This window comes from Glutamicibacter ardleyensis (genome assembly GCF_014644555.1).
Classification (GTDB): Bacteria; Actinomycetota; Actinomycetes; order Actinomycetales; family Micrococcaceae; genus Glutamicibacter; species Glutamicibacter bergerei.
Map to the genome: position 1 here is coordinate 57,672 of NZ_BMKX01000001.1, position 836,968 is coordinate 894,639.

Annotated in this window: 748 protein-coding genes, 1 tRNA gene, 3 pseudogenes and 5 riboswitches (1 of these 757 running past the window's edge); of the genes and pseudogenes, 343 read left to right on the forward strand and 409 right to left on the reverse strand. The window is 57.2% G+C overall.

Features of this window, described 5'->3' with window-relative positions; translation table 11 throughout:
- A protein-coding gene (locus tag IEX04_RS00285) for an acyl-CoA dehydrogenase family protein (protein WP_188682848.1) crosses the window boundary here: on the forward strand, positions 1 to 621 show its end. Its footprint begins 1,338 nt before the window's first position; 621 of the gene's 1,959 nt are visible here — the last part of the coding sequence; its start codon lies off the left edge, out of view; the stop codon is at positions 619 to 621.
- A 227-nt stretch (positions 622 to 848) separates the two neighbouring features.
- On the opposite strand, the gene IEX04_RS00290 is transcribed toward IEX04_RS00285, so the two are convergent.
- A complete protein-coding gene (locus IEX04_RS00290; RefSeq protein WP_188682850.1) occupies positions 849 to 2,471 on the reverse strand; it encodes a PucR family transcriptional regulator in 1,623 nt (540 codons plus the stop codon).
- A 123-nt stretch (positions 2,472 to 2,594) separates the two neighbouring features.
- Here IEX04_RS00290 and IEX04_RS00295 point away from each other — a divergent pair, with 123 nt between their 5' ends.
- The 5 genes from IEX04_RS00295 (at position 2,595) to IEX04_RS00315 (ending at position 8,139) form a co-directional block, all read left to right on the forward strand.
- On the forward strand, positions 2,595 to 4,103 hold the full coding sequence (locus IEX04_RS00295; RefSeq protein ID WP_188682852.1) for a CoA-acylating methylmalonate-semialdehyde dehydrogenase: 1,509 nt from the start codon (positions 2,595 to 2,597) through the stop codon (positions 4,101 to 4,103).
- A gap of 43 nt (positions 4,104 to 4,146) precedes the next feature.
- Positions 4,147 to 5,517 carry an aspartate aminotransferase family protein gene (locus IEX04_RS00300; protein WP_188682854.1) on the forward strand — a complete coding sequence of 457 codons (1,371 nt, stop codon included), beginning with the start codon at positions 4,147 to 4,149 and terminating at the stop codon, positions 5,515 to 5,517.
- A gap of 91 nt (positions 5,518 to 5,608) precedes the next feature.
- A complete protein-coding gene (locus IEX04_RS00305; protein WP_229676918.1) occupies positions 5,609 to 6,979 on the forward strand; it encodes an FAD-binding oxidoreductase in 1,371 nt (456 codons plus the stop codon).
- Between the two features lie 127 nt (positions 6,980 to 7,106).
- On the forward strand, positions 7,107 to 7,568 hold the full coding sequence (locus tag IEX04_RS00310; protein ID WP_188682856.1) for a hypothetical protein: 462 nt from the start codon (positions 7,107 to 7,109) through the stop codon (positions 7,566 to 7,568).
- Positions 7,569 to 7,656: 88 nt separating this feature from the next.
- The gene (locus IEX04_RS00315; RefSeq protein ID WP_096255584.1) at positions 7,657 to 8,139 is read left to right on the forward strand and encodes an HtaA domain-containing protein; all 483 of its coding nucleotides are present in this window, start codon (positions 7,657 to 7,659) and stop codon (positions 8,137 to 8,139) included.
- A gap of 65 nt (positions 8,140 to 8,204) precedes the next feature.
- Here the strand turns inward: IEX04_RS00315 and IEX04_RS19100 are convergent.
- Positions 8,205 to 8,294 (reverse strand): annotated as a pseudogene (locus IEX04_RS19100) (aldehyde dehydrogenase family protein); the annotation flags it as partial.
- 30 nt (positions 8,295 to 8,324) lie between these two features.
- Entirely contained in the window at positions 8,325 to 9,329 is a 1,005-nt protein-coding gene (locus IEX04_RS00320; protein ID WP_188682858.1) for a hypothetical protein, read from the reverse strand.
- On the opposite strand from IEX04_RS00320, the gene IEX04_RS00325 reads away from it, so the two are divergent.
- Both IEX04_RS00325 and IEX04_RS00330 read left to right on the forward strand, forming a co-directional pair.
- Entirely contained in the window at positions 9,321 to 9,548 is a 228-nt protein-coding gene (locus IEX04_RS00325) for a hypothetical protein (protein ID WP_188682860.1), read from the forward strand. The two genes, IEX04_RS00320 and IEX04_RS00325, sit on opposite strands and share 9 nt — an antisense overlap.
- 116 nt (positions 9,549 to 9,664) lie before the next feature.
- Positions 9,665 to 10,120: a hypothetical protein gene (locus tag IEX04_RS00330; protein ID WP_096255589.1), complete on the forward strand. Its 456-nt coding sequence runs from the start codon at positions 9,665 to 9,667 to the stop codon at positions 10,118 to 10,120.
- Between the two features lie 22 nt (positions 10,121 to 10,142).
- Here the strand turns inward: IEX04_RS00330 and IEX04_RS00335 are convergent, their stop codons facing one another.
- On the reverse strand, positions 10,143 to 10,958 hold the full coding sequence (locus IEX04_RS00335) for a shikimate 5-dehydrogenase (protein WP_188682868.1): 816 nt from the start codon (positions 10,956 to 10,958) through the stop codon (positions 10,143 to 10,145).
- Between the two features lie 102 nt (positions 10,959 to 11,060).
- On the opposite strand from IEX04_RS00335, the gene IEX04_RS19065 reads away from it, so the two are divergent.
- Positions 11,061 to 11,186 (forward strand): NAD(+)--rifampin ADP-ribosyltransferase, encoded by a 126-nt coding sequence (locus IEX04_RS19065; RefSeq protein WP_308422383.1) that lies wholly within the window; start codon positions 11,061 to 11,063, stop codon positions 11,184 to 11,186.
- Positions 11,187 to 11,233: 47 nt separating this feature from the next.
- Positions 11,234 to 11,407: an NAD(+)--rifampin ADP-ribosyltransferase gene (locus IEX04_RS19070; protein ID WP_308422384.1), complete on the forward strand. Its 174-nt coding sequence runs from the start codon at positions 11,234 to 11,236 to the stop codon at positions 11,405 to 11,407.
- A 147-nt stretch (positions 11,408 to 11,554) separates the two neighbouring features.
- On the opposite strand, the gene IEX04_RS00345 is transcribed toward IEX04_RS19070, so the two are convergent.
- The 4 genes from IEX04_RS00345 to IEX04_RS00360 all read right to left on the reverse strand — a co-directional run bounded on the left by IEX04_RS00345 (position 11,555) and on the right by IEX04_RS00360 (position 16,162).
- Positions 11,555 to 12,967: an aldehyde dehydrogenase family protein gene (locus tag IEX04_RS00345; RefSeq protein ID WP_188682870.1), complete on the reverse strand. Its 1,413-nt coding sequence runs from the start codon at positions 12,965 to 12,967 to the stop codon at positions 11,555 to 11,557.
- A gap of 12 nt (positions 12,968 to 12,979) precedes the next feature.
- Positions 12,980 to 14,428 (reverse strand): APC family permease, encoded by a 1,449-nt coding sequence (locus tag IEX04_RS00350; protein WP_188682872.1) that lies wholly within the window; start codon positions 14,426 to 14,428, stop codon positions 12,980 to 12,982.
- 113 nt (positions 14,429 to 14,541) lie between these two features.
- Entirely contained in the window at positions 14,542 to 15,465 is a 924-nt protein-coding gene (locus IEX04_RS00355; RefSeq protein ID WP_188682874.1) for an AraC-like ligand-binding domain-containing protein, read from the reverse strand.
- Between the two features lie 103 nt (positions 15,466 to 15,568).
- Complete coding sequence (locus IEX04_RS00360) at positions 15,569 to 16,162, reverse strand: TetR/AcrR family transcriptional regulator (RefSeq protein WP_096255598.1); 594 nt, start codon at positions 16,160 to 16,162, stop codon at positions 15,569 to 15,571.
- Between the two features lie 128 nt (positions 16,163 to 16,290).
- Here IEX04_RS00360 and IEX04_RS00365 point away from each other — a divergent pair, with 128 nt between their 5' ends.
- The 5 genes from IEX04_RS00365 to IEX04_RS00385 all read left to right on the forward strand — a co-directional run bounded on the left by IEX04_RS00365 (position 16,291) and on the right by IEX04_RS00385 (position 22,317).
- A complete protein-coding gene (locus IEX04_RS00365) occupies positions 16,291 to 18,219 on the forward strand; it encodes a primary-amine oxidase (protein WP_188682876.1) in 1,929 nt (642 codons plus the stop codon).
- Positions 18,194 to 18,619 (forward strand): hypothetical protein, encoded by a 426-nt coding sequence (locus tag IEX04_RS00370; RefSeq protein ID WP_188682878.1) that lies wholly within the window; start codon positions 18,194 to 18,196, stop codon positions 18,617 to 18,619. Before IEX04_RS00365 ends, IEX04_RS00370 begins: the two co-directional genes overlap by 26 nt.
- 360 nt (positions 18,620 to 18,979) lie before the next feature.
- On the forward strand, positions 18,980 to 20,425 hold the full coding sequence (locus tag IEX04_RS00375) for an NAD(P)/FAD-dependent oxidoreductase (protein ID WP_188682880.1): 1,446 nt from the start codon (positions 18,980 to 18,982) through the stop codon (positions 20,423 to 20,425).
- Positions 20,425 to 20,793 carry a cupin domain-containing protein gene (locus IEX04_RS00380; RefSeq protein ID WP_188682881.1) on the forward strand — a complete coding sequence of 123 codons (369 nt, stop codon included), beginning with the start codon at positions 20,425 to 20,427 and terminating at the stop codon, positions 20,791 to 20,793. Before IEX04_RS00375 ends, IEX04_RS00380 begins: the two co-directional genes overlap by 1 nt.
- Before the next feature lie 33 nt (positions 20,794 to 20,826).
- A complete protein-coding gene (locus IEX04_RS00385; protein ID WP_188682883.1) occupies positions 20,827 to 22,317 on the forward strand; it encodes a gamma-aminobutyraldehyde dehydrogenase in 1,491 nt (496 codons plus the stop codon).
- Here IEX04_RS00385 and IEX04_RS00390 read toward each other — a convergent pair.
- The 3 genes from IEX04_RS00390 to IEX04_RS00400 are packed head-to-tail and all read right to left on the reverse strand — an operon-like array spanning position 22,314 to position 25,799.
- Positions 22,314 to 23,432: a CDP-glycerol glycerophosphotransferase family protein gene (locus IEX04_RS00390; protein WP_188682885.1), complete on the reverse strand. Its 1,119-nt coding sequence runs from the start codon at positions 23,430 to 23,432 to the stop codon at positions 22,314 to 22,316. The genes IEX04_RS00385 and IEX04_RS00390 overlap by 4 nt on opposite strands.
- A 20-nt stretch (positions 23,433 to 23,452) precedes the next feature.
- Complete coding sequence (locus IEX04_RS00395) at positions 23,453 to 24,472, reverse strand: metal ABC transporter solute-binding protein, Zn/Mn family (protein WP_188682893.1); 1,020 nt, start codon at positions 24,470 to 24,472, stop codon at positions 23,453 to 23,455.
- A 46-nt stretch (positions 24,473 to 24,518) separates the two neighbouring features.
- Positions 24,519 to 25,799 carry a YibE/F family protein gene (locus IEX04_RS00400; RefSeq protein ID WP_096255613.1) on the reverse strand — a complete coding sequence of 427 codons (1,281 nt, stop codon included), beginning with the start codon at positions 25,797 to 25,799 and terminating at the stop codon, positions 24,519 to 24,521.
- 157 nt (positions 25,800 to 25,956) lie between these two features.
- Between IEX04_RS00400 and IEX04_RS00405 the strand changes: the two genes are divergently transcribed.
- A complete protein-coding gene (locus IEX04_RS00405; RefSeq protein ID WP_194446421.1) occupies positions 25,957 to 27,114 on the forward strand; it encodes a CPBP family intramembrane glutamic endopeptidase in 1,158 nt (385 codons plus the stop codon).
- A gap of 72 nt (positions 27,115 to 27,186) precedes the next feature.
- Here IEX04_RS00405 and IEX04_RS00410 read toward each other — a convergent pair whose 3' ends face one another.
- From IEX04_RS00410 to IEX04_RS00470, 13 genes are all read right to left on the reverse strand, one after another.
- Positions 27,187 to 28,317: a baeRF2 domain-containing protein gene (locus IEX04_RS00410; RefSeq protein ID WP_229676919.1), complete on the reverse strand. Its 1,131-nt coding sequence runs from the start codon at positions 28,315 to 28,317 to the stop codon at positions 27,187 to 27,189.
- 142 nt (positions 28,318 to 28,459) lie between these two features.
- Positions 28,460 to 29,569 carry an NADH:flavin oxidoreductase/NADH oxidase gene (locus tag IEX04_RS00415; RefSeq protein ID WP_188682897.1) on the reverse strand — a complete coding sequence of 370 codons (1,110 nt, stop codon included), beginning with the start codon at positions 29,567 to 29,569 and terminating at the stop codon, positions 28,460 to 28,462.
- A gap of 62 nt (positions 29,570 to 29,631) precedes the next feature.
- Positions 29,632 to 30,990 carry a magnesium transporter gene (gene mgtE, locus IEX04_RS00420; RefSeq protein ID WP_096255619.1) on the reverse strand — a complete coding sequence of 453 codons (1,359 nt, stop codon included), beginning with the start codon at positions 30,988 to 30,990 and terminating at the stop codon, positions 29,632 to 29,634.
- A 406-nt stretch (positions 30,991 to 31,396) separates the two neighbouring features.
- A complete protein-coding gene (locus IEX04_RS00425) occupies positions 31,397 to 32,806 on the reverse strand; it encodes an L-serine ammonia-lyase (protein ID WP_096255621.1) in 1,410 nt (469 codons plus the stop codon).
- A gap of 185 nt (positions 32,807 to 32,991) precedes the next feature.
- A complete protein-coding gene (gene glyA / locus IEX04_RS00430) occupies positions 32,992 to 34,314 on the reverse strand; it encodes a serine hydroxymethyltransferase (RefSeq protein WP_096255622.1) in 1,323 nt (440 codons plus the stop codon).
- Positions 34,314 to 34,694 carry a glycine cleavage system protein GcvH gene (gene gcvH, locus IEX04_RS00435; protein ID WP_188682898.1) on the reverse strand — a complete coding sequence of 127 codons (381 nt, stop codon included), beginning with the start codon at positions 34,692 to 34,694 and terminating at the stop codon, positions 34,314 to 34,316. The genes glyA (IEX04_RS00430) and gcvH overlap by 1 nt, the downstream gene beginning before the upstream one ends.
- A gap of 60 nt (positions 34,695 to 34,754) precedes the next feature.
- Positions 34,755 to 35,870: a glycine cleavage system aminomethyltransferase GcvT gene (gene gcvT, locus IEX04_RS00440; protein WP_188682900.1), complete on the reverse strand. Its 1,116-nt coding sequence runs from the start codon at positions 35,868 to 35,870 to the stop codon at positions 34,755 to 34,757.
- A 9-nt stretch (positions 35,871 to 35,879) separates the two neighbouring features.
- Positions 35,880 to 38,726 (reverse strand): aminomethyl-transferring glycine dehydrogenase, encoded by a 2,847-nt coding sequence (gene gcvP, locus IEX04_RS00445; protein WP_188682902.1) that lies wholly within the window; start codon positions 38,724 to 38,726, stop codon positions 35,880 to 35,882.
- A gap of 165 nt (positions 38,727 to 38,891) precedes the next feature.
- A riboswitch (glycine riboswitch) is annotated at positions 38,892 to 38,989 on the reverse strand.
- 115 nt (positions 38,990 to 39,104) lie between these two features.
- Positions 39,105 to 39,878, reverse strand: a complete 774-nt coding sequence (locus IEX04_RS00450) for an SGNH/GDSL hydrolase family protein (RefSeq protein WP_188682904.1) — start codon at positions 39,876 to 39,878, stop codon at positions 39,105 to 39,107.
- On the reverse strand, positions 39,875 to 41,023 hold the full coding sequence (locus tag IEX04_RS00455) for a serine hydrolase domain-containing protein (protein WP_188682906.1): 1,149 nt from the start codon (positions 41,021 to 41,023) through the stop codon (positions 39,875 to 39,877). Before IEX04_RS00455 ends, IEX04_RS00450 begins: the two co-directional genes overlap by 4 nt.
- A 58-nt stretch (positions 41,024 to 41,081) precedes the next feature.
- Complete coding sequence (locus tag IEX04_RS00460; protein WP_096255630.1) at positions 41,082 to 41,978, reverse strand: RNase H family protein; 897 nt, start codon at positions 41,976 to 41,978, stop codon at positions 41,082 to 41,084.
- 162 nt (positions 41,979 to 42,140) lie between these two features.
- The gene (locus IEX04_RS00465; RefSeq protein WP_096255631.1) at positions 42,141 to 43,250 is read right to left on the reverse strand and encodes a glutathione S-transferase family protein; all 1,110 of its coding nucleotides are present in this window, start codon (positions 43,248 to 43,250) and stop codon (positions 42,141 to 42,143) included.
- 142 nt (positions 43,251 to 43,392) lie between these two features.
- Positions 43,393 to 43,968, reverse strand: coding sequence for an NADPH-dependent FMN reductase (locus IEX04_RS00470; protein ID WP_096255633.1), 576 nt, complete (start codon positions 43,966 to 43,968; stop codon positions 43,393 to 43,395).
- 152 nt (positions 43,969 to 44,120) lie between these two features.
- On the opposite strand from IEX04_RS00470, the gene IEX04_RS00475 reads away from it, so the two are divergent.
- Positions 44,121 to 44,609: a MarR family winged helix-turn-helix transcriptional regulator gene (locus tag IEX04_RS00475; RefSeq protein WP_188682908.1), complete on the forward strand. Its 489-nt coding sequence runs from the start codon at positions 44,121 to 44,123 to the stop codon at positions 44,607 to 44,609.
- On the opposite strand, the gene IEX04_RS00480 is transcribed toward IEX04_RS00475, so the two are convergent.
- Positions 44,606 to 46,447: an ABC transporter ATP-binding protein gene (locus tag IEX04_RS00480; protein WP_308422385.1), complete on the reverse strand. Its 1,842-nt coding sequence runs from the start codon at positions 46,445 to 46,447 to the stop codon at positions 44,606 to 44,608. The two genes, IEX04_RS00475 and IEX04_RS00480, sit on opposite strands and share 4 nt — an antisense overlap.
- Before the next feature lie 95 nt (positions 46,448 to 46,542).
- Here IEX04_RS00480 and IEX04_RS00485 point away from each other — a divergent pair, with 95 nt between their 5' ends.
- On the forward strand, positions 46,543 to 47,004 hold the full coding sequence (locus IEX04_RS00485; RefSeq protein ID WP_096255637.1) for a MarR family winged helix-turn-helix transcriptional regulator: 462 nt from the start codon (positions 46,543 to 46,545) through the stop codon (positions 47,002 to 47,004).
- Between the two features lie 76 nt (positions 47,005 to 47,080).
- On the opposite strand, the gene IEX04_RS00490 is transcribed toward IEX04_RS00485, so the two are convergent.
- From IEX04_RS00490 to IEX04_RS00500, 3 genes are read right to left on the reverse strand one after another with little or no spacing between them, the layout of a single operon-like run.
- A complete protein-coding gene (locus IEX04_RS00490; RefSeq protein ID WP_096255638.1) occupies positions 47,081 to 49,006 on the reverse strand; it encodes an SIP domain-containing protein in 1,926 nt (641 codons plus the stop codon).
- A gap of 3 nt (positions 49,007 to 49,009) precedes the next feature.
- Positions 49,010 to 50,071 carry a FecCD family ABC transporter permease gene (locus IEX04_RS00495; protein WP_229676920.1) on the reverse strand — a complete coding sequence of 354 codons (1,062 nt, stop codon included), beginning with the start codon at positions 50,069 to 50,071 and terminating at the stop codon, positions 49,010 to 49,012.
- Positions 50,068 to 51,117, reverse strand: coding sequence for a FecCD family ABC transporter permease (locus IEX04_RS00500; RefSeq protein WP_188682912.1), 1,050 nt, complete (start codon positions 51,115 to 51,117; stop codon positions 50,068 to 50,070). Before IEX04_RS00500 ends, IEX04_RS00495 begins: the two co-directional genes overlap by 4 nt.
- A gap of 35 nt (positions 51,118 to 51,152) precedes the next feature.
- On the opposite strand from IEX04_RS00500, the gene IEX04_RS00505 reads away from it, so the two are divergent.
- Complete coding sequence (locus IEX04_RS00505; protein ID WP_229676921.1) at positions 51,153 to 51,938, forward strand: MBL fold metallo-hydrolase; 786 nt, start codon at positions 51,153 to 51,155, stop codon at positions 51,936 to 51,938.
- 3 nt (positions 51,939 to 51,941) lie between these two features.
- Here the strand turns inward: IEX04_RS00505 and IEX04_RS00510 are convergent, their stop codons facing one another.
- From IEX04_RS00510 to IEX04_RS00520, 3 genes are all read right to left on the reverse strand, one after another.
- Positions 51,942 to 52,991, reverse strand: coding sequence for an ABC transporter substrate-binding protein (locus tag IEX04_RS00510; protein ID WP_096255643.1), 1,050 nt, complete (start codon positions 52,989 to 52,991; stop codon positions 51,942 to 51,944).
- Positions 52,992 to 53,174: 183 nt separating this feature from the next.
- On the reverse strand, positions 53,175 to 54,503 hold the full coding sequence (locus tag IEX04_RS00515; RefSeq protein ID WP_096255645.1) for an FtsX-like permease family protein: 1,329 nt from the start codon (positions 54,501 to 54,503) through the stop codon (positions 53,175 to 53,177).
- Entirely contained in the window at positions 54,500 to 55,228 is a 729-nt protein-coding gene (locus IEX04_RS00520) for an ABC transporter ATP-binding protein (protein WP_188682916.1), read from the reverse strand. The genes IEX04_RS00515 and IEX04_RS00520 overlap by 4 nt, the downstream gene beginning before the upstream one ends.
- A gap of 87 nt (positions 55,229 to 55,315) precedes the next feature.
- On the opposite strand from IEX04_RS00520, the gene IEX04_RS00525 reads away from it, so the two are divergent.
- A complete protein-coding gene (locus tag IEX04_RS00525; protein WP_188682918.1) occupies positions 55,316 to 55,618 on the forward strand; it encodes a glutaredoxin family protein in 303 nt (100 codons plus the stop codon).
- A gap of 64 nt (positions 55,619 to 55,682) precedes the next feature.
- Entirely contained in the window at positions 55,683 to 56,327 is a 645-nt protein-coding gene (locus IEX04_RS00530; RefSeq protein WP_229676922.1) for a YqaJ viral recombinase family protein, read from the forward strand.
- Between the two features lie 29 nt (positions 56,328 to 56,356).
- Here IEX04_RS00530 and IEX04_RS00535 read toward each other — a convergent pair whose 3' ends face one another.
- Positions 56,357 to 57,451 carry a mechanosensitive ion channel family protein gene (locus tag IEX04_RS00535; protein WP_188682920.1) on the reverse strand — a complete coding sequence of 365 codons (1,095 nt, stop codon included), beginning with the start codon at positions 57,449 to 57,451 and terminating at the stop codon, positions 56,357 to 56,359.
- 204 nt (positions 57,452 to 57,655) lie between these two features.
- On the opposite strand from IEX04_RS00535, the gene IEX04_RS00540 reads away from it, so the two are divergent.
- From IEX04_RS00540 to IEX04_RS00550, 3 genes are all read left to right on the forward strand, one after another.
- Entirely contained in the window at positions 57,656 to 58,195 is a 540-nt protein-coding gene (locus tag IEX04_RS00540; protein WP_188682922.1) for an AMIN-like domain-containing (lipo)protein, read from the forward strand.
- Positions 58,196 to 58,287: 92 nt separating this feature from the next.
- On the forward strand, positions 58,288 to 59,286 hold the full coding sequence (locus IEX04_RS00545) for a PhzF family protein (RefSeq protein ID WP_188682924.1): 999 nt from the start codon (positions 58,288 to 58,290) through the stop codon (positions 59,284 to 59,286).
- Between the two features lie 60 nt (positions 59,287 to 59,346).
- Complete coding sequence (locus tag IEX04_RS00550) at positions 59,347 to 60,801, forward strand: DHA2 family efflux MFS transporter permease subunit (protein ID WP_188682926.1); 1,455 nt, start codon at positions 59,347 to 59,349, stop codon at positions 60,799 to 60,801.
- 67 nt (positions 60,802 to 60,868) lie between these two features.
- Here the strand turns inward: IEX04_RS00550 and IEX04_RS00555 are convergent, their stop codons facing one another.
- Together IEX04_RS00555 and IEX04_RS00560 are read right to left on the reverse strand one after the other, a co-directional pair.
- Positions 60,869 to 61,108: a hypothetical protein gene (locus IEX04_RS00555; protein WP_188682928.1), complete on the reverse strand. Its 240-nt coding sequence runs from the start codon at positions 61,106 to 61,108 to the stop codon at positions 60,869 to 60,871.
- 101 nt (positions 61,109 to 61,209) lie between these two features.
- The gene (locus tag IEX04_RS00560; RefSeq protein WP_096255658.1) at positions 61,210 to 61,641 is read right to left on the reverse strand and encodes a DoxX family membrane protein; all 432 of its coding nucleotides are present in this window, start codon (positions 61,639 to 61,641) and stop codon (positions 61,210 to 61,212) included.
- Between the two features lie 151 nt (positions 61,642 to 61,792).
- Between IEX04_RS00560 and IEX04_RS00565 the strand changes: the two genes are divergently transcribed.
- Both IEX04_RS00565 and IEX04_RS00570 read left to right on the forward strand, forming a co-directional pair.
- The gene (locus IEX04_RS00565; protein WP_188682930.1) at positions 61,793 to 62,482 is read left to right on the forward strand and encodes a TetR/AcrR family transcriptional regulator; all 690 of its coding nucleotides are present in this window, start codon (positions 61,793 to 61,795) and stop codon (positions 62,480 to 62,482) included.
- A gap of 81 nt (positions 62,483 to 62,563) precedes the next feature.
- The gene (locus IEX04_RS00570) at positions 62,564 to 63,796 is read left to right on the forward strand and encodes an acyl-CoA dehydrogenase family protein (protein WP_188682932.1); all 1,233 of its coding nucleotides are present in this window, start codon (positions 62,564 to 62,566) and stop codon (positions 63,794 to 63,796) included.
- A gap of 74 nt (positions 63,797 to 63,870) precedes the next feature.
- Here IEX04_RS00570 and hrpB read toward each other — a convergent pair whose 3' ends face one another.
- Both hrpB and IEX04_RS00580 read right to left on the reverse strand, forming a co-directional pair.
- Positions 63,871 to 66,426, reverse strand: a complete 2,556-nt coding sequence (gene hrpB, locus IEX04_RS00575) for an ATP-dependent helicase HrpB (protein WP_188682934.1) — start codon at positions 66,424 to 66,426, stop codon at positions 63,871 to 63,873.
- Positions 66,427 to 66,431: 5 nt separating this feature from the next.
- Positions 66,432 to 67,208, reverse strand: a complete 777-nt coding sequence (locus IEX04_RS00580; protein ID WP_188684020.1) for an alpha/beta fold hydrolase — start codon at positions 67,206 to 67,208, stop codon at positions 66,432 to 66,434.
- Between the two features lie 171 nt (positions 67,209 to 67,379).
- Here IEX04_RS00580 and IEX04_RS00585 point away from each other — a divergent pair, with 171 nt between their 5' ends.
- Entirely contained in the window at positions 67,380 to 67,523 is a 144-nt protein-coding gene (locus IEX04_RS00585) for a hypothetical protein (RefSeq protein ID WP_188684109.1), read from the forward strand.
- 165 nt (positions 67,524 to 67,688) lie between these two features.
- Here the strand turns inward: IEX04_RS00585 and IEX04_RS00590 are convergent, their stop codons facing one another.
- Positions 67,689 to 69,254: a hypothetical protein gene (locus IEX04_RS00590; protein ID WP_229676923.1), complete on the reverse strand. Its 1,566-nt coding sequence runs from the start codon at positions 69,252 to 69,254 to the stop codon at positions 67,689 to 67,691.
- Between the two features lie 200 nt (positions 69,255 to 69,454).
- Here IEX04_RS00590 and IEX04_RS00595 point away from each other — a divergent pair, with 200 nt between their 5' ends.
- The 3 genes from IEX04_RS00595 (at position 69,455) to IEX04_RS00605 (ending at position 72,569) form a co-directional block, all read left to right on the forward strand.
- Positions 69,455 to 70,516 carry an aldo/keto reductase gene (locus tag IEX04_RS00595; protein WP_188682938.1) on the forward strand — a complete coding sequence of 354 codons (1,062 nt, stop codon included), beginning with the start codon at positions 69,455 to 69,457 and terminating at the stop codon, positions 70,514 to 70,516.
- 268 nt (positions 70,517 to 70,784) lie between these two features.
- Positions 70,785 to 72,167 (forward strand): NAD-dependent succinate-semialdehyde dehydrogenase, encoded by a 1,383-nt coding sequence (locus IEX04_RS00600; protein WP_188682940.1) that lies wholly within the window; start codon positions 70,785 to 70,787, stop codon positions 72,165 to 72,167.
- Positions 72,168 to 72,347: 180 nt separating this feature from the next.
- Positions 72,348 to 72,569, forward strand: coding sequence for a response regulator transcription factor (locus IEX04_RS00605; RefSeq protein ID WP_229676924.1), 222 nt, complete (start codon positions 72,348 to 72,350; stop codon positions 72,567 to 72,569).
- A gap of 13 nt (positions 72,570 to 72,582) precedes the next feature.
- On the opposite strand, the gene IEX04_RS00610 is transcribed toward IEX04_RS00605, so the two are convergent.
- From IEX04_RS00610 to IEX04_RS00620, 3 genes are all read right to left on the reverse strand, one after another.
- Positions 72,583 to 73,305 carry an SH3 domain-containing protein gene (locus IEX04_RS00610; RefSeq protein WP_188682944.1) on the reverse strand — a complete coding sequence of 241 codons (723 nt, stop codon included), beginning with the start codon at positions 73,303 to 73,305 and terminating at the stop codon, positions 72,583 to 72,585.
- A 93-nt stretch (positions 73,306 to 73,398) separates the two neighbouring features.
- Positions 73,399 to 73,902 (reverse strand): ferritin, encoded by a 504-nt coding sequence (locus IEX04_RS00615; protein WP_096255672.1) that lies wholly within the window; start codon positions 73,900 to 73,902, stop codon positions 73,399 to 73,401.
- A gap of 148 nt (positions 73,903 to 74,050) precedes the next feature.
- Positions 74,051 to 76,417 carry a Tex family protein gene (locus IEX04_RS00620; RefSeq protein ID WP_188682946.1) on the reverse strand — a complete coding sequence of 789 codons (2,367 nt, stop codon included), beginning with the start codon at positions 76,415 to 76,417 and terminating at the stop codon, positions 74,051 to 74,053.
- Positions 76,418 to 76,510: 93 nt separating this feature from the next.
- On the opposite strand from IEX04_RS00620, the gene IEX04_RS00625 reads away from it, so the two are divergent.
- Entirely contained in the window at positions 76,511 to 76,867 is a 357-nt protein-coding gene (locus IEX04_RS00625) for a hypothetical protein (protein WP_096255673.1), read from the forward strand.
- A 27-nt stretch (positions 76,868 to 76,894) separates the two neighbouring features.
- A complete protein-coding gene (gene hslR, locus IEX04_RS00630; RefSeq protein ID WP_188682948.1) occupies positions 76,895 to 77,290 on the forward strand; it encodes an Hsp15 family ribosome-associated heat shock protein in 396 nt (131 codons plus the stop codon).
- Here the strand turns inward: hslR and IEX04_RS00635 are convergent.
- On the reverse strand, positions 77,287 to 79,239 hold the full coding sequence (locus IEX04_RS00635) for a S9 family peptidase (protein WP_188682950.1): 1,953 nt from the start codon (positions 79,237 to 79,239) through the stop codon (positions 77,287 to 77,289). The two genes, hslR and IEX04_RS00635, sit on opposite strands and share 4 nt — an antisense overlap.
- A gap of 75 nt (positions 79,240 to 79,314) precedes the next feature.
- Here IEX04_RS00635 and IEX04_RS00640 point away from each other — a divergent pair, with 75 nt between their 5' ends.
- Together IEX04_RS00640 and IEX04_RS00645 are read left to right on the forward strand one after the other, a co-directional pair.
- The gene (locus IEX04_RS00640) at positions 79,315 to 79,860 is read left to right on the forward strand and encodes a DUF1697 domain-containing protein (protein ID WP_188682951.1); all 546 of its coding nucleotides are present in this window, start codon (positions 79,315 to 79,317) and stop codon (positions 79,858 to 79,860) included.
- Positions 79,861 to 79,915: 55 nt separating this feature from the next.
- Positions 79,916 to 80,572, forward strand: a complete 657-nt coding sequence (locus tag IEX04_RS00645; protein WP_188682953.1) for a trimeric intracellular cation channel family protein — start codon at positions 79,916 to 79,918, stop codon at positions 80,570 to 80,572.
- A gap of 9 nt (positions 80,573 to 80,581) precedes the next feature.
- On the opposite strand, the gene IEX04_RS00650 is transcribed toward IEX04_RS00645, so the two are convergent.
- Positions 80,582 to 81,832, reverse strand: a complete 1,251-nt coding sequence (locus IEX04_RS00650) for an MFS transporter (protein ID WP_188682955.1) — start codon at positions 81,830 to 81,832, stop codon at positions 80,582 to 80,584.
- Positions 81,833 to 81,851: 19 nt separating this feature from the next.
- Positions 81,852 to 82,406: a TetR/AcrR family transcriptional regulator gene (locus IEX04_RS00655; protein WP_096255684.1), complete on the reverse strand. Its 555-nt coding sequence runs from the start codon at positions 82,404 to 82,406 to the stop codon at positions 81,852 to 81,854.
- A 129-nt stretch (positions 82,407 to 82,535) separates the two neighbouring features.
- Here IEX04_RS00655 and IEX04_RS00660 point away from each other — a divergent pair, with 129 nt between their 5' ends.
- The 3 genes from IEX04_RS00660 (at position 82,536) to IEX04_RS00670 (ending at position 85,669) form a co-directional block, all read left to right on the forward strand.
- On the forward strand, positions 82,536 to 84,053 hold the full coding sequence (locus IEX04_RS00660) for an MFS transporter (protein ID WP_188682957.1): 1,518 nt from the start codon (positions 82,536 to 82,538) through the stop codon (positions 84,051 to 84,053).
- Between the two features lie 290 nt (positions 84,054 to 84,343).
- Positions 84,344 to 84,547, forward strand: a complete 204-nt coding sequence (locus tag IEX04_RS00665) for a cold-shock protein (RefSeq protein ID WP_096255687.1) — start codon at positions 84,344 to 84,346, stop codon at positions 84,545 to 84,547.
- 129 nt (positions 84,548 to 84,676) lie between these two features.
- Positions 84,677 to 85,669, forward strand: coding sequence for an LLM class flavin-dependent oxidoreductase (locus IEX04_RS00670; protein WP_096255689.1), 993 nt, complete (start codon positions 84,677 to 84,679; stop codon positions 85,667 to 85,669).
- Here the strand turns inward: IEX04_RS00670 and IEX04_RS00675 are convergent.
- Both IEX04_RS00675 and IEX04_RS00680 read right to left on the reverse strand, forming a co-directional pair.
- Positions 85,656 to 86,138, reverse strand: coding sequence for a hypothetical protein (locus tag IEX04_RS00675; RefSeq protein ID WP_188682959.1), 483 nt, complete (start codon positions 86,136 to 86,138; stop codon positions 85,656 to 85,658). The genes IEX04_RS00670 and IEX04_RS00675 overlap by 14 nt on opposite strands.
- A gap of 10 nt (positions 86,139 to 86,148) precedes the next feature.
- A complete protein-coding gene (locus tag IEX04_RS00680; RefSeq protein WP_188684022.1) occupies positions 86,149 to 87,399 on the reverse strand; it encodes an MFS transporter in 1,251 nt (416 codons plus the stop codon).
- Between the two features lie 241 nt (positions 87,400 to 87,640).
- On the opposite strand from IEX04_RS00680, the gene IEX04_RS00685 reads away from it, so the two are divergent.
- The 4 genes from IEX04_RS00685 to IEX04_RS00700 all read left to right on the forward strand — a co-directional run bounded on the left by IEX04_RS00685 (position 87,641) and on the right by IEX04_RS00700 (position 90,498).
- Complete coding sequence (locus tag IEX04_RS00685) at positions 87,641 to 88,117, forward strand: Lrp/AsnC family transcriptional regulator (protein WP_096255695.1); 477 nt, start codon at positions 87,641 to 87,643, stop codon at positions 88,115 to 88,117.
- 121 nt (positions 88,118 to 88,238) lie between these two features.
- Complete coding sequence (locus IEX04_RS00690) at positions 88,239 to 88,475, forward strand: hypothetical protein (RefSeq protein WP_096255697.1); 237 nt, start codon at positions 88,239 to 88,241, stop codon at positions 88,473 to 88,475.
- Between the two features lie 46 nt (positions 88,476 to 88,521).
- Positions 88,522 to 89,427: a LysR family transcriptional regulator gene (locus IEX04_RS00695; protein ID WP_096255699.1), complete on the forward strand. Its 906-nt coding sequence runs from the start codon at positions 88,522 to 88,524 to the stop codon at positions 89,425 to 89,427.
- A gap of 42 nt (positions 89,428 to 89,469) precedes the next feature.
- On the forward strand, positions 89,470 to 90,498 hold the full coding sequence (locus IEX04_RS00700; protein ID WP_229676925.1) for an enoyl-CoA hydratase/isomerase family protein: 1,029 nt from the start codon (positions 89,470 to 89,472) through the stop codon (positions 90,496 to 90,498).
- Between the two features lie 6 nt (positions 90,499 to 90,504).
- Here the strand turns inward: IEX04_RS00700 and IEX04_RS00705 are convergent, their stop codons facing one another.
- Genes IEX04_RS00705 through IEX04_RS00715 form a run of 3 tightly spaced genes read right to left on the reverse strand, consistent with a single transcriptional unit; the run spans position 90,505 to position 95,797 of the window.
- Positions 90,505 to 92,268 carry an FMN-binding glutamate synthase family protein gene (locus IEX04_RS00705; RefSeq protein ID WP_188682961.1) on the reverse strand — a complete coding sequence of 588 codons (1,764 nt, stop codon included), beginning with the start codon at positions 92,266 to 92,268 and terminating at the stop codon, positions 90,505 to 90,507.
- 32 nt (positions 92,269 to 92,300) lie between these two features.
- Entirely contained in the window at positions 92,301 to 94,067 is a 1,767-nt protein-coding gene (locus IEX04_RS00710) for an amino acid ABC transporter ATP-binding/permease protein (RefSeq protein WP_188682962.1), read from the reverse strand.
- On the reverse strand, positions 94,064 to 95,797 hold the full coding sequence (locus IEX04_RS00715; protein ID WP_188682964.1) for an ABC transporter ATP-binding protein/permease: 1,734 nt from the start codon (positions 95,795 to 95,797) through the stop codon (positions 94,064 to 94,066). Before IEX04_RS00715 ends, IEX04_RS00710 begins: the two co-directional genes overlap by 4 nt.
- A gap of 71 nt (positions 95,798 to 95,868) precedes the next feature.
- Here IEX04_RS00715 and IEX04_RS00720 point away from each other — a divergent pair, with 71 nt between their 5' ends.
- Together IEX04_RS00720 and IEX04_RS00725 are read left to right on the forward strand one after the other, a co-directional pair.
- Positions 95,869 to 96,870 carry an acyl-CoA thioesterase gene (locus IEX04_RS00720; protein ID WP_188682966.1) on the forward strand — a complete coding sequence of 334 codons (1,002 nt, stop codon included), beginning with the start codon at positions 95,869 to 95,871 and terminating at the stop codon, positions 96,868 to 96,870.
- Complete coding sequence (locus tag IEX04_RS00725) at positions 96,867 to 97,478, forward strand: phosphoribosylanthranilate isomerase (RefSeq protein WP_188682968.1); 612 nt, start codon at positions 96,867 to 96,869, stop codon at positions 97,476 to 97,478. Before IEX04_RS00720 ends, IEX04_RS00725 begins: the two co-directional genes overlap by 4 nt.
- Before the next feature lie 3 nt (positions 97,479 to 97,481).
- Here IEX04_RS00725 and IEX04_RS00730 read toward each other — a convergent pair whose 3' ends face one another.
- Complete coding sequence (locus IEX04_RS00730; protein WP_188682970.1) at positions 97,482 to 98,033, reverse strand: acyl-CoA thioesterase; 552 nt, start codon at positions 98,031 to 98,033, stop codon at positions 97,482 to 97,484.
- Positions 98,034 to 98,194: 161 nt separating this feature from the next.
- On the opposite strand from IEX04_RS00730, the gene IEX04_RS00735 reads away from it, so the two are divergent.
- From IEX04_RS00735 to IEX04_RS00755, 5 genes are all read left to right on the forward strand, one after another.
- Positions 98,195 to 99,559, forward strand: coding sequence for a sensor histidine kinase (locus tag IEX04_RS00735; protein ID WP_188682972.1), 1,365 nt, complete (start codon positions 98,195 to 98,197; stop codon positions 99,557 to 99,559).
- The gene (locus IEX04_RS00740; protein ID WP_188682974.1) at positions 99,556 to 100,215 is read left to right on the forward strand and encodes a response regulator; all 660 of its coding nucleotides are present in this window, start codon (positions 99,556 to 99,558) and stop codon (positions 100,213 to 100,215) included. Before IEX04_RS00735 ends, IEX04_RS00740 begins: the two co-directional genes overlap by 4 nt.
- 86 nt (positions 100,216 to 100,301) lie before the next feature.
- Positions 100,302 to 101,183: an ABC transporter ATP-binding protein gene (locus tag IEX04_RS00745; protein ID WP_188682975.1), complete on the forward strand. Its 882-nt coding sequence runs from the start codon at positions 100,302 to 100,304 to the stop codon at positions 101,181 to 101,183.
- Complete coding sequence (locus tag IEX04_RS00750; RefSeq protein WP_188682977.1) at positions 101,180 to 102,352, forward strand: ABC transporter permease; 1,173 nt, start codon at positions 101,180 to 101,182, stop codon at positions 102,350 to 102,352. Before IEX04_RS00745 ends, IEX04_RS00750 begins: the two co-directional genes overlap by 4 nt.
- Before the next feature lie 47 nt (positions 102,353 to 102,399).
- Positions 102,400 to 102,999 (forward strand): hypothetical protein, encoded by a 600-nt coding sequence (locus tag IEX04_RS00755; RefSeq protein ID WP_188682979.1) that lies wholly within the window; start codon positions 102,400 to 102,402, stop codon positions 102,997 to 102,999.
- A 295-nt stretch (positions 103,000 to 103,294) separates the two neighbouring features.
- On the opposite strand, the gene IEX04_RS00760 is transcribed toward IEX04_RS00755, so the two are convergent.
- The 4 genes from IEX04_RS00760 to IEX04_RS00775 all read right to left on the reverse strand — a co-directional run bounded on the left by IEX04_RS00760 (position 103,295) and on the right by IEX04_RS00775 (position 106,771).
- The gene (locus IEX04_RS00760; protein ID WP_188682981.1) at positions 103,295 to 104,185 is read right to left on the reverse strand and encodes a sulfite exporter TauE/SafE family protein; all 891 of its coding nucleotides are present in this window, start codon (positions 104,183 to 104,185) and stop codon (positions 103,295 to 103,297) included.
- A gap of 74 nt (positions 104,186 to 104,259) precedes the next feature.
- A complete protein-coding gene (locus IEX04_RS00765) occupies positions 104,260 to 104,556 on the reverse strand; it encodes a rhodanese-like domain-containing protein (protein WP_188682983.1) in 297 nt (98 codons plus the stop codon).
- 112 nt (positions 104,557 to 104,668) lie between these two features.
- A complete protein-coding gene (locus IEX04_RS00770; RefSeq protein WP_188682985.1) occupies positions 104,669 to 105,253 on the reverse strand; it encodes a rhodanese-like domain-containing protein in 585 nt (194 codons plus the stop codon).
- A gap of 120 nt (positions 105,254 to 105,373) precedes the next feature.
- The gene (locus IEX04_RS00775; protein WP_188682987.1) at positions 105,374 to 106,771 is read right to left on the reverse strand and encodes an MBL fold metallo-hydrolase; all 1,398 of its coding nucleotides are present in this window, start codon (positions 106,769 to 106,771) and stop codon (positions 105,374 to 105,376) included.
- Positions 106,772 to 107,105: 334 nt separating this feature from the next.
- Here IEX04_RS00775 and IEX04_RS00780 point away from each other — a divergent pair, with 334 nt between their 5' ends.
- From IEX04_RS00780 to IEX04_RS00795, 4 genes are all read left to right on the forward strand, one after another.
- The gene (locus tag IEX04_RS00780) at positions 107,106 to 107,363 is read left to right on the forward strand and encodes a metal-sensitive transcriptional regulator (RefSeq protein ID WP_188682989.1); all 258 of its coding nucleotides are present in this window, start codon (positions 107,106 to 107,108) and stop codon (positions 107,361 to 107,363) included.
- A gap of 195 nt (positions 107,364 to 107,558) precedes the next feature.
- On the forward strand, positions 107,559 to 107,906 hold the full coding sequence (locus IEX04_RS00785; protein WP_188684027.1) for a DsrE family protein: 348 nt from the start codon (positions 107,559 to 107,561) through the stop codon (positions 107,904 to 107,906).
- A gap of 369 nt (positions 107,907 to 108,275) precedes the next feature.
- Positions 108,276 to 108,512: a hypothetical protein gene (locus IEX04_RS00790; protein WP_188682991.1), complete on the forward strand. Its 237-nt coding sequence runs from the start codon at positions 108,276 to 108,278 to the stop codon at positions 108,510 to 108,512.
- 98 nt (positions 108,513 to 108,610) lie between these two features.
- The gene (locus IEX04_RS00795; protein WP_188682993.1) at positions 108,611 to 109,072 is read left to right on the forward strand and encodes a hypothetical protein; all 462 of its coding nucleotides are present in this window, start codon (positions 108,611 to 108,613) and stop codon (positions 109,070 to 109,072) included.
- 225 nt (positions 109,073 to 109,297) lie between these two features.
- Here the strand turns inward: IEX04_RS00795 and IEX04_RS00800 are convergent, their stop codons facing one another.
- The gene (locus tag IEX04_RS00800) at positions 109,298 to 112,819 is read right to left on the reverse strand and encodes a bifunctional proline dehydrogenase/L-glutamate gamma-semialdehyde dehydrogenase (RefSeq protein ID WP_188682995.1); all 3,522 of its coding nucleotides are present in this window, start codon (positions 112,817 to 112,819) and stop codon (positions 109,298 to 109,300) included.
- 260 nt (positions 112,820 to 113,079) lie between these two features.
- Between IEX04_RS00800 and IEX04_RS00805 the strand changes: the two genes are divergently transcribed.
- From IEX04_RS00805 to IEX04_RS00815, 3 genes are all read left to right on the forward strand, one after another.
- Positions 113,080 to 113,994: a LysR substrate-binding domain-containing protein gene (locus IEX04_RS00805; protein ID WP_188682997.1), complete on the forward strand. Its 915-nt coding sequence runs from the start codon at positions 113,080 to 113,082 to the stop codon at positions 113,992 to 113,994.
- 187 nt (positions 113,995 to 114,181) lie between these two features.
- A complete protein-coding gene (putP, locus tag IEX04_RS00810) occupies positions 114,182 to 115,687 on the forward strand; it encodes a sodium/proline symporter PutP (RefSeq protein WP_188682999.1) in 1,506 nt (501 codons plus the stop codon).
- A gap of 210 nt (positions 115,688 to 115,897) precedes the next feature.
- The gene (locus IEX04_RS00815; RefSeq protein ID WP_229676926.1) at positions 115,898 to 117,313 is read left to right on the forward strand and encodes an NAD-dependent epimerase/dehydratase family protein; all 1,416 of its coding nucleotides are present in this window, start codon (positions 115,898 to 115,900) and stop codon (positions 117,311 to 117,313) included.
- Here IEX04_RS00815 and IEX04_RS00820 read toward each other — a convergent pair.
- Entirely contained in the window at positions 117,299 to 118,252 is a 954-nt protein-coding gene (locus tag IEX04_RS00820) for an Lrp/AsnC family transcriptional regulator (protein ID WP_096255739.1), read from the reverse strand. The two genes, IEX04_RS00815 and IEX04_RS00820, sit on opposite strands and share 15 nt — an antisense overlap.
- A gap of 214 nt (positions 118,253 to 118,466) precedes the next feature.
- Here IEX04_RS00820 and IEX04_RS00825 point away from each other — a divergent pair, with 214 nt between their 5' ends.
- The 5 genes from IEX04_RS00825 to IEX04_RS00845 all read left to right on the forward strand — a co-directional run bounded on the left by IEX04_RS00825 (position 118,467) and on the right by IEX04_RS00845 (position 124,436).
- The gene (locus IEX04_RS00825) at positions 118,467 to 119,264 is read left to right on the forward strand and encodes a DUF5058 family protein (RefSeq protein WP_096255741.1); all 798 of its coding nucleotides are present in this window, start codon (positions 118,467 to 118,469) and stop codon (positions 119,262 to 119,264) included.
- An 18-nt stretch (positions 119,265 to 119,282) separates the two neighbouring features.
- On the forward strand, positions 119,283 to 120,008 hold the full coding sequence (locus tag IEX04_RS00830; protein ID WP_188683001.1) for a hypothetical protein: 726 nt from the start codon (positions 119,283 to 119,285) through the stop codon (positions 120,006 to 120,008).
- 49 nt (positions 120,009 to 120,057) lie between these two features.
- Positions 120,058 to 121,269 (forward strand): amidohydrolase, encoded by a 1,212-nt coding sequence (locus IEX04_RS00835; protein ID WP_096255745.1) that lies wholly within the window; start codon positions 120,058 to 120,060, stop codon positions 121,267 to 121,269.
- A 243-nt stretch (positions 121,270 to 121,512) separates the two neighbouring features.
- Positions 121,513 to 123,150: a biotin carboxylase gene (locus tag IEX04_RS00840; RefSeq protein WP_229676927.1), complete on the forward strand. Its 1,638-nt coding sequence runs from the start codon at positions 121,513 to 121,515 to the stop codon at positions 123,148 to 123,150.
- 89 nt (positions 123,151 to 123,239) lie between these two features.
- Positions 123,240 to 124,436: a serine hydrolase domain-containing protein gene (locus IEX04_RS00845; RefSeq protein ID WP_096255749.1), complete on the forward strand. Its 1,197-nt coding sequence runs from the start codon at positions 123,240 to 123,242 to the stop codon at positions 124,434 to 124,436.
- A 3-nt stretch (positions 124,437 to 124,439) separates the two neighbouring features.
- Here the strand turns inward: IEX04_RS00845 and IEX04_RS00850 are convergent, their stop codons facing one another.
- From IEX04_RS00850 to mmsB (IEX04_RS00875), 6 genes are all read right to left on the reverse strand, one after another.
- Positions 124,440 to 125,255, reverse strand: coding sequence for a Cof-type HAD-IIB family hydrolase (locus IEX04_RS00850; protein ID WP_188683003.1), 816 nt, complete (start codon positions 125,253 to 125,255; stop codon positions 124,440 to 124,442).
- Positions 125,256 to 125,262: 7 nt separating this feature from the next.
- Positions 125,263 to 126,078, reverse strand: a complete 816-nt coding sequence (gene ppgK / locus IEX04_RS00855) for a polyphosphate--glucose phosphotransferase (RefSeq protein ID WP_188683005.1) — start codon at positions 126,076 to 126,078, stop codon at positions 125,263 to 125,265.
- A gap of 110 nt (positions 126,079 to 126,188) precedes the next feature.
- Entirely contained in the window at positions 126,189 to 127,340 is a 1,152-nt protein-coding gene (locus IEX04_RS00860) for an ROK family transcriptional regulator (RefSeq protein ID WP_096255756.1), read from the reverse strand.
- Entirely contained in the window at positions 127,337 to 128,059 is a 723-nt protein-coding gene (locus tag IEX04_RS00865; RefSeq protein ID WP_229676928.1) for a tyrosine-protein phosphatase, read from the reverse strand. Before IEX04_RS00865 ends, IEX04_RS00860 begins: the two co-directional genes overlap by 4 nt.
- 46 nt (positions 128,060 to 128,105) lie before the next feature.
- The gene (locus tag IEX04_RS00870) at positions 128,106 to 129,230 is read right to left on the reverse strand and encodes an alcohol dehydrogenase catalytic domain-containing protein (RefSeq protein ID WP_188683007.1); all 1,125 of its coding nucleotides are present in this window, start codon (positions 129,228 to 129,230) and stop codon (positions 128,106 to 128,108) included.
- A 4-nt stretch (positions 129,231 to 129,234) separates the two neighbouring features.
- On the reverse strand, positions 129,235 to 130,170 hold the full coding sequence (mmsB, locus tag IEX04_RS00875; RefSeq protein ID WP_188683009.1) for a 3-hydroxyisobutyrate dehydrogenase: 936 nt from the start codon (positions 130,168 to 130,170) through the stop codon (positions 129,235 to 129,237).
- A gap of 152 nt (positions 130,171 to 130,322) precedes the next feature.
- Between mmsB (IEX04_RS00875) and IEX04_RS00880 the strand changes: the two genes are divergently transcribed.
- Positions 130,323 to 131,237, forward strand: a complete 915-nt coding sequence (locus IEX04_RS00880; RefSeq protein ID WP_188683011.1) for a LysR family transcriptional regulator — start codon at positions 130,323 to 130,325, stop codon at positions 131,235 to 131,237.
- Positions 131,238 to 131,591: 354 nt separating this feature from the next.
- Here the strand turns inward: IEX04_RS00880 and IEX04_RS00885 are convergent, their stop codons facing one another.
- Together IEX04_RS00885 and IEX04_RS00890 are read right to left on the reverse strand one after the other, a co-directional pair.
- Complete coding sequence (locus IEX04_RS00885; RefSeq protein ID WP_188683013.1) at positions 131,592 to 133,160, reverse strand: HNH endonuclease signature motif containing protein; 1,569 nt, start codon at positions 133,158 to 133,160, stop codon at positions 131,592 to 131,594.
- Positions 133,161 to 133,400: 240 nt separating this feature from the next.
- On the reverse strand, positions 133,401 to 133,772 hold the full coding sequence (locus tag IEX04_RS00890) for an ArsR/SmtB family transcription factor (protein WP_096255768.1): 372 nt from the start codon (positions 133,770 to 133,772) through the stop codon (positions 133,401 to 133,403).
- A 142-nt stretch (positions 133,773 to 133,914) separates the two neighbouring features.
- Here IEX04_RS00890 and arsB point away from each other — a divergent pair, with 142 nt between their 5' ends.
- From arsB to pstS, 4 genes are all read left to right on the forward strand, one after another.
- Positions 133,915 to 134,967 (forward strand): ACR3 family arsenite efflux transporter, encoded by a 1,053-nt coding sequence (gene arsB / locus IEX04_RS00895; protein ID WP_256382724.1) that lies wholly within the window; start codon positions 133,915 to 133,917, stop codon positions 134,965 to 134,967.
- A gap of 10 nt (positions 134,968 to 134,977) precedes the next feature.
- Entirely contained in the window at positions 134,978 to 135,391 is a 414-nt protein-coding gene (locus IEX04_RS00900; protein ID WP_188683014.1) for an arsenate reductase ArsC, read from the forward strand.
- 21 nt (positions 135,392 to 135,412) lie between these two features.
- Entirely contained in the window at positions 135,413 to 136,915 is a 1,503-nt protein-coding gene (locus tag IEX04_RS00905) for an FAD-dependent oxidoreductase (protein ID WP_188683016.1), read from the forward strand.
- A gap of 93 nt (positions 136,916 to 137,008) precedes the next feature.
- A complete protein-coding gene (gene pstS, locus IEX04_RS00910) occupies positions 137,009 to 138,157 on the forward strand; it encodes a phosphate ABC transporter substrate-binding protein PstS (protein WP_188683018.1) in 1,149 nt (382 codons plus the stop codon).
- 65 nt (positions 138,158 to 138,222) lie between these two features.
- On the opposite strand, the gene IEX04_RS00915 is transcribed toward pstS, so the two are convergent.
- On the reverse strand, positions 138,223 to 139,761 hold the full coding sequence (locus IEX04_RS00915) for a SulP family inorganic anion transporter (RefSeq protein ID WP_188683020.1): 1,539 nt from the start codon (positions 139,759 to 139,761) through the stop codon (positions 138,223 to 138,225).
- Positions 139,762 to 139,927: 166 nt separating this feature from the next.
- Here IEX04_RS00915 and IEX04_RS00920 point away from each other — a divergent pair, with 166 nt between their 5' ends.
- The 3 genes from IEX04_RS00920 to nhaA all read left to right on the forward strand — a co-directional run bounded on the left by IEX04_RS00920 (position 139,928) and on the right by nhaA (position 141,959).
- Positions 139,928 to 140,320 carry a MerR family transcriptional regulator gene (locus tag IEX04_RS00920; protein ID WP_188683022.1) on the forward strand — a complete coding sequence of 131 codons (393 nt, stop codon included), beginning with the start codon at positions 139,928 to 139,930 and terminating at the stop codon, positions 140,318 to 140,320.
- A gap of 117 nt (positions 140,321 to 140,437) precedes the next feature.
- Complete coding sequence (locus tag IEX04_RS00925; protein WP_170947804.1) at positions 140,438 to 140,599, forward strand: hypothetical protein; 162 nt, start codon at positions 140,438 to 140,440, stop codon at positions 140,597 to 140,599.
- Between the two features lie 82 nt (positions 140,600 to 140,681).
- Positions 140,682 to 141,959: a Na+/H+ antiporter NhaA gene (gene nhaA, locus IEX04_RS00930; RefSeq protein WP_096255781.1), complete on the forward strand. Its 1,278-nt coding sequence runs from the start codon at positions 140,682 to 140,684 to the stop codon at positions 141,957 to 141,959.
- Positions 141,960 to 142,247: 288 nt separating this feature from the next.
- Here the strand turns inward: nhaA and IEX04_RS00935 are convergent, their stop codons facing one another.
- Positions 142,248 to 143,615 carry an MFS transporter gene (locus IEX04_RS00935; RefSeq protein ID WP_275542572.1) on the reverse strand — a complete coding sequence of 456 codons (1,368 nt, stop codon included), beginning with the start codon at positions 143,613 to 143,615 and terminating at the stop codon, positions 142,248 to 142,250.
- A 551-nt stretch (positions 143,616 to 144,166) separates the two neighbouring features.
- Between IEX04_RS00935 and IEX04_RS00940 the strand changes: the two genes are divergently transcribed.
- A complete protein-coding gene (locus IEX04_RS00940; protein ID WP_096255783.1) occupies positions 144,167 to 144,490 on the forward strand; it encodes a CHY zinc finger protein in 324 nt (107 codons plus the stop codon).
- On the opposite strand, the gene IEX04_RS00945 is transcribed toward IEX04_RS00940, so the two are convergent.
- The 3 genes from IEX04_RS00945 to IEX04_RS00955 form a co-directional block, all read right to left on the reverse strand.
- The gene (locus IEX04_RS00945; protein WP_188683024.1) at positions 144,487 to 145,887 is read right to left on the reverse strand and encodes a mycothione reductase; all 1,401 of its coding nucleotides are present in this window, start codon (positions 145,885 to 145,887) and stop codon (positions 144,487 to 144,489) included. The two genes, IEX04_RS00940 and IEX04_RS00945, sit on opposite strands and share 4 nt — an antisense overlap.
- Positions 145,888 to 145,948: 61 nt before the next feature.
- Positions 145,949 to 146,440, reverse strand: coding sequence for a universal stress protein (locus IEX04_RS00950; protein ID WP_188683026.1), 492 nt, complete (start codon positions 146,438 to 146,440; stop codon positions 145,949 to 145,951).
- 211 nt (positions 146,441 to 146,651) lie between these two features.
- The gene (locus IEX04_RS00955) at positions 146,652 to 147,569 is read right to left on the reverse strand and encodes a GDSL-type esterase/lipase family protein (protein ID WP_188683027.1); all 918 of its coding nucleotides are present in this window, start codon (positions 147,567 to 147,569) and stop codon (positions 146,652 to 146,654) included.
- A 313-nt stretch (positions 147,570 to 147,882) separates the two neighbouring features.
- Positions 147,883 to 147,998: riboswitch (SAM riboswitch) on the forward strand.
- A 10-nt stretch (positions 147,999 to 148,008) separates the two neighbouring features.
- On the opposite strand from IEX04_RS00955, the gene IEX04_RS00960 reads away from it, so the two are divergent.
- Positions 148,009 to 148,521: a hypothetical protein gene (locus IEX04_RS00960; protein ID WP_188683029.1), complete on the forward strand. Its 513-nt coding sequence runs from the start codon at positions 148,009 to 148,011 to the stop codon at positions 148,519 to 148,521.
- Between the two features lie 88 nt (positions 148,522 to 148,609).
- Here IEX04_RS00960 and purU (IEX04_RS00965) read toward each other — a convergent pair whose 3' ends face one another.
- The 6 genes from purU (IEX04_RS00965) to glyA (IEX04_RS00990) all read right to left on the reverse strand — a co-directional run bounded on the left by purU (IEX04_RS00965) (position 148,610) and on the right by glyA (IEX04_RS00990) (position 155,965).
- Positions 148,610 to 149,470, reverse strand: a complete 861-nt coding sequence (gene purU, locus IEX04_RS00965) for a formyltetrahydrofolate deformylase (RefSeq protein ID WP_096255792.1) — start codon at positions 149,468 to 149,470, stop codon at positions 148,610 to 148,612.
- Between the two features lie 127 nt (positions 149,471 to 149,597).
- Positions 149,598 to 150,218: a sarcosine oxidase subunit gamma family protein gene (gene soxG / locus IEX04_RS00970; RefSeq protein WP_096255793.1), complete on the reverse strand. Its 621-nt coding sequence runs from the start codon at positions 150,216 to 150,218 to the stop codon at positions 149,598 to 149,600.
- Positions 150,211 to 153,114, reverse strand: a complete 2,904-nt coding sequence (locus IEX04_RS00975; protein WP_188683031.1) for a sarcosine oxidase subunit alpha family protein — start codon at positions 153,112 to 153,114, stop codon at positions 150,211 to 150,213. Before IEX04_RS00975 ends, soxG begins: the two co-directional genes overlap by 8 nt.
- Positions 153,111 to 153,410, reverse strand: a complete 300-nt coding sequence (locus IEX04_RS00980; RefSeq protein WP_105678320.1) for a sarcosine oxidase subunit delta — start codon at positions 153,408 to 153,410, stop codon at positions 153,111 to 153,113. The genes IEX04_RS00975 and IEX04_RS00980 overlap by 4 nt, the downstream gene beginning before the upstream one ends.
- Positions 153,411 to 153,428: 18 nt before the next feature.
- The gene (locus IEX04_RS00985) at positions 153,429 to 154,646 is read right to left on the reverse strand and encodes a sarcosine oxidase subunit beta family protein (RefSeq protein WP_096255798.1); all 1,218 of its coding nucleotides are present in this window, start codon (positions 154,644 to 154,646) and stop codon (positions 153,429 to 153,431) included.
- A 2-nt stretch (positions 154,647 to 154,648) separates the two neighbouring features.
- Positions 154,649 to 155,965 (reverse strand): serine hydroxymethyltransferase, encoded by a 1,317-nt coding sequence (gene glyA / locus IEX04_RS00990; RefSeq protein ID WP_188683033.1) that lies wholly within the window; start codon positions 155,963 to 155,965, stop codon positions 154,649 to 154,651.
- 151 nt (positions 155,966 to 156,116) lie between these two features.
- Between glyA (IEX04_RS00990) and IEX04_RS00995 the strand changes: the two genes are divergently transcribed.
- From IEX04_RS00995 to IEX04_RS01025, 7 genes are all read left to right on the forward strand, one after another.
- Positions 156,117 to 156,776 carry a GntR family transcriptional regulator gene (locus IEX04_RS00995; RefSeq protein WP_188683035.1) on the forward strand — a complete coding sequence of 220 codons (660 nt, stop codon included), beginning with the start codon at positions 156,117 to 156,119 and terminating at the stop codon, positions 156,774 to 156,776.
- Between the two features lie 284 nt (positions 156,777 to 157,060).
- On the forward strand, positions 157,061 to 157,855 hold the full coding sequence (locus tag IEX04_RS01000) for a creatininase (RefSeq protein WP_188683037.1): 795 nt from the start codon (positions 157,061 to 157,063) through the stop codon (positions 157,853 to 157,855).
- A gap of 1 nt (position 157,856) precedes the next feature.
- Complete coding sequence (locus tag IEX04_RS01005) at positions 157,857 to 159,581, forward strand: BCCT family transporter (protein WP_188683039.1); 1,725 nt, start codon at positions 157,857 to 157,859, stop codon at positions 159,579 to 159,581.
- Positions 159,582 to 159,853: 272 nt separating this feature from the next.
- On the forward strand, positions 159,854 to 161,107 hold the full coding sequence (locus tag IEX04_RS01010; protein WP_096255803.1) for an aminopeptidase P family protein: 1,254 nt from the start codon (positions 159,854 to 159,856) through the stop codon (positions 161,105 to 161,107).
- A gap of 188 nt (positions 161,108 to 161,295) precedes the next feature.
- Positions 161,296 to 162,639, forward strand: a complete 1,344-nt coding sequence (locus IEX04_RS01015; protein WP_188683041.1) for an MFS transporter — start codon at positions 161,296 to 161,298, stop codon at positions 162,637 to 162,639.
- A 55-nt stretch (positions 162,640 to 162,694) separates the two neighbouring features.
- Complete coding sequence (locus tag IEX04_RS01020; RefSeq protein WP_229676930.1) at positions 162,695 to 163,516, forward strand: IclR family transcriptional regulator; 822 nt, start codon at positions 162,695 to 162,697, stop codon at positions 163,514 to 163,516.
- Between the two features lie 25 nt (positions 163,517 to 163,541).
- Complete coding sequence (locus tag IEX04_RS01025) at positions 163,542 to 163,952, forward strand: cupin domain-containing protein (RefSeq protein WP_096255806.1); 411 nt, start codon at positions 163,542 to 163,544, stop codon at positions 163,950 to 163,952.
- Here IEX04_RS01025 and IEX04_RS01030 read toward each other — a convergent pair whose 3' ends face one another.
- The 3 genes from IEX04_RS01030 to IEX04_RS01040 form a co-directional block, all read right to left on the reverse strand.
- Positions 163,953 to 165,416 (reverse strand): hypothetical protein, encoded by a 1,464-nt coding sequence (locus tag IEX04_RS01030; protein ID WP_229676931.1) that lies wholly within the window; start codon positions 165,414 to 165,416, stop codon positions 163,953 to 163,955.
- A 133-nt stretch (positions 165,417 to 165,549) separates the two neighbouring features.
- Positions 165,550 to 166,764 carry an NAD(P)/FAD-dependent oxidoreductase gene (locus IEX04_RS01035; RefSeq protein WP_188683043.1) on the reverse strand — a complete coding sequence of 405 codons (1,215 nt, stop codon included), beginning with the start codon at positions 166,762 to 166,764 and terminating at the stop codon, positions 165,550 to 165,552.
- Positions 166,765 to 166,960: 196 nt separating this feature from the next.
- Entirely contained in the window at positions 166,961 to 168,844 is a 1,884-nt protein-coding gene (locus IEX04_RS01040; protein ID WP_188683045.1) for a BCCT family transporter, read from the reverse strand.
- A 552-nt stretch (positions 168,845 to 169,396) separates the two neighbouring features.
- Here IEX04_RS01040 and IEX04_RS01045 point away from each other — a divergent pair.
- The 3 genes from IEX04_RS01045 to IEX04_RS01055 all read left to right on the forward strand — a co-directional run bounded on the left by IEX04_RS01045 (position 169,397) and on the right by IEX04_RS01055 (position 171,603).
- Positions 169,397 to 170,602, forward strand: a complete 1,206-nt coding sequence (locus tag IEX04_RS01045; RefSeq protein ID WP_188684035.1) for a S8 family serine peptidase — start codon at positions 169,397 to 169,399, stop codon at positions 170,600 to 170,602.
- A gap of 2 nt (positions 170,603 to 170,604) precedes the next feature.
- A complete protein-coding gene (locus tag IEX04_RS01050) occupies positions 170,605 to 170,865 on the forward strand; it encodes a hypothetical protein (RefSeq protein ID WP_096255811.1) in 261 nt (86 codons plus the stop codon).
- 138 nt (positions 170,866 to 171,003) lie between these two features.
- Positions 171,004 to 171,603, forward strand: coding sequence for an NADPH-dependent FMN reductase (locus IEX04_RS01055; protein WP_188683047.1), 600 nt, complete (start codon positions 171,004 to 171,006; stop codon positions 171,601 to 171,603).
- A 221-nt stretch (positions 171,604 to 171,824) separates the two neighbouring features.
- Here IEX04_RS01055 and IEX04_RS01060 read toward each other — a convergent pair.
- Positions 171,825 to 171,897, reverse strand: a tRNA-Ala gene (locus tag IEX04_RS01060).
- A 194-nt stretch (positions 171,898 to 172,091) separates the two neighbouring features.
- Here IEX04_RS01060 and IEX04_RS01065 point away from each other — a divergent pair.
- Complete coding sequence (locus IEX04_RS01065; protein ID WP_096255843.1) at positions 172,092 to 172,526, forward strand: VOC family protein; 435 nt, start codon at positions 172,092 to 172,094, stop codon at positions 172,524 to 172,526.
- Positions 172,527 to 172,596: 70 nt separating this feature from the next.
- Here the strand turns inward: IEX04_RS01065 and IEX04_RS01070 are convergent, their stop codons facing one another.
- Positions 172,597 to 173,841, reverse strand: coding sequence for an MFS transporter (locus tag IEX04_RS01070; protein WP_188683049.1), 1,245 nt, complete (start codon positions 173,839 to 173,841; stop codon positions 172,597 to 172,599).
- Between the two features lie 168 nt (positions 173,842 to 174,009).
- On the opposite strand from IEX04_RS01070, the gene IEX04_RS01075 reads away from it, so the two are divergent.
- Positions 174,010 to 174,954 carry an endonuclease/exonuclease/phosphatase family protein gene (locus IEX04_RS01075; protein ID WP_096254924.1) on the forward strand — a complete coding sequence of 315 codons (945 nt, stop codon included), beginning with the start codon at positions 174,010 to 174,012 and terminating at the stop codon, positions 174,952 to 174,954.
- A 4-nt stretch (positions 174,955 to 174,958) separates the two neighbouring features.
- On the opposite strand, the gene IEX04_RS01080 is transcribed toward IEX04_RS01075, so the two are convergent.
- Together IEX04_RS01080 and IEX04_RS01085 are read right to left on the reverse strand one after the other, a co-directional pair.
- A complete protein-coding gene (locus IEX04_RS01080) occupies positions 174,959 to 175,627 on the reverse strand; it encodes an alpha-ketoglutarate-dependent dioxygenase AlkB family protein (RefSeq protein ID WP_188683051.1) in 669 nt (222 codons plus the stop codon).
- Between the two features lie 55 nt (positions 175,628 to 175,682).
- A complete protein-coding gene (locus IEX04_RS01085; protein WP_096254922.1) occupies positions 175,683 to 176,405 on the reverse strand; it encodes a sirohydrochlorin chelatase in 723 nt (240 codons plus the stop codon).
- A gap of 566 nt (positions 176,406 to 176,971) precedes the next feature.
- Here IEX04_RS01085 and cobA point away from each other — a divergent pair.
- Positions 176,972 to 177,985: a uroporphyrinogen-III C-methyltransferase gene (gene cobA / locus IEX04_RS01090; protein ID WP_096254921.1), complete on the forward strand. Its 1,014-nt coding sequence runs from the start codon at positions 176,972 to 176,974 to the stop codon at positions 177,983 to 177,985.
- Positions 177,982 to 179,091 carry a uroporphyrinogen-III synthase gene (locus IEX04_RS01095; protein WP_096254920.1) on the forward strand — a complete coding sequence of 370 codons (1,110 nt, stop codon included), beginning with the start codon at positions 177,982 to 177,984 and terminating at the stop codon, positions 179,089 to 179,091. Before cobA ends, IEX04_RS01095 begins: the two co-directional genes overlap by 4 nt.
- 104 nt (positions 179,092 to 179,195) lie before the next feature.
- Here the strand turns inward: IEX04_RS01095 and IEX04_RS01100 are convergent, their stop codons facing one another.
- Positions 179,196 to 179,402, reverse strand: a complete 207-nt coding sequence (locus IEX04_RS01100) for a hypothetical protein (RefSeq protein ID WP_096254919.1) — start codon at positions 179,400 to 179,402, stop codon at positions 179,196 to 179,198.
- A gap of 173 nt (positions 179,403 to 179,575) precedes the next feature.
- Between IEX04_RS01100 and IEX04_RS01105 the strand changes: the two genes are divergently transcribed.
- The 3 genes from IEX04_RS01105 (at position 179,576) to hutU (ending at position 183,122) form a co-directional block, all read left to right on the forward strand.
- Positions 179,576 to 180,490, forward strand: a complete 915-nt coding sequence (locus IEX04_RS01105) for a carbohydrate kinase family protein (protein ID WP_188683053.1) — start codon at positions 179,576 to 179,578, stop codon at positions 180,488 to 180,490.
- Between the two features lie 72 nt (positions 180,491 to 180,562).
- Positions 180,563 to 181,351, forward strand: a complete 789-nt coding sequence (locus IEX04_RS01110; protein ID WP_096254917.1) for an IclR family transcriptional regulator — start codon at positions 180,563 to 180,565, stop codon at positions 181,349 to 181,351.
- A 100-nt stretch (positions 181,352 to 181,451) separates the two neighbouring features.
- Entirely contained in the window at positions 181,452 to 183,122 is a 1,671-nt protein-coding gene (gene hutU / locus IEX04_RS01115) for a urocanate hydratase (protein ID WP_188683055.1), read from the forward strand.
- Between the two features lie 1,052 nt (positions 183,123 to 184,174).
- On the opposite strand, the gene IEX04_RS01125 is transcribed toward hutU, so the two are convergent.
- Positions 184,175 to 186,910 carry an aminotransferase class I/II-fold pyridoxal phosphate-dependent enzyme gene (locus IEX04_RS01125; protein ID WP_229676932.1) on the reverse strand — a complete coding sequence of 912 codons (2,736 nt, stop codon included), beginning with the start codon at positions 186,908 to 186,910 and terminating at the stop codon, positions 184,175 to 184,177.
- A gap of 388 nt (positions 186,911 to 187,298) precedes the next feature.
- Here IEX04_RS01125 and hutH point away from each other — a divergent pair, with 388 nt between their 5' ends.
- Together hutH and panD are read left to right on the forward strand one after the other, a co-directional pair.
- On the forward strand, positions 187,299 to 188,843 hold the full coding sequence (hutH, locus tag IEX04_RS01130; protein WP_188683061.1) for a histidine ammonia-lyase: 1,545 nt from the start codon (positions 187,299 to 187,301) through the stop codon (positions 188,841 to 188,843).
- 72 nt (positions 188,844 to 188,915) lie between these two features.
- Positions 188,916 to 189,338, forward strand: coding sequence for an aspartate 1-decarboxylase (gene panD, locus IEX04_RS01135; RefSeq protein ID WP_188683063.1), 423 nt, complete (start codon positions 188,916 to 188,918; stop codon positions 189,336 to 189,338).
- Here the strand turns inward: panD and uvrA are convergent.
- Both uvrA and IEX04_RS01145 read right to left on the reverse strand, forming a co-directional pair.
- Positions 189,335 to 191,803, reverse strand: a complete 2,469-nt coding sequence (gene uvrA, locus IEX04_RS01140) for an excinuclease ABC subunit UvrA (protein ID WP_188683065.1) — start codon at positions 191,801 to 191,803, stop codon at positions 189,335 to 189,337. The genes panD and uvrA overlap by 4 nt on opposite strands.
- Positions 191,804 to 191,917: 114 nt before the next feature.
- On the reverse strand, positions 191,918 to 192,271 hold the full coding sequence (locus IEX04_RS01145) for a hypothetical protein (protein ID WP_188683067.1): 354 nt from the start codon (positions 192,269 to 192,271) through the stop codon (positions 191,918 to 191,920).
- Positions 192,272 to 192,432: 161 nt separating this feature from the next.
- Between IEX04_RS01145 and IEX04_RS01150 the strand changes: the two genes are divergently transcribed.
- Positions 192,433 to 192,933, forward strand: coding sequence for a DUF6328 family protein (locus IEX04_RS01150; protein ID WP_096254908.1), 501 nt, complete (start codon positions 192,433 to 192,435; stop codon positions 192,931 to 192,933).
- Here the strand turns inward: IEX04_RS01150 and IEX04_RS01155 are convergent.
- From IEX04_RS01155 to IEX04_RS01185, 7 genes are all read right to left on the reverse strand, one after another.
- On the reverse strand, positions 192,930 to 193,739 hold the full coding sequence (locus IEX04_RS01155; RefSeq protein WP_170947768.1) for an oxygenase MpaB family protein: 810 nt from the start codon (positions 193,737 to 193,739) through the stop codon (positions 192,930 to 192,932). The genes IEX04_RS01150 and IEX04_RS01155 overlap by 4 nt on opposite strands.
- Before the next feature lie 197 nt (positions 193,740 to 193,936).
- The gene (gene rbsD / locus IEX04_RS01160; protein WP_096254906.1) at positions 193,937 to 194,320 is read right to left on the reverse strand and encodes a D-ribose pyranase; all 384 of its coding nucleotides are present in this window, start codon (positions 194,318 to 194,320) and stop codon (positions 193,937 to 193,939) included.
- Positions 194,321 to 194,356: 36 nt separating this feature from the next.
- Positions 194,357 to 195,259: a ribokinase gene (locus IEX04_RS01165; protein WP_096254905.1), complete on the reverse strand. Its 903-nt coding sequence runs from the start codon at positions 195,257 to 195,259 to the stop codon at positions 194,357 to 194,359.
- Positions 195,260 to 195,325: 66 nt separating this feature from the next.
- Positions 195,326 to 196,264: a substrate-binding domain-containing protein gene (locus tag IEX04_RS01170; RefSeq protein WP_188683069.1), complete on the reverse strand. Its 939-nt coding sequence runs from the start codon at positions 196,262 to 196,264 to the stop codon at positions 195,326 to 195,328.
- Positions 196,265 to 196,314: 50 nt separating this feature from the next.
- On the reverse strand, positions 196,315 to 197,283 hold the full coding sequence (locus IEX04_RS01175) for an ABC transporter permease (RefSeq protein WP_096283093.1): 969 nt from the start codon (positions 197,281 to 197,283) through the stop codon (positions 196,315 to 196,317).
- Positions 197,283 to 198,797, reverse strand: a complete 1,515-nt coding sequence (locus IEX04_RS01180; RefSeq protein ID WP_188683071.1) for a sugar ABC transporter ATP-binding protein — start codon at positions 198,795 to 198,797, stop codon at positions 197,283 to 197,285. The genes IEX04_RS01175 and IEX04_RS01180 overlap by 1 nt, the downstream gene beginning before the upstream one ends.
- On the reverse strand, positions 198,794 to 199,873 hold the full coding sequence (locus IEX04_RS01185; RefSeq protein WP_096254901.1) for a LacI family DNA-binding transcriptional regulator: 1,080 nt from the start codon (positions 199,871 to 199,873) through the stop codon (positions 198,794 to 198,796). Before IEX04_RS01185 ends, IEX04_RS01180 begins: the two co-directional genes overlap by 4 nt.
- Positions 199,874 to 200,099: 226 nt before the next feature.
- On the opposite strand from IEX04_RS01185, the gene IEX04_RS01190 reads away from it, so the two are divergent.
- Positions 200,100 to 200,786, forward strand: a complete 687-nt coding sequence (locus IEX04_RS01190) for a metal-dependent transcriptional regulator (protein ID WP_188683073.1) — start codon at positions 200,100 to 200,102, stop codon at positions 200,784 to 200,786.
- 236 nt (positions 200,787 to 201,022) lie between these two features.
- Here the strand turns inward: IEX04_RS01190 and IEX04_RS01195 are convergent, their stop codons facing one another.
- The 6 genes from IEX04_RS01195 to IEX04_RS01220 form a co-directional block, all read right to left on the reverse strand.
- Entirely contained in the window at positions 201,023 to 201,898 is an 876-nt protein-coding gene (locus IEX04_RS01195) for a metal ABC transporter permease (RefSeq protein WP_096254899.1), read from the reverse strand.
- On the reverse strand, positions 201,895 to 202,635 hold the full coding sequence (locus tag IEX04_RS01200; protein ID WP_188683075.1) for a metal ABC transporter ATP-binding protein: 741 nt from the start codon (positions 202,633 to 202,635) through the stop codon (positions 201,895 to 201,897). The genes IEX04_RS01195 and IEX04_RS01200 overlap by 4 nt, the downstream gene beginning before the upstream one ends.
- Positions 202,632 to 203,585: a metal ABC transporter substrate-binding protein gene (locus IEX04_RS01205; protein ID WP_170947767.1), complete on the reverse strand. Its 954-nt coding sequence runs from the start codon at positions 203,583 to 203,585 to the stop codon at positions 202,632 to 202,634. Before IEX04_RS01205 ends, IEX04_RS01200 begins: the two co-directional genes overlap by 4 nt.
- 119 nt (positions 203,586 to 203,704) lie before the next feature.
- On the reverse strand, positions 203,705 to 204,685 hold the full coding sequence (hutG, locus tag IEX04_RS01210; RefSeq protein WP_188683077.1) for a formimidoylglutamase: 981 nt from the start codon (positions 204,683 to 204,685) through the stop codon (positions 203,705 to 203,707).
- A 344-nt stretch (positions 204,686 to 205,029) separates the two neighbouring features.
- Complete coding sequence (locus IEX04_RS01215; protein WP_188683078.1) at positions 205,030 to 207,168, reverse strand: SH3 domain-containing protein; 2,139 nt, start codon at positions 207,166 to 207,168, stop codon at positions 205,030 to 205,032.
- 153 nt (positions 207,169 to 207,321) lie between these two features.
- The gene (locus IEX04_RS01220; RefSeq protein ID WP_188683080.1) at positions 207,322 to 207,975 is read right to left on the reverse strand and encodes a peptidyl-tRNA hydrolase; all 654 of its coding nucleotides are present in this window, start codon (positions 207,973 to 207,975) and stop codon (positions 207,322 to 207,324) included.
- 96 nt (positions 207,976 to 208,071) lie between these two features.
- Here IEX04_RS01220 and IEX04_RS01225 point away from each other — a divergent pair, with 96 nt between their 5' ends.
- From IEX04_RS01225 to IEX04_RS01235, 3 genes and pseudogenes are all read left to right on the forward strand, one after another.
- Positions 208,072 to 208,287, forward strand: a complete 216-nt coding sequence (locus IEX04_RS01225) for a hypothetical protein (RefSeq protein ID WP_188683082.1) — start codon at positions 208,072 to 208,074, stop codon at positions 208,285 to 208,287.
- 155 nt (positions 208,288 to 208,442) lie between these two features.
- Positions 208,443 to 208,664: pseudogene (locus IEX04_RS01230) on the forward strand (helix-turn-helix domain-containing protein); the annotation flags it as partial.
- 32 nt (positions 208,665 to 208,696) lie between these two features.
- Positions 208,697 to 209,449, forward strand: a complete 753-nt coding sequence (locus IEX04_RS01235) for a 4'-phosphopantetheinyl transferase family protein (protein ID WP_188683084.1) — start codon at positions 208,697 to 208,699, stop codon at positions 209,447 to 209,449.
- Positions 209,450 to 209,459: 10 nt separating this feature from the next.
- On the opposite strand, the gene IEX04_RS01240 is transcribed toward IEX04_RS01235, so the two are convergent.
- The 4 genes from IEX04_RS01240 to IEX04_RS01255 all read right to left on the reverse strand — a co-directional run bounded on the left by IEX04_RS01240 (position 209,460) and on the right by IEX04_RS01255 (position 212,713).
- Positions 209,460 to 209,807, reverse strand: coding sequence for a cupin domain-containing protein (locus IEX04_RS01240; RefSeq protein WP_170947766.1), 348 nt, complete (start codon positions 209,805 to 209,807; stop codon positions 209,460 to 209,462).
- A gap of 111 nt (positions 209,808 to 209,918) precedes the next feature.
- Positions 209,919 to 210,752, reverse strand: a complete 834-nt coding sequence (locus IEX04_RS01245) for a hypothetical protein (protein ID WP_188683086.1) — start codon at positions 210,750 to 210,752, stop codon at positions 209,919 to 209,921.
- A 436-nt stretch (positions 210,753 to 211,188) separates the two neighbouring features.
- Positions 211,189 to 212,412 carry an MFS transporter gene (locus tag IEX04_RS01250; RefSeq protein WP_188683088.1) on the reverse strand — a complete coding sequence of 408 codons (1,224 nt, stop codon included), beginning with the start codon at positions 212,410 to 212,412 and terminating at the stop codon, positions 211,189 to 211,191.
- A 97-nt stretch (positions 212,413 to 212,509) separates the two neighbouring features.
- Positions 212,510 to 212,713 (reverse strand): helix-turn-helix transcriptional regulator, encoded by a 204-nt coding sequence (locus IEX04_RS01255; protein ID WP_229676933.1) that lies wholly within the window; start codon positions 212,711 to 212,713, stop codon positions 212,510 to 212,512.
- Between the two features lie 232 nt (positions 212,714 to 212,945).
- On the opposite strand from IEX04_RS01255, the gene IEX04_RS01260 reads away from it, so the two are divergent.
- Positions 212,946 to 213,434: an Lrp/AsnC family transcriptional regulator gene (locus IEX04_RS01260; protein WP_096254888.1), complete on the forward strand. Its 489-nt coding sequence runs from the start codon at positions 212,946 to 212,948 to the stop codon at positions 213,432 to 213,434.
- A 3-nt stretch (positions 213,435 to 213,437) separates the two neighbouring features.
- Here the strand turns inward: IEX04_RS01260 and IEX04_RS01265 are convergent, their stop codons facing one another.
- The 5 genes from IEX04_RS01265 to IEX04_RS01285 all read right to left on the reverse strand — a co-directional run bounded on the left by IEX04_RS01265 (position 213,438) and on the right by IEX04_RS01285 (position 218,965).
- Positions 213,438 to 214,679 (reverse strand): MFS transporter, encoded by a 1,242-nt coding sequence (locus IEX04_RS01265; protein WP_229676994.1) that lies wholly within the window; start codon positions 214,677 to 214,679, stop codon positions 213,438 to 213,440.
- Positions 214,630 to 215,061, reverse strand: coding sequence for an arsenate-mycothiol transferase ArsC (locus tag IEX04_RS01270; protein ID WP_308422397.1), 432 nt, complete (start codon positions 215,059 to 215,061; stop codon positions 214,630 to 214,632). The genes IEX04_RS01265 and IEX04_RS01270 overlap by 50 nt, the downstream gene beginning before the upstream one ends.
- 47 nt (positions 215,062 to 215,108) lie before the next feature.
- Complete coding sequence (locus tag IEX04_RS01275; RefSeq protein ID WP_188683094.1) at positions 215,109 to 216,617, reverse strand: APC family permease; 1,509 nt, start codon at positions 216,615 to 216,617, stop codon at positions 215,109 to 215,111.
- A 75-nt stretch (positions 216,618 to 216,692) separates the two neighbouring features.
- Positions 216,693 to 217,550, reverse strand: coding sequence for a universal stress protein (locus IEX04_RS01280; protein WP_188683096.1), 858 nt, complete (start codon positions 217,548 to 217,550; stop codon positions 216,693 to 216,695).
- 2 nt (positions 217,551 to 217,552) lie between these two features.
- Positions 217,553 to 218,965, reverse strand: a complete 1,413-nt coding sequence (locus IEX04_RS01285; protein ID WP_188683098.1) for a flavin monoamine oxidase family protein — start codon at positions 218,963 to 218,965, stop codon at positions 217,553 to 217,555.
- A gap of 105 nt (positions 218,966 to 219,070) precedes the next feature.
- On the opposite strand from IEX04_RS01285, the gene IEX04_RS01290 reads away from it, so the two are divergent.
- On the forward strand, positions 219,071 to 219,724 hold the full coding sequence (locus IEX04_RS01290; protein WP_188683100.1) for a TetR/AcrR family transcriptional regulator: 654 nt from the start codon (positions 219,071 to 219,073) through the stop codon (positions 219,722 to 219,724).
- Positions 219,725 to 219,938: 214 nt separating this feature from the next.
- Here IEX04_RS01290 and IEX04_RS01295 read toward each other — a convergent pair whose 3' ends face one another.
- From IEX04_RS01295 to IEX04_RS01330, 8 genes are all read right to left on the reverse strand, one after another.
- A complete protein-coding gene (locus IEX04_RS01295) occupies positions 219,939 to 220,127 on the reverse strand; it encodes a hypothetical protein (RefSeq protein ID WP_105678397.1) in 189 nt (62 codons plus the stop codon).
- A gap of 167 nt (positions 220,128 to 220,294) precedes the next feature.
- Positions 220,295 to 220,675, reverse strand: coding sequence for a hypothetical protein (locus tag IEX04_RS01300; protein WP_188683102.1), 381 nt, complete (start codon positions 220,673 to 220,675; stop codon positions 220,295 to 220,297).
- A gap of 348 nt (positions 220,676 to 221,023) precedes the next feature.
- Entirely contained in the window at positions 221,024 to 221,263 is a 240-nt protein-coding gene (locus IEX04_RS01305) for a hypothetical protein (RefSeq protein ID WP_188683104.1), read from the reverse strand.
- A 236-nt stretch (positions 221,264 to 221,499) separates the two neighbouring features.
- Positions 221,500 to 221,988: an Lrp/AsnC family transcriptional regulator gene (locus IEX04_RS01310; protein ID WP_188683105.1), complete on the reverse strand. Its 489-nt coding sequence runs from the start codon at positions 221,986 to 221,988 to the stop codon at positions 221,500 to 221,502.
- An 86-nt stretch (positions 221,989 to 222,074) separates the two neighbouring features.
- Entirely contained in the window at positions 222,075 to 222,521 is a 447-nt protein-coding gene (locus IEX04_RS01315; protein WP_229676935.1) for a DedA family protein, read from the reverse strand.
- 45 nt (positions 222,522 to 222,566) lie between these two features.
- Entirely contained in the window at positions 222,567 to 223,823 is a 1,257-nt protein-coding gene (locus tag IEX04_RS01320) for an MFS transporter (RefSeq protein ID WP_188683109.1), read from the reverse strand.
- Complete coding sequence (locus tag IEX04_RS01325; protein ID WP_188683111.1) at positions 223,820 to 224,965, reverse strand: NAD(P)/FAD-dependent oxidoreductase; 1,146 nt, start codon at positions 224,963 to 224,965, stop codon at positions 223,820 to 223,822. The genes IEX04_RS01320 and IEX04_RS01325 overlap by 4 nt, the downstream gene beginning before the upstream one ends.
- The gene (locus IEX04_RS01330; RefSeq protein ID WP_096254875.1) at positions 224,966 to 225,283 is read right to left on the reverse strand and encodes a bifunctional 3-phenylpropionate/cinnamic acid dioxygenase ferredoxin subunit; all 318 of its coding nucleotides are present in this window, start codon (positions 225,281 to 225,283) and stop codon (positions 224,966 to 224,968) included.
- 176 nt (positions 225,284 to 225,459) lie between these two features.
- Here IEX04_RS01330 and IEX04_RS01335 point away from each other — a divergent pair, with 176 nt between their 5' ends.
- The 3 genes from IEX04_RS01335 to IEX04_RS01345 all read left to right on the forward strand — a co-directional run bounded on the left by IEX04_RS01335 (position 225,460) and on the right by IEX04_RS01345 (position 228,248).
- Complete coding sequence (locus tag IEX04_RS01335) at positions 225,460 to 226,146, forward strand: NAD(P)H-binding protein (RefSeq protein ID WP_188683113.1); 687 nt, start codon at positions 225,460 to 225,462, stop codon at positions 226,144 to 226,146.
- Between the two features lie 203 nt (positions 226,147 to 226,349).
- Complete coding sequence (locus IEX04_RS01340; protein ID WP_188683114.1) at positions 226,350 to 227,483, forward strand: L-talarate/galactarate dehydratase; 1,134 nt, start codon at positions 226,350 to 226,352, stop codon at positions 227,481 to 227,483.
- Between the two features lie 69 nt (positions 227,484 to 227,552).
- Complete coding sequence (locus IEX04_RS01345) at positions 227,553 to 228,248, forward strand: FadR/GntR family transcriptional regulator (RefSeq protein ID WP_188683116.1); 696 nt, start codon at positions 227,553 to 227,555, stop codon at positions 228,246 to 228,248.
- A gap of 129 nt (positions 228,249 to 228,377) precedes the next feature.
- On the opposite strand, the gene IEX04_RS01350 is transcribed toward IEX04_RS01345, so the two are convergent.
- Genes IEX04_RS01350 through IEX04_RS01370 form a run of 5 tightly spaced genes read right to left on the reverse strand, consistent with a single transcriptional unit; the run spans position 228,378 to position 233,245 of the window.
- On the reverse strand, positions 228,378 to 229,673 hold the full coding sequence (locus IEX04_RS01350; RefSeq protein ID WP_188683118.1) for an enolase C-terminal domain-like protein: 1,296 nt from the start codon (positions 229,671 to 229,673) through the stop codon (positions 228,378 to 228,380).
- A gap of 15 nt (positions 229,674 to 229,688) precedes the next feature.
- Entirely contained in the window at positions 229,689 to 230,087 is a 399-nt protein-coding gene (locus IEX04_RS01355) for a universal stress protein (RefSeq protein ID WP_188683120.1), read from the reverse strand.
- Positions 230,084 to 231,613 carry a tripartite tricarboxylate transporter permease gene (locus IEX04_RS01360; protein WP_188683123.1) on the reverse strand — a complete coding sequence of 510 codons (1,530 nt, stop codon included), beginning with the start codon at positions 231,611 to 231,613 and terminating at the stop codon, positions 230,084 to 230,086. The genes IEX04_RS01355 and IEX04_RS01360 overlap by 4 nt, the downstream gene beginning before the upstream one ends.
- Positions 231,614 to 231,638: 25 nt before the next feature.
- Complete coding sequence (locus IEX04_RS01365; RefSeq protein WP_188683125.1) at positions 231,639 to 232,190, reverse strand: tripartite tricarboxylate transporter TctB family protein; 552 nt, start codon at positions 232,188 to 232,190, stop codon at positions 231,639 to 231,641.
- Between the two features lie 50 nt (positions 232,191 to 232,240).
- Complete coding sequence (locus IEX04_RS01370; protein WP_188683127.1) at positions 232,241 to 233,245, reverse strand: tripartite tricarboxylate transporter substrate binding protein; 1,005 nt, start codon at positions 233,243 to 233,245, stop codon at positions 232,241 to 232,243.
- A 151-nt stretch (positions 233,246 to 233,396) separates the two neighbouring features.
- Between IEX04_RS01370 and IEX04_RS01375 the strand changes: the two genes are divergently transcribed.
- From IEX04_RS01375 to IEX04_RS01395, 5 genes are all read left to right on the forward strand, one after another.
- Positions 233,397 to 234,284, forward strand: a complete 888-nt coding sequence (locus IEX04_RS01375) for a LysR family transcriptional regulator (protein WP_188683129.1) — start codon at positions 233,397 to 233,399, stop codon at positions 234,282 to 234,284.
- A gap of 164 nt (positions 234,285 to 234,448) precedes the next feature.
- Positions 234,449 to 235,387, forward strand: a complete 939-nt coding sequence (gene kdgD, locus IEX04_RS01380) for a 5-dehydro-4-deoxyglucarate dehydratase (protein WP_188683131.1) — start codon at positions 234,449 to 234,451, stop codon at positions 235,385 to 235,387.
- A 50-nt stretch (positions 235,388 to 235,437) separates the two neighbouring features.
- Complete coding sequence (locus IEX04_RS01385; RefSeq protein WP_188683133.1) at positions 235,438 to 237,039, forward strand: aldehyde dehydrogenase (NADP(+)); 1,602 nt, start codon at positions 235,438 to 235,440, stop codon at positions 237,037 to 237,039.
- Between the two features lie 3 nt (positions 237,040 to 237,042).
- Entirely contained in the window at positions 237,043 to 238,371 is a 1,329-nt protein-coding gene (locus IEX04_RS01390) for an enolase C-terminal domain-like protein (RefSeq protein ID WP_188683135.1), read from the forward strand.
- Positions 238,372 to 238,499: 128 nt separating this feature from the next.
- Positions 238,500 to 239,441, forward strand: a complete 942-nt coding sequence (locus tag IEX04_RS01395) for an AEC family transporter (RefSeq protein WP_188683136.1) — start codon at positions 238,500 to 238,502, stop codon at positions 239,439 to 239,441.
- 88 nt (positions 239,442 to 239,529) lie between these two features.
- Here the strand turns inward: IEX04_RS01395 and IEX04_RS01400 are convergent, their stop codons facing one another.
- From IEX04_RS01400 to IEX04_RS01415, 4 genes are all read right to left on the reverse strand, one after another.
- A complete protein-coding gene (locus IEX04_RS01400) occupies positions 239,530 to 240,735 on the reverse strand; it encodes a globin domain-containing protein (protein ID WP_188683138.1) in 1,206 nt (401 codons plus the stop codon).
- A gap of 388 nt (positions 240,736 to 241,123) precedes the next feature.
- A complete protein-coding gene (locus IEX04_RS01405) occupies positions 241,124 to 241,903 on the reverse strand; it encodes a TM2 domain-containing protein (protein ID WP_188683140.1) in 780 nt (259 codons plus the stop codon).
- Positions 241,904 to 241,957: 54 nt separating this feature from the next.
- Positions 241,958 to 242,593: an Rv1352/Rv1906c domain-containing protein gene (locus IEX04_RS01410; protein ID WP_188683142.1), complete on the reverse strand. Its 636-nt coding sequence runs from the start codon at positions 242,591 to 242,593 to the stop codon at positions 241,958 to 241,960.
- Entirely contained in the window at positions 242,590 to 243,069 is a 480-nt protein-coding gene (locus tag IEX04_RS01415) for a hypothetical protein (protein ID WP_188683144.1), read from the reverse strand. The genes IEX04_RS01410 and IEX04_RS01415 overlap by 4 nt, the downstream gene beginning before the upstream one ends.
- Positions 243,070 to 243,310: 241 nt before the next feature.
- Here IEX04_RS01415 and IEX04_RS01420 point away from each other — a divergent pair, with 241 nt between their 5' ends.
- The 7 genes from IEX04_RS01420 to IEX04_RS01450 all read left to right on the forward strand — a co-directional run bounded on the left by IEX04_RS01420 (position 243,311) and on the right by IEX04_RS01450 (position 258,053).
- A complete protein-coding gene (locus tag IEX04_RS01420; protein WP_188683146.1) occupies positions 243,311 to 245,344 on the forward strand; it encodes a hypothetical protein in 2,034 nt (677 codons plus the stop codon).
- Between the two features lie 50 nt (positions 245,345 to 245,394).
- Entirely contained in the window at positions 245,395 to 246,966 is a 1,572-nt protein-coding gene (locus IEX04_RS01425; RefSeq protein WP_188684037.1) for a class I SAM-dependent DNA methyltransferase, read from the forward strand.
- Positions 246,963 to 248,153, forward strand: a complete 1,191-nt coding sequence (locus tag IEX04_RS01430; protein WP_188683148.1) for a restriction endonuclease subunit S — start codon at positions 246,963 to 246,965, stop codon at positions 248,151 to 248,153. The genes IEX04_RS01425 and IEX04_RS01430 overlap by 4 nt, the downstream gene beginning before the upstream one ends.
- Before the next feature lie 98 nt (positions 248,154 to 248,251).
- Positions 248,252 to 251,446: a type I restriction endonuclease subunit R gene (locus IEX04_RS01435; RefSeq protein WP_188683150.1), complete on the forward strand. Its 3,195-nt coding sequence runs from the start codon at positions 248,252 to 248,254 to the stop codon at positions 251,444 to 251,446.
- Between the two features lie 54 nt (positions 251,447 to 251,500).
- Entirely contained in the window at positions 251,501 to 253,816 is a 2,316-nt protein-coding gene (locus IEX04_RS01440; RefSeq protein ID WP_188683152.1) for an AAA family ATPase, read from the forward strand.
- Between the two features lie 435 nt (positions 253,817 to 254,251).
- Positions 254,252 to 255,556: an MFS transporter gene (locus IEX04_RS01445; protein ID WP_188683154.1), complete on the forward strand. Its 1,305-nt coding sequence runs from the start codon at positions 254,252 to 254,254 to the stop codon at positions 255,554 to 255,556.
- Between the two features lie 544 nt (positions 255,557 to 256,100).
- Positions 256,101 to 258,053 carry a S8 family serine peptidase gene (locus IEX04_RS01450; protein ID WP_188683156.1) on the forward strand — a complete coding sequence of 651 codons (1,953 nt, stop codon included), beginning with the start codon at positions 256,101 to 256,103 and terminating at the stop codon, positions 258,051 to 258,053.
- A gap of 88 nt (positions 258,054 to 258,141) precedes the next feature.
- Here the strand turns inward: IEX04_RS01450 and IEX04_RS01455 are convergent, their stop codons facing one another.
- A complete protein-coding gene (locus tag IEX04_RS01455) occupies positions 258,142 to 258,939 on the reverse strand; it encodes a dioxygenase family protein (RefSeq protein WP_188683158.1) in 798 nt (265 codons plus the stop codon).
- 141 nt (positions 258,940 to 259,080) lie between these two features.
- On the opposite strand from IEX04_RS01455, the gene IEX04_RS01460 reads away from it, so the two are divergent.
- The gene (locus tag IEX04_RS01460) at positions 259,081 to 259,524 is read left to right on the forward strand and encodes a MarR family winged helix-turn-helix transcriptional regulator (RefSeq protein WP_188683159.1); all 444 of its coding nucleotides are present in this window, start codon (positions 259,081 to 259,083) and stop codon (positions 259,522 to 259,524) included.
- Between the two features lie 6 nt (positions 259,525 to 259,530).
- Here IEX04_RS01460 and IEX04_RS01465 read toward each other — a convergent pair whose 3' ends face one another.
- Complete coding sequence (locus IEX04_RS01465) at positions 259,531 to 262,731, reverse strand: DEAD/DEAH box helicase (RefSeq protein ID WP_229676936.1); 3,201 nt, start codon at positions 262,729 to 262,731, stop codon at positions 259,531 to 259,533.
- 167 nt (positions 262,732 to 262,898) lie between these two features.
- A complete protein-coding gene (locus IEX04_RS01470) occupies positions 262,899 to 263,756 on the reverse strand; it encodes a helix-turn-helix transcriptional regulator (protein WP_188683163.1) in 858 nt (285 codons plus the stop codon).
- A gap of 301 nt (positions 263,757 to 264,057) precedes the next feature.
- Here IEX04_RS01470 and IEX04_RS01475 point away from each other — a divergent pair, with 301 nt between their 5' ends.
- Positions 264,058 to 265,353 carry a benzoate/H(+) symporter BenE family transporter gene (locus tag IEX04_RS01475; RefSeq protein ID WP_188683165.1) on the forward strand — a complete coding sequence of 432 codons (1,296 nt, stop codon included), beginning with the start codon at positions 264,058 to 264,060 and terminating at the stop codon, positions 265,351 to 265,353.
- A 100-nt stretch (positions 265,354 to 265,453) separates the two neighbouring features.
- Here IEX04_RS01475 and IEX04_RS01480 read toward each other — a convergent pair whose 3' ends face one another.
- Positions 265,454 to 266,161, reverse strand: a complete 708-nt coding sequence (locus tag IEX04_RS01480) for a FadR/GntR family transcriptional regulator (RefSeq protein ID WP_096254866.1) — start codon at positions 266,159 to 266,161, stop codon at positions 265,454 to 265,456.
- A gap of 28 nt (positions 266,162 to 266,189) precedes the next feature.
- Positions 266,190 to 267,902: an L-lactate permease gene (locus tag IEX04_RS01485; RefSeq protein WP_229676937.1), complete on the reverse strand. Its 1,713-nt coding sequence runs from the start codon at positions 267,900 to 267,902 to the stop codon at positions 266,190 to 266,192.
- A 110-nt stretch (positions 267,903 to 268,012) separates the two neighbouring features.
- Here IEX04_RS01485 and IEX04_RS01490 point away from each other — a divergent pair, with 110 nt between their 5' ends.
- Genes IEX04_RS01490 through IEX04_RS01500 form a run of 3 tightly spaced genes read left to right on the forward strand, consistent with a single transcriptional unit; the run spans position 268,013 to position 270,875 of the window.
- On the forward strand, positions 268,013 to 268,777 hold the full coding sequence (locus IEX04_RS01490) for a (Fe-S)-binding protein (RefSeq protein ID WP_096254864.1): 765 nt from the start codon (positions 268,013 to 268,015) through the stop codon (positions 268,775 to 268,777).
- Between the two features lie 17 nt (positions 268,778 to 268,794).
- On the forward strand, positions 268,795 to 270,246 hold the full coding sequence (locus tag IEX04_RS01495; RefSeq protein ID WP_188684039.1) for a LutB/LldF family L-lactate oxidation iron-sulfur protein: 1,452 nt from the start codon (positions 268,795 to 268,797) through the stop codon (positions 270,244 to 270,246).
- On the forward strand, positions 270,243 to 270,875 hold the full coding sequence (locus tag IEX04_RS01500; RefSeq protein WP_188683169.1) for a LutC/YkgG family protein: 633 nt from the start codon (positions 270,243 to 270,245) through the stop codon (positions 270,873 to 270,875). The genes IEX04_RS01495 and IEX04_RS01500 overlap by 4 nt, the downstream gene beginning before the upstream one ends.
- Before the next feature lie 90 nt (positions 270,876 to 270,965).
- Here IEX04_RS01500 and aztD read toward each other — a convergent pair whose 3' ends face one another.
- The 4 genes from aztD to aztB are packed head-to-tail and all read right to left on the reverse strand — an operon-like array spanning position 270,966 to position 275,181.
- Complete coding sequence (aztD, locus tag IEX04_RS01505; RefSeq protein WP_188683171.1) at positions 270,966 to 272,132, reverse strand: zinc metallochaperone AztD; 1,167 nt, start codon at positions 272,130 to 272,132, stop codon at positions 270,966 to 270,968.
- Between the two features lie 21 nt (positions 272,133 to 272,153).
- Complete coding sequence (locus IEX04_RS01510) at positions 272,154 to 273,065, reverse strand: metal ABC transporter substrate-binding protein (protein WP_188683173.1); 912 nt, start codon at positions 273,063 to 273,065, stop codon at positions 272,154 to 272,156.
- A gap of 11 nt (positions 273,066 to 273,076) precedes the next feature.
- Positions 273,077 to 274,330 (reverse strand): YncE family protein, encoded by a 1,254-nt coding sequence (locus tag IEX04_RS01515; RefSeq protein WP_096254860.1) that lies wholly within the window; start codon positions 274,328 to 274,330, stop codon positions 273,077 to 273,079.
- Positions 274,327 to 275,181, reverse strand: a complete 855-nt coding sequence (gene aztB / locus IEX04_RS01520) for a zinc ABC transporter permease AztB (protein WP_229676939.1) — start codon at positions 275,179 to 275,181, stop codon at positions 274,327 to 274,329. Before aztB ends, IEX04_RS01515 begins: the two co-directional genes overlap by 4 nt.
- Before the next feature lie 53 nt (positions 275,182 to 275,234).
- On the opposite strand from aztB, the gene IEX04_RS01525 reads away from it, so the two are divergent.
- Positions 275,235 to 275,885, forward strand: coding sequence for a metal ABC transporter ATP-binding protein (locus IEX04_RS01525; protein WP_188683176.1), 651 nt, complete (start codon positions 275,235 to 275,237; stop codon positions 275,883 to 275,885).
- A 188-nt stretch (positions 275,886 to 276,073) separates the two neighbouring features.
- On the opposite strand, the gene IEX04_RS01530 is transcribed toward IEX04_RS01525, so the two are convergent.
- Positions 276,074 to 276,868 (reverse strand): IclR family transcriptional regulator, encoded by a 795-nt coding sequence (locus IEX04_RS01530; RefSeq protein WP_188683178.1) that lies wholly within the window; start codon positions 276,866 to 276,868, stop codon positions 276,074 to 276,076.
- 154 nt (positions 276,869 to 277,022) lie between these two features.
- On the opposite strand from IEX04_RS01530, the gene IEX04_RS01535 reads away from it, so the two are divergent.
- Together IEX04_RS01535 and IEX04_RS01540 are read left to right on the forward strand one after the other, a co-directional pair.
- On the forward strand, positions 277,023 to 278,945 hold the full coding sequence (locus IEX04_RS01535) for an FAD-dependent monooxygenase (protein WP_188683180.1): 1,923 nt from the start codon (positions 277,023 to 277,025) through the stop codon (positions 278,943 to 278,945).
- A gap of 130 nt (positions 278,946 to 279,075) precedes the next feature.
- Entirely contained in the window at positions 279,076 to 280,239 is a 1,164-nt protein-coding gene (locus IEX04_RS01540; RefSeq protein ID WP_229676940.1) for an MFS transporter, read from the forward strand.
- Here IEX04_RS01540 and IEX04_RS01545 read toward each other — a convergent pair.
- The gene (locus IEX04_RS01545) at positions 280,236 to 280,895 is read right to left on the reverse strand and encodes a LysE family translocator (protein WP_188683182.1); all 660 of its coding nucleotides are present in this window, start codon (positions 280,893 to 280,895) and stop codon (positions 280,236 to 280,238) included. The genes IEX04_RS01540 and IEX04_RS01545 overlap by 4 nt on opposite strands.
- Before the next feature lie 97 nt (positions 280,896 to 280,992).
- Here IEX04_RS01545 and IEX04_RS01550 point away from each other — a divergent pair, with 97 nt between their 5' ends.
- Together IEX04_RS01550 and IEX04_RS01555 are read left to right on the forward strand one after the other, a co-directional pair.
- On the forward strand, positions 280,993 to 281,328 hold the full coding sequence (locus tag IEX04_RS01550) for a hypothetical protein (RefSeq protein WP_096254855.1): 336 nt from the start codon (positions 280,993 to 280,995) through the stop codon (positions 281,326 to 281,328).
- 56 nt (positions 281,329 to 281,384) lie between these two features.
- The gene (locus tag IEX04_RS01555) at positions 281,385 to 281,816 is read left to right on the forward strand and encodes a DUF4190 domain-containing protein (RefSeq protein WP_096254854.1); all 432 of its coding nucleotides are present in this window, start codon (positions 281,385 to 281,387) and stop codon (positions 281,814 to 281,816) included.
- 114 nt (positions 281,817 to 281,930) lie between these two features.
- Here IEX04_RS01555 and IEX04_RS01560 read toward each other — a convergent pair whose 3' ends face one another.
- Positions 281,931 to 282,488: a YceI family protein gene (locus IEX04_RS01560; RefSeq protein ID WP_096254933.1), complete on the reverse strand. Its 558-nt coding sequence runs from the start codon at positions 282,486 to 282,488 to the stop codon at positions 281,931 to 281,933.
- 224 nt (positions 282,489 to 282,712) lie between these two features.
- On the opposite strand from IEX04_RS01560, the gene IEX04_RS01565 reads away from it, so the two are divergent.
- Positions 282,713 to 282,871 carry a hypothetical protein gene (locus IEX04_RS01565; protein ID WP_170947760.1) on the forward strand — a complete coding sequence of 53 codons (159 nt, stop codon included), beginning with the start codon at positions 282,713 to 282,715 and terminating at the stop codon, positions 282,869 to 282,871.
- Between the two features lie 156 nt (positions 282,872 to 283,027).
- Here IEX04_RS01565 and IEX04_RS01570 read toward each other — a convergent pair whose 3' ends face one another.
- From IEX04_RS01570 to IEX04_RS01585, 4 genes are read right to left on the reverse strand one after another with little or no spacing between them, the layout of a single operon-like run.
- Positions 283,028 to 284,005: a glycine betaine ABC transporter substrate-binding protein gene (locus IEX04_RS01570; RefSeq protein WP_096254853.1), complete on the reverse strand. Its 978-nt coding sequence runs from the start codon at positions 284,003 to 284,005 to the stop codon at positions 283,028 to 283,030.
- Positions 284,002 to 284,730, reverse strand: coding sequence for an ABC transporter permease (locus IEX04_RS01575; protein WP_096254852.1), 729 nt, complete (start codon positions 284,728 to 284,730; stop codon positions 284,002 to 284,004). Before IEX04_RS01575 ends, IEX04_RS01570 begins: the two co-directional genes overlap by 4 nt.
- A complete protein-coding gene (locus IEX04_RS01580) occupies positions 284,727 to 285,929 on the reverse strand; it encodes an ABC transporter ATP-binding protein (RefSeq protein ID WP_096254932.1) in 1,203 nt (400 codons plus the stop codon). Before IEX04_RS01580 ends, IEX04_RS01575 begins: the two co-directional genes overlap by 4 nt.
- Before the next feature lie 49 nt (positions 285,930 to 285,978).
- Positions 285,979 to 286,620, reverse strand: coding sequence for an ABC transporter permease (locus IEX04_RS01585; protein ID WP_096254851.1), 642 nt, complete (start codon positions 286,618 to 286,620; stop codon positions 285,979 to 285,981).
- 216 nt (positions 286,621 to 286,836) lie between these two features.
- Here IEX04_RS01585 and IEX04_RS01590 point away from each other — a divergent pair, with 216 nt between their 5' ends.
- Together IEX04_RS01590 and IEX04_RS01595 are read left to right on the forward strand one after the other, a co-directional pair.
- Positions 286,837 to 287,688 (forward strand): fumarylacetoacetate hydrolase family protein, encoded by an 852-nt coding sequence (locus tag IEX04_RS01590; protein ID WP_096254850.1) that lies wholly within the window; start codon positions 286,837 to 286,839, stop codon positions 287,686 to 287,688.
- A 191-nt stretch (positions 287,689 to 287,879) separates the two neighbouring features.
- Positions 287,880 to 289,394 carry an alanine/glycine:cation symporter family protein gene (locus IEX04_RS01595; protein WP_096254849.1) on the forward strand — a complete coding sequence of 505 codons (1,515 nt, stop codon included), beginning with the start codon at positions 287,880 to 287,882 and terminating at the stop codon, positions 289,392 to 289,394.
- Positions 289,395 to 290,494: 1,100 nt separating this feature from the next.
- Here the strand turns inward: IEX04_RS01595 and IEX04_RS01600 are convergent.
- The 3 genes from IEX04_RS01600 to IEX04_RS01610 all read right to left on the reverse strand — a co-directional run bounded on the left by IEX04_RS01600 (position 290,495) and on the right by IEX04_RS01610 (position 292,514).
- On the reverse strand, positions 290,495 to 291,340 hold the full coding sequence (locus tag IEX04_RS01600) for an HpcH/HpaI aldolase/citrate lyase family protein (RefSeq protein ID WP_105678446.1): 846 nt from the start codon (positions 291,338 to 291,340) through the stop codon (positions 290,495 to 290,497).
- Between the two features lie 229 nt (positions 291,341 to 291,569).
- On the reverse strand, positions 291,570 to 291,977 hold the full coding sequence (locus IEX04_RS01605; protein ID WP_188683184.1) for a DUF4262 domain-containing protein: 408 nt from the start codon (positions 291,975 to 291,977) through the stop codon (positions 291,570 to 291,572).
- 87 nt (positions 291,978 to 292,064) lie between these two features.
- Positions 292,065 to 292,514 carry a hypothetical protein gene (locus IEX04_RS01610; protein WP_188683185.1) on the reverse strand — a complete coding sequence of 150 codons (450 nt, stop codon included), beginning with the start codon at positions 292,512 to 292,514 and terminating at the stop codon, positions 292,065 to 292,067.
- 393 nt (positions 292,515 to 292,907) lie between these two features.
- Between IEX04_RS01610 and IEX04_RS01615 the strand changes: the two genes are divergently transcribed.
- The gene (locus IEX04_RS01615; protein ID WP_188683187.1) at positions 292,908 to 294,323 is read left to right on the forward strand and encodes an NtaA/DmoA family FMN-dependent monooxygenase; all 1,416 of its coding nucleotides are present in this window, start codon (positions 292,908 to 292,910) and stop codon (positions 294,321 to 294,323) included.
- A gap of 118 nt (positions 294,324 to 294,441) precedes the next feature.
- On the opposite strand, the gene IEX04_RS01620 is transcribed toward IEX04_RS01615, so the two are convergent.
- A complete protein-coding gene (locus IEX04_RS01620) occupies positions 294,442 to 295,617 on the reverse strand; it encodes an NAD(P)-dependent malic enzyme (RefSeq protein WP_188683189.1) in 1,176 nt (391 codons plus the stop codon).
- A 380-nt stretch (positions 295,618 to 295,997) separates the two neighbouring features.
- On the opposite strand from IEX04_RS01620, the gene IEX04_RS01625 reads away from it, so the two are divergent.
- Both IEX04_RS01625 and IEX04_RS01630 read left to right on the forward strand, forming a co-directional pair.
- The gene (locus IEX04_RS01625; RefSeq protein WP_096254842.1) at positions 295,998 to 296,411 is read left to right on the forward strand and encodes a helix-turn-helix domain-containing protein; all 414 of its coding nucleotides are present in this window, start codon (positions 295,998 to 296,000) and stop codon (positions 296,409 to 296,411) included.
- A 134-nt stretch (positions 296,412 to 296,545) separates the two neighbouring features.
- On the forward strand, positions 296,546 to 297,793 hold the full coding sequence (locus tag IEX04_RS01630; RefSeq protein WP_229676941.1) for an aminotransferase-like domain-containing protein: 1,248 nt from the start codon (positions 296,546 to 296,548) through the stop codon (positions 297,791 to 297,793).
- Positions 297,794 to 297,809: 16 nt separating this feature from the next.
- Here IEX04_RS01630 and IEX04_RS01635 read toward each other — a convergent pair whose 3' ends face one another.
- A complete protein-coding gene (locus IEX04_RS01635) occupies positions 297,810 to 298,742 on the reverse strand; it encodes a LysR substrate-binding domain-containing protein (protein WP_188683193.1) in 933 nt (310 codons plus the stop codon).
- 71 nt (positions 298,743 to 298,813) lie between these two features.
- Between IEX04_RS01635 and IEX04_RS01640 the strand changes: the two genes are divergently transcribed.
- The gene (locus tag IEX04_RS01640; protein WP_188683195.1) at positions 298,814 to 299,872 is read left to right on the forward strand and encodes a YeiH family protein; all 1,059 of its coding nucleotides are present in this window, start codon (positions 298,814 to 298,816) and stop codon (positions 299,870 to 299,872) included.
- 24 nt (positions 299,873 to 299,896) lie between these two features.
- Here the strand turns inward: IEX04_RS01640 and IEX04_RS01645 are convergent, their stop codons facing one another.
- The 3 genes from IEX04_RS01645 to IEX04_RS01655 are packed head-to-tail and all read right to left on the reverse strand — an operon-like array spanning position 299,897 to position 303,435.
- Complete coding sequence (locus tag IEX04_RS01645; protein WP_229676942.1) at positions 299,897 to 300,682, reverse strand: IclR family transcriptional regulator domain-containing protein; 786 nt, start codon at positions 300,680 to 300,682, stop codon at positions 299,897 to 299,899.
- 30 nt (positions 300,683 to 300,712) lie between these two features.
- Entirely contained in the window at positions 300,713 to 302,563 is a 1,851-nt protein-coding gene (locus IEX04_RS01650; RefSeq protein ID WP_188683197.1) for a bifunctional sugar phosphate isomerase/epimerase/4-hydroxyphenylpyruvate dioxygenase family protein, read from the reverse strand.
- The gene (locus IEX04_RS01655; protein ID WP_188683199.1) at positions 302,563 to 303,435 is read right to left on the reverse strand and encodes a shikimate dehydrogenase; all 873 of its coding nucleotides are present in this window, start codon (positions 303,433 to 303,435) and stop codon (positions 302,563 to 302,565) included. The genes IEX04_RS01650 and IEX04_RS01655 overlap by 1 nt, the downstream gene beginning before the upstream one ends.
- A gap of 157 nt (positions 303,436 to 303,592) precedes the next feature.
- On the opposite strand from IEX04_RS01655, the gene IEX04_RS01660 reads away from it, so the two are divergent.
- On the forward strand, positions 303,593 to 304,933 hold the full coding sequence (locus tag IEX04_RS01660; protein ID WP_188683201.1) for an MFS transporter: 1,341 nt from the start codon (positions 303,593 to 303,595) through the stop codon (positions 304,931 to 304,933).
- Between the two features lie 86 nt (positions 304,934 to 305,019).
- Here the strand turns inward: IEX04_RS01660 and IEX04_RS01665 are convergent, their stop codons facing one another.
- From IEX04_RS01665 to IEX04_RS01705, 9 genes are all read right to left on the reverse strand, one after another.
- A complete protein-coding gene (locus IEX04_RS01665) occupies positions 305,020 to 305,922 on the reverse strand; it encodes an alpha/beta hydrolase (protein WP_188683203.1) in 903 nt (300 codons plus the stop codon).
- Entirely contained in the window at positions 305,919 to 306,698 is a 780-nt protein-coding gene (locus IEX04_RS01670; RefSeq protein ID WP_096254834.1) for a 3-hydroxybutyrate dehydrogenase, read from the reverse strand. Before IEX04_RS01670 ends, IEX04_RS01665 begins: the two co-directional genes overlap by 4 nt.
- A 5-nt stretch (positions 306,699 to 306,703) precedes the next feature.
- Positions 306,704 to 307,342 carry a TetR/AcrR family transcriptional regulator gene (locus tag IEX04_RS01675; RefSeq protein WP_188683205.1) on the reverse strand — a complete coding sequence of 213 codons (639 nt, stop codon included), beginning with the start codon at positions 307,340 to 307,342 and terminating at the stop codon, positions 306,704 to 306,706.
- Positions 307,339 to 308,901 (reverse strand): class I adenylate-forming enzyme family protein, encoded by a 1,563-nt coding sequence (locus tag IEX04_RS01680; RefSeq protein ID WP_188683207.1) that lies wholly within the window; start codon positions 308,899 to 308,901, stop codon positions 307,339 to 307,341. The genes IEX04_RS01675 and IEX04_RS01680 overlap by 4 nt, the downstream gene beginning before the upstream one ends.
- A 9-nt stretch (positions 308,902 to 308,910) precedes the next feature.
- Positions 308,911 to 309,912, reverse strand: coding sequence for a branched-chain amino acid ABC transporter permease (locus tag IEX04_RS01685; protein WP_229676995.1), 1,002 nt, complete (start codon positions 309,910 to 309,912; stop codon positions 308,911 to 308,913).
- Between the two features lie 179 nt (positions 309,913 to 310,091).
- Positions 310,092 to 310,964 carry a branched-chain amino acid ABC transporter permease gene (locus IEX04_RS01690; RefSeq protein WP_096254830.1) on the reverse strand — a complete coding sequence of 291 codons (873 nt, stop codon included), beginning with the start codon at positions 310,962 to 310,964 and terminating at the stop codon, positions 310,092 to 310,094.
- Positions 310,961 to 311,725: an ABC transporter ATP-binding protein gene (locus IEX04_RS01695; protein ID WP_188683211.1), complete on the reverse strand. Its 765-nt coding sequence runs from the start codon at positions 311,723 to 311,725 to the stop codon at positions 310,961 to 310,963. The genes IEX04_RS01690 and IEX04_RS01695 overlap by 4 nt, the downstream gene beginning before the upstream one ends.
- Positions 311,726 to 312,490: an ABC transporter ATP-binding protein gene (locus tag IEX04_RS01700; protein ID WP_188683213.1), complete on the reverse strand. Its 765-nt coding sequence runs from the start codon at positions 312,488 to 312,490 to the stop codon at positions 311,726 to 311,728.
- 41 nt (positions 312,491 to 312,531) lie between these two features.
- Positions 312,532 to 313,731, reverse strand: coding sequence for a substrate-binding domain-containing protein (locus tag IEX04_RS01705; RefSeq protein ID WP_188683215.1), 1,200 nt, complete (start codon positions 313,729 to 313,731; stop codon positions 312,532 to 312,534).
- 356 nt (positions 313,732 to 314,087) lie between these two features.
- Between IEX04_RS01705 and IEX04_RS01710 the strand changes: the two genes are divergently transcribed.
- On the forward strand, positions 314,088 to 314,978 hold the full coding sequence (locus tag IEX04_RS01710; RefSeq protein ID WP_188683217.1) for a dihydrodipicolinate synthase family protein: 891 nt from the start codon (positions 314,088 to 314,090) through the stop codon (positions 314,976 to 314,978).
- 12 nt (positions 314,979 to 314,990) lie between these two features.
- On the opposite strand, the gene IEX04_RS01715 is transcribed toward IEX04_RS01710, so the two are convergent.
- Positions 314,991 to 316,127: an acyl-CoA dehydrogenase family protein gene (locus IEX04_RS01715; RefSeq protein WP_188683219.1), complete on the reverse strand. Its 1,137-nt coding sequence runs from the start codon at positions 316,125 to 316,127 to the stop codon at positions 314,991 to 314,993.
- 199 nt (positions 316,128 to 316,326) lie between these two features.
- On the opposite strand from IEX04_RS01715, the gene IEX04_RS01720 reads away from it, so the two are divergent.
- A complete protein-coding gene (locus tag IEX04_RS01720) occupies positions 316,327 to 317,016 on the forward strand; it encodes an NUDIX hydrolase (protein WP_188683221.1) in 690 nt (229 codons plus the stop codon).
- Here the strand turns inward: IEX04_RS01720 and IEX04_RS01725 are convergent.
- The 3 genes from IEX04_RS01725 to IEX04_RS01735 all read right to left on the reverse strand — a co-directional run bounded on the left by IEX04_RS01725 (position 317,013) and on the right by IEX04_RS01735 (position 319,370).
- Positions 317,013 to 317,195 (reverse strand): hypothetical protein, encoded by a 183-nt coding sequence (locus tag IEX04_RS01725; RefSeq protein WP_188683223.1) that lies wholly within the window; start codon positions 317,193 to 317,195, stop codon positions 317,013 to 317,015. The two genes, IEX04_RS01720 and IEX04_RS01725, sit on opposite strands and share 4 nt — an antisense overlap.
- A 189-nt stretch (positions 317,196 to 317,384) precedes the next feature.
- Entirely contained in the window at positions 317,385 to 318,878 is a 1,494-nt protein-coding gene (locus tag IEX04_RS01730) for an aldehyde dehydrogenase family protein (protein WP_096254823.1), read from the reverse strand.
- 126 nt (positions 318,879 to 319,004) lie between these two features.
- The gene (locus IEX04_RS01735) at positions 319,005 to 319,370 is read right to left on the reverse strand and encodes a winged helix-turn-helix transcriptional regulator (protein ID WP_096254822.1); all 366 of its coding nucleotides are present in this window, start codon (positions 319,368 to 319,370) and stop codon (positions 319,005 to 319,007) included.
- 80 nt (positions 319,371 to 319,450) lie between these two features.
- Between IEX04_RS01735 and IEX04_RS01740 the strand changes: the two genes are divergently transcribed.
- The 5 genes from IEX04_RS01740 (at position 319,451) to IEX04_RS01760 (ending at position 325,190) form a co-directional block, all read left to right on the forward strand.
- A complete protein-coding gene (locus IEX04_RS01740; protein ID WP_096254821.1) occupies positions 319,451 to 320,059 on the forward strand; it encodes an NAD(P)-dependent oxidoreductase in 609 nt (202 codons plus the stop codon).
- A 139-nt stretch (positions 320,060 to 320,198) separates the two neighbouring features.
- On the forward strand, positions 320,199 to 321,857 hold the full coding sequence (locus tag IEX04_RS01745; protein WP_188683225.1) for an ABC transporter substrate-binding protein: 1,659 nt from the start codon (positions 320,199 to 320,201) through the stop codon (positions 321,855 to 321,857).
- Positions 321,858 to 321,874: 17 nt separating this feature from the next.
- On the forward strand, positions 321,875 to 322,807 hold the full coding sequence (locus tag IEX04_RS01750; protein WP_096254819.1) for an ABC transporter permease: 933 nt from the start codon (positions 321,875 to 321,877) through the stop codon (positions 322,805 to 322,807).
- Positions 322,804 to 323,601, forward strand: coding sequence for an ABC transporter permease (locus IEX04_RS01755; RefSeq protein WP_188683226.1), 798 nt, complete (start codon positions 322,804 to 322,806; stop codon positions 323,599 to 323,601). Before IEX04_RS01750 ends, IEX04_RS01755 begins: the two co-directional genes overlap by 4 nt.
- Positions 323,598 to 325,190 carry a dipeptide ABC transporter ATP-binding protein gene (locus tag IEX04_RS01760; RefSeq protein WP_188683228.1) on the forward strand — a complete coding sequence of 531 codons (1,593 nt, stop codon included), beginning with the start codon at positions 323,598 to 323,600 and terminating at the stop codon, positions 325,188 to 325,190. Before IEX04_RS01755 ends, IEX04_RS01760 begins: the two co-directional genes overlap by 4 nt.
- Before the next feature lie 31 nt (positions 325,191 to 325,221).
- Here the strand turns inward: IEX04_RS01760 and IEX04_RS01765 are convergent, their stop codons facing one another.
- Both IEX04_RS01765 and IEX04_RS01770 read right to left on the reverse strand, forming a co-directional pair.
- Positions 325,222 to 326,910 (reverse strand): long-chain-fatty-acid--CoA ligase, encoded by a 1,689-nt coding sequence (locus tag IEX04_RS01765; RefSeq protein WP_188683230.1) that lies wholly within the window; start codon positions 326,908 to 326,910, stop codon positions 325,222 to 325,224.
- A 106-nt stretch (positions 326,911 to 327,016) separates the two neighbouring features.
- Positions 327,017 to 327,943, reverse strand: a complete 927-nt coding sequence (locus IEX04_RS01770) for an EamA family transporter (RefSeq protein ID WP_229676943.1) — start codon at positions 327,941 to 327,943, stop codon at positions 327,017 to 327,019.
- A 69-nt stretch (positions 327,944 to 328,012) separates the two neighbouring features.
- Between IEX04_RS01770 and IEX04_RS01775 the strand changes: the two genes are divergently transcribed.
- Both IEX04_RS01775 and IEX04_RS01780 read left to right on the forward strand, forming a co-directional pair.
- The gene (locus IEX04_RS01775) at positions 328,013 to 328,927 is read left to right on the forward strand and encodes a LysR family transcriptional regulator (RefSeq protein WP_229676944.1); all 915 of its coding nucleotides are present in this window, start codon (positions 328,013 to 328,015) and stop codon (positions 328,925 to 328,927) included.
- Between the two features lie 91 nt (positions 328,928 to 329,018).
- Entirely contained in the window at positions 329,019 to 330,695 is a 1,677-nt protein-coding gene (locus IEX04_RS01780) for a nuclease-related domain-containing DEAD/DEAH box helicase (protein ID WP_188683232.1), read from the forward strand.
- Here IEX04_RS01780 and IEX04_RS01785 read toward each other — a convergent pair.
- A complete protein-coding gene (locus tag IEX04_RS01785; protein ID WP_188683234.1) occupies positions 330,692 to 331,792 on the reverse strand; it encodes a D-TA family PLP-dependent enzyme in 1,101 nt (366 codons plus the stop codon). The two genes, IEX04_RS01780 and IEX04_RS01785, sit on opposite strands and share 4 nt — an antisense overlap.
- A 69-nt stretch (positions 331,793 to 331,861) precedes the next feature.
- Entirely contained in the window at positions 331,862 to 332,650 is a 789-nt protein-coding gene (locus tag IEX04_RS01790) for an IclR family transcriptional regulator (protein ID WP_096254812.1), read from the reverse strand.
- Between the two features lie 150 nt (positions 332,651 to 332,800).
- Between IEX04_RS01790 and IEX04_RS01795 the strand changes: the two genes are divergently transcribed.
- Genes IEX04_RS01795 through IEX04_RS01805 form a run of 3 tightly spaced genes read left to right on the forward strand, consistent with a single transcriptional unit; the run spans position 332,801 to position 335,324 of the window.
- Positions 332,801 to 333,505 (forward strand): CoA transferase subunit A, encoded by a 705-nt coding sequence (locus IEX04_RS01795; protein WP_096254811.1) that lies wholly within the window; start codon positions 332,801 to 332,803, stop codon positions 333,503 to 333,505.
- Positions 333,506 to 333,507: 2 nt separating this feature from the next.
- The gene (locus IEX04_RS01800; protein ID WP_188683236.1) at positions 333,508 to 334,158 is read left to right on the forward strand and encodes a 3-oxoacid CoA-transferase subunit B; all 651 of its coding nucleotides are present in this window, start codon (positions 333,508 to 333,510) and stop codon (positions 334,156 to 334,158) included.
- Positions 334,155 to 335,324 carry an acetyl-CoA C-acyltransferase gene (locus tag IEX04_RS01805; RefSeq protein ID WP_188683238.1) on the forward strand — a complete coding sequence of 390 codons (1,170 nt, stop codon included), beginning with the start codon at positions 334,155 to 334,157 and terminating at the stop codon, positions 335,322 to 335,324. The genes IEX04_RS01800 and IEX04_RS01805 overlap by 4 nt, the downstream gene beginning before the upstream one ends.
- Positions 335,325 to 335,399: 75 nt before the next feature.
- Here the strand turns inward: IEX04_RS01805 and IEX04_RS01810 are convergent, their stop codons facing one another.
- The 3 genes from IEX04_RS01810 to IEX04_RS01820 are packed head-to-tail and all read right to left on the reverse strand — an operon-like array spanning position 335,400 to position 337,476.
- A complete protein-coding gene (locus tag IEX04_RS01810) occupies positions 335,400 to 335,960 on the reverse strand; it encodes a histidine phosphatase family protein (RefSeq protein WP_188683240.1) in 561 nt (186 codons plus the stop codon).
- Positions 335,957 to 336,817 carry a metallophosphoesterase gene (locus IEX04_RS01815; protein ID WP_188683242.1) on the reverse strand — a complete coding sequence of 287 codons (861 nt, stop codon included), beginning with the start codon at positions 336,815 to 336,817 and terminating at the stop codon, positions 335,957 to 335,959. The genes IEX04_RS01810 and IEX04_RS01815 overlap by 4 nt, the downstream gene beginning before the upstream one ends.
- On the reverse strand, positions 336,814 to 337,476 hold the full coding sequence (locus IEX04_RS01820) for a tyrosine-protein phosphatase (protein ID WP_188683243.1): 663 nt from the start codon (positions 337,474 to 337,476) through the stop codon (positions 336,814 to 336,816). The genes IEX04_RS01815 and IEX04_RS01820 overlap by 4 nt, the downstream gene beginning before the upstream one ends.
- A gap of 253 nt (positions 337,477 to 337,729) precedes the next feature.
- Here IEX04_RS01820 and IEX04_RS01825 point away from each other — a divergent pair, with 253 nt between their 5' ends.
- From IEX04_RS01825 to IEX04_RS01875, 12 genes are all read left to right on the forward strand, one after another.
- Positions 337,730 to 338,680: a beta-ketoacyl-ACP synthase III gene (locus IEX04_RS01825; RefSeq protein WP_096254805.1), complete on the forward strand. Its 951-nt coding sequence runs from the start codon at positions 337,730 to 337,732 to the stop codon at positions 338,678 to 338,680.
- Positions 338,681 to 339,913: 1,233 nt separating this feature from the next.
- Complete coding sequence (locus IEX04_RS18985) at positions 339,914 to 340,036, forward strand: hypothetical protein (RefSeq protein WP_256382653.1); 123 nt, start codon at positions 339,914 to 339,916, stop codon at positions 340,034 to 340,036.
- Between the two features lie 66 nt (positions 340,037 to 340,102).
- The gene (locus IEX04_RS01830; protein WP_141392884.1) at positions 340,103 to 341,263 is read left to right on the forward strand and encodes a cupin domain-containing protein; all 1,161 of its coding nucleotides are present in this window, start codon (positions 340,103 to 340,105) and stop codon (positions 341,261 to 341,263) included.
- On the forward strand, positions 341,260 to 342,297 hold the full coding sequence (locus IEX04_RS01835; RefSeq protein WP_096254803.1) for a JmjC domain-containing protein: 1,038 nt from the start codon (positions 341,260 to 341,262) through the stop codon (positions 342,295 to 342,297). The genes IEX04_RS01830 and IEX04_RS01835 overlap by 4 nt, the downstream gene beginning before the upstream one ends.
- Positions 342,281 to 343,438 (forward strand): arginase family protein, encoded by a 1,158-nt coding sequence (locus IEX04_RS01840; protein WP_096254802.1) that lies wholly within the window; start codon positions 342,281 to 342,283, stop codon positions 343,436 to 343,438. The genes IEX04_RS01835 and IEX04_RS01840 overlap by 17 nt, the downstream gene beginning before the upstream one ends.
- Complete coding sequence (locus IEX04_RS01845; protein ID WP_194446425.1) at positions 343,435 to 344,754, forward strand: MFS transporter; 1,320 nt, start codon at positions 343,435 to 343,437, stop codon at positions 344,752 to 344,754. Before IEX04_RS01840 ends, IEX04_RS01845 begins: the two co-directional genes overlap by 4 nt.
- A 122-nt stretch (positions 344,755 to 344,876) precedes the next feature.
- Positions 344,877 to 345,779 (forward strand): ribosome small subunit-dependent GTPase A, encoded by a 903-nt coding sequence (gene rsgA / locus IEX04_RS01850; RefSeq protein WP_229676996.1) that lies wholly within the window; start codon positions 344,877 to 344,879, stop codon positions 345,777 to 345,779.
- A gap of 68 nt (positions 345,780 to 345,847) precedes the next feature.
- Complete coding sequence (locus IEX04_RS01855; protein WP_188683247.1) at positions 345,848 to 346,537, forward strand: cupin domain-containing protein; 690 nt, start codon at positions 345,848 to 345,850, stop codon at positions 346,535 to 346,537.
- Between the two features lie 33 nt (positions 346,538 to 346,570).
- Complete coding sequence (locus IEX04_RS01860) at positions 346,571 to 347,275, forward strand: FadR/GntR family transcriptional regulator (RefSeq protein WP_188683249.1); 705 nt, start codon at positions 346,571 to 346,573, stop codon at positions 347,273 to 347,275.
- Positions 347,272 to 348,273: an asparaginase gene (locus tag IEX04_RS01865; RefSeq protein ID WP_188683251.1), complete on the forward strand. Its 1,002-nt coding sequence runs from the start codon at positions 347,272 to 347,274 to the stop codon at positions 348,271 to 348,273. The genes IEX04_RS01860 and IEX04_RS01865 overlap by 4 nt, the downstream gene beginning before the upstream one ends.
- Positions 348,274 to 348,339: 66 nt before the next feature.
- The gene (locus tag IEX04_RS01870) at positions 348,340 to 349,755 is read left to right on the forward strand and encodes an aspartate ammonia-lyase (protein WP_188683253.1); all 1,416 of its coding nucleotides are present in this window, start codon (positions 348,340 to 348,342) and stop codon (positions 349,753 to 349,755) included.
- Between the two features lie 15 nt (positions 349,756 to 349,770).
- Positions 349,771 to 351,273 carry an amino acid permease gene (locus IEX04_RS01875; protein ID WP_188683255.1) on the forward strand — a complete coding sequence of 501 codons (1,503 nt, stop codon included), beginning with the start codon at positions 349,771 to 349,773 and terminating at the stop codon, positions 351,271 to 351,273.
- Between the two features lie 78 nt (positions 351,274 to 351,351).
- Here IEX04_RS01875 and IEX04_RS01880 read toward each other — a convergent pair whose 3' ends face one another.
- Positions 351,352 to 352,122, reverse strand: a complete 771-nt coding sequence (locus IEX04_RS01880) for a hypothetical protein (protein WP_188683257.1) — start codon at positions 352,120 to 352,122, stop codon at positions 351,352 to 351,354.
- 188 nt (positions 352,123 to 352,310) lie between these two features.
- On the opposite strand from IEX04_RS01880, the gene IEX04_RS01885 reads away from it, so the two are divergent.
- Positions 352,311 to 354,368, forward strand: a complete 2,058-nt coding sequence (locus tag IEX04_RS01885) for a S9 family peptidase (RefSeq protein ID WP_188683259.1) — start codon at positions 352,311 to 352,313, stop codon at positions 354,366 to 354,368.
- Between the two features lie 79 nt (positions 354,369 to 354,447).
- Here IEX04_RS01885 and IEX04_RS01890 read toward each other — a convergent pair whose 3' ends face one another.
- The 6 genes from IEX04_RS01890 to IEX04_RS01915 all read right to left on the reverse strand — a co-directional run bounded on the left by IEX04_RS01890 (position 354,448) and on the right by IEX04_RS01915 (position 363,380).
- A complete protein-coding gene (locus tag IEX04_RS01890) occupies positions 354,448 to 357,006 on the reverse strand; it encodes a DUF5129 domain-containing protein (protein ID WP_188683261.1) in 2,559 nt (852 codons plus the stop codon).
- A complete protein-coding gene (locus IEX04_RS01895; RefSeq protein ID WP_194446427.1) occupies positions 357,003 to 358,397 on the reverse strand; it encodes a hypothetical protein in 1,395 nt (464 codons plus the stop codon). The genes IEX04_RS01890 and IEX04_RS01895 overlap by 4 nt, the downstream gene beginning before the upstream one ends.
- Before the next feature lie 173 nt (positions 358,398 to 358,570).
- Complete coding sequence (locus IEX04_RS01900; protein ID WP_188683265.1) at positions 358,571 to 359,995, reverse strand: dihydrolipoamide acetyltransferase family protein; 1,425 nt, start codon at positions 359,993 to 359,995, stop codon at positions 358,571 to 358,573.
- Positions 359,996 to 360,018: 23 nt separating this feature from the next.
- Positions 360,019 to 360,984: an alpha-ketoacid dehydrogenase subunit beta gene (locus IEX04_RS01905; protein ID WP_188683266.1), complete on the reverse strand. Its 966-nt coding sequence runs from the start codon at positions 360,982 to 360,984 to the stop codon at positions 360,019 to 360,021.
- A gap of 13 nt (positions 360,985 to 360,997) precedes the next feature.
- Entirely contained in the window at positions 360,998 to 362,143 is a 1,146-nt protein-coding gene (gene pdhA / locus IEX04_RS01910; RefSeq protein ID WP_188683268.1) for a pyruvate dehydrogenase (acetyl-transferring) E1 component subunit alpha, read from the reverse strand.
- Positions 362,144 to 362,264: 121 nt separating this feature from the next.
- Positions 362,265 to 363,380 carry a histidinol-phosphate transaminase gene (locus IEX04_RS01915; RefSeq protein ID WP_105678502.1) on the reverse strand — a complete coding sequence of 372 codons (1,116 nt, stop codon included), beginning with the start codon at positions 363,378 to 363,380 and terminating at the stop codon, positions 362,265 to 362,267.
- 81 nt (positions 363,381 to 363,461) lie between these two features.
- On the opposite strand from IEX04_RS01915, the gene IEX04_RS01920 reads away from it, so the two are divergent.
- Both IEX04_RS01920 and IEX04_RS01925 read left to right on the forward strand, forming a co-directional pair.
- Positions 363,462 to 363,848 (forward strand): phage holin family protein, encoded by a 387-nt coding sequence (locus IEX04_RS01920; RefSeq protein WP_096254787.1) that lies wholly within the window; start codon positions 363,462 to 363,464, stop codon positions 363,846 to 363,848.
- 137 nt (positions 363,849 to 363,985) lie between these two features.
- Positions 363,986 to 365,692 (forward strand): HNH endonuclease signature motif containing protein, encoded by a 1,707-nt coding sequence (locus IEX04_RS01925; RefSeq protein WP_188683270.1) that lies wholly within the window; start codon positions 363,986 to 363,988, stop codon positions 365,690 to 365,692.
- Between the two features lie 519 nt (positions 365,693 to 366,211).
- Here the strand turns inward: IEX04_RS01925 and IEX04_RS01930 are convergent.
- Positions 366,212 to 367,558: a hypothetical protein gene (locus tag IEX04_RS01930; RefSeq protein WP_188683272.1), complete on the reverse strand. Its 1,347-nt coding sequence runs from the start codon at positions 367,556 to 367,558 to the stop codon at positions 366,212 to 366,214.
- Positions 367,559 to 367,560: 2 nt separating this feature from the next.
- Positions 367,561 to 367,833 (reverse strand): hypothetical protein, encoded by a 273-nt coding sequence (locus tag IEX04_RS01935; RefSeq protein ID WP_188683274.1) that lies wholly within the window; start codon positions 367,831 to 367,833, stop codon positions 367,561 to 367,563.
- A gap of 159 nt (positions 367,834 to 367,992) precedes the next feature.
- On the opposite strand from IEX04_RS01935, the gene purB reads away from it, so the two are divergent.
- Positions 367,993 to 369,402, forward strand: coding sequence for an adenylosuccinate lyase (gene purB / locus IEX04_RS01940; RefSeq protein WP_188683276.1), 1,410 nt, complete (start codon positions 367,993 to 367,995; stop codon positions 369,400 to 369,402).
- A gap of 54 nt (positions 369,403 to 369,456) precedes the next feature.
- Here the strand turns inward: purB and IEX04_RS01945 are convergent, their stop codons facing one another.
- A complete protein-coding gene (locus tag IEX04_RS01945) occupies positions 369,457 to 370,230 on the reverse strand; it encodes a hypothetical protein (RefSeq protein ID WP_096254783.1) in 774 nt (257 codons plus the stop codon).
- Positions 370,231 to 370,291: 61 nt separating this feature from the next.
- The gene (locus tag IEX04_RS01950) at positions 370,292 to 371,782 is read right to left on the reverse strand and encodes an amino acid permease (RefSeq protein ID WP_188683278.1); all 1,491 of its coding nucleotides are present in this window, start codon (positions 371,780 to 371,782) and stop codon (positions 370,292 to 370,294) included.
- A gap of 138 nt (positions 371,783 to 371,920) precedes the next feature.
- Between IEX04_RS01950 and mmuM the strand changes: the two genes are divergently transcribed.
- Positions 371,921 to 372,910: a homocysteine S-methyltransferase gene (gene mmuM / locus IEX04_RS01955; RefSeq protein ID WP_229676945.1), complete on the forward strand. Its 990-nt coding sequence runs from the start codon at positions 371,921 to 371,923 to the stop codon at positions 372,908 to 372,910.
- Here the strand turns inward: mmuM and xdhC are convergent.
- The 5 genes from xdhC to IEX04_RS01980 form a co-directional block, all read right to left on the reverse strand.
- Positions 372,879 to 373,703 (reverse strand): xanthine dehydrogenase accessory protein XdhC, encoded by an 825-nt coding sequence (xdhC, locus tag IEX04_RS01960; protein WP_096254781.1) that lies wholly within the window; start codon positions 373,701 to 373,703, stop codon positions 372,879 to 372,881. The two genes, mmuM and xdhC, sit on opposite strands and share 32 nt — an antisense overlap.
- Positions 373,700 to 376,036, reverse strand: coding sequence for a xanthine dehydrogenase molybdopterin binding subunit (gene xdhB / locus IEX04_RS01965; RefSeq protein ID WP_188683280.1), 2,337 nt, complete (start codon positions 376,034 to 376,036; stop codon positions 373,700 to 373,702). Before xdhB ends, xdhC begins: the two co-directional genes overlap by 4 nt.
- On the reverse strand, positions 376,033 to 377,538 hold the full coding sequence (locus tag IEX04_RS01970; protein ID WP_096254779.1) for a xanthine dehydrogenase small subunit: 1,506 nt from the start codon (positions 377,536 to 377,538) through the stop codon (positions 376,033 to 376,035). The genes xdhB and IEX04_RS01970 overlap by 4 nt, the downstream gene beginning before the upstream one ends.
- Before the next feature lie 272 nt (positions 377,539 to 377,810).
- On the reverse strand, positions 377,811 to 379,313 hold the full coding sequence (locus tag IEX04_RS01975; protein ID WP_188683281.1) for an NCS2 family permease: 1,503 nt from the start codon (positions 379,311 to 379,313) through the stop codon (positions 377,811 to 377,813).
- Between the two features lie 13 nt (positions 379,314 to 379,326).
- On the reverse strand, positions 379,327 to 379,812 hold the full coding sequence (locus IEX04_RS01980; RefSeq protein ID WP_188683283.1) for a nucleoside deaminase: 486 nt from the start codon (positions 379,810 to 379,812) through the stop codon (positions 379,327 to 379,329).
- Between the two features lie 469 nt (positions 379,813 to 380,281).
- On the opposite strand from IEX04_RS01980, the gene IEX04_RS01985 reads away from it, so the two are divergent.
- From IEX04_RS01985 to IEX04_RS01995, 3 genes are read left to right on the forward strand one after another with little or no spacing between them, the layout of a single operon-like run.
- Positions 380,282 to 381,658 (forward strand): MFS transporter, encoded by a 1,377-nt coding sequence (locus IEX04_RS01985; RefSeq protein ID WP_188683285.1) that lies wholly within the window; start codon positions 380,282 to 380,284, stop codon positions 381,656 to 381,658.
- A 1-nt stretch (position 381,659) separates the two neighbouring features.
- On the forward strand, positions 381,660 to 383,795 hold the full coding sequence (locus IEX04_RS01990) for a molybdopterin oxidoreductase family protein (protein ID WP_188683287.1): 2,136 nt from the start codon (positions 381,660 to 381,662) through the stop codon (positions 383,793 to 383,795).
- Positions 383,792 to 385,282, forward strand: a complete 1,491-nt coding sequence (locus IEX04_RS01995; protein ID WP_096254774.1) for an FAD-dependent oxidoreductase — start codon at positions 383,792 to 383,794, stop codon at positions 385,280 to 385,282. The genes IEX04_RS01990 and IEX04_RS01995 overlap by 4 nt, the downstream gene beginning before the upstream one ends.
- 264 nt (positions 385,283 to 385,546) lie before the next feature.
- Here IEX04_RS01995 and nirD read toward each other — a convergent pair whose 3' ends face one another.
- Positions 385,547 to 385,924, reverse strand: coding sequence for a nitrite reductase small subunit NirD (gene nirD, locus IEX04_RS02000; protein ID WP_096254773.1), 378 nt, complete (start codon positions 385,922 to 385,924; stop codon positions 385,547 to 385,549).
- A gap of 358 nt (positions 385,925 to 386,282) precedes the next feature.
- Between nirD and nirB the strand changes: the two genes are divergently transcribed.
- A complete protein-coding gene (gene nirB / locus IEX04_RS02005; protein ID WP_096253909.1) occupies positions 386,283 to 388,898 on the forward strand; it encodes a nitrite reductase large subunit NirB in 2,616 nt (871 codons plus the stop codon).
- A 63-nt stretch (positions 388,899 to 388,961) separates the two neighbouring features.
- On the opposite strand, the gene IEX04_RS02010 is transcribed toward nirB, so the two are convergent.
- Complete coding sequence (locus IEX04_RS02010; protein WP_188684047.1) at positions 388,962 to 389,951, reverse strand: aldo/keto reductase; 990 nt, start codon at positions 389,949 to 389,951, stop codon at positions 388,962 to 388,964.
- A gap of 102 nt (positions 389,952 to 390,053) precedes the next feature.
- Positions 390,054 to 390,824: a VOC family protein gene (locus IEX04_RS02015; RefSeq protein WP_188683289.1), complete on the reverse strand. Its 771-nt coding sequence runs from the start codon at positions 390,822 to 390,824 to the stop codon at positions 390,054 to 390,056.
- A 210-nt stretch (positions 390,825 to 391,034) separates the two neighbouring features.
- Here IEX04_RS02015 and IEX04_RS02020 point away from each other — a divergent pair, with 210 nt between their 5' ends.
- Positions 391,035 to 392,558 (forward strand): long-chain-fatty-acid--CoA ligase, encoded by a 1,524-nt coding sequence (locus IEX04_RS02020; RefSeq protein WP_096253911.1) that lies wholly within the window; start codon positions 391,035 to 391,037, stop codon positions 392,556 to 392,558.
- A gap of 10 nt (positions 392,559 to 392,568) precedes the next feature.
- Here IEX04_RS02020 and IEX04_RS02025 read toward each other — a convergent pair whose 3' ends face one another.
- A complete protein-coding gene (locus tag IEX04_RS02025) occupies positions 392,569 to 393,378 on the reverse strand; it encodes an enoyl-CoA hydratase/isomerase family protein (protein ID WP_096253907.1) in 810 nt (269 codons plus the stop codon).
- A gap of 66 nt (positions 393,379 to 393,444) precedes the next feature.
- Between IEX04_RS02025 and IEX04_RS02030 the strand changes: the two genes are divergently transcribed.
- Positions 393,445 to 393,945 carry a DUF456 domain-containing protein gene (locus IEX04_RS02030; protein ID WP_188683291.1) on the forward strand — a complete coding sequence of 167 codons (501 nt, stop codon included), beginning with the start codon at positions 393,445 to 393,447 and terminating at the stop codon, positions 393,943 to 393,945.
- Here the strand turns inward: IEX04_RS02030 and IEX04_RS02035 are convergent.
- Genes IEX04_RS02035 through IEX04_RS02050 form a run of 4 tightly spaced genes read right to left on the reverse strand, consistent with a single transcriptional unit; the run spans position 393,942 to position 397,361 of the window.
- Complete coding sequence (locus IEX04_RS02035; RefSeq protein ID WP_188683293.1) at positions 393,942 to 394,547, reverse strand: response regulator transcription factor; 606 nt, start codon at positions 394,545 to 394,547, stop codon at positions 393,942 to 393,944. The two genes, IEX04_RS02030 and IEX04_RS02035, sit on opposite strands and share 4 nt — an antisense overlap.
- Positions 394,544 to 395,695: a sensor histidine kinase gene (locus IEX04_RS02040; protein WP_188683295.1), complete on the reverse strand. Its 1,152-nt coding sequence runs from the start codon at positions 395,693 to 395,695 to the stop codon at positions 394,544 to 394,546. Before IEX04_RS02040 ends, IEX04_RS02035 begins: the two co-directional genes overlap by 4 nt.
- Complete coding sequence (locus tag IEX04_RS02045; protein WP_096253903.1) at positions 395,692 to 396,447, reverse strand: ABC transporter permease; 756 nt, start codon at positions 396,445 to 396,447, stop codon at positions 395,692 to 395,694. The genes IEX04_RS02040 and IEX04_RS02045 overlap by 4 nt, the downstream gene beginning before the upstream one ends.
- A complete protein-coding gene (locus IEX04_RS02050; protein ID WP_096253902.1) occupies positions 396,444 to 397,361 on the reverse strand; it encodes an ABC transporter ATP-binding protein in 918 nt (305 codons plus the stop codon). The genes IEX04_RS02045 and IEX04_RS02050 overlap by 4 nt, the downstream gene beginning before the upstream one ends.
- Before the next feature lie 362 nt (positions 397,362 to 397,723).
- Between IEX04_RS02050 and IEX04_RS02055 the strand changes: the two genes are divergently transcribed.
- Positions 397,724 to 398,419 (forward strand): DedA family protein, encoded by a 696-nt coding sequence (locus IEX04_RS02055; protein ID WP_188684049.1) that lies wholly within the window; start codon positions 397,724 to 397,726, stop codon positions 398,417 to 398,419.
- A 5-nt stretch (positions 398,420 to 398,424) separates the two neighbouring features.
- On the opposite strand, the gene IEX04_RS02060 is transcribed toward IEX04_RS02055, so the two are convergent.
- The 7 genes from IEX04_RS02060 to IEX04_RS02090 all read right to left on the reverse strand — a co-directional run bounded on the left by IEX04_RS02060 (position 398,425) and on the right by IEX04_RS02090 (position 404,953).
- Positions 398,425 to 398,781: a DUF2695 domain-containing protein gene (locus IEX04_RS02060; RefSeq protein ID WP_188683297.1), complete on the reverse strand. Its 357-nt coding sequence runs from the start codon at positions 398,779 to 398,781 to the stop codon at positions 398,425 to 398,427.
- A 104-nt stretch (positions 398,782 to 398,885) separates the two neighbouring features.
- Complete coding sequence (locus IEX04_RS02065; protein ID WP_188683298.1) at positions 398,886 to 400,073, reverse strand: pyridoxal phosphate-dependent aminotransferase; 1,188 nt, start codon at positions 400,071 to 400,073, stop codon at positions 398,886 to 398,888.
- Positions 400,070 to 400,558, reverse strand: coding sequence for a carboxymuconolactone decarboxylase family protein (locus tag IEX04_RS02070; RefSeq protein WP_188683301.1), 489 nt, complete (start codon positions 400,556 to 400,558; stop codon positions 400,070 to 400,072). The genes IEX04_RS02065 and IEX04_RS02070 overlap by 4 nt, the downstream gene beginning before the upstream one ends.
- A 97-nt stretch (positions 400,559 to 400,655) precedes the next feature.
- Entirely contained in the window at positions 400,656 to 401,951 is a 1,296-nt protein-coding gene (gene rlmN, locus IEX04_RS02075; protein ID WP_229676946.1) for a dual-specificity RNA methyltransferase RlmN, read from the reverse strand.
- Between the two features lie 14 nt (positions 401,952 to 401,965).
- Positions 401,966 to 403,132 carry an FAD-dependent oxidoreductase gene (locus IEX04_RS02080; RefSeq protein ID WP_188683303.1) on the reverse strand — a complete coding sequence of 389 codons (1,167 nt, stop codon included), beginning with the start codon at positions 403,130 to 403,132 and terminating at the stop codon, positions 401,966 to 401,968.
- Positions 403,122 to 403,835, reverse strand: a complete 714-nt coding sequence (locus IEX04_RS02085) for a methyltransferase domain-containing protein (RefSeq protein WP_188683304.1) — start codon at positions 403,833 to 403,835, stop codon at positions 403,122 to 403,124. Before IEX04_RS02085 ends, IEX04_RS02080 begins: the two co-directional genes overlap by 11 nt.
- Positions 403,835 to 404,953, reverse strand: coding sequence for a type III polyketide synthase (locus IEX04_RS02090; protein WP_188683306.1), 1,119 nt, complete (start codon positions 404,951 to 404,953; stop codon positions 403,835 to 403,837). The genes IEX04_RS02085 and IEX04_RS02090 overlap by 1 nt, the downstream gene beginning before the upstream one ends.
- Positions 404,954 to 405,114: 161 nt before the next feature.
- Here IEX04_RS02090 and IEX04_RS02095 point away from each other — a divergent pair, with 161 nt between their 5' ends.
- Positions 405,115 to 405,783, forward strand: coding sequence for a GntR family transcriptional regulator (locus tag IEX04_RS02095; RefSeq protein ID WP_188683308.1), 669 nt, complete (start codon positions 405,115 to 405,117; stop codon positions 405,781 to 405,783).
- 9 nt (positions 405,784 to 405,792) lie between these two features.
- Here the strand turns inward: IEX04_RS02095 and IEX04_RS02100 are convergent, their stop codons facing one another.
- From IEX04_RS02100 to IEX04_RS02110, 3 genes are read right to left on the reverse strand one after another with little or no spacing between them, the layout of a single operon-like run.
- On the reverse strand, positions 405,793 to 406,488 hold the full coding sequence (locus IEX04_RS02100; protein ID WP_229676947.1) for a GOLPH3/VPS74 family protein: 696 nt from the start codon (positions 406,486 to 406,488) through the stop codon (positions 405,793 to 405,795).
- Complete coding sequence (locus IEX04_RS02105) at positions 406,457 to 407,713, reverse strand: hypothetical protein (RefSeq protein WP_188683312.1); 1,257 nt, start codon at positions 407,711 to 407,713, stop codon at positions 406,457 to 406,459. Before IEX04_RS02105 ends, IEX04_RS02100 begins: the two co-directional genes overlap by 32 nt.
- A gap of 42 nt (positions 407,714 to 407,755) precedes the next feature.
- The gene (locus tag IEX04_RS02110; protein ID WP_194446428.1) at positions 407,756 to 408,529 is read right to left on the reverse strand and encodes a sulfite exporter TauE/SafE family protein; all 774 of its coding nucleotides are present in this window, start codon (positions 408,527 to 408,529) and stop codon (positions 407,756 to 407,758) included.
- Positions 408,530 to 409,190: 661 nt separating this feature from the next.
- Between IEX04_RS02110 and IEX04_RS02115 the strand changes: the two genes are divergently transcribed.
- On the forward strand, positions 409,191 to 409,622 hold the full coding sequence (locus IEX04_RS02115) for a TetR/AcrR family transcriptional regulator C-terminal domain-containing protein (RefSeq protein WP_188683316.1): 432 nt from the start codon (positions 409,191 to 409,193) through the stop codon (positions 409,620 to 409,622).
- A 61-nt stretch (positions 409,623 to 409,683) separates the two neighbouring features.
- On the opposite strand, the gene IEX04_RS02120 is transcribed toward IEX04_RS02115, so the two are convergent.
- The 6 genes from IEX04_RS02120 to IEX04_RS02140 form a co-directional block, all read right to left on the reverse strand.
- Complete coding sequence (locus tag IEX04_RS02120; RefSeq protein WP_188683319.1) at positions 409,684 to 410,496, reverse strand: AAA family ATPase; 813 nt, start codon at positions 410,494 to 410,496, stop codon at positions 409,684 to 409,686.
- On the reverse strand, positions 410,496 to 411,116 hold the full coding sequence (locus tag IEX04_RS18650) for a Mu transposase C-terminal domain-containing protein (protein WP_229676948.1): 621 nt from the start codon (positions 411,114 to 411,116) through the stop codon (positions 410,496 to 410,498). The genes IEX04_RS02120 and IEX04_RS18650 overlap by 1 nt, the downstream gene beginning before the upstream one ends.
- Positions 411,117 to 411,149: 33 nt before the next feature.
- Complete coding sequence (locus IEX04_RS18655; protein ID WP_229676949.1) at positions 411,150 to 412,004, reverse strand: TnsB C-terminal domain-containing protein; 855 nt, start codon at positions 412,002 to 412,004, stop codon at positions 411,150 to 411,152.
- A gap of 6 nt (positions 412,005 to 412,010) precedes the next feature.
- Complete coding sequence (locus tag IEX04_RS02130) at positions 412,011 to 412,604, reverse strand: recombinase family protein (RefSeq protein WP_035762867.1); 594 nt, start codon at positions 412,602 to 412,604, stop codon at positions 412,011 to 412,013.
- Positions 412,605 to 412,970: 366 nt separating this feature from the next.
- Positions 412,971 to 413,369, reverse strand: a complete 399-nt coding sequence (locus IEX04_RS02135) for a BlaI/MecI/CopY family transcriptional regulator (RefSeq protein ID WP_007273052.1) — start codon at positions 413,367 to 413,369, stop codon at positions 412,971 to 412,973.
- Complete coding sequence (locus tag IEX04_RS02140) at positions 413,366 to 413,854, reverse strand: hypothetical protein (protein ID WP_308422389.1); 489 nt, start codon at positions 413,852 to 413,854, stop codon at positions 413,366 to 413,368. Before IEX04_RS02140 ends, IEX04_RS02135 begins: the two co-directional genes overlap by 4 nt.
- 199 nt (positions 413,855 to 414,053) lie before the next feature.
- Here IEX04_RS02140 and IEX04_RS02145 point away from each other — a divergent pair, with 199 nt between their 5' ends.
- From IEX04_RS02145 to IEX04_RS02155, 3 genes are read left to right on the forward strand one after another with little or no spacing between them, the layout of a single operon-like run.
- Positions 414,054 to 414,878: a DsbA family protein gene (locus IEX04_RS02145; RefSeq protein WP_188683321.1), complete on the forward strand. Its 825-nt coding sequence runs from the start codon at positions 414,054 to 414,056 to the stop codon at positions 414,876 to 414,878.
- Positions 414,878 to 415,786 carry a cytochrome c biogenesis CcdA family protein gene (locus IEX04_RS02150; protein WP_188683323.1) on the forward strand — a complete coding sequence of 303 codons (909 nt, stop codon included), beginning with the start codon at positions 414,878 to 414,880 and terminating at the stop codon, positions 415,784 to 415,786. The genes IEX04_RS02145 and IEX04_RS02150 overlap by 1 nt, the downstream gene beginning before the upstream one ends.
- On the forward strand, positions 415,783 to 416,133 hold the full coding sequence (locus tag IEX04_RS02155) for a DsrE family protein (protein WP_188683325.1): 351 nt from the start codon (positions 415,783 to 415,785) through the stop codon (positions 416,131 to 416,133). The genes IEX04_RS02150 and IEX04_RS02155 overlap by 4 nt, the downstream gene beginning before the upstream one ends.
- A 68-nt stretch (positions 416,134 to 416,201) precedes the next feature.
- Here the strand turns inward: IEX04_RS02155 and IEX04_RS02160 are convergent, their stop codons facing one another.
- The 7 genes from IEX04_RS02160 to IEX04_RS19230 all read right to left on the reverse strand — a co-directional run bounded on the left by IEX04_RS02160 (position 416,202) and on the right by IEX04_RS19230 (position 421,984).
- Entirely contained in the window at positions 416,202 to 416,621 is a 420-nt protein-coding gene (locus IEX04_RS02160; RefSeq protein WP_188683327.1) for a DUF302 domain-containing protein, read from the reverse strand.
- Between the two features lie 86 nt (positions 416,622 to 416,707).
- Positions 416,708 to 418,036 carry an MFS transporter gene (locus tag IEX04_RS02165; protein ID WP_188683329.1) on the reverse strand — a complete coding sequence of 443 codons (1,329 nt, stop codon included), beginning with the start codon at positions 418,034 to 418,036 and terminating at the stop codon, positions 416,708 to 416,710.
- Between the two features lie 54 nt (positions 418,037 to 418,090).
- Positions 418,091 to 418,987, reverse strand: a complete 897-nt coding sequence (locus tag IEX04_RS02170; RefSeq protein WP_188683331.1) for a sulfite exporter TauE/SafE family protein — start codon at positions 418,985 to 418,987, stop codon at positions 418,091 to 418,093.
- 63 nt (positions 418,988 to 419,050) lie between these two features.
- Positions 419,051 to 419,347, reverse strand: coding sequence for a rhodanese-like domain-containing protein (locus IEX04_RS02175; protein ID WP_071214388.1), 297 nt, complete (start codon positions 419,345 to 419,347; stop codon positions 419,051 to 419,053).
- Between the two features lie 120 nt (positions 419,348 to 419,467).
- Entirely contained in the window at positions 419,468 to 420,052 is a 585-nt protein-coding gene (locus tag IEX04_RS02180; RefSeq protein ID WP_229676950.1) for a rhodanese-like domain-containing protein, read from the reverse strand.
- A gap of 114 nt (positions 420,053 to 420,166) precedes the next feature.
- Positions 420,167 to 421,564 (reverse strand): MBL fold metallo-hydrolase, encoded by a 1,398-nt coding sequence (locus IEX04_RS02185; protein WP_188683335.1) that lies wholly within the window; start codon positions 421,562 to 421,564, stop codon positions 420,167 to 420,169.
- A gap of 174 nt (positions 421,565 to 421,738) precedes the next feature.
- Entirely contained in the window at positions 421,739 to 421,984 is a 246-nt protein-coding gene (locus IEX04_RS19230; protein ID WP_490166353.1) for a DUF8730 family Cys-rich protein, read from the reverse strand.
- Between the two features lie 97 nt (positions 421,985 to 422,081).
- Here IEX04_RS19230 and IEX04_RS02190 point away from each other — a divergent pair, with 97 nt between their 5' ends.
- Positions 422,082 to 422,339, forward strand: a complete 258-nt coding sequence (locus IEX04_RS02190; RefSeq protein WP_022876876.1) for a metal-sensitive transcriptional regulator — start codon at positions 422,082 to 422,084, stop codon at positions 422,337 to 422,339.
- 1,006 nt (positions 422,340 to 423,345) lie between these two features.
- On the opposite strand, the gene IEX04_RS02195 is transcribed toward IEX04_RS02190, so the two are convergent.
- From IEX04_RS02195 to glsA, 7 genes are all read right to left on the reverse strand, one after another.
- Entirely contained in the window at positions 423,346 to 423,765 is a 420-nt protein-coding gene (locus IEX04_RS02195; RefSeq protein ID WP_188683338.1) for a S24/S26 family peptidase, read from the reverse strand.
- A 1-nt stretch (position 423,766) separates the two neighbouring features.
- Positions 423,767 to 424,342: a hypothetical protein gene (locus IEX04_RS02200; RefSeq protein ID WP_188683340.1), complete on the reverse strand. Its 576-nt coding sequence runs from the start codon at positions 424,340 to 424,342 to the stop codon at positions 423,767 to 423,769.
- The gene (locus IEX04_RS02205) at positions 424,339 to 424,998 is read right to left on the reverse strand and encodes a hypothetical protein (protein WP_188683342.1); all 660 of its coding nucleotides are present in this window, start codon (positions 424,996 to 424,998) and stop codon (positions 424,339 to 424,341) included. Before IEX04_RS02205 ends, IEX04_RS02200 begins: the two co-directional genes overlap by 4 nt.
- Complete coding sequence (locus IEX04_RS02210) at positions 424,995 to 425,564, reverse strand: signal peptidase I (protein ID WP_188683344.1); 570 nt, start codon at positions 425,562 to 425,564, stop codon at positions 424,995 to 424,997. Before IEX04_RS02210 ends, IEX04_RS02205 begins: the two co-directional genes overlap by 4 nt.
- Positions 425,561 to 426,151 carry a hypothetical protein gene (locus tag IEX04_RS02215; protein WP_188683346.1) on the reverse strand — a complete coding sequence of 197 codons (591 nt, stop codon included), beginning with the start codon at positions 426,149 to 426,151 and terminating at the stop codon, positions 425,561 to 425,563. Before IEX04_RS02215 ends, IEX04_RS02210 begins: the two co-directional genes overlap by 4 nt.
- 23 nt (positions 426,152 to 426,174) lie before the next feature.
- Positions 426,175 to 426,726: an alternate-type signal peptide domain-containing protein gene (locus tag IEX04_RS02220; protein WP_188683348.1), complete on the reverse strand. Its 552-nt coding sequence runs from the start codon at positions 426,724 to 426,726 to the stop codon at positions 426,175 to 426,177.
- A gap of 367 nt (positions 426,727 to 427,093) precedes the next feature.
- Entirely contained in the window at positions 427,094 to 428,140 is a 1,047-nt protein-coding gene (gene glsA / locus IEX04_RS02225) for a glutaminase A (protein WP_188683350.1), read from the reverse strand.
- 209 nt (positions 428,141 to 428,349) lie between these two features.
- Here glsA and IEX04_RS02230 point away from each other — a divergent pair, with 209 nt between their 5' ends.
- Complete coding sequence (locus IEX04_RS02230) at positions 428,350 to 428,772, forward strand: acyl-CoA thioesterase (protein ID WP_188683352.1); 423 nt, start codon at positions 428,350 to 428,352, stop codon at positions 428,770 to 428,772.
- Between the two features lie 206 nt (positions 428,773 to 428,978).
- Positions 428,979 to 429,401: a VOC family protein gene (locus IEX04_RS02235; protein ID WP_188683354.1), complete on the forward strand. Its 423-nt coding sequence runs from the start codon at positions 428,979 to 428,981 to the stop codon at positions 429,399 to 429,401.
- Positions 429,402 to 429,430: 29 nt separating this feature from the next.
- Here IEX04_RS02235 and IEX04_RS02240 read toward each other — a convergent pair whose 3' ends face one another.
- Complete coding sequence (locus IEX04_RS02240) at positions 429,431 to 430,267, reverse strand: SGNH/GDSL hydrolase family protein (RefSeq protein ID WP_188683356.1); 837 nt, start codon at positions 430,265 to 430,267, stop codon at positions 429,431 to 429,433.
- An 85-nt stretch (positions 430,268 to 430,352) separates the two neighbouring features.
- Entirely contained in the window at positions 430,353 to 431,477 is a 1,125-nt protein-coding gene (locus IEX04_RS02245) for a 3-isopropylmalate dehydrogenase (protein WP_188683358.1), read from the reverse strand.
- Between the two features lie 295 nt (positions 431,478 to 431,772).
- Between IEX04_RS02245 and IEX04_RS02250 the strand changes: the two genes are divergently transcribed.
- Genes IEX04_RS02250 through IEX04_RS02260 form a run of 3 tightly spaced genes read left to right on the forward strand, consistent with a single transcriptional unit; the run spans position 431,773 to position 434,805 of the window.
- Positions 431,773 to 433,224: an aldehyde dehydrogenase family protein gene (locus IEX04_RS02250; protein WP_188683359.1), complete on the forward strand. Its 1,452-nt coding sequence runs from the start codon at positions 431,773 to 431,775 to the stop codon at positions 433,222 to 433,224.
- A 30-nt stretch (positions 433,225 to 433,254) separates the two neighbouring features.
- Positions 433,255 to 434,025, forward strand: a complete 771-nt coding sequence (locus tag IEX04_RS02255; RefSeq protein ID WP_188683361.1) for an SDR family NAD(P)-dependent oxidoreductase — start codon at positions 433,255 to 433,257, stop codon at positions 434,023 to 434,025.
- A 9-nt stretch (positions 434,026 to 434,034) separates the two neighbouring features.
- Positions 434,035 to 434,805, forward strand: coding sequence for a FadR/GntR family transcriptional regulator (locus IEX04_RS02260; protein WP_188683363.1), 771 nt, complete (start codon positions 434,035 to 434,037; stop codon positions 434,803 to 434,805).
- Here the strand turns inward: IEX04_RS02260 and IEX04_RS02265 are convergent.
- From IEX04_RS02265 to IEX04_RS02285, 5 genes are read right to left on the reverse strand one after another with little or no spacing between them, the layout of a single operon-like run.
- Positions 434,802 to 436,217, reverse strand: a complete 1,416-nt coding sequence (locus IEX04_RS02265) for an amidase (protein ID WP_188683365.1) — start codon at positions 436,215 to 436,217, stop codon at positions 434,802 to 434,804. The two genes, IEX04_RS02260 and IEX04_RS02265, sit on opposite strands and share 4 nt — an antisense overlap.
- A gap of 29 nt (positions 436,218 to 436,246) precedes the next feature.
- Positions 436,247 to 438,007, reverse strand: coding sequence for a dipeptide ABC transporter ATP-binding protein (locus IEX04_RS02270; RefSeq protein WP_188683367.1), 1,761 nt, complete (start codon positions 438,005 to 438,007; stop codon positions 436,247 to 436,249).
- A gap of 2 nt (positions 438,008 to 438,009) precedes the next feature.
- Positions 438,010 to 438,861, reverse strand: coding sequence for an ABC transporter permease (locus IEX04_RS02275; protein WP_188683369.1), 852 nt, complete (start codon positions 438,859 to 438,861; stop codon positions 438,010 to 438,012).
- Positions 438,861 to 439,808 (reverse strand): ABC transporter permease, encoded by a 948-nt coding sequence (locus tag IEX04_RS02280; protein ID WP_188683371.1) that lies wholly within the window; start codon positions 439,806 to 439,808, stop codon positions 438,861 to 438,863. The genes IEX04_RS02275 and IEX04_RS02280 overlap by 1 nt, the downstream gene beginning before the upstream one ends.
- A 31-nt stretch (positions 439,809 to 439,839) precedes the next feature.
- Positions 439,840 to 441,360, reverse strand: coding sequence for an ABC transporter substrate-binding protein (locus tag IEX04_RS02285; protein WP_188683373.1), 1,521 nt, complete (start codon positions 441,358 to 441,360; stop codon positions 439,840 to 439,842).
- 178 nt (positions 441,361 to 441,538) lie between these two features.
- On the opposite strand from IEX04_RS02285, the gene IEX04_RS02290 reads away from it, so the two are divergent.
- Positions 441,539 to 442,318, forward strand: a complete 780-nt coding sequence (locus IEX04_RS02290; RefSeq protein ID WP_188683375.1) for a FadR/GntR family transcriptional regulator — start codon at positions 441,539 to 441,541, stop codon at positions 442,316 to 442,318.
- Here the strand turns inward: IEX04_RS02290 and IEX04_RS02295 are convergent.
- The gene (locus IEX04_RS02295; RefSeq protein ID WP_188683376.1) at positions 442,315 to 442,923 is read right to left on the reverse strand and encodes a GNAT family N-acetyltransferase; all 609 of its coding nucleotides are present in this window, start codon (positions 442,921 to 442,923) and stop codon (positions 442,315 to 442,317) included. The genes IEX04_RS02290 and IEX04_RS02295 overlap by 4 nt on opposite strands.
- A 122-nt stretch (positions 442,924 to 443,045) precedes the next feature.
- On the opposite strand from IEX04_RS02295, the gene IEX04_RS02300 reads away from it, so the two are divergent.
- From IEX04_RS02300 to IEX04_RS02310, 3 genes are read left to right on the forward strand one after another with little or no spacing between them, the layout of a single operon-like run.
- Entirely contained in the window at positions 443,046 to 444,320 is a 1,275-nt protein-coding gene (locus IEX04_RS02300; RefSeq protein WP_188683378.1) for a sensor histidine kinase, read from the forward strand.
- Entirely contained in the window at positions 444,308 to 444,997 is a 690-nt protein-coding gene (locus tag IEX04_RS02305; protein WP_188683380.1) for a response regulator transcription factor, read from the forward strand. The genes IEX04_RS02300 and IEX04_RS02305 overlap by 13 nt, the downstream gene beginning before the upstream one ends.
- Complete coding sequence (locus IEX04_RS02310) at positions 444,994 to 445,848, forward strand: DUF4097 family beta strand repeat-containing protein (RefSeq protein WP_188683382.1); 855 nt, start codon at positions 444,994 to 444,996, stop codon at positions 445,846 to 445,848. The genes IEX04_RS02305 and IEX04_RS02310 overlap by 4 nt, the downstream gene beginning before the upstream one ends.
- 80 nt (positions 445,849 to 445,928) lie before the next feature.
- Here the strand turns inward: IEX04_RS02310 and IEX04_RS02315 are convergent, their stop codons facing one another.
- The 3 genes from IEX04_RS02315 to IEX04_RS02325 form a co-directional block, all read right to left on the reverse strand.
- Positions 445,929 to 446,747, reverse strand: a complete 819-nt coding sequence (locus IEX04_RS02315; protein WP_188683384.1) for a PspA/IM30 family protein — start codon at positions 446,745 to 446,747, stop codon at positions 445,929 to 445,931.
- 128 nt (positions 446,748 to 446,875) lie between these two features.
- On the reverse strand, positions 446,876 to 447,523 hold the full coding sequence (locus IEX04_RS02320) for a hypothetical protein (protein WP_188683386.1): 648 nt from the start codon (positions 447,521 to 447,523) through the stop codon (positions 446,876 to 446,878).
- Between the two features lie 159 nt (positions 447,524 to 447,682).
- Complete coding sequence (locus IEX04_RS02325) at positions 447,683 to 448,330, reverse strand: alpha/beta hydrolase (RefSeq protein WP_308422391.1); 648 nt, start codon at positions 448,328 to 448,330, stop codon at positions 447,683 to 447,685.
- Between IEX04_RS02325 and IEX04_RS02330 the strand changes: the two genes are divergently transcribed.
- A complete protein-coding gene (locus tag IEX04_RS02330; RefSeq protein ID WP_188683388.1) occupies positions 448,300 to 448,512 on the forward strand; it encodes a hypothetical protein in 213 nt (70 codons plus the stop codon). The two genes, IEX04_RS02325 and IEX04_RS02330, sit on opposite strands and share 31 nt — an antisense overlap.
- Positions 448,513 to 448,537: 25 nt before the next feature.
- Here IEX04_RS02330 and IEX04_RS02335 read toward each other — a convergent pair whose 3' ends face one another.
- Both IEX04_RS02335 and IEX04_RS02340 read right to left on the reverse strand, forming a co-directional pair.
- Complete coding sequence (locus IEX04_RS02335; protein WP_188683390.1) at positions 448,538 to 449,272, reverse strand: AAA family ATPase; 735 nt, start codon at positions 449,270 to 449,272, stop codon at positions 448,538 to 448,540.
- 88 nt (positions 449,273 to 449,360) lie between these two features.
- Positions 449,361 to 451,265 (reverse strand): FAD-dependent monooxygenase, encoded by a 1,905-nt coding sequence (locus IEX04_RS02340; RefSeq protein WP_096255486.1) that lies wholly within the window; start codon positions 451,263 to 451,265, stop codon positions 449,361 to 449,363.
- A 159-nt stretch (positions 451,266 to 451,424) separates the two neighbouring features.
- On the opposite strand from IEX04_RS02340, the gene IEX04_RS02345 reads away from it, so the two are divergent.
- Positions 451,425 to 452,090, forward strand: a complete 666-nt coding sequence (locus IEX04_RS02345) for an IclR family transcriptional regulator (RefSeq protein ID WP_096255484.1) — start codon at positions 451,425 to 451,427, stop codon at positions 452,088 to 452,090.
- A 332-nt stretch (positions 452,091 to 452,422) separates the two neighbouring features.
- Here the strand turns inward: IEX04_RS02345 and IEX04_RS02350 are convergent, their stop codons facing one another.
- The 4 genes from IEX04_RS02350 to IEX04_RS02365 form a co-directional block, all read right to left on the reverse strand.
- Positions 452,423 to 453,607, reverse strand: coding sequence for a sensor histidine kinase (locus tag IEX04_RS02350; protein WP_096255483.1), 1,185 nt, complete (start codon positions 453,605 to 453,607; stop codon positions 452,423 to 452,425).
- An 86-nt stretch (positions 453,608 to 453,693) separates the two neighbouring features.
- Positions 453,694 to 454,938, reverse strand: a complete 1,245-nt coding sequence (locus tag IEX04_RS02355; protein ID WP_188683392.1) for a CynX/NimT family MFS transporter — start codon at positions 454,936 to 454,938, stop codon at positions 453,694 to 453,696.
- 60 nt (positions 454,939 to 454,998) lie between these two features.
- Positions 454,999 to 455,634, reverse strand: coding sequence for an isochorismatase family protein (locus tag IEX04_RS02360; protein WP_188683395.1), 636 nt, complete (start codon positions 455,632 to 455,634; stop codon positions 454,999 to 455,001).
- Positions 455,635 to 455,673: 39 nt separating this feature from the next.
- Positions 455,674 to 456,747 carry an LLM class flavin-dependent oxidoreductase gene (locus IEX04_RS02365; RefSeq protein WP_229676952.1) on the reverse strand — a complete coding sequence of 358 codons (1,074 nt, stop codon included), beginning with the start codon at positions 456,745 to 456,747 and terminating at the stop codon, positions 455,674 to 455,676.
- Between the two features lie 75 nt (positions 456,748 to 456,822).
- Between IEX04_RS02365 and IEX04_RS02370 the strand changes: the two genes are divergently transcribed.
- Positions 456,823 to 457,419 (forward strand): CGNR zinc finger domain-containing protein, encoded by a 597-nt coding sequence (locus tag IEX04_RS02370; RefSeq protein ID WP_188683399.1) that lies wholly within the window; start codon positions 456,823 to 456,825, stop codon positions 457,417 to 457,419.
- Positions 457,420 to 457,458: 39 nt separating this feature from the next.
- Here the strand turns inward: IEX04_RS02370 and IEX04_RS02375 are convergent, their stop codons facing one another.
- Entirely contained in the window at positions 457,459 to 458,733 is a 1,275-nt protein-coding gene (locus IEX04_RS02375; RefSeq protein ID WP_188683401.1) for a carboxylate--amine ligase, read from the reverse strand.
- 12 nt (positions 458,734 to 458,745) lie between these two features.
- On the reverse strand, positions 458,746 to 459,888 hold the full coding sequence (locus tag IEX04_RS02380) for a lipid II:glycine glycyltransferase FemX (RefSeq protein WP_188683410.1): 1,143 nt from the start codon (positions 459,886 to 459,888) through the stop codon (positions 458,746 to 458,748).
- A 239-nt stretch (positions 459,889 to 460,127) separates the two neighbouring features.
- Between IEX04_RS02380 and IEX04_RS02385 the strand changes: the two genes are divergently transcribed.
- The 5 genes from IEX04_RS02385 to cycA all read left to right on the forward strand — a co-directional run bounded on the left by IEX04_RS02385 (position 460,128) and on the right by cycA (position 463,767).
- A complete protein-coding gene (locus tag IEX04_RS02385; RefSeq protein WP_096255475.1) occupies positions 460,128 to 460,457 on the forward strand; it encodes a metal-sensitive transcriptional regulator in 330 nt (109 codons plus the stop codon).
- A 43-nt stretch (positions 460,458 to 460,500) separates the two neighbouring features.
- Positions 460,501 to 460,818: a heavy-metal-associated domain-containing protein gene (locus IEX04_RS18660; RefSeq protein ID WP_096255474.1), complete on the forward strand. Its 318-nt coding sequence runs from the start codon at positions 460,501 to 460,503 to the stop codon at positions 460,816 to 460,818.
- Positions 460,819 to 460,962: 144 nt separating this feature from the next.
- Positions 460,963 to 461,220, forward strand: coding sequence for a hypothetical protein (locus tag IEX04_RS02395; RefSeq protein ID WP_096255472.1), 258 nt, complete (start codon positions 460,963 to 460,965; stop codon positions 461,218 to 461,220).
- Positions 461,221 to 461,828: 608 nt separating this feature from the next.
- Positions 461,829 to 461,926, forward strand: a riboswitch (glycine riboswitch).
- Positions 461,927 to 462,085: 159 nt separating this feature from the next.
- Entirely contained in the window at positions 462,086 to 462,283 is a 198-nt protein-coding gene (locus tag IEX04_RS02400; RefSeq protein WP_188683412.1) for a hypothetical protein, read from the forward strand.
- Complete coding sequence (cycA, locus tag IEX04_RS02405; RefSeq protein WP_188683414.1) at positions 462,280 to 463,767, forward strand: D-serine/D-alanine/glycine transporter; 1,488 nt, start codon at positions 462,280 to 462,282, stop codon at positions 463,765 to 463,767. The genes IEX04_RS02400 and cycA overlap by 4 nt, the downstream gene beginning before the upstream one ends.
- Positions 463,768 to 463,851: 84 nt before the next feature.
- Here the strand turns inward: cycA and IEX04_RS02410 are convergent, their stop codons facing one another.
- The 4 genes from IEX04_RS02410 to IEX04_RS02425 all read right to left on the reverse strand — a co-directional run bounded on the left by IEX04_RS02410 (position 463,852) and on the right by IEX04_RS02425 (position 466,859).
- Positions 463,852 to 464,883, reverse strand: coding sequence for an FUSC family protein (locus IEX04_RS02410; protein WP_188683416.1), 1,032 nt, complete (start codon positions 464,881 to 464,883; stop codon positions 463,852 to 463,854).
- Positions 464,880 to 465,332 carry a MarR family winged helix-turn-helix transcriptional regulator gene (locus IEX04_RS02415; RefSeq protein ID WP_096255467.1) on the reverse strand — a complete coding sequence of 151 codons (453 nt, stop codon included), beginning with the start codon at positions 465,330 to 465,332 and terminating at the stop codon, positions 464,880 to 464,882. Before IEX04_RS02415 ends, IEX04_RS02410 begins: the two co-directional genes overlap by 4 nt.
- Positions 465,333 to 465,511: 179 nt before the next feature.
- Positions 465,512 to 465,712 (reverse strand): hypothetical protein, encoded by a 201-nt coding sequence (locus IEX04_RS02420; protein ID WP_096255465.1) that lies wholly within the window; start codon positions 465,710 to 465,712, stop codon positions 465,512 to 465,514.
- A 211-nt stretch (positions 465,713 to 465,923) separates the two neighbouring features.
- Entirely contained in the window at positions 465,924 to 466,859 is a 936-nt protein-coding gene (locus IEX04_RS02425) for an EamA family transporter (RefSeq protein WP_188684055.1), read from the reverse strand.
- A gap of 189 nt (positions 466,860 to 467,048) precedes the next feature.
- Between IEX04_RS02425 and IEX04_RS02430 the strand changes: the two genes are divergently transcribed.
- Together IEX04_RS02430 and IEX04_RS02435 are read left to right on the forward strand one after the other, a co-directional pair.
- Positions 467,049 to 467,597 carry a CGNR zinc finger domain-containing protein gene (locus IEX04_RS02430; protein WP_188683418.1) on the forward strand — a complete coding sequence of 183 codons (549 nt, stop codon included), beginning with the start codon at positions 467,049 to 467,051 and terminating at the stop codon, positions 467,595 to 467,597.
- Positions 467,598 to 467,653: 56 nt separating this feature from the next.
- Positions 467,654 to 468,007, forward strand: a complete 354-nt coding sequence (locus IEX04_RS02435; protein WP_096255462.1) for a hypothetical protein — start codon at positions 467,654 to 467,656, stop codon at positions 468,005 to 468,007.
- An 8-nt stretch (positions 468,008 to 468,015) separates the two neighbouring features.
- On the opposite strand, the gene rraA is transcribed toward IEX04_RS02435, so the two are convergent.
- From rraA to IEX04_RS02465, 6 genes are all read right to left on the reverse strand, one after another.
- On the reverse strand, positions 468,016 to 468,492 hold the full coding sequence (gene rraA, locus IEX04_RS02440) for a ribonuclease E activity regulator RraA (RefSeq protein WP_188683420.1): 477 nt from the start codon (positions 468,490 to 468,492) through the stop codon (positions 468,016 to 468,018).
- Between the two features lie 62 nt (positions 468,493 to 468,554).
- Positions 468,555 to 469,952: an amino acid permease gene (locus IEX04_RS02445; RefSeq protein WP_188684057.1), complete on the reverse strand. Its 1,398-nt coding sequence runs from the start codon at positions 469,950 to 469,952 to the stop codon at positions 468,555 to 468,557.
- A gap of 192 nt (positions 469,953 to 470,144) precedes the next feature.
- The gene (locus tag IEX04_RS02450) at positions 470,145 to 470,441 is read right to left on the reverse strand and encodes a hypothetical protein (protein ID WP_229676954.1); all 297 of its coding nucleotides are present in this window, start codon (positions 470,439 to 470,441) and stop codon (positions 470,145 to 470,147) included.
- Positions 470,442 to 470,482: 41 nt separating this feature from the next.
- The gene (locus tag IEX04_RS02455; protein WP_096255459.1) at positions 470,483 to 471,061 is read right to left on the reverse strand and encodes a DUF308 domain-containing protein; all 579 of its coding nucleotides are present in this window, start codon (positions 471,059 to 471,061) and stop codon (positions 470,483 to 470,485) included.
- A 76-nt stretch (positions 471,062 to 471,137) separates the two neighbouring features.
- Positions 471,138 to 472,358 carry an alpha-hydroxy acid oxidase gene (locus tag IEX04_RS02460; RefSeq protein ID WP_229676955.1) on the reverse strand — a complete coding sequence of 407 codons (1,221 nt, stop codon included), beginning with the start codon at positions 472,356 to 472,358 and terminating at the stop codon, positions 471,138 to 471,140.
- 39 nt (positions 472,359 to 472,397) lie between these two features.
- On the reverse strand, positions 472,398 to 473,711 hold the full coding sequence (locus tag IEX04_RS02465; RefSeq protein ID WP_188683422.1) for an MFS transporter: 1,314 nt from the start codon (positions 473,709 to 473,711) through the stop codon (positions 472,398 to 472,400).
- 172 nt (positions 473,712 to 473,883) lie between these two features.
- Between IEX04_RS02465 and IEX04_RS02470 the strand changes: the two genes are divergently transcribed.
- Positions 473,884 to 474,543: a GntR family transcriptional regulator gene (locus IEX04_RS02470; RefSeq protein WP_188683424.1), complete on the forward strand. Its 660-nt coding sequence runs from the start codon at positions 473,884 to 473,886 to the stop codon at positions 474,541 to 474,543.
- A 14-nt stretch (positions 474,544 to 474,557) separates the two neighbouring features.
- Here the strand turns inward: IEX04_RS02470 and IEX04_RS02475 are convergent, their stop codons facing one another.
- Complete coding sequence (locus tag IEX04_RS02475) at positions 474,558 to 475,898, reverse strand: MATE family efflux transporter (RefSeq protein ID WP_229676956.1); 1,341 nt, start codon at positions 475,896 to 475,898, stop codon at positions 474,558 to 474,560.
- 194 nt (positions 475,899 to 476,092) lie between these two features.
- Here IEX04_RS02475 and chrA point away from each other — a divergent pair, with 194 nt between their 5' ends.
- Both chrA and IEX04_RS02485 read left to right on the forward strand, forming a co-directional pair.
- Positions 476,093 to 477,250: a chromate efflux transporter gene (gene chrA, locus IEX04_RS02480; protein ID WP_229676957.1), complete on the forward strand. Its 1,158-nt coding sequence runs from the start codon at positions 476,093 to 476,095 to the stop codon at positions 477,248 to 477,250.
- A gap of 69 nt (positions 477,251 to 477,319) precedes the next feature.
- Complete coding sequence (locus tag IEX04_RS02485; RefSeq protein ID WP_188683428.1) at positions 477,320 to 478,144, forward strand: MBL fold metallo-hydrolase; 825 nt, start codon at positions 477,320 to 477,322, stop codon at positions 478,142 to 478,144.
- Between the two features lies 1 nt (position 478,145).
- Here the strand turns inward: IEX04_RS02485 and IEX04_RS02490 are convergent, their stop codons facing one another.
- From IEX04_RS02490 to IEX04_RS02515, 6 genes are all read right to left on the reverse strand, one after another.
- Entirely contained in the window at positions 478,146 to 479,468 is a 1,323-nt protein-coding gene (locus IEX04_RS02490; RefSeq protein ID WP_188683429.1) for a YjiH family protein, read from the reverse strand.
- Positions 479,469 to 479,675: 207 nt separating this feature from the next.
- Positions 479,676 to 481,121 carry an APC family permease gene (locus tag IEX04_RS02495; protein WP_188683431.1) on the reverse strand — a complete coding sequence of 482 codons (1,446 nt, stop codon included), beginning with the start codon at positions 481,119 to 481,121 and terminating at the stop codon, positions 479,676 to 479,678.
- A gap of 151 nt (positions 481,122 to 481,272) precedes the next feature.
- Positions 481,273 to 482,457, reverse strand: coding sequence for an MFS transporter (locus IEX04_RS02500; RefSeq protein WP_188683433.1), 1,185 nt, complete (start codon positions 482,455 to 482,457; stop codon positions 481,273 to 481,275).
- Between the two features lie 2 nt (positions 482,458 to 482,459).
- Positions 482,460 to 483,233: a CPBP family intramembrane glutamic endopeptidase gene (locus IEX04_RS02505; protein ID WP_188683435.1), complete on the reverse strand. Its 774-nt coding sequence runs from the start codon at positions 483,231 to 483,233 to the stop codon at positions 482,460 to 482,462.
- 153 nt (positions 483,234 to 483,386) lie between these two features.
- Complete coding sequence (aqpZ, locus tag IEX04_RS02510; protein ID WP_188683437.1) at positions 483,387 to 484,136, reverse strand: aquaporin Z; 750 nt, start codon at positions 484,134 to 484,136, stop codon at positions 483,387 to 483,389.
- Between the two features lie 162 nt (positions 484,137 to 484,298).
- Positions 484,299 to 485,552, reverse strand: a complete 1,254-nt coding sequence (locus IEX04_RS02515; protein WP_229676958.1) for an MFS transporter — start codon at positions 485,550 to 485,552, stop codon at positions 484,299 to 484,301.
- Positions 485,553 to 485,704: 152 nt separating this feature from the next.
- Here IEX04_RS02515 and IEX04_RS02520 point away from each other — a divergent pair, with 152 nt between their 5' ends.
- The 4 genes from IEX04_RS02520 (at position 485,705) to IEX04_RS02535 (ending at position 490,340) form a co-directional block, all read left to right on the forward strand.
- The gene (locus tag IEX04_RS02520) at positions 485,705 to 486,508 is read left to right on the forward strand and encodes an IclR family transcriptional regulator (RefSeq protein WP_188683439.1); all 804 of its coding nucleotides are present in this window, start codon (positions 485,705 to 485,707) and stop codon (positions 486,506 to 486,508) included.
- Between the two features lie 142 nt (positions 486,509 to 486,650).
- On the forward strand, positions 486,651 to 487,631 hold the full coding sequence (locus tag IEX04_RS02525; RefSeq protein ID WP_188683441.1) for a PDR/VanB family oxidoreductase: 981 nt from the start codon (positions 486,651 to 486,653) through the stop codon (positions 487,629 to 487,631).
- Between the two features lie 17 nt (positions 487,632 to 487,648).
- Positions 487,649 to 488,851, forward strand: coding sequence for a cytochrome P450 (locus IEX04_RS02530; protein WP_188683443.1), 1,203 nt, complete (start codon positions 487,649 to 487,651; stop codon positions 488,849 to 488,851).
- 127 nt (positions 488,852 to 488,978) lie between these two features.
- Positions 488,979 to 490,340, forward strand: coding sequence for an MFS transporter (locus tag IEX04_RS02535; RefSeq protein ID WP_188683445.1), 1,362 nt, complete (start codon positions 488,979 to 488,981; stop codon positions 490,338 to 490,340).
- A gap of 711 nt (positions 490,341 to 491,051) precedes the next feature.
- Here IEX04_RS02535 and IEX04_RS02540 read toward each other — a convergent pair.
- Positions 491,052 to 491,984, reverse strand: coding sequence for an MBL fold metallo-hydrolase (locus IEX04_RS02540; RefSeq protein ID WP_229676959.1), 933 nt, complete (start codon positions 491,982 to 491,984; stop codon positions 491,052 to 491,054).
- Between the two features lie 31 nt (positions 491,985 to 492,015).
- The gene (locus IEX04_RS02545) at positions 492,016 to 493,395 is read right to left on the reverse strand and encodes an aldehyde dehydrogenase family protein (protein WP_188683449.1); all 1,380 of its coding nucleotides are present in this window, start codon (positions 493,393 to 493,395) and stop codon (positions 492,016 to 492,018) included.
- Positions 493,396 to 493,575: 180 nt separating this feature from the next.
- On the opposite strand from IEX04_RS02545, the gene IEX04_RS02550 reads away from it, so the two are divergent.
- Complete coding sequence (locus IEX04_RS02550; protein WP_188683451.1) at positions 493,576 to 494,376, forward strand: SDR family oxidoreductase; 801 nt, start codon at positions 493,576 to 493,578, stop codon at positions 494,374 to 494,376.
- A gap of 107 nt (positions 494,377 to 494,483) precedes the next feature.
- Here the strand turns inward: IEX04_RS02550 and IEX04_RS02555 are convergent, their stop codons facing one another.
- Together IEX04_RS02555 and IEX04_RS02560 are read right to left on the reverse strand one after the other, a co-directional pair.
- Entirely contained in the window at positions 494,484 to 496,673 is a 2,190-nt protein-coding gene (locus IEX04_RS02555) for an acyltransferase family protein (RefSeq protein ID WP_188683453.1), read from the reverse strand.
- Positions 496,674 to 496,753: 80 nt separating this feature from the next.
- A complete protein-coding gene (locus tag IEX04_RS02560; protein WP_229676960.1) occupies positions 496,754 to 498,649 on the reverse strand; it encodes a glycoside hydrolase family 15 protein in 1,896 nt (631 codons plus the stop codon).
- Between the two features lie 73 nt (positions 498,650 to 498,722).
- Here IEX04_RS02560 and IEX04_RS02565 point away from each other — a divergent pair, with 73 nt between their 5' ends.
- Positions 498,723 to 500,093, forward strand: a complete 1,371-nt coding sequence (locus IEX04_RS02565; RefSeq protein WP_096255874.1) for a glucose-6-phosphate dehydrogenase — start codon at positions 498,723 to 498,725, stop codon at positions 500,091 to 500,093.
- 15 nt (positions 500,094 to 500,108) lie between these two features.
- Here IEX04_RS02565 and IEX04_RS02570 read toward each other — a convergent pair whose 3' ends face one another.
- Together IEX04_RS02570 and IEX04_RS02575 are read right to left on the reverse strand one after the other, a co-directional pair.
- The gene (locus tag IEX04_RS02570; protein ID WP_188683457.1) at positions 500,109 to 501,419 is read right to left on the reverse strand and encodes an SH3 domain-containing protein; all 1,311 of its coding nucleotides are present in this window, start codon (positions 501,417 to 501,419) and stop codon (positions 500,109 to 500,111) included.
- Between the two features lie 137 nt (positions 501,420 to 501,556).
- The gene (locus IEX04_RS02575) at positions 501,557 to 502,180 is read right to left on the reverse strand and encodes a TetR/AcrR family transcriptional regulator (protein ID WP_188683459.1); all 624 of its coding nucleotides are present in this window, start codon (positions 502,178 to 502,180) and stop codon (positions 501,557 to 501,559) included.
- A 150-nt stretch (positions 502,181 to 502,330) separates the two neighbouring features.
- Here IEX04_RS02575 and IEX04_RS02580 point away from each other — a divergent pair, with 150 nt between their 5' ends.
- The 6 genes from IEX04_RS02580 to IEX04_RS18670 all read left to right on the forward strand — a co-directional run bounded on the left by IEX04_RS02580 (position 502,331) and on the right by IEX04_RS18670 (position 508,884).
- On the forward strand, positions 502,331 to 503,254 hold the full coding sequence (locus tag IEX04_RS02580; protein ID WP_188683461.1) for an SDR family NAD(P)-dependent oxidoreductase: 924 nt from the start codon (positions 502,331 to 502,333) through the stop codon (positions 503,252 to 503,254).
- Positions 503,251 to 504,405 carry an acetyl-CoA C-acyltransferase gene (locus IEX04_RS02585; protein WP_188683463.1) on the forward strand — a complete coding sequence of 385 codons (1,155 nt, stop codon included), beginning with the start codon at positions 503,251 to 503,253 and terminating at the stop codon, positions 504,403 to 504,405. The genes IEX04_RS02580 and IEX04_RS02585 overlap by 4 nt, the downstream gene beginning before the upstream one ends.
- Before the next feature lie 70 nt (positions 504,406 to 504,475).
- Positions 504,476 to 505,855 carry an MFS transporter gene (locus tag IEX04_RS02590; protein WP_229676961.1) on the forward strand — a complete coding sequence of 460 codons (1,380 nt, stop codon included), beginning with the start codon at positions 504,476 to 504,478 and terminating at the stop codon, positions 505,853 to 505,855.
- Positions 505,855 to 507,489 (forward strand): long-chain fatty acid--CoA ligase, encoded by a 1,635-nt coding sequence (locus IEX04_RS02595; RefSeq protein ID WP_188683465.1) that lies wholly within the window; start codon positions 505,855 to 505,857, stop codon positions 507,487 to 507,489. The genes IEX04_RS02590 and IEX04_RS02595 overlap by 1 nt, the downstream gene beginning before the upstream one ends.
- Before the next feature lie 202 nt (positions 507,490 to 507,691).
- On the forward strand, positions 507,692 to 508,018 hold the full coding sequence (locus tag IEX04_RS18665; protein ID WP_229676962.1) for a hypothetical protein: 327 nt from the start codon (positions 507,692 to 507,694) through the stop codon (positions 508,016 to 508,018).
- A gap of 164 nt (positions 508,019 to 508,182) precedes the next feature.
- Positions 508,183 to 508,884: a Fic family protein gene (locus IEX04_RS18670; RefSeq protein ID WP_229676963.1), complete on the forward strand. Its 702-nt coding sequence runs from the start codon at positions 508,183 to 508,185 to the stop codon at positions 508,882 to 508,884.
- Between the two features lie 99 nt (positions 508,885 to 508,983).
- On the opposite strand, the gene IEX04_RS02605 is transcribed toward IEX04_RS18670, so the two are convergent.
- From IEX04_RS02605 to IEX04_RS02615, 3 genes are all read right to left on the reverse strand, one after another.
- The gene (locus IEX04_RS02605) at positions 508,984 to 510,135 is read right to left on the reverse strand and encodes an ATP-binding protein (RefSeq protein ID WP_229676964.1); all 1,152 of its coding nucleotides are present in this window, start codon (positions 510,133 to 510,135) and stop codon (positions 508,984 to 508,986) included.
- A gap of 265 nt (positions 510,136 to 510,400) precedes the next feature.
- Complete coding sequence (locus IEX04_RS02610) at positions 510,401 to 512,488, reverse strand: ABC transporter ATP-binding protein (RefSeq protein WP_188683467.1); 2,088 nt, start codon at positions 512,486 to 512,488, stop codon at positions 510,401 to 510,403.
- Positions 512,489 to 514,222 (reverse strand): ABC transporter ATP-binding protein, encoded by a 1,734-nt coding sequence (locus tag IEX04_RS02615; protein ID WP_188683469.1) that lies wholly within the window; start codon positions 514,220 to 514,222, stop codon positions 512,489 to 512,491.
- Positions 514,223 to 514,470: 248 nt separating this feature from the next.
- Here IEX04_RS02615 and bcp (IEX04_RS02620) point away from each other — a divergent pair, with 248 nt between their 5' ends.
- Positions 514,471 to 514,983, forward strand: coding sequence for a thioredoxin-dependent thiol peroxidase (gene bcp, locus IEX04_RS02620; protein ID WP_229676965.1), 513 nt, complete (start codon positions 514,471 to 514,473; stop codon positions 514,981 to 514,983).
- 74 nt (positions 514,984 to 515,057) lie between these two features.
- On the opposite strand, the gene IEX04_RS02625 is transcribed toward bcp (IEX04_RS02620), so the two are convergent.
- The gene (locus IEX04_RS02625; protein WP_188683471.1) at positions 515,058 to 516,434 is read right to left on the reverse strand and encodes an NAD-dependent succinate-semialdehyde dehydrogenase; all 1,377 of its coding nucleotides are present in this window, start codon (positions 516,432 to 516,434) and stop codon (positions 515,058 to 515,060) included.
- Positions 516,435 to 517,195: 761 nt separating this feature from the next.
- Between IEX04_RS02625 and IEX04_RS02630 the strand changes: the two genes are divergently transcribed.
- Positions 517,196 to 519,268, forward strand: coding sequence for a heavy metal translocating P-type ATPase (locus tag IEX04_RS02630; protein ID WP_188683472.1), 2,073 nt, complete (start codon positions 517,196 to 517,198; stop codon positions 519,266 to 519,268).
- Positions 519,269 to 519,288: 20 nt separating this feature from the next.
- Here the strand turns inward: IEX04_RS02630 and IEX04_RS02635 are convergent, their stop codons facing one another.
- Positions 519,289 to 520,911: an MFS transporter gene (locus IEX04_RS02635; protein WP_229676966.1), complete on the reverse strand. Its 1,623-nt coding sequence runs from the start codon at positions 520,909 to 520,911 to the stop codon at positions 519,289 to 519,291.
- A 237-nt stretch (positions 520,912 to 521,148) separates the two neighbouring features.
- Here IEX04_RS02635 and bcp (IEX04_RS02640) point away from each other — a divergent pair, with 237 nt between their 5' ends.
- The gene (gene bcp / locus IEX04_RS02640) at positions 521,149 to 521,625 is read left to right on the forward strand and encodes a thioredoxin-dependent thiol peroxidase (protein WP_188683474.1); all 477 of its coding nucleotides are present in this window, start codon (positions 521,149 to 521,151) and stop codon (positions 521,623 to 521,625) included.
- Positions 521,626 to 521,709: 84 nt separating this feature from the next.
- Here the strand turns inward: bcp (IEX04_RS02640) and IEX04_RS02645 are convergent, their stop codons facing one another.
- On the reverse strand, positions 521,710 to 522,363 hold the full coding sequence (locus tag IEX04_RS02645) for a 4a-hydroxytetrahydrobiopterin dehydratase (protein ID WP_188683476.1): 654 nt from the start codon (positions 522,361 to 522,363) through the stop codon (positions 521,710 to 521,712).
- Positions 522,364 to 522,685: 322 nt separating this feature from the next.
- Between IEX04_RS02645 and IEX04_RS02650 the strand changes: the two genes are divergently transcribed.
- Positions 522,686 to 524,194 carry an AAA family ATPase gene (locus IEX04_RS02650; RefSeq protein ID WP_188683478.1) on the forward strand — a complete coding sequence of 503 codons (1,509 nt, stop codon included), beginning with the start codon at positions 522,686 to 522,688 and terminating at the stop codon, positions 524,192 to 524,194.
- A 123-nt stretch (positions 524,195 to 524,317) separates the two neighbouring features.
- Here IEX04_RS02650 and IEX04_RS02655 read toward each other — a convergent pair whose 3' ends face one another.
- Positions 524,318 to 524,587 carry a hypothetical protein gene (locus tag IEX04_RS02655; RefSeq protein WP_188683480.1) on the reverse strand — a complete coding sequence of 90 codons (270 nt, stop codon included), beginning with the start codon at positions 524,585 to 524,587 and terminating at the stop codon, positions 524,318 to 524,320.
- Between the two features lie 166 nt (positions 524,588 to 524,753).
- On the opposite strand from IEX04_RS02655, the gene IEX04_RS02660 reads away from it, so the two are divergent.
- The 6 genes from IEX04_RS02660 (at position 524,754) to IEX04_RS02685 (ending at position 532,042) form a co-directional block, all read left to right on the forward strand.
- A complete protein-coding gene (locus tag IEX04_RS02660; protein ID WP_188683482.1) occupies positions 524,754 to 526,037 on the forward strand; it encodes an MFS transporter in 1,284 nt (427 codons plus the stop codon).
- A 216-nt stretch (positions 526,038 to 526,253) separates the two neighbouring features.
- Complete coding sequence (locus IEX04_RS02665; RefSeq protein WP_188683484.1) at positions 526,254 to 527,798, forward strand: ABC transporter substrate-binding protein; 1,545 nt, start codon at positions 526,254 to 526,256, stop codon at positions 527,796 to 527,798.
- Position 527,799: 1 nt separating this feature from the next.
- Positions 527,800 to 528,753 (forward strand): ABC transporter permease, encoded by a 954-nt coding sequence (locus tag IEX04_RS02670; RefSeq protein ID WP_188683486.1) that lies wholly within the window; start codon positions 527,800 to 527,802, stop codon positions 528,751 to 528,753.
- Positions 528,746 to 529,597 (forward strand): ABC transporter permease, encoded by an 852-nt coding sequence (locus IEX04_RS02675; protein WP_229676967.1) that lies wholly within the window; start codon positions 528,746 to 528,748, stop codon positions 529,595 to 529,597. Before IEX04_RS02670 ends, IEX04_RS02675 begins: the two co-directional genes overlap by 8 nt.
- A complete protein-coding gene (locus IEX04_RS02680) occupies positions 529,590 to 531,128 on the forward strand; it encodes an ABC transporter ATP-binding protein (protein WP_170947731.1) in 1,539 nt (512 codons plus the stop codon). The genes IEX04_RS02675 and IEX04_RS02680 overlap by 8 nt, the downstream gene beginning before the upstream one ends.
- Before the next feature lie 68 nt (positions 531,129 to 531,196).
- The gene (locus IEX04_RS02685) at positions 531,197 to 532,042 is read left to right on the forward strand and encodes a transporter substrate-binding domain-containing protein (protein ID WP_096254429.1); all 846 of its coding nucleotides are present in this window, start codon (positions 531,197 to 531,199) and stop codon (positions 532,040 to 532,042) included.
- A gap of 96 nt (positions 532,043 to 532,138) precedes the next feature.
- Here the strand turns inward: IEX04_RS02685 and IEX04_RS02690 are convergent, their stop codons facing one another.
- The 5 genes from IEX04_RS02690 to IEX04_RS02710 all read right to left on the reverse strand — a co-directional run bounded on the left by IEX04_RS02690 (position 532,139) and on the right by IEX04_RS02710 (position 537,560).
- Entirely contained in the window at positions 532,139 to 533,212 is a 1,074-nt protein-coding gene (locus IEX04_RS02690) for an alkene reductase (RefSeq protein WP_096254428.1), read from the reverse strand.
- Positions 533,213 to 533,390: 178 nt separating this feature from the next.
- The gene (locus IEX04_RS02695; RefSeq protein WP_188683490.1) at positions 533,391 to 534,812 is read right to left on the reverse strand and encodes an ABC transporter ATP-binding protein; all 1,422 of its coding nucleotides are present in this window, start codon (positions 534,810 to 534,812) and stop codon (positions 533,391 to 533,393) included.
- Positions 534,809 to 535,564 (reverse strand): energy-coupling factor transporter transmembrane component T family protein, encoded by a 756-nt coding sequence (locus IEX04_RS02700; protein ID WP_188683492.1) that lies wholly within the window; start codon positions 535,562 to 535,564, stop codon positions 534,809 to 534,811. Before IEX04_RS02700 ends, IEX04_RS02695 begins: the two co-directional genes overlap by 4 nt.
- Positions 535,565 to 535,575: 11 nt before the next feature.
- Positions 535,576 to 536,382 carry an ECF transporter S component gene (locus IEX04_RS02705; RefSeq protein ID WP_188683494.1) on the reverse strand — a complete coding sequence of 269 codons (807 nt, stop codon included), beginning with the start codon at positions 536,380 to 536,382 and terminating at the stop codon, positions 535,576 to 535,578.
- A 119-nt stretch (positions 536,383 to 536,501) separates the two neighbouring features.
- Complete coding sequence (locus tag IEX04_RS02710) at positions 536,502 to 537,560, reverse strand: nucleoside hydrolase (protein ID WP_188683496.1); 1,059 nt, start codon at positions 537,558 to 537,560, stop codon at positions 536,502 to 536,504.
- A gap of 673 nt (positions 537,561 to 538,233) precedes the next feature.
- Between IEX04_RS02710 and IEX04_RS02715 the strand changes: the two genes are divergently transcribed.
- The gene (locus tag IEX04_RS02715) at positions 538,234 to 539,370 is read left to right on the forward strand and encodes a DNA cytosine methyltransferase (protein ID WP_188683498.1); all 1,137 of its coding nucleotides are present in this window, start codon (positions 538,234 to 538,236) and stop codon (positions 539,368 to 539,370) included.
- On the opposite strand, the gene IEX04_RS02720 is transcribed toward IEX04_RS02715, so the two are convergent.
- The 6 genes from IEX04_RS02720 to IEX04_RS02745 all read right to left on the reverse strand — a co-directional run bounded on the left by IEX04_RS02720 (position 539,363) and on the right by IEX04_RS02745 (position 551,099).
- On the reverse strand, positions 539,363 to 540,307 hold the full coding sequence (locus IEX04_RS02720) for a NaeI family type II restriction endonuclease (RefSeq protein WP_188683500.1): 945 nt from the start codon (positions 540,305 to 540,307) through the stop codon (positions 539,363 to 539,365). The two genes, IEX04_RS02715 and IEX04_RS02720, sit on opposite strands and share 8 nt — an antisense overlap.
- A 407-nt stretch (positions 540,308 to 540,714) precedes the next feature.
- Positions 540,715 to 543,804 carry a Z1 domain-containing protein gene (locus IEX04_RS02725; protein WP_188683502.1) on the reverse strand — a complete coding sequence of 1,030 codons (3,090 nt, stop codon included), beginning with the start codon at positions 543,802 to 543,804 and terminating at the stop codon, positions 540,715 to 540,717.
- Positions 543,791 to 544,795 (reverse strand): PD-(D/E)XK motif protein, encoded by a 1,005-nt coding sequence (locus IEX04_RS02730; RefSeq protein WP_188683504.1) that lies wholly within the window; start codon positions 544,793 to 544,795, stop codon positions 543,791 to 543,793. Before IEX04_RS02730 ends, IEX04_RS02725 begins: the two co-directional genes overlap by 14 nt.
- Positions 544,792 to 546,336, reverse strand: a complete 1,545-nt coding sequence (locus IEX04_RS02735) for an ATP-binding protein (RefSeq protein ID WP_188683506.1) — start codon at positions 546,334 to 546,336, stop codon at positions 544,792 to 544,794. The genes IEX04_RS02730 and IEX04_RS02735 overlap by 4 nt, the downstream gene beginning before the upstream one ends.
- Positions 546,337 to 546,340: 4 nt before the next feature.
- On the reverse strand, positions 546,341 to 549,682 hold the full coding sequence (locus IEX04_RS02740; protein WP_188683508.1) for a sacsin N-terminal ATP-binding-like domain-containing protein: 3,342 nt from the start codon (positions 549,680 to 549,682) through the stop codon (positions 546,341 to 546,343).
- A 970-nt stretch (positions 549,683 to 550,652) separates the two neighbouring features.
- The gene (locus tag IEX04_RS02745) at positions 550,653 to 551,099 is read right to left on the reverse strand and encodes an SRPBCC family protein (protein WP_188683509.1); all 447 of its coding nucleotides are present in this window, start codon (positions 551,097 to 551,099) and stop codon (positions 550,653 to 550,655) included.
- Positions 551,100 to 551,206: 107 nt separating this feature from the next.
- Between IEX04_RS02745 and IEX04_RS02750 the strand changes: the two genes are divergently transcribed.
- Complete coding sequence (locus IEX04_RS02750) at positions 551,207 to 552,874, forward strand: alkaline phosphatase D family protein (protein ID WP_229676968.1); 1,668 nt, start codon at positions 551,207 to 551,209, stop codon at positions 552,872 to 552,874.
- A gap of 119 nt (positions 552,875 to 552,993) precedes the next feature.
- Here the strand turns inward: IEX04_RS02750 and IEX04_RS02755 are convergent, their stop codons facing one another.
- Complete coding sequence (locus IEX04_RS02755; RefSeq protein WP_188683511.1) at positions 552,994 to 554,076, reverse strand: carboxylate-amine ligase; 1,083 nt, start codon at positions 554,074 to 554,076, stop codon at positions 552,994 to 552,996.
- Positions 554,077 to 554,368: 292 nt separating this feature from the next.
- Between IEX04_RS02755 and IEX04_RS02760 the strand changes: the two genes are divergently transcribed.
- Positions 554,369 to 555,553 (forward strand): TerC family protein, encoded by a 1,185-nt coding sequence (locus IEX04_RS02760; RefSeq protein ID WP_188683512.1) that lies wholly within the window; start codon positions 554,369 to 554,371, stop codon positions 555,551 to 555,553.
- A gap of 659 nt (positions 555,554 to 556,212) precedes the next feature.
- On the opposite strand, the gene IEX04_RS02765 is transcribed toward IEX04_RS02760, so the two are convergent.
- Together IEX04_RS02765 and IEX04_RS02770 are read right to left on the reverse strand one after the other, a co-directional pair.
- Positions 556,213 to 556,797, reverse strand: coding sequence for a type IV toxin-antitoxin system AbiEi family antitoxin domain-containing protein (locus IEX04_RS02765; protein WP_229676969.1), 585 nt, complete (start codon positions 556,795 to 556,797; stop codon positions 556,213 to 556,215).
- A gap of 14 nt (positions 556,798 to 556,811) precedes the next feature.
- Positions 556,812 to 557,069: a hypothetical protein gene (locus IEX04_RS02770; protein WP_188683513.1), complete on the reverse strand. Its 258-nt coding sequence runs from the start codon at positions 557,067 to 557,069 to the stop codon at positions 556,812 to 556,814.
- Between the two features lie 158 nt (positions 557,070 to 557,227).
- Here IEX04_RS02770 and IEX04_RS02775 point away from each other — a divergent pair, with 158 nt between their 5' ends.
- Positions 557,228 to 557,944 carry an NADPH-dependent F420 reductase gene (locus IEX04_RS02775; RefSeq protein WP_188683514.1) on the forward strand — a complete coding sequence of 239 codons (717 nt, stop codon included), beginning with the start codon at positions 557,228 to 557,230 and terminating at the stop codon, positions 557,942 to 557,944.
- A gap of 233 nt (positions 557,945 to 558,177) precedes the next feature.
- Positions 558,178 to 558,462, forward strand: a complete 285-nt coding sequence (locus IEX04_RS19105; RefSeq protein ID WP_382344446.1) for an MBL fold metallo-hydrolase — start codon at positions 558,178 to 558,180, stop codon at positions 558,460 to 558,462.
- Between the two features lie 183 nt (positions 558,463 to 558,645).
- Here the strand turns inward: IEX04_RS19105 and IEX04_RS02785 are convergent, their stop codons facing one another.
- Positions 558,646 to 559,200: a type 1 glutamine amidotransferase domain-containing protein gene (locus IEX04_RS02785; protein WP_188683515.1), complete on the reverse strand. Its 555-nt coding sequence runs from the start codon at positions 559,198 to 559,200 to the stop codon at positions 558,646 to 558,648.
- Positions 559,201 to 559,456: 256 nt separating this feature from the next.
- On the opposite strand from IEX04_RS02785, the gene IEX04_RS02790 reads away from it, so the two are divergent.
- Complete coding sequence (locus IEX04_RS02790; RefSeq protein ID WP_188683516.1) at positions 559,457 to 559,675, forward strand: hypothetical protein; 219 nt, start codon at positions 559,457 to 559,459, stop codon at positions 559,673 to 559,675.
- Positions 559,676 to 559,999: 324 nt separating this feature from the next.
- Here the strand turns inward: IEX04_RS02790 and IEX04_RS02795 are convergent, their stop codons facing one another.
- The 8 genes from IEX04_RS02795 to IEX04_RS02830 form a co-directional block, all read right to left on the reverse strand.
- Positions 560,000 to 561,970: an acetoacetate--CoA ligase gene (locus IEX04_RS02795; RefSeq protein ID WP_229676970.1), complete on the reverse strand. Its 1,971-nt coding sequence runs from the start codon at positions 561,968 to 561,970 to the stop codon at positions 560,000 to 560,002.
- On the reverse strand, positions 561,967 to 562,575 hold the full coding sequence (locus IEX04_RS02800) for a cupin domain-containing protein (RefSeq protein ID WP_188683517.1): 609 nt from the start codon (positions 562,573 to 562,575) through the stop codon (positions 561,967 to 561,969). The genes IEX04_RS02795 and IEX04_RS02800 overlap by 4 nt, the downstream gene beginning before the upstream one ends.
- Entirely contained in the window at positions 562,575 to 563,591 is a 1,017-nt protein-coding gene (locus IEX04_RS02805; protein ID WP_188683518.1) for a fumarylacetoacetate hydrolase family protein, read from the reverse strand. The genes IEX04_RS02800 and IEX04_RS02805 overlap by 1 nt, the downstream gene beginning before the upstream one ends.
- A gap of 83 nt (positions 563,592 to 563,674) precedes the next feature.
- Positions 563,675 to 564,505 (reverse strand): ABC transporter substrate-binding protein, encoded by an 831-nt coding sequence (locus tag IEX04_RS02810; protein WP_188683519.1) that lies wholly within the window; start codon positions 564,503 to 564,505, stop codon positions 563,675 to 563,677.
- Positions 564,502 to 565,533: a fumarylacetoacetate hydrolase family protein gene (locus IEX04_RS02815; protein ID WP_188683520.1), complete on the reverse strand. Its 1,032-nt coding sequence runs from the start codon at positions 565,531 to 565,533 to the stop codon at positions 564,502 to 564,504. Before IEX04_RS02815 ends, IEX04_RS02810 begins: the two co-directional genes overlap by 4 nt.
- 29 nt (positions 565,534 to 565,562) lie before the next feature.
- Complete coding sequence (locus IEX04_RS02820) at positions 565,563 to 566,501, reverse strand: VOC family protein (protein WP_105658735.1); 939 nt, start codon at positions 566,499 to 566,501, stop codon at positions 565,563 to 565,565.
- A 59-nt stretch (positions 566,502 to 566,560) separates the two neighbouring features.
- Positions 566,561 to 568,066 carry a bifunctional 3-(3-hydroxy-phenyl)propionate/3-hydroxycinnamic acid hydroxylase gene (locus IEX04_RS02825; protein ID WP_188683521.1) on the reverse strand — a complete coding sequence of 502 codons (1,506 nt, stop codon included), beginning with the start codon at positions 568,064 to 568,066 and terminating at the stop codon, positions 566,561 to 566,563.
- Between the two features lie 102 nt (positions 568,067 to 568,168).
- Complete coding sequence (locus IEX04_RS02830; RefSeq protein WP_188683522.1) at positions 568,169 to 569,545, reverse strand: aldehyde dehydrogenase family protein; 1,377 nt, start codon at positions 569,543 to 569,545, stop codon at positions 568,169 to 568,171.
- A gap of 171 nt (positions 569,546 to 569,716) precedes the next feature.
- On the opposite strand from IEX04_RS02830, the gene IEX04_RS02835 reads away from it, so the two are divergent.
- Together IEX04_RS02835 and IEX04_RS02840 are read left to right on the forward strand one after the other, a co-directional pair.
- On the forward strand, positions 569,717 to 570,730 hold the full coding sequence (locus IEX04_RS02835; RefSeq protein WP_188683523.1) for an ornithine cyclodeaminase family protein: 1,014 nt from the start codon (positions 569,717 to 569,719) through the stop codon (positions 570,728 to 570,730).
- A 40-nt stretch (positions 570,731 to 570,770) separates the two neighbouring features.
- Positions 570,771 to 571,790 (forward strand): dihydrodipicolinate synthase family protein, encoded by a 1,020-nt coding sequence (locus IEX04_RS02840; protein WP_188683524.1) that lies wholly within the window; start codon positions 570,771 to 570,773, stop codon positions 571,788 to 571,790.
- Between the two features lie 258 nt (positions 571,791 to 572,048).
- On the opposite strand, the gene IEX04_RS02845 is transcribed toward IEX04_RS02840, so the two are convergent.
- Positions 572,049 to 573,410 carry an MFS transporter gene (locus IEX04_RS02845; RefSeq protein WP_188683525.1) on the reverse strand — a complete coding sequence of 454 codons (1,362 nt, stop codon included), beginning with the start codon at positions 573,408 to 573,410 and terminating at the stop codon, positions 572,049 to 572,051.
- Positions 573,411 to 573,422: 12 nt separating this feature from the next.
- Positions 573,423 to 574,682 carry a substrate-binding domain-containing protein gene (locus IEX04_RS02850; RefSeq protein WP_188683526.1) on the reverse strand — a complete coding sequence of 420 codons (1,260 nt, stop codon included), beginning with the start codon at positions 574,680 to 574,682 and terminating at the stop codon, positions 573,423 to 573,425.
- Between the two features lie 123 nt (positions 574,683 to 574,805).
- Between IEX04_RS02850 and IEX04_RS02855 the strand changes: the two genes are divergently transcribed.
- The 4 genes from IEX04_RS02855 (at position 574,806) to IEX04_RS02870 (ending at position 580,415) form a co-directional block, all read left to right on the forward strand.
- Positions 574,806 to 576,317, forward strand: coding sequence for a sugar ABC transporter ATP-binding protein (locus IEX04_RS02855; RefSeq protein WP_188683527.1), 1,512 nt, complete (start codon positions 574,806 to 574,808; stop codon positions 576,315 to 576,317).
- Positions 576,314 to 577,273, forward strand: coding sequence for an ABC transporter permease (locus tag IEX04_RS02860; protein ID WP_188683528.1), 960 nt, complete (start codon positions 576,314 to 576,316; stop codon positions 577,271 to 577,273). Before IEX04_RS02855 ends, IEX04_RS02860 begins: the two co-directional genes overlap by 4 nt.
- A complete protein-coding gene (locus tag IEX04_RS02865; RefSeq protein WP_188683529.1) occupies positions 577,270 to 578,289 on the forward strand; it encodes an ABC transporter permease in 1,020 nt (339 codons plus the stop codon). Before IEX04_RS02860 ends, IEX04_RS02865 begins: the two co-directional genes overlap by 4 nt.
- Positions 578,290 to 579,086: 797 nt before the next feature.
- Positions 579,087 to 580,415, forward strand: a complete 1,329-nt coding sequence (locus tag IEX04_RS02870) for an NADH:flavin oxidoreductase (protein ID WP_188683530.1) — start codon at positions 579,087 to 579,089, stop codon at positions 580,413 to 580,415.
- A gap of 128 nt (positions 580,416 to 580,543) precedes the next feature.
- On the opposite strand, the gene IEX04_RS02875 is transcribed toward IEX04_RS02870, so the two are convergent.
- From IEX04_RS02875 to IEX04_RS02900, 6 genes are all read right to left on the reverse strand, one after another.
- Complete coding sequence (locus IEX04_RS02875) at positions 580,544 to 580,969, reverse strand: hotdog fold thioesterase (protein WP_053799262.1); 426 nt, start codon at positions 580,967 to 580,969, stop codon at positions 580,544 to 580,546.
- On the reverse strand, positions 580,966 to 582,186 hold the full coding sequence (locus IEX04_RS02880) for an acetyl-CoA C-acyltransferase (protein ID WP_229676971.1): 1,221 nt from the start codon (positions 582,184 to 582,186) through the stop codon (positions 580,966 to 580,968). Before IEX04_RS02880 ends, IEX04_RS02875 begins: the two co-directional genes overlap by 4 nt.
- Positions 582,187 to 582,451: 265 nt before the next feature.
- Entirely contained in the window at positions 582,452 to 583,033 is a 582-nt protein-coding gene (locus tag IEX04_RS02885) for a TetR/AcrR family transcriptional regulator (RefSeq protein WP_113607295.1), read from the reverse strand.
- Positions 583,034 to 583,159: 126 nt separating this feature from the next.
- Complete coding sequence (locus IEX04_RS02890) at positions 583,160 to 584,395, reverse strand: NAD(P)/FAD-dependent oxidoreductase (RefSeq protein WP_188683533.1); 1,236 nt, start codon at positions 584,393 to 584,395, stop codon at positions 583,160 to 583,162.
- 2 nt (positions 584,396 to 584,397) lie between these two features.
- Positions 584,398 to 584,721 carry a 2Fe-2S iron-sulfur cluster-binding protein gene (locus IEX04_RS02895; RefSeq protein WP_188683535.1) on the reverse strand — a complete coding sequence of 108 codons (324 nt, stop codon included), beginning with the start codon at positions 584,719 to 584,721 and terminating at the stop codon, positions 584,398 to 584,400.
- Between the two features lie 29 nt (positions 584,722 to 584,750).
- Positions 584,751 to 586,037 carry a cytochrome P450 gene (locus tag IEX04_RS02900; RefSeq protein WP_229676972.1) on the reverse strand — a complete coding sequence of 429 codons (1,287 nt, stop codon included), beginning with the start codon at positions 586,035 to 586,037 and terminating at the stop codon, positions 584,751 to 584,753.
- A 114-nt stretch (positions 586,038 to 586,151) separates the two neighbouring features.
- On the opposite strand from IEX04_RS02900, the gene IEX04_RS02905 reads away from it, so the two are divergent.
- Positions 586,152 to 587,066: a LysR family transcriptional regulator gene (locus tag IEX04_RS02905; protein WP_188683537.1), complete on the forward strand. Its 915-nt coding sequence runs from the start codon at positions 586,152 to 586,154 to the stop codon at positions 587,064 to 587,066.
- 165 nt (positions 587,067 to 587,231) lie between these two features.
- Entirely contained in the window at positions 587,232 to 588,176 is a 945-nt protein-coding gene (locus tag IEX04_RS02910) for a helix-turn-helix domain-containing protein (protein WP_188683539.1), read from the forward strand.
- Between the two features lie 106 nt (positions 588,177 to 588,282).
- On the opposite strand, the gene IEX04_RS02915 is transcribed toward IEX04_RS02910, so the two are convergent.
- The gene (locus IEX04_RS02915) at positions 588,283 to 589,896 is read right to left on the reverse strand and encodes an FAD-binding oxidoreductase (RefSeq protein WP_188683541.1); all 1,614 of its coding nucleotides are present in this window, start codon (positions 589,894 to 589,896) and stop codon (positions 588,283 to 588,285) included.
- 218 nt (positions 589,897 to 590,114) lie between these two features.
- On the opposite strand from IEX04_RS02915, the gene IEX04_RS02920 reads away from it, so the two are divergent.
- Positions 590,115 to 590,891 carry an SDR family NAD(P)-dependent oxidoreductase gene (locus IEX04_RS02920; RefSeq protein WP_188683543.1) on the forward strand — a complete coding sequence of 259 codons (777 nt, stop codon included), beginning with the start codon at positions 590,115 to 590,117 and terminating at the stop codon, positions 590,889 to 590,891.
- Between the two features lie 5 nt (positions 590,892 to 590,896).
- Here the strand turns inward: IEX04_RS02920 and IEX04_RS02925 are convergent, their stop codons facing one another.
- The 3 genes from IEX04_RS02925 to IEX04_RS02935 are packed head-to-tail and all read right to left on the reverse strand — an operon-like array spanning position 590,897 to position 594,896.
- Positions 590,897 to 592,306 carry an alanine racemase gene (locus IEX04_RS02925; RefSeq protein ID WP_229676973.1) on the reverse strand — a complete coding sequence of 470 codons (1,410 nt, stop codon included), beginning with the start codon at positions 592,304 to 592,306 and terminating at the stop codon, positions 590,897 to 590,899.
- Entirely contained in the window at positions 592,306 to 593,907 is a 1,602-nt protein-coding gene (locus tag IEX04_RS02930) for an FAD/NAD(P)-binding protein (RefSeq protein WP_188683545.1), read from the reverse strand. The genes IEX04_RS02925 and IEX04_RS02930 overlap by 1 nt, the downstream gene beginning before the upstream one ends.
- Positions 593,904 to 594,896: a pyridoxal-phosphate dependent enzyme gene (locus tag IEX04_RS02935; RefSeq protein WP_188683547.1), complete on the reverse strand. Its 993-nt coding sequence runs from the start codon at positions 594,894 to 594,896 to the stop codon at positions 593,904 to 593,906. The genes IEX04_RS02930 and IEX04_RS02935 overlap by 4 nt, the downstream gene beginning before the upstream one ends.
- 278 nt (positions 594,897 to 595,174) lie before the next feature.
- Here IEX04_RS02935 and IEX04_RS02940 point away from each other — a divergent pair, with 278 nt between their 5' ends.
- The 4 genes from IEX04_RS02940 to IEX04_RS02955 are packed head-to-tail and all read left to right on the forward strand — an operon-like array spanning position 595,175 to position 599,966.
- Positions 595,175 to 596,407: an MFS transporter gene (locus IEX04_RS02940; protein WP_188683549.1), complete on the forward strand. Its 1,233-nt coding sequence runs from the start codon at positions 595,175 to 595,177 to the stop codon at positions 596,405 to 596,407.
- Positions 596,408 to 596,453: 46 nt separating this feature from the next.
- Entirely contained in the window at positions 596,454 to 596,690 is a 237-nt protein-coding gene (locus tag IEX04_RS19110) for a helix-turn-helix domain-containing protein (protein WP_382344609.1), read from the forward strand.
- 36 nt (positions 596,691 to 596,726) lie between these two features.
- Complete coding sequence (locus IEX04_RS02950) at positions 596,727 to 597,365, forward strand: TetR/AcrR family transcriptional regulator (RefSeq protein WP_188683551.1); 639 nt, start codon at positions 596,727 to 596,729, stop codon at positions 597,363 to 597,365.
- A gap of 42 nt (positions 597,366 to 597,407) precedes the next feature.
- Positions 597,408 to 599,966: an MMPL family transporter gene (locus IEX04_RS02955; protein WP_188683553.1), complete on the forward strand. Its 2,559-nt coding sequence runs from the start codon at positions 597,408 to 597,410 to the stop codon at positions 599,964 to 599,966.
- Positions 599,967 to 600,399: 433 nt separating this feature from the next.
- Here the strand turns inward: IEX04_RS02955 and IEX04_RS02960 are convergent, their stop codons facing one another.
- The 4 genes from IEX04_RS02960 to IEX04_RS02975 all read right to left on the reverse strand — a co-directional run bounded on the left by IEX04_RS02960 (position 600,400) and on the right by IEX04_RS02975 (position 604,045).
- Positions 600,400 to 601,728, reverse strand: a complete 1,329-nt coding sequence (locus tag IEX04_RS02960; protein ID WP_188683555.1) for a HipA domain-containing protein — start codon at positions 601,726 to 601,728, stop codon at positions 600,400 to 600,402.
- A 3-nt stretch (positions 601,729 to 601,731) separates the two neighbouring features.
- On the reverse strand, positions 601,732 to 601,950 hold the full coding sequence (relB, locus tag IEX04_RS02965) for a type II toxin-antitoxin system RelB family anti-toxin (RefSeq protein WP_188683557.1): 219 nt from the start codon (positions 601,948 to 601,950) through the stop codon (positions 601,732 to 601,734).
- 505 nt (positions 601,951 to 602,455) lie between these two features.
- On the reverse strand, positions 602,456 to 603,481 hold the full coding sequence (locus IEX04_RS02970; protein ID WP_096254392.1) for an Ldh family oxidoreductase: 1,026 nt from the start codon (positions 603,479 to 603,481) through the stop codon (positions 602,456 to 602,458).
- Positions 603,482 to 603,571: 90 nt separating this feature from the next.
- Positions 603,572 to 604,045: a hypothetical protein gene (locus IEX04_RS02975; RefSeq protein WP_096254391.1), complete on the reverse strand. Its 474-nt coding sequence runs from the start codon at positions 604,043 to 604,045 to the stop codon at positions 603,572 to 603,574.
- Positions 604,046 to 604,264: 219 nt separating this feature from the next.
- Between IEX04_RS02975 and IEX04_RS02980 the strand changes: the two genes are divergently transcribed.
- The 11 genes from IEX04_RS02980 to IEX04_RS03030 all read left to right on the forward strand — a co-directional run bounded on the left by IEX04_RS02980 (position 604,265) and on the right by IEX04_RS03030 (position 617,107).
- Complete coding sequence (locus tag IEX04_RS02980) at positions 604,265 to 604,951, forward strand: HD domain-containing protein (RefSeq protein WP_096254390.1); 687 nt, start codon at positions 604,265 to 604,267, stop codon at positions 604,949 to 604,951.
- Between the two features lie 22 nt (positions 604,952 to 604,973).
- On the forward strand, positions 604,974 to 605,804 hold the full coding sequence (locus IEX04_RS02985) for an IclR family transcriptional regulator (protein WP_188683559.1): 831 nt from the start codon (positions 604,974 to 604,976) through the stop codon (positions 605,802 to 605,804).
- Positions 605,805 to 605,936: 132 nt separating this feature from the next.
- Positions 605,937 to 607,217: a cytochrome P450 gene (locus tag IEX04_RS02990; protein ID WP_188683561.1), complete on the forward strand. Its 1,281-nt coding sequence runs from the start codon at positions 605,937 to 605,939 to the stop codon at positions 607,215 to 607,217.
- A gap of 23 nt (positions 607,218 to 607,240) precedes the next feature.
- Positions 607,241 to 608,329, forward strand: coding sequence for a PEP/pyruvate-binding domain-containing protein (locus IEX04_RS02995; RefSeq protein WP_096254387.1), 1,089 nt, complete (start codon positions 607,241 to 607,243; stop codon positions 608,327 to 608,329).
- A 69-nt stretch (positions 608,330 to 608,398) separates the two neighbouring features.
- Positions 608,399 to 610,267 (forward strand): PEP-utilizing enzyme, encoded by a 1,869-nt coding sequence (locus IEX04_RS03000; RefSeq protein ID WP_188683563.1) that lies wholly within the window; start codon positions 608,399 to 608,401, stop codon positions 610,265 to 610,267.
- A gap of 143 nt (positions 610,268 to 610,410) precedes the next feature.
- Positions 610,411 to 611,157: an SDR family NAD(P)-dependent oxidoreductase gene (locus tag IEX04_RS03005; RefSeq protein WP_188683565.1), complete on the forward strand. Its 747-nt coding sequence runs from the start codon at positions 610,411 to 610,413 to the stop codon at positions 611,155 to 611,157.
- A gap of 37 nt (positions 611,158 to 611,194) precedes the next feature.
- Positions 611,195 to 611,515: a 2Fe-2S iron-sulfur cluster-binding protein gene (locus tag IEX04_RS03010; protein ID WP_096254384.1), complete on the forward strand. Its 321-nt coding sequence runs from the start codon at positions 611,195 to 611,197 to the stop codon at positions 611,513 to 611,515.
- A gap of 2 nt (positions 611,516 to 611,517) precedes the next feature.
- Positions 611,518 to 612,819, forward strand: a complete 1,302-nt coding sequence (locus IEX04_RS03015; RefSeq protein ID WP_188683567.1) for an NAD(P)/FAD-dependent oxidoreductase — start codon at positions 611,518 to 611,520, stop codon at positions 612,817 to 612,819.
- Between the two features lie 8 nt (positions 612,820 to 612,827).
- A complete protein-coding gene (locus IEX04_RS03020; RefSeq protein ID WP_096254382.1) occupies positions 612,828 to 613,496 on the forward strand; it encodes an HD domain-containing protein in 669 nt (222 codons plus the stop codon).
- A complete protein-coding gene (locus IEX04_RS03025; protein WP_188683569.1) occupies positions 613,493 to 614,986 on the forward strand; it encodes an aldehyde dehydrogenase family protein in 1,494 nt (497 codons plus the stop codon). The genes IEX04_RS03020 and IEX04_RS03025 overlap by 4 nt, the downstream gene beginning before the upstream one ends.
- A 237-nt stretch (positions 614,987 to 615,223) precedes the next feature.
- Complete coding sequence (locus tag IEX04_RS03030) at positions 615,224 to 617,107, forward strand: FAD-dependent monooxygenase (protein WP_188683571.1); 1,884 nt, start codon at positions 615,224 to 615,226, stop codon at positions 617,105 to 617,107.
- A gap of 165 nt (positions 617,108 to 617,272) precedes the next feature.
- Here IEX04_RS03030 and IEX04_RS03035 read toward each other — a convergent pair whose 3' ends face one another.
- On the reverse strand, positions 617,273 to 617,992 hold the full coding sequence (locus IEX04_RS03035; RefSeq protein WP_188683573.1) for an SDR family NAD(P)-dependent oxidoreductase: 720 nt from the start codon (positions 617,990 to 617,992) through the stop codon (positions 617,273 to 617,275).
- Between the two features lie 277 nt (positions 617,993 to 618,269).
- On the opposite strand from IEX04_RS03035, the gene IEX04_RS03040 reads away from it, so the two are divergent.
- The 10 genes from IEX04_RS03040 (at position 618,270) to IEX04_RS03085 (ending at position 628,732) form a co-directional block, all read left to right on the forward strand.
- Entirely contained in the window at positions 618,270 to 619,187 is a 918-nt protein-coding gene (locus IEX04_RS03040) for an LLM class flavin-dependent oxidoreductase (protein ID WP_188683575.1), read from the forward strand.
- A gap of 906 nt (positions 619,188 to 620,093) precedes the next feature.
- On the forward strand, positions 620,094 to 620,747 hold the full coding sequence (locus IEX04_RS03045; RefSeq protein ID WP_188683577.1) for a sporulation delaying protein family toxin: 654 nt from the start codon (positions 620,094 to 620,096) through the stop codon (positions 620,745 to 620,747).
- Positions 620,748 to 620,754: 7 nt separating this feature from the next.
- Positions 620,755 to 621,336 (forward strand): SdpA family antimicrobial peptide system protein, encoded by a 582-nt coding sequence (locus tag IEX04_RS03050; RefSeq protein WP_188683579.1) that lies wholly within the window; start codon positions 620,755 to 620,757, stop codon positions 621,334 to 621,336.
- On the forward strand, positions 621,330 to 622,331 hold the full coding sequence (locus tag IEX04_RS03055) for a sporulation-delaying protein SdpB family protein (protein ID WP_188683581.1): 1,002 nt from the start codon (positions 621,330 to 621,332) through the stop codon (positions 622,329 to 622,331). The genes IEX04_RS03050 and IEX04_RS03055 overlap by 7 nt, the downstream gene beginning before the upstream one ends.
- A gap of 1 nt (position 622,332) precedes the next feature.
- Positions 622,333 to 622,686 (forward strand): SdpI family protein, encoded by a 354-nt coding sequence (locus tag IEX04_RS03060; RefSeq protein WP_188683583.1) that lies wholly within the window; start codon positions 622,333 to 622,335, stop codon positions 622,684 to 622,686.
- A 685-nt stretch (positions 622,687 to 623,371) separates the two neighbouring features.
- The gene (locus tag IEX04_RS03065; protein ID WP_188683585.1) at positions 623,372 to 624,055 is read left to right on the forward strand and encodes a fasciclin domain-containing protein; all 684 of its coding nucleotides are present in this window, start codon (positions 623,372 to 623,374) and stop codon (positions 624,053 to 624,055) included.
- A gap of 142 nt (positions 624,056 to 624,197) precedes the next feature.
- Entirely contained in the window at positions 624,198 to 624,845 is a 648-nt protein-coding gene (locus IEX04_RS03070) for a sigma-70 family RNA polymerase sigma factor (RefSeq protein WP_188683587.1), read from the forward strand.
- Entirely contained in the window at positions 624,846 to 625,589 is a 744-nt protein-coding gene (locus IEX04_RS03075; RefSeq protein WP_188683589.1) for an anti-sigma factor, read from the forward strand.
- Between the two features lie 58 nt (positions 625,590 to 625,647).
- Positions 625,648 to 627,051 (forward strand): cryptochrome/photolyase family protein, encoded by a 1,404-nt coding sequence (locus IEX04_RS03080; protein WP_188683591.1) that lies wholly within the window; start codon positions 625,648 to 625,650, stop codon positions 627,049 to 627,051.
- A gap of 115 nt (positions 627,052 to 627,166) precedes the next feature.
- Positions 627,167 to 628,732, forward strand: a complete 1,566-nt coding sequence (locus IEX04_RS03085) for a molybdopterin-dependent oxidoreductase (RefSeq protein WP_188683593.1) — start codon at positions 627,167 to 627,169, stop codon at positions 628,730 to 628,732.
- A 103-nt stretch (positions 628,733 to 628,835) separates the two neighbouring features.
- Here the strand turns inward: IEX04_RS03085 and IEX04_RS03090 are convergent, their stop codons facing one another.
- Both IEX04_RS03090 and IEX04_RS03095 read right to left on the reverse strand, forming a co-directional pair.
- Complete coding sequence (locus IEX04_RS03090; RefSeq protein ID WP_188683595.1) at positions 628,836 to 629,129, reverse strand: antibiotic biosynthesis monooxygenase family protein; 294 nt, start codon at positions 629,127 to 629,129, stop codon at positions 628,836 to 628,838.
- Between the two features lie 69 nt (positions 629,130 to 629,198).
- Positions 629,199 to 629,654, reverse strand: a complete 456-nt coding sequence (locus IEX04_RS03095) for a DUF6069 family protein (RefSeq protein WP_188683597.1) — start codon at positions 629,652 to 629,654, stop codon at positions 629,199 to 629,201.
- Between the two features lie 124 nt (positions 629,655 to 629,778).
- On the opposite strand from IEX04_RS03095, the gene arfB reads away from it, so the two are divergent.
- Positions 629,779 to 630,201 (forward strand): alternative ribosome rescue aminoacyl-tRNA hydrolase ArfB, encoded by a 423-nt coding sequence (gene arfB, locus IEX04_RS03100; protein ID WP_188683599.1) that lies wholly within the window; start codon positions 629,779 to 629,781, stop codon positions 630,199 to 630,201.
- A 411-nt stretch (positions 630,202 to 630,612) separates the two neighbouring features.
- On the opposite strand, the gene IEX04_RS18990 is transcribed toward arfB, so the two are convergent.
- From IEX04_RS18990 to IEX04_RS03110, 3 genes are all read right to left on the reverse strand, one after another.
- Positions 630,613 to 630,741, reverse strand: coding sequence for a hypothetical protein (locus IEX04_RS18990; protein WP_268236905.1), 129 nt, complete (start codon positions 630,739 to 630,741; stop codon positions 630,613 to 630,615).
- 66 nt (positions 630,742 to 630,807) lie between these two features.
- Positions 630,808 to 631,302 (reverse strand): hypothetical protein, encoded by a 495-nt coding sequence (locus IEX04_RS03105; protein WP_188683600.1) that lies wholly within the window; start codon positions 631,300 to 631,302, stop codon positions 630,808 to 630,810.
- Positions 631,295 to 632,842 carry a sodium/proline symporter gene (locus IEX04_RS03110; protein WP_188683602.1) on the reverse strand — a complete coding sequence of 516 codons (1,548 nt, stop codon included), beginning with the start codon at positions 632,840 to 632,842 and terminating at the stop codon, positions 631,295 to 631,297. The genes IEX04_RS03105 and IEX04_RS03110 overlap by 8 nt, the downstream gene beginning before the upstream one ends.
- Positions 632,843 to 633,069: 227 nt before the next feature.
- Here IEX04_RS03110 and IEX04_RS03115 point away from each other — a divergent pair, with 227 nt between their 5' ends.
- Positions 633,070 to 634,668, forward strand: coding sequence for a PucR family transcriptional regulator (locus tag IEX04_RS03115; protein ID WP_268236906.1), 1,599 nt, complete (start codon positions 633,070 to 633,072; stop codon positions 634,666 to 634,668).
- 68 nt (positions 634,669 to 634,736) lie between these two features.
- Here IEX04_RS03115 and IEX04_RS03120 read toward each other — a convergent pair whose 3' ends face one another.
- Entirely contained in the window at positions 634,737 to 637,001 is a 2,265-nt protein-coding gene (locus IEX04_RS03120; RefSeq protein WP_188683606.1) for a sigma-70 family RNA polymerase sigma factor, read from the reverse strand.
- Between the two features lie 590 nt (positions 637,002 to 637,591).
- Positions 637,592 to 638,464, reverse strand: coding sequence for a formyltetrahydrofolate deformylase (gene purU, locus IEX04_RS03125; protein WP_188683608.1), 873 nt, complete (start codon positions 638,462 to 638,464; stop codon positions 637,592 to 637,594).
- 486 nt (positions 638,465 to 638,950) lie between these two features.
- Between purU (IEX04_RS03125) and IEX04_RS03130 the strand changes: the two genes are divergently transcribed.
- Complete coding sequence (locus IEX04_RS03130) at positions 638,951 to 639,607, forward strand: GntR family transcriptional regulator (protein WP_188684082.1); 657 nt, start codon at positions 638,951 to 638,953, stop codon at positions 639,605 to 639,607.
- An 81-nt stretch (positions 639,608 to 639,688) separates the two neighbouring features.
- Here the strand turns inward: IEX04_RS03130 and IEX04_RS03135 are convergent, their stop codons facing one another.
- From IEX04_RS03135 to IEX04_RS03145, 3 genes are all read right to left on the reverse strand, one after another.
- Entirely contained in the window at positions 639,689 to 641,557 is a 1,869-nt protein-coding gene (locus tag IEX04_RS03135) for a BCCT family transporter (RefSeq protein ID WP_188683610.1), read from the reverse strand.
- A 300-nt stretch (positions 641,558 to 641,857) separates the two neighbouring features.
- Complete coding sequence (gene fdhA / locus IEX04_RS03140) at positions 641,858 to 643,072, reverse strand: formaldehyde dehydrogenase, glutathione-independent (RefSeq protein ID WP_188683612.1); 1,215 nt, start codon at positions 643,070 to 643,072, stop codon at positions 641,858 to 641,860.
- Positions 643,073 to 643,201: 129 nt separating this feature from the next.
- Positions 643,202 to 644,140 carry a LysR family transcriptional regulator gene (locus IEX04_RS03145; protein WP_188684084.1) on the reverse strand — a complete coding sequence of 313 codons (939 nt, stop codon included), beginning with the start codon at positions 644,138 to 644,140 and terminating at the stop codon, positions 643,202 to 643,204.
- A gap of 152 nt (positions 644,141 to 644,292) precedes the next feature.
- Between IEX04_RS03145 and IEX04_RS03150 the strand changes: the two genes are divergently transcribed.
- The 3 genes from IEX04_RS03150 to IEX04_RS03160 all read left to right on the forward strand — a co-directional run bounded on the left by IEX04_RS03150 (position 644,293) and on the right by IEX04_RS03160 (position 649,576).
- Positions 644,293 to 645,597, forward strand: coding sequence for an aromatic ring-hydroxylating oxygenase subunit alpha (locus IEX04_RS03150; RefSeq protein ID WP_188683614.1), 1,305 nt, complete (start codon positions 644,293 to 644,295; stop codon positions 645,595 to 645,597).
- Entirely contained in the window at positions 645,594 to 646,985 is a 1,392-nt protein-coding gene (locus IEX04_RS03155) for a flavin reductase family protein (protein ID WP_188683616.1), read from the forward strand. Before IEX04_RS03150 ends, IEX04_RS03155 begins: the two co-directional genes overlap by 4 nt.
- A gap of 71 nt (positions 646,986 to 647,056) precedes the next feature.
- Positions 647,057 to 649,576: a GcvT family protein gene (locus IEX04_RS03160; RefSeq protein WP_188683618.1), complete on the forward strand. Its 2,520-nt coding sequence runs from the start codon at positions 647,057 to 647,059 to the stop codon at positions 649,574 to 649,576.
- A 115-nt stretch (positions 649,577 to 649,691) separates the two neighbouring features.
- Here the strand turns inward: IEX04_RS03160 and IEX04_RS03165 are convergent, their stop codons facing one another.
- A complete protein-coding gene (locus IEX04_RS03165; protein WP_188683620.1) occupies positions 649,692 to 650,039 on the reverse strand; it encodes a winged helix-turn-helix transcriptional regulator in 348 nt (115 codons plus the stop codon).
- Positions 650,040 to 650,110: 71 nt separating this feature from the next.
- On the opposite strand from IEX04_RS03165, the gene IEX04_RS03170 reads away from it, so the two are divergent.
- Complete coding sequence (locus IEX04_RS03170) at positions 650,111 to 651,118, forward strand: zinc-binding alcohol dehydrogenase family protein (RefSeq protein ID WP_188683622.1); 1,008 nt, start codon at positions 650,111 to 650,113, stop codon at positions 651,116 to 651,118.
- A gap of 403 nt (positions 651,119 to 651,521) precedes the next feature.
- Here IEX04_RS03170 and IEX04_RS03175 read toward each other — a convergent pair whose 3' ends face one another.
- Both IEX04_RS03175 and IEX04_RS03180 read right to left on the reverse strand, forming a co-directional pair.
- Positions 651,522 to 652,409 carry a bifunctional 5,10-methylenetetrahydrofolate dehydrogenase/5,10-methenyltetrahydrofolate cyclohydrolase gene (locus tag IEX04_RS03175; RefSeq protein ID WP_188683624.1) on the reverse strand — a complete coding sequence of 296 codons (888 nt, stop codon included), beginning with the start codon at positions 652,407 to 652,409 and terminating at the stop codon, positions 651,522 to 651,524.
- Positions 652,406 to 653,020 (reverse strand): cyclodeaminase/cyclohydrolase family protein, encoded by a 615-nt coding sequence (locus IEX04_RS03180; protein WP_188683626.1) that lies wholly within the window; start codon positions 653,018 to 653,020, stop codon positions 652,406 to 652,408. Before IEX04_RS03180 ends, IEX04_RS03175 begins: the two co-directional genes overlap by 4 nt.
- Before the next feature lie 295 nt (positions 653,021 to 653,315).
- Here IEX04_RS03180 and IEX04_RS03185 point away from each other — a divergent pair, with 295 nt between their 5' ends.
- Both IEX04_RS03185 and IEX04_RS03190 read left to right on the forward strand, forming a co-directional pair.
- Positions 653,316 to 653,534, forward strand: coding sequence for a hypervirulence associated TUDOR domain-containing protein (locus tag IEX04_RS03185; protein WP_188683628.1), 219 nt, complete (start codon positions 653,316 to 653,318; stop codon positions 653,532 to 653,534).
- On the forward strand, positions 653,531 to 654,079 hold the full coding sequence (locus tag IEX04_RS03190; RefSeq protein WP_188683630.1) for a DUF488 domain-containing protein: 549 nt from the start codon (positions 653,531 to 653,533) through the stop codon (positions 654,077 to 654,079). Before IEX04_RS03185 ends, IEX04_RS03190 begins: the two co-directional genes overlap by 4 nt.
- Positions 654,080 to 654,092: 13 nt before the next feature.
- Here the strand turns inward: IEX04_RS03190 and IEX04_RS03195 are convergent, their stop codons facing one another.
- Positions 654,093 to 655,049 carry a LysR family transcriptional regulator gene (locus IEX04_RS03195; RefSeq protein ID WP_308422393.1) on the reverse strand — a complete coding sequence of 319 codons (957 nt, stop codon included), beginning with the start codon at positions 655,047 to 655,049 and terminating at the stop codon, positions 654,093 to 654,095.
- Between the two features lie 221 nt (positions 655,050 to 655,270).
- On the opposite strand from IEX04_RS03195, the gene IEX04_RS18680 reads away from it, so the two are divergent.
- From IEX04_RS18680 to IEX04_RS03210, 3 genes are read left to right on the forward strand one after another with little or no spacing between them, the layout of a single operon-like run.
- The gene (locus IEX04_RS18680) at positions 655,271 to 657,592 is read left to right on the forward strand and encodes a PrpF domain-containing protein (RefSeq protein ID WP_268236907.1); all 2,322 of its coding nucleotides are present in this window, start codon (positions 655,271 to 655,273) and stop codon (positions 657,590 to 657,592) included.
- A gap of 10 nt (positions 657,593 to 657,602) precedes the next feature.
- The gene (locus IEX04_RS03205) at positions 657,603 to 659,771 is read left to right on the forward strand and encodes a tripartite tricarboxylate transporter permease (RefSeq protein ID WP_188683634.1); all 2,169 of its coding nucleotides are present in this window, start codon (positions 657,603 to 657,605) and stop codon (positions 659,769 to 659,771) included.
- A 27-nt stretch (positions 659,772 to 659,798) separates the two neighbouring features.
- Positions 659,799 to 660,173 carry a universal stress protein gene (locus IEX04_RS03210; protein WP_188683636.1) on the forward strand — a complete coding sequence of 125 codons (375 nt, stop codon included), beginning with the start codon at positions 659,799 to 659,801 and terminating at the stop codon, positions 660,171 to 660,173.
- A 108-nt stretch (positions 660,174 to 660,281) separates the two neighbouring features.
- Here IEX04_RS03210 and IEX04_RS03215 read toward each other — a convergent pair whose 3' ends face one another.
- The 7 genes from IEX04_RS03215 to IEX04_RS03245 form a co-directional block, all read right to left on the reverse strand.
- Entirely contained in the window at positions 660,282 to 661,076 is a 795-nt protein-coding gene (locus tag IEX04_RS03215) for an SdrD B-like domain-containing protein (protein ID WP_188683638.1), read from the reverse strand.
- An 88-nt stretch (positions 661,077 to 661,164) separates the two neighbouring features.
- Complete coding sequence (locus IEX04_RS03220; protein ID WP_188683640.1) at positions 661,165 to 662,862, reverse strand: hypothetical protein; 1,698 nt, start codon at positions 662,860 to 662,862, stop codon at positions 661,165 to 661,167.
- Between the two features lie 119 nt (positions 662,863 to 662,981).
- On the reverse strand, positions 662,982 to 663,284 hold the full coding sequence (locus tag IEX04_RS03225) for a hypothetical protein (RefSeq protein ID WP_188683642.1): 303 nt from the start codon (positions 663,282 to 663,284) through the stop codon (positions 662,982 to 662,984).
- Between the two features lie 316 nt (positions 663,285 to 663,600).
- A complete protein-coding gene (allB, locus tag IEX04_RS03230) occupies positions 663,601 to 664,983 on the reverse strand; it encodes an allantoinase AllB (protein WP_188683644.1) in 1,383 nt (460 codons plus the stop codon).
- A gap of 148 nt (positions 664,984 to 665,131) precedes the next feature.
- Complete coding sequence (gene gcl / locus IEX04_RS03235) at positions 665,132 to 666,925, reverse strand: glyoxylate carboligase (protein WP_188683646.1); 1,794 nt, start codon at positions 666,923 to 666,925, stop codon at positions 665,132 to 665,134.
- A gap of 256 nt (positions 666,926 to 667,181) precedes the next feature.
- A complete protein-coding gene (locus IEX04_RS03240; RefSeq protein ID WP_382344611.1) occupies positions 667,182 to 668,078 on the reverse strand; it encodes a 2-hydroxy-3-oxopropionate reductase in 897 nt (298 codons plus the stop codon).
- 38 nt (positions 668,079 to 668,116) lie between these two features.
- Positions 668,117 to 668,917, reverse strand: a complete 801-nt coding sequence (locus IEX04_RS03245; RefSeq protein ID WP_188683650.1) for a hydroxypyruvate isomerase family protein — start codon at positions 668,915 to 668,917, stop codon at positions 668,117 to 668,119.
- A 437-nt stretch (positions 668,918 to 669,354) separates the two neighbouring features.
- Between IEX04_RS03245 and IEX04_RS18995 the strand changes: the two genes are divergently transcribed.
- The 3 genes from IEX04_RS18995 to IEX04_RS03255 all read left to right on the forward strand — a co-directional run bounded on the left by IEX04_RS18995 (position 669,355) and on the right by IEX04_RS03255 (position 671,936).
- Positions 669,355 to 669,480, forward strand: a complete 126-nt coding sequence (locus IEX04_RS18995; protein ID WP_268236908.1) for a hypothetical protein — start codon at positions 669,355 to 669,357, stop codon at positions 669,478 to 669,480.
- A 167-nt stretch (positions 669,481 to 669,647) separates the two neighbouring features.
- Positions 669,648 to 671,177 (forward strand): NCS1 family nucleobase:cation symporter-1, encoded by a 1,530-nt coding sequence (locus tag IEX04_RS03250; protein WP_188683652.1) that lies wholly within the window; start codon positions 669,648 to 669,650, stop codon positions 671,175 to 671,177.
- 15 nt (positions 671,178 to 671,192) lie between these two features.
- Positions 671,193 to 671,936: an aspartate/glutamate racemase family protein gene (locus IEX04_RS03255; protein WP_188683654.1), complete on the forward strand. Its 744-nt coding sequence runs from the start codon at positions 671,193 to 671,195 to the stop codon at positions 671,934 to 671,936.
- A gap of 145 nt (positions 671,937 to 672,081) precedes the next feature.
- On the opposite strand, the gene IEX04_RS03260 is transcribed toward IEX04_RS03255, so the two are convergent.
- Positions 672,082 to 672,693 (reverse strand): GNAT family N-acetyltransferase, encoded by a 612-nt coding sequence (locus IEX04_RS03260; protein WP_188683656.1) that lies wholly within the window; start codon positions 672,691 to 672,693, stop codon positions 672,082 to 672,084.
- A gap of 329 nt (positions 672,694 to 673,022) precedes the next feature.
- Here IEX04_RS03260 and IEX04_RS03265 point away from each other — a divergent pair, with 329 nt between their 5' ends.
- From IEX04_RS03265 to IEX04_RS03290, 6 genes are all read left to right on the forward strand, one after another.
- Entirely contained in the window at positions 673,023 to 674,006 is a 984-nt protein-coding gene (locus tag IEX04_RS03265) for a siderophore ABC transporter substrate-binding protein (RefSeq protein ID WP_188683658.1), read from the forward strand.
- Between the two features lie 91 nt (positions 674,007 to 674,097).
- Complete coding sequence (locus tag IEX04_RS03270) at positions 674,098 to 675,078, forward strand: ABC transporter permease (protein WP_188683659.1); 981 nt, start codon at positions 674,098 to 674,100, stop codon at positions 675,076 to 675,078.
- Positions 675,079 to 675,082: 4 nt separating this feature from the next.
- Positions 675,083 to 676,132, forward strand: coding sequence for an iron chelate uptake ABC transporter family permease subunit (locus IEX04_RS03275; RefSeq protein WP_188683661.1), 1,050 nt, complete (start codon positions 675,083 to 675,085; stop codon positions 676,130 to 676,132).
- A complete protein-coding gene (locus IEX04_RS03280; protein ID WP_188683663.1) occupies positions 676,129 to 676,884 on the forward strand; it encodes an iron ABC transporter ATP-binding protein in 756 nt (251 codons plus the stop codon). Before IEX04_RS03275 ends, IEX04_RS03280 begins: the two co-directional genes overlap by 4 nt.
- 1,154 nt (positions 676,885 to 678,038) lie before the next feature.
- Positions 678,039 to 679,154: a PrpF domain-containing protein gene (locus tag IEX04_RS03285; protein ID WP_188683665.1), complete on the forward strand. Its 1,116-nt coding sequence runs from the start codon at positions 678,039 to 678,041 to the stop codon at positions 679,152 to 679,154.
- An 11-nt stretch (positions 679,155 to 679,165) separates the two neighbouring features.
- Positions 679,166 to 680,614 (forward strand): SLC13 family permease, encoded by a 1,449-nt coding sequence (locus IEX04_RS03290; RefSeq protein WP_188683667.1) that lies wholly within the window; start codon positions 679,166 to 679,168, stop codon positions 680,612 to 680,614.
- Positions 680,615 to 680,788: 174 nt separating this feature from the next.
- Here the strand turns inward: IEX04_RS03290 and IEX04_RS03295 are convergent, their stop codons facing one another.
- Complete coding sequence (locus IEX04_RS03295) at positions 680,789 to 682,006, reverse strand: MFS transporter (RefSeq protein WP_229676975.1); 1,218 nt, start codon at positions 682,004 to 682,006, stop codon at positions 680,789 to 680,791.
- 188 nt (positions 682,007 to 682,194) lie between these two features.
- On the opposite strand from IEX04_RS03295, the gene IEX04_RS03300 reads away from it, so the two are divergent.
- From IEX04_RS03300 to IEX04_RS03320, 5 genes are read left to right on the forward strand one after another with little or no spacing between them, the layout of a single operon-like run.
- The gene (locus tag IEX04_RS03300) at positions 682,195 to 682,848 is read left to right on the forward strand and encodes a TetR/AcrR family transcriptional regulator (protein ID WP_188683671.1); all 654 of its coding nucleotides are present in this window, start codon (positions 682,195 to 682,197) and stop codon (positions 682,846 to 682,848) included.
- Positions 682,849 to 682,857: 9 nt separating this feature from the next.
- Positions 682,858 to 684,468 (forward strand): carboxyl transferase domain-containing protein, encoded by a 1,611-nt coding sequence (locus IEX04_RS03305; RefSeq protein ID WP_188683672.1) that lies wholly within the window; start codon positions 682,858 to 682,860, stop codon positions 684,466 to 684,468.
- 15 nt (positions 684,469 to 684,483) lie between these two features.
- Positions 684,484 to 686,544, forward strand: a complete 2,061-nt coding sequence (locus IEX04_RS03310) for an acetyl/propionyl/methylcrotonyl-CoA carboxylase subunit alpha (RefSeq protein WP_188683674.1) — start codon at positions 684,484 to 684,486, stop codon at positions 686,542 to 686,544.
- Positions 686,541 to 687,065, forward strand: coding sequence for a MaoC family dehydratase (locus IEX04_RS03315; RefSeq protein ID WP_188683676.1), 525 nt, complete (start codon positions 686,541 to 686,543; stop codon positions 687,063 to 687,065). The genes IEX04_RS03310 and IEX04_RS03315 overlap by 4 nt, the downstream gene beginning before the upstream one ends.
- Complete coding sequence (locus IEX04_RS03320) at positions 687,058 to 687,864, forward strand: HpcH/HpaI aldolase/citrate lyase family protein (RefSeq protein ID WP_188683678.1); 807 nt, start codon at positions 687,058 to 687,060, stop codon at positions 687,862 to 687,864. The genes IEX04_RS03315 and IEX04_RS03320 overlap by 8 nt, the downstream gene beginning before the upstream one ends.
- Positions 687,865 to 687,893: 29 nt before the next feature.
- Here the strand turns inward: IEX04_RS03320 and IEX04_RS03325 are convergent, their stop codons facing one another.
- Positions 687,894 to 689,084 (reverse strand): MFS transporter, encoded by a 1,191-nt coding sequence (locus tag IEX04_RS03325; RefSeq protein ID WP_188683680.1) that lies wholly within the window; start codon positions 689,082 to 689,084, stop codon positions 687,894 to 687,896.
- Positions 689,085 to 689,333: 249 nt separating this feature from the next.
- On the opposite strand from IEX04_RS03325, the gene IEX04_RS03330 reads away from it, so the two are divergent.
- Positions 689,334 to 691,310, forward strand: coding sequence for an ABC1 kinase family protein (locus IEX04_RS03330; RefSeq protein ID WP_188683682.1), 1,977 nt, complete (start codon positions 689,334 to 689,336; stop codon positions 691,308 to 691,310).
- A gap of 93 nt (positions 691,311 to 691,403) precedes the next feature.
- Here the strand turns inward: IEX04_RS03330 and IEX04_RS03335 are convergent, their stop codons facing one another.
- From IEX04_RS03335 to IEX04_RS03345, 3 genes are all read right to left on the reverse strand, one after another.
- Positions 691,404 to 691,820 (reverse strand): DUF6069 family protein, encoded by a 417-nt coding sequence (locus IEX04_RS03335; RefSeq protein ID WP_188683684.1) that lies wholly within the window; start codon positions 691,818 to 691,820, stop codon positions 691,404 to 691,406.
- Positions 691,821 to 691,957: 137 nt separating this feature from the next.
- The gene (locus tag IEX04_RS03340) at positions 691,958 to 692,287 is read right to left on the reverse strand and encodes a DUF202 domain-containing protein (protein WP_188683686.1); all 330 of its coding nucleotides are present in this window, start codon (positions 692,285 to 692,287) and stop codon (positions 691,958 to 691,960) included.
- Positions 692,284 to 692,667, reverse strand: coding sequence for a YidH family protein (locus tag IEX04_RS03345; RefSeq protein ID WP_188683688.1), 384 nt, complete (start codon positions 692,665 to 692,667; stop codon positions 692,284 to 692,286). Before IEX04_RS03345 ends, IEX04_RS03340 begins: the two co-directional genes overlap by 4 nt.
- Positions 692,668 to 692,872: 205 nt before the next feature.
- On the opposite strand from IEX04_RS03345, the gene IEX04_RS03350 reads away from it, so the two are divergent.
- Together IEX04_RS03350 and IEX04_RS03355 are read left to right on the forward strand one after the other, a co-directional pair.
- The gene (locus IEX04_RS03350; RefSeq protein ID WP_188683690.1) at positions 692,873 to 693,919 is read left to right on the forward strand and encodes an MBL fold metallo-hydrolase; all 1,047 of its coding nucleotides are present in this window, start codon (positions 692,873 to 692,875) and stop codon (positions 693,917 to 693,919) included.
- On the forward strand, positions 693,916 to 695,265 hold the full coding sequence (locus tag IEX04_RS03355) for an MFS transporter (protein WP_188683692.1): 1,350 nt from the start codon (positions 693,916 to 693,918) through the stop codon (positions 695,263 to 695,265). Before IEX04_RS03350 ends, IEX04_RS03355 begins: the two co-directional genes overlap by 4 nt.
- Positions 695,266 to 695,304: 39 nt before the next feature.
- Here IEX04_RS03355 and IEX04_RS03360 read toward each other — a convergent pair whose 3' ends face one another.
- From IEX04_RS03360 to IEX04_RS03385, 6 genes are all read right to left on the reverse strand, one after another.
- The gene (locus IEX04_RS03360) at positions 695,305 to 696,222 is read right to left on the reverse strand and encodes a LysR substrate-binding domain-containing protein (RefSeq protein ID WP_188683694.1); all 918 of its coding nucleotides are present in this window, start codon (positions 696,220 to 696,222) and stop codon (positions 695,305 to 695,307) included.
- A 167-nt stretch (positions 696,223 to 696,389) separates the two neighbouring features.
- Positions 696,390 to 697,622, reverse strand: a complete 1,233-nt coding sequence (locus tag IEX04_RS03365; RefSeq protein WP_188683696.1) for an acyl-CoA dehydrogenase family protein — start codon at positions 697,620 to 697,622, stop codon at positions 696,390 to 696,392.
- Between the two features lie 51 nt (positions 697,623 to 697,673).
- Positions 697,674 to 698,900 carry an acyl-CoA dehydrogenase family protein gene (locus IEX04_RS03370; protein ID WP_188683698.1) on the reverse strand — a complete coding sequence of 409 codons (1,227 nt, stop codon included), beginning with the start codon at positions 698,898 to 698,900 and terminating at the stop codon, positions 697,674 to 697,676.
- Positions 698,901 to 699,190: 290 nt separating this feature from the next.
- On the reverse strand, positions 699,191 to 700,552 hold the full coding sequence (locus IEX04_RS03375) for a GntP family permease (protein WP_188683700.1): 1,362 nt from the start codon (positions 700,550 to 700,552) through the stop codon (positions 699,191 to 699,193).
- Between the two features lie 183 nt (positions 700,553 to 700,735).
- Positions 700,736 to 701,797, reverse strand: coding sequence for a CdaR family transcriptional regulator (locus IEX04_RS03380; protein ID WP_188683702.1), 1,062 nt, complete (start codon positions 701,795 to 701,797; stop codon positions 700,736 to 700,738).
- A gap of 108 nt (positions 701,798 to 701,905) precedes the next feature.
- Positions 701,906 to 703,414 carry an aldehyde dehydrogenase family protein gene (locus tag IEX04_RS03385; protein ID WP_188683704.1) on the reverse strand — a complete coding sequence of 503 codons (1,509 nt, stop codon included), beginning with the start codon at positions 703,412 to 703,414 and terminating at the stop codon, positions 701,906 to 701,908.
- A 208-nt stretch (positions 703,415 to 703,622) separates the two neighbouring features.
- On the opposite strand from IEX04_RS03385, the gene IEX04_RS03390 reads away from it, so the two are divergent.
- The 6 genes from IEX04_RS03390 to IEX04_RS03415 all read left to right on the forward strand — a co-directional run bounded on the left by IEX04_RS03390 (position 703,623) and on the right by IEX04_RS03415 (position 709,368).
- On the forward strand, positions 703,623 to 704,627 hold the full coding sequence (locus IEX04_RS03390) for an ABC transporter substrate-binding protein (protein ID WP_188683706.1): 1,005 nt from the start codon (positions 703,623 to 703,625) through the stop codon (positions 704,625 to 704,627).
- 70 nt (positions 704,628 to 704,697) lie between these two features.
- Positions 704,698 to 705,474, forward strand: a complete 777-nt coding sequence (locus IEX04_RS03395; protein WP_188683708.1) for an ABC transporter permease — start codon at positions 704,698 to 704,700, stop codon at positions 705,472 to 705,474.
- The gene (locus IEX04_RS03400) at positions 705,467 to 706,294 is read left to right on the forward strand and encodes an ABC transporter permease (RefSeq protein ID WP_188683710.1); all 828 of its coding nucleotides are present in this window, start codon (positions 705,467 to 705,469) and stop codon (positions 706,292 to 706,294) included. The genes IEX04_RS03395 and IEX04_RS03400 overlap by 8 nt, the downstream gene beginning before the upstream one ends.
- Before the next feature lie 45 nt (positions 706,295 to 706,339).
- A complete protein-coding gene (locus IEX04_RS03405) occupies positions 706,340 to 707,146 on the forward strand; it encodes an ABC transporter ATP-binding protein (RefSeq protein ID WP_188683712.1) in 807 nt (268 codons plus the stop codon).
- Between the two features lie 2 nt (positions 707,147 to 707,148).
- Positions 707,149 to 708,258, forward strand: coding sequence for a zinc-binding dehydrogenase (locus IEX04_RS03410; RefSeq protein WP_188683714.1), 1,110 nt, complete (start codon positions 707,149 to 707,151; stop codon positions 708,256 to 708,258).
- Between the two features lie 96 nt (positions 708,259 to 708,354).
- Positions 708,355 to 709,368 carry an ABC transporter substrate-binding protein gene (locus tag IEX04_RS03415; protein ID WP_188683716.1) on the forward strand — a complete coding sequence of 338 codons (1,014 nt, stop codon included), beginning with the start codon at positions 708,355 to 708,357 and terminating at the stop codon, positions 709,366 to 709,368.
- A gap of 61 nt (positions 709,369 to 709,429) precedes the next feature.
- Here the strand turns inward: IEX04_RS03415 and IEX04_RS03420 are convergent, their stop codons facing one another.
- Positions 709,430 to 710,518, reverse strand: a complete 1,089-nt coding sequence (locus IEX04_RS03420; protein ID WP_188683718.1) for a Zn-dependent alcohol dehydrogenase — start codon at positions 710,516 to 710,518, stop codon at positions 709,430 to 709,432.
- A 111-nt stretch (positions 710,519 to 710,629) separates the two neighbouring features.
- Between IEX04_RS03420 and IEX04_RS03425 the strand changes: the two genes are divergently transcribed.
- The gene (locus tag IEX04_RS03425) at positions 710,630 to 711,712 is read left to right on the forward strand and encodes a zinc-binding dehydrogenase (protein ID WP_188683720.1); all 1,083 of its coding nucleotides are present in this window, start codon (positions 710,630 to 710,632) and stop codon (positions 711,710 to 711,712) included.
- Here IEX04_RS03425 and IEX04_RS03430 read toward each other — a convergent pair.
- A complete protein-coding gene (locus IEX04_RS03430) occupies positions 711,709 to 712,011 on the reverse strand; it encodes a helix-turn-helix domain-containing protein (RefSeq protein WP_188683722.1) in 303 nt (100 codons plus the stop codon). The two genes, IEX04_RS03425 and IEX04_RS03430, sit on opposite strands and share 4 nt — an antisense overlap.
- 64 nt (positions 712,012 to 712,075) lie before the next feature.
- Here IEX04_RS03430 and map point away from each other — a divergent pair, with 64 nt between their 5' ends.
- Positions 712,076 to 712,852, forward strand: a complete 777-nt coding sequence (gene map / locus IEX04_RS03435; RefSeq protein WP_188683724.1) for a type I methionyl aminopeptidase — start codon at positions 712,076 to 712,078, stop codon at positions 712,850 to 712,852.
- A 4-nt stretch (positions 712,853 to 712,856) separates the two neighbouring features.
- On the opposite strand, the gene IEX04_RS03440 is transcribed toward map, so the two are convergent.
- The 4 genes from IEX04_RS03440 to IEX04_RS03455 all read right to left on the reverse strand — a co-directional run bounded on the left by IEX04_RS03440 (position 712,857) and on the right by IEX04_RS03455 (position 717,663).
- Positions 712,857 to 713,411, reverse strand: a complete 555-nt coding sequence (locus IEX04_RS03440) for a hypothetical protein (RefSeq protein ID WP_188683726.1) — start codon at positions 713,409 to 713,411, stop codon at positions 712,857 to 712,859.
- A 170-nt stretch (positions 713,412 to 713,581) separates the two neighbouring features.
- The gene (locus tag IEX04_RS03445; RefSeq protein WP_188683728.1) at positions 713,582 to 714,730 is read right to left on the reverse strand and encodes a flavin reductase; all 1,149 of its coding nucleotides are present in this window, start codon (positions 714,728 to 714,730) and stop codon (positions 713,582 to 713,584) included.
- On the reverse strand, positions 714,727 to 716,157 hold the full coding sequence (locus IEX04_RS03450) for an MmgE/PrpD family protein (protein ID WP_188683730.1): 1,431 nt from the start codon (positions 716,155 to 716,157) through the stop codon (positions 714,727 to 714,729). Before IEX04_RS03450 ends, IEX04_RS03445 begins: the two co-directional genes overlap by 4 nt.
- A 9-nt stretch (positions 716,158 to 716,166) precedes the next feature.
- A complete protein-coding gene (locus tag IEX04_RS03455) occupies positions 716,167 to 717,663 on the reverse strand; it encodes a 4-hydroxyphenylacetate 3-hydroxylase N-terminal domain-containing protein (protein WP_188683732.1) in 1,497 nt (498 codons plus the stop codon).
- 258 nt (positions 717,664 to 717,921) lie between these two features.
- Here IEX04_RS03455 and IEX04_RS03460 point away from each other — a divergent pair, with 258 nt between their 5' ends.
- The gene (locus IEX04_RS03460) at positions 717,922 to 719,301 is read left to right on the forward strand and encodes an MFS transporter (RefSeq protein ID WP_188683734.1); all 1,380 of its coding nucleotides are present in this window, start codon (positions 717,922 to 717,924) and stop codon (positions 719,299 to 719,301) included.
- Positions 719,302 to 719,503: 202 nt separating this feature from the next.
- Positions 719,504 to 720,832 (forward strand): NtaA/DmoA family FMN-dependent monooxygenase, encoded by a 1,329-nt coding sequence (locus IEX04_RS03465; protein ID WP_188683736.1) that lies wholly within the window; start codon positions 719,504 to 719,506, stop codon positions 720,830 to 720,832.
- On the opposite strand, the gene IEX04_RS03470 is transcribed toward IEX04_RS03465, so the two are convergent.
- On the reverse strand, positions 720,829 to 721,764 hold the full coding sequence (locus IEX04_RS03470) for a LysR family transcriptional regulator (RefSeq protein WP_188683738.1): 936 nt from the start codon (positions 721,762 to 721,764) through the stop codon (positions 720,829 to 720,831). The genes IEX04_RS03465 and IEX04_RS03470 overlap by 4 nt on opposite strands.
- A 97-nt stretch (positions 721,765 to 721,861) precedes the next feature.
- Between IEX04_RS03470 and IEX04_RS03475 the strand changes: the two genes are divergently transcribed.
- On the forward strand, positions 721,862 to 723,439 hold the full coding sequence (locus IEX04_RS03475) for an FAD-binding oxidoreductase (protein ID WP_188683740.1): 1,578 nt from the start codon (positions 721,862 to 721,864) through the stop codon (positions 723,437 to 723,439).
- Positions 723,440 to 723,703: 264 nt separating this feature from the next.
- Here IEX04_RS03475 and IEX04_RS03480 read toward each other — a convergent pair whose 3' ends face one another.
- Positions 723,704 to 724,414: a GntR family transcriptional regulator gene (locus IEX04_RS03480; RefSeq protein ID WP_194446430.1), complete on the reverse strand. Its 711-nt coding sequence runs from the start codon at positions 724,412 to 724,414 to the stop codon at positions 723,704 to 723,706.
- A gap of 135 nt (positions 724,415 to 724,549) precedes the next feature.
- Here IEX04_RS03480 and IEX04_RS03485 point away from each other — a divergent pair, with 135 nt between their 5' ends.
- The 6 genes from IEX04_RS03485 to IEX04_RS03510 all read left to right on the forward strand — a co-directional run bounded on the left by IEX04_RS03485 (position 724,550) and on the right by IEX04_RS03510 (position 732,359).
- A complete protein-coding gene (locus IEX04_RS03485) occupies positions 724,550 to 726,532 on the forward strand; it encodes a flavin-containing monooxygenase (protein ID WP_188683744.1) in 1,983 nt (660 codons plus the stop codon).
- A 2-nt stretch (positions 726,533 to 726,534) separates the two neighbouring features.
- Positions 726,535 to 727,908, forward strand: a complete 1,374-nt coding sequence (locus tag IEX04_RS03490; protein WP_188683752.1) for a carboxylesterase family protein — start codon at positions 726,535 to 726,537, stop codon at positions 727,906 to 727,908.
- Positions 727,909 to 728,275: 367 nt separating this feature from the next.
- Positions 728,276 to 729,127, forward strand: a complete 852-nt coding sequence (locus tag IEX04_RS03495; protein ID WP_188683759.1) for a VOC family protein — start codon at positions 728,276 to 728,278, stop codon at positions 729,125 to 729,127.
- A 41-nt stretch (positions 729,128 to 729,168) separates the two neighbouring features.
- Entirely contained in the window at positions 729,169 to 730,017 is an 849-nt protein-coding gene (locus IEX04_RS03500) for a fumarylacetoacetate hydrolase family protein (RefSeq protein ID WP_188683761.1), read from the forward strand.
- A 42-nt stretch (positions 730,018 to 730,059) separates the two neighbouring features.
- On the forward strand, positions 730,060 to 731,679 hold the full coding sequence (locus tag IEX04_RS03505) for an FAD-dependent oxidoreductase (RefSeq protein WP_188683763.1): 1,620 nt from the start codon (positions 730,060 to 730,062) through the stop codon (positions 731,677 to 731,679).
- A gap of 2 nt (positions 731,680 to 731,681) precedes the next feature.
- Positions 731,682 to 732,359: a GntR family transcriptional regulator gene (locus IEX04_RS03510; RefSeq protein ID WP_188683765.1), complete on the forward strand. Its 678-nt coding sequence runs from the start codon at positions 731,682 to 731,684 to the stop codon at positions 732,357 to 732,359.
- A gap of 13 nt (positions 732,360 to 732,372) precedes the next feature.
- Here the strand turns inward: IEX04_RS03510 and IEX04_RS03515 are convergent, their stop codons facing one another.
- Complete coding sequence (locus IEX04_RS03515) at positions 732,373 to 733,536, reverse strand: glycerate kinase (RefSeq protein ID WP_188683767.1); 1,164 nt, start codon at positions 733,534 to 733,536, stop codon at positions 732,373 to 732,375.
- A 438-nt stretch (positions 733,537 to 733,974) separates the two neighbouring features.
- Between IEX04_RS03515 and IEX04_RS03525 the strand changes: the two genes are divergently transcribed.
- The gene (locus IEX04_RS03525) at positions 733,975 to 735,423 is read left to right on the forward strand and encodes an MFS transporter (protein WP_188683771.1); all 1,449 of its coding nucleotides are present in this window, start codon (positions 733,975 to 733,977) and stop codon (positions 735,421 to 735,423) included.
- Positions 735,424 to 735,567: 144 nt separating this feature from the next.
- Here the strand turns inward: IEX04_RS03525 and IEX04_RS03530 are convergent, their stop codons facing one another.
- Positions 735,568 to 736,005, reverse strand: a complete 438-nt coding sequence (locus IEX04_RS03530; RefSeq protein ID WP_188683773.1) for a MarR family winged helix-turn-helix transcriptional regulator — start codon at positions 736,003 to 736,005, stop codon at positions 735,568 to 735,570.
- Between the two features lie 235 nt (positions 736,006 to 736,240).
- A riboswitch (TPP riboswitch) is annotated at positions 736,241 to 736,348 on the forward strand.
- Between IEX04_RS03530 and thiC the strand changes: the two genes are divergently transcribed.
- Positions 736,346 to 738,088 carry a phosphomethylpyrimidine synthase ThiC gene (gene thiC, locus IEX04_RS03535; RefSeq protein WP_188683775.1) on the forward strand — a complete coding sequence of 581 codons (1,743 nt, stop codon included), beginning with the start codon at positions 736,346 to 736,348 and terminating at the stop codon, positions 738,086 to 738,088. (Overlaps the previous riboswitch by 3 nt.)
- 471 nt (positions 738,089 to 738,559) lie before the next feature.
- On the forward strand, positions 738,560 to 740,086 hold the full coding sequence (locus tag IEX04_RS03540) for a SulP family inorganic anion transporter (RefSeq protein WP_188683777.1): 1,527 nt from the start codon (positions 738,560 to 738,562) through the stop codon (positions 740,084 to 740,086).
- Here the strand turns inward: IEX04_RS03540 and IEX04_RS03545 are convergent.
- Positions 740,083 to 741,009 (reverse strand): GGDEF domain-containing protein, encoded by a 927-nt coding sequence (locus IEX04_RS03545; protein WP_188683779.1) that lies wholly within the window; start codon positions 741,007 to 741,009, stop codon positions 740,083 to 740,085. The two genes, IEX04_RS03540 and IEX04_RS03545, sit on opposite strands and share 4 nt — an antisense overlap.
- Before the next feature lie 231 nt (positions 741,010 to 741,240).
- Here IEX04_RS03545 and IEX04_RS03550 point away from each other — a divergent pair, with 231 nt between their 5' ends.
- Positions 741,241 to 741,936, forward strand: coding sequence for an EAL domain-containing protein (locus tag IEX04_RS03550; protein ID WP_188683781.1), 696 nt, complete (start codon positions 741,241 to 741,243; stop codon positions 741,934 to 741,936).
- A gap of 182 nt (positions 741,937 to 742,118) precedes the next feature.
- On the opposite strand, the gene IEX04_RS03555 is transcribed toward IEX04_RS03550, so the two are convergent.
- On the reverse strand, positions 742,119 to 743,552 hold the full coding sequence (locus IEX04_RS03555) for a glycosyltransferase family 2 protein (protein ID WP_188683783.1): 1,434 nt from the start codon (positions 743,550 to 743,552) through the stop codon (positions 742,119 to 742,121).
- A gap of 358 nt (positions 743,553 to 743,910) precedes the next feature.
- Between IEX04_RS03555 and IEX04_RS03560 the strand changes: the two genes are divergently transcribed.
- Together IEX04_RS03560 and IEX04_RS03565 are read left to right on the forward strand one after the other, a co-directional pair.
- Positions 743,911 to 745,281, forward strand: a complete 1,371-nt coding sequence (locus tag IEX04_RS03560) for an MFS transporter (protein WP_188683785.1) — start codon at positions 743,911 to 743,913, stop codon at positions 745,279 to 745,281.
- The gene (locus tag IEX04_RS03565) at positions 745,278 to 745,700 is read left to right on the forward strand and encodes a DUF1801 domain-containing protein (protein ID WP_188683787.1); all 423 of its coding nucleotides are present in this window, start codon (positions 745,278 to 745,280) and stop codon (positions 745,698 to 745,700) included. The genes IEX04_RS03560 and IEX04_RS03565 overlap by 4 nt, the downstream gene beginning before the upstream one ends.
- A 4-nt stretch (positions 745,701 to 745,704) precedes the next feature.
- Here the strand turns inward: IEX04_RS03565 and IEX04_RS03570 are convergent, their stop codons facing one another.
- Positions 745,705 to 746,814 carry a hypothetical protein gene (locus tag IEX04_RS03570; protein ID WP_188683789.1) on the reverse strand — a complete coding sequence of 370 codons (1,110 nt, stop codon included), beginning with the start codon at positions 746,812 to 746,814 and terminating at the stop codon, positions 745,705 to 745,707.
- A gap of 204 nt (positions 746,815 to 747,018) precedes the next feature.
- Here IEX04_RS03570 and IEX04_RS03575 point away from each other — a divergent pair, with 204 nt between their 5' ends.
- The 3 genes from IEX04_RS03575 (at position 747,019) to IEX04_RS03585 (ending at position 748,445) form a co-directional block, all read left to right on the forward strand.
- Positions 747,019 to 747,669, forward strand: coding sequence for a class I SAM-dependent methyltransferase (locus IEX04_RS03575; RefSeq protein ID WP_188683791.1), 651 nt, complete (start codon positions 747,019 to 747,021; stop codon positions 747,667 to 747,669).
- 159 nt (positions 747,670 to 747,828) lie between these two features.
- Positions 747,829 to 748,218: a DUF2975 domain-containing protein gene (locus IEX04_RS03580; RefSeq protein ID WP_188683793.1), complete on the forward strand. Its 390-nt coding sequence runs from the start codon at positions 747,829 to 747,831 to the stop codon at positions 748,216 to 748,218.
- Positions 748,218 to 748,445, forward strand: a complete 228-nt coding sequence (locus tag IEX04_RS03585) for a helix-turn-helix domain-containing protein (RefSeq protein ID WP_188683795.1) — start codon at positions 748,218 to 748,220, stop codon at positions 748,443 to 748,445. Before IEX04_RS03580 ends, IEX04_RS03585 begins: the two co-directional genes overlap by 1 nt.
- Here IEX04_RS03585 and IEX04_RS03590 read toward each other — a convergent pair.
- On the reverse strand, positions 748,442 to 750,127 hold the full coding sequence (locus IEX04_RS03590) for a formate--tetrahydrofolate ligase (RefSeq protein ID WP_188683797.1): 1,686 nt from the start codon (positions 750,125 to 750,127) through the stop codon (positions 748,442 to 748,444). The two genes, IEX04_RS03585 and IEX04_RS03590, sit on opposite strands and share 4 nt — an antisense overlap.
- Before the next feature lie 296 nt (positions 750,128 to 750,423).
- Here IEX04_RS03590 and IEX04_RS03595 point away from each other — a divergent pair, with 296 nt between their 5' ends.
- On the forward strand, positions 750,424 to 750,594 hold the full coding sequence (locus IEX04_RS03595) for a hypothetical protein (RefSeq protein ID WP_188683800.1): 171 nt from the start codon (positions 750,424 to 750,426) through the stop codon (positions 750,592 to 750,594).
- Positions 750,595 to 750,685: 91 nt separating this feature from the next.
- Here IEX04_RS03595 and IEX04_RS03600 read toward each other — a convergent pair whose 3' ends face one another.
- Together IEX04_RS03600 and IEX04_RS03605 are read right to left on the reverse strand one after the other, a co-directional pair.
- Positions 750,686 to 752,446, reverse strand: a complete 1,761-nt coding sequence (locus IEX04_RS03600) for a plasmid pRiA4b ORF-3 family protein (protein ID WP_188683802.1) — start codon at positions 752,444 to 752,446, stop codon at positions 750,686 to 750,688.
- Positions 752,447 to 752,530: 84 nt separating this feature from the next.
- Positions 752,531 to 753,100: a plasmid pRiA4b ORF-3 family protein gene (locus tag IEX04_RS03605; protein WP_188683804.1), complete on the reverse strand. Its 570-nt coding sequence runs from the start codon at positions 753,098 to 753,100 to the stop codon at positions 752,531 to 752,533.
- 155 nt (positions 753,101 to 753,255) lie between these two features.
- On the opposite strand from IEX04_RS03605, the gene IEX04_RS03610 reads away from it, so the two are divergent.
- Complete coding sequence (locus IEX04_RS03610; RefSeq protein WP_188683806.1) at positions 753,256 to 753,954, forward strand: maleylpyruvate isomerase family mycothiol-dependent enzyme; 699 nt, start codon at positions 753,256 to 753,258, stop codon at positions 753,952 to 753,954.
- Positions 753,955 to 754,020: 66 nt separating this feature from the next.
- Here the strand turns inward: IEX04_RS03610 and IEX04_RS03615 are convergent, their stop codons facing one another.
- From IEX04_RS03615 to IEX04_RS03630, 4 genes are all read right to left on the reverse strand, one after another.
- Complete coding sequence (locus IEX04_RS03615; protein ID WP_188683808.1) at positions 754,021 to 754,854, reverse strand: bifunctional allantoicase/(S)-ureidoglycine aminohydrolase; 834 nt, start codon at positions 754,852 to 754,854, stop codon at positions 754,021 to 754,023.
- 10 nt (positions 754,855 to 754,864) lie between these two features.
- Complete coding sequence (locus IEX04_RS03620; RefSeq protein WP_188683810.1) at positions 754,865 to 756,118, reverse strand: DUF6986 family protein; 1,254 nt, start codon at positions 756,116 to 756,118, stop codon at positions 754,865 to 754,867.
- A complete protein-coding gene (gene aceB, locus IEX04_RS03625) occupies positions 756,115 to 757,746 on the reverse strand; it encodes a malate synthase A (RefSeq protein WP_188683812.1) in 1,632 nt (543 codons plus the stop codon). Before aceB ends, IEX04_RS03620 begins: the two co-directional genes overlap by 4 nt.
- 64 nt (positions 757,747 to 757,810) lie before the next feature.
- The gene (locus tag IEX04_RS03630) at positions 757,811 to 757,996 is read right to left on the reverse strand and encodes a hypothetical protein (protein ID WP_188683814.1); all 186 of its coding nucleotides are present in this window, start codon (positions 757,994 to 757,996) and stop codon (positions 757,811 to 757,813) included.
- Between the two features lie 212 nt (positions 757,997 to 758,208).
- Here IEX04_RS03630 and IEX04_RS03635 point away from each other — a divergent pair, with 212 nt between their 5' ends.
- Together IEX04_RS03635 and IEX04_RS03640 are read left to right on the forward strand one after the other, a co-directional pair.
- Positions 758,209 to 758,979 carry an IclR family transcriptional regulator gene (locus IEX04_RS03635; protein WP_188683816.1) on the forward strand — a complete coding sequence of 257 codons (771 nt, stop codon included), beginning with the start codon at positions 758,209 to 758,211 and terminating at the stop codon, positions 758,977 to 758,979.
- 245 nt (positions 758,980 to 759,224) lie between these two features.
- Positions 759,225 to 760,259: an aldo/keto reductase gene (locus IEX04_RS03640; RefSeq protein ID WP_188683818.1), complete on the forward strand. Its 1,035-nt coding sequence runs from the start codon at positions 759,225 to 759,227 to the stop codon at positions 760,257 to 760,259.
- A 24-nt stretch (positions 760,260 to 760,283) separates the two neighbouring features.
- Here IEX04_RS03640 and IEX04_RS03645 read toward each other — a convergent pair whose 3' ends face one another.
- On the reverse strand, positions 760,284 to 760,868 hold the full coding sequence (locus IEX04_RS03645) for a TetR family transcriptional regulator (protein WP_188683820.1): 585 nt from the start codon (positions 760,866 to 760,868) through the stop codon (positions 760,284 to 760,286).
- A gap of 231 nt (positions 760,869 to 761,099) precedes the next feature.
- Here IEX04_RS03645 and IEX04_RS03650 point away from each other — a divergent pair, with 231 nt between their 5' ends.
- Complete coding sequence (locus IEX04_RS03650) at positions 761,100 to 761,894, forward strand: carbon-nitrogen hydrolase family protein (protein WP_188683822.1); 795 nt, start codon at positions 761,100 to 761,102, stop codon at positions 761,892 to 761,894.
- Here IEX04_RS03650 and galE read toward each other — a convergent pair.
- The 16 genes from galE to uraD all read right to left on the reverse strand — a co-directional run bounded on the left by galE (position 761,891) and on the right by uraD (position 779,773).
- On the reverse strand, positions 761,891 to 762,868 hold the full coding sequence (galE, locus tag IEX04_RS03655) for a UDP-glucose 4-epimerase GalE (protein WP_188683824.1): 978 nt from the start codon (positions 762,866 to 762,868) through the stop codon (positions 761,891 to 761,893). The genes IEX04_RS03650 and galE overlap by 4 nt on opposite strands.
- Complete coding sequence (gene galK / locus IEX04_RS03660; protein WP_268236909.1) at positions 762,865 to 764,043, reverse strand: galactokinase; 1,179 nt, start codon at positions 764,041 to 764,043, stop codon at positions 762,865 to 762,867. Before galK ends, galE begins: the two co-directional genes overlap by 4 nt.
- On the reverse strand, positions 764,040 to 765,167 hold the full coding sequence (gene galT / locus IEX04_RS03665) for a galactose-1-phosphate uridylyltransferase (protein WP_188683826.1): 1,128 nt from the start codon (positions 765,165 to 765,167) through the stop codon (positions 764,040 to 764,042). The genes galK and galT overlap by 4 nt, the downstream gene beginning before the upstream one ends.
- A 55-nt stretch (positions 765,168 to 765,222) precedes the next feature.
- Entirely contained in the window at positions 765,223 to 766,161 is a 939-nt protein-coding gene (locus IEX04_RS03670; protein ID WP_188683828.1) for an aldose 1-epimerase family protein, read from the reverse strand.
- 106 nt (positions 766,162 to 766,267) lie between these two features.
- On the reverse strand, positions 766,268 to 767,449 hold the full coding sequence (gene mmsB, locus IEX04_RS03675) for a multiple monosaccharide ABC transporter permease (protein ID WP_096255211.1): 1,182 nt from the start codon (positions 767,447 to 767,449) through the stop codon (positions 766,268 to 766,270).
- A complete protein-coding gene (gene mmsA / locus IEX04_RS03680) occupies positions 767,446 to 768,984 on the reverse strand; it encodes a multiple monosaccharide ABC transporter ATP-binding protein (RefSeq protein ID WP_188684095.1) in 1,539 nt (512 codons plus the stop codon). Before mmsA ends, mmsB (IEX04_RS03675) begins: the two co-directional genes overlap by 4 nt.
- Positions 768,985 to 769,085: 101 nt before the next feature.
- Positions 769,086 to 770,252: a multiple monosaccharide ABC transporter substrate-binding protein gene (gene chvE, locus IEX04_RS03685; protein ID WP_096255208.1), complete on the reverse strand. Its 1,167-nt coding sequence runs from the start codon at positions 770,250 to 770,252 to the stop codon at positions 769,086 to 769,088.
- Positions 770,253 to 770,565: 313 nt separating this feature from the next.
- Positions 770,566 to 770,832, reverse strand: coding sequence for a hypothetical protein (locus IEX04_RS03690; RefSeq protein ID WP_188683830.1), 267 nt, complete (start codon positions 770,830 to 770,832; stop codon positions 770,566 to 770,568).
- Positions 770,833 to 771,030: 198 nt separating this feature from the next.
- Positions 771,031 to 772,542, reverse strand: coding sequence for an L-arabinose isomerase (gene araA, locus IEX04_RS03695; RefSeq protein ID WP_096255207.1), 1,512 nt, complete (start codon positions 772,540 to 772,542; stop codon positions 771,031 to 771,033).
- A 42-nt stretch (positions 772,543 to 772,584) separates the two neighbouring features.
- Complete coding sequence (locus IEX04_RS03700) at positions 772,585 to 773,301, reverse strand: L-ribulose-5-phosphate 4-epimerase (protein ID WP_096255206.1); 717 nt, start codon at positions 773,299 to 773,301, stop codon at positions 772,585 to 772,587.
- Between the two features lie 33 nt (positions 773,302 to 773,334).
- On the reverse strand, positions 773,335 to 774,948 hold the full coding sequence (locus IEX04_RS03705) for a xylulokinase (RefSeq protein WP_188683832.1): 1,614 nt from the start codon (positions 774,946 to 774,948) through the stop codon (positions 773,335 to 773,337).
- 171 nt (positions 774,949 to 775,119) lie between these two features.
- Entirely contained in the window at positions 775,120 to 776,181 is a 1,062-nt protein-coding gene (locus IEX04_RS03710) for a LacI family DNA-binding transcriptional regulator (RefSeq protein ID WP_382344567.1), read from the reverse strand.
- Between the two features lie 171 nt (positions 776,182 to 776,352).
- Positions 776,353 to 777,888, reverse strand: coding sequence for a nucleobase:cation symporter-2 family protein (locus tag IEX04_RS03715; RefSeq protein WP_188683834.1), 1,536 nt, complete (start codon positions 777,886 to 777,888; stop codon positions 776,353 to 776,355).
- Positions 777,889 to 777,964: 76 nt separating this feature from the next.
- Positions 777,965 to 778,888 (reverse strand): factor-independent urate hydroxylase, encoded by a 924-nt coding sequence (gene pucL, locus IEX04_RS03720; RefSeq protein WP_096255202.1) that lies wholly within the window; start codon positions 778,886 to 778,888, stop codon positions 777,965 to 777,967.
- Between the two features lie 4 nt (positions 778,889 to 778,892).
- Positions 778,893 to 779,249: a hydroxyisourate hydrolase gene (gene uraH, locus IEX04_RS03725; RefSeq protein ID WP_096255200.1), complete on the reverse strand. Its 357-nt coding sequence runs from the start codon at positions 779,247 to 779,249 to the stop codon at positions 778,893 to 778,895.
- Between the two features lie 29 nt (positions 779,250 to 779,278).
- Positions 779,279 to 779,773 carry a 2-oxo-4-hydroxy-4-carboxy-5-ureidoimidazoline decarboxylase gene (gene uraD / locus IEX04_RS03730; RefSeq protein WP_188683836.1) on the reverse strand — a complete coding sequence of 165 codons (495 nt, stop codon included), beginning with the start codon at positions 779,771 to 779,773 and terminating at the stop codon, positions 779,279 to 779,281.
- A 316-nt stretch (positions 779,774 to 780,089) separates the two neighbouring features.
- On the opposite strand from uraD, the gene IEX04_RS03735 reads away from it, so the two are divergent.
- Positions 780,090 to 780,272, forward strand: coding sequence for a dimerization domain-containing protein (locus IEX04_RS03735; protein ID WP_188683838.1), 183 nt, complete (start codon positions 780,090 to 780,092; stop codon positions 780,270 to 780,272).
- An 83-nt stretch (positions 780,273 to 780,355) separates the two neighbouring features.
- Here the strand turns inward: IEX04_RS03735 and IEX04_RS03740 are convergent, their stop codons facing one another.
- Positions 780,356 to 781,018 (reverse strand): TetR/AcrR family transcriptional regulator, encoded by a 663-nt coding sequence (locus IEX04_RS03740; RefSeq protein ID WP_188683840.1) that lies wholly within the window; start codon positions 781,016 to 781,018, stop codon positions 780,356 to 780,358.
- A 146-nt stretch (positions 781,019 to 781,164) separates the two neighbouring features.
- On the opposite strand from IEX04_RS03740, the gene IEX04_RS03745 reads away from it, so the two are divergent.
- Positions 781,165 to 783,393 (forward strand): ABC transporter permease, encoded by a 2,229-nt coding sequence (locus tag IEX04_RS03745; RefSeq protein WP_188683842.1) that lies wholly within the window; start codon positions 781,165 to 781,167, stop codon positions 783,391 to 783,393.
- Positions 783,394 to 783,499: 106 nt separating this feature from the next.
- Here the strand turns inward: IEX04_RS03745 and IEX04_RS03750 are convergent, their stop codons facing one another.
- Entirely contained in the window at positions 783,500 to 784,501 is a 1,002-nt protein-coding gene (locus tag IEX04_RS03750; protein WP_188683844.1) for an AEC family transporter, read from the reverse strand.
- 168 nt (positions 784,502 to 784,669) lie between these two features.
- Here IEX04_RS03750 and IEX04_RS03755 point away from each other — a divergent pair, with 168 nt between their 5' ends.
- Together IEX04_RS03755 and IEX04_RS03760 are read left to right on the forward strand one after the other, a co-directional pair.
- Positions 784,670 to 785,425, forward strand: coding sequence for an SDR family oxidoreductase (locus IEX04_RS03755; protein ID WP_188683846.1), 756 nt, complete (start codon positions 784,670 to 784,672; stop codon positions 785,423 to 785,425).
- A 76-nt stretch (positions 785,426 to 785,501) separates the two neighbouring features.
- Positions 785,502 to 785,918, forward strand: coding sequence for a nuclear transport factor 2-like protein (locus tag IEX04_RS03760; RefSeq protein ID WP_188683848.1), 417 nt, complete (start codon positions 785,502 to 785,504; stop codon positions 785,916 to 785,918).
- Here the strand turns inward: IEX04_RS03760 and IEX04_RS03765 are convergent.
- From IEX04_RS03765 to IEX04_RS03775, 3 genes are all read right to left on the reverse strand, one after another.
- Positions 785,898 to 786,338, reverse strand: coding sequence for an SRPBCC family protein (locus IEX04_RS03765; protein ID WP_229676978.1), 441 nt, complete (start codon positions 786,336 to 786,338; stop codon positions 785,898 to 785,900). The genes IEX04_RS03760 and IEX04_RS03765 overlap by 21 nt on opposite strands.
- A gap of 48 nt (positions 786,339 to 786,386) precedes the next feature.
- Complete coding sequence (locus tag IEX04_RS03770) at positions 786,387 to 786,644, reverse strand: hypothetical protein (RefSeq protein WP_188683850.1); 258 nt, start codon at positions 786,642 to 786,644, stop codon at positions 786,387 to 786,389.
- A gap of 92 nt (positions 786,645 to 786,736) precedes the next feature.
- Positions 786,737 to 787,198: a MarR family winged helix-turn-helix transcriptional regulator gene (locus tag IEX04_RS03775; protein WP_188683851.1), complete on the reverse strand. Its 462-nt coding sequence runs from the start codon at positions 787,196 to 787,198 to the stop codon at positions 786,737 to 786,739.
- 135 nt (positions 787,199 to 787,333) lie between these two features.
- On the opposite strand from IEX04_RS03775, the gene IEX04_RS03780 reads away from it, so the two are divergent.
- From IEX04_RS03780 to IEX04_RS03790, 3 genes are read left to right on the forward strand one after another with little or no spacing between them, the layout of a single operon-like run.
- Complete coding sequence (locus tag IEX04_RS03780) at positions 787,334 to 788,365, forward strand: tellurite resistance/C4-dicarboxylate transporter family protein (protein WP_188683852.1); 1,032 nt, start codon at positions 787,334 to 787,336, stop codon at positions 788,363 to 788,365.
- A gap of 9 nt (positions 788,366 to 788,374) precedes the next feature.
- Positions 788,375 to 789,376 (forward strand): pirin family protein, encoded by a 1,002-nt coding sequence (locus tag IEX04_RS03785; protein ID WP_188683853.1) that lies wholly within the window; start codon positions 788,375 to 788,377, stop codon positions 789,374 to 789,376.
- 14 nt (positions 789,377 to 789,390) lie between these two features.
- Entirely contained in the window at positions 789,391 to 789,723 is a 333-nt protein-coding gene (locus IEX04_RS03790; RefSeq protein WP_096255171.1) for a GNAT family N-acetyltransferase, read from the forward strand.
- Here IEX04_RS03790 and IEX04_RS03795 read toward each other — a convergent pair.
- From IEX04_RS03795 to IEX04_RS03810, 4 genes are all read right to left on the reverse strand, one after another.
- The gene (locus tag IEX04_RS03795) at positions 789,720 to 789,908 is read right to left on the reverse strand and encodes a helix-hairpin-helix domain-containing protein (RefSeq protein WP_096255169.1); all 189 of its coding nucleotides are present in this window, start codon (positions 789,906 to 789,908) and stop codon (positions 789,720 to 789,722) included. The two genes, IEX04_RS03790 and IEX04_RS03795, sit on opposite strands and share 4 nt — an antisense overlap.
- Positions 789,909 to 789,921: 13 nt before the next feature.
- A complete protein-coding gene (locus IEX04_RS03800) occupies positions 789,922 to 791,304 on the reverse strand; it encodes an MFS transporter (protein ID WP_188683854.1) in 1,383 nt (460 codons plus the stop codon).
- A 303-nt stretch (positions 791,305 to 791,607) separates the two neighbouring features.
- On the reverse strand, positions 791,608 to 792,963 hold the full coding sequence (dnaB, locus tag IEX04_RS03805; RefSeq protein ID WP_096255165.1) for a replicative DNA helicase: 1,356 nt from the start codon (positions 792,961 to 792,963) through the stop codon (positions 791,608 to 791,610).
- Positions 792,964 to 793,611: 648 nt separating this feature from the next.
- A complete protein-coding gene (locus IEX04_RS03810) occupies positions 793,612 to 794,112 on the reverse strand; it encodes a flavin reductase family protein (RefSeq protein ID WP_096255163.1) in 501 nt (166 codons plus the stop codon).
- Positions 794,113 to 794,218: 106 nt separating this feature from the next.
- A riboswitch (SAM riboswitch) is annotated at positions 794,219 to 794,334 on the reverse strand.
- A gap of 189 nt (positions 794,335 to 794,523) precedes the next feature.
- Here IEX04_RS03810 and IEX04_RS03815 point away from each other — a divergent pair.
- The 4 genes from IEX04_RS03815 to IEX04_RS03830 all read left to right on the forward strand — a co-directional run bounded on the left by IEX04_RS03815 (position 794,524) and on the right by IEX04_RS03830 (position 799,141).
- On the forward strand, positions 794,524 to 795,627 hold the full coding sequence (locus tag IEX04_RS03815; protein WP_188683855.1) for a PQQ-dependent sugar dehydrogenase: 1,104 nt from the start codon (positions 794,524 to 794,526) through the stop codon (positions 795,625 to 795,627).
- 158 nt (positions 795,628 to 795,785) lie between these two features.
- Positions 795,786 to 797,390: an acyl--CoA ligase family protein gene (locus tag IEX04_RS03820; protein WP_188683857.1), complete on the forward strand. Its 1,605-nt coding sequence runs from the start codon at positions 795,786 to 795,788 to the stop codon at positions 797,388 to 797,390.
- Between the two features lie 88 nt (positions 797,391 to 797,478).
- Positions 797,479 to 798,057 carry a dihydrofolate reductase family protein gene (locus IEX04_RS03825; protein ID WP_188683858.1) on the forward strand — a complete coding sequence of 193 codons (579 nt, stop codon included), beginning with the start codon at positions 797,479 to 797,481 and terminating at the stop codon, positions 798,055 to 798,057.
- A gap of 130 nt (positions 798,058 to 798,187) precedes the next feature.
- Positions 798,188 to 799,141 (forward strand): hypothetical protein, encoded by a 954-nt coding sequence (locus IEX04_RS03830; RefSeq protein WP_188683860.1) that lies wholly within the window; start codon positions 798,188 to 798,190, stop codon positions 799,139 to 799,141.
- 68 nt (positions 799,142 to 799,209) lie between these two features.
- On the opposite strand, the gene scpC is transcribed toward IEX04_RS03830, so the two are convergent.
- Complete coding sequence (gene scpC, locus IEX04_RS03835; RefSeq protein WP_382344572.1) at positions 799,210 to 800,727, reverse strand: succinyl-CoA:acetate CoA-transferase ScpC; 1,518 nt, start codon at positions 800,725 to 800,727, stop codon at positions 799,210 to 799,212.
- 205 nt (positions 800,728 to 800,932) lie between these two features.
- A complete protein-coding gene (gene relB, locus IEX04_RS03840) occupies positions 800,933 to 801,265 on the reverse strand; it encodes a type II toxin-antitoxin system RelB family anti-toxin (RefSeq protein ID WP_141392897.1) in 333 nt (110 codons plus the stop codon).
- Positions 801,266 to 801,478: 213 nt separating this feature from the next.
- On the opposite strand from relB (IEX04_RS03840), the gene IEX04_RS03845 reads away from it, so the two are divergent.
- Positions 801,479 to 801,781, forward strand: coding sequence for a PadR family transcriptional regulator (locus tag IEX04_RS03845; RefSeq protein WP_096255155.1), 303 nt, complete (start codon positions 801,479 to 801,481; stop codon positions 801,779 to 801,781).
- A 9-nt stretch (positions 801,782 to 801,790) separates the two neighbouring features.
- On the forward strand, positions 801,791 to 802,174 hold the full coding sequence (locus IEX04_RS03850; protein WP_096255153.1) for a hypothetical protein: 384 nt from the start codon (positions 801,791 to 801,793) through the stop codon (positions 802,172 to 802,174).
- 71 nt (positions 802,175 to 802,245) lie between these two features.
- Here IEX04_RS03850 and rplI read toward each other — a convergent pair whose 3' ends face one another.
- The 8 genes from rplI to IEX04_RS03890 form a co-directional block, all read right to left on the reverse strand.
- A complete protein-coding gene (gene rplI / locus IEX04_RS03855) occupies positions 802,246 to 802,704 on the reverse strand; it encodes a 50S ribosomal protein L9 (RefSeq protein ID WP_096255151.1) in 459 nt (152 codons plus the stop codon).
- A 17-nt stretch (positions 802,705 to 802,721) separates the two neighbouring features.
- Positions 802,722 to 802,961 (reverse strand): 30S ribosomal protein S18, encoded by a 240-nt coding sequence (gene rpsR / locus IEX04_RS03860; protein ID WP_026820365.1) that lies wholly within the window; start codon positions 802,959 to 802,961, stop codon positions 802,722 to 802,724.
- Between the two features lie 62 nt (positions 802,962 to 803,023).
- The gene (locus tag IEX04_RS03865; RefSeq protein WP_105676539.1) at positions 803,024 to 803,614 is read right to left on the reverse strand and encodes a single-stranded DNA-binding protein; all 591 of its coding nucleotides are present in this window, start codon (positions 803,612 to 803,614) and stop codon (positions 803,024 to 803,026) included.
- 54 nt (positions 803,615 to 803,668) lie between these two features.
- Positions 803,669 to 803,965: a 30S ribosomal protein S6 gene (rpsF, locus tag IEX04_RS03870; protein ID WP_096255147.1), complete on the reverse strand. Its 297-nt coding sequence runs from the start codon at positions 803,963 to 803,965 to the stop codon at positions 803,669 to 803,671.
- Between the two features lie 175 nt (positions 803,966 to 804,140).
- The gene (locus IEX04_RS03875) at positions 804,141 to 806,231 is read right to left on the reverse strand and encodes an acyltransferase family protein (RefSeq protein WP_188683866.1); all 2,091 of its coding nucleotides are present in this window, start codon (positions 806,229 to 806,231) and stop codon (positions 804,141 to 804,143) included.
- A 120-nt stretch (positions 806,232 to 806,351) separates the two neighbouring features.
- The gene (gene relB, locus IEX04_RS03880) at positions 806,352 to 806,843 is read right to left on the reverse strand and encodes a type II toxin-antitoxin system RelB family anti-toxin (RefSeq protein WP_188683868.1); all 492 of its coding nucleotides are present in this window, start codon (positions 806,841 to 806,843) and stop codon (positions 806,352 to 806,354) included.
- A 165-nt stretch (positions 806,844 to 807,008) separates the two neighbouring features.
- Positions 807,009 to 807,560: an LURP-one-related/scramblase family protein gene (locus IEX04_RS03885; RefSeq protein ID WP_096255141.1), complete on the reverse strand. Its 552-nt coding sequence runs from the start codon at positions 807,558 to 807,560 to the stop codon at positions 807,009 to 807,011.
- A 139-nt stretch (positions 807,561 to 807,699) separates the two neighbouring features.
- On the reverse strand, positions 807,700 to 808,980 hold the full coding sequence (locus tag IEX04_RS03890) for a M18 family aminopeptidase (RefSeq protein WP_188683870.1): 1,281 nt from the start codon (positions 808,978 to 808,980) through the stop codon (positions 807,700 to 807,702).
- 214 nt (positions 808,981 to 809,194) lie between these two features.
- Here IEX04_RS03890 and IEX04_RS03895 point away from each other — a divergent pair, with 214 nt between their 5' ends.
- Positions 809,195 to 809,608 (forward strand): LapA family protein, encoded by a 414-nt coding sequence (locus IEX04_RS03895; RefSeq protein ID WP_096255137.1) that lies wholly within the window; start codon positions 809,195 to 809,197, stop codon positions 809,606 to 809,608.
- Between the two features lie 61 nt (positions 809,609 to 809,669).
- On the opposite strand, the gene IEX04_RS03900 is transcribed toward IEX04_RS03895, so the two are convergent.
- The 7 genes from IEX04_RS03900 to IEX04_RS03930 form a co-directional block, all read right to left on the reverse strand.
- Entirely contained in the window at positions 809,670 to 810,371 is a 702-nt protein-coding gene (locus IEX04_RS03900) for a response regulator (RefSeq protein ID WP_096255135.1), read from the reverse strand.
- Positions 810,372 to 810,374: 3 nt separating this feature from the next.
- Positions 810,375 to 811,664 carry a sensor histidine kinase gene (locus IEX04_RS03905; RefSeq protein ID WP_096255133.1) on the reverse strand — a complete coding sequence of 430 codons (1,290 nt, stop codon included), beginning with the start codon at positions 811,662 to 811,664 and terminating at the stop codon, positions 810,375 to 810,377.
- Positions 811,665 to 811,700: 36 nt separating this feature from the next.
- Positions 811,701 to 812,531, reverse strand: a complete 831-nt coding sequence (locus IEX04_RS03910) for an ABC transporter (protein ID WP_096255131.1) — start codon at positions 812,529 to 812,531, stop codon at positions 811,701 to 811,703.
- Entirely contained in the window at positions 812,531 to 813,463 is a 933-nt protein-coding gene (locus IEX04_RS03915) for an ABC transporter ATP-binding protein (RefSeq protein ID WP_188683872.1), read from the reverse strand. The genes IEX04_RS03910 and IEX04_RS03915 overlap by 1 nt, the downstream gene beginning before the upstream one ends.
- Positions 813,464 to 813,593: 130 nt before the next feature.
- Complete coding sequence (locus IEX04_RS03920; protein ID WP_188683874.1) at positions 813,594 to 814,628, reverse strand: YdcF family protein; 1,035 nt, start codon at positions 814,626 to 814,628, stop codon at positions 813,594 to 813,596.
- A gap of 17 nt (positions 814,629 to 814,645) precedes the next feature.
- On the reverse strand, positions 814,646 to 816,064 hold the full coding sequence (locus IEX04_RS03925) for a phytoene desaturase family protein (protein WP_188683876.1): 1,419 nt from the start codon (positions 816,062 to 816,064) through the stop codon (positions 814,646 to 814,648).
- Positions 816,061 to 817,515, reverse strand: coding sequence for a glycosyltransferase family 87 protein (locus IEX04_RS03930; RefSeq protein WP_188683878.1), 1,455 nt, complete (start codon positions 817,513 to 817,515; stop codon positions 816,061 to 816,063). The genes IEX04_RS03925 and IEX04_RS03930 overlap by 4 nt, the downstream gene beginning before the upstream one ends.
- Before the next feature lie 104 nt (positions 817,516 to 817,619).
- Here IEX04_RS03930 and IEX04_RS03935 point away from each other — a divergent pair, with 104 nt between their 5' ends.
- From IEX04_RS03935 to IEX04_RS03970, 8 genes are all read left to right on the forward strand, one after another.
- Positions 817,620 to 817,895 (forward strand): hypothetical protein, encoded by a 276-nt coding sequence (locus IEX04_RS03935; RefSeq protein WP_188683880.1) that lies wholly within the window; start codon positions 817,620 to 817,622, stop codon positions 817,893 to 817,895.
- 120 nt (positions 817,896 to 818,015) lie between these two features.
- Complete coding sequence (locus IEX04_RS03940) at positions 818,016 to 819,188, forward strand: acylneuraminate cytidylyltransferase (RefSeq protein ID WP_096255119.1); 1,173 nt, start codon at positions 818,016 to 818,018, stop codon at positions 819,186 to 819,188.
- A gap of 32 nt (positions 819,189 to 819,220) precedes the next feature.
- Entirely contained in the window at positions 819,221 to 820,114 is an 894-nt protein-coding gene (locus IEX04_RS03945; protein ID WP_096255117.1) for an N-acetylneuraminate synthase family protein, read from the forward strand.
- 82 nt (positions 820,115 to 820,196) lie between these two features.
- Complete coding sequence (locus tag IEX04_RS03950; protein WP_096255115.1) at positions 820,197 to 821,183, forward strand: glycosyltransferase family 2 protein; 987 nt, start codon at positions 820,197 to 820,199, stop codon at positions 821,181 to 821,183.
- A complete protein-coding gene (locus IEX04_RS03955; RefSeq protein WP_188683882.1) occupies positions 821,180 to 822,523 on the forward strand; it encodes a polysialyltransferase family glycosyltransferase in 1,344 nt (447 codons plus the stop codon). The genes IEX04_RS03950 and IEX04_RS03955 overlap by 4 nt, the downstream gene beginning before the upstream one ends.
- Positions 822,524 to 822,531: 8 nt before the next feature.
- A complete protein-coding gene (locus IEX04_RS03960; protein ID WP_229676981.1) occupies positions 822,532 to 823,545 on the forward strand; it encodes a hypothetical protein in 1,014 nt (337 codons plus the stop codon).
- 8 nt (positions 823,546 to 823,553) lie between these two features.
- Positions 823,554 to 824,786: a DUF6716 putative glycosyltransferase gene (locus IEX04_RS03965; RefSeq protein ID WP_229676982.1), complete on the forward strand. Its 1,233-nt coding sequence runs from the start codon at positions 823,554 to 823,556 to the stop codon at positions 824,784 to 824,786.
- A gap of 294 nt (positions 824,787 to 825,080) precedes the next feature.
- Positions 825,081 to 826,166 carry an inositol-3-phosphate synthase gene (locus IEX04_RS03970; protein WP_096255107.1) on the forward strand — a complete coding sequence of 362 codons (1,086 nt, stop codon included), beginning with the start codon at positions 825,081 to 825,083 and terminating at the stop codon, positions 826,164 to 826,166.
- A 547-nt stretch (positions 826,167 to 826,713) separates the two neighbouring features.
- Here IEX04_RS03970 and IEX04_RS19000 read toward each other — a convergent pair.
- Together IEX04_RS19000 and IEX04_RS03975 are read right to left on the reverse strand one after the other, a co-directional pair.
- Entirely contained in the window at positions 826,714 to 826,842 is a 129-nt protein-coding gene (locus IEX04_RS19000) for a hypothetical protein (protein ID WP_256382690.1), read from the reverse strand.
- 233 nt (positions 826,843 to 827,075) lie between these two features.
- Positions 827,076 to 828,527, reverse strand: coding sequence for a CCA tRNA nucleotidyltransferase (locus IEX04_RS03975; protein ID WP_096255104.1), 1,452 nt, complete (start codon positions 828,525 to 828,527; stop codon positions 827,076 to 827,078).
- A gap of 124 nt (positions 828,528 to 828,651) precedes the next feature.
- Between IEX04_RS03975 and IEX04_RS03980 the strand changes: the two genes are divergently transcribed.
- The 6 genes and pseudogenes from IEX04_RS03980 to IEX04_RS19075 form a co-directional block, all read left to right on the forward strand.
- A complete protein-coding gene (locus IEX04_RS03980) occupies positions 828,652 to 829,191 on the forward strand; it encodes an NUDIX domain-containing protein (RefSeq protein WP_096255102.1) in 540 nt (179 codons plus the stop codon).
- A 109-nt stretch (positions 829,192 to 829,300) separates the two neighbouring features.
- Positions 829,301 to 830,932, forward strand: a complete 1,632-nt coding sequence (murJ, locus tag IEX04_RS03985; protein WP_096255255.1) for a murein biosynthesis integral membrane protein MurJ — start codon at positions 829,301 to 829,303, stop codon at positions 830,930 to 830,932.
- A gap of 98 nt (positions 830,933 to 831,030) precedes the next feature.
- Positions 831,031 to 832,653, forward strand: a complete 1,623-nt coding sequence (locus tag IEX04_RS03990) for a hypothetical protein (protein ID WP_188683886.1) — start codon at positions 831,031 to 831,033, stop codon at positions 832,651 to 832,653.
- A gap of 100 nt (positions 832,654 to 832,753) precedes the next feature.
- On the forward strand, positions 832,754 to 833,722 hold the full coding sequence (gene trxB, locus IEX04_RS03995; RefSeq protein WP_096255098.1) for a thioredoxin-disulfide reductase: 969 nt from the start codon (positions 832,754 to 832,756) through the stop codon (positions 833,720 to 833,722).
- A 26-nt stretch (positions 833,723 to 833,748) separates the two neighbouring features.
- Complete coding sequence (gene trxA, locus IEX04_RS04000) at positions 833,749 to 834,072, forward strand: thioredoxin (protein WP_096255096.1); 324 nt, start codon at positions 833,749 to 833,751, stop codon at positions 834,070 to 834,072.
- 2,809 nt (positions 834,073 to 836,881) lie between these two features.
- Positions 836,882 to 836,968 (forward strand): annotated as a pseudogene (locus IEX04_RS19075) (ATP-binding protein); the annotation flags it as partial.

The window sequence follows — 836,968 nt, forward strand, 5'->3', positions numbered from 1 at the left end:
GCGGTGGACGCACACTTGCAAGCAGCCGGGGCTCTCGCTCAGGCTGGTTCCAGCCTGGAGGACAAAGCCCGAGCGGCCGTTGACGCGTCCGGCTTCTACGCGCGCTGGTTACCCAAGCTTATGGTTGGAGCCGGGACCGTGCCGGGGTCCTTTTCGGAACAAGGACCGCTGGCCAAGCACCTGCGCTTTATTGAACGCAGCTCCAGGCGCCTGGCACGTCAAACTTTTGCCGGGATGGCGCGCTGGCAGGCTGGCATGGATAAACAGCAAGTCTTCCTTGGCCACATCGTTGATATCGGCGCCGAACTTTTTGCGATGGCAGCAACTATCACCAAGACCCTCTCCTTGCATGAGACTGGAGCGCCGGAAAGGTTCTCAGCCGAGACGCTCGCACAAGCATTTTGCGAACAAGCCACCAAACGATGCGAAGAACATTTTAGGCAGTTGTGGAACAACACCACCCACCGTGATGAACAAATTGCGGCGAAACTCCTGAATGGAGATTTTGAATGGCTCGAAGACGGCGTGCGCGATGTTTCCGAAAATACCGGTCCATGGATCGCCGAGTGGTCAACCCAGAGCATGCCGGATGCACGCCAACCGTATGGCACCGAAGGTTGAATCCGTGGCTGGGATGAGATTTGGAAAGAATCTGATGCACGCTGGAGGTGATGCTAAACGGAACCTCGCGGTCTAACCCAGCATTGCTCGAAATGGGCGTGCGGTGCCGGCGAGCACCGAATAGATCCCCACCCCGGGCCTTGGAAGCCGCTGGGCACCGCTTCGTCCATGCTTCGGCACCGAAGATCCAGAGCTCAATTGGTGGCCGCACCAGCCTAGTTTCGCTGTTATCCATGCATTCGATACCAGAGCAACGCCACCTGCAGGCTTGCCCTGGACTCGGCGGTTCCCAGCGAAACACCGAGCTTGTCTTCCAATTTCGCCAGCCGCGCGTACAGCGTGGGACGAGAGAGGTAGCTTTCCTTAGCCAGGGTGCTCTTGTTGCCCCCGTGGTTGAGAAACTGTTCCAGCAGTTCAAGTCCATCTGGGTCCACTGGGGAAAGCAATCCAGATAGTTCGGTAAGCGCGAAGCTTCTCATTCGTGCATCCTGCCCCATGGCAGAAAGCACCCCGCGCAGGCGCAGATCCGCAAAACGATAATAGGGACGGGCCCGGGTGGGAAGGTTGGGGACAATTTCGGCCACGTGTGCGGCCTCTTCCAACCGGCGAGCGCTGGCACCGATGCTGGTCTCCTCCGCTGCTACCCCGATGGCGATATGCGTTGTGAGCATTTCGGTGAGTTGGCGGGTAAACCGCTGCAAGGCGTTGGCCACCAGCTGTTTGGCGGATACCGGCACGATAACGGCAAGGCACCCCGAGCGCAGTGAGCCTGCAAGTACTCCCACACGCATGTTTTCTGCCACTTGGTCAATCACTTCCAGCACTTCCCGTTCGCGAAGTTGCAGGTCTGTGGGGCTGTAATTCTCCGCTTCGGCAAGGGCGATGACTAGCGGTACATAGTGCGATCCGCTGTCCAGGCCCAGGGATTGGGCGCGGACTGCGACTTCCTTGTCCGTATATGAATGATGTTGCTGCAGCTCATGCATCATGGAGGTACGTGCCTGATAGAGCAATTCACGTTGGTCACGCCCGGAGAGCCTGGCGATCGTCAGGGTCTGTCCGGCACGTTCAAGAACCAGTGCCGCGTTATGTTCATCGTCCAGTTCGTCCGGAACGACTAACCGGCCCCACCGGTTGCGTACCGCGCCTACCGGGGTTTGCAGCCAGTTTTCGGTGCCGTGTCCACGCCCGGTCTGTTCCGCGTAGCCAACAAATTTTGAGCGGTTCATCCAGTGTTCCAACACCGATTCGGCACCGTATCCGGCTCCGGCGTGAGCCAGCACGTGGTGGCGTACGTCTTCGAGGACTACCGGAGCACCAAGCAGCTCGGAGGTGCGTTCCACGATGCGCTGCTCATCAGCCTCATTGAGCGATAGTTCGGTGTAGATTTCGTGCACGTTGCGGGAGAACTGCACGGCCGCCAGTTGTTCGGAAACCAGCCGTTCGTGGATGACCTCGGTGATCTGCACAAAACGTACCTTTTTCCGCAGGTGGATCACCGGCAGTTCGAGACCCTGCGCGGCGTCGGCTAGGTGCTTTGCCGCCGGTGAGTTCGGGTGCACCGGGTCGGCTAGCAGTTCAACAATCACTCCGGCGGCACCAGCGTGGGCCAGCTGGTTCATGAATGAGCGCAATCGTTCCACTGTTGGTTCCACATTGCGTAAGGTCGTCAGCACCACCTCGCGTCCAAAGAGCAGATCGACGTTGTCCGCTGATTCGGTGACGTGGACCCAACGCAGGTTCGCATCCAGATTTTTCGCACCGGAGAGAACCAGCGGATCCGCGTCTTGGACTACCGGCAAAGCCAAGACATCACCCATGGTCAAAGAACCGGCGGTTCGTGTACCCATTATTCGCACCTTTACAAAGCGTAAGTATTGCCTACTAAATCATGACACATTGCATGTGTTGTCAGTCATATTGGTGACGCAAGATGGAGTCAGGTAACCAACCACGCTTTGAAGGGAATTTTCATGACGACTACTATCACCGAAACTCTGCAGCACTGGGTTAACAACGCTCCATTCACCGGTGAGGGCGACACACGTACCGCCAAGGTCTACAACCCCGCCACCGGTGAGGTAGCCCGCGAGGTGGCTCTCGCCTCGAAGAACACCACCGAAGCGGCAATTGCAGCTGCCCGCGAGGCCTTCCCGAAGTGGCGCGACACCTCGCTGGCCCGCCGCACCGCCATCATGTTCACCTTCCGCCAGTTGCTTGCCGAGCGCAAGGGTGAACTAGCGGCCATTATCACCGCCGAACACGGCAAGGTGCTGGACGACGCCTTGGGCGAAATTGCCCGCGGCATGGAAATTGTTGAGCTGTGCTGCAACGCCCCCTACCTGCTCAAGGGCGAATACTCCGAGAACGCTTCCACCGGCGTGGATGTCCAGTCCCTGCGCCAGCCGGTCGGCGTCTCCGCCATCATCTCGCCGTTCAACTTCCCGGCAATGGTTCCGCTCTGGTTCTTCCCGGTAGCCATCGCCTCCGGCAACACCGTGGTTCTCAAGCCTTCGGAAAAGGATCCTACGGCGGCACAGTGGATGGCAGAGCTCTTCGCCGAAGCTGGCCTGCCCGAGGGCGTACTCAACGTTGTGCATGGCGACAAGGAATCGGTGGATACCTTGTTGACCGACCCACGCGTGGATACCGTATCTTTTGTTGGCTCCACCCCCATCGCCCAGTACGTCTACTCCACAGGTGCCGCCCACGGCAAGCGTGTCCAGGCCTTCGGCGGAGCGAAGAACCACATGCTCGTGCTGCCGGATGCAGATCTGGAGCTGGCAGCAGATATGGCGGTGAACGCCGGATTCGGCGCCGCCGGCGAGCGCTGCATGGCGATCTCCGTAGTGGTTGCGCTGGACACCATTGCCGATGAACTGGTCGCTAAGATTGCCGAACGCGCCAAGAAGCTGCGCGTAGGCGATGGCACTCGCGGTTGCGATATGGGCCCGCTGATCACCGGCGAACACCGAGACAAGGTCGCCGGATACATCGAGCAAGGCATAAGCTCCGGCGCGGAGCTGGTAGTTGATGGTCGCACCGGAGCGCTCGATGCCGAGGGCAACGGATTCTTCTTGCACCCGACCTTGTTCGACAAGGTCGGTACCGACATGTCCATCTACACCGATGAAATCTTCGGCCCGGTCCTGTCGGTAGTTCGTGTAGAAACATTCAACGAGGGTATCGACCTGATCAACGCCTCGAAGTACGGCAACGGCACCGCGATCTTCACCAATGATGGTGGAGCCGCCAGGCGTTTTGAGAACGAAATCCAGGTGGGCATGGTCGGCGTCAACGTGCCGATCCCGGTACCGGTGGGTTACCACTCCTTCGGCGGCTGGAAAGCTTCGTTGTTCGGTGACCAGCATGCCTACGGCCCTGAGGGCTTTAAGTTCTTCACCCGCAACAAGGTCGTCACCAAGCGTTGGCTTGATCCGAGCCACGGCGGCATCAACCTCGGCTTCCCGCAGAACGACTAGCCGGCATCCCTTCTCAGTGGTTCCAGTAGAAAGAACTAGATACATGACCGAGCAGCTCACCACCGAAATTTCGGCGGAAGAGATCCAGGCAGGCAAGCATGCCTACCAGCTGGACCGCGACCACGTATTTCATTCGTGGCAGGCCCAAGGGCCATTCGCTCCGATGACCATCCTGAAAACCCAGGACTCTTACGTCTGGGATGGCGAAGGACGCCAGCTGATCGATATTTCCAGCCAGCTGGTGAACACTAATATCGGCCACCAGCACCCCAAGGTCATCGCAGCAATTCACGAGCAAGCGGACAAGATTGCCACCATTGCCCCGCAGCATGTTAATGACGCACGGTCCGAGGCGGCCCGGCTGATCGCCGAACGAACCCCGGGTGATTTAAACCGGATCTTCTTTACCAATGGCGGCGCCGATGCGGTAGAACACGCGATCCGCATGGCACGGCTGCATACCGGGAAACACAAGGTGCTTTCAGCCTACCGTTCCTATCATGGCGGTACTCACCTCGCGGTGAACGTGACCGGAGATCCACGCCGTTATGCCTCGGATCACGCAACCGACGGGGTGGTGCACTTCTTCCCTGCTTACCCCTACCGTTCCTACTTTGGTTCAACCACCGAAGCCGAGGAAACCGAGCGGGCCCTGAAGCACTTGGAAGACACCATCATCTTGGAAGGTGCCTCGACTATCGGCGCGCTAATCCTCGAATCGATTCCCGGCACCGCCGGAATATACCTGCCACCGGCAGGTTACTTGGCGGGGGTATGGGAGTTGACCCGTAAATACGGGATCGTTTACATCGCCGATGAGGTCATGGCAGGCTTTGGACGTTCCGGTGAATGGTTCGCGGTCAATCACTGGGATGTCACCCCAGATCTGTTGACCTTCGCCAAGGGAGTGAACTCCGGCTATGTTCCACTAGGTGGTGTGGCGATCAGTGAGGCGATCTATGAGACCTTCCGCGAGCGTCAGTACCCTGGAGGCCTGACATATTCCGGGCACCCACTGGCCTGCGCTGCGGCGGTGGCGACCATCACCGCAATGGAAGACGAAAATATGATCGCTAACGCGAAGCGTCTAGGCGAGGAAATTATCGGTCCGCGCCTGGAACGTTTCTATGCCGACCATCCGTCGGTCGGCGAGGTTCGTGGCACCGGAGTGTTCTGGGCCATTGAGCTGGTGAAGAATCGTGAAACTCGTGAGCCATTAGCGGCCTACGGTGGCTCGTCAGCTGAAATGAATGAAGTCGTCGCGGCGGCCAAGGCAGCCGGTTTGTTGCCGTTCGCAAACTTCAACCGGCTGCACGTGGTTCCGGCCATGAACATTCCCGACGAGGTTCTTATCGAGGCACTCGATCGTCTGGAGCAGGCGCTCTTTGTCGCGGACAAGTTTGTAACCGCCTAACGATGAGCAATATCAGGCCCGGAGGAAGCACATATTGTGTTTCCTCCGGGCCTTTTAGCATTTTCTTCCCTACTAAGACCAGGACCTCAAAGTGATCCCCTCCGAGCTCAACGAGTCCACCGCGTTGCTGCTGAACGCGCACCCGCAAGCTTCCACAGATCAGCAAGCTTGCCAGCAGGCAAGCATTGACCGTTCCGGTTATATCCCGGAAAGCTTTGCCGATGGGGTGATCTTTGCCCAAAGCATCGATGATGTGGTGTTGGCGATGAGTTTGGCTCATGAGCATGGGGTGAAGATTGTTCCGCGTGGGGCTGGCACCGGTCTGGCTGCAGGATCCTGTGCACAAGCCGGCGAGGTGGTGCTCGATTTATCGCGGATGAACCAGATCTTGGACATTGACCCAGTAGAGCAGCTTGCCGCAGTCCAGCCTGGAGTGCTCAATGCTGAAGTAAACCGGGCGGCCGGAGAACATGAATTGTTCTACGCTCCAGACCCAGCAAGTACCGCAATCTGCTCCATTGGCGGAAATATTGCCACAAACGCGGGCGGCATGTGGTGCGCCAAGTATGGGGTGACCCGCGAGTCCGTACTCAGCCTGTTGGTGGTGTTGCCCGATGGCCAGCTATTGCGCACCGGACGTCGCACCATCAAGGGTGTAGCCGGGTATGACATGAACGCCTTGCTCATTGGTTCGGAAGGTACCTTAGGCATCGTGGTGGAAGCGGTACTCCGCTTACGTCCCAAACCCCGGTTCACCTCCACCATGGTTGCCTACTTCGCCGATGAAAACACCGCCGCGCAGGCTGCCTCGGCGGTCATCGCTGCCCGACTACAACCCTCGGTACTCGAACTGATGGACGGCAAATCTCTGCGGGCGATAGATGCAGCGTTGGGGACCGAACATCAACAGCGTGGTGGAGCGTTGTTATTGGCGCAGACCGATGGTTTTGGCGCACAACTGGAGATGCAAGCACTCACCCAAACAATTGCCCCGTTGGCCAGCCATGTTGAACTTGCCGAAAATGAAGAAGAGGCCCACGCCCTGATCGAAGCGAGACGCCAAGCGATCCCAAGCATGGAGTTACTGGGCACGGTATCGATCTGCGATATCGGTGTGCCACGCAATCGTCTTGCCGAAGCATTCGCCGGGTTACAACGTATCGAAGCCGAGCGTGGCGTAGAAATTTTCACGATTGCTCACGCAGCGGACGGAAATCTACACCCAATCATTGTGGTTCCTGAAGGGCAATCCATTACTACGGGGGCCGCGAAACTTGCGTTGGCTGACATGTTCTATCTGGCTAAGGAATTAGGCGGGACGCTCACCGGAGAACACGGAATCGGGTTACTCAAGCAGGACTGGCTCGCCGAGGAAATTGGTGAGACTTCGTTGCAGTTACAGCGACGGCTACGTGCGGTCTTTGACCCTCAAGGAATTCTCAATCCAGGCAAAGCAATCTAACCCCGAGAAATCTAAATTGGTCGTGCGGGCGGCGAATACAAAACGGCCCGCACAATCAGGCATTTGAGACATCAGATAGTGTTTATTTGCTCTAGCTAACTAGCTTTATTCTCGTTAGAATAATGCGATGGATGCCAGTAAATTCGCCGATGTCAACTTCGTGATCCCACTGTTTTATCTGGGCGTTGCAGTGGTTTGCTTGTTGATCTTCATTCCCCTGTTCATCCATGGGATGCTACGTCGGCGAAAGTTCTCCACCCTGGTAGACGGCTACCAAACTTACGCATTACGTTCCTCCATTCGCATTGAGCTGATCGTCGCTGCGCTCGTTGCAGTCCTGACCATCGTGTTCCTCGCCATGGGTATTACCGGTTATTTCGATTCAAGGAATGACTTGGAAGCTAATATTCAGCTTAAATACAATCCCACCCATCTTGAGCTGGGGCCGTGGAATGGTTCATGGGCTACCGCTGACCTCACGCTGCCAGACGGCACGGTCTTTGATGACGTTGAGGTTATGCTCCAAGGCTCTGGAGAACCATTTATCGAAAAGGTTTGGTACCACGAGCGCGACAAACGTAACCAGTAGTATCCCATAACTAGCGAGTATGTAATACTGATCCCCGGATCTAATTTGCGCACCATATGAAGCGCCTACACAAAAGGGGAAAAACACGATGATGGGTATGAATGGTGCACCGGTAGGTGATCCGTTTCAGCCTCACCTGCAATGGGGCCTGAAAGCGTCCTTCGTAGGATATATTTCATCGCTACCCGACGGGCGAATCGAAGCTTCCAATGGTGTCTGGCAAGTTGGAAACAACCTGGCTTTTCCGGTTTCCAACCAAACAGAAGCCCCCGAGGGAGAACTTCATTTTAAGGGCAACGTCTCGTTTGAAGGACACGGCGGGATGATGAAACTGGATCTGATTGAACCGCACATCGAAGAGCATGGTGACAAGATTCTACTCAGCGTCGCAGATCAGTCCGGTACCCGCGCACCGTTGGCCGAACTAACCGAAACCACGGTGTCAAACGCCTTCGGCTTAGTCAAAACCCGCTTTGAAGCACGACTCACCGAGCAAGGCTCGGTTCTGTTTAACGGTCAGTATAAGGCTGGCCAAGAGATGGAACCAGTAGAGATTGTCCTACGTAGCTAATCGCTAGACGTTAAGGACGGGACCGCAACTGTACCTAGTTGCGATCCCGCAATTTTTAACCCATATTAGCCTTTGATTAGCTGTGGCTGTGCCAGCGATTTGAGCTCATCCGGGCCAAATTCCAGCCCATAACCTGATTGTTTAGCCCCACCAAAAAGTGCCGGGACTTCTTGCTTCTACCCTAGTCAGGCGTTTTGGTCCTGTTCCAATGAACGCAGGTAGGCAAGCCCGGGGTGTCCTTCAAGTCCTTGCTGCCCGCGTAACGCCCAGACGGCGGCTACGGCAGCATACAAACCACCGGTACCACCGAGCATCAGTGGCTGTGTATCCGGGAATTGCACGATCATCGTGCCAGTTGTGCTGTCGATATCCATACTGATGGCTCCGCTGAAGTAGAAACTTAACCATGTTCCGTCGTGTCGTCGGCAGAGCACTCGATGGTTCGTTACGACAGCTAACACTTCCTGCTGCTCACGCCACTGTTCTTTCGCCAATGCGTCAGCCTGAGTTCGACGGGCTTTGTTCCCCATCGCCATGGCCAGAACGCCAACGGCAACTAAGGTTGGATGCCCCATCAAGAAGCCAGAACTCTGTGAGTAGGTGACATCTGAACCATAGAATCGGGCGTAGTTGGCATTAGCGGCGCAGAGCGTCTGTTCGCTTTGCCCCATGACGACGTCCCACGGCGGGTTTTGCGGTTTCCAAGTTCCGTCGAAAAGATCACCAGCCAGCTGAGCTGCTGCGACCTGCGCACGCGCGAGCTCTGCCCTTTCGCTGAAGATCACCTTTTCCGATTTTGTATAGCGTCCTTTGGATCGGCAGAATGCCCGCCAGGCAAGACGCATCTTTCCGAACGATGTTATAAAGAAGAAGAGCCCAAAGCCGAAAATGATGAATGACCCGAAAGCCATTCCTGCTAGCTCGGTGTTCTCAATTTTGTTGGTCAGCGAAAAAGCAATGAGCAAGAGAATCCCACTGGCAATGAAGAGAACCAAGGCAACGGCCACTCGGATAATCCACGGTGCATGGCGTTTCCAAGTTGAGAAGTTGTCGTATTCCATTTCCTTGAGCGTTGATAATTTGCCGCGCAAACTGGCCAGCCCTTCTGTAATAAATTGATCTGCCCAACTGGTTTGAATAAGTTTATTCGGGTTACTCTGCGATTTCTTGTTATTGTGCCAATGTTGCACGAAGGTTCTGCGAACCGCCAAGTTGCCTCTCTTCCCGAAAGAACTCGAAGCTCGGCGGACCTGTTCCTCGGTGAACACTTGGCCGATGTACCCCTCGAACAGGACCGTGGCTTGCAGGGCAATGACTTCAGCGTGGTCAAAACCGGCTTCTCGGCGGCGCTCACCGAGGCTGGTTCGAAGCTGTTCAACGGCCAGTACCGCGGGCCAGCAGATGGATGAAGTTGAGGTTGTGCTGCGCGGCTCGATTCCGCCGAGTGCCGGGCCTTCGCTTTCTCTGCCTTCTGATATCAGCTGACTTGACTGTTTTTCTTCCGAAAACGACGTAGGCTCGGTTTATGTCGAGTGCCCACGTATCAAAGATCAGAATTCTGGCTGGGTTGAGCATCGTGTTGATGATTTTGTCATTCATCACGGCGCATTCGTGGTTTTTGCAGATCATCACGTTGGGCTTAGGCGCATCGGCGCTGATATCGGTTTTTGCGCGGTTACGCCATACAAGGCGCACGGATGCCGGCAACCAGTCGCTTCTGCTCCCCGTGATCGCCATCTCCGCGACAGCGGCATTCGTCTTCCGATTCTTCGTCTTATGGGCTTCCTCAAGGCCTACACGGTACGCCGATTACATGCCCGAGGGTGGAGCTCCGGTCACGAATGGAATTGCGCTGAACACCCAGTTCTTCCAGCTGACATCCCTAGGATTGCTTGCACTCTTGCCTGTGATCTACTTCGTCCTGCTGCTGACGACTTTTCGTGGAAACACTGTCACGGACAGGGCGGTTACCGCCAGCTAGTACGACTACCTCTTTTAAAAATTCAGGATTTCCGCGAGAACTCGGAAGCGCGGCGGACCTGTTCCTCGGAGAGCGCTTGGCCGGTGTACTTCTCGAACTGTGCCGCGGCTTGCAGGGCAATGACTTCGGCGCCAGTGATCACTTGCTTGCCGGCGCTACGCGCTACGCGGATCAACGGTGTTTCGCTCGGAAAAGCCACGACATCGAATACGCTTCGGGCTAAGCCTATCTGCTCGGCACTGAATGAGAATTCTTCTGACTGCGCACCGACCATGCCCAGCGGTGTAACATTCACAAGGATCTTGTGTCCCGGGGCAGGGTCGACGCCGGCAAAACCGTAGCCGTATTTATCAGCCAGGGCTTGACCGGAACCTTCATTGCGAGCCAGCACGGTCAGGTCGCGGAAACCCGCTTCGTGGAAGGCCGCAACCACAGCCTTGGCCATTCCGCCGGAGCCACGGACAAGCACACTGCTTCCTGGATCCAGCTGATGGCGTTCGATGAGCGTCGCGATCGCTTCGAAGTCCGTGTTGGAAGCAACCAGTAGCCCACTGGCATTCACGATGGTGTTCACCGAGTCGATTGCTTTGGCCGAAAACTCGATCTCGTCGACCATTGCCATAACATCTTCTTTGAACGGCATGGATACCGAGCAACCGCGGATGCCCAAGGCTCGGACACCAGTAATGGCACCGGCGAGGTCGTCGGTGGAGAAGGCCTTGTAGACGAAGTTCAGCCCGAGTTCTTCATACAAATAATTGTGGAACCGGGTGCCGATGTTAGACGGTCGACCCGATAACGAAATGCATAAGGTCATGTCTTTATTCAAAATAGGCACGCGTTGCCCTCCAAATATTGCTGCCGGTTCACATCCCAATATACGTGGGGATCCGTGGCGCACACTTTCACGAATCGGCATTGGCGGTTATCCTCTTGGGCTATGACCAAGGAACTTGATGACGGCCCGTTCTTCCACGGCACCAAAGCCGAGCTGCAGCTTGGAGGTGCATTGACTGCCGGATTCCCGTCGAATTACCGTCCGGAAATAATCACGAACCGTATCTAATTCACGGCGCTTGTCGATGAAGCAGGGCTGGCGGCTAAAATCGCGGCGTGGACGGTATCGCCCATGTCTACGAGGTAGAAGTAGAACCGACGGGCGCGTATGAAGACGACCCCAACGCGACCGATAAGGATTTCCCGGGCAACACAACTCGCTCCGATCGCAGGATCGCACTGGTACGCGTGATCCGCGAAGTCTATAACTGGACGCGGTTGCGTTCCTAGGCCTTGCAGGCTTGGCGCGAGAGGATTCCAAGAATCAGCGACGGTCCAGGCGCTGAAGTCATTAATTAGGGATTGGGCGTTTGCGGGCGGTGCCGATGCCTTGGACAGCATCGGGCACCGCCCGAAAATCTTCGCGCTCGGCTACGCTCAGCCCTTGATTAGCTGCGGCTGTGCCAGTGATTTGAGCCCATCCAGGCCAAACTCCAGCCCATAACCTGATTGTTTAGCCCCACCAAAAGGAATCCGTGGATCGATAGTTCCGTGCGAATTAATCCACACGGTTCCTGCTTGGATCCGGGCAGCCACCGCGAGAGCCTGCTGTCGGTCCGAGCTCCACACCGACGCACCCAACCCGGTCTCCAACGCATTGGCATGCCCAATAGCCTCTTCGACATCCTTCACCTTGATGATTGGCAAGGCCGGGCCAAACTGTTCCTCGGTCACCAACCGGTTCTGAGGATCTATGTCCGCGATCAACGTAGTTGGGTAGAAATACCCCGGAGCTTGCAGATCTGGGTTCCCGCCGAGCAGCACCTTGGCGCCGGAATCAACCGCGTCTTGGACTAGGTCCGCCACAATGTCGAACTGCGCCTTATTCTGCAGTGGGCCGAGCACGTTATTTTCATCCAGCCCCACGCCCATAGGCATTTTAGCAGCCACGTTGGTGAGCGCTTCGCATACCTGGTCATAGATTGCTTCGGGAACATAGAGCCGTTTGAGTGCCGCGCAGGTCTGGCCGGTATTGATGAAGGCGCCCCAAAACAGGTCTTCTGCGATTGCCTGTGGATCTGCATCTTCCAACACGATTCCTGCGTCGTTTCCGCCTAGTTCCAGGGTCAGTCGCTTGACCGTATCAGCCGAGGAACGAATGATGGCTTTACCCGTTGGGGTGGAACCGGTGAACATGATCTTGCTAATGAGCGGGTGTGAGGAAAGCTTCTCGCCCACGTCGCGTCCTCCGGCGACAATATGCAGCACGCCGGCTGGCAATACTTCATTGAGGATATGACCCAAGGCAAGCACCGACAGTGGGGTGTACTCACTGGGCTTCATCACCACGGTATTTCCCATACGCAACGATGGGGCCAGCTGCCAGATGGAGATCATCATGGGCCAGTTCCACGGACCAATGGCGCCTACTACGCCTAGGGCTCGGTAGTGTTTGGTTGCGTACGTTTCCCCGTCATCGACCACTACTTCTGGTTCGATATCGTAAGCGGTGGCCGCGCGAAGCCAGGCAGCTGCTCCCCCGACCTCAAATCGTGCGTTTGGCCCATTGAGAGGTTTGCCCTGCTCGCGCGACAACAGCTGCGCTAACGCTTCAGCGTTAGCCTCAATATTATCGGCTGCCGAGTTAAGCAAGCGTTTACGTTCTTCATGACCAAGCGCATCCCAAGCAGGTTGGGCCGCGTGGGCGGCGTCAACCGCTGCCTCAAGATCTGAGACACTGCCTTGGGCTACGCGTCCCACCAATTCACCGGTGGCCGGGTCAAGAATTTCTGTGCCACCTGTTGCTGGCTGAATAGCCGTCAATAATTCTTCTGCGTTTGAGTACGACATATGAGAGCTCCTTTAGTGCTGAGAAGTTGAGACGACGGGAAGAATATCTTGATCCGGTTCTGCATTGGGTGTGCGCGAACGCATAAACAACGCCAGCGCCCAACCAATGAGTCCGGGCAGAATCACGATGGCTTGCAGGATGTAACCGAGCATGCCCGGTTCTTCCATTCCAAGCAAGAGATCAAAGTTAACGACAATCTGAGCAAAGACATAGATCAGGGCTATGCCAGATAAGAGTGGGGCAATTACCCGAGTGAATACCGAGTCCTTGGTCCGGTGGCGGATGAAGTAGCCGATCACCGCGAAGGAAGTCAGCGCCATCAGTAGCACCAGTCCGTAGGCGGCAGAGTTCGTCATCCATGTGAACATGGTAAATACGATGTACATCGGATCTTTACCCGTAGAAATCACCGCGAAGACCAGGATCACCACGACGGCCAATAACGACTGCGCCAAGGAACCAGCTACCGGTGCATGTGTGGTCCGTGAGGTACGGGCAAGGAATTTTGGAAGTGCTCCACCGCGTCCCATGGAGTAAAAGTACCGAGCTATGACGTTATGGAATGCCAGCAGCGCGGCAAACAAGCTGGTGATAAACAGGACGTTAGCCAGATCCACAAACCAGGCCGGCGTGTGTGCGCTGAAGAAAACGAACAACAAGTCCGGCCCAAATTCGGCGGTGGATCCCATGACGTTGGATGCCCCTTCTCCTACCGCTACAGCAAAGGCCGAGAACGCATAAAAGCAGGCGATGATGATGATCGCGATCATGGTCGCCCTGCGGGCGGTCCGTTTGGGATCTTTGACCTCTTCGTTGTAGATAGTTCCTGATTCAAACCCCATAAAAGCGGCAATAGTAAAGGCCATAACCGCACCCATTCCGGGAGCCACTGCATCGCCAAGGTTAAACGCGGCTTCGGGCTGGGGAGCCTCCGGCGCCAGGCTGAAAGCCATGATGTTGTAGATGATTACGACCAGAAATTCTGCTGCCACCACGAAGCCCAGAATCTTGACGGAAAAGTCGACTCGGTTCATGCCTAGAAAGCCGACCACGACCCAGGCCACCAACGCCATAACCCACCAAGGGATCGAGGTGCCCATCAACCCATTACTGAAGGAGGACGCGGCAAACCCGAACATGCCATAAATGCCAATCTGCATCAGGTTGTAGCTGACCAGCGCGACCATGGCGGCGCCGACGCCCAGAGCCTTGCCCAAGCCTTCGGCGACATACGCGTAAAAGGCTCCGGCATTTGGGATATGCCGGCTCATCGCAGTGTATCCAACGCTGAACACCAGCAATACAGCTCCAATGAGCAAGAAAGACAAAGGTACTGAGTCCATCCCGGTAACCGCATAGTTCGTTGTCACCCCGCCTGCTACCGCGGTAAGCGGTGCGCTGGCGGCAATGATCATGACGACTAATGCGGGCACCGTCAGTGTGCGTTGTTCCAATCCCATTTGATCCCCCCAATAAGTAAGTATTGTGTTTTCAGGATCTCGTAGCCGCCACGTATTTCCTAGGCCTTGCGTGCACGCCGATTGCCTTCGAGTGCAGATCTTAACTACGGAGCTTAAATGGTCTGACGATATCTTCCGGGGGTCATCCCAAATTCTCGGGAAAACATCCGACTAAAACCTGCAGCGTCACCAATTCCCACACGGGCGCCGATACTTTGCACGGAAAGTTCCTTGAGCATTGGGTCGTTTAGCAGTCCAGAAGCTTCAGTTAGCCGGCGGTGACGGATCAGCGCCGCAACGCTCAGTGGTTCATCGGCGAATAAGGCATGCAAGCTGCGCACCGAAATGAAATGTGCGGCTGCGATGCGCGCTGGGCTTAGTTCCATTTCAGACAGGTGCGCATCTATGTATCTGGTGATGCGTTCGCGCTGATTATTCTTGGTATCCGCATGATTTTCGGTTCCCAAGGCACCGCCTAATGCCGTGGCCAGTAAATCCACGGTGTTGCGAGCCAGTGCAGATCCGCCAAAATCGTCCCACTGCGAGAGGTTCTTCCCTAAATGACTGAGCAATGGGGTGACGGTCCCAGAAAGTGGGTGAGCGCTTTTGAGTGCGACTGCCGTCAGCTGTCCGACCTGTTGCTGGGAGAGCCGAAATTGTTCATGCGGTATCAGGGTGACCATAATCGAGGCTGGTTTTTCAAAGGCCAAGGTATATGGACGCTGAGTGTCGTAAATAGCCAGATCCCCAGGCGATAACAGGGTTTCCCGGCCATCTTGGATCAGCAATCCATGGCCTTGGATCTGATATGAAACTTTGTAGAAAGCGCCGTCTCCACTCGTGGTGAGCTCTTCGGTGCGTCGTACCGCGTGTGGTTTGGCTTGGATGCGCATCAGCCCGATGTCACCAAGCGTGTTGGTGCCAAGAGTGGCAGCAAAATGTCCGGCGGTGACCTGTTCACTGCGCAGTTTAACAAATGCGTCAGAGATGAGCTGCGACCATGCGGTGAACGAGTCCACGTGCTGAAGTTGATACATGCGTTCCCTCTCCGCCCAGGACGATTATGTGCCGAGCATCACGATCGAGGGTACGCCTAGCGGAGGGAAATGTCACTATTTTCTGCACGCGGAGAATTTCCGCTTAGCGCGCCGTCGCGATGTACTGCAGCGTCTCAAGCCGATATTCCAACTGACCCTCAAGGGAGGAGGGAGTGTTGATCGCATTATCGAGCACGCTTCCGGCCTGCGCTCCCATCAAAAAGTTAATCAACGAGTCACGCGCAGCATTCGCTTTCGGGTGTCCGGTGCCGAGTAGCTGTTCTAGCCAGAAATCAAGTAGGGAGCGCCAGCGGTCCATAGTGCCGGCGTTTACCGCCGCCAAGTGCGGGTCCCCCAGCGCTAGATGCCAGAAGTGGACGGCTACGCGGGCCTCATCGCATCGCAGTTCATCTAGTGGGAGCACTTCACGAGCGAAAGCGGCAATCGCTTCTAAAGCGCTCAACCCTGAGGTGGTGCGGGCAATCCGCTTCTCCGTTGACTCGGCGACATAGTTGAAGGTCGCGGCCAGCAAGGAGTCCCGTGTCGGGAAGTAAGGCTTCAGGGCGCCATTGGAATACCCAGCAGCAGCCGCTAGGTCCCGAAGATTAAGTTTCTCAATTCCTTCGCGCGCGATAAATCGCCAGGTGACCTCTACGATCTCACGGCGGCGTTGGTCATGGTCAACAATTTTTGGCATGCCTCAAGCCTAGCCAACATTATTTTTGTTGCATTGATGGGTTGCGTCACATTCCAGTCACGCGTATTCTCTACAAACAGAGAATAATAAATGTTGCAGATCACATTCAAATGCCGAAGGAGTTCGTCATGCCCACCACGACAGCGACCGATTACACCCTGCTTAGCGAAACCGAAATTGGTGCCGCAAAACAGCTTTTGATCGACAATCAACTATTCACCGAGCACACCCGCATTGCGTATTTGGGTCTAGAAGATCCAAGTCATCAGCGTGCAGGTCGGCATATTCGAGTCATGCTTCTAGACAAGATCACCAATTCCCCGAAGGATATCGAGCTGAACCTCAGTGAAAATTCGGTGACTTCGGTTGTTGATTTGGACTCAGCGTTGGCAGGTCAGATGCCGGTGTTGCTCGAAGAGTTCGAAATGGTGGAATCAATTCTTGCTGTCGATCCACAGTGGATAGCCGCCCTCAAAAAGCGTGGCCTCACACCGGATCAAGTACGTGTGGCCCCCTTGTCGGCAGGCGTTTATGCCGAGGAATACCCGGAAGAATCTGGTCGCCGCATCCTACGTGGTCTCGCATTCCGTCAAGACTTCGCCGAAGATTCAGCTTGGGCCCACCCGGTGGACGGGCTGGTCGTTTACATTGACACCATCGCCGGCACCGTCGATCAACTCTTAGATCTGGAGATCGTACCGGTTCCCGAGACCCACGGAAACTATACCGACCCCGAACTGACCGGGCCGCTTCGCACCACGCAGAAACCTATCGAGATCACTCAGCCCGAAGGAGCCAGCTTCACGGTCAGCTCGGGTAACCATGTTGAATGGGAAAAATGGTCACTGGATATCGGCTTCGACATGCGCGAAGGACTAGTACTCTACAACATCGCCTTTAACGACAAGGGCAACGATCGCCGTATCTTGGACCGGGCCTCCATCGCCGAGATGGTAGTTCCTTACGGAGACCCGTCACCTGTGCGCAGCTGGCAGAACTACTTCGATACCGGCGAATACTTGATTGGCCGGTTGGCCAACTCACTAGAGCTCGGTTGTGATTGCCTCGGAGAAATTCACTACATCTCACCGGTAGTCACTGATGCAGACGGAAACGCCCGGACAATCACTAACGGGATCTGCATGCACGAGGAAGACGCCTCGATTCTGTCCAAGCACGCCGATGATTGGTCTGGGGTGAAGTACACCCGTCGCAATCGCCGACTGGTCATCAGCTTCTTCACCACCGTGGGCAACTATGACTACGGTTTTTACTGGTACCTCTACCTCGATGGCACCATCGAATTCGAGGCAAAAGCCACTGGTATCGTCTTCACCTCCGCAATGCGTGACGAGCGTTTTGCTTCGGAAATGGCCCCTGGATTGGGAGCACCCTTCCATCAGCACATCTTCGGCGCTCGTTTGGACTTCGCACTTGATGATGGGCCAAGTCAGGTCATCGAAGAGGAAGCCGTGCGACTCCCAATCAGCAAAGAGAACCCGCGCGGTAACGCATTTAGCCGTTCCCACACGGTGCTTGGCACAGAGAAGCAAGCAGTTCGCGACGCGAATATGCCCGCTGGACGTACTTGGGTGGTCACCAATCCTGAATCAAAGAACTATTTAGGTAAGTCCGTAGGTTACAAGCTTTTGCCACAGGGACTGCCAACCTTGCTCGCCGCTGAAGGATCTTCGATACATCAACGCGCAGAATTCGCGTCCAAAGCATTATGGGTGACCAAACGCAATCCGGCGCAGCGCTACCCAACCGGGGACTTCGTCAATCAAAACCCCGGTGTGGAAGGTATCGGTTCGTGGATTGAAGACGATAAGAATATTGATCGTGAAGAGATTAGCTTGTGGCACACCTTCGCGTTGACACATTTCCCCCGCACCGAAGACTGGCCCATCATGCCGGTAGACACTGTCGGCTTCAAGATCCGCCCGGAGGGATTCTTTGACCGCTCACCCGCACTGGATGTTCCGGAACCCTCCAAGCACGGTTGCTGCTCCACCGAGGCGGAGTCTTCCGGTGGATGCTGCTCCGCTCAGGGATAAATCTCAGAGCTTCAGCACGAAGGTCCTGCTAATCGCAACGTGCTTGCTGGCCGCCGCGCACCTGGGGTTACTGGTCATGGCACCACATGGGTTGGGCTGGAGTTTGCTCATCCTGGTGATGACATTCTGGTGCCTAAAATGCGCTCGCGGCGTCCTCCAAGGCGAGTCTGTACAGGCATTAATGCTGATGAGTGCGCTGATGGCATTGATGCACATCATCATGGTCCTAGGGCTTCCCGGAGCAGTGGCTCATCATTCGACATCCTCAGCCTCTCACCACTCAGCGCAAGCGATCCCCATGCTTGCGGTTGGTGTTAGCGAGCTCGTACTCACGTTCTTTGCAGCGACCATCCTCAACCGTTCGCGAATACGAAGCTCGGACCTACTGGATGCGAGGTAGAAATTTTGTGTGGCCCAGATTACTTCTGGGCCACACGCGTTTGACCGTTCCAACAGACACATAGGCATCTCAAAATATCTCTTGACCTACCTCACAATCCGGGCTTAGATAAGTAATGAATGACGTTCACTACGAGGCAAGTACTTCCGAGAAGAGGGATATCCGTGGCCAGCCACTGGCTATCGAATCATGCCCCGGTACGCTTCACTTCCCGGCACGGTGCTATTCATGGACAACGAGCTACGCAAGTTCCTGCGTTTCTCAAGACCCAAATCCCCGTCGTCGCCTTGTGCCCATTAGTCGTTCCACTGACGTTACCGGCCTAACTATTTTCCGCTCGTAACAAGCTGAGGAACACTAATGAGAAACCCCAAAACTTTGACATTCGACCGGCATGAAGCCAATGCATCGCCCGAGCACATCAAGAAATCGCTAGAAAGCGCGAAGCACGGTTCCTACTGGCTGGATCATGCACAACGCCCCGAAGCGACCTCCGCTTTGGAATCAAACACCGAGGCAGATCTGCTCGTCATCGGCGGGGGTTACACCGGCCTGTGGACCGCGCTACAAGCCAAAGAGAGAGATCCACATCGTGATGTAGTACTCATCGAGTCCCACCGCATCGGATGGGCCGCTTCAGGACGAAACGGTGGATTTTGTGAAGCCTCGTTGGTTCATGGGGAGGCTAATGGCGCAAACCACCTACCGAAAGAAAACGAACTACTTGGCCAGCTTGGGACCCAAAACCTCGATGAATTCCAAGCCACCGTAGAACGTTACAACATGGACGTGGACTTCACCCGTGCCGGTGTACTTGAGGTAGCCACCGAGCCGCATCAGGTTTCTTGGGTCGCTGAAGCCGCAGAATCGGACGGGATCGAATTCCTCGATGCCGTTGCAGTGAAGAAGCTGATCAACTCCCCCGATTTTCTGGCCGGCTCGCTAGACCGAAAATCCACCGCGTTGGTTCACCCGGCAAAGCTTGCTTGGGAGTTAGCTAGAGTTTGCCGCGAACTGGGAGTGCGGATCTACGAGCACACCCGAGCGACCGAGCTAAGAGATACAGGTACCCACGTCCGGGTTCTGACTGAGGCCGGGCAAATCACTGCGGAACGCATCGCCTTAGCCACCAATGTTTTCCCCTCACTGCTCAAACGTCACCATGCGAGGGTGATCCCCGTATATGACTATGCGCTGATGACCGAACCACTGACCGAAGAACAACAGCAAGCTTTAGGCTGGGCCGAGCCCGTAGGTCTGGCAGATCTAAACAATCGATTCCACTACGCCCGCCCCACCATTGATTCGCAAGGAAAAACCCGGATCCTCTACGGAGGCTACGATGCTGTGTATCATTTTGGCGGCCGGATCCGTTCGAGCTATGACAGTAGCCCTGCCACCTTCGAGAAGTTAGCGGCCCACTTTTTCGGTAGTTTTCCGCAACTCAAAGATGTGAAGTTTTCTCATGCCTGGGGCGGCGCTATAGATACCTGCTCACGCTTCTTCTCCTTCTTTGATCTGACTCACGGAGGAAAAGTTGCGTATTGTGCTGGGTTTACCGGCCTTGGCGTTGGAGCCACTAGGTTCGGCGCCAAAGTCATGTTGGACCTGCTCTCAGGAGCTAAGACTGAACTGACCGAGTTGGAAATGGTCCGTACGAAACCATTGCCATTCCCACCGGAACCAGCGGCCTACGTGGGGGTTCAATTAATGACCAACCAGCTGATCAGGGCAGATCATAACGAAGGTAAACGTCCGGTCTTTTTAAAGGTCATGGACAAGATTGGCATGGGATTTGATTCCTAATGACTGATTCGCACAAACCGCAGGCATTACTTGTTGATGCCAATACTTTCGAGTTGGATTCCACTGCCGTCGCATCATCACAACAGCTTGGTTCAGTGCAGACCAGCTCCGGGTTCTATGCGGTCGGTGAGCTAGACGAAACAGAAGTAGGCATCTGGGAGATGTCTATCGGTGCCATAAAAGATCTCGAATCCGATGAGTTCTTTGTGGTGCTCAGCGGGGCCGGAATTGTAGAGATCCTTCCGGTTGACGGCTTTCGCTCCCAACATCTCGAACTATTTCCCGGCGCACTAATCCGGTTGTATTCGGGGATGCACACCGAATGGCGAGTCACCCAGAAAATTCGCAAAGTTTATCTCAGTCGGTAATGGCGCTCACTACATTTTAAGGAACGGTAGAACATGTCAGGCTTCAAATTTTCGCACGGACACCAGTTCATTAACGGCTCCTGGCTACGCGGTACCGGTGAGGTGCTCAGCAGAATCAATCCTGCCACCGGCGAACTACTCGAAGAGATCGATACCGCTAGCCCCGAAGAAGTTGACCAAGCGGTCCACGCGGCAACGCAAGCATTTATTACCTGGTCCGCTATCACCCCTGCCGAACGCTCGAATCATCTCTTAGCGTTAGCTCGTGAGCTGCAAAACCAAGCACAGGTCTTAGCGGAGGTGGAAACCTCGCAGACCGGTAAGAGCATGCGAATGTCTACCGAATTTGATGTCCCCGGTTCGATAGACAACGTGAACTTTTTTGCCGGGGCTGCCCGCCACCTCCAAGGACTGGCTTCCGGTGATTACGCAGGTAATAGCACCTCCATGATTCGTCGGGAGCCACTAGGTGTGGTGGGCTCCGTTGCTCCATGGAATTACCCGCTGCAAATGGCCGCCTGGAAAATCCTGCCGGCCATCGCCGCAGGAAACACCATTGTGCTCAAACCCAGCGAGCTGACCCCGGGGACAAGTCTGCTCTTCGCGCTCGCTGCTAAGACCGCTGGATTGCCAGATGGAGTAGTCAACGTCGTGGTGGGAAGTGGAAGCACCGTAGGCCAGGCATTGGTAAGGCACCAGCTGGTGAAGATGACCTCATTTACCGGCTCCACACAGGTCGGTTTGAAGATCATGTCTATGGCCGCGGAGACTGGCAAACGAGTGCACCTAGAGCTTGGTGGCAAAGCTCCCTTTGTGGTGTTTGATGACGCAGATATTGAAGCAGCTGCCCATGGTGCGGTGGCCGGCTCAACAATCAACGCGGGGCAGGACTGCACGGCAGCTACCCGCGCCTATGTTCACTCCTCGGTTTTTGAGAAGTTCACCGGACGCGTGGCTCAGTTGATGAGCCAGATGGTGGTTGGTGATCCGACAGACCCAAATACCGACATGGGAGCGCTTATTAGCGAGGCCCATGTGGAGAAGGTTTCTTCGATGGTGGCACGCGCGGTGGATGCCGGAGCCACGGTATTGTCCGGCGGCACAAAACTAGATGGTCCAGGTAATTTTTACCGACCAACTTTGCTGGTCAATGCCACGCAAGATTCAGAAATCGTACAGCAGGAGGTCTTCGGTCCGGTGCTGGTCGCCTTACCGTTTGAAACCGATGATGAAGCTATCAAGCTGGCTAACGATACACCGTACGGTTTAGCCGCGAGTGCGTGGACCAAAGACATCAACCGGGCCATGCGTGCGAGCGCGCAAATTCAGGCCGGCTGCGTGTGGATCAACGAGCACATCATCATTGTTTCGGAAATGCCCCATGGTGGTTACAAAGCTTCCGGAATGGGCAAAGACATGAGCCAGTACTCATTTGATGAGTACACGAACGTGAAACATGTATTGATCTCGCACGATACCGCTGCTCACCGAGACTGGCAGAACACCGTATTTCTCCAGCGTTAAACGGATTCCAACAGCTGGCCCAGTTTTTTGGTTGCCTGACCGGGTGAGGTCGTGGCGAAGAAATATTGGGCCAGCTGTTTCTGCCGGCCCGGTACCCCTCCCTCAGCTAGTTCTGCCACACGCTGAGCCAGCCCATTAGGGGACTCCAAAAGTTGTTCATGTGGCAGGCGTTCGCGAAGTTGCGAGGGACGATGGCCAGTGAGGAAAAGCGGAACGTTGAGCGCGACCGCGTCGTAGGCCATCGCGGAGGTATCGCAGATTGCAACGTCGGCCCAGACCAAGGATTGGCCCGCATCAGCTATTGGATCTAGTTGAGCTGCGAAACGGGCGCGTAGCGCGGTAATTTCTTTTTTCATCTCTGCTGAATGATCACCGGTTTTCGGGTGCGGGCGGAAGTGCACCTCAAACCTGTTGTCCCCCTCGAACTGGGCCAAAATACTCTCACCCATCTTCATCACCGATGAATAATCCATGGTGGCAGAGTCACCCTCCCATGTTGGAGCATAGAGCACCCTGGTTTGGGTTGCGGGCAGTTCGGGGGTGAGCGCGTCCAACTGCGGGCGCCCAATCTGCACTAGGTGTTTGGTATCGAAGCGAGCTATGGATTCAGAAATTCGTTCCACCGCCGCCGGCCCTGCCACGCAGGCATAATCATAGGCTTTGAGCTGGTTCGAGACCATTGAGGCCTTTTCGCTCTCGCCATGATTTAAGTGAATATGCGCTGGTCCGTTGAAGCGCAGCATGGTGAAGTTACGTTGTGAATTATTCACATAGCTGATGCTTCGTGTGCCGAGCTTGGTTAGCAGCGTCTCGATTTGTTCGATGGAACGAGTGAAAAATACCGGAAGCTTGCTGGCCTTTAATAGTTCACGGGCCGACAAGGCATCCATTACCACCACGCCTACCGAATGACCTTGCGCGGCTAGTCTTTCGAAGGTCTCAAGCCAGACCCCTAGTTGGTAAAACTGTGCGGGCGCTTCGGCGAAAAATAAGACATGCTCCGCCGCAGTCAGTTCTTGGCCCGCCTCGGTGATCTGCGAACGCACCGCGCGCTCCGCGAATATTGATCTGGCGCGACCAGCAACTTGATTGACTTGAGTGGTAATCGAAGACATACCTTCAGTCTACGTAGTGATTACCCGTTGATCGCGGAGGACAAAGCATCAATATTTTTCTTCATCCACACAAGGTAATTTGAGTCATCGGTGATTGTTTCGCGGAAGTCCACCACGGGGACTTGACCGGTCTCAGCGTTTGAACGTAAGGAGGCGGTCTCCGCCCCTTCGGTCTGCACGTTGTAGGCAAGAACGCCAATCTTGCCCGCCTTCAACGAATCGCTGAGCTCCTTGAGCGACAGCGGAGCAATTCCTGCGCCGCCTTCAACTGCTTCACTGAGTCCGGCAGGGGTCTTATTTTTCATTCCAGCATCTTCAAGCAGGTGGAATGGGACCGGTTCGGTCATCGCGTAGGTGCGTCCGGCAAGCTTCGCAGCCGTGAGCTGCTCACGTAGATCCTTGATTCCTTGAACAAAAGTATTGGCATTCGCTTCATAGTCGCTCGCGCCGTCTGGGTCGACATGTCCCAGCTCTGTGGCAAGTTCGGTAGCTAGTGCCTGCATTGAGTCCAAGTCGTACCAGATATGTTCGTTGTATTCCGCGTGGTCATGGCCCGCATGTTCATCCGCCGCGTGCTCATCTGCAGAGTGCTCGTCCGTCGCGTGTTCATCATGCGCCGACTCATCGCCGTACTCCTTGGCCACCGGGGAAGAATCCACCGCATGGATCAGATGGACTTGGTCCGCTTTATCTGCAGGAAGCGAGCTGACCAGGGAGTCCATGAACTGGTCATACCCTCCGCCGTTGGCCAGCACCACTGACGCTTTGGAGACGGTGAGTTTGTCTCTGGCGGTTGGTTCATACGAGTGCGGATCCTGAGCTGGAGAGGTGATGATTTCGGTAACCGCAACGTGTTCGCCTCCAATCTCGCGAGCAATCTGCCCGTAGACGTTTGTCGTGGCCACTAACTCTATTTTCCCGTTAGCCGAGGCTTCGCCCGAACTTGATGTTCCCGAAGCATCATCAGTGGCGCATCCGGCCAGAAGCAGCCCGGCAAGCGGGATCGCTACGATTGAGGTAAATAATCCACGTTTTTTCATCTATTAGTCTCCATTCACACAGCACGCTATTGAGAACTATTCTACATTAGTTTTGAGAATCATTCGCACTTAGCTTTGCTCGGCGCCCTGACGACACACTGGCTTTCCCGTGAGCGCCACCCGTGCCAGTCGCCTTGACGACTACTACGGCGATGGCTGTAGTCACCGGAATCGCAAGTACCAAGCCAATGGAACCAATAAGAATTCGAATCACTTCTTCTGCCATTGAACCAGAGCTCAAAGTAGTGCCAAAGCTCTGGTCGCTGAGTGCCGCAATCGCGAGAATTGGAAGGGCCGCGCCGGCATAGGCGAAGGCAATTGTGTAAACGGTCGAGGCAATATGATCGCGCCCGATGCGCATCCCCTTGAAGAATAGTTCCCTGGCGGTGGCATGTGGCGCGGTCTCAGCCAGCTCCCATACGGTGGCCGACTGGGTGATGGTCACATCATTGAGCACGCCCATACCACCGACCAGCAAGCCGCAAATGAGTAAGCCAGGTAGGGAAATCTGGGGTACCACCGTGGACAGCGTCATCGCGTGTTCATCGTTCGCGCCCGTTAGCGCTGCGGCATCTGTCAGCCACACCGCAAGTCCAGCTGTCACCGCCAAACCAAAGAGTGTGCCCAATAGCGCTGTCGAAGTTTTTGCGTTAAGTCCATGAGCAAAATACAACGCCACAAACATAATCGCTGTAGACCCGGTCAGTGCGATCAGTACAGGATTTCCGCCCTCCAACAGGGCAGGCACCATGAAGATGATCATGAACGCGATTCCGCCCACAAGCCCAATAACCGCACGCGCCCCGCGCCACCCGGCCACCAGCACCACGACCAGTCCATAAGCCACGGCTAACAGTGACATCGGTAAGGTGCGGACAAAATCCACGAAAACATAGGGGCTGCCGCTATCAGATCCCACCGCAGAAAGATCTAGATATCGAATTTGATCTCCCGGCCGGGCCTCGCGAGAGTGCAACTGTTCGGGCGGAATCTCTAGCGCAATTTCGGCTCCGCCACTATCGGGCATCAGGTAGGTGACATTGCATTCCAGTGTTTTACCGCCAACTTCTTCAAGTCCCATACTTGAAGGGCAATCCTGAATTAATGACCTTGTCACCGTGCCCACCTGCATACTTGCGCCACCGGTAGTATCCATCGCCCCGTCCAAGGCAAAACGGTCATAGTTGCCTTGCGGCCACAGCGCAATCACCATAATTAGGGCCAACGCACCCACCGGGGCTAACAATGCCCACAAAATAATTGATGCTCGGCGTCTCCTCGCAGGATCTTGCAGAATCGGCTGATCGTGATTGTGACTGTGGCCCACGGTCGGTGCACTCCTCAAAGGATTAATCAAAACTCGTCGCGCCCAAGTCTAGTCAGCGAAACTGAACTCGTTATCAGGAACACCCCCCAAAGGATGACTCAACAAATCCTCCGCAAGGCTCATGCCTATTTGCCCTCTTCGGGGCGAAGATTGTTCTATGAGCTTGTCTGAGAACCACGGGACTTCACCGAGCAATATTAACACCGAAGAACCTAAGTATGAATATCATCGGCTGATGCGCCGCAATTCCGAGTATGCCTGGTGGCGCCCCCTGGCCCTACTCGGAACGGCCGTAGGCTTTTATGTGGTGTTGACCGTCATCTTGCTCGTTGGGCTCCTGATCGTGCTCTTTAGCAGCTTGGGCAGCCAGCTTGATGATCCGAACAATCAGATCATGCTTGCTTTTGAAGCAATGAACATGGCAGACCCCTTTGTCTTCTTGTTCACCATGCTCTCGCTGATAGCTCTCATACCGGTTGCTTACCTCGCATACTTATTCCTCGGCCCCAGACCGGTGGGATTACTTTTCTCGGTAACCGGAAAGATGCGCTGGCGCTGGTTGGGACTGTGCACGGGCATCTGTCTGGTGCTCTATGCCCTCTATTTCGGGATCAGCCTTGGACTAGAAGCCACCGGAGCAGTAGCCTCAGCACAAATTCCGCCAGAGAACATTCCGGCTAATCCCTTGTTCTTCGCCCTACTGGTCCTATTGTTGGTGCCATTCCAAGCGGCTGCCGAAGAGCTAGTCTTCCGTGGCCTGCTCATGCAAACTCTTGGTAGCTGGCTCAAGCATCCATTGTTCGCGATTTTGCTCCCGGTTCCACTGTTTACCGCAGGACACCTCTACGATATTTATGGCCTACTAGACGTTGCTTTCTTTGCCATAGTCGCCGGTTACCTCACCTGGCGCACCGGCGGTCTCGAAGCGGCGATTGCCGTGCACGTCATCAACAACGTGGGACTATTTTTGCTCGGCGCCGCGGGTTCAATTGATATTAATTCCTCGGAGTCTTCCCTTTCGAGTCTGCTGACCTCGGTCGCATTTACCACGCTAGTGGCCTACGTTCTGCTCCAGGTGGCTAAGCGTTATGCGTTGCAGCGCACCGCCGGTCCCGAACCTAGGCGCCAAGCCCCACAGCTCTTGCAACCATGGCCGATTCACTATCCTGCTGGCACGCCAACGCAGGCGTACTGGGCTCCTCCGGCCACCGAGCAAGAGGCAGCTTACCCGGATCAGTACCCGCAACAGCTTCCCTCTTCTGCAGAGGGCACCACCGAGGACGAGATCAACGGTCCTCCTCCCCCAGCCCGTTAGCTTTAGCGCAGACAGAGAAAAGCGTCGCCGGTGAGATTTTTAGATTCTCACCGGCGACGCTTTTTTGATCTTTTAGGTTTTAGCCCAACGCAATAACGCCACGATTCCTGCGTCCGCTGGCAAGATGGAGTCCGGAACGTAGCGGATCGTCGCATCGGTCAAGGCTGTAGCCCGAAGCAGAACCTCCGGTGCTGGCCATTGGCCAATCACCAAGTCCGCATGATCATCTCCTTCTTCATGCGCCACCCATGGTTCTCCCGACAGGGCTCGTAAGGTGTGTTCGTCTTGATACTGACCTACCAAAACAACTTCAGCCTGCGCAGATTGCAAGGCCGAAACCACTTCGGCAAGACCCACAGCCAGCTGAGCCCGGCCATTGCCAGTTTGTGCCGATACGCGCTGCTCCAGCTCTGCGACTGCCGCGTCATGGGTTTCGGAAATCAACCGTGAAATTGATTCATCAACCTGCTTGGAATCAGCGCCCCCGGTTCGCGTATGCGAATCGAGAACTACGACATAGGGTTTCAACGCCCCCGGAAGCATCCCAGCAATCGTTTCACGCGATTTCACATCGCCCGAAAGCACGATCAGCCGAACAAAGGTGTCCTTAGCCATTTCGGCGATGAGCTCGGCGACTTCTTCGGCATTTCGCCGAGCCATCTCATCTGCTGCGGACTGATTTTTTGGCTGATCATATTCGCTAGGTACCTTACGTGCCCGGTGAATCTCTTCGGGTAATCCAACAACCCCACGGCTAGCTACACGTTCTGGCGAGGCGGTGTTATATAGATGAACTTCTCCCCCGTCACGTCCGGCCTCGGCCACGAAGTAGGAGAAAGCTCCCCCTCGAGCTCTGGCAAGCGCAGTGAAATTCGGGAATGGCCCCACGTCCACGGCGGCGGAATCGACTTTTAGCCCCGGAATGAGTTCGTTGAGTACCACCGCCCCATCGTGAACTGCCACGAAGCGAGCTACCGGCGCACGAAGCCCTTTAGTGGCTTCTATGGCATTGGTGAGTGCCTCAATGTCGGCGGCACCGGCCTGCTGGCTCTTCAGTAGTTTAGCTACTTCCCCCGGCAGCCGGTCGGCTGCTTCGTGCGCTGCGGTGGTTCCGAGCGATGCATCCACCAAGGCGGTGCACCATGAACCAGTTTTCCGATAGAGCGAAGCGTCGATTCCATTAGAATCCGCGCGTAGTGCCATGCTGACTCCCTTCCGCACGCGACTCCTGGTCGCGGTGCGACTAGATCCGTGTGACTAACGTAACATCGCACGTCGATAGCGGGAAGAGCAAAGCACAAAGATCCCACGTGTTAACCCAAAATCGTTACCCGACCTAGGTTTATTACCAGCGACCGCGCCAGTACTGAGGTGGGTGAGATTTTTGTGCGCCAAGCTGCTCAGCCGCACGATTTGGCCACTGCGGATCGCCCAGTGCGGCGCGTCCCACGCTGACACCGTCAGCCTGGCCGGTCACCAAGATGTGTTCGGCTTGGACCGCATCGGTGATGACTCCCACAGCCGTCACAAAAGCGTCTTCCGGCAACGCTTGCTTCACTGCTTGAGCAAGCGGGACCTGGTAGCCGGGGCCGGTAGGGCCGTGGAAAGCCCCGATTCCGGCACTGGACAGATCAAATGCTCGCACACCGTATTCGTAGAGTTCGGTGGCAATTTTCACGGTGTCCGCGATGCGCCAACCACCGTCAACCCAGTCTTCACCGGAGAAGCGGATGCCTAAAGCTTTGTGCTCTGGCCAAACCTTGACGATGGCCTGCACGACTTCGCGCAAATAGCGAGTGCGATTTTCAAAGCTGCCACCGTACTGGTCGGTGCGCTTATTGGACAGTGGTGAGAGGAACTGGTGAATCAGGTAACCATGTGCGGCGTGAATCTGAATCAGGTCAAATCCTGCAGCGTCTGCACGCTTGGCAGCCTCGGACCAATCTTGAACGGAACTGGCGATCTGTTCGACAGTCATCTCGGTGCCCGGATTTAGCCCGTACAGATCCTCGGCGCTGGACGTGAAGGTTTCCCAGCCGCCATCTTCTGCACTGAGACTGCCGACCTTGCCCTGATCTTCGAGTTCTTTCAACCAGCCATAGGTTGAAGCTTTAACTCCGGCGTGAGCCAACTGGACGCCAGCTGCGGCTCCGTGGGAACGGATGTACTCGGTGATTGGCTTCCACGCTTCAACCTGCTGGTCATTCCACAGTCCGGCGTCTCGATCCGAGATGCGTCCTTCGGCGGCTACCGCGGTAGCTTCGGCGATCACCAGTGAAAAACCGCCGTGAGCCATAGATCCAAGATGCGCCAATTGCCACGTAGTGGGTACACCATCTTGCTTATCGATCACGTATTGGCACATGGGAGGCAGGACCACGCGGTTGCGTAGTGTTAGTCCCTTTCCGGCCTTCGTTGGGATAGTGACTGGGGTAAAAAGTTTGCTTTCAGGCATGCCTAGTGTGACGTTTCAGTTCAAGTAATTATTCCTTGATAACCAGCTTAGTGAGCTAGGTATCAGTGTCCTAGAACAGCCACTGCCACGGAGAAGTACACGATCAGACCGGCAGCATCGACAAAGGTGGAGATAAATGGGTTGGAAAATACCGCGGGATCAACTTTTAGCCATTTGCCAATAATTGGCATCACTCCACCGACTCCGGCCGCGATAGTACACAGGGCCACCAGTGTGATCCCAATGATCATCGCGATGGACCATTCGAAGATGAATCCGGCTACGCCGAAACCAATAGTTCCCAAACTCAATCCGAGCATCAGTCCCACACCAAGTTCACGCAGCAAGACCCTCCCAAGGTCCCCCACCCTCACATCGCCCATCGCCAGCGCCCGAGTGACTGTCGTAGCCGCCTGGTTTCCGGTATTTCCTCCGATACCTACCATCAACGGGATGAACAAGCTCAGGGTAACCATTGATTCGAGAGTTTCTTCGAAATTCGAAAGTACCTGCACGGTGAGCGTCGCACCGACGGCAAGGACCAACAACCAGACGATCCTGCTTCTGACGAGAGAACCAATCGTGGTGCTCAAGTAAGGTCGTCTTAATGGTTCGGCACCCGAACTACGAGCAGCTCGTTGTTCATCGGAATTGGTTAGCACCGAGACCGCATCAGAATGACTGAACACGCCCACCACACGACGCTCAGAATCTACCACCGGGGTCAGTAATTCTTGGCTCAATACCACCTGACGGGCAGCTTCCAGCACTGGTTCTTCGGCACTAACGCCATCGCCAGGGGTCAGCAGCTCCGAGATTAGTTGCTCTTCCTTTGCTGCCAAGAGATCACGCAATGAAACGACGCCACGTAGCCTACGTGTCGAATCGGTGACTACGAGGGTATAAACGCTTTCTGCGGTCTCAAGTTTGGCGCGCACTCGTTGCATGCTTTCGCGCACGGTCAGCTCTGGGTGGGTGATGACAAAGTATGGATTCATCAGATGGCCCACGACTCCGGCACGGTACCCCAGCAACACATTGACCTCGTCTCGCTGTGCTGAGTCCAGCCCTTGCAGCAGCGTTGCCGCTAGATGGGCAGGCAACTCATCGAGGAGCGCCACGCGATCATCGGCAGCCATGACTGCGAAGGTTTCGCTGACCGTATCGTGTTGCAAGCCGCTGATAAGTTCGGCTTGCAGGGCCGGCTCTAAGCGTGCAAAGACCGCCAGCGCCTGTTCTTTAGCTAGCAGTCGATAAGCGATGGCCATTTCTTTGGCCGAGAGCCGATGAAGTTGTTGCAGGGTTTGTGGCAAGTTCAGCTCACGCAGGAGCGCAGCGAGTTCTTTGAAATCTTGTGATTCTAAAAGATCTTGAATCTGCGAGGAAATGGTCGAGAAGTCTACTTGAATTGAAGAGCGCATAAGGATCAGTCCAAACGGTGTTTAGACGCGTCATTCCGGGAAATAATACGAAGCACAATTGAATCGCCACCCGGAAAACAAAGGGGTGACAAGTCATTCGGTCTTCGCGCGACGAATGAAGCGAAACGAAAAGGAATCGAAGCGCGATACCCCACCGTTTAACCCAGCACTTAGGCTCAGCTTAAAGAAGGAAAAAGGGAGGTCGCGTGTACATAGATCGACTAGAACCATCGTCCATGCAGCTCACCTCCTTGAATAGGTCCGGGCTTACGCCCGAGAAACACCTTGCTTCATTTCTATCACCTTCCGCACCCATAAAGGACATCAGCACGACAAGATCACATCCGCCAACGCAAAGAGCGTGCGGTGACCAGCAGTCACCACACGCTCTTTGCAACCTATCGAATTAGCATTCGACAACGTTGACGGCTAAACCGCCCATCGCAGTTTCCTTATACTTATCGCTCATATCCTTGCCAGTTTCACGCATGGTGATGATAACTTCGTCCAGGGTAACGTGGTGCTCGCCGTCTCCCATCAACGCCATTTTTGCGGCGTTCACGGCCTTAGAAGCTGCAATCGCGTTACGCTCGATGCACGGGATCTGCACTAGACCTCCAATGGGGTCACAGGTCAGTCCAAGATTATGCTCCATGGCGATCTCTGCGGCATTCTCTACTTGAGCTGTAGTACCGCCGAGGATTTCGGCGAGGCCACCGGCCGCCATCGATGAGGCAGAACCAACTTCACCCTGACAACCAACCTCGGCACCCGAAATCGAAGCCTGCTCCTTGTACAACACACCTACGGCGCCAGCAGTGAGTAGGAAGCGCACTACAGCGTCATCCTTTTCCTCTTCGTTCCAGTATTTAGCGCCCGGGGCGTAATGGGTTGCATAGAAGAGTACTGCTGGGATGATGCCGGCAGCACCGTTGGTTGGTGCGGTGACAACTCGCCCGCCCGAAGCGTTTTCTTCATTGACTGCCAGTGCCACCAGGTTGATCCATTCCTGCCAGAACACCGGATCACGGTCTTTATCTTCCTTGCGTAAACGCTCATGCCACTCTGGGGCACGGCGACGAACCTTGAGTCCTCCGGGAAGCACGCCGGTACGTTCCAAGGAGGCGTCTTTGCACTCCTCCATGACCTTGTAAATATGAACCAGACCCGAACGAATTTCTTCGCGAGTACGGTAGGTCTCTTCGTTGGCCATCATGATCTCGGCAATTGACTTGCCAGAATTCTTTGAGTGTTCCAGTAATCGTGCAGCGGTAGTGAACGGGTACGGTTGCTGCTTGACCTTTTCTTCGAGGTTTTTTTCAAGGCGTTCTTCGGCGCCTTCGCGCACAATAAATCCGCCACCGACAGAGAAGAACGTTTCGTTCAGTAGTTCTTCGCCCGCTGCATCAAGAGCAATGAACTTTACGCCGTTGGTATGGCGCGGCAAGACCGTCAACGGGTGCTGAATCATGTCGTTGACGGTGTAGTTCAGGTCCTTGCGAGCATCCATTTGGGACGCAAAGCGAAGTACGCCGCTTTGTTCCATCTGTGCCAAGCGCTCATCAACCTGGGCTGGCAGAATATTTTCTGGCTCGTACCCTTCGAGTCCAAGCATGATTGCGGTGAAGGTTCCGTGACCCCGGCCGGTCGCTGCGAGCGAACCGTAAACATCAATGCGCAGGGAGGTGAGGGCTTCAAGCTGGCCTTCACGAATCACCTGGGCCACGAATGCGTGCGCCGCACGCATTGGTCCCACGGTGTGGCTGGAAGATGGTCCAATACCAACCGAGAACAAATCAAATACGCTGACCGCCATGACGGGTCACTTCCTTAGAACAGAGAGAATTCGGTACTGCAAGCACCAAATAATTGTGTGGTGGGGTAGAAATTTGTGGTTCGTCCCCGTGCCTCGCATTTTCTGTGGGTGCCAGATGCGAGAGAGACAAAGGGCCCGGAACGCGATGTATCCGCTTTCCGGGCCCCTCCTTCAATCAGAAGCTGTTACTCGGAAACCTTTTTAAGTTCCGGGTACAGTGGATGAGCCTCGGCGAGCTTTAGCACTCGTTCCTTAAGCTCTGGCAAGACAGCAGTATTGCCATCAACACCAGCAATCAAAGCCTGCGCAATAATCTCCGCAACCTCAACAAAAGCAGCCTCAGAAAAACCACGAGTCGCCAACGCAGGAGTACCAATACGCAGGCCGGAAGTGACCATTGGCGGGCGTGGGTCAAACGGAACCGAGTTACGGTTCACGGTGATTTCCACCTGTGCCAAGAGGTCTTCGCCCTGCTGACCGTCCAGCTCGCTGTTACGCAAGTCAACGAGTACCAAGTGAACATCGGTGCCACCGGTCAACACGCTGATACCCTTGGCAACAACGTCTTCCTGGGTCAGACGTTCAGCCAAGATGCGTGCACCAGCCAAGGTGCGCTCCTGGCGCTCCTTGAACTCTGGCGTCCCAGCAATCTTGAAGGCTACCGCCTTACCAGCAATCACATGCTCCAACGGACCACCCTGCTGACCAGGGAACACCGCCGAATTCAACTTCTTCGCAATATCCGCATCATTCGACAAAATAATGCCACCACGTGGACCCGCAAGGGTCTTGTGGGTCGTCGACGTCACCACATGCGCATGCGGAACCGGAGAAGGATGCAACCCTGCAGCGACCAGGCCAGCAAAGTGCGCCATATCAACGAACAAGTACGCGCCAACCTTGTCAGCGATCTCGCGGAACCGAGCGAAGTTCAACTGACGAGGATACGCAGACCAACCAGCAATAATCATCTTCGGCTGGTGCTCCACGGCAAGGCGCTCCACCTCATCCATGTCCACCTCGTAAGTCGTCTCATCCACACCGTAAGGAACGATGTTGAACAAACGACCCGAGAAGTTGATCTTCATCCCGTGAGTCAGGTGACCGCCGTGAGCCAGGTTCAAACCCATCACGGTATCGCCCGGGCGAACCAACGCGTGGAACACCGACGCGTTAGCCTGCGCACCAGAGTGCGGCTGCACGTTAGCGAACTTCGCACCAAACAGGTCCTTGAGCCGTTCAATAGCCAACGTCTCAATAACGTCAACCTCTTCACAACCACCGTAGTAACGACGACCCGGGTAACCCTCAGCGTACTTATTAGTCAGTACCGAACCCTGCGCCTGCATCACTGCCTGCGCCGTGTGGTTCTCCGAAGCGATCATTTCCAGACCACGCTGCTGACGAGCCAGCTCGGCATCGATACGCTGCGCAATCTCTGGATCTAGCTCCGCTAGCGACTGCGTCAAGGACGCAGGGGCCAGGGATTCAAAAGTTGTATTGCTCATTACTCGACGTTTCCACCATTCGCGCTGGCGTAATCTACTGCGGAAAGCAGTGGGCCTTCTTCGCTGACCTCAACGGTGAACAGCCAGCCGTTGCCGTATGGGTCTTCGTTCAGGATTGCCGGGTTATCGGCGGCTTCCTGGTTGACCTCAACGATGGTGCCGGTCACTGGCGAGTACAGGTCGGAAACCGACTTCGTGGACTCAACTTCGCCACAGGTCTCGCCTGCGGTGACGGAGTCGCCAACTTCTGGAAGGTCAACGTAAACCACGTCGCCTAGTGCGTCGGCAGCTACCTGGGTGATGCCAATCTTGGCTGGTGATGCTGCATCGATCCACTCGTGTTCGGCCGAGTAGCGCAACGATGAAAGAACTTTACTCACGATAATTCCTCTCCCAAGGGAAATGGTGGGCGTCTTTACGACGCCCGCTTAGGTTAAACGTTACTTGGCTCGGGTGTAGAACGGCAGTTCTACGACCACAAATGGCAAAGTCTTGCCACGAAGGTCGACATCTAGCTCAGTTCCAACTTCACTAAATGCAACATCTACGTAACCTAGAGCTACCGGGTAGCCCAGGCTTGGCGATGGCTGACCGGAGGTGATCTCACCAATGGTCTCCCCATCCTTGACGATGGCGTATCCGCCACGGCCTGCACGCTTGCCTAGACCCTTCAGGCCAACAAGTTTGCGTGCCGGGGTTTGTCCTCGCAGTGCTTCAAGAGCTTCGCGACCAACAAAGTTTTCGGTCTTCTTGAAGGAAACTACCGGACCAAATCCAGCGTCAAATGGGGTGCGATCAACGGACAGCTCGTTGCCATATAGCGGCATGCCAGCTTCCAAACGCAGCGAGTCACGTGAGGCCAGGCCACAAGGAACTAATTCGTGATCCTTGCCTGCTTCCACGGTCTTGTCCCAGATCGCGGTGGCATCTTCGTTGGCGATGATCAGCTCGAAGCCGTCTTCACCGGTGTAGCCGGTGCGTGCCAACAGTACCTCGATGCCGCCCAGAACTACTTCGATTGCCGCGTAGTAGTTCAATTCCTTCACGGCGTTCACGGTCTGCTCATCGGCTGCCAGTGCGGACACGATCGCTTCTGCGTTCGGGCCCTGCACCGCGATCAGCGAGGTGCGTGCGGACGCGTCATCAACGACCACGTTGAAGCCAGCTGCGCGTTCTGCCAGCTTGGCGGCGACTACCGGTGCGTTGCCCGCGTTTGGAACCACCAGGAAACGTTCTTCGCCGAGGCGGTAAACGATCAGGTCATCAATGATTTTTCCGTCTTCATTGAGGATCAGCGAGTATTTAGCCTTGCCGACCTTCATCACCGCGAGGTTGCCAGCCAGCGCGGTGTTCAGTGCCACGCCGGCTTCGGGGCCGGTGAGCCAAACTTCACCCATGTGGGAGAGGTCAAAAAGGCCCGCGGTGGAACGTACTGCCTTGTGCTCGGCTAGTTCCGAACCATACTTCAGTGGCATATCCCAGCCACCAAAGTCGGTGAACGAAGCGCCTAATTCGGCGTGCTTCTCGTGTAACTCTGTGTGCTTAATATCAGTCATCACGATGTCCTAGTCTTCGAAGGCTTCAGGAGGTGGGCAGGAGCAGATCAGGTTACGGTCACCAGCTGCACCGTCGATGCGTCCGGTGGCCGGGAAGTACTTATCGCGCTTGAGGCTGGCGACCGGGAAGGCTGCCTGCTCTACGGAGTACTTACGATCCCAGCTGCTGTTGACTACGGCCGAGACACTGTGTGGAGCGTTGCGCAGTGGCGACTCTTCGATGCTGTAGACCCCTGCAAGAACTTCCTGCATTTCCTGGTGGATGGTGATCATCGCTTCGATGAAGCGTTCGATCTCGACCAGGTCTTCGGACTCGGTTGGCTCAACCATCAGCGTGCCAGCAACCGGGAAGGACAGCGTTGGTGCGTGGAAACCGAAGTCGATCAGGCGCTTAGCCACATCTTCTGCGGTAGCTCCGGTCTTCGCGGTCAGTTCGCGAAGATCCAGGATGCACTCGTGAGCTACCAATTCCTTGTTACCGGTGAACAGTACCGGGTAGTACTCGTTCAGGCGCTTGGCAATGTAGTTGGCGTTCAGGATCGCGGTCTTGGTCGCGTCGGTCAACCCGTCGCCACCCATCATGGCAATGTAAGCCCAAGAAATTGGCAGTACGCCGGCGGAGCCGAACGCGGTAGCCACTACCGGCACACCGTCACGCTCGGAATAGGTACCCGATGGGTCACCTGGCAAGAATGGCACGAGGTGTTCGCCCACACCGATGGGGCCAACACCTGGTCCGCCACCACCGTGTGGGATGCAGAAGGTCTTGTGCAGGTTCAGGTGGCTAACGTCGCCACCGAACTGACCTGGCTGAGCCAGACCGACCAGTGCGTTCATATTTGCACCGTCGATGTAGACCTGACCACCGGCGGCGTGGACCTTGTCGCAGACTTCGCGTACGTCCGCGTCATAGACACCGTGGGTGGATGGGTAGGTGATCATAATGGCCGAAAGGACATCTTTGTTCGCCTCGATCTTGGCATCAAGATCGTTCGCATCGATGGTGCCGTCTGCCGCGGTCTTTACGACAACAACCTTCATGCCGGCAAGTACCGCGGAGGCCGCGTTGGTGCCGTGGGCCGACGCCGGGATCAGGCAAACATTACGCTGTCCTTCGCCGCGGGAGGCATGGTAACCGGAGATGGCAAGCAGCCCCGAGTATTCGCCCTGGGAACCGGCGTTTGGCTGGATCGAAACGCCAGCGTATCCGGTAATGGTGGTCAACCGGCCCTCAAGGTCGGTGATCAGCTCGCGCCAGCCTTCGGTCTGCTCGGCCGGAGCGTATGGGTGGATCGAAGCGAACTCTGGCCAGGTGATGGATTCCATCTCGGCGGCCGAGTTCAGCTTCATGGTGCATGAGCCCAGTGGGATCATGGTGCGATCCAACGCCAGGTCGCGGTCGGCCAGGCGGCGCAGGTAACGCATCATCTGGGTTTCCGAGGAAATGGTGTTGAAGATTGGGTGAGTCATGAACTCGCTGGTGCGAACCTGGCCCTCTGGGATGTCGAAGCCCTCTGGTGCGGATAGCTCAACACCGAAGACCTCTGCCAGCGAGCGAACAATCGCCGCGGTGGTGGCCTCATCGGTGGAGATACCCACCTGGGTTTCGGAAACCTTACGCAGGTTCACGCCCGACTCAGCGGCCTTGGAAATGATCGCTGCTGCATCGTCGACGTTCACTACTACGGTGTCGAAGAAGGAGTCGCTGGCCAAGGTGAAGCCACCGGCTACCAGTGAGCTGGCGATGACACGTGCGTGGTTGTGTGCACGGCTAGCAATCATCTTTAGACCTGCTGGGCCGTGGTAGACGGCGTACATCGAGGCGCAAATTGCCAACAGTGCCTGTGCGGTACAGATGTTACTGGTGGCCTTCTCGCGGCGGATGTGCTGCTCGCGAGTCTGCAGTGCCAAACGGTAAGCAGGGGTGCCGGCGTCATCGGAGGAGACACCAACCAGACGACCTGGCATGGAGCGGGTCAGACCGTCAGCCACGGCGAAGTAGGCTGCGTGCGGGCCACCGAAGAACAGTGGCACGCCGAAGCGCTGGGTGTTGCCCACTGCGATATCCGCGCCCTGCTCACCCGGAGGGGTGATCATGGTCAGCGCGAGCAGGTCGGCGATAACAGTGACCATCGCGCCGGCGTCTTTGGCGGCCGCGATGATCTGCTTGTGGTCGGCAATAGAGCCGTCGTTGCCCGGCTGCTGCAGCACGATACCGGAGATTTCACCCTCGGGCAGACCCTGCGCCAAGTCGGCAACTTCGATTTCAAAGCCCAGCGCATCCGCGCGTCCCTGGATGACCTTGATGGTCTGCGGGAAGATATTTGAATCCAGGACGGTCTTGCCGTTGCCCTTTTTCTTGTTGACACGGCGCATCATCAGCACCGCTTCGGCTGCCGATGACGATTCATCAAGCATCGAGGCGTTAGCGATGGGCAGGCCGGTCAGATCCATCACCATGGTCTGGAAGTTTAGTAGCGCTTCGAGGCGACCCTGCGAGATTTCTGGCTGGTACGGGGTGTAAGCGGTGTACCACGCTGGGTTTTCCACGATGTTCCGACGGATCACTGGTGGGGTGATGGTGTCGTAGAAGCCCTGACCAATCATCTGGGTCTTCATCACGTTCTTGGAAGCCAAGCCGCGCAGGTGAGCCAGCGCTTCGGTTTCGCTCAGTGCCGAGGGAAGATCCAAGGCAGAAGCCTGGCGGATATCAGCCGGAACTGCGGTGTCGATGAGCTCATCGAGGCTGGAATAACCCAGCGTCGAGAGCATGTGGTTTACATCGGCCGGACGTGGGCCAATGTGGCGTGACACGAATTCGCTACTCGTGGATGCCGAGGTCTGCGTAATAGTCATGGTGCAGTTATCTCCAGGGGGATCTGTCTTGGCGCATGCCAAAGGAAGGTCTCTGTCCCTCCCCATCCCTGTTTCATAACCTGAGAGTTTTACACATCCGACCAACAAAGCCGGTTGCTTGCACCTTCGGTGAACCGGAACGGGCCGGTTTCTTTCCAGAGTTGCCTCGTGATGGCGGTACGGGGGCCTGAGAGTTTCCTGGGGAGGAATTGCTCCTACGGCGCCCATCCATGGTGTGAACGGGTCTCTCCCGCCATCCGTCGAAGGCTGCGGCCCAGCTCTAATGATCTGAGACACAGTCACATCTTACCTGCTACCGCGAGGCTAGTCCAAGACTTAAAACCCTTCCCGGTTCATAAATGCAAACAATCGCGTCTTTTAGGACAGTTTGACGTAGTCGGGGTACCTCGCTGACAAGGTATCCCCCGAAGAAGTACCGGTAAGCCGGCGTTTAACCCATGGACCTAAATGCTCTCTCGCCCAGCCCATGTCTTGGCGTAATCTTTCACCGCGCGAATTAACCGGGAGCTCAGGTAAGCCAGGAAGATTGATTCGCTCTACCCACTGCGGGTCTGCGATGTTGTGTTTTCCAAGCAGTTCCAGCACCTTGTAGGCCATCAGCGTGTGGCCAAATTCGTTCATATGCAGACGGTCACCGGCCCAGTAACGCAGGTCAGAAAATTCTCTCCAGCGCCAGTAATCTGCCACGATCGCCCCGTGGTTATCGGCGATTTCGCGGATCTTCTCGTTATAGATCGCCGTGCGTGGCCGTGTCTTGTTAAAAAGTGGCGAGTCGACGGTATCAAAACCGGTAAAGAGCACCACGGTACTGCCTGCCTCAATGAAGCGACGCACCATTCCGTCATAACCGCGCATCAGGGCATCCAGGTCGGCGCTGGGGCGCAAAATATCGTTCCCGCCGGCATAGATAGTTACCAGATCCGGTTTCAGTGCCAACCCTGCGTCGAGTTGCTGATTGATGACCTGACCAATCTTTTTGCCACGAATCGCCAGGTTCGCGTACTGCCAATTACCTTGGGTGCACAATACTTCGGCGACTCGGTCCGCCCAGCCCCGCACCCTGTTCGGGCGCACCATGCTGATATCTCCGACGCCTTCGGTGAAGGAATCTCCTAGCGCAAGGAACTTCATTTTGCTCCCTTCGCCAAGATGAGCTGGCGTGCCAGCTGGCTGAGCTTCACTCCAGTTGAAATGTCTTTGGGTCCTTCATTGCGTGAAGGGATGAATCCAAAGCCGAGCTGGTAGGCCGGATCAGCGAAAGCCAACGATGAGTTCGCCCCGTCATGGCCGTAGGCGAAGATTGAGCCGTAGTCATTGCGGGCCGTGGCCTTCATGAAGCCCACGGCGAATGCTTGCAATAGTCCGTTGGTACGGTCTGGCCCGTACACAAGTTCGGTAGAAACCTGAGCCCAGGTATCGGCACTGAGCAAACCTTTGCTCACGCCAAGGGCCGGTACTGCGCCAAAGGAAGCGGCGTAAATCCCGGCGAGCGCCTCGGCGTTGGCCACCCCGCCCATGGATGCTGGACCCAAGTGGCGCACTTGCGCCGAGTTGGCTAGCTCGTGCCAGTTGTAGACCGGACCGGATTCTAGGGCGAAGCCTGAGGTGGAGTTCACCGATAGTCCGGTCGGCGAGAATGGATCCATGAAGGCAGGTGCTTGATCGGCGGCAGGCAACACGTCGCGGTAGCGCGGTTCAATCTCTGGACCGTGCCCGATATAGGCGTCCACGCCTAGTGGTCCGCGAATACGCTTTTCGTAGACGTCTTTGAGTTCTTCTCCGGTCACCCGGCGAACGAGCTCCTCCATGAGTACGCCCATGGTGATTGCGTGATATCCCACGATGTTCTGACCCAGTGGCCAGATGCTTGGCATTGAGGCGAGGACCTTGGCGTATTCGGCCGAGTTCAACAGGACTTCGCTGGGGACCCCTCCGGGAACGCCCAGCACGCCAGCTTGGTGGCTGAGCACTTCTCCGACGCTAAGTTTTTCTTTGCCGCCGATAGCAAATTCTGGCCAATAAGTACCGATAGGAGCGGTCGGATCAAGCAAACCGTCTTGGATCAGTAGCGCGATTACCAGTGCGCTCAAACCCTTAGTGCAGGAGAAGATGCAGGTCAGTCCGTCACCGGAGAGGTGTTCGCCGACGCTGTGGCTTAACACCAATTCTCCGCGGTGGTAAATAGCTAACTGGGCTGAGTAATTTTCTTCTTCTGCGGCCCGAGCTTCGAGCGCTTCGGCAAGTGGTGCGAAATCTTCAGAAATAACCGAATGCATGAAAATCCTTTAAGTGCTTGTTACTTATCAACTAACACTAGTATCAGTTGATAAAAATCTATGCTTGGTTTTCGACTGTTTCTTGGCGGAACCGTAGTTTCCAGCCTGCGTTGGTTTGTTGCCACCACGAAGAGCACACCAGAACCGGTGAGTTGGCGGGGTTCATCCGATAAGCGATGAGCACCAGCGAAGTATCCAGTAGGCGGGCGGTCAGTAGTTGTACCGGGCCGGTTTCCGGCAAGGTGCCTGAACTCTCAAGGATTGTACGCACGGTACTGACGTCTAAGAGTGAACCGTCGCGGCAAATTTCCTGGTAGCTAGGATGCAGGAAATCGTTAACCTCGGTGAAGTTCGTGCGTACTTGTGCGTCGAGCAGTCCCTGTTCCAATTCGAATACGGTTCCGGTGACATCTAGGCTCGCATTTTCTTCGGCAGCGCAGTCCGTCTCGGACTGCGGCGCTGGGGCGCCAGCTGTCGCCGGTGCGCTTGAACCGAGGTAGCCGGGTCCTGGATCTGGCGTTTTACCGCTTTGATGCGCGGTGGCCGCGGCACGAGCACGGTCATCTGCTTCTTCGTTGAGTTGATGACCGGCGTGGCCTTTAACCCACTCGAAGGTGTACTTACGTCCGACAATCGCGGTATCGAGTTCGCGCAGAATCTCCTGATTGAGTACCGGCTTGCCGTCGGACTTCTTCCACCCTTTTTTCTTCCATCCCGGCATCCACTTGCTGATGCAATTAATCGCATATTGGGAGTCGCACAGGATTTTTAGTTCGGTTTCGGGTTCCTTGGCGGTGGCTCGGAAGAGTTCGAGTACCGCTTGGAGTTCACCCATGTTGTTGGTTCCGTGGTCCCAACCGCCGGAGCCCCAGTTATTGTCATCGATATACCAGGCCCACCCCGCAGGTCCAGGGTTACCAAGAGCAGAACCGTCAGCTGCCGCAATGATCGTCATATTAATAATCCTGCCATGTCCACCCCACATCTATAGACGACCTTCGTGCTGATGTTCTATTTTTAACGCGCAAAGTCCCGGTGGATCCTTTTTAGGTGGTCCACCGGGACTTCGTCTCAGTCTTATGCTGTTGCTGAGTTGCTTAGTTTTTGGTGCGGAAATTTAGGCCGGGTATAACGGGTTGTGTCCGGCGGTCACCCGTTCTTCGGGGCGTACCTCATCTGGCGCTGTGCCATCGAGGAAAGGACCCGAGGTAGCGAGTTCTTCACGTCCATGGGATTCGAGCCAGTTACTCAGGTCTGGGCCCTTGGGCACGATCTGGGTGGGGTTGATATCTTCATGGACCACATAGTAGTGGGCCTTGATCTGCTCAAAGTCTGTGGTGTCGCCAAAACCTGGGGTCTGGAATAGGTCCCGGGCATAACCCCACAGGTTTGGCATGTCGGTTAGTTTATTGCGGTTTGCCTTAAAGTGACCGTGATAGACCGGGTCGAAGCGTGCCAGCGTGGTGAACAGCCGGATATCCGCTTCGGTAATGTGGTCTCCCATGAGGAAGCGTCGAGTTTCAAGGCGCTCTTCCAAGTAGTCCAGCGTGGTGAATAGCCGGTCATAGGCGTCGTTATACGCCTGCTGACCGCCGGCGAATCCTGCGCGGTAAACGCCGTTATTCACCTCGGTGAAGATGCGTTTGATCAGTGGCAGCATTTCTTCCAGCGAACCTTCGGGAATCAGGTTGGGTGCTCCCTCACGGTGGAATTCCTTCCACTGAGTAGAGAAGTCCCAGGTGATTTGAGGGTAGTCGTTGGTGACTACGGCACCGGTGGGAATATCCACGATTGCCGGGACGGTGATCCCACGCGGGTAGTCTGCGAATCGTTTGAAGTAATTTTCTTGGACTCGTTCGGTGCCTAGGACCGGGTCTTTGCCGCCCTCATCAAGGTCGAAGGTCCAGCTGCGCGCATCATGAGTGGGACCTGGCAGTGCGACAGAAATGGCATCTTCTAGCCCGAGCAGTCGGCGCACGATCAGTGTGCGGTTGGCCCATGGGCAGGCACGCGCTGCAACGAGTCGGTAGCGTCCTGCTTCAACTGGCCACAGTTGTGCTCCTTCACCCAGGCCTGCTTGCGGGTGACCGATGGAACTCTGAGGTTCTCCTGCGGCAAAAGCTTCGGGACGAGAATCTGCCACGATGCGATCTTGAATGTAGTTGGTGTCCCTGGTGAACTCGCCACCGGTGACGTATGCGCCTTTAGTCGAAAATTCGTTGCTCATGATCTCTCCTGAAGATTTGCCCTTGGTTTCTGCAACCTGCTTATTCACAGGCTAACGCTGAGGCTGGTCGAAAAGTAGTGTGCTGTCCCGCAATGCACACGATGTTATCTTGCAAACTTCCCGTGCTTCATCCGAGGGTTGTTTAGGCGTTGACCAAGGCGGAGGCGCGAACTGTCTTCATTGCGGTAGCCCAGGAAATAAGCTGGTCAAACATAGGGTGTACCGATCCGGATGCCTGCTCGGTTGGCTTAAATTCTGAGAAGTTCTCGAAGTCGCTAAATAGCGAGAACATGCCGGTCTTCTGCACATGAGCGATCTGCAGTTCGGAAAGAATACCGCGTAGGTGCTCTACCGCGCGGGCTCCCATAGCCGAGCCGTAACCCACAATGCCGGCTGCCTTATTGGTGAATTCCGCATTCAGGTAGGACAGCGCGTTAGCCAGTGCCGGTGCGATCGAATGGTTGTATTCAGGGGTAACGAAGATGTACCCGTCAAACTCGGCAATCTTTGCCGACCAGAGTTGAGTGGCTTCGTTCTGGTAGTTCTGGTACGCGGCAGGGAACGCTTCGTCTAGCAGTGGCAAGTTGTAATCGGCGATGTCCACCAACTCGTAGCTGGCGTCATCGCGCTGCTGAGCCTGTTCCAATACCCACTGAGCCACACCGTGGTTGTTACGTCCTGGGCGGGTGGATCCGGTAATAATAGCGATTTTCAACATCTTGTTGCTCCCTGGCATTGTAGTGCGCCACTTCATTATGATTGACGCGTCATCAAGTCTTGCTAAAAACAACATTACACGAGATGATTGATGTGTCAACAACTTTGAGAGTGTGCCACTCACTACTCTTTGCACATAGGAGAAAAGAAAACATGGGATCCGAAGATACTCGCTGGCTCAACGAACGCGAGCAGAACCTCTGGCAAATCATCCGCGAGTTCATCTGGCAGTTCCCCAGTGCCATGGATCGTCAGCTTTCCCAAGATTCGGCCATGCAATCAGGCGAGTACTCGGTCCTCGCGGTGCTCTCCGAGTCGAAAGAGACTTCGTTACGCCCTGCGGAGGTGGCTAACGAGCTGCGTTGGGACCGCTCCAGACTCTCACACCTTTTGCGCCGCATGGAAGCTAAAGGGCTTATCACTCGCTGTTCTGACACCCTAGACCGCCGAGGTCACCAGATCGGATTATCCGAGCAAGGCTGGCAGGCAATCCGCGAGGCAGCGCCATTACATGTGCAGTTCGTTCGCGAGTCGCTCTTTGATTCGCTAACTCCTGCGGAGCACGCGGCTCTAGAAACTGCCTTACCTAAGATTTTAGCCGCAATTACACCGCGAGAACCAGAGAGCGTTCCAGCGGACTAGCTGCGCTGTTGGGCCAACTCGCTATTGTTTACCAGCCGAGCAAATTTACCGTCCAGCTTGACCAACTCTTCAAAGGTTCCAGACTCAATGATCTGCCCCTCGTCGAGCACTACAATTTTGTCAGCGCGCAACACGGTGCTCAATCGGTGGGCAATCAACAAGGTGGTACGTCCCAAAGCCAGTTCATCCAAGGCTTGTTGGACCAGTGCTTCGGTGACCGTGTCTAAGGCACTGGTGGCCTCATCCAGAACCAGCACCTTTGGCTGACGCAACATCGTGCGGGCGATGGCCAGACGCTGCTGTTCTCCACCGGAAAAGCGGTGACCACGCTGCCCAACCTGGGTATCTATTCCCTCGGGAAGGGAGCGAATCAGCTCCGCGATTTGCGCCGCTTCCAAAGCGTTCCACAATTGTTGCTCATCGGCGTTCGGGGCAGCCCAAAGCAGGTTCTCGCGAACACTAGCGTGCAACAGGTAGCTTTCCTGAGCCACCACGGAAACTACGTCCGCGATGTCCTGCGGTTGGACCTGGCGCAGCTCCACACCATCTAAGCTCACAGTGCCCGAGCTTGGATCTAACAGTCGTGGGACCAAGGATCCGAGCGTTGATTTGCCCGAGCCGGTAGCCCCGACCACCGCGGTCATGGTGCCCGGCTCGAGTTTTAAGTTGATCCCCCGCAAGGTATTGGCACGCGCCCCGGGATACCGAAAATCTACATTCTTGAATTCCACGTCACCGCGCACCGCATCATGGGCCAGTCGACGTGGCTGGTTTGGTACCGGCAGCGCCTGATCAGCGTCGAGGAACTCAAACACTCGGCTAAAGAGCGCCAGCGCCGAGACCCACTGAATAGAAATACTCATCAGCCCCATCACCGGCCGGAAAATTCCCGCCTGCAACCCGGTGAAGGCCACGAGAGTACCAATGCTCATGCCATCCCCGGTGACCGGAAGCCCCGCAACGATATAAAGTATCGCCGGGACCCCTGCGAAAATAATCGACATCGCTGCCATGCGCCACCGTCCGGCGAGCGCACTACGCATTTCCAGATCTATGAGTTTTGAGCTGGAGTCGGTGAACTGTTCGGCATCTAAGGTGCCAGTACCCATCACCTTGGCAAGACGAACCCCGGAGATACTGAGCCGCTCTTCAATAATCGAAGTGAGCGTGGACATTTCGCGTTGTCGTGCCCCGGTGATTTTCCGGCGCAGTTTTGCTGTTTGTTTTGCCAAGATAATCGCCGGCGGCAAGACCACGAGCGAGATCAGGCTCAGCTGCCAGGAAATTGCAACCATCGCGCAGGCCGTAGCTACCACCGTGGTGAGGTTTGAAGCGATTGAGGTGGCCGAGTTGGTGATCACCGATTGCATCTGTCCGACATCATTGGTCAGCCGTGACTGCACCTCGCCAGAGCGAGCATTGGTGAAGAACCCTAGAGATTGTTTTTGCAGGTGAGTGAAAAGTCCGGTGCGCAACCTATGCATGACCTTTTGACCCATCAGGGTGGCTCTCCAGGTCTGCACTACTCCGAGTACCGCGTTTACCAAGGCAATGAGTACCAGCCCACCAGCCAACGCCAACAGTAGTTTGACGTTTTGCTCTGGGATGGCCACATCGATCAGTTCCCTGATGATGAAAGGCTGTGCCAAGCCAATCAGCGATGATGCGACGATCAGTAGCATCACAAAAATTACCGTGCGCAGATGTGGACGGAAAAGTTCCGCAATGCGGCGCAGGGAGACGGGATGGTCCTGCAACCATTCTTTATCTTTTTGGGAATTCCCCGGGCGTGTGCCGCCTGCGCCACCACCTAGTCCACCCATTGGCATTCCAACCATGAGCACCTCCGACCTTCTTGTTCTAATTACCTCAAGAATAGCAGAGGTAACCTCACTATGTGGTTCCATCTTGAAATTGTTGGGAAAAACACCCTATGCTTAAGCACATGCTTCCCCAAGAGTCCGGCCCTGACTTGGTCGACCTGTTCAATCGCAGTTCTCGTATGCTTCGTGGTAAATGGCGCCACGCCTTGACCCCCTACGACATCACACCTCATCAAGTTCGTACCATGATGCTGTTAGGACGCGTCGATGCCGAAGGCATGCGCAACTCGCAGTTAGCCGAAAAGCTACATATTGCCCCACGCTCCACCACCGAGGTCATCGACCAGCTAGTCGCCAAGGACTTGGCCACCCGCACCCCCGACCCTGCGGATCGACGCGCCAGCTTGATCACGCTGACCGATTCGGGGCGTGAACTGCTACAAAAATTACATGGCGAGCGGAAGCAAAGCCACGAAGAATTTTTCTCCACCCTCGGCGACGATGACCGGGCAGAACTGAGCAGAATCTTGGGCCTCCTCGTGGCAGACGCACCCGGTGACCCACGCTGTTAGAAAACTAATTTAAACCGCGGAAGGGTGGTTCCACAGGCAATGCTGCTGCCTGTGGAACCACCCTTCTTCGACTGGGCTAGTTCTCGGTTTTACCCCGGCGCCAGTACCCCATGAAAGCCACCTGCTTGCGATTGATCCCTGCCTCACGCACTAGGTAACGACGCAATTCCTTGACCATCCCGGCTTCACCGGCAATCCAGGCGTAGAACGGTGCAGATTCCGCAGCCCCGGTTTCCCAGAGGATCTGCTCATCGATGTCAATATCTTCCGGATCCGCATCGGTGTGCACCGCGCCGGCCGCCGGAATCGCTACGACGTCCTTCACCGCTGCGGCAAGCAACACCCCATGCTCGTTAGTGCCACGGGTCAGCCACTGTACCGAAACACCTGAACGGGTGGAGGCGCCAAGGATATCGTCGGTATCCGGAACCTCAATCAGTGCATGCCCGGTGACATTGGCAGGCAATGCTTCAAGAATTGCGCAAATGGCCGGAGCTGCGGTTTCATCTCCAGCCAGCACCACACGGCGAGCGCCTCCGGGGCGGAATTCAATGCCACCATAGGTCTCGTCACTGAGCGCACGGTTCGGACCGAGCAAGAGCAGTTCGTCCCCGACCTGGGCCCTGTCCGCAAATTCGGTCGCCGGCCCACCTTGCAGCGCACCGTTGACCACCTGCCCATGCATCACAAAGTCAATATCCAGCTCTGCGGTATCACCGAGGTTGTCGCGGTGTCCCACCTCGCGGAAGGCGCGAACGGTGTAAGTGCGCATATAGCCGCGGGAACTCGGATCAATGGAAAGCCAGCGCCGGTACCATCCTTCCTGCCCTGCCGGGCTGGACAATGCCTCGGGACGCAACGCTGCGATCTCCTCGGTGAGCGCCGAGCCGCCTGCAGGTGGCAACAAAAGCTTGATGCGCATATCTAGCGAGTGACTGTTGGTGCCGAAGTGCGAAAGATCAGTACCTCCCACGGTGATCCGGCGGAAGGCAGGGGTTAAGTCCTGTGTGCGCATCACCATGCACTGGTAGGCCAGGGTGGCAAGGTGCTCGGCTCCTGGACGAAGTTGCGCCGGCTCGACCTCTTGCGGAGCTAAGACCGGCGTTTGTAGTTCGTCAGCTACCGTAGGTTCTTGTTTGACCGCCGATTTGGTGAGTTCAACAAATTCTGGAGAGCGCACAATGCCTTGGGCAGCGAGCACGTTTTCGGTGCGCAACACCCGGTGGCGTCCGATAGGCAACACCAGGGGGGTGCCAGCGACCGGGTCTGGGATTACCCGGCTTGGCATTCCAAAGACATCCTTGACGGTGCGTTCGGTGACTACCTCGTTGGGGTGACCGGCGGCGTAAATTTTTCCTTCACGCAAGGCCACTAAATGATCTGCATAGCGTGCGGCGAGGTTCAGATCATGGAGCACAATCACCACGGTGATTCCGCGCGTGCGGTTTAGTTCACTAATTACATCGAGTACTTCAAGCTGATGCGCAACATCTAAGAACGTGGTTGGTTCATCAAGTAACAGCAGCTCGGTTTCTTGGGCCAGCGCCATCGCTATCCATACGCGTTGGCGTTGACCGCCGGAAAGCTCATCCACCGCACGGTCCGCTAGTTCCATGGTCCCGGTCAGTTCCAGCGCGCGGTTAACTGCTGCCTCGTCCTCGGCGGAGAAGCGTTTGAACAGACCCTGATGTGGGTAGCGTCCGCGGCTGATCAGCTCACGGGCGGTGATACCGTCCGGCGCCGTCGGTGACTGCGGCAGCAAGCCCAACGTCTTAGCGACTTCCTTGGCCGGCTTAGTATGAATATCCTGGCCATCCAGTAGCACCTTGCCACCGGCAGGCTTGAGCAGTCGCGATAGCGCGCGCAGCAACGTGGACTTGCCACAGCCGTTAGCCCCCACAACGATGGTCACTTCCCCGGTGGGGATATCCAAGGACAGTTCGTCGACGATGGTGACCTTGTCATAGGCCAGGGTCAGATCGTTTGCCTGAAGTTGGGCCATGGGTTATCCCCCGCTTCCTGTTGAATTTGTACGCACCAGGACCCAAATGAGGAACGGTGCGCCGAATGCGCCGGTGATAACTCCTACCGGCAATGAAAGATCTGCGAACAAGTTCGCCGCAAAGAAGTTGGCAACGATCACCAGCGTTGCTCCGGTCAGGGCCGCCAGCGGAATATTAATGGGACCCCGAGTGAGCGCAGCGCTGATAGGTCCTGCCAAAAATGCCACAAAGGCTAACGGACCGGTCACCGCAATGGGTAAGGCACCCATTGCCACCGCGACGAATACCAATAGCACCCGGGCCCAGCCCACGTTTAGACCCAGAGCTGCAGCGGCGTCCTCCCCCAATTCAAGCATCTTCAGCTGACGCAATACGAAGGGAAGTAAAAAGACGGCGATGGTTCCCAACGGAACCAAGAGCAACAGTGCGCTATCCCAGTTGCTCGAAGAAAGCGAGCCGGTCAGCCAGTGCATCACATCACTGGCGGTATTTAGCTGCGCTTGGGTCAGCAGGTATTGGATGAGTGCCTGCAGCATCGCCCCGATGGCCAGACCAGCAAGGATCAGCCGGGAGCCGGTGCGTTTTCCCGAGGCCGAAAGCCAATAGATCAGTGCGGCAACCAGCAGGCCGCCTGCCAGTGCAAAGGCGTTGAGCTTCCAGTCGTTATAGCCCAAGACAATCATCGCAAAGACCGCGGCCGCCGAGGCGCCATAGCCCACACCGATCACATCGGGGCTGGCCAACGGGTTGCCCAGCCAGCGCTGGAACAGGGCACCAGAGATACCTAGCCCGGCACCTGCCAGGGCGCCGACCGCTAGTCGCGGTAGACGGTCGGACATGATGATGAAACTTGTTCCGGGAACCTTTTCTCCGCCGAGTACCTGGAGTACTTCCACTGCGGGGAGCCGGTCACGGCCCCAGAACAGATAGGCCAGTGCGGTGACCACGATAGCTAGCGCCATCCACAGTACACTGCGATGCACGCGATGTGACCGGGCAGCGGCTCTCGTTGGTTTATTTGCCTCGAGCCCGCTGGTAGTTGAGGTGATCTCTTTCGAGCTCACAGGCTCACCGACTTCATGCCGCTACGCATCATGATGATAAAGATCGGACCACCGAGCATGGCGCACATGACGCCCACCTGAATTTCACTTGGTGGCGCGATGATACGTCCCACGGTATCGGCTACCAGCAACAAGATCGGTCCGGCAATTAAACAGGCAGGCATCAGCCAACGGTAGTCAGAGCCGACCAATAGCCGCACCGCGTGGGGAATCATCAGGCCCACAAAGGCAATCGGGCCAGCGACCGCGGTGGCGGTACCGGCCAGCACCACCACGCCTATCGAACCGATCACCCGGGCGCGGCCCAGGTTGAAGCCCAGCGCGGTCGCCGTGTCATCACCCATGGAAACGGCGTTGGAAACCTTCGCGGTGGACAACACAATCAAGGCCCCAAGGACCACGACGGGGATGGCGCTCAGGAAGGTGTCAATTCCGGTGGTGGACAGCGAGCCGATCTGCCACATGCGGAATCGGTCCAGGGTGGAATCCGAGATCATTAGGATCGCATTGGTGACCGCTCCGACACCCACGGCCAAGGCGGCACCGCCCAAGGCAAGTTTGATCGGGGTGGCCCCCTCGCGTCCCACATTGGCTACGAGATAAACCAAGATCATCACTACCGCTGCACCGATAAAAGCGGCGGCCATAATTCCGGCTAGCGAGCTTACACCGAGGAAGCCGATAGCCAACACCACACTCATCGAGGACCCGGCGTTCAGCCCCAGGATTCCGGTATCTGCCAGTGGGTTGCGGGTCAGCCCCTGTAATCCGGCGCCGGCCATGCCCAACGCTGCACCGACCACGATGGCACCGACGGTCCGGGCAAAGCGCGAAGCAACCACACCCTGATCCCCATTGGTCGGATCAAAATTCCAGATCGCGTCGGTGACGGTATCCAGCGAGACGCTCCGGGCTCCAAGAAGCAACGAGGCGAAGACCGCCAGAGCTAGCAAGAGGAAAAGTATGAGGAAGGCGGTGAGTTTTCTACCTACCCTCGGCGACTTCTCTTGCCCTACATGGGGCGTAATACTTTTAGTCGCGGTCATTGCTTCCTACACTCGTTGCTATGGCTCATCTTCCCTTGCCCACTATTATCGCCCCTGGCGTCGGCCTGCTGCGCGCCGAGAATCCTTCGGAAATGACGTTGGACGGGACCAATTCTTATTTGCTCTTTGACCCAGCCTGCACCGAGCTGACTGCGCGAACCCCAGCAGTTCTCATTGACCCGGGCCCTGATCTTCAAGCCCACCTGCACGCCTTGGCGGCCTTCGACATCCAGCTGGTGCTGATCACCCACCGGCATGCGGATCATACCGGCGGAATTGATACCTTGCACAGGCTGACCGGGGCACCGGTGCGAGCTCGGCTCGAAGAGCACTGCCGAGAGGCGGAGATCTTTGAAGACTTGGAAGTCATCGAGGCCGCAGGAATTGAGGTTCAGGTGGTTTTCACTCCAGGACACACTTCGGACTCGGTGTGCTTTATCCGTCGGGGCGAAACTTCCCACTTGTTCACCGGAGATACCGTACTGGGGCGCGGCACAACTATTTTGGAACATCCAGATGGGACCTTGGCCGATTACTTGGCGTCGTTGCAGCGGCTGCTGGCGATGCCGGATATGGCATTGCATCCGGCTCACGGTGAGCAACATGAGGTGTCCCATCCGTTGCTTCAGACTTATCTGACGCATCGCGAATCGCGGTTGGACCAGGTGCGTGCGGCCCTGGATAAACTCGGCAAGGCCGGGGCCGACGTGCAACCAGCGCATTTGCTGGAACTTGTCTACCCCGGCCTCGATGCGCGCTTGGCGGGCGCAGCTAGCCGGTCCTTGGAAGCGCAGTTGCACTATCTAGGCTTAAATCCTTAGTTGTTACTTGGCGGCCGCTGCGTTTTCGGCAGCCGTGACGATCTTTGGAACTACGTGCTCCAGCGCCCATTCGATGGACAGTGGCGAAGCTGCGGAGATGGCCAACGTGGCCTGGTCATCTCCCGGGAGGGCCAATGCCTTATTCTTCACCGCAGGGATCTGACCGTATAGCGGCTGAGCCTTGACGATGTCCTCGACGCTGTTGCCAGCAAGGGCAGAGGCGAAGACGATATCCGAATCCCACTCGTTGACCTTTTCAGGGGATACGGTGAAGAAGAAGGTGTCCTTCTCGGCGTTCTTCTGGACGTAGTCTGCCTGAGTCATGCCCAGGGCCGACAGGAAGCGCGGACGGGTGTCCCCTTCGGAGTACACATAGGCGGCGTCCGGGGCGGAGAGGTCCGCAGCGATGAAGGTGGTGTCCTTCAAGGCCTTGTTGTCTTCGCCAACCTGTGCCAGCTCGCCTTCGATTTTCTTAACCAGCGCGTCGGCTTCCTCTGCCTTGCCAAGCATCTGGCCGGCGGCTTCGGTGGTCTCTTCCCAGCTGGTGGTGTAGTTCGGCTTAATCGGGCCAACTACTGGTGCAATTTCCTGTAGCTTCTCGTACTGTTCCTTCGTCAAGCCCGAATACGGGGCGAAGATGACGTCGGGCTTGCTCGCGGCGATTCCGGTGTAGTCAAGGTCGTCACCAATCTTGTACTGTACCGGCGCGTTCTCCGAGCCAATAGGAGCACCAAGCTCTTCTAGCTTGGCGTCCTTCCAGTCCGTCGAGTTGTTGGCGTTCTGACCATAAGCATCGATGTCCATGCCGACCGGCACGGTTCCCAGTGCTAGTACCGCATCGGCGTTAGCCCATGAAATCGTCGCTACCTTCTCAGGCTTCTCGGTAATTTCGGTTTCGCCGTAAATATTTTCGATACTCACCGGGGTGAAGCTCGATCCAGCGGAATCCGAACTCTTTGGTTCTGTGGTCGATGTCGAGCCACAGGCGCTAAGGCCAAGTGCCAAGATTGCGGAGGTTGCTGCCAGTAGGCCAGCACGACGCGTAATTTTCATGGGTCATAATCCAGACGTTGCGAGTTGTCATAAAATAACCGGCACTTAGGTTAGGTAAACCTATGTGAACCGCATGCAACTTTACGCCGATCTCACTTCAATACGCAACATCAAGGACATGTAATCCACGTTACTTAGCCTCAGGCCAGCTGAGCTACCCCTAACCTCGGACGTCACCTGGTCTTATCGACCGGAATGATCTGCCAACAACCTGCGTGGGTCAGCGATGTTTAGTGACAACCGGATCACCAGCAGCCCCGCAAGTAAGACGACCAGCACCGTGGCGACGGTCAGTGGCTTCAGCAACAACGCCAACGACGCGAAGGGCAACACCAGCGCCGCAGAAGCCACGGTAAAACCTATGGCCACGGTTAATGCCGGAATCATCACGCTTTTAACTCGCGCCTTGTTGACTACGCCTAAATCAACCCCTAAACGGTGAAGCCCCAAATATAGGTCTTGACGATCCAAGGTGCCGGCACATTGGCTAATCGCCGCGGAGATGGCCACACATATTAAGGAGATACTCAGCGTCACCAGCACACCGGTTAACACATCGGCGCTCAAGTACATCTCCCACGAGCCGGCCACATCATTCTCCGAAAATGCAAACATCGCCGCCCCAGAACCACCGATGACGGCCACGAAGGCAGCCATAGCCACGCCCGATACCTGACGCCAGGCGCCACCGGGCGACTCCAAAATCATGCGAGCAGCCAACAGCTGTTCAGGGCTCTCGGCCTTCTTCAGTTTCGCCGTGCCCACCTTGGCTACAAGCCACGGCCCAATCAGGTTTAGTGCCAACAGACCCACCCCGAAACCGGAAATGACGATGGTGATCAGTACGCCCAGGCCCACCGGCAACAGACCAACCTTAGAGAACAACGTGTAGATCACCACGATGCTACCGATCGCTATTACCGCGCGCATCCAGCTGGGCATCGGCACCGAACGCCGGGTAGCCACCGCCAATGGAGTAATGACCAACTTACGTAAACCAGCCAGTGCACTAACCACCGAGAGCAATAACACCGCAAGTACCGCCGCGGCAGTTGCCAGCGGAGGAAGGAAGATCGCCGTGCCAATAGCTTCACCTTGGAACTTCACCAGCGCTACCGCCGGGGCCAACGCCAAATACAGCACCACCCCGCAGATCGCGCCCACTAGCGCCGTAGCGGCAGCCTGAATCACCGCAACTGCACGAACCTGAAGTCCTGTGGCACCCAAGAGACGCAATGAAGATAAGGCCCGGTCTTGAGCGCGAGCCGAAAGTTTGGCAGCCGAGGATCCTAAGACCAACAACGGGACAACCAACAGCACCAGCGCAAACGCGGCTAAAGGAATATAAAACCCTTGCGCGTCGCCTTCCAGCTTGGTAAATGACCAAGCTCCACCAAGCACTATCAGCACCATGGCGCTGACCATGGTGTAGGCACCAACCGTCAACAATTGCACGATTCGCCCGGAACTACTCGGCCGTGCGAGCATCCACGCCATATGCAAGGTATTCATGAACGAGGCCCCTGAACAACTGAGTCATCCGCGGTGATCTTGCCGTCTTGAAGCGTTAAGATCCGGTGACAGCGTTGGGCTACCTGACGGTCATGGGTGACCATCACCAGGCTCTTACCCATCCCCACGGTGCACTGCATTAAGATATCCAGAACCTCGCTGCCGGTCACCGAATCCAAGGCGCCCGTAGGTTCATCGGCAAAGACTACGCTCGCACCAGTGACCTGCGCTCGTGCGATAGCTACACGCTGTTGTTGCCCACCGGAAAGCTGACCGATGCGCCGTTGTTCCATCCCTGCCAGACCCAACTGCTGCAACGCTTCCACAGCACGCGCGATTGCTGCGGTGCGTGGTACGCCGTTGACCATCAGAGCCATCGCCACGTTTTCTTCGGCCGTCAGTTCCGGAATCAACAGTCCGGACTGAAAAACGAAACCAAAGGCTTCGCGGCGCAACTTGGTTCTTGCGCTGTCACCAAGCCCATCAACTTCAACCGGCGCTTGGCCCGGCAAGTTGAGGGTGACCGTGCCCGAATCGGGCAACTCGATGCCAGCCAACGCGTGCAGCAAGGTGGACTTGCCCGAGCCGGAGGGACCCATAATCGCAACCGCTGTCCCGGCCGCGATATCAACGTCAATGCCGTTGAGCGCATGGGTACTGCCGTAACTTCTGAGCAACCGGCGGGCTGAAATAACTGGATTGGATACATACGAATTCTGAAGCATAACCTAATGTTCCCAACCCTGCCGCTCAGGCACATCGGAGCGCCGATGGAGTTGTACGTGGGCGAACTCATCCCCCGGTAGGAGCCAATGCTCTGCCTGGCTAAGCATCTGGAGGTAGGCTCGTTGATGATGCTGCTCGAACTTTATACCCAACCATTTTGTGCGCCATGCGTGCGCGCACGACAGGTAGTTCACCGTGCCCAAGAACTGCTGCCCTTCCTCAACGTCGAGGAGATCGATGTGGTGGAACAGGTAGCCCGCGGCAAAGAATTAGCGGTAACTTCAACACCGGTGATTCGTCTGCTGGTGCACGGCGAAGAAAAGTTCCGGGCAGCCGACACCCCAACTTTGCAGCAATTATTATCTGCCATAGCCCATGTCAGCGACTAGGCTCACCTACGTTTCAGCGCGATGTTGCACCGGATAAGCCACTTCATGGGGAAGAATGGATCAGGTGACTAGTGTGCCTAATGTTGACCATGAATGCTTCCAACGAGTGTTGGCAGATTCCACTAACCGTATTGAATGGTTACGGGCACGGTCACAAGGTATCACCGCGACAGACGTAGCTAAGCTGTCTACCGAAAAATCCATTCGGAATGCCGCCTGGGACAAGCTCTACGGTTCAGGGTTCTCCGGTAACACTTACACCGAGCACGGCCGACGTCGCGAGCCGGTCATCGCCGCTTGGGTGCAGGAAAACTTCAATATTTTCCCTTCCTCACAACTTTTCCACTCACAAAATTCTCGGCTGCATTTGGCAACCCCAGACGGTTTGGGCTTTGATCAAGATGGCGCACCGGTATTAGCGGAAATTAAGACTACCAATAAGCCGTTCAAACGGATCCCTAAAAATTACCTTCGCCAGGTCCTCTGGCAGCAGCATGTCATCGGCGCTCAACGCACCTTGTTCGTCTGGGAACAGCACTATAACTTCGTGCCAGTTCAGGCGGTCCCCGAGTTCCTTTGGATCGAGCGAGACGACTCGATGATCCAAGACCTCATCGACAAAGCCGAGCAACTCATTGCCGCCTTGCGGGAGTCAACCTCCCGCGAACAGCAGTATCTGGATTACGGTCCGGCGGCCCTGCGCCTCTAAATATCCAAGGCGCAGGAGGTTTACCCCGGCTATAGCGGTGGGTTCTGGATGGTGCGTGGGTCTGGCAAGCATTCTGGATAAGTCTGGACAAGTTCGCCCAGCAGTTTTTCGCGCAACATATTGCGCAGGTTCCACAGGTCTCCAGGATCCCTGGCTGATAAATAAATGGTTACCGTTTGCAGTCCGCCTAAGGTGTCTGTCACGAGCAGGCTATTATCGCGTCCATCCCACCAGTCCGAAGATTCAAGCAATTCGGTAGTACGCGTACGCAGATATTCAATCGGCGCATTGAGTTTTAATTGCAAGGTGATGTTGCCGCTAATCTCGGTGCTGCGCCGCGACCAGTTCTCAAATGGCGTGGTGGTGAAGTAGGTGGAAGGCAGGATCATCCGCCGTCCGTCGAGGAGCAACACGACCACATAAGTCAAAGTTATTTCTTCAACGCTGCCACGTTCGGCTTCGACCACCACGATGTCATCCACGCGCACCGAGTCGGTAAAGGCAATCTGCAAGCCGGCAAACACGTTGGCCAACGAGGACTGGACGGCCAAACCAACAACTACCGAAGCAAGACCAGCAGAGGCCAAAAGACCTGCGCCTAATGCTCTGACCTGTTCAATTGTCAACAACACGGCAGCTACGGCGATAATGCAGAGCACTGCAATAAGTACTCTGCGCAGTAGACCAACCTGCGTCTGAACCTTCGCTAATCTGCGACCTGGACCAAAACGGCTTCTGATGCGCGCCAGCAGAACCTCTTCAACAACCTTGACCAGCACAATAATGAGCCAGGTCAGGAAGAACACCAAACAGATGAGCAGCACAAACTGCCAGAGCTTGTAAGAGCTACTGTCGCGGTGGAAGGCAAACAGCGAACTTTTGAGAACAATTGAAGCGAAAGTACCGAAAATCGGGATTCTTGCGCTTTTTACCTTGATCTCACCGAGTCCGGTGCGCTGAAAAATGCGGTGTGTCAGACCACTGATCAGGAAGGCAAGAATGGCAGAAAAAATTAATCCAACAGCGACAACAACCAGAAATTGCAACGGTTCAGGTAGGAAGCTGGAGGCTTCAACGACTTCGTCGACGGTGGTATCGATAGGTGCAGACGGGCTTGGCAACATCGTTAAAGCATGTCACACGAGACTAGTTGAACGCTGAGCGACACCTTGGATATACCCGGAGACCGGCTCCCGCGTCACGGATACGCACCAGATCAATTCCAGTTAGCTCCGGTGTATTGTTCCGGGGCCAAAACAGGGTTTTAGTAGTCTTATGGGCCCGTGCCGGACCCTAGGGCGCACTCAGATAGAAAGCCGGTGGTTCATATGCGCCGCACCAAACTTGGACTTCTCGCAGCTCTCGCCGCAGCAAGCATGCTCTCGGTAACCCCTGCAGCCTCGGCAGCCCCGGTGGCTACCGCAGCGGCCGGATGCCAGACCGTTTATTGGGGTTCTTTATCCAAGACCTCCAACGTCTCAAGTTCCTCAACGATGGCTAATATTCGTACCGGACGCCATACCTGTTTTGACCGGATGGTGATAGACCTCAACGGTAACCCCGATGGGTATTCGGTGAAATACGTCAGCGCACTGACCGGAATCGGATCAGGGAAAGCGGTACCCACCACGGGTGGCGCCAAACTAGAAATCCTGTTGAAGTCCGGAACCAGCACCAGCTATCGTCCCGGATCCACCATCAAAACACTGAATTACACAACCTTCCGCCAGCAGCTCTGGCTGGGAAGTTTTGAAGGCCAGACCAAGATCGGCATCTCCACGCGGGCACGACTGCCAATGCGTGCCTTTGTCCTCTCTGGCCCAGAGCAAGGATCGCGTTTGGTGATCGATGTTGCTCACAAATGGTAACCAGCTGTGCCTAAGCCATGAGCTTGCCGTCATGACTGGGCGCACCGCGTAACACCGTGTCAACCTGCTGAAGAATGTGCCACGATGCTTATATGTATCGAACATTTGCCTATCAGCAGGTTGACGTTTTTGCCCCCACAGCCTTCAACGGCAATGGGCTCGGCGTTGTCTTTGAGGCAGATCATCTCGATTCCACGCAAATGCAACGCTTCGCCCAGTGGCTGAATTTATCGGAGACCGTCTTCTTCGTGACTCCCACCGAGCCCGAAGCCGACTACGCAATTCGTATTTTTACTCCGACTACCGAGTTGCCCTTTGCCGGGCACCCCACGCTAGGTGCTGCGCATGCGTGGCTTGAATCTGGAGGTCAGGCTGGAACCAACGGCCACCTGCTCCAGCAGTGTGATGCCGGGTTAATTCAGGTACGGATCGAACGCGACGCCAGCGAAAAGCATGAGCGCCGTCTCGCTTTCCTTGCTCCCCCGTTAACCCGCAGTGGGCCCCTAGAGCAAGATGTTTTGCAGTGGGCAATTGCCGGGCTGGGGATTAACTCAGAAGATGTCATTGCCCATCAGTGGTTGGTCAATGGCCCCCACCACGCCGGACTACTGCTGCGCGATGCCGACCTCGTGCTAGGAATTGAGCCTGATTATGCGGCCCTTGACGGGCTGGAGCTCGGAGTCATTGGACCCTACACTGCCTCTAGTGTGGCCCAAGGCGTCTGGCAGCCTCAAGCTACCTTATTGCCCCGAATTTCAGGGACGCGCGAGGAACTGCGTCCGCTAGATTATTCGGACCAGACTCGTTCCGAGGAGCGCTTTGGCTCCGTGGTTCTTCAACCACCTGCAGACTTTGAGGTGCGTGCTTTTGTCTCTGGTGAGGCCATCCAGGAGGATCCTGCAACGGGTTCACTCAACGCCGGCTTTGGCGTGTGGATGACTAAGGCAGGATTGGCACCGCAGCGTTACACAGTCCGCCAGGGCACCCGCGTGGGTCGCGAGGCAATCTTGCATATTGAAGCGAGTGAAAGCGGGCTCTGGGTCAGTGGGGATGTCACCACGCGCATTGAAGGAACTGTGACTTTCGACTGAATCCCTCGCTAAGCCAGATAATGCATTTTAGTTTCACCGTGCAAGCATTACTCTGGGTCAGTGCCTGAAATCGTAAACTCCCCACCAGACTTTGACCGAAAAACCGCTTGGCGTGCCCTCTGGGCACTGGTCATTGGTTTCTTCATGATCCTGCTCGACACCACCATTGTGTCGACGGCGATGCCCGCCATCATGAAGTCGCTGGATGCCGATATTTCTGGGATCCTTTGGATCAACAGTGCTTATCTGCTCACCTTTGCGGTGCCACTGCTCATCACCGGGCGTCTCGGAGACCGTTTTGGTCCACGTAATATTTACCTCATCGGGTTGCTGATCTTTGCTTTGGCTTCGCTGTGGTGCGGGCTGTCAGACTCACTGGCTTCGCTCACCATTGCCCGTGCTGTCCAAGGCCTAGGCGCGGCAATGATCTCGCCACAAGCAATGACGCTGATCACCCGACTCTTTCCTTATCAACACCGCGGAGCCGCGATGGGACTCTGGGGAGCCGTCGCGGGTATTGCTACTCTGTTGGGCCCCCTTGCCGGCGGGCTGTTAGTCGACTCGGTCGGCTGGGAATGGATCTTCTTCATCAACCTGCCAATCGCCGTATTGAGCTTCATCATGTTGTTGAAATTTGTTCCCCGCCTAGCGCCACAAGCTCATTCCTTCGACTGGGTTGGCGTAGCACTTTCCGCCCTGGCAATGTTTGCTTTGGTCTTCGGCATCCAAGAAGGCGACTCAACAAATTGGGAACCATTCATCGGCCCACTGAGCTCTTGGCACATGATCGTTCTCGGTGTGGCGCTCTTCGCTGTGTTCATTTGGTGGCAATCCAAGACTTCCAAGGAACCACTGGTTCCATTGCGGCTGTTTAAGGTTCGCAACTTTTCGCTGGCAAACGTCGCCATCACCTGCATGGGCCTGACCATTTCTACCATGGCTCTACCCATGGTGTTCTTCCTGCAGAATGTGCGAGGCCTGACTCCTACCCAATCGGCATTGATGATCTCCCCGATGGCCATCGTGGCAATTTTCATTGCCCCAGTGCTAGGAAAGACGGTCAACAGGTTTAATCCTCGGACCCTCGCCGTGCCAGGGTTCTTCCTGATCGGCACCGCGACCGTAGCTTACGCATTGATGATGCACTCGGACATTGCGCTGTGGACCTTGCTGATCCCCTCCGCAGTGCAAGGTATTGGTTCAGCAATGATCTGGCCTTCGCTTTCGCTCGCTGCAACCAAAAACCTCACCCCACGTGATGCCGGAGCCGGTTCCGGCATTTACAACACCACCAGGCAGATCGGTTCGGTCCTTGGCTCTGCGCTCATTGCGGTCATGATGGAAGCACGTGTTTCCACCGAGATTCTCAAGGTTCAAACTCAGGGTCCCACAGCTATCCCTGAAGCGACAGCTGTGGGTCTGGGGCAGGCATTGTTGCTACCTGGTTTTGTGGCCATTGCCGCGATACTTGTGGTGGCATTCCTCAACGTCCCGGAAAAGAAGAAAGTTTCCTAGCCTCAAAAGCCCAAAACGGGGTGGGTTCCACATGGAACCCACCCCGTTTTTGCTCAGACAAAGTCGACTATGCAGATTGGTCTGGCTTGTCCTCGCCCTTGACCTTCTCTACGGTTTCACCGATCTTTTCCTGCGCATCGGCGGCAAATTCTTTCACGTTCTCCGAAGCGTCGGCCGCGAATTCCTTCACGTTTTCGGACGCGTCAGCAGCGAACTCTTTAACGTTCTCCGAAGCGTCGTCGGCAAATTCCTTGACGTTCTCGACTGCTTCGCCCAGCTTCTTCTTTGCATTATCCAAGAAACCCATGGGTTCTCCTTTTGGTTCGAAACCTGAAAATGACTACTGAAGGCTTGCAGTACCAACTAAAACTTACGTCAGTTGGAAATTTGCTCACCGTGGAGGCTAAATTATTTCTTTTTCTTCGCCAGCTTCGCCGAGCGACGACCAAAGATCAGTGCTACTGCGATACCTGCAAGCCAAGCATCCTTGGCTAAAGCGGTGCCGTCACTTGTCGGGCGAATACCATCAGATTCGGTCATTCCCGGGGTGCGCAAGTAGGAAGCAAGCAGTACGCCTGAGAATGCTCCGAGGCCAAGACCTGCAAGTCGCGAAGGAATGATAGGTAGGAGCAGAGCGCTACCCAGTGCAATTTCGGAGACCGAAACCGCCTTGCCGAAGGCTGCCGGTTCCAGCTGCCCCAACTGCGGCACGCCATTGGAGGCCAGCTGCTGCAGTCCGGCGGCGCTAGCTTCGTCAATGCGAAGCTTGTTGATTCCGCTGTTGAGAATGAATGCGCCACTGACCAAACGTAGAGCGGCGTTTGCGATAGAGATTCCCATGGGCCCTCACTTCTCTTCTAAGTAGATTTACTGCGGCACTCGCAATTATGAGTTGCCTTGAACCTCAGCGTAGTCATCCCGGGGAATGATCACAATCATTTAGTCCTGTGAGCCGGAGTCAATTAGCCGAAACATGCTAAATTCAAGAATCATGATCTCTTCCTCCGCCGTACCTTCAGCCGCTCTGGACCTTTTGATTACCCAGGGGTTCGACACCACCAGCGTCGATGAGTTGGCTGCCACCGCCGGGATGTCACGGTCCACCTTCTTCCGCCGTTTTGGTTCCAAAGAAAACATGGTGTTTGCCGATCAGGAAATGATCATCACTCATGTGAAAACGACACTTGCTGCTTCTTCTGTCAGTGCCACACAAACGCTTATCGACGCGGCGCACGTGGTCTTTGACCAGTACACGATGAACCCCGAGGCGGCCCAGTTACGTCACCGTCTACTTTCCTCGGTGCCTTCGCTGCGCGAACGTGAGCTGGTTTCCACTCACCGTTATGAACGTGCTTTTTATGATTTCCTCTCCGCCAGAGAACTAACCAATACCGCTCCGCACCGTGCATTGAGTCTGGGAATCAGCGCAGGGTTGGTCGCCATCCACAATGACCATCTGCGCCTATGGTTGCGCGACCCCTCCGCCACGGATCGGGAGCATTTGGCTGCAGACGTGTCGTTATTTTTGGACCGTTTCGCAGATTTACTGGATCCCAACCACGCCCCCAAGGCAAAGTCCTCCAAAGCGCCGCGTGTGGTGGTTTCCGTTCTTGACGCAGGAGATGACGAACAAGCGGTACTTGATGCCGTATCAAAGGCACTGCGCGAACACCGAGACTGACACTTAGTTTCTTGACATGACATTGAGTTCCATTAGGCTGGGTATAGAACAGTTTTCCTTCTCTGCCTAGGAGCACACGAAATGACCCAGCAGCACACCGAATTTGAGTTTCCCACCGGCGTTGTGGAACCCGAATACGATCTATGGGCCGACGGGGTAGATATTGACCCCACCGGAGTGCTTGCCGAAGTCGACCCGGTAGATGCCGCGTGGCGTCACAAGGCCCGCACCTTCATCCTGGATGAAGTCAAAGATGACATCCACGAATACTGGGACAAGGCAGACTACCCACTTCACCTGATTAAAAAACTCGGTGACGCCGGACTACTCCGTGACGGGTTGGACTTTGCCGGCCATGAACCCATGAGTCCGATGGCCGCTGGATTAGTCAACATGGAGTTGGCACGCGGTGACGGCTCGGTAGCTACCATCGTTGGCGTTCAGGGAGGCTTGGCTCTTCGCTCGGTCATGTTCTGCGGTAGTGCGCAACAGAAGACCAAATACGGTGTTCCGATGCTTGCAGGCGAACTCGCCGGCTCCTTCGCACTGACCGAGCCGACTCACGGTTCGGACTCAGTAGGTCTAGAAACCCGCGCCCATAAGGTCGACGGTGGCTATGTCATCAACGGCGAAAAGAAGTGGATTGGCAACGGTTCCATTGGCGGTATCACCGTCACGTGGGCACGTGATGACGACGGTAAGGTGCGTGGTTTCTTGGTTGATCAGGAATCCGCTGGCTACACCGCCACCACCATTAAAAATAAGCTTTCCTTGCGTGCCATCTGGCAGGCTCATATCCGTATGGAGAACGTCTTTGTTCCAGATGAAGATGTGCTCCCGGACTCCCATAGCTTCAAAGACACCGCACGAGTACTTTTTGCCACCCGCTTGGGTGTCGCCTGGTCTGCGGTGGGCCACGCCACCGCATGCTACGAATCAGCGGTGCTCTACGCTAAGGCTCGCACACAGTTTGGCCGCCCACTGGCAGCAAGCCAGATAGTGCAGGAACGTCTGGCCCGGATGCAGTCCGAACTGGCCACCATTCAGCTACTTGCGGTGCAGTCCACCAAGCGTGAGGCACGAGGAGAACTCACCGGCCCGCAGGCTTCTCTGGCTAAATACACTGCAACGCGCACCGCACGCCAGATCGCTGCGAATGCTCGTGATCTCCTTGGCGGAAACGGGATTCTGACCAGTAATCGAGTAGCCCGGCACTTTGCCGATATTGAAGCCATCCACACCTATGAAGGTACCGAAACCGTTCAAGCGCTACTGATGGGCCGCAACATTACCGGCATCTCGGCCTTCGCCTAACCCAACAATTTGAGACAACTAATGCCGTGGCTTAGGCACCATATTATTGGTGCCTCGGCCACGGTTTTACTTTCTTAGCCTTTACTTTCCCGGCGTAGCCTATTATTCGTGTATGCGGTGGCTTGATGCTCCCACGGGTCTTCTGGCCAAGGATGTCTTGGGTACTTTCCGCGCATTTCCGAACGCACCTGTGCGTAGGGACCGTTGAAGAAACTTACTAAGTCCTCAGTGACCGCCAGTGGGCTGCCCTTGGGTGAAAGCAAGTGGAACTGTACCGGCAGTTTCTCCCTCACTAACCGTGGAGAATCTTTCAGTCCAAAGCACTCCTGCAATTTCACCGCCACCACTGCCGGACCGGTTGAATCCACCGGCGGGTACTCGATTCGAATCCGTGACCCCGAGGGCACTTGTAGTCGTTCGGGAACTAAGGAATCAAATTCATGAGCATGCTCCCACGGCAAGAGCGTTCGCAACGCTCCTACCAGATCTATCTTTGATGCAGGTTTCCCGGAGGCCAAATGCTCCAAGCCTGCCGACAGCCAGTTTGACGCGCCGTCTATTAAACTCGCCTCATCCACCGGGACAAATGGTGCCCCCAAAAGCCGGTACGCCACACCCATTCGGCGGCGTAGATTTTCAAAGGCTTGTTGTTCACCAAAAAGCGCTAACGATTGCTCGCGAAGCGCCGTTGCGGCAGCCTTGCGCCCGAGTTCCTTCGTGGCCTTAATCGGGTGCGAGGCGAGCTCAATGGCGCCCAATGACTCAACCTTGCGGGCCGAAATCTTCCCATCCACCATCGTTGCGCTTTCGCTGACTTGATGAAGCTGGCTGAGCAAACTAAGCACCTGCTCTAGTTCAATACCCACCGCTCGGCGAATCATTGCACCGGTACTTGTTGAAGCACGAGTCACCTCGGTAATCGCTAAAAACTCATAATGCGCCAGGTGGCTACCGCGCGGCAAGGAAGCGCGCGTCCCTGATGCCAGCAGGTAGTCATGATCTTGGACCTTGTGCGCCACCCACTGCGGATAGGCCAAGGCGCAGACACCGGCCAGAGCCATGGACGCATCTTGACTCCGCGCATTCCCGGTAAGTTTTTCAAGTCTTTTGGTCTCTTGTTCCCAGGCTCGGTGACCAGGATGTGTGGGGCGCCGAATTGCCTGAAGCAATTCATCCAGATCAGCGTTGGCGATTCGTTCCGAGCTGGCTAGCAGGGCTACCGCTTCCGCGGTGGGACGTGAACCGAAATGTTCGGCGCCTTCTAGCAGCGCACGTGCCGTCCTCGGATCTGCCGGAATTTTCACCATGCGCTCGCCCAATGCGGTGATTTTTCCTTCACTATCTACCGCTTCCAGTGCGCGCAACACCTCTTCGTCGGTGTGCAGCGTCTTAGCCGGAGGCTCTTCCCAGAGCCGGAGCCCCGCTCCTCGCGGTGCGCCCCAAGCAGCCAGCGAAAGCGCGGCCTGAACCAGATCTCCGGTACGTATTTCTGGGGCAGAACTGGCTGGCGCCGCCGCAAAGGCTTTGGCATCCAAGGTGCGCACCACCGTTCCAGGCCCTAGTCGTCCTGCACGGCCGGCTCGCTGAGTGGCTGACGCTCGGCTTGCCACCACCGTGACCAGTCCAGCGATACCGCGCCCGGCGTCCCGGCGCGGTTCGCGCGCATAACCAGCGTCAACTACTAGACGTACCCGAGGCACGGTCAATGAGGACTCAGCAATCGAGGTGGACACGATAATTCGTGGTCCTTCGGTAACATCCGGCTCGGCGAGTATCTGGTCTTGAATCTTTGTGGGTACTTGAGAATGCAAGGCGAAGGCGGTCATCCCAGATGCTGCAATCTGGGCGCAGACACGGTCAACTTCGCGGGCGCCTGGAACAAAGACCAGGGTATCGATCACGGTTGTGGAGCGTTGGTTCAGTAGTTTTGAATGTTTCACCGCCACCTGTGCGACATGGGATAGATACTCTGCGCTGATTCCACGTTCGGTGATCCGTTGCCTAGAGAAACTTTCAAAGAGTTCGGTCACCTCAAATTGTGCGGTGTTAGCCGTCAACACCCGCGCAGGTTCATCACGTGCCAGGAGCTCTGAAAGTTCTTTAGAATGCAGGGTCGCACTCATCACGATCAGGCTCAGATCATCTCGCAGCTCGCTGACCTGGTTCACCATGGCCAGTAAAAGGTCGGTATCGATGGATCGTTCGTGGACCTCATCAATGATCACCGCGCTGATTCCGGCTAAATCTGGATCAGCCAACAACCTGCGCAGCATCAGTCCGGCGGTCACAAATTCAACCTGGGTATTTGCCGAGCTTTGACGTTCACCACGGACCGCAAAACCTACCTTGTCCCCCAGCCTTGAACCATCCAGTTGCGCTAACCGACGTGCCGCGGCACGGGCCGCTACACGGCGTGGCTGAGTGACGATAATCTTGCCGGTGAGCCCTTGCGCAGCCAGTGCCACGGCCACGGTGGGTGGCACGATGGTGGTTTTACCCGAACCCGGTGGCGCCTGAATGACTAAGGGCCGACTCGGTTGAGTTTGCAACGCAACTTGTAGTTCTTGGCGACTTAGTCCGAAAGCCAAACCCGAGGCGATACGTTCAAGGTCAAAGGCTTGGAGATTCATAGGTGCTATACCGCCCAAAAAGCTTGAATCGCGCTAACCACCGGTTCAATGGGGAACAAGGTACTACCGTGAGTTCGGCCCGGAAGCGCAACCAGTCGAGCGTGTGGCAAAGCGCGGGCCATCAACTTATTTTGATCAAAGCGGGGCTGATCACGGGTACCAATCAATAACAGCGTGGGGGTGGTGATCTTCGAAAGCTGGCTCAGCTCTAAGTTCTGCACGGTTTCGGCTGCGTCGTAGTAGGCCGCCAAGGCCAAGGGGTCGTTGTTAAGGAAAGCTAATCGGGTGGCTGGGTCTAGCCTGCCGCGGGTTTCTTGTCCGGTGACAAAACCTTCGATATCTCCTTGACGCAATACTTCTAAGTAACCAGGGAAGAACAGTTTGCCAATCTCCCCGTCTGTAATCTCATAGGTTCCCCCGAGCATCGTGAGGCTCAGGACCCGATCAGGACGGTCCATGGCAACATGCAATCCACTCCGCGCGCCGAAAGAGTAACCAATAATGTGTGCTGCCGGAAGGCCAAGATTATCTAGTACGGCATAAATATCACTGGCAATTTTGTCCATCGTGTAATCGGAGCTTTGATGAGACTTCATCGATTTGCCATGCCCGCGAAGGTCCATGCGAATGGTGCGATGGTTGGTGCCTAAGGCTTTGGTATATCCCAGCCCGCGCCAGATAGAACGTGAGAGCGCCGACCCGTGGAGGAAAAGAATTGGCTCACCGACAGCTTGGCCGTCATCAAAGAAGATTTCGGCACCATCTGCGGGGTTATTAATCATCGGCATACCTCCGATTAAATCCCCTTGTGTCTCAGCGAGCAATTCGCCGGGCACCAGCCCGGTGTGCATTACCCGCTTTCTATCGACTTTGGTCATAAAAAGGATGACACTAAAAGTATGAGGTCGATGGCTTAATGCCGCGACACAGAGACATGCGAGGGAAGGAGCATCATGCGCAACGGTCACGAGGACGAACTTGGAGTCGAGACTCAGGAACAGGCCAAGGCACACGTGAAGCACGATCATGAAGAAGAGTTAGTGGAGGAATGGGAAGACGAATCATTCCCAGCCTCTGATCCACCCTCGAATTACTAATCCAAAAAAACTGAGGATTCGTTTACCTCATGCTCAGCTATTGATAAGAATGCCATCCTAGAGTGGTGATTACCTTCTCAAGGTGCGAGTGATTTATAAGAATCGATCTGCGCGGGCTTTACCTCCTTGACCCCCGCAGATCGATTCTTTCTTTAAGCTTCTTCGTTACTTCTTTTTCGTGAACTCAATCGTCGTGGCGCTGCTCGCGACCACCTCCAACTGGAGTTTGCCGGTCGCATTCTTCGTCACGCCACTGCCTTTGGCGGCAAACGGGGCCTCCGCTCGCAACTGGGTCTTCTCGACAGCTCCGTTTCCAGGTGCATAAATCTGTGCTGCCCCGGTGGCTCGATATCCTTTAGGCAAGTTAACCGTCAGCGGGTTTTTCGACTTTTTGGCTGCATCGTTTTTATTGATCACGGTCACCTGAACATTGCCGTTTTCAGCCTTAACAGCATAGGCCGTAATGTTTTTGTCCCCCGAAATTTTCGTAGACATGAACTGGCTACCAATACTCAAGCTGGCTAAGCGCATAGCTAGGTAATTGGGCTGGGCGAGCACTTGGCCTTCACCCTTGCTACCGGTTCCGTCCGCGGAACAGACCACCGACATCGGCGCTCCACCTCGGCAGGCACCAAGCATGGAATGCATGTTCATCCGCTCCACCCCAAGACGCGCTGATGCAAAAATATGGTCAATGGTCCACAACGCGGTGGCGTGAGTTCGAGAGGTATTATTCGTCCCCGGGCAGCTCGTTGACCCGGTTTCTTCGACCCACAGCGGAACCTTCTTTTTATTGGCCTTGGCTAATCCAATTCCTAGCATTTTCGTGGCACTCTTACTCACCACAGGTTCTAGTAAGTTCTGCCATTCGGGTCCGCGCCCGGGCACCTTATCCGAGGAGCATTCATAGATAGCATAATAGTGCTGGGTTAACGCCGTAGTGTTAGGTAGTTTCGCATTCAAAAACGCGCTCATCCACGAGCCGTCAAAGACGCCGGGACCAACAATTGGAACCTTCTTACCGGTGGCCTCGTCGATGGCTTTGACGTACGCCCGCACCTGAGTGACGTACTTCTTTTCATTCCATTGCGAAGGTTTGCGCACCTGCAGCCCAGGACGCGCATCATTGGTATACCCATTGGGTTCATTGCCGATAGAGATTCCAATCAGGTGATCCCCGAAAGTCTTCACAGCATATTTGGCCATATCGGCCCCGCGCTTCGGATCATAATGGCCCAGCGGAATACCGATGGTGACCTTAGAGTCGAGCTTCTTGACCGTTTTCATCACGCGTTCGAGATCTTGGGGAGTGACCAAGGTTTTACCCTTTGGCGCTTTTTCTCCCGTTGAAGTCCAGAAGATTTCGCGGTCCAAGACGTTTCCGCCAAAACGTAAACCAGGATGCCCCAACCCTGCGAGCATCTCGTCGAGGTTACCGACTTCTGGGTCCCAACGCGGGTCGCTAAGCTCGGTAGCCTCAAAGGACACTCCGATGTTGTCATCGCTCAGGCTAGTACCGAGGTTTGAGGATCCGACATTTAAGGTAGTCGCCTTACCTGCGGGTTTGTTATTAAAGTCTTGGACAAAGTCCGGCAGCGGCTCTGGGGTCGGTGGTGCCGGCGTCGCGGAATTTGAGGTCTGTGGCTCTTGCGTCGTTGGGCCCGAAGAGCAACCGGCTAACAGTCCGCAGATCAAGAGCGCGGCAAGGGATTTTGTCGCTTTGGAAATCACTTCGGTCCTCACAGTTATTTGCATGCTGTCCAAACTTCACTCTATCGCGAGCCTAGAGATTCTCTGCTGACATGAATTATCGCGAGTCTGGTTCCGCGAAGACGATGCTCTAGTTTTATTCAACAGATCAATGCTCTTGCGTGAGTTCTGCCATAGAGTTGTTTTAAGCAACAAAGACTCATTCTATGGAGAGGCACCACATGGAGTACGAACTTGTCAGCCCGCGTCCCGACAGTAACCGTCCGTACGTCGCAGCAGAAAACCGTTACGAGAATTTCGGCTACCGTCGAGTCGGAGATTCGGGCTTAGTTTTGCCTCCTCTCTCGCTGGGCCTGTGGTGGAATTTCGGTGACAACCGCGCATTTGATACCCAACGTGAAGTCTTGCGTCACGCTTTTGACCACGGCATCAACCACTTCGACCTAGCTAATAACTATGGTCCGCCAGCTGGTTCGGCTGAAGAGAACTTCGGTCGAATGATGCGCAAGGACTTCATGCCTTACCGTAATGAGTTGGTCATCTCGTCGAAGGCCGGCTACGACATGTGGGCCGGACCATTCGGTAGTTTCGGGTCACGCAAATACTTGCTGGCCTCCGCAGAAGCATCCTTGCAGGCAATGAACTTGGACTACGTGGATATCTTCTATTCGCATCGTTATGACCCGAAGACTCCCCTAGAAGAAACCATTGGTGCGTTAGATACCTTGGTCCGTCAGGGCAAGGCCATCTATGTCGGTATTTCCTCCTACTCGGCCGAACGCACCGCGCAGGCCAAGGCCATCGCAGACGAGCTAGGAACCCCACTGGTCATCCACCAGCCTTCCTACAACATCTTGAACCCATGGGTAGAGCACGGTCTATTGGCCACCTTGCAGAAGGAAGACATGGGAGCTATCGCCTTTACTCCTTTGGCTCAAGGCTTGCTAACCGACAAGTACCTCAACGGCACCGATGTGCAGCGCCAGGGTGGACGACGTTCCTTGGACGCACAGCTGACCGAAGAGAACTTGGACAAGATCCACAAGCTCAACGACATTGCACTGCGTCGCGGCCAGTCTTTGGCACAGATGTCCTTGGCTTGGTTGCTCCGCGAGGGTGCGGCCACCTCGGTGCTCATCGGCGCTTCCTCAACCAAGCAGCTGGACGAAAACCTCGGCGCACTAAAGAACGTTGAATTCACCGAGACCGAGCTCAACGAAATTGCTTCGATCGCTCAAGGCGATGCCGGAATTGATTGGTGGAAGACCTCGGCAATCAGCTAGTTTCTTCCTAGTTCTCAAACACCCGTGCGACGTATTCTCAAGCGTCGTACGGGTGTTTTGCATTCGGGCGCAAATGAGAGACATTCGCGAGGAATCCGTCTTAAATCCCAGACGATTCAACGGATCTGAGTGTGGCCGATTTGCTGAACTGAGGATATGCTCGAATTAGACGCGCCGTGAAGTGATTCACATTCATTTTATGGACGGGATGGGTATCGTGGAATCCACAAGCCCACACAGACCTCAGCACAGACTAGACAGGAGCATCATGAGCGCCCCGACCTACAAGGTACTAAACCCGGCAACCGGCAAGATCGTTGAAGAATTCCCGACAGCCACCGACGCACAGGTCGAGCAGGCACTCGCCTCCGCACAATCTGGCTACGAGTCGTGGCAAAACGTCGACATCAACGAGCGTGCCAAAATCGTCAGCAAGGTCGCTCAGCTCTTCGCCGACAAGGCCGATGAACTAGGCAAAATCATGACTCTGGAAATGGGCAAGCCACTTTCCGAGGCAGTAGGCGAAGCAGAATACTGCAAAGACATCTTTGAATACTTTGCTACCGAAGGTCCCACCCTAGCGGCAGATCAGGAAATCAAGTCCTTCTCCGGTGGCAAGGCAGTCGTCCAGCGCCGCCCCGTCGGCCCACTGCTGGGCATCATGCCCTGGAACTTCCCGCTGTACCAGGTCGCTCGCTTTGCCGCACCAAACCTGATGCTGGGCAACACCATTGTGCTCAAGCATGCAGAGTCCTGCCCGCGCTCGGCTCTAGCAATCCAAGAAATCATGGATGAGGCAGGGGTTCCTGCTGGCGTGTACAACAACGTTTTCGCCACCCATGATCAAATCTCCACCATCATTGCTGATTCACGGATCCAGGGTGTTTCCCTGACCGGTTCCGAACGCGCTGGCGCGATCATTGGCGAACAGGCCGGACGCAATTTGAAGAAGGCAGTACTTGAACTTGGCGGTTCAGATCCATTTGTTGTCCTGGATTCAAATGACGTGGCTGGCATCGCCGAGACCGCGTGGGGCTTCCGTATCGACAACACCGGTCAGGCGTGCAACTCCAATAAGCGCATGATCATCATGGAAGATATTTTTGATGACTTTGTTACCGAACTGACCAAGCATGCCGACGGGCTGACACCCGGTGATCCAATGGCAGAAGTCGACGGCACGTTCGCACCGATGTCCTCCCGTAAGGCTGCCGAAGATCTGCACGCACAGGTACAGGATGCGGTGTCTAAGGGCGCCACACTTCATACCGGTGGCGTACTGCAAGATGGTCCTGCGGCCTACTACTCCCCTGCCGTGCTCAGCGGTGTCACCAAGGACATGCGCGCTTACTACGAGGAGCTGTTCGGCCCAGTCGCCGTGGTCTACAAGGTCAACAGCGACGAGCAGGCACTGGAACTAGCCAATGACACCATCTACGGCCTGGGCGGTTCGGTGCACTCCACCGATGAAGCTCGTGCAGCCAAGGTTGCCATGGGCCTACAGTCGGGTATGGCGAACGTTAACTCTCCAGCGGCTGAGGGCGCCGAAATGCCATTCGGTGGCGTGAAGCGCTCCGGCTTCGGCCGTGAGCTTGGCCCGTTGGGCATGGAAGAATTCGTGAACAAGCGTCTGTTCTACATCGGCGAGTAGCAACAGATAAGCAGGGGGCCGAACCAGTTTCGTGAACTGATTCGGCCCCTCTTCTTGTGCTTTAAACTCGCGAGCCCTCCAACGTTGCATCTTTTAGCCGGCTACCAGCTATTCGCCCGACCAGTTGACGGCTGGGAAGCGACGTCACGAATTGTGCGGCGTTCAAGCAAGCAGGCCATTGTGCGCAACTTGAGCGAACGCGATCGCAGCTTGGTGCGCCTGGTCGCTGCTGGACTGACCAATGTACAGATCTCGCGAATTTCTCACATCTCGGAAGGTTCTATGAAGCTTCATCTGGCGCGCATCTTGGAACAGCTCAATGTCACCAATCGTGTGCAGCTGGCGGTTATTGCCACCGAATCAGGTTTGGTTTCCCCCGCTGACTTGCAGATTGTCAGCTAGAATTCTGCGCTGGCTAGTAAACGGTTCGTAGCTGCGTGGCTGGAATCCACATCTCTTCACCATCACGTTCAATCTGTCGCCACGCGCCTTGACGCGCCACAATAATCACCGCGGTATCGGACTGCAAAATGCGCGCTAATGCGTGGTGATCCCCAGGACCACGACGTGCGTTGAGTCGGATGGTGGTTAATGCACGCTGATTGGGTACAGCAATCAACCCACCCTTAGCAGGACGTGAGGGCAGAGTCTGCAAATACATGCTCGGCACCCAGCCCAACAGCTGTCCGAATTGTACTTGTGACCACAACCCTTGTTGCAGAACCATGCGGACCTTACTCGCCTGCTCAATAACCTTGAGCACTGGATAGCCGGTGCCGCTACCTTTGCGAAGGTTCAGTGTAGCCGTGGTGACATGGGTGGCTTCGATCAACGAATAACGCGACAGCACTCGAGGGCTATGCTCATCTTCGCTCTGACCTTCAATTTTTTCGTCAAAGGCTGACGGAATCGGCTCTAGGTAAATATTTGGTAGCCAGCCATAGATGCGGTGAACGTATACGTGAGCCCAGGATCCTCGCACTTCGACGAGTGCAATTTCAGTTCCGGTGCTCAGATTGCTCTGAACAAGGTAGTGTCGCCCGGCACCCTTACGTAGTTTCAGCTCTGCCGTCGTGCGGTGCGTATGCGTCGGTGACGACGTCCGAGCCGAAGGATGCGGATAACCCAATTGGTTCACAACCACCTCGATATAGAAAAACTTAAGGAACCAGCAAGTAGCTGATTCCCTAAGTTTATTTCATGTTTGAAGAGTTTTTCTCTTCTTGTGGTTTTATTCGCCTGCCGACTGGCGTGTTCCTAGCTCACGGTCCAGTCGCAGGATGCCGCTTCCGTCATCTCCGACAAGCTTCAGGCGGTCCAGAATCTCGGATACGGTGGCCTCTTCTTCGACCTGTTCCTCGATAAACCAGTTCAGCATCGGGATTGAATCGATGTCACCCTCGGTCTGTGCCAGTCGGTACAGTTCACGGATTGCTTCCGAAACTTTCCGTTCGTGTGCCAAAGACACTGCGAAGGCGTCAGCAACGGTTTTGACGTTCATCTGTGGTGCTGGCTGCTCACCGATGGTTGGGTGTGCGTCACGGTCAGTCATATGAGTCATGAACTTTTCCGCGTGCACGATTTCTTCGGCTGCCTGTGCACGGAACCAGCCGGCAATGCCGGAAAGGCTCATGACATCCATCTCCACTGCCAGCTGACGGTAAACGGTCGCAGCGGTCAATTCGAGAGTTAACTGAGTGTTGAAGGCTTCTGCAAGTTTTCCTGTAAGTTCCATGACTAAAGACTACGACTCATTTTCCTACTTGTCATCGAAGTTCGGACACACTAATTAGCAGAGTAATTAGCGAACACTTTTGAGTTGACCAGTAGTTAATTGAGCCGATGCTAACCAAGGTTAGGGCAACCGAACAGATCTTCTGGGCTTACTTTCCCAACCCCGCACGTCGCAACGCTTCAGCCATCGCGGTGTTTCCGCTCGGCGCCGGCGCTGCCTGGCGTCCGGCCTTTGGGACGCGGTCCCCACGAGTCTTCACTCCAGCATTGGGCCGTTGTCCGGTACGAGCTTTTGGCTGCTCCGAGACAGTTTTCTCTCCGGGCAATTCGTCATCCAAACGCAGGGTCAAAGAAATTCGCTTACGCGCAGCATCAACCTCAAGGACCTTGACCTTAACTATCTGCCCCGAGCTGACCACTTCGCGCGGATCCGAAATGAACTTAGTGCTCATTGCCGAGACATGGATCAGTCCGTCCTGGTGCACACCCAAATCAACAAAGGCACCGAAGGCCGCGACATTGGAGACTGTACCTTCCATGATCATCCCAGGCAGCACATCGGAAAGCTTCTCCACACCTTCACGCAACGCGGCGGTCACAAATTCGCCGCGCGGGTCACGAGCGGGACGGCGTAGTTCTGCAATCACATCGCGGATGGTCGGTTCACCGAATTGTTCGGTGGTAAATTCCGCTGGATCTAATTCTTCTAACCGTCTCCCACGGCTCTCTGCCGCCTGCTGCAAACTCTTGGCCAGCGCATATGCCTCCGGGTGAACCGAGGACGCATCGAGTTTTTCCTTACCCCCGGTGATGCGCAAGAACCCGGCACACTGCTCATAGGCTTTGGCGCCCAAGCGCGGAACCTTCAGCAGCTCGCGGCGTGTAGCAAAAGCACCGTTAGCATTACGGTGGTCCACAATGTTTCTGCTCAATAGTGGGCCTACACCGGCCACACGTGAAAGCAGTGCCGGGGAAGCGGTGTTAACATCAACACCCACCGCGTTCACACAGTCTTCAACCACCGCATCCAGTGCCCGGTCAAGCTTTGTGGCACTCACATCGTGCTGGTACTGACCCACTCCAATGGATTTTGGATCAATTTTCACCAGCTCTGCGAGAGGGTCTTGTAGGCGGCGGGCGATAGATACTGCTCCACGGATTGAGACATCTAGATCTGGCAATTCTTGGCTAGCAAGTTCGGAAGCCGAGTACACCGAGGCACCTGCCTCGGAAACGATGACCTTGGAGAGCTCTTTACCGCCCAGGGCCTTGATCACTTCTGCCGCCAAACGGTCGGTTTCACGACCGGCCGTGCCATTACCCACGGCAATCAGCGAGGTGCCATGTTTCTGCGCCAGCTGGGTGAGCGTGTTAACCGATTCGTCCCATTTGTTCGCAGGTGCATGCGGGTAGATTGTGGCAATGTCCACGACCTTGCCGGTCAGGTCCACCACTGCCACCTTCACCCCGGTACGCAGTCCCGGGTCAAGACCCAGAACTGCCTTGTTTCCGGCCGGCGCAGCCAACAGGACATCGCGAAGATTAGCAGCAAAGATCTTGACCGATTCATCCTCGGCAGCTTCAAAGAGGCGAGCCCGAAGATCTGATTCAAAACGGGTTAGTAAACGGGCTTTCCAAGCTAGACGTACGGTCTGCTGTAGCCAGCTTGCTGCCGGCGCATCACCACCGGTGCTGATGCCCAAGGACGCGGCGATAGCGTTCTCGTACCCGGCACGAGCTTGCGCTAAGGCTTGGTCATCACGTGGGTCAGCCTCGGCAAACTGCAGCTTCAGCACCCCATCACGTTCACCACGTAGTAGCGCGAGCACCCGGTGTGAGGGCAACGAATCAAGCGTCGCCACATAGTCCAAGTAGTCCTTGTACTTTCCTTGAGCCTCCGCGGTCGCAGTAGCTGCGGGGCTGGCACCGACCCGGCCGGTTTTCCACAGTCGCTCACGCAACTCTGATGCCAGCACGATATCTTGCGAGACTCGTTCGGTCACAATTGAGCGCGCACCGGAGAGCGCATCTAGCTCGGTAGCAAAACCAGCCTCGGCGTTCAGGTACTCCCCCGCCGCAACCTGCGGATCGGTGTTGGGGTTGGCTAAGAGCAGATCCGCCAGGGGTTCCAGACCCGCTTCTCGCGCAATCTGAGCCTTGGTGCGACGCTTCGATTTGAATGGAAGATAGATGTCTTCCAATTCGGCCTTGGTCACCGCAGCGGTAATGGCTGAATCGAGTTCGTCGGTGAGTTTTCCGACCTCGGTAATTGCTTCGCGGACGGTCACGCGGCGTTCTTCGAGTTCACGCAGGTAGCGCAGTCGCTCTTCGAGAAGACGCAGTTGGGTATCGGAGAGCATTCCCGTGATTTCTTTACGGTATCTGGCGATGAAGGGAACGGTGGATCCGGAGTCCAAAAGTTCAACGGCGGCTTTGACCTGCCAGATAGCTACTTTGCTGTCGCCAGATAGTTCGATGGCCAGCTGTTCAAGGATTCTCTGCTCTGTGCTACTCACCGAACCATTGTGCCTCACACGGCTTATTCTTCAGATGATCGACTCGGTTGACACCCAGCTGATCCTAAAACTTGGACGTTAGACTTGGTGACTATGGGGAGTGTAACTATTCGAAAAACTGCTGCGATACTTGCCGTATCGTCGCTCGCCGTGTTGACCGCAGGTTGTTCCGTTTTAGAGGACACCGCGTCGTCAGCCGCCACACAGCTAACCGATGCTGCCGCGAAGGAAATGGTGCGCCAAGCGTGCGCTCCAATTCAGGACGGGACCATTGACGCCGGAGAGTTACGTGTACTTGGTTCCATCATTACTTCGGTCGAGGGTGGTGGCTTGCCACAATCCATGATTGATATTCTCAACGAGCTAGCGAACGCCGGGGATCATGCCCCGCGTGCACTGCAGGATCGGCTAGTTAATGCCTGCGAGGATTCCAACGCGGCAGGTAACTAACCCTGCGGTGATCTAGACTTTTGAATCATGGTCGAAATTCCCACTCGCGGTAAGGTCCGTCTCGATGCGTGGCTTTGGGCCGTGCGTATCTATAAAACGCGTTCGGCCGCAACGACTGCCTGCCGTGCTGGACATGTTCGGCTTAACGGGGATCCGGTCAAAGCCTCCCAAATTGTTGTTCCTGGGGATCGCATCCGTGTACGCAAAGACGGTTGGGACCGGGAGTTGGAAGTCACCGGGCTCATTTCCAAACGTGTCGGTGCCCCGGTAGCGGTTAAATGCTATCTAGACCATACTCCGCCGCGTGAAAAGGTAGTCGTCCCGCAAGTTCCCATACGGGACAGAGGAGCCGGACGCCCCACCAAGAAGGACCGCCGCGAAATGGATCGCCTGCGCTCCTCTTGGTTGGGCACCGAGGACTAACTCAGCGTAATGTCGGGAACATCCGTCTCAAATTCGAAGATTTGCGCGTAGAAAGCCAATGAACTTTCCAATGCCTTGATGATGTTTACCGACTGACGGAAGCCGTGCTGCTCGCCAGCAAACAGGATGTAAGCGTGTGGGATTCCACGTTTTGCTAACGCGTCGGCGACCACTTGTGATTGTGCTGGCGGTACCACCTTGTCCTCGTCACCTTGCAAGAGCAACACCGGGCAGGAAATCTTCTCCACATGATTGATCGGAGCCCGCTTCTCGTAGAGGTCAGCCGCCTCCGGATACGGACCGACAAGCGAGAACATGTACTGGGACTCGAAGTCATGGGTATCTTGAACAAGTCCCACTAAATCCGAGACACCATAACGACTGATCCCAGCGGTAAACACGTCGGAGAATGTCAGAGCACACAGCACGGTCCACCCGCCAGCGCTCCCGCCTTCAATACCGATCCGCTGCGGATCTGCCAGTCCCCGGTTGATGAGCGCCTTGATTACCGTGACGGTATCGGCAACATCAACTACACCCCACGCGCCGCGTAGTCGATTACGGTAGTTACGTCCGTATCCGGTGGAGCCACCGTAGTTCACATCCACCACACCGATACCGCGTGACGTGTAGTAGGCAATGGAGGTGCTCAACGTAGCCACGGCCTGACTGGTAGGTCCACCATGAACGAAGGTTACATACGGTGGGAGTTCTCCCTCAAGCCCGGCGTAGCCAACTTGGCGAGGCTTGTAGAGCAGTGCGTGCACCGCTTGGCCTGCCTCATTAACACACTCAAATTCTTCGACCTCCGGAAGCATTTGCGGATCTGGGAGTTGCTCGATAGATCGGGTCACACAGCTGTGCTCTAGAGTTTCGATATTGATCAAGGAGATTTCTTCTCCATTGGTCAACGATGACGTCCGGGCCAACAACCAGTTGCCGTCTAGATCCAGCGGGCGCACCCGGGCAAAAGGCAAATCTAGATCCTCTAATCCGCCGGTGGTGGTGTGAACCCGTGCGAGCTTAGTAGTTCCGGTTCCATAGGAGCAGAGCAATGTCTGTGGATTTTGGCTTAGGTACCATCCGGTACCTACCTGCCATAGCGGGCCGGCAAATTCTGCGGCACGGTCCACCAGCCGTACGGTACGTCCCGAGCTGAGCTGGTAGGTGTAAGGATTCCACCAACCAGAGGAGTCTGAGATAAATGCCAGCCGGTCATCATCAGCCCATTCGGGCTGCAGTACCGAAATTTCTGGGCCTCCGGCAATGACCGTGTCTTGCAAGAACGCCTGCGTGGAATATTCTGCGAGGTGAAGTTCTGTGCTGTCCCATGGCATATTCGGGTGTTCCCAGCTGATCCAGGTTAGCTGCTCACCGTTCGGGCTCAGCCGTGGCCCGGCAACAAAGCGCGCAGGAGAACTGAGCAGTCGAATCGCTGCGAGATCTTCGCTAGCACTGCCATCAAGAGGAATTTCCACGATATGACGAACAGGTTCACCGCGTAAATCTTCCATAATCGCCAAGACATGCCCTGCCGGACCGGGAACAAATTCGGCGAAACGCAGCGTGGGGTCCGCGTCGACCATGCTCTGCGGGGTCAAGGCAATGGGAGTTTGGTCTGCTAACAGCTGCAAATATACTCGCTGATCACTGAAGTTCGCGAAGACTACTGCAGGAACATCCCCAGCTAACAGCAGCCAGCTAGCGCCGCCGTATTCGTGGACTCGCGAACGCACGTTATAGGGAGCATCAATGAGGGTTCGCCCCTCACTTTGGCTGTGACGGTCATACTCCACCAGGGTCATCCGACCACCCTCGGAAGGCAGGCCTTCTTGCACAATGAGTTTGTCGCCGAAGAAACAGGCGGCACCCAAAGGTTTAGTGCCGGCGGCTACTTGCGTGGCTGAGATAGTTGACGGCCAGGATCCATAAGGCATGTGCTGAGGCATGTGTTAGATACTAGTCACATATTCTGCTCAGAACGACCCTCGACAAGCCATAACACGGTGCGCTTGGATGGAGTTATGGCTAAATTTGTGCTGTTTTTACGCGGAGTAAACGTCGGTGGGGTCAAAATTCTGATGAAAGATCTTGCTGCGCTGCTCAGCGATGCCGGATACAGCCAGGTAAAAACGGTGCTCGCCAGTGGCAACGCGATCCTAGAGGCCCCACACGATAATGCGTCGGTGCTTCGTGAGCACTGCGAAGCACTGTTGGCTCAACATTATTCTCGTGCGATTCCCTGTCTGGTCTTCACCGCGGCCGACGTCCATGAGCTCGCTGGGGACTTCCCGGTTCAACTACCGGATGCCAATCATGAGTACCACCGGTACCTTAGCCTGTGCTCCAGTCAGGAAGATGCCCACCAGCTTCATCTTGCGGCGATGGCGCTGGATTCGGTCCAGCAGACTGCCCTCCGCGGACGATCACTATGCTGGGTGAGTCCTAAAGGCCAAAGTCTTGACACTCCGGTAGCAAAATTGGTGGCCGCTCAGTCTCGCAAGTATCTGATCACCACTCGGAACCTGAATACCTTAGTAAAACTTTCGACAATTATTCGAGCACAGTAGTTCCGAGCATAATTAGCTCTGCTGTTTCCATTTCAACTCGCTGAGGGCTACTTCCATGCTCATTGTCTTCGATCTCGTTGGCATCTTCTTTTTTGCGGTCGCCGGGTCACTGATGGCTGCGCGCCGCGGTTTCGACATCCTCGGTTCGCTGTTCCTGGGCGGCGTCACCGGCTTAGGTGGTGGCGTGGTGCGCGATTTGATCCTCAACGAATCCCCCGCAACGTTTGCGCACCCGATATATTTTGCGCCCCCGGTACTCGCCGCATTATTGGTCTACGGTTTTACGCCGGCTATTCAAAAACTTCACCGTCTGGTGCTGGTCTTTGACGCGGCCGGATTAGGCCTGTTCTGTGTCACTGGCACCATGAAGGCGCTCCAGCATAACTTCAACCCGGTGACTGCGGTACTGCTTGGAGTCATCTCCGGGGTCGGCGGTGGCCTCTTACGTGACGTAATTTCAAACGTCACCCCTGATTTGTTCAACCCGCGCGATATCTACGCGATTGCCGCGATGTTCGGCGGCACGCTCACCGCAGTGTTCTGGAGCCTGGAGCTTTTCAATCCAGTGGTTGTGGTGGCTATTGCGGCGCTCACCTTCGCCATCCGTCTGGCCTCGTTGAAGTTTGGCTGGCGGATTCCGCTGGCTGCCGGACATTGGTATCGCGCCAGTCCGAGCGCTCCCCCGCATGACGGGCCACAGCGACACTTCTAGGTATTGCTATTAAACGCGTTCTAGCCTGCCCTCGCCCTCGGCACCGGGAGCCGTGTCTTCGATGGTGCGTGGCGGGTTGATGATGATTGCGCCCACCAACATCACCACGATGCATACGCCTAACATCGAGAAGGCGACGCCCCAGGAGCCGCTGGCCTGCTGCACTATGCCAAAGAGCATCGGTACAACCGCTGCACCGGCGTAGCCTAAACCTTGAGCAAAACCGGAGAGTACCCCCGAACCGTAGGTGGTGCGCGAGCGCAGATTCATCATCAACAAGGCGATCGCAAAGGTTCCCTGCCCAAGCCCTGCCATGGAGACCCAGAACCAGGTTCCAGAGGTTGGTGAAAGGTAAATCCCTAAGTGGCCCACGATCCAGCAGGCGGTAAAAACACCCACTGCGATGATCGGGTTTTTTAAACGCGGGACCCACAGCGGAACCAGCAAGCTAACCGGAAGGCCAAGGATTGCGAACAGCGCCAGCATATTGCCACTGCTGGCTTCGCTGAGCCCCTGGGCGTGAAGATACGGGGGCAGCCAGGTGAAGTAGACGTAGGTCTGAGCGGAGTTACCCGCAAGGAAAATCGCCAGGCCCCAGGCCACCTTGGATTTCCATGGGTTGATCCGCACAATTTCGTGCCCACCCACCACTGGCAGTTGAGTCTCGGGGCGCTGCACACGGCGGTCAGCAAATAGCTGCATGATCCAGGGAATCAGCACGATGGAAGACAGTAGCGCCCAAGAACCGATGGACGTTTTCCAGCTTCCGATATTGGCGAAAGGAACCGCAAATTGCGGGGCCAGCCAGGTGCCGATGGCAATCATCGTGACGTATCCGCTGGTGACCACGCCGATACGATCTGGAAAGTACTTTTTGACCAACGGCGGCAGTACTACGTTGCCCATACCGTAACCGGCCAGAGTGACGATGGAAAGCGCCAAGAACGGGTAAACATTTGGCATAAATGGACGTGCCAACTGTCCAACCACGGCTAAGGCCACGGAGATAATGAGGGTTCGTTCTAAGCCCCACAACCGAATCAGCCGCGGGGTGAGCAGTCCGAAAACTGCAAAGGAAATGGGGGCCAGCATGGCCAGCAGGCCCGTGGTGAATTCGGTGAATTCGATGTCTTCTTGAATACGGGCCAATAATGGTGGCACCGAGACGACCGCCGCGCGCAACGACAACGCCATCAGCAGAATGCCAAGTAGCGCTCCGATACGACCTTTGAGTCGTTTATTTGCGCCATCTGTGGCCATGTGACACGTCCCTGCGAGATTATTCGTTGAGTTGCTTCAACTTTTTGAGTTGCGGAACTAAGTCTAGTAATTCTTGGAGCCGACCATCAAAAGTACTCTGATACCACGAGTCGGGCGTGGCTAAATGAGCATAGAGTCCTTCACCAATCAGGATCACTAAATGGGCTATCGACTGGTCACCAACCTCGTCCAAGATCAGCTGGAACCACCGCGAGTGCACGTCTTTTAACATCTCCGAGGCGCTGGAGACACCTGCTTGGGCAAGGCGTTGTACCGCCACTAAATGCCGGTCCAATTCGGTATCAACTTCTGCGGAGGTTTGCACGTAATAAACCGACGCACCTTCTGGCACTTCACTCATGCGGGCCAGGTCCAATTGAACATGCTCTTCGGTTGATTCGATCACCCCGACGGCCAGCGCCTCCTTTGAGGCGAAGTGATACAGCAGTCCACCCTTGGAGACTCCTGCTCGACTTGCCGTGGCTTCCAAGGTTGCGGCACGTTCACCTTCTTCGCAGAGCAGCGAAATATAGGCATCGAGGCATTTGTTGCGTGCCGCTGGTGGGCGAGCCATTGAACTCCTTCGTAAGACGGTGACGGATTTAACCTTACATTCATTAGTAACTGTACCAACCGGACGGTATAGTTATGAACGAGGAACAACTCATCCTCACTCAACACGCAATTTATGAAGGCCAATCCCATGAGCTCACAGATCACCGAACGCATCTCCACGCTGAGTCGTTCGCGCCGCTGGGCCGCTCTAGCAGTACTACTTTTTCCAGTACTCCTAGTCTCAGTGGACAACACCGTACTGTCATTCGCAGTTCCCGCTATCTCGGCTGCCTTGTCCCCGACCGGGGCGCAGCTGTTATGGATCATTGATATTTATCCATTGATCCTCGCGGGACTGCTAGTACCCATGGGATTTTTAGGTGACCGGATTGGCCGACGAAAAGTCCTTTTGATTGGTGCCACCGGCTTTGCACTCGTCTCCGCGCTAGCCGCCTTTGCTACCGACGCGTTCCAGCTCGTGTTGGCACGCGCACTCTTGGGCGTCTTCGGCGCCATGCTCATGCCTGCCACACTCTCGCTGATCCGCAATATCTTTCCTGATGCGAAAGAGCGCCGCACGGCGATTGCCATCTGGGCGAGCGCCTTTTCCGGCGGTGCCGTGCTCGGTCCTATCGTTGGCGGGATCTTACTGGAACACTTCTGGTGGGGTTCGGTCTTCCTACTAGCCGTCCCGATGCTACTTCCGCTGCTTGTTGGCGGACTCTTGCTCCTGCCCGAATCCAAGGATCCCAACCCCGGGCGTGTTGATCCATGGTCGATTGTCTTAGTGATCTTCACTCTGCTGCCATTTGTTTACGCGGTTAAATCCTTCACTACCGAACCTCTCTACATCGCGGTCGGTGCGTTGTCGTTGGCAATCGTCAGCGGAATTACCTTTGTCCGCAGGCAACTGGTCTTAGCAAACCCGATGATTGACGTGCGACTCTTTTCGAATGGCGTGTTCTCCGGCGCGTTGACGGTGAACCTCATCGGAGTCTTCTCCCTGGTCGGTTTCATTTACTTTGTGTCCCAACACCTGCAACTGATCGCCGGATATAGTCCGCTTGAGGCGGGCCTGCTGATGACTCCCGGGCTCGTGCTGACCATGGCCTTCGGTTTACTCTCGGTGCCGCTGGCCGCACGCTTCGGCGCGCCGGGCATTATGGTCGGCGGTCTGCTTCTCTCTGCGCTTGCCTACGCTTTGGTGGTCTTTGCAGGATCTTCGGGAGATGTCTTCTGGCTCATGGTGGCGTTCTGCATCTTGGGTATCGGTGTTGGCATGTCCGAGACCTTGTCCAACGACATGGTGCTCAGTGCAGTGCCCGCGGCGAAGTCCGGGGCCGCCTCGGCGATCTCCGAGACCGCGTATGAGGTTGGTGCGGTGCTCGGCGTGGCCGTGCTCGGAACGATCCTCAATACCGTGTACGCGGCTCAATTGCGGGTGCCAGAGATCCTCACCGACGCTGAAGTCCACTTAGCTGGCGAAACTTTGAGCGGAGCACATCAAATTGCTCAGGGGTTACCAGCCAGCCAAGCACAAGAACTTTTGGCCTCCGCAGCCCACGCTTTTGACAATGGTGTGCTCATTACCTCGAGCATCGCTGCGGTCTTAGCGTTGGCCGCCGCAATCGTGGTAGCTCGAATCATCAAACCCGCTACTCGGTGAACGAATTAAGACACTTTTTGAAAATCTTGATTAATTAGGTCAAAGTTATTCAAAAGTTGCGAAACTCGACGTAGGCTAGGCAGTGTAGTTCCAAAGTAATTCGCGAAGAACCCTTTAGAAGTTTGTGAATGTCGATCCGCATGGTTGGCGCGAACCCCTTCTAGACGTGAAGTGAATGACTTGGCTGCTTCGTTAGATGGAGAAATTTCGGTTTCAAGGTCTCACGTGGATTACAACCAAGCTCACCGATAAGAAACGGTGAGGAACGTCTGAAAGGACCAAATAATATAATGGCAACCGGTATCGTCAAATGGTTTAACGCTGAAAAAGGCTTCGGATTCATCGCTCCAGACAGCGGAGATCCTGACGTCTTTGCTCACTTCTCCGCCATCCAGACCGAGGGCTTCCGCTCCTTGGAAGAGGGCCAGAAGGTTGAGTTCGAAGTAGTTGAGGGCCCTAAGGGTCTTCAGGCAGCGGACATCCGCGGACTCTAAAGTTCTACGGCGAATAGCCTACAGACTTTAGCGTTAACGTCGCCTCCCCAGAATCATCTGGGAAGGCGACGTTTTCACGTTAACCTTGATTCACGGAATACTCCCGCTATTAGCTGGGTTGTATCAGATGTGAAGCTTTCGATTCTTGATCTTGCCCCGGTTGCTCCTAACAGCACCATCTCCGACTCATTTAAATCATCGGTACGACTTGCGCAGCTTGCCGAACGCACCGGTTATGAACGTGTTTGGTACGCCGAACACCACAACATGCCAACCATCGCCTCCAGCGCGACCTCGCTACTAATCAGTCACGTAGCCCACCACACCGAAAAAATTCGCTTGGGCTCTGGCGGTGTGATGCTCCCGAACCACTCCCCCTTAGTGATCGCCGAACAATTTGGCACCTTGGCAGAGATCTTCGGAGATCGCATTGATCTAGGTCTGGGCCGTGCCCCGGGTACGGATATGACCACCTTGCGTGCGCTACGCCGCGAACCGTCGGCCTCCGATTCATTCCCACACGATGTGCTTGAGCTTCAGGCCTACTTGGCTGGCGAATCGCGGGTTCCAACGGTGCAGGCAATCCCTGGCGCCGGAACTAACGTTCCACTCTATATTTTGGGCTCATCTTTATTTGGCGCACAGCTCGCCGCGCAGTTTGGCTTGCCATATTCCTTCGCCTCGCACTTCGCCCCTGCGGCACTGCATCAGGCGATCAAGACCTACCGCGAGCAGTTCAAGCCGTCGGCTCAGCTGGCCGAACCGTATGTGATCGCCGGAGTGGGTGTGATCGCTGCGGATAGTGCAGCTGAAGCTCACGAACTGAAGGTGCAGGCCGAACGCCAACGTGTGTCATCCTTCTTAGGCCGTAACGCCAAGAAGGAATTCACCGAGGCAGAGCTCGATATGGTGATGACTACCCCGCAGGCCGAGCAGATCTTGGACATGATGCGCTACACAGCCATCGGTACCGGCGAACAGGTCGCCGAATATCTGCAGGAATTTGCGGTCAATGCTCAGGCTGACGAACTCATTACCGTGCATAGCCCGTTGCACGAAGAGGATCGCTTGAAGTCGGTCCAGCTCACCGCGGACTCCTGCCAGCTGGCTAGCGTGGGCTAATACTGACCCAACGCTTGCACGCGAACACTAACGCGATCACCAGCGTTAGTGTGAGCACACCTTCTACGCCGATATAGGCGTAGTGCCACAGTGATCCGCCATCGGAATTACCGGCCAGCACCGCATCGGTGCGTACCGAGAGTCCGGGGCGGATCACTGTCGCTTTAAGCAGCAACAAGAATCCAACAATTCCCACGATCCACCACCAGGCACGGTCCATGTGGCGTTTAAAGCTTCCTGCTAGCCAGCAGACAAAGAGTAATATTTCTACCGCGTTCATGGCGGTGAAGACTAATCGGCCAATTCCTAAGCCCAAGGGGATGGTGATTCCCGGCGCGGTGAACTTCAGCGGTGCTTCGATGAAGGAAATTCCAATAATCATTCCCAGCCATATTGCTGGAACGAGGATTCGGGCGGCAACCGTCCAGGTAGCGGCCCGTGAGGCCACCAAAGTTGTGGATGTACTCATACTTTCTAGGCTACGCCGAAATTTTTCGCTCGCGGACCAGTGAGGTTATTGACCAGCAGGTCAACACGAGGGCCAGTAATGCGCAGAGAATGCTGAAGACCAAAATGCTTAGCTCTTGGCCATAAACTCCCACGGCCCAACCCAACGCGATCACCGGCAGCGCGCTACCAAGGTAGGTCACCAGGTAGATTGTGGAAACGGTCTGGGCGTGGAGTGAAGCTGAGACGGCGTTGACCGCACCGCTAAATGCGGTCCTAAATGCCATGCCCTGGCCTAGCCCAATGAGCGCCAACGCGACGATAGCTGACCACAATGAACCGAGCTCGGCGGCGATCACTAGCCCGATGGTGCTGGCGGCCAGAATCACTAGCCCGATAGGCAATAGGTATTTTCCGCCGCGAATGACCACCTGCGACAGGGCCGAGACACCTAAGGGCAGGCCTGCGATGAGTCCGATCACCGGGAGCAATTCCAGGTCAAAGACCTGCGCGAAGTAGCCCGGTGCCAGCGACAACGCAAAACCGAAGACCGCAAAACTCAAGAATCCGACCAGTGCACCCATCCAGAATTTTGCGCGTGCCTCGGCCGGAATGCCTAGTCGCCGCGGAGCTAAGGCCCGGTGGCGGTCTCCGCGTTCAGCCATCGCGATGGCCGGGCGTGCCTTCAACGCGACCAACGGGATCAGGGTTGCTAAGAGCAGTATTGCTTGGACCGTAAACACGGTGTTGCGCCCGCCAGGCAGAAGCGCAAGCACACCACCAAGGACCGGGCCGAAGGCCACACCACCCGATGACGCAAGCAACGTGAAGCGTGAGGCCCATTCGGGCTTATGCGGCAGCAACTCACGCAATGCCGCGGCGCTGGCTCCGGTGGCTAGTGCCACGCCCGCTCCTTGCAGTCCACGTCCCAAACACAGTTCCCACAGGCTTGAGGCACTACCGAAGCTAATGGTTCCCACCAGCGAGACGATAATGGCCAGTACCAATGCGGCGCGGCGTCCGATGTGATCTGACCAGTGGCCCACGATGTAGAGGAAAAACATCAGTGAGCAGACGTAGCTGGCGAAGGCAATGGTGGTGCCCATGGCACCCAGCGCGAGGTCCTGCTGTAGCTGTGGGTACAGCGGCGTGGCAAGGTTTGCTCCGACCAGCAGGGTGAAACTAACCAGCACCGTAATGCCTAGCCGGGTATTAATCCCTGGATTCCACGAGCGCACGGTGGTTCGGGCCGGTTGCATGCGTAGTTCACTGATTACCGACATGTTTTCTCCGAAGCGGCGCGTGGTCCAAGGGATATCGCCAGGTTGTTGCATTAGAAAGTTTTTGCCGGTGGGGTTACTCGCTACCCCACCGGCTAGTTGAGCGATCTGTAAGAAAATGTCTACTGATCTAGACCGTTCACTCATAAATATCCGGCAAAGCGGGACAGCCAGTCGAAAAAGTTGTTAGAGTTTGAGCAAAATAGTCAAAATATTGGCCCACAGGGGTCTTAGGAGTGAGCAAATGGTGCGTTTGGATGACGTCGATCTGAAAATTCTGCTGGCGTTAATCCGTGACCCCAGAATTCAAATATCCGAACTTGCCGACGAAGTTGCGGTGGCACGAAACACCGCTCAATCGCGTTTACGCCGACTGCAACGCGCAGAGGTCTTGCGTGCCGGCGGCAGAGATGTAGACCTCTCCAAACTCGGCTATGACGTGCTGGCCTTCGTCACCCTGGAAGTTCTTCACCGCGAACTTGATACCGTGGTTACCTCACTGCGACAGATCCCTAACGTGCTAGAAATCCATGAAACCTCGGGCCGCGGTGATGTCTGGGTCAGGCTCATCGCCACCGACACCCATCAGTTGCAATCGGGGTTACGACAGATTCTGCGGATCAAGGGAGTGACCCGTTCCGAGACTACCTTCGCGCTGCACACCCACCTGGCGTACCGCACCTCTCCACTGCTGGAGCACTACGCCGAACACAATCACTGAAAGTGCTGAAAATACAAGTCTTTCCTTGAAACGGTTACCGGCCTAGGCTGTGATTACGAGATGTCACGAGGGATAACCCCGACTCTCGTCGGGTCCCTCGCAATTTGTGGAGGAGTACGCGATGACTAAGGATTTTGAACCAACCGACTTCAATCCGGAATATGGGAACGATATCTACGAACCAGATGACGGACGCGATTCCCAAGCCTATGAAGGCTCCAGCGATGCCCCCGAAACGATGCGCAACATCGATCCGCTCGCCACCCGCAGCTACCTGCTTGATGATGATCTGGAAACCGAAGCGCAACTGGATAATGAATTCACCGAGGAGTCCAACGACGACGAAGATGAGGACTAGCTCACTGACTAAGCATCTCTTAGGCTTCTGCGTTTAGAATTTAGAAGTGATCAATCCAGTCCATCTGCGTACCCTGCTCGAAGTGGTGGCGCATCGTTCCTTCGCCACGGCCGCAACCCGGTTGGGCTATACCGCCAGCGCCGTCTCCCAACAAATGACAGCCCTAGAACGCAGCACCGGAACAACATTGTTCTTACGCGGTGCCCGTTCAATTACGCCCACCCCCGGTGCGATGCGGATGGTGCGTCATGCCAAACGTGTCCTGACGGACCTCGACGCACTCATGGCAGACGTTGCCGCCATCTCCACAGACTCCAGCGAGCGTGAGGAAATCAAGCTAGGGATCTTCCCCTCGCTGGCCACTTACGCACTACCCAAGCTACTGACCTCCGAGGACTGGAACGCACTGGGAATCAACCTGCGCTTGTGGATTGGTGAACCCCAGCAGACCGTCGCCGGGCTTGGCAACGGTGGGGACCTGGATCTCGCGCTGATCTTCCAGGTGGGCCCCGGAGGGCTCAGCTGGCCCGCGTCCCTAGAGCGCGCGTGGCTCGGTGATGATCAGTTCCGTGTGGTCATTCCCGCCTCCTGGCCGATCGCCGACAACGCGCAGCTCACCGTGGACCAGCTGGCCGAATGGCCGTGGATCTTCCACCACCCCGGCACCTCCGATGCCACGTTGATTTCTCGGCTCTTCGCCTCCTACAACATCCACCCGCAAGTTGCCGCGTACTGCGACGACTTTAACGCCTCGCTAAGCTTGGTGTCCTCCGGGTTAGGCGCCGCACTGGTCCCGGATCTGGCGATGGCCCACGCTCCGGAAGGCATCCGTATTGTTGACGCCCCGGAAATTAGGTTGGCTCGCTCAATTTTTGCGCTGAAGCCCGAGAATTCGAAGAAGCCTAAGGTCGGCCTCGTTTTAGACCGGCTCACGCAGATCCTTTCCGACTAGGCTGGAAAGCGATCAGTAGGAGTTGCCAGCGAAAGGGCGATCGTGGAAGAGCTAGTAGTCGCGAAAGTGCACGGAGCCGTAGGGCACCTGCGGCTGAACCGTCCGAACAAAATTAATGCCCTAACCTTAGCCATGCTGCAAGAACTTCACCGGGTCCTGCACTTGTGGGCCGAGGATCCTAAAATTCAGCTGGTGCTGCTCACCGGTGACGGTGAGCGCGGATTCTGTGCCGGCGGCGATATCGCCGACTTCCATACGGCGCTGACAACCGGGAATCACGACGAATTTTTGGCGCTGCTTTCCTTAGAGTTCGACACCGACCACCTGATTTCGGTGTACCCCAAACCGTTGATCACCGTGGCTCATGGAATCACCATGGGCGGCGGCATTGGCTTAGCCAGCCACGCTCCGGTCCGGTTAGTGACCGCGCAGGCCACCATGGGAATGCCCGAAGCCCGCATTGGTTACACCCCCGATGTTGGCGGAAGCCACCTGCTGGCCAACGCGCCAGGTCACTTCGGCGAATACTTCGCCATGACCGCCGCCTCATTTGACGGTGCCGATGCGCTCTTCCTCGGTTTCGCCGACGTGGTCATCGGCGAACAGCTCGCCGATTCCATCTTTGACGAGCTCGATGACCTGGTTGGTCTGGGCGCCGCAGACATCGCCGCAACCTTCGAGGTGCTGCATGCGGCCCCCGAGTCCCGCAAGCTCGAACTGGAACAAGGCTGGATCGATTATGCTTTTGGTGCTCCCACGCTGGAAGAGCTCTTAGAGCGTCTCGGCGCGCTGGTGCACCCCGCGGCACGCAAGGCGGCAGCCGCGATCAATGCAAATTCTCCAACCAGCGTGGCCGCCGCGTTCCATAGCGTGCGTGCGGCCCGCGCGGAGCAAAATCTGCGCGGTGCCTTGGACCGCGAACTACGTCTGGCCGGATACCTGATGCATCTGCCAGATCTGGCCGAAGGAATCCGCGCGCAAGTGATCGACAAGGACCGCAACCCGCAGTGGATGCCAAGCACCCCGGCAGCGGTCAACGAGGCCGGGCTGCTGATGTTGCTGGAGGACTAAGCGAAATCAGGACCCCGGCTTGCCCTCGGGCCGGGTCACATCGTGCGGCAGCGGTTCGATCTTGATCGAATTTTTCGCATCGATGCGCGGAGCCTTAGTATCATCGTGCGGATCGCTGACCCGGTCCACTCGTTTCAGTGCCACGCTATGCGGTTTACCATAACGGATTGCCGCGTGCTCCCCGAAGTGGTCCGCGTCTGCTTCTTCCCAGTCTTCCTTCCACGACGGTGGAGCATCGTTCAGTAGTTCTCCGGGTTCCAGCCAGTGGAACAGCGAGGCGTAGGAACGTGTGGACTGCAGATTCACGCGGCGCCGCAGCATCCGGGTGTTCAGCTGATCTGGGCCTTGAAGCCCCATGGAGGCCATGATCTGCGCCGCTTCGGACACCGTCAACCGGTGGTAGTTGTACACGCGGTGGCCCTTGTCTTCCACGTCAATGGCGCGTTGCAGGCGCTTATTCTGCGTGGCCACACCGACCGGGCAGTGGTTCGTATGGCATTTTTGCGCCTGGATGCAGCCGGTGGCCATCATCATGGAGCGCGCGGCAAAGGTGAAGTCTGCGCCCTGGATCATTCGCTTAACAATGTCCGAGCCGTTGGCCACCTTGCCGGCGGCCGCCAAACGGATCTCGGTGCGCAGCCCGGCCCCGACGAGCACGTTATGCACCAGCATCAGCCCTTCGGTCAGCGGGGTGCCCACATGGTCTTCGTATTCCAGCGGCGCGGCACCGGTGCCGCCTTCGGCGCCGTCCACGGTAATGAAGTCAACCAGCACACCGGTTTCGATCATGCCCTTGCAGATCGCCATGACATCGGTGCGTGAGCCTACGCAGAACTTGATTCCGATGGGTTTGCCCTGGGCCAGTTCACGCAACTGCGCCACAAAGCCCATCAGTTCCCGGGGAGTGGAGAATTCCGGGTGGCTTGCCGGAGAGATGCAGTCCTGGCCCATCGGGACCTGCCTGGCCTCGGAAATTTCTGCGGTGACCTTCGCCGCCGGGAGCACTCCGCCCAGCCCGGGTTTTGCCCCCTGGGACATCTTGATGGTGATGCCCTTAACCTGTGGGAGATTGGCCTTCTGCGCAAAGGTTTCGGCGTCAAAACGTCCCTCGGGGGTACGGCAGCCGAAGTATCCCGAACCAATTTCCCAGAACAGGTCCGCACCGTGTTCCAGATGGTATTTGGTTAATCCACCCTCGCCGGTTTCGTGGACGAAGTCCCCCATGGCCGCGCCCTTGTTCATCGCCAGCACCGCGTTTGCGGATAAGGAGCCAAAACTCATCGAGGAGATATTCAGCAAGGACATCTCATAGGGTTGGGTGCACTGGCTTGATCCGATGCGGACCCTATGCTGATCGGTAACCGGAGCCACCGGCGCGCTGGAATGCAGCAGGTACTCGTGGCCCACCTCATTGACCTGCAGCTCGGTGCCAAACGCCTTGTGGCTGTCGACGCCTTTAGCGCGGGCGTAGATCATCGAGCGGGTATCCCTGTTGTAGGGGGTGCCGTCGGTATTGCGTTCGATGAAGTACTGCTGGATTTCCGGGCGGATGAACTCAAAGAGGTATCGTGCATGGCCCAGAATCGGGAAGTTGCGTAAAATCGCATGCCGTTTCTGGGTGACGTCCCTGATCCCCACCGCCAACAGCACCACGGTCAGCGCCACCAGGATCCACCACACCCAGTTGCCCGATGTCCCTGCAAGCAGCGCGGTAAGCACAAACCCGGCCGCCAGCACGAACAAAAACAGAATCACGACTATTCGCATCATGTACTCGACACTAGTACGAGAAAGGAAAGCTGTCAGGGTGATTCGGCAGTAATCCGATCGTTTTCTCGCACCACCATGGAATAGAACACCCCGCTGGTATCGGCAAGTAACGCCTGCGGTGTCCCGGACTCGACAATCTTCCCCGCATCAAGCACCATCACGGTGTTAGCCTCCCGGACGGTGGCTAACCGGTGACTAATCATGAGCACACCCATGCCATATCCGCGCCGCTCATTAATCGCATTAAGCACCAGCTGTTCACTGTCCGCATCCAGTGCGCTGGTCGATTCGTCCATGATCAATACTGCCGGGTGGCGCACCAGCGCACGTGCCAGAGCTAAACGTTGACGTTGTCCCCCGGACAGACTCGAAGAACGATCGGCTAGCCGGGTGTCTAACCCATCGCGCTGGGCCCTAAGCCAAGGGCCCAGTCCTAGTTCGTTGATGACCGAGCGCAGTTCCTCATCGGTAATCCCCTCGGCACCCAACACAAGATTTTCACGGATACTCCCGCGAACCATCACCGCTTCTTGCGAGACCAAGACAATGCGTGAGCGAAGTTCCGCTAACGGAACCATGTCCAGCTGTACCTCGCCCAAACTCAGCGTTCCGTTGCTTTTCAGTGCGCGGACTAAAGCTGCAGCAATCGAGGACTTCCCCGAGCCCGAGGCGCCAACAACTGTCAGCAGCTCACCAGGTGAAATGCTGAAATCAACGCCCTCCACCACCTGACGTTGGTCGTGGAACACGCTCAGGTTTTGCACGCTCAGTGTTCCGGTGTGTGGCAGTGGCACGGAGCCTCGCTGTTCGGCCACCACCGGTGGGGCACTGGCGGTCGCGAACAGTCGGCGAGCGCTGGCTAGGGAATCTTGAAGCCCGAGGACAAAGCCGTCAACCGTGCGCACAGAATCATAGGAGGGCACCGCGATGACCACTAAAATGATGGTTGCTGACAGCGTGGTTTCGGATGCGAGCACCAGAGCGAGCGCGCTACCCCAGGTGACTATTTGGCTTAGTGCCGCACGTAGTCCGGTGACCCAGCCTGCCTTGTTCCCCTGCGCCGCGTCGGCGCTAGCGGTGGTAGCCAAACGTTTGATCATCTGTTCCCCGGCACCGAAGGCGTGAAGCACCTCAACGCCTGCCAGAGATTCCATCACAAGCTGGTTTTGCTTGCCACGCGAGGTCGCCGCCGAGCTAGCGGCGCGTCGCAGGGTTGGCACTCCGATCATCGGTAGGAGAAGTCCAACGATCACATACCCGCTGAGCAGGATGAGCGCTGGTGTGCTGCCAAAGTTGAGGTAGGTCCACCAACTCACCGTGGCGCTAACCACCACTGCTGCCACCGCCGGTGGCAGCGTATGGGCGAAGAACACTTCTACCTTGTCGATATCTCTGGTGGCTTTGGCCAGCAACGATCCAGAACTCTTAGTAGCCGCGGTAAAGGGCGCCTGCTTCGCGAAAGCCTCATACATCGTTGAACGCAGCCGGGACAGTGCAAGGAAAGCTACCTTATGCCCTACGTATTGTTCTGCGTAGCGTAGCCCGCCTTTTAATAAGCCTGCAAAGATAATGGCCACAATAAGTAGCCCAATAGGTACTCGGGATGAGGGTCCGGGAAGTTCCAGGCCAATCACCTGTACCAGTCCCACCCCGGCGAGCAAGTAAATGCCCAAGGCGACCAAGCGGTTAAGACAGGCAAGTAGGCTGGCGAGCGCCAAGGGCGGCAACAGGTCTAAGGTGTGGGAGATCAGCCAGCGGGAACTGGCTAGGGAGCCCGGAAGTTTTTGTTGCTTGCTCATGATTTCTCCCCCGGTCCTTGCCGTCCGCCAAGTGAGTGCACACGGTCGGTGAAATTCTCCATGGCCCGTTTCAAATATCCCTCGTGGTCCAGCAGTTCGGTGCGCGCCCCGGCCTGCACGATCCGTCCGTGATCTAGGACCAGCACCTGATCATAATCGGCGAGCAAAGCCAACCGGTGGGTGACGGTAATAACCGTCAGATCCGCTGCTACCTCGCGCAAGGTGGTCAGCACCTGCGCCTCGGTCTTAACGTCCAACGAACTGGTCGGTTCATCCAATAAGAGGATCGGACGTTCGGCCGATAAGGCGCGGGCAATCGCCAAACGTTGTGCTTGGCCTCCTGATAACGTGGCCCCACCCTCGCCGAGTACCGTGTCCAGCCCCGCAGGTAGCTGCTTAAACCAATCTGTCAGTCCGACACGTTCGATAAGTTCAGTCAGCTTTTTGTCGTTGGCCTGTTGATCTGCGAAGAGCAGGTTGTCGCGCACGCTGAGCCCAAAGAGAGTCGCTGCCTGTTCAACTACCGCAGTGTTGGACCGCAAGGTGGCGGGGCCGAGAGCTTGGTGACCCTCGTGGATAATTCCTGCGCTTGTCTCCAACTGGCCCTGTAATACTCGCAGTAACGTCGTTTTGCCACTGCCCGAGGCGCCGATGATCGCGGTCTTCGAACCGGGCGGGAAACTAAAGTTCAATTGGTGTAGCGCTTCGGGATATCCCTCATAACCGGCACCCAAATCTTCTAACTGGAGGGTGTCCTCGCGCAGGTTGACAGACAGTGGGTTAGCCGAGGAACGGTGCCACGGAGTTTCCATGACGGACGCGATTTTTTCTTCCGCCGCGCGACCGGTCATGCCGATATAGAAGAAGCTACCCACATAATTGACCGGGGCCAGCATCAAGAAGCTGAGCAGAATCAGCGAGACTCCCTCGCCAATGGTGATTGCCTGGGCGCCAACTCGCCACCAAGCCAGCAGTGCCGCGGTAGCCAATAGGAGCACCGCGAAGCTCGCGTCGATGACCAGTAACACCAGCTGGTTTCGGGCCAGCAACTTCATCACCTGCAAGCGTACTTTTTCACTGGCCAGACCAATGCGCTGCCCCATCCACGCGGCACCGCCGTTGAGTTTGAGCATGTTCAGCGAACGTAAGGCATCGATAAAAGTTGCCGAAAGTAATCCTTGGGCCCGGCGGTATTCTCCCGATGAACCACGGAACAGCTTTTGAAACCCCAACACAATCGGCGGTACCAGCGCGGTGGGGATCAACAGTAGTCCGGCGCTGAGCGGGTCAATAAATAACATAATAGAAATGAGCACCAACACCGGGGTGGCCACCGCGCAAATAGCCGGGCCAATAAACCCGGTACGGAAACGTACCGACCGGTCTACCGCGTCCATTGCGGCATCTACCAGTTCGCCCTCCCCTAAACGGCGTACCGCCAGCGGGCCGATGTCCATGTAGTGGCGAACCAAGCGGTGACGTTCTAAAGCGGTGAGCTTACGCGCCGACCGTGCGATGAGCACCGGGGTTAATAACGTGGCCAGCGCTACCAGTAACAATTCATGGACCGCAGCCAGGTACCAGCCGAGGTCTAATTCCTGCCCTGCGTGAAATAAATCAATGGCGCGACCAATGAGCACCGCAAGTCCCACGGTGCCAACGGCCGAGAGTAACCCTAGGCAGACCACCGCCGCGGTGGATGCCGAAAAAATTCCAAAGACCCTACGCACTCCTCCATCCTAGGACGAAAGCCACGCGTCATAGGTTGGCAACCACCGCCCAGAGAAGGGAAACTAGCTAAATGACTACTCCGCCAACGGCCAACCACCCGCATTCTGTCACCTTGCGTTTCCTCGCAGCCCCAACAGATGCCGGAATCACCGGGACCGTGGCTGCCGGAACCGTACTGGAATGGGTAGATAAAGCGGCCTACGCCGCCGCGGTGGGCTGGTCCGCTAATTACTGTGTGACCGCCTATGTCGGTAACATCCACTTCGCTGACCCAATTCACTCCGGAGATCTGGTGGAGGTGACCGCCTCGGTGGTGTACACCGGGCGCAGCTCCATGCATATTCGTACCGAGGTCTCCTTCTCGGATCCGCGCGAGCTGAAACCTGTCACCTCCTCCACCTGCCTGGTGATCTTCGTAGCGGTAGACGAGCATGGAAAACCCACACCGGTGCCTTCCTTTACCCCGGGCACCGCACGTGAACTTGAATTACGTGAGCACGCCTTAGCGCGCATTGAAATTCGTGAGCGCATCGTCGCCTCGATGAACAACCAGTCCTACACCGATGCGGGAACCGCAGAACGAGTGGTCCTGCGCTTTATGGCAGCCCCCACGGACGTGAACTGGGGCGGCAAGGTGCACGGCGGCATCGTGATGAAATGGATCGATGAGGCAGCAGATTTGTGCGCCAGCCGCTACAGCGGGCTAGATACCGTCGCGGTCTTCTCCGGCGGGGTGCGCTTTTACCGTCCACTGCACATTGGTAATCTGGTCGAGGTTGAAGCCCGGCTGGTCTACACCGGAACCAAGGGCATGCACATCGCGGTGCATGTACGCTCCGGAGACCCAAAAACAAATCAGTTGGAGCTGACCACCTACTGCCTCACGGTGATGGTGGCCCGCGACGAATCGGGCACCGCCGTACCAGTGAAGGCGTGGGAACCGGTCAGCGAGGAAGACTCCCGACTCTGGCACCACGCCCGTGAACTACTTGAGATTCGCGCCAACGCCCCCGGCGGGTACACCCCCACCCACCTGAGCCACGAACACCCCACCGCTAAGGTCGCCCAATGAACACCCACGCTTTTGTCAAGATCTGCGGACTCGCTACCGCTAACGATGTCACCGTGGCTGTAGCCGGTGGCGCCGACGCACTCGGTTTTGTGCTGACCAGCTCGGCCCGTGAAATTTCCCCCGCACACGCTGCCACCCTAACCGCATTAGTCCCGGCGGGCGTCGCCACCGTAGCGGTATTTCGTAGCGAAGACACCACTACCGCAATCACTCGCGCTCGCGAAGCCGGCGTTGGATGGATCCAGCTGCACGGAACGCGCACCCCAGCGGAGGTGGCCGCGGTACTCGAGGCAGGGTTCAAGGTCATCCGCGCGGTCCGCATGGACTCACCAGCAGAGCATTTTGAGCACTGGGGTGAAGACTTTTTGCTGATTGACGCCGCGGTCCCTGGCAGCGGCGAAAGCTGGGACTATTCCAAGGTACGCACCCTTGCCGCCGGCCGCAACTGGTTAGTGGCCGGCGGGCTCAGCGTCGCAAACGTCGCGGCGGCGCTCGCCGAGTCCGGGGCCAGTGGCGCGGATGTTTCCTCCGGAGTGGAGTCCTCGCGCGGAGTGAAAGATCCGGCACTGATCACCGCGTTTTTGAAGGCGGCACACCAGCAGCTTTAAGCCCTAACGGATGAGGGAGAATGGTGCCGGCTTGCGGGCTCCAGGCAACGCGCTTGCTTCACGCCATGCGGTGATCCATTCGGGGACCACCCGGTCTTCGGGCAGGGTGATCCCAAGAGCGGCAAGGATTTCTTCGTTCGACACCGGTCCCTTTTTGCCGGTCATCCGTGTGGCGATGTATCCGCGAGCATAAATCTCGCCGTTGACTACAATGTGCTGCTCAAAGTAGATGCAACGCTCGTCCATGCCCAACACCCGGGTCTCCTGGGTGAACTTCACACCCAGTTTCACCGATTTTCTAAAGGTCATAGTTTCGGCTTGCACCACCGGGGTCCACTTATTTTTTCGCAGTACGTCCCATGCGCCGGAGCGGAACATCAGATCAAAGCGGCCCAGATCAAAGATCGAGAAGTACATTCCGTTATTAATATGACCGGCGAAGTCGATATCCGTGAGGGTGGCGCGCATCGGCACCGACCCGGAATCGAACATGGAGATCTTGGAAGCCTTCTTGCTTCGGACTAGCATCATTAGGATGCGAAAAATCATGTGCATGCCATCACATTACCGTCCAGTAACTTATTTGACCATGTTCTATGACGTCTACCGCGACGAACGATGTAATCCGCAAGACTCATTCATTGGGAACCGTTGGGCAGGTAAAGTCCAGTGCGGACGATAATGCTCGCCATCTAAAACCGAAAGAGGAAGAGACCATGCTCCGCCTCTCGCAGCTCCTGCACCGCCGTGTTCCCTCGTTGCCACCGGCCGATTGGGAACGCCAGACCCCCACCTCGACAGCGCTTCGCCGCGATATCTTCTCGGCGCTGGGCTTCTTCGTTCTTGCCTTGCTGATGCAAGAATTGGTGCTTTCGATGACCGAAGCCGGCAAAAGTGCGGACCGTCCGCTGGCCTTTGCACTTCTCGCGGCGCTGATTTTGCCGCTGATGTTCCGCAGACGCTGGCCGATCACCATGATGCTCATCGGATCCGCCGCATTCTTGATTGGCGGGTCCACTGCCACCGCCACGGTAGCCATGCAATTCTGTGCGCAATTAGGCTATTTCTTAGGCCTCTACACCGCGGTAGCCTGGGCGCGCAACCGCCGCGGGCTGTGGACCGCAATGGGCTTAGTCCTGCTGAGCATGGCGGTGTGGCTGGTCATTTCTTTCTTCGCCAGCGATTTATACGAGGCCACTAACACGCTGATGGTGGAGAACCCCATGGGCTCCATCCCTGCAAATATGGCGATACCGCTCTATACCTTCGTGATCAATACGCTCTACTTTGGCGGGGCCATCTTCTTGGGGCTGACCAGCTGGTCAAATTCCTACTCCAAGTCGGTAGTACTCAGCCAGGCAGCACGCATCGCCGCACAGGCAGAAGAACTCGCCGCCCGTGCGGTCAACGAGGAACGTCTGCGCATCGCGCGCGAATTGCATGACGTCATCGCCCACCACATCGCTTCCGTCGGGGTGCAAGCTTCCGCCGCCCGATTGGTGCAGCCCCGGGACCCAGCACAGGCCATCGAGTTGATGCGCGGCATCGAATCCTCCGCACGTAGCGCGGTGGCAGAAACCCGCTCACTGCTCGGCGTGCTCCGCGAGCAGTCACTGGATCACTCCGATACCGGCACGTCCTCCAGCCGCGACCCGGAACCGTCCATTGCCCAAATTTCACAACTTCTTCAAGACAATGCCGCTCAAGGATTACAGGTGCGCCTCTCGCGCGATGAACACAGCTGCGGTTTCTTTGACTCGCTAGCCCCGGGACTCTCACTGGCCCTGTACCGAATTAGCGGCGAGGCCTTAGCCAATGTGCGCCGACACTCCACCGCACGAACCGCCACCCTCGCGTTACGCTCAGGAATCGACGAGCAAGGTACCTGGGTGGAAATTGAGGTCACCGATCAGGGATCCCCGCGACCAGACACCGCGGGCAGCGGTTTTGGCTTACGCGGCATCCGCGAACGCGCTGCACTACATCACGGTCTGGTAGAAATCGGTCCGCGCATCCCACGCGGTTGGCGCACTCGCGCGCGACTCCGTCTGCCAGACACCGCCGATAGGATGGAATCATGAGCAAAATTTCCGTGGTGATCTGTGATGATCAACCATTGATCCGTTCTTCACTAAAGCTCATCTTAGAAACAGATCCGGGCCTTGAAGTCATCGGCACTGCCAGTAACGGGGCCGAAGCAGTAGCACTGATCACCGAACTCACCCCCGACGTGGCACTGATGGACATACAAATGCCACAGCTGGACGGCATCGGAGCCACCTCCCAACTTTCCGGGACAACACGCACCAAAATCATCGTGCTCACTACCTTTGACCGCGAAGATTACCTTTTTGATGCACTTGATGCCGGCGCCAGCGGGTTCCTGCTGAAAAATGCCGAACCCGAACTACTGATCACCGCAGTCCACCAAATCCACGCCGGCTACGGGCTGCTCTCCCCTGAAGTCACTCTCAAACTCATCAAACGCCAGACCGGTACGGGCCTCACTGCCGGTACCGAACAGTCACAACTTACGCCCTTGCGCGCGCTGACCGCCCGCGAACTGCAAGTGCTCACCGAACTGGCCACGGGTAAAAATAACCAGGAAATCTCCGAGGTGCTTTCACTCTCCGAGGCGACGGTAAAAACCCACCTGTCCAACCTCCTAGCCAAACTGCACCTGCGCGACCGGGTGCAGGCTGCGCTCTACGCCCACCGCGCCGGGCTCATCCAATAGTTTCATCCCTCCGGCTCACGTAGACGGGCAACGACCTGCCTAAGCTGGAAGTACAGCGACCACACGCCAGAAAGACGGCCCCGCCCATGCTCGAACTCCACCAGATCAGCCGCTCTTTTTCCGGCACTAAGGTGTTAGATGAGGTCAGCTTCGCGGTGCCACGCGGCGCACTGACCGGATTTGTCGGCGCCAATGGGGCCGGGAAAACCACCACCATGCGCATCATCATGGGGCTGCTCTCCGCGAATTCCGGTCATGTGTCTCTGGACGGTAAAACACTGTCGACGCCTACCCGGCCAAGCTTCGGCTATATGCCCGAAGAACGCGGGCTTTACCCCAAACAACCGATCATCGACCAGCTGATCTATCTGGGCCAATTGCACTCCTTATCTCGGGCCACCGCCCGGGAGCGAGCCATGGAGCTACTCTCCCGTTTCGGATTGGAACACCGCGCCAAGTCAAAACTCGAGTCGCTTTCGCTGGGCAACCAGCAGCGTGTCCAGGTGGCCGCCGCGCTACTGCACGAACCCGACGTGCTGGTGCTCGATGAACCTTTCAGTGGGTTGGACCCACTGGCTGTGGACGCGATGAGTTCAATTCTGGCCGACTATGCGGCCCGCGGCGTCCCGGTGCTTTTCTCTTCACATCAACTAGATCTGCTGGACACCCTGGTTGATCATTTGGTGATTATCCAGGACGGCAAGATCCGCGCCAATGCCTCGGCCCAGGACCTACGAGCGGCCCACACCTCCCGTTACCAACTTTCCTTAGGTGCAGATGCCGGCTGGCTGCGCACCGAACCCGGAGTAGAGGTCATCGACCTGTCGGGTTCCAACGCACTGGTCAGCTTCGCCACCGTTGCCGACTCCCAACGGGTTCTGGCCCACGCACTGTCCCGCGGCAACGTCACCGAATTTGCCGTGCACCGCCCGGCACTGGCAGATATCTATCGGGAGATCATCGCATGAGCACCCAAACTACTCCCCCCTGGCTGATCGTCACCCTGCGCGAGGTGGAAACTAAACTGCGCGACAAGGCCTTCATCATTTCCACCCTCGTCACGTTGCTGCTGATCATCGGTTCGATCGCCGTGACCGGTTTTCTCGCCACACGCACCACACATTTTACGGTGGCCGCCACGGATCAGGTCAGCCTCACCGTGCTCAACCAAGCAGCTTCCGACGCCGAAGAACAACTGAAAATCAACGTCGAACAGCTACCCGCCGAAGCTGCCGCCGCGCAATTAGATGCGGGTCAGATTGATGCCACGCTGAGCCAGAACTCAGCAAATAAATTCATGCTCACCGGATCTGATGAAGTTCCGGTGAAGCTACAAGGGGAGCTGCGCGAGGCCACCGAAAAGGTGTTGACCGCGCAATTGCTCACTTCGGCTGGGCTGAACGCAGATCAGTTGCCCGGCGATGACGCGCTAGAGGTCGCCCAGATGCACGGGGACGCCGAACGTTCCTCAATGATCCAGGCCATGGCGTTCCTCTTCTCCTTCTTGTTCTACATGTCCGCAATCATCTTCGGCATGCCCATTGCCAACTCGGTGATCGAAGAAAAACAAAACCGGGTGGTGGAGATCCTCGCCTCGGCCATCAACCTGCGTCAACTACTCGCAGGAAAAATCCTGGGCAACGTGATTCTCGCGCTGGCCCAGCTGCTGCTCTTCCTCGCGGTCGGGCTGCTCGCCGCCTATCTGTCCCCGGTCCAGATCCCGTTCCTTGGAGTCGTCTCGCAAGTGGCGGGCTGGTTTGTGGTCTTCTTCCTCGGCGGGTTCCTGGTACTCGCTGGCATCTGGGCGACACTCGGTGCACTAGCCAGCCGCACCGAAGACCTCCAGCAATCTTCCGGGCCGGTAGTTGGAGTGCTGATGGCGGTGCTCTTTATCGGGATATACGCCAAGGGCGGCTTCCTAGTGATCGCCTCCTATGTGCCAATAGTTTCCTCCGTGGCGATGCCAATCCGCCTGCTCGGCGGAGAAGTCTCGCTGGTCGAACCAATCACCTCGCTCGCCATCACGCTGGCTACCTGCTGGTTCACCATCTTGTTCGCCGAACGCATCTACCGCCGAGCGGTGATGCACACCGGTGGGGCGCTAACCCTGCGCAAGGCGCTGAAGCTGGAACTCTAAGCCGCCAATATAGCTAGTACACAGCCGCGCTGACTACACTTGATTCGGTGACCGAGAACAAACCACGCATGCAGCTTTCTGCCCTGTCCATCTTCATCTGGTTCGCGGTGCTCCTAGGATTAGCCGGCAACACGGCACTAGCCATGACCCATCTGGTCTTAGGTTCGAACGCCTCGGTAGTCGTCAGCCTCTGGGTGTTGCGCTGCCTGGTACTGGCCGCTTTTTGGCTATTGCCGATCACCCGTGCGGCAAAAATCTTTGGCATGGGGATCATCATGCTTAGCTTGCTGCTGGATGTGCTGCTCAAACTTCCGGTGCTGGGCACCATTGAATACGGCGACTGGTTCTTCGTCTCTGCGCTGGATCTCACCGGAGCCTATACCGGCTATTTCCACGCTCTTGGCCTAATCCTTCCGTTACTCACACTCACCGGTTGGTTCATTCTGCGTCCACGGCGCTTGGCCGGCTGGATTACCGGCCTGGTGACCGGGCTGGGACTGGGCTTCCTCGCGCTAAACACTGCTCAAGCATCAGACGGTTCGCTGACCACTTTCGTGCTCGCCACTATGGCGCGCTATATCCTGCCCGCATGGTTTGCGGTCGCCGCCGATGCGATAGCAGCCCGCTACTCCGGTCCAAAGAAATAGCCTTCAAAGTCCTGACTCGCTGACCCTCTCATCTCTCCATGAGCACCGCAAACGGGCATATAGCGCCGTCAACGCCCACGGTAAAACCATCCGGGCAGTGCTCCGCGGTTGTAGCGTCATACGTGACGAGGCCCCCGCCCAGTTGTATTTACCCGGGCGCCGCAATTTCCGTCGAAGAAAGCATCGTCTTGCTTGGCCATCACTGCGCAGTATCGGACGAGATGTTGATTGTCTCCGGGTCCCGTCCTTGGTGCCGTTTTCGAACAAGCCGAGGACAATAATGCTGTGCTGAGGATTACCGCATTTCGGCTCGGTCAGTCTCTGCAGAGGGTGCAATCCTTGTACGTAGCGGGCACACTGGGACGACAAACCAGCACAGGACCGCTGCCGCGGCGATTACGGAGGCCGCAACGCCGAGGATGAGATTAGCTGGGGAGGGGAGTTCCTGAACGAGCACAAAGACTCCCATCAGGAGCACGAAGTAGCCAAAGCCCTTTCGCAGTGCGGCTTCCGGGATTCTCCCACTGAGACGGGCGCCCAGGAAAGAACCGAAGATTGCGGCGATAGTTACGGCTCCGACCAGCGCCCAATCCAGAGACACTGTGGTGAGATAGCCACCAAGTCCTGCGAAAGACTTCATGGCAATAACTACCAGCGAAGTGCCAACCGCAACCGGCATCGACAAGCCGCCGAGCAACGCAAGTGCCGGGACCACAAGGAAGCCACCGCCGGCACCTACCAACCCGGTAACCAGACCTACGACCAGTCCCTCGAAGATGACCTTGAGTACCGGGAGTTCCCCTTCGTGGGTGACGGTGTGGTTCTTACGACCACGGATCATCGCCAGGGAGGTAGCGACCATCATGAGAGCGAACGCGATCATGAGGATGGTTCCGGGGATATGTCCGCCCAAAAGACCACCGCCAAAGGCCCCGGCCATGCCCGCTGCTCCGAAAAGAAGTCCGGTACGCCACTTCACCCGTTTCTTGCGGGCGTGCGTCACCGCGCTGACTGCTGAGGTAGCACCCACCACGAAGAGCGAGGCGGCGATTGCCTCTTTGGGGTTCATGCCTGCGACATAAGTGAGGATCGGGACGGTGAGGATGGATCCGCCTCCTCCGAGCAGCCCGAGCGAAAGCCCGATCAGCACTGAAAGTAGCATGGTGAGTGCGAGGGTGAGGGTCATGGGGAGAATTCCTTGCCGGGTAGGGGTCAGCGTCAGCGGATGTGGGTGGAGCGGGTAATCGTCACGGCTGTTGGTTAGATGATGGGCAGTCCGGCATGCTGCCAGGCGCCCATGCCGCCGCCCATAGTGTCGGCGCTGAATCCGGCAGCCGTCAGTGCGTCGGGAGCGCGGGCGCTTCGGTTACCGCTGCGGCAGACCACGATGACTGGGCGCGCCCGGTCGATCTCGTTCAGTCGGTTGTTCAGCTCTCCCATGGGGATGTGGATGGCTTTAGGGATCATGCCGTCGGTGACTTCGAAGCCTTCCCGGACATCGAGGATCTGATCCTTGGCACGTCGTTGGTGGGTATCGGTGATGGTAATTTCGGGCATGGCTGCTCCTGATAGGACGGTGCGGGTGTGGGTGGTTTTCGGGCCCGGAGGGGGTGGGGTCCGGGCCCGGAAGCCGGCCGGGAGAACTGACCGGGCCTGCCTTAGCGGGGTGTTAGGACCTTCCCACCGGTAGCTGCGCGATCACCGATTCACGGGTTGGCTCGTTGCCGGTCTTGTTCCATGGCATCATGGACAACGCCTTACCCATGGCGCAGGTGTTGGTGGCAGCTGAGAAGGTCAAGCCAGCGCCGATCACGCCGGCGACGGTACGCAGCTGCGGGGAAAGAAATTTGCCCCCAGCCAGTCCCGCAACGACCAATGAACCGGCCACCATGCGCACCTGGCGTTCCAGGGCCCAGCGCTTTGATCCTTCGATAGTTTCCCCGCCTGCCTGATGATAGGCGGGGACTCCACCGTCAAGGACGTAGGCTTCGCTGAATCCAGCTGATGCGAGTTTGGTCTTGGCCTCGGTGGCCCGGACTCCGGACTGGCAGACCAGCACCACCTTGGTGTCGAGTTTCTTGGCAAGTTCCTCGGTGTGTTCAGCGAGCAACGGCAAGGGAACGTTGTAGGACCCCTTGATGTGCAGGGTTTCGAATTCGGCGGCTGAGCGCACGTCAAGTACTACGATCTGGGCACCGGACGTAATCCAGTCCTTGAGTTCTTCAGGACTGGTGGTCTGCGGGTTGGCATTCATGGGTGTGAGTCTTTCTGCCGGATTTTTGCGCCCGGCCGGTCCCGCTTCCGAATCTGGGGAGGCGGGACCACGAACAATAGTTGGAATTAGAAAGGTGTCGAGGATTTGGAGGCGCAGAACCTAGACGTTCTGCGTTTGCTTCCAGTCAGCCCAGCCTGCATAGCTGCCCTCGAGTTCAACGACGTCGAACCCTGCCCGGCGCAGAGCCGAAGCTGCCACCGAGTTGCGGACTCCCGACTGGCAATAACTCACGATCACCCCGTCCTTCGGTAGCTTTTCGGTGTGCCACAACACGCGTCCTGCATTGAGTTGCTCGGAGCCCGGAATATGCCCGGCGGTGTGTTCGGATTTATTGCGCACATCCAGGACCATGGCCGCATCGAACCGGGCCAGATCGGCGGGTGCCAAAGTCTTAGGAATATAGACCGGCAGCCCGTCAAAGGACGTGATGTATCCAGCGACATTATCGATGCCCACGCGGATGAGGTGGCCCCACATCTCGGTGGCGATTTCACTGCTCGGTGCCAACAGCACCAGCGGGCGGTGGTCGGTTTCCGGGTCCACGGCCCAACCGCCGTAGCTTGCCGTCTTATTGCCCGCCGGAATGTTCAAGGCGCCGGTCACGGTGCCGGCCTGCACCTGACTGTGGTGCCGGGTATCGATGACGCCGATTTTGTCGGCGGCAAGAGCTATAGCGACGTCTTTTGTTGCCAGCTCAGTCAATGGTGCGCGTTCGCCCAGGATCACTGGTCCCTGGCGGTTTTGGCGCTTCATGCGGCCGAAGTAGGCGTGGGCGTCTGGCTGGCCGTCGAGCAGTGCCTCGACGAATCCGGCTTCGTCGTCGGCGGCCAAGTAGGGGCCCCACCAGGCGAAGTTGCGTTCGTAACCGACGGTTGAAGAGGGGATCGCGCCTAGCGCCTTGCCGCAGGCACTGCCTGCTCCGTGGCCCGGGTAGACCTGGATGTAGTCAGGCAAGGTCACAAACTTTTCCTTGAGGGAAACGAACAGGTCGTGGGCTCCGGCAAAACGGGTGTCGATGCCACCGGCGGCCTCGTCGAGCAGATCCGGCCGGCCCAGGTCCCCGGAGAACACGAAGTCCCCGGAGAGTAGAAAGCCCGGCTTGTCGCTGAAGACGCCATCGGTGACCAGGAAGGACAGGTGCTCGGGGGTGTGGCCCGGGGTATGCAAGGCCTTGAGGCTGATATTTCCCAGCGTGATGGCGTCCTGATCGAAGAGACGTTCGCCTTCGAATTCGTACTGCCAGTCTGCTCCGCCTTCGCCCGAAACATAAATGGTTGCATCGGTGGCGGCGGCTAGCTCCCGGGTGCCTGAGAGGTAGTCGGCGTGGATGTGGGTCTCGGTGACGGCCACGATTTTCATCCCATTTTTCGCCGCAAGTTCTTGGTATACCTGAATGTCGCGGCGGGCGTCGACCACTACGGCTTCTCCCTTGGCCTGACAGCCAATGAAGTAGCTGGCCTGGGCGAGGTCCTCGTCGTAAATGCGTTCGAGAAGCATGCTCTATCCTTTTGTTTGCGTGAACGTCCTCAAATACCCCCAGGGGTATGAGGTTTAGATACGACAATAATACCCCTAGGGGTATGTGTCAAATCTTTTATCAGTCACTCTTTGAGCAACAAGGGCCACAGGCGACCGCGGCCCGGACCGCCATCAGCAGTGCTTATCCACGCCTCGCTCGAAGCGGGCAAGGTTATCGACGGTGCTCAGAAATACCGCTCTCACGCGCGCGCTGGAGATACCCCACAGGGTATTACGATTCATTACCTTCGCAGCGCCTATAAACCCCTAGGGGTATACAATGATTGGACCTAACAGCCAGAAAGGACCCACCATGAAACTTGAAGTGGACAGCATGAAACCCGCCATCAACAGACTCAAACGAGCTCAAGGCCAGTTGAACGCGGTGATTCGCATGCTGGAGGAAGGCAGTGACTGCCGCGCGGTTGTTACTCAACTTTCCGCTGCTTCCAAGGCCATTGACCGCGCAGGGTTTTCAATCATTGCCACCGGGCTAGAAGAATGCCTCAAGGGCGATGACCCCACGGCCGACCGCGCCGATATGGAAAAGCTCTTCCTCTCCCTGGCGTAATCCACGGCTAACCCAGGGCCTCGCCCATGCATGCTCGCACAGTTGATCAAACCCCACTATTTATGGTTTTGCCATTGCCCCTGAGCTGTTTTCTGGTCGAGATTTTCGATGAAGATCCAGCCCCTGCGGTCACCGTCATTTGAGCGCACCCATGCAGCATCCCGTAAGCAAGTCAGCATCTACGAAGGGCATCGTATGAGCCACCATCTTCTTCTACACCTCGCCGGTCCTGACGAATCCTCGTTCCCAGACCTCGAAACAGCCGCTCGGATTGCACGTAATGCCCGTGCCGAGTTACCGGATTACACTATCGAGATCGTCGTTCAGGGAGCGAAGGTGAAAAGCCTATTAAACGATGGGGATTCTGCCCCAATACTGAATTCCTTAGTAGAAGCAGGATTCACCATTAGCGCGTGCGCCAACAGCCTTCGATCAATTGGCATCGAGCGCAAACAACTCGTCGAGGGCGCACTCATAGTCAGCGCCGCGGTAGCCCATCTGGCCAAGAAGCAAATCGAAGGCGCCGCATATATACGCCTATAACCGATTCGGAAACGGCCACACGTACTCGACAACCGACGCGGTGGTGGAGTAAAAATTCCACACACGTCACCAGCTCAAACTTTGTTAGCGTCGCTGTCTACAGGGACGCGTAGATTCCTGAACCCGGAGGATTCAGCCCGTGCACTTCTCATGACTTCTTCATTCTCTGAGGTGAGCTAATCAGTGATCTCTTGGATTTCAAACCACCGCGGCTGCCTTGATGGCATTAACCAGCGCGTTGCCACTCATCTTCACCGCCTACCCATTACGCGGAGCAGAGGGTGCACATTCCTCGCTGTCAATCCCCCACCGACGAAGTCACGTTGATGACGGAAAATTGGAGCGCGATAGAGCCCTCGACGCCTTTTCATGCGCATCATACGGTTCCCAGCACGCAACGCGGTCATCATCGACCGCACGCCGGCCAATCTCGAAACCCACATGGCCACTCGGATCCAAGCCGTCACTTTGGGTCGATACTGGGAGCTTCCAGACATCGAGTGGGGCGGAAATAGTCGGGTTGCCCAAGGTAAGTGGGGGCGTTCCTTAGCGGCGAAGGCACGCCGAGCATCGGCTAGATCGGCGCTAGCCGGCAAGTCTCCCTGACGTGGGACCACTAGGTTTGGCCTTGCACTAGGCACCATTGTTTACAATGGCATGACTTGCTATGCCTATGAATCTGCTCCTGCACAGAAGGGTGTTCCATGCCGTCTCTTAGCAACATCCTGGCAAAACTCAAGATTCACCTTGGGCCGAAGGTCTCAGGTGAACCGATGGTCTACGTTGTTTACGGCAAGCAACCCAGCCCGTTTCCGGATTTAGAATACATAGAGCCAATAATTGCGGTCGTGGCCAGCGAGCAGGAATGCTTTGCGATTCAGGAAAAGCATCCTGAGACTGAAGTTTGCTGGGAAGCCCGAAAGGTTGAGGGTGCTGCGGGCAATGGCAGCGCCGGAGGCAATGCCCTGTATCTCGCCCACACCACGTTGTTACCGTATAACGAGGACGCCAATGGGAATCCAGTCTTCGGAATCATGGAGTCGCCGCGGGCCACGGCCTTATATTTCAGTCGAACTACTGCTGAACTAGAAGCGCCGGATCAATACCTGCACATAGTCAGTCTCGGTGAAGTAAATCTTCGCGGCGTCGGAGAGATTTTGGAATAAACGTTCGTCATCTTACGCCGAAAGTTGAGCTGCCGGACCCGAAAAAGACCACGCCCGGCGGCCATAGTCACGCGCTACGTTGCAGGCGATGAAATCGGTTCCGATGCCACTTTGGCCTCCTCTATGTTGTCTCAATTAACCAACGTTAAAGCACCGCGGGCCGGTCCGAACCTCAGAAGAGGTGCGGACCGGCCCACGGTCTATGCGCGATAAATTAGCGGTGTACTAGATCAGTTCATCGCTGAGGTGGTTCGGCGTACCGAAGCGGTGCGCGGTAATCGACACGGCCTGCTCGTGCAGGAATGGCAGCATTTCCACGCGTCCGGCGCCGGTGACCGGCGAGGCGTAGATCGCCACATCCGGCTTGCCATCGGTAGCCTCGGCCAGCGCCTTCACCGAACCACCGATCAAACGGATGCGTGATGAAGAAGTCGGTCCAGTCTTCGCAGCCAGGCGAGCAGCTCGAGCGGCGAAAGCATCCGCATCCTCATCAACCACGATCACCGAATGTTCGGCGAACAGGTTGCGTACCCCACGTGGCAGTTCCAGCCCGCTGGAAAGCAGCACGCGGGATCCTGCGGTGACTCCGGCCGCGACCACACGCAGCGCCTCGGCCACACCGTGTTCGCTGGTTGCGGCTTCGAAGCGTACGGTGACATCTACCGGCTTGTAGCGGAAGATATTGCGTTCCGCGACCAGACCCGAGCGGTCCTTAGCCTGGTTAAATTCCTGATTCCACCACAGCTTGTCACTACCCAGCGCGTCGCGCAGCCAAGCCTCATCGGCCTCGGAAAGCTCCGCGGCGTTCAGTAGTCGTTCGTCAAAGACGGACAGTGCAGCGGTGTCGCGCACCGGTGCGTCGGCCCAGCTGCCCATACCGATCAGGTAGTTCGGGCCGCCGGCCTTGGTGCCGGCACCGATGGCCGACTTCTTCCAACCGCCAAATGGCTGACGCTGCACGATTGCGCCGGTGATGCCGCGGTTCACGTAGATGTTTCCGGCCTGGATGTTTTCCATCCAGTAGGCCAGCTCATCACGGTCCAGCGAGTGCAAGCCTGAAGTCAACCCGAAGTCGACCTCGTTGACCAGCTCCACTGCTTCTTCCAGGGTCGGCGCGGTCATCACGCCAAGGATCGGGCCGAAGTATTCGGTCAGGTGGTATTCGCTGCCGCGCTTGACCCCGTAACGTACGCCTGGCGAGTAGAGCTTGCCCGACTCATCAAGCTGCTTTGGCTCCACGGCCCAACGCTCCCCGGCACCGAGGGTGGTCAAACCGCGCTTCAGCTTTTCGCCTGGCTCATCGATCAGCGGGCCCATCTGGGATTCTGGATTCCACGGGTAGCCGACCTTCAGTGACTTCACCGCGTCGATCAGCTGGCTGTTGAAGCGCCGTGAATCTGCCACGGAGCCAACGAGTACTACCAGTGAGGCGGCCGAGCATTTCTGTCCTGCGTGTCCGAAGGCCGAGGCGACCACGTCGCGTGCGGCTAGGTCCAGGTCCGCGTGCGGGGTGACGATGATGGCGTTTTTGCCCGAGGTTTCGGCCAGCAGCGGCAGGTCCTTGCGGAAGGAACGGAAGAGTTCTGCTGTTTCGTAACCACCGGTGAGGATCAGACGGTCCACGCGCTCATCGGAGATCAACTGGGTCCCCAGGTCGCGGTTGCCGGCGAAGACCAGCTGCAAGACGTCCTTGGGCACTCCGGCGTCCCATAGGGTCTGCACCATCACCGCACCAATGCGTGAGGCCAAGGTGGCAGGCTTGATGATCACCGCGGAGCCGGCGGCCAGTGCGGACATGGTCGACCCGGCAGGGATCGCCATCGGGAAGTTCCACGGTGGGGTGACCACGGTCAGCTTCGAAGGCACAAAGCTCGCGCCATCAACGGTGTCTAGTTCCAGACCACGCTGTGCGTAGTAGTGCGCGAAGTCGATCGCCTCGGAGATTTCCACGTCACCCTGGTCGATGTTCTTTCCGCATTCCGAACCGAGCACCTCAAGCAGCATCGCGCGGCGCTCTTCGAAGAGCAGTCCTGCGCGGTGCAGAATTTCGGCGCGGGCCGCAGCACCCAAGGCCTGCCAATCAGCCGAGGCGTCAACGCCCATCGCGATGGCCTCATCCATTTCGCTGGCCGAATGCAGGGTGTTGGCCGCAACCAGATCCTTGCCGAGCTTCGAATCCTGCATCTTGGAGAGGATTTCGCGTCCCCAGCTGCGGTTCACGTCCAGGTCCGGGTCGGTATCTGGGGTGTTGAAGAAGCTGGTGGATCCGTCGGCAAAGCCAGCAACTACCTCGGTCAGCGCCGGGTCGGACTCCTGACGATTTTGTACGCGGTGCGAGGCTGGAACGACATCATCCAGGTTTTCCAGTGAGGTCAGGAAGCGGTTCTTCTCGCGCTCAAAAAGTTCCTCGTTCTTCTCTAGCTCGAAGACCGCGGACATGAAGTTTTCCTGGCTGGCGCCCTCTTCGAGGCGACGGATCAGGTAGGCGATGGCCACGTCGAATTCCGCCGGGTGCACTACCGGGGTGTACAACAACAGTTCGCCTACGTCGCGGCGTACCGCTTCGGCCTGACCGGTGGCCATGCCCAGCAGCATTTCAAACTCGATACCGTGCTTGACGTCGCGTGCCTTGGCCAGTAGCCAAGCTAGTGCGATGTCGAACAGGTTGTGTCCTGCAATGCCGATGCGCACGTTGTCCACGTGGCCTGGGCGCAGTGCGTATTCGAGCACCGACTTGTAGCTGGTGTCGGTGTCCGCCTTGGAGTGCCAGGTGGCTAGCGGCCAGCCGTGGATGTCTGCCTCCATGATTTCCATGGGCAGGTTAGCGCCCTTTACTACGCGCACCTTAATAGGAGCTCCGCCGGCAGCCACACGGGCTGCGGAGAATTCTTGAAGTTCAATCATCGCGCCCAGTGCGTCGGGTAGATAGGCCTGCAATACGATGCCGGCGGGCAGTGCCTTGAACTCGGGCAGCGACAGGATCTTGGTGAAGACCGCGATGGTCAGCTCCAGGTCCTTAAACTCTTCCATGTCCAGGTTGATGAACTTCTTCTTTGCTGCCTTATTTGCCAGCTCGTAGAGTGGACGCAGTTTTTCGACAATGTGCTCCACCGCTTCGTCGAAGGCCCAGTGGTTATGTGGGGCGACGGTGGAAGAGACCTTGATCGAGACGTAGTCCACGTCATCGCGGGTCAAAAGCTTGGTAGTGCCATCAAGCCGGCGGTTCGCTTCGCCTTCACCGAGGATCGCCTCGCCGAGCAGGTTGACGTTCAGGTTGACGCCGTCGCGTTTGATCTTGGAGATCGCGCCGCCTAGCGTGTGATCCGACGCGTCAATGATCAGGTGTCCCACCATTTCGCGCAGCACACGGCGCGCGATAGGGACAACGACTGATGGCAGTACCGGTGCCATGGTGCCGCCTAGCGCGACGGCCTTGCGCATGTACCAAGGCAGGAAGCTTGGAACCATTGGAGCCAGCTTTTTCAGGTTGCTCGCGGCGACCTTCAGATCTTCGGGGCGGATGACGCCATCGACAAATCCGACGGTGAAGTCCAGTCCCTTGGGGTCCTTGAGCACTCCGGCCAGACGTGCTGCGGAGGCATCGATAGGGAAGGCGGCGGCTTCGGTGAGCCAGTGACGGACCAGTTTGATAGTCTCGTCGGCAAGTTCTACCGGATGGGTCAGTGGGTTGCCTGCCGAGTCGACCGCCGGTGCGACGGTTCGTGCGGTGGTGATAGAGGATGACATGTTGTGTCGGTCCCTTCGATGCGATGCGTACTTGGATTAGATACACCGAACGCGAATTTCGTGATGGCTGACGAGCTTACGGAATCACCGGATAGTTGGCCGCGAAAATGCTGTGTGCAATTCGAGTATGACTCCAACTTTGCTTAAGCAAAAGTGAACAAAACCGAACGTTTCACTTCGGGTTTGCTAATGTATTGACAGGTGCTTAAACCACCTCCTTTCACCCCTCCCAGTACCGCGTAAAGACCGGAGTTGAACCCATGCTTGAACTGCGACGATTACGTCTACTCAGAGAGCTAAGTATTCGCGGAACGATAGCCGAGGTAGCGGACGTACTGAGCTACTCTCCTTCCTCGGTTTCCCAGCAACTGAGCCAACTCGAAGACGAGGCCGGCGTTCAGCTTCTGCGCCGCAATGGACGCAAGCTGGCACTCACCCCACAGGCTCAGGTACTGGTGGCGCACACCGAGGAATTATTGGGCTCCATGGAACGCGCCGAAGCAGATCTTGCAGCGACTATGTCCAATGTCTCAGGCACCGTGCGACTGGCCGTATTCCAGACCGCAATGCTCGCGGTCATGCCTCCGGTATTGCGCAAACTTCATGATCTGCACCCACATCTGCGCGTGGAAATGACCCAGCATGAGCCGGAGGAAGCACTGCATGAAACCAGTGCGCGGAACTTTGATCTGGTGATCGCCGAACAGTATCAAGGCCATGCCGCCCCGATCTTTGAGACCCTGGATCGCCGTCATCTAGCCCATGATCCGATTCGTTTAGCTCTGCCACTGCTCGGAGGCGAGGGCAACGCCGATTTTGATCGCGTCACCTCGCTGACCGAGGCGGCCACCCTGCCCTGGGTGATGGAACCCCCGGGTGCCGCGAGCCGGCACTGGGCGGAGCAGTCCTGCCGAATGGCCGGTTTTGAACCCGACGTCCGTTACGAAACGGCCGATCTTCAGGCACATGTCACCCTGGTGGAAACCGGCACCGCGGTGGCCTTGCTGCCCGATTTGGTCTGGACACAGTTCGAGCGACAGCTGCGCTTCGTAGATCTAGACAACGCCCCGGTGCGCACTATTTTTACCGCCATGCGCCACTCTTCAGCGCGCTCCCCCTCCATTGCGGCGGTGCGTACCTTGGTGCACGAACAGCTAAAAAATCAGTCTGCCTAAGAAAACTCGATTCTGCTTCTGCCGGGTAGTTCGGTAGTGTTCCTAAGGTCACAAAACGATCACGAGCGAAGTAGGTCACCGAGACAAACGGGAATTTAAGTGCAATAGTGGTGACTCGCACCACAAGATCCGCTGTCTACTCGGGTGACCACTCGCTCCGACGGACAATAAACGGCAATGAGGGAAAATGTCTGACCAGACTTATCAGATCATCGCGATCGTCATCTATATGGGCGCGATGCTCGGCATCGGCTACGTAGCCTTTAGACGAACGAACGACATCGACGACTACATGCTTGCAGGCCGTGGCTTGAAGCCCGGGGTAGCAGCCCTGTCCGCAGGTGCAAGTGACATGTCCGGCTGGCTGCTCATGGGCTTGCCCGGCGCAATCTACCTTGGCGGCATGCACGAGGCCTGGATCGGTATCGGTCTATTGATCGGCGCCTGGCTGAACTGGAAGTACGTGGCTCCTCGTCTACGTTCCTACACCGCAATCTCGCAGAACGCCATCACCATCCCAAGCTTCTTCGAAAAGCGCCTGAAGGACAATAAGCACCTGCTGCGCATCGGCAGTGCGGTCATCATCTTGGTGTTCTTCACCTTCTACGTTTCCTCGGGCATGGTTGCCGCCGGCAAGTTCTTTGATGCCTCCTTCGGCTGGCCATACCTGACCGGCATGATCTTCGTTGCGGTCATCACCTTGCTCTACACCCTGTTTGGTGGATTCCTTGGTGCATCACTAACCGACGTGGCTCAGGGCCTACTGATGTTCGCCGCACTCATTGCCGTGCCAATCGTCGCGGTTATCCAGATCGGCGACTTCGAAACTTTGGGTTCGCGCATCACCACGGCAAACCCAGAGGCATTCAACCTGTTCTCCTCGTTCTCCGATAACGCCTGGTGGGTCGCGGTCATCGCGATCTTCTCCACCGCTGCATGGGGCTTGGGTTACTTCGGTCAGCCGCACATCCTGGTCCGCTTTATGGCGCTACGCACCCCAGCCGAGGCAAAGACTGCACGTCGCATCGGCGTGGGTTGGATGTTCCTGACCTCCATTGGCGCAATCGCGACCTCGCTGATCGGTATCGCGTACTTTGCGGAGGATCCACTGAGCGAGACAAACAGCGAAACCGTCTTCTTGCTGCTCAGCCAAGTCTTCTTCCACCCATTCGTCGCTGGTCTAGTGCTCGCGGCCGTGTTGGCAGCAATTATGTCAACGATGTCCTCGCAGATGATCGTTTGCTCTTCTGCACTGGTTGAAGACCTCTACAACATCACCGGTCGCAAGGCTTCTCCGAAGGCGCTAGTGATGCTCGGACGCACCGGCGTGCTGGTCATCGCGGTCGTCGCAGCACTGCTGGCACTGAACCCGAACTCCTCGATCCTGGATCTGGTGGCCTTCGCCTGGGCCGGCTTCGGCGGCGCCTTCGGTCCAATCGTGATACTGGCTCTGTACTGGCGTAAGCTCACCGCGATTGGTGCCTTCGCTGGCATGATCTCCGGTGCAGCCGTAGTCTTCATCTGGGGCAACGTCGACGTGCTGACCGGCAACATGTACGAGATCGTGCCAGGCTTCCTGGTCTGCCTCGTGGTTGCATGGCTCGTCTCTCGTGCAACGTTCAAGCCAAGCACTGAAATCGAGGCTGAATTCACCTCGATGGAAGAAGAGGTTGGCGCGAAGGTTACCGCCTAAGGCGTACCGCGCGAATAACGCTTATGTGACCGGCGTTGTGCAAAGCTTCACCGCTTTGCACAACGCCGGTTTCTGCGTTTAACCACGCCTCTGCCGGCGGCCTGCGCTCACCCAGAGCGCAATCGGCGCGTAGCGGGTGCCGGTGACACCCGGTGCACAGTAACCTAGAGGTGTCCGAAGTTTCGTTTCACCTCGAAGGATGATCTAGCCATGGCGCAGACGCTCACTAAGTTCACTCGCTGGCAGCGCACCGAATCGCAATACCTTGCCGCAGATCCCGAGGCCGTGTATTCGATCGTCGGCAACCTGTCGCAGACCGGCAGCTGGATGAAGAGCTTCGACGGTTTTGTGGTGCACGATGACCAGCGCGGAGTAGGTACCAAGGTTGATCTCTTGGCTCCTGGCAAACTCTTTGGGCCGCTACATCAAAAGACCGCACCGGCAGGCTCGATCACTAGACGCAACCCGGCTCAGCGCATGGTCGAGTTCACCCAGCCGCAACCCGGTGGCGAAATGGTATTGCGCTGGCAGGTAGATGCCGCCGATACCGGAGCGATCCTGCGTTTCACCGTAATCCTGCGCGGTCCAGGCACCACGGCCTTCAAATTTAGCGTCGCTAACACCCTCTGCGAGGACTTTGCACTAGCCTGCGCCAGGCTCTTCAAGGTCATACCTTCGGGAGCACACCGCACCGTTCCGGTGCGTGTGGTGATCTCCGGCGGACGTGGCTTCCTCGGACGCAATCTGGTGGCCGAGCTGGTCTGCCGCGGGTTGTCCGTGGCCGTACTCACCCGACGCATTGAAGCAGACTTCCCCGCCGACCAATACCCATGGGATGGCCTTCACCAAGGCGCGTGGACCAGTGCGTTAAGCCACGCCAAATTCCCGGTACACCTGATCAATTTGGCCGGCGAGCGCGTGGATAAGCGCAACACCGAAGAAAATATCGCAAAGCTCACCGCCTCCCGGGTGCGCACCACACAAACTTTGGCCGAGGCCGCCGCCGGACTCGACACCCCATTGGCCAGCTGGATTCAGTCCAGCACCACCGCGATCTTTGGTGATGGCGGTGAAGCAGAATTTACCGAAGACAGCCCAGTGCCTACCGGTGAGCGGGCACTTCCGGAAATGACCGGGGTCGCCTCCGCCTGGGAGCAGGCCTTCCATGATGCGAAGGTCAATGCCGAACGCAGTTATGTGCTGCGCAGCTCGCTAGTGATGCATCCCGATGCGCCACTGCTCAAACCACTGACCGCGCTGGTACACACCGGTCTGGGTGGGCCGATGGGTGATGGCAGGCAGTGGTTCAGCTGGATCGGTCTGGAAGATTGGCTGCATTTGGTGCGGATCTTGCTCGGCTTAGAAGAGACTTCGCTACCCGTGGGGTTGATCCATGCCGCGCATCCGGTGCCTTTGCGCAACACCGAGGTGATGGCTGCGCTGCGTTCAAACGCCGGGTTGCCAGGACTTCCTACCGGCACGCTATTGCCCAAGCTTGGTGCGGCGGTGCTCGGCTCTAATGCTCGTGTGGCACTGACCGGACGCAAGGTCAGCTCCCGGGTGTTAGCAGATGCCGGATTCGAGTTTAGCCAAAACGACTTTGCGGCCACGCTAAACGGCGAATAATTTCCCGCCGCGTTTGCGTGCCGAAAGCACCATCGCGGTCTTCAGCTGCACCATCTCACCCCACTGGGTGTCGGAAATGAAACGATATAGGTCCTTTTGGGTGCGCACGGTGACATCAACGATTAGCTGTGCGTCCCCGGCCACCGCGGCCGCGTAACGCACCTCGGGCAGTAGCCGTAGCCGCTGCCCGAGTTGCTCAACGCTCTGCGGGGAGGTCTGTACCCAGAGCAGCGCCTCCACCGGGTAGCCCAGGAGCGCCGGTTCTACCAGTGTGCGGATCGAGATATGTTCCCCGCGCAGGAGCCAGTCCACCCGGCGGGCCACCGATGATTCGCTCATCTTCACCTGCCGAGAGATCGTGTCCACCGAGGCCCGCCCATCTTTGCGCAGCACCTCGATGATTAGCTTGTCATTCTCCGTTAGTCCGGCCGTGGGATTCCATTCGGTCAGTTCCCCGCCACTGGCTGGCCGCAACGCGCGCTCCGCCGCTTCGGGTAGTGGCTCGGCACGCCAGGCACGGATGGTTTTGAAGTATTTCAGGATCGGATAGACCGCTAACGCATTAATTCCTGGGGTTGCCGGTAGCTGCATGGTGAGAATCTCGGCCAGGTCCCCGTCGTAGTGCAGCTCGGTGACCACGTCACTTTGCCCGGTGACCATATAGCTGAAGCTGGTGTCTGTGCGCTGAGCCAACGCCTCGCAGGCTACCCGCACGGTTCCCGGGGCGCAGGTAAACGCGGCGACCAATGAGCCCGTGCGGTGTTGAATTGCCGCCACCGAAATTTTTGAACTAGCCAACAGTGCCTGCCCGTAGCGTGCCACGGTGCGTTCGGGCTCGCCAAAAACCTGAGCGATCTTGCGCCAGGTAGCGCGCCCATCGGCTTGCAGCGCGATCACTATTTTCCGTTCAAGCTCGTTAAACTCGTCGTTTTGCTCCATGCGGTACTCCTGTGAGGTGCTGGCCTGCGGTCATAGGCATTTTCCGGCTCGGTGTTTGCCTAGGCTGGTCACTTAGAACCCAATCTTCTCTGACGATTTTCCGCTTTTTAGCCCACTGAATCGTCATGCTTTGGTGGAAAACGACAGAAAACTGGCAACATGTGCCAATTATTGTCGATATCTCAGCTTAGCGCCATGGTTGTAAGTAGATGCGATGCGCATCACATCAGTTCACTTACTTACCTACTTTCAGGAGCCCACCGTGCAGCCACAGCTCATCCTGGCCGCTGGCGATCCCAGTTCAACCGACATCTGGGCCATCGCTAACACCCCCTTCCTGTGGTTCTGCGCCTTGGGCGTGTTCGCAGTCATCTTCATTCAGACGATTCTCTATGCGCGGGCCGCAAAGGTTGCCGCACCGCACGTGAATATGCCGGCACGTGAGCTGAAGGAATCCTTCCGAGCCGGGGCCGTCGCCTCCATCGGCCCCTCGCTGGCGGTAGTCTTCGTCGCCATCGCATTGCTGGCACTCTTCGGCACCCCAGCGGTGCTGGTACGTATCGGACTGATCGGCTCGGTCTCGGCAGAAACCGGCTCTGCGAATATCGCTGCTGTGTCTATGGGCGCCACCCTCGGCGGAGCCGACTACACCCAGCAGGTCTTCGCCGTCGCTTTGGTGGCGATGAGCCTGTCCGGAGCAATGTGGATGCTCTCCACGCTGATTTTGACCCCCATCATGAAAAAGGGCGGCAAGTCGCTCGCCAAGCGCAACCCCGCGGTGATGGCACTGATCCCTACCGCCGCGCTACTTGGAGCGTTCTCCGCGCTGACCATCGCCGAGCTGCCAAAGTCATCGATTCACATGATTCTCGTGGCGGTCTCCGCGGCGGCCATGGGCCTATGCCTGTTGCTGGCTAAGGTTTTGCACGCGAAATGGTTGAAGGAATGGGCGCTGGGCATCTCCATCGCGATTGCTATCACCGCCGGCTACTTCCTGCACACCGCAGCCTAAGACCAGGAGCAATACCCCATGAGCACTCCAACTATTACTCTGACAAGCGCCGATGCCTCGATGGCGCGTTTTGAAAAGCAGACCACTCGCTACGGTTCACTCACCATGACCGCGGGGCTGATCTTCTCGCTGTTCGGCCCGATCTATCTAGTCTTCTTCTCCGACCTACAGATTGCCCCCTCGATGATCTGGGTGGCGTTCCTCGCCGTCGCGGCAACCTTTGGGGTGTTGTGGATCGTGGAGCCGGTGACCTACTTCCCGATTCTGGGTTCTGCGGCCATGTACCAGGCATTTATGATCGGCAATATTTCTAACAAGCTACTGCCAGCTGCCATCGTGGCGCAGTCCTCCATTGGCGCCAAGCCCGGATCCAAGCGCGGGGATCTCGCCGCAGTGATGGCCATTTGTGGCGCTGCCACGGTGCACCTGACCAGCCTGCTGCTATTTGTCGGTGTACTTGGCACCTGGCTAGTTTCTCAGGTGCCCGCCGAGGTCATCGACGTGGCTCGGCTTTACATCTTGCCCTCGCTGATGGGTGCGGTGCTCGTGCAGTCGATCGTCGCGATGAAGTCACTGCGTCCCACCATCATCGCTATCGTACTGGCGCTGCTGATGAACTTTGTGGTGTTGCCTGCTATGCCGGCGGTGGCAATGTTTGCTACCGCACTGGTAGTCATCGCCTCGATCTTGGTTTCTTGGGTGTTGCGTGACCGCAAGGCCCTAGTGACAAACACCGAAGACTAAACCAGAGTATTTTTCACCTGAACATTTACCCCTCAAGATAAAGGACATCATGCTGAGCACCGCGCTGACCGAGGACGAAACCCGCACGCTGCACGAAAATTATCTGCACTTGCACGCGCACCCCGAATTATCGATGGCCGAACATGGAACCGCTCAATACATTCAGGAACGACTGAACGAGCTGGGTATCGAGAACTTCATTTCTGGTGGCACCGGTGTGGTGGGTATTCAGCGTAACGGGGACGGTCCGGTAATAGCCTTCCGCGCAGATTCCGATGGCCTGCCAATCAAGGAAGACACCGGCGCGGACTACGCCTCGGTGGACACCGGGGTCCTAGCCGACGGCACCGAGGTGCCGCTAATGCACGGTTGCGGCCATGACACCCACGTAGCCTCCGCGCTCAGCGCCGCACAGGTACTGGCCAGGAACACCGAGAACTGGTCCGGAACGGTGCTGTGGATCTTCCAGCCTGGAGAGGAAACTGCCGCCGGGGCGCGCGCTATGCTCGCAGACGGATTGTGGGAGAAAGTCCCACACCCGCAGGTAGTCCTCGGCCAGCATGTCTTCCCGTTCCAAACCGGATCCATCGCGGTCACCGAGGGCAGCGCGATGGCTTTAGCAGATTCGCTGAAGGTGACCTTGTACGGCAAGCAGTCCCACGGCTCCCAGCCTCAGGATTCGGTTGATCCGATCGTGCTTGGCGCGCACATCATCACGCGTTTACAAACCATCGTCTCGCGCGAGCTGCATCCGTTGAGCCCGGCGGTGATCACCTGTGGAACCTTCCATGCGGGACTGAAGGAAAATATCATTCCGGACCGCGCGGAATTCACGCTGAACATTCGCACGCTCACCGAAGAGGTTCGCGCCCAGGTGCTGGCGGCCGTCACCCGCATCATCAATGCCGAAGCGGTGGCAGCTAACGCGCAAGCACCACTCATTGAGGAACTCTACAATTTCCCACGGCTCTACAATGATCCGGAACAGACCCAATCGCTCGCCGCGGCCTTCGGTCAAGAATTCGGGACAGACCAGGTTCACTTCTCTCCTCCGGCTATGGGTTCGGAAGATTTTGGAGCGCTGGCGGACGCGCTGGATGTGCCCAATGTGTTTTGGATGTTTGGCGGTTTTGACCTCAGTAATGGTCCTGCCCCGGTCAATCATTCGCCACACTTTTTGCCTGACTACATTCCGGCGCTAGATACCGGCGTTCGCGCGGCCTTGGCTGCTATCGAATATTACGTCTCAAAGAAAAACTGACTAAGTCTTATGACGTCCAACATCCTAACGTGTCATCTACTTCACGTTAGGACTTTGGCGCGTCTAAGCTAATGCTCAACGCTAACGCGTCTACAAACTAAATATTCATTCCCGATTAACCTCCCAGCTTCACCCGGCTTACTCTCACCGACCACCATGGAGTGAGTTAGCCGGTCCAGATTGTGTCCAACGGCGGGCGCAGAGCATCATCACTTAGATCTACCAGTTTGAAGGAACGACACCATGGCAAATTTTCTTGAGGCGAGCGAAGGTGCTGCACGACCGCAGATGCCTAAACCCAGCGATCTAGCTAAATTACGTAAACAGGCTGGTGCCGCACAAGCGCAGGAAACTGTGCTCGATGAAATGACCGCAAACGTTGCGGTTGATGCTGCTTACAACGATGTCGACTCCGACTTTGAGGTACCACGCGTGGTGAACTTTGGCCGCAAGCTGAAGAATATGAGCGAGGTGCGCCACTTCTTCCGCACCAATTCCACCCCGATTTACTTCGTCGGCGCCACACCGGTCAACCTGTTGGGTCTTGACCGGTGGGTGCGTAAATTCAGCTACATCAGCTACTACGACGGCTGGGATGGCCACCATCCGCGGGTATTCACCCCAAGCGAGAAGCCACAAACTGATTTCCAGAGCGCCGAAGAAATTAACAACTGGTTGCTGGAAAATCCCGAGGTACGCGAGTACATCGACACACATACCGCCCCGGGCGGGCCTCGTCCGAAGATCGCTATGGTGTTCTTCGATGAGGAAACCGAGGCAATCTGTGAAGAGCTGGGCTACGACCTAATCCTGCCTCCGGCGGAACTGCGCAACCACTTGGATTCAAAGATTGTCACCACCGAACTGGGCAATGCCGCCGGCGCCCACTCGGTCCCGAACGTCTTGGGCACCGCCGATACTTACTCCGCCCTACAGGAGCTTGCGCGTGACGCGAAGCTCGGTGATGACCTAGTAGTGCAGACCCCGTATGGAGATTCAGGTAAAACCACCTTCTTCATCACGAACGAATCCGACTGGAATGAACATTCCAAGGACATCATTGGCGAACAGCTCAAGGTGATGAAGCGGATTAATAATCAGCCGGTGGCGGTAGAGGCGGTACTCACCCGTTGCGGCACCGTGGTCGGCCCGATCCTTACCGAACTGGCCGGTTACAAGGAGCTGACCCCTTACAAGGGCGGTTGGTGCGGGAACGAAATGCACCCAGATGTGGTCACCGACGGGCAGCGTGCGCGCGCCATTGAGCTGGTCCGCAAGGTGGGCGAGGGACTGAAGTCCACCGGATACCGTGGCTTCTTCGAGGTCGACGTGCTGGTAGATACCGACACCGATGAGGTGTACTTAGGCGAATTGAACCCCCGCATCTCCGGGGCCAGCGCGATCACCAATGTGACCGCCGGGGCCTACGCGGACGTTCCACTGTTCCTCTTCCACCTGTTGGAGTACCTGGACGTGGAATTTGAACTCGACGTGGATGAGATCAACGCGCGCTGGGAGGAGCTATCCGGGGCCGATGTGTGGAGCCATATGATCATCAAGGAAACCGATGACATCGTGCAGTACATCACCCACGCCCCACGCACCGGCAAGTACTTCCTGGACTCAAAGGGCAAGTTGCAGTTCTCGCGTAGCGCACTGGACTGGCACCAGTTGCAGAACCATAAGGAAGCGTTCTTCCTCCGCATCTACGGTGTAGAAGATTACCGTTGGAAGGGTGCTGACTTGGGCGTACTAGTAACTAAGTCGAAGCTGCAGTACGAGGGTAAGAAGAAGACCAAGCTGACCATTGACGCGAAGCACTTCATCTCTTCGATCCGTGCACAGTACAAAGGTATCGACGTTCCGCCAGCTACCCAGTAGTAGGTTCGTTCGTCAGCCCCGTTCAAGCGCTGGTGGTAGGCTCCAAAAGATAAAGCACACAGCGTTTCTAAGAGAAGAGCGACCACTAGATGTCCAGCGGCCTCACGGTACCCGAGTTAACGATCGCTAACTGGCAGCACCCGGAAAACATCCAGGTATCCTTCCAGAATATCGCCGAGTTCCTACCTACCACCAAGGTCTCACGCGGCGACGAATCGATCGCCAAGCTGCCGTTCACCGAAATGGAGATTGGTGATCTAGAGGTCGCTAAGGGCAGCGCCACCGATCCCTCACTGACCGTACGCGGAGTAATCAACTCGACGAACACCGACGGTTTGCTGATCATGCGCAAGGGCAAGGTGATGGTGGAGAAGTACTACAACACCATGACCTCGCTAACCGACCACCTGCTGATGTCGATGAGTAAAACCGTCGTCGGCACGGTGGCCGCAGCGCTGGTGAGCGCGGAAAAGCTCGACGTGAACAAGCTGGTCACCGACTACGTGCCAGCCCTTGAACGCTCCGGTTACGCCGGGGCAACGGTACGCCACCTGCTAGATATGCGTTCGGGAATTCAGTTCTCCGAGGAGTACCTGGATCCCAAGGCCGAGGTACGCATGCTAGAGGAAGCCATCGGCTGGACCCCGCCTAGCGGCGCCATCGGCCCCATCGGCATGTACGACTACCTGCTGACGCTGAAGGCTAAAACTTCCCACGGTGGGGCCTTTGAATACCGTTCCTGCGAGACCGACGTGCTCGGTTGGGTGTTGGAAGCCGCCGGTGGGGCGCGCATGCAACAGCTAATCTCCGACTATGTGTGGGCCAAGATCGGCGCGCAACAGGACCTGGTGATGGGTACCGACCAGTTCGGAACCGGCATGTTCGACGGCGGTTTTAATGCCACCCTGCGCGACCTGGCCCGTTTCGGTCACCTCTACATCAACGACGGGGTGTCGTTGAGTGGACAGCGAGTCTTTGACCCGAGCTGGATCACCGATACCTTCACCAGCACCGAAGACCAGCTCAAAGCCTTCGCGGACTCACCGGGCGATAATATGATGCCCGGCGGACGCTACCGCAACCAGATCTGGTTCCCTTACCCGAATTCAAATGTCGCGCTGGCCCTTGGCATCCACGGGCAGATGATTTACATGAACCCGGCCACCAAGATGATTGGTGTGAAGCTCTCCAGCTGGCCATATCCGCAGGATGCTTCCAAGCTGTTCCCCACGATTCGCGCCTTCGACGCCATCGCCAACCATTTAGCGCAGCAAGACGGCATCTAGCTCCTAGAGCTCGTCGCGTCCTTCAAGGTAAGCGCGCAAAACCTGCAGCACCCCATGCTCGGTATTTGCTGGCGCGGTGAAGTTCGCTGCGGCCGCAACCACCAGGTGTGCGTTGGCCATGGCGAAGGAATAGGTAGCACCCTTGATCATTTCTAGATCATTGGGGTAGTCCCCGAAGACCGCGGTTTCATCTTGGGTGACACCGAGCTTGTCTTGCAATGCCTTCAGCGCTAGACCCTTGTGCACTCCGTGGTTCATCGCGTCCACCCAATGGCTTCCAGAAACTACCACCTGCAAGGGGACGTCGAGGGCAGCGGCCATCGCCTGCACCTGGCCGGTCGCGACGTTGACCGCCATTTTGATGATTTCATCCTCGACCTGGTCTAGATCCTCGACAACCTGCACCGCGCGGTAGTACGGGGCAATGGCTGCAAGAAAGACCTCATCATCCCGCTCCACGTAGGCGGTTCGCCGGCCGCAGAGCACCAGCCCAACATCCAGCGCCGACTGCGCGCGGGTCGCGGCGATCACCGAGGTCACCGACTGTGCATCGATGATGTTGGAGTAAATTTCTTGCTCGCCGTGCATCACCACGGTGCCGTTCTCGGCGATGATCGCGATTTCACCGAGTGCCGCGAACTGCTCACGCAGGGTGGCGAACTGCCGCCCAGAGGCCGGAACAAAACTGATCCCCTTGGCCTGAAGCTCGTCGATGACCACCCAGGCAGCCTCCGGGATCTGTCCTTCTCCATCTAAGAAGGTGCCGTCCATGTCTACGGCGACAAGTTTGATCGTAGCGTTCGGGTTAATCGTGTGCATTTAAATCCTAGGTGCTTAGGTGCATGGCGCGGTGTGCGGCGCCAAGCACGCCGGCGGCGTTGTGGTATTTGGCGGGCACCAGTTTGGCCCGCAGGTTCAGCTTGGGTAGGAACTTCTCGTGGTCCTCGGAGATAGCCCCGCCGATGATGATCAAGTCTGGGCTACACAAAAATTCGACCTGTGAGAGGTAGCGCTGCAACCGGGTGATGTACTGCTCCCAGCTGAGGTTTTCTTCACGCATGACCCGGGCAGCGGCCTTGCTTTCGGCGTTAAACCCGTCAATTTCCAGATGCCCGAACTCAATATTGGGGAAGAGCACCCCATCACGGAAGAATGCCGAGCCGATGCCGGTACCCAAGGTGAGCAGCATGGTGCTGCCTAGAATCGGTTCGCCATTGCTGGCTCCGGCGCCCGCATAAACCTCGGCCATGCCTGCGGCGTCGGCATCGTTGAGGATCGCTACCTGGCGATCTAGCGTTTTGCTCAGCAGCGCCGCGGCATCCAATCCGATCCAGGCTTCGTCGATATTAGCCGCCGAATGCACCACCCCGTCGATGACGATCCCCGGGACGGTAATTCCGGCAGGTAGCCCGGCAAGGTCTTCGCCGGTAAGTTCTGCAAGGTCGCGCAGGATTTGTGCCATGACCTCGGCCACGGCATCGGGGTGCGCCCCGTCCGGAGTGGTCGCCTGCCCAAAGGTGCTCTGCACCAGCTCGCCGGAGGTATCAACCAGCCCGTATTTGATCGACGAACCACCCAGATCCAGTCCGAGGGCCGCAAACTGCGCCGGTGTTTGCGCTGACGCCGAGTGTTTTGCTGCCATCGGTTACTCCCCTGCGTGTGGTTCATGTAGTTGAGCAACTCAAATGAACAAACCAAAAACTATTATAAGGACTCTTTACAATAGCTACTGTCGGCGTATACCGTCAATGCCTACGCACCGTCGATGCGGTAGTTGGACCACAGCCGCGCCAGATACTGCGCACGTGCCCCAAATAAGGCACCGCGCAAAGCCGCGTCCTCGCCTAACTCACTAACTTCGACAACGCTACTGTTAGCTCCCATCCTACTAGCCAGTGCCTGATTAAGGCTGTGCGTAAAAGCCTCGAAATGCGCCAGTGGTCCGCACAGCACCAAACGCTGTGGGTCAAAAAAGGCCAGTAGATTGCCCAGCACCTCAGCTAAGACCAGCGTAAAGCTCTCTACCAACGGATCGGTAGGCCCACCCGCAGCCAACAGTTTGGCCAATCGCGCGTAATCCACCTTCGAACTACCGTCCTCGGTGAGCCCGGCCGCGGCCAGCCGTTGCAGAAAGGTTTGGTCCCCCAGGCGCAAGCCATTGAGCTCGCCGGCGGTGCCACTGGCCCCACGATGCACCGTGCCATCGATTACCAGCGCGGTACCAATACCCGGACCTACGTAGAGCAGCATCAGCGATGAGTCCGCCAGCGGTTGATCGTGTCGAACCTGTGCCACAGCCATCCAGTTCACATCGTTATCCAGCACAGCTGGTGCGCCGGTCAACTCTTGAACCACCGGCGCCAGCGAGGCGGACGAACCTGGATAGACAGGTGTAGGTAACGCGGTGGCGTCCACCCCGACGCGTAGCACCGGTGAACTTTGCGACAGTGCCGCACCGAGCGTGCGTCCTGAGCTGGCGGCAGTGAGTTCTTCAACCATGCTTCCTGCCAGCTGTTGCACCTGATCGGCGCTCGCCTCGGTAGGTACCACCCGGTGCCCTTGCGCGACGATGTGTCCGGCAAGGTCGGTGGTGCGCCCAAGCAGCGTACCGGCTTCCAAACTCAAGCCGAGCAGATGTCCATAACCCTGATTGATCCCGTAGCTTTCCGGAGCACGGCCACGGCGCACCGCGGCATCTGCACCGGGCATAACCTCAACGGGGCTGACCAGACCATTTTCTTGTAGTCGTGAAATACCCTGCGAGGCGGTGGGTTTAGACAATCCCAACGCGGTCGAGATCTGGGTGCGGGTGGCCGGCTGATTTAAGCATAGATAGTCAAAGATCTGTCGGTCGGTCAACGTCGCTAGGGCCCTCGGCCCGACAGTTGGCGCAGGCAGCTTCATGAGCCGCTCACCAACCGCTGCCCCAAGGCTTCAAATTGCTTAGCGGTTAATCCGTGAGCCAGCAGATAATCGGCGATCGAACCGTGCCCGGTGATGGCTAGATCCAAGGCGCGCTCCAATCCAGCGATGCTGGTGCCGACCATCAGGTTTTGCATTTTCTCGGTCATCGTAATGTCGTGAGCGGCGAGCATCGTACGCATGGATTCAAGCCAAGGACCGGACAGTGCGGCGGTAGATGCAGCGTAATCGGCCAGCACTGCATCACGATCGGCGCCCACGGCCAAGAGCAACAAGGCAATCGCGACCCCGGTGCGATCCTTGCCCGCGGTGCAATGCACTAGCGTGGCTTCGTTCGATTGTGCGACGGCACCGGCGATCTTGGCCCACACACCCCCATGATTAGCCACCAGCGGAAGATAAAGCTCTTCTAATGACGGCATGGTGCTCGGTACGGCGAGCGCGCCCTCGAGCAGGGGCAATCTGGTGCGTGTGATCGTTTGCAAGGTTTCGGGGAAGCCCGGTAACCGACTGGTCTCGACGGTGGAACGTAGATCAAAAATTTGCGTAATATTTTCGGTACCCAACCACCCGGTCAGCGGTTCATCAATGGTGTGCGGCACGGCGCTGCGGTAAAGCAAACCGGCACGGATTCTTCCTCCGGACGCTGGCAACCCGCCAGCTTCACGCAGGTTCGGCAGGCTGGAGGGGTAATTCTTCACGGACATAATCGCTAAACTATCACGGCCTGAGCGCCAGCCTGCTCGGCTAGGGAAAGGTGATCAGCTGACGGATGGTACTGCCGTCGGCTAGTTGGTCAAAAGCCTCATTGATTTCGCTCAACGCTCTGTTTCCGCACAGTAGCTTTTCCACCGGGAGCAAACCGCTACGCCAGAGACTTTCATAGTAGGGAATGTCCCGGGCAGGGATTGCCGAGCCCAGATATGAGCCGATGATGGTACGCGCCGAACTGGTCAGTGCCAGCGGTTCAATTTCAGCCAGCGCCCCTGGCGGAGGAAGCCCCACGGTGACGGTGGTTCCTCCGGACGCCGTGGCACGCACCGCGGCTTCAAAGGCCCGTGGGTGCCCGGCTGCCTCGATGACCACATCTGCGGTAATTTCCGCGGATCTCAGTTGCTCCGGGGTATAAGCCTCACTGGCACCAAACTCCAACGCGCTGCGTAACTTCTCGGGGTTCATATCGACCGCAATCAGCCGAGCCGGCTCCGGCCACTTTGCACTCTGCGCGATAGCCACCAGCAATGCGGCCATCCCGACTCCACCCAGACCAATCACCATCAGTGTTTGACCGGGTTTCGGTTTGCCCGCATTTAATAACGCGCCACCTCCGGTGAGCACCGCGCAGCCTAAGACCGCTGCAACCTCCGCCGGCACGTCCTGACCCACCGGAACCACCGAACGCCGGTCAAGTACCGCATGGCTAGCAAATGCCGACACTCCTAAATGGTGGTTGATCGGTTGCCCTTCACTAGACAGACGCCTGGTTCCGGTGAGCAATTCTCCTGCGGCATTGCTCGCGCTTCCCGCGGTGCACGGCAATTTGCCACCGGTGGCGCAGGCGGCGCATTTTTCGCAGCGTGGCAAAAATACGCTCACCACGCGTTGGCCCAGATGCAGATCTGTGACTCCCTCGCCGAGCATCTCGATGATGCCGGCGGCTTCATGTCCGAGCACCATTGGCAATGGACGCGGCCGGTTGCCTTCGATGACCGAAAGATCCGAATGACAAAGACCAGCGGCCTCGATGCGCACCAGCACTTCTCCGGGCCCCGGGTCAGCTAACTGTATCTCGCTGAGCACCAGCGGCTTACTCTGGGCGTAGGGACGCGATGCCCCGGAGGCGTGCAGGACCGCTGCGGTAATGGTGCGCATGGATTTATTTTCCGGCCGGGACAGTATTCGTCGGGGTGTAACCGCGCACCTTGCCGTCGGGCACCAGGTTCTTCACGATCAACGAGCAGTCCTTATCGCCCAGCCCTTCATCAATGAGCCGGTCAAAGTGTTCGCTCGCAAGAGCCGCCGCCGGCAGATCTAGCCCGGTCATGACACCCGCATCGAGTGCAAGCCCCACGTCTTTGCGCGCTAGATCTACTCGGAAGGTTGCTTCAAAGTTGTTATTTGCCGCGGCCGTAGCGATGACATCTGGTACCGGATACCAGGTCTGTTGAGCCCAGGAACGCCCGGAAGAGACCGAGGCAATCTCCCAGAACACCTTCGGATCCAACCCGAGCTTGTCAGCCAGTTGAGATCCTTCGGCGCTGGCCATCAGGTCGATGAAAAGCATCATGTTATTACAAATCTTTGCCGCGATACCACTGGTGGGACCACCAGCAACAATGATCTTTCCTGACATTGGGGAGATCAGTTCTTGCGCGCGTTCCATGAGTTCCGGTGCCCCGCCAAGCATAAAGGCGAGCGTGGCGTCAGCGGCTCCGGAAATTCCCCCGGAGACCGGGGCATCCACAAAACTCAGCCCGCGCGCGGTCGCCTCGTCATGCAGCGTTCGCGAAGATTCGATGTCCACGGTGGATGAATCCAGGAGCAACATCTGCGCCGTCGCGTTGGCCCATACTCCGTCTTGCGCTTCATAAACCGCACGTACGTGCTCACCCTTGGGCAACATCGTGAAGACCGCATCTGCCCCGGCCATCGCGTGCGCAATCGAGCCGCTGATCTGCACCCCAGTCTCGGCAGCAGCGGTGCAGGCCTGTGGATTCAGGTCGTAACCGCGCACCGTATGCCCGGCGTTTACCAGGTTCGCGGTCATCGGCCCGCCCATGTTCCCTAGCCCAATCCATGCATACGTGCTCATCGCCCTACCCCGCGTCTTTTCTTGTGCTTAGGTTTAAGTCCTTGTCAGGCCAGCGTAAACGGGAGGAGAGCGAAGACTCAATGAGAGACGGCACGCCAATATCGCAAGCCTATTGTGCGCTAGCGCACACTGGCCGTGCCAGACTAAGAGCCATGGACCGCCAGATCGATTACCGCCACCTTGAATCCTTGATTGCTCTATTGACCGTGGCACGGCTTGGCCGGTACACCGCAGCAGCCACTGTACTCGGGGTGAATCACTCAACAATCTCCCGGCGCATCGATGCGTTACAAAAGGCGATGGGCGGGCACCTACTCACGCGCTCCCCCAACGGGTGGGAACTGACCGATCTGGGGAGGCGGGCAATGACCAGCGCCGAAGCCATCGAGCAAGCGGTGGCTTCCATTGGCACCGAAGAAGACCTCGATGCGCTCAGTGGCCATGTGAGAGTTGCTGCACCGGATGCTTTCAGCGCCCACTTGGCTGCTCCTGCCCTGGCTAAACTCCAGCAACGCCACCCGCAGTTGGTCTTTGAGATCGTTTCGGAAACGACCCGTGCGAGGCAAACCCGGACCGGTATGGATTTGGAGATTGTCATCGGTGAGCCGAGCGTGCGCAAAGCCGCCTCGACCAAGCTACTGGACTACGAGTTACGGCTCTACGCCACCGCTGAATATGTTAAAGCTCATGGCACCCCGAAACAGCTGTCGGAACTGTCGAATCACAGCCTGAATTACTACATTGATACTGCACTGACCGTGGACAAACTTGATGAGGCCACCAGTGCCTTACCTCCGATGCGTCGCGCAATCTCCTCAACGAGCATTGCTGTGCAATATGCGGCGACCATGAACCATGCAGGGATCGGTTTGCTGCCAGTATTTTTGTCCAAGCATTACGCCAATATGGTTCCGGTACTTCACGACGAGTTTAGTTACCACTCCGAATATTGGTTGGTTGGCCGTGAAGAAGCGCTACGCAATAAGGCGGTGCAAGAAACCGTGCGTGCGCTGAACGACGCTGCGGCTAATGGTGACTGGTTCATCCCACCATTTTCTCCCTACTAATACCCTTCATCGGTTTGAGACATCACTGCCAAATAGTCAGCCTGAGCTACCGGCTTAGGAACTTTCATGGGACCGATCTTCCAGTGGGAAACCTGTTTCCCGGCAGACGTAGGGTTGACTGAAAATTTGAGTCAGTGACTAGCAACGTCCTAGATTCGTACTGTGCACCTAATCGCCGGACATCTATAGAACCAGCAAATATCATCAAAGGAACCAGACACCACCCCGATTCAGCGGACACAATCCACTGAAACGAAAAAGGGGGTGAGAACGAATCTCTCAATAGGTGATGTGATCGTGCGGTAGTGAATGAAAATTTCAGTCACTCAACGATGCTTCAAGGAAAGCCAGCTTCTAGCTGGCTAACTGATCAGGCCGATCAGGCGGATCTGGCGGATCTGGTGGATCAGCCCACCCCAACACCCTACGCACCTGATCAGTCAGGCCCACTTCCAACACCGGCGTCCGATCATGAATATGCTCAAAACCAGAGACGTTCTCCACCCCACCAGGCACCGACACATAGTTCAGCCCATGCGGGGTCCGCCAACTGACCGACCCATCAGGGCGACTAATCGACTGCCACCCCAACGCATGCTTAAACATCTGATGCCGCTTACACAGTAACTGCGAATTAGCGCCACTAGTATGCCCACCTTGAGCCCACCCCTCAATATGATCCACCTCGCAACTCTGCGCGGTACGCCGGCACCCAGGAAAACGACAACACCGGTCACGGACCAACAACAAATCCTTCAACGCCACCGACGGGCGATACCTTTTACGTCCCACATCAATAGCTGCCCCGGTCCACGGATCAGTGAGCACCCGAAGCATTGACGGGGCCTCCTGAGCCAGAGTCAAGGCGACTCCCATCGGGATGGGGCCGTACCCTTCAAGCTCAGCTAACCCCCGGCGAGGATTAACAAGTGCTTCCACTGCTGGGATGGTCACCACTACCCGTGGCTTCAACGGTGTTCCCCCGGTAGCGGGCCACCCATCTAAGAGAGCGTCACGCAGAATATCGGCGTGACGCTGAGCTTGGGTCCGGGTATCGTCTGGATCTACGTCTTGCTGGGCGAAAGCTTTCACCGTGTTATAAATCGAGTACACGTCCTGTGCTGGCGCATAAAGTTTCAACGCGGCCATCCCGTCAGGTTCATCCCACAGCGTCACACACCGTCCGTCCTTCGCGGATTCGTGACGATCAGCAGCCGAGACGGGATCCAATTTGCGGTGCAACCGGCGGGCACGCTGACTGAAACTGGCATCACTGGCGGTCTTTGCGACCGGCAATAGTGAGTGCTCCATCCGGCGGATATCCTCTGGCGTCAGGTCTTGTGTTTGCTTCACCATCTCTTGGGCGGCTTTAGTGGTGATCAGCCCGCGCGATAACGCGTTCAGCGTTTCAGGGCATAGGTAGCGTAGCCCTTTGGCAGTGAACAGTTTCGCTCGTGTTTTCTCGACTGTTTCTCGTAAAGCGACGGCCGCTTCAGCAACGAAGCTGGAGGTGATGATCTGGTCGCTGGCTGGGTCCACTCCGTAGTAGTGGGCGCTGATGCGTTGGTCGCGTTGCTTCTCAGTTTCGCCTTGTGGGGCGGTGCTGGCGGTGTCGGCAGCGTATTCGGCCGTTGATTGGGCGACGAGTTCGATGCTGTCGGTGAGGATCACGGCTTCTGCTGCGTCGAGGGCACGGCGTAGGTAGGCGATGGCTTTCAGCTCGGTGAGTCCTTGGGCGGGGTCGGTGCGTGGGGGTCCGTGGTAGAGGGTGGAGGCGAGTTCCAGGACTTGAGCGAATTCGTTTTCGTGTTCAATCGCGCAAGCTAATGGCCCGTCGAGGTGGGAGATTTTCCTGGTTCCTGGCGGGTTCAGCGGTAGACGGTGTTCGTCGTCGTCGTTGGTGAATGCATGCTGGATGCTCATAGTCTATTTTCCCGCGTGGTACCGACATTTTGGTGGGGTTTTCACGGGCTGTGGACTACTCAGAAGATAATTTCTGCGCTCTTGGATTGCTCTACTTTTGGGCCAATACTAGAACAATAAACTTAGCTCGACACTAAGGACAACAATCGTCTTTGAAGAGACTCCGGCCTGAGCATTTTCATGCTGCCTCTTCGTAAGTGACTGAAAAATTGCGTCACTCGCCAAGACCTGGGCCGACGCTTAGTTCTTCGGCAATAAGCTTGAGGCCAAGGATTCTAAGGCCCCGGGAACTACAGAAAAGTATGCCCACACACCACGCTTTTCGCGGTGCAGGATGCCCGCATCAACCAGGATCTTCAAATGGTGGGAGACCGTGGGCTGCTTCAACCCAAGCGGCTCAGATAAGTCACAGACGCAGGTTTCCAACTCTTCGCTTGACGACACGATGGAGAGAATACGCAGTCGGTTGGGATCACTCAGGGCTTTAAAACGCGCGGCAAGCAGCTCGGCTTCCGCGAACTGCAAGACCTTGTCACCAGAAGCTGGAACACAGCACGTCTCATCGGTTATCTGTAGACCCAACTCAACAGTATCTGTGGTGATTGCGCTCATTTGGACGGCCCTTTTCTACACTCTTTACAGAGATTGACAAACGTCGATATAGACAACCATACTCGAGACATCGACGCTCGTCGATATCTACTTTTGGAGCGATGCCTGCGTGACACCTACGACCGCGCCTGATACGGCCCCCGTGTCTGTAAAACTTTCTTTCCTGGACCGATATCTCGCGCTGTGGATTCTGCTAGCAATGGGCGTCGGTCTAGGATTAGGACGTATCTTCCCACAACTGGGCGCGCTCTTAGATCGATTCACCATCGCCGGGGTTTCGGTGCCGATCGCTATCGGCCTGCTGGTGATGATGTATCCGGTCCTCGCTAAGGTCCGTTACAACGAAACTGGCCGAGTTTTAGCCGATAAGAAACTTATGATCACTTCATTGGTGATCAATTGGCTTTTGGCTCCGGCGTTCATGTTCGTCTTGGCCTGGGTGTTCCTCGCAGACCTTCCCGAGTACCGCACCGGTCTGATCATCGTAGGCCTTGCTCGTTGTATTGCCATGGTCTTCATCTGGAACGATCTGGCATGCGGCGACCGTGAAGCTGCTGCGGTATTGGTCGCTATCAACTCCGTCTTCCAAGTGGTCGCTTTCGGCGCCCTGGGCTGGTTCTACCTACAGTTGCTTCCTTCCTGGCTCGGTCTGGAAACTACCAGCGCAGAATTCTCCATCGCCGCGATCACGCTCTCGGTGTTAGTCTTCCTTGGCATTCCGCTACTCGCCGGATTCCTCACGCGAACCTTCGGTGAAAAGGTCAAGGGACGCGACTGGTATGAAAATAAATTCTTGCCAAAAATCGGACCGTGGGCTCTGTACGGACTGCTTTTCACCATTGTGTTGCTCTTCGCATTGCAAGGCGACAACATCATCTCCAAGCCACTGGACGTGGTGCGAATGGCGATTCCACTGCTGATCTACTTCGTCGTAGTCTTCGGTGCCGGAATGCTTATCGGACACGCGCTAAAGCTCGGCTACCCACGCACCACCACGCTGGCGTTCACCGCAGCTGGCAATAACTTTGAGCTAGCCATCGCCGTGGCTATCGCCACCTTCGGAGCGACCAGTGGCCAGGCTCTCGCCGGGGTGGTCGGACCGCTGATTGAGGTACCAATCCTCATTGCTCTGGTCTACGTAGCGTTGTGGGCCAGAAAATTCTTCCCCACGGCTTCGACAACTATTTCTTCCTAGGAGATTATTCATGAGCAGCGTTGAAAAGCCTTCAGTACTCTTCGTTTGTGTCCACAATGCCGGCCGTTCACAGATGGCCGCAGCGTTCCTCTCCCACCTCTCTGAAGGTCGTATTGAGGTCCGCTCAGCAGGCTCGCAGCCGGCCAACACGGTCAACCCTGCCGCGGTGGAGGCAATGAATGAGCTGGGCATCGACATGTCCGCCGAAACCCCGAAGATCCTAACCACCGAGGTCGTCAAAGACTCCGACGTCGTCATCACCATGGGTTGCGGCGACACCTGTCCGATCTTCCCCGGCAAGCGTTATGAAGATTGGAAACTTGATGACCCAGCGGGCCAGGGTGTTGATGCTGTTCGCCCGATCCGCGATGACATTCGTGCCCGTATCGAGACGCTCATTGCGGAGCTTCTACCCACCGCGTAAATGCATCTTTTAGGAACCAAAATGACCGAGAATTATCCCGTAGTTGTCATTGGCGCCGGACCAACCGGGCTGGCAGCCGCCGCACACCTCATTGAACAGGACCAAGAAGTTCTAGTTCTCGAAGCAGGGGCGAGCGTTGGCGCCACCATAAAACAGTGGAAGCACATTAAGTTGTTTTCCCCCTGGCGCTTCAACATCGATGCCGCCGCACGACGCTTGCTGGAAAATACCGGCGACTGGGTAGCCCCACGGGAAACCAAGTTGCCTACCGGCGCTGAATTTCTGGAGCAATACCTCGAACCGCTGGCAAGCCACCCCAAACTGATCTCACAGATCATATACGGTCACCGAGTGACCAAGATCAGTCGCTTGCATCAGGATGGTCGAGGCGTTGATAAGGCCCGCACCGCAGACCGCGATGAGTCATTGTTCTTGATCCGCACCGAAACAGCACAGGGCGCTGTAGATCTGCAGGCGCGCGCGGTCATTGATGCCACCGGCACCTGGAACCAGCCAAACCCGGTAGGACGTTCCGGTATCGAGGCAATTGGCGAGTCCGAAGCCCACGCCGCAGGCTTCATCACTTCCCCATTGCCAGATCCATTGGGTGCAGACAGCGAAGATTTTGCTGGCAAAACCATCCTGGTACTTGGCGCAGGTCACTCGGCGGCGAACACCATCATCTCGCTGGGCCGTTTACAGAAAGAACGCCCTGACACCAAGGTGCTGTGGGGGCTGCGCGGCCAGGCAAACCCGATTCGACTTTACGGCGGAGGGGCAGCAGATGAGCTTCCCGCACGCGGGCAGCTGGGCACTTCGCTACGCCGACTGGTAGAAAATGAGCACGTCAGCCTAGTAGAAAACGTGTCAGTTGGTTCCCTGACGGTCGGCGAGAAGTTGAGCGTGAATCTAGCTGACGGCCGGGTGCTGGAAGTGGACCGCATCGTCCCGGCCACCGGATTCCGCCCCGATCTGACCATGCTCTCGGAACTGCGCTTGGATCTTGACCAGACCGTTGAAGCACCCAGCGCATTGGGTCCTTTGATCGATCCAGAATTCCACAGCTGCGGCACGGTCAGCGCGCACGGTGAGAAGGAACTTTCCCACCCGGAAAAGAACTTCTACATCGTTGGCATGAAAAGCTACGGACGCGCACCCACCTTCCTGATGGCCACCGGTTACGAGCAGGTTCGCTCCATCGCCGCTCACCTATCCGGAGATCACGAGGCTGCCCGCAGAGTTGAACTGGACCTTCCAGAAACCGGAGTGTGCTCTACCGATTTAGGTGGCTCCTGCGACGCACCAGCGGCGGCAAGTTCCTGTGGCAGCGAACCGGTACCTGTTGCCGATTCATGCTGCGGGTCAACCGTTGAGGATGCTCCGACCACTGATTGCTGTGGGACAGAAGCTCCAGCTAAACAGGCCAAAGAATCGCAGGATTCTTGCTGTGGATCGGCGGAACCGCTGACCATCGGTTTTGCAACTGGCACATTGCATGGCAATGTCGAACTAGCAGAAAAATAACCCTCCGGTGTCACGGCGGCTGTTCGCAGCTGCCGTGGCACCACTGCTAAATTTCTTCCCCTCCCTGACTCTCCCAGCACCTCAGGAGCCCTGATGCGCCCAGCTAATCCACCTCGACGTTTCGCTCTTCGATCCCCGAGTTCCGTCGCGGCACTCGGACTTGGAATCACCGTGTTACTTACCGGGTGCGGCTCCGACTATCCGCTCGGTGAGGCGCAGAAGGAGGCCGCTAAGGCAAATACCTCCGACTTGCGTGGCACCTTGACCGGTGGTGGCTCCACCGCGCAAAACGCCGCTATGAACGCGTGGACTACCGGTTTCTCTGTCCTGCATCCCAAGGTACAGGTGCAGTATGCCTCGGTTGGCTCCGGTGCCGGACGCGAAGGCCTGCTGGCCTCGGCAACAGAATTCGCTGGCTCAGATGCGTACCTCAAAGACGAAGAGGTCAAGCGCTCGCAACAGACTTGTGGACCGGGCGGTGCAATCAACATCCCCGCCTATATCTCCCCTATCGCCATCACGTTCAACCTGCCAGGTATCAATGAATTGAACCTTGATGCGGACACCATCGCCGGTATCTTCAACCGGGACATCCGCTCTTGGCAAGATCCTGCAATCACCAAGCTCAATCCAGGGGTAGAACTGCCCGATGTCCCGATGACGGTAGTGGCACGCTCCGATGATTCAGGCACCACCGAAAACTTCACCGAATACTTGCATAGCGCCGCGCCGAAGGTCTGGAAGTACGAGCCCGATGGTAGCTGGCCTAACGATATTTCCTTGGAAAAAGCGCAGGGTAACGCCGGCGTGGTGACCACCGTGGCACGCACCGAAGGCACCATCGCTTACGCCGACGATTCACTCGTTGACGCGACCTTGGGCAAGGTGAAGCTCAAGGTAGGCGACGAGTTTGTCGAGGTTAGCGGAGAGGCAGCTGCCCTAGCAGTAGCCGAATCTAAACGCGTCGAAGGCAGAGATACCCACGATATTGCCCTTGATCTAGACCGGAAGACCACCGCACCCGGAGCATATCCGTTGGTTCTGGTCTCCTACTTGCTGTTCTGCAGTTCATACGAGGATCCGCAGACCGTTGAGCTGATCAAAACCTTCGGTCACTACGTAGTGAGCGATGAAGGCCAAAAGATCGCCGCTGATTCCGCAAAGAGTGCACCAATGCCAGAACGTTTAGCTAAGGATGCAAACGCCGCGATCGACTCGATTGACGTGCTCGGGGCAAACTAGAAGATTTCTTATTCAAAAGGTGGCGACGGGTTTGATTCCGTCGCCACCTTTTTATTCCATTTCGCTTAGTGACCGCCGAGCTTTCCACGCATGCGTTCACGCATATTGGTACTGGCCAGGTTCAGACCCGAAACTTCCACATTTTTCCCATACTTCTCGTACTTGTCCGTAATGGAATCTAAAGCCGCTATGGTCGAGGCATCCCACAGATGTGATTGATGCATATCAATGACGACGTTCTCAGGATCCTCAGCGTAGTTGAACTGCGTGTACAAGTCATTGGACGAAGCGAAGAACAGCTCGCCGTTGACCACATACTTCGCAATTTCCTGATCAAAATGTTCTTCCACCGTGCGGGTCACCGTCACGAAGTGTGCCACGCGGTTTGCGAAGAGCACCATCGCGGTCAGTACACCGGCGCCGACGCCGATTGCGAGGTTGTGGGTGGCAACGGTGAAGATCACGGTCACCAGCATGACGGTGGTTTCGCTTTTAGGCATCATACGCAGAGTGGAGGGCTTGATACTGTGCCAGTCGAAGGTTGCAATCGATACAAAGATCATCACAGCAACCAGAGCGGCCATCGGGATCAGCGCGACAATATCGCCTAAGACGACCACCAAGATCAGCAGGAAGACACCGGCCAGGAAGGTGGAAATTCGTGTACGCGCGCCGGAGGCTTTCACATTGATCATGGTTTGCCCGATCATCGCGCAACCACCCATGCCACCAAAGAAGCCGGTAATAATATTTGCGGCACCCTGACCCCAAGATTCGCGGGTCTTGTTCGAGTGCGTGTCGGTGACATCATCTACCAGCTTGGCAGTCATCAGTGATTCAAGAAGTCCCACGAAGGCCATGGCTAGGGCGTAGGGGAAAAGAATCTGCAACGACTCAAGGTTCAACGGAATATCCGGGAAAAACAGCGCCGGCAGAGATTCAGGTAGCTCTCCCTTGTCCCCTACCGTAGGAACAGCCAGGGACGCAAAAACGGTAATGAGGGTCAAGACGACGATGGCAACCAGCGGAGCTGGGATCGCGGTAGTCAGTTTCGGTAGGCCGAAGACGATCAACAGTCCCAACGCGGTCAGTGGGTAGACCAGCCAAGGGACACCGAGTAGTTCTGGGACCTGGGACATGAAAATCAGGATCGCCAGCGCGTTGACGAAGCCAACCATCACCTGACGCGGAATGAACCGCATCAGTTTGGCAACTCCTAAGACCGCAAGAAGAACCTGGAAAATGCCGGCCATGATTACTGCGGCAATGAAGTAGTCAATGCCATGACTTTCCACCAACGGTGCGATCACTAGGGCGATGGCACCGGTAGCAGCGGAAATCATGGCGGGACGTCCGCCAAGGAAGGCGATTGAGACCGCCATGGTAAAGGACGCAAAGAGACCAATGCGTGGGTCAACACCGGCGATGATGGAGAAGGCGATGGCCTCTGGAATGAGGGCCAGCGCGACGACCAGTCCGGCGAGTACTTCGGTTTTAAGTAGACGCGGAGACTTTAAGGTGCGTAGCACCGATTGCCGCTCCACGGGTGTGAGAGCTTGGTGTTCTGCGGGTGCTTGTATGCTCACGAATGAGACTCCATTCATTGATGGATTTAGGGCATAAGCCCTTGGGATTGCATAGAATTCTTGGTAGCGCGTCGTTGCGCTCTGCAGGAGTCAAGGGCTACCTCTTCGGTAGGGCTTGCAAAATCTAGTACAACTCTAACCTAACGTGAGGGTAGGGTTGCAATTGACGATCACGGAGGATCCCATGACTGAACCCGAACCAACAGCCACCAACGCGCGCACTCTACACATTGGTGACATGGTCGAGGCCACGGGACTCTCACACCGCACCATCCGTCACTACGATGAGGTGGGACTCCTGCCGGCCAGTACCCGTAGCGAGGGCGGATTTCGCTTATATACCGAATCAGATTTACAGCGCATGCTGGTCATCCGTTCTATGAAGCCACTGGGTTTCACCTTGGAAGAGATGGGCGAACTGCTAGACACAGTAGACATTTTGGACGCTGAACCGGGCAACAAAACCGCACGTGTTAAGCTCGACGAATACACCGAACGAGCCATCACCAAGCGCAATAAATTGGCACTAAATCTTGAACGAGCCGAATCATTCATCGCTGACCTGCATACCAAATGAGTGAGCATTGCTCGCACATTCGGACCATTTCGGGGACTTTGTCTAGCTACCGCTAGCAGGAAGTAGCGGACAAAAACCGCATTAGGGCCCAGTGGCCCGACACTATAGAGTTGAAGTATGTCCTACTCGGTTATCACGCATGTGCAGCGCTTGACCGCTGCCGTTTTCCCTAAGGGGAAACTGCTGACCAAGCGTGCCAGTGGCACCAACGGGTGGATGAGTTCCTGGGGAACGAACGCGCACGGCGAAATCGCTGGCTGCCCACCACCGCGCTACTAATCGCGCGCCCCACACACTTTTAATAAGTACCTTTCGCGCGCCTTCACGCCATTTTCCCTTTCTCTAAGAAGGACACCTTACTTTGCCGCACCCATCTTCTGACGCAACCCGTCAAGCACCGCATGCCATCTGGCGCGGAATCAATCAGACGCTCAAACAAGATTCCATGGGTGGCCTGTTGTTGCTTTGCGCGACAATTGCTGCACTGATTCTCGCCAATTCTCCGGCCGCACCCTGGTATGAGAATCTGAGAGATTTCACTTTTGGTCCCGAATCACTGCACTTGAATCTTTCCGTCGGAGCTTGGGCCGCCGACGGCCTGCTAGCCATCTTCTTCTTTGTGGTGGGCCTGGAGCTTAAAGAGGAGTTCGTAGTTGGCAAACTACGCAACCCGCGCACCGCGCTTGTCCCCATCGCCGCTGCCGTTGGTGGCGTCGCGCTACCCGCAGTGTTTTACACCCTCGTCATCACCACTTCCGGCAGTAGCGCAATCAATGGATGGGCGATTCCGGCGGCTACCGATATCGCCTTCGCCGTAGCAGTGATTGCGGTGGTCGGAAAATTCCTACCCCCGGCCCTGCGCACCTTCTTACTGACTCTGGCGGTAGTAGATGATCTGCTCGCCATTTCTATCATCGCCATCTTCTACACCGATGATCTGGCGTGGCTCCCACTGCTCATTGCACTACTTCCGCTAGCACTCTTTACTATTGCCGTGCAGCGCGGAGTCCGTGCGTGGTGGATCCTCATACCTCTGGGAGTGAGCGTGTGGGCGTTAGTTCATGCTTCCGGTATCCATGCCACCGTTGCCGGAGTGCTTTTGGGCTTCATGGTGCCCGTTATCGCTTCTAAGCGTGCACGAGTCAACGTTGGAAAGAACAAAGACGGGGAACCAATCTACGAAGGACTAGCAGCTCATTTTGCTGACCGTTGGAGCATTGCCTCCTCGATCATCGCCATCCCAATTTTCGCTTTCTTCGCCGCCGGCGTTGCTATCGGAGGCTTTGCGGGACTGCGCGAATCCTTGCTCAGCCCCGTTGCACTAGGCATCATCGCGGGCCTGATCCTCGGCAAATCTATAGGCATCACCACCGCGACCTTCTTGGTCACCAAGCTTCCCGGTATCGAGTTAGACCGCAGCATTAAGTGGATCGACTTGCTTGGTATGTCATTTATCGCCGGTATCGGTTTCACCGTTTCACTACTGGTCGGAGAACTAGCCTTCGGCGCGCAAGGCGAGGAAGCGCAATATGTGAAGGTCGGTGTGCTGTGCGGCTCGCTGCTGGCAGCAATCATCGGAGCACTTATTCTTGGCGCGCGCAATCGCACATACCGTGCACTACAGGCCGACATGAAATAGCCTATTTCTTTCGCGTACCAGATCGTGAGTCGCCGTTGGCGCCAAGTCATCTTGCATCTTTGCGTGGGTCTTTCACACAAAGGTATTCACGATTACGGAGGAGCCCCTAGCCCGGAAATCACTGCTATTTTCCGGCCAGCGGTATCACTTCTGGAGAGTCCTTGTTGAGACCGCTTAAAGCGCCAACATTTCATAAGGTAGGCGATTGAGAAACCAGCAATGCCAGCGAGATAAACCATAAGGCAAAAGGTCGGTCCCGAGGGACCGACCTTTTGCTCATGCTGCTAGTTACTTGACCTTGGCTGCTTCCTTGAGAAGCCCGGTCTGGATTCGGTCCTGCTCATCGATGTCGGCAAGGCTGACGCCCTTGGTTTCCTTCATGAAGTACACCGCCACCATCGTGACTATCGCGGCAAACACGATGTAGCCGGCGACGGGAACCCAGGATCCGTAAACCTTCAGTAGGAAGGTCGCGATGATCGGAGCCATCGAACCTGCCACGATCGAGGTGACCTGGTAACCCAGTGAGACACCCGAGTAGCGCATCCGAGTGGGGAACATTTCGGCCATAATGGCAGGCTGCCCGGCATACATCAATGCATGCACCGCCAAGCCACCGGTGATAGTCAGCAAGATAATGAAGTCATTGGATGTGTTGAATAGTGGGAAAGCGATAACTCCCCAGACGGCCATCAAGATCACTCCGGTCGCGTAGACCGGGCGGCGTCCGCGGGTATCGGTCATTCGTCCGACCAAAGGAACGATGATTGCGTGGAATATATGTGCCAGCAACATCAACCCAAGAATCTCTGAGGTGTCCATTTTCAGCTGTGTGGCCATATAGGTAATCGAGAAGGTGACGACCATGTAGTACATGATGTTCTCACCAAAACGCAGTCCCATGGCGGTGAATACGCCTCGTGGGTAACGCTTGAAGACTTCCTTGACGCCGTAACCGGCTGCCGCGTTTTCTTCCAGTTCTGCTTTGGCTTCCTGGAAGATCGGGGCATCTGAAACTCGGGTGCGGATGTAGTAGCCGACGATCACGATGACCACCGAAAGCCAGAAACCTACGCGCCAGCCCCAAGCCAAGAACGCTTCTTCACTCAGAGTTGATGAGAGCACAAGCAACACTATGGTGGCCAACAGGTTACCGATAGGCACCGCAGCCTGTGGCCAGGAGGCCCAGAATCCGCGTTCCTTATTTGGTGCGTGTTCGGCGACGAGCAACACCGCTCCACCCCATTCGCCACCGACGGCGAAGCCTTGCAGGAAGCGCAAGACGATCAGCAGGATCGGGGCCGCATAGCCAATGGCGTCGAAAGTTGGGAGGCAACCCATGAGGAAGGTGGTGGCACCGACCAGTATGATGGCGATTTGCAGCAGGTGCTTGCGACCGTATTTATCACCAAAGTGGCCGAAGACGATGCCGCCAATAGGGCGGGCGATGAAGCCGACCGCGTAAGTCAGGAAGGCTTTGATGATGTTGTCTAGCTCGTTGCCCGCGTCGGGAAAGAAGATCTTGTTAAAGACCAATGTGGCGGCGGTGGCGTAGAGGAAAAATTCGTACCATTCCACGACGGTGCCGGCCATGGAGGCGGAGACGACCCGGCGTAAGCCTTTGCGTTCGGCCTTGGTTGAGGTTTCGGATACCAATGGTTTTCCTTCCAGCGTGAGGGTCCGAACCCGGACCCACCAGTGATGACTAAGAATGAGTATGTCCTAGGTCACAGTGTGATGGTAGGTAAAAACGTCGTAAACCAGTAACCTCTTTCGCACATCGAGGGTGCACCAGCGCACAGTGTGCGTCAGGTTGTTACCGAAGAATTCGCTGTACTCCATAAAATGCTCAAACGGTTGTGCAGTGATGCAGAGTTAGAGGGCCACCCGACTATGGTCATGATTGACCAAATCAGCGAAACGGCGAGACTCACCCGCGGTGCGCAATCTTAAGCCGACATCTATTCAAGATCTTCTGAACGCAAAGAGCTGCGCAGATTGAAGGTACACCCACTACACATCGACAGATCACGCACTTTGGGAATCACCTGGTGCGTCTAAAAACGAATATTTGGATTCCGTCGAGACAATCTAAAGTGTGGACTAAGAGGCGAGCTCAGTTGAAGAGCTGTGGGCCAATGCCAACGCACATATTTGACTCAGGGCCTTCACCGGCCAGTAGTCTCGGTGTAGGAATAGGAGAACTCATGAGTGAAAAACCTGAGGTTTATGGGGTTAACGTCGATTTGCAGACTCGGTGCGCGCACTACCACCAGGACATCGACGTCATTGCGATCAAGCATTACTGCTGCGGTAAGTACTACCCATGCCACCTCTGCCATGAAGAAACTGCCGGGCATCCGGTAGTGCTTTGGCCTGTTGAGAGGTTCACAGACCCCGCAGTACTCTGCGGGGTCTGCTCCCTTCAACTAAGCGTCAACGAATACCTCAAGACGAACACTTGCCCAGCCTGTGATGCGCTATTTAATCCCGGGTGCAAGTTGCATCTTCAGCTGTATTTCGAGGTCTAAAGCAAGCCGGAGTCCGGGACGTCCAATCCGAGGAGCGCGTTCTCCACGACTTCCATCAGCGCCGGGTGAATCCAGTACTGACCGGTGGCCGCGGTATGTGCATCAATATCCAGATTCATCGCCATGATGACCGGCTGGATCAGGTTTGAAGATTCCGGGCCCATCGCGTGGGCACCGACCAGCTTGCCGGTGCGCTTGTCAGCCAACACCTTGAACAATCCGGTCTGTTCTTCCATTGCCCAACCGTAGGCAGTATCTCCGAACTTCTGCGTCTTCACCGTGAGGTTTTCCGCGCCAAGCTGTTCACGTGCTTCCTCTTCGGTGAGCCCAATGATTGCGATCTCCGGGTGAGTGAACACCGCAGCCGGTACCGCTCTGTTCGAGTTTTTACGCAAGGATTCTGGGTGTTCTAGGTTGTAGGCAACCAGGCGTGCCTCGTAGTTGGCCACATGCTTCAGCTGCGCCGCGGAGCTAATGTCACCGAGTGCGTAGAGACCGGTGACGGGTTTACCTGCGCGTAGCACCCGCTGGTATTCGTCGACTTTGAGTCGCCCGTCTTGGTGGAGGTCCAGCCCGGCTTTTTCGGCACCAATTTTGTCGGTGTTAGGGATTCGCCCAATAGCGACCAGTACCGCGTCGGCGCTCAATGTTTCATCTCCCAAAACCACATCCAGACCGGAATCTGTCTGACGAAGAGCCTTCGCCTCGGTGTGATAACGAACCGTCCAGTGAGCGGCGGCTTCCTTGTTGTAGGCGTCGGAAATTTCGGTGTCTAGCTGGCGCATCAACGCTCCGGAGCGCACCAGCTGGGTGACCTTGGTGCCGAGTCCGGAGAACATGGCGGCAAACTCGCAAGCAATGTAACCGCCACCGATAATCACCAAAGACTCTGGCAGTTTGTCCAGACGCATGACGCTATCGGAGGTGTGCACCGCGTCAAGTTCGATACCTTCGATATTGGGCATGCTGGGGCGGGAGCCGGCGGCAATGACGAGCTGTTTGGCGGAGATCGTCGTGCCATCCTGAGCGGTCAGCGTATTGTCTTGCCCTAAGGTGACGTACTGGGAGATGAGTTCGACGTTTTCTAACCGTTCGCGGTAGTCCTCACCGCCGGAGGAGATCGCGTCAATTCGGCCAAAGATTCGATCACGCATGGCTGGCCAGTCAACATTTTCTACCGACATTTTCACGCCGAGAAGTGCAGCCTCTTCCACCCCACGGGCCAGGTGCGCCGGGCGAACAAACATCTTCGTGGGGATACATCCAACGTTCAGGCAGGTACCGCCGAAGGTTGAGCCTTCGGCGATAGCCACTTTCTTGTCATCCCAGTAATTGGTAATCAGCGAGTTGCCCGAACCCGAGCCAATAATAGCGAGATCTACGTTGTGCGAAGTCATGGACTCATCGTAATTCAGCGCGAGACGCTGGATCGAGTTTTCGCCGCGAAGCGAAGCTAGGTTACTTCACTTCGGCCGAGATGTCAGATAGTTGCGGGCTTTGCGGCACCACAAGGACCGGACGGTTTTGTTTGTGGCTCAGCGCGACCGCGATAGACCCGTCCATGAGCTCTTCCATGCGGCTACGTATCCCCGGTCGCCGCGTGCCGATGGCGATGAGTTGGGCGTCGAGCTGCTCGGCAACGCGGGCCAATGCCTTGGCTGGATCTCCAGCGACGCTGCGAGCTTCCCAATGCACGTTGTGGCCTTCGAAGGACGCGGTGAGTTGCGCGGCTAGCTCTGGCGGAAAATCCTGTGGGATCTGTTCTTCGCCGTCGAAGGTGGTGTCGGCGATGATTTCTCCGGTGGGTAGCCGCTCGGTGACAAATCGTCCGGAATCTACGTAAATGCACATGATTTTTGTGTCCGTGGGCGCTGCCAGTCCAATGACGGCTTCTAGCACCGAAGGCGACTGTCCAGGCTCAACACCAACGAGTAAAATACGCTCGGTCATCTGTACTCCCACTGATCAGGCCGAGTTGATCTTCGGCTTCACTCACGACTAATTTTCGTCGTTAAACCCATTATGACAGGGAGTTTCTGCGTTGTCTGCAACATTCTAGAAACGTCTTGAGCTCCCTTACTGGCCTAGGCTAAACCGGCTGGAAGGCACGCTGTTGGGGTCCCGCAAGTTATCCGGAACCCAAACATGCTCGCGCTCGAAGTTAGCCGTGATGATGCCGCGAGTGTGAATGCTTGTGCTGATACCGGTCGTGATGCGCCAATTTTTTCAGGTTAATGTGGCGGTTGACCGCTGGGTAGTACCCGTTGAGATAACCGGTGGTGGTTGGGTGCAAGTTGAACGGGTCTTCAAAGTTAGCCAGATTAAAACTGATCCAGGATTGGGTGGCACCCACCCCATGGTTCATAAACGCTCCGGTCACCGAAACGAAGGAGCTATCCGTGCCTTTGGTGGCAGCCTTGATAGTTCGATTAAGCGTGTCCCCTAACTTATTCAGTGCCCGTGCGTTCTTGGCCGTGATCAATGGCTGGTCGCCGTGAGAACTGGTGAACAACCGCGGATAGCCCAGCACGAGGATCTTTGCGCCGGTGGCCGCATCGATCTGTTTGAGTGTGGATCGCACATCCGCACGCAGTGCCGGCATGGACGCGTAGCCGAGTTTCAGCATCCCCTGGCATTTCTCTGCGGTGCTCCCACTGGCACAGGCTGCGACGGTTTCACCCCACTGCAAATTATTTCCACCCAAGGTGAGGGTAACCAGATCTGCTTCCGCCAGTTGTGGAGCTACCCCGGCCGCGACCTGAGCAATCTGTGCAGTGTTAAAGCCTGTGCAGGCCGCATCGGCGGTGAGTTTGACGCCAGGTAACTGATCGATATTGGTTACGTGTGACGGGCCGGTGGTTTGCAGACAACCGTCGAAGGGACCGGGCTTAATAGATCCCGAGCCAAAGCCGGCAGAATACGAACCACCCAAATTTACGTAGTTGATCACCACGGTACTATTGCTTCGCGTGGTTGGTGCAAGTGCCGTGGCCGGTGCCATGCCTGCCAACAGAAGGCCGGCACTGGCGATGCCGGCGGTGATAAGCGTCAATAATCTGGACTTCTTGATGCCGTTCATTGGATTGTCCCCTGTTTACAGCGTGCGCTGTGTCTGGAACACCGCGCAAATTGCCCGTACTGCCGGGCCACCATCATAGGATTACGACTTTGACGGCAAATTCCCGAAGCCCTTGATCCCCACGATCTAGGGCTACCACCGGGCAAAATACGGCACCGGATGACGCACACGCAACCAGGTTGGGCCCTGTGTCTACGTTTGCCATATTCTACGCCGAACATTCATGCCGGTGAAGGTCAATGCCGAGTTCTATGTATGCGACAAATATTGGTCAAGCTAAAGTGTCGGTGCACTGGTTTATGCTGTTTATCAGGTTCAAGAGCCGTAGTCCTAAGTACCTGGCTGACTACGCGGCAACCCTCCTCCATCAGTGGGGTGCCCCAGGGGAAGAACCGGTCCGCGGTGAACATCCGAGGACAAGTTGATGAAAGGAACCACCATGTCTCATTCCGAGCTAATTGACGCGTATGGGTTGCCACAAACCGAGCTGGCAGCCAAAAATTCTAGGCTGGCCTGGGAACGCCGGTGGACCGCGGTGCTACTAGAGCACAACTACACTCCGGCGGGGCTCTACGATAATAAGTTTTCCCAGTTTATGGGCTTGAACAGTGTCAGTCGCGGACTGCTTCACGGGACCTCTGCATTGCGTCCTGAGCTCTGGCGCGACTATGCGCAGCGGTGGGAAAAAGTTGGGGTGAACCCCGAATTATTTGCCTTGATTCTTTCGCTGCTACCGGACGCAGTGGACACCGCCTTGCGAGCTGCGTCGGATCTGACCGCTGAGTTCGCGCTGCATGACCGGTTGCGCACTCTAAATATCGATGGCGGGCTGTGGGGTTCTGACAGCCAACAGCTGATCCCCGAACAGTGGGCCGACTTTCCATATCTGGTTCAGAAGGTCGGTCCAACCCGAGCCTTGAGGTGTTTCCTCAGCGCCGGCCGCGACCAGTAATCACGCGGCCAGTAACAACTAAGTAGGGCGTTAACCCCAACACTTGATGCCCGGCACTTGGCGCCGGGCATCAAATTTTGAACAGTATTTAGCGCAGCACCACGGTGCGGTTGCCCCAGAGGAACACCCGTCCCTCACAGTGCCACTTCACCGCATTGGACAGCGCCTTGGCCTCGGTATCGCGCCCGGCGATCACCAAGTCCTCGGCGGTGTAGGTGTGGTCCACCTCTTGGACCTGCTGGGCGATAATCGGCCCCTCATCGAGCTCTGCGTTCACATAGTGCGCCGTAGCTCCCACGGTCTTCACCCCGCGGTCCCAGGCCTGGTGGTACGGCTTGGCTCCTTTAAAGGAAGGCAGGAAGGAGTGGTGGATATTAATGGTGCGTCCCGAAAGCTTGGTGGATAGCTTATCGGAGAAGATCTGCATATAGCGCGCGAGCACCACCAGTTCGGTGCCGGTCCTCTCGATGATCTCTTCCAGCTTCGCTTCGGCGGCAGGCTTGGTGTCCTTGGTGACCGGGATGTGGTGGAAGGGGACCTTGTGCCATTCCACCAGCGAACGGTGATCAGGGTGGTTAGAGACCACACCAACAATGTCGATAGGCAGCGAGCCGGTGTGCGCACGGTGCAACAGGTCGTTGAGGCAGTGCTCAAATTTAGAGACCATGATGAGCACTTTGGTGCGTTGTCCGCGCTCACGAAGCTGCCAATCCATCTGGCGCTCGGCGGCGATTGGCGCAAATTCTTCGCGCATCTTTTCCAGCAGGCCAGGGACGTCATCCCCGGAGAAGTCCACACGCATGAAGAGGCGTTGGGAGGACATATCGTCATACTGTTTCAGTTCAACGATGGTGCGTTCGTGTTCTACTAAAAAGCCGGTGACATCGTGTGCGATGCCCATGCCCTCGGGGCACTGCAACGTCAGTATGTGTCGGATCTGGTCGCCCATCAAGGTCCTTCCGTGGTTCGTCTTTGAAACCTAGTGCAGGCAACTATTGGGTCGGTCCAGTTTGGACCGACCCAACGGTTGCAGCCATTCTCCCAAGCGAACTTGGTAGGTGGTGATCGTTCTGTGGCTAGATTACCGGTTCCGAAGCAAACTCGTTCATTGCGTCGACCAACCAATGCACCACATGCTCGGTGAATGAGGCGCGTGGCATCAGGTACCAACCATTTTCGGTGGTGCGCCAGAGCAGGATGGGCACGTTAGCCAGCGTGGTGGTGATCGCCTGGTTGACCGCAAAACTGCGTGGATGCAGGTCTGCCGGGCAGCTCTTGCGAAGCACCAAGGATGCTGCCTGACCGGTGAGCTCGAGCACCGTACGGTTTGCCGACAGGTCGGTGACTTGGCCTTCATGCTCAGCCAAGGCAGCTTCCAAGGTGGGGCTCAGATCTTCACCGGCGGCGTTGAAGACCGAAAATTCGTCCGGCCCCAACCAGAGCACCGCGGTGCCTGACACGTCTCCGGACACTTGACCGACCTGTTGCGGCAAGCCCACACCGGTAGCCTGTGCCAGAGCTTGATGGCCGGCGCTCCCCGGAACCGCACGCAGCGAGATCTGGGTGGAGAAAGCAATCTCGCGTAATGCGACGGCGCGTTGCCCGGTGACGGTGGCCGCGGCCATGAGCTGATCGAGGTGCGCTGCCGGTGAGCGGCGTAGCTCGGTGGTTGATTCGATAACACTGTGCTTAGCCATCTCGGCGGCTGCCTTCCGGATCGTAGAGGACGGTTTCTGAAACCACCACGTCGACCAGCTGGCCGCCGTATGGGGTTTTGAGCACTTCGCCGATGCGATTGCGCCCATTCTTGATTAGCGCCAGGCCAAAGGTGCGGCCCAGTGCCGGGGAGTTGTAGGAGCTGGTGACCCAGCCTTCCATTGGGGTGATCCCGTTGTCGCTTAATGCGTCGGCAGTGACCAGTGCAGCACCTTCTGGCAATCGCAGGGACTTGTCTACCGGCAACACGGAGACCAGCTGCTTGCGGTCCTCGCGCTGATTATCTTGGCGGCTAAAGGAACGATTACCAATAAAGTCCTTGAGCTTGGAAACAACCCATTCCATGCCTGCATCCTGTGGGGTCACCGTGCCGTCGGTGTCCTGACCGACGATGATGAACCCCTTCTCGGCACGCAGCACGTGCATGGTTTCGGTGCCGTACGGGGTGATGGAAAATTCCTGGCCGGCGGCGTACACCGCTTCCCAGGTGCGCAATCCGTACCAGCTTGGCACCGCGATTTCGAAGGCCAGCTCACCGGAGAAGGAAATCCGACTGATCCGGGCCGGGGTGCCGTTCTCCAAGGTGGTGTCCACAAAGGCCATGAATTTGAAGGCCTCGTTGGAAACATCCAGGTGCGGTGCAAGCTTGGCGATCACCTTACGGGAGTTCGGACCAACCACCGCGACGGTGGCCAGCTGCTCGGTAACCGAGGTGAAGACGACATCCAGCTCAGGCCATTCGGTCTGCGCCCATTCTTCCATCCAGTCCAGCACATCTGCGGCGCCACCGGTGGTGGTGTGCAGCAAGAAGCGGTCCTCGGCCAGACGCAGGGTCACCCCGTCGTCGAAGATCATGCCGTCGGCCTTGCACATGACACCGTAGCGGCCCATGCCAACCTTCAGCTTAGAGTAGCCGTTGGTGTAGATGCGGTTGAGGAATTCTGCTGCGTCCTTGCCCCGGATCTCAATTTTGCCCAGTGTGCTGGCGTCGAGCATGCCCACCGATTCACGTACCGCGGCGCATTCACGGTACACCGCTTCATCCATGGTTTCACCCGCCTGTGGGTAGTACCAAGGGCGCTTCCACTGACCCACATCTTCAAATGCTGCGCCCTGATCAAGGTGCCAGGAGTGCATCGCGGTGATGCGAGCAGGGTCCAGCAATTGGCCGCGGTTACGCCCGGCAAGTGCCACGAAGGACACCGGGGTGTAGGGGGCGCGGAAGGTGGTGGTGCCGATTTCTGCAGGGTTTTCGATACCTAGTACCGCGGCGATCACGCCGATCGCTGCCACGCCGGAGGTTTTGCCCTGGTCATTAGCGGTAGAGATCGAGGTGTAACGCTTCACGTGTTCTACCGAGCGCATGCCGGCCCCGGTGGAGCGCAGCACCTCGGCGACGGTCTGGTCGCGTTGCAGGTCCACGAAGTGGAACTTGTAGTGCACCGCGTCTTCGCCGTGGCGTGAGGCGATCAGCCACACCGGGCGGGTTTCACCGAGTGGTTCCTCGATGGCCTCGGGGATACGCGCGACGGTGTCAAAACCTGCTTTGCTAGCTGCCGCTGCACCGGCGGCGGCACCGGTAGAAAGTGCGCCTGCGGTATCGAAGCGTCCGGTGAGCGAACCGGCTAGGTGCTGATTAGCCACCGCGGTATCCGGGAGGAAGGCGTGCACGGTGGTATCCCAGACGAGCTTGCCCTGACGCTGGGAGTGCAGGTGCACTACCGGGTTGAATCCGCCGGAAATCGCTAGGGTATCCGCTTCGAAGCGGGTAGCCCCACCGATGTTGTTCTGTGCATCCAGGCTCGCCACCCAGACGGCGCAAAGTTCGCCGTTACTCCCGGCGTCGGTGTCCACGATGACCGATCCGGTGAGCACTCGCACGCCGGCGCCAACCGCTTCCGCGGCGGCAACCGAGACGTTTTCACGGGCATCGATCACCGCAACCACCGAACCGCTGGAAGCCAGCTCGGTCACCAGTGGGTATACCGAGTCATTCGTGGTGGCCACCAAGATCTGCTGGCCAACCCGGACACCGTAACGGTTCAGGTAGGAACGCACCGAACCGGCAAGCATAATGCCTGGGCGGTCGTTGTTCTCAAAGACCATCGGGCGTTCGTGCGCGCCGGTGGCGAGCACGATTTGGCCTGCGCGAATATGCCAGACACGTTCGCGGGAGACGCCGTCGGCCGGCGCCGCGTCGAGGTGTGCGGTACGGCGCTGCACGGCGATCACGTAGTTCGCATCATAGCTACCCAGTACGGTGGTGTGCTGCAGGTGGGTGGTCTCTTCAGCCTCTGCTAATTCTGCGGTGGTCTGCGCAACCCATTCCCGAGCATCCATGCCGTCAATCTGCTCGTGTGCCGCATCAAGTAGCCGGCCGCCGGCTTCGGGACGCTCGTCGAGCAGCATCACTCGGGCTCCGCTACGTGATGCTTCGCGCGCTGCGGCTAGGCCGGCCGGGCCTGAGCCCACAACGAGCACATCGGTGTGCACATGTACGTGGTCGAAGTAGGCCTCGTCCTTGCGTGGATCCATGGTGCCCAAGCCAGACAGTGTGCGGGCGCTGAGCCCATTAACCGCGGAGACCACGGGAGCTGCCAGCATCGATTCGCCGACGTCCTTGGCGTGACGGGCGTTCACGTGGACCAGCGCGTTTGGCTCTTCCACCCCGGCTGCAAAGATGCCACGTGGGCGCTTGAGATAGAGCGAGTCCCCCACCCGGCGGATGCCGGAGGCGAGCATGGCACTAGCTAGGCTGTCACCACGGAGCGCTGCTAGTGGCTGTTCGTTGAGGGTGACGTCGAGTTTTTCCTCGAAGTTCACTCGGGCGCCGGCAGCCTGCGCGGCGTCCAAGCGGTATGAACCAGTGTTGCTCATCGGGTGCCTCCGTCGGTGCTCTGTAGTGCCGGGCGTTCTTCGCCGGCTCGGTAAATGGCTTTGAATTCATAGGTGACGGTGTCACGCAGGGCGTTGAACCACTTGCGGCAACCCATTGCGTGAACCCAACGTTCGGCGTTGATGCCCTTAGGATTCTTGCGGTAGAACAGGAACTGAGCCCATTCCTTGTCGCTCAGCGCATGTGGATCCGCCGGATAAGCGACGTGCGCCTGTCCTCCGAATTTAAATTCTGTTTCATTGCGTGGCCCGCAGTTCGGGCAGTCAATCAGCATCATGAGTTCGTTCCCCTATTCTTAGTGGGCCACGGCTGCTGCGCCGTGTTCGTCGATGAGGTGGCCGGTTTCGAAGCGTTCCAGCGCGAACGGTGCGTTCAGCTTGTGCGGCTCGTCGTTGGCGATGGTGTGGGCGAAGGTCCAGCCTGCGCCCGGGGTGCCCTTGAATCCGCCGGTCCCCCATCCGCAGTTGACGTAGAGGTTCTCTACCGGGGTCTTGGAAATAATCGGCGAAGCATCCATGGTGGTGTCCACGATGCCGCCCCAGGTGCGCAGCACGTGGGCTCGGGCGAAGATCGGGAAGAGCTCCACGGCCGCTGCCATCTGCTCTTCGATGACGTGGAAGGCGCCGCGCTGGCCGTAGCCGTTGTAGGAGTCGATGCCTGCACCCATCACCAGTTCTCCCTTATGTGCTTGGGAAACGTAGACGTGGATGTGGTTGGACATGACCACCGTGGGGTGGACCGGTTCAAAGAGCTCCGAGACCAGTGCCTGCAGCGGGTGGGACTGGATCGGAAGATCCACCCCGGCCATTTCTGCCACGACCGAGGAGTGGCCTGCACTGGCCAGGGCGACCTTGCCGGCCAGGATGGTGCCACGGTTGGTTTTTACCCCGGTGACCTTGTTGCCGTCCTTGATAATTCCAGTGACTTCGCAGTTCTGGATGAGGTCTACGCCCATCTCGTTGCATTTGCGGGCGAAGGCCCAGGCGACGTGGTCGTGTTTGGCGATACCGGCACGTGGTTGCCAGGTGGCGCCCATGACCGGGTAGCGGATGTCATCGCTGGTGTTGATGATCGGGCAGGCTTCCTTGACCTGGTCCGGGGTCAGCCATTCGGCGTCGACACCGTTGAGCTGGTTTGCTTCAACGCGGCGCACCGATTCGCGGACGTCGCCGAGGGTGTGGGCCAGGTTCAATACTCCGCGCTGGGAGAAGAGGAAATCGTACTCCAGCTCTTCGGGCAGCTGCTCCCAGAGCTTCAAGGAGTGCTCGTATATACCAGCAGATTCGTCCCACAGGTAGTTCGAACGAATGATGGTGGTGTTGCGGGCCATGTTGCCGCCGGCCAGCCAGCCTTTTTCCAGCACCGCAATGTTGGTCATGCCGTGGTTCTTGGCCAGGTAGTACGCGGTGGCCAGTCCATGTCCGCCGCCGCCGACAATCACAGCGTCATAGGATTTTTTCGGGTCCGGATTGTTCCAGAGGAATTCTGGGTGCTCGGGAAGCAAGTCAGCCATGATTATTCTCCGATCTTCTTTAGATTTGGGTACAGTGGGTGAGCCTCGGCGAGCTTTAGCACTCGTTCCTTGAGCTCTGGCAAAACAGCAGTGATGCCATCAGCGCCAGCAATCAACGTCTGCGCAATAATCTCCGCAACCTCAACAAACGCAGCCTCAGAAAAACCACGAGTCGCCAACGCCGGAGTACCAATACGCAAACCAGAGGTCACCATCGGCGGACGAGGATCAAACGGCACCGAATTACGGTTCACCGTGATTTCCACCTGCGCCAAGAGATCTTCGCCCTGCTGACCATCCAACTCACTATTACGCAAGTCCACGAGCACCAAATGAACATCGGTGCCACCGGTCAACACGCTAATACCCTTGGCAACCACGTCCTCCTGAGTCAGACGCTCAGCCAAAATGCGTGCACCAGCCAAGGTACGCTCCTGGCGCTCCCTGAACTCCGGCGAAGCAGCAATCTTGAACGCCACCGCCTTGCCAGCAATCACATGCTCCAACGGACCACCCTGCTGACCAGGGAACACCGCCGAATTCAGCTTCTTCGCAATCTCCGCATCATTCGACAGAATAATGCCACCACGAGGACCAGCAAGAGTCTTATGCGTCGTGGACGTCACCACATGCGCGTGCGGAACCGGCGAAGGGTGCAAACCGGCTGCCACAAGGCCAGCAAAATGAGCCATATCAACAAACAAGTACGCGCCAACCTTGTCAGCAATCTCGCGGAACCGCGCAAAATCCAACTGGCGCGGGTACGCCGACCAGCCAGCAACAATCATCTTCGGCTGGTTTTCAATGGCAAGGCGCTCCACCTCATCCATATCCACCTCGTAGGTCTGCTCATCGACACCATAAGGAACGATGTTGAACAAACGACCCGAGAAGTTGATCTTCATCCCGTGGGTCAAGTGGCCACCGTGGTTCAGATTCAAACCCATCACGGTATCGCCCGGACGCACCAACGCGTGGTACACCGACGCATTAGCCTGCGCACCCGAATGCGGCTGCACATTAGCGAACTTCGCACCGAACAGTGACTTCACACGTTCGATAGCCAACGTCTCAACAACGTCAACTTCCTCGCACCCACCGTAGTAGCGCTTCCCCGGGTAGCCCTCAGCGTACTTATTGGTCAGCACCGAACCCTGAGCCTGCATCACTGCCTGCGCCGTATGGTTCTCCGAAGCGATCATTTCCAAACCACGCTGCTGACGAGCCAACTCGGCATCGATACGCTGCGCAATCTCAGGGTCCAAGGTTCCCAGGTCCTCGGTCAGCGATGTCGCTGCAAGGGAGGTAGCTAAAGTCATTACCCATTCCTAAATGTATGAATTGCCGACAACTGATATATCAATCTGCCTCTCACTGTATGATGGAAGTCACAGCCCGGTCAATGACTTAGTCGAAATTACTTCGGCAGGTAACATTCAGACAGAACAAGACAAAGGCAACGGACACGCAATGACCACGACAGCACAGCTCGTCAGCAGTAGTGAATCCCTGGCTGAACGCGCCTACCTCGTCCTTCGGGATCGGCTGATCATGATGGACATCGCCCCTGGCGACCCCATCAACGAGGGGCAGCTAGTTGAAGAACTAGGCATCGGACGCACGCCGCTTCGCGAGGCGCTCAAGCGCCTGGAAGTAGATCACCTGGTGCAGTCCTACCCGCGGCGCGGCACCTTTGCGACCCGGGTGGACATCACCGAATTGGCCGCCATCACCGAAGTCCGCAAGGCGCTGGAGCCACTAGCTGCGCAGAAGGCCGCGAATCTTCGCGGCGGAACCGCTCGCACCCAAATGCAAGCAACAGCCCAAACCGTTGGATCACTGGGTTCGCACACCGCGCGCCGAGAACTTATGGAAAACGATCTGGAAGTGCACCGGCTCATCTACCGCGCGGCCGGCAACCACCATCTGGAAGAGACGCTGATCCGCCTGGATAATCTCGCTACGCGGATTTGGTGCATGGCACTTGATCGTTTGCCGACAGTAGAAGAGCACATTTCAGAACACGCCAGCTTGCTTCAGGTAATTCTGGACGGGGATGCACCTGCCGCGAAAGAGCTAGCGCTGGAGCACATCGTTCATTTTGAAGAGTCGGTGCGCGCGGTCCTCTAGAGAGCGAATTTCCGACTCCCCAAGAGACCCACCTCTTTTCAGGTGGGTCTCTTGCTATTTGCGACCCCCCGCCTCGGCGCACGCTGGGAGAAGCACTTATTCCCGCTGCGCAGCCATGCCATTTCAGCGGGCCTGAGTCTTTCTTGGGCAAAAGCTTGACTGTGATCGGCGCCACTGCCATGATTCATTGCAACAGTGTTGCAGGTAATGCAACCATCACTCCGGAACAAGACCACACACGCCTCGCTGGCACTACCTGTGCTCCACGGGCCAAGGAGATCTCCATGCATTCAGTATTCATCGACGAAATTGATGCCCAAACTTACGCCGAGCACGTGTCCCGAGCCGGATCGACGATTATCATCCCTGCGGGAGCCACCGAGCAGCACGGCCCCCACATGCCGCTGGGCGTCGACGCGATGCTTTCGCGGTCCATTGCGGGCGCCGTTGCCGAAAAGACCGGGGCTCTGGTCGCTCCGGCGCTGTGCTACGGATATAAATCCCAGCCGCGTTCCGGTGGCGGCAACCATCGCATCGGCACCACCAGCCTAGGCGGCAATTCGCTGAGCCAAATGGTTGATGATGTGGTCGCCTCGTTCATCGCCCAGGGCTTCGAGAATGTTGTCATCCTCAACGGCCACTTCGAAAACTACCAATTCATCTACGAGGGCCTGGACAATGCGGTGGCTCGAAGCAGGGCCGCCGGTTCCTCAGCTCGCGCAGTCTTGCTTTCCTATTGGGACTTCGTGGATGAAGACACCCTTTCCAAGGTCTTCCCCGACGGGTTCCTCGGTTGGGATATAGAGCACGGCGGAATTCTGGAAACGTCGCTCATGCTGCTGCTGCACCCAACGCTGGTCAATATGGATCGTGTCATCGACCATCCGCCAGCACAATTGACCACCTACGACGTCTTCCCCGAAGATCCCTCGCGCACCCCGCCCAGTGGCTGCCTCTCCTCTGCTAAAGGTGCCACCGCCGAACGCGGTGAATTGCTTTTCACGACGGTGACAACACAGGTTGCCGATGCGCTCAAGAGCGAACTGCTGCTTGGCAATATCACCTTGGAGGTGAACTAACATGTCATTGGACAAAGCAACTGCCCCAGGCGCCGATAGCCTCAAACCCCAAGAAGAGCCGGTAGAACTTCCACGTTTCATGGGACGGCATATTCCGCCGATAGACCGTTTGCTGATCCGGGTCATTCCACCGGTACTGATCGTTGCCGTCATGATCTGGGTTCTCGGTAATCCGGAGGCGGCTTCCGCCGCAATCTCGGAGATGCGCACTTTTGTGACCGGTAAATTTACCTGGCTCTTTATCCTCTACTCGGTATTTACGGTGGGCGTATGCATCTGGCTATCCATGAGCCGTGTAGGCAAGATCCGCCTTGGCGGGCCCAAAGCAAAACCGCAGCACAGCAAATTCGCCTGGTATTCCATGCTCTTCGCCTGCGGACAGGGCATTGGACTGATCTTCTGGTCAGTTGCCGAGCCAATCATGCTGCGCGATGAAAATCCCGTGATCCCGGCCGGAGCCAACGGTGGCGGAGAAGAAGGTGCCATCGTCTGGACCTACTTCCACTGGGGCCTGACCGCCTGGGCGATGTACTGTGCGGTGGCCGTATGCTTGGCCTACTCACACCACAACCTGGGCAAAACCCTGACTTTCCGCGAGGCCACCGTCGACATCCTTCCGCGCTGGTCCCGCCGCGGCGCCGGTGTCGTGGTCGAGCTGCTGGCGATTATCGCCACGGTACTTGGCTTGGCAACATCCTTCGGCTTTGCGGCCATGCAATTCTCTTCGGGACTCTCTTCCTTTACCGGGCTGAGCGCTAGCCCCATGATGTGGTTCATGGTGATCTTGATCTTCGCCGGCATCACCTCAATCTCCGCCATCGTTGGAATCAATAAAGGCATGGCAAGAATTAGTGGGCTGAACTCAATTTTGAGTATTGTCTTGCTCGCCGCCGTGTTGATCTTCGGACCGTCGCTGTACATTATCTCGAATATGTCGCAGACCTTTGGAAGCTTCTTCACGAACTTTGCAAGTATGAGTTTGTGGACCGATTCAGGCCTGGCAGCGACCACCCTAGATAGCTGGCAAGATAGCTGGAATGGCTGGTGGACGGTATTTATCTGGTGCTGGGTCATCGCGTTCTCACCATTCGTTGCCGGCTTCATCGCCCGAATTTCGCGCGGCCGCACCATCCGCGAATTCGTCTTGGGCGTCACGATCATCCCTTCTTTGATCGTCATGGTTTGGGTAGCCATCATTGGCTCAGCGGCCATCTACTACGATGACCAGTCCAACCGCTCAATTAGTGATTCGGTCGCCGCGGATACTTCCTCAGGATTATTCGCCATGCTCGATTCGGTGCCGGTGATCGGCACCATCTTGTTAGTGATTGCCACAATCCTGGTTGCCACCTATTACGTCACCTCGCTGGACTCTGGAATTTATGCACTGAGCGAGTTCGTCTCCGCACCAGGTAAATCAGGTCCTGTCTTCCGCGTAGTCCTGGTACTTTCCGTAGCGACGGTGACCACCGTGTTGCTGACTATGGGAGGAACTGCCGTAGTCGATACCGTGCAAACCGGAACGATCATCGGTGCGTTCCCATTCTCCTTCGTGATCATTTTGATGATCATCAACTTGATTCGCCGGCTGCTTAAACGCGACAAGGCGATCAGGCAACTAGAGAAGGACATTAACAATCCAGATCCATCCCTGGTCTTTGTCCCGGATCCCGATGGTGAGGGGGCAATCCGCAAGACGGATCAGCATCCCGAGGCACAGTCCTAGCACTTCGACACCCCAGTAGATGAAGGCCGTGGCGCTTGAAAAACCGAGCTCCACGGCCTTTGTCGACTTAGTCCGCTTCCAACTCGCAAATTTATGTCGCTAATTCAACCTCACCGCTTGACAGTGAGCTAAGACACACATAATCTATTTGCAACGGCGTTGCATTCAGCGCAACACGTATATTCTTCTCCGGCGATTCCCATGAATCCTCGCAATCCTTCTGATTGGGCCGGCTTCCCTTGACACTTCATTTACTCCAAGGAGCCAACACCATGACCGCCTCAAACATCGCCACGAATGTTTCCGAACTGGCACGCCTGAAGACCCTGCACAACGGCGTGAAGCAGCAGCTCACTTTCTCGGACGCAGAGTTCGAACGCCGCTTGACCGGCCTGCGTCAGATCATGGCAGCAAAGTCCCTAGACGCTGTCATCCTGACCAGCTACCACGGCATCAAGTACTACTCGGATTTCCTGTACACCACCTTTGGCCGTAACTACGCACTGGTAGTCACCCAGTCCAACTCCACCACCGTCACCGCGAACATCGATGCTGGCATGCCATGGCGCACCAGCTACGGCGAGAACATCGTGTACACCGACTGGAAGCGCGACAACTTCTTCTACGGTCTGCAGGAAGCACTGAAGCGCGACGGAGTGAAGGCCTCGCGCATCGGTGTGGAAGATGACTTCCTGCCAGGGCTTACCCGCCAGCAGATCCAGGCAACCTTTGACGGCGCCACCTTGGTGGATGTCTCGCAGGACGCCATGCGCCAGCGCATGATCAAGTCGGCCGAGGAAATCGAGGTCATCAAGCACGGTGCGCGCATCGGTGACCTCGGCGGCGAGGCCATCAAGGCTGCGATCCGCGAGGGCATCAGCGAATACGAGGTCGCGTTGATCGGCACCGAGGCTATGGTGCACGAGATTGCGAAGACCTTCCCGCACCGCGAAGTGCGCGATACCTGGGTCTGGTTCCAGTCCGGCATCAACACCGACGGCGCCCACAACTGGGCCACCACCCGCAAGCTTGAGCGCGGGGACATCCTCTCGCTGAACTGCTTCCCGATGACTTCGGGCTACTACACCGCGCTGGAGCGCACCTTGTTCCTTGGAGAACCAGATGCCCGCAGCTTGGAACTGTGGAACGTCAACGTCGAGGTCCACAAGCGTGGTTTGGAACTGATCAAGCCAGGTGCAGTCTGCAAGGACATCGCCGCAGAGCTGAACGAAATCTTCATCGGCCACAACCTGCTGCCTAACCGCACCTTCGGCTACGGACACTCCTTCGGCGTGCTCTCGCACTACTACGGACGCGAAGCCGGTCTTGAACTGCGCGAGGACATCGACACCGTGCTGGAGCCGGGCATGGTCGTCTCGATGGAACCAATGATCACCGTCGCCGACGGCGAGCCAGGTGCCGGCGGTTACCGCGAGCACGACATCCTGGTCATCGGCGAAGACGGTGGAGTCGAGAACATCACCAAGTTCGGCTTCGGACCGGAAAACAACATCATCGACGCCTAACCGCGTGAGGTAGCCATGGGGTGGGTCTTATATCACTTGACCCACCCCATGGGCATTCTTTCTATAGTCTTGCAGCAAGCACGGGCGCTGCTCCAAAGTCCTAACGCCAGATGTTTGGACACTCCGTATTTCTTCCGCGGCAACGTAGCCAAGAGCCCGAGCCGCTTCCCTGACCGAGGCGATTTCTGATGACCCAGCACAATGAAGTGACATCATCGACAACACCGGCCGCGCTGAATGACAGTGCGCCAGCAGCAGACACCATAGATCCCCAAATCCGACGCAAGGTCGTTGCGGCCAGCTTCATCGGAAACTTTGTGGAATGGTTCGACTACGCAGCCTACGGTTATCTGGCCGTCACCATCGCTGCAGTGTTCTTCCCCGAGTCGGCCCCTCAAACAGCTTTGCTGCTGACTTTTGGTCTGTTCGCTATTTCCTTCTTGGTCCGCCCACTGGGCGGATTCGTCTGGGGCCACATCGGCGACCGTATTGGACGACGCGAAGCACTTAGCTGGTCAATCCTGCTGATGTCCGGCGCGACCTTCGCCATTGCCCTGCTGCCTGGATATCTGACCATAGGTATTGCCGCTCCCCTGCTGCTGCTTGCGCTGCGGTTGGTCCAAGGATTCTCGGCATCTGGCGAATACGCCGGAGCTTCCGCTTTCCTCGTCGAATATGCTCCAGCCAATCGCCGCGGACTCTACGCCGCGGTTGTACCCGCGAGCACGGCGGCAGGGTTGCTTCTAGGCTCACTCATGGCAGCTTTGCTTACCGGACTTTTGGATCCGGAACAGATGCAAAGTTGGGGTTGGCGTATCCCGTTCTTGCTGGCCGCACCGATGGGTCTGATTGGCCGCTACATACGAACCAAGCTAGAAGATTCGCCGGTATTCCTAGAACTTGCTGAGGATGAGAGCGCGTCAAAGACTCCAGTTTCTTCGCTTTTCCGTAACCACTGGAAACAGCTTCTCCTAGCAGCTGGCGCCGTTCTTCTTAATGCGGTGGGGTTCTACGTCATTCTCAGCTACATGCCCACCTATCTTTCCCAAGAGCTTGGCCTGGCTAGCTCTTTGGCGTATCTCGCCACGACGGTAGCGTTGGCAACATATATTGGATTCATCTTTATCACCGGGATGTTATCTGACCGTTTTGGTAGGCGTCGTGTACTCATGACTGCATCTGTTCTTTTCATCCTGTTTACGGTTCCGGCATTTATGTTGCTCGAAACGGGAAACTTCGCGATGATCCTGCTCGTGCAAGTTCTCCTGGGAGCGATGTTGACGCTCAATGACGGGACTCTGCCAAGCTTCCTTGCAGAGATGTTCCCCACCCGTGTCCGGTACTCGGGATTTGCGGTCTCTTTCAATCTATCCAATGCACTGTTTGGCGGTACCGCTCCGTTTGTCGCAACGTTGCTCATCGCTTCTTCCGGCAGCGTGCTCGCGCCGGGCTGGTACTTGATGGGCGCAGCTATCGTGTCACTCGTTGCCGTTGCGCTCTCCGTCGAAACCAGTAAGAAGCCGCTGACCTAGAAATTCTTGCGACTAGGATAAACAGGAACGCCACCGGTCAGTAAAGAGGGAAATAATGACTGCATCACAAGACACCGAAGACGACATGCCACGCGGGGAACAAGAGCGAACCGCCGATAATCGCGGCGCTTCGGTCATCGTTAATGTCATCGATGTGTTGCGGTGCTTCACCGTCGAGCGACAACTAGTAGGTGTCACCGAAATCGCGGCCGAAGTGGGACTGCACAAATCCAGCGTGTCTCGGATTCTTGCCACCTTGGTGCAAGAACGGGTGGTGGAGCGTGATGAGCCGACACGTAAGTTCCGACTTGGGCTCGGCTTGATCGCTATTGCCGGACCGCTTCTAGCCAATCTGAATGTGCGTCAAGCCGCTTACCCACCGCTGAAACATTTGGCCGAGAAAACCCAGGAGACCGCGGTACTCAACATTTGGGACGGCAATGAATCCGTCTCGGTAGAACAGATCCCTTCTCCTCGACCGGTCAAACACACCTCTGCGATGGGAAGTCGGTACGACACCGGGTTAAGCGCCACAGTCCAATTATTCTTAGCCTACGAATCCCCCGAGCGTACGCGCGAGCTAATCGCGTCGGGAAATATTCAACTGCCCGAGCAACTCGGCGCTGAGCAATTCCTCGAACGCATCAGTGTGGCCCGTACTCAGGGCTACGCGGTGAACTACGGCGAAACTTCTACCGAAGAGGTCGGCGTCGCGGCTCCGGTCTTTGATCATCGCGGAGACTTGGTGGCCTGCGTGCTTATCGCCGCTCCGTTCTATCGAATCACTCCTAAGATTCTTGAGGAACTCATCGACTCGTGTGTAAAAACCGCACAGAAAATTTCCTTGCGTATGGGCTACGCACATCAGCCTGCCTAGCGCCTGCCAAACCGGGAGAACAGCAATGCTTGAGAAACGTGATGCCCACGGCTTCACCTACCGCTTACACGAGGGTAGCCAAATGGTGATGCACCATCATTTTGCTGGCCAGACCGGGATGCCAGTTGCAATTCAAACGTGGGTCATCCCGCCCGGTGGTTTTGAAGGTTCGCACCAACACGGCGAAGACGCACAGTTGGTCGAGTTTTATCAGGTTCTGGAAGGTACCGGACGCATGCACGTTGGCACACAGACCTACGAGGTAGGTCCTGGAGATTCGGTGCTCGCTGGCCCCCAAGACGTACATGAACTGATAAATACCGGCAGCACCGAGCTTCGGGTACTGGTGGTGTGGGGCCCGCCGGGCGAAACAGACTTATCGCCCTACGGGTCCCACCAGATTTCACAGCGACTGCGTGCTGAACTACCCGAATAATTACTGGGCAGGAATTCGCCTGTGCAATTCCTTCACGATGGCCTCATGCAGGCTCTTGAGCTCATCGTTACTTAGCGTTGAGGGGTCTAATAGGTCCCCTGATTGCTTACCTTCTTGTTCGGATCCCGAGTTCTGGCCGGCGTCGGAGGAACACCGAAGCTTCTCACCTGCGGCGCTCAATAAGCATGAAGATCCGTCGGCGTTCAGCTGGACACGATAATTTACGTTCTGCTTCTGACCGATACTCGCATGCCACACCCCTTCGCCACCCGGAACGATCTCCATCACTGTCATCCCGGTGGCCCAGTCGCTGAGCGAGGAATAGTCCGCCTTGATCTTGTCTGCGGTCGCCGCATTTGATTGCCGAGGAGTTTTCAGCGTATGCAGTGTGACGTTCGCGTTGCTTCCGGCACTGACCTGCGAGCTGTCCAAGACTGCCACCTGATCGATGGTGCGAGAGGAGGCACGTGAGGTAAAGGGCGAGAAGAAACCGTAGTGCTGTTCACCGTAGCTCAGACTGAAGTTTGAATGGCTGTCCAAATTTGTGTCATCTTCATCCTTAGGCTCATCGGTAATGCCGGTGGACTTCAAGATTCTGGTGGTCCACCAATTTCCGTTGAGTGTCTCCAATGACTTGTTCACGCGCCGCGATTGAGAAATTGAGATGGCGGGACCAGGCAGCTGTCCGGTAGCAACATCCTTTTTGTATTCCAAGGCATCGGTTTTTCCGTCGTAGATCACCACTCCTGCAGGAACATCATAAGGAGCTAGCCAATTGCTGAGCTTGGTGACCGGAACGACGATTTGAGGACTCCCATTATCGCAATATGCCCAGACATCGTCTTTTTTGGCGATGAGCCCACTGTCGATTGAAGCTATCGCCCGCGTCAGGCTATTGCCGAAGATTCCGTCCATCCGTTTATTGGCTTCGGGACTAAAATCGCAACGCTCGCCCTTAGCCTGCCCGGTGAGCGCGAGTTTCTGCACGATGGCCGTCTCATATCCGGGGCGGAAAATCCCACGACGCTCGACAAGTGTCGAGTAGCTATTATCCCCAGCCAAGTAGGTGGTTGCGCTAATGTCGCCCACGGTGCCGGAGCTATTGGACGAAGCTTGGCGTTCAGCGACTAGATAAGGTGCACGCAGTCCGGTCTGCGGAAGCAGCTCTTCTTCGGGCGAAACTTCTTTCACCGAATCGCGCAAGGCAACTTGCGAAGACCAATGCGAGGCGAACGCCACCGGAATGGCCAGCAAGGCAATGACTACTCCGAGCTTCAAAAGCCATTTTTTCGTTCCAAGGCCAATCAAGATAAGCAGAATGCCGACGACGGCTAACGCTAGTTTCAGTCCACCGCCGAAGATGATCCCGGTGAACAACCTCGCCCTGGTCAGCGGGTCCAATAGTGGAAGGGCCAAGATGGCTAGGACAAAAATGCCGAAGATCAGCGACAGTGCGCGTTTCACTGAAAATATTCCTTACGACTGGACAAAAGAAGTGTCTCAGCAATAATTCCACAAGTCACCCTGCAATCAGTAATGCACCAACTCTTTTATAAAAATAGTTCAGCCCGCAACTAAAGGTTGCGGGCGGCTGCAGTTAGAGCTCGGCTAAGTCCACCGACTGATCGGTGAGCCGCTCTTGATCAATGCTCTTACCAAGCACCCCACGCAGGGTGTCGTTCACATCCCAAATGTTCACGTTCATCGCCGCGGTGACTTTGCCTTCGCTCAACCAGAAAACAATGAACTCCCCCGTCTCGGTATCGCCGCGAACCACGCTGATATCCTCGGGTGCTGAATAGCCCACGTATTCCATACCCAGATCAAATTGATCGGTAAAGAAATACGGCGCCCAATCATAATTTTGGTCTTGGCCGAGTAGGGTTGCGGCGGCAAGTTTGCCCTGCCGGATCGCGTTATCCCAGTGTTCTACCCGAAGCTGGCGACGCAGGGAGGTATTGAAGGCTTCGGCGATATCCCCAATGGCTAAGATCTTTGGATCAGAACTGCGCAATGAAGCATCAACGATTACCCCACGCTCCGTTTTAAGTCCTGCTTCGTGGGCTAGCTCGATATTAGGTACTGCTCCAATGGCTAGCAACACCACATCGGCGCGACTAGTTCCGGCGCTACTGACCACTTCCAGATGACCATCGGTTTCTTGGATCGAATCAACTCGAGTAGAAGTGCGCACATCTACCCCATTACGTTGATGCAATTCGAGCAGGTGATGTCCGAACCGGTCGCCAAAAACCTTGGCTAGCGGAACCTCGTCCGGGGAATATACGGTGACTCGTGCACCACGCGAACGTGCGCTGGCGGCTACTTCCATACCAATCCATCCCGAACCGATTACCGCCAGTTGGGTATCTTCGCTCAAGGTTTCGCGTAGTGCCCGAGCTTGTTCCACGGTACGCAACAGGTGGACACCTGGCAGATCATGGCCTTCGAAAGGCTGCTTTCCACCAAGATTCGGGCGGGCTCCGGTGGCCAAAACCAGTTGGTCATAGTCCACGGTGCTTCCATCGCTCAGGCTTACCTGCTGGTTTTCGCGGTCTATTTTTTCGGCACGTACCCCGAGGTGTAATTGCACGTTGTGCTCTTGGTACCACGACGCCGGATTGACCGTAAAGTCCTCAAGCTTGTCGTTGCCTTGCAAGTACCCCTTAGATAGCGGAGGTCTTTCATAAGGAAGTTCTTGTTCCTGGCCGATCAGCGAAATCGTTCCCGTATGCCCTTGCTCGCGCAGTTCATTCACGGTCGTAGCGGCGGCAAGGCCCCCACCAACGATGACTATTGAATCCTGTCCCATTGAACACCCCTTAGCTTCTGTCAGTGGTCAATAGCTCGCCCCTGACAGTGATTAGTGCTGTCACCTCGATCCTCACACCCCGATACCCCTGTTGGCAAGATCAGTCCATCTCAGGTGCCCCAAATGACAAAACCGGCGAACCGCGCGCTCAATGCGCGCAGCTCGCCGGTTGGGCAGGGCCTACCCCTTCGGGGTGTTACTGCTCGTCACCTCGTTTACGGAACGTCTTGGCGCCGTTTTCATCGCGGCGGCCAAAAACTCCCTTGGTACGCGAAACCCGGTAGTCGATGCGGTCATCAACGTAGCGGCGAAGTTCTGGCTGATCCTCCAAGGTGCCCCAGAGCTCGTCGGAGATGTGTTCGGTAACCCGATCCAACCTGACCTTCTGCTCACTGAGCTCTAGCGCGCGGTTTTCGTAGCGCAGCCCCTTAATCGTGGCCACCGCCATCAAAATCAAGATGATACTGAATGGCAATGCCGTGGCCAGAGAGCCAGCCTGAAGTGTCTGGAGACCACCGGCGATCAACAAGGCCGCGGCCAGAACGCCTTCAAGCGCCGCCCACAAAATTCGTGACCAAGTTGGCGGGTTCGGGTGTCCGCCGGAGGCGAGCATATCCACCACCAGCGACCCGGAGTCTGAAGAAGTAATGAAGAAGATCGCGACCAAGATGATTGCCATGACGGACAAGATTGTTCCGAACGGCAGATCCCCCAAAATCTGGAACAAGGATCCTTCGGCGGAGACTGCGCCGTCCTGAACCATGTCGCCGGCTCCAAAGAACTGGCGGAACAGACCTGATCCGCCCATTACGGAGAACCAAAGGAACCCCACAATGGTCGGTACCAGCAGCACTCCGGTGACGAACTGACGCACGGTGCGTCCGCGTGAAATACGGGCGATGAAGATACCGACGAACGGGGCCCAGGCGATCCACCAACCCCAGTAGAAGACCGTCCAGCTGGAGAACCAGGTTTGCGATTCTTCGCCCTGCTGGAATGCTCCTACGTCGAAGGTCATGCTCATTAAGTTAGCTAGGTACACGCCGAAGGACTGGACGAAGTTCTGGAACAAGAACAAAGTTGGGCCCAGCAACAGCACACTAATCATCAGCAAGCCCGCCATGGATAGATTGATATTCGACAGCCACTTGATGCCTGCGCCAAGACCACTGACCACGCTCATGGTGGCCAGGAATGTGATGACCACGATCAATATGACAAGCAGCGTATTATCTACCGAATCCACCAACCCTATGGCTTTCATACCCGAGCTGATCTGTTGCACGCCCAAACCCAGCGAGGTGGCCACACCGAAGACGGTGCCAAAAATGGCCAGTACGTCGATCACGTCGCCGAGCCAGCCCTTGACCCGATCGCCGAGCAACGGTTCCAGTGCCCAACGGATGGAGACCGGACGGCCACGACGGTGGATTGCATAGGCTAAGGCGAGCCCGATGACCGCGTAGATGGCCCAAGGATGCAGTCCCCAGTGAATAAAGGTCTGAGCCATGGCCAGTCCCGCGAGTTCTGATTCGGTGCCTCCCCAACCTGGTTTGGGGTCCACGGTTGCGTACATCAGCGGTTCCCCTACACCGTAAAACACCAGACCAATGCCCATGCCGGCGGCGAAGAGCATCGCGAACCAGCTGAACAGACCGTATTCGGGCTTCTCACCATCGTTGCCTAAGGTAATCCGTCCTAGTTTGGAGAATCCGATTGCGATCACAAGCGCCACGAAGCCTCCGACGATCAACATGTAGTACCAGCCCAGATTCGTCACAATCCAGTTCTGGACCGCATTGAAGACTGTATCGGCCACGTTAGGAAAGATTATGGCGAAGGCCGCCACGGCGACAATTACGATCAGTGCTGGCCAGAAAACTGCCGGGGCGATCCCACCCTTGCCCAGGCGCACACCTTGTCGGCGGAGCTTAGCCGTAATTTCTGCGTCGGTATCATCCTCCGCAATATGCATGTGCACCGGGATCGGCGCAGTGTGTGGTGAGTCCTCCAGTGGCTCGTCCATGCCCTGCACATCATTCGTTTCGGGAGGTTCAACCTCGTCTATATTCTTTGTCATCCTCATCATTCCCTCGCTACGACTGCTGCACTTATTTCAATACCCTTGCCTGCATCCGATGCAGAAACAAGGGGCTTCTTGGTACTTAGGTCCCATCGACGGCACCGGATTCGCTGAACCGGCAGATACTTTACTTACCGACACACAGGCTCGTATGCATTACATCAGATCTCCATCCTACTGATCCCAAGTGAAAGATGACTTGGCGCTTTGTTAATATTCGGAATCTAGGGCGGCCATCTTCTCGCCTTCCACGGTACGCAATTTCAGCGCCGCCCACACACCTTTCGACGAATTTGGACATCAGAATATTGAGCATAAATTTATTCAACTGCTCGAGGTGATCCGCGATATATGGTCCAGCAAGCGGACGCGATTCTCCGGCCCGTGGCAGCTACACGTTGCTGCGAAGGAAGACCGAAAATTTCCAAACTAAAACATGGTGGCAGAGACCTAATGGCCGGTACAGTGCTAAGTACCCACAGCTTCGGCAATGGTTTTTGCGGTAGTTCCTCGGAGCTGGAAGATGACCCGATCTCGAAGGAGTCGACCATGTTCACCCCAGAGGTTCCTTTTCTCCGTTCTGGTGCCACTGCTATCCCCGGCCGTTACGTGCTGGTCTTTGATTCGCCCGAGCACCTCGATTCACCGCCTATGGGAATCCGTACGTTGACCGAAGATGTGCCACAGATCCTCGAATCCCAAGGTTATGGTGTCACCGAATACTTCCCACGTCTTGGTATCGCCGTGGTGAGCAGCGAAAATGATCAGCTTGACGAATTTCAGGCCCGTTGCGCCAGTGAGCGGATGCCAGCGCGGGTGGTTCCGGAGATGATTTACTACGCGTTGACTGACCAGCCGGTAGCACCGTTGCCAACGACTTATGAAGACACCGACAAGTTCACCTGGGGCTTGCAGGCAGTACGCGCAGCCGATTCCAAATACACCGGCGCCGGTATCAAGGTTGCCGTGTTGGACACCGGCTTCGATTTGGCTCACCCAGATTTTGTCGAACGCACGGTGGTCTCTAAGTCTTTTGTTGATGGCGAGGATGCTCAGGACGGGCATGGCCACGGTACCCACTGCATCGGTACCTCTTGTGGCCCGCGCACCGTGGCAGATGGCCGCGGTTATGGTGTGGCCTCGGGTGCAGAAATCTACGCTGGCAAGGTGCTCGGGTCCAATGGGTCCGGTTCCGACGCGACTATTCTGGCAGGAATCGATTGGGCTCTGGAAAACGAATGCCAAGTCATCTCAATGTCTCTTGGCGCCGATGTGCAGCAAGTTCACCCTCCCTATGTGACCGCCGGGCGCCGAGCTTTGGAACTTGGTTCACTGATTATCGCGGCGGCAGGTAATAACGCCCAGCGTTCCCAAGGCAATCCGGGATTCGTCGGGGCCCCGGCAAACAGCCCATATATTATGGCCGTCGGCGCCTTGGACAACACCTTAAACATCGCCGATTTTTCTGCCCGTACCCTGCCCGGTCGTGGTGGCCAGGTCGATACTTCCGGTCCTGGCGTGAACATTTACTCTTCGTGGCCGGGAGCCGAACGCTACAACACCATCAGTGGCACTTCGATGGCTACTCCACATGTGGCAGGCATTGCCGCGTTGCTCGCAGAAGCTACCGGCTTCCGCGCCCGCGAGCTCTGGGCCGAGCTGGTTCAGGAAGGCCGTCGCTTGGAGTTATTCTCCGTGGACGTGGGCTCCGGGCTCACCCAAGCACCTCCACCAGCCACGGACGCAGGAGCCTAACCATGAATCAGGCCTCACCGGATTCGGTATCGCATACCTATATCGTGACGGTCACCGCGACCTACACCGCCCAGATGGAGCAGGTAGTCAGCTCGCTTGAATCCTCAGGACTGCGGGTAAATAAAGTGCTCAATACTTTGGGCCAGGTGATCGGGCACGGCAATGAACAGTTGCGCGGCCAGCTCGAACAAATTGAAGGAGTGCAGTCGGTAGATGAGGATAAAGTTTATCGTCTGCCTTCCCCCAAAGACCCACTACAGTAGGCATTGACCTCAGCATTTCCAGCATGACGCGCACCGGTGGTGCGCGTCGCTGAGTTGCGCTTCAGGGCAAGTCAAGGCCACCTTGCATCTGCATGAAAGTCCTAGACGTGGACGCGGATCGGTGCTGAACTAAGAGCTATGAGACAGTACAACATTGGCTATTTTGTCGGTTCGCTAGCCACGAAATCCATCAACCGTACGTTGTCCAAGGCCCTGATCAAATTGGCCCCGGAAAACCTGAGCTTCACCGAGATCCCGATTAAGGATCTACCGCTGTACAGCTACGACTACGACGAAGATTTCCCTGCCGTAGGTAAGGAACTCAAAAGCGCCATCGAAGCTTCAGACGGGCTGCTCTTCATTTCCCCAGAATACAATCGCTCCATTCCAGGCGCATTGAAAAATGCTATCGATTGGGCGTCACGTCCATGGGGTACAAATTCGTTCGCCGGTAAACCCAGCGGACTTGTCGGAGCCTCCATGGGAGCCATTGGCACCGCCGTCATGCAGTCCTCAATGCGTAGCGTGCTCAGTTTCTTGGATTCACCTCAGCTGAACTCCCCCGAGGTCTATCTAGCCTTTAATCAAGAGGACTTTGATGTTGAAGGCAATGTACTGAATAAATCCACCTCGGATTTTTTGAAGCACTATATGGGTGAGTATGCCGGGTTCGTAGCCCGCGTGCTTGATGCAAATGCCGAAGGACATATCGGGGATCTCAGTCCACAGCACGGATAAGTAGGTTCACCGCGAACCCATTGGTCAGTCTGCATCGGTAGTACGAGCAACGTGGATCCTTCTCTACCTGCTAGTCAAACCGTGCAGAGTCCAGCTTATCCAACGAACTCTTTTGAAAGATAGCGATCAGTGTTAGATCTGCTGAGCTTCAATCACGAGCTACTGGTGAAACGAGAAAATCCCAACATCACTCGCAAAAGTGATGCCGGGATTTTAATCTGTGGAGGTAAGGGGATTCGAACCCCTGACCTTCTGCATGCCATGCAGACGCGCTACCAACTGCGCCATACCCCCAGATGAAGGTTTGATTCCCGCGATCTTTTGGACCGGTGAACCGAGATATAACTCTACCGGAGCTTGTTGAAGAATTCCAAATCGGATCATAGAGAGGCCAGTCATAGCAACTCTTCCCATAGCTGGTTCCCGGTGGAAGAATGTGCATGGTGGACTTATCGGTCCAACAAACTTCGGCGAAAGGCATTGCCCCAATGACTACTGCTATGACTCCTTACTTGGTATTTGGTGGTGTCGCCCGAGAAGCGATGGAGCATTACCATTCGATTTTTGGTGGCGAATATTCCGCCATGACCTTTCAAGAAGGCATGAATGACGGCAACCCTGCCACCGCCGACCTAATCATGCATTCTTCATTATTCGTCGATCGTGGATTGCACCTGATGGGCTCCGACGCCCCCATTGAAATGAACGTGACCGGCAACGGCACCATCGCACTCAGCAGTGATGCCACCGACCCTGCCGACGAATCAAAACTCACCGGATGGTGGGAGAAGCTCTCGGTTGATTCGCGTATTGATGAACCACTGGCCAAGGCTCCGTGGGGAGATTCCTTTGGGATGCTCACCGACAAGTTTGGAGTGCGCTGGATGTTCAACATCAGTGCGGTGCGAAGCGAAGAAGGCTAACTAGCAGCTCAGGTAATGCGAGGGGCGAGGATCATTTGATCCTCGCCCCTCGCATTACTTGCTGCAAAGACTATTTTTCTGCCGGTCCGTCGATTCGTTCCAGCACCGCGTCAGCACCGATAACTAGGCCGATTTTTTGTGCTCGACGCTGGGTAATCCACGCGATGAGCAATCCAAGTGCTGCCAGAATCGCGCCCACTATGGACGGTGCACGATAGCTGAAGCCTGCGGTAATCACTATGGCACCTAAGGCAGCGCCCAAGGCGTTGGCCACGTTCAATGCTGAGTGGTTCAGCGAAGCCGCCAACGACTGCGCGTGCGGGGCAGAGTCCATCAATAGCGTCTGCAAGCTCGGAATGAGCAATGATCCGACGGCTCCGAGGACAAACACCATGATTAAGGTCGGGATTACCCACGAGGCAACCGCGGCGAAAGTCAGCATACTGAAAACCATCAACACGCTGGCAAGCTTGATCGCGCCGAAGATGGACCAGTCGGCAAGCCGGCCTCCGATGAGTGAACCGACCACCATGCCTACACCGTAGAGTCCCAAGGCCAGCGGCACGAGGGCGATATCCAGCCCGGTTTCGTCGGTAAGTGTGGGCGAGATATATGAATAAACCGCGAAGAAACCGCCGAAGCCAACAATGCCTGTAGCCATGGCCAACCACACCTGCACGCTCTTGAGAGCTGAGAGTTCCCGGCGCATGCTGGCACCTTGGGTAGCTTTACGCATTGGCACAAAGAGGCTAATCAAGACAAAGGTCAGTACGCCCACCGCGGCGACCACGAGGAACATTGAGCGCCAACCGGTTGCCTGACCAAGCAGAGTCACCAAGGGAACACCGGCAACGTTCGCCACAGACAGGCCAAGCATGACCCAGGCAATGGCTCGGCCTCGCATACTTGCCGGGACAATGTTTCCAGCCAGCACACCGGCCAGACCGAAGTAAGCACCGTGAGGTAAGCCGGAGAGGAAACGAGTAAACAACATGGTGTTGTAGTCCGCAGCAAAGAACGAGGTAAGGTTTGCGACGGCGAAGAGCAGGATCAGAATTTGCACCGCTCGTTTTTTGGAGATTTTTGCAGCGAGGGCCGTCAGTAGCGGAGCGCCAACCACCACTCCGATGGCGTAGGTACTAATCACTAGGCCCATCTGTGAGTTGCTCACACCTAGATCGGTGGCACCTTCTTGCAGCAGACCCATCATGGCAAACTCGGTGACACCAATGCCAAAGCCACCCATGCCTAAGGCGATAATCGCGAAGAGCAGGGCTCTGCCTTCTAAATATCGTGGTGGCGTTAATTGATTCATGGTGCCTCTAACTTTGCTGCGAATGGATTTTTCACTTCGTACGACAACGTTGGCGCCAGTAACAATCGTAGTGACTTTCTCTCTAGCTTGCCCAACGCATAACTCGATATCAGTATTCCGCGGTCAATCCATGGCTCTGCCAGCAACGTGTGGCAATCTGGAATCCTCATGTCCAATGCAGCCCAACATCGTCTGACCGCCGGCCGGCTGGCCGGGAGGTTATTGATAGTTCTCTTGTCCCTAGCGCTCACGGTAGTGCTTGTAGCCCATCGAAGCTTTCCAGAGCGCGCTGGGCTTGGCCTGTTCCTCGACAATTTGACCCCGTGGCTCGGCTTTGGGATACCCGTGCTGCTACTTCTAGCCATGCTGGTGCGTGGCCGGATCACCTTCCTGATCTTGTTATTACCCGCCATCGCGTGGGCATGGATCTTTGGTGCAGCTTTCGTTCCCGCAAACCCGCCGGAGCCTGTGGATAAATTCACGGTGGCCACACAAAACGTGCATCAAGATGGAGCGGCTGCCTCCGCTGAAGGATTAGTGGCTGAGGGTGCAGATTTAATCAGCCTGCAAGAACTTGGTGAGGGACAAGCCGAACAGGTGGGACAGCTTCTAGCTGATTCTCACCCGCATCAGTTCTCGGTAGGAACCGTAGGCGTCTACAGCAAGTATCCAATCCTGGATCAGCAGCCTTTGGATCTTGGCTTGGGCTGGTCGCGAGCTGCGAAGTTGCGTATACAAACGGAAACTGAACAGGTGACCGTATATGCGGTTCATGCGGCGTCGGCACGCCCCTTGGACCATGAAGAGCGAGATACGATGCTCAGGAATTTGGGGCAAATCATGGCTCGCGACCGTAGCTCAAAAATCATTGCGCTCGGCGATTTTAATGCGACCAGCACCGACAGGCATTTCACTCCGATCTCTGACCAGCTCGAAGAAGTTCCACACGAGTCCTGGGGATTCGGCATGACCTGGCCAAATCGCCCGGTGCCCGTGCTAAAAATTGATCATGTAATGGTTCGTGGCCTTGATACGGGATCGGCTAGTACACTGTCGCTCGGCGATTCTGATCATCGAGCAGTGTTTGCCACCCTCGATTTGGCGTCGTCCTGACGACCTAGCTCATCCCCGTTTCGCGCAGGGTGATGTTGATTCGTCCGCCACCCAGTTTCCAGTGTGCAGGCCCGGTGCCCGGGTAAATCTTGGTCACCGCGTGAAAGGCCCAGCGGGCGGGACCTTCAAAAACAAAAAGATCTCCTGAAGCCAACCTCACATCCTGATAGGGCTTGGTCCGAGTTTCATTGTTTCCTAGACGGAAATTTGCACTGTCCCCAATAGACAGTGAAACGATAGGCGCATTGACCTTCTCCTGCGCGTCCTGATGCATTCCCATGGTTGAACCGGGCGGATAATAATTGATGATCGCCACATCTGGGTTGTATGCCTGTGCGTTAGGCGGATCTGTGGTGGTCTCGGCCACTGCGCGCCGCCCTAGTTCAACAAGCCAGTCTGGCATTGGCGGGACTGGCGCCCCGTTGAGGTCCTCGGCGGTACGGGTGTATTGATAGTTGCCCCAATGCCATCCAAGGCACACGGTTTTGACCTTCATAGGATGCCCGTTGACTAAGGTGGAATGCGGCGGCACTGGCCCTTGTCCCCAGCTAAGAAACTGCTCGGTGATCCAATCTTGTTGCTCGGCTGTGAGCCATCCGGGCACATGTACTGCGCCGGGCCTCAGGGTCTGCGGCTCGCGGCCGAAAGCACCGTCGTCAAAGAGGGACTGCATAGCTCCACTGTGCCGTGTTTTGGCTTCGGCAGGCAACTACTGGCGCAATCAGGGGTTACTCGCAGGCGGCGGTAAAGCGTTCTAGTACCAGATTCACTAGTTCCCTCGGCACCTGCTCATCTGCTGCCAGTAGCGGCCCGCTGACCAGCTCCGCGCCGCAACGCTCGATCAAGGATTGAAAATATCCGGGCGCCAGCAGGTAGCTGGCCACCACCACGCGGCGCTGCGGCGCAGCGTCCCGTGCCGTGGCAACGGCTTGTCCTAGTGCGGGTTCGGCCGCCGCAACGAAAGCTACACTCACCGGCACTCCTAAACGCTCGGCTAAAAGCGCCGCGGCTTGGTGGCAGTCCTGTGTACCTTGACCCAGGCGAGTCCCGGCCCCGGCGAGAATTACGGGTTCACCAGGTAACCAACCGGCCTGCACAAGTCGGTGCTCGATTACCTGAGCGAGCAACTTGTGCGGACCGAGAGCTGCGGCCACGCGAGTAGCCGGTCTAAGGACGGCCGCCTCGGTAAGGTCTTGGTCGACGTGTACCCCACGCGAGATTAGCAGCGGAACGAGAACCGATGACTGGTTTCCCTCCGGTAATCCGTGAAGCAGTGAGCCTACTCGGGGTTCTTGCACGTCAACAAACGCCTGATGTACTTGGACGTCGGCTACGCGGCGCACCTGCGCAACAAGGGCGCTGACGGCACGCTGGCCTGCCGGATCATTTGTGCCGTGTGAGACCGCGACCAAAGAACATTGCCGAGTTAATGTTGCACTTGCAGCGCTCATGCGGTTCTACCGGTATCGGCCATCTTTGGAGCCATGCTGCGTGTATGGCTTAGCGATAAGCCCCGACAGTCTATTTGTTCGTGGTTTTTGCATGGGTTCACAACTCGTCCCTTCGCTAGCTCCGGCCTGTGCGGTACGAGCCGATGTGCTCAGCCTACGAGGCATGTGTTTCAGTCAAAGGCTTCGATTGTTTCACCGGGGTAAAACGATTTTCACCCCTGCGGCAGTCCATCCAGTCCGCAAGAAAATTTCCAAAGTGGCCCGCCTTCACCCACGTCAACTTTATAAATGAATTATTCCAATGGAAACAATTGGGAAATTTCAGGGTAAACCCCGCCCTATAGTCTTTTTAACATCAAGCCACACCCACCCAAGTGGAGATGAATTCCCATGTCAAGCCATGCACCTGAAAAAATAGCGCATAAAACTAAGGTCCGCTTATCCACGCATCAATGGATAGAAGCAACACAGGGACAGATGATTTTACACGTCGGAACACCGTTATTCGCCCCGCTATCTAGCGCTGTAGGAAGCGCCGGATACGAGTTGGCAATCGAGCTACGACGATGAGCAATGAAAACTTTGACATCCAGGGGTGCACGATTCTGCTCGCCGGGGATCCTGTGGGCCTGGGCAAGGCCAACGCGCACTACTGCGCACGCGGAGCCCGCGTGCTTTGCGCTTCTAGCCCAGAGACCGGAATTTCGCAGCTGAACGCGTGCACCTTGCTCGTCATTTGCGACGCATCCCCCGAAAGATTCACCGCGTTACGGAAGGCTGCCCGGGAACGCGGACTACCGGTGATCACCCGTAGACCTGTCGCTGATACCGGCCAGATCACGCTGATCGGTGGCGGGCCCGGTGCACTAGACCTGCTGACCGTGCGCGCAGTGAATGCACTGGGCGACGCAGACCTAATCTTCGTTGATCGGCTGGGTCCCGCGGCCCGGGTGCAAGAGCTTGCTCCGCAAGCACTGCTCGTAGATGTAGGTAAACGCCCTGGCCACCACAAAGTTACCCAAGCCCAGATTGAACAGCAAATGCTTTCCGCGGCTCTCGCCGGATCAAATGTGGTCAGGCTCAAGGGTGGAGATCCTTTCGTTTTCGGCCGCGGCTTCGAAGAGCTCACAGCGGCGACCAAGGCAGGCGTCGCGGTGAGCGTCGTTCCGGGGCTCAGCTCCTGCATCACCGTTCCCGCTGCTGCCGGTATTCCCGTCACCGCGCGCGGGGTGAACACAGTGTTCTCCGTAATCTCGGCTCACGACCCGCTTCAAGAACAACAGTTTAAACACCTGACAGGGCTGGACGGCACCATTGTCATTCTGATGGGCATGGCCACCTTGGAGCACACTGCTTCCGGGTTCCAGCACCACGGCATGTCCCCAACGATGCCCTGCGCGATCATCGAGTCCGGCACCACCGGCGACCAACGTACCACCCATGCAACGCTTGGAACCTTGGCGCAGGTTTCGCGGGCCGAACGGTGCGCCAACCCGGCGGTGATCGTCATCGGCGAAGTAGCGGCGCTACCGCAACGCCTACTGGCCGAGGAACTTGCCGGATTGCGGGCCAACGCATGAGTCCGCAATTATCCCTGCCTCTGTCAGGATTTCGAATCGCAGTAACCAGCAACCGGCGATCCGAGGAGCTGGTCGAGGCGCTGGAACGCCGTGGAGCCGAAGTCACCCACGCACCCCTGCTGAAGCTTGCCCCGCTAGATGATGAGGCTGTGCTGGTGGAACAGACTAAGAAGTTGATCGAGTTACGCCCCGAAACCGTCATTATTTCCACGGCATACGGGCTGCGACGCTGGTTCGATTCTGCCGAGGCTGCCGGGCTCGGACATGAGCTTTGCCAATGTTTGAACTCGGCCAAGCTCTATGTGCGTGGGGCGAAGGCTCACGGTGCGGTCCGTGCTCTGGGCTTTCACGCCACCGCGGTAGCCAAGGACGGAACCACCGCCGGGTTGCTAGACCAACTGGCGAATGAAATTACCGGTCAGACCGTGGCAGTACAGCTACATGCAGACAGCGATCATGGGCTGCAGTTGGCGCTGCGTGAACTCGGCGCAGCACGAGTGCTCAAGGTGGAACCGTACCGGTGGCTCGATACCAGTTCAGAACAACACCTCTCCAACTTGGTCGAGGGTATTTGTGCCGCCCATTTTGACGCGATCACCTTCACTAGCGCACCGAGCGTGCACGCTTTACTCGCCGCCGCCCGCTCGCGCAATCGTACTGCGGCGCTGATTCGTTCGTTAAGTGAACGAGTCGTCGTTGCTACCGTTGGTCCGGTGACCGCTGCTCCCTTGGAAGCTGCCGGAGTGACCGGCACATTGGTTCCCGAGCGCCACCGTATGGGTGCGATGATCCTGCAGTTGGTCGGTCATCTCAGTGAATTAGGCACGTTGAGCACTTCGACGGTATTTGGCGACTGCGCCCTGCGTGGCCGCACGCTGAGCCTGAATGGTGAACGTTGCGAACTTTCCCCGGCACAGACCGAGATCCTGCGCCGGCTCATGGAAGCCAGCGGCTCGGTGGTAACCCGTGAAGAGCTTGTCTCGGTGTTGCCCTCCACATCTTCGAATCACGCGTTGGATATGACGCTGAGCCGCTTGCGGCGCACGCTACCGCACCCGGACCTGATCACTACCGTCATCAAACGTGGTTACCGGATAAACGTGTAACTAAGCGTTATAACAAGCAGTTGGCCCACTGACCGATAAGGGCATTTTTCGGTCAGCGGGCCGGCTGTCTTGTGTTTCGCTGCTTCCAGCGGATCAGCGCCATATTAGAAATGCATCGTAGCGCCGATGTCATTAGGACACCGCCGGCCACCGAGTACCGGAAGTTGATGCCAACCCAAACGTTGAGCCGCATTCGCGTTACTAGTTTTTGCAGTGCCTACTGCGATTGCCGCGTCGATTACAAGAATTGGCTTGGCGTAGCTCTTCAGGCGCCTGGCTTCGCCATCGATACGGTCTGTATCCCACCGCATTATTCTTATTTTCTGAGCCTCATTTTGTGATGGTTTGGGGCCATTGCGCCCCAATGCCCCTTTGGGTAACCGATTGTTCTCTCACCGGCAGTGCCATTGCGAGGTGCCCAGCCACACACCTTGGTTCGAGAGTCGATTGTGGCTATCTAAGTGATTATCCGTAGTATCGAGTCATGGCACAGATACAGGTGGTTGGCGAAGCTCTAGCCGATATCGTTGATGGCGTAGCACATCCAGGTGGTTCCCCGATGAATGTCGCGGTGGGGCTAGGCCGTTTGGGCCATGAGGTCACCTTGACTACCGACCTTGGCGATGATGAGCACGGAGCATTAATTTCAGCGCATCTAGCCGATTCCTCGGTAAAACTTGCGGCCGACACTTACTCTCAAGAGTCCACCAGTTACGCAACCGTCTCCGTAGACGGAGTGGGCGATGCGACCTACGAATTTAGTTTGTCCTGGGACCTGCCCCAGGGAGTGGCCTCCTCTGAGGCACAACTTTTACATACCGGGTCCATCGCTGGATGGCTGGCGCCAGGTTGCGAAAAAGTCCTCGAAGCTTTTGAAGCGTCACCGGCAGATCAGTTGCGCAGTTACGACCCCAATGTGCGCCCCCAGCTCATCCGCAAGCGTTCCACTGCGGTGAAGCAAATCGAAAAGATGATGAGTCTGTCCCATGTCGTCAAGCTCAGCGATGATGACGCCCTGTGGCTATATCCAGGATGGGATTGCCAGCGGATCCTTGACCATATTTTGGAACGTGGCGCGAAACTCGCGGTCATGACCTTCGGCGCGCGCGGCGCCACGGCCCGCGCGAAAAACACCGAGGTGATGGTTCATTCACGTCCGGTAAAGATTGTCGACACTATCGGTGCCGGTGATGCTTTTATGTCTGGGTTGCTTCACGGGCTGCTTAATAGCTCCTTGGCTCAGGCGCTGACCACCAAGGGTGCCGCTCTAGATCAGAGTGAATTGGAGTTCGCGTTGACTCAGGCGACTCGTTGCTCCGAGCTCACCGTGCTCACTTCTGGTGCTAACCCACCGCGACTTGAAGCACTCAACGATTCCCTGCAGGCACAGATTTCATAGTCCCATCCGTCAGTTGACGCTCAGTGTTGCTAGAGTTCCCTAGCAGGTATGCGTTTCGACTAAGGGGTAATCATGGGCAGCAAGGTACCGGCAGCTGAAAACACGCTGCGCGTCTTGCGTTTACTGGCAAGCAGGAAATCGCCGACCCCCGCAGCAATGATCGCTAAACTGCTGGAGTTACCGCGCTCGAGTGTCTACCAGTTACTCAATGTCATGCTCGAACAGGGCTTTATCGCCCACTACCCCGAGGAGAAAGCCTACGGGCTGGGGGTTTCCTCATTTGAACTTTCCAGCGCCTACACGCGTCAGGAACCCTTAGCGCGCTTCGGCGCTCCTTTGATTGCGCAGCTGGTCGACAAGGTGGGCGAAAGCGCCCATCTTGCGGTCCTACACGGCGCGGATGTGCTTTACATTGTGGAGGAACGAGCCAAGGGACGGCCCTCATTGGTGACCGAAGTCGGGGTGCGTTTACCTTCGCATTTGACCGCCTCGGGGCGGGCCATTCTTGCTGCACTCCCAAAATCTCAGGTGCGTGCGTTGTATCCGGGGTCCGCAAGTTTCAGTAGCCGGGCTCAAGACAGCGGGATAAATTCTTATCAGCAGTTGCGCCGCGAATTAGACCAGACCGCCACACGTGGTTTCGCGGTAGAGCGTGAAGATGTGACCGCAGATTTCCATTCGCTCGCGGTTGAAATTTTAGATGCTAATGGTTGGCCGGTTGCAGCGGTTGCCGTCACCTTCCTTGGGGACCGAGTTCCGGAAGATCAATGGGATCCGCTACTAGAACAAATACGTAATACCGCCGCGCAGCTGACCTCGCGGATTCAAGGTCGGCGCAACAGCCCCGCACCCGCAGTCTGAAATTCCGGACAGCACCGTGAAAACCCCCGTGTGCTAGATGCGCCCTATGGCCAATGATGGAAGCAGTTAGTTACTTCACCTACCGCTAAAGGAGTCCATCGTGAGCCATGAACCACGAGTCGTCCGCGCCCCCCGTGGCACAAAGCTCAACGCCAAATCTTGGGCTACCGAAGCACCGCTACGGATGCTGATGAACAACCTCGACCCAGAGGTTGCCGAACGCCCGGAAGATCTAGTCGTTTACGGTGGCACCGGCAAAGCAGCACGCTCTTGGGAGGCCTTTGACGCCATCGTTGAGACGCTGAAGGATCTGGAAGAAAACGAAACCTTACTCATCCAGTCCGGTAAGCCAGTGGGCGTATTCCGTACCAACAAGTGGGCACCGCGCGTATTGATCGCTAACTCAAACTTGGTTGGAGACTGGGCGAACTGGGAGCACTTCCGCAAACTCGAGGACGAAGGCCTGATGATGTACGGACAGATGACTGCAGGCTCCTGGATTTACATTGGCACCCAAGGAATCTTGCAGGGCACCTATGAAACCTTTGCCGCCATCGGACGCAAACGCTACAACGGCACATTGGCAAACACTCTGACATTGACCGGTGGTTGTGGTGGCATGGGTGGCGCTCAACCGCTGGCGGTCACGCTGAATAACGGCGCCTGCCTGATCGTTGACGTCGATGAAACTCGGCTCCGTCGGCGCGTATCCAAGCGCTACCTCGACGAGGTAGAACTAGACCTAGACAAGGCGCTGGCCAAGGTCGGTGCAGCGAAGGCTGAGGGCCGCGGACATTCGGTTGGGTACGTCGGCAACGCCGCCGAGGTCTTCCCCGAGCTGTTGCGACGCCACAAGGCCGGCGAAGTGGCTTTCGATATCGTCACCGACCAGACCAGCGCACACGATCCGCTGAGCTACCTTCCGGTGGAATACACCTTGGAGCAATGGTCCGAAGCTGCGGCCAACGACGCCGCTGATTTCACCCACAAGGCACAGGCTGCGATGGCCAAACATGTTCAGGCAATGGTTGAATTTCAGGATCTCGGCGTTGAGGTATTTGATTACGGAAACTCGATCCGCGACGAAGCCCGAAAGGGCGGCTACGATCGGGCGTTTGAATTCCCAGGCTTCGTTCCTGCATACATTCGACCACTATTCTGTGAGGGACTTGGCCCATTCCGTTGGGTAGCGTTATCCGGTGATCCAGAAGATATCCGCGTTACCGATCAAGCATTGAAAGAACTGTTCCCAGAAAACGAACACCTGCACCGTTGGTTGGATGCCGCCGCGGAACGCGTGGAGTTTGAAGGACTACCAGCACGTATCTGCTGGTTGGGCTACGGCGAACGTGCCAAGGCAGGCTTGCTCTTCAATCAGTTAGTCGCCGAGGGCAAGGTCTCCGCACCAATCGTCATCGGCCGTGATCACCTGGATTCCGGTTCCGTTGCCTCTCCTTACCGTGAGACCGAGGCCATGGCTGACGGCTCCGATGCGGTAGCCGATTGGCCACTACTGAACGCACTCACGGCAACGAGCTCGGGCGCTTCTTGGGTTTCCATCCACCATGGTGGCGGTGTGGGCATGGGCCGCTCCATCCATGCAGGTCAGGTCTCCTTGGCTGATGGTAGCGAGATGGCTGCCGCCAAACTAGAAGCACTGCTAACCAATGATCCAGGTATGGGCGTCATCCGCCACGTTGATGCCGGGTACGACCGCGCAATCGAGGTCGCTGCGGAACGTGGTGTGCGAATCCCGATGCAGGGCAAGTAGCGAGAACCGGTCAACAGGCGCGGGCCGTGGAAGTTTAGCAGTAGCACTGCAGGCTTTTACGGCCCGCGTTTTGTACGTGTGAGAAAGCACCGGCCAAGTCAGGATCTCGTATCCGAGTAACTGCCTTCGAGTAGTTTGGGAATTTTGGCTGGCTCACCTAGGTCCATCAGGTTGTTGGCAACCTAGGGAAACGCGCGGACTTGGACGTCAGCGCTGAATCCTTGAAGCTACAGAATAGTTCTTTACGCTACCTACGCCGAGCTCGTCATAGCAGTGACCCGCCACTTCGTTAATTGAAGCGACGGGTCATTGGAGTACAACTAGATAATCTGAACCTTGGCATGTGAACTGGCCAGATGGGGTGCGCTAACTCCGCTTAGGAACCAGCATTGGTGCCACCATTAAAATGATCTAGTCGGCTGGGTCCTGCAATCATTCGGAATACACCCCAGCACATGAGCATTGTTCCCCAGGCAACGATGATCCATAAAGGATTCATACTAGGGGCCACTCCCATAGGCACCCAAAATATGGCTACCGAGAACATGATCGCGAACAGGGCCCCACCTGCGGCTAATCCCAAGCCTAAGTGGGTATTGAGTTGAGACGCTCCGTGAATCGTTGGCATGGCGTCACTCCATTTCTGCCCGGGAATCCCGGGATAGAATCGGCTTTCTTCCATTGAACTGACGGCAATGAAACTTGTCCGCCAGTAAAGCGAAGTGGACTGTTGTCTATTCGCCTGTGCTTTTGCGTGATTCCATATTCTGGTCCCTTCCAGAAGACTTTTCGCCCAGTAGCCGGCTAGAGCAACAATGCTCTCGCCTATAGCCACTACTTCTCACCATACGCCGGAATTACACTCATGGCGCAGCTTCATACCAAACATTCAGGGGACGGGAAATAACCTCTGCGACCGGTTGCTCTCAGCCACCGGCGCTATCTAATTTGCCGCGCAGATTCCTACAAGCTCGCGGGCTGATTAGGAACGTGCCAACAGGAAATGATGTGACCAGTGTAGGAGCCTGCAAGCAGACTCCTACACTGAAGACCTATAGTCGCTTTGCGGCTACACTGGCCAACGCTTCGGAAGTGAAGACCTGGTATCCGAAGTCACCGTGGTATCCGTGAATCTCGCGAGTATCCAGAACATCCATGTAGTCAAGAATTTCAGTTGAGACTACCTGACCCGGAACCAGCACGGGGAAGCCTGGCGGGTATGGTGTCACGAAGGCAGCAGAAACTATTTGTTCCCCACTTTGAATTCGTTGACGGATCTCAGGTGAAAACATGAAGTGCGTGGCCGGGTCTTGGTACGTCAGGTAGTAGGCCGAACGCATATCACCACTTCCACCGCCGCCACTAAATTCGTCGGCGAAATAGCTGAAGTCAGGCATCGGCACTTCAGTTGCAGGAACCTTCTTGCCGTCACCCATGGCACGCCCATCGAGGCGGCGCTCGTGCTCCAGCTCCTCGGCGATCTTCACTAACACTTCAATCAAGTGCGCAACTGCCGAACGATTGGTACCAATGTTTGTCATCAGTAGCACCGAGGTACGGCTGGTCTTATTCACCTGAATTGAGTGACCATCCATCAGGTAGGTGTGCTTAAAGGTGTCTCCGTCGACTCCAGTGCGACTGATGTCTAAGGTCAGTCGTGACGGGTCGACAACAAACTCGTCTTCGGCCCATGACCGGTCCCAAACTTCCAGCCCGTCGCGTACCGGACTAGCGGTATCACTGCACCGATATTCACCAGGGATTAGCTCTTGAGTATCAAGCACACGGAAGTATTTGCGCAATAGTTTATTGCGTGTCATCGCTCGGACGATTGACTGCGCCAAATCGACCTGTCGCTGCACCAGCGCGTAACCCTCAAGTTCTGCCTGACGTCTTCCAATATCCAAAGACGCGAGGATCTGATAGTTCGGGGACGTAGAGGTGTGAGTCATATAGGCTTCGCGGAACGTATTTCGGTTACGCTCGGCAAAATCCTGATCATGAATATGAATCATCGACCCCTGGCGCAATGAGGTCAGGGTCTTATGCGTCGACTGCGTCGAATAAACTCGCAACCGAGTTTTTGCAGGGTCAGCCAGCAGGCGCGTTTTTATCCAAGCATCGTCATTGGACGGATCATCCAGGGTTCCGGGTTCGGGCAATGCTGCCTGTTGAGCGGCAAAACGCTCGCGGTAGTCTTTGGTCTCGAATGTGGTTCGGATTCGCTCGGCCGCGGCCATACCTGTGCGCTGACGATAAATCGGATGGAAACCAGCAAAAGCGAACCATGCCTCGTCCCAAAGGAAAACTAAGTCAGGCTTGATTGCCAAGCACTCTTCCATGACACGACGTGGATCATAAATAATTCCGTCAAAGGTGCAGTTAGTCAGCGTCAACATTTTGACCTTGTGCAACAAACCTTCACGACGCAGCTGCAGCAGGCGACCCTTGATCTCCTCCAGAGATACTGCCCCATACATCGAGTATTCGTTCAGCGGGTAGGCCTCTAGATAACTGACATTTGCCCCGGCCAGCACCAGCGAATAGTGGTGCGACTTATGGCAGTTTCGGTCAACAAGCACAATATCGCCTGGAGCCAGAATTGACTGGTGGACGATCTTGTTTGCGGTAGAGGTGCCGTTCGTAACGAAATAGGTCCGGTGGCTGTTGAACGCGCGAGCCGCTAGTTCATGAGCTTCCTTGATGGAGCTCTGCGGATCAAGTAGCGAATCTAGACCACCAGAGGTGGCCGAGGTTTCAGCCAGCAAAAGGTTTTTCCCGTAAAAATCTACGAGGTCGCGTGCCCACGGGGAATTTTGCACTGAGCCCGCACGCGAAATCGGCATCGCGTGGAATACTCCGCCTGGACGTTTGGCATAAGCCTGCAAGGCGTGGAAGAAAGGAGTGTTGTACCGTTCCAAAACTTCGGCGATCAATGACAGGTGTAGATCCATGCCATCGTTGCGGGAGAAGATGCGCTTGAAGCGTCCGGTAATCTCGTGCGCAATAGATTCCAGCGCGACCCCGGCGATGAGGTACACGGGGATCTCAGGACGGAGCAGATCTATGATCGCTTCCAGATCCAAAATCCGGTCGATTTGTCGCATCGTTTTGAAACGTCCGGCGGTATGCCGGGAGACGTACTTGCCTAATGTGGCGCTCAAGCGCCGGCGAGTTTCCAATTCAAAGCGGGCGGTGAGCACGACCGCTTGAATTGTCGGATTAATGACGATCGCAGTCAGCGCATCTTCGACGCTAGGGACTACGACAAAACTGTAGACGAAGGAATCGGTTCGTTGGCGTTGTTCCAGCATCTCTGCTTTGAACCGTTCAATCTCGTCCGCCGGCCCATTGTCTACGAGCAGTATTTCAACCTTGGGGGTAATTTTCCGCTGACTGCCGCGGGTCTCATTACCGCGTAACTCGTCGCTCTGCGCGGCGGCTTCGCTTTCCTCGGCGTCAATATCGTGGCCTTCGCCATCAATGTATTGCGTCTGGGTGCGGAAAGACTGATTTGCCTGGTACACCTTGCTCAAGGCATCACGAAAGTGGCCTTCGTTCATCAGGGTTTCAACTTCGTTAAAGTAATCGATTCCCGGTGAGGCCCAGTATGGTTCGATAGCCGAAAGTAGGCTCAGTAGTTGCCTTGCGTCGTGCTCGTGCTGCTCCCCGGCAACCTTGTCGTCGAGGCCTCGAATGATCTCACCCAGGACATATCCGAGGTGCTCCCAAGCATCTTTGCGCTTTCGCCAAGCGCTTTCTGGTGTCGCTGTTACTTGTTTTTTCATTGTGGTCAACCTTGCGCTCACGGTTGCCGGTCCTTCGCTCGTTCTTCAATGTTTTGATAACCGATGTGTTGTCAAAACCGTGCCACGTCGTTGTGGCTTGGTCTCCAGAGCCTACGTCAGTCTCCACAGAATTCTGGTATTCGTGAAGACAATTTACCAATTTCACGTAACGATGGGAAGCAAGTTCATTGATACAAAGAAATATACGAGATGCGACATTTAATTAGTGACTTTCCGATGAATTCTTCCGAAATATACAAAACTAACTAACCACTTCACGCGCTGTCCGAAATAACAGACAGATTAGGGTGAAGCAAACGAAATACACGCTGATTCTGGCGAAGAATGGACGTTAGAGACAGCTTCACTTACGAACGGAACACCTTTCATGAATACCTCACCTACGTCGGTAACTCTTCATCTGACCAATACGACGGCACAGGACGTCCTACGCGTTGCTCGCCATGATATTCAGGTTGATATCTCAGCTGAAGTGAGCGAGAAATTAGCCGAAGTCCGCACACATATTGATGCGCTGGCAGCTTCTGAAACTCCGGTTTATGGTATTTCCACTGGTTTTGGTGCTTTAGCTACACGTCATATCGCTCCGGCAGACCGCGCCAAGTTACAACGTTCGCTGATCCGCTCGCATGCTGCTGGCATGGGCACCCCCGTAGAACGCGAAGTTGTCCGCGCACTAATGTTCCTCCGCGCGAAGACGCTGGCCAGTGGACGCACCGGGGTCCGCCCGGTCGTGCTCGAAACCATGGTCGCCTTGTTAAACGCGGGGATCACACCCGTCGTGCGCGAATATGGTTCGCTTGGCTGCTCCGGTGACCTCGCACCACTTTCGCATTGCGCGTTAGTTCTGATGGGAGAGGGCGAAGCTACGGACAAGCACGGAGTAAACCGCCCAGTTCCCGAGCTACTTGCAGAGGCTGGAATCACCCCCTTAGAGCTGGCGGAAAAGGAGGGTCTTGCGCTGGTTAACGGAACCGATGGCATGCTGGGCATGCTCTTGATGGCGTTGGCTGACCTTGATGATCTAGCCGATATTGCTGATGTTAGTGCAGCCATGAGCGTCGAAGCCCAATTCGGTACGGATCAAGTATTCCGCCCTGAACTTCATGAACCACTGCGTCCGCATCCAGGCCAGGCGCTCAGCGCGGCCAACATGTTCGGCGCGCTTCAGGGTTCACAGGTTGTGGCTTCGCACCGCGAAGGTGATGGCCGAGTCCAGGATGCGTATTCATTACGTTGTTCCCCGCAGGTCACCGGCGCTGTGCGAGACACCATCACCCATGCGCGGATGGTGGCGACCCGCGAGCTAGCTGCTGCAATCGACAACCCCGTAGTACTTCCTTCCGGGGAGGTCTCTTCCAACGGAAACTTCCACGGGGCACCGGTCGCCTACGTCTTGGATTTCTTGGCAATTGCCGTGGCAGACCTTGGCTCTATTGCCGAACGACGCACCGACCGCATGCTTGACCCAGCACGTTCACGAGATCTTCCTGCCTTCCTTGCCGATGATCCTGGAGTGGACTCCGGAATGATGATCGCGCAGTACACACAGGCCGGCCTAGTGGCAGAAAATAAGCGTCTGGCTGTACCTGCCAGCGTTGATTCCATTCCCTCCTCGGCAATGCAGGAAGATCATGTGTCCCTCGGGTGGCATGCAGCACGCAAGCTACGCACCGCGGTGGATAACCTGCGCCGCGTATTGACTATCGAATTAGTCGTTGCTTCCCGCGCCTTAGACCTGCGAAAGCCACTCACTCCGGCACCGATCACAGGTGCCGTCCACGAGGTAATCCGCAGCAAAGTAGCCGGCCCTGGCGAGGACCGTTTCCTCTCCGCTGAGCTGGAGGCAGCCTACGAACTGCTGGCCGACGGGACCGTAATTTCGGCGTTACATCACGCGCAGGGCAAGTAGTTCACAGAAGGTTTGCCGTGCTAAGTAGTATGCTGGCACGGCAAACCTTCTTGAAGATTGGGAACTCGTTCCATGCAACGCACCATGTTTAAGTCCAAAATCCACCGCGCAACCGTCACCCAGGCCGACTTGCACTACGTTGGCTCCATTACGATCGATTCAGATCTGTTGGCAGCCTCCGACATCTTGCCAGGTGAGCTTGTCAGCATTGTGGACGTTACCAATGGTGCACGGTTGGAAACCTACACCATTGCTGGTGAGCCTGGCAGCGGTGTCATCGGCATCAACGGCGCGGCCGCGCACCTGGTGCACCCCGGAGATTTGGTGATCATCATCAGTTACGCGCAGATGCAAGACGCTGAAGCCCGGGACTACGTGCCAAGCGTGGTCCATGTTGATGAAGAAAATAGAATGATCCATCTCGGTGATGATCCCGCCGAAGCTGTCGCCGCGGGAGTCCATACCCCGCCCTTCGCACAGCTTCGTAATAGCTAATTATTTTGTTCTCCGGCCAGCCGACGCGCAAGAAATTCCGCGGTTCGGCTGGCCGGATTTTTCGCGACCTGCTGCGGGGTTCCCGTAGCGACAATTTGGCCGCCACCATCTCCGCCGGCTGGACCCAAATCGATCACCCAGTCGCTGGCTGCCACCACATCCATATGATGTTCCACCACTATCACCGTATTTCCTTGATCTACGAGTTGGTGTAGCTGAGCGACCAATAGCTGAACATCTGCTGGGTGCAGTCCGGTGGTTGGCTCGTCGAGCAGATACAGCGTGTGGCCACGTCGTTGGCGTTGTAACTCGGTAGCCAGTTTGATGCGCTGCGCCTCGCCACCGGACATCTCTGTAGCTGGCTGTCCAAGTTTCAGATATCCCAACCCAACCTCACGCAGGGTCGCTAGTGCCCGGGCCGCAGCCGGTATTTCAGCTAAGAATTCTTCTGCTTGAGTCACGCTCAATTCAAGAATTTCAGCAATGTTCTTTCCTTGATACTCCACTTCCAAGGTCTGTTCGTTGTAACGAGTACCGTGGCACCGCGGACAAGGGCCGTAGGTTCCGGGCAAGAAAAGTAGTTCAATTTCCAGGAATCCTTCGCCCAAACAATTCTCGCAGCGTCCGCCGGTTACGTTGAAGGAGAAGCGTCCGGCACCGTAGCCACGCTTGTGAGCTAAGGGTTGCTCTGCAAAGGTCTTTCGAACCGCGTCGAAGAGTCCGGTATAGGTGGCCACATTTGAGCGCGGCGTACGTCCGATAGGTTTCTGGTCCATCAGCACCACACGGTTAATCTGGTCGGCACCATGCACTTGGCTAATTACCGCTCGCACCATCGAGTCTTCGGATTCCTCGGCCTCCCCCAGCGATTTCCCACCTGCGGCTTGGGCCAGTGCAACCGAAACAAGACTCGATTTTCCAGACCCAGAAACTCCTGTCACCGAGCTAAAGACTCCCAAGGGGAACTTCGCATCCACATTTTTCAGGTTATGTAGCTTGACTCCATGCAGTTCCACCCAATCACTGGCGGTTCGTAGTTTCCGCGTTGGGGCAGGTTTAGGGGTCAGGAACTGACGCGTCACCGAGCTTTCTACCTGCGCAAGGCCGGAGACTTCTCCACTATAAAGTACCTGTCCTCCCCCACTACCTGCGCCGGGACCCACATCCACAATCCATTCGGCACGGGTCACCACATCCATATTGTGTTCCACAACAAAGACGGTGTTCCCTTCGGCCTTTAGCGCATCAAGCACCTCGATCAGTGGTTGCACGTCTGCCGGATGCAGCCCGGCAGAGGGTTCGTCGAGCACGTAAATTACACCGAACAGGCCGGCGCGTAGTTGCGTGGCGATGCGAAGTCTTTGCATCTCCCCCGGCGATAGCGTTGGGGTGTTGCGGTCAAGGCTCAGATAACCTAGGCCAAGTTCCAGAAGCACCTGAATTCTGGCCAAAAGGTCGGTGCTAATTGTGCTGATGACATCGGCTTGCGCTTGGCCTTCGGAGTCTATGGCAAAGGGGCGCAACAACTGGGCTAAGGATTGCAATGAACGTGAGTTGAACTCGGCAATGTTCAAACCCGCAAAAAGTACCTTTAATGAGTCATTGCGAAATCCCGTTCCGCTGCACTGAACGCAGTCCTGTGAAATCATAAAGGCCAATGCTTTGGTTCGCAGGTTTTCGCTCTTGGAGGTGGCCACGGTATGGCGCACGTAGCGTTCGGCACTCCAAAAACGCCCCTTGTAGGGCTTGGCTACGCGGTCCCGCTCGGGTGTCACCTCAACCACCGGCTGTTCCTCGGTGAACAGTAACCAATCGCGAGTTTTCTTGCTGAGGTTCTCAAATGGCACATCGATGTCGTAGCCAAGATGCGTAGTGATGTCACGTAGATTTTTGCCTTGCCAGGCTCCTGGCCATGCGGCAATCGCGCCCTCGCGGATGCTCAAGGTCGGGTCAGGAACTAGCGAACGTTCGCTGACCGAATGCACTGTGCCAACACCGTGGCATTCGGGGCAAGCACCTACCGCCGTGTTCCGGGAGAATGAGTCCGATTCAAGTCTGCTGGCCCCGTCGGGATAGGTTCCGGCGCGAGAGAACAACATTCGCACCGAGTTAGATAGCGTGGTTAATGTACCCACGCTGGAGCGTGAACTAGCGGAACCTCGGCGTTGCTGTAAGGCCACGGCCGGCGGAAGCCCGGAAATAAACTCAACCTTTGGGCTGTGCCCCTGAGCGATCAGACGTCGTGCATAGGGTGCGACCGATTCGAGAAAACGCCTCTGGGATTCGGCAAAGATGGTGCCGAAAGCGAGCGAAGACTTGCCTGAACCCGAGACCCCGGTGAAAGCAACAATGGCATCGCGCGGGATGCGCACCTCAACATTGTCTAGATTGTTTTCGTTCGCCCCACGTACGTGAATAAATCCGTCGTGCTTTGCCGTGTTCAAGTGCTGTGCAATGCTCTCCATCTTTCCCACAGTACGCGCCGTGGGCGCTGCGGCTCAATTTCAACGACGCCGCTCAGGTATTCCCATGGTTTCGGCAACGCATAATTGATGGCACAAGTCCGCTCAGTCCTCATCCTAGCAATCTTCGTCCGGGCAGCCTTGCCATGTTTTAGAAAAGTATCCAACGATGTCCAGTCCGATGCCCAGCGGGTAGCTGTCAGCTACCGACTCGTGAACGCGCTGTGCGGATTCATTCAGCACCAAATGGAAAAACCGGCACACCGATTCGTAGTTCCACACTTCCATGGTCAGTTCTACAAGTTCGTGATGCGAGATTGAGTCTTGTGCCTTGATCCCGAGTTCTTCGGCAAATCCCGTCACGATGTCTAAGGTCAGCGGATGGTCCTTGCCGCAATCACACCACGACAATCCCTTGTCCGGCATAGTCCAAACATCGGGTTTGATATGTGGTTCCAGATTCATGTTCATAAATTTCGCCTAGCTACTTCCTCTTGGGATGTCTCAAGATATACAGAGCCACCGACATTTTGGATAGAGATTCGTGATGCTCTTGGCAGTCGTCAGGGACATTGGCATAGTTAGTGTTCCAGAACCGTTGACTCCGGCAGCGGAGATAGTCGAGGAGAACCATGATCAACAAGCGTTCCCACCCCGATACCAGTGACGGTGCCCCACACCGGCAATGGAACGAGCTACTGCAAGAAATGCGTGTGATGCAGACCGGTGTGCAGATTCTCGCTGCATTCCTGGTGGTACTGCCTTTTCAAGCGCGATTTGAAATGCTCAGCCACAACGACGAGATTGTCTACATCATCTTGCTGGTGGCTGCGACCCTACTCATCTTGTTACTGATTACTCCGGTAGCCGTGCACCGTTATTTCTTTGGACAACGCCTCAAAGAGCAAACAGTGGCCTTGGGTCATATCGTGTTGAAGATTGTAGGACTAGGTGTGGGACTGCTGGTCTCGGGCTGTGTTTGGTTCGTCCTACAGGTGCTTTTTGGTTGGCAAACGAGTGCTTGGATTGGTGGTCCGTTAATCGTGGTGACACTATTCTTGTTGCTGGCGTTGCCACGAATCCTGATTCCTAACCATGCGAAGGATCGAGAGCAGCAGACTGCTGACGACTAACTCATCCGGTCAACATGGCGCAGCATCAATCTCATCGGCGCCTGTCTGAGAAACTTGGGCAGGACGCGGGTAGCTACGCGAACGAACGAGACGGTTCGCCGGTTACGCTTGCGCACCTTTTCGGTAACTACGTATCCGAATTCTTCGCGCACCTTCGGTGGGAGCTGAGCTATGGTCACTTCACGCATGAGCGGCAATCCCGCACGGATCCACCATGGGGCGTTAGTTCCAGCAAAGAGTTCCTCAGCCAGCGCACGAATCTGCTCGCTCACGACAAGGTTCTCCAGCGTGCGGTCGAAGTAGTTGTCAAAGGCGCGCAGATTCTCCGGCCAGAAATGCTCCGGCATCTGTAACGCATCCCCTAGCCGGGCGTACTGCCGATAGAGATCTTCCTCGTCCTGTGGCCCAGCATTGGGAAGAACTTGCCCGGCAATCATCCGTGCGGAGTCATAAAGCGTCGCCGCAACCCATAACTGCAACTTAGGGTCCAGTGCCGAGTAAGCCGGGGCTCCTTGCTCCACATCTCGACTGCCTCGTACCGATGCGTGGGCGGAGTCGACGTAGTCAACAATGGTTCGTTGTTGTTCTTCGGTGCCATTGCTCAAGGCATAAATGTAGCCGAGCGTATGAACCAGACGACTGAGCGGATTCATGGCAAAGTCCGAATGGTTGGCAATAGCCAAGCCAATCTGCGGGTGCGCAAGCTGTAATAGAATGGCACGCCCGGCACCGAGCAATAGTCCCGCCTCGGGCGCGATACGTGAAAACAGTTCCCTGTCCTGGGCTCCGCGCTCGTCTTGTTCCATATTCACCATTCTAAGAGCCAGCGGCCTTGAACTGGTTGCCCATCCCAGGATCATGGGCAGGACTGAAGTGTGCTGCTCATGTTCTGAGAATGATCATCGTTGCAGCCCTTCGCGCACGGTGTTACCTTCCCAAATGCTCCTTCTGGCAAGCAAAAAGCCGGCACCGACGCACTGTCGATACCGGCTTGGGCTTGGTCTTAGAAAGCTACCCCGCAGTGCAGGATCACGTTGGCGAAGGGAGTTGACTCCCCGGTGCGCACGATAACCTTCGCGTTGGGCAATTCGGCTTTGAGCTGTTCATGGGTGATGAATTGTGGCTCAAGTCCGTAGGACGCACATAGCTGCAGGACCGTCCCCTCTTTGGCTTCGCTAGCCAGCGTGCTGGCCTCGATCACCAAATTGCGGCTGAGTACATCCAGTACCTGCTCAAAACTGAGCAGTCCTTGAACCAGTGCTAAATCGATGACTGTGGGACCTGCAGGAAGTGGTAAACCGCAATCGGCGATAACCACCGTGTCGGTGTGCCCCAGCTTGGCCAATGCGCCAAGTAGTGGGGCGTTGAGAATTTCGGATTTCAGCACGAATGCTTCCTTAGGTCTTGCTTGAAAAGTTCTGTCTTAGAGTGCATCTAGTGAACGCGGGTAGGACGCTTGAGCGCCATGTGCCTGTACGGTCAGCGCCGCGAACTTTCCAGCGAAATCTGCTGCTTGTGCCAGAGTGTCACCGTGAGCCAGCCGGGCTGCGACCGCACCGGTAAATGCGTCGCCTGCACCGGTGGTGTCCAATGCCTTGACCTTCACCGCTGAAAGCTGCTGCATTTCAGTGCCCTGTTCAACCACCAAACAGCCGTTGGCACCCAAGGTGATCACCAACGAGGCTAGACCATGGGCCATGAGCTTCTCGGCAATCACCGGCTCGGCTTCGGTCGACATAGTTTCGCTGCCATCGAGCTGTTGCAAGATGAGCGCCGCTTCGTGTTCGTTGACCACCAGCGGGTTGGCTTTGAGCAGGTAATCGCGGTCCAGTTCGATCACCGGTGCCAGGTTGAGCACCACCTTATCGGTGGCCAGATCCATGGCGGTCTTGATGCCCGAGGCAGGGATTTCACCTTGCAGCACCACAATGCCGTGCAGTGTACCGGCGGCGTTGACTACCTCAGCGGTGACCGTGGAGTTAGCCCCGGACACCACGGCGATGGAGTTTTCCGCGCCGGAATCCACCTGGATGATCGCTACGCCGGTAGGTTGGCGCGAAGTTGAGACGCGATCCAGCTTCACGCCTGCTTCTTCAAGCTGGCCTAGCGCGATCTTCGCGTGCGAATCTTCGCCTACTGCACCGATAAATTCGGTGCGGGCTCCTGCTAATTGCGCGGCCAGGGCCTGATTTGCCCCTTTGCCGCCGGGCGAAAGCTGGTAGGAATCGGCCAACACGGTTTCACCCGGGCCAGGCAGGCGGTTCATCAACGCGGTGATGTCCACATTGCTCGAACCAACGATAGTGACTTGGATGTTGTCCGTCATGATTATTCCTTAGCTTGATATAGCTCAGTTGAGCTCTCGCCCGGCGAAATGAGGTACTACAGGTACTTACTTGGTGACGTAGTCAGCGACATTGTCGGTATTGACGGTGTCAACGGCAACCTGGACTACTTCCTCAACGGCTTCATCCTTCATGGCCTTAGCCAAGATCTGAACCGACTGCTTGCCTAGCTCGGCCGGGTTCTGCGCGATGGTGGCGACCAAGGTGCCGGCCTCTACTGCCTTGAAGCCATCTTCGGTACCGTCGAAGCCTACAACCTTGACGTCCTTGCCAGCCTTGGCGCCCAGTGCCTGGATAGCGCCCAGAGCCATTTCGTCATTCATAGCCAGTACGCCGGTGGCGTCTGGGTTGGACTGCATCAGGTTGGTCACTACGTCCAGTGCCTCGGCACGGTCGAAGTTAGCGGTCTGGCTGGAGACCACCTTGATGTCGCCGAATTCTTTCAGGCCCTTGGTGAAGCCTTCGCCACGCTCGTTGGTTGCCGAAGCACCAGGTACACCCTCAAGGATGATGATCTTGCCCTTGCCGCCCAGCGACTCTGCTAGTGCCTTGGCTGCCTGCTCGCCACCAGCAACGTTGTCCGAAGCAACAAATGAAGCGACCTTGGTGTCGCCTACCGAACGGTCAACTGCGACGATTGGCAGTTCAGCCGAAACGATGGGAGCCAGGCCAGCTTCGGCGGTTTCGGTATCTACTGCGTTGATGATGACGCCTTCGGTGCCATCGGTGGCGGCGGTTGCCAGCTGGTTAGCCTGGCTGGCCGAGTCGTTCTGCGCGTCAACAACGGACAGGTCGATGCCCAGTTCGGCGGCTTCTGCCTGTGCGCCGTCACGCAGGTCAACGAAGAATGGGTTGTTCAGCGTGGACACTGCCAAGGTGGCCTTGGCACCCTCGGCAGCTGCCTCGCCACGGCCACAGGCGCTGGCGCCCAAGACCAGTGCTAGACCGAGGGTCAGTGCGGTGCTCTTACGAACGATGTTTTTCATTGGGTTCTCCCTTGAACTAAATGGTGTCAGAAACGGTGATACAAAAACTTTTAGTGGCGCACGTTCTTGCGACGCAGCACGTCGAAGCCCACGGCGATCGCGATAACCAAGCCGATAACTACCTGCTGCCAGAAGGCGCTGACCGAGAGCAGGTTCAGGCCGTTGCGGATCACCGCAAGGACCAGCGCACCGATGAGCGTTCCGGAAATACGACCCACACCGCCAGAAAGCGAAGCGCCGCCGATAACAACCGCCGCAATGGCGTCCAGCTCGTAACCGCTGGCCAAGGTTGGCTGTGCCGAATCCAGACGGCCCGCAAGGATCATGCCGGACAGTGCGGCGAAGATACCGGAAATAACAAACACGGTCACCAGTACGCGCTTGACCGGAATACCCGAAAGACGTGCGGCTTCGGTGTTGCCGCCCACTGCGAAGGCGTTCTTACCGATGATGGTGCGGTTTAACACGAACGCTGCGATCAGGCCGGAGACAATCAGGATCAGGATGGGCACCGGCATGAAGCCTAGGTCCCCGCCCAGCCAAGAGACCGAATCTCCGGTGGCGATAGGGCGCCCGTCGGAAATGACCAGGGTCAGCCCGCGCACAATGGTGAGCATTGCTAGCGAGGCGATGAAGGTCGGTAGTTTGCCGTAGGCGCTCATGGCACCGGTGACCCAGCCGCACAACCCGCCGATGGCCAGGCCAACCACGATCGATAGTCCGTCGGGCAGCCCGGCGGTGGTCACCCAGTAGGAGGAGGTCATGGCGGAGATCGCTGCGATGGAACCGACGGACAGGTCGATACCGGCGGCGACGATCACAAAGGTCATGCCGAAGGCCATCACCGCGATGGTGGAAACCTGGATGCCGATATTCATCAGGTTCGGCCCGGTCAAAAAGCGCGGGGTCGCGATGAACATGGCAAGGCAAAGAACAACCAGGCCGACTAGGGCACCGTTGTTTGCAAGGAATGCCTTGAAGTCAAAGCCCTTCTTGGGTGTGGTGGCTACGCTGCTCATTACTTCTTTCCCATTTCATCTTCGCGGTGCACATTGCTCACGGCAAGGGCCATGATGCTGTCTTGAGTTGCTTCATTGGTGGCTAATTCTCCGGCGATCCGGCCCTGGCTCATCACCAGGACGCGGTCGGACATACCCAGCACTTCGGGCAGTTCGCTGGAGGCCATGAGTACGCAGCCTCCGGAGGAGGTAATCTCATTGATCAATTCGTAAATTTCTACCTTGGCCCCGACGTCCACACCGCGGGTTGGTTCGTCCAGCAGTAGCACCTTGGCCCCGGCAGAGAACCAGCGGCCAAAGACCGCCTTTTGCTGGTTGCCTCCGGAGAGTGAACGAATCGGCTGGTCAATATTCCCCATCCGGATACGCAGGCGGGCGGCCACCTTCTCGGCGCGTTCACGCTGGCCCTTGCGGTCTACCAGTCCAGCTTTTGCGGTAGATGCCATGGTGGCGTAACCGATGTTCTCGGCGACCGAGGCATCGAGTACCAGGCCCTGAGTTTTGCGGTCTTCAGGCACATGGCCTAGCCCTGCACGGGTGGCCGCAGCAACGTCATTGCGTGGCAGCTTTTTGCCGGCAACCTTCACGGTGCCCGAAGTGTATTTATCTGCTCCGGCAATCGCGCGGATCAGTTCGGTGCGCCCAGCGCCCATCAATCCGGCCAGGGCCACAACTTCACCGGGACGTACTGACAGCGAAATGTTTTGCAGTGCTCCTACGCTGAGATTTTCCACGCTCAGCAGGTGCTGCTCGCCAGGAGTGGCCGTTTGGCGCGGGAATTGTGCATCGATGTCGCGACCTACCATCAGGCGTACCAATTCGTTTTCCGGGGTGTCTGCCGGGACGGTGGCAATGAACTTTCCATCACGCAAGACGTTGACGAAGTCGCCAATGGCCGCAATCTCATCGAGGTGGTGGCTGATGAAGACCATGCCCACGCCTTTGGTCTTGAGCTGGTTGACGACCTCAAAGAGACCTGCAATCTCAGCGTTGGTCAAGGCGGCAGTTGGTTCATCAAGGATGAGTACGCGGGCGTCCAAGGACAGTGCCTTGGCGATCTCCACTAACTGTTGCTGGGCTAGCCCTAGGTCACCTACTGGGGTGTTGACATCAAGATTCAAGCCCAGCTGGTCCAGTGCTTCGCGGGCAATGCGGCGCATCTCTCGGCGGTTGATAATGCCAAAGCGACGCGGTACACGGCCTAAGGTGATGTTTTCAGCGATAGTCATCGAGGGAACGAGGTTTAGTTCCTGGTGGATGGTGGCGATGCCCAGGGCTTCGGAAGCCTTAGTATCTGGGATCTGCACTTCCTTGCCGTCCATCAAAATGCGTCCGGAATCGGCGCTGTGCACTCCGGCGATCATCTTGATCAAGGTGGATTTGCCTGCACCATTTTCGCCGAGCAGCACCGACACCTTACCGGCGTGGACCTCGACGGTAACCTCATCGATTACCTGGACGGGGCCGAACGACTTGCAGACCCGGTCAAGGACCAGTAGAGCGTCGTTGCTCATGGGCGCACCTTTCCTTCCATCACTTGTGTTGCTTTGGCTGACGCCACCGAGGGGCGCAGCGTAAATTTGCTAATTAGTTCTTCGGGTTCCGGTTTCTGACCGGCCATCACTTCACGCAGGGCTTGAACCGCCATTTTTCCCATCTGGCTCAGGTCATGACCGATAGTGGCAATTGGCGGATCATGGATGAGCATCGCATCGACCTCGTCGAAGGTAATCACCGACAGGTCAGAGCCAACTCTTACCCCCAGTTCGCGCCAGACGCGAAGCGCTCCAATGGCCATCGGTGCATCCGCAACGATTATGGCGCTAGGTTTTGCTGGGTTTTCCAGAAGCCATTTAGCTGCCAGCGCGCCGGAGGCAGGCTGGAAGTCACCGACAAAGTGCAATGCTTCATCGGCATGCAGCCCGTTGTTCGCCAGTGCGGTTTCGAAGGCGCTATACCGTTCAAGGGCGGTGGAGGCGTGCTTTGGTCCGCCAACAAAGGCAATGTTTTGGTGGCCCAGGGATTGTAGTGTGGCTACCGCTTCATCCAACGCTTGGGCGCTGTTGGCGGTGATGGCTGGAACCTGAACGCTAGGCAGTGCCCGGTCAACGAAGATAGTGGGAATGCCGCTGGAAAGCACGCGATTCATCATTTCGCTGGGCTGGTTTGATTCTTCATTCAACCCCTGCGGCACAATGACCAGTCCGTCCACACGGCGTGAAAGCATGGTGGCCAAAAAATCATCTTGTTGTGCGGCATCTTCGTTGGCATTACCAATGAAGGTCATCAGTCCGGCGGCGCGCGCATGCTGTTCCACCGCATGGGCCAGGTCTGAGAAGTAGGGGTTACGCACGTCAGAGATCAACAGTGCGATGGAATCTGTTTTGGTGGAGCGCAGTGAGCGGGCCTGCGCGTTGGGCATGAAGCCCAATTCTTTCGCGGCACTTTCAACCTTGGCGCGGGAATCTGGCGAGGTCGCCGGGTGACCTGAAAGGACGCGCGAAGCGGTGGCAACAGATACTCCTGCTGCGCTGGCAACGTCCTTGATGGTGACGGCGTTCATGGCCAATAAGCTCCCTTGCTTACTCATGTAAACGATTCCATGGAATCGTTTACACAGTCTTCCCTAACAAGTTTTTCAAGTCAAGACGGCGCCCGTGACTCGACGCCAGGGCTTCGTGAGACCTGGGAAAAACGAGTCAATGACTTGTGATTTTTTAGCCAAACCAGACTAGGTCACCGAATAACTCAGATTTATTCGCGATGCGCAGTTCAAGCCTTCGGCGTGCACAGCACAGTTGACTATGATTAGTGATGTGTCGGTAACTCAACTTTCAGATAGCGCGCAGAACTACCTCAAGATCATTTTTAGTCTCAACGAATGGTCTGATGAGGCGGTGTCCCCTACCGTGATCGCAGAAAAGGCCGGGGTCAAACTTTCCACCGTCTCCGGGGCCATGTCTAAACTGCGCCAACAAGGATTGCTGAACCACGCTCCCTATGGCGCGGTTTCGCTGACCGCTTTGGGCCGCGAGTATGCGGTCGCCATGGTGCGCCGGCACCGGCTGATCGAGACTTTTCTCGTCCAGATGCTCGGATACCGCTGGGATCAGGTGCACGAAGAGGCCGAACAGCTTGAGCATGCGGTGTCCGACTTCATGGTTCAAAGAATCGACGAGTTACTCGGTTATCCAACCCGGGACCCGCATGGAGATCCTATCCCCACCGCAGAAGGTGCGATTTCATTTCCCGCTGCGACCTTGCTTGCCCAGGCAAAGCCGGGGCAAAAGGTCAGGGTCGAGCGAATCTCCGATGCGGATTCGGAACTACTTCAGTACTTTTCGGAAAACGGCATTATCGTCGGCGCGCAATTAAACATCGCGACAGGTGAACCATTTTCCGACACCTTAGAGGTCACCGCGAATGGCGAGCCGACGGTGATCCGTCTAGGCGCGCGAGCCACCGAAGCGGTCTGGGTTTCGCCCCTAGACTCCACCGACTAATCCGAGGAGAATAAGCGCACATCGGTAGGGAGTGAACAATGTTTGGGGTACGAACTTACGACTCGATCAATAAGGTCGAAATCATCAACACCATGCGTTTGGAAGCTTTCCCTGTGCGTTCTGCAGCAGACTCAAAGCCCCGTCGGCGCTCAGCGCTGTTTGCCTCGCTAGCTCGTAGGAGCATGCGGAAAACAAGTTTCCCTCGGCACGCTCACAAGCTGCGCGAGTAGCGCGACTTATCCTGCGTGCTGCAAGTTCTTGCGCCGTCTGCGCACCGCGAACCGATGCGCAACTAACCCTTGGCGTGGGCTAAACAGGTAGATCAGTACAAAGATCGCCCCTTGCGAAAGCACCACCATACCTCCGGTAGAAGCATCCAGATAGTAGCTGACGTACACGCCGATAATTCCAGCCAGTGCCGCCAAGGCCGGAGAAATCACCAGCATCTTGCCGAAGCTGTTTGTCAGCAGATAAGCGCTCGCACCCGGAATGATCAGCATCGCTACCACCAAGATGACACCCACCGCCTGCAACGCCACCACCGAAGTCATGGCAAGCAACCCTAAAAGGACCGCCCCGATCATTCGCGGGTTCATGCCCAGTGCGTGAGCGTGGGTTGAGTCAAAAGCGTAGAGCGTGAAATCTTTGCGTTTGAGGATCAGAATCAGGAAGGTCACCGCGCCTAGGATGATGACCTGCCACAGGTCCGCAGCGGACACCCCGAGCAGATTTCCAAAGATAATGTGGTTCAAATCTAAGTGACTTGGGGTCACTGAGATCAGCACCAGCCCAAAGGAAAATAAGGTGGTAAACACGATTCCAATAGCCGCATCCTCTTTCAGCCTAGAGGTATCGCGCACTCCCCCAATCAATGCAACCGCCAAGAAACCAAAAACTAGGGCGCCCAAGGCAAATGGTGCGCCGACAATATATGCGAGCACCACCCCGGGCAATACCGCATGGGACACCGCATCACCCATCAGCGACCAGCCGATGAGCACAAGCCAGCAGGAGAGCACCGCACACAGTATCGCTGCGATTACGGTGACGGCGAGCGCGCGCACCATAAAGGTATAACCCAGTGGCTCGGCCAATAATTCGAAGAGGTTCATGCGTCTTCGCCTCGGTTCATAGGATCCAGCCCGAAGGCCATGGCTAGGTTCTCTGGTTGCAGAACCAACTGTGGATCTCCTTGCATCAGTACCTTGCGCATCAAAAGTATTGCTTGATCCGCTAAATTTGGCAGCGCATGAAGATCATGCGTCGAAATCAATACGCTTCCGCCCTGGTCCGCTACTTCCCGCAGGAGCTTGGTAATTGTTGCTTCGCTTCTCTTGTCTACCCCGGCGAATGGCTCATCGAGCAACATGATATTCGCTTCTTGGGCGATACAGCGAGCTACAAAGGCGCGTTTCTTTTGCCCGCCGGAGAGCTGACCGATCTGTCGTGAAGCCTGTTCGGTGAGTTCAACTCGGGCTAGTGCTTGCTCTACCGCCTCATGGTCCGCCTTCCGCGGGCGTCTGGTGAATCCCATATGCCCGTAGCGTCCGGTCATCACTACTTCGCGCACCGAAATCGGGAAGTCCCAGTCCACGGCCTCGTTTTGTGGAACGTAACCGATAGCCCCTGATTTACGCGCCTGCAGTGGATTAGTGCCGTTGACTAATACGCTGCCGGTGTCGGGTTTAACCAGCCCCATAATGGTTTTGAAGAGTGTCGATTTTCCGGATCCGTTCATTCCAACCAGTCCGCAAACAGATCCACGCTCCAGTTGAATCGATGCCTTATCCAGGGCGAGCAACGAGCCATAGTGAACTGTCGCATTGGCGACATCGATGGCGAGCGTCATGGCATTTCTCCTCTTAAGGCGCGGGTAATAGTTTGAGCGTCGTGGGTGATCAGGTCCAGGTAGGTTGGCACCGGCCCGTCCGGTTCGGACAGGGAATCAACGTAGAGTGTTCCGCCGTAGTACGCATCGGTGGATTCGACGACTCGTTGCATGGCTGCATCCGAAACAGTCGATTCGCAGAAGACCGCAGGAACCTGATGTTCTCGCACGTAGTCAATGGCTGCGGCAACCTTACGCGGGGTGGCCATTGACTCTGCGTTCACTGCCCAAAGGTATTTCTCACGCAAGCCAACATCCCTGGCCAGATAACTGAAGGCTCCTTCGCAGGAAACCAGCACCCGCTGGTTTTCGGGTACTTTTGCTAGGTCAGCCACCAGTGAGTCCTGAACCGCCTGCAATTTACGCTTATAAGTGGCGGCATTTCCCCTGAAATCATCGGCATGCTCTGGATCTAGCTCGCTGAACGCCTTGGCCATCGTATCGACATAAGTTTGGACGTTCAGCGGGCTCATCCAAGCGTGCGGGTTGGGTTTTCCGTCACCGGCACCCCCGGTGATGCTGATGGGCTTGACTCGGTCACTGACGGTGACATGCGGCGCCGGGTTATCGTGCACAAATTGTTCAAACCATGCTTCCAGATTCATCCCGTTATCAAGGATGAGATCCGCATGGGAGGCCCTTCGCAAATCTTCCGGGGTTGGTTCATAACCATGAATTTCCGCCCCGCGTTTAGTCACCGACTCCACACGCAGGTGTTCCCCTGCCACGTTTTGTGCAATATCGGCCAGCACCGTGAAGGTTGTCAGCACCACCGGACGTTCGTCCTGAGGTGCCACCGTCTCAGGTTGGCGCGAAGCGCTGCAACCGCTGAGGATCAGTGCTACTGCGCAAGCCAGCGCCAGAACGCGACGATGCGTTGTTCTGGTCCGTGGACCTTTTGCTGCTTGCACCGTTGCTCACACCATTTCACTTTGACTGCCCGCGAGAAATCCGCTTTCACACAGCATAATGTTTGAGGGGTCAAACATTCAAAGTTGATGTCACAATCAGCGCGAAATAAGTGCGCCTCCTAAACGCCGATCAACGTATTGATTAGCCTGGCAGCGGTACGCGCGGTACGCGCATCGATGTCAAAGCTTGGATTCAGTTCCACCACGTCAACAAGTCCAAGCTTCCCGCTGTCCGCAACATAACGGCACACCGCATGAATTACTTCTAAGGGCACGCCGTAAGCCGCCGGCGCGCTGACCCCTGGGGCCGTTGCCGCTGGCAAAACATCAAGGTCAATGGTCAGGTACAGCTGGTCAACAGAACCCAAGAACTCACGAACAAACTCAATGACCGCTTCCAGGTTCCCCGCGCCGCATTGCTCATCGACTAGGTACCGGACCCCGAGAGCATGAGCCTGGTCAAATAACACCCGGGTGTTATTTGGTTCGCTGATCCCAATGACTGCGTATCTAAAATCGCGTCCCGCCGCTTGCATGTCATTGGCGATATCTTTGAACGGCGTGCCACTGCTCCGACGCGGTGCGCTACGCAGGTCAAAATGAGCGTCCAAGTTCAAGATTCCAATGCGCGTATCGGGGTGTTCTCGAAAATGATCAAAGAGTCCGCTAAACGATCCGTAAGCGGTCTCGTGCCCTCCGCCAAGCACTACCGGCATCGTGCCGGCGTTCAGCAACCCCGACACCGCCTGGGCCAGTCGAACCTGGCCCGATTCGAGTTCGTCACCGAGCACCACGATGTCGCCCGCATCATGCACGGCACGTGGCTGATGGATTGCTAATGAGCTTAAGGCTGCTCTCAACGCCTGCGGGCCACTAGCCGCGCCTGTTCGTCCTTGGTTTCTCAAAACTCCCGCGTCCGAAGCAAAACCAAGCAGTGCTACCGGCCGCGAAGTGGAATGCTCCTCGGAAGGAGCGAACCGATCGGAATTTACATGCTGGTGCCAGCGAAGATGCTCGGCCCCTTCTCCGTCTAGGCGGCCACCCCATTCTGCGGCCGGCCGATCTACCTGAATTCCCAGATGTGACGCATTATTCCCCATGTCACCAGCTGACCAGATCCGCGGCTAGCTAACCAGTACATTGAGCCAACTTAGTCCGAGATTTCGGACTGTTGGTCTCTGGTCGCGAAAATACCGTTAGATACTATCGAGCTCGCCGCGAGCAAAATCGCGGAAGGCAAGGTTTTGATACAACTGCTCCCCACGATTGGTCTTGATGATCAACTAGGGCGTTAATCCCAGTGCACGACTGGCACCACGGTTATTCCGGACACCACGGCGGGCGCGCAAAGGGTTAATTTTACCGGAGTGCGTCATCCGAGGTGTTGTGACAACTACTGTTCACGCAGCTACTTGCCCAGTCCGGGCCGGCGCACCAATTCGCTCTAATTTAGCCTCCCATCAGAACCAGAATCACCATAGACCTCAACATGAATATGATCCATATGCTTGGTGGTGTCATTCCATTTATTGGTGAACTGGGTACCGTATTTACCCGAGGCGGAATATTCGTTCCAACCTGAGCCGGGCAACCATATTTGGTCTTGCCAGATGAGGTAATACACCCCGAGCTGTTCCCGGTTATCGAGCAAGAACTGGGCTATCTTGTCGCCCTGAGCAATACGAGTTTTGTTCTTGTAGTCTCGGATCATCAAGTCAACGGCCTTACCTGCGCTGTGCCCCACCGAACCGCTCCTGATGGTGTGGATATTGCTCACGGTGTCACCGAAACGATGATCTATTGCCTTGAGAACGCGTTGCGCATCGGGTTGCAGACTCACTGGCGCTTTAGTCGCGAGATATTTGGCGCTGACCCATCCGGTGCCTTGAGAAGATTTGATCTGGGACCAGCCGTTGCTCATCTTGAGGAAGGTGACCTTCTCGCCCATTGGCACTACACCTAGGCTTCGGTGCTCAACACCACCGCCTGCTCGTAGATTCACGTTCGCCGTAGTCCAACGAAATACCTGCTGCTTATCGGGAACCGGTGCTTGAGGTTGATTGGACGTCACGTAGGTAGAGCTGACCCACCCGACACCTTGCGTAGTGGTGACGCGAGTCCACCCGTTAGCTGTTCCGTGTGCGGTTACTTGCTGGTTCTTAGGAACAACACCGAGGGACCTGAACGACGTCGAACTGCCTTCGCGTAAGTTCACGTTTGTAGTTGCCCAGCGTTTAACGTTATTCAGTGGCAAGTAGGTCTTGTCGATCAGTGTAGTGCTCGGCACCCAGCCGATAACCTGTCCAGTTTTGATCTTTGACCAAGAGCCACTGCTGCGATAGAACCCTACTTTGCTACCGGGACGAATCGTCCCTAAAGATTTCGCTTTCGACGAGGTGGAGGCTCGGACCGCTACCGAGCTTATGGCCCACCGGTTGCCTTTCAACACGTCGTTCACGGGTTTGTTCGCCGAGAGATCCTTCGAAGAAATCCAGCCGAGGCCCTTCGATGTTTTGACGCGGGACCACCCATTTGAGGTGCCGTACAAAGTCACTTTTTCGCGTGCGGACACCGAGGCCTTTTTGCCCGTGGTGCTAGAAGCTCCGGTACGCAGGGTTGTATTCTTCACGACCCACCGTGGGGTGGCGGGGATTGCTTTGAATGCTCTGCTTGTCAGATTTGCTGTCGGGACCCATCCGGTGCCGCGAGTTGTTCGCACCTTGCTCCACGAACCCTTGGTGAGAAACAGACCCAGTTTTTCTCCGGCTCGAACTGTGCCCAAAGATTTAGTCTTGTTCCAGTTGCCCTCGCGAAGCACCGTGTCCGCGATGAGCCAGCGTGATCCGATGATCTTGGCGTTTACAGGCTTCGTATTACTGAGCTGTGCAGCCGAGATCCAACCCTTTGTCCCCGACACCGAGACATGTGCCCAGCTACCAGAAGTGCGGAACCATTCAACCTTGGCGCCAGAAGCGACATTTGCCAATTTCTTCGATTTGCTCGAGTTCTTCTGGAAAAGCGGCTGCTTGGATTTCGAGTATTTGTAGACAGCCGCCGGCATCGCCGAGGATAGCTGATTTGTGGGAACAAATCCGATGCTTCGACCAACCTTGATGCGCGTCCATGATCCGGAAGAGCCAAGACGTTGAACCTTAGTTTTACGGATGACCCCGGTTAGCGAGGTAGACGCTGCCGCGGGCTTCTGCCGTAACGACTGGAACGATTTTAGGTAGCGATAGACCACGGTCTTTGGCGTCGGCTTCGTCTGAGCCTTGACTGGTGTCAATTGTTTAGCCGGGACCCACCCGGTTTTGCTCTTGTAACTGACTTGGTCCCAACCGGAGCTACTTCGCGAAACGCTGAGTGTGGTGTTCTTGGGAATCACCAACACTGAGGCAGCCTTAGTTGACGGCGTCTTGCGCATCGTCAATTTTGAGTTGGTCTTCTTGGTAATCTTAGCTTTCGCCGCGGAACTTACCAGTGCGGTTCCTTGAGCAGGTTGTGGGGCCGCCACCGCCGGTGTGCCAAGTCCGAGAGTCAAAATAACTGCAAGTCCAAGACTCAGGACACGGTTAACGCGCATATCTTTATTCACTCTCGCGACTAGGCCTTTACGCCATTTCTTGATGGCTCACCAAAATGAACAGCCCTAGGCTGTGGTGCTTGTTCTGCTACCGCCAAAAAGAATCATGACACAAAAATGGTCAGCTAGGTGTAAACGTACTTCTTCAACATTTTATGAGTCGGTACAGTGCACGAATGCCGTGGTGGACCCAGGTTCAATTTCGGTGCGTCCAGCGTCTTGAATCACTGGGCCTGAAGCCTTCGCGCGCAGCTTGTCGAACTCGGCGCGCGGTAGTTGTTTGATCCCCACCGGGGCATGCGATTTCAACCAGTTTTCAATGAGTTCTGGCTGTGCTTCGGTCAGCCAGGCAAAAAGGGCATGAGCAGCTTGCGCTGCGGCTTTGCCCGTGGACATCTCCAAGGATTTATTGAGCACAATATTCACGTGCGCTACCAGCACTTCGTCACTTTTCGGGAGCTCAGTTCCGGAAACCTGAAGCTTAGCGATCAGCTTGGGTAGATCAGCCGCGGGCAAGGGTGGCAGCCCCACGGCCTGCGCTTTACCAACTTCGCTAATCATTTGCTCGGGGAAGAGTTCTAGCACTTTGGCGAACATCTTCGGATTAGCCCGGCGCACGGATTTTGCGAACGCTTGGCTGGCCCAGACCTGCCATTCGTCGTTTTGTGGGTCCTGCAGGTAAGCAATCACCGCCGCGCGGGCTACCGCCGAAATTCCCTCGTCCTCGGTGGACGGGTCTTCCTTATCGATCCGCAAGATGATGGGCTGCACTAATTCGTCTGGTTCTCGTTCAGTATGCTCACTCACCAGTCCATTCTAGATGCGGCGCTCTCGACATGCAGCGTTCCAGAGTTCTCTCCAACCTCACCATTTGGCGCACGGACGGCCAGGCACCGGTTTTGAATGCCGATACCACTATTCCAGCATGATCATCCGCGAGTGGTCGATGCAGTGCTTGCGAGCGGCAAGGCTTGCAAGCAGGCCGGCGACTTGATTGGCGTGAATGCTTTCGCGGATCAGATGGCTCAGAAATATTTGGCGGAGGGCCCCAAGTTTGTGAACGTCGGTGCCGAAGTGTCGATTCTGGCTCGAAACACCGAAACACTGGCAGCAAAGTAGTTGCTTCCGGCGCCGCTTCACCTATGGTCAGTGCGACGGTTAGGGGCGCCCTAGGGAGTTCATGGCAATCAGCCGCTTCGGTGTACGAACCTTGTAGGAGAACAATGACTTCTTAAGGTCCAAAATCGCGTGACGCACGCACCGCGGTAGACAAGGCAGTGGTCCTACTGCGCGTTTTCGGCGAGGAAGCCTCCACTGGCGTTGGGGTCAGCGAATTAGCTCACCGCGCCGAGTTTTCGGGATCTACCGCATTCCGGATCCTGATATCCCTGCGATTAAATGGTGTCGTGGACCGCGCTGGCAACGCTTACCGACTCGGCAAGCGGATCCAACTTCCGGGGACAAATTCAAGGAAACTTGGCAGACCTCATTTTTAGTACCTGGAATTCTAGGACGTAGTCTGGACTGCATGAACTTCGCCCACTCTGACTCGCAGATTTTCTACGCGGTGGCCTCGCCTGGACAAGTACAGTTGGCGGCCGAAAAACTTGGCGGACCCGCAAAAATCCTAGGCAGCGAAGCCGGCCGGGCTGAAGGCTTCACTCATCAGGAAGACCGCGAAGCATTTACCGCTTCTCGAACGCTGTTGCGACTGCTGCTCTCCTACGTCACATACGGAGAGCTTGATCAATCATCAGACGTGGACATTTCGCGGCATTGCATCTCCTGCAATTCCAGCGACCATGGCAAGCCAACAACGCCACATCACTCAATCTCGTTGTCCAGAACTAGAGAACTAGTCATTGCTGCCGTGGGCCCTAAAGACTTGCGCCTTGGCACCGATATTGAACGGGGCACCGCGCTGAGCCCGCGGGGGGTCTTTCCCGGCTTTGACCAGATCGCGCTAACGCCTGCCGAACTCAAACTGGTGCACCGGGACAAGGCCCCAGATGACACAAGGCTTTTGGCGTGGACCGCCAAAGAAGCACTGCTCAAGGCGGATGGCGCCGGTTTACGACGTGAACCTTCAACGGTGAGGGTGCTCTCGCCTGCGGTGTTAAAGGCGGCCCGCCGCAACAGATGGGCTGGTTCTAGCCACCTTGCCGGGTACAGCCTTCGCTGGCTCCCGGTGCCAGCCACGCATGTGGCGGTGCTTGCCGCTTCGACGCCTTTGCCTGTTCAAGAACTCGGCGCGGAAATCTTCAAAACGACACTGAGCTGACGATTCGTTTCTAGATGTTGATGAAGGTAATGAGTATTCTGGCGGGTTTCTCGGCATAAACGGCGTGCACGACTCCGGCTTCGAGCCGAATAATCCCGCCGTAGTTGAGGTGATGGGTTTCTTCACCCACGCTGAAATCCACTTCCCCATCAAGTACTTGCACGATAATTGGCGTGCCGGCTTTATGCTCGGCGAGCTCAACATCTGCGTCGAAGGCGATCTGCACCAAGGTGGCTCCCGAGCCGGCGCTGAGGCGCTTAGCCGAATACCCTCCAGGCTTTATCGGATTCGCCTGCTCCAAATCGCCAAGTTCCTGCGCCAGGAGGTTGCTTGCTTCCTTCGTATCGTTATTGTCCACCACGAACATTCCTTTACTTCAGGTGATGCCGGATTTCCAGACCCCGGTCACTTCCGAGTATCTCAGAGATTACCGTTCTTGCACGCTCAATGGCCTTCGGGCTTCAACGAACTAATATGAGCGTCGTTTGCCCTTACGGACAATCAGGAGAATAACACTGACCAACATGGCTACCGCAAGGGTCACCAAGGACGGTATGAGCCAGTCGGTTTGCCCGATGGAGCCTTGGGTCAGCTCACCAAATTGGGCCAACGAACCACCGACGGAACCCACCGGATTTTCCAGAAGTGTGACAACCGCGGAGATTACCGCTGGCATGATCCATTGGATAGCTAGGGCGATACCCCAAACCACCAAATGCCAGATCTGCAAAAATCCGAGGAAACCCAATACTAAACCAAGCACCAATGCCCCGGCATAGGTTAAGGATGAATAGATCTCCGGCTCTAAGGGAGTATAGGTTGCCACCATCTGCAGCCATCGCCCCACACTAAAAACGAGCGCGGCTACCAATAGCGCCACGATACTCAGTCGCAATTTGGCAATCAAGAAATACAGCACCTGGCTGATCACAAACGCCGTGACTAAGGCCCAGAGCTGGGTTTGGAGTCCGTCGCTGATTTTCCCTTGGAAAATTTCCGGTGCGTCGCCCCAGATCCATTGGAAAACAAGCCCGACCAGGGCGAGAAGCACACCAATATCGGTCAGGATTGCGAAGCTTGTACCGTGGCGGCCAATCACTCGCGTGAACCAACCACCAAGCAAGGCGATGCTCGCGAAGATGATGATCAGCCCCGCCGCGTCACTCATTGAAGTTGGAAGCATTGGTTGCTCTCGTTGCCCCAACCATAACCACAACCACGGACCAACCGCGAGCAGGACAATAAATAGCCCGGCAATGATCTGTGCCCACCACGGGCTCCAGAACTGACGACTGCTTCTCATACTTAACGTGTGTGCTCCCACGCGCTCATTCTGTCAGAGCCGAGCTAACGTTCCTAGGACCTCGGGACCCGTTTCACCTTTCATTGAGCGCGCCACCGTATCTACGGCTTTGAGAATTTCTCCTCGGAACAAAATCAAAGGGATCCGTAAGCGCTTCTCCAGAGCTGGAGCGAACGCTTACGGATCCCTTGATCAGATGCTTCGATGCCCAAGAACGGTATCTTTGTCCCGTCTCTCAAAACCAACCGTCAAGACATGATGATCTTTTCGGCGATCGGCGCAAGCCATGCAAGGTGGTAACCCGATGACTTCAACTGAGACCAGTAAACATGGAACCAGTCAGTGTGCGCAACAGGCACATTCATGATTGATCAATATGATCACTACAATCAGGGAGACATCGTCTAAAACCTGCGTTTTGCTACGCGCACTGAATTTAGTGCCGTGCATCACTCTCGAGTTCAGGTCCATCGGAGACCCGTTCAAGTTTGATTTTCCTTTCGGCAACTGCCGATGAAAAGAACATCGCCACAATGACAAATCCAAGGGGAAGGTGCAGCGCCTGCCGTAATCCAAATTCATTCCCTATAAAGCCCAGAAGTGGTGGACCGACTAAGAAAGCGATATATCCGATGGTGGCGGCCACCGCGACGCGCCCCGCCGGATCCGCCCCAGAAGCTCCGGCGGCGGAAATCGCCAAAGGGAATGCCAACGAAGTACCAATTCCCCACAGGATGACCGCGGCACCGGCAAGGACTGGGTTGTTCAGGAAAATGACGCCTGCAAGCCCCAGCGCTCCAAGGAAGGCACTGACCGCAAAGGTTCTGCTTGCTCCAAAGCGCCCAATAAACCAGCCACCGCAGAACCGCCCGATAGTCATCGCCAGCGCGAACCCGGTGAAGATCAATGACCCTGCGGCTGGATCAAACCCGTGCCCGTCAACCATCACCAATGGCAGCCAGTCATTGGCCGACCCTTCGGCGAGCGCCATCGCCAAAACGATAAACCCGATCAACAGCAAGCGTGGGTCCGTCCAGAGTTTGGCTGCGCTCGGCGATACGGACTCTTCCGTGCATGACCTGTCAATTTTCCCTGTGCCTTGCGGAAGGTAACGGATAACGTACAGAAATAGTGCTAGCGAAAGCAGCCCGCTGAACACCAAATGCCAGAGGACTGGAAAAGCGATTGAAGTGAAAATAATTCCTGCGCTGGCGCCAATGACCGTGCCAAGGGAGAAGAATCCGTGAAGACTCGCCAGGAACGGTTTCTTAATGAGTCGTTCAATCTCGGCGCCTTCCACATTCATTCCAACTTCTGCGCTTCCCATACCGGCACCGAAGAGAAACAGCCCAGCGGCCACGCACCATTCAAGTTGGAAGTGGGCGCTAATTCCAATGAGCGGCATCGAGGCGATCACCGCTGCAGAGCCGGTGCGGATAACCGGACGTGCGGCAAACCGTGCAACAAGTTTTCCGGAGAAGATGATGCCGAGCATGGAACCGACCGATAGTCCGAAGAGTACGAGGCCCATCTTCGCCGGGGTGGCTTCCAGCAGGTCTCTAATGGCCGGGGTGCGCGTCACCCATGAGGCCATACTCAAGCCGGGCAGGAAAAATAGTGTGTACAGGGCCCAACGACGTTGGGTAATGGTCGGTGACAATTCCGCTCCTGGTGCGGGTGCTGGCAGTGCCGAAATCGGCATTCAATCTAAAACTACACAAGTTTCGGATTCTCTACTTGCTCACCGGCGCCTTAGATCAGTCAAGATCTCCGGTGACTTCCTCACGGGCTTGGGCGTAACGATGCTGAATGTAGTTCTCTAGTTCTACCCGCTCCACCCGCCACATGCCACGGCCACCAATTTGAATAGCAGGAAGCTCACCGCTTTTCACCAGCGCACGAACTTGGGGAAGCTTTACGTTCAATTCCTCGGCAACATCCTCTAATCTCAAAAACCTCATATCTGAAAGGTTACTGCGATTTAGGATCATTTGGTATGAAACCGGACAAGTTGTTCATAAGTAATGCTTTGTGATTCGACGCAAGCCAAGCCATGGCACATAATGGGTTAGACGCAACAAAACCGGTCAGACCGTGCAACACAGTTGGGCATGGCTGGTCATTTTGACTAAAATCCTATGAAGGCACCTAGGCCGCGGACCACCCAACATGGCAGCACAGGAGAATCTCCACATGAATTCGGAAACGTATCAGCTCGATGAGACCGACCGCCGAATTCTGTTGGCTTTAGATAATGATCCACGTGTACCGATCATGATGCTCGCTCAGCAGCTAGGCCTGGCACGCGGAACAGTGCAGACGCGTCTTGAACGCCTGGCTCATTCCGGTGCTTTGCGCCCGAATACCGCCCGTATTCTGCCAAGTTCTATGGGCCGTGGAGTCAGCGCGTTTGTTAGCGCCGAGTTGAACCAGTCGAGTCTGAATGAGGCCATCGATGCGTTGCGTCGCATCCCAGAAGTCTTAGAATGCGTTGCTCCTGCGGGGGAAACCGATCTGCTGATTCGCGTCTCGGCCACCGATCCAGATGACCTGTACCGAGTCTCTGAAGAGATCCGCTTATGCCCTGGGATCACTCGCACCTCAACCTCAATGATTCTGCGTGATGTTATTCCCTACCGCACCACTGCGTTGCTCTCGAAGCTGAGCGGAACCAAGAACTAGTTTCTAGCCTTGCACCAGATCTAAGGTCCGTGCCGGAAGATGCTTGCGAGCGGCATAGACACAAACCATGCTCAATAGGCAAAGCCCGATAAGTAGCGCAATAAACCAGAGGGGATCAGCAAATGGTCGCCACATGGCAAAGAGCGTCGGGAAGCTAAAGCCGATAAAGCACACGGCATAAAACCGTCCCGTAAGTTTTCCGATTTCGCCAGACCCTGCAAGGTCAAGTACCTGGCTAAGCCCAGCGACCAGTAATACTCCGTTGGCCGAACCCGAAATGAGGAAGGCTATATAGCCCAGTGCTTCAGATCCGCTGAGATACACCAGGATCATCAATGCGAATGCCAGCACTGAGAGGATGAGCCCGGCCATCAGTACGTTGATCTTGCTGGTGTCGTTATAGCGTTTGGCCAGGGGCTGGACCAGTACGCCCATTCCCATAGTGATAACTACCGCGGCAGTAGTGAAAAACAATGATGACTGACCTGCTGCCGAGCTTAACGCGGGAACGATAGCAAAACCACTTGCCGCTAGTCCAAAGACCCATGGGGCTGCGGGAAGCACCACGAGTTTAAATCGTTTGAGATTCTCGGGCGTGGTCACAGTCCCAGGCCTACTGCCCTGAACCGCCTTCTCTTCCTTGACCGTAGTGATAAGAAATAACCACGAGAGCGCAGCGACCGCGTGAATTCCATAGGCGAGTTCTGGGCTTGCGCTCGCGCCCACAATAGTTCCGGAGATCATTGGGCCGATGGCAAACCCTGCCGACGTGCACAGTGCCGCTCGGGTTGCTCCTGCAGGTCCCACACTGAGTACTTTAACCCAGCTGGTCACCGCCACCATGGCTAAGCCCATGCCCATTCCGGTAAAGACTCGTCCGGCATATAATCCGGAGTCGTGAACTACCCCGAACATCATGCTGAGCGAGCCGAGCGTCGAGGCGGTCAAAGCGAGGAGGGTGAAAGGCTTGCGGCCAAATTTGTCGGCTAGCGGGCCACCCAGCAGTAGCGTCGGAATCATGCCGAGCAGATAACTGCCCATCACCAGCATTGCTTCAAATTCGCTTAGCTCACGGTGCTGCTGATACCAACTGATGAGTGAAACATACTGGTTAGCGCACCATCCGGTGAGAATCAGGCAGATTCCCGGAAGCCACCACGAGGTTGTGCCCTGTTTCGTCTTGCTGACGCTAATCTTATTTCTCCAGTTCGCGGTACAGTTCGCGTACACGCTCGGCGATTTCATCACGGATTAGGTTCATCCGTTCGGAGCCCGTCACCCCGTCCTCGCTTGGCTCATAGGTGACCCAGCGTTCGGTGGGAATGTTTTCGTTAATGCTGGGATTCGCTTCGCTGCCCAGAATAACTACGCGGTCCACCTGGTCCAATAGTGCAGGGTCAATGCTCTTTGGAATACCTGCGGACATGTCTGCGCCGGCCTCGGCCAGCGATTCAGCAGCCTCGTGATTGATCACGGCGCCAGGGTTTGTCCCGGCCGAATAGCTGGTCACCTTGCCGTCCGAGACGAGGTCCATCAAGGCTGCAGCCATTTGCGACTTGCCTGCATTGCGAGAACAGATAAAAAGAACCGAAGTAGCCATGAACATATTGAACCACCCACTGAGCATTAGTGGGTGGTTCAATAACAATTGTTGAGCGTAGTAAGGATTACTAGCTACCTGGTCTTAATGGTTTCTCCTTTGAAGAAGGCTGGATGTCGCCACTTGGTGAACAGCATGATTGCGACTCCGAGTAGCAAAACACCGACCCCCAGAATGAAGACCATGCCCACGGAACCAATCGCGGATCCTGAACCATAGTCGGGATTCATTGATTCGATGGCGGTGCTGAAGAACATCACCAGCAGCACTACACCGCCAATGAGGGGTGCAAGGAATTTGAAGAAGAAATTCCGGACGCTGGTAAACAACTCAGAGCGGAAATACCAGACACAGGCTAGTGCGGTAATCCCGTAGTAGAAGCAGATCATGAGTCCCAGCGCAGTGATGGTGTCCCACAGGGCATTTTCAGAGATCAACCGGGTCACCACGTAGAACACCGCAGCGGCCGCCGCCGAGACCACCGTGGCAACAGAAGGCGACATGAAGCGTGGGGAAATCTTTGCGAAGCTCGGTGGCAACGCCTTGTAGTAACCCATGGCCAGCAAGGTACGCGCCGGAGAAACCATGGTTGACTGCAGCGAAGCCGCAGAGGAGGAAAGAATCGCCAACGACATCAGAATGGCTAGTGGACCCATAATAGGTCCGGAGAGCACCGCGAAAATTGATTCTTGGTTTGCCTCGTTACCCGCGCCGAGTCCGGTTTGGCCGACTCCGGCCCAGTACAGCACGCCCAAAGATACCGCTAGGTACAACGCGATGATGACGAGCACCGTCCACGTTGCACCCCGTCCGGGAACCTTGGCTGGGTCGGTGGTTTCTTCGTTCATGGTTAGCGTGACATCCCAGCCCCAGAAAACAAAGATTGACAGGGAAATACCTGCGGCGAAGGCGGCGAATGAATCCACCGAGGCCGGGTTGAACATGTCTAAGTTAATTGGTGTCCGGTCAAAAGGGGTACTACTGGTGAACGCCATGATCGCGAAGATCAGCAAGACCGCCACTTGGAAACCAACCAGCACGTACTGGAACACCTTGGTGGCGTTGAGCCCACGATAGGAAATGTAGGCGGCCGCCGCGATGAAGACCAACGTGGTGGGAATGTTGACCCACAGGTTTTTCGTTAAGTCAGCGATTGCTTGGTTTCCGGTGAGCTGGGCGAGGAGGATATAGAAGAAGTCCACCGCCACTGCTGCAAGGTTGGATAAGACGATCACGGTGGCCGCAATAAGTCCCCAACCGCCCATCCAACCGATCATCGGTCCGAAGGCGCGGGTGGCCCAGGTAAATGAGGTTCCAGAATCTGGCATCGCGTTGTTTAGCTCGCGGTAGCCCAAAGCGACCAGCAACATCGGAATGAAACCGGCGAGCAAAATGGCCGGAAGGCTGGTACCAACCACTGCCACGGTGGCGCCAAGCCCGGCGGTCAAAGTGTAGGCCGGGGCAATGCAGGAGATGCCGATGACTACTAGTCCGACTACTCCTACGGTGCCGGTAGACAAACCTTTAGAGTGCAGTCCACTCTCGGGGTGTTCGGCAGTTTCCTGCTTCAGTTCTTGCGACATAGTGTTAACCTTCTGGGTTTATTCTCGGCAGACTTCTGCGTCCGCCAAGAAAACGGGTATTCCCCGCGCGATGGTCTAGTTCGGTATCACTGCCATGGGCACGTGTAACTTACCGAGGATTCGTTGGGCCTTAGCCCCGACAAAGAGACGACGGCTAGCAGCCAAGCGGGAAGAACCCAGAATTGCTATTTCTCCGGCTTCCCAAGTCAACGAGTCAATGGCTTCATCCAAACTCTGACGTGAGATCACTTCGATACTTGCCTGCAGCCCCATGGACTCGGTCAGTTCCGTGAGGAACGTTTTGGTGCGCACCAAATGTGGATCAAGCTCGGTGGCCGGATCCGACACGTCACTATCGGCTACAAGCGTCGCGACGCGTAGTGCAACCTTACGGATCGTGGCGAACTTGGCCGCGTTGGCAATGACCTCGCGCGCTCCCGGACGGTCTCCAACGAATGCTGTCATTCGGGTGATTTGTCCGTTCGCTGCGCGCAACGAGGCAAGAGCCTGCGGACTGGACATGAATACCGGAACAGGTGAAGCGTGCAGGAGTGCATTTGCCACCGCGCCGGGCATGAAAAATCCCGCACGGTGGCGTTTGCGCCCACCTAAGACGATGCCATGTGCGCCAACCTCTTCGGCTAGCTCAATGAGGCCTTCGGCAACCGAGGATACGGAGCGAGCCATCACTTTGGCGCTGACTCCTTGTGGAACTTGGGCTAGCGCGGTAACTGCCCACTCATCAACTTTGGCCGAGAGAATAGAATCGAACCCATGGTCACCACCGGGGTAGATGGCGCTAAAGGGTGTCGTTGCAGGCACCACGATTCCTATGGTTAGGCTAGGCGTTGCGGTTCCCTGCACTAGAGCCGCCGCCAGCTCTAGTGCTTCGGCACCACGCTGATCTGCGGTGTATCCAACAAGCAAGTTCATGGTTAGGCGTTGACCTTATCTAGTGGAGCCACACCGTCATAGCTTTCGTCATAGCTGCTTCCCTCTAGCTGCGCAATGATTCGAGCAGCGCTACGACGTCCCATGCGTACCGCACCATCGACATGCTGGTAGCCCTCACCGGCAAGATCTGAAGAGGAGAAGTACAGCGGTCCTACATTGTCGTTCTGGACTGAGCCAAAGCGAGCCAGGCCGCCAAGGTCATAGCTGGTGGCGTAGGCGCCTCGGGTCCATTCTTCGGCCCCAAAATCGGAGAGGTAGAAGACCTTAGGTTCCAAAGCCTTATCGCCGAGGAAGTCGGCAATTCCCTGCAGGATCTGCGATTTGCGCTCTTCTTCGCTTAGCTCCCACATGGCGTCAGCATCAACATCGGAGATAAATCCGACCAGGGTGCCGGTGCTTTCTCCGGTGTAGGTGTTGTCGTAGAGTTCCTGGACCACTGAGTTAGGTCCGAAGCAGGTTCCGGAAAGTCCCGCTTCACGCCAGAAAGGTGTCTCGTAAACTGCGTGTACCTTGATGACCAATCCCATGGACTGGTGCTGGTGGGTGACCAGTTGCTTGCGTGGAAGCGCAGGAACGTAGCTGATACGTGAGTACAGGTTCGGCGGAACCGCAATCACGGCTTTTTTAGCCTTGACACTCACCGTCGCGCCGTGGGCAATCACGCCATCTTCGGACCATTCAAGTTTAAGTACCGGATTTTCTAGGTACACGTCATCGCCTAAGCGTTCGGCCACCGTCTTGGAGACTCCCTGCATGGTGCCAACGATACGGCGGTCTAGAATGAAGTCTTCGTCTACAAGATTGTCGAAGGACCCAGCCGAGGAAGCCATGAGCACCGCTTGGAGCGCCGAGAAGGTGTGGGCGGGTTTGGTCAGCATTCCACCGGCGATAAATAGACCCACGTTATCGCAGGCAAGTTCATCGGTGCTGTGCTCGCGCAGGAAATGATGGAAGGAGATCATATCGAGTTCTTTAGCCTGTGGGTGGTCCCACGGCTTGTCCGGATTCATTTGTGCTGCGAGGTCATTCATTACCTGGACCAGCTTGTTCATCTCGGCCACGGTGCCAGGTGCAACTGGGAAATCTTCACCTTCGTAGGCAATGGTTTCGCCCTCGGCAGTGCGGTACAGGCTTTTGCCTTCCTTGTAACGCTCGAAGGTTTCGATGCCTAGTTCGTTGATTAGCGAGTACAGGCCGGTTTGGTCCGGGCTAATCCACTGCCCGCCAATTTCAATGGTCGCCCCGTCCATTTCTTCGCTCCAGGTACGTCCGCCGACACGGTCGCGGGCTTCTAGGACTGCCACCGATTTCCCACACTTTTTCAGTTCATAGGCGGCAGTGAGACCCGATGGGCCGGCCCCGATAATGACGACGTCGCGTTCAATCTGTTTCACAATAATCCCCTTCAACACTAAATGAATTTGGTTCATTTACCTCTGCGTATAGCATAGGGTACGAAGATGCTCTTGTGAAGCATGCCACGTCAGGGGGAAATTGGAATGAGTACCGAGAGTCCTCGACGGGCCGGCAGGCCACGCACCGCCATACTCAATCGTGATCGCATTACCGAGCACGCGCTGAGCTTAGTCTCCCAAGATGGTTACGATGCACTGACCATGCAGCAACTCGCGCGATCTTTAGGGGTATCCCCTTCGGCGCTCTACAACCATGTCGATTCCAAACATGACCTACTGCAATGGATCCAGGAACTGGTCATGGCTCAGGTAGATACCTCTGCGTTTGGGAAACTCGATATTCACGATGCCCTGATCCAATGGGCAACGAGCTACCGAAACGTTTTTGCGTTGCACATCCCGCTAATTCCGATCATCGCGGTGCTACCGGTAGCTAATTCCCCGCGCACCATTGCAATGTATGAGCATGTGGCCGAAACACTGAAAACCCATGGACTGGCCGAATCCGAAGTGATTCCCACAATCGTGGCCCTAGAGTCCTTCATCTTTGGATCGGCAATGGACACCGGCGCACCGCACGACATCTTTGATACCAGTAATCACCGCGAGGCGACCCCGCACTTCACTCAGGCAGTGGCTGCGCAACGAGCCACTGGGGTCAACACCAGTGACGACTCTTTTGGACGCGGACTACGCGCCTTAGTGACCGGACTACTAGCATCGCGAGACCTTACATGAGCCAAGAATCCCGCCCTACAGGAAACCGCCGACTTTCTGCCAAACAATGGACTGCAATTGTTCTGGGAATTATCGCACTAATATTTATTTTGCAGAATCTGAATTATGTTCGAGTGGAGCTACTGATATTTCATACCAGCGCCCCGCTCTGGGCAGTGCTCAGCATAACCTTATTCATTGGTTATTTGATTGGGCGCTTCTCTAAGAAACGGGATTAGTCCTCTACTAACGCCCACTCGCCAACTTCTTCGCCTTCGGCGTCGAGGATGTCTTCCTGGGCACCGGCTTCAAGTGGGTAAAGCGCAATATTTTTAGACCAATCCGAGAGAATCTTCTGCAGCTCTTCCAGCGGCTTGAGTTGCATACTCTCGGAGTCAAAATTTACTTCCATGACGAAACGCATGTTGGGCTCCAATCCCTAGGATTATCGCCATCCTATGCCCAGAAAACTTAAATTACGAGACTTGCCAGCCCGTCTTCAAAGTGCTCACCTACAGGGAATCTGGTTCTCCATAGACAACAAGGGCGAAACCAGCTGGTTTCGCCCTTGTTGTCAGAAAATTTGAGAGCCTACAGTGCTGCACCCATGCTTGAAAGGGAGGAAATCGCTTCGTTGCCACCGACCTTGTACAGGGCTAGAAGAAGTCCTCCAAAGACAATCCCCATCACTGCACTGAAGCCGAGGGACACCTTGACCAGTGAGCGAACTTCCTGACGGCTAACGGAGGACTCGTTGTTCAGGTAGGTCATCGTTCCCTGACTGATTGTCTGGACCGGGGTGCGCACCGAGGTGCTGAGAACGCCCGCGGTGATCACGTTGGACGCCGAATCCATTTCGCCACCACGCAGGTAGGCTACCGTCGAACGATTCTTGCGATCCTGGCGGAATTTGATAATACTCTCGCCATGGCGGGCCAAGAGTATGTCTTCGCCAAGAGGGATCGCACCCATTGTTTTCTCCTAAAGTTTCAATAACACTGTAATTCCAGTAAAGCCCATAAAGTTTTCTCTTTAATACAGAACCCCCTTATTCGTTCACAAGGTCACAGGAGACTGTGATTGAATCGGCATGATTTCCAATAAAATTCGATAAGAATGGTGACCTGTGTCATTTTATGAAAACTATTATGGAATGTCATTCATTCGTTAGTTGCTGGCGAGAATTTGGCTACTTTCATGGGGAATCGCACCACACAACGTCCTTTGCCTACGCGGCGCTACGAAACCAAATGCAAAATGAGGGCCGAAGGAACCTTGCGATTCCATCGGCCCTCATCAAGCTGCGCTAGTCCTAAAGAGCTATGCGGCTTTCATCTGCCTTTGTTTACCGTCACGTTTAGCATCGTGAATTGCCACTGCCAAGTCATGGTTCGTCAGCTCATCCGGAGACGTAACTGCGTACTTTCTTGCCTGTCGCATTAGCGATTCGCGAATCTGCGACGCATGCGTCCGACGATACTTCGCAACCAGATAGATACTGGCACCTGCTAATACCGTAAGGGTGACCAGTGCGGTTAGTAGAGTAACTTCAATACCCATTGCCTTCTCATCCTCCTCAAACCTCAACCGGAAAGGTGACCGTCATAGTTAACCTAGGGCCCTAGTCATTCAGGGCCTCATCACATCTCGTCTCAGAAGAGAACATTGATCTTAGCATTTTTATTCGAATAGGTCAAATACTTGTAGTGAGAGAATACGAATTTGCAGGTAGTCAGCTGACATTCGACAATCGGCATGACGGGACGAGATACAAATAATTTGATCGTTCCCGGGGACTAGTACTCGTCAGTTCCGTGGCTATGTTCGAAGACTAGGGATGTTTGAGTGGTCGCCACCGCAGGGTTGGCGGACAGGTTGTCCAACACAAATTGTCGGACGTCGGCTGAGTTACGGACGGCAATATGTAACACGAAGTCATCGGCTCCGCCCAGGAAGAATAACTGCTGCACCCCGGGCTTAGACCTCATTTCCGAGGCAAAGGTAGCCATCAGATGCCTTGCACCTGGCCGGATTTTTACGAAGATCAATGCTTCGAGCTCACGGCCTAGGACTTGGGGGTTCACCTCAATGGTGAATCGTGAAATAACACCCGAATCGCGCAAACCGTTCAGTCGAGCCAGACATGTAGAAGCCGCAATACCCAGTTCCTCAGCCAACGAATTATTGGTTCGCCGCGAGTTCTCTGAAAGCAAGGACAACAGACGACGGTCTAACTCGTCGAGTTGCGCCGTGCGCTTTTCGCCGGAGGCAGGATTGTTTAGCATTAAGTGGCACCGGCTTTCACTGCTACATCTTTAGACTTTGAAAAACTCGTGAGATTCCCACGCGATAGAACTACAGCATAGTAAATTTATGTCTCGTCTGACTTCGCCGCCGGAGACTTACTCTGCCGTAATCGAAAAACCAGAATAACAATGACGGAAATGAGTAGAACGCCTCCCACAAGGTACGGCCACTCCAGTGAGAGCCAAGCATAAAATATCGCCATGCCAATGGTCGTGTATATCAGTGCCCAAGCTAGCGCTCCCACAGTGACCGCGGGAAGGTACCGTCGCAACGGCATTCGGCTCACCCCGGCGGTCGCGTTCACGGCGGATTGAATGCCGATGGTAAGAAAGCACAATGGGACAGCGAGCATTCCCCACCGAGCAATGAATCGTTGTGCACGCTGATACATCGCCCCGTGCAAGATCTTTTGATACCGGGTATTCTCAACTCCGCGCGCCACAGCGCGGCCCGCCCAGTAGGTCGCGTTGCCACGCAACATTGCTCCAATGAAGAAGAAAGTAAAGGTCACCGTAAAAGGTGCTTCATTTACCAACCAATTTATTGTCATTACCGGCTACGGAACGCTTTTGATTTTCAAGACCAGCGCGGCACCAAGCAGGCTGATCACTGCTGAACACATGAATAACGTTGAATAACCGCCTAGCCACGTCACCGAAAGCCAAGCAATAAGTGGAGCAAACACTTGTGGCAGCGAGTTCGCAATATTAATCATGCCCAGGTCTTTACCGCGAGAATCCTCGAACGGCAGCACCTGTGTAAGCAAGGCAAAGTCGACGGCGAGGTAAGCGCCAAATCCAACCCCGAGAAAAACGGCAGCGAAGATCGCAGTGGTGAAGGTAGTCGCAAAGGCGAGGGTCAACGCAGCCCCAGCCACAATGACCGAGGAGATGATCACGTATTTCTTGCGTTTTCCATCCCGGTCAGAGAGCCGACCGGCAATCACCGAGGAGAAAATCACGCAAAAGGCGTAGGTCGCTGTCAGGATCAGCACGCCGGTGGCGGGTTCTGGGTGGCGCAACTTGTCCTGCAAGAAAAAGAGCAGGTAAACCAAGCACAGCTGGCTGCCCAAATAGAGCAGGAAACGGGAGAGCCAAGCCCATCCGAAATCTGTGTGCTGCATCGGGTTGATCCAGAAGCTCTTGACGAATTCCATGAGCTTTAACGGTTCTAACGCACCCTTTGGAAGCGGAACATCTTGCCGCAGCAAGACAAAGGGAATCGCGCAAATGGCTACGGCCGTTGCAACAATCGCATAGCCGAACACCAGATTTGAGGCCGCAAACATGCCGATGACTGCACCAATAAGTGAGCCGCAGGTCTGCCCCAACGCCACCATCCCACCGACAAGGCCACGTTGTTCCACCGGCACCTTGTCCGGGATGGCGGCAAAAATCGCGGCTAAAGCTGCATTGCCAGCTGCCTGCATCAGTGCCCAGCCCAGTACCAGCATGCTCACCGTTTGGGCGGTTGACATGAGTAGCAGCGCTAACGCTCCGCACACCGTGCCGCACAGAACCCACGGAACACGCCGGCCAAATTTCGAGGTACTCCGGTCGCTCAGAGCCCCGAAGAGTGGATTTGCCACCAAAGAGACAGCGGCACCAACACCGGTCACGAGCGAAAGAATGGCGGCCTTCTGGCTGGCATCTAGCTGTTCAGCATGTAATCCAAGGAGTACTTGAATCGGCGCGAAGAAGCCAACATTAATCCCGATATGAACGGTGACAACAGCTGCAATCCAGCCAACGCCGACTCGTTTGGTAGGGATCTTGAGAGCTTCGGGGACACCCGAATTACGTTCCGTGATCATGCTTTTTCCTGCCGTCCAAGGTCACGCGGACCAACACTGGAGTCTTGCAGTTCTTCAATGCTCGGCGTGTAACCACGTGCGATGAGCCGTTTGACGGCTTTCGACATCTGACCACCGTCAATCATCGAAGCGGCTACCAAATTTCCTGCTTCGTTAAGACCGAAAAGTACCTGTAGCTGCCCACGACGGTTCAACCGCGATACGTGCTGTGTGGCCCGGGTAAAGTCCCCCACCGCTTCGATATGGCTGTCATGCCTGTCAGACCAGAACCACGGCACCGAATGGGGCCGTGCGTCGCCTCCCATGATGGTGGCCGCGGCAATCGCTGCGTCTTCCATGGCTGCTTCCCAGTGCACGGCACGGGAGCGTTGAGTCATCCGTGCGCCATCGCCTATGGCCAAAACCTGACGGTACGTGGTGGTGCGTTGCTGATCATCGACAAGTATTCCGTCGTTGATCTCTAGCCCCATCGCTTGTGCGAGGGTAGTTTCGGGCTCGACTCCAATGGCAGCGACGAGGATTTCCGCCTCGATTCGTTGCCCGCCGACCACCGCGTAGCCCGCACCGGCCTCGGCGAGTTCACCAGATAATACGGTGATCCCGTGCCGGGAATGCTCGGCATGCAAGACTGCAGCCATCTCGACGCCTAGGACGTTGGACAGCGGCGCCTCTGAGTTGGAAACGAGTGTGACCTGAGCGCCGAGCATTTTTGCGGTGGCCGCAAATTCTGCCCCGACTAGGCCCGCACCGATGACCAGTACGCGCTGCCCGAACATTCCATCTTCCAGTGCGGCCGAAAGATCAGCCGCATCGGTGGCGGTATGCAGGCTACGTATGTGCTCTGTGCCCGGCACCTGAAGTTTTTTTGGGGTGGTTCCGGTAGCCAGCACCACCCATTCATCCTCGGCGGTGGGGGCAATTAGCTCGGTAACTTGTTCTTGGATGAGCGAAACACCGTGTTGTTCAAACCAGGCAGGTGGAACAAAGTACTCGCGCTGCAGGGATTTGCTCAGCGGTGGCCGGTCATAGGGCAGTCCCTCGGGGTCGCTGATTTTGATGTTCCCGGCATAACCCTTGCTCACAAGTTCGCGCGCGAGCGTAAAACCGGCAACACCACCGCCGACAATGTGTACTGACGGCATCTAGATATCTAGCTCCAAGTTTCCGTCGACTACGGCAACTTTGTACGTGCGGGCATCTACGGTGGCAGGCATGCACTGCACCTTGCCGGTGCGCATATCGAAGCTGGACGAATGCATCGGGCATTCAACTTCGCAGCCTTCAATCCAGCCGTCGGAGAGCGAGGCTACCTCGTGGGTGCACTCGTCCTGCAACGCGTAGAAATTGCCATCATCGGCGTGGAACACCGCAATGTCCTCGCTGGCGCCGCTTTCGCTGGCGGGAACTAGTAAGGCTTCGCCTTCGGGTAGCTCGTCTGCAGGGCCTACCTTGTAGCTCACGATGACTCCTTTGATGTGGTTAAACGTCTAGAACCATCTTGTCACTCTTGGTGCCCGCTGTCCTATCTGAAAGATCACTACTAAGTAATAACAACACCGCGAAATCCACGGTTGGAATATCAAGCCACCTTTTGGCGTTGTGCCAAAGACGACAACCGAGGAGAAAAGAGCAGCATATGTCCGAAACAAATCGAGTAGTCATCATTGGTGGACACGGGAAGGTTGCACTTCTTGCGGCGCCAAAACTTGCAAGTCACGGGCTGAACGTAGAGTCGGTGATTCGCAACCCAGAACATAGCGATGAAATCAGTGCCCTGGGCGCCACCCCGGTAGTGCTGGATATCGAACAGGCAGACGTTGACGCGTTGGCCCAGCAGTTTAGCGGCGCCAAGGCAGTGGTGTTCTCCGCCGGCGCCGGCGGCGGAAGCCCCGAACGCACCGTCGCGGTGGATTACGAAGCCGCCGTACGCACCATGAAGGCGGCCGAGCAGGCCGGGGTGAAGCGTTTTGCCATGGTCTCCTATGCGCGCGCATCCGTTGACGTGGACAGCCTAGAGAAGGACAACTCCTTTTATACCTATGCCAAGGCCAAGCATGACGCGGACAAATTCCTGCGTGCGACCGACTTGGACTTCACCATTCTTGGTCCGGGCCTGCTGACCCTGGATCCATCCAGCCAGAAGGTCACGCTGACCGATGAAGAAGGCAAGATCCAAGGACGTGCGCCGCAGGAGAATGAGGGGAATACTGCGCGTGAGACCGTTGCAGATGTTCTGACCCATGTTGTCGTCAACAACGCAGCCGTTCGCCAGACAGTGAATTTCTATGACGGACAGACACCGATCGCCGAGGCGATCAGCTAAAGTCGATCTTTAGCCAACCTCAGGACCGCTCGAACGTTCGAGCGGTCCTGAGGCATTTAAGCACGATAAGACACCGTTAGACGAACACGATCAAAGCGACTGAGAAATCTCCCCAAATCACTTGTGTGATAACTTTTGAACTTATACTATAAGTACATAACAAGGCCCACCTCGGGAACTTGACCGTCAGGAGTTTTCAGATCATGAGTTACACGCCAGATGCCATCCGCCACGTCAAACTTTCCACCGCGCGCCTGCCTCTGGCAACCCCGATCTCTGATGCCAAGGTCTTCACCGGCCGGCAGAAGCCAATGACAGAGGTCGTGTTCCTTTTCGCCGAGATCAGCACCGAACAGGGCTATGAAGGCCTTGGCTTCTCCTACTCCAAACGCGCCGGCGGTCCCGCGCAATATGCTCATGCCAAGGAAGTCGCCCAGACAATGATTGGCGAGGACCCCAACGACATCGCCAAGCTGTACACCAAGTTGCTCTGGGCCGGCGCATCGGTGGGCCGCTCCGGAGTGGCCACACAGGCCCTGGCAGCGTTGGACATCGCGCTCTATGACCTGAAGTCCAAGCGCGCGGGACTGCCACTGGCTAAATTCCTCGGCTCATACCGCGATTCCGTGCGCACCTACAACACCTCCGGAGGCTTCTTGAATGCCAGCATCGAAGAGGTTAAGGAACGCGCAAGCCAATCCATCGAAGAAGGCATCGGCGGAATCAAGATCAAGGTCGGACTCCCGGATAGCGCCGAAGACCTGCGCCGTGTCGCCGCCGTACGCGAACATATTGGCCCGGACTTCCCACTGATGGTTGACGCCAATCAGCAGTGGGACCGTGCCACCGCCTTGCGCATGGGACGCAAACTCGAACAGTTCAATTTGGTGTGGATCGAAGAACCTCTGGATGCCTACGATGCCGAAGGCCATGCAGCACTAACCAGAGCGCTGGATACCCCGATTGCCACCGGTGAGATGCTCGCTTCGGTCGCCGAACACGAACGCCTGATCGCGGCCCGTGCCTGCAGCATCATTCAGCCAGATGCTCCGCGCGTCGGTGGCATCACCCAGTTCTTGCGCCTGGCCACACTGGCAGACCAAGCAGGGTTGGACCTTGCACCGCACTTCGCCATGGAAATCCACCTCCACCTTGCGGCCGCCTACCCGCGCGAGCCGTGGGTGGAACACTTCGACTGGTTAGACCCGCTGTTTAATGAACGCCTGGAAACCAAGGATGGCCGCATGATCGTGCCAAACCGTCCGGGCCTGGGGTTCAGCCTCAGCGATCAGGCGAGGACTTGGACCACCGAATCGGTTGAGTTCGGACGGGCCTAAAAGAGTATCAATAAGCGCCGGGACACCTCATCGAGGTGCCCCGGCGCTTATTGTTGAACTATGGAGAGCATGAAACCGAATCTGACCACCACTCTGGTCGAATCCCTGCGTGAGCGGATAAGCAGTGGGCACTTCGCTCCGGGCGACAAGCTTCCCAGCGAAAACACGCTGATTGCCGAACACGGGGTCTCGCGCACCGTGGTGCGTGAAGCTATCACCCGGTTGCAGGCTGAGGGGCTGGTGCACACACGCCGTGGCGCAGGCAGCTTCGCGCTGACTCCTCCGGCGGAACCTCAAATGGCCAGTGCGCTGGTACCTCGCACCTTGGATGAACGCCGTGCACTGATGGAGTTCCGCGTCGGCTTTGAATCCGAAGCCGCCGCGAAAGCTGCCGCAACGTATTCCATAAAGGATCTAGCAGCAATGGACGAGGCTCTTCGTGGCTTTGAAGCCGCTTCAGGCAATGCCTCGGCGAGCATGAGTTGCGACTACGAATTCCATCTCGCGGTGGCCCGCGCCACTGCGAATAACTATTTTTCCCATGCGGTTCAGAATTTCGGACCGTCGATGATCGCCATGCCGCGTCGCCGCCTGGAACCGTCGGAATCGAGGTCGGCCGCGCAATGGGGTCTAGTGGCCGCGGAGCACCAAGCGGTGCGCGATGCAATTGCGTCGGGCGACCCCCAATTGGCCGCCGCGGCCATGCGCATTCATCTAGCCAATTCCATTTACCGGCTGGAGTCAGAATCTGGCAGCAAGAACTAAGCGCACTGTGATTTAGCGAAAATCGACGCCGTGGGCTTACTCCTCCTAGGCGGAGAAAGCGATTACTCCCGACTCCATCAAACCACCAAAAATCTGCAAATGAGTTAGCAAACGCTAGTTACCCTGGCACTACCACCGGGGCGTCTTCAGTTCATACTCCGGAACGATGGACTGCATGTAGGTGGTGTCGTCGCGCTTTTTGAGTCCAGCGTCTAAATACTGCTGGTGCATACGCGCCAGCGCTTCGTTGTCCAGCTCCACACCTAGCCCAGGTTTTGTTGGGACCCGGACTTTGCCATCCTCGAATGAGAAGACTCCCGGAACGATCACGTCATCCTCCGCCAACTTCCATGGCCAATGCGTATCGCAGGCGTAGTCCACATTCTTCGTGACGGATGCTAGCTGGATCATGGCTGCAAAGCTGATTCCCAAGTGCGAGTTCGAGTGCATCGACAGCCGCAGCTTGAAGGTCTCGGCGATTCCGGCCAGCAAACGTGAGCGATTAAGTCCACCCCAGAAATGGTGATCAGAGAGCACCACGTCCACAGCACCGGCGCTCAACGCTGGCGGAAGATCATTAAAGGAGACCACACACATATTGGTGGCCAGCGGGAGATTTATCTGCTTGCGCACTGCCGCGTTGTCCTCGATGGACAGGCATGGATCCTCCAGATATTGAAGAATCGGCTCTAGCCGTCGGCCAATGCGTACTGCGGTGTCTACAGTCCACACGCCGTTTGGATCGATTCGAAGCAGCATGTCTGGAAATTCTGCTCGCAACGCTTCAATAGCTAAGGCTTCCTCCTCAGGAGGGAAAACCCCTCCCTTCAGCTTGAGCGCTTTAAAGCCGTATTCGTCGACCATTTTTCGGGCTTGCTCCACAATGCCAGACGGATCCAAAGCGGCACCCCATTTGTCCTCTGCAAAGCCCGGGTGGCCGGCCCACTTATAGAACAGATAGCCGCTGAACTCGACTTCGTCCCGAACTTGTCCCCCGAGTAAAGTGCTCACCGGTACTCCAAGCACCTTGCCTTGGATATCCATCGCGGCAACATCAAAAGCGGAAAGTACACGATCATCCAATGATGTGGTTGTCACCATTCCGCCAGTACCATGACCGCCGGCCCCGTTATCCTCGGCCAGCGAGGCGGAAACGCGCTCAGAAATTCTATTGATATTAAAAGCGTCGGTACCGACCAGGAATTCTCCTGCACGTTGCAACCGTGCAACGTGCACCTCATCTCCGTAAGTCTCTCCCAAGCCGTAATGGCCGGAATCGGTGTGGACAACCACGATGGCTCGCAGGGCATAAGGTTCGTGTACGCCAACCGAATTCAGCAACGGAGGGTCCGCGAACGCTACCGGGGTCACCACGACGGAGGTGATTGTGGCCGTCGGTGTGGCAGGCGAAGCAGGTAATGACATGTGAATCTCCAAATGTTAGTGCGCGTTGGCTTTGACTGCTAGCACCGGGCGATCAGCTTGCAATAGAATCCGTTGCGCATGCGACCCCATAATGAATTTGCCGACTTGGGTGCGCTGGCGTAAACCTATGACAATCAGCGACACCTTCCGTTCTGTCGCAATGCGCAGGAATTCTTCGGTCAGGTCGTCACGATAAGTGGACTCGATGATCTGGCTATCAATTCCGGCTGCGGACACCACCGCTTCGACTTCTTTCCAGTCGTCCGAGGAAGCAGTGTTCTTGTCCACTAGGGCGCCTTCGCGGGAAGAATTGACGATCAACAGTTCCTCGTTGCGCAGTTTGGACTCGGCAATTGCGGCGTCCAGCGCTGCCTTGCCTACAGGAGTGGGGACATATCCGACGATGATGCTCATACTTTTTCCTTTTCAGTTTCTACCTGGACTGCTAGCGTGTTCGTTTTCCGCTTGTCAATGAAGCTCTTGAGCATCGGCCACAGTGCGACAATGACGAATACAATCAGCAATGAAGCGGAGATTGGACGGGTAAAGAAACCTCCGAGGTCGCCTTCGAGTACGAGCAGAGAGCGACGAAGGTTAGATTCAAGCAAACTGCCGAGCACGAACGCCAGCACCAGCGGTCCGGGCTCGAACCCGAACTTTTTCATCACGTATCCCAATGCTCCGAAAACCACCACCAGAAAAACATCGAAAATCGAGTTGCGGATGGTGTAGGCACCGAGCATGGTGATCAAGACGGTGATGGGTGCCAAGATTGCAGCACGGATACGCAAGATCCGGATGAATACGCCCACCAGTGGTATGGCCATCAGCAAGAGGAGGATGTTGCCTATGTACATCGAGTTAACCACGCCCCAGAACAGTTCCGGATCGTTGCCAATCAGTTGCGGCCCGGGCGTGATGCCCTGGATCAATAGTGCACCGAAAATAATGGCCATGGTGCCGTTAGCAGGTATGCCCAAAGTCAACAGCGGAATGAATGAGCTTGTAGCTGCCGCGTTGTTGGCAGTTTCTGGGCCCGCCACGCCTTCGATGGCTCCCTTGCCGAAGCGTGAGGGATCCTTAGCAACCTTCTTTTCAACCGCATAGGAAACCAGTGAAGAAATGGTGGCTCCGCCGCCGGGAAGAATCCCTAGGAAAAAGCCCAGAAGCGAGCCACGCCCCATGGCTGGGGCGGCCTGCTTGATGTCTTTGCCCGAAGGCCAGACTCGCTTCACTTTGATAGGAGCGCTCACAGCGCGGTGTCGGTCTTCGAGGTTGTAGAGGATCTCGCCGATGCCGAACAGTCCCATAGCAAGCGGAGCAAAGTCGATTCCGTCCGCCATCGACAGGTTTCCGAAGGTGAAGCGTTCGGCACCAGTAAAGATATCGCGTCCTACCGTAGCCAGTAGCAATCCGACAGCGGCGGCGATAATCGCCTTAATCTTCGAGGCCCCTGAGATTGTGGCGACCAACAAGATTCCTAATAAGGCCAGAGCTGCATACTCTGGCGGACCGAAGTCCAGCGCAAAGCTTGCCACAAGCGGTGCCAAGAAGGTCAGGCCAATAATGGATACCGTCGCACCAGCGAATGACCCGATAGCGGCAATGCCCAGCGCAGTTCCTGCACGCCCTTGCTTTGCCATGACGTAGCCATCAAAAACGGTGACTACAGAACTGGCTTCGCCGGGCAGGCGCAGTAGCACCGAGGTGATAGTTCCGCCGTACTGTGCACCGTAGAAGATTCCAGCGAGCATGATGATCGCGGTTACTGGTTCAATACCGTAGGTCAGGGGCAGGAGGATCGCGATAGTCGCTGCCGGGCCCAGGCCCGGCAGTACTCCAACGAGCATGCCGATGACCACGCCTACTAGGCAATAAAGGAGATTGGTGGGGTCCATAACGGTACCGAAACCGTCAAGGACTGGTGCAAAAAAGTCCATGCTGATATTCCTTGTTCTGCTCTAGTCAGATCACGTGCGGGATGCTGGTACCAAGGCCAACAATGAATATGAGGTAGAAAATCACTACGACAAGCGTTGAGTAGAGGGTGGCTGAGCGCCAGGTTTCTGCTCCCAGCCACCGCATCCACACAAAGCACAAAAGAAGCGAAGGAACTTCAAAACCAATGACTGGCATCAAGATGACCAGGAGGATCAAAGTCGCGAAGCCGATGAGAGCGAACCAGCTGTATTTGGTGAATCGCTCTCCATCTCTGCCGCCGCCGCGTCCTACAATCAACTGAACGACAGCCATTACACCGATAATGATGCTCACGATGAACGGCCACATTCCAGCTTTTGGAGTTTGCGGTGTTCCCAGATCCAGATTTACGGACATGATGACTCCGGCAAGGGAGAACGCTACGAGTACTAGGCTGGAGGCCAGATGCGCGACTGGTCCGGCTTTAGCCGGTGCATCTGATTCCCATATTTCGGCGAGTTCTTCCGGCGTTAATGCCTCGGTTGCAATGATTTCATCCGTCTCCGGCGTATCTTGCTTATCTTTATGCTTTTGCATCGATTCCATCCGCTTCAATTAGTTCCCGTGCGTAAAAGTTCTACTGGAGCTTATTTGCCCGAAACTAGCGAGATGCCGTTCTCCTCGGTTAGCGACTTGTACTTCTCTGCCAGTGCAGTCCATTCTTTGATGACTTCCTCACCGCTGATCTCGTGCGGGGTCAGCAAATTGTTTTTATTGAATTCCTTATAAGTCTCAGTTTCGGTGGCGCCTTGGATAGCTTCGGTGAGCTTGCTCTTAGCCTCAGCGCTTAGGCCCTTAGGTACTCCTACAGCACGGAACTGAGACACAGGAACGTCATAGCCGAGCTCTTTTGCGGTCGGTACATCTGGAAGAAATTCGTTGCGTTCAGTGGAGAAAATTACCAGTGGTTCTACCGTGCCTGCGTCAATCTGAGGCTTGGCCTCTCCAAGCTGCACGGTAGAAATTTGCACCTGGTTGCCCATGACAGCGGTCAACGCCGGGGCTCCCGAGTCAAAGGGAACGGTCGTACCCTTGACATCCGCCTGCGCTAGGAGCAATTCCTGGGCCAGCTGCGAGCCGGTGCCGACTCCGGTAGTTCCGTACGACAATTTCTCGTCACTGCTAGCTACTTCGTCGAACGACGCGAAGCCAGACTTCTTGCTGGCGATCATGACGTAGTCGTCCTGCGACAGGCCGGCCAACACATCAACGTCGTCGAAAGTCACTGCTTCTTCTTCGGACACTGCCAGCGGAGTGATAGTGAACAGAGATGCATTCAGCATCACGAGGTTCTGCCCATCTGGATCCATCTCGGCGACCTCTTCGGTGGCCAGCGCACCATTTGCACCCGGCTTGTTGACTGCAGGGACCGCCACACCGAGCTCGTCAGAAAGACCTTCACTCAGAGCACGGGCGATCAGGTCAGTCGATCCCCCGGGGGCAGCGCCCACGGTGAAAGTTACAGGACCATTGGGAAATTTAGCGGGATCGGCGCTGCCTCCACCGACGTTGCCGCCACATGCAGTCAGTGCCAGTGCGGCACCCGCTGCGGAAAGTGAAAGTAGTGTGCGTCGGGTAAATCGATTTTTCACGGGATGTTCTCCTACTGGTTGCGAGTGGAAAAGCTTCAGAGGCCACTTGGGTGAGCCAGCTCACTGACACGGCCTGTGGTACAGCTTAGAAAATAGATATGATGCATGTCCAAGGTCATCTAGGCATGGAATGATTCCCGAAAGGTATCGATTGTTCACTCTTGATCAAGCCCGTAGTTTCGTTGCGGTAGCAGAAGAACTACATTTCGGTCGCGCGGCCGAACGACTAAATATGACTCAACCACCGCTAAGCCGACAAATCCAAAAGCTAGAACGCTCGGTCGGTGTCGCGCTTCTGGAACGAGATAATCGACGGGTCTCGCTGACCGCTGCCGGTCATGCATTTCTCGCGGATGCGAAGCGACTTGTGGTTGCCGCCGAACGCGCCCCCGATAATGCCCGACGAATCGCCGCCGGCCAAATCGGCGAACTCCGGATCGGATTTACCGCAGCCTCTGGCTTTAGCCTTCTCGGACCGCTTTTGGCCGAGATTACTGAGCAAATGCCTGAGGTGCATTTGGACCTCTCTGAAATGGTGACCAGCGCACAGGTGGATGCGCTTTTGGACGGGGATCTGGATATGGGGTTGGCCAGGCCGCCTTTTGACGAAGATCTTTTTGAGTCAGCTTTGCTGCTCTCCGAAGGCCTGTACGTTGCGGTGCCTGTGGGGCACCGGTTGGATTTGTTGAAACGTGACGTCTTATTTCAGGATCTGCGTAACGAACCACTGATCATGCACTCGGCGACCAAGGCACGCTATTTCTATGACTTAGTGGTGCGCCGGATCGATGTGGAGCACAAAAATGTGCGCCACACAGTGAGCCAGATCCTGACTATGGTTGCGCTCGTTTCCGCCGGGCGTGGAATTGCCTTTGTGCCGGAGAGCGCCAAACTGCTCGGTGTTGAGGGCGTCAGTTACCTGCGACTCTCCGAAGTGAAAGATGACCCGGTACAGCTACACGCAATTTGGAGTCGCACATCGCGCAACCCGGCACTGGGTTCCATGGTTGAAATAGTTCGCGGAGGACTGCACCACTAACGCTGCTACTCGGCAAGAACAGTCAATGATGCACGGAGGGTATCAAACCATACAAATATGGGCTTGGACAGGCATCATGAGTCATCCATACGCTGGGAACAACAAATACGTTCCACACCTTCTGTCCGCACGTAATGCGACAGAATTAGCAAAGGACCAGTCCCATGGCTCAGTACACTCCTCATGAACTTGCCGACAAGCTCAAAGACGGCCTGCTCTCCTTCCCAGTCACTGCATTTGATGCGAACCTCGAAGTAGACGAGCCCGCTTACCGCCGCCACTTGGAATGGCAGTCAAGCTTCGACGTGGCAGGCCTATTCGCTGCCGGTGGCACGGGTGAAGGTTTCGCCCTGACCGCCGAAGAAGCGGCCAATGTTGTACGCATGGCGGTGGAAGAGGCAGGTTCGCGCGTTCCGGTTCTAGCTTCCGCTGGCGGTTCCACCAAACAGGCAATCCAAAATGCCCAGGATGCCGAAGCCGTCGGCGCCGAGGGTCTGCTGCTGCTTCCTCCGTACCTGACCGAATGCGATCAGGATGGTCTCTACGAGCACGTCTCGGCAATTTGCGCAGCTACCAAGACCGGTGTGATCGTGTACAACCGTGCCAACGCAATCTACTCGGCAGATACGGTGGCTCGTCTTGCCGAGAACCACGAAAACTTCATTGGCTTCAAGGATGCACTAGGCGATATCGAGCACCTGACCAAGGTCTATGCCAAGAACGGGGACCGCCTGTTCTACCTCGGCGGTCTGCCCACCGCCGAGACCTTCGCCCTGCCATTGTTGCAGCTGGGCATGAGCACGTACTCATCAGCCATGTACAACTTCGTCCCGGAGTTCGCCTTGGACTTCTACAAGGATGTTCGTGCCCAGGATCGTGTGGCAGTGAATGAAAAACTGAACCGCTTCGTCTTGCCATACCTGGACATCCGCGACCGGGTGAAGGGTTACGGTGTTTCCATCGTCAAGGGCGGATTGAAGGTCGTTGGCCGTGACTCCGGTTCTGTGCGTCCCCCTCTTCAGGACCTGACCGAAAAGGATCTTGCAGATCTTTCGGCTCTAATCAAGCAGGCCGGCATCGTTCCTACCGGCGCGAGCCTCTAAGCAAAATTCGTTCCTTACCGACAACCTATCTCGTCGAACCAGGAGTATTTATGAGCACCACAACGCAGAACCTAACCGGGCAGTCCATCCTCGCCGGCACGCAGACCAGCGGTACCGGCCGAGAAGTCCACGGCTACAATCCAGCGACCAACGAACCGCTAGAGCCTGCCTACACGCTCATCGATGAGCAGCAATTAAAGGTCGCCACCGAGGCAGCTGCCGAAGCCTTCGATTCTTTCCGTTCCTTGGAACCTACCAAGCACGCAGATTTCTTGGAAGCCATTGCAGATAACATCGAAGCGGTTGGGGCCGAGCTGGTAACGCGCGCCATGGCCGAGACCGGCCTACCCGAAGCCCGCCTAACCGGCGAGCGCGGACGCACCACGGGTCAGCTGCGCTTGTTCGCGAAGGTTGTACGCCAAGGTGACCAGCACGGGGTCCGTGTGGATCCTGCCTTGCCCCAGCGACAGCCAGCACCTCGGGTTGACATCCGCCAGCGTAAAATCGCCGTTGGCCCGGTAGCCGTCTTCGGTGCCTCAAACTTCCCGCTGGCTTTTTCCACCGCTGGTGGTGACACCGCTTCGGCGCTGGCAGCCGGTTGCCCGGTGATCTTCAAGGCACACAATGCCCATCCCGGAACCAGCGAAATAGTGGGACGAGCAATCACCAAAGCGGTAGCCGACTTTGGCCTGCACCCGGGCGTCTTCTCCCTGGTCTACGGCCCAGGCGCCTCTATTGGTCAGGCGTTAGTTGCCGATCCGGTGATCAAGGCTGTGGGCTTTACCGGATCACGCTCCGGGGGCACCGCGCTGATGGCTACCGCGGCTGCGCGGCCGGAACCAATCCCGGTATACGCCGAGATGAGCTCCATCAATCCGGTGATCTTCTTCGAAGGAGCCTTAGCCGAGGATCCGTCCGCGCAGGCTGCGGCATATTTGGCTTCGGTCATAGGCTCTTCGGGCCAGCTGTGCACGGCCCCCGGCTTGGTCTTTGTCCCGACGGGTGAAGCTGGCGATGCATTTGCTCAGGCCATTAGCGCTCAAGCACCGGCAGCTTCCGGCCAGACCATGCTCACCGAGTCAATCTTCAACTCCTGGACTCAGGGCGTCGAAGCCTTAGGCAGCCAAGAAGGTGTCGAGCTGTTGGGTCGTGGCATCGAAGGAACCGGAAAGAACGCGCCGGCACCAACCATCTACTCCTCGAACGTGGAACAACTGCTGGCCAACTCTGTCTTGCAAGATGAGATCTTCGGTGCAGCGTCATTGGTCATTCATTACGCGGATGCTGGGCAGCTAAAGAACGCACTATCTAAGCTGGAAGGACAACTCACCGCAACCTTGCAGCTGACCGAATCGGACTACGCAGTCGCGGCCGAGGTCATTCCAACGCTGGAAACCAAAGTTGGTCGCATCCTGGTTAACGGATGGCCAACCGGAGTCGAGGTAGGACATGCAATGGTTCACGGCGGGCCGTTCCCTGCAACCTCCGATCCGCAGACCACTTCGGTCGGTACACTGGCAATCGAGCGATTCCTGCGTCCCGTGGCCTACCAGAATTTCCCTGATGGTTTGTTGCCAAAGCCAATTGGCATGGACAATCCTTGGAATCTGACCCGACGTGTTGATGGCACGCTGAAGACTGTTGGAGAGTAATAGATGAGTAACCAGCCAACTATCGTCTCAATTCAGGTCATCCCCGTCGCCGGGCACGATTCAATGCTTTTGAATCTCTCCGGGGCACATGGGCCTTTCTTTACTCGAAACATCACAATCGTCACTGACTCCGAAGGTCGCACGGGCTTGGGCGAAGTGCCCGGCGGTGAAGCAATCCGTTCAACCATTGAAGAAGCAGGCGCACTACTAACCGGTGCGCCGGTGGCCAAATACCGCTCGCTGCTTCGCCAGGTCGCTGCCCGTTTCGCAGATCGCGACGCTGGCGGCCGCGGGGCACAAACCTTTGACCTGCGCACCACGGTGCACGCGGTCACTGCCTTGGAATCAGCCTTGCTGGATTTGCACGGACAGTTCCTTGGTGTTCCGGTCGCCGAACTGCTTGGTGATGGACAGCAACGTGACGCCGTGCCGATGCTCGGATACCTGTTCTACGTGGGTAACCCAGACCAAACCGATCTTCCCTACCTACGCGAACCGCAAGGTGCAGACGATTGGGAACGAGTACGCCGCGAAGAGGCCATGACTCCAGAGGCCGTGGTACGTCTGGCAGAGGCGGCCCAGCAGCGTTATGGTTTCAAGGACTTCAAGCTCAAGGGAGGAGTTCAACCCGGCGACGCCGAAGTCGACGCTGTCATCGCGTTGAAGGAACGCTTCCCGGACGCTCGCATTACGCTGGATCCAAATGGCGGCTGGCTGTTGAAGGACGCCATTCGCCTGGGCAATCGGATGAAGGGAATCGTCGCCTACGCCGAGGATCCCTGCGGTCCGGAAGGCCGTTTTTCGGGCCGCGAAGTCATGAGCGAGTTCCGCCGTGCCACCGGGCTACAAACCGCCACTAATATGATCGCCACCGACTGGCGCGAAATGGCACATGCAGTACGCACCAACGCTGTGGACATTCCCTTGGCAGACCCACATTTCTGGACCATGTCCGGTTCGGTGCGAGTCGCCCAGCTGTGCGACGAGTTCGGGTTAACCTGGGGCTCACACTCCAACAACCACTTCGATATTTCGCTGGCAATGTTCACTCAAGTTGGTGCCGCCGCACCAGGTGAGATCACTGCACTTGATACTCACTGGATCTGGCAAGACGGCCAGGGGCTCACCGAAGAACCGCTATTGATCCGTGACGGTGAAATCAAAGTGCCGCAGCGCGCCGGTTTAGGTGTCTCGCTGGACATGGATCGCGTTCAGAAGGCCCACGAACTCTATCTCGAACATGGGCTCGGCTCGCGTGACGACGCAGTGTCAATGCAGTACCTGATCCCCGGGTGGAGCTTCGATTCGAAGAGCCCTTGCCTGGTGCGCTAGTGAGTCCATATAGCATCGCCATAACGCACTGAAGACGGTGAAGATAACTACCTAAGTTATCTTCACCGTCTTCACCTATGCCAGGCACCATATATTGCAGCCACAGATTTGTTGGAGAGGAAGGCCCTATGCAGGGAGTATTACAAGGATTTGCGATAGTGCTGATCCTCATCGGCATAGGACTAGCGACTTCCGTGGCCTTGCCGGGCAAACGGGAGATGATTGCCAAGGGCCTGACCCCACTGATCTTCTACATCACGAATCCAGCACTGATGTTCGTGCTGCTCTCAGGGACCGACTTGCGAGCCGTGATCGGCGTATTCACTCCCATAGCACTGATCACCGCGGTGCTTACCGGCGGCCTCTTCGCCCTCATTTCCAAGCTGGTTTTCAAGACGCCCACGCACCGACTACCAGCCGCCGCCATGTCCACTAGCTACGTTAACGCCGGAAATATTGGTGTCCCATTAGCTCTTTACGCGGTGGGAAGCACCAACCCAGTCGTCTCGGTGCTCATTGCGCAGCTGCTGATCATTGCTCCGATCTACTTGTGCATGTTTGCTTTGGCTTCCCGGGCACAACGAGGTGGCACGGAGAGCCAGCCACTGGGCACAACGATTGTTAAATCCGTTGCCAACCCGGTCACCATCGCCACCTTCATTGGCGCGGTGTTTTCCTTCTTCAATTGGTCTTTGCCCGAGGTTATTCACGCACCAGTACAGATGCTTGGCGACGCCTCGATCCCATTGATGCTCATGGCATTCGGCATGTCCTTATATGGACAACGCCCGCTCTCCGACAAGAGCCTGCGAGGAGAAATTTATGTAGCGACGGCGTTCAAGGTGCTGTTCATGCCATTGCTCGCCTGGCTCATGGCAAGATTCGTCTTTGGCTTAGACGGAGTAGACCTTCTGGGCGTGGTTATCATGGCCGCGTTGCCGACAGCACAGAACGTCCTGCTGTTCTCACTGCAATTCAAACTAGACGTCGCGATCCCCCGTGAAGTAGTACTTACCAGCACGTTGCTCACCGTTCCTACTGTGCTCCTAGCGACTTTTCTACTCGGATAACTCGTACAGAAGTAACCAGCAGACGTTCGGGTAGCCTGCCAAAAATACGTAGGCAGGCCACCCGGATTCTGGCTGCGCTACCACCTAACTACTGAAAATCTGCAAGCCACAGGTCAGGGCCGAAAACTTCATATTGGATGTCCTTGGCGGGAATCCCCCTGGCTATCAGGGCGCTGCGCACAAGTTTCATAAATGCCAATGGTCCACAGAGGTAGTACTCGGCATCTTCAGGCAATTGAACATCATCGATGTTCATATACCCGGAGTGCTCGTTTTCTGCCATGGTGCCATCCGGACGTTCAAACCAGGCATCAAGTTTGCCCTCATTAAGCTGTGCCAGTGAATCTTCGACTTGGCGTCGCAAGGCAAAGGTACCCGGCTCACCGTCCGCGTGGAGCAACTGAATTTTTCGGTCGGTGTCGGATTTGACCGTATGCGAAAGCATTCCCGCCATAGGGGTGATACCAATACCCGCGCTCGCCAGGACAAGCGGACGGTTGGAGTAGTTCAGCACCACGTCACCAAATGGTGCTGACAACTGCACGCGATCCCCCACCTTCACGGTATCGTGCAACAGGTTACTCATTTCTCCGTCAGGTGCTCCTTGGATGCCTTGTACTCTCTTGACGGCAAATTGGCGATGGTCGCCATCATCCGCGGCGGTCAGCGAATACTGCCGAAGCTGGTGAACACCGTCTTTCATGAGCATCTTCAACGAGACGTATTGCCCTGGTAATGACTGTTTGGTGGGGCGTGGATCGGTCCGTTTGACCACGAAGGTGACCACGTCTGAGGTCTCTTCTCTGCGTTCAACTACTTCCCAAGTGCGCCAGATTTCATCTGGGTTCAAATCCACCGCGGAATAGAGTCCGCGTTCCTTGTTAATGAGCATGTTAGCCATCAGCCAATACACTTCATCCCAAGCTGCCGCGACTTCGGGAGTCACCGCATCGCCGAGGACATCGACGATGGCCCACATCAGGTTCTCATGAACAATGGCGTACTGATTCGGGCGCAGCCCCAGAGAGACGTGCTTGTGGGCTACGCGGTTGAGCAGGTGATCGGGAAGATTATCCGGGTTGTCCACCAAGTTCGTGGCGAATGCGGCAATGGACCCGGCAAGAGCTTGTTGCTGATGCCCATCGGCCTGATTGCCACGGTTGAAGAGCCCGTCGAGCAATTCGGGGCGACCTTTGAACATATGGTCGTAAAATCGGCGGGCAATTTCGTGGATATTTTCACCGACCACTGGAAGCGTGGCCCTGATAATCGGCAGGGACGTATCGGAAAGCATGGCGCTGACTCCTCGCTAGTACCTATTCCACCAGCAAGAAATCCTGGCGGACTTAGCGTGAAGCTATCACCGAAGTTCGGTCGCTGACAGTAAGTTTCGTGAAGGAAGATCCGACTCGATTTACATCCAAATTTTCTTTTCGTTCCAGCTATTTTTTGGGCCCTTGGCTGACTTGTGGTTTGTACACCAACCAGTTCGCCTATCGATGCTATTAATGGAAAATAGAGTTCTGACTCCAAGTAATTGTTACGACTAAATCGAACGAGAAATCTTCATACGGCCCCTAAGACAATGCGCAAAACCCGGGTAGTTTCCCTCCCCATAAGGAAAACTACCCGGGCGCATACCCGTGGCGGCTCGTCCCCAAACGAGCCACCACGAATTCTATTTAGCGCTTCTCTTCGATGGTGACGGTCCAACCGTCGAAGTTCGCGGCGTTGACATCCAGGAAGTATTTTCCTGCGGATTTGTGCAGTGCGGTCTCATCATTTACCGGAGAATCAACTATGAGTTCGGGAATTCCACCGTCCTTCATCAGGTCGGTACCTTCGGTCAGCACGTATATCGATCCCAGCGCCATATTTTCGCCACCTTTGAAGCTGTAGCTCATGCGCACTTCGCCACCGGTGAGCTCAAAAACTGCACTGGACTTATCGGTCTTGCCTTTGAGAGAAACAACTTCCTGCCAAGCAGCTTCCGCCGGCTTGTCTTCAACCACTGTCTCTTCTTCGGCCACGGCTTCTTGTGGCTCAGCTTCGGGAGCAATGGGCTGCGTTACTGGCTGTTCCACGACAGGGACGATTGGTGCCGTACTCGGTGTGGAGCTATTTGCACTATTGGCACCGCCAATCGCGCCGATGACAACTATTGCAATGCTCACGATCCAGGCAAGCATTTTGTGCTTGGAGTATCCGGCCAGAGGCTGCCGGCGTTTGTCGGTCATGCCTCCGCAAAGAATAATGATCAGATCGATGAGCGCCCAGACGCCCAGTCCGCCAAAGGTGAATAGTTTTAGTAGCCCCGTTCCCACCTTGCCCAGATAAAAACGATCCACGCCCAAGGCCCCGAGAAACAGCGAAAGCAACCAAGTGGTGACGAAGGATTTCTGCGGGTAGGCCGGTGCCGGGTAGTACTGCGGTTGAGCGGGTGCTGCGTTGGTGTAACTCATGATGATTCCTCTGGTGTGATTGATGATGTGCGGATTACGGGGTTGATGAAGGGTCTACTGCTTGACCCAAGTACCGCATCGGGTGGATTCAAAGTCCTGGCCCTTTTTCACGGAGACCGTGGGGCGTCCACCGCCGGGAATACCGTTGTTGACGATGTCCGAGCCGTTAGTACCGGTCTTGAGTACTGCCCAATAGCAGTCACTGCCTACTGGTTCTTTGGTTCGGTAGGTGCCGGCTTTGATGTCAGTCCCCACTGTCCAGACACCGTTTTCTACCGAATTCTCGGCTTGTTCGACTTCGATCTTGCCGACGGCTTTCTCGCGCGCTGTGATTTTCTTGTCCTGGGATGCGAGCTCTTCTTCGCGCACATCCAATCCGGTCGAACGTTCGTCGAGCTGCGTAGTACGTTCCTCGACGGCGCTTTCTCTGGCAGAAATGCCACCTTCGAGATCATCCAGTTCGCTTTGCACATCGTCACGCTCGCCTTGCAGAATCTCGTTGGAATCCGAGAGCGATTGATACTCCGCGGATTCACGGGGATCAACGCTGTCGACACCGATGAATACTCCTCCGGCAAATGATCCGGCAACCAAGAGCGTTCCAACAATGAGGGCCGCAGTTTTCTTCTTGCTCCACCGTTTATTCGGAACCGCCGACGACGACTGTTCCATTGTGTTCAGGCCACTCATTTGCTGTTGTCCTTTTCAATCAAGATATTTGAACCGCTATCCGGGTGATAGGACCAGCTGGCGGTGAGCCCGTCCCACGAATCGGTTTGGGTGCCATCCAAAGCACGCGTTCGACCGATTTTTTGCTGAGTCGTTTCGGGAACTCCGATTTCGTTCAACATGCATATATACGCCACGTAGTCAGACGTTCCCGAGTCAAAGCTCTCTTGGCCTTTGGTGTCGAGCTCGATTGCAGCGCCTCCATCCAGGATGTTGAATCCATCGGAGGTAATGCCGCAGCTGGCAATCATTTCGTTGAGCTTCTTTTCACTGATCGGTGAGGAGCTTGCACCGTTTGTGGTGGCGGCTCCAAGCCCCAGCCCAAGTGCCAAGCCAACAGCCAATCCGCCGGCCGCTGGCAACACCCATCGATTCTGCGCTTTTCGTGGGCGTTGCATTTCTGGCGGGACGATTGGTCCCTCAAATGTTGGCTGCATGATGTGCTCCTGGGGAAAATGCTCAGTGATGAAAGAACACCATTGCACTTCGAGAAGTGTGCCGGATCAGCCGGTAGCGTTCTGAGATCAATCTTGCTGGTGAGACATAACCCATGTCAGTTATTTTGCTGATAATGGGGGTTATCAGAGATACACTCAAAACAACGGTATTCGAAGTCATAAGTTCATGGAACACACCCTCACCACGCGACCAAGTATGTAAGGAAGGAAAATGCTCAAGATGCCCAGTACAGAGTTGTTATCCCTTTCTGATATTGCGCGACTGGCCAACGTCCAACGCCCCGTCGTGAGTGTGTGGCGATCCCGCTCCAAGTCGAGCGCAGTCCCTTTCCCGGAATCAGCGACGAGGAATGGAACACAAGAATTCTTTGATGCAACCGAGGTCGTGGCCTGGCTCGAAACTACCGGGCGCGGAAACAACGCACATATTGCCGAGGATATGACCGCCCATACGCTGGGTGCGCGCGCTGATTTCATGTCGGTTTCGGCGCTTCTTGCTTTGTATGCGATCAGTGGAGAGCGTCTCTCCGATTTGGATTACGAAGACTTGTTGGACTTGGCAGATGAAACCGACCCGGAAGATGCGTTCATCTATTCAGAAATTGAGGCGCTTGACCAAGCCTCGCTGTCACTGGTGAAATACACCGAGCGCTTAGTCGATGCCGCATTCGGTGTTGTACCGGCTTTCGAACAACTCATGGCAGACCGGTTCCGTCTCAACAATTCAGAATTGGCCGAATGCGCCTTGTCCGATTCTGCGCTTCAGATCGCAGCGACCGCAGCGCTGGAAATCAGCAGCAAGTCGCTTTGCTTCACCGAAAATACTCCCGGCGGAAGTGACCTGCTGATTACTGTGGCTAAGCTACTCGGCGAATCAGCGTTCGGCACATTTTTGCTTCCGGAGAAGCCAACTGCTGATACTGCTATCTCTCGACTGGCACTGCGTAGACTCCGGACCTTCTCCGCAGCACAAGAAAATGTCGCGCTGATTCGTTCAGATGGTTCACAGCGCGGACTAGTCCACCTAGCCCAATACCCTGGACCTGGCGATCCACAAATGTCTTTCGCAGCTATGTTGGACGCAATTGAAGAACTGGTACTTCAACTGCAACAAGATGAGCGAGCCATAATACTGGCACCAGCTTCACTGCTTATCAATCAGTTGAACTCCCCCGATTTGGAAGGGGCCCGTTCATCGATTCTCCGTTCGGGACGCGTGCGTGCGGCGGTGAGACTCCCCCGCGGCTTGGTCATATCAAAGCCACAACAAGCGTTGGGATTCTGGGTACTGGGGCCGGAGCCCACATCAGTTCCGCTCGGCGAGCGCGGAATTTTGATAGCTGACCTTTTGGATCAGACAATCGACGACTCGGTGATGGGTGATCTCGCCACCGACATTGCGGCTTCCCTTGGCGGCTTGGAGTCAATTCGGCGCCATGCCTTCCGATTTGCCCAATTGATGAAGACGAGCACCATCCTCGCCTCAAAGACTGGACTCGTCCCGGTAGCAAAAACTACTTTCCAGCTCCCAGCTGGGAATTATTCGAATAGTGCTGAAGCTCTGGTTAGAACTGAAGCTGCACTTGATGAAGCGAACCGCACCGCTGGATGCAGACCTGAGCTTGATATTCATTTACAGGCACGAACAACGGAACATAATGCAGGCGCTCAAAAGACCCTCCAAACCGTGGCTGAGCTGCAGCAGTCCGGGGCAATCCAGCACCTGCCCGGGACAAGAATCTCGGAAAGTGATCTTGCTCCGGAAAATTCTTCAGGAGTGAAAGTCTGGCAGGCCGAAGACCTGGCAGAGGGAACAGCGACCAGAACCATTCCGGCACTGGCGTTGGCGGCAAAGTATCCACGGGCTAAATTGACGGAGCCAGGCGATATTGTCTTTCACGGCGGGCCGCATCCCGGAGCGCAAGTAGACGCCAAGGGAGCAGCTGCCGTACGTTTTCCGGCTCAGATATTGCGAGTCGACCAGCAATCAGTGCACGGAATAGTTCCCTTAGTGCTCGCCGCTGATATCAATAGCGGGGCAACCGGGCATTGGAAACGTTGGGGTGTGCGTACTGTGCCATCAGATCAGGTCAGTGGTCTGACAGCTGCGCTCTTGAAGGTAAATTCCGAAAAGCAAGCGGCAGAAGAGCGGCTCAAGAGACTAGAAGAATTTTCAAATCGTCTCGTCGGTGGCATAACCAACGGAGAACTTGAGATGATGAAGACAAATACCAGTACGGAAGGACGGCCATAGTGGCTGCACCACGAAAATCGGCAACCAAGCAGGCTGCGTTGCCGAGCACCATGAAGGAACTCAAAGACACTCTGTGGAAGGCCGCAGATAAACTGCGCGGCTCCATGGACGCATCCCAATATAAGGATGTAATCCTTGGTCTGGTGTTTCTGAAGTACGTCTCTGACGCATTTACCGAACGACGCGAACAGCTCCGCACCGAGCTTGCTGCGGACGGCATGACCGAAGATCAGATCGACCAGCTGATCGATGACACGGATGAATACACCGGACGTGGTGTTTTTTGGGTCCCTTCGAATGCCCGTTGGAACTACCTGGCCGAAAATGCCAAGGGACTTCCGGCCATGGACGGCGAAGTTCCTAAGAACATTGGCGAGCTGATCGATGCGGCAATGGACGCCATCATGGGAGCCAACCAGACCCTTGCGGCCACCCTCCCGCGCATCTTCAACCGCGATTCGGTGGACCAGCGGCGCTTGGGCGAACTGATCGATCTGTTCAACACCGCCCGCTTCACCGGTCAAGGCGCCGGACGAGCCCGAGACCTGCTCGGTGAGGTCTACGAATACTTCTTGGAGAAGTTCGCCCGTGCCGAAGGCAAGCGCGGCGGCGAGTTCTACACCCCGGCTGGCGTGGTTCGTGTGTTGGTCGAGGTCCTCGAACCGACGAGCGGCCGTGTCTACGACCCGGCCTGCGGCTCGGGCGGTATGTTCGTCCAGACTGAAAAGTTCCTGGATGCGCACAACGCGGACCGCACCGCAATCTCCGTCTACGGGCAGGAGCTCAACGAGCGCACCTGGCGCATGGCCAAGATGAACCTTGCCATCCACGGACTGAATGCGAACCTCGCCCCACGTTGGGGCGACACCTTCGCCCGAGACCAGCACCCTGATATGCAGGCCGACTACGTCATGGCCAACCCGCCGTTCAACATCAAGGACTGGGCACGCAACGAATCTGACCCGCGCTGGCGCTACGGCGTTCCGCCGGCAAACAACGCCAACTACGCCTGGATCCAGCACATCATTTCGAAGCTGGCACCCGGTGGTACTGCCGGGGTCGTCATGGCCAACGGTTCCATGTCTTCGAACTCCGGCGGCGAGGGACAGATCCGCGCGCAGTTGGTCGAAGCAGATTTGGTATCCTGCATGGTCGCACTACCAACCCAGCTCTTCCGCTCCACTGGCATCCCGGTATGCACCTGGTTCTTTGCCAAGGACAAGAGCGCTGGCGAACATGGTGCCGTGGATCGCACCGGGCAGGTGCTCTTCATCGACGCACGAAACCTGGGCTACATGGTCGACCGCGCCGAACGTGCCTTGAGCGATGAGGACATCGCGAAGATTGCCGGCACCTTCCACGCGTGGCGCGGAAGCGCGTCTGCTGATGGCAAGGAATATAACGACGAAGCCGGCTTCTGCTATTCGGCGACCTTGGCGGAGATCAAGGAAGCGGACTACGCGCTGACACCAGGTCGCTATGTGGGCGCGGCCGACGTGGAGGACGATGGCGAACCGATCGAGGAAAAGATCGCTCGCCTGAAGAACGAACTGTTTGAACAGCTCGATGAGTCCAAGCGGTTAACTACTGTTGTGCGCGAGCAGTTGCGGAGGGTCTCATGAGAATCGCCCGAGTCCTTGATCTGGTGTCGGAAGGACTGCTTCGGGTCGAAGACGGCAATCATGGGAACGATCGACCGCGACCGGATGAATTTGATTCGTCCGGGGTCTGCTTCATTCGCGCCGCAGACATGTCCGACGGTGTCTTGAATTTTTCCACAGCCGGCCGCATTAATTCTGTGGCCAGGGCGCGTATTCGCAAGGGGGTTGGAGCGCCTGGAGACGCAATTCTGTCTCACAAAGGCACAGTCGGGAAGGTAGCAATAGCTCCCAAAGGTTCACCAGAATTCGTCTGTTCTCCCCAAACTACCTTTTGGCGAAGCCTTGACGAATCGGTAATTAGCCAATCCTATCTGCGTTACATATTAGTTTCAGCAGATTTCACACGTCAACTCGATTTCCTCAAGGGACAAACGGATATGGCACCTTACGTTAGTTTGACTGACCAACGATCCATGACGCTAACCCTTCCTGGCATCCAACAACAGCAAGCCATCGCCGAAGTGCTCGGTGCACTCGACGACAAGATTGCTGCCAACACAAAGCTCGCAGAACTTGCTGAAACTATTATTAGCGTGGAATTTGACACTGCGCTACAGACGTCCGATAGTATCCTGAAACCTCTGCTAGACGTTTTCTCGGTCGAGTTCGGAGAAGCTTTCAAAGGCGACAAGTTCGCGGAGCCCGGCTCCGGCCGACCACTTATTAGAATTCGCGATCTCAAGACGTTTACTTCACAAGTCTGGACCACAGAGTCACGTACAAAGGAAATCGTGGTGAGGGCCGGTGACGTGGTGGTCGGGATGGATGCCGAATTCCGAGCAACTACTTGGCTCGGTGATCCGGGCCTCCTCAATCAACGGGTATGCCGATTCAGCAGCAAACTAGCTGGCCCAGCTTTTGTTCGCGAGGCGCTCAAACAGCCGCTTGCCACTATCGAGAACTACAAAACCGGAACCACGGTGATCCATCTCAATAAGAAGGATCTGGAAGAAGCGACGACTGTAGTCCCAGATGCGGAAGCTATCAACCATTTCGAGTCTGCAACGGAACACTTATACGCGCTCCGCGTTATGTTAGCGGCCGAGAACCGAGCTCTTGCCTCCACTCGCGACGCACTACTGCCGCATCTGATGTCAGGCAAGCTCCGCGTCAAGGAAGCCGAAGAGATCGTGGCTGCAGCGATCTAGCACAGGCGATGTTGCAGTAACCGGCTGCAACATTGCCCAGCTTTTATCAATAACCGATAGATTCAGGTCAGGAACAAGTTCAGGGGGACTTAAGACCGATGACACTGCAGACCAGCTTTAGCGAGGCCGATTGGGAGGCGCTCGCGCTCGAAGAACTCGGTGACGAGAACTGGCGTCCACTTCATGGGGACCAGATCGCACCGGGCACTGACGAGCGCGAGTCCTGGGACGAGCTGCTGATCGGTCCACGGTTGCTCGCCGCTCTGCGCCGGCTGAATCCCGGCGTCCCGGCGCAGTACCTGCAGCAGGCCCTGGCTGAGATCTCCGCTCCTGGTTCCCAGGACGCGATCACCGAAAACCACCGGATGCACAAGATGTTTGTGGATGGGCACCGGATCTCCTATCTGGAACCCGACGGCACCGAGCAGAACCCCACGCTGCGGATCATCGGTACCGAGGAGTCTGACAACGACTGGATGGCGGTCAATCAGGTCACCTTGGTTCAGGGCGACTACAAACGTCGCTTCGACGTTGTCTTGTACTGCAATGGCATGCCTGTGAGCATTATGGAACTCAAACGTGCAGGTTCAAAGGTTGCTGATGTTGCTGCAGCACATGCTCAGTTGCAGACTTACCTGCGCGAGTTCCCTGTTGCTTTCCGTTTTTGTGTATTCACTTTTGCTTCGGATGGTCTTGAAGCGAAGTATGGGACACCGTTCACGCCGCTGAACCATTTCTCTCCTTGGAATGTGGATGATGATGGTGTGCCGGTTCCTGCCGGGCACACCATCAACGGCGAAGCAGTGCTTCCAATAGAGACGGCTATTACCGGGCTATACAACCCGACACGATTCTTGCAACTTCTGCGTTCTTTCACCGCATTTGATGCTGGTGCTGAGGGACTGCTCAAGCGAATCGCCAAACCGCACCAGTACTTTGCCGTCACTAAGGCAGTTGGCTCCACCATTGATGCGGTGCGCACCAACGGCAAGGCCGGCGTTGTCTGGCACACCCAGGGTTCCGGCAAGTCAATGGAAATGGAGCTCTACACGGCAGCCGTGATGCGGCACCCCGCATTGAAGAACCCCACGGTAGTGCTCATCACCGACCGCAATGAGCTAGATGGCCAGCTTTACTCCGGATTTGCCCGGTCACAACTTCTCCCAGATACTCCAAAGCAAATTCGGCGCCGTACCGAATTGCGTTCTGAACTCTCCGGACGGGTCACCGGAGGAATTTACTTCACCACGCTGCAAAAGTTCGGCAGAACCAAAGAAGAGAAAGACTCCGGTACCGAACACCCTCTCCTTTCAGATCGCAAGAACATCATTGTGATTGTGGACGAGGCCCACCGCAGCCACTATGACGACCTTGACGGCTACGCACGTCACTTGCGGGATGCGTTGCCCAATGCCACGCTCATCGCTTTCACCGGTACCCCTATTTCCTTTGAAGATCGAAATACTCGTGATGTGTTTGGCGACTACATCGACGTTTATGATCTTTCCCGCGCGGTGGAAGATGGTGCCACCGTACCGGTGTACTTTGAACCTCGATTGATCAAGGTTCAGCTGGCCGACGGTCTCACGCAAGAAGATTTAGATTCCGCCGCAGACGAGGCAACCACGGGTCTGGATGACACCGAGCGTGCACGAATCGAGCAATCCGTGGCCGTGGTCAATGCCGTCTACGGCGCTCCGGACCGATTGGCAGAGTTGGCCAAGGATCTGGTGGCGCACTGGGAGACCCGCCGCGATGCCGTCGCTCCGTTCATCGCAGACACCAAGGGAACTACAACCCACGGCAAGGCAATGATTGTCGGCGGTACACGCGAAATCTGTGCAAACCTCTACTCGGCCATCGTGACTCTGCGCCCAGACTGGCATTCGGCTGAACTCGACACGGGCAAGATCAAGGTCGTTTACTCGGGCACTGCCTCAGACGCTCCACCTGTCTCGGATCACGTGCGCCGTGACTCCGCGAACAACGCCATCAAGGAACGACTCAAAGATCCGAGCGACGAGCTGGAACTGGTCATCGTCAAAGACATGATGCTCACCGGATTTGATGCCCCGCCGCTTCACACCTTGTATCTTGACCGCCCACTAAAGGGCGCGCTGCTAATGCAGACGCTTGCCCGCGTGAACCGTACCTTCCGCGGCAAAGCGGACGGTCTGCTTGTTGCCTATGCTCCGCTGGCTGAAAACCTTGCCAAGGCGCTGACCGAATATACCGATAAAGATAAGAACAAGAGGCCCGTTGGCAAGAACATTGACGAAGCGGTAGTCATTGCCGTTCAGCTGGTGCACCAGATCAGAGAAGTACTCGTGGGCTACGACTGGCGTGCGGTGCTGAGCAAAAAGGGACCGAAGGCATTTCTAAATGCAGTGACCGGTGCCGTCAATTATCTGCGCGATTCGGCGACACCTGGAAATACTCCCACCGAGGATGGTGCACAGCCGCTGGCCGTACGTTACCGATTGCTATCCAGTCAGCTAGCCAGGGCGTGGGCACTAACTACAGGTTCTGGACAGCTCGAGGAACTACGCCCAGAAATTCAGGTGTACGAGGAAATCCGTGTCTGGATGGGCAAATACGATGCCCAAGCTCGACAAGCCGCCGGACAGCCGGTCCCAGAAGAAGTACAGCGCATGCTCGGTCAACTGATCGCTTCGGCTACGGATGCGACTGGCGATGTGCTCGATATTTATGCTGCAGCAGGTATGCCCGAACCCTCCCTGGATGATCTCACCCCAGAGTTCATTACCAAGACGCAGAAGGCACGAAATCCACAGCTCGCTATCGAGGCACTGCGCAAACTGGTGGCTGAGGAGTCAGCCAAGTCCACACGTAACAACACCATCCGCCAACGCGCTTTCTCGGAACGTATTACAGATTTGATGATCAAATATACGAACCAGCAACTTACCTCGGCACAAGTCATCGCCGAGCTTGTGGCACTGGCCAAGGAAGTTGCCGCCGAAGCCAATCGCGGTCAGCACTTTTCGCCACCACTCGATCAGGATGAACTCGCGTTCTATGATGCTGTGGCGCTCAATGAGTCTGCGGTGAAGGGGCAAGGTGAGGACATGTTGGCAGAGATTGCACGGCAGCTGGTCACAGTTATGCGCCGAGACGTCCGCACCGACTGGACCGTTCGCGAAGATGTGCGAGCAAAGCTACGTTCATCAGTGAAACGACTGCTTATTCTCAATGGCTATCCGCCGGATAAGCAGCCTGAAGCCATCAAGCTTGTCATTGAGCAGATGGAATCCATGGCCCAGAGGATCTAGGTAACTTCCAACCCCGCAGAACTTTGCGATAGCTCAAAACCGAATGAAGGAAATATGTTAACTGGTATCAAATCAAAAGCAGGATTCCGTGGTCTTTGTCCAAATATAATGAACGGAACCACATTCGGGCAAACTACAATAATCTTTGGCCGTAACGGATCAGGAAAAACTTCAATTACAGAGGCCATCCGACAAGCAACCGCTGCCCCACCAAACGATTCAATGCTGAAACCCATGACTATTAATGGCAACGACACGTTAGATTGGGACACAAAAGTATTTGTATTTAATCGTTACTATGTTTCAGAGAATTTAGCACAGTTCATCGATGGATCCGCCGGAGCTGGAAGCATTACACTCGGTTCAAAAACCATTGCGGACAAAAAGGAGAAGATTGCGCTCCAAGCCGAGCAAGAATCCAAGAACGCGGATATCCGCAAATTGGTTACTGATACAAAGTCGGCTCCAACTGATAGATCGGTCGGAGAAAAAGCAAAAGCTGAGCTAGTATCGCTACTTTCCCCACATGATCAACGCTTCCATTCAACGCTGTACAAGAACGATCGAACCTTTCAGGGGAAAATTGCACAATCGTCCGCATTTACCCCTAATAACGAAGATCATGATTCACTAGTACAAACCCTATCCTCCGCTCCACCTGAACCATACCGCATAGCGCAACTTGACGATATTTCTGTCGAAGTTGACGAATCGGTACTCAACGCCACGTTTGCACATACACCAGCAGCGGCTGTCGCCGAAAAGATAACCGGTGATCCGGGTCTACTTGACTGGCTTGGCGATGGCCTCCATAAATTTGTGCACGAATCCGACTGCCCATTTTGTACTCAGGAAATCCCAGCCGATCGATTTGAGGCACTCAGAGGAACATTTACTGACGAGCATTCCAAAATCAAGAACGAGTGTAAGCAGATCGCCGACGATCTGGATCGAACAGAAGCACAAATCAAGACTTACATCACAAACCTTGAAACTAGTACCCTTCCCAATGGTGCTCTTAACACACAGCTTGTCACAGAACGAAACCTCATCATCGACAAGATAAAGCGTCTAGCCAGTTCGCTTCGAGAGATCTCCAAAACAGCGCGACTCAAGTCGAGCAACCCTGAGGCCATGCTCACTGTGCCAACAATCGATTTGACAATGGTCGATCTTACTCCCATTCGTAACCTGCAAGCTCAATACGACGCACTCGTCCAGTCCTTCGGAGTCGTGCGGCAAGACGCAATTGACGAGCTCGAAAATAGGATCATCGCAGTTCATTCAGATGCGATTCTGTCTGCTCGATCAGATGCTACGGCCCGGCAAATTGAGATGAAGACAATCCAAGATCGTCTAGACGAAATCGAGTTGCGATTGACTGAGATTGTAGATGCTGAATCAGATACATCCGAAATGGCCTCGCAAATCTCCAATACCCTCCGATTACATTTAGGTCGGGAAGACCTGGAAGTTCGCTCTTCCGGCAAGGAATACTCGGTTCTCCGTCACGATAAGCCCGCCGAGTTCCTCAGCGACGGCGAAAGAAATGTCATTTCGTTTATTTACTTTTTGAAATCATTAGACGACATTAAGTATGACTCTACTAAGAAGGTAGTCATCATCGATGATCCTGTAAACAGTCTAGATGGCGAAAATTCTGCCTCATGCGTGGCATTGATTTCGAAAGAGCGAAAAAAGTGGTCACAAACAGTCCTTTTGACCCACAACTTTGATTTTTTGAAGTCAAGCATGCGGGCTTTGGGATCAGACGGACAGACGATCGACGAAATTAGATTGTTGCAGACGGGTCCAGTTTGGGATGAGACAGAAGAAAAAACTCAGTGGCGCCTTGAACCAATGACAGAAACGTTGCGGCTTTTCCCGAGCGAATATCACTATCTTTTCTGGAGCGTTGCATCGGCTGCTTCTGGCCTTGTTGATGCACATCACCTTATGGCACTGGGAAACGTAGGGCGTCGATTACTCGAAGCGTTTCTTTCTTACAAGCGACCAGCCACTCCAGATCTCCGACAATCAGTGGAATCAGCTTGGACAGCCACCAAGTACGCAGATGAATTGCGACCCTTGGCAACACGTACCCTCACTGTTTTAAATCATCGTTCCCATGAACAAAGCCCTACGCCAGCCTCATCCAGCTGGGCTCCACTTACAGAAACTGATTTCAAAGCACTCCTCTACACAATTAAGCACATTGATTCTGATCATTTTGAGCAAATGACGAGAGCGACTAACTTTGATAACCCACCTGTATCGGCTGAGTTCATTCGAGCTATGAGACCCTACAACCGGACAATAGGTGCTCTGACCCACGGCCAACTTGTGAAGATTCAGTCGTTGCTCCCCTAGAACCAACGTCGACTAAAGTTCGGGATCTCTTGTAAAGCAGCATTCGTGCAATTGTCTCGGGGCAATCCCACTTGCCGGGCAATTTTACGGGCTTTGGCTAGCGTTTCCATATTCACTGCCCGAAATGGTCCGGCGACGCAAGCGTCGAATAATCCACACTAATCGACGAGGGATCATTCTCCGGTTTTAGAGCACCGCGTAAGGATTCATGAGCATGCGCGCGTTCGGATTTCCGGTACCACTTTCGCGAATGACAAAGCCAGCCAAGTATGCGGGATGAATAGTGGGTCCGTATCGACAAACCCCAACTAGGCATCCCGGAGTGTCATGCTCGGGACCAAGGGCATCAGATGCGGGTTACCAACCGAACGGTCGGAAATTCTGCACAGCAGAAACCTAGAGCTTAGAAGTGTGAGACAGGGAACACTTGAACCTATGACTTCACCCATCTCTGATAGCGTCGCCGGTTTGACCGGTCAGAATCACACGGACTCCGCCCCGTCTGCCGGCCCAAAGAAGCTGTCACAGCGCAAAGCTGTTCTTGCGATTCTGACCTGCTGGCTACTGGTGGTCTTTGATGGGTATGACTTGATTGTCTACGGTACTGTTCAGTCCTCATTGCTTGCTATGGATGATTGGGGTCTCACCCCAACGACCATGGGAACCATCGGCTCCCTGGCATTTGTAGGCATGATGATCGGCGCGCTTGGCGCCGGACGCCTCGCCGACGCGCTGGGTCGACGCCGTACCATTTTGGCCTGTGCCATGATCTTCTCCACCCTGACCATCTTGTGCGCCTTCGCGCCAAACCCTGTGGTTTTTGGACTGCTTCGTCTGTTGTCGGGTATCGGCTTGGGTGGACTGGTTCCGTCCGCGAACGCTATGGTCGCTGAGTTGGTTCCTGACCGCTGGCGCTCCACCATGGCTACTTTGATGATGTCGGGTGTTCCCATTGGCGGATCCATCGCTGCCATCACCGGAATTTGGGTTATCCCCGCCTTCGGCTGGGAGATGATGTTCTTACTGGCAATTATTGCGCTGGTCGTGGTTGTTCCCATGGGCTTCCGCTACCTTCCAGAAACGCTTTCATTTGAGCACCGCAGCGGACCTGGCGCTCGTCGCAATTCCGGTTTCGGACAGATCCTGCGCGCACCGTATCTACGCGCCTCGGTGCTTTTTGCTGTCGCCTCGCTGGCAATTCTTTTTGCCTGGTACGGATTGGGCACCTGGTTGCCGAGTCTCATGGAACAAGCAGGCTATGATTTGGGTTCCGCGCTGACCTTTGCGCTTGCGCTGAACCTCGGCGCCGTCGGCGGCTCCGTAATTACCGCTTGGGCCGGAGACCGCTTTGGCGCGTCACCATCCTCCGCTGTGGCCGCTCTCGTTGCCGGTATTGCCTTGGCTGTCATCATGACCACTCCTCCGGTTGCTGTCGTCTATGCCATGCTGATCCTTGCAGGCGTAGGTACGCACGGCACAGCCGCATTGCTGATCGCAGCCGTTGCCAATCACTACCCGGAACACCTGCGTGGCACGGCTCTTGGCTGGGCTATGGGCATGGGACGCATTGGCGCAGTCGCGGCACCTCAGGTCGGCGGCTTGCTTTTGGCCTCGGGGCTTGGCGTCAATTCGAACTTCCTCGTTTTCGCATTGGGTGCGGCCCTGGCGGCAGTGCTCTTCGGAGTCATCACCTTCCGCGTGAAACCAGTAGTTGGATCCGCGCCGCGAGCCGTGAAGTAACAAAATATTCGCTCCAGACCGCGGGTGGTCGCCTTCTTTCGGAAGGCGGCCACCACTTTCTGTTTAAGTAGTCGAGCACGTTGAGTCGTTTCCAAGCTCTAGTAGCTACGACATCGGAAAATCATGCTCAGCGCAGCCGCCCGAAATCTTAATCAAATGATTCGAATGGGCAGCCAGGCCCCACCCCACACGCTTCGAATTAGATTTTTGATCTCAGAATCCGATTGTTTCCGGGAATGAGACATCTGTTCTACGTACTCGGGCCACCAATATCGTTACACGTTTGCCGTAGTCAGCTTATTTCTGAAAAGTTTCTGGGTGGATTATTCACACTTGGAAGATAATTCACAGCTAAACCCCGACGCGTCCGCGATCCATGGTTTTGAATTTATGAAGTATGAGTTTCGTCCGCAGAATTTTATAAAAGATTTATTTGATAAGCACTTCCTTCAAGATAACGAAACGGTTACGCTCCTTATCGGCACACATCACCTCGATTGATCACCGAGATCAGTGCGCCCAAAACCCAACAAGGAGAACATTCATGGCACGTTTTTCCCCTCTCAGGCGAACCTTGGCCGTATCCGCGGCCGTGGCCATCGGCTTCGCCGGATTTGGAGCCGGCATCCTGCCTGCTTCAGCTCAGCCCATCAAGGTTCCGGCTGAAAAGTCCAACCCCGCACCAAACAGTGAGGCGACCGTCAAGATCGGACCTCCGGTAGCGGACGAGGCTTACGATCAGTTCATCGTTACTTACAAAGCCTCGGCACAGAACGCTGGCAAGTCAGGACGAGCCAAAGCCTGGGGCAAGGCCGCTCAAGAGGCCGGAGTCTCCGTCAAGGAGCTACGCAGCATGGCAACTGGAAGCTTCGTGGTGAAATCCAACAAAGAACTCAAGGGCAAAGACGCCGATGCGTTCATGGAGGATATGGCCAAATCAGGTCTGATCGAGGCAATTGAACCCGATGCCATGATGAAGATTTCGATGACTCCAAATGACACCAGATACGCTGAACAATGGCACTACAGCGGAACTAACGGCATGCGACTACCCTCGGCTTGGGACACCTCCACGGGCTCCGGAAGCGTCGTTGCGGTACTTGATACCGGTATCACCTTGCACTCGGATCTGAACACGAACGTCCTGCCCGGCTACGATTTTGTTTCTAATGCCACCTCTGCGCGTGACGGCAACGGGCGAGATTCAAATGCACAAGATCAGGGCGACTGGTACGCAGCTGGTGAATGTGGCGGTAGCGATTCAGGCAACTCTTCATGGCATGGCACGCACGTGGCCGGCACCGTAGCCGCCGTCACCGACAACGGTAAGGGCGTTGCAGGAGTGGCACCGGATGCGAAGTTGCTTCCCGTGCGCGTCCTCGCCAAATGCGGAGGTAGCCTCTCAGATATCTCGGACGCCATCATTTGGGCCTCCGGCGGATACGTTCCAGGAGTTCCAACCAATACGAACCCCGCAGACACCATCAACATGTCCTTGGGCGGCGGCGGTGCGTGCGGCACCACCTATCAGGCAGCCATCGACACCGCGGTCTCACGAGGAACTTCGGTCATCGTGGCTGCCGGCAACGAAAGCCAGAACGCCTCAAATGTTCGCCCTGCCAACTGCTCCAACGTTGTTGTAGTGGCCGCGAGCAACCCCTCGGGCGGCCCTTCGTTCTATACCAATTACGGTTCAGCCATTGATGTGACGGCACCGGGCGGGGATACCAGATACGCCGGCCAAGGCGTACTTTCAACCATCAATACCGGTTCTACCACCCCATCGGCAGAGGGCTATGCCTTCTACCAGGGCACCTCAATGGCTACTCCACATGTGGCAGGCATGGTGGCCTTGATGAAATCAAAGTCCCCTTCACTGTCGCCTGCTCAGGTTGAAACGGCACTGAAAAATGGGACCCGGGCCATGCCAGCAGGCTGCAGCATCGGCTGCGGTACCGGGCTGGTTGATGCCGCGAAGATCATGAACGCACTTGGTGGGACCACTCCGGATCCCGATCCAGAGCCAGAGCCAGAACCAAGCGGCAACCTGCTGAAGAACCCGGGGTTTGAGGACGGCTCGACCGGCTGGACCGCGAACCGGTCCGACACCTTCGAAACCGGTTCCGCAGCCCGCACCGGCAATGGACTAGCAGGCTTGAACGGTTGGGGAAATTCCAACACCTACACCCTGGATCAGAAGGTAACCATCCCTTCTTCGGCATCCAGCGCGGAGCTGAAGTTCCATCTGCGGGTACTTACGGACGAGACAACGACTTCCTACGCCTACGACAAGATCAGCGTCCAAGTAATTGATGGATACGGAACTTACAACATGGGCAGCTGGTCAAATTTGGATGCCGGTACGTCCTATCAGGAACGCACCGTCAACCTGAATAATTTCCGCGGCAAGACGGTCACCCTGCGCTTCAAGGGGGTTGAAGATTCAGCCAAGGCAACGGTGTTCCGCATCGATGATGCCTCGGTGAGCGCTAACTAAGCCACAACAAGTTTGGGGTTGTTCGCCAGCTGGCGAACAACCCCAAACTTGTGTCGGTGACTACACAACCGCCGCTGGAAACCAGCTTTTAGGTGAGCGTCCAGGATCGTTTGGACAGGCCGTACCAGAAGCCGTCGATGGCAGTCTTCGCATCGATGCCACCGGATGCATAAGCGGCACCGAGCGAAACGTAGAGCGGAGCCCAGTGCTCGGAGCGCGGGTGTGCCTCACGAGCGGCCGGGGCCTTATGCATGAAGTCGAGGATCGAGTCCACATCCCCGCGCGCCATTGCCTCTTCGGCCCAGTGATCAAATTCGCTGGATGCGCTCGGTGGGGTGGTATCGGCGCCCGCGGCAGGATTGAACCAGCGCAGGTTGTGGGTGGTGAAGCCGGAGCCGACAATGAGGGTTCCACGTTCACGCAAGGGAGCCAATGATTTGCCCAGCTCAAAGAGCCCTGCCGGATCCAGTGTCGGCATGGACATCTGCACCACCGGAACATCAGCCTCCGGGAACATTTCTTTGAGCGGAACATAAGCACCGTGATCCAGTCCGCGGCTCTCGTCACGTTCCACGTGGTGACCGTGAGTGGCGGTCAGCCGTTCCACTTCAAGAGCAAGGTCCGGAGCCATGGGCGCGTCATAGCGAACATCATAGTATTTCTGCGGAAAACCCCAGAAGTCGTAAACCAGCTCGTTTTTCTGCGTTGTTGCACTGAGCGTGACCGGAGCATTCTCCCAGTGCGCGGAGATCATGAGAATATCTTTGGGCTTATTAATGGTGTTTGACCAGTCGGCCAGCTCGCTGGTCCACCGGGCATCGTCGGCCAGCGGCGGGGCGCCGTGGCTCAGGAATAAGACTGGGGGAAGTTCTGCTGGCTGTGTCATGAATTCAGCATACATGAATATAGTTGAAGGTTAAAGCTTTTTCTTTGTTGCCTAAGATACGGCTCGTCGCAATTCGGATCCAGAGTCTTAGTAGCGAGTAAATTGTCAACGGTGGGCTCACTGATCACTAGACTAGAAGCCATGCACGATGAAAAGCTGCTTAACCTGGTGGAAAAAGAATTCACTGCCACATTGCTTCGCGCCCGGCAATCGCTCCGCGATCGCGCGAGATCTATCCACCCAGATCTTCAAGCACCCGGCTACCGAATCCTCGCGTTTTTGATCCACAACGACGCCCAGCAACAAGGTGTTCTTGCCGAGCACCTTGAGCTGGATAAGGCCACTATCTCCCGGATGGTTAAACAGCTTGAAACCATGGGTCTAATTACACGTACCCCGGACCCTGCCGATGGACGCGCCCAGCTGGTCTCAATCACCCCTAGCGCGCAGGAGGCGTGGAAGGTCAGCGGCCACACCCTGCGCACCCGGCTTCACAGTCGCCTGTCCGAATGGGACGAAGCAGACGTACGCCGCTTCGCAGACCTATTGCACCGAATGAATGAAGACCGAGAAGTCGGCAGCTAGAAGTCCTTACTCAAGCAACGCAAGGAAGTCATCGGTATCCAAAGTGGTTGCCGAGGCCATCTGATCCGAATCTCCCAGTACATCGTTAAAGAGCTGGGTTTTCTTAGCTTGCAAAGCCAAAACCTTGTCTTCAATCGTGTCCTTGGCAACCAACCGGTAAACATAGACCGGCTTGTCCTGGCCGATACGGTGCGCCCTGTCGATAGCTTGGGCTTCTGCCGCCGGGTTCCACCACGGATCCAGCAAAATGCAGTAGTCAGCGGCGGTCAGATTGATACCAAACCCACCAGACTTCAGCGAGATGAAGAAGACCGGGAATTTACCGGCACCAAAGTCCTCAATCAGCTGACGTCGCCTCGCACCGCTGGTGCTTCCATCCAAGTAACCGGTCTCAAAGCCAAGTCCGAGCGCTACCCCACGGGCCTTGGATAAGAACGAAGTGAATTGGCTGAAGACCAAGATCTTGTGCCCCTCGGCCACAGCGTCTTCCAGCAAAGATTGCAGAAGCTCCAGCTTGGCGCTTGGCCCGTTGCCTTCATCTACCAGCGAAGGATCCAACGCGAGCTGGCGCAGCAAAGTCAGCGACTGCAAGATTTTGAAACGGTTGGAATCAACATCTTGGACTAGTCCCAAAACTTCTTGTCGCACCCGCTGAAAGCGCCGGTCATAGGCTTTGCGGTGTGCCGGTTCCAACTCGACGTGGATGACCTGTTCGGTCTTCGCCGGAAGATCCTTGGCTACCTGGTCCTTGGTGCGGCGCAACACAAATGGGCGCAAGCGTTTCTTCAGCCGCTGCATACGCGAACCATCGCCGGAAGCGATGGGTTTGGAGTAGTTATCCTTGAATGCTTTCAGTCCTCCCAGGAGCCCGGGCGCGGCCAGAGACGTCAACGCCCAAAGTTCCAAGAGGTTATTTTCCACCGGGGTGCCGGTGACCACAAATTTGCAAGGGATCTGAATTTGGCGGACCTGCTTGTATCCCTTAGAGACATGGTTTTTCACCATCTGCGCCTCATCCAGGATCAGTACCGAGAAACCCAGATCCTCAAACTGCTCAAAATCCAATCGGAAAATTGCGTAGCTAGTCACTACCAGCTGCGCTTCCCTCACTACTTCGGCCACGCTGCTGCGCCGCTTGGTGCTCGTTTCGCCCAACGCTACCGTGCTCAATTGCGGGGTGAATTTCTCCGCCTCGCTCGCCCAGTTGCCAACAACCGAGGTCGGTGCGACCACCAGATATTTGGCCTGCGGATCTTCAATGCGCGCCTTGTCCAAGGCGGCTAATAGCTGAACAGTTTTGCCCAGCCCCATGTCGTCGGCCAGCACCCCGCCGAGCTGATGACGACGCAAGAAGTCCAACCAGTTCAGTCCTTGCTGCTGATAATCGCGCAAGGTTGCGGTGAAACTTTCGGGAACCTCAACATGCTCGGGACCTTGCGCACCGGTCAGTTTCGCCATGGCGGCGAGCCACTCATTTTCTTGCGCTTCAATAATTCCCAGGGCAAGAAGTTCCTGCCACCAATCAATGCTCAGACGGTGCATCCGCACCCCGGAGGTGGTGCTCTGCGCTAGCTCGCCGGCCTCTGAGATCAGTTGCCGCAGGGCATGGAATTCTTCGCCATTGATGGGGACAACTTGGGCATCTTCCAACACCAGGTAGTCGTCCCCGGCGCTGAGCGCACTAAACAGTTCGACAAAGGGAATCTGACGTTCGGCAAGCTTGATATCGACGTTCAAGTCGAACCAATCATTGCTCGCTTCGCCCACACCAATGTTGACTACCGCTTGGCCTGGGGCCATCCGATAGTCTGGGACCGCGTTTTGCTCATCAACTTGTACGTCCGGGTGTTCGCGCAACAATGGCAAAGTGTCCAGCACAAAGTCGATGCTCGCACTCAAATTCAGCTGCAAAGACGCGAAACTTCCCGTACTGCTCTGAATCAACGGGTGTTCGGTTCCCACCTTGTCCAAAACGCTGTGCAGGATCTCTTGTTCCACGGCACGCTGCCTTGGACCAGCGTCGGTGTAGTGCCAGGAGAATTCACCGGTCAGTTCGTTGAGCGAGTGACGTAGTTGAAGCTTCAGCACCGGACGGGAAGGCTCTGGTACTTGGTAGCTTCCATCAGAGCTGTCTAGCGGCGCCACTCGGCGCACGCGTGGCATGAAGAGGTGGTTGAACTCGGGGATCTGGTCTCTAGGGATCTGTACTGGACCGTTGCGGACCAGCTCAATGAGTTCGTTGGTAATCGCCGGTTCAAAACAAGCCAGGTGTAAACTTTTGGCCTTCTCCGGGTTTCCCTCGCAGAAGATCGCTGCTGCTGGTGGCGTTCCGACGGCGATCATCGAGGTCGGAAATCCTTCGGGAGCCACAATTTTTGGTTCCAGCCTTAGGCCCTGATCATCTTCTATGAAATTCACCAGCCCCTGTGCGGGTGCCAGCGGGAAGTTGATCGGTTCTTTGGTTTTTGCTGAAACCACGCTCACACCCGAATCACGGATGCTTTTCAGGATACGACCTAGTTCTTCTCCGGGCAGCATATTCAGCGTCACCCAGTCGTTGCCCCAGTGATCGTAATAATGGGATTCGCTCATGCGCAGTGAGATCCCATGAAGATCCATCATGACTCGGCGTTGGGTGGCATCAAATCTTTTGTCGTACGCCAGGTGGCTCCAGGAGACGCCGCTTTGCACCCACGGCGATCGAATGCCCGGTTGCGCGGGACGCACCTTCACATCATAGGCATCGTGCTTACGATATTTTTCGTGGACTATCGAGACCAGCAGGCCAAGCGGGATCGTTTCAATCTCTGTTTCCAGCGCCGGCAATAACGCATGCAATGAACGCTGCCAGTGTGGCACCGGGCGTGGGCTGTCTCCGTCGTGTTCCTCCAGCTTTGGGTCATCGTTGACCGTCAGTTCTTCGTCCGGGTTTCGGGTGAGATACAGTCCCAGCGCGGCTACGTGTTTGCAGGGCCCTTCCAATTCCTTGGCCGTGCAGTTAAACCGGTAGCGGACCTTGCCGTGGATTAGTTCCAGTTGCATGAAAACCTCGGCGTCAGCCACGTCCGCATACACCCGGCTCATCGCGGTACTTTGCACCCAACGGTACGGGCTCACCTCGCCGGAACTCATGATGAGGCTTCCCTCCATCATGGTCCGAGCGGCAAAGTGCCCATTCAGATCGGGAAAAGTCAGGGTGTATTCCATGTCCACCATTCGTTGCAGCGCGGGCCAAAAACTTTGACTGCTACCAGTCTATTTTGTTTCGCCCTAGCATTAGGTACGGCTAGGCATTCAGTCTGAATACTTCTGAAAATGGCCATTTCACAAGGTCTTATGACCTGCCGGGCAGGGGCTAATTTCCTGCATAGTACTCACGGCGTACGGGATGAGCGTTTTGAATCATCGTGGATCCACGAAGCTAAGGTCCGCATTTTTGCTTCAGAAGCAGAACCGGGTTCAGTTGTATAGATAAACATGGTCTGGTCAGCTACTCCGGTGACATCCAGTGCTTCATAGCCGATCTCTAGTTCGCCAACCAGTGGATGGCTGAGCCTTTTCACCCCGTCTCGGCGTTCAACGACGCGGTGATCGGCCCACCAGGTGCGAAATTCTTCGCTGTGTAGGGATAATTCACCGACCAACTGTGCAAGTAATGGGTCGTGTGGATGCCTTCCGGCGTCCAAACGCAAAGTACCCACCATGGAGGAGGCAACCTTTTCCCAGTCGAGGTATCTGGAACGCGCTTCAGGATCCAAAAATGCCCAGCGGATGAGGCTGCGTTCGCGCACGGGCTTGGCCATGACATCGGTCAAGAGGAAGGCGGCCAACGGATTCATTGCCAAGATCTCCGTTCGCCGGCCTCTAATGAATGCTGGGTGTTCGGTGAAGGAGTCCAATAACGCGTGTAGTGATGGGCGTACCCTTTGAGCTCGTTTGTCGAGTTTGTTGCCGTTGGGATCTGCCACGGCTCTAGCGAGATCAAAAAGATGGCGAGAGGCCGTTTCATCTAATTGCAGTGCCCGAGACAGCGCATTGAGCACCGATTGGGAGGGGCGTTTATGCCGTCCTTGCTCAAGACGCGCGTAGTAGTCCGCGCTAACCCCTGCCAGTGTTGCTACTTCTTCACGGCGCAAACCGGCGACACGACGGCGTGGGCCACCGTCGCCACTGGGGGCGACTAGTGCTCGACGTGCCTTGAGAAAATCACCAAGTTCGGTACCGGGAGTCATCTCCAAGCTCCTTTCACCACAGAACCAGAGATTGTTCTCCATGGTAGGCAGATGAGCCAAAACTACGCATCTTGTGACCTGTTATTGCTCTGATTCAATGCGTGCACTCTGCGTACTGACCCTACAAGTAGCAGCGATAAAAACGATGTTTTGGCCAGAAAGTGAACCCGCCTGACTGATCCTAGGTATGCCAGTCCTAGGATCAGCTAGGTGCTCCCCATGGCTTAAATGTCCGCACTTCTCTGATGAACTGAATAGGTACAAAAATCTCGATACTCCGCGACATTACCTAGGAGCTGCAATGAGCACTGTCCCGCCTGGCTCCAAGCTGAGCGAAGAGCCCGTAGTCGAAACCTCCCAACGCCAGCCGCTCATTGAGCGTCCCGGCGTTGCTCCGGCAGGGTTCCGTCAACTGATGAGGGACATCGGCCCGAATTACGTCTCCAACGGGGTCATCGGGTTGATATTCTCTTCTTCGGGACCAATCGCTGTGACCTTGGCTGTCGGAATGGCTGGTGGGCTCACCGAAGGGCAACTAGCTTCGTGGGTATTCGCGATATTCCTCTCCGCAGGACTCGCAACGTTGATCATGTCGTTGATCTACCGCCAGCCGCTGGGTTTCGCTTGGTCTATACCAGGCACTGTCCTGCTTGGCCCATCGTTGCAACATTTACCGTTTACAGAAGTCGTCGGCGTATTTTTCACCTCTGGCCTACTCATTCTTGCGTTGGGGTCCACCGGGGTGGTGCGCCGCATTATGTCGGCTATTCCCATGCCCATCGTCATGGCTATGGTTGCGGCGGTCTTCTTACGGTTCGGCACCGACATTGTTTCCTCCACCCAGAGCAACCTCATCGTGGCCGGGCCGATGGTATTGGCTTTCCTTCTGCTCAGCGCGGTTCCAGCCCTGGGTAAATATTTGCCCCCAGTGCTGGGAACCTTGGTTGTCGGTATTGCGGCAGTGGCGCTCAGCGGACAATTTGCATTGCAGTCAGCCGGTGGCCCGATTCTGGCCGCTCCGGAGTTCACCTCCCCTAGCTTTACGTGGGCCTCCCAGGTGGAGCTTTTATTGCCGTTGGTGTTGACCGCACTGGTGGTACAAAACGGGCAGGGTGTGGCAGTGTTGCGCGCTGCCGGTCACCGGCCACCCATCAATTCCTTCGCTATCGCCACCGGTGGATTCTCGGTGCTCAATGCCTGCTTCGGCGCGGTATCGGCCTGTGTCACCGGACCAACCAATAGCCTGTTGACCTCATCTGGCGAAAAACACCGGCAATACAGTGCTGCGGTAGTTTATGGTTCACTGTCTTTGGTCTTTGCGTTGTTTGCACCATTGTTGACCCGGCTTATGCTGGCAACTCCTGAAGCCTTCGTGCTTGCTTTGGGTGGTATCGCGATGCTTAAAGCTTTGCAGCAAGCCTTCGTCACAGCATTCGCCACTAAGTTCACCATGGGCGCTCTCATTACTTTTGTCGTGACGATTTCCGGGATGAACTTATTTAATATTCATGCTGCATTCTGGGGAATTCTTATCGGTTACTTTGCGTCGCGTCTCTTGGAACGCAACGACCATACGGCAGCCAAACTACAGGCCTAGCCCCAACGTACCTAGTGCCGAAACGTGGATATCGAAAAACAAAAATCTCCGGTAGCCTTCCAATTTTGTTGGAAGGCTACCGGAGATTTTCTTTGAACTCTTAGCGCGTCTGCGAGTAGAACCAGGTGATGTGTTCTTCTATCAGCTGCGCAGCACGTTCGCGCTGGTTAGTGGCGAAAGCGTGATGGATCGCCTTGTGCTGGCGTCGCAGCACACGCACGACCGGCTGCCAAGATTCGTCGTTGGGAATCGATTCAGCAACATAATGGCTGATCGAATGCCTCAAGGATTCCATCATCGACTCCACCACGGTGTTTCCCGCCATGGAGGCTAACAGCACGTGGAATTCTGCATCGATGCGGTGAAATTCTTCGCGAGATAGCTGCGCGTCGTCCATGCGCATAATCAACACCGCAGTGCGATCAATGACCTGCTGCGCATGGAGCGGGTTACGTGGAGGCATCTGTGCGGCCCACGTTTCCAACAAAATACGCGACTCAACGATCTCGCGGACGTTGATCCCTTTGGCAGCCAAGTGCATTCGTAGGGCCTGCGAGATTCCGGCGGCAGGGTTGGAGATGATTACGGCACCCGAATTTGGTCCGGACCCCGTTGAAGTCTTCACCAATCCCAGCACATCAAGAATTCTGATGGCATCACGTACCGAAGCACGAGAAATCTGATGCTGCTCCGCGAGCGCACGCTCGCCGGGGAGCTGGTCCCCTAGGGCGAGTTTTCCCGAACGCAGGTCTGACTCGATTGAGTCGAGGACAACTTGGTACGCACGCGGAGCTGGATTTATAGACATCAGTAGACCATTTTAGCCTTGAACTCGATTATGGAAGCATCCAAGACAACACCGGGGTGGACTGCAGGTAAACCAGGGTGCAAAGCACCAGCAACATACCAACGGACCAGCCAGCGACCTTCTTCAGGATGACCGACTCTTGGCCCTCCATCTTTACCGCGGTGGCAGCGATTGCCAGGTTCTGCGGCGAGATCAGCTTGCCGACCACGCCGCCGGAGGTATTTGCAGCAACCAACAGGGTTGGGTCGATTCCGGCATTGACGCCGGCCGTCTGCTGTAGCTTGGCGAACAGCGCGTTAGCCGAAGTGTCGGAACCGGTCACTGCGGTACCGATCCAGCCCAAGATTGGCGAGAGGAATGCAAAGAATCCACCGGCGCCAGCAAGCCAGGTACCTACGGTGATTGTCTGTCCGGAAAGGTTCATGACGTAAGCCAGGCCCAGAACCGACAGGATGGTCAACGCTGCGTAACGCATGTTGTAGATGGTCTTGCCAACTTCGGCCAGCCCTTCGCCAAAGGTCATCGCATATTCACCATTGCCGGTATTACGCGAGTAAACAAAGGCAACAATCACGCCGGTGATCAGCAACAAGGTGCCGGGCGATGATAGCCATTGGAAGTTGTAGATCGTGGATGATACTGGTTCGCCGGCGGCATTCAAGATGTTGCCGTCCAGTCCTGGCCAGCCGAACTTGATGTCGGTACTTGCCAGCCACTTAGGAATATCAACGCCCAGCTTCCACAGCTTGGCCACACCGAAGATCACGATGACCAGCAGGTAAGGGAACAAAGCCATCCAGGTGTTGGCTCCGTGAAGCTTCTGATTACGCTCAACAGGTTCTGCGGCTGCTTCAGCTGTCAGCACACGCTGGCGGGCCTCATCGGCACCCTTTGGAGTCCAGAAACGAAGCAGTATAACGGCAGCGGCCAAACCAACGAGCGAAGCAACAATGTCGGTCAGTTCGTAGGAGAAGTAGGTCGCGCAAAGCCACTGGGCAATACCGAAGGAAATACCAATGGTCAGGGTGGCTGGAAGTGTCTGACGCATACCGCGCCAGCCATCGATAACCAACACCAAAATCGAAGGAACAAACAATGCCAGCAGTGGTGATTGGTGACCAACAACGGCGCCAATGTCTGCGGCCGGGATTCCGGTCAATGCACCAGCGGTGGTGATCGGGATAGCCACGGCGCCGAAGGCAACCGGAGCGGTGTTAGCGATCAGTACCGCGCAGGCTGCGCGCAGTGGGGCCAGACCAAGAGCCAGCAACATGGTTGCGGTAATTGCCACGGGGGCGCCGAAACCTGCCAGCGCTTCAAGCAGGCCACCGAAGCAGAAGGCTATCAATACCGCTTGGATGCGAACGTCTCCGCCGCCGATTACGTCAAAGACGCGACGCAGATCCTCGAACCGACCGGATTTAACCGTCACCTGGTAGAGGAAGATAGCCATGACAACGATCCAGACGATCGGGAAGGCACCGAAGACCATGCCCATCACGCCGGAGTTTAGTGCCATCCCGACCGGCATTTGCCAGCCGAAAATTGCGATGATGATGGCAACTACTAAGGAGCCAAGACCGGCGACGTGCGCCTTAGTCTTGATTACTGCCAGCAGAACAAAGAAAGTGAGAAGTGGGATCAAAGCAATAAGTGCCGAGATCGCAACACTTCCTGCTACAGGATCCGTTGTTGGTGTAAACACGGTGTGGGCGTCCTTACTCGAAGTTGGTCTGACCATATGTGGTCCGACCACCTAGCGTACAAGGTGAGGGCCATCACAACAAGTCTTGACTTATAGAAAGTTCAACGCATAGTATGGTCAGACCACACTTCGAAAGAGTTATTACTATGCGGATTGCTCTCTTTGCCACATGCATCGTGGATGCCATGTACCCCGAAACCGCCAAGTCGACCGTGAAAATCCTGGAACGCTTGGGTCATGAAGTCGTATTTCCCAAGGCTCAGGCCTGCTGTGGGCAAATGCACATCAATTCCGGATATATGCCTGAAGCCCTGCCTGTGGTGGAAAACCACATCAATGCCTTTGACACCGATGACTACGATGTTGCGGTGGCCCCCTCGGGTTCCTGCGTCGCTTCGGTCAAACACCAGCACCCCATCCTCGCGGAGCGACTAGGCAAACCCGAGCTGAAGGAACGCGCGATAGCGGTGGGCAAACGCACCTATGAACTCTCCCAGCTGCTCGTTGATGTCCTGGGAATAACTAACGCCGCCGAGCAACTCGGCAGCTACTTCCCCGACACCATCACCTACCACCCCTCCTGCCACGGTATGCGTTCTCTGAAACTCGGCGACCGCCAGCTGGATCTGCTTAAGACCGTCGGCGGCATCACCGTCGAGGAACTTCCCGAAGCAGATCAGTGCTGCGGCTTCGGCGGCACCTTCTCCATCAAGAACGCGGATGTTTCTTCGGCCATGCTCGAAGACAAGATGAAAAACATCTGTTCCACCGGAGCCTCGGCCTGCGCCGGCGGCGACGCGTCCTGCCTCATGCACATCGGTGGCGGCCTGTCGCGCACCGGTGCCAAACCAAAAACTCTGCACCTAGCCGATATCTTGGCTAGCACCATGGAAGAGACGGTGACACTGTGACACAGGTATTCCTCGGCATGCCGGCCCCCGGTCATGGAAACCTCTTCGAAGAGGAACCATTCCCGCAGGCAGCACATCGTGAATTGGGCAATACCCAGATGCGCAAGAACCTGCGCCACGCAACCCACACCATTCGCGACAAGCGTTTGAAGGTTGTTGGCGAACTTCCCGACTGGGAGCAGCTGCGCGACGCGGGCGCGGCCATCAAGAACAACGCCATGGCCAACCTCGAAGAGCTGCTATTGCAGTTCGAGAAGAACTTCATCGCCCGTGGCGGCATCGTCCACTGGGCACGTGACGCCTCCGAGGCGAACAAGATCGTCACACAGCTGGTCAAGGACACCGGTTCCACTGAGGTTGTCAAGGTCAAATCCATGGCCACGCAGGAAATCGGCCTTAACGAGCACCTGGAAACCGAAGGCATCTCCGCTTTCGAAACCGACCTCGCCGAGCTGATTGTCCAGCTGGGTCATGACAAGCCAAGCCACATCCTGGTTCCGGCGATTCACAAGAACCGCACCCAGGTACGGGATATCTTCTTGCAGGAAATGCCGGAGGTTGACCCAAACCTCACCGATGATCCCAGCAAGCTAGCCGACGCCGCGCGTACCCACCTGCGCAAGAAATTCCTTGCCGCCAAGGTCGCCATCTCCGGCGCGAACTTTGCGCTGGCAGACACCGGAACCCTAGGCGTAGTGGAATCCGAAGGCAACGGACGGATGTGCCTGACCCTCCCGGAAACCCTGATTACCGTGATGGGTATCGAAAAGGTCCTGCCACAGTGGGAAGACCTGGAAGTCTTCATGCAGCTGCTTCCGCGTTCCTCCACCGGCGAGCGAATGAACCCGTATACCTCGTTGTGGACCGGCGCGAGCGCCGATGATGGACCGCGCAACGTGCACATCGTGCTGCTGGACAACGGACGCACCCGCGCATTGTCGGACCGTTTTGGGCGCACCGCGTTGAACTGCATCCGCTGCTCGGCCTGCATGAACGTCTGCCCGGTCTACGAGCGCACCGGCGGCCACGCCTACGGTTCAACTTATCCGGGCCCCATCGGCGCGATCCTCTCGCCGCTGATGACCGGCATCGAGGCTGAGGACAACGGTTCGCTGCCTTACGCCTCCTCCCTATGCGGGGCCTGTTATGACGCTTGCCCGGTGAAGATCAACATCCCCGAAATCCTGGTCCACCTGCGTGGCGAAGATGTGGATACCAAGCGCGAGACGCACAAGATCCCGACCCAGATGGACCTGCTGATGAAGGGCGGCTCCTGGGCGCTGGGCAAGGGCAAGAATATTGGCCTGCTGGAAAAGGCACTGCCGCTGGGCCGCCTGATGGCCGGCAAGGATAAGAAGATCAAGAAGCTTCCTGGTATCGCAGCGGGCTGGACACAGAGCCGCGATATCCCAGCCCCGCCAAATAAGTCTTTCCGCGACTGGTGGAGTGACCAGAAGGAGTCCAAGTGAGTGCCAAAGAAGAAATCCTTAGCCGCATCCGCTCGGCGCTATCGGACGCACCGGTCGCCGAGGAAACTCCGCGCGAATACCGCACCAGTTCCCAGATGCCCGAGGAAGAACTGATCGAGCTGCTCGTTGACCGCCTAATCGATTACAAGGCCGGTGTTGAGGTCATCAACTCCGCGCAGATTCCAGAGTTTGTGGCGGCGAAGCTCAAGGATGCCAACTCGGTCGTTTACCCCCACGGGCTGGAACAACGCTGGCTCTCCGAGCTGCCAACGGGCATCACCCAGATCCCCGATGCGCCCGGTGCACGTTTGAGCGTGGCACAGCTGGATGCGACCAGCGCGGTAGTGACCTCCTCACAGGTTTCCATTGCCGAATCCGGAACCATCATCCTGGACGGCGAACCTAACCAGGGCCGCCGTGCAATCTCGCTGGTTCCGGATCATCACCTGTGCATCGTTCCGGTCTCCAGCATTGTGCGGCTGCTTCCCGAGGCCATGGTGCGGTTGACCATCACTCGCCCACTGACTTGGATCTCCGGCCCTTCGGCCACCAGTGATATCGAGTTGGAGCGTGTTGAAGGGGTACACGGCCCACGTACCTTGGACGTGCTGCTGGTGCGCGGCCTGTAGTCCACACCGCACCGCGAGAAGCCTTCATGGCCGGATCCCGTTCCTGAACTTCCAAGGGGATCCGGCCATGAATCTTTTAATCCCCGCCGCCTACTTGGTGGTGAGGGCCATTTCATTCGGTGCGTGCTCCAACTGCACCGAGGACTTCTTCTCACCGGTAGCCAGATCTACCGCATGTATGGACTTGGTTGCCGGGTCAGCCACGTAGGCAGTATTTCCATCGATACGCAGCGAAGGGTGCGGATCCTGCCACTGGGCAGGGTCTTCCCACGGCTCGATGACCTTAAAGTCACGGGTAATCTCCCCGCTACGCGGATCGATCACGTGAATCTTACCGTCCATGCCCAGCAAGTAACCCAGATCCTGCGGTCCACGCGCTATCCCCCGCCACGTGTATTCCGCGCCTTGAGGTAAGCCGACCACCTTGGAGGTCTGCTTGGCCGCATCGATCAGGACGATCTGGTCAAGCAGTGTTCCTTCCGCATCGGGGTCATCCTTGTAATCGCCGATGACCAGTTCGCTGGTCGGCGACACATAGGCGTTGCCCATCCGCCCGTAGGCATCTGGTGCTTTCAACTTAGTGAACTTAGCATCCGCGTAAATCAGAGCCCCGTCCTCGCAGCCAAAGACCGCGCGGCCCTGGCCAGTCATTCCTTCACCATGCACGTTCGGGCAATCGGTATTCCGTGCGGTCTCCTCGCCTTGGGCGTCCACGAGCCTCACCCCGCTGCGTGCGGTGGCATCTCCGATGGTGGTCAGCACCGATCCATCGTCAAGGGCCACCGAAACACCATGATGCGCAGGTGAAGTAATGGTTTTGGTTTCGGGCAGCTGGTCTGTGCTTTTCGACAGCTCCGCGGTCTCAAAGAGGGTGGTGGCACCCGTACCATCGTCAAAGAGCGCGGTCTTTCCCGCATGCGGGACCACGTGTCCGGCAGCGCTTGCTCCGAAAACGCTCTCCCGCAGCGCCGGTGCGACTGCGTCCAGAACTTGGAACCCGGCCGAGGTGGTCAGCAGAAAGTTGCGTCCGTCCCCTGCCGAATTCAGCCGGGTGAATTCCTCGGTATCAAAGCTTTTGATGACCTCTAGGGTCTCCCCATCCAGTACCGAAACCCCGTTGGCGTAGCCCACGGCGACACGAGGCGCGGTCAGTTCTTCCGCCGCGGCGTCACCCTGGGCCCCGCAAGCCGTGGCGCCCAGGCCCAGGACCATCAGAATGACGGTACCGGTGATGAGGTGATGATTTTTCTTTTTCATTTTTCCCTTCATGGCTACGCGTTAATCGCGTAGTGCGTGGCTGATTTGTTCGGTATTCGCCTGCATCATCTGCAGGTACGACTCGGCACCTTGGCCCGCCATGGATAGTGATTCGGTGTAAAGATCAACGATTTTCACCTCGATTTTCGTTTCGCTGGCGAGGGCTCGCGCTAATTTGTCGGGCTGTGCCGACTCCACAAAAATTGCGGAGACCTGAGCTTCACGGATCGCGCCGCTGAGCGAGGCCAGGTCGGCAGCGCTCGGCGAAGCGAGGGTGCTCCCCGAAGGGATCACCGCGCCAATCACTTTGAGGTCGAACCGCTCTGCCAGATAGCCGAAAACGTGATGGTTCGTCACGATCTGCCGCTGCGCCGGTGGGATCGCGGAGAACGCGGTGAGCATCTGAGCGTCGAGGTCTTCAAGTTTCTGGCGGTAAGTTCCCGTGGCCGCATCCAGTGGCCCAGTTGAAATTCCAGGGATCTGTTTAAGGTCCTTCTCCAAGGCGTCGACTACCTGCACAACCCGTGCCGGGTCAGTCCAGAAATGCGGGTCCGCTGCCCCGTTCGTCCCGGGCACGTTCAGTAGCTCGATATGATCGGTGGCCACAAAGTGGTTGACTCCCTCCTCGCCAACGGCCGTGAGCTGCCGACTTAGCCCTTCCTCCAGGTTCAGGCCATTGGAAACCACAAGATCCGCGTCCTGCAGCAAAGCTGCCTGCTGGGCGGAGATCTCAAAGGAATGCGGATCAACGTTTGGCGGCATCAGGGTGTGGACTGTTGCCTGCTCCCCTACCAGATTTGTCACCACGTCGGCCAAGATATTTGTGGTGACCACGATGCTCGGTTTTTGTTCTTGCTGTCCTTGGCCCGCACATCCGGTGAGTAGTAAAAGCCCGGAAAGCACAAGTGCTAATACCTTCGTTACGTTTGCCATCTTTTGATCTTTCAATTTCCGACCTGGGTCATCCAATGTGGTGAGGTTTCAGGTGCCAAGGTGCGGGAGATGCGGGCCGAGTCCGCGAAGTCGATTTCATAGATCTTGTTTTCGCTCGGCGCATTAACGTAGGCGCGTTGCGCATCGGTTTCCAGGCTGACTCCGCGTAGCGCCTCTGGGTCCTTCACGGTGCGTGGAAGCAGTTCTTTGGTGATGCCCACGCTCTGACCGGTGGTTGTTGAATAGACCAGTACTCGTCCGCGGTCGTCAAGAGCCACAATGTGCCCCGGTGAATCCCCTACTGCGGAGACTCGCAACAGTTTGTGCTCGGTCAAAACCCGTTGCAGCTGCAGCGAACGCGTATTCAGTACCCACGCTCCGTGATCTCCTGCCACACCCGCAACTGCGGGGCGGGCTTTGCGGTGTTCCAGCGACTCTGCGCGGTCACCGGCTTTGGTCCCGGCCGGGTAGGGAACCAGGTCAAACTTCGCCGAATCATTTGCTGTTTCCGTGGCCACTAAAAACCCCTGGGCGCAGGCGATCACCAGCCCGGCCACCGTGGCGGTGGCTCCGGCGGGCTCAGCGCATTGAGCCGACGCGCCGGCGACTGGTTCGCCGGTTGCATCCAAATACTGCACGCGCATGTCTGCCGGTTTCTGCCCGGGCTGGCTGGAGATGGCTCCGTCGCCTAGGGGCGCCAGCAAACCCCGGTGAGGAGCATGGTGGGTGGTGAAGCGTTGACTGATTTCACCGTTGGCGAGCCGGGCGTTATCCAGCAATATTCCTTCACCGGTGGCCGGAACGTACACTCCCGTGCTGCCCGCCGTGGAGAGCGGTCCGCCGGTGACTACTGCCTTGGGTGCGTTGTCCAGGATTCCGATTTTCCGTGCGGTTCCCCGATAGAAATGGAAATGATCGGTGTGGTTCCAGCTCCACACCCCGCTGTCTAAAATCGTGAGCCCTTCGGCCGTGGAGGCGAAGAGGTACCGCCCATCGGTCTGCAAAGCGCTCACCTCTTCCAGCGAGTCAAGACTTGATTCGGTTTCGTTGAGCAGGTCAAACATCCCGGCTGACCCGCGCTTATCGATCGTTGCTAGGTGCAGTGGTGCTTCGGCGACTTCACGGGCGCCTTCGACAGCTCCATGCCCGGCCGCCGGTTCGTTGGTTGGCTGTTGAGATTCTTCTGTGGCACCAGATGGGAGGCATCCGGTGAGCAAGAGACTGGCGGCCAGCCCAAGAACTACCGCGTATTTAGTGGATTTCATCGAGCACTTTCTAGTTCATTGATTGCGGGTGCAGACCTGGTAAAACCCCTCGTTGCCCGGCGGAGCAGCGCAGAGAGACCGGCAAGGAGTATGGCGGTGCAGGCGATGGAGGGTCCGGCCGCGCTTTGGGCATACCAGGAAATCAAAAGGCCGCCGAACACCGACAGCATTCCGAAGACGGCGCCGAGCACCATCAGTGCCGGGATTAGAACCATCCATTGTTTAGCCGCAACCACCGGTGCCAGCAGCATCCCCACTACCAGCAGGGTTCCCACGGCACGGAATGATGCGGTGATCGCCAGGGCAACCAGCCCAACCAACATGATTTGGGCAAGTTGCGGCCTTAATCCCAGGCTCTGCGCTATTCGAGCATCGAAGGCTGCGGCAACAAAATTCCGGTGGAACAGCTTAGCGATGACCAGGCTCACCGCTAGCGCCGCGGTGAGCGTCCACAGGTCTGACATCCCAATGGCCAAAATATCTCCAAAGAGCATGCTTGTGGCATCGGTGGCGAAACTTTTCGAATGCGAGACCACGATGATGCCTACCGAGAGCATTCCAACAAAGACCAAGCCGATGCTGGTGTCATAAGATAATTTTCCTCGCCGTTGCAGCGCACTCAGCAGAGCCGTCATGAGTAGCGCGCTGACTCCGGCACCGAGCATGACCGGGAAACCTAGAACGGTAGCCATAGCGACTCCCGGAAGCAGCCCGTGACCGATGGCTTCACCCAAAAATGCCATGCCCCTAATGACCACCCATGTCCCGGCGATGGCACAGATGATAGCCACTAGACTGCCGCCGATGAGGGCGCGTTCCATAAAGTCAGGAGAGAAAGGATTTGTCAGCACACAGAGAAGACTAACCTTAAATGAGAATCATTATCAATTGCTATACTCGGAACATGACTAGCTCCGATACCCGCTTACTCACTCATTCCCTCTACTTCTCCTACGGAAACCGTGAAATTCTCTCAGACGTGTCGCTTTCGATTCGAGCTGGAGAAATGGTGGCCATCACCGGTGAAAACGGGTCGGGAAAATCTACCCTGCTAGAACTTATGGCCGGGACAATGACGCCGGATCGCGGACTGGTCGAACGATCCTGCCCGGTGGCCCTGGTCGTCCAACGCCCAGCGGTCCCGGCAGAACTGCCACTGACGGCGGGGGATGTTGTAGCCATGGGAACCTGGCGGTCAAAAATAACTCGAAAACAGCGAAAACAGCACGTGAGCCGCGCCCTCGCACGCGTCGAGCTGACGGGCTTTGAGGCGAGGAATTTTAATGAGCTCTCCGGCGGCCAGCGCCAGCGAGTCCTAGTAACACAAGGGCTGGTACAAAATACGGGCGTCTTACTGCTTGATGAACCGCTGGCTTCCATGGACTCCACCAGCCGCACGCTGATCCACGAGATCCTGCGTTCCGAGGTGCGCCGCGGACTGGCCGTAATGCTAGTAACCCATGATGAGGATTCCACGATGCTGGCCGATCGCAGCGTGAAATTGCAACACCACCGTACGTCTTGCCCAGAGCTGCAGTTGGCTACAGAGAGTTGATTCCAAGACCCCACCAGCGGCGAGCGCATCGAATTGCTGGCCAGAGGGACAAGAACAACGCCAGACGCGCCGCTACGAGCTGCCGATGGCACGAAGGAGAAATAGGGTCTGATCGATGCTTTGCCGATACGCCGTTCTACACGGATCTCCGTGGAACATTTTCCAAGACCCGGCCTATATTTCTTGTCCTAATGCCCTGCTATGAAGTCCGTTAGGTCTGCTTCGATGTTTTTCTTTGATTCAAAGACAGCTTGGACCAACCCCGAGTCATAAGTCTGCCGGAATCGTACTGGTGGTACTGAAACGCTCAAGCCCGCAATCACGTCACCGACCCCGTCACACAGCGCCACACCCAGCGCGTTGGTGCCAGCTTCGGTCTGCTCAAAGTTCACTGCAAACCCGGTGTTCCGCACGGTCAGAAGATCTTGTTCCAGGCCGGCAAACCAGCTTTCATCCAGCGGCTTCTGCGAAATCTTTGATTCCCGGACATACAGCTCACGAACCGCAGCTTCACCCAGCTGGGCGAGAATCACCTTACCGGCCGAGGCCGAATGCGCGTCCATTACCTCACCTTGACGGTCCCCCACCCGCAATGGACGTGAGCCTTGGACCGTAGCCAAGAACCTCACCTGGGTTCCGGCACGAACCATCAAGTTCACCGTTTCGTCGAGTCCCGCAGACAGCACCTTCATCTGCGGCAAGACTCGTTGGCGTAGTTCGGCGGTCCAAGACATGCCTGCCGGTGCAACCCCGAGTGCCGGGCCTGGAATATATCGCTGAGCGGCATCCTGGGACGCAAATCCGCGGTACACCAGCATGGCCAGCAGCCGGTGGGCGGTTGACCGGGAAACTCCGAGTTCTACGGCAGCATCGCTTAACCGCAGCGCACCGAAATCGCGGAGTAACTCGATCAACGCCAAGGCGTTATCCACCGATTCGATGGGATACGCCGGCGGCTTACGTCGAGGCTTTTTTGGCTGCATGACTTTGATTTTACGGCTTGCCGCCGGGGCCTGCATAAGCCCAGCGGAAGTCCGGAACCCGGTGCTGTTCCGCAAGGCAGAACTTCATGGCTTCGAGTGCCTTGGAACACTAATCTCAAGAGGAGTTCAGCACACAAATTTCAGGAGTTGCACCATGCAGTACTACGAAAATGGATACCGCCCCGGGGATCCGGAAGTTCGGCCAGCCCTCACCTTGGAGGCGTCCTCCGAGGTTCTCCCGACGCAAGTTGATGTTCTCGTAGTAGGTACCGGACCGGCCGGTGCGGTACTTTCGGCGCAGCTCTCCGAATTCGAAGAGATCACCACCCTGATCGTGGAACGCAACGCCGAACCGCTCAAGCTCGGCCACGCCGACGGCGTCGCGTGCCGAACCGTTGAAATGTTTAACGCCTTCGGGCTTGCGGACCGGTTGATTCGTGAAGCCTATGCGGTCAACGAGACGGTCTTCTGGCGCCCGGATGAAAACCAGCGTGAAAATATCTCACGCAGCGGCCGGGTGAAAGACGTCGCCGAAGGACTGAGCGAATATCCGCACCTGATTGTTAATCAAGCGCGGCTGCAAGAATTCCTCTTCGAAAAAATGCGTAAAAACCCCAGCCGTCTTGCACCTCATTACGGGGTGGAGCTACTGAGCGTGGAAGACACCGGACACGGTGATTACCCGCTGCGCGCGCAGCTGCGTCGCGGCGGAGAAGCCGGCGGAGAGTTCACCGTGAACGCCAAGTTTGTTGTCGGCGCGGACGGTGCTCGGTCAATTGTCCGCCGGTCCTTGGGCATCAAGCTCGAAGGCGACGCCAAAAACCATGCTTGGGGAGTGATGGACATACTTGCCACCACCACCTTCCCCGATATTCGTTTTAAAGCTGCCATCCAATCAGCGGACGGAGGGAACATCCTGCTGATCCCCCGCGAAGGCGGGCACATGGTTCGGTTGTACGTGGATTTGGGCAAACTTAACCCCGCGGACCGCGAGGCTCGTAACCGCTTCACCTCGGAGCAGCTCATCGACACCGCACGACGTATCATGCATCCCTACACCCTAGAGATCAAAGAAATCGCTTGGTGGTCCGTTTACGAAGTGGGCCAGCGTCTGGCCAGCCGCTTTGATAACGTGAACGCCGAGTCGCCCAAGGATGCGTTGCCGCGCATCTTCATCGCTGGGGACGCGTGCCACACCCACTCGGCTAAGGCCGGACAGGGTATGAACGTTTCCATGCAGGACGCATTTAACCTTGGTTGGAAGCTCGCCGCGGTACTTCGTGGACAAAGCCCCCACTGCCTACTGCGCACGTATTCTCAGGAACGTCAGATCATTGCGCAAGAGCTGATCGATTTTGATACCAAGTGGTCCAAGACCATGTCCACCGCTCCGAAGGACCCCAATCATCCGGAGGCTGGCGGAATGGATCCGGAAGAAGTTCAGGCGCAGTTTGTTCAGGGCGGGCGTTTCACCGCCGGGTTTGGAACAAAATACACAAGGTCGCTGCTCACCGGTGATACTGAAGATCAGGCTCTGGCCGCAGGCTTCCCGGTTGGCGAACGCTTTTATTCATCGCCAGTCACCAGGATCGCGGATGCCCGCCAGATTGGCTTGGGCCACACCGCCAAGGCAGACGGCCGTTGGCGCCTATACGCATTCGCGGATCACGATGCCTCCGGGCAGTCACCGAAGTTCGACGCACTCATGGAATTCTTGGCCCAGGACGCACGCTCACCGCTGAAGATGTTCACCGCACCGGGTTCCGCCATAGACTCGGTTTTTGATCTCAAGGGAATTTTCCAAGGCTCGCACACCGAGACGACGGTGGCGCACTTACCTGCGGTGCTCTTGCCAAGGGTCGGTTCCTTGCAGCTCACCGACTATGAAAAGGCCTACTGCTCGGAGCTTGAAGATGGCCAAGAGATCTTCGAGGCCCGCTTAGTGAATCGTGAGCACGGTGCGTTAGTGGTGGTTCGTCCGGATCAGTATGTGGCTCAGGTTCTTCCCCTGACCGCGACCGGAGAACTCACCGAATTCTTTAGCGCCTTCATGAACCCTGCGCTGGTTCAGGCCTAAAGACTGGAGCTCTACTCATGCTCCGAGTCGTCATCTGGCGGCTCGGAGCATGCCAGCACCGCGAATGGCTCGGCCCGCCCTTGAGAGCATAGGGTGATCATAGGTAATGGGTTCGACGGTAGGAAAAATATTGAGCAAGTCACCAGCTGCGGAACCTCGGCAGCTGCCCGACTCGGCACTGCGCTTTGTTGGTTTTTTAGCTTTCTTCGACCGCTACGCCACGCCACCGATGTTCGTGGCACTGTCATTGAGTACCGCGCTGTCGCTGTCTCAAGCCGTAGAACTTGTGGCCGGTTACTCTTTGCTTTATGCCCTGGGACAGCCGCTTTGGGGACTGCTGAGCGATCGGTTCGGCCGCTTGACGGTGCTTCGTTGGGCATTATTCGGTGCCATCCTCGGCGCGATCGCTAGTACGTTATTCACTTCTTACTTTGCCCTGCTGATCGCCCGCTCGTTGACCGGGTTGATGTTCGGCGCCCTTTATCCCACGTTGCTGACCCTGCTCGGGGATACACGCGTGGGAATGGCCAAGGCCCGCGGGCTCTCGGATCTGCAGATCTTTTCGTCTTTGGGCACCACGTTGGCGACCCTTGTAGCCGGTGCGATAGCCACTTCCCTTGATTGGCGTTTAGTCTTTTTGCTGCCTGCCGCTGGAGCCGCAGCTGCCCTCTTGTCACTGCGCCAAGTTCAAGAACCCCAGCGCGAGCACACCACCATGAACTTCAAAGCCGCATTTGGCCGGGAGAACTTACTGCTCTACGCGGTGGTCTTCCTCGAAGGCGGGCTCCTGATGGGATTTTTGACCTATATTGTTCCCGCATTGCAAAGCGTCGGGATGGGCATCTGGCTCTCCGGCGTGCTGGGATGTGGATTTGCGGTAGGAGTGATTCTTGGTGCACGGTTTATGCGGCTGCTCGTGCCGAGATTTTCACGCACCTGGCTTATCGGAATCGGCGGGGTCATCCTGATCCTGAGTTTTGCACCTTCCGCGGTGTTGCCCTCTGCAGGGTCTTATACGGTCACGGCTTTCCTGATAGGTGCCGCAAATGCCATCATGCACTCCTCCATGCAGGGCTGGGCCACCGAGGTAGCGCCCCAAGCTCGTGCCACCACGGTTTCTTTCTTTGTGTTTGCCCTATTCTTCGGGGCTTCGGTAGCCACCTATCTGACGGCAGACCTTGCAGAGCAAGGAAAGTTCTCGCAGATTTTCACGATAGGTTTTTGGCTGAGCATCCTGCTGGTAGCCGTCGCCACCTGGCTGCATGCGCACTGGTACTCGAAGCGCTCAAACTAGAGCAGGGCACTGAGCAGCACACCAGCACCCATGATGACCAGCGCTGCACAGGCCACCATTTCGAGACGCAGAGTGATCTCTGGTTTTTTGAACCAATGCATTGCTTTTGAAGCGACGGTACTCAGAATCAGTAGGTAGAGGAAGCCGACCACGGCAAAGACCGCCCCCAACCCCATCCCCCACCACAACGTATTTGAATCTTTGGGGATAAAACTTGGCAGCATCGCCAGAAATAACAACCCGAGTTTCGGATTCAGCGCCGCGGAAAGAACTCCAGCTATAAATGCCTGCCGGGATGTTTGCCTCTGCCCGGAGTTAGCTCGAATATTTCGTGTTTCGGTGCGCGCAATCGCATTGTCCGCTTTCGCTACGGCGCGGGATTTGCGGAAGCCAGACACTCCAAGATAGATCAGATACAGTCCACCAAGAATGGCGATAGCGGATTCAACTGCCGGATAGCTCTGCATCACCGAGGCCGCACCGGCTCCAGCTAGAGCGGCCCACGCAAAGATAGCCGTTACCATACCCAGGGCCGCGAGAATACCGTGGAATTGGCGTACCAGCGAGAACCGGAGCACGAGGAAGGTATCTGGCCCTGGCGAAAGAGTAACCATCACGCATACCCCGAGGTATGCCAAGAATGAAGCCCCAGTCATGATCTTTAATTATAGAAATGAGTCCGCAGAGCGTGGAATTCATGACGCTGGCATAGCATTAGAGGAGAATCAGATGGGCTAGAGGAGGCCGAGCACAATGTCGCAGGCGCCACAGGAATCGCAGCCGGGTTTTCAAGAGCCTGCCTCCGTGCAATACGGTTGTTACCCGCCGCAGAATCCGGGAATTGCTCTCTCTCAGACTTCGATGATTCTGGGGATACTCTCGCTTTTTGTTGTCGGCGTCATCCTTGGCCCGATTGCGATCCTCAAAGCCAATGAAGCCGAACGAAATTTTGGCGTTCAGGCTACGGTAGGTAAGGTCACCGGGCTGATCGGCCTGATTTTCGGAGCGCTCCAGGTGCTCGCTATCATTGGTTATTTCTTACTCATGCTGTTCCTGATTCCAGCTTCGATATACGGATCCAATTTGTAAGCGCTCAACAGATCGCTTGAGCAACAGATCATTCTTTCTAAATTTAGGGGTCACCCATGAGCACCGAAAATAACGAACCGACCAACCCTTACAACTCCGGCACTTCTGGACAGCCTCCGCAGTACTCGGGCCAGTATCCGAATCAATATCCGAATCAGTACCCTGGTCAGAACCAACAGTTCGGCGCAGCACCGGGATACCCGCCGTATGGATACAACCCTCAACAGGCTGAGGGAGCGCAGCTCGCACAGACCTCTATGATCTTGGGGATCATCTCGCTCTTTGTTGTGGGCATCATTTTGGGCCCACTAGCGATCATCAAGGCCAAGAAGGCAGAACGAGAGTTTAACACCGATGCCACCGTGGGTAAGGTGACCGGATGGATCGGAACGATCTTGGGAATTATCGGCGTTCTATACATCATTTTTGTGATCGTCATGGCGTTCTCGTTTGCCGGGGCCTCGATGATGGATCCGAGCTACTACTAGCCCATCGCGCGAGGTATTAACCAGCAAAGCCCCGGTAGCAACACGTGATGTGTTGCTACCGGGGCTTTGCCTGTATCGGCCCTTATCCATTCCCCATGGATGGATACGGGAAACTTATTCTGCGGTTGGCAGGACGAACGATGCGTCGATTTCGATCTTTACCTTGTCGCTGACCAAGACGCCGCCTGCTTCGAGTGCAGCGTTCCAGGTGATGCCAAATTCCTTGCGGGAAATGGTGGTCGAGGCAAAGAAGCCTGCGCGGGTTGCCCCGAAAGCGTCAACTACCTGGCCGCCAAGCTCAGCCTTGAATTCAACCTGCTTGGTAACACCGCGCAGAGTCAACTCGCCAACCAGTACGAACTCTTCGTCATCACCCTTGACCTCGGTGGACTTGAAGGTCATCGTTGGGAACTCTTCGGCGTTGAAGAAGTCGCCGCTCTTCAGGTGGCCGTCGCGGTTGGCGTCCTTGGTGTTGATCGAGCCGATCTGCACGGTAGCTTCTACCGAAGACTCTGCCAGGCTCTGACCGATGTTCAAGGTTGCGTCGAATTCCTCGAAGCTGCCGCGGACCTTGGAAACGCCCGCGTGGCGAACCGAGAAACCGATTTCGGAGTGCGAAGCGTCCAGGTTCCAGGTACCGGCGGTCAGTGGTGAAGTTGCAGTTGAAGTCATTTTCAAATCCTTTTCCTCGACGCCAATCATGTAGTTGACGTTTCAATTTGTTTTGCTGATACAAGTATTGCACTGGTTAAGTTGAAGCGTCAACCACCTAGTGCAAGAAATTTTCTTCTCTCCCACTAATGCTTCCAAAAACCAGTATCTGACTAGTAATTTAACTTCCAAAAATTCTTTGTAAAACTCTTATCTCGTCCGAGTTTGCTCGCTAGTATGAGTACATGAGCACCCACCGGAACATCCCAGACAAACAAGAGCAAGAAGCCGAACTAGCAGCAGATCTTGAAGCTACCTGGCAGGAAGAGTCTCCAAGCACCGCCAAGACCACCAAGTTTGCCGACGAAGTAGACGGCGAGCTTGGTACCCGCGAGGGTGTTTAGAAATCCTTGTTTGCAACGTATCCAGCTTTTCAGCGCACAAGGCCGGAAAGAACCAACTGTGCATGAACTCTGTGAGAGCGTTAATTCGATCGGATTAACAGCAAGCGACCGCCACCAGAGAATTTCTCTGGTGGCGGTCGCTTGTCAGCTTGTTGCTTACGGAGCCGTTATTAGACCCTCGTTCAGCATCCATTCATAGGCAACGTCAGCCGGTTCGCGCCCCTCGACGTCCACCTGGTAATTCAGGTCCAACAGAACTTCGTCGGTCAGCAACGGTGCAATCTGCGCCATGACATCTTGAACGCCAGGATTCTTTTCCAAGAATTCCGCGTTGAACGCAGGTGCCGCGTTATAACTTGGGAAGTATTGCTTATCGTCTTCCAAAACCGTCAGGTCCAGCGCCTTGATACGCCCGTCGGTTGTGAAAACCTCACCAAAGTTGCAAGCCCCTTCTGCTGTCGCCTGGTAGATAGCGCCCACATCATAAAGGCCAACGTTGTCCTCCTTGACCTGACTTCCGCGCTTCATCCCATAATGCTCAAGCATTGGAGTTAGACCGTCACGACGCGAGTTGAACTCCGGATCAACGCAGAAGGTCAGCTCTTTTGAATCCAACTTGGACATCTCGGAAAGCTTTGTAATGCCCAAGCGATCGGCCACCTCGCGGTTCATGGCCATGGCATACGTGTTGTTCAACGGAGCTGGTTTACCCCACACAATCCCATTGGCTACGTCCTCATCATGCACCGCTTGCCACTGCTTATCAGCGCCAACGATGGGCTTTTCATGCCCGAGGTAGGTCAGCCAGGCAGTTCCCGTGTACTCCCACAATGCGCTGGCATCTCCCGAAAGCAATAACTGACGCGCTGGCTGTGAGCCTGGCACGTTAGTCAGGTCCGTGACGTTGTAACCGGCAACGTCCAATGCGATCACCGTAATCTTGCCCAAGAGCAATTGTTCGGTAAAGGACTTCGAGGTGACAGTCACCTTGGCGTCTTTGTCCAGCGACTGATCTGCTTTGATGAGCCCGGGATTAGCATCTGGCACCGTACCGGTTGCCGGGCTCAGCCCACACCCGGTCAAGCCAATGAGCGCTGCGAAGGATAGGGCCCCAAATTTCAGTTTGCGATTCATGAGAGTCCTTTCGGCCGCGCGACCTGTTCCACGACTCGCCCCAGCCAGTCGATGGTCAGCGCAAGTAGTGCAACCAGCAGCGAACCGGCAATCAACACCGCGTTCAAGTTCAGGTTCACCCCGGTGGTGATGAGAATTCCTAGTCCACCACCATTAATGAAGGTCGCCAAAGTAGCCGTACCAACGAGCAGTACCAAAGCGGTTCGAATTCCGGAAAGCATGACCGGAACCGCAAGCGGTAGCTCCACCTTGAAGAGGACCGCAGATTGGCTCATTCCGATACCGCGCCCTGCTTCTACGAGCCGCTCATCAACTTGCTGTAAGCCGACAATGGTATTCGAGAGTACCGGAAGGATCGCATAAATCACCAAGGAGACAATTGCCGTGACGGGGCCGAATCCCAGCCAGAAAGCCAGGAGTACGATTACACCAATGGCCGGTGCTGCCTGGCCAAAGTTTGCAATTGCGCGCACCACGGGTGCTGCCTTGCGAAAAGCAGGACGGGTGAGAATGACACCAAGCGGAATCGCAATGATCAGAACGATCACCGCTGAAATCAGCGTGATTTCTAGGTGCTCCTTCGTGTACCCCCAGATTGTTGCCGGGTCCAGCGTTTGCCTTTCCGTCTCGGTGAGGTTGGCGTTAACCAGCCAAATCACCAAGATTCCGAAAGCTGCCGCGATACCTAACAACTGGTAAATCAGTCCGCGTTTTTCTGCGTTCACGAAGTCTCACCACCAGATTGCTGACTATCCAACTGGATATCTCGCAAGTTGATTGCACCAGAGTTCAATCCCACCGGGGCGTCATGGTCCCCATCCATGTTGGAGTTAGTGGCAGCGATCGCTTCCATGACCGTTTGTACGGTGATGATTCCCTTGAGGACATCGCGCCGCCCGGTAACCAAAGCCGACTCCGTGCTGGCAACAAGCATGGTGTCCAACGCATCGTTGAGCGTTGCCTGCTCACCGACTACCGGCAAATCCGGATCGTAAGTACCATCGATGATTTCCGCACGAGAAAGCTGACGGCGATTTAGACGGCGCACCGGACGTCCGCGTGAATCGAGTACCACTACGTACTTGCGGCCGGCACCTTGCAATTGCGACAGTACATCCGAGGCATTCTTTCCTGCGGTGGTAGTGATTGCCTCGGAGAGTTCCACCTCGTTCACGCGAGTCAGCGTCAGCTGCTTCAGTCCGGCACCGGAGCCGATGAAGTTTTCTACGAACTCGCTGGCCGGGTTAGCCAGAATACGTTCCGGGGAATCGTACTGCTCCAGTTGCGCGCCTTCGTTGAAGATCGCGATCCAATCTCCCAGCTTCACAGCCTCATCAAAGTCGTGGGTCACACAAACAATGGTTTTCTGAACCTCAGACTGAATGTTGAGCAGTTCGTCTTGCAAACGCTGACGGGTGATCGGGTCCACCGCGCCGAATGGCTCATCCATCAATAGCACCGGTGGATCAGCCGCCAAGGCACGGGCCACACCTACGCGCTGCTGCTGTCCACCAGAAAGCTCCTTCGGAAAGCGATCGCGGTAGAGCTCAGGGTCAAGCGACACGAGTTCAAGCAGCTCATCTACGCGGGCCGCAATTTTTTCTTTAGACCAACCCAGCATCTTGGGCACCATGGCGATATTAGTAGCCACGGTCATGTGCGGGAAGAGGCCTCCGGCCTGGATGACGTACCCGATACGGCGGCGCAGTTCGTCGCCGTCCATCTCTGTCACGTCTTCTCCGTTGATGATAATTTCGCCAGAGGTCGGCTCGATCAGCCGGTTAATCATTTTCAGCGTTGTGGTTTTGCCACAGCCCGAGGGACCAACAAACATCACGATGGAACCTGCAGGGATCTCAAGAGTCAGGCCGCCAACCGCGGGTTTTTTCTGTCCCGGGTAAGTCTTGGTGACTTCCTGGAGCATGATCGACGCTCCGGTGACGTTCTGTTCGGTACTGGTTTCGACTTTATTTTCAGACACGGATACCTCGCGGGATAGTCAGTCGGCCAACGCCGAGCAAGATCAAATCAAGAATGAGCGCCAAGATGACAACACCGACCACGCCGGTGACGACAGATTCTAAGGCGTTTGCACCACCCAGCCGGGATAGGCCCGAAAAGATATACCCGCCAAGCCCAGGGCCCAGCGCGTAGGAGACAACAGCGGCCACACCCATAACCATCTGCGCTGAGATGCGCACGCCGGTTAAGATCACGGGCCAGGCCATGGGCAGTTCGACGGAGATCAGGGTTTTCATGCGGCTCATGCCGATGCCCTTCGCCGATTCAACGACCGTCGGTTCGATGTTGTTTAGTCCCACGATGGCATTTCTCAGAATTGGCAGGGCCGCGAAGAACGTCACGACGATCACCGCCGGTAAAACACCAAAGCCGAAAGGAACGATAAGAATACCGATCAGTGCAAAGGACGGGATGGTCAGCCCAATTGCACTAATGCCATTGGCCAAACCGGCCAACGATTTGCTGCGATACACCAGCACGGCGATCAGCACCGCAATGATTGTCGCCAAGACGAGGCATTGGGCTACAAGCCACAAATGCTGCCAGGAGGCGAATAAAATTTGGCGATATCTTTCGCCGAAAAAGTCACCCACATTAAGACCTGCTTCACTTTAGTTTCGTATTATCCACTGAGCTGGAATAGATACCTATACTCAGCATTCGCCCCAAGTTTACCGGCCTTAGCACTCATCGTTCGGTATCATTTTGATAAATCTTCTGCTGACTTGGTCAGATATGAGTGTCGTTTTGGCCTATCTGCATGGCGCAACATGCTAGCCAAGACGGTGCGAATGTAGTGAGATAGAAACATGAAACTAGCTACCGTGCGACTGACCACCGAACCCGGATTAACAACGGCCGCCGTCATTGAAGATGGCAGACTGTACTACCTGGAAAACTTGTCGAACATTCAGAAGTTCCTTCGCCTCGATGACCCAACCCAGCAAGAAGTCGTCGCACGAGCCTTAGTCGGTGACTCGATTGCCGAAGCCGAGGCCGATTATGCCCCGCTGATCCCCAACCCGGCCAAGGTGTACTGCATAGGCCTGAACTACCGTAACCACATAGCCGAGGTGGGTGCCGAGGAACCAGAGTTCCCTACGGTTTTCGCAAAGTTCGCTTCCACGCTATGCGGAGCAAATGACACTGTAGAAATCCCTGCCGAGGACCACCGCATGGATTACGAAGGTGAGCTCGCCATCGTCATCGGTACCGCCGGCCGGCGCATCTCCGTCGAAGACGCGGCAGCACATATTGCTGGTTATGCGGTTTCCAACGATGTCTCCATGCGCGGTTTCCAGGGACGAACCACCGAATGGTTGCAGGGTAAGGCGTGGGACAAGTCGACTCCAGTGGGCCCATGGCTGGTCACCTCCGATGAATTTAGCGCGGGCGCGAAGATCACCACGAAGGTCAACGGTGAGGTAGTTCAGGAAGATTCCACCGACGATCTAGTGTTCTCCGCGGCCGAACTAGTCTCCTACCTATCGGTCATCAATGAGTTGCAGCCTGGCGATTTGATCCTCACCGGCACCCCCGCCGGGGTGGCCTTGGGCCGACGTGACGAGCATGGGCGCCGCCCATGGCTGAAGGCCGGAGACTTGCTCGAAACTAGCATCGATGGTCTGGGCACTTCCACGATTAAGTTCGCTTCCCTTTAGCCGCGAACGCTTAGATGTCCCCGCGTCAGTTTTTAGACGCGGGGACATCTTTTAATTCACTTTTAATCCCGTTGGTGCGACACGAAACAACGGTTGTGACTTGACTCTCAGCATCACGTATGATGACTCACAATGTCACTTCGAATGGCAGTCATCATCATCAATCACTCGCATCGAAGGATCTAGAACTCATGGACGCTTTGGGAACACTCTTCGGAGATATCTCCTCGGTTATTTGGGGGCCGTTTGTCCTCATCCCCTTGCTCTTGGGCACCGGGTTGTATCTGACCATCCGCTTGGGCGGTTTGCAGTTCATCAAACTTGCGGCAGCGCTTCGTCTGGGCCTACTCAAGCGCAAAGACGCCGAAGCTGAAGGCGATATCTCGCAGTTTCAGGCACTGACCACGGCATTGGCTGCCACTGTCGGTACCGGTAACATCGTGGGTGTTGCTACCGCCATCGGCATTGGTGGACCGGGCGCACTATTCTGGATGTGGGTTACCGGCCTAGTCGGTATGGCTTCAAAGTACACCGAAGCTTACTTGGGCGTTCGCTTCCGTGGAACTGACGCAGCTGGCGAAAAGTCCGGCGGTCCACAGTACTACCTCGAACGCGGCATCAAGGGTCCCTTCGGAAAGTTCTTGGCACTGTTCTTCGCCATCGCCGCGACCCTAGCCTGCTTCGGCATCGGTAACATGACTCAGGGCAACTCGATCGCGATTAACCTTGAGAGCTCATTCAACGTCACCCCATGGGTTACCGGCGTCATTCTGACCGTACTGTCCATCGCTGTTCTTGTCGGTGGCATCAAGTCCATCGGTCGAGTCACCGCTGGCTTCGTTCCAGTGATGATCGTCTTCTACGTGGCAGCTGCGATCTACATCCTCATCTCCAACGTATCTGGCATTCCTGCTGCATTCGGTGAGATCTTCACCGATGCCTTCACCGGCACCTCGGCAGTCGGCGGCTTCGCCGGTTCGGCAATCATCATCGCCGTTCAGTTCGGTGTAGCTCGCGGTATCTTCTCCAACGAGTCCGGTATGGGTTCGGCTGCTATCGCTGCAGCTTCGGCGCAGACCACCCACCCAGTACGTCAGGGCTTGGTTTCCATGACCCAGACCTTCATTGACACCATCATCGTGGTTACCTGCACCGGTCTGGTGATCATCACCACCGGTTCCTGGAAGCTGGTCGATGAGGCAACCGGTGAACAGATCTCCGCTGCGCTGATGACCGGCGAGGCCTTCACTAACGGCCTGCCAGGTGAATGGGGCCACTGGATCGTCACCATTGGCTTGGTCATGTTCGCCTTCTCCACCATCCTTGGCTGGTGCTACTACGGTGAACGAAATATCGAGCGCCTGTTCGGTCGCAAGCTGGTCATGCCATTCCGCATCGTCTTCTCACTGGTCGTTTACGTAGGTTGCACCACCGAGCTGACCGCTGTCTGGAACTTCTCGGACATGATGAACGGTTTGATGGCACTGCCGAACTTGATCGGTCTGCTAATTCTCTCCGGTATGGTGGCTCGCGAAACCCGCTGGTACCTGAAGAATGATCCGAAGCTGGAAGCCAATAAGGCGGAAATTGAGAACTTCATGTCCGCCCGTCCAGGCTGGGCAGAGTGGAAGGCCGGTGACGTGATTGGCTCTTCGAAGAACCGTGGCGCTCACCAGGCAGCGCAGGATCCGGATCCGATCCGCTAGGAACTAAGATCCGTTTCTCTTAAAAAATCGGAGAGCTGTCGTTCTTACCCCTTTGGGTAAGAGCGGCAGCTCTTTTTATTTGCAGCAGATAGAACGCAGAAGGCCGGTGCCAGCCCTGCCCGAGGGGTCTTTACGTCGCTGTGATGTTTTGGGACTTGATCATTTAGCACTTGCACGCCTCATCTTCACCCGCGAAACCTGGTGGCAACCAAATCGTCCGCCCCTCCTACAAAAGTATGATTTACATCCAGATTCATTCCATATAGTGTATTTACACAAGAGGGTGGGTTAAATGAGCACAAGACAATCTACTCAAATAATTTATTTTAAACCAACTAAATCTCCGTGAAAGGAAATAATGCTGAAGTTTCTCGGACTTTCTGCTGACACTTCAACCGAAAACACGATCCCCATCTGGCAGGGAGTGCGACGGAAGCATAAAGTAATCGCAAATCTCGTTTCGATTGCGCTAGCAATAGCAGTCTTCTTCCTGACTCACTGGCTACTCGCAGATTTTCCTTCCGAAGGCTACCTGCCACACGTTCCATGGAACGCTGCTGCAGCTATCCTCCTACTTTCTACGTTAATTGCAGAACGCGGACTGATTCGGAACACGTCGACGCAGGATTCCGGTCACTAGCCGGAGCCGTACCGCAACCACGTATATTCGCTTAGAAGGACAAGACAAGTTAGAGAGTTCTTGCAAAGCCTGATGCTGCGCTTTCCCCGGCGGCGGCCAGCGCGTCGCGGAACGGTCCCGGGAAACGCAGCAAGTCCAAGACGACCACTCACACGTGGCTTACATCTATATCTTGGAGGTCTGGAGGAAGGAAACCACGGCCCGGTTCCGGAGATCAGGCCCAATGCCTACTTCCGGGGTACCGTGTGCTCACTGACAGTAGAGCTGTTACTTTCAAACGCTTTCGCCAATACTCTACGACCGGAGATCACGCATAAGCGCATGCGACCCTGCCGGCCCCAAGACAACGGTAAGGTCGGACGGCTCAACCTCACCGTGATCGAGGAATGGGCCCATGCCTACGTTACCGTTTGGAGGCCAACTGAGCGACCGACTTCCCGGACTGGTTAGTACGTGGAGACTAGGCGTTCCACAATCCGTAAGAGTCGGCCAGGTCGGCGATCTTCTGCGCGCGAGCGAGTCGAGGCAAGTACGAACCATCGCCCACTGAGGCGCCCGCGGCGTGTGCTTCGAGCAGCTCCATGGCCCAGGAGAGCTCGTCTTCGCTTGGAGCCAGTGCGGCGTTGATACCATCAACATGTTCGCTGGATAGGGAAAGCTTTCCGGTCATACCCATGGAGGCGGTGACCAGTGTTTCTTCGGTAACCTTGGCAGCATTTGCGCCGGGAGCTGGTGGACCGTCGATAGCGCCTGGCAACTTACCCACGCGGGATGCAATCACGAGCTTGCCTCGTGCATACGCCAACGCCATCGGGTCATCAGAAACACCGGTGTCTTTACGGAAGTCATTAACACCGAAGGCTAAACGGAAAGTGCCCGGAGCCGAGGCGATGTTGGTGGCGTTTTCGATACCTACGGCAGTTTCGATCAGCGCGAGCACCGGGGTACCTGCACGCAAACGCATTGCGGTGTAGGTGACCTGCTCTGGCTTTTCGGTCATTGCAAGCATGACGCCGCGCAGGCCAGGGGTCTCAGACAGTGCTGCAAGGTCATCTGCCCAGAAGTCGGTGTCGGTACCGTTCACGCGGACCCAGGCGGTCATGCCGTTGGAAAGTGCGCGCACCACGTTGTCGCGGGCGAAGGCTTTCTTGTCATCGGGAACTGCTGCTTCCATATCAAAAATCACAGAATCAGCTTCACAAGCTAAACCGGGTCCGAAGTCTTCTTCTCTGGCAGCGTTAACCAGGAGCCACGAACGGGATAATTTTGCTGGGAGGGCCGCAGCGCGACGATTTCGGAAAGCCATATTACAAGCCTACTCACTTTCTGCGCCCGTCTTCTACCGACACCCACCAGCATCTATCACTTGCACCGAAGCTCACAGATGAAGCTGATTACATACCCATGTGGTCAGACCAAAGAAGTCAATAAACCAAGGATTTCACCGCAAAATCTACGACCTAACCCAGAGACGAAATCCTGCAAGCTTCAGTTTTTCGGAACCAGCCCGAAACCCACATCGGCAAATTTACGCGCTAATTTTGGTTGGCTTGTAGTGCCCCAAGTGGAAAATCATCACCAGCAAAGAGAATCTCTAATACGCGCACCGATTCGCCGTAACGCCTGTACGCAAAGGGCACCTGCAACCGAATCCCTGTAGATATGCCGGAGAAAACCAGAAGTCGCCCGTCCTTCCAGCAAGAGATATGCGCGTGAGCAAAATGTTCATGATTCTCAAGTACGGATGCTGAAAATCCGTTCAACATCTGCAAACTGTCTTCCACATCTAAACCGCGGACGAGAAACTCCGGGTGCCCAATTTTGCTCAAACCGACGGTGTAGGCATAGGGCTCGTAGCATTCGTCGCCCTCGACATAAATAATCTCCCTGCCGTAATCTCGAATGCGTTGAGCCGTCTGGGCTTCTACCTGTTTACTAGTCATTCCATTGCACATATCGCACATGATGTCTCTCCTTAGGGAACGTGCGGTTTCCAGATCTTATTTATTTCCCCTTCCTGGCCTGATTTATCAACCACGTCCTGCGTAAGGCTCTTCTTCAAGGCTGATAAAACTCCATGGTTCGTCGCACTGTAGCCACGTGGGAATTTCATCACCACAGATCTCGCTGACGATATCCAAATCGTGTAGCCCACACGGTGCCTCTCGAAAAAACAGGTCGCTAAACACCGAGGTGCACTGGGAGCCAACGTCGAAGCTCTGTCCGTGCCTTGTAACTTGTTCGGCGAGGTGCGTGAGTAACGCAAAAACTTCGTCATCGGTTCCGCCGACGGTCATCACTTCACTGTGGCCAAGACTGGACAACCCGAGAGTGAAGCCAAGGACTCGTGGGCTCCTTTCGCCTCTGCACAGCAAGATGGCAAAACCTGTAGCGGCAATTTCGGCATTGGTCAGCAGCGCCAGTCCCTTTACTGGCAAACTGCAACGGACGCATATCTTAGCTTCTGAATAATCTTCCATGTCTCTTCCTCACAAGGTGGGTTCAGGTACCTGCAAGTGTTGCGACAATCAAGGTCGCGTGGATACAAGAATTCTCAATTGTGGATAACTTGGCTGGCCCGGTTCGGTAGCGGGTTAGCGTCAACATCGCGGAACTGAAGGAAATGATGGCGTTCGGGCAAGGACGACAACCGCCCTCAGCATTCATCGCTCCAATGTCTAGCTTCGTTTCAGGACTCGGGAAGTCTTCTCTGGTCATAAACCCATGTCCCTATCTGCTAACAAAAGCGTCATTGCGTCATGTAGCTACATGCCAAGACTTCTTCATTCTTAAGGCTCGACCGTCCGAACGAACGCTGAAAGTATCGCATAAAGGGAGCTAGCCGCTACTGCCAAAAGACCGGGAGAACCACCATGGGAAAACCACTTCATTTCAACGCCTTCGTCATGAACACCACCAGCCATATCCAGCACGGTCAGTGGCGCCGCCCAGATGCCGGGCAAACTGAATTCAACGACGTTAATACCTGGATCAATCTCGCCAAGATTTTGGAGAAGGCAAAGTTCGACGCGATGTTCTTCGCCGATGTCTCCGGACTTTACGGCGACACGGAAGCCGACTATGACGTGTATGTCCATGAAGGTCTGCAGATCCCGTCAAATGACCCCACCGTGTTGCTCGGTGCTTTGGCAGTGCACACCACGCAGATAGGTTTAGCTACGACTTCAAACATCGTGCAGAACCACCCGTTTAACTTTGCCCGACAGGTGTCCACCCTGGACCACATCTCCAATGGACGCATCGCCTGGAATGTGGTCACCGGTATCAACGAAAACGCCTCACGCAACTACGGTCTGCCAGCGTTGACCGACCATACCGAACGTTACGCCTGGGCCGACGAGTACATCGACGTCACCTACAAGCTCTGGGAAGGTTCGTGGGATGAAGGCGCGCTGCTCAAGGACAAGAAAAATGGGCGTTACGCGGATCCGTCAAAGATCAACAAGATCTACCACCAGTCAAAGCGCTACCGAGTCGAAGGACCGCACCTGCCTTCGCCATCCAAGCAGCGCACACCGGTGCTGTTCCAAGCTGGGTCCTCCGCATCGGGGCGAGACTTTGCAGCGCGCAATGCCGAGGCAACGTTTATCATCGCTCCGACACCTGACGTCGCTAAAGAGCTGATCGCCGAAACCCGCCGGTTGGCTGTTTCCCATGGGCGCAGGGCCGAGGACATCAAATTCTTCCAGGGACTGTCTTTCGTCATTGGCGACACCGAGGAAGAAGCACGAGAAAAATCCAAGCACTACGACGAGTTCATTAGCGTCGACGGCTACTTGGCGCACATGGCCATACTCGATAGGACCGGACGGGTGTATCCGAAGGAAACCAAGCTCAAGGACCTTGATACCAACACCTCCAAGGGAATGGCCGAATGGGCTGGCAAGCACATTACCGACCGTGAACCGACCCTCGAGGATGTTGCCACGCTCCAGTCGCACAGCACCCGCTTGGAAGGCACGCCCGAGCAGATCGCGGATCAGCTAGAAACTTGGCAGGCCGCCGGGGTTGATGGCATCAACGTCATCAATTGGGTGATCCCAGGTTCATTCCAAGAGTTTGCGGACAAGGTGTTGCCGGTCTTACGTGCAAGGGGTCTGGCACAGTCCGAATATTCCGAAGGCACCTTGCGTCAGAAGCTTTTCGGGGACGGCGACCTGCTCAATGAGCGCCACCCGGCAGCCCGCTACCGTGGAGCGTTTACCCAGGGCCCAAGTAATTGGGAAGAAGCCGATGCACTACGGGCCAAGGCGCCCGCCACCGTCTAATTCGAGCTGTGCTTAAACAGGTGAGCGTCCGAGAATGATCACTGATTCTCGGACGCTCACCTTGGTCTGGCAACGATTGCTGTTGCGACCTATTCAGCATGTTTCCTCGGTCGAGGAATTATTTAGTTTCTTCGGCCAGCGAGCCCACTGCGGCGGCAACCGCTGGCATTACACGGTCATCGATGGCAGAAGGAATGATGTAATCGGCAGCCAAATCGTCACCGACGAGGTCAGCAATGGCGTGCGCCGCGGCGACCTTCATCGCTTCGGTGATCTTCTTGGCGCCCGAGTCCAAGGCTCCACGGAAGATGCCTGGGAATGCGAGTACGTTGTTGATTTGGTTAGGGAAGTCACTGCGTCCGGTGGCTACGACTGCCGCGTACTTCTTAGCAACGTCCGGCATGATTTCCGGGGTTGGGTTAGACAGCGCGAAGATGATGGCGTTCTTGTTCATCTTGGCTATTGCGGCCTCGTCAAACTGCGAAGAGGACAGGCCAACCACAACGTCGGCGCCTTCCAACGCTTCGGCAAGGCCACCCATGACGTCTTCACGATTGGTACGCCCGGCAAGTTCTGCCTTGACCGCGTTGAGATCATTTCGTTCACGGTGGATAGTTCCGCGTGAATCGAGCACGATGACGTCATCCACTCCAGCTTGTAGCAACAGGTTGGTCACGGCAACGCCGGCCGAACCTGCGCCGGAGATGACAACCTTCAGCGAGCTGATTTCGCGCTTGGTGTGACGGGCCGCGCCAATCAATGCTGCCAGGACCACTACGGCGGTGCCGTGCTGGTCATCATGCATAACCGGGCAGTCCAAGGCTTCGATCAGGCGCTTTTCAATCTCAAAACAGCGCGGTGCCGAGATGTCTTCGAGGTTCACCGCACCGAAGCTTGGACGTAGGCGAATCACGGTTTCAACGATTTCGTCCACGTCGGTGGTGTTCAGTACCAGTGGGATGGAATCCAGGCCGCCGAATTCCTTGAAGAGGGCGCTCTTGCCTTCCATGACCGGGAGCGAAGCGGCGGCACCGATGTCGCCGAGTCCGAGGACCGCGGTTCCGTCCGAGATGACGGCGACCAGACGCGAAGCCCAGGTGTGGGTGGCGTGCATTGCAGGATCATCGGCGATGGCCTGCGATACCTTCGCGACACCCGGAGTGTAGGCAATGGACAGGTCACGCTTGGAGTTCAGGGGCATCTTCGATGCGACGGTGAGCTTGCCGCCAAGATGGGCGTTGAAGATCTCTTCGTCGGTGATGGTGGTCAGGTCTGAGCTGGTTTCAATAGACATTAAAAGTCACTGCTTTCAAGAAAGTTCTGATTCACGAAAACGCAGTACCCACGAAACTTGTGGCATAGCGTAGGAACGCGCATGACCATTCATCCGACCGCAAAGGAACCCGAACCGACGCATTTAAGGTGGACATCAGGCTTCCTTGTACACAATTCCCACTCCGCCGTTGCCAGGTAAGGCGAAACGCTCCGTCGTGGTGTGCCGGAAGATGGCTGGTCAGTACTTTCTTTAGACCTACAATTTCCACCATACGGTAACCGCTGAACGTGGCACAACCCCCGCTCGTCGCATTCGGGTCATAATCGACAAAAAATCCCACGCGTTGACTCCGGTCCAAAATCAATGCATTCTCCTCTTTCCTCAGGCAAGATGAACATATGGCATCACCTACTTCGGCCCTTGGTCGGGTCCGCACCTTCGAAGCACTGGACGAGAAAACTACTACGCGATTGCAACGCGCATTGAGCGAGTCGGAGGACACGACGGTTTTTGTCAACGGCACCGCATTGCAATTGCCAAAGGACGCGCATGACGCACTGCTTGAGGTGTTGAACCGGTTTGCGGCTGGCGAGTCGGTCAGTATCGGCACCACCGAGCTACTGCTGAACACCTCGCAGGCGGCGCAGATGGCGGGGATCTCGAATTCATATCTGCGCAAGCTGGCCGATGCAGGCATTATTCCCGTGGAATATCGTGGAACGCATCGGCGCATACGCCCCAGTGCCATTCAGGCTTGGCTTGATCAGCGCCCGGCGCCTGAGGCAGAAACCAAAGACCTGCCCACGGGATAATCAGGGCTTTTTATCATCTGGTAAATTTACTAGTGGTCTACTAAAGTGTCCTAATAGAAAACTTCGCTCGGGTACCCCCAGAGGCGATGCCCTACTTCCCGCAACTAGTGGGGAGCTGCCGGTCGAGGAGGACCATGTCAACGAACCAGCCAGTCGACACGTTGCTGACGACCCACGAAGCACTGTTCTCCGAACGCGCAGCCGGGATCAAGCAGTCCGCGGTCCGCGATGTCTTCGAATTGTCCTTGGATCCGTCCCTTGTCTCCTTAGCCGGCGGAAATCCTTACCTTCAGGTACTTCCCCTGGATAAAATTGGCGACATTGCTCAGCGAATCATCACCGAGCAAGGCCCTATAGCATTGCAATACGGTTCCGGCCTGGGTACCCCCGAACTGCGCGAGCAGATCCTTGAGGTCATGGCCGCGGAAGGCATCACCAACGTCTCGGTAGACGACGTGGTCGTTACCAACGGCTCCCAGTCAGCTCAGGACATGGCGTGCAAGGTTTTCTGCAACCCGGGTGACACCGTGCTCTGCGAAGACCCTACCTACGTAGGTGCACTGAACACTTTTGAGGCCTACCAGGTGAAGGCCGCGCCGGTGCTCACCGACGAGCATGGACTGGTTCCCGAGGCACTGCGCACAAAAATTGACGAGTTGCGAGCCGCTGGCGAGAGAATCAAGTTCCTGTACACCATTCCAAACTTCAACAACCCGTCGGGCATTACCTTGGCCGCCGAACGCCGCCCGGAAATTGTGGAGATCTGCCGCGAAGCAGGCGTGCTGATTCTTGAGGACAACCCTTACGGCATGCTGCGCTACGAAGGCGAGGCCGCCCCAACGTTGCGTAGCCTCGATGAGCAGAACGTCATCTACATGGGCTCTTTCTCCAAGATTTTCTCCCCCGGGCTGCGCATTGGTTGGGCTGCGGTTCCTACTCATTTGTTCCGCCGCTTCTACCTTGCCGGTGAGGCGGTGGCACTATGCCCACCAACTTTGAACCAGATGATCATCAGCGCCTACCTCACCGAGCATGATTGGCGCGGGCAGATCAAGACCTACAACGACCTCTACAGTTCCCGGCGCGATGCGATGCTTCAAGCCCTGGCTACGCACTTGCCGGAGGGGATTACCCACACGCACCCAGAGGGTGGCTTCTTCATCTGGTTGACCCTGCCAGCAGGAATAGATACCTATGAGCTATTGCAAAAGGGCGTGGACGCCGGAGTCATTTTCATTCCAGGTGCTGCATTCAGCTCTTCGGAATCGGCGCACCATAAACTCCGTTTAGCCTTCTGCGCCGTGGACGAAGCGACTATCACCGAAGGCGTGCGCCGCCTGTCTGCGCTGCTGGAAGCCGAGATTTCCAAGCTGGCGAACTAGGAGTGCGGCCGGGTCGCTAGTCGTCCCGGCTTTCAATTCCGCACGCGATGTCGAACATCGTCTGCTCGGTCGTGCTCAAGGCATGGTTCCGCGGCCAGATGGCACGGAATTCGCGGAGCATGCTTGGTCCTTCGAATTCAATCTCCACAAGCCTGCCTTGCCGCAGCGCTCCTTCCACCGCTAGCTGGCTAAGCACCGCCGGCCCCATCCCCGCGGCGACGCACTGGCAGATGGTCGAGTTGCTGTTAAATTCGGCAATCGGTTCGGGCCGCTCGACATGGGAAATGTAATCTAAGAATGCCCGCGTTCCGGAGCCGTCCTCACGTTCAATCAGTGCGGTGCTCTGCAGCTCGTGCACGCTTAGCGGAGAGCCGCGCTGAGCCCAGGGATGCGAAGGATCAACAACTACCGCCATGGCATCATCCCAGACCTTTTGATATCGCAGCGTTGCTGGGATCTGCGGGGTCTCAACAAATCCGAACGCCAATTCGCCGTTTTGCACCGCGGCAATCACGTCCTGCGAATTCATGATGCGCATGCGCGGTTTCACCTGTGGAAGCTTGCGGTGCAGCGTGCCGATCCATGAGGGTGCAAGGTATTCGGCCACGGTCATGCTGGCGGCGAAGAGCAACTCCGTTTCGCCTTCGCTTGCCAAGGTGCGTGCACCAGCGGCCAAGTTGTCCAGGGAGCCGAGGACTTCGCGTGCCCATTGCACGGTGAGGATTCCTTCGGCGGTCAGCGTGGATCCGGTGGTTTTTCGGATGATCAGCGGGTAGCCCAATCGTCTTTCCAGAGTCTTCAGGGCGCGGGTAGCATTGGGCTGCGCGATGCCGACAGCCCGCGCTCCTGCACTCAGGCTCCCATGGTCCGCGATTCCTACTAGCAGCGTCAGCGACGAGACCTGAATCCATTGGGCAATATCTTGCAAATCATTGGCAGGACGATCCATATCATGATCATATGCCTGTGATAGCAGATCGAGGAATACCCGAACTGGCACCGGCATGAGAAATTGAATGTATGCAGAAAAATGGTCAGTCCCCAGGCACCGGCGCAAAACTACGTGATGCGTCGTTGAGACGACCAGTGTCCCGCACAAACCTCAAATCCGTGGTTCCCGGGCTCGTTGTCTGTCTAGCTACCGGTTTGCTGTGTATCTTTGCCAGCAGTTTCCTCAACGGATTCAGCGCCCTATTAATGGCGATCCTGCTCGGTGCGCTCTGGCGCAACATCGCCCCGGTGCCGCAGATACTGGACTCCGGCGTTGCCATAGCTTCCAAGAAGTTACTGCGCCTAGGCATTGTGCTGCTCGGCCTGCAACTATCTTTGGGGACCATCGTTGGGCTCGGCCCGGGGGTGCTGCTGGTGGTCCTGCTTTCGGTCTCGGTGACTTTTGCGGCCACGTTGTGGATCGGAGCAAAGATGGGCATCGAATTACCCCAGCGGCTGCTGATCGCCACAGGATTTTCGATCTGCGGCGCAGCAGCGGTGGCGGGAACCGAAAACGTCACCCGGGCAAAACAAGATCAGGTCGCCACCGCTATCGGGCTGGTCGTGCTTTTCGGCACGCTCATGATTCCAGCCATGCCGTTGTTAGGATCCCTGTTGGGCATGGATGATCGCAGCATCGGGATGCTGATCGGCGCCTCGACCCATGAGGTCGCCCAGGTGGTGGCGGCCGGCGGATCGGTCAGTGCCGCAGCCTTGGCCGTCGCGGTGACCGTCAAACTGGCCCGCGTGGTGCTGCTAGCACCGATCATTGCTGGTCTTGGCCTTTATATGCGGCGCAAGCATTCGATTGAAGGTGGGAAAAATCCGCCGCTGATCCCATTATTCGTCTTGGGATTCATCGTTGCAATGCTGCTGCGCACCACAGATCTTCTGCCAGAGTCGTTGCTTTCGGTGACACAGAATCTGCAGACGCTCTTGCTGGCGGCGGCAATGTTTGCACTCGGCTTGGGTGTGCATCTGCGCAGCATCGTGAAATCCGGAGGCAAGGCACTGGTTCTGGGCCTCTGCGGCACGCTGGTGATCATCGCTGTCGCCACCGCCGGCACCCTGTTTTTCGCGCCCGCATAAAACTTGTTATTGCAGCCGGCCGAACTAGTCGGCCCGGCCGCCGAAGTCGGCGGCAATCTCCTTGGCTGCGCGGCGCAGGGCCGGCAGCAGGGTCTGAGAAATCGAGAAATCGTCGGCACGGCCCGATTGAACCGATACGTTGAGCGCACCAAGCAGCTGATTGCCCCGGTACACCGGCACGGCCAATCCACGCAGTCCCTCATCGAGCTCTTGGTTCACCAGCGACCAGCCTTGGCCGGCCACCCGGTCCAGCTCCGCATTCAGCTCCGCCAGAGAACCCACCGTATGCTCGGTATATCGGCGCAGTTCAATGCCTTTCAAAAATTCTGCGCGTTCACCGGCACTCAAATTCGCAATGAGCACACGTCCCATGGAGGTCGTCCAGGCCGGCAAGCGGTTACCAATTGACACATTCATCTGGTGCAGTCGCGGTGCAGAAACTCGTTCCACATACAGAATATCCTGGCCTTCGAGCACACACAGCGAGCTGGTTTCATCCAGTTCCCGGGCCAGCTGCTGCAGATGGGAAATAGCAGCCCGCGGCAGGGTGAGACCCGAGAGGTAGGCGGCGCCCACGTCGAGCACCCGTGGGGTCTGACGGTAGGTATTTCCCTCAATTTCCAGATAGCCAAGATCCACCAGGGTCAGCAGAAAACGTCGGGCCGAGGCACGAGTCTGTTCGGTGGCGGCAGCCACCTGAGATACGGTCAGCGCCGTATTTCCTCCCTTAAACGCGAGCAGCACCGCCAAGGTCTTCTCCGCTGATTTCACATAATAGTCGGGCTGCTCTGCCAAGATAAGGGTCCCCATTTTCACCTAGATGTTCATTCCTCGGCACAGTTAAGAGCGATTAAAACGATTATGCTCAAACTGCGCTGCAAGGCGAATCGGGGCGTTGGGTGCCCCGTATCCATCGTAGCCGTCGCGGCGTTCAAGCACCTCAAAGAACATATTGCCCACGGTAGCCGTGTAAAAGTGCAGAAACACTCCATGCTCGTCACTGTCGTAGAGCAGGTTTAATTCCTTCAGGGTCGCCAAGGACTTCTCATCGATGTCAAAACGAGCCACAAGATCTTCATAGTAGTTCGCCGGAACCTGCAAGAATTCCATTCCTGCAGCTTGTGCGCGGCGCGCTAACGCCACCACGTCGTCGGTACGCAATGCGACATGTTCCGGGTATTCATGGTGACGGTCAATGGTTGCGTCCAACCCCTGCGGCACGATGTTCAGCGCCAGCCGCACCCCGCCATCGGCGGTACGCAGCACCTGGGAGCGCACGAGGCCCATAGGGCTTGGCACCTCTGTGCCGGGCCTTGCTTCCAGGTTCAGCACGCTGGTGTAAAACAGGACCGATTCATCAAAGGCCTGCCATGGCTGGGCAAGGTTGATGTGGTCGATTGATTCAATGCTCCCCTTCTCGGTGGGCTGCGCGGTTCCCGGCAGCACACCGAATTCAGCCTCCCACGCCGCAGTCAGCGCGGCGGAGCCGAAGAACACCTCCGTGGCGTCCGGGGCCCTGAACCCGGAAATTTCCTGCTCATCCTTGGTGTGGTGACGCGACACTGGCTTGGCCAACAGCGCGGAGGCCCGCGCACGTCCGGCGGCAGGATCCGGGACTTGAATACTCAGTCCGCTCACGCTCGCGGTGACCGCGCGGCTGCGTTGCGAGTTGACGATAATCCGCGCATCTCCGGCGCGCCAGAGCTGTACGGGTTTGCGCCGATGCTGGCCGAGGAAGGAGAAACCTAGCTGGGCAAGCATTTCGGCGATCAGTTCCGGGTCTTCGGTGCGGATTTCGGCGAAGTCGAAACCGCTGGCTTCCTGGACGCCGGGCAGCGAAACCAGATTGAGGTTATCCCTGACTTCCTCCGTTGCCAGCAGCGCTGCGGTGCGAGCCTGAAGCCAAATCAATGAACGCAGCCCATCGATGGCGGTGAGCTCAACATTTGACTGCCGGAAGACGTCGTTGAAAATCTCCAAGGAGACGATCCCTGAATATCCAGAACGTACGAGGTAGCCAAGGAATACGTCCAGTTCAAAGCCGCCTTCACCCGGAAAAACGCGGTAGTGCCGCGACCAGGAAAGGATGTCCATGGACAGCACCGGTGCGTCGGCAAGCTGCACAAAGAAGATCTTCTCCCCTGGGATCTGGGCGATCTGCGCCGGATCGTCACCGCGCGAAAGAATGTGAAAGCTGTCAATGCACAGCCCTACGTTGTCGCGGTCAACCAGCTTCACGATCTCCCATGAATGCTGGTAGGTATCCACGTACTTGCCCCAGGCCAAGGCCTCGTAGGCGATGCGCACGCCATACTGCGCTGCGAGGTCTGCTAGGCGGCGGATCTGCGCGGCGAAAAGCTGATCGTCATTGATCGTCGCGGTGCCCACATTGGAGCACAACAGGATCAGGTCCATGCCAAGGCGCTGCATCAGCTGGAATTTTGCTTCGGCGCGGCGCAAGTTCGCCAACAGGACCTCTTCTTCAACTCCCTCAAAATCGCGGAAGGGCTGAAAGAGGTCTAGGCTGAGCCCAAGTCGTGCGGCGAAGGCCCTGACTTCTTCGGGAGACATCGGGCTGACGGTGAGATCTTGTTCGAAGATTTCAATGCCGTCAAAGCCGGCCTTGGCGCAGGCAAGCATTTTTTCTTCGAGTGTGCCCGAGAGGCAGACGGTGGCTATCGAGGTGCGCATTAGAGTCCTGCCTCCAACATTTCCAGCAGGTGAGCGCGCATTCGTCCGGCGTCCGGGGTTAACCCGGTGATGATGCCAAAGGCATCAACTGCCTGTCCGACCGCCATATTTCCGCCATCGAGCACCTGGCATCCTAGATCGCGGGCGGCAAGAATCAGCGCGGTGTCCACCGGCCGGTAAACACAGTCGGCTACCCAGTGCCGGGAAGTGAGATTTGAAATGTCCAGCGGCAGTCCCGGGTGGTGATGCATGCCGATGGGGCTTGCGTTGAGCAGTCCGTCCACGTCGGCAAGCCGCGCCGGTGCCTCATCGGGGCGGATCGCCACAATTGCGGCGTGTGGGAAATGAGTTTTCAGTTCGGCTGCACGTTCGGCTACCCGCGCGGTATCCGGGTCTGACAGTAACAGTTCCTTAACTCCCGCATCGAGCAGGGCAAAAGCGACCGCCGCCCCGGCTCCCCCAGCGCCTAGCTGCAGGACCTTATCCAGCTTCGCTTCGGGCAGCCCGCCGGCCAGCGCCCAGCCGAAGCCCGAGGCGTCGGTGTTATGTCCAAAGAATTTTCCGTCTTTGATGATGACGGTGTTCACCGCTCCGATGGCTGTGGCGTTCTCGCTGACTTCATCGAGGTAATCAATGACCACTTGCTTGCACGGATGGGTAATGTTGAAGGCGTTAAATCCCAGTTCGGCACCGGATTTGAGCAGTTCCCCGACGTCTTGTGCCCCGCGTTGCAGGACCGTGAGGTCAATGGGCCGGTAGAGGTAGCGCAGCGATTGCGCATCCGCTTCGCGTTCGTGCATGGGTGGGGTCAACGAAGGCAGCACCCCGTCACCAATGAGTCCGACCAGATAGGACTGAGTAAGAGTACTCACCGTGTTACCCAACTTTCCGTCATGCTTTACGCAGATATTGCGCTGACTGTGATTTACATCTACTCTATATCAATGTACACATTACGTACAACTGTACGTATAGCGCACATATTTTTTGTTCTTTAGCTCGCCCCCAACAAACCAAAGGAGTTTTCCGATGCCCTCCACACACGAACCGTCGGCCTCTCAAGTGCCCGGCACCGGGAAACGCACCCCCGTTAAGGCAGCAGTCGCCAGCTTCATGGGAAGCGCCGTCGAATACTACGACTTCTTCATCTTCGGCTCCGCCGCAGCACTGATCTTCCCGCATATTTTCTTCCCCGACGCCGACGCGAACGCCTCGGTCATGTCCTTGGCAACCTTCGGCTTTGCCTACATCGCACGACCTATCGGCGCGGTAGTCTTAGGACATTTCGGTGACCGTATCGGACGTCAAAAAGTTTTGATGTTCACCTTGGTGCTAATGGGCGCCTCAACCTTCGCTATCGGTTGCTTGCCGACCTTCGAACAGGTCGGCTGGCTCTCTCCGATCCTGCTGGTGCTCGCTCGGCTTTGCCAGGGACTCTCTGCAGCTGGCGAACAGGCCGGCGCATCCTCAATGACCCTGGAGCACGCACCTGATCACCGCCGCAGCTTCTTCACCTCGTGGACACTGACCGGAACCCAGGGCGGCCAGATCCTCGCCGCACTCATTTTCATCCCTGTCATGGCACTGCCCGATGACATCAAATACGGTATCGGCTGGCGCATCCCCTTCTGGCTTTCAGCCGTTGTGGTGCTGGTGACTTTCTTCATCCGCCGTTCACTGCATGAAACCCCAGAGTTCGAGGAAGCGAAAAAGAGCAATAACATCGCTAAGCTGCCACTGGCAGTCCTGCTGAAGTTCCACTGGAAAGATGTCTTGCGTGTGGTGCTGTGCGCATTTATTGCCGCCGTGTCCACCGTGTACGGAACGCTTGCCATCTCTTACGGCAAGAACATCGGAAATATGGACGCCTCGATCACCCTATGGCTTGTTGTTGCAGGCAATATCGGCGCTTTGTTTACCCAACCCTTGTTCGGCAAACTTGCAGATGCCATCGGCCGCAAGCCAGTCTTCATCTACGGAGCAATCTCTTCCGCAATCGTTATGCCGTTCTACCTGCGCAGCATGGAAACAGACAATACGCTCTTGCAGTTCGCTCTTTCTGTGGCGGTCTTCTCCTGCGCTTACGCAGCGGCCAATGCCGTCTGGCCTAGCTTCTACGCCGAGATGTTCTCTTCCAAGGTGCGCTTCTCGGGACTGGCGATCGGCACCCAGCTCGGCTTCCTCATGGCCGGGTTTGCTCCGTCCATCGTGGCGGCCATGGGCGGTCTAGAACCAGGAGGCTGGGTCAAGATCAGCCTGTTCACTGCCGCAATTTCGTTGATTGCAACAATTTCCGCGTTGACCGCTCGCGAGACCTACCGGGTACCCACCGCGCAGCTGGGCAGCAGCCCGGAATTGGTGACTAAGTAACAGCAGCAAAACATGATGCCCGGCATGAGACCCACCCTCAGATGGTGCTCATGCCGGGCATTGTGCTGCCTGGACGTACGTGATTACTACGCGTCGGTGCGGTGCCCGAGCATGCCTTGAATATGTCCGGTGACCACATCGCATCCGGGAGCATCCATCACGATCGTGTAATGGTTGGTCCTCGGCACTTCTTCGGTTTGCAGTCCGTGCAGCTTCTGCGCCCACGAATGCACATACTCTGCCGTATACAGTCCCGGCTCGGCACCCATCAGCCCCTTCGGCGAGCGCAGGAAGGTCACCGGATGACGAAGTTCTTCCAAGGCCTGGAACAGTGAAGCCCCGCGGTGTAGTTCTGCGGTATCCTCGGCCAATGCCTGATATTTTGTGGCCGGGCGCAGCTGCGGAGCGACACCGTCCAGGTCATACTCGATGTACTCATCAACCACGTCGTTCCAGTTGTCGGCGAAGGCGGGGTGCGGTTTCCAGAACTGTTGGTACGCGGCCACCGACTCGAAGGTCATCGACAAGCGCTGCGCCGCAGGGCCAAGGACCGCATCGATGATCTGCTCGTCATCCAGCCCTTCGGGAACCTGCAATGGCAGGCCGCCGTCCACCAGCAGCAGCGAAGAGACCAGATGCGGGTAGAGGTCTGCGAAGACCAGGGATACAAAGGCACCCATCGAGTGCCCGATCACCGGGATCGGTCCGGCGCTGAAGTGTTGTGCAACCCGGGCTAGATCCGCGGCGTGTACCGGCATGCCGTAAGGTCCTGGCAGCTGGTTGCTGCGGCCCCGGCCGCGCAGATCCGGGGCGATCACGCGCACCCCGGGCAGCGCTTGGGCGACCATGCCCCAGGCTTTATGCGATGCGGTAACTCCATGAATCAGCAGTACCGTCGGAGCTTGCGGATCGGTTGGACCCCACAGCCCAACCTGTAAGTTGCCGCCGTTGACCGGCACCCATTCGGTGCGGTAGGTGTTTTCAGTCATCGGGCACTCCACCCACCGTCCATGGTGTAGGACGCGCCAGTGACCATGCCGGCCTCATCCTGCGCCAACCAGGCCACCAGTGAAGCAACCTCCTCGGGTTCCACCAGGCGTTTAACCGCAGCCTCGGTGAGCATAATCTTCTCCACCACTTCGGCCGGCGCAATGCCATGGAGTTTGGCTTGATCCGCGATCTGCTTCTCCACCAGTGCGGTGCGCACATATCCGGGGTTGACGCAGTTGCTGGTCACTCCGTGCTCGGCACCTTCCAGCGCGGTGACCTTGGATAATCCTTCCAACCCGTGTTTCGCCGAGACATACGCGCTTTTGAAGGGGCTGGCCCGCAGACCATGGACGCTGGAGAGGTTGATGATGCGCCCATACCCGCGCTGATACATGCCAGGTAGCACCGCACGGATCAGCAAAAACGGGGATTCGAGCATCAGCCGGTGAATGAGCCGCCATGCTTCGGGATCAAACTCATGAATCGGGGCCACCCGCTGCACCCCGGCATTATTGATCAGAATGTCGGTATCCAGGCTCAGTTCTTCCAACGCCTTGGTATCGGACAGATCTACGGCCCACGCCTTGCCCCCAAGGCTTTGCGCCACCTCGTTAGCTAATTGAGCATTCAAATCTGCCACCGTGACGGTTGCCCCCTGCGCGCTCAGCTTCTTCGCGCAGGCCAAGCCGATACCCGACGCCCCGCCGGTAATGAGTGCGGTGCGTCCGGCCAGGGTTGCTTCGGCTGGGGCTGAGGTTGTCTTAGTTTCGGTCATGGGGCTTAACCTTCCACGGTTGGTTGCGCGCCGGTTGGCGCCAACGCACGATCAATAAAGTTCATCATTTCTTCAAATACTTCCTCGGGCATCTCGGGGCGGTGCCCCGAAGAGTCCTCGGTTCCTTCCCATAACACCCAGCGCATACCCACCAATTCACCGATACCCATCAAGGCCCAGGCGGCTACTTCCGGGTTCATCACCCGGATCTGCCCTGCCTGTTGCGACGCTTCGAGGCCTTGAATGTACCCCTCAACGATTTTGCTGTAGTGCTTACGCAACGCTCCGGGTGAGACAAACTCCGCCTGCTTGATGATCCGATACAGCGCAGGATGCTGTGCGGTGAAGTGGAAGAAGGCCTTGAAGCCCGCCCGCTCGGCGGCAAACCTGTTTTCTTCCGCCGCCGAGGCTTCAGCCATGGCCATGCGCACCCGACGGTTCAGATCCTCGACGACCTCATCAAAGATCTCGTGCTTACCCGCAAAGTACAGGTAGAAGGTCCCCAACCCGACTCCGGCACATTCGGTGATCTTCACAATCGACGCGTCGTGATAGCCCAAGGTGGCAAACACCTTCTCGGCCGCCGCCAGAATCTTGCTGCGGGTACGAGTCCCCCGCTGGGTCCTTGGTGTCACCGTACTCATCGCTGATCCTCCTGCCGCATTAAAAGTTGTTCGGCCCGTCCCAGATCACGCAATTTCTGCCGCGAAACCTTTTCAATTCCGACCCGAGGCAACGCCGAGGCGAACTTGAACGTTGCCGGAATCTTGTATCGGGCCAGCTGTTTGGCGCAATGCGCCGCTAGCTCGGTGGCATCGGCATGAGTGTGCGCCGCCAGGACCACCCAGGCTTGCCCCACCTCACCCCATTTGTCGTCCAGAACCCCGATGACGGCAGCCTCGGCCACCGCAGGATGAGTCAGCAGTACCTGTTCCACCTCGGTAGGCGAAACATTTTCCCCACCGGAAATGTACAGGTCCTTAATCCGGTCAATCACCTTCAGATACCCTTGGTCATCACGTTGCACCAGGTCACCGGTGCGCAGCCACCCGTTAACAAAAGCGTGGGCGCTCGCGGCGGCGTCACGAAAATATCCCGGAGATACGCTCGGACCGCTCACCAGCAGTTCGCCAGCACCGGCCCCGTGGATTTCTTCGCCGGTGACCGCATCAACAAGTTTCACTTTCACGTGCGGGTAGGGCCGCCCGGCGAAACCAATCTTGCTCATCGCCTCTTCGCTGGCTAGGCACAGGACATTCGGTCCAGCTTCGCTCAGCCCATAGCCCTGGACCAGAGCCACACCACGCCCATGCCAGCAACGCAGCAGGCTCGGCGGCATCGGCGCCCCGCCCACTACTGCCAGTCGCAACGCGGTCAGATCCGTCGATTCAAACTCCGGATGGGTGGCCAGCATTCGGTAATGTGCGGGCACCCCCATCATCATGGTGACCTTGCGGTCCGCCAGCAATTGCAGTGCCCGTCCGGCGTCGAAGGTCCGTTCAAGTACTACCGTGGCACCGACCCACCAGGCTAACAACGGCTGGATATTCCAGCCGCCCAGATGGTACTGCGGCAGCACCGCCAGAATAGTGTCCTGACTGGTGAGGTCCACCGTGCGTGAGAGAGCCAAATTGTTCCAGAAACAATTTGCGTGGGTCAGCACCACGGCCTTGGCTTTGCCTTCGGAACCCGAGGTGAATACCATCAGCAATGGATCATCATCGGTAGGGGCGCAACCGCGCAGTTCATTGCGTTCGCGCGCAGGACCTTCGACGCTCGCTTCTACTCCCGCCGGCCCCATGGTGAGCACGGGGACCGGTTGTATCAGCTGAGCGTTGCTCTGTTCGGCCAGCGTCTGGAACTCGTCTTCCACCACCCAAAGCGAGGGGTCGGCAATCGACAATTGCTCGCGCAGCTCCACGGAAGTCAACCGCCAGGAAAGCGGCACCAGCACCAGCCCGGCCTTGGCACAGGCGAAAAACAACACCACGTGGTCGGCACTGTTCCCCGAGAGTGTGGCAATCCGATCCCCCACGCCAAACCCCGCGGCCATGAACTTCGCAGCTAAGGCGATCGCCCGGCGTTCAAGCTCCCGGTACGTGGTCCGCACTCCTCGGTCATCGATGGCAATACGTTCCGGGGTGCTCAGCGACCGATCGGTAGTCCAACATCCCAACGTATGAAGGCCTTGATCCTTGCTCATGACCGTTCCTTAATTCTTCTTGGCTGCCGGATTGGAAGTGAAACGCTCACGCAACCGGCGTACCGCACCGGCCAAACCACCGGGCATGAACAGCACCACCAGCACAAAGAGGGTTCCGAGAATAAATAGCGGCTCGGACAATGGCACATGCAAGAACGCCGGCAGCGACTCCACCGCGCTGGAGTTCGCCAAAGCGCTCAACCGCTGATCTAACAGCGTGTACAACACCCCGCCAATCACCGCGCCCCACTTCGAACCGACCCCGCCGAGTACCACCATCACCAGCAAGGTGATGGTGAAGTCCGCAGAAACCTGCCGGGGCACCGTTCCGGACTGCAGCAGCACAAACACCATGCCGACCGCCGCCGCCAGCACACCGGCCACCACGAAGATCAGCAGCTTCGCCCAGTATGGCTGCAATCCCAACACCCGCACACGCAACTCGTTCTCGCGTACCGCGGCGGCCACATGCCCGGCACGAGATGACTGCACCCAAGTAACCACCACGATCACCACCAGCAAGGTCAGCAACGAAAGCCAGTAAAGGTTCCGGGTATTGGCCACGCCAATCAAAAAATCCGGGATACCCGCGGTATCAGGGCTCACTCCCTCTTCACCGCCGGTGGCACCGCCGGGATTACGCCGCACCAGCACGCTGCCGGCCTGGGCAAAAGCCAAGGTCACCATGGCAAACGGAATGCCAGTCACGCGCAGCGCAACCATGCCCGTCAAGGTGGAAAGCACCAATGCCACCACCAGCGTCAATCCCATGGCCGGAAGTAACGGCAAACCTAGGTTGTTGAGAATAATCGCCAACCCATAGGACCCGGCACCAAAATACAGTGCGTGTCCAAAGGACAGCAGTCCGGCCACACCGATCAGCAGGTGATAGCTCAGCGCCGCGGCAGCCATCAGCAGGCACATCGCCAACAGCTGCAGCGTCCCTGGCTGATACGTAGGGGTAGGCAAGACGCCTGGAATTGAAATGTTCAACAGCGGCAGCGCCGCCATGAGCAACAACGCCAGCAGGCCCAGCACCCAGACTCCGATTCTGGCACCGGGCGTTTTCACCCGGTGCGAGGGCTGGACACGGACCCGACGGGCCACTTTGTCCACGGCCACAGCCGCTGTTGGTTCACGGCGCTCGCCGGTCGATTCTTCAGAAGGCAAGGTATTCGTAGGTTCAGGGCTCATGCTGTCTTCCCCATCAGTCCGGTGGGCTTGGTCAACAGGACAACCGCCAGCAACACGATTACCACGAAGTCACCCACACCCCAATAGAAGTTTGTGATCTGCTGCAGCACTCCAACCACCACGGAGGCTATGGCTGCCCCGGACAGTGAGCCGAGTCCGCCAATCACCGTCACGATAAACGCGAAGATCAACAAGGATCCGCCCAAGGCCGGGGATACATAACCGAAGTAGTGGCTGGCCAGCACCCCACCGATACCGGCGGCGGCACCGCCAATGGTGAAAACCAGGGTGAAGGCTTTGCGTACATCGATGCCCAGCGCGGTAACCATTGATCGGTTCTCCACGCCGGCGCGGATGATCATTCCATAACGGGTCTTCTTCAAGAACAACACCACACCCAGCAGCACTAGCGCCGCGACGATGATAGTGACAAACCGGTCATTGGGAACCTGCGCGCCCAGTACGTCGGTGGTCCGAGTGAACCACTCCGGTCCCTTGGTGTACTGCGGGTCGGTCCCCCAGACGCCTTCGAAGATTGCCACTGCCGCCAGAGACAAACCGACGGTGACCAGCACCTGTTCAATATGCCGGTTGTACAGCGGTCTAATGAGCGCAAATTCGGTCAAGGCCGCAAAGACTCCGCCAACCGCGGCGCCGATAACCAGCGTGATGATAAATGTCAGCCAGGTTCCCTCGCCGATACGCCGCGACATCTCCCAGGAGACGAAGGCCCCCAGGGTCAGAAACGCACCGTGGGCAAAGTTCAGCACACCCATCAATCCGTAAATCAGCGACAGCCCGGAAGCCACCAGGAAGTACAGTGCGCCGAGTCCGACGCCGGTAATCAGGAGAAGTATCAGGGTGCTCATACAATCCCTCCGCTGGTTGTTTCGGCCGCTTGCTCCAACGCTTCTTCGCTTTGCACACCCAAGAACCGTTGGGTCAGCGCCTCGTCATCAAGAAAATTGGTGGCCGAATCGGTGCGGTGCACCACTTTGCCTCCGGATAAAATGATGGCGCCGGCCGCTAGCTGGCGAACCACCGAGAGGTTTTGTTCCACCAGCAGAATCGGCACACTGTGCGCCGCTACCGTCAGTGCCTCGGCAACCTCCTGCACAATCTTTGGTGCAAGCCCCTTGGTTGGCTCATCCACCAGCAGCAATTTGTTGACGTTCAGTAGCGCCCGAGCCAGCGAAGCCATCTGCTGTTGCCCGCCCGAGAGTGAACCGGCCGCTTGGCTAGAGCGCTTGACCAGGTCGGGGAAGAGTTCTTCGACCAGCTGGCGGTTGGGGTGTTCGTCGCGTTCGGCAAGTTTCAGATTTTCGGCCACGCTCAGCGCGGAGAACACCTCGCGGTCTTCGGGTACGTAGCCCACACCGCGTTGGATGATCTTGTGGGTGGGAACCTTGTCTATGCGTTCTCCGGCTAACTCAATGGTTCCGCCGGTACGTTGAATCAGCCCAATAATGGCTTTGATGGTACTGGTTTTGCCCACACCATTACGGCCGAGCAGCGCGGTAATTCCGGTGGCCGGGACCTCGAAGTCGACACCGTCCACCACTTGGGACCCCTCGATGGCGGCATGCAGGCCGCGCACTCGCAGGATAGGTTCAGTGCTTTCCTGGCTCATCTAAGCTGCTCCCTGTCCGAGATAGGCGCTTTGTACGGTTTCATTGGCAATAATTGCGTCCGGTTCATCGATGGCTAGCAGGCTGCCGTTGTGCATAACCGCCACCCGGTCGGCCAGCCCGAGCACCACGTCCATGTGGTGTTCGACCATCATCAAGGTGCGTCCCGATTCGCGGTGCATCCGCCGAATGATTTCTACCAGTCCCAGGACATCTCCGGAACCGACTCCGGCCATGGGTTCATCGAGCAAGATCACCGCCGGGTCTGCCGCGAGCAGCATTGCGATCTCCACCTTGCGCTTGTCTCCATGGGAAAGATCTGCCGCTCGGGCACGTGACTTGGCTTCTAAGCCAACTTGTTTAATGCAATCCTCGGCAATCGCTCCGGCCGCGTCCCCGCGGCGCGGGAAGTTGAGCAGCGATAGTGATTGTCCGAGTTTGGATTGGGCGGCAAGCCGAATATTTTCGGTGACGTCCAACCCGGGGAACAGTGAAGAAGTTTGGAAGGTTCGCCCTAGCCCGGCGGCTGCTCGGGCATGAATCGGCAGCTTGTCCATGGTGCGTCCGGACATTGCGATGGTTCCGCTGGTGGCCTTGAGCACCCCGGAGATGAGGTTGAACAGGGTCGTTTTTCCGGCGCCGTTGGGTCCGATCACACCGATCATTTCGCCGGGCTGCACGGTGAAGCTGACATCTTCTAGGATGCGAGCTCCACCGATCTGCAGTCCCACGCCCTGAAGCTCCAGGGCTGGTGTTGTCTTCTGCATGGGTTTACCTTTGTGAGATTTTGACGCGTGGACTGCGAGGCCTAGTTGACGACCTCTGGAGGTGCCACTTCTTCGCCCGGCACGGTTTCCACGAGTTCCGGAATCCACTTTTCGCCATCCTTGGACAGGGACACCTGGTACATGTTCTGGATCAGCGCATGGTCCGAGGCACGTACCGTGGTTTCTCCCTTAGGTCCTTCGAAGCTCCAGCCTTCCAGCGAGGTGACCATCTTCTCGACGTCGTCTCCGCCCTCGGCTACTGCCTGGGCGATCATCTGTCCGGCGACAAATCCGTCAGGGGAGAACAGGTCCACTTCTTTGCCCGCCTCTTCGATGGAGGAGATCATGGCCTTTTCAACCTCGGTGCCGGCGGCCCCGGGGAAGTAGTGGTTGAGGAAGGAGATCTTTTCTCCTGCGTCGCCGAAGGCGCCGTATGTTGCTACATCGCCGAGCCCGGTGACGATCGGTGCAACGTCGAAGGCTCCTTGCTGATCCAGCGCCTGCCACATGGATCCGGAGGTTGCCCCAGCCCAGGCCGCGAAGACCAAGTCAGGTTTGGCGTCGACCAGCTGGCGGGCGAATGGGGTGAATTCGGTGACATCCTCGGGAACGAGGATGGAACTGACCTTGGCACCCTCCATGCCGAGGATCGCGTCAACTGCGGCCAAGTTGCCCTGTCCGAAGGCGTTGTCCTGAGCGAACACGGTGACCTTTTTGTCCTTCAGGTCATCAACGAACGTGCCTGCGGTAGCAACGTCCTGCATGGATTGGCGTCCGGAGCGGAAGGTGTACTTGTTCGCGCCGGTGATGGCGTCCGAAGCGGCGGGCCCGGAAATGTAGAGAACCTTGTTCTGTGCTGCCTGCTCCACGAGCTTCAGCGCGATCCCCGAGGAGGCGGTTCCCGCCAGGATTTTGTAGTCCTTGCCAATGAGTTCCTTGGCGACGGTGACAGCTTTGTCCGGATCTCCGCCATCATCGTGATAGGTGATATTCAGTTCGGTGTCGCCGACCTTGTTTGTGCCTTCGGTGGCGTAGTCCAGGCCAGCTTGCAGCCCCTCGTAGTAGGCGTCCCCGTAGGCGGCTAGTGGGCCAGTCTTCGAGTAAACAATGCCGACGTTGACAGTCTTTGCGGCGTCGCCGCCTTCTGCGCCAGTTCCGGTTTCGGCGGTGGGTGCGCAGGCGGTTAATGCCAACCCGGCGCTGAGTGTCAGGGCCGTTACGACCTTGCTGCTTCGCTTCACGTGTCTAGCCTTTCCTCGCGGGGCGTCCAGTGCTTTGAACAGGTCCCGAAGTGAAATTGTGCGGAGTGTGATTCCCCAAACCTGAAAGGTGATTCAGGTTACAACTCAAAGCTATGGTGACCAGTCAAACCAGTCAATGGATTTTGCGCACAGAATGCTCAAAAGACCGTGCGTTTTTGCAAAGCCATCGTGCGCCCTTGGCCTCTCCCTTACCGAAGCCCGCTGTTTTGAGCCACCGAAGTAAACCACTCTTCTCACCTCGCTGGCTCCCGTAGACCACCGTGCTAACGTACAAATTGGCGCGCTCGAAATGCCTTCTATTCTCCAATGACTCTGCAACCGCGAAAGACTCGATCATGTTTACCGGCCTCAGTGCTTTCCCACTTACCCCGCTGGTCGATGACCATCTGGATGAAATTGCATTCTCCGCACTTATCGGACGCCTGAACCGCGCAGGAGTAGATTCCATCACCGCTCTTGGATCCACCGGATCCTACGCTTATCTCTCTGAGCAAGAACGTGCCCGGGTTGCTCACCTGGCAGTTGAGAATGCCGGAGACACACCGGTCTTTATCGGAGTTGGTGCGCTGCGCACCTCGCAGGTTCTAGCCCATGCCACAGCCGCACAACGCGCGGGAGCCGCAGGGTTGCTACTGGCGCCGATGAGCTACCAGCCGCTGACCGAGGCAGATGTCTTCGAGCTATTTCGCACGCTAAGCGAACACACCGATCTGCCGGTGATTGTCTACGACAATCCGGGCACCACGCATTTCACTTTCAGCCTCGACCTTTACCGGCGTCTGACCGAGTTACCCGGTATTTCCTCAATCAAAATCCCAGGCGTTCCAGCCCTAGCGGCCGAAGCCCGGGAGCACGTAGCCAAAATTCGCGCAGTCATCCCCGAGCATGTGAGCATCGGGGTATCCGGTGATGCTTCAGCTGCCCAAGGCTTAGCGGCAAGCTGCGATGTCTGGTACTCGGTCATTGGCGGCACCCTGCCCGAACTGGCACTTCGGATCACCCGGGCAGTCCAAGCGGAAAACACTACCGAGGCGCTGGCCGAATCGGCACGACTAGCACCACTATGGGAGCTCTTCGCCGAGTGCGGCGGAAGCCTGCGCGTAGTTGCAGCGATCGCAGAACAGCTCGGTCTAGCTCAGCGCTCTTGCCTTCCACTCCCGATTTTAGGTCTGGATCATAGCGATCGGGCACGCGTTGCCGCGTGCCTGATACGGCTAGGCCTCTAGGCTTGCTAGCGCTTAGGACTCGATCAGTCCGCGGCCCACGATCAACTGCATGATTTCGTTGGTACCTTCCAGAATCTGGTGCACTCGCAGATCACGGACAATTTTTTCTAGCCCATATTCGCTGAGGTATCCGTATCCACCGTGCAGCTGGATCGCGGTGTTGGCAGCGTTAAACCCAGCGTCCGTCGCCACCCGCTTGGCCATGGCGCAAAGCCGCACGGCATCCGGGGCCTTCGCATCCAGCGCCGCAGCAGCCCTGCGCAACAAGCTTCGCGCAGCTTCTAGTTCCATATCCATGTCGGCAAGTTTAAAAACCAAGGCTTCTTGTTTGGTCAGCGGGCCACCAAAGGCTTCGCGTTCCTTGAGGTATGCCACCGACTTTTCGAGAGCGAGTTGCCCGCCGCCGATGGAGCAAGCACCGATATTCAGCCGGCCGCCATTGAGGCCACTCATTGCAATCGAGAAACCCTGGCCCTCATTACCCAAGAGGTTGCTTGCAGGAATACGCACATCTTGCATGAAGACCTGCCTGGTGGGCTGGGCATTCCAGCCCATCTTCTTTTCCTTTGGTCCGAACGAAAGCCCTTGAGCATCGGCTGGAACGAGGAAAGCGCTAATCCCCTTCGCACCGGTATTCGCGGTGCGTGCCATGACTAGATACAGTGCGGAAGAACCAGCCCCAGAAATGAACTGCTTGGCACCGTTGAGGACGTATTCATCTCCGTCCAAAACTGCACTGGTACTTAGCGCCGCCGCATCGGAGCCAACGCCTGGTTCGGTCAGGCAATAGGACCCAAGATCCGTCATGGCTGCCATCGTCGGGAGCCAAGTGGAACGTTGCTCATGGGTTCCATAACTATCGATCATCCACACCACCATGTTATGGATGGAAATATAGGCGGCGATAGTAGGGCAGGCCTTGGACAATTCTTCGAAAATCAGGACAGCGTCGCTACGCGTGAGTCCGGAACCGCCATACTCTTCGCTGACGTAGATGCCACCGACGCCCAGTTCGCCAGCCTCGGCCAACACATCAACGGGAAAATGTTCCTTCGCATCCCACTCCAAAGCATGAGGGGCAATTTTTTCTGCGGCAAAATCTCGAACCGCTTCAACTAGCTCACGTTGTTCCTCGTTGAGCTCAAACATGACAAACCCTTCCTGACCACCACTCGTTGTGATCCACACTACATCGATTGTGTTGTCATTAAATCCGCAAGACAACTAAGGATCAACGAAACTTGGTCTCACCAAAACACGTCGTGCAGTTTGAGTAGTAAATTCGCCTTGTTCCTCCAGAGCGTCATGATGCACCCCTGCCCGGAGCATCTCGGCCATACTAGGATTCATGGACCTCAGCTCAACTGCACAGAAAAACCAGCCAGTGATACCGCGACGTGCCGCCAGCGTCCTGATGATTCGCGAAGGTGCTCAGGGGCTGGAGGTCTTTATTCAGCACCGAGTCTCCACCATGGACTTCGCCGCCGGAATGGTTGTTTATCCAGGCGGACGCGTTGACGCGCAGGACGTGGCCGAGGCGCAGTCGGAGGCAATCCCGCATGCGCTGGCCGTTGAACACGCAAAGTTGTGGAAAGATTCCTCGCTCTGGGAGCAGGGCGAGGAACAAGCGGTGCTTGATGCCGGGACGCTATTGGCCGCGGCTCGGCGGGAAATTTTCGAGGAAACCGGTGCCCAGCTGGACGTGAGCCAGCTGCGTCCGTACGCTAACTGGATCACTCCGCCGGATAATCCCAAGCGCTTTGACACATTCTTCTATGTGGCTCATGTTCAGCCCGGGCAGGAACCGAGTCATCAGACCACCGAGGCCTCAAATTCGGAATGGATCAGGCCGGCAGAGTTATTCGCCAAGTTTGAGCGTGGCGAGGTGGGGCTCATGCGCCCGACCCGAACCACTCTGGAAGATCTTGCCGCACTAGGAACGGTGGCGGCAGCGATGGGCGCAGCAACCCCCATTAGGACGGTCCGCCCGCAGCGCATGCCACCAGCAGCCGATTCAAAGAAAGAACGCGCCAGCTAACCGGGCAAGGCCCGGTATCCCTCGATAGGGCAACGATGCAACTGGACAACTTTGGTGTTGGCCATCGCCCGGGGATCCAGAGATTGAGTACCCAGCGTCCCCGAAGGGATCAGCTCGGCGGCGTGATTGAGGAGCAATTTCACCATCGCAGCAGCAAGATGATCTTCTTGCGCTGACAAGCACACGACCGAGGCGGGAACGTCTAAGGGCTGCCTAGGATCGGAAGCCGGTCAATCTTAACCTCCGCTTAACACCCCGGGCTTCAAACGCCCACCCTCGGCCATTCCACCCCTTCAGGGCGCAGCCAATCGCCCCGGAGGAACTTGTCCCCCGGGGCAATTGGCGTGGATTCTTGTACTAGAGAATTTTTAGAACGGGTACTGCTTATCGGTGCTCTGCACACCAATCCAATGGTCGGTGGTGAACTCCTCGATAGCCCATTCCCCGTTGAAGCGACCTAGTCCGGAGTTCTTCTCGCCACCGAACATCACATGCGGTTCATCATTAACGGTGATGTCATTGATATGGGTCATTCCAGCCTTGATGCCGCGGGCAAAGCGCACGCCCTTTTCAATGTCGGTCGTGAACACCGCACTGGATAATCCAAACTCGGTATCGTTAGCCAGCTCCAGCGCATGTTCTTCACTGTCCGCCCGAACGATGCCCACTACGGGACCGAAGATCTCTTCACGGAACAACTCCATCTCGCTGGTGACATCCGCAAAAACATGCGGAGGAATCACCCGGCCGACAACTTCTCCGGCCAAAACTTCACGGGCGCCCTCACTTCGCGCCTGCTCGATTTTTCCCTGCACGCTGGCGAGCTGTGAATCATTGATGATGGGCCCCACAATGTTTTCCGGGTTAGCCGCATCTCCGTACTTGATCGTAGCTACGTGGGCCGCAAACTGCTCCACAAACTGGTCGTAGACCGGGGCTTCGACGATAATCCGGTTGATCGCCATGCAGATCTGCCCCTGGTGCAGGAACTTGCCCATGGCTGCTGCGCGGACCGCCTGCTCCATATTTGCGTCGGCGAGCACCACAAACGGCGCATTGCCGCCCAACTCCAGTGCAACGCGTTTCATATGCTTACCGGAGACCGCTAGCTTTCCAACATTTTGCCCCACCGGGGTGGATCCGGTGAAGGAAATGAAGGATGGAACCGGGTGTCCTACAAAATGATCGCCAATTTCCGAGCCCGAACCAATTACCACGCTGAACACACCGCCCGGGATTCCAGCAGCTTCGAAGGCCTTAGCCAAAACCAGTGCGCCTACCAAGGGGGTATCACTAGCCGGTTTGAGCACTACCGCGTTGCCAAGCGCTAAGGCTGGCGCCACCGAACGCTGGGAGAGCAACATTGGGAAATTCCACGGGCTGATCACACCGACCACCCCGACAGGTTCGCGGTATACCCGGTTTTCCTTGCCCGCACTGTTTGACGGCAAGATCTTGCCGTGCACGCGGGTTGGGAAGGTGGCTGCTTCGCGGGTAGCTGCGATGGTTCCGGAGACTTCCACGTTGGCCTTGAGAACCGAGGAACCGGACTCTGCCACGAGCAGCGCGACCAAGTCGTCGTAGTTTGCCTGCAGGTAGTCCGCGGCCTTGTTGAGCACGGCTGCCCGCTTTGCCGGAATCAGCGCCGCCCATTCGCGCTGGGCTGCGCGGGCCGTTTCGTAGGCTTCGTCTACGTCTGCCGTAGAGGCCTGGCGGATTTCAGCAAGTACGGAATCATCAAATGGATTACGGGTGACCAGCGTTGAGCCGCTGTTCCCCTCGCGCCATGCCCCGGCAATAAAAAGCTGTGCCGGTAGTTGATCAAGGAAAGCCGGTCGGTTGGATACTGCTTGCTTGGTCATGGATAGTCCTTCCCACAGTGCGGCTTTCACGCCGCAGCGAATCGAGCTCTTAGCCCCATTGTTCGCGGGAAGCCGGCGCTCTTCAAGGCTCTTATCGCAGAGCGCAATTCCTGGTTGAAAATAATCTTAATTTTCGTCAAAGAGTTCTCGGGCGGCCATAACCTTGGCGGCATGTTTTTCGGACCAGATCCGGATAGCGTCCATGGGTTCAAGTAGGCTGAGGCCTAAATTTGTCAGTTCGTAATCTACCCGGATTGGCACCTGAGCGGTCACCTGGCGATCTACCAGACCGTCACGTTCCAAAGTACGCAGCGTGCTAGTGAGTACCTTGGGAGTCACCGAACCGATGTGCTGGCGTAACTCGGAGAAACGAAGTGGTCCGCTAGCTAGGGTAAGCATCACTAAAGGGGTCCATTTATCTCCCAAACGTTGCATAATTTCACGTGAGGGGCAGTCAGGAACGAGAACATTAAACGTCGGCGTACTATCCATTAGGTAACCTAGTTTCGTTGAAGTACTCAGTATCTAAAGGATACTATCAAAGTGAACGATACAGCTACGAGAGGATCATCATGAAGATTGCAGTTTACGGAGCCACCGGAATGGTAGGCAGCCAGATCACCGCCGAGGCGCTCAGCCGTGGCCACGAAGTCACCGCCGTGAGCAGCACCGGCAAGAGCATCGAAGGCACTGCTTCGGCCACCGCCCAGCTGAGCGATACCGCGGCTTACCGCGATCTGGGTAAAAACCACGACGTTGTTGTCATCTCCGTGCCTCCATCGCGCACGGGCGGCGACCACCAGGAATACATTGACGCCTTCGAGGAAATCACCGAAACCCTCATCCCGGCACGTCTGATCGTTGTCGGCGGCGCAGGAGCGACCGAAGTGGACGGAGTCCGCCTCTACGACACCCCGGGATTCCCCGAAGAATACAAGGCTGAGGCGCTGACCAGCGGCGCCGTGTATGACATGTTGACCTCGGTCTCCGGGATCACCTGGACCATGGCCGCGCCGGCCCCAGTCATCGCCCCGGGCACCCGTACCGGCAACTACACCCTCGGCGCAAACTCCCCTGCCGGTGACTTCGTGTCCACCCAGGACTTCGCGGTCGCTATCGTGGACGAAATCGAAACTCCGGTTCACGAGAACCGTCGTTTCACCGTCGCCAGCGAAAAGTAAAGATCTGCCAACCGGTCGACCAAGGACCAGAGAGATTCATTAACCTTTGCCCTGCAAGGGAACAAATCTGACCTTTGGCTCTTGGTTGACTAAGGTTGTCTACGTCATCTCTCACTCACTCAAAGGTAAATCTGCGTTCATGCGACGAAATCAGCGTGCCACCCGCCTACTCACCGGGGCCTTAGCCCTGCCGTTGGCAGCGGCCCTCATTGCCGGCTGCTCCTCCACCGAGGATCCATCCGCTAACAAGGACACAAAACCCGTCGCCGGGGGAACGCTGGTTTACGCCTCGGGAGACGCCGAGCCTAGCTGCCTTGACCCACATGTGGGCGGCAACTATCCGCAGGCACTGGTGGCATCCCAGTTCATGGAATCGCTGTTCACCAAGGACGCCGAGGGGAAGATCATCCCATGGCTGGCAGAAAAATCCGAGGTTTCCGCCGATGGCCTGACCCGCACCATTACACTGCGTGACGGAATCACCTTCCACGACGGAACCAAGCTCACCTCCGAGGCGATCAAAGCCAATATCGAGCACCTTCAGGATCCAAATACTGCTTCGTCCACCGGCTACCTAGCCGTGGGCAAGGTTGACCAGATCAAGCTCGTCGACGATCTCACCGCAGAACTTAAGCTTTCCGCGCCAGACAACGCGTTGCTCGAATCACTATCCATGCCGTGGACCGCAATTCAGTCCCCCCAGGGACTGAAACGCGATCAGGCAGCAAACTGCGCCGCCCCTGCAGGCACCGGCCCATTCAAGGTCGAATCGTGGGATCGTCAGCAAGCGGTCAATCTGGTGCGTTACGAAGATTATGTCTCCCCGGCAGCAAATGCCGAACGCGCCAGCGCCACCTCCTATCTGGACGGCATCACCTGGCGCTTCATCCCCGAGGCCGCCAGCCGCTATGCGGCGCTACAGTCCGGCGAGGTTGACGTCATTGACAACCCACAGCCAGATACCATCTCCACGGCCGCCGATAACGGACTGGGCCACCTAGACGCGCCACGTCCAGGCGCCTCAAATCGGCTCGAGCTGAACAGCTCCAAGGCACCATTTGATGATGTGCGCGTCCGCGAAGCGTTCATGCACTCCGTCGATGTGAACTCCGGAATCAACTCGCTGTACTTCAACACCGCAAAGCGCAGCTACTCATTGCTCTCCAGTGTTGAACCACTGGGTATCTCGGATGACTCAAAGTTCACCACCGATGCCACCAAGGCTAACGAGCTACTCGATGCTGCCGGCTGGAGCGAGCGCGACTCCGAAGGTTACCGAGTCAAGGACGGCAAACGCCTCACTCTGAAGTTCCCGGTTTCCACCAACCAGTCGGTTCCTGCCGAGCAGTCACTGTTTGAACAGATGCAGGCCGCCGCTAAGCCAGTTGGTTTTGAGGTCAAGATCGAGTTGCTGGATCTGTCCAGCTGGTACGGTGCACTGGCCAAGCACGAGTACGATCTCGTTTCCGCTCCGTACACCAAGGTCGGTCCGAGCGTCCTGCGCATCTTGTTCCACTCCGATTCAACGATTCCCGCACCCAGCGGTTACTTCGCCAACAATGCGCAGATCAAGGATCCTAAGCTAGATCAACTGCTCGTCGACGCGGAGCAAACCAACGACGAAGCTGAGCGTGCCGAGCTCTACAAGCAGGCCCAGCAGATCGTGCTGGACGGCTACTACGTGATGCCGCTCTACGATCAGCAGAACCACTTCCTGTATTCGAAGAACGTTCACGGTATGGGCGAGACCACCGCGGTTTCCTCGCCGATCTACTACAACGTATTCCTCGATAAATAAGCGGTAAACACCTCACAATGAAACTGCTCGCTTGGTTGGGTCGCAAGGTTGGCGGCGCGCTGGTGGTGCTGTGGCTGGTTGCCACCGCCATCTTTATCGGCGTACGCCTCATCCCTGGCGACCCAGCCGAAGCGATCATGGGTGGTCCAGGTTCACAGGCTTCGGCCGAGGCTCTGGCCAACGCCCGCTCCGAGTATGGTCTTGATCTGCCGATCATCAGTCAATATTTTTTGTTCCTCGCCAAACTCATCCGCTTGGACTTCGGAACTTCTTATTCCTTCAAAGACCCGGTCCTGCAGATCATGGGCGAGGTACTCCCACCGACCATCAATCTGGCGTTATTGGCGCTAGTGGTGGCTTGGCTACTGGCCTTACTCTTTGCGTTGCTTGCGATGCGCGCCAATAAATTCGGCCGACTGCTGGGTAACGCGGTAGAGATTGTGGCAGCCGCAGTTCCGCACTTTTGGCTCGGCGCGGTGCTCATCATGTTGTTCTCCTCGATGCTCGGCTGGCTTCCCGCCGTCGCCAATGGAACTCCCGCCGGGCTAGTCTTACCGGTACTGACCTTGGCGCTTCCGCTAGCCGGATTCCTCACCCAGCTGATGCGTGACTCGCTGAATACCGCGATGGGTAGCCAGTTTGCCCTGGCAGCTCGCGCTCGCGGCGAAAGCCGGCTGACGGTGTTCCGCCGTCACGGCTTACGCCATGCCGCTTTGCCTGCGCTTGGGCTGACCGGGTGGGCTTTTTCTTCACTACTTTCCGGTGCGGTGGTCGTCGAGGCGATCTTCGCCCGTCCGGGCTTGGGCCGTTCCTTGCTTTCCGCGGTACTTGCCCGAGACATTCCTATGGTTACCGGCATCGCGTTGTTCTCTGCACTTGTTTATATCGTCGTGATGGCGTTGACCGAAGCCATTGAGCGACTCATCGATCCGGCGGGGGCAGAATCATGAGCCGTACCGCAAAAATTCTCAGCTCACTTTTCATTCTCTTCTGGGTACTCACTGCGTTTGCTCCGTCACTTATTGCTCCGGCAGATCCGCTGGCGATCAATCCGTCCCAGGCCTTTCAGGCCCCTAGCAGCGCTCACATTTTTGGCACCGACGAGTCCGGCCGTGACGTATTCACCCGGGTGATCCACGGTGCCGGCGACTCTCTCTATATTGGTTTGGCTGCCACCGCGCTGGGCATGGGTTTGGCTTTGGTCTTAGGAACCGCGGCCGCCTTGGCTCCGCGCTGGCTCGACGAGGTAATCTTGCGGGTGCTCGAAGCGCTCTACTCGGTTCCCTCCTTACTCATGGCGTTGCTGATTATTGCGTTTACCGGACCCGGCGTGGGCCCGGCGATTGTTGCGGTGGGCTTATCCACGGCCCCCGGTTACGCGCGGCTGGTACGCAGCCAGATCCGCACGCTGAAAAACTCGGAAATGTTGGAGGCCGCCACCGTGCTTGGGCGCGGTACCTGGCTGAAGGTCCGTAATCATCTCGTGCCAAACGCGTTGCAACCGTTGCTCGCGCTGGTCACCTTGGGCATTGGCCAAGCGGTGATCTGGGCGGCTGCCCTGTCATTCCTTGGTCTAGGCACTCCCCCGCCAGCGCCCGAATGGGGTGCGATGCTTTCGGCCGGACGCACCTACTTACACCTTGCCTGGTGGTTGAGCTTCTTCCCGGGACTGGCAATTGTCGTTGTTGCGGCCGGTTCCACGCTGATCGGGCGCGCCCTGGGCGGAAAGGTGAAAGCCGTATGAATCCACTATTAGCAGTCGAAAATCTCTCGGTCAGCTTCGCCGGTCAACAAGCCGTAGACGCCGTGTCCTTCCAACTTGCAGCCGGCGAATGCCTGGCGCTCGTGGGCGAATCAGGTTCTGGAAAGTCGGTCACCGCGCGCAGCCTCATGGGGCTCAGCGGCGGAACCGTCAGCGCCACAAAGCTCATGGTCTGCCACGAAGACGCATTAGCGCTCAGTGAGCCCGCATGGCAGAAGATCCGCGGGAATTCGGTAGTCATGATCCTGCAAGATGCGCTCATGGCCTTGGATCCGCTACGCCCGGTAGGCCGGGAAATCGAAGACGTGCTCAAGGAACATTCGAGCTTGAACAAGTCTCAGCGCACCGCCAAGGTCCGTGAGATCCTGGCCGCGGTGGAGCTGCCAGAACCCGAGCGGCGTATGAAACAGCGCAGCACCCAGCTCTCCGGGGGCATGCGGCAGCGCGTGCTCATTGCCCAAGCACTGATTGGCGACCCGCAGATAGTCATCGCGGACGAGGCGACCACCGCGTTGGATTCCCGCCTCGCAGCCCTGGTGCTCGAGCAGCTGGCCGCACTGAAAAATGAGGGCCGTGCGGTGCTGATGATCAGCCACGATCTGGCTCAGGTCGCTCAGCTGGCGGATCGCATCGCGGTGATGCGCGCCGGTCAAATCGTCGAGACCGGCCCCACCGAACAGATCCTGAACCATCCGCAGCATGAATATACCCGCACCTTATTGCGGGCCATCCCCTCCGGGGTGCCCCGCTTTGCCCCATTAAGTGCCGGCACGCCGGTGAACGAACCGCGTCAGCTAGCACCGGCAAGCACGGATTCGGCTCCGGCGCTGGTGGTGGAAAACCTGTCCAAGTCCTTTGCCAAACATCCTGCCGTCGTGGAAGCCGGGTTTGTGCTTCCCCGCGGCGCGACGCTGGGCCTGGTCGGGGAATCAGGGTCGGGAAAAACCACGACCGCGCGTTTGGTCCTTGGTTTAGAACGTCCCGATACAGGCAGCGTGACGCTGCTTGGTGATCGTTTCGCCCCGCACAGCGAAGCGGCGCGGCGCGGCTTACGGGAGAATATCGGCGCGATCTATCAGAATCCGCTGGGTTCCTTTGATCCGCGCTACTCGGTGGGACAGATTCTCACCGATGCGTTGTCCGCAGGCCGCAGCAAGCGCGCGACGGGCTATAAAGACCAAGTCGGCCGGCTGCTGGAACAGGTGGAGCTGGATCCTGTGCTGAGCACACGCAACCCTCGTGAGCTTTCCGGCGGTCAACGTCAACGCCTGGCGATCGCTCGTGCGCTGGCGCCGGAGCCCAAGGTATTGGTACTCGACGAGCCAGTTTCGGCCCTTGACGTTTCGATTCAGGCCACGGTTCTGGATCTGCTCGATCGTCTGCAGCAAGAAACCGGAACCAGCTACCTGTTCATCAGCCATGATCTGTCGGTGATCGAGCATATGAGCGATTTTGTGGCGGTTATGCATCGGGGACGAATCGTCGAACAGGGCCCCACCGCGCAAGTCTTCGGCGACCCGCAGCATGAGTACACCCGCATCTTAATGACAGCAATGCCGCGGCTGCGTTAACAACCGCGGCATTGCCACCCATAAATTCGATTTAGACTTTGTCGCTGAACTCTTCGCGGACCTGCTTGCGCAGAATCTTGCCCAGCATGGACCGCGGCATCTCGTCGATGGCAACGATGCGTTTAGGCACCTTATAGGCAGCCAACTGGCCACGGCAGTGCTCGCGCAGCGCCGCCTCATCCAAGGTTGCCCCCTCGTCGAGCTGAACCGCGGCAACCACCATTTCGCCGCCTCGTTCTAGCGCCTTGCCGAAGACCGCTGCATCGGCGACATCCGCGTGCTGGCGCAGCGCGTTCTCCACCTCGGAGGGCGAAACGTTAAAGCCACCGGTGATAATCAGTTCCTTGGCCCGGTCAACAATCTGGGTGAAACCATCTTCGTCCACGGTGACCACATCCCCGGTGTGCAGCCAGCCGTCCTCGGTCAAGGTTTTGGCGGTCTCTTCCGGGTTGTTCCAGTAGCCGGCAAACACCTGTGGCCCCTTGATCAGCAGTTCGCCAGGCTCACCCTGGGCTACCTCGCGGCTCGGATCATCAACGTCGACTACCTTCATCAGGGTCGAGGGGAAGGGTACGCCGATGGTGCCGTTGCGCCGCGAAGGATGGAACGGATTGCCCAAGGCCACCGGGGACGACTCGGTCATGCCATAGCCTTCCACCAACAGGCCGCCGGACATCGATTCCCATAGTTCCACCACATGATCTGGCAGGTTCATGGCGCCCGAGATACAGTATTTGGCCGAGCGCAGCGAAATTCCCTGCTCCTTGGCGGCCATCGCGGTGCGTTCATAGATCGGAGGGACCGCGCAGTACACGGTGGCCGGAGATTTCTTCCAGGCGTCCAAGATCAGCTGCGGATCAAATTTCGGGAAGAGCACCAGCAGTCCCTGCTTCTTCACCCCGAAAGTCAGATACAAGGTCATGCCAAAGGCGTGGAACATTGGCAGGATCGCGTAGAGGATTTCCTTGCCCTGCTGTGCACCTTCCATCCATGCTTCGCCCTGCAGCGCGTTGGAATACAGGTTGAAATGCGTGAGCATCGCGCCCTTCGGGCGACCTGTGGTGCCCGAGGTGTACTGAATGACCGCAAGGTCTTGCACAGCTGGGAAGGGGTGCTCGGCGTCCAAGCTACCGGAGGCCAGCAACTGCTTCCACGCCATGGTGCCGGTGGTAGCGGCGGTCAATGATTTTTTGGTTTCACGCAGTTTTTTCAACGGAAGATTCAGCGCCATACGCTTGACCGCCGGGAACGCTTCGAGCAGGTTCACCGCGATGATCGTATCGATCTGCACGTCAGCGGGGAACTTCTGCACGCTGGAGACAACTTTGTCCCAGGCGATGACCACACGCGCCTGGTGGTCTTCAAACTGGTGGCGAAGTTCGCGAGAGGTGTAGAGCGGATTGTGCTCCACCACGACCGCGCCCAGACGCAGCACCGCGTAAAAAGCGACCACATGCTGCGGGCAATTTGGCAGGATCAGCGCCACCCGGTCTCCGGCTTTCACACCAAGTTTGCGCAGCCCCTCGGCTGCTTGCAAAACTTGTTCGCCAAGCTGCGCGTAGCTGACCTGGCGGCCGAAGAATTCGGTGGCCGGACTCTGGCCGGCTTCGCGCACGGAACGTTCGAACATATGGCTCAGCGATTGTGTGGGAAGCTCAATCTGTGCGGGAACCCCTGGCTGGTAGTTGGCCACCCAGGCCGGTGCGGCAGTATTATCCATGACTCTAATCATGCCCGATACCGATGGTTTCGAGTTAAACGTCGGGGGTGAATCTCGCAAATTTTCTGCTCAGTGAGCTTCAAGGATAGTCCCGCGCGGCCGGAGTTTAGCGGGGTTGCGAATGATCTTCGGCCAACCCGGCCAGTGGCTTTACGGTAGGTGAAACAATATTTTTCGGCAGGCGCTGGCCGGTGCGGGTGGCTCCGATTCCTGCCAGAATTACCAGCGCGATGCCCACCATCGCGGCGGGACGTGGCACCTGATGCAAAATGAGGAGTCCAACGGTCATCGCGATCGCAGGTTCCAGACACATCAGCGTGCCGAAGGCCGCGGTGGTCAGCCTGCGTAATGCGAAGATTTCCAAGCTGAATGGGATCACCGGCAATAGCAATGCCAGCCCCACACCGATAATCAGGGTCTGCATATCGAGGGCTTCAAGCACCACGGGGCCAACCATGAACGTTGCAGCGATGGCGGCCACCGGCATCGATACCGCCAAGGCGCCGACACCATCCACAGCATCCCCGGCTCGTTGGGTCAGCAGCACATACACCGCCCAGCAGACAGCTCCACCCAAGGCATAGAGTACGCCGGTCAGATCTACCGCGCCATGCCACGGTTCGGTCAGTCCGAGCACGCCGAGCGCGGCGATCACAGCCCACCACCGGGCGGAGCCACGACCTTGAATTATTGCCACGGCCAGCGGACCCATAAATTCAAGTGCACTGGCGGTGCCCAGTGGAATGGTCTCCACCGACTTCATGAAGCTCACCGTCATGCCGGCTGTAGCCAGACCCAAAAGCGCGCAGATCAGCAGCGTATTTCGAGTGAATTTGAGCTTCCAAGGTCGGGCAATAAGAACCAGAATGACCGCGGCCCAGGCCAGGCGCAACCACGCGACGGCCCCGGAACCAATATTGTCGGCCAGGACGATAGAGGCTGCCAATCCCAATTGGACACAGCTCATTGCGCCGAAGGCCATCATTGAGCCCATCGAGGCGGAGCTGGGTGCGGGTACTGACCGGAAGTTCATGATTACCAGTAGAACTCACGCCGGCTATTCGCGTCCACGCGAGAATCTTGAACATACCATTCGATAATCATGGACAATGATTTTATGGAAACTCGTCGTTTACAGTACCTCTACGAACTGTCCCGCATGGGATCGATGCGTGCAGTGGCAGACATCCTGGGTGCCACCACCTCCACGGTCTCCCAGCAGATCGCACAGCTTTCCCGAGAAGTCGGCGTACCCCTCATCGAATCGAAAGGCCGTGGGGTGCGGCTGACTCCGGCAGGCCGCAGGCTTGCCGAACATGCCCGCAGCATTCTGGCCGCCGTCGATTCAGCACGCCTTAGCCTTAACACCGAGGCCGAGCCTGTCGGAACGGTGCGCGTGGCCGGATTTGCGACAGCGATTCGCCGGTCCTTGATGCCGATTATTGAGGATTTAGCCGTGCATCATCCACGGGTAGATATTGTGGTGCTCGAACATGAACCGGCCGAAGCACTGAACCAGTTAGCCGTGGATGGCATAGATCTGGCGCTGACCTATGACTACAACTTGTCCCCGGAGAAGGTGGCTCCGGGGGTGGAGACGCTCTCGCTGTGGAGCACCGAGTGGGGTTTGGGTGTTCCTTCGGCGCTCGCAGCACCGTTCACTTCACGCCCAGTCGCTGCAGATGCCGCAACGGTCTTCGCAGCCTTCGCACAACATGACTGGATTGGTAATTCCCGCAATATTGCCGACGAGAAGGTGTTGCGGCTGATCTCCTCAATGTCCGGCTTTGAGCCAACAATGCGCCATCAGTCCGATAGTCTCGATCTGGTGGAAGACCTCATCCTGGCAAATCTTGGTGTGGGCCTACTTCCACGTGATCGCCCACCACGCCAAGGGCTCACCATCTTGCCGTTGGCCAATCCGAACCTTGAGCTGCACGCCTACGCCCGCACCCGTCAGGGGCGAAGCACCTGGCCGGCCTTGGCACTGGTGCTCCAGCGACTGCGCGGAGAGTAGGAATTATGCCCGGAACCTACCGCGCGAGCCACGAAAATGTACTACCCGCCACATAGACTTCGACCAAGCGCATCTTATTCGAGGGGGATCCATGGTCCACTGCATTCCATTGGAGCCAGAATTTTCAGCTGGCCAATCGGCTGAAAAGGCGGTGTGGGAGCAACTGCGTCTTTCTTTGCCCGATGACGCGGTGCTCGCCCATTCGGTAGCGGTACGCCACGGTGCCGTGGAGCACGAGATTGACCTGCTCGTCTTGTGGCCCGGGGTCGGACTGGCAGCCATCGAGGTTAAGGGCGGGTTAGTCGGCGTGGAAAATGGCGCCTGGTATCAGTCAGATGCCAGGGGCCGGCACCCGATGAAAGACCCGATGGCCCAGGTGCAAAGCGCCTCCCATGCGTTTAAGAAGTGGATAGCTGAGCAAACCGGCACCGCTTTGAACAGCCGTTTTGCCCACATCGTCTGTCTTCCCTACACAGAAGTTCCAGCTAGTTGGGCGAAGGCAGATCTTCCCCGGGATCTGTTGCTGGATCAAAAAGATCTCAAGCACAGCGCGCATTCTGTGCGCCGCGCGATCCAAGAACAAGGTGGCGGGTATTCCGCCCTGGCACCAGCCTTTGCGGACCGTATTAGCCGGCACCTCGCCGCCGACTTTGCACCCGAGCATTTACAGACCTCCGAGGCATTGGAGAATGAGGATCTTCAAGAGCATCTCACCACACGGCAAGCTATTCTGCTCGGCGCCACGCGTTCGCTTCCCCGAGTGAGGTTTATTGGCGGCGCCGGCAGCGGTAAAACCTGGATGGCAGTTGAAAAGGCGAAGCAGTTAGCCAAGGACAACGAGCGGGTGGGGCTCTTTTGCTACAACAAGGGTCTTGGCCACTACCTGAAAAAGCAGGTTGGCGCCTGGCGCCAAAATAAGCCCATACACGTTGGAGAATTCCACGAGTACGCGCGCAGCCTCGGGGTGCCCGACGGCACCGGACAAGACTATTTTGACGTGCAAATGCCCCGGCTATTACGCGAGCTGGCGCTGGAACTTCCCGAAGCGGAGAAACTCGACGCGATCATCGTCGATGAGGCCCAAGATTTTGCCCCCGAATGGTGGGAAGCGTTACTGGCCTGCACCAAAGACCCGTTACAGGGCAAAATTTATGCCTTCATGGATGTGCGGCAAAATGTGTACCGTCGTTGGAACGGTGAGAACCCGGGTGCAAGCTTTGGCCCCGCGGCCCCACTGGTTCCAATTCATGTTGATGACAACCTGCGCAACACCCGGCGCATCGCGCGAACCTTCAAAAATCTTGCCGGTGATCAGGTCAAACCCCGCGGCGGTCAGGGCATGCCTGTGCGCTTTGTTTCCTGCTCCACCGAGGACGCGGTAGAACTAGCCTCGGACTGTGTCGATCCGCTGATCGAGGAGGGCTGGGCGAACAACCAGATTGCGCTGCTCACCACTAATCGACGCCACCCAATCCATCAGGAACACTACGATCTAAACACCATTGATTCGGCATACTGGCCCGCCTTCCATGCGAATGAGGAAGAATTCTACGGGCATGTGCTCGGCTTCAAAGGTCTCGAACGGTCGGTAGTGGTGCTGTGCGTGAACGGTTTTAAGGACATGTCCCGCGCGGTCGAGCAGCTCTACGTGGGCCTCTCGCGCGCCCGGAGTTTGCTGGTGGTCGTCGGCGACAAGGAACTAATCGATGAAGCCTGCGGCACCGAACTTCATGCAGCCCTTGCCTCGGCAACACCTTGGACTCCCTAGAAGTTCAGCCCCCGGGCCGCCACATCCCAGTGTTCGATCACTTCACCATCTCGCACCACTGACACCTGATCGACCAGATTCACTGCCACGCACACATGGTTAGGAATAACCCGCAGTTGCTCACCGTAGGCCGGAAGCGGTTGGCCTTCGGGCCAGAGCACTGTCGCGTGATGTTCGGAGATAGCGCTGATCCGTGCGTCCGGATTTTCAAGGATCCGGCCAAAGCCGGTAGCCCAACCCGGCCGGTCCGAGCCGAGGATCTTGCTACCCGCGTCCAGCACGATTCGCCGCGGGTTCTGGGCATCGCCCTCGTGGCGGCTGATCACCGTGGAGGCCACACTCAGTGCGATGTTCTCCCACTGGCAGCGTCCCAGTTCAAATTGCTGGGCATCGCCGAAGACATACACTCCCGGGCGCACCTCGGTCAGCAGGGAGTTGTCCGCTAATTCCGCCGTGGGGGTTGATCCCCCGCTGATGCGTTTGAGTTCAAAGCCGTCCGCGCGCAGTAGCCTGGCTGCTTCACCAAGCGCATGTTGCTCTTGGTCGGTGACTTCTTGGGGTTTTCCCGGGGCGTAGCTGTGACCCGGGAAAGTGAAGATTCCGATGACATTCAGGTCTGCCTCACGAGCGGCCCGAGCAACGTCCAGCGCCTCATCGGGCAGCACACCGCTGCGATGATGTCCGCTGTCGATCTCGATCATTAGCCCAAGCTTGTCTTTTTTATCTGCGAGCTGACGGGCAAGCTGTTGCACCGCGGCAATTGAGTCGGTACCGAGGGAAAGTTTGACGTAGCTGAGCAGTTCACGGATGCGTTTTGCTTGGGCGTCGGAAATCCACAGCGGGTAGGCCACAAAAAGATCACCCACGCCGTGCAGTGCAAAAGTCAGCGCCTCGCCGATGGTGGCCACGGTCAGCCCTACGGCTCCGGCCTCCAGCTGACGCCCGGCAATCTCGTGCATCTTATGCGTCTTGGCGTGTGGGCGTAGTGCCAACCCCTTGCCGGCGACATTCTTGGCTACCCGATCGATATTCCGGTCTAAAATATCAAGATTTATCAAGATCTGCGGAGTTAACAATCCCTGTGGGAGCCCAGTCATTAACGCCAACTTTCTCAACACCTATCGATGATCCACCTAGTACGTTACCTGCCACGAGTGCATCTCTAGCTATCGTTGGCTCAAAAGCGCGGAGCCACGTAACTTCATCGAAAGTTCGTGGGCATGATGCAGCAGTAATTTCCCTAAGGCTTCTTGGCGGGAGGGTTCGAAGCGCGACTCGATCCCGGTTAAACTCAAAGCCCAGGCTGGTTGCCCGGAAGCGTCAAAAACCGCGGCGCCAATGCCCCAGCTGCCCTCGACGATCAGCCCGGGGTTCAACGAATACCCCAAGGTACGGGTCTCTTCGATCTTGCTTCGCACCTGCCCGGCACCGTGCGCCTGACCATATTCGGCGACCAGATTACTGGATTCTAGATACCGTTCCATCGCCTCTTCGGGCAGGAAAGCCAAGATGGCAATTCCCGCCGAGGCTACCCCGAGAGGGAATCGTCGCCCTTCATAGAGCACAAAGGAACGGATCGGGAAGGCGCCATCTTGACGCAATAGGCAGACCGTTTCGTCGCCACGGCGGGCGGAAAGAAATGCGCTCTCTCCGGTTTCTTCGGCGAGAGCCGCAACGTGTACGCGAGCCAGTTCGCTGATGTCATAACGTTCGGCGGCCACCGCACCCATCAAATATAGTTCCGGCCCCAGCAACCAGCGCCCGGCTTGGTGGTCATGATCGCAGAATCCTTCGGCGGTCAGCGCCGAGAGCAGACGATGCACGGTGGGTCTGGCTAATCCGGTATGCCGGGCTACCTCAGTGGTGGTGATCCCTTGGGGCATCGAGGTACTGACCGTTCGCAGTACCGCCGCCAAGCGTCCGACTACTTGGGCACCGGCAGGAGTTTTACTCATATCCACATTATGAACGATTTACCGATGGCTCATCACCTATCGAGCAATATTGAGCAGTTCGCGCAGAACTATTGAGCTATCCACTTGGAGTTACTACGGTCTAAGTTAAGCAACACTCAAATCCATATTGTGGACGGACAGGGTACAAAGATGTCAACGAAGTATCGTGAGGACGCCGCGCGGGAACTCGCCGCGGTGGTCAAAGATGGAATGATCATTGCCGTGGGCGGCTTTGGACTTAGCGGCATTCCCAACCGGCTGATCACCGCACTGCGCGACACTGGTGCCAAAAACCTGACCATTGTTTCCAACAATATGGGCGTCGATGGCAAGGGCTTAGGCGTACTGCTGGAAAACAAGCAGGTGGCCAAGGTGCTCGCCTCTTATGTAGGGGAAAACAAACTTTTCGCCCAACAATTCCTCAACGGTGATCTTGAGGTCGAATTTGTACCGCAGGGCACGCTCGCCGAACGGCTTCGTGCAGGAGGCGTGGGAGTACCCGCTTTCTATACCCCCACCGGGGTGGGTACCCCCATCGCCCAAGGCAAAGAGGTGATGGAGTTTGACGGGAAACCAGCCATCTTAGAGCGCGGCATCGTCGCGGACATCGCGTTGGTGCGTGCTCATCAGGCCGATAGCGAAGGCAATCTGCGTTACCGGATGACCTCGAAGAACTTCAACCCGCTGGTTGCCATGTCCGGTAAGCACACCTTCGCCGAGGCCGAGGAAATCGTCGACGGTTACCTCGACCCGTCCTTGGTGGAAACCCCCGGAATTTTTGTGAAGACCCTCGTGGACACCGACGACGTCAAAGACATCGAACAGCGCACCGTCCGCCCGAAGCAGGAGGCCTAACCATGTGGACCAGAGATCAAATGGCCGCCCTGGCCGCCAGTGAACTAACCGATGGACAGTATGTGAACCTGGGCATCGGCATCCCCACCCTGGTGGCGAATAATCTGCCCGAAGGTGTCTCGGTGAAGCTGCAAAGCGAAAACGGGTTGCTGGGCATGGGTCCCTTCCCCTTCGAAGGCGAGGAAGACGCCGACCTGATCAACGCGGGCAAGCAGACCGTCACCATCCTGCCCGGTGGCAGCTTCTTCGACTCGGCCACCTCCTTCGGCATGATCCGCGGCGGCCATGTGCAGACCGCGATCCTAGGAGCCCTGCAGGTAGCCGCCAACGGCGACCTGGCCAACTGGACCATCCCGGGCAAACTGGTCAAGGGCATGGGCGGCGCCATGGACCTGGTGGCAGGCACCCCTCGGGTTATTGTGCTCACCGACCACGTTGCCAAGGACGGAAGCTCCAAGATCGTCGAGTCTTGCGATCTGCCGCTGACCGGGGTGGGGGTTGTGGACCGCATCATTACCGACCGCGCAGTTTTTGACATCGTTAATGCCACACTGGTGTTGCGTCAGGTCGCACCGGGGGAAACCCCGGAAAGCATCAAGAACATTACCTCAGCGAAATTCACCGTAGAACTCAAGGAGGACCTCTTAGCATGAGCGTCAAAATTGTAGGTTACGCACGCACCCCCTTCATGAAATTTAACGGTGCCCTCGCGGCCATCCCCGCCACCGAGCTGGGAGCCCACGCCGCCAAGGCCGCGCTGGAACGTGCCGGAGTTGACCCGTCCGAGGTGCAACGCGTTTTTGCCGGCCAGGTGCTCCAGGCCGGCGCCGGGCAGAATCCTGCGCGGCAGACCTCCATCGGTGCGGGCATCGGGTTGGATGTTCCGGCAATCACGCTGAACGCGGTTTGCCTTTCCGGCGCCGAGGCGGTGGTGGCAGCCGAACGTTTAATCGCGTCCGGCGAGGTTGACGTGGTCCTGGCAGTCGGCCAGGAATCGATGTCATTGGCCCCGCATGTGCAGCGTGCCCGCGCCGGCACCAAGTACGGCGCTATCGAAATGATCGACACCCTGGAGTACGACGGGCTCACCGACGCCCACGAGAAGCGCTCCATGGGTGTCTCCACCGAGGAACATAACACCTCCTTAAAGCTGGACCGCGCATCCCAGGACACCGTCGCGGCACACTCGCACCAGCGCGCTGCCGCATCGGAAGAATTTTTCGCCGGCGAAATCGCACCGTTGACCATCACCACCCGCAAGGGCGAGACCGTGCACGGCGCCGATGATGGAATCCGCCCGCAGACCACCGTTGAATCCCTCGGCGGTTTGCGTGCCGCCTTCGCCAAGGAAGGCACCGTCACCGCGGGTAATTCCTCGCAGATCACCGACGGCGCGGCAGCAATAGTGCTCGCCTCCGACGCGGCGATCAAACGCCTGGGCCTGAAGCCGATGGCCGAAATCCTGTCCCACGCATTTGTTGCCGGACCGGACCGCACCTTGCACGATCAGCCATCCAACGCGATCAACACCGCGCTGGCCAAGGCCGAAGCAAAGGCCGCGGACCTGCAGGTGGTCGAGATCAATGAGGCTTTCGCTGCCGTGGCCGTGCAGTCCACCGCCACCTTGGGTATCAGCCCCGAGATCGTCAACCCGCACGGCGGGGCGATCGCGCTGGGCCACCCGATCGGGGCTTCCGGTGCACGCATCATCGGCACCCTGGCCCGTCAGCTCCAGGAGCTCGGCTCCGGATCGCTGGGTGCGGTAGGCATCTGTGGTGGCGGCGGTCAGGGCACCGCGGTAGTACTGCGTTCGCTCTAATCGCCCACTGCTCGCGTCGTTGACGCACAAGAACCCACGTTGAAGCTCAACGTGGGTTCTTTGCGGTTTATTGTCTTAGTGCCACAGCGGCTCGCGAGCCACATGATCTGTCAGTAGCTGGGATTCCACGCGCAGCACCTGACCGTTAGGCACCCACTGATGACGAGTTCCGTGCAAGGCACTGAGCACCGAACGGATCAGCGAGCCGTGGCTGACCACCACCACACGCTGTCCCGGGTGCTGCACACTAATCTTGAACAACACGTTGATGGCGCGTTCCACCAGATGTTCTTCGCTCTCCCCTAAATCCATCAGGCGTCGCACATTGTCCTCGCTCAACCCGGTGACGACGGTGCCCTCCGCGTCGCCGTAATCGCGCTCCATCAGTTCCGGAAACTCTTGCACGCGCGGAGCTCCGAGCAGATCCGCGATGATCTGCGCGGATTGGCGGGCACGGAAAAGCGGCGAAGAAACCACCACATCCCAGGGGCCGGTTCCGGCAAGTTCCATTGCCGCTGCGGCTGCCTGTCGACGTCCGGTCTCATTCATCGGCAGGTCGCTGCGCCCTTGCAAGCGTCCTGCCCGGTTCGATTCGGTTTCTCCGTGCCTCACGAAGATGATTTCTGCTGCATTCATGGTGTTCTGCCTTTCGAATGCGCCGGAATTCTGGCGCGTGTTGCGTTTTTAGTGGTGCTTGCCTGCTGGTTTTTGGGTTTCCGTGATCCGTGGCGCACCGGGATCGGGGTGCTGCTCATCGAGTGCGAATCGATATGGTGCAGCGAGAACCACGAGCCTTCCGGCCCGCTAAGAATCTGTTGCGGTGCGTAGACGTCGGTGTTGTACGAGGTCGCCGGCGCCTGGTAGACGTTGGTGCCCTTGAGCTGTCCCACGCCGGCCTGATGGAAATGCCCGCAGAGGATGCCGCGCACGTCACTGCCGCTGAGCACCAGTGCGAGCTCCTCGGGATTCGCCAGCCCGCGTCCGATCATGTGCGCATTGAGGGAATCCACCGGCGGGTGGTGCAAGGCAATGAGCGAACCGCGCGGTGCCGGGACCCGCAGCAGGCCCGAGAGCCACTGCAGCTGTTCCATGTCCAGCCGCCCCTGGGATTCGCGATATCCGCCGCTGTCCAACCCGATGATGCGCAGCCCGTTGATCTCGTGGACGGTGTTTGCGATGCGTGGTCCGGTCGAGAGCCGGTACACGTTGAATGCCTCGTTGATTGAATCCTGCGGGTCGTGGTTGCCAGGCACGGTGATGATCGGGCAGCCGAGCTTGTCCTGGAACTTGGCGAAGAGCTTGGCCGCCCGGCCGTGGATCGGCGCCCCGCGGTCGGCGATATCCCCGGTCACCACCACCACGTCGGGATTAAAATGCTTGGCCGAATGCAGTGCCGCACGCAACCGTGCCCATGCGTCGATGGTGCCGTGCAGCAGTTTTCCCTCGGCACACAGGTGCGGGTCGCTCAGCTGCACCACGGTGAGCTTTTTCATGAGCTGGCCACCAGCGGCCGCACAGTTCTTGCTCTGGCATGGGTGCCTAGCTCCAGCAGCCTGTGGAGTTCGGCCCCGGTCAGCCCCTTGCTCAGCAGGTAGCCGGTCACCGAGCCATAGCTTTCAACCAGCCAGTCCAGGGTGCCATTCAGGGTATTCGCGACGTGGCCGGGCAGACCATAGCCCGGTTCACGAACCGCCGACGCGAAGTCGGCGATGATCAGCTCACGCGCAACTCCCATCGCTTCGAGCAGCAGCGCGATCACCAGCCCGGTGCGTTTTCCACCGCTCTGGCAGACCACCGCGGTGTTTCCCTCCGCCGGCTGCGCGATCACCCGAAGCGCCGCCACCAGGCGTGCCCCGCGGCCATCGAGCAACAACCGCTGGTTCTGGCTCAGCGTCCGATCGCTAGGGTTCTGCCCGCAATAGAGCGGGATCCCCCGGTAGCGCAGCCCGGCAATGTCCCCCAGCGGTTCGTGCGGAATTTCGCGTGGTTCACGCAGATCGATCAGCGTAGTGATTCCCCGCAGGCGTAGCTGTCCGGCGTACGCAGCGTCCGTGGTTTGCGGGGCCACACCCCGGTAGATGGTCTTTGTTCCGAACCCCGGAACCGGGCGCAGGCTCATGAGTTCGGCAGCTGCGACCTGTACTGGTGACATCGTGCTCCCCTAGCCTCGATTCCTTCCGCAATGCTTTCCCACCATTGCACCGCAGTGGGTTGGACAGCAGATGAACGATGGGCCACCACGTCATGAACCTCCCGGGAAAAACGGATAATCCAGCCAGTTTTGCGCCCGTTGAGCCGGTTTTCAGCATATTCGCCCGGCTCCGGTGTCCGTTGTGAACGGCAAGTAGGCTCCAAAACGACTAACCTTGAGAGCAAGAGTGTTCATTTCCCAAGGAGTTAAACTCATGACCGGCAGCAAAGTCGTAGCCTTTGGCCATTTCCAGCCTGAGCGCATCGTGCCCAACACCGAGTTGGAAACGCTGGTCGAGACCAGCGACGAGTGGATTACCCGCCGCGTAGGGATTCAGGAGCGCCGCTGGGGCACCGGCGTCGAGACCGTTGATTCGATGGCGATCAAGGCCGCAAAGATGGCCTTGGACAACGCCGCGGACATCAACGCCGAAGACATCGACCTGGTCATCGTCGCGACCTGCACCGCGACGGATCGCACCCCTCATATGGCCGCCCGCGTGGCCCTGGGCCTCGGCATGGATCAGGGGCCGGCCACCATGGACCTGAATGCCGCCTGCTCCGGGTTCGCCCATGCGGTAGGCATGGCTCAGGGTGCGATCGCCGCCGGCAGTTCCACCAAGGCACTGGTTATCGGCTCCGAGATGCTCACCGATTTCACCGACTTCACCGACCGCAGCACCTGCGTGCTGACCGCGGACGGCGCCGGGGCGTTCATCATCACCGCCTCCCAGACCGCAGAAATTTCCCCGGTGGTTTGGGGGTCGGTTCCTTCGCTGTCCGATGCGGTACGCATCGAGGCGGACAATGACATGAAGTTCGCGCAGAACGGGCAGAGCGTTTACCGCTGGACCGTCACCCAGCTGCCGAAGATCGCATCGAAGATCATCGACCGTGCGGGAATGAAGCCAGAAGAGCTGGACGCGATCATCTTGCACCAGGCTAATCTGCGCATCATCGAGCCCTTGGCGGAGAAGATCGGCGCACCCAACGCCCGCGTGGCCACCGACGTGGTCTACTCCGGCAATACCTCGGCCGCCTCGATGCCGCTGGCGCTGTCCAAGCTGATGGCCTCCGATGAGCCGCTGGCCTCGGGCGATAAGGCTCTGCTCTTCGCCTTCGGCGGCGGACTGTCCTACGCCGGACAGATCATCACCATTCCCTAAGCGCAGACGGTACAGGGAGGATGCACGGGCTTGAGCCCGCGCATCCTCCCTTAAGCTGAGTATTCGATGCATCTTCGGCCCTATTTCACGCGTCCTACGACCCTTGGTGTTCCGTTCTCCCCAGAGCATCTAAACCGCCGCACGAAGGTATAACAGCCAGCGGCCTGGTTCCTCCGAACGCGCGGTGATGCTAGCCGCTGAGTTCTTCTATATCCAAGATCCGCGATCGCACAGCACGTGATCTTTTCTGCAGTAGTCGATTTTCTCCACGGCAGCAAAGGCAAAAGACCGCTTCCCGCGCAGGACCCGCCTCAAGTCCCAGTAGTCTGTCGAGCCAAGTCTGCGCGGATCCGAATCCAGCCGTTTTCCTCCCCTAGACGATGGCTTCCCCTTGTAGGCATCCACGTTGACCTGAATCATGCAATGAGATTCGAAGGTCGGTCTCCGTTCGGTCTATAAATTGAGCACCAGGAGTCCGGTTCAAGCGAACTCGTCAACACCTTTGAAACCGGTTACGACCTGCAAACCATCAGGTCAACACACTTCAACCAAGCGTCGTGGCGCTAAAGCTTGGACCATGAAACAGTCAATCCACTTTGTTGGCCCCCTCGACACTGCGGCTTTAGCGCACTGGCCCAGGCCTGATGCGGCCTGAACCTAATCCATCTGGGGATTTTCAGTCTGGGGTATCTCCTTGCCTGTTACCAGTCGATATATCCTCCACGGGCAGCAAATCTGCGCTTATGCATTCGGCAGGTGGAACCTCAAGGATGCGCTGGCCCTCGCTTCTTCGGAATTACCCTAAGCCAAGATTCGTCGCGGATAAGCACTTTCCAAAGAGAAGTCCCAGCCTAAAGGGGCCCAGATCCTCAATAAAGGCGTGGAGTAATTTCACACCCGTGGTTACATGTTCCATTTGACCCGATAGTTCATCCATTTTTCGGACGCAAGGGTCACATCACCTTGTCGCTCCGGTCTTTGTAAAAAGAGATAAGAACTGTTCTAAAAGATTCGTTTCTCGCCTTTTGAGACTTTGGAATGCCCTCGGCAAGAGCTTCTTCGACACGAGGAACGGCACACATGGAATATCTATTTTATCGTTCCACCGCAAGATAGAGTCTAAAAGATGTGCTTGACATCACATTCCAGCAATGGAAGTGTGACTCTTGTACAAATGCTGTTCCGAATAAGAGCTAGTCGAACATGCATTCATCCAAAGAAAGCGAGCGCACCATGAGTAATTCTTTTGACACCGCTACGACGATTGAGCAGTCCATAGAGATCGAAGATCTAATAATTACCGATGAAGATCTAATGGACGTACAACTTCGGGCTCGAATGGATGTCGGCCACTAAGCCAGTTTCATCAATCCAGCCTCGGTCGCAGAATACCGAGGCTGGATTGGTTCGAGAAAGTACAGGATGACGACGATTAAAAACGATGCTTGGTCTCGGTTTGCACAAGAGCATGGGCCGGACTTTGCAACAGTGGAGTACATTTCCTCGCTTGTTACTGCACCCGAAGCAATAGCCGGCACGATCGGTCATTCACTAATGAATGCGACTGATCCCCGCGTGCATGAAGCCATAGGACTCCCCCGGATAAGGGTTTTCGGCCCTTCTCAGCTAGATTATGAGGCCTCAGAAGCAGTAGTACATTCCAAATACGATGGCTCCAATCTGGTCGAATGGCTACAAGCAGTTACGGGCCGGAAGGATGTGTGCGCCGCGTTCAATGGAGTGGAGACGTGGTCGTCAAAAATTCGTTCCACCATCTATCGAAGTATTGTTGAGCCGATGGTCACGGCCTGTGGTGTTCCTCCGCGAGGATTAGACTTTTATTCCTTTATTGCAGTGTCCGGGTTCACTCCCTTTGGCATACATTCGGATCCCGAACCGTCATTTATTTTCCATTTGGGTCCAAGCACAAAAACTGTGTGGGTTTGGGAAAATGACACTTTGCCGAAATTACCGGATAATCGTGAGATCAGCCTCCATACAGATAAATATCTGAAGTCTGCCGATCATGAGTTCACCCTCAGTCCTGGAGATTTCTTATGCATACCCGCAGGTCGTTTTCATCTATTCCGAAACAATGGACCGGCCGTCTTTCTAGGAATGTCTTACTATCGGGAGGATAACCACGACGAACTGCTTCAAGCAATTTCAACCTTGGTCCGCCGCTCGGAAAATCAACAAGACCTGGCGAATACGGCGCTGGTTGCCGCTAGCAATGGTGAAATCCATCGTGAACTGGATCGCCGTCAATCTCAACGTTTAAGTAGGGGCCATTTAGGACCCTATCGGATATTGCCAGTTGAACTCTTCAACGTCGATCTGCCCGCTGAATGCCTAGATGTTCCTTTCGCTGTCAATAACAACCAAATTTCGGTCATGGGCCAGAGTATTTCGGTACCAGAGAGTATCTCAGATGAAGATATCTCTCGCTTTTTCCAACCGGGAAAAGTGCTCCGGGCTGTCGATCTTCAAAAACTAACGGATAATCCTTCCGAGGGGAACGCTCTCTTTATTGCATTACTACGTGTGGGCGCGACCTTCCAGACTACTGAGGCAGGTTCATGAGTATCTGGGAAGATGTTCAAGCAGCACTAGGTGTGGAATTATTTCCCTTCGGCGAATTTAGGTCAGGTAAGGTTGATCCCTTGACTCTGGCGGGTTTGGGTTGGCCCTCTGTCAACCGGATAATCAAGTACTCGAATTTCGAACCGGGAACCATCAAAGTAGTTCCGGAGACGGATCTGGACCCCGGTCTCTACATTGAAGCGAAAATGGGTGGCGGGACGATCATTGAACGCCAGCCGAGAAATAAACCTTTCACCGAATTACTCAGGGACGGCGCGACCCTTGTACTCAACAAAGCAGATCGGGCCATACCTGAGCTTTCTGACTTCGTAGAGCGGTTGATGTATGCACAAAATGAAGCAGCTTGGGCCAACGGATATGCATGCTGGTCCAAAAATTCGCCTTTTGGCCGGCATTCCGATTCCCACGACACCATTATCGTGCAAACGGAAGGTCGAAAACATTGGCGCGTATACCGTGGTAGCGGATCGGACGCCGAGCTAGTCTTCGACAAAATTCTTGAAGTCGGTGACTTTATACATGTTCCAGTCGGTTGGGACCACGAAGTAACAGGTGTCGGATGCGAAAGTCTTCACTGGACTTTCGGAGTCGCTCATACCTCGCAGACCGAAGCGATAAACGAACTCATTAGTTACGGATGGAGTCTTGGCCAAATCGATCGGTTGAGTGAGGAATCCCTACGCTGTCGTCTTTTACATCTCCGCGGAGAACTTAGCACGGAACACCGGAAAGGACTCTCACTCCCGTGGCGCGTACATGACTCCTCATTTAGTGGCGCAGTCCTCCGCTGGGCTGGACGCTTCAAGCCCAGCTTAGAAATTAACGAAGGACAGCTCCATGTCAGAGGATTGGGGAAACTGGTAAAACTCCCATTGACCATGCGACCAGTTCTCGAGGTGCTCATTTCTGGTGGAGGCTTGCCCTTTGATAGCTTGTCCAATTCCGCGCGGGAAGTCGTACTGTCTATGTTTAACGCCGAGCTATTGATTGCTGAGCATGCAGACCAAAAATAATACAACTAACGACGTTGAGTGGGTGTGGCATCCCGCATTGTTCGAACAAGACTCAAAACTTTTGAATCCGGCCGAAGGTTCTTCTCTGGAACTAAACGAGGCGGTGTTAAAACTTCGTGCCCGCTCCTCTGTCGCACGTTCAGAACTAAACCCTGAAGTTTTCGACAAACTTAGTCGCCGTCGTTTCCTTATCCCCAAAGAATGTGCGCTCGTTGCAACGCACGGACTCCTTAAATCCGCCCAACCCGTCGTCGAAGTCGAATGCGCTCAACATTCGACACCTTGGGGCCTGATTGGTGCGGGCGTTTGGCAAAACCCCGATCCAGATCTCGCAGTTCACGACGTGCTCGCGGGACTCCGACGCGGACTGCAACGCTCCCTCGCTATCGTCACAAGTGCCAATTCTTGGAACTGGAATGAGATGAGCACTTCAGAAACTTATCCCTGTCGCGTCGTTGACCATGGAAATCTTATCGTTGATTCGCGGATTGACACGGCACAAGACATCGCAAGCAGACTTTTAGCCGCAACCCGCACAGTTGGTGCCCAAGGCCATAACCCAGTTGTTATTGGCGGAGATCATTCTATTGCGTATCCCGTTATCAGTGCGCAACGAGAACGATGGAAGCAGCTAGTAGTGGTGCACCTAGATGCCCACGCGGACGCTCGTCCAATTCCTCACGGACAACAGACTGCAGATTGTGGAAACTTCGTCACCTGGTGCTTAGCGGACGAGCCGGACTTGCCATGGCTAACTCTTGGAGTGCGCGGTTACGACCCCGAGTTTTCGATGCCTTCACCTTTAACTGCAAAGCATGTCTCCTTTATCAAAGCATCAGATCTTGGATCTAAACAATGTTTCGATGAAATTGAACAACATTGCCAAGGACGCCCAGTGCATTTGAGCATCGATATCGATGTCCTTGATCCGGTCTTCGCACCTGAGGTTGCATATCCGGCCATTGGAGGGGCGGACCCAGACATTATTAAGGAAATCATCAACCGGATAAGGTCATCAGGAACAATCGTAGGAGTCGATTTCACGGAGGTTTGCGGCCCAATGACCCGACGAAATTTGGCTGCAATGCATGCCATAGACATGCTTACTCACATTTTAACGCCGAAAAGGACTATTTCTTGACATCGCAATCCGTTCGAAGTGGAAGTCCTTTTCGATTAAGCAGTTTCCGCCTCTACTACTTGGGCCAGTCGATTTCATTCTTGGGCGACGGAATCGTCCCGATGACGTTTGCGTTCGCTGCCCTGGCCGTGTCCGATTCAGGATGGGGTATGCCTATCGTGCTTCTGTCGTTATGGGGAACACGCATGTTGCTCATTGCTCCCGGAGGGAACGTTTCAGACAAGTACAACCGTGTCACCGTCATGATCGCTGCCGATCTGGTCCGCCTATTGGCTCAAATAATTCCGGTCTTCGCTTTTATCACGAATACAGCCACGTTATGGCATCTTGGGATCTCAGCAGCTCTGTACGGTGTCGGAACGGCTTTCTACATCCCCGCTAGCATTGGTCTGTTGCCACGGATTGTGCCAAAGGAATCGCTGCAAAAGGCGAATTCCTGGATCGAATTAACGCTAAACACAGGTCTTTTAGCTGGTCCAGCTTTAGCAACGGTTCTTGTCTCATTAGGTGGAATACAGACTGCATTACTATTTGATATTGCAACGTTCCTCATTTCAATAGCATGCTTGTCCGTCCTATTCCGCTTGCCCAAGGGGCAGCTTTTGACGAATGGCCTCGAGGAAAGCGATGACGGCAGGACCGCAGAATCCGTAAATGACGAAAAAGAAAACGAGATACCCCCAGGTTTTCTCAATGGATTGCGCCTTTTACCTCGCTACCCGGGTGTTTTATGGCTGATGTTGCTTTCGTGTCCCGTGCAGTTCAGTATCGCTTCCATTAGCGTCCTCGGTCCAATAATTGCTAGAGATAGTTTAGGCGGTATCGCGTTCTGGGCCGGCCTCGCGACCGCACTTGCCGCCGGAGGACTTGCAGGTTCCTTCCTTGCCGGATGGGTCAAAGTCAAAAAGCCGGTATTGCTTGTTCTGGTCGTATTAACGATTTGCCAGCCTATACAGCTGGTTCTCTTTGGCCTGGGACTGAACATCATTGTTCTGGCCGTTTCGTTCGCAGCTACAGCCATCCTTGTAACCATTGCGGGAATCCTTTTTGATACTTACGTCCAAATAACGGTGCCCGATTCTGCATTATCCCGAGTGGGATCAATCGAACAAACATTGATGTCTGTCATGATTCCGATTGGATTCGCCGTCAGTTTGCCAATGGCTCAGTGGCTGGGGTCCTCGCAGTATTTATATTCGTTAGCGGCCATAATAGCCATTTGCGGACTGATAGCCGCGATTTTCCTCTTCCCTCGTCAGTCAAGAATCGATGAGTCCCAGACACGAATGACCCAAAGAACAGGGAGCAACAAATGACAGCACTTAGAGATTTGCTAACGCAACTGGGAATGCCCACGGGAGCCGACCTAAATTGGACCACCAGGGACGAAGGGCGTCCGGGCCGAATCGTAGCCATGCATGGACGACAAGTGGAAGTCATGGCTGTGAGAGGTGATGCGCTGGAACATGTTGTACTTGATCTTTCGCGCAACCTTGCTACTACCCCGGTGACGGGAGATTGGGTAGTTGTCAACGCCGATAGAGTTGTATCGCTCGGTGGTCGAACTACCAATCTTTCGAGACCCGACCCAAGCGGTCAAGGAGTTCAAGTACTTGCTGCCAATATCGATCACGTGATGATAGTCCTCTCGCTAGAGCGGGGACTCAACCTTAAGTCCTTGGAACGTCTTTCGGTCATGGCTTGGGACAGTGGCGCATTGCCGATTACGGTGCTCACAAAAGCCGATACGGTCGAGAATCCTGCGGAAGCAGTTGCAGAAGCCGCACTGGCAGCGCCTGGAACTGAAATTTTATTAACAAGTGCACTCACCGGACGCGGATTGGACCGACTGCGCGAAATTATGGCTGTCGGCACTACGACCACAATGCTTGGCGCTAGTGGGGCAGGCAAGACTTCCCTACTTAATGCCCTAGAAGACATTTCAGAAAAAGTCCGTGAAGTTAACACTTCTGGAGAAGGGCGTCATGCGACTTCTGCACGCCGCCTCTACCAATTATCCAGCGGAGGCGTCTTACTTGATCTCCCCGGTATTCGTTCACTGGATCTACTCGCCACCGAAGAAGGAATGGAGGAGACTTTTGTCGAAATTGCAGAATCTGCTCTGCGTTGCCGCTTCCATGACTGCGAGCATGGCACCGAACCGGGTTGCGCCGTCCAAGAAAGTGTCAAAGTAGGGGAAATTTTACAACGACGTCTCGATAATTGGCACAAGATCCGCAGAGAAATGTCTTATCAAGAACGCAAAGGTGATGCAGCGTTAATGGCAAAGCAACGAGCGGAGTGGAAAAACATGACTAAGAGCCACAGGTCAAGAAAATGATGCCTCAGTGTATACCCGTGGTCGGGCAGTGGCCGCTTACTGCATCGGCACTAGATGGGCCGATTTGTGTGAAATCGCAAGCAGATGACTGGCCGATCCATCGGCTTGTACGCTACCAAACACTTCAAATCGACTACGCAGAACAAACTGTCAATGTCGAAACTCAAGATGGAACGATCCCCTCAACGGTGGGTGACTACTTTCAATTACTCGCAAAAGGAGGCGGGCTAGATACCTATTTGAAGGGTTGGACGGTCTCAAACAACCTCACCGACTTCGCAAGACTACCGTTACCAGCTGTATTCCAGAACTGGTTTGACGATCTTCCCCATGGATCACGACCTGACTGGAATTGGATTTTCGTCGGGCCCAAAGGCAGTAAATCGGCATTGCATATCGACGTGATGTGCAGTTCTGCGTGGAATCTTCTGGTTAGCGGAAGAAAGAAGTGGTTATTCCAGTCTCCTGCGCTCGCTGCTGATGCAGGATTGCTACAAGATTCTCTCGTGGAGTCATCTGGAAACGAAGCCCGAATCCAATACGCGCATATTCAAGAACCCGGCGATGTAGTCATCGTTCCGGGCGGGTGGGCCCACGCAGTGGAAAACTTGGATCTGACCGTTTCACTCACTGGCAACTGGGTAAATAGTTCTAATGCACAGTTGGTCGAAGCAGAACTCGTGCTCCAAGGATCGGGGCCATGGCGCCAAGTGATGGCTTCGCTACGCGCGCGACATCAAATCGGATTCAAAATTTGACGTTGGGTGCATCACACCCGCACACTGGTAATCATGAACCTGTCAGACAGCTGGACAGCCGGACAGCAACCGATTACTCGCACCAGCGCCTCCGAAGCCGTTTTCAACACGCTGCGCGCCGCCATCGAAGCGCAAGAGATCCCGCTGGGCGCAAAGCTCGGCTCCGAGGCAAGCCTCGCCTCCACCTATGGCGTCAGCCGCTCGGTAGTCCGCGAAGCGCTGCGCTCCTGCGCTGCGTTAGGGCTGACCCGCACCGAAACCGGGCGCGGCACCTTTGTCATCGCCCATCGCCCCACCCGCGACCTGGTGCTCGGCGGCTTCTCCTCCGCGGACCTTTACGAGGCCCGCCCGCACATCGAAATCCCGGCTGCCCAGCTGGCCGCCGCCCGGCGCACCAGCGAAGACCTGGAACGGCTGACCGGACTCATCGAAGACATGGAATCCGAAGACGGCGCCGAAGCGTGGGTGCAGCTGGATGCGGCATTCCATGCCGCGATCGCCCGCGCCAGCGGCAACTCGGTGTTCGACCGCGTGGTCGGCGACATCCGCGAGGCCATGTCCCGGCAGTCCGAAACCGTCAACCTGGTCACCGGCCGCCGCACGCCCTCAAATGCCGAGCATCGCAAGATCGTCGCGGCCATCGGCGCCGCGGACACCGAGGCCGCCGGACACGCGATGGCCGAACATCTGGCCGCGGTGCAGCATGCAGTGTCAACCATCGTCAGGAGTACCAAGTGACCCCGTCCGCAGCCACCTCCGCCGGATTTGCGCAATTAGCCGCCCAACCCCTTGCCCAGCATGTGCCGCTGGTCGCCGCGAGCCGCGGTGAGGCGCTCGAATCGATTCATTACGGTTCGGCGGTGCTGCTTGATTCCCACGGTGAGATCATCACCGCGCACGGAGATCAGCAGGCCCGCTTCTACCCGCGCTCCGCGCTGAAGCCGCTGTTTGCGGTGGCGATTCTCCGCTCGGGCCTGGAGCTAACCGGCGAGCAGATTGCGCTGGCCGCGGCCAGCCACTCGGGCTCCGCACGCCACCAGCAGGTCGCCGAGTCCACACTGGAAGCGGCCGGGCTTTCCGTCGTGGATCTGCGCAACTCCACCGATCTTCCCTACGGCGGGGCCGAGCGCGCCGCCTGGCTGGCCGAAGGCGGCACCGCCACCCAGCTGGCGCAGAACTGCTCGGGCAAACATGCCGCGCTGCTTGCCATGTGCCAGCACAACGGGTGGCCCACCAAGAATTATTTGGACGCCGATCACCCGCTGGCCGCGACGCTGCGCGGAATCGTCGAGGAACTGACCGACGAGCAGATCCTGCGCGCAAGCACCGACGGCTGCGGCACGGAAGTCTACCCGTTGACCTTGGCCGCGTTGGCCCGCGGTTTTGCCGCGTTGTCCAGCGCCGCACCCGATACCGCCGAGGGCCGGGTGGCCGCGGCCATGCGCGCCTACCCGGAACTGGTGGCCGGCGAGGGACGCGACGTCACCGCGCTGATGCGCGCGGTCCCCGGTGCCGTGGCCAAGGACGGGTTCGAAGGAATCCAGGCCGTCGGCTTGGCCGATGGCTCATCGCTCGCGGTCAAGATTTCCGACGGTTCGGACCGTGCCCGCATGCCGATTACCGTCAGGCTGCTGGCCGAATGCCTCGGAGCGCGCGCGCCGCAAGAGCTGACCGAGCTGGCCTGCTCGCCGCTGCTCGGCGGCGGGGCACCCGTCGGCCAACTCGCGGCCCTCTAAAGAGTTTTAGTTCCATCCAACACCTAGGGTGCATTTTGTGCGCCCAAAAATCAGGAGTGAGCAGACATGTCTGTAACCCAACAGGCTCCCGCAACCCGCAGCGAACACGACCTCATCGGCGACCGGGAGATCCCGGTTGAAGCCTATTGGGGTGTGCACAGCTTGCGCGCCAAGGAAAATTTCGACATCACCGGGACTTCCCTGTCCGGCAACCCGCACCTGATCACCGCGCTGGCCCGCGTCAAGCAGGCGGCGGCCCGCGCCAACCATGAGCTGGGCTTGCTCGACGATGCCCGCGCCCGGGCCATCGACCAGGCCTGTGAGGCCATCGCCAATGGTTCGCTGCATGACCAGTTCATCATCGACCCGATCCAGGGCGGGGCGGGCACCAGCACCAACATGAACGCCAACGAGGTCATCGCCAACCTGGCGCTGGAAATCATGGGGCACGCCAAGGGCGAGTACTCGTTCTTGCACCCCAACGACCATGTGAACCTCTCCCAGTCCACCAACGACGCATACCCCACCGCGGTGAACATCGCCACGCACTTCGCCACCCAGCCGCTACTCGCTGCGATGACGGTGTTGGAAAACTCCTGCCTGGCCAAGGCCAAGGAATTTCGCGGCGTCGTGAAAATGGGCCGCACCCAGCTGCAGGATGCGGTGCCGATGACCGTGGGCCAGGAATTTGGTGGCTGGGCGGTGACCCTGCGCGAAGACCGCGACCGGCTGGCCGAATCACTGTCGCTGGTCACCGAGATCAACCTGGGCGCCACGGCTATCGGCACCGGGCTGAACGCCCCGGCCGGCTACGCCGAATCGGCCCGTGGCCACCTGGCCGCGTTGACCGGGCTGCCGCTGACTACCAGCCCGGATCTGATCGAAGCCACTTCCGATGTGGGAGCGTTTGTGCACCTTTCGGGTGTTCTCAAGCGTGTGGCGCTGAAAATCTCAAAGATCTGCAACGATCTGCGTCTGCTCTCCTCCGGCCCGCGCGCCGGGCTAAATGACCTGCAGCTGCCTGCCGTGCAGTCCGGCTCCTCGATTATGCCCGGCAAGGTCAACCCGGTCATCCCGGAGGTGGTTAACCAGATCGCCTACCAGGTGGTCGGCTACGACATGACGGTGACCATGGCCGCCGAGGGTGGCCAGCTGCAGCTGAACGCCTTTGAACCGGTCATCGCACATTCCATTGGGCTATCGCTCAAGCACCTGACCAACGGCTGCCTCACCCTGGCAAGCCGCTGCATCGACGGCATCACCGTCGACGAAGACGCGTTGCGCCGCGAGGTGGAGAACTCCATCGGACTGGTCACCGCGCTGAACCCACGCCTAGGCTACTCCGCCTCCACCTCGATCGCATTGGAAGCGTTGCATTCGGGACGCGGGGTCGCCGAGCTGGTCCTAGAGCGCGGACTGCTCTCGGCAGAAGATCTGAACGAACTGCTCAAGCCAGAACGCCTGGCAAATCTCTCCGACTAACCCCTAAGGATTCCGATGGAGCATTCCACCACCCGCGCTACCGCTGCGCACGTCCCGGATGCCGGCCTGACCGCCGGCGACGGGGACTACCACAAGGGCCTTTCCTCCCGCCAGATGCAGATGATCGCCATTGGCGGCGCCATCGGCACGGGCCTGTTCATGGGCGCCGGCGGGCGCCTGGCGGCCGCCGGGCCAGGCATCGTCATCAGCTACGCGGTCTGCGGATTTTTCGCATTCCTGATCCTGCGCGCCCTGGGCGAACTGGTCATGCACCGCCCGTCCTCGGGCTCGTTCGTCTCCTACGCCCGTGAGTTCTACGGGGAGAAGGCCGCGTTCGCCACCGGCTGGTTGTACTGGCTGAACTGGGTGATGACCTCGATCGTGGACATCACCGCGGTGGCGCTGTACATGGCGTTCTTCGGCAAATATGTGGCATGGATTGGCAGCGTTCCGCAGTGGCTCTGGGCGCTCGCGGCGCTGGCGTTGGTGCTGGGCATGAACCTGGTCTCGGTTAAGGCCTTCGGCGAGATGGAGTTCTGGTTTGCGCTGATCAAGGTGGTCGCGCTGGTGGGCTTCTTGATCGTCGGCTGTTACTTTGTCATCTTCGGCACCCCGATCGACGGCCATGAGGTGGGCTTCTCGATCCTGTCCGACAATGGTGGGCTGCTACCCAATGGGTTGCTGCCGGTCCTCGTATTAATGCAGGGTGTGGTCTTCTCCTACGCGTCGATCGAGCTGATCGGTACCGCGGCAGGCGAGACGGAAAACCCCGAAAAGGTCATGCCGAAGGCGATTAATACCGTGATCATCCGCATCGCCGTGTTCTACGTCGGCTCGCTGGTCCTGCTGTCGCTACTACTGCCCTACACCGCGTACAAGGCCGGCGAATCCCCGTTCGTGACCTTCTTCGGCTCCATCGGCATCCAGGGCATGGACGTGGTGATGAATCTGGTGGTGCTCACCGCGGCGCTCTCCTCGCTGAACGCGGGACTGTATTCCACCGGACGCATCATGCGTTCGATGTCGCTGAACGGTTCCGCCCCGCGCTTCGCCGGACGGATGAACAAATCGGGCGTGCCCTACGGCGGCATCCTGATTACCGCTGCCGTCGCGGTACTCGGCGTGGTGCTCAATGCCTATGTTCCGGCCTCGGCCTTCGAAATCGTGTTGAACTTCGCCGCCGTGGGCATCATCGCCTCGTGGGGCATGATCGTGCTGTGCCAGATGGCGCTGGTGAAGGCCGCACGCCGCGGAACCCTGTCCCGCCCGAGCTTCCGGATGCCGCTGGCCCCGATCTCCGGATGGGTGACGCTGGCTTTCCTGGCCGCCGTGCTGGTGATGATGGCCTTCGACAATCCGGTAGGCACCTGGACCATCGCCTCGCTGGTCATCATCATCCCGCTGCTGATTCTTGGCTGGTATGCCAGCCGGAAGCGGATCAACGAGCTGGCCGATGCCCGTCTGGCCGTGCAGCAGCAGCGCACCGGTGAATCGGGCAATGACAAGGCCTCGGTGTAGAAACCGGAAAATCCGCAGGGCTATCCGGCGGGAGCTGCGGCTCCCGCCGGATATTTTCAGCTTCTGGCGGCTTCTTGGCTAGCTAGCCGCATGGCGCACGCTGAGCAGGATCGCCTCCACCGTCTGGTACTCGTCGCTGGCAAGGAAAGTGTCCACCCCTTCCCGGGTGGGGTCATCGCCGATCCCCTGATCCTCCATGTACTCGTCGTCTACCCAGAACATGGGGGCCTGGGAGTCGCCGATCTTAAAGTACTCCAGATCCGGCATTTCGGTACGATCGGCAAGCGCCTGGTCATCGATCAGCGCCAACGAGAACCCGGTTTCCTTCTCGCCATCTTCCTGGCTGGTCCCGGTCCAGAATTCTGCTAGCAGGCTGGTCGGTGTTTTCAGCTGCGGGACAGGTTTCTGCACCAGCACCTCGCGTTCATACAGGTTCGTATCCCCATCCGGGGAGGTGGCGGTATTCGGAATCAGCGTCAGCACGTGCTCCCCGCGCCGATCCTTCACCTCCCAGTTGTCATACTCGGTGCATTCGCCCTGGCAGTCATCACCGGCCACGGACCAATGTTCGGGAAGTTTAAAACCGATGCCCATCACTTCTTTGCTCACCGTCAGCTGCGCCGAGATATCCTTCGAAGGTTGTGCACTAGCCGACGGCGACCCGGTAGTTGCGGCAGTTGTCTCGGCCTCGGTACTCGGAGCCGGCGAGCTGGCCGAGCCTTGTGGGCTTTGCGGTTGTTCGCTGCTGCCCGAATCCGGTGCCGGATCGGCGGTCGAACACGCAGAAAACAGCAGCGCAGAGGCGGCCGTTAAGCAGAGCAGTCGAACGCGGTGTGGACGTTGTTTCATTTTTCTCTCCTCAGCGTGAGCCACAGGGTGACCGTTCTTCTAAGCTACGATCCCTCATCGGTCAGCCTATTCCAATATCGTTAGCATTAAATCTTGGTCGCAAATTTGGCATTTTTCTTGACACCCCGTTAAAGCCGAGCTGCTCGGCGCACTAGTGCGTGCCACGCATTAGTGGAAAGATGTGAGCTATGACATATGCCAAGCAACCATTTCACAATCTCGATGAGTACATCGACCTCCCGCGGGTAGCGGGCCTAGCTCTGTCCCCCGATGGCACCAAACTTGTCACCACACTAAGCACCCTCAGCAGTGATCAAACCAAATACACCTCCGCCCTGTGGCAGCTGGACCCGCAGGGAAAAACACCTGCCCGGCGCCTGACCTTCGGAGAAAACGGCGAATCACAGCCGAACTTCAGCGCCGACGGAGACCTCCTTTTCCTAGCCAAACGCGGCACCGGGGAGGATGCTAAACCCGAAGCCTGGCGTTTACCTTCCGTCGGAGGAGAAGCCCGATCGATCCTCACCCACCCGGCGGGAATTGAGTCGGTGACCACCTTTCCCCGCAACCCACAGCGCGTGCTGGTCTGCGCTCCCGGAATGCCGCGTGCCACCGACCTGGAGCACGAAGCGAAAATTCTTCAGGAGCGCAAAACCAAAAAGATCTCAGCCATCCTCCACACCGGCTACCCGGTGCGTTATTGGGACGCGGATTTAGGACCACAAACCCCGCACTTTTATACCGCAGCCCTTCAGCATGATGCGGATGCTGATTGTGCGACGCTCAAGGATCTGACCCCCAGCAGCGGCGTGCAACAGACAGATACCGCCTTCACCGCCGCGGACAACGGCGAATTTTTGATCACCGAATGGCTCGTTCCCGAGGGCCGCGGCTCCCTTGCCACGGGCCTGATGCGCTTAGATCTGCACAGCGGTGCGCAAGAAATGTTGCTAACGCCCGATGAGACCTATGAATACACGGTCGGGAAAATCAGCCCGGATTCCAGCAAACTCATCTACGCCCGATGGACCCGCTCCACCCCACAGCGTGCCGGAGCAATGACCCTGTGGCTCATGGAACTCTCCAGCGGCGATACCCATCAGATCGCCGTCGGCTGGGATCGCTGGACCAACGATATTACGTGGTTCCCCAACGGCCACTCGCTGCTACTGACCGCGGATGAAACCGGCCACGGCCCAATCTTCCACCTCTCCCTCGACAGCGACAAGATCACCCGGCTCACCGCGGCTGGCGCCTACAGCAACGTGCTGATCAGCCCGGATTCTCGCACCGCCTACGCGCTACGCTCCAGCTACGAGTACCCCACACAGCCGGTGTCTATCGAACTCACCCACATCAGCGAGCTGGAATCGGGTCAGTACGCTGCGTTGACCGAGTTGCTCTCCCCGGCCGAGCAACCAGCGCTGCCCGGCACCCTGACCGAGGTGAGCACCACCGTAGAAGACGGCAGCACGATCCGCGCCTGGCTGGCGCTACCGCACGGCGCATCCCCCGCCAACCAGGCACCACTGTTACTCTGGATCCACGGTGGACCACTGGGTTCGTGGAATGCCTGGAGCTGGCGTTGGAGCCCCTGGTTGGCGGTCGCGCAAGGCTACGCGGTGCTCTTGCCCGACCCGGCCCTGTCCACCGGATACGGACAAGAATTTATCCAACGCGGTTGGGGCCGGTGGGGTGCAGAGCCGTACACCGACCTGCTGGCGATCACCGATGCCGCCGAGGCGCGCGCGGACATCGATCAGACCCGCACCGCGGCCATGGGCGGCTCCTTCGGCGGTTATATGGCCAATTGGATCGCCGGACATACCGACCGCTTTAAGGCAATCGTGACTCATGCGAGCCTGTGGGCGCTGGATGGTTTTGACAAGTCCACCGATGCCTCGTTCTACTGGACCCGGGAAATGAGTCCGGAAATGATCCACACTAATTCCCCGCATCACCACGTGGCGCAGATCGTCACCCCGATGCTGGTCATCCACGGGGATAAGGATTACCGCGTGCCGATTAGCGAGGGGCTCAAGCTCTGGTACCAGTTGCTGGCCGATTCCGGTCTGCCGCAGGCGCCCGATGGCACCACCGATCACCGGTTCCTCTACTTCCCCGACGAGAACCATTGGATCCTCAGCCCGCAGCACGCGAAGATCTGGTACCAGGTGGTCTTCGAGTTCCTCTCCCAGCATGTGCTGGGCAACGAGCCAGGTGAACTGCCCGAGGTGCTGGGCTAAAGACCGCATCACACGCCGACGGCGGTCAGCATTACCCTACTCACTAGGGGATGCGGACCGCCGTCGACGTGGGAGCCTACTAGCTAGGCAGTAATACCGACGCCGGTTCGTCGCCGCCGGCCCCACGCGTGGCCGCCACTAGGTCATTGGCACGACGAGTGACATCTTGATCGCGTTCGCCCAGGCGCGCCACCAAACGCTCAAGGTGCGCCACCCTGCGGGCAAAGGACTGCCCCAACCGCTCACCCAAGGGCAGTTGTGAGAGTTCTTGCGCCTCATGCCAGGCCATCACCAACGCACGCTCAAAGAGCCGCTGCCCCGCCTCATCGGCGCGCCCGTGAGTATCTGCACCGAGCACCGCCACCGCGTTAATCTGCGAATCCTCCAACCCGAGCAGCAACGCTTCAAGCTGACGCTTCGCCTGCGCCAGGCTCCGTGCGCCACGCCCGAACCGGCCCAGCCTGGTGGCCGTCGAAAGTAGGTAACGCACCACCAGTACCAGGTTGAGCACGGTCAAGCAGAACAGGAACGTGAGCATCCAGAATAGCGACGTGGCAGAAAAATTGACCGGCTCATAGCCGTTGCGCGCTAGTGCGTTGTTGTAGTCGTCTAAGGCCCCGGCCACTTCCATCTCCAGGTACTTGGACTCGCTAATCGACCCGTGCTCCCAGGCGACCAGCCGCCCCCACCCGTAGTCGCCGCGTTGCAGCTGCGCGGAGATCACCCCGGGCACGACGGTTCGCTCATCGTCGGCCAGTAGCACCGGGACGATCACCTCGCCCTCGCGTAGCTCCCCGGTGAGCGGATTTACCTTGTCCTTAAATTCGCTTTTCAGCCGCCATTTGGCTTCCAAAATACTGCGCGGACGCACCTGATGGAAGCTTCGCCCCGCTTCAAGCGGAAGGAAACCCAGGTAGCTTTCGGCATCACGTACGGCCAGGGTAAAGCTGGTGTCGGTCTGAAAATCGGTGTCCATATAACGTAGGACCTCATCTTCATCGAGCAGCTTGGCCGGATCATCCACCTCGAAGCTGACCCCCTGACCGCTACCGCTGCGTGAAACTTCGGGTTTGGCGGTCAACGTGCTCACGCTCAGCCCGGCGACGATCATCGCGGCAATGAGCGTCACGACGGCCCCGGTTATGCGTAGCCCACGACGTCGCGGGGCAGGTTCATCTATGCCAGGTGAATGAGAGGCGTGGCCGCGAGAAGTTTTGCTGGCGACAGGCAGAGCGTGCGGCTGCGGCGCCACCCGAGTATCGGAGGCGAGCGTATCGCCTAAGGTGGCACGGACCAGCGCGTTGGCTAGCCCCAACTGGTACAGGGCGCTGGACTGCTCAGCGGTTTGTAGGCCCAAACTCTCCCGCAACTGCAGATGCTGTGCGGGAACCTGCGCCACGGCGGGGATTTTCCCGCGCGGGTAGCGGCGCAGGCTGTGCGTCAACGCTTTACCGTGTGTGGCCAGCTGCTTTTCGGCCTTGCGCCAGCGGTCAACTGCCTGCGAACTATCGACCTCTAAGGCCGAGGCCTGCAGCAATTCGCCCAGGTCATCACGCAGCCTGCGCACATCGCTACCGGAAATCATTTTTCCCGGGGCCTGCTCTAGGCGAATCAGCAAGGCGGTTGCCGCATCGTTGATCGGCCGGCTCAATTGGTCAAAGGTGGAACCGGTCCCGGCAAGGTTTGCATGCACCGACCCGGCTCCCAGCAACGCGTCGGCGAGCTGAGTCAGCGTGCGAGTGCTCGCCTCGAAGGTGGCCAGCTGGGCACCTGTGCGTGTACCGAGCGCCTCCTTTTTGGTAAACAGCGAGGTGACCAGCGGGTCTTCGCTGCGCGCCGCCTGCAGGGACAGGCTTTGCAGCTCCTCCCAGTTTTTGCTGAACCCCGCCGGGCGTGAAGCAGCCGGTGCTGCTGCATAGGTCGTCTCCAAGGCTTCGAGGTCCAGTAGCACCCGGGCCAGTTTGCGTTGCGCGGCAATCAGCCGACGATGCCGCGACCCCCACCGCGAACGGTAGCGCAGCGCAACAGAGAGCAGCGCGGCGGTCAGCATCGCGCAGAGGCCAATCGCACCAAACCAGTAGGCCGGGTTTTGTACCCCTTGTGCGGAGAGCACGATCGCGGCGCGCTCGGCGGCCGCCACCACCGCCTGCGGGCCGTGCCCTAAGCCCAGGTTGTCGCGGAAGGCCCCGCTAATTTCAAAACGGGCATCGGTATATTCATCGCGTCCGTCCACCAGCTGCGAGTTCAGCGCGGCCCCGGTAAACCGCTGCTGCACGGTGCTATTTTCGGTCTTGAGATTCTCCAGCTGCGTGGAGAGCAACACCTGGCCAGTGGGCACCTGTCCGCGCAGCAGCTCATCACCACTCAGGTGCCGGTCGGTAACTATCAGTCGCAGCGGCCGATGTGTTTTGATCGGTTCACTTAGCGCCGCGTCGACCGTGGCCTGGCTAATGTTCCACTCCGGGGTACCCTCAACCACGATCGCCACCTCAAAGCGTGGCTCGTCGGGGATCGATTGGTAGCCTTGCACCGCCACCAGGGTGGTCACCAGCGCCATCAGCAGCGCGCCGAGCGCTGCCCAGGACCGTGGCCTGTGCAGCCTGCGGCCCCGTGAATCGTATAACCCCCGCCGGCTCATGAACTGACCTGCCGGTTTTCACTCTTGAGCATCTGCGCCCGCACCAGCGCGACGTCCAGGCTAGTCAAGGGATCTGTAAATACCTGCCGAGCGCCGTGCGCATCCATTCGCTGACGGAGCGAACCAACTACTTCTAGCCGTGCCTCGCGCGCCTGAGTGAGGGCGGCGCTATGGTTTTGCTGCAGTTCGGCACGCATTTGCCAGAGCTGGTCTAAAACCTGCACCGGGCTTTGCTGACGGGACGCATCGGCCTGCACCCAGTGCTGGATCTCGTCTAACCGGTTGGTGTGTTCGATAATCATGGTCCGCAATTGCGGCAGGCAGTGAAGCTGACCCACGGAGTCTAAGTTGAGGAACTGCGCGGTGTCTTCGAGCCGTTCCCGGTGGGTAAGCACGATGGCTTTCCAATCGGCGCTCTGCCCGCGTTTTGCCTCAAGGAGCGTGTTTAGCGCCTTCGTGGCGGCGATCAGCAACTCCTGATCGGCGAGGCTAGCTTCCATCCGCGCTAGCTCTTCGACGCTCAGCGGGCCGCCGTCCTGATAGTTCTGCGCAAGTAATAAGGCACGCGCGTTCAGCGCAGGTATCACCGCGTTGATGGATTCACTGGCCCGTCTGGTAGGCCCATTTGGCTCGCCCGCAGGCAGTGGTGCACGATATTTTTCCAACCGGAAGGCGCGATGTCGAAGTAAATCGACGAGCTGCGCTCCACGCTGGGCACGCTTGTTCGCCGCCTTGGCGCGCACCTTGCGCCGGTGCATGATGAAAACTACCAACACCCCGCCCAGCACTAGCAGTGCAAGTATTCCCACACCTTGCCAGCTGCGGAACATAGCTTTTTTGGGTGCCTGCAACTGCGTTGCGCTCGCCTTGCTCACCTCGATGATCCCCTGGGTGTACTTTTGGGAATCAAAATATTGTTGGCCCGCGCGGTGAATACGCTCGGTCGCGCCCTCGGCCTTGGCCCTGACATTTCGGCCCGGATCCACAAAAACTTCGGTGGGTGCACCGGCGCGTTCGGGAAGCATCACTCCCACCACGATCCACCCTTTGCCGACGTAACCGCGATCTTTGCCGTGTTCCAACCAGTCATCGCTCAACGCGTCGCTGTCACCAAAGAGCAGCAGGCCGCGCACTAACTGCGCGGCGCCCTTGAGATTATTGGATTTTTTATCCACCCCCACCAGGATCTTTGCGTGGGTAGCTCCCATCGATTCGCGCACCTGATCAACGATTCCCTGCTGATCGACCGAAGCTTGGGCCGCGTCGCTGACCGCCAGATAAAAGTTGTCCTCATGCGCGCTAATCAACGGGATCAGCACCGACTCATTGTCTTTAGCCGGGGCGCTGGACTCGGTGGTGGGATACACCGGCGCCGGCGCTGGCTGCGCCACGGGCGCGTTCAATGGCGACATGAAAAACGTCAGCACTAGCGCGAAAGCGGCTGAAACAAGCGGTCGAATCATAGTCCTGCGAGTATATCAACAATACTTTGAGTAACCGGGAATGAAAAAACCCGCCCGATGCATGCCTTGCGGGCACCCACCGGACGGGTTGCTTCGTGGTTCTAGTCAAGCAACAACGCAGGTTCTTCCATGATCGAGGCGACATCGGCCATGAACCGTGCGGACAGATCCCCGTCCACCACCCGGTGATCAAAGGAGCCGCCCAGCGTGGTGATCCAGCGTGGCACTACCTCGCCGTCGACCACCCATGGCTTCTGCTTGATCGTGCCGAAGGCGACGATCGCAACCTCGCCGGGGTTGAGGATCGGCGTTCCGGTGTCGATGCCCAACACCCCGATATTGGTGATGCTCAACGTGCCTTCGCGCATATCCTCCGGGCTGGTCTTACCGGCCCGGGCGGTCATCGCCAAGTCGTTGAGTGCAATCGCCAGCTCGCGCATATTCAGCGTGTGGGCGTTCTTGATATTCGGCACCAGCAACCCGCGCGGGGTGGCTGCCGCAATACCCAGATTCATGAAGTGCTTCTGGTGGATCTCCGCGCCGGATTCGGTCTCCACCCAGGAGGCGTTCACCGACGGGTTACGCGCCGCAGCCCAAATAACCGCGCGCGCCAAAACCAGCAACGGGGAAACCTTAATTCCCTCAAAATCGCGGGACTTCTTCAGCCTGGCCACGTACTCCATGGTGCGGCTAGCATCCACGTCGACGAAGATCGACACGTGCGGAGCGCTAAACGCCGACGCAACCATCGCCTTCGCGGTGGCCTTGCGAACCCCACGAACCTGCGAACGTTCGATCAGTGCGCCACCTTGGGCACCATGGCCCCAGTAGGTCGGTGCCGCATCGCGTTCGGCTTCGCGCTGACCCTGGTAACTGTTGACGTCTTCGCGGGTCACCTCACCTTGCACCCCGGTACCGATGACCTCGTTGATGTCTACGCCGAGGTCCTTGGCCAACCGGCGCACCGGTGGTTTAGCCAGCACGCGATCCATAAAGTTGGCCATCGCAGGCTTGCGGCGATCCACCTCGCGGGCCACCGCCTGCCCCAGTCCCTGGGCGCGACGTGAAATAGTATCTGCCAGACCGGCGGCACTCGCGCCAGCCTTGTTCGCCGCGCTGGGACGTGCGGCGACGGCCGACGGGGTCGGACGACTGGTCCGCGCTCGGCGCACCGCCGAATCCGCGGCCGGGCCGGAACCAACCAACGGGCCAGGCTCCTCACTATGGTTCGGAGTTTCGGTGTTTGCGACCTGCACCGGTTCGGGAACACCGGTGGGAAGCACCGGTTCACCCTCCTCATCGATGGTGATCAGCGGCTGATCAACCAGCACGGTGTCACCCTCGGAGGCATGAAGTTCGGTGACCACCCCGGCGAAAGGGCAAGGCAGCTCAACGAGCGACTTCGCGGTTTCAATTTCGACAAAGATCTGGTTGACCTCAACGGTGTCGCCCACTGAGACCTTCCAAGAAGCGATATCGGCTTCGGTCAGCCCCTCGCCCACATCGGGAAGATTAAAGACAGTCATGTTTTTCTCCTTGAATCCGTCGCCTAGTAGGCGAAGGACCGGTCGAGGGCTTCGAGTAGCTTGTCGATGTCCGGCAGGTACTGGGATTCGACCTTCGAGATCGGGTACGGCATATGGAATCCGCCCACACGCAGCACCGGCGCCTCCAATGAGAGGAACGCGCGTTCGGTGATTCGCGCTGCGATCTCCCCGCCGATCCCGCCAAAGGTCGGAGCCTCGTGGGTCACGATCAGCCGCCCGGTCTTCTGCACCGACTCGGTGATGGTGTCAAAATCAATGGGTGAGAGCGAACGCAGGTCGATCACTTCCACCGAGCGGCCATCTTCGCGCGCGGCCTCGGCAGCTGCCAAGGCGATCGGCACCAGCGGGCCGTAGGCCACGATGGTCGCATCATCGCCGGGACGAACCACCTGCGCCTTGAACGCGTCCAGCGCCGGCGTTTCGGTATCCACCTCACCCTTGAGCCAGTAGCGGCGCTTGGGTTCCAGATAAATCACCGGGTCCTGGCAGGCCGCGGCCTGCTGGATCATCCAGTACGCGTCGTGCGCGTTGGACGGGGTGATCACGCGCAGCCCGGCGGTGTGCACAAACAGCGCCTCAGGAGATTCGGAGTGATGTTCGATCGATCCGATACCGCCACCATAAGGGATCCGGATCACCACCGGAACCGTCAGCCGGCCCTCGGAACGCGCATGCATTTTGGCCAGCTGCGTGGTGATCTGGCTGAAGGCGGGGAACACAAAACCATCAAACTGGATTTCCACCAGTGGGCTGATCCCGCGCAACGCCATACCTACCGCGCCGCCGACGATCCCGGCCTCACCCAGTGGGGAATCAATGACCCGGTGGGCGCCGTATTTGTCGATCAGCCCGTCGGTAATGCGATACACGCCACCGAGGCGGCCAATATCTTCACCCATGAGGATCGCGCGGTCATTGGATTCGAGTATCTTATCCAGGCCCGTGGTGATGGCCTTGGCAAGCGTCATAGTTGTCGTCAATTTACTTCTCCCCCACGCCTGATTCGTCCGCAAACCCGGCCTCGTATTCCAAATGCCAAGCCAGCTCCTCCTGAATCAGCGGGTGCGCCTCGGCGTACACCTGCTCGAAGGATTTGGCCAGCGGTGGCACAGGGAAAGCCATCGCGTCCTTGCGGACCTTTGCTGCCATCTCGTCGCCGTCGGTTGCCAGCTGCGCAAAGAATGCTTCGTCAACAATCTTGTTTTCACGCAGATACGTTTCCAACCGAATCAGCGGATCCTTCGGAGCCCACGCGAGCTCATCTTCGCTCATTCGGTACTTGGTTGGATCATCTGCGGTGGTGTGTGCACCCAATCGATAGGTCATCGCCTCGATGAGTACCGGCCCTTTTCCGCTGCGTGCATGCTCCAGCGCCCAGCGAGTTGCTGCCAACACCGCGAGCACGTCGTTACCGTCTACCTGGATGCCTGGCATCCCATAACCGGCCGCGCGGTGAACCAAATCCACCTTCGACTGCACGTCGAATGGTACCGAGATGGCCCACTGGTTGTTCTGGCAGAAGAACACCACCGGAGCGTTGAAGGAGTTCGCGAAAACCATCGCTTCGTGGGTTTCGCCCTCGGTGGATGAACCGTCTCCGAAGTAGGCCACCACCGCGTCGCCTTCGGCGGCACGTTTAGCTTCATCCCAGCCGTGCTGGTCAAGGTTGATTGCCATTCCATAGCCCGATGCGTGCGGCATCTGCGCCGCGAGCACCATCGTGTACATGTGGAAGTTGTTTTCCCGAGGGTCCCAGCCGCCACCGGAGATTCCACGGAAGAGCCGCAACATCTCGGAGAAGGAGACGTTGCGGGTCAGTGCCACACCGTGTTCACGGTAGGTCGGGAAGATGTAATCGCTAGGACGGGTGGCTCGACCCGAACCGATCTGCGCCGCTTCTTGCCCACGCAACGGGACCCAGAGGCACAGCTGCCCTTGGCGTTGCAGGGCCGTAGCCTCTTGGTCGAATCGGCGAGTCAACGCCATATCGCGGTAAAAACCACGCAACATGTCGTCGTCAACGTCACCCAAATACGCATCGTACATTTGGTTGGGAAGACGCTGGCCTTCCGGAGTCAGAATCTGCACTAGACCCTGGTCCGTCGCCTCATTCGCGGCACGCGACATAAAACATCCTTCAATCATTCATATGCCCCTTCAGGAATACATTCCCTATGGGACATATAGCGGCTTAACTACTAAACAGCCTATATCTTTCGGCCTCTAAAACGCGAGAATTAGAAGCACGTCAGCCGAGCTTTAAATCCTCAGAATTCTTGCACAATTCGATGAAACGATCATTCGCTTCAACCTCCGCGATCGAGATGCGCACACCCTCGGAGCCAAACCCACGAACCGACAACGCCCGCGCCTGGGCACGCTGCACGAACTCTTGGGTGTTTTCACCCAACGGCAACCAGATGAAGTTCGCCTGAGTTTGCGGGAATACCCAACCCAGCGCTCGCAAAGCGGCCACCACGCGCTCACGTTCCTGAACTAAACTCTCCACGCGTTCAAGCACCTTATCGATGTTTGCCAGCGAGGCAACGGCGGCATCTTCGGCGACCGAAGAAACAGCAAACGGGGTCGCCACCACACGAATATTTTCGGTGATCTCCGGGTGTGCAACACTGTAGCCAACGCGAAGGTTAGCCAAGCCGTGCGCCTTGGAGAACGTGCGCAACAACACCACGTTTGGATTCTTGCGGTAGGTGTTCACACCGTTCACGGAATGCTCATCACGAACAAACTCGATGTAGGCCTCATCTAAGACGATCAGCACGTTGCGTGGCACGCGGGCGATGAAGTCATCAACCTCTGCCTGCGTCAGGATGGGGCCGGTGGGGTTATTCGGAGTGCACAACAAAATCACCGAGGTGTTTTCGTTAACTGCTGCGATCATCGATTCCAGGTCGTGACGACCATCGGACAAGACCGGAATTTCCACCGGCAACGCCCCTGCGCTTTGCACCAAGATCGGGTAGGCCTCAAATGAGCGCCACGCGTAGATGACCTCATCCTGAATTCCGTCCTCGTTCTGTCCCGCGAAAGTGGTCAGAATCTGAGTCAGTGCGCCAAGTGAACCGGCACCGGAGACGATGTCTTCGGCCGGCACGTCAAGATACTCGCTCAGGCTCGTGCGCAGCTTCGTCGACAGGCTATCGGGGTAGCGGTTCAGCGCATCCTGCGCCAAGACCGCCTGACGCACCTCATCAATTGGGCCAAAAGGAATCTCATTCGACGAAAGCTTGAATGATTCAAGCCCTTCGACCGCTACCGGTGGTTTGCCGGCGGCGTACTTAGGCAAGCGCGCAACGATGGAACGAGGTTGCACCAGATCTTGGATTACAGGGTTCTCACTCATAGCTCAAGCCTAGTGCCCGGCGGCGCAATCGGCAGATTCCTTTTCCACCGATCATCCAGTCTTCTATGACAAAGTTGGCTTATGAGTTTTTTGATTCGAGTCATTATCAACGCCCTCGCGCTTGCCGCGGCCGTGTGGGTTGTCCCCGGCCTTCATATCTCGGCGATGAGCGATGACCTGATGGGCTCCGTCATTGCCTACCTGATCATTGGCCTGATCTTCGGTCTGATCAACGCCTTAGTGCGTCCGATCGTCGCGTTCTTCACGCTGCCCATCACCTGCCTGACCTTGGGCTTGTTCACCGTGATCGTCAACGCCTTGATGCTCTTACTCACCAGTTGGCTGACACAGTTCACTCCGGTCGGACTAAGTATCGACAAATTTTGGTGGGACGCAATCGCTGGCACCATCATCATCTCGATCATTTCCGCGGTCCTCGGCGTATTTGTGGGTAAGGAAAAACGCTAGCCCCTCCGCTACACCGGTGTCCGTTGGACGATGAAATAGTTCAGCGTCCAACGGACACCGAAAATACTCAGCTGGCGAGTTTTCCACAACTTGCACGTTGGCCACCCACGGCGCAGGATCCAGTTCATACTCAACTCATGAACACCACCGCCGGGGTTAGCCTCACCGAACTGCATACGACGCTCACCGAGCTCACCGCAGCCACCAGTGAGCCAGAAAACCTCACGGGCGAAACCCTGCGCAAACTGGCCACCACCGGCACCGCACTGTTCACCTTCCTACGCCTACATCTGGCAGAGACCACCGATCCCCGCCTCGCCCTAGAATTAGCCACCACCGGCCAACAGCTCGAAGACGAAGCAGCACGTATCCGTGTCACCGGTGCTGAACGACTCGCAGCCACCAACGCCCACACCCTTCACGAAACAGAACTCGACACACTACGCACCACCGCCCCAGACACCACCCGCTTGCCTCACCGCTGCGCTGGTAAAGCAAGCTTCCAAACCCCTGCCGCACTCTTAGCTTCCTGGACTCATATTCCTTTTGGTGAAGCGAGCAAACTCATCGGCGACGCCAGCGATCTGATCAGCCGCCGGGATATGGCAGGTAACCAGCTCCCACCGCGCTTTGAACACTTAGCCACACTATTTACCACCCCAGACACGGAACAATCCCCGGCGTTGCATCCGGCGGTGGTGCGGGAGATCAGTCAGAAACTGGCTAAGCGTGAACCTAAGGACCAGACCTTTGAGGGGATCCGTACCGAGCCGACGTTGTTTCATGCAGATGGCCGCCCGGTGGAAGAACACGCAGCCACCCTGCTTACCGGCGGGCAGAGTGTTGCTGAAACGAACAAACAGGTCAAAGAACTGATCACTACCGCGAGTACTACTGCAGGTACTGCAACATCCTCCTCGCTGCGTCGGGGATTCTTCCCGTTACCGATTAAGAACGAGTTCACCCGCGAGTTTCTCTTGCGGGTCACCACGGTGGAAGGTGAGTACTTTGATTCGTTGGCCGCTCATGCAGCTAACGGGCGCACCCGTGCCGGGGCGCAGGCTCGGGTCAACCGTCCGCCACAGGCTGGCACGGTTAACGAGTCGGATACCGGTACTGAATCCGCTGAAGCTGCACCTGCCGTTGACGAACCAACCACCGACCCAGAATCAGAAACACTAGACGAAGCAGCCGCACAGCCGATCCCAGCAGAACCTAGCATCTTGGACTTCTTACCCGAAGGGGCATTGGAGGAAGCGATCTGGGAACCAGAAACCACCGAGGTCCCGGCGACGGTCCCTGAACGAGCGTTGAATGCGTTGATGGATATCCTCACCATGGTTCCGACCGGTGGAGGTGGCAGCCAACGGATTAGACCTGAGGTTCTGGTGCATTTGAAGCTCGAAGATTTGCAGGATCTCGCTTCTGGTGATGCGCGCACTGCTCACGGGGTGAATCTCCCGCCCGGGGATCTCAGACGGTTGTTGTGCGAAGCCGATATTATCCCGGCAATCTTTAACTCGAAGAGTGAGTTGCTTGACTATGGTCGAGCCCAACGGTTGGTTCCGGAGAGGCTCAAGCGCGCGGTGTTGGCTCGTGATCATGGGTGTGTTGTGCCTGGTTGTACTGAGCCGCCGGAGAAGATTGAGTTTCACCATGTTGATCCGTGGTGGATGGGCGGCGAAACGAAGCTCATCAATTTGGCGGGTCTGTGTCGTGGTGGGCATATGGATGCTGATTCGGGTCGGATCAAGGTCGTGATGATTGATGGGTTGCCGCACGTGATTTTGCCGAAGCATATTGACCCGTTGCAAAAGCCGCGGCGTAATACTTACTGGGACTGACTCCCGATCGGGGCAGCGTTCTACTGTTAACAAGAACGTCCGACCACACCCCACACAGATACCTATCCACTCACCGCCAGTAGCAATCCTCGTCAGGCTTGTTGAGGATTACTACTGGCTCTTTACTGCCCAATTTCTTCGTCAAATCGGCGACATCTTCCACATTGTCGCATGCATTGTCTGTAACGACTTTCGACGTCCAAAGCCATGCAAACAACGGGTTAGATCCAGCTCCCTGAATGCGCAAAGTTACTCTGCACTCTTACTGTTCTGATGAGCGCAGGAGTAAGTCCATCCGGTACCCGCCAGGGCAAGGACAATGGCAGCGGTCTTGCAGACAATTGTGTGTCAGCGCTTCGCGACAAGTAGTCACCATTAGATGATGCAACGGCACGCTATCGTGCCGTGATTCTTCAGCGTCGAGGCAAAACTCTGAATTGCCCGGCCTGATGGACAAGACAAAACCCACGCCCGAATGGCTCGGGGTGGGGCAAACAATGTACGAGTGCGTATTCGGGACTACCGCCCCATCCGATATTTTTCTGCTTCCCATTCTTCGTGCTTCGTATTCTTGGGGCGTTCTTTGCGTTCGATCTTGAACTTCCGATAGGTCAGTGGTCCCGGGGGGATTGCGAATTCCCGCAAATTATCCTGCAAATCTGGAACCGGATTCTCGACCATCTCTTTTAAGTGATCCCCATAATTATCTAAATCGTGGGGCTTGCCGAAAAGCCCGTCATCGAGTTGATCTTCATTCCGTGGACCGTCAAATTTCACCGTGATTTGATCTTTCTTCCGCGTATTCTCCGTACCATCGGTCCCAGGAACCATGTCTTTGGAATCCTCAAGGGATAGGCTGCGGATATCTTCGGGAAGATCGATGTGCCCAATGGGCGAGCCAAAGGTCAGCATCTTTTTCATTTTGAACTTTTTGCGCAGGAACTTGTTCTTCATCAGGTTCGCGATGTGTATCCCACCTTGCGAATATCCACTAAGAATCACCTCGTCGCCGTCCTGCGCTCCACTAATTTCAAGTGCTTCAGCAATCGGCCCCGCAAAGTTTTCCGAATCCAAACCAAATCCGTCGATAATTCCATACGTGTCAAAGGGGTTCTGCCCGTCTGAGTCCGGCTGAGTTCCGGGAAGAATCACCAGGTGGACGTTCTTTCCGTCCTTCTCTGCCTCTGCAATCAGAATCTTCCCGTCCTCTTCGGGGCCTGCATCGTTGAGGACCTGATGCAGCTTGTAGAACGTATTGACCGTTCCATCGGACTCAAATTTCTCTACCGGGTCCGAGTCGCTCAGCTTCAACTCTTTGTTACGAAATGGCCCCCAGATCTTGATGAACTCTGCGAGGTTCTGCGTAGTTTCATGCATCATCTCTGGTTGTGGTCGGGCAAAGCCAAAACGGTCACGAGGAGAGGAAAGCAAGACAAAAAGTTTGAGAATATTTTCCATGTCTTGGGTGGGCGGACGTGAATCGTTATGACGCGTGTTGTTCCATAGGTCCACCAGAATCTGCCATTTGCCGGAAACCAGAATTGAATTTTCGATCCGGGTTTCGGCCCTGACATAATTCTCGATCGCGGCGGAAACTTTCTCTTCCAGCCGACGCGCATCGAGCACCGCCTCGGTGGCGTGGTGATACCCGGTGCGCAATTTATCCGCCAGAACTCCGACCGCATACCCATGGTTCGCTATCCCATTAGCTAGGCATTGGCTTTGTGATTGTCGTTGGCATTCTTGGGCGCGTACCGAAGCCCTGAGCAGTTGTGCCTGAACATCTTGAAGTTGTCCATATACTTGTTGACAAATTTGACGTGATTGGGCGTAATCCAAGGAGTTGTAATTGACGTCATACCCCATGGCTAGGACGCCATTCGCTGGTCAAGGATTTGTGCCTCTAACGCATTCATTTCACGAATAGCCAACGACAGATACGATTCAGCTTCGCCCAATGCTTTGGTCAGCGCTATGAGCCTGTCGCTGAGTTGACTCACTTCCGAAGCGAACGCCTTACCAGCCGTAGACCTCCAAGTCAGGGAGTTGATTGAAGATAGTTGTTCGATCGCGAAGTGGGTCGTCGACTGGGCATCATCCAATTGGAAGGCCACCGAATCTAAGGTCGCCTGAAACATCATGATTTTCTCCCAGCGGTCATTCTTCACCGGGGAGTCGGTGAAAGTATGCCTCCATCTTCGCGCTGTTTCTGCGCTAGCTGAGGTGTTGGACTACGGGCTGTGGAAAGATCGTCGACCGTAAAAGATGTGATGTGCACCGAGTAATGAAAGAATATGAGCATGGCTGAGATTGCGCGCACTTCCCTTGCTAATGAACCCCTGGCACTTGGTGCCCTCGACGGACGCTACCGCAGCGCGGTGGCACCGTTGGTTGACTACCTTTCCGAAGCGGCACTGAACCGCGATCGTGTCCACGTGGAAGTCGAATGGCTGATCCACCTGGCCGAAAACTCCGTACTTCCAGGTACCTCCCCGTTTACCGACCAGCAGCAGGCTGCCCTGCGCAAGATCGTCACCGACTTCGACGCTGACTCGGTGAAGGAACTTGCCGAGATCGAAGCCGTCACCGTGCACGATGTGAAGGCCGTCGAGTACTACATCGCGAACCGTCTGGATGCGATCGGCATCGGCCAGCTTAAGCCGATGGTTCACTTCGGTTGCACCAGTGAAGACATCAACAACCTGTCCTACGCGCTGGGCGTGCAGGGCGGCGTCACCCAGGTGTGGCTGCCGGCAGCACGCGCGTTGGTTACCCAACTGACGGCAATGGCCGAGGAGTCCCGCGAAGTGCCGATGCTCTCGCGCACCCACGGACAGCCAGCCACCCCCACCACCTTGGGCAAGGAGCTGGCGGTTCTCGCTTGGCGCCTGACCCGCCAGCTGGACCGCATCGAAAAGACCGAATACCTGGGCAAAATCAATGGTGCCACCGGTACCTACGCGGCGCACTACGCCTCGGTGCCAGGCGCCGATTGGCAGCAGGTGTCCAAGTCCTTCGTCGAGCACCTTGGTCTGACCTGGAACCCGCTGACCACCCAGATCGAATCCCACGACTGGCAGGCCGAAGTTTACGCGGATATCGTTCGTTTCAACCGAATCTTGCACAACCTGTGCACCGACGTGTGGAGCTACATCTCCATCGGCTACTTCGCGCAGATCCCGGTGGAAGGTGCGACCGGCTCCTCCACCATGCCGCACAAGGTCAACCCGATCCGCTTCGAGAACGCCGAGGCGAACCTGGAGATTTCCAACGGTCTGCTCGACACCCTGGGCGCGACCTTGGTGACCAGCCGTTGGCAGCGCGACCTGACCGACTCCTCCTCGCAGCGCAACATCGGTACGGCCATCGGCCACTCGGTGCTTGCCATTTCCAACGTGGCCAAGGGCCTGGATCGTTTGGATGTTGCCGAGGCAGTGCTCGCGGACGATCTGGACCACAACTGGGAGGTGCTCGCCGAGGCCATTCAGATGGTCATGCGTGCCGAGGCCATCGCCGGCGTCGAAGGCATGGACAACCCGTACGAACGCCTGAAGGATCTGACCCGTGGACACCGCGTGGATGCGGTACGCCTGAAGGAATTTGTGGGCGAGCTGGGGCTGTCGGCGGCCGCCGAGGCTCGACTGCAGCAGCTCACTCCGGGTAGCTACACCGGTATCGCTTCGCAGTTGGTTGACCACCTGAAGAAGTAGGTTTAACCGACTATCGCCCCGGACAATGGCCCGGGGCGATAGTCATTTAAGCGCTTAGAACTCGAAGTCGCTCAAGGGTGAGTCCCCGCCGAAGTTTCCTCCGGCGCCGCCGAGGAAGTCACCAAAGGTCCCGCCTGCTTGGTCGGCGAACCCCTCGCCGGCCGCCGAGAATTGCTCTCCGGCTCCCGCTACGGTCTCCCCGAGGCCCTCTGCCATCGAACCGAATTCTTCGCCAATTCCGGCGAAGCCATCGAGCAGCGGGCCGGCGATCGCGGTGCCGATGAACGCGCCTGCCACGCCACCGAGCAGACCGATTCCCAGTCCCCCGGCAGCCCCGGCGGCCATTGAACCCATCGATTTTCGACCCGCGCTGCCCTGGCCTGAACCACCCTGGCCCAGGATCCGCTCCATGAAGCCGGGCTGGGAAACCTCCGCGCGAGTGGCCGCGCGCGCCAAATCCTGGGGGTCCTGCGTGGCCGGACGTTCGGTGGCCGGCAATTGCGCGGACAATTCGCCATGCAACAGCTCGCGCTGCTGGGGAGTTAGCCGGGCAAAGGCCTCGGTGTGAGCGCGTTCCATATCCTGCGGCGGAGCGGTGCGCAGCATGTAGCGGTACTTCTCCACCGCCGCCTGATCCTCGCGCGAGGCGGAGGTGCGGCGGGCATCGGAAGCGTGAGCCTGCGGCTGCCGGTAGCCCTGGTTGTTTTGGTTGTACTGGTTATTTTGGTTGTTTTGGCCGCCCTGCGAGGTGCGCTGGTTCAGTTGCTCACGCACGTACTCGCCGGCAAGCTGCTTGCCCTTGCGCAGTAATTTGTCGAACAGTGCCACGAAGCGGCCTCCTAGTGATCGGGCGACGGCGCAATAGCTACCGTCTTGCCTTGCTTAACTCCTAGCCTGCCCGCGAAGTTCCCGCCGTATCGTGAGACAACTCTCGCTCGCCGCGTTGTGGGCTGAACACCCCCGGCCCGTGACGCCAACGGTAATACCCCAGGCAGGCCAGCGTGAACGGAATACCAAACCAGAGCGCGGGGCGCTGCACCGGGTCGAACCCGACGCCGATCAGGGAGATCGTGAGCAAGATGAGCGCAATAATGGGGAGGACCGGGAACCACGGCGCCCGGTACGGCAAGCTGGTGGTATTTCCATAAACCCGGACATGGTGGCGCCGGAAGGAAAGATGCGAGGCGCAGATGACGATCCAGACCGCCACCACTGCGAACCCCGAAATGGACACGAGAGCCAGAAACAGCGAGCCGGGCGCGATGACGCTGGAGAGTAACGAGGCCAAGCCACCGAGTATTGACAGGCTCAGCGCCAGCATCGGCACCGCCCGGCGGTTGGTTTTGGACAAGATCTTCGGCGCCTGACCTGCGAGCCCCATGGAATGCAGCATCCGCGAGCACGAATAGAGCCCCGAGTTTCCGGCCGAAAGCAGGGCGGTGATGATCACGAAGTTCATAATGTCCGCTCCGCCAGGCAGCCCGGCGGCATCAAACACGGTGACAAATGGGCTCTCATCGGTCCCCGCCTCGGAGAAGGGTACGATCGCCGCAATCACCACGATCGCCCCAATGAAGAACACCGCCAGGCGCACCACCGCGGTACGGATCGCCCGCGGAATGCTGCGCTGTGGATCTTTAGCCTCCCCGGCGGCCACGCCGATCAATTCCGTGCCGCTAAATGCGTAGAACACCGCCAGTATGGTGACCAGCACGCCGCTGAATCCCATCGGGAATAACCCCTGACCGGTGCGGAAATTCGCGAAGCCGAGGGGTCCTGCGTCGCTTACCGGGTTAAGCCCGATCAGCGTTGCGGCGCCGACCACGATCACCACCAGCACCGCCGCCACCTTGATCAGCGAAAACCAGAATTCGGTTTCGGCAAAAACGCGGGAGGATATCGCGTTGAGCGTGAACAGCAACGTAGCGAAGGCCAGGGACCACACCCACACAGGCACCTCGGGAAACCAGCGCTGCATCGAAATGCCCGATGCGGTGAATTCGCTGGCCAGCGCCACCGCCCAGCACATCCAGTACAGCCAGGCCGTCGCAAAACCCCAGGCTGGGCCCAGATCGCGGGTGGCGTGAGCGTGAAATCCGCCGGCCACCGGATGACGTGCCGAAAGCTCCCCGAGCCCACTCATCACCATGTAGGCGACCAGCGCGCCGACGGTGTAGGCCAGCACCGCGCCCAACGGTCCGGCCTGCGCAATGGTGTATCCGGAGGAGACGAACAGCCCCGAACCGATCACCCCACCCAGCGCGATCATGACCAGGTGGCGCGAGGTCATGGATCGGCGCAGCCCGCTCGCCTCCGGCTGGTGCTGCGGCGGGTGCTGCGGCGGGGTCTTTTCCGCGTGGCCTTGGCTCAGCTGACTCATCGGGCTCCTGGGGCGTAGTGAAAAGGTGAATGCGCTTCAGAATATCGATCCGGGCCCTGCTGCCCGTCGGTGTTTGTCATGTTCGTTCATACGGCGTTATAGTCGGTCATCGAACCGTTAGCGCGGTACCCTCGGAGCGTGAATATTCCACCTCAGCCCAGCAATTTCAGCGACGCGCTCAACTCCACAAGCGGTGCCCCGCTGATCCTCGACGGTGGCCTCGGGACCCATCTGGCGGACCGCGGAAACGACGTGACCGGCGAGCTCTGGTCCGCGCAGATCCTCAAACAGGCCCCTGCCGAGGTACGTGCCGCCCATGAGGACTTCTTCGCCGCCGGCGCGCAACTGGCCACGAGTTGCTCCTACCAGGTCAGTTTTGCGGGTCTATCCCGAGTTAATGGCGACGCCGATGCGGAGGCAACCGCAGCCGAGGTCAAAAACCTGTTGTTAGCCAGCGTGCGACTGGCGCGCGAGGCGGCGCAGTTAGCTGTCGGTTCGACTACCGGCTCAACTGCCCGCTGGGTCGCCGCATCGGTGGGACCCTATGGTGCAGGCCCGGGAGCTGGAACCGAATACGACGGAGCCTATGGGCTGAGCACCGCACAATTGACCGGGTGGCACCGCGACCGGTTTGAAATTCTTGCCGAGTCCGGAGCGGACGCGATCATCTGTGAAACCGTGCCGAGCCTATCCGAGGTGCACGCGCTGAGCGCTTTGGCGGCGCAAGCTCAGATTCCGGTGCTGCTCAGCCTCACCGTGCGCGCCAGCACCGAGGACGCAGCGGTGGTGTTGGGGGACGGCAGTGACTTGCGCCAGGTGGCCCGGATCGTGCAGGATTCCGGTGTTTTTGCGGGCCTCGGGGTCAACTGCTGCCCCGTTCCGCTCGCGGTTTCTGCGCTGAAACTGTTCGCCCAGGAAACAGATCTGCCACTGTTGGCTTACCCCAACAGCGCTGAGATTTGGGATCGCGAGGCGCGCCGCTGGGTTCCGGGAACCGCACACAGCGACCTACCCGGCGCGGTACCCGAACTGATCGACGCCGGCGCCAAACTAATCGGCGGGTGTTGCAGGGTCGGGCCGGAGCAGATATCACGGGTCAAACACGAGGTTCAACGCCGCGGGTACTAACTTGGGGCGATCCCACGCGTTGTAGCAACTGCGCGGCCACGCTGAGCGCGATCATCGCCGGGTCCTTGCCAGGCATCTCGCGCAGTCCGATCGGGCAGCTAATTTGTTGGATCTGTGCCTGATCGTGCCCGCTGGCGGCAAGGTTCTTCTCGAAGCGCACCCACTTGGCGCGCGAGCCGATCAGCCCGATGGAGCCGAGCCCCCGATGCGCCAGCGCCGCATCGCACAGGTGAAAATCCTCGGCATGATCGTGCGTCATGATCACCACGTGCGCGCCGTCGGGTAACTGCGCGATGACCTGTTCGCCGATCACCGCCAGCTGCGCGTGCACCCGGGCCACGGCGGGTTCAAGCACGTGCAGTTCGGCCAGGAATTCGGGGCGCGAATCACTCAGATACAGCTCCAGATCGTGCCGGGACAGGATGCGCGCAAGTTCCAGCCCGACGTGCCCGATCCCGAAGATCGCGATGACCGCCGGCACCGGCATGGGTTCGAGCAACACGCTAATTTCTCCCCCGCAGCACTGGCGCCCATAGTGCCCGTTCGCCTTATCGCTCAGCTGCAGGCTCAGGCTTTGCGGTTCGCGCTGAAGTTGCGCGAGCATTTCTTGCGCGCGGTTGATGACCACCATCTCCAGGTTGCCGCCGCCGATGGTCCCGAAGGATTCGTGCGCGGCGATCACCATCTTCGTTCCGACCTCCCGCGGAGCGTGCCCGCGCACGGTGGTAATGGTGGCAAGTACCGCGGCCCGGCGTTGCTCACGCAGCGCGGTGAGCGCACTGAGCCAGATCATGAGCCGGGGTTCCGCACGGTGTCGATCGCCCAGAACACCGCTTCCGGAGTCGCCGGAGACGCCAGCGGCACCGACCGCCCGGAGGCGCCGAACTCGGCGATGGCCTGGCGCAACGCCTCACGCACCGAGAAGGCGAGCATCAGTGGCGGTTCGCCCACCGCCTTGGATCCGTACACCGCACCCTCTTCATGTGCCTTGTCCAGCAGGTTCACGTTGAACACCTCGGGCATCTCGGAGAAGCTCGGGATCTTGTAGGTGCTGGCCGCTTGGGTGGCAACCCGTCCACGGCCCGGACCATCGGAGGTATCCCAGCGCAGGTCTTCCAAGGTCAACCAGCCGGTGCCCTGCACAAATCCACCCTCGATCTGCCCCAGATCTACCAGCGGCGAAAGCGAATCCCCCACGTCATGGACGATGTCCACACGACGCAGCACGTAGGATCCGTCAAAACTGCTCACCTCCACTTCACTGGCGGCCACCCCGTAGGAGAAGTACTTGAACGGACTGCCGGTCATCCGCGCCAGATCCCAGTGCAGTCCCTCGGTTCGGTAGTACCCGGCGGCCGACAGCTGAATGCGCTGCATGTAGGCCTCACGTACGACCTCGCTCCACTCCAGCTCGTCGCGTTTGCCCAACGCGGTGATCTTGCCCTGGGCAAAACGGATATCTTGCGCCGGGACCCCCAACTTGCCGGCCGCTACCGCAGCCAACCGGGCCTGGATCTGCTCACAGGCGTCCTTCACCGCACCGCCGTTCAGGTCGCTGCCCGAACTGGCGGCGGTGGCCGAGGTATTGGGCACCTTATCGGTACGTGTCGGAGCGATGCGCACCTTGGACAGCGGCACGCCCAAGGCGGTGGCGGCCACCTGCAGCATCTTGGTATGCAGGCCCTGGCCCATTTCGGTGCCGCCGTGATTGACCAGCACCGAACCGTCCTTATACACCAGCACCAGTGCGCCACCCTGGTTAAAGGCGGTGAGGTTAAAGGAGATGCCGAATTTCACCGGCGTCATCGCCAGCGCCCGCTTGCTGTAGTGATTGTTGGTGTTGAACTGGGCAATTTCCGCTTCGCGCCGTGCCACGTCTGCCGAGTCGAGGACCTGCTGCCAGGCGGCATCAATGCGTTCGGGATGCCTCACCGGCTGGTAGTAAGGGGTGTCCTGTCCCTCGGTGTAGAAGTTGCGCCGGCGCAGTTCCCTGGCCTCCAAGCCCAGTTGCGGGGCTACCCGGCCGAGGATATCTTCCATCACCAGCATGCCCTGCGGACCGCCGAAGCCACGAAACGCGGTCTGCGAGGTCTTATGGCATTTGGCCACGCGCCCGTTGACCCGGATATTCGGGATCCAATAGGAATTGTCGATATGGCACATCGCGCGGGTCAGCACCGGTTCTGACAGGTCCAGGCTCCACCCGCCGTCGGCGGTCAGCTGGGCCTGCAGGGCTAGAATCTTGCCGCCCTGGTCGAACCCGATTTTCCAGGTCGCATAGAATCCGTGGCGTTTGCCGGTCATGGTCATGTCCAGGTTGCGATCCAGCCGCACCCGCACCGGACGCCCGGTGAGCACCGCGCCCAGGGCCGCCAGCGCGGCGTAGCCATGGGGCTGCATTTCCTTTCCGCCGAATCCCCCGCCCATGCGCAAAACCTGCACGGTCACCTCGTGGGCGCCGATGCCGAGCACATGCGAGACGATGTCCTGGGTCTCGGTGGGATGCTGGGTGGAGCAGTGGACCATAATCTGCCCGCTCTCATCGACCAGGGCCAGCGAGTTCTGGGTTTCCAGGTAGAAGTGCTCCTGCCCGGCGAACTCGAAGTCGCCCTCGAAAACATGGGTCGCCTGCGCAAAGGCGGCTTGCGGGTCACCCTTGGCGATCTCGGGCTGGATGCCGTGGAAGCTCTTGGCCGCGATCGCATCCTTGATGGTGATCAGCGAGTCCAGCGGCTCGTAGTCCACGCGCACCGCCTTGGCCCCGGCCTTGGCCGCTTCCAGATCTTCGCCCAGTACCCACGCCACCGGCTGGCCGAAGAACATCACCTCGTCCACCGGGAGCAAGGGTTCGTCATGCTTGGCGCCCTGGTCGTTGACCCCGGGAATGTCCTGTGCGGTGATCACCCGGATGACTCCGGGAACCTGCTGCGCCGCGCTGGTATCCAGGCCCAGGATTTTTCCATGCGCGCAGGTGGACTGCACCGGGTAGGCGTGCAGGACCTCGGTGAGCCGCGCGGCGAGGTCATCGGTGTACAGTGCGGTGCCCGTAACGTGAGCGGCCGCGGATTCATGACGGTGACGCTGGCCGACCACCGGTGCGTCGGGGCGTTGGGATAGCTGGCTCATGAGTTCTGCTCCTGTCCCGCGCCCGAGCGGCGCGCAAGCTGCTGGGCATAGAACCGTTCAAGTGAGGAGGCCAGCATGGCCTTGCGGTAGTCCGCACTGGCACGGTGGTCATCCATCGGGGTTCCTTCGTGGCCCATGGTGTGCGCCGCGGCCCGGATGGTTTCCAGGTTCCACGGTTTACCTTCGAGCATGGCTTCGGTTGCCACGGCGCGCAGCGGGGTCGCGGCTACGCCGCCCAGCCCAATCCGCGCCTCGGTGATCATGCCGTCCGCCACCGTGAGCGCATAGCCGATGGCTACCGAGGAGATGTCGTCGAAGCGCCGCTTGGCAATCTTCTGGAAGCTGGTCAGCGGCGCCAACGGCAGCGGGATGCGGATCGCGGTGATCATCTCCCCCGGCTCGCGCACGGTCTGCCGGTAGCCGGTGAAATAGTCCTCCAGCGCCACCACCCGATTGCCGCGGATGCTGGAAAGCACCAGCTCGGCGGCCAGCGCCAGCAGTGCCGGCGGGGTGTCGCCAATGGGTGAGCCGGTGCCCAGGTTCCCGCCGATACTCGCGCTATTGCGGATCAGCCGCGAGGCGAACTGCCCGAAGAGCGCGGAGAGCAGCGGAACCTTCCCGGCCAGCTTGCGTTCCAGCTCGCTCAGGGTGCAGCCGGAGCCGAGTTCCAGGTACCGCTCGTTCCAGTGGATCTGGCGCAGCTCGTGCAGCCGGTCGATGGCCAGCACCGAGCGGGCGCGGGCGCCCTTAATGTTGACCTCCACACCCCAGTCGGTGCCGCCGGCCACCAGCACGCTCTCTGGTTCGGCGGCCAGGATCTGCAAAACCTGGTCCAGGTCCGCAGGACGGCGGAAACGGCCCAACGCCCCGGTGGGGGTATCGGCGCGCTGGATGTCGGTGGCCACCGGCGCCGGGGCCCGGTGCTGGGTCCGGGCTGCCAGCTGGTCGTCCCCGGCAGGGTCGCCCAGCGCGTAGGCGGCGTCGCGGATCGGGCGGTATCCGGTGCAGCGGCAGAGATTGCCCGACAATGCGTGCAGGTCGAATCCATTCGGTCCGCACTCGTGCGCCCCGCCATCGCCCGCGCTGACTGCGGGGGTGCCGGTTCGCTCGGGGCGGTAGTATTCGGCGGCCATGGAGCAGACGAATCCGGGGGTGCAATAACCGCACTGGGATCCGCCGCGGTTGGCCATCTCTTCCTGCACCGGATGCAGGTCCGCGACGCTGCCCAGCCCTTCGGAGGTGATGATTTCCTGGCCGTCGAGCGATGCGGCCGGCAGCAGGCAGGCGTTCAAAGCCGTCCACCTGCTACCTTCCCCATCGCTGCGGGCCACCAGGATCGAGCAGGCGCCGCACTCGCCCTCGGCACAGCCTTCCTTGCATCCGATCAATTGCTGCCCGCGCAGGAAATCCAGCGCGTTGGTATGTGGTGGCCCGTCGAATTCCCGGACCGTTCCATTGACCGTAACCAGGCATTTTGTCTCTTGCGTTGCCTCGGCGCTCATGCCGCTGACACCTCCTGCGCCCGGGTATCGCCCGGCGCACCATGAATGAATTGGATGATGGGTGGGATCTGGCGCCCCGCCGGCGGTTTCAGGCTCGGCCAAGGTGCCGCCGCGTGCTGCGGCGGGGTCAGTCTCCGTGCGCGATCTGGCCCTTGGACCAGGCGAGGCATCCGCCCATGATTACCCTCCAGAATTCGGATCATTCATATCCATGCAATCCATCAAAGTGAGCCAACTCACCGTGGTGGATCCTTACTATAGCCCGTATCGACTCAGGCCAGTAGGGCCGTGATGGGACCTCGCGCGAAGTACACCAGGAAGCCCAATGCCACCACCCACAGCAGCGGGTGGATCTTGGCGTAGCGCCCGGCCGCGGTGTTCACCACCACCCAGGCGATGAACCCTGCGCCAATGCCGTTGGCAATGGAGTAGGTCAGCGGCATAGTGATCAGGGTGAGGAATGCCGGCATGGCGCTGGAGAACCGCTTGAAGTTGATCTCGCGGATCTGCGCGCACATCAAGGTGCCCACCAGAACCAGTGCCGCGGCGGCCACCTCGATGGGCACCACCGAGGTCAGCGGCGTGAAGAACATCGAACCCAGGAACAATACCCCGGTGATCACCGAAGCCAGCCCGGTGCGCGCCCCTTCCCCGATGCCTGCAGCCGAATCCACGTAGACGGTATTGGAGGAGGACGAGCCCATGCCGCCGGCCACCGCGCCCAGCCCCTCGACGACGAACGCGGCCTTCAACCGCGGGAAGGTGCCGTCCTTGCGGGCCAGCCCAGCATTCTTCGCCAGGCCGGTCATCGTGCCCATGGCGTCGAAGAAATTCGTGAACACCAGGGTGAAGACCAGCATCGTGGCCGCCAGCGCGCCGATTCGCCCGAAGGAACCGAACAGGTCGAACTCCCCGGCCAGCGACAAATCCGGTAAGGAGACGATATTGCCCTGGAGTACCGGCATGTTCAGGTGCCAGCCATGCGGGTTATCCGTGCCTCCGGGGCCGATCTTGAACACCAGCTCGGCGAGCATCGCCAGCACCGTGGAGATCACGATGCCGATCAGAATCGCGCCCTGCACCCCGCGGGCCACCAGCGCGCCCATGATCAGCAGTCCCACCACGAAGACCATGGTGGGGATCGAGACGATCGACCCGCTATCGCCCAGCTGCACCGGAGGCCCGGCGTCGGTACGGGTGACAAAGCCCGAGTCCACGAACCCGATGAAGGTGATGAACAGCCCGATGCCCACCGTGATGGCGGCCTTCAGGTCCTTGGGGATGGCCCGGAAGATCGCGGTGCGCACCCCGGTCATCCCGAAGAGCACGATCAGCACGCCGTTGATCACCACCAGCCCCATGGCCTCGGGCCAGGTGACGTCCTGAATCACCGAGACGGCCAGGAAGGAGTTGATGCCCAGCCCGGCGGCCAGGCCGAAGGGCAGGTTGGCGACCAACCCGAATAGGATGGTCATCACCCCGGCGGTCAATCCGGTCATGGCCCCGACCTGCGCGGCCGGAAGCCAGTTGCCGGCCACATCCACGGGTGCGGCGTCGGCGCTGAATCCGCCGAGAATCAGCGGGTTGAGGATCACGATGTAGGCCATCGTGAAGAAGGTGACGATCCCGCCGCGCATTTCCCGCGCCAGCGTGGACCCGCGTTCGGTGATGCTGAAGAACGCATCCAGGATACTGCCCGGTCCCCGGGGACGGCGCGGCTTGGTATCGCGCTGCGCACCCTTGGGGTCAGCTGGCAAGCGACTTGTCGTGGTCATGGTCCTGGACCTTCTAGTAGTCGGTCCGGGATTCTTGCGAATCCCATGCCTTGAACGGCTTCAGATGCTCATTGCTTTCAGATTGGAAGCAGTTCACCGGCATCAGCGAGCGGTTGGATTTAGCCTCGAAGTATTCGTAGAACACCGCGTCGTCAAATCCGGCGGCAGCCGCATCATGCCTATTGGCAGCGAAGAAGACCTTGCCGATGCGGGCCCACAATGAGGTGGCCAGGCACATCGGGCAGGGTTCGCAGCTGCTGTAGAGCACGCAACCGCTCAAATCGAAGGTCCCCAGCGCAGCGGCTGCGGTGCGGATGGCCACCACTTCGGCGTGCGCCGATGGGTCATTGTTGGCCGTGACGCGGTTGACGCCTTCGAAGATCTTGCCGTCGGCCGTGACCACGACGGCGCCAAATGGCCCGCCGGCGTTGTGGACATTTGTGGTGGCAATATCGATGGCCATCGAAAGATAGTCTTGGCCAGTGGTAGTAACGCTCATCGCGTGGCTCCTCATGCTTTGGACAAGACCACCGCAGCGCGCTGTTTGGCGCTAGCTACCGGTTGCACTTGTCACCTGAAATCGATCAGTTGCATGCCCGGTAGATAGCGACCCATTTGGTGGGTGCCCGCCATAGACAGCTACGAGATCATCAGTGGATTATGACGCACGCAACACTTATTTTGAAATCACTTTTTCGCATCATGAACAAATAATTGCCGTTTCGCCACTCATCCGGTCTCCCACTAGCTGCGATCCGGATGGTGTGATCCTTCCTGTCATCACCTCAAATCCCGGAACTAACCGCTTGACTCGACGCTCCGGTTTCCAACACGTTACGACCGCCTATCGGTACATCGATCCCCCGCGTGAATTTAAGTTCCCTTCGGCGCAACAACCCGAGCATCTAGGCGAAATGCCGGTTTGAGAAGCTCAGAGGCATCAAGTGTTAGAGAAGGGATCAGGTAACGTGAGCGCACAGCTAGAAGCATCTGCCACATCGCAGGCACTACAGGTCCAGCCGGGGCGCTGGGTCAGCAATTGGACTCCTGAGGATCCAGAATTCTGGAAGCACACCGGGTCGGCGGTAGCCAGCCAAAACCTCAAGTGGTCTATCTTTGCCGAGTTCCTCGGATTCAGTGTTTGGCAACTTTTCGCCATCGTCGTGGTCTATCTTCCGGTGGCCGGATTCAGCTACAGCACCACCGAGTTGTTCTGGCTGATCTCCATCCCGAGCCTCGTCGGAGCGACCCTGCGCATCCCCTACACGTTCATGGTTGCCCGTTTCGGCGGACGCAACTGGACGGTGATTTCCGCGTTGCTCTTGCTGATTCCGACCGGCGGCATTTCCATGGCATTGGCTGATCCGTCCACTGAATTCTGGATCATGCTCAGCCTTGCGGCGCTGACCGGCTTCGGCGGCGGAAACTTCGCTTCATCGATGGCTAATATCACCTACTTCTACCCTGCTTCCCGCAAGGGTTGGGCGTTAGGCCTGAACGCAGCCGGCGGCAACCTTGGGGCGGCGGTCGCCCAGCTGCTCGTACCGGTCATTGTCACGGTCTTCGCAGCCGGGGCGTTGCAACTTCCGCTAGCAGGACTGCTCTGGATCCCACTGATTCTGGTGGCCGCGTGGGGTGCGTGGAAGTACATGCACAATCTGACTTCGGCACGCTCAGATATTCGCGGCGCAGTTGCCTGCCTGAAGGTCAAGCACCTGTGGATCATCTCCGCACTGTACGTGGGAACATTTGGTTCCTTCATCGGATTCTCCGCAGTATTCCCCAAACTGATCGTTGACACTTTCCCCGAATATGCAGCCTTGCCGCTGGGAACCGCAACCATCACCCTGGCCTTCCTCGGCCCACTGGTCGCTTCCCTGGCCCGTCCATACGGTGGCAAGATCGCTGACAAACTCGGCGGTGCACGCATCACGGTGGCAACCTTCGCGGCCATGGCCTTGATTACCTGTGCGCTAGTGCTCAGCCTGCCGCGGGCGAACTTCTGGATTTTCCTCTTCTTATTCTTGCTGCTCTTCACCGCAAGCGGCATCGGCAATGGCTCGACCTATCGTATGATCCCGGCAGTTTTTGCCCTGAGCGACGAGGGACAACAGGCAGGCCAGGTGGATTCTTCCCGCAAGGCTGCCGCAGCCCTCGGTTTGATCTCGGCCATCGGCGCCTATGGCGGCTTCCTGATTCCCCAGGCTTTGGGCCTGTCTATATCAAGCACCGGCGCCTACACCGCGGCATTTATCATCTTCATCGCTGTCTACCTGCTACTCATGGCCACTGCATGGTTTACCTATGCCCGCTCAGGCAGCCGATTCGCCAAGCACGGAGTCTAAGATGACCGCCACACACTGTCCCTACTGCGCCCTGCAGTGCGGCATCACCCTTGAACCGAACTTGCAGGGAAACAGCCCGGAACCCGTGAGCCTAACGGGCCGCGACTTTGAAACCAATGGCGGGGCGCTGTGCCGAAAAGGATATAGCGCCGCCAAGCTGCTCGATCACCCCGAACGCCTGCAGGCACCCCTGCTTCGCCAGGCCGACGGAAGCTTTGCCCAGATCAGCTGGGAGCATGCGCTGGATCTAGTTGCCCAGAAGGCGCTGAACATCCGAGCTGAATCCGGAGCCGACGCACTAGCGGTCTTCGGCTCCGGTTCGCTGACCAATGAAAAGGCCTACCAGCTAGGCAAGTTCGCACGGCTGGCCTTGGGCACCTCGCGCATCGACTACAACGGCCGGTTCTGCATGTCCTCGGCTGCCGCCGGCACCAACCGCGCCTTCGGCTTGGACCGGGGACTGCCCTTCCCGCTAGCCGATCTGGATGGGGCCGGGATGATCCTGATGCTCGGTTCCAACGTGGCCGATACGATGCCTCCCTTTGTCCGGCATCTGGCTGGGGCCCGGGATAACGGCGGCCTGATCGTGGTTGATCCACGCCGTTCTGCAACTGCCAAACTTTGTGCCGATAATGCTGGCTGGCATCTGCAGCCAACCCCGGCCACCGATCTTCCGCTCCTGCTGGGCTTGGCTCACGTGCTGGTGACCGAGTCCCTGGCCGATACCTGCTATTTAGCCGCCCGCACCAACGGTTTCGACTCACTGAGAAGTTCACTAGCTGGCTGGTGGCCGGAACGAACTGCCCAGGTCACCGGCGTCCCTGCCGAACAGATTCGGCACACCGCCAGAGCTCTGGCCCAAGCCGCTAGCGAAGCGAAAACCGGCGGCAAGCCGGTCTACATACTCACCGGCCGCGGCATTGAACAGCATTCCAACGGCACCGATACGGTCACCGCCGCGATCAACCTCGCGCTTCTGCTCGGCTTGCCCGGAACCCTCGCCGGCGGCTACGGCACCATCACCGGCCAGGGCAATGGGCAGGGTGGACGGGAACACGGGCAAAAGTGCGACCAACTTCCCGGCTACCGCAAAATCACCGACCCCGAACACCGTGCGCATGTAGCCCGCGTCTGGGGCGTTGACCCCGAGACCATCCCCGGCCCCGGGCTTCCCGCCGTTGAACTCCTTGACGCGCTAGGTACCCCGACCGGTCCGCGCATGATGATGATCCACGGGGCTAACCCGGTGATCTCCGCACCCGATGCGTCACGCGTGATCCAGGCCCTGTCCAGGCTGGATTTCTTGGTGGTCTGCGACTTCTTCCTTTCAGAGACTGCAGCCCAAGCGGACCTGGTCTTGCCGGTGCTGCAATGGGCTGAAGAAGAAGGCAGCATGACCAACTTGGAAGGCCGGATCCTGCGCCGCCGAGCTGCCCTGGCGGCACCAGAAAATGCGCGCAATGAACTGTGGATCCTCTCTCAGCTCGCCCAACGTCTGAACGCTCCAGGGCGGTTCTCCCCCGATGCCCAAGAAGTCTTCGAGGAACTCAAATTGGCTTCAGCCGGCGGCTTGGCGGACTACTCGGGGGTGCGTTGGGATGACCTCGATGCCGGGGCAGCCATCTACTGGCCGTGCCCTGCAGGCACCGAGGTCAGGGCCGAGCGCGGCATCCGAAATGGCACCCCGCGGCTGTTCCTTGATGGCTTTGCCCATGAAGACCAGCATGCTGTGCTGGTGCCAGTTGTCTTCCAGCCGGCACCCCGGAAGAACAACTCGTCCGTGTCACTAGTTACCGGCCGCTTGCTTGAGCACTATCAGTCCGGCGCGCAGACTCGCCGCGTTCCCGAGCTAGCCCAGGCCGCACCGGAACCACGACTTGAAATTCATCCGACAACCGCCCTAGCCCACCAGATTGCCCAGGGGCAGAAGGTCGTGATCAGCAATGAACGCGGTGCCGTGACCGCCCGCGCACTGCTGACCGTCGATGCCCGGCTAGACACGGTTTTCCTGCCCTTCCACTACCCGACGTCAGGTACCGCAAATCTGCTGACCGAGGCGAAGGTTGACCCGCACAGCAGGATGCCTGAATTCAAGCACGCCCATGTTTCGCTGAGCGCTGTGAAAGAGGAACAATGAACGAGCAACGCCCGCAACGCATTATTATCATTGGCTTCGGTCCCGTCGCAGCTTCCCTCATTGAGGGCCTGCTGCCCGCTGCGGCGTCCGGTCAATGCGAAATCACGGTGATCAGCGCCGAAGACCAGCTGGCCTACAACCGTGTGCTGCTCGCTGAGCTGGCGGTGGGGGCCGCCGAGTTCGCGCACCTGAGCATGGCGGATCCGCAACGCCTGGCCGATGCCGGAATCGAAGTGCGCTTGGGTGTACGGGCTACCGGCATCGATCGTTCACGCCGCAGAATTCATCTGGACGACAACGACTTCGTGTCCTACGATCGGATTGTTTTCGCCACCGGCGCCCGGGCCGTGGTCCCGACGCTCAATGGCCTGAACTTCGAACCACATACCGACGCTTCCCTGCCTGCCGGCGTATTCGCCCTACGCACGGTCGAAGATGCCCATCAGCTGCGCAAATCGATCGGTCTGGGCCAACGCATTTTGATTCTCGGCGGAGGTGTTCTGGGCATCGAGGCAGCCCTGGCAATTGCACGTACCGGGGCGCAGCCGGTACTGGTGCATCATGGTCCAACACCCCTGGGGCGCGTCGTGGATGCAGACGGAGGGGCGTTACTGACACGTAATCTGCGTGAAGCCGGTGTCGAGGTCATCCCGGGAGCCAAGGCAACCGGCGTTCAAAAGGATGCACGGGGTTTCACCGGCTTAATGACATCCACCCACGGGCTGATCCAGGCAGATGCCCTGCTCATTTCCACGGGTGTGAGAGCCAGAACAGAGCTGGCATCGGGCTGTGGTTTGCCGGTGGGCCGTGGTATCAAAACCGATGAATTCCTATGCGCCGATACCGAGGGGCGAATTTTCGCCTTGGGTGACTGCGCCGAAGTTTCCGGACAGCCGCCGGTCGGATTGCTGGCCCCGGGGTGGGCTCAGGCCGCATTTTTGTCCCAACTATTGTTGCAGCTGACTAGTTCGGCCGCATCCGAGCCGCTTGCTGCTCCTGACTTCTCCGCGTCCGACGTACTGATGCTCAAGGGCCAAGGCATCGAGCTGACCGCCGCCGGTGATATCAGCGCCGGTTATTGGGACGATACGGACTTGCAGGCCACCGTCTACGCAGATCCTGCACGCGGACGCTACCTCAAGATCGTCACCCGCCAGGATGCGATTACCGGATTCCTGGCCATGGGATTGCCGCAAACCAGTGCCGAACTTGTGCTGGCCTATGAACGGGGCACCGCGTTGCCGGAGGACCGCTCCAGCCTGCTGCGCCTAGATGATCCGGCAACGGATCAAATCTCGGCGATCCCCAGCGATGAAGATCAGCTGTGCCGGTGTTCCGGTGCCACGTACGGACAGGTGTCCCATGCGGTGGACGCTGGATGCACAACCGTCGCGCAGGTGGGAGAAAGCTGCCGTGCGGGCACCGGATGCGGAGGGTGCAAATCAAAAATCGAAGAGCTGCTTTCCAAGGCTCCGTCCCTGGCGTAATGACTCTGCTGGTGGTCGGCGCCTAGCGAGCCGGCCGCCATTTCGCCTGTCCTGCCCAGCCACGCAAAAGCGTAGGGACGAAAGCTCTATGCCTTCGTCCCTACGAATAGATGATGATGCGAGTTGCATTATTCTTGCACGCCGCCACCGCCCAACGCGGCAGCCGGCGTTAGCTCGCTGCAAGCAGTTCCGTCTCGTCCTGGATCTCAATCCAGCCTTGCCAGGCCGAATGCTCAACGTCGAGGATACGGTCTGCATTTGAGCTCATTTGCTCTGCTCCATCCATAGTTGTCCCTCGATTTCCACGAGCCGCTGCACCGGCAACGGCAGCGAATCGGTGTTCAGACATTCCCCGTTATCCAAGCGGTACACTTCCTTGTGCAGCGGGCAAGCAACTGTGGACACGTTAGATCCATCGACCACGGTGTCGCCCAAAATGCCGCGGGCTATGACCTTCGCGCCACTGTTGGGGCAGTGATGCGAGGTCGCGTAGAAGGCGTCTTCTTCGGTGCGGAACAGGGCCAGTTGTCTGCCTTCAAGCAACAGCGCTTCTCCCCATCCGCGCTCCAAGTCTGCGCTGCTGCAAAGCGGAACCAAGTTCAAGGTTGCTTCCCGAGTTACTTCTGCAATTTGCGTACTCATGAATGTCAGTCCTTCGTGGTTGGTGTTCGCTGATAAATCGAGCTTAGAAGCCGCATGTTTCGCCCGATACCAATCGTGATTGCTAGTGGGTAAAGCATCGCTAACAACAAATATGAGCACCGTGAATTCATTTTTCTTCCGGCATTCCGCCGGTTTTTCCTAATCTTTTCGCATCACCGAATCGATTTCCCGGCCGAATGATTCGATTATGTTTCGGCAGCTTCACTAGGCCGCTGGTCCACGGTGGAGAGAATTGCTCCGGCCGAAACACGGGTGTAATTGCGGCGCAAAACGTACTTTCTACAGTGGACTCATCAGCCTGAAACTCACCGTTTCCCAGCGAAAGTCGAAATAGATCATGGGTACACCACGCACTGCACGCAATGTCCTGGTTATCGGCGGCGGCCCCGCAGCTCACCGTTTCACCGAAGCGCTGGCCAGCCGCGCACCGCAGGACTTGAGCATCACAGTTTTAACCGAAGAAACCCACCTTCCCTACGACCGCGTGGCACTCTCCCAGGCGCTGACCAACCCCGGGGTCGATCTCACCCTCGGCGACCCGAAGCTCTGGGAAGCAGCACATGTCACCTTGGAAACCAATGCCAAGGCCATCGCTATCGACAGCGTGAAGCGCACGGTGTCGACCGCGGATGGACGCACCTTCGACTATGACGACTTGGTGCTTGCCACCGGATCCAATGCAGCCACGTTGCCAATCACCGGCAACGAGCACACCTTCGTGTACCGCACGCTGGAAGATGTCTGGTCCATCGCCGAAAAGGTCAAGGAACTGAAGACCACGTTGGGCCGCACCCCGGTGGTCGCTACCATCGGTGGCGGCCTGCTCGGGTTGGAAGCCGCCGCAGGCGCCCAAGCGCTGGGGGCAGAAGCGGTAGTCATTGACGGCGGCAAATGGTTGATGGGCACCCAGTTGGATGAAGGTGCTGGCCAGGCCATGGGCCGGTTGATCGAGCAGACCGGATTCACGGTGCACAACGGAGTCTTCCCGAAGGAAATCATCACCCTCCAGGAGCTTGGCGGCACGGCTGTCACCGGCGTGCTGATGGCCGATGAACGCCTGATCGATGCCGACATGGTGGTTGTTTCCATCGGCGTGCGTCCGCGCGATGAGCTGATCCGCAACTACAACGCGGCACTAGATGAGGCCGGCAGTCAGGCGCCGCGCTTCGGCATGGGTCCACGCGGCGGCGTGGTTATCGACTCGCATTGCGCCACCGACATCGAGCACATCTGGGCTATCGGTGAGGTCGCGAACTACGACGGGTTCTGCATCGGCCTGGTCGCTCCGGCCAATGCCATGGCGGAAATCGTCGCCGAGCAGCTGTCCGGCGGAGACGCGCAATTCGCCGGTTTCGACACCGCGACCAAGCTCAAGCTTTCCGGCGTGGATGTAGCCAGCTTCGGCGATGGCTTTGCCCGCGCCGAGGGCGCGCTGGAAGTGGTCTACGCGGATGCCCCGCGCGGTCTGTACCAGAAGCTGGTGGTTTCGGCCGATGCCAAGACGTTGCTGGGAGGCATTTTTGTTGGCGATGCCAGCCCTTACCAGTCGCTGCGTCCGTTGCTCGGCCGGGAACTTCCTGGCGAGCCAGGTGCCTACCTGAGTGCCCCGGGCGGCGAGGCTCCGGAGGGCGAGCTGCCCGATGATGCGGTGCTGTGTTCCTGCAATTCGGTCACCGCCGGCACCATCCGCGATGCCGTCTCCGGTTGCGGTTGCTTCGAGGGCGCGGCTCCCGTGACCACCGTCTCCGGGCTGAAGGGCTGCACGCGGGCCGGAACCCAGTGCGGCTCATGCGTGCCCATGCTCAAAAAGCTCATGGAAGCGCAGATGCTCAAGGACGGCGCGGAAGTTTCCTCCGCGTTGTGCGAGCATATCGCCTTCTCACGCCCGGAGCTCTATGAAGCGATTCGCGTTGGCCGGTTGCAGACCTTCAGCGAGGTGATGGATCGTTTCGGCACCGGCACCGGATGCGATATCTGCAAGCCGGTCATCGCCAATATCCTCTCCTCGCAGACCAGCGTGCACCCGATGGATGCCGGCCTTGCCGGCGCGCAGGACACCAACGACCGGGTGATGGCCAATATGCAGAAGGACGGCACCTATTCGGTGGTGCCGCGCATCCCCGGTGGCGAAATCACCCCGCAGAAACTTGGCGTGATCGCCGCGGTGGCGCAGAAGTACGGCCTGTACACCAAGCTCACCGGCGGCCTGCGCATCGACATGTTCGGTGCCCGCCTGGAGCAGCTGCCCGAGATCTGGCGCGAGCTGGTGGACGCCGGGTTCGAATCCGGCCAGGCGTACGGCAAGTCGCTGCGCAATGTGAAGACCTGCGTGGGTTCGTCCTGGTGCCGCTACGGCATGCTCGATTCCACCGCGTTGGGCATCGAGATGGAGTTGCGCTACCGCGGCCTGCGCGCACCGCACAAGCTGAAGATGGGTGTTTCGGGATGTGCCCGCGAGTGCGCCGAGGCTCGCGCCAAGGATATTGGCGTGATCGCCACAACCGATGGCTGGAACCTGTATGTGGGTGGCAATGGCGGCGCCAACCCGGCTCACGCCCAGCTGCTCGCCAGCGGCCTGGACGAGCAGACACTGTTCAAATACATCGACCGCTACCTGATGTACTACATCCGCACCGCGGACAAGTTGCAGCGCACCGCGCATTGGCTCCAGGATCTGCAAGGCGGCCTGGAACGGGCCAAGCAGGTGGTCATCGACGATTCCCTGGGCCTGGCCGAAGAGCTGGAGGCAGCCATGGAAACGCACGTGGCCAACTACGAGGATGAATGGGCCGCAACCTTGGCCGATCCGGACAAGCTGCGCCGTTTCCGCTCCTTCGTCAATGCGCCGGAGGTGGCGGACACCGAGCTGGAGTATGTGGCCGAGCGTGGCCAGCATCGCCCGGTTGGCCCGGTGCCGTTGGGGACAACCATTCGTGTCGGCGCGCCGCACTAGGAAATGAAAAAGCCCGTGCGGCCGGCCCTCAGGGACCGGCCGCACGGGCCGTTTAAACGTCGATTACCAGCGTGGGTGGATGGCCGCGCGAAGCTTCGTGTCATAGAGCTCGCGTACCGAGGCGTTAAAGCCGCCGGAAATTTGCAGCGATCCGGCGGCGGCATTGGCTCGCGCCTGATCGGCGGTGCGCGCCCCGGGAATGATCGAGCTAATCCCCTCCTGGGCGGCCAACCAGGCCAAGGCCACCTGGGCGCTGGTTGCCTCGGGCGCCTCAGCGGCGGCCAGCTGGGCGAAGTTTTTGGCCGCGTCTAACCCGGTGGCGTAGTCCACGCCGGAGAAGGTCTCGCCCACGTCGAAAGCCGAACCGTCGCGGTTAAAGTTGCGGTGATCGTTATCCGCGAACGTGGTGTTTAGCGTATAACGGTTGGTCAGCAGGCCACTGGCCAGCGGTACGCGGGCGATAATTCCCACTCCGGCCGCGCGGGCTGCGGGCAAAACTTCTTCCAGCGGCTTGTGCCTAAACGCGTTGATGATGATCTGCACGGTGGCGATATTCGGGCGGGCGATCGCGGCCAACGCCTCGTCCACGGTTTCCACCGAGACACCGTAGTTAGCCATCCGGCCCTCGTCGACCATCGTATCTAGCGCGTCATAAACCGCATCGGTGGAGTACACCGGGGTCGGTGGGCAGTGCAGCTGCACCAAATCTAGGGTGTCCACGCCCAGGTTGGTGCGCGAACGATCGTTCCAGGCGCGGAAGGCGTCCAGGTTGTAGGCCTCGGGAAGCTGCTCCACGCGGCGGCCCATTTTGGTGGCCACGGTGAGATGCGCCTGCGGATTGGCCTTCAACCAGCGGCCGATCAGCGCCTCGCTGCGTCCGTCGCCGTAAACATCGGCGGTGTCAAAAAAGCTGACGCCCGCGCCGTAGGCGGCGTCGAGCACCGAGAAAGCGTCGGCTTCATCCACCTCTCCCCAGTCGGCGCCCAGCTGCCAGGTGCCGAGGCCTATGACGGAAACGGTTTTATTGGTTCGTCCAAGTAGTCGTTGTTGCATAATTTCGAGCATACCGCCTAGCGCCGCGCTGACTTGTAGGTACCCCGGCGATTATGCGCCGAATGGTGCTGGAAATCAGCTGGTTGGCTCGGCTCCACCGCCCTAGTTATTAGCCGCGATGACGTAGAACTCGGCGCCGGTGGGATCGGCGATGACGGCCACCCGGCCAAAGTCTGAATCCATCGGCGCACTGATTTCGGTGCCTCCGGAGGCAACCGCCGTGACTACCGCCTGGTCCACGTCGGCTACGTTGAAGTAGACCTTCCAGCCAGCCAAACTTGGATCGTCAAAGTGCGAGATGTCCATAATTCCGGCCCGCGCCTGCTCACCGGAGCCGAGCGTTTGGTAGCGGAACTGATCGTTATCGCTGAGCACCTCTAGCTCCCAGCCAAGTGCCTGGCTATAAAACTTCGTCGAGCTTTCAAACTTTCTGGTGTGCAGTTCATGCCAGGCGGGAGTGCCCGGCTCGCCCTGGCTCTGATAGCCGGTGTGCCCGGCGAACTGCCAGAGCCCCACCCCCAGTCCCGAGGGATCTCCGATCATCGCCATCCGCCCCTGCTCGGGGACTTCGACCGGCGGCAGGTAGACCTGACCACCATGAAATTCGGCCTTGTCGGCGAGCGCTCCGATGTCATCGGCGCGCAGGTAGGTGCTCCAAACGTCCGGGTAGTCGTTGTCTGGATCGTTGCTCATGAGGCCCGCGACGGCCAGCCCATCCTTGGTCGCGGTCAGGTATCCACCGTCATTCTCCTCGTCGCCCACCTCGTAGTTCCAGCCGAAGAGCTGGGAGTAGAAGGATTTGGCGGCATCAAGATCTCTGGTGAGTAAATCGATCCAGCACGGTGCGCCGGGCGGAAAATCGGGTATGGACATTTTGTCCCCTTGGTTTGCGAGTTGATTAGTGATGACAGGCTGAGTCTAAGTCTGTCCCGCGGGGTATTCAATGGGCTCTGAGCAGAATAATGATACTCAGTACCTTGATTTGGAACAAAGTGTCAGTACGCTGTTAAGGTGACCTACCTCACGCACTTGCTTGTTTTGCTTTAGGAGCCCCCAGTGATTCGTTCGAACTCAAACCTGACCATGTCCGTGGCCGCGCTATTGGCCGAGAGCGCGGTGCGCCATCGTGAGCTCAAAGCAATCACCGTCAATGGGCAGAGCACCAGCTACGGGCAGCTTTGGGATGAAACGCGCGCCTACGCCGGTGCCTTGCGCGAGGCGGGCATCGAAGCCGAGGATCGGGTGGCGGTACTCATTCCCAACGTCACCGATTTTGCGCGCGTTTACTATGCGATCCTTTCGCTGGGTGCGATTGTGGTCCCGGTGCATGCGTTGCTGAAGAAGCAAGAAATCGCCTATGTGCTTGATGATGCCTCGGCAAAAATGCTCATCTGCGCGGCGCCGCTGCTCGGTGAAGGCGCCGCCGGGGCGGAGCTTGCCGGGGTCCAGCTGCTCAGCGTCTTGGCACCGGAGGAGTTGAAGACCGACCGGCTCGAAGATCGGGCGGCCAAAGCCAGCCCGATCACCACCTACGTTCCGCAGCACCCAGAAAATATCGCCACCATCCTTTACACCTCCGGCACCACCGGAACACCCAAGGGTGCGTTAGGCACACACCTGGCGCTGGTAGAACAAACCAGCACGATGCTGCTGGACACCATCGATATGCGAGTGGGTGACAAGATTTTTGGTGGGCTGCCGCTGTTCCACACCTTCGGGCAAACCGCGGTGCTCAACACCGGGATACGTGCGGGTGCCGAGATCGTGCTGTTGCCAAAATTCACCGCGAAGGGCGCCCTAGATCTGGTGCTCGACGAAAATATCGACATCTTTTTCGGTGTGCCGACGATGTATGTGGCGCTGCTCGAGGCCGGAAAGACGCGGACCGATAATCCCACCAAGCTTCGTTATGCGGTCTCCGGTGGGGCCGCGCTGCCGGTGGCGATACTCACCGCTTTCCAGGACCGCTTTGGTGCGCCAATCCATGAGGGCTACGGGCTGACCGAAACCTCGCCGGTGGCAGCCTTTAATCAGCTCGGACGCGAACCTCGGCCCGGAACCATCGGCACCGCTGTCTGGGGCGTGGACGTGGAGATCGCAGATCCGGGATACCCGCAGGAAATCCGGTTGTTACCCACCGGGGAGCTGGGCGAACTGGTGGTCCGCGGACATAACCTTTTCTCCGGGTATTTGAACCGTCCGGAAGCTACCGCCGAGGCAGTGGTAGACGGCTGGTTCCGCACCGGGGACCTGGGCACCAAAGACGAAGACGGTTACCTGCGCATTATGGACCGCACCAAGGATATGATCCTGCGCAACGGCTACAACGTGTACCCACGCGAGGTCGAAGAGGTGCTGGTCGGGCATCCGGAAATTTCTAACGCCGCCGTGTACGGGATCCCGCACGAGGTGCACGGCCAGGAGATCGCCGCGTCGATCACCTTGGAACCCGGCTCAACGTTGACGGCGGAAAGTATTCGCGCCTGGATCAGCGAGCAGATCGCCGCATACAAGTATCCGCGGCATATTGAGATCGTCAGCGAATTCCCGCTGGGTCCCAGCGGGAAGATCCTCAAGCGTGAGCTGGTGGCTAAGCACGGCGCCTAGTTGGTGCCTTTTAGTTCTCCGGTGAGACCCAGGTAAATTCTGGACGACGTTTCGCAGCGAAGGCGGCACGGCCCTCGGCCAGGTCTTCGCTGCGAGCGTTGTGTTCCCAAAGCTGCGCCCAATAGGAGTCGGACAACGAGTCCGGGGTGCTCGCGGTACTCATGGTGATGGCCTGTTTGGTGTGCACTATGGAGAACGCGGAATTTGCGTCCATTTGGAAGATTAGCGTCGCCAGTTGGCTTTCGAGTTTCTCCTTGGGGACCACCTGCGTAAACAGGCCCCAGGCTGCGGCTTGCTCCATGGAGATTTCCGCGCCGCTAAAGAGTAGGTATTTGGCGCGGCTTGGCCCCACGGTTTGCACCAAACGCTCCACACCCGGACGCGGGAAAACCAACCCAACCTTGGCCGGGGTGATCGCCAGCCGGGTAGTGTCCGCCGCTAACTGGATATCGCAGGCCGAAGCCAGCTGCCAGGCCCCGCCAAAACAGTTTCCCCGCACCACCGCGATGGTCGGCTTCGGACAGCTAGTGATCGCCCGATCCACCAGATCAAAATGGTTGACCAGTTCCCCGTCCACCGGCTCGTCAAAGAGCACCAGATCCATTTGGTCAATGGCGATGCCCGCGCTGAAGTTTGCCCCGGCCCCGGTGATGAGGATCGCGCGCACCTGCGGGTCAACGGATAATCCGGAAAACGCGCCGACCAGTTCAAGACACATGTCCTTGGTCAGTGCGTTGTACTGGGTGGGGTTATTCAGGGTAAGCGTGGCTACGTGGTTAGTGATCTGCACACCGATGGTGCCGTGTTGCTGCTGACTCATCAAACACCTCAAGATTTTGCTCGTGCCCAAAAGTTATTCTTGACTTCACCGTGCCACACTAAGGGGGTGGATGCACAGATTATTTACACCGTTATTGCCGGATTGCTGCTGATCGTTTCCGCCTTAGGCACGATTATCCCGGTCCTTCCCGGATCGCTGCTGACCATTGTGACCCTGTTGGGTTGGGGGTGGCTGCTTGGTTCGGGGGCTTCCTGGTGGGCGGCGGGGCTCGGCATGCTGATCGCCGCCTTGGGCTGGTCCGCCTCCGCGGTGCTGACCGGGCGCAAGCTCAAACAACATCAGATCCCTAAGGGCTCGATCTTCTGGGGGCTGATCGGTGCAATTGCTGGGGCGTTTATCATCCCAGTAGTGGGGTTGTTTATTGGTTTTGCGCTGGGACTGTTTATCGGTGAAGCGGCCCGGCACCGTAAATTTGCTGGGGCCCTCGCCTCGTCGTGGGCGACACTCAAAGCCATGGGGTTGGGCATCATCGTCGAATTTGGCTGCGTGTTGCTGGCCACCTCGGTGTGGGTCATCGGGCTGATCACCCACTTCGCGACGCGTTAGATCCAGCCCTGGTCAGCGGCGATACGGGCCGCCTCAATGCGGTTGGTTGTATTGGTTTTGCCGATCGCGTTAGACAGGTGATTGCGCACGGTTCCGGCGCTCAGGTGGACCGTGGAGGCGATCTTTGACACCGGGGCACCGGTTGCGGCTAAGCCCAAAATTTCTCTTTCCCGCTCGGTCAGCGGGTTGTTCTGTGTTTCGACGCTGAGCATGGCGCGCTGCGGGTCGACCACCTTGTCCCCGGAGTAGACCCGGCGGATTGCCGCCATCAGCTCGGCAGGCGGCGAATCTTTGACGAGGAATCCGTGGGCTCCCGCTTCAAAGGCTTGGCGGAAATAGCCTGGCCGGTCGAAGGTGGTCAGGATCAGCACTTTAACCTCAGGGTGGCTGGTTTTCAGTTCGGCGGCGGTACGCAATCCGTCCTGGCGCGGCATCTGCACATCGAGTAGCGCAATATCTGCCGGCTGGGTGTCCAAGGCCGGGGCCACTTCATCTCCGTCGGCGCATTCGGCAACCACGTTGATGTCTGCTTCCAGATTTAACAGGGCAGCCAAAGCCCCGCGGACCAGGTGCTGGTCATCGGCGATGAGTACTCGAATCACCGGGCCTCCTTGGCATCAAAGACTACTTGCACGCTGGTTCCGCCCAGCCGTGATGCCCCCACTGTACAGCTGGCATCGAACTGTCGGGCGCGTTCTTGCATTCCCCTGATGCCATGTCCGGGGCTATTTCCTTGGCACCCATCCCCGTCATCGTCGATACTGACTTGGCCCGGTTCGATATGCAGCACCACCGTGCTTGCGTGCGCGTGACGCAGCACGTTGGTCACCGCTTCACGCAGGATCCACGCCACGTGCGAGCGATGCTGCAACGGGATCTGCTCGGCGGTTCCGGCTACCGTAAATTCGAGGTTGTTGTCATTGCACGCATGTTGTAGCTCGGCCAATTCAATGTCCAGATCTTGACGGTTAAGTCCTTGGACGGTGGTGCGCACCGAGTCCAAGGCATCGACCGCCAACTCGCTCAGTTGCACCAACTCGCCACGAGCCTGCAGGTACTGCTTTTCATCCATGAGCCGCAAAGCCAATTGCGCTTTCAAATTCAGCGCCGTCAACGAGTGCCCGATGCCGTCGTGAACATCCCTGGCCACGCGTTCTTGCTCGGCCACCACAAGAAAATCGGCCCGGATCCGCTCGGCGTCAGTCGAGCGGGTGATGGCGGCGACGGTAATTACGTACACCACCATCAAGACAATGTTCAGGCCAATCAGGAAAATTGCGTCCGTGAATTTCCCGAAGTACACCGGCAGCGCAAAGCAGGCCACCAGCACCGTGGCATAGGTGGTGATGGTCCATTTTTTGGTCAGCAGGAACGCGGCATAAGAGGTGATGAACGGGAACAAACCCATGACGGTTAATCCGGTCACCGGGACGCCAATGACGATGATGGCGCAGAGCATCAGGAAATACACGTGCGCTCGGCGTTGATCGGTTCCGCCTTGGCCGACGATCCACGAATATTTCGCATAAGCCCCAAGGTAAATGGCTGCGAACAACACCACCAGGCTTAGCCCAATGATTCTGGTGGGCAGCGGATAGTCTTCGACGAGCAGGTCAAGGATGGGGAAGACCAAGAAGATGATCCATACTCCGGCCACCATCCAACCCCAGCGGTCCCAGAACTTCTGCTCATCGCCGAAGTCGCAAGCCTCTTCTGGGGCTTGGTTGGTACCTTGTGCGTTTAGCTTCACTGGCGCGCCTTGGCTTTCCTGGTTGCTACTACCGCGAAGAGCGCGAAAATGATTGCCCATGCCACAAGGTTAGCCGTTGGCATCCACAATGGATCCGGCGCCATCTCTACTCCTGACGGCATATCCTTGAGCAGCGGGTAGCGTGCCAACGCGACATAGCCGAACATTGGGGTGAAACGGGCGGCGTCTAACATGCCACCTTCCAAGGGCATGAACACATTTCCGAAGAAGGCGAAGAACACCATCAGCCCGGAGGCCAGACCGAGGGCGGATTCCGATTTGAAGACCATCCCCACCCCGATCCCGTAACAGGCGAAGATCATCGCGCCGAGCAGGACGATCAGGTAGCTGGCACCCCAGATCCACGGTTCGTTCACTTGCGCTCCGGTGGCGGCGCCCAAGGCGAAGACTATGGCCGCGGAAATTCCGGCGACGGTTGCCGCGACGATCATCTTGCTGCCAACGAATACCGCCGGTGGCATTTTGGTCAGCGCGATTTGTCGGCCCCAGCCCTGCATCGTCTCGGTCGCGACGGTGCCGGCGATCGCCACGGTGCTGACTGCTGCGCCGTAGGCGGCCATGGAAATCATCAGGTAGAACTTCACGTTGCCGGCGCCCAGGTCGAAGGCGGTGTAGCTGGGAATGTTGCCGAACAGAATGTACATGGCTGCCGGGAGCAACAACGCGAAGATGAGGTTGTACCCGTCGCGGAAGTGCCGGGCGAACTCTACCCGGATATATGTGGTCATCATGAGGCGTCCTTGGTCAGCTGGATGAAGGCGTCTTCCAGGCTCGGGGAGGAAATTTCTAGATCGTAGGCTTGGTATTCGCCCAGCAGCGCAGCGGCAAAGCGGTCCGAGTTTTGGCATTGGAAGGCGAAACGTGAGCCGTTGCGTTCGGTAATCTGCACCGACTGATCAAATGTTGCCGCCTGCTCCCCCTGATCTTCTGAGGTGAACGACGCACTGAGCGTGCGGCCAGATATGAGCTGACGTAATTCGGCGGTGGCACCGTCGGCGACGATTTTTCCTTGGCTCATCAAGATGGTTCGTTCGGCGAAGTTTTGCGCCTCTTCTAAGTAGTGCGTGGCAAAAATGACGGTGCGCCCTTGGGTGGCTTCGGATCGCATCGTGGACCAGAATTCGCGGCGTGCCATCACGTCCATGCCGGCCGTCGGCTCGTCGAGGATCAGCACGTCCGGATCCGGAAGTAAGGCCAGCGCGAATTTGATGCGTTGCTGTTCACCACCGGAGCACTTGCCCACACGCCGTTTAGCGATGCGGGTCAGGCCCGTTCGTTCCATGACCTCGTTGATGCGATCGGACTTGCCGTGCATCGAGGCAATGACCGTCACGGTTTCCTTCACCGTCATATCTCTCAGTAGCCCTCCGGTTTGGAGGACGGCCGAGACGCGTCCGGAGGAAACCGCCTGGGGCGGGTCAAGACCGAGGATTTTCGCGGCACCTGCGGTCGGTTTGGTCAGCCCAAGGATCATGTCAATGGTGGTCGTTTTCCCGGCACCATTGGGCCCCAAAAAAGCCACTATTTGCCCGGTGGGGATTTGCAGGTCGATTCCTTTGACCGCCTGGACCTTGGTGCGCGAGGTGGAGAAGGTCTTGGTCAACCCGGTCAGCGAAACTGCTTCGGTTTTAATCAGCGTTTGCATACTTATAGTCTTCGCGCGATGCCTCACGCTGAGAAGAGCAGAAAGTCATGTCATGACCATGACCGTTGTCATGCCGGTGCTGCCCTGCAGGTGCGTAGCGGTGAGAATTCGAGAACCAGATGACTTGAAACCGCGCATAGGCTGTGACCTTGGCAACTTGTGATGCATCGTCAGCGATTTGCCTCCGATCCGCTCCGTGCACACATTGCTAAGATCTGTGCCGGTCAATGGCCTAAATACCGTTATTCTGCATGGAATTAGTGTCTGCGGGCGCAGGAGCAATATGGCCAGCTCTCTGGGAAACTCACAGCGATTTACCGTAGTCTTTGAGCGTGCTAGATCAAACTTCTTTCCTCTCGCTCATGACGCAGTTCGGGACGCCAACCCTCGGAGCAGCGTTCCTGCCCGACTGGCTGAATCCTGTTGTCTTCCTTAACGACCCGGCCTTAGGCCCATGGGTCGTCCTGTTAGTCTGCGGCATCGTTTTCGCGGAGACCGGACTACTTGTCGGGTTCTTCCTGCCAGGCGATTCCATGCTCTTTACCGTGGGCATGCTCATCGCGGCCGGAACGATTCATGTCCCACTGTGGCTTTTTGCCCTGTCAATCTTTGTCTGTGCCTTTGCCGGTGATCAGACTGGCTACATGATTGGTAAGAAGACGGGTCCGGCGATCTTCAAGAAGCCAGATTCCCGGTTCTTCTCGCAGGCGAACGTGGAGCGAGCACACGGATTCTTTGAGAAGTTCGGTGGCCGCGCGGTCATCCTTGCACGCTTCGTCCCCGTGGTGCGCACCTTCGTGCCGGTGATCGCTGGTGTAGCCAAGATGAACCACAAGACGTTCGTCGCCTATAACCTTATTGGTGCCTTGTTGTGGGGCGTCGGTGTGACCTTGTTAGGCTTCTGGCTGGGTCAGTTCACCTGGATCAAAGACAATATCGACATCATCTTCATCCTGATCGTCTTCATCTCGATCATTCCGATCCTGATCGAACTGCTCAAAGCCCAGATGGCGAGCAAGAAAAAGAAGAACAACCAGTCCCACGTGATCGAGGACTAAGAGTTTTAAGCACCCCGGCTGCGGAATTGCCCGCCGGCCCATTGCACGCCGCGGCGTATCATCCACTGTTCGCAGGGTTGAATACAGCCGCGGCGTACTCCTTTGCAGATCAAGTCATCGCCGCGATCTATCGCTCGGATCGCTTCGGTGCCTGCCGGACGCAAGGCGTTCATGAGAACCTCGCAGTCGCAGTAACCGCCCAGCAACCGAATTTTACGTTCTAAGGCGGTGGCCCGCGGCGCGCTGTGATCGCGGTACTCCTTCAGTACGCGCAAGGATCCGTCGCACGGCGATTGCCCGGCAACGCGGTACATATAGCAGGCGAGACATTCGTGGTCGACGGGAAGCGGGAAGTCGCTCATCGCAGGGCTCCTAGCTGGCAGATGATCAGTGATTCATCTCAGCTTCACCCCCTAGGCGGCTAAGCAACCAGCTACCTCGTCGAACTGTGCATAACTGTCTGGCGCTACATATTCCTTTTCAGGAATTCTTCGACTCGGTCCAGTGCTTCGGCCACCCGGTGATAGCCGGCTGCGAAGGATAACCGGATAAATAGGTTCCCCTCGAACGGGTCAAAGTCACCGCCTGGGGTGAGCGCCACCTGCGCTTCTTCCAGCACCGCGGCACAAAAAACCGAAGCCGAGCCGAACTGAGCAAGCACCTGGGGCGAGAGTTTCCCGTAGAGATAAAACGCACCGTCAGCCGGGGCGGCCGCAATAATTCCGAGCTTGTCGAGACTACCCAATACCAGTTCGCGGGTGCGCGCAAACTCGCGCACGCGGCCTTCTGCTTCTTGAAGACTGTCGGGTTCGAATGCTGCGAGAACCGCGCGTTGTGCTGGCGCTGGGGCACAAAGCGCCAGGTTCGAGGCCAACCCATCGACCACCGCCAGCATGTCATCCGGGACGATCATCCAGCCCAGACGCCAGCCGGTCATCCCCCAGTATTTGGAGAACGAGGACACCACAATGCTGGAGCGCGAGTACTCCCAGGAGGTGTGGCCCTTACGCTCCGGGACAAACTCGATGCCGTGGTAAATTTCGTCACTAATTAGCCGCACCCCGTTGGCCTGACACCAGCTAGCCAAGGTTTCGAGTTCTTCGGCGCTGAGCATGGTGCCGGTGGGATTGTTCGGGGAGGCGATGACCAGCCCGTCGAGACGACCGTGCTGCTTTATCGCCGCTTCCAGCAGCTCGACGGTCGGCTGAAAACGCTGCGCGGGGCCGGTAGGCAAATCCACGACGTTCAGTCCTAGCGCTTGCAAGATGTTGGCGTAAGCCGGGTATCCGGGGCGAGCCAGTGCGACGATGTCCCCCTGGTCGAACGCCGCGAGAAATGCCAGTTGGAATGCGCCGGAGGATCCCGCGGTCATCACGAAGTTCTCCGCCGGGATCTGAACACCGTAGGTCAGCCGATAATGATCGGACAGGGCCTGACGCGTGGGCTCTAAACCGCTAGTGGAGGTGTAGCCAAAGTCTGCCTGCTCGGCATGGAGTTTTGAGGCGAGCTCGTTGACGGCAGCCGGAGCTCCCCCGCCAGGTTCCCCGACGCACAAGGAGATCACGTCGTGGCCGGCGGCACGCATGGTGGCTACCGTATCGACGATTTGCATGACTTCAAAGGGCGGTACCTGGCCACGGTTTGAGACTTTCATTTAGCCGTTCCTTGACCTAGTTCTTTTTCCTTCACCGGGTGGCGCGAAAGGATGGAGATGCGATTAAACGCGTTCATTGCCACCGCGATCCATTGGATCGCTGCAACCTGCTCATCGTTGAGCAGTAGCCGCGCCGAGGCAACCGCGGCGATGCGTTCCTCGGGGCTGGGTAGGTCGGTGGTGGCCTCGGCGATCGCTAGGACCGCGCATTCAAATTCGTCGAAGTGCCCGCCGCATTCATCCCACGTGCTGAGCAAGACGATGCGTTGCATTGTTTCGCCGGTAGCCAGTGCCTTACGGGTGTGCAGGTCTAAGCAGTAGGCGCAGCCGTTGATCTGTGAGACGCGCAGGTTGATCAGTTCGGCGGTGCGATCGCTGATGCCTGCAGCGCGGTAGGATTTGGCAACTTGAGCGGAGAACTTCCCAATGGAGTTCCACAGCTCGGGGTTGGTCTTGTCGAGAAAAAGCGGGTCTGAAACGGCCATATCTGAACCATACCCGTCAGGCACGTTTAGCCGCCACACATGGCAAGAGCCCTGCCTCACGCTTTCACGTGTGGCAGGGCTCTTGGGTAACTGAAGATTAGTCTTCGTCGGCTGCGAGCTGTCCGCAGGCGCCGTCGATTTCCTTACCACGAGTATCGCGCAGCGTGGTTGGCACGCCGAGGCTGTCCAACCGGCGCACGAACTTGCTGGTGATGTCCTTCTCGCTTCGTGTCCAGACCGAGCCCGGTACCGGGTTCAGCGGGATCGGGTTCACATGGACCCAGCCGCGGCCACGGGCGTTGAGCTTCTTCGCGAGCATTTCTGCACGCCACTCGTGGTCATTCATGTCCTTGATCAGCGCGTATTCGATGGAGACGCGGCGTCCGGTCTTCACGTAGTAGTCAAACGCGGCGTCTAGCGCCTCGTCGACCTTCCACTTTGAGTTGACCGGGATCAGTTCATCGCGCAGCTCGTCATCCGGTGCATGCAGCGACAGAGCGAAGGTCACCGGGACGTTTTCTTCGGCCAGTTTGCGGATGGCAGGAACCAGACCCACGGTGGAGATGGTGATGCCACGCGCGCTCATGCCCAAGCCCTCAGGGGCGTCGGCGACCATACGGTGCACGGCGTTCATCACGCGCTTGTAGTTGGCCAGTGGCTCACCCATGCCCATGAAAACGATGTTGCCCACGCGCTCATCTGGGTGCTTCTGTCCGCCCAGACCGCCCTCGGCGATCACGCGGTTGGCCTGGACGATCTGATCCAGAATTTCGGCGGTGGACATGTTGCGGGTCAGCCCGGCCTGGCCGGTGGCGCAGAATGGGCAGTTCATACCGCAACCGCATTGCGAAGAGATGCACAGGGTGATGCGGCCCGGGTAGCGCATCAGCACGGACTCAATGAGCGAACCGTCGAAGAGGCGCCAGAGGAACTTGATGGTCTTGCCATCGTCGGTTTCCAGGCGCTTCACCTCGGTGAGCAGCTTCGGGAACATCGCCTCGGCGAGTTCCGCGCGGCGCTCCTTGGGAAGATCGCTCATCTTCTCCGGGTCGGTGGTGTAGTGGGTGAAGTAGTGCGTCGACAGCTGCTTGGCGCGGAAGGCGGGCAGGCCCAGTTCCTTCAGCTTGGCCTGGCGCTCGGCCAGGGAGAGGTCGGCCAAGTGCGTTGGCGGCTGGGAGACGCGGCGCTTGGTGGCGAACTGCAGCTCGGGGCGGCCATCGGCGCCCATCTCCTGCTTCCAGCCTTCGGCCGTCGGAACGACCTGAGCGCGGCCTTCGGCCTGGGCTCGGGACTTGGAAATGCGGAGTTGCTGGGCACGCTGCGCGGCGGCCTGCTCGGTGCGCAGGACCTTACGCTCAACGGCGGAAAGTGTGGTGGAGTCGCTGGAAGTCATTGCTACCTATTGTTTCACGTATCTACTGGATGTTGGCGGTGAGTTTGGGCACGCATCAACGAGTCGGTCATGGTGAAAATTCTGGCTACTGAATCGTGCAGTTCCCGGTTCGCTAAAATCCGTGAGAGCACCGCGTCGCGCGGGCCACTGAACCATTGCGGAAGCGGCCGGCCGAGCATCATGTTCAGGTGCGCACGGCGGGCAGCAAGCCGTGCGGCGGATAACCGGGTCCGCTCAAAGGCCGCTAATTTTTGCCTGGCGGCCCCGGCACTCAGCACCTCGGCGAGCGCCCCTGCGTCGAGGAGCCCGAGTGCGAGGCCTTGGCCGCCAATCGGGCTGATCTGGTGGGCGGCGTCGCCGATGAGGATAGTTTGGCCGTGGACCATATTCGGCACCGCACATTGTGCTGTCGTGAAGTCGCTGTGCATGGTGCGTGAGTGTTGCGCTAGCCGGTGGCCGGTGCGTTGGTGGACGAGTTCTTCCAACGACATGCTTTGGTTTTTAGGACGGTGCGCCACCCAGCGGCGTTGCTCGCCGGGCAGCGGAAAGGATTCGATAATTCCGTGTGGATGCAGGTAGAGTACCGCGGCGTCGCCCAAACCGCTGGCATCGGGATAATCTCCCATACGGTAGGCATCGGGCAGTGTTTTGCCGCGCCACGGCACCGCTAAGGCACGGCGTACTGCCGAATCCACCCCGTCGGCGCCAATCAGCCACCGGGCACCATGGACCTGGAGTTTTGCATTGCTGTGCTGCACGGTGAAGTGCACGCTATCGCTGCCCTGCCCCAGCACGCGTTGGAAGCGGCAACCTTGCTGAAGAGCCTGTGGTGCCAGCTCTTCCAGCGCCTCTCGCAAGAGCAACTGGGTTTGGCGTTGTGGCAATGTCAGCACATATGGGTAGTTACCGGGGATGCGCGCAAAATCGAGAGCCGCGCTGTGACCTGACGCGAAGACTCCCATTCCCTTGCGGATCTGCAGGCCTTGGCGCGTGAGCTGTTCAGCAATTCCGGCTTCCTGCAATATTTCCAGGGCCGGTGGATGCAACCCGATTGCTCGCGAATGCTCGCCCATCTCCTGACGTTTTTCGAAGACTTGCACGCGATGGCCGCGTTTAGTTAGCAAGATGGCGAGGGTTAATCCCACCGGTCCGGCGCCGATGATGGCGATGTCACAATGCATGGGCCGGTTCCCAGAGCAGCAGGTTCCGAAAGGGGCGGCGTTCTTCTACCCGCCACCGGGCGGGCACACGCCGAGCCAGCTCGACGGGGGTGGAACTGCGCCTGATGGAAAGCAATCCGTCGCGCCGGATGAAGGAACTGCCTGCCAGCGGCAGTGTCGCCGCCCCGAAGAGCACCGCCGCTAGCCGTGAGCGGCGGATATCGGCGTGCATTGCTCGGCCGGTGGCCAGTCGCTGCGAGTCCGCCAGCAGTCCGGAGAATTGCTGCTCATCGAGATGATGGAGCAGGTGGTTGGAGATGACCACATCAAACTGGGCCTCCTGCGCGACCAGCTGGCTGCTGTCGCACTGGCGGAATTCGAGGCGGCTTGCGGGCAACCCGGATTTTTGGCCGGCACCGTGCGCATAGTGGAAGGCTCGTTCATCGGGGTCGATTCCCAGAACTTTGAGGTTGATCCCCTCGGCCCACGCTCGTTTGGCCAGCATGATGGTGATATCCCCGCCACCGCAGCCGATATCCAGCAAGGTGGCTGGCCGGTGCGCGGGCAGCTGATCCACAATGAGCTCGGCGTAAAGCCTGCCCCACCCAGCCACTGCCCGATTAACCAGTGGAAATTGTGCGTAGGTCCGGCGCAGAAGTACCGGGTCGCAGTCGGGCCTGTCCATTTCTTCGACGGCGTCCTTCGCGCGGACGAGCTCGAACATCAGGCGTCCGGGCGCACGGTGAACAGCCCGGTTTCCACCGTCAGTCCCGGACCGAAGGCCATGGCGCAGACTCGTTCCCCGGCCTTAGCCGCCGGATTCTCCATAATTTCCTTGAGCACAAATAGCACCGTGGCACTGGACATGTTGCCGTAGTCGGCGAGGATTCTGCGGGCGGGCTCCAGCTGGACCTCGCTGAGTCCCAGCCGGTTTTGCACCCGATCCAGGATCGCTCGGCCGCCGGGATGGATCCCCCAGTGCTTGATCTGTGAAACCTGCAGTGCTGGCGCTGCGTCTTTGGCAAAGAGCGGTTCCAGTGCGCCGCTGATGTGGTCATCGATAATATGCGGGACGTAGGTGCCAAGCACCATCTCGAAGCCTTCATCGCCAATGTTCCACGCCATGGCTTCCTCGCCGACCGGGGTCAGCACGGTTTCAAAGGCGTCCATATCCAGTCCCGTGTTGCCGCGCTGGGTCACCAGAGCCGCAGCGGCCCCGTCGGCAAAGAGCGCAGAACCCATGATGGTGTCCGGATCGTTGGAACTGCGCACATGCAGCGTGCAGAGTTCGGCGCACACCACCAATACCGTTGCGTGCGGATCTGCCAGGCAGAAATCCCGGGCAGCACGCAGCGCAGGGAACGCCGCGTAGCAGCCCATGAAGCCTAGGTGGTGGCGCACAGTGTTGGGACGTAAGCCCAGCGCGCGCACAATTTGATAGTCCGGGCCGGGGTTGTAAAAGCCCGTGCAGGACACCGTAATCACGTGGGTGATTTCATCTGCCGCTATATCGGGGCAGGCTTCCAGCGCTTTACGTGCCGCTGCGATGAATAGTTCCGGTGCGTGCGCCACATATTCGTTGTTTCTCGTCGCGGTGCTTGGCGAATGAAGCTGTTGGGTGCGCGCGTCGTAGAACAGCGGATTCGCCGGTGGGTTGAGCGTATCAAAATCCGCAACACAGCTATAGCGGGTATTAATCGCTGAGGAATCAAAGGAGGTGGAGATCAGGCGTTGGCCCAGGCGGGTTAGCCCTGGTTGCACTGCGAAGACATCACGGACCTCATCTTGTTTCAGGATCGTAGCGGGCACGGCGGTCTGGATAGTACGCAGCATCACTGACATGCCCTGAGCCTAAGCGCGCTGTGCGCCTGCGTAAAGGGTCGGCTGAAACTGCCAGTTATTTACAAGTTAGCCCAGTCGCTCAATACTCTGAGCACGCAACCATAATATGATTATTTTTGATTGCCATTCACAAGTGTTCGGCAAATACTGAGGAGACCAGCATGGCAAAAGCATCAACGCATTCGCTAGAGGGAATTCGCCGGACCATTTTGGACGGCTTTTGGTCCCCTGGGGATCGCTTGCAGCCAACCACGTTGGCCGAACAGTTCAGCACCAGCACCACGGTGATCCGCGAGTCATTAACCCGCCTTGCCGGTGAAAACTTGGTCACCATCCGGCCGAACCGCGGATTTTTTGTCCCTGATCTGAATCTGAGCGAGCTGGCCGACATCACCGAATTGCGGTGTGTCACCGAAGCCCTGGCCGCGAAGCTTGCCGCGGAACGCGGTACAGTCAGCTGGGAATCCTCACTGATCGCGATACACCATAAATTATCGCGCACCCCTCGGCGCCTGCCTGAAGAACCAGATCGGGTGAACCCGCAGTGGTCGCAGGCGCACCGCGAGTTTCACCACCAGCTCTTAGCGCCTTGCGAATGCCAGCCGATGCTCAAGCTCTCCGGCGATCTGGCGAACTTCACCGAGCTCTACCGGCGCTGGGCCGCGCCGTCACAGGCAGCAGTGGCCCGCGACGTCGAACAGGAGCACGCAGACATTCTTGACGCTGCGCTGGCTCGTGACGCCGAAAAGCTGGGCCAATTATTGCGCAATCATTATCAGGCAACCGTCGACGTAGTGATGCATTCGGGCCTGGTTGAGCAGCCTGCCTAAGACAGTGCTTTAGCTGGCGCCGGGCAGGATGGTGTTCTTTGTGACGGCTTCGTTCATCGTGGCGACCGCTTTGCGGACCGCATCACCTGCCCTGGAATCGGTGGCTACTTCCCTGATTCGTGCTTGAGCGCGTTCCACACCGAGCGGCTCAATTTCTTCGGCCAGCACCTGCTGCAGCACACCCATGCCGTGAATGATGGAAAGCAGCGTGGCCTCATGGGTTGCGGCCTCACGCTGACTCTGGAGCACCAAGCTCAATCCACTGCGGAACTGACGTTCCAGCTGCCCATTGAGCACACGGACCGGTGCCTTGCCTAAGCCCAATAATCCTCGCTCGCCATATTCGACAATTCCCTGCTTGGCCAGCGAGTCGGTGACCAGGCGAATATTGCATAGCCCATTGATGGCTACGGCAGAATCGAGATTTATCCCGTCTTTGCCTTCAAGCTTGTCCAGCGAGTGCTCTAAGACAGGGTCAGCGATGGGTCCAGCGCCAACGAGGGTGATCCGCGGATTCGGGTCATCGGTGAGCCCGATTCGTCCTGCCAAGATCAGGTCGGCAAGGATGGCCGAGTTCATCCCGTATTTATAGGAGCTCATCACCGTTTCCGGTTGTCCGTCGTCCTTGGTTAGCAGCAGATACAGCATCTCGGAGATCAACATATTTTCTAGGCTATCGAGTTTGGAATCCTGCGTCCTCCCCATTTCGACGGATTTCCTGATGTTCAAAAGATGGTTCGGAAGATGCACCGCCTGTTTCCGGGCCTGTTGTAATTTGCTCGCGTTGTTCGCGTCGACGCGCTCGTTTTTCCTTGCGCAGCTGTTGCTTCTTATCGTGGATCAGCGCCGAGGTAGTTCGGATGAACACCGAAATCCACGTGAAGATGATTGCCACGACGGCAAGTTCAAACCCGGTGAGGTTGTAGTAGTTCCATTCCTGCCACAGCAAGAATGCAAGCCACAGGGCACCGAGTGCTGTCAGTGACATCAGATGGAAGATCACGGGGTATCCCGGGAGCAATGCAGCAGTGCTGATCAAAAGCACCACCATGCCGATAGCTGCAAGCTGCACAAAAGCGCCATGCACGTCGGGAGCAACGTTGACCGGGACGACTCCGATCAGGATGACGCCTAGCGCGACCGCGAGCAGACACCAACGAACGATACTCGGGCGTGGTCGGACGAACTTGGAAATTCGGTACTTCTCAAAACCGGGGCGGCATCGGTAGGTTCGGGCGAGCCTGGCTAGGTCACGCGTCATGAATTCAGTAAATGCTGCCAGCACGAGGCCCGAGATCACCAGCGTGGTGTTGAAGGTCCAAAAAGATCCGATGCCCGCGTCGTATGTACCTAGGGCGGAGAACATCGACTGCCACCAGCCGCGGTCTTCTGCCAACAGCATGCTGATGACGACGCCCGAAGCCATGAAGATTCCCAGAATGACCGACAGTGTCTGGGCATTTGTGCGTGCCGTAGCCACCAGGCAAAGGTATGCGCTGAGGCCGGTGGCACCGCTGACAAGCAGCGCACCAGCGACTACGTCAACATGTAGTCCAAAAAATGCCTGCTGCATCAAGTGGAAAGCGACCATCAAAATCATGATCGTGCTCGCCGCATGAACCAGCAGCAGGCCCAGCATCGTCACGATCTGCCGCCACTTGGGGATCCGCCTGAGCCACGGTTCGCGGGAGACTAGCAGCCGTCGAAATGCGATGACACTGACTAATGCTGCGCAGATGCCACCGGTGGTGGCTGCCACCGCACCGACGGAGAGCCCACCAGACAAACCCGGTCGGTTACCCACAAAGAGGATAAAGCCGACAACTAATCCGAGGATGGAACAGAAAAACCCGGCCCACAATGCCTGCCGCTCAATCTCGAGTTCTGTGGCCGGTTTACCTTGGGTTTCAATGTTCGCTTCGGTCCGCACACTTCTAATTGTCTCATTGGCAGATATTCATCCGGCGTCGGCTTAGGCCAAGGCTTGGGTTAGCCCGTTGATCATCAATGTGATGGCACCAGAGAACGCAACGATGATGACAAAGGCCCTACTGAATTTATCTGGAATCTTGGGGGCAAGGTAGTTGCCCAGCAGGATACCTAAAACCATTGCTACAAGACAGCCAATCCATTGAGTCCAATGAAGTTCGGGCATTCCGCCTTTTGCCAGGAGTGAGGCGATAGCCAAGACAAAGAAGTACAGCTGCACGGAAATCGCGAATTTAGCCTGCGGCCAACGGCTAGCTACCGCGTAACCGGCAATGGCAGGCCCCGAGACCCCAGCGGTGACGGACATAAATCCGGAGATCGCCCCGGCACCAACGGCCAGCCCCTTGCTCTGTGCGGCGCGCAGATTGCGCACCATGAAGCTTGAGAGCAACGCAAGAATAACCATCGCCGCGATACCGACAGAAAGCCACGGTCCGCCAAGTTTGGAAGCCACCCACGCACCAGGAATCGTCATGACTACCGCAGGTATCAGCATCAGCAGAATTTTCTTATACTCAACGTCGCGGAAGACCTGAATGAGGATGAGAAAACTGCTGCAGGCACCAAGGAAATTAACCACCATGACCCCGTGGAAAGGCCCCAAGACCATCACGAGGAAAGGCGAGGAGACCAGCGCGAATCCCATGCCAGAGATTCTTTGTGTGGATGCACCGACGAAAACTGCTGCGCTAAGCCCTAGCAGCGCAGCGAGTTGTAGCGTTTCCAACAGTCTTTTGCCTCCCAGTTCCTGCGCCAAGCGCAAGAGCGCCCATGTTTCTTACGTTAGTGCACCTGGACACGACTTCCGAATGCGCATTCTGCGGCATCTCGTTCTAGGCCGTTCAGGTGAGTATCGACGTTTACTATCTGGTCATCGGCGACTAAGCGATGGGCTCGGCGGCCACGAGGTGCTCATGCTCGAGCAATACGAGCCGGGCCATGTGCTCGGTGCCTCCTATGGCGAGACCCGTAACTTCAATCCGGTCTTCGTGGTCATGCCCCGCCTACGATTGCTACAGCACGCGAATATCCTGTGGGACGAGATTACCGAGACCGGTGAATCACTGCGATGCTGCTATCACCACATACCTTTTCTCCGGTGCGCGCCGGAGAGAGCGGTGGGTTCAGTGCGAGAACTTCTTGCATTTGGTTCACCTCAAGATATATAACGAATGTTTTTCGTTTGATCTGTGTATGTTCTAGTCAAAGAATCCCGAAGCAAAGGAAGACTGCATGACTAGGCCACCGAACCCAAAGCTCAGCACAGCGGCGATTACCAACGCCGCGCTCAGGCTTGTCAATGCACACGGCGAGTTCACCCTGGGGTAATGGCAAAAGCGCTCTAGCTGACGTCACCTTCGCTCTATAACCACGTCGGCGGTAAGGCCGAAATCATCGAGCTGATGCGCGGGCGTGCCATGTCCGAAATCCAACTGTCCGAGCTGGACCGGGTTGACTGGCAGGAGGCAGTTCGCCAGATCGCCATGGAGTATGGGGATTCCTACGCCAAGCACCCAAGATTGATTCCGCTCTTCACCAGCCATTCGGTCCGGGATCAAACAACGCTTAGAGTCTATGACGCGCTCACTGAAGCGTTTGCCATGGCTGGTTTTGAGCCGAAGGAACGCCTGCAAGCGAACACCATTATTGATTCGTTCGTATTGGGCTCGGCTCTGGACGCTACAGCGCCGAGCACCGTATGGGAGGCCGATACTCAGTCCTCCCACGCCTTCACCGAGGCGCTATCAGCGGGACTACAGGAACCAAACCGCGCCGAACAGACGTTCTTTCACGGGCTTACGTTCATAATCCAAAGCCTGACCGGCAAACAGAAAAAAGCAGATTCCTAGTGCAGTATGCATGTGATTGTTAACTTCGTTTGGCGGTTTCTGCGCACCTAATATTGGCGGTTCAACTGATTCCGATCACTAGCGTGGATCGCGCAGCTTCAACAACATCATCGGTAATCGTGTCCAGCTCATTGATTTTCATGACTCGCTGCATCTGTGTGAAGAGTCGATCGATCAGCCGGAAATTACCGCGCGTGATACGGGCGATCGCCGCGACAGCTTGCGTATCGGTGAAGTCCTCCAAGTCCAGAGTTTTTCCGAGGGCACGCCACTTTCGTTGCAGAACGAAATGCAGTTCATCCTGAGCAAGCGGACGGTACTCGTGAGCAAAACCAACACGGCTATAGAGCTGAGGGTATCGACTGAACTGCTTTTCGATGCCAGGCATCCCAATCAGCATCAGCGCGATATTGTTCCTGTCATACCTATCTCGTAGCACTTCTAAGGCAGTGGCGTTGAGTCGCTCCGACTCGTCGACGATGATCAGCTCAACATGCTTGTCTTGATTCATCGGGCCCGTCGTGGCACCTAAAGTATCGAGATGTTGATGGATACAGATCGAGGTCCGGGTGGTGACCAGAGAGAGTTCATCCTTGATTTGCTTAGGCGTCGTCAGAACCCCTGGGGTGAAGAAGACGGTCCGCGTTTTGGCCAGATCCTTGTAGATCTGGAGGTCACTGTCCTCCCGTCGGCCCCATTCCTCTATTAACGCCTCGGTTTTCGGGCTCCAGTTGGCATAACGTTTAGCCGATAGGGTTTTGCCAATTCCAGCTTGTCCATAGCAGACCCCGATAGTCCGCTGCCGACGCACCGCATTGGCGAACTCAGTGAAGCGGCGGTGCTCCTTCGTTGCGATAAAAGTTGTTGGTCCCATTACTCGTCCTCCGCGTAAGTGCGCAGCTTCGTTTTCTTGGTTCGGTGGACCGCCGGATCAGGCTGGGGTGCCTCCGTGGTTGGTTGCCCGGCCGGTAGAAATTCCGCGACGGTGGCGATTCGTTCATTGATTTGTCCGCGCAGCTGACGCTTTCGTGCAGAGCGTGCTTTCTGGATGTCCTTAAAGGTCATGATGGATCGTTCGTGCGTGGGATCCACAGCTTTGCAGATGTGCTGGCCACGATGAAAGACCTGAATCTCGGCAACGTCTCGCGGGTCGTAGCGAAGGATGACGGATTCTCCGACATAGGCAGCCAGCAAGGGAGATATGTAGCGTAGCCCTTGGAAGTGCACCCCATCGCGGTGGACGATTCGAGGTTTGGCGACCGTGAGCAGCAGCAGGTTCAGTTCATCGATGGATTCAGGCAGACGCGGCAACCAGCCGTTGCCCTGCCACGCTTTTTGAGGTGTTTCTTTGATCTCTTGGTGTTCACGCTGGTGGTAATTCTGCCCAATGAACTCACCTAGCGCCGTGTCCAGTTCACTAATCGATAGTCCGGGTTTGGGATTGCGTACGTTGTGCAAGTAACCCGGTAGCCGGGCCAAAAGCTCGGTATTCAACGTACCGAAGAAACGCTCAATCTTTCCTCTGCCCTATGGCCGGGCTACTGCAGAGAAAGTGATTTCGAAGTGCAGGTCTCTGGCGGCCTGCGCCATGTGGTGGCTCGTGAAATCGGTTCCGTGGTCCACGTAGAGCACATCAGGGATTCCGCACATCGGCCAATCAGCTGTCTTTTTGGGCCAGATCGCCTCACGCAACGCCAATGCCGTATTCAAGGATGAGGGAGCACCGGTGAAGATCATGTACCCGCACAGGGCTCGCGAGTAATCATCCATGATCGTGGTGAGCCACGGGCGAACCGGCCGATGACCAGTGTCAAAAACCAGAATGTCGAGCTCGGTATGATCAGCCTGCCACACCGCGTTCGGACGTTCGGCGCGGCGGCGCCAGACCAGTTCGTACTTATCGCGGTACACCGCCGCGCCTTGCTGCGCCAGTGTCATCATCCCGGGATCTATCTCGCCGACAATCGAGCGGATGGTTGAGTAGGAAACCGGTGCCCACCCCTGGTGGAGCGCCACCTTGTTAGCTTGCTGGTGGATGGCTGCCGTCGTCCTGGGCAGTTTAGCTAAGGCGAGGCCTTCGACCAGCTTCACGAAGTCGCTGGGCATCCGGCGTCCGCGTTTGCCCTGTGCCACCGGTTCCAGACCAGGCTTCCCCTGGAGCTTGAAGCTCTGGTGCCATCGCTGCAGTGTCCTCAGGCCGATATGGTGTTCCTCAGCCAAGACCGTCAGCGGCACTCCGTCTTCGACGTGTTGCCGCAGTATTTCCCAGCGTGCCGTTGCCTTGATCAGGCCGCTGTAAGAGGTTCCTGCTTTCACGGTACTGCTGCCATTCTGGTTTTGTCCCAGCGGTGCGTCCCTGCGCGGTTCGCTTCGCCGGGACATGGCCGATCACAGGCTCTTGACAGAGGCGGATTCTTGGCCCAAGTGGCGGTAGAACGTCGCGCGGCTCCAGCCAACCAGACGTGCTGCGTCTTCGGCGGTGCGTCCCCTGGCGCGGGCATCTTTGGCGATCGCGAGCTTATCGGCAATCACCGCCGGGTCAGAGACCGGCCGGCCGAAACGGGTTCCGGATTGCCGGGCGGCAGCAATGCCGGCATTGACTCGTTCAACGATCAGCTCGCGCTCGTACTCGGCCAACGAGGCCAGCATGTTCAGCATCATCCGCCCGGTCGACGTGGCCGGGTCGATCCCATCGGAAATGGAGCGGACATTCACCCCGCGCTCGCGCAAGAGGTTCACGGTGTTCAAAACATCGATCAGGGATCGCCCGAGCCGGTCTACTCGCCAGACCACCACGGTGTCCCCGGACTGCGCGTACTCGAGCAGTTTCTTCATCCCAGGCCGCTCAATCGCGCTCCGGCTGCCGGACGTCACATCGGCGAACACGTCGCGTTTCTGCACCCCCGCTGCAGCAAGAGCGTCGAGTTGCAAGGCCGCGTCTTGGCTCGAAGTGCTCACTCGTGTGTATCCCAAATGCCTCACCTGCCCAGTGTGACTCAAAAACCCCTGTGCGGCAAGCAGGTAAGACGTTTTACGTTGGGACGAGTTTATAAGACAAATACAGCCCGCGTTTTCCAAGTATTTGATGAGACAAGTTTCTACTCTAGGTAGAGTCTCAAAAAGCTTTAGCTTTTCAAGACATTCAGACGCGTCTATTTCGTTCAGGAACCCTCACACGGCTTCCGCGAGGCGGATTGTCTCGGAACTGTGGGCGAGCTCAGCATGGCCATGCGCCGGGTTATCCCCGAGGGGTCCCTTCTGAGCGGAAGTGGACCTGGACCTGGACCTGGACGAGCCCCACACTGTCCGGCCTCTAATGACCAACGAAATCCGTGAGGATCCGATCAACTAGAGCAGGGACTTGAGGAAGGCGGCGTCCTGGGGGTCGAGCATGCCGGCGAAGCGGGTGAGGCAGCGCCGGCGGTCGTTGGTCTCTCCCAGCGTGCGCACCATGTGCGCGGCGGAGAACTGGCACCCGGTGAGCGTGGCACGGTAGGACCATACGCCGCCGATGAGTTCGCGTTCCGCCAGCGCCTTGTCCACCAGGTGGCCCAAGACGGTGGCGACGGTCGTGTATGCGGGTTTCTGGCCTCCCGGCGCCGTGAGCTCCTGCACCATGCCCCGCGTGGTGTGTGCCTGGCGGGTCTTCCAAAGCACGTCCAAAACACGCCGTTCCAGTGCCCCTACTGGGGGCGCCTCCCGGGGCTTGAAGGGTAGTTCGCCGGTGTCTTCAATGGAGGTCGTCATGAATCCATCCTTTCCCGCTCAGCGGCCTGGCGACCGGGTATCGCGCATTGCTGCTGCCCAGACAGTCGGAACACCAGTGCAAGAACAGTCAGCACCATGGCCAGTGCCGCCAGCCAAGGCTGCAACGGCGCGAAATAGGTCATGGCTCCGGAATATCCCAGCGCCAACAGGGCGATCTTGTTGCAGACCGGGCAGCCGATCGCGAACCAGGCCAGTAGACCGCCGGCCATCCCCCAGCGGGAGGTGCGGTCGGTTGGTTCCGCGGTCCCTGGGGTTGCCGGGGCCGCTGGCCGGATGTAGCTGGCGGCCAGCATGCCGGTCAGGACGGAGGTGGCCAACCAGACGGGGTAGTTCCACGGCATCGGCGGGATGTCCCGGCTGAAGACGTCGTTGGGGATTAGTACCGTGGCGAAACCCAGCAGCAGCGCCATGGCCAGTGCCGAGGCCACTGCCACCGCCCATTGCCGGGACCCCCACCAGCGCAACGCCGCGCCTGCCAGCGGCAGGCGGCGGCGGAAATCGATCAGCAAGCGTTGCGTGCGTCTCATTGTTCCTCCGTGTGCTTGATGTGTGATTCTTCCCGAGAGCGTCCCCGTGTTTGCCCTTCGGACCGCTTGTCTACTATAAAGAATAGTAGACCTACTATGCAGCATAGTAGCCAATCGAGCCGAAGGCAGCGAAAACGTGCAGCAGATCCCTGGGAACAACAAGGCAGAAACCGAGAACCGGAAGCCCGCACCGGAGCGCGGGGGCACGTCTGGAACACGGCGCAAGGTTCCGTGGCTGTGGATAGCACCCATTCCCGTGGCTCTGGCCATCGGTCTGCTCATCGGCGTGCAACTGCCGGTCGGCGACCGGGCCCCGGGTCCAGCTGCGCCGGCTGCCTCAGCCCAAAATCCCGGCTCACAGGCCCCCGGGCAGGACACCAACCCACCGGCGCCCGCATTTCCCGATGTGGCGCGACGGGAGGCACAGGATCCCACTGCGCTGGGTGATGTGGATGCCCCGGTGGTCATGGTCGCCTTCACCGACTTCCAGTGCCCATACTGCGCGAAGTGGACGGCATCCACCCTGCCCGAACTGATCACCAAGTACGTCGACCAGGGACAGTTGCGCATTGAATGGCGTGACCTTGACCTGTTCGGCGACGCCTCCCTGACCGCCGCTCACGCCGCACAGGCCGCGGCCATGCAGGGAAGCTACGTGCCCTTTCATACGCGCATGGCCGAAGGCGGCACCATCGCCCCCGGATCCGCCTACAGCGAGAAGAGCCTCAAGGCCACCGCCGAGGACCTGGGCCTGGACGGGGAGCAGTTCCTGGCCGACATGGACAGCAAACAGGCCAAGGATGCGGTGAAGCGCAACCTCAACGAAGCCCAAGAGCTGGCCGTCATGAGTACCCCGGTGTTCCTGATCAACCAGATGCCGTTCGTCGGCGCGCAGCCACTGGAGAACTTTGTGTCCGCCATTGACGCCGAATTGCAGCAGACCGAAGCAGGCCAGCAGTAGTGGAAGCAGGCCTGGTTTTCGCTTTTGCCGGTGGCGTGCTCGGACTCTTCAGCCCGTGCAACGCCATGTTGCTGCCCGCGTTCTTCGCCCATGCCGCGACCTCCGGGCACCGGCTGCGGGTGCTAGGGCTCGCGTTCCTGGCTGGCATGCTGGCCACGCTGGTCCCATTGGGCCTGGGCATCGGATGGCTCGGCGGTGTCCTGGTCATTGACCGCCACCTCCTGCTGGTCGCTGCCGCCTGGGTCATCGTCGCCCTGGGACTCATCCAGGTCTTGGGCGGCGGCTTCGACCTGTCCCGGCTGCTACCCTCGCGCACCCGGCGCCGACGCGCCTCGGTAGGCTCGCCGTGGGGCGCGGTGTTGCTTGGGACGGTGGCCGGCGTTGCGGGGTTCTGCACCGGACCGGTGCTGGGGGCAATCCTGACCCTCATCCTGGCCAACGGCAGCGCATTGGGCGGGGGCATGCTGCTGGCCAGCTACGCGCTGGGTATGGTGCTGCCGGTGCTCGGCGTGGCCGCGGCCATGCGACGCGCCGGCAGTTTCCGCACCACGTGGCTGCGCGGACGCACCGTGACTGTGGGCCGGTTCCGCTTCCACACCAGCGCGCTGATCGCAGGAACCGTAACAATCACCGTCGGGATCCTCATGCTCACCACCGGGGGGCTACTCACCATGCCAGACCTGCTCTCCGCTTCCCTGATGGACCGGATCTCCGATGCGGCGTCCCGGATCGATGCCGCGCTCCCGGGCTGGGCCTGGCCTTCCCTGCTGGGAGCGCTGCTATTGGCCTGGTGGATCGGGCTTGTGCGCCGGAGCCTGCGCGCCAAGGACCCGGCCGCGCCCCTTGAATCACTCGAGGAGGCAAGCCTCGGGGATGGTGCCGGGGTTTCCGCGAAGGCCCGACCATGACCTGGCGGTTGCTGCTGCACCTAGCAGGTCCGGGCACCGAACCATTCCCGGATGTGGCCACGGCCCTGCAGGTGGCCAGCAATGCGCACGAACGGATGTCCGACACCATCGTGGAAGTCATCGTGCAGGGCCCGTCGGTGTCCCAGTTGGCCGCGGACGGGAAGAACGCGCCCGACATCGCGGCCCTACACGGCATCCCCGGCATTTGCATTACCGCATGCGCGAACAGTCTGCATGCAGCCGGATTGGCCCCGGATGCGCTGGTCGAGGGTGTCGCGGTCGTCCCCGCGGCCATCGCGCATCTGGCCCAACGCCAGCACGACGGCGCTGCATATGTCCGCCTCTGACCCGAGCTTGGCGCACTGCTCCCGTGCAAAAAGACCGTGCCAGTGACCTTCACCAACCAGGGGAGAACCTAGGAGCCTGCTTTTTCGGAGATTTCCTTCAGCGCCGCCTGAAGGCGGCCATCGGCATCGTTGGCGACCTCGCGTGTCGCGTCACCCGGGCTGAGTTGGACCATGGTTTGCGGGTCGATGGCCTCAATGGTGGTTTCCTTGGCATCGGGGGCGCGACGCACCACGACGTTGCACGGGAGCAGCGCGCCCAACTGTGGTTCGGCGGCGATGCCGCGCTGGGCCAATTGCGGGTTGCAGGCCCCGAGGATGATGTAGTTCCCCACGGCGTCCCCGGCTTCCTGGCCCAGCTTCCGGGCGAAGGTCTCCTTCACGTCAATCTCCGTCAGCACGCCGAATCCCTGTTCCGCCAAGGCGCCGCGGGTCCGGTCGACGGCGTCTTGCCATGACAGCGGGACGGTGATGGCGTGGGTGTACGTCATGGTGTTTCCCCTTGGGTTGTCGTGCGGAGGCCGGCCAGGGCGGCTGCGGGTCCCGCCACGGCGGGACTCTCGGTTCCGTGCCCATGCTACGTGTTGGGCCGATCGCGCGGAAGCATTGCCAAGGTATCGCCGGCATGGAAGGGCGGTGAAAGCCGTTGGTGCGTTTCATACATGCGGACCGCGACAACCAGGGACGCGGCTGCGCTGAGGGCGGCGGCCATCCAAATGGCCGCGTGCAGCCCCATGAGGTCGGCAATGATCCCGCCGGCGATGGCACCGACGGCGTATCCGAGGTCGCGCCAGACCCGGTAGACCCCCACGGCCCGTCCTCGCCATGAGGGATGGGCGACGTCGCCGACCGTTGCCAGCAGCGTGGGGTAGACCATGGCGGTTCCCGCGCCGAGCAATACGGTTCCCGAGGCCCAGGCACCAAAGCCGTCCCCGAGCGCGATGATCGCAAGGGCTCCGGCCTGGACCAACATGCCGGTGGTGATGAGGTGTTTGCGTCCGATCCGGTCCGAGAGAGCACCGGTCGCCATTTGGCCTATGCCCCAGACCCCGGGATACAGGGCGAAAAGCAGGCCGATCTGGCCCATGCTGAGATCCGCGGTGGCGAACAGCAGTGGGAACAGGCCCCAGGAGAGTCCGAAGTTCAGGTTGTTCACCAGGCCGGCCAGGCTGGCCGAGGACAAGGCCGGTTCCCGGAAGCTGGTCAGGGAAAAGATTTGGCCGTTGGCTAGGTTGGCGTCCAGGCCATGCCGGGCGGAGGCGCCCCGGGCAGCCATGTTTCCGGCATCCAGGAGGGCATGTGGGCGGGTCTCCCGGACGAAAAGGCCCGACAGCAGCAGTGCCAAGGCGGTGTAGGCGATTCCCAAGAGGAAGGGCGCCGGACGCAGCCCGTACTGTTCGGAGAGGTATCCGGCCAGCAGGGACGTGGCGGCCACGGCACCGTAGCCCGCGGCCTCGTTCAGTCCCATGGCCAGGCCGCGCTGGGTCGGGCCTACCAGATCGATCTTCATGATGACGGTGGTCGACCAGGTCAGGCCTTGGTTGATGCCCAGCAGAACGTTCGCGGCGACGACCCAGCTCCAGTCCGGGGCGAAAATGAGCATGAGCGGCACCGGGATGGCGAAGAGCCACCCGGCCAGCAGCACGGGCTTGCGTCCGTAGCGGTCCGAGAGGGTCCCGGCGAACCAGTTGGAGGTCGCCTTGGCGATCCCGAAGGCCGCCACGTAGGCGAAGAGGAACGTGTATCCGCTCAGGCCGAACTCCGCGTGGGCCAGCAGCGGAAGGACGGTTTGCTGTTGCCCGACCATCCCGCCGACGAGTGCGTTGACCGCGACAAGCAACGCGAACTGGGCCGCGTTGGCGCGCAAACCCAGGACAGGGAGGATCTTGGTGGTGGACGGTTTCATGCGCGGACTCCTGGAGTGCCGAGGCTGGAGGGGCAACACGGCGGGGAGCCGGGGCTAGCGGGCTTCGGTTGCCGTGGTGGTGGCGGGTGAACCCAGGGACTTGCGTCGCAGGGGGCATGCGGGGATGGCAAACCAGCACAGGGCCGCGGCCGCGGCGATTGCGGTGGCCGCGAGGCCCAGGATGAGGTTGGCGGGGGAGGGTAGTTCCTGGACGAGGACGAAGACGCCCATGGCCAGGACGAAGAAGCCAAAGCCCTTGCGCAGGGCCGCTTCGGGGATGCGTCCGGCCAGGCGTGCGCCGAGGAAGGAGCCGAGGATCGCGGCGGCTGTGACTCCGCCGACAAGTGTCCAGTCCAGGGTGACGGTGGTGAGGTAGCCGCCGAGTCCGGCGAAGGACTTCATGGCGATAACCACCAGCGAGGTGCCGACGGCGACGGGCATGGACAGGCCGCCAAGCAGGGCGAGTGCCGGAACGACGAGGAAGCCGCCGCCGGCACCGACGAGCCCGGTGACAAAGCCGACGACCAGGCCCTCGATGATGACCTTGGGCACCGGCAGATCCCCCTGGTGGGGTGCGCCTGCGGGGTTCTTACGGCCGCGGATCATGGCCAGGGAGGTGGCGACCATCATGAGAGCGAAGGCGATCATGAGGATCGTTCCGGGAATATGGCCCCCCAGGAGGCCGCCGCCGAAGGCCCCTGCCATGCCGGCGGCGCCGAAGACGACTCCGGTGCGCCATTTGACGCGCTTCTTGCGGGCATGAGTCACGGCGCTGACGGCGGAGGTCGCGCCGACGACGAAGAGCGAGGCGGCGATGGCTTCCTTGGGGTTCATGCCGGCGACGTAGGTGAGGATCGGGACGGTGAGGATGGACCCGCCCCCGCCGAGCAGGCCGAGGGAGATCCCGATCAGCACCGAGAGCAGGAGGGTGAGTGCGAGGGTGAGGGTCATGGAGGTGGCCTTGTCTGGGGGAGGAAGGGCGGAGGGCGTGCGGGTTGGCGCCGGTGCGTGGCTTTAGGTGACGGGCAGGCCGGCACGTTGCCAGGCGGTCATGCCGCCGGCCATGGTGTCGGCGGTGAATCCGGCGCCGGTGAGGGCGTCGGCGACGCGGGCGCTGCGGTTGCCGCTGCGGCAGATGACGATGACGGGGCGGGTCCGGTCGATCTCCCCCAGGCGGGTGTTGAGCTCGCCCATGGGGATGTGGAGGGCGCCGGGGATCATGCCCTCGGTGATTTCGAAGTCTTCGCGGACGTCAAGGAGCTGATCCGTGGCACGTCGCTGGTCGGTGTCGGTGATGGTGATTTCGGGCATGGTCTGCTCCTTCGGGGGCGTGTTCAAGGGGTATGTGGGTGCTTTCCGGGCCCGGATCAACGCGACCCGGGCCCGGAAACCGGGAGGAATCCGGTTGGCGGCGGGCCAACCGGGTGTGCGCTAGGACTTCTTGGGCGGAAGCTGGGCGAGGACCGATGCACGGGTCGGCTCGTTGCCGGTCTTGTTCCACGGCATCTTGGCCAGGGCCTTGCCCATGGCGCAGGTGTTGGTGGCCGCGGAGAAGGTCAGGCCCGCGCCGATGGCACCGGCGACGGTGCGCAGCTGCGGGGACAGGAACTTCCCACCCACCAGCCCGGCCACCACGAGGGAACCGGCGGCCATGCGCACCTGGCGTTCCAGGTCCCAGCGCTTGGAACCCTCGACGGTCCCGCCACCGGCCTGCTTGTAAGCCGGGACGCCGCCGGACAAGACATGGGCGTTGCCGAATCCCACTGACGCGAGGTTGGTCTTGGCTTCGGTGGCGCGCACGCCGGATTGGCAGACCAGCACCACCTTGGTGTCAAGCTTGGCCGCGAGTTCCTCGGTGTGTTCTGCCAGCAACGGGAGGGGGACGTTGTAGGAGCCCTTGATATGCAGGGATTCGAATTCGGCGGCGGAACGCACGTCCAGCACCACGACGTCGGTGCCGGTATCGATCCAGTCCTTGAGCTCTTCGGGGCTGGTGGCCTGGGGGATGGTGTTCATGGGGGTGTGGGCCTTTCTGCCGGGCATGGCGCCCGGCCGGTCCCGCATCCGGAAAGGGGGATGCGGGACCGGGAATACGTAGAATTTATTGTTGAGGGATGGGCAGTGGAGAACCTAGGCGTTCTGCATTTGCTTCCAGTCGGCCCATCCGGCGTAGCTGCCCTCGAGCTCGACGACGTCGAACCCGGCCCGGCGCAGGGCGGAGGCGGCCACGGAATTGCGGACCCCGGACTGGCAGTAGCTCACGATCACGCCGTCGGACGGAAGGTTCTCGGTGTTCCAGAGCACCCGTCCGGCGTTGAGCTGTTCGGAGCCGGGCACGTGTCCGGCAGTGTGCTCGGTCTTGTTGCGCACATCCAGCAGCAGGGCGGCATCGAACCCTGCCAGGTCGGCCGGGGAGATCGTGCGGGGCACGTAGACCGGCAGGCCGTCCAGGGAAGTGATGTATCCGGCGACGCGGTCGATGCCCACGCGGATGAGGTGGTCCCACATCTCGGTTGCGCTTTCGCTGTTCGGGGCCAAGAGCACCAGCGGTCGCTGGTCCGTTTCCGGGTCCACGGCCCAGGCGCCGTAGCTTGCGGCCTTGGTGCCGGCCGGGATATTCAGTGCCCCGGCGACGGTGCCCTCGTGGACCTCGGTGTGGTGGCGGGTGTCGACCACGCCGATGTCATCCGCGGCCAAGGCGGCCGCGACGTCCCCGGTGGCCAGTTCGGCCAGCGGTGCGCGTTCGCCCAGGATGGCAGGGCCCTGGCGGTTTTCGCGCTTCATCCGGCCAAAGTAGGCGTGCGCGTCGGGCTGCCCGTCAAGCAGTGCCTCGACGAACCCCGCCTCGTCGTTGGCCTCCAGGTACGGACCCCACCAGGCGAAGCTGCGCTCATATCCGACGGTGGAGGACGGGATCGCGCCCAGGGCCTTGCCGCAGGCGCTGCCGGCACCGTGGCCGGGGTAGACCTGTACGTAGTCGGGCAGGGTCAGGAACTTGTTCTTCAGCGAGACGAACAAATCATGCGCCCCGGCGAAGCGGGTGTCGGTGCCGCCGGCGGCCTCATCGAGCAGGTCCGGACGGCCCAGGTCCCCGGAGAAGACGAAGTCACCCGAGAGCAGGAAGCCCGGCTTGTCGCTGAAGGCGCCGTCGGTGACCAGGAAGGAAAGGTGTTCGGGGGTGTGTCCCGGGGTGTGCAGGGCGGTGACGGTGATGTTTCCCAGCGTGATGGTGGACTGGTCAAAGAGGCGTTCGGCTTCGAATTCGTATTGCCAGTCCGGCCCGCCCTCGCCCGAAACGTAAATCTCCGCGTCGGTGGCGGCGGCCAGCTCCCGGGTGCCGGAGAGGTAGTCGGCGTGGATGTGGGTCTCGGTGACGGCGGTGATCTTCATGCCGTTTTTTGCGGCAAGGTCCCGGTACACCTGGATGTCGCGCCGGGCGTCCACCACGAGGGCCTCGCCCTTGGCCTGGCAGCCGATGAAGTAGCTGGCCTGTGCCAGGTCCTCGTCATAGATTCGTTCGAGAAGCATTGGTTCTCCTTGTGGTTGGTCAGTTTACCCTTCATACCCCTGGGGGTATCCGGTTCACAGACAACAATAATACCCCCTGGGGTATCCGTCAAGTCGATCACGGATGCACAAAAAAGCGGCGATCGACACCATCGGGAATGGTGCCGATCGCCGCAGGCGCATGCGAGGCTGGGCCTAGCGGCCCAAGAGGCGCGCGAAGAAGCCGCCTTTCTTGCCGGACTCCTTCGGGGCATTTGGATCGCAGGAGCAGCGCTCGCTCCGCGGCACGTGGGCCATGACCTGCTTGACATGCTGGCCACATCCGGCCCAGGTGGTTTTCTGGCACTTACGGCATTTGGTCGCACGGCACATATGGTGACTCCTTGCGTCTGGGGTTGTTGATGGAGGCTTGGCCGCCCCCTCTGTATTCGAGTATGGCATATACCCAAGGGGGTATCGAGAATCACTGCCATTGATACGCTAAGGGAACCCCCGGGGGTATACCATTGAAGAAATCAACACCTTGAAGGGACCCACCATGGAACTTGAAGCGGACACCATGAAACCGGCCATCAACAGGCTCAAGCGCGCCCAGGGCCAGCTTAACGCCGTGATCCGCATGCTGGAGGAAGGCGGCGACTGCCGCGCGGTGGTCACCCAGCTTTCCGCCGCCTCCAAGGCCATAGACCGTGCCGGGTTCTCCATTATCGCCACCGGGCTCGAGCAGTGCCTGAAAAGCGAGGACCCCACAGCCGACCGTGCCGACATGGAAAAACTCTTCCTCTCCCTGGCCTAGTCCCAGCCATCCAGCGATAGCTCTCGCCGAGACCACCCATGGAGTCCGGCAGGACCACTGCGCGAACTTCGGCAGTGCGGCGGTTCCGCAACCGCCGAGGAATCACTCCCTGCCGCCAAGCGAGCCGTAGCGATCAGCACCCCTGTTCACTAATCAGACGCCGCGCACCGAGCGACAGCAGTCAATGTGGGTGCTTGATCCATCGGCCCGAAGATGCAACAGCCAAGGCCAGAAAACACCGCCACTAAGCACTGTGAAAAACAGGCCACTTATCGTTGTGGCTCACAAGTATGCACGTCAATTTTTTCGAAGTTCCCAACAACCCAGCCGTCGCATGGACCCTGTTGAAAACGATTGGCGCAGACGTCCACCCTGAGGGATATGTGGCAGATATTTTCACCGTGATCGTGCGATCGTACCCTAGAAGTTCACCGAGGAGCGAGAGCAACGTATTGAGAATCCCGGAGCTGCCCACCGTAGTGAGACTTTGCTGTCTAACAGATGCTCCTAATGGAATATTCGTAATTTGGTTCGTATTCGACGGGGTCCCATCAGCATTGTTAACCTGCACACTCACCAAATAACCGGTAGGTGCTATCGATCCAGACAAAGGCGCAGACCAAGTAAAATCGATCGTCTGATTCCTTGTACTGGTGTTTCCTACCCTTGATTGCGTGCAGGTGGTTCCCGCTGGCGCAGACATTACATCTGTAGCTAGTGCAGCCGACCCTTGCGCAGTAGCACCAAAAGCAGCCATAGTTGATTCAACCCGGCCCGCCCAGCCCACTGACACGGCTAAAGCAAGAACCACCACTAGCCCGGTCCAGGTAAACAATATAGAATTTCGATCCCTAGATTCGTCTGGTTTCCCAGTCGCACTAGGCCGACGACGACTATCGATATCATCTAATTCATCATCATCATTCGCACCTCGGCGAATGAAAGCTAGATAGAATACATACGCGCACAGTAGTCCTCCGCCGAAGAAAGCCCAAGGCTGGCCAAACTAACCAATCACGTACCCCAGGTTTGGAACGCTGAATAATAACCGGTCAGCGCTCTCCACCGCATACGGCTGCAGGTCCGCTACAGTATTGGCATCCCCTTTGAGAATGAGTCCCAGCGGCGTATTCTCCAGTATCCGATGGGTAACCCGCATTTGGTCTGCTGCTACGACGGAAACCACTTGGCCGGGATCAAGTTCACTGACCGGAGTAGTGACTGCTAGACCAAATGAGCCCGTCGGGATCTCCGGCGCCATCGACCCCGAAGCAAAAATCAGTGGCTTGAACCCGAAGATTAGAGTCATCGCTGTCATGAGAATGCAAAGAGAACCAAGTACTGCACCTAGGTTAAGCATCAAGCCTTGCCATCCGCACGCGATCTTGTTCTTGTTCTCAACGGTTGATGATTTTCGCAGACTCATGCTAGGAACCAACCGTTGAGGTGAAAGTCAGACCAATACTTGTTGTTGCTCCCTGCAAGGAGTTAGCAGCTGTTGTCGGCAGCGCATATTGGATACAAAGCGACTCCGAAGCTCCGGAATCTAAAGTGCGTGGAATCGAAGAACCGTTGAACTGTGCACCCGCGCTCTTGGAGACTATGGTCGTTCCACCTGAACACGTGACATTGGCGCCGCTGCCGCTGACGGTTGCGCCAATCTTGAGGGAGATGTTCAGTCCCGCACCCAAGGTGGTAGCCCCCGATTCGGTGACCTTTCCCTGAACCGTATATGGAGCCGATATTGTTCCCGTGTTTTTGACAAGCACCGTAGACACCGAGCTGGTGCCCGGATACAAATTACTGCCAGTGATGGGCATCTGATAGGTAGTTGCACTAGCTGCATCTGCCGTTGCGCCAACTCCCAGAGCGACGGTAGCGGAACTGATATTGGAGGTCGCCGTGGCGGTGCCTGTCCAAGCGGCAAGGGTCGAAACAGCACCAAATCCCACAAGGATTCCCAAGGTAAGCATCGCCTTAATCTGCATTCCACGCCGGCTCATCGGGAATCTCCTTCAGTATTCAGAATGGTTTGTCTATTTCGCCGGCTCAGGGCAAAGAGTATTCCGCCGGTGATTAGTGCCCCGATTGCCAACGGCAGGAATCGGGGGAAAAATCCGGTGTCGCCCAGCTGGTCTTGATCTTGAGGCGGTTGAGAGTCTGGATTTTCTACTGGAGGTGCCGATTCTTCATCGGGTTCCTCGCCTAACGGATCCTTCTCGCTTGCCCGTACGCGGATGCTGATGTTCTCCGAGCTGATGTTCTGGGTGGCATTTCCTGCGGCTTCAGGCAGCCACGCACGGACAACAACGGTGGTCGTCTCGCCAGCAGACAGTGAAATGATTCCCTTAGGCGAAGCTTCCGCCCGTAAATCGTTGGCACCTTCGAGGGTGTTCGTGTGCACTGTGATTTCTATGGACTTTGAAAGATCATTACGCACCCACAAGGAACGGCTTATATTTTCACCGGGGATGATTTTTTCAACATTGGTAAAGACAGGCAAAGGGGTATGGCTGTAATTTTCCCCGTCCGTACTGTAGCTCAGTTGGTTGCCGACTGGCGAGGCCGTTGCTGCCTGCGCCGGCGCGTGGGTGAAGGCGAGAAAAAACATCGACGCAATACCTGCGAACAGCCACGCAAAGATTCGTCGAGTGCTCATTTTTCCACCTTGCGCCGGTTGTCACACCACGCACCGGCAAGCATTACAGCTGAGTAGCAAAGCAGTCCACCCACAGCGAGCCAAATCAGCCACGTACGTTGCTGACCGCTAATTGCAGAGTTTACGAATCCTAACAGCGGCACCGCGTACCAGAGTTTTCCTCTAATTTGTTCGGGAACAACCGGTGCGTCATTCGTATTGTTTGCATCACCCCGAAGGATAAATCGCTGTTCACCGCCAAGCGTATTTCCCACCCCGACAACACGATGCGTCACAACTTCTGGTTCGCCTGAAACAAGTTGATAGGTGACCACATCGCCCACCTGAATTTCATTAAGATCAACCGGACGCACCACAACTAACGAACCGGGCTGATAGTCCGGCCTCATCGAGCCGGTAAGTACGGTATACGCAGTCGCGCCGCCTAACCGTGGAATGAGGACCATGATGGCAAGCAATGCGAGAACGACAAAAAGCGCCAGCCATGAGATGGTTTGCCCTACCCACCACAGCATGCCAGTCTTCTCGCGTTCAATTCGAAGCTCTGCCCGACTGCGTGCACTCATTGTTGCTGCCCCACAAAGTTCAGCACCAATTTGAGCGAACCTCCAGAAGCAGCTTGCGGAGCATTCGACGGGACCGACAGCCTCACGCAGAGGTTCTCCTTGCTGGCGTCCCCATTTTCGCTCAGCAATGGACGGGCCACCGCAAACTTGGCCGTCGAATTGGCCGTGCCTTTATAGAGCATTTGTCCGGAGAGCGACTGCCGACCATCGCAAGCTACCGCTGGCATGCCAGCATAAATGCTCAGAATGCTGGAGTCGGCCAGCGCGGTATCGGCATCCGTTGGCGTTCCCGGTTTCGCCGAAGCACCCACGAGGTTGTAGAGCAGGTCGGTAGTCCCGCCGTTGCTCAGCATCAATGGAGCTTGCACATACTGCCCGGGGACTAAATTGGAGCCGTCAAGTTCAATGAATTCGTAGTTCGCTGCCTCTTTGGGTTCGGCTCCCACCAAAAGCAGCAGATTTCCCGTTCTCACGGTGCCCGCATCAATATTTCTTTCGGCGCGCCAAACGGCGGCCGTGCCTTGGGCTCCCAGAAAAAGCGCCAGGACGACGGCCGCGACTAAAGTAAACTTCAGCTGTTTAGGCATTCAATTACCTGCTGCGGAGCGACTTATGAACGGATCTGATCCAGTGTTAAGGTCAGCTGTGTCAAATCGATAGGCTCGTCCATGGTGGTGTTGGGCGTTGTGCCAACTGCACCTTCGTCGAAGGTGACAGTGATCGAAACGGGAACCTCATAAACACCCGGGGCGGCGAAGGTAAGTACGCCGCCTGCTTCGGTAATGCCTTCTGCCGAGGCATCAACATCCAGCGCAATGGTGACATAGGTTTCAAGATCCGCAGGAACGGCACCGACGGTGCCGACAGTCAGTGCCCCCTGGATGTTCTTACCCTCAGCATCGATGGTCACCGTCTGGTTGAATTCGACAGTATCGCCCGGAACAATGTTGTCGGTCACAAGGTCAAACGTCGTGGTTGACGCATCCGGGCTAGCGTCGGTCCAAACCCCTTCCCCGTCGGTGGTCAGTTCTAGGTGACCGGTGGTAACCGTTCCCGCATCGACATTGTCTTCGGCCTGCCACAGTGCGAGAGTACCGGCACCGCCAATAAGCAATGTACCGGCGGCGACTGCCGCAATGGTCGCCTTCGTTGTTTTCTTCATTTTCAGTCCTCACTTTGCCGAGCCCACTGCAGGTCTCTCTACCAGTAAACCGGAAAGGGTAATATTTTCAACACGAGGATAGATAAATATGAACTATCTCAGAATTGCGAGATTCGTAGGTGCCGAACGGCTATGCGTAAACCAAATAAAATGAGAATATTGTGCAACCTGACCTCATATTTTGGAGATAGTCGAAGAAATGATTTATTGGATTGATAACACTCCGAAGCAAGTGGTTAGATAAATTTATCCGACTGGATCCGTAAAATAGACGGTCAGTCATAGCACAAAAAATGGTCGTGCTCACGTGAGCACGACCAAGTCGCTAGGTAAGAATAACCCCACTGAAGGGTCGCCGAAACTAGCTCTAGCCTCTACCGGCCTTTGCCAACAGACTCTTCTCCGGAGCCGACGCAAATAGGTTCAGGCCCATTGCGCGCGACAAGTGTCCGATCGCCAACTGCGCTTTCACCGAGTTGCCTGCGATATCCAAGGGTGGCGAGAACGCGCCAATAGCGCCCTTACCTGGGGCTATAGCGACGATGCCGCCGGAGACTCCTGACTTAGCCGGAATTCCGATCTCGAACAGCCAATCCCCCGAGTGTTCGTAGAGACCACTGGTAGCCACGGCGGCCAGAGTATCACGGCAAACGTCCGCATCCACTACCCGCTGGCCGGTAACCGGATTGACCCCGCCGTCGGCGAGGGTCGCACCCATGACTGCGAGATCATAAGCCGTGACGTTCAGTGAGCATTGCCGGGTGTAGACATCCACTGCGGCCAGTGGGTCACCTTCGATGCGACGGTAGCTTTTAAGTAGTCGACCTACGGCTTTATTTCGTTCATTAGATTCGGATTCAGAGGCATACACGTCATCGTCCAGCGTCAGTTGGCGTCCGGCGAAGGCAGAGAGGCCGGCGCGGACATTTTCCCATTTTTTGGCCGAGGTGCGGCCCGGGATCATCTCGGTGGTGGCGATCGCACCGGCGTTGACCATCGGGTTCATCGGGTGGCCATTATTCAGCTCAACTGCCATCACCGAGTTAAACGGCATGCCGGTGTTATTCACACCGATGCGTTCACGGACAACTTCTCGGCCATGTTCTTGAACCACGAGCGCGTAAACAAACATTTTGGCGATCGACTGAATGGAGAACTCATGCTGGCAGTCTCCGACCTCGTGCACCGAACCGCCCACATGGGACATGGCGATGGCGAAAAGGTCGGGGTCAGCGTGGCCAAGGATAGGGATGTAGTGGGCTAACAATCCATCGTCCACGTCCGAATAACGCTCATGTGCCTCGCGTAGAAGCTCGTCAATTTTCTGGTGTGCCAGCGAACCGGTAGATACCTGCTGGACAACATCATCGAAATCGGTAGGGATGGTGTCGTTCCCGTCCGAAGGATAGTTCATGTTCACCCACTTTCTACTTATGTTTTTACGTTTTTCTCTGCGCTATCTTGAGACTATCAATAGCGCTCCTACTTGGCATCAAGTAGTGCATCATTACACAGTACGAGCGTCTTGCAGCGATCATTTCTTACCCAGAATAATTGTGTTCTCCCCGACATTGTGTAGAGCCTTACAGCGCAAAGAGGCCTAGTTAACCTAGCATTTTAGATATGGCTAAGGGAATCACTTTTCACACTCGCAAATGGGTTCGCCCCGAAGATCTCAACGCAAACGGCACGCTGTTCGGCGGAAGCCTGCTGCGTTGGATCGACGAAGAGGCGGCCATCTACTCGATCATCCAGCTTGGCAACAAGCATGTGGTCACCAAGTTCATGTCTGAAATCAACTTCATCGCCTCCGCTAAGGAAGGCGACCTGATTGAAATGGGCCTGACCGCCATCGACTTTGGTCGCACCTCGGTCACCCTGCGCGCCGAAGTTCGCAACATCTTCACCCAGGAATCGATCTTGACCATTGAGAAGATCGTATTCGTCAACATTGGTGAAGACGGCAAGCCGCAACCGCACGGTTATGACCACATCACCTACACACGTGATCGTATCCCGCTGGAAATCACCAAGGCACTGATCTAGTTTTCTCACCGATACCCTCAGCCAGCATTGAGTTGACGGTGCTGTGCCCCAGTCTGCGTTGTGCGGGCTGGGGCATTCGCGTTTTCAGGTCCAGCGTAACCGCCAATATTTTGGTGTGAAAACCTCTTGTCGACGGGACCGTGTTGGGGCAGAGTTTGTCGCGGGCGCAGTTCGCGCCCTGCCCCACCAGTTACCGAGGTATGAGCATGAGCAAGATGATCTTTGTAAACCTACCGACCGCTGATCTGGCCAAGTCCGACGCCTTCTACTCCTCTATGGGTTACGAGAAGAACACCACCTTCTCGGACGAGAATGCAACCTCTTGGATCGTTGCCGAAAACATCTTGATCATGGTGCTCCGCGAAGAGTTCTTTGCCAGTTTCCTGGTGGATGGAGATGTTCCCGCGCTGGGTTCAAAGCACAGGGAGGCCCTAAATGCACTGTCCGCGGAGACTCGGGACGGGGTCGATGATTTTGCCGCACGCGCAGTTGCTGGTGGCGGCAGCATCTACCGGCCGGCCGACGAACCATTTCCCGGCATGTATCAGGTGGCCGTCAAAGACCCCGACGGGCACGTCTGGGAAATCGCGTGGATGAGCCCCGAAGCGATGGAAAATCCCACAGCTTAGCCCAGCTTTCCTCTCCTCCGCCGCTGGCCTCAGGGTGCCGGCGGCGCGGTGAGGTTCGCAATTTTATGTCGGCTTCGTTTGCGGTGCAGTTTTTTCATGCCCTGAGCAGGATAAATGGGCTGCGGCCACCTCGGCGCCAACTCATCTCCCAGGGTGACCCCGCGCAGCCGGCGTCCAAACATCGGAAGCACCCATTGGCGTAGCCATTCCACGTCTCGGCGGGTGGCTTGAATGAAACCTATTCGCCGGGCGTCGGCGAAGGGTTCAAAGACCAGCTGATGGTTTGCGCCTAAGAGTTCCAGAATCCGAATGGCCATATAACGATGTCCCGCACGGTTCATGTGCAGCTTGTCGACATCCCACATGCGCCGATCCGCGTAAACATCCCACTGCCAGTAGTCCACCAGCGTCACGGTGTCGCCATATTGCGCGGCTAGTTCGCGCACGCAGTCATTAAACTTCCAGTTGCGCCGCTTGAAGGGTGCAAGCATCGGATGCACGGGAATATCAAAACCGGTGAACAGCAGGATTTGCGCCCCCGAAGTGGCGAGCCTTTCCACTGCGGCGCGATAGTCGGCGAGCACCTTGTCCAGGTCCTTGCGGAATTCGAGAATATCGTTGCCACCGGCGTAGAAGCTGATCACATCCGGGTTCATCGCCAACGCTGGTTCAATCTGTTCTTCGATAATCAGATCCAACCGTCGGCTGCGAATACCCAGATTGGCATAACGCCATTGCGGATCTTCCTTCGAAAGTTGCTTAGCCACTCGGTCCGCCCAGCCGCGCACCCCGTTGGGTAACCGTGGCTCCCAATCCCCCACACCCTCGGTGAAGGAATCTCCGATTGCCACAAAAAGCCGACTCATGACTGGTTACGCTACGCGTTGCTGGTGGCTGGTGAGTTGCGCTCAGGCAAACGCACGGACACCGCTAGGTGACAGCTTCGAGGCCTTAGCGCACGGCAGCTAAACTCTCCATCACCGAGTAGCCTTCAATTTTGCGCAAGTTCGTAGTCACCAGCTCGGCCACCGCGTCGGCAATTTGCCCGGTGCTCATAGTCATGTCCGGTCCGGCGAGTGCGGGGAGCTTTTGTAGCACCCCGACGGCGGCGGCTTCGATAGCCAACGCTGCCTGCTCTTCACCCAAATGTGCCAGCAGCATCGCGGCCGAAAGGATCGCGCCGACCGGGTTGGCCCACCCCTTGCCGGCAATGTCCGGAGCGGAACCATGGATGGCCTCGAACATGCTCGGTGCCGAACCATCCAGATTGAGGTTGGCGCTGGCAGCAACTCCCAGCCCACCTTGAATGACCGCTCCTAGATCGGTGATGATGTCGCCGAAGAGGTTGTCGGTGACCACCACGTCGAATCGTTCCGGCGATACCGGTAGGTGGAAGCACATCGCGTCCACGTGCACGTAGTCCAGCTGCACCTGCGGGTACCGGGCCCCTACTTGGTCAACGACTTCTTGCCAGAGTTTGCCGGCCTCGACGAGGATGTTTTTCTTGTGACAGAGGGTGAGTTTTTTACGTCGGCTGGCGGCGAGTTTAAAAGCGTATTCCACGACTCGGGTGATGCCTTGGCGGGTGTTCACCGATTCTTGGATCGCGACGGTGTTGGGGGTGTTCGCGTGGATGGTGGAGCCTTGCCCAACGTAGGCGCCCTCGGTATTTTCGCGCACAATCACCAGGTCACAGCGTTCTGGGGTGAGTCCGGCGATGGGTGTATCCACCCCCGGATAGAGTTTCACCGGGCGTAAGTTGACCGCCTGCTCGAAGGCTTGGCGCATGGCGAGGATGAATCCGCGTTCTAAGATTCCAGGTTCTACTGCTGGATCCCCCATGGCGCCGAAAAGTATTGCGTCGTGGGAACGCAGCTGCCCGGCAAGTTGTTCGTTCCACAGTTCGCCGGTGCGCAGATAGTGTTGGGCGCCGGCCTCGTAGCCGGTAAGTTCCAAAGAAAAGCCGAAAGTACGCTGGGCTACGGTCAGTACCTTCAGTGCACCGTCGATGACTTCGGGGCCGATACCGTCGCCGGGAATAACGGCGATGCTATAAGTTCTTGTGGCGCTTTCCATTCATCTTCTCCATTGTGAACTAGTCGTGCATCGAAGTAGCCGGAAACCAGCGACTGCCCCACACTTGTTGGTCGCAGCATTTCTTCGGCATCTGAACCGACAGGCTAATTCCCTGCCGACAGGTGAGCAACACTTTTCCCGTTGGACCAGAACTTGTCAATGAAGTCATGAGTTTTGCCTACTTGGAGAGTCTTTTAGGGAAAATACATTGACTGTGCGCCAGATCACTGGTTAGCTGTGGACAGCTACTGGTCAGACCAGTAGAACTTTCGCTTACCTCGACTCGAAAGCAGGAATGGTGCCAATTCACGTCAAGAGTTACCCGGACGGTTTGCCCATTGGTGAGCTTTGGGTGCCCTGCGAGCACAGTGATCCGATCGTTTTCCCCTACGATTCCTCGGTGATCGCCCACGCGCCGGTAGGTACGGTTCAGCACGCGGCTCAGGCGTTGGATGCTGCGCAAGAGGTCCGCCAGTCCACGGCCCGGCTCAGTACCGGAACCCGCCGGTCTATCCTCATGGCGGTCCACGACAAACTCGCCGCGGTGCGCGAAGAGCTCGAAAACCTGCTGGTGTTAGAAACCGGCAAACCGCTGGTCGACTGTCGCGTGGAGGTCGCGCGCACGCTCACCACCTGGGCGGCGTCCGCCGAGGAGGTGGCGCACATCCACGGCGAAACGGTTCCGCTGGATTTGCAGCCCTCAGGTGAGGGCATGATCGGGTATTGGACGCGCAAACCCGCAGGAATTGTCGTCGGCATTGCCGGGTTTAATTATCCGTTGCTTCTGGCTAGCCATAAGTTGGCGCCGGCCCTCGCCGCCGGTTGCCCAATTATCTTGAAACCCGCACCCAATACCCCCTTGACGACATTGTGGGCCGTGCACCTGATTCGTCAGGTGCTTACCGTGCATGAGGTCAGTGCTGCGACGGTGCAGCTGGTAACCGGTGGGATCGAAGTAGGGGAGACCCTCGTCGCCGACCCACGTGCGGCGGTAGTTTCCTTCACCGGTTCCGCGGCGGTAGGGCACCAGATCGCGAAGAACGCCGCACCGCGCAAGGCGGTGCTGGAGCTCGGCTCAAATACCGGTTTCATCGTGGCCGACGATGCGCGAATCGAAGACGCGGTAGACGCGGTCATTCGCGGCGGGTTTTACGCCAACGGGCAGGCCTGCATCTCGGTGCAGCGCGTCATCGTGGAGGCTAAGGTTGCCGACGAATTCCAGCGACAGCTGCTGGCACGAATGGACGAAGTCATCGTTGGCGATCCGCGTTCCCCGGACACCCGGGTGGCGCCGCTGATTAATGCGGCCTCCACCGAACGCATAATGACCTGGATTAAGGAGGCGGTGGACTGCGGTGCACAGATTCTGCAGGGCGGCAGGTTGCAGGGGGCCAGTATCCTGCCCACGGTGATCAGCCAGGTACCTACCGAGGCGAACCTGTGGTGCGAGGAGATCTTTGGACCGGTGATTTGTTTGCACCGCGTCCCAGACCTGGACACCGCGTTTGAGCTGGTTAACGACTCGCGTTACGGATTGCAGGCGGCGATTTACAGTACCAATTTGAAGACCGCCTTCCGTGCCATCGAAGAACTCGACGTGGGCGGGGTGGTGGTCAACGAAATTCCCGGATTCCGCTCCGACATCATGCCTTACGGCGGGGTCAAGGATTCCGGGATCGGACGCGAAGGACCACGTTTTGCCATGGAAGAATTCACCGTCACCCGGATGGCCATCATCCGGCCCTAGCGGCACCGTATTGAAAGTAGGCAAGCACCCATGGATTACACACAACTTTTTAAATTCGACGGCCGCCGCGTCTTAGTTATTGGCGCCGGCAGCGGCATCGGACGCGAGGCCGCCCTGGCGCTGGCCGCGCATGGAGCCCACGTCATCTGCGCGGATCGCAACGTCTTTGCCGCCCAGGCCACCGCGGACTTGTTGGCCGGCGACTCGAGCGTGATCGAATTGGATGTGCTGGACTTTGAGGCGGTGCAAGCTACCGCCGGCGAGTTTAAGGACATCGCCGCGCTGGTATTCACCGCGGCGATGAATGTGCGCAAGCGGATCGTGGATTACACAATGGACGAATTTGATCAGGTGGTGAACCTGAATCTGAAGGCTTCCTTCGCACTGATTCAGGCTTTTGCCCCGCGTCTGGCAGAAAATGGTGGCGGTTCCATCATCGGGATTGCCTCGATTCGGGCGTCGGTGGTGGAGCCGGGACAGAGCGTTTATGCCGCGACCAAGGCTGCGCTGGTCCAGTTGGCGCGCACCGCGGCGGCCGAGTTTGGCCCGCAGGGCGTGCGCGTGAACGTGATTGCCCCAGGCGTGGTGGAAACCCCGCTCACCTCTCAAATCAGCGCAAACAAAGAATGGTACAACGCCTATGCGTCCAAGAGCGCGTTGGGCCGTTGGGCCAAACCGGAGGAAATGGCCGGGGCCATCGTGTACCTCGCCTCGCAGGCTTCGAGCTTTGTCACCGGCTCGGTGTTGACCGTTGATGGTGGTTGGACCGCCATCGACGGCCGCTACAACCCACCGGAATAAGGTGGCACCGTGTCACAATCATCCCCGGCGCCGGTGAAACCGCGCGCCTTCGAAACGATCGTAAGACACGTTGAGGCGCGGGTGCTCACCGGCGAGCTGAAAATCGGTGATCGGCTGCCCGGCGAACGCGAGCTGGTGACGCAATTCGGGGTGGGTCGTTCCTCGGTGCGCGAAGCCATGCGCGTACTTGAAAGCAACGGCATGATCGCCTCACGCCCGGGTGACCCGCGTGGTGCGGTGGTGCTCTCCCCCACCGCGGCGCCACTGCGCAGGCTTATCACCCGGCTGACCCATAGCTCGGCGTCCAGCCTGGTAGATCTGCTGATCTACCGGATGACTTTGGAGTCTTCGGCAAATTCCTTGGCGGCCACACGGCGCAGTGAGGCGGACCTGCTCCGACTGGACGAGGCGTTGGAACGCATGCGTGTGGCAAGGCTGCAAGGCCAAGCGGCCTTCAGCCAGGCTGACCTGGATTTCCATGATGTGGTTGCGCAGGCCAGCGGACATGCGCTGTTGCAGCTCTCCGCCGAGGCGGTGCGCCAGTCCATTGAACAACTGATCTCCGCGCGCATCGAGGAAAGTGGCGACGATGACGAGCTAATGCAGCGCACTATCGAACACCACCAGGAAGTGTTAACCGCGATCCGGGATCGAGACGCTCATTTGGCCGAGCATTTGGCGCGCAGCAGCCTTTTTGAGTACTACGGCCATCTGGTGCCCGTCCAGCAGCGCGAAGCTCTTGCGGCCTTAGCCTCCTTTGGCAGCCCGCCAGCCGGTTAGTCCAGCGTGTTCCACTGCGGACAGGCACCGACCGGACGGTGACTTTCATACCAGCGGGCGGCGCGCAGTACCGCGGCGTCCGATCCTACCGGGCCGGAAAGTTGCACACCGATCGGTTTACCATCACTGGTGAATCCGCAGTTCACCGTGGCCGCCGGCTGGCCGGACATGTTGTAGGGGACGGTGAAGGCAATGTGGCTCATGGTCGCCAGCGGGTCCACCACCGGCATCGGTTGTTCGGCGGGGAAGGCCGCCATCGGTGAGACCGGGGAGATGACCAGATCAAAGTCTGCCGTCGCCGCGATAGTTGCCTGCTGCATCTGGTCGATGGCGCCAAAGTTCCTAATGGTGTCAGCCCCATCAAAGGTGGAGCCTACGGTGCACCAGCGCACAATATAGTCCAAGACCTTGGCTTGGTTTTCTGCAGAAAGTTCCCGATAGTCCGCCCAGGACCGGGTGCGCCAGAACCTATCGAGCCGGTCGAGCATATCTTGGGTGATAAATGGGTCTAAGGTTTGCACGTTTGCCCCGGCATCGGCAAAGAGCGCGGCAACGTTCTGCACCGCGGCCAGTATTTCCGGTTCCACCGCGGATCCGGCGTTGGCATCGGTGTGTAGCGCGACATTCAGCCCGGACACCGAAGATACGGTGCTCTCCCAGTCTTGAGCCGGGTAGGGACGGGCGGTGTAATCGCGCATATCAGGTTGGCCGAGGATGGACATGAATAAGGCGATATCATCCACGCTGCGCCCCATGGGACCGGCGGCCCGGCCTAGGTATGGAGCATCCAAAGGGATGAGCCCTGCGCTCGGTTTGAGCGTGGCGAGCCCCTGCCAGCCACCGGGCAGTCGAATGGAACCGCCAATATCCGTTCCCACATGAAGTGGCCCGTACCCGGCCGCCGCGGCAGAACCGACGCCGGCACTGGAACCACCGGTAGTCCATGCCGGGTTCCAAGCGCTACGTGAAATGCCGTGCAGGCTCGAAACTCCGGAGGACAGCATGCCCCAGTCCGGCATGGTGGTGGAGCCAAGGATCACTGCCCCGGCTTCGAGAATCCGGTTGGTGATCGGCGCATTCTGCGCGGGCACCTTCGGGTTGGGTAGGGCGGTGCCCGAGGGCATCGGAATCCCCGCGCGGGCCACGTTTTCCTTCACCGTGGCGGGCACCCCGTCCAGTACCCCACGCGCACTGCCGGTGGCCCAACGTTTCTCGCTCAGTCGCGCCTGCTCCAGAATGTCTTGCGGGTCAAAGCGATACATCGCGTTGAGTACCGGTTCGCGCTCTTGAATTCGTTCAATGACCGCTTCGGCGACGTCTACCGGGGAAAGGTCCTTGGCCGCATACGCAGCACCGAGCTCGCGAGCGCTCAGTTGGTGCAGGGCCGTGCTGCGTTCGGAAAGCTGAGACATGGTGGACCTTTCACGGTAAACAATGATTTTTAGCGCAAAGACAATTCGTTACGCAACGACATCGAGGAGTTGACCAAGGTGCGGGTGTAGTCATGCTGCGGGTTGTCGTAGATTTGCTCGGTACTCCCGCTTTCCACAATTTGTCCGTTGTTCATGACGACCACGTTGTCGCACAGATGACGCACCACACCCAAATCATGGGAGACAAAAACCAGGGTCAGCTGATAGTCATCAACCAGATCCGAGAGTAGATTCAGCACCTGAGCACGGACCGACACATCCAAGGCACTGACCGGTTCGTCGGCCACCAACACCCGAGGTTCACAGATCAACGCGCGAGCAATGGAGATGCGCTGGCGTTGCCCGCCGGAGAACTGGTGAGGGAAACGTTCGGCCGCATCGCGCGGCAGGCCGACGGCGCCCAACATTTCCGCCACCAGTTTGCGCTGTTTCGCGCTGTCCACCTTTTGTCCCGGGGCGAGCAATGGTTCGGCGATGATGTCACGGACCCGCATGCGCGGATCAAGGGAACCCATCGGGTCTTGGAAGACGATCTGCAGCTGCTGGCGCAGCTGGATCAGATCGCGTTCTTTGGCACCGCTGATCTGGTTGCCGGCGACCTTCACGCTGCCCGAGGTCGGCTGGTCAAGGCCTGCCAGAATGCGCAGCAAGGTGGATTTGCCAGACCCGGACTCGCCCACCACGCCAAAGCGCTGCCCGGCGGCCACCTCAAAAGACACTCCACGCAGCGCGTGGACTTCGGAGGGTTTTCCAAAGAGCGTGGAGCGGGCTACCGGGTAGCGCCGATGCAGGTCTTCCACGCTGATCACCGGCTCGTCCCCGGCAGGCAACGGGAGCACAGGTCTTCCCGCCGTGGCTTCTGCGGACACGGCAGCCAGTTGAGCCAAGTCTTCGGGCTCCGGCTCGTTTTCCGTCGGCGGCACATAGGCGGCGGCCGAGGCGACGGTGAAAAGCCGGCCCTTTTCATCGGTGGCATTCAGATCCGAGGCAGCGAGCAGTCCCCTGGTGTAGGGGTGCTGCGGGTTGGTGAAAACTTCTACGGTGCTACCTTCTTCCACCACTTGGCCGTTGTTCATCACCAGTACCCGGTCGCAGACGTTGGCCACAACCGACAGGTCATGGGTGATGAACAGCAGCCCGGTACCCAGCTCGGTCACCGATTCCAAGATCAAATCCAGCACCTGGCGTTGCACGGTGACATCCAGCGCGGTGGTCGGCTCGTCGCACAATAGCAGGCCCGGTTTATTCGCCAGCGCCATAGCCAGCATCGCTCGTTGGCGTTGGCCCCCGGAGAGCTGATGCGGGTAGGCGCGTGCGGCCCGCTGCGGGTCTGGAAGCTTGACCGATTCGAGCATTTCCACGGCTTTGGACCGGGCGGCGGACTTCGACGGGACGCTTTTGTGGCTGGTCATGATTTCTGCGACCTGCGGACCGACCTTCATCAATGGGTTCAGTGCCGTGAGCGGTTCCTGGAAGACCATGGTCATATCTTTTCCACGGATTTTCTGCCATTGCTTGTCGCTGGCGTCCACCAGGTTGCCCGCATGCCCGGCAAGGTGAATGGATCCCGTGGCGCTTACGCCTTCGGGCAGCAAGCCCATCAGCGCCGAGGCGGTCATCGACTTCCCCGAGCCTGACTCTCCGATCAGCCCCACCCGATCCCCGGGCTGCATGCGCAGATTGAAGTTGCTGACCAGGCTGCGCGTTTTGGTGCTGATGCTCAGGTTTTTGACCTCAATCAGGGCCGGCGCGTTGTGCGGTGCATCCATGCTCAGCGTTCTCCGTTCAGTTTTGGATCAAAGCGGTCGCGCAAACCATCGCCCAGCAGCGTGAAGCCAAGCACCGCAATGGCGATGGCAGAGCCCGGCCACACGGCAAGCATCGGATAGGTGCCAAGGAACTGCTGGGATTCTTGAAGCATGCGTCCCCAGGACGGTACCGGCGGCGGGGTACCCAATCCAAGGAAAGACAGCGCCGCTTCGGCCAGTACCGCGATGGCGAACGAAACCGAACACTGGACCACCACCATGCCGATGATATTCGGCATCACGTGGCGCCGGGCGATACGCCAGGAACTCTGGCTGGATGCCCTGGCCGCCATGATGTACTCGGTGCTCATCACCTGCAAGGTTCCGCTGCGTGCCACGCGGGCGAAACCGGGGATGGAGCCAATGCCGATGGCGAGCATCGCGGTCAGGGTGCTTGCCCCGAAGACCGCACCGAACATGATGGCCACCAGCAGGGCTGGAAAAGCCAGCAGAATATCGGCGCCGCGCATGGTGACTTCTTCGGTGATGCCCCGGCGCATTCCGGCCAGAATTCCCAGCGGTGTGCCAATCAGCAGGGCGATGCCCACCGCTACCAGCCCCACCAGCAAGGTAATCCGTGCGCCATACAGGATTCCGGAGAACACATCGCGCCCGTACCGGTCGGTGCCCATCAGGTGCGCGGCGCTGGAACCCTGCAGCCGGTCGGCGGGGAATGCCTGCACCGGGTTGTACGGAGTCCAGATGAAGGAGAGAAGCGCGGCAAGGACTACGGCGGCCACCAGGATCGCCCCGACGATGAGCGTGGGTGAGGCTTTGCGGCGGTTTTTTGCCGACAGAACCTGTTCTTCAGCCATTACGCACCCTTTCGAATTCGTGGATCCAGCACGGTGTAGAGCACATCCACCATCAGGTTGATGATCAACGTGATGGCCACCAAGACCATCACCACGGACTGCACGGTGAGCAGATCGCGGTTGCCTACCGCGTCCAGCAGCATCGACCCCAGCCCGGGGATCACGAAGACCCGCTCAATGACCACCGCACCGATGATCAGCGCCGCAAGCTGCACGCTGGTGACGGTCAAAACCGGGATCGAAGCGTTACGCAAACCGTGCTTGATCAGCGATTCAAGTTTTCCCAGACCCTTGGACCTGGCGGTTCGCAGGTAGTCTTCGCTCATTACTTCCATCACCGCGGAACGAACATACCGGGTGAGAATTGCTCCCTGCACCGAAGCCAGGGCAAGCACCGGAAGAATGACACGGGAAGCAAAATCAGCGAAGTCTTCTCCCGGCGGGGTCCACCCATTGGCTGGCAGCCAGCCCAGTCCCACGGCGAAAACCACTACCAGCAGGATTCCGGCCAGGAAGTTCGGGATGGCGACACCGATTTGGCTGATCCCGCTGACAACAATCCCACTGGGGTTCCGGTGCTTGACCGCCGCGTAGGTGCCAAAGGGAATGGCGATCGCCAGAGCAACAATCATGGCCAAGATGACCAGAATCAGGCTGACCTGAACCCTGTCGATGATGAGCGGACTGATGTCCTGCCTGGTGATGTAGGAGGTGCCGAAGTCACCGAAGGGCAGTCCCAGCGCCCAGTCGAAGTACTGCACCAGCAGCGGGCGGTCAGTTCCGAATTCGGCGCGGGTTTTTGCCAGCAGTTCCGGGGTGGCGTTCACGCCCAACGCAATCTGTGCCGGGTCGCCCGGAATAGCGCGCATGAACAAGAACACCGCCACCGTAGCAATCACATAGGTGACAACAAATCTTACGAGGTTGATCAGTAAACGGATACCCAAAAGATTTCTCCCGGTCAGCTAGCTAGTTCGACTACTTCCAACCAAGGTTTGTCAGGTCCAGCGCCTCGGTGACCGAGTTCGCCGGGATACCGGTGACATTCGCATCGGCAACAACAATGTTCGGGAAGATGAACAGCGTATCGGCGGCTGCGTCGTCAACGATGGTCCGTACGACCTTCTTCATCCCCTCCACATAGCCTGCTTCATCTGCGGCGTCCGCACTCGCGGCGAGGTCTTTGATCTTTGAATTGTCATAACCCAGGTAGTAGTCCGGGTTGTTGAACATGGAAAGCACATCGCGGCTTTCCACTGCCAGCACCACCGACATCTGGTAATCATGCTTGGTGAAGACCTCATCAAGCCAGACGGCTGGGAATTCGGAGGATTCAATCTTTGCGTTGATTCCAACCTCTGCCAGCTGCGAAACAACAATTTCCGAGACGGCCGTGGCATAAGGGCGGGTCGGCACGGTGAAAGTGATGTTCAGGTTTTCCGCTCCGGCATCCTTGAGCAAGGATTTCGCCTTGGCAGGATCATACGGGTACACGTCGTTGAGGTCTTCATAGTATGGGTCCGTGGTCGGCACCGGACCGCCGACCTTCGTGCCGTAGCCATTCCATGCGGTGTCGATGACCGCCTGCCGGTCAATCGCGTACATCACTGCCTGGCGTACGCGTTTGTCATCAAACGGCGCCTTCTTGTTGTTCATCGACAAGATGATTTCACCGTTGGAGGTGCCGTCCAATACCTGGTATTTGGGATCTGATTCAAAGCTGGAGAGCAGTTCCGGGGATTGCATGTTGTACACGACGTCAACGTCGCCGGACTGCAACGCGTTGGTGGTGGCAACCGCATCGGCAAAGTAGCGCAGTGTCGCGGTCTGAATCGCAGGCTTTTCACCCCAGTAATCATCGCGGGTGGCAAATTCTATGGATTGGCCGCGGTTCCACGCATCGATGGCGTACGGACCGGTGCCGATGGCCTTGTTGGCGAGGTCATCCACACCGCTGGGATCAAAGATCGCACCGACCAAGGTTCCCATGTCGAAGAGCCAGGCGTTGCTCGGCTTCTTCAGCGTGATGGCAACTTCGGTGTCGGAATTGACCTTGACGGAGTCGACGACATCCATCTTCTTTTTCAGGCTTGAGATCCACGCATCGGACTTCACCCGTTCGATGCTGAACTTCACGTCATCGGCGGTGAACGCTTCGCCATTGGAGAAGGTTGCCCCCTCGCGGAGCTTGAACGTGTAGGTCTTGTTTCCGTTGCTCAGTTCCCATGATTCGGCCAGCAGCGGCTGGATTTCACCGTCTTGGTCGATTTCCACGAGGCCCTCATAAACGTTGGACATCAGCGCCTGGGGTATGGCTGCGCCCGCGGTGGTGGTGAAATCCAGGTTGACCGGCTCTCCGGTGAGCGCGAGCGTCACTCCGGTTTTTGATGCAGTACCGTCGGCGCTTCCGCCTCCAGAACCCGCTGAACAGGCGGTGAGGGCCAGTGATCCAGCCATAACTACCGCAGCCAGGCGGACGTGATTCTTTTTCGCGCTCATGAGATCTCCATCGGGTCATCAACCATGCCAGTGATGTGATCCATACAACACCATATATGCTGATATTTCTACTAGGTTCTCTGGTCTTACCAGTGATCGTAATATTAGTGCCCAAGGCAGAGGGGGCGCGAACCGCGCTATCTTTGTCCCAACGCACCCTCGTTCAAAGGATGGCCCCATGAGCAAGCTGACCTTCACCCCGGCCGTACCAACGCTGACCTATGAGCGCGTGGTGCAGCAAATCGAAGAGGCAATTCTCTCCAAGGAAATCGAGCCCGGCCAGCATCTGCCCAGCGAGCGGGAATTGATGGTGCAGTTTTCCGTCAGCCGGTCCACGGTGCGGGAGGCATTGCGTGTTTTGCAAAGCCAAGGGCTCATTGCCTCGCGGCCAGGAAGCCGCAGCGGTCCGGTGGTCCTGCCGATTTCCTCGGATATTCTGGAGCGTTCCTTCGCCAATATGGCGCGGGTCGCTTCCCTGTCCTTAGCCGAGCTGGTGCAGTTTCGGATCGTGTTGGAAAGCTCGGCCTGCCAGCTGGCCGCGGTGATGCACAATCAGGCGCAGCTGGCCACGATGCGTGATGCCATCGAACGGATGGAGCTCAAAACAACTAGCGGCTCGGAGGCCTTCAACCGGGCCGACCTGGATTTCCATGCAGCGGTGTGGGAAGCGAGCCACAACGGGATTCTGCGGATCTGCGGCGAAGCGGTCTCCGGGGCCATCTTGAACGTGATGGACGAGCAAATGAGCCATTCGGAGAACGAATCGCGCGAAATGAAGAAGGTTGTCGCGCTGGACCGGGCAATCTTTGACGCCATTGCCCGCGGAGATTCTGCGGCCGCTGGCAAAGCCGCTAAAACGGCCATCTCTTCCTACTTCAATGCAGCTTTGGATGCCGAGGCGCTGCGCGGCGTTCAGGCCCTGATCGGCGAGGCAAATGGCGCAGAAACGCGGTCCTAGAGATCTTTGCGCATCACCAGGCGCGGCATTCTGCTGGCTACCGCATCAGTGACGCCAATGACCTTGAATCCCACCGACTCGAACATCTTGCGCGTGCCCACAAAAGCCATGGTCAGATCCATGCGTCCTTCGGGGTCCACCGGGTAGGCTTCGACAGCCGGAGCTCCTAGCGCTTTGGCATAGCCCAAAGCTCCTTCGAGCATGTGGGTGTTTACGCCTTGCCGACGGAAACCGCTTCGCACCACCACGCAGATGATGCTCCATACCGCGACGCCATCCACCGGTCGAATCAGCTTTGAACGCTCCAGCAACGGAATCTGAGAGCGCGGGCTGATGCTGCACCAGCCCACCGGCACTCCGTCCTTATAGGCCAGCACACCAGGCGCAATGGGCTCGGCGCTCAAGGCGCGCATTGCGTCCACGCGGTGTCCCGCACCTAGCGTCTGGATCTCCTTGGCGCCTAAACGATGAGATAAACACCAACAGTGCTTTTCGCGTCCCGTGGGATTCACTACCGCTGCGAAATCCTCAAATCGCTGCTCAACCACCGGCAAAACTTCCCATCGTGCATCTTCCGCAACAGGCCCCTGAATGATAGATTCCATGGCACTATCTTGCGCTTCCTCCACCGGCAGCGATAGTCCCGACAGAATCTTCGGGTTTTCCCTACCTTTCTTCTCCGGCTCACTTGGTGTTGCCGGAAGACGGCTCAGAATACTGTTGAACTATGACTTCGACACCAAAGCTTGCCCCGGACGAAAAATCCGTCCGGCCACCGTTGCGGATCGTCCCGACGATTCTTCACTTAGCAGTACTGGGTACCATCGGCACCGCGATCAGCTGGTTCCTGCTCGGATGGCTCGCTGCCGGTGCCGCCCTGATTTTCCTCCTGGGTTTCGGCCTCCTTTTGCTCATCGGTTTGCTCTACGCAATGTTTGGGCTCTCCTGGTTTGAGATCCAGCGTGTTTCAAGCCTCTACGATTTGAACGTTGCTGCCCTTTCGTGGCGTCCACGGCGCCGCGGAGGATTCGGCGAATACATGCGGTCGCTGGCGCGGAATCTGGCCAGCGGACGCATGTGGGCGGCCTTGGGAAGCTTTGTGCTCTCCTGCATCTTCGGTTCGCTGATGCTCGGCGCACTGCAGTGGACCGTACATACCGCGATCGTCGGTTTCGCTCCGCTGAGCGAAACCGAAACGGTGATTGGCCCCTTCAATCTGATCGTGCCATCCACCCAGGCCCCGTGGTTGTTCCTCTTCTCCATCGCTGGAGTTGCTGCAGTTATTGGCTTGGCCTTCCTGCACCGGGCTGTCACCTGCGCCATCATCGGTGCGATTGCCCGCGAATCCGAAATGACCGAACGGGTACGCAGCAGTTCGGTGCAGCGTGAAGGTGCGGTGCGTGCCGCCGAGGTGGAACGTACCCGCATCGAACGCGACCTTCACGACGGGGTCCAGCCTCGCTTGGTTTCGGTGGGCATGACTCTGGGTCTGGCACACCAGCAAATCGATACAGATCCGGCGCAGGCCAAAGAGCTGATCGCTGAGGCCCATGCCTCGACCAAATCGGCCATTACCGAACTGCGCCAGCTCACCCGCGGCATCTACGCCTCGGTGCTCGATGACCGCGGCCTGGATGCGGCGCTGTCCGCGGTGGCAGGCCGCAGCCACATCCCGGTGCAGCTTGATGTGCAATTGACCGGGCGCTACCCCCGGGACACCGAATCTGCGGTGTACTTCACCATCGCGGAAGCGTTGACTAACGCAACCAAGCATTCACGTGCCGCGACCTGCCGGGTGACCGTGCGCGAGCGAGAAGATGCCGGCAAGCGCTGGCTCTGGGCACGTATTGAAGACAATGGCGTGGGCGGGGCACGGGTTCTGCCCGGCGGCGGGCTGGACGGAATCACCAACCGGGTGCTGGCTGCCGGCGGCACGCTGCGCCTGGATAGCCCGCAAGGCGGTCCAACCGCGGTGGAGGTGAATGTGCCATGCGCGTCCTGATCTGTGAAGATTCGGTGCTCCTGCGTGAAGGATTGGTCAGGTTGCTCGCCCACTCGGGACATGAAGTGGTTGCAGACCTGCCGGACACCAGCGGGTTGATGGACTTCTTGGCCCAGGCCGATGAGGATGCCTTCCCGCAGATCGCAATCCTCGATGTGCGGCTCCCGCCGACCTACACCGACGAGGGAATCCGTGCCGCGCTGGAGGTCCGCAGGAACTATCCGCAGCTGCCGCTGCTGGTGCTCTCCCAGTATGTGGAGGAGCGCTACGCCTCGGAACTGATCTCCATGCAATCGGGCAGCTTGGGCTATTTGCTCAAGGACCGCGTTGCAGACGTCACCGAATTCATTGCCTCGCTGGAGCAGATAGCCAGCGGCGGCACGGTACTTGACCAAGAGGTGGTGGCACAGCTGTTGACCAGACGCAACCATGATGACCGCATGCAGCGGCTAACCGACAGAGAACGCAATGTGCTCACGGCACTGGCCGAAGGCAAATCCAACCAGGCCATTGCGGCCCTGCTCTTCCTCTCCGAGGCCAGCGTTGAAAAGTACATTACCTCTATCTTCCAGAAGCTTGGACTAGAGGCAGATGGGACAGGAAACCGGCGTGTGCTCGCCGCCCTGGCCCATATCGAAACTCTGGGCACGCCTCGCACCGACAGGACAAAACAATGAACACCCCGACCATGAATGCGCCGGTAGCGCCACAGACTCCGCAACCTGCCGGTTCAAAGAAATCCATGACCATCGTGATAGCAATCCTCGGAGGGCTGATCATCCTCGGCGTCATCGCAACCTCCGCATGGCGGGCCTCAAACAGCCTGTCCACCAGCAATACCTCGCAAGCCCTGAGCACCGAGGGCATCAACGAGCTAGACGTTGAGGTGGATGCGGGAAAGTTCAATATTCTCTTCGCCGATGTCCCCACCGCTACGTTGGATGTGCAAAGCGCGCGGGGCGGAGAGTGGAAGCTTCGCCGCGACGGGAATGCGCTGGTGGTCCGATCCCCTAATAACTGGGGCGACTGGTGCTTTACCGGTTGCGATTGGGAAGAAAACGAGGTCATCTTGACCCTGCCGAAATCCCTGGGTAACGGTGAGCTGGATGCCAATTTGCAGATGTCCGCCGGAGAGTTTTCCGTCGACGGCAACTTCAATGACCTTGTCATGGAGATGAGCGGCGGCACATTGGAGGCCGCAGGTTCGGCCAAGGCCCTGTTGGTGGAATTGGGAGCCGGCAAGACAGTGATCAACATGGACAACGTACAAAGCGCAGTCTTTGATGTCTCCGCCGGACGAATCGATACTGCGCTGACGGGTACGGCACCGAAGAATATCCAGGCTAATGTCAGCGCCGGAATGCTGCAGCTTACCTTGCCCAAGGCCAGCTACAACGTCACCGAGGATATTTCCGCTGGCACCCTGAATAACGGATTGCTTGTCGACTCGTCCTCGCCGCATAAGATCCAAGTTGAGGTCTCCGCGGGTAACGTGAACCTGCGTCCAAGCGCCGAGTCAAGCAAGTAATATACTCGTTCTGTCGCAAACCCGGCCTCGGTCTGAAGTGGATTTCCGCTTCAGACCGAGGCCGGTTTTTGCTTGATGACTTAAGCTTGGTTCTTCTTCATCGCGGCCAGCCGGGCCTCGATTTCGGAGACCTGCGGAGCTTCGGCTTCAATTGCCGACGCAGCGGGGGCTTCATCCAGAACGTTCTGGCTGCCCTTCATCGCTGCCAGTCGCGCTTCAATCTCGGTTTCTTCACCCAGATCCTCCAGGGCGGCGAACTGCGAGTCGAGCGAGGAAGCGGCAAGCTCGGAAGCGCCACGAACCTTAGCCTCATCCTGGCGGATCTTGTCTTCGAAACGACTGATCTCGCTGGTTGGATCATTCATATCCAAGGCCTTGAGAGTTTCCATCATCTGGCCCTGAGTCTTGGCATTGCGCGCACGGGCAACAAGCTCATCACGCTTGGCCACCAATTCAATGCGCTTCTTACCCATGGTGTTCAGGCCATCTTTAAGCTTTGCGACAACTTCGCGTTGCGAGGTTATGCTCGGAGCCAGGTTCTTAACCTTGGTCTCCGCCGCCATCTGACGCTGGATTGCCACGGTCGCCAGCTGGTTGAACTTCTGCGCGTTGGCAGCATCCCCGGCAGCCGAGAATTCTTCGGCTTTGTTCGAAGCGGCAAGGGCTTTAGCGCCCCACGACTTCACTTCATCCAGAGCTTTCGCCTGGTCGTCTTCTGCCATACGCAGGTTACCGATGGTCTGCGCTACCGCCGACTCAGCCTGGGCAATGTTGTTGGTGTAATCGCGAACCTGCTGGTCCAGCATCTTCTGTGGATCTTCGAGTGCATCCAGCGCCGCGTTGGCGTTGGCTTTGCCGATCCCGAAAATACGGGCCCAAATTGAGCGTTTCTTGGCCATGGTGCGTCCCTTCGTTAACCGCAACTTTAACTCTATGCGACACAGTACTGAGCGTTAAACTGGGTTTCTTCGTTCGCAACGCATTAGCTACGTTGTCTTGTCACATGGCCAGCCATTAATATCGACTGCTACTCGTGGGTTTCCCACTTATATAACCGTCCGTTCTCTGGCAGTCGCGGAACATTTTCTGAAGACTTGTATAAGACTTTCACTGACAGGTCGGTGTCGATGTTTTCAGCTAGCGATAGCAGCCGTTCCTTGTCGAACTTTTTTCTCTTCGGATGATTGTCTAGAACACAAAGATAAGCGAATGGTTGTTTAGATTCGCCATATTCTTCACGGCGCGCGTGAAGCAACATACGCAATTTATCGATGTCGCGTTTAACTTCAGGAAAGTCGAGTCCGTTCGTTTGCGATGCGGCAACTTTAAGTTCAGAAATTACATCCAGATGGTTCAGGAGCCCGAGACCCGTACCATCTACCGCTTTAGCTAATCTATTAGCGTAGTGCGGCATCATAATTCCAGGCTCACGCGTTACTACCGCGTCCAAACGTATCTCTGATTTGCCACCGAATGTCATCGTATGTTCGTTTTCAGGGAGATTTCGAATATGTACTACTGGTTCACGAGCTACTCGGTCAATTCCAAATTGTGAGATCAAATAATGGGCAAACCACGCTTGATAAGAAGCCTCAGGAGCCAAGTAGGAACCGCAGGTCATGGCGAAAACCTCCCACGCCGCCTCAAATTTCTGTTGCACGAGCTCTTTAGACATACGTGCATCATATTGGTCGATGCTGAATGCGTACAGGTTTTCATCCCGTGGTAGGAGCTCACACGTATTCGCAGCAGCCGCAGACAATACTTGGCAGGAAGAAGGAATTACGAGTTGAGCTCCAGAGACTTTTACTACCTCTGGAGCTCATAACCTCTACTACTCGGAAAGGAACTTGCCAGCGGTCTCGAAGACGCGGGCAAATTCGTCAATCCATGCGAAGTTCACCACAAAGCCGTGGTTCGCTCCGTCAAAACGTTCAAGCTGAGCGTCTACGCCGGCCTTCGCCAGGCGCTCCGCATATAGCTCCCCTTCGTCACGCAACGGATCATGTTCTGCGGTGATCACCAGAGTCTTTGGAAGTCCGGAGAAATCCTCACGTTTGATAGGTGAGACCCGAGGATCTGCTGGATCTGCACCGTTCTCAAGGTAGAAGGAGTTATGCGGCTTGAACATCCACGTCTCCAAACCATAACCGGTGGCGTTCTCACGCAGCGAGGCATAGCGCGACTCGTCAAAGTCGAGATCCAAAGAAGGGTAGAAGAGCAGCTGGTGACTGATCTTGTCGAAACCTTCATCCTTGGCCATGGCGCAAATTGCCGCGGTGAAGGTGCCGCCGGAGCTGTCACCGGCCACCGCGAGGTTCTTTCCATCCCACTGCAGTGTTAAAACTGCGTGATGAGGTTGCGCCCGCCCGGCTCTTCCTCTGACACCGCTACCGCAATAGCGAAGGAATTCCCTACGAAGTAGAACTGGATGCCCTTCTGGCACAACAGGTGCTGAACGAAAGCCTTGAAATTGAATCACGCATCTCGCAGGCTTTTGATGATCGTCCAGCTACTACCGCGCAGCTCGAGGACTCCCCTTACGCACCGTTCGACACCGTCGCCCACGCAATGGACTATCAGGGCGACCCGACGCTGGAACCGTCCCCGTTCTTCACATCAATGGAAGCTTATCGACGGCGCGCTCACGCTGCGAAGGCCTGACTCAAAACACTTCTGGCCAAGGTTCCTAGTTCACTAAGTGGCGCAGGAACCTGCCCGGAGCGTCCAGGAACAACCGCCAGTTACGGACCATTTCCAAATCGTCATAGGTCGAAGAACGCAGTCCCCACTCCCCGACCTCATAAATGTCAGCTCCCGGCAGCGAAGCCAGGATCGGCGAGTGCGTGGAGAGCACTACTTGGGACCCCGTAGCCAGCAAGTCTGAGATATGCGAGAGCAGCGTGAGACTGCCTTCAAAAGACAGCGCCGATTCGGCTTCGTCAAAGACCCAGAGTCCGTTAACCGCAGAACGCGAGGTGAAGAATTCAATGAATGATTCACCGTGGCTCTGCAGATTGTGCAGTCCGCGTTTCTTGTGGTCCTCGCGATCCAGATCTTCCAAGTATGCGAAGTGCCCATGCATCGTTTCGGCGCGCAGGAACACACCGGCGCCTGATGCTCCAGCGCCACGCACTAGTTGCAGGTGCTCCCCCAGCGCGGAATCATTGGCATATCTTTGGTGGCGGGAATTTTGTGTGCCACCTTCCACATTGAGCCCGAAGGCTTCGGCAATTGCCTCGACCAGCGTTGATTTTCCTGCACCATTTTGACCGACCAAGATTGTCAGCTGCGAGAGGTCTAGTCCGTCATCGAGGATCTGGCGTACCGCCGGGATCGTAGCGGGCCACAAGTTTCGATCCGCCGGTGATTCAAGATCCTCTTGTACCCTGCGCACCGGAAGCATTTGGAAGGGCTGGTTCATAGCTTCGAGGCTACCAAGGGCTAGGTACAACAAAGCCTCCGAGGCCAGCTGCGAAATTACGCTTGGCCTCGGCGGCTTCGATTCGGTCTTACTTACCGGCTTCCAGCGCAGTCATATTCCCGGCAAAAAAGTCTGCGATTTCTTGATGTGCGGACAACGGGAAGATCCCTGCAACGTACTGATCCGGACGGACCACCACGATAGCGCCGTCCTTGCTGATCTCACGTTCACGGAAGATGTCGCGACCATGCCCGGCAGCAAAGACCTGGTTGATGTCATGCAGGCCGAAAGGCACCTTCACCGGCTGGAAAACCTTGGGAACATCGTGCAGCTCAACCTCGGTGTAGTCCTGCTGGTAGATGGCCTTCAGATCAAAGACCGCATCCTCATCCACTCCGCCGGGCGTATAAAGATTGCGCGGTGAGGCAGCATCTTGGCTCCACCAAGCAGCGAACTGTGCCATCGCAGTGCCTTCCAATGCTGGTGCCGCTTCATCGGCGAAAGCGTAGACGCGCCAGCGGCCATCTGCTTCATGGAAATGACCTAGGTGACGCCAACGGTTATCTGCACGGCGAATCACCTCAGCAGATTTGAAGCGCTTACCCACCGGGAAGCCCGGGGCCAAGTCCTGGTGTTCCAGCCCTGTAGTGATCGCCGATTCGGTGTACTGAGTCATGAATCCGGCAGGGAATTCCATGGTGCTCACGTAGTAGCGTTCCAACTCGTCTGGGTCTTCCCATTCCTCGACAGACTTGGCCATCAGCGAGGACCATTCCTTATCAAAGTTGATCAGGTTCTGCGCGATCACCTTGCGCTCCTCGGCGTAGGTGTTCAGCAGTGCTTCCGGGGCGCGTCCTTCAAGCACGGCAGCAAGTTTCCAGCCGAGGTTAAAACCGTCCTGGATGGACACGTTCATGCCCTGACCGGCCTTCGCGGAGTGGGTATGGCAGGCATCGCCCATGATGAATGCGTGCGGTGTCCGGGTGCCACGCTCTTCATCGGACACGTCGTCGAAGCCGTCGGTGATGCGGTGGGCAACCTCGTAAACGGAGAACCAGGCTACGGACTTCACGTCAAAGCTGTAAGGGTGCACAATCCGGTTCGCGGTGGCAATGATGTCTTCTACCGGAGTATTGCGAATCGCTCCGGCGTCCTCAGCGGTCAGCTCGCCAAGGTCCACGTACACGCGCACCAGGTAACCACCCTCGCGTGGAATCAACAGGATGTTGCCTGCATCGTGGGATTGGATTGAGCACTTCACCTGAATATCAGGGAAGTCGGTGTTCAGCATGATGTCCATGACGCCCCACGCGTGCAGGGAGGCATCGCCGTGTAGCTTGTGACCCAATGAGCGTCGTACCGCGCTGCGGGCGCCATCACCACCGACAAGATACTTTGCTTTGACCTTGCGTTCTTGCCCGGAAAGTTCACCGGCCACATATTTGATGCGCGCGGTGACCGGGAATTCGGCTGTCGGATCGATTTCACAGTCCAAGTACTCCACACCGTAGTCCGGGGTGATCTTGCCCGGTGCACGTTCGGCGTCGCGTAAGAAGTAGTCCAGGATTCGGGCCTGGTTTACGTAGATGTGCGGGAATTCGCTCATGCCGGTGGAGTCATCAGCAGCCCGTGAGTGGCGGATGATGTTTGCGGGGTTCTGCGGATCTGGGGTCCAGAAGCACATCTCGACGTTGCGGTAGGACTCTTCGATAACTTCGTTGGCGAAGCCGAAGGCCTGGAACGTTTCTACCGAGCGGGCTTGGATTCCGTCGGCCTGGCCTACCTGCAACCGGCCCGGGCGCATCTCAATGGCGCGGGCATTAACACTGGGAAAGCGGGAGAGTTGGGCTGCGACTACCGCGGCAGCTGGGCCGGTTCCAACGATCAGCACATCCATCTCATCAGGGATTTCTTCCGAGCGGTCGATGCCGTACCCGGCAGCTGGTTTCACGCGTGGATCGCCGGAAACATAACCTTTGTGATGGATCTGCATTTTTACTCCTTAGGAATGCCACAGACTTCATTGTCTCTATAGTTGCGACATTGATGTAACTATAGATACAATCGTAGCTATCCTTGACTGCAGGAGCAAGACGCAAGTCACATTATGGCGGCCACAACGAGTTTCCGTGCACGGCGAAAAGACTAAAAAATGACTAAGACTACCGAAGGCGGATCCCAGACTCTGGGCCGCGGACTCAAAGCGCTCACGCTTATTGGCGAATCCTCCAGCCCACTGACCGTGGCCGAATTGGCCGAAAAATTAGGCATTCACCGCTCCATGGCTTACCGGCTGGTGAAGACCTTTGAACAATATGGCTTTGTGGAGCGTACGCCCTCCGGAGATCTAGAATTAGGAGCACGGCTCGGTGCCTTGGCGCGCAATGCTTCCAAGTCTTTACAGGCAGCGGCCACCCCGCATCTGGCCACGCTCTCGGACGAACTGCAGATGACCGCGCTCTTAGTAGTCTTTGACGGAGAAGCTGCAGTCACGTTGAGCACCGCCGAACCACGTCATGCAGATGCCACCGTGGCACAACGCCCGGGAACAAGGCACCCCATCGATAATGGCGCCCCGGGACGCGTGATCCGTTCTCAGCTCAACCCGGATCAGTACCCAGCACAGGATTATGAGTTCAGTTATGACGAAGTCATCCCCGGGCTCACCTCAATCGCGGTGCCGGTCAAACTACCGCAAAACAAGCCGGGGGCAATTGCGGTAATCTACCTGTCCCAGGAGTTGGATCAGACTCAGGTGGCACTGAAACTTACCGCCGCTTCCGCGCGAATTTCCGCTAGCCTGGGCGTGCGAGCCTAAGGGCAACTGCCTACAACTAACTGCCTATGCGGTGCACGCTTCGTTTGAACATCCGGAGTCGCGGGGCAGGTATGTTTCGGTTCCATCTACTTTTTCCCACACCACGTGGCGGTGCTGACCGCAACGTGCACAAGACGGTGCCAAATATGTGGCCCGCTCTTCCATGGTGTATGCCCGAAAATCTCCCATTTCGACCTCCCAGTGTGTGCGGGCCTCGACGTGCTCGCCGTGGCTCCGCCAAATCGTGCTTTCACTCTACGCCGGGATTGCCCACCGGGCTAGAGGCAGTCCGAATCAAGCCTCACTAGTGCGATTGAGCGTCCAGCGGGATACTAAGAATCTCGTCTCGGGTTTTCTTCAACGTCTTTTCGGACGGTCGCAGAAAGCAGGAAGTTTGTTGCCAGCCGTCCCCATTCCATGGTTCCGCCTTCGGCCTCGGTCATGGCGCGTAAGCGTGCCAGGCCCTGCCCATTGGGAGTCTGTGAATGCACCGGGCGGACACCGTTATTACGGACCGAAACTACCCAGTACGGCGGTTGGCTTTCGTCGGTTTCTTCCTTGATCCAGATCACCATTTGGGTGGGATCAGCATGCTTCACCGCGTTTGTGGCTGCTTCGCGAATTATTCGCATGGCCAACTGCGGGAAGTTCTCTGTCTGGCCCAGGCCCGAGCTGTGGATATTAACTTCAATGCCAGTATCCCGCAACGAAGTAGCAATCCGTTCAATGTCTTCGATGGTTGCAGTAAGTTCTTCGGGCGCTTCTAGCTGGCCCATCGTATCGAATGTTCTGCGTAATGCGGTCATTGCTCCGGTCACCGCCTGCCGAACGTGGATCAAGCTCAACGCCGTGCGGGTATCGGTGGACGAAGCATCCAACGCGGCGTTGGTATGCAGGGAAGCTACCGCTAGGTTGTGTGCCAACTCGTCATGCAGCTGATAGGACACCTTCGAACGGTGCAATATCCGTCCTTGTTCTTTTTCGGCCTCTGAGGTCCGCTCGGCAAACTCTCGAACACGTCGTTGATGTTCTAGTGTCACCTCTCGGGTGGTGCGCAACTGGGCATAAAGAATAACCAGCGCAGCCAACGAGGCGTAGGCCAACATTTCAAAGTCAAAGAGGTCTTGGAAGGATGCCCCCTGCACTAAGCGCACCGCGCTCATCACGATGAAAACCGCTAACGCTCCAAGATAAGAGCGCATGCGGTGTCCAGCCAAGGTGATCAGGGCGAGGAAGAACAGCAAAGGTGGAAGTATGGCAATACGGGGCATGGCCAACAGCAACCAAACGCAGATACCCAGTCCGGCTACCAGCCAGGTGGCGCGCGCAAATCGATGTCGCAAAACGCTGAGGACGCCGAAACCAACGGCGAATGCCCCAGCGGTCACCAGATACGCAGCGGTCATTTCTTGTTGACCGCTAGCTGGTTTACTCACCAGCGACAGGAGCATCACGGCCAGAAATATGGCCGCTGCCCAGAGAATGCTTTGAATGCGCAGGCTGCCTTTTTCTTCCACGCTTTCAGTCTATGTCTCCTCCGGCTTGTTCTTCGAGACGCTAGTAGTCCAAAGCGTTCAGCGCGACTTATTAGCCCTTAAAGAACTCACGCATCAACCCGAGTTGGTACCCCGTGGTCCTCCACAAAGCGTGGCCTGCCAGCCATAATCCCGGTAAAGGTTTGAAAGAGAATCAACCCTGCAATGAGTAATATCGGCAGAGTCCAGGAATCGGTGGTCTCATGCAATGCACCGACAAGGAATGGTCCGGGGATGGCAATCAGGTATCCAATGGATTGTCCGAAGGTAGAAAGCTTACTCACTCCGGCGGCCGTGTGCGCTTTCAAACCGATCATCGTCAGGGCTAAGGGAAAGCTCGAACCGCAGATACCAAGAAGTACCGCCCAGATAAACGCACCTTGAACCGGAGCGATTAACAATCCGGCAATGGCTACTATCCCGGCAATTCCATTGACGATCACCAGCGGCCCCTGATGGGAAAACTTCGCCGCCAGGGCAGGCATGATGAAAGATAGTGGGACGCCCACCCCAAGAATCACGCCAAGCAGTGCTCCGGCATAGGCTGGGTCCACTCCGAAGTCGGTAAATATCTTCGGCGCCCAACCCATCAAAATGTAGGCGACGGTAGACTGCGCACCGAAGAACAGCGCAATCCACCAGGCCGTTGAGTTTCGGCTCATTGGCCCCATTACGGGGGCTATGAGCTGAGTCTTGGGCGCCGGCATTTGAAGCTGGGTGATCTGATTACGTAAACCGAAATACACCACTACCCAAATAAGCGTCGCAATCAATGCTGGAATGGCCCATAGCGCCAGGCCGCCTCGCCACGCGCCACCAAGGGCGTCATTAACCGGAACCGCAATCGCCGCAACGACGGAGGCGCCAAGTGCTACAGCGGTGGTATACGAGCCGGTGACCAAACCAATTTTTGTGGGGAACCACCGTTTGACGAGCACCGGCATCAGAATATTTCCCACGGCAATCCCGGCAAGTGCAAGTGCGGTGAAGATGAAAAATACCCACATATTTGGGGCGAGCGAGCGCAGGACCAATCCGCAGAGGATTGCGAGCATTGCCCCCACCACCACTAGCTCGGGTCCACGTTTGCCGGCAAGGCGCGGGGCTAGTGGGCCAAGTATGGCAAAGCATAGTGGCGGTACGCCGGTGATGATCCCTGCGATAAACCCATTCATTGACAAGTCTTCAATGACCGGATCCAGCAATGCGCCCAGCGAGGTGACTGCTGGGCGCAAATTTACTGCCGCAAGAATCATGGCAATGAGCAGTAACGCGCTAAAGCCCCTAGGCAGTGCCGGGTGTTTGGGATCCATAAAGTCATCCTAGCCAGCAACCTGAGCGAAGCATCCTTTGATGACCACCACCCGCAAATGCTACTTCTGGTGCTGTTCGTGTCCCTGCGCTGCGGAAACGATGAGGTTGCTACCTTCAAGGGCAGCGCCGGAGTCTAGTGCGCTCATCCACTGGTCCGTGGTCGATACCGCGGCCCAGTTTGAATGCAACAGTGCCATCAGAGTTTCGTGGACCTGTTGCGCACTGGCGGAACCTGCTTCGTTGGCAATATCGATGGCGCCGGTGGCGTCGGAGAGTACCTCGACACTAAAACCTAGCGGTTCGGCAGCTGCTACCGAACCGATCACGCAGTTGTTGGTCATGAAGCCGGTGAGCGTGATCGTGTCGATATTGCTTTCACGCAACCACGCCTCCAAATTCGTTCCGGCGAAGACACTGGCGTATACCTTGGTGAAAACTTGCGTGGCCTGATCTGCGCGCTGCGCAATTTCGGGGTGCAGGTTGAAGGTGTCCGAACCATCGGCAAAGACCGGAGCTTGTGCAGGCATTTGGTGTTGCACGACGTACACCGGGATTCCGGCCTTCTGTGCCGCATCCATCGCTTCGGTGGTGCGTTCCAGCGATCGCGCACGTGGTGGGTACTGAATTTTCAGCAGGCCTTCAAAATATTCCTGCTGTACGTCGATGACGATGAGGGCGCGGCGTGGGTTGGTCATGGTGTTCTCCTGAGTTTTTTGTGGGGCTTAGTTGCTGTTTTACAGGTAGTGCTTGGCCAGAAGCTGCAATGTACGCACTTCTGCTTCGGGATCATGGGTGCCGATCACCAAGGTGATTTCATCTACCCCGGTCTGCTCCTGAAGTTGTTCCAGCTGCGCGGCCACGGTAGCGGCCGTGCCACTGAAGGCTCGGTTGGTGTACATCTCGATAATTGCCTGCTCATTGAGCGTGCCATCAAAAGCGGCAACCTCGGCTGGGGAAAATAGCGTGAAGGACTCGCGCTTGAACATGCGCAGCATTCCCATGGCCATGCTCATTGCCTGACGTTTGGCTTCGAGAGGATCCTCGTTAACAATCGTGGAAACGCTGACCATCGAGTAAGGGGCGTCCAGCACGGCCGAGGGCACAAAGTTTTCACGGTAGATGCGCATGGCGCTGTGGATGTCTGCATCACCGAATTGCAAGGCGAACGCGTAGGGTCGACCAAGTTGCGCTGCGAGTTGCGCCGAATAGGGCGAGGAACCAAGGATCCACAATTCGGGAGCCACGGTGGGTGCTTGCACTCGGTTTTCCTTGGCCTGCCATGGTCCGGGTACCGCATGGACGGTTTCGAAGTGGTGGCCAGTTGGGAAGTCGTCGTGCAGAAATCCCATAAGCTCGGTCACCAGTTGCGGAAAGTTTTCATTCGCACTGTCGCCACGTCGCAGTGCCGCGGCGGTGACGTGGTCGGTGCCTGGGGCACGTCCCAGTCCCAAATCGATACGTCCGGGAGCAAGCGCTTCAAGAGCGCCAAACTGTTCGGCAATCACTAGCGGGGCATGGTTTGGAAGCATTACCCCGCCGGCGCCCAAGCGGATCCGTTGGGTTTCTGCGGTCAGCCGGGCGAGCATCCGCGGAGGTGAGGATACCGCCAGCCCTGGCATCGCGTGGTGCTCTGACATCCAGAAACGGTGATAGCCCAGCTCATCTGCCTGGCGCGCGAGATTGATCAGCGAAGTCAGGCCTTGCTGGACCGTTCTGCCTACACCGACCGTACCGCCGGTATGGGCGTTGAGCGCGAAGGGAGCGGAGCCAAACTGTGGTGCGGGATGCAATGAAACCTCTTTTATCACGGATATTTCTTATTTATAGCGTGATATGAAGATAACACTTTCTCACGTCAAATATCTACTGCTAACATGAGAAGCATGAATCACGCACCACTTCCACCCGCGCCGGGGACTGAAGCCCACTTGAGTCTTGCGCTAGTAAACAGCATGATTCACCTGCCGGGCGGAAAAATTGTTGACCACCTGGATTCGCCTGAAGCAACCACCGCGTGGCTCATTGAACGAGACCTTGTTGATGGCAAGGAACAGCTCCTGTCCTACTGCCAAAGTAAACTCTGTGGTCTGCGTAGCGATCTGCAGAACATCTTCCTAATGCAGGCAACAAACCAAAATATTGACCAGCAGGTCGTGGATCGCATCAATAAGGCGCTGACCGTCGCGCCACATATTTCACTGCTGCATTACTCCGCGGACGCAGGGTTTTACCGGGCAGCCGAACACCCGGTCACTTTGCTCGTTGAACACGCGATGTCGGTCATTGCCGAAGATGCAGTGACGCTCCTAGCCTCCGAGGAAGCCGAGCTTTTGATCCAGTGTGAAGCAGAGCCCTGCCAAAGGTTCATGCTGAGAACCCACGGACGCCGCCAATGGTGTTCCACCCGTTGCGGAGACCGGGTACGTGCCGCACGCGCTTACGCGCGCAAACGTGAGAACGCGTTAAACAGCTCAACCTAGGCACGAAGCCTAGGTTGGGAGTTGAGCGAACGTAAGTTGCTACAAACTACGCGGCGGGAACTTCTTGTACTTGCGGTAATGATTCACGGCATTGAGTATCAGATAGACCCGGCGACGCGGATGCTTCTCTTTCTTGAACTTCAGCGGGTTCGAGACCTTACCCTCCTTGAGCAACGCGGCGGCTTTCCGTCCGGTGTCGCTGTCTAAGAATCGTCGCAGCAGGTGGTGTGGCAGCACGGTGAATAGTCGCTCGGCACGCAACTGAAGAATTCCAATACCGGTATCGATCACCGCATCGGTCTGTGGGTTCGAAGAGTCTAAGTCTTCGCCGAGGAATTCGGTGACATAAAAACGTGCAGGATTAATCCCTGCGGCGGTCAGATAATAATGGTTTCGCCCGAGCCTCGGGTTGATCTCAAAGAACTTCACGACGCCATCACGATGATCATATTTTGCATCGATCATCGCGATTCCTTGCCAGCCCAATTCCTCGAGCAAGCGGGCACCGTCTACGGCCATCTGGTCATTGCGTCCGGTGACTATGGCAGCGGAGTTACCCAACACCAATGGTGCATGCTCCTCGATGACTACCTCACCATACCCGGCGAAGATCACCTTCTTTTCTTGCGTAGCAAAGTAGGTGCATAGACGCATCGCATCATCAGAACCTGGAATGTACTCCTGCAAGATGTAGCCGGAAGTGTAACCACTGGCATCGATGCGTCCCAGCAAGTCTTCTAACTGGGTCAAGTTTTCCAGCGTGTGGATCTTTTGCTTGCCGGCGAACTTTGCGGCGATCCAATCGCCGGAGCTCGACGGCTTACCAATCAGCGGGAAGGTCAGCGACTTAGCCATCGCGGACAGGTCATCGCCCGCGCGATAAACGGCGGTACGTGGGTGCGCGATCCCCATTCGTTCGGCGAGCGCGTAGAAGTTCTCCTTCAAGGCGGCAGCCTCAATGACTTCTAGTTCTGGATACGGGATCACGAAGTATTCGCTGAGCTGCGCACGATGCTTGGCTATCAGCATGATGTGGAAGTCTAAAGATCCGAAGAGCATGAGTGGGCGAACCGTTTCGCCGTTGAGTTGCTCGGCAAGGGCGATAAGTTTGGTCACTACCCGCGCTACATCGGCCATGGAGCCAATGGGGTGCAACTCGATGGCTACCGAGTGTTCAATGACTCCGTTGCCGGCCGCCGGCACTACGACCGAACGCACCTGGTACGCCTCATAAAATTCGCGCGCCAGAGTGTAGGTGCCGATGTCGCCGCCAAGGATGACGGGGACAAAAGGCTGAGAGTTCTCAATAGCCATGGGGTTTAGTTCCTACTTCGCTCGCCAGTTCATGTACTTCTCAAAGGCCCAGGCAAGTGGCTTATTCAGTGCCAGATCCCATTCGCCGTTGGTCTGCACAATGTCGCAACCCGTATTGGTTTTGAACTTGGTCAGCCCCGACAGATGGTGGTCCCCGTCCAGGGTTGCGCTGACGCCACCCTGGTCCAGGTACTTGCAGCCGGCTTCGATGGAGTCGGAGATCATGTGATGCATGATGGCCTTGGGAGCGAAGAGTTTACGTTGCTCCGAGGACGAGGCACCGTAGAGGTACCAGGCAAGGTTGCTGGAGCGTAACACGATCGCCGAGGCTAGATCTACACCCTCATGACTTGCAACGTAGAGCGTGCAGGAGCCGGGTACCGCCGCGTTGAGTACCGTGTGCATTTTTTCAAAGTAGCTCAGCGGGCGTCCGGTGAATTCTTGACGTTCAGCGGTGTGGTTATACAGAGCATGGAAGCGTGCCATGTCCTTGGTTTCACCAATTTCAACCAACAGTTCGCTCTTGAGCGACTTCCGCGTTTCGTTGCGGGTGGTGGAGGAATAGGAAGCCATCACCTGATCAGTATCTAGCTGGTTTCCTGCCGGATCCTGCAATGCCACCCTTGCCACGTATTCTGGCTGGCCGGCGGCAAAGTCCATACCGACGTCTTGTTTGGTGAATCCTAGATCGCTAAGTGCTTCATTAAGCTTGCGCGCGTTCTCGTTGACCGATGCGGTTTCCAGATCGGCGAGCGAGGCGAGCTCGTCTTTACCGAACGCCTTGCGCACGGTGGCCGCACCCCAGGTGCGCACCGACAGCCCTGGCCCAACACGTAGCTGGAAGGCGCCACGGTTTTTCAGGTAGCTGGCCAGCAGTGGAAGGACGGTTCGCGCGTCATAGCTGTCGAAGTCTATGACCGGACCGTCTGGAATGTAGGCGAGGGTCTTTTTAATTACCGGCGCTTGCCGGTGCAGGATCAAGGCGACACCAACGAGGGTTTCACCATCAAACCAACCGAGAGATTCTCCTCGCCAGCCTGCCTTGACCTGTGCCCATTCGGGACGCTGAAGGAAGCTGACACCTTGCGCGGTAGCAAGGAACGCGGAGTGCTCGGTGCTGGATATTGGACGCACGCGAAGTTCATTGTGGCTCACAGGTAAAAGCCTATCGCGGTTTGCTTGCCACCCCGGGGATGATGCATGGCAAGCAAATGAGTCAAGGCGTTGAGCCTTCGCGGGTTCTGTCGCGGTATCTGCTCGAACCAAGATCTCAGGCTGTGAGCAAATGGACATGCTCAGCTGTGTCTTTGTCTTCCAGTCTCATGGCCCAGCGACGAATGAGCGCCGCCTGGCTCAGGCGTGCAATCTATACCCCAAGGGGGTATAATTAGTACATGGACTCTCAGACAAAGATTGCGGAACCCGTGGCGCCTCATGGCTACACTCCAGAAAAAGATGCCTTGCGCAAACGCCTGAACCGGATCGAGGGGCAGGTTCGCGGGGTTGCTCGCATGGTGGATGAAGACAAATACTGCATCGACATCCTCACCCAGATCTCGGCAATCAACGCCGCCCTACACAAGGTCAGCCTGCAACTGGTCGAAGACCATATCAGCCACTGCGTAGTGGGCGCCGCCGAAGAGTCGCTGAACACCGGGGACCCCAGCATTGTTCAAGACAAGATCTCCGAAGCTACGGCTGCGATTTCCCGACTTCTGCGCTAACCGACAGAACTTTTAATCCCCCAATAAGAATAGAGAGCAAAACATGAGCCACGCTTGTAATTGCGGTTGTTCCGATAATTCAAACTCCTCAAGCCAAGGCCTGCAGATTATTCCTCGCCCGGACAGCACTCCAGTCACCACCCAAATTGAACTCAAAATCTCGGGAATGACCTGCGGACACTGCGTCTCATCGGTATCCGAGGAACTGAAGGAAATCGCAAACGTGCAAAACGTTGAGATCATTCTGGACGCGAAGGGTATTTCCACTGCACTGCTGAGCACCTCGGGCGCCATCGGCCAAGAAGTGCTTCAAGCAGCAGTTGAAGAAGCTGGCTACACTCTCGAATCGGTCAGCAACTAGTCCTCAGCCCAAAGGGCTAGGGGCCATCACGAATCAAACTTGTCGCAGTCTGGTCCATGATGGAGTATTAAAAAGACCGCAAGTTGCAGATCAGCGACTTCTGCTGGCCTCGCGGTCGGTACTTCCACGAAAGTAGGACAACAGATGAACGAGCAACGCGTATTCAAGGCAGTCGTAGGTAAGCAGGCCGGATGGTGGAACATTTGGGTTCCCGAACTGGACCATGTCACTTCCACACGCAAGTCCCGCAAAATTGCTGGGTACACCCGAAGCTTGATCGCAGCGGTTCTCGGAATCCCAGAATCGTCTTTCCGCGTGGAACGCGAATCGGTTTCCGCCGAAGAATTTGAACGTCGCTACACGGAGGCTGTACTAGCCACCGATGCGCAGGAAAAGAAGTAACTCACGCACTTGAACACCTGGCGGGCACCCCTAGCCAATGAGCACCTGACGCACAGTCGCTAAACAGTCACGGTAATTAGAGTAGTAACTACCTTCCTCAAAGGTGCGAGTGATGTTCCAAGGCCCAGTTCATAATGAACTGGGCCTTGGGTTTTAATTACCAGATTTTTCGGATTTACCCGGATCTTCCATGAATCCGCTTCACACTTCGCAGTGAGGTTCTTATCCGGTTACTAGACTTAGAGACCGCCGCAACGCGCACGCTCCGCAGTGTTTTTGAAGGCCATAACTTGAATTCTAAATAATACGAAACGTTACGGGCCGCCGAAAAAATCAAGCCATCTCCCAGCTCAGGATTTTTAAACCCTGCTGTCAGCGCTACTTTCAAGCCCCAAAAGCGTTCTCCTTATCTTTAATTGTCCTGCCAACTAGTGCTTTATATAACAACAGCGAATCGTAGATCAGCTTTCTGCAAGATCCTTCGTTCCAGTGCGATGGCAAAATTGCCCGGCATATCAACCGCAAACCCACAGTAAAGAATCCCTTCGGTTTGCTTCATAAACTAAAACATGGGCATACTGTGACAGCTATCACAAGTTAATTGCCGTTGATGCGTGGCGGGAGAGATCCGCCCCAGCCAAGGGCGGGCGCCGTAGGAGCAATTCCTCCCCAGGAAACTCTCAGGCCCCCGTACCGCCACGATGAGGCAAATCTGGAAAGTAGTATGGAGTTGTCCATACTCACCGACGGAGCAAACCGTGAACCCAAAGACGGGTCAAGGTGAAAACTCTCAGGTCTTCAAACAGATTGGGGAGGAACAAAGAACAGTGCCGCATTGTCTGCACCCGATTCGAAAGTTCCCCCAATGGTCAACCTCCTTCGCGCTCAGCTTGGGTCACAGCTCGTCGAGCTGCGCCCCGCGCATGATGACGCGAAGAATCTTGCCCTGGAGAACGAGCATTCGGGTGCAAACGTAGATCTGCCGCAACGTGGGTTATCCCTCGGGAATAACCCATGGCACCTCTTCGAAGCACCTCACCACTCCTGGAAGGCAGCAGAATGAGCACCACCAGCTCTTCGCCCAAGCTCGAACGCGGGCTCTCAAACCGTCATATTCAGCTCATCGCAATTGGCGGTGCCATTGGTACCGGTCTATTCATGGGCTCCGGAAAGACCATTTCGGTCGCTGGCCCATCGGTCATTTTTGTTTACATGATCATCGGCTTCATGCTGTTCTTTGTCATGCGTGCCATGGGAGAACTACTGCTGTCGAACCTGAATTACAAAACCTTCGCCGACTTCGCTGGTGATCTGCTTGGGCCATGGGCCGCGTTCTTTACCGGCTGGACCTACTGGTTCTGCTGGGTGGTTACAGGTATTGCCGACGTGGTGGCGATTGCTCACTACGTCGCCTACTGGTGGGGCAACCTTCCACTATGGATTCCAGCGCTTGCCTGTATCGCACTGTTGCTGGTGCTGAATCTGGCTACCGTGAAGGCCTTTGGCGAAACCGAGTTCTGGTTCTCCATGATCAAGATCGTCGCCATTGGCGCGCTGATTGTGGTGGGCCTGGTTATGATCATCACCAAGTTCCAGTCCAACGGCGCTACCGCTTCCTTTAGCAACCTCTGGGCCGATGGTGGCATGTTCCCCACCGGTTTCATGGGCTTCGTAGCTGGTTTCCAGATTGCAGTATTCGCATTTGTGGGAATTGAGCTCGTAGGTACCACCGCGGCAGAAACCAAGGATCCAGAAAAGACACTTCCTAAAGCGATCAACTCGATTCCGATTCGAATCCTGTTCTTCTACGTAGGTGCTTTGATCATCCTCATGGCCGTTCAGCCATGGCGTCTGTTCTCAGCAGGGGAATCACCATTCGTTGGCATGTTCGTGCTCGCCGGATTGGCTGGCGCGGCAGGCATAATCAACTTTGTGGTCCTGACCTCGGCAACTTCCAGTGCTAACTCGGGGATCTACTCGACCTCTCGAATGCTCCGCGGCCTGTCCATGGAGGGCGACGCACCGAAGGCCTTCGAAAAGCTTTCTGGTCGCAGCGTCCCACGCAATGCGCTGATGTTCTCCTGCATGTTCCTCCTCGCCGGCGTGGTGCTGCTCTACAGTGGCGACTCGGTGATGGCGGCCTTCACGCTGGTGACTACGGTCTCCGCGCTATGCTTCATGTTCGTCTGGTCGATTATCTTGATCAGCTACCTGGTGTACCGCAAGCGTCGTCCACACCTGCACGCAGCGAGCAAATTCAAGATGCCAGGCGGAGCGTTCATGCCATACGTGGTGCTCGCATTCTTCGGCTTCATCTTGTGGGCATTGACTACCCAGTTAGATACCCTGCAAGCGCTACTGATCACTCCACTGTGGTTTGTTGGCCTAGCGATTGGTTACAGCGTCATTCGCCGCAACCCACGGCATGCGCAGCTTCGTGCACTGCACGTGGAAAAGGTCGCTGCCGAGCGTGAAGATGCCGGGGCCTTCCGCATTCACGGTCCCCGCGCGGAAGACACCATAGATTCTGAAACTCACTCGGTGTAAATAGACGAGTTTGGCACCGCATCCCCTCGTGGGGTGCGGTGCTTTTTCATATCCACTCAGCTTCCCGAGGCCCGAACCACTCTGCTAATTAAGTGCTGTGCGGCGTTTGATCAGCAAGCCAATAACAATACTTTGCAAGGCGCCAAGCGCCGCGCCCAGAACTGTCATGGACAACCTGTCAACTAACAAACTGCCCATCGGTTCGGTGCTGCCCAGATGCACCATCAACAAGGCGGTAACAGTCATAAAGATCATGCCCACCGCGTAGTGTCGCAAGATCACCATTTCAATGCAGAACTGGCTGGCGACGGCCACCAGTAATATCAGCCAGATCGGTGGATCAAATACAACGATGACTCCGGTAAGCAACACCCCCACGCAGGTACCCACACAACGTTGAATACCACGGGAAACCCGAGCATACGTGTCCAACCCCATCGCCGCGGCGATAGCACCCAGGCTCGCCCAGTACCAGTGATTACCACCAAAGGTATAGGCCACGGCTCCGGCGATAAATACGGCGAGCGCCATCTGCGTCGATTCCGTATAAGCGCGCGGGTTTGGATTCCAGAAAAAGCCCTTGCCTAAGGTGTGTAGCAACTTGGCGCGACGCAGCGAAAGCCCCAGCATGAACAGCACGCTGAAAATTACCGTGCCCACACCAACCACAAGCACGCCAACAAAATTATCGGCAGTGGCGGGAACGCTAATGCAGGCGCCACCGGCAAAAACCGCAAAGACCGGTCCAGGTGGCATCCAGCGGACGGCGCAGGAGACAAAATTCGCTCCGAAAGCAATAGCCGCCAACACCAGTATGCGCACCACAAACGGTGACTCGATCATGGAGAAGAAGGTACCCAGCGCCATAGCGGCAATTTGCACCAAGCCGCTGCTGAGCTGCTGCCAAAAACGGACCGCATCGGTATCGTAGCGCCCAAAGACCGAGCAGAACGCCCCAAACGCAGCGTACATGGCCCAGTCCAGTCGGCCGCTAACGGCCAACAGGGTCAGTGGCACTGCCACGCAGAAGGCGGCCTTTGTGGCTGGGACCAACGAGGGCATCGCCGGGCCCACGGTAATGCTGTGCTTCCACACTGCTTTCAGGTGTTGCCTCACTGAGCAGACTCATCTTCTTGAGCTACGACTAGCTGCAAGAGTTCACGCAGTTGCTCGCGCTGTGCGACATTGAGGACTCCGAAGAGTTCCATTTCGCTGTCCCGCGCGGCACTCATGGCCTTGGCGGTGAATTTCTGGCCGGACTCGGTCAAGGTGATGAGGTTACGTCGCCGGTCACCGGGATCAACGCTGCGCTCAACAATGCCATGCTGCGCCAGTTCATCAAGATAGGCCACCAAGTGGCCACGGTTCAGGTCAGTGCGTAGCGAGAGATCGTTTTGCGACATCGGTGCGAACTCTTGCAAGGCGCACACGATCATGAAGTGATTGCGGGTCAACGCTTCCGATTCCATCATCTCGGTGAGTTTGAGCGTGCCCAAGCGACCTACACGGGAGGAGAGGTAGCTCAGTGAGCCCCATTGAAATTTTGGAATCTGTTGCTCGTTCATCCCATCAAGATATCATTTCATCGCGAAACGATTTCTAAACGAGCGCATTTTCTGTCCAAGCTCACAAGGAAAAGCGGAAAATGTCGACCTTGCCGTCATCTTCTCTCGCACACACATGGCTTCGAACTACCCGCAGGAGCACTCACCCGAAACAGAGCCGCTGCGACTGACTTATGGTCTTATGTCCTTGAATAACTGCGATAGTTGCCGATCGCGAGCACTAAGGAAGCGATAAGTAGCACTCCGGCGATTACCCAACCGGCTACCGTAAATTCATTAAGTTGTGGCACCCGCGGCAGATTGATCGCCGCTACCGCAAGAAAGAGGCACACCACAACGGCGCTCTTCCCGGTACTGGACACCCGATTCCGTTCGCCCATCAGTCCGCTCCCCTTTCGATAGCTAGCTCGTACCGCTCAAGCATCGCCTACCGGACGAACGAGCAACGTCGGTAAAGCCGGCGACGCAGATGATGCGCCTTGGATCCCCACCGTAACAGCACAGAATGTCGCACAGCTAGAAATAATCATCATCGCCACCACGTGGGCTCCAGCCTCGGGAGTCAGTTCCATACTGAACAGCCGGATGACCTTAGCGTCGGATCCGCGCTGAACGAAGCTCATCGACACGCACCAGCACCACACCGAGCACAATCAATAGCCCACCAAATAATTGAATTGGTCCGGGAAGTTCGGAAAGGAGCAGCCATGCCCAGAGCACCGCAAAGAGCACCTCGGTCAGCGAAATAAATGAAGCCACCTTGGAACCAAGGGCGCGGGCAGCCATGACGCCGGTGGTGTAGGAAAATACCGTAGCGATCAGGATGAGTCCTAGTAACGCTACCCACCAGGGAACCCGCACCCCTGCGAAGGAACCACTACCAAACTCAGCATGCATGGGAAGAATTCCAAACAGCCCAACCAGTCCCAAGGAGACCGCGCCAACCAGCATGCCTCCGGCCGAAAGAATAATTGGCGGCAACGCACCATCCACACGCGCGCTAACGAAGAAGTAGACGGTCAATCCCACCGCGGCACCAAGACCCCACAGGATACCGATGGGATCTAATGACGAGGTTCCGCTCAAGTCCAAGACAGCGACCAATCCGGCCAACGCCAGCAGCGTTCCACCAATGGTCGCCACCGAGGGGCGTTTTTTGTGGCGCATCCAAAGCACCACAACAATCAGTACCGGTGCCAGATATTCCAGCAGTAAGGCAACGCCCACATCCAGGCGTTCAACTGCCAAAAAATAGCACAACTGGCAGGCGCCCACACCGAAGAATCCAAACAGCAAAATTGATGCCCAGTTGGTGCGCAGCAGCACCCAGCGACCGCGCATGGCCAGCAATGCCGGGATCGCGAGGATTAGTGCGGCTCCGGCCATCCGGACCGCAACGGCTGCTGCAGGAGTCCATCCGGCTTCGAACAGTCCTTTAGCGAAGGAACCCGACAGGCCAAAAGCTGCCGAAGATGCCAGGGCAATCCAGACGCCAGCCAGTTGCCCGTGGGGCACCGATGTACTCATACGTTCGGCTACGGGCGCCACTGGCTCTGGGTGGTTCGACATGTGTGGTTAAACCTTCGCTACGAATACTCCGTACACGACATGCAGCAACGAAATATGCAGGTGGTTCAGGAGCAAAGAATTGTATGATCATGACAATACGGATACGTTTGAACTCGCGTCAATCCACGACCTTCACGGGAACTATTTATGACTTTTGCGCCAGATATCGAAGCCTCACTGCGCACTATTGTGAACTTGCTAAACACCGAAGTTTCGTTTGCTGACATGCTCTCGACGGTGCCTGATTTAGATCATTTTCTGCAGACCGAAAACTTCAACGGTCCACACGCACAGGACCAGTCGGAGTTGCGTTCCATCCGACAGCTGCGCTCACAACTCAAGGGCATCTGGACCACGAATGAAGATGACGCGGTGTATAAGGTCAATCAGATTCTGCGCAACGTCAACGCGCAGCCGCAACTGATCAAAAACGAAAAATGGGGTTACCACCTACACGCCACCACAAACCGTGCCCCACTCTATGACCGCATGGCAGTAGACGCGGCAATGGCGTTAGCTGAGGTAATCCGTTCCGGAGGCCGTGAGCGCCTGCGAATCTGTGCGTCCACCGATTGTGGAGCGGCCCTGCTTGACCTGTCACGGAACCGTTCGAAGCTCTACTGCGATACTGGAAACTGCGCTAACCGGGAACACGTACGTGCCTACCGTGCACGAAAAGCTACTCCGAGGTCTTAGCTAGTCGCATTTTGGCTCCTCCCGCCCCTATGATGAGGTGACAACAGCAGTACTAAATGTTGAAGTCGAAAGGCCAGATCATGACCGGTGAAGCACACGCATCCGATGAATATGAAGCACGCCTCGAAGCCAGTGAGGATTCACCGCTAAAGGCCGCCGGCCGGTGGACCGCAGCAATCTTCTCCGCCACTCTGGGGGACGCCGAATTTGAGGCTCGCGGCGCCGAAGTCGTGGTGCATTCGCGCACCGACGATACGGTGCTGCTCCGCATGGAGACCTCAAATCTCGAAGAAGCCGAAAGACTCATCGTGCAGATCCGCAAGGATCTAGACGAGTTGAGCACCGTCGACTTCGTCGATGAATGGGGTCAGGGAAACACCCAGAGCGGGCGTCACACTAAAGAAAGCTGAGCTAGCTTCTAACGCGCTACCAGCACGCCATCCGCGTCGGCGTACACCATGACTCCGGGGCGGATGGTCACGGCATCAATTTCGATGTCAAGGTCACTGAATCCACCACCGCGTTTCACAGTTTTACGTGGGTTACTGCCCAAGGCTTTGATGCCTAGATCCATGGTGGCCATTTCAACGCGGTCGCGTACCGCACCGTTGATGATGACTCCGGCCCACCCGTTATCCACTGCGGCTTGGGCAATCATGTCCCCCATCAGTGCAAAACGCAGCGACCCGCCACCATCAACCACTAAGACCTGTCCCTCACCGGGGGTGTTCAACGTGGATTTGATCAACACGTTATCTTCAAAGCATTTGATGGTTTTGGCGGGGCCAAAGAAGCTTTCCCGGGCACCAAAGTTCTGAAACTGCAGTGAAATCGACTGCAGTTTGTCTTCGAATTCATCGTATAAATCCGCGGTGCTGATCGCTTCTTGCTGCATGGTTGCTCCTAGACGGTGAGTGATCCAAACTTGTTCAACTCACAGCCTAACTTGCAGCCGAATTATTTGGTCTTTAGTGTCTCGCGGTATGTTTCTTTGGCCAGCGCGCCTAACCGTGAATTTTTGCGCCCGTAGCCCAAATACACGATGAACCCAACAGCCATCCAGATGCCGAAGACGATCCAGGTATTTGAGCCGAGGTTGAACATTAAGAACAAGCAGGCGGCGATACCAAGGAGCGGGGTCAGCGGGTAGAACGGTACCTTGAAGGTACGTGGCGCATCAGGCTGGGTACGGCGCAGGAAGATCACAGCGACTCCAACTAGTGCGAAGGCGAATAACGTACCGATGCTCGTCGCTTCAGCCAGTTCACCCAGCGGAATCAGCGAGGCAGTAATCGCTACGGCGGTACCGACAATGAGGGTACCGACTACCGGGGTGTGAGTCTTCGGGGAAACCTTAGCGAACGCTTTGGGCACCAACCCGTCACGGCCCATGGTCATCAAGATCCTTGTCTGGCCGTACAAAGTGGTCAGTACGACCGAGACAATGGCAATCACTGAGGCTAGAGCAAATATCAGCACCACCCAAGGCTGACCGGTGACCTCGGAAACGATCATCACCAGAGCAGCTTGTGCACCTTCGAACCACTGCCAGTTACGTGCGCCTATCGCTGCCACCGCGACCAGTACATATACGGTGGTCACCAAAACCATGGAGATGATAATAGAGCGTGGCATATCGCGTTGTGGATTCTTCGCTTCTTCACCGGCCGTAGAAGCTGCGTCAAAGCCGATGAAGGAGAAGAACACCATCGAGGCTGCCGCGCTGACACCAGCTGCGCCCATGGGTAGCAATGGTGCGAAGTTACCGGCGTCAAAGGCGGTGAATGCAACGACGGAGAAGAACACGAGAATCGCGATTTTCACCATGACCATCACGGTGTTAGCTACTGCCGATTCGCGCGCGCCACGGGCCAATAGCAAGGTAGCTGCGACGACTGTTAGAAGCGCCGGTAAGTTGATCACGCCACCATCTACCGGGCCACTGGCCAATGATGCGGGCAGATCCAATCCAAAGATTTCTAAGGTCTGATTCACATATTGGCCAGCACCTACGGCCACCGCGGCGGCGGAGACCGCGTATTCAAGGATGAGACACCAACCGCAGATCCATGCCACGCCTTCACCCATGGTGGCGTAGGAATAAGAGTAACTAGACCCGGATACCGGGACCATGCCAGCCATCTCCGCGTAGGAAACCGCGGAGAGCAAAGCGGTGACACCTGCTAGTACGAAGGCAATCCAGATGGCTGGTCCGGCCACCGGAACGGCGTCTCCTAAGATCACCAGGATACCGGTGCCAAGGGTGGCACCAACAGAGATCATGGTCAGCTGGAGTACACCAAAACTGCGTTTGAGCTGACCGAAACCAGCATTATTTGCCGATTCAGCGGTCATCGACTGGATTGACTTGCGTCGAATCAATTGCTCACCCAATGAGGTGCGGGTGCTATTGGGCGTTCGGTGCGCGTTGTTCACGTGTCAATCCTTGAATATTGCGTATTATCCGGTGCGGTGTGCTGACATCCGGCTAACGACAACGCGCTGGGTCCACCGTGATGGCGGACCCAGCGCGTGAGCGAAACTAATTTAGTCTTTGAACTTCTTATTTGGATTTGCTGAGGAACGGTTTACACCGGTTCCCTTGCCAAGCTCGGAATCGTTTTCCTTACCGGCCATGGTGAGCACCGAAATGATCAGCAAGCTAACGACAAAGGCTACGCCGAAGCAGACTAGTCCGATGTCTAGGCGGATCGGGTTTTGCGAGCCTCCGGTAGAGGAGATCGTACCGACCACCCCAGCGACAAGACCCAGCAACAGCGAGAAGCTCAGTGGGCCCTTGATCGACTGGCTCCACGGTTGCTTCTTCTGCGAGTTGTTTCCCACCAGGAACTCCATTTCTACTTGTCCTGTTGACCTGTTAAGTTCTAGTTATTTTCGATTTCGGTCGGAGCCGCCGCTTTAGCGTCGTGGCGATGACCGAAGGCGGCGATTAATTCAAAGACCGCAAAGATGATGGTGCCTCCACCAATCAGACCGAACATTCCGTGGGCATCAAGGCCGGTGCCGAAGAGCAACGCGATGGCAAGTACCACCGACACCGCGGCGGTGATCAGCTGGTTACGGAATGGTGGGAATTGTGCGCGCAGCTTAGCGAAGACATAGAACTCCACTAAACCGGTGACGAAGAATGCGAAGGCTGCCAGGTAAGCAACCCACATGGGGGTGGTGGCGAACAAAGCCGCAATACCTGCCAGCAGCATCAGCCCGGCGCCCAGCGCGTAGGCAGCTCGGGATTTCTCCGGTGCGCTTGGTACGGTGACGTACTGCCACATAAATGCGCCGGTCACCACCAACAACGCACCTGTCGCATAGGACAGTACGCTTTGATCCGCGTGGATCCAGAAAATCGAGATGAGCGAGTAGACCAAGGCGCCGAGTCCGCGAAGAAATACGGGACGGAAGACGTCTTGAGCCTGGGCTGGGGTGGTTTTTGGTGCTGGCACACCCTCATTCTACCGGCGATAGAACAAAGAGTCAGCCGAGTCAAAGCTATGTCACATTTACCAACGCACCCGCAGGTTATTTACGCCGGCGAATCAATGACTCGTTGAGCTCACCAATCGACGCGGCACCCATCAGTTGCATCGCCACTTCAACCTCCTTGGCCAGCAGTTCAATAGCCCGACTGACGCCTGCTTGGCCTCCGGACATTAGCCCGTAGAGGTAGGCGCGGCCGATGAGCACAAAGTCCGCCCCGGCGCAGAGCGCTGCGACGATATCCGAACCGGACATGATGCCCGAGTCCATGATAATTTCCATGTCCTCACCGACCTCGGCGCGAACCTCGCTCAGTGCCTCGAAGGCGATTGGTGCACGGTCCAGCTGGCGTCCGCCGTGGTTGGAAACCACTAGTCCGTCTGCTCCGGCGGCTTTAGCTTTCGCGGCGTCTTCGGCGGTGAGGATGCCTTTGACGAAAAGTTTGCCCTTCCATAGTTCACGGATCCACTTCAGATCATCAAAGTCTAGGGACGGATCAAACATGGAGTTGATGATGGTGGGAAGATCTGCCGAGGTATTGGATAGTGAGGCGAACTTTAATGAATCCGTGGTCAGGAAGTTAAACCACCATTCGGGACGGTATGAGGCGTCAAGTACCGTCTTTAATGTCAACTCCGGCGGAATCTTCATGCCGTTGCGGGTATCGCGATGACGTTGTCCGGCAACCGGGGTATCCACTGTCACCAGTAAGGTGTCATAGCCGGCGGCGGCCGCACGGTTGACTAGCCCTGCAGATTTCTCGCGGTCCTTCCAGAGGTAGAGCTGGAACCATTTGCGTGCACCCGGGGCCGCCTGCGCGACCTCTTCAATAGAGCGAGTACCCATGGTGGAGAGGCTAAAGGGAATCCCTGCCTGTTCGGCGGCCTTCGACCCACCAATTTCACCTTCGGAGTGCATGAACCGGGTAAACCCGGTCGGAGCGATACCAAATGGCAAGGCCGATGGTGCTCCAGCGATCTGCGTGGACAGATCCGCTTGCGCGGTGCCATGCAGAATTCGTGGCAGCAGTTCCACGTTGTCGAAAACCTGGCGAGCTCGGGTCGCGGTGATTTCGCGGCCGGCGGCGCCATCGACATAGTCGAAGGCTGCGGTCGGGGTGCGGCGCTTAGCAATGGAGCGCAAGTCCCAGATATCTGCCGTCTTGCTCAGCCGTGCAGCGCGGCGGTCTGCGGCGGGCAGTTTGAACTTCATCAGGTTGACTAGTTCGCTAATGTCAGGAAATTGACGCTTGAGGTTGCTCAAAATACATCCTTTGAATCTCGGAGTGTGAGGCAGAAGTTTTTAGTAGCGGATACTGTTTTTTGCTCGGGTGCCAAGGTAGATGGCGACCGCGGAGCTCAGACAACTTAGGGCTAGGAAACTCGCGGGGAGATTGATAGAACCATTGCCTAGTTCCAATAGTGTTGCCGCAATCAGCGGAGAGAGACCAGCGACAATGGCACCATTTAGTTCTCTGGCGATAGCGATCCCGCTAAAGCGCACGGTGACGGGGAATAGTTCGGTCAAAAACGCACCTTGCGCTCCGGAGGTGCAGGGAATGACTAGGCCATAGCCCAGAGCGATGGCCAAGAATCCGTAAATAAACTGGTCCGTGGCGAGCATCAAGAAGATAGGGAAAGCGAGGAGTAAACCGGCAATGTTTCCGGCTGCCAAGATGCGGGCGGAACCAAACTTGTCCGCTAGCCAACCGCCCACAGGAGTGAGTAGAACCGAGACCAGCGAGCCTAGGGTCACCGCCAGCAACGCCTGGCTCCGGGCCATGCCAGAACCAACCATCAGGCTGATGGAGAAGACGGCAAGAATGTAGTTGGTGGCATTGTGCCCGGTGATTGCAAAGAAGCCGAGTACCACTCGACGCCAGTGGGATTCGAAGACTTCGCGCAGTGGAAGTTTCTGGGCGCCCGCACGTTGTCGCGCCTGGTTCATGGCGTGCGCGTACTCAGGGGTCTCTTCAAGCTTGTTACGGATGTACAGGGCTACCAAGAAGAGTAGTGCGGAGAGAAGGAACGGGATTCGCCATGCCCAACCGAGCAGAGCCTCGTCACCGAGTAGAGATACGCCGAAGAAGCAGATCGTTGCCAGAGCAATGCCAAGTGGCGGAGTGGAAAGAATGAGCGAGGTGTACAGGCCACGCTTTTTCGGTTCCACGTATTCGGCTACCAGTGTCATAGCCCCGGTGAGTTCTGCCCCGGCACCAAAGCCTTGGATAAGTCGCAAGAACACCAGAAGTCCAATGGACCAGGCACCCCACGTTTGCGCGGTGGGTAGTACACCGATGCCTACGGTGGCGATACCCATCAGAATTACCGAGAGCAGCATGGCCGGGCGACGGCCAAACTTGTCTCCCAGATGGCCAATGACCGCGCCACCTACCGGACGGGCAACAAAGCCGACCGCGAAGGTCGCGAAGGCGGCAATGGATGCCGCGGAGCTGCCGGCCGAGGAGAAGAACAGAGGACCAATCACCACGCTTGCCGCGGCTCCGTAGAGCGCGTAGTCGTACCATTCGATGGCGGTTCCCACCAGGGATGCTGAGATTGCCCGACGGCGTTGCAGTCGTAGCGGGTCGCGGTCCGTCGTATTGAGTTGATTCATTGGCGTTAGCTCCTCCGCTCTGCAGCGAAATGTCGGATCTGGTCATTGCAACGCAATGTAAGATACCTGAAATATATTTCACACAAGACTAGAGTGTTCTTTGATTCCAAGTGAACTCTTACGCCAAAAGTTACGCGCAGGATTTGGAATGGACGCGAAGAAACGAGGAGAAATGGCTAGCTCACTTTCCGAGCGCCTCACGATGGAACTACGCGAGCGGATCACCACCGGAATACTGGCCCCGGGCACCTTAGTGATTGAACCGGCGCTGGCCGAGGAATTTCAGGTGTCAAAAACTCCTGTGCGGGAATCGCTACGGCAGCTCACCAGCGAAGGATTACTGCAGCTGTTACCCAAGAAGGGTTATCTGGTGCGAGCCATCAGCGTGGAGGATATCCATGAAGTATTGGAGTTGCGCATTTTGCTAGAGCCACGCGCCGCACATCATGTCGCCCGATTCCATTCGGCGCAGACCTTGGCGGTATTACGCGGGCATCTGGCCGAACAAGAACAACTTGCCGAAGCCGACCCTATTGCCTCAATGCTCGCAGCCCGGCGCTTTCACGAAGATCTCTGCGCCGCTAACCGCAATACGCGGATCACCGGCACACTGACCAGATGTTTCGCCGAGACGGCGAGAGCACATTTTGTGTTGCCTTCAATGCAGACATATATGTCCCAATCCACGGAACTCGCAGAGCATCAAGCCATCTTGGCGGCCATTACCGCAGCAGATGCTCCAGGCGCAGAACAAGCGATGCGCACTCATTTACAGTCCATTCACCGGGCCATGCTCGGCGGTCAGGAAGATCGAGATGAGCTGTGGGGTTAGCCGCCACAACTATCTCATTGGCCTAGACGCATCCACGTATTCCCGCGTGCTCGCACTCCGAGAGTGAACGCCCTAGCCAGCATGTAGCCGATAGCGAAGGACACCCAGATCCACAAAATTGCTGCCTGCGGATCTGTGGCGAAGCGCTGGACAGCCCACAGCATTGGTAGATATAGAACTAGGTTTATCACGCCAGCAATACCAAGGTATTTCGCGTCCCCTGCGCCAATAAGCACCCCGTCAAGGACAAACACCAAACCGCACAACGGTTGCGACAGCGCCAAGATCCACAACCCAATGGTGGTCAACTGGTGAATCTCGGTATTGGGAGTAAATAGCATCGGGAACACCCATGAGGTGGCGAACAGCAACAATCCGGTGAAGACGCCAAAGTAGATTCCCCACCGGCTCATCAAACCGGTTAGTTGGCGGACCTTCGAAGCATCCCCCGATCCCAGTTCCTTGCCTATCAAAGCCTGCGCCGCGATAGCTAACGCGTCTAGGGCGAATGCAAGGAAGGAGAAGATGGTGAAGACAAGCTGGTGCGCCGCCAATGTCATCTCTCCAGCATTGGTCGCTACCACCACCGTGAGTAGTAAGGCAGCGCGCATGGTCAGGTTGCGAAGCATCAGCCATGACCCAACTTGCCCGGTGGAAATGAATCCAACCCAGCTCGGGCGTAGCTGTATCTTGGCTGCACGGATACGTGGAATCAGCATCCATAGATACACCAGCGCCATCATCCACTGCGCAATCGAGGTGCCTAGGGCGGCGCCGGCCACCGACATGTGTAGCCCATAAACCAGCGCGAAGTTCAGCACGATGTTCAGACCGAACCCGGCGGTGGCGACAACCAAGGGAGTCTTGGTGTCCTGCATGCCACGCAATACGCCGGTGGCAGCGAGGACCAGTAGCATCGCGGTGAGCCCTGGCATGGAATACAAAATATAGTCAACGGCGAATTTGAGGGTTTGACCTTCACCACCCAAAAGTCCAACTAGCGGCCTCGCGAAAATGAATCCGGCCAGTGACAAAATCACGCCTAAGACCACCGCAAACCACATGCCGTCGCGGCCGGCAGCCATTGCCTTGGACTGCTGTCCGGCACCAATGGCGCGGGCCACCGCAGGGGTAGTGGCGTAAGCCAAAAAGATCATCAGACCCACGGCGGTGTGAAGCACCGTGGTTCCCAATGCGGCGCCTGCAAGTTCGGCAACACCCAAGTGTCCGACAATGGCGGAGTCGGCCATCAGGAAAAGCGGTTCGGCAATTAACGCGCCCAAGGCTGGAATAGCCAGTACAAGAATCTGCTTGGCCAACCCTGGGGATGACGTTGGGGATTTATCTGAATTCACGAGTCCTACTCTACGAACAGTTCCCTACGAACAGCGATTTCTGTCCCAGACCAAAACTTCACCGTATGTTAACCATGTGCTCAGCATGGCTACAAAACTTTATATACCTGAGCTGAAATACTTCGGTTATGACATCTTTGCGCGCCTCAGCGCTTCGTGAACGCTCTCCAGGTTCTTCGGTACCTGAAGTATTTATGGCCTTTCTTAAACTAGGGTTCACCGCTTTTGGCGGTCCCACGGCGCATTTGGGTTTCTTCCGCGAAGAGTTTGTCGTCAAAAGGAAGTGGTTGAGCGAAAGCGCTTATGCGGATCTGGTGGCTCTCTGTCAGTTTTTACCCGGCCCGGCATCCAGCCAGGTGGGCATGGCCTTGGGGTTACAACGTGCTGGAACATTGGGTTTGGTCGCGGCCTGGGCTGCTTTTACTCTGCCGTCCGCGATACTGTTGGTGCTTTTCGCCATCGCAGCAAACAATCTGGATTCGTTGATTGGTAATGGCTGGATTATTGGCTTGAAGGCAGCCACCGTGGCGGTAGTGGCCCATGCAGTATTGGGCATGGCCAAAACACTGGCTCCCGATGCACCAAGGGCCACACTCGCTGTCGCTGCCATGGCGTTGGTGCTCCTCTTCCCATCCCCCATCATCCAGGTTGCGGTGATCTTAGGAGCTGGACTCCTTGGTCTGCTCTGGTTACGGGGGCAAGCACCGCAGTCAGAGCAAGCTGAGTTTAGCTTCGCCCGGCACTCCCAACGCAGTGCTTTGATATACCTAGCTATTTTTCTCTTACTGCTCTTCGGACTCCCGGTGGCAGCAGCGTTTTTTGATCATGGCGCACTGAGCTTGTTTGAAATCTTTTACAGCACCGGAGCACTGGTCTTTGGCGGTGGGCACGTGGTCTTGCCGATGCTTGAAACACAGACGGTAGGCACAGGGCTCGTTGAGCATGATGCTTTTCTGGCCGGTTACGCGGCAGCGCAAGCGGTTCCCGGACCATTATTCACATTCGCCGCTTACTTAGGGATGGTCTTTCAAGCTGGCCCCTCCGGAATTCTGGGTGCAGCGATTGCGCTGGTGGCCATCTTCCTTCCTTCAGCCCTGCTCATTGCAGCCGCGCTTCCGTTCTGGCAACGATTACGACATTCAAACGTCGCACGGCGGGCACTGATGGGAGTAAACGCAGCGGTGGTGGGGCTTTTGGCAGCCGCGCTTTACTCCCCCGTGTTTGTGCAGGGTGCCTCCACCATTCCCACCTTGGTGCTGGCCGCCCTAGGATTTGTCGCTTTGCATTCGTGGAAAGTAGCGCCATGGCTACTTGTAGTTGCCAGTGCGCTTATCGGTTGGGTGCTCTTCTAACCCTGTGCAGGCAGGGCAGATCAAGTTAGGCTGGGACACCCCTGCGCCCTAACTTTTGGAAGTAGAAGTATGGAACTGATCGATTGGCAGTGCTCCGCCTGTGCTGTGGAATTTGAACCCTCGGCCGAAACACCAGATTTCTGTCCCATCTGTGTTGATGAACGACAGTTTGTTCCAGACGGTCTGCAACGCTGGACTCATCGCACCGAATTGTTGGAAGCCGGTCACCGCGTTGAATTCCGTGAGCTTGAGCCCGGCCTGACCTCATTGACCGCTTCGAACATTGGAATTGGTCAAAGCGCCTTGTTAGTTCAAACCAAGGCGGGAAATCTGCTCTTTGAAGTTCCCGGAATATTGGACCAACGTGCCTTCGAGGTTATTGGTGAAATGGGCGGCATCCAAGCGATTGTGGCGAGTCATCCACATATGTACGGAGTGCAATCTGCCTACAGTAGCGCGTTCGGCGACGCTCCCATCTATGTCGCGGCCGCAGATCAAAACTGGGTCCAACGCAGCAGCCCTAACGTGAAGATTTGGTCAGAACCCTTTGAACCAATTGACGGAATCCGCTTTGAACAGATTGGTGGGCACTTCCCCGGAAGTACCGTTGCGCTGTGGGAAGCTGGAGCAGACTCACAAGGGGTCCTTCTAGCCGGGGATGGGGTGTTTCCGGTAGCAGATGGAAACGTCACTTTCTTGCGTAGCTACCCCAACCGCATTCCCTTATCGGGGCCGGTCGTGCAACGAATTGCCACGCAGTTAGCAAGCCTGCGCTTTGAGCGTCTCTACAATAATTTCGCCACAGTGCTGTCGGAGCGTGCGGGCGAGATCGTAGCGTTCTCGGCCGCACGCTATGCGGCTTGGGCCAGCGGCAGTAACGATTCATTAACCTGAGCTACATCAGCAGGCGAACCAGTGGCGTAGCGATCAGAATCGTCAAAGCGACGCGGATGAACCAAATAATGACCATGTCGCGTAGACGCAACGGGATACTGGTAGCCAGCAGACATGGGACCAGTGCAGAGAAGAAGATAATCGCTGAGACACAGATAATGGCGACCACCATGCGCAGCTCAATTGATTCATGTCCGGCGGCCAACGTGGCTGGTAGGAACATTTCGGCAATCCCAGTGGCCGAAGCCTTACCGACCAACAATGGATCTTCCAGCCCAACTACCCAGGCAAAAGGCGCAAAGAGGTAGCCTAACCAGTCGAAGACCGGGGTGTATTTGGCCAGCAACAATCCCGCTAGACCCACCGAAAGGATGGAGGGAAGAATGGCCATGGCCATCTTCAGCCCGTCCCAGATATTGTCGCGCATATTCTTCGCAAAACTCGGCGCACGGTGCACCGCCAGTAACGCTTCATTCCATGCGGTCGCTGCACGCCGGCCGGTGATCTTCTTTTCGGCATGGTGTTCCACGCCTAGGTAAGTTTCATCCTTGATGCGGCTCAGTGGTGGGATGCGCACGGTGATAGCCGTGACGGCAAAGGTAACTACCAGCGCCAGCCAGAAATACGTGCTCCAGTACGCCATCAAGTCCAGTGCCTTGGCGACGATCACCATGAAACTTGCGGACACCGTGGAGAACCCGGTGGCAATAATTGCTGCTTCACGTCCGGTGTAACGGCCACCGCGATACATTCTGTCGGTGATCAGCAGGCCTAACGAATAACTGCCAACAAAGGAAGCCACCGCGTCCACTGCTGAACGTCCCGGGGTACGCCAAAGTGGGCGCATCACCGGCTGGCAAAAGATGCCCAAAAATTCCATCAGCCCATAACCGACCAAAAGCGCCAGGAATACGGCGCCAATCGGAACGATCAGACCCACGGGAATCACTAGTTTATTGAGCAGGAAGGGACCCATGCTGTCTTCGGTCAGCCATGCCGGTCCCCCACCAAAGATTAAGACCGCACCCACCACAAGTCCCACCACATTGGCGAAGGCGAAAACCATCCGAAGTTTTGACGCTTTCCACCCGCCGGTAGCAAAAGGCATGATGGTTCCGGCGAGCAACAGAATCAGGATGTAGAAAGGTACTGCAGGGCCCAAAGCTTTGCGAATGAAAGTTACAAGATGATCAAGCGGGATCGTGCTGGTACCGTTCAAGGTAATCGGGATGAAGAACATCGCTATACCGATCAGGCTGAAGACGATAAATTTGGCGACATGTGAGGCTCTCGCGGGCCGGGTCGTCAAAGACTCCGATGTCATGGCGTACCTGCTTCTCTTTGGCGGCGGAAGCATTTCACTTCCTCGGTCAAGATCTAATAAGACCCGAAACTCGTACCGTCATGTGATCCAGACCTCTCGAATTGTCCGAAATGTCAGACTTTGAAGAAATATCGGCATTTGAGACACGAAAGAGGCCTAAAATCACCCATTTGGGTATGCCTTAGGCCTCTGGAAACGTGAAGAGAATTAGCGTTTGCGCGCTCTAACCGGCGCAATAACTTCTTCGTCGGCATCCGGCCCTGGTTTGATACCACCGGGAACCTTGACGAAGAACACCGCACCGAGTACCCACCAGGCCGCGAAAATCAGCCATGGCTCCCAGCTCAAGGAAGCAGGCATACCCGGCATGTACAGCAAGAACAGGGCAGCAGTAAGAATGACCGAGGCATACCCGATAACTTCTCCACCGCGACCCTTCCCGGCTACACGTAGCGGACGGTCCATCGCCGGTTCCCGGCGTCGCAGAATCAGGAAAGTCCCCGAAATCATGAAGTAGGCAATGATGATGCTCGGTGCGCCAGAGTCGACCAGCCAACCAAGCATTTCCGCGCCGAAGAACGGGGCAATGACCGAAATGCCACCGATAAAGTACAACGCGTTGGCTGGGGTCTGATACTTCGGGTGCAGCTTGCCAAACCATGCCGGGAGCATTCCGCCGCGAGCCATGGAGAACACCAGACGTGAAGCACCCAGGAGCAGGGAGTTCCACGAGGTCAAGATACCCGCCAAGCCGCCAGCAATGAGGACCTTTGCCATAATGTCAGAACCAAACAGCGCGCCAAAAGCATCAGCCGTAGCAATATCCGCGCTAGCCAGCTGATCCGCAGGCATGGCCGAGGAGGTAGTCAAAACCACCATCACATACCAGAGCGTTGCCAACACCACGGAGATCACGACCAGCTTACCGATCTGCTTGGCCGGGATATTCACTTCTTCGGCAGACTGCGGGATCACGTCAAAGCCGATGAACAAGAATGGGACAGCCACCAACACGGCAAAGAATCCGCTCATGCCGGGAGTAAAGAACGGTTCCATATTCTGTGCGGAGCCACTTGTCACCGAACCGAAGATCATCAGTAAGCCGATAAGCATCAAGAAGAGCACGGTGAAGGTTTGCACGACGCCAGCCTGCTTCACCCCACGGATGTTGATCCAAGTCACCAGCACACCCGCGGCGACACCAACAAGTGCCCAGGTGAGGTTCACTTCGAAACCAGCCACTGTCCAGAGCGGAATCTTGCTCATACCAGGGAAGATGTACTCCACCGTGCGCGGGAATGCCACCGCTTCGAAAGCCACGATGGTGACATAACCGCCGATAATCCCCCACGAGCCGATAAAGGAGGGACGGGCACCGAGTGCGCGAAGAATGAAATTATGTTCGCCACCTGCCTTCGGCATAGCCGCGGTCAGTTCGGCATAGGTCAAGCCCACGATGGCCATAATGGCGCCACCGGCAAGCATGGCGCAGATCGCGCCCATAGTGCCGGCGCTGTCTAGCCAGCCTCCGGTGAGCACGACCCAGCCGAAGCCGATCATGGCACCAAAGCCCAGGGCTAAGGCATCCCAGTTACCTAAAGTCTTGGCCAAGGTTGTTGGCGCTGCCGAGGAATCGGCAAGATCTTTACTCATGTTGTACTTCCGTGTTGATGGATCGAAAATAAGTCCATCAGCTATTGTCCGGCCTGTCACAGAGGTGCATTTCGCAGCTCACATCAACGGCGTAACACTTAACGGTAAGCGGTATCAAAAGTTCGACAAGCGGTAGTTTTAATGTCTTGGATTACTTCTTCTGCTTCAAAAAAACGGCAAAGATAACGGCGATTATTTGAAGTAACACGACACACAAGACCACCGTGGACCACCCAAAATGCATGAACGGTACACCAATGAGCCAGCCAAGTAGCGAAGACCCTACATAGTAGAAGAGATTGTAAAGACTCGCGGCTTGAGCGCGAGTGGTCGGTGCAAGTAACGGAACCCAACCGCTGGCCACCGCATGAGCTGCGAAAAATCCTGCGGTGAAGATGATCATGCCTAAAATGATCATCATCAAGCTTGCCGACACGGTCAGCAATAGCCCGGCCATACTCACCACGATGCTCAGCAGCAACGTTCCTCGCCGGCCCAGTTTCGCGACCAGCCGCCCACTAGCCACCGCGGACCAGGTGCCTGAGAGGTAGGCAATGAATACTAGGGAAGCTAAGGAGGCTGGCACCAAAAATGGTGGGGCTTCGAGACGAAATGCGAGGTAGTTATAGACCGCGACAAATCCTCCCATCAGCAAGAACCCCTGGAGATAAAGCAACGGCATCCGCCCGCGCAGGGCACGTTTGAACTTGCCGAGATTGGGACGAAGTCCGCGTTGCTCTACCGGGGTGAATCCTTGCGCTGCCGGAGCTTTAAGCAGGAAAAATAACGTGGCGCCGGCCGCCATCAGGCTCACCGAGGCAACACCCCAACGCCACCCAGCAGGTTCACCAACCCAGCTAGCGACCAGACGCCCGGCTAACCCGCCGAGGGTAGTTCCCGAGATGTAGGTTCCACTGGCTAAGGCTACTGCGCGTGGGGTTAGCTCATCGGCAAGATAAGCCAGCGCACTACCCGGAACTCCGGCCAGTGCAATCCCTTCCAGAAAACGCACAACGATCAACGGTTCAAAGCCAGTCATCATGGAGCTGGTTAACCCGAGCACCACCGAGGAAATGAGCGCGATAGCGATCACTCTGCGCCGGCCAATACGATCCGAAATAATGGCCCAAGGAGTAACGGCCAGAGCCAGTCCTAAGGTCGCGGCAGAAACCGTCAATGCGGCTTGAGATGAACTGATATTCAGGTCTTCAGCGATACTCGGCAAGAGTCCCTGAACCGAATACAGCTGGGAGAAGGTGGCCACACCACCGGCAAACAACGCCAGCAGCATGCCACGGTAAGGAACTGAGTGTGGTTCGTGTCCGGTAAAACTCAAACCTAGACCCCAGTGGGAAGTAGCGGATACACCAGGTAAAGCATCAATAGCGCCATGGCGTTATTGATGAAGTGCAACAGGTAGGCGTAGGCCAACGACTTACCCGAAAGAATATAAGCCAAGGACATCAAGACGCCCAGCATTAGATAGGGCAGAATCTGGGTGATCGACGCAATTCCACCACCGTTGAGGAAATGGATTGACGCGAACACGATAGTGGAGATCAGTGCACAGACCCAGATATTGAGTTTGCGTGACAGCTTGCCAATGAGCAGATGGCGGAAAAGATATTCCTCGACAAAAGGACCAAAGACCGCAGTCACTACAAACATCATCGGCAACGGAACTGCGGTGGTCATACCCTGCAGGGCTTCTTGGTTTGCACTGACCTGTGGCCCACCAAAAAGCGTGGTGACAATGGCGGAAAAGAAGATCGTTAGCAACCACCCACCAGGCAACATCAACCATTTGGCCCACGGGTAGTACTTCATGGTTTTGAAGGACTCGAAGAAGTGCGCCCCACAGTGCACCATCGCCACGATGAAGAAGGTGGTGTACAGAATCAGGTTGATCCCGAACAAAGCCTGTTCTTGCGTATCAAAGGCACTAAAATACCCGGGAATTAACCCGATCAGTGAAGCCCCGCCCAACACGAAAAAGAGAATGTAGGCAACTACAGTCCACCAGTCACCACGGGTCATCGCTCCAGGGTCAAAGACCCGTTGTTTGCGGCGCGGCAGAAAATACTGCTGAGAGTAAGGCGGGGGTTGCTGCATATTCCTACCCTATCTAGTCAGCTGGCCAATCTTGTATCCACCGGCTGTGAAAGCCATTAGTGGCTCATGACAAATCAGTCATTGGTACTGCACTTAACGTTCTCTGCCCACCGCATCGTCGCGGTGGGCAGAGAACATTTAGTCAAGGATTTACTACACCAGAGGAGCAGACATCGGTTTGGCGAACAGCTTCGAATAGCTCAGACCCGCAATCGCTGCACCGAGCAACGGTGCAAGGATGAACAGCCAGACCTGGCCCAGTGCTTCGGGACCTGCAAACCACGCAACACCCAAGGAACGAGCCGGGTTCACCGACGTATTGGTCACCGGAATAGCGACCAGGTGAATCAGGGTCAGTGACAGACCGATGGACAGTCCTGCAAAGCCTATGGGAGCACGCTCATCGGTAGATCCCAGAATCACAAACAGGAAGATTGCAGTCAGCACTACCTCAACAATCAACGCCGAGAGCAACGAGTAACCGTCAGGGGAACGACCCCCGTAACCGTTGGACGCAAAACCTGATTCAACCGCATTAAATCCAGATTTACCTGAGGCGATGGCGAAGAGCACTAACCCGGCAACCGATGCAGCGACGACCTGAGTGATCATGTAGGCGGGAACAGCTTTCCACTCCACACGCTTGGCAAGTGCGGCACCGAAGGTGACCGCGGGGTTGAAGTGTCCCCCGGAGATATGACCGACCGTGTAGACCATGACCAGCACAGTCAGACCGAAGGCGAGGGCCACACCGAGGAAACCGATACCCATGTTGACGGTATCGCCGTCGAGGACTTGCGCGGCGAAGATGGCTGAACCACAACCACCGAAGACAAGAACGAAGGTACCAAGGAACTCTGCGGCCAAACGTGAGCCCATGGAGGGTGATGGTGATTGTGACATGCTTTCCCTTTCCTAGAAGCAAGGACCACAAGATTAGGCACAGTCTATGCAGTTGCCCGCGAACAAAAAAGGGCAGTATTGGGCCGAGCAGAAGTATTTTTGGTGTCCGCGGAATAGATTGCAGAGGCTGTAGACGCCCACTCAGTGGGTGCCGGCCCGCACTCAGGCGGGGTGCGTGTCCTTCGACCGGGCGAGCTGGCGCGCGAGCATGCCCGTCAGCGCAATGCCCAACACCGAGAAGGCCCCGGTTAGCCACCATGACCCATGCCATCCGCCGACCAGCAACGCCACCCAGGCGATAAGGAACGGCCCGAAGAAATTGCCCACGTTGAAGATCTGCTGCATCAGTCCGATGACCGCCGCCACCGAACCTCCGGGCGGGGCTAGGTCCACCGCGATGCGCGACAGGATCGCCGGAGCCGCACCGCCGACCATGGAAAAGAGGACGGCGAACCCTAGCTGCGCGATAAGCCCAACCCCGGCACCCCAATTGATGGCGAAAACACCGACCGAGGAGACGGCCATGACCACGAAGCAGGCTACGAGCATTGCGTTCGGACTGGAGCCGCGCTGCAAGAACACCCCTGAGCCCAGCGCGCCGATGATGTTCACTCCGCCGACCAGCGCGGTCAGTAGCCCCGCGGTCAGGGAACTGGCGCCGACGGCTTGGTAGATCGACGGAAGAAAGCCCATCACCGCCATCCACTGGATGGTATAGCAGGCGAACACCAGCCCGGCGACCCATGGCCCGATGCTGCGGACGGTGGTCAGCACCATCCGTCCGGCCGATTTCGTGCTCTGGCCACTGGGCCGGGCTTTGTCGGCAGGTACCAGTTTGAGCAAAGGCACCAGCATGGCTACCGCAAAGACCGCCATGACCAACCACAATACGCGCCAGCTCACGGTTTCAAGCAGCAACGCAGACACCGTGAATCCGAACAGCGCCGCAGTACCTTGGAAGGCGCCCCATCCGGCCATGGCGGCATTCAGCCGCGACGGTGGGCAGCATTCGCGGATCAGCGCCGGGGCCAGCACCGTGCACAGCAGGAAGCCAATGCCTTCTACCGCACGTGATGCCATGAGCAGGGCCACCTCGGTGGCGATAGCGCCGGTGCACGACCCGGCAGCAAGCAACACCAGCCCGGCGACCAGCATTCTGCGTAGCCCGAGTCGCTCTCCAAACCAGGCGACGGCCAGACCGCCGAGCATGCTCGCCACCTGGATAATGCCCAGCAGCATGCCGGACCGAAGGAGCCCTAGCCCGAGCTCCTCATCGATACTCGATAGGGCGCTGGGCAGCTTCCAGATGTGCATGGCAGCCACGACCCCCACGCAAACGATAACCACCCAGGAAGGTTCCGGATCGGAACCCGCGCGGCGCGGCGCGGCCGTGTTCACCTCAATCGGCTGCAACAAAGAACTCCTAGGGACCTGAAAATGCTACTGTGGGCTGGATCCCAGCCTGCCCGACCCGGATCACCGGACGGATCCGCTTTCCGTCTAATGGAAAGTTTCGTCGGTGCGCCAGTTATCCGATTCACCGCACCCGCATCGAGAAAGGGTCCGCCGTGGCCAATGCCCATCCCCGCAAGAAGCGCGAATCCGCCTCCCCGTCCCCGACTCCGGGCGCGACGGTGACCTCTCGGGCGCTGGCACTGCTCGGCTCCTTCGACTCTGCGCACCCCAGACTCTCGTTGAGCGAAATGGCACGCCGGGCAGAGATTCCGGTGGCCACCGCCCATCGTCTGTCCTCGGAGCTAGTCTTCTGGGGCGCATTAGAACGTTCCGGGCAGGACTACGTGGTGGGGCACCGCCTGTGGAAGCTGGGCCTACTGGCACCGGTGCGCAAGAACATCGGTGAGCTGGCCGCCCCTTATATGCAGGATGTCTTGTTCGTGACGCAGAACGTGGTGAACCTGTTCATCCTCGAAGATGACCACGTACTCCTTCTCGAACGACTCTCTGGCACCCGCTCGGGGGCTCCCTTCCGGCGCGTAGGAGAGCAGTTGCCACTGCACGCATCCGCGGCTGGCAAGGCGATCTTGGCCTTCGGCGCCCCCGATCTTTGGGAGACGGCACTGGAGAACATGGCCCGGGCGGGCCAAATGACCGAGCATACGATTTCCTCACCCGCCCAGCTGCGCCGCGAGGTCGCGATGGTGCGCGAACGCGGCTATGCGACCACCAGCCAGGAGGCCGGGCTGGACAACTTCGGCATCGCCGTCCCGATCATCTCCTCCGACGGAACCTGCACCGCCTCGCTGGGCGTGGTCACGCAAAACCAGCCGGTCGCCGTAGGCCCAATCGTGCCGGTCTTGCGCATCGCGGCCCGTGGCATAGGACGCCGCATCAGCCTGGGCGGAGAGTACTGACGGCGGACAATTCCGACCGGCATTCCATTGGATGGAAAGGTCGCAAAATGTGTCGCAAGATACATCTAATCTGAATTCACGCCGCGGAAATCAGTTCCTTCCGCCGACTTCCAACTTTCGAGACCCTCAGGAGCGGTAGCTCATGCCTGTCACTGCCCCCAGCTTCGCCCCGGCGACCATCGACACCGTGATCGAGGCCGTCGAGCATCCCGCACAATCGGTTGCCTCGCTGGTATTGCGCCGCTCCGACGGCCAGCAGTTTCCCGCTTGGGAAGCTGGTTCGCACATCGACGTGCACCTAGAGAACGGGCTGATCCGCCAGTACTCGCTGTGCTCCTCGCGTCAGAGCCTCTCCGAGCTGCGCATCGGTGTACTGCGCACCCCCGATTCGCGTGGCGGTTCCGCCCACGTGCACGACGCCCTGCGCGCCGGTGAGACGCTGAGAATTTCTGCTCCGCGCAACAACTTCCCGCTGGTCGACTCGCGCAAGTACCTGTTCTTGGCCGGCGGCATCGGCATCACCCCGATCATTCCGATGCTCGAAGCCGTCGAGGCGGCCGGGCGCCAGTGGGTTCTCTACTACGGTGGGCGCTCACGGGACACCATGGCCTTCGCGCGAGAGCTAGAAGCCACGTACGGCACCGAGAAGGTCAAGATCATCGCAGAAGATGTTGAAGGCCGACTAAATCTCCAAGAAATCCTCGGCATGCCCCGCGCCCACATGCTGGTTTACGCCTGCGGTCCGGGTGGCATGCTCGGCGCCATCGAGGATTTCTGCATGGGCTGGCCGCCGGGCGTCCTACACACCGAGCGCTTCGTGGCCAACGACCTAGGCGCAGGCGGCAATACCGAACCCTTCGAGGTCGAGCTGTCGCTGACCGGAACCACCGTCACCGTCGACACCCACCAGAGCATCCTGGAGGCCGTCGAGCAGGCCGGGGCGCGCGTACTTTCCAGCTGCCGCGCGGGGTTGTGCGGCACCTGCGAAACTCGCATCGTCTCCGGCGAGGCGGAGCACCGCGACGCCGCGTTGACCGAAGCCGACAAGGATGCCGGCGAGGTCATGATGGTCTGCGTCTCCCGCGCCGCCGCAGGTTGCAGCCGCCTGGTCCTCGAACTCTGATCCCCTTAGGAGCAATCATGTCTACCATCTTGCACGAACCGGCGATCTTCACCGAAGATCCATTCGACCCTGCGGTCATCGCCGACCCGTACCCGTTCTTGGCCCGCCTGCGCGAGGCCGGATCCGTCAGCTATCTGGAAGCTACCGGCAGTTACGCCGTGGCTGGCTATGAGGAGGTCTACGAGGTCCTCACCGACTTCGAGACCTACTCCTCGGCCGGCGGCCTGGGCCCACGCGACATCCGCAAGGATGAAGCCTGGCGCCCGCCGAGCATTCTGGAATCTGACCCGCCGATCCACACCGTGATGCGTCGCGCGCTGACCGGCGTGATCAACCCGGGCACGGTCCGCGCGCTGCGCGGCCCCTTCACTCCCCCGGCCGTTGAGCTGACCACTGCCCTGGCCAAGCTCCAGGGATTCGACGCGATCACTGACCTGGCCGAGAAGTACCCGCTGCGCGTCTTCCCGGACGCAGTGGGCATTCCCGAAGAAGGCCGCGAGCATCTGCTTCCTTACGGCAACATGGTCTTCAACGCCTTCGGGCCGGAGAACTACATTTTCAAGCAGGCTTTTGCGCAAGGTGATGCCCATGCTGCGGCCGTGATGAAGAGCTGCCAACGCGAGTCCATGGACGAGGTCGGTTTCGGCGCTCAAATCTGGGCCAAGGTCGCCGAGGGGCTGATCAGCGAGCAACAGGCTACCTTGTTGGTGCGCGCGCTGCTTTCTGCCGGGGTGGACACCACCATCTTTGGCATTGGCAACACCCTCTCCGTGCTCGCCCGCTACCCCGAAGCCTGGGCCCAGCTGCGTAAAAACCCGTCCATGGCGAAGTTCGCCGTCGACGAGGCGCTGCGCCTGGAATCACCCTTCCAGAAGTTCCACCGCACCGTGGCGGTGGATACCGTGTTGGGCGGGGTCAAGCTGGAAGCCGGCACCAAGGTGTTGGTCTTCCTCGGAGCTGCCAACCGCGACCCGCGCAAGTGGGGCGAGGATGCCGACAGCTTCAGCCTGGACCGCTCGTCTTCCGGCCATGTGGCCTTCGGCATGGGACTGCACCAGTGTGTGGGCCAGCCGATCGCCCGCATGGAAATGGAAATCGTCCTCCAGCAGCTGCTGGAACGTGTTCAGACCATCGAACCGGCCGGAGCGCCGGTGCCGATTATCCACAACGTGCTGCGCGGATTCGAGTCGCTTCCAGTCAGTATCACCGCGGCCCGCTAAGCGACCGCACCTCCCGAGCAAGTCCCCCGCTGCACAGCACTCGCTGGCACCGGGCCTTGTTTGCCAACCCTAAAAACGGCCCGTCGCCCGCAAGGCGTCCCACAATTCCACCCACAAGGGGAACCCCATGGCTTACACCACCAAGGCACCGATGGTGCCGCCGGCTGAGACCAAGCAGAACCCGGCCGCCTGGACTTCGCGCAAGCGCACCGCCTACGGGTGGACCGTCACGGTTATGCTGCTCATCTTGATGATGGTCAGCTGGGCTGACAAGGCCATCTTGGGCATCGTCGCCGTGCCGATCATGAAGGATCTGGGCATCAGCCCGGCGCAGTTCGGCCTTCTCGGCTCCGCGGTATTCATGCTCTTTGGCATCGCCCAGTTCGTCGCCGCACCCATCGCCAACAAGGTCAAGGCCAAATGGATCCTGCTGGTGCTGTGCCTGATCTGGTCCGTGGCCCAAGTACCGGTATTCCTCTTCGCGTCATTGCCCGCGCTATGGATCAGCCGCCTGCTGCTGGGCGCGGGCGAAGGCCCGCTGGCCCCAATCACCATGCACGCGGTGTACAAGTGGTTCCCGGCAAAGCGCTCGGCCACCCCGGCCGCTCTGGCCTCCGCCGGCGTGACCCTAGGCATCGTCGCCTTCGCCCCGGTCATCGCCTGGGTGGCCGCGGAATTCGGCTGGAAGTCGACCTTCGTCTTCCTCGCGGTGCTCGGCGTGGTCTGGTCGGTGCTGTGGCTGTTCATCGGCAAGGAAGGCCCCTACACCTCGGTGCAGGCCGAGCACGCCATCGAAGGGACCGCCGATCAGGGAAGTACCGCGGCCGTCGCGGCGGCGGATCGCACCATTCGCTACGTCAAGTCCTTCGCCACCCCGACCTGGATCCTCGCGGTACTGTGCTCCTTCCTGGGGTACTGGACCTTCACCGTGGCTATGACCTGGCTGCCGGCCTACTTCGAAACCGTGGTCGGCACCTCGACCCGCGAAGCGGGGTCGATGATCGCCCTCCCAGCCATCTGGGGCGCGATCGCCACGGTCGGCCTGAGCTGGTTCACCCAGTTCCTGGGCAACCGCGGGCTGACCACCCGTGTCTCACGTGGACTGGTGCTCGGCGGCTCGACCCTGTTCGCAGGCATCATGGTACTACTGGGCACGCTAGCCAGCAGCTCCACCGCGGCTCTAGTGTTCTTCACCTTCGGCTTCGGCACCGCACCGGCGCTGTTCGCGCTGACCTACCTAGTAGTTGCGGAAACCACGAGCATCGGCCAGCGCGGCGCGTTGCTGCAGATCTCCAACGCCTGCCTGACCGCCGGCGGGCTCTTCGCCCCGATGGTCGTGGGACTACTCGTGGAGAATGCCGCCACTCCAGCCATCGGCTACGAGAACGCGTTCCTGCTGACCGGCGGCATGCTGGTGGCCATGGGAGTGTTGGCCTGTCTAGGCATCAACCAGCAGCGTGACCGCAAGCGTCTGGGCCTCGATATCTGAGCCCGGAGAGCCGATAGCGCGCACTTCGCGCAAAAGGGTGGTCTGCCAATTGGCAGGCCACCCTTTTCGCATGCCCCGTTCCGAGACCAAAACCAATGCCTACAAGTAGCAGGGAAGCTGGCACCTAGAATTGGCCGGGCCGTGGCGGGACAGTGCGTTGGAGAACAAACGATGCACCAGCCGATAGTTCGTCACCTGCGTTATTTCCACAAACTGGGAGTGATACGACTGACCACTTCGTAGTACATGGGAGCGATCACCGTCCGGTCCGGACTGTCGATGGTATCGCCGATCGAACTCGGCTCCACCAAGAGCCAGCTGCCGAGTATCTATTTGGCGTCAGGCATTGCACATGGCGACGGCCCCGCTGTTTTCCGAGAGTCGGAATTCGGGTTGGGCGGTGCTTCCGGCATTCTGTGCGAATGCCGGGGCTGAGCGCAGCCGCCACGACGTACCGTGCGGCCAGACCAAAGAAGATACGACGACGCATAGTAGGCACTTCACTGGGCAGTGATCAGATGGCACTACTTACTACCCAAATAGCCAGCCGGCCTGCCTGTCTATCCAGTGAGAAAAACCAAAACAACCATCGTATTCCGAATGAACCATACACGTATGTCTGGGTCCGAATTCCGTAACGTGCGGACATAGCACAAGGGGAGGACACCGGCATCTGCCAGGCGTCCTCCCCTTGTGGTTATTCGTGTGCGGCTAGGCCACGATCTGAGATGCGGCGCGCTCCACCACGAAACGCTGTCCACTGGTGGCCACTTGGACAGGACCATCGAAGGTGGATTCCGCGCGGGTGCGCCATTCATCGGCCGTGGCCACACCGGCCAGATGCGAGAGCACCAGTTGCTTGGCGCCGCAAGCTTGGGCCACCCGGCCCGCGCCTTCGGGCGAGCTATGGGATTTGGCCTGGTGGTTTAGGAAAGATTCGTCGAACCCGCGAGAAGCGAAGAATTCTAGATTGACCGCCTCATGGACCAGAATGTCGGTGCCCCGGGCTAGGCGCACCAATGCCTCACACTCGGCAGTGTCACCGGAGAAGGTGACAGATCCGTCCGCGGTATCAAAGCGGAAGGCGAAGGCCGGGTAGACCGGAGGGTGCTCCACGAGCACAGCGCTGACGGTGACCCGCTCGTCCTGGTAGACCATAAAGGGTTCGTCGCCACCGGCTTGCGGGATAGCGATGTTCTCGACTTCCAGCAAGCCATCCATCACCGGACGGCCCTCGTCATTAACACGGATGTCCAGATCATAGGAGAAAGCCTGCAGGGTGTGCTCGATCATGTCTCGGGTGCCGGAGAGCTGGTTGCCGCGCGGGTGGTGCGGATCGCGTCCCGGGCCCAGGAAGCGCACCGGAGAGGTGAAACCCTCCACCGGCTTGCCCCAATTCCACATCAGGTACGCGGGCAACTCGCCCACGTGGTCCGAATGCAGGTGGGTGATGAAGGCTGCGGCCATGTCCTTACCGCGCAGCCCGGCCTCATGCGCGGCGCGCACGCAGCCCAGGCCGAAGTCGACCAGGTAGTGCCGTCCGCCCACAACCACCGCGCTGGCCATTCCGTTTTCCTTGCCGCGGATGGCCGGGCCGGCCGCGGTGCCCAAGGTGATCAGTTCTGTCTGGAAATTCTGGTTCATGCTCTCGTCCTCTGGGAATCCCATTCTCGGCTCAGGCGTGGTGTCGCAGGTTGATTGTGCGCGGTTCGAGGTACTCTTCAAGCCCCCAGCGCCCGCGTTCGCGTCCGGTGCCCGAGGCCTTCCAGCCACCGAACGGCGCATCCAGTTCCACCACGGTGTGCTGGTTGATCCACACGGTGCCGGCTTCTAACTCAAACGCCACCTCACGGGCGTGGTCCAGATCCGGGGACCAGACCGAGGCGCCCAGGCCGTAGGGGCCCGAGTTGACGTGCGGAAGCAACTCGTCGAGGTGGTCGTAGGCGACGATGGGCAGGGCGCTGCCAAATTGTTCGTCGTCCACCAGGGACATACCCGGGGTCGCGTCGGCAATGACGGTGGGCTCCATGAAATAGCCGGGCAAATCGCAGCCAATGCCGCCACCGGTGGCGATGCGCGCGCCGGCGCCGACCGCGGAGCCGACCAATTCGCGCACGATCTCGCGCTGCTTGGCGTTGTGCATCGGGCCCATGCTAGTTCCGGGCCCAACACCATGCCCGAGCACCAGCGCTTGGGCCTCGGCGGCAATGGCTTCGGTCAGTTCCGCGGCCCGGTGGCGCGGCACGTAAACGCGCTTGACGGCCATGCAGACCTGCCCCGCATTACGGAAGGCGCTACCCACGATGCCGCGTGCGGTAAATTCCAGGTCCGCGTCATCGAGCACCACGGCCGCGTCATTGCCGCCCAGCTCAAGGGTGACCCGCTTGACTGACTGCGCGGCGGTGGCGGCCACGGAGGTTCCGACCTCGGTGGATCCGGTGAAAGAAATCTTGCGCACGTCTGCATGTCCAGCCAAGGCTACGTTCACGGTGCGACGGCTACTGGTGCGGGTTTGCACGACGCCGGCCGGCAGCACCGTGTTCATCACTTCCACCAATGCGATAGTGGACAGAGGGGTGGTGGCCGAAGGCTTGGAAATAACGGTGCAGCCGGCAGCCAGCGCGGGAGCAAGCTTAACGCACAGCAGGGAGATCGGGAAGTTCCACGGGGTGATGGTGCCGACCAGGCCCACCGGGCGGTATTGGACTTCCAGCTGCCGGCCCGCGCGTTCCGGAAGCGTCTCGCTCAAATCCCAGTCAAGGTCCGCATAATAATCGAAAAGGGATGCAGCCACCTGGAATTCACCGATGGCCTCGGTCAGCACCTTGCCCTGCTCAAGAGAGAGAATCCGGCCCAGGCGGGGCGCATCGTTGCGGATGAGCTGCGCGACTTGGCGCATGGCGTGGCGGCGCGCCTCGCGGTCCAAGGCCCAGTTCCGGGCCGCCCCCTGAGCGACCTGGACCGCATGCTGCACGTCCGCTTCGGTGTGTTCCGGGGCATGTCCGACGACATCTAAGGTCGCCGGGTCGAGGACGTCATATGCAGACGAGGTCATTGCGGTTCCTTCCTTCAAAGCAGTTGATATTGTCCAGCTTGGATGGAAAACTGCTAATCAACTCACTACCTTTCCATTGAACGGAAAGTAGTGTCCTGCGCCACCTTCTCGTGGCGCACTATGGGAAGAGAAACCCGGGTTACCAGCCCATCCAAGGATTTTTTGAGGAGCACAACTTTCATGAGCGCATCGGCACTGCCATTGGCTATCACCGGGGTTGCCTCGGGCATTGGAGCCGCTACGGCCCAGCTTTTGTCATCCCAGGGATACGCCTTGATCGGCATCGACCGCACGACGCCGGAGGACTTCCCCGGCGAGTTCGTCCAGGCGGACCTGTCCACGAAGCAAGGGGTTAGCGAAGCCGCAGCTAAGGTCATCGCTTTGGCCCCGCAGGGTCTACGCGGGCTGGCCAATATTGCCGGAGTCCCCGGCACTGCACCGGCCCGAGTGGTGCTCTCGGTTAATGTCTTCGCGGTCCGCGAGCTCACACGTGCGCTGGCCGAGCACTTCACCGCCGGTGCCACCGTGGTGAACCTCGCCTCCTCGGTGGCCTTCAACTGGCGGGTCAACGCCGCCGCCTACGCTTCCTTCGCCATGGCTGCAGACCAAGAGGCCGCGCTGGACCTGGTACTCGCGGACACCGACATCGCTGAGAACTCGTACCTCTTCTCCAAGCATTGCGTGCGCGCCATGACCGAGCAGCTTTGCGCGGAGCTCTTACCGCAGCAGGTGCGGGTCAATTCGGTCAGCCCCGGACCGGTTGAAACTCCGATTCTGGCGGACTTCAAGAAAGACCACGGAACGGACAAGGTGAACTCGGCAGCGGAATTGCTCGGACGCTTCGCCAGCCCACAGGATATTGCGAGCGCAATTGCCTACCTTCTTTCGCCGCAGTCCGAATGGGTCAACGGCACTGATATCCGCGTCGACGGCGGACTGGTCGCTTACCGTGGGAGCACCGCTCTGAGCACCTCGAACTAGACGCGACGGCATCGTCTGCTGGCCCGAGGAAATGCAAGAACCCAAATAACCAGGTGCCGCGCCGACTGGGCGGGCCCAAGGCTGTCGGACTTCGCGCCCGCTATCTATCAGCTGGCCGCGAAGAACGGATCTTTAGCTAGCTGTTTTCCAAGTTCTGGTGCCAAGGAGCGCGCAAAGTCATGGGAGAGATGCGACTGATCATAGTAGGTGATCAGCGAGCCGAGGACCGCGAAGCAACGCTCATCGGAGCAGATGCTGTTCGTGAGGTCTGCGTGAACGATACCTTCCGGGGCAGTTTTACTGTCCAGGGCCTTCTTCAAGTTATGCCGGATGGAGAGGCCCTTGTCGCGAGTTACGGAGCAGGCCTGTGGATCTTCGGGGTTCGTAGCCACGCAGGTGGGCACGTTCTTGTTGCCGAGCCGAGGGACCTCCTGAATGACCGCGACTTTTTTGCCTTTTTCGGTCCACGACTTCCAGAGGCTGGTGAATCCTTCGGTTTTGGGATCTGAAAATTCGTAACCGGGCGAGGAAACCCACTGGCGCTTATTGCCTTGAGCCGCCACGATCACGGCATCCAGAGTTTCATCATTGGCTAGTTGTGGGCCCAGCGCCCGAATTGAATCGGTGCACAAACGCTCGGCTTGGCCACTGAGCTGTTCGGCCTGCTTCAAGGCAGCCAGCGAAGGAGAACAACCCGAACGGATATGAGTTTCAAGCTGCCAATGACGCTTTTTGGCCAGAACCTCTAGGGCCGGAAGCCACGCGGTGGCGTGTGAGTCCCCCACGACAGCAACACGGAGCTTGGGATTCTCGGTGTCTCCCAGCAGGCAGTTCTTATCCCCCACCTCGAGAGTGTCGGTCTCGCATCCTGGGAACAAAGGTGCCCGGACCTGTTGGGATACTGCGACCGCCGAAGGATATGGGGCAAAATCCGATTCCACCGGCTGACAGTTCACCGGATCCAGCAATGTGCGGGCTCCATAACAAGGATCATCTTGGCTCATTCGGGGCAGGTTGGCGCTTTGCGCCGAGGCAGCGGTTCCTGCCCAACTAACACCGGCAATAATGAGCATTCCAGCCAGTGCAAAAATCAATGCGTTCTTTACCGGTTTGAGCAGTGAACCAAAACGTAGCGGGTTTTCAATCAAGAGTTGCGACAGCCATGCCAGCAGGAGGGTCAGCGCGAAGATTCCTGCCTCGTGATACCACTTCGGCTCGGTGTTCAGCACAAAGGGTGCCACGATAATCAGCGGCCAGTGCCACAGGTACGCGCCGTAGCTGATGTCACCAAGCCAGCGTGCCGGAGCAAGAGAGAGCCAGGTACCGTGTGAAAACCAACGCCCAAACCCATGGCTAACGTTGGCAGCAGCGAGGACGGCTGCAGTTCCCAGTGTGGGTACCAACGCCATGGTTCCGGGGAACCTGGTCAGCGTGGGAATCATCAGCGCACCAATGAGCAGTGTTGCCAATCCAGCCCAGCCCAGCAGCATTCCGGCCCAACCACGGACACCTCGGTTGATGCATAGAAGCGCCACCAACCCTCCGACGGCAAACTGCCAGGCTCGCGCCGCGGTATCAAAATAAGCGCCAGCTGGGTTCGCCGCGGTGATCCATAAACCGTAAACAAAACTCAGTACCGCGATGATGCTGATGGTGATCAGCATGATGCGGTGGACCGAGTACCCGCCTCGCTGTTCGGCACCGGAAGTATGTTTCCGCGGGAAAATCTTCGGGATAAGCCAGGCGCCGGCCAACAGCAGTAATGGCCAGCAAAGGTAGAACTGCTCTTCAACCGACAAGGACCAATAGTGCTGGACCGCGGTCGCCATCTGTCCCGCCGCCGCGTAGTCGGTAGCGTCCGAGACCAGTGCCCAGTTCTCCACATAGAGTCCGGCGGCTGCAAGATGCTTGAACATTGTTCCGTGCTCGGTGGTGGGGATCCACAGATAAACCAGCAAGGCCGTCGCGAGGAGCACGGTAAAGGCCAGCGGCAAAAGCCGGCGGATGCGTCTGGCCCAGAAGCTCAGCAAAGAGATTTTCCCGGTACCCAGTAATTCGCGATAGAGATGCGCGGTGATCAGGTAACCGGAGATGACAAAGAAGATGTCGACGCCGATAAAACCGCCGCTGAGCGCACCGGGTCGCAGGTGATGAAATATGACCAGAAGTACCGCAATGGCGCGCAGCCCTTGAAGTTCTGGGCGGAACCCCATGGAAGATCCATTGGACTGCACCGTGGGAGCTGCTGAATTATTGGTTTTATTCGCAGACTTCTGCGCACGGGCAAGTACATTCACTCGGCTAACGTTAGTGGATAACAGGCTGGTTTCCCGTGATTGCTCATGCGGTTATGCCCGACAAAGCACAAAGAAAATGGCTATCTTCCGGTTTCGGGCAGGACCCCTTCCACCGCATCCACCGCGCGCACAAAGCCGAGATGACTGAAGGCCTGGGGAAAGTTCCCGGCCAAGCGTCCTCCGGCAGAATCGTATTCTTCCGCAAAAAGTCCCAGATCTGTCGCGAAGTGGGAGAGGCGGTCCAACAATTTTTTGGCTTCTGCGAGCCGGTCCGAGCGGGCGTATTGTTCTACCAGCCAGAAGGAACACATCAAGAACGAGTATTCGCCGCCGGGCAGCCCGTCTTTGCCGGCTTGGGTCCGATACCGCAACAGCAGTCCGGCATCATCTAATAGCTCCTTTTCAATACGTTTCACGGTGCCCAGCATGCGTGGATCTTGTGGGTCGATGAGACCGGTATTGGGCAGTTGCAGCAAGGAGGCATCAACTTCGGTGTTCGAATAAGCCTGTGTAAAAGAATTCAGTTCCACGTTATAACCCTGCTGGAAAATCTCTTCACGCAATTGCTCGCGCAGCTTTCTCCAGGACTCTATCGGTCCGCTCAGCCCATGCTTTTCTATTGCCTTGATCCCTTGGTCAAAGGCCGCAAACATCATGGCCCGCCCGTGGGTGAAATAATCGGATTCGCCCCGCATTTCCCAGATTCCATGGCCCTTACGTTCCATATTCCGTTCGAGGAATGTGAGCATGTTCTGCTGCAGGGCCCACGAATAGTCATCTTCGTCGTGTCCGGCGTCCCGCAGTTTTGCCAGCGCTAGCATCACCTCTCCGACCACATCGGCTTGGTACTGCCCGTAGGCGCCGTTGCCAATACGCACAGGTTTTGAATCTGCATACCCGGCCAGGTGGTCCAGCTCAAATTCGGTCAGTACCCGTTCCCCGGCAATGCCGTACATGATCTGTAAGTCATCGGGATCTCCGGCGACCGCGCGCAGCAGCCAGTCCCGCCAATGCAAGGCACCTTCGGTGAAGTCGTGAGTCACCAGGGTATTAATGGTCAACGAGGCATCACGCAGCCAGGTGTACCGGTAATCCCAGTTGCGCTGCCCGCCGAACTCCTCGGGCAACGAGGTGGTCGGGGCGGCGACGAGGCCACCGGTCTCATGGTCCGTCAGAGCCCTGAGCACCATTAATGAACGCAGTGACATCTCGTCATACCGGTCACGAACCTGCACCTTGGAGGACCATTGATGCCAGTAGTTAATGGTCCTTTCCAAGGCTTCTTCTGGATCCAGCGGTGTCGGAGCCGGAAGATGGGACCGGAACCAGCTTAATGCCCAGGTCTGGGACTCTCCGGCAGTCAGCGTGAATTCTCCGGTGAGGTTGCCGGAGGCTGCACCGCTGTAGTCGTCGGGCCGGTTGGGGCCAGGATGTTCGGCCGAGGAACTCTGATCTTCATTCTCGGGCACGTCTGGGTGAAGTTGTGGCCCGGTCAGCAGCAGTGAGTCGGGTCCGGCGACGGAGAGTAGCCCGGTGGTTGTCCCGTCGCCGAGGGTAATCTTGCGGGTCCATGGCTTGGACCGGTTGTAATCGAATCGGATACGCAGGTCATGCGCGATGTTCACCTGGCCTTCGAGAACACTGACCTTGCGCAGCACATCTGCCTGTTGTGAGCGCGGCGGAAGGAAGTCCAGTACTTGCGCGGTTCCGGTTTTGGTGCGCCAAATAGTTTCCAGCACAAAGGTCCGCGGCAGGTAGCGGCGGGACACTACCTGTCCGCCCGGCGCCCAGAGCCGCCACCTGCCGTCGTCTTCGGTGCCAATTAGCGCTGCAAAGACCGAAGGCGAATCAAACCGCGGGAAACATAGCCAATCAATGCTTCCGTCACGAGACACCAGCGGGCCGGTGCGTAAATCGGAGAGCAGCGCATAGTCTTCAAGCGGTGTGGAACGTGTACCTGGTTCGGAGCTTTCCATAGGTTCATTCAAACAGCATGCGCGGTTCAATAAAAGGGTACAGATCCGCCACGGCAAGGAGTAGGGTGCGCATATGGACAGCATCAAGAACCTTGTCATTCTCGGCGCGACCGGAGATCTCACCTCAAGACTGCTTTTACCCGGCCTGGCTACTTTGCTGACAGCCCAGCCCGAACGTCAAGTCACCGTCATCGGTGCGGACAGACAAGCCGATGAAGCATGGGAACAAACGGTAGCTGCCGCGTTCGGCACGGTTCAGGCCAGCGGCCCGGCGGTAGATTACGCGCTGAAAACATCATCCTTCACGGTGTGTGATGCGACCAGCGCAACCGACCTGCAGAAGCTACTCGATGAGCTGGCTTCCCCGGTGTGCCTGTACTTTGCGTTGCCACCCCAAGTGACCATGAAGTCCCTGGAAGTACTCAACGAGCTGAACCTGCCCGAAGATCTCGTCCTGGCCCTTGAAAAGCCCATAGGCCATGACCTGGAATCCGCACGGGAACTGAATCGTTTAGTCGGCCAGCTGGTGCCCGAATCCCAGACCTTCAGGGTGGATCATTTCCTGAATATGCCCTCGGTGCATTCCTTTACCGGGCTGCGCTTCGCCAATCGAATGTTAGAGCCCCTGCTGAACCGTGAGCATGTTGAATCCATTGAAATCAACTACGACGAAACTCTGGGGTTAGAGGGGCGTGCCGGATTTTATGATTCCAGCGGTGCGCTGCGCGACATGATTCAATCCCACCTGCTTCAGGTGATGGCCCTGGTGATGATGGAACCGCCCTCCCGCATCGATGCGGTGGAGCTTCCCGCGTTGACCGCGCACGTGCTGCGCTCAACCCGGTTGTGGGATGAGGATCCGGCACGCTGTGTAGTGCGCGGAAGGTACACCGCCGGAGAAATTAATGGCAAGAAGTACCCGGACTACATTTCGGAACCGGGAGTGGACCCGGAAAAAAATACCGAGACCTTCGCGCAGGTGACGCTGGAAGTAGACAGCTGGCGGTGGACCGGCGTTCCGGTAACCCTGCGTTCTGGCAAGGCGATCGGTGAACCGTGCAAGGAACTGGTGATCCATTTCCGCCGGCCAGCCCACGAATACCCGCAGTTCCCTCATGACGGCCGAGTTCCTGGGGACCGACTGCGACTGTTACTGAAGTCCGGGCAACTTGAGTTTGAGCTCAATGTTGGTGGGCCGTTTGATGCGCGAGGAATGAACCGGGTGACGGCTCAAACCGATACGGCGGATCCGATCCTCTCCTCCTACGGAAACGTATTGCGCGGCATTCTCGATGCCGATGCGACGTTCAGCGTGCGCGGAGATGCGTCCGAGGAATGCTGGCGGCTCATCGAAGAAATTCAGCGTGGTTTTGACGACGGCTCGGTGCCTTTGCAGGATTACGCGGCAGGCAGTGAAGGCCCAAGGCTTCCTACGGAATCCTGAGTTTATTGCTACCGGCTATTTGCCGGTGTACTCAAAGTGCCACGCTTCGGCATAGGGGTTGCGGGTGCCATTGGAGCGGAATTCTTCGAGGTTCTTGCGGTGCACCCAGTGGTACTTTTTCGAATGGGCTTTCAGCCATTTGTAGTACTTGCCCTTGAACGAATAGTTGTACGACTCGGGAACGTCGATAGCTAGTCCCCAGCCATGATTCGAGGTACCAGGTTTCGCCGCGATGTACGGGCCTAACTCGTTGAAGTAGTACTTTTGCGTATCCAACGTCCGATAGGCAAGGTCGATGTCGAGGTTCTTTCCGAACTTCTTCTTAAATGCGGAGTTCAGCCGGGTCAGGTCCTTGACCGCGGGTGCCGCAATCAGAGTCTTCTCCCGATCCCAGGGAATCGAGACCAGCATCGATGCGCGGAGCTTGCCGTTAGGTTGGTTGAGCGCCTGCTTGCGTGTGTAGCCCTTGCTGTTTTTGGTTGCCGCGGTGTTCTTGCGGGTGAGCGCCGAGGCCTTCATCCAGCCGTCCATGCCCTGGGTGCGCACGTAGTACCAACCACCGACTTGGCCTCCAGCTTTCTCCCATTTCACGTCGCGGTACACCACGGAGTTTTTCGGAATGTCGCCGATACGAAGTCTCTTGCCCGCCGCGGCATACAGGTCCGCACCGTTGGCCTTGGTGAAGTACCGATCATTAAGTCCGGCACGATTGGTGGTGTAACTTCCAGTATCTACCTGGCATCCTTTGCTGCAGGTGAGTACGTACTTATTTGAAATCCAGCCGGTTTTCTTCTGATACGTCACTTTGTACCAGCCATTGGATGCTTGCGCGGTGGCCTTTGCTGCCGCATGTTTTGGAACGCTGCGCACTACCGCGTGAGAGGTGCTTGCCCCCTTGCGCATATTCACCGTGGATTTTGTAGCCACCCACAGATTGACCTTCTTGGTCTTGTTATTTTTAGGCGACGGAGATTTGGGGGTCGAATGCTTGGCAACGACTTTGACGTACTTGTTGGATATCCAGCCAGCCTTCTTTTGATACGTCACTTTGTACCAGCCGTTGGAGGCAACCGCCGAAACCGGAACGGTTTTCCCTCGGGGGACGGTTTTCAGCACCTTATGCTTGGTGCTTGAACCGGAGCGCATGTTCAGGTTTGCGGTGGTTTTGACCTTGGCAACATTGGTCTTTGCAATCGGCACCGCAACGCTGATATTAGCGTTGGGTGCGACGGCGTTAGCCGGTACCGTATTGCCAGAGATCAGCAATGTCGTCACCGCAACAGCGGTAAGGGTCTTGGACAAGAAGTACCGATATTTCGACGACATTTTGCTCCATCTTGGCGCGGGCTAGCAGTAGCTCGTTATGATGTTAATTCTAGGATCTGACAAGAGCTTTTAGCGTATGGAACCGAATTGTTTCACAACGAAGGAAGATTCAGTTCCAGGCAGTCACCGCGCAAGCCTCAGTGCGCTTGGACCCCACCAATGACAAGATCTACAACGCCCTCTGCCATAGCCTGAATTTTATCCTCGGACTGATCATCCATTTCGCGATACCACATGTCCACTGCGTTCAGGCTACTGAGCAAAACTCTTGTGGCCAACACTGGGTCAACCGCACGCAGTGATCCGTCGGCGACCCCATCTTCAATAATTCCACGGAACATGAGCTCATAGTCCTTACGCAACTGATTGAGCTCCATGAGGGACTCACGTTGGCGCACCGTCATAGATTCCGAGGCCTGATCACGAACACCCTGATGAATGAGGTGGTGATACTTGGGATTAATCATCAAGTTCCGCACATGGGCAATCGACATCTGCCGAAGACATTCCAGACCGCTTCCGCCCTGATCAGCCATTGGCTCAACTGCTTGCTTGACTTTGTTCATTCCAAGTTCATAACCACCGAGGTAGATGTCGAACTTTGAGGGAAAATGATAGTAGATCAGCCCCTTGGTGGCACCAACAGACTTCGCTATGTCGTCCATGGTCGTCTTGGAGAAGCCACGGCGAGTGAAAGCAGCCGCAGCCGCATCGAGAATTTTCTCGCGGATACTCATGTCCAGTTCAGGGCTTTTAGCCATTAATCCTCCGTCGCCACTTTGAACATCTTCACACTCTCATCCTACGTATTCTTCATGGCACCCCTTGACATCCATGTGATCCTCATTACGATAATACCGAGTAGTATGAATAATACTCAGTAGTATGAAGTCCAATCGAGGAGCATCAACATGGCAATACGCCTTGAAAATCAAGTCGCGCTGGTGACCGGTGCAGGCACGGGTCTAGGACGCGCACATGCTCTAGAACTTGCAAAACACGGCGCAACCGTCATCGTGAACGACATAGATTCTCATTCAAACGAATCCACACAGCCCACAGCCGCCGCGTTGGTTGTCGCCGAAATCGAAGCAACCGGTGGACGTGCAGCGGTAGCCTACTGCGATGTTTCCGATGAAACCGCCGTCCAAGAAATGGTTGCACGCATCATCAGCGACTTCGGGCGAGTGGACATCCTCATCAATAATGCGGGGATCCTTCGCGACAAGTCCTTCGGCAAATCAAATCTTGCAGATTTCCGTAGGGTCTTGGAGGTACACGTCATGGGCTCGGTGAACTGCTCGCACGCTGTCTGGTCACAGATGCTCACACAGGGCTACGGCCGCATCCTCATGACCACCTCCGCCTCGGGGATCTACGGGAACTTTGGTCAGGCCAATTACGGCACGGCCAAGTCGGCGGTGGTTGGCCTAATGAACGTGCTGGCCATCGAAGGTGAAAGCAAAAACATCCGAGTCAACGCGTTGGCTCCCACCGCCGCAACACAAATGACCGAAGACCTTCTTAAAACCGAGGACCTGGTCAAACTGGCACCGGAGCATGTCTCCCCCGGTGCGGTATTCATGGTTTCACCGCAGGCACCTACCAAAACGATCTTGGCTGCTGGCGCGGGAGTCTTCGCCACCGCCCGCATGGAAGAATCCACGGGAGTTTTCCTGCCCATGGAGAATCTCTCCGCGGAGGACGTAGCAGAAAATTGGGACCGCATCAGCGACATGTCCAGCACAGTGCGGACCGAAAGTGCCTTTGAACAGACCCACCGCTATATCGCCAAGGTGGACAGTGGCAGCGACTCCCGAGGGGCTCTGCTATGAGAGAAGCACTCATCGTCGCCACCGCACGAACCCCCATTGGCCGCGCATATAAGGGTTCGCTGAGCGAAACCACCGGACCGCATATGGCGTCGCACGCAATTGCTGGTGCACTAGCCAAGGTGGGGGTGGAAGGCGGCGAGGTAGAAGACGTCATTCTCGGTTGCGCCATGCAGGAAGGCACCACGGGTTTTAATACCGCCCGCCAGGCGGTATTGCGTGCGGGCCTCCCGGTCACCGTGCCGGCAATGAGTATTGACAGGCAGTGTGCCTCCGGGCTGATGTCCATTGCCACCGCGGCCAAGCAGATCATCACCGACGAGATGAGCATCGCGGTAGGCGGTGGAGTCGAGTCAATATCCTTAGTTCAAAATGAACAGCAAAATAGCTACCGTGCACACGATCCTTGGCTACAAGAACGGCGTCCCTCCATTTATTTCTCAATGCTTCAGACCGCGGAAATAGTTGCCGAAAAGTATGGCATCAGCAGAGCCGAGCAGGACATGTATGCGCTCACCTCGCAGCAACGCACCGCGGCAGCGCAGCAGTCCGGGCTGTTCGAGGATGAAATCCTGCCTTTCGGGCCAAACAGCGCGTTTGCCATGGATGAAGGAAACCGCCCCGGAAGCACGCTCGAGGCCTTGGCCAATCTGTCCCCAGTACTCAACGATGGGCAAGCCTCAAAAAAGTCCACTATCACCGCGGGCAATGCATCGCAGCTCTCTGACGGGGCCTCGGCCACCGTGCTGATGGAAGCTACCGAAGCCCAACGACGTGGGATCGAGGCTTTGGGCGCCTACCGGGGCATGGCCGTCGCCGGATGCGAACCAGGAGAAATGGGCATTGGTCCGGTCTATGCGGTCCCGAAGTTGCTCGCTCGCCATGGTTTGAAGGTAGAAGACATTGACCTGTGGGAACTGAACGAGGCGTTCGCATCCCAGACGATTTACTGCCGTGATCGATTGGGTATCGATCCGGAGAAGTTCAACGTCAATGGCGGAGCCATTGCCATTGGACACCCCTATGGAATGACAGGCTCTCGGCTCACCGGGCACTTGTTATTAGAAGGTCGCAGACGCGGCGCACGCTACGGCGTGGTGACCATGTGTGTAGGTGGCGGCATGGGAGCCGCCGCACTCTTCGAAATTTTCTGATCTCCGTCTCGCGGTGATCTTTCCACTCAGATTCCACATTTTCCACTTTTCATAGAAGGATCAAGGAACCATGACTACTCCAGCACTTCGTACCGACCCCGTGCATGCACGGGCCACGCGTAAAACGATGCTTAAGCTCATCCCCTTGCTGTGCCTGATTTACTTCATGTCCTATATCGACCGCACCAACGTGTCGATGGCCAAAACGCAGTTCGAGACCGATATTGGGCTCAGCGCGGCAGCCTACGGGCTTGGTGCAGGCATCTTCTTTATCAGTTATGCGTTCCTTGAAATTCCGAGCAACCTGATCATGTACAAGGTTGGTCCACGAGCGTGGATCACTCGCATCGCGCTGACTTGGGGTGCGGTCACCGTGTTGATGATGTTCGTCCAGGGCGAGTATTCGTTTTACATCCTGCGCTTCATCCTCGGTGCTGCCGAAGCCGGACTATTCCCGGCGATGGCCTACATGGTCACCGTCTGGTTTGCCCAGCATCAGCGTGCCAGCGTCATGGGTTACATCTATCTGGCACCAACCATCGCGTTGATCATTGGCGGTCCGCTGGGTGGTGCGTTGATGGAAATGGATGACATTGCCGGGCTGCACGGATGGCAGTGGATGTTCATCGTTGAAGGCCTGATCACCATGGCGATTGGCGTGCTGCTGTGGTTCAAGCTACCTTCAAAACCGTCGGATGCTAAGTGGTTAACCACCGAAGAAGCCTCCAGCATGATCTCGCATGCCGGGGTTCCGGACGAGAGCGACAAACACATCCGCGGGAACTTGGGTAAAGCGTTTGGCCGTCCATTTATTGTTCTTTTGGCCCTTGTTTACTTCCTCAATCAGATCAGCAGCGTCGGTTTGGTGTTCAATATTCCTTCCATTATCGAGAGCATGGATGTCTCCACACCTTTCGTGATCGGGCTGATCTCCGGTTCGGTGGGCATCGGTGCAACCATCGGCGTGCTGATCATGCCGCGACTGTTTCGTGGTTCGCAGCGCGAAGCTGCCTGGCTTGGGGCCATGGCTCTTGGCACGTTGATTACCGCGGCAGCCTATATGCTCATCGATTCGGCACCCATCCGGGTGCTGCTCATCCTGATTGGCGCAATCTTCATCTTTGGTACCTTGCCATTGTTCTGGTCGGTGGCGATGGCACGAATGTCCGGCGTGGTCGCCGCCGCAGGGTTGGCGTTCATCAACACCATTGGGCTCATTGGCGGGTTTGTCGGGCCGTATCTCTTCGGAATCGCGGAGACCAAGACCGGTGATCCAGCCACCGGCTTCGTCATTGTCATTGCGGTCTCGGTCATCTCCATGGCGCTGCTCCCCTTCCTGGCCCGAGCGCTCAAGCGCGAAGACCGGGAGCGTCAGCTTCGAGGTGAGCAGAGTCTTCAGGCACAGCTTCCGGATCAGTCTTTGGACGTTCAGCCAACGGAAGGTCGATAATGCTCGGGCTCATGCAGGGGCACCAGCTGACTACTAGCATGCTGGTGGAGAAGCTGGAAGGTGTATTCGCTTCGAGCGCCGTGGTCACCGGCCCCTACCAAGAACGCCGCGAATCCACGTTTGCGCAGGTGGCCCTCCGGGCTAGGAAGCTGGCCGCCGGTTTGGATACCTTGGGAGTACCTGTTGCGGCCCGGGTGGCCACGCTCGGTTGGAACAGCCAGGAGCATTTGGAACTGTATTTCGGGGTCCCGAGTTCGGCACGTGTACTGCACACGATTAATCACCGGCTGGCTCCGGGCGATATCGAATACATCATCAATGATGCGCAGGATGACGTCATCTTCATTGACCGCTCATTGCTCGACGTCCTGTGGCCGCTAGCCCAACGGCTGCCCACGGTCCGGCACATCGTGGTGATTGATGATCTCCCGACGGTCAAGATTCCACAAGACCCCCGCATCGTGAATTACGAGGAGCTGTTGGATGGGCAAGAGGAAGTAAAGAGCTTTGAACCGCTGAACGAACGGGCGGCCGCCGCACTTTGTTACACCTCGGGCACCACGGGTCGGCCCAAGGGCGTGCTCTATGACCACCGTTCAATTATCTTGCACGCCATGTCCCACCTGTTCGCTGACTCTTTTGCGCTGGGCCACAGCGATGTGGTGATGCCGATTGTTCCGATGTTTCATGCGAACGCGTGGGGGCTGCCCTACGCTGTGGCGTTGAGCGGATCTTCGCTGGTCTTACCGGGCAGAGTTTCTGACCCCGAAAGATTAGCCGAGATGATGGAACAGGAGCAGGTCACCGTCTCGGCCGCGGTCACCACCGTGTGGCGTAGTCTGCTACCCCATCTGCGCGGGCGGGAACTAACAAGTTTGCGTCGTCTCGCCAACGGCGGTGGGGCGTTGCCAGTGGAACTTTCAAGAGAATATTTGACCACCGTCGGGGTTCCGATTGTGGGGACCTGGGGCATGACCGAAGCCAGTCCAACGCTCACCGCAGCGCGCACCGCTTTGGTCAACGGTCAGGATCCGAAGGACATTGACCAGCGCAGTCTCAGTGCCATGTGCGCTCCGGGATATCCGAACCCGTTGATCAAGATTCGTCTCGCCCGTCCAGATGGTACCTTGGCTGTTCATGATGGGAAAGAAACCGGCGAGCTACAGGTGGCGGGACCAACTATCGCCTCAGGCTACTTTGGTTCCTGCGACGGCTCGGAATCTTTCACCGAAGATGGTTGGTTGCGCACCGGAGATGTAGGCGTCATTGATCCCGATGGCTGCATTCATGTGGTGGACCGGCTCAAAGATCTGATCAAATCAGGTGGTGAATGGATCGGCTCGGTCGAGTTGGAAAACGCCATCATGAGCCATCCGGACGTGTTGGAGGCGGCGGTGGTTGGGCGGCCCGACAATAAATGGGGTGAGCGGCCCGTAGCTTTTGTGGTGCTGCGGATGAACACCAGCGTAAGCGATGCTGCGCTGCGCACTCACCTTGGAGCGAAGGTGGCCAAGTGGTGGATTCCCGAGGATATTTATTTCGTGGATGACATTCCTAAGACTCCTACCGGGAAGATCTCGAAAAAGGTTTTGAGGGACACCAAGGCATGGGCGCTTACTGGATCGGCCCGATAGTTTTGCTGTGATCTGTTTTGGGGTTCAGGCGCGTACATACGATGTACGCGCCTGAACTATGTCGCATTCCGTGCCCATGGTTTGTTTCTAGAAGTCGCCGGGTCATGTTCGGTTCGTCTACCGGAACGGTACCTGAGTGCTCTTCGAACAGGGCCGAAAGTGATAGTAACGAAAGTCCTTACTATCACTTTGGAGGAACGTCATGGCTGATTCCGAAAACCCATCAGCTGTGTTCCCTTTCCCTCTGGTGGAGTATAAAAACCATTTCTGGAAACCCACAAATCCGCATATCTTCTCCAATCCCGAAGCTCGGCGGCAAACCGGTTCCTACTTCTCTGCGCTGCCTGCGCATATCGCCAATTGGTATCCCCAGCCAGATTCCTTGGTGATCGCTGGGCTTGAAGAAGCCACACATGCACTTCAAGATTTTGACGTCTACTCACTGCTGCGATTTGGCAATGAAAAACTGAGCTCAGAGCCATGTCCAGCGTTTTGCTCCGAACCGAGAGCTCCTTCAGTAGCCAGATAGAGCAGCTCACCACGACAGCGCGTCAACTCGCTCTGGCGGAAATCGATGAAGGCGATAAAGCCAACGCTCAAACAGTTGTTGGCAATGTCCACGCGATGGAATCTGCGCTCGCACTTGCCCAACAGATCAGTCTGAATAGCATCCTGGCTATGCATCAGAATTTGATGAATCAACAGATTGGCATGGAAGACGAAGCGGGTAAATTCAGGGAAGGACTCGTCTGGATCGGAGGAACAGATAATGCCGGGCCCCGCGGAGCCAGCTTTGTTGCACCGAGCCATGAACTGATTAGTGACGCACTCGAAGACCTAGTTGCATTCATTTCACGCACCGACTTGCCGGCCATCGTCCAAGCAGCAATAGCGCACGCTCAGTTTGAAACGATCCATCCATTCGTGGACGGTAACGGGCGTACAGGCCGGGCCCTAGTCCATTCGATACTGCGTTACCGACGAATTTCTCAGTACACCACGGCACCGATCTCCGCCGGAATCCTGCGGGATACCGCTGGCTATTTTGAAGCGCTGGGAGCATTCCGTTCCGGAGACGCGGCCCCGATCATCCGCACCTTCATCAATGCCTCAATCTTTGCGGCTAGCACCGGTAAGGATCTGATCGATTCACTGGCTACACAGCTCGATGACTCCGCTGTAAAGCTAGTTGGCCTGCGCTCAAGCGCCGCCGCGTGGAAGATCCTGCCACGCTTGATCGCCCAACCTGTAGTTAATGCCCGATATCTTAAAGAGCAGCTCGGATTGGGCGACGCTGCAATCCATCGTGCGCTCAGTGTACTGACCGAACGCGGTGTGCTGGTCGAGAAGTCCGGACGAAGCAGGAACCGGATTTGGCAGCACGACGGGTGCTGAAAGTACTAGATGAATATGCGAAATCTCTTCGGCGGACGGCTTGAACTGTGTAAGTCATAGCGGAGGCGCCGGGAGATTCACGTCAGGCAAGCTAATTTGTCAGTCCGCTGAAGTTACACCACCTAATGGATCGTGAACCACGGCCTTATACCCTGGCTGTTCGCGTAGAAACTCTCGCAACGTTGGAACGGCGAAACTAACCTGCCCATGTCCGGCCACCTCGATAATGCCGGCCGCCAACAATCTCAGTCGGTATTGCCCACCATAAACCTGGGTAACGCCCAAACGTTGCGCAATTTCACTGGTCTTCGACGGTCCTTCGTCCTCCGCCATTGCCAGCAGGTAGGACTGGTCGATGACTGAAAGTGATCGATATGCCGATTCGACCACCGTGGCTCCCATTCGACGTCGCGCTTTGGCAAGCCCTGCAGTCAATGCCTTCTGCGTCACCTCGTGGCCGTCACGTACCGCTTGGCTCCATACATGGTAACCAACGAGTTGGATTAAAAATGGATAACCGCCAGTAGCTTCGGCAAGTTGTTGAATGCGCTCTTCAGTAGCAACGACGCCACTTTCACTAAATGTCTGCCGAAAGGCACTGGCAACTTCTTCGATAGATGCCGAATGCAAGTCGTATTTCTCAGCGCGACGCAGGAAAGTAGAAACGCCTTCATTCAAAAGATCTTCTACGGCTTTGGGCAATCCGGCGAAGGCGAGTCCAATCGGTAGATCCTCACGAATCATGTGTTGAACTACGGCAGCAATCTCAGCAAGGTTGTCGCGATCAATTGCATGAATCTCATCTACAGTAATCAAAAGCCCAGTACCATGGCTGTTAAGTTCCTGAAGCAGCTCCGTAAGCGTTCTGCGCCAATGCATTTCACGTTTTTCTGGCGCGCTTGATTCAAGGGAAAATGGACCTACAGTGAACCCAGTGATCCGTCTTCCAGCTGGTCCTTCAATGAATTCCTCTTTTGCTGCTTGAACCGCGGCTCCGATTCTTTGCACCAACCCTTTTGTAGCGGTCTCCGAGATTACCATCCACCCGTGCTCAATCGCCTCGTCTTCGATTTCACCGAGCATGACGGTTTTGCCGATTCCCCGCGGGCCGCTATATATGGAAAGCAGTCCTGGTGCGCCAGCACCATTGCTTATACTTTCGGCAAAGTCCTCGCGAAGTTCAGCCCGCCCGACGAGCATCGGAGGTCTAGCGCCTGCCGTCGGTTTGAATGGATTTTTGGCGGTAACCACGAGCACTCCTTTGAAGTCTTTAATTTTTTTAAAGTTTTTAAAGTTTTTAAAGTTTCTAATAACCTACCATTTTGAACTTCAAATAAGTAGTGATCTCCGCTTGATTCCTTGGGCTCTGAACACAATCTTGGCCCCTGGGTTCAGCTTTCCCCATCTACTCAGAGCCAACAAGTAAAAATTCCTGATGATCATCCAGAAAACAGTCATGCCGCGACAACTGGGAATAGCTCCCATCCGTCGCGGCATGACTCGTGTCTTGCTGGTACTACTCGGTTTCAGTGACCGTATCAGGGGTCTTTGCGCCAGGAACCGGGGTGCCAGCGGCTACCGGAACTGCCGAGGTGTCGGGATTTGCATCCACATCCTCGGCCGGCCCGGCAAACTGCGACTGGTACAGGTTGTAGTAGGCACCCTGGGTAGTGAGCAGTTCCTCATGATTGCCCTGCTCCACGATTTTGCCTGACTCCATCACCAAAATGGTGTCGGCATCACGAATCGTGGACAGGCGGTGCGCAATGACGAAACTGGTCCGGTCGCTGCGTAGTGCCGCCATGGCGTGCTGCACCAAAACTTCGGTACGCGTATCCACCGAGCTGGTCGCCTCATCCAAGATCAACAGGGAGGGGTTGGCCACGAACGCGCGGGCAATGGTGATCAGCTGCTTTTCACCGGCCGATACGTTGGTGCCTTCCTCATCGATGATGGTGTCGTAACCGTCTGGAAGTGCCCGCACGAAGCGGTCAACGAAGGTCGCCTTCGCGGCCTCGTACACTTCCTCGTCCGTGGCGTCCAGGCGGCCGTAGCGGATGTTTTCCATAATGGTGCCTCCGAAGAGCCACGCATCCTGCAGCACCATACCGACCTTCGAGCGCAGGTCTGCACGTGACAGGTCGGTGATATTCGCGTTGTCCAACATGATGCGCCCCGAGTTCAACTCGTAAAAACGCATCACCAGGTTCACCAGCGTAGTTTTACCCGCGCCGGTAGGACCGACAATGGCCACTGTGTGCCCCGGATCTGCATCAAATGACAGGTTCTCAATCAGTGGCTGCTCCGGGTTATAGGAGAAGCTCACGTTCTCGAAGGAAACGTGCCCGTCGGTGCGTGCCGGAAGTTGCTGTTTCGCCTCTTCAGGTTCTTGTTCCTCGGCGTCTAACAGTTCGAAGGTACGCTCTGCCGAGGCAACACCGGACTGCAGCATATTTGCTACACCGGCAATCTGCCCCAGCGGCTGGGTGAACTCACGTGAGTACTGGATGAATGCGGTGGCATCACCCAGGCTCATCGAGCCGGAGGCCACACGCAGGCCGCCAACGACTGCGATACCCACATAGGACAGGTATGACACGAAGTTCATCACCGGCATGATCATGCCCGATACGAACTGTGCACCGAAGCTTGCCTTGTAGAGTTCCTCGTTGCGTTCGGTGAAACGTTCCACCATGTCGTCTTCGCGGCCGAAGACCTTCATGAGCTCGTGACCTGAGAAGGACTCTTCAATCTGCCCGTTGAGCGCACCGGTATTCTTCCACTGCGCGGTGAATAGCTTCTGCGCCTTAGAACCAATGAAGCCTGCACCCACTGCGGAGAGCGGCAAAGCGACCAAAGCGATCAGCGCCAACTGCCAAGAGACCACAAACATCATGATCACGATGCCGATCACCGTCATAATCGACTGAACCAGCTGGCTCAACGCCTGCTGCAAAGCATTCTGGATGTTGTCCACGTCGTTAGTCACACGGGAGAGGATGTCTCCACGCTGACGGGTGTCGAAGTAGTTCAGCGGAAGGCGGTTAATCTTATCTTCCACATCCTTACGCAGGTTGTAGACGACTCGCATAACGAGTTTGTTCAGTAACCAGCCCGAAACCCAGGAGAAAATCGATGCCACGAAGTACATGGCCAGCACCAACAGGATGTACCGCGAGAGCTGAGCAAAATCGATACCCTGTCCAGGGACAAAATCAACCCGAGAAAGCATGTCAGCCTGGGTAGTTTCACCGGCATCACGCATTCCCTGAACAATCTGGTCCGCGGTCGTGCCAGGTGGCACCTGCATGTTCTTACCGATCATGCCGGCAAAGATGACGTCCATGGCACGGCCAAGAATTCGCGGCGCAATTACCGACAGCACCACATACACGGTGATGAGAGCGAAGACAACGCTCATCCCTACCTTGTAGGGTCCCATCAGACCGATCAGTCGTTTAGCCGAAGGCCAGAAATGCGCAGCTTTACGGACCGGAGTTTCCTCCCAGCCGCCGGAAGCGGCGGCCACTTCAAACTCGTCTACCTCTGCGAGGGTGGTATCAACTTGGGCTTGCTTGTCGCTGCCTTTTTTCTTCGCTGCCATTTAGGCCACCTCCTCGGCACTGAGCTGGGATGAAACAATTTCTTGATAGGTTTCCGAGGTCTCCAGAAGTTCTTCGTGAGTACCCCGGGCAACAATCACCCCGTGCTCCAACACCAAAATCTGGTCTGCACCGGTAATTGTTGAGACGCGCTGGGCCACGATAATGACCGCCGCGTCCTTGGTTGGTTCATCGAGCGCCGCACGCAACTTGGCATCCGTGCTCACATCCAAGGCGGAGAAAGAATCATCAAACAGGTACGTGTTTGGCTTGGCTGCCAAGGCGCGAGCAATACATAGTCGTTGACGCTGTCCGCCTGAAACGTTGGTACCGCCCTGGGCGATCTTTGATTCCAACTCATTCTCACGCTCGGAGACAAAGTCATCAGCCTGCGCGATGCGCAGCGCCTCCCAGAGTTCTTCTTCTGTGGCATCTTTTGCACCGAAGCGCAGGTTACTGGCCACGGTTCCAGAGAACAGGTACGGACGTTGTGGAACCGCAGAAATATTCTGCGCCAGCTGATCTCGACCGAGATCACGTACCGGGACCCCACCAATAAGGACTTCTCCCTCGGTAGCGTCGTAGAGACGTGGGATCAGATTGAGCAATGTGGTCTTGCCGGCACCGGTCGAACCGATGATTGCGGTGGTTTGTCCCGGCTGGGCTACGAAAGAAACATCCGAGAGTACCGGTGCGTCAGCCCCCGGGTAACCGAAGCTGACATTGCGGAATTCCACGGTGCCTGGGGTGGGCAAAGGGATTGCCACGTTTTCGGCATCCTGCATGCTTGGATCGCTACCCAGCACCTCACCAATACGGTCCGCCGAAACCATAGCGCGCGGAACCATCATGGCCATAAAGGTTCCCATCATGACCGCCATGAGGATCTGGAGCATGTACTGCAGGAAAGCAGTCAGCGCGCCGACCTCAACGACTCCGCTATCAACACGGTGTCCACCAAACCACAGCACGGCCGCAGTGGAAAGGTGCAGGATCATGGAAATGGCAGGGAACATCAGCACGAACAGGTTGCCAACTTTAACGCCGAGCGTAGTGAGCTCCTGGTTGGCGTCCGCGTAGCGTTCGGTCTCGTGCTTTTCGCGGACAAAGGCGCGGACCACGCGGATGCCGGTGATCTGCTCACGCAGCACACCGTTGATCCCATCAATACGTCCTTGCATGTCACGGAAGAGAGGCATCAACTTGATCACAAGGATGCCGACCACGATAAGTACTAGGGGTACCGATACCCAGACGAGCCAGGACAGTCCTGGATCTTCACGGATCGCCATGATCACGCCACCGATTGACATGATCGGTGCGGTAATCATGAAGTTCAGTGCCATAAGCGTAAGCATCTGAACTTGTTGCACGTCGTTGGTGCCACGAGTAATCAGTGTGGCAGCACCAAATTTATTCACGTCTTGAGCGGAGAAGGTAGATACCTTCACAAAGACCGACTGACGAATGTCGCGGCCAATACTCATAGAGGTTTTCGCACCGAAATACACCGCACCAATGGCGGTGATGATCTGCACGAAGGCTACGACGAGCATGATTCCGCCGGTGCGCCAGATGTAGCCGATATCCGCCTCGACCACACCTACATCGATGATCTTTGCATTCAGGCTTGGTAGGTACAGCGTGGCGATGGTGGTGGCCAGCTGCAAGATCACTACGGCGGTTATCCAACCGGCGTAGGGTTTGCTGTGTCTGAGGATGATCTTCAGAAGCATGTGATTGTTGTCCTCACTCCATCAGCTCCAGGATCATCCTGCATCTTCGGATTAAGAGCAGGGAGATTCGAGAGCGAATGTCAGTCTAACCCTTACCTCCGACATTGAATATCATCCTTGCGATTGATTTTTACCAATCATTAAATTTTCCCTAACTTACGGTGAATTTACCCCTCCCCAGATCAGTCAGCCGGTCGGCTGGACTGGGCGAAATCAGGCTCTAGCCATGAGCGGGTAGAAATCATAAGATGGAAACTAATTACCGTTATACGAAAGTTGGAGTTATGACCGCGCAAAGCACACCGCTAATTCCGGGCCAAGAAGCACCCGGATTCACCCTGCTCGATACAACCTCCACTCCGATTTCGCTTGCGGACTACGCAGGTGAAAACGTCATCGTGTATTTCTACCCCAAGGCCGCGACCCCGGGATGCACCACCGAAGCTTGCGACTTCCGCGACAACCTCAATTCACTGCAAGGGGCCGGATATACGGTTCTGGGGATCTCGCCGGACGAGCCAGCAGAAATCGCGAAATTCGCCGCCGACCAGTCGCTGAACTTCCCGTTGCTTTCGGATCCGGATAATGCGGTGGCCAAAGCCTACGGCTCTTACGGAGAGAAGAGCTTCGGTGAAAAGACTTTTGTGGGCACCCTGCGCTCCACCGCCGTCGTATCCCCCGAAGGAAAGATCAGCCACGTGGAATACGCGGTAGACGCCAAGGGCCATGTCGCCCGGCTGCGTGAAGAACTCGGCGTTTAGCCGGTAGCACGTACAAAAGCCCTGCTCTCCGGAAAATCATCCAGAGAACAGGGCTCTTGTTATTCATCGATCGGCTAGCGACCGGCGATTTTCACCAGTTTGTGGTTAACGAACTCATCCATGCCGTACTTGCCAAGTTCGCGTCCGATACCAGAACGCTTCACGCCACCAAAAGGCAGTTCCGGGAAGGTGGCCGAAGGCTCATTGATGGCCACCATGCCGCTTTGCAACCGGGCGGAGATCCGTTCGGCGCGTTCCAGATCCTTGGTATGAATTGAAGCGCCCAAACCATACTCGCTGTTGTTTGCCAGCTCCACGGCTTCCTCTTCGCCCTCCACCTTGTAGAGCACGGCTACCGGTCCAAAGAGTTCCTCGGAGAAGGCACGCATTTCCGGGGTTACCCCGGCAAGAATGGTCGGTTCGTAGAACGCGCCGTCACCTTCGATAGTCTTGCCTCCGGTCAGCACCGTGGCGCCCTTATCAATGGCGTCCTGCACCTGAGCCGCTAAACCGTCACGTGCGGCAGCCGAGGATAGCGGGCCGAGGAAGTTCTCCCCCTGAGTCGGATCCCCCACCTTGATGGTGGCAACCTGCTCAGTCAGCGCCTTGGAGAAGTCTTCATACACCGAAGAATCGATGATGAAGCGTTTGGCCGCGTTGCAGGCCTGGCCGGTGTTGCCAAAGCGTGCGCGCATTCCCATTTTGGCCGAACGTGCCACATCGGCGTCTTCGAGCACCAGGAACGGATCCGAGCCGCCCAGCTCGAGCACGACTTTCTTCAGGTTGCGTCCGGCAATCTCCGCCACGGCCGAACCGGCGCGTTCGGAACCGGTCAGTGAGACACCCTGCACTCGGCGGTCGGCAATGATGTCTGCGACCTGGTCATTGGTGGCGAAGATGTTCACATACGCACCCTGTGGGGCACCTGCCTCCCGGAAGATCTCTTCCATCGCCAACGCCGACTCTGGGCACTGCGGGGCGTGCTTAAGCAGCACCGTATTGCCGTTCATCAGGTTCGGGGCCGCGAAGCGGGCCACCTGGTAGTAGGGGAAGTTCCACGGCATGATGCCCAGCAGCACACCAACAGCTTCCTTGCGGACCAGCGCCTTGCCGCCCGAGGCGATTTCCAGCTCTTCGTCTTCCAGGAACTTCGGGCCGTTCTTCGCGTAGTAGCGGTAGATGGCCGCCACGATCCCAATCTCGCCCAACGCCTGCTTGACCGGCTTGCCCATTTCACGGGTGATGATCGCTGCCAGCTCGTCTGCGCGTGCCTCGTAGATATCTGCCACGCGTTCAAGCAGTGCTACGCGGTCGGTCAGCGCTGAGACGGACCATCCTGCATAGGCTTGGTGGGCTGTTGAAATGGCGGTCTGGATCTGTTCGTCCGAAGCTATGGGGTAGGTTGCTTCCACGACTCCGGTGGATGGGTTGGTCACGGCGTACATGCTCATGCTGCTCCTTGGAGATTCATTGCTTGACTGTGCTTAGCCCAGTCTGCCAGCTAGCCCCCACCGGATGGCAAGAATGCCGCGTGAGAAGTCAGGGAATCCGCCCCTTCTTCACAGCTGGCGTAAATTCTGGACTCGCAGCGGCGCATCGCTTCTCAGAACGACTCTTCTCGCCTACCGGCACGTTCGGCAAAATCATCGCTGGCCTTCAACGCTCCACCCCTTCTCCAGAAGGGACCAAGCTTGTGTTCGCGCTTCGACTTTAGAGTTCCGCACTCAATTAGCACTTGCAGGGGTGGATATCTTGCCTATCTGCAATAGGGAAGCAGATTCGGAGCTCAACAATACGGGCGCGAATAAGGAAATCTTGGCTCCCAACTCACTATCAAGTCACGCAAGCTCCATTGAGGCCTGTTCGGCGCAGAGCAATACTTACTGCCCAAGATCACTTGCTGAGTGAAATTTTCCGCGGGTACAACTACTTGGCACTTTTGATCCGACGCCAAATGTGCCAATTATCGAGACCGGCTAATTCCCTTTCCCTGAGCCAAGTCCACAGTGTTCGAGACTGCTTGTAACGTGCTTCAACAGACATTTACTTTATACCCCTATGGGGTATATGGTCTCTTGTGGGAGCGGGGCTTTGATTTCACTACTTACGAAAATGCCCCGCCATGAGAGTGAACAACCAATACCTGAGCGATGGCACCTACTGAGCCAGACTTCAGACCGGCTTGCCATAGGCAGATAGAGGAGACACGACGATGAAGGATCTCAACGATCACCAACATCATCATGGTCCCGAGCACGAAATGGACCATACCGGCCACGGCGGCCACGGCGGCCACGGCGGCCACGGCGATCATGCAGGACAATTCCGCAGACTGTTCTGGATCAACTTAGTGATCGCTGTGCCGGTGGTTTTCTTCTCGCCAATGTTTGCCTCGCTGCTTGGTTATTCAGTACCCGGCGCAGCTACGTGGGTCGCCGCATTGCTTGGCACTGTCATGTACTTCTGGGGCGGATGGCCTTTCCTCACCGGCGGTCTCGAAGAACTGAAAAAGCGTCAACCCGGGATGATGCTGCTCATCTCGCTAGGTATCACCGTCGCATTCCTCGCCTCGTGGGCTGCCACTCTTGGACTGGTTCATCATGAACTGGAGTTCTGGTGGGAGCTGGCACTTCTTGTTGTGATTATGTTGCTGGGCCACTGGATCGAAATGCGTTCCTTGGCGCAGACCAGCTCGGCGCTTGATTCCTTGGCGGCACTGCTGCCGGATGAGGCCGAGCGTGTCGAGGGTGACCAGATCGTGAGCGTTGATCCGGCGGACCTCCAAGTGGGTGACGTGGTGATTATCAGACCTGGCGGTGCTGTCCCGGCAGATGGCATTATCATTGATGGCCGGGCCGATATGGACGAGTCGATGATTACCGGAGAATCCCGGACGGTCAGCCGCAGCCAAGGTGACTTAGTCACCGCCGGCACCGTAGCCACCGACTCCGGAGTGCGCCTGCAAATCACCGCCATCGGTGAGGACACCGCGCTAGCGGGTATCAATCGTTTGGTCACCGAGGCACAAAACTCCACCTCACGTGCTCAGCGTATCGCTGACCGGGCTGCCGCCTGGTTGTTCTGGTTTGCCTTGGGTGCTGCGGTCATCACCGCACTTGTTTGGTCCTTGCTCGGATCCCCAGATGATGCAGTCATCCGCACCATCACGGTACTCGTGATTGCCTGCCCACACGCCTTGGGCCTTGCTATCCCGCTGGTGGTCTCCATCGCTACCGAGCGTTCCGCACGCGGTGGGGTGTTGATCAAGGATCGTCTCGCTTTGGAATCGATGCGCATAGTTGATGCGGTGCTCTTTGATAAGACCGGGACGCTGACCAAGGGTGAGCCTACGGTGACGGGAGTTGAACCAGTTGACCAGCTAAGTGCTGATGTGGTGCTTGCCCTGGCAGCTGCAGCCGAAGCAGACAGCGAACACCCTCTAGCTAAAGCCATTGTGGGTGCGGCAAAGAACCAGAATCTGCAGATCAAGGCATCTAGCGACTTCAGCTCATCACCAGCACTGGGAGTGACGGCCACCGTGGAGGGTACCCAAATCCGTGTCGGCGGGCCACACCTACTATCCGAAGAAGGACAATCCGAGCTAACCATCGCCGATACCTGGCGTTTGGAAGGTGCCATCATTCTTCACGTGCTGCAAGATGGCCACGTCATTGGGGCGCTCAAGCTCGCCGATGAGATCCGCCCCGAATCATTTGACGCGGTAGAAGCACTGCACGCACTGGGCGTAGAGGTAGTGATGATTACCGGTGACGCGGAAGCAGTTGCCGTCAAGGTCGGCAAGGAGTTAGGCATTGACCGGATCTTCTCCGGCGTGCGGCCAGAAGACAAAGCCGCCAAAGTCTCCGCACTGCAACATGAAGGCAAGAAGGTCGCCATGGTGGGTGACGGTGTTAATGATGCACCAGCTCTGGCCCAAGCAGATGTGGGAATCGCTATTGGGGCCGGCACCGACGTGGCTATCGCCTCGGCGGGAGTGATTCTGGCAAGCTCAGACCCGCGCAGCGTGCTCTCAATCATTGAACTCTCGCGAGCGGCCTACCGCAAGATGAAACAGAACCTGTGGTGGGCAGCAGGCTACAACCTACTGTCCGTCCCACTTGCTGCCGGCGTCTTAGCTCCGATTGGGTTCATCCTGCCAATGTCCGTTGGAGCCGTCTTGATGTCCTTGTCTACGGTGGTCGTGGCACTCAATGCGCAACTGCTCAGGCGCATTGAGCTCACCCCGGAAGCCAGCACACGCGCGGTATTGGAACGGCAGAAGTAAGCCCGGCTACGTGCTCGCGCTCAGCGTGTGGAAGTTTCGTGCAGCTGGTGTAAACGGCGTAGCTGCCATGCCCCAAGTACTCCTAGGAGCAAGAAGACCGCGGCAACCAGCATCGCCAGCTGCGTGGCTTGAGCAAATCCTGCGCTGAGCGCATCAATTGTCGACGCGGAGTCACCACGGACACGTAGTTGAGTGATCGTCGTGCCGGCGCTTTGGGTGGTGGCTTCGGCCAGTTGGGTTGCCTTTGACTCTGGGATGCCGTGATCCGCTAGCTGGGCCGGAAGCGTGATCGCTAGTGCAGCCGAAAGCACCGCACCAGAAACCGCGGTACCCAGGGCCGAGCCGATCTGCCGCACGGTGGACTGGGTGGCAGAGCCTTGGCCGGAAATCTCAACCGGTACCGAGGCTAGAACGGCGCCGGTGAGCTGCGCCGAAGCCAGCCCCAAGCCGATTCCGTAGACTACCAGCGCAATAGCGATGAGCCACCCTGGAGTGTTCCCTCGGATCAGCCCGGTCAATGCAAGCACACCTATAACTTCTAGTCCTAGACCAAGAAGGACCGTACCGGCGGAGCCCAGTCGGGCTGCCAAATGACGGGCGGCTGCACCCGAGCCAAAAGCACCGACAGCCATAGCAGCTAAGACAACGCCTGCACCCAGCACGCTCATACCCAAGGCATTGACCAGATACAGCGGCAAGACAAAGAGCAATGCAAATTCGCCAATGGCCACGGTGGTTGCCGTCAGGTTTCCCCAGGAGAAAGAACCAATATGAAAGAGATTCAGATCCAACAAGGCTGAACGTCCCACTTTTTCACGGTGGAGTTCCCACCGAACGAACAATGTCAAAGCTACGGCTGCGACGATCAAGGAAACAAATACTAATGAAATTGGTGCGCTGCTGGGCCAGATCCACCCGGCGAGCGCGAAGTCTGCGGTGGGTGTGAACCATCCAACCTGTGGGCCTTGAATGATTGCAAAGACTAGAGCGCCCATACCGATGGCACTGAGCATGGCTCCGTCCACATCTGCACCGGGTAGCGGACGTCCACCCTTGCTTTCGGGAACATAAATGATGGCTAGAACTAACAGCAGCGCCCCTAGTGGAAGGTTCACTAGGAAGATCCAATGCCACGAGGCATATTGTGTCAGCAGGCCACCTGCTAGTGGGCCGATAGCTGCGGCACCTGAAATCACCGCGCCCCAGATGCCGAATGCGGCAGCACGTTGTTTGCCTTGAAACATTGCGTTGACCGAGGACAGCGTGGAGGGCATGATGCAACTGGCACCCACTGCTTGAATTGCTCGCGCTCCGAGCAGTGCTCCTGCGGTTCCGGCACCCGCTGCGACCAAGCTACCTGTTGCGAAGACCAGCACACCGATGATGAATAGTTTCTTACGTCCAAAGCGGTCAGCGAGCTTGCCGGTGGATAACAGTAGCGCCGCGAGGATTACCGCGTAGAGGCTGTTAACCCATTGAGCGTCGGTCAGGCTGAGCCCAATGTCCTCGATAATCTGTGGCAAAGCGACACTGACAATTGTTCCGTCCAAAACAACTAGACCGAGACCGGCGGCAAGAACTCCTAGGGCCACCCAGGGACGCTGCGGCCTACTTTGTGTACCTCGCGAAATCTGCTGTTCCACGGTTTTGGTCCTCTCGTCATCCACTCATGCTGACCGGCCAAAGAACGTCGAATTCTTCGCGGTCAATATGATTCTAAGAACCGATTCCGCACCCCGGATCCACCATTTGGTTGAGATTGTCTCGCTACTATCTGGGATGGATCCCCCAGGTAGCTAAGCCTGCGTTTCCGACTTGCGAAGCAGCGCAGTATGTTCGTAGTAAGGGCAAGAAAATCACTTGATCAAAAAGGATTAAACATGACCGCACAGCCAATCCCGCTCAATGTCGGCGATAGCGCACCAGATTTTTCACTTCGCAACGCACAGGGCGAAACGATTTCGCTCAGCGATTACCGTGGAAAGAATGTCGTGGTGTACTTCTACCCGAAGGCAGCCACCCCTGGATGCACCATCGAGGCCTGCGATTTCCGTGACAACCTGAATTCGCTCAAGAGCGCAGGTTATGTTGTTCTTGGAATTTCTCCTGACGAGCCAGAGGCCTTAGCTCAGTTCGCAGCCGATGAATCGCTGACCTTTGACCTGCTCTCCGATACCGATTATTCGGTGGCCACCGCGTACGGCTCCTACGGAGAACGCACCAAGAACGGCAATACGTTCACCGGGACCCTGCGTTCCACCGCGATAGTTGATCCAGAAGGCAAGATCAGCCACGTGGAATACGGTGTGGAAGCACGCGGTCACGTAACTCGCCTACGCGAGACTCTGGGAGTCTAAGATCTAGCAGACCTCTAGTCGAAGAATGAATGACCAATGGCAGACCGCGTCCAGGACTGGACGCGGTCTGCCATTGGTTAAGGCTTAGTCGGTACGCCCTGCTTCGGTACAGATGCACAGGCGGTTTCCTTGTGGATCCGTCGCCACGGTAAATGACGGCGCGTCAGCATAGTTCAACCGTGCACCGGCCTCTTTCAAACCATCGAGAATATCCACGTGGTGTGAGTGGGGCACCGAAATGTCCAGATGGAAACGATTAGCATTCGGGGTTTCGGTGTTTTGGAACCAAATGGCGGGACCGCGCCCATAGGGATCGGTGAGGCTACCATCGGCTTGCTCCTTGTACCCTAGGGCTGCACGCCAGGTGTCGGCAATCTGTTCCCGGTCATCGGTATCAATCGCTATTTCCACCGTGCGGGCCAGGTTCAGGTTTGCTTGGGCACCATGTTCTTGTGCCAGATCAGAGATTTTCCCGGCCAGTTGAGTATCGCGAAGCGATACTCCCCCGACGTCGTGAGACACCAGCGTCACAAACAAGGTGTCGTAACGCCAGTCCACATCTGGGTGATGGTTGGCTTCCTGCGCTAGAGCACCTATCTCTACAAAGAGCTCCAAGGCTACCGCTGAGGAAGAACATTTGAAGGCGGTGCGCAGCGATCCGAGCATGTAACGCCAGTGCGGCAAGTGGGTCAGCTGACTTTCACGGTCAGCCTGCTTCAGAACTTCTTTCTCCGACATGGAATTTCGCCCCTTGTGCGTTCGATGTTTCGCTGGCGTAGGCGAGGAACTTTACGCCTCTCCTTATGCACAGTGTCCCACCATGACGGAGCACTTTGAAGAGCTACCAGAGTTCCATCAGTTTTTGACATCTTCGTCCGGTAGATCTGCACAGACCATGTCTGTAGAAGCCGACCTTCCTTAGGGCCTCGCACTACGAGCTTCATTAACAAGGGCCACACCATTCAGAAGCTATAAGCTCAGGCCACATCCCAACATCTTGCGGTGCATCAGCTAAGTCAGACCCTAGTTTTATAGAACTCCTGACTGGTATTCTCTCGTCATGGATGAAGAACTACGCACGTTCATGAGGTCATTCACTCACCTCACCCGGCTAGCCGAAGAATACCAACAGGAGCCCAAGGGAAAGCTCCTAGCCCCGGTCTTAGCCGAACACCTAGGCGTCGATCCGAGCACGGTTGCCCTTGTCATTGAATCCTTCGGCTCCCACCGTCTAGCCGACGCGAACATCATTCTTGACGGGCTGACGTCCCGCGATTCAGAAGCCAAACTCGTTGGACTTTCAGGCCAAGATCGACACCATTTTGACCTCGGTGACCTCATTGGAGTGCAAGGAAACTTCGGCGTGCTAGGCGAGCCCTCATACACCTCGTTGGCTGTGGGACCGGGCAAACAACGACGGTTCCTTTCCTTCGGGATCCACCTGTTCAGCTACGAACAAGTACCCATTGCTGTCTTACTGCGCCAGGCAAATCCGGAATACGGCAAACCGGAAGCGACGCTAGAAGTTCTCTGCGTCAATAGCGAGCTCACCGATGCGTTCCTTGCCGAGTTCCGTGAAGGGCTGCGCACCACCAGCGTTTACCGCGGTCATGTCATCTCCTTCAAAGCCAGCGAGTACGCCGAATCAAATTCAGGAGTCACCTTTCATGAGCGTGAAGCAATCAGCGGCGAACAATTGATCCTGCCCGCTGGTCTGCGCGAACGTATCGAAGAGCAAGTATTGGGAGTGGGGACTCACCGCGAAGCCTTGCTGGCTTACGGTGCCCACCTGAAACGTGGAGTACTTCTTTATGGTCCTCCTGGCACGGGCAAGACCCATACGGTTCGGTACCTTGCTTCGGCGGCCACCGAGCACACCGTCATCTTGCTCAACGGCAATACCCTCTCGTTAGTCTCGCAGGCTTCGGCCATGGCTCGTGCGTTGCAGCCATCCATCGTGGTGTTGGAAGACTGCGATCTGGTTGCCGAAGACCGTAGTTTTGGCAATGGCCCTCAACCATTGCTATTTGAAGTACTGGACTCGATGGATGGCCTAGATTCAGATGCCGACGTTTCCTTTGTGCTCACTACAAACCGGGTAGAGTCCTTGGAAAGCGCACTGGTACAACGTCCCGGGCGAATCGACCTTGCGGTGCAGATTCCACGCCCAGACTATGAGGCGCGCAAGGCGCTCTTGCGGTTGTATGGTTCCAAACTTGAGTTACCAGAAGAAACCATCGACTCGGTAGCTCAAAAGACTGAAGGGACTACTGCGTCCTTTACCCGAGAGTTGATTCGCCGGGCTATCTTGTCCGCTGCCATCGCCGGAGTGTCCGTCAGCGCGCAACATGTGGAAGATGCAGCAACTGCGCTGATGGATGATTCGGAAAGTTTAACTCGGGACTTCTTGGGTGGCACCCAAGATCCTGACCTTGGCACCGATGAGTCGACCAGCGAAGAATATGGTTCCTTTGGCTGGGTATCATTGCCTGAAACGAGGAATTTAGGTTTTGACCCCGGAGCAGGTACAAGTACGGATACCGAGCCTCCGCAGACAGAGGACGACTAGCCCTGACTTGAAGAGTGTTTTAGGCTTTGGACCGCACCTTGCTGGTTATGACTGCTATGGCCGGGAACCGTTGGATGCGGTTCCCGGCCATCACCAGTTACTTATTGAATTGATCCTTTGAACTCAGGCAGGCTGGTTCACTTCGTTTAGCTTCTGCTTAAAGCGCTCCGGCAGAGTCATCGTGGCGATCATCGAGAGCACCACGATGGACAGCGCAATGGCCGTCAACGCTACTGTGCCGTTTTCGGTGTTCTGGAATATCCATGCCGCCAAGAACGGAATTGGAGCACCGAAGGTCATGCCCAAAGCAGAGCCGGTGTAGCGCATGCTTGTTGGCCGTGACTCCACGAAGAATGCGGCCTGGGTGCCGGCACTGAATTGAATTCCAACCATGTGCCAGGTTCATCCAGGTTAGGCACTTCAACGCCTGAGTCACTCAGCACCAGCACTGTGCCGCAAATCCCCCACGTACGCAAAACCGCTCCAAAGGAGCGACTGGTACTAAAGTCGGATAGGTCTGCCCCACGATTCGCCGTAACTAAATGCACTTCCGAGGTCCATGAAAACTAGCTCGTCACGATTTGAAGTTCCGGTACTCCTCGGAACCCAAACATTGTTTAATATCGGCTTCTACGCCGTGGTGCCTTTTCTTGCGATTGTCCTGACTAACGATTTCCTCTTGGCCGGAACAGCAGTAGGTCTCATTCTGGGAATCAGAACCTTCGCTCAGCAGGGACTGTTCCTTGCCGGTGGAATCCTTGCAGACCGCTTCGGCGCTCGGAGCGTCATTCTCATTGGCTGTGCAGTACGCGCGGCAGGGTTCATCACGCTGTCCGCATCCTTGTGGAGCGGTGCCCCGACACTCTGGATGTTCATTCTCGGAACATTGCTCACGGGATTTGGCGGAGCACTCTTTTCCCCAGGTTTGAACATCCTGGTGGCAGCGGCCCAAGTTGCCCGCGAACACAACCAACATTCCCAAGCCAAACAGTCCACTCTCTTCGCTTGGTTGAGCATTACCGGCGAAATCGGTGCGGTTACCGGACCGCTGGTTGGGGCGGCGCTTTGGGGCTGGGGTTTCGCCACCGTTGCAGGTTTTGGGGCTGCATTCTTTGTGCTCATTGGTTTGTTTCTGGCAATTGCTTTGCGTCGGCCCAACCCAGCAGAATCTCCTACCGGACAGAGAAACGATCTCTCCAAGCAAGAAGTTCCGCCTGGTGGTCTACGCAGGTGTCTAACTGACCGTCGCTTTGTAGCCTTTTGCGGGTTGCACGCTTCGGACCTACTGGCCTATAACCAGCTCTACTTAGCTATCCCCTTGGAGCTGGAACGCCTGGGGCTTCCCACCCAGTGGGTGGGGCTGATTTTTGCGTGGATCTCCATCTTGACGCTGACCCTACAACTGCCGCTCGCGCGGCTTGCCGGGCGTATTGGAGCAGCAGCAACTTTGCGGTTTGGATACCTGTGTAGCGCGCTGGGCTTCGGGGTGCTTGCCTTCGTCCCGGCCTTAGTTTTTGGAAACGAAACCGGCCCGGCTCGTATCCTGTGCGCGGTTACTCTGCTGACATTGGGGCATATGAGCGTGCATCCCACCGCGTTATCGCTCGTTCCTAAATTTGCCGGCGGACACCCCACAGGTTCCTACTTCGGCTTACTTGCCAGCTGTGGCGGTCTGGCGGTGCTCCTTGGAAATCTGCTCATCGGCTGGCTCTTGACCCAGTCCGGGGACGGAACCGTTCCTGGGTTCCTGCCTTGGATGGTCCTGATAGTTCCTTTACTCCTCGCATCTTGGCTTGCTGCACCGCTGGTGCGGATGCCGCGGACGTTGACTACGCAGATGTGAGCTGAGACGTGTTCAGTTGACCGTGAGCAAATCTTCCAAAACTCACACCAACTTTGCACTACTCAACTTGTACTCTTACGTGTCTCTTTATTATTGAGTTTCAGCGGATGTCGCACCGCGTTAAGAAGCCTCAAGAGAAACAATGAATTTAGGATAAGCTAACCAAGGCGCTATCGCATTAGAAGCCAATTCATCACGTAATGCCGAAGGATTTCCATGAAGTTTGGACGACTCAGCGCAGCCGCAGGATTTGCTGCTATTGCTCTGGCACTAACCGCCTGCAGCTCCACCCCCTCCAGCCCGGCCCCTGAGGCAGCTGCGAATCCGGACGCGCGAGCAGTGGTGGCAAACTTCCGTGCTCCAGTTTCCAACTGGGCCCTGGAAAGTGATGACGCCTATGTGCTCTCTATTGCCGGTTGCTTGGAAACCCTGACCAAGTATGACCAGACCACAAAGAAGGTTGAGCCGATGCTCGCCACTTCGTGGAAGCAGGCCTCGGACACCGTCTGGGAATTTGAGCTGCGCAAGAACGTGAAATTCCAGGACGGAACCGCTCTTGATGCCAAGGCCGTCGCTGGCTCGCTGAACCGCGTGCTTAAAGCCACCGCGCCGGCACGCGCAGTAAATCCTAAGACCATCAGCAAGGTAGAAGCAGCAGATGCCGATACCGTGCGCGTGACGACCCCCGCTGCTGATCCGCTGTTGCCTTACCGTATGGCCAGCGTGAACGCCGGGGTCCTGTCCCCTGCCGCATACACCGCCAAGGGTATCGATCCGATGAAACATTGCACCGGCCCCTTTGCCCCGGTGTCGGAAAAAGCCGGACAGTCCTTAACCTTGGACCGCAATGAGAATTACTGGGACGGCGAGGTTAAGCTGGCTGGCGGCGAAATCCGCTACATCACCGACGGTGCCACCCGCGCCACCCAGGTGCAGACCGGTGAAGCGGACATCTCCATGTCCATCCCGGCTACCAGCCTGGCCACGTTGGAAGCAGATGACAAGATCAGCGTGCTGAAAGCAGATTCACCACGCACCTCGACCTTGTACCTAAACAACTCGCGCGCCCCCTTTGACGACGTCAATCTGCGCAAGGCCGCCACAATGGCCATGGACCTGCCAGCAATAGCAGCCAGCATCTATGAAGGTGCTGCGCAGCCAGCCACCGGCCCCTTTGCCCCAAGCGAAAGCTGGGCCAACCCAGAGCTTGGCGTGCCACAACTGAACATTGAAGAAGCCAAGAAGCTGGTGGAAGCCTCGGGTTACAAGCAGCAGAAGCCATTGGAGATCATCGCGATCACCGAACGTGCCGAGTTCGCCGGGGTCGCTACCATCATCCAGGAACAGTTCAAGCAGATCGGCTTGACGGCCAAGGTAGTCACCAAATCCTATGGGGCAGCCGAACCTGATGTACTGGCGGGCAACTACGACATGATCCTCAGCCAGCGCAACCGCATGATTGATATCGCTGATCCGATTGGCTTCCTACAGGCCGACTACACCTGCGAGGGTGGCTACAACCTGAGCCATTACTGCAATAAGGACTACGACAAGCTCATCTTTCAGGCAACCACCGAGACCGATGAGACCAAGCGCCATGACCTCTACCGTCAGGCCGGCGATATCCTCGCCGCTGATGCGGCCAACGTGTGGCTAGTCAATGAGCAGGCCATCGACGCGGTGGGCAATTCAGTACAGGGCTACGTTCAGGATCCACTGACCCGCTACGTGCTGACCAAGGATCTGGCAAAGACTCAGTAAGTTGCTATCACTGTCCACCTTGCTGCGCAGAGCCCTAGGACTCTGTGCAGCGGTGTTGCTTTCATCCTTCGCGGTGTTCCTGGTCCCCTTTGTTTCTCCCGGGGAACCGGTGCGCTCCCTGTTGCGCGCCCGGATGGACATCGGCGCCGCAGATGAGGCCACCGTACAGGCCTACGCACAGCAGTTCGGTCTGCATGATCCAATGCTGGTGCAGTTTGGACGCTGGCTCGGTCGATTTGTCACCGGAGACATGGGCATCTCCCATATCAGCGGCACCCCGGTAGCTGACCAGGTTTTGCCAGCCATAGCGGTCACGCTGTCCTTGGCGGGCAGTGCCCTACTGGTGGCCATCGCCGTATCCATTGTTTTGGGAGTCATCTCGGCCACCCGCGCCGGGTCATGGCCAGATAGGCTGATCACCTCGGTGACCCATGCGCTCATCGCTATCCCCGAGTACGCGCTGGCCCCACTCTTAGTGTTGCTCTTCGCGGTGCGCTGGTCGCTACTTCCCTCGGCAGGTTTTGATTCCCCGGCCTCGCTGGTGCTTCCGGTATTCATTTTGGCTTTGCGCCCGATTAGCTTCTTTACCGTCGCGGTGCGCTCAGGGGTACGGCAGGCCTTGGATTCAGAACATGTGCTCGCGGCACGAGCCCGCGGATTAAGCAGCACGCAAGCATTGGTGCGTCATGTGGTTCCTCACGGGTTACTTCCCCTATGGACTATGGTCGGCGTCTGGTTTGCCGGATTGCTGGGTGGCTCGGTGATTGTAGAAGTCATCTTTGCCATTCCTGGAATGGGCCGGCTGATCTTTGACGCGATTGTGGATGCCGATATCCCGGTAGCCCAGGGCGGCGTGGTGGTGGTCGTGGCCTGTGCCGTACTAACTACCGGAATCATTGATCTGGTACATAAACTCAGCGATCCCAACGTGAGGATTGGTGTCCGACATGGCTAAGAATATATTCAAAAAGATCCTGCTCTCTGCACCCGCGTTCTTCTTGTTGGCAGTGGTGATCGTGACCGTCGCTGCCCCGTGGATTTCCCCCTATGATCCTGACTCCCAAGATTTACTGAACCGTCTTCAAGGACCTAGCCTGGCCCATCTGTTGGGAACGGATTCTTTGGGTCGCGACACTTTGAGCAGGGTGCTGCACGGCGGCCAGTTCTCCCTGTCGGTAGCACTGATCACCACGTTGTTCGCGCTATTGGTGGGCACGGTACTGGGTCTGCTCAGTGCTGTGCGTGGCGGGTGGCTGGATGAACTCTTCTTACGCGTCAACGACTTGTTGCTCGCCCTGCCAGAAATTGTCATTGCACTGTTGATCATCGCCGTCATGGGGCCTGGGTTCTTCACCATGGTTCTGTCCGTTGGTGTTGTCGCGTGGACACCTACCGCCCGGCTGGTGCGCTCAATGGCGGCCCAAGCATTGTCCACCCACCACGTGGAAGCTTCGAAACATGTAGGTGCTTCACGGTGGTTTATTTTGCGCCATCATGTGTTGCCATTTGTGGCTGGACCGGTTCTAGCCCAGGCTGCATTGCGCTTCGGATTGTTGCTCGTATTGCTCGGCTCGCTGTCCTACCTTGGCATTGGGGTTCAGCCACCGCAGTCTGACTGGGGTTCCATGCTGGCCGAGGCGCAACCTCATGCAATTCGCTCCCCCTGGGGTCTAATTGCACCGGGTGCCGCGATCTTCCTGGTGAGCTTCTGCGTCACCCTGTTGGGTAATCGAATTACCCATGTACTGGGCGGAGACGACGTTCTTGCTACCGAGACCAAGGCCGAAGCCCATGACTAAAGAACTTGAATTCATTGATCTTTCGGTCAGTGCTGGTGAAAAACCCCTGCTCTCCAAAGTCCGCGGCGCACTGCGAGCTGGCGAATTGGTGGCGGTTGTTGGACGCTCGGGATCCGGAAAGACGCTGCTCACCAAGGCGATTATTGGCCTGCTACCGCAGTCACTGCACGCCGAAGGGCAGATTCTTTTAGACGGCCAACGCCTTGATCAGCTCAGCGACAAGGAGCTGGATGCTGTGCGCGGACGGCGCATCAGCATGCTTTTCCAGCAGCCCAAGCGCGTGATGAACCCGCGCCTGACCGTCCGCGCGCACCTGCTCGAAGCCATGGGTGTCCGAGGACCGAACAAAGCCCGTAAGCACGAAGATCAGGTTCGCACCTTGTTGGAAGAAGTGGGCTTATCCCCTGCAGCGGATATTGCCTCAAAGCGTCCAGATCAGCTCTCCGGAGGTATGGCCCAACGCGCCATGCTTGCCATTGCCTTGGCTGCTGACCCAGAGTTCATCCTGGCTGATGAGCCAACGTCCTCACTGGATTCAATTCTCAAGTCAGAGGTGTTGCAGCTGCTGCGCCGAAAGCAGCAAGAGCGTGGTGTGGGAGTTCTATTCATTACCCATGACATCGCCAGCGTCCAGCACATCGCTGACCGCATCGTGGTGGTCAGCGATGGTCAGATTGTTGACCAGTGCCCTACCGCGCAGATCTTTTCCAAGGACCGCCACGCCAAAACACGGGAGCTTGTCGAAGCTAGCCTGCCCTCGGTACGTGGACCGCGCACAGATAGTTCCGTCTGTCTGCTTGAAGCAGTGGACGCGAGCAAGAACTACACCCGCCGGGCTAAAGGTCCTGCCGCATTGCAGCCCACCACACTAAGTATTCATGGCGGGCAAGTATTAGGAGTTGTGGGCCGTTCTGGTTCCGGCAAAAGTACCTTTGCCAGACTCCTTGCAGGGCTGGAACAGCCAACGACCGGACAGATTATTGACAGGCAACAAAGCGAGAAGGCAACGCGAGTACAGGTCATTGCCCAGGAGCCCTACTCATCCTTTGACCCGCGGCTTTCACTGCGCATTTCCATCAGTGCAGCGGTGCATCGTTTACCAGAATCCCAGGCAAACGAACGCATGGCGCAAGCCATGGTTCAGGTGGGACTGCCCGACGAATTACTGGACCGCAGGCCCGGACAGTGTTCCGGTGGACAACTACAGCGGATAGCTATCGCCAGGGCTTTGCTGACCGAGCCGCAGGTTTTGATCTGTGATGAATCAACCTCAGCACTGGATTCGGTAGCCCAGCGCCATATCCTTGATCTGTTGCTTCGCTTGCGCGACCAGATGGGGCTAAGCCTCGTGGTCATTTCCCATGACATGGATGTAATCCGCTATGTCAGTGATGACGTGGCGGTGTTCTTTGAAGGTGAGCTCGTGGAGCGCCGACCACTAGCTGACTTCTTGGCCACCCCTACCCACCAACACAGCAAGGACCTGGTGGCAGCACTGGATCTCACGGCAGTGGCGGCTGATCACGGATAATTATTCTGCGCGTAAGAAAAGCCAGAATTCTTGTGCCTGCGCCTTCAGCCCTTATAGGTTGATGGTTTATGAGCGACAAGCCACAGAAGAAACCAACCATCGCCCGCCAGTTACCATTGCTAGCACTCGGCGCCACGCTGCTCCTCTCCGGATGCTCGGCTCCCGCCCAGGACCCCGGCGCCGGCGACGACAAAGACCCAGTAGCCCAGGACAGTCGGCTGACTACCATCAGCGACTCGGGAACGCTCAAGGTCTGCACGACTGGCGATTACCGGCCATTCACATATCTGGATCCCAAGTCCGGTGAATGGTCAGGTATCGACATCACGATGGCCAAGAATCTTGCCCAGTCGCTTGGCGCCGAACCCGAGTTCATTCAGACCACATGGAAAGATCTGATGCCAGACTTCAAATCCAAGTGTGATCTCGCAGTGGGTGGCGTTTCGATTTCCTTGGAACGCTCACAACAGGCTTATTTCAGCGAAGCCACCTTGGACGAGGGAAAGACTCCCATCACACTGTGTGAAAACGTGGAGAAGTACGACACCATCAAGGAAATCAATAAACCCGGAGTCCGGTCGATTACTCCGATTGGTGGAACCAACGAGAAGTTTGCTGACGAGCATTACTCGGACGGAGAGATCATTCGATTCGAAGACAACAACAAGATCTTTGATGAGATTATCGCCGGACGTGCTGACGTGATGACCACCGACGCATCAGAAACTCGGTGGGTCGCCAATGAGCATCCAGAGCTGTGTGCGGTACATCCAGATAAGCCATTCAATTTCTCTCAAAAGGCCTATCTCTTGCCGCTGGGTGACGATGAATTCCAAGAGTACGTGGATCAGTGGCTGAACATGTCTAAAAATGATGGGACGCTCAAAGCGGCCGAAAAGCCGTGGTTTGGCTAGCCTCGGAGCAAGGGGCATAACCAACGAATAAACGTTCAGACCCCACTCACCGAGAAGTCTCGGTGAGTGGGGTCTGAGTGGTCTAAAGAGTCACTGCTAGTTCTGCCAGAACGGGTAATCCGTGTAGCCCTGCGGTCCCTCCGTGTAGAACGTGGAGGCATCCGGTTCATTCAGCGGCAGTTCCTCGCGCCAGCGGCGTACCAAGTCTGGATTTGAAATAGCCGGACGGCCAACAACTACTGCGTCTCCCCAGCCTCCGGCAGCCACCGTCGCTGCATCTTCGTAGGTGGTGATCGTCTGGAAACCGGTGTTGATCAATACCGGACCGCCAAAAGCGGTACGCAATGACTGGACCAGCTCACCGGACGGATCCTTATGCAGAATGCTCAGTGCGGCCAGACCCAGCGGAGCGATTCCTTCAAGCAATGTCTGATAGGTGGCAGCGACGTCCGCGGCGTCATTTTCTACTGCACTTTGCACGTTGTGCTCAGGTGAAATGCGCAGACCAGTCTTTCCCGCGCCGATCTCTTTGGCCACGGCGGTGACGACCTCGATGACAAAGCGTGCACGGTTCTCTGGTGATCCGCCATACGCGTCAGTTCGGGTGTTGGAGCTCGGTGCGAGGAACTCATGGAGAAGATACCCGTTGGCACCGTGCAGCTCGACGCCGTCAAACCCGGCAGCGATGGCATTGCGGGATCCCCGCACAAATTCTTCAATGATGCCCGGAAGCTCGTCGCTGGTCAGTGCGTGCGGTACCGGGTAGTCATGTTTGCCGGTGTAGGTGCGTGATTGGCCTTCCACCGCAATGGCGCTGGGGGCAACCACGTGATCAATCCCGGTAGTTTCCGGATGAGTCACCCGCCCTGCATGCATCACCTGTGCCACGATCAATCCGCCTTCAGCATGCACGGCATCGGTGACCTTTTTCCACCCGGCAATCTGTTCCTCAGTGGCCAGACCGGGCTGACGGACAAATCCCTGCCCGGTGACGCTGGGGTAAACACCTTCGCTGACAATCAGACCCATGGAGGCGCGTTGACGGTAGTACTCGACTACTTGCTCGTTGGGCACTCCGTCTTCGCGTGAACGTGATCGTGTCAAAGGTGCCATAACCAGGCGATTTGAAAGCTTGAGGTCCCCGAGGGTAATCGGTGAGAACAGATCCATAGGTGAAACTCCTGAAGATTGTAGGTATCTCATCCAACCAGCTCAGGCGCGGCTCTATTCCGCGATCCGGCAGAAGGTGACGCGTGGGACACTGCACTCGCCTCTGGGCCCACGGAGCAAGTGCTTTCAGCGGTGCAGCCGGTTCAGAAGAGGTAATGGGTAAGAGTCTGGCCCGAACCTAGGCCCCGGAGGTAGTTGACTCGGGAGTCCCTAGCATTTGATGGACCCGGTGCGCGGTCCTGTGCATGAAATCCTGGTCGTGGGTGGAGAGAAGCACCGATCCCCCGCGATTCAGCACCGAGTCGATGACCTCTTGCAAGCATGCCAACCCGGCAGAGTCCAAGGCTTCGGTTGGTTCGTCCAAGAGGAGAACCTGCGGTTCTCGGACTAGGACGGTCGCTAGTGCTACGAGCCTGCGTGCCGAAGCCGGCAACTCATAGGGATGGGTCTCGGCGAAAGCTTCCAATCCGAGTTGCGAGAGGACTTCCGGAACACGCAATCGTTGTTTGCCCTTCTTTGGAAGGCCAAAAGATACCTCGCGCAATACGGTGCGTTCGAATAGCTGGTCGGAGGAATTCTGCAGAAGCATGCCGGTAGAAGCTGATACCGCCAGGGTGCCGGCGGTTGGCCGCAGCAGCCCTGCGGCTGTTTTGAGCACCGTGGTTTTACCCGATCCATTCGCACCCGCCAGCCCGACGCATTCACCGGCCCGTACCTGCAGATCCAGCCCGTCGACTACTGGACGCTCGGCCCCCGGATAACCCAGTTGGACCCCGCTGAAGTCCAAGAGAATCTCCGCTTCGCCAGGAGTGGCACGCCACTGAGTTGGCTCGGATACGGGTTGCTGCACATGTTCTTCTGCTGAGATCTTGCTTAGTTGCCCATCCACTAGTTTCCCTAGTGCATCTGTGTTGTCGGCCCACGGTTTGGCAGTCCGGCTCAAGACCACCATTGCGGTGCCGTCAGCGCGAAGCCGAGAAATCATTTCGGTCACTGCATCCGTCGCCCAGGAGTCCAAACCCGCCAGCGGCTCATCCAAGACCATGACGGAAGGCTCCGAAATAGCCAAGGCTGCCAAGGCGACGAGTCGTTCCTGACCGCCAGAAAGCTTGGCAGGATCGCGTTCAAGCAAATGGTCTAGGCCCAGCTGCTTGGAAAGCCCAGCGATGCGCTGGCGCATCTCTTCTCGTGGCACGCCCTCGTTTTCGAGCGAGAATACGAGTTCCTCGGCAACCCTTTCACGGATCCGTGAAAGATAGTGCCCAGCTTCCTGAGGAAGCAAACCGACGTGCTTGGCCCACCCTGCCACATTAATGCGCTGGCTTTCCAGATCCGTATATTCAATCCGTTGCCCAGCTAGGTTCATTGTTCCCAGGCATTGGTCCGCGCCCTGCCGCGGCAAGATTCCGGCGAGCACCTCGCCCAGCGTGGACTTGCCTGAACCGGATTCCCCGACAACCACAGTCAATGAGCCCGGAGCCAAATTCATCTCAATGCGCTGCAAGGAATCAAGCTCGGCACCGGAATAGCGAAAGCGCTTTATGTTGAGGTCGAGCAGCACAGAATTCTCCGTGCGTGAGTTCTCTTGATTCTCTATCATCGACTCCCCCAGAAGGGTGCCAATATTGCTATCGGGCCCAGTACGGCGAAGAGCAAGGCAACCCAACGGACACGTTGCTGGGTGACAGAATCTGCGACGGTACGCAATCTGGCGTGGGATCCGGCGGCGGGAAAACCGCGGGCTGACAGGTGAGCCGACCTGTCATGGGCATCCTGCAAGGAGGCGAGCACCAGCGGAACCGCTCGCAACCGCACCCGTTGGAACCAACCCGAAAGACCACGTCCAGTTCCCGCTTGGCGTAGTGCCTGCGCTTGGCCGATAGTGCGCTGTTTCTCGGCCATATGAGGCAGGAGGAACAGCGTGGCGGCCAGCAGGTATCCCACCTGAGGCGGTGCCGGAGACAAGTCTATGGCCGCCACCAGCTGATGCTTGTCGATCAGCAAGGTGCAGAGCAGTCCTGCCACCACCAGCACCGCGGTGCGCAGACCCAAAACCATGGCAGTTTCCAATCCACTTACAGTCACCCGGAACGGCCCAGCTGCAGCTATGAGCCCGGACGCATCCTGAGAGACGAGCCCATGGATCAGAAGCAAAGAAGCGAACGTAGGAATCAGGATGGAAGCGCTCAGGACAGCTAACCGTCGCAGATGCCCTGTCCAACCGGCAACCAGCGCACAGGCAGTGAGGACCGCGCAACTCACCCACCAGAGGTTGGCGGCGGTGGCCATCGTGACGACGGCCGCTGCCAGTGCCAGTACGGTAAATGGATGCAGGTTGATGGACTTGGGCATAGCGGATGGACTTACTTGGTTCCGCGCTGGCCCAGCACCCGGTAACGGCGGATGAAGTCAAAGCTTCCGCTCAAACGCTTGGGCAGAGCGTAAATCAGCAAAGCAGCAATGAGGAAGACAATGGCCTTATCTCCCGGGTCTGAGATCAAGGCCTGCTTAGTCACGGCCGAAAGCAGCGAATCGCCCATGGAGCGGAAAGCCGCTACCACTGCCCCAGTTCCAACGCCCGAAGTTCCGCCGAAAACGAAGGCCGCCACCGGAGCTGAAACCACACCGACCAGAACACCTGCCACCACACCGGCCATAGGGGCAAGATACGGGCGGCGCAGCGCACCAAAACGAGCAGCGGTTCCCGCGAGGAAACCGACCAATGCAGCACCAGCCGCGAAGGGCAAGACCGTCGGGGCGAACAGCGACCAGATCAGGGTGCTGAGCACACCTGTGGCTGCACCGGCGCGGCGGCCCGCCAAGAACCCGACTAGCACCGTGCCAATGGAATCAAGGTAGAGCGGAACCATCACGGAACCGACGAATTGCCCCAAAATAATGTTCAGGGCCAGTGCTACTGGGATCAGCGTGAGAGTGGATACCGGCAAGTCCGGAAGCACCGCGACCAGAAGCATGACGGCGGCGGCCAGGTAGGCGGCGAAGGTAACCAGTGCGACGCCCTGTCCCAGTCCTTCAGCTATACCCGTGGGTTGGGTAATGACTAGGACTAGGTAAGTGCCGATCAGGAGCAGGGTGCCAGCGCTGGCCAAGAGCCTGCGGCGCAGAACTTGGGAGCTGGTTTCTTCGGGCAAAAGCAGATTCGGTGACATAGAAAGGCATTCCTCGGTACGAGTATGGCTGTGCGCCCATGTACTACTGGGTGCGTGCGAGTGCGGGGCCTAATGTCACCTCGGCCCGGTAGATAATTCTAGCTCAGCATGAGCTGAGTTCAGAAGTCCGTGTTCAATTTCCGCGCCAAGCTCCCCAATCGTGTAACGAGTTCGGCAAAGCCAGCTTCCGGATTGTTGCCGGTGACTACGTGCGCATTTGCTGGCTTGCCCCACAGTCCTCGGAAGTCGGCCACGGTGGTTCCGAAAAGAAGCTCGGATTCAGTTTCCACATCAATCGTGGCGGGTCGACTTTCATAGTCGAGGGTTCCGGCGGCTACGCCTGCGGCGAAGTAGTCATGGACGTGGGCAATGTAGCCCTGGTCGTAATGCCGGTGGAACTCGAAGTAGAAGCGCAGAGCATCTGATAGATAACGTACCAGCGGATTGGATGCGCTGCTCAGAGTTCCTTCTGGATCGGTGGCCAGAACCAGTTCAGGTTCCGAGCACCCGGCTTCCTCCGCCAAGTGGGTCAAGAATTCCGGCCGCATTTCGAAGCGCTCGGTGGTGTCTAACGAACAGATAATGGGGAGCTTGTCTTCCGCTAGTCCTTGTTCAGCTGCGGCTGTATAGGCAGCGAAGACTTCCTTGGCAGCGTGCGGATCAACGTGGGTGTTCCACTCGGCCGTAGGTGTTGTATTGCCTTGGTAGTAGAACGCACCACCCATGATGACTACTTTCCGCAAAAGCCATGGCAACTTTGGTTCGCGTCGTAAAGCTAGCGCGAAGTTGGTGAGCGGTGCGGTCAGCAAAACCGTTAGCTCTCCAGGGTTAGTTCGTGCGGCTTCGACCCAGTAGTCCACAGCGCCTCCGGGGTGTGCGGGAGAGGTTTCGGGGGTTGGTAGAGTCGCATACCCCATTCCTTGCGGTCCATGAGTTTCGGGCGTCGTGACTAGCGGGATCTGCAAAGGAGCGTGTGCACCGATCATCACGTGGACATCCGACTTCCCGCATAGATCGAGAAGGGCTCGGTTATTCGATGCGACCTGCTCGACTCCGACATTTCCAGGAGTGCTGACAATCGCTTCTATCTGCACATGGTCGCAGGAACATAAGTAAGAGACTGCAAGGGAATCATCAATACCGGTGTCGCAATCCAACAGAAGATGTACGCTGCTCATTAGCCTGCCTCCAAGATATGTCCCAATAAGTTTGGCCTCAACGACTACGCCTCCAATGCAGCCCGATTCTTGGCGTCGTTAGATGCGCATTTCTACCTCGGACAACCACTCGTCAAGGTATTTTTTTCAATTCAAACTCACGAACGAATTCAGGTTGCCCTCCACACGCTACACATTAATTCGACAGTCCTCGTCTCTAACTCTACTTATGTCACTAGCTATCGTATTTTTCATGTAGATAACCCACCTGAAAAAGATGCTCGCCCAAACTCGGGTACGCAGAAACAAAAGTTTAGAGCGACCCTTCGGGATGTGGCCCCACCGCTCCAATCTGTTATCGACAAACTAAACCTTCTGTTCATCGAAACATCTTGTAATGTGCGCCAGAGATTCTACAGCCAATTACCAAATTCAATATTTCTCCACGTGCATCGGCCCGAGGAACACATGAGGGCACGAAGTTCCAGGCTGAGCTTCATTGCCTCCTTCAGCATGACAAAAACGCTAACCTCAGGAGCAGAGCAGCCATGCGATAGGGGCGCAGACGAGATCGATTATCCAATATCATCCGCAGTGCAAATCTAAGACAAATTTGGCTACGTTGAATGTCGAGTCGGCAAGCTCACCATTGGTGATATCAGAACAGTCGGTGCCGGAAGGTAGGATAAATTCTATGACAAATCCTACGGTGATCGACCTGTTCGCAGGCTGCGGCGGGATGACCATTGGGTTCGCGCAAGAGGGTTTCAATCCGATCTTTGCCGTTGAATGGGATAAATACGCGGCCGCTACGTACGCCGCAAATTTCGGTGAAGAGCACGTACGAGCTGGCGACATCGCGGACGTCAAGGATGAAGAAATCCCCGAGGCTGATCTGATAATCGGCGGGCCCCCATGCCAGGGCTTTTCCAACCTTGGGCTTAAACGCCTCGAAGACCCCCGTAATCAACTGTGGCGTGAATATATGAGATTTATTCTGAAAGCAAGGCCTCAGGTATTTGTGATTGAGAACGTCGACCGCTTTAGCAAGTCACCCGAGTTCGAAATGCTACGCGCGGAAGTTGAAAACGGTATCCTGCAGAACTATGAAATCTCCTACAACGTACTTAACGCTGCAGATTACGGAGTTGCGCAACGTCGTCGTCGAACTATCATAATAGGTTCACGCGTCGGAAAAATCGATTTACCTGCACCGACTCATGCCCGCGAACCCGCGCCAGGTTCCGGCCTCCTTCCATGGAGAACCGTAAGAAACCGGATCGAAGGCCTCCCTCTAACTCCAGCATCGAGCGAATTACCTAAATCAACCACAGAGTTCTTTGGCGAATCGATGCCGGGAACCTTCAGAAAACTAGATATTCATTTCCGCCGTGACCCGCGCCCACTATCCTTAGAGCGCTACGCCCATGTACCGCCGGGGGGTGGGCGTTTCAATGTGCCGACCGATCTTCTCCCAAGATGCTGGCGCGAAAAAGCTACCGGCACAACAGATGTAATGGGGAGAATGCGCTGGGATTTTCCGTCGCACACTATCCGTACCGAATTTTTCAAGCCTGAGAAGGGCTCGTACCTTCATCCCCAATGGGTGCAAGGACAATATCTCGGAGAAGACGCACGATGGGTTAGAGGCGACCCGGAACAGACCGTGAATCGAGTGGTGACGCACTACGAAGCTAGCTTGCTACAGGACTTCCCTGAGGACTATCAATGGGTGGGTACGAAGGTCGCAATCGCGAGACAAATTGGTAATGCCGTACCTTCTGGGCTAGCGCGAGCCATCGCTCGCCACGTGAGACCCTTCATCAGCTAAGGCGTTCTTCACCCCTACCTGACTCACGCGACATTTGCCAAGCAACTGCAAAGTCATCCCCAAGTGTCTCTGGAGTAAGCGCTATCCACGCTTCATTCGAGATATCGAAGCCGTGCTTTGCAGCCATTTCGCGTTGCAAAGGCCAGGTCCCCATTAATAACACAAGTCCATGTTCAACGTACACATCAGGTTTAGCTTGGCGAGCGCGACGAGCGACGTCTTTTGCGTTGGCGCCGACCGTCTCAATAGAAATTCGTGGGATAACAACGTCAGGCAAAAATCCGAATAATGCTGTAAGTCGGCGCTTGATTCCATTTCGTAAATTAAAAACGATCGCCAGCTCATCTGGTTTTAAAAGTTTTAAAGGATTGGGTGGAAGCGGCGTCCAAGGAACGACAGGAAGTGCGTAGGTCCGAATCGCTTCTGCCACAATCGTACGCTTTTTGTCTTGATTTCCGCCTTCGTTCAGCCACAAACGGTGCGTACGCATTAAGAATGCCTGATAACGATCGTTCGACGAATCGACTTGGATTAGAAGGCATATTTGGCATTGCCCTTCGCGTGGAATCATCCAGTTTTTCCGCACGGTTCCTTTGAGTTCAACCGGGATACCGAGGATGTTTGTGTCGAGTGGGGGTAATTTCTTGAGATTAAGAGCGTCCAATACTCGATACTGCAGCTTCGTTCCCAGCGACGCTCGTTCGTCGGAATCTACGTCAGGGCTATCCAGATCAAATCGCCAAGTTCGGGCACCATCGAGTACATATTCAATGGCGTCGTTGACCGCACCAGTGAGCCGCTCTTCGATGGGTTGAGAAAGTAACCACTCATAAACGGTTTGGAAATCAGCATCTGCCAGTGGATCCTCAACAATATGAGGAGTGCTGTTACCATCGCTTACGCATTCATTCCCAAATGGGAACAGTATTTTCTTCATTGCCACAGTCAACCATTATGCCGTGTGAATAACTTTGTTACGGCTGATGACGCGCCACCAATGCGGCCCGAGTTCTGCAGAATACAATTCACCGAATCAAGCCTCCTAATACATTTATGATTCCGAAGTTACAAGAAAACAATCAGAATAAAAACGTTCTATCGAACAAAAGCACCGCACCTATCTAGAAATACAGAAAATATGATGCAGATACTACAAAAAAGATAAGTTAACTGCAACATTAACGAAGAATGTTTGACTCCCTTTGACGACCCAGAATAAAAGTGGTTGTTGTCCGTGGGACTCCCCAAAGGTCGCGCTCAAAGGCGAGCACGGCCAACAAACCTCTTGATCCCAACACAAATTGTCAAGGTAATGATGCTCTGATCAATACAACTAATTCACTCCTATATTCCCACTGTCGGAGATAGTGGGTTCTCCTCCGACCGAACACTAAATCCTGCTTTTCCTTTCGGAGCCGCGTCATGCGGGATCGCCCACGAAAATAGTGTTGCTATGTCCTCAGGGGCTACCGCTCCCAGCGCGAGATCCTCTGGGTTAGAAAAAGCCCTTTTTCCGTCCCACTGATCAGCGGATAAAGTGATTATTATGGCTCCAGTAGTGCGCGAAGCACTATCACTGTCAGCTTTCTGACGAGTGAAACTGGATTCGAGAGGCATTCGTGTCCACCGAGAGGAACCTGAAAAATCACCACGGTCACGCCGCTGCCTTTCAACAATCGGAAACTGGCTTGCCCCCGTTTCAGGCAGATCAATCATCCTACTAACATGATCTCTAGTAGGGATTGGGAGAACGACCTTGAAGTTTGTGATGGTTCCTCTGTTAATCGCATCTCTGACAAATTCAATATCAGCATCTGCAAGCCCGGGCTTACCCCAGACAAATGAGGACAATGCATCAACAATTACCTGTGCAGGAATCAATCCAGTGCGCGCCCTGTAACTTGACTGTTTATTTGTTGAAGTTTCATAACAAAAGACTTCCTCCTGCGTAAGAAGTCCAAGAACTGGTGCGATGGCAACTAGATTTTCACGGTTTTTAGATTCCTTCGGATTTCTAGAAGTCATGTAGAAGAAATCCTTGAATCGATCGCCTTTCGCATACTGCACGATCTTAGCGTTATACATTCGGTTACGCGCTGTAGGTCGTAGCCAAGGAAGACTCTGAGAGACCAGGGGTGGAATGTCAATCGGTCGAACTTGTGGTTGGCCATGTTCATCCAGTTCGGCAAACTGTTCAAGTTGATCTCGAAATTCCTCTTCATCCGAAATCATCGATTCAAAAGCCTCATAAAGATCGTAGGTCTTCGAATTACTTGCTGACGCTACTACATTACGACCAATATAGAGACGTACTAGATCACGATAACCTGGTCGATATCCGAACCAACGGCCCATCTGCATAAGCGTGTCGGCTGCCAAAGCCTTCCGCGAATACCAGGTGATTGTTAGACCCTCGATGGTGTAGCCACGCGAAAGCTTTGCTCCACCTACAAGCAGCTTCCAGACAGATCCCTTCTGGAAATCCGCGCCAGCCTGAGTATATTCGCTCTCTTTATCTCCATTGACTACAACGATTGGACCGCTTCCAGATTCAATACGCTTAATAACCTCCGGAAGGTAGACAGCGACATCGTCAAAGGATGCGGGGACTGCGTGAAGTCTTGGATCCGGGTACTCAGAATCGGTCCTGAGCTGCAGCTCCTGCATAACCGGACTGAAATCTCTTGACCACAATTCTTGAAGTCGGTCATACCCATCGAATCCTAAATAGTCAGATTTCCTCCATAAGGCATGAATTTCACGCGCTAACGAGTCGTGCTCCACCTGTTTGACGGACTCATGAAACAACATCGTATGATGCTTAAAATCTCCGAGACTGCCGCGTGCTTCTCTCCATAGCTTAATTCCACCTGTGAGCACGAAGGAATCAACAGCGTGCTGCATCTCATTTCGTCGTAATTCTTCAGAGATCCAATTCGAATTAATGTCTCGAACGTACGCGGCCTGGTTGCTAAGCCTAGGAGTTTTAATTTCATCGGGCTCAAAAATTGTATTTCGATCGTGAAAAGAGCTCCCACCCATATATGCTGCTGGTGGTTTAAGACTAAAGATGAAGTCTTTAGGGTAAATATCATCGGCATCTAGTGGATCGACAAAAACATTAGCAAACGGTGTTGCGGTATAGCCAACGTACTGGGCACGGGGCAGTATCCCTAGAAGATCTGACAGTAGCCTGTTGATTGCTGTTCGTTCACGTGCTTGCTTCTTTTCCTCCTCCTCTTCTTCCTTAGTTAACTTCACTGGTGGCTTCCTTGTATTGATGCCGGCCTGATCCGCTTCGTCATCAATAATTAGGGCGGGGTAATCTTGGGTGTTTCCTCTAATTTGTTTGAGGTCTTTGATGAGCTTTCGTAGTACTGGGCCATTTTTCTTAATAACAACGAGACGTACCGGTGTATCCCACAAATTATCCGGATGGAAAATTTTTTGTTTCGGATTCCGGATATGAGATTTGTAGTCTAGTGTCGAAAGACCTGCTTTAAGGGATTTATAGTCATCAGTACTCTTGGTGAGACGGATAATATGGGGTACCCCAGGTACACTTTCCGGGTCGTAACCAAATTTCACGAATTTACCGTCAGCTAACCAATCCGAATCATCGTTTGCAATATAGTCGATGTTCTCACGAGCCAAAGCTTCATCGGTAAGGTCTATCCCGCCAACAATATTTTCGAAGCCAACGAGTTCTTTATCAAGTCGGCGTTGAGTCTGGCTTCTCAGCAGCTCCAATGTGCCTGTCAAAACTATTATGAGTCTGTAGCCAGCATCGATGGCCTTAGCAATGGTGCCGGTGAAGTTCGCCGTCTTTCCGCTCTGAACGTGACCTACTACCAGCCCCTTGGTCTGATAAGTTTCGTCCCAACTTGGATCTGCAAATCTGCTGACTATTTCAGTTGTAGATTCATCCAGCGCCGCAATCGCATCACCATCAAAACCACGTCGTTTGAGAACTCCCCGATACACATCCCAGTAATGGCTCCGCGAGCGACGGTCTGTCGAATACCACGGCCATCGGCCATCACGCGGAGCAGACACGATAACCCCACCATTTATTATGGGGTAATAGGAGTTTATGGCCCCCGCGTCGCGTTCATCAAAACCGAGTTTCCTGAGAATATAAGCACGACGTTCTCGCCCTTTTGGTTTGGCTACTGCTGTAGAGGCGCCATCCAGCCAAAGAGCATCAGTTGTCTGATCCCATCGAGAGAGAGCCAACCGAAACTCAACTTGAATAGGATCATTCGGGTCACCTTCAATAGTCAGAAGTCTAATGAGCTCTTCACCGGATAGGGCTACTTCCCCGTCTTCTTCTAATGTGAAATTAACACGGTTGAGAAGATACTTTGGAGCTTTCTCAGCAATCATCGCAATCGCGCTCGTCACGGCATCCACAGTTATGTCAGAGCTTGGCATTTAAACCTCCAAAATGGGCGTCTGTATAGTTTAGGAATTCGGTAAGTGGATCAGGGGCCCGCTGCGCCATCAAATGAGAGATATCGGTTCTGTACGAAATATCAGAAAGATACTCGTAATGACAGATTCCCTTACTTAAGGTCGAGTTACGCAGTGCCGGAAACTGCTCATTCACTAAGAAAAATGCTGGTACCGACCGCAATACATATCTCGCTTTGTACGAATCGATGTCCTTGTCCCACCAACCAAGACAGTTCAAATAGTCATTGAATTGAGTTGTATGTGGCCCGAGATATTTTCGGATAACGTTTATTAACGTAGTCAGCCCGAACCCGTTCCGCGCTGATCCCGCCGCTGTGATTTGGATGGAAAGAAACCATAACTCCCGATTAGACGAAGCTTCTAGTTGATTAGCCGAACCGATACGATGAATGCGATTTTCACCTGTAGTTGTTTTGACTTCAAGATCGAACGAACCGAAGGCAAAATCATGCTGTTCGGCTTGCGGACCGATCCACGACGACAACGCAGATATCGGGTCGACGCTGCAAAGGTAGGCTAAAAGCAGAAGTTCTCCAATGAGCCCGGTTTGCATTTCAGCACTCAAGATTTTCCGGTTCTGAAGCAAAAGTCTGTGCTCATCAATACTTTGTGCGATAGCAATAGATAAGTGGTTTCCCTTGTGCAATTCTTCTACGATTTGCGCAATGAATGAGTAGGCGGCATAGTGCATCCCGTCTGCATACAGTGTAATTCGGTAAAAATTTACATCAGCGAGGTAATCAACCTTTATATTTTCAAAATATCCAACATCGGGTTCAGAAAAATCGTTAGGAACTAACAACTGAATACTCTGTGTCGACGGATCAACTCGAAGCTCACATCTCGGGTTATTGCTGAGTAGATGCACCACTGTATTCGTCGAGTTGAAATAGCGCTCTACAGTTTGGGGGTCCAATCTGGCATGTATATCCCGCGAATTACTAGTCATTGCCTACCGTTATCTGTCGATGAGGATGGATCGAAGTCTTCTGCAATAGCTTCCATTAGAACCGCATTCATCAGTCGGTGCCTTTCTTCACGTTGCGGGCTCCAACGTTGCTCAACTTTAAAATCGGTCTCTAGTAGAAAGTACAGAAACACTTTTAGGAGCTGGGCATCTCCATTATTGAGCCTACGTTCTAAGCCGTAAAATCTACGAACCCATTCAACGCTGAGATCTATTCTTCGAGCCACACGATCCGCCCGAAAGAGCTCATTTGATGGCAAGGTTACTAATCGAAGTTCTATTGGATCGCAGTCATCAAAATATTGCAAACTTTCCAACTGAGAAATTACTGAAGGGTTAATTCCACGAGACGGCTCTACGAGCCTTATTTCTTTTCGTTTAGTCCTTCTCGATTCTTTTTGTAGTCGTATTAAATCAACGAAATATGTATCTAAATATCGCGCGGATTGTTCGGGAGTATGCGACTTGGACATTGCACTCATGAAGTCCTCAGAATAGATTGGCGCAATCTTTTCCGAATTAAGAGAAATAAAATGTTCGTTGGAATCGTCTAGCTCAATTTTGATCCGGCCAAGTCCGAAGTCTTTCTTGGGGACGCGGAGTCCTGCCCAATTCTGCCCAACTGATAGCAGCCTTCCCCGGCGGTATAAAAAAACACCTTGACTTGATTCGCCAGGCTCACCATATAAATTAAACGACGAAGATCCAAGACGAGGCAAAAAAATATGCGCTTCAATTTTGCATGATGTGCCATCGGGTAAATCAACTATAAAATCTTGGGGGTAGCCATTGCGCTCAAGCGAATCTTCGAACGGATCAATAGGGTCAACCAGCGTTGGCGGTAAAGTCTTACGACGGTCGACATCGTAAGTGTCAATATCTATGCAGACTTTTCTCTCCTGCAGGCGACGATGAAATATTATCCCCAAATGTTCTCGAATAGCTCGTAGCTTCGAAGTCCGCCACTCGATTAAGTCACCTATTTCAGACGTATGAATGACGTCTAATAGGCCTCTCCATTCGACGAGTGTTCCGTGCACCAACTCTAGCCCTGGCACATCGTCGAGTTTTCGGCTGGCGTGTCCCTCTTCCAATACGTCTACGCTAAAATCACTACTAACCGACTGATCCATTCGACGTCCTACAGATTGCCCCCATTCCTGACGGGAATAAACTGCGAATGAATCGGCCTGCGATAACGAGGCGACTTTCAGACCAAGGCCAAAATACCCTAAATCCGCGGACTTATATTCTCTTTTAGCTCCAAAAGTCATTGCTTTCTTGAGCTCTACGGAGGACATCCCTTTTCCGTTGTCGATAATCTGAAGCGCTAGAATATTACTCCCACGCTGGACGAAACGCACCCGGACGTGAGTCGCATCTGCATCGATTGAGTTATCAACTAAGTCCGCTATGGCACTTTTGAGGTCATGGTGACGACCAATTGCAGCAATGGTAGACGGGTCCGGCAATACCGTCTCTCTTGTCCAAAGCTCTTGGCCGAATTCTTGGTTAGTAGGCATCCAACTAGTCCTCAAACCGAGTTTGCCCACCGAGTTTTTTAACGTTTTCAGCAATACTGACTGCTGCCTCCGTTGGAATACCGATTGACATGTCTACCTCGAAATTAATTCTGAGATCAAAAACTTCGGCTTGCGGATTATCCAAGTAGCTAAGAACTGCTCGTTCGATTAGCTTTAGTTGATCGCTCAAGTTTCGCGATGAGTCAAGCGGGATGAAACCGCTCGCATGAGTCTTTAGCGGTTCCACTTCAGGTTCTGGTTCCGGCTCAGCGTTGGTCGTGCCAGGCTTTGGCGACGAAGATGTCTTTGCCAGTCTTCGCATTTCTACTTCTACGTCTGCGGCCCTACGTGAGCTTCCAATATCAAGAAGCAATGCTGTTAAAAGTCTCCGAGTAGACAGCGCGTTGGAGAAATAAAAATTGGAGCCCTCACGAAATGTCTCATGTTCTTCGACATCCATATCGTCGGAATAACTATTCGAACGTACGGTCTTCAGGGTTGTACATGGCACACATTTAAAGCTTCGCCTGATTTTTGGCTCGATCCTATGGAGCACAGGGAATAGTGCGGCGATAGTCTCAACTTCTCCATCGTCATCTTTCTCATACTCAAAGACACTGAAAAATTCGATTCGAACTTCTTGAACCTTCCAATTTCGAATCAAAGCCTCTTTGAGTTCGTAGTCCTCAACATAAATAACGGAACTCTTTGCCGTCTTTAATAAGTACTCGCATGTGTCCTTGTCTTGCGTCACTTTAATGAGGTTCGCAGGATATTTACGCTGTCCTCCGTTCGGCCCTTCGACTAGCAACTGTTCTGGTCGTTTGGCACCTCGCAACGCCAATAAGCCATAAAGCTCATGGACACGTGAGACAGGAAGTTTCTCTTCGGCTAGCGGAAGCACGAAGCTCCAGTTGATCTTGTCGATAGTTGTCGGCAGCTCTAGTTTTTCCGCGTGTGAAGGGCCAGGGTATGGCAAGTAGCCGATCGGAATGCCATCAACGTCGCCAGAACAGTACCGTACATCTATGAAACCCAACCTGGTTTGCAGCACTCCGTAGTTTCGCACCCACCACATGTCAGGGCCTTCGATTACTTTGGGGTCTTTATAAGCGCTACTGAACTCCACCTTCGACTTGAACATATCGTTAGAAAGAAGTCGCTGGGTCGTTTTTTCTCGAGTACGAATTGATGCTTCGCGAAGTAAATGAAGGCCCTCTGTAGTTAAAGCGGGTTTAAAACGAAGAGAAAATTCGGAAACTGGAACCGGTGTTGACCTTGATTCTTCCGAAATTCTTGCTGCTTCAGATTTCTTCCACACCTTGTAGGTTGGATCGTCAACCGTTGCCAATGGATCAGAGAGGGCGCTTCTAACATTCAAATTTCTTATTAGGGTTAGATCCTGTCGATGGAACTGAACATCAACGAGAAGGGACTCATCGCCAACGCTATCTCCCGCAATAAGGCCATTGGGTAACCACATATCAGCAGTTGGGCGCCAACGACCGTCTTTCGCTCGGACCCGCAATTTATCTACTTCGAGTTTCTCCCCGATCAGCGAAAGCATCTCTGGGACAGGTAACGCTCGCGAAAGTCGCCACAACGAAAGAGTCGCGCCCTCATCGTCATAATTCTTGGCAACTTGTCGTGCTATACGAGCGACTTTCCCTCTGTCGTCGAGGACATGAAAGCCTAACTTACGAAGAAGCGTGCTGACATCGCCATAGTGCAAGAATTCATAGTCGACGAGATTGGCTCCCTCATCGTGCGCGTCCATCGGTAGAAATGTCTGAGTAACGATGGGCTGACGAACGCTACCATCATGCATGCGTACAATCCGACTTCGACGCATGGCTGCCAGAAGATCTGGGTGGCGTTGTTCAATTTCAACGGCCAATCTAAGAGCATGTTCAAAGTCATCGAATTGGCCCCCATAAGTAACCTCTTCTAACCATTGCTCAATTGTGGCCCTACCTTTATTAGCAAGGCCCAAAAGCCGGCGAATAACGAGTCGTCGCTCTTTGGTGGCCACGGCAGACGGATGGAGCCAAGGACGTTCAGATCCTACCCAGCGTGACCACATTTCTTCTAAATAATCCACATCTGAAAGATCCGGTGGGAAAATCAAATCGGAAATATTCCGGAGTTCACCTGACCTAGCAGGCAGACAGGGGACTACGGACAAAGCTATGAAGATAGGTTCATTGATTACGGTATCGGCCCACGAGATTACTTCGCGCCCACGTGCCGGCAGTAAGTCCAAATAGCTGGAAGGATCGGCTTCATCTTGGAAAGAAGCTAAGGCTCCTGCAACCATAGTTGGTAGAGCATTTTGAAGAATTTCTTTGTTATATAGCGTTTGAAGCATGCTATGTCGGTCTTCATTCATCTTGAACGCAGCATTAACTATTCCCCGAAGCGAGGTGGTGTGACTCGTTGGGAAATAATTCCAGAAGCTACCCCGTTGTCTCCGCGAATTCCCGGTAATTGGAACCGCCCAAGTTACTTCGACGGTGTCGCGGGCAGCAATTGCGCCGGCCTCAACACTCGCCATTGCGCTGACCTTATGGTTATAGCGGAATATTCTCCAGTCTTCTGAAGCACCCTCGGATTCTAATGTGACGAAGGATCCTTCCCGTCGTGCAGTCCATACGACTAGGCTTCCTTCGATCATGTTTTCGAACTCGAGGGAACCTATATTTTGCGAAAAAAGTAGGAATTCATGTGGAAAATTATTCATCGCGTCGCTGAGCCATTTTGCTTGTTGCGCTAATGGAAGTTTAACGACAGTACTAGACCATTTCATTAGCTCGCGCAGAATATGATCATCTTTTGCTTCGTCAACAGGATCCACTGGAGTTGCTATCCGTAGCACAGGATAAGATGCCAACCCGGGATACAAAGGTTCAAGAAGCTGATTGCTATATTCGCGATCCCATTTTACAGAACCACTTTTGCTGAAAATCTGCGGAGAGTCAGAAATCTGAATTACCGATTTGAATCCCAATCCAAAACGCCCGATTTGATCATCGCGCTTCTCAGAGGAGTGCGAAAGCATCAAAGTTCGATACCCCGACTCAGTGAAGGCCGCCCCTTCATTGGCACAGTACAGCGCATCGTCAGTCAGAACAATTCTCACACGGCCATTGGGTTGGTCGATCGCGTCAGCGGCATTCTGAATAAGTTCATTTAGCTGTTTGCGGCCGTACCCACTCTGAGTAATCGCCTGTTCGATGTTGCTGTGTTCACGAACCAGATCTGGTCGGGCTTTATAAGCGTTCAACGCTTGCACAGTCTCATCCGCGACGAATTGATTCAGACTACTGTCTACGCCAGCCCATGACATACCTATCAAGTTCTCCTCCCAAAAAGAGAAACATTCCGACAAATCCTAAAACGGATACACCAAGTATTGATTTAATGAAGTGCAGCAACCTACGTGATGTAAACGCACACAACTAAACGCATGCTCTGAATGCAACAGTACACCGGTAAAGGTTATGTACTGTAGATCCTTGAGTCATGAACGTTCGTAATATAAGGCGTTACTTTCGCCGAAAAATTAGGTCTTTTTGCTATAAAAAAATCTCTCTTTTGGAAGATATGACGTCTAGTTCGGTGTCATACACAAGCATCGGTACCTAATTCATGCATTTCTGACGAACGAATGAAGGCATTGAACGCAATCATGTCCAGCGTTTTCACTCAAATTTCCCGAATACTTAGGTAATCGGAAAAGTTCTTCTGGACGGAAACTCCTTCACAGCTTCATTACTGCAATACCTCGGCCGATACAATAGGACTTGCTCGTTTCAACTTAATGAGATCGTGATGACTCTTAAGCTGCCACCAATGCAGTGCGATCAGCTCTATGAAAGTATGGCGTCACCGGCGACTACGTGCCGAACCTATCATCAAACTCATCGAGTCGATATCGTCTCGCCCCTGGCCATCGCACCGAAGGTTGTTGGATAGGGGAAGCTGGTGCGAAGCACTCTCGATAATATGCATCCGATAACCGCCAGTATTTGGGAAACCCACGTGGTCTCCCGCCGCGATGCCGTGCGGAAATTCGAAGCTCCTACGCAAGATCAGCTCTTCCTCCATGCAATAAGTACCCACTAAGAATCCGTTGCCTTGCTTCCGCTCCCGTCGCGGAGTTGTCGCATGAATAAGTATTGGGTCTACCAAAAAGTCAGCGGAGGTTGAACGACATTCCGCCGATGAGCTCGGTGAACTTGCGCAAGAACGCGTCGCTGCGGCTGGGCACGCTGTTTTGCCACGTCATTGACGAGCCACTCAGGGCAAAAGGCACCTTACTCGGAGGCCTCGGGGAACTGCCCGGCCAGCCGTTCCAGGGTGCGTTCCATATTGGGCCCGGTGCTCCGGGTGAAGCCCATCAGCCGCAGCAGCCATTGGTGCCGCACCCGGCTCGCGTCCCAGGTTTCGCTGACCAGCGTCCCGGCCCCGACAGCTTCCAACTCGTAGCGCCACCGATGCCCGCTGAAGTGCCGCCAGGCGATCTGCCGGTCTTGCTCGAACTCCACCACGGTATTGCTGATCCGGTACGGGACACCCAAGCGCATCTGCATGCCGAACTCGCTGCCCAGGCTGAGCTTGCTTCCCTGCGCGTTCGAGGCCCGCAGCGTTCCGGAGCCGTCGATGACCGGGTGCATGGCCGGATCGGTGAGCAGTTCAAAGATCTCTGAAGGCGCGGCGGCCACGAGGCGGCGGCGGGTTTGCAGATACGGGGATTCACTCATCAGCCCATCCTAGGCATCATCTGCTCCCCTGCCCGGCAGCCGGGCCTATCCCCCACGAAGTTGTTGTGCCATTCTTGGTTCACCTGCACCCTCAGGAAGGAAAATCGATGAGCCCGCGAAACGATCAGGACCTTGTCCTTGGCCCGATGCTCCGCCACGTGGATGCCAGCTCAGCCAGTATCTGGGTGGAGACAGCTCGGTCTGGCACCGTCGAGGTCCGCTGCGGTGAAGAAACCTGGCGTGCGCCGACATTTGGTGCCCACGGCCACCACTATGCGTTGGTTGAGGTGACGGGGCTGGAGGTTGGAAGCGTTTATCCCTACAGCGTACATCTAGATGGGGAACCGGTCTGGCCGCGCGATGATGGCTTCCCCGAATCATTCATCGCCACTATCGACCCGGCCAAGAAGCCACGGCTGGCCTTCGGGTCCTGCCGCACCAGCATTCCGCACGACGCGGCGGGCAACCGCAAGCACGGTGTTGACGCGATGCGCGCCTACGCCCTGTCCATGGCGAGCCCAGAACACGGACCGTGGCCGGATCTGATGTTCTTCCTCGGCGATCAGGTTTATGCGGACTCCACCAGTGAGCAGATGCGCGAGTTCATCCGTAGCCGGCGCGATATCAGGGACGAACCCGGGGCGGAGCTGAAGGACTTTGAGGAATACGCCCACCTGTACCGGTTGGCTTGGTCGGACCCGGCCAACCGTTGGCTTCTTTCCACCCTGCCCAGCGCGATGATCTTCGATGACCATGATATCCGCGACGATTGGAACTCCTCGCTGAGTTGGAAGCAGGATATGGAGCAGAGAAGCTGGTGGCACCAACGCATTGTTGCGGGCCTCGGCTCATATTGGATCTATCAGCACTTAGGCAATCTCTCCCCCGAGGGGCGGGCTGCAGATCCACTCTGGCAACGCATCAAGGCGCACACCGGCCCCGAAGAATTGGATATCACCGCCGATTTGGACCGGTTCGCCGAGCGCGTCGATGCCGCACCGGAAGAATACAGCTTCAGCTACTGCCGCGACTGGGATACGGTGCGGCTGATCGTGGTGGACTCCCGTGCCGCACGCAGCCTCGACCCCGAAGAGCGTGCCCTGCTCGACCCACCGGAAAATGCGTGGCTCGACGAACATATGCAAGGAGGATTCCGCCACCTGCTCGTCGCTACCTCACTGCCCTTCCTGCTGCCCATGGGACTGCATCACGTGGAAGCGTGGAACGAGGTCTACTCCTCCGGGCAACGCGGCCCGGCCCGGGCGTGGCTCGGGGAACGGCTGCGCCGGGCCGTGGATCTTGAGCATTGGGCGGCATTCCAGCAAAGCTTCCAGAACGTCGCCCGGTGGGCCACCGAGGTCGCCGACGGCCAGCGCGGACCGGCCCCGCAGACCGTCACCTTCCTCTCCGGGGACGTGCATTTCTCCTACGTCTCCGAGGTCGAACGCGAGACCGGAAGCAGGATCCTGCAAGCCGTGTGTTCGCCCATCCGCAACCCGCTGCCCCGGTTCATGCGCTACTTTGCCGCAGCCCTGGCCTTGGGTCCGGCCGTCCCGTTCGGGGCGTGGATGGCGCGCAGGGCACATGTGCCGGACCCGCCCTTTCGCTGGAACGGCATCAAGGGTCCCTGGTTCGACAACAATTTGGCCATCCTCGAGGACACCGAAGACGGGCTGGTGATCAGCTGGGTCACCGGGGTGGTTGACCACCGAGACCATCTGCACCCGAGGCTGGAAACCGTCGAAGTGGCAGTGCTCGAGCCGCGCGAGGGTTGATGCGACCTGCAGACATGGGGCTGCACATCTGTTTGCTTCATTCCACGGCCTGCTGGAGGTCATCGGCGTGCAGCAAGAGCGCGCCGAGAGGTTATTGAACCCATGTGAAAGATCTCTGTTTAGATGCAGAAATTAGCGGCTCCTTCGAGGGTCAGCTGCTCCAATCCGCCGCGATCCCAGCTGCTGCGTTGGCGGCGGGCTCCATTGCCCTGCGACTGAATCAGATTCAGTTGTTCGAGTACGTAAGTCTCATCCCCATTCTTTTTTAATGCATCAGCAACATAGTCCAGAAGCTGCTGCGTCGCCGCTTGTGAATCAATATTCACTGCGTGCCACGGATCGAAGAAACTGCCGTCCAAACCATGCTTGGCAGCCTGCCACAAACTCAGTTCCAAGAGCCCCGTTGAAAGCTGAGGATCCTGCGGAGGGCTCTCCACGACGGTATCGACGATCGCCCGGATGAGCAGGGCGAACATCACCGATTCCCGGGGAGAAAGCTGAGTATCAGCCACCCGCACTTCAACCGTTGGATATCGTTCAGAAAGCCGGACACTCCAAAAGATATGCCCGTTATCCAGGACAACTTCTGAAGCAGAAATCCTCTTCATATACTGTTCGTAGCCCTCGATGCTCTCAAATGCTGGAGGGATGCCCGTGACAGCCCATCGCTGATAGTGGATGGTCCGCCACGATGCGAAGCCGGTGTCCTCTCCGTTCCAAAATGGCGAATTCGCCCCGATGGCAGAAAGTATGGGAAGCCAGGACCGCAGCGCATTCATGGTTCGAAGGCCCACACTGAGGTCCGGAATTTGCACGTGAACATGTAGCCCACAGATGAAATGTTCTCTGGCAAGGGCCGGAGCAAACCGTGAAATCTGATGGTAACGCTCTCCCGGAGCGAAACTGACCTCCGCTGGAAATACGGGTAAGGTTCCGGAAGCTATGGGCGTGATGCCGTGATTCATGCATCTTTGTTTCAGCGCGGTGCGGTAGGCATCAAGGGACTCAAGGGCTTCTATGCCGCTGGCGCAAATCGCTGTGGCGCTTTCAATTTGGCAAGCCAGCAGTTCATACTGAGTCGTACTTCCGGCAATGCGGGTACCGAGAAATTCTTCGCTCACGTCCGCCGGTATTGATCGAGGCATGAAAGTCTTGGAATCCAGAAGGAAGAACTCTTCCTCAATTCCGAAAGCCCGGCCCATGATTGCCTCATTTCCGATCCCTGATCCAAAGATCCGCGTGGTGGCGGCGAACCGATGAAATGAACAGTAGAGCCGATGCCTGCAGGGAAGGAAAATACTTCTGGAAGTTTCAGCGAATCCCCAGTTTTGGCGCCGCCGCTTTCCCCATTCAGATTCCAGGCCTTCGTCTGGAGGACCGGCTTGAATTCCGGGCGTCCTTTCAGGAACCGCAGACCGGTCGCCGCCGTGAACTAGCATTGACCATGTACCCGCCCTGACCTCCAAGCCCCCATCTCTTGAAAGCAGGAATATCATGGCTGTTTCTCCCCTGATCTGGGGCATCACCATCGTGGTCATCCTGGCTCTGCTGGCCTTCGACTATTTCTTCCACATCCGCAAGGCACACGTCCCCACCCTGAAGGAAGCGGCCATCTGGTCCTCCATCTACGTGGGCATCGCCCTGGTCTTTGGCATCCTCGTCCTGGTTTTTGGCGGCGCCACCATGGGCTCGGAGTACTTCGCCGGATACATCACCGAAAAGGCCCTCTCGGTGGACAACCTCTTCGTCTTCCTGATCATCATCGCCAGCTTCAAAGTTCCGCGCGAGGACCAGCAGAAGGTACTGCTCTTCGGCATCGTGTTCTCCCTGATCGCCCGCACCGGATTCATCTTCCTCGGCGCGGCACTGATCAACTCCTTCGCCTGGGTGTTCTACGCCTTCGGCCTGATTTTGCTGCTCACCGCCGGCAACCTGCTTAAACCCAAATCAAATGGCGACGAAGCTGACAACTTCATGATCCGTCTCGCCCGCAAGTTCTTCCACACCTCGGAGCACTACGACGGCGACAAGCTGTTCACCGTGGAGAACGGCAAAAGAGTGCTTACCCCGATGCTGCTGGTCATGGTCGCCATCGGCGGAACCGACATCCTCTTCGCTCTGGATTCGATCCCTGCCATCTTTGGCCTGACCCAGAACGTCTACATCGTCTTCACCGCCACCGCGTTCTCCCTCATGGGCCTGCGCCAGCTCTACTTCCTGATCGACGGCCTCCTGGACCGGTTGATCTACCTCTCCTACGGTCTGGCGGCGGTCTTGGGATTCATCGGCGTCAAACTGATCCTGCATGCAATGCACGAAAACACTCTGCCGTTCATCAACAACGGCGAACCGGTCCCGGTCATCGAGATCACCACCGGCCTATCGCTGACCGTCATCATCGGCGTCCTGGTCATCACCGTACTGGCCTCGCTGCTGAGCAAGGCCGGCAAAGCACAAACCGCGATCAACAACGCCCGGCGGCACGCGGTCAACTATCTTGATCTGGACTACACAGCAGATCCCGCCGAACGCGAGCGCATCTACACCGCCCTGCGCGAAGAAGAACGCCAGATCGAAACTATGGATCCCAAGTACCGCAACAAGGCCAAGGACGTCGAAGCGATACGTGCCGAGGTGGCCAAGGCCCACCGGAAGCACGAGGAATACCTCTCCCCCTAACCACAAGGCCGCAGGAGAACCATGAATGCGTCCTTCCTCCCACCGCCCCAACACGTGGCAGGAACGCGGACGAATACGAAGAAAATGATCTCCAATAATCACTGGCCGCTTCCACGATCACCGCAGCCACCCGTTGCTCGACCAGAAAAACACGCACTACGCACACTTAGGCGTGACCGTGTTGGTAAACGACTTCTTGCTTTAGACGGGGCGCAGGATCCAGTCTGTGCTGCCCCTCTTGTAAACATCTGTGCCTACGGCACGTTGATAAATGAGCTCCGTCGAAGGTACCTTCTCATCCTCAATTTCTTGGTGACTCTCGAAATGAGGTGTTTGTTGAGAAGAAGATGGGGACCAAAGCATAAGGAATCTAGCAGTCGTGCTTTTCTGGTTCAAGGCTGGAGGCGGTCGTCGGATCTGCTGCTGGAGCCTGTCTCGTGGGAAGTCCCCACCGCGCCTGGCAGCACATCAAGTAGCTTGCTTCTTAGCCGAAATAAGAGACGAAGGTGAGCCGGCAGCCCCACCATAGAAGCCTGAATCCAGTGCTATCAAGCCTGAAGCGTGTCCATCAACAGCTAAGCCCTATTTTTAGCTTTCGTCTGATCCTTTACTGGCGGCGCGGGCTGCTTTCTGGATCTGCCGGTAGATCTCATTAGCGTTCAAGACAGCAGCTCCAAGGCATTGAGGACTAATGATTTAGCCCGAGGTAGTTGGGTGGCGAGTTGCATCAGCTGGGCTGGTTTGCCGCCGCGGCGCATCCATTCTTTGGTCGCGTCCCGGGCAATCTCATAGCCAATGGACGAGCGTAGACGGAAGCAATCAACAATCGTTCGCTCGGGGCTATAGATGCCGATCGGTTGCGAGCTACCCGGGATCGTGATCTCTTCGCGGCCCAGGTCAAAAGTTTCTTTGTCGAAATGGTGCCAGCGAATCGCCCCCTGGGTTTGGGGCGTGCGGGCACCGCGCGGGATCGCCACATCCAACGCGTCAGGGACCTCGTCAGTGAGGTCGTAATGGGCCAGTGCCGAAATGAGGCAGATCGTGGCATCAGGACGGCGCGTGGAAGCCTCCAGTTGATCCCAGTCCATCGGCGGAGCGTCAGAAGGCAGATAAATGCCGCGGGCGATCCGCTCCCAACGCCCCTCATTCACGCCCCGCAACAAGGCGCTGCGCGTCAGTCCTTGCAGGGTATCGGGCTTGACCGCCCGCAACCCTGCAGATCTGCTGGGCCTGTTTGCGCTCATTCAACTTCCACCCCTCATGCAGCAAAACGTTTACAGATAAGTTTATCTGTAGACGTTTTGTTGCGCCACCCCGGCTGCTGCGGCATCATCCTGGCCTTTTCGAAGCCACAGCACCCGGGATCCCACGCAAGTAAAGCCCCGGCCGAGATGCTCCACGAAGAAAAACACAGAAGGTGAAAGCACCACCCTTGGCCGGACTGGGCCAGCACCATCACCGGCACCATCACCACGACCACGGCAATCACGATCTTCGGCATCACGATCACCGGCATCGTTACCGCAACCCCAAGCACGAACACGCTCGGCGAACACGCGGCACAACGTGCCAACTAGGGACTTTTGACGGCCAGAAGGTAGTTCAATCCATTGGGACAGCTGCCATGTGAACCACTGGCACCCAAAGAACTGAACATTATCGGAAGGAAGATCAATGCCAACGCTTGGAATCATCGGAAGCGGAAACATCGGATCGGCAATCGCTCGATTGGCCGTTGCATCGAATATGAACGTGGTCATTGCGAACTCCCGCGGCATCGAGTCTCTTCGAGAACTCATTGCCGAACTTGGACCAATGGCCAGTGCTGGCACAGTTGAACAAGCCGCGGATTCCGCAGATGCAGTTGTGCTTTCCATTCCGCTCACCGCAGTCAAGGATCTGCCAACCGGATTACTGCGCGGCAAGATTGTCCTGGACACCAGCAACTACTACCCCTTCCGCGATGGCCGCATTGCTGAACTCGACGCGGGAACGACGACTACCAGCGAGTTGGTGGCGAGGTGGCTCGATGGGGCGTTCTATGTCAAAGCCTTCGGAAATATCCTGGCACATCATATTCCCCTTCTTGTCCGTCCCAGCGATGCTCCTGATCGATCGGTGCTGCCGATCGCGTCCAATGACGCCGAGGCCAAGATTCAAGCAGCGGCACTCATTGAACGCCTGGGCTTCGATACTCTGGATGCAGGCACGCTCGCGAAGACATGGGCGTTTGAACCTGAATCCGCAGGATACACGCGCATTTATCTCGCTGACCCGAGCACGCCCGATGACCAGCTGCTTTCCTCGATTCCTAGCCCGACGCCGGCTGATCAGGTCAAGGCCGCGTTGGATTCCGCGACTCGTGTGAACGTTGCCGAACGCGCCTTCTAAGTTAGCCAGTCTTCCCGCCTAGCGGGACCTGAGCGCCTTGCCGTGAGCGTTCCCTTCAGTTCGCTCACGGCGGTATGGCCGCAACCGGCCAATGTCATGGTATTTGGCCACGCAATTCAAGGCATTGCCTGACGCGGCACGGCTGGTAGCCAATCGCGCCTGGTGGCCCGAACCTGTAGCCGAAATCCGCCGCATCCGAGAAAAAATACTCCCCCGTACCCGGCAATCCCCAGGTGCTGTTCACACCGGGGCACACCCACGGGCGCTACTCCTACTATTTCCCAGATCATGGTGCCCTCGTCGCCGGAGATGCGATAGTGACCTACAATCCCTACCGGGCAATGTCCTCTCCGCAGATCGTTTCCGACGCTGCCACAGTGGATCTTAAAAGAGCGCTTGAGTCCTTAGCAGTTCTTGCAGCGACGGGCACGCAAACTGTCTTACTGGGCCACGGAGAACCTTGGCATCAGGGGCTGGAACAGTTGGTTCGCATAGCTAGGTCCCACGGCAGCTCATAAGTCCGATCCTAGAAGAGCAGCACAAATCAGCAACGAGCGACAGTCCAAGCATCTTCTGAAGAATAAGAATCTTCCACCTATCTTGCCCGCAGTTTCTGGATGTTTAAAAGGATTGAACATAAAGCCGTGGCACTACTCTGCGACGTGTATGCCGCGAATACCCATCTGGGTTGTTACAGCCAGTTAGTGACTGAGCTCTTCGATAATTGCATCGTTGAAGGTTGCCAGATCGCCCGGGTTGCGTGAAGTGATTAAAGCAAAGTTCTCTGCCGGGCAACGAAAAACCTGTTCGTCTTTCCAGGTGCCGCCAGCATTGATGACGTCTGCCTTAATAGACTTGTATGAAGTGAGGGTCTTATTTTTCACTAATCCTGTTTCAACCAGTAGCCACGGACCGTGGCATATCGATGCCACCGGGCGTCCAGATGCTGCGAATGACATTACGATGCGTTGAGCATCTGTATCCAGTCGGAGATTGTCTGCGTTCAGCGTGCCTCCCGGAACGAGTAATAGATCGAACTCGCTTTCGCGGACTTCAGATAATTTTTCGTCCACCTCGAAGACCTCGCCTAAGTCCCAGTCGCCGACGAGGGTCTGAACCTGGCCTGTTTCAGGAGCGGCGATGGTGACTTTGATTCCAGCACGTTCTAATTTCTCGACAGGCTCCTTCAACTCATCCTGCTCGACTCCGCGGTTGGAAACCACGACGAGGACTTTCTTATCTGTTAACTCGGACATGAGGTGTTCCTTTCATTTGGGTTCCAGAGCTAGCTTGGCACTCCGGGTACAACCTAGCAAGAGGTGATCAGGAAATATTCAGCCGAGCATGCACAGCGTCCTGTGCTTTAGCTTGTGTGAGGGAAGCCAAGGAGGATCTTTGACTCTATGGATCGCAGCGCTGAATGTCATCCCGCTAATGGCCGCAGGCCGAACAGCATACGGATATTTGGTCGGGCTGGTTCTGATTTGGGGACCTAACCGAAGGAGAAAGATCATGGCAGATGAAAACAACTCCGGACAGTTCGGAAACCGGGAAGACACCGAAGAGCAGGCCCGGAAGGGCGGCGAAGCGAGCTTCGGCAGCTTCGGCAGCTTCGGCAGCTTCGGCAGCTTCGGCGAAGAGAACAGCGCCGATCCAAGCGAAGCAGGGCGCAAGGGGGCTGATGCCCAGTCAACGGAAGCGAAAGCTCGTGGCGGAGAAAACAGCCACTAGAGCCCTTTGCTGAATTTTGGCAGCTGGCACGGAAATTTCCGTGCCAGCTGCCGTCAGCAACTATTCATGTCGGCTTTCCACCTGGCCCGCGGGAAAACTGCGGCCTGTTCCGGGAACGCCATGAAAGACAACGCGAGGTTCCAAGGCCATCCGCTCAATATTTCACTAGCTCGCACCACTTCACTTGCTGCGGGGTAGCTTCTACTCTCTGGCCCTCCTGATCCGCTGTAGGCGAAGGAATGGCCTGGATCAATCCATGTTTCGACCCGGAAACAGGTCTATCCCGCAACACCATGTGGGTGCCACGGGATAGAGCGTCGCCTCTTAAGAAATCACTGCTAGCTTCTCCAACGCAAACTTGGAGTATTCTTCCAGCAGCTCTGGATCATCCACTGCACCGAGGTCTGCAACCTGGTCAAGTGGCGCTCCTTGAAGCATTCGTTTAACCGGCACTTCAAGTTTCTTGCCCGTGCGCGTATGCGGAATAGCACGCATGAACACAATCTCATCGGGCAAGTACCGGACTGAAAGATTCTGCCTTATGGATTGGATTATTGCTGTCTTGGCTACTTCCGGATCCGTCCCGCTGGTCACCTGAACGAAGAGCGGCATGTAGTAATCGGTGCCCAGCTCCACCCCAACGATCAAAGCTTCGGCAACCTCAGGCAGAGATTCAACGGCAGCATAAATATCTGCCGAGCCAAGCCGCAACCCGTTACGGTTGAGCGTTGAATCAGAACGCCCATGGATGAGAATGCCGCGTTGCGTGAACTCGATAAAGTCACCGTGGCGCCATACTCCCGGATATGTACTGAAGTAGCTCTCGTGATACCTGGTACCGTCGTCTCCCCAGAATTTCAGAGGCATTGACGGCATCGGCTTGGTAATTACCAGCTCGCCTTTGCCCGTAGTAGGGTCGCCATGCTCATCCCATGCTTCAACCCGCACACCCAGTGCAGGAGCTTGGATATATCCAACATGGACAGGCAAATTCGGAGATCCTCCTACGAAGATCGACGCGATATCCGTTCCACCACTCATGGAGGCCAGCCAGATGTCCCCCACATGTGAGTAGACCCAGCGAAAGCCATCGGTAGACAGCGGAGAACCGGTAACTTGCAAGCTCTTCAATGAACCAAGATCATGTTCGTCCTGCGGCACCAATTCAGTCTTGGCACATGCATGGACAAAACCTGCACCTACACCAAGAACCGCAACCCGCTCCTGAGCTGTAATCTGCCAGACCCTATCCAATGAAGGGAACGTGGGATTCCCGTCAATGAGCACGGCAGTAGCTCCCACACCCAAAGCGCTGACCACTGCATTCCAAAGCACCCAACTGGTCGAAGCCACGTTGAGATACCGATCCCCCGGACGTAAGTCAGAGTGGATCAGAAGCATTTTTAGCTCCTCTAGCAAGGCTCCACCATGCCCGTGCACAATCCCCTTCGGAATACCTGTAGTACCGGAGGAAAACAGCACCCATAGTGGGTGGCTGAACTCGACGTCGGCAAAACGCAGTTCAGCCGGCTCGGCTACTGCCTGTTCCCAAGTGGTAGCGGATGCGGCAGTTTCAATCGTTGGGGTTGAAGTATGCCGGCCAACCCAGATGATGTGTTCCACTGTGGGCAACTGAGCGAAAATCTCGTTCAGTTCCTCCCTGCGATCCCGGTCCTTGCCGCCGAGCATGTAGCCGGGCGCGGCGAGCACTACCTTCGGTTCCAGCTGGGCAAAACGCGAAACGACTGCGCCGGCCCCAAACTCGGGAGCGCAAACTGACCAGATGGCACCGAGCGAAGCGGTGGCGAGCAAACCCACTACTGCTTCGGCGACATTTGGGAGGATCGCTACAACACAATCACCATGGCCCACACCGCGCACGCGCAAATACTGTGCCAGCGCAGCAACTTCTTCCCGCAGGCTCTCCCAGCTGGTTTCCTCGCGTCCGCCATCTTCGGAAATGGCGATCAGCGCGGTGCCCTCATGTCCATGGAGCAAGTGCCGAGCAAAATTCAGCGTTCGTCCGGGAAACCATTTAGTGTTCGGCATTGGGTCTTGGCTCATGACTTCACCAGCCACGCCACCGAACTCAACTCCCGCAAATTTAGCGAAAAGCTCCCAAAACTGCTCTGGTTCATCAACAGACCACTGCCACAGTGACTCGTAGTCAGCGCCGGCTTCATGACCATGCTGCGCCACGAACTCGGTAAATCTGCCGACGCCGGTCTGCGCGAAATCTGCGCTATTGGGCTGCCAAATCAGCTCACCGTCCGCTGCAGCTGCATCGATAATCACGACGCGCCCAAGGATGTGGAACTTGCTTGACGCTGGCTTGCAATTTCTGACGCAGAGATTGGCTCGGTGCCAAACAATACGAACAAGACCCGTGCTGTCCGATCCGTCCGGTTTGACCAGGCGTGGCTGGTAGCGCGCTGGATTGCGACATCTCCGGCCCGCATCGTTGCCTCCCCCTCGTCAACCAGGAGAGTAATTTCGCCTTCCAGAACTACCGCATAATCCAAGGATTCGGTGCGGTGGAACCAGAAGTGCTTTCCACCGCTGCGTTCGGCACCCGCATCGGCTTCTTCATGACCATCCAGTTCGTCAAAAATCGCCGAGTTGGCATCCTTGGGGTACACAGAATCCGGCGGAAAATCTGCGATCCGCATAATCGTCTCTCCCGGAGCCGGGAAACTTGGAATCTCGGTGTCGGCGCCGGCCATGTCAATGTCGCTGACGTGGTCGATGATACCGGCCTTGGTCATCCACGGAACCGTGGCTCCAAAGCCTGGAATCGTGTCCGAGGAGAAATGGTGCGGTGCGTCTGCGTCCGACAGGATGACGGCGAGACCTTGGTCATTGTGGCCGGTAACTACCCGGCGAACTGGTGGGCGGGACATTACGCAACCCAGTTTTCGTGCGGGTACTGGCGTGGTTCTGGCCACCAAGGGGCCTTTTCGCGTTCGGCCGAGATGGGGGTTCGCAACGTGCCAACGCCCTCTAGCTCGAGCTCAATGACGTCGCCCGGCTGCAGGAACGTGCCGATTTCAACGCCCGCGCCGAATCCCATGGTGCCGGAACCGATGAGGTCCCCTGGCTGCAGGCGGTCCGAGATTGAAACATAAGCAAGAAGTTCTGCTGGGGTGTAGACGAAGTCCTCCACCTTGGTCTCGGAAAGTACCTTGCCGTTGACGCGAACTTGGCCTTTGAGGCCTTCAATGGATTTGATTTCGTCCATTGTGGTGACCCATGGACCGATGCCGTAGCCGAAGTCCTTGCACTTCTGCGGGCCCATGCCGATGGGCATTTCCGCGCCCTGGATGTCGCGGGCGCTGAAGTCGTTGAAGACGGTGATGCCGAAGAGATGGTCCATCGCGTTATCCGGCGTCAGGTTGCTGCCGGACTTTCCCACGACATAGCCAATCTCCAGTTCCCAGTCCAACTGTTCGGTGAAATCCGGGTAGGGCAGTTCCTGGTTATGTCCGTAGGACATTGCAGTGGTGCCCTTGAAGAAGCCCGGGCGGTCATAGATCGAGCGTGCCGGCTGCGACTTGGCAACAATCCGGTGGAAGTTCTGGATGTGCTTCTCAAAGGTCAGCCCGTCGCGGATGACCGGGGAGTCAACGGCCGCGCGCCAAGAGACTTCATCAATGGCAAAAGAAGCATCATCGGCTGCAGCCAAGGCGTCGTGTGCTGCGTCAAGGAAGATGGAACCTCCCCCGATTCCCGCGGCCAGGCTTCCGGGAAGCACCGCCAGAGCAAGTGCTCGGGCGCGCTCTGGTTCGGCACCTTTGCGCTGCAAGGTCAGTGCATAGGCCCTTGCCAGGTCGATAACTCGGCCGGAGTCCGGCTCGGCGGCAACCAGGCGAATCTGTTCGCCATCGGGGGTGTCTACTGCAATGCGTCCAAATTTCATGGTTTCTCCTGATTAGTAATAGATTCGATACGTACAGTATCGCATTGTGCTTAGGGAAATGCAATGCTTCAAAAACTCATGGATCAGCTGGCCCGCAGCAGCGGCCCGGTTTCGCACAATTCCGCCAGCGGCTTGCGGCCTGAGAGCATTCCCAGTCCACGGCGAATCTGCGTAAGCAGCTCCCGGCCTATGGGATCCACCGTTAATGTCCTCGCCCGCGCAGCCCATGCAGTTGCCGCGGCGGCCTGATAGCCATGACGCTCAAGCAGCGCTACGCCGGCTTGCACGTCCATCGATTCACCGGCCGCGGCACCGCGTGCCAGCGCACCCAAGTATCCGGTGAGCTCCTCGGATCCCAATAACTCAGTACGCACCACCAGACCTTGGCCCGGCAGCTGCGGCAGAAGTTCGTTCACCTCCGACACACACCTCATACCGGCTTGTTCAGCAAGCTTGTCGAATGGCGGGCCGAGCAGGCTCGCGTCGATTTCTTTAGCCAGCAGTGCTTCAAATCGTTCGCGTACCCCGCCGATCACCACATAATCCACGTCGATTCCTGCGCCGCCCAGCAGATGCCGTGCAAGCAGGGCAAAACCGTTATCCGGGGCGTCCACGGCGAACCTGCATCCAGCCAGATCCGCCATAGTTGCCATCTCGTCACGCGCATAGATGCCCAGCGGGGTGGTCGCCTCGACTTGAGCAATGAGACGCACGTCGGCACCGGCCCGATCCCATTCGAACAAGTTGTCCATGGCGGTGATGGCCACATCGATGGTGCCGTCCAGCAGCCCGGCGAGCTGCTCCGCGCTGGAGGTGGTTCGGGTGGACTGCACCTCAATCTTTTCCAGGAATCCCAGCTCGTCCGCCAGCAGATAGGGTACCGGCGGTACGAAGTGGCTTTGGCGCAGTATCACGAGGCGGCCCCACCGGCTGCGGCAACCGCGACCGGACGGTCTGCGTACCAGGGAGGCAGCTGCCCGGAAGGGCCGCGGACCGTCGAGCGCTGGGTGCCGAGACTGGTGATCTCCGCTTCCATCACATCTCCATCGCGCAGGAATCGGCCCCAGTGCGATCCGTTGCCCGCAGGCGAACCGGTGATCAGCACATCCCCGGGCTGCAGTACTGCAACCGAGGATGCGTAGGCGATCAGGCTCGGGATGTCGAAGAGCAGGTCATCGGCCAGGGCATCTTGCATCAGCGTGCCATTGAGGCTCAACTGGATTCGCAGCTTTGCCGGGTCCGGCACATACCGCTTCGGCACCACATAGGGACCAGTGGGGAAGAATGTCGGCTGGTTCTTCGACCGGAACCAGTCGGTACCCATCATCGCGATGTCGGTGCGCGGCACGAGAGCGCGCGAGGTGACATCGTTGACGATGGTGTACCCGGCGACGTAATCCATGGCATCTGCTGCCGCAACCCGGTGTGCCTTGCGCCCAATGACCACCCCTAGCTCCAGCTCCCAGTCGACGTTACTGCCGACATCGGGCAACTGCACATCGTCATAGGCGCCGCAGACAGCGGAGGGTATCCCGGTCCAGACATATGGATCACCCGTACGGCCGCGTTCATCGATTTCGGCCGCGGCGTCGGCCGCCAATTGATTCTCGTCGGCACCTTCTTTCCCCAGCTTGTGGGCAACGCTCATCTGGATGACGTGCTCACGGTAGTTCGCCCCGGCGGCGATGATGGTGCCCACCGGCTGCACCGGTGGGTGCACCTTCAGGGTCTTGAGCGCACGGCCGCCGGCGGCGGCCGGGTCAAGCTGCTCGAGCGCATCCAGGTGGGAATCCCACTGGGCGAAAAGATCCCCGATCCGGGTGATGCCCGGCAGCACGCTGCGCAGGTCCACGACCCGGTCCCCAAAGACGGCCCCGGGAAATTGCTCCGTGCCATCTTCGAAGGTGCCCAGCTTAAATCCGCTGATGCGAGTTTCCCTCATGAGTCCTCCATGTTCCATGATGTTCTTGCCTATACCGGTGGCGGGACGAAAAGACCCTTGTCCTTGTCGTTGAACATTTCCTTGGCAATGAATTCATCCATGTCCCCGCCGGTGCCCCACTGGTCCGAGGTCATCGGATCAGAAGTGTCGTAAATGCTCGGGTGCCAGGTGTCCTCATCGATCGAATCAAGTTCGGTGGTGAATTCCATGGTGTTGCCGTTGGGATCATGGAAGTAGGTGAAGGTGTTGTCCCCGGCGCTGTGCCGTCCCGGACCCCAGATCTTCTTGAATCCCGAACGCAGCAGCTTGCCGCTGCCGCGCATGTACTCGTCGATCCCGCGCAGTTCGAAGGATGCGTGCTGCAGCGAGGCGTGCGGGCCGCGGGCAATGGCAATGGAGTGGTGCTGCGAGTTGCATCGCAAGAAGTAGAACAGATCCCCCATGTGCGGGTGGTTCAGGGTGTCCGAGAGCCGGAAGCCCAGGTGCTGCTCATACCAAGCGAGCATCTTCTCCGGTTCCGGGGAGTTGAGCACCACATGGGACAGGCGAACCGGGATGGCTTCGCGTTCCTCGATCTTGCGGTGCTTGCGCACCTCGACATCCGAGGAGACCTCGATGGTCCGTCCTTCCAGGTCGAAGAAGCGGAATCCATACCCGCCCCCAAGCGTTTTGAGGTCATCTGGTTCGCCGATGAGCTTGACCCCTTTGGCAATGAGGTCAGAGGCAAGCTGGTCCACCGCGGCATTGTCCGCAGCGCCGAACGCGACCATGTCAAGGCGCTTTTCTTCGGCCTCGCGCACACGGACCGAGTACTGTTCCGGCGAGCCCTCGGCGGCAAAGTACGTGACTCCGCCGTCGTCCTGCATCTCGGTCAATCCCCAGTGGTTCTTGTAGAAGTCAACCTGTTTTTTGTAATCTGGCACCGCGATATCGAAGTGGCGCAGGTGTGTGATTGGGCTGAAGGCCATGATGTGCTCCTGTAATTCTTTCCGCCTGGGCGGAAGGTGTGTCTTGAGAATTTTTTGGGCTAGAGGTTCGCCGGCACGTCGTGGCCGACCTCCGGGATGCTGGCAGCGATGCGTTCGAGTGCTTCGGGGGTATCCCCGAGGCCCAGGATGTAGCGGTCCGGACGGACCACCACGACCTTGGCGCCGGCGGCCTCAAGAATCCGGCCGACCTTGGCAGAATCGAACAAGACGACAACAAAATCGTTGTCCTCGAGCTGGCTGCGCAGCACAGCCGGCACGGCGGAGTAGATCTCCGGGGTTGTTGCCACCAGGAAGCGGGAACCGACCATGTCATCCAGGCGCACCCCGTCGGCGAGGATCGGCTGCGTGGCCAGATGTCCGGCGCGGCTGTCGATTTCCCCCTCGTGCAGGCCCGGTCCCAGCGGGGGTGCGACGGGTGCCGAAGCCGCGGGATTTGCGCGGATGAAGGCATCGCGCTGCTTGGCGACCTCGGCATCGGTGGTCTGCAGGAAGCCCGCGGCATTGGCAGCCTGCTCCACCCAGAACCGTGCGTGCGGCAAGCGTTCTGACTCGTAGGTATCAAGCAGGCTGTCATCGGCAGCGCCGCGCTTGACCGCGTCCAGCTTCCAGACCAGATTGGCGACGTCCCGCATTCCGGCGCACAGGCCCTGCCCGAAGAGCGGCGGAGCCTGGTGGGCGGCATCGCCGGCCAGGAAAATGTTGCCGGCACGCCACCGCTGGGAAATGCGTCCGCGGAATGTGTAGGTCGCCAGCCGGTCTGCGGTGAATTTGCCTGCCGGCAGCACGCCGCGGCTGAGGCGCTCAAGGCCCGCCGGGGTAGTAATTTCCTCGGGGTCGTCCCCCGGCATGAGCATGAACTCCATGCGCACACGTTTGCCGGGGAGCCGTATCCACAGAGCAGGGCGGGTATGGTGGCCCAAGAAGATCATGTCCGAGGATAATCCGGGGCTGTCTTCAAGGATCCCATCGGCGACCAGCCACTGCGCATCCTCGCCGATTTTTTCGGTTTCGATGTTCAGCGCTTTGCGGCTCTGCGAGCGGGCTCCATCAGCTGCGATAGCCCAACGGGCCCGGATCAAGGATTCTTCGCCATCCGCGTTCTGCACCGCAACTTCGACGCCTTCGCCAACATTGCGCACTGAAAGCACCGTCATGCCGCGGCGCAGCTCAACGCCTGGCAGTTCCTCCACGACCTCATGCAACAGGCATTCAATCTCAGGCTGGTGGAAGGTCAGATCGTCGTGCCATCCCTGCGCCCCGAGCTGGCCGGTTGGCACGGAAATCAGGACTTCGCCCGCCTCGTTCTCGATATGCATCGAGGCCATCGGCAATGTGGCCTTGGCGAAGCGTTCTGCCACTCCCAAGGATTGAAGAGTGCGGAAGATTTCTCCATCAAAGTGCACGGCGCGTGCGGTCGGCCACGCCTGGATCTCGCGCTCTACTCCGACGGCACTCAGGCCGGCGCGGCCCAGCAGGGCCAGAGCAGTAACGCCCACCGGTCCACCGCCAACCACCACCACGTCAACTTCAACGATCTTTGCCATCCCGCTCCTTCAAGTTCAGTACGTATCGTTTCGAATAAATGTAACACCGGTCACGACCGCACACAAGTGGCTAGGCCGGCAGGACGCCACGAAAGCTCCTATCTAGGCCTTCCATACCGTTTTGAGGTTGCAGAATTCGCGAATTCCTTCGGCGGCGAGCTCGCGGCCAAAGCCCGAGCGCTTAATGCCACCGAATGGCAGCTCTTGATTTGAGACCGTCATCCCGTTGATGAACACCGCTCCGGCCTCGAGCCGCTCCAGGAACCACTGCTCTTCGGCGGCATCATTGGTCCACAGGGCGCTGGAGAGGCCAAAGGCGGTCTGGTTGGCAACCTGCAGCGCCTCTTCCCGATCCCGGACCCGGTATAGCGAGGCCACCGGACCAAAGGCTTCCTCCTGGACCAGCCGCATTTCGTCATTCAGCCCGGCAATTACCGTAGGCAGGTAGAAATATCCTTCACCCTGCGGGGCGGAGCCCCCGACAAGCACCTGTGCACCCAAGGCCACCGCATCATCCACGAGACCTGCCAATTCATCGCGTCCATCGGCGGTGGCCAGTGGCCCAACCTGCGTCGCCGGATCCATTGGGTCACCCACCACGAGCTCGCCCATCAGCCGGGCAAATTCGGCAGCAAATTCGTCATAAATATCGGTATGCACAATAAAACGCTTCCCTGCGATGCAGGATTGGCCGTTATTGCTAATCCGCGCCCTCACTGCAGTAGCCGCCGCAGCAGGAACGTTGGCTGAATCCATGACAACAAACGGATCCGAGCCACCCAGCTCGAGCAAAGACTTCTTCACATGATCCGCAGCAATCGAAGCCACCGAACGCCCTGCAGGTTCGGAACCGGTCAAGGTCACGGCCTTAACCCGCGGATCCGCGATTACCGGGGCAACCGCGCCGCCACCGATGAGCAGTGTGCGGAATGAGCCCGCAGGGAATCCCCCTCGTTCAAAGAGAGTATCCAGGTAGATTGCCGACTGCGGCACATTCGAGGCGTGCTTGAGCAGACCGGTATTGCCCGCCATCAGCGCAGGAGCCGCGAAGCGGATGACCTGCCAAATGGGGTAGTTCCACGGCATCACCGCAAGCACGGCGCCTAATGGTTGATAAGTGGTCCACGCCTTTGAAGCGCCAACAACCGACGGGTCTTCCAAAGGAGTATCTGCCAAGAACTTTTCGGCATTCTCGGCATAAAAATGCATGGACGCCGCGGACTTGCGCACTTCGGCTACCGATTGCGCGATGGGCTTGCCCATCTCCAGGGTGATCAGCCTTCCCAGCTCTTCGGCTTCAGCTTCCAGGAGCTGGGCGGTTGCTTTCATCCATTCGGCCCGCTGCGCGTAGCTGGTTCCACGCAGGATCTTCACTGCTTCGTCGGCATGGGCGATGCGGCGCTCCACCTCTTCGGTGGAGTGGGCCTCAAAGACTTGTTCGGTGACGCCGGTGGTTGGATTCACTGTGGAGATTGCCATGGTTTTCAGTTCCTTTGCTGGGGTACGTTTTCGTCATTTTCGAAAACCTGTTGCTCCGAGTATATGAGATACGATTCGTATCGGATAGTATCTATCCTAACGCCATGTGATGTGGTGCACACGATTGAGCATGCTTCGTCGTGTTCCAGACTTTCAAAGGAGTGAACGCCCGTGAGTGCAGAAGGAAATCTGCCGCAGGACCTTCCGCTGTTTCTGACCGACGCTGATGTCGCTCACCTCTCGGATTGGCCCATTGCTATTGAGGCAATTCGCGAGGCCTACCGCACCGACAATGACGAGCTGCGAACCCCGGGACGAATTTTTGCGCAGTCCCCGCAAGAGTGGTTGCGCATCATGCCTTCGGCCCCTGCCAGCGGCAAGGTTTTTGGCGCTAAGTCCATCGCCGGATCTTTCACCGGTGGGCTCACCGTCAGCTACCTGATCTCCTTGTTCGATAAGAACACCGCAGATTTGGTGGCACTGATAGACGGCAACCGGGTAACCGGTTTGCGCACCGCCTCAACCACCGCTGTTGGAGTTTCCACTATCGTGCCGCAGCGCGCATTGCGCGTAGGCATTATCGGCTCGGGATTCGAGGCCCGCTCCCACCTCACCGCCTTCTCCCACCTGATGAAGTTCGCAGATATCCGCGTGTTCAGCCCCACTGTGGCTAACCGCGAAGCTTTCGCGAAGGAATTCGACGGTGTTTTTGACGCTCCGGCACACGCTGTCAGTTCGGCTCGCGAGGCTGTCGAGAGCGCGGACCTGATCCTCTGCGCCGCACGCTCGCGCGATGAATCGCCCACAGTGCAGGCCGACTGGGTGGGCGCCAACGCTTCGGTTGTCTCCATCGGTTCTACTACCCCGGCCCAACGTGAACTACCCGTCGAACTAATTGGCCGGGCAAGCACCATCGTGGTGGACACCTATGAAGAAGTAGTCCATGACAGCGGCGACATGATCGCCGCGCGCGCCGCCGGCATCGATGTCGACGCCGTAGTACTGCCATTGCAAGCTGCGCTGAGTGCTGAGAGCCAGATCGACACCGAGGAGGGGATCAGGATTTACAAGTCCACGGGTTCTGGCCTGCAGGACATCGTTGTCGCTGAGATGCTGCTGAACCGAGCACGCACTGAGGGTGTAGGCACGGTCCTGCCCGTCGGCATCGTTACCAGCCGTAAATAACTGACTTTTAACACACCAACCCAAAAATAAGGAGTACCTCATGGTGGATTACACCAAGTCCGAAGCTCGTTCCTGGGCTCGAGAGAATTTCACCGGCACCGTCGCGGTGACCCACCCGTCTTTCACACCAGATTTTTCTGCAATCAATGAAAACGCAATTCGCCATGACATCCTGCTGCTCAAGGAACGCGGTTATGCCGGTTCGCTGATTGTGGCCGAAGCGAATGTGACTCCGGAAGAAAACGCGCGGATCACCGCGATTGCCCGCGAAGCGGCCGGTCCGGACTTCGCGTTGTTCTTCCACGCAATCTTCGGCACCTTGGAAGAGAATATCCACGCCGCAAATCTGGCCGAAGCCGCGGGCGCAGACCGCACGCTGCTTGCGTACCCAGCATCCTTCTGGCCAACAAATTATGATCAGGTGTTCGACTACACCAAGAAGTTCACCGATGAAACGAACATGGCAGCCATGCTCTTCCCGCTGCCAGCGTGGGGATTTGAACGCATCCACCCGGCCGGCATGAGCGTTGAGTTTGTACGCCGCGTACTGGACGCGATGCCAAGCATCGTGGCGATCAAGGCAGAACAAGGTTACCCAGGCATTCCTGGCGTCATGGAGATGTACCACCACTTCCGAGATGAGGTCGTCATCTCCTGCCCCATCGAGTCTGAACTCATCCCTCTGATGTCCGTCCTGGACGTGCAGTTCTCCGGTACTGCGAATACCAACTGGATGGGTGACTACTACCCGCGCGCGTTCGAGCTGGCCCGTACCGGCAAGTGGGAAGACGCCATGGAACTGTACTGGAAGGTCCAGCCAGCTCGCGCGGCAAACGGCGCAGTCTCCGCGACCTCCACCCCGGGTACCAATATGATCAACCGCACCCAGTGGAAGTACCAGGAATGGCTCTCGGGCTTCAATGGCGGTGCACTGCGCCCACCTGCAGCCAAGCTTCCTGACCGCTTCATGAAGCAGCTACGCGCAAGCCTGGAAGCTTCTGGCCTTCCGGTCACCGACTCACCTGATGAAGAGTTCATGCGCGGACGCGTCTCCGCCTAACAGCCAGCGCACTGCAGCACGACGGTTCATAAGCCCCCTGAGGAAACGCAAACCAGCTCTTTGGATTTGCATACTTCCCCAGGGGGCTTTCAGCGTGTGGCAGCAACACATGGCCCAAGCCGGAATACCGTTTTTGTTTATCCTGATGTGCGTAGCCCGGCGCGCAAAAGGCTCCCGTTGCAGCGAAGTATCGTGAAGACATTTCGCCGCAACGGGAGCCTCAAAGCTCGCTCGGACTATGCGCCATCGATCAGGGGGTCAATCCTCCACACTTTGCAATGACGTTTTTCTTTTCGGCTCTGGTTTGGCAGCGTTCGAACCATCAAAGGTTTCTTCCGCTGCTTGGAAGTGCCTGGACTGCTGACGCAATCCGGCCAACGCGCCAAGCAGGACCCCGATAGGCAGTAACAGCACCAAAAAGATTCCGGACAAGCCCATGCCGGTGGCGATCAGTGTTCCTCCAACTACCCCGCCTGTCGCGGAGCCGAGTCGGCCACCGAATTCAGTGACTCCCATGCCCAAGCCACGCGCGCTCTCCGGGAAGCTCATGGCCGCAAGAACTCCACGAGTTGGCCCAAAAGCACTGGGCAAAATAAATCCGGTAATCCCCAAAATGACTAGCAATGAACCAAAACTTGGTTCACGCGCCATAGAAACCACCAGTGCCATGACCGCGGCCAGGCACAAGGCACCACCAATCACCGTGAATCGGGAGCCACGTGCCAGGAGCAACCCCAGCACGATGCTTCCCAGCACGCTGGTGAACCCGTAGAGGCCCACAATGGTGCTGCTTTGCACCGTGTCCAAGCCAGGAACGGGCAACTGCAGTAGCGTAGGCAGATACTGCGCAATGAGCAGCTGAGTGCCCAACGAGAAGAAGCCAAAGATCCACAGCAGCAAAGTGGTGGTCACAAACTTCTTCCCCAGCACCGTGCGAACCGAGACCCGATCTTTTGCCGGAACTTTCACCGGCATAGTCCCAGCCAGCTTCGCCGCACGGCGCGCCGGTGACTCGGGTACTACGAAGGCCAGTACAAGGATAATCACCAGGGGAATCACGCCGCCAACTATCAGCAGCGCCCGCCATCCTACGGTGGGCAGCAGCAAGCCTGCGAGGGTGGCTCCCACGGTGGTTCCCAGTCCAACACCGGCATAGGCCGCTGCGAGCAGGCCGGCCCGACTACGTGCCGGAACCAGGTCCGCCAGCAAGGTGTTGCCGGAGGCCATCGCGGCACCCATTCCTACACAGCCAAGAAGGCGCCAGATGACAAATTGCGTAAAATCTGCGGACGTACCTCCCAGCGCGGTGGCGGAGCCGAAAATAACGACACTGAGGATGAGAATAGTCTTGCGCCCCCACCTCACTGATAAGGCTCCGGAAATAATGGCGCCCAACCCCATCGCGAGGAATCCCACGGCAACGACGAAGGCGATGCCGCCGCCCACCGAAACTCCCCACTCTTTGATGAGCGTAGGGAAAACGTGGCTGACTATCGTCACGTCCATGCCGTCAGTCAACAGCACCAGCGTAATCATCGTGAAGTAGAGCCAGTGGCGTCCGGTCAGACGTTCACGGGGTGCATGCGCAGCAGGCACAACATTTTCAGTGTCGTGATTCATGGCTGGTTCGCTTTACTTGCCGGGGTTCGAGAAGAACTGGTCAAGCTTCTCGGTGGGCAGATAGTCATCCGGGCTTCCGGCCAGGTCGGTCAGGTCGCTAGGTTCCCACGAGGCGTCAGCAACCTGCTCAAGGTTCTCACGCGTCACAAGCACCGAAGGCTCCACAATCTGGTTGATCTTCGGGCCTTCACCCTTCAGTATGCGCAAGGCCACCTCAACGGAAACTTCGCCGGTGCGAACTGAAGGAGTAGTGGTTCCGAAGTACGGGTACTCGGGATTGGCCAAGGCCCAGGAGGCAAAGCCCTGGCTTGAACCGTCATCTGCAATCGGTGGAACGTCCATGCCAGCTTCTTCAAAAGCGTTGCGAATACCAACACCCATGGTTCCGGCCTGCATGACCGCATCAACGCCCGCCGGGTTAGTGGCAAGGAACTTCTGCACCTCAGCCTGCGCGGTGGCCGGCTGGAAGAATCCGGTCACCTTGCCAACGACCTTTACATCCTGGCAAGTCTCCAAAATGGCGTCCATGCCAATATCGGCCAAGGTGGAGCTTGGAATGCCTGGGATACCGGCAACTCGAAGCACGTCGCCCTTGCCCCCAATGGAACGCATAGTTCCGGCGGTGACTTCGGCAATCGCCAATGGCACGTTGCGCGTTACGGTGACGGCATATTCGGAGTCGATAGGCACCTGGGCGGCAACCAATGGGATACCGGCATCAAAGGCCTGTTTTGCCAGTGCCACCGATGGTTCCGGAGCGATAGCCGTATAGATGATGACATCCGGCTTCAGGGCAAGGGCCTCATTGAACTGCTGGAGTTGCAGTGGCACGTTGGAAGGATCATCCGGAGCAAATTCGCCCAGCACCTCAACGTCCGCCTTCTTCAAGCTCGCACGAATCGACTCGGACATGGAGGCAATAAAGGGGCTGGCAGGTGGCATCCCCACCACGGCGGCGGTGAAGCCCTCGGTCTTCTTTGATTTGTAGTCGGCCCACGCCGACTTGCGTACCTCGTCCGGATGCAGGGAGTACCCTTCAGCGATTTCTGGCGAGAAATCTTTCAACAGACCGTTGGGATCATTGGCCGCACCTTTGGGAACCGAACCGCATGCGCCGTCTGCGACAGGCCCGGATTGGTTGCTTGCTGCCGCACCGTCGGCGGCAGGATCCGCACTGGTGCCTCCCGCACAACCCGTCAATGCCAGGGCACTAATTCCCAGAATCGCTGCCCCAAGCTTTGAGATTCGTGGAATTTTGGTGTTTTTCTGCATATCGAACTCCTCATCGAGTGAAACGCTTCGTAGCGTATCGCATAAGACTAGACACATGCGGTACGGTTCGTCTAGTTTCGAATGTAGCGGGCATCACAAATTTTCACAAAAAGGGGACAACCAGTGACACATCAGCCAGCAGGCCTAGAGCTCAAAGGGGTGAGCAAACGTTTCGGCGCGACGCAAGCACTGAGCCACGGCCAACTCCACCTCCGACCCGGTGAGATTCACACCCTCCTAGGCGAAAACGGTTCGGGGAAAAGTACCCTCGTAAAGATCATTGGCGGGGTCCACCGGCCAGATTCGGGAACCCTGACTTTTAACGGCGAACCGGTCTACAGCCGCTCACCCAAACAAGCGGCGGACTTGGGAATCGCTACGGTATTCCAGGAAGTCCTAACCGCCGGGAGCCAAACGGTACTCGACAACGTCTGGCTTGGTTCACACGGTATTTTTCGACACAAATTAAGCCGCACCAAACAGCGCATGCTTGCCCAGGAAGTACTCACCCGCATCGTTCCAAACATTGATTTGGACCAGCCGGCGGGGCAACTTTCACTGTCCGAACGCCAAGCGGTGTGCATCGCCCGGGCACTGGTCCGGGGCCCGAAAGTTCTTGTACTGGACGAATCGACGGCCTCTTTGGATGTACAAACCAGGGATCGTCTCTTTGCTGAGATGCGTCGTCTCACTACACTCGGCACCGCGATTCTCTTCATTTCCCACCGGATGGACGAGGTGGCAGAAATTTCGGATCGGGTCTCGGTGCTGCGCTCAGGGCACAGCGTCTTCACCGTTGAACGCGACAACCTGTCAATCGACGCCCTTATTTCCGAAATGACCGGACGCTCCGATCACGAGGTGACGGTACGCCAACCTCATACGCCCGGAGAATTGCTCCTTCGAAGTCTTGACCTGCGGCTGACGCCCACGTCGACACCCATCAATCTGGAACTGCGCGCCGGTGAAATCGTGGGGCTGGCCGGGCTCGAAGGCCACGGCCAAGATTTGTTCATCAAACGCCTCGCAGGTGTTGCCTCCGGTCCGGGAACGGTAGTGCGCACCGGGGAGAAAGATACGCAGACACCGTTGACCGATCGTAATGGCGACCGCCTCGGTGTGGCTTACCTGCCACGTGAACGCCGCGGCGAATCGCTATTCGAGTCGATGTCCATCCAAGAGAATTTCGCTCTGCCCACGTTGCATCAAGATCGCCACCGCGGGCTGCTGAACACTAAGAGCATCTCCCAAAGATTCAACGCATTCGCCCAATCGCTGGCACTTCGCTTCGGCACCGCCAAAGACGCGATTTCCACCCTCTCCGGAGGCAACCAGCAAAAGGTCTTGCTCGCCCGATGGCTCGCCACCGACCCCAAGGTATTGCTTCTGAACGACCCGACTCGCGGAGTAGATATCGGCACCAAGCGGGAGATCTATGCAATCTTGGACCGACTCAGCGCCGAAGGGCTCAGCGTAGTGGTGCTCTCCAGTGAAGTCGACGAACTCGTTGACCTGGCGGACCGAGTTTTGGTCTTCCGCGATCAGCAAGTATTTGCCGAAATCGCCCATCCCGAGCTATCCACCGAATCAATTGTCGCGGCCTACTTCGGCCAGAAATCAGAGGTGCACTCATGAGCCGCGTCCAACAGCTCCTCCAACGCTGGCCTTTCGCCTTTGCACTGCTGCTTGCACTCGTTTTGCTGGTACTGAATCTCCTTATTTCCCCGTCCTTCTTATCCCCGCAACGGCTTCCCGCCACGCTTTCCACACTGGCCCCGTTTGTGCTCGTAGGGTTTGCCTCAACGCCGGCCATCCTCTCTGGAGGCATCGATATTTCGGTGGGCCCGCTGGCAACTTTCATCAATTGCTTCTTTGTCGCCATCCTGATTCCCGCGGGGCTGGGCAACTGGCAGGTGGCTGTGCCCCTCGTGCTATTGCTGGCCGCAGCCATCGGGGCAATCAATGGGGTACTGATCGCAGTTTTGCGCTTGCACCCCGTGGTCGCCACCACCGGAATGCTCTTCCTGCTCATCGGATTGTCGCTGACCATCGCGCAGAACCCGATTGCAGCCCCGGATAACTGGACCGAGGTCTTCGCAGGCAGCGTTGGAATCATTCCTGGCGCACTGATCTCCATCGGTGCCGCCGCTCTGATTTGGTTTGGACTGCGCCGTACTGCCTTTGTCAGCAACCTGCTGGCCACGGGCGAAAGTGATATTTCGGCGTTCGGCTCTGGAGTGAATACCACCGCGGTGCGCATTCTCGCCTACTCGGTAGGCGGCTTGTTCGCCGGTATCGCCGGTATCGCGCTAACTGCCATTGTGCAGTCCTCACAGTCTTCCTTGGCCACCACCTACGCGCTGCTGGGATTGGCGGCGGCGGTGCTTGGCGGGACCAGCCTGGCCGGAGGCCGAGGCGGGTTGCTCGGCGCACTGTTCGGGGCCATCTGCATCTACCTGCTCCAACAGCTGCTGACCGCCTCCGGCGTCGCACCTAGCCTGATTCAGTTCGCCTACGGCGCTCTGCTCGTCGTAGGTGTCGTCTTGGGAGCCACGTTACTTACTCCACGGTTAAAGAAGGTTCGATCATGAGCGAGAGCACCACCATCAGAAAGCAAACGGCCTCGGCAGAACGACGCCTCGGCCCGAAGATCAAGCGGATACTTGTTGAGCTGCCAGTATTGCAAGCCTTGGTCTTGCTCGTCTTGGCGGCTTGGCTATTGATCAGCATTCCCTCCATCTTCAACCCACGTTCGGTGACCTCGTTGCTGTTGATCGCATCCTTGCTGGCACTAGCGGCGATGGGCCAAACATTGGTCGTCATTCTTGGTGGATTGGATCTTGCAACGCCTGGCTACATACTCTTTGGCGCCTTCATGGCAGCCAATGCCACGGGCAAACTGGGCCTGTCGCCAATGCTGGCAATACTGCTCACCATCCTCGTGTGTGGCGGCATCGGCGCCCTGATTGGCAGGATCTGCCATCGTTTTGCCGTCCAACCACTGGTAGTCACTCTGGGCACCGGCGCAGCTCTAACCGGCGCCACGCTGTTCTTGGCGGATGGCGATTATTCCTCGGTACCCCATGATTCGCTGCGTTCCCTGGCCAGCCTTCGCGCAACGACCTTCGGGCTTCCGTTCCCACCAATCATTCTGATCGTGTTGCTGCTCGGTGTGGCCCTGTGGGTCTTCTTGAACCGCACCACCGCAGGACGCCGGCTTTATGCGACGGGAGTTAACTTCAGAGCCGCGGGACTGACAAGAATACGAACCTCAATCGTCTGGGTTCTGGTCTTTGCCGCTTCCGGTGCCTTCGCTGGCCTTGCCGGGGTATTCATTGCCGCCTATGGTTCGGGCTGGTCACAGACCATCGGCGATCCCTACCTGTTTTCCGGACTAGCGGCGGTGCTGGTTGGTGGAACGATCTTCGGCTCAATCCACGGCAGTTATACCCGCACGCTGCTGGGCGCACTGATTCTCACCTTGCTTTCGACGATCATTGTGAGCAATGGATTATCCGAGGCGCAAAGCCGCATCGTGTTCGGCGTTATCATCCTCGCCGTGGTTTCGCTCTATGGACGCGAACGGCACGTACGCAACAGGTTCTAAGCAAAGTCTCGTTGCCACACAATGCATAGCAGGCGGTTGCCCAGGCCATTTGGCCGGGGCAACCGCCTGCTTTGATTCGTCTGCTATAACTCCCGCGGTTTGCGGGATCCCTTAAGAGAGCCCACACCAAAGCTCATGAAGTTCAGCCCCAACGATGAGCAGCCCGAATTCCCCTGCTGAGTCTTGCCCCATAGCGAGAACGGAGTATCGACCGGAACAAGATGGATTAGGACCAGATGCTTGGCCCCGGCAATTTCCGCCACGTCGCGGCCACGGTTGTAACCGAAGCCATCAGCACATTCTGAAGTTCATCATTGAGCAGAGAAGGACGACAGTCACAGCGGTTTGGATGATCGTTGGCATGGCATCCAGTCCTACTTCCTTGAAGAAGCCTTGCACCTTGGCGACATCCACGTGTGCGGCGTCGACTGTGGTGGTGACTCACACGGCGAAAGGCACTGTTTCTGATTCGGTGGTCGAATGAGCCTGCTCCGGCAAAACATCCTTCCATCAAATGCGCCCCGGCGGTTAACGCAAAAGAGTGGGTGGAGGCTAGCGGCTTAGGGCACATTGTCAACGTCGGCCCCTTGCCCCTCCTGCGAATTGAGGCCATTACCCCAAGTCGGCGATTCGTTGGCCCATTTTCTGCCAGCTGAGCGGAAGTCTTCAGCAGGTCATAGTCTGAAAAATTCTCGAAAATGATATGCACCAGGTCACAAACGCGATACGATACGAAACGAGTCGAATTCAATTACTGATGAGCTTTCCGAACGTTTGCAGTCTTTTCAAGGAGAAAAATGTCTACCGAGACCAGCACCGTGTCCGCCTCCAAGGTTCTTTCCAGCTCCTGGAAAATCGACGGGCTGACGATCAAGAACCGCTTTGTGCTCAGCCCGATGGCAGTGCTTCAGCCAACCAAGGACGGAAGTCCCAGCGAACAGACCATCGCTTTCCTCACCACCCGCGCCAAGGGCGGCGCGGGTCTGCTGATCGTTGGCGGCACCGTGGCCACCGAAAGCGGATATGCGGAGGCACCCTTCCAGCCACTCATGCGTTTTGATAATGACCGGTTCATTCCAGGACTCAAGAAGATGGTAGACGCGGTCCACGCGTACGGCGTTCCTCTCTTCGCGCAGATCTTCCCGGCCTTCGGCGCCATGGGAGTACCGGGAGAGGGACGCACCACCCGCGCCGCCAGTCCGAAGCCGGTGCGCATGGCAGCACCACGCTTACCCCATGGAATGTACATCCCCGGCGGACGGACCAATCCAACGCCTGAAGAAATCACCAGGGAAGAGCTGCGCGAGGTCCAGAACGAGACCGTCGCCGCGGTACTGCGCGCCAAGGCAGCGGGGTTCGACGGGATCGAGATCGGTGCCCATATGCGCTACCTCTACTCATCCTTTTTCTCCCCACGCACCAACTGGCGCAGCGATGAGTACGGTGGCAGCGCGGAGAACCGCGCCCGCTTCCTAGCGGACACCATTAGAGCGATACGTGCCGAAGTCGGCCCCGACTACCCGGTGGGCGTACGCATGAGCGTGAACGACCATCTGCCCGACGGCCAGGGTCCGGAAGGCTTTGCCGAGGTCATGACCTATGTCGTCAAGGAAGGTGTCGGGTACATCGCGCTGACCGATGCGAATTACGAGTCGATGGACGACAATCTCCCGTCCTCTTCCGGACAGATGCTGGCGCACAGCGAGCCGCAGATCTTCCGCAAGTATTTGCCGAATGTTCCGCTCTTGCTCAGCAACACCTACGAACCGCAGCAGGCTGCGCAAGCAATCGAGGACGGCTATGCCGACGGAATTATGCTCGCCCGCCAGCTGCTGGCCGACCCTGAATTCCCCAATAAGGTACTCCAAGGCCAACAGGAAAAGATCAACTGGTGCGACCATGACAATTCATGCTTGCGTCGATTGATTCTCAACGTCCCGGTTCGTTGCCACCTGAACCCTGCCATGGGTCGTGAAGCGGCACTGGCCGGTGCCGAAGAATCCTTGGCTACCAAGCTGAAGCGTCCGGTAGATGCCTTTGTCATTGCCGCAGCAGGGTCGCCGTCGCTGATGGGCCTTGCCGACAAGCTGGCCAACGCCAAGATGGCCAAGGACGCCAAGAAGTAGTCCACTAGGAAACTGCATCCGGATTCCAGACGGAACTCGGGCGCAGTTTTGCTATGTGCTTCTGGTCATTGAAGTACAAAAGGCACCCGAGGAGATTGAGCATTCCTCGGGTGCCTTGTCGTTGGACATTACATGGTCGGTTCGGTCCCCGTGCGCAATGCTCGTCCACTGCCCCGATAAACCGCCACGGTTCGCTTTCCGGCACGCACCAGGACGTCGACAATCATTCGCCGCCCTTCATGGAAAGTCACTTCGGCCTGCGCCACCAGCTCTTCGCCAATATGGGCCGGGCTGAGATAAGAGATATCGGCCTCGGCCGTGGCAATGCCCGCGCCGAAGGTGTTCGCAGCCATGGCAAATGCGGTATCCGCCACGGCAAAAACGTAGCCACCGTGGGCAATGCCGTGTCCGTTGGCCATATCGGCTTCCACCTGCAAAACCGCGGTGGCGCGCCCTTCGCTGGCGCTCAACACGCGGATCCCCAGCCGTTCCAGACTCTTGTCTGCGGCAAGCATCGAGTGTGCCGGTTCGGCAATCTGGGCTTGTTGACTCATGATAAACGCTCCACAACCATCGCCATCCCCTGGCCGCCACCCACGCAAAGCGTCGCCAAACCGAGAGCTCCATCCTTGGCTTGCAATCCATTAACCAGAGTGCCCACAAGCCTGGTACCTGTGGCACCAAATGGGTGACCCAGAGCAATGGCACCGCCAAAGGGGTTGACCTTCTCCGGGTCGGCACCCAATTCCCGCACCGTAGGAACTACCTGTGCGGCGAATGCTTCATTGAGTTCCACAATGTCAATGTCATTGATTCCCAAGCCCAGTCGCTGCAGCAGGAGCCGGGACGACTCCACAGGTCCTAGACCCATAATTTCAGGGGACAGTCCGCTGGCTGCGCTGCCCAGAATACGTGCCAGCGGAGTCAATCCCAGTTCATCCGCGCGTTGTGCGCTCATCACGACTAACGCGGAGGCTCCGTCGTTCAACGGGCTTGCATTGCCGGCGGTCACTGTGCCGGATTCATGGAATACCGGCTTGAGTCCGGATAGCGTTTCCAAGCTGGTGCTCGGCCGCGGCCCGTCATCATCTTTCACCAGCATGCCCGCAGCGGTGGTGAACGGCGTGATTTCCCGTGCGAAGTACCCGTCCTTAACTGCTTGGGAAGCGCGTAGTTGAGAGGTCAGCGCCCATTCATCTTGGTCCGCTCTTGTCGTACCGGTTTTCCGGGCAACAAATTCTGCGGTCTTGCCCATGGAGATGTAAATATCAGGCAGTTGGCCTGCGGTTCGAGGGTCGCTCCACTGCGCACCGGATTCAAAGAGCTCGTCAGCACGGTGGGCGGATTGCGCGAACCCGGGGTATGGAGAGTCGGTGATCGGTGGAGTGCTGCTCGTTGACTCAACGCCTCCGACCACGAACACCTCTCCGTCCCCTGCACGGATCGCTTGGGCTGCCATAGCGGTAGCTTGCAACGAGGATGCGCAAAATCGATTCACCGTCGCCGCGGGTACATTATCCAGTCCGGCGAGCACCATAATTCGGCGGCCCACATTGTCCCCTTGCGCGCCCTGCGGCATGGCGCAGCCGAAGTAGGAGTCGGCGATATGCTCGCCCTGAAGCTGCGGGAGCTTGGCCATAGCACCGCGCACTGCGGCTAACCCAAGATCTTCCGGCCGTTCCCCCGCAAGGGAACCCTTGCGTGCACGACCGATAGGCGTCCTGCTATAGGCGACTATCACCGCATCATTCGCTGCAATGGCTGTACTCACGTTGACGATTCCTTTCATGGCGGCAGCGTGCCTGGTTCAGCTCCGCAGACCGCGTGAAATGTTTTGATTGGCATGAAAATAGCTCAGGCCTGCGCCATAGAGTAGAAAAAGTTCCATCAATGCGCTCTGAAATAAATATATACGAACCGTATCGTATCCTACAAGGACAATGATCGTTTATGGCTAATGTGAACTTCTTTTCTCATGAAGAAATCCCTGCACCTTCACGAGCAGAGCTCGTGAAGGTGCAGGGATTTCTTGAGTCTTATTTTCTCACCGCGAGACCCTCCAGGGCGGTTTCCAAAATCTCGTTAACCGCGGCCGCGTCCAGAGGTCCAGACTCAACAAGCAGTCGGAAATACACTGGAGCATAAAGCATCTCGGTCACCATCATCGGATCAAGGTCCGAGCGCATCGCACCTTCGTCCATAACACGTTCAATGAGCGCACTTACCGCTGCCGCTCGCGGATTCCAGAAACGATCCTTGAACTCAGTCAGTGCCGCGTGATCCTGCTGGCACTCACCGACAAGCTGGGCCACCAGGCGGCCCTCGCCGCCGGCATAGACCTCCGTCAGGGATTTGAGGTGCTCGCGCAGAGCATCGATAGCCGGGATATCTTCACGAACCGGAGTGCGAGCTACGTGATTATCCAAGAACGTATCGATGACCACCGCAACCTTGCTAGGCCACCAACGGTAAATGGTGGTTTTGCTGACTCCGGCCTCGCGGGCGATACGCTCGATTGATAGTTTCTGAACGGAAACACCGGCGGACCCTGAATTGTCGAGCAACTTCATGGTTGCTTCGAGAATCGCTCGACGACTACCTTCACTTCTAATTGCCATGGCACAACCATACGCGTTTTCGCATTCAATACGAAACGTACACAATCACTCTGGCGCTTCCAAGATTTTGAGCTTCCGTCGGCTTCCACAAGGAAGAACCCAAACCAAACATCAGCGATAATCCGATCAGACGGCTCCTGCAATAACTCGCGCCCGATTTTTCAGCGCGAATCCTGCTTCTTCGGCCTCGGCACGGGTAATGCGGGTTCCTGCTCCGATCAGCTTCCGGGCTGCCAGATGATCTGCCGGCAAGTTGACCGATTCGACCGCCGCCAAGGCCTCACCTCGGAAACACAGCACCGAAAATTTCGCGGTCCGGGGATCGCCGAGCACCAGGGTATCGTCACCAGCTTGGCTGAGGCCAGCTATTTGCAAGCGGTAAGGTCCTTGGGTGGACCAGAACCATGGGAGATCCGCATAAGGGCTCTCGTCGCCGAGAATACTGCCGGCTAAATGCCTAGCTTGGTCCGTAGCATTTTGCACCGACTCAAGCCGTGTTCGGCCCGGCGAATGCACATTAGGGAAATTGGCGCAGTCGCCCAAGGCAAAGATGCTGGGATCCGAGGTGCGCAGGCACTGATCCACCACAATTCCGTTCGAGGTCTCCAACCCGGCATTTTCAGCCAGAGCTACGTTGGGCAAAACTCCAACGCCCACTAACACCAGATCCGCCGGGTATCGCTGCCCGGTGCTCGAGACCGCAGCCATTACTTCTCCCCCGCCCGCCGCTTCGAATCTTTCGATTCCCTCGTTCAGCCGCAACTCGACACCAAGGTCCCGGTGAGCTTGCGCGAACCACTGGCTCATCGGCTCACTGAGCGCACGGGCCATTGGGCGTGCGGCGAATTCCAGCACAGTCACATGGCAGTCGTGGGCTCTGGCGGCCGCAGCAAATTCGAGCCCGATAAATCCCGCCCCAACGACCACCACATTTTTGGCCGCGGGTAACGCAGCGTGCAGATCCTGCACATCGTCCAACGTGCGCAGCGAATGCACGCCATCGAGCTTCGAACCCGGACATTCAATGAGCCTGTTACGCGCACCGGTAGCGAGTACCAAATGCGTATACCCCAGGGAGTTTCCGTTGGACAGTGCCACCTGGCGGTTCGGACGGTCGATGTCGATGGCGCTAACGCCGTCCAGCAGGTTGATGTTCTTCTGCGAAAAGAAATTTTCACCACGCAGCGGCAATGGCTTGGGTGTGCCTTGCGGAGAGAGGAAGTCCTTGGACAACGGTGGCCGTTGGTATGGAAGCCCGGCCTCATCGGCAACAATTGTGATCTGCTCGGTATATCCGTTGCCGCGCAGCGAATCTGCAACCTGCAGCGCGCTTTGACCGCCGCCTATGATTACTACGCTCATGACTACACCTGGCCCGCGGGAATATCAACAATAATTTCGGGCAGCGATGCCCCGGTGCTGATCTGGCAGCCCAACCGTGAACGTTCGGTGCGTTCTGCCGCAGTGCAGTCAAGCATTTCGTCCTCGTCTGCTCCGAGTTCGGGAAGCGCGTCCGCATATTCCGGACGGATGTACACGTGGCAGGTTGCGCACATCGCCTGTCCGCCGCATTCCCCCACGATTCCGTCAATTCCATTGCTCACCGCAGCACGCATCAAGGTGGTTTCCTGCTCAACTTCGAGTCGTTGCGCGGTTCCGTCTGGCTGGGTAAAGGTAATGCTAGGCATGTTTGCTCCTGTAAAAGTTTCTTGGTTGCTCAGTTCCAGGTGACCGGTAGGCTGGTCAACCCACGGAAGACCCAACCTGCCCATTGCCCGGGGCGAGATTCTTCAATGCGCAGCCCGGGGAATCGTTCATAGGCTTTCGGCACGGCGATTTGGCCGATGGCACTCTTCGCCGCCCAATGCCCCGCGCACAGGTGCACTCCGGCACCAAAGGCGAGGTGTGATTTTTTAGGCCGGCTGATATCAAAGTCCGCCGCGTTTTCCCCGAACTGGGCAGGGTCATGATTGGCCGCGGCAACCACCACTGCGATACCCGAGCCGGCCGGAATCCTAACCCCTTCCAACACCGTGTCCACGGTGGTTTCTCGTGGGTACATGCCGATAGGAGAGAGCCATCGCACCGCCTCATCAAAGACCGCGGTCCACCGCGTAGGATCAGCCAGGACTTGCTCTCGTTGGTCGGGATGATTGCTCAGTGCCCACACGATATTGGTGACCATATGTTGCGGTTCGTTCATGCCTCCGGAAATGCTTAGCTTCACGTTGGCCGCGATATTTGCATCGGGTAAACCACTGTTGGCCCAGGCCGAAAGCATGGAAGCATTGGGGTGCAGTTGATAGTGCGGAATGAGTTCGTTGATCAGCGCGTCGGCTTGCTCCGTGGATGCCTCGCAACGCCTCCAGATCTCCGGGTCATCTAAGACATTTCCTATCCCGGCAATAAAGTCGTGCGACCAGGTGCGTACCGTTTGAACATCGACGTCCTTCAAACCCACCAAATCTCCGAGGTTTTTGGCGGCCAACGGGGCTGCATAGTCGCGGTTAAGATCGGCGTTATCCGGACCAACGTCCTCCAACTCATCGAGGTAGATATCAGCATTGCGGGCAAACACCTCTGCCCAGGCTTCCTTGATGTTCTTCGGTCGCAGTACCGGATTGACCGCAAGTCGATCAGTGGCGTGTTCCGGATCATCTTTGCGCAGCATCGGGTGCGCTCCGATGGCACGATTCATGGTTGATCCGGAGACATTAGCGCTGAAGATGCTCTGATCCTGCTCAATTTCATGGCATCCGGCATAACTGGTGACGAGGAATTTGTTGAGCATCGGCACCCAGGCGACCGGGGCTTCGGTACGCAGCCGGGCATAACTCCCATACGGATCTGCGAGCAGCTGCGCCGGTTGAAGCCAATTGACTACCGGAACCTCTTTTGCTCCAGAATGTTGTACGCCGCCTACATGCGTCGGGCGACTCTCGGCTTGTTCGGGCAGTTCGGTAGTTCCATGTCCCATTGGGCAACGGGCTGTGTTCGCGCTCATGGTTGGCTCCTAGCTTGGGCCTGGGTTCGTTGTTTCACTAAGTGTCACATCGGACTAACCAACAGTAAACTGCGAATATTAGCGATACTTCTTCGATTAGTTAGGAAATAGCCGTTGGCTAAATTCACCCTGCGCCAATTGGAATTATTTGCCCAGCTGCCTAAGCACCAGACTTTGAGCTCCGCTGCGCAGTCCCTGCACATGTCAGATTCTGCGCTGTCTCACGCGATCACCGAACTGGAAACGGCCGTAGGTGAGCAGCTTTGCGTGCGGCGCAAGGCGCGCGGCATGTACCTCACCCCCGCCGGAACGCATTTCGCCTCGCGGGCCAGCGAAATTTTGCGTGCCACTGATTCCTTGGCTGGAGAGCTCTCCGAAGTCAGCGGTGAATTGCGCGGCCCGGTCTCACTGGGCTGTTATACGGGATTAGCCAGCAACGTCCTGCCAGCGGTACTGGAAGGGATTGCAAGACTGCACCCTGAAGTGGAAATCCGCATCACCGTAGGAGACCACTCCGACCTTCTGCCCGCCTTGGCGGACGGTTCGCTCGATGTTGCGGTCGTTTACGATATCGGGTTGCCGGCAACTTTGCAGCGCAGTGTTGTTTATGAAACTGAAGTGATGGCGGTGCTTGCGCAGTCCGATCCACTGGCTAGTGCGCAGTCTATCGATCTGTCCGATTTGGCAGCCAAGCCGTTGATCATGCTCGATACCGCCCCAAGCTCTGATTACACGCAATTGATGTTCTCCCAGCGCGAGCTGACCCCGATATTCGGCGCCATCGTTCCGCAGATCGACCTCGTGCGTGCATTGGTCGGACGCGGCCTTGGCTACAGCCTGCTGATGTCACGTCCCAACCAGATCCCGGTGTCCAGCGAGGGGCTGGGCCTGGTGACGCGCCACCTAAATCCGCGCAGCGGAGTGACCTCGGTGGTTGCCGTCTGGCCGACGGGATTTACACCCAGCGCTCGTGCCCGAGCCGTCATCGATTATGCCATCGAGGCGTTGGAGGCCAGCGAACCAAGCTGACTATCCCCGTTCAACTCAAAGACAAATTTTCCTCAAAGCGCGCTGAGTCCAGGGCCCACTCATTGCTTTATCTTGTGACCCGAATTACAATCGAAACGATACGAATCGAACTTTTTGGGGAAAGGTCACGGCAACCATGCTCATTTTTTCCTTCGGGGCGCAACGATGACCGCCGTACTCGACACCCGCTCGGTACCCGCCGCCGAGCGCCGGGATTACTGGTCCGCAGGGATTGCCGAACGCTTCTTCCCCATGCGCGTCGAGGAATTTGTGTCCCCGTCTTTCGAAGCACGCTTGGCCAGCGGCCAGCTTGGCTCGGTGGCAGTGCAGTCCATCCAAGGACTCGCACACCGAGTGGCACGCACCCAGCAGATGATCGCTGCAGCCGACCCGGAAAGCATCTTGCTCTATTTGCTCACTAAGGGCGAGATTCTCATAGGGCAAGATGAGCGCCAATGCCTGCTGCGACCCGGCGACTTAGCCTGCCAAGACACCTCAACTCCCTCAATCTTTGAAAGCCGCGGGGACTTCGAGGTGCTTGTATTCAGCGTTCCCAAGTGGTTCATTGGGACTCGGGCTGAAACCATCGTCGGCCAGACCGCCATTCGGGTTGGCGGCGGCAGCAGAGGTGGCCTCACTACCTTGACGGCACCGTTCTTGGCGAACCTGGCACGCACCGCGCTCGGCGGCAACTTGGATGAACGGGACGGACCAAGCGCCGCACAAATGCTACTGCCCATGCTGGCCAACATGTTCCAACGAGAAAACCCTTCGGCATTAGCCACCCGGCCGCAGACCCTCTTGGCGCAGATGCAACGCTTCGCGCTGGACCAACTCCACGATCCGCAGCTCGGGCCCGAACTGATCGCACAGGCCCACTACGTTTCGACCCGCTACGTGCACAAGCTCTTCGCGCAAACCGGGCTAGGCGTCTCGGCATGGATTCGCGAACGCCGTCTGGAAGGCGCCGCCGGGGAACTACGGCGTTTCCCGGAAAGTTCCGTTGCCTCGATTGCGGCCAAATGGGGATATCTGCACCCGGCAAGCTTCAGCCGGGCGTTCCGCGAAGTACATGGTTACTCACCCCGGGATGCCCGGCTAGCAGCCTAGCCTGTCGTGGCCAGAGGCTTCGATTTCTTGGCGCCTGCAAGAAGCATAGTGACTTCAAGGGTGCTACTCCCTGCCCTGAAGGCAGGGACTAGCACCCTGAGTTCGCTTAGGCCTGCGGGAATCCAGCCTCGCGCATGCGAGTGCCCCAGATCCCTGACTTGCCCGGGGCGATGATCCCATTCGGATCAAGAGTGTCCTTGATCTGCTCGTTGAAGCGGCGCAGCGCGTGGTCATTGAAGCCGAATTGCTCGGCCGCCAGGTCCATGAAGGACAGGTGCGCCCGGTACTCGCCGTAGCCGCGCTTACCGGCTTCGGCAACCATCCGCTTGGCCAGCGCATACGCATTGGCGACCTGCTCGGGGTTCTTCGTGTCGAAGGCAATTACGTTGATGAACGTGGTCGACCGCGCGTTGATGGGGAGCATGCCGCCGAGGAAATCAAGTCCCGCCTCGGCGCACATTTCCCGCATCATCTTCTGCGCGGCAATCGCATTCTTCCCGGTGAGCGGAATAACCGGCGAGAAATCGACGTGGCCGCCTTCTTCACCACCGGACCAGCCGGCCATCTTGTACAGGTCCTGGCTCGGCACCCCGATCTGCACCCGTTCGTGCGGGTTGGGCAGCGTCTCCCAGGCTTCCTTGTCATGTTTTTGGCCTACCAGGTCAACGCTCGGGATCTGCAGGAAACGCGCTTCAAGCTTGGCGAAGTTATGGTCGACCACGGCCTCGTCGCCATAGAGCGCAAAGCGCATCATCCAACGCCCAAGTCCCATCTCCTTGGCGATCTTGTCGATGACCTCTTCCGGCATCGGGCCCTCGCCGGCGTACCACTCGGCGCGGGTGGTGAGCATTGAGGCCATGCACAGCGTGTTCGATAGCTGCGGGCGCATGTCGATGGTGCCGTCGAGCATGAGCTCGCGCAGCGCGTCCACCACTGCTGGCATCTGCTCCTCATCCCAGACGCGCAGCCACAGCGGCATGTACGTCTCGGGCTTGGGCATCAGCCAGTAGCCCATCTTGGTGACGATGCCGTAGTTGGACTGCATGAACATCTCGGTCGAGGTGGGACCGAGGCCGCGCTTGTACAGCGGCCAGGTCGGGTTGTTGTCCATCGCGCCGGAGCCGGTGCGCATGAGGTCGCCGTTAGGGAGCACCACCTCGAAGCCGCAGTGCGAGGCCTGGTCGATCGAGTACGGCATGTAGGTCAGCCCATGCTCCAGCGTATTCGAGACGACCCCTCCCCAACCGATGTCCACGATGGAGGCAACCAAGTTATGCCCGCCGGCCTCGATGGCGTCATGCAGGTCGTACCAGCTCACGCCCGGCTCCACGATCGCGTAGCCGAGTTCCTCATTGATCTCCAGGACCTTATTCATCTCCCGGAAGGAGAGCATCACCGAGCCGCGCACCTGCGGTGCCGCACCGCCGTAGCCGTTGTTCTTGCCGCGGCCGATGGGCCACAGCGGGATCTTGTATTGGTTGGCAATCTTCACGATCGCCTGCACGTCCTCGGTGCTCCGGGGACTGACAACGCCGGAGGGCACATTGGTGGCAGTGCCCGGGACCTGGAAAGGATCCTGGAAGTCTTCCAGGGATTCGGCGTCGGTGGCGACATTCTCGGCGCCGATGGCCTCGGCGAAAGCTGCCAAGGCGTTGTCCAGGTCGTCTTCGGTGACGCCCGGAGGAAGCGGACGAGTAGTGGTCTCAGAGGTATTGCTCATCTTTTCAGGTCTCCTAGATAGCGCTGAAGGTGAAGCTACTGTGTGAGTTCCATGGTGCGCCAGCTTGCCCCTGTGTGGGGCATCTCTCACTCGATGGTGCAGTGCGTGCACAGAAGTGTGCACGCACTGCACCATCGGTGCCTCGTAGGTTCCACCGGCAATAAGAAGGTGATTGCATAAGGTCAACTACAGGCATCTAAGTAAATGGAGAAATCATCATGACCGATGGTCGTCTAGCTGGAAAAATTGTCCTGCTTACAGGTATCGGCGGTGGCATGGGTCGGGAAACCGCAAGGCTTTTTGCCCGCGAAGGCGCCACATTGGTCGGTTGTGATCTCAACGAGGAAAGCGCGGCGGAAACGGTTCGGCTCATCGAAGCCGAAGGTGGCTCTATCGATTCCAGCGCTCCGGTGGATCTGGGCCAGCGCGAGGCAATCGATGCCTGGATCAATGGCGCCGTCGAACGCTTCGGCAAGGTTGATGTGCTCTACAACAATGCGAGCATGCCTAAATTTGCGCCCTTCGCCCAGATGAGCAGCGAGGATTACCGCTTCACCATCCAGAACGAGCTGGATCTGGTCTGGCATGCCTGCCAGAGCGCGTGGCCGCATTTGGCCAAATCCGGTGGCGCAATTGTGAATATCGGTTCGGTGGCTGGAGTCCAAGGCGCGCGTGTCTTGCCGCAGGCGGCGCACGCGGCTGCTAAGGGTGCAGTCATTGCGCTGACCAAGCAGCTAGCCGCGGAGGGTATCGCGGTGGGCGTCCGGGTCAATTGCGTCAGCCCCGGCGTCATGGCCACCCCACCGATTCTGGCCATGTATGAAGAGCTGGGCGATAAGGCACCGGTAGCGCCGATCGTTGAACGCACCATCTCCGGCAAGCCGGGCGATCCACTAGCAGTTGCGTACGCCGGACTTTATTTCGCCTCAGATGAGGCCAAATGGGTCACCGGTTCGCATCTGGTGGTGGACGGCGGAGCCCACGCGGTGATGTAGGAATTTCAGTCCAGAATCATCGAGTCGATATCGTCTCGAAGCCACCCCTGGCCACCGCTTCTAAGGTTGTTGGCTAGGGGCAGCTGGTGCGACGCGCTTTCGATAATATGCATCAGATACCCGCCGGTATTGGGAAATGCCACGAGGTCTCCGGCGGCAACGCCCTGCGGAAATTCGAAACGGCGCCGCAGAATCAGTTCCTCCTCGATGCAGTAGGCCCCCACCAAAAACGCGCTGAGCGCGACCCGCTCGCTTCGTGGAGTCCCTGCATGTATAAGTATTGGATCCACTAGGAAGTCCGCCGACGTTGAGCGGCACTGGGTTCTGTTCATATGCAAGCCCACCAGCGGCAGCCCGTCACTGCGGGTCTTGACGAAAGCCACCTTTGCAAGCGTCATCCCGCAGCCGTCCAGCAGGCTCCGGCCGGGTTCGCAGCGCAGCTGAACGCCGCGTCGCTTGAGCATCTGGGCAACAGATTCGTGCCCGCCTTCCGGACGGCTTTCAAGGATTTGATCCAGCCACTCTCCACGGATCAACTTCTGGTGGTACGGGTACACCGAGCCGCTTGGCTCGGCTCCCGTGGCGCCCAGCCGGTCGGATTTCCACGTCAAAGACTCATCCCCGGCCGGCAACGCGGCAAGATCCTCCCAAAAGCCGCTCCATTGCGCGGCATCATCCAGATAGGACATCGGGATCCCGCCTCCCATGTCCACAAATTCCGGCGCATGGCCCAAATCCAGCAACGCATCAATGAGCCGCAGCGATTCGGCCAGGACCAATGCCCGCTGCTGAGCGCTGTACCCATTGAGGTGGAAATGGACGCCGCACACCTGAAAGCCCTGCGTTCGTTCGGCCGAGTCAAGGAACTGAAGCCACTGCTCCGCACGGAGCCCGAACCGTGTGGGAGCAATCCTTGGGTTTGCGGAGGCGAGGCGCAGCGCAACCCGTACCCGGCGGCCGGACTGCGCCGCAATATCGAGCAGGTCCAGCGCCTCGTCAACGTTGTCCAGGCTCAGCACCACGTCATTTTCCACCGCCAAGGCGAGCAGTTCTGCTGACTTGACCGCAGCCGTGACGATCAGCAGTTCTGCCGGCACTCCACGTTTCAGGCACTGGTCGAGTTCGTGGAAGCTGGCGACATCCACGCCGCACCCCTCCGCCGCTGCATGGTCGATGGCGCCGATCGTCTTGTTTGCCTTGCGCGCCAAATAGATCTGGAAATCAACGTCATGCTCCGCTGCGGCTTCTCGCAGCTCGGCAATATTCCTGCTCATGGGAGTGAAGTCGTGCAGGTTCAATGGCGATCCATATTGTTGGATCAATTCCTGGCACAACACGGGGTCGGCAAGGAGCCGCTCCATCCACGGTTCCAGCCGCGCGGTCAGCTGGGCAGTTCCGTACATCAGCGGTGGCATCAATAGGCTACTTTCTGGCTTGCGGTGGTGACTTTTCGTGCAATTCTTTGGGCCCAACCACGGTATTCCGGGTGCAGGCTTCGGTTCAGGGTGTCGTGCCCGAGTGTTGGATCCTCGGTGGGCCTGCCCAAGGCGGCTAGCGACTCGTTGCGTTCTCCGCGCGCATTCAGGCATGTACCGTCGGTATCCGTAAGTAATCCGCGTTCCCCGGAACGGATCAGCACCTCGCCGTCGGCAAGCAATCCGCTGATCAAGGTGTTTGCCGGCTGACCATCCGGCGCCGGAGCGGTGAGCACTCCTGCCGGCGCGGTGACGGCATCGATGAACACGGCACCGGATTTAACCGTCTTTGTAGAAGGTTCTTGGCTGAGCAATCCTGCATCGAACAGAGCCAGCAGCTTAAATGCCGTGGGCTCGGGTGGGCCGAAGGCCATGCGTTCCAGGTTCGCGGCCAAGCGGCTGAACTGCTCATGCTCTCCTGTCCGCCAGGGGGTTCTTGCTAGTGCGCTAACCAGCTGGGCATAGACCCCGGACCAGACGATAGCCCAAACCCATTCGTGCGTGGGAGTTTCCAAACCGTGGTTTGCACGCAAGCTCCTGCGCAGCTGTTCGGCCGGGTCTCCCAGAGTTTGCAGGCGCTCTGAGCGCCCCGCTTGCAAGGTTTCCCACAAGGACTTCTTGCTGGCGGGAACCCCGCAGAGTTCCGCACAGTCTTTGGCACAGGAAAGGAGGATCTGCCACAACGCGTCCATCTCGTGGCTGGTGCCATTTGGAGTGCCCCACAGAAGTACTTGCTCCCCATAGGCTTCAAGGGTGCTTTGCAGGTTCGCCGGCACACTTTGAGGCTTTGGACTCATAGGAATGTTGTTCCGTGAGGTCATGGTGATTCGTTCTGGCTCATCCCCGCTAGGTAGATAGCACAAACCCGGCAGACCGTTCGTTGTTCGGGCCTTCCAAGCTCCACCACGTCCCTCGGTCAGGGACAGAATGACGTCATAGGCGGTGAGCGCCGCTCCCCGGCAAAGCACGTGGCTGCCCGCAGGCACCTCGCCCACATTGTTTGTCCCGCGTTCTACAGTGAGCGCGACTGCCGCGATTGAACCTTCCGGAGAATTCTCTGCCCGGTAACCGGCAAGCCCGTGCCCAGTGACTATCACTACCTCGTCATAGAGTTCGTTACCTCGTTGTGTGGTGACCTCCCAGTAGGAGCCACTACGCACCAACTTGCCGACGGCCAAAGCTCGGTGGGCTACCTGCAGATTGCCCTGCTTCCTCAGACGTTCGAACTGCTCCCCCAGATACTCACCGACCAGCGCTCGTGGTGGATACGTATCTGCCTGCGCGCGAGAACTATCCGAGCTCCTCCACTGGTTGAAAGTTTGAGAGCACAGGTTGGAAGAGGCATCGATAATGCGCGCGTTGACGTTCAGCCGCAGTTCGCTGGGTTGCTCGGTATTCCAGACTCGTCCGGCACCGGGCAGATAAGGGTCATAAACATCAACCTGAACCGTCCGAGCAGTTTGCTCATCAAGGCGGTCGTTGAGCTCTAGCAAAGCGAACAGGCACTTCGGACCGCCGCCAATCATGGCTATGCGGGTCATGGAGCCGAAAGCTCTTCTCGCTGCAGAGCCTCTACGCTGTCTGGTTCTTCACCCAGTTGTTCGCGAACCCAGTCGTCGTTGTACACGCTAAGCAGGTATGGAACCCCCGAGTCATGAACCAAGAAGGCAATGCGTGATCCTTGGGGAATCTCGGGCAGTAGCTGCCCCATGGCGGAGACTATTGCCCCGGTGGATGCGCCGGCAAGAATTCCTTCACGGCGCGCAAGCGTCCGACAGCCACGCACCATGTCGATTTCCGGGATCCGGAACACTCGATCTGGCTTCGCCTGCAATGCCAGCTCCGGAACAATTCCTGCGCCCAGACCGGGTAAACGCCTGTTTCCGGATTCGCCACCGAACAGCACCGAGCCCATGGCATCCACGGCAATGAGCTTCGTTGAAAGCCCGTGCTCACGCACATAGTTTTGGCATCCTAGAATTGTGCCGGTAGTGCTTGTGGCGACAAATAACATGTCCAAGCGGCCATCTACCGCTTCCATGATCTCCGGCATAGTGGAGGAAAAATGTGCTGCAGGATTGTGCAGTGAGCCGTACTGGTTCGTGGTGACGGAACCAGGGTTCTCGGCCAACAGTTGCGCAACCCGTTGCCGGCGAGCTGCGAGCTTGTTGCCGTCCGGCTGGTTCACCACGAGATCAACCGTGGCACCGTAGGCACGCATAATGTCCAACGCAGACTTGTTCGCATTCTCGTCGACTACCGCTACAAATTTGATGCCGCGCACCACGCACTGCCGGGACAAGGCAATGCCCAGATTTCCCGACGTTGATTCAATGACCATTCCGCCCGATTGCAGCTGCCCCGATTTCATGAAGGAATCGATCAGGCTTCCTGCCGTGCGTTCCTTGGTGCTACCGGAAAGCTGAAGTAAATCCAGCTTGGCAAAAATCTCGATACCTGGCGCATCAAACAGCCTGTCCAGCTTCACCGTTGGTGAGTTGAACGGGCTCAGGGTTCCAACACTATCCATGATCATTTCTCGCATTCGTGCGTTGGCGAATTCAGCTGGCTTGCACTTCTTCCGTTGAGTTCGAGGACAAGTCCTCCTCACTCCATTTTTCGCAATTCTAAGTGCGAAAGATCGAGACTGGCTAGGAAATCCATGAAATCCCAAGGATTCTTAAATACTGGGTCGAACAGCATATGACGTTACAAAGCCAAGCTTTGGGATAGGTCGTGAAAGAATCCACGGTGTATGCCTTGGATCACGGTCGCTAGATGGCCTGATCCGACGTGGAAGGAAAAGTCATGAACTCAACGAACAATTCAGTCGATACTCACCAGCGCACCGACTCTGCATGGATTATCACTGTCTTCGCAGGAGTTATGGCGGCGCTGCATATCTGGAAGCTCCCTTCGGCCATTCCGGTATTGCAGGAGCAACTGCACTTGTCCCTGATCTTTTCCGGCGTACTTTTGGGTGTGGTTCAGGTGGCCGGCATGCTCGGCGGACTGTCCATGTCTTTGCTGGCCGAAATCTATTCCCAGCGCAAGATCATGATCCTCGGACTGCTGCTGCTCGTGCTCGGCTCGGCCTTAGGCTCTTTCTCCCCCAATGCGGCAATGCTGCTGGGCACACGAGTCATCGAAGGTGCCGGGGTGATCATGTGCAGCGTGATGGGACCCGGCTTGGTGCGCGCCCATGCCCCGCTGAAACGTATGAACCTCGCCGTAGGGTGGTGGGCGGCTTTCATGGGCATAGCTACTTTCTTCGGCGTCTTGGGCACCGCGATTGCCCTGCGCTTCATCTCCTGGCAGATCTGGTGGCTGGTCCTCGCAGCTCTGACGGTGATTCCAATCATTCTGATTCTCAAGTTTGTCTCCGGTTCCGCATCCGGCGGTGGAGCGAACGCGCGGGTGGCTCTGCGGCGTATTGCGGTGACCGCCGCCTCGGGAAAGATCTGGGTTAGCGGGGTTATCTTCGGCTGCTACACGGTGCAGTGGATGGCGATCGTTGGTTTTTTGCCCACCGTTTTCCGTGAAGACGGGCTGTCGCCGATTCTTGGGGGATTATTCTCGGCTGTAGTCGGCGGGCTGAATGCCCTCGGAGCGATCATCACCGGATTGCTGCTGCAACGTGGCATCGCCGGCAAGCGCCTACTGTTGGGCTCATTTGTGATCATGGCCGTAACGGCCGTGCTGACTTTCGCGATCGACTACCCGAAAACTCTGGTCCTCGTTCAGGTGCTTTGCGTGGGGCTGTTCTCCTTATGCGGTGCGGCCGTTCCTGCCACGATGACTCGCTTGGCGGTGGATCTGGCGCCGGAGGGCGGCTCGGCCCCGGCCGCCATGGGCCTGATGCAGCAGATCTTTAATATCGGAAACTTCACCGGTCCCATGCTTGTCGCCTGGCTGGTAGTCCTCACTGGAGGCTGGTCTTCCACCTGGTGGGTGAGCGTGTTCTTCGGGACCCTTGGCTTAGCCATGGTCTTAGTTCTATTGCCCAGGAACTCTCCGCTGAATTCAATCCAGCACGCCTAGTTCCACCGGATAATACTGTGCAGCGCATTATCGGCTGCACGCGCGCATCTGCGCAGCGTTACATATCCACGCCAATACCCTGTATAACCGACTGGAGCGTATCGACAAGCTCATTGGGCCGGGGTGGAAAGATTCCTCACGGAATCTGGACCTCCAGCTGGCCATGCGCCTGAACCAGGCGCTCATGCGGCATGACCAAACCGTTTGCCGCAGCCGCCGGCTGCACCCGCGGTTCGCCACTAGGCCGGCGCGCGAGAGTCGCATCACACCTGCCGTCAGATAGTTGCACTGAATGCATCGATGCACTTAGTGTAATCAGGTGAATACTCCCCTGACGGCGGTTGACCGCCGTACCGAGATCAAGGCAAAGCATCGCCAGTCGATCATCGACGCCGCCTCGAAAATCATGCGCGAGCGTCAGAGCAGTGAGTTCTCCGTTGACGACTTGGCACTTGCAGCAAATGTCTCCCGCCGCACGATCTTCAACCATTTCGCCTCCCTCGATGACGTGATCATTGAGGCATGCGGCAAAGAACTCACACGGGTCGTTGAACACCTTGCCTCCATTTCGCCGGCGTCCGGCAGTACCAAGGTCCCCATTTTTGATGACCTTGCACAGACCTTTCGCCAAGCAGATCTGATCACCGCCATGGTCTACCTGACAAAGGTCCTTGGCAGCGATGATCCCCGGCTTACGCCACGTCAGGCTCAAATGGCCGGACGCGCGTTTACCGAAATTAATGAACACCTCGGGCGGGAATTGCACGGCCGGCACCCCGATGCGGATCCGCTTGAGGTGGGTTTGTTGGTCAGCACCATGACCAACGGCTTGCTGGTGATTTACCTGCACTGGATCTCGGTCTGCGGCGCCGTCGACTCACCGGAATCCAGGAAGCTGTGGTCACAACTTGTCGAACGGCTGATTAGCTCGCTGCGCACCGGGTTTGGGTCCCACTAACTCCACTAAGAAGCATCTTTTACAACAAACTACGAAGGACTCATGGCTGAATTTCTGTATCGTCTTGGACGCGGCTCCGCCCGCCATGCACGAAAAATCCTGGCCGCGTGGTTCGCGGTACTGCTGGCCGTGGGCGTGGCCTTCGCGCTGGGTGGCGGAACGCTGTCAAACGCCATGTCGATTCCCGGCACCCCCACCGCGCAGGTCACCGACAAGCTTGCCGAGAAGTTCCCCGAGGCTTCGGGCGGCACCGGCAGTGTCGTAGCCCAAACCAGCGACGGCAGGGCCTTCACGCCGGCGCAGGAAAAAGCAATCAGCAAGATCATCACCAAGGCAACCACGATCAATGGCATCGAAACCATCGTTGATCCCTTTGCCAGCGAGGCCGAGCGCAGCAAGCAGGCCAAGGACATCAAGGATGGCAAGGCCCAAATCACCGACGCCCGTGAGCAGCTAACTGCGGGCACCACCCAACTTGATGATGCCGAGGCCCAACTGAATACCGGGCGCGAACAGCTCGAGCAGGCCATCAGCCAGGCCAAGGCGGCCGGCATGTACGAGCCGGCCAAGGCCCAATTCGACGCACAGCTTGCCCAGCTGGACGCCGGCGCCGCCGAGCTGGAGAAGCAACGCGCAGCACTTGAAGAAAACACACCCGAGCTTGAGGCACAGCAAGAGTCCCTTGAGCAGGGCGCCTCACTGCTGGAGATGGCAGCCGAAATCCGCACCGTGTCCCAGGACGGCGCAGCCGCGGTCATCACCACGGTCTTCACCGAGGCACAGATGGATATCGCCCAGGAAACCAAGGATCAACTGGTTGCGGCATTCGACGACACCCCCGTTGCGGGCGTCAGCTTCGACTACTCCTCCGAGGTCTCCCAGGGCATCCCCAGCGTCTTTGGCGTAGGCGAGGCCATTGGCCTGCTGGTCGCCGGAATCGTCCTGGTAGTCATGCTGGGGACACTGATCGGTGCGGGGCTTCCGCTGCTGACGGCCCTGGTGGGCGTTGCCATCGGCGCCCTGGGCGCCATGTCGCTGTCCAGCGTGCTGGACATGTCCTCGGTAACCCCGATGCTCGGCTTAATGCTGGGTCTGGCGGTGGGCATCGACTACTCGTTGTTCATCATCAACCGCCACCGCCACCAGCTCAAGGACGGCTACTCGGTCCGCGAGTCGATCGCCTTGGCCAACGGCACCTCCGGCAATGCCGTGGTCTTTGCCGGCGCCACCGTGTTCATCGCCTTGCTGGCACTAAATGTCACGCGCATTCCGTTCCTGGGACTTATGGGCTCCGTTGGCGCGGTCAGCGTCCTGATTGCCGTGCTGGTGGCCATCACCATGACCCCGGCACTGCTTTCACTGGTGGGGACCAAGATCCTCAGCCGCAAGGAACGCACAGCGCTGGCTGCCGGTGCAGCGGCGCAACCAGTGCTCGCCCCGTCCCCGAAGAAGGCCGTGCGTGCAATGTCCACCAAGGGCGCCATCGGCACCGCGGTGGTCTCTATCGCGCTCTTGCTGGTGCTCGCGATTCCAGCACTAGACCTGCGGCTGAACCTGCCCGACGGGTCTTCCGAAGCCCACGACACCACGCAGTACCGCGCGTATTCGGCCATCTCCGAGCGGTTCGGCGAAGGCCAGAACGGTCCGCTGCTGGTGGTCGCCGACCTTCCCGCCACCAACACCGACGAGGCGGCGCTGGCTTACCAGCGCGAGATCGCCGAGGCGCTCTTCGCCCAGCCAGACGTGGTTGCTATTGCCCCGGCAGGCACCTCCACGGACCGCACGGTAGCCGCATTCCAGGTCATCCCTGCGCAGGGCCCCACCAGCGTTTCCACCGAAAACCTGGTGCACGACCTGCGTGGACTCTCACCGCTGGACGGCAAATTTGAGATTGGCGTGGCCGGTGCGGCCAGTGGCAACGTGGACATCTCAGAGAAGCTGGCCCAAGCCCTGCCGATATACCTGGGCGTGGTGGTGGGGCTGTCCATGATCATCCTGATCTTGGTGTTCCGCTCGATTTTTGTGCCGGTTGTTGCCACGCTCGGTTTCATCCTTTCCTACTTCGCGGCCCTCGGCGGAGTGGTGGCCATCTACCAGTGGGGTTGGTTCTCCGCGGTCTTCGGGGTTGATACCCCGGGGCCCATCCTGAACTTCCTGCCCACGCTGTTGGTCGGAATTCTCTTCGGGCTGGCCATGGATTACCAGCTGTTCATCGGCTCGGGCATGCGCGAGGCCTACGCCCATGGTGCCAGCTCGCGGCTGGCCGTGGTCCAAGGCGTGCGCGCCGGACGCGCGGTGGTATCCGCGGCCGCGATCATCATGATCTCGGTCTTCGGCGGCTTTGTGTTCTCACACAGCGCGATGATCCGACCGATCGGCTTTGCCTTGGCTTTCGGCGTACTGGTTGATGCGTTTGTGGTTCGCATGCTTTTGATCCCGGCACTTATGCACTTGGCCGGCGACAAGGCCTGGTGGCTGCCGAAGTGGCTAAACCGGATTCTGCCGGATATCGATGTGGAAGGCGCTTCTTTGGAACGTCGTCATCCGCATGCAGAGGCCGAGGGTTCACCGGACCCGGCTGTGCCTGCCAAGAGCAGCTAGCTCGGTCCGCAGCTGGATCCCTCGGGGCGGTTGCCACCATCACGATGGTGGCAACAGCCCTGAGGCGTTTAATCGATCCGTGTTTATGCGAATCCATGAGGTAACTGTTCGGGGGTCGGCAAAAAGGGATTCAACGTTATTGCTAAGGACACTACCTACACCTAGTCCGCGTTTGAGGACAACTGATCTTCTGCGACTCTCGGATCCGCTGGTCTCACACATCTAGGGGTGTTTGGCATTCAAACTGCTTCAGCATTTACCCCCGTGAGGTTCCCTGTCGAAGGATTGATGTCATGGTGCCCTTGCACCTGCATCATCCAAGTGCGATATACGAGCGGAACCAGTAGCGCAACAGCGTCAAGCGTGAGAAGTTCGCTGTTGAGCGTTTCACCGGTTTGGGAATGGTAGCTCAGTGACCCCCTGTGTGGGATGGTTACGGTTCTCTCACTGGAGGAAGTTTCGAGATGGGTGCCAAATTGCTCAGGGCAATCGGTCCACTGGCAATTGCCGCTTTCCTACCGTTCAGCAGATTTTTAGCATGGCCGGCAACTAGGAGGGGCAGCTTCTCGCTGCCGCCGCGTAGCTCGATTTCTTGGCTGGCATATCGAAGCTTTTCCAAAGTCTCATTGACAATTTCCAACGCCCGATTCTCTTTGAGCCCCCACGATGCAGCCTCCGAAATCAACCGTTCGCGGGTGACGTGCGGCTGATGCGAGATCCCGTCGATCTTCATCGAGGGTGTGACGGGTCGACCATAGTAAAGAATCTGAGGAGTGACGTCGTATAACGGAGCCAACTCGATACGCCCATCAGGCCTGTGGAGGATGGAGAAATTCTTTCCATGGGCGTCAGTGTTTCCGCAAACAACGTTTGCCACGACGTAGGCCAAAAGCTGCTCGCGGTCATCAAGGCCTTGCCCGAAAGCTGTGCGTCGCCGGCTCAAGATACCTGCCATATTTTTGAGAGTGGCACGGTAAGGGTGATTGTGCTCAAACTTCGAATCGGCATCCCACGGAAGACCGATCGCCTGAGCCAAATCTTCTTGGTGGACTCGCCCAATGACCCCTTGGTCATCGGTGAACCGATCGTATCTTTCGATCACCAAAGCGGAGGTGCCATCAAATATTGACACCTCGCTGGCGAAGTTCACCAGATCACACCTTCTACCGAGTTCCAGGCAGTACGCTTCATCAAAAAGTGCACGCAGTCCGCGCGCGGAGTCCTCGTCTACGCAAGGCTTCACTATGTGCGTACTCGGTGCACCATTCACTGCATCGTGCCAGGCTCCATCGATACGGGCCATCGTCATCTTTGGTTGATAGCCGGCCAGTGATCCTCCACCGCCTACTTGGCCTAACGTGTGGAGGTTGATGCGCCCGATTTTTTGTGCGACTTGGGCGTCGGTCATCGGCTCATAGCTACCTACCGATAGATCTGATATTTCACCAATTTGCAGTGCCCCGGCTACATCGAGTCCTGCGTATGCGAGATGTCCAAACACGTCGGGGCGCTCTGCCCCGGAATCTCGAACAAGGTTCTCCAGACCTTTACCCTCGGGAAGCAGTCCTCCAAAAAATGCTGTTGCCGCTCCTGGCAGAGACTGACGAGGGCCCAGCGGCAGGCTCAAGGAAACAATCGTCGAACCAATGCCAAATTTGGCCATTCCTTCACTGGTGGACTGATAGGTGATTTGATCGCGAGAAATGCGACGGATGTCGCCGACATAAACTCCGTAGATGTGGATTGGAAGGGTTGCATCCACTGGCTACCGGGCCTCCCTGAACGAAAGCTCAATTCCGAGCGCTGACAAGACTTCGAGGAGCCTGGCATTGAGCACTTTTGGCTTGCCCGTTTCCAGTTCAGAAAGGTAGCGTTGGCTGACTCCGAGACGCTCCGCAAGTTCTACCTGTGAGAGTCCGTGACGTTGCCGCACAGCCAACACCATCAACCCGAGGTCGGATGTCTTGCGGATGATCCCATGCATTTTCATTACCTTTACGTAGTAAAGAAGATTTCATTACCTTTTCGTAATCATAGCACCGCTATGAGCTATTCGTAATAGGGGATGTATCCAAAGCAAACACCCACACCCAATACCGCGCCCAAGGACCGCCGGATTCCCCCGTCGCGCATCTGGCGTGCAATATGCAGGGTGTCTAACAAGCAAAGATTCGCAGGAAAGCCGGGAAGCAGATAGCCATCCATGGTCGGATCGGGTTGTCCGGAGACAAAACGCGAAATCGCCGAGGAGTAGTCTCGGCACGTTGCACCAACACATTACCCACCGTCCGCTTTTAGGATCTCAGCAACACCAATGCCAATCGAACGAAAAATCACTTACCTCGTCAGGTTTTCACGCAATCCAACGAAGACTACTTGATCAGCTCCGAGAAGTCTGCAGCTTGCAGGACCCAGGTTCAGGCTCTATCTCTTCCTCCTGCGGATACAAGGCCACCCCTGTCCGGCACTTCAAGATCAACGTTGCAAACCTATCTGACCTGCGGTGCATCCACCTTCAGCTGCTCGGCAATCTGGAACAACGAAGCCGTGGTCACGGGGTTGAGCAAGATTGTATTATCCGCGGCGAGCTGTTCGGCACTTGGAGCATTTTCACCGGGAGCGCGCACCGCAGACTGACCGGCTTCCATTTCGGTGTCCTTCACATAGGCGATGAATTCTTCCACCTGCGCGGTGTACTCATTCAGGTCACGTAGTTGCGCCACATCGATGGCAATGATCAGCGTTCCTTGGGCTTCTTCGCTCTTGCGTCCTGAGACGGTGTCCGAACCGGACAGCGCACCGCCGAGAGCTTCAACAAGTAGCGCTAATCCAAAGCCTTTAAACCCGCCAAAGGGTTTGAGGTGTCCGCCGGCTCCGACCCATTGTTCTGATACCTTAGCGCCGCTGTCTTTCTCATAGTGCAGTCGTCCGGAGGCTACCGCGCTGGTGGCAAAATCAAGCACCATGTGCGGGGCTTGGGCACGCGGCACCCCGGCGGCGATGGGGTTGGTGGAGAGCCGCGGCTGCAGCCCGCCGGGCGGAAGCACCGATTGCAGTGAGCCGTTATTGTTTCCGAAGATCAGAGTGATCACTCCCGCCTCGGCCGCCTGCTCGCAGAAGGGTGCAAAGCGTCCGGCGAAGTCGCTATTGCGCACGGTGACGGCACTAATGCCGTACTCCTTGGCGCGTTCTACGGCGAGCGCGGTGGCATCGCGTAAGGCAAAATGTCCGGGAGCACGGTTGCCGTTCAGCGCAAGCAGTGCCCCAGAATCTTTCTCAACGCTAGTCTTGGCTGACGGGTTTGTCTTGCCTTCCAAGGCCCGGCCCACGTATTCCGGTAGCCGGCGCAAGCCGTGGGAGGGGTGGCCCGCAATTTCGGAGGCCACCAGGTGATAGGCCATGTAGCTGGCATCTTCCACGCTGGCTCCCACAGCCTGCATGCAGCACACCGTGAACTCTTCGAGCTGTTGCGAGCTGAAGGCCGTGGACTCGTTCTGGTTTGCCGATTGACTCACTGCATCTCCTTGGCTGATTTGCGGTGCTGGCTGTAGCCAGCCACCATATCCGGATACTTCCCTACAACGCTGCTGAATTCAATTCGAGGTCTATTCGGCGAAGGCGGGGGTCTTCACCCGGCATTCCACGCGTTCTCCCACGGCACCGGTTTTTGTGCTGATCTCTTTTTCGCCGTCGAGCAGTACCCGGCAGGTCGCGCTGGCTCCCTTGCGCGGGGTGGCTGCAACACCGGCGTCGTCTTCGGCGGTAACTATCGTCGTTTCCCGCCAGGTTGCGGTGTCTGCATTCTTCGCGTCATTAACCGTCGCCGCCGTTTCCACGGTGGTTTCCGCCGAGGCCTCACCGCGCCCCGGGGATTCGAGGTAAACGATCTGGTCCACGGCGTTGATCGTCTCGCCGGTGACCGTGACCTCGTAGGTCACGCTCCACGCGTCGGCGGTCTGCTTGTTGAAGGATTCCACGGCTCCGCACCCGGTGAGCGATATCCCCGCAATGACCGCCATCGCGCAAACCGCCGCACGCTTGCCCGGCCGCGCCGTCTTCACCCATCCACCCAAATTCATTCGTTCCTCCGGATCAATTACGGGTACCGGGCTCCGGCCCCAATCTTCAGCCTACAAGTCCGCGCGTGCCCGACACCTCAACCGGCAGGTGGAAAATCCGTCGGCCCGGCTGCGACCAGCGAGGTAGCACCCGGCCATGGGCCGGGCCTCCTTTATACGGCATCCACTGGATGGAAGCACGCACTAGCCGTGCGGTGATTGCTCTGCAACTATTGCCCCATGACTAAGCTGCAGCCGGAAACAAATTTTTATGGCCACAATGTTTCAGCCTTTCTCGGACCAAGCCCGGCAACGCTCTTCGAGCAGCACCCGCTGCTAGCCAGTCTCTGGGAAGACGCTAAGGGGTATCTGCTGGTGCGCAGCAACGACGCGCACACCCTCTACGCGGTATCGCTGGCCAAGACGCTGCTCAGCCACCACCGGCACGCCGACCCGGATATTGTCTTGCCGGCCATACTGCTGCACGATATCGGCTGGTCATCCGTAGTGCCAGATTTGGTACTCTCGGCCATCGCCCCGGGCGGCGGAAATAAAGAGCTGGTCTTACAGCATGAAAAAGAAGGCGCCCGACTGGCCGGAGAACTCCTGGCAAAACACGGGGTCGGCCCGGACGTCCTAGAGCGCATCAGCTTCATCATCGATGGCCACGATTCCCGCAAGGAATCCACCAGCTTAGAAGACAGCCTGGTCAAGGACGCGGACAAGCTCTGGCGGCTGACTCCCCACGGGATCGACACGGTGATGGACTGGTTCGGGCTGACCCGGCTGCAGGCGGTGGACCTGTGCGAATCACGGGTCATCAACCACCTGTTTACCGACACTGCGCGCATCATCGCCACCGGTTTGCTCGCGGTGGAACGCGCCAATCTCTTCGAGCAACGGCTAGCCTTGGACTCACCAAGCTAGTTCTGCACCCAAGGAGCAACTCATGGCCGGTGGCACCTCGCAGCCCGGACGCAGCGTCACCTCTAAAATCCTGGCCATCCTGGCGGCTTTTGAAACGACCCGGCGCGCCTTGAGCCTGACCGAAATCGCCGCGTCCGCGAACCTGCCGCTGTCCACCACGCACCGGCTGGTCGGCGAGCTCATCGAAGCCGGCATGCTCAGCCGCACCCCGAACGGCGGAATCCAACTGGGTCTGCGGCTGTGGTCCATCGCGCAGAACACCGGCAGGCAGCTGCGCGATACCGCCCGACCCTTTGTCCAGGATCTTTTTTCACTCACCGGCGAAACCAGTCAGCTGGCCATCCGGGACGGCAACTCGGCGTTGTACATCGACCGGGTGTATGGCACCAAACGCATCGCCCGGGCCTCGCGGGTCGGCGGCCGGCTACCCCTGCATGCCACGGCGGTGGGCAAGGTGATCCTGGCTTTTTCTGAAGCCTGGGTGATGGACGCCTATTTGGAGCATCCGCTGGAATCGCTTACCGCGCAATCCCATACCTCCCCCATTCAGCTGCGCAAGGAACTGGAACAGGTCAGGGCGAACAACTTTGCGGTCACCCGGGAAGAAGTGCGGCTGGGCACCTGCTCCATCGCGGTTCCGGTGTATCACACCGGTCGTCTGGGGTGCTCCATAGGTTTAGTTGTCCCCTCTTCGCACGCATCCAATATGGAGCGCCACCTGCCGGTTCTCAACGGCATTGCTAAACGCCTGGAAGCTGCGACAGTGCATATTCCGCTGGAAACGCTGCTTGGTGTGATCACCGGCAAGGACAAAAACATTCCGGACCTAGACGAGGATGAGGACCGACCCTAGGCAGAAAGACAACTTCCACTGGACGGAAGATGCACCTTCCGTTCGAGTATGCCGTGGGTAACACTTGGGATCAGTAAACGTTACGTGGATCACAGATTCGCGTATCCGCAATTTCCCGAGGAGCCACATCTCATGACCAGCACCCCAGCAGTCTCCGGTGGATGCCCAATGGGCTACGGCGCGCAGGCCCCGGCGGACCACCACGGCTACGAACCATTCGCCATGGAAGATCCGTTTCCGGCGTATGCACGTATGCGCAGCGAGCAACCGGTGATGTTTGATGAGCGAACCGGCCTGTACGTGGTCACCCGTTATGACGACGTCAAGGAAGTCTTCGAAAAGTGGGAGACGTTCTCCTCGGAGAATGCCCAGGCACCGGTGCGCAAGCGCGGACCGCAGGCCACCCAAATCATGACCGAGGGCGGGTTCACCACCTACTCCGGACTCTCCGCCCGCAGGCCCCCAGAGCACACCCGCATCCGGGCCATTGCGCAGAAGGCCTTCACCCCACGCCGCTTTAAAGCGTTGGAACCATTGATCCGCGAAAACGTGAAGGCCTCCATCAAAGCGATGCTGGACCGCGGTGATGATCATGGCGACATCGTCGCGGATCTGGCCTACTCGCTGCCCACGGTCACCATCCTGACCCTGATCGGCGAGGATACCTCCTCGGTGGACACCTACAAACGCTGGAGTGACTCACGCGCCGCGATGACCTGGGGAGATTTGAGCGACGAGGAGCAAATCCCGCACGCGCACAACCTGGTCGAATACTGGAATCGCTGCCAGGAAATCGTAGCCCGCGCACATGCCGAAGGCGGCGACGACCTGACCGCAGACCTGGTCAAGGCGCAGTCCGAGGGCGGCGAAATCAGCGACCACGAGATTGCATCGCTGCTCTACTCGCTGCTCTTCGCCGGCCACGAAACCACCACCACGCTCATTTCCAACTGCGTGCGTGTCCTGCTCGATCACCGCGAGGCTTGGGAAGCGCTGTGCGCCGAACCCAAGCAAATCCCCAAGGCCATTGATGAAGTGCTGCGCTACTCCGGGTCGATAGTCGGCTGGCGGCGCAAGGCACTGGAAGACACCGAGGTTGCAGGGGTGGCGATCCCCGAAGGTGGAGAGCTGCTGCTGCTGATGGGCTCGGCCAACCGCGATGAATCCCGCTTTGAAAACGGTGAGGACTTCGACATTTCCCGTTCCAACGCACGGGACCACCTGTCCTTCGGCTTCGGCATCCACTACTGCCTGGGCAATATGCTGGCCAAACTCCAGGCCAAGATCGCATTGGAAGAGCTCACCAGCGCACTGCCAGATCTTCAGCTGCTGGACGGTGAGCACATCAGCTTCCGCAAAAACCTCTCCTTCCGCGTCCCCGAGCAAATCAACGTCTCCCTGAACGCGCACTGAATTTACTTCGAAAGTAGAACATCATGAGCAACAACGACTTCATTGAATTCTTCGACGGCGGCTTAGCTCCCACCTTGGACTCCTTGGGCGGCAAGGGCGCTTCGCTGGTCACCATGACCGCCGCTGGCATGCCGGTGCCTCCCGGATTTGTTGTTAATACCGCGGCCTTCCGCGCCTTCATGGGCGCCGGACTGGACCAGGCCATCAACGAACACCTAGCCCAGCTTGACCCCGAAGACATCCAAGCGGTGGATCAGGCCAGTGCGGCGATCCGGGAACTGATTACCTCCCGCCCGGTCCCCGCCGAGTTGAGCGAGGTCACCCGCCAGGCCTACGCCGATTTGCAGTCCCGCTTTGAATCCGAGGCTCCGCTGGCGGTGCGTTCCTCGGCCACCGCCGAAGACTTGCCAGACGCCTCCTTCGCCGGGCAGCAGGACACCTATTTGTGGCTCAACGGCTATCCTGCGGTGGCCGAGCACATCCGGGCCTGCTGGGCTTCGCTGTACACCTCACGCGCCATCATCTACCGCATCAAGAACAACATCCCGGATGAGGGATTGTGCATGGCGGTCGTGGTGCAGAAGATGGTCAACGCCAGGGTCGCCGGAGTCGCCATGACCTTAGATCCCACCAACGGGGACCGCTCCAAGATCACCGTGGACGCGTCCTGGGGTGTAGGTGAAATGGTCGTCTCGGGCACCGTCACCCCGGATAACATCCAGTTGGACAAGGTCACCTTGGCGGTGATCACCGAGCATATCGGCGACAAGCACGCCGAACTCATCCCGGATCCGGCCACCAACTGTCTGGTGGAACGCGAAGTTGAACCGCAGCGCCGCAACGTCCTGTGCTTGACCAGCTCCGAACTTGAAGCGGTGGCTCAGATGGCCAAACGCGCGGAGAAGCATTACAAGAGCCCGCAGGATATCGAGTGGGCCCTGGACGCCGATCTTCCCGACGGCCAGAACCTGCTGCTGCTTCAGTCCCGCCCGGAAACAGTGCATTCGTCCACTACTGCCGCACCCAAGCTCGGCGCCGGCGGTTACGCCTCCTCGCTCGGTTATGGTTCGGTCTCTTCGATCACCGCCTCGCTGACGAAGATCACCGGTTAATTTTCTCGCTCTATCCACCATCTCGGCCAGTTGATGATCTCCCGGCCGCTGCCTGAAAGGGTGCAAGTCATGACAATGAAGTCCTTCCCTAAACCATCCGATTTGCCGGTCCCCGCCGGCGCCGAAGGATGGGAAGAGATCTACCCGTATTATCTGGTCTTCCAGGACGAGCTGAAGGAAGAGGAAGACGCCAAGTTCTGGTTCTGCGACTCCTCACACTGGCCAACGGTGTTTAAGCCATTTGAAACCATTGGCGGTGAATTTGCGGTGAAGTGCCTGGGCCAATACAACGCCCGCCACTTGCTGATCCCGAACGCCAACGGCATCGAGTTCCGCGTGCACCTGGGCTACCTGTACATGTCGCCCATCCCGGTGCCCGAAGATCAGATCGCCGCCCGCGTTCCAGAGTTTGAGGCCCGCATTGGCCACTACTTCGGGGATTGGGAGAACAAGCTGGCCGCATGGCATGACAAGGTCAAGGGCACCATTGCCGACATGGAGCAGATCAGCTTTGACCCGCTGCCGGAGATCGTTCCCTTTGAGGACATCACCAACGGTGTGGGCAAGGACGGCTCGGAAATCCTGTTGGACAACTATGACCGGCTGATCTCGCTGACCTACCAGAACTGGCAGTACCACTTCGAATTTTTGAACCTGGGCTACATCGCGTATCTGGACTTCTTCAACTTCTGCAAGGAAGTTTTCCCCAACATCCCTGACCTGTCCATCGCCACCATGGTCCAGGGTGTGGACATGGAACTGTTCCGCCCCGATGATGAGCTCAAGTCACTCGCCCTGCTGGCGGTCGAGCTGGACCTTGTTCAGCATTTCTCCCGTACCGATGATCCGGCAGCCACCCTGGCCGCTATCGCGGCGGCTCCCGGCGGCGAGCGCTGGATCAAGCAGTGGGAAGAGGCCCATGAGCCATGGTTCAACTTCACCATCGGCAACGGCTTCTACGCTCATGACAAGTACTGGAATGAGCACCCGGAAATCCCGCTGGGTTTCATCGCCGACTACGTCAGCCGCGTGCAGGATGGTGCGCAGATCCTGCGCCCAACACAGAAGCTGATCGCGGAGAAGCAGCGCATCGTCGAGGAGTACACCGAGCTGCTCGATGACGAGGCAGCAGCCATCTTCGAGGCCAAGCGTTCGCTGGCGGCTACCGCCTACCCGTACGTGGAAAACCACAACTTCTACATTGAGCACTGGACCATGGGCGTCTTCTGGCGCAAGGTGCGCGAGCTGTCCACAATGCTCACCGAGGCAGGGGTCTTCCAAGATCCCGAAGACCTGCTCTACCTGGGCCGCAATGAGGTCCGCGACGTGCTCTTTGACCTGGTGACAAACTTCGGCGTAGGTGCCGGAACCCCGATCGCCGCGGTGGCCCTGCCCAAGAAGATCGCCAAGCGCCGTTTGATTGTTGATGCGTTGAAGACCGCCCGCCCGGCTCCTGCGCTGAACACCCCGCCCGAGGTGATCACCGAACCGTTCACCCGCATGCTGTGGGGCATCACCACCGAACAGGTGCAGTCGTGGTTGGGCAACGACGAGGACGCCGAGGAGAACGTGCTCAAGGGCATGGCAGCCTCCCCGGGACTGGTGGAGGGCCACGCCCGGGTGGTCATGCACGCCGATGACCTCTCTTCCGTCCAGGCGGGTGAAATTCTGGTCGCACCGATCACCGCCCCGTCCTGGGGTCCGATCTTCGGCAAGATCAAGGCCACGGTCACCGATATCGGCGGCATGATGAGCCACGCGGCGATCGTCTGCCGCGAGTACGATCTGCCGGCCGTCACCGGCACCGGAAGCGCCTCGACCACCATCAAGACCGGAGATCTGCTGCGTGTTGACGGAACCAAGGGCACCGTGCAGATCCTGAGCAATATGGAATTGGTTTCCGGGCCGGGAGCACATTCCCACGCCCACCAGCACTAATCCCCCTGCCGGCGAGGTCTTCCCGGAAAATCCCCCAAGCTCTTCCGAATAACCCTCACCATCCCCGGGTGCCGGCCAATCCCCCAAGTGGCCGGCACCCTACCCCCCACACTTTTGAGAAACTTCCGTAGAAAGGCAAAGCCATGAACAGCTCACCGACGGTACTCATCACCGGCGCGGCCGGCGGCCTGGGCCGGGCCTTCGCCTTGGGATTCGCGGCCCGCGGCTACAAGGTCGCCGCCGCAGACATCGATCTGGCCGGCACCGAAGAAACCGCGGACCTGGTCCGCCAGGCCGGAGGCGACGCCGCGGCCTTCCAGGTGGATGTCACCGACACCGCGTCGACCAACGCGCTGGCCGCCGCCGCGGCGCAGTTCGCCGGCGGAACCATCGGCGTGCTGATCAACAACGCCGCCATCTACGCCACCGTGACCCGGTCAAAATTCGAAGACATTGACGTGGACGAATGGGACAAGGTCATGAATGTGAATCTGAAGGGACCTTGGATGGTCTCCCGTGCACTGTCCCCGCATTTAGGCGCAGGCTCCCGGATCATCAATCTGGCCAGCGCCACCGTGTATTCGGGCTCCGAGCAGTGGGCCCACTACGTGGCTTCCAAGGGCGGGGTGATCGCGCTGACCCGCGTGATGGCCAAGGAACTGGGCCGGCGTGAAATCTCGGTCAATACCATTGCCCCGGGATTCACCCTCACCGAGGCGAGCCTGAGCCTGATGGATGACGCAGCCAGCTACGGGGTGGACCGCGGATCACTGAAGCGGGCCAGCGTGCCCGAAGACATTGTGGGCGCCGCGCTCTTCCTGGCCGGCCCCGACTCATCATTCATCACCGGCCAAACGCTCGTCGTCGACGGCGGACGCCAATTCATCTGAGTCCGCTCAGCTGCTGAACCCGAACAGGAGAAACATCATGGCGAAAGTACACTTCACCGATTTTGAAGGTGCCACCCAGGTCATCGAGGCCACCACCGGGGACTCCGTTATGGAAACCGCCGTCCGCAACGGCGTGGAAGGCATCGTCGGCGAATGCGGCGGCTCACTGTCCTGCGCCACCTGCCACGTTTTCGTCGCAGCCCAGGACTTCGAGGCCCTGGAGCCCATGGAAGAGATGGAAGACGAAATGCTCTACGGCACCGCGGTGGACCGCGAAGAGAACTCCCGGCTGTCCTGCCAGATCAAACTGTGTGCAGAGCAGGAAATCCACGTCACTACCCCAGAAACCCAGGTGTAGCCATGAGCACCCAAACCCTCTCCCCCTCACTGGCCGGCGCCGACGCCCCGGCCCCGGGCACAGCCACCGGACTGTTGATTATCGGAGCCTCGCAGTCCGGGGTGCAGCTAGCCATCTCGCTGCGCGCCCTAGGCTACACCGAGCACATCACCTTGCTGGGCGAGGAAGACCACCGCCCCTACCAGCGTCCGGCGTTGTCTAAAGAATTCTTGCAAGACAAGGTCGGTTCCGAATCGCTGATCTTCCGCTCCAACGACTACTGGATCCAACACAACATCACCCTGGTCAAGGGCGAACGTATCGAATCGATCACCCCGCGCCCCGACGGCAGCGGTGAAGCAGTGGGAAGCTCCGGCACCGCCTACCCCTACGCCAGGTTGGCGCTGACGGTGGGCGCCCGGCCGCGGCTCTTCGAAGCCCCGGGAGCGCAGTTGGACGGTGTGGTGTACCTGCGCAGCGCCGATGATGCGCTCAAGCTCAAGGCGCTGGCCCCGGAAGCCACCGACGTGGTGGTCATCGGTGGCGGCTTTATTGGCTTGGAGGCAGCCAGCTCGTTGCAGGCCATGGGCAAAAAGGTCACCGTCCTCGAATACGGGACGCGTCTGGTGGGCCGTGCCGTCGGTGAAGACACCAGCGAATACTTCCGCAAGCAACACACCGACCGTGGCTTAGATATCCGCATCGCCGCACGCATCGAAAAGATCGTTGATGATGGCCACGGCGCTGTGCAAGCAGTCCGGCTGGAGAGCGGCGAAGAAATTGCCGCGCAGATCGTACTGATTGGTATCGGCGTTATTCCCAATACCCAGCTGGGCGAAAAACTCGGGCTGAAAATCGATAATGGCATTGTGGTGGACGAACACGCCGTCGCCTCGGACGGACACACCATCGTGGTGGGCGACGTAGCCAATATGCCCAACCCGGTGCCCGGCTCACCATCCGGCGAGCGCATCCGTCTGGAATCGGTGAACAACGCGGTGGAGCATGCCAAGGTGGCAGCCTATTCGCTGATGGGCCAGCGCGAAGCCTATGCGGGCATCCCCTGGTTCTGGTCCAACCAGGGGAATATGAAACTGCAGATCGCCGGGCTATCCATGGGATTTGACGCTACGGTGCGCCGCGAAGTTCCCGATAAAGGCAAGTTCACCGTGCTCTACTACCGTGCCGGACATATCATCGCCGCGGACTGCGTCAACGCTCCGCTGGATTTCATGGCGGTCAAACAGGCTCTCGCCGCGGGAAAGAACATCAACCCGGACCCCGCCAGCAACCCCGCCACCCAACTCAAGACCTTGATTGCCTAAGGATCAAAATGACAACCCTGAATGAGACCAGGCCACTGCCGGCCACCGGTGAAGTGAATACTGGGCCCATTGCCCTGGATATCCATGAAGATGGAGAACTTGATCGGCTCTGGGCCGCGGTGGTTCCCGAGACCCGTGCACGTGGCAACGACATCCACCTGCCCATCTCCTTGTCCTTCGCCCGCCGATTGTGTGATGCCTACCCGGAGGCCGACCGCACCCTGGTGCTGGTGGCAACCTTGCTGCACGACACCGGCTGGGCCCACGTGGACAAGGACAAGATCATCTCCGACGGCTTCCGCGGCGACTGGCGCAAGGCAGACATCCGTTACGAGCACGAACGCGAAGGCTGCGCTGTAGCCCGCCGGGTACTGCCCTCACTGGGCTTTGCCGAAGAATTCATCGAGGCGGTCTGCTTGATTATCGACGGGCATGACACCCGGCAGGTGGCTTACTCCTTGGAGGACGCGCTGATGCGCGACGCGGACCGGCTGTGGCGTTTTGACCACGCCGGCATTGCCCTGGCCTCGGGCTGGTTTGACCAGGATCCGGCGCGCTACACCGACCGGCTGGAAACCGAGATCATTCCGGAACTGATCACCCAGGCCGCGGTAGATATGGCGACCGCAGACCTGGCCCGCTCCCGCAAGCTGCTGCGCACGGAGGTCCTGAGATGAGCACCACCACCATGACCCGAGATTCTTTAACGATCCCCTACCGCCACGTGGACACCCACTTCATCAATGGTGATTGGGTCGCCTCGACGGGGTCCAACCGCATCGAAGTCACCGACCCTGCCACCGCCAAGGTATGGGGTTCGGTGCCCGAAGGTACCGAAGACGACGTGGACGCGGCGGTCGGCGCGGCACACCGGGCCCTGCGCAGTTCAGCGTGGAAGGCCTTCACCCCCGCGGATCGCGCGGCCCTGCTGCTGCGCATCGCCGATGAGGTCGAGGCCCGGGCCACCGAACTGTCGCTGACCAACACCTTGGAAAATGGTTCCCCCGTCTCCGAGACCTCGGGTGCGGCGGCTAACGCCGCAAGCATCTTCCGCTACTTTGCATCACTGGCACCGTTGCTGGAAAACGAGGATCTACGCCCCTTCCCCAATGGTGCCGGGCAGTCGCTGGTGCGCCGCGATCCGGTAGGTGTGTGCGCGCTCATTGCCCCGTGGAACTTCCCCATCAACCTGATGGTCATCAAACTCGCCCCGGCACTACTAGCCGGGTGCACCGTGGTGATGAAGCCAGCTTCCCCTACCCCGCTGTCTTTCCGCATCATCATGGATGCGCTGGCGGCCGCCGGAGTCCCGGCGGGCGTAGCCAACCTTGTCACCGGCCCGGGCCGGCTAGGAGATGCCCTGGTGCGCCACCGGCTGGTGTCCAAGGTGGCGTTCACCGGCTCCACCCCGGTGGGACGCAAGATCGCCGGAGCCTGCGGCGAACTGCTGCGTCCGGTCACCCTGGAACTGGGCGGCAAATCCAGCGCGTTAGTCCTGCCGGACGCTGATCTTGATGTGCTGGGCTCGCGGCTGATCCGCTCCTGCATGCGCAATACCGGCCAGACCTGTTACATTTCTACCCGCATCTTGGCCCCGGCGCGGCGCTATGAGGAGGTGGTGGACGTGATTGCGTCCACCATTAGCGCCGCATCGCAGGGGGATCCGTTGGACCCCGCCACGGTGTTTGGTCCCTCGGCCAACCGCAGCCAGTACAACAGCGTGCTCGAGCATGTGCAATCCGGACATGCCCAAGGCGCCCGTGCGGTCACCGGAGGCGCGAAGGCGCAGCTGCAAGGTGAGCTGGCGGACGGGTTTTTCATTCAGCCCACGGTCTTCGCCGATGTTGAACCCGAGATGAGAATCTCGCGTGAAGAGATCTTCGGACCGGTAATTACCGTGCTCAAATACGAGTCGGAACCCCAAGGAATCGCGCTGGCGAACAATACCGAGTTCGGCCTGGGCGGGCTGGTCTTCGGCGCGGATGAGGAACACGCGCTGCGGGTTGCCGAGCAGCTGGACACCGGAAGCGTGGGGCTGAACTTCTTCGCCTCAAATCATGCAGCCCCCTTTGGCGGCCGCCACGATTCGGGCCTGGGCACCGAATACGGTCCGGAAGGCTTAGCCGCGTATCTGAGCTACAAGTCAATCCACCGGCAGGTGCGCTAGCCAGAACCCCTAGCGGCAGTAGGCAGCAGACCCCGTAAAACGGGGTCTGCTGCCTACTGCCGTGCCTTTTTAACTGCAAAAATCTGCAAATAATGACTTGTCAGCGCCCTTCCGCTGGATGGAAGTCCGGGCTGGTGAAACACCTGCCAACCGAGCAGGATTACTAGCAGTTCACAACGTGTTCCACGTCACCATCCGGAGACGAAGAAGCACTTCCCCAGCTAAGGAGCCCACAAGATGCAGTACCACCACGACGGTTACATTGGCCGCGATCCACGCATCAGAACCGCACAGGGCACGGGCATTGATCGCACCGCCGAACTGCCTGAGACCATGGATGTGCTCATTGTGGGCGCCGGTCCTGCCGGCATCGTGCAGGCCGCCCAGCTGACCGAATATCCAGATGTTCACACCCGCATCATCGAGCGCCGCCCCGACCGCCTGGTGGCGGGCCGCGCCGATGGGCTCTTTCCACGCAGCTGCGAAACTTTCCAGGCCTTCGAGTTTTATGAAGAGATCGCCCACGAAGCGGCGCATATGCGTGAAATGAGCTTCTGGGGTCCCAAACCGGGTGATCCAACACAAATCGCGCGCGGGGCTCGAGCCGATGATCCACCAGCCTATGTCAGTGAATTCCCCATCCTCACCGTCAATCAGGCCCGGGTTATCGACTACTTCGCGCGACGCGCGGAAAATGGTCCGGCGCGAATCAATATCAACTACGGTTTTGAGTTTCTGGACCTGACCGTGCATGAAGAGGGCGAGTACCCAGTAGAGGTGAAGCTGCTAGACGAGCATGGTCAGCCGCGCACCGTACGTGCGAAATACGTGGTGGGCTGCGACGGAGCGCGCAGCAAGGTGCGAGACTGCATCGACGTGCAGGTTCACACCGATCCGGCGGATCAAGCATGGGCCGTCATGGACATCCTGGCCAATACCGACTTCCCGGACTTCCGCACCCGCAGCGGCATCGCATCCGGCAAGGACGGATCGATCCTGCTCATTCCTCGCGAAGGTGGTTTCCTGACCCGCTTCTACGTCTCCCTAGATGCTCCTACCCCGGAAAACCGGGAACGCGTCCGGGCCACCACCGCCGAACAAGCCATCGAACGAGCCAACCGCATCCTGTCCCCCTACACCGTGGACGTCAAGGAGGTGACCTGGTTCAGCATCTACGAGGTCCGCCACTCGGTGGCACAGAGCTTCGACGATGTGGCCGCTCAAAAGAACCCTGCATTAAACCCACACGTCTTCATTGCCGGAGATGCCTGCCATACGCACAGCGCCAAGGCAGGACAGGGCATGAACGTTTCCATCCAAGACGGATGGAACCTAGCGTGGAAGCTCGGCCAGGTCTTGGAAGGACGCAGTGACGAGTCCCTGCTACAGACCTACAATGACGAGCGGCAAGATGTGGCACAGAAACTCATCGACTACGACAAAGAATGGTCGGCCATGATGTCCCGGAGTCCCGAGGAAATGTCGGGCCCGCACGAGATTGTTGACTTCTTTACGAGTACCGCCAACTTCCCCGGCGGCTTCGACACGAAGTACCCGACCTCTTCCTTGATCGGTAGCAGCGCAAGGCAGGAGCTTGCCCAGAACTTCCCATTGGGCATGCGCTTCAAATCGGCCGAGGTTTCCCGAGTCTGCGATACAACCACGGTGCAGCTTGGCCACCATTTCCGTGCCGACGGCCGCTGGCGGTTGTACGCTTTCGCGGACGAATCAGGTCAGACGGTCACCGAGCTGGCCGACTGGCTGGAAAATTCCGCTGATTCCCCGGTCAAGCAGTTCACTCCCGCGGGAACGGACATCGATAGCGTCTTCGACGCCAAGGTCATCTATCAGCAGGGCTACCACGACGTGGATCTGGGCTCAGTTCCACGCCTGTTCATGCCGAAGGTCGGGCACCGCCAGGTGATCGATTGGGAGAAGGTCTACGCCGCAATTCCGCACAACGACATCTTCGAGGCACGCAAGATCGACCGCGCGGGAGCGCTGGTGATCGTGCGACCGGACATGTATGTGGCCCACGTTTTGCCTTTGACTGCACGGGCAGAAATCACCGAGTTCTTTGCGCAGAACATGGTGCGTGCCAAGGTAGCGAATTTCTCCTGATCTTCGCTTCGCATGAGCGCAGGGTATCGACCCCTTAGGCAATTAGTGCCTGATCACCCGATACTGAACTGCTCCCCAGATATTGGTTTCTGATTTCTCAGTCCAACTTCCGGGGAGCAGTGCAGTGAAACAGGGTCTTTTCCTATGGCAGATCTTGCCAAGGACCTAGACGGCGGTATAGCCACCATCCACCGGAATAACGGCGCCGGTAATGAATTTTGCCTTGTCGCTGGCCAAGAAGGTGATTAAGTCAGCTACTTCCTGCGCCTCGCCCACGCGTCCCGCCGGGTGCAACTTGGCGTACTGCTCCAGAGTTGGCTCATCAATTAATGGGGTGCGGATAACACCAGGGGCCACCGCATTCACGCGGACGCCCTCCTTGGCATACATGGTGCCGGCGGCACGGGTCATATTCACCACGCCTCCCTTGGATGCCGAGTAAGCAATGTTGTTGGAAACTGCGACCATGCCGAACATCGAGGCGAGGTTGATGACAGAGCCACCGTCACCTTGCTTCAACAACTGGGCAATGACGTACTTATTGGTGTAGAAAACACCGGAGTAGTCGATGCCGTTGGTGCGTTCCCAGTTGTCAATGGTCGAGGTGACCACATCACCTTCGCCACCCACACCGGCCGAGGCAACAGCAATGTCCACACGTCCGAATTCCTCGACGGTCTTGGCCACTGCTGCTTCAACGTTCTCGGCATCTGATACGTCGCCCTGGTAGAACTTGGCGCCGATCTCGTCTGCGACTTCCTGAGATTTTGGATTGAAGTCAAAGATCATCACTTTGGCCCCTTCAGCGATGAAAGTCTTGGCTGTTGCCAGACCCAGTCCCGAACCGCCACCGGTGATGAATGCGACCTTGTTGTTGAGTTCCATGATGCGCTCCAATCCTTCAATGAAGTATGACCACTTCCGTGGTCCCATACTTCAATACAACACCACTTTAGTTGAAGCGTCAACCAGTTGTGACATGAGGATCAAATCCAGCAGCAATGCTGATTGATTGCGCCCCACTGCGACCGTCAACTGCAGCCTCGCATCCAGCACCTGACCGCTCGACGGGGTAAACTCGGCCGCGGACCCGTCACCGTCGAAAGGACTTCATCATGCCGCTAGGGCTTAGCGCTAAGCATCAGTTAGCACGCCGGTCGGCATGAGACTCTCAATTCTTGACCAGGTTCCACTCACCGAACATACGCCCACCCGGGCTGCCGCGTTATCCAGCGGCTTAACTCTGGCACAGGATGCTGACGCGCTTGGCTACCACCGCATCTGGTTCGCCGAGCACCACAATTCGCAGTCCTTCGCCAGCGCTGCCCCGGAAATAATGACCGCTCTGGCGCTAGAACGCACAGCCACGATCAGGGTTGGCACCGGGGCCATCCTCCTGCCCTACTACTCGGCCCAAAAAGTCACCGAAACGATGGGTCTGCTCTCGGCGGTTCATCCGGACCGGGTGGATACCGGAGTGGGGCGTGCCTCGCTCAGTGACCCGAATTATGCCGCAAAGGTTGCGTCTTTGGTGCACGAGCTCGACGCTAGCCACCCTGCCTCAGGCAGCGAGCCTGCCGGGCGCGTATGGGTATTGGGGGCCGGCGGTTCGTCCGCGCCATTGCCGGGAACGCTCGGTGCCGGCTACGTCCATGGCCACTTCCTGCGCCCCACCGGTGGCGAGGCCGCGACCAGCGCTTATCGCGAGGCCGCAGTAGCTTCCGGGCACACTCCACACACTGTCTTAGCCGTCCGCTTCGTCACCGCCGAAACCGAGGAGCGGGCCCAGGCTCTGGCCGAAGCCCTGCTGCTCTGGCGGGTGCGCAAGGATTTTGGGCACGACGGCCCTATCCCCTCAACAGCCACCGCCGCACGCTACCAGTGGAGCACTGCGGAACGGGCCAGGGCCCAGGAGCGCAGCCAGGCACTGATCGTTGGAACGCCGGCCAAGGTTCGAACCGAGATCTTGGCTTTGGCCGACACCCACGGTGCTGATGAGCTGATGCTCAATACCCTCGTCAGTGACCCCGAGGACCGATTGAACGCCTACCGACTCCTGGCAGAGACCCTGATCGACTGATCCTGAAGATCCTCGTTGGCTTGGGCAACTCAACATCGACAAAAAGCAGAGCAGAATTGAACAACAGAATCCGGTGAATCGCAGTGCCCGACGGCCCTTTGAGCCGATGCCGAGGACAACGCGCACCGCTTCCGGATCTCATGAACCTATCAAAGCAATGGTCTTGATATGGACCTATCCCTCGCACTTTGCCTGCTTGCGCCTCTCGATAATTGCCAATTACGGGCCGCAAAAGGTTCAGCTGACGTGGGTTTTAGCTGGAAATCATCGATCCACTGGAAGCGCCGTTCCCAGATCTCGATCCTCGTTCCGGACAGCCGGGGCAATACCTTCGCGAATTGATAAACCGCCCGATCACCCGGTCGCCTGCAGACTGCCTACCGCGTTGTCCGCAGAGCACCGCTTCTTCGGCAAACTGAATGACATCCGCGTCCTCCGCGGCGTTGCACGGAAGCACTCTGATGGCGAGCGCGCTGCGCTTGATTCGCTTGCAATAATTTTCCTTGACGCAGGTCTCGGCATTTGCCTACTGCACCGATGAACCTCGTACCCCCAGAGCGGCGCTGCCCTCCTACAAAAGTAGGAGGACAGCGCTCCACCCACAGCATTGTCCCTCCACCAAGAGCCGCTTTCCGAAGCATGCTGACAACAACTTCGCGAGCTCACCAACCGCTGGATCATCAGGTTTTCCGCTAGGACGCACTGCCCCGCTGGCCACATCCAAACGCTTCCGTGCGCCCTCCTACGAAAGTATGATTGCGGGCACAAAAATACATTTATACAATTGTCATGCGATCAATAAGGAAATCAATTAGCTTATCTGAATTATTTTGATCGGCTGCACAGTTCCCGTTGCTCCAACCTTTGCTTTTCCCATACACCTCGACGAGGATCTAGGAATCTGGTTTGAAAAATAAAAAGCTCATCGCCCTGGCCGCCACAGCGGCTCTTCTGGTCGCCCCCACAACCGCTTTCGCCAATGAGACCACGGCTCCAAAACCAGCCGCCGCATCCAGCCACTTGGAAGCCGTCAGCTCATACTCGGTTGAAGACACCCTGAAACTGCTCTTGGCTGGATCCGGACCGGTCGCTGAGAAGAACCCCGAGCTGGTCAGATTCCTCGGATTTGCAGAGGATCGCCCCGCAACGGATGAGTCCGCACTCGAAGAGGTAATCGCCGACTACGTGAAGTTCGACCCGAAAACCGCTGCCTCCGTTCAAAAGCGGCTCGCGTCCGGGCAGCCCCAACAAGTTGAAAAGGCCCTGGCCGACCTGACTTCCTCTTTCCAGAAATACCTCAAGAAGAAGTCCGCCAGCCAGTCGGAGAAGAGCAATCTTCCCGTGGCTGATGCGGCCGGATGCGGCGTGTTCAAGGTGTGCGTCGGCGTAACGCTGCTCGCCGTGGCGAATGGTGTGGTGTACGCGAATGTGGCCGCTGCGACGTTCGCGGTGGCGACCTTGGCAATCGCCTGGGTCTACCTTATGGACGATCCGAGCCAGACTACCGAGTTTGAACGCGATGAGTTCATTGCAAAGATGACACGAGCGCTGAGCAGCTAGCCTCGCGATGCAAGATACACCATCAAAGGCCGCCCCAGGCCGAGCTGCGGCCTGGGGCGGCCTGCTGTCACTGATAGCCTTTGTCCTGATTCTCGCGCTGACGATTGCCATGTCGTTGCCGAGCAATGTGCTGGCCTCCCGCGACGGATCACTGCTGAGGAAAACAAGTGTCGAGCTGATCCCCCAAGGCTGGGCATTCTTCACCAAGCCTCCGAGCGAAAGCGAGATCGTACCTTTTTCGGTGACCAATGATGCTGCACCGGTATCCGCGCTCGCGCCGCCTCAGGCCGAATTCAAAAATCTCCTGGGCCTCTCCCGTGCACAGCGTGCCCAGGGTCCCGAACTGGCAGGCTACGTCAACGAAGTCACCCGTTGGGTCGACTGCACGTCGAGCGAACCCGGGATCTGCGCGCAAGACCTCCTGGATGAGGGCGGTACGCCGCAAAAGTTCAATTCCACGACTTCCGCTGCCTCGCTCTGCGGAACGATCGTTGCGCTTGAAACCGAGCCTGTTCGCTGGTCGTTCAGAGAATTCTCCACCTCAGCGCGTACCGCGAAACGCGCAGCGTTGCTGGAGGTGTCATGCTGAACCGGATTCTTCAACCTACAGAGAACGCGATCGGCAATTTCCACGGGGCAGATCGCTGGATTGGGTCCGGCCGGACGCTGATTGCCTTGGCGCAGCTGAGCATACTTTGCTTTACGCCCACCGCATACCTTTTCGTGTCGGTCTCCGGAGAACCGCAAAAGCCGCACTGCGAAGGATGGAGGAGCCTCACAGCCTATTGCTTGGGCAACGACGGCTTCCAGCCTTGGGTCTCAATACTGCTCATTGCCCTTCTTGTGGTAGTCGCCTCGGGCTTCTTCCCGGCTCTGACAGCGGTGCCGCATTACTGGGCTACGGTATCCATCTCGACGGGAATCTCGCTGTCTGACGGTGGCGAGGCTGCGGCTCAAGTTATCACGCTATTTCTGGTTTTCCTGCTTTTGGGCGACCGCCGGAAGACGCATTGGCATCGAGCTTCACCGAGCACCAGGCCGAGAAATGTACTGCTTGGGCTGACTTGGGCCGCCCATTGGGGGCTTCGGCTTCAGATGGCTTGGATCTATGTGAACGCGGCAATCCCCAAGCTTTCGGTCCAGGAGTGGAAAGACGGAACCGCCGTGTACTACATAACCCGCGGTGAATTCTTCGGTGCGCCAAAGCACCTGCAAGAACTGATCTATTGGGCAACGTCCATGCCCTTGGTCGAACTGATGTTGACGTGGGGAACTATCGCCGCCGAACTGACGATTGCCTACTTCTTGATTTTCGGGAAGAAGCGCACGCGCCTGGTCTCGCTGGCTTTATGCGTCGCCCTGCATACGGGCATCATTGCAGTCATCGGCCTATGGTCCTTCGCCCTGGTGATGATCGGCGGAGTTGCCGCAGCTATGGCGGGTATCCAACTGAGACAGCAGGTTCATGCACCAGGTGCCCCGCGATCCGCTCCCATCACTGCTACACCCGCTGACTTCACCCACGTAAACACGCTTGGCTCAAGTGATAAGCATTCAACTTCTCCCCTAGTTAAAGGAAAATGAAATGGAAGACCTGGCATTTGGAGCTCTCGTAGTTAGCATCCTGTTTGTCCTCATGTGTACGATGCTGGCTTCAATGACCCGTTCAGGGTCTTTATCGGCCAACCGCGTCTTCGGCTTGAAGACCAAGCACACGCTCGCCTCCGATGAAGCGTGGACAGCGGGGCACAGGGCAGCCGGTCCCCTATTATGGGGTTCCGTTGCTGTCGCACTGGCTGGCGCTGTCACTACCGGCCTGCTGCTTGCTGCCGGTGATTCGCAAGTTGCCGGTGTGGTGGGCTGGGTCGGCGTGTTGGTAAATGTGGGGCTTCTAGTTTACGCAACCCGAGTCGCGAACAGGGCAGCCCGCGCCGCATAAATACGGCAGCGGGCCCTGCACTGCGTAGTTGAATGCAGATGGCTGTGGTCTTGGAGAGTCAACGCCCCGCACCGGCCGCCAGGCAGGCAGTGAGCTGGAATCAGGTTCCCGCTCACTGCCTGCCTGGCTTTTAGCCGTATCCCTGAAGCACCATTGGCTACAATGCCTGGACTCGCGGAAGATGCATAACCTGACGCCGCGCAGCGATCAGCTTGTCCGCCCTCTGAAAAATCGTTGGGGCTGGAGTCAGCCACCTGAGCCCTTGGCGGATCGGCCGGATGCCCAGCCCTATGGTTTTCAAGGTTCTGAATACCTTCATCTCGCACTACGGCGTGGTGCGGACCTGGCTATTGACACCCTTGGTGCCTACCGGCAGAGCCTGGCGAGGCGGAACCGGCGAGCGCCCAACGCGATCCCATTCACGCAATCCACGCGTTGCCCATCGGTAGCGGAACCGGCAGATTCGGCTTCATCAAACAGCAATCTGCCGCCATCTCAAGCGGTTTCAGAAGGACCCATTTGGCGCATTGAACTGCGTGACAGCCACCGGATGAGAATCCGCAGAAAGTTTTTTCAACTTATTTCAATCCTTTTCCCATCTCGCTCCGAATGCTTCATGACAGCCCGCACCAACAGGGTCGGGGAAATACGACGAGAGTTCTCGTCGTAAGGCAAGGAGATAGACATGCAGACACTCAACCGCAAATTTGTTGGAGCACTCTCGCTGGTCGCAGTTGCAGCAATGGGATTGACCGCTTGCTCGACCGGCTCCGAAACCGCAGAGCCATCGGCTTCCAGCTCCATGGCCGCCCCAAGCAGCTCGGCAATGGCCAGTGAGTCGCCAATGGCTGACTCGGACATGGACCCAGCAGCTAACCTCGTTGGCTCGGGTTGCGCGGCTTACGCCGAAGCAGTGCCAAGTGGCGACGGCTCGGTAGCCGGTATGGCCAAGGACCCGGTAGCCGTGGCAGCTTCGAACAACCCGCTGCTCAAGACGCTGACCGCGGCGGTGTCCGGAAAACTGAATCCAAAGGTGGATTTGGTGGACACCCTCAACGGTGACGAGTTCACCGTCTTCGCACCCGTTGATGACGCTTTCGCAGCAATTCCTGAAAAGGACCTCAACGCAGTGGTCAAGGATGCAGATGCGCTCAGCGGCATCTTGACCTACCACGTAGTACCTGGCCAGATTGCACCGGCAGACCTTTCGGGTGACTACACCACCGTTGCAGGCCAGGATCTTGAGGTCACCGGCAGCGGAGATGACCTGAAGGTCAACGGCGCTTCGGTCATCTGTGGTGGCGTGCAGACCGCCAACGCCACCGTCTACCTGGTAGACGAAGTGTTGATGCCACCAGCAAAGAAGTAGTCGAAGCGGACTACCAGCAAGACGTCCACCGCCCGATGGCCGGTACTTGGTGCTTGATCATCAAGCACCGGCCATCGGGCGGTTAACAGCCTCTTGACCGGCTAGGTCGTGGATACCTTCGCCGAACAGCGGAAAAGGAGATATGAACAGAGCTGACACGGGACAATCGAATACCGGCTCCGGTGATATTCTCAACACCATGGACAGAGCACCGAGCGGGACTGGAACACGGGCAGAAGTTAACCCCGGCTCCACCGAATATTGGAGCGGTCTATGCCAACGCGTCGCCCAAGGAGACCATCAGGCCTTCGATTCTCTCTACACGGAGTTATCTCCGGTGGTTTATGGAATCTCGGTGCGGCTGATTCGCAATACCGCGCAAGCTTCCGAGGTCACTCAGGAGGTTATGCTCGAAATTTGGAACAACGCGCAGCAGTACTCGCAGAGCGCCGGATCCATCTACGCGTGGGCCTCAACGATAGCCCGTCGCCGGGCCATAGACCGGATCCGTTCGGAGGAAGCGCGGACCGCGCGCGAGGACCGCAACTTCACCGTTGACCGGGAAGTCGCGCAAATCGATGACGAGCTGATGGCTCAAGTCGATTCGGAGCAGGTCCGCGACTGCCTGGCAACCTTGACGGTCAAGGAAAAGCAGACGGTCATTGACACCTACTACGGTGGCAGCACCTACGCACAAGTGGCCGAACGCCGGCAGATGCCTTTGGCCACGGTTAAATCAAGAATCCGTAGCGCCTTGCAGCGCTTGAAAACATGTTTGGAGGTGGCATAAGTGGATCGCCAGAATCATGACGGCTCATTGAGCACCGAAGACCATGAACTGTTGACCGGGCTGGCTTTAGAAGCCTTTGATTCACCCGAGGAGCGCGAACGCGCCGAGAAACTGGTCAGCTCCAACGAACAGGCCGCCCAATGGTTGCGTGGATACCGCGAGACCCTGGCACGCCTCGACCGGGCTACGGCTATGGAGCCCCCAGCTGACTTGCGTGAGAAGATCTTCGCCGAGCTTCCGGAGCAAGCATCCCCAGCGCCAATTTCGCTGAGCGAACGCCGCGAACAGAAGCGCCGCTCCATGCCTCGCTACGGTTGGCTTGCGGCCGCCGCCGCGGCAGTGGTCTTAGCCGCTGTGCCGAGCGCTATCGCAGTCAACCAGCATCAGCGTGCGATCACCGCGGAATCCGAAAACAACGAGTTGCTTTCAGTGCTCGACGGCCAGCAGGTGAAGGTGGTCAACGCACAGATGCCGGACGGCAATGGCGCAATGACCCTGCTTGCCTCCTCCAAGGGCACGGTGGTGCTCGGCCACGATCTGCCGGCCATGGATCAGGAACACGACTACCAGCTGTGGACCATCGCTGCAGGCGGAACGCCGGTTCCCTCCGATGTAGTTCCCCACGGCGACTGGAGCGCACAATTGCCCGCCTTGCCGGAGGGCACAACGATCGCTTTGACCGTGGAACCGGCAGGTGGATCCCAGGCTCCGACCACCGATCCGGTGATGGCACTGGTCGGCTGAGCGGGGTATGACGACAGGTGGATTTAGCTAGCTAGGCTAAATACATTAGTCTGTGGCTATGAGGCAAGACTCCCTGACCCAGCCACCGCAACCCCTCCAGCTGGTGTTGTTCCGCGATGACCTGCGCACGCTGGACCACCCGGCCCTGTTAGCCGCACGGGAAGCCGGACCCACCGTGGCGGTCTTCGTTTTCGATGAGCAGTCCGAGGGCATCAGACCGTTGGGGGCGGCGGCCCGCTGGTGGCTACACCATGCGTTAGCCAGTCTCCGGGATTCCCTGCACGAACTGGGCATCCCCTTAATATTGCGTCGTGGGGCCACCGCGGAGATCGTGGCAGAACTGAGCAGGGAATGCTCGCCGCAGGCTATCAGGTGGAATCGCCGGTATGGCCAAGCCGAACGCGCGGTGGACGCGCAGCTTAAAGCCGCGCTCCACGGCGCGGGAATCGATGCCCACAGCTACGCGGGGTTCTTGCTTCACGAGCCATGGGAACTGCTGACCAAGAACCAGACCGGGTTCAAGGTCTTCACGCCTTTTTACAATGCGCTGCGAAACGCTGAAATACGGCCACCCCTGCCCAGGCCAAGCGCCCAAGACCCGCTCGACGCTTCAGGGGTGCGCAGCGATCGGCTGGAGAGTTGGAACTTACTGCCCACTTCACCGGATTGGTCCGGCGGCCTGCGAGACACCTGGACTCCGGGCGAGCCCGCGGCCCGCCAACGCCTAGCCGACGTCCTTGAATCAATCGCCGGGCACTACGTGGATCACCATGACCGACCGGACCTCGACGGCACCTCGGCACTGTCCCCGTCGCTACGCTGGGGACACCTGAGCGCTCACCAAGTATGGGATGAATTGAGCCGGCACGCGGCGCATTCTCCGGCCGCCGCCGAGGGCGCCACCGCGCTACGCCGCCAAATCGCTTGGCGGGACTTTTGCTGGCACCTTTACTACCACCACCCACAGCTACCCACGCAGAACCTGCGTCCAGAATTTGATGATTTTAATTGGTCCGGGCCAACCGATTCACCCGAAGCCGCGGACCTAGTGGGCGGCTGGCAGCGCGGCCGCACCGGCTTCGCACTGGTCGATGCGGGAATGGCGCAGCTATGGCAGACCGGTTGGATGCACAATCGGGTGCGCATGGTCACCGCGAGCCTGCTAGTGAAGAACCTCGCGATCCACTGGAGGGTGGGCGAGCAATGGTTCTGGGACACGCTGGTTGACGCCGATATTGCCAGCAACACTGCCAACTGGCAATGGGTGGCTGGGTGCGGAGCGGATGCCGCGCCCTACTTCCGCATATTTAATCCCGAATTGCAGGCCAAAAAATTCGATCCGCAGGGCTCCTACGTGGCCCGATACGCACCATTGGCCATTGAGCCACTGGTAGATCTCAGACAATCACGAATACAAGCTCTAGAATCTTACAACCACATGAAATCGCGGCAGCATTCGTGAGTTCAAAAAATTTGCGAATCCTCCAATCCAAGAGCGCCACGGTGACGAATAACCTGTAGGAGCTCCCAGAGCCCAGTCGCAGGCACGTGAATAACAACGTATGAGGTGGTCAAAGATGGATCAGGCAATCAGATCCAAGCGTTTTGAGCTATTTGCCTTCGGGCTCGCCGGATTCATCTCCGCCGCGGTCCTGTTTGCCGTCGCGCAATTGGTCTCGGTATTTTTTGCGACCTCCTCGGCCCCCTTCGTCGCACTGGGCTCAACATTCATTGACTTCACGCCGCCGTGGCTGAAGGATTTTGCCATCGCGACCTTCGGGACCAATGACAAACTCGCACTCTTCGTCTCCTTGGGCATCGTTGCCGCCATCCTCGCGGCCCTGGTAGGGCTGCTGGCGCGCCGCAACTTCGTCGCAGCGGCGATCGCCATCCTCATTCTGTCCGCGGTGATCGGCACTTCGGTCATCACCCGTTCGGCTACCGACTCCATGGACTTGGTGCCGGTCATCATCGGCACCTTATTCGGCCTGGGCACGCTTAAATGGTTGACCGGACTAGCTTCCACCGGCCGTTCGCCGAGGCACGAGGAAGAACCGTCCGCGGGACCGTCCCGCCGTAAATTCCTGGTGGCTTCCTCGCTTTCTCTGCTCGGAGCGGCCATCGCCGCCGGCGTGGGCACCTCGATTGCAGCGACACGAAATGCGGCTGAAGCCGCACGCCTTGCTCTGGGATTACCTGCGCCTAAAGCCAAGGCAGCAAAGATTCCCACGGGCGCGCAAGTTGATGTCAAGGGAATGCCCAAGTTCGTCACGCCCAACGAAGATTTCTACCGTATCGACACGGCGCTTTCCGTACCACGCATAGACCCGGCCGAATGGTCGCTTCGCGTCCATGGCATGGTCGACAACGAATTCACCATGAGTTTTAACGACCTCTTGGGTGAAGAACTCGTCGAAAGCTACCTGACGCTCACCTGTGTCTCCAACCCGGTGGGTGGAGACTTGGTAGGCAACGCCAAATGGCTGGGCTACCCCTTGCGGAAATTACTGGAACGGGCAGGTCCGCAAGCCGGTGCCGACATGGTGCTCTCTACCTCCATCGATGGATTCAGCGCCTCCACACCGCTGGAAATACTCACCGATGACCGCATGGCCCTCTTGGCTCTCGGAATGAATGATGAACCGCTGCCGCTGGAACATGGGTTCCCCGTGCGCATGGTGGTGCCAGGACTCTACGGCTACGTGTCCGCCACCAAGTGGGTCGTTGATCTTGAAGTGACGCGATTTGGCGAAAAAGATGCTTACTGGACCACGCGTGGATGGTCCGAGCGCGGCCCTATCAAGATGTCTTCGAGAGTAGATGTGCCGCGCTCCTTCACGAAGCTCCCGCCGGGAGAAGTGGTTATAGGTGGCACCGCGTGGGCACAGACCATCGGCATTTCCAAGGTCGAGGTCAAGGTCGATGATGAGCCGTGGCAAAAGGCCGAGCTAGCAGAAGAAGCCACACTAGATACGTGGCGCCAGTGGCGTTACGTCTGGAAGGGCGGAAGTTCTGGCAACCACTCGGTCACCGTGCGCGCCTACAATGCCGATGGTGAAATGCAGACCAGTGACCGTGCGGATCCGGTACCCAACGGTGCCAGCGGTTGGCAGCGAGTGCAGTTCTCCATCGCGGACTCATAGAAACTGCCTGCTTCAACCGTGGTGCCTTTGAATGGGCCGCCGTCCAGGGCGTAAAAATTGACCGGCACAGCAGCGCCGGTCAATTTTTACGGGTCGTGAAATGCTAGAGCTCGACGATTTCAAATTCCATCAAGTCTGCACCCTGCGCGACTGGTTTCTTGTCGCTTCCCGCATGGGCTGCCTCTGAGCGCTGATCCCGCCAGTTTTCAAAATCTTCGCGGGTGGCCCACTGGGTGAAAACAAAGTATCGATCTTCGCCTGCTACTGGACGCAAAAGCTTAAATCCTTCAAATCCGGGCGAGCTGTCCACCGAGTTTTTGCGAGCGGCGAAACGCTTCTCCAGTTCGGGACCTGCCTCGGCCGGTACCTTCAACGCGTTGATGACAACAATCGACATGTTTCTCCCTTACTGCCCGGTAAATTCCGGGCCACCGATGATTCCTCATCTCAGCCTACCTCGCGGCTCTTAGGCCAACGCGTCTTGTTTCGTTTGTAGACGCACCAGCTTGGATTGCCGGGAAATATGGTTTGAGTTGTTCACCGCGATGTACCACGAGGCACCAACAATGAGCAGGATCAAAGACATCCCAAGAGCGCTGGCTAGATCAGGGGCAAACATTATTGGGTTGATGATGGAAACAACCACCACAACCACGCCAACCCATTGAGCAATCTTGGTGAACCCCGGCCGAGCACGGCCAATCAAAAAGGTCAGGAAACCTAGAATCAAGAACGGCAACGCGATGAAACGAACGACATGAATGAAATCCACATTCTGGAACATTCCACCGGTGAATTTCATGGACGCGCCAGCAGCTTCACTAACTAAGAGCACAAAAACGCTCATGACCACCGCACCAAAGGTAGCGATAATCACTTGAACGTAGTTGAAAGGCATTTTGTACTTCATTTCAGCACCCATGGCTGAACATCTCCTCGGCAACTCGAAAATGGAGAACCCATCCAATTTCAATGTACTCCCGTTTGGCTGCCTTGAACCTAAGAGATTTTATTCGCTCATGCGGGAGACATGGGAAGCTTGAAATATGGATTTAGAGATCACCCGTGCACTGAGCATTCCGGAATCGGAACTCAAGTGGAGGTTCTCGCGTTCTTCTGGCCCAGGCGGTCAACACGTAAACACCTCCGATTCCCGTGTTGAGCTGTCTTGGTCGGTCCCTGGCTCACGGGTAATCAGCGATCACCAGCGCGAACGTTTACTGGACCGCTTGGAATCAAAGCTCATTGCGGGAGTCATTACGGTCACCGCTTCGGAACAACGCTCACAATTGCGCAACCGCGAAATCGCTTTGCAAAAATTAGCCCAGAAAGTTGCTGCCGCCCTAGTACCGGATGGTCCGAGTCGCCGTGCAACCAAGCCGACGAAGGGTTCCAAACGACGTCGGCTCGCGGCGAAGTCGCGGCGTTCGGAAACCAAGGCACAGCGCAAACGTCCGTCTGCTGACTAAACTGCCGATCCATTCGTAAATATTTTCTGCAGTACTCCAGTTCCTATAAATAGTGCCGCGAAATCGCTGTTTTCGGCATTTCACACACGGTACGTTTTCTAGCGTCGGCACTTGTCAACAAACTCGTTACCGGCATGCGGAGCCTGCAGGCTATGACAGGAACAACTCGCCTCTCGAGAAACCAAAAATCTGTAGAAATTGGATGTTCAGGTTCCCGAAACCGGAAGCATGCTCAAGATCATCGTTGGTGGAAATACCCGGGATGCTCTGACATTTGGAGCGCATGGACTTCAAAGACCTAGACGTACCGACGCGGTTTTGGCAGGTATTTCTCTCACCACGACGTGTTCATGGAGGCGAGGGTTCTCACCGAAGTAACAATCTGAATACGAGTCCGCGAAGTGGAACCAGTCAGTTCGGTCCATTGCCAACGGCAAAGCTCGGGGTGACCCCGAGTCCGAGGACTAACGCCGAGCCAGCCAAAATGCACGTGGTCTTGGTCAGGGTATTTGGTGTGCCAAAACGAGAAATCTTCTTCATCGAAATTCCGTACTCCTACCTACGGGGGTCTATCTTTATCTCGTCGCGTCTAGTGATTTCAGATGATCAACTGCCGATGAAGAAATATCCCCCGTTCAGACCATCCACCATAATGCGGTAAGACTTACCATCTAGCTGAGCTTCCAGCACCCAGTTCGGTTTCCACACCTTGCCTACACTGCGCTGTTCACGCACGCCGCCCTTCCAAGCCAAACGGGCCCTGCGCAGAGCCGCAGTAGCAAGTAGTGCTTTCGCTTTCTGACGTGCAGAGTCAAAATCAATGGTGTTCCACTGCGGATCAAGCACCGGTTTGAAACCTATGCTGTCGCTCGGGTCTGCTGCCTGCCACGGGCCGCTAATAAATGCTTTGCCGGAGAAGTAATCCACCAATGTGTGAGTCCTGCCCACCCGTCCGGCAAGCTGGGGCACGTCGAAAACAAAACCGGCAAATGGGTGATGTCGCTGCGTGGCCGAGATGACCTTCATCCCCGGGGCCTTGGCCTGCAAGATCGACTCGGCATATTGCGCATCAACTATGGTGCGCAGCACTAGCTCATTCATCTCGGCCAGCCATTTCTGCCTGGCTTGCCAACATCGCATCCTGCCCCATGATCATCTTGGCCGGGATCGGACCGATCTTCGCCGTCTCGTCCAGCGCACGGACGATATGCTCTGGCACCGGATGTGTTTTCTGAGACGCTAGGCTGCCAATGATCATGGCTACGGTTGATGCCAAAATACCGGTAACCATCGGATCGATGCCCGTTGCATAGGGAGCCCCGGACACAGTCCAGAGCACCGAGACCAACGTTCCGGCGACCATTGAGGAGATAGCTCCCACGGTATTTGCTTTCTTCCACCACACGGCACAGACATAGGCCGGAACAAAAGCGCTACCAAGCACGGTGGTAGAGAAAATGACGATGGCGGCAACTGCAGGCGGTTCAAAAGCAGCAATGGCAAAACCAATAACTGCCAGGACTAGAACGGTGATGCGTGAAACCCACACCATCTGCCTGTCGCTCATTTTCTTGTTGATGAATCGAGCGTAAATATCTTGGCTGGCAATCGTGCCTGCCTGCAGTAGCAAGGCATCTGCTGTAGACATGATTGCTGCCATGATTGCGGCCATCACAATGCCCACGGCAAACGTTGGAAGCACGGCATCTGCGACCTCAAAAATTGCCGTTTCCGGGTTGGCAAGGTTTGGCAGCAGAATCAGTGCGAACATACCCACCAGGTAGGGGCCGGGGATGAAAAGAAGGTTGAAGATCAACGAGTAGGCCCCGGCTGTACGTGCCACCGATGGTTTTTTCATTGCCATGTGGCTGACCACTACGTGTGGCCAACCCATGTAGCCGATGGAGAAAACTAATAGCGCGCCAATGATGACGCCCCATTGCCCTTGATACCCAAGGTCGGCGCCCCACATGGTCAACATGTTCGGATTGATTGCGCCAATGGCCTCATTGCCCTTGGTAAAACCGCCGATAGCTATCAACGTTGCAATCAGAACCCAGACCATGCCGACTACCATGATGATCGCTTGAACGAAATCGGTATATGCCACTGCGAGGTATCCGCCGAGGAAGGTGTACAGCACGATCACACCGATGGCGATGGCCAGCGCCACAGGGAAGGAAACTCCGGTGACCATCTCCAACCCACGACCCCCAGCGATGAACTGCGCCAGTAGGTAGAAAAACATGCAGAATAGCGCGACCGGGGCTGCGATGAGCCGGATCCACTTTGAGGGGTAGCGGTGCTCTAAGTATTCGATGGAGGTGATGGATCCCAGAATTTGGGACAGTTTACGCATCCTCCGGCCTAGCACCGATAGGTTCAGAATGCCGCCACCGAGGTCACCGAGCGCGTACCACATGCCAAAATAGCCTTGGGTGTAACCCATGGAACCTGCACCCATGAACATGTAACCCGACATCGACGAACTTTGCAGGCGAAGAGCCGTCACTCCTGGACCTATGCTACGACCACCGAGCAGAAAACCCTCGGAGTCGTTCTGTCCTTTCTTCATTGCCCAGACGCCTATGCCTGCCATCGCAATGAAGTAGATGATTAGAAAGAGAATTTCGATGCTCACGGGGTCTCCTCCACGTCTTCACGCTTCCACCCGCGGCTAAGCCACATGAATACGACCGTATAGATAATCCATAGGGTCGGAACACCCAGGATGACAACTGTTGTGAACGTCGGCAGACCAAACATCGACACAATCTCCTTTTCAAACCAAACACTCTGTATCGTGTGAACTGAATCACGAAAGAACCATGTGATTGTCATCTTTACACAGTGGGAGGGCCACTAACAGTGACACTTGTCGGATTTAAGCTTCCTAATCGGACAGAGTGTCCGCCAACCGCAATCCTTACGGTTGAACAGCTGCTTCAGCTGCCTTGCGTGCTCGTCGGAAGTCCCCAAGTAATCGCCGACGCGGCGTCATTGAAGCGTCATATTGGCTGGGCCCACGTATTGGAAAATTTGAATCCTGGCTCTTATCTGCGCGGCCAAGAATTGGTCCTGACTACTGGTATCGGATGGGCATTGGATGCCAACTTTGAGCAGTTCACCGCAGAGTTAGCCGAGCTTCACGCCGCCGGATTGGTGCTGGAGCTGGGCGCTCCTTGTCCGTCAGTACCTCCCGCTCTCGTTCAGGCTTGCAGAAAGCGGGGCTTACCCTTGATCGTGCTGCATGAACCCGTTGCTTTCGTAGAAATCACCGAAACCCTGCATCAAATGTTGTTTTCCAGCCAGACCCGGCAGATCGAGGCCGGTGGCGAAGTGACCGAACATTTCACTCAGCTCATGCAACAAGGTGCCCCGGCGGAAACCATTTTGCTCGATTGTGCTCGTATGCTGGGCGAGCCCGTGGTTCTCGAAGATACCGGATATAACTTGTTGCGTTATGCCAGTGCCGTCAAACTTCCGAGCAACTTTTTCGACCAATGGCAGGACCGCTCACGGGTCATGCACAGGGCAGGAAACATCGAACGGCAGGCAATCCCGGTTCGTATCCACGGGAAGGATTTTGGGTCTCTCATCGCTCCGAAGACGGCGGCTCACCCAGCAGGTCCGCTACATGTGCTGACTATGGCTGCCATTGCACTCGGCGCCGAGTTATTGCGGAAACGAAGAGCCCAATTATGGAAGATTGATACTGCCTGCGAACTATTAGACGATCTGCTTAATCACCGAGAAGCAGATACGAATCTTTTACACGGCAAATTTGATGCGGCAGGTTTCCCGATGAGAAACAAAGCCCTGCGCGGATTCGCCATCAACCTCGCCCCACCAATCGAGCCTAGAGAAGCCGCCCGGGCAATCGAGAAAGCCGCTGGATCAAAAGCGAGCGTAGTGATCGGCGCGCTTCATTCGCCAAAGCCCAAGCTCTTCGGCATCCTTTCAATCAACGACTCAGACACAGATAAAGTTCTTGCTAAAAACCTGCAACGGATTACTCAGTCTGACCTTTTCATCGGGCCGCTGTACCTAGGTGAAATAGTTTCAGGCTTGGCGTCCGCGCAGTTCACGATCAGCCAAGCTATCGATGGGTGCGAACTAGGTCTTGAAGCAGAGAAAACTATTGTGCACGCTGGGACTTACCCGCTGGCTCTACTAACTCATGAGTTGCGTGATGAGCCGGCGATGCAGCGCTTACCACAGCATGCATTTGCCGCAATACTTACACTCGACGATAAACATCGCAGCGAGCACCTCCGCGTCTTGGAGGCCTACCTTTCCTCACCGACTAATCGCTCACAGGCAGCAACCCGCTGCCACCTTTCGCGCACGGTCTTTTACCAACGATTAGCAGCGCTAGAAACAATCCTTGGTATGGATCTTAATGATGCAAAGACGCTTACTCTACTCACCTTGGCGCTGACGGTGTATAGACAAAGCCAAATGTGAGAAGCATGAACGATAGCCAGCAACTACAGATTTTCTTTAATCAAATTTTGAGATGCGCTCTCCACCTATCATCGAATTGAGAACTCAAACCGCGCCGCTGGATCATTTGGATCGGAGAAGCTGACGGTTAGAGCTCCGGAGCCCGGAAACAACGTGAGAGCAACTGTCGCCGGCATTTCAGTCGGACTTGGACAATGAACATTCATGGTTCTCAGTGAAGTCGGCGTCGCATTACAACCTGCTCCAACGTTGACCCAGCCCCACAGATAGTTGTCTATTTCGACATCGAAGACGAACTGTTTGTCATGCAACGATTCTGTGGGTGCCACGGTGAATTCGTAACGAGGAAAAAGTCCGCCGGACAGTTTTTTCATCGAGACGTCGAAGCTCGCGGGAGATTGGCTTTCTTCCAAATCCGTCGGCCCCAGAGTCGGCTCGACGGAAGGTTCCGGTGTCGACTCACCCGTGGGTTCCGGCGTTGGCTCGACCGAAGGTTCCACAGAAGGTTCCGGTGTCGACTCACCCGTGGGTTCCGGCGTTGGCTCGACCGTAGGTTCCACGGAAGGCTCCAGCGTCGACTCACCCGTGGGTTCCGGCGTTGGCTCGACCGTAGGTTCCACGGAAGGCTCCAGCGTCGACTCACCCGTGGGTTCCGGTGTTGGCTGGACCGTAGGTTCCACGGAAGGTTCCGGCGTCGGATCGACGGAAGGCTCCAGCGTCGGCTGACCCGTGGGTTCCGGCGTCGGCTCGACCGAAGGTTCCGGCGTCGGCTCCACCGAAGGTTCCGGCGTAGGCTCGACAGAAGGTTCCGGCGTCGGCTCGACAGAAGGTTCCGACGTTGGCTCCACCGAAGGTTCCACAGAAGGTTCCGGCGTTGGCTGGACCGTAGGTTCCACGGAAGGTTCCGGCGTCGGCTCCACCGAAGGTTCCGATGTCGGCTCGACCGAAGGTTCCGGCGTCGGCTCCACCGAAGGTTCCGATGTCGGCTCCACCGAAGGTTCTGCAGCCGCTTCGTCTGTCGGCTCCGGCGTTGCCCTACCCGATGATTCGGCGGTGGATTGAACGGTAGGTTCAACCGATGGTTCCACCATTGGCTCGGCCATAGGCAGCTGTATCGGCTCAAGATTCGGCTGCAGACTTGGCGTCATCGTTGGCGCTGAGTTCATTTTATTATCAGACGAATCGAGTACGCCGGCGTCGGATAGTATATGAAACGAGATAGAGTCCCTGAAGAAATTTCTGGCCTGGCTCTGAGTTTCAATATTCTCTGTGTCGATGATTTTCTGGTTCAAGACCCGTTCGCGACTATCACCGGCCTCCGGTTCGCCTTGCCTCTCTCCGAGCAACGGCGGCAAAATCCCGGCTGCGGAGGCAACCACAGCAAATGCTGTCAGCCCGGTTCCAACGCTCACCACGACTGCCGTGGCACTCACCGTCCCGGTTGCGACGGCTGCGGCGCTTGAGCCGGCCGCTACTGCGCCTGTGGAAGCTCCGCCAGCAAGAGCCCCCACGCCAGCACCAAGTTGTGCCACACCTCCAGTTGCCGATAAGCCGAGCACCGTGGTTCCGCCAACCACGAGCGGAAGCACCACACTTCTCATCGCTCCGCCGATATGTTGCAGTTCGCCGTAAACCAAGGTGCACGCCGGGCAGCTTTTTAAGTGCGTCTTGAGTGAGCGTTCTGCCCTAGCGGTGAGGTTCTTGCGGATTGACGCGGGCATCTGATTACGCGCGGATTCACAACTTGCAGGTAGGTTCGGCTGTTCGCTCAGGTGTGCGGATAGGTAGGACTCACGCAGTCCTTCACGCGCTCTAACCGCCAACGCAGATACCGCGTTGGGGGCGATGCCCAAGATCGTGGCGATTTCGCGTGGTGGCAACCCATCAACTTCGTTATGCCACAACACCGCACGCCACCGTTCTGGCAACGACTTAAAAGCTCGGATTACGATTCGCGATTCTGTGCGCTGCATGATTTCATCGGCTTGAGGATCACCACACTCAAATTCTGCGATTTCATCGGTGGCGAATTCTCGTTTGGCAGCGTTGTTCCTGCCGAAGGCTTCCCGAGAGACCGTGGTCAACAGATAAGCGCGGAAGAACTCGGACGGACCCGTTCCACGTGCTATGCAAGAGAACACTCGTAAGAATGCATCAGAAACAATATCTTCTGCCTCGGAAGGATTGTCCGTATGCCGATTGGCAACCGCCAGCGCCACCTGCTTATGCCGTTGGTAAAGGCTTTCTTGGCAACCATTCGTGCCGGCTCGTACTCCCCGAATTAAATCCGAATCGCTTGACCGGGCGAAATCGGTTCCTGGATCTATTGCCATAAAGTCCCCAAACTTAAAAAATCAATGCATCTAGCGTTAGACATGCGCAATGAGTTAGTTCCCCAAGACTTCAAAATTGCACAGCCAATATTCGTCGACTTTATCGACTATACCGACTTATTAAAGTGTTTTAGTTCCTTCTTTCCCTGTTCACGGAACCTTTTCGGCTCCTGCTCAGCAATCTTCATTTTTATCGCTATAGCGGCCGAATGAGCTCACCCCCAAAACTAGCAACCCAATCAGCCGCCACGGCGGCAGGTAAGCATTCAAGCCCCCAAGACCCGAATCACCACCTATGAACGTTAAGAGTCCGCGAACCCGGAATCGTGACGCTGTTATGCTAAAAGTTTTAAAAATCTCATCCCGGTTCTACTACCAGCGGGAAATCTGCAGCTCAGGGATTCTAAAACTTCCACAACAAATGATGCCTTCAATTCGATAATTCCCTTGAGGTCACTCATCTGCCGAAAGCAAAAGAAAGCCCGTCATCTTCTCCATAACCGTGAAGAAGATGACGGGCTTTCGACACGAAAGATACCGACGCAATTCGCATTGCGCTTTTTTATTGACCTCGTTTTACAGAGCGCTGACTATCGCAACACCACAGTCCGCGAACCGTTGAGAAATACGCGGTCTTCACAGTGCCAGCGCACCGCGTCGGAGAGCGCCTTGCATTCGGTATCTCGGCCCGCGGCTACGAGATTCTCCGGCCCGTAACTGTGGTCTACTTCTTGGACCTGCTGAGCAATGATCGGCCCCTCGTCTAGTTCGCTATTCACGTAGTGCGCCGTCGCACCCACGGTTTTCACACCGCGTTCGAATGCTTGGTGGTAGGGCTTAGCTCCCTTGAAGGAGGGGAGGAATGAATGGTGAATGTTAATTGCCCTGCCCGTGAGCTTCCGGGTCAAGTCGTCGGAGAGGACCTGCATGTAACGGGCGAGGACCACCAAGTCGATATCGAAGCGGTCTACCAGTTCCATCAGCTTGGTTTCTGCCTCGGGCTTTGTTTCCGCGGTGACCGGAATGTGGAAGAAGGGTATGCCATTCCATTCAACCTGCTGTCGATGGTCTGGATGATTGGAGACCACCGCAGCAATCTCCACTGGCAGTTCACCCATTCTGGCGCGGAACAATAGATCATGCAGGCAGTGGCCGAATTTCGAGACCATGACAACCACGCGCTTCTTCTTTCCCGCGGCACGCATTCCCCACTGGGCCTGGTATTCCTGCGCAAGCTCCTCGAGGCTTGCTTCAAGTTCGGCAATGTCTTGAGAGGTATCGGGCTGATTACAGATTTCGAATTCAATTCTCATAAACAAAGTGCCTGAACGCTGGTCATCATGTTGCTTGAGTTCGCGGATGTCTCCCTGATGCTTCAGTAGCAACCCGGTGACAGCATGGACGATTCCTGAACGCTCGGCGCAGGTGAAAGTCAGGATGTAGATGTTGTTTGGTTCGGTCATTGTGCCGCTCCTTAATAGTTCACCGAGCTGACGGAGACGTCCGCCATAAGTCGTGTTTGAGTGAAGACGAGCCAAGATACTTCATTGAGCCTGCTACGCAGAGCGGCTTCCTTCATCGGTAGAAACACCAGATTGGAGAGGATAACTCCGTGGAAGCAGCTTCTCCCTAGACCTGGCTTGAGCTTGGTGATGACCACCAGCAAACCCAAAATAAACCAATGTAAATTCCTGATATAAAACTACTGATATATCAATGTTTGATCACAAGCATAGGCGTGCGTCTATCCATCGTCAATAGGTATTTCGATCGTTTTTCATTGGGCCCTCGCAGCATGGACCAACGCCGGATTTACGCTCGAAAGAAAACGCGCTGGATCACCACGCGGCAAGAGTGACTAACCGTCGAGATGACCAGAAGCGCTTCTGCGAGATACTCTTTGCTTATAGGCAACTGATATTTCACAAGTGAATGAGAGCAACGTTCTGATGCCAGCTACGCCCACGCAAGCAACCACCAGCTCGATGGCCGATCGCGCTTACGACCTGCTGAGAGATCGTCTTGTGCTATTGGAAATCGCGCCTACGCATCCCATTCATGAGCCTGCTTTGGCCGAGGAACTCAACGTGGGGCGTACTCCCATTCGCGAAGCGCTGAAGCGTCTTGAAACTGACCATTTAGTCGTCTCCTATCCACGTCGCGGGACATTTGCCACCGCCGTAGACTTTCACGAACTGAACCAAATTTCTGAGATCCGCCAGGTACTCGAACCAATGGCCGCGCATAATGCCGCGGCAAATAAGGATCCCGAGATTCGTGCCGAGCTAGCCGAATATCTGAAAAAAATTGACTCCTTAGATGAGTCCATGGATCAGCGCTCTTTACTGCTCCTAGACGTGCACATTCACCGGTTGATTTACCGTGCAAGCGCCAATAAGCACCTTGAAGAAACGCTAGTACGCCTCGATAATCTAGTCACCCGTATTTGGTGTTTAGTTATCGATCAAATGCCACCCATAGCCGAACATATTATTGAGCACTCAGCCCTTCTGAGAGCCATTCTGGATGGCGACGGAACCAAAGCAGCACAGCTTGTCTCCGCTCACGTAGCCCACTTCGAGCAAGCTTTGCGCAAAGCACCCTAAGCTCCAATGACACCTCGCGATGCTCGGCTGCAAACAATTGGTTTTCACCGCGGGTTTGCTGCCGAGCATCCGAGTTTTTTATTATCTACCGGCCGGTTCGGGTTCCGGTTGCGGGTCCAGATCTTCATCGGTTTCAGCAGTATCGCTCGCTGACCGGAGAGGAGTTTCCTCTAATCTGACGACGGGATTTGCCTTGACTGTGACTATTGAGTTTTCTCTAGTCATCAAGCTGAATTGTTCACCGTCATGTCGTTCAAGACCATCATCAACTGCCTGTTCAAGTACCTCTAGTGCTACCTTGCCGCGTAGAACCAGCGGATCACGACTCAGGTCTTTCCAGATAGCCACGCAGAGCAGCAACATCACCAGAACAAATGGCAGTGCGGCGACAATGGTGATGTTCTTTAGACCGTTCAGTGCTGCCGCCGGATGATCTCCACCGGCCAACAGCATCACCGCAGCCACGGCACCCACCGAGACACCCCAGAAGATCACGGATTTCTTGCTCGGATCCTCGGCGCCTCGTTCGCTGAGCGCACCCATCACAATCGAGGCGGAATCCGCTCCGGTGACGAAGAAGATCGCGATGAGCACGACCGTGAGTACCATCAACACCGTCGCGAACCAGGCCGGGAAGGGTAGCTTGTCCAACAGGTCGAAGAGCACCGAATCAAATACGATGTCCGGGGCACCATCAACCATTTGTGCCATGGCTTGGCCCATGTCGCCGCTTCGTTCGGCACGTTCCTGCAGTCCGATGGCTCCGCCGCCAAAGATGGAGAACCAGATCAATGTGACGGTTGAGGGTACGAGTAAGACTCCTGTGACGAACTGACGAATGCTTCGACCCCGCGAAATACGAGCAATGAACAACCCCACAAATGGCGTCCATGAAACCCACCATGCCCAGTAGAAGATGGTCCATGACGATAGCCAGGTCGCCATGGTCTCATCACCCGAGGAAGCGGTGCGCGAAGCCATTTGTGGCAGATCGCTAATAAAGGATCCCACAGCGTTGGGGATGACATTCAGGATAAATAGTGTTGGGCCACCAATGAAGACCACCAAAGCCAGTATGACTGCAAGCACCATATTAATGTTTGAAAGCCACTGAATACCGCGTTCAATTCCAGAGACTGCCGAGGCCACAAACATGGCCGTCAGAATCGCAATAATCAGCACCAACATGCCCGAGCCGACCTTATCCAGCATGCCGGCGGATTGCATACCGCCACCGATCTGCAACGCGCCGAGGCCAAGCGAGCAGGCTGAACCAAAGAGAGTTGCCAGAATCGCCAAAATGTTAATCGTCTTACCGCCGGCGCTGTGAACTACCCGTTCGCCAAAAACCGAGCTGAACATCGAGGAGAACAATTGCGGACGTCCTAGACGGAAGCTTCCATAGGCCATCCCCAAGCCAACAATCGCGTACATGGCCCATGGGAAAAGTGTCCAGTGAAAGAGCGTGGTGCCCATCGCCGTACCCACCGCGGCCGAGGTCTGACCGTCAACGGTTCCCGGCGGTGGTGACATGTAGAAGAACAATGGTTCGCCCACACCGTAAAAGACCAACCCGATGCCCATGCCGGTTGCAAACATCATGGAGATCCATGAGACCGTGCTGAACTGCGGCTTCTCCCCATCCTTACCTAACGGGATCCTGCCAAAACTCTTGGCGGCCACAACAAGCACAAAAACCGTGAACACCGACGCAGCGATGACAAAGACCCAGCCGGTATTCGTAATCACCCAGTCCAGGGCGGTACTTGCCGCGCTACCCAGACCGGTGGGGGAAGAAAATCCCCAGACGATAAAGGCCAACGTCAAGATTCCTGCTATTCCAAAGACCCAATAGTCTGTGCCCGCGGCAAGATATCTCTTCGGCTTTCGTCTGCGCGCGGAATGAAGCTCGCTCACCAGATCTTGGACGGGTTGCTCGTTATTTTTCATGGCTTTCCTTTGTTGGCGGAACTTCTCAACCGACACTCACTGAAGATTTTTTTGCGTCAGTAGTTTTCGTCTCAGTGGTGAATGCATCTGCCCGCCGAGACGACGTTCCGTAGCCTGATGTCTTGATGTCCGCCAGTGTGGTGGATATGTGGTGAACCGGTGACCCATTTTTGGGCGCAACAAGTTCGGGCATGGACATCTTGGGATAATTCCGCCCCGCGAGATGCGAGTCTCTTGGGGTTAGATAACGGGCACGAACAGATCTAAAAACCTGCTCGTGCCCGGCAAAATAATGCGGGTTTAAGCGCGGATCATATTGTGTGGATCAAGTACAAACTTCTGCGCAGCGCCCTCGTCAAAGGCCGCGTAGCCTTGGGGCGCATCCTTCAACGCGATAGCGGTCGCATTAACGTTTTTAGCGATGCTCACCTTGTCGGAGAGGATTGCCTGCATCAGCCCGCGGTGGTACTTCATTACCGGGCATTGGCCGGTAACAAAGGTGTGTGATTTAGCGAATCCCAAGCCAAAGCGCATGGACAGCGAACCCTGCTTGGCCGCTTCATCAGTCGCGCCTGGGTCACCGGTGACGTAGAGTCCCGGAATACCCAATGCACCACCGGCACGGGTGATTTCCATCAGCGAGTTCAAGACGGTGGCAGGTTGCTCGGTCTTGGCATTTTGGCCGTGTCCGCGAGCTTCAAAGCCCACGGCGTCAATTCCGCAATCCACCTCTGGAACGCCGAGGATTTGAGCAATCTGCTCGCCTGGGTCCCCCAGCGAAACGTCGACCGTCTCGCAGCCAAAGCTCCGAGCTTGGGCTAGCCTGTCCGCGTTAAGATCACCGACGATGACCGTGGCAGCACCCAAAAGTTGGGCCGAGGTAGCAGCGGCCAGACCAACCGGCCCGGCACCGGCGACGTACACCGTGGAGCCAACGGTCACCCCGGCGCCGATGGCGCCGTGGTATCCGGTGGGGAAAATATCGGAGAGCATGGTCAGGTCCAAGATTTTTTCCATGGCCTGATCCCGGTCAGGGAATTTCAGCGCGTTCCAATCCGCATACGGAACCAGCACGTACTCGGCCTGTCCACCGACCCAGCCACCCATATCCACGTACCCGTAAGCCGAGCCCGGGCGGTCTGGATTGACGTTCAAGCAGATGCCGGTTTGTCCGACCTTGCAGTTTCGACAACGCCCACAGGAGATATTGAAAGGTACCGAAACAACGTCTCCCACCTTCAAGAACTCCACGTCACGGCCGATTTCAACCACCTCGCCGGTGATTTCATGGCCGAGCACTAGACCCTCTGGGGCGGTGGTGCGTCCGCGCACCATGTGTTGGTCGGATCCGCAGATGTTAGTGGCGATGGTTTTCAAGATGACACCGTGGTGCACCTGGCGCCCAATGTTGGCCGGGTGAACTCCCGGACCGTCCTTCAGTTCAAAATCTGGGTACGGGGTGTCGATGAGTTCGACCTTGCCTGCACCGGCGTAGCTGACTGCCAAGTTGCCCATGGGTGACCTTTCACATGAAATATCAGTTGGATACTAATCGGACTTAGCCAAAGTCTGCTCATGAGTGTGATCTATGTCAATAGCCAATTGAAAAATAGTTCCTTGGCTCCCGGGTCCTTGAGACCTGGCCTAACCGTCCAATTCCTCGGTCAATCGCTGGGAAATAATTGATTCCGCGGTGCGTTGCAAAAAAGTTAAAGATTCTTCGATGAGCGGGGAACCCCGCCCGCCCTTGCGGGTCACGGCAACAATGCGCCGTGAAGGCTTGGCAGTTCCGGAGATGCGTCGGCGCACCACAGTTTCCACGCTTCCCAACGTGGCCAACCGTGGCAGCAACCCCACTCCCAGGCCGGCTCCGATAAAGGCAATCATGGTTTCCCACTCGATCGCCTCGTGCGCAATGTGCGGCGTGACCCCTAGCGAGGTGAAGGCCGAGACGAATAACGAGCGATACACCGACTGTTCGTTTTCCGTAATCCATGGATCTTCCGCCAGCTCTTCCAGCGAAACGGTTTGGTTCAACGCAAGCCGGTGTCCTGCGGGCAGCACCACGTCCAACGGGTCATCGAGCAGTACCGTCTGCTCAAATCTGGCACCCGCATCGATTGACCCGTGAGCCTGCGAAGCCACAATCACCGCCAGGTCGATTCGTTCGGCGAGTAAAAGATCCAAGCAACGCTGCGGATGAGCTTCCATCAGTTGCACCTGCACGTGCGGGCGGACGGTGTGCAGCTCCTCCGCCAGGGGTGCGAGCAATTGCGCCGCGGCAGTGGAGAATCCGCCCAAACCGAAGCTCGCCTGCAGCTGCCCCTCACTGGCCAACGCCGAGGCCCGCAGCTGCTCCCATTGCGTCACAATGTCGTCAAGTCCCGCCACAAAATGCCTGCCGGCAACCGTCAATTGGATGCCGCGTCCATCCTTGATCAGCAGCTTAATCCCTAGAGAGCGCTGTAGTTCACGCAGCTGCGCAGACACCGCGGAGGGCGAGTACCCGGTTAGCTCCGCGGTTCGCGCCACGGTGCCCACCGAGGAGAAAACTCTCAGGGTTATCAGACGAGGATCAATCATGCACCTATTGTGCATGATCTTCTCCACTTTCTTGCGCTTTTCATGCGACTCTTCAGACTTTAGTCTCGACATATACGGTGATTCACTTCACAAATTCCTGCAGTGCATCCACCCCCATGACCACACTTGGTTTCTGGCTTCTAGGAGTAAAAATGACAGCTTCGGTAAGCGCCCCGCAACCCACGCGAGGCAAGTTGGCTTCTTCGGTGAGCGCCGAACAACTCACCGAAATTACCGAGCTCTTCCAAAATCGGCGCCTAGGGTATTCGCTCGATTCCCCGTTCTACACGGACCCGGCGGTTTTTGCGTTGGACATGCAGGCGATCTTCGGAACCCACTGGCTCTTCGCCACGAGTGTCGCCGAGATCCCCGAACCCGGAGACTATGTCACCGTCGACTACGGCCCATATTCGTTGATCATCTTGCGCACCGATGACGGCGGGGTCAACGTCCTGCACAATGTTTGTCGTCACCGCGGCGCCCGAGTGCTGACCGAAGCTTCGGGAAGCACCGGAAACCTGGTCTGCGGATACCACTCGTGGACCTACTCCCCCGAAGGGGAGCTGATCCACGCCTCTACTCCGGGGGAAACAAAGTTCGACAAGAACTGCTTTGCCCTCAAGCGAGCCCATGGACAGATTCGCGCGGGACTCATTTTTGTCTGCCTCGCCCAAGAACCACCCACGGACTTTGATCAGGTCGCCGAAATCTTTGAACCCTACCTGGCGCCGCACGATATTTCTCGCACCAAGGTGGCCTACCAGCAGAACATTATCGAAGAAGCCAATTGGAAACTGGTGATGGAGAACAACCGCGAGTGCTACCACTGCGACGGCCACCCGGAACTTGCCTGCTCGCTGTTCCCCACCTGGGGGCTGAGCGACGAGAGCGTCCCCACTCATCTTGAAGAAGTGTGGAAACGTAATAAGCAGGCTCAGGCAAGCCTCGAAGAACGTTGCAGGCGCTACGGCATCCCATTCAAAGTAGTCGAAGAACTCGATACCCGCATCGCCGGAATTCGTATCTCCCGTGAATCCTTGGACGGCGACGGTGAATCCTTCTCCCCCGACGGCCACCGACTATCCAAAAAACTACTGGGCGACCTACGCGACTTCCGTCTTGGACGTTGCTCCATGCACTTGCAGCCCAATAGCTGGTTCCACTTCCAAAGTGATCACATCATTACCTTCGCAGTCTTCCCTATTAACGAGCACCAAACCCTGGTGCGCACCACCTGGCTGGTAGCCGATGATGCGTTGGAAGGCGAAGATTATGATCTGGAGACACTGACTCACACCTGGAAGCAGACAAACCTGCAGGACAAGGCGTTTGTGGAGCTTTGCCAAAAGGGAGCGGCCAGCCCAGTGTACGAGCCAGGCCCTTACATGTTGAGCGAATACCAGGTTGAGGCCTTCCTTAACTGGTACACCCAGCGCGTTTTGGAGCACCTGGCATGACCGAACCCGTCACCCGTACCGGCATCCCGGAAGCCCAACGTATCCGCGGGCTGGAAATGCCATGGAACCGGGTACTTAGTGGACAAGACGGACCGGCCAGCGCCGCCCGCGCGCTGGGACCGTGGCACCCGCAAGAGTTCATGGCCGAATGTGTGCAAACCATCGCCGAGGCCGGCGGATTGATGACCTTCGTCTTTCGCCGCCTGGATGGTGCACCATTGGCTTTCCGTGCCGGACAATATCTGAACATTGCCTTCCCGGTGCATGGTGAAGACCAAGACTCGGTGGACCGAAGCTATTCAATATCTAGCGCGCCCACCGTGCCGTGGACCTTTAACATCAGCATCAAAAGGGATTCCAACGGGCTCGTCTCCAACTGGGCGCATCAAAACCTTCGCCCCGGAATGGTCTTGGACATGCTCGGTCCGGTCGGTGCATTCCACCTAGGAGACTCCGACCGGCGAGCGCGCTACCTGTTCTTATCTGCCGGTGCGGGAATCACCCCGATCATGTCCATGGTGCGCACCATTCATTCGCTGCCCGGGTTAGCGGATGTGGTGGTGCTCTGCCATGGCACGGTGCCCGGGGACTTCGCGTTCTGGCCCGAACTGGAATACATCACCCAGGTTGATTCGCGGATCAAGGTCTCTTACTCCTTGGGCAACCGCGAAAAGCCCGCAAGTTGGGACGGATTCAGTGGTCGGCTCACCGCACAGATGATTGAAGCGGTGGCACCGGACGCTAATGGGCGCAAGGTGTTCGCGTGCGGTCCCGAAGGCTACCTGAATCTGGCCACCAAACTCTTGCGCGAGGTGGGAGTAGATGACACCTCGGTGTTCATGGAGTTCTTCTCCGGTGACCATAAGACAGTGTTGGAATACCAGCAGGAAATTACCTTAGCCGAAGGTATCGCCGAGGAAGTCGCCGAGTCGGTGGATCAGTTCTACGAAAGCCAGCCCCCTGAGCTGGTCATGTATGAACCGGAGTATGACGCGGAAGGAACCATCGAAGCCACGGGACAGAAATTAGAAGTCGTCGACTCCAATATTTCTTTGCCGCCGGCTAAACCGTTGGTGGAACCGGCTGGGCCGGTTAATTCCTCGGCTTTCCCCACCGTTGGCAGCGGGACGCTGACGATGACCTTTGTGCGCAGCGCCTTGAACGTAAAGATCAATGGCGACGAGCACATTCTGGGAGTCGCGCAACGTGCCGGAGTTCGCATCGGTGCGAACTGCCAAGAAGGTATGTGCGGTTCATGCAAGGTGGTCAAGCTCGATGGTGAGGTCCAAATGAACCATCAAGGTGGGATCCGTGCCAGAGAAATCTCGGCCGGCAAGTTCCTCCCGTGTTGTTCCACCGCGAGCACCGATCTGGTCATCGACGCCTGAGCTTGCCGGACCTTCTCGAAATACTCGCAGCATCTCAATTCTCCACACCACACAAGTTTTAGGAGTCCACCGTGTCTGTTTCATCCCCACGGGTAGTCATTATCGGAGCCGGAATCGTCGGCGCCAACCTGGCGGACGAGCTCGTCCAGCTGGGCCACACCAATACCTTGGTGATTGAGCAGGGGCCGTTGAACCTGCCCGGTGGTTCCACCTCGCACGCCCCCGGACTCGTTTTCTCCTCAAATCCTTCTAAGTCAATGACCGCGTTCGCCCAGTACACCATCGAGAAGCTCACCTCGCTGGTGGGTGCCGACGGCCGCGGCTCCTTCCTTCCGGTCGGTGGATTGGAAATCGCTACCACCGAGGCCCGTTTGCAGGATTTGCACCGCCGTGCCGGGTGGAACCGCTCCTACGGCGTGCAGGCCGAAGTCATCGAGGCCGCTGACTGCCTGAAGAAATTCCCTATGCTCAACCCCGAAAAGGTACTTGGTGGCCTCTTCACCAAAAATGATGGGCTCGCTCTGGCTAGCAAGGGAACCTCGCTGGTCATCGAGCGGGCGCAGGCTGCCGGAGTCGAATTCCGTGACGGCACGGTGGTGACCGATATTGAGCAGTCCGGAGGCAAGGTCACCGCGGTGATCTGTGGTGAGGACCGTTTCGAAGCTGACATTGTGGTCTCCTGCGCAGGGTTCTGGGGACCAAATATTGGCAAGATGGTCGGCACCCCGATCCCGTTGTTGCCGCTGGGTCACCAGTTCGCGTGGACTACCCCGGCTCCGAGCTTGGCCGGAATCAACGAACAACCTGCCGGCGCTACTCGTCCAATCTTGCGTTACCAGGATGGCGACCTTTACTACCGCGAGTGGGGAGATCGTATCGGTATCGGCTCCTACGCCCACCGTCCGATGCCGGTAGATCTTGACACCTTGGCCCGCTACGCGCCGAGTGAGATTACCGAAGAGCGGATGCCTTCCAGCTTGGCATTCACCCCTGAGGACTTTGCCGCCGAGTGGGAAGCGACCCAAGAGTTGCTGCCGGATCTGCGCAACACTCAGATCCAGCGCGGTTTTAATGGAATCTTCTCTTTCACCCCGGATGGCGGTTCGCTGGTCGGTGAATCCCGCGAGGTAGACGGGTTCTTCGTTGCCGAAGCCGTCTGGGTCACCCACGCCCCCGGCATTGCCCGTGCGGTAGCGCAATTGATTACCAGCGGTCAGTCGGAAACGGATCTGAGCGATTGTGATCTGAATCGTTTTGAAGACGTGCAAACCACTAAGGAATATGTCAGCGAAACCTCGCAGCAGAACTTCGTTGAAATCTACGATATTCGCCATCCCCTGGAGCCACGGCTGAAGCCACGCAATGTGCGCACCAGTCCGTTCTTCGCCCGGCAGCAAGAACTCGGTGCCTTCTTCTTAGAGGGCACCGGATGGGAACGCCCACACTGGTACCAGGCCAATGCCGCACTGCTTGATCAGCTACCGCAAGAGTGGGCTGCGCCCGCTCGTGATCAGTGGTCAAATATGTTCCACTCGCCGATCGCCGCGGTGGAGGCATGGAAAACACGTACCGCGGTGGCCATGTTTGATATGACACCGCTGAAACGTGTGGAAATCACCGGCCCCGGTGCCGGACAAATGTTGCAGGGGCTCACCACCGCAAATATGCTCCGTGCCCCCGGCATGGTCAGCTACACCTTGCTGCTGAATTCCGCCGGCAGTATCACCAGTGACATTACCGTCGCGCGCATTTCCGAGCAGCTCTATCAGGCGGGTATTAACTCCAATGTTGATGTCGCCTACCTGGACCGCGAAGCGCGTAAGTTCAACGAGGCGAACCCGGGCCAGTGGGTGAGCGTCCGCGATATCACCGCCGGCACTTCCTGCATCGGGCTCTGGGGTCCGTTGGCCCCAGAGGTGATGGCCAAGGTGAGCGAAGACGACCTGAGCAATGACGGGCTCAAGTACTTCCGCACCAAGCAGATCTCCATCGCCGGCATCCCGGTCACCGCGATGCGCCTGTCCTACGTGGGCGAATTCGGCTGGGAGCTCTACGCCTCGGCGGATGTCAGCGCACGGCTCTGGGATGTCCTCTTCGAAGCCGGTCAGGAACACGGCATCATTGCTGGTGGACGCGAGGCGTTCAACTCCATGCGATTGGAAAAGGGTTTCCGCTCCTTCGGTACGGATGTGACCACCGAGCACGAGCCAGAACAGGCGGGCCTAGGCTTCGCGGTGAAGGCAGCCAAGACCGCGGACTTCGTGGGCAAAGATGCGTTGGCTTCACGTGCCGCGGCGGCCACCACCAGGTTGCGGTGCCTGACCATCGATGATGGAACCTCGGTCGTCTTAGGCAAGGAACCGGTGTACGTCGATGGAGTTCCGGCCGGATACGTGACCAGCGCGGCCTACGGGTACACGGTGCGTAAACCTATTGCTTACGCCTGGTTGCCTAGCTCGGTAGAAACTGGGGATAGCGTGCAGATTGAGTACTTCGGCAGATTGCTGACGGCGAGCGTGGTTGATGATCCACTATATGATCCGCAGATGGACCGGCTGCGTGGTGTCACCTTGGCGGTCACCCCGAGCTAAATACTGCACCTTACCCATAGAAGAAGTGCAGGTTGTGCCCCGGAACCGCATTGTTCCGGGGCGCAACCTTTTTCTCAGCCAGCCACAGCGCGGCTATGCGCGGAGAAATAATGAATTAGTGGGTTCCCACGTTGTGCTCAACCCACGAGCGTAGCTGCTTCAGTGGTTGCGCTGCACCGAGTCCGAGCTGGGTCAGTTCATACTCCACCCGCGCCGGCACTTCGGGGTAAATGGTACGGATGAGAAGGCCGTGGTCTTCCAGCTTTTTAAGCGTCTGCGAGAGGACTTTTGTACTGATTCCTTCTAGCCGGCGTTTGAGTTCCCCGGTGCGTTGCGGTCCATCTTCTAATGCGCCGATAGCCAGGGCGCTCCACTTGTTCGCGAGCAAATCGAGCATGTCGCGGCAAGGACACATGGCTGCGTACACATCATTACGCTGGTAATCCTCACTCAGTTCAGTCATAGACTGATGCTATCAAATAGATACTAAGTGCCCTTGCGGGTAACTAGTGCCCACGGGAGAGGATGGTTTACATGAAAACTACGACAGCCATTGGCTACACACAAAACCTGCCAGCTACTGACCCTAAATCACTGATTTCTCAAGAAATTGAACTACCTGAACTGGGCCCGCATGACCTGCTCGTTGCGGTCGAGGCAGTTTCGGTGAACCCGGTGGATATGAAAGTGCGTTTAGGCACCCCCGCCGACGGCTTTAAGGTGCTCGGCTTTGACGCCGCAGGTACCGTTCAAGAAGTCGGCTCGGCCGTGACGCTATTCGCCCCGGGTGACGAGGTGTACTACGCCGGCAGCATTGACCGGCCAGGCACCAATCAGCGCCTGCACCTTGTTGACGAGCGGATCACCGGACGCAAACCTGCGACACTGAGCTTCGCCGAGGCTGCCGCGCTCCCGCTGACCGCGATCACCGCTTGGGAGACCTTGTTTGACCGGCTGCAGTTGACCGAGCAATCCACCGGAACACTATTGGTAGTCGGCGCAACCGGCGGTGTCGGATCGATCATGCTCGCGCTGGCCGAAGTTCTTTTGCCTAAGGTCACCGTGATCGCCACGGCTTCCGATGATGAGCGAGCCGCCTGGGCTCGGGATCTCGGAGCAGAGAACACCGTGAACCACCACGAGGATCTGGCCGCCCAGGTGCTTACACTCGCGCCCCACGGGGTGGACTGGCTGTTCACCGCACACTCGGAAGGACAGCTGGAAACCTACGCGCAGATTGTCCACCCCTTCGGCCAGGTGGTGGCGATTGACGATGGTTCGCGCGATGTCTCGCCGTTGAAGAGCAAGTCCATCAGCTGGCATTGGGAGCTGATGTTCACTCGCGCGCTGTATCAAACCGCCGACATGATCGAGCAGCACCGGTTGCTCAATAAAGTGGCTGATCTAGTGGATCAGGGCCAGATACGCACCACGGTCACCAGCACGCTCACGCCCATCTCAGCCAAGAACCTGCGCCACGCACACGAGCTGATCGAGAGCGGACGGACGTTGGGCAAGCTGGTTCTCACCGGCTGGGAGTAAGGCATTCTGCTCAGGCGTTGCCCCGCCAGCTGATGATGTTTCGTGATGGCGCCATGGTGAACGGGTACCTGGGAGATCCAGAATCACTGCCAGCGTCCTTGAGGGCCGCATTTGATGCGGTGCTTATGACTGCGGTTGCCTGATGAGTCTTTCCTGAAGCCCCGGCTTGAGATTCTTTAATTTAACACAACACACAACACACAACACCGCCGCACCATCGACCTTCCTCGGGATGATGCGGCGGCGAACATCCGACGCAGTGACGGCCAGCGATTCCACCAAGGATCTTGGCCCGTGCGTGATGTCAGCTATGGGTCCACCAGGTAATTGCAGTTACCGCGTTCCTTTGATGAGCCTGCGGGCTGGATTGCCCAACAAGCACGCCAAGTTGGCGGCCTGACAACTACCGGCCTACGCTCATCTGGCACTCCCCTCGACGACTACGTTCAAGGAAATTGACGGCCGCTTGAACCGTGTGCAAAAGCAGCAAGGCAGTGGTCACGGTGCCCACTCCCCCAGGCACAGGACTTAACGCCGAGACCAGTGGTTGCACCGAGTCAGCCTGCACATCCCCGGTGAGCCCACCGGATTCGGTCACGTGAGTTCCTACGTCTATCACCACCGAGTGTGCTGCCACCTCATTAGCCGTCAGTAGGTGAGGTTGCCCAGCGGCTACTACGCACACCTCGGCCCGACTGGTATGTTCAGCCAAATTGACGGTGCGCGAATGGCAGATGGTGACCGTCGCATCGAGTTGCAACAGTAGTTGCGCTAAGGGCTTGCCAACCACTGTGGAACGACCTATCACCGCCACATGTTTGCCGGCCAGCGGGATCCGATAGTGTTCAAGGATTTCTATCACCGACCGCGCAGTAGCTGGGGCGAAAGCCTCTTGTCCAACGCTGAGCTGGCCAAGACTAACTGGGTTGGCCCCATCAATATCTTTGGCCGGATCTATCAGCTTGACCAGTGACGATGCGTCGATTCCTTGCGGAAGCGGGGTTTGCAAGATGATGCCATGAATTTGTTCATCGGCATTCAGTGTCTTGATTGTTTCGGCGAGAGTCTCTGCGGTAGCTTCTCCGAGGTCAAGTACTTCGCAGGCCACCGCAAGCTTTGTTGCAGCCCGAGCGATCGAGCTGACGTACCAATTGGTGGCTTGATTATCCGTAGCTACGATGACAGCGAGTTTGGGAGTGACGTGCTCAGTGGCTAGTTGTGTAACGAGGTCACCGATACGCTGACGAACTTTTTCGGCTACCGGTTCACCGAGTAATAAGCGCGCGCTCATACGGTGACCGCCGCGCGAACCTGATCGCTGAGTAGTTCTGCTTCGGCGATGGTTGCCATTGCTTGATTGACGGTGTCGCTCAGTCTTTCGCGATGCTTTTGATCGTTGAGCGCAGCGATATTCATTTGGAGGGTTACTACCGCGGTACGTGTTGCGGCGCGGGCGGCTTCTGCCGCGGCTGCTACGTCACTGAGCACCGACGGGTTACCTATAACTAATAAACGTTGGGCGAGTGTTACGACGACAGCCGAGATTTCCACGGTGCTGACCAAAGGTTCACTGGCGACCACGGTAGCTTCTTGAATCGCTGCCGAACGTTGCACGGTTTGATCTTTTGGTATTCGATAAGCGTTGCTCAGTTGCCCGAAACAGCGTTCGTCTTCTTGCGCGGCATACAGTGCAGAGCGCATCAGAATGCGAGCACGCTTGGCGATTTGCTCAGCTTCTGCTTCAACGTCGCGAAAACGTGGGCCGGCGGTAAATTCGGCCACCATAGACACCAAGGCCGCACCTTGAGCAACCTGCATGGCCGCGGCCGCACCACCTCCCGGGGTCGGCGCCTTAGAGGCCAGCCGTTCGAGGTAGCTGGTGACTGTTTCGCTGGAAATCAATGAGGTCCCCTTCGGGCCGGATGAAGCACAGATGCTGATTCGGGTTACTGATATGTCGTGGCAACGCGGGCGCAGATACTCTATAACGAGATCCGAAGTGCCGGCCCAGACCACCTTAAGTTCTATTAATATCCGACTGGTATATCAGAATACTTTGAAGCCTAAAACAGATACCAATGACAGGTCAAGGGTTTTTAACTTCGGACATCCTCTCCGGCTGTCCGGGAAACTAGGACACCACCTAATGACACCACCAGAGACAGATGCTTGAATGGAGAGAACGAAAGGGGACAACATGACGCACGCGCTTTCGAAAGGTGATCACGTCTCGTGGAATTCCGAGGCAGGCAGGGTATCCGGCAAGATCATCACGGTGCATACTTCCGACTTTGACTACAAAGGTCATACTCATCGGGCGTCAAAAGATGACCCGCAATATGAAATCAAAAGTGACAAGACTGATCACGTCGCCGCACATAAGGCCGACGCGCTGAAGCTGCTCAAAGATCAATGAGCGGCGTGACCACACCACGCATCTGGACCATCGGGCACTCGAACCGGGCACTGGAAGAATTCACGGACCTGCTGAAAGAAAATTCAATCAAACAGGTTCTGGATGTTCGGAAGCTGGCAGGCTCAGATAAATTCCCACATTTTAATTCAGATGTCCTGACCGAATCCTTGGACGCAATGGGCATCAAGCTGTGGAAACTCGAACCACTGGATGGCCGGCGCACAGTAAGCAAGGAAATTCCCTTTGAGGTCAACGCATGGTGGGAGAACCGAAGTTTTCATAATTACGCGGATCACGCGTTATCCCAAGAATTCACCGAGGCCCTAACCGAGTTGCGCGACGCAGGATCCTCGCAGCGCACAGCGGTGATGTGTTCCGAAGCAGTATGGTGGCGCTGTCACCGCAGAATCATCTCAGATCATTTGCTAGCTCATCACGTTCACGTGCTACACATTATGGGTCCAGGCAAAACCGTGAACGCCCAGCTCAGCGCCGGCGCTGTCCTTGATGAAAACACCGCAGTTCGGTACCCGAAACACGACTAGCCCGCCGGCGAACCTAGCGAATCCAGGTTTGAGCCATTTCGACCAGCAACGACTGGAACGCGTTCTCCGCTGGCGCCCGAACTCGGTCCCGGCGCTGAGCCAGAACCACACTGCGCGGCGCGGCAGCTTCACCCAGTGACAGAATCTTGACCCCGGGATGGTTATTCATCACCGCGGATTTCGGCGCCAAGGCAATACCCAAACCCACGGAGACCATTGCTTGTGCTTCCTGATAATCATTTGCTTGAAATGAAATCTTCGGAGAGAACCCGGCAGTGTTACATGTACGCTCTAGAAGTTCGGCCACCGGATGCTCGTTCGCGCGCACGATCCACTGTTCATGGGCCGTATCGACCATGTCAATCTCATCGAGCTGCGCAAAAGGATGCTCAACGCCAACCACAAGTACCGTCGGCTCCGTGAACAGAGTCGTCAGCTCAAAGTCTGCACGGTTCAACTTGTGCCACTCATATTCCCAGAGTAATCCCAAGGAGATCTCCCCCTTGGAAAGCAGCGACATAAGCTCCTGCAATCTAGTACTTCGCACATCAAGATTAACCGAAGGGTACAACTTGCGGAATCGGCTAATCACCAACGGCATGAACGAACTCCCGAGAGTAGGGAAAGTCCCTAAGCTCAAGCTTCCGCTTTTGAGTCCCGCCAACTGATCCAGGTCTGCAATCGCGGCATCCATCTGTTGCAAGATACGCCTCGCATGTGATGCAAGAACATGACCTGCGTCGGTGGGCGTCATGCCTCGCGCGTGGCGCTGAAGTAGGGGTTGGCCAACCTCTTCTTCGAGTTTTCGCAGCTGCTGGGAAACTCCCGACGGAGTATAAAAAAGTTCATCCGCAGCCGAGGTGACGGAACCACCCTCGACTACTGCGAGCAATATTTGCAATCTCTTTACGTCGAGCATGTCGCCTCCATGTAGCAATACTTCAATATACTCCAGAATCACAACATTCACTGGATTCACTTCTAAACTTTCAAGCACTTCTACATCTTCATCGCGCTTATGTGGCAATTCTTGCCCTCGGCATCCCCTAAGAAGTCTAGAAATTCAGCAATGCTTCAATCTAATGCATTTTTTGTAACTACTAATACATTCATCTTTAACGGATCATCAATACATAACGAACGTGCGGCACGTCACAAACGGCGCTCGGCGCGATGATCTCGATAGATTAGGTGAGTCCAATTAAGCGATTAGTTAAGGCTACGTGGATGCGTGGGGGGACCAGCAAATGCTGGGTGTTCGAGCGAAGTGCGCTCCAAATCCCAGGCTTTACCGTTGATGAGGTCCTCTTGCGCCTCTTCGGCTCCCCAGACCCGCGCCAGATCGACGGTGTTGGCGGCGGAAGCTCCACTACCAGCAAAGCCGTCATCCTCAGCCCCAGCAGCGAACCCGGAATCGACGTCGATTACACCTTCGCGCAGGTTGGCATCGAGCAGGCAGTGGTTGATTGGGGCAGCAACTGCGGAAACTGCTCAGCGGTCATCGCTCCCTACGCAGTGGAACAGGGCTGGGTCAACGCCGTTGCTGGTGAAGTTTCGGTACGTATCCGTAATACCAACACCGGCCAGGTGCTGCACGAACGCATTGCCGCCCCGGCCGCCGAAGAGCCGGCCGGCACCTACATCCCAGGCGTACCTTTTCCTGGCGAAGCGGTAGAAATCGGCTTTGTGAATCCCGCTGGAGGAACCACCGGAAAGCGGCTTCCCAGCGGTGAAGCTCGCACCGTGCTGGACATACCAACGGTTGACGGTGGCGCATACGAGAATCTCGAAGCTACCCTGATCGACGCTGGAGCCCCGGTGATCATCATCAGTGCTCAGGACGCCGCACTTGGCGAGGTAGATTTTTCTCTCTGGATCACGCAGTCAACCAGTGAACTAGCGCGCTTGGACCGGATCCGGCGCGCTGGAGCTGTGGCCATGGGCCTCGCCGTGGACATCGCGTCCGCGCAACGTGCGATTCCCAAGCTCGCAATCGTGGACGCTCCCGGCACCGAGTCGGGATGCGACTTTAAAGTCATGATGCTTTCAATGGGTGCACCGCATCCGGCGCTGGCCATCACCGGCAGCGTGGGACTCACCCTGGCCGCCAGAACCCCGGGGACAATCATCGCTTCACTGCTGAGTGGTGAAGCGGAGGAAAGGCTGCGCCTGCACACTCCCGCCGGCGTCATCGAAACGTGGTACCGAAACATCGACGGGTCCGAGGTCGTGGGAACCACGCGCACTGCGCGTCTTCTCGCCGAGGCGACCTTGAGCTTCGACCCGGTCATGAGCCCAGCAGACGGCCCGGCGCAGATCCACCTTGCCTCCGAGCTCGTCGAAATCGACGAACCGTTGATTCCCGATTTCGAGGACACGCATCTGGTTGATCCCCCACCGCATAAGCGCCGCACGGTCTTCGCCTCGGTCGCAGTGTTCGCCGCGCTTGGCCTTGGCACGACGCTGATCGCCGGAGGGCTGCTCAACCCGCCGGCAACCACCACCGACGGCGATTATGCCGGAGAAACTCTGGAACTGGTTATCCCCTTGGCAGAAGGCGGCGGCACCGACACCTGGGCTCGCTTCATCGGCCAGGAACTGATCCACCAGATCCCCGGAGTCCCCGGGTTCGCACCGATCAACGAATCCGGCGGTGAAGGCATCACCGGTAGCAACCGTTTTGCGAGTTCCGCGGATGAGAACGGCACCGAGCTTCTGGTCAGCACCGCCACCACGGTAGTGCCCTGGGTCTTGGGTCGTGACGTAGTGCGCTACTCCTTCGACAAACTGGAACCGATCATGGTCAACGGCACCGGCGGGGTGATCTACGGACGCACCGAGGCCGGAATTAGCGACGTCAGCGACTTAGTTGATCGAGACAAGCCACTGGTCTTCGGCGGCATCGCCGCCACCGGGCTGGATCTGACCACTCTGGTGGCCTTTGACCTGCTGGGAGCCGATATCTCCTCAACCTTCGGCTTCGAAGGCCGCGGACCGGTGAATCTTGCCCTGCAGCGCGGCGAAGTGGATATCGACTACACCACCACATCCTCCTACGATTCGGCCGTTCGTCCCATCGCCGAAGATGGTTCGGCGAAAGTTCTGATGTCCTTCGGCCAGCTTGATGAAAACGGAAAGGTGGTCCGGGATCCAAACTTCCCCAAGGTGCCAACCGTGGTGGAAGCCTACGAGGAAATCCATGGCGAAGCGCCCTCCGGCCCTAAGCTCGAGGCCTACCGGACCCTGCTCGGCTTGACCTACACCTACCAGAAGGGTTTATGGGCTCCGCACGATGCACCGCCGGAAGCAGTTGAACTGCTGCGCGAGTCGGCGCATAAGCTCTCGGAAAACGACGAGTTCAACGACCGCGCCGAAGACATCCTCGGCGGCTACCCGATCGTTGCAGATGACCAGCTTGCCGAGCGAGTCAAGGAAGCCTACACCGTCAGCGAGGAGACCAAGAGCTACGTCACCAGTCTGCTCAAGGACTCCTACCAAATAGAAATTCACTAAGGAGCGAACAATGCTTGATTCTGCAATGTCCGCATTGGCTTCGCTGACGGACCCCGCCTTGCTGCTGATGCTGCTGGTCGGCGTGATCGCCGGCTTAGTCATGGGACTCATCCCAGGCCTAGGCGGCACTGCCGCCGTGGCCATCTTGCTGCCGATTACCTTCGGCATGGAGCCAGCCCCCGCGTTGGCAATGCTCATCGGCGCCCTTGCCGTAGTCCACACCTCCGACACCGTCTCGGCGGTGCTGCTCGGAGCCCCCGGCTCCGCCTCGGCATCGGTCACGATGCTCGATGGTTATTCCATGGCTAAAAAGGGGCAGGCTAAACGGGCGCTCAGCCTGGCCTTCCTCTCCTCCATGGCAGGCGGCGTCATAGGCGCCATCGGGCTGACCCTGGCCATCCCGCTGGCTAAACCACTGGTGCTCTCCTTCGCCAGCCCGGAGCTGTTCATGCTCACGGTGCTCGGCGTGGCGCTGGCCGCCGTGCTTTCCCGCGGAAACGTCATCAAGGGCCTCACCGCAGGTGCCCTCGGACTCATGGTCGGCATGATCGGCACCTCGCCGACCACCGCCGAGGAACGCTTCACCTTCGGTTCGCTCTTCCTGGGCGACGGGCTGTCGCTGGTCGCGGTGGCCCTGGGCGTCTTCGGCCTGGCAGAAATCGCTTCGCGTGCAAGCCAGCGCCGTGGAGACAGCACACAGGTCAAGGTTGATGGCGGCTGGGGCTCGGGCATCCGAGAATGGCTGACCCACTGGAGCCAGGTACTGAGAGGCGGCCTCATCGGCATCTGGGCAGGCATTCTTCCCGGCGTCGGCGCAACCGCCGGCACCTGGCTGGCCTACGGCCAAGCGGTAGCAACCGCCAAGGACAAGACCCAGTTCGGCAAGGGCGATCCCCGCGGCATCGTCGGCCCGGAAAGCGCCAACAACTCGGTGGAAGCCGGCGACCTGATCCCGACCTTCCTATTCGGCATCCCAGGCGGGGTTCCCTCGGCAATGCTGCTGGGAATGCTGCTGACCTACGGCATCCAGCCCGGCCCGAGCATCATCAACGAGCACCTCGATCTGATGTACTTGATCATCTGGTCCTTCGCGATTGCCTCGGTTCTGGGAGCCCTGCTCTGCTTCCTGACGGTACGCCCACTGTCCTCGCTGACCAAGGTCCCCTTCGCCATCTTGGCCGCCGGCCTGGTAGTCATCATGCTGCTCGGCTCCTTCCAGGAAAGCGGCCAGATCGGTGACCTGTGGATCATGCTGCTGCTCGGTGTTGCTGGCTGGCTGCTGAAGTCAACCGGTTTCCCACGCGCTCCATTCCTCATCGGTTTTGTGCTGGCTATTCCGCTGGAGCGCTACTACTTCCTGACCGACAGCCTCTACGAAGGTTTTGATTGGATGCTGCGTCCGGGCACCATGGTGTTCATCGCAATCCTTGTCCTTCCAATTCTCTGGAATGCCTTCAAATGGTTCCGCGCCCGCCGCAAGCTCAACGCCGATGATGATTCACTGGCCGAAAGCGCCCCGGATGCCGAAGCTCCGCTGAAGAACTCGATCTGGTCACTGGTGACCTCCGCAGTACTGCTGGTAGTTTTCTCCGGTTCACTGGTGCTCTCCGCGGGCTATTCCCCAGATGCACGGCTCGTTCCACAACTGATCGGCTGGCTCGGGGTCATCATGGCCTTGGTGCTTGTGCTTCAGGAGCTGCGCTCACGTAAACGCGTGCTCGCCTCGATGCGCAAGGTCTCGGTGAGCACCGCGCTTTATGCGACCGCTCCAAACGGGGTCGAACAGCTCGCCACGGGAACCACGGCACTGCGTCCAGGGGGCCATCAGGCGGTGGGCGACACGATCACCACCACCGGCGGCCCTTCAACCGGTTCGTCAGATCCTCAGCACCGGGCAGTTGATAACGTCGGCAAATTTGGCTGGGGTGCCCGCTGGACACAGGATGCCTCCTTCGCCTTCCGCACCTTCGTTTGGATGGGAGGGTTCCTCCTGCTGGCTGGTCTGATTGGCTACCTTGCGGCCATCTCGATCTTCATCCCCGCGTTCTTGCTTCTGGTGGCCAGAGCACGAATCAAGACAACGATTATCTACACCATCGTGTTCTTCGTCCTCATGCTTGCGCTGCCTTCTCTGCTACCAATCGATCTCCCGCAGGGACTTCTGACCTCATGGCTGTAACAGCCCGTTTTCGAAAAGGAGAAACTCATGGCCATTTTGGCTTGCTATAGCGACACCGATGCGGGACGCGCGGCCATACGCCGCGGATTCGCCGAAGCTCACAAGGCTCAAGATTCTTTGCTCGTAGCCAATCTTGAAAAAGATCCGGTCACCGAAGATCAGCTGGGCATTGATCTGAACACCCTGGCAGACTTTGGTGTTCCGGTAAGAATCTTGCCGCCCACCGCGACCGTGCATGATGGTGCAGACTTCGTGCTCCAGGCCGAACAGGAACACGACGTTTCGATGATCGTATTAGGCCTTCGCAAACGCTCACGAGTGGGGAAACTTCTTATGGGGAGCATTGCCCAGCGCATATTGATCGAGGCTGACTGCCCGGTGCTGGCGGTCAAAGCAAAATAACTCGGTGTCCGACAAACACAATTCTAGAAAATAACCGCGTTAACTAAGTGGTGCCCGGGTCCCCCCAAGGGAATCCGGGCACCACTTTTTCATCACCTCAACAGCTGATTAGCTGTGGCGGCCGCGAGTGCGGCGGGCCAAAACTACACCTGCTGCTGCCAGGAGCAGACCGAGAACCAGCAGCGACATGGCCGTAAAACCAGTGTCAGCCAGGTTGTCCTCTTCCTTGGGCTTCTGCGTCTGCTTTGGTTCCTCAGAACCATCAACGGACTGCGAAGCCGAAGGCTGATCAGACGTCTCGGGAGGAGTTGGATCCTGTGAAGGATCTTCGCTCTTCTCCGGCGACTGCGTCGGATCTTCCGAAGGGTTCTCGGTTGATTCCGTTGGAGTCGACTCACTTGGAGTTGGCTCCGTCGGATCTTCCGAAGGCTCCTCAGTTGGATCCGTAGGAGTCGACTCGCTCGGAGTCGGCTCAGGAACTTCGTCTAGGTAGAAGCCGAAGTCGAGGGTTCCGTCGTGATCTCCATCTTCGTTCAGGCCTTCAGACTTGGCCTCCCAAGTTGAAGAGTCCTCATCTCGATCGGAACCATTTTCCTTGGTCGGCAGGTAGCCGTCCAAAGCATCGGCGGATTCGTCCCGGTCAATAACTACCGTGTACGACTGACTATCCTTCAGGACCGGCAGGTCCTTGAAGTTGTAGAAGCCGTTCTCATCGGTGGTTACCGGGCCGACAGGATTGCCGTTGATATCAACGACTTCCTTACCGTCCGGACCGATCAGTTTCAGAACGACGCCTTCAATTGGGTCTTCATCGTCATCCTGAATTCCGTTGCGGTCCTTGTCAACCCAAACGTAGTCACCCAAGGAAACCGAAGGTTTCTCAGTTGGTTCCGTAGGTGCCACAGTCGGCTCAGTCGGCTCAACAGTAGGTTCCGTAGGCTCCACAGTCGGTTCAGTCGGCTGCGTTGGTTCCACAGTCGGCTCAGTCGGCTCAACAGTAGGTTCCGTCCGATACAACACGCTGCCGGCTCATCTGGTGGACCAGTTTGCCCGCCGTTGCAGGCAGGGCCAGGATGAATTTCTCCGCGGCGAGCAAATAGGCGTGCACCGGCCAGAATTCATCCATGTCTGGAGTTCGGGAAAGTTTTGACAGCTCGCTTCGCGCCAGTTCCGCGTCAAGCATCCGCAGAGCAAGGCAGGTACGCGCCAGGATTGCGTCACGTTCCACCATGTCCTGTCCCCAGCCGACCCGGGAGATGTGCTGTTCGTGTTCGCTCAGGTAATCCCTGGCGGTATCTGCGTGGCCTTCCAGCGCATGAAGCAAGGCCAATTTCCCGGCCGGATCCGCAGGCAGGAACGCATTGCCGGTCCTGCGCGCAGAGTCCAACGACAGTTCGTAGGACTGTTGCGCTTCCGCGCCTCGCCCCGCCAGGAATAAGCTGCTTCCTGCTTGGGCATGGACCAGCGCTGCGAGTGAAGGATTCCCAGTGCTTGCATCGGACGCTTTATGGAGCGCACTGCGCATCCGCAGGGCTGATTCCCCGGCTTCCGCGTACATGCCGTTCATTCTCAGATAGAGCATTTCCATCAGGCCGATGGTGACTGCCTGGGGATCAGGATTCAGGTACAACCGATCCGTTTCATGCCTCAGTGCCTGGGCCAGCGGGTTATTTGCGTAATCCATCGCCAGGCGAGGAGCCTGGAGCCCGGAGTCATTGCGCATGAACTCGCCCAAGATCCGCAGACCCAGTCCGAAGTAGGTATTCCTTCCGGTGATGGCCGGCGGAATCCGGGAAGCGAGCTTCATGAACTTCTGCAGATCCAGCAAGAGCAGCTCATCCCACTTCTCAGTCACCAACCGATTCAGCACACTCCACCGCCGCTGCTCAAGCGCGGCTTCTGCCGTTGCCAGCACCCCGTGCACGCTGGTAGCAGCCTCAAGAGCGGCTGCTTCGAGAAGCTCCATCCGTTGAGCCCCCGCCAGCTGGACTCGCTCCAGCAGAAGCTCCCGCACCATCGATGGCATCATCCAGTCTTGCTCCGCGTTCTCCTGCAAAAGCCCGCAGTGGACCAGATCATTCACGGTGTGCGGATCGGCGTGCAAATGGCTGTAGAAGATCTCCACGGTGGCGTCGTCGAAGACCGGCAGGATTGCCGCTTCCGACAATTCCTTGCCCGGATCACTGTGCGCCAACCACATCGACAATGCGCCACGCAGGGTTTGGCGTGCTGGCTCAACGGAATGCAGGTCGCGTACCAGCAGCTTGACCGCTCCAAGCCAGCCCCCGCATTTGCCGTAGATTTCGAGGGCTTCCTCCTCCGATCCAGCGATGCCTCCAAGCATCGCGGAAATTTCGCCGGCGTTCAGGAGCAGGTCACGTTGCTGGGCAAAAAGAATCTTGGCAGTCAGCGCCAAATGCCAGACCGTATGCTCCGGCGAAAGCACGACTGCTGCGTAAAGCTCAGGGTCCTGGGAAAGCTTCCGGGAAATCGCTTCAAGTTCCGCGAGTCCTTCGAATTCCCTCGAAGAAAAGTCGTGAACGGTACCCCGCCGGTCACCGATCCAGGATTTTGCGAACCAGGTCCGCCCAGTGCCTGACGCTGCCCGCACGAGCAAAAGGCGTGATTGGGGATCGGCCCAGCCGGTAAAGCGTCGCAATGCTGGAGGCATCTGGGTTTCTTCAGTCACCCGTATACCTCCAGGCAGTCGTCGCGTGGGTTGAGTCAAATGCAGTCCAGCTTAAAGCTTGAGATTATCAATCCCCTGTTTGACTTACCACTATCTTGCCACTTGTCACCAAGCCGTCCTCACTTCCGCTCCTCGAAGCTGTGCTTCATAGCTCCTGGTCGGCGTAGATCTCCGAGCACCGACAGCACGTCGATGCGTGGCGCAAGTTCTCCAGACTGCACCTTGGGAGGAGTTGCTGCAGCGGATTCAGCACGCTCCTTAACCTCGGGCTGACGGCGCCAATGGAGATAGGTTTTGATCCCGAAAGCCAGCAGCACGGCCAAGACAATGAGACCGAGGATCAAGGATGCTTGAACGGCCTCACCCAGAGCCAGGTCGTCGATATCCTTGGTCAGCATCGAGGCAGCAGTATTCGCGATCATATCCAATTCCTGTATTCAGAGTTACGACTGCTTCATCCCCATGTGGCTGCCAGTCTATGGGCTGCACGACGGAATAATCCGGCGTGCCGGAGAATCGATATGCCTTTGTTATGTATTCTCCGTACGCCCGGCGACCAATCAATAAATGCCCTGCAATCCGCGGGACAGAAAACCCCAACTCAGCGGTGTTCTACGCAGAGTAATGTGGGTTAGGCGCGCAGGCATTAAAAAGCTCCCCAGATGTTGGTTTCTGATTTCTCAGTTCAACTTCAGGGGAGCAGTTCATGACAGGACGGGAGTCTCTGCCGGTGGAGTCCTAGCCTTCGCGGGTGATCAGTTTCCCCTTGGGCGTCTTGAAATCAACGTCTGCACCGGCAACTAGAGTCGATCGCACTACGCCGGCCAAGCTTTTGCCCTGGTACGGAGAGATCGGGTTCTTGTGGTGCAGCTTCGCTACGTCCACTTCGAAGGTTTCTTCCGGAGCAAAGAGCGCAAAGTCTGCGTCGTTGCCCACCGCGATAGCACCCTTGTGGCTCAGCCCGGCTAGCGCCGATGGCTTAGCCGACATCCACGCGATGACCTGCTCCAGTGCGATACCGCGCTTTTTGGCTTCGGTCCAGATCAGCGGCAGGCCAAGCTGCAGCGACGCGACGCCGCCCCAAGCCACGCCGAAGTCCCCGTTTTCCACGTCCTTGAGGTCAACGGTTGAAGGTGAATGGTCCGAAACGATGCAATCGATGACGCCATCTTGCAGTCCCTGCCATAGCAATTCGCGGTTAGCGGACTCGCGGATCGGTGGGCAGCATTTGAAGGCGGTCGCGCCGTCCGGAATATCCTCGGCCAGCAATGTCAGGTAGTGCGGGCAGGTTTCCACGGTGAGTTTCACACCCTCCGCCTTGGCTTCCTTGATCATCTCCAACGCATCCGAGCTGGACAGGTGAAGCACGTGGGCGCGTACTCCGGTCTTGCGAGCGCGCTCGATGACCTGCGCAATGGCAGTATTTTCTGCATCGCGTGGTCGTGATTCCAGGAATCCCGAGTATTTGCCGCCGCTGGCGTCCGGGGCATGGTCAATGATGTCCGAGTCCTCGGCGTGCACAATCATCAATGAATCGAAGGACTTGAGCACCTCCATATCTTCTTCCATCTCATCAACGCTCAACGAGGGGAATTCATCAACACCGGAGTGCAGCAAGAAACATTTGAACCCGAATACCCCAGCCTCATGTAGATCTTTCAGGTCTTCTTTATTGCCCGGTATCGCTCCACCCCAGAAGCCAACATTAACGTAGGCCTTGGTGCTGGCAGCTTGGCGCTTGATGTTCAGTGCTTCGAGGTTCACCGTTGGCGGGATGGAGTTTAGTGGCATGTCCACAATCGTGGTGACGCCACCGGCGGCAGCTGCCTTGGTGGCAGATTCGAAGCCTTCCCATTCGGTACGCCCCGGCTCGTTGACGTGCACATGCGTGTCGACCAGCCCAGGTAACAGCACCTCGTCGGCGGCCACCTCGATCACGCGACTGCCTTCCAGCGCGACTCCCAGCGCTTCGATGGCGACGATCTTTCCGTCGCGAACTCCGATCTCCCGAGGAGCAATACCTTCGGCGGTCAGCACCTGCTGGCCGCACAGCACCAAATCGTAGGTGTTATCGGTGGTGGCTTCGGACGATGCGCGTCCAACAGCTTCGTTGATGCTCATGAGGCGTTCCTACTCGTTGATAGCTCAGGTTTTTGATGCTCGGCAGCTCTATGCCAAGTCTAGATTGCTGTGGCGCGGGGCACATCCATATTGGTGAACCGGTGTCCCGCGCCGAACTTTGCAGGTGGCAGGTCAGCGACGACCGAGATCAGGCACTTACCCTGGTGCCAGAAGTCATGGGCACCAACGCCGAAGGCGCATCCCCGACTTCCAAGGCAAGATCTTCAAACTCGTTGATCCCATCCAATTGCGCGCCCATAGAAATATTCGTGACCTTTTCCAGGATCACCTCCACCACGACCGGGACCTGATGCTCCTCGGCCAGTCGGTTGGCCTCGGCAAAGCCTTCGGCAAGTTTCGCCGGGTCGGTGACTCGTACGGCCTTGCAGCCAAGCCCCTCGGCGACCTTGACGTGGTCCACCCCGTATCCGTTGGTCTCCGGGGAATTGATGTTATCGAAGCCCAAGGAGACGTGATAATCCATTTCAAAGGGACGCTGGGACTGGCGAATCAAACCAAGGTAGGAGTTGTTGACTACTACGTGTACGTACGGCAGTTTGAACTGCGCGCCCACAGCCAACTCCTCGATCATGAATTGGAAGTCGTAGTCACCAGATAACGCGACCACCTTTTCGCCCGGCTTACCCCGCACCACGCCCAAGGCAGCAGGTCCGGTCCACCCCAACGGGCCTGCCTGCCCGGCGTTGATCCACCTGCGTGGACCGTAGACGTGCAGCATTTGCGCGCCGGCAATCTGACTGAGCCCAATAGTGGACACATAGGTGGTGTCCTGGCCGAAAGCCGCGTTCATTTCCTGGTACACGCGCTGCGGTTTGATCGGGATATTATCAAAGTTCGTCTTGCGGTGATTCGTAGCCTTGCGGGCAGTACACTCATTTGCCCAGTGCGAATAGTCCGGGATGGTGCCCGCACTCTTGCGCTCGCGGACAATCTCCAAGATCGCATCCAATGCTGCCGAAGCGTCCGAGGTGATTCCCAAATCTGGGGAGAACACCCGGCCTATCTGGGTCGGCTCGATATCCACGTGAATGAACTTGCGTCCTGCGCGGTAGGTGTCCAAACCACCGGTATGACGATTAGCCCAGCGATTGCCGATGCCCAGAACGACGTCCGAAGCCAGGAAGGTTTCGTTACCGTACTTGGTGTGCGTCTGAATTCCCACCATGCCTGACTGCAACCGGTGATCATCGGGAATGATGCCCCAACCCATCAGGGTTGGAGAGACCGGAATGTTCAGCTCTTCGGCTAGCAGCACCAGCTTGTCGCTGGCATTCGCGTTGATTACACCGCCGCCGGCAATGATGATGGGACGCTTGCCACTGAGCAACAGATCCACGATTTTCTCAGCTTGGCCGCGAGTAGCTCGCGGTTTGGTGGGTTCCAATGGCTCATAGGCGTCGATATCAAAATCGATCTCTGCCAGCTGCACGTTAATTGGCAGGTCAATCAGTGCCGGGCCGGGGCGACCCGAACGCATGATCTGGAAGGCCTTGGCAAGAGTACCTGGAACCAGGCCCGGTTCGAGCACGGTGGTGGTGTACTTGGTGACGGGCTTGGCGATGGATTCGATATCTACCGCTTGGAAATCTTCCTTATGCAAAACATTGGTGGGCGCCTGGCCGGTGATGCACAACATCGGGATCGAATCCGCGATGGCCGCATACAGACCGGTGATCATGTCGGTGCCGGCCGGACCGGAAGTACCCAGGCACAATCCGATCTTGCCGCTGGCCCGCGAGTATCCGTCTGCCGCGTGGCTGGCACCTTCGACGTGGCGGTGCAGGGTGTGGCGAATTCCGCCGTGCTGCCTCATGGCCGAGTACAGCGGATTGATTGCTGCGCCGGGTAAGCCGAACGCTTCGGTGGCGTCTTCCTTTTCCAGGATCAGCACGATGGCATCTACTGCGCGCATCATAGGCATTTAAATCACACATCCATATCGATGGTTCGGCTCCGAACGGAGCGGTAAAAAAGAAGAATGGGGTAGACCTGTGGCGGGCCGACAAATTGATTCGTCGTCACACACCACCCCGAGCACCGGAGGCCGGACCCGAACTGGAACGAAGGACACCACCTGATGGCGAAGAAAAAAATTCACCAGCGGGTGGGCCGGCCACCGAAGGTAGGCGTAGAACCCGCCACAGGAAGTATTTGCGAGCAGAGAATGGGTAAGGGTCTTACTCGCTCTGGCCCGAAAGGCGTTGTACGCCGCGGAAGAGTCCGGAATGGTCTAGCGCCCCGTCACCACTGGCCACGGTGGAGCCGACCAGCTGAGCTACAAGTGCTCCTAGGGGCAGCACCACCCCGGCTTCGCGTGCCGCAGAAGTCACGATGCCCATGTCCTTGTGGTGCAAGGCAAGTCGGAAGCCTGGCGCAAATTCACGATCTAGGATCTTTTGACCCTTCTGGTCGAGGACCTTGGAACCGGCAAGACCTCCGCCGAGGACCTTCAACGCCGAGTCGGTGTCCACTCCATAGGCTTCGAGGAAGACTACCGCTTCGCTCAACGCCTGGATATTCGCCGCCACGATTAGCTGGTTAGCCGCCTTGACCGTCTGACCGGAGCCGGAGGGGCCCACCAAGACGATGGTTTTTCCCACGGCTTCGAGTACCGGTTGAGCTTCGGCGAAGTCTGCGGGTTCGCCACCGACCATGATGGATAGCGCGCCGTCAATCGCACCTTGCTCGCCACCGGATACCGGTGCGTCCAGTGGTCGAAGCCCAGCCTCGCGGGCTCGCTTAGCCAGACTCACGGAGACGTCGGGACGTATCGAGGAATTATCAACCCAGATTGCACCGGGTTTGGCGTGTGCGAACAATCCCTCGGCTCCGGTGGTCACCGATTCGACGTCCGGGGAATCGGGCACCATCGTGATGATGACGTCCGCATCCTTGACGGCCTCGGCGATAGATTCGGCCCCTTGCCCACCTGCGGCAATAAGTTCCTTAGTGGCCTTATCGCTGCGGTTGAATCCGGTGACGTGAAAACCGGCGGTAATCAGGTTCTTAGCCATGGGCAGTCCCATGATTCCCAAGCCAATAAAGGCAACGTTCTGCGACATTTGATGCTCCAAAGTTTGTTGGCGGTGAGCGCTCAAGGCGCAGAGATTGATTAGGAAGCTTCGACTTCTGCGGTGCGCAGCCAGTCGAAGGCTGTCTGCGCACTCTGCTTATATTCCAAGGCAACGAGACCGGCGTAGCCCAGCTCTCGCGAACGTGTAATCCAATCCAACAACGGCAGGTCACCGGTTCCCGGTGCACCGCGTCCTGGCGCATCGGCTATTTGGATGTGGGCGAAGTCCTTGGCATGCTTTTTAATCACTGCCGCTACGTCATCGCCGTTAACTGCTAGGTGGTAGAAGTCGGCGAGCAGGCCAATATTTTCGCCACCCGACTGCTTGACCTTTTGTACCACCGCTAGCGCGTCGTCCGCGGTTTTTAACGGATAGGCTTCGGTGCCGGATACCGGCTCAATCAATACGGTTCCACCGATGCGTGCAACACCGGCGGTGGCGATCAAAAGGTTCTCGACGGCTAGCTCATCCTGAGCCCGGGCAGAAGATTCCTTGTGGCGATTTCCGTAGAGCGCGTTGAAGGATTTGCAACCGGTGGCCTCCCCGATGGCGCTGACAACATCTACGTTCTCGCGGAATTCTGCGCCGCGCCCAACCCACGAGACGAGGCCGCGGTCCCCCGCTGGCATATCACCGGCGAAGAAGTTTAGTCCGTCTAGCTGCACTCCGGCGTTCTTGATTGAGCCGAGGAACTCATCTACCTGCTTGTCCGTTGGCACGGCCACATCAAAAGGCCACCAGAATTCGACACTGTCGAAGCCCGCCTGCTTGGCGGCATCGGCACGCTGGTTGATAGGTAGTTCGGTGAGCAGAATCGAGCAGTTCAGAGTATAAGACACTGGATTTCCCTTCGAAACCTTTTTTAAAGATTCCACTTCATGGAATCTTTGTCTTGCTTTATGAAAACTGTAGATCTGAATTTGAGTTACTGTCAACCCCCATGCAGCATGCATTACACGCACATCAAGGCCTCCCGATGGACGACTCCGCGAACGCCCCCAGGGGGGAGGGGCCTGCTCTAAGTGGCGCCACGGCACACAAAAAGTGCAGACGACGCTAGCGACTTCTTGACGGCCACGCTTCGCGCCCACGGGCGGGTGCGCCGACGCGCTTTCTCGAATTTCGTTTCCAAAACACTAGTCAACATGGTTTCAATATAATTCCACACAGTGAGATTAGGATTCTCTATTGCGGTAATGTGACGTACCGCATACAGTGGATAAACAATTGATGTGGCACACATCTCGGAGTGTATTTCACTTACTCAGGAGCAGCCATGAGCAAACAACTCATTGGGATTCACGCAGAAAAGCCAGCATGGCGTCTGCAGCACGAAGCTCAGCCCGTGGTGGGCACGCCAACCGAGTTCTATCTGAACTTCGGCCAGCCTATTTACCCGTAACGCGTCCGCATCTCCCCTGCTCTGGGGCACGAACACAGTTACCCCGCAAGGCAAATACAGGCACGTTTCATTCCTGCGCGCTGTCGATAGCTAAGTTACTCCCGGTCGGTCCTCGTCCGCCGAAAAAGCCTTGAGCTACAGCACGCTCCTAAGAATAGGACACCACCATGGCGCACCAATTACCGGAGACCACCTCCGCGCCGACGCTCTTCACCCATTCGCATCCCCAAGGAATCGATCCCAGTAACCCGCATGAGCTCAGCGCTTCGCTGTACAACGAAGATCTGGCACCCACCACTCGCAAGGGGCGCACCTGGAATTCCTATAGCATCTTCACCCTCTGGGCCAACGATGTGCACTCACTGGGCAACTACGCATTCGCCATCGGCCTGTTCGCACTAGGCATGAGTGGGTGGCAGATCCTTGCCGCACTTGGCATCGGCGCGATCTTGCTTTTCGCGCTATTAAACCTGTCCGGGTTCATGGGCGAAAAGACCGGTGTCCCGTTCCCCGTCATGAGCCGAATCGCTTTTGGAATCAACGGCGCACAGATTCCGGCGCTACTTCGCGGGGCCGTGGCCATTGCCTGGTTCGGCATTCAAACCTTCCTCGCCTCCCAGGTACTCAGCGTCATGGTGATCGCCTTGGCGCCGGGCGCGGCCAGCTTGCAGCAGACCAGCTTCCTTGGCCTAGACACCCTCGGCTGGATTTGCTTCGTCACCCTGTGGGCCCTCCAACTGGTGATTGTCAGCTACGGCATGGAAATGATTCGCAAGTACGAGGCCTTTGCAGGTCCGGTCATTTTGGTGACCTTCTTAGCACTAGCCATTTGGATGCTTTTTGAATCGGGCTTCAACGTCTCGATGACCACCGGTGAATCGCGCTCCGGCCTAGACATGTGGGTGGGCATCTTTGGTGCCGCCGCCCTATGGGTCTCCATCTATGGAACATTTGTTTTGAACTTCTGCGACTTCACACGCGGGGCTTCTTCAAAGAAGGCCATTGTGCGCGGCAACTTCTTCGGCATTCCGTTGAACATGCTGTTCTTCGGTGCGATTGTTGTCGTGTTGACCGGCACCCAGTTCTCCATCAACGGCGCGGTCATCAGCTCACCGTCAGATGTTGTCGAAGCGATCCCCAATACATTGTTGCTGGTCTTAGCTTCCGGGGCGCTTCTGATTCTCACCATTGCGGTAAACCTGATGGCCAACTTCGTGGCTCCGACCTACGCGCTGACTAACCTGTTCCCGAAGAAGCTGAATTTCCGCACCGCCGCCTTGATTTCAGGCGTCATCGGCTTGGTGATCCTTCCTTGGAACTTGTACAACTCTCCGGAAATTATCAATTACTTCCTCGGCGGACTCGGCGCCCTGCTCGGCCCACTATTCGGCATCATCATGGCCGACTACTGGATCGTTCGCCGGGCACGGATCAACGTTATGGACCTGTACCGCACCAATCCGGAGGGCACTTACTACTTCACCCGCGGAGTAAATTTCCGCGCGGTGGCCGCCTTGGTGATCAGTTCCGTCGTCGCGCTGCTGCTGGCTTTTGTTCCTGCACTGCATGTTGTGGGGCCATTCGCCTGGTTCCTGGGCTCGGGTGCCGGCGCCATCGTCTACCTGCTCATGGCTAAGCGCCGCATCGACCTGGCCGACATCGACGGCGAAGCTATCGCAGTCACCCCGAAGCACTGATCCAAAGGAATCCAAATGCGCATTCTTGTTGTTAATGTGAATACCACCGCGTCGATGACTCACGCGATCGGTGAATCGGCCCGCAAGGTCGCCGCTCCGGGCACCGAAATCATCGAATTGACCCCCGACTTTGGGGCCGACTCCTGCGAGGGAAATTTTGAAAGCTACCTTGCCGCCATCGCCGTGATGGACAAGGTTCTGAATTACCCCGGCGAGTACGACGCGGTCATCCAGGCAGGTTATGGCGAGCATGGCCGCGAGGGCCTGCAGGAACTACTCGACGTTCCAGTCGTTGACATCACCGAGGCGGCGGCATCAACCGCCCAGTTCTTGGGGCACAAGTACTCGGTGGTGACCACCTTGGACCGCACGGTTCCGCTAATTGAGGACCGTCTGAAGCTTGCGGGTCTGACCGATCGGCTCGCCTCGGTGCGAGCCAGCGGGTTGGGAGTCTTAGAACTTGAATCGGATCCCGAACGGGCAGTTGCCGCAATTGTGGAGCAGTCACGCCAGGCCGTAGAAAACGACAAGGCCGAGGTCATCTGCCTCGGCTGCGGAGGCATGGCAGAGCTTGAAGCCCGGGTCAGCGAAGCGACCGGTGTGCCGATCGTGGATGGAGTTCGGGCCGCGGTGACGATCGCCGAGTCGCTGGTGCGGATGGGACTGAGCACCTCCAAGGTGCGCACCTACGCCACACCGCGGCCTAAGACGATTACCGGCTGGCCCATTTCCCAGGCCACCCGGACCGTGCACGCCTAAACCATCCAAGGCAAAGATGTAGCCAAAGCCAAGGTCTGACTCAGAGTTTTCTCAGAGTAAGTCCTTAGAGTCGTAAGTACCTCTTGAAGGTGCGAGTGATGACAAGAAGCCCCTAACGCAATCTGCGTTGGGGGCTTCGCTCATGCTAGAGAAGCGTTTGATCCCGTTCGCTGCGTGCGAGCCATTCATCGGCCAGTATCGCGTAGCTCATCGAGTCAAGCCATTGGCCCTCACGATGCAAACCACTTTGCACCCCGTAGCCTTCACGGCGCATTCCAATGCGCTCCATGAGCCGCCACGATGGTTCATTATCCGCAAAGCATTCTGCCACGACCCGGCGCAACCCTAACGGGCCAAAGCATAGGTCCAACACACAGCTCACGGCCTCGCTGGCGTAGCCTTGGCCGCCATCAACCGGATTAAAGCTCCAGCCTATTTCCGCTTCGACGCCGCGCGCCGTTGCGGCAATTTCGCTTTGCCCCCAGCCGTCTTGCACCTTGACCATCACGGTTCCGATCAGTCGCGGCTGACCGTTTGCGTCGGTTAGTTCAACCGCCACATCATAGGCGTAGCGTTTTGCGGCCATGAATTGGCCTAGATATTCTTCGAAGTTCGCTGCGCCAGAGGTAATCCAGCGTTGGACTTCGGGCAGCTTGCGATACTCCCACGTTGCTTGGGCGTCGCCAGCTTCCAGCCGGCGCAAGACCAATCGTGGGGTGCGTATCGGCCAGCTGACCTTGTCCAGAGAATCGCTCATTCTCGCATTTTATCGTCCAGGCCAGTGGCCCAAAACGTCAGCGTGCGAACTCGTGACCTTAAATGACGCGAGCTGACCACTCTTTCTTCGGAAAAACAAAATAATTTGATTACGCTTCAGTGCACTATATAGCCCGGCTCCCTAGCTTGGCTCACCTAACTAAACGCGGAATTTCGCGGTAAAATCCGAATTTTACGCACCACAACCTTCCGTTAGTGAGCTACATAACAGTACTCTGGCTTATTCGATTTAGGTCAGCTTAGGCTAGGCTAATTACCAGATCACTTACTTGTGCGGCCAACGACGGTCGCCCTTTCCTGAAGGATGACATGGCTTCCATGAAACTTCGCGCCGCAGCTCTGCTTGGCGTCGCAGCAATGACCTTAACCGCCTGCGGTTCGAACACCGCAGCCCCGGCAGAGTCCGCACCGGCAAGCACCTCCACCGTGACGTTCACCGATAACAACGGCGAACACACCATCAATACCCCTGCGAAGTCTGTAGTCGCTACCGACAACCGCACCTTTGAAACCCTGGAATCCTGGGACATCAAGCTGACCGCCGGCGCAGTTGCGCTGATGCCAGACACCATCAGCTACGCCAAGGACAAAAACGTCGTTGACCTTGGAAGCCACCGCGAGCCAAACCTCGAAGCCATCGTTGAGGTCGCTCCGGACCTAATCATCAACGGACAGCGCTTCACCCAGCACGCCGAGAAGATCTCCAAGCTGGCTCCCGAGGCCACCATTGTGAACCTTGATCCACGCGAAGGCGAGCCTTTCGACAAAGAGCTCAAGCGTCAGACCACCGTACTGGGAGAAATTTTCGGCAAGCAGGCCGAAGCCAAGGCACTGACCGATGAGTTCGACAAGTCGGTAGCGCGCGCCAAGGCAGCCTACAACAAGGATGAGAAGGTCATGGGCCTGATCACCTCGGGCGGCGAGATCAACTACTCGGCACCGGGCAGCGGACGTAGCGTTGGCCCAGCCTTCGACATTCTGGGCCTGACCCCGGCACTGGTTGTTGAGGATTCCTCCACCGACCACGAGGGTGATGACATTTCCGTGGAAGCTATCGCAGGCTCGAACCCAGACTGGATGCTAGTCCTTGACCGTGACGGCGCAGTCGCAGCGGATGAGTCCGGCTACACCCCGGCCGCCGACCTGCTCAAGAAGTCCGAAGCGCTGGCAAATGTCACTGCTTCAAAGGAAGGCAACATCGTTGTCATGCCGGCCGATACCTACACCAACGAAGGTATCCAGACTTACACCGAGTTCTTCAATGACTTTGCAGATGCGCTGGAATCCAAGTAATTCCAACGCTAACTAGCGTCTACGTGGCGCAGTCGATTACCGGCTGCGCCACGTAGTCGTATCCACCACACACCACATATATGGCGGCATCATGACGACTACGACCCCCGCGGTCAAACCCAAAGGCAGGCTCCTAGAGCCCAAGCTACTGCTTGGAATTCTCGGTGTCCTAGTGCTCTTGGGTTTTTCCCTGTTCACCGGTGTTTATGACATCTTCGGCACCGATGACGGAACAGCGATGTTCGCCATTACCCGCATTCCGCGCACCATCGCGTTGGTCCTCGCCGGGGCTGCGATGGCAATGAGCGGATTGGTCATGCAACTGCTGACGCAGAACCGCTTCGTAGAACCCACCACTACCGGAACCACAGAGTGGGCCGGGCTGGGCTTGTTGACCGTGCTGATCATCAACCCGGAGGCCTCGCTGCTGGCGAAGATGACCGTGGCGATTATCTTCGCGTTCATCGGCACCATGGTGTTTTTCCTCTTCTTACAGCGCGTCTCACTGAAGGCTTCGCTGACCGTGCCGATTGTGGGAATTATGCTTGGCGCCGTGGTGGGCGCCTTCTCCTCATTTATTGCGCTGCAGACCGACATGCTGCAGTCCTTGGGTATCTGGTTTGCAGGCTCCTTCACCTCGGTGATTCGCGGGCAGTACGAGGTGCTGTGGATCGTGGCTATCGTGGCCATCGCGATCTTCATCGTGGCGGACCGCTTCACCGTGGCGGGCCTAGGTGAAGAGATTGCCACCAACGTGGGGTTGAACTACCGCCAGGTGATGCTATTGGGTACCGGCTTGATCGCAATCGCTACCGGCGTGGTCACCGTGGTCATCGGTAACCTTCCGTTCTTAGGATTAATCGTGCCCAACATCGTCTCAATGTTCCGTGGTGATGATCTGCGTAGCAACCTGCCGTGGGTCTGCCTGTTGGGCATTGCTATCACCACCGTCTGTGACCTGATTGGCCGAACCATCATCATGCCTTTTGAGGTTCCGGTCTCGTTGATCCTAGGCGTACTTGGCGCGGTAGTCTTTATTACCCTGCTACTAAGGCAGCGCAAACTTGGCTAATCTCATGGCACCCCCACGCACCACACCTAAGCTTCCCGGTAAGTCGCTGTTTAATCGCGCGTCGGGAGCATTACCCACCAAGAAGACCCGCACCCGCTACTGGGTAGTCTTCTCCCTCATGTTGGCCCTAGCGCTCAGCTTTTCCTTTGGGTTGCTGGCTTGGGATAACCCGATGCCAGTTGGCTCGGACGGATTCTGGCTGATCGCCCAGATGCGCGGCAGCAGCATTTTGACCATGGCTATCGTCGCGTTCTGCCAGGCGGTCGCGACGGTGTCCTTCCAGACGGTGACAAATAACCGCATCATCACCCCCTCGATTATGGGCTTTGAATCCCTCTATATCGCGGTACAAACCGCCTCGGTATTTTTCATGGGTGCCGCCGGTGTAGTGGCATTGCAGGGGATCTGGCAGTTCACCTTGCAGGTGGCCATCATGGTAGTTCTCGCCTGCCTGCTCTATGGCTGGCTATTGTCCGGAAAACTGGGCAATATCCAGATCATGTTGCTCGTTGGCATCATTCTGGGTGCAGGCCTCGGCTCAATATCTACGTTTATGCAGCGCATGCTGAGCCCCAGCGAGTTCGACATTCTCACCGCGAAGCTGTTTGGTTCCATGAACAACGCCGATATGAGCTACATGCCGGTAGCTATCCCGTTGATCCTCATTGCCGGGTTCTTCCTGATTTCAAATTCTCGGAAGATGAATATCGTGGCCTTGGGACGCGATACCACCATGAACCTTGGTATCAATCACCGCACCGAGGTGATGCGCACCTTGTTCTTTGTGTCCATCTTGATGGCCGTATCGACGGCCTTGGTTGGTCCGATGACTTTCCTCGGCTTCTTGGTAGCGACCCTTGCCTACCAGCTGGCAGATACCTACGACCATCGTTTTGTCTTCCCCATCGCTTTCCTCACCGGTTTTGTGGTGCTCTCCGGTGCGTACTTTGTCATGAAAAACATCTTCTACGCCCAGGGTGCGGTGAGCATCATCATTGAAGCCGTGGGCGGCATAACCTTCTTGATCTTCATCCTACGAAAGGGCCGGCTGTGATTACCCTCACAGAAGTGCACAAAAAATACAGCTCGGAGGTGACCATTGGGCCGGTCACCCTCGAAATCCCTACCGGCGGCATCACCGCACTGGTGGGTCCCAATGGCGCAGGCAAGTCCACCATGCTCACCATGGTTGGCCGCCTACTAGGGATCGATTCGGGCACCATTGAAGTCGCCGGCTACGACGTCACCTCGACCGCGTCGAAGGACCTAGCAAAGATCGTCTCGATCCTGCGCCAGGAAAACCACTTCGTCACCCGGCTCACGGTACGTCAGCTCGTAGCCTTTGGCCGCTTCCCACATTCCAAGGGACGCTTGACGACGACGGATGAAGAGATCATTTCGCGGTCTATCGATTTCTTGGATCTGGCAGAGCTCGAAGGCCGTTACCTCGACCAGCTTTCCGGCGGTCAGCGTCAGCGCGCCTATGTGGCGATGGTGCTGGCGCAGGATACCGAGACGGTATTGCTCGATGAGCCGTTGAACAACCTGGACATGAAGCACTCGGTGCTGATGATGCAGCACCTCAAGCGTGCGGCACAGGAGCTAAACCGGACCATCGTGATCGTGTTGCACGACATTAACTTCGCCGGTCACTACTCCGACTACATTTGCGCGATGAAGCACGGCAAGGTCGTCCAGTTCGGCACCCCGGAACGGATCATGAACGACGAGATCCTCAGCGAAGTTTTCGAGACCCCGGTGCAGGTGATCGACGGACCGAACGGTCCCCTAGCGGTGTACTACTAAGCAGGCGCCGGCTGCCTAGTGATCTAGGGGCCTGCGGTGGCACGCGTTGGAACTGCGGTGCGGTGAATATGCGATGCCTTTGACGATGAGCGAGGACCACACTTCCTACCGCCGCATCGTGATTCACCGCCATGGCGTTCACGTGTTCTACTTCTGACGCAGCCGTCCGCCCTCACCGGCCGGAAATAATCTCGAATCCAGCCGAACCCTGCAGCTGGTTCGAGAGCACACGTTTCATTTATCACGGGCCATGCGCGAGTCGAAGGGGCAATGCCAGCATCGCGGCCAGCCAATACTCCGAGCATAATTCCGGCTCCCGAATGCTACGCGCTCGGATCTGGTTCCTTCTTTCACCTTCATACAGACCCCGCACTTTCGAGGCCTGCTCAATTCGAACGTGAAACAAAGCCAACCAAGGCTTTCTGCGATGCTGGCCAACCGACACCCAGTCTCCGGGTCCAACCGAACCAGCCTCATCGTTCCAACCCAAAACCTGATTGCAGGCGTTCAGGCTCTTAAATATTCCCGTACCGCCTAGGATGCACTGCCAGCAGGAACACTCGATGTGTGCAGAACCGGCGGTGGCCATCTCGGAAAACGGGGCCTGTCAACAGGCACCTAGCCCTCAAGCAGCAAATCTTGTTGGTCTATTCGACCGTCACTCATACACTTAGTCGTCCTAGTGCTCAGAGCCCGCGAGCTCCGTTTCTTGGCCCTGCAGCTGCCCAAAACGAGTCTCCTATCGACCTGATTTGTATGCTCTATCAAAAAATCGCTTTGGCTTCGGCCACGGACTTCGACACGCGCAAGCCGGCGAGACAACCCCAATGTCTCGCACTGTGACAAATTTTTTTGCGTCGAAACCCAGAGGTAGGCATAAGCAGAGCTTCAATGAATTGTGTTTTTGGTTAATTCTCTAAAACCTCTGGTCGTGAGACTCGACATTCGTCTGTAACTCATTCACCCAAGTGCTCAATTGCAACGTCATAGACCTGAATTCTAGGCAAATTAAGCAAATCTACATACCTCCTCTACTACGCGTACATGGTCTTCATTTGTGATCTAGCTTATTGTTTTTTGGAAGCCGGATCATCAAAAATCCGGACCAAGTGACCGGGATTATGCACGCGGCACAACGAGATCTAGGAATGAAGATGAACATACAAGCCGAATGGATGCGCGGAGGCACCAGCAAGTGCTGGGTCTTTGAAACCGATCACTTGGACTTGACTAGAATTAGCCTAGACGAGCTGCTGCCGCGATTATTCGGCAGTCCCGATCAGCGGCAGATTGACGGTGTCGGCGGGGCAACCTCGACGACCAGCAAAGCCGTGATTCTCCACCAATCCGCCGATCCGGATGTTGATGTGGAGTTCACCTTCGCCCAGGTTGGCATCGAAGAGGCCACCGTGGACTGGGGCAGCAACTGCGGAAATTGCTCTGCGGTCGTGGGGCTCTACGCAATCGAAAATGGGTGGGTGGCTCCTCAAGGAGACGTCACCCAGATCATCACCCGCAACACGAACACCAAGCAGATCATCGTTCAGCTGGTAGACACTCCCGAGGGTGCATTGCCCATCGTTCCGCAGGCTCACATGCCTGGTGTCGCATCTGCCGGATACAAGGTCGGACTCGGCTTTAAGGATCCAGCGGGAATGACCACCGGAAGCCTGTTGCCCACCGGCAACGCCGCCGATTCGCTGAGCGTGGACGGTAGAAATTGGACCGTCTCCATGGTGGACGCGGGAGCGCCCGTCGTGGTTTTCCGCGCCGAAGACCTCGGCTTGGATGCCGGGCGGTATGGCACCTGGACCGGGGATGTCGAACGGCAACTGGACACGTTGGAAAAGATCCGCCGCGAGGCTGCCGTGCGGATGGGCCTAGCCCCTACCACCGCTCAAGCCGCCCGCGCCATTCCCAAGGTGGCAATCGCCGCCGCCCCGGCGGATGACCTAGAAAGCGATATCAACGTCATGATGCTCTCCATGGGCAAACCCCACCCCGCCTTGGCGATCACCGGCAGCATCGCGCTGAGCCTTGGCGCCCGGACCCCGGGCACGGTGCTGCACAGCATCACGGGCGAGATTCCGCGTGCCGCACTGCGACTGCGCACCCCCGCAGGCGTGATCGAAACTTGGAGCGAAAAACGCGACGGTTCGATGCTGGTCGGCGTGGACCGCACCGCCCGCAGCATCGCCAGCTCCATCATCCACCTCCCCGAGACCCTCGGCAGCGCCGCCGAGGGCTCACTAGCAAGCGCCAGTTACTGAGGAGACGAACCATGACTAAAACAGCTTTTGAGCCTGCTCCCCCGACCGAAAATGATGAGATTGTCGTTCGTACCGTGAAGCCGCGGCGCAACCGCCGCGCCACGTTGATCACCATAGTCACGATCGCGTTCCTCGGTCTGCTGGCCGCCGTCTTCGGTCCCGGCATCTTCACGCCTTCTACCGGCGCCGACCCCGCAACTTCGATGACCGCGGAGCAGATCATCCCGCTGGTGGTCCTCGTAATAATGTTCATCGTCGCCACCAAGTGGCCGGTGAATATCGGTGTCATGGGGCTGGTGGCCGCCTTCGGCATCGGTTACTTCATGCTCGGCATGAGCGATAAGGAAATCCTCGCGGATTTCCCCGCAAGCATCGTCTTGACCATCATCGGCGTCACCTACTTCTTCAGCATGGCCCAGCACAACGGGACCATCGACATCATCGTGCGCAACTGCGTGCTGCTGGTACGTGGCAAGACAATGCTGCTGCCGTGGGTGTTCTTCCTCGTCGCCGCTGCGCTGACCTCGCTGGGCACCTTCTCGCCAGCAGCGGTCGCGTTGCTGGCCCCGGCCGCTATCGGCTTCGCCTACGAGTCGCGGATCAACCCGCTGCTCATGGGCGCCTTCATCATCAACGGCGCTCATGCCGGCGGCTTTTCGCCACTGTCTGTTTCCGGGGTTTTGGTGCACGATATTGCGCTGGAAAATGGGTTCCCCATCTCTCCTATCGCGCTCTTTGTCGCCAGCTTCGTCATCAACCTGATTCTCTCGGTATTAACCGTTGCGGTGTTCGCCTTGCTCGGCAAGATACGCGAAGGTGACGGCGTGGCGAATTCCGACCTTGACGATACCCGCAGCACTCGCCCACGTGGCCAGCAAATCTACACGTTGTTGTTGATTGGAGCGATGCTCGTATGCGCACTGGGCTTCGGATTGCCGATCGGCTTCGTCGCCCTGAGCGCCGGACTGCTGCTGGCACTGCTGAACATCAAGGATCAGCATAAATTCGTCGCCGGGATCTCTTGGTCAACCGTCCTGCTCGTAGCCGGCATGATCACCTATGTCTCGCTACTCACGCACGTTGGCGTCATCGACACCCTGGCCCACAAGGCTTTGGCCTTGGGCGCACCGATACTGATCGCCCTGGTGCTGTGCTACGTCATTGGCGTTGGTTCGGCTTTCGCCTCCTCCACCGCCCTGTTGGCCGCTTTCATCCCACTCGCCGGACCGTTGCTATCGGTCAGTTCGCTCAGTGCCACCGGCACGGTCGCTGCCATCGCCATCGCAGCAACCGTCGTGGATGTTTCGCCCTTCTCCACCGCCGGCGCTCTGGTCGTTGCAAACGTGAAGGAAATTCATCGCCAGCGTGTCTACCGACAGCTGATGATGTACGCTGGCGCCGTGGTGCTGGTCGCGCCCGCACTGGCTTGGGCCTTGCTGGTGCCAACCGGTTTCATGTAAACATGTAACCACTTTTCATCCAAGTGAAGGCAGGATCCCGTCAGCGGGATCCTGCCTTCACTTGTTCTTCTAAGCCGTAAATTTGCGCGGCAATGTAATTGAGCGCGGTGCGCTCTGCTTGGAGAACGACGGCTAGACCGGGCCTTCGCCGGGGCCAGGAGCACTTCTCTAGAACTACATCGGCTGGCGCGGCTCTTTCGCCCGCAGCACTGGTGAACATACCAAAACGATCACCCCGACAAGCGGGATCAGTAACAGCCCAGCTCGCAGACCCCAATTCTCAGCGATAAAGCCGACCAGCGGAGGAGACGCTAGAAAGCCGAGTCGCATCAGCCACGAAACCACACTCAGTCCAGTTCCAGGCGATAATCCCGGCAGTCTATCGGCATGCTCCATCGCCGCCGGCACCAAGGTGGCCACACCGAATCCAGCGGCAGCAAACCCGAGTAGACTTCCGGGAACCGAGGGGAACGCAAGCGCCAGACCCATGCCAAGCACTACACAAAGCGCACCAATTTGCGCAACGAGTCGCTGACCGAGCCGGTCAACCATTCCATCGCCGAGGATTCGCCCTATAAATTGAGCGCCCACCAAAGAAATGTATCCGAGTGCCGCAAAGGCTGCTGGGGTTCCCAAAGAATCGGCAAGATACAACGTAGCCCATGAGTTCCCAGCATCTTCAACCATCACTCCGGCCGTAGAGATCAGCACCAGAGCGGCCATTACCCAGGCGGTATGGTTTCGACGTTTGGCCACGGATTCAGGAGCGCCAGTCAGCTCTTGCTTAGCTAGTACTTCTTCGGCCCCTGTTTTCTCTGTCCTATCCGTGAGACAGAATTTGAGCGCAATAAGCGCGACCGTAGCGAAGACGAGAAATGATATTCCAAAGTGCACACTCAACGAGATTTTTAGCGCCATGGCTCCTGCTGCCATTAACCCGCCAAGGACCGCACCCACCGACCAGAAGGCGTGAAAAGAGTTGAGAATGGAACGTCTATAACGCCGCTGCACCAAAAGCCCGTGCGAATTCTGCGCCACGTCGGTAATGGCATCCATGGCCCCACCAAGTAAGAAGGCCCCCGCCAGCAGGGCCAAACTCGGCGCATTTCCTGCTCCAAGCAAGGCCAGCCCGGTGAGCATAGTGCCCACAACGGCTACAAGTGCAGATCCAAAACGTCGAATAAGCCTGCCTGCGGCTAGCCCGGCAATCAGCGCACCAATGGGCCATGCGGTGACTAAGAAGCCATAGCTGGCCTCCCCCAACGCAAATTCACTTTTCAGCTCGGGAAGTCGCGGCGCCATATTGGCGAAAAGTGCCCCGTTGGTGAGAAAGAGTGCGGCCACCGCCGCGCGTGCTCGGCGATTAATAGGCGATACCCGCTCAACGCTCACCAAACACCTCAGTTCCGCAGAATTTTATGGAAAGACTCCTAATTGACTCTCCCGTGGGAGTCTATCGAAGATCTAACCCGGACCTACCTAATTCAACTTAAGACATTGACACAGGTCACATTTACGACTGTACTGGAAGTCAATCAATCGATTGATAGACGTAAGTTTTGAGGAAGTGGCACTGCCCGATGGATATTGATCAGGTACAACGCGCGGCAGTCGCGCGCTTTGCCCAACAAGGCTTCGCAGCCACCGGTATCCGTGAACTTGGAACCGCAGCTGGCATCAATTCGGCAACTCTCTACCACTACGTTGGTAGCAAGCACGACCTCTTGGTCCGCATCATCAGCGAGTGCCTCAAAGCCATGATCACCGGCGGACGCGAGGCGCTGAGTGCCGCCCAAACCCCCACCCTCCAACTCGCCCAACTCATCGCCTTCCACGTCGCTTTCACTGCGACCAACCCACAGACCGCGCGGGTAGCCGAATACGAAATGCGTGCTCTAACCCCGGTGGCCCGTGAAGAAATGCAACGACTACGCGATGAGTATGAAGCACTTTTTACCAAGGTTCTGAACGAGGGCGACAAGACCGGCGAATTTAGCACCGCAGATCTCACCATGGCCAGACTCGCGGTCATGGAAATGGGTACCGGCGTAGCCCATTGGTACCGCCCCCACGGCCGGCTTTCCCTGGATCAAGTGCAGCAAAATTTTGTTGCCATGGCCTATAGGATTCTGGCCGTCCCCGAAACGGCCAAACTACCGAACACCCCGCTACCGAGCGCACAACAGCTGCCGAGCGAGCCCACCGCGCAACCTGCCACGCAGACCGTCAACTAAGGAGCACCAGTGAAGACCCTGCCCTCACAGCTCGATACTTCCTCGGAAAAGTACCAGCAAAACGCGAAGCAACACGCCGCACTGACTGAAGAACTCCATCAGCGGCTAGAGACCGCGGCGCGTGGCGGATCCGAAAAATCGCGCCAACGACATCTGGACCGCGGAAAGCTTCTGCCACGCGACCGAGTGAATCAGCTGCTCGATGAGGGCTCGCCTTTCCTGGAAATCGCACCGCTGGCTGCGGAGGGCATGTATGACGGGGCCAGCCCCGGCGCTGGGGTAATCGCCGGAATTGGCATGGTTCACGGACGCCACGTACTGGTCATTGCCAATGATGCGACAGTCAAGGGCGGAACCTACTTCCCAATGACGGTCAAAAAGCATTTACGCGCGCAAGAAATTGCCCTAGAAAATTCTCTGCCCTGCGTTTACCTCGTCGACTCAGGCGGAGCGTTCTTGCCAATGCAAGATGAGGTCTTCCCCGACCGCGACCACTTCGGGCGAATCTTCTTCAACCAAGCGAACCTGTCAGCCAAAAAGATCCCTCAGCTCGCCGCGGTCTTAGGCTCTTGCACCGCCGGCGGCGCCTACGTTCCGGCGATGAGCGATGAAACGGTTATCGTTCGCAACCAGGGAACAATCTTCTTAGGCGGCCCACCGCTAGTGAAAGCAGCCATTGGTGAAATCGTTACGGCAGAGGAGCTCGGCGGCGGAGATCTGCACGCCAAAACCTCTGGCGTGGTGGATCATCTGGCAGAAAATGATGAACACGCGTTGATGATCATCCGCGACATCATCTCAACTCTCCCTGCTAACCCAACCGCGGCCTGGGACATCGCCGAACAAGTGGCAGAACCGCTCTACTCAGCCAGTGAACTTCCAGGCATTGTGCCGGTAGACGTCAATGCGCCCTATGATGTCCGCGAGGTCATCACACGGCTAGTTGACGGCAGTGAATTCCACGAATTCAAGGCAGACTACGGAACTACGTTGGTGACCGGTTTCGCACATGTCCATGGTCATCAGGTAGGAATCATCGCCAATAATGGCGTGCTGTTCTCCGAGTCAGCAATGAAGGGCGCGCACTTCATTGAGCTATGCGACCAGCGTGGCATCCCACTACTCTTCTTGCAGAACCTCGCCGGTTTTATGGTGGGCCGTGACTACGAAGCAGACGGCATCGCCAAGCACGGTGCGAAGATGGTCACCGCAGTAGCCACCGCACGAGTCCCCAAGCTGACAGTGGTCATCGGTGGATCCTTCGGTGCCGGTAACTATTCAATGTGCGGACGCGCTTACAGCCCTCGCTTCTTATGGATGTGGCCAGGTGCTCGCATCTCCGTGATGGGTGGCAACCAGGCTTCTTCGGTGCTTTCTACGGTGAAACGCGATGGTATCGAAGCCTCGGGCGGCACCTGGAGCACGGAGGAAGAGGAATCCTTTAAAGCCCCCATCCGAGAACAATATGAAAACCAAGGAAACCCCTATTACTCCACCGCAAGACTTTGGGACGACGGCGTCATCGACCCAGCCGATACCCGCCGTGTACTGGGGCTTGCCCTTGAAGTATGCGCCCGCCAGCCATTGCCGGAGACTTCCTTCGGTCTATTCCGGATGTAATGCGAGGAGACAACCATGAACACTAAACTTTTTGACACGGTGCTCGTCGCCAACCGCGGCGAAATTGCCGTGCGCATCATCCGTAGCTTACGAACCCTAGGCATCCGCTCAGTCGCCGTGTACTCGGACGCTGATGCCGGGGCACTGCACGTTAGCGAAGCGGACAAAGCGGTACGAATTGGTCCCGGTCCAGCCAACCAGAGCTACCTGAGCATCGACGCGATACTCAAAGCATGCAAGGACACCGGGGCTCAAGCGGTCCACCCGGGCTACGGTTTCCTCTCCGAGAACGTGGATTTTGCACGCGCATTGGAAGATGCCGGGATAAAGTTCATTGGTCCGTCGGTGAAATCGATTAATCTCATGGGCGATAAGATTCGTTCCAAAAACCATGTAGTCGCTCATCAGGTACCTGTGGTGCCCGGTATTGCCGAACCTGGGCTCAGCGATGAGCAGCTGTTGGCCGCGGCCGGACAAGTTGGTTATCCGCTGCTCATCAAACCCTCAGCAGGCGGTGGCGGTAAGGGGATGTTCGCCGTGGAAACACCAGAGCAGCTTCCCGAAGCCTTGGCTAGTGCTCGGCGTACCGCGCGTAGTGCCTTTGGTGATGACACCTTGTTCTTAGAACGCCTGGTGCGCAACCCACGGCATATCGAGGTGCAGGTTCTAGCAGATCAGTTCGGTCATACCGTGCATCTGGGCGAACGCGAATGCTCCTTGCAACGACGCCACCAAAAGGTCATCGAGGAAGCCCCAGCACCGCTGTTGGAAAATCTTGAACATGGGGCGCAAATCCGCGAACGTATCGGAGCAGCCGCGGTTGCCGCGGCCGCCTCGGTAGATTACGTCGGGGCCGGAACCGTTGAATTCTTGGTCAGTGATGAGAACCCTGACGAATTTTTCTTCATGGAAATGAACACCCGTCTTCAGGTGGAGCACCCGGTTACTGAGCAGGTAGTCCGCGTGGATGGTCAGAAGTTAGATCTAGTGGATTGGCAGGTTCGTATCGCTGCCGGCCAACCATTGGACTTCGAGCAGCACCAAGTATCTCTGCAGGGGCATGCTATTGAAGCACGTCTTTACGCCGAAGACCCTTCGGCAGGGTTCCTCCCTTCAATAGGCACGGTACTCAAGGTCATCGAGCCAATCGGTGAGCATTTGCGAGTGGACAGTTCACTGCGCGATGGCTTAGAAGTCAGCGCTCATTACGATCCAATGCTGGCCAAACTCATTGCTTGGGGTGACGACCGCAGTGTAGCGCTTGGTCGCTTGGACCGGGCTCTGTCGCAAACCGTGGTGTTAGGCGTGCTGACTAACGTCGAATATCTTCGCCTACTTCTGGCGGACGTTGATGTGGCTGCGGGACGTTTAGACACAAATCTTATCGAGCGAAAAATGCAGGAGTTCGCCTTCCGCACGCCTAGCGCGCGCGAGCTCGCCCTGGCGGCTCACCTCGAAGTTAATCGCAGGCCAACATCCGGTTCCCCGTGGGGCCAAGGTGATGGATGGCGTCTAGGTTCTCGTTTAGCCACGCAACTGCACTTTGAGGTGAACGGTGAACAGCTACAACCTTCCGTACAGCGCACCGGAGATCAGAGCACCGTAAATATATCCGGAGAAGAATATGTTGTTCAACCATTGGGCGACAACGGGCTTTCAATCAACGGTGAACGATTTTCCTCCCACCATGCATTCGCCACTGACGGCACACTATGGCTCAACGAAGACGGCTGGAGCGGCTGGGTCCGTCGACTTACTCGTCAGGAAATCCTCGAAGCGAAGTTAGCCACCCTGGCTAAAGAGTCCGGAACTTTCTCTCCTCACATTGAATCCCCCATGCCCGGTACCGTGATCTCGGTTCAGGTCAGTGACGGCGAGCAGGTCAGCGCCGGTCAGTTGCTCCTGAGTATCGAAGCAATGAAGATGGAACATCAGTTGCTTTCACCGGCGGATGGCACCGTGCGTCTGACCGGATTGACCGTGGGAGATCTGGTGAAAGCCAAGCAGGTGGTCGCTACCGTGGAACCAGCAGAGGTTGAACACGAAACAACAATAAATCAGGAGCAAAACGCATGAGTGACCAAGGCCCAGAACTCATTGAACAGCGCGGACTTTATCTGGACGAACTGAAGGTAGACGCCATCTATGTTCATAAGCCCGGACGCACTCTCACTGAAGCGGATAACGTTCAGTTCACCACGATGACCATGAACAATCAGGGATTGCATTTGGATGCGGCTTGGAATGCTACCCAACCGTTCGGAAAGCCACTGGTCAATTCTTTACTGACCTTGAGCACCATGATTGGACAGTCAGTGCCGCAGCTTACCGAAGGCACTATCATCGGCCAGTTGGGCATCAATGATGTTAATTTTCCGCACCCAATGTTCCATGGCGATACGCTCTACACGCAAACCGAAATTACACAATTGCGTGAGTCGAAGTCCCGACCTGGACAGGGCATCGTCTCGATGAAACATACCGGACGCAACCAGAATGGAGTGGTCGTGGCTACCGCCACCCGAACCTGTCTCATGTGGAGCAAAGCTGCGCACCTAGCCTCGCTAGAAACTACTGAAGGTGGCACTCATGGCTAATTTCCCCTTTGGCCCTGCGATCCTCTTTTGTCCAGCAGACCGCCCCGAACGCTATGAAAAAGCTGCCGATAGATCCGATGCTGTCATTATCGACTTAGAAGATGCGGTGGCTGCCGAGAACAAGGAAATGGCACGAACCGCGTTGTTATCCAGCACGTTGGATCCGCAGCGCACCATCGTACGGGTTAATCCGGTTGACTCCGAGTTTTTTGTTGCAGACATGGTGGCCTTGCAGCAAACAAGATACCGCACAGTGATGCTCCCTAAATGTGAGTCTGCCGCGGATCCGGCACAGCTTTCCGGTTATCAGGTGGTGGCCCTTTGCGAAACAGCCAAAGGGATCACCAACATTGCCGAGATTGCTGCGGCAGCAAACGTTATCGCGCTGATGTGGGGTGCCGAAGATCTGATCGCATCTCTGGGCGGAACCTCTTCGCGAACTTCCCAAGGAAAATACCGTGAGGTGGCAAGCTTCGCCAGATCCCAGACGCTGTTGCATTCGGTCGCGGCCGGTAAGGCAGCCATCGACTCGGTGTACCTTGATATCCCTGACACCGCAGGATTACTGGAAGAATCCCGTGACGCGAAGGCCTCAGGTTTCAGCGCCAAGGCATCAATTCACCCCACTCAAATGCCAGTCATCCGGGAAGCCTTCCTGCCTACCGAAAAGGAAATCGAGCGGGCCAAACGGATTCTCGCTGCGGCGGAGAAAAACCTTGGTGTTTTCTCATTCGAGGGCCAGATGGTGGACGAGCCATTATTGCGGCAGGCGCAGGCTACGGTGCAAACACCTCGGTAGCGGACAGACCGGATGCCTCTACGAAGCGCTCAGACAGAATTTTTGCGAGGCATCCGGCCCGTGCGGTACAACCACATGATCAGCAATAGCGACAACGCCACGACCGCCGCTGACGTGAGGAACGCTTCACGCAAGGTCCACAGCGCCGCGATAGTTCCCAAGATCCACGCACCGAGCGCGGTACTGACATCGAGTGCGAAAAAGTATGTTGCACTTGCCCGACCCCGCGCCTCGGGACGAGCGCTCAGCACCGAAATTGAATTCATTGACGGGCTCACCACACCGGTACTGAATCCAAACAAGGCACCTGCCACCAGCAGCAACCCAAGGCTGTCCGCAAAATAGATGCAGAGCATCGCGCCGACATTCAGCACTACTCCGCCCACCACTATGCCAGTTAGCGAAAGCACCTTACGCATGGTTCCGATCAGAAGCCGAGAGACCGCCAGCATTAGACCGCTCATCACGAAGAATAGACCAATACTCTCCATCCCTTGGCTCAAGGCATAGGCCGCCAAGAATGTATTCACGCTAGTCGTCCCAAACATAAAGCACAGCATCACGGTGGCCGGACGCCAGGAGTCTTTTTCCACCAGATTTTTCAGATGAAAACCGGACCGGTTTCGGCCAGAAATCGTTGCGGCTTTCGCGCGACGCCGCGCGTCAATCGCCTTTGCTTCCTTCGCCAAAGCCATGCGCACAAGGAAATTGAGAACGCAGCAACCCAACGCCACCGCAAAGGCGACCTCATACCCGGCGTGGATTCGCAGTGTTAGCGCCAGCCACGGCGCGAAGATTGTCACCACCGTCTGTTCAAGGCTGAGAATGCCTAGTCCCTCAGCAAGCTTCTTTTCCGGAATGATGTCGGTGGCCAAGGTTGAGACCGCAGTACCGTTCAGGCTGAACCCCGCGCCCTGCACCGCGCGTAAAGCAAGGAAAAGCCAAACCGGCAACGAAAGCAGGTAGAGCCCAGTGGCTGCGGTAAATAGCGCCACGCCCAGCAACATTATGACCCAGCGGCCGCGCGAGTCGACCAGCCAGCCAGAAAGGGGTCTGGTCAATGCTGCAGTCGCAAAATAGAGTGTGGAGGTCAACCCCACTTGAACCGGAGAAAGCCCTAAATCGAAGGCATAAAGAGGTACAAGGGTCACCAGCATCATCGTTGCGATGCGCAGGCTAGCGTTGGATAACATCAACGCGAAAAATACCCTTGTGTACAAGTTCTCTCCTTGTTTACTGCAGTACCCCCAAAAAACCCTACCTTGACGACCACTATTTTGATTCTCGAACTTTCATATATCGGAATGCCTGATCAGTCCCAGCTAGGCGTCATCTGAGTTGGTGGATATCGGAAGAAAAACAGTCTGTGCCCCGTACAGGTCCACTTTCACTGCGAACTGGCGCTCCGGATCAATTAGAGTTTGGACAAGAAGAGTAGTTAGCAAAGAAGTCTCAGGAGTTTAGTCCGCATGGAATTTGCCGAGATTGCAGGTCGGATACTGCTTGCCTCACTCGTCGCCGTGATCTTCATAGTGGTGCTCGCGATGTTCGTCCGCAGGCTGCTCGGGGTCACGGTGGGGCTGGGCCGCATCATCGTTGCAGGAGTCCTTGGCCTCGGAGCTGAAGTCGTTTTCGAATCCCGCTTCATCTGGCAGGATCCGGACGCTTCGTGGCAGCTGATCCCTGTCCAAATTGGGATCGTCTTGCTCGTTGCTTCGCTTTTCCTGATGCTCGCCGAGCTGGTAATTCCCACCGGAACGATTGTGCGTCCAGATAAATGGGTTACTTCAACGAGAAATCGCCTAGCCCGCACCCGACGCTATAGCGAAGTGACCCGAATAGCGTTGTCACATGGGCTCCTACCCGCACGCCGACCAAACCTTGCAAATACTGCGCAGGCTGCAGAAGATCGAACCACCGCTGGCCGGTCCTTGCGAATGGCTCTCCAAGAATCTGGGGTGACCTTCGTAAAATTCGGCCAGGTACTATCGACGCGCCCAGAGTTATTTCCAACCGAATACATAGACGAGCTCTCCAAGCTACAACAAAACGTGGCTCCCGAACCGTGGGAAAACATCCGCGAGGTCATTACCGCAGAGCTAGGGATGGAACTTGAAGAAGCCTTCGCGCACGTTGATCCCGAGCCTCTGGCCGCCGCGTCAATTGGCCAGGTACACACCGCACGTCTACATGGTGGCGAGGTAGTTGCTGTTAAGGTTCAGCGCCCCGGAGTTCAGCCCCTAGTCGAACGTGATTTAGACATCGCGTTACGGATGGCGCAGACACTGGAGCACTCTACCGAGTGGGGCAGGTCTTTGGGCCTTTACAAGGTCGCCGAGGGGTTTTCCCAGTCACTGCGTGACGAGTTGGATTATGAGCTCGAAGCAATGAATATCCAGGCATTGCGCACCACTTCCCTGCAATACCCGGAGACCGAACGAGTTGGTATTCCAGAGCATTACCCGCGATTGAGCACCAAAAGGGTGCTGGTCATGGAAATGGTTGCCGGACATACACTCAGCGAGCCAGGAACCGTGGAACGCTACTCAGATACCGTACGTAAGGCGCAAGCCAGCGCATTATTCAGGTCCCTCATGCACCAGATCATGGATGATGGGGTGTTCCATGCAGACCTACATCCAGGAAACATCGTGCTGCGACCAGACGGCAGCGCTACGCTCCTAGATTTTGGATCCGTAGGGCGTCTTGATGCCGAACTACGCGAACTGATCTCCGAAGTGCTTTTGGCTTTTTATCGCGGTGATTCTCGCACCATCGCAGATGCCTTACTCAGCATGGTTCCGATCCCGGAAGATTTTGATGAGTTGTTGCTACGGCGCGAGCTGAGCCATTTCATGTCTCGACATATGGGTCCCGGAGCCGAGTTGAAGGCCGAAGTTTTCACATTGTTGGTCGGCTTATTGGCGAAGCATCGGCTGGCAGTACCTGCGGAACTCACCTTGGCTTTCCGCGCAGTCGCGGTGCTAGAGGGCACCCTACGATTGTTGGCTCCTGGCTTCGACTTACTCACCGAGGCGAAAGAATACGGAGAAACTCGGCTACGTTCGAGCCTGCGCCCCTCATCAATCACCGAGGCGTTGAACAATGAGGTACTCACCTTGTTGCCAATGCTGCGCCGACTGCCACGAAGAATCGACACACTCACCGGAGATTTGGAGTCTGGCCGGCTCAGTATCAATATGCGACTTTTGGCGCATCCGCAGGACCGTAAGTTACTCGTCTCCCTGGTCCACGAAGGAATCCTCACGTTCCTTGCCGGGGTGACCGGCATTATGGCCACAATCCTGTTGGTCAACGGCGGCGGCCCGATGGTGACCTCATCGATGAGCTTGTTCCAGCTCTTTGGATACACTCTGGTGGCGGTGGCCTCGGTATTTATCTTGCGCGTGGTCTTCGATTTGTTCCGGCGAAGAAAAGGCGACTAACGCGCAGACTGCCTAAGCGCTAGTTAAACGTCGTGGCCGCCTGTTTAGACGGCCACGACGTTTAACTTAGACTCTTTTTACTGAGCAACATGATTACTTGGTGTGCAGGGCCTTGTTGCCGTAGTGCACAGCAAAGAACCAGCCGGCAGCGGTGATCAAGTGGATGGCGCTTAGCGTGATCACTGCGGCGATGTTCCCGGCGACCAAGACGGGGAGCACGATCGAAAGAACAGCGATAGCTACACCGATCCACTGTGCCACCTTGCAAATTCCTGGCCTGCCACGGCCAAGTAGGAATACGATGAGTCCAAAGAAAATGACGGGAATCATGGTGAAGGCCAGTACCTGCTGAAAGCCCACATGTTCGCCGGTGATCTCGTCAATCATCATGTCGGCCCCGGCGGAGCTGCCGATGAAAAAGGCAATCACGTTCAGGTAAGCGGTGCCCACTGCGGCAATCAAGACCTGGATGAAGTTAAACGGGCTTTTGGGCTGAGAAACTGGATTCATCCGCTAGGAGTCCCCTCGGAATTAGTTGGGTTATTTCAACTAAGTCTAAAACTCGAGATTACTCCCCGTACTCTCTGCGGCCAGTGAAATCGCTAACACTTCCCGCGAGGCAGAACATTCAACTGTTAAGACAGTAGTCAGTGTCGGCTAAGCACTAAAAACAGCCCGCATGCACCCAAAAGAAACAGGGCCAAGGTGGTCATCAGTATCGCCACGACGTCCGCGCTAATACATTCGTTCTTAATTCCTAGAGCCATGCGCCGGTACCGGGCACGCTGCGAGGCAAAGATCCCAAATGCCATGACACCCGAGATGCTGATCATCAGGATAATCCCGTAGCCATAGTGCGGAATCCAGCGTAAAAACACGGCACTCACTACAAGAAATGAGACCAGTGTCCGGGTCCAGGCAAACACCGTTCGCTCCGGCTGCAACCCCGGATCGGTGATCTCGATCGGTTCGTTCATGAGATTCGAGAACTAATAATCATCGCCACCGCGGCTAGCGAAGCGAGAACTGCACCAAATCCCAGCAGTGGCACAATCGCCGGAATCGGCAGCGGCTTACCCGTACGCATGCTGCGTTCCACGCGAACCCAGCGCACCGCCGCGCCGGCAGCAATAAGCATTCCCACACCAATAATGAGAACCGCAAGCCAGGTACGCACCGGCGAGGGAAACGCTTCTGCAGCAAAGGCTTCTAAGGCAGTGCCGCCTGCAAGAAATGCCAGTGAGGTACGAATCCAGGCAAGGAAGGTGCGCTCATTAGCCAGAGTAAACCGCGGGTCTGGTTCCTGGCCCTTAGGCAAGACCCAGCGCGATAGTCGGCTTCGTTCGTGCTCTGACATGCCCCTCCTTCGGGTGTGGCTTCCGCCCTTAGTGCACCATGGGCGCCGCTGATTCTTCGACTGTGCGCAAATTAGCGTCGCTTTGAAGCATACCGCCCCATTCATAAGAAAAACCGAAGTAGTTTGTAGATAAAAACAGTTTTACGAATGTGATGCAGCGCATAACAATAGAGGAAGGTACTGGAACAACGAAAGGTCGCAGACCATGACCTCCACAAATTTGAATCCCCACGTCGTTACGCTCGGCACAGCCGGTGGACCTCGTTGGTGGACCGGAGAGAACGCAGGGAAGCGCGCAGGCATTGCCACGGCAGTCGTTGTCGGCGACAGCGTCTATCTCGTAGATGCTGGAACCGGGGTAGGCAACCAGCTCATGAAGGCAGGCTTCAGCCCGGCCAATCTGCGTGGCATCTTCCTCACCCACCTGCATTCTGATCACACCATCGACCTCGCCTCGCTGGCGATTTTCGGGCTGTTCACCCTGCCGGCCGATAAAGAGCCGATAGTCATCCTTGGCCCCGGCGAGCGCGGCGCACTTCCACCGGTCTCACCGCGAGCTACCGTGCCACCGGCGGCCTTGTACCCGCAGAATCCAACGCCCGGTACCGCGTCAATGTTTGACCATCTTATGCAGGCCTACGCCACAGACATTAACGATCGAGTCATCAATGCGCTGCGCCCTTCGCCGCTGGATCATTTCAGCGCCCAGGACATACAGATTCCTAAAAATACCGGTTATCACCCGAACGATAATCCGACCCCGGAGCAGTTCGCGCCCTTTGTCATCTACACCGATGAGCTGGTGACGGTCACCGCGACGCTGGTGAAGCATCCACCGATCGCGCCGGCCTTTGCGTTCCGCTTCGATACCTCCGAAGGCTCTGTCACGATCTCCGGAGACACCTCTCCTTGCCAGAACCTGGTCGCTCTGGCCAAGGACACCGATTTGTTACTGCATGAAGCTATCGATTTTGACTGGGTGCAACGTGCGTACGGATCCATTGGTACCTTGGAGGCACAGGCCTCTATGGATCATCACCGGCGTGCACATACCTCCGCCGAGCAAGCCATTGATCTCGCCGAACAGGCTGGGGCACGCACACTGGCCTTGCACCACCTGGTACCGGGCACCACCCCGCTATCGGTATGGCTTGGACATGCGTCAAAGTTCTCTGGAAATTATTTGGTTCCCAACGATCTCGACAAGATTTCATTCAGTCGGGCCCTTAGTGAAATGGCGGCAGCCCGATGAGCAACACCATCAACACCCAGCAAAATGCAGCAAGTGCGGATTTGAAGGTTCCATCTTTGAACTCCCCGCAGATGCGTCGCATTCTTGCCTCCAGCTTCATCGGCAGCGCGATCGAGTTCTATGACTTTATCCTCTATGCCACCGCCGCGTCCTTGGTCTTCAACAAGGTGTTCTTCGTCGGGATGACTCCGTCCGTAGCGCTTTTCGCTTCCTTCGCCACGCTTGCGGTGGGTTACCTCGCTCGCCCGCTGGGCGGCATCGTCTTTGGTCACTTCGGCGACAAAATTGGCCGCAAGGGTGTACTGATTACTTCGATGGCAATGATGGGCGGCGCTTCGACATTGATCGGCCTGCTGCCGCCAACTGCTCAAGTGGGCATGATTGCACCAATCGCGCTCATCGCACTGCGCATCATTCAGGGTTTGGCCGTAGGCGGCGAATGGGGTGGCGCCATGCTGATGGCGTTGGAACACGCACCCAAGGAACGCCGCGGATTTGCCGCGAGCTTCGCCAATATGGGCGGCCCGGCTGGCGCGGTGCTGGCAACACTCGCCGTATCAGCTGTCACCCTCATGCCCGAGGACCAGTTCCTCTCCTGGGGTTGGCGCATTCCGTTCCTGATCAGCATTGCGCTGGTTGGCATCGGTCTGATTATTCGTCTCAAGGTCTCCGAATCCCCGCTTTTCCTGGCTTTGGAAGACAAGGCCGAGGAGCGCAAGACTCCGTTCATGGAAGTCATCACCAAATATCCGCGTTCGGTCATACGCGGAACGCTGGTTGGCATGAGCTCGTACACCGTTCAGGGACTTATGACGGTCTGGGCTATTTCATATGTAGTCGAAGAAGCGGGAATGGACCGCACCGCTGTACTGAACATCAAAGCAATCGGCGCAGCACTAACCGTAGTAGGCATCTGGTTTGCAGCCCGCTATTCCGACAAGCTGGGACGCCGACCGGTGATGATGGTCGGTATCGCCGCCGGAGCAATCATGGCTCTGCCGATTATGTGGATGCTGCAAATGGGAGAACTATGGCTCTTCGCTATCGCACTGTTCATCGCTAACGGCATTATACAAGCCACGATCTTTGGGCCATTTGGCGCCTTTACCGCGGAGCTGTTCCCCACCCGTATCCGTTATACCGGTGCATCGCTGGTGTACCAGCTCTCTTCCACCGTGGGTGCCGGGTTCACTCCGATGATCGTCGCAGGGCTGGTACTGCTTGGCGGCGGAACTCTTTGGATCGCCGGCGGGGTATGGGCCGCAACATTTATTGTTGCCGGACTAGCCATGCGGGGAATCAAGGAAGGCCGCGAGGCAGACCTCGAGGCTGAAGAGATCTCGTAATACGACGCAGAACTCAGGGTTGGTTGGAGCCGTCAGGCGCTAGCCAACCCTGTTTTCCTTTTCCGTTCCAATTTCCTCGCAGAAATCGAGGAATGCACGCAACCGCAAACTCGGTCGGGCCGACGCCGTATATGCCACACAGATATCGCTCTCCCCGACCTGCCCTTCAATTTCCAGCATCGCCAGCGGCAGGCCGTCATAGCTGAGGTTTACCGGAGGGCGTTGCACCAGTACCGTGTAGCCAAGTCCGCGCGCTACCAGCCCGCGGACCGCTTCAAAGCTCTGCGAGCTCCAGCGAATCTTCGGATCTAATCCGGACATTCGCAAGTTGACCAGTTGATTGTCACGCACCGTGGGGATGTCCAAGGAAACGAAGTCATCCTCGGCTAGTTCTGACAGATGCACTCTTTTGCGCTGGGCCAACCGGTGATTGCCTCCGACCAGCACGTAGGGACGCCCGGACATCACCCGGCGAAACTCAACGTGGGGAACCAAGTGCCGCGTATGAGTCAACACCGCGTCGAGATGCCCTCGGAGCATTCGCTCTTGGAGCTCTGCGCCATCACCTTCAACCAGGGTCACCTGCAAGTCGGGATTCACCTTGGTAAAACGTTCGCAGATCACCGGAATCCAGAACGCCGCCAGTGAAGAATAGCAACCGATGACCAGCGGTCCGGAGAGTTTGGTTTGGCGCTCCACAATCTGGTCTTGCACTTCTTCGGCATGGCGCACCAGCTGCCTGGCATCATGGAGGAAATCGGTACCAACCGCGGTCAAGACCACCCCGCGGGCCCGGCGCCGCACAAGCAATTGGGAACCAACTACCCGTTCAAGTTCATCCATGGCCTGGGACATCGCAGCCTGCGAAATATGGCTTGCCACGGCCGCTGCAGAGATGGAACCCGTCTCTGCAACAGCGACAAAGTACTGCAGTTGGCGCAGGGTGTAGTTGATCACCACCACAGTCTAGCCAGCGGCGGGCCAGTGCCCTCATTTCCGCTGAGTCGCGCGGAGTACTTCGGTAAATCCACAGCCAAAGCCGATGCCGCAGATTCCCGAATTCAACAGATCCTGGACTGAAAAATTCTCAACTCCTAAACCACGCACGCTCACGGTTTTATTGCCTACTTCGAAGCGCCAATCGCCCACACGCGTGGCAGTTGCGTGCCGTTGACCGCAAGGTCGCCGATCAAGCGGGCCTTGAATACCCAAGGATTGTGGTTACCGGCGGTACGCGCATTGCGCCAATGCCGGTCCAGATTCTTTGAGGTGCTTGTCGCCGAGGCAGCTAGTGCGTCAAAAGCATGAGTGAGTGCGGTGAGCACCAGTGGGGTCAAGGCCACCTGTGCTTGTGCGGAGGCAAGCTCGGCGTAGTCATTTGCTGCTTCATCTGCTTCGGCCGAAATGGCTCCGGCCTGCAGCTGAAGTGCGCTGTCGTAAGCACCCTGCAGAGCGTTGGAAACACGTTCTACCGTGGCCGTGGCGGCAAAAGCTGCTGCAGAAACCTCCCCGATGACTTGCAGGAGTTGCGGATCCTCACTGGCCACATTTGCGGCCCCATGGCTGAAGGTACGCCTGCGGTTCTTCAACTCCACTGCAAACTCACGCTCCGCCGCTTTGGCCGAACCGGCGAGCACAGCAAGCAATACCTGCTGGTAGAAGGCGGTCTGGTACTTGAAGCGAGTGTCGAAGTCGATCAGATTCTCCTCCTCCACGCTCGCATGGGTAAAAGTTGATGTACCGGTGCCGGTGGTGCGTTGGCCAAAGCCGTCCCAATCCTCGGCCAACGCAACACCGGGCTGATGAGCACGTACCGCAGCGATTATGCGTTTGCCGGTATCGGTGCGTTCTGCATAGGTGTCGAGCCAGTCGGCAAAGATGGAACCGGTGGAATAGTATTTGGTTCCATTGATCTTGAAGCCACCGACGCCATCAGGTGTCACCTTGGTGATGACCTCCCCCACCTTGACGGTTCCGATTTCGGTCCATGAGTTTCCGACTAGCTCGCCGGCCACAAATCGCGCCAGCCATTTGTCACGGCCTGGCCCGGAAGCAGAAATCAGCCGATCTTCCACGAAGGCGAAGTGGGAACGTAATGCCTGGGCAATATTTGTATCGGCGGCAGCCAGGTCCACAAAAAGTTCGAACAGTTCGGGCAGCGTAGCTCCCGCTCCCCCATCGCTTTCGGCAATGCGCACTGCACCAAAACCTGCGGCGGCGAGTTCGGCGATTTCGGCTCGTGGCAGTTCACCGGAACGATCACGTTCCGCCGCCCCTGCAGCGATCTTCTCAAAGATCGGATTAAAACGTTGACGTAGTTGCTTCAAACGATTGCCGGTTGCGGTCAGGGTGCTCATGAATTCTCCAAAAAATCTGTTGTGTACTGTGCTTTGTCTGCTGGTGATGGCTTAGGTGTACAGCGAGATTGGCTGTGCTTCACCGTGCAAGAAATACTGGCCCACTTCGATCTTCTTGTAATCCACCGGGTCATGCAGGGAGTGCGTGCGCACGTTGCGCCAGTACAGATCCAGTCCAACGTCATTGCTGGTTGATGAGGTTCCGGTAACCTCGAAGATTCGGTTCGCCACCTCCACCCCGGTTTCGGTGGAAACGATCTTCGCTTCGGCAATCGCCACTGCTAGTTCGGCGCGTTCTTCGGCGGTGACGTCTCCCGCCTTGGCGATCAGCAGGTCATAGGCGCGGCCGAGCTTTTCAACGAGCGCGGCAACCGCAGCCGTCCGCGCTTTGAGCTCGCCCAAGGTCCGCTGGAAGATCACGTCTCGTGAATAGGTCGGTGCCGTGGAAAGAAACCACGCGTTTTTGCGTCCCAGCAAGAGCTGTTTGCCACGTGCCAACGCGCCTTCGGCAATCCCCAAATAGAAGTTTGCAAAAGCAAGCTGCAATCCAGGAATGAGCAAGGTGGAGACCGGCTCCTCGGTCACTTCACCGAGGATCTCAGCGGCGTCAACTCGCACGTTGCTATAACGTACCGAGTTTGAAGCGCTCAGCCGCTGTCCCAAGTAATCCCAGTCATCAACCAGTTCAAGTCCTTCGCGGTCGGTAGGCAAGACGAAGGCCAGGACCTTACCGTCATTTTCGCCTCCCTGCACCAGGGCGTTGACGATAATCACTTCACCCACTCCCGAACCGGTGGAAAACCGCTTGGCACCGTTGAGCCGGTATCCATCGGCCTCGACGGTGAGCAGCAAAGTCGGGTCAACAGGGTTGACCGAATCTCCCCACAGCCACCCGTGAGCCACCGTGCGTTCCCACCAGGCGCCTTGCTGCTTAGCCGGGGCGTAGAATGCGATGCCGGTCTGGTTGAAGTAGTGATAGGCAAGCAGCTGCGCAATCGATCCGTCTGCATTCGCAAGAATGCGAATCGCTTCGAAGGCGGTCTCAAAGTGGCCCCCTGCGCCGCCAAATTCTGCTGGCACCAACAGGTCCAGCAGACCTGAGGATCGCAAAAGCTGCGCTTCTGCATGTGGCTGCTCGTTTTTACGATCCCGCTCCAGGGCATCTACGGCCAAGCTCTGTGCAACCTCTGTTGCGACCGCACGCCAATGCGTGAGCTCTCCAGTTGTGGCGTTGCCGGTAAAGGGGGTACGTGCAAGTGCTGCAGTGGCTACTGACATGAGCGATCTTCCTGTTCTCGGGTGGTTGATGGCTTAGACGCTACTGCGTCATCAGCGGCCCGTCAGCTGCCTTGGTCATCTGCTTGCACCGGCTGTCACCAGAGTTCTCATGGCGTCATATTGCTGGCCAGCTGGCTGCTCCGAAGCCGGAATTCCGACATCAAGCGACTCATATATCCGTTCGTTAACTCCTCTTGGGCTCGGTGCTTGACAACAGGAAATCTTCTCGCTTAAAAGCCAAGAGACGAGCACCGGTGCGGTTCTCGTCTCTTGGCTTTGTACTGGTGCGCTTAGAGCAGGATTGCCCCAAGAATCCACACGGTGATAAAACCTGCGGTGCCCTGAATAGCGGTGGCAACGCTCAACGTCTTGTATGCGGTGATCACCGGAATGCGGCTCAGCTGCGAGACCACCCAGAAGTAGGAGTCATTCGCGTGGGAAACCACCATGGCGCCGGCACCAATCGCCAGCACGGTGAGCACCATCCCCATGTCTGTGCTCAAACCCAGTGAACCAAGCATCGGCGCCACCAGTGCAGAGGTGGTCACCATGGACACCGTTGAGGAGCCTTGCGCGGACTTCAGTGCCGCTGCGATCAGGAAGGGAACGGCCAAGCCGATGCCCAACCCGCTGAGTGAATCGGAGAGGATCGTGGTCAGCTTCGACGCTGCAAGTACCGCGCCAAGGGACGCACCGGCTCCGGTGATCAACAAGATCGGTGCCGCGGTACGAACCGCGTCATGCATCTGCTCGTTGAAGTCCACGAGTTTCTGGTTACCACGCAAGAGCAGGCTCGCGGCAAGCAAGCCGAAGATCAACGCGATGACCGGGGTACCGAGGAAGGACAGCGTTTCCAGTGCAGCGCCTTCACCCAAAGGATGAGATGGAAGCTTGGCTACCGAGGCACCGCAAATCAATAGCAAAGGTACGATAATCGGCAGGAATGCCAACAGTGGGGCCGGCAATTTGCCGTAGCTGGCACGCAGTTCTTCATAGCTCTGCTCGGTGAGATCATCGTGGTCTTCCTCAGGCAAGGGCGTCCAGCTCTTCTTGCTGAAACTGTTGGCATAGAACAGACCGGCCATCGCGGAAATTGCCGCCACCGGAAGTCCCACGGCAATGATCAATCCGAGGTTATCGGCAATGCCAATACTTTCCGCGGCTGCTAATGGGCCCGGGGTTGGCGGAACCATGGTGTGCGTCGCGTAAAGCCCGGTCATCAAGGCTACCGAGGTGGCCAAGCCCGAAACGCCGGTGCGCAGCGTGATCGCTTTGCGCAGTGAGTTCAGTACTACGTATCCGGAATCGCAGAAGACCGGGATGGAAACTATATAGCCGATGATAGACAGCGTGAGGTTGGGAAAACGGGTTCCAAGCACCTTGATCAAAGCATCAGCCATGGATATCGCCGCGCCGGAACGTTCAAGGATGATGCCGATCATCGTCCCGAAAAGGATCACCAAACCAATGTTGCCCATGGTGTTGCCGAAGGCCGTGGTCACCGTGCTGGCAACCTCAGCGACGGGTATCTGATAGGCGAACGCGGCAAGAATGGCCGCACCAATCAAGGCAAGGAAGGGGCTGACTTTCCAACGGGCGGTGACCAGCACAATGCCTGCCACAAGGATCAGCAGAACTAATAGTTCGTACATGCGGTAAATGGCTCCTTTGCCAATATGCGTACGGTTTGCGCCGTGCGTCCGCGCATGATTTCTGCGGCTTCAACACCGTAGGCGCACGAAAACCCGCGCAGGGCGGCGAACATCTTGATTAGTTTAGAGCGCCGAACAAAACTCCCCTATAGGCGCGTGACCAGAAGTTTCTTCGTGTTGACCTTAGAAAATGTGCAGCTGCCCCAAGGCAATCGATGCGTAGAGAGAATGCTGCAAGCGCAAGAACTGCGCCGAATGCCGGATATCAAGTCCGGTCAGCTGACCGGCCCTATCAATGCGCTGCACTAATGTATTTCGATGGATATGCAGATACTCGGCCGCCTCAAGCATGCTGTTCGCCGAGGCGATCACCAACAGTGTTCGACCCTGTTCGGCGTTCACGTTTGCGGCTAGTTCCGCCAAGGTTTCGAGGTTGCGTTCCGGAGTACGTGCGATGGCCACGGCCACTTCCGGACTCCAGATACGGCGGGATTCCCGACGAGGCAGCAACTGTGGTCGTCTGCTGAGCACGCGCAATACTTCTGCTTCATGAAGAAGCTGGGTCGCCTTCGCGCTTTGCGCTGATTCCAGGTATTTATCGCCATGTGCGATATGCGTTTCATCGATATTGGCCTGGCTTGTACGCAGTCGCCAGTATCCCCCGGAAAGGTAGATCCATGCGGTTCGCTGGCCCTCAACGGCTTGCTGCTGACGAAAGTCCGGACGCGGTTCCTGCGGGATCCACAGTTCCAAGATCCAGGGGGCCCGCAATCCATGGGCGGCCAAGCGCCTGTCGATAAGGTCCGCGTCGGCGCTACCTGCGAGTAGCGCCGAAATGAGGTCGCGAGCTTCGGTTTCACGCCGGCTGCTGCGGCCATGCTCGCGTTCTTGCGCAAAGAGCAATTGCACCGTCAGGGCAATTAAATTTGCCAGTGGCCGTACTTCACCCGGAGCACCGGTGACGCCAACTACCCCGCACAATTGCTCGTTGAGTATCAAAGGTGCGTTTACTCCGGGCTGCGTTCCGGCAGCGGCATCAGTCTGTTCAATATCGACGATACGGTTGCTTCGAATCGCTTCAAGGCTACCCTCATGGTGCGAACCGACCCGGGATCGATCGCTGGAAGCAATGATAATGCCGTGGGAATTCATGATGTTCACATGGCGATTGATGGTTGGAGCAATAGTATCGACGACTTTTTGCGCTAAATCTCCGCTTAGCCTGATCGGCTCTTGCTCTTCCATAGATTCATCGTAGCTCTCTCGCCGGTGGCACCCGCGCTGCAAGGTCTCCGGCAGAGCCCGGCTGTTGCTATTGAGCGGTCAGGGTGCCACTGGCGGAAGCTGCTATCGTCAGTCGATTTTGACGGTGACCGACTTCAACGAGGTGTAGGCTTCGATTCCTTCTCGTCCGTTTTCATGTCCCCAACCGGACTGCTTGAATCCGCCGAACGGCATGTTCGCGTCCATACCGGATCCGGTATTCACGCGAACGTTTCCGGCCTGAATCTTCTTGGCGAACATCAATGCCCTGGAAATATCCTGACTGAAGATGATTGAATTCAGACCATAATCATTATCGTTTGCACGACGCAGAACGTCAGCCAGCGAGTCTTCATCACTAAAAGTACTCACCGAGAGCACCGGGCCGAAGATCTCTTCCGTGGACACAGTCATTTCAGGCGTGACATTCTTCAGAACTGTTGGCTGAATGAAGAAGCCCTCACCGGCCGCCTTCTCACCACCGGTCACCAGCTCGGCGCCATCAGCAATTCCCGCCGCAATATAGCCCAAGACCCGTTCGCGCTGCATTTCGGAAACTAGTGGGCCGAGCTGCGTTGCGGAATCCAGTCCGGAACCAATCTTCATACTCTTCGCAAATTCTGCGATGCCCTCGATGACCTTATCTGCCACATCTTCGTGAACATAGAGACGTGAACCGGCGGCGCAGACCTGTCCCGAATTAGCGAAAATACTCATCGCGGCTCCTGGAATGGCCGTGGCGAGGTCCGCATCCGGATAGATGACCACCGGAGATTTTCCGCCCAGCTCCAAGCTCAATCGTTTGAGGTTGCCGGCAGCGGAAGCAAGCAGCCGCTTGCCGACTGCGGTTGAGCCGGTGAATGAAACCTTGTCCACATCGGGGTGATCGGCGAGCGCCTGTCCGGCCACCGGGCCGAGCCCCTGAACTACGTTGAGAACACCGGCAGGGATTCCAGATTCGAAGGCGATCTGAGCCAACCTGACCGCGGTCAGCGGGGTCAGTTCTGCTGGCTTGAGGACCACCGTGCAGCCGGCCGCCAGAGCCGGGGCAATCTTGGACATGGCGATGGTGAAGGGCACGTTCCACGGAACGATGAGCCCGGCGACACCCAGTGGTTGGCGCAATGTGTAGGCATGCCAGGTTCCCGGCAAGGAGACCTCCCGTGTCTCCCCATTGAGCTTGGTCGCCCAACCCGCGTGGTAGCGCAGGATCTCGATGCCCATAGGGAGCTCGCCGAAACGAGCCACGTTATATGGCTTGCCGCAATTCAAAGATTCCAGGGTCGCTAATTCTTCAAGATTCTCTTCCAGCGCATCCGCGAAACGGTGCAATGCGCGCTGACGTTGAGCCGGGGTGAATTCGGCCCAGGGGCCCGAGGTGAATGCCTGTCGAGCTGAGCTTACGGCGTTGTCCACATCCTCCGCCGTGGCGGCGTTGGTCATCGCCAGCAGCTTGCTGGTGGAAGGGTCCGTGACTTCCAACTGGTCACCGCCTCCCTGGGTGGATTCACCGTTGATGAACAGCGGGAGCGGAGCGGAGGCGAGTTTTTCGCGTAATAGGTCTGCCATGGGCGTGATGGCGGTTTCGATTGCTGACATCTGAATTCTCCTAATTCCCGGTGCGAAGCCAAAATTTCTTCGCACACAATTTGCTTGTGAGCCTTGCCACATAATCTACTAGAAGATATATTGTGAAACAAGAAATAGATTTTGGTTCGATGTTTGTTTTCACTGTTCCGGCTGCAGGGCACACCGGGATTCACTCGCAGGCCACCTATTGGCCGGCCATTTCCAAGGAGACTTTCCCATGGTCAAGAATCGACTTATCACTCGCAAGGCCTTTGCTGCGCTGGCAGCCTCGGCACTCGCAGTGGGCGCATTATCCGCCTGCGGTAGTGGCGAAGAAGCCACCGCCGACGGCCCGACCAAGCTCCGCGTTGCCGTGGCACCCATCCAATTCGAAACCGCATATGTCGCAGATTCCCATGGATTCTTCGAAAAACAGGGTCTCGATGTTGAAATCGTCAATGGCGCCGATCCCGCAGCCCTGCTGGCTCAGGTGGTCTCCGGGGACGTAGATGTCGCCATAGGTTCATGGATCAACGTCGCAACGTCCTACTCCCAGGGCGTCCCGATTCAGGTCATCGGCGGCAACGGCATGGTCGACGACAAGTCCGATAACTCCGGCGTCCTGGTTGCCAAGGATTCAGACATCAGCTCACTGGCTGATTTGAAAGGCAAAACCATTGGCGTCGTTGGAGTGAAGTCCGGCGGTGACATCCCGGTTCTCCAGGCTCTGGAGGGTGCCGGGGTGAAACTCGATGAAGCCAAGGAAGTGGCAATTCCCTACGCAGGAATGGAGGCCGCTCTGGAACAGGGCACCGTGGATGCGGTAGTTCCGGCGGATTCCTTCTACCACCAGATGCTCGATTCGGGATACAAGTCGATCTCCAACCCGGTTCGCGAATACCAAGGCAATATGCCGGTGACCGTATGGACCGCAAAGAAGGATTGGCTGGATGCAAACGCTGAGACCGCCAACAAATTCCTTGGTGCCATGAAGGAGGCAGTTGCCTTCTACGAAGATGAGGCGAACCTGAAGACCGTTCAAGAAGCCCATGCAAAGGTGAACCAGATTGATGTGGCCAAGGCGCCTAAGGAATTCGTTCCTGCAGATGTCACCTTCAACAAGGCCGAAGCGCAGTCCGGCATCGACGCGATGGTGCACTTTGGCCTCGTAGCCAACCCCATCAACGTTGATGACGTGCTCTGGGATCAGGCTCCGAGCCGCGAATCCGCAGACAGCAAGTAATTACCGAACTTGGGTGGCGTAAAGGTAACCCCTTTACGCCACCCACTCCCATATCTTTCTAAGGAAAACAATGAAAGAGTCAACGATCTCTCCGGGCCTGCTTACGGTCCAGCGCGTCGTGGCCATCGGCGTCCTGTTTGGAATCTGGCAATTGATCATTGCCTCGGGAACCATGCCTTCAATGCTCCCCGGGGTGACCCAAATTTTCGCTGGAATCGGGGAAACCATCGTCAGTCCGCTGTTCTGGGAAGCCCTGGGCAAAACGCTTCTGGCAGCCCTCACCGGCTGGGTGCTAGCATCCGTCATCGGCGTGATTCTGGGACTGACCATCGGTTCGGTCCGCTTCCTAGATCGCTCCAGCAACATCCTCATTGATTTTGGACGCTCCTTCCCGGTGCTCGCTCTCATGCCAGTGGTGATCATGCTTCTAGGCAGCAACTCGATTATGGAAATCGTGGTCGTGGGACTTTCCTGCTTGTGGCCGGTACTGGTGCAAACAATTTACGGTGCACGCCGCCAGGAATCGGCAGTTGCAGATACCGTCGCGGTCTTCCGAATCCCAGTCATGCTGCGTTTCCGTCGAGTATTGCTGCCCTCGGCGATGCCGTTCATCGCCACCGGTGTCCGGATTTCCGCGTCCATCGCGATCCTTGTTGCGGTAGGCGTTGAGGTCATTAGCCAGGCGCCAGGCATTGGACGCCAAATCACCTTGATGCAGCAGGCCCAGCGCTGGGACATGGCTTTCGCCTATTTGTTCTTCGCTGGCTTGGTGGGTTGGGGCATCGCGGCGCTGCTGCAACTGGGCGAGAACCGCCTACTGAAATGGAAGAGGCAGAACGATGACTAATTCGACGCTCAAGGCTCCGGCTCCGGCAGCTGTCCAGCCCCCTGCACGGAAGCCCTCAAACGGCTCGGGCAAGAAGTTATTAACATCCACGTGGCTCATCGTTGTGGTCGTAGCGATCTGGTGGTTCGCCTCAGCTAACTCAACAAATTTCTTCATCCCTTCGCTGCAGGAAATCCTCGAATCCTTGGTTCGAGATCTAGGCAATGGGGTAATTCTCGGCGGCGCGTTGTACTCCCTGACAAACCTCTTCGTAGGGCTTGCCATCGCGGCGGTCCTGGGCATTGGCGGAGGGCTGTTGTTTGGTGAACTCCACTGGCTGCGGCGCATCTTCGACCCGATCATCCACTTCTTCCGCTCGGTTCCGCAAGCTGCCTTGGTACCAATGATTATCGGTGTTTTCGGCATGGGGCAGGGCCCCAAAATGGGCACCATTGCTTTCGCCTGCATGTGGCCAATTCTGCTGAACACCATCGATGGGGTGCTCGGCGTGGAACCTACCATCCGGAAATTCTCCAAGGTCTACCGCATTCCACGGATGCTGCACTTTCGCCGTGTCGTACTGCCTGCAGCGTTACCGCAAATCATGGCCGGTGTCCGCGTCGCACTGCCTATCGGCATCACGGTCATGGTGGTCTCCGAAATGTTCGCTTCCATTGAAGGCCTGGGCTTCTTCATCCTGAATTCATCGGCAACCTTCAAGGTCCCAGAAACCTGGGCCGGCGCACTGCTTGTTGGCGTTATTGGTTACCTCATTTCCATTCTTTTCGTCTTCGTGGAAAAGCGAGTTCTGCGCTGGTATCACGCCTCCGGCGCACAGTAACCAGCCATGACCCCCGAAGATCATTCTTTCCCGCAAGGAGCTAACATGACCACCCAGACACCGACCACCGAAGCAACACAAACCGCACCCCTACTCATGAAGGTTCGTGGCATGTCCATGAGCTATGGCGAGGGCGCCCAAGAAAACAAGATCATTGAGAATCTTGATCTCGATGTCGAATTTGGACAGTTCATCTCGATTGTCGGACCATCAGGGGTAGGCAAAACAACCTTGTTGCGTTGCCTCTCCGGACTATTGCGGCCGAAGGCCGGCACCATCGAAGTTTCCGGTACGCAGATCTCCGGTCCACACCCAGATCTAGCGGTGGTCTTCCAGGATTACTCCCGTTCGCTGATGCCATGGATGACGACCCGTGAAAATGTTGCCTTCCCGCTGCAGGGCAAGGGTATGGGAAAGACCGAGCGAAACAACCTGGCTGATGAAAATCTTGCAGCAGTCGGGCTGGCCGGACAAGGAGACAAGTTCCCTTGGGAGATGTCAGGCGGCATGCAGCAGCGCGTAGCTATTGCCCGCGCCCTGGCCTACAACGCCAAGGTGCTCCTCATGGACGAGCCCTTTGCCTCTGTTGATGCGCAGACGCGTTTCGACCTGGAAGATCTGGTCCTGGATCTGCAGCACAAACTTGGGGTCACGATCCTGTTGGTCACCCATGACATTGACGAAGCCTTGTACCTTGCCGACAAGGTTGTGGTGATCGCCGAGAAGCCTGCGACTGTCGTCGATGAAATCATCACCGACTTTGGAGACACCCGCGACCAGTTGGCGACCAAGGCAGATCCGCGCTTTGCCGAAGCCCGTGCTCGCATCCTTGTGCGTTTACGCAAGGACTAAAGATGCCAACAATTGCTCGTGCAGCACTGGTTCGAGGGTTCGACGGAACCTTTTGCGTCGAAGAAATTCAGATCGATGATCCGCAAGGATCCGAAGTTCTGATCGAGGTACGTGCGGTGGGCTTGTGCCAGTCAGATGCGCATCTTTCCAGTATCGATCTTGGGATCCCCACACCATTGTTAATGGGACACGAGATCTCCGGAATTATCACGCAGCTCGGTGAGCAGGCATCCGGATTAGAAGTTGGCGACCATGTGGTGGCCACCTTGATCCAGTATTGCGGCAACTGCACGGCATGCCTTTCGGGTGAGGTCTACCGCTGCGAACGACGTGAACACACCCTGCGGCCAGCAGACGGCAATCCTCGGATTACCAGCGCGTCAGCGCCGGTAACCCAAATGTTCGGCACCGGTGGTTTTGCCAATTATGCACTGGTGCATGCGCATCAGGTAGTGAAGATCCCGACGAACTTCCCTTTCCCCCAAGCTGCGGTCATGGCATGTTCCACGTTGACCGGGGCCGGCGCGGTATTTAATACCGCAAAGGTGCGTGCCGGAGATTCGGTGGCGGTAATCGGTGCCGGAGGCATTGGCCTGAACGCGATTAATGCTGCCCGGATCGCCGGCGCCACGATCATCATCGCGGTGGATCTGGCGGATGAAAAGCTGGATCTTGCGCGTAGTTTTGGAGCCACCCACACCATCAACGGCGGCACCGAAGATGCCGTGCGGGCAGTCCTAGAGCTCACCGGAGGCGGGGTGGATCATGCTTTTGAAATGATTGGATTGGCACCAACTAGCCTGCAGGCGATTCGCATGACGCGGGTGGCCGGCGACACCTACCTGGTCGGCCTGCATAAACCAGGCGCGGAACTCGCCTTGGATGCCATGGCCGACATCATCCAACCGCAACGCACACTGCATGGAATCTATATGGGCTCATCGAACCCGCAGCAGGACATCCCCCGCTATGTAGAACACTATCTGGCGGGGCGTCTTCAGCTTGATGAATTGGTGGCTCGGGAGCTGCACATTGAGCAGATTAATGAAGGGTTCGCCACCATGAAAAATGGTGGCGCTGTAGCGCGCAGTGTGATCACCAGCTTCAGTTAATCAATCATGCTGCATCCGAGTTATCTGGCTCGGGCCGCGAAGCAAAGAAATAACGTACAAACTATCTGGCCATGAGTTTCATTTACCAGGAGCAACATGTCATTTAAGAATTACCCGCCTCGATTCCGCCGGGGAACTACGCTTGCACTCGTTTCCGCACTAGCCCTCATGGGGTTGACCGCATGCGGTTCATCGGAACAATCCGCTGCGGCAGATGGGCCAATCAAGTTACGCGTCTCGGTGGCGAATATTCAGTTTGAAACCGCCTATCTTGCCCAGTCCGAAGGATTTTTTGAGGATCAAGGGCTGGACGTAGAAATCGTCACTGGAGCAGACCCTGCATCGCAGATTGCCCAAGCCATCTCCGGAGAAGTCGATATCGCCACGGGCGCTTGGACCAACGTCGCAACTTCGGCTGCCCAGGGTGTCCCGATCAAGGCTGTTGCCGGCAATGGCCTGGTCGATGCAGAGATTGATAATTCAGGGGTCATGGTTGCCAAAGACTCTGAAATTAGCTCCTTGAATGACCTCAAAGGGAAAACCGTCGGTGTCGTAGGGATTAAGACCGGAAGCGATATCCCGCTATTCCAGGCGCTGGAGGCCGAAGGGATCAACGAAGGTGATTTCAGTGAGGTAAGCGTACCTTACGCCGGCATGCAGGCGGCCTTGGAGCAGCACACGGTTGACGCGGTACTTCCGTCCGGAACGTTCTACCAGCAAATGATCGATGCCGGATTCACGTCGCTCGCAAATCCGATTCGTGAGTTCCAAGGCAACCAGCCGGGCACCTTATGGGTTGCCACGGATCAGTGGCTCGGGACCAACGCAGAGACCGCCGAGAAGTTCGTGGATGCGATGCGTGACGCGGTGAGTTTCTATCAGGATCCGCAGAACCTCGAAGCTGTCCGCAAAACGAACGCCGAGGTGAACCAAATCGGCATCGACAAGGCACCCACTGCCTTCGTCCCGGCGAGCGTTGATATCAACATTGCTGAATCGCAGTCAGGTTTGGATGCCATGTCGCATTTTGGGCTCATTGAGAAGCCGGTAACCACCCAAGAGGTGCTGTGGGACAAGGCTCCGCGCAGGGATTCTGCCGCCACCAAATAGTTCTTCTGCTGATGATTGTGGGGGCTTCGCATGCGAAGCCCCCACAATCATCAGCAATGTTTTAGAACATGATGACGTTGCGTGCGACGGCACCGCCACGCAACTGCTCATAGCCTTGCTCAATTTGGTCCAGCGTGATGTGCGCCGAGACCAGCTCATCTAATTTGAAGCGTCCCTGCAGATACAACTCGGCGTACATCGGGATATCTAGCTGGATATTGCTTGAGCCCATGGCGACGCCACGGATCCCCTTTTGCTTGCCCATCAGGTCGCCGAACGGGGTGACATCGATGGTGGAGCCCGGCTTGTGGACCCCGATCAGGTAGGCCGTACCGCCAATTTCCAGCATTGCCACGGCTTGCTCCGTGGTGGGTTTTAATCCGATGACTTCGAAAGCATGGGTTACGCCGCCGCCGGTCAGTTTTTGTACCGCCGCTACCGCATCGGTGTCTGCGCCATTGATAACATCGGTGGCGCCGAAAAGCGAAGCCAATTCCAGCTTCGCTGGCTGCAAGTCGATGGCGATGATGCTCGTCGCTCCCGCAAGCTTGGCACCCTGGATCACGTTGAGGCCCACTCCACCGGCACCAATGACCGCCACGGTGTCTCCCGGACGAATGCGAGCGGTGTTGACCGCCGCTCCGGCGCCGGTGACTACGCCACATCCAAGCAGCGCCGCGCGGTCGAAAGGAATGCTGTTCGGGACTTTCACTACGGTATTTTCATGTACCAATACTTGCTCGGCAAACCCTCCCACACCAATGAACTGGGTCAGCGCCTGGCCTTCGTAGGAAAGTCGTGGGGTGGCACCTGCAGGGCGGGAAGTCTGCGAAGGAACCCGGCATTGGTAAGGGCGTCCACTGCGGCATCCGGTGCACACCCCGCAGCTATGCACCGGTGAGGTCACCACTCGGTCACCGACTTCCAGTGCAGTGACAGCCGACCCGACGCCCACAACCAGGCCTGCCACTTCATGCCCAAGCACCGCAGGCAGTGGAAAGCCAAGGTCGTTGCTGGCTACGTGAAGATCTGAATGGCATAAACCACTGGCTTTGACATCGATAAGCACTTCATGTGCCGCCGGATTGTCCACCATAATGTCCAATACGTCGAAGGCACCTTTGACTTCTGTGATCACTGCAGCCTGCATAGAAGTTCCTCCAAAAAGTTTTTCACGAAAAGACGTGACGAATAGCACGCTTGAAAATATACTAGTAGAAATAATGCATTTTCGGTACGTAAATCCAATAATGAGGTTTTCATGCGCGCAGCAGTCGTCAACACCATCGGTGCAGGTTTCGACATCCAAGAAATTGAAGTAGACCAGCCTCGCGGCAAAGAGGTTTTGGTCAAAGTCGAAGCGGCAGGACTATGCCATTCAGACCACATAGTGGCCAATGTCGACCGCGGACGTCCGCTGCCCATGGTGGTCGGGCATGAAATGGCCGGGATCGTAGTCGGACTCGGCCCAGATGCCACCGACTTCCAAATCGGCGACCATGTCATCGCCACCGAGATCAGCTTCTGCGGGACGTGCGCAGAGTGCGTCAATGGTGCAAGCTACCGGTGCATCTCCCCGCAAACCGCCTTGCGCGGCGCCGAAGACCCGGCTCGGCTTTCCCGTGAGGGGCAACGCGTCGAGGGCTTCGGCGTTGCGGGATTCGCGGAGTACACGGTCTTGCATCAGAACAAGCTTGTCGAAGTCCCCAAAGAGATCCCGTTTGCACAAGCGGCGGTACTCGGGTGCGCCACCACCACTGGAGTAGGCACGGTGCTCAATGCAGCGAAGGTCGCCCCAGGAGAAACCATTGCGGTGGTTGGCCTGGGCGGCATTGGGTTGAACGTCATTCAGGGTGCGCGATTGGCCGGAGCGAAGACCATTATCGGGATTGACCTACAGCCGGACAAGCTGGAATTGGCTAAAAAATTTGGCGCCACCCACGTCATCAACGGCGCCGAGCAGGATGTTGTCGCAGCTGTCAAGGAGATCACCAGCGCAGGCGTGCACCATTCCTTTGAAGCCATCGGGCTCGGAGCCACCCAGCGCCAGGCTATTGAGGTGACGCGTACCGGCGGCCATGTGCATTTCATCGGACTGCCGCAGGGCAAGCCATTGGAACTTAATGTCATGCTGGATCTTTTGGTCCATCAGCGCAGCCTGCATGGAATCTACATGGGCTCCTCAAACGTTCGCAAGGACATTCCCTACTATGCAGATCTTTACTTGCAGGGACGCCTGAACTTGGATGACCTCATTGCCCAGGAAATCCCTCTGGAGCAGATTAATGAAGCATACGAAAAGCAGGAAACCGGTGCCATCGCCCGCAGCGTGATTCGCTTCTAGCCGGCCAGCCGTACCTGCGCAGGCTCCCTGCGACGTTCAGCTTTGAGACCGGCGGTATCGACGGTCAACGTCATCCAAAGCTCGTCCAGGGAGATGTTCAGGACGCCCGCGATAGTCGCAATGGTGGCGAACGCCGGAGTGGCGATGCGTCCGGATTCGATCTTGCGTAGCGTCTCCGGAGAGATTCCCGCATCAAAGGCTACGTCAACCATGGTGCGTTCGGCACGTGCAGTTCGCAACAGGGCACCGAGTCGCTCGCCGCGCTGGAGCTCCATGAGAGTGAGGGGTAATCTGACCATAAAATCAATTATAGTACCGGTATAGTATGAACGGTATTATTATTGGTTTATCGAAGGGTTGCTCATGATTGAAATTCTAAATTCCAAAGACGCCGAACGCGCCCAGGTTACCGGCGCACTGGTGGGAAAGATTCTGCAGACGCTGCGCGAGCGTGCCGCGGTAGGCACCAATTTGCTGGAAATTGATGCCTGGGCCAAGGAAATGATCCTCGGTGCCGGCGCGGTATCCTGCTACGTGGATTACGCACCTTCCTTTGGACGTGGTCCATTTGGCCATTACATCTGCACGGCGGTCAATGATGCCGTATTGCACGGATTGCCCCACGATTATGTGCTGGCAGACGGCGACCTGCTGACCCTTGACCTTGCGATTACCAAGGACGGGATCTCCGCAGACGCCGCGATCAGCTTTGTCGTTGGAGTATCCAAAGATCAGGAAAGTGAAAAACTGATCGACGCCACCAAACGCGCCTTGGCAGCCGGGATCGAAGCGGCTAGGCCAGGAAATAAAGTTGGCGATATCTCCTACGCCATCGGCGCAGTCCTACGCGATGCAGGCTATCCAATTAATACCGAATTTGGCGGACACGGCATCGGCTCCACCATGCATCAAGATCCGCATATCTCCAACACCGGACGCCCAAACCGTGGCTACAAGCTAGTTCCCGGACTGATGCTTGCCTTAGAACCATGGGTGATGACCGATACCGCGAAGCTCGTCACGGATCCAGATGGTTGGACGTTACGCAGCGCCACGGGATGCCGCACTGCACATACCGAACACACCGTCTTGATCACCGAGGGTGATGCCCAAATCATGACCCTTCCGCCTGTCGACTAGGAATTTACTGGCTTTCCTGCCTCGCTGTTTCGGCCCGCTCGGCAACAATTGCATTCGCAACGCTGGAGTTATCCGGCGCAAAGGCGTACAGCTTGCCGGCATCCTGGTGCACCCACCAACGTCCGCACAGCGTGGTGGTGCGCTGCTCAGCATCCTGCGGCCACCAGTCAGCTTCGAGGGTGCGGAAGGTGACAAAATTGTCCGCGGTCAGATTCTTGGTGCGCGGATCTGCGGCATAACCCTTCTTCAATTCCTTGTCGCTAGGCACTCCCACCAGCTTGAGTGTTTTGCAGCTTTCAGAAGATAATTCTCCCGCGTAGTCCATGGTGAAGATGCGCTCGTCTCCGGTACTGCGCTGTTCCAACTTCACATCCGTACCGCCAGCGGGAACCCATTTCGGAAGCAATCCGGAGGCCACACCTTCCTCAGAAGTTTTGGCGCTTTTGGACGCGGACTGCTCATACTTGTCCTGCGCTAAATCGGCAACATTGCAACCGGAAAGCAGTAACGCGCTTGGAACCATCACGGCGAGCATTGAAAGGTACTTTTTCTTCATCATGACTTTAAATCTAGTCAGCAATCTTTCGATTGGCTTCAGCTCAGAGGGCGAACTCTGCGCGCGCTAAGTGCACCCACAGGATGAGTGCCGAATGCTACCAACAGCTCAGGCCGACCAGCTTCCCCACTCGCTGGGAAAACGGATCGGCCTGAGTTGGCTTTAGCTAGGCCTTAGACCTGGCCTCCGTGACGCGAGACCACGTCACGCGCTAGCGACTTGCCAAACTTGGTGTGTTCGGCCAGTGCAGCTAGCGCGGCTGCAACGTCCCGGGCGGCTAAAGCTTCGGTCAGCTGGACCACATAGCTGTGATCCAGCTGGCGGGCCCACTCTTCACCGGTGAACGCCTGACGCCACACGGTGCCGATACCCAGACGGCGGTACGAGTCGATCAGCTGCGAAGATCCTGCAACTCCGACCAACGCATCATGGTAAGCAACATTGAGCGCGAGGAAAGCGTCAAGATCTGCAGCCGAATCCTGGCGCAGGGTACCTAGTTTCTCGGTTATCTCACGCAGCTGCGCAACGGTCTCATCGGTGAGCTTGGAAAGGTGCACGGCAATCACGCCAGATTCAATAGTTGCCCGTGAATCGTAGGCGGAGTCGGTGAGCTCTGCGGTAATAGGCTTGGGCTGGTACTTACCGCCCTCGGTACGGAAGACCAGGTGCTCGCTTTCCAACTTCACCAAGGCAATGGCGACATGGTCTACGTCCGTACGGGAAGCGGCAGCAATGGCATCAAGGTCCAGGTCTTCACCCAGCGGGCTGGTGCGTAGCAATACCCAGGTGCGGGTTGCCTGGTAGGCGGCAAGTTCCTTAGTCGGTTCCAATCGCCCCATGGTTCCACGGTAGTAGGCAAGCGGTTCTCGGTCGTGCGCCTCGGAATGGGTAACTAAACCGAGGAACACGGTGTGAGTTCCGCCGGTAGGAGTTTCGGCGACCTTGCATACGATAGTGGCCAGTGCCCCATCGATCAGCGGCACTCCCTCGGGAGATAAGGTGTGCGCAACGGTGGCAAACTTATCTTCACCTTTACGTCCAAAGTGGAAGGCCAATGCCCCCTGATCTTCAGCGAGGATATTGATCCCGAAGACTCCTGCTTCAACCACGCGGTCGTGAGTGCTGCTGGAGCGGTTCAGGCAGGCAAGCATCATCGGCGGATCCATGGACAGCGACGAAACGGCAGATGCCGTGGTGCCGTAGAGCTGTCCGTCGACCGCCGTGGTGATCACGGTGACGCCGGAGGCGAAATGCCCCACGACGTTGCGGAAGACGTTCTGATCTACGGGCTGTACGTTCTCAATTTTTGATGCGGTATTCATGAGTACTGCTCCTGAGGAATCAAGGTGAAATTTTTGCTGGGATCAAGAGTTTCAAAAAGTTTTTCGAGGTTTGCGGCCGCCCCGAGGTTATTTAACTGTTCACGCAACGCATTGCTGCGTTCAATAAGTTGCGGTGTGCCAAACGCAAGATTCTGCGCGAACTTTTCATCTATGGCTTCTTGGCTCAGTGCGGTGCGCAAGATATTGCCATCCGGATGCTCAACCCGCACGTGCTTGATGCTTCCGTCTTTCAAACGCGCGGTGACTTCAGCCGTCAAACGCTGGTTGTTTGGAAGCGTGCCAGCTAGCTCGATACGTCCCAGCAGGTTAGTCAGCCGCGGATCAGCGAGCGCCTTGGCTGTCAGATGCTCGGGACGCACCGTGCCGTGCAACAAGGCCACCGCAGCGGTGAGGTGGATGGAGAACAACGCGGCTGTGGTGCGCGTTTCCCCGTCCTTGAACCGGGCGCCGACAAATCCATTCAGGGTTCGCTCGGTGACATGCACGCTCAGGCATTCAACGTCCTCGGCACGCACCGAATGCTTGGTAACCAGTTCGGCGCAGGCCTGCAGCGAAGGCTGGGCCGCGCGGCATGAAGCAAATGGTTTGATGGTGCAGTCCCCGTGGAAACTTTCACCTAAACCCTGGAGCGCGAGCAACGGATCAGGATCCGTGGTGAATACCTCGAAGTATCCATGCTTCCCGGTCAACGGATCTTGTGCTCCACGCATGCCGGCGCCAGCAAGCTGAGCTGCGTTGATTCCGGCCCTGGCGGCGAAGGCCATGGGGAGCTTGAAGCTATTTTCCCCGTCAAAGATCGCCGCCACGGATCCGGCCGCCTGGTTCACCGCGATGCCTACCGCATGACGGGTAGTCTCGTGGTCCAACCCCAGCAACCGCGAAGCAATCAGGCTTGCGCCGATCACATTAACCGTTCCGGTGTTGTCCTGGCCGGAATACACGTCGAAACCACCAGCTACCGCGAGGCGTGCGGTGAGGTCATCGCCTACGGCCAGCGCGGTGATGACCTCGGCGCCACTGGCTCCGGTGGACTGCCCTAAAGCGAGAGCCACCGGGACCGTGGTGCCGGAAATGTGCGCCGCGACGGTTCTTCCGCCCGGCCCATCGGCCTCGACCGGCTCAAAGTCGAAGGAGCGGATCAGCGTTGCATTGAGGAAGGCCGCCGAGGATGCAGGGAGCCGTTGCGCGGTTCCAAGCACCTGCGCTTGTGTACCTTCTCCCCAGGCGGCGACTACCTTGCGCAGCTTTGCCGCGCCGTCGGCTTGATGTCCAGCCAATCCTGCGCCGACACTGTCGAGCAGGCGTTGGGACACTCGTTGCACGGTCGGCGCAGGCAGGTCCGTGAATTGAGTTTCCAACGCGTGCTCAATTAGCGTGTCGAGCAGGTCCGGCGTCCGGGTTTGCATGTCAACTCCTTAGGCGCGCGCTGCGGCGGCGTCGAGGTCGAGACTGTCATCGGCTGCTGCGGTGGGAAAGATGCCAACTTCAGCAAACATTGCCTCATAGGCTCCGGTCTCACCCTTCATCTGGGCCTTCTTATGATCCAAGGCGCGGGCACGTCCAATGGAGCCTAGGTAGAAGCGCTCGTAGAGTTCGTTGCGGCTGCCCAAGGCGGAGCCGGCGAAGTCCCATGCGGTGCGGAAGATCTTTGCGCGCTCCTCCGGCATAATGCCGTTGGCACCTGGCAGGTACTTCTTCAGCAGCGGGCCCAGACGGGTTTCTTCGAAAGCCGCGGCCGTTGGTGTAGCCAGCAGGTTGTGCGAGCCCATGGACTTGATAATGTCGTTGACCCGAGCCATCCACAAAGGCATCATGGTGCGCAGGCTGGAGATGTCATCGTGGCAGAAGTACGCACCGCCACCCCATTCCGAGGCGTTGACCTCAGCTGAGTGGATTACCGCACGGGCGATGCGCAGGTAGGAGTAAATTTCTCCGAGCATCGATGCGGTTTCCGGCTTGGTATCTGTGGCAGTTACCTTGGCCATCTGCACGCAGAGGTCATAGGCGAATTCGAGCTTGACCGAGGCGCGAATGGCGGTCTGCTGCTGGGTGTTGCCAGTGGCAGTTCCCGCGTTCAGGGAGTTGTAGACGTCGAGCTGTCCATCGATGAACACGCGGTCCCAAGGAATGAGCACATCATCAAAGATGATCACCGCATCCTGCTCGTCGAAGCGGGAGGAGAATGGCTTGTCCACGATGGGCTGGTCCACACCATAGTGGTCACGGCAGACCGAGACTACACCCTTGGTGGCCACCGGAATAGCGAAGGATAGTGCGTATTCTTCGTAGCCCTTCTGGATGGGCACCGCTGGGTAGACGTAGAGTTCGTCGGCAATGGGGCCCAGCGTCGCGAGCATCTTGGCACCGCGGACAATCAGGCCTTCATCGGTGCGCTCAACGACGCGCAGGGTCAACTCTTCGTTAATTCCCTGAAGTTCACCAACTGACTTGTCGATGGCCGCGTGAACGATGGTGTGCGTCAAGGCCAGGTCCTGCTCTTGCACTAGACGCCAGTAGTTCTGCAGACGCTCGTAGTACACAGGGTCACCGGATTTGGCGAAGATGTCCGGGCGGGAGGCGTGGCCGGCAAGTACTACGTTGACGTAGTCCGGGGTGCGGCCAAGCATGCCGTTGGAGTAGCGGGCCAGGCGATCAAATGCGCGGTGGCGGCGGGCAATGTCTTCCGCGTTATGTGGACGCAGCAATGAGACGTTGTGCTCTTCACCGGTTTCGGCATCGCGCATCAGGCAGTCGGCTGCGTACTTGTGCTGGTAGTCAAAGTAAGCGGCCATGCCGTTGATCGAGCCTTGGAACGCGGGGTGCTCGGTAATATCGATCTGCTCGTTACCTAGCCAAACTTCACGGGAATCCTTCAGACCTGCCCTGTACTGCTCACCAGTGCGTGCACTCATGTGATTACTCCTAACGGATCGTCCCTCAAGCGGGGCTCAAAATATATTCTGTGTCTAAGTTTATATAAAGAGTGTGACGCAAATCAATCCCTTGATCAAACTTTTCACAGAAAACACTCGAAATCCGCGATATTTCAACAATTTAGGATTCGCCGAAAAAATATTCTTTGACACACAATCGGTAAAAACTGGACAAGGTTGCGTGATGTACGCCATTATGGGGTGAATCACAAACCTCCATTAGGAAGGAGTTCAACCGTGCCTGCACCACGAGCGAACACCGGACCCGAAAGTCCTCCAGCAGCCTCCAAGAATGATTCCCTTAATACAAAGGATCTGCGCCGAATCCTCGGCTCCAGCTTCCTAGGCAGCGTTATTGAGTACTACGACTTCATCCTTTACGCCACCGCCGCCTCGATTATTTTTGACAAGGTTTTCTTCGGGAACCTCACCCCCGGCCTAGCGCTATTCGCGTCCTTTGGAACACTCGCGGTGGGCTACGTCGCCCGGCCGCTGGGCGGAATAATCTTCGGTCACTTCGGAGATCGGGTGGGCCGCAAGAAGATGCTGGTGCTGTCCATGATGATGATGGGTTTTGCCACCATCGCAATCGGGTTATTGCCAACCACCGCGAGCATCGGTATCGCTGCGCCGATCATCCTGGTGCTACTGCGCGTAGTTCAGGGCATCTCAGTAGGTGGCGAATGGGGCGGCGCGACACTTATGGCGCTAGAGCATGCGCCTGCGAACAAGCGTGGCTTTGCGGCATCCTTCGCCAACGCTGGCGCGCCAGCCGGTGGCCTACTGGCGACCTTCCTGATTTCATTTGTTTCCTTCAGCACCGGGGACAACTTCCTTACCTGGGGTTGGCGCATTCCGTTCCTGTTCTCAGCAGTTCTGATCGTCATCGGGATGGTGATTCGACTTAAAGTCGCAGAGTCCCCGGTCTTCCAGGAGATGGACGCCAAGGCGGTCTCAGCACAAAAGGAACGCAAGACCCCGATTTCACTGGTGCTCAAACACCACTCCAAAACCGTCGTTATGACCTTGGTCGCCTCGCTAGGCTTTTACACCTGCCAAGGGATCTTGACCTCGTGGGGCGTCGCCCAAGCTGTCGGCCTAGGGGTCGATCGGTCCTTCGTATTAAACTCCAAGGGCTACGCCGCGATGATCACGATTGTCGTCTGCCTACTGGCCGCAAGGCTTTCTGACCGCTACGGTCGCAAAACAATTCTCACCGTCGGCGCAGTAGCCGGTATGGTCTGGGCTTTCCCAGCCGTCGCACTGATGAGCAACGGAACCGGGTGGGGCTTTATGGTCGCAGTCCTGGTTGGCAACGGAGTGATTCAGGGAATTCTCGCCGGTCCAATTGGCGCCTACATCTCCGAGCTATTCCCAGCCGATGTCCGGTACACCGGAGCATCGCTGGCTTACCAAAGCTCTTCAACACTCGGTGCGGGATTCACTCCAATGATTGCCACCGCACTAGCGATGAGCTTCGGTGTCATGTCGGTCGGCGTCTTCTGGGTCGCAATTCTTGTCATTGGATTTATCGCGATCCGCATGAGCCCCGAGGGTGCAGCCTTGGAGCACAAGCAGTCGATAACCCCGACAAACAAAAACAGCATCAACGCCTAACACCACAGGCACTAACGGTTTGCCGCGGCGCCTTGTGGCCCGCGGCAAACTTTTAGACCCAATCATCAAATTTATTGATGGTATACAGCTAAAACTTCTCTATTTACGACTTATCATTCGCTTGGCACGATAGAAGCAAGTGCCCTGGGTTACATCCGCGACATTCGCATCACGGATTCCCATTTGGAAAGGAACAGCCATAATGACTCCCAAAAATCCGAAGCACATGGTGCTCACCACCTTCATGCTTCCTGCTGGTTACCATAAGGATTCCTGGCGTATGGACGGTTCACGTTCCGACGAACTGGCCAACCTCGAGTTCGTCTATGACCTCACCAAGATGGCAGAAGACGCCAAGCTTGACGCAATCTTCTTCGGCGATATCGTGCACGCGAACACGGTCATGCGCGGCGACATCAAGATGAACGGCTTCTATGAGCCAATGACAGTGCTCTCCGCACTGGCCGCACGTACCAAGAACATCGGCTTGATCGGCACGGTCTCCACCTCATTCTCCGAGCCATATAACCTAGCCCGGCAGATGGCAGGCCTGGACCACATGTCCGGTGGACGCGCCGGCTGGAACATCGTGACCAGCTCCGATGGCTTCCAGAACTACGGCATCAAAACCGCTCCAGATCCAGCAACCCGTTACCGCCGCGCTACCGAGTTTGTCGACGTGGTCCAACAGCTTTGGGATTCCTGGGAAGATGACGCGGTCATCAATGACAAGGAGTCCGGCTGGTACGTAGACACTGAGAAGATCCACCCGATCAACCACACCGGCGAGTTCTTCCAGGTCCAAGGGCCCATTAACATGCCACGCAGCCCGCAGGGCCGTCCGGTCCTAGTTCAGGCCGGTTCTTCCGGTCCGGGTATGGAACTTGGCTCTTCGGTGGCCGACGGCATCTATACCGCACAGCCGCTCAAGGAACCTTCGGTCGAGTTCTACGCAAAGTTCAAGGCCATGGCAGCGGCTAAGGGTCGTAACCCACAAGATATCAAGGTCATTCCGGGCATCCTGCCGATTCTGGGCGATACTCAGGCAGAGGCCGATGAGCTGGCCGAGCACTTGGCCAACCACCTGCATTTGGACAATGGCCGAGTGCAGGTCGGCGCGGACCTGAAGATGGACCTGTCCGAACTGGACTTCAACGACAAGATCCCGGCTTCCTGGTTCTCCGATGATCCGGCACTGGGTTCGCGCTACCAGATCTACCGCCGCAAATCCGTAGATCAGGGCATGACCCTGCGCGAACTCATCGTAGATCTTGCCCGCTCCACCGGACACCAGTGGATGGCCGGAACCGCAAGCGCCGTGGCAGACCGGATGATCGACTGGTTCGACTCCAAGGCGTGCGACGGCTTTAACCTCAATGCTCCGTTCAACCCGGGCGGCTTTAAGCTCATCTGCGACAAGCTCGTTCCAGAACTGCAAGAACGCGGCTACTTCCGCACCGAGTACGAGGGCACCACCTTGCGTGACAACTTTGGACTCTCACGCCCGGCCTCGATTCGCGAACGCGTCTAGTTCCCGGCGGCCTGGTCAAAGAGTTCGGCGGCAACTTCCACCCACGCTTGGGCGCGGGAGTTCAGCCGGGAACTGCGTGGCCAGGCCACCGAAACCGGCACAGCCGCCGTTTGGTTATCGGGCAAGGTCAAAGGTTTCAGCACCACCTGAAGTTCACCGTAAGGCGCTTCGAGAGCAGGCTGCTGGAACAGCACCGCTACCCCACGGCCGGTGCCGACCAAGGAACGCACTGTCGCATAGGATCGCGAGCGATGCCGAATCTGCGGCGAAATCCCGGATCCTTGGTAGAGCCCGAGGATCCGCTGGGTAATTGGATCAGATTCGTAGAGCACGAGCGGTTCGGTGGCAATTTGCTCTAGGGAAACCGATGCTTCGGCGGCCAACGCATGATCGGCCGGCAGCAGCACATACGCCGGGGCCATCGCCACGGTGGCCGACCGTAGGGCCGGGGAAATATCTGCACCGTAGAGGAAGGCGACATCGATGGAACCATCAAGCAAGGCAGCTTGCATGTCTTGGTGGAATCCTTCCATGAAATCCACCTCTACCTTCGGACACTGCAAGGCGAAGGCGTTAAGCATCGGCGGAATGATGGTTGGCCCCAAAGGCATGAAACAGCCCACCGTCAGCGGTCCGGTCAGGGTGGCGCGGGTTCCATGCCCCATCGTTTCGACATCATGGGCTAGTTCCAACATTTCCCTGGCCTGGCGCAGCACGGTGCGGCCGGTAGCCGTAAGCGTCAGCCCCTTGGCCCGGCGCTTGATCGCCAGCTCAGCTCCGACAATGCGTTCAAGTTCGGCAATCGACATGGAGATTGCCGAAGGCGCTAGGTGCAGGCGACGTGCGGCTTCGGCCATCGTCCCCGCCTCGGCGGCGACGACAAAGTGCCAGAGCTGACGCAAGGTCAGTTGTGGGTGCGAGGCTAGACTCATGTCATCAATCCTATTGATGACACCAATGATATAAAGCAATATTTTCGATTAAGAAGATCAGGCCACCTTTGATATGGCGGCCAGAAAAGGGTGAATCATGGATCGTCGTGAAGACTTCCTGCGCGAAGCCGCCGCCATCGTAGGCGAGGAAAATGTCGTACCGCTCGGAGACTCCGAAGGATACCTTGACCCCTACCCGCTAAATCCGGGCCGTACCCCCTGGCCAGGTGTACGCCCAGCAAATACCGAAGAAGTTCAGGCAATTGTCGCGCTGGCTACCGAACACGAAGTCCCACTGTGGACCTTCTCCTGTGGCAAAAATCTGGGCTACGGCGGACCTGAACCACGAGATGGCGGCATGGTTGCGTTAGACCTGAGCCGGATGAATCGGATCATTAAGGTAGATGACCGGTTGTGCTACGCCGTGGTGGAACCCGGCGTGACCTTCTTTGATCTTTTCGAATATATCAAGGAGCACAAACTCAACGTTTGGATGTCTGTACCTGCCCTAGGCTGGGGTTCGGTACTGGGAAACATGTTGGACCGCGGTTATGGCATGACCCCCTACGGTGACCATGTGAAGTCGCTATGTGGCATGGAAGTAGTCTTGCCGGACGGTGACTTAGTGCGTACCGGCATGGGTGCAATGGACGGCACTGAACTTGGACCGATCTTCCAAGGAGGATTCGGCCCCACCTTGGACGGTTTATTCACCCAATCGAATCTTGGCGTGGTCACCCAAGTTGGCCTGTGGCTACAGCCAGCCCCAAACACATATGTCAACGGCGACATCGCAGTGCAGAACGAAGAAGATCTGCCGCAACTGATAGACATCCTCACCACCTTGCGCCGCGAAGAGATCATTCAGAATAACGCATTGTGCGGCAACGTGGTCCGTGCGGCCACGATGCGCGGCAATCGAGCTCAATTCTGGGATGGCGAAGGTTCCATTCCAGACTGGCGCTTGGAAGAGATGCGCCAGGAGTTCGGCATCGGGCAGTGGAATGGAAAATTTGCGTTCTACGGTGACCGCGCACTGTGCGAACGCCGCTTGGAAATCGTTGAAGAGCGTATCTCGCAGATTCCTGGCGCTACGGTCAAGGCGCGCTTCTACTCGGGCGCCGAAGGCCTTGCCCTGCAGCATGATGACATCGCCCCCTTGGATAAAACTCAAATGGCCGGCGTGCCAACGCTGAAGCCGCTGTCCACCGTGGGATGGGCAGCTGAAAACGGTGGCCATATCGATGCCGCACCAATCATTCCGGCCCGCGGCGAAGCCGTCTATGAGTTCTATCAAGAAGCAAAGAGGCTCTACTCAAAGTACGGATTTGACCTGTACATCGGTTACCACTTGTATCCCCGGCACATGGTTCACGTGACGATGATTTTCTTTGAACGTGGCAATGAAGAGATGCTTGCCCGAGCTCGCGCACTGTATACGGAACTACTGGACTTTGCTCGGGAACGAGGTTATGCACCATACCGCAGCCATGTGGATTATATGGACCGCATCTCTGACGGTTTCGACTTCAATGATCACGCGGCACGTCGACTGCAAGAGAAGATCAAGGATGCACTGGATCCTGCAGGCATTCTCGCGCCCGGCAAACAAGGCATCTGGCCAGAGCGGTTCCGTGAGCAGCGCACTAGTGCACCACAGGAACAGCTGCGTTAGCACTTGAGAGTCCAGCAGGCGCGAAATGTTCGCTTCCCCTGCTGGACTCCTTTTTAAGATGGATGGGTCGTTAGTACCGCAGCAGGCCACTCGGTCCATGACAGCCGAGACGTTGAACCGCGCCGCAAACGGGCGTGCACTTTATCCCGCCGCTGTGTCGATACGCCAACATCAACTAACGAGTCTTGCGCCAGCAATGTGACGCCGGAGTACGCCAAGGGCGTGACGCGCATTTAGCACGTCACGCCCTTGGTGGATGCCTCTTTAGCTGGCTAGGACCGCATGGCCTGTACAGGCCAGTCCAGCTTCACCACCATTACGCACAGCGTTTAAGGTAATTTCGTAGTGCTTTCGCAGCAGTGCGCCGGTAAGCCTCGCGTCACGGTCCAGCGCGGCGGCCAGGATATCCGCGTGCTCCTGCTCAATATCGCGCTTGACGTCTCGAGTTGCCGGCCCCGCCCAACGCCCGTAGAGCTGGATCAGGTCCGATAGAGTCTGCGTCAATTCTGTCAGCATAGGCACGCCACATGCCTCAACTAATTTGTTGTGGAACTCCTGGTGAGCGTGGTTCCACGCGGGGGTGTGGTTGTCCGGGTCTTCTGGCGAGCGACGCGGTGTCCGGTTCAAAGTATGGTGCGCAGCAATGAGCTCGCTCTCCCATTCCAGAGGCGCTCGCTCAAAACCTAGTGTTACCGCGAGCTGCTCGTTGGCGCAGCGCATTTCAACGATGTCACCTAATTCGGCAAGGGAAAGTTCTGGAACGAAAAAACCGCGATTCGGGCGCAAAGTCACGAGCCTGTCGCCGACCAATCGAGTCAACGCCTCACGAATCACCGTACTTGAGGTGTCGTAGTGTTCAGATAGTTGCGTCAGCTGCAGGCGAGCGCCGGGCTCCCAGCGCCCGTCCAAAATATCGGTGCGCAAGGTGTCTCTAATGTGCTTTGACATCGTTTCCGAGTCTGTCCGCTTAGCCATGACATAAATCATACCAAACGACTCACAGAATACATTTTTAGTTGACTTATGCATAACCAACGAGTGACACTGGTTACAAAGAGAGTTTGTGGGAATCCGAAAATTCCCACGAAATCGATGCCTCTAGGAGTAAAAATGAGTGAATCCTTGATCGAAGCACGTGCCGCACACAAGCTCGATGATCTATATGCCCGCGATAGCTACACCGCAATTACCGATGATGACGCTAAGCTGCGTCAGGTGGTAGATTCCACGGATCTGCCTCCATTGATGATCGCGTTGGCTGCAGCTACCGGTGATTACTCGATGCTGCGAGATGAGCTGCGCCCACCGCAGCCTCCCGTTGATACGGTTGGTCAGCCGCACGGCGGGATGAATGAGGCACAGCGGACTGCCGCACGCGATCTGGCCTTTGATGCGTTACGGCGTGTTCGGGACGAAAAGATCACCGGCGTCCAGGCGCTCTCCGACGAGCAGGCCACGCAGATCCTGGATTGGCTCACTAACGGGGCTACCCGCGAGTACCACCCGATGCTCATGCACGACATGTCGCTCGTTCCACAGCACAGCGGGGCACCGCGCTTTACCAAGGACCAAGTCGACGCGCAGCGTAACTTCACAGTTGCCGTCATCGGCTCAGGGGTCGCAGGAATGGCCGCCGCGTACCGCCTCAAGCAAGCCGGTTTGGACTACACGGTTTTCGAAAAAGGCAACGAGGTCGGCGGTACTTGGTGGAAAAACACCTACCCTGGCGTGCGCCTTGATACTCCTAACTATGCATACTCCTTCTCCTTTGCACAGCGCGATGACTGGCCGCAGCAGTTCTCCGAAGGCGCAGAAATCCACAAGTACACCCGAGATGTTGCCCAGCGCGGCGGTATCACCGAAAACATTCAGATGGGCACTGAAGTCCTCTCGGCGCAATGGGATGAAGCCACCGGCGAGTGGATCTTGTCGATGGTCGTAGACGGCGGCAAGGTTGAGGAACGCCGCTTTAATGCAATTCTTTCGGCTGTTGGCCAGCTCGATCGCCCAAAGTTCCCGGAGACCCCCGGCCGTGAGAAGTTCGCCGGCATCCAGGTGCACTCAGCCGAATGGGATCCAGCGATCGATCTAACCGGCAAAAAGGTCGCGGTCATCGGTTCCGGTGCCAGCGCCTACCAAATCGTTCCGGCAATTGTGGATCAGGTTGCCGAGCTGAAAGTATTCCAGCGCTCCTCGCCGTGGATGCTGCCTACCCCGTTCTACTACGAGGACATGCCCGAGTCCGTCACCTACCTCGTGGAGCATCTTCCACAGTTTGGCCAGTGGCTTCGCCTCTGGCAGCACTGGCTCGGCGTCGAGGGCCGCCAGCACTCCACCGCCGCGGACCCGAACTGGACCAAAGAAGGTTCCGTTTCGGAAATCAATGAACGAGTGCGCCAAGAACTAACCGAGATGCTCAAGGTGCAGTACGCAGACCGCCCGGACCTGCTGCCAAAAGTCACCCCCGATTACATTGTCGGCGGAAAGCGCATGCTGCGCGATAACGGCGTCTGGTCCGCAAGCCTGAAGAAACCACAGACGACTCTGGTTACCGAAGGCATGGTCGAGATGACCGAAGCCGGCATCATTGATGGCGACGGAACTTTGCACGAGCTCGACGTCATCATTTACGCCACCGGCTTCCAGGCCTCCGAATTCCTGGAACCGCTGCGCGTCACCGGCGCTAACGGTGTTGACCTGCACGAGTACTGGGCGGGCAACGCCACCGCTTATGCCGGTGTGACCGTTCCAGGCTTCCCTAACCTATTTATTGTTTCCGGCCCAAACACCGGCCATGTAGTCAATGGTTCATTGTTCTCCATGATTGAGTACGGCTTGACCTACATTCTGGATGCCATACACATTCTCTTGGAAAAGGATCTGAAGGCCTTGGACCTGAAGCAGGAGGTCTTGGACAAGTTCGTCACCGATTTAGATGCGGCGAACCGGCTTAAAGCTTGGGGCCACCCAGATGTTAAAACTTGGTACAAGAACAAGTTTGGCCGTGTCTCACAGATCTGGCCGTACCCAATCGTTGAATATTGGAACGTTACCCGGTCGGTGGATCTTTCCCAGTACAACGAGGTCCACTAGGCATGTCCATCTATTCCTATGCCACCACTACAGGCGCACGCTTTGCACCACTGCAGGCGGTGGAGGGCTTAGTTCAGTCCAGTCCAGCGATCTTCCCGCAGAGCCCCGGCTCTTTGGATTGGCTGCTCGGTCCTGCTTTGCAGGAACTTGAACAGTCTGAGGACGCATTCCAGCTGGCGGTGTTCGCACCAGCTGGTGCTCGTGACCTTCCGGTGATGGTGTTCCTGCCCGGTGGGGGCTTTGTCTCGGGCGCCGGTACCGTGCGTTGGCATGACGCGCAGAACTTCGCCGACGCCCAGCGGGCGGTAGTCGTTGTGGTGAATTACCGAGTCGGGTTGCTCGCACACCGAGGCAGTGTTGGCGGGGGAAATACCGTACCCGAGGAGCTGCTTTTGGCTCTTCGCTGGGTACAGCGCAACGTTGGCGCGCTGGGCGGAAACGCTGAGAACGTCACGCTTGCCGGCCAGTCTGCCGGTGCATTCTGGGCCTTTGCGCTGGCCCAGCTCGAGCAGGCTCGTGGCCTCTTTCAGCGTCTCTACCTCGGCTCGCTATCCTTCCAACCGCCATTGTCAGAGCAAGAAGCAGCACAGCGCCAGGAACTCGTCACCGAGCACCTGGGTGGACGGGGGCTGGAAACCGCCACAACAGTTCAATTGCTGTCCACTGCCAGCACCATCGGCAAGCATTGGGCCGGGCGCGGGCTTGGACTCTATCCGAGCGCAGATCAAGCGGTTCCCGCCGACCTGTTCGACGTCGCAGCCGCAGCTTCGCGTTTGCACGTAGATCAGGTGCTGTTGAGCCATACCGCTGATGAAGCCACCGCATTTATCGGCCAGGCGCCGGATCACGCGTTCCCGGAACCCGCTGTGCAGGGATTCATCGGTGCGCATTTCGCCGATCCGGATATGGTCGCGGAGGTCTTCGCCGAGGATCAGTCGCTGGTGACCTCGAAGGACCGGATGATTCGCGCGATGTCCCTGCACCAGATCGAGTTGTACGCGACCGAACTGGCCGATGCGCTGGCAGCAGCAGGCAAGCAGACCTACGTGGTTCGTTTCTCAGTTGTTTCCGAGTTGCCCAAGGCACGCTCCGCGCACTGCTTTGAGCTTCCCTTTGTATTTGCCAATGCACAGCAGTGGGAAGATGCCCCGATGCTGCGCGAGTTGGATCCCGAGACCTATGCTGTGGCCTCAACACAATTCAGCTCGCTAATTGGTTCATTCTTGAAGGACGGGATGCCTACCGACACGCAAGGAAACACGTTGCCGGCGCATCACGTTGGCACCGGCGAAGCCCGCCAGATTACCGGCTCCGGGGTTCAAGATCATCGGCTCGAACGCCGTCTGGCCACTAAGCGCTTGGTGCCTATACGGTGAAGTCCGCAATCGATGCGCCGCAGTAACGCCTAAAGACGTTGCTTACCTGGGATGTGAGTTACGCGCATTCCAGCGGCGCATCGATTCCAAGACCTCATCAAATATCTTGGCCAAAACCAGCAGCTGGAAGTTCTAGCCTGGATGGCTGCAGTGGCCGTGAATCAGCAGCATGGCTTTGCGTACTTTCACGCTGATTTTGCTGCCCGTTCCGGAGTTGATCGGGACGGGCAGCAACTCATTTAAGAAACTTTCCACCATCTCTGGATAATCTGCTTAAACACGGATAATCTAATTATTGAGACAGATTGCATTCGTGCTAACCGAGAGGACCACCATGGCTTGGGGACTAATTAGGGAAATGGGCCACGTGTCCATCCAAACCAACAACATCGAAGGCTCAATCTTCGATGCCACCGAGCTCTTGGGCTTACGCGTCACCGAACGCACCGACAATGAGGTTTATCTGGCGGCAAACTCGGTGCACCACGAACTGACATATGTGCAGTCAGAGGTCAACGGCATTCACTCGCTGGGTTTGATCGCGCAGAACGGCGACGCACTGCGCGAAATCCGCCGCCGTGTTGCCACTGAGAACTTCAAGATCGTCTCCGAGACCCCGGTCTCCGCCGGCGTGCAGGATGGATTCTCCTTCATAGGCCCCGAAGGGTGGGTTTTTGAGATCTACACCGGCATGCAGCACAGCGACCGCGGCCTGCTCTCCTTTGGCCCGGACCGCTACGGCCACATCAACTTCCACCCGCGCGATGTGCGCGGCATGATGGAATTTTTACGTCGCATCTTCGACTTCCGGCTCTCCGACGTCATCGGCGACGACTTCGCCTACTTCATGCGCTGCAACCCGGACCACCACGGCATCGCGCTGATCAAGGGCCAAGGCACCTTCCACCACCACGCCTGGCAGGTCCAGTCGATCGGCGACCTGGCCAAGCTCGGAGACCGTCTCGGCGCCGCCGGACGCGAACTGATCTGGGGTCCGGTCCGCCACGGCGCGGGACACAACATCGCCGCGTACTACGTAGAAACTTCAGGTGCCGTCGTCGAGCTGTACACCGACCTTGAACAGATCTATGACGATGAACGCGACCCGATCATCTGGGGCGAGGACGAAAACTGGTGGAATATGTGGTCCAACCGGCGCACCGATGATTTCCGGACCTTCGGCATCCCCACGGTCACCGAACTTAAAACTTTCATTTAGCAACTGAGCAATTCACAAAACTTTCGAAAGGCAGCAATCACATGAAGTACGTATCTTTCCTCGCAGCAAACGGCACCGAGACCTGGGGCGTAGCCATCGACGGCACCGTGTATGACCTGGGCCCAACCGGCAAAAACCTCGCAGCCAACGTACGCGAACTAATCGAAAACGGCGCCTTCGGGACCGAACTGGATCTGTCCGGTGCGCCAACTATCGACGAAGCTGAGATCACCCACCTGCCATCACTGACCAATCCAGGCAAGATCATCTGCATCGGCGTGAACTACCTAGCGCACCAGGAAGAGTCCGGCAAGACCGGACAGACCGCACCAACAGTCTTCACCCGTTTCGCCGATACTCAGATGGGCCATCTGGCCCCTGCGGTGAAGCCAGCTTCCACCACCAAGTTTGATTACGAAGGCGAGATGGCCTTAGTCATTGGCAAGGAAGCATGGCGCGTCTCCGAGGAAGACTCCTGGGACCACATCGCCGGATACGCCTGCTACAACGACTTCTCGGTCCGCGACTGGCAGAAAGCTGCCAGCCAGTGGATCCCCGGCAAGAACTTCCCTGCCACCGGCGGTTTCGGCCCATACCTGGTCCCAGCCAAGGATCTTGGCGACGTAAACAAGCTGACCTTGGAAACCCGCGTGAACGGTGAGGTCCGCCAGAATGCTCCGGTTTCCAACCTCGTCTTCAACATCCCACAGCTGATCAACTATGTCACCGCCTTCACCAAGCTGAACCCCGGAGACGTGGTTGTCACCGGAACGCCAGGCGGCGTAGGCCTGTTCTGGGGCGAAGGTGGACTGCTCAACGACGGCGATGTGGTTGAAGTGGAGATCACCGGGTTGGGCGTGCTGCGTAATACCGTCAAGGACGAAGTCTAAATATCCACGCAGTACCATTCAAAGCAAAGTAAGGAGCGGGCTGTGGCCGAACGTGCAGAAGTCGATGTACTGATTATTGGGGCAGGTCCTACCGGGCTAACCACCGCCAACTTGTTGGCGGACGCCGGCTTGACGGTGGCCCTGATCGAGGCGAACCCGGGCAGCGGTGACGAACCGCGCGCCATCAGCGCCACCGACGAGACCCTGCGCGTGATGCAGCATCTAGGCATCATGGATCGGCTCGCTCCCGAAATGCTCATGGATACCGGGGCGCGCTACTTTGGCCTCGGCGGCAAGGTCATTGCCGACGTCCGCCCCGGAAACCCGCGCCTTGGCCAACCCGGAAAATCGCAGTTTGACCAGCCGGTCCTCGAAGGGCTGCTGTACGAGGCCGCAGCTCAGCGCGAGAAGATCAGCCTGCATTTCAACACCTCCGCCACCTCGATTACTCAAGACGAACACGGTGTTCGCGTCGCTGCCACCCGCCTCGGCGCGCGCAGCCTCGGCTACAACGGTGCCTTAGCCGGAGACTCTGGTTCGCATAGCGCACCGCCGGAGAACTCACCGGTCACCGAACTGGAATTTAACGCCAGCTGGGTTATTGCCTGTGACGGGGGCCGTTCCTTCGCTCGCCGTGAACTAGGCATCGGCTTGCAAGGATCCACACAGGTAGAACGCTGGATCGTGGTGGACTTGCTCGATGTTCCGGGAAACCCCGAACCTTTTGCATCCTTCCATTGCAATGGAACCCGACCGGCGGTAGTCGTGCCCGGAGTCAATGGTCGGCGCCGCTACGAATTCATGCTCTTTGATCATGAAGATGGCGAAGCGATGATCAGCACCGAATCGATCACCGAACTGGTCACCCCCTACCAAGACATCACTAAAGTCACCGTTAGGCGAGCCACGGTCTACACCGCCCATCAGCGTATTGCCGACCGCTACCGCAGTGGGCGCGTGCTGCTTGCCGGTGACGCCGCACATCTCATGCCACCGTTTGCTGGCCAGGGCTTGAACGCGGGAATCCGTGACGCCGTTAGTGCCTCATGGCGTGTAGCCGCCGTGGTGAAGGGGGAAGCTAACGAGTCAATCATTGACGATTACGCCACCGAACGCCGACCCCATGCGGCCGACATGGTTAAACTGTCCAAACGCATCGGTTGGGTGGTGATGAATACGAATCCTGTGGTGACCCGCATTCGCGATGCGGTAGTCACCGGAACCCGTGCACTTCCAGCATTGAACCGCTGGCTCACGCAGATGCGCTTCCTCAAACAGCCCCATTACACCACTGGTACCGTAGTCCCCGCCCTGCCCGGAGTGCCGCACTTGGCCGCCGAGTTCGTTGGGCGCAGCCTGCCACAACCAGATATCTGCGTGGACGGCGAAAACACGAAATTAGACGAGCTGCTAGGCGCTGAATGGAACTTGATTGAAGTCTCAGCGGGCCACCGCCTGATCTTCACCGACCAGCTCGGCAACACGCGAACGGCGCTAGATACCGCACGAGTCTTCGACGCAGCTACCGGAACGGTGCTGCTGATCCGCCCGGACTTCTATGTCGCAGGCATTGCACCAGCACGCGAGCGCCAAGCACTGCTGCAGTCCTTGCTCTCCAAGGTTCCAGCCCTTGGAGACTTCGATACTGCCCTGCGGCACTAGCCATGGCCAAGGCCTCGACGCACTCCGTAGCGGGTATTCGCAACGCCATCCTAGAAGGCCGGTGGTCCCCGGGCGACCGGCTCCAGCCTTCGGCTCTTGCTGTTCACTTCGAAACGAGCACCACCGTAATTCGCGAGTCATTGACGAAGCTCGCGGGCGAAGGCTTGGTTACGAGCAAGCCCAATCGAGGGTTTTTCGTACCTGAACTGAATCTTCGGGAATTAGCGGATATCACCGAGTTACGGTGCGTCACGGAAGAACTTGCCGCCAGATTAGCGGTGGCTCGCGGTGATCTTGGGTGGGAATCAGGACTCATTGCGGCTCATCACCAGCTAGCTCGAATCCCAAGGCATCTCAGCCATTCCCCAGTAGTGATAAACCCCGAGTGGGGTTCGGCCCACCGCGACTTCCATCGGGCGCTGCTCTCCCCGTGTGATTGCGCACCAATGCTGGCATTGTCAGCTAACTTAGCGAATTCAACGCTGTTGTACCGGCGCTGGGCGGCCACTTCTGACGCGGCTAGCGCCCGCAACGTGGAGCGTGAACATGAGCAACTGCTTGAAGCCGCGCTGAGCCATGATGCTTCCAAGCTCGCCAGCTTGCTCCGTGAACATTACGAGGGTTCGGTTCAGGTCATCTTAGAAGCGGGACTTCTGGACGCCGTCCCCGTCCGCGCATAAGTAGTCCGCCATATCAGCGCAGGTAGGTCCGAGCCACGCTGTATGCGGTGCGCCGAATAAGCTGCAACGCGTTGGAGGACAGCTCTTCAAGGTCCGCTGGGCCTTGGGCAATCGAATAGGCGGCGAGGATTCCAGAGTCGGCGAGCGCTGCTTCGTCCAAAGCTACCGAACCGGCGATGACGATAACGTCTGCTTGCCGGTTGGCTGCTTGCAGCACTCCGCTGACCACCTTGCCTTGCAAGGACTGAGAGTCCAGGCGCCCTTCGCCGGTGAAGACAAGCTGGGCGGCGGAAAGGATCTCGTGCGCGTTGATTGCCCGTGCCACCAGTTCCCACCCGGGTACTAGTTCAACCTCGCAATAGGATCCAATGCAAAGCGCCAGGCCACCGGCGGCACCCATCCCTGCGCGGTCACGTATTTTCCGTCCGGTCGCAGCTTCTAGAACATCTGCCAACTTCCGCAGACCTGCATCCAGCTTCTCTACGTCCTGTGGTGAGGCGCCTTTCTGCGGGCCGAATACTGCGGCGGCACCGTTAGCGCCCAGTAGTGGGTTGGTGACATCGCAGGCGATCTGCCAGGTGACTTGTTGCGCCCGCGGATCCAGAGTGGAAACGTCAATGCCGGCCAGCTTGCTGAGCAGGCCGCCGCCTGGAGCCAGTTCTTGTTCCTGCTCGTCGAGCAGCTTCGCACCGAGGGCGGACAGAAGCCCGGCTCCTCCGTCTGTGGTTGCCGAACCACCGAGGCAAAGAATGATTTTTTGGACACCAAGATCTAATGCCTGAGTAACAAGTGCGCCGAGCCCAAAGGTCGTCGCCTTCAGTGGCTGGCGGGGCACGTCACTGACTTGAGGCAAGCCGGCGGCTTCAGCAGCTTCGATTACGGCTGTTGTCCCATCGGCAGATAATCCGAAACGGGAACTGACTGCTCGGCCCAGCGCATCGGTTGTTTGGACACTTTGCGGCTCGGTTCCCCATGCGTCGGTCAGTGCGTCAAGGGTTCCCTCGCCACCGTCGGCAAAAGGGACCGCTGTAATTGCTACGTCACGGCCCACTGAGTTTGCAGCAGCCTGCACACCGTCGGCAATCGCGGCAGCTACTTCGCTAGCCCGGGCACTGCCCTTGAACGAGTCTGGAACTATCGCCACATTCACTGGGTGGACCACGTTGCTCTGTGTCATGGAACCAACCTTAGATTCAGAGAGGACTTTGAACCATAGTCATTAACACATAATTCGAGCATTTTCTGGCCTGGATCCTGTGCATCAGGTACCGCGACTGAGCAGATATGGGAATAGTACCCAAGCGCGCTCCCTGCCGCGCAGCAGCAGAGGCACAACCAAGGCCTGCCCGAGAGATCCATCACGAGAGGCAAGAGCCCAACTCCACCACTGGCCAAAGAAGCTCCCGGCCAACGTCGTCAGGTCCAGCGGACGAGACTGGATATTCGGCATACATCCGGCGAATCCGCGAGAAGCAGGGCAGCTGGGTCCCTTCAGGTTTCAGTACCAAGACCTAGCGGGCCTTGCTAGCGCGCGCCGCCCTACCTCTTTAGCCACCATATGAATGTGTAAGATGAATACGGTATGCATCTTACACATTCCATCTGAAAGGTCCTCGTGCCCAGACCCACCTCGGTCGGCATCCCCGGCTCAGGTCTTGCCGTAGGCGTTCTCGCTTCGGCAGGCATCGCTTCATCGCTCACCCAAACCATGGTGACCCCACTGATCCCGCAGCTGCCGAGCATCTTCAATACTTCGGCGGATAATGCCGCTTGGATCATTACTGCGACCCTTCTGGCGGCAGCCGTAGCGGTACCCATTTCCGGGCGGCTCGGCGACCTTTTTGGCAAGCAGAAAATGATCCTCATTTTAGCGATCCCACTGTTTATCGGTGGGATACTGTGTGCGGTCGCGCCAAATGTCGAACTGATGATTGCCGGACGTGCGCTGCAAGGCTTTGGTTCGGGAATGGTGCCGCTGGGCATCGCAATGCTGCGTGATTTGGTGCCTAAAGAACGCCTCTCCGCCGCCATTGCCACGGTCAGTGCCACGCTAGGCGTCGGTGGAGCGGTCGGCATGCCGCTTTCCGCTGCCGTGATTGAATTTGCCGACTGGCGCGCGGTCTTTTATGGGAGTGCCGCACTCACGCTGCTGGTGGCATTAGCCATCTGGAAGCTGATCCCAGCACTGCCCGCAGGAGCTGCCGGACAAAAATTCGACTGGCTCGGCGCAATCGGACTGACTATTGGATTAGTATCCTTGATTCTTGCGGTTTCCAAGGGCTCCGCCTGGGGCTGGACCTCTGCGATGACCTTGGGGCTGCTGGCGGTTGCAGCCGTTTCGCTGACCCTGTGGGGAATGTGGGAAACGCGCACCAAGGATCCTCTGGTGGACCTGCGCACCGCGGTCATTCCACGAGTTCTGCTGACAAATATCGCGTCGATTTTTGTGGGCTTTGGCATGTACGCGAGCATGCTGGCCATGCCGCAGATCCTTCAGCTGCCAACACAAACCGGCTACGGCTTGGGACAGTCAATCCTTGCAGCTGGGCTCTGGATGGCTCCGGCAGGCCTGATGATGCTTGTGCTTTCTCCCATCGGCGGAAAGCTCACCGATGCACGGGGACCGAAGTTCACCCTTACCCTCGGCGTCTCGATTCTCGCAATTGGCTATGGCGTGGGATTGCTGGGCATGGGCAGCACCTGGGGCCTGCTGGCCACCGGTCTTGTCGTCAACAGTGGTGTCGCGCTTGCCTACGGCGCGATGCCGGCAATCATTATGGGCGCTGTTCCGCGTAGCGAGACCGCCGCCGCCAACGGATTCAACACCCTGATGCGTTCGCTAGGCACCACAACCGGCGCGGCTGTTGTCGGTCTCGTCTTGGCTCAGATGACCACCGACTTCAGCGGTGTCATGGTCCCTTCGGAGACTGGCTTCCGCGTGGCATTAATCCTGGGCGCAGGTATCTCGGTTATCGCGGCAGTTCTTGCCGCGCTGATTCCTTCGGCGCGAGAAAAACCCGTCCTGGAACCGGTAGGCAATCATCAAGAAGTTCCAGCTAACTAATCACTGCAGCTAAGTCTGCGCTATTACGGAGCTTGCGCTCAGCACTGGCATAGGAAGCGTCGATAATGTAGTAACTACCTCCTTGAAGGTGCGAGTGATGATCGTAAGAACTCCCGTTGGATATTGCCCAACGGGAGTTCTTCTTTAAGCACGTTTCAAATCGCTATATTCTTCGATCGACAGATTAAAGCGATGCAAAAGATTGGCGAACGAGTCGATATCCGACGCCGACCAATCTTCCATGATGTGTTCCAGCGCGTTCGTGGAGGCTTTTCGGGCTTCGTTCATTTGTTGCTCGCCGTCAGCTGTCAGCGTGATCTTACGAGCCAGGCGTCCATCCGGATCGGCAATCCGCTCCAGATAACCATCCTTGATTGCACTGGTTACTTGGCGTTGCAGGGTCGAGGCATCTAAACGTAATGCGTGGCTCAGTTCCGCGATGGTCATCGGACCTTGCCCATCGATACGACTCATCAACAGATAGACACTTCGATCCAGTCCGCCAGCCTGTCGCTGGTGGGCAATGGTGTAGCGACTGAGCATCAGCTGCTCATATTCGATATCGGCGATACGGCGCTTCATTTCTCCCCTTATACTGCTGACGCTCCACCCATCCTACCCTCAGCATGCATGATGCATATTCGCTATACATAGCACTGCCTGCAGGCCACTCTGCCGAGCCCCGATGCATCGCTCAGCGCGTTTTCCGAGGCGCTATTGACGCGCAGCCAAGCCCAGACATAGCTTCAAGCTCTAGTGCTCGAACCCAGTGCGGCTTTCATTTTTGGAGTTGCTTCCTCAGCACGTGGTACGTTGTTTCAGACCACACGGGTGCCCCGGCAGGGGCTGAGACCGGACTATTGCCGTCCGCGACCGTTGAACCTGTCCGGGTAATGCCGGCGAAGGAAGTGAGTTTCCCACAGTGGAACAATTTGAACAGCACCCCGCCCACACCCTTGCCTACCGCGAGTCCACAGGAATCTCGGTTCCCGTCACGCAGATCAAGTTGGCGGATTCTCCTAATGGCCAACCAAATGAACCGCTGACGGTGTACCGCACCAGCGGTCCGGGAAGCGAACCTAACGCAGGCCTGAAACCATTCCGCGAATCGTGGATTCTGGCGCGCGGAGATGTCGAAAATTATGCGGGACGTGAGCGCAACCTGCATGATGACGGAAAGTCCGCGGTCCGCCGCGGCACGGCGAGCGCCGAGTGGGCCGGCAGATCCGCACCTCCGCTGCGTTCGCACCCCGGTGCCCGGGTCACCCAAATGCATTACGCACGCCGGGGACTGATCACCGAAGAGATGCGCTACGTGGCTTTGCGCGAGGACTGCGATGTCGAATTAGTGCGCAGCGAGCTAGCCGCCGGCCGCGCCATCATTCCCTCAAATATCAACCATCCGGAATCCGAACCGATGATCATCGGCAAGGCGTTCCTGGTGAAAATCAATGCGAACATCGGGAACTCGGCGGTCACCAGTTCAATTGCCGAGGAAGTCTCCAAACTCCAGTGGGCCACCAAATGGGGTGCGGACACGGTGATGGATCTTTCCACCGGGGATGACATTCACACCACCCGCGAATGGATCATCCGCAATTCCCCGGTGCCCATCGGCACCGTGCCGATCTACCAGGCGCTGGAAAAGGTCAACGGCGAAGCCAATGAACTCACCTGGGAGATCTTCCGGGACACCGTCATTGAGCAATGCGAGCAGGGCGTGGACTATATGACCATTCATGCCGGGGTCTTGCTGCGCTATATCCCGCTGACCGCCAACCGTGTCACCGGAATGGTTTCGCGCGGTGGGTCAATTATGGCCGGCTGGTGCCTGGCGCACCATCAGGAGAATTTCCTCTACACCCACTTTGATGAGCTGTGTGAGATCTTTGCCCGTTACGATGTGGCCTTCTCCCTAGGTGATGGGCTGCGTCCGGGATCTATCGCGGATGCCAATGATGCGGCACAATTTGCCGAATTGGACACCTTGGCCGAGCTGACCAAACGAGCCTGGAAACACGATGTGCAGGTCATGGTTGAGGGGCCCGGGCATATCCCCTTCCATTTGGTGCGCGAAAATGTGGAACGCCAACAACAGCTGTGCGACGGGGCACCGTTTTATACGCTTGGCCCTCTGGTCACCGACATTGCCCCTGGTTATGACCACATCACCAGCGCCATCGGTGCCACCGAAATCGCTCGTTACGGCACGGCAATGCTCTGCTATGTGACTCCCAAGGAGCATCTGGGGCTGCCCAACCGCGATGATGTGAAGACCGGAGTGATTACCTACAAGATCGCTGCCCACGCAGCGGATCTTGCCAAGGGCCACCCCGGCGCAATCGACAGAGACAACGCCCTGAGCAAAGCACGCTTCGAGTTTCGTTGGAATGATCAGTTTGCGCTGTCCTTGGACCCGGCCACCGCGCAGGAGTTCCATGATGAAACGCTTCCTGCAGAACCGGCAAAGACCGCTCACTTTTGTTCGATGTGTGGTCCGAAATTCTGTTCTATGCGTATTTCCCAAGACATCCGTGACGAGTACGGATCCGCCGAGGCTCAAGCCGCCTTGGCCGGAATGGCGCAGAAGAGCAAGCAGTTCCTCGAAAGCGGCGGCAAGGTTTACGTCGGGGATAAGATCCCCGTCGGACCCGGCACGAACTAGCACCGGCGAACGCGAAGCCGAACCAAAGTTCCTGCACAGAAAGCACGCTTAGAGTAGTAATTACCTCATTGAAGGTGCGAGTGATGATCGTGAAACTCCCCGCCGGTTTAACCGGCGGGGAGTTTTCGTTAAGCCAAAGCCTTCGCGGAAGTTTCACAAAACTAGTAAAAATTTGAAACGGGCGGCCAATTTCCTGAGTTTCAAGAGCGATCATCCGTGACCCCCATCAAACGCCGGGCTCACCCAAAGTCACTGCACAGCATTCACGCTTAGAGTAGTAATTACCTCATTGAAGGTGCGAGTGATGATCGTGAAATTCCCCGTCGGTTTACCGGCGGGGAATTTTCGTTAACCGCTCACAGGCTTCAGCCGAACTTCTTGCGCCGAGATATCAAGCACCGTACTTAGCTTCCGGGCACCGGGTGCGATATTTTTAGATAGTCCCCGCACGCGGTTTTCTGGGGTCCTCAAATGAATGGAGCACCCGTGTCTACCGCGGTTAACGAACTGACGCCTCTAGAACGACAGTCCGTCTGGCGTACTTTGAAATCGCCACGGTTGCTCAAAACCGAGCTGCTGGCGGGTCTTGTAGTTTCGCTGGCGTTGATCCCCGAGGTGATCGCCTTCTCGATTATCGCCGGAGTAGATCCACGGATCGGGATCTTTGCTTCATTCACCATGTCGATAGTGATCGCATTTACCGGTGGTCGGCCAGCAATGATCTCCGCTGCTGCGGGCGCGGTCGCGTTAGTTGTTGCTCCGCTAGTACGCAGTCACGGGGTGGACTACCTTTTTGCTGCCGTAATTTTGGCCGGTATTTTCCAGGTAATCTTGGCGCTACTCGGTGTCGCGAAACTGATGCGCTTCATCCCCCGGCAAGTGATGATAGGGTTCGTCAACGCGCTCGCCATCCTGATTTTTCTCTCACAAATGCCTGAGCTCGGCGACGTTCCGTGGGCCGTCTACCCACTGGTTCTTTTGGGCCTAGCTATCGTCTATTTCTTCCCGAAGATCACCAAGGCGGTCCCTGCCCCACTAATCGCGATCGTGGTACTGACGCTGATCACCGTGTTTGCCAAGGTGAGCGTTCCTACCGTGGGCGACAAGGGAGAACTGCCTGAATCGCTGCCCTTCTTTCTGATCCCTGACGTTCCTTTCACCTTCGAAACGTTCCAGGTCATCGCACCCTACGCATTAGCTGTCGCATTTGTTGGTTTGTTGGAGTCCTTGTTGACTGCAAAACTCGTAGATGACATCACCGATACCCCCTCGAATAAGACCCGGGAATCTTGGGGTCAGGGCACCGCGAATATTGTGACGGGTTTCTTTGGTGGAATCTGTGGCTGCGCGATGATCGGCCAAACCATGATCGGCGTTAAAGCCTCCGGTGGCAGAACTCGCATCTCCACCATGTTCGCCGGCGTATTCATGCTGCTTCTCGCGGTATTACTCGGTGACATCGTGGCGCAAATCCCCATGGCTGCACTCGTCGCGATCATGATCTTCGTGTCGATTACGACTTTCAACTGGCACAGCATCCGGCCGAGCACGTTAAAGATGATGCCTAAGAGCGAGACCGCGGTCATGGTGGTGACCGTTGTTTTCACCGTTGCCACCAACAACCTGGCCATCGGTGTTGGACTGGGCGTGCTGACCGCAATGGTTCTCTTCGCCAACCGTGTAGCCCACTTTGTGACCGTGAAACGCGATCAACCGACGGCGGCCTTGGCCGAAGCCGACACTGCGATTTACCACGTGGACGGGGAGCTGTTCTTCGCCTCGTCGAATGACCTCTACACCCAGTTCGATTACGCTGGCGATCCGGAAAAAATCGTCATCGACATGTCCGCTTCCCACCTGTGGGATGCCTCAACGGTGGCCGCTTTGGATTCCGTCAAGACCAAGTACGCGAGCTACGGGAAAACGGTAGAGATTCGCGGACTCAACGAGGCCAGCCAGAAGATGCAGGACCGCATGGGCGGCAAGCTGGAAGGCTAAATACGCTCTGAGCGTCCCCGTTTGTTTTCAAACATTGCTCGGTCGGCACGCAGAATCATGGTACTCAGGTTGTCTCCGGTGATAGCTTGAGCCAGCCCATAAGACCACAGATATTGACTGGCAGTCTGGGTCCTGCCCAGCAGTTTTTGGGCATCGTCCAATCCGGTATTGGGAAAGACCAGAACGAACTCGTCTCCGCCTAGCCGGCATACCAGATCCGATTTTCTTGTGGCCTGCTTCCAATTTGCCACGAGGTTCACTAGCACCTGATCGCCGGCTTCATGTCCCTGGGAATCGTTAATCTGCTTGAACCCATCGAGGTCAATCAGGGCAACGGTGATGGGAAGCGAAGAACGAAGTGCGCGGGCAAGAGCCGGCTCGCCCCGTAGCGATAAGCCATTGCGGTTTAATGCTCCGGTAAGCGCATCAATTTCGGTGCCTTGTTCGAATCTTCTCCGGACGAAAGTTCCAACGGTGATACTCAAGAAGGTGAAAAACGTAAGTCCTGCAATGTTGAGCAGCGTTTGGCTGTGTTCGGTACCAACCGCCGGACCAAAGAAGACCGCGTAGACCGTTGTAAAGAGCATCGTGGGGTAAATCGATAGTCGAGTGAGCCAGACGGGGAACAACCATGACAGATACAAAGCGATGAGTGGGAACTCCTGCAGCCTCAATACCACTTGTTCATGGTTCGTTGTAAAGGCAACGTAATAGACAAACGAGATAAGTTCCGTGAGCACTCCGAGATAGGCCACCCAGAGTGGAAAGTTATCGCCTTTGATGAGAACTAAAACAAGAACAGCCAGTGCACCAAGAAAGTGAAAAACCGACGCCCACAGGTAGATGCCAGCCCTTTCTGGTTGCACTATATTGATGAGGTACAGAATCATCATGAACAGCGCCACGAGCCCGGTGATGCTCACACCGATATCTGTGATCCCACCCAGGCGTTGCGCGATACCCGCCGGATCCCACCAGTGTCTATCCGTTGCTCTTCTTTGATCCGTAGCTAGATTCACAAGATGCCCCCATACTGTGTGTTTCAACCGCGCGTAGCTTTAGCTCAATGCGCGCTGTAATGTTTACTTCCGGTTTCCCTTACCGGATGCTTTCTCTCGTCTAGTCTAAATATCCCTCTACTAGGGAGCTGTATCGTGCATTTTGTTTTCCAACCTCTTATTGATCTCGCTCAGTGGACAGTCTTTGGGTTTGAAGCACTGACCCGGTTTGATGATGGGGTTTCTCCTGATGTGCACTTCCGTAACGCACACGCGGAGAACCGGCTTACCGAATTAGAGCTACAAGTTATCGACGGGATACTTCAGGCTAGCGTGCATCTTCCCTCAGGCATGCTCCTAACGCTTAACGCTTCAGGTCCAACCTTCGAAGCGCTGGGAGCGGCGAACGTAGAAATGAACGCTCGGCTGAGCTGGGGTTTGGAACTAAACGAACTAAGCGAACCTTGTCTGTGCAACCAAGCCAGGAATATCGCAACAAGTCTCGGTTGTCTGCTGCTGATCGATGATGCCGGAATCGGATATGCAAACCGTTCCCGGATCCTGCAGTTGAAACCAGATGTGGTGAAGCTCGACCGCAGCATGATCAGCTCCTACGTTGACTCAGCCGAGGTCCGCGCATTAGTAGACTCGCTACTTTCAGCTGCCAAAGAGACCGGAGCCAAGACCCTCGCCGAAGGCTTAGAGACTGCCGAAGACCTCGAACTTATCCGACACCTAGCCATCGATTACGCTCAAGGTTTCTACTTCGCAGCTGGGCACCGAACCGAACAACTTCCGATGATCTTGCATGATTTAAACCGACGCCTCGGGATCAATGTTCCGAGTTTCTGAACGTCGATCGCGTCCTTGCCCGGTGGAAATCCGAATGACGGGGATAATCTTGATAATTCCCAGAACCAAATAAATCACCGTATTGATGGCTACGAATGATGCCAACACGCTAAACCATGAGCTTGCCAACACGCTCTCTGGTAGCAGTATTCCGCGTGGCACCATCAGACCGGAAAACATCATCACTTAGCCCCTTCTCCAATTGGTTCGTTATGTTCCACGTGTTTCCACGAGGCGCTGCGCCCAAAGGCAATATCTCCGACACCTTTGAGGAAGGCTAGATTCAGGAAAACATCGTAGATCAGTTCGGGGATGACCAGCACCGCCAAGATTCGGGCCTTCCACCCTCCATGCCATGTGGTGACAACGCGTTCAATCGCGAAAATTAATCCCAGTAACATCCAGAACGGGAACCATACCCAGGTATCCATAGATACCAACATCAAGACCATCAGCAAGAAATAGCTGAACAGGGCAATCACCCCATAGCCGATTCCGATCTGCTGAGCCCAATACCGCATCGTCTGAGGAGTGACCCCGTAGGCTCCTAGATTCTCCAAGGCACCACGCTGCCAACGTAAACGTTGGGCCCACAGCATCTTCCACGATGGCATCAGTTCGGTGATTACCGTGCATTTTTCCGGCGAGGTCGTCAGGCCGCCAAGTGTTTTGATGGCAATGGTCAGCTCGTTGTCCTCAGTGAGTGCTGCGGTGTCGTAAACATCTCCGGGCTTACCAGGCAACGTATGCCCACGAGAAGCGGCTACTTCGCGCAGTGCTGCGGAGCGAAAAACCGAGGCGGTGCCAGTGAGTACGAAGACTCGGCCATCACGGCGGGAAATTTCTCGCTGGTAACGGGTGTATTCGTTGCGCTGGAACTGGCCGATAAGCCCATGTCCTTGTTCGCCATGAAATAGTCCGCCCACAGACATCAAGGCGCGATCCGCGGTAAAACGGTCCTTCGCGGTACTCAGATAATCGTTTCCGATCTGACTATCTGCATCCATGACCATAACGCAGTCGTTGTCACCCAACTGCGGCAGAAGGTTTTCCAACGCCTGGTTTAAGGCGCCACCCTTTTTGTGGACATTGTCTACGGATTCGAACACATCGACTCCATGCTCCAAGGCAACAGCTACCGTATTGTCACTACAGTTATCGGCAACCACTACTACCCGGTGAGGTTTAAATGTCTGTTCTTGCAGCGCTTGCAGGGTATATGGAAGGGAAGCTTGCTCGTTGTGCGCTGGAATCAATACCGTGACTGTCACCGCTCCGGCATAGATCCCGCGAGTTCGGGCCATCACGGTCCGCGGGGCTAGCGGGCGCGAAGTCTTTTCGACTGGTGTCCGGCGGAAGCGACGAGTTACCAACCGTTCGCTGAGCACCACGAAGGCGACCATGAAGATGGCAATAGCCACGGCAAAATATAGGATCTTGGTATTTGGAAGTTCAGCGCTGTAGAACGTAGACCAGATTCCGGCCAGTCGGACCTCCACCGGCTTCCAAAGGACCGGCGTTTCCGTTGCGCTCAAAGCCCACCACATAAGCAACGCTGCCACGCAGACAATTGTTATTACTGCAATTCCCACAAGCCGTTGAAAATATTTCGGCATGTTCCCTCTTCGAGTGTTCGCGGCGCAGAATAAGCATCTGCGCCGAGCTTGAACCCCTACCAAACGAGTTGGTATGGCACTGCCCCATCGCATATCGTTCAAACCTAGCCAAGTAAGTAATTTGATCAATGAACTGATATTCACTGTTCAGTGTAAGCGTGAAGTAACGGCCAACTTGTCATAGGTGTCGAAGCCCACCTAGATTGTGATCCACCTCGGCTTTGCAGACTGACCCAGGCGCATTTTTCGGGAGAAACAAGCGGCGTTTTTTGGATAGTTTCGGCTGTTTATCTGAACCCATCCGCCGTATTCTGTTTCTTATACATGTGCAAGCTCCCCCAATGTTTAGTGGCAGCAAATGACCGAGCACGAGCGAAGCGACGAACCGCAGGATCATCGTGGCTCCGCGCCCAGCAACGGCCAGCGATCGTTTATGCACATTCTGGCCAACACCGCGATCGCCAATCTGACCACTAGTTATCTGTGGTTTGCCTTGACCTTTTGGGTCTATCTGGAAACCGAAAACGTCATGGCCACCGGCATTATCGGTGGCTCCTTCATGCTGCTCATCGCGGTGTTCTCGATGCTCTTCGGAGCCATCGTTGATAAGCACAAGAAGAAGTCGGTCTTCCTCTTTTCCGCGGTCTTCACCGCAGCGCTTTTCATCCTTGCCGGGCTGATCTACCTCTGGTTGCCCACCGAGTCGATTCTGAACATTGGCGGCTGGCAGTTCTGGCTCTTCTGCGGTGTCATCCTCGTTGGTGCAATAGTCGAGCAGATGCGGGGCATCGCGCTTTCTACCACGGTGACACTGCTAATCCCGGTGGAGCGCCATGCAAACGCCAACGGCTTGGTAGGCACCGTCCAGGGCATCGCATTCATCGCCACCAGCGTGTTCAGTGGACTGTCAATCGGATTGCTCGGCATGGGGTGGACGCTGCTGCTCGCGATCCTGCTGGTCATCGTCTCCTTGGTCCACCTGTTGACCATTTCACTACCCGAAGATGAGCCAGAACCAGAGCCCGAGCACTCTAAGACCGCGGATTTGAAAATGGGTTTCACGACCATCCTCGCGATTCCTGGTCTATTCGCCCTCATCATTTTTTCGATGTTTAATAACTTCATCGGTGGCGCCTACATGGCGCTGATGGATCCCTACGGTTTGACGATCATGTCGGTGGAGGCCTGGGGCATCGTTTTTGGTGTCGCATCCACCGGATTTATCGTCGGCGGCCTGCTGATCGCAAAGTTTGGCTTGGGAAAGAACCCGATTCGAACCCTGCTCATGGCGGTGGTGGTCATGGGGATACTCGGCGCGATCTTCACCATCCGCGAATGGGTCTGGCTCTACGTGCTGGGCATCTGGCTTTATATGGTGCTGATTCCAGCGGTCGAGGCCTCGGAGCAAACCGTCATCCAGAAGGTCGTGCCATTTCGAAGGCAAGGCCGCGTTTTTGGGTTCGCGCAGATGCTCGAGGCTGCTGCCGCCCCGATCACCGCGTTCCTCATCGCTCCGCTAGCGCAATATCTGATCATCCCGTTCATGAAGACCACCGAAGGTGACAAAACTTTCGGTTGGCTCGTTGGCCAAGGCGACGCCCGCGGAATTGCGCTGATTTTTCTTGCCGCTGGGTTGATCATGGCTCTCGTGGCCCTACTCGCAATGACCAGCAAACAGTACCGAAAACTTTCGGAGATTTTCCTACAGCCAGAAACGAGTCTTCCTTGAGCACCGCAAAAACGCAGCCCACCGACGCTAATGTCGCAGATTTCATCAACGCGGCCACTCCGCTCAAACGCCGCGAAGACGCGCAGGTCTTGGCGCAAATCTTCGCCCAGGTTACCGGCGAAAATCCCGTGCTGTGGGGACCATCCATCGTGGGTTACGGGCAATACACCTTCGTTTCCCCGTCAAATCCCAAGCACACTGGAATCTGGCCAAAGACCGGATTTTCCCCACGCAAGGCCCAACAGTCCATTTATGGGCTCAAGGATCTACCCGAAGGTGCACAACTGCTCCCCCAGCTAGGTAAATACACCGAGGGAGCAGGTTGTGTTTATGTGAAAAAACTTGAGGACATCGACCTGGCGGTCTTGCGGCGACTCATCGCCATCGCTTACGCACGGGAAGATGAAACCAGCATGTAGGTGCTTATTCGGTTTCTTCGATCAGGCTTTCGGCTTCGCTGACGCCGGCCGAGATCACCGGAAGCAGGCGCTCGTCCACTTCGTATTCCTCGCCCTTGGACTTCAGCAGCCCGAAGCCCTCCAAGGAAACAAGTGCCTGCCGTGCTTCGGGAAGTACCGCGTCGAAGTTCTTCGGTCCGCAGTTACGGCGAAGCGCCTCGAGATCTGCCGGGCGGCCGGTGACCGCGGTGACCAATAGGTTACGGAGTACCAGGAAGTAGGCTTCGTCGCGCTCGGTGAAGGCCTGGTTTGGCACCAGATGGCTCTGAACGCACCCAACACCCATCTCAAAGAGCAGCTGTGCGCTCTCGGATTCTTCGCCCTCAATCAGATGTGCGAAGGCCTGGTCATCACGCACGATCCGTCCCTCGGATGGGTCAACCACCGAGAGGATCGCAGCGTTCCATACATGGGCGAAAACATCCGGTGCCGGCGCATCCACCGGAACGGTAGCGGCATCTACGCCTACCGACGCCATGACTCGTACACGATCTTCGTTGGCCGCTTCACTAAACGCGGTAATGTCCACACCGTCACCCAATGCCTCGGAGAAGGCCTTGACCTTGGTGTAAAGATCGGTGCCTCGAAGCAACTCGCACAGCTGCGCGTCGTCTTCGGCGAAACCCTTCAGTGCGTCGTCCAATAGTTCACGCAGCTCGGAAAGATTCTCCTCGCCACCTTCCCAGATGCCACGCTCGTGCTGGTAGGAGAAGAACTCAAGCCACGCGCTGAAGATCGGCTCGGCTTCCAAACCTTCGGGCAAATTGACTAAGAACTCAGCGAACACTTCGCCGAAGAGCTCTGGTTCAATGTGGTGCAGATTTGAACTGCGCGCATGCTCGGCATATTCGGCACCAATCGAGCGCACGACACCCAGCTGAATTTCAGCGACCTGCGCGGCTTCTTCCGAGCCAAAAGCCGGTGCCTTTTCGCTGACCCACATCGCGTAGTCTTCACGCAACGAGTCGACGAGAATTTCGGCCTGGATCCGAAATACACTGCGGCCGCGCTGTGCTGCCTTGGCCGGGTTACCTGCACCGGAATTCTTCTTGCCCTGTTTCTTCTTGCTAGCCATGAAACGTCCCCTAAATCTGTGCGGAATTGCTTATCTCAAGCCTACGGTGCACCAGCAATACACGTCTCCTTGGATGGGCAAGGAATCATGTGATTTGCTCGACCACTGGCAATGTTTGCGTCAGAGGCAAAGTGAAGTGAACATGTGGTGATTGCGCCCTAGAGTTGAAGAAAGCAGGTCGTTGAAATTTAGAGCGGGGAACCCATGCATTCACATCACCATCAGACCGAGACCGATCACGTAGCCTTCTGGGAAAACCACTACGGCCAGTCAGAGCGCGTCTGGTCCGGAAACGTTAATAAGGTACTGGCCGATACCGTTGCAGGTCTTCCCGTTGGCAGAAGCCTAGACTTCGGTTGCGGCGAAGGGGCCGATGTTTTGTGGCTCGCCAGCAAGGGCTGGAAAGCTAGTGGTGTGGACATTTCCGCCACCGCGGTCACACGCGCGCAGGCAGATGCAGCCAAGCATGACTTCAGTGAACAGCAGGCCCGCTTCATCACCGCAGACCTCACCACGTGGACTACCGATGAACAATTCGACCTGGTGACCTTGAGCTTCTTCCAGGCTCCTTTCGAATTTCCGCGCGCCAAAACTCTGCAGAGCGCCGCATCCTTGGTAGCACCCGGTGGACACCTACTGGCGGTTTCGCACGCGGCCGCACCATCATGGACCACTAATGAGCAGATGGCGCAGCATTCCTTCCCAAGCCCGGAATCCGAGCTGGTTGCACTGGATTTGGACCCAGAGCAGTGGAATATTCTTCGAGCAGAAATCGCCGAACGCCCCATCACCGACCCGGATGGTAACCCGGCGACGCTTCAGGACACCGTGGTGTTCGTGCAGCGACGAGCCTAAGGCCCTCTTCCCGAAGAAGGATTGACAGTATCTATTGATTTTCGATAGATAATGATCGATAATCGACTTATGAATACAGCGCTGGCAATCCTTCTCCGGGCCTTTCTTATCCTGATATTCCTGGGCTGCTTACTTTGGCAAGTATGGGTGGTACCGACTTTGGCTCAAGAAAATGCAAGCCAGTTCCCTGAAGTCGCCTTCCTCGCCGCCCCCTATGCCGCGGTAGTGATTATTGGAATCGCGTGCATGCAGACGGCACTGGTGGCAATTTGGAAACTGTTGTCTTTGGTAGAGCGTCGCACCATCTTTAATCAGCGCGCCTTCGTGTGGGTCAACACCATCATTGGGGCCATCGCACTTGCCACCGTTTTAGTGCTGGGGCTAGGTATTCACTTGCTGGGAATTATTAACGTGGGAGGCCCAGGCATCGCTTTAGCCGTTATGGCTGCCACGGTCTGCGGAATCGCATTTCTTTTGCTAATGCTGGTCATGAAAGGCTTACTGCGTGGAGCGACTAGCCTCGAAGATGAATTAGCAGAGGTGGTTTGATGCCCATCATCATCGACATCGACGTGCAACTAGCGAAACAGAAAATGTCGGTGGGAGAATTCTCCCGGGCCGTCGGAATCTCGGCAGCGAATATTGCTGTGTTGAAGAACGGCCGTGCCAAGGCCGTTCGTTTCACCACCCTGGATTCCATCTGCCGGGTACTTGGCTGCCAACCCGGAGACATCTTGCGCTGGGAGCCAGAAGAATCTGGGGAGAAACCTTCCTAGGACAGCCCCACCGCGTTCCCGTTGCCATCAACATCCATGTGCATGGCAGCGGGTACCTTGGGAAGACCTGGCATGGTTGTCAGCGTTCCGGTGATGGCCACGATAAAGCCAGCACCAGTCTTAGGAATCAACTCACGCACCTGCAGCGTAAAGCCCCCGGGGTCGCCTAGAAGAGTTGGGTCATCGGAGAAGGAGTACTGGGTTTTAGCTATACATACCGGTAGCTGGTCCCAACCGTTGGCGTGGATCTGTTCAAGTACTCGCTTAGCTTTTGCGGAGTATTCCACCCCGGCTGCTCCATACATCTCGCGCACCACGGTAGAAATCTTCTCCTCGACGGGCAGCTGCAACTCATATAGTTCCGCGTAATTGCTTGGCTCCTCGATAGTCCGCAAAACCGCGGAGGCCAAATCGCCGGCACCTTGACCGCCTTGGCCCCACACGTCTGCGACTGCGCATTCAACCCCGTGCGCCTGCGCCCACTGCGTGACCACGGCCAGTTCGGCCTTGGTATCTAAGGTGAACTGGTTGATGCCAATAACCGGCTGGACGCCGAACTTCTTGATATTCGAGACATGCCGCGCGAGATTCGGCAGTCCATCGCGGACCGCCGCAACATTTTCTTTACCCAGCTCATCTTTGGTCACTCCGCCGTGCATTTTCAGAGCACGGACTGTCGCAACGATTACCACCGTGTCGGGGGCGCATCCGGCATAGCGGGCTTTAATGTCCATGAATTTCTCGGCACCCAGGTCGGTACCGAAACCGGCTTCGGTCACCACGACATCGGCGAGCGCTCGTGCGGTATTGGTGGCGATGGCCGAGTTGCAACCGTGGGCAATGTTGGCGAACGGTCCGCCGTGGATAAATGCGGGCGTGCCACCGATGGTCTGCACCAGATTGGGCTTGATTGCATCCTTGAGCAGCAACGCCATGGCACCGGCAGCACCCAAATCATCAACGGTGACCGGAGCCTTGGCATAGCTATAACCAATAGTCATCCGGCCCAGTCGGGCACGCAAGTCCGTAAGCCCGGTGGCCAGGCAGAAAACCGCCATGACCTCGGAAGCTGCGGTGATTTCAAATCCGGTTTCCCTCGGTACCCCATCGGTCACCGACCCAAGCCCGATCACCACATGACGCAGCGCGCGGTCGTTCATATCCGTCACACGTTTGAAGGTGATGCGTTGCGGATCAATGCCAAGCGAGTTTCCCTGCTGCAGGTGGTTATCCACCAGTGCCATCAACAGGTTGTTGGCACTGGTGATGGCATGAAAGTCCCCGGTGAAGTGCAAGTTGATTTCATCCATGGGCAGCACCTGCGAGTAGCCACCACCGGTGGCCCCGCCCTTCATCCCGAAGCTTGGGCCCACAGAAGGTTCACGCAAGGCGATCATGGTTTTACTTCCGGCAGCCGTTAAAGCATCACCTAAGCCCACCACCATGGTTGATTTACCTTCACCAGCGGGCGTTGGTGACATGCCGCTGACCAGGATCACCTTTCCCGGACGGTCCTTGCGAGCGGCCAAAAGGGACGGATCCACTTTGGCTTTGTACCTGCCATAGGACTCAACGGCCATATCCGGGATCCCCGCAAGCCGTGCAATCTCGGATATTGGCCTGATTACCGCCCGCGAAGCGATTGAAAGATCGCTCATATCGGTTCCTGGCGTCGCTTCCATCGTGTGTCCCCTTTGCCTGGCTTGCCGCATTGCGGTCAATGAGGAAGTCCAAGGTTTATGGTTTTCCTCGATTGATCTACAAGCTACCACTGTGCTGCGCACGGGGATCGAACCTCGCGGGTACTTCGACAATATCCAAACGTTGCTGATCAGTTAGCTGAGAGCTTTATTAAAACGCTCGCAAACCTCGCAGAGCAGTGCTAGATTGGCCGGGTAAGGATCGCTCGACCCCTTAGTCCTTGGTCATTATTGGCAGGCAAGAGGTCGGCGGCGGAAGTTCGAGCATAGGGAGATGTATGAAAGAAAGCGTCCCAACGAATTCCACCGATACTTCGGATCAGACGCTGGAGGATCATATTTCGGATCCCGCGCTTTCCGATGAAGCGGGACATGACTGGACCGATGAAGGTGGGGCAACCCCTGCTGGTCCTGCAACAGATGTCAGTCCCGACGGATCCCAGCGATAACCAACCCATAAGCGCATTCGCTCCCCGTCGGTGCCATCACCTAGTGACGGTCTCCGGCGGGGAGCATTATTTTGCCTAGCCGTTTCGGGTTCTAGAATTCGAGTTCAAGAGCCTCGTTGATTTCCTCGATACTAAACGCTGCAGGATCGATCTCCTCCATACCCATCTCTTCAAACCATTCCGAGACTTCGCCGTGTTCTGCATGAGCTGAGTCGTTCATAGCTTTGAGCATTTCTGCCCAACCCCAGGGGCCACCGCTATCTTCGATGGGTGCCATACGGCGACCGCCGGTACAACGGGGAAGTTGACCTTCGGCAGAGTCGAGGACTTTCTCTACATCAATCCGCACTTCCCAGCCGTCTCCAAAGTCGTAGGCGTAATCTAGGCGGTCTTTCTCTGCCTTGAGTAGTTCGGAAACAAGGAAGGCGTCCTCGACTTCGTCGTATTCCATCTCCTCAATTTCGGGCCCATAGCTGGTGCCTTTATATCCCCCGGAGCGGAATTCGTGGAGATGTCCGTCGTACCAGTCGAAACTCGCCTGAATGATATCGTGTAGATCGCCTAAGTGCAGATCCATCGGCACTAGAACTCTGCGCCAGATCGGTGGCTTGGTTGCTTGTAATCCAAGCTTGAGCTGCAGCACCTTGCCGGTATATGGCTCTTCGCGTTTTAAGCGTTGTGATTCGTCCGGGAGCAACGCCATAAGCTCGTCCCACTTCGAGTCCAGTTGCTGTTCATCCAAGTTTTCGTCCTCTATTTCTTCATCAATATCGGTCAAAAATGCTGCGACGAAGCCGGGGAGTGAATAATATTCTCCCTCTTCGACGAGCCCTAGTGTGCGCAATACTGCCATGCGTTGATGGGCGGCTTCCCACACGGAGGCGGAGAATTGTTCATCGCGAGGTTCGGCGACTTCATGCCCCATGGCTTCGATGCCTTCAAGTATCCACAAGTTGGCCAGACCCCACGTCTCGACCACCAATGGATCGGTGTCTTCAGGCATTTCAAGGTAGGAGTCGAGGAAGGTCTGCATAAACATGTAAATCGTCGCAAAGCCCTCCTCACCGGTTGATTTCTGGAACTCGGAGAATCTGGCGCCTGCAGATAACTGATTTGGTGCTTCGAGCGCGACTACTTCCGCCCTCAACAACCCCATGAAGGTGAAGGTCAGGACCTGCTCAGCCTGCTCGGTATTGAATGCCTTGAGCACCCCGTCACTGAGCGCTTTCGCGGCATTGGGGATGAAATCTTCGTCAAGAATTCTTCCTTGAACGGGTCCTGTTTCGTTGGCGCACCACTGTGCGAAATTTCGGGCCAAATGCACCAGTGGAAGCTTGGTAATATCGGTCAGCAGAAGATCTTCAAGCTCGCCCTTTGCTGCTGATACTTCGAGGTCGTCTGTCGCAAAAAGACTAGGCCCCTCGAGTTTGCTCCGCAACCACTGCAAATCTTGGTTGCTCTTTTCCCAAAGACCCATCTCTTCGAGGTAATCAAGATAGTCTGCCCAAGCCATGTGGATCAATCCGCGCATCTGTTCAGCTTGTTCGGCTGGTTCAAAGCCAGATTGGAACTCGATCAATTCCTCCATGGCGGCGAAGAGAAGATGCACGTCAAATTCGGTCACCGAGTCCAACGGGGCACTATCGGCATAACCATATAAAGTTTCTCGAACCGCGGCCAGCACCACTAATGAGGTCTCCGTGTCCACATCAAATTGGCTATACCAGCGCACGAACTTAGGCGTCATCGCATCAATTCCGCGATCGATCTTGACCTGCCCCACCGAGACCATGCCGTGTTGGCTACGACCCGGGTGCCCCTGTTTTGGTTGCTTCTTTTTGTTCTTGGCCACAACGATTCCTTCATACACCGACAGCTTTGTTTCAAGGCTAACGGTTCTTGGCTCTTTTCGCGTTGGCTACAGATCTGTCGATAGTTATCGTGCGTAGTCAAACATTTTGTTGACTTGTTGCTTGTCAAAAAGTGCGGCATCAAACTGCTCACCTTCACGGAGCAATAGCCACTCGCGGTACTCCGCAAGGTTAGGGTGATTCGGATCTTTCAGCGCTTCGATGACCATTGCCCAGCCCAGCGGGCCACCGGAGTCTTCCCGCGGGGCCATACGCCGCCCTCCGATGCAGCGCGGCAGATCACCGGTCTCACCGAAGAGTACCTGTTCTAGCTCAATACGCACTTCCCAATAATGGCCGAAGTCATAAACGTAATCGAGCATGCCTCGTCGAGACCATGGAAGGTCCCCAAGGAACACAGTGGATTCATCAACGTCCGACATAATCTCGGAATCCGGGGCGCCGTAACTCACGCCATGAACACCATCAAGTTCAAACTGGTGTGGGTGTGCGTCGTACCAACCGAAGCTGTATTGGATCACTTGGTGCAGCTGGTCTAGTCGCATCGATGACGGAACCAACACCCTGCGCCAGATGGGCGGGCTGGTGTCCCTTATCTTTAGTTTCAGCTGCATTACCGAAGGTTTTGAGCGCATCAGCTCTTACTCCTGAACATTTGATCGCTAATCTTCAAAACTGGATTGTTGCGCGCCACGCACCGAATAGAACTTCCCAGGTTCGCGGCGATACTCGTTTGATATAGAACGACTTTCCCATGCTATTTCAAACCCCACGTTGGTAGGGTGACACCATGATCAACACCGCTCGATTGCACTCAGACCTGTCCCGCCTGAACCGTGAAACCTCAATGATGATGGCCACGATTGACACTTTGTCTGCAAAAGAACTTGCAGCCGACTCCCTCTGTGAGGGGTGGAGCCGCGCCCACGTCATCGCCCACCTTGCCTCCAACGGCCGCACCCTGGTCAAGCTCATCGATTGGGCGATCAGTGGCGAACCACAGCAGCTTTATGCGTCCACCGAGGCACGCAATGCGGAAATTGCCGAACTTGCCGCTTTGCCTGGCGAAGAACTGCTTTCCCGCTTCCGCGACGCGGCCAGCTACTTCGCCGAACAGTCCGAACGTCTCACCGGCGAACTAGCCGTTGACGAGGTTGATCTGCACGGCAAGATCATCCCTGCAACATCCATCGTGGCACTGCGCATCGCCGAAGTAGTCATCCACCACCATGACCTTCAAACCGCATGGACCATCGAAGAAGCCGATCCTGATTCACAGGAAAACGCCGTCGAGGCAGCAGTGCGCACCATGCGTGTGAAGAACGCCCCTGGCATGACGCTACTGAGCGAAGAAGGCGACGAGTGGGTTATCGGTGACGGTTCGCTACAAGTTCGTTCAGACCGTGAAGGTTTCATCGAGTGGTTGGCCCGAGGCCAGTCCCGGCATATTGAAGCTGATGGCCCAATCCCGGTTCTGCCTGCCTGGTAGCACCAGCACAGAGCTACTGTAGGCTGCGGAACTCATCGAGTTCCGCAGCCTACATTTTTGAGTAGCTTACAAAGCGACCTGACGGTTCTGATCCTTGTACAACAGATAGCGGAAGTTACTCGGTCCCCCGGCATAACAAGCCTGCGGGCAGAAAGCGCGCAGTGACATGTAGTCTCCGGCCTCCACCTCGACCCAGTCACCGTTCAGCCGGTAGACGCCCTTGCCTTCGAGCACATACAGGCCATGTTCCATCACGTGAGTCTCCGCGAAGGGAATCGAGGCTCCCGGCTCAAAGGTCACGATATTCACGCCAAAGTCGAAGGCGATATCGTTCGGATCAAGCATTCGTGTGGTCCGCCATTTGCCTTCGGTGCCAGGCATTTCCCCTGGTTCCACGTCGCGTTCGTTGCCCACTACCGGACCCGGGGCGGCAATACCTGCCACCGGTTCATAACGTTTGCGGATCCAGTGGAAGTTCGCCACCTCGGCGCCGTCGTTGCGGGCAGACCAGGTAGATCCTGCCGGAAGATAGGCATAACCGCCCTCGCTCAGCACATGCTCAGCACCCTCAATCACCAGACTCAGTTCCCCGCCGAGAACAAAGATAAATCCCGAAACTTCGGCCTGTGGTTCCGGCTTGGAAGCGGCTCCTCCGGGGGAAACTTCAAGGATTGACTGCGAGAAAGTAGTGGCGCCTCCGGCTATCGGACGGTTGAGCACCCAGGCACGGGTGTTGCTCCACTCGGGGAACACACTGGTGACGATGTCACGCAGCACGCCCTTAGGAATGACGGTGTAGGCCTCGGTCACTATAGCGCGATCGGTCAAGAGTTCGGTTTGTGGCGGGTGGCCACCGAAATTCGTGTAATACGGTGCTTTGTGTGCGGCTGCTGCGGTCATGATTTTCCTCCTAGGCATGTGTTCGGTTTAAGGCGATGGACTCAAGCTCAGCAGCCGAGATCTGGGCAAGTTCTTGGACTTCCTCCACACGCACCGCGCCGCAGCTTAGTCCGCGGTGGATATAGCGGGCCAGCGCCCTGGCGGTGGCAGGTTCATCCATGATCGTCGAGTCAATCTGGTGTACGTAGTTGCGCAGTCGTGTGGCCGCGGCAATCAATCCTTCGCGGAAGAACGCGAAGGTCGCTAGGTAACGGGTAGGCAGGTGATTGGCGTGCATATCCCAGCCCTGATAAATTCCGCGTTCCAGGTGACGACGCACCAACCGAGCGTGCAAGGCCCAGGCGGCGGTGATATTCTCCGGGTCTCCTGCGGGGATGATATTGGTGGACCCGTCTGAAAGTTCTACCCCGGTGCCGGCAACGGCGACCTGCATGACGTCCTTGGCGAAGTCCGCGACCGGGTGTTCCATTGACTGGTAGGCGGCGGCTACCGACAGCGACGCCGAGTAATCATAAGTTCCGTAGTGCAGGGAGCAGACTCTGCCCTTACCTGCATGGATCAACTGGGCTACCGGGTGGGTTCCATCCGCGGCAATAATTGCCTGCGGGGTTTCCACCTGCACCTCAAAGCGGATCCGTCCGGCATCCAAACCGTGGTTTTCTTCAAGCTTTTCAGCGAGGAATACCATCGCCTCAACTTGCGCGACCGTACTGACCTTAGGCAAGGTCAAGCGTAATCCTGCCGGCAACTCACCATTGGCTAGAAGCCGAGATATAAACAAGTCAAGGGTGCGAATGCCGCGGGCCCGTGTGGGTGCTTCGAAGCATTTAAAACGAATACCGATGCAGGCAGGCGCTTGCCCGGCGGCCACGGCGGCGGATACCGAGTCGGCGGCGGCAAGTGCGTGCGCGTCCTCCTCGGCATCCGGCCTGTTGCCGTAACCATCCTCAAAGTCGAGGCGTAAATCTTCGATGGGTTCAACCTCTAGCTTGGCCGCTACCAGGGCGCCGAGCTTCTCTGGCTGCGCGTAACCTAACCGAGTGGCTAGTTCTCGCAACCCCGCAGCTCCCCCGGCAGCCGTGAGCGCATTAGCTCCCCACTGCGCGGCAAGTTCACCGGTGAAACGATCCCCTGGCACGTACACGGTGTGCACCGGCTGACGGGCGCCACTATCGCCTGGATAGTTCTCACGCAATAGCTTGTCGGTGTCGGCGAGCCGTGCTTCCACGGCCGCTAGGGTTGACTCATCGAAGAGATTATTCATGCTTTGGTCACGAATTCCTTATCCAATAGTTCGTAGGCTGGAGTGGTCAAGAAGTCGGCGAAGTCCTCGTCCTTACCGCTGGTCAGCTGCGCAATGAGCTCTGCTGCCGGCTGGTAGTAGGCGGCGAACTGTTCTTCGTTATTCACTTCCGAACGCAGGCGTTCAACTTCTTCATCCAAGATGCTGGAGACCAGCTGCGCGGTGATGGTATTACCGGTATCAGCGGCAACAACCTTGTTGCGGATCTGTTGCCAAATTTGTGAGCGGGAAATTTCTGCGGTGGCGGCGTCTTCCATCAGGTTGTGGATGGCGACCGCACCATTGCCCGAAAGCCACACGGCGACGTAGTTCACCGCGACGTAAAGGTTTGCGCGCACGCCTGCCTCGGTGACATCTCCTGGTGCACTGGCGATGTCTAGGAGCTGGGCTGCAGTTACTTCAACTTCTGGGCGCTGACGATCGATCTGGTTTGGCTTATCTCCGAGCACCGAATCGAAGATTTCCTTGCAGATATCCACCAAATCTGGGTGGGCCACCCAAGAGCCATCAAATCCGTCATTGGCCTCGCGGGTCTTGTCCTCGCGGACCTTGTCGAAGGCGGCAGCGGTGACATCCGGTTCGCGGCGGTTCGGGATGAAGGCGGCCATGCCGCCCATGGCGAAGGCCCCGCGCTTGTGGCAGGTCTTGACCAGCAGCTCGGTGTAGGCGCGCATCATCGGCGCGGTCATCGACACGGCCGAGCGGTCCGGCATGATGAACGCTTCGCCGGCTTCGCGGAAGGTCTTGATGATCGAGAACAGGTAGTCCCAGCGTCCGGCGTTCAGGCCCGCGGCGTGATCGCGCAGTTCATAGAGGAACTCGTCCATCTGGAAGGCCGCCGGAATGGTCTCGATGAGCATGGTGGCGCGCACGGTGCCGTGCTCAATGCCCAGCTCGGCCTGGGCGAAGGTGAAGATCTCGTTCCACAGGCGCGATTCCAGGTAGTGCTCCATTTTGGGCAGGTAGTAGAACGGTCCTTGGCCGGACTCGGCGAGCACCTTGGCATTGTGGAAGAAGTGCAGACCGAAGTCCACCAGTGCGCCGATGGCTGGCTTGCCGTTGATCAGCACGTTATTTTCTGGCAGGTGCCAGCCGCGTGGGCGCACTACCACCACCGCGCGTGGGGCGTCGTTGCGCAGTGCATAGGACTTGCCGCTTTTCTCATCGGTGAAGGCTAGGGTGCCACGGGCGGCGGCTGACAGGTTAGCGATCGCATCAATGACATTTGACCAGTTAGGGGTGGAAGCATCTTCCAAGTCGGCCAACCAGACCTTCGCGCCTGAGTTCAGTGCGTTGATGGCCATCTTGGCCGGGGACGCCGGGCCGGTGATTTCCACACGGCGGTCACGTAACGCTTCCGGCGCTTCGGCAACTTTCCAGTCTCCGGTGCGCACGTGCTCTGTCTCGGGATCAAAGTCGATGGCGCGTGCATCGGAGAACTGCTGGCGGCGCTCACCGCGTGCATTCAACAGGTCGTTGCGGGTATCCGCGAACTTTTCATGCAGCTTCTCAATGAAGGCTAACGCCTCGATGCTGAGAATTTCTTCCGCGCCGTTTACCTCTGGGATACGTGAGATTGAGATGGTCATGGTGCTCCTTAACCTGTTGGTGTCGTGTTCCGGCGACATTTTCTACTGGTGGATTCTTTCGCCCCTAGAGACGGATGAACCCGAAATTTTGCTCTTGCGGTGCAACCCGCGCGGTACTGAGCATGGAGTCGGGTATGGCGTGATGTGCGACGAGCGTCCGGACGGTGGCGGTCAATAGCTTCGTTGCTAAATTCGAGGCTGAAATTTGCACTCGAATCATCAATGACTGCTCTAAGTTGAAGACTGTCATTCCGCCCCTCCTCCAAAAAGTTTCCGTATAGTGGATACTATTATCTATAAAATGAAATTGCAAGAGATTTTTGTCTGCCACTTCACATAAATCAATCCAGTTTTTTCGGATCGTGGAATGTTTTGCCGTTTTAGCGGTAATCTAAAGGGAAAGATTTCGCATTGCAGAAGTTCGCGGATCGCAACGGTACATCTAGTTACTAGGAGCAAGACATGACACAGACCCCAACGAAAGCAACCAGTGGAGTCCAGTCGGTCGAACGCGCCTTTGAACTACTAGAGGTTATTGCCCGCGCCGGAGGAGAAGCAGCATTGAGCGAGCTAGCGCTCGAGTCTCCGTTGCCGCTACCCACGATTCACCGCTTATTGCGGACTCTCGTCGGGGTCGGCTACGTTCGCCAGCTCCCCAACCGCCGCTATTCGCTTGGCCCACGCTTGATCCGCCTAGGCGAAGTCGCCAATCGGCAGCTTGGCGCGCTAGCTTCGCCGGTCTTGAAGGAACTTGTAGGGAAACTGGGCGAATCGGCAAATATTGCAGTACTCGATGGCGACATGGTCACCTACATTGCCCAAGCACAGTCCCCTCACTCGATGCGCATGATCACCGAAGTTGGTCGCCGCGCCATGTTGCACAACTCGGGTGTCGGCAAAGCGGTACTCTCCGTACTTGATGACGAACGCGTACAGCGCCTAGTCTCACAATCGGGCATGCCACCAAAAACTCCAAAGACCATTACCACGCTCGGCAAGCTGTTCACCGATGTGGAGGCCACCCGCGAACGGGGCTACGCAATGGATGACGAAGAGCAGGAATTAGGAGTTCGCTGTATTGCTGTTCCGGTCCCCGGAGCTCCAACACCGATGGCGATCTCTGTCTCCGGGCCCGTAACCCGTGTCAATCAGGAATTTATCGAGCAAGCAGTTCCTGAATTACATCAGGCAGCTGCGGAGCTCGGCCGTCAGCTCATTGCTGTCTCTGATTAACTGATCTGGCGGCGCTCGAGTAGGCAAAAAATTCCTAGGATTTTGCACCTACCGTTTGCCACTTTGCGCTGACGCTAAATCTGCGCTGATCAAAATTCCTAGCAAATACTGGGGTCCGTTGCCCTCATTTGAAGAGCACTGGTTCAGCTTTCAGCTGTCGACATATTGCGCATTACTTCTTGCCGGGCACCACCCCTTCGCCGGTAGTCTCGGCACAGGGAACTGACGGCAACCAGAGGAACACCATGACGCAGGATCAACGAACCCTTTCCAGCATCAATCTCGGCCAGGGACTGCAAGTATCTGAACAAGGCCTCGGATGCATGTCGGTCAGCGGCGTCTACGGTTCAGCCGACGATGCCGAATCTGTGCGAATGGTCAATCATGCGTTGGATATCGGCGTCACTTTCCTGGACACCGCAAACATCTACGGTGCGGGACATAGCGAAACGCTGCTTTCTCAGGTGCTCAAAACACGCCGAGACGAGGTCACCCTCGCGACCAAAGCAGGTATTGTTCGGCCCAAGAACCCCGGAGATCCACGAGCAAATGGCGATCCTGCATTTATCAAAAAATGCTTGGATGAGAGCCTGCAACGCCTAGGTGTTGACGAAGTTGACCTGTACTACTACCACCGGGTGGACAGCCGCGTTCCTATCGAGGAAACCGTAGGCGCCTACGCCGAGCTAATACAGGCCGGGAAGATCAAGCACATCGGCCTGTCCGAGGTCACGACCTACGAACTAGAGCGTGCGCATCAGGTTCACCCCATCACCGCCATACAAATGGAATACTCGCTATTTAGTCGTGATATCGAAAAGTGGTTATTGCCCACCGCAAGTCAACTAGGAGTCGGCGTTGTTCCCTACGCCTCTCTCGGACGCGGATTCTTTAACGGTGCTGCCGAATCCTTGGAGCAACTACCAAGAGACGATATTCGACATAATTTCCCACGCTTTGCTACGGAAAACATCGGCCCTAACCTCACGCTTCGCAACGAAATCTTCACCATTGCACGCAATGAAAAGATCACCCCGGGGCAACTAGCACTGGCCTGGGTCTATGAGCAGGGACGTAAGTTTAATGTCGCCATGGCACCAATTCCCGGCACTCGCTACACCTCGCACGTGGACGAGAACGTCACCGCGATTTCCCTGAAACTCAGCACTCAAGCTCTGCGGGACTTGGACGCACTGGCAGGCCGAGTCGCCGGCGAACGCCAGAAAGACATTTACTCGGTGTCTAAAGGGCGCGAAGAACAACAAATGAGCACACGCTAAACGCTAGCTTCCGTTCGACCTCAACTAACGCGGAGTATCAAGCATGGCCGCATAGTCGAAAGACTCATCGAGGGCATCTCGAAAGGAGATGTCCTCGCTTTCTAGCCAGCGCACCAAGGCATGCTCATGCAATGTCAGTGCGATAACCGTTGCAGTTCGGGCTAACCGTAGATTTTCACAGTGTTCATTCAGTGCCTCGGCCAGAGACTTTTCCGTCTCGCTGCGTTGCATGGACCAAGCTGCGCGCAAGGAAGGCGAAGAAAGCACCAGCTGCGTACGGCCACGAACCGCCGACGCATCCGCCTCAACGGCGATGACCGAAGCTTCAAAACAGCGCCGAAGCATTTCAAGAATGCTTTCACCACTGCGCGGTTCTAGCTTCTCCATCACAGACGCTAAATCGGTGCCCACAGCATGCACGGCAGTAACCACGGCTTCTTCTTTGGATGAGAAATATCTGAAGAAAGTTGCCCGGGAAATACCTGCTTCTTTGGCTGCCTGTTCTGCGGTGACAGTCTCAATTCCCTGTTCAGCAAACAGTGGATACATCTGCAGCGCGAGCTCGGAGCGCATTTTGGCTCGGACCCTGGTACGCATGCTTACGCTCATGACAATAACTCTACTCTGAGATTCTTGACCAACAATGAGACTGCGTCTCACAGTTTTTTGTGTCGTTTTGTCCCGAAATCTCGGGATTCTCCGGTTCAAGAGCTCATGTCATCAGAAAATTCCGGGGTGACGTGGCGCAGTCGGGATTGCCAGTGCTCAAGATCCTTCCGTAGAGTCAGAAGCAGCAGGTACGCATTGCCAGAACACCTCAGGGAAGGGAAACTGCCTAAGATGAAAATCGCCATGGCACAGGTGCTTAGCACCGCCAATCCGATGCACAATCTCGCCATCATCCGCGACTACGCCAAACAGGCAGCCGCGCAAGATGCAAAATTGGTGATCTTCCCCGAGGCCATGCACATCTGCTTTGGCCATTCCTTAACGAAAATCGCCGAGCCGCTAGGTGGCCCTTGGGCCACGCTCGTCAAACAGCTCGCCCGAGATATCGGAATCAACGTTGTTGTAGGAATGTTCACCCCCGGCACCGCAGGGCACGTACGCAATACGCTTTTGGTCACCGGACCCGACGTAGAAACCCACTACGACAAGATTCATCTCTACGACGCATTCGGTTTCTCCGAGTCGGACACGGTGACCCCCGGTGAGCGCCCGGTGCAGTTTGTTATCGATGAGGTCACCTTCGGGTTGGCGACCTGTTATGACATCCGCTTCCCGCAGCTTTTCACGCATCATGCCAGACAGGGAGCACTGGTTAACCTCGTCTCAGCTTCCTGGGGTGCTGGAGCACGCAAAGTCGAGCAGTGGACCTCGTTGGCCCAAGCACGTGCTTTGGACTCGACCACCTTTGTGCTCGCGGTGGATCAAGCAGACCCGCTGAGTATGGGACACGAACCAAAGGGCAGCGCTCCGCTTGGGGTAGGCCACTCCATCGCGGTAGGACCGTTGGGCGAGGTGCTCGCCCAAGCCGGTCCGGCTCCAGAACTTTTGGTAGTGGAACTGGACCTGACCGAAGTGGTAACCGCTCGTGAACAGCTACCGGTTTTGGACAACGCCGTAGATCTTTAGGCTTCCTTGGCGGGAGTCAACGCTTGTGAGGCCCGGTACGCGCTATCAACCATCTGACCCAAGCTATGACGCATGGCCCAACCTAAATCGCGGGCAGCTAACTGTCCGTCGGCAACGATCCGAGCAGGATCTCCGGGGCGTCGCGGTTCAAGTAACGGCTGGAACTGGTTCCCGGTCACCCGCGCTACAGCATCCATGATTTCCCGTACGGAAACACCATCACCTGAGCCAAGGTTGTACACCGGCTCCAACTCTTGGCCCGCTTCGAGCTTTTTAGCGGCTTCCACGTGGGCTAGCGCTAGGTCTGCCACGTGTACGTAGTCGCGCACGCAGGTGCCGTCGGTGGTGTCGTAGTCGGTACCGAAGATTTTTGGTGTGGCACCTGAGTTTAGCGCTGCGAATACCAGTGGGAACAGATTGTGCGGGCTCGCGTCATAGAGCTCTTCGGAGCCAGAACCCACCACATTAAAGTAGCGCAGACTGGTGTGCTTGAGCCCGGCGGCAATCCCCTGGTCACGAATCAGCCATTCACCGATGAGTTTGCTCTGCCCATAGGGCGACTCCGGTTCGGTGGCGGTCTGTTCGGTAACCAGTGCAACGCTCGGTGTTCCATAAACTGCAGCGGAGGATGAGAAGACCATGTTGTTTACTCCCGCCTGCTGCATTGCTTCGAGGAGTCGGGCGGTCCCGGTGACGTTCTGCTCAAAGGTGAGTAACGGGAACTTTACTGATTCTCCCGCGTACTTGTAGCCAGCCAAGTGGATGACCCCGGTAATTGAATGCGCGTCCATAATGCGTACCAGTTCTTCGCGGTCCAGCACGCTCGCCTCGTAGAACGGCACATGCGCAGGCGCAAAGGAGCGGATTCCACTGCTCATGGAATCCACGATGACTGGTGCAAGCCCTGCCTCATCGAGGCAACGCACCACATGGGATCCGATATATCCGGCACCGCCGGTGACTAACCAACTCATAAACTTCCTGCACCTTCATCTGCAATGACCGTGAATATTGAGGGACTGCGGTATCCGGCCCGAGCAAAAGCATCTGTGATGGCTTCGCTCACCAAGTTGATCTTATCTTCGGAAATCAACGCGATGGCGCTACCACCGAACCCGCCACCGGTCATCCGCGCTCCCAGCGCCCCGGCGCCCTGCGCAATACTGACCGCAAGATCAAGTTCGGGGCAGGAAATTTCATAATCATCACGCATCGAAACATGGGAGGCGTTGAGCAATTGGCCTACGGCGTTCATGTCTGACGCCCGTAGTGCTTTAACCGTGTGCAGTACCCGCTGATTTTCGGTGACGATATGTGTGGCTCGGCGCCGTACCAACGGATCAAGATTTTCTAGCTGTCCAACATCTTGAATATCTCGCAGGGATTCAACACCCAGCTCGCTGGCCGCTTGTTCGCAGCTGGCCCGGCGTGCACCGTAGCCACCGTCAGAATTTGAGTGTTCCACTCGGGTATCGATCACCAGCACCACTAACTGGTGTTCGTCCAACGGCAACGGAACGAGTTGTGAATCAAGGGTTCGGCAATCTAAGAACAGCGCATGTTCCGCCCCGGACATCAACGACGCACTTTGATCCATAATGCCCGTGGGTGCACCCACAAATTCGTTCTCGGCACGTTGAGTCAACCGTGCCATTTCTTTTTTATTAAGGCCCAACTCAAAGAGGTCGTTGAGTGCCACAATGGTTCCGACCTCAATGGCATGCGAGGAGGAAAGACCCGAACCTACCGGAACATTGGAATCAACCAATAGTTCAAATCCGTCCAGCTGAACCTGTGGCAGCTGATCCAAAACATAGGCAACCGCCGCCGGGTAGGCGGCCCAACCGGGCACCGTACCTGGTACTAGATTTTCGTGGAGAATCTCGGTGATTTCCACGGTGTCTTGGGCACCGTAGGTGGAGGCGAATTGGTAGCTTTGGGTTTTGTTCGCAGCTTTGCGTCGCACGGCTACCAGCGCGTTCTTGTCAATGGCGAAGGGCAGCACAAAACCAAGGTTGTAGTCGGTGTGTTCGCCGATGAGATTCACGCGTCCCGGCGCACGCCAGATTCCGTCAGGTGCCTGTCCAAAGGTGTCCATAAACTTTTGCTGCAACACTTGGGCGCGCTGCGCGGTAAAAGCGGTGTTCACAGTTTCACCTCGCGCAGGCGTGCCGCGGTCTGCTCGGCGGGCACGTCGTTGATGAACGCACCCATGGCTGCTTCGGAACCGGCAAGGAACTTGAGTTTATCTGCCGCCCGGCGCGGACTGGTCAGCTGTAGGTGCAGTCGGGAGGCCGCCCGGTCCTCAGCGTTCAGCGGTGCCTGATGCCAGGCAGCTATATAAGGTGTAGGGGTGTCATAAAGCGCGTCGAAACGGCGCATTAAATCTCGATACATGATGGCCAGCTCGGCTTTTTCTGCCTCATTCAGGGCAGCAAGATCCGGCACCTGACGATGCGGGATCAGATGCGCTTCTAACGGCCAACGCGACGCGTAGGGAACGAACACCGTGAAATGTTCGCCTCGGCCGACGATTCGCGAACCGTCGGCCAGTTCATCTTCCAGGATTTGGCCCATCAGGTTCTTACCAGTGCTCGCTAAGTGTTTGCGTGCTTGCTCGGCCATCTTCTGCGCGGTCGGTGTGACATAGGGGTAGGCGTAGATCTGCCCGTGCGGGTGATGCAAGGTCACCCCGATATCCTGTCCCCGATTTTCAAAAACAAAAACCTGTTTGATCCCGGCTTTAGCCGAGAGATCCTCGGTGCGTTGCGCCCATGCGTCGATGACCGTGCGCGCCCTGTCATCATCCAAGGAGGCGAAGGATCCGGCATGGTCCGAGGTGAAGACCACTACCTCGCAGCGACCCACCGCAGCTATGGCGCCAGTCGGTAGTTTGCTCGCGTCGGCGGGAGCCGAGATTTCTCCTAGGGCTGGGCCTAGGGAGGGGAAACGATTCTCGAAGACGACCACATCAAATTCGCTGGCCGGAATTTCGCTGTGCCGAGTTTCGGTACTTGGGCACAGCGGGCAGTCTTCCTTGGGTGGAAGGTAGGTGCGCGACTGACGGTGTGCCGCCACCGCCACCCAGTCCCCGGTCAACCGATCAAAACGTAATTCGCCAGGTTCCCCGCGAGGATCTAGCGCCCGCTGGTCGCTCACCTTCTCGGGAACGGTATGCCCGTGGTCGGCGAAGAAGATCGCTTCGCGGCCATCGGCCAGGTGGTGGGTGCGGTGTGCGGTGAGTGACCGATTGTGCTGTGTGCCCTGTGGCATTTGCTGCTCCAGTAGTGGATGGGTCCAGACGGTACAAAGACTGCTGGTGCGGGCTTTAGTTTGGTTCGATGGCGCCGATGACCCACGCGGCGTGATGGCTAGCTCCGGGAGCCAAGCTAATGACGTCGGTGCCATCGTTAAACGCTGCTGGTGGACAGCTCATGGGTTCTACGGCTAAGCCGGTACGGTTCAACGCAGGGTCTTGCTGATCCGCGGTATGCACCTGCACCCAGGGGCAGCTTTCATCAAAGCTGATGTAACTACCCACACCGTGCTGATCCGTGAGCTCAACGTGGTAGCCCTGTCCGCCTGCGCTCTGCAAGTCGGTATACGCGTGGTCGATAAAGGTGTCCCCAATGATTCGTGGGGAACTAAAATCAAGGTTCGTTTCCGCCACCGCCACCACGGCTTGCGGTAACAAGCGTTCGCCGCTGACCTGCTGAACTTGTTGCGCCGGAATACTTAGGGTCCAGTCATCCACGCGTTGACCGGGAGCCACCAAATAACAGTGGGATCCAAAGCCATAGGGAGCCTGAAGATCGCCTAAGTTTGTGGCGTTGATGGTGCTGCGTAGCCCGGAAGGCTCAAGCTGATAATTCACGCGCAGCAGTAAGGCAAAGGGATAACCTTCCTGCTTGGGGATCAGTACCTCTAGTTCCACCCGTTCGGCGCTTTGCTGCAGAATCGAGAAATCGGAGAGGTACACCAACCCGTGCAGTGCGTGTCCGCGAGTCACCTCGGTGAGAGGTAATTGATGCTCGGTGCCCTGCCAGCTGTAACGGCCATCGATCACCCGGTTTGGCCACGGGGCAAGCGTTGCGCCGGAGTACACCGGGCGTTGTGACTGCGGGTCAAAACTGCGCACCAACGGGCGCTGGCGATATTCCAGGCTCACCACGGTGGCTCCGATGGTAGCGATCTGCGCACTGTAGCCATGGGCTGCAAGGTTGATCAGCTGCCCATTTGCGGTGAGGTCCTTCAAATCCGCCTGCATATCTCTTCTTTCCTAGTTTTCGCTGTGCTCAAGACATAGCTGAACCCTCCCGCAGGTCCTTTGTCAGGCGTGAGCCAAGGCAAACCGGCAGGAGGGTCCAATGCGCTTAGCTGGCTTCGCCTGCGCGGCGCTTGTTGTAGATGTCAAAGGCGACGGCGAGCAAGAGCACTAGGCCCTTGACGATTTGCTGTGCCGAAGCACCCACGCCCATCAGCTGCATACCGTTGGACAGTACCGCCATCACCAAGCCACCAACGATGGCACCGGTTACACGGCCCACACCGCCGGTTGTTGAGGCGCCACCGATGAAACAGGCAGCAATGGCGTCGAGCTCAAACATGTTACCTGCACCGGGCTGCGCACCATTGGAGCGTGAAGAGAAGACCGCTCCGGCCACACCGGCGAGCATGCCCATGTTAATGAAGATCCAGAAGTTGACCTTCTTGACGTTGACGCCCGAAAGTCGTGCGGCAGACAGGTTGCCACCAATGGCGTAAATGTGGCGACCGAAGACGGTCCGTGTAGTCAACACGTGGTAGGCGATCACCAGTACGCCCAGAATCATCAGCACGATTGGCATACCGCGGCTGATGGAGATCTGCCAGAAGAACCAGAGAATCACGATCGCTGAAAGTGCGTTCTTGGCGATGAACATGGCCATCGACTCGACGTCCTGACCAAACTTCACCCGTCCACGACGAGTGCTGTACTGCGACCACACCAAACCTGCCACGGCCACTACGCCGATCAGCACGGTGAACATGTCAAAACCGTAACCGCCGAGCAAACCGTTCAGGAAGCCACCGGCCACCTGCTGGTATTCACCAGGGAATGGGGACAACGAGACATTGTTGAGCACTTCGTAGGTCAAACCACGGAACAGCAACATGCCGGCCAAGGTGACGATGAACGCCGGAATGCCCACATAGGCCACCCAGAATCCCTGCCACACACCGCACAAAGCACCCACGGCTACGGCCGCGAGAATACCAACCCACCAAGGAGCCCCGGTTTTAATCACCAATACTGCGGAGACCGCACCGGTTAAGGCGACCAGCGAACCTACCGACAGGTCAATATGTCCGGCGACAATGACCATAATCATGCCAAGCGCCAAGATCAGCACGTAAGAGTACTGCAAAATAATGTTTGTCAGGTTGATCGGGCTGAGCAGCAGCCCGTCGGTCATGATGGTAAACAGCACCACGATGAGCACGAAGGCAATATAGATGCCACTGGTGCGCAGGTTCTTGGTGAAAATGTCTTTCAGCTCGGTTTTCAGTGTCATCGGACGATTTCCTTCTCGATGGTCATAAGCTCCATGAGGCGTTCCTGGGTGGCTTCGCTTTTCGGGAGTTGGCCGGTCATCCGGCCATAAGCAAGGGTGTAGATACGGTCGCAGATACCCAACAGTTCGGGCAGTTCCGAGGAGATCACCAGCACCGCTTTACCGGAGGCAGCAAGCTCATTGATGATCGTGTAGATCTCGTACTTTGCGCCGACGTCGATACCGCGGGTTGGTTCATCTAAGATCAAAAGTTCCGGGGCAGTGTGCAACCACTTGCCCAGTACTACCTTCTGCTGGTTACCGCCGGAGAGGTTACCGGTTTTTGCCAGCACGCTCGGCGCCTTAATGCGCATGGATTTGCGGTAGTGCTCGGCAATCTGGATTTCCTTGTTGCCGTTGACAAACCCGCGCGAAGAGATCTTTCCGAGCCCGGCGGCGGTGGTGTTCACACGAATATCTTCGAGTAGGTTCAACCCGAATTTTTTGCGGTCCTCAGAAACGTAAGCGATGCCGGCCTTGATGGCCTTGCCTACGGTGGAGGTATCTACCGGGCGTCCGTCCATCAGCACGGTACCGGAAATGCCGCGTCCGTAGCTGTGTCCAAAGATGCTCATGGCAAGTTCGGTGCGTCCTGCGCCCATCAGCCCGGCAATGCCAACAATTTCTCCGGCGCGTACGTCTAGTGAGGCTTTATTGACCACTATGCGCTCATGCTGCGTGGGATGGTGCACCGACCAGTCGCGTACTTCGAAGACCACTTGACCAATATTCGGTTCCCGGTCTGGGTAACGCGCCGAGAGGGCGCGTCCCACCATGCCCTGGATGATCCGGCTCTGTGTGGATTTAGGGTCCGCCATGTCGAGGGACTCCACGGTCTGACCGTCACGGATAATCGTGGTGTTATTGGCGATATCTTCAATTTCGCCCAACTTATGCGAAATGATGATGCAGGTAATTCCCTGCTCACGTAGTTCGCGCAGCAGGTGAAGCAGATGTTCGGAATCGTCATCGTTCAAGGCTGCGGTTGGCTCATCAAGGATCAGTAGCTTCACGTCCTTGTTCAGCGCCTTGGCGATTTCCACCAGCTGCTGTTTGCCAACGCCGAGCTGTCCAACCGGGGTGACCGGAGACTCTGCCAAACCCACGCGGGCCAGTAACTTGGCGGCACGCTGGTTTGCTTCTTGCCAGTCGATCAGTCCGCGGCGCTTGGTCTCGTTGCCAAGGAACAGGTTCTCGGCCACCGACAGGTAGGGCACCAGAGCCAATTCTTGGTGAATGATCACGATGCCTTCGGCTTCGGAATCCTTGATGCTCGAAGCCTTAAGTTCTTGACCGTTGAACAGGATTTTTCCGTCGTAGCTACCGTGTGGATAGACGCCGGAGAGCACCTTCATAAGGGTTGATTTGCCGGCCCCGTTTTCGCCGCAGATGGCGTGGATTTCACCTTCCCTGACGGAAAGGTTTACTCCGTCTAAGGCTTTGACCCCGGGGAATGTCTTGGTGATGTCCTGCATCTGCAGGATGGTGCTGTCCATACTGGCGCCGTCCTTGTCGTGATCTGTGTACTGCATGCTGCGTGGTGACTGCGTTGGCGGGTACTAGGTTCAGCACCCGCCAACGCGTCGTACACCGGGTGCTACTTGGTCTGTCCTGCCTTGACCTCAGCGGCGGTGTAGTAACCGGAGTCAACCAGCAACGAGCTGATGTTATCGGCGGTCACGATGTCCGAATCAAGCAGGAAGGAAGGAACAACCTTCTTGCCGTTGTCATAGGATTCGGTGTCGTTAGCTTCGGGCTCATTACCCTCCGCGTAGGACTTCACAGCAGTGACTGCCTGGGAAGCCAGCTTGCGGGTGTCCTTGAAGATGGTTGAGTACTGCACACCGTCCTGGATCAGCTTCACCGAAGCGATTTCGGCATCCTGACCGGTGATGATTGGCAGACCGTCCTTGATGGACTTGCCGTAGCCAGCGTTGGTCAGTGCGGTCTGGATGCCACGGGAAATCCCGTCGAATGGCGAGAGCACACCGTCAATCTTGGTCTTGCCACCGGCGTAGTGCGCGGTGATCAAGTCCTCCATGCGGCTCTGGGCTTCTTCCTGGCTCCAGCGCAGGGTTGCAGCCTGTTCAATCTTGGTCTGTTTGGACTTGACTACCAAGGTGCCGTCATCCATGAATGGCTTCAGGGTATCCATGGCTCCCTTCCAGAAGAAGTGCGCGTTGTTGTCATCGATGGAGCCGGCGAAGAGCTCGATGTTCAGCGGGCCCTTCTTTCCGGTCTTCTCGCCCTTATCATCAACAAGGCCTAGGCCGGTCAGCAGCGAGGTAGCCTGCTGCACGCCAACCTTGTAGTTGTCGAAGGTGACATAGAAGTCGACGTTTTCGGTGCCGTTGATCAGGCGGTCATAGGAAATGATCGGAATGTCTTGATCAGCTGCAGCCTGCAACTGGCTGGATAGTGCGGTGCCGTCGATGGAGGCGACCACTAGGATATCTGCACCCTTGGTGATCATCTGGTCGATCTGCTGCTGCTGAGTTGGGATGTCATCGTTGGCGAACTGCATGAAGACCTCGTAGCCGGCTTCTTCAAGCTGGGACTTCACGGCTTCACCGTCGGCGATCCAACGCTCGGAGGTTTCGGTTGGCATGGCGACACCGACCTGGATATCTTCAGGCGCCTTGCTGTCGCCACCGGCTGCGTCGCCACTTCCTGCTCCGCCACCGCCACATGCGGCTAGTGAGCCGATCAGTGCTAGGGATCCGAACGTGACTACCGCTCGGCGAGCCCAGTTATTCCGTGCCATCTTTTCCTCCTGCGTGTTCCGATTCGCTCCGGCGGTGCGACCGGGCTCACACTATGTTAGCGCTAACAACGTGCTTTGAGCCACTTTTTTGGAGAAGAATTTTTTAACAGGTAAATCATCTGGTGTCGAACCCGCGGGAAAGTGCGGTCTTAAGCGACTCATCCAACGGGTCTCACGCCACGAATGGATGTGCACGAGTAGTAACTACGGTGTTTACTTAAGGTCGAAAAGCGAATCAAGCCCGAGAAATCTCAGCCTCACAAAAAGCTCTAATTGCTCTTCGCGTAGCGCGAGGCTGGTGCATTCATTGCTGCTAGCGGCGATTAACGGGTCTTCTCAATAGTGCAGGTAATACGAAGGTTGACACCCACAACCCAGCGACAATCAGGCTGAACCAAAGCCCTTCAACGCTCCCTGGCTTGCTTTTGTCGACGGAGAAGTACCAGACGCAAAACGTCGTGACGGCAAGGGCGAAAAGAATGACTCTGATCGTATTCAAGATCGTTTGAACTGGATGCAATGCAAGCCGAACAATAAAGCCCACTACTAGCACGCCAGCAACAATAAGAACTACCGGCACGTCTACACCTTTTCTATCGACCGTTTAGACAATATCACGGTTAGAATCGACAACTCTATGCGGATTACCGCTGCGACCTGTGGATCATATACTTCCCGCCACGAGAAAACTGACACGGACCCTAGATCCAGAAGCGTTCGATTAACGAGCCAAGGGCCGGCAACTTTTGTTGCCGGCCCTTGTGCTCTTCATTTTTTCTTACAGGCCCTGCGCCAGACGGTAGTACGCCTGGTTCAGTCGCACCTGTTCGGCGAATCCGCGACGCGTAGTGTTCTCATCGATGACTAGCAATTCGGTTCCAGCGATTTCTGCAAAGACCTCAAAAGCCTCAATGCCGGCGGCCGTAGACATCACCGTGTGGTGCGCTCCACCGGCGGTCAACCAGGATTCGGCCGAGGTGGAGAAGTCTGGTCGTGGCTGCCATACGGCGCGTGCCACCGGCAAGTTTGGCAGGTCCTGTGGCGGAGTAACCACGTCCACTACGTTGGCCGTCAACCGGAAACGCTCACGCATATCGGCCATGGAAACAACTACCGCGCCCGTGGTCGCGTCCGCGTTAAAGACCATGCGTACCGGATCTTCACGGCCGCCAATGCCCAGCGGGTGAATCTCGATTCGTGGCTTGGTAGTGGTCAACGACGGGCACACCTCAAGCATGTGCGCGCCGAGGATCAGTTCCTTGCCCGGGGTCAGGTCATAGGTGTAATCCTCCATCAGCGAGGCACCACCGGGGAGCCCTGCTCCCATTACCTTGGCCGCGCGTACCAGCACCGCGGTCTTCCAGTCACCCTCGGCACCGAAGCCGTAGCCCTTACCCATCAGACGTTGTACGGCGAGGCCAGGTAGCTGCTTCAGCCCACCGAGATCTTCAAAGTTGGTGGTGAAGGCCCACGCACCTAGTTCTCGTAGGAAGGACTCGATGGCCAGTTCCTGACGAGCCGCATAACGTAGCGACTCGTGACGCTCTGCACCGGCACGCAACTCGGCGGAGACGTCGTATTCTCGCTCATATTCTGCAACCAGTTCATCCACGGCAGGCTCGGAAACTGCTTCCACGGCTTCCACGAGGTCGTTGACCGCCCAGGTGTTCACTGAAACACCGAAGCGTAGTTCTGCTTCGGTCTTATCCCCCTCGGTCACCGCAACGTTGCGCATATTGTCACCGAATCGAACCAATTTCATCGTCTGGGTGGCGTTCCAGCCTGCGGCGCCTCGCACCCAGTTACCGATACGCCCGGCTACCGCCGGGTTGGAAACGTGACCAACCACCGTGGTGCGGGTGGCACCGATACGGGTTGCTAGGTACGCGTATTCACGGTCACCGTGTGCGGCCTGGTTCAGGTTCATGAAATCGAAGTCAATGGTGTCCCAAGGAAGTTCAACATTGGCCTGAGTATGCAGGTGCAACAATGGCTTAGCCAGTGCTTTCAGACCAGAGATCCACATTTTGGCTGGGCTGAAGGTATGCATCCAGGTAATCACACCGAGCACATTGTCATCCGAATTTGCGTCCAGCATGGCCCGACGAATCGATTCGGCATCCTTGAGTACCGGTTTCCAGATCACCTTTGCGGGAACCTGTTCGGAATCTCCCAGCGCCTGGGCCACCTCGCGTGACTGCTCGGCGACCTGACGCAGGGTTTCTTCCCCATAGAGGTCTTGGCTTCCGGTGAAAAACCAGATTTCCTTGGATTCATATGCTTTGCTCATGATGTCCTTTCGGATTGAAGTATGCGGGCGCGAAAGAAGCGCTTATTGTCCGTAAACGTTTTGGTAGCGTGCGTAGAGCGCGTCGATATCTTCGCTGCGCATCGGCACCGAGTCACCTAATTGGCGAGAGATGTGAACTGTGCGGGCCACCTCTTCACACATCACCGCCGCCTTGACGGCGGAGCGTGCGTCCTTGCCAATGGTGAAGGGGCCATGGTTTTGCATGAGTACCGCCGGGCTACGCGACTCACGTAGTGTCTGGACGATGCCTCGGCCGATGGAGTCATCACCAATGATGGCGAATGGTCCCACCGGAATGGGTCCACCAAATTCATCTGCCATCATGGTCAGCACACAAGGAATTTCTTCCCCACGGGCAGCCCATGCGGTCGCATAGGTCGAGTGGGTGTGCACCACGCCGCCAACATGCGCCAGATGTTGGTAGGTGTAGGCGTGCGCGGCAGTATCCGAGGAGGGAGCGCGGGTTCCGTCGATGAGCTCCCCATCCAGCGTGCAGACCACCATGGATTCGGCAGTCAATTCCTCATAGGCAACGCCGGAAGGTTTGATGACAAATACATCGGCGCTGCCGTCGGCAACCTCTGGGTTTCGTACGCGTTGCGAGACGTTTCCGGCAGTCCACACCACCAGCTCATAACGTGGCAACTGCGCGTGCAGTTGCGCGACGAGTTCGCGCGCTTGCGCGATTTCTTGGCGCATTGCTTCTGAGTATTTGGCTAATCCTTGAGCATCGCTCATCTGAGAACTCCTTGGTGCCGAGGTGGACATGTTTTAGATCGCTTTAATCGCGGCGTGTTCAATGGCCAGCCCCGCCCGGTAACTGTTCAGGTAGTCTGCGTAACCGGCCACGTCCTGCGGCAGTGGTGAAACCTCGTCTAGCTGCGCGTCCGCGAATACCTGCGAATTCAGATATTCGGCGAGGCTCACCGTTGGATTAGTGCCGACATAGTGACGATATGCGGCCAGCACGGCGATCCCCCAGGGCCCACCGTGTTGTGCCGTGCTTCCAACGGAAACCGGCACGTTAAGTGCCGCGGCGAGGAGTCGTTGGGCGGCTTGTGCGGTGCGGAAAATGCCACCGTGGGCGAACATTTTCTGAATTTTGACACCCTCTGAGCCAAGAATCTCCATCCCCACGCTTAAGGTCGCAAACATCGAATACACCTGGGTTCGCATGAAGTTTGCAAGATTTAGGGTTGAGTCGGGGGTACGCACTAGCAGTGGCCGGCCCTCGGCTAATCCGGTGACCGGTTCTCCGGAGAGGTAGTTGTAGGCAACGAGTCCTCCCCCGTCCACTGCACCGTCTAGCGCCGAGGTCAAAAGCGCCTGGTACACCTCATCGTCGGAGGCCTGTTGACCCAGCGCGGATGCGAATTGTCCGAAGACCGAGGCCCAGCTCGCCAGTTCACTGGCCCCGTTATTGCAGTGCACCATGGCTACCGGGTCCCCGGTAGGGGTGGTGACGATGTCAATTTCGGGGTGAACTTCGCGTAGCGCAGCGTCGAGGACCACCATTGAGAAGATCGACGTTCCGACCGAGACGTTTGCGGTGTGTGGGGCGACCGAGTTGGTTGCCACCATTCCGGTTCCAGCGTCTCCTTCCGGAGGACAGCACTGCGCTCCGGGTTGCAGTTGCCCGCTTGGGTCAAGCAGCAGCGCACCCTGCGCAGTCAGGCTCCCGGCGTCGGCGCCGGCAGGCAATACTTCAGGCAGCAGCTCGCCCAGCGTGCCAGTGGCACCTAAACTCTGGGCTAGCGAATCAAAGGTTGCTAAGAATTTGGTGTCATAACCAAGAACAGAACTGTCCAGCGGGAACATGCCCGAGGCGTCTCCGGCACCTAATACTCGGCGCCCAGTGAGCTGCTGATGAACAAAACCAGCCAAGGTATTGAGGCTGGCTACTTGGGCGGCATGTTCCTCATTGTCCAACAGCGCCTGGTAATAGTGGGCTACGGACCAGCGCTGAGGGACGTTGAACTCGAAAGCCTTGCTCAGCTCTTCGGCGGCCCGTTCGGTGGAGGTATTGCGCCAGGTCCGGAATGGGACAAGCAACTGGCCTGCATCATCAAAGGCGAGATAGCCGTGCATCATGGCCGAAATGCCAATGGCGGCAAAGTTGCTGGGGCGCACCGAATATTGCTGTTCGCATTCGTTGACCAGATCGGCGAAGCACTCCTGCAAACCGGCAACGATAGCTTCGCGTGAATAGGTCCAGCGGCGGTCCACGAACTGGTTTTCCCACGCGTGGTGTCCACTGGCCAGCTGTTCGTGGTTGGATCCGATGAGGCTCGCCTTGATATTCGTCGAGCCGAACTCGATGCCGAGCACCGCACGTCCCGAACCGATCACCTCGGACGCGGACATACCTATGTGCTGACCAGTCATGGCTTCTCCGTCCTGCACCCGCATGCGGGTGGCGCTTAATGTCTTCGCGATCCGCTGCGCGTGCGGGCGTGGAGTCCTACGGCTAAGCGGAACGCTCACATAATGTTAGCGCTAACAAAATGCGATGCGCAACACATGAAGAAGTTTCAGCTACCCGCTATGGCGCAGAGCTCAGCTCCGCGCAGGTGGCGCAGTGCTTGCTCGCACAATCATTGTCGGTGCGATCATCCGTGGACCAGACGACGCCGGATCATCATTGAGCAACTCGGCGAGCGCTGCACGTCCCACGTCGCCAAAGGGCTGGCGCACCGTGGTCAGCTTCGGAATATAGAACTCGGCAATCTGTAAATCATCGAAGCCCACTACCGACACGTCTTCGGGAACCGATACCCCAGCTTCCCAAAAGGCCCGCAATAACCCGATGGCCAGATAATCATTGGAGGCAAAAACCGCGGTAATCTCTCCGGCCTTCACCCGTGGCGCAAGACTCACCCCCGCGTCGTAACCACTCGGGGCCAGCCAGGACTCGGCGGGAAATTCGACCGCGTCATAGCCCGCGGCCGCCATGGTCTCAGCCCATCCAACCTTGCGCTCGGTCGCGTCGAACCACCCGGTAGGTCCCGAAACGTGCACGATTTTTTGGTGTCCTAGCGAAATTAAGTGCTCGGTGGCCTGCCGCGCCCCATCGCGTTGATCAACAAACACGTAGTGCACCGGATCATTCTCCGGAACGTTCGTACGGGCGGCCACCACGACCACTGGCACCTTCAGCTTCAGTTCATCGATGGCCTCGGTGACCTGATCATGCGGGGCGACTACCACCACGCCGTCCACACTCTGGTCGGTGAGATGGTTCAGCGCGGTGACCGCGGCACCAATGTCATAACTGTCCATGGAGGTCACCGTGACGAAATACCCTTGGGCTCGAGCCGCCGCTTCCACCGCAAGCACGGTGGACTGCGGTCCGAAGAACTCGCTGCCAATGGTCAAGATGCCGATGGTGCGCGTTTGCGCCGTGGCCAGGGCCCGGGCGGCGAGATTCCTCCGGTATCCGAGCTCTTTAATTGCCTCCAAAACCCGTACCCGGGTGCCTTCGCGGACGTTCGGATGATCATTCAGAACCCGGGACACAGTTTGGTGGGAGACCCCGGCGACTGCTGCCACGTCCGCCATCGATGGCGGCCGGCTGGAAGAGCTCTCGGCGTCAGTCTGGTAAGTATTCACATTCGTCATTATTGCAAACCCCACGAGCCCCTCCGACTATAAATTCCCATATTGCTCACATATAGGGTTTTCGCTGTCTGAGGACACAACAAGGTGCCCGCAGATATCCGTCTGCGGGCACCTTGCCGAAATTGGTATTTTCAGCCTTGTTCATCGGGCTTGTAGATAGGATTTTCGCCTCTAGTGCTCCGGTGTTTTGGCGACTTTGGGTACCGGCATCTGTATGGCTCCAGTCTGAATCTGCTCGAATTCTTCGGGAGTCACCACGGGAATTTCATAGCCTTCCCTATCGATGAGCTTGCCACCTTCGAAGTGATCACCCTCGATCAGTCCGCAGACCTCTTCGCGCTTCACCAAACGCGGCGGGGCGGCGGAGAAGACCGAGGAGTTTTTGGTATTTCCCAGCTTGAACTCGTTGAACAGCAAGTTCAGCAATACCGCCATGATGGCCGCCGAGGAGATCCCCGAGTGGAAGATCGTTTCAAACCAGCTTGGGAAATTTGCATAGAAGTCAGGCTTGACGATGGGAATGCAACCGAAGGAGATGGACGCGGCCACAATCACCAGGTTCATTCCGTCATATTTGATCTTCGACAGCGTACGGATTCCCGAGGCCGCCACGGTTCCGAACAAGACGATTCCAGCACCGCCAAGAACTGGCGTGGGGATCGCCGCGACTACCCGTCCAAGGATTGGAAGCAGTCCAAGTACCACCAGGATTCCGCCACCGGCAGCCACAACAAAGCGGCTGGTGATCCCGGTGATTGCTACCAGCCCCACGTTCTGCGCAAAGGCAGACTGGGTGAAGGTATTAAAGATCGGGGCTACCGCCGAAGATGCCATATCTGCGCGCAGCCCGTCGGCGATACGTTTGGAATCCACGCGCGAACCGGCGATTTCACCGACCGCAAGAATGTCGGCGGTCGTCTCCGTCAAGATGACCAAGACAACGATGGTCATCGAGATGATTCCGCCGAGTTCAAAGACCGGCATTCCGAAAGCCAGCGGCTGCGGGAAGGCGAACACCGCACCGGTCCCGACATCGGAGAAGTCGGCCATGCCAAGCAACGCGGCACCGACGGTGCCTAAAACGATCGCGATCAAGATAGACATTCGCGAGATGGCTGCGTTACCGACCTTGGACAACAGCAAGACAAGCAGCAAAGTACCGGCCGCTAAACCAATATTTGCCAATGATCCGTAGTCCTCGGCTTTAGCGTCCCCGCCCATTGCCCAGTTTGCGGCTACCGGGGTTAACGATATGCCAATCATGGTGATCACCACGCCGGTGACCACCGGCGGGAAGTACCTGATGACCCGGGCGAAGAACGGGGCAATGAGGAAGCCGATGAGCGCCGCAACCAGCACCGCGCCGAAGACTGCCGGCAACCCTCCACCACCATTGACGATGGCGACCATGGTTGCCACGGAGGCGAAGGAGGTGCCCTGAACCAGCGGCAGTTGGGCACCGAAGAAAGGAATGCCGATAGTCTGCAGGATGGTTGCAAGCCCGCCAATGAATAGGCAGCTGGCTACCAGGAGCCCTACTTCTTCACTGCTCAGACCGGCCGCTCCACCGATGATCAGAGGTGGGGCGATAATGCCGCCATACATCGTCAATACATGCTGAAGCCCGTAAGCCAACGACTTCCCAATGGGTAATTTAGCGTCTTCCGGGCGTGCTGCTTTGATAGATTCGTTGTGTGTAGCGCTCAAGGCTGACCTCCTACGTCAGTCGCTGCCAAAAGGGTGTACCGGTGTACCAGCACTGGCACACCCTTTTCACGTCGAGTTAGATAAATGCAGGGATATTAGCCCAGACCGGATGGTTAGCCTCGGTGCCCTCACGGGTGACGGTCGCTTCGATCAGCCCATAGGGACGATCAGCAGCAAAGAACACTTCATTCGGGTTGTCCTGCCCAAAAACATCAAGGTCCACCAGGAAGTGATGCTTGTTTGGCAAGGACATCTTGATTTCAGCGATTTCTGGATGTGCCTCCAGAACCGCTTGACCCATGTTGTACATGCTCTGCTGCAGAGCATAGGAGTGAGTGAGCGCAAACTGCGTCAGCAGCAAGGATCGCACCGACGCGTACACGGCATCAAAATCGATGCCGGCGGACACAGCTTCCGGGGTGTAGCGCCAACGGGCGGTGACATCGGTGGCGAGAATTCGTTCGGTGGTGCCCTTGAGTGTGGTGTATTTATCCACCGGGAACCCATGGAATTCACTGCCGGTGGACTTCAAAACCGTCAGGTCTTCCAGTCCTGCAACGATACATTTTTCACCATTTTCGGCAATTTCTAAGACCGCGGTGCGGACCTCGGACTTGTTCTGTGAAAACGCGTGATCATGGTCGTTGATCCGGTCCCAGAAGAATTGTTGTGCGGCCCAGCGTCCTCCGGTCACCCAATCGAATTTGCTGGTGAAGTGTTCGCCGAGTCGAACCAGAAACTCTTCTGGTGAAGCCACTCCATCACGGGCCAAGCCGTATACGGTGTTTTTCTGAGTGTCGGTGGCGACCACATGGGCGTTGTCGCCATCGGTATGGGCGGCGGCGAAGTCTCCGTGCAGTTGACTGGTGACGTTTAGATCTTGGATCTGATGACGGTCGGTGTCTCGGGTGATCTTCACCAGGTGGACTTCAGCTTTACCGTACTGGTTGCTTCCTAGGACGATTTTGGTTCCGGCTGGGGCCTTAATTTGTGCGGTCATGACTCTAACTTCCTCGGTACGTGGAATATGCAAACGGGCTGATAAGAAGGGGTACGTGGTAATGCTCGGCAACGTCAGAAACGTAAAATTCGATGCTTACCGCGGGGAAGAAAGTTTCCGTTCCCTGCTTCCCGAAATAGTCACCGGTTTCAAAGGAGATCCGGTAGCGGCCTATTTCAACCTGAGTCGGTCCAAGATGCTTAATGCGTCCGTCCGCATCGGTGATCTGGGATCCGATTTCTTGCCAGCCGGATGCCGAATTGGCTTCCAGCGTGGCCTTAACACCAGAGGCAGGCCTCCCGGTCCCGGTGTCGAGAATATGGGTGGTGATGTGACTGCGTTCCGCGGTCTGTTCATCCATGGAGTACTCCTTAGTTCAAAGGGGTGGCTTTAGTTGCTGATGGCATTTTCTAGCCGTAGCAGCGCAATGGCGCTTAGTTGCTCAGCTACTTCGCGCGCTTCAATGTCATCGGCATTACCCAAACGGCGTTCGCATTCGCTCAGGATTTCGGCACTGCTTCGGCCGGCGGCACGGATGAGGAATACCCGGTTAAATCGGGCTTCGTAGGCTCGGTTAGCCGCGGAAAGCTGAGCGGTAATGTCGTCGTTCAGCTGCAGGTCCGCTTGTTCACCACGCGAAAGGTGGGCTTCGGCCGAGTTCCCATCGGCTCGTTCACCGATCCTTGGATGGTGGGCCAACGCGGCGGTGGTTTCTGCTTCGTTCAGGGATTGGGCACTTCGATAACCTGTTGCAAGTAATTCATCGTTACTTGAGTAGGGACGAGATGCGACGATGTCGTTGATCCAACGCTCCACATCGAGGCATGGGCGCAGAATCGCTGCGGCCTGCCCCTGAGAGAGGTTGTTAAAGTCTTCGAGGTTCATTGGGTGATCAGCTCTTTTCTTACACCACAATCCGGCGGCTGAACACCCTTACCACCGACGACTTATCGGCTTCGACTCGATGTTTTTGGATCGTGGAATCTTCGTTCCACTACTGTAATCCAACTCACACCACTCCCGTCAAGTGGTTTTGCAAAGCTATTTTTTGAAGTGTGATTTATTGCCCGGAATTTCGGTCGGAAGAAGTTTTTAGGCGCAAACCCTTGCCAACACTCCAGCTACCCAGAGATACTGGTTCCGTACAACAAAAACAAACTTCCATATTGTGGAATGAATAGATTCAAGAAGGAGGGTCGCCATGACCGCCAACCAGCCGGCCAGCATCAACTACTCACCCAAGGAAGCGCGGGTCCTCAGCGCGACCACAGCACTGCAAACGGGAATGTTCCAGCCAATTGAAAACCTAGATCCAGATATGTCCCCACGGCCTCGAATCAACCCTTCCGCGCCAACCTTTTTTGATCGTTTGCTGCGCAGGTAACACCCACCCACCTCGTGGGCCACGAACAGCGCAAAGACCATGCTCCGGAGGCGCCGAGCATGGTCTTTGCGTGCTTTAACGGGCTAAATGAACGTGGGATCTACCGTTGTCACCATAAAATCGGCGCGCTGCGTACTTGGAGCAGAAATCATGCCCACGCAGGTATCCAGTAAGAAATAGCCAACCGCCAACCAGTCAGCCTGCTCAGCACCCTCGTGGATGCGCTGCTCATATTGACTGCTAATCCCAAGCACCAGATGCCCCATGATCCCGGACCGGGCGCGCAGAACTGCCGCAGGGATCCCCTCCAGCTGTTGGGCGGTACGCAGATTGAGCCGCTCAATATCCTCGCCGTGCAATATCGAATCGGTCAGCAGCCGACCCACCGAGGGAACCGTGCGGACTTGGAAAAGGAACCTGGCTCGCCAGCTAGGCGCCGGCAGCTGACCCAGGTGCTCAAGCCATGGCAGGATGCGGCAAGCGAGGACCTCGCGAAGCCCCGCCTCTTCTCCCAGTTCGGCCACCAGCTGCTGCCGCCGCGCATCAATCGGCAGAACCGAGCGTTCGATCAACGCACGCAGCAGGCCATCACGGCTCCCGAAATGATAGGCAATCGCCGAGTGGTTGGCGGTGCCTGCGTGCTCGGTAATCCGCCTGCTGGATACCGCGTCAATGCCATGGCAGGCATAAAGCTCTTCGGCGGCGTCAAGCAGGACTTCCCGCGCCCGTTCACTGTGCCCACTCATCAAATTCCCCGGCCTCTCATGGTCCCACCATCGCACGGCGGCTCAATGGTGATCCTCACCTCGTTCATTATACGTTTTACGCCATGTGGCGTAAATTAGTTGAAAGATAACAACTAATAGTCTGATTCATGCAGGAGTCCGCACGTTTGAGCAATCCCCCAGAAGTCACCGATCCTCCGGCCGAGAGCAGAAAGTCCAAACGCAAACAGAAGCCCGGCCTGGATCCCGTAGCCGCTGCGGCGAAACGTTCCAGGATCGAAAAAATCGCCCGCACCGTCATGGTCTTCCTGATGCCACTGATGATCGTGGGCATGATGATCCTTGGCTACCTGGGGGCCATGCACCATCAATCGGCCAAGGATATGCCGGTCGTCGTCGCCGGCTCCAACTTAACCAAGGTCGCCGACCTCGCTCAAGAATTAAGCGACGCTGACCCGGGGGCCCTGGAGATCACCCGACTCGGTTCCGCCCTTGAAGCCCGCGAAATGGTGTACGACCGCCAGGCCTCGGCCGCCGTAGTACTGGACGGAAAAACCGCCACGCTCTACACCGCCTCGGGGGCCGGCGCCTCGGCGGCCAGCACGGCGAGCGCCGCCATCACTCCGGTGCTGCTCGGCGCGGACCTGAAGGTAGTATCCGAAGATCTCGCGCCGCTGCCAGAGAATGACATGTCGGGCCTCGGCGCGATGTTCCTCGCCACCGCCATGATCACCGCCGGTTATATGCCGTGGTCCATGGTGCTCTCCAATTCCCCAGAGCTGCTGCACTTCCGCCGTTCGGTTCCGCTACTTGCCGGCTGGTCCATCATCATTTCCGCTCTGGGCGCGCTGATCACCGGCCCCATTCTGGGCGTCTTGCAGGGATCTGACGTGGTTCCCGTCATGGGAACGCTGGCCCTGGGCGTGTTTGCCGTCGGTTCGATCCATCTGCTCTTCACTCGGCTCTTCGGAGCCATGGCAGTGATCCCGGGGATGCTGGTCCTGATGGTGCTGGGTCAACCAGCCTCGAATATGGGCATGTCGGTCTACTCCCTGCCGTCTATCTTTCCGTTTCTGCACTCTTTCCTGCCCATGCCCGCACTGGGCGAAGCGCTGCGTTCGATCATGTACTTCGAGGGCAACGGCGCAACCAAACATCTCTTGATGCTCGCACTGGGCGCGGTGGCGGGTCTAGTATTGACCGTGCTGTGGGATACCCGGAAGCACGCGCGAGGCAAGAGCGCGATTCCCACCAGCATCAATATTGCGTCCTTGCACGGTGGCCCGCGTCCCAAAAAGAAATTCTGGCGTTACGTCTCGCTGGTGGCATTCCCACTGGGCATGATCGCCATGATGTTGACCTTCATGCTCGGCGCCATGCACGAGCCGACCCCACGCGATATGCCCGTTGCCGTGGTGGGATCCACTATGAAGCAGGCGCAGCACAGTGTGGATGGGCTCAACGAGGACCTGTCCGGCATGTTCGAGCTGACCGCCCTGGACTCGGCAGAGGATGCGGTCACCCTGATGGGCAAGCAGGACTTCGTCGCGGCCTTCGTACTGCCGGACGCAGCACACGCAGAGGCCACCTTGTACACCGCGCAGGCAGCCGGCAACGCCGCAAAGCAGGTGGTGAGCCAAGTATTTGCCCAGATCGCCGGCGCACAGGGCATGGAATTGACCCAGGCGGAACTCGCCCCGCTCCCGGAGAGTGATAATTCGGGCACCGTGGTGATGTATCTTGCCATGGGCTGGATCATGGCAGGCTTCATGGTCATCATCGTAGCCGGCACCGCCGCACCACACCTGCTGCCATTGAAGAAGCTTCTGCCAGTACTGGCGGGCTACGCGGCCTTCATGTCACTGGTGCTGTGGTTGATTGCCGGGCCGATCACCGGTGCGGTGGATGGACACTTCTGGCAACTGTTTGGCCTTGGTGTCTTGACGATTTTTGCCCTGTCGATGTTCACCGCCATCTTCAACCGACTCATCGGAATGTTCGCAATCCTTCCCACCTTGGCCGTGGCAATGTTCCTGGGCGTTCCAGCCTCGAACGCTGCGCTGTCCATCTACATGGAACCGCACATTTTCACCGTGCTGCATCAGGTCCTGCCCATGCCGGCTGCGGTCGAGGCGGCCCGTTCGATCCTGTACTTCGACGGTGCGAATCTCGGCTCGCATCTCATGGTCCTCGGACTCTGGGCGCTGGTTTCCTTCGCCGTGGTGGTCATCATCGATTGCCTCAAACCGGTGAAAACCACCGCCCACCCGATTCCAGAAGCGGAGATTGCCGCGCTGCAAGTGGCCCCAACGCAGCCTTCCCTCCCTCCGGTGGGGCACGAAGAACTCTTCATCGAATCCGATGAAGACCGGAAGAAGGAACTGGTCAGCGTCTAACTATCCTTCTTCCATCCGTGCGTGCGGGCCAAAGATCACTGCCCCAAAGGAATCCCCGGTGATCGTTGGCCCGCCTCACGCTTGTATTGAGGCGCCAGAACGTAATCTACTTGAGCACCAGCTGCGCGAGCACCGGGAGGAGCACCACCGACAAGGCGCAGGTGATCACGATGGCTAGTGCTGTTGGCTCGCCGTCACCGGTGTCATTTTGCGCCATGATGTACGCCGTGGCCGAGGTAGGCATGGCTGCCATAAGTACCGCCGTGTTGAACCACATCGCCTCAAGTTCTGGCGCAAAAAGCCACAGCAATGACACCGTGAGCATTGGCAGGGCTAGCATTTTGCCCACCACCATAATGCCCATGGTGCGTTTTGCCGCTCGCACCGGAATCGCAGTAGCCGAGGCACGCCGCTTAAGCGTTCGCTGAACCGTACGCCGCAAGGACAGCCCGATGACGAACAACGCTCCGGGTGCCGCTGCGGCGGCGATCAGATCCACCGTGTCATCTATCGGCTGCGGTACCGGAATGCCCCAGATGACTACTGCCCCGCCAATAACCATCGCCCAGGTAACCGGGCTGTAAATCAACGCATTCCTGACAGTCAACGCGATGCGGCGGCCGCTTGGTTTATGCCCGTTTCCCGGGCCGGTTGGCATCATTAGCTGCGCGAGAATCGGGAAACCGACCATGAAAATGACGTTGTGGATCAGTTGCCCCATTCCAGCGGCCAATCCGGCCTGGCTGCCGAGTACTCCGAGAATTACGGGAATCCCCAAGTAGGAGACGTTACCGAAGCTGGTACTGAGCATCCCAGCCAGGGAACGTCCACGATCCACTCGCAGCAAATAGCGAAAAATCGCCCAGCAGATGAGCGCGAAGAGCAGCGTAGCCAGAACCGTGATCCAGAGGAAATCCAACGGAACGCCGTGGCTAATATCGGAGCGGGCAACCACCTTATATAAAAGTGCCGGCAGCGCCACATAAAAAACGAAGACGTTCAGTGCTGGTTCCACGCTGGGCGGGAATTTCGGTGAATAGCTAACCGCATACCCAATAATCATCACGAAAAATAGCGGCAACACACCGAACAGCACGTCGAGGAACACACGAATCCTTCACAGGTATATTTGAGTCTTTCTAAGCCTAGTAGTCAGGGTGCCGGCGCTACGCATCGGCGTAATATCCGTGGACCGACTTCAATCATTGGCAGACTAGTTCATATGCTCTGTAATCAGGCACCACTGTGCTGAACTTTGGTGCTCTAAGGAGAGAAAATGGCTACTGCAGATACGTCTCGTTCCACCATCCTGATAACCGGTGCCGGATCCGGGATTGGAAAAGCGACCGCGCAAACGCTGCTGCGTCAAGGCTGGAACGTGGTTCTGGCCGGGCGCACCGAGGATACTCTTCGCCAGACCGCCCAAGATCACGAGCATGCTCTAGTGCTCACCGCCGATGTAACCAGCGCCGTTCAGGTCCGTGAATTGTTCGCCAAGGCCACCGCTCACTTCGGCAGACTGGACACCCTGTTCAATAATGCTGGTACTTTTGGCCCTGCGGTATCAATCGATCAATTGCACGAGGACGATTGGGACAGAGTCTGCCAGGTCAACCTCACTGGTGCGATAAATTGCGCCCGCGAGGCCTTTATCTACATGAAAGATCACTGCGGTGGCCGCGTCATCAACAATGGGTCCATCTCTGCGCAGGTGCCCAGGCCGCGGTCGGTGGCCTATGCCGTCACCAAACATGCGATTACCGGGCTCACAAAATCGATCGAGCTAGATGGCCGGCCGTTTAACATTTGCGCTTCTCAAATAGATATTGGCAATACCGCAAGCGACATCATGAATGAGCTAGGCACTTCCCATGGTGCCTTGCAAGCCGATGGCTCGCTCAAAGTCGAACCAACATTCGCTTTGCAGCAGGCGGCGGATGCGGTAGCTTTCCTCGCCAATAGTCCACTGAACGTGTCGGTCAATCAATTAACCATCACCGCTGCCGGCATGCCATTTATCGGTCGCGGTTAAGGCTCTGCCTCTTCGTCTCAAAGTGGTGGCTATAGTGGGACAAACCATTTATGTCCGAAGCCAGGTGGGTGAAAACATGTCAGCCGAACGTTCAAACTTACAGATCAGTTATCAGCAGAATTGCGGTAACGCCCCACGGCATCAAATCATCCAAGAGGTGATCGTGGCCTTGCACAGCAAGGACGTGAACCATCTGAAACGGTGGGTAAGCGAGGATGTTGAATGGGAAATCGTGGGTTTTGGGACGTTGCACGGAATCGATTCGCTATGCCAGTGGGTGAGCACTTCCAGAGAAACGAAGTCCTTGGAATTCAAAAGCGTACTGACTCACGGACGTGAGGGCAGCACGGACGGAAACGTCACCAACGAACAAGATATCTCTGCTGCCTTTAGCCATGTACTGCGCTTTACCGGGGCAACTAAAACAGCGCGCATTGCCTCCGTGCGCAGTTACCTAGTCTCGAAGCCCCACTTAGAAGTATTCGGACAGTAACGTTTCAAGTTTTGCGAAGGCCGAATTCCATGCCTTGGTGCTGGTGTCGATGACCTCGTAAGGCAGTGGCGTCTGCGTGAGAGTCACATGGGTCTGTCCTGCGAATTCTTTGAAGTCCACCTTGGTGTGGATCACCAGGTCCAAGGTCATCTCATGAGGGCCGTCGGCACTCGCCAGACAAATATGTTCGTCAAAGACGGTGACCACTGCCTTGAGCGGCACCTGCGCTTCGGGGTTATCTCGCTGCTCCATGGTCAGTTCGTGACGTCCGCCGACTTTCGGCTCAAGAATCACCGAACCATCTTGCACGGTCCACCCTTGCGGGCCCCACCATTGGGCGATAATTTCTGGCTCAACAAAAGCCGCCCACACCGCGCTGCGCGGTGCGGTGAATTGCCGGGATAGTACAAGTTCGGTCATTTCCTGCATATTCAGATTTTACCGTGGTCCTTCGAAGGAATCGACTGCCTACTGTTTCGGACGGCGCGATTCCATGCGGTTAGCGGTGTAGATGGTCTGTTCATCAGGCTGCGTTCCGGCGGCCTGATGTGCGCGCAACACCATCATGGCCCGATCCCATTTGATGCGTTCGCGCGGACTGGTGGCTACCGAGCGTTCGGCCGGGCCGAAGATGCTCAGGCCTAGAAACTTCAGACGCCAAAGAGCGCGGTACCGAAGGCTTAGTCCGGTGGTGTCCCTGATGATGGGAAGTGGTGACTCGTCCATGGTGTAAACCTCATGCTTGTCGGTGCGCCTAGGCGGGCTACGTCAGTGCTTCAAGTCTACGCTATTACTTGGTGCACCAACTATATTTTAGGTCACTCCCTCGGCGCAGAAATTCCCGCGTTCACTACCGAGCCGAGAATCTCACACAGCTCAACAACCTTTTCTTCGCTGAGGTTCAGTCGCTGCATCATCTCGCTAGGAACATCTAGTGCTTGCTCGCGCAATGCGCTGCCCTGCGCCGTAATTTCAATCAGAATTGCGCGTTCGTCCCGAGGATTCTTGCGACGTTCAAGCAACCCGGCCCTTTCAAGCCGTTTCACCAACGGAGTGAGCGTTCCCGGATCCAAATGCAGCTTCTCACTTAATTCACGAGCGCCCATCGGACCGTGCTCCCATAAGGCCAGCATGACCAAATACTGCGGGTGGGTCAGTCCCATCGGGTCCAGCACGGGCTTATAGGCTGAAATCACCGCGCGTGAGGCGACCGCTAACCCGAAACATAATTGCCGTTCAAGCTTAAGCAGATCATCACGACGAAGATTGGTAGTGTCCACGATGTTTAGTTCTCCTTGAGCTCATCCCGGTACCTTCCTTAAGATCGTACGCCAGCAACCTGAGACGCGGCTTGGATACCAAGCCCCGCTCGCGCTACCCTCAAATTCGAGACCGAAGAATACGAGGAACTACAGGTGAACCAGAAACTGGACGGCATGCGACCGCGCTTCTCACATTGGGTTACCGCTCTTGCCCCCTCCGTTTTTTCCAGCGTCATGGCCACCGGCATCATTGGCTTGGGCTTGGTCCTGTCTGGGTTTATCGCATTGGGACAAGTATTTTCTTTGCTCGCCGTCGTCATGTTCCTTGGCTTGCTGGGGGTGCTGACGATACGTGCGGTGCAGCACCCCGCCGCGATGCTGCTGGATATCTTGAACCCTGCGGTGGGTTTCGGGTTCTTCACCATCGTGGCGGCAGCCAACGTCCTAGCCTTGGGTTTGGCAGTTTTGAATATGCCAGGCGCCGCACTGACAGCCATGATTTTTGGTGCGCTTCTCTGGGCGGCGGCCACCTATGCCATTCCTGCCGGATTAGTGTTGCATGAGCGCCCCGAGCCTGCCCTGACACTTGCCAACGGTTCGTGGTTTCTCTGGGTGGTTGCTACACAGTCGGTGGCAGGCGGCCTGGCGCACCACACCTACCTCGGATCCTGGACACCGATGCTGTCCTTGGGTATCTGGTTGCTGGGCTGCGCGCTTTATTTGCTGACCGCGACACTCGTGACGGTACGCATGATCCGCTACCCAAATCGAGCCGAAACCCTCTCCCCCACTTATTGGATCTTCATGGGCGCCACGGCGATCAGCGTACTGACCGGTTCGCAGCTTCTAGGCTTGGCAAATAGTGGTGAAATTCCTCAATGGCTGCAGGCAAACATCGCTTTCACTACGTTGGCGTTGTTGTCTATCGGATTGTGGTTCATCCCGCTGCTGATAATTTTTGGGATCTGGCGGCATGTGATGCACCGGCATCCAGTCAGCTATGAGACCGGGTTATGGGCCATTGTGTTCCCGCTGGGCATGCTGTCGACAGCTTGTCTTTCACTGGGGTCCATTCCTGACTTCACCGCGCTCTTTGCCTTGGGACAGATTCTCATTTGGGTTGCGGTGGCGGCTTGGGCGGGAACCACCGCGTTATGGGTGGCACGAATGAAACAACCTGCCTAGTCTTAGCTTATGAGCAATCTCGAACCGGCCCCTGCGGAAATTGACTGCAGTAATCTTGACGCGCAGCTAGAGGTACAGACCCTCGAGCCCCGCCCGGTTCCCTTGGGCGGTCCACGGGCTATGACAGTATTCCGTACGCTTCCCCAGCGTCAGCGCAGCTTGATTGGCGCTTGGTGTTTCCTCGACCATTACGGTCCGGATGATGTGTCGCTCACCGGCGGCATGAGTGTTCCGCGCCACCCGCACACCGGGCTGCAGACAGTTTCGTGGTTATTCACCGGAGAAATTGAGCACATCGATTCCGCCGGGAATCAGGCGATAGTTCGCCCCGGGGAAGTGAACTTGATGACCGCCGGTTACGGCATCACGCATTCGGAGTTCTTGTGCGAAGAATCCACCATCTTGCACGGCGCACAGCTGTGGACTGCGCTGCCGGAACGGGTACGCAATATGGAACCGACCTTTGAGAACTACCGCCCAGAACCAATGAACGGGACTGGCTGGATGCTCAACGTATTCCTAGGCACCCTCGCCATCGGCGACCAAACTTCTACCTCACCGGTGAAAACACATACCGAACTCAGTGGCGGCGAGCTGCATCTAGAAGCCGGAGCCGAAGTCGACATCATCGTGCCGGCGCATCACGAACACGGGTTGCTCATTGACCAGGGCCAAGCCACGCTCAATGGGAATCAGCTCGAACACCGCGAACTCGGATTTGTCCGGGCCGGCTGCACCATTATGCGGATTAAGGCGGGCGGCGAGCCATTGCGCGCACTGCTCATTGGTGGGGAGCCGCTAGGCGAAGACATCCTCATGTGGTGGAACTTCGTGGGCCGCACGCATGAAGAAGTCCTTGCTTTCCGTGCGCAATATCAGGCTGAAATTGGTGCCGAACCGGGAGATGCCTCAGAAGACCGATTTGGGCCTTTCCCAGCAAATACTCCGGCGGCAATACCCGCCCCGGCCTTACCCGCCGTCCGACTACGTCCCCGCGTGAACCCTTCGTAGAAAGTTGAATCACCATGAGTGAGATTACCCCGGCCTATCTTCCGGATCGCAATCGCTATGCCTTGGATGACAACGGAAAGCTGATTGGAGCCGCACACTACCGTGATTTTCAGGGTGTGGACGGTGTCGAGCGGATCTTCTTCCACACGGTAGTCGACGAGCAATACGGCGGCCAAGGACTAGCCAGCGTGATGGTGAAATTCGCGTTGGACAACACGATCTCCGGCGGGGCAAAAATTGTCGCGGTCTGCCCTTACGTCAAAGCCTATATTGCCAAACATCCTGAATTCCAAGAGCACCTAGCGGCAACCATGGACGAGCATTTAAAGGTTCTGCCAAGTGCTTAGCTCTTCATTTTTAGTCCGCGCTGGGCGATCGCTTCACTAAGAATCTTCAGGGCTTTGGGCCCCACCCCGTGAAGTGCTGCTAGTGCTTTGATGCCGGTATCCCCTGCCTGTTCGAGGCTGGTGATACCGGCTTTTTCTAATGCCCGGGTTGCAGGTGCCCCGATCACTGGTAATTTGGTAGCCATTTGACCAGCATAACTAGACACTTACCGCGGCGTTGGCTTTGGTGCGCGGGGCGATGATCAGCAGCACAAGGATCAGGAGCAGCGAGAACGCGAAGACCGCGACGAAGCCAAATCCGATAGCGGCCATTGCGAAGATGACACCACCCAGCGCGGTCACCGAAGCGTTGCCCAGCGAGTCCGCCAAGGTCATGGCCGAGGAGTTAAAGCCTTGTTCTGCCTTAGATGACAGGGCAAACATGTTCACGTTTTGCCGGGGGAAGATCATGCCCATGCCGAACCCGCCAACCGCCCATCCGGCGACAAGTAGCACCACGGGCGGATGGAACAACGCCGCGCACAACGCAGTGGATATTGCGATAACACCGGCTACACCACCAATCGAAATACACGCCGCGTTACTGAGCCGGTCCCCGACTCTGCCTTGCAGCCAGGAGCCTAGTGACCACATCAAAGCAGACGCCGTGAGGACTAGCCCGGCGCGGTCTGGCGCTAAGAAGTAGTCTTCGCGGAGCATATAAGGAAGATAAATTTCCGCCCCGAAAAATGCGCCAGCTACAAGCGTTCGGGTCATTATTGTGGCCGGCAGCCCGCGACGTACGGTAAAAGTTCCACGCGGAAGCAAGGGCCTGATGGCTACCAGTGCGAGTAACAGCGCGGCCAGCAGACCGGCTAAAGACCAACCGGTACCGGCATTGCCAAGCAGGTTCATCACGATGACCAGTGCGCCGGTGAGCGCTGCCAATAGTAGGCGTTTGGTTGATACCGGTCCCAGGCTTGGATCACGTTCTGTGGACATCCGGTGCAAGGTGGGGACGATAGCGATAAAGGCCAGTGCAATAAATACTAGAACGCCAAGGAATACCGCGCGCCAGTGGATATAGGTGGCAATGAGCCCCGCGATCCACGGGCCAACCAAAGCTGGGATCACCCACGCGGTGGCGAAGAGTGCAAAGATTTTTGTATGGAGAATTGCTGGGTAAGCTCTGGCGATCAACACATAGATGGCCACAGTAATTGCGCCCCCGCCAATCCCCTGCAAGATCCTTCCAAGAATCAACACCTGCATGGTGTTCGCCGTCCCGCAGATCAACAAGCCGATAACAAAGACACTCACCGAGGCATAGAGCGGGATTTTAGGACCACGTCGATCCGATATTTCACCGGCGGCAACCATGCCAAGCATGGCACTAGCCATGGGAGCGGCAAAGGCCAGCGCAAAGTAGCGTTGCCCGTCTAATAATTCGCTAACCAGTGGCATCACGGTGGTCACAGCCATCGATTCAAAGGCCACCAGGAACACTAAAACAAACATTCCCACGGTGGTGGCTAAATATTTGGCGTCGTAGATCGACTCGATACCCGAAGTTTTTGCGGGTGGGGTGGGTGACGAAGGCATACCGTCATTCTTTCATCGAATGCCATGCTCGCTGATTCGGCATCTTTGGTTAGTGTTTATTCAGCTTTGCTTTGTAAGCTGAAGGCATGCTTAACGAAGATACACGTCGCCGCATGGTCAAAATCACCGCGGTTTCTCTTGCAGTGATGGTTGGTGCCACGGGAATTCTTTCCAGCGGGGTACTCAGCCTTTTCTAGCCTGCCCAATCCGTGCGAAGGCTAGCTACTAACTTAAAATGTTGGGCTCGAGAAATCTACATGATTTCTCGAGCCCAACATTTTTGCTTTGGTTCAAGGCAAATTCTTAGCCATCGTTTTGCATGTTGCTGAAGCGCGAGTAGTGGCCTTGGAAGGCCACGGTGATGGTCTTGGTAGGACCTGCACGGTGCTTAGCGATGATCACGTCGGCTTCACCCGGACGATTTTCCTTGTCATACACGTCATCACGGTGCAGCAAGATGACCATGTCGGCGTCCTGCTCGATCGAACCCGATTCACGAAGGTCCGAAATCATTGGCTTCTTGTCGGTACGTTGCTCGGAACCACGGTTCAGCTGCGACAGGGCAACCAGCGGAACGTCTAGCTCCTTGGCCAGCAGCTTGAGGTTACGTGAGAACTCAGAGACTTCCTGCTGACGCGATTCCACGCGCTTACCGGAGCTCATCAGCTGGAGGTAGTCCAGGATGATCATGCGCAGCTCATTGCGTTGCTTGAGCCGGCGGCATTTCGCACGAATTTCCATCATGGACATATTCGGCGAATCGTCGATGAATAGTGGCGCTTCGTTCAGCCGTCCCATGGTGGTGGCAATCTTGGTCCACTGCGCGTCTTCTACCGAACCCTTACGCAGGTCCTGGAGCTGAATGGACGCTTCCGCCGAGAGCAGTCGCATCGCAATTTCATTGCGGCCCATTTCCAAGGAGAAGAAGACGGTAGCCATATTGTTCTTAATGGCCGCCGAGCGGGCGAAATCCAGAGCAAAGGTTGATTTACCCACTGCCGGACGGGCCGCGATGATAATCATCTGTCCGCCCTTCAAACCTTGGGTCAGCTCGTCGAATTCGTAGAATCCGGTAGGCACACCGGTAATTCCGTCGCCGGCATTGGCGGCGTTCTCGATTTCATCAACTGTTCCTTCGATGATGTCCGAGAGGCGTACGTAGTCTTCACTATTTCGGTTTTCGGCAACCTTGTAGACCTCAGCCTGGGCTTCATTCACGATGGCGTCAACTTCGCCATCTGGCGAGTAACCCATCTGCACGATACGTGTTCCGGCATCCACCAGACGGCGAAGCACCGCCCGCTCACGGACAATCTCAGCGTAGTAACCGGCGTTTGCGGCCGTTGGTACCTGTTGGATGAGATTGTGCAGATAGGCAGCTCCACCGACGCGGGCGATTTCGCTGCGCTTGGTGAGCAGATCCGAGACGGTCACTGCATCGGCAGGTTCACCACGACCGTAGAGATCGATAATTGCATCGAAGATTGACTCGTGGGCTGGACGATAAAAATCTGTTCCACGCAACACCTCAACCACGTCGGCGATGGCATCTTTAGACAGCATCATGCCGCCGAGAACCGACATTTCGGCAGGAATATCCTGCGGCGGGGTACGACCCGCCTCAGAACCCTGACTTTCGTAGACCGGTTCCGCACTCATAACAGACACTTCCATCCCCTATTGAACCTCTGGGAAATACCCTTGTGCCCCGATGGCAACGCTCAAGCATGTCACTGCCGACCGACGCTATAGCGTCAGCGGTACCTGTGGATATATCAGTCCCAAAGCCAACACTAGGTCTCTTATCTATAGCCGTAAACTCGGTTATCCACAAGATCTGTGGATAAGCATGCTCTCGCTGTGGATGACCCTGTGCGTGACTTGGGGAGAAGCTTGTGGATTACCACACTTAAACTCATTGAACTATGAGTTGACTAGTATAAATATATTTTGACGCCTGTGGATAGAAAGTTTATTTCTTTGTAGAGACAATCTTCTCAACTTACGTTATCCACAGGATAAAGTCCGGAATTACGGTGTATTTCGCCTTATGATGGAACTTATCCACGCACTGTCCACATGCATGTGGACAGTTTTGTGGATAATCAACAGTCTTAGAAGTCGGTAGTCACAGCGACTATAAGCTACTGAGTCGTAACTTTGGGCGAAGTAATCCACAATTAAGCTCAAAGTCGCCCGCGTCGACTTGTGACGCACGGAGTCCCGGCATCAACTCGAGACCTACTGCTTAAACAGCATCGCGCCGCCGGCCTCTTGATCAAGAGGCCGGCGGCGCGAAAAAGCTATTTAGACGAATTCCGGGACCGGTAACGAGTGAAATCGTGAATCATGGAAGATCGATGGAAGATGCTCGGCCAGCTTATGGCCATGAACTTCTAGCAGTACCACCCAGTGATCTCCCGCTTCTACCTCACTATAAATTGAGGTGTCGAGCCATAGTGTGGAGTCCTCAATGAACAATGAACCATCGGCGCTACTGTGTGTATTAATACCGAGGAACCGATCGCCCTTCTTCGATGCGATCTGCCCGCAGACTCCTTCATTGCGCTCACTGAGCACTGAGACACCTATGCGGTTAGCACCCCGCAACTTTGGCCAGGTATTTGAGGTTTTCTGCACCGCAAACATCACTAACGCGGGTTCCAGTGAGACCCCCACGGTGAACGAGGAGGCAACAATTCCCGTCTTCTCACCGTCGATATCGGCGCAAAGCGCGGCAACTCCGGATGGGTGCTGCGCGAAAACTTTGCGTAACGTCAGCGCGTCAAGCTCTTGATTCAAAGACATGCTTTGCTTCCTTTACTTCATACACATCGGTACGGCGACGGTCGGCGGCAGGACAAAAGCACCTACTGCTTACTTTGGCCCGCCGTCGAAGGTTTTACGCCTCGATGTGCGGTACTTGTATCGTGCGGTGTTGCACGACACCGAATCCTCACCTGGAGCACCCCGCTACCGTATAGAGGGTTGCCGGCCAGCTAGCCAGGGCTTTTGCTGACGCTCATGATTCTGATTAAACGATATTGGGCAGCGTGCGTAACCGTCAAACAAATCGCTTCGCAAATCGAAATATTCGAGCTGAAATTCGATGAGTACCCATTTTTTGTTGGCAAATCAGAAAATTATTCATTCTTAGCGCTGCTCAGACTTATCCCAAAACTCCCTTGCGCATTAAACCAAAGTTGCTAGCCTGATCCCATGCGTCCCGGACCAGTAGCCATCGGTAAAACCACTGCTTACCTCGGTATTGCCCTGGCCTGCGCTGTTTCCATAACGGCCTGCACTGCGCAGCCATCAGCACCACCAGTCAACGTCTCCAACAGTGGTTCTGCATCACAAACAGCCGAACCCCGCATCGTTGCCGATGAGCTAAATGCTCCCTGGTCAATGGTTTTCGCGGAGAGTACGCTCTTGGTTTCAGAACGTGATTCTGGACGAATATTGGAAATAGACACGGAAGGAAATCAGCGGCAAGTTAGCAAACTCAACGACGTAGTTCATGGTGGTGAGGGTGGACTGCTCGGGCTGGCTTATCAACGGCCATACCTGTTCGCCTATTCGACCGCCGCCGAGGGGAATCGAATCCAGCGCTTTGAGGTAACTGGAGAGGCTGGAAATCTGAGCCTCACAAATCCACAAACGCTTATTTCAGGGCTACCTTCGGCAACGATCCACAATGGCGGACGGTTGGCCATCGGACCAGATTTGATGCTCTACGCAACCGTTGGTGATGCCGGAAATGAATCTTTGGCCCAAGACCTAGACAGCTTCGGCGGAAAGATCTTGCGACTAACCATCGACGGTGAAGTTCCGGAAGATAATCCTTTTCCCGATTCTCCGGTGTTTAGCTTCGGTCATCGTAATCCGCAGGGACTCGCCTGGGCTAGCGATGGAACCATGTACGCCAGCGAGTTTGGGCAAAACCGCTGGGACGAGCTGAACCTGATCAGAGCGGGTGCTAACTACGGGTGGCCGGTCACCGAAGGTATCGCCAATAATGCTGACTACGTTGACCCGCTCCAGCAATGGAGCACTGAGTCTGCGAGCCCTAGTGGCATGAGCATTCACCAGGACTTACTTTATGTGGCTAACTTGCGTGGTGAACGGTTGCGAATCATCGATTTGAACTCACCGAGTGATTCCACCGAAGCCTTCACCGGCAGCTACGGAAGGTTTCGGGACGCAGCGGTCACTGCTGCCGGAGAGCTTTGGGTATTGACCAATAACACCGATGGCCGCGGTACCCCGCAGGAATCTGATGACAAGATTCTCGGTATTTTTCCCGCAAAGTTTAGTCAGTGACATAGTCACTGACCGCTGAATTTCGCCCACTCGACGCAATGAGACTGCGTTTCTTTGTTTGACCCTGAGGTTCATGCCACGATATTAGATGGAAGTGCTTCAGCTCACATCTGCAAATTGAAGTAAACCACAACGATGAATCGAAGGATGTCGCGCACATGGTCATGACTCAGGCAAACCATTCGGAACTCACCCCTCTGCGTTTCCTACAGCGTTCGGCCGAGGTTTATCCATCCAAGACCGCGATCATTCACGGCTCACGAAATTACAGCTACGCACAATTTGAGTCCCGTGTGCAACGCTTTGCGCAGGCCATCAGGACGCGTATTAACCCAGGTGACCGGGTAGCCGTGTTGGCCCCCAATACTCCAGAAATGCTGATGGCGCACTACGCGGTACCACTGGCAGGAGGCGTGCTGATCGCTTTAAATACGCGACTCACCGCCCACGAGCTGCGCTACATCATGGATCACTCCGAGGCAAAGCTACTTTTTGCCGACACCGAGCTGTTGGCTAATACTTCAACCTTGCGTGCCGAGATTCTGAGCCTCGAAGCACTGATTGAGATCACCGACGACCAGTACACCGGCCAACGCCCCGAGATTGCGGTGGACGGGACGCTAGAGGAGCTGCTTGATACTGTCTCGACGGCGGAACCGCTGGCCTACGAGGTGGCAGATGAGCGCGCACCCATCGCCTTGAACTACACCTCGGGCACCACGGGGAAACCCAAGGGAGTGCTCTACTCGCATCGCGGCAGCTACCTGAACTCGCTCTCCGAGGCGCACCACCAGGGATTCACCACCCAAACCCGCTACCTCTGGACACTGCCAATGTTCCACTGCAATGGGTGGTGCACACCCTGGGCGGTCACCGCAGCCGGCGGCACCCACCTTTGCCTGCGTGGTGTCCGCGAAGATGCAGTCTGGGATGGCATTGAAGAACTTGGCGCAACACACCTCTGCGGGGCTCCCACGGTCTGCTCGATCATTGCCGATGCGCCGCGCGCTCACCCGCTCCAGGCACCACTGCGCATCACCACCGCGGGCGCACCACCTTCGCCAGCAATTATCGCCAAGCTCCAAAAATTGGGTATCGAGGTAGTCCACGTGTACGGCCTGACTGAGGTCTATGGTCCCTACACGATCTGTGAATACCAAGACGAGTGGAATCAGCTGGGCGAAGATGAGCGTGCATCCCTGCTCTCCCGCCAGGGCGTGGGCATGCTGACCGCAGAAAGCGCCCGGATAGTTGACGAGAATATGGGCGATGTTCCCGCCGATGGACAGACCATGGGTGAGATTGTTTTGCGCGGAAACAACGTCATGATTGGCTACTACCGTGACGAAGCGGCCACAGAACAGGCATTTGCCGGCGGCTGGTTCCACACCGGGGATCTTGGGGTGATGCATCCCGACGGCTATATCCAGGTACGCGACCGGGCGAAGGACATTATCATTTCTGGCGGCGAGAACATCTCCACCATTGAGGTGGAACAGGCGTTGGCTTCTCACCCGGAAGTGTTGGACTTGGCAGTCGTGGGGGTGCCTGATGAGAAGTGGGGAGAGCGTCCGGTCGCCTACGTCATCCGAGCCAGCGGGTCCACCCTAGATGAGGAGACCTTGATCGGTTTTGCTCGGGAAAAACTTGCCGGATATAAGGTTCCACGAACCATCGTTTTCCCACAGGATCTGCCACGTACCTCCACCGGCAAGGTACAAAAGAATGTCCTGCGCGCTCAAGGGTTGAGCGAAACTAAATGACCGTGGACCGGCCTTCACTTCAGGGTTCCGGGCAGGCCCGGGCAGGCGTAAGGTGAGTTGCACTTAGCTCATTACACCGGGAGTTCTCATGCCTGCGACATATACCTTTGACGTGTTTTCGAGCCTCGACGGATTTGGCGGCGCCTCGGGAAATTGGGGTGGTTACTGGGGCAAACAAGGCCCCGAACTTCTAGCCCGCCGTTTAGAGCAGTATGCATCCCCCTGTCATATGATTTTCGGCTCCAACACCTTCAAGCTGTTCTCACAGTTTTGTGCGCAGGCCGACAAATATTCGGATGTTGATGACCCGTGGGGCGAGGCGATGCATAAACAACCCGCCACCGTCATTTCTAATACGCTGACCGGTGTCTTGGACTGGCCCGATGCCTCGCTAGAGCGTGCTGACGCGCTAGCGGTGGTGCCGCGGTTAAAAGCTGAATCCACGGTCCCACTGCGTTCGCACGGGTCTTTGTCTATGAATAGGGCACTTATGGCAGCGGGGCTGGTTGATTTTATTCAGCTAACCATCTTCCCTGCACTGACTGGGCTCACGGGTCAGGATCCAATCTTCGCCGGCGTCGAGGATTTTGACCTTGAACTTGTGGATTCAAGGTTGCTTGATGGGCGTATCCAAGAATTAATTTATCGTCCTAGCCTGCATCATTAAGAACGTCAGGCAGCGGCTCACAAATCTCGAAGTTTGGCGTCATACTCAAAATGGACGCTCCCACAAGTAGTAATTCACTATAAGCTCGGAGATAAACACCAGATAATCACTTCTTGCTTAGGGAACTACCGTGCCACAGCGAAAAATAATTCCGGCTGTTCTTGGCGTCATCGCTGCCTTGGCAATGGTCTCGTGCACCGTACCTCCAACGACCACGGAACCATCTAGTCCATCAGCCCACGAGTCGAAACTGGCCCCCTCGTCTCCCGCATCCCTTGCAGATCTAACCCCGCAAATGCTCAAATCCGCAAAGATTCCGTCGATGTGTGGCTTCCCAGCGGGAAAACTCGTCGACGGAGCGCTGCCTGCAAAACATCCGGAATACCCCAACGCGAGCGCTCCAACCCTTGCAGACTCGAAGCTCACCGTAGCCGCTGACCTCACCGGCGACGGGGTGAAAGAATTGGTCACGGCGTTCTACTGCGACAAGGGCGGCGTAGCGTGGCCAGCACACATCCAGCTTTTTCAGAGCACAGCGCAGGGCATCGCCCCGCTGGGTAAGCCGTTCCAGATGGGTGATGTCAACGGCGGGGCACGCGGGATTCCCAGCTCTTTGAAAGTCGACGGCAAGAAATTGGTCATCGCTGACCGGGAACTTTTGACCACCGAGCCGGCCGCAGCTCCCAGCGGACAGATTAAGGCGACCTTAGCTTGGAACGGTAAGCAGTTAGTCGCCGAGTCCATAGAAGATTTGGCTGCGACAGACCGAGGAATCTTGGATCTCTCACTGGTCAACGGAACGTGGTGTCCAGGTGATGATGTCACCGCCGAGCATTCCCCTGGCTGCTTAGAAATTAAGTATCCTCAGGTCACCCATGCAAACGGTGACGTTGCAGTTCTCAACTTCTGGGTCAACAACGGTTTTACGACGTTGAACTACTCCGATGCACCGTTAGCCATGTTCTATGCACCGGGAACCAAAATTGCAGATCCTGCGAACCCGAACGTGCCGACCGGCCACTTGAACGAAGTGCGCATGTACAACAACCAGACTCAGGGATTTTACCTTCGCGAATCTAAATAAGAGATAGTTAAAGCGAAGGCTGGACCTTGATTCAAAAGAGTCAGGGTCCAGCCTAAAGCGATCTTGAGCTACTTAGCTAAGCGCATATCACCGGTCTCGAAGAAGCGCTGATGCATGGCAAGCGCCTCACCCAACAGGTGTGGGGTGTGCTTGCCGTAGCTTTCTTTACGTGCGCGGTCGAAGTAGTCCTGCAACATCGGACGGTATTCGGGGTGTGCGCACTTGTCGATGATCAGCTGGGCGCGCTGCTTAGGTGAAAGTCCACGCAGATCAGCTAGGCCCTGCTCGGTAATCAGGATCATCGTGTCATGTTCGGTGTGGTCCACGTGGCTGGCCATTGGCACGATACCGGAGATCTTGCCACCCTTAGCCACTGAGGGGGACATGAACACCGACAGGTAACCGTTACGGGCAAAGTCACCCGAGCCGCCAATACCGTTCATCACATGGGATCCGAGCACGTTAGTGGAGTTGACGTTGCCGTAGATATCCGCCTCAATCATGCCGTTGAGCGCAATGCAGCCCAACCGGCGAATGATTTCCGGGTGATTGGAAATCTCCTGAGCACGAAGCAAGATCCGCTCACGGTAGTGATCCACGTGCTTGTTGAACTCGTCGATACCATCGGCAGACAGCGAGAAGCTGGTGGCGGAGGCAAACTCGATGGTGCCGTCCTTGATCAGCTCCAACATCCCGTCTTGGATGACCTCCGTGTAGGCGGTTAGGCCCTTGTATCCGCCACGAGCCAGTCCGGCTAGTACGGCGTTGGCAATATTGCCTACGCCGGACTGCAATGGCAGTAGCTTCTCGGTCAGTCTTCCCTGGCGGATCTCATAGTCCAAGAAATCAAGTAGGTGATCTGCGATCTGGGTACTGGTCTCGTCTACCGGAGCGAAAGGGCTCAGACGGTCTGGCGCATCAGTTTCTACGACCGCCACCACCTTGGTGACATCGATATCCATGTACTTCTGGCCGATGCGGTCACGTACCGTAGTCAGGTTAATTGGCTTGCGGTGTGGAGGCAGCGCGGTGCCGTAGTAGATGTCGTGCATGCCATCCATCGCGGCCGACTGCTGGGTGTTGACCTCGATGATGATCTGGTCTGCCATTTCCAGCCAAGTCTTATTGTTGCCAACCGAGCTGGAAGGGATCAGATCGCCTTCTGCGGTCACGCCGACCACCTCGACGATAGCTACATCGATCTTGCCGTAGAAGCCGAACCAGGCGTGCTGAGCGACGTGGGACAGGTGAATGTCCATGTACTCCATGTTGCCGTCGTTGATTCGCCGGCGTAGCTCAGGGTCAGACATATAAGGCAGGCGCAGGTTCATGCCCTCGGCCTTGGCGAGCACACCATCGAGCTCCGGTGCGGTCGAGGCGCCGGTCAGCACGTTGATCTTGAAGTCTTGTCCCTGAGCGTGCTGACTTTCCATCTGCGCGGCCAAGGCGCCAGGAACCGCTTTCGGGTATCCCGCACCGGTGAAGCCACTCATGGCCACCGTCATTCCGGGTTTGATAAAAGTTGCTGCCTGTTCTGCACTCATCAAACGATCGACAAAGGCCCGGTGGTGAATACGCTCGTGCAAAATAACCCCTTCTAAACTTCCTTTGTGATGCAGATCAGTAACCCGCATCTCACCGGAACACTTTAGCCGGTATTTGCGGTTGATTTCACCGCAGCTAGGGCTTTTGCACGAGAGTTCAGAGTTTTAGCGACGAGCTGTCTTCAATTTGCGCTGACCGGTCTGGCCTTGACAGCTAATATGCAGTAATTTGACCCGCCTTGTTTACTTATCCAAGGTCCACGTGAATTGCTTCACCAACGGCCTTTACCTTAAGCCTGCCACCCATCGCTTCAACATATCGCCGAAGTGTTGCCACCTGCACGCGGTCCAGATCCCCGGCTTCCATACGTGCAACCCGGTCTACGCTGAGCTTCAGGGATGTTGCAAGCTCCACCTGGCTCAGCTGCGCGTCCTCGCGCATTTCGCGCAGCGAGAGCTTGCGAGACTCAATCTTCACCGAACGTCGATGTTCGGCAACAGCCTCACGCTGGGCCTCAGTTAATACATCCGGATCCGCAAAAGCAAAGCCCATGTGTTCCACCGTTCTTTCATTGTTCAAAGCTAGCTACTCTCATCTCTGAGATTAGGTGTGACCGGCGCATTTCCCAATGATTGTGACGGCCTTGGCGGGGGTCATTTGAATGAACAATGACCCAATGCGCGGTTACGCCTCTCCGCAGGGCTTTAGGAAGCAAAGGTGACTTGAGCAAAGTCTCAGATGTCATCCGAAAGTAGTATTGGAACTTGAATATGTATGAATCATACTTAAGGCATGAACGCGAATAAGACAGTTCATCAGGTAAAGCGCTCAACGCTACCGGTGATCATCTTGAATCAGCTAATGAATGAGCCAGCACATGGCTATGCATTGCTATCCAAACTCGAAGAACATGGTCTCACAGGGATCAAAAGCGGCACCCTCTACCCATTGTTGCGAGTGATGGAAGAGTCCGGAGATATCGTCTCGGAATGGGAAATCACCGACCGCGGCCCAGCACGCAAGACCTTCAGGATCACCAGTCAAGGCCAAACAACTCTGCAAGAAGTTCGAACCTGGCTACGCCAGATAACCTAGGAGAAAACGATGAAAAGCACTAAAGACTATCTCGCCGAGCTTCGTTTTAATCTCTCACTACGGAATCTGGACGTCGCCACCATTCGTGACATTGTGCGCGAAGTTGAAGCAGAGAGCAGCAACTACGACGAAGCTACAGCTAGCTTCGGAAGCCCCGACGAATATGCGGATTCCTTTCCCAAGAAAGCTACCCCCAAGGGCCACCAAACATTCATGATCATCGGAGTGGTCTTGGGAATCTTGTGGCCACTGCTGCAACTTATCCTTCGCGACCGAACTGCCGGGAGCATGAGTAATTGGGCAGTCACGTGGCTACCTGCATTCGGATTCGTAGCGCTGGGGATCATCATTGATTTCTCACGCGCTATCGCACGTTCGCGCAAGAGTCGTTAAACGTCAAAGGGTGATGCACTCCCCTTGCGGAGAATGCATCACCCTTTGAACAGAGGTGAGTCTAAAAAGACTTACTTCTTGGCTGCAGCAACAACCTGAAGCTTCAGGTTTGCAACAACGTCCTCGTGTACGCGAACGGTTGCGGTGTAGTTGCCAGTCGACTTGATGTGGTCGTTGACCTCAACGTTGCGCTTGTCGATCTTGCCTAGGCCAGCAGCTTCAACCGCAGCAGCAATGTCTGCGGTCTTCACGGTGCCGAACAGGCGGCCGTTGGTGCCAGCCTTCATGGTGATTTTCACCGGCTGGGACTTCAGCTTCGAAGCAAGTGCCTGAGCATCCTCAAGGTTTGCTACGGCGCGAGCAGCGCGAGCAGCCTTGATGGACTCAACCTGCTTCTCGCCACCCTTGGTCCATACGAGTGCGAACCCGCGTGGAAGGAGGTAGTTACGGGCGTAGCCGTTCTTTACCTCAACAATGTCGCCTGCAGCACCCAGACCGGATACTTCGTGAGTCAGAATGATCTTTGCCATTTTATATCCCCTCTTCCTTAGCCGCGGCCAGCGCCGGAGTAAGGCAGCAGGGCTACTTCACGTGCGTTCTTGATAGCCTGTGCGATCTTGCGCTGTTCCTGAACCGATACGCCGGTCACGCGACGAGCGCGGATCTTTCCGCGATCAGAAATGAACTTGCGCAGCAACGCTACGTCCTTGTAGTCGATGACAGTGATGTCAGCGGCCTTCAAGGGATTGGACTTTGGTTTGGGCTTACGGATTTCAGCCTTAGCCATCGTGGAGCTCCTTAGGTTTGGAGCCCGCAGAGAGATCTGCGGGATGGTGAATAAATAGTTTTTTAGAAAGGTGGTTCGTCGCTGCCTGGGTTGCCCCAGCCACCGCCGCCACCGCCGCCGTTGTTACCGCCGGTGCTCCACGGGTCGTTGGATGGAGCATTCCATCCGCCGCCCTGCTGTGGCTGCTGCTGTTGCTGCGGCTGTGCTTGTGGGGCATTTTGCTGCGGAGCGTTGGAGAATCCTCCACCGCCACCGTTGTTGCCAAAGCCGCCCTGGCCACCGCCGGAGCGCTGGGTACGGGTTACCTTGGCGGACGCAAAGCGGAGCGACGGGCCGATTTCATCGACCTCGAGCTCCATGACGGTGCGACGTTCGCCTTCCTTGGTGTCATACGAACGTGAGCGCAGACGACCCTGGGCGATGACTCGCATGCCCTTGGTGAAGGTCTCCGCAACGTTCTCTGCAGCCTCACGCCATACCGATGCGCGCAAGAACAGGGCTTCCCCGTCCTTCCACTCATTGGACTGGCGATCAAAGGTGCGAGGAGTCGAAGCGATCGTGAAGTTCGCTACGGCTGAACCGGACGGCGTGAAACGCAGCTCCGGATCGGCGGTCAGGTTTCCGATAACGGTAATAACAGTCTCGCCTGCCATTGACTCTCCTTAGTCAGAATGAACGTTTGTCGTACAACGAAAGTGCAAGCGTAATTAAACGCGAGCCTCTTCCGGACGGGTGACCTTGTGACGCAGGATCAGCTCGTTGATCTTGAGCAGACGCTCAAGCTCGGACGAAGTAGCTGGATCCGCGGTGTAGTTCACCACGATGTAGATGGCTTCTGCCTTCTTCTGGATCTCGTAAGACATCTTGCGACGTCCCCAGATATCGACCTTGTCGATCGTTCCACCGTTTGAGCGAACAACTTCGAGGTACTTCTCGAGAGTTGGCTCTACGGTGCGGTCATCGACCTCTGGATCGATGAGGACCATAAGTTCATAAGCACGCATGTGAACCCACCTCCTTTGGGCTAAACGGTCGCGGCATTTCCGCAACAGGAGGTTCTTGCGTTATCCATGCACCGCGGCACCCAAGTTTCGGGCGTGCAGTAGCACAGACCTTCCAATCCTACCCGAGATAAGTGCAATGACAGAACCCTAGGTGTCCTAGATCATGCACTGAATTTCATTGAGCATTCATCGCCGATTCAAGACGTTCCCCAAACACTGTGGCCAGAGTGCGCATGTAGGTATCGGAGATGTGGTGCTTATCCCGGTAGACCAGCACATTGCCTATCACCGACGGACAGCGCTCGTCGATACAAAATTGATCACTGAAATCCAAGACCTTCACCCGGGGCTCGTGTTTCGCCGCCTGCTTGGTGACGTCCCCCGATTCGAAAGCTACCGCTTTATCGAAGCTGCAAGCCTCGGGCTCTGCCGAATGTTCTTCCACGCAATCACGGGCATATTCATCCTTGGGCGGCCGCGGAGTATCAACCACCGCATACACTGGCAAACCGGCATCTTCTAGTTTGCTCCACTGCTGCGCATAACCTTGCGCAGCGTCTGCCACAAAGCTGGCTCCGGCCCAGTTCGCGGCAACCACCGCGTTTATATCGTCCCTGCTTTTAAGCCTCTCCAGAGTCTGCTTGTTGGCTTCGGCGCAGTTGATGCCCCCGTCGCGTTCTGCGGTGCGTTCCGTAGCGCTAAACGGACAAGAGTTCTTCAAGTACGTGACAACTTTCCAGCCCCGCTCTTTGGCATGTTCGGCTAACGCTTCGAACCAGTGAGCTGCGTGGGAGTCGCCGACCAGCGCCACCGTGAAGCTGGCGTTTTTGCTCCCGAATTCGCATTCTTTGATCTGCGTTGATTGCGGATCCTGGACACACTCACCCAAATCCGGTTGATCATCCTCGGCCGTGGCAGGCACCGGGATGATCTGCGTGGTCTCCGGAAGGTATGCCGGAGCTCCGGAGCCCACCGAAGCGGCACCAAAACCTGCCGGTGGATCCTGGATTAGCTGGGCGACTGCCTGCTGATCCTTTTCGATGCTTTCTCGTTGCGCGATACCAGGTATGAGTGCAGTTCCTGCCACTACTGCAACCGCTGCTGCACCGGCAACCAGCGAAAGCTTCGCCGAGCCGGCTAACGGCTTAAATTGCCGTGCCGGCGACTCAACAAACTTCAAGCTCGCCCAGGCCAAGAGCAACGACCCAGCCAACAGGGCCAGCGTTTGAATCGGGTTTGGATCATGACCCAGAAGATGGGTGACAAAGACGATCAGTGGCCAATGCCAGAGATAGAGCGAGTAGGAAGCCAAGCCGATCCATTGCACCGGTTTCCACTGAACCAGTAAGTGCAAAGAACCAAGCCCACGAGTATTGCCCGCAATAATAATTGCCACACAGCTGAGCACCGGTAGGGCTGCGGCAATTCCGGGGAACACCGTCTGCGCATCATAGGTCAGCGCAGCGCCCAGAATCGAGACCAAGGAAATGAGCACCAGAGTATTTCGCACAGCCGCCGAACTGGTCCATCGGGGAAGGGTGAAAGATCCGTTTGCGTGTGCATCCATCAGTACAGCGAGCAGTCCGCCAACGGCTAACTCCCAGATGCGGGTGGTGGTGATGAAATATCCGGCAGCATCACCGGAGTATCCCGTGTAGATCGAGTAGCCCAAAGAGATCAGCGCGATAATCATAAAGCTGAGAAATATGACCCGCCGTCGGGAAGCAAACCGGTCAGTTCGTGGGCCCGGAAAATTTTGCTTAACCAGCACACAGACGACGAGCACTATCAATGGCCAGAAAAGGTAAAACTGTTCTTCGACTCCGAGTGACCAGAAATGCTGAAGTGGACCGGCGGCTTCTTCGGCGGCCAGATAATCAACCGCATCAGCTGCGAGCACCCAGTTCTGCACGGAAAAGGCGGAGGCGAGCGCTTGAATCCCCAGAGTCCCCCACAGAGTCTTAGGCAGAATCAGTAGTCCGGCAACAATCACAACAACAATGACCAGCATCGCGGCGGGCAAGATTCTGCGTGCTCGGCCGGCAAAGAACGAGGCAAGATTCACCGTTCCGGTGCGTTGTGCTTCGCGCAGTAAATGTGAGGTGATCAGAAAACCGGAAATGACGAAGAAGATATCCACGCCGATATACCCACCTGGGAGCACACCTGGCTCTAAATGGTAAGCAACCACCAGCAGGACCGCTAAGGCGCGTAGCGCCTGAATTTCGGGCCTGAAATTTTTGATGTTTGCCGGTGCTGAACTCATGTTCTTTGATCAGACCAGTTCCCGGTGAACAGCAGGTAATCACCGGGCATCCGCAAGCAAAACTACAAGTGGGAAACTCGTGGGTATCCGACATGTGCCACGAGGAATACCTGAATAGAACTATCCCAAAAGTTTTCTATTTGCCGAGGAGAGCGGATATTTGGCATCAAATTTGGGATCTATGCGCAATCGGAAGACCACTTCGAGCAGTAACCGGCCCACTCCCCAATAGACAGGTATGAGCAACCAGATGTACCAGCCGAATTGTCCAACCGTGGCGAGAATCAGGGTTGCGAAAGTGACCAGTATTCCCAGCCCTCGAAAGATTAGGACTATTCCCTGGGTGGCAGAATCTCGACGCTCTTGATCAACTCGTGTACGAGTTTCTAATCCGTCGACGGCTTCTGAGAAGTGTGGGGTCTGCACGCTGATAAAAAGTTCACCAACCTGCACGTCCAACGCCTTAGCGATCAGCGAGATTGTTTCCAAGCTGGCATCGCTGCCGGCTTCGAGCCGCTGAACAGTTCTAACAGTGATGCCGCTTTCCGTAGCCAGACGTTCTTGCGTCCAACCTTTAGCGCGGCGAAGTTCTGCAATCCGTGATTCATTCATGCAAGTGACACTACTGGCGGCAGACACGTAAGCACCACGACATGACCCCGACACTCACCCGACAACAAGCCGACACCTTTGACTTTACGGGGTTTTCAGTCTATTTACCGGACAAGAAAGACATATGCCCTCGAAGGCATGTTCCTTGGTTCTCAGAGAGTGACTCTACGAGCTACGGTTTTGTTTCTCCCGGATTAGATCCAAAGCGAGTACCGATCCGATGACCGCCTGACGTTGCCCAACATTTAGATGGGAAGCGATCTGCAGTGCGTAGGTGGACTTACCTAATAACGCATTGCCCATCCCCGACCACTCACGGGTAACGCTGGCCATCTCTCCGGTGGAACCGGTGATCTGGAAATTAAAGTCCCATACGCTACCGAGCAAATCCAGCTCTTCGCCCTGCATGGAAATGGTGACTCGTGTCTTGAAGAAAGTAACGCGCTTGACCAGACTCGCCAACGGAACGCTCTGCCCGTCTAGAATTTCAAAACGGTCGCGACCCATAGTCATGGTGTCCTTGACCTGAACGACCGGATTGTCCGGTCCGTCAAATACTGTCAGTTGCCGCGCGCCAGCAAACATACGTCCGAGCGCACTTCCTCCGGTTTCAACATGGGCAACTTGCCCACCGGAACCATCTAAGATGGCAAAATCATTTTTCGAAATATTCTTAGTCTGCTGAAAAACGAGAACGTCCTGATTGAAGATCGACATGCAAGCGATTATGCCATCCAGAACTTCGACAAGCCGAGTAATACTTTTGTACGTGTAGTTCCGCTAGTCGTCTTAAGTTCCGAAACTTTAGGAGCCCAGGTTCAAAAGCTTCTGGGCTCCTTTCGGCTTTTCGTGACGCTTATTCTCCGAAGAACTCGCGGGATACCTTGGAGAGGTACCAAGGATCATCCACACCGCACATCTCGCGAGCCGAGTGCATCGATAACAACGCGACGCCGACATCCAACGTACGGATACCCAAACGGGTAGCGGTCAGCGGGCCGATGGTTGAACCACAAGGAACCTGGTTGTTCGAAACAAATTCTTGGTATGGAACCCCTGCGTTCTCGCACCAGTTCGCAAAAGCTGCAGCACCTACCGCGTCGGTTGCGTATCGTTGGTTCGCGTTGATCTTCAGCAACGGTCCGCCGTTGAGCTGTGGGCGGTTAGCCGGATCGTGACGTTCCGGATAGTTCGGGTGTACCGCGTGTCCAGCATCAGCCGAGAGGCATACGGAGGCGGCCATCGCACGAGCGTTGTCCTCCGTACTAGCACCGAAGGATGCCTGGATTCGTCCCAAGATCTCTTCCAAGAATGGTCCACTAGCACCGGAGCGTGAAGCCGAACCGATTTCTTCGTGGTCAAAGGCCGCGAGCATCGCGATGCGCTGCCCCGATGGGGTGCGCGAATGATTAGTCAGGGCAATTAGCCCTGCGTGCACGCTGGTGAGGTTATCCAGCCGCGAGCTGGCAAAGAAGTCCTTGCCATGGCCGAAGACCTCTCCGCGTTGGGCCGGGGCAGTCAGCACGTCGTAGCCTGCGACCTGCGTCGGATCAACACCAGCGGAGGCCGCCAAAATACCCAAAATGTCGGCATCAGCCAGATCACCGGCTCCGAAGATTGGGTTGGTGTGAGTCTGCTTGTCGAGGGTCAGGCCGTCGTTAACCTGACGATCAAGGTGAATAGCCAGTTGTGGAATACGCAGCAGCGGTTCGGTCTGAGCCAGGTGAACCGATCCGTCACGCAAGACCAGACGGCCTGCGAGCACTAGTTCTCGGTCTAACCAGGAGTTGAGCAGCGGTCCGCCGTATACCTCGACGCCTGCCTGCCACCAACCGTTAGATCCGGTTGTCGGCTTTGGCTTAAGTTTAAAGCCAGGTGAGTCGGTATGGGCTCCAAGAATGTGAAACCCACTGGTTGCTGTCGCGCCTTCGGGTTGCACCCAAGCGATGATCGCACCATCTCGCACAACATAGTAAGAGCCTGAGCTCAAATTCCATGCTGCGCTTTCATCCAAGGCGGTGAATCCCTCGGCGTCCAAGCGTTTGGCGGCGCTCGCCACCGCGTGGAAGCTGGAAGGGGAGGTCGCTACGTACTCGGCCAGGTCTGCAATGTGTGCCATTGCTGCGGCTTGTGCCATAACTGGGTGCTCACTTCTTTCATCAGGTTGCTGTGTCGGCCTGAACTGCCGAGCTTTTCCCAGCTTAGTATTTTTCGGCCTTTAAGGGGTGCAATCGTCTCCGCTTTGAACTTAAAATGTCTCATCAACGAAGCTTCTGAGTGTCGAGCTTGACGTAGTAGGACATTTACAAGCATGCTGACAGAAAGTAGCCAACTAGGAAACGAGTGAAATCATGGCATCGACTCCTCACACACCAGACGAACTCCCGGTTGGACACGAAGCAACGTCAGATCCAGACGGTGCTACCAGCGTCAAGCCAGTTACCGCACCGCTTGAGAAGCCAACTAAGTCCCAGACCCCGCCGCCCGAACCAGAGTCCAAGTTACCAGCGACCAAACTAGGTCGGATCTGGACTGCGTCCGTTCTGGGACTTATTGTTCTGGTGCTGCTGATCATTTTTATTGCGCAGAACCAGGACCAGGTGACGCTGCGCTACTTTACCTATGAAGGTCAGGTAAATCTTGGTCTGGCCCTGTTTATCGCAGCGGTTGCCGGCGGCCTGTTGATCGCGGCAGTCGGTGCCGCCCGCGTGATTCAGTTACGCGCCACTGCACGAAAAGACCGCAAGGCACAGAAGCGTCGTTAAAGTATGAACGCTGCTGCCCGGACCCGATGAAGGCCGGTCAGCAGCGTTTCTTGTTTAAAGTCTAGAAGTCCAGGCCCTGCGATGGGATGACCAGCCCGGTTTCGTAGGCATAAACCACTGCCTGCACTCGATCACGTAAGTGCAGCTTTGTCAGAATCCGGCGAACATGGGTTTTAACAGTTGCCTCGGAGAGGAAAAATCGGTGCGCAATTTCGGCATTTGATAGTCCTTCGGACAAGGCCCGCAGAACTTCCTGTTCGCGCGGAGTCAGGTCATCAAGCAGTGGATCGCGTTCCGGGGGGTCGGCAGTCTTTGCGGGATGTCCCTTGGCACCGTGGCGCACATAGGTTTCCAACAGTCGGGCTGTCACGCGCGGTGCTACCACCGCGTCACCCGAGGCTACTAGGCGCACCGCGGAGACAAGTTCTTCGGGTGCAACATCTTTGAGTAGGAAGGCACTGGCACCTGCCTGCAATCCAGAAAAGGCGTACTCGTCTAGGTCAAAGGTCGTCAGGATGATGATCTTCGTATCCGGGTACTGTTTAGCGATCCGTTCGGTCGCCTCCAGCCCATCCATTTTTGGCATGCGCACGTCCATGAGCACGACGTCTGGAGCCAAGGCCGCGGTCTGCGTGAGTGCTTCTAACCCATCGGCGGCCTCACCCACGATGTGCATATCGTTTTCGCCCTCAAGAATTAGTCGGAAGCCCATGCGTAGCAGTGGCTGGTCATCAACCAGCAACACCTTGATAATTTCTTCCATGAGCTACTCCTTGATGGCTAAATGTTCGTTGGAATGTTCTGGCATTTGCAGGGTAGCTTTCACGATCCAGCCACCTTGGGCCACTGGGCCGGCGTTCACCGTTCCGCCAAAGAGGGCAACCCGTTCACGCATGCCACGTAGTCCTTGGCCGGTGCCCACGCTCGGTACCCTGGTTGCGTCACCGTCATCGATAATTTCGATTCGCACCTGGCTGGAACAACGTTCCATACGCACCTGCACATCGCTGACATTGTGAGCGTAGCGCAATGAATTAGTCAGAGATTCTTGGATGATGCGGAAGACCGTCAACTGAAAAGTTGTATCTTCTGGAAGCGGCTCACCGGTATACGTAAAGGTCAGTGGCAAACCTGCCACACGGAATCCCTCGAGCATCTGATCCAAGCTACCGCCGGTAGGTTTCAGTTCAAGTTCTTCGGTTTCGCTTTGCCGTAGTACCCCGAGCATACGTCGCATATCAGACAGGGCCGCACGTCCGGTCCCCGATAGTTCCTTGAGTACCTGTTCGGAACGTTCTTGGTCGCGTCGTCCCACCACACGGGCACCCTCAGACAAAGCGATCATCACCGACAGTGAGTGAGCCACCACGTCATGCATTTCGCGGGCAATACGGTTTCGTTCTTGGACCTGGGCGAGCCGTGAAACTTGGGAGGCCCAGTGATTCAATTCGGCCTCATGGATGCGAGCGTTACGAATATTTGTGCCGATGGCCGCAGCAGCAGCATAAATACCGATCAGGAAGCCACCGGTAATACCGATGAGGATCCCGGAGGCCGCCGCGTCATCAATATTCTCCGCGTCCGATTCCACCGTCAGATCGGTCAGGTCCGGGTAGCCCATCAGCACCATCATTAACAGTTGGAAACAACCTGCAAGCAAGGCAATGGGAATCGCCCGCCGTCCAGAATAACTGGTGCCCACCGAATACAGGACGATGGCCATTCCCACGCCACCCATACCGCCGCTTTGGCCGGCAAGTAATATGCCAACAAACTCAAGGACGAAGATGACGCATAACACCGTCAGTGGAGCCTTGCGCCGCCACAACAGTGCCAGACCAATAGCTACGGTCAGTAACAAATACAAGGCCGGTGGCACATTAGGCAGGTAGGCCATCATGACGGTGTTGGGCAACGCCAGGAAAAAGTAAATGACTACGGTCCCCACAACGACCACACGCGGATGGGTACGCAGGTATCTACGTACCCGACCCATCCGCTTGGCCGCCAGCTCGTCGAAGGAGACTACCGGCTCCTGCAGCGATGTTTGGCTCATATCATCCAGTCTAGTTTGATCCGGTGTTTCAATTTTTTAGATGTCGCGGGCCTTAAGCAACCAGGCACCTAAGATCAGCGGGATCAGCGTCCAACCGGCTACGCCAACTAGCTGTTGCCACAGTTCAAGATCGCTTGGATAGGACTGCGGCAAAGCCAGTGACATGCCCAGCTGGTCCGGGAGGAACTGGACAACATTTTGCACCCAGTCTGCCAGCATAGTCAGCAGTCCGGTGACGATTGGAAGTACGAAGAACAGGGCCACCAAAGAGGTGATGCCGCCTGCGGAGTTACGCAGGATTGCTCCCAGCGCCAAACCAATCAGGGCTGCCATGACTACCGCGAGCGCACCGTACCAAAGCACGTTTTGGAAGTGACTTGCGAAGAAGTCCAACTTCATGTTGTAGTTCTTTGCTAGCGGCAAGCAGACCAGATAGGTCAGCACACTACTAATCAGTTGGACGAGCGCACTGAGGATGGTGATGAGTAATGCTTTGGCTCCCAGCACACGCAGTCGTTGTGGGCTTGCCAGGAAGGTACTGACAGCCGAGCCGGTGGTGAATTCGCCGCTCATCAGCAGCACACCGAGAACACCGAGGATTAGCTGCGAGAAGGCTAGGCCTGAGCCCAGCAGTTCCGCAGTAAATTCGGGGCTCGTCATATCCGGCACCCCGGCCATCGGTGGGGCTTCGCTGGCGAAAGAACCAACGCCCCAGACACCCAGCACGGCAATACCCATATTGAGTACAACCGCCACTAGGATCAGGACACGGGTGGAATTCAGCGAAAAGAATCGAATCGATTCCGAACGCAGCACGCCACCAAAGGTGACTTTGCCAGTGCTTGGGGTTGCGAGGTGAGTGCTCATTAGTGGGTGCCTCCGGCGACTGCGTCGTGCTGAACTTGGGACTTGTATTCGACCTCGTCGCGGGTCAATTCCATGTAAGCGTCTTCGAGCGTGCGCTGCAGTGGTCGGAGCTCACTGAGCACGATTCCGTTTTCCAAAGCCCGGCGTCCAATCGATTCCGAGTCCGGACCAGCCACACGCAAGGTGGTGGAATCCAGTCGGGTTAATTGCACACCATCGGCTGCGAGAACCGTCATCAACGGATCCAGATTCGACGAGCGCACAATGGTCTGACGCAATCCGTCATCAATAAATTCACTGATCGGCGCATCGGCAAGGATCCGCCCACGACCAATAACAATCAGGTGATCGGCGGTCTGCGCCATCTCGCTCATCAGGTGCGAGGAGATGAAAACCGTTTTCCCCTCGGCTGCCTGCTGGCGAGCCAGGTTACGCACCCAGGCGACACCCTCGGGATCCAGTCCGTTGACCGGTTCATCAAGGATTAACACCTGTGGGTCCCCGAGCAACGCCGAGGCAATGCCCAGACGTTGACCCATACCCAGTGAGAAGCCGCCGACCTTCTTCCGGTTCAACTGGCTCAAACCGGTCAGTTCCAACGCCTCGTCCACACGAGATCTCGAGATACCCCCGGTGGCTGCCATAGCCCGCAAGTGGGTGCGGGCGGTAAGCGACTTGTGCACCGATTTCGCTTCGAGCAAGGCCCCCACCTCGGTCAATGGATGCTTTGATGAGCGAAAATTATTGCCGTTGACTGCGACCTGCCCGGCGGTTGGCTTGGCCAACCCTACGATCATGCGCATGGTGGTCGATTTGCCGGCGCCGTTAGGGCCGAGGAATCCGGTCACCATTCCCGGCTGGACCGTGAACGAAACGTTGTCGACTACGGTTTTTGCACCGTATTTCTTGGTTAGCTGCTGTGCCTGAATCATATGTCCAGCATAAAAAACTTGGTCAGCAAAAACACCGACCCGAGTGCTGATCTTGACCCTCACTCCAAAGGTGGAGCCAACCGTGCTGAGGCGCCAACAAGTGCACCTATAGGCGCACAAGTCGTGGACTTTAGACCCACAGCGCAGCGTTAGTCAGAACCATTAAACCCGCGACTATCACGGCAGCAAAGGGTAAAGCGAGCAGCGCAACCAGCACTCGGTGGTCGCGCATGATGGCAACAAATTCACGCAAGAACGCGCTGGGCCGGTAATACGCGGCGGTTTTGCCGCCGAACGCTCGCGCGTCCAACCCCAGACTACGTGCTGCAAGCCCTGCGCGTAGCGCATGGTAATCACTGGTCACCACCCATAATTGTCCGTCCGGCCTATGGGTTCGCACCAGAGTGTCAGAGAACTTCAAATTCTCTATGGTGTCTTTAGCCCGGTCTTCAATCAACAGCTGTTCCTCAGCTATCCCCTGCTCGCTCAGGTAGCGGCTCATGCTGACGCCTTCGGGCTCCAGCTCGTCGGTGCCCTGCCCACCGGTGGGAACTATGAGCGGTTTAGGTTCTGTCGCCGCGCGGTATAACTGCAGGCCACGATCGAGTCGACCGCGCAATAGCGGGGTAACTTTTCCATCAATGGTGCGTGCACCGAGCACCACCACCGCGGCAGGCTGACCCATCGAAGGAAACTTTCCGTGCACCCAGGCGTAGAGCAGCAACATCGCAAAAAGGCTGGCGGTAAAAGCGGAGGACATGAACAACACAAAGGCTACGGTGTAGGACCACCAGGTATTCAGTGCCACCAGCAGTATGGCCACCACCGGCAGCACAAGAACCGCGACCCCGGAAGCAAAGGAAAGTAGGTTGGAGACGCGGGAGCCTTCCCGGCGCCACATCACCACCCCGTTATAGATCAGCGCACCGGCAAAGATCAGGTAAATCAGCGGAGCCAGGGCGAAGACCAACACAAATACCAGTCCAAGACCTGGCACTAGGTCAGTCACTAGATCAGCTAAGAAGGCGATGCTCAACAGAACTAAGGGGAAAAGTAGCACCGCATTGCCTAAACGGCGTGGATCCTTGCGATAAGAATGCACGAAGAACAACCAGAAACCCACAAGTACTAGGCCGGGAAGCCAACCGGAGTAAAGAGAATTCATCTGCCAGTCCTTAAAGCTTAGGAAGAAATCGAATATTCGCGTCGCAGCATCGCCTTGGCCCCAAGATAACCAGCCATCCCATGCACCGACGGTCCCGGAGGGGTCGCCGCGGAAACTAAATACAGGCCCTTGGATTGCAAATACCACGGCTCCGCAGACAATCTCGGACGCATCACGCTTCCGAGGAGGTCCATAGTTCCTCCCGAAAGATCTCCCCCGACCAGAGCAGCATTTTGCTGTTCTAGTCCGCTGGCAGGAACTACATGACTTTCTTTAATGAGGTCGCTGAAACCTGGAGCCGCAGCTTCGATTTGAGCGGTGATCTGCCGACTCATGTCTGCTGTTGATCCCAGCGGGACATGACAGTAAGCCCAAATAACCTGTTCTCCGGCCGGTGCGCGCGAATCATCAAAAAGCGATGGTTGGGCGACAATCAGATACGGATGCTCGCTGGTGCGGCGGTTCGCTGCGCGTTCGGCCCGGCCCACTTGTGCTGCGGTACCGCCCAGATGCACGGTGCTTGTCTGGCTCAACACCGGATCTTTCCAAGGGATCGGTTCGTTGAGCACAAAATGTACCAAACAGCTGCCCGGCGAGCGCCGGGTTTTTGCCAACTTTTTGGCCAGTTTGTCAGGAATTTTTCCGCTAGTTAGTTTAGCGCCATCCTCTGCGGAGGTATCAAGCAGGATTGTTTTTGCCTGGAGTTCGGCAACATGCGACACCTTATGTCCGGTATGAATGGTGCCCCCGTGGCTGATGACTTCGGCGGCAAGTGCATCGGCAATAGCCTGTGAGCCGCCACGCGGTACGGCCCATCCTTGCCCGTGCGCTGCTGCTGCAAGAAAGAGTCCAGCCCCGGCGTTGGCCGGGCCACGCGCTCCGCCGGCCACATGGGCGGCACATCCCGCGTAAAGCGCTGCGGCACGCGGGTACCTGGCTGAAAATATGTCTTTCAACGCCATGCCACCTAGCGTGGAGGCACTAAAGAGGCCTAAGGTCAGTGGGTGGGCTGGCATCTTGAGCAGCGGGTTAAGCAAGGTATCGCTCAGCGCTTCGATACGTTGCACCAGGGGTCTAAGCAGCCGGGTGTAAGCCTGCCCGTCGCCTGCACCAAGTTCGGCTCCGGTGCGTTCTAAGTCGCGCCATGCGTAGGCGGTCCGTTCGTCTAGAACATGAGCAAAGGACAGTTCCGGGACGATAAAGTCGACCCGTTGGTGCACGTTGAGCTCGTGCATCGCGGTGGAAAGCATGGCCATGGGGTGCACGGCGCTGCCTAGATCAAACTTTGCGCTCGAGCCCTCTAACGGTTGTGTGCGCGCGGCGCCGCCGATAGTCTCGTTGGCTTCGTAGACATCGACACTTAGCCCGGCTCGAGCGGCTACCGCAGCCGCCGCGAGTCCATTAGGTCCAGCCCCTACTACCGCTACCGACGTCATACTTTTTGTCCCTCTGGTTTTTCTGCACCCTTACCAAGACCGCGCAGGGTGAATACGTCTTTGGCTCCGGCAAATGGACCTGCCAATGGATCTTCTTGTCCCACGGCACGTATCGGGTCACGCCGCGGATCAAGGATCGAACGAACCACTTGGAACATCACGTAGGCCAGCATCATCATATGTGCGAGCACTAAGAGAACATAGCCGATTTCCGGGAAGACCTTATGTGGATCTTTATCTGCGGAGAACGAGTCAAGATAGTTCCAGAGTCCGTAGAAGTGCGCCACTTCGACCATCATCCAGACCACAAATAATCGCCAACGCGGCAACGCCAACGCGAACAACGGGATCAGCCAAACAATGAACTGTGGGGAGTACACCTTATTGACCATGACAAAGGAGGCAATGATCAAAAACGCCAGTGACCCCAGACGTGGGGTGCGTTTAGCCATCAGGCCTAGAACCGCAACGCCAATGCAGCACAGGAAGAAGAGGATCAGCCCGTAGCGCGAGATTTGTTCGGCTTCGAAGGTGCCCATGGAGTCGGTTTTTGCTGCGATGGCGTTCCATGCATGCCAGAAACTTGAGAGCCCCGCACCGCGTTCGGAGGAGAAAGTGAAGAAGTGTTTAAAGGAGTCCGGGTAAGCCAGGGCGTAGGGCAGATTGACCAGCACCCACGTTGCGGCGGCGACTGCACCGGTTGTCCAGAAGACTTTGAACTTTCCGGTTCGGATGGCGATGACCAGGATCGCCCCAAGAACAAAGAATGGGTAGATCTTCATCGCCGCGCCCAACCCGATGAGCACGCCGGCGAGCACCGTATGTCCGCGTGCGAAGGCCAGCATGCCCATAGCAAGTAGGGCCACCGCCCACATATCCCAGTTGATGCTGGCAGTGAGGATGATGCCCGGCGCGATGGCCACGATGGCCGCATCCCAGGGGCGACGTCCGCCCATGCGCAACGTACACACCACGGTGATGACCCAGAGGATCGCCACGATCGCCAGGTTCATATCAAAGTAGAGCAGTGACCGGTTCTCTAGCCCCTGTGGAACCAGTGCCGCCACCGCCGAGGCCACGGCGCTCATCAGCACCGGGTATTCAAATTCTGCCCCGCTGCTAAAAGGTACCCAGGGGTTGTCGGCAAAACCGCGCGCACCGAACAACGGCACCCAGTCGGAGTAGCAAGCATAAACATAGGGGTTTGAACCGCCCCAGCCGTTGACGCGGCAGGGGTTCTTCGCCAAGAGCATGAGTAGCGCTCCGAGAGTGGTCAGCAAGATCATCACGCGTTCTACACTGAAGAATCCCGGACTGACTCGTCCCGGATCACTGTGACGACCCAAGGGGCCACCAATCAGCGCGGTGAATTGACGCAAGAATCCATCCGCCCTCGAGGGGACGGTAATGCGCAACGGACCGCGTTGGCTCGGTTTCTTCGGGGCACTCATGACCTCCAGCCTAGTTTGCCCGGGCACCGCACTGCATCATTTAGTCCGCTAGTTCGGTTATTCTCGTCCTTTCGCCACCGGGCGGTACATGGCAGGATGCAACTATGCACAGCCAACGCCGTGAAAGTTTGGAAGCAAGCGCCAGAATACTTCGGGCAATCCTCCGGGGAATCGACCATCGTGAAGAAGTCTTCGCGTGCATTAAGGATGCCCCTTCCACCGATGCGGCGGCCGTGGCAGTCCACAAGCTCCTAGGAGTCAGCGAAGACGAGGCTCGAGCCATCCTCGATATGCAGGTGCGTCGTTTCAGCGATGCCGAACGCGAAAAATTTACAGCGCACATAGCCCTGCTACATGCCGAGCTGGACTCGCTGCGGTAAACAAACCGCTAGAAAAATACGATGACATGGGCATTCAGGGTTCTCTCAGCAAGCTAAATCTCCTCTTCACCCTGCGTTAACCTGCTGTAGGGCGACTGGCTAACTCGGCTTCCTAAGCTCATGAATGTGAGTAAAACCGACAAGCCCAGCGTCCTAGCGATCATCCCAGCACGGGGTGGTTCCAAAGGCGTTAAGCTCAAGAATCTACGCACCATCGGGGGCATCTCCTTGGTGGGCAGGGCCATCCTTGCGGCGCGTTCTGCGACGACAGTCAGCGAAGTCGTGGTCAGCACCGATCATGAACAGATCAAGGCCGAGGCCCTCGCCTACGGAGCCACCGTGATCAGCCGCCCGGCAGATATCGCCGGGGATACGGCTAGCAGCGAAGCGGTGCTTCTCGATGTTTTGTCCAAAGTCTCCGACACTCCGGATATCACCTTGTTCATACAGTGCACCAGCCCGCTGATTGATCCGGCGGACCTGGATGCTGCCGTAGCCTCGGTGCGCGACGGTGAAGCCGAAGTCAGCTTCGCCGCGGTAGCCGACCACGGTTTCCACTGGACCGCAGACTCCGCAGGATTCGCGGTCTCCAGCGGACATGACGCGGCGAACCGGCCGCGCCGCCAAGATCGCGAGGCCCGCTGGTTAGAAACCGGCGCGTTCTACGCGATGAATACCGAAGGTTTTCGGGCCGCAGAACATCGTTTCTTCGGCCGGGTTCGGATCTGTGAAGTCGCCGCAGAACACGGGATGGACATCGACACCGAAGCGGATCTGGCGTTGGCGCAGCTACGCGTGCCACGCCAAGTCGAACCCATCCTGGTTGACGCGGTAGTGACCGACTTCGACGGGGTACACACCCCGGATACCGCCTACGTAGATGAGCACGGGACAGAAACCGTGCGAGTCTCACGCTCCGATGGCATGGGCGTAGCCCGGCTACGAGCGGCCGGGGTGAAGTTCCTGATTCTCTCCAAGGAACGTAACCCGGTGGTTGCCGCCCGCGCGGCAAAACTGAACGTCGAGGTCGCCCACGGCATCGACAACAAGGCCGAATATTTGGCCCGCTGGTTAGCCGACGAAGAAATCAATCCGGCCCGCGTGGCCTATGTCGGCAATGACATCAATGATCTGGCACCTATGGCGCTGGTGGGTTGGCCGATTACGGTTGCCGACGCCAGCGACGAGGTACACCGAGCCGCACGCCATCGCCTCACCCGCCCCGGCGGCAACGGCGCGGTCCGTGAGCTCGCGGAGCTGGTCCTCACGGCCCGCTGCGCACCCCAAGTTTGAAAATCAAAGTTTTCCCAATGAAAGGCAAGTCAATGACCTCCGTGAACACCGAAATCAAGCCAGTAGCTATCGGCGATTCCCTGCTCGGCACCGGCCAGCAGGTCTACGTCATCGGCGAGATCGGCATCAACCACAATGGCGACATGGAAATCGCCAAGCAGCTGATCGATGTCTCGGCCGAGGCCGGCGCCAACGCCGTGAAGTTCCAGAAGCGCACCCCAGACATCTCCACCCCGATGGACATGCGTGACAAGATCCGCTCCACCCCCTGGGGCGACATGACCTATCTGGACTACCGCTACCGCGTCGAATTTGATCAGGCACAGTACAAGGAGCTCATCTCCTACGCCGCGTCCAAGGGCCTGCACGCTTTCGCTTCGCCATGGGACATCCCATCGGTGCACTTCATGGAGGAACAGGGCGCGGTCACCCACAAGGTTGCTTCCGCATCGGTCACCGACATTGAGCTGCTCAAGGCTCTGGCCGAGACTGGCAAGCCAATCATCCTCTCCACCGGCATGTCCACCATCGAGCAGATCGACAAGGCAGTGGAGACCCTAGGTACTTCCAACCTGGTCATGATGCACGCAACGTCGACCTACCCACTGCCTCCAGAAGAGGCAAACCTGCGCATGGTCGAGACCTTGCGCGACCGTTACCAGGTCCCAGTGGGCTACTCGGGCCACGAGCGCGGCCTGCAGATCTCGCTGGCAGCCGTTGCCCTGGGCGCGGTCACCGTAGAACGCCACATCACCTTGGACCGCACCATGTGGGGTTCGGATCAGGCTTCCTCGCTGGAACCAAAGGGCTTCGCCTCGCTGATCCGCGACATTCGCATCCTCGAGCAGGCCATGGGTGACGGCGTCAAGAAGGTCTTCCCAGGCGAGCTGGCACCGCTAAGCCGCCTGCGTCGCGTCGACGCCTAGTCACGGAGCACATCCGGCGGTTGGACTCGCCATTGGGTCCAACCGCCGTTTATTTTTTGTCTCCCCTAGCCCAGAAGGAACCATGAGTTTGATCCCCGGTCGTATATCAGTGGTGATTCCCGCCTATAACCAGGAGGAATACATCTGTGATGCCCTCACCTCACTAACCAGACAGAAGCTGGGCAAGTGGGAATTAGAGGTATTGGTGGTTGATGATGCTTCCACCGATCAGACCGCGAATCTGGTGCTGGGCTACCAGCACAAGCTCGAGCGCCTCGAACTTGTCAGCCTGCCTACAAACTCTGGGGTCTCCGCGGCCCGCAACGCCGGGCTTGAAGCGGTAACCGGTGAATTTTTCACCTTCCTTGACCCGGATGACTGGTATGCCCCGGAACATTTAGCCACGCTAGCCTCCGCCTTAGAAGAGCTACACGTGGACTTTGTGCGCACCGACCATGTGCGAGTGACCGGGACCAACCGGGTGCTGCACCGCGCCCCGCAGGCGGTGCGTGGCCTGCCGCTAAACCCGGCAGATGATATCGAACCCATCGACTCACCGTCGATGGTGGACTACGCCTTCGTCTGGGCCGGCATGTACCGCACCGACTTGATGCGCTCCGTGGACGCATACTTCTTTGATGCAGACCTCTACAGCGCCGAGGACCGGCTTTGGTTGTGGAAATTGCATCTGCGCACCAGTCGCTATGCGGTAGTTTCCTACCCCGGGGTGTTCTACCGTCGTGGTCTGCCCGGCTCGCTCACCCAAGTTTTTGACGAACGGCAACTAGGTTTCATTCCTGCCTACGCGCGGATTTTGGAAGAGGTGCGTGCCCATCAGGACGCGGATAGGCACCTTCCCAAGGCTATGCGCCAGTTCTTCGCGATCGTATGCCATCACGAAAAGCGCGCCAAAAACTATCCGCCGCAGGTACGGCTGGAAATGAAACAGCAGCTACGAAAGATCTTCACCACCATCGACGTTCATATTGCCCAACAGGTCGCACTTGAAATGGATATTGCGCGCCGTCGTCATATCCTCTCCTTCCTTCAGGTGGGGGTCGCTAAATGATCGCTTTAGTCGAGGCCAGCAGCTATTTTCAAATAGCTTCCCTGGCCGCCATGGCCGATGCTGGACTACTGCCGCAGGCAGATGAATATGTGCTGGTACTCGCCAATGGCTCACAGCTACCCGAACTGACTACACCGTTAGACGAAGCTCCCGGTTTTGCAGAACTCGCCGCAAGATTTGACCGAGTTGTCGACCTGGCAGCGCTAGTGTCCCCACGCCGCCCAGCCCAGTTCAACCCGCGCGAAGACGAATTGTTAATCTTTGAACGCTTGCTACGCAACGCTTGGGGCTTAGGCGATGAACGGGTCACCTTGGTGGTTGAATCTATCCAGGTCAACCCGGCCCGTACCCTAGCGCGAATCTTCTTCGACGCCACATTGTGGGTGCACTCCGATGGCCTGATGTCTTACGGGCCCACCCGTAACAAGCTCCAGGTCCCACTCGCGCAGCGCCTAGCCGGCACCATCCACGTGGATCTGGTTCCAGGGCTCGAGCCCCAGTTACTCGCCGAACAGCAACCCCCGCGTCAGGTCTTGCCGGGCACCGCACTAAAGGTGGTCTTCGCACAGCTTGCCGAGAGCTCCGAGTTGCAGCTTCCCCAGGGGGCCGCATTGCTTCTTGGGCAGTATTTAGGCTCGCTGGGTTTGGTCGACGCGGAGGAAGAGCTGGAACTACACGAACAGATGCTCTTGGCCGCCAAAGACCGTGGCTTGAACACTATTTTGTTCAAGGCGCACCCTTCGGCCAGTGCCACCTCGGCGGCACGGTTGCGGGCGCGGGCGCTGGATCTGCAACTGGACTTTCATCTCTTAGATACCGATCATTTAGCAGAAACTGTCATCCTCGCCGCGCAGCCGCAGCTGGTGATCTCTTGTTTCTCTACCGCGCTAGTGACCGCAAAGTATGTGCTCGACACTCCGGTGCACGCGGTGGGGACCGCCAAAATGCTGCAATTGCTGGCTCCGTATGAGAATTCGAACCGGATCCCGCTGTCGATCATCCACGGTCTCTTTGTGCAGGATCTGCCGGTGCCTGCTCGAGCTGGAAACATCGATATGCTCAGCAATCTGCTCGCTGCGGTCTCCTACTGCATGCAGTCCAAGCAGCTTCCACAGTTGCGGCAGACGGCCGAACAGTTTCTTTCCGAACACTATGGTGTGTATTCAGCACACTTCAAACGTCGGCGCATCACCAAACTTGAACTTCCACCGTCTTGGGCTCACCTACCGGTGCGCCGGTCGGTACCTGCAAAGGTCCGTGGGGCTAGCCGCCACGCATTGCGTCGCGGTTCGCGGGGCTTGGACAGAATGTCCAAGGTCCTGAGCCGGCTGGCAAAATGAACGATACGATGATGAAAATTTCCCAGCCCGAAACTCAAGAAGTGCCACGGCCACGCTTTGGCGCTGCCCATGTATGGGTTGAGTCTCCCCTGCAATTGCTGTCTGCCGTGGAAACACATGCAGCAGGGTTGCTAGGCGACGAGGTCTACGTCATTCCACGGCGAGGCATGCCCTTAGAAGCAACTACCGGGGCACTGCTAAAAAATTCGCCAGCAGGATTGCATTTCATGCCCGCAGCCAAACGTCCGCCACAACCGAACTCTTCACGTGAGCGTTATGTAACTGGCGATGCCTATTCGGGCCGGATCCAGCGCACCCTGCTCACCGGGGTCAAAGCCAAGGAAGTTGTCATCATCGATGACGGGCTGGCCACCCTGGCACTGATTCGTCAGTTGGTCAGCGAAGAGCCGACACCTTTGGTTCGCGCGCGAGCCAAGAATACTCCCGCACGCCATGCACTGGGATTAGCTATGTGGCACCGACTTCGTGGTCTGGCCAGAGAAGGGCGATTACTGATCGTCTCTGCTTTGCAGGTGGACGTGCAGCTTAAAAAGCGTATGGAAGAGTTGGGAATTAAGTTCGCCCAGCATCGCTTTGAATGGTTGGCCACCCAGCCCGTCGCCGAACGCTTCACCGAACCAACATTATTGATCGGTTCGGCCATGGCTGCCGACTCGATTATTCATGCCGAACCCTACCTCCAGTGGATTCGCTCCATTGCCGCGGAGGGTCCCGTCGCTTATTTCCCGCATCGCCGCGAAACTGAACAAATGCTGTCCGAACTTCGACAGATACCCAATGTCATCCTGAAGGAACATACCATTCCCATCGAGATGCGTTTACGGGACTTACGCCCGGGACAAGAGATCAGAGCCCTGCCCTCGACAGTTATTCCCTCCTTACGTTTATTGCTCGGCAATGAAGCTCGTAGCCTCTACGCGCAGCCGGTCCCAGATCACTGGTGGACATCCGATACCTCGCAAGATCTACGTGATCACCTGTCCAGTTCGTTGAAGGTGTGATCAGAGCCGTGAAACCAGCAGTTTTAGTTGTTGCGGATTCAGATTCTTATCTGAAGCTCGCCACCACCTTCCTGCACCGTCTTGGTCCGGGTTGGGATCGACGTGTTGTTTTAGCCCGCACCCCGGTAATGCCTACCGACGAACAAATCTTGGCTGCCTTTGAAGGAACCGACCTTGACCCTGCAGATCTAGAAGTATTGGCGTTAAACCAGTTCAACTCGCAAACTATTGGCGAAGATCTAGTCTTCGCCGCCGCCACGGGACCGGTCGTTGCGGAGTTATACGCTCGAATCCTGCGAACCGAGCCGGCCAATAACCGACGTACCGCGCTTATTTCTGCGCTTCCGGGAGTTGCATTCCCGGCGACACGCAAGGGTTGGAACTACCGTCGTCCCGGCGACGGATTTATCTGCCATTCACATGCCGAGGCTCGCGACTTTTCCTTTATGAACCTTGATGATGATGGACATCAACCCACCATCATGGTCAGCAAGCTTCCCTTTCTGCGTTCCACCGGATTCCCGACTCAGGTTCCGGGAACCATTAAACGCTTAGTTTTCGCACCGCAGGCGAAGGTTCCTTTTGGCAAAGCAGAACGAGAACAGATTCTCATCTCGCTCGAGCGCACTGCCAGGCTTAACCCGGGGCTAGAGGTACTGGTCAAACTTCGTGCCCGAGCCGGAGAACCACAGACACACCTCGAGGCATACCCCTACGATTTACTCTTTGAGCAACTTGTACGCGCGGGCACGCTAGGTAAAGTCACACATCTACAATTTGTCACCGGCAGTATGGCCGAAGTCCTGAGCAAGGAAAGTGCCCTGGTGACGGTTTCTTCGACGGCCGCTCTGGAGTCTCTAGATCGCGGCTTACCAACTATGGTTCTTTCGGACTTTGGGGTCAACGCCCAAATGATCAACGTTGTTTTTGAGAGTTCAGGGTTGCTTGGAAGCTTGGATGATCTTGAAGCGTTAAACTTTGCTCCAGCGAATAAACCATGGCTACGCGAAAATTATTTTCACCGCGTGGACAACACTTTTAATGAATCCCTTATGATCCTTGCGCAGCGAGCGCGCGACGGTCAGCTAAAAACAGATCCCGAAATACTGGCGTTCATTAAGCATCAGCCACTTCGCCAAAGAGTGCGTACGGCGCTTCCGACACCCTTACTGAAGGTTCTATTAAAAATTCGCAGACAACTGCGGTTATCCCAGCAGTCGAGCACTAGATCATCGTCATGAGTCACCTAACTAACAGTGCTTACTAGGGATTGATAGCCAAACTACAATACTTGTAATGTCCAAAACATGAATTACAACTGTACAGAGTGGCGCGTTAGAGTGTGCCCATTGTCTGATACTGCACCCTTTAGATAACAGGTATTCTCTCGTGCTCTCCGACATCTCCGGTGATTACTAGCACTTTGGGAATGTTTCTTGACCAAAAGGTCTTAAGATCATTAAGGGCCCATTAATAGACTGTGCTTTCGCGCGGCCATTTTGCCCACAGCTTTGTATATTTCTTTAGGAGTTCATGTGTCGGCGAACCCGATTCGCGTTGCCATTGTTGGCGTGGGCAACTGCGCTACATCCCTTATCCAAGGTGTCGAGTACTACCGCAGTGCCGACGAAAATGCCTCTATCCCGGGTCTGATGCACGTCCGATTCGGCGAATACCACGTGGGTGACGTGGAGTTCGTAGCGGCATTCGATGTTGACGCTAAGAAGGTCGGCCTCGACCTATCTGAAGCAATCCTCGCGAGCGAGAACAACACCATCAAAATCGCAGACGTGCCACACACCGGTGTGACCGTGCTACGTGGCCACACCCTGGATGGTCTGGGCAAGTACTACCGCGAGACCATTGAAGAGTCCACCGCCGATCCTGTCGACGTCGTTCAGACGTTGAAGGACAACAAGGTAGACGTCATGGTTTGCTACCTGCCAGTGGGTTCCGAGGCTGCCGCGAAGTTCTACGCACAGTGCGCCATCGACGCGGGCGTTGGATTTGTTAACGCCTTGCCTGTCTTCATTGCCGGCACCCCAGAGTGGGCTCAGAAATTCACCGATGCAGGCGTTCCTATTATCGGCGACGACATTAAATCGCAGATTGGCGCCACCATCACGCACCGCGTGATGGCCAAGCTTTTTGAGGACCGCGGAGTAGTGCTTGACCGCACCTACCAGCTAAATGTCGGTGGCAACATGGACTTCAAGAACATGCTCGAGCGCGAGCGCCTTGAATCCAAGAAGATCTCCAAGACTCAGGCCGTCACCTCGAACACTTCTGCCAAGCTCACCGCTGACGATGTCCACATCGGCCCAAGTGACTACGTTGCCTGGTTGGATGACCGCAAGTGGGCGTTTGTCCGCCTCGAGGGACGCAACTTCGGCGACGCTCCAGTGAACTTGGAATACAAGTTGGAAGTATGGGACTCACCAAACTCCGCTGGCGTCATCATTGATGCTGTCCGCGCAGCTAAGATCGCGCTTGACCGCGGTATCGGTGGACCGATTCTGTCGGCGTCGAGTTACTTCATGAAGTCGCCACCAGAGCAGTACGACGACGACACTGCGCGTCAAAAGGTTGAGGCCTTCATCCGCGGCGACGTCGAGCGCTAAATTTTATGAGTTAGTTTTGCGCTAACCAAAGCAGGGTTTGGAAATTTTAGATTTCCGAACCCTGCTTTTTGTTTTCTGCATCAAGACGCGGAGAAGCCCGCCGGCTGAAAGGCCGGCGGGCCTCTGTGCAATTACTTGCGAATTCATTTTCTACCTCTTTTCCAGTGATTCCAATCAACGGTAATGGCGTCGTTTGGAACTACCGGATGCGGAAGTACATTTCTGGTGGCACATGGTTAACCAATTCCCGTTGCCGCAGTAGACGGTTGAATTCAGTGTTGTCCAATGGCTTGGAGTTTTTACCTAAACGCTTTCGCATTATTATTCCCTCCCCTCTAAATGAATCGAAGGGCTGGGAAGGTCTTGGCGCGTAGTTGAAACTGCGCGAGCCTTGAGGCTTTCAGGACCGGCGAAGATGAGTTCCGAGGTCCGAACAGCCCGTTGGGTGGTGCTGTCAAAAAGTGGAGCAGACATGAAAAAGTTCCTAAGGGAGAATGTCGATTACTGACTGACCACCTCAGGAACTTTTGATTGAATTCGTAGAAGTCTAGGAATCCATTACTCCGGAGGCAGAGGAAACGCCATGGCGTGCGGCATAGCCGAACCAGCGATGCGTAAAGGTCATATTGCCTGATCGCTTGCCGCCATCGTTCCAAATAACTGAATTCGTAATCACGTTTCCCACCTCCTAAATGTCTGTCCGAATCAATCGTGCGAAGCACGAGATCCTATGTGAATTTTCTTTTTGATCCGCAAATCTCATTGAGACTTCCCAATCACAGTACTTAGCATACATGGAGAATGCCGTGAGTGCTAGCGAAAGGCAAAAATTCTTAAATAAGTTTCATTAAATGCGTTGGGGCCGTTTCGAGCGATGCTCAAAACGACCCCAACACCAAAGCGTGTGAACTACTTATCGTGTTCTCCGGCTTGAGATTCAGGTTGCTCAGCCCACCAAGCCTGCAATCGCTCCCCCGCTATCTCTTCGCCCAGTGGCCCATCATCGAGACGCAAGTTCAACATGAAGTTGTAAGCCCGGCCCACCATTGGACCTGCCTTGATCCCCAGGAGGGACATAATCTGTTCTCCGTTGAGGTCTGGCCGAATAGCATTCAGCTCTTCCTGCTCCGTGATTTCTGCGATACGAGTCTCTAAATCGTCATATGCGAAACCTAGGCGTTCTGCCTTGCGACGGTTTCGAGTCGTGACGTCCGAGCGGGTTAACCGATGCAACCGCTCTAGTAAGTCCCCAGCATCTGTCACGTAGCGACGTACGGCCGAGTCGGTCCAGCCGGCTTCTCCATAACCATAGAAGCGCATATGCAACTCAACCAGGCGCGCTACCGCTTTTGTCGTGTCCTTATCGAAGCGAAGAGCGCGCATACGCTGCTTCACTAACTTGGAACCGACCATGTCATGGTGACGGAAAGACACCGCTCCATTGGACTCAAATTTTCGCGTCGCAGGCTTGCCGACATCATGCATCAGGGCCGCAAAGCGCAAAATGAAATCTGGCCCCGGGACCGCACCATCAGTGTCGGTTTCATGTCCGATTGCCTGCTCGAGCACAGTCAATGAATGCTGATAGACATCTTTGTGTCGATGATGTTCGTCGATTTCTAAACGCAAAGCCGATACCTCTGGCAATACTTTGTCGGCCAGGCCAGAGTCGACCAATAAATCTATGCCAGCTCGAGGGTCCGCGCCATTGATCAACTTGACCAATTCATCGCGCACTCGTTCGGCGGAAATAATATCAATGCGCTCGGTCATCTCGGCCATCGCCTGGCGTACCTCCGGCGAAACTTCAATGCGAAGTTGAGATGCAAAGCGCGCGGCGCGCATCATTCTTAATGGATCATCAGAAAATGAGATATCCGGAGATCCTGGAGTGCGGATGAGTCCTTCACGTAGTGAATCAACCCCGTCAAAAGGATCCACCAATTCCAAATCAGGCAGTCGTAAGGCCATTGCATTCATGGTGAAGTCCCGGCGGAAGAGATCATCACGGAGATTGTCACCAAAAGCAACGATAGGCTTACGCGAATCCTTGTCATAGGCATCTGCGCGATAGGTCGTGACCTCTAGGGTAAACCCGTCTTTTTTGAAGGCAATGGTCCCAAACTCGCGACCCACATCCCAAATATTGTCGGCCCAGCCAGAGATCGCTTTGACCGTCTGCTCAGGTGTAGCGCTCGTGGTGAAATCTAAGTCGGGTGAGACACGTCCAAGAAACAGGTCGCGTACCGGACCACCCACCAAAGAGATCTCAAATCCGGCGCGAACAAAACGGTCGGCTAGTTCGAAAATGACCGAAGGTAGGATCTGGCGCAGGGCGTCATGAGATGGAAGTGCGTGCATAGTTCCTTAAGCGTGCCAGATTTCTGGTGATCTCGCTTGAAAAATCACCGAAGTTCCTTGCGAGATAGCTCTCTTGTCCAAGTCGCTAAGGTATAGATCACCAAAAACTCGATAGAGTGGTTGCATGAACCGTCCGATCCCGTCTGCCCCAAAGCGCACCCCATTGACTGCGTCAATGGCTTCTGCTCAGGCACCCGGCGGTCCTCAGGCGCTTCCTACGGTCGAAGAAGTCTCCTCTGGTGGCATAGTTATCGACTTCGATAACCCCGATTTTCCGGTAGCAATCATCGCCCGATACAACCGTGGTGGACGCTTGGAATGGTGCCTACCGAAGGGCCATCCTGAGGGCGAAGAAACGAACGAAGAAGCGGCTATCCGGGAGATCGAAGAAGAAACTGGAATTGCCGGTCGTATTCTTGCTCCGCTCGGTTCCGTCGATTATTGGTTCACCGTAACTAACTACCGGGTACATAAAACTGTGCACCATTTCCTTTTGGAAGCCACCGGCGGCCACCTCACGATCGAGAATGATCCCGATCATGAAGCCGTTGATGTCGCATGGATTCCGTTAAATTCACTCGGTAAACGCCTTTCCTTCCCTAATGAACGCCGGATCGCAGACCTGGCACGCGAGGTCCTAACGAAGTATGTCTCAGGTTCCTAAGTCACAACCAGGCTCCGATCAGCCACACACTGGAGCCTTTGAACAGGTAACGGAACCAGCGCCTCCCCCAGTGCCGGTCTCCGGCGGACGATCAACGACCTACGCTCTCATGGCTTCAGGCACGTTGGTGTCCCGAATTCTTGGTTTTGTTCGTACCGCAATGCTCGCCATGGCCATCGGCTCGGTCACCTCGGTGGCTGATATTTTCGAGAAGGCGAACGTCATTCCGACGATCATCTTCATGTTGTTGGCCGGCGGTATTTTCAACGTTGTGCTCATCCCACAGCTCATCAAGGCTTCCAAAGCTAAAGATCGTGGTGCCGCTTATACCTCGAAGCTGGTAACTCTCACCATAGTCGTAATGGGCGCGCTGACTCTGATACTAACCCTCTGCGCACGCCCAATTATCGTTGCGTTAACCAATAACTGGACCGAACCGATGATTGCCCTAGGGACCGCGTTCGCCTATTGGTCCTTGCCCCAAATATTTTTCTACGGACTGTATGCGGTACTTGGCCAGGTGCTCAACGCGCACGGGAAGTTCGCCGCGTTTATGTGGGCACCAGCGGTCAACAACCTCATTCAACTGCTGGTTATTGGCTCGTTCATCATCGTGTTCGGCGCCTATTCCACGGGTAATCCAATGGACACCTGGAGCACCGGAAAAACCGTCTGGCTTGCCGGTGGCGCAACTCTTGGCATTTTGATGCAATCACTGGTGTTGTTGTGGCCCCTGAAAAAGATCAACCTCAAGCTCCAATTCGATTTTTCATGGCGCGGTATGGGCTTACGCCACGTCGGCCGATTGGCCATTTGGACGCTCGCTGCAATGGTCATCGGCAATATCTCGTCGTTGCTCTATTCAAAAATTGTCTCCGGAGCGACAGCCGCCCGTACCGAGCTAAGTGCTGAGCAAGCAGCCTCGGTAGCCGGCGAATACGCACTGAACACCTCACAGCTCATCACGGTGCTCCCCCACTCGCTTTTCGCGCTCACGGTCGCCACGGTGTTGTTCAATGACTTCACGCGCGCCTTCGCCGACAAACGGCGCAAAGATATCGGTCCGCTACTCAATGAGGGCATGCGCTCCACCGCGATCCCGATAATTTTCTGCACTCTGGTCTTCATTGTTTTGGCTGGTCCTTTGGGTCGCCTCTTCGCGGGTAACTCGGAACACTCAATTGCGGCAGCCGCGGCGATCGGTCAGCTACTGGTGCTGACAGCACTGGGGCTTCCCTTCAAATCCTTGCAGTTCTTTATGCTGCGCGTATTTTTTGCCGACGAAGACACCCGTACACCGATGCTCATCCAAAGCAGCATTGCCCTCATTGGGCTGGTCGGTGCGGTGTTGGCGTATTTCTTGATCGATCCAGTTCACATCGCGGCGGCCATTGCCTTTATTTACGGAATCACTAACGTCATTTCCGCCTTGATCACGCACTATCTGATCAAACGCCGATATGGAGACTATGGCGTTGGCACGGTAATCGACACCTACATTCGTATCGGGTGGATGGCCACGTTATCAGCCATCATCGGCTGTGTGCCGTTAGCTCTTTTGGGTGGTTTCAGCTTCGGATTTGCGTACGATTCACTATTGAGTGCCGTCATCACCATCTGTATCGTGGGGCTTGTTATGGCAGTCGCCTTCGTGTTCCTATTGCACCGCACTAAAGTCCCTGAGCTCGCCGGGTTCCTCGGACCACTGCTGCGCAGAATTCCGGGTCTCACTAAGCGGTGATTCTGCTCAAATGACCAACGAATGACGTCTTTGGGCAGGTAACATGAAAGATGGTAGGTCAGCCTGCCGTTCGAAGCAATCAAACCTTGGAGATGCACGTGTCGCAGCCCATCGATGTCGGTTCCGTCCTTAGCGGCCGTTACCAGGTCACCGAATCCGTTTTGACCACCGCCGAGGGAGATCTGGTGCTTGGTGGCATCGATCAGGTGCTCAACCGATCGGTCAGCATCGTGGTCGCATCTGCGACTAACTCCTCCCAGCTCGCTACCAGCGCACGAGAAATCGCCATGGGTGAGCGTCAGGCAAACGTCCAGGTTCTGGATCTGGGAATTACTGAAACAAATCAAAGCTACTTGGTAGCGAATGTCGCACGTTCGGCGGACCTCCTAGATTTGGTTCTTGAAGCCCAGGACGCACCGTACGTAGAGCCGTTTTTCACCGACACTCTGGGAACCGAAATTTTCGGGGAATCCCGTCAGTCGGTCCCTGAAACTTACGCGGACGACGCTGAGTACTACGATCAGTTGCGTTACGAAGATGAGCCCGAAGAACAGGGCAAGGTTGGAAACGCGCTGAGTAGTGGGTTTGCCGGTCTGAAGAATCGTTTCAGTCGCAAAAACACTGCCCCAGCGGAATCCTTCGATGACGAAGATTCGTACGATGAGGAAAATACCGGCGACCAGACAGCACCTAATGCTCAAGTCGCTACACCAACTGTTGCTACCCCAGTCACTCCATCGAGCAAGAACACCGAGGCTCCAAAGCCTAAGGTGACGCGTCTGGATGACGACAAGGAACCGAACGTAACCGCTACCGCGGCCCTCGCCGCAGCTGCTCAGTCAAAGGGCAATACGCCGAAAAAGGCAGAGCCTAAAAAAGCAGAACCACAGAAGGAAGAACCTAAGAAGCCTGCTCAGAAGAAGGCCGCCACCGCTGGTGTAGCTGCTGGAGCTGGAGTTGCTGCGGTTGCCTCGGCACCAAAGGCTTCGACCTTCCCTGCGGCCGCCAAGGGTGTCCCCGCACAGGATGTTCCTGAGCCAGTAGATAACGAAGAAGACGAGGGCACCTCAAAGGGTGTGCGTCTGCTCGTCGGAGCAGTATTAATCGCGGTATTAGTTATCGGTATCGTCTTCGCCTTCAACTTCCTCGGTGGAGCAGGCAAGGACAATACAGCTGATGCCCCCGCAACCCCTACCGAGACGGCAGCAGAACCGTCCAAGGAAACCTCAGAGGCTCCTACAGAGTCTTCGTTGCCGGCTCCTAAGGTTGATGGTGTGTCCCGCTTAGTACCAGGTAATCAGCAGCTCAACGCCGAAACTGATAACACCTTGAAGGATATGACCGACGGTAACCCTTCAAGCACCTACAAGACTTACTCGTACACCACGAGCAATTTCGGTGGCTTCGCTTCAAATATGGTCTTCATCTTAGATCTCGAAGAAGAGTCAGCGATCAAGGAAATCAACCTCGAGGGCCTAAATGCCACCGGTGGAGATTATGAGATCCTTGTTGGCAAGTCCGATGATCTTGGCGATGCGAAGTCGGTTGCGAAGGGTTCCTTCTCTGGTCCTTCGATCTCCATTCCGGTCAAGGGCGATGAAACCGACTACCTTGCCGGTTCCCACGTGTTCCTCAACGTCACCGAGCTACCACGCCGTGCTTCGGGTGCCAATGCATCCCGTCCATGGGGTCTACAGATTGGCGAGTTCTCCGCGAAGTAACAGACGCGGAATTTTTTACCATAGCAATGCGTTGAGGTGGATAGTGAGGTTAGACCTTACTATCCACCTCGCATTATTAGAACGAAAGGGTTCTATCCCCGTGACTTCAGCACAGAACGACGAAATCCGCGACGTAATCATCGTCGGTTCGGGCCCGTCGGGTTATACCGCAGCGATTTACACCGCGCGTGCGAATCTGAATCCATTGGTTATCGCCGGATCGGTCACTGCCGGTGGCGAACTAATGAACACCACGGACGTTGAAAACTTCCCGGGCTTCCCTGAAGGAATCATGGGCCCGGACTTGATGGACAACATGCAGAAGCAGGCCGAGCGCTTCGGTGCCGAGGTTCTCTTCGATGATGTTACCGAGATGCAGCTCGACGGCGAGATCAAGACCCTGTCGCTGGCCGACGGTACCGTCTACCGCGCCCGCGCAGTCATCGTTTCTACCGGCTCTGCCTACCGCGAATTGGGGCTTCCAGATGAGAAGCGCCTCTCGGGCCACGGCGTTTCATGGTGCGCAACCTGCGACGGTTTCTTCTTCCGTGATCAGACGATTGCCGTCATTGGCGGTGGCGACTCCGCCATGGAAGAAGCTTTGTTCTTGACCAAGTTCGCCGCAAAGGTGATCGTAGTTCACCGTCGTAGCGAACTGCGCGCCTCGAAGATCATGGCTGATCGAGCGCTCGCTCACGAAAAAATTGAGTTTGTGTGGGATTCCGAGGTTATCGGGATCAACGGTGAAGATAAGGTCAGCGGCCTAGTAGTCAAGAACCGTAATTCCGGAGAAGAATCCACGCTAGATGTCACCGGTATCTTCGTTGCAATCGGTAACGATCCACGCGTGGAACTTGTCAAGGATCAGCTAGAGCTGACTGCCGAGGGCACCATTGCCGTCGACGGACGTTCCTCCCGCACCTCATTACCTGGTGTCTATGCCGCCGGCGACGTCATCGATTCAACCTACCGTCAGGCGATCACCGCCGCGGCTTCGGGTTGCGCTGCGGCTCAGGATGTCGAACACTACTTGGCAAACATCAAAACTCCGGCCAAGGCCAGTAACTAATATTTCTCAGAAAGGGGTTCACTCACATGAGTAACGCTAAGGCAGTAACTGAAGCAACCTTCCAGGCAGAAGTTCTGGATGCCGAAAAACCAGTCATCGTCGACTTCTGGGCAGAGTGGTGCGGTCCTTGCCGTCAGCTTGGTCCAATCCTGGACCAGATCGCTGAAGAGCATGCTGCAAAGGTTGATGTCGTAAAGATCAACGTTGACGAGAATCAGAGCATCGCTGCTAAGTACGGAATCACTAGCATTCCTGCTGTATACGTTTTCAAGGGTGGCGAGCACGTAGCTACCTCAATCGGTGCCAAGCCAAAGGCTGTCATCGAAAAGGATTTTGCTGAATACCTGTAAATCCTAAGCACTCCCAAAATAGGCGTTGAACTTTCGAGTTCAACGCCTATTTTCGTCCCTACCCATGGTCATGGCCACTGTCATGACCTCAGGGAATCAGTATTTGTTAGTTTTGGAAAGAAAACAAGGTATTTAGATTACATTTCCTTTAATATCACTCTTATCGGAAGTCAGCGCTCTTGTCCCAGTAAAAAACGATCAAGGCGGAACCTCAAGTACCTATTTTCCTTCTTTACATTTTCAGCACCTATTCAAGATATCTGACGGCCCGCCGTATTACACATCATTGGCATGTTGTCCTCCTACAAAACCGTTCGTGGCTCAGTATTCCAAGTTAGCCCCCTAAAAATTGCATTCCTAAACAGCTTGTCAAAGCTACTGAATATTGGACACTTTGAAAGCCACCAATACTGCCGTTCAGAGCCACCCGACATAAACAGCGTTATTGTTGTTCAGGGCCACCCTGGCAGCAAGCGGTCGATGAGCCCTTGGGCGTGCAAAAAGCTGTTGTGCAAGTATGTAAACTACTGTGTCTCGGTCCTTGATGAGTGACTGTTGGATCCGCCGGGCGGAGAATTCACGCGGTTCATGTTCGAGAGCTCACGGAGCGAAGGTATGACGCTGCGTCGACGATTTCCTGTATGCAGTACGAGCAGCCGGACTGCATGCCTTGCTGGGGCTGGTGCGTTGGCGGACGCGGTCATGGACCGCATCGTTCACAACAGGATCTGAGTTGAGACCGATGGGTTCAATATGCGCGAGGCGTATTCGCGTGGCGAGCGGTAAACGCATGATGCGTTCGCGGTGAGATTCCTTGTTCAGAGCCGCCGGTCAACCACATCGGTTGGCGGGTGGCTCTGAACGGCAATATCGGGTGGCTCCCAGTGGGAATATCGGTGGCTCTACGAGCTCCGAATAATCAGCTACCAGACAGGTAATTTTCCTCCATCGCACTCAAATACGTCTAGCAGGTAGATGCATTTTTGGACTTCCGTATCTTATGCAAACCCGTATGTCTGCTCGTGTGCTGGAATAGCCAGAATTTATTGTCCCCATACTAAGACACCTCCCGGTCCGAATTTCTGAACACCTCGCTACAGTTTCGGCAGATAGCTGGGAATAGAACCATGTCTGCTGGCTAAAGACGGGCCTACCAATCCGCAATCTGGTACCGCTGTTTCACGCTCACGCAGACCATTGTGAAGCTATACAGACTAGTCATTGATTGTTCGGGCGCAGAACTCTTGCCTCGCACATGTGTATTTCAGTTGGATTCAATCAGTTAGGAGCACCCGAAGGACAATCGGAACCAGTGTATGCCGAAATTTATGTCGTATCCTGATCTGTCTGGGTCAGCTCGTATCTATCCGTCATTGATCGGTATTGGAAAGGCATTTCTAGTCCAGAGTTGCCCTCAACGCATTGATAGCTGGACGTGGCTCTTTCGAGCGCGTGATGGCTTCCTCATAGTTAAGCTCTACAGGATAGATGCCGACAGTTTTTTAGGCGTGGCGCACTGGGTCTACAAGGACATCTTCACCCCAGCTGCATTACCCGGTTTATGGAATTGAAGTACCCGTTGCGATCAATTTACAGGTCGATGATTTGAGTGCTGCAGCGTTTAGCCTCTCGACTAGTTTCGTGCCCACCGGACTCTAAACATGTGTTCGTGAAACTGCATTGGTTAGCCGGCCCGAGGAGCTGGTAAAGGCTAGCCGCCAGAATGAAGATTCGTGTCTCGTCTCCCTGAGCCAGTCCTTGCTACAGCAAAATAATCGGGAGGATCCTGATATCTAAGAGTGGCGGAGATGTCCGGGCCGGAAGTGTCAGTTCTAACCCGGACATATGTTGCTCCTCGAAACGGTCTCTATAGACAGTACGGAAGTCAACGTGTTCGCGATCATCCTGTCATGCAGCGGGTATTAGAAAATTGGGACCATCGGTGAATCGCGTCGTATGAGTATCGGTGCTAAATGGATAAAGGGCGGCGTCACTACTCTGGGATACTGGATGGCTCTCAGGCTCCAGATGTTCACCCGGGCTGGTTTCTCGTCCATTGAATACGCACGAGATGTTTCACGTGAAACTTAGCCACAGATAGCCGTATCGAATCCAGCCTATAGCTATGCCTCGCACTCGAACGGCCATACATTTGTTTCACGTGAAACACTCCCCCGAACGACCGTTACTATCAAAAGTAAGAAGTGAGCACCTATAAATTGAGCACAGTGTCCTTCAATAATCAGGCTTCCGTAGTCCCCTGGCAGAACCGAAATGTCTTCGCACTTATTTCTATGACTGACGGCCAATAACGGCCAGACATCACGATGCTCAATAAATACTGGTCTTCAGGGTTCAGGTTCTATGAGTACCAGAAACCTAGTATTCCCTAACAACGACCATGCTCTATAGGCGGACATAAGATCGAACCTAACAACAATATCTCGATAACGCTCAAAGCTCCCCTATGGGCTTTCAGTAGACCGTACGTGCGACGAATCGGAATTACGTACGTGAAAGTCTGCGCCTTCCGTCACCGCAGCGCTCTATTTAACTTCTGAGATTGCTGTATCTTCTCAGGTGCCTTGGTTCCATTTTCCATAGTCAGCTATTCTTTGGCTGAATATTTGACTCGTTGAGAGCCACCTGCCAGAAACAGCATTATTGCCTTTCAGAGCCACCCAATATTCTCCTTCAGAGCCACCCTGTATAAACTCCGTCCACCACGCAAGAGTCTGCGTGTGAACTGCTCCCCAAATGCTGACCTGAGGAAAGTGGATCGAGTCGAAGAACGCGGCTGAACCAGTCCATGCTGGCTCAGTTGGCGACCTGTCATTTCATTGATCTGAACAGGAACCTGGTCTTTCAAGGCTTCACCGGGTCCGGCAAGTCCTAC

Excerpts from the sequence above, each read along its gene's own strand:
- IEX04_RS00290 (WP_188682850.1), bottom strand. The coding sequence starts at position 2,471 with ATGGGTACACGAACCGCCGGTTCTTTGACCATGGGTGATGTCTTGGCT.
- IEX04_RS00295 (WP_188682852.1), top strand. The coding sequence starts at position 2,595 with ATGACGACTACTATCACCGAAACTCTGCAGCACTGGGTTAACAACGCT.
- IEX04_RS00300 (WP_188682854.1), top strand. The coding sequence starts at position 4,147 with ATGACCGAGCAGCTCACCACCGAAATTTCGGCGGAAGAGATCCAGGCA.
- IEX04_RS00310 (WP_188682856.1), top strand. The coding sequence starts at position 7,107 with ATGGATGCCAGTAAATTCGCCGATGTCAACTTCGTGATCCCACTGTTT.
- IEX04_RS00315 (WP_096255584.1), top strand. The coding sequence starts at position 7,657 with ATGATGGGTATGAATGGTGCACCGGTAGGTGATCCGTTTCAGCCTCAC.
- IEX04_RS00325 (WP_188682860.1), top strand. The coding sequence starts at position 9,321 with ATGTTGCACGAAGGTTCTGCGAACCGCCAAGTTGCCTCTCTTCCCGAA.
- IEX04_RS00330 (WP_096255589.1), top strand. The coding sequence starts at position 9,665 with ATGTCGAGTGCCCACGTATCAAAGATCAGAATTCTGGCTGGGTTGAGC.
- IEX04_RS19065 (WP_308422383.1), top strand. The coding sequence starts at position 11,061 with ATGACCAAGGAACTTGATGACGGCCCGTTCTTCCACGGCACCAAAGCC.
- IEX04_RS00345 (WP_188682870.1), bottom strand. The coding sequence starts at position 12,967 with ATGTCGTACTCAAACGCAGAAGAATTATTGACGGCTATTCAGCCAGCA.
- IEX04_RS00350 (WP_188682872.1), bottom strand. The coding sequence starts at position 14,428 with ATGGGATTGGAACAACGCACACTGACGGTGCCCGCATTAGTCGTCATG.
- IEX04_RS00355 (WP_188682874.1), bottom strand. The coding sequence starts at position 15,465 with ATGTATCAACTTCAGCACGTGGACTCGTTCACCGCATGGTCGCAGCTC.
- IEX04_RS00360 (WP_096255598.1), bottom strand. The coding sequence starts at position 16,162 with ATGCCAAAAATTGTTGACCATGACCAACGCCGCCGTGAGATCGTAGAG.
- IEX04_RS00365 (WP_188682876.1), top strand. The coding sequence starts at position 16,291 with ATGCCCACCACGACAGCGACCGATTACACCCTGCTTAGCGAAACCGAA.
- IEX04_RS00375 (WP_188682880.1), top strand. The coding sequence starts at position 18,980 with ATGAGAAACCCCAAAACTTTGACATTCGACCGGCATGAAGCCAATGCA.
- IEX04_RS00380 (WP_188682881.1), top strand. The coding sequence starts at position 20,425 with ATGACTGATTCGCACAAACCGCAGGCATTACTTGTTGATGCCAATACT.
- IEX04_RS00385 (WP_188682883.1), top strand. The coding sequence starts at position 20,827 with ATGTCAGGCTTCAAATTTTCGCACGGACACCAGTTCATTAACGGCTCC.
- IEX04_RS00390 (WP_188682885.1), bottom strand. The coding sequence starts at position 23,432 with ATGTCTTCGATTACCACTCAAGTCAATCAAGTTGCTGGTCGCGCCAGA.
- IEX04_RS00395 (WP_188682893.1), bottom strand. The coding sequence starts at position 24,472 with ATGAAAAAACGTGGATTATTTACCTCAATCGTAGCGATCCCGCTTGCC.
- IEX04_RS00405 (WP_194446421.1), top strand. The coding sequence starts at position 25,957 with ATGAGCTTGTCTGAGAACCACGGGACTTCACCGAGCAATATTAACACC.
- IEX04_RS00410 (WP_229676919.1), bottom strand. The coding sequence starts at position 28,317 with ATGGCACTACGCGCGGATTCTAATGGAATCGACGCTTCGCTCTATCGG.
- IEX04_RS00415 (WP_188682897.1), bottom strand. The coding sequence starts at position 29,569 with ATGCCTGAAAGCAAACTTTTTACCCCAGTCACTATCCCAACGAAGGCC.
- mgtE (WP_096255619.1), bottom strand. The coding sequence starts at position 30,990 with ATGCGCTCTTCAATTCAAGTAGACTTCTCGACCATTTCCTCGCAGATT.
- IEX04_RS00425 (WP_096255621.1), bottom strand. The coding sequence starts at position 32,806 with ATGGCGGTCAGCGTATTTGATTTGTTCTCGGTTGGTATTGGACCATCT.
- glyA (WP_096255622.1), bottom strand. The coding sequence starts at position 34,314 with ATGAGCAATACAACTTTTGAATCCCTGGCCCCTGCGTCCTTGACGCAG.
- gcvT (WP_188682900.1), bottom strand. The coding sequence starts at position 35,870 with ATGACTGATATTAAGCACACAGAGTTACACGAGAAGCACGCCGAATTA.
- gcvP (WP_188682902.1), bottom strand. The coding sequence starts at position 38,726 with ATGACTATTACGCAGACCTCGGCATCCACGAGTAGCGAATTCGTGTCA.
- IEX04_RS00450 (WP_188682904.1), bottom strand. The coding sequence starts at position 39,878 with ATGAAGTTCCTTGCGCTAGGAGATTCCTTCACCGAAGGCGTCGGAGAT.
- IEX04_RS00455 (WP_188682906.1), bottom strand. The coding sequence starts at position 41,023 with ATGCATTCGGTTATTTCTGAAGATTTCGCACCACTTGCCGAAGCGCTC.
- IEX04_RS00460 (WP_096255630.1), bottom strand. The coding sequence starts at position 41,978 with ATGACGATCATTGCGGCAGCTGACGGTTCTGCTCTTGGTAACCCTGGA.
- IEX04_RS00465 (WP_096255631.1), bottom strand. The coding sequence starts at position 43,250 with ATGAGCAACGAATTTTCGACTAAAGGCGCATACGTCACCGGTGGCGAG.
- IEX04_RS00470 (WP_096255633.1), bottom strand. The coding sequence starts at position 43,968 with ATGTTGAAAATCGCTATTATTACCGGATCCACCCGCCCAGGACGTAAC.
- IEX04_RS00475 (WP_188682908.1), top strand. The coding sequence starts at position 44,121 with ATGGGATCCGAAGATACTCGCTGGCTCAACGAACGCGAGCAGAACCTC.
- IEX04_RS00480 (WP_308422385.1), bottom strand. The coding sequence starts at position 46,447 with ATGGTTGGAATGCCAATGGGTGGACTAGGTGGTGGCGCAGGCGGCACA.
- IEX04_RS00485 (WP_096255637.1), top strand. The coding sequence starts at position 46,543 with ATGCTTAAGCACATGCTTCCCCAAGAGTCCGGCCCTGACTTGGTCGAC.
- IEX04_RS00490 (WP_096255638.1), bottom strand. The coding sequence starts at position 49,006 with ATGGCCCAACTTCAGGCAAACGATCTGACCCTGGCCTATGACAAGGTC.
- IEX04_RS00500 (WP_188682912.1), bottom strand. The coding sequence starts at position 51,117 with ATGACCGCGACTAAAAGTATTACGCCCCATGTAGGGCAAGAGAAGTCG.
- IEX04_RS00510 (WP_096255643.1), bottom strand. The coding sequence starts at position 52,991 with ATGAAAATTACGCGTCGTGCTGGCCTACTGGCAGCAACCTCCGCAATC.
- IEX04_RS00515 (WP_096255645.1), bottom strand. The coding sequence starts at position 54,503 with ATGAATACCTTGCATATGGCGTGGATGCTCGCACGGCCGAGTAGTTCC.
- IEX04_RS00520 (WP_188682916.1), bottom strand. The coding sequence starts at position 55,228 with ATGCTTCAGAATTCGTATGTATCCAATCCAGTTATTTCAGCCCGCCGG.
- IEX04_RS00525 (WP_188682918.1), top strand. The coding sequence starts at position 55,316 with ATGCTCTGCCTGGCTAAGCATCTGGAGGTAGGCTCGTTGATGATGCTG.
- IEX04_RS00535 (WP_188682920.1), bottom strand. The coding sequence starts at position 57,451 with ATGTTGCCAAGCCCGTCTGCACCTATCGATACCACCGTCGACGAAGTC.
- IEX04_RS00540 (WP_188682922.1), top strand. The coding sequence starts at position 57,656 with ATGCGCCGCACCAAACTTGGACTTCTCGCAGCTCTCGCCGCAGCAAGC.
- IEX04_RS00545 (WP_188682924.1), top strand. The coding sequence starts at position 58,288 with ATGTATCGAACATTTGCCTATCAGCAGGTTGACGTTTTTGCCCCCACA.
- IEX04_RS00555 (WP_188682928.1), bottom strand. The coding sequence starts at position 61,108 with ATGGGTTTCTTGGATAATGCAAAGAAGAAGCTGGGCGAAGCAGTCGAG.
- IEX04_RS00560 (WP_096255658.1), bottom strand. The coding sequence starts at position 61,641 with ATGGGAATCTCTATCGCAAACGCCGCTCTACGTTTGGTCAGTGGCGCA.
- IEX04_RS00565 (WP_188682930.1), top strand. The coding sequence starts at position 61,793 with ATGATCTCTTCCTCCGCCGTACCTTCAGCCGCTCTGGACCTTTTGATT.
- IEX04_RS00570 (WP_188682932.1), top strand. The coding sequence starts at position 62,564 with ATGACCCAGCAGCACACCGAATTTGAGTTTCCCACCGGCGTTGTGGAA.
- hrpB (WP_188682934.1), bottom strand. The coding sequence starts at position 66,426 with ATGAATCTCCAAGCCTTTGACCTTGAACGTATCGCCTCGGGTTTGGCT.
- IEX04_RS00580 (WP_188684020.1), bottom strand. The coding sequence starts at position 67,208 with ATGATTAATAACCCCGCAGATGGTGCCGAAATCTTCTTTGATGACGGC.
- IEX04_RS00585 (WP_188684109.1), top strand. The coding sequence starts at position 67,380 with ATGCGCAACGGTCACGAGGACGAACTTGGAGTCGAGACTCAGGAACAG.
- IEX04_RS00595 (WP_188682938.1), top strand. The coding sequence starts at position 69,455 with ATGGAGTACGAACTTGTCAGCCCGCGTCCCGACAGTAACCGTCCGTAC.
- IEX04_RS00600 (WP_188682940.1), top strand. The coding sequence starts at position 70,785 with ATGAGCGCCCCGACCTACAAGGTACTAAACCCGGCAACCGGCAAGATC.
- IEX04_RS00615 (WP_096255672.1), bottom strand. The coding sequence starts at position 73,902 with ATGGAACTTACAGGAAAACTTGCAGAAGCCTTCAACACTCAGTTAACT.
- IEX04_RS00625 (WP_096255673.1), top strand. The coding sequence starts at position 76,511 with ATGGGGAGTGTAACTATTCGAAAAACTGCTGCGATACTTGCCGTATCG.
- hslR (WP_188682948.1), top strand. The coding sequence starts at position 76,895 with ATGGTCGAAATTCCCACTCGCGGTAAGGTCCGTCTCGATGCGTGGCTT.
- IEX04_RS00635 (WP_188682950.1), bottom strand. The coding sequence starts at position 79,239 with ATGCCTCAGCACATGCCTTATGGATCCTGGCCGTCAACTATCTCAGCC.
- IEX04_RS00640 (WP_188682951.1), top strand. The coding sequence starts at position 79,315 with ATGGCTAAATTTGTGCTGTTTTTACGCGGAGTAAACGTCGGTGGGGTC.
- IEX04_RS00645 (WP_188682953.1), top strand. The coding sequence starts at position 79,916 with ATGCTCATTGTCTTCGATCTCGTTGGCATCTTCTTTTTTGCGGTCGCC.
- IEX04_RS00650 (WP_188682955.1), bottom strand. The coding sequence starts at position 81,832 with ATGGCCACAGATGGCGCAAATAAACGACTCAAAGGTCGTATCGGAGCG.
- IEX04_RS00655 (WP_096255684.1), bottom strand. The coding sequence starts at position 82,406 with ATGGCTCGCCCACCAGCGGCACGCAACAAATGCCTCGATGCCTATATT.
- IEX04_RS00660 (WP_188682957.1), top strand. The coding sequence starts at position 82,536 with ATGAGCTCACAGATCACCGAACGCATCTCCACGCTGAGTCGTTCGCGC.
- IEX04_RS00665 (WP_096255687.1), top strand. The coding sequence starts at position 84,344 with ATGGCAACCGGTATCGTCAAATGGTTTAACGCTGAAAAAGGCTTCGGA.
- IEX04_RS00675 (WP_188682959.1), bottom strand. The coding sequence starts at position 86,138 with ATGAGTACATCCACAACTTTGGTGGCCTCACGGGCCGCTACCTGGACG.
- IEX04_RS00680 (WP_188684022.1), bottom strand. The coding sequence starts at position 87,399 with ATGTCGGTAATCAGTGAACTACGCATGCAACCGGCCCGAACCACCGTG.
- IEX04_RS00685 (WP_096255695.1), top strand. The coding sequence starts at position 87,641 with ATGGTGCGTTTGGATGACGTCGATCTGAAAATTCTGCTGGCGTTAATC.
- IEX04_RS00690 (WP_096255697.1), top strand. The coding sequence starts at position 88,239 with ATGACTAAGGATTTTGAACCAACCGACTTCAATCCGGAATATGGGAAC.
- IEX04_RS00705 (WP_188682961.1), bottom strand. The coding sequence starts at position 92,268 with ATGATGCGAATAGTCGTGATTCTGTTTTTGTTCGTGCTGGCGGCCGGG.
- IEX04_RS00710 (WP_188682962.1), bottom strand. The coding sequence starts at position 94,067 with ATGAGCAAGCAACAAAAACTTCCGGGCTCCCTAGCCAGTTCCCGCTGG.
- IEX04_RS00720 (WP_188682966.1), top strand. The coding sequence starts at position 95,869 with ATGACTACTCCGCCAACGGCCAACCACCCGCATTCTGTCACCTTGCGT.
- IEX04_RS00725 (WP_188682968.1), top strand. The coding sequence starts at position 96,867 with ATGAACACCCACGCTTTTGTCAAGATCTGCGGACTCGCTACCGCTAAC.
- IEX04_RS00730 (WP_188682970.1), bottom strand. The coding sequence starts at position 98,033 with ATGCACATGATTTTTCGCATCCTAATGATGCTAGTCCGAAGCAAGAAG.
- IEX04_RS00735 (WP_188682972.1), top strand. The coding sequence starts at position 98,195 with ATGCTCCGCCTCTCGCAGCTCCTGCACCGCCGTGTTCCCTCGTTGCCA.
- IEX04_RS00740 (WP_188682974.1), top strand. The coding sequence starts at position 99,556 with ATGAGCAAAATTTCCGTGGTGATCTGTGATGATCAACCATTGATCCGT.
- IEX04_RS00745 (WP_188682975.1), top strand. The coding sequence starts at position 100,302 with ATGCTCGAACTCCACCAGATCAGCCGCTCTTTTTCCGGCACTAAGGTG.
- IEX04_RS00750 (WP_188682977.1), top strand. The coding sequence starts at position 101,180 with ATGAGCACCCAAACTACTCCCCCCTGGCTGATCGTCACCCTGCGCGAG.
- IEX04_RS00760 (WP_188682981.1), bottom strand. The coding sequence starts at position 104,185 with ATGACCCTCACCCTCGCACTCACCATGCTACTTTCAGTGCTGATCGGG.
- IEX04_RS00765 (WP_188682983.1), bottom strand. The coding sequence starts at position 104,556 with ATGCCCGAAATTACCATCACCGATACCCACCAACGACGTGCCAAGGAT.
- IEX04_RS00770 (WP_188682985.1), bottom strand. The coding sequence starts at position 105,253 with ATGAATGCCAACCCGCAGACCACCAGTCCTGAAGAACTCAAGGACTGG.
- IEX04_RS00775 (WP_188682987.1), bottom strand. The coding sequence starts at position 106,771 with ATGCTTCTCGAACGCATTTACGACGAGGACCTCGCCCAGGCCAGCTAC.
- IEX04_RS00780 (WP_188682989.1), top strand. The coding sequence starts at position 107,106 with ATGAAACTTGAAGTGGACAGCATGAAACCCGCCATCAACAGACTCAAA.
- IEX04_RS00785 (WP_188684027.1), top strand. The coding sequence starts at position 107,559 with ATGAGCCACCATCTTCTTCTACACCTCGCCGGTCCTGACGAATCCTCG.
- IEX04_RS00790 (WP_188682991.1), top strand. The coding sequence starts at position 108,276 with ATGCGCATCATACGGTTCCCAGCACGCAACGCGGTCATCATCGACCGC.
- IEX04_RS00795 (WP_188682993.1), top strand. The coding sequence starts at position 108,611 with ATGCCGTCTCTTAGCAACATCCTGGCAAAACTCAAGATTCACCTTGGG.
- IEX04_RS00800 (WP_188682995.1), bottom strand. The coding sequence starts at position 112,819 with ATGTCATCCTCTATCACCACCGCACGAACCGTCGCACCGGCGGTCGAC.
- IEX04_RS00805 (WP_188682997.1), top strand. The coding sequence starts at position 113,080 with ATGCTTGAACTGCGACGATTACGTCTACTCAGAGAGCTAAGTATTCGC.
- putP (WP_188682999.1), top strand. The coding sequence starts at position 114,182 with ATGTCTGACCAGACTTATCAGATCATCGCGATCGTCATCTATATGGGC.
- IEX04_RS00815 (WP_229676926.1), top strand. The coding sequence starts at position 115,898 with ATGGCGCAGACGCTCACTAAGTTCACTCGCTGGCAGCGCACCGAATCG.
- IEX04_RS00820 (WP_096255739.1), bottom strand. The coding sequence starts at position 118,252 with ATGGAGCAAAACGACGAGTTTAACGAGCTTGAACGGAAAATAGTGATC.
- IEX04_RS00825 (WP_096255741.1), top strand. The coding sequence starts at position 118,467 with ATGCGCATCACATCAGTTCACTTACTTACCTACTTTCAGGAGCCCACC.
- IEX04_RS00830 (WP_188683001.1), top strand. The coding sequence starts at position 119,283 with ATGAGCACTCCAACTATTACTCTGACAAGCGCCGATGCCTCGATGGCG.
- IEX04_RS00835 (WP_096255745.1), top strand. The coding sequence starts at position 120,058 with ATGCTGAGCACCGCGCTGACCGAGGACGAAACCCGCACGCTGCACGAA.
- IEX04_RS00840 (WP_229676927.1), top strand. The coding sequence starts at position 121,513 with ATGGCAAATTTTCTTGAGGCGAGCGAAGGTGCTGCACGACCGCAGATG.
- IEX04_RS00845 (WP_096255749.1), top strand. The coding sequence starts at position 123,240 with ATGTCCAGCGGCCTCACGGTACCCGAGTTAACGATCGCTAACTGGCAG.
- IEX04_RS00850 (WP_188683003.1), bottom strand. The coding sequence starts at position 125,255 with ATGCACACGATTAACCCGAACGCTACGATCAAACTTGTCGCCGTAGAC.
- ppgK (WP_188683005.1), bottom strand. The coding sequence starts at position 126,078 with ATGGCAGCAAAACACTCGGCGTCAGCGCAAACACCGGCGCAGTTTGCG.
- IEX04_RS00860 (WP_096255756.1), bottom strand. The coding sequence starts at position 127,340 with ATGAAGCTGCCTGCGCCAACTGTCGGGCCGAGGGCCCTAGCGACGTTG.
- IEX04_RS00870 (WP_188683007.1), bottom strand. The coding sequence starts at position 129,230 with ATGCGCACCATTACCGCAGCGGTCCTGCACGCCTCCGGGGCATCGCGT.
- mmsB (WP_188683009.1), bottom strand. The coding sequence starts at position 130,170 with ATGAGCACGTATGCATGGATTGGGCTAGGGAACATGGGCGGGCCGATG.
- IEX04_RS00880 (WP_188683011.1), top strand. The coding sequence starts at position 130,323 with ATGGACCGCCAGATCGATTACCGCCACCTTGAATCCTTGATTGCTCTA.
- IEX04_RS00885 (WP_188683013.1), bottom strand. The coding sequence starts at position 133,160 with ATGAGCATCCAGCATGCATTCACCAACGACGACGACGAACACCGTCTA.
- IEX04_RS00890 (WP_096255768.1), bottom strand. The coding sequence starts at position 133,772 with ATGAGCGCAATCACCACAGATACTGTTGAGTTGGGTCTACAGATAACC.
- IEX04_RS00900 (WP_188683014.1), top strand. The coding sequence starts at position 134,978 with ATGAGCAGCGTTGAAAAGCCTTCAGTACTCTTCGTTTGTGTCCACAAT.
- IEX04_RS00905 (WP_188683016.1), top strand. The coding sequence starts at position 135,413 with ATGACCGAGAATTATCCCGTAGTTGTCATTGGCGCCGGACCAACCGGG.
- pstS (WP_188683018.1), top strand. The coding sequence starts at position 137,009 with ATGCGCCCAGCTAATCCACCTCGACGTTTCGCTCTTCGATCCCCGAGT.
- IEX04_RS00915 (WP_188683020.1), bottom strand. The coding sequence starts at position 139,761 with ATGAATGGAGTCTCATTCGTGAGCATACAAGCACCCGCAGAACACCAA.
- IEX04_RS00920 (WP_188683022.1), top strand. The coding sequence starts at position 139,928 with ATGACTGAACCCGAACCAACAGCCACCAACGCGCGCACTCTACACATT.
- IEX04_RS00925 (WP_170947804.1), top strand. The coding sequence starts at position 140,438 with ATGTCCTACTCGGTTATCACGCATGTGCAGCGCTTGACCGCTGCCGTT.
- IEX04_RS00940 (WP_096255783.1), top strand. The coding sequence starts at position 144,167 with ATGAGTGAAAAACCTGAGGTTTATGGGGTTAACGTCGATTTGCAGACT.
- IEX04_RS00945 (WP_188683024.1), bottom strand. The coding sequence starts at position 145,887 with ATGACTTCGCACAACGTAGATCTCGCTATTATTGGCTCGGGTTCGGGC.
- IEX04_RS00950 (WP_188683026.1), bottom strand. The coding sequence starts at position 146,440 with ATGACCGAGCGTATTTTACTCGTTGGTGTTGAGCCTGGACAGTCGCCT.
- IEX04_RS00955 (WP_188683027.1), bottom strand. The coding sequence starts at position 147,569 with ATGAACGGCATCAAGAAGTCCAGATTATTGACGCTTATCACCGCCGGC.
- IEX04_RS00960 (WP_188683029.1), top strand. The coding sequence starts at position 148,009 with ATGTCTCATTCCGAGCTAATTGACGCGTATGGGTTGCCACAAACCGAG.
- purU (WP_096255792.1), bottom strand. The coding sequence starts at position 149,470 with ATGGGCGACCAGATCCGACACATACTGACGTTGCAGTGCCCCGAGGGC.
- soxG (WP_096255793.1), bottom strand. The coding sequence starts at position 150,218 with ATGGCTAAGCACAGTGTTATCGAATCAACCACCGAGCTACGCCGCTCA.
- IEX04_RS00975 (WP_188683031.1), bottom strand. The coding sequence starts at position 153,114 with ATGAGCAACACTGGTTCATACCGCTTGGACGCCGCGCAGGCTGCCGGC.
- IEX04_RS00980 (WP_105678320.1), bottom strand. The coding sequence starts at position 153,410 with ATGATGCTGATTGACTGCCCGAACTGCGGGCCACGCAATGAAACAGAA.
- IEX04_RS00985 (WP_096255798.1), bottom strand. The coding sequence starts at position 154,646 with ATGGCTGACTTGCTTCCCGAGCACCCAGAATTCCTCTGGAACAATCCG.
- glyA (WP_188683033.1), bottom strand. The coding sequence starts at position 155,965 with ATGACTTTAGCTACCTCCCTTGCAGCGACATCGCTGACCGAGGACCTG.
- IEX04_RS00995 (WP_188683035.1), top strand. The coding sequence starts at position 156,117 with ATGACCACGACAGCACAGCTCGTCAGCAGTAGTGAATCCCTGGCTGAA.
- IEX04_RS01000 (WP_188683037.1), top strand. The coding sequence starts at position 157,061 with ATGCATTCAGTATTCATCGACGAAATTGATGCCCAAACTTACGCCGAG.
- IEX04_RS01005 (WP_188683039.1), top strand. The coding sequence starts at position 157,857 with ATGTCATTGGACAAAGCAACTGCCCCAGGCGCCGATAGCCTCAAACCC.
- IEX04_RS01010 (WP_096255803.1), top strand. The coding sequence starts at position 159,854 with ATGACCGCCTCAAACATCGCCACGAATGTTTCCGAACTGGCACGCCTG.
- IEX04_RS01015 (WP_188683041.1), top strand. The coding sequence starts at position 161,296 with ATGACCCAGCACAATGAAGTGACATCATCGACAACACCGGCCGCGCTG.
- IEX04_RS01020 (WP_229676930.1), top strand. The coding sequence starts at position 162,695 with ATGACTGCATCACAAGACACCGAAGACGACATGCCACGCGGGGAACAA.
- IEX04_RS01025 (WP_096255806.1), top strand. The coding sequence starts at position 163,542 with ATGCTTGAGAAACGTGATGCCCACGGCTTCACCTACCGCTTACACGAG.
- IEX04_RS01035 (WP_188683043.1), bottom strand. The coding sequence starts at position 166,764 with ATGGGACAGGATTCAATAGTCATCGTTGGTGGGGGCCTTGCCGCCGCT.
- IEX04_RS01040 (WP_188683045.1), bottom strand. The coding sequence starts at position 168,844 with ATGACAAAGAATATAGACGAGGTTGAACCTCCCGAAACGAATGATGTG.
- IEX04_RS01045 (WP_188684035.1), top strand. The coding sequence starts at position 169,397 with ATGTTCACCCCAGAGGTTCCTTTTCTCCGTTCTGGTGCCACTGCTATC.
- IEX04_RS01050 (WP_096255811.1), top strand. The coding sequence starts at position 170,605 with ATGAATCAGGCCTCACCGGATTCGGTATCGCATACCTATATCGTGACG.
- IEX04_RS01055 (WP_188683047.1), top strand. The coding sequence starts at position 171,004 with ATGAGACAGTACAACATTGGCTATTTTGTCGGTTCGCTAGCCACGAAA.
- IEX04_RS01065 (WP_096255843.1), top strand. The coding sequence starts at position 172,092 with ATGACTACTGCTATGACTCCTTACTTGGTATTTGGTGGTGTCGCCCGA.
- IEX04_RS01070 (WP_188683049.1), bottom strand. The coding sequence starts at position 173,841 with ATGAATCAATTAACGCCACCACGATATTTAGAAGGCAGAGCCCTGCTC.
- IEX04_RS01075 (WP_096254924.1), top strand. The coding sequence starts at position 174,010 with ATGTCCAATGCAGCCCAACATCGTCTGACCGCCGGCCGGCTGGCCGGG.
- IEX04_RS01080 (WP_188683051.1), bottom strand. The coding sequence starts at position 175,627 with ATGCAGTCCCTCTTTGACGACGGTGCTTTCGGCCGCGAGCCGCAGACC.
- IEX04_RS01085 (WP_096254922.1), bottom strand. The coding sequence starts at position 176,405 with ATGAGCGCTGCAAGTGCAACATTAACTCGGCAATGTTCTTTGGTCGCG.
- cobA (WP_096254921.1), top strand. The coding sequence starts at position 176,972 with ATGAGCAATGAAAACTTTGACATCCAGGGGTGCACGATTCTGCTCGCC.
- IEX04_RS01095 (WP_096254920.1), top strand. The coding sequence starts at position 177,982 with ATGAGTCCGCAATTATCCCTGCCTCTGTCAGGATTTCGAATCGCAGTA.
- IEX04_RS01100 (WP_096254919.1), bottom strand. The coding sequence starts at position 179,402 with ATGCGGTGGGATACAGACCGTATCGATGGCGAAGCCAGGCGCCTGAAG.
- IEX04_RS01105 (WP_188683053.1), top strand. The coding sequence starts at position 179,576 with ATGGCACAGATACAGGTGGTTGGCGAAGCTCTAGCCGATATCGTTGAT.
- IEX04_RS01110 (WP_096254917.1), top strand. The coding sequence starts at position 180,563 with ATGGGCAGCAAGGTACCGGCAGCTGAAAACACGCTGCGCGTCTTGCGT.
- IEX04_RS01125 (WP_229676932.1), bottom strand. The coding sequence starts at position 186,910 with ATGAAAAAACAAGTAACAGCGACACCAGAAAGCGCTTGGCGAAAGCGC.
- hutH (WP_188683061.1), top strand. The coding sequence starts at position 187,299 with ATGAATACCTCACCTACGTCGGTAACTCTTCATCTGACCAATACGACG.
- panD (WP_188683063.1), top strand. The coding sequence starts at position 188,916 with ATGCAACGCACCATGTTTAAGTCCAAAATCCACCGCGCAACCGTCACC.
- uvrA (WP_188683065.1), bottom strand. The coding sequence starts at position 191,803 with ATGGAGAGCATTGCACAGCACTTGAACACGGCAAAGCACGACGGATTT.
- IEX04_RS01145 (WP_188683067.1), bottom strand. The coding sequence starts at position 192,271 with ATGAACATGAATCTGGAACCACATATCAAACCCGATGTTTGGACTATG.
- IEX04_RS01150 (WP_096254908.1), top strand. The coding sequence starts at position 192,433 with ATGATCAACAAGCGTTCCCACCCCGATACCAGTGACGGTGCCCCACAC.
- IEX04_RS01155 (WP_170947768.1), bottom strand. The coding sequence starts at position 193,739 with ATGGAACAAGACGAGCGCGGAGCCCAGGACAGGGAACTGTTTTCACGT.
- IEX04_RS01165 (WP_096254905.1), bottom strand. The coding sequence starts at position 195,259 with ATGACGGACAACATCCAAGTCACTATCGTTGGTTCGAGCAATGTGGAC.
- IEX04_RS01170 (WP_188683069.1), bottom strand. The coding sequence starts at position 196,264 with ATGAAAAACATCGTTCGTAAGAGCACCGCACTGACCCTCGGTCTAGCA.
- IEX04_RS01175 (WP_096283093.1), bottom strand. The coding sequence starts at position 197,283 with ATGAGCAGCGTAGCCACCACACCCAAGAAGGGCTTTGACTTCAAGGCA.
- IEX04_RS01180 (WP_188683071.1), bottom strand. The coding sequence starts at position 198,797 with ATGAGCAACGACGCTCTACTGGTCCTTGACCGGGTCTGCAAGTCGTTC.
- IEX04_RS01185 (WP_096254901.1), bottom strand. The coding sequence starts at position 199,873 with ATGAGTAAGCAAGGGAGCTTATTGGCCATGAACGCCGTCACCATCAAG.
- IEX04_RS01195 (WP_096254899.1), bottom strand. The coding sequence starts at position 201,898 with ATGAACCTCTTCGAATTATTGGCCGAGCCACTGGGTTATACCTTTATG.
- IEX04_RS01200 (WP_188683075.1), bottom strand. The coding sequence starts at position 202,635 with ATGACGCTCGCCATCGATGTCGCCAATGCGACAGTTCACTATGGCTCG.
- hutG (WP_188683077.1), bottom strand. The coding sequence starts at position 204,685 with ATGGGGAATAATGCGTCACATCTGGGAATTCAGGTAGATCGGCCGGCC.
- IEX04_RS01215 (WP_188683078.1), bottom strand. The coding sequence starts at position 207,168 with ATGCGCGTTAACCGTGTCCTGAGTCTTGGACTTGCAGTTATTTTGACT.
- IEX04_RS01225 (WP_188683082.1), top strand. The coding sequence starts at position 208,072 with ATGCCGATACCACTATTCCAGCATGATCATCCGCGAGTGGTCGATGCA.
- IEX04_RS01235 (WP_188683084.1), top strand. The coding sequence starts at position 208,697 with ATGAACTTCGCCCACTCTGACTCGCAGATTTTCTACGCGGTGGCCTCG.
- IEX04_RS01245 (WP_188683086.1), bottom strand. The coding sequence starts at position 210,752 with ATGAGAAGCAGTCGTCAGTTCTGGAGCCCGTGGTGGGCACAGATCATT.
- IEX04_RS01255 (WP_229676933.1), bottom strand. The coding sequence starts at position 212,713 with ATGAGGTTTTTGAGATTAGAGGATGTTGCCGAGGAATTGAACGTAAAG.
- IEX04_RS01260 (WP_096254888.1), top strand. The coding sequence starts at position 212,946 with ATGAATTCGGAAACGTATCAGCTCGATGAGACCGACCGCCGAATTCTG.
- IEX04_RS01265 (WP_229676994.1), bottom strand. The coding sequence starts at position 214,679 with ATGAAATCGCCGAGCGTGTACGCGAACTGTACCGCGAACTGGAGAAAT.
- IEX04_RS01270 (WP_308422397.1), bottom strand. The coding sequence starts at position 215,061 with ATGCTCAGTGGGTGGTTCAATATGTTCATGGCTACTTCGGTTCTTTTT.
- IEX04_RS01275 (WP_188683094.1), bottom strand. The coding sequence starts at position 216,617 with ATGTCGCAAGAACTGAAGCAGGAAACTGCCGAACACCCCGAGAGTGGA.
- IEX04_RS01280 (WP_188683096.1), bottom strand. The coding sequence starts at position 217,550 with ATGAACTTGCTTGTTGGATACACCGCAGATCAGCGTGGTGCCGAAGCA.
- IEX04_RS01290 (WP_188683100.1), top strand. The coding sequence starts at position 219,071 with ATGAGTACCGAGAGTCCTCGACGGGCCGGCAGGCCACGCACCGCCATA.
- IEX04_RS01295 (WP_105678397.1), bottom strand. The coding sequence starts at position 220,127 with ATGCGTTTCGTCATGGAAGTAAATTTTGACTCCGAGAGTATGCAACTC.
- IEX04_RS01300 (WP_188683102.1), bottom strand. The coding sequence starts at position 220,675 with ATGGGTGCGATCCCTCTTGGCGAAGACATACTCTTGGCCCGCCATGGC.
- IEX04_RS01305 (WP_188683104.1), bottom strand. The coding sequence starts at position 221,263 with ATGGGTATTGAAGTTACTCTACTAACCGCACTGGTCACCCTTACGGTA.
- IEX04_RS01310 (WP_188683105.1), bottom strand. The coding sequence starts at position 221,988 with ATGCTAAACAATCCTGCCTCCGGCGAAAAGCGCACGGCGCAACTCGAC.
- IEX04_RS01320 (WP_188683109.1), bottom strand. The coding sequence starts at position 223,823 with ATGATCACGGAACGTAATTCGGGTGTCCCCGAAGCTCTCAAGATCCCT.
- IEX04_RS01325 (WP_188683111.1), bottom strand. The coding sequence starts at position 224,965 with ATGCCGTCAGTACACATTGTCGGCGGTGGTGTTGCCGGTTTTACGCTC.
- IEX04_RS01335 (WP_188683113.1), top strand. The coding sequence starts at position 225,460 with ATGTCCGAAACAAATCGAGTAGTCATCATTGGTGGACACGGGAAGGTT.
- IEX04_RS01340 (WP_188683114.1), top strand. The coding sequence starts at position 226,350 with ATGAGTTACACGCCAGATGCCATCCGCCACGTCAAACTTTCCACCGCG.
- IEX04_RS01345 (WP_188683116.1), top strand. The coding sequence starts at position 227,553 with ATGAAACCGAATCTGACCACCACTCTGGTCGAATCCCTGCGTGAGCGG.
- IEX04_RS01350 (WP_188683118.1), bottom strand. The coding sequence starts at position 229,673 with ATGTCATTACCTGCTTCGCCTGCCACACCGACGGCCACAATCACCTCC.
- IEX04_RS01355 (WP_188683120.1), bottom strand. The coding sequence starts at position 230,087 with ATGAGCATCATCGTCGGATATGTCCCCACTCCTGTAGGCAAGGCAGCG.
- IEX04_RS01360 (WP_188683123.1), bottom strand. The coding sequence starts at position 231,613 with ATGGACTTTTTTGCACCAGTCCTTGACGGTTTCGGTACCGTTATGGAC.
- IEX04_RS01365 (WP_188683125.1), bottom strand. The coding sequence starts at position 232,190 with ATGCAAAAGCATAAAGATAAGCAAGATACGCCGGAGACGGATGAAATC.
- kdgD (WP_188683131.1), top strand. The coding sequence starts at position 234,449 with ATGGCTCAGTACACTCCTCATGAACTTGCCGACAAGCTCAAAGACGGC.
- IEX04_RS01385 (WP_188683133.1), top strand. The coding sequence starts at position 235,438 with ATGAGCACCACAACGCAGAACCTAACCGGGCAGTCCATCCTCGCCGGC.
- IEX04_RS01390 (WP_188683135.1), top strand. The coding sequence starts at position 237,043 with ATGAGTAACCAGCCAACTATCGTCTCAATTCAGGTCATCCCCGTCGCC.
- IEX04_RS01395 (WP_188683136.1), top strand. The coding sequence starts at position 238,500 with ATGCAGGGAGTATTACAAGGATTTGCGATAGTGCTGATCCTCATCGGC.
- IEX04_RS01400 (WP_188683138.1), bottom strand. The coding sequence starts at position 240,735 with ATGCTTTCCGATACGTCCCTGCCGATTATCAGGGCCACGCTTCCAGTG.
- IEX04_RS01405 (WP_188683140.1), bottom strand. The coding sequence starts at position 241,903 with ATGAGTTACACCAACGCAGCACCCGCTCAACCGCAGTACTACCCGGCA.
- IEX04_RS01410 (WP_188683142.1), bottom strand. The coding sequence starts at position 242,593 with ATGAGTGGCCTGAACACAATGGAACAGTCGTCGTCGGCGGTTCCGAAT.
- IEX04_RS01415 (WP_188683144.1), bottom strand. The coding sequence starts at position 243,069 with ATGCAGCCAACATTTGAGGGACCAATCGTCCCGCCAGAAATGCAACGC.
- IEX04_RS01420 (WP_188683146.1), top strand. The coding sequence starts at position 243,311 with ATGCCCAGTACAGAGTTGTTATCCCTTTCTGATATTGCGCGACTGGCC.
- IEX04_RS01425 (WP_188684037.1), top strand. The coding sequence starts at position 245,395 with ATGAAGGAACTCAAAGACACTCTGTGGAAGGCCGCAGATAAACTGCGC.
- IEX04_RS01430 (WP_188683148.1), top strand. The coding sequence starts at position 246,963 with ATGAGAATCGCCCGAGTCCTTGATCTGGTGTCGGAAGGACTGCTTCGG.
- IEX04_RS01435 (WP_188683150.1), top strand. The coding sequence starts at position 248,252 with ATGACACTGCAGACCAGCTTTAGCGAGGCCGATTGGGAGGCGCTCGCG.
- IEX04_RS01440 (WP_188683152.1), top strand. The coding sequence starts at position 251,501 with ATGTTAACTGGTATCAAATCAAAAGCAGGATTCCGTGGTCTTTGTCCA.
- IEX04_RS01445 (WP_188683154.1), top strand. The coding sequence starts at position 254,252 with ATGACTTCACCCATCTCTGATAGCGTCGCCGGTTTGACCGGTCAGAAT.
- IEX04_RS01450 (WP_188683156.1), top strand. The coding sequence starts at position 256,101 with ATGGCACGTTTTTCCCCTCTCAGGCGAACCTTGGCCGTATCCGCGGCC.
- IEX04_RS01455 (WP_188683158.1), bottom strand. The coding sequence starts at position 258,939 with ATGACACAGCCAGCAGAACTTCCCCCAGTCTTATTCCTGAGCCACGGC.
- IEX04_RS01460 (WP_188683159.1), top strand. The coding sequence starts at position 259,081 with ATGCACGATGAAAAGCTGCTTAACCTGGTGGAAAAAGAATTCACTGCC.
- IEX04_RS01465 (WP_229676936.1), bottom strand. The coding sequence starts at position 262,731 with ATGGAATACACCCTGACTTTTCCCGATCTGAATGGGCACTTTGCCGCT.
- IEX04_RS01470 (WP_188683163.1), bottom strand. The coding sequence starts at position 263,756 with ATGACTCCCGGTACCGAACTTGGTGATTTTCTCAAGGCACGTCGAGCA.
- IEX04_RS01475 (WP_188683165.1), top strand. The coding sequence starts at position 264,058 with ATGAGCACTGTCCCGCCTGGCTCCAAGCTGAGCGAAGAGCCCGTAGTC.
- IEX04_RS01480 (WP_096254866.1), bottom strand. The coding sequence starts at position 266,161 with ATGTCTATAAATCCAGCTCCGCGTGCGTACCAAGTTGTCCTCGACTCA.
- IEX04_RS01485 (WP_229676937.1), bottom strand. The coding sequence starts at position 267,902 with ATGGTCAGACCAACTTCGAGTAAGGACGCCCACACCGTGTTTACACCA.
- IEX04_RS01490 (WP_096254864.1), top strand. The coding sequence starts at position 268,013 with ATGCGGATTGCTCTCTTTGCCACATGCATCGTGGATGCCATGTACCCC.
- IEX04_RS01495 (WP_188684039.1), top strand. The coding sequence starts at position 268,795 with ATGCCGGCCCCCGGTCATGGAAACCTCTTCGAAGAGGAACCATTCCCG.
- aztD (WP_188683171.1), bottom strand. The coding sequence starts at position 272,132 with ATGAAAAAGAAAAATCATCACCTCATCACCGGTACCGTCATTCTGATG.
- IEX04_RS01510 (WP_188683173.1), bottom strand. The coding sequence starts at position 273,065 with ATGGCAAACGTAACGAAGGTATTAGCACTTGTGCTTTCCGGGCTTTTA.
- IEX04_RS01515 (WP_096254860.1), bottom strand. The coding sequence starts at position 274,330 with ATGAAATCCACTAAATACGCGGTAGTTCTTGGGCTGGCCGCCAGTCTC.
- IEX04_RS01525 (WP_188683176.1), top strand. The coding sequence starts at position 275,235 with ATGACTAGCTCCGATACCCGCTTACTCACTCATTCCCTCTACTTCTCC.
- IEX04_RS01530 (WP_188683178.1), bottom strand. The coding sequence starts at position 276,868 with ATGCAGCCAAAAAAGCCTCGACGTAAGCCGCCGGCGTATCCCATCGAA.
- IEX04_RS01535 (WP_188683180.1), top strand. The coding sequence starts at position 277,023 with ATGCAGTACTACGAAAATGGATACCGCCCCGGGGATCCGGAAGTTCGG.
- IEX04_RS01545 (WP_188683182.1), bottom strand. The coding sequence starts at position 280,895 with ATGACTGGGGCTTCATTCTTGGCATACCTCGGGGTATGCGTGATGGTT.
- IEX04_RS01550 (WP_096254855.1), top strand. The coding sequence starts at position 280,993 with ATGTCGCAGGCGCCACAGGAATCGCAGCCGGGTTTTCAAGAGCCTGCC.
- IEX04_RS01555 (WP_096254854.1), top strand. The coding sequence starts at position 281,385 with ATGAGCACCGAAAATAACGAACCGACCAACCCTTACAACTCCGGCACT.
- IEX04_RS01560 (WP_096254933.1), bottom strand. The coding sequence starts at position 282,488 with ATGACTTCAACTGCAACTTCACCACTGACCGCCGGTACCTGGAACCTG.
- IEX04_RS01565 (WP_170947760.1), top strand. The coding sequence starts at position 282,713 with ATGAGCACCCACCGGAACATCCCAGACAAACAAGAGCAAGAAGCCGAA.
- IEX04_RS01570 (WP_096254853.1), bottom strand. The coding sequence starts at position 284,005 with ATGAATCGCAAACTGAAATTTGGGGCCCTATCCTTCGCAGCGCTCATT.
- IEX04_RS01580 (WP_096254932.1), bottom strand. The coding sequence starts at position 285,929 with ATGCTCCAGGAAGTCACCAAGACTTACCCGGGACAGAAAAAACCCGCG.
- IEX04_RS01590 (WP_096254850.1), top strand. The coding sequence starts at position 286,837 with ATGAAACTAGCTACCGTGCGACTGACCACCGAACCCGGATTAACAACG.
- IEX04_RS01595 (WP_096254849.1), top strand. The coding sequence starts at position 287,880 with ATGGACGCTTTGGGAACACTCTTCGGAGATATCTCCTCGGTTATTTGG.
- IEX04_RS01600 (WP_105678446.1), bottom strand. The coding sequence starts at position 291,340 with ATGGCTTTCCGAAATCGTCGCGCTGCGGCCCTCCCAGCAAAATTATCC.
- IEX04_RS01605 (WP_188683184.1), bottom strand. The coding sequence starts at position 291,977 with ATGACTAGTAAACAGGTAGAAGCCCAGACGGCTCAACGCATTCGAGAT.
- IEX04_RS01610 (WP_188683185.1), bottom strand. The coding sequence starts at position 292,514 with ATGGAAGATTATTCAGAAGCTAAGATATGCGTCCGTTGCAGTTTGCCA.
- IEX04_RS01615 (WP_188683187.1), top strand. The coding sequence starts at position 292,908 with ATGGGAAAACCACTTCATTTCAACGCCTTCGTCATGAACACCACCAGC.
- IEX04_RS01620 (WP_188683189.1), bottom strand. The coding sequence starts at position 295,617 with ATGTCTATTGAAACCAGCTCAGACCTGACCACCATCACCGACGAAGAG.
- IEX04_RS01625 (WP_096254842.1), top strand. The coding sequence starts at position 295,998 with ATGGCATCACCTACTTCGGCCCTTGGTCGGGTCCGCACCTTCGAAGCA.
- IEX04_RS01630 (WP_229676941.1), top strand. The coding sequence starts at position 296,546 with ATGTCAACGAACCAGCCAGTCGACACGTTGCTGACGACCCACGAAGCA.
- IEX04_RS01635 (WP_188683193.1), bottom strand. The coding sequence starts at position 298,742 with ATGGATCGTCCTGCCAATGATTTGCAAGATATTGCCCAATGGATTCAG.
- IEX04_RS01640 (WP_188683195.1), top strand. The coding sequence starts at position 298,814 with ATGCAGAAAAATGGTCAGTCCCCAGGCACCGGCGCAAAACTACGTGAT.
- IEX04_RS01645 (WP_229676942.1), bottom strand. The coding sequence starts at position 300,682 with ATGGGGACCCTTATCTTGGCAGAGCAGCCCGACTATTATGTGAAATCA.
- IEX04_RS01650 (WP_188683197.1), bottom strand. The coding sequence starts at position 302,563 with ATGCGCACCTCGATAGCCACCGTCTGCCTCTCGGGCACACTCGAAGAA.
- IEX04_RS01660 (WP_188683201.1), top strand. The coding sequence starts at position 303,593 with ATGCCCTCCACACACGAACCGTCGGCCTCTCAAGTGCCCGGCACCGGG.
- IEX04_RS01665 (WP_188683203.1), bottom strand. The coding sequence starts at position 305,922 with ATGACTGAAAACACCTACCGCACCGAATGGGTGCCGGTCAACGGCGGC.
- IEX04_RS01670 (WP_096254834.1), bottom strand. The coding sequence starts at position 306,698 with ATGACCGAAACTAAGACAACCTCAGCCCCAGCCGAAGCAACCCTGGCC.
- IEX04_RS01675 (WP_188683205.1), bottom strand. The coding sequence starts at position 307,342 with ATGAGTACGGTGACACCAAGGACCCAGCGGGGGACTCGTACCCGCAGC.
- IEX04_RS01680 (WP_188683207.1), bottom strand. The coding sequence starts at position 308,901 with ATGAGCAAGGATCAAGGCCTTCATACGTTGGGATGTTGGACTACCGAT.
- IEX04_RS01685 (WP_229676995.1), bottom strand. The coding sequence starts at position 309,912 with ATGGCGGCGCTGCCGCTGTTGAACATTTCAATTCCAGGCGTCTTGCCT.
- IEX04_RS01690 (WP_096254830.1), bottom strand. The coding sequence starts at position 310,964 with ATGAGCACCCTGATACTTCTCCTGATTACCGGCGTCGGACTCGGCGCA.
- IEX04_RS01695 (WP_188683211.1), bottom strand. The coding sequence starts at position 311,725 with ATGAGCCAGGAAAGCACTGAACCTATCCTGCGAGTGCGCGGCCTGCAT.
- IEX04_RS01700 (WP_188683213.1), bottom strand. The coding sequence starts at position 312,490 with ATGCAGAAGACAACACCAGCCCTGGAGCTTCAGGGCGTGGGACTGCAG.
- IEX04_RS01710 (WP_188683217.1), top strand. The coding sequence starts at position 314,088 with ATGTTTACCGGCCTCAGTGCTTTCCCACTTACCCCGCTGGTCGATGAC.
- IEX04_RS01715 (WP_188683219.1), bottom strand. The coding sequence starts at position 316,127 with ATGTTTGAGCTCAACGAGGAACAACGTGAGCTAGTTGAAGCGGTTCGA.
- IEX04_RS01720 (WP_188683221.1), top strand. The coding sequence starts at position 316,327 with ATGGACCTCAGCTCAACTGCACAGAAAAACCAGCCAGTGATACCGCGA.
- IEX04_RS01730 (WP_096254823.1), bottom strand. The coding sequence starts at position 318,878 with ATGACCAAGCAAGCAGTATCCAACCGACCGGCTTTCCTTGATCAACTA.
- IEX04_RS01735 (WP_096254822.1), bottom strand. The coding sequence starts at position 319,370 with ATGGATAGTACGCCGACGTTTAATGTTCTCGTTCCTGACTGCCCCTCA.
- IEX04_RS01740 (WP_096254821.1), top strand. The coding sequence starts at position 319,451 with ATGAAGATTGCAGTTTACGGAGCCACCGGAATGGTAGGCAGCCAGATC.
- IEX04_RS01745 (WP_188683225.1), top strand. The coding sequence starts at position 320,199 with ATGCGACGAAATCAGCGTGCCACCCGCCTACTCACCGGGGCCTTAGCC.
- IEX04_RS01750 (WP_096254819.1), top strand. The coding sequence starts at position 321,875 with ATGAAACTGCTCGCTTGGTTGGGTCGCAAGGTTGGCGGCGCGCTGGTG.
- IEX04_RS01755 (WP_188683226.1), top strand. The coding sequence starts at position 322,804 with ATGAGCCGTACCGCAAAAATTCTCAGCTCACTTTTCATTCTCTTCTGG.
- IEX04_RS01760 (WP_188683228.1), top strand. The coding sequence starts at position 323,598 with ATGAATCCACTATTAGCAGTCGAAAATCTCTCGGTCAGCTTCGCCGGT.
- IEX04_RS01765 (WP_188683230.1), bottom strand. The coding sequence starts at position 326,910 with ATGGATAATACTGCCGCACCGGCCTGGGTGGCCAACTACCAGCCAGGG.
- IEX04_RS01770 (WP_229676943.1), bottom strand. The coding sequence starts at position 327,943 with ATGAACTTCCGGTCAGTACCCGCACCCAGCTCCGCCTCGATGGGCTCA.
- IEX04_RS01775 (WP_229676944.1), top strand. The coding sequence starts at position 328,013 with ATGGACAATGATTTTATGGAAACTCGTCGTTTACAGTACCTCTACGAA.
- IEX04_RS01780 (WP_188683232.1), top strand. The coding sequence starts at position 329,019 with ATGGTCCACTGCATTCCATTGGAGCCAGAATTTTCAGCTGGCCAATCG.
- IEX04_RS01785 (WP_188683234.1), bottom strand. The coding sequence starts at position 331,792 with ATGACTGGGCTCCCACAGGGATTGTTAACTCCGCAGATCTTGATAAAT.
- IEX04_RS01790 (WP_096254812.1), bottom strand. The coding sequence starts at position 332,650 with ATGAGTAAAACTCCTGCCGGTGCCCAAGTAGTCGGACGCTTGGCGGCG.
- IEX04_RS01795 (WP_096254811.1), top strand. The coding sequence starts at position 332,801 with ATGTCAACGAAGTATCGTGAGGACGCCGCGCGGGAACTCGCCGCGGTG.
- IEX04_RS01800 (WP_188683236.1), top strand. The coding sequence starts at position 333,508 with ATGTGGACCAGAGATCAAATGGCCGCCCTGGCCGCCAGTGAACTAACC.
- IEX04_RS01805 (WP_188683238.1), top strand. The coding sequence starts at position 334,155 with ATGAGCGTCAAAATTGTAGGTTACGCACGCACCCCCTTCATGAAATTT.
- IEX04_RS01810 (WP_188683240.1), bottom strand. The coding sequence starts at position 335,960 with ATGAATGCAGCAGAAATCATCTTCGTGAGGCACGGAGAAACCGAATCG.
- IEX04_RS01815 (WP_188683242.1), bottom strand. The coding sequence starts at position 336,817 with ATGAAAAAGCTCACCGTGGTGCAGCTGAGCGACCCGCACCTGTGTGCC.
- IEX04_RS01820 (WP_188683243.1), bottom strand. The coding sequence starts at position 337,476 with ATGTCACCAGTACAGGTCGCAGCTGCCGAACTCATGAGCCTGCGCCCG.
- IEX04_RS01825 (WP_096254805.1), top strand. The coding sequence starts at position 337,730 with ATGACCGGCAGCAAAGTCGTAGCCTTTGGCCATTTCCAGCCTGAGCGC.
- IEX04_RS18985 (WP_256382653.1), top strand. The coding sequence starts at position 339,914 with ATGAGTAATTCTTTTGACACCGCTACGACGATTGAGCAGTCCATAGAG.
- IEX04_RS01830 (WP_141392884.1), top strand. The coding sequence starts at position 340,103 with ATGACGACGATTAAAAACGATGCTTGGTCTCGGTTTGCACAAGAGCAT.
- IEX04_RS01835 (WP_096254803.1), top strand. The coding sequence starts at position 341,260 with ATGAGTATCTGGGAAGATGTTCAAGCAGCACTAGGTGTGGAATTATTT.
- IEX04_RS01840 (WP_096254802.1), top strand. The coding sequence starts at position 342,281 with ATGCAGACCAAAAATAATACAACTAACGACGTTGAGTGGGTGTGGCAT.
- rsgA (WP_229676996.1), top strand. The coding sequence starts at position 344,877 with ATGGCTGTGAGAGGTGATGCGCTGGAACATGTTGTACTTGATCTTTCG.
- IEX04_RS01860 (WP_188683249.1), top strand. The coding sequence starts at position 346,571 with ATGAACCTGTCAGACAGCTGGACAGCCGGACAGCAACCGATTACTCGC.
- IEX04_RS01870 (WP_188683253.1), top strand. The coding sequence starts at position 348,340 with ATGTCTGTAACCCAACAGGCTCCCGCAACCCGCAGCGAACACGACCTC.
- IEX04_RS01875 (WP_188683255.1), top strand. The coding sequence starts at position 349,771 with ATGGAGCATTCCACCACCCGCGCTACCGCTGCGCACGTCCCGGATGCC.
- IEX04_RS01880 (WP_188683257.1), bottom strand. The coding sequence starts at position 352,122 with ATGAAACAACGTCCACACCGCGTTCGACTGCTCTGCTTAACGGCCGCC.
- IEX04_RS01885 (WP_188683259.1), top strand. The coding sequence starts at position 352,311 with ATGACATATGCCAAGCAACCATTTCACAATCTCGATGAGTACATCGAC.
- IEX04_RS01890 (WP_188683261.1), bottom strand. The coding sequence starts at position 357,006 with ATGAGCCGGCGGGGGTTATACGATTCACGGGGCCGCAGGCTGCACAGG.
- IEX04_RS01900 (WP_188683265.1), bottom strand. The coding sequence starts at position 359,995 with ATGACTGTCTTTAATCTTCCCGATGTGGGCGAGGGGCTGACCGAAGCC.
- IEX04_RS01905 (WP_188683266.1), bottom strand. The coding sequence starts at position 360,984 with ATGACGCTTGCCAAGGCCATCACCACGGGCCTGGATAAGATACTCGAA.
- pdhA (WP_188683268.1), bottom strand. The coding sequence starts at position 362,143 with ATGTCGCGTGCCGCGAATGAGGCGACGGACCAGGGTCTAGTGCAGATT.
- IEX04_RS01915 (WP_105678502.1), bottom strand. The coding sequence starts at position 363,380 with ATGAGTGAGAACCCTGTAATCCAAGATCTGGTGCAACCTCGTTCCATC.
- IEX04_RS01920 (WP_096254787.1), top strand. The coding sequence starts at position 363,462 with ATGAGTTTTTTGATTCGAGTCATTATCAACGCCCTCGCGCTTGCCGCG.
- IEX04_RS01925 (WP_188683270.1), top strand. The coding sequence starts at position 363,986 with ATGAACACCACCGCCGGGGTTAGCCTCACCGAACTGCATACGACGCTC.
- IEX04_RS01930 (WP_188683272.1), bottom strand. The coding sequence starts at position 367,558 with ATGGGGTATGACGTCAATTACAACTCCTTGGATTACGCCCAATCACGT.
- IEX04_RS01935 (WP_188683274.1), bottom strand. The coding sequence starts at position 367,833 with ATGATGTTTCAGGCGACCTTAGATTCGGTGGCCTTCCAATTGGATGAT.
- purB (WP_188683276.1), top strand. The coding sequence starts at position 367,993 with ATGGCTGAGATTGCGCGCACTTCCCTTGCTAATGAACCCCTGGCACTT.
- IEX04_RS01950 (WP_188683278.1), bottom strand. The coding sequence starts at position 371,782 with ATGAGTCAGCTGAGCCAAGGCCACGCGGAAAAGACCCCGCCGCAGCAC.
- xdhC (WP_096254781.1), bottom strand. The coding sequence starts at position 373,703 with ATGATCTGGCTCAGTGCGCTCACCGCGCTGCGTGAGCAACGCCGGGCC.
- xdhB (WP_188683280.1), bottom strand. The coding sequence starts at position 376,036 with ATGAGCCAGCTATCCCAACGCCCCGACGCACCGGTGGTCGGCCAGCGT.
- IEX04_RS01970 (WP_096254779.1), bottom strand. The coding sequence starts at position 377,538 with ATGAGCGCCGAGGCAACGCAAGAGACAAAATGCCTGGTTACGGTCAAT.
- IEX04_RS01975 (WP_188683281.1), bottom strand. The coding sequence starts at position 379,313 with ATGACCACGACAAGTCGCTTGCCAGCTGACCCCAAGGGTGCGCAGCGC.
- IEX04_RS01980 (WP_188683283.1), bottom strand. The coding sequence starts at position 379,812 with ATGAGCGTTACTACCACTGGCCAAGACTATCTTTCGATGGCCATCGAT.
- IEX04_RS01990 (WP_188683287.1), top strand. The coding sequence starts at position 381,660 with ATGACCGCCACACACTGTCCCTACTGCGCCCTGCAGTGCGGCATCACC.
- IEX04_RS01995 (WP_096254774.1), top strand. The coding sequence starts at position 383,792 with ATGAACGAGCAACGCCCGCAACGCATTATTATCATTGGCTTCGGTCCC.
- nirD (WP_096254773.1), bottom strand. The coding sequence starts at position 385,924 with ATGAGTACGCAAATTGCAGAAGTAACTCGGGAAGCAACCTTGAACTTG.
- nirB (WP_096253909.1), top strand. The coding sequence starts at position 386,283 with ATGGGTACACCACGCACTGCACGCAATGTCCTGGTTATCGGCGGCGGC.
- IEX04_RS02010 (WP_188684047.1), bottom strand. The coding sequence starts at position 389,951 with ATGCAACAACGACTACTTGGACGAACCAATAAAACCGTTTCCGTCATA.
- IEX04_RS02015 (WP_188683289.1), bottom strand. The coding sequence starts at position 390,824 with ATGTCCATACCCGATTTTCCGCCCGGCGCACCGTGCTGGATCGATTTA.
- IEX04_RS02020 (WP_096253911.1), top strand. The coding sequence starts at position 391,035 with ATGTCCGTGGCCGCGCTATTGGCCGAGAGCGCGGTGCGCCATCGTGAG.
- IEX04_RS02025 (WP_096253907.1), bottom strand. The coding sequence starts at position 393,378 with ATGAGTCAGCAGCAACACGGCACCATCGGTGTGCAGATCACTAACCAC.
- IEX04_RS02045 (WP_096253903.1), bottom strand. The coding sequence starts at position 396,447 with ATGATGACCACATATATCCGGGTAGAGTTCGCCCGGCACTTCCGCGAC.
- IEX04_RS02050 (WP_096253902.1), bottom strand. The coding sequence starts at position 397,361 with ATGCAAACGCTGATTAAAACCGAAGCAGTTTCGCTGACCGGGTTGACC.
- IEX04_RS02055 (WP_188684049.1), top strand. The coding sequence starts at position 397,724 with ATGACGCAGTTCGGGACGCCAACCCTCGGAGCAGCGTTCCTGCCCGAC.
- IEX04_RS02060 (WP_188683297.1), bottom strand. The coding sequence starts at position 398,781 with ATGAGCGACTTCCCGCTTCCCGTCGACCACGAATGTCTCGCCTGCTAT.
- IEX04_RS02065 (WP_188683298.1), bottom strand. The coding sequence starts at position 400,073 with ATGAAAGTCTCAAACCGTGGCCAGGTACCGCCCTTTGAAGTCATGCAA.
- IEX04_RS02070 (WP_188683301.1), bottom strand. The coding sequence starts at position 400,558 with ATGGCCGTTTCAGACCCGCTTTTTCTCGACAAGACCAACCCCGAGCTG.
- rlmN (WP_229676946.1), bottom strand. The coding sequence starts at position 401,951 with ATGACTTCCAGCGACTCCACCACACTTTCCGCCGTTGAGCGTAAGGTC.
- IEX04_RS02080 (WP_188683303.1), bottom strand. The coding sequence starts at position 403,132 with ATGCATTGTGACATCGCCATCATCGGCGCCGGACCGGTGGGATTAACC.
- IEX04_RS02085 (WP_188683304.1), bottom strand. The coding sequence starts at position 403,835 with ATGTTCGAGCTCGTCCGCGCGAAGGACGCCGTCGAAGAAATGGACAGG.
- IEX04_RS02090 (WP_188683306.1), bottom strand. The coding sequence starts at position 404,953 with ATGTCAGTGATGCTGCGTACTATCCAGACCGCCGTGCCCGCTACGATC.
- IEX04_RS02095 (WP_188683308.1), top strand. The coding sequence starts at position 405,115 with ATGGCAAAAGCATCAACGCATTCGCTAGAGGGAATTCGCCGGACCATT.
- IEX04_RS02100 (WP_229676947.1), bottom strand. The coding sequence starts at position 406,488 with ATGGGGAGGACGCAGGATTCCAAACTCGATAGCCTAGAAAATATGTTG.
- IEX04_RS02115 (WP_188683316.1), top strand. The coding sequence starts at position 409,191 with ATGTCCGAAATCCAACTGTCCGAGCTGGACCGGGTTGACTGGCAGGAG.
- IEX04_RS02120 (WP_188683319.1), bottom strand. The coding sequence starts at position 410,496 with ATGGGACCAACAACTTTTATCGCAACGAAGGAGCACCGCCGCTTCACT.
- IEX04_RS18655 (WP_229676949.1), bottom strand. The coding sequence starts at position 412,004 with ATGTCCCGGCGAAGCGAACCGCGCAGGGACGCACCGCTGGGACAAAAC.
- IEX04_RS02135 (WP_007273052.1), bottom strand. The coding sequence starts at position 413,369 with ATGACGACCTCCATTGAAGACACCGGCGAACTACCCTTCAAGCCCCGG.
- IEX04_RS02155 (WP_188683325.1), top strand. The coding sequence starts at position 415,783 with ATGACCTGGCGGTTGCTGCTGCACCTAGCAGGTCCGGGCACCGAACCA.
- IEX04_RS02160 (WP_188683327.1), bottom strand. The coding sequence starts at position 416,621 with ATGACGTACACCCACGCCATCACCGTCCCGCTGTCATGGCAAGACGCC.
- IEX04_RS02165 (WP_188683329.1), bottom strand. The coding sequence starts at position 418,036 with ATGAAACCGTCCACCACCAAGATCCTCCCTGTCCTGGGTTTGCGCGCC.
- IEX04_RS02170 (WP_188683331.1), bottom strand. The coding sequence starts at position 418,987 with ATGACCCTCACCCTCGCACTCACCCTCCTGCTCTCGGTGCTGATCGGG.
- IEX04_RS02175 (WP_071214388.1), bottom strand. The coding sequence starts at position 419,347 with ATGCCCGAAATCACCATCACCGACACCGACCAGCGACGTGCCACGGAT.
- IEX04_RS02180 (WP_229676950.1), bottom strand. The coding sequence starts at position 420,052 with ATGAACACCATCCCCCAGGCCACCAGCCCCGAAGAGCTCAAGGACTGG.
- IEX04_RS02185 (WP_188683335.1), bottom strand. The coding sequence starts at position 421,564 with ATGCTTCTCGAACGAATCTATGACGAGGACCTGGCACAGGCCAGCTAC.
- IEX04_RS19230 (WP_490166353.1), bottom strand. The coding sequence starts at position 421,984 with ATGCCATACTCGAATACAGAGGGGGCGGCCAAGCCTCCATCAACAACC.
- IEX04_RS02190 (WP_022876876.1), top strand. The coding sequence starts at position 422,082 with ATGGAACTTGAAGCGGACACCATGAAACCGGCCATCAACAGGCTCAAG.
- IEX04_RS02195 (WP_188683338.1), bottom strand. The coding sequence starts at position 423,765 with ATGAGTCTGCGAAAATCATCAACCGTTGAGAACAAGAACAAGATCGCG.
- IEX04_RS02200 (WP_188683340.1), bottom strand. The coding sequence starts at position 424,342 with ATGAGCCGGCGTGGAATGCAGATTAAGGCGATGCTTACCTTGGGAATC.
- IEX04_RS02205 (WP_188683342.1), bottom strand. The coding sequence starts at position 424,998 with ATGAGCACTCGACGAATCTTTGCGTGGCTGTTCGCAGGTATTGCGTCG.
- IEX04_RS02210 (WP_188683344.1), bottom strand. The coding sequence starts at position 425,564 with ATGAGTGCACGCAGTCGGGCAGAGCTTCGAATTGAACGCGAGAAGACT.
- IEX04_RS02215 (WP_188683346.1), bottom strand. The coding sequence starts at position 426,151 with ATGCCTAAACAGCTGAAGTTTACTTTAGTCGCGGCCGTCGTCCTGGCG.
- IEX04_RS02220 (WP_188683348.1), bottom strand. The coding sequence starts at position 426,726 with ATGAAGAAAACAACGAAGGCGACCATTGCGGCAGTCGCCGCCGGTACA.
- glsA (WP_188683350.1), bottom strand. The coding sequence starts at position 428,140 with ATGAACTATCCTTCGGACGGGAACGACACCATCCCTACCGATTTCGAT.
- IEX04_RS02230 (WP_188683352.1), top strand. The coding sequence starts at position 428,350 with ATGGCTAAGGGAATCACTTTTCACACTCGCAAATGGGTTCGCCCCGAA.
- IEX04_RS02235 (WP_188683354.1), top strand. The coding sequence starts at position 428,979 with ATGAGCAAGATGATCTTTGTAAACCTACCGACCGCTGATCTGGCCAAG.
- IEX04_RS02240 (WP_188683356.1), bottom strand. The coding sequence starts at position 430,267 with ATGAGTCGGCTTTTTGTGGCAATCGGAGATTCCTTCACCGAGGGTGTG.
- IEX04_RS02245 (WP_188683358.1), bottom strand. The coding sequence starts at position 431,477 with ATGGAAAGCGCCACAAGAACTTATAGCATCGCCGTTATTCCCGGCGAC.
- IEX04_RS02250 (WP_188683359.1), top strand. The coding sequence starts at position 431,773 with ATGGTGCCAATTCACGTCAAGAGTTACCCGGACGGTTTGCCCATTGGT.
- IEX04_RS02255 (WP_188683361.1), top strand. The coding sequence starts at position 433,255 with ATGGATTACACACAACTTTTTAAATTCGACGGCCGCCGCGTCTTAGTT.
- IEX04_RS02265 (WP_188683365.1), bottom strand. The coding sequence starts at position 436,217 with ATGTCTCAGCTTTCCGAACGCAGCACGGCCCTGCACCAACTGAGCGCT.
- IEX04_RS02270 (WP_188683367.1), bottom strand. The coding sequence starts at position 438,007 with ATGGATGCACCGCACAACGCGCCGGCCCTGATTGAGGTCAAAAACCTG.
- IEX04_RS02275 (WP_188683369.1), bottom strand. The coding sequence starts at position 438,861 with ATGGCTGAAGAACAGGTTCTGTCGGCAAAAAACCGCCGCAAAGCCTCA.
- IEX04_RS02285 (WP_188683373.1), bottom strand. The coding sequence starts at position 441,360 with ATGAGCGCGAAAAAGAATCACGTCCGCCTGGCTGCGGTAGTTATGGCT.
- IEX04_RS02290 (WP_188683375.1), top strand. The coding sequence starts at position 441,539 with ATGAGCAAGCTGACCTTCACCCCGGCCGTACCAACGCTGACCTATGAG.
- IEX04_RS02295 (WP_188683376.1), bottom strand. The coding sequence starts at position 442,923 with ATGGAATCTATCATTCAGGGGCCTGTTGCGGAAGATGCACGATGGGAA.
- IEX04_RS02300 (WP_188683378.1), top strand. The coding sequence starts at position 443,046 with ATGACTTCGACACCAAAGCTTGCCCCGGACGAAAAATCCGTCCGGCCA.
- IEX04_RS02305 (WP_188683380.1), top strand. The coding sequence starts at position 444,308 with ATGCGCGTCCTGATCTGTGAAGATTCGGTGCTCCTGCGTGAAGGATTG.
- IEX04_RS02310 (WP_188683382.1), top strand. The coding sequence starts at position 444,994 with ATGAACACCCCGACCATGAATGCGCCGGTAGCGCCACAGACTCCGCAA.
- IEX04_RS02315 (WP_188683384.1), bottom strand. The coding sequence starts at position 446,747 with ATGGCCAAGAAACGCTCAATTTGGGCCCGTATTTTCGGGATCGGCAAA.
- IEX04_RS02320 (WP_188683386.1), bottom strand. The coding sequence starts at position 447,523 with ATGTCTAAAGAGCTCGTGCAACAGAAATTTGAGGCGGCGTGGGAGGTT.
- IEX04_RS02335 (WP_188683390.1), bottom strand. The coding sequence starts at position 449,272 with ATGAACCAGCCCTTCCAAATGCTTCCGGTGCGCAGGGTACAAGAGGAT.
- IEX04_RS02340 (WP_096255486.1), bottom strand. The coding sequence starts at position 451,265 with ATGCAGATCCATCACAAAGGTTATGTTTCCGGCGATCCACGCGTGAAA.
- IEX04_RS02345 (WP_096255484.1), top strand. The coding sequence starts at position 451,425 with ATGACTAAGACTACCGAAGGCGGATCCCAGACTCTGGGCCGCGGACTC.
- IEX04_RS02355 (WP_188683392.1), bottom strand. The coding sequence starts at position 454,938 with ATGGATCCCAAACACCCGGCACTGCCTAGGGGCTTTAGCGCGTTACTG.
- IEX04_RS02360 (WP_188683395.1), bottom strand. The coding sequence starts at position 455,634 with ATGACCAACCCACGCCGCGCCCTCATCGTCATCGACGTACAGCAGGAA.
- IEX04_RS02370 (WP_188683399.1), top strand. The coding sequence starts at position 456,823 with ATGAATCACGCACCACTTCCACCCGCGCCGGGGACTGAAGCCCACTTG.
- IEX04_RS02375 (WP_188683401.1), bottom strand. The coding sequence starts at position 458,733 with ATGGCTATTGAGAACTCTCAGCCTTTTGTCCCCGTCATCCTTGGCGGC.
- IEX04_RS02385 (WP_096255475.1), top strand. The coding sequence starts at position 460,128 with ATGGACTCTCAGACAAAGATTGCGGAACCCGTGGCGCCTCATGGCTAC.
- IEX04_RS18660 (WP_096255474.1), top strand. The coding sequence starts at position 460,501 with ATGAGCCACGCTTGTAATTGCGGTTGTTCCGATAATTCAAACTCCTCA.
- IEX04_RS02395 (WP_096255472.1), top strand. The coding sequence starts at position 460,963 with ATGAACGAGCAACGCGTATTCAAGGCAGTCGTAGGTAAGCAGGCCGGA.
- IEX04_RS02400 (WP_188683412.1), top strand. The coding sequence starts at position 462,086 with ATGGTCAACCTCCTTCGCGCTCAGCTTGGGTCACAGCTCGTCGAGCTG.
- cycA (WP_188683414.1), top strand. The coding sequence starts at position 462,280 with ATGAGCACCACCAGCTCTTCGCCCAAGCTCGAACGCGGGCTCTCAAAC.
- IEX04_RS02415 (WP_096255467.1), bottom strand. The coding sequence starts at position 465,332 with ATGAACGAGCAACAGATTCCAAAATTTCAATGGGGCTCACTGAGCTAC.
- IEX04_RS02420 (WP_096255465.1), bottom strand. The coding sequence starts at position 465,712 with ATGGGCGAACGGAATCGGGTGTCCAGTACCGGGAAGAGCGCCGTTGTG.
- IEX04_RS02425 (WP_188684055.1), bottom strand. The coding sequence starts at position 466,859 with ATGAGTACATCGGTGCCCCACGGGCAACTGGCTGGCGTCTGGATTGCC.
- IEX04_RS02430 (WP_188683418.1), top strand. The coding sequence starts at position 467,049 with ATGACTTTTGCGCCAGATATCGAAGCCTCACTGCGCACTATTGTGAAC.
- IEX04_RS02435 (WP_096255462.1), top strand. The coding sequence starts at position 467,654 with ATGTTGAAGTCGAAAGGCCAGATCATGACCGGTGAAGCACACGCATCC.
- rraA (WP_188683420.1), bottom strand. The coding sequence starts at position 468,492 with ATGCAGCAAGAAGCGATCAGCACCGCGGATTTATACGATGAATTCGAA.
- IEX04_RS02445 (WP_188684057.1), bottom strand. The coding sequence starts at position 469,952 with ATGACCGCTGAATCGGCAAATAATGCTGGTTTCGGTCAGCTCAAACGC.
- IEX04_RS02465 (WP_188683422.1), bottom strand. The coding sequence starts at position 473,711 with ATGAATCAACTCAATACGACGGACCGCGACCCGCTACGACTGCAACGC.
- IEX04_RS02470 (WP_188683424.1), top strand. The coding sequence starts at position 473,884 with ATGGCTAGCTCACTTTCCGAGCGCCTCACGATGGAACTACGCGAGCGG.
- chrA (WP_229676957.1), top strand. The coding sequence starts at position 476,093 with ATGGCCTTTCTTAAACTAGGGTTCACCGCTTTTGGCGGTCCCACGGCG.
- IEX04_RS02485 (WP_188683428.1), top strand. The coding sequence starts at position 477,320 with ATGGAACTGATCGATTGGCAGTGCTCCGCCTGTGCTGTGGAATTTGAA.
- IEX04_RS02490 (WP_188683429.1), bottom strand. The coding sequence starts at position 479,468 with ATGACATCGGAGTCTTTGACGACCCGGCCCGCGAGAGCCTCACATGTC.
- IEX04_RS02495 (WP_188683431.1), bottom strand. The coding sequence starts at position 481,121 with ATGAGTAAAGATCTTGCCGATTCCTCGGCAGCGCCAACAACCTTGGCC.
- IEX04_RS02505 (WP_188683435.1), bottom strand. The coding sequence starts at position 483,233 with ATGCAGCAACCCCCGCCTTACTCTCAGCAGTATTTTCTGCCGCGCCGC.
- aqpZ (WP_188683437.1), bottom strand. The coding sequence starts at position 484,136 with ATGTCACAATCACCATCACCCTCCATGGGCTCACGTTTGGCCGCAGAG.
- IEX04_RS02525 (WP_188683441.1), top strand. The coding sequence starts at position 486,651 with ATGCCTGTCACTGCCCCCAGCTTCGCCCCGGCGACCATCGACACCGTG.
- IEX04_RS02530 (WP_188683443.1), top strand. The coding sequence starts at position 487,649 with ATGTCTACCATCTTGCACGAACCGGCGATCTTCACCGAAGATCCATTC.
- IEX04_RS02535 (WP_188683445.1), top strand. The coding sequence starts at position 488,979 with ATGGCTTACACCACCAAGGCACCGATGGTGCCGCCGGCTGAGACCAAG.
- IEX04_RS02540 (WP_229676959.1), bottom strand. The coding sequence starts at position 491,984 with ATGAACCAGAATTTCCAGACAGAACTGATCACCTTGGGCACCGCGGCC.
- IEX04_RS02545 (WP_188683449.1), bottom strand. The coding sequence starts at position 493,395 with ATGACCTCGTCTGCATATGACGTCCTCGACCCGGCGACCTTAGATGTC.
- IEX04_RS02550 (WP_188683451.1), top strand. The coding sequence starts at position 493,576 with ATGAGCGCATCGGCACTGCCATTGGCTATCACCGGGGTTGCCTCGGGC.
- IEX04_RS02560 (WP_229676960.1), bottom strand. The coding sequence starts at position 498,649 with ATGGAAAGCTCCGAACCAGGTACACGTTCCACACCGCTTGAAGACTAT.
- IEX04_RS02565 (WP_096255874.1), top strand. The coding sequence starts at position 498,723 with ATGGACAGCATCAAGAACCTTGTCATTCTCGGCGCGACCGGAGATCTC.
- IEX04_RS02570 (WP_188683457.1), bottom strand. The coding sequence starts at position 501,419 with ATGTCGTCGAAATATCGGTACTTCTTGTCCAAGACCCTTACCGCTGTT.
- IEX04_RS02575 (WP_188683459.1), bottom strand. The coding sequence starts at position 502,180 with ATGGCTAAAAGCCCTGAACTGGACATGAGTATCCGCGAGAAAATTCTC.
- IEX04_RS02580 (WP_188683461.1), top strand. The coding sequence starts at position 502,331 with ATGGCAATACGCCTTGAAAATCAAGTCGCGCTGGTGACCGGTGCAGGC.
- IEX04_RS02585 (WP_188683463.1), top strand. The coding sequence starts at position 503,251 with ATGAGAGAAGCACTCATCGTCGCCACCGCACGAACCCCCATTGGCCGC.
- IEX04_RS02590 (WP_229676961.1), top strand. The coding sequence starts at position 504,476 with ATGACTACTCCAGCACTTCGTACCGACCCCGTGCATGCACGGGCCACG.
- IEX04_RS02595 (WP_188683465.1), top strand. The coding sequence starts at position 505,855 with ATGCTCGGGCTCATGCAGGGGCACCAGCTGACTACTAGCATGCTGGTG.
- IEX04_RS18665 (WP_229676962.1), top strand. The coding sequence starts at position 507,692 with ATGGCTGATTCCGAAAACCCATCAGCTGTGTTCCCTTTCCCTCTGGTG.
- IEX04_RS18670 (WP_229676963.1), top strand. The coding sequence starts at position 508,183 with ATGAATCAACAGATTGGCATGGAAGACGAAGCGGGTAAATTCAGGGAA.
- IEX04_RS02610 (WP_188683467.1), bottom strand. The coding sequence starts at position 512,488 with ATGGCAGCGAAGAAAAAAGGCAGCGACAAGCAAGCCCAAGTTGATACC.
- IEX04_RS02615 (WP_188683469.1), bottom strand. The coding sequence starts at position 514,222 with ATGCTTCTGAAGATCATCCTCAGACACAGCAAACCCTACGCCGGTTGG.
- bcp (WP_229676965.1), top strand. The coding sequence starts at position 514,471 with ATGGAAACTAATTACCGTTATACGAAAGTTGGAGTTATGACCGCGCAA.
- IEX04_RS02625 (WP_188683471.1), bottom strand. The coding sequence starts at position 516,434 with ATGAGCATGTACGCCGTGACCAACCCATCCACCGGAGTCGTGGAAGCA.
- IEX04_RS02630 (WP_188683472.1), top strand. The coding sequence starts at position 517,196 with ATGAAGGATCTCAACGATCACCAACATCATCATGGTCCCGAGCACGAA.
- bcp (WP_188683474.1), top strand. The coding sequence starts at position 521,149 with ATGACCGCACAGCCAATCCCGCTCAATGTCGGCGATAGCGCACCAGAT.
- IEX04_RS02645 (WP_188683476.1), bottom strand. The coding sequence starts at position 522,363 with ATGTCGGAGAAAGAAGTTCTGAAGCAGGCTGACCGTGAAAGTCAGCTG.
- IEX04_RS02650 (WP_188683478.1), top strand. The coding sequence starts at position 522,686 with ATGGATGAAGAACTACGCACGTTCATGAGGTCATTCACTCACCTCACC.
- IEX04_RS02655 (WP_188683480.1), bottom strand. The coding sequence starts at position 524,587 with ATGGTTGGAATTCAATTCAGTGCCGGCACCCAGGCCGCATTCTTCGTG.
- IEX04_RS02660 (WP_188683482.1), top strand. The coding sequence starts at position 524,754 with ATGAAAACTAGCTCGTCACGATTTGAAGTTCCGGTACTCCTCGGAACC.
- IEX04_RS02665 (WP_188683484.1), top strand. The coding sequence starts at position 526,254 with ATGAAGTTTGGACGACTCAGCGCAGCCGCAGGATTTGCTGCTATTGCT.
- IEX04_RS02675 (WP_229676967.1), top strand. The coding sequence starts at position 528,746 with ATGGCTAAGAATATATTCAAAAAGATCCTGCTCTCTGCACCCGCGTTC.
- IEX04_RS02680 (WP_170947731.1), top strand. The coding sequence starts at position 529,590 with ATGACTAAAGAACTTGAATTCATTGATCTTTCGGTCAGTGCTGGTGAA.
- IEX04_RS02685 (WP_096254429.1), top strand. The coding sequence starts at position 531,197 with ATGAGCGACAAGCCACAGAAGAAACCAACCATCGCCCGCCAGTTACCA.
- IEX04_RS02690 (WP_096254428.1), bottom strand. The coding sequence starts at position 533,212 with ATGGATCTGTTCTCACCGATTACCCTCGGGGACCTCAAGCTTTCAAAT.
- IEX04_RS02695 (WP_188683490.1), bottom strand. The coding sequence starts at position 534,812 with ATGATAGAGAATCAAGAGAACTCACGCACGGAGAATTCTGTGCTGCTC.
- IEX04_RS02700 (WP_188683492.1), bottom strand. The coding sequence starts at position 535,564 with ATGCCCAAGTCCATCAACCTGCATCCATTTACCGTACTGGCACTGGCA.
- IEX04_RS02705 (WP_188683494.1), bottom strand. The coding sequence starts at position 536,382 with ATGTCACCGAATCTGCTTTTGCCCGAAGAAACCAGCTCCCAAGTTCTG.
- IEX04_RS02710 (WP_188683496.1), bottom strand. The coding sequence starts at position 537,560 with ATGAGCAGCGTACATCTTCTGTTGGATTGCGACACCGGTATTGATGAT.
- IEX04_RS02715 (WP_188683498.1), top strand. The coding sequence starts at position 538,234 with ATGACAAATCCTACGGTGATCGACCTGTTCGCAGGCTGCGGCGGGATG.
- IEX04_RS02720 (WP_188683500.1), bottom strand. The coding sequence starts at position 540,307 with ATGAAGAAAATACTGTTCCCATTTGGGAATGAATGCGTAAGCGATGGT.
- IEX04_RS02725 (WP_188683502.1), bottom strand. The coding sequence starts at position 543,804 with ATGCCAAGCTCTGACATAACTGTGGATGCCGTGACGAGCGCGATTGCG.
- IEX04_RS02730 (WP_188683504.1), bottom strand. The coding sequence starts at position 544,795 with ATGACTAGTAATTCGCGGGATATACATGCCAGATTGGACCCCCAAACT.
- IEX04_RS02735 (WP_188683506.1), bottom strand. The coding sequence starts at position 546,336 with ATGCCTACTAACCAAGAATTCGGCCAAGAGCTTTGGACAAGAGAGACG.
- IEX04_RS02740 (WP_188683508.1), bottom strand. The coding sequence starts at position 549,682 with ATGTCATGGGCTGGCGTAGACAGTAGTCTGAATCAATTCGTCGCGGAT.
- IEX04_RS02745 (WP_188683509.1), bottom strand. The coding sequence starts at position 551,099 with ATGAGTGAATCCCCGTATCTGCAAACCCGCCGCCGCCTCGTGGCCGCC.
- IEX04_RS02750 (WP_229676968.1), top strand. The coding sequence starts at position 551,207 with ATGAGCCCGCGAAACGATCAGGACCTTGTCCTTGGCCCGATGCTCCGC.
- IEX04_RS02755 (WP_188683511.1), bottom strand. The coding sequence starts at position 554,076 with ATGGGCCGGGCTTTCGGAATTGAGGAAGAGTTCTTCCTTCTGGATTCC.
- IEX04_RS02760 (WP_188683512.1), top strand. The coding sequence starts at position 554,369 with ATGGCTGTTTCTCCCCTGATCTGGGGCATCACCATCGTGGTCATCCTG.
- IEX04_RS02765 (WP_229676969.1), bottom strand. The coding sequence starts at position 556,797 with ATGAGCGCAAACAGGCCCAGCAGATCTGCAGGGTTGCGGGCGGTCAAG.
- IEX04_RS02770 (WP_188683513.1), bottom strand. The coding sequence starts at position 557,069 with ATGCCGGTGATCGTGATGCCGAAGATCGTGATTGCCGTGGTCGTGGTG.
- IEX04_RS02775 (WP_188683514.1), top strand. The coding sequence starts at position 557,228 with ATGCCAACGCTTGGAATCATCGGAAGCGGAAACATCGGATCGGCAATC.
- IEX04_RS02785 (WP_188683515.1), bottom strand. The coding sequence starts at position 559,200 with ATGTCCGAGTTAACAGATAAGAAAGTCCTCGTCGTGGTTTCCAACCGC.
- IEX04_RS02790 (WP_188683516.1), top strand. The coding sequence starts at position 559,457 with ATGGCAGATGAAAACAACTCCGGACAGTTCGGAAACCGGGAAGACACC.
- IEX04_RS02800 (WP_188683517.1), bottom strand. The coding sequence starts at position 562,575 with ATGTCCCGCCCACCAGTTCGCCGGGTAGTTACCGGCCACAATGACCAA.
- IEX04_RS02805 (WP_188683518.1), bottom strand. The coding sequence starts at position 563,591 with ATGAAATTTGGACGCATTGCAGTAGACACCCCCGATGGCGAACAGATT.
- IEX04_RS02815 (WP_188683520.1), bottom strand. The coding sequence starts at position 565,533 with ATGAGGGAAACTCGCATCAGCGGATTTAAGCTGGGCACCTTCGAAGAT.
- IEX04_RS02820 (WP_105658735.1), bottom strand. The coding sequence starts at position 566,501 with ATGGCCTTCAGCCCAATCACACACCTGCGCCACTTCGATATCGCGGTG.
- IEX04_RS02825 (WP_188683521.1), bottom strand. The coding sequence starts at position 568,066 with ATGGCAAAGATCGTTGAAGTTGACGTGGTGGTGGTTGGCGGTGGACCG.
- IEX04_RS02830 (WP_188683522.1), bottom strand. The coding sequence starts at position 569,545 with ATGGCAATCTCCACAGTGAATCCAACCACCGGCGTCACCGAACAAGTC.
- IEX04_RS02840 (WP_188683524.1), top strand. The coding sequence starts at position 570,771 with ATGGTGGATTACACCAAGTCCGAAGCTCGTTCCTGGGCTCGAGAGAAT.
- IEX04_RS02845 (WP_188683525.1), bottom strand. The coding sequence starts at position 573,410 with ATGAATCACGACACTGAAAATGTTGTGCCTGCTGCGCATGCACCCCGT.
- IEX04_RS02850 (WP_188683526.1), bottom strand. The coding sequence starts at position 574,682 with ATGCAGAAAAACACCAAAATTCCACGAATCTCAAAGCTTGGGGCAGCG.
- IEX04_RS02860 (WP_188683528.1), top strand. The coding sequence starts at position 576,314 with ATGAGCCGCGTCCAACAGCTCCTCCAACGCTGGCCTTTCGCCTTTGCA.
- IEX04_RS02865 (WP_188683529.1), top strand. The coding sequence starts at position 577,270 with ATGAGCGAGAGCACCACCATCAGAAAGCAAACGGCCTCGGCAGAACGA.
- IEX04_RS02870 (WP_188683530.1), top strand. The coding sequence starts at position 579,087 with ATGTCTACCGAGACCAGCACCGTGTCCGCCTCCAAGGTTCTTTCCAGC.
- IEX04_RS02875 (WP_053799262.1), bottom strand. The coding sequence starts at position 580,969 with ATGAGTCAACAAGCCCAGATTGCCGAACCGGCACACTCGATGCTTGCC.
- IEX04_RS02885 (WP_113607295.1), bottom strand. The coding sequence starts at position 583,033 with ATGGCAATTAGAAGTGAAGGTAGTCGTCGAGCGATTCTCGAAGCAACC.
- IEX04_RS02890 (WP_188683533.1), bottom strand. The coding sequence starts at position 584,395 with ATGAGCGTAGTAATCATAGGCGGCGGTCAAAGCGCGCTGCAGGTTGCA.
- IEX04_RS02895 (WP_188683535.1), bottom strand. The coding sequence starts at position 584,721 with ATGCCTAGCATTACCTTTACCCAGCCAGACGGAACCGCGCAACGACTC.
- IEX04_RS02900 (WP_229676972.1), bottom strand. The coding sequence starts at position 586,037 with ATGAGCGCGAACACAGCCCGTTGCCCAATGGGACATGGAACTACCGAA.
- IEX04_RS02910 (WP_188683539.1), top strand. The coding sequence starts at position 587,232 with ATGACCGCCGTACTCGACACCCGCTCGGTACCCGCCGCCGAGCGCCGG.
- IEX04_RS02915 (WP_188683541.1), bottom strand. The coding sequence starts at position 589,896 with ATGAGCAATACCTCTGAGACCACTACTCGTCCGCTTCCTCCGGGCGTC.
- IEX04_RS02920 (WP_188683543.1), top strand. The coding sequence starts at position 590,115 with ATGACCGATGGTCGTCTAGCTGGAAAAATTGTCCTGCTTACAGGTATC.
- IEX04_RS02925 (WP_229676973.1), bottom strand. The coding sequence starts at position 592,306 with ATGCCACCGCTGATGTACGGAACTGCCCAGCTGACCGCGCGGCTGGAA.
- IEX04_RS02930 (WP_188683545.1), bottom strand. The coding sequence starts at position 593,907 with ATGACCCGCATAGCCATGATTGGCGGCGGTCCGAAGTGCCTGTTCGCT.
- IEX04_RS02935 (WP_188683547.1), bottom strand. The coding sequence starts at position 594,896 with ATGGATAGTGTTGGAACCCTGAGCCCGTTCAACTCACCAACGGTGAAG.
- IEX04_RS02940 (WP_188683549.1), top strand. The coding sequence starts at position 595,175 with ATGAACTCAACGAACAATTCAGTCGATACTCACCAGCGCACCGACTCT.
- IEX04_RS02955 (WP_188683553.1), top strand. The coding sequence starts at position 597,408 with ATGGCTGAATTTCTGTATCGTCTTGGACGCGGCTCCGCCCGCCATGCA.
- relB (WP_188683557.1), bottom strand. The coding sequence starts at position 601,950 with ATGCATGGGATCATCCGCAAGACATCCGACCTCGGGTTGATGGTGTTG.
- IEX04_RS02975 (WP_096254391.1), bottom strand. The coding sequence starts at position 604,045 with ATGAATTTGGGTGGATGGGTGAAGACGGCGCGGCCGGGCAAGCGTGCG.
- IEX04_RS02980 (WP_096254390.1), top strand. The coding sequence starts at position 604,265 with ATGACTAAGCTGCAGCCGGAAACAAATTTTTATGGCCACAATGTTTCA.
- IEX04_RS02985 (WP_188683559.1), top strand. The coding sequence starts at position 604,974 with ATGGCCGGTGGCACCTCGCAGCCCGGACGCAGCGTCACCTCTAAAATC.
- IEX04_RS02990 (WP_188683561.1), top strand. The coding sequence starts at position 605,937 with ATGACCAGCACCCCAGCAGTCTCCGGTGGATGCCCAATGGGCTACGGC.
- IEX04_RS02995 (WP_096254387.1), top strand. The coding sequence starts at position 607,241 with ATGAGCAACAACGACTTCATTGAATTCTTCGACGGCGGCTTAGCTCCC.
- IEX04_RS03000 (WP_188683563.1), top strand. The coding sequence starts at position 608,399 with ATGACAATGAAGTCCTTCCCTAAACCATCCGATTTGCCGGTCCCCGCC.
- IEX04_RS03005 (WP_188683565.1), top strand. The coding sequence starts at position 610,411 with ATGAACAGCTCACCGACGGTACTCATCACCGGCGCGGCCGGCGGCCTG.
- IEX04_RS03010 (WP_096254384.1), top strand. The coding sequence starts at position 611,195 with ATGGCGAAAGTACACTTCACCGATTTTGAAGGTGCCACCCAGGTCATC.
- IEX04_RS03015 (WP_188683567.1), top strand. The coding sequence starts at position 611,518 with ATGAGCACCCAAACCCTCTCCCCCTCACTGGCCGGCGCCGACGCCCCG.
- IEX04_RS03020 (WP_096254382.1), top strand. The coding sequence starts at position 612,828 with ATGACAACCCTGAATGAGACCAGGCCACTGCCGGCCACCGGTGAAGTG.
- IEX04_RS03025 (WP_188683569.1), top strand. The coding sequence starts at position 613,493 with ATGAGCACCACCACCATGACCCGAGATTCTTTAACGATCCCCTACCGC.
- IEX04_RS03030 (WP_188683571.1), top strand. The coding sequence starts at position 615,224 with ATGCAGTACCACCACGACGGTTACATTGGCCGCGATCCACGCATCAGA.
- IEX04_RS03035 (WP_188683573.1), bottom strand. The coding sequence starts at position 617,992 with ATGGAACTCAACAACAAGGTCGCATTCATCACCGGTGGCGGTTCGGGA.
- IEX04_RS03040 (WP_188683575.1), top strand. The coding sequence starts at position 618,270 with ATGAGACTCTCAATTCTTGACCAGGTTCCACTCACCGAACATACGCCC.
- IEX04_RS03050 (WP_188683579.1), top strand. The coding sequence starts at position 620,755 with ATGCAAGATACACCATCAAAGGCCGCCCCAGGCCGAGCTGCGGCCTGG.
- IEX04_RS03055 (WP_188683581.1), top strand. The coding sequence starts at position 621,330 with ATGCTGAACCGGATTCTTCAACCTACAGAGAACGCGATCGGCAATTTC.
- IEX04_RS03060 (WP_188683583.1), top strand. The coding sequence starts at position 622,333 with ATGGAAGACCTGGCATTTGGAGCTCTCGTAGTTAGCATCCTGTTTGTC.
- IEX04_RS03065 (WP_188683585.1), top strand. The coding sequence starts at position 623,372 with ATGCAGACACTCAACCGCAAATTTGTTGGAGCACTCTCGCTGGTCGCA.
- IEX04_RS03070 (WP_188683587.1), top strand. The coding sequence starts at position 624,198 with ATGAACAGAGCTGACACGGGACAATCGAATACCGGCTCCGGTGATATT.
- IEX04_RS03080 (WP_188683591.1), top strand. The coding sequence starts at position 625,648 with ATGAGGCAAGACTCCCTGACCCAGCCACCGCAACCCCTCCAGCTGGTG.
- IEX04_RS03085 (WP_188683593.1), top strand. The coding sequence starts at position 627,167 with ATGGATCAGGCAATCAGATCCAAGCGTTTTGAGCTATTTGCCTTCGGG.
- IEX04_RS03090 (WP_188683595.1), bottom strand. The coding sequence starts at position 629,129 with ATGTCGATTGTTGTCATCAACGCGTTGAAGGTACCGGCCGAGGCAGGT.
- IEX04_RS03095 (WP_188683597.1), bottom strand. The coding sequence starts at position 629,654 with ATGGGTGCTGAAATGAAGTACAAAATGCCTTTCAACTACGTTCAAGTG.
- arfB (WP_188683599.1), top strand. The coding sequence starts at position 629,779 with ATGGATTTAGAGATCACCCGTGCACTGAGCATTCCGGAATCGGAACTC.
- IEX04_RS18990 (WP_268236905.1), bottom strand. The coding sequence starts at position 630,741 with ATGAAGAAGATTTCTCGTTTTGGCACACCAAATACCCTGACCAAGACC.
- IEX04_RS03105 (WP_188683600.1), bottom strand. The coding sequence starts at position 631,302 with ATGAATGAGCTAGTGCTGCGCACCATAGTTGATGCGCAATATGCCGAG.
- IEX04_RS03120 (WP_188683606.1), bottom strand. The coding sequence starts at position 637,001 with ATGGCAATAGATCCAGGAACCGATTTCGCCCGGTCAAGCGATTCGGAT.
- purU (WP_188683608.1), bottom strand. The coding sequence starts at position 638,464 with ATGACCGAACCAAACAACATCTACATCCTGACTTTCACCTGCGCCGAG.
- IEX04_RS03130 (WP_188684082.1), top strand. The coding sequence starts at position 638,951 with ATGCCAGCTACGCCCACGCAAGCAACCACCAGCTCGATGGCCGATCGC.
- IEX04_RS03135 (WP_188683610.1), bottom strand. The coding sequence starts at position 641,557 with ATGAAAAATAACGAGCAACCCGTCCAAGATCTGGTGAGCGAGCTTCAT.
- fdhA (WP_188683612.1), bottom strand. The coding sequence starts at position 643,072 with ATGGGCAACTTGGCAGTCAGCTACGCCGGTGCAGGCAAGGTCGAACTC.
- IEX04_RS03145 (WP_188684084.1), bottom strand. The coding sequence starts at position 644,140 with ATGATTGATCCTCGTCTGATAACCCTGAGAGTTTTCTCCTCGGTGGGC.
- IEX04_RS03150 (WP_188683614.1), top strand. The coding sequence starts at position 644,293 with ATGACAGCTTCGGTAAGCGCCCCGCAACCCACGCGAGGCAAGTTGGCT.
- IEX04_RS03155 (WP_188683616.1), top strand. The coding sequence starts at position 645,594 with ATGACCGAACCCGTCACCCGTACCGGCATCCCGGAAGCCCAACGTATC.
- IEX04_RS03165 (WP_188683620.1), bottom strand. The coding sequence starts at position 650,039 with ATGACTGAACTGAGTGAGGATTACCAGCGTAATGATGTGTACGCAGCC.
- IEX04_RS03170 (WP_188683622.1), top strand. The coding sequence starts at position 650,111 with ATGAAAACTACGACAGCCATTGGCTACACACAAAACCTGCCAGCTACT.
- IEX04_RS03175 (WP_188683624.1), bottom strand. The coding sequence starts at position 652,409 with ATGAGCGCGCGCTTATTACTCGGTGAACCGGTAGCCGAAAAAGTTCGT.
- IEX04_RS03185 (WP_188683628.1), top strand. The coding sequence starts at position 653,316 with ATGACGCACGCGCTTTCGAAAGGTGATCACGTCTCGTGGAATTCCGAG.
- IEX04_RS03190 (WP_188683630.1), top strand. The coding sequence starts at position 653,531 with ATGAGCGGCGTGACCACACCACGCATCTGGACCATCGGGCACTCGAAC.
- IEX04_RS03205 (WP_188683634.1), top strand. The coding sequence starts at position 657,603 with ATGCTTGATTCTGCAATGTCCGCATTGGCTTCGCTGACGGACCCCGCC.
- IEX04_RS03210 (WP_188683636.1), top strand. The coding sequence starts at position 659,799 with ATGGCCATTTTGGCTTGCTATAGCGACACCGATGCGGGACGCGCGGCC.
- IEX04_RS03225 (WP_188683642.1), bottom strand. The coding sequence starts at position 663,284 with ATGATCGCGAATACTGCTGCCTCGATGCTGACCAAGGATATCGACGAC.
- allB (WP_188683644.1), bottom strand. The coding sequence starts at position 664,983 with ATGAGCATCAACGAAGCTGTTGGACGCGCATCGTCCGAAGCCACCACC.
- gcl (WP_188683646.1), bottom strand. The coding sequence starts at position 666,925 with ATGCCTATGATGCGCGCAGTAGATGCCATCGTGCTGATCCTGGAAAAG.
- IEX04_RS18995 (WP_268236908.1), top strand. The coding sequence starts at position 669,355 with ATGAGCAAACAACTCATTGGGATTCACGCAGAAAAGCCAGCATGGCGT.
- IEX04_RS03250 (WP_188683652.1), top strand. The coding sequence starts at position 669,648 with ATGGCGCACCAATTACCGGAGACCACCTCCGCGCCGACGCTCTTCACC.
- IEX04_RS03255 (WP_188683654.1), top strand. The coding sequence starts at position 671,193 with ATGCGCATTCTTGTTGTTAATGTGAATACCACCGCGTCGATGACTCAC.
- IEX04_RS03260 (WP_188683656.1), bottom strand. The coding sequence starts at position 672,693 with ATGAGCGATTCTCTGGACAAGGTCAGCTGGCCGATACGCACCCCACGA.
- IEX04_RS03265 (WP_188683658.1), top strand. The coding sequence starts at position 673,023 with ATGGCTTCCATGAAACTTCGCGCCGCAGCTCTGCTTGGCGTCGCAGCA.
- IEX04_RS03270 (WP_188683659.1), top strand. The coding sequence starts at position 674,098 with ATGACGACTACGACCCCCGCGGTCAAACCCAAAGGCAGGCTCCTAGAG.
- IEX04_RS03275 (WP_188683661.1), top strand. The coding sequence starts at position 675,083 with ATGGCACCCCCACGCACCACACCTAAGCTTCCCGGTAAGTCGCTGTTT.
- IEX04_RS03285 (WP_188683665.1), top strand. The coding sequence starts at position 678,039 with ATGAACATACAAGCCGAATGGATGCGCGGAGGCACCAGCAAGTGCTGG.
- IEX04_RS03290 (WP_188683667.1), top strand. The coding sequence starts at position 679,166 with ATGACTAAAACAGCTTTTGAGCCTGCTCCCCCGACCGAAAATGATGAG.
- IEX04_RS03300 (WP_188683671.1), top strand. The coding sequence starts at position 682,195 with ATGGATATTGATCAGGTACAACGCGCGGCAGTCGCGCGCTTTGCCCAA.
- IEX04_RS03310 (WP_188683674.1), top strand. The coding sequence starts at position 684,484 with ATGAACACTAAACTTTTTGACACGGTGCTCGTCGCCAACCGCGGCGAA.
- IEX04_RS03315 (WP_188683676.1), top strand. The coding sequence starts at position 686,541 with ATGAGTGACCAAGGCCCAGAACTCATTGAACAGCGCGGACTTTATCTG.
- IEX04_RS03320 (WP_188683678.1), top strand. The coding sequence starts at position 687,058 with ATGGCTAATTTCCCCTTTGGCCCTGCGATCCTCTTTTGTCCAGCAGAC.
- IEX04_RS03330 (WP_188683682.1), top strand. The coding sequence starts at position 689,334 with ATGGAATTTGCCGAGATTGCAGGTCGGATACTGCTTGCCTCACTCGTC.
- IEX04_RS03335 (WP_188683684.1), bottom strand. The coding sequence starts at position 691,820 with ATGAATCCAGTTTCTCAGCCCAAAAGCCCGTTTAACTTCATCCAGGTC.
- IEX04_RS03340 (WP_188683686.1), bottom strand. The coding sequence starts at position 692,287 with ATGAACGAACCGATCGAGATCACCGATCCGGGGTTGCAGCCGGAGCGA.
- IEX04_RS03345 (WP_188683688.1), bottom strand. The coding sequence starts at position 692,667 with ATGTCAGAGCACGAACGAAGCCGACTATCGCGCTGGGTCTTGCCTAAG.
- IEX04_RS03350 (WP_188683690.1), top strand. The coding sequence starts at position 692,873 with ATGACCTCCACAAATTTGAATCCCCACGTCGTTACGCTCGGCACAGCC.
- IEX04_RS03355 (WP_188683692.1), top strand. The coding sequence starts at position 693,916 with ATGAGCAACACCATCAACACCCAGCAAAATGCAGCAAGTGCGGATTTG.
- IEX04_RS03365 (WP_188683696.1), bottom strand. The coding sequence starts at position 697,622 with ATGAGCACCCTGACCGCAACCGGCAATCGTTTGAAGCAACTACGTCAA.
- IEX04_RS03370 (WP_188683698.1), bottom strand. The coding sequence starts at position 698,900 with ATGTCAGTAGCCACTGCAGCACTTGCACGTACCCCCTTTACCGGCAAC.
- IEX04_RS03375 (WP_188683700.1), bottom strand. The coding sequence starts at position 700,552 with ATGTACGAACTATTAGTTCTGCTGATCCTTGTGGCAGGCATTGTGCTG.
- IEX04_RS03380 (WP_188683702.1), bottom strand. The coding sequence starts at position 701,797 with ATGGAAGAGCAAGAGCCGATCAGGCTAAGCGGAGATTTAGCGCAAAAA.
- IEX04_RS03385 (WP_188683704.1), bottom strand. The coding sequence starts at position 703,414 with ATGTCAGCAATCGAAACCGCCATCACGCCCATGGCAGACCTATTACGC.
- IEX04_RS03390 (WP_188683706.1), top strand. The coding sequence starts at position 703,623 with ATGGTCAAGAATCGACTTATCACTCGCAAGGCCTTTGCTGCGCTGGCA.
- IEX04_RS03395 (WP_188683708.1), top strand. The coding sequence starts at position 704,698 with ATGAAAGAGTCAACGATCTCTCCGGGCCTGCTTACGGTCCAGCGCGTC.
- IEX04_RS03400 (WP_188683710.1), top strand. The coding sequence starts at position 705,467 with ATGACTAATTCGACGCTCAAGGCTCCGGCTCCGGCAGCTGTCCAGCCC.
- IEX04_RS03405 (WP_188683712.1), top strand. The coding sequence starts at position 706,340 with ATGACCACCCAGACACCGACCACCGAAGCAACACAAACCGCACCCCTA.
- IEX04_RS03410 (WP_188683714.1), top strand. The coding sequence starts at position 707,149 with ATGCCAACAATTGCTCGTGCAGCACTGGTTCGAGGGTTCGACGGAACC.
- IEX04_RS03415 (WP_188683716.1), top strand. The coding sequence starts at position 708,355 with ATGTCATTTAAGAATTACCCGCCTCGATTCCGCCGGGGAACTACGCTT.
- IEX04_RS03420 (WP_188683718.1), bottom strand. The coding sequence starts at position 710,518 with ATGCAGGCTGCAGTGATCACAGAAGTCAAAGGTGCCTTCGACGTATTG.
- IEX04_RS03425 (WP_188683720.1), top strand. The coding sequence starts at position 710,630 with ATGCGCGCAGCAGTCGTCAACACCATCGGTGCAGGTTTCGACATCCAA.
- IEX04_RS03430 (WP_188683722.1), bottom strand. The coding sequence starts at position 712,011 with ATGGTCAGATTACCCCTCACTCTCATGGAGCTCCAGCGCGGCGAGCGA.
- map (WP_188683724.1), top strand. The coding sequence starts at position 712,076 with ATGATTGAAATTCTAAATTCCAAAGACGCCGAACGCGCCCAGGTTACC.
- IEX04_RS03440 (WP_188683726.1), bottom strand. The coding sequence starts at position 713,411 with ATGATGAAGAAAAAGTACCTTTCAATGCTCGCCGTGATGGTTCCAAGC.
- IEX04_RS03445 (WP_188683728.1), bottom strand. The coding sequence starts at position 714,730 with ATGAATACCGCATCAAAAATTGAGAACGTACAGCCCGTAGATCAGAAC.
- IEX04_RS03450 (WP_188683730.1), bottom strand. The coding sequence starts at position 716,157 with ATGCAAACCCGGACGCCGGACCTGCTCGACACGCTAATTGAGCACGCG.
- IEX04_RS03455 (WP_188683732.1), bottom strand. The coding sequence starts at position 717,663 with ATGAGTGCACGCACTGGTGAGCAGTACAGGGCAGGTCTGAAGGATTCC.
- IEX04_RS03465 (WP_188683736.1), top strand. The coding sequence starts at position 719,504 with ATGACTCCCAAAAATCCGAAGCACATGGTGCTCACCACCTTCATGCTT.
- IEX04_RS03470 (WP_188683738.1), bottom strand. The coding sequence starts at position 721,764 with ATGAGTCTAGCCTCGCACCCACAACTGACCTTGCGTCAGCTCTGGCAC.
- IEX04_RS03475 (WP_188683740.1), top strand. The coding sequence starts at position 721,862 with ATGGATCGTCGTGAAGACTTCCTGCGCGAAGCCGCCGCCATCGTAGGC.
- IEX04_RS03480 (WP_194446430.1), bottom strand. The coding sequence starts at position 724,414 with ATGGCTAAGCGGACAGACTCGGAAACGATGTCAAAGCACATTAGAGAC.
- IEX04_RS03485 (WP_188683744.1), top strand. The coding sequence starts at position 724,550 with ATGAGTGAATCCTTGATCGAAGCACGTGCCGCACACAAGCTCGATGAT.
- IEX04_RS03490 (WP_188683752.1), top strand. The coding sequence starts at position 726,535 with ATGTCCATCTATTCCTATGCCACCACTACAGGCGCACGCTTTGCACCA.
- IEX04_RS03500 (WP_188683761.1), top strand. The coding sequence starts at position 729,169 with ATGAAGTACGTATCTTTCCTCGCAGCAAACGGCACCGAGACCTGGGGC.
- IEX04_RS03510 (WP_188683765.1), top strand. The coding sequence starts at position 731,682 with ATGGCCAAGGCCTCGACGCACTCCGTAGCGGGTATTCGCAACGCCATC.
- IEX04_RS03515 (WP_188683767.1), bottom strand. The coding sequence starts at position 733,536 with ATGACACAGAGCAACGTGGTCCACCCAGTGAATGTGGCGATAGTTCCA.
- IEX04_RS03530 (WP_188683773.1), bottom strand. The coding sequence starts at position 736,005 with ATGAAGCGCCGTATCGCCGATATCGAATATGAGCAGCTGATGCTCAGT.
- IEX04_RS03540 (WP_188683777.1), top strand. The coding sequence starts at position 738,560 with ATGAATGGAGCACCCGTGTCTACCGCGGTTAACGAACTGACGCCTCTA.
- IEX04_RS03555 (WP_188683783.1), bottom strand. The coding sequence starts at position 743,552 with ATGCCGAAATATTTTCAACGGCTTGTGGGAATTGCAGTAATAACAATT.
- IEX04_RS03560 (WP_188683785.1), top strand. The coding sequence starts at position 743,911 with ATGACCGAGCACGAGCGAAGCGACGAACCGCAGGATCATCGTGGCTCC.
- IEX04_RS03570 (WP_188683789.1), bottom strand. The coding sequence starts at position 746,814 with ATGGCTAGCAAGAAGAAACAGGGCAAGAAGAATTCCGGTGCAGGTAAC.
- IEX04_RS03575 (WP_188683791.1), top strand. The coding sequence starts at position 747,019 with ATGCATTCACATCACCATCAGACCGAGACCGATCACGTAGCCTTCTGG.
- IEX04_RS03585 (WP_188683795.1), top strand. The coding sequence starts at position 748,218 with ATGCCCATCATCATCGACATCGACGTGCAACTAGCGAAACAGAAAATG.
- IEX04_RS03590 (WP_188683797.1), bottom strand. The coding sequence starts at position 750,127 with ATGGAAGCGACGCCAGGAACCGATATGAGCGATCTTTCAATCGCTTCG.
- IEX04_RS03595 (WP_188683800.1), top strand. The coding sequence starts at position 750,424 with ATGAAAGAAAGCGTCCCAACGAATTCCACCGATACTTCGGATCAGACG.
- IEX04_RS03605 (WP_188683804.1), bottom strand. The coding sequence starts at position 753,100 with ATGCGCTCAAAACCTTCGGTAATGCAGCTGAAACTAAAGATAAGGGAC.
- IEX04_RS03610 (WP_188683806.1), top strand. The coding sequence starts at position 753,256 with ATGATCAACACCGCTCGATTGCACTCAGACCTGTCCCGCCTGAACCGT.
- IEX04_RS03615 (WP_188683808.1), bottom strand. The coding sequence starts at position 754,854 with ATGACCGCAGCAGCCGCACACAAAGCACCGTATTACACGAATTTCGGT.
- IEX04_RS03620 (WP_188683810.1), bottom strand. The coding sequence starts at position 756,118 with ATGAATAATCTCTTCGATGAGTCAACCCTAGCGGCCGTGGAAGCACGG.
- aceB (WP_188683812.1), bottom strand. The coding sequence starts at position 757,746 with ATGACCATCTCAATCTCACGTATCCCAGAGGTAAACGGCGCGGAAGAA.
- IEX04_RS03630 (WP_188683814.1), bottom strand. The coding sequence starts at position 757,996 with ATGACAGTCTTCAACTTAGAGCAGTCATTGATGATTCGAGTGCAAATT.
- IEX04_RS03635 (WP_188683816.1), top strand. The coding sequence starts at position 758,209 with ATGACACAGACCCCAACGAAAGCAACCAGTGGAGTCCAGTCGGTCGAA.
- IEX04_RS03640 (WP_188683818.1), top strand. The coding sequence starts at position 759,225 with ATGACGCAGGATCAACGAACCCTTTCCAGCATCAATCTCGGCCAGGGA.
- IEX04_RS03645 (WP_188683820.1), bottom strand. The coding sequence starts at position 760,868 with ATGAGCGTAAGCATGCGTACCAGGGTCCGAGCCAAAATGCGCTCCGAG.
- IEX04_RS03650 (WP_188683822.1), top strand. The coding sequence starts at position 761,100 with ATGAAAATCGCCATGGCACAGGTGCTTAGCACCGCCAATCCGATGCAC.
- galE (WP_188683824.1), bottom strand. The coding sequence starts at position 762,868 with ATGAGTTGGTTAGTCACCGGCGGTGCCGGATATATCGGATCCCATGTG.
- galT (WP_188683826.1), bottom strand. The coding sequence starts at position 765,167 with ATGCCACAGGGCACACAGCACAATCGGTCACTCACCGCACACCGCACC.
- IEX04_RS03670 (WP_188683828.1), bottom strand. The coding sequence starts at position 766,161 with ATGCAGGCGGATTTGAAGGACCTCACCGCAAATGGGCAGCTGATCAAC.
- mmsB (WP_096255211.1), bottom strand. The coding sequence starts at position 767,449 with ATGACACTGAAAACCGAGCTGAAAGACATTTTCACCAAGAACCTGCGC.
- mmsA (WP_188684095.1), bottom strand. The coding sequence starts at position 768,984 with ATGGACAGCACCATCCTGCAGATGCAGGACATCACCAAGACATTCCCC.
- chvE (WP_096255208.1), bottom strand. The coding sequence starts at position 770,252 with ATGGCACGGAATAACTGGGCTCGCCGAGCGGTAGTCACGTTCGGATCC.
- araA (WP_096255207.1), bottom strand. The coding sequence starts at position 772,542 with ATGAGCAAAGCATATGAATCCAAGGAAATCTGGTTTTTCACCGGAAGC.
- IEX04_RS03700 (WP_096255206.1), bottom strand. The coding sequence starts at position 773,301 with ATGAGCGATGCTCAAGGATTAGCCAAATACTCAGAAGCAATGCGCCAA.
- IEX04_RS03705 (WP_188683832.1), bottom strand. The coding sequence starts at position 774,948 with ATGACTGGTCAGCACATAGGTATGTCCGCGTCCGAGGTGATCGGTTCG.
- IEX04_RS03710 (WP_382344567.1), bottom strand. The coding sequence starts at position 776,181 with ATGACGAATGTGAATACTTACCAGACTGACGCCGAGAGCTCTTCCAGC.
- pucL (WP_096255202.1), bottom strand. The coding sequence starts at position 778,888 with ATGACCGCACAAATTAAGGCCCCAGCCGGAACCAAAATCGTCCTAGGA.
- uraH (WP_096255200.1), bottom strand. The coding sequence starts at position 779,249 with ATGGATGAACAGACCGCGGAACGCAGTCACATCACCACCCATATTCTC.
- uraD (WP_188683836.1), bottom strand. The coding sequence starts at position 779,773 with ATGAACCTCGAAGACTTTAACAACCTCTCTCAGGGGCAGGCCGCAGCG.
- IEX04_RS03735 (WP_188683838.1), top strand. The coding sequence starts at position 780,090 with ATGACCGCCAACCAGCCGGCCAGCATCAACTACTCACCCAAGGAAGCG.
- IEX04_RS03740 (WP_188683840.1), bottom strand. The coding sequence starts at position 781,018 with ATGAGTGGGCACAGTGAACGGGCGCGGGAAGTCCTGCTTGACGCCGCC.
- IEX04_RS03755 (WP_188683846.1), top strand. The coding sequence starts at position 784,670 with ATGGCTACTGCAGATACGTCTCGTTCCACCATCCTGATAACCGGTGCC.
- IEX04_RS03760 (WP_188683848.1), top strand. The coding sequence starts at position 785,502 with ATGTCAGCCGAACGTTCAAACTTACAGATCAGTTATCAGCAGAATTGC.
- IEX04_RS03765 (WP_229676978.1), bottom strand. The coding sequence starts at position 786,338 with ATGACCGAACTTGTACTATCCCGGCAATTCACCGCACCGCGCAGCGCG.
- IEX04_RS03770 (WP_188683850.1), bottom strand. The coding sequence starts at position 786,644 with ATGGACGAGTCACCACTTCCCATCATCAGGGACACCACCGGACTAAGC.
- IEX04_RS03785 (WP_188683853.1), top strand. The coding sequence starts at position 788,375 with ATGAGCAATCTCGAACCGGCCCCTGCGGAAATTGACTGCAGTAATCTT.
- IEX04_RS03790 (WP_096255171.1), top strand. The coding sequence starts at position 789,391 with ATGAGTGAGATTACCCCGGCCTATCTTCCGGATCGCAATCGCTATGCC.
- IEX04_RS03795 (WP_096255169.1), bottom strand. The coding sequence starts at position 789,908 with ATGGCTACCAAATTACCAGTGATCGGGGCACCTGCAACCCGGGCATTA.
- IEX04_RS03800 (WP_188683854.1), bottom strand. The coding sequence starts at position 791,304 with ATGCCTTCGTCACCCACCCCACCCGCAAAAACTTCGGGTATCGAGTCG.
- dnaB (WP_096255165.1), bottom strand. The coding sequence starts at position 792,963 with ATGAGTGCGGAACCGGTCTACGAAAGTCAGGGTTCTGAGGCGGGTCGT.
- IEX04_RS03810 (WP_096255163.1), bottom strand. The coding sequence starts at position 794,112 with ATGTCTTTGAATCAAGAGCTTGACGCGCTGACGTTACGCAAAGTTTTC.
- IEX04_RS03815 (WP_188683855.1), top strand. The coding sequence starts at position 794,524 with ATGCGTCCCGGACCAGTAGCCATCGGTAAAACCACTGCTTACCTCGGT.
- IEX04_RS03820 (WP_188683857.1), top strand. The coding sequence starts at position 795,786 with ATGGTCATGACTCAGGCAAACCATTCGGAACTCACCCCTCTGCGTTTC.
- IEX04_RS03825 (WP_188683858.1), top strand. The coding sequence starts at position 797,479 with ATGCCTGCGACATATACCTTTGACGTGTTTTCGAGCCTCGACGGATTT.
- IEX04_RS03845 (WP_096255155.1), top strand. The coding sequence starts at position 801,479 with ATGAACGCGAATAAGACAGTTCATCAGGTAAAGCGCTCAACGCTACCG.
- IEX04_RS03850 (WP_096255153.1), top strand. The coding sequence starts at position 801,791 with ATGAAAAGCACTAAAGACTATCTCGCCGAGCTTCGTTTTAATCTCTCA.
- rplI (WP_096255151.1), bottom strand. The coding sequence starts at position 802,704 with ATGGCAAAGATCATTCTGACTCACGAAGTATCCGGTCTGGGTGCTGCA.
- rpsR (WP_026820365.1), bottom strand. The coding sequence starts at position 802,961 with ATGGCTAAGGCTGAAATCCGTAAGCCCAAACCAAAGTCCAATCCCTTG.
- IEX04_RS03865 (WP_105676539.1), bottom strand. The coding sequence starts at position 803,614 with ATGGCAGGCGAGACTGTTATTACCGTTATCGGAAACCTGACCGCCGAT.
- rpsF (WP_096255147.1), bottom strand. The coding sequence starts at position 803,965 with ATGCGTGCTTATGAACTTATGGTCCTCATCGATCCAGAGGTCGATGAC.
- IEX04_RS03875 (WP_188683866.1), bottom strand. The coding sequence starts at position 806,231 with ATGAGTTCAGCACCGGCAAACATCAAAAATTTCAGGCCCGAAATTCAG.
- relB (WP_188683868.1), bottom strand. The coding sequence starts at position 806,843 with ATGAATGAATCACGGATTGCAGAACTTCGCCGCGCTAAAGGTTGGACG.
- IEX04_RS03885 (WP_096255141.1), bottom strand. The coding sequence starts at position 807,560 with ATGTCGATCTTCAATCAGGACGTTCTCGTTTTTCAGCAGACTAAGAAT.
- IEX04_RS03890 (WP_188683870.1), bottom strand. The coding sequence starts at position 808,980 with ATGGCACAAGCCGCAGCAATGGCACACATTGCAGACCTGGCCGAGTAC.
- IEX04_RS03895 (WP_096255137.1), top strand. The coding sequence starts at position 809,195 with ATGGCATCGACTCCTCACACACCAGACGAACTCCCGGTTGGACACGAA.
- IEX04_RS03900 (WP_096255135.1), bottom strand. The coding sequence starts at position 810,371 with ATGGAAGAAATTATCAAGGTGTTGCTGGTTGATGACCAGCCACTGCTA.
- IEX04_RS03905 (WP_096255133.1), bottom strand. The coding sequence starts at position 811,664 with ATGAGCCAAACATCGCTGCAGGAGCCGGTAGTCTCCTTCGACGAGCTG.
- IEX04_RS03910 (WP_096255131.1), bottom strand. The coding sequence starts at position 812,531 with ATGAGCACTCACCTCGCAACCCCAAGCACTGGCAAAGTCACCTTTGGT.
- IEX04_RS03915 (WP_188683872.1), bottom strand. The coding sequence starts at position 813,463 with ATGATTCAGGCACAGCAGCTAACCAAGAAATACGGTGCAAAAACCGTA.
- IEX04_RS03920 (WP_188683874.1), bottom strand. The coding sequence starts at position 814,628 with ATGAATTCTCTTTACTCCGGTTGGCTTCCCGGCCTAGTACTTGTGGGT.
- IEX04_RS03925 (WP_188683876.1), bottom strand. The coding sequence starts at position 816,064 with ATGACGTCGGTAGCGGTAGTAGGGGCTGGACCTAATGGACTCGCGGCG.
- IEX04_RS03930 (WP_188683878.1), bottom strand. The coding sequence starts at position 817,515 with ATGAGTGCCCCGAAGAAACCGAGCCAACGCGGTCCGTTGCGCATTACC.
- IEX04_RS03935 (WP_188683880.1), top strand. The coding sequence starts at position 817,620 with ATGCACAGCCAACGCCGTGAAAGTTTGGAAGCAAGCGCCAGAATACTT.
- IEX04_RS03940 (WP_096255119.1), top strand. The coding sequence starts at position 818,016 with ATGAATGTGAGTAAAACCGACAAGCCCAGCGTCCTAGCGATCATCCCA.
- IEX04_RS03945 (WP_096255117.1), top strand. The coding sequence starts at position 819,221 with ATGACCTCCGTGAACACCGAAATCAAGCCAGTAGCTATCGGCGATTCC.
- IEX04_RS03950 (WP_096255115.1), top strand. The coding sequence starts at position 820,197 with ATGAGTTTGATCCCCGGTCGTATATCAGTGGTGATTCCCGCCTATAAC.
- IEX04_RS03955 (WP_188683882.1), top strand. The coding sequence starts at position 821,180 with ATGATCGCTTTAGTCGAGGCCAGCAGCTATTTTCAAATAGCTTCCCTG.
- IEX04_RS03960 (WP_229676981.1), top strand. The coding sequence starts at position 822,532 with ATGATGAAAATTTCCCAGCCCGAAACTCAAGAAGTGCCACGGCCACGC.
- IEX04_RS03975 (WP_096255104.1), bottom strand. The coding sequence starts at position 828,527 with ATGCACGCACTTCCATCTCATGACGCCCTGCGCCAGATCCTACCTTCG.
- IEX04_RS03980 (WP_096255102.1), top strand. The coding sequence starts at position 828,652 with ATGAACCGTCCGATCCCGTCTGCCCCAAAGCGCACCCCATTGACTGCG.
- murJ (WP_096255255.1), top strand. The coding sequence starts at position 829,301 with ATGGCTTCAGGCACGTTGGTGTCCCGAATTCTTGGTTTTGTTCGTACC.
- trxA (WP_096255096.1), top strand. The coding sequence starts at position 833,749 with ATGAGTAACGCTAAGGCAGTAACTGAAGCAACCTTCCAGGCAGAAGTT.